The following is a 922746-nucleotide window of genomic DNA, read 5'->3' as shown; positions in this document are numbered from 1 at the left end:
ACCTGACTGCAACAGACGGTACGATGGTTGAATCACAGTGCCTACAGTATCGCCAAACTTATCAGAAAAACTACACCACTCTAAATGGTAATATACAAGGCTTTACTTACGAGCCAAACTACCGCTATGTCTTAGATGTACGCCAAGAAGCAGTCACTGCTGAAGGCTCTAATGTGGTCAAACCAGTTTGGATTCTAAACGAAGTCGTTTCAAAAACTGCTGAATAGTACAGCTTGAAAGTATACGCTTAATGAAAAGGCCGCTAATCTATTAGCGGCCTTTTTATTGATATGATATCTGCTGCGATGATGAGATAGCGTGGTTAAAGGTAAAATTTATCAGTTACATTAACATTGACTATAGTTAACACTAACACCGCGCGTTGCAGTAGGAATTCTATTATCAGCGTAGACAGCTAGGCCACCACGAGCGGTTTCTTTATATTTATCAGACATATCAGCACCTGTCTGCTTCATGGTTTCTATAGCCTTATCCAAAGAAACAAAGTGCTGGCCATTTCCTCTACAGGCCAGACGTGCTGCGTTGATAGCCTTGACCGCACCCATGGCGTTGCGCTCGATGCAAGGCACCTGCACTAGACCACCAATAGGGTCGCAGGTTAGACCTAAATTATGCTCAATACCGATTTCTGCCGCATTTAAACATTTAGCAGGTGTGCCATTCATGATTTCTGCTAATGCAGAACCTGCCATCGCACACGCCGATCCAACCTCGCCTTGGCAGCCGACTTCAGCACCAGAGATTGAGGCGTTTTGCTTTATTAGGCTACCGATAGCGGTGGCGTTCAATAAAAACTTGCGGACACCATCTTGGCTATAGTTAGGTAAAAAATCACGATAGTAGTGCAATACTGCAGGAATGATACCTGCTGCGCCATTGGTCGGTGCGGTCACGACTTTTCCGCCATTGGCGTTCTCTTCATTGACGGCGAGCGCGTATAAGTCTACCCAATCCATGGCGGCTAATTTATCAGTTTTGGTGATAGGTTGGTCTTTCTCTGCAGACAGTTGCATGTGCAAATCTTGTGCACGGCGTTTGACATCCAAGCCACCTGGCAAAATACCACCATTTTCACAGCCTTGCTTAACGCAATCTTGCATGACCTCCCAAATGCTATCTAGGTAGGCAAATACTTCTTCTTTGTCATGGAAGTGGCATTCATTGGCCAATACCAACTCGCTGATACTCAAGTCATACTGACGACATTGTTCTAGTAGTTCTGCTGCGTTATTAAAAGGATAAGGGACGCTATCGATCGTTGGGCTGGCATGATCTTCATCCGGATTGGTGGCATCCTCTTCATTGATGACAAAACCACCACCAATCGAATAGTAGGTCTGCTGATAACGAGTACCGTCAGTCGATATAGCACGAAGCGTCAATGCGTTAGGGTGATAGGGCAGGACAGTATCGTCGTACCAATAAATATCCTGCTCTGTATCAAATGCAATCGTGTGAATACCTGACACATCTAATGTTTTGCCAGAAAAAATAGGAGAAAGATAGCTGCTGGTCATACGTGTATCAATGGTGCTAGGTGTATGGCCAAGTAAGCCTAACAATATGGCAGTATCTGTTGCGTGCCCTTTTCCTGTCGCCGCCAAAGAGCCATAAAGCTCGATCTCAATCTTTGCGATAGCCGTCAGTTCCATTTGCTTGTTCAATGAGGCTAAAAATAAATTGGCTGCCACCATTGGTCCCACTGTATGTGAGCTCGAAGGACCAATGCCGATTTTAAATAGATCAAAAATACTAATCATAATGAGTTACCGAAAAATTCAAAAGCTTGAGCAATTGTGATGATTGCATTGAGCGCTTTTATTGAAAATATAATAGGCAGTCATCGCTCGCAGGCACCGTTAAAAGGTACTTGTGAGTGGCTGTCTATGGAAAGGGTGCTGTAAAAGAGTACAAGTGGTGACTGAATAATCACTTTTATTTATTTTGAAACTCCGCTATCATGCTCGGAGTCAACGACTATGTAACATCCTGTAAGTCAGTATCGCTATTAAGTATGCTAGCTTGTAGAAGACCAAAAGTATTTTTAATAGTACATATTACTCTCATACAACTAGCAAGGCTTGGCTATCATACCAAATAACACTTTTGGTTTGTCATATTACAACATAAATGAATGAATTGGGATGACATATTATAGGTAGAGGATTATAGCGTTTTTCTACCTATATGACCTGCTATCCATACAACCCTGTCTATCAGCCTCTCAATTCAGCTCAGTTTTTACTCTATCAGTTATTTTAGCCTATTACCTCAGCTCACATAGGACACGCGCGCATGCCATCTCAAAAAGACCCATCATCAGCTTCAGACAACAGCGCTCAAGATCAGTCAGCTCAAAACTCATTAGAGGCTGCAGGTATTGATTCAGCAGCCATCAGTTATCCGCACAATCCAGATTTTGAAAATGGTCGCTGGTTTCCGATATGGCGACCTTACAAAGGCGATTTGGATCGCGATCCAGTGGGTATCAATGATTATCTGCCACCATCAAAGAGTGTATTACTTGGTATACAACATACATTTGCCATGTTTGGTGCGACCGTCCTTGCGCCATTATTGATGGGATTTGACCCTAACTTAGCCATTTTGATGTCTGGTATCTGTACGGTGATGTTCTTTATGATCACTGGTGGGCGTATGCCAAGCTACTTGGGATCAAGCTTTGCTTTTATTGGTCCAGTGATTGCGGTGACTGCGTATGCAGGGGCAGGGTTCAATGCCAATTTGAATGTCGCGCTAGGCGGTATCATGGCCTGCGGTATCATTTATGCGTTGATTGGCCTGTTGGTGATGAAAACAGGCACTGGCTGGATTGAGCGCCTGATGCCGCCTATCGTCACCGGTGCCATTGTCATGATTATCGGTCTTAATTTGGCGCCAGTCACTATTCAGGGTGTATCTGCCAATCAGTTTGATGCTTGGATGGCCACGTTGACCGTACTACTCATCAGTGCAGTGGCTGTGTTTACCCGTGGCATGTTACGTCGTTTGCTGCTACTCGTGGGTTTGGTATTATCATACATTGCTTATTTTGTGATGACCAATATCCTAGGTTTTGGGACGGCGATCGATTTTAGCGCAGTTGCTGCGGCTTCATGGTTTGGCCTACCAAGCATTCATACCCCACGCTTTGAGATGAGCGCTATTATTCTCATTGCGCCTGTCGCCTTTATTTTGGTCGCTGAAAACTTAGGTCATTTTAAGGCAGTGGAAGGTATGACCAAGTCTCGCGTGACCCCTTATATGGGCCGAGCATTTTTTGCTGATGGCTTGGCAACGACTTTCTCAGCAGGATTTGGCGGTACAGGTGTGACTACTTATGCTGAAAACATCGGTGTTATGGCTGTCACCAAAGTATATAGCACAACGATATTTGTCGTCGCAGGTGTAGTCGCTATTATATTAGGGTTATCACCAAAATTTGGTGCCATTATCCAAACGATACCAGCGGCTTTATTGGGCGGCGCTTCTATCGTCGTTTTCGGTCTGATCACGATCGCTGGGATAAAAATTTGGATCGACAGTCACATCGATTTTAGTAAGAATAGTAATCTGATCATCGCGGCAGTAACTGTAATCATGGGTACAGGTAACTTTAGCTTGCACTTAGGTGGTTTTGATTTGGGTGGTATAGGTACCGCTACTTTAGCCGCTATTGTGTTGAATGCTTTGTTTAACCAAAGCTCTGACGTTAAATAAGTAATGCTGATCAGATTAAAGTTTGAGCCTATCGAATAAAAATAGTAAACGCATACCTTATCTAACAAAAAACGCCCATGCTATCTGTAGCATGGGCGCTTTTTGTTGAATGACGGTGTTGAGTAACCGTATCAATATTATTTAATTACTTATAGTCTCGCTTATAAAACCTTGAAAAAAATCGATAGCGGCGTAGGGCGCGTGGCTTTGGCTTTAGTGACCCTAAATAAATAGCAAACATGGTTAACAAGGCGCCGCCCCATTGTAAGCTGTTGATAGGTTTGTCCAGCCAGCTATAATCAATGACAAGTGCTGCAATAGGCTCAGTTAATAGTAACAAACCAGTCAGTGCCAGAGACAACTTGGGAATAGAGTAGGCAATCAGGCCCCATGCCAAACACTGCATCACTGTGCCGTAGATAAGCACCCAACCAATCTCCGACCATGTGTTGGGCAAGATATGACCTGTATCGAATATGAACATAGGCACAATCATCGCTAAGACGCCACCGATACTAATCAGCTGCATTAGCATAAATATCGGTGTCGGTTCAGTATCATGTGTCTTTCGAATAAAAGTCATCGACGCGGCTAGCATTGCTCCTGACACAATACCTGTGACAAACCCCCAAGTGGCCGCTGAATTGTGTGCAAATTCAGGGCTGCCTATCATTGCAACGCCCAGCATCGCTAAAAATAAACTGATGATCTGCACGATAGATTGGCGCTCATTGAAATATAAAAAACCAATGGCAGCTAAGAAGAAGATTTGTAAGCTATTGAGCAGGGTCGAAATACCAGGACCCACAGCATAAATGCTCTCGTGCCAAAGCGCCAAGTCTAATCCTAAGAATGCACCTGACAATAAACCATAAAAAATAGCACGTTTTGATTGTGGCATCTGTTGGCGCATCACTTTGGCTAAAATCGCAAAGACAATACCTGAAATGGCCAGTCGCCAAAATGACATCGCCCAGCCACCGATATCGACGTGAGCGACAATCAGACTGCCCAGCCCAAAGATAATGCAACCGATGACTAGGCCAATAGGGGCAGCGCGTGAAGAAGCAGTCGCCATAAAACGTCCTTATATTATTATTTTTATGGTACTAGACCAATGTGAGGGTTAGCCAAAGCCCTATTGTCGTGGTTTTAAGCAAAAAATGAAATGGTAAAACCAAAATTTATTCTGGTTATTAGATAGGTCGTTGCTATAGATAACCTATTAAACTACACAGTACGAAAAAGTCTCTCGGGCAGTAGAACCATCTTGTGACCTTACTCACACAATAATGCTTGCACAACAGCGCTTATATAATCGAGTCACATCCTTACAGGAATGACGTTGGCGCTGATATCACAATTTGTTAATCTAGTACTCATAAAATCATCAGTCATGATTCGCTATATCAAACAATCTATATTTTTTTCCTAGGTTTGCTTATGCTCCGACATTTTATGTCAAAAATACAACCAAATGTGACCTCTAGTTTGCCTCTAAAAGTATCGCAATTTAGCTTTGCGATAGGTATCGTCTCTAGTGTATTTTTTTTAATGCCTAGCGCCCAAGCGGCTGGTTGCAAGCTCCCCAAAAGCTACTATAAAAACGTCTCTTGTACGTCTACTAGCGGCTATTTTTTGGCAATAAAAGATTTTGGTGCGCCAGTTGCTCTGATTGACAGCAACGGTAAAAGGGTCGTTGAGTTATCACGCTATCAGAAAGTCGATGCCGACAAGATATCGGGCGGGTTACTACCTGTATTGCGCAACAGTCGAGTCGGTTATCTCAATATGCAGGGCCGCGAGGTCGTGCCTGCAATGTACGATATGCTCACAGGGAATCAAGGGTGGGCACGTCCAGTATCTGAAGGCCGTATCGTCGTAAAAAAAGATGGTAACTACGGTGTTATCAATACCTCCAACAGCACGGTTGTCTCGTTTTCAGCATCGATTGATGAGATCGATGATTATCGTAATGGGAGAGCGCGCGTCCGTAAAAACAGTGCGATAAGTTGGTTGGATAAAAATGGTAATGCGACGCGTGATCCAAATGCTCAGGATGATAGTCAGTCGGCTAAAAAATCCACAGCTTCTCCTAACAATATATCATCACAATCAAGACAACCTGCACCTACACGTTTTACGACGTTACAGTCACGTCAGCAAGATGGAAAATGGGGCTTTGTTGACGACAACGACGTTACGATGATTACCTATTCGTTCGATGAAGTTCGTCCATTCTCTGAAGAATTCGCGGGCGTTCGTATCGGAGAGGAGTGGGGCTTTGTCAATCTGGGCGGTGAGCTAGTGATTCCTTTTCGCTTCACTAATGATGGGGTATTGGCTGATGATAATTATAAGGGTCAACCCTCATTTGTATTTACAGGTGGTAAGGCATGGATCGGCAATTTAAAAAATGGCAATAAAATGTGTATCGATAAAGAAGGTACAGGTGTCAGCTGCGATTAGCGTTATATCTATAATTGGTATACAACGAAAAAGAGCGTAAATCCTATCCGTTATCGATAGGATTTGCACTCTTTTTTATGGCTAGTGTTACTATGAGATAATAGCTATTTTTCTAACAAATGATTGCTAATCAAATCGACCATATAAGGCTGATAATATTCTGGAATATCATGCGCCATACCTTCGATTAAATGAAACTTGGCATTAGGGATGGTTTTTGCCACCACTCGACCTTGTGACGCCGGTAGTAATCCGTCAGCACTACCATGTAATACAATCGTCGGTGCTTTGACTTGCTTACTAAAGCGACTGATAGAGCCTGATGCCAAGATGGCATTGAGCTGCTGCACCGTACCGAGTGGGTGAAAATTGCGTTGATAGCGAATTTTGGCAATTTCACGCACCATGCGCACATTGACGTGACCTGGTGTACCAACAGTTTTCATAAACCAGACACTATGGCGTACGATATCACGCTCAGAGTGGCTCTCTGGGCGATTGATGAGGGTGTATAGCTGCTTAGGTCTTGGCGGTTTTAAAAATGCTCGATTGGTCGTGGTAAACATAAGCGCCATACGCTGTACCAAGCTTGGATAACGTGCCGCCACAATTTGTGCAATCATCCCGCCCATAGAGGCACCAAGCAGATGCGTTTTGCCAAGCTTTAGCGCCTTGATCAAACGCGCGGTGTCTTCTGCCATGTCAGTCAAGTTATAAGCAACCTGAGTGCTTTTGTTCGATAGACCCGTTTGTAGACGTACCATCATTTTGAGCTGGCTGATACGAGGTAGGCCCTCGATCTGTACTTTAGAAGACAGGCCGATATCACGATTGTCAAAACGGATCACAAAAAAACCAGCATCAATAAAGCGCTTAATAAAATTGTCTGGCCAAAATATCATTTGCGAACCCAGTCCCATGATCATCAGTAGGGGTGGGTTGTTAGGGTTGCCACCCGCTTCGACACACAGCTCTATACCATCACCAATATCAATCATCGCTTGATGAAGGTGTTGGCTAAGATCGGAGTCGCGCCACTGATGATCCCCAAACCGTTGCCATTCAGGAGTAGGGTAAAAGTCTAGAGTGTTGTCTAAACTGGTATCTGACGTTTCCGGCAATTTGGCACTATTAATGTCATTTGATGTTGTCATGAAGTGTCCTAATTAGAGGGTCATCTACTACAGCTCAAGCATCTCAAAATCAAGCTTGCCGACACCGCACTCAGGGCAGGTCCAGTCATCAGGGATATCTTCCCATTTGGTACCAGGGGCAATACCTTCTTCAGGGCAACCAAGCGCTTCGTCATAGATCCAGCCGCAGACAATACATTCATAACGTTTCATAAATAGTCCTATCGATCATTACCAGTGTCACAGTGCGTCATAAACGCTTATATTTCGTATTACAGTCATTATATTAGACGGTAAAAGCGCACGTAGTTTAGCATATAACCGTTATTTTCATAGTTAAGTTTACACTTGTATATTGAGATGACTTATCTTTTATCAAGGTATGAGTTCGTACTATTTTGCTGCGACCAAATACAATATCGGTTGCCAATCTGCAATAAGAAAGTCAATTATGCTATAATAATCGCCGCTAAATTCACAGTGTTATCCATTATTTAGCACTGATACATTCGTATTTAACTATTATCTAAACCATATAAACACACACGCTAAGGGTTTTCATGAGTATTAACGCCGCCACATCTGCCACTACCGAAAATGAGACGACTACGATGCTCAATACTGACCATCCGTTTTGGCAGATTATTCGCACAGTACCAGACTTTCCAAAAGTCGGCATTGATTTTTATGATATTACCCCGTTACTACGCAGTCATATTGATGCTGTCATCGATGCGCTGCTTGCCGCATTGCCAGAGGGACTGATGGATGAGGTGGATTGCTTAGGGGCTGTTGAAGCACGTGGATTTGTATTTGCCAGTATGCTAGCAGGCCGTCTGGGCAAAGGCATGATCTTGCTCCGTAAGCCAGGTAAACTGCCACCACCTGTCGCTAATAAAGCATATGCGCTTGAGTATGGGAAAGACACGCTTGAGATGCAAAACAACTTGCCACCTGAACGCGTACTACTGGTCGATGATATCTTGGCGACTGGAGGCACATTGACGACCGCTTATGAGTTATGCCAGTCAGCCGATCATACTGTGGTCGGCGCATTAGTTTTATTAGATTTGGTTGAGCTACACGGCGAGTTCCCAGTACCTGTCTATACGGTACTAAAGGCGTAAGTCTGATTGTTCAAGAAAATTTATAGAGTATAAAAAAGCGCCCTGAAAATAATCAGGGCGCTTTTTTTGTGGTGAGTCTAATGATATTACGATTTGTTTTGCTCGTAGCTTTTACAGGCGTACTCGATCAGCGTGCGACCAACGGTCTTTGGTGTGGTGATCTTAAAGTCTTTGGTGGTCAGTATGGGCTTTTCTGATTGCCAAGACTTAATGACTTTATTATCAGCACTATAATCGACGTAAGCTCTTTTATAGTAACTGAAATCTTTACAAGAAATCAGTAGTTGCTGATCGCTATGATGGATGGGTTTTTCTTTCACTGTGCTCTTATCTTTTTGCGTAGGATAGGTTCTTAGCAAAGAGACAGTGATGTTTTCGACGTCTTTTTCGTCTATGATGTTGATGTCAGAGTGTTCGATAGAGTCTACATCTAAGCTAAACGTCGATCCAGAGTCGCTCTCGGTCACCTCTACCCAATTGACCGCATAGGCGCTGGTCATTAAAACACTGCCTGCCAATAACATTGATAGCCGTTTCATACTTAAGCCTTGCTTCTTGTTATCTGAAGTCGCTCATGATAGCCAACTTACTATGGGCAGGCAAATATCTTTTGTGCCAGACGAGTGCTTATTGTGCCTCGTTTATTGCCCGCGAATGGCCGCTAACGTCTTCGCAAGCTCATCACGTGCCCCAATAAAACCATCAATACCTTTTGGTAATAGGTCTTGTGTGACCTTGTCTTGCTGATAGGCCGCGCTAAACTCTTCATGCGTCAAGCTCACTTGGCTCATCGCTTGCATATCCATGGACATGCTCGGCGATAACTGACGAGGCACATCAATATCCATGGCTGCCAGCTCATCGATTAGGTTGGGCGCAATGGTTAACAAATCGCAACCTGCGAGTGCCAATATCTGCTCAGTCGAGCGGAAACTTGCCCCCATGACTTGCGTATGATAGCCATGCTGCTTGTAGTATTGGTAAATAAGTTTGACAGATTGTACGCCCATGTCTTCAGAAGCTGGCACGTTTTGACGGCTTTGCTGGCGTTTTTGCCAATCTAAAATACGCCCTACAAAAGGAGAGATGAGCGTCACGCCCGCATCTGCGCAGGCGATTGCTTGATGCTGACCAAATAATAGAGTCAAATTACAGTGAATGCCTTGGGTTTCAAGATAACGTGCCGCTTCAATTCCCTGCCAAGTTGCTGCCATTTTGATCAATACTCGCTCTGAGTCAATGCCAGCTTTTTGATAAGCGTCCATAAAAGCTAAGGCTTTGTCGATCGTCGCCCCAGTATCATAAGACAAACGCGCATCGACTTCGGTAGAAACGCGCCCTTCAATAAGTGCCAAAATATCACAACCAACTTGAATGGTTAGGGCATCAATCACCGTATCTACATCGCCATTATGGCGGCTCATTGTTTCTGATAGCATACCTTGGTTATCAGGATGAATGAGGGCTTTGGTGATAAGGCTTGGATTGGTGGTCGCATCGATGGGTTTTAGACGGGCAATAGCAGCAAGGTCGCCAGTATCAGCGACAATGGTCGTCATAGTACGTAATTGTTGTAATGCGCTCATCAGGTATCCTTTTTCTTATTAATGATGTGGTGCTCCTCTTATATATCGCAGGGTAGGGAGCTGAATGGAAACTGTAACACAGTTTTCTACGTGTGTTTGCTCATAGTTGTGCTATGCGCCACTGTCATATCACTTAACTGTGATAATATTAATAATAATTTGCTGGCTTATCACTATTTACGAATGGGCACTGACCTGAGTTTTTGCTATAGTAGAGCCGGTCATCCGCTGGTCTTGCTTACTTTGCGACCAATATAGCAGTAATACCAGAGAACGCCAATGACGCGCGATGTTTCTGATAGACTGTTTTTGGATGATGGTTAAAATAGTTTTGGTCATTGACCGCTATTTACCAATGACTTCATAATGACACTCTCAACCACTATCGGTATGTAGAGATAGTCGAAGCATTTAAAAAACACAGTAAAATTTAGCAGATATTCATATCTAAATATTAGTAATACCTAACAGTGATAAAATCTAAAAAGGATGGGCGGTAATGAGCGAGCAGTCACCAGAACAAACCATGGACAATCTAAATCAAACCGCCGCAGGCGCTAGCGACACCGCAACTGAAAAAGAGTTTTTAGACAATATTCGCCAAAACATTGATGCTGTCGACTGCGAAATCCAAACGCTCATCAATAACCGTGCCAAGCTGGCGCAACAAGTGGCAGCGGTAAAGAAAAACCACACTGCCGCTGACGACAATACCAACCCTATCTTTTATCGTCCTGAGCGTGAAGCACAGGTGTTAAAAGCGGTTATGGAGCGCAATACTGGTCCAATCGCTGACGAAAAGATGGCGCGTTTGTTCCGTGAGATTATGTCGGTATGCCTAGACTTAGAGGCGCCGCAGCGTATTGCTTTCTTAGGACCAGTTGGCACCTTTACCCATGCCGCTGCACTAAAGCATTTTGGCAAAGCTGCTGATACCGTACCAATGACGACCATTACCGATGTATTCCGTGAGGTTGAAGCAGGCACTGCGATGTATGGCGTTGTCCCTGTCGAAAACTCTTCAGAAGGGGTAGTCAATCATACCTTGGACGGATTCTTATCTTCTACGCTAAAAATTATTGGTGAAGTTGAACTACCTATTCATCAAAACTTCTTGGTCGCTGAGCATACTAAGCTTGATGGTTTGAGCCGTATTTATTCGCACCAGCAGTCATTGGCGCAGTGCCGTCATTGGCTAGATGTGAATTTTCCTAATGTGGAGCGCGTTGCGGTATCAAGTAATGGTGAAGCGGCGCGTCGCCTCAAAAACGAATGGCATTCAGCAGCAATCGCTGGTGACGTTGCGGTTGCAGAGTACGGCTTGCATAAGCTTTATTCAAACATTGAAGACAACCCAAGCAATACCACCCGTTTCCTTATCATCGGTCATGAGGCCATTGCGCCTTCTGGTCAAGACAAAACCTCCATCGTTGTCTCAGCCCATGACAGAGCTGGTGCATTGATCGAAATCTTGAAACCTTTGTCATATCATGGCGTATCGATGACCAGTATCGAGACACGTCCTGAGCGTCCTAATAAGTGGGCATATGTGTTCTTTATTGATATGAACGGTCATATCAATGATCCAAATGTCAGCGCCGCTATCAACGATATTCGCCCACTGGTAAAAGATCTGCGCATCTTAGGCTCGTATCCAAAAGCAGTATTGTAGAAATATATCGGCTCATCTATTCGTTTGTTTATCGATCGAGATTGACAACTAATAGATGGGCGATCGCATTTAGTGATAACACTTAAGGATAAATCATGCAGCCTGATCAATTGACAGCATCAAACCTATCGCCATTAGCGCCAGCTTACGACAGTATTCTGGCGTTGGCACCTTATCAGACAGGTAAGCCAATTGAAGAGCTGACGCGCGAATATGGTGTCTCAGATGTGGTGAAGCTGGCTAGCAATGAGAACCCGATGGGGTGCTCACCGCGAGTGACGCTAGCGGTCACTGAGCAGTTGGGTCAATTGTCACGTTATCCTGATGGCAATGGCTATTATCTGAAGCAAGCGTTGGCTGACTTTAATGACGTTAAAGTCGAGCAGATTACGCTTGGCAATGGCTCTGATGATTTGCTCGATATTTTGGCACGTAGTTTTGTGGGTGCTGATGATGCCATCGTCTATAGTCAGTATGCGTTTGTGGTCTACTCTATGCTGGCGAAGATGCAAGGCGCGATGGATGTTGAGGTGCCTGCCCACCGGTTTGGTCACGACCTAAAAGCCATGAGTCAAGCAGTCCAAGATAATCCCAATACCAAAATTGTCTTTATTGCCAATCCCAACAATCCAACTGGCACGCAGCTAGACCGCAAGGAGCTGCGTCAATTCGTTACGAGTGTGCCAAGTTCAGTCTTGGTCGTATTGGATGAGGCTTATATCGAGTATAGCCCTGAGAGTAATAACCGCGCATTATTAGATGAGTTTGATAATGTCATCATCGTGCGCACGTTTTCTAAAGCTTATGGGCTGGCAGGTTTACGTGTGGGCTATGCATTAAGCTCGGTGGCTGTCGCAGAGTTATTAAATCGTATTCGCCAGCCGTTTAATGTCAGCCGTGTAGGTCTAGCTGCTGCCGCTGCGGCACTTGCTGATCAAGATTTTATTGAAAAAACGCGCCAGATGAATGATGAGCAAATGCGTTGGTTAGAAAAGCAGTTTGATACATTGGGATTGGGGTTTGTGAAGTCGCATGCCAATTTCATTATGGTTGAGGTGCAGGTTGAGATGGAAGATATAACTGCGGCGTCAATCCATCAAGCACTCCTGGAGCAAGGCGTTATTGTTCGGCCGTTAGGCGCTTATGGGCTGCCAAACTGGTTGCGTATTACGGTGGGTGTGGCCGAGGACAATTTACGTTTGATTGATACTTTGCGTTCTATTCTGAGTGAAGACTAGGGCATGTCCCTAATTCAAACGTTTATCACTAAATGGGCTAAAAATGGCTAAATCTTTGACAAACGGTGTTAAATATCTGGTCAATATCTCGATATTGTCTGCACTATTTTCCTTGTTTGCCTGCGATTTATCTCATTTTTATCACCATTTTTAAAATAGGGACACGCCCTCAGCACATCCATCGATATGTTTTGATCAAAGGTATTATTTAGTAAAAAGTGATCTTAACTAGCCATTAAATTATATAACGCTGGGATTTACCGAAATGTATCCGAGCGCGTTCAACGAGAAAAGCCGTGAGTCGTCAGAAAAAAAACAATCTTCAGCCCTCTTTAAATATGCATCGACCTATATTCGAACAAGTTTGTGTGATTGGACTTGGGCTCATTGGTGCTAGCTTTGCGCAAGCCATTAAAGATAATGGCTTAAGTGAGCGACTGGTAGCAGTCGATAGGCATGCACCAAGTATCACAGAAGCCATCGAGCATGGTCTGCTTGATGCTGGTAGTGCAAACCTACAAGACGTCATAAGCGGTAGTGATTTAATCATCATTGCAGTGCCTGTACAGGCAGTACAAGCTGTCTTTATTGACATCAAAAATGCGATGGATAATGAACAGCTTGCCGCTGACTGTATCTTAACGGATGTCTGCAGTACCAAGGTCAATATCATTGACGCGGCCAAAGCGGTGTTTGGTTCGTTGCCAGTAGGGTTGGTGCCCGCGCATCCAATTGCTGGGGCTGAAAATTCAGGGTATCATGCCAGACGCGCCAATTTATTTGTCAATCATAGTGTCATTATCTGTGAGCTAGCTACCACAAGCAATGTCGCGATTACTAAGTTGCGATTATTATGGGAATCAGTGGGTGCAAATGTTATATCGATGGATGCAGGTCACCATGATCGTATATTAGCGCATACCAGCCATTTGCCGCATTTGCTTGCCTTCAATTTGGTTGAGCAATTAGCAAGCCATGATGATAATTTAGATATGTTTCGTTATGCCGCTGGTGGGTTCCGCGATTTTACGCGTATCGCCGCAAGCGACCCTAAAATGTGGCATGATATATTTTTTGCCAACCAAAGCGCCATTGTGAGCGCCCTTGATGAGTATGGTGTCTATCTGCAAACCATGCGCCAGCTCATCATTGATAAAGATTCAACCGCCCTGATGGGACTTTTGGGCCGCGCGCAAGCCGCACGGCGACATTTTGGCCATATGTTAGCCAGCACCCCTTATACGGATACTTCTGCCATGTCAGCTTCTTATAATATTACCCCTAGCAATACGGTCTCTGGCACCATTGCCATTCCTGGTGACAAATCTATCTCGCATCGCAGCATCATGCTTGGCAGTCTTGCCACAGGCGTAACCCACGTTACTGGATTTTTGGAAGGGGAAGATGCCCTTGCAACGTTGCAAGCATTTCGTGATATGGGTGTGACCATCGAAGGCCCTGATAATGGTAACTTGACCATTCATGGTGTCGGTATGAATGGTTTAAAACCTAGCAAAACGCCATTGTATATGGGGAATTCAGGTACGAGCATGCGCCTGCTATCTGGTATCTTGGCAGCGCAATCATTTGATAGCGTATTAACGGGTGATACCAGCCTAAACCAACGCCCGATGGAGCGTGTGGCTGCACCGCTACGCAGGATGGGTGCTGTCATCCAAAGCACGGGTCATAGTGGTACGGCACCGCTTAGCATTACGGGTCGCGATGCAGTTGGTAAGCCATTGCAAGGCACCGAATATGATATGCCAGTGGCGTCAGCACAGGTAAAGTCGTGCTTGCTGCTAGCAGGTCTATGGGCCGAGGGTACAACGACGGTCACTCAGCCTGAAATCAGCCGTGACCATACCGAGCGTATGCTATCAGCCTTTGGTTATCCGGTAACCGTAGAAGGCAATCGTATCAGTGTCACTGGTGGTGGCACACTAACAGGTGGCGATATTGCGGTTCCTGCTGATATCTCATCTGCGGCATTTTTTATGGTAGCAGCAGCTATTAGTCAAGACAGCAAACTGACCTTGACCCAAGTCGGTATCAACCCTACGCGTACTGGCGTTATTGATATTCTAAAATTAATGAATGCAGATATTAGCCTAAGCAATGAAACGCACGTTGGCGGCGAGCCAGTGGCTGATATTACGGTTCGCAGCTCAAACTTGGTCGGTATTGAGATACCGGAGCATCTCGTACCGCTAGCGATTGATGAGTTCCCTGTACTGTTTGTCGCGGCTAGCTGTGCCAAAGGGCGTACCGTCTTGACTGGTGCTAAAGAGTTACGCGTCAAAGAATCAGATCGTATAGCGGTGATGGCAGAGGGCTTACAGACGCTTGGCATCGATTGTACTGTCACTGATGATGGGCTGATTATTGAAGGCAAAGGCACCGCTACTGAGAACGGCGATATAAATAACAGCCAGCCTGTCTTTGGTGGTGGTCACATTGTCTCGCATCATGACCATCGTATTGCGATGAGTTTCTCTGTTGCGAGTCTGCGTGCTGCTGAGCAAATCACCATTGAGGGTACGGAGACGGTCAATACCAGCTTCCCAGGTTTTGCTGAGCTGGCTAACCAAATCGGTATGTCTATTCAAGTGGATACTGACGCTGAATAAATGAATGAGTGTGGATCAATACGCTCCTATGATCATGCGCTGTAAAGTATCCATAAAAAGTTCAATCTAATATTGTTAGCAATGTACTCATGTCACTATTGGCATGAGTACATTGCTTTTTATCTTATAATTTCACTGTAGTGACCCTGCGCTTTCACGATTCGATTGATAATAATAATCAGAATTAGGTGAGGGTGCGCTTTGCTCTAAAAAGTTGTCCTGTACTATGACTACCCAAAATGTCGTCAAAAAACCTGTTGCCCCGATTACCACAACCAGACGCGGCATTATCACTGCGCTTATTGCCTTTTTTATCTGGGGTGGTTTTCCTTTATACTTTAAGCAATTATCCAATTATGATGCGACCGAAATCATAGGACACCGTATTGTTTGGACGTTTTTTTGCCTACTCATTGTATTGGTAGCGACCAAGCGTTGGGGGTGGATAGAGACGCTCAAACAAAACCCAAGATGGATCGCGTTGTCGTTGGTATCTGGCTTGATTATCGCAACCAACTGGCTGACCTATGTATGGGCGGTCAATCACGATCGTATCCTTGAGGCCAGTTTGGGATACTTTATTGGGCCATTGGTGGGTGTTGGCCTATCGATGATTTTATTCAAAGAACGCCTGCGCACGCTACAATGGGTAGCCATTGGCTTTGCATTATTGTCTGTGGTCATTCAAGTGGTGATGCTTGGTAGTCTGCCGTGGATATCATTGATTTTGGCGTTCAGCTTTAGTACTTATGGCACCATTCAGCGGCAAACCCCATTGACTGCTGTCGATGCTATGTTTGTTGAAACGGCCATGCTAGTCCCTTTATGTATTTGGTGGTTTTGGCAGTCTGATGTGGTCAGCCATCAGCTAAGCTTTTGGTTCAGCGCAAACATTTGGTTATTGATGCTCGCAGGCCCGATTACTTTGATACCGCTATTATTATTTAATAAATCGACCAAGCTTGTGGCATATAGTATCTTAAGCTTTATGAATTATCTGACGCCGACCTTTATTTTCTTCTTAGCGGTATTTTATTACAATGAACCATTTGATCTACATCGTCTGGCAGTATTTGGTTTGATTTGGTTAGGGTTACTCTTATTTAGCATTGATCTGTGGCGACATCGTCCAAGTAAAGTGTTAAAGGCTGAGCGTCTCCGTGAAGAGGCTTTGTAATCGGTTAAGTAAAGAGCTAAAAATACGAACAAAAAATTAGCAAACAAGGATGGAAGCATGTTTCATACGCAGTCTGATGTTGTATTTATAAAAGGTCTAAAAGTTGAAGCGGTCATTGGTGTGTTTGATTGGGAGCGCGCCATTATTCAGCCGTTACTGATCGATATCGCGCTTGAGACGGATATTAGCCGTGCCGCTGTGTCAGATGATGTCAGCGATGCGCTGAGCTATAAAGAAGTCTGCGATGATGTGAGCGAGTGGTGCAAAGAAATTCAAGCAAAGCTGCTTGAGCATTTGGCCAGTCAGATCTCTGATAAGCTATTTGCAAAATATGACTGTCAAAAAATCACGTTGAGCATTGCCAAGCCGACTGCCATTGCCCAAGCAGATGCGGTAGGGGTACAAATAACACGCTATGCGCCAGCATCAACTAACGAGTCAGCTACTAAAGACGTTACCAAAGAAGTTAATGACAGCCAAGCTGATGATGTATAAAACGTCAATGAATTTGAATATGGCAACGCTAACACAATGCGCACCTGAAACTGTGCAAGCGCAGTCTGTGGCAGAAGTGGTGTTAGCGCTGGGTAGCAACTATCAAGCTGAGAGGTATCTACCGCTTGCTCGAGAGAGTTTGGCAGCGCTGGGTGAGATACGACTATCTACGGCTTTTCAAAACCCTGATTTTACCGCGACTACCCAATTACCAAAACCTGACTATACCAATCAATGTGTACATTTAGCACTGAGTACACCGATGAGTTTGCAGCAACTACAGCAAACCTTTAAAGCGCTTGAAGGTGATTGTAATAGACGTCGACAGACTGAGCCAAAGCAAGTGCGACGAGTGACGATGGATATTGATATTTTGATGGTCAAATTGGCTACTATAGAAAATAGCCTAAGCAAATATTCGACATTTAAATCAATATCTGATTGGATTGTAATGGCCGATCGTTATCCGTTTAAAGCGCATGAAGTTGTAGGGATTGAAGAGTTGACTGCATTTACTGATTAGTTGTTTGAATAGCGTTTTAAGAAAAAATTGATAATAAATAGACAGTTAGTGGGGTGACTTGTTTTAACTCACACTGATAACATCTGATATTTTTGCAGTAGATAAGACTAAGGGGTGTACAGTATATTGTACGTCCCTTAGTCTTATTTGTTTTACTGAAACTCTCGTATTCACTTCTGCTCGTTATCTGCTGCATCGATATCAGCACGACCAATCACATCTAAATCTTCTAGACAAAGCTTATCGTATTCTTTTTTACAAAAGTTAGGATCGATATCACACATTGCTGACTGCAACTGATCGAGACGATTCTCTGATTGTTGAATGTGTTCGAGCATTTTAGCAAACGCTTCTGCGACAGGGTCTTGTGAATAGGGATCGATACCATAAGCACGGAAGGTATTGGTGCGTTTTGCAGTAGAAGTGGTGTCAGCTGCTTGATCCTTGATGCTCTCGCCAGCTTGCGCGACTTTTTCTTGTTGCTTGGCATCTTGTACTTTTGTCGCGATGGGATTGCCTTTTTCATCGTGATGATCTGAGATCATACGAGCGGCACTACCGACCATCGTAGCGCCTGCTGGTACTGGTTTGACTACCACTGCATTCGAGCCAATTTTGGCGTTTTTGCCGACCGTAAATGGCCCTAAGACTTTTGCACCAGCACCTACGGTTACACCATCTTCTAGCGTTGGGTGGCGTTTGCCATTATTCCAAGATACACCGCCTAAAGTAACACCGTGATACAACGTCACGTCGTTGCCAATCTCAGCAGTCTCACCGATGACGACCCCAACACCATGATCGATAAAGAAACGTTTACCAATCTTGGCAGCAGGGTGAATCTCAATACCTGTAATAATACGCGAGCCATATGAGATGACGCGAGCCGCCAGTTTCTGTTCATGATTCCACAGACAGTGCGCACCGCGATGTAGAATGAGCGCATGGATACCTGGGTAGGTTAGGATGACTTCCAGACTATTGCGCGCTGCAGGATCGCGGTTAAATACCGCATCGATATCTTCTTTCAGATCTTTTTTGATGCTGACAAGCGATCTGAACAATTTGGATGGCAATGACATAAAGCGTCCTATCTATTCGTCGGTAAAGTAGCGTTGCTAAAGTAGCAATGTCTTTATTTTATGGTCATGATGGTTAAATAATAATGAGAGTATGTTGTTGCTCATTTTTCCTAAGTTATAACAGCTTTGTACCGCAAAATATAGTAAAAAGCTGTCAAATGAAGGCGAGCTGATAAACAATGACTTGTTTTAATCTTTGGATAATTTTGCAATCAAAGCGCTTAATAGCTGATACTCTTTTTGATCAAGCTGTATGCGTGATCCCAGTCTGGATAGGCGTGATGGCAATGACTTTAGATGTTCGCTATTTGCCAGACCACGCTGTACCATAAGATCAGTAGTACGCTGAGTAAGCTGTTGCAACTGCTGCTGATTGATAGCAGGCTCATCCCATTGTTGACGTAAATTCACATTAATTGTCGATTGGGAAGCGGTATTCTCGTCTAAACTGTCCGCTGTCTGAGTATGCGCTTGAGCATAAGCAAAAATAAAGCTGGCAATGACTTGCACTGCTGAGGCGACATTTAATACAGGGTAAGCAGGGTTGGCGTCAATTTGAATGTGATAATCAGCATAAGCCAACTCTTCATTGGTCAACCCACGATCTTCACGCCCAAATAAGATAGCGATATTTGGTTTGCTAGAAACAGCGTCTGATGAGGTGTTAACGTTATTATCATTTGCACTTAAAGCCGACTGTGTATCGATAAAGTCGAACATGATTTTGGCAGCCTGCGTGGGTGTCACAACAGGGCGCGGCATATGACGACTGCGACTGCTGGCTGCAAATACCAGCTGACAGTCGGCAATGGCAGACTCTAGAGTAGGTGCGATCACAGCAGATGACAGCAGCTCACTACCACCTGCCGCATGAGAGACACTGGTCTCATCAATTGGCAATTTGGGATCGACAACGGTCAAACGGGACAAGCCCATTGTATGCATGGCGCGTGCGGCTGAGCCGATATTGGCAGGCAAAGTCGTATTGACCATGATGACTTGTAAGCAGTCGAGGTAGTCATTCACTGTACAGGCTTGCTCAGTAGATGATGAAGAGTCGTTACTCATTATTGCCCCAATCTTTGATTGATTTCTTGTTCAGCACGTTGTAATGCGACAGCGATTTCTTCAATCAGATCAGCTTGTTCACTAATGTGGCGCTCACGGCAGCATTCTTGTAGCTGGCTGCTAAGACGAACCAGCTGAGTCGTACCCAAATTGGCACTTGCGCCTTTTAGGGCATGAGCGGTTTCAAAGCCATTGGCGTTATCATCTTCTTGCTGAGCGATTCGCAGTGCTGCAACGCGTTTTTGACTATCATTGAGGTACACTTGTATCAGCTCGACGAAGTCTTCTTCTAGCAAGTCACGCATGTCTTCGAACTGTTCGTGATTGATAATCTCTTCATCAGTCTGACCAGTCATATTATTATTCGTCATGTCAGTCATGGCTTTTATCCAATTGTTAAAAGTTAGAGCAGTTAGATTACTATAGTGGATTTTTGGTGGTATTGTACATTTTAGCTGTAATGAAAGTGTAAGTTATCTTCACTAACTAAAGTCTTCAGCTGTTGCAAGTTATCGTCGTTCGGGTAGACCCGCCAATGCTCTGACAGGCCCACATTTGCGATACCATAAACGTCATACACGCTCAAACCAAGTGGCAAGCAGTTATCATTGATAGAAGCATCCGTATCACTAAGCGCATTATTTGCATAGCTTTGGGGCATGCTATTTTGATTAAATGCGTCATGGTTCATATCGTTCTCTAGAGCCAATAAGTCATTGCCATTTTCATCATATAAACTGCCGCCCATGGCAGGGTCGTAAGTGTTACTACCATTATTGCTTTGCTCATCTTGCTCTTGATTATAAGTTAATCGCGGTTCAGGTATGATATCAGCCTGTGCGGATTTGAGTAGTGGTTGCAAGCGTGTGAGTAGGTCGATATCGTTACCATGGACTTTGATACTGATTTTTTTGAGCCAACGCAGGCGCGCATCGACCATGCTCATGGCACTATCAAGACGCGCAAACAAACGTCCATCACGCTCACGAATACTGCCTTTGATAATGACAACTTCATCGATTTTCAATTGCTCTTTGACACGGTTGAAACGCTCAGCATAGCAGCTGACTTCCAATCTCGATGTGCCATCATCTAAAGTAATCACATTACGATTGCCAAAGTTAGCGATATCTATAATGAGTCCTGCAAAATAGCAGCTACCGTTATAACCAGTATCTGCCAATTTGTTGAGACGAGCGCCTGAGGTGTAGCGCTTTAATTCATCTAAGTATTCATTAATTGGATGACCAGTTAAGTATAACCCCAAGGTGTTCTTTTCCGCTTTTAGGCGATGCTTGTCACCCCAGATCAACTCTGGCGTCATCACGAGTGGCGGTGCTGCAACAACACCGTCCATTTCGCCAAACAAATCCATCATGCCAAGCTCGTTGTTCTGCCGATCTTGCTCAGCCGCTTGGACGGCGCTTGGTAGTTGGCTCATCAGTGCACCGCGAATCTCGTAAGCTTCGTCTGCTGGTAAGTCGGGCCGTAGCGTCGCAGCAAAGTCATCAAAACACCCTGCGCTAACCAATGCTTCTAGTGTACGCTTATTGACTTTTTTGATGTCCACACGGCGGCAAAAGTCATATAAGTCTTTAAAAGGTCCATCCGTGCGGCGTGCATTAACGATGGACTCGACAGCTCCTTCACCGACACCTTTAATCGCCCCAAGACCGTAAATGATATTGGTCGGGGTATCGGCAACGAAATGCCATTCACTGCGATTGACTGATGGATTGACCACAGTCAAATCAAAGTTTTCACGGCAATCATTGATAAAGAACACCACATTGTCGGTGTTGTTCATATCAGATGTTAATACCGCTGCCATGAATTCAGCAGGGTAGTACTGCTTGAGATAAGCCGTCTGATAGGCAAGTACCCCATAAGCCGCAGAATGCGAGCGGTTAAAACCATAACCTGCAAACTTTTCCATTAGGTCAAACACGCCGCCTGATGTGACTTCGTCGATACCTTGTGAGGTTGCGCCAGTGACAAAGATATCGCGCTGTTTTGCCATCTCTTCAGGTTTTTTCTTACCCATGGCGCGGCGCAGCATATCAGCACCGCCCAAACTATAACCTGCCATGACCTGCGAGATCTGCATCACCTGTTCTTGATAGACGATGACGCCATTAGTGTTTTCTAAGATGGGCTCAAGATTGGGATGGTCATAAATGACCTCTTCACGACCGTGCTTACGGTCGATATACATCTCTACCATGCCGGCATCAAGCGGGCCGGGACGATAGAGCGCACACATGGCGATCACATCTTCGATATTGGTTGGCTGCAGTTTGGCCAAATACTTTTTCATGCCCATACTTTCTAGCTGAAAGACGGCGGTTGTTTTGGCATCTTGCAGCAATTTGTAGGCTTTAACATCATCGAGTGGTAAGTCTTCCAATACCAATGCGGGCACATTTTCTTTGGCACGGCGCAAATTGATATTCTCAACCGCTGCGTTGATAACGGTTAAGTTGCGTAGACCCAAAAAGTCAAACTTTACCAGACCGACAGCTTCTACATCGTCTTTATCAAACTGGCTGACACGGTGCCCATCGTCATCACAATAAATGGCACTAAAGTCCGTGATTTTATGCGGCGCAATCAGTACGCCACCGGCATGTTTACCGACGTTTCGGCAGACGCCTTCAAGCTTAATCGCCATCTCCCAGATTTCAATGGCATCTTCATAATCCATGTTATCAGGATTAGAGATCAAGTCTTTAAGCTGTGGCTCTTGCTCAAGCGCTTGGCTTAGGGTGATGCCAGGCGTTTTGGGAATGAGTTTAGATATTTTATTGGCCAAAAAGTATGATTTACTTTGGACGCGCGCCACATCGCGCACGACCGCTTTTGCGGCCATCGTACCAAAGGTAATAATCTGTGAAACCGCATCACGACCGTAGGTTTGCGCCACATAATCAATCACGCGATCGCGACCTTCGATGCAGAAGTCGATATCGAAATCGGGCATCGATACCCGCTCAGGGTTCAAGAAGCGCTCAAATAACAGATCGTAATGAATGGGGTCAAGGTCGGTAATATTGAGCGCGTAGGCGACCAGAGACCCTGCACCAGAACCACGTCCAGGGCCTACTGGCACGCCATTGGCTTTTGCCCAGCGGATAAAGTCCATGACGATGAGGAAGTAACCAGGGAAGCCCATGGATAAAATAATATCCAGCTCGTAGGCGAGGCGCTCGTCATATCTTTGACGGAAATCGCTCCAATTGTCCGTACGTGCTTCGACAGGAAAAAGCTTATCTAAGCGCTGCTCAAGACCGCGCTGTGACTCGGCCCGAAAAAACGATTCAATCGTCTCGCCTTCAGGGACAGGGAAGTCAGGCAGTACGTTAATACCCAGTGTCAAAGTGACATTACAGCGGGTTGCCAAGCGTAAGGTGTTGTCAACTACTTGCGGAATATCAGCAAACAGCTGCGCCATTTGATCTTGGGTTTTGAGATATTGCTCATCTGAGTAGGTCTGCGGACGGTTGGGGTCCGCTAAGACATAAGAGCCTGCAATACACACGCGAGCCTCATGCGCATCAAAATCCTCTTGCTCTAAGAAACGTACGTCATTATGCGCAATGATGGGGATGTTGTGTTTGGCACCTGAATGAATGGCTGCCCTAATAAAGGCATCTTCGCCTGAGCGGTTGGTACGCTTAATGGCAAAGTATAAACGATCATCAAATTGCGCTTGCCACTCGGTGAGCAGCTCATCAGCTTTTTCTGGCATCGAGCCAACCAATGCCTGACCCACGTCGGACTTTTCGGTCAGTAGTACAATGACGCCTGCCGCATGTTCTAGAATATGACTACGCTTGATAACAGGCGTACCATGATTGACAGGATCAGCGCGACCTTCGGTAAACCCAAGCGACACGATACGGGTAATGTTTTGATAGCCCTCATTATTCATTGCGAGTAGGGTAAGGCGTGTGTCTTCATTATCCATGATGACTTCGCTGCCGATAATGGGCTTGATACCCGCGCCTAGGCAAGCACGATAAAACTTCACTGTGGCATATAAATTGGATAAATCGGTCAAAGCCAGCGCACGCTGATTGTCAGCCGCCGCCGCTTTCACGAGCGGCTTGATGCGCACGATAGAATCGGTGATGGAATATTCGCTGTGGATACCAAGGTGTACAAATGCCATAGAAGACTCTTACTAGTACGATCAAAAGAAATAAGCTACTGATAAAATACATGATGATTATCAATCATTTGTAGTGTTATCGAGAGGTGGTTAAGACCTCGGAAGCCATGTTGATACGTTTTAAATGGGGTCGTTGATAATAGCATTATTTGCTACCAACAGCCACTAATTGCAAGGGTTTAATCTGAGTGAGATAAGTCATCATGCTAATTTAATTAGGTAAGAAATGATATAAAAAAAACCTCAACACGATAAGGCGTAGAGGGGTATATAATTGATAATTAAAGACAATTTGACTTAGTATCCAACCACCGCTGCGTCAACAATACGCGGATCAGAAGAGCCATAGACGCCGTTTGGTGTGAGCATAATCGACTGCGTGGAGCCCATGGCTGATTTTGGACTGACCGTATGCCCCATAGATTCTAATTTTTTAACGGTATCAATATTTAGTGCTTTTTCAACTCGAATCTCATCAGGTAGCCATTGGTCGTGAATACGCGGCGCGTGAGTTGCCTCAGCGATGTTCATATCATGGTCGATGACGTTAGAGATGATTTGGGTGACGGTCGTGATGATACGACTACCGCCTGGGCTACCAGTGACAATGTAAGGTTTGCTGTCTTTGAATACGAGCGTTGGACTCATCGAGGATAGCGGACGTTTATTGGCTTCAACAGCATTGGCATCACCACCAATTAATCCGTAACCATTTGGTACACCCGGCTTGGCAGAAAAATCATCCATTTCATTGTTTAACAAAATACCTGTGCCGTCAGCCACGAGACCAGTGCCATAAGAGAAGTTCAACGTATAGGTGTTGGCGATGGCATTGCCGTCTTTATCAACGATAGAGAAATGTGTCGTTTGATCGCTCTCATAAGGGAGCGGATTGTTTGCTTTGATGGTCGAGGCTGGAGTGGCTTTATTGGGATCAATCAAAGTGCGCAGTTTATCCGCATAGGCTTGTGACGTTAGGCCGCTAGCAGGGACATCAATAAAGTCAGAATCACCTAGGTACTCAGCACGATCTGCATAAGCCAGTTGCATCGCTTCTGCCATCAAATGAATGGTTTGTGCGCTATTTTGACCATAGTCCTTGAGGGGATAGCCTTCTAAGATATTTAATATTTCAATGATGTGAATACCGCCAGAGGAGGGCGGTGGCATAGAGACAATCTCATAACCACGGTAATCGCCTTTGACAGGCACGCGGGCGATGGCTTCGTAATCGGCTAAATCCTGCAAGCTCATGTTACCGCCTGCTTCGTTGACGGCTTTTACGATGTCACGCGCGGTTTCCCCTTTATAAAATCCATCTGCGCCTTGTGCCGCGATTCGCTTTAGCGAGCGGGCAAGTTCAGGCTGCTTTAACCGCTCACCCGGCTGATAAGCGCTGCCGTCTGCTTTAAAAAATACTTTTTTGGTGCTTGGCCATTTTTGCAAGCGATCACTCAAAGCAGTGAGCGATTCGGATAAGCCTGCGGTGACTTCTATGCCATCTTCTGCCAATGCGATTGCTGGTGCCATGACTTGCTCGCGGCTCATGGTGCCATGCTCTTCTAGTGCTTTTAGTAGCCCTGCTACTGTCCCCGGTACGCCAACGGCTAGGCCATGATAACGAGATAAGTCGCTGACAGCATTGCCCTCATCGTCGAGATACATATCACGAGAGGCGCTACTTGGTGCTTTTTCGCGATAATCGAGCGCGACGGTTTTGCCTTGCTTAGCGTCATAAATCATCATAAAACCGCCACCACCGATATTACCAGCACGCGGCAAGGTTACAGCAAGGGCAAAGCCAACCGCAACCCCAGCATCTACCGCATTACCACCGTCTTTTAAAATCTGCAAACCGATGTCGGAAGCAAGCGCTTCTTGGGTGGCGACCATGCCATTTTTTGCCCATACTGGATGATGAATTGCATCTTCAGAGTAGATAGCTTGGTCGCTATTCGCATTGTTTGATGTGGTTTTTAGAGTACTGGTTTTTGCCCGTGTGATGCGTTTGGTTTCAGATAGGACAGTTGGATTGTCCGTCATAATGGCTAGATTTAGCGCATTGGTATCAATCGATGTGTTATTGACCGTGGGGCTGTTGGCTGAAACGGTTGGCTCTAGCGCATGGGCTGAGACAGAGAGTAGTAGCGTACTACCGAATATGAGTATAGGTGAGCGCCGAGGTTTCGCAGAAAAATCAAGCATCAAAAAATCCTTTTTTATGAGTAACTGTCAATGTTAAAGCAAGCAAAATCATTTAAGCGCGTGATAAAGATTCCGCATAATTAATAGTACCAATAGATAATACTAATAGTTTGTTTGCCAAAAACACTAAGGTAGCACATTGCAAAATAAAAAAGCGATCTCTTAATACGGCTGTTATTAGCAAAGCCAGATTATTATTGCGCCTAATTATAGGTCGTTAAATTTAGATTTGATCCAGTCAATCTAATGAAGCGGCTTTAAAATCATTGATATACGCGAGATATTTGATTTATCCCAAACAAATGATTGCTTATATCTACTAATTTGTAACTTTTTGTGTTATAAGTAATTTCGTTTCATACGCTATCATTTCTACTATTTGTTTATACTCTGTGAGGTTTTTATGTCCCTGCCAAGCGCCGACCAATGTCAGACTCAAGATGGAGCGAAGCCTGTTGTCAGCCTGCCTACATCAAGAGACAATAAGCATAAGTGGCTATCATTAGCGAGCAGTGCCTTACTGCTCAGCGGCGTCAGTCTGACATTGGTAGGTTGCCAGTCTGCGCCGATGGCCAAAAAAGCAACGCCTGCATCAGGGGCATTGATTGATTTTAATACGGTAGATGCCACCCAGCGCGCGGCACAAAGCCAAGCATTTATCAAACGCATGCAGGCAGATGGTGGTCAGTATGCGCAGATTTTTGATCAAGATGGCCACCCTAGTGCAGAGCAGCAAGCCAAAAATCAGTTGCTCAAGGCTATCCGCCAGCATTTGGCAACGGAGCACTTAGCCGTTTCTAAAGCCAGTTATCATGTCAAACCCTACACAGACGCCAGCAGCATCGATACAGGCGCAAGTGGTCTACTGAGAACCGCTATCGAAACCTATCTGTATCAGCAATCGCAAATAGATGATGGCAGCGCTGACTATGACCTAGATGGCTATGATTTGGATAGTGATGAAGATGCTTCAGAATATGACCTTTCTGAAGAACAAAGAAGAGCGGTTGCGGAGATGGTGAAGCAGTCTTCTACAGAATTAATAGATAATATGGAAGCGGATGAAGATTTAGCGTTTGGCGAAGATGGATTTAATGGATACGGCTATGATAAGGATGGTTACCACCGTGATGATTATAATCATGATGATGACGACAACTATGATGATGAAGATAATGACTATGACAATAACTACAATAGTGACAATGAATCCGCCAATGACAGCCGGTTCTCTTTTCTCTCAAAGGTACAACCAAAGGAGTTATTAAGCAGCTACGAAGCCATGCAAGTTGCCAAAGCAGCAGGCGAGTACACCTCATCATTATCGGGTGATAATACTGGCATAATCGGCATGTTGCTTGGTGGTATACACAAAACCCCTGAACAGACAGAAGCGCTCAATGCTTATCAATATCAGTATCTGACCATCAACAGCGTCAGTCACTATCAGCCTACGCAAAAACAATTACAGAGCGTGTACAGCTACGACTATATCGCGCCAACCATACATGCATCGGTACAGATACCGCTGGGACTAGATTTTAAAAACAGCCGCTTGACCATTGATCCCTCTGCCTTTATGCCGCTAATGGCACTAGCAGATCCTGAAGACACGGCGCTACCAGATACAATGGCCACGCACACGGTAGACTTTGGTCTGCCTGAAAGTGTCACTTCACAAATATCATCAGCGGTTTTATACGATGCCTTCATGGCGGCGCTACAAGACAGTATCTCAGAGCTTGCGCCAGATTACTTTAGTAGCGTCACGATAGCCGACGATTCATTTGCCCAGCAAGTTGGCGCGGACAAAGCCATCAAGGTCTACTTTGGTAGTCAGCAAAGTGGCGAGATGGTGGGTAAAATGATCAAATATATGAGTCAATCACTCCAACGTCATGTCGATAGCAATCCTGATCAATACCCTGATGGCGCAGCACTCAAACTGGCTATTGATAAAATCCAGCAATATAACAAAGGCTATCAAAGTGCGGATGTCGGTGCATTATTGCAACTGGTAGAAGCGGTCAGCCCATTCTCCTTTCATTATACCAACTACTATTATCTTGATCGCTCAAATCAGCTACTTGCCAAGCAGCAGCGCGTGAACCTAGGCAGTGATTTACTCGGCTCAACGACCAGTGTGGTCAATCAAACTCGCTATGATGCTGCAAGTGTCCAGCAAAGCCGACTGACTCCGCTATTGCAACAGACTTTTGCATCGGATGCGCCGCCCGCTATCGATGGCAATGAGCGGATCATGCAGATGCGTCAGAAAAAAGCGCAGCTTGATGAGGCACGCTACGCCCGTTATGGCTATGAAGATACTAGCCGCACCGATACCGATGAATACAGCAGTGATGACTATGATAATGATAGCTACGATAATGAGGCATACGAAATGGATGACAGCACTGGCATGACTCCTTGAGTCAATAAGTATACCTGCCAAAAATCGCGCCAGTATCGAATAGACCATCACGTTTTTTAGGATAAATAATATGAAATTCAGCACGCAGTCGCCGTTCTCTGTCAAACCTCTAGCCATCAGCACCTGCCTACTCAGCACCTTACTATTGGTGGGCTGTCAGTCCATGCCGTTTGTTCAACCGTCTAGCCCAACTGCGCTTAGTACCGCGCAGACACCAGCTGCCGCCAAAACCATGATCATAAAAGCACAGCAACAGCAGCGCCGTCAGTCATTGGCTTATCACAGCAATATTGAAATCAACAACGATAAGAAATTCATGGGTATTAATACAGATAAGCTGATGGCAACAGGCGATGATGTGGACAGCTACTGTGAACACAAGCACGACCAAGATTATATTGCACTAACCACTGAGGCGGCGGCACAAGATAAAGACCTATCAGATGCCATTTATGATGAAAAGCGCAACGCTCTAAAGAATACGTATCTTGCCTGCACGAGTAACTATCGCGCTTGGCGTGAGAATCAAAACGACTATGCTGACGACTATTTAGAGCATTATTCAGAAGCGTATGATAACACCAGTAGCGACGAGAACACCGAAACAGCATCTGTTTCACCTTATTATGAAAAGCTATTTAGCGAGTATGACACTCAGCCAACCAAGCTATCGGTCAAAAAACAACAGCTGCTTGATGCCTATTTATTAAAGCCGCTGTCCATTGATGTACAAGGCGTATACCAGCCATTAGCAGGTAGATTCACTATGTTACCAAGCGCACAGTACAGCGCGCGCAATCATCACAGCAGTATTAGTCAGCCCATTTATGTGGATGCAAAATCAGGTAATATCTACTTGTGGGCGGACAATTTTGCCATGTTTAACGCCTCATATTTGGACGATAAATTGGGCACGACATGGAAAAGTAAATGGCTAAAGATTGCGATGAATGATGGTAGCTTACCCAAAGGGTTTGGTATGGCGCTGGTCAAAAGTCACTTTAAGGCCATGGATGACGTCTACGCGCAAGCAGACACGCGTCAGTTTGAGTTTGTCACCGCACAAAGTCTGAATAACATGTCACCCAAGCTGCCTGCGCACCAACTACAAGCAATGCAAAAAAGCAGCCAAATCATTCGCCGCCTGCAAGATGAGATCAGCTATGAGCAAGCGCAGCGCCAGTATTATAGTACGCTATACTCATTGATTGGTCAGCAGTACCCTGAGCTGATCAAAGAAGCAGACAACACCGTAGCGGATGATGATAAAAAAGTACTGACCAGCAAAGTTATCGTGCAGCAAGGTTTGGCGATGATGAAAAACATGTTTGAGGAGCCAGACGATACCGACGCTACAGATAGTAGCAATCAAGTAAAAGTATTTGTGCAGGATCTAAGCGGACTTGACAGTCAAGGAAAGCTGTTATGGCAGCATCAGCGCCTGCCGTTATCATCCATCGCTAGTAGCAAGCAAGCATCAACGGAACAAGTGGTGATTGATGTCTTGAACCAATATGCACCGATACGCGAGCAAGATAGTGTGTTTCCAAACCTACCAAGTAACATGCAGATACCGTCTGCCCAAAACAGTGTCGATCTCAAAGACTATAGCCAAGCGCTGACGGAATATTACCGCGACGGTCATGGCACAGCAGTGGGTAAAATGATATTTAACATGCTGCCAATGGCGAAAGCGCGTTTTGGGGCGACAGACTAACTGAAAGATAGCATCATTGAGTGTTAAGTAGGATACTGTCGTAAAAAAGCGCATCGTATAAACGGTGCGCTTTTTCTATGCAAGTCACTATTTTTTTATGCAAATCACTAAAATTTCATAAGTGGTTATGGGCACCAATCAGATGGCTAGTGACAGACGGTTAGTGACAGGCGGCTAATAACAAGTTACATACCTTGATGATGTGGTTTGCCATGGCCTTTACGATCTTTTGAGTGCTTACGACCTTTTTCTTGTCTTTCTGATTTGAGCTGTTCCATTTTTGCACGCTGCTCAGCAGTCAACACCTGAGAGATGGCATGCTGCGTTTGGACGCGCTCAATGAAGCGCTGTTTTGCTTTTGCCGCTTGCTGATCGGCCAAACGGTTTACCGCCGCGTTGTTCAACGTACTTGCATTGGTCAGTGCTTGTATTTGTTGTTCCATTTGTGCGCGTTCTGCTTGGTTTTTTGCACGGTCAGCAGTACGATCGCCATGTTTTTCTTGCATGATGGCTTTGATTTGCGCTTGCTGCGTCGCTGTTAGATCCAGTTTTGACATTGGGCCTCTCATGGCGCCGTCTTTATGGTTCTTTTGCATTTGATTCATTGGCGCGGTGTCAGAGGCTGCATTGACACTAGAACATGCTGTCACAGTAAATACGCTAGAAGCTGCTAATACTGAGCCCAATAATAATTTTTTCATGATGACATCCTTTAATTACAGTGAGTTTGGTTAAATAAATACTAAAGTCTTATCTTGCAAGCATCGCGTTTTAAGCGCTATTAATCGTTGTGATTAGTCGTCTTAAAAGTGCAGGTCTTGCGGTTGATAGAAGCTATCTTACGGCAGTTAAAGGTTACGAACATTTATGAAGTATTAAGAAAGGTAACGTTTATAGCGAATTGATACGCGCTTGCCTGATAATATGGGCAAGTAAACGAATGAAAGCCAATTAAAATCATGGAAAGGAGGTGAGTGTGCCAAATATATTGATAGGCGATGATGATGAAGAGTTGACTCAGTTACTACAAGAGTATTTGCACAACCATGGTATTCATTGCGACTGTGTCCATGATGGGGCGGCGGTTATACAACGATTAAAAGCGGTGGCGCATGATGATTCCGCTTATGATTTGCTCGTCCTCGACATCATGATGCCAAAAATAGATGGGCTAAGTGTGCTGCGGCAACTGCCAAATATCAGTGATATCCCCGTGATTATGCTGACGGCAAAGGGCGAGGAGATTGATCGTATTATTGGTTTGGAGCTGGGCGCTGACGATTATATCACCAAGCCCTGTAATCCCCGCGAGCTACTGGCACGTATCAATGCTGTGATTAAGCGTACCAACACGACTACGTCTGAGCATACGCCGCTACCAGAGAGTCGCTTGCATCTTGATCAAAACCAGCGTGTTTGTGAAATAGATGGTGTAGCGCTACAAGTGACGGGAACAGAGTTTGACTTACTCGTGGCGCTGCTCAAGCAAAAAGGGGAAGTGGTCAGCAAAGCATGGCTGTCAGAGAATGTCTTGCAGCGTGAGTTGCAGCCTTTTGATCGTAGCCTTGATGTGCATGTGTCTCGCCTGCGCAAAAAACTTCAGCCTTTCCATGACGAACCAATAAAAGCGGTACGTGGTAAAGGCTATCAACTGGTGCTCTAATGATAAAAACTTCCAGTAGTCCCGTCAAATCACCGAAATTCAAAGTGCGAATCACGCTGTTTTGGCGTTTATTCCTGAGTCTATTACTGACGATACTAATTACTTCGCTGTTATCCATTATGGTGGAGCGCTGGCTGGCTGAAAAAGAGCTAACGGCTCGTATGGACATACAAATTGAGAGTCTATTAATTCAGCGTCAAGAGATGGTCGATGCGCTGCGAGTGGGTGATTTGATAGCTGTCAGGCAGATGTATCGTCAAGATCGACGCCTCATGAGTCAAATCAGAGTCTACGATGAGCAAGGTGCTATTATATTTCCGCGTTATCGGGACAGAGACGAGCGCACGCAAGGACGTGGGCAGAGCGGCCAGCAGTCGATGGAACGAGCCATACAGCAACCACTGCCGCCACTACCCAGAGCTTACGATAATAAACCAAGCAATCTGAATGATGAGATGCCCATAAAACAACCTTCTGTTTTGCACGAAATCTTAAAACCAATAATGTCGAGCAGTGCTGCGATAGCGGATATTGATGCGCGTCCTGAACTGGCAGACATCTCGGTTGAACTGCCTGATGGACAATCAGTCATCATACAGTTGCGCCCGCATCTACGTTTTGCAGATGTGGTGGAGCTACAGCATGGTAATTTTCCCATACGTTTATTATTGATTATTGCCTTTAGTGTGTTGGTTTGTGTCTGGCTTAGCCGTACGCTGACTCAGCGTATTGGACGTGTGCAGAGTACTGTTCATCGTATGATTGATGGGGATTATCAAGCCAATCCAGCGCTATCAAAAATGGGTGATGATGAGCTGGGATTACTGGCTAAAGACGTGGCTCATTTGTCAACGAGACTGGCTGATAGTGAGCTGGCGCGTAAGCAGATGCTCAGTGATATCTCGCATGAGTTGCGCTCACCGCTCGCGCGTCTCGATGTTGCAACTGAGCTGACTCGTGATTTTGCACCCAATGCCCATCGTTATTTAGACCGTATTGACAAAGAGTCTGCGCGGATGAATGAGTTAATTGAGCAAATTATCCATATTCAATCCCTACAAATGCAGCAATATACGATTGATAATTTGGAGAGCGAAGCTGTCGATTTGTCTGAGATTATCAGTGACATCGGGCAGGATGTGTGTTTTGAGTTTCAGCACAAAGAGGTCAGATGGCAGTGGCAACCACCTGAATATTCATCATCAAACGCTTTAAAAAGCGCTTGGACAGTACAAGGTAATCAAGAGCAGTTGCACAGTGCACTTGAGAATGTCGTTCGCAACGCTTTTATGCATACGGCAGCGGGCTCAACAGTCATCGCTGAGATGAAAGCGGTGCAGATAGATAATAAAATGCCTGCGATTCAGATTACCATCACGGATGAGGGTGGCGGTGTCGCGGATGAAGATCTAGAACGTATTTTTCAACCATTTGTCCGTCTCGACACGGCTCGTCATCGTGATACGGGTGGTTATGGGTTGGGGCTGGCCATTGTTCATGCTGTAGTGATGGCGCATAAGGGATATATCAACGCCCATAATCGACGAGATGCTGTACTAGGATTGGTGGTGCAGATAGTATTACCGATTAAATAGTAAAATTTATCATGAAGAAAAGTTTAACGTATCGGTAGATACTTCTCATGGATTGATGTTCCATATTTTCTAAACACTAAGACAGCGATATTAAAAGAAACATCAAAAGAAATTATTAGAATATTGATCGTAAATCAATATGGAAATATTTATATTCATTTATTACCATAAATATATTTGTTTATATGAATATAATAGATGAACGGTATTAAATCCCAGATGAACGGCATTGTTACTCTCTATATATTCGGTAATACTAATATATAGAGAGAGTGATACAGAACTTACAAAACAAAACGTCTCATTTATCGAACATTAACACCAGTAACATTTAACAAGGTTTTATTATTATAGATTCATAACTCGTTTTATTTGGTCATATCGACTCTCTTGCAAGATGGATTTTATCTCTGATTTTTTAAATCTGACAAATCTGTAAGGGAGTACACATCATGAACCGCATCTATAAAGTCATCTGGAATGAAGCCTTAAATTGCTTTACCGCAGTCGGTGAATACGCAAAAGGGCGTGGCAAATCTTCCAAATCTAGTGTTAGCTCTAACGCTACTATCAATACCACATCCAATGCATCTGCTATCAAGACATTACGCTTAAGTGCCATGGCACTTGGGCTATTGGCTGCTGGCTTTGGTATGCAGGCAAATGCAACAGGTACAGAGAATCACCATGATGGTGACTATAGTCACAGCCATGGTAGTCATGGCGTCCATACCCACACCTCTGGTAACAATAGCCACAATAGTTCTGGTCAGGGTAACCCCAGTAGTTCAATCGTACTAAAATTTGAAGGGGATAATGCTGCGACCATTACACGTACTAATGGCGAGACACTTAATATCTTGGGCGGGGCAACTGGAACGCTAACGAATGGTAACATCGGTGTGTTTGGCATAGGCGATACTTTAACCGTCAAACTCGCTCAAAAACTCGATCTGGGTACTGATGGTAGCCTCAAAATGGGTGATACTTTGGTTGATAATTCAGGTATCAAGATCACGGCTAGCAGTGCAGCTAATAATGTTACGTTGAGCAATAGTGGCTTAAATAATGGCAATAACAAAATAATCAATGTAGCCAATGGCGCCGTAACAGCGGGGAGCAAAGATGCAGTTAACGGCTCGCAACTATATAGCTTAACCAATACAGTAGCAGCCAATAAAACCAAATATTATAGCGTCAACTCAACTGCTGTTGGCAATGCCAATAACGATGGTGCAACAGGCCCCAATGCTATGGCGATGGGTGGCAATGCTAGTGCTACTGGCGGGCAAGCCATTGCCATTGGTAGCGGTCAAAGTGGTCAGAACACCGTAGCTAGTGGACAGCAGTCTATTGCCATCGGTGCAAACGTCGTTTCAAAAGGGCATTCTTCTATTGCCATCGGTGGCGATGATCTAGATGATGCCTCCAAAGCGAACATCGATGGGACCTCAGCATCTGCTCTCAATGGTGGCGATGTCAATACTACTTTCTTTTCCTATACAGGTCGTGATCTGGTTGAAACGCCTCGTTATAGGATAAACACCGAGTCAGGTGGTGCCGCTTCCATAGCCATTGGGGCAAAAGCGCTATCTGAAGGCGCATTATCTACCGCAATTGGTGTGCAGTCCTCTTCATCTGGTGTTGCGTCTTCTGCCTTTGGTATTGGCGCTTCAGCAAGTGAAAAAGGATCAGTCGCACTTGGTGCAGGTTCAGTGGCTAATGTTGCAGGCGGTGTGGCGGGTTACGTCCCAACAGGCGTGAGTACAGCAGGTGCGATGGCAATCACAAACACTCAAAGTGGTGCAAATTCTGGTGCTGTATCAGTAGGAAGCAGTATTGAGGGCGGTACTCGTCAGATTGTCAATGTCGCTGCTGGTACAAATGACAGCGATGCAGTGAACGTATCTCAGCTAAAAGCGTTAGATACTGTCGTTGCTGGTATTGATTTCCCTATCCGCTCTAGCAATGCACAGCCATACACCACATCAGTAACAGGTGCTGACGCGCTTGCCGTTGGCTCTAATGCCAATGCAAACGGTAATAACTCAACCGTGGTTGGAGAAAACGCGTTTGGGAACTCAAACGCGACCGTCATTGGTGAAGGTGCACGATCTTCATATAATGGTTTTGCAGGTGGTCAAGATGCAAAAGCAGGTGTTAATTCAGTTGCGATAGGGCAACGAGCCACAAACGGAAGCAGCGCAAGTCGTGCGGTTGCTATCGGCTACGAAGCTAAAGCAACTGCCAATGACACCGTTGCACTTGGTCTTGATGCGCAAGCGCAGGCTGTAGGCGGCGTTGCACTCGGTAAAGGCTCTAGAGCAAATGCTCTAAATAGCGTGGCTTTAGGTCAAAACTCTGTTGGTGCGGTACAAAGCGGTGCCTCATTCTTAACCAACGTTGCTGCTGATGCCAATAATGGCACAGTCTCGGTAGGAGCTGTTGGAAGCGAACGTCGTATCGTCAATGTTGCAGGTGGCTCAGCAGATACTGATGCAGTAAACGTATCTCAGCTAAAAGTGGTCACAGAAACGGCTAATAGAGGCTGGGACATCAGTGCACAAGGCAACAGTGCTACTGCAAGTACAGTAAAACCTGGTGACTCAGTTGACTTCAATAGTAAAAACAGCAACATTGCTGTCTCCAAAACAGCAAACAGTAATGATGTCTCATTTGAACTCAACAACAACCTAGACCTAGGTAAGAGTGGTAGCGTGGAAATGGGCTCAAGTTCTCCTTTTGGACTGGGTAGCACAACAAAACTTGATCGCTCTGGTCTAACAACAGGTAACTCATACTTTAGTACGACTGTAGATGGCTTAGGTGTCAGAACAGGTAATGGGTTAATTAGCACAACTGTTAGCAGCGTGGGTGTAGCAGTCTCAAGCCCTCTCTCTACGACCCTTCTATCTAGTAATGGACTTAATATTATCGGCGGCCCAAGCGTGACCAAATCGGGTGGTATCAATGCTGGAAATAAAAAGGTTGTCAATGTTGATGATGGTGAGAATCCAAATGACGCTGTCAATGTTAGTCAGCTTAATAGCGCATCTGCTGCTGCCAGAACCAAAGTGGTCAAAGGCACCAATGTCGCCAGCGTGGACTTTTCAACTGACAGTATTACAGGGCAAGATGTGTATACCGTCAATGCTAATGGTTCTAAAACCTCAGCAGGTTCTACAGCTATAGACGTAAGTGCTACGACGGATGCCAGTAATTTGACTGATTACACAGTTGACTTAAGCCAAGGCACTAAAGACAGTCTAATAAAAGCAGATAATTCAGTGCAGTATGATAACTTAGCCAAAACTAGTGTGACACTAGGTAGTATAGGTTCAACTACCCCCGTTACACTGACTAACGTCGCTGCAGGCGAGATAAGCGAAGATAGCTCCGATGCAGTGAATGGAAGCCAGTTATTTGAGACCAATACTAAAGTCGATAAAGGTTTCGCTCTGAAAGCTGCTGATGGTAATACCGTACAAAAGTCATTGGGTCAAGCGGTAGAAGTCGTTGGCTCTAATGACAATATCGACACAAGAGTGAGAAATGGCAAAATCGAAGTCAAGCTTAATAACGATCTCGATCTAGGCAGTAATGGTAGCGTCAGCACAGGTAATATCTTTGGTGGTACTCAGGTTAGTCGCTTGGGCATGGTCACAGGTGGCCTAGCAATGGGTGGTGTGACAACCGTTAGTGGCATTGGTGTGACGGTAACGAGTACAAACCCATTATCTAATGCAACATTGACCAGTGATGGTCTAAGTATGATCAATGGTCCAAGTATTACTAAATCTAATGGTATTAATGCCGGTAATAGAAAAGTGGTGAACGTCGCAAATGGTGTCTCAGCTAAAGATGCCGTCAATGTCAGTCAGCTTAATAGCACATCTGCCGCTGCTAGAACAGAAGTTGCCGCAGGTACTAACGTGGCTGGTGTTGCGAAATCTACAGGTCAGAACGGTCAAGACGTCTACACCGTCAATGCAGATGGCGTCACAGCTTCAGCAGGCTCTTCCGCTGTCACAGTCACAGCTAGTGAAAAAGACGAGTTAACCAACATAACCGACTATGCCGTTGACTTAAGTGCCGACAGCAAAGCGAGTCTGGTAAAAGCTGACAGTGCTATGCAAAGTGTCATCACTCAAATAGACGGCAATGAGGTTAAAACACTGAACAAAGCGGACAACACAGCCAACTTCCTCACAGGAGACAACATCGTTCTTAGTGCTGAAGATGGTGGTATTAAAGTGGCGACAGCAGAGGATGTTATCTTCACTAGTGTTACCACAGGAGATACTTTGTTAAATACAGGTGGTGTCAGCTTCCTTGGCGGTAGCACGGTTAGACTCAGCAGTATGGGTCTTAATAACGGTGGCAATCGAATCACTGAGGTGGCTGATGGTAGTGAACTGGATGACGCCGTAAATGTCAGACAGCTAAATGGTGTGACAGAAACCGCTAACAAAGGCTGGGATATTAGTGCACAAGGTAACAGCACTACCGCAAGTAATGTAGGACCTGGTGAAGCCGTTGACTTCAATAGTAGAAATAGCAACATTAGGGTGTCTAAAACAGCAAACAGCAATGACGTCTCATTCGAGCTTAACAACAACCTAGATCTAGGCGATAACGGTAGCGTAGAAATGGGCTCAAGTTCTCCTTTTGGAATAGGTAGCACAACGACACTTGATCGTTCTGGTCTAACAACAGGTAACTCATACTTTAGTACGACTGTAGATGGCTTAGGTGTCAGAACAGGTAATGGGTTAATTAGCACAACTGTTAGCAGCGTGGGTGTAGCAGTCTCAAGCCCTCTCTCTACGACCCTTCTATCCGGTAATGGACTCAATATTATCGGCGGCCCAAGCGTGACCAAATCGGGTGGTATCAATGCCGGTAACAAAAAAGTTACTAACGTTGACGATGGCGTACAGGCTAAAGACGCCGTTAATGTTAGTCAGCTTAATAGTGCATCTGCCGCTGCCAAAACAGAAGTTGCCGCAGGTACTAACGTGGCTGGTGTTGTGAAATCTACAGGTCAGAACGGTCAAGACGTCTACACCGTCAATGCAGATGGCGTCACTGCTTCAGCAGGCTCTTCCGCCGTGACTATCACAGCGGGTGCCAAAGACGCGACCAACATAACTGACTATGCCGTTGACTTAAGTGCCGACAGCAAAGCCAGTCTAGTAAAAGCTGATAGCGCTATGCAGACGGTCATCACTAAAATTGATGGCGAAGACGTCAAGACATTGACCAAAGATAATAACACCGCTAACTTCCTCAGTGGTAAGAACATTGTTCTCAGCGATGAGAATGGTGATATTAAAGTAGCAACAGTAGAAGACGCGAGCTTTACTAGCGTCACTACAGGTAATACCTTGTTGAACACAGGTGGCGTCAGCTTCCTTGGCGGTAGCACGGTTAGACTGAGCAGTATGGGTCTTGATAATGGTAGTAATCAGATTACTAACGTTGCAAGCGGTGTGGGTAATGACTTCAATGCAGCGAATATAGGAGACGTGAATCGTGCATCTGCCGCTGCTAAAACAGAAGTTGCCGCAGGTACTAACGTGGCTGGTGTTGCGAAATCTACAGGTCAGAACGGTCAAGACGTCTACACCGTCAATGCAGATGGCGTCACAGCTTCAGCAGGCTCTTCCGCTGTCACAGTCACAGCTAGTGAAAAAGACGAGTTAACCAACATAACCGACTATGCCGTTGACTTAAGTGCCGACAGCAAAGCGAGTCTGGTAAAAGCTGACAGTGCTATGCAAAGTGTCATCACTCAAATAGACGGCAATGAGGTTAAAACACTGAACAAAGCGGACAACACAGCCAACTTCCTCACAGGAGACAACATCGTTCTTAGTGCTGAAGATGGTGGTATTAAAGTGGCGACAGCAGAGGATGTTATCTTCACTAGTGTTACCACAGGAGATACTTTGTTAAATACAGGTGGTGTCAGCTTCTTAGGGGGCAGCACCGTCAGACTCAGCAATACCGGTCTGGATAATGGGGGCAATCAGATCACTAACGTCGCAAGCGGTGTGGGTAATGACTTCAATGCAGCAAATATAGGAGATGTGAATCGTGCTTCTGCCGCTGCTAAAACAGAAGTTGCCGCAGGTACTAACGTGGCTGATGTTGTGAAGTCTACAGGTAGTAATGGTCAAGACGTCTACACTGTCAATGCAGATGGCGTTACTGCTTCAGCAGGCTCTTCCGCTGTCACAGTCACAGCTAGTGAAAAAGACGAGTTAACCAACATAACTGACTATGCCGTTGATTTAAGTGCCGACAGCAAAGCCAGCCTAGTAAAAGCTGATAGCGCTATGCAGACGGTCATCACTCAAATTGATGGTGAAGACGTCAAGACACTGACCAAAGATAACAACACCGCTAACTTCCTTAGTGGTAAGAACATTGTTCTCAGCGATGAGAATGGTGATATTAAAGTAGCGACAGTAGAAGACGCGAGCTTTACCAGCGTCACTACAGGTAATACTTTCTTAGATACAGCTGGTGTCAGCTTCCTTGGCGGTAGCACGGTTAGACTAAGCAGCATGGGTCTTGATAACGGCGATAACAGAATCACCAATGTAGATGATGGTGATGAAGATACAGATGCGGTCAATGTTAGACAATTGAATGCAACCAACAGTACAGTCGACTTGGGATTGGACTTTACGGGAGACGATACCGCAGTTGTCGTCAATCGTAAGTTAGGTCAAACCTTAACAATCCAAGGAGGCGCGACAGAGTTGACTGAGAATAACATCGGGGTGGTCGCTGATGAAGAAGGCAATCTAAACGTTAGATTGGCTGAAGATGTAATGCTTGGTAGAAATGGTAGCGTAAGAATGGAAAGCACGGTACTTAACAATGCAGGTGTCACCATCACTGATGGTCCTAATCAGACCATTACCTTAAGCAACGAAGGTCTTGATAATGGTAACAACAGAATTATCAAGGTTGGTGAAGGTATTGCGCCAACTGATGCTGTCAACTTTGCACAGCTCACAACGACCAATAACGAAATTGCCAAAGGTATCAAAATTGGTGATGGCAATAGCGACAACGACCAGCAGTTTGCGCTAGGCGATACGATCAATATTACTGGTGATAGTAATCTGACCACCACAGCTTCTGCGACGGGTGTCCAAGTTACGCTCAACAATCAGTTGGACTTGGGCGACGCTGGTCGTCTGCAAATAGGCAATAGCATCATGAACAGCACAGGTTTTACCTTTGTTGATAATGGCATGGGTAGAACCGTTAGACTAAGCAGCACTGGCCTTGACAACGGCGGCAACCCTATCCGCAACGTTGGTAGAGGCGAGCTAAATTCTGATGCCGTAAACGTCGGGCAACTAAGAGAAGTGACTACTGCCTTGGATCGAGGTTGGGATATTACTGCTCAAGGTGATGTTGCTACTCAGGTAAGACAAGGAGATGCAATCGATCTGAATAGCAGAGACGGTAATATCAAAGTATCTAGAACCTTAGTCAATAATGGGGCTGCTCTTGATGCTAATACAGGCCTAGCTGCTGTACCTGCTGCTGGCGCTAATGATATTAGCTTTGATCTAAATCCAGACATCAGCGTCGTTAGCGTCACAGCTGGCGATACGACTATCAATGATAATGGACTTACGATTGCAGGTGGTCCTAGTATCACAAAAAGTGGTATTGATGCCGCTGATAACAAGGTTACCAATGTCCAAAACGGCGAAGTGACTGCAGAAAGCCAAGATGCTATCAACGGTAGTCAGCTATATGCACAAGGCGCTGGTATCAGTAGCATCATCGGTGGCGACACGGTCTATAATCCTGACGATGGTACTTTTACCAACAGCAATATCGGCGGAACCGGTCAAAGTAATATCGATGGTGCGATTGCTTCTATTAGACAAGGTACGATAGAAATCAATGAAAACGTACAGGTCAATACAACCAATATCACCAATAACACAACTGATATTGCGGCCAACACCACAAATATTGCTACTAATGCTAGCAATATCATGACCAATACCACCAATATCACTACCAACACGACCAACATCAAGACCAATACGGATAGGCTCGATGCTGGACTAAACTTTGGTGCCGACAGTGGCGCTACCATCAACAAGCCAGTTGGAGATGAGAGTGTCCTAAGCTTCACAGGTGGTAATAACATCACCACCACCGCAGAGGGTAGTAGCATCAAGTTTGATTTGAATGGTAATATCAGCGTCGATAGTGTGACGGCTGGCAATACGGTTATCAATAGTAGTGGCATTACTATGCAAGATGGGCCAAGTATGACCGCTCAAGGTTTATATGCAGGCAATCAGCGCTTAACTGGTGTTGCCGATGGTATTGAGCCGAAAGATGCTGTCAACTACAGTCAGCTTAGTGCACTTGATAGTCGACTCAATAACAACATGAACGACCTTGGCTACAGAATCGATGAAGTAGAAGACGATGCCAATGCAGGTATTTCCGCTGCAATGGCAATGTCTGCACTACCTCAGGCCTTTATTTCAGGCAAGTCACTCATCGGCGGCGGTGTAAGTACATACAATGGAGAAAGTGCAGTAGCTATCGGTTTCTCAAAACTCTCTAACGACGGTCGCTGGGTTATCAAAGTAAACGGTACGGCAGATACTCAAGGCAACGTCGGTGGCGCGATTGGTGCAGGGTTCCATTTTGACTAAAAAAGCTACTCAACGGTAACTGTCAGTAAGATATAAAAAGCAAGGCATTAGATGTCTTGCTTTTTTATGGGTGAAGAGTAAATATTTAATGTAATAACGATATTAATCGTATAAATCTTGACTATCATATAATCATTTCTTTAATCAATTTGCCAGTTTTAAGAAGGTAAGCATATTAAAAATATAGAGAGTAAGGATTGTTAGATTATTCGTTTTTAATTATTCAAAAACTCATTAAAAAACCCATATACAGGTTTGTTTTTAATGAGTATTCTAATAAGTACTATGATACCCAATCCTTTTACTCGTCCTATTACAGCTTGGATCACCATTGTGGTTATTGTCCTGCATGGTGTCACTGTGTGGGCGATGATGTCCCTAGATAGCCCGCCGCCTATCGATACGAAAAATAGGCCAAAAGCCATTCAATTGGAATTGATAATGTTAGCTGAACCGGCTAAAAATTTACCTAACGCAGAATCCCAGAGCAAGCCTACATCACCTAAATCTTTACCTCCTAAAAAGTTACCAACTGAACCAATAGAAAAAGCTGAACCCGCCAAACCATTGCCAAAGGTAGAGGTTTCTACAGAATTAAAGACAGAGTCAATTGAGCCAATCACAACCAAAGTAGAAGAAAAAAAAGCGCCTACCGCAAAAAGCACGGAGCTGTCTAAAGAGAAATCTGACACAGAAATGCAGCCTACCAATCTGTCATCGGTACAAAAACTGACCATAACAGAATCCAGAAAAGTGGTGAGCACCTCTAATAAAACAAACAGTACAAAAGATAAAGAAGAGGATGATCTGTCTGACATGATACGTAGCGTGACAGAGCAGTTTAATCGCGATCAAGCTGCGCAAAAACGTTCAGCTGCCAAACAAGCCAATCAAAAGCGCGCCGAGCAAGAAAAATGGCAAGCTGATTATGAGGCATTCAGCCATATGCTAGTGATGGCTGCTGATCAAGCTGAAGAGCAAGAAAACAACCAAGATATGGTAGAAGATAAGGTTAAGGAAGACTCAGTCTTTGTTGCAGAGTATGGCAGCTGGAGTGACGGGAAAGAGCCTAGTACCAGTATTCCATCGCTGATATGGCGTAATATTGATCGTCAATTGGGCGATGTTTTTATCGTTATGCTGGAGCTGCACGTTGATACAGATGGTTATATCACTGAGGTGCAAGTGCTTGAGTCGTCAGGTAGTCCTGTTATTGACGCTGTTGCCACCACCCAAGTGAGAGCGGGGCAACTAAACCCTATATCAAACCACGATAAAGTAGTTGATGCCATTGTACCGATGTCACTGGTTTATGAAAGACCTTAATGCCAGCTGTTCATAAGATAACAAAAAAGCAAGACTCAATCTCTCGCAATAATTAACGCGCTATTAAATTTAAAAGGCGCGCTCAAAAAACCACCATAGCGCCACTAAAATACCAATCAAAGACCCTATATAAAATATGCCCCATTTATAAAATTGCGTGTGCCGCAGTAACAATGCTATGGGAAATACCACAGCGATAAATACCAGCTGCCCCAATTCGATACCAATATTGAAGCTCAGTAGTGCCAGTACACGTGCGCTTGTGGCGAGTGGCAAATCTACCAACACATTGGCAAAGCCAAAGCCATGAATGAGACCAAAAAAGAAAGCCAAATAGACAGCTCGTACTCGCAGCATCGGTACCAAATTATTGAGTGCAGCAAACGCAATAGACAATGCGATAACAGATTCAATAAAGCGGGCAGGGATACTGACGATCTGTAGCGCTGCTAAGCTCAATGTGATGGAATGCGCGAGTGTAAATGATGTCGCAATCCAAAACACTTCAAGTAGCGCCGCTTTTGGATTGGCAACGGCAACTAACTGCTTTTGCTTGCGAATGTATACCGCAGGAATGAGCAATACAAATAAAAACAGCAAGTGATCGAGGCCAATGAGCAGATGATGTATACCACTTTTGAGAAAGTTGGTAGCGATCGCGACCCAGCCAGTATCAGCCTGTGAACCTAAGGCATGTTGTCCAACTGTCAGCACTTGCAGGGCGGTATCAGAATCAGATTGTGTCAATATCAGCCGATGATTGGCATCGATACCTGCCAGTATTTGATAATCAAGGTTATCAATTGGCTGCTCGCAGCTTACATGAAAACGGGTATACACGTAGTTAAACCCACCACGGGTATTGATGGCTAAGGGGGCAAAATCTGCTATTTGACAGGCCTGTGATGCGTTTTCTAAGGTTATTTTAGAGTCAATAAGCTGCTCTATGAGCGGCGTTTGTGATTTGACCTCGGCCCAGCTGACTTGATTGTCTTTATTGGCATCGATGTCTATCAATAGCGCCAAGTCGCGTAGGGACAGCTCGTAGGTAGCATCGTACCCGTTATCGGTCGTACTCTTATCGCTGGGTGTAATGTTTAAATACGCTGTGCTTGACTCATGCGCTTGTACTAGGGTGCAAGTAAGCATGAGTAGCAATAAGGTCAAATAACGATAAGTATGGATCCAGATCAGTCTGCAAAGCGTGCTCATATAGTGTCATCCTTATGGGTAGCGCTTGCACCCAAATGCACGGTTGTACTTGTTGGAGCACGCTCTATAGCAGTATTTGTTGTCTGCAGGGTTGAGTCCTGCTGGCTGACAGATTCACAGTTTAAGCACTCACTTATTTTGCCCGCCCGTAGATCGCGCTCCAGCGCTGGATATTCAAATTGCGTGTCTGTGATAAATTGCTGTATCAGTTTGATGTCTTTTTGACTGCCAGCTTTTAATGCGGCGGTAGCATAAAGGACAATGTCGGCTGTTTCACGCTGTTGTTGCCAGTTTTTTTGAGCCAATAGCAGGGCTGAGTCCACTTGATTGGCAAGCAGAGCATAGGTTGCTTGTTCTCGCATATGGGCGTTTTCTTGACGTATTTGCCATACATCAATGCGCTCTTTCATCAGTGCTAAATTTTGCTTAGCTTTGGGGTCATTCAGCTTCATTTGCGCAGTAATGAGGCGCAATAGCAATGCATCTTTATCGGTATGCTCTTGTAGCAAGTCGCGAACTTGTGTGTACTCACCGATACTCAGTAGCCAATCGGCTCGAGCCATAAGTGCTGGTACGGTCTGATCATCTATGACGTCAAATACTTGCTTGGCGAGCGTGGCATCTTGACTACGCAATGCGGCATCTGCTTGAATCAGATAGATCCAGCGTGTTGTCGATGCGTCTAGACCAGGAGCGATAGCGGCCAGCCCACTAAGCGTTTGTTTTGCTGCATCAAGCCCACCTGTCATGCTTTGTATTTGAACTTCGCAGGCCAACTCATAAACGCGCAGGGCAGGGTCATCGAGTTTTTGGCAGTAGTTCATGGCTTCTGTAAATTGACCTTGGACGAGCAATAAAGAAGATAGTGTCAATAACGCATCTGGATGCGCAGCATCTTGACTCAAGATTTGCTTTAATAGTTCTTCTGCTTTGGCAAATTTGTGATCCGATTGAAATGCTCGCGCTTGTAGCATTAGGGTATCTATACTTTGATCTGTGGTCTGATCTAATTGTGCGCGTGCTTGTCCTAACGCTCGCGGATCACCTTGCAGATAGGCGCGTTCTAATAGCTCACTGGTTTGATCAAGGTTGTTTGACCCTGTATCCGATACAAAGTCAGCAGCGCTAAGGTAGCGCGGTGGCGGGGAGTTATCAGGTAGAGTCGCAAGAATTTGTTGATCGTCTGTGGGGATAAAAGGGGCCGCATGAATAAGCTGGCTACTGATGAGTAAAATAAAGAATAATTCGACAAGCGTTTTAATCCAATGCATAAACCGCACCTCAGATCAGTAGATAAAGAAACACCCAATCAGTGGACTGATCAGGTGCTGGAACTGTCTTATATTATAGTGAAGCGTTGGGGTCTTTTATTGCAACAGGCTCTGCCAAATTGGCTTCAGGAAGTATAATTCGATCAATATCCTGAGGCTCATCGGTATCTAAATTATTGCTGGCATCAATCACATCAGACGTTCTTTTGACAGCAAGTTCAGCTTTTGCTTGGTCTACTGCAACATCACTTTTACCTATATTTGACGAACTATCGTTATCATTGAAGCAACCAGAAAGTGCAGCTGATCCAGTGATCAATACGGCTAACATTATATAGCGCATAGTATTTCTCCTTGGTTGAGTTTCAGCTTATTGACTAGTAGCACCTGGATTAGGCGTTTTCAAATAAGGAAAGACCGAGTCAAATTCAGTAGCAGGTTTGAGCGTACCGTCAGTTAATAAAGCTTTACCAGCTTTAGCATCACCAGGGGCACATGGAATAACCTTAGCATCTAAACCAGAATGACAGAGCGCACCCATCGATACTCTCAATGCAATATCAGTGACGTCATCGCCAGGGCGTCGACCATTTGGAAATCCTGCGGTATCTGCACCAGCGTTCGGGCGACCGTCAGTTTGGATACCAGAGATAATACTGAGTAAGCCTAAATCATTTTGATCGTCAGCTGCCACAGCTGCAATATCAGTATTCAAGCGCAGCATATCGGCAGGTACTTGATTTGCATTGATAGGTTTGTTGACAGTAGGAACCCCTGTTAGAAATGCGGTTACTAAATCTTGACGTGGGAAGTTCGTTGGTGCAGGTGCGGTTGGGTACAATGTTTGGATCAATGCTGGAAGCGTTGGATAGAAAACATAATTTTTAAAGTTTGCCACATCATCTTTTGGCTCTGAAGCATTAAATTTATCTTTATCCTTGAGACCAATCACTACTTCGTTCACCAGTGGCATACCCAGTCTTGAAACCTGTGTCCATGCACCGCCTTTTTTGGCAGTGGTACTGATACCAGAAGCAGGCGAAGGGTTCACTAAGGTTGCCTGACGGACACTGGCCGTGGTCCAAGCACCAATCACAGGGTCGTTACCGGTGCTATTGACGAGGCAAGATTTTGGCACTTCCATCGCAATTGAAGTGACGTTTTTGTCCGCTAGTATGTTGGTTCCGCCAGTACGTGAACCCAATGGGTTTAGATTCACTAAGTCAAATACTCGGCCCAAATCAATAGCAAAACCTTCAGCACGTTGACCGACAAATACTCGACCTTTACCACAGCTACCTAGATTTAGAGGTTGAATAAAACTGCGCGCGTATGTAGGGTAGTCTATCTCTTTAAAAGACTTAGTACCGATATAGTCGAATGGCTTATTGAAGTTTCCTAAAGGAGTGCGCGCGCCGCTACGGCGATCGCCTTTGACCATCGTGACATTATAGCTTTCACTCGTTTGTACATTTGCGGCTTGTGAGGCATCGCCAGCGTTAGATAAAGGAATGGCGACCTTTGGCGTAGACGGATTGCCATCTGAGTCAATTTCGATACTGTTTAGGTTTTGAGTGAAATCAAACTGGAAGGTAATGTCTTCGACGGCATCACCGTTATTGTCAATATGAATCTCATAGAGTGCATCTGGATCTAGGGCGAAGTAGTTGGGCCCACCATAAGCATCTTGCAGCGGCAAATAGTTGGCAATAATCGTGACGTAATCTCCCCGATTAGCCTCATAGCTATTGAACATATAAAAGTCAGACGCATCGACTTTTGGGGTTTTGGTGATAGAAGGAGCTTCACGGTGACTTGAGGCAACGGCGCTTGCGCTTACGCACAGTGCCATTGCTGCTATTAGAGCCTTGGTAGCATGTTTCATACGGATCCTTGTAAAGAAACTTTGAGTGATAGGGCGGTTAAGAGTCGATCTCACTTGCAATTACCAGTTAACGAAATAATATCCTTATTAAGTCGTTTTTAAATATACACTCTTTTGCTGTATTGTGTCTATCAATTTATTGGTCTAAATATATTGATATTTATCAAGAATTTGGCGCATCAGGCTGCATCATAGGATCGGCATCTGCAAAGGCTTTTAGAGTGCGGCAATGCGTATCAATAGCGACGATATTAGGATAAGGAGTCAGGTCCACTTCGAAGCGCCGTGCAGAAGAAACCTGCGGAATCAAATAGCAGTCTGCAAAAGTGGGCCTGTCACCATAGCAGAACTGTCCACGGTTTTTATCTGCTGCCAATCGTGTCTCTAACGCTGCAAACCCTTCAGTAATCCAACGATTGCACCATGCAATGACTGCTTCTTTATCTACTGACAACTCATTACGTAAGTACTGTAAAATACGGCGGTTATTAATTGGATGGATATCGCAGCCAATCATCGCACTGAGCGCACGCACATGCATGCGACCAGCGGCATCTTTAGGCAGTAAAGCGTGCTCAGGGTAGGCCTCTTCTAACCACTCCAAGATAGCGGGACTTTGGTATAATAATAAATCGTCCGCTTGTAGGACCGGCACCAGTCCTTGCGGATTAATCGTTTTAAATGCATCCTCTAACTGCTCATCTTGTGCCAGATTGATCGCGATATCATCATAATCTAAGCCTTTTAAATTCAAGGCAATACGGGTACGGTAGGAAGTACCACTGCGAAAATAGCCGTAAAGTGTCATCATTATTTATGTCCTTATTGTGATAGGTTATTTGTATCAAGCTTATGTAAGATAAAGTAAGTATTATTGAGTCGTATCGCTATTAATTTGACCTGTATCTCACCACCAGCTCATTGAGCAATTTAGTATCAAGAAAAAATAATTAAGTACATTAGAGTCGAGCCCATCATGCCAGTAGATAAAATTTTTTTAGATAAATCCGTCACGAGTAAGAACCAGAGTGGCATCCAGTCACTTGAGATTGGATTGTCGATACTAGATGTGCTTATCGATCGCAATGAGCCTATGATGCTAAAGGATATCGCTGAAACCATGCAGATGCATCCAGCAAAATCTCATCGTTACTTGGTCAGCCTCATTCGCAAAAATTACGCTCGCAAGCTTGATGATGGTCGCTACGGGCTTGGCGATAGGATCAATGCGTTGGCAGCATTAGGACATACTGAGCTCAGTCAAAACAATCTCTTGGCGCGTCTCACGCAGGTGGCCAATGAAATCAAAGACACCTTAAATTGCGGTGTACAAATTGCTAAGTGGTTTAGCGAAGGGCCTATTATTATTCAGTCCGTTGAACCAGACAGTCCGATTAGCATTATTACTCGTATCGGTTCACGTATGCCTTTGACGACATCAGCCACGGGGCAATTATTTGCCAGCTATCAACCTGACGCGGTCATTCAGCCATTGGTCGTCGCTGAATGGCAGTCGAGTAATACCGCAGTAGATATGGCAGAGAAGTGGCAGAGTTTTGCTCAGCTGCAAGCCAAGATACGTACTCAAGGCTATGCGACAGTGACGGGCGATATGCTCATGGGTATTAATGCCATTACGATACCTGTGATATTGCCGCATCTTGCCAATAGTGCTGTCAATCTATCAACGAGCAGTGATAAAACTGCTAACGAGTTTCTTAGAGAGAATCTACCGCTAGAATATGCCATTACTATCATCGGAACCACAGAGCAACTGCCAATGAGCGAGCAACAGAACGTGGTTGAGCAAATACTAGCAATCGCACAGCGCTATCAAATAGCATAGCCACAATGTTAACTACAAGCTGATTGGCTATAGTAGAACCTTAATAAAATTAATACAGCATAGGAAACGCGCTCGATTAAACGCTACTTTTTTTGCTTGCTGTGACTGCGTCTCCAGAGGCTGCGAAAAATAGCGTTTAATCTTGCTATACCATTTTTGTAATGGTTTCACTATATCGCGTTATCGCGTCGAGAGATTTATTTACTCATGTTGTCTCATTCAGTCCATTCTCTAAACCACGCAGGCGCTACTTGCGGCTTTTGCTTTTTCGTATACATTATTAGCATCTAGACCAGTGGCATTGACTTCATCTAGATAGTGCTGCGAGCCTTCCGTCAATGGGCCCCTCCAGTCTGGGTCATTGAGTGGGTCAGGAATATCAATCATGATATCGCCTTTTTCTTTGGCGGCAGCCATGGCTTTGGCATTACTGATATCAAATACTTTGGAAACATTTGCTGCCATCTGCGCCCCTGAATTATCATCAATCACTTTTTTGAGGTCATCGGGCAACTTGTCATATTTGTTTTTGTTCATACTGATGACAAAGGTAGAGTTATAAAAAGGAATGTTGGTATGTGTATTGATGAGCTCATCAAGACGAAAGGCTTGAATAGGTTGCCAAGTAAAGCTAAGCCCATCAATAACACCGCGCTGAAGCGAGGTATAAGTATCACTGGCAGGCATGCCAACGGGTGCGGCACCAGTTGCCTCGATAATGTGGCTAGCAACGGCAGAAGGTTGGCGAATACGTAAGCCTTTCATATCGGCTGGCGTACGAATCGGTTTATCAACCGTATGAAGGGCGCCTTGGCCTGTTCCGATGAGCGCAAGTAAGTGAGTATCTTCGTACTCATTTTTGATGACACCCTCATCGTAGAGTTTATGAAGGATACAGCTTTGCTGCTGTGCGGTAGTGGTGATACCGGGTAGCTCTACAATCTGCGTCAAAGGAAACCGCCCTGCTGTATATCCTTGCGCTTGCATACCGATATCAACGATACCTTTTGCAGTCGCATCATAGGTGGCACCCGGCTTACTAAGAGTAGCAGAGGGGTAAATCTCAATCTTTAAACGACCGTTTGAGTCTTCTTCGATTTTCTTTGCCCATGGCTCTAATGCTTCGGTATTGATGTTGTCATTGGCCGTCATAAAGTGTGAAAATCTCAGAGTCGTCACGTCGCCTGTATTGACATCCGCGCTTGAGACTTGTTCATTTTGATCATTGTTAGAGCAGCCAGCCATCGCAACTGAGGCCGCGAAGAGTATGCCTAAAGGGAATTTTACTTTCATCATTGAGTCCTTTCATGATGGTTAAATATGGTTCGCAAGCTATGCCATCTCTTTATTATTTTGAACTGATCACTACTTATCTAATTTCAAAGTAATGATTAATAGATAATGTAAAAAAGGTAGCAAGTAGAAAGACGGCGTAATTATTCTCCGACAGGCGCAACGTCGCGTGCTTCAGCCAACTCATCACTATGCAAAAATTGCGTATGTGCTGGCGCGCGTTTGGTGCGCGACCACTCATCTAGCATGTCTTGCTTGATGGCGTCTGTAATCATCGAGACCTTATCTTCTGAGGTCGGATCGTCATAGGTCAACTCGAGACGATGCCCATTAGGATCGAAGAAATATATCGAGTGAAAGATACCGTGATTGGTCACGCCAATGACATCAATACCTGCGGCCTCAAGATGCTCTTTGGCAACCATTAGCTCATCACGATCTTTGACTTTTAGCGCCAAGTGTTGCACCCAGTTTGGGGTATTGGGGTCAAAGCCCATTTCAGGCTGGTTGGGCACTTCAAAAAATGCCAATACATTACCATTACCAGCGTCCAAAAAGACGTGCATATAAGGGTCAAAGGCTTTGGTTGAAGGTACGTGATCTTCTGCAAATGCCAAGATAAAATCCATATTAAGGTTTTTCTTGTACCACTCGACGGTTTCTTTGGCATCCTTGCAGCGGTAGGCCACATGATGAATTTTTTCAATTTGAAAGCTCATATCAAACTCCTTTTGATAAGGCGTAGCGTGAATGTAAGAGGAACGATGCCCGTACTAATAGACCAAATGTCATGATGGTTCTAACGGCTCAAATCTACTGTCACTACGCCTTTTTTCTATGCCATTATTATTCGTTAAAATCAAAGCTAAGTGCGGGCAGTACTTTGCCTCGTACTTCACCAAACCCAACACGCACGCCATCTTTTTCGCTATAGCCTTTCATAATGACGGTATCGCCATCTTCGATGAAGGTGCGCGACTCACCGCCCTCAAGTGTTACGGGTTTGGTAGCATTCCAAGCAATCTCTAGCATCGAGCCATAAGAGTCAGGCGTTGGCCCTGAGATTGTGCCCGAGCCCATCATGTCACCGACTTCTACTTTACAGCCAGTGATAGTGTGATGCGTCAACTGCTGTGCCATTGACCAGTACATGTACTTAAAATTGGTCTCGCAAATAACTGTCGCTGTTTCTGCATTTTCAGGCAGTAGCTCAACCGACAGATTGATGTCAAAGCTATTATCACTCGCTTTCTCGTTCAAATAAGCAAGCGGCTTGGGTTCTTGGGTTGGGCAAGCGGTGCTAAATGGCGCCAATGCATCCATAGTGACAATCCAAGGCGAAACTTGGGAGGCGAACGTCTTAGCATTGAACGGACCTAAAGGCACATATTCCCACTTTTGGATATCTCGAGCCGACCAGTCATTGAGCAGTACCATGCCGAAGATATGATCAGCCGCTGTATCTACGGCGATTGGTTGACCGATATGGTTGCCTTTGCCCACGACAAAAGCGGTCTCGAGCTCAAAATCCAAGCGCTTACAGGCAGAGAAAACAGGACGGTCATCAGGGTTGGGCTTTAGCTGACCTGAGGGGCGAACGACATCATTTCCACTGACGATGACGGTGCTGGCGCGTCCGTTATAGCCGACTGGCATTTCGGTCCAGTTAGGTAGTAGGGCGTTGTTTGGATCGCGGAACATGGTGCCGACGTTGGTCGCGTGTTCTTTCGATGAGTAAAAATCGGTAAAGCCCGGTACTTGTACGGGCAGGTGCATGGTGACGTCTGCTTGCTTGAATAGCGCCTTTTTTTGCAAGTCGGCATTTTTACGTAAGTCGCTTTTGTCACTAGACAGTAGCGTTTGAATGGTCGTACGCGCTTTTGTCCAATTGTCTCGACCAGAGTCAATAAAGGCATTTAGCGTCGACTGATCAAAATAAGGCCCGCCATTTAGACTCAATAATCCTTCTGATTCTAATACAGACAAGTCTAGTACCTGATCGCCAATGGCAACACCTGCACGGCGAGCGCTATCTTTAGTATCGCTAAAGATGCCATAAGGTAGATTGTGAATAGAAAAGTCAGAGTCAGCAGCTATATCTATAAAAGAGGTGAGGTTATTGTCAATCGTTGACATGATTTGCTCCTTGCTAAAAATATTATTTAATTACGTTATGGTTAATGACTTACGTATAATGTAATTTATTGATATGTTGATTGCAAGTTTTTTGTGCCATGTCTTTTGCTTACTGATTGATAAGACAAATCCTAAGCACAAAAAAAGGCCAAGCAATCGCTCAGCCTTTTTTCATTTCTTAGTCTGTACTTCTGATGAATTTAGTCTTTTAAAACGTCTGCCATCGCATTGGCGACATAGTCGATGTTACTGGTATTTAGGCCAGCTACACACATACGTGAGTTAGATACCATATAAATACCATACTCGCTTTGTAGGCGCTCGACCTGTTCAGGTGTCAATCCAGTAAAGCTAAACATACCGTTTTGACGGGTGATGTAGTCGAAGTTACGGTTAGGGATTTTTGCTTCTAGTACCGATTTTAGCTTTAGGCGCATGGCTTTGATACGGTCGCGCATGGCATAGACTTCACCAACCCACTGCTCATGTAGTGCTTCATCGTTCATGACGATATCAACCACATGACCACCATGTGATGGCGGGCTTGAGTAGATACGGCGTACCATCGCATTTAGCTGACCAAATACGCGTTCGGTTTCATCTACAGTGAGACAGACGACTGATAGACCGCCAACGCGCTCGCCATATAGCGATAGGTTTTTAGAGAACGAGTTGCTGACAAACAGTGGCAAGCCCATCTCAACGGCTTTTCGAATAGCGTAAGCATCGCTGTCCATGTCTTCGCCAAACCCTTGATAAGCGATATCCATGAATGGAATCAATTCACGTGCTTTGATGACGTTGAGTACCGTGTCCCATTGCGCTTGAGTCAAATCCAGCCCCGTTGGATTGTGGCAACAAGGATGTAGCAAGATGACATCGTTTTTGTTCAATGTCTCAAAAAACGCAATCATCTCATCAAATTTGATGCTGCTGTTGGCTTTGTCGTAGTACGGGTATTTACCGACTTCAACGTCAGAGCCTTCAAAGATAGCGATATGATTGCCCCATGTCGGGTCGCTCACATAGCACTTAGACTGCGGGAACCATTCATGGATAAACTCAGCGCCCACTTTTAGCGCGCCAGAACCACCGATAGTGGCGATGGTCGCGACCAAACCGTCTTGTAAGATTTGTGCGTCTTTACCGAACAGTAACTCCTGACAGCCTTTACGGTGTCCAGGCAAGCCTGCCATCGGTAGATAGGGACGCGGCGCGATAGGATCAGCGATACGCGCTTCGGCTGTTTTTACACAGTCGAGTACAGGCAGTACGCCGTTTTCATCATAATAAATACCAATGCCCAAGTTGACCTTGTTAGGATTGCTATCTGCTGAGTATTTTTCCATCAGACCCAAAATTGGATCGCCAGCGTAATAATCGATATGTTCAAACATGCCATTTCCTTATAAGAATATAAACCAAGCAGCCGAAAATCATAGAGCAAATTGACGATGAACTCAACATGAGAGTGGGTTATCTTGAGCAATTAATAAAATAAATCACCAAATATCTTGTCTCTTTATCTGGCAGATGAGTTTGTGGCGTGATGCATCACTTAATCGACAGTGTTTCAGGCTGATGTAAGTCGTGATAATGGGTGGCAAAGTATGTTTGCAAAAACTGCTTAAAGGCGATGGTCGCAGGAGACAGCGCCCGCGAAGCACGCTGATAGATAAAGAACTGGCGCATTTTTATAGGCTGCGTCAGTGGGCGCATTTGTAGGCCATTAGCGCTGACCCAATCGATGACCTCAGGCATATAGGGGAGGCATAAGGTAATGCCAAAGCCTTGGCGGGTCATCTCAAGCGCGGTGGACATAAAATTGACTTTGTAGCGCGCTTGCTGAATCTGAGCGGCGATAGAGTCATCCAGCTCGGCGGTTACTTGCTCAAGAAATGGACCTTGTAGGGTAATAAGCGGAATATCTAATAAATCCTGCCAAGTGATTTCGGTTTTTTGCGCCAGTGCATGGTTGTCTGGCATAACCACGCAAAATGGCAGCTTGTATAACAGATCGGCACCGATATCATCTTCAGTTTCTATAAAACCCAGCTCAGTCCCAACCCCCAAATCGACCTCAATATCTTGAACATGCTTGAGCAAATTCTCTGCTGAGCAATCCAATAGTGACACGCCGATATTTGGATATTCCTTGGCAAATTGCGCGATGACGGCAGGCAGGGAGGATGCTGCAAACTGCGATACCGCTAAGCGCACCTGACCTTGCGCCAAGCTAGTCAAGCTGCTCGCTTCGTTTTCGAACAGCTGCATCTCATTCAAAATACGCCGCGCTTGTGGCAGCAAATGCCGTCCCACTGCCGACAAAGACAACTGGCGGGTAGTACGGTCAAATAACACGATGCCGAGGCCAGTCTCTAGCTCTTTGATTAATCCGCTAACAGCAGATTGGGTCAGATACATCTGTTCGCTGGCACGGGTAAAACTGCCGTTGTCAGCGACTTTGATAAAGGCGGTCAATTGGCGAATGCTGATATTCATAAGTAAACCTGATAAATAAATCATAAAAAACAATTAGTCTTATAAATAAAGCTAATCTAATATAAATACAACGTCAACAATAAAGATTGATTACCAATCGTTTTATCGACTTTTTATCACCAATTGACATTAAGGATGATTGCAATGGCAGATTTATTTGATAACCCAATGGGACTAAACGGGTTTGATTTTGTCGAGTTCGCTTCCCCTCAGCCTGATGCGGTCGACGCATTATTCAAACAGCTGGGATTTGCACATATCGCCAATCACAGATCAAAAGACGTGGCGCTATATCGCCAAGGTGACATCAACTTGATCCTAAACCGCGAGCCAAAAAGCCAAGCCAGTTACTTCGTTGAAGAGCATGGCGCTGGTGCTTGCAGCATGGGATTTCGTGTAAAAGACGCCAAAAAAGCCTATGAGCGTGCTGTGGAGATGGGCGCGCAGCCCGTAGACGTGCCAACGGGCGTGATGGAGCTGAGACTGCCAGCGATCAAAGGTATCGGCGGCTCACTGATCTATTTAATTGACCGTTATAAAGACGGCGAATCTATCTACGATGTCGACTTTGAGTTCTTTGCAGATGTGGATAGAAACCCTGTCGGCTATGGCTTCAAAGTCATCGACCATCTAACACATAACGTCTATCGCGGACGCATGGCGTACTGGGCAAAATTCTATGAGCGCATCTTTAATTTCCGCGAGATTCGCTATTTTGATATCAAAGGCGAGTACACGGGGCTGACCAGTAAGGCCATGACAGCACCGGATGGCAAAATCCGTATTCCGCTCAACGAAGAAGCCAAGCAGGGCGGTGGACAGATCGAAGAGTACTTAATGCACTTCAACGGCGAAGGGATTCAGCATATTGCTTTGGCCAGTGATGACTTGTTTGCCAGTATCGATATGCTAAAAGCCGCTGGCATTCCACTTATGACTGCACCAAATGCAGCCTACTACGAGATGCTTAGCGAGCGCTTGCCAAACCATGGTGAAAACGTCGCTGACTTGCAAACGCGCGGTATCTTGCTAGACGGTACAACAGAGGGCGGCGCACCGCGTCTGCTACTACAGATTTTCTCTGAGACCATTTTAGGCAGCCCAGTATTTTTTGAATTTATCCAGCGTAAAGGGGATTATGCAGACGGTTTTGGTGAAGGTAATTTCAAAGCATTGTTTGAATCAATAGAGCGTGACCAAGTGCGTCGTGGCACGGTCGGACAGCAAGAGACCAATCAACCAGAAACAGAAACGCCGTAGATCACACTACATTTAGAAAAAATTTAAAAAACAAACGGACAAGGCAAAAGGAGTTTGGCTTGTCCTTAATAGATACACTTTAACAGGTACTTTTTAATAGATACGTTACTGACAAGTATAGATATAAAGGTAACGTACTCACTGCGATAAAAGGAACACAGGCATGGAACGCCTCTCACAGATAGATTCTCCTAATACAGCCATCGGTGCCAATAGTTCTGTGGCCAATCAGCAGGGCAACGATGCATCTACTCATCATAACGCGACCGATAAAAAGCAGCCCTATATCTCACATCAGCCTGATGCCAATGGTCATATTCATTATAGTGATGATGAAAATGCAATGTGGCAAGCGTTGCTTACGCGTCAAGCTGAGCAAACTCCCAATCGTGCTTGCTCCGCCTATCTAGAGGGTCTGACTAAGTTAAATCTACCGACGACATATATCCCACAGTTGCATGATATTGACGAGGTATTGCAAGCGACCACCGGTTGGCAAACCGCGGCGGTGCCTGCATTAATCAGCTTTGGTAAATTCTTCAAACTGCTCGCCAATAAATCCTTTCCTGTGGCGACGTTTATTCGCCGATTTGAGGACATGGACTATATCGAAGAGCCGGATATTTTTCATGAAATCGTTGGACACTGCCCGCTATTGACTCATCCAGCCTTTGCAGCTTTTAACGAGACGTATGGCAAGCTTGGTCTTAGTGCAACCAAAGAAGAAAGATGGTTTTTAGCACGGCTGTATTGGTTTACCATTGAGTTTGGCTTGGTCGGAAATCGCGTGGAAAACCGTAGAATTTATGGCGGTGGTATACTAAGCTCGCCTTCTGAAACCATCTATGCGCTTGATCGGACGCCGCAAGAGCTTTCAATCGCTCAAAATAAGCCGCAATATCAACATCAGTCTCAACCTGAACACCGAGCATTTGATTTGCTTGATGTACTGCGTACGCCTTATCGTATTGATCAAATACAGCCGATTTATTATGTGATTGACGAATTAGATACGCTATTTGATATCGTTGATAGCGACATCATGGGTACGGTCAAGCAGGCGATGTCACTTGGGTTATTTGAGCCGACCTATCCAGAAAAACCCGTTAAAACTTAAATGTAAACACGAATGTACGAGTATTAAAAAAACAGTTATTAAAAACAAACAACTTAAAAGGATTTTATTATGACAGCACTATCACAGAACAGTTGCGAAGCCTGCCGCATTGGCGCACCGAAAGTCGACGATACCGAAGCACGCGAGCTATTACCACAAATTCCTGATTGGTCATTGATTGAGGTAGATGGCGTCCAGCAATTGCAGCGTCAGTACAAATTTAAAAACTTCGTCGCAGCAATGGCATTTGCCAATCAACTGGCAGACATTGCTGAAGCAGAAGGGCATCATCCCGGTATATTGGTAGAGTGGGGCAAAGCGACGGTCACATGGTGGTCACACAGTATCAAAGGTCTGCATCGTAATGACTTCGTCATGGCGGCTAAAACCGATGAGTTACTTGATAAGTAACTCGTAACCCATTCGGTTATTCACTAGCAAACCAGTTCTCTAACGCTCCCAAATTCAAACCCAATCTAATGCCAGCCTGAGCTGGCATTTTAAGGATGTGTCATGCCACCAAAGCCGCTCACCCAGATCAGCGCCAAGCTCGCCTTTGTTATCTCAGCCATCGTCATTGCCATCATGGGCGTTACCATGATTGGCTTTGGCTGGGTACCGCACCTGTCTCTCATCTTGGCCATCTGTGTCCTACTCGCTATTGGTATGGTTAAAGGTCTCAGCTTTGATGACATGCAAGCACAAATGGCCTCAGGCGTCATGCGCGGTATCGGTGCCATCTATTTGTTCTTCTTTATTGGTCTCATGGTTGCGGCCCTCATGATGTCAGGGGCCATTCCTACTTTGATGTACTTTGGCTTTCAGCTTATCTCTCCTGAATATTATTATATCTCTGCCTTTATCCTCACCTCTATTATTGGTATCGCTTTAGGTAGTAGTTTGACGACGGCAGCAACACTTGGTGTGGCCTTTATTGGTATGAGTAATGCCTTTGATGCCAATGTCGCTATAGCAGCGGGTGCGGTGGTATCAGGTGCGTTCTTTGGTGATAAGATGTCGCCTTTGTCTGATACTTGTACGATTGCGTCCTCTGTGGTGGGTATCGATCTGTTTGAGCATATTCGTAATATGATGTATACGACAGTCCCTGCGTGGATACTCACGGTAATTCTGTTCTGGTTTTTCTCAGGGCAGACGACCAGTGCTGATCTGAGTCAAGTGACTGTCTTACAAGGTCAACTGATAGACAGTGGTCTGGTGCATGGGTATTCAGTATTACCCTTTGTGATATTGGTGGGGTTAGCCCTGTTTCGGGTCAATGCGATCTATACGATTATCTGTACCATTGCCGCAGCGCTGATCATTACTTATATCCATAGCTCACCCAGCTTTGGTCAATTAGGTGGTTATCTGTTTGCCGGTTATGCACCTGCTGAGTCATTAGAGCTGGGTGAGGTGGGCGGTATGCTATCGCGTGGCGGTGTGCAGAGTATGTTCTTTACTCAGGCGATTGTGATACTGGCATTGAGCTTAGGTGGTCTGTTAACGGCACTGGGTATTCTGCCAGCATTACTGTCTGGTATTAAAGACACGCTCACAACATCAGGACGGGCTATCTTTGCGGCCGCGATGTCGGCACTGAGCATTAATGTGCTGATCGGTGAGCAGTATTTGAGTATTTTATTATCCGGTACGGCGTTTCGGTCGACGTTTGAGCGTCTGCACTTACATCCGAAGAATTTGTCTCGAACGATTGAGGATGCAGGAACGGTGATCAATCCACTGGTGCCGTGGAGTGTGTGCGGGGTGTTTATCAGTCAGGCGTTAGGGGTGCCGGTATTAGAGTATTTGCCGTATGCGTTTTTCTGTTATTTGTCATTGCTATTAACACTGCTGTTTGGCTTTACTGGAGTGACGATTAGCCGAGTGGAAAAAGAAGGGAAAGTTGTCGAAGCACAATAAATGATGATGTATAAAAAAGGCGTAGTTCATATGAGCTACGCCTTTTTTTGACTGTAAAATCTGTATTTATTGATCTGCCGTTTGGGCGTCATCGCGCTTCACCACTTTATGCTGATCCTCTGTGCTATCGACTTTCCAATAACTAGACACATATAAATGCGTCTTTGGTACGTCGCGCTCCACTTTGAAGTATTGACGTAATACACGCATACTATGGAATTCGCAAGCCGCCCAAACCGCAGGCTGTCCCTCAAGCCAAGTCAGTGATTTAACGCAGTCAAGTAACGGGCTGCTGTCTGCATTTGGATGGTTGTTGACCACCCAGTGAATCTCAACGTTATCTGGTTTTTTGAGTGATTGCTGGTCTGCCTCAGTCGTCACTTCAAGTACGGCATAGCCGCGAGCATCGGTAGGCAATTGTGCCAGATTGACCGTGATCGCTGGTAGCGCTGTCATATCACCGACCAATAAAAACCAATCGGCGTCATTGTTGATGAGTTTTTTTGGCCCAGGTCCGCCAACTAATACTTGATCACCAACTTGAGCATTACGCGCCCACATCGATGCAGGGCCTTCAGCTTCATGTAATGCAAAATCAACATCTATCTCATCATCACGCTGAACGCTGACGGTATAGGTGCGGACCAATGGCCGAGCATCCTCACCTTGAGGAAACATCAGTTTGATATAAGCACTTTCTTGATCTACGGGAAAATCATTAAGTCCAGCCCCGCCAAGCGTGACGCGGCACATATTTGGGGTGAGGTATTTGCTACCGATAACATCGAGTAATCTAGGGGTAGGTTTTGCCATTTGCTATGTCCTTCTTTTGTAGCATGTAACGATAGTGCGCAAAGCATGGTTTATTGTCGTCTGATAGCTTATAAGGCTAGCATATTGCTTTGATGATCGACTATCTTAAAAATGTATAGGTAAAAATGGTTTTAGAAAGTGGATGATGTTATTAATAACCATCTTAAGTTTAAAAAATCAAGTTTAAAAACTGGCTTTTAGGCTGACCGACATTTGACGCTCAGGCCCCATCCAGCAGTTCTCGGTATCATAACAAGCACCAACATAGGTCTTATCAAACAGATTGTTGATACTCGCGCCGACAGCGAGCATGGGGTTGATCTGATAATTACCGCCAATATCGACCAACGTCACGCTTGGCAGCTCATCTGAGTTTTGCTTGTCGATCTGTATGCCGTCTTCGTAGCGAATGCCAGCATTGAGAGTGAGCTTGTCTGTCGCATAGTAGTCGGCCCATAGCGTGGCTTTGTGCTTGGCCGTTTGGGCAGGGGTGTTGCCGACCACATCAGGGTTGAACTCATCTTCGGTAATCTCAGCATCGGTGTAGCTGTAGCTTGCCGCGAGATCTACCCAGTCATTGAGCATGCGACTGCCTGATATCTCAACGCCTTTTGACTCAATCTCACCCGTTTGAACTTTCTGTCGATAGTCAGCGGGGTTGGTTACGATGACATTTTGCTGTCTGATATCAAACACTGCCAGCGTTCCTTTGGTCGCACGATCTGGAGATAGATATTTGACGCCAGCTTCGAGCTGATCAGCCGTTGTCGGTTCAAAGGGTTTATTGGTAATAAAGTTGCTACCAACAACGGGTTGGAATGACTCTGAATAGCTGAAAAATGGTGATAAGCCATTGTCAAAATCATAAATAGCAGCAAAACGGCCACTGGTCTCTGATGCATCATTACCAAACGTCTCATTATTATAAACGGCACCTTGAGAGGCGTCAGTTTGCTTAGTCGTACTCTCGAAGTTATCGTGACGCAGTCCGGCGACCACGGTCAAATCTTGCCACCTCATTTCGTCTTGCACATAGAATCCAAGCTGGCTTTGTTCGATATCTTGTGTCTGACGATAAGTATCCAGCGGTAGCGTAGCCGTATTTATCTGTGAGAAGTCTGGATTAGACAGGTCAAGATTTGGCGTACCATTTGCGCCCGCATCATAATAAACCGCATTGCTATCTGTCTCTTGATACTCAGCACCAAACAATAGATTATGTGAGGTGTTGGCAGTATCGAATGTATAGGCCAGTTGGTTGTCCGTGGTCCAGTTATTCATGTTCTCATCCGTGGTATAGGCCACGCGATTGAGAATCGTGTCACTACCTTCTACAAACCCTCTATTATACATATTGCGTTGCTGCGCTTCGGCATCGGTATAGCGCGTGATGTGTTTAAAGGTGAGGTTATCATTGATGTCCCAGTTGACGGTGACGCTTGGCATGAATACTTCTTTACTAAAGCGATTCCACTTGTCGCCTGCATAGGCATTACTACCCAATTTGCCATAGCTTGCCTTGTAGACGGTGCCGACAGCAGGTAATGGGGTAGAGGGCACCATCTCTGGATCGTCTTGATAAAACAGGTTAGCAAGTACAGACACATCATCAGTCGCCTGCCACTCAAGCGACGGGTTAATCAACAATCGCTCTTCTTCTGTGGTCTGCATCTGACCATCTTTTTGGCGTTTTAGCGCGACTAAGCGATAGTTCAAAGTGTCCGTAATAGGCCCCGTACTATCGACGGCCACTTCTTTTAGGTTTTGATTACCCAGTCGTAGCTGTACTTCATTTTCTTGCGTACCTTTAGGGGCTTTGGCGACTTGGTTGACCATACCGCCCGGTGAAGCATAGCCGTATAGCGAGGACGCTGGCCCTTTTACCACTTCGACCGCTTCAGTCGCATAGACATCGACTTGTGGCATCAAATTCCAAGCGCCATCGTAGGGCAGTCTGAGTCCATCATAAAAATTTGAGTAGGTTTTAAACCCGCGGATGTTGTACTCATCAAAGATAGAGACCGTGCCACGACTCTCAGTGCTCACGCCTGGCTCATAGCGTAGAGCAGCATTGACACTATCCGCTTGGCGTTTTTGTAAAAGGTCTTGATCAATTCTGGTATAACTCATTGGTGCATCATTGGGGTCTAAGGCAGTTTTGGTGCCCGTACTGCGATAGCCATCTGAATAAACGGTAATTGTATCCAAGGTAGCTGATGGCCCAGTAACCTCAGTAGTCTCATTGTTCTCAGCTTTATCATTGTTAAGCGCGCTTTCAGTGCTGGTATCAATGCTATGGTCGATATTGGCTTCAATGTTGTCTGCGCTGTTATTTTTGAGGCTATTCGATATATTTTCAGCATAAGCCGAGTGACTTAGACTCATTGCTAAGCCCAGTTGCACTGCTAGCGTTAAACGTTTTTGACGACCAAATCTAGACGTTGAGACAAAGCGCATCATATTTCCTCGTGAGTTGTTATTAGATGTCGAAAGCAAAAGAAAAAGAATAATAACATTAATGATAATAATTATCATTTAAATTTTACAAATAAAGCGCTTTTAGAGAGACTGCCGCTTAGCAAGAGCTATACTGAACGGCTGGAGGTAATAGATGTGTGGGGGAATTTATATTTATAAAAACAGTAGCTTAAGATTAATAATGCTATATCAAATGATAATTAGTGTCATGACCGATGGTGTTTAAATGACTTTTCTCGTATCATGCTCGCGTATATCTGAGCGTAAGTAAATAAGTGAGTAGTGTTAAGTACCGCTATTGATAGATCTATGTTGTCTATCGAGCCATCAGAGTTGCTAAAGGTCATATTTATGAACGAATCCATACGTCAATCTACCAACAACCAACGCTATTTTACGGTATGGCGTTGGCATTTTTATGCAGGAATGTTTGTCGCGCCTTTTTTAATCATTTTAGCGTGTACCGCCCTCGGTATGCTGTTCATGTCCAATACCGCAGGCCGTGATAATGACCGCTTAACTGTCGCTATGCCAGAATCGACGGTTCAGGCTCCTATTGCGACGCAAGCAAAAAACGCGCTAAGCACGCTACCTGACAGTACACTGATAAAATATATTGCACCGCGTGATACGGATACGGTTGCCTTATTTCAGATCAAATCAGTAGATCACGATAATATGGTGGCAGTGAACCCTTATACTGCCGACATTGTTGATAGTCGTCCTGTCAATAGCAATCTGTACTATACCTTTGACAATATTCATAGTGATTTGCTATTGGGTAAATTTGGTGATTATCTGTTAGAGACGGCTGCTTCATTAACCATTTTGCTGATATTGTCTGGCTGGTATCTATGGTGGCAAAAACGCAGATCAATCAAAGCCATGCTTATTCCTAATGACACTGCGCCTAATAAGAAAAAACGCTCATTTATCCGCACGATTCATGGATCACTCGGTAGCTGGATATCTGTGTTGCTGCTGTTTTTTTGTATATCAGGTATGGCGTGGGCAGGTGTATGGGGCGAGAGAGTCGTGCAAGCATGGAGTCAGTTTCCTGCAGGGAAATGGGGCGTGGCACCAGTGCCTGTCTCTATCGACCACAGTCAGCATCACGCTGGTATGGATATGGACAATGCCAATGCTGTGCCACACGTTCATGGGTCGACGCCCGCTGTCGTACCTACGCATGGCAGTGTCTTGAACTCGGGTACAGCCAAAGAGGTTCCTTGGGTGCTCGAGCTAACACCGATGCCCGTATCTGGCACGACCATGGGGAAGGATGGTATTGCGCCTAATATACCCATTATGATTGATACCGTAGATCGATTTGCTCGTGAAATTGGGTTTAACGGGCGTTATCAATTAAATCTGCCCCAAGGCAGTACTGGCGTCTGGACGATTAGCCAAGACTCCATGAGCTATGATATGAAGAGCCCAACGGCTGATCGCACGGTACATATCGACCGCTATTCGGGCAATATCTTGGCGGATATACGCTATGATGATTACAATGCTTTTGGTAAATTTATGGCGGCAGGTCTCGCGCTACACATGGGTACGCTCGGCTGGTGGAGCTTACTGGCCAATGTGCTGTTTTGTCTATCGGTGATTGCCATGTGTGTGAGTGGCTACGTCATGTGGTGGCAGCGTCGTCCGCGTCATGCCAGTGAGCATCGCGGGCTCAACCCGCCAGCACGTGGGCAGCGTTTTACCGTTTGGTGGCCGCTCGCCATTCCTTTACTGGTTGTGGCTATCATATTCCCAACCGCCATTATTGCGATTGTAATTATTGCGCTATTGGACTTTTTAGTGATTTCTCGCGTTGGGTTTTTGCAGAGATTATTGAAGTAAATAAATGGTGCAAAAAGTTATTATTATTCAAAAAAAGCGGGGCATCTTATTAAGAGATGCCCCGCTTTTATTATTGCCCGTTAGTGACTCTTTACTAAGCGAGCACTTACGCCAACATAGCAATGGCATCTTTACTGGCACGCTGTCGCTCTTCAGCGTTGAGCTCAATGAGGCGGCCTTGTTTCATGAGTAACAGTCGATCCGCATGTTCAAAGTAACCATCATCATGACTGATAATAAACAGCGTTTTGCCTAGAGCTTTTAGCTCAGGTATCAGGGTCTGATAAAAAACGCGGCGAAACGCAGGATCTTGGTCCGCGGCCCACTCGTCGAGTAGCAAGATGTCTTTTTGTTCAGCGACCGCGATAAGCATCGCCAAGCGTTTGCGTTGTCCTTGCGATAGCTTGTCGGTAGACAGCTGGTTGTCAGCCACACTTATTTTATCTTGCAAGTTCAATTTATGCAGCCACGCATTGACCAGCGCTTCGTCTGGTTGCTGTCCTTGTCTGCCAAGCAATTGCTTAAAAATATGCTGATCGCTAAAAATGGCAGAATACAGTTGTCTATAATCGGCATTATTCTGTGAATCAACAGGCTGTTTGTCGATGGTTACCGCACCTGTGGTAGGGGTGAAAATGCCTGTAATAATCTTGGCAAGTGTCGATTTGCCGCTACCATTTGCCCCGATCAGAAACACCACATCGCCTCGTTGTAGCGTTAGATTGACGTCTTTTAAGATATTACCAGAGTGATCGCTGTCTTTAGCTATTAATGTCTGAGCATCGATATCGCTGTTATTACTGACACTGCTATCACTGGCATTGTCACTGTCATTCGAAACGCTGTTATTCGAAGTATTGTAGCGATAGTTAACATCAGTTAGCGAGATGGTTTGCCAGTGTTTGCTGGTGTTGTCCGTTCTAAATAAAGCTTGGTACTCAGCCAATTCTAGCGATTGTATTTTGTCTAAGGCAACTTGGGCTGTTTGTAATGTTGGGTAAGCACCGACAGCATGGAGCAGCGGTGACTGCATAAATAGAATCGTTAAAGAAAAAGTGGTGGCGATGCCCATCGAGATGCCGAGATAATTCGACACGGCAAATATCACCCCAATCGCGGCGAACATCATAATATTAGACCAGTTCACGGCTGATAAATGATACGTGTCTGATTTGATGACGCGCTCTTTGTATGATTTTGCATGATCCAAAAAATCATGCGTGTATATCTGTTCGGCGCGGTGATGGTTTAACGCCAGCTCTTTGCGACCATCTATGATCGATTGATAGTCTTGATACAGTGCATCGTTGATGTCTCTGATAGCTCTTAGATGGTGATACACATGCTTGACCAAAATAGTACTGATCCAAATCGTCATCGCAATCCAAAACATGACAATCAGTAGTAATGGTAGCGACAGCCAGCCCAGATATAACCCCACACCAACAGACAAGATAACGCCTTGTACCAACTCCGGCATCCGCACAAAGGCGACGGTAATAGACTGAATATCTGAAGATAGACTGGCAAGTAACCGAGCACTACCCAAATGGTCTATTTGCGGGACGGTGGTATCGATGATTTGTTTGACCAGCTTGGTTCTGAGCTCATAGACAAACTTGTGCCCCAAACGGGTGAGTGCATATTGCGATACGAAGGTAGTCACCAGCAACAGCAGCACGAGCAGAGCAAACTGCCCTAAGCTCGACCACGATAAGGTATTGAACACAGGCTGACTGATAAAGGTTTGGTTGATATAGGCAATGATACCCACACTGACGGCAGCATTGACTAAGTTGAGTAAGATGACTTTTAGAAAGGGCAAGCGATACTGTGCCCAAATCATATGGTGTAGAGAAACGCTGGCACGAGAGGACATAGTGACTCAATAATAATATGGATGTTTGGTAGTATAAAAAGGAATAGGTATTCCTAAAGCGTGTTCCTAATTTCTAGTAGCAAGACGGATGCAGACAGACAAGATGAACTCAATGACTTTAAAAAGGTTAAACATAAGCGAGACAGTTGCATAAATATTTTAGCGCACGGTTAAATGCCTATTGTATTGATAATCATTTTCATTATCAATATTATTACGGGATTAATGCTAAATATATTTTCAGGTTAAAGTTTTAAGTGCGTTATTTATTTTGCCAAAAGCGGCCTTGCTTGCTCAATTTTTCCTTTTAAACGGCTCTTCAACTATCTACGAATACCGAGGTAGATGATTCACTATTTTAAAGCTCGATTTCTTGGTTTCCTAAGCTCCTCTTAAGGTTCGTTTGTTGTAATAGCAGTAGAGCAGACGATGTGATGCCGAGTCTACTAGCGGTATCTCGCCTAGATTCGATATTTAGCAATCATGTCGTCAAAAACAAACGAACCATTAAAGGAGTGACGGTCATGACCCAGAACAGCACAATCAATCCGATGCACGAGCCTGATATATCATTATCAAATACTCCTAAAACTCGACAAGTACGAGTTTGGGATATTTTAGTCAGAGTGACTCACTGGGCCGTCGCGGCTGGTATCACTGCCAACTTGCTGTTTACCGAAGAAGGCAGTGAGCTGCATCAATATGTTGGTTATACCGTGGTAGGGTTAGTGGTTATCCGTCTACTTTGGGGATTTGTGGGTACACGTTATGCACGTTTCAGTGACTTTTTCCCCACGCCGGCCCGTATTAAACATCACTTATCTGATTTAAGTATTCGCCGTACAGATGAGCAGCATTTGGGTCATAATCCACTGGCTGCCATTATGATGTTTGCGTTATGGGCCGTGATTATAGGATTGGGCATTAGTGGTTATCTGATGGAAGCCAAAATTTTTGGCAGTAAAGATATCCTTGAAGAAATCCATGGAATACTGGCCAATAGTTTATACTTGCTGGTGCCGTTGCATATTATCTCTGCAATTGCTATGAGCTATTGGGAACGGCAAAATCTGATCAAGTCGATGATAACGGGTAATAAAACGGTGACGACGCGTCGCCCACAATAAAAATAAGATAGTAGAATACATAAGGTAATAGGACAGTCATGGCACGCATACTATTAATAGAAGACGATAACAATATCGCTGAAGGCCTCGTTGTTGGCCTAAAAAGCCATGGCATGATGGTCGATTGGTTTAGTGATGCTAAGCAAGGTGAGATGGCACTGCAAGAGGATATGTTTGACGCAGTGCTCCTTGATCTGACCTTGCCAAGAGGGGATGGCATGACGGTGTTACAAAACTGGCGATACAAACAATTAGACACGCCTGTGCTGATCATTACCGCCCGTGATGCGATTGCCAACCGTGTGGCTGGACTCAATGCGGGCGCCGATGATTATCTGGTCAAGCCATTTGCACTAGACGAAGTGGTTGCCCGTCTGCAAGCATTGATACGGCGCAGTCAGGGACGTAGCCAGCCTGAGATTCGTTATGGCGACGTCGCTTATTGGCCGCACAATCACCAAGTTTCTTATCAAGGCCAAGTCGTTGAGCTCACCATCAAAGAAGTGGCCATACTTGAGCAAATGCTGACCCATCCCAAACAGATTCACAGCCGCGCAAGCTTAGAGGACAAGCTCTATGGCTGGCAACAGGATATTGAGAGTAATGCCATAGAAGTACATATCCATCATTTACGCAAAAAGTTGGGCAATGACTTTATTTTAACCAAACGCGGCATCGGCTACTATCTCAATCCAGCACATAACCGTTAATATGTTTATATTCACTTTGGCTTTCAATATACAAACCATATATGAGCAACCTATGAGCTTATGAAAAGTATCCAGCAGCGACTGTTCATCTCCTTACTCATTGGCCTACCTTTGCTATGGCTTGTCACGTCGAGCTTTATTGCTTGGCGGTTGTGGCACGAAATCAATGAGATGAATGACACACAAATCACGCAAGTGGTTCGTTACTTGATGGGCATCTCTGCTGATGACAGTGATCCAAAAGAGGTGGATTCAAAAGACGGGAGTCCAAAAACTGTAGATTCAGAGAATAGTGATCAAGAAGACGATGACGACAATCATCATAATCAGAAGAGCGAACATACTGCCAAAATATACAATTTAAAAAGCAAGGAGCTGTCAGGTGATCTTGGTGATGCGGAAGATGACTATATGGGCTTTGCGATTTGGGATAAAGAGGGGCGGCTATTAATGGCTGATGAAAACGGACAGTCGTTTTCTTTCCTGCCAGATCAGCGCGGTTTTGTAGAAGAGGACAATTCTGCCTATCAGCGTCTGAACCCCTTTAGCAAACGTTGGCGGTTATTTTATGCGCACGACGACTATCATAACGATAATATGCATGAAGGGCGTGTGATTGCCATTGGTCAAAATCTTGATTCTCGCCGAGAAATGATTGTTGAAGCGATGTCTGTACAAGTATTACCGATGGTCATTGGGCTATTCTCTTTAATGATCTTGACTATCGGATTGATACGCCATGGACTCAAACCATTGAGCCAGCTCAGTCGCGAGGTGGAACAGCGTAAGCCGCAAGACGAGAAGCCTATCACAGCAGATGTCCCCGAAGAGGTTCAGCCTTTGGTGACCGCTCTCAATGCATTGTTTGTCAAAGTGGCAGACACTCTAGCACGGGAGCAGCGCTTTACTGCGGATGCCTCGCATGAGCTGCGTAGTCCGCTGGCTGCGCTCAAACTACAAGCCGATCTTTTGCAGCAGCAGCTATTACAACTGTCTGATATAGACAACGACAGCCAATTGTTTTATCACACCCAAAAAATCAGCGATGGCATTGAGCGTGCGACCCATTTGGTCGATCAATTACTGGTACTTGCCAAAATAGAGCCGCAACAGCAGTTGCCTCCTGAGCAATTAGAACGTCCAGACTGGCTGGCACTGACGGATATGGTGCTCAGCGATGTCAACCGCTTAGCGCGTGAAAAGCACATTCAATTAAGACGCACCGTACAGTGCGATAATCCTGCCGATATTTTACCCATTCTTATAAATCCAGTGTTGTTTAAGCTATTAATCCGCAACCTATTAGACAATGCCATTCGCTACTGTCCAGAAGGCTGCCTGATCGAACTTCAGTTAGATACCGACAGTATCAAAGTGGTGGACAATGGCTTGGGCGCAGATCCAGAGCAGCTAGCGCGCCTGAGCGAACGCTTCTATCGTCCAGCCGGTCAAACCCAAATAGGTAGTGGGCTAGGACTGTCAATCGCCAATCGAATCGCTGATCTACACAACCTCACTTTATCATTTGCCAACCGCCCTCAACCAGAAACAGGCTTTGTGGTAACAGTTAAAAGTAAAAACGCACTCTCAAAACCGTTATAAAAAAATAAAACATACTGTCTTAAGCTTGATTTAATATTCATCGCGTATGCTCCTAGTATTCCCTAATAACGGTATACGGAGTACAACCTATGAGCCTACCTCTTTTAAGACCAGTATTATTAACTGTCGGTGCGACTTCCTTAATATTTTTCGGTGGTGTTATTGCCTTAGCCGTGCAGTCTCCCGAATCGGCTGTCACCTCATCATCACCTGATCTTATCACTCAAAATACGGACATCGCACCTAACGACTTATCCTCATCAGTGCAGCAATTACCTCTTGCTGCACTGACTCCTGCGCAAGCGACAGCACTAGCAAAACAAGACGCGCCCAATGCGATATTGCAAGCCAATCCAGAGCTGATCAACTATAACGGCACAGTCGCTTATGAAGTGCTATTAGATAATAGCGCCACTTATATTGATGCCAACTTAGGCACGGTTCTAAATCCGGTAGCGACCAATAACTATCGTGTGGAGACTGTCTATAAAGACTACGACGATGATGACCAAGATGAGCATCATGATGATAGGGACGAAGGTGAAAAAGCTGGCAAATACCGTGACGAGGATTACAAAAAGAATGGTCATCTAATCGCAACGAGCTACAAGCACCATGAAGAGGAAGGTGATTATGATGACTAAGACACAATCAACCACACAATCAACGCAAAAGAAACCTGCCAATAAGACGAGCAAAAAAGCAGATCCTTTTGCCTTTTTGAAAAGCAGTATTATGATTGCCTCGATTGCAGGCACGATGGGCGGATGGTTATTTTTGCTTAATGAAGAGACAGACAGTCCATCTGTGAGCACCACCACTTTAAATACGGCTGTTCCTGCGAATGATGAGTTGGCTGCTGCATCAATACCCATTGTTGACATCACCCAACTGAGGAAGGTCAATGAAGTTGCGCCTGTAGAGGCAATCACAGTCGTCGCCCGTACACGTTCTTCTCGATGATTAAGCAAGTCGATGAATAGAAATGAGTCGCAGTTGAGCTTAGACCCTATTGCAAAAAACGGAGTCTGCTGATGAGTCAGAATACGAAAAAATTGGCGACTCTAAAACTGACAGCAATGGGTTGCCACATTCAAATAACGTTAAACGTTGCTAAGTGGAGCACGCCGTACTCGCAAGCAGTAATAGACCGAAAAATTGAGTTGCTAACAATAGAGGCTCAGCAGCATTTAGCACGCTGGGAACATATATTTAGTCGTTTCGATGAGACCAGTGAGCTCATGAGACTCAACAATCATACCGACCAATGGAGAGAGGTCAGTGCAGAGTTATTTGAGGTTTTAGGTCGCGCCATATATTTTGTTGCAAAAACCCAAGGCTTAATAACACCCACCTTACTCAAACCGCTTTGGGCTGCTGGCTATAAACAGTCATTTGAAACCTTGCCAAAGATGGCTACTCCATCCGTACCTGTTATGACCTCAAGTGCCGCCGTAAATGCGACACATTTAAAAGATGCGCCCAGTGCTAATAATCCTAATCATCAAGTACATGATATTCAGCGTCGCCGATTGGCAGATGGTCAGCATCAGGTTTACCTGCCCGCTGGAATGGCACTTGATTTGAATGGTTATGTCAAAGGCTGGTGTGCCATGCAATTGGCCGAGTACATTAGTCGAAGTCATGACTGGCAATTGTCTTGTTTGGTAGATATGGGCGGTGATATAGCCATCGGTCTCCCAACAAACCAAGCTCTAGATAATGCAATAAACAAGTCCATTGTTTGGGGCGTGGCGATTGCTAAACCTTACGGTGCTGATTGCGAGCACATGCAAGATGACCAAGATGTCGCGATACTTAGTTTAAAATCTGGTGCTGTCGCCACTTCTGGGCAAGATTATCGGCGCTGGTGGCATGAAGGACGCTGGCAGCATCATTTAATTCACCCTCATTATTCTCGTCCAGTAATCAGTGATGTCCTGACGGCAACCGTCGTGGCTGCAAATACCGTAACAGCGGAGGTATATGCAAAATATTGCGTGCTGCTCGGCGTTACAGAAGCAATGGCATGGCTGAATAAGCATCACATTGCGGCGCTCTTAATTGATACGAGTAACCAAGTGTTATTGTCCACTGCTATCGAGCCAAACTTGATCAAGCCAAGCTTGGCTGTCATCTAACAACCCTCACTCGATAAGTTAGGTCCCAACATATTAAGCAAATGCATTCACAGGAGTATCGTCATGCAGACAGACAATCTTACTCACAGTCAGACTACTTCTAATACGCCGCTGATTGTTCAGATTATGTGGATTGGATTGAGTTTGATGATAGCCATCGGCGTCGGTAGCTATGCGCTATTGATGTGGGGAGAGACGGTGTCACAACTACTGACCGCCACAGATAAGCATTTTTGGTATTTATCACGGGCAGGTGGTGTGATTGCTTATGCTTTATTTTGGCTGGCAGTGGTTTTTGGTTTATTACTGAGTACACGCTTAGGAAAGCATGTTAATGCGGCTAGGGTATTTGCCTTGCATCAGTATCTAAGTCTGATTGCGGTAGGTTTTGCCGCCTTTCATGCTGGTATTTTATTGGCAGATAACTATCTAAATCTGCAAATATGGCAGATCTTAGCCCCTTTCGGTTTTCAGACTGATCGGGTGGGTGTGGCGTTGGGGCAGCTGGGGTTTTGGCTGTTATTTATCTGCGCATTCAGCTTTTATATTAAGCAATATATTGGTCAATCAGCATGGCGGTGGCTACATTTTTTGACCTTTATGGCTTATATGCTTATTAGTATCCATGTGTTTATGGTGGGGTCAGACAGTCGAGCGTTGCCGTTGCTATTATTTTATGCAGGTAGTCAGACATTGGTTTTTTTATTGATTAGCTATAGATTGGTGGTGTTAAGACAAGTTAAGTGACTATTTAACAAGTGACTATTTAACAAATGAGCATCTAAAAAATGACTGTTTCAGTAGCTATCAAAGCATATGTCATAGTGTCCATTCGAGTAACCATCCGAATGAATCAATATTGGGCGATATAACGTTAAGCGGTACAAACTGCGGTGACATTATCAGCTACACTAGGGCATACCCATTCGCGTCTCTACCTTTTGAGGATTTTATGCATCACTATTCTATTCATGACGAAGCACATTTGAGCAATCGCAATCATTGGCTAAGAGCTGCTGTACTGGGGGCGAACGATGGGTTGATTTCGACCGCCAGTCTATTGGTTGGGGTGGCCGCTGCCAGTACGAGCAGTCAGACATTGCTGCTGACAGGTATGGCGGCGTTGACCGCAGGTGCATTGTCAATGGCGGCTGGCGAGTATATCTCTGTCTCATCACAAGCGGATACCGAAAAGGCCGATCTCGATAAAGAGCGGCATGAGCTGACGCATAATGCTGAGCGCGAGCTGCTAGAGCTTACCAAAATTTATGAGGCACGAGGATTAGATCATGATTTGGCGCATCAGGTGGCCGTGAGTTTGACTGAGCACAATGCTTTGGAGGCGCATGCCCGTGACGAAATTGGCCTCACGGATCTTAGTGAAGCAAAACCCATTCACGCCTCAGTTGCCTCTGGGTTTTCGTTTGTGGCGGGTGCGATACTACCGATTATTGGGATATTGCTATTACCAGCAGCCACACTGGTCTGGTCGCTCGCGGCTTTGACAATAGTAGGCTTAATGCTACTTGGTATTGTCTCGGCTAGGCTGGGCGGTGCGCCTGTGATTCCTGCGACTACGAGAGTTGTGGTTTGGGGCGTGCTCGCTATGGCAGCAACCTCGTTGATTGGTCGCTTATTTGGCGTGGCAATTTAAAGGCAAACTCACTCCACAATTGCCTAACTGATCATCATGATTTTTTAGCATATTGTTTGATGGTGGGTAGGTCTTTAACGATGGCGTTGCCAACGATGTTGGGAAACAGTCGATTAAGCCATGCAAAAAAACGCTCGGGAAACCCTAAGTGCTGCTGCGCCTGAGTGGTTGATATAAAGTGAATCAGTGCCTTTGCGACCGTCTTAGGCGAGTCCATGTTTACCTTTAGTGCCTCATTCATGGCGACGACGGCATCGTTATTCATGGTGGTTTTGGTGGCTCTGGGCGCAAAATATCGAAACCTCACTGAGGTGTCGGCATACTCTCGGCCTAACGCTTCACTTGCGCCGCGTAAGGCAAACTTGCTCGCGCTATAAGCACTAAAACCTGGATAGCCAATACTGCCAAAGGTTGAGCCAATACTTATTATTTGGCTCGGGCTATGCTGCGCTATCAAGATAGGTAGCAGTCTTTTTATGAGCTGTAGTGGATACGCCACATTGACGAGCATCATCTGTTCGATCGCGTCATCATTTTGCTCTGTGAGCAGAGCAAAGTCATTGATACCAGCGTTGAGTATGACCGTATCAATGACGTTTCCATGACCTTGTGTCATTTCACCTAGTCCCTCTACCAGCAGCGATTGCGACGCCTGCGAGCTTAAATCACAAGTATGAGACAGAAGCGGGACATCAGGGTAGTCTTTGGTCAACTCACTCACCAAATGCGTCAAGGTCTGGTTGTTACGCCCGACCAAGATTACCGGTCGATTATTAGCACATAATTGCCGTGCGATCTCTTGTCCGATACCACCCGTGGCACCGATTAGCATGGTGTATTGCAGGGTAGACTGTGTTAGGTCTGATTGACCATTAGGTGGTGTCATGATATCGCATCCTTGTTGAACAGTTATTATTAAAGCATGGATTACTAAAGCACGAATTTAGTGATATACGCTGTTGCTAATCGTTTGAGTGATTCATGCCGTGTCTGATGCCAAGCCCCATCGCAATATACAGCTTGCGCTCTGCTAAAGGCACGTCAATCTGACGACGACCATGCATGATGCGTTTGTTGTCCAGTATCACCACATCGCCATTTTGCCACGCAATGTCTTGAGTGTATTTTTCACAAATCTGTGTCAGCTCATCTAAGAGCGCATCATCGACGGGTTGACCATTGGCTAGGGTGAACTCAGGTTTTTCATAGTTAAATGAAGGCCCAAGCAAGGTATTGGCAAAAGCAAGTTGACCGCTTAAGTTGTCCTCTCGAATTGCAGGTATCTGTAACACGTACCGAACGCCGCCGTCTGTCTGAGGTTCTACATGATGCGTTAATGTTTGGCTCGTCGTTGCCGTGATAAAGGTCTCTAAATCAGCCAAACTTATTTGATCGGCATCTGTTCTACCGGTCGCAGTCGCCACGTAATTTTGCCAAATGGCCTGAGGCAAATGGCGACTGATACGCATCGGCTGACTAAAAGTGGCCTTTAGCTCAGGTGATAGTGCTTGATACACCGCATGTCCATCACATATCGTTGTTTGTGAGCCTTTTTTGGCGCTCAATTCACTAAAAAAAGCAATGACATCAGGTGGCATCGGCGTATTGCCATTTTCGATATGTAGGCCAATCGCATGCGTGCCTGCATCCACTTTTTGCGCTTCAGAGGTGATGTTTTGGCGGGCAGGGTCGTAGGTTAGCGTTTGACAGAGCTGACTCATCAATTGGCTAAACGTCTCGACATCGTAGTGATAACCTCGAAGTAACGTCCAGCCATGGGTTTGCAAGTCCGCTAAAATATCAGCGGTCTTCGGCAATGAGACACTGGCAGACGATTGAGCGGTTAGCGCTTCAGGAGTATCAATGTCGATAACGTCACTTTTTATCAAGTCGCTTTCTATCAAATCATTTGTCATCAGAGTGGTTTGCATAATATGGTCCTATTGTTATATTGCTGGCGAAAGCGTCCGTTATAAGCCGAGTGCCGATTGATAAGCGGTAAAAATGTGCGCGCGTCGCAGCTTACCGTTATCGGTTAATAATTCATTGTCCGTACTAAAAGGCTGCTCGGCGAGATGCCACTGTTTGATACGCGCATAGTCAGGCAAGGTTTGGTTGACGACATCTATCGCCTGCTCAATTGCAGATTGTGGGTCATTGCTCGTTGCGGTCATGTTGGGGTTGGCGACTATCACCGCAGACAAATGCGGCTCACCATCTCCGAGTACCGCGACCTGATAAATAATGGGCTGCGTTGAGAGCTGCGCTTCTACCCATTCAGGTGAGATGTTGCGGCCAAAACTACTGATGAGTACGTTTTTGCGTCGACCCGTGATGTACAAATAGCCATCGTCATCTAAATGACCGATATCCCCTGTGGCAATGATGCCGTCGTCATCCTGATTATCGTCATGGTTTAGGTAGCCTTGCATCGCATTGCCTTTAACCATCACCTCGCCACTGTCTGCGATGCTGACCGATGCATGAGGCATCGGTTTGCCGACACTGCCTGTACGATTGGCTTTTGGCGTATTCAGGCTGACCACCGAGCCGCATTCAGACAAACCATAGCCTTCATAGACAGGCAAGCTTAGGGCACTGGCGTCCTTTAGTAATTGAGGCGAGACTTTGCCGCCACCGACTGCCATAAATTTTAACGACGGCACAGCAACATTGGTGCTGGATTTGGTTGCTCCATTGGCGGCCATGTGCTCGCAAATCGCTTTTAGCATTTGCGGTAATAAAATAACGCTGGCGATATGGTATGTTTGCACCGTTGTCATCAGGCGCTTGGCATCAAAAGCTTGATTGGATAACAAACCAAATTGATCAATGTGCCCCGTCACCAAGGTGCGCCCCATATATAGGCTCACGTAGACGCCTGCCACGTTTTCTAATAAAGTGGCAAAAGGCAACACGCTCAAATGACTAAAATTGCTTGTGGTATTGCTCACTTTTGGCGCGTGAGTAGCGTCATCTGTCAAGGTATCAGCGAGCGCACCCGATAACGACTCAACAATACGCATCAATGTCTCTTGACCCAAACACACGCCTTTTGGCATGCCCGTACTGCCTGAGGTGTAAGTCACTTTACAAAAATCACTGGCGGTAGAGGAGTTTTGAGCGGTGAGGGTATGGTCAGTGATGGTGCCAGCAAGTTGATAAAAAAGGCCTGTGATATGAGTCACTGGCTCAGATTTGATGGTTTTTGTCTCTGGTGTATCAGCAATTATCCAGTTATCCGTATCGTCTATGAGTGGCAGTTTTAAACCCGCGCCAACGTATACCATCTCTATCTGCGCATCTTGTAGTAAGTGCGCAATTTGCGCGGCACTAAAGAATAAGGGGATTGGCACAACGACCGCGCCGACGGTGCTCAATGCCAAATCGAGTAAGACCCAATCTATGTCATTATGCGCATATAAGGCGATACGCTTGCCTTGCCATTTTTCTAATTTTTCATGAAGCGATGACAACGTACGTTGCAATTGCTCATAGGTCAGACTGGTCGTGTTATGGTCAGTTATCGTTTGTATCGCCACCTGCTTGGGAGTTTGGCGGGCATGCTGACATATCGCGGTATAAATGGGTGTCATAGTATTCTCACTGTCTTTTGGTGGTGCAGTGTTATTGGTTGGCTAATGAATGAGTATTAAACAGCTATCTTATTTAGCGTCAAACGCGTGATAGGGTTTGTCTCTAACGTTTCGGTATAGCGATAATGCGTGGCGCATACCCGCTTAGCATCGGCCACATTGATGGCGACGACCAAGGGATTGTGCTGATAGTAATGGCCCCATGAAGATACTTGCTCAGGGTCTTCTAGCGCTTCTGCAGTGGCTTTCGCAATGACATGACTGCGAATGCCCATATGTGCCAATATATGCCTTACCGCATCGGTGCCAGTACACACAACCCAGTCTGCTTTGGTTTGGTATTCATGAGTCGTAGGATTTAGGGTAGGGGTGGATAAATAAAACACCAAAAATGCTATCATAAGCCGCGCACTACCAGCACACCCTGAAGCCAAATTGCCAATCTCAAAAATGCGCTGACGACTGACAGGTTCGCCTGCTACTCTGCTGATCTCATTTTGTATCGGAGTATTTAAATACTGCTCTAAAAATATCTTATCTTCACAAATAGGCTTTAGACCGATAGCAACGCTCGTGCCTTTAAACGCTGGCAAGGTATTATCATCAGTGGATAACCAATCGCCATAGGATGGCATATTGGAAAAACCTGAAAACAAAATGGGCATAAAGTAGCTCAATCGGGCGTGATGAATATACTCATATATGCGTTTGATAAATGCTTGGGCATCTTGATTTTGAGCATATGAAGTAGGCGATGTCGCTATTGGCGTTTGCGTACTGGCACGAATATAGAGGGATGAGGGTATTCCTTGCACTTCCAATATTGACATTGGCTTAACCGCTTCAATATAAAAGGTCGTATTTAGAACATTCTTTAAGATATGAGTGCTATCAATAGATAATGACATCAGCTGTCTCCAAATGGTTAAAGGCTCTTAGCGCGATTAACGTCATGGAAGCATCATAAAGGAGCAATCTTAACTGAACCTTAAGCTCAGCATTTATCACATCATATAAACCGACATCGCTAGAAAATAAGTATTAAGCGTAGCATTTAGCATTTAGCATTTAGCATTTAGCATTTAGCAATTACTAAAATCAGTAATCCTAACGCCAATCGCCTTGACTAAATTTGGAGATAATATGAGTTGGTGATTTGAGGGAGTGTAGACGTAGTAGTGCTTGAGACGAGAGATCGTTAGGAATTGCTTGATAAAAGGGTCTTATCTCAGGCCGATGCTTCGATAAGACCGCAAATGATTGGCATGGTAATTATATATAGAGCTATGCTAGAAAAAATGATCTAACATAGCGGCTTAAGTTTATTATCTTATGTCAAAATCAACTATTCTTGACTGGTTTGCCAAATTCTATGATCTCATCAGTATCACTAAGAGTAGGAGATTTTGCCTCTTGACGCTTATCCCACCACGCAAATACGTTTGCTAATATAGAACCAGAAACAGAGTGCCAAATACAAGCAACGGCAGCAGCGATAGCGGACTCTGCATTACCAGGGAAAAACTTTGTGCTTAAGCCCGTGGCTAACCCTGCATTTTGTACGCCAACCTCAATAGATATCGTACGTTTTTTGGGTTTGCTCATACCGAACAATGCCCCTGAGTAGTAACCCAATATGTAGCCGACGATATTGTGCACTGCAATCGCTAAAATAACGACTAGCCCTGACTGCAAGAACTGATCATCAAATACAGCGGCAACGCCACCGACGATAGCGGCAAAAGCTAATACAGCAACGCCTGGCATCACTGCACGCACATCATCAAACCACTGCTTGTTTTGAAATAGAATGTTTAATATAGAGCCGATAGCGACTGGCAATAACGTCACTAATAGCATAAATCGGAACATACCCCATCCATCCATCTCCACAGATTGACCAACCAAATAATTGAGCCAAAGAGGTGTCACTAAGGGGGCAACGATGGTTGATACTGTGGTCATACCTACTGAAAATGCCACATCACCTTTTGCAAGGTAGCTCATAATGTTTGAAGACACGCCACCGGGACACGTACCAACCAATACCAGACCTAGTGTCAAGCCTGGTGATAAATCAAATAGCCTAGCCACGCTAATCGCTAAAATGGGCATGATTGTATATTGGATAACAGAGCCAATAAAAATATCAAGCGGACGCTTGGCCAATATTTTATAGTCTTCTTTGCCTAGTGTCATACCCATTGCGAGCATAATGATACCCAGAACGATGATTTGAGTATCGCCTGTCACCCAAGAAAAAGTCGCAGGCTCTATAAATGTCACTGCGGCCGCTAAAATAATAACCAATGCCGTGAAACGACTTAACTGCTGGCTTATCATCCCTAAGAACTGCATGTTTCAACCCTTCTAATTATGGAAAATAGTTCAGTATAAATTTAAAATCACTGTGTTTCCAATAGGTATTAATGGTTTTTAGCCAACAATAAGTTGCTATTATAATAACTTTAGATGTATTTATATTTTTGAAGTTTTTTCTAGATGTTTATTCAATAGTTAAACGAGGTACTAGGTGCTACTAAATCCATCAACACGTTTCAGACACCTAGGTCTTGCGTTAGCGATATTTTATCTACTCTACAACTTGACGACTTTTTATAGTGTCTCCCTGTATAAACTTTATCCATCAAAAGTTCATAACCTAGCCACGCCGTTCGATAGCACCATTCCTTTTATTCCTGCTATGATTGTTCCTTACAGCTGGTCGTTGGTTTTATTTGTGGTGAGCTTTTTCTTAGTACGGACGTCTACGCAACTATCCTTATTAACCTATCGTCTAATTTTGGCGACTGTTTTTGCCTGTTTAATCTTCTATTTTTATCCCGCTCGGTTCTCATTTCATCGACTGATACCTGATGATTGGACACAATTCGGCTACCAGTTTTTGCAGTTGGTGGACAAGCCATTTAACCAGCTACCATCTTTGCATGTCAGTTATGCCATCTTGCTTGGCATATCTTTATGGGATGTTGCAGAGTCCAAAAAACGATGGGTTTCAATGCTTTATCGATTATTACTGGTGGGTATATGTACATTGATTGCTCTTTCAACGGTGTTGACGTATCAGCATCATTTGTTAGATATGTTCGGCGGGGTAGTGTTGGCAGTGTTGGTGCTCATACTTTCAAATCGAGTCCGTAGTGCACTGGTGATTAAACATCTGGCAATAGGTGGTATAGGGTTTTTATTGATAGCAATTGCAGGGTTTTACCTTGCTAATATGAGTATGATAGCGGCTGAAATGATAGAAACCTTCGCTATTATCATCGCTCTATACTGGCTGATTAGTTTTGCGATGTTAGCTTGTGCTTATCAGCAAACCAGACCAATGCAAGGTACACGCTGGTTTCAAAAGTCCAGTAGCGGACGACTTACCGTACATACTTGGATGAAGTTTGCTCCCATCATTATTATGTACAACGCTATGTCATTGTTGGGACAGTGGTATTTTGAAGTTTTTTCAAAAGGTCAAAAATATCCACTCACGTCATATGCTATGAGTGACAGTGTCGCCGTTGTGGCCTCACCTCGATTGACGCAGACAGGTATCAATACTTATTTAACAGATTGGTTGCGCTCGCCTGAAAATAATAAGCCTTCAGTTCGCTATCAAATTATCGTTGTTGATTTAGCTGCTGAAATATCTAGCCATGTTGATAAACTTGAAATGACCACTAAAGACACCGCGTCTGCGCCTGTTCATTACTTGTATTTGCCATTATTGGATTTGCAGCCATTAAACGACGTACTGCTCAAGGATTACATTGACTTATTTGAGCGAATTGACGCTTTGATACGATTAGCTGAGACACGGGCGTTTATCACCAATAATAAAGATAAAATAGAGGGTAGCCTTATCACGCTTATCAATTTCCATTGCGTCATGGGGTTGTCACGTAGCATCGGCGTGCAGGTTTTATATTTGCTATATTGTGGTACGCTAACCGTCTCTAACTATCAATCGTGGCTTGAGCAGCATTATCCGCACGCGCATCTCAAAGGCGCTTATCTGCCGCAGTCGTTGGTAGAAGCTATGGCCAATTATAAATCGATAGAGTATTCAAAAACTCCTTTATGAATATCGATACCAAGGAGTTTAAGCCCACTGGCTCTTGTTGACCTACTATTTAATTCCTATTCAATTGTGGAAAATAATTATGACTTCACCGTTTCATCGCTTGTACTCTTTTCGTCGCTGTCCCTATGCCATGCGCGCTCGTCTCGGCATCCTATTTGCTGAGCTGTCCGTGGAGCTGCGGGAGATTACGTTGAAGAATAAACCTGAGCAAATGCTAGCGATTAGTCCAAAAGGTACGGTACCAGTTTTGCAGTTGGCGGATGGGCCCGTCATTGAAGAAAGTGTTGAGATTATGATGTGGGCGCTTAAGCAAAACGATCCTCAAGGACTGCTAGATGAAAAAATTTTATCTGAGGCTAATGCACTGATAGCACAAAACGACAATGAATTTAAGCAGTGGTTAGATCGTTATAAATATGCCGATTGGCATCTAGAGATGACTCAGACCGAGTATCGACAGCGAGGCGAAGTGTTTTTGCAGATTTTGGAGGAATTACTATCTAAAAATACTTACCTGTTAGGCAATCGCGTGACCATCGCCGATATCGGTATCATACCTTTTGTTCGTCAGTTTGCGCATGTTGATCGTGAGGTTTTTTATAGTTTGCCTTATCCTAAATTGCAGCAGTGGCTACAAAAATGGCTTGACCATCCGTTATTTTTGCAAGTCATGACCAAGTTTCAACCGTGGCAAGAAGGGGATGAGGTGGTGATTTTTCCTTGTTAAAATTTGGTATTTACGGTTTTTTCTTTGATTGCATATATTCTAAAGCCTTGACCGCTACTAAAAAAGGTCCAAGAACCATCGTTTTTGGACCTTTTATATTGTCAGTATCGCTAGCTATTGATCAGCTGGGTTATGTTAACTGCTGCCGAGATTGATAGCGACTGTAGTAAAAAATCGCCAAACCTGGGATATACAGTAGGAGCGACAGCAGCAGGTTTTCTACCCCTGCAGCATAAATCAGCCACAGACCATAGACACTTGCGCCCAGACCGATGGCTTTGATGCTCCAGCGCTCTGACTGTGCAAATGATACCTTGACCAAATAAGCCCCAACCAAAAAGTAAGGAATCAAAATCATCGAGGTGGAGATGATGACTAGAGTGTTGTAGCCTTTACCGGTCAAAAAAATCATCAGTAAGCACAGCTGCACGGTCAAGCTGGTCAGCATGAGCGAAGCTGTTGGTGTGCCTTGGGCGTTTTGCTTGATAAAGATACGCGGAAACGCATTGTACTTCGCAGCGGTAAACGGCACTTCAGCAGAATAAAGAATCCAGCTCAGATAAGAGGCCAATACCGAAACGATAAGTCCAATACTAATGACCCATTTACCCACGTCGCCCGTCATTTGCGCCATGATACCTGCCATCGATGGGTTGCTGAGTGCCGCCACATCCACACGGCTCATGACCCCGAGAGAGAGCAGGGTAATGGCAACATACAACACCAGCGCACACAACACGCCGATATAAGTAGCGCGGCCAATATCAGCGCGCCTCTTCGCACGTTGCGATAAGACAATCGCGCCCTCGATACCCGTAAATACCCATAGGGTGATCAGCATTGTCCCTTTGACCTGCTCCATAAATGGCACGTCCAACGTCGTTCCCGCGCGGTCAGCGTTAAATGTCTGCATATCAAAGGCATAATAGGCAAACACAATAAAAGCAATGAGCGGTAGACTTTTTGCCAAGGTTGCCAGCAAGTTAATAAAGGCCGCTTGCTTAACGCCGCGCAGTACCAAATAATGCACCAGCCATAAAATGATAGATTCACCGACCAGCGCCCATAGCGTATTGCCTTCACCAAAAACAATACTGGTTGGTGTATCAATAAAGCTACCCAGCGCGGCAAACGCCACAACCAAGTAACCGACCACACCAATGGTCGCACACAGCCAGTAACCCCATGCCGAAAAGAAGCCTGCCAAATCGCCAAATCCTGTTTTGGCATAGGTATAAATACCACCATCCAGCTCAGGCTTTAGGCGTGATAAATGCAAAAAGCAGCCCGCGAGGAATAAAATACCCACGCCTGTGATGATCCATGCCGTAATGATGGCGTTCACGCCTGCCACTTCGGCCATGTTTTGCGGTAGGCTAAAAATACCTGCACCGACCATCGAGCTAAACACGATGGCAGTGAGCATGGTTAGCCCAATTTTTTGTCCATTTTGCATCGTGCGATCTCTATTTTGTCGAGGTACCTGTTGTCAAAGTATCTGTTGTCAAAGTACCTGTTGTCAAAGTATCTGTGAAATGCTGGCTCAATGCCTGAATATGCTCTGGGCCAATACCGCAGCAACCGCCGATCAGTGATGCGCCTTGGGTTTGCCATTTTTTTGCCCAGACCAGATAGGCAGGTGGCGTTAGGTCATCACGCACTTCATCGAGGCCATCGTTCGCTGTAGCGTCTTTTGGCTGTGGTGGAAAGGCGTTGGCATACGCGCCAAGTTTGATGTGCGTGGCATTCTTGTCTTGCAACACGCTTTGAGCTACATCAAGCGCTTGGTCGATCACTTCTGGCTGACAGCAGTTAAACAAGATTGCTTCTACATTGATATCTGCCATTTTGGTAACGGCTTCTTTTACCGTCTCGCCTGAACGTAAACGCGGCACATCGAGATGCTCGCTGTCCTCCAACGTGAACGAGACCCATAACGGTTTGTTGTCAGTATCGAGCGTGTTCAGTAACTCGCGAACAGCGACAGATTCAGCGATTAGGCTTTGGGTTTCTGCGAGCCAAAAGTCCACATATTCGCTCAAACCTTTGATAAGCGGCGTGGCGATATCTTCTACATGATCGGCGTCAAACAAGTCGGCACGGTATGAGCCAAATAGCGGCGGGATTGAACCTGCAATCTTAGTGTCGCGGCCTTCCATCTCGACTGCAGCGCGCGCCATCTTACCTGCTGAGGTAGCCAATGCTTGCGCTTGATTGGCAAAACGCTCTTCGCCAATATGAAAAGGCACGAGCGCATAACTGTTGGTGGTAATCACTGCTGCGCCGCTTTGGATAAAGGCACGGTGCACGTCACGGACGATCTCAGGCGCTTCGATCATTGCCAGCGCCGACCATTCAGGCTGACGAAATGGTGCGCCGCGTTTGGCCAGCTCTCGGCCCAAGCCGCCATCAATAATAGTGACTGAATGAGTTGCCATAATAAATCCCTCTTTATTGTAAATAGTAGAATTATTTAGAAGGGCGAAATACTAGGCGTAATAAGGAGCAGATGCAACCAAAAGTTTAGTAGTAATGTTAATTGATTACTTTTGGCATCTGATTCACCGATTTTGAGGATATTATGGTGAGATTATCCTTGTTAAGGTCTATACAAATTGTGAGTAAATACGAAGTGGCGATGACTTTTAGTTAGAGACAAAAAAGCAGATATCGTTGCCAGTATCTACAAGCAATTACCGTAAAATTTATGGCTATTGACAATCAATTGTTTACAAATGAGTTGTTTGATGGAATTATGAAGTGGCGTCATATATAGTATTTTAAGACGTTGTAGAAGACGAAAATGCGGTAAAGTAATGGGTGAGATATAAGAGGATTGATCAAAGGTTATTAGTTTTTATAGTGCCATGTTTGAAATACCAAGGACAAACCATCTTTATTACTTTTATTGATTGTTTTATCTAAAAACTTAACTGCTTCTCAACGAAGCGTTAAAACTTTAAGGAAGTATTGTGCAAGAAGCGCGTAAGTTAGCAGATTACATAACTAAGAGACCTAAGCCAAAAGGTATAGACGTTCTTTGCGGCCTGAAGCATTTCGCGATTATAACTTATGCCGTACCAGCGGATAGATTCAAAGGTCTATTTCCTGCTCGATTTAAACTAGATGTCGTAGAAATAGACGGCCAAGAGATGGGACTGATATCAGTCGTGCCTTTTATCGATGTCGACTTTACCTCAGCTGTTTTCCCTTTACCAAAATTTACGATGGGGCAGACGAACTACCGTATTTATATCATCGATACGAAAACTGGTGAGCGCTGTGTATGGTTTCTTGGTACAACGCTCGATTCATGGACGCTAGCAGTTCCTCGATACTTATGGAATTTGCCGTGGCACAGCGGAGAAGTAAACTTCGATTGTGTCCTAAACAAATCAACGGGGCTATATGAAAAGTACCACATGGAGACGTCATCCAGTTGGGCGAAAGCGTCTGTTGATATCGTGCAATCAGAATCCGACGAGATAGTATTTGATGGTTTTCCTGATGCTGAATCAGCATTGGTGTATCTGACGCATCCTCTTGCTGGGTTTTATTATCGAAGGGATAATAAAGTCGGTACCTATCGGGTCTGGCACAAGGAACTCAAAGTCAAGCCAGCAAAACTAAAATCAGCCAATTTCAAGCTTTTATCTGATCTAGGCATCGTTGAGCAAGCCGAGCAACATACGCCTTATAGCGTATTGGTAGAGCCAATAAATGAATTTACAATCTACTTACCGCCTACCATTGTAGAATAATAATCTAAAAAAAGATTCCTATAACTAACAAGCACAAAAAAAAGCAGACATCATCGATATCTGCTTTTCTATTATTGCAAAGCGGCTTTTAAATGACGCTGCAAACAACCATTAGACTTGAGGCTTAATTAAGTATTTTTCACCAGTCGCTTGTTTGCCATAAGCGGCAATAGATTTTAATTGTAGCGCTTCTTCTAGTGTCACTTCATGCGTGTAGCTGCTAGCAAAGGTGGTGGTGATCTCTGCTGCCACGCGCTTACGCATTGACTTGACCGTTTCGCTACCTAGTTTGCCAAGAGCATTGAATAATAAGAAACCATTTACGCCCCATGCAAAACCAAAGTTACGGTTCAAAGTGATTGGGCCACGGTCTAGCGCGCCATAAATATAAGCTTGCTTAAAGGTATTTGAGCCATAGACGCTGTATTCTTCGACATCATGAGTGATGGCCGCTTCCATACAGTTTAGAATATCGCTGGTGAGCTTACCGCCGCCAACAGGGTCAAATGAAATCGTTGCGCCCGTTTCGATGATCGCTGCGGTTAAGTCCTTAGTGAACGACTCGCTGCTTGAATTGACCACGTATTTTGCACCCATATCACGCAATAGCTTTTCTTGTTCTTCTTTACGCACGATATTGATCAGATCAATCCCATCCGCCATACAAATGCGGTTGAGCATTTGACCGAGGCTAGAGGCTGCTGCGGCATGGATAATAGCTTTGTGGCCTTCAGCACGCATGGTTTCGACCATGGCTAATGAGGTGAGTGGATTGACAAAAGACGAGGCGGCCTCGGTAGCAGTCGTGCCGTCCTGCATCTCTATGCAGCTTTTCACGTTCACGCAGTGATACTGACGATACGTACCGCCACCAATCACCGCCACCATTTTGCCCATGAGTGCTTGTGCGGCTTCTGACGAGCCTGCTGCGATGACCGTACCTGCGCCTTCATTACCGACAGGCGTGTCTTTATTCACCCGCGTTTTCAGTGCTGGCATGAACTTCGCAGGGACATCAGCGGTAATAACTGGGCTGTCATCGGTGCCTGACTGTACAGCGGTTGACATGTCAGCGGCGCTGAACATCACCCCAAAGTCAGACGGGTTTAATGGCATGGCTTCCATGCGTACGACAACTTCGTCAGCACCTGGCTGTGGCATCTCAATGTCTTTTAAAGATAAGGTTAGTTTGTTGTCATCACTGATGGTCGAAACCAGTTGTTTGTTTTTATTGCTCATAGGGTTTGCTCCTGCAAGTAGTTATATGAGTGGCATCACTCATGTTAGTGTATTGATGAGAGATTGTTTGTCGTTCAATTAAAAGAATAATTTTAATATTGGTAATTTTTATTACTCAGTTCTATTCAATGCGATGTAGCTTAAAAGGCTATTTAACCGTCAAGTGTTACTTAGCATTGGCAGCTTGTATCTGAGCTTGCACGTGCTGCATAAACTCAGGCATATTGGCGACGCGATCGGCCTCTATTTTTTGGGCAATGTCAGATTGACTCATGGTCTTGTTCCATTCTTTCATACCGGGTATCTCTGCTAGCACGTCCCAGTCAAGCTGGCTTGGCGCACAGGCTTTGACGACGACGTTGACATAATGAACATAGATATCCGCCATTGTGAACGTATCGCCAGCAATCCAAGGTGAAAACTGGCACAACCGATTTAACGCACCAATACCACGAGTGAGCACTTGACGCACTTCTTCTTTGACGGTATCGGGCGCCTGTGTACCTGAAAATACATAAGGAATCAGTCGGCGGCTTGGTAATTCAAGATACAGCTCTGCTATTTTCATGATTTGGCGCACGGCTGCACGTTCGCTGGCATCGGTAGGGTATAGCGGCGTATCAGGATAAGTCTCTTCGATAAAGTCGCAAATGACATTGGCTTCTGACAAATTAAAACCTTCAGCCGTTGTGATAGCGGGGACTTTGCCAACGGGGCTGACTTTTAGTAATTCGTCGCTACCAGCGAAGATTAAGTTTTCTTGGAAAGGTACTTCTTTATATAAGAGCGCATGTTTTACGATGTTGTAATAGTTGCTTGCGGCAAAACCGTGCAAAGTAATCATAAATTCGTCTTCCTTTATTGACGTAAAAGTTATTTTTGTTTGAGCTAATTAAGTTAAACACATTATTACTGGTTTTAATGTGGTTATATATAGGGTAAAACGTCAATCACTATTGCTTTTAAGACAATAATAAGACAAAAATGTTTTACTATTTATAAAAAGGTTTCGCTACTTATACTTAGATATTTATTCAATGGAGAAATTGGTTGGATCAACTACGGGCAATACGATATTTTAGTAAAGTTGTGGAGACAGGCAGCTTTACCAAAGCGGCAAAGGCGTTCGATGTACCGCCATCCTCGTTGTCGAGACGTGTGTCCGACTTGGAGAAGAGCTTAGGTGCGACACTATTACAGCGCTCAACCCGAATTGTCAAACTGACGGAAGTAGGGCGTGTTTACTACAACGATGTACAGCAGATATTGAATCAACTCGAGCAAAGCAAAGAAACGGTTCGAAGTTACCAAACAACGCCAATGGGGCGTCTGCGTATCAGCTCGATGGTGGGATTCGGTGAAAAGATATTGCTGCCGTTGTTAGAGGAGTTTAGCGCGTTATATCCTCAGATTGTATTAGATGTCAGTTTGAGTGACGAGCTATCTGCCCTTGGGCGTGATGATGTCGATATTGCGATTCGTGGTGGCTACGCACCAAACGAGCGGGTGCTGGCGATAAGGCTCATGGATAATGAATTTATTCCAGTTGCATCTCCTAGTTATTTGGAAAAGTATGGCGTACCTGAGCATGTCATGGAGTTAAAAGAGCATAGAGGCCTTTATTTTAAAGCGCCAGCAGGGCCAACGCCATGGTTATGTTATGTGGATGAGCAATGGCACGATGTCTCAGGGCCTGTGGTCGCGATGTCAAATAACGGCCCGTGGCTGGCACAAAAAGCCAGCAATGGCGAAGGTATCTTAATGTCCACGCGATGGGCGTTGGCGTCCTATCTTGAGTCGGGCGCGCTACAAGAGCTGACGTTTGAGCATGAGTTGGCCGTCACTCAGCATGCGGATATGGCGATTTATTTGCTGTATCAAAAACAGCGCTATTTGGTGCCCAAGGTAAAGGCGGCGGTGGATTTTTTGGTTGAAAAGATAAAAGAAAAGAAGTAAGTAAAATAGCCTAAGCAAAAATTTGTAATTAACTGATGCTAGCTAAATTTTCTAATTGTCTGATCCAAGATATTAGAAGAGCCTTTGTGTATTTACGTGCCTTTTGTTGGTAAAGTTAGCAGAGTTTAAAAGATAGGAATATTTAAGTTTATTAGTAACGTTCAAGTATCTGTTCCACTAGGGAACATGTTAGATACGCTGCGTACATTACAATCGGCTGATAGACTTGAAATTGAGCTGGGTAGTGAGCACATGGTAACACTTATGCTTGATAATGAGCGTGGTAGATTATCTAAAGGCTTACGACCAGTTTTACCATTCATCATTAATTGGTAGGCACCAAAATATAACCAGTGGTTGCTATGGGCTGCAATACGATTTGCGTTCTAAAGCCAAAGAACCAAGCGCTAAATGAATCAAAACGGAGTTGATATATGTTGGAAATTAGACCTATTTGTGAATGTTGTGATAAAGATTTAGTACCAGATTCTACCGAAGCAATGATTTGCACATACGAATGCACTTTTTGCGTCACATGTGTAAATGAAATATTAGAAAATGTATGCTCAAATTGTGGCGGTGGTTTTGTCCTTCGACCTATTCGACCTAAAATGGCTAGACGTGCAGGTTTAAGTATCAACCATCAGCCTCCTTCGATTGAAAGAGTACATACCAAACATAGTATCGAAGAACTTAAAGAGTTCTCAGAAAAAGTTAAATACACAAAACCTGAAGATCGATGATTAGTACATTCACATAACAAGCAATTTAACCGGAAATAAAGTAGTTGGCTCAGTTTTGCTTCGTTCAAAATGATAACACATGCCTTTTGCAGCTTAACCCGGCGTTATGTGCCTTTCAGTCAATTATAAGGTTAGTAACAAATGAAAAATGTTATTAGTGACGATAAAATTAGAGACTTCCGAGATTTAATAAATTCTAACTCAAACTTTGTATATCAAATCTATAAGAATAAAGGTGGTAAGAACCTCTTTAACCTAGTCTGTTCTTGTCTAGACTGGATTACAGTATCAGTTCGACATTTAGAAAATGCACCTGAGCTTGATAAAAATATAGATACAAAATCTATGCAGGTCTATTCTTTGATATCTTCGATTGACCTCATATCTGAATCAATCAAACAACTGCACAGAGTCTTTGTAAATGAAAATAATATACCATTTTTGGGTGAGAAAAAGTGTTTTAATGAGCGACTGTTTTCTAATGAAGATGATAACGAATATTTCAAAACCATAAGAGCTTGCTTTGGTGCTCATCCTGTAAATCTAAATCAATCAAAATCAAAGCGCTTTGCTAGTTGGCCTTTTGAGAGTCATATCAATAGCGGCGATTTATGTGTCCATTTATACAGTAGAGATATAAATGCAGAAGATCTATTGTTAAACGTGAATATAAATGAGTTATTAAAATTTCTCGTTATTCGATATGACTACTTAGATGTTATTTCAGACAGGATAGAAAGTTTATTCAGCAAATATCGGAAAGACCTTTCAGATCAAATGATTGAAACGAAATCTGATCCGCTTGAACAGCTCTATATTCTTAGAAATGAGTCTAAAAAACGCTTAGACAACGATTATTATAATCGTGAAATTGATGATCTAATTATGATTTTCGAAGCAGAAGTTACTGATCCTGAACTTGTGCAAATAGCTGATAATTACAAAGAGTCTCTCTTACCTCTGATTGAAGAAATTAAGAGTAATCTTCAAGTGATGAACATCGTTGATTTAGAAAATGACTCTATAGTTAGAGTTCGCTCAAAACTTGGCGGGCAGTTAAACTATGAGCTATCAAAGTTCTATAGTTGGGTGTACGGTGATAGAGACGACCCACTACTGAACTACTACTTTGAACGATTTAATGAAGTTACAAAAGGTAAGTTTAATTTCACTAGTTGTGATGAAATTAACCTGACGTTTCTTAAAGCAAAGTTGATGTTAGCCGAATAGAATACAAAATCAGGAAGGTTTATTCTTGTAACCACAAATCGATTAAATTCATGAGTGAATCCATTAACTCTTTAAACAACAGATTGACTTGTTTTCGTTCAATACTAGCACTGAGCTGATCGTCAACACTTGAACGACATGAATCTTTACTTCTCTTTTAATTTTACAAAAAATCATATTTGGAGTTTTAGCCACTTTTAAGCTGAAAAGTACTCATTAATGGCTCCATTTATAACAACAAGGCTCAATTAGTTTCAACCCATTGAGCCAGTATTACCTATACACTTACTCTATCGGAGACGGCTTGCCATGCGGGCTTGAGCGCAGATATTGTTTGGGTGCTTTGACGGTTGCGCCAAGCTCGGCCGCTGCATGCCATGGCCAGTGCGGATCATAGAGGATACCGCGTGCCAAGGCAACCACATCCGCTTGCTGCTCGGTAATGATGCTTTCTGCCTGCTCGGCTTCGGTGATTAAGCCCACGGCGATGACAGGTATATTGACTGCTTCTTTTATCGCGGTTGCAAAAGGCACTTGGAAGTTCGGCTCCACATGAATTTGCTGTTCTGGGCTCAGTCCTGCAGTGCTCACATGGATATAATCACAGCCTAAAGCTTCTAATGCTTTAGCCAGCTCAATCGTTTGCGCAAGATCCCAGCCGCCTTCAACCCAATCGGTTGCAGACACCCGCACGCCCACGGGCTTGTTACTTGAAAAATCAGCGCGCACCGCGGTAAATACATCAAGTAACAAGCGCATCCTGTTCTCAAGATTGCCGCCGTATTGATCATCACGTTGGTTAGAAAGTGGCGATAAAAACTGATGTAGTAGATAACCGTGCGCCCCATGAAGTTCAATTAAGTCAAGTCCCAGCGCATCTGCGCGTTTTGCCGCATGGACAAAATCGCTTATGAGCGCATCAATGTCATTTTGATCCATTGCCGTGGGGACAGTGGAATTGTCGTCATACGCGAGCGCCGATGGTGCCACCGTTTGCCAGCCATTAAGCTTGTCAGGAGCAATCGAACCGCCGCCATCCCATGGTTTTTCGGTGGACGCTTTACGTCCAGCATGGGCAAGTTGGACGCCTATCGGCATCGGGCTGTACTGCCTGATTGCCGTTAGCGTTTTATCCAGTGCCGCTTGCGTCCTGTCATCCCATAATCCTAAATCAGCATAGCTGATGCGTCCTTGCGGGTTGACTGCCGTCGCTTCCAAAATCAGCAGTCCTGCGCCACTCAAGCTCATCTGCCCGATATGAATCGTATGCCAATCGCTTGCCGCGCCGTCATTGGCAGAGTACTGGCACATGGGTGCGATGATGATACGGTTATCTAGGGTGAGTTGCCCAAGTTTTAAAGGCGAAAAAAGCTGGCTCATGGTAAATCCTTAAAAAACGTACCTAAAAGCACGTTACATAAAAAGGCAAGTAAAATGCAATGCAAAAGCGATATGAGTAACTTATATGGCTTATACGATTATCGCTTGAATAGTTGGTGGGGATGACTCGTTATTTTTATAGGGTACATTTAAGTGATGCTAGCTAATATATAAATTACTCTCAATCATGTTTTTCATATGTAGCAGGCGAGGGGCGATGTCTTCTTCTAGCTTGGTGCGACTCAAGATAAAGCTTGGCGCACCGCAATTAAACGTGAGCAGACCTTCCGTCGGGTGCATTAGCGCAATGGCAACAGCATTGACATCCTTTTGCCATTCACTGATAGAAAAACAATAGCCGTAATCTTCATAATCTTGAAAGGCTTTATCTAGCCCTCGTCTGATCTTTAGCCAATCATCTTTATACTTATTACGAATCGCATTGAGGATAAACTCTTGCTCAGCAGGCGGCATACTGGCGAGGCAAGCTCGTCCCATCGAGCTTAAATGAATAGGGAGGTATGAGCCGATATTGCGTTGCATGGTCGTGCTACCAGCGCCTTGAACGACATTGAGATAGACCATCATCAACCGATCGCGAGTCGCCATAGCCACCGCACTATTGGCATAATCTGCCAGCTCTTCCATATAAGGGGTCGCGAGGTTATTAATAGAGATGTTGGTCATCATCGTGTAGCCAAACCCAAGCACCCCTGTCGATAGCTGATACTTGCTGCTATTGGTAGACTGTTTTAGATAGCCTAATTTTACCAAGGTGTACGTTAGACGCGTGATGGTACCTTTAGGAATCCCTGTCAGCTGACTGAGGTCTTGATTGCCCAAATAAGGGCGCTGCGGGGTAAAACAGCGCAGCAGCTCAAGACCGCGGGCCAATGCAGTGACAAACTGTCTGTCGTTTTTGTCCCGCATCTCTGCAATGGGCTCTAAAAGCTCCATATGCAGCTCATGGTTAGCGTTGTCATTGGCAAGGGTGTCATTCGTCATAGGTGGTCTATTATCCCCAATTAAGTCCATGCAAGTATTATAAGAAGTGACTATTTAAAAAAAGTAACTACGTAGAGTTAGAAAAAATTAACTACTCAGAGCCTTATATGAGCCAATATCCACTTTCGATACTGCTCTTATCGTCATATGCTAATGATAGTTGATGCCTTTAATTATACTATATTAATGTATATTTACAGTCTCAGCATAGCACGATGCAGAGAGTTTGTTTCGCTATGCGGTATGAACGGTAGTGATAGTTGTCATAAGAGGCAGTATTATCCCTCTTGTGGATCATACTGCTTTTCTTTGATAAACAAAGTTGGGATCAGACCGCACAAGAAGTACGCGCCTGCCATCAGCAGCAGACCTGCACCGATAGAGTTATGCATCGCCATATAGCCGATAGCAACAGGGGCAATCACAGAGCCAAGTCGTCCGATATTAAAGGCACCGCCAATGGCCGTACCTCGGATAGCTGTCGGGAAGCTTTCGGTCAAATAGGTAGCGTTTATAGCATAAGGGATGCCATACAAGAAACCAAAGGTAATCATTAACCAGCCAATGTTTTCTGGAGTATGCATATAGACTAAGAAAGGGATGAATAGCGCGGTGCCCATGGTGCCAAAAGCAAAGACTATTTTTCGACCGATTTTATCCGCCATAAAACCTGCTATTACTTTAGCAAACATCATCGTTAGGTAAGTACCCGCCATATATAGCGCCATTTCTTTAAACTTGATACCCAGCTCAGTTTCTAGATAAGACGGCAGCCAGTTACTCACACCAAAATAACCAAACAGTAAAAGCCCTGAACTCATCGACCACAATATAAACATAATGCGATGTTTGGGGTTTTCAAATATGGCTTTGTAGGGGTTTTCCGCCTTTTGTAGTGTGCTTTTCTCGCCACTTAACTTGCGGGCACGAGCCTCTTTCCAAGATTGTGGTTCCGGTACTAGAAAATACATGGAGACTGAAAGGAGAATGGGTAAAAACGTTAAAAGGTATAGGGTACGCCAGCCATAGCTAGGAATAATCCATGCTGAAATACTTGTAATGACCAAAGATCCGAGCGTAAAACCAGTCATAAGCGCGGCAAGCACAGTGGTTCGATGCTTGGTCGGCACCATCTCTGACATGAGTGTATTGGTCGCAATATACAAACTACCCAGACCCAAGCAAGCAAAGGTTCGTAATGCTATAAACTGCTCATAGCTGTGCACCATGCCACTAAAGCCAGATAGGATTGAGAACATCCCAGTCGCCAGAACAATCACGCGTACTCGCCCAAAACGATCACAGGCCCAGCCGCCAAAAACTCCACCAATCGCCATGCCAAACAATGACCAACTACCCAGCGCGCCAGCTTGTACATTGGTTAATCCAAATTCTTGCTTGAGACTAGAGAGGGTAAAAGCAAGAATACCGATGTCAGCGCCATCACATAGCAATACCAAAAAACAAAAAACAAAGGCCAGTTTCCAAGGCTGCTTTTGGACAGCGCTTACATTTGGGTTGGACGTTATAGCGACACTTTTCACAATGTATATCCTTATCGTTGTGAGAATGAAAGACTAACTTGAGGCGTGGTGGTAGAGATAGAGGGAACGGCATCCGCATCCTAGCAAATACCGCCTTGTGTTTTGGTGGGTGAATCAGTTGCGTGATTACTCGCTGGCTTCTTTGATCATGTTACGAGCAATGATGACTTGCTGAATTTGGGTGGTACCTTCATACAGACGATAGAGACGCACATCACGGTAAAAACGCTCAATACCATAATCTGCGATATAACCTGCGCCACCATGGATTTGTACGGCTCTATCCGCCACGCGTCCACACATTTCGGTGGCAAACATTTTGGCGCATGAGGATTCGGTCACGACATCTTTGCCTTCATCACGCAGGCGCGCTGCATCTAGTACCATGGATTTGGCAGCATAAATCTCTGCTTTTGAGTCAGCGAGCATGCCTTGGATGAGCTGAAAACTAGCAATAGGTTGACCAAATTGTTTACGCTCGACCGCATAATGTAGCGCATCATCTAGCATACGAGTAGCCGCGCCAGTACTGGCTGCCGCAATGTGTAAACGCCCTTTATCTAAGACTTTCATCGCGGTTTTAAACCCAACACCCTCGACACCGCCAATGAGTGCATCAGCTGGCACGACACAGTTGTCAAAGATGACATCACAGGTATGCGCGCCTTTTTGACCCATTTTTTTATCAATCTTGCCCAAGGTAATACCCGGCGTGTCACTCTCCACAATGAATGCTGAAATACCGCCAGAGCGTTTGTTTTGCGGATCCGTGCGCGCCATGACAGTGAAGACGCCAGCTTGCGGCGCGTTGGTGATATAGCGTTTGGTGCCATTGATGATGTATGTATCACCATCCTTAATAGCTGTCGTTTTTAATGAGGCCGCATCTGAGCCTGACTCTGGCTCGGTCAAACAGAATGAACCAATGATCTCTCCACTGGCAAGGCGAGGCAGATACTTCTGCTTTTGCTCTTCTGTCCCATCAATCACAAGACCAGAGGAGCCAATACCATTATTTGTTCCTATTAATGAACGAAACGCGGGGGATGTGCGTCCCAGCTCAAATGCCAACGTCACTTCTTCTTCCATCGTGACACCCAGTCCGCCATACTCTTCAGGGATAGTTAGCCCAAACAGCCCAAGCTCGCGCATCTGCTCAATAATCTCTTCTGGCAGACGGTCGTTTTCTGCAACCCAATGCTCCATAGGAATCAGTTCGTCGTTAACAAAGTTGCGAATTGTTTGGGTGATGTGGTCGAGGGTCTCTTTATCTCTAATCATGTGAATCTTCCTTGTTTGATTAATGCCTGTTTGGTTGACGACTGATAGTCATAATGGCTTTTTGACGGTGCTAGTAATGCGGTATTTAGTAATTAAGTAATTTGGTGAGCTTGCTAAACAGCATAATCCATGGATTATTAAATTACAATAGTTTTGGTTTAAAAAACCGCATTGCGGTATTTTTATAATAATTATCTATTATCGCACACATATTATTTTTCGTTTCAGCAGGTTTTCACCCTTCACAAACCAAAATAAACAGTATATATTGATATTAAATACCGCATAGCGATATTTATTTTTCAAAATAATCGTTTTAATATGCGTTTTTACTTTATATCGGAATGATGTTTAAGGAGTGGATCATGGAAGAGCAAATCCTTATTTGTGAAAAACAAGGAGACGGCGTGAGTGTCATCACACTCAATCGTCCTAAAGTGCGCAATGCATTAAACGGTGAATTACGCCAACAAATGGCTGATCTGTTCATTCAATTAAATGAGGATCCACAAACCAAAGCGATCGTCCTGACGGGCGGTGACAAGGTGTTTGCTGCTGGTGCCGATATTAATGACTTCTTGACGATCAGTACGGCTGATATGTATCTGCGCCATAGCGAGCGCTATTGGGATGCCATCACTCATTTCAGCAAGCCCATTATTGCTGCCGTCAATGGCTATGCGCTTGGCGGTGGCTGTGAGCTGGCCATGCATGCTGACATCATCATCGCAGGCAAGTCTGCCAAATTTGGACAGCCCGAGATCAAAATAGGACTCATGCCCGGTGCTGGCGGGACGCAGCGTTTGTTTCGTGCCATTGGCAAACACAAGGCCATGAAGATGGTCCTAACAGGCGATATGATCAGCGCTGATGAAGCGGATACAATGGGGCTGGTCTCTGAAGTCGTCGACGATGAGTCCACCATCACTCGCGCCATTGATATCGCTGAGCAGCTGTCAAAGTATTCTCCTATTGCCTTAGCGCAAATCAAAGAAGTGGCGAATCTAGGTGTTGATATGTCCTTAGAGGGCGCGCTAGCACTGGAGCGTAAAGCCTTTCAAATTCTGTTCGATACCCACGACCAAAAAGAAGGTGCCAAAGCCTTTTTGGAAAAACGCCCAGCCGACTATAAAGGCTATTGAGGGGCAGACGCCGCTTATGTTTTTTGAGGTCCACGCCGACCAACTCCTATCATAAATTATGTAGAGAATCATTATGACCGTGAATACACTTGCCATTGTAGGCACTGGTATTATGGGTATGGGTATTGCCCAAATTGCTGCACAAGCTGATATCCAAGTCCTTTTATATGACGCCAAAGCAGGCGCAGCTGAGCAAGGGCGACACTCCTTGCAAGCCATGCTCGAAAAGCTCACTGCTAAAGGCAAATTCAGCGATGACGAGCTACAGTCGATGTTAAGCAACTTAACCGTCGTCCAAGAGTTAGGCCAGATTGCTACTGCTGAGATCGTGGTTGAAGCCATTATCGAAAACTTAGACATCAAAAAACAGCTTTTCGCCCAGTTAGAAAGTGTGGTCACCGCCGATACTATTTTGGCGACCAACACCTCCTCATTATCGGTCACGGCAATCGCTGCTGACTGTGACTATCCAGAGCGCGTGGCAGGGTTCCATTTCTTTAACCCAGTCCCCTTGATGAAAATCGTCGAGATTATTCCGGGCCTTTCTACTCAGCAATCAGTCGTTGACGCGCTCACTGATTTGGCCAAGCGGATGGGTCATCTGGGCGTGGTCGCAAAAGACACACCGGGTTTCATCGTCAATCATGGTGGCAGAGCCTATGGCACCGAAGCGTTAAAAATACTGGGCGAGGGCGTCGCAAGTTTTGAGCAAATCGACCGTATTTTGCGTGATAGCGCAGGCTTTCGCATGGGACCGTTTGAGCTGTTAGATCTGACGGGCATTGATGTGTCACACCCCGTAATGGAGTCAATTTACGACCAGTTTTATCATGAAGCGCGCTATCGCCCGCACCCATTAACCCGTCAAATGCTGGTAGGCAAAAAGCTCGGCCGTAAAGTTGGCAGCGGTTTTTATCAATACGAAAAAGGTCAGAAGGTTTCCGTAGATAGCGCTCAGAATCAAGCACCTAAGGCGGCGCTCGTCGCTGATGCCGTTATTACATCGGTTTGGATTGGCGCTGATTTGGCAGAAGATAAAACGCAGCTGACTGATTACTTAAATGCTCATGACGTTACTATCGATGACAACGACACACCACACCCTGACAGTTTGGTGCTGCTCGCCATCTATGGCGAGGATACGACCAATGCGGCGATTCGTTATCAGGTCGATCCCAAGCAAGCGGTTGCGATTGATATGCTTACCGAGCTTACAAAGCATCGTACGTTGATGCCAAGCATCGTCACGCAAGAACGATTCGTGGCGCAAGCCTATGCGTTGTTTAGTAGCAGCAAAGTTAATAAAGACTTAGATAGTACTCAGACAGATGCGCAAGAGGCGGTTAGTGCCACGCTGATTACCGAAAGTACAGGCTTTGTGGCGCAGCGTGTGATTGCCATGGTAATCAATCTTGGCTGTGACATCGCAATGCAAAAAATTGCCACGCCAGAGGATATCGATAATGCCGTCAAGCTTGGGCTGGGGTATCCATACGGTCCGATCTCTTGGGGCGATCATCTTGGTGCCTCGCGTGTGCTGCTCATTTTAGAGCGTATCTACGGACTAACAGGAGATCCACGCTATCGCCCAAGTCCTTGGTTACAGCGCCGCGCCAAACTGGATGTGTCATTGTTCACTCAGCAGGCCATTTATTAGTACAAACAACAAAATATCGTTATAAAACCATTTATTCAAAGTTAAAAAATACAACAAGGAAGCGTTATGTTAGATGCCTATATTTATGATGGATTAAGAAGCCCTTTTGGTCGCTATGTCGGTGCATTAGCAACGGTGCGTCCTGATGATCTGGTTGCCACCGTGATAAAAGCGTTGGTCGAAAAACATCAATTGCCGAGCGATGTGTTTGATGAAGTGCTGCTAGGCAGTGCCAACCAAGCGGGCGAGGACTCTCGTAACATCGCGCGTAACGCTGCTCTGTTGGCAGGGCTGGATGTCACCACGCCAGGTCAGACCGTCAATCGCCTATGTGCGTCAGGTCTGTCTACTGTGGTCGATGCTGCGCACAGTATCACGTGTCATGAAGGGGATATTATTTTGGCGGGTGGTGTGGAGTCGATGACGCGTGCGCCTTTTGTCTTTGCCAAGACAGAAAAGCCGTTTAGCCGTGACTTTAAAGTATTTGATACGACCATCGGTAGCCGTTTTCCTAACCCAAAGATTATTGAGCAGTTCGGTAGCGATACCATGCCGCAGACGGGTGACAATGTTGCTCATAAATATGGCATCACGCGCGAAGAAGCGGATAAGTTTGCCGCTGCATCGCAAGCCAAATACCAAGCTGCCAAACAAGCAGGATTTTTTGACGATGAGATAACGCCTATCACCGTCCCACAAGGTAAGAAGTTGCCCGCAAAAGTCGTTACCGATGATGAGCATCCTCGTGCCAGCTCCGATATTGCAGCGCTACAAAAGCTTAAACCCTTAAACCAAGATGGTGTGGTCACCGCAGGTAATGCCTCCGGTATCAATGATGGCGCAGCTGCGCTCATCATTGGCTCAAAGCAAGCGGAGGAAAAGCTCGGCTTTAAACCGATCGCCAAAATTTTGTCATCAGGTGCGATGGGTGTTGAACCCAATATTATGGGCGTGGGTCCTGTTGAAGCGATTAAGCTTGCGCTAAAACGTGCTGATTTGACCCTCGATGACATGTCTGTCATTGAGATTAATGAAGCATTTGCTTCTCAAGTGCTTGGCTGCCTTAAAGGGTTGGATATTGATTTTGATGATAAGCGTGTTAATCCCAATGGCGGAGCCATCGCTGTCGGCCATCCGCTTGGCGCATCAGGTGCAAGAATTGCCTTGAGTACCGCTCGAGAGCTACAGCGTACAGGCGGCAAATATGCCGTGGTCAGCTTGTGTATTGGTATTGGGCAAGGGCTTGCCATGGTGATAGAACGCGTCTAAGACTCAAAAGCACGCGCGCCACATTACTGATTATTAAGGACAGTTTATTATCAAGGATGACACTATGACAACCATACTCAATCAACATGACAACTACCATCAAGCCGAAGAAGCTTATGGGTTTCCGTTGATTATTAAGCAGCTACTTAACCGTGCCAAAATCGCTTCCACCAACCAAACCATTAGCTATGCGGACAAAGTGACTTATACCTATACTGAGTTTTTTAAGCGTATCAATCGTTTAGCCAATGTGCTAAAAAACATGGGATTGCAGGCAGGTGATGTGGTCGCGGTCATGGACTGGGACAGTCATCGTTACCTTGAGGCATACTTTGCCGTGCCAATGTCCGGCATGATTTTACAAACTGTCAATGTGCGCTTATCAGAAGACAAAGTGCTGTACACCGTCAATCATGCTGCACCCAAAGCACTGCTGTTAAATGCTGAATTTGCACCGATGATCAAAAACTACCGTGACGATGCGCCTTCTATTGAGTATGTGATGTGGGCTGATGATGCAGAAGATGACAAAGCAGGTGGTGAGACAGCAGAGTTGCCTGATTATGTCGATGGTGAGTACGAGGCGCTATTGGCAGCTGCTAGTGATGAGTTTGACTTCCCAGATTTTGATGAAAACACCATCGCGACCACATTTTATACCAGTGGTACCACAGGCGACCCAAAAGGGGTGTTCTTTACCCATCGACAGATTGTACTACAGACGATGGCAAGCACTTTGGCATCAGCGCTCAATGCCGAAGGTCAAGGCGCGCGCTATAACGATGTCTATATGCCAATGACTCCTTTGTTTCATGTACATGCGTGGTGCTGGCCGTATGGCGCCACCATGATAGGGCTAAACCAAGTGTATCCGGGGCGCTATCTGGCACCAAAACTGGTCGATTTGATCGAGCAGCATAAAGTCACGCTGTCACATGGTGTCCCCGCCATATTACAAATGCTCCTAAAAGAAATGGCAGAGCGCGGTCGTAAGTTTGAGAATCTCAAACTGCTGCTAGGGGGCTCAAAGCTAAACGAAGGCTTAGCCAAAGCCGCTATCGAGTGCGGTATCGAGTTTATGTCAGGGTTTGGGATGTCAGAGTCCTGTCCTGTGCTGTCTCGAGCGGTATTTGATGACAAAACCGAGTCGATGACCCTAGAGGACAATCTCAATTATCGCTGTCTGTCAGGTTCGCCCATCATGCTGGTATCGATGGAAATCTGGGATGAAAACGGACAACCTCAACCGATGGATGGCAAGTCGACGGGAGAGCTTGTGATACGAGCGCCGTGGCTGACCCAAAGCTATTTTAAAAAACCCGATGCAGGCAATGCGTTATGGAAAGGCGGCTGGATGCATACGCAAGACATCGCCTGCATGACCGCTGATGGTACGCTCAGCATTACCGATAGGCTAAAAGACGTTATCAAGTCAGGCGGTGAGTGGGTGTCCTCGCTTGAGGTCGAAACCATTCTATCCTTCCATCCGAGCGTAGCTGATATCGCGGTGATTGGTGTTCCAGATGAGCGCTGGGGTGAGCGTCCTCTCGCCTTAATTGTGCTAAAACCAGATTATGTCGATACAACATCGACAGATATTTTGGCACTGGGTCATCAAGCAGTTGAGAGAGGTCATTTGCCAAAATATGGCGTGCCAAGTGAAGTGAGGTTCTTATCAGAAATGCCAAAAACCAGCGTCGGTAAACTCGATAAAAAACGCATGCGCTCGATGTACTCAGAAAATTTAATCTAACCAAACAAACCTATCATCATCACGGTGACTTTGATAATAGAGAAAATTTGTATAAACCCTAGTGTCTGCATAAATGCTAGGGATGGGGGAGGTATGTGTGAATCACGAGCATCCTGAGTCAAACGCATCATCTGCATAACAAAACCTACATAACAAGAAGAGAAGAACTATGGAAGCGGTTCCTACATTCCCAGAAATACAAAAGATTGTCACAAGCGATGACAATCACCCATTGCATGGCTTTACGGTGATCTATCCTCAACAAGTGGAATGGGGCGATATGGATACCTTTGGTCATGTCAATAATGTGGTTTATTACGAATATTCTCAAAACGCTCGTATTTACTACAACAGGCGGCTTGGCTTATTTAACGAAAAAACGTTTTCGGTGATGGCCGCCTCGTCATGTCGATATCTCAAATCAGTTGCTTATCCTGACGAGTTATGGATTGGCGTCAAGGTCAAAAAAATCGGTAACTCAAGTCTGGTTCATGAATATACCTATTACAGTACAGCGCAGAAGACAGTCGTTGCGATCGGTGAGTCTGTATTGGTCTATCTCGATAAGTTGAGTGGACAAAAAAAACCGATCGATGAGTCGCAAAAAGAAGCGATTGCGGCATTAGAGAATATTAAACAAGAAGCATAGAACTCAATTTTGGGTGATTTTAGGTATTTGAAATAATGGCTAAATTCGACTTCTGGTTAAATAGAAACACCCCGTACATTTATCAATGTACGGGGTGTTTTATTAGGGCGTGTCCTCAATCTGAACGAAAGCCTCTAAATGGGCTAAAAATGGTTAAATCTTGCTAAACGGTGTCAAATAGCTGGTTAATATCTCAATATTATCTGCGCTATTTTCCTTGTTTAGCGACTATTTATCTCATTTTTATCACCATTTTCAAAATGAGGACACGCCCTAGATAGTCGTTACCATGTTTCTTTTCAGGCTATGTCTCTTTTGCTCGGGCAATGTCCAAAATTAACGCTTTTAATAGACTGATTGCCATTAAGATAATAATAAAGGAGAAGGGGATAGCGGCCACGATCATGGCTGAAGTAATAGCATTTAACCCGCCTGCCAATATCAATGCGCCAATCACCGCTGTCAGCGCAATGCTCCAAACGATGATATGTTTCGGACCATTCTCGATATGGACTTCACCCGCCGCATTCAAGGTATTGACGACCAGTAATGCAGAGTCAGCCGACGTCACCAAATAGGTGAGTAGAAGCACAACCACCATTGACGATAAAACACCTGCCATCGCTGGGTTTAGCATAAAGCCAATAATCTCAAACAGCTGTGCGGTCAATCCAGAATCAAATATCTGACCGTTTGCGATACCGCTTAATTCCAAATCAATACCAGTACCACCGATAAAGGAGAACCAAACAAACAACGTCAAACTTGGGGCAACAATCCCAATCAAGCCAAATTCACGAATGGTACGATTTTTGGAGATACGCGCCAAGAACAGTCCTACAAATGGCGCGAACGCAATCCACCACGCCCAATAAAAGATAGACCAGCTGGTTTGCCAAGCGCCCAATTCGGTATTAGGATCCCAAACCGTTACTGCCATTGCGGGCAGATGCACAATATAGCTAAAGATACCTTTACCCAGCATCTCTAACGCAAACATCGTTGCGCCAAAAATCAAGAAGAAGGCAAGCAGCAAAAAGGACAGCACCATATTAATGTTACTGAGCCATTTTACCCCGCGTCCTACCCCTGATAATGCTGAAACCATGGAAAGACACATGACCACAAACAATGACATCAATAGTGCGCCTGTCGTCGGTTCAGGATTGACCGCATCCGTGACTAGCCATGAAATACCCGTAATACTATACAATCCTGAGGCAAAAGAGCTAAGTCCAAGGCCAATAGTTTGCGCCACCCCAAAGATAGTCGCAATGACGGCAGCCACATCGATGATATTGCCAAGTGGCCCTTCTAAATACTTGCCAAATAAAGGTGTGAGCGCCGAGCGCATGGTGAGCGGCAAACCGCGAACGTAGGTAAAAAACGCCAAACAGATACCGACTAAGCAATACGTGGCCCACGCACTGATACCCCAGTGAAAAAAGGAATAACGAAACGCGGTGTCCAATGCTTCCTCACTCTTGGGTAGGACGAGACCATCAATGGGCGCCAATGCACTGGCAGTGACTTGGGTTTGGTAAAAGCTAAAGACATCAGTGCCCTCAGGTACGGTCATGCCATTACTACTTAGTGCCGATACGACCAGCTCTTTTGACATGATGATGTCAGGGTTGTTGGCGAGATGCCATAGCGGTTCAGCAGCGCTATAGGTTAAGACACCAATACCAATACCAGCACCAAAGATCATCGAAAACCATGAAAAATTGGAAAACTCAGGTTTGCCATTTGGGTCGGAGCCAAGTTTAATACGCCCAAATGACGGCCATAAAATAACCGTCAAACAGACTAAAATATAAAAGGCGATGGCATAAGTATAATAGCCATTAAGGTTGGTGTAAGACCAGTTCTTCATGGCATCTAGCATCGCGCCAGAACGCTCGATATCACTCAAAATCCAAATCACTACTAAGGTGACAAAGATTTTTGAGGTGACCGTAACAAAACGGTTAAACCCTTTATAAAAACCTTTGTCATGAGTTTTTATGTTGAGTTCCTTTAGGGGAGGACGGATAGCCATAGTTTTTTCCTTAAAACTGAATGTAGCTGACTACACTGATCGGTTATCTCATGATAAAAGGATTAGCCATCGGCTCCGCCGAGATATTAATCCATGTCGTTTTTGTGCGTGTATATTGCAGAACGGATTCGCTACCAGCCTCACGCCCGTATCCTGATTGGTTATAACCACCAAACGGCGCAGTCGGTGAAATCGCGCGGTATGTATTGATCCAGCAAACGCCTGACTTGATTTGCTTAGAGACGCGATGGGCGCGAGCCAAATTCTGTGTAAACACGCCTGAACCTAAGCCGTAAACACTATCGTTTGCCATCGCGATGGCTTCTTCTTCAGTATCAAACGCGACCAATGACATGACAGGACCAAACATCTCGATAGTTTGCGTTTCGATGTCGGTGTTCGGGCATTCCACGAGCGTTGGGCAAAAGTAATTGCCGTCAGCCAAGTCTGTATCTGTTGGCGCATGACCACCAAAGCGAATCGTCGCGCCTTGGGCGACAGATTTTTTAAGCGTGTCTTTGATGCGCTCAACCTGCGCTTTGGTACATAATGGTCCAATGTGCGTTTCAGGATTGAGTGGATTACCAATGACGATGCCTTTGGCTTTTTCTTCCACGCGTTTGATAATCTCAGGCAAGATAGAGCGCTGTACAAACCCGCGTGAGCCTGCGACGCAAGACTGACCAGACGCACCAAAATTACCAGCAATCAAACCATTCGCCGCACTTTCCAAATCTGAGTCTTCAAAGACGATAATCGGTGACTTTCCACCCAGCTCCAAGCTTGTCACTGCAAAACTATTGGCAGAGTTTCTGACCACGTGACGCGCCGCATCTGGTCCACCTGTAAAGGCGATTTTGTCCACGTCTGGATGGCTTGTCAGCGGAATGGCACAGTTTTCGGCATCACCCGTGATGACAGAGACGACACCTTTTGGAAAGCCTGCTTGTTCGATCAACTCAGCGAAGGCAAACATCGGACATGGGGCGACTTCAGACGCTTTTAAAATAATGGTGCAACCAGCCGCTAGCGCAGGGCCAAGTTTGGTAGCAGTCAAAAACATCTGCGCATTCCAAGGTACGACAGCGGCGACCACACCAATCGGTTCACGCGTGGTAAAGACGTGCATATCAGGCTTATCGATAGGTAGGGTGGCGCCTTCTAGTTTATCAGCAAGCCCCGCAAAGTAACGATAATAGTCGCTGACATAGCGCGTTTGTGCCACGGTTTCGTGCGCCAATTTACCACTGTCTGTCGTTTCGATCTTGCCGAGTTTTTCAGCATTTTGTTCGATCAAATCTGCTAGACGGTAGATCAGTTTGCCGCGCTGAGTGGCAGTCATTTTTGCCCACTCAGGACTATTGAGTGCCGCTTTGGCGCCATCGACCGCGCGTGCCACATCTTCAGGACTGGCACAGGCAAACGTCGCCCACGCCGCGCCCGTTGCAGGGTTATAGCTCTCTAGGGTTTGGTTATTACTGCCTTCGCACCACTCACCATTGATATAGAGCTTGTAATGAGGTTTGGACATTGTGGTTCTCCAAATTGCTTGTTGGGGTATCTGTTCGTCATTTATGAGCTAAGTCGCTGATAAATTGAGCCGCTTATAAGCTAAGTGCGTTTATGCAAATGCTGGCATGACCTCATCAATGAAGCGGCGTAATGAGTCGCGTTTTTGCTCAAAGCTCATGCTAGAGTCAATCCAAAAGGCAAACTCGTCATAACCCAAGTCTTCATAGACTTTGAGCTTTTCAATGACTTGATCTGGCGTACCAATGGGCATGTTCTCTAGCATTTTTTCAGGCGCATACATGTCGATGGCGGCCATTTCTTCTTCGCTCAATGGCTCAAGCAATCCTTGGCGAATGGGACGCTCGTTTTTGAACCAAGCACCAAAATAGCAGTAAAAACGGCTGATACATTTGGCCGCGCTTGTCACATCATCAGCATCACTGCCTACGTAAGCATGTTGCAACAGCATGATTTTTGGGTCTTTGCCTGCGCCGTGTTCAGCTTTGGCATTTTTAAAAGCCGTCATTAAGTTTTGAATCTCTGTCATGCCTTGCCAAAGCGGGGTGACTTGTACGTTGCAGCCATGCTCTACCGCAAAGTTGTGGCTATGCGGGTCACGTGCGGCAATCCACATCGGTACGCCACCTGCTTGTAGCGGTTTTGGCGCAGAGGTCGTCGAGGGGAATTGGGTAAATTTGCCATCGTGGGCGTAATCACCTTTCCACAGTTTCTGTACGGCAGGAACCAGCTCTCGCATTCGGCCACCCGCTTCCATGGCGTCCATACCTGGCATCAAACGCTCATACTCAAAGTTATAGGCACCGCGAGCAATACCCAGATCCAATCTGCCGCCTGTGATGATATCCGTCATGGCCGTTTCGCCCGCCAGTTTGATCGGATGCCAAAACGGTGCAATAACCGTACCTGTACCGAGACGGACGTTTTTGGTGTGATGGGATAGATCGATTAAGTTTAAGAATGGGTTGGGGGCGATGGTAAAATCCATACCATGGTGTTCGCCTGTCCAGATAGCGTGCATCCCGCCTTGATCAGCCATTTTTGCTAGCTTAATAAAATCATTATGGAGCTGTTCATAAGATTGTGATTCGTCGAGGCGTTCCATATGGAGGAATAATGAAAATTTCATGAGGCATATCCTTTGCTGTTTGCTTTAACTGACTTTTTTAAATATTGTGTTTGTTTAACGGTTGTTTAGATATAAAATTTAGTGAACGCGGCCCTTTTCTTCTTGGCCAACATAGACACCATATAGGCCATTTTTGCTTTCAGTTGCATAGCGAGTCATCATTGAATTCATGGCGGCAGTGGCAAAATCTTGTTCTGTAATATCATCAATTGAGATGTATTCACCAAGCTCTTTAGTCTCTGCTGAGTTGGAAATAGCACGGTAAAAGATATAGTTGATATTGGTTTTGGTGTTCTCATAGATGGAGAAGACCGCACCCAACTGAGCATCAACACCATTATCTGCCAAAAACTGCTGAATCGTGCTGACCGCATTTGTATTGTCATCGGTCGTTGTACTGGGTAGAGTTGCTTTGCCATCCTTTTGACTAATCAAGACTTTGCCATTGTGCTCGATAATCACGCCCACGCTGACATGCTTCTCTTGCGTGCTTATTTCTGCCGCTTCGCGCTCGAGCGCCAAGCTAAAGTAACCGCCAGATGCATACCCTAAGCCGTGACCTTCGCGGTTTGAGAAGCTCAACACTTCACCTACCAAAAGGTTGTGATCGCCCGCTTCAAGATTGCGGTCTGTCTTGCAAGAAAAATGTGTCAACGCACCATCGATGATAGGGTTGCCTTGGTCGTCTTTGTGCCATGATATTTGACTAAAACGATCGTCTTTAGAACCTGCAAAAATATTCGAGATGTTTTGCTGATCTTCGCTCAAGATATTGACAACAAAGCTATCGCAGTTGGCAAAGACCTCAAAGCTTGATAAGGATTTTGCTGGGCAAACCAGTAGCAATGGTGGATCAAGCGAGACGGACGTGAATGAGTTGGCGGTGAAGCCGACAGGTGTGCCGTCCTTACTCGTGGCTGTGATTACCGTCACCCCAGTCATATAACTGCCAAAGGCGTTGCGTAACATTTTAGGATCAAGTTGTTTCATAAATACCTCTTTTTCATAGTGGGCAATGGGGTGCGTTAAGCGTTAACGGTAGACTCTGAGTCACATTGGGCAAAAAATCTTGCCAAGGCCGCGTTGACGGCGCTCGCGTGTGTCATCTGAGTCATATGGCGAGCATCAGGAACGATAACGGCATTAGCATGGGGAACTAGATCAGCCATTGCTAATGACATTTTGGCGCTAGAGTTGACATCCAGCTCACCGGTCAAAAATAAGGCAGGCACGGTAATGGTTTTTAAGTCAGCAGCACTGATACCGCGTAGATGAGCAAACATCTGATAGGCACGCGCATAGCCTAAACGATTGCCCTCATCCAACCAGTTCTGACACAGCTCGGCCTCTGAGCGATATTTAGGATTGCCATCAAACCATCTGGCAATCGGTTGATCAGTCACATTTTGAGTGAGGTCATCGATCAGCGACGCGGCCCGCGCTTGGACATTTTGAGCCGCCTCATCTGGACGCTCGTAGATGGCATTCAATGCCGCGACACCGCATACGACTTTGGGTGACGATACGGCAGTTTGTAACGCCGTCATTGCCCCCAATGAATGACCAACGATGATCGCCGGCTTGCCCACGACATTGGTGATAAAGGTAGTGAGTACATCCGCAAAGTCTTGTAGCTTCAATATAGGGTTTGGTAATAAATCGCTGTCACCATGTCCTGGCATATCAATCGCATAACAGCGATAGCGCTCGCTAAATACAGACAGCTGCTGGTGCCAACTCTCTGCGCGTAAACCCACACCATGGATAAAAACGATAGGAGTGGCTTTTTCATCCACGCTATCACTGGCATCAGCATGATAGTGATAAGCGATTCCATCTGAGATTTTACGTGACCACTTCATGGCTGTCTGCTCCTTATACGGCTGCTGGATTGTCTAAATCGCGACCTAAATCTTTGAGGTCTTGATAACGATCACCAATGCGGTGATGCGGACGGCCACCTGTCGCACCGCCTAGGACGATGACCACTTCATCATCACGAGGCGCATCTGGAATAGCAAATTGAATGGTCAAATAATGTGAGCGGCGACCGACATCATCTTTGTCCATCAGCGGTACCATGATGGGGGAGTTTGCCGTGCCGCGCATGTTGGTGAATGATAAATAACTGCTCGCAGACAGGGCCTCACGGTAAAAATTGCCAAAACGCAGGGTATGAATCAGACCTGACGCATGCTCAATCTCGCCATCTAACCCAACGACAGCCGCCTTACCATAAGCCTGTATCTTGTCGGCACCCCCTGCCAAGGCGATAATCTTGTCAGTTAGTAACTTGCCCAGTACAGGGCCAAAGGCTTGGATTTCTGGCTTTAGGTCTTCGACATAGCGCCCCGCCCACGGATTGGTAATCACTGCCGCAACGGCAAACATACGCAAAGGCGTCTCAGCAGCTTTGAATCCTTCAATGAACGTTTCTTCTTCAAAAGTGACGATTTTTCTGATTTCTGGTTTTAGCATGATGGTATCCCTACGGTCATAAAAGATAATGAATAATTTGTTTTAACGTTGGTATACCATAATACGGTATTAAATTAATTACTAGCTTTTTTTGAAAAATAATATTATGGTATACCGTATTACGATATGAAAGCGTACTGATTTTTTGTCTGATAGCCGTTATACTCTGCATTTCCATCCAAAAGAGTAGAGGTCCTATGTTAGAGAAAGTAGAAAAACCAAAAACGCTAAAAGAAACCACGTTAGAGCAATTGCGGTTGGCTATTATGACGGGGCAGCTAGCGCCAGGACAGCGCTTGGTTGAGCGTACGATCTGCGAGCAATTAGGTGTCAGTCGGACGGTCGTGCGTGAATGCATTCGGCATTTAGAGAGCGAGCATTTGGTGACTTTTTCGGCAGGCGGCTCTTCGGTTGCGGTGCTAGAAAGTGATGAGATTCGCCAGATTTATCACTTGCGGGCGACGCTTGAGAGTGAGGCGGTTCGTCACTGCGCTGAGCAAGTGACTCCCGAGCTGGTAGAGACGCTACAGAGTCACTTGGTACATATTCGCGATAACTTGCATGCAGGCGATGTGGTCGAAGCACTGGCGCATTCTTATGCGTTTTACGAGCATCTATTTGTGACAGCGGGTATGACGGTTGCATGGGAGTTAACCGAGCGACTCAACGGACGTATTGGTCGTTTGCGATTCATGACCTTGTCTACCAAAGAGCGTGCCACCAAAGGCCCAAATAATCTACAAGAAGTGGTTGATAATATCGCGCAAGGTGATAGTAAGGCGGCAGTCAAAGCATGCCGTCAACACATTGATGAAGCCTGTCAGATGGGGCTACATCTTAATAAACAATAAATACCAAATATTAAATACTAAGGATTAGTCATGGACAAACAACGATTTGAATTGGGTCTGGCTCAGCGCAAAGCTGTCTTGGGCGCTGAGTATGTCGAAAAAAACCTACAGGCCGCCGATGAGTTTAATCAGCCGTTCCAAGAAGCCATGACGGAGTGGTGTTGGGGGTTTGGCTGGGGTGATGACGCCATCGATGTCAAAACCCGCTCACTCATGAATCTCACTATGATAGCGGCGCTCGGCAAAATGCATGAATGGGAGCTACATCTCAATGGTGCCATCACCAACGGCTGTACGGTTGAAGAGATCCGTGCAGCGATACATGCGATTGCTATCTATTGCGGTGTGCCACAAGGGGTTGAGTGCTTCCGTATAGCTCGCGGCGTATTGACCACACGCGGATTGTTATAATTCTAAAAACCAGTTGGAGCGAGAAATGCAATTAACAAATGATGCGCTGTTTAGACAGCAAGCCTTTATCAATGGCGTATGGTGTGATGCTGATAGCAAAGACACCCATGAGGTGTTCAATCCTGCCACAGGCGAGCTGATTGGGAACGTGCCAATGATGGGAGCTGCCGAGACGCGCCGTGCTATTGAAGCGGCAGATATCGCTCAATCAACGTGGTCGAAAAAAACGGGCAAAGAGCGCAGCCATATTCTACGCCGTTGGCACACGCTGATTGCTGAAAATAGGGAAGATTTGGCATTACTAATGACTCATGAGCAAGGTAAACCCATCGCGGAAGCCAGAGGCGAGATACAAAGTGGCTTGGATTATCTAGAATGGTTTGCTGAAGAGGCCAAACGCATCTACGGCGACTTCATTCCTGGGCATATGCCAGACAAGCGCTTGGTAGTCATTAAACAGCCTGTTGGCGTTACGGCTGCCATTACGCCATGGAACTTTCCGCATTCTATGATCAGTCGTAAGGCAGGACCTGCACTCGCAGCAGGCTGTCCGATGATTGTGAAGCCTGCCATGGAGACGCCTTATTCAGCACTAGCTATGGCGTATTTGGCGCAGCAAGCGGGTGTGCCTGATGGTATTTATAGTGTCATCACAGGCGATCCGATTGCGATCGGTGAAGAGATGACTACCAATGCTTTGGTCAAAAAAATCAGCTTTACAGGCTCGACGCGAGTGGGAAAAATCTTGATGAAGCAATGCGCGGATACCGTCAAAAAGATGTCGCTGGAGCTGGGTGGTAATGCTCCTTTTATCGTTTTTGACGATGCCGATATCGATGAAGCGGTCACAGGCGCCATGATGAGCAAGTATCGTAATAGTGGTCAAACGTGTGTGTGCGCCAATCGTCTGTTTGTACAAGCGGGTGTTTATGACGAATTCACCAAAAAATTGGCCGCCCAAGTACGTGCTATAAAAATTGGAAATGGTCTAGATAAAGGTATAACACAAGGGCCTTTGATCTCCAAAGCTGCGGCAGATAACGCAGAAGCATTAGTCGCTGATGCGACCAGTAAAGGGGCAACAGTATTATGTGGTGGTCAGAGAGTTGAGGCAGGTAACAACTTTTTTGAACCGACTATTTTGATCGACGTTGCCAGCGACATGCGCATCGCTGACGAAGAGATTTTTGGTCCTATCGCGCCTATTTTTAAGTTCGAGACCGATGAAGAAGGCATCGATCTCGCCAATCGTACCGAATATGGCTTGGCAGGTTATTTTTATAGCCGAGATATCGGGCGAGTATGGCGTATCGCTGAGGCTTTAGAGGTGGGCATGGTTGGTGTCAATACGGGTATGCTGACCACCGAGCTGGCACCATTTGGCGGTATCAAAGAGTCTGGCCTCGGGCGTGAAGGCTCAAAATATGGCATCGAAGAATATGTTGAGACCAAGTATATCTGTCTAGATATCAACTAGGCGATAATGAAAAAGCTACCTACTTAACTATAAGTGCTGTATCGGTTCATCCCAATAGGGCGGTGAACCATAATACCCTTCGATAAAATCAATAAAACACCTGATTTTGTGCGGCAACAGCTTTCTATGGGCATACACCGCATACAACCCCAACGTCTCGGGCTCATAATCAGGTAACACCATCATAAGCGCCCCTTTACTAAGCGCTTCACTCGCAATAAACGTGGGCTGCAATGCTATTCCAGCCCCAGCCACTGCAGCATTGACAAGCAAATCTCCGTTATTACTGGTCAGCTCCGAGCTAGGCTGATTGGTGGTATCTAGCCACTGATAAATATCTTCTTTGCCGTATTTTTCCATATAACTGTAATGCAAATAACGATGATTTTTTAGATCTTCAGGTGTGATAGGCACGCCATATTTTTTGAGATATTCGGGGGATGCGCACAATATAACGCGGACAGGCGCAACTTGCTTGGCAATCAGCGACGAGCTTTTGAGCTGACCGATGCGAAGCGCCACATCAAATCCTTCTTCAACGATATCTACTTTGCGATCGTTCAGCTGCAAATCGACATTGACCGAAGGATAACGTGTCTGAAAATCCGTGACCAATTTTGCCATATGTTTTAGCGCAAAGGACACAGGGGCACTTATTCTCAATGTGCCTTTTGGGTTCTGCTGAAACCCACCTAATTTGGACTCCATATCATCGATACTGAGCAACACTTGCTGTGCATGCTCGAAATAGTGAGTACCTGCTTCCGTTAGACTGACTTTACGAGTAGTGCGGTTCAGTAAGCGTATATCTAGTCGCTCCTCTAACTTTGACACATATTTGCTCACCAGTTGCGGCGACAGCTGCATGGCTGTTGCGGCATTACTAAAACTGCCCTCAGTCACTACCGATACAAATGCCCGCATCGCATCAATTCTATCCATTATTCAGGTTTTCCTTCCAGTGGTTATCCATATTCTTTCGTCAGTTATCTTACGCTGTTGCTTCACCGATAGTAAAGTTGTGCGTTCCATTGACCTTGGATAGCAGCGTTGATTTTTCATCTAAAATGTCTCTTATGAATCTAAATGATAATAATTTTCATTATTGTTTGTATTATTTTTATAATGTTGCTAAAGTGTGCATGCTTTATTACTAAGTAGCGAACTATATTTTACTATCGCTGCTTTTGAGATGTGATCTATATCAATACATTAGCCATTTGACTGCTATCAATGTAATTCAAGGCAGCTCGTCTTCGCTTGCTGACACGCGTAGTCAATGCGCTGTAACAGCCCTTTTTTGATAACGCTGACGATATTGATAAAAACAAGTACTTTCAGGATTGTGATTTATGCCGATACTATCAACACCTTCTAATGATAAAAATAATTTTCGTTCACAAAAGCTACCACGCTTAGCAACCAGTCAGGCTCTATTAAGCATCGCTATTGCCTCGATTCTTAGCACGACTGCTGTTGCCGCTGAAAATAACGTGATACAAGCTATCGATGAGCAAAGCCCTGATGAACAAAGCCTTGATGAGCAAGCAGCGCTACCCAGCACCACGCTAGATACCATTGTCGTACGCGCCGCTAGAGATGAGCTGGTACAAGCGCCGGGTCTATCAGTGATTGGTGAAGAGGCGATTGAGAAGGCTTCATTGTCTAATGATATCTCAGAGATCGTGCGCAAAATGCCCGGTGTGAACCTATCAGGGTCGTCCACTTCGGGTCAACGTGGCAATCAGCGTCAAATCGATCTGCGCGGTATGGGGCCAAACAATACGCTTATTCTGATCGATGGTCGCCCGGTGACTTCGCGTAACGCGGTGCGTCCGGGCCGTGGTAGCGAACAAGATACGCGCGGCGACTCACAATGGGTACCACCAAGCGCCATTGATCGCATCGAAGTGTTGCGTGGTCCAGCCGCCGCCCGTTATGGTTCGGGTAGCATGGGCGGGGTGGTCAATATCCTCACCAAATCGCCTGATAAAAAAGAGTTCTCTGTCACAGGACACTATGAGATGCCAGAGAGCGATCTTGAGGGTAAAAACTGGCGCACGAATATCAATATGGCAGGCCCATTGAGTGATAAGCTCTCCTTCCGTACCACGCTTGGTTATCACGAGAGCGAAGGGGACGATCCTTATATTAATGCCGACGATGCTCAGGTTGTTGATGGTCGCGGCGGTCCGTCCGCTTCGGTGGCAGCAGGGCGTGAAGGGGTGGAAAATATAGATGCTCGCCAGCTGTTTGAATACGCGATGGATGCGATGAATACCGTTGGATTTGAGGTGAATTACAGCAATCAAAGTAACCGCTGGGCGGGCGACTCACAGTTTCAGACCGTCAATGACGACTTGGTCAATGCGCTGGCAGGTCAGGAAACCAATAAAATGGAGCGTTATGGTGCGGCATTAACTCACCGCGGTGACTATGAGAATACCAGTAGCAATAGCTATCTAGAGTATACGCGTACGATTAATGAGCGTCTGAATGAAGGCAACGCTGGTCGTTATGAAGGTGAAATTTCGCAACCTGAAGGGGAGGCTGAGTATAATTGGACAAAAGCGACCTATGACACATTAAATGCAAAATCTGAATGGGACATCTACTTTGACCGTCATACCGTGACGGCAGGCGCTGAATTCCGCGGTGAGCAATTGGATAATCCGCTGGTGTCGACCTTGACGTTTGATGAGGGTTTTGATTTTGGTGAGACCGAAACCGATCCATCCAAGCGTGATGCAAAGACAGAGTCATATCTGGTTGGTGCGTATTTAGAAGACAATTATCAAATCACCCCTGACTGGTATATCACCCCTGGTTTGCGTTTTGATTATCATGATCAGGCAGGTAGTAATTGGTCACCCAGCCTCAATACCACTTGGAACTTTAGCCCAAACTGGTCGGTAAAAGCGGGTGCTAGTCGCGCGTTTAAAGCGCCGTCACTCTACCAGCTGGATCCGAACTATATCTATTACACACGCGGTAACGGTTGCCCAGCCAGCGTACCTACTGATCAACGAGGCTGCTACGTCTTGGGTAATTCTGATCTGGATCACGAGACCTCTTGGAACAAAGAGCTGACCTTTACCTATAAAGACGATACTGGTCTGAACGCTGGCTTGACTTACTATCGCAACGACTATGACAATCGCATCGGTGCTGGGGTAGAGCGTGTGGGTGTGGTCGGTGTCATCGCCGATGGTATCGCCGCCGATCGTTCAGTTTTTCAGTGGGAAAATCAAGGAGAGGCGATCATTGAAGGTCTGGAAGGGTTTGTCAAAGTACCAGTCACAGACACGGTCACTTGGTCGACCAACATGACGGGCAATATCCGCTCAGAGCGTAAAGACAACGGTGAGCCGTTATCCTTGATTCCAAAATATACCATGAACTCCAATGTCGATTGGGACATCACCCCGCGCTGGAATACAAACCTTGGGGTTAGCTACTACGGCCCCATCGAAGCCCCTGAAATATCTGTCACGACTGGCGACGCTCTAAGTACACCTAAGCTTGATCGTAAACCCTATGCGATCGCCAATGTGAGCACCCGTTATGATCTGACAGACGACATCACCATCGGCGCAGGAGTCAAAAACTTATTTGATAAGCAAATCAAACGTGAAGGGACGACGACCAATGCAGGCGCTCGTACGTACAATGAACCGGGTCGTTATTACCTTTTTGATATTAGTGTGAACTTTTAAACGTTAAAAATATCTTTTTACCCAAAGTATATTTTCTACTAAACAGACTCTCACTTATTAACATCAAAAAAGGTCTAAGCTCATTGCTTGGACCTTTTTTGATGATGCAGGGCGATTTTTGAAGTCTAAGTACATACAACGTTATCAAGACAATTGACTCTATAGCATTAAGTACCATGAATACTATTGTCAAAAAAATCATCTGTTTGACTGTCTTCTTGCCAATGGTACTCGATATCTTTAGCAAGCTGAAGGGCCATGGCTGACCCATGCTGGTCTGCGATAAACCCCAATGCCATGTCCATACCCGCACTAACGCCCGATGACGTGTAAAACTTACCGTCAATAACCCACCGTGCCTCTGGTATCCATTTAACCTGATCAGACTGCGAAATCACCCATGCCCATGCTCGCTTATTAGATGTGGCGCGCTTGCCATCTAACAGTCCAGCTTTTGCAAGTAAGGCACTGCCTGTACATACGCTTAGCACCCACTCAGTCTGCAATGACAGTTGTTGTAGTGTCGTCAAAAAGGCTGGCACGTGAACCAGCTGCCGTGTCCCTTGTCCACCGACGATTAATAGAATATCAGTATGCTATGGCAACTCATCGACTTTCACTGTATGTAAAGCCACACCGTGCTGATTGTTGATAATGCCACCTCTCAACGAGGCAAATTGAATACGATAAAGTGTTTTTAAGCGACCGAACATTTCTATAGGGCCGAACAAATCCAGCGTTTCATAGTCCTCAAATACCAAAGCGGTAATCGTTTTCATACGTATGACTATCTCCCAATATTGGTGGCTGACCATAATAGTAAAGGCTATCAACCATTTAACCAAGTTTAAAAATTAACCAAGTTTAAAAATGATAGTTTAAAGGTAATAGCTTTGCATAATAAACGATCAAGTTAGTACATATATTAATTCGCTTTGATAATTACATCCAAATACATGCCATTATTGAATGTTTGTCATCAGTAAGATCATGCCAAGTAATGCTAGTATCGACCCAATCACTCGGTTAATGACCACTTGCTTACGTAGCATCTTGGTACGCAGTGCTTGCTGCGAAAAGAGTAAAGCCACCACAGTAAACCAAATAAAATGCGCAGCGGACATAAATATCCCATACCCTATCAGTATGGTATTGGACGTCGTTGCGCTCACGATTTGTGTATAGGTACTGATTACAAACAACGTGGTTTTAGGATTTAGGGCATTGGTAAAAAAACCATTCCTAAATGCACGCCATAGACCAATTGAGGCCTTATTGGTTGTATCAACCACAGGACGCTGTAAAAAGGTTTTATATCCTATATATATTAGGTACAACGCGCCCACATACTTAATGATGACCAAAAAATTGGGTGCAAGATGCATGACTACTTTAACGCCAATCAAGGTATAGGCCACATGTATTAAGACGCCTAGAGCAATACCAATAGCAGTTAATACGCCAACAGAGCGGCCATACATATAGCTATTTTTGGTCACAATCGCAAAATCAGCACCTGGACTAATCACCGCAAGAATAGTAATTAGCATGACTGCATAAAATTCTGTCATAAGATTTGCCCTTCAACATGCCATACCTTAGTTGTACTATGACGTCCTTCAATCATTATCTTTTTCATTACAATATCTCATTGACTCCATGAATGTGGTTGTATCTTTTCACACTTCTGTATAGACTAAAATCGACTTATATTCACTATTACTTATGAGATTTTGGCATGATAGAAAAATTATCTCTAAACGCGCTTAAGTATTTTTACTACGTGGCAACCCATGGTAGTGTGACCGTAGCTGCCGAAAAACTGTTTGTAAGTCAAAGCGCAGTCAGTAAACAAATCAAAAACCTTGAGCACCATTTGGATATAGATCTGTTCGATAGGGTAAGCAAGTCCCTAGTGCTTACTACCAAAGGTGAGCTGCTTTTTTCCTGTTGCAAGCATGTGTTTATGCGCCTCGACGACTGTCTGATCGACTTAAAAAATGAGCCTCATCAAACAAAACGGCTGGTGTTGTCATGTGAGCCAACGCTTTCAATGAAATGGCTGATTCCGAGGCTGGTTGAGTTCAATCAGTTGGGGTATGGCTTTGATATTTTGCTAGTCACGGCAGGTGGTCATGTTGATTTTCAAGGTGAGTCTATTGATCTGGCTATTCGCAGAAATGATTTTGTATGGGATAGCCGCATTCATCATGAAAAAATCATTGATGAATACATAGTGGCTGTGCGCAATCCTAATATTGAAGACCAGAAAACGTTATTGTTATCAGCCTCACGGCCTCATTTGTGGCAGCAGCTCAATCAATCTCAGCGCTTACCAGAAGTATTTTTATCCTATGAGCATCTGGTATTAGAGCATTTTTATTTATGCCTCGAAGGGTGTTTGGCGGGGCTTGGTACAGCAGTGTTGTCTATATATATGATAGAAAAAGAGCTGGATCATCAGCTATTAACTTTGATGCATCCACCAGTTGCCGATAGCTCATCCTATCACTTGCTGTCGTATGAACCATTTCATGAAGATCCACGCAAGGTAATATTTAAGCAGTGGTTAAGTCAAAAAATGCTAGAGAGTAAGACGCGACTGCTATCTAATTTTGTTGATTGAATGCGACGTAACGTTATCAGTTCTACATTTGTATCAAAACGGATACAGCGCCAGTTTCTGTGTTGACGCTGCCCGCGGCGCTCACGTATATTTTAGATAGACTTACTTTAAAGTGCCCGCTGTAAAGTAGCGGTTTTAAAAAAGTCTATTTTAGTTATGCCACAATTCTATAAAAAATATAATATTCCAGCATAAAAAATGCTCTAGTAGCAAGCACTTCGCCCTAAAACAGGCATATAGAATAGATGCAGTGCTTATCAGCGCTAGGCTTCACCGCATATGATAAAAAAGGATTTTACACATGAGTACAACAGAATATACCGATATTACTGCCGCCGTCACCCGAGAAAAGGGCGCTGACTTTACCTTGGAGCAAGCCAAAATTCGCGCGCCCAAAGACGATGAAGTACTGGTAAAAATCGTCGCTACAGGCATGTGTCACACCGATATGATCGTGCGTGACCAAGATTACCCCGTGCCACTGCCACTGGTATTGGGTCATGAAGGCGCAGGCATCGTCGAAAAAGTCGGGCCACTGGTCAAAGACATTGCAGTGGGCGATCATGTGGTGCTGAGCTATGGCTATTGCTCACAATGCAGTTCGTGTCATTCAGGTCACGAGCCCTATTGTAAGGAGTTTTACCCGCGCAATTTTGGCGGCAGTGACATGGACGGCAATAATGCCATTCAAGACGCTGACGGCAATCCGCTCAACGACCATTTCTTTGCCCAGTCCTCATTCGCGACCTATGCGCTCAGCTTAGAGAGCAATACCATCAAGGTATCGAAAGACGCACCGATTGAATTACTTGGTCCGTTAGGTTGCGGCATTCAGACAGGAGCAGGCGCGGTCATCAATTCGCTAAAAGTGCGCCCAGGTACGAGCTTTGTGACTTTCGGTGCAGGCGCGGTAGGCTTGTCTGCGGTACTGGCCGCACAAGTAGCAGGCGCGACGACCATCATTGCGGTCGATGTGGTGCCCTCACGTCTTGAGCTTGCCAAGGAGCTTGGCGCGACCCACGTCATCAATAGTAAAGAAGAAGACGTCATCGAAAAAGTACGCGACATTACAGGTGGCGGCGCGCTATTTGCCTTAGAGTCAACGGGTATTCCAGCTGTCTTGCGTCAAGGTATCGACTCGCTAGGCACACTTGGCACCATTGGTGTCGTAGGCGCACCTGCGCTTGAGACCGATGCCAACTTCGATGTCAATGATTTGCTATTGGGTGGTAAATCTATCCAAGGTATCGTTGAGGGCGACGCGACTACCAAGATATTTATCCCGCAGCTGGTAGAGCTGTATTTACAAGGACGTTTTGCTTTTGATAAATTGGTCAAATACTATGACTTCAAAGATATTAATCAAGCCGCAAAAGACAGTGCCGAGGGTACTACCTTAAAGCCTATCATCCGTATTGCCGATAATGCTTAAAAGCTATTTGTCTATAAAAAATGGGCAAATATATTATCAGGTATGTTATTGATAGCTTGTATCGCAAATCTGTATAAAAACTTTCATTTCATTTTCTCTCAATATAAAAAGGTCTGAGCCATTCGCTCAGACCTTTTTTGTTTTATCGATCGCTCTTTTATGAATTCGTTATTTTTATTCTACAATTATTTTGCCCAAAAAAGCTCAAGTTTGGGTTTGATGATTAACGAAAGAATAATGGAAAAGAAAATACCAATCGGTAGGGCGGTCAATAAACTGGCAATCCACATAGAAAGAAAGTGATGCCAATCAGAGAAGTCACTGAGATTAATCGTGGTAACCATGGCCATGATTGACTCCATGATGACTGCTATGCACAGACCAAAAATGACATTCATCTGCACGGTGGAAATATCTGGCAATACCGCCCGTAATATTTTATTGATTAGCATGGCGATCACGCCACCGATAGGTGCAATGCAGATGACGCAAAGCGCAAAAGAGCTCAGCCAAGCCCGCAGAAAATTATACCCAAAACCAAGATTATTCCAAGTCATGACAAAGGTTAGTGTTCCACCGATAACCGCTACTATACTAAAAATGATCAATATTTTTTTGGAATTTTTGAGCATTTACTTATCCATATTAAATAATTTAAACGCAGTATAGCCATATATTTTTGCGAAAGGCAGTCTTGTTCTTTTGGTTTTTTTCTGTACAAAGCGATGAATTTACTCGATATTTTGATAAAAATTATGATGCGTAAGCAATGTATTTTTATAAGGGTAGTGCTGTTTTGAACTCATAAAATGACATAAGCATTAGTACTTAACCTTAGTAGAAAAAGGTTTACCTTTAATACCTTTCGTTATAACATAACGTTTTTTTTGAAATGTTATACTATAACGGAAGATATATGAAAAAAATTGGCTTGATTTCGGTATTGGTGGTGCTAGCAGGGCTGGCATGGTATGTCATTGCTGGTGCGCAAACAGCGGGCAATAACGCGACGAATACAGCGGCAAACGATGACAGTCAGCAGGAGCTAATCGTGGTGACGCCGTGGGAGCTGACCTCTATGGATCCCAGTAAGTCAGGGTTTATTTTTCAGCGTTTGCAGATTGCTGAAACGCTGGTCGATGCCAAACAAAATGCTGAGCTGCAACCTATGCTGGCACAAAGTTGGTCGGCCAATGACAAAGGGGATGTATGGACGTTTGTGTTGCGTGATGGCGTGAAATTCCATGACGGCTCGCCCTTGACAGCGGATGCTGTGGTAAAAAGCCTGCAGGTCGCGCTCAGCAAACCCACCGCTCTAGAGTCGGCTGCAATCTCAGACATCAAAGCCATTGATGACAAAACAGTTGAGATCAGCCTAGAGCGACCGCTGATGTCTTTTCCTGCTTATCTGGCGCATGCGACCAGTATCATTTTGGCCAGCTCATCGTTTGATGAGAATAATGAGGTTACTCAGCTTATCGGTACAGGGCCATACTATGTCACCAAATTTGAGCCACCACAAAAAATCGAGCAAAAAGCCTTTGCCGACTACTGGGGCGAAAAAGCCAAGATCCAAGACATTACTTACTTAGCCAATAGTCGCAGCGAAACGCGCACTTTGCTGGCACAGAGCAAACCCAATTACCTCGTATTTACCTTAGATTCAGCCAGTCTCACCCGCCTACAGCAGGACCCCAATCTACAAGTTCAGTCGAAGTCATTGGCGCGTACTATCGAATACAAAGTCAATGCGGATCATCCGCTATTCCGCGATGTACGCGTGCGCCAAGCACTCAGTGATGCCATCGACAGACAAGCCATTGCTCAATCTGTGATGCATGCTGATGATGCCGCCGCCGCGCAAATTTTGCCGCCGATTTTCAAAGACTGGCAAATCAACACCCCAAACCAGCAGCCTGACCCTAAGGCCATCAAGCAGCGCCTATTAGATGCAGGCTTTACTGAAGGTAGTGATGGCATGCTCCAAAAAGACGGCAAACCCTTCAAGTTTACTTTACGCACATTCTCAGACCGTCCTGAGCTGCCCATTATCGCCACCGCCTTGCAAGCGCAGTGGAAAAAACTCGGCGTCGACGTCGACGTGTCCGTGGGTAATTTCTCAGAAATTCCCTCAGGTCATCAAGATGGCACGCTTGAGATGGGACTCTATGCGCGTAACTACGGCATGACCCCTGATCCAATCGGCTCACTGGTCGAAGATTTTGACCCAAAAGGCAGCGATTGGGGCGTGATGAATTGGCGCAATGCGGCGCTTAATGATTTGTTATCAACGCTTGAAACGACCAAGGACAGTGATGCGGCGACCAAACAACGCGTCTCACAGATCATCTTTGATGAGCGTCCTGTTGTACCTGTGGTGTACTACCAACAAAATGCCGCTGCGCATAAGTCACTAAAAGGCTTAGAGATTGATGGTTTGGAGCGCAACTTTTATTTAAACAAGTTGTCTTGGTAAGTCGTCTTACCGTCATTTGCGCGATAACCCCAATGCGTTATAACCCTAAAAAATTGTAATGGATAACTATGCTTAAATATATTGCTCATCGGGTGCTGCAGCTGCTCTTGGTGGTCTGGTCGGTTGGTACGCTGACTTTTGTGTTGACCCGCAGCTTACCCGGTGATATGGCGTACCGTATTGCCGCCAGTCGCTACGGCTATGACCAAACGGACGCTGCCGCTGCGGCACTGGTGCGCTCAGAGCTTGGTTTGGATCAACCGTGGTGGCAAAGCTATTTTGATTGGTTGCTGGATTTGGTGCAGTTTAACCTTGGGCATTCTTTGGTTAGTGGCGAGTCAGTATGGGCGGAGATTGCGCATCAGTTTGGGCATACACTGTCCCTCGCGCTGGCGGCATTGGCGATATCGGTTTTTATTGGGCCACCGCTGGGTTTGCTGGCGGCGCAGCGCCCCAATGGGATGTTTGATCGCCTGACGTTGGTCACCAGTACGGTACTGCGCTCTGTGCCGATCTTTATCATTGGTATTGCGCTCATCACGCTACTTGCGGTGCAAATAAAATGGCTGCCTGCCGCTGGTTATGGCACGCCGCAGCATTATATTTTGCCAGCATTGACCTTGGCGATTGGGCTGTCTGCGGTGTCGATTCGCGTGAGTCGCCATGCGATGGTACAGGTACAAACGTCAGAATATTATGATTTTGCCAAGCTCAAAGGATTAAATAAATGGACGGCGTTTTGTCGGCATGGGCTGCGTAATGTGGCCATTCCGATTTTAGCCTATCACTCAGTCCAGCTGGTGTATCTGGTCGAGGGGGTGGTGATTGTCGAGAGTTTGTTTGCGTGGCCGGGCAGTGGTCACGCGTTGGTACACGCCATCGTCGCGCGTGATGTGCCGATGATACAAGGCACCGCGCTGATTATGGGCGGGATGTTTGTGGTGCTCAACATGGTGGTGGATTTGCTCAGTGGGTTGATTGATCCGCGCATTGATTTGGCACGTTGATCATGAGTGCCAAGCCATTATCACCACTGCGATATCACACATGCAGTGCGTACCAACGCAGCCCACATGAGGAATTTTGATTTTATGACTATTTATAGCGGGGCCAACGCCCTCCAACCGATACAAAAATTTGGCGGCCTGTTACTTATCTTGTTACTGGTATTTGCCTTTTTGCAGCCGCTGTACTATCCGGTAGATGCCAACGTGCAAGAGTTGGGCGATGCGCTACAGTCTGCCAGTGTCAGCCACTGGTTTGGTACTGATCACTTTGGGCGCGATATGCTGGCACGGGTCTCTTCAGCCATTCGGTTGTCGTTTTTATTGATTGTTTTATCAGTCGGCTTTGCGCTGTTTTTTGGACTACTGATGGGCGTGCTTAGCGGCTATTTTGGCGGCTGGGTGGACAAGGTTTGTACCTTTTTATGTGACATTATCATGGCGCTACCGGGGCTATTGTTCGTATTGCTGTTTGCAGCGATTGCACCGAACACCTTTTGGTCGCTGTATCTGGGTATCTCTTTGGTGCTGTGGGTGGAGTTTTTTCGCATGGTACGTGCCATGACTCAAACCATTGCCAGCAGCCGAGAGATTGAAGCGTCACGCTTGATGGGGATGGATTTTTTCTATTGCTTTAAACGACACTTTTTGCCCAAGATTTTACCCGTTGTCGCCACTCTAAGTGCTTTTGCAGCGGGTAACGCGGTACTTGCACTTGCCACGCTAGGCTTTATTAATGTTGGGTTGCGTCCACCGACCGCCGAGCTGGGCCTGATGATGACGGAGCTGTTTCCGTATTATTATCAAGCGCCGTTTATTTTTCTTCAGCCCATTATTGCCGTTTTTATTTTGGTACTAAGCCTACAATTACTCTCAGGAAAAATAAAATGACCGCTCTACAAACTGCACAGCAAACCGCAACAACGCCGCCCGACTCAAATCTAGCAACAAATAGACTGGTAACAACCGACGAATTGGCTGTTTTTACCAAGTCGGGGCTAAGCTTGGTCCAGCCGATTAGTGTCACCTTATATAAAGGTCAAAATTTGACCATTTTGGGCGAAACAGGATCGGGTAAAAGCCTGTTGGCACAAGCCATTATGGGCGCGCTGCCTGACGAGCTGGTCAGTCGCGGTGATATTTTGATCGAAAACCAAGCATTGAGCAAGCCGCAGCTGCGTGCCTACTGGGGACGCCGTATGGCGATGCTGCCGCAAGAGCCAAGCCGTTCGCTAAATCCTACGATGGATGTGCTCAGTCAAGTGTGGGAGAGCTTGTATTTTGTCGCCAAGCAAGACAGCAAGGTCAGTAAGCAATTGGCACAAGAGAAAATAGAGACACTAGGGCTAGGCAAATTTGCCAATTACTATCCGCACGAGCTGTCAGGTGGCATGGCGCAGCGCGCGTCTTTTGCGATTGCCACCTCGGGCGGCGCCTACATTGTCATCGCTGATGAGCCGACCAAAGGCCTAGATGAGATTAACAAACAAGCCGTGATTAATCTGCTAAGAAACGTCACCCGCGATGGCGGCACACTACTGACCATCACCCATGATATCGATGTGGCAAGGTCACTGAGCGTGGGTGTTGATGATCGCATCATGGTGATGAAAAAAGGCAAACTGCTTGAGCAAGGTCATGGCGAACAGGTACTCAATCAACCGACATCAGACTATGCCAAACAACTCATCGCTGCTGCCCCTGATAATTGGCCCGCAAAAAATAGCGCCGTCATCGCAGAACAGCCCTTATTGACCGTCAAAGACGTGAGCTTGGCGCGTGGTACACGGGTGTTGTTTGAGGGGTTGAGTTTTAACCTCAAGCGCGCTGAGGTGCTTGGCGTGATTGGTGGCAGCGGCATTGGCAAAAGCTCATTAGGAGACGCGCTCTGTGGCCTGTTAAAACCAGCTAGCGGTGCTATCACATGGCAGACCAAACCCAAGCGCCATCAAGTGCTCAAACTGTATCAAGATCCGCCTGCTGCTTTTGCATCACATGTACCACTGCAAACTTTGCTTAATGATGTCATCCGCAAGCATCGGTTAGATGCCAACCGTGTGCCTGAGTTATTAGAAAAGTTAAAGCTGGATAAACGGATTCTTGAACGTAACGCGCTCAATGTCTCGGGCGGGGAATTACAGCGGGTAGCTATTTTGCGCGCGCTACTTTTCAATCCTGTGTTGTTGTTCGCCGATGAAGTCACCTCTAGGCTCGATCCCATTACCCAAAAAGAAACGCTTGATTTACTGGTGGCGCAGTGCCAAGCGCAGCATTGCACGCTGGTGATGGTCAGTCACGATCATCACATCATGCGCCATTACTGTCATCAAGTGATTGATTTGGAGGATTTTGCCAAGTTGTAATGGCTGTTAAAAAATAAGCAACTGTTGATATTTTTTATAAAAGACGAGTTGGTTTCATTGTTTTAACGTCCGTTCCTAACGATATCAATAGGTTGGCTGGGCGTATGTAGTAGCGTTACTTTCGCTTAACAACTGCATACGTGGCCATCGTTGACAGCCCAACTTTAATCTGGGCATGATGATAGCGAGTAACTCTCATTGCAGCATATTAACCACGACTAGACTTATCAAAGGAGTATGATATGAAAGCGGCACGTTTTTATGACAAAGGTGATATCCGTATTGAAGACATCCCAGAGCCTACTGTTGAGGCGGGTACGGTCGGTATCGACGTGGCATGGTGCGGTATTTGCGGCACGGACTTGCATGAGTTTATGGAAGGGCCTATTTTTATCCCGCCATGTGGTCACCCGCATCCCATCTCAGGCGAGTCCGCACCCATTACCATGGGGCACGAGTTCTCGGGCGTGGTCTACGAAGTGGGGGAGGGTGTCGATGATATTGAGGTCGGGCAGCACGTAGTGGTTGAGCCGTATATCATCGCTGATGATGTCTCTACCGCGGAAGGGGAGAACTATCATTTATCAGAAAATATGAATTTTATCGGTCTGGGCGGACGTGGGGGCGGTTTGTCCGAAAAAATCGCGGTCAAGCGTCGCTGGGTACATCCCATCTCTAATGATATTCCACTAGACCAAGCAGCCCTCATTGAGCCTTTATCGGTGGGCTATCATGCCTTTGTACGCAGTGGTGCAAAAGAAGGGGATGTGGCATTGGTCGGCGGCGGCGGTCCCATTGGTCTATTGCTATCCTCAGTGCTCAAAGCCAAAGGCCTGACGGTTATCTTGACCGAGCTGAGTGCCAAGCGTAAAGAAAAAGCCGAAAACAGCGGCGTGGCTGACTATGTCTTGGATCCTACCGAAGTCGATTTAAAGGAAGAGGTGATGAAAATCACTGATGATCGCGGCGTAGACGTGGCGTTTGAGTGTACCAGTGTCAACGCGATGCTGGACTCATTGGTTGAGCTGACCAAACCTGCTGGCGTGGTGGTGATTGTCTCTATCTGGAGCCATCCTGCAGAAATTAGCGTCCACAGCGTGGTAATGAAAGAGTTGGATATTCGCGGCACCATTGGCTATGTCAACAACCATAAAGACACCATTAAGTTGGTCGAAGATGGTTTGGTCGATCTTGAGCCATTTATTACGCAGCGCATCAAATTAGATGATTTGATTTCAGAAGGGTTTGAAACGCTGATTCACAACAATGAATCTGCGGTAAAAATCATCGTGAATCCAAATTTATAAGGGATATGTTTGATTAAAATTGGCTTTGTAAAGTGATAGCCAATGATAAGAAAAAAGCGCCATCTTATTAGAATGGCGCTTTTTTATGGGTTTTTGACTGTATATACTGTGATGACAAAATCGAAATCGGCTCTACAATTTACCGTTCAGATATTGGATTTCACCATAGCCAAAACTCCAATCCACATCAGTATTGGTCATAAAAGAGATGAACAAGTCTTTTGGGTCGAGCGCGCAATGCGTCTGGAGCTTGTCTGCCATCAACTCACAAAATTTCTTTTTCATCACCGTTGCGCGCGGACTGGTAAATACTTGAATGACAATGGCGGCTTCTGTGCGCTCAAATCCCAAACCCGTATCGAGCAAAATCATACGTCCAGGCTTATGCTCGGTGACGATTTGATATCGGTCTCGCTCAGGCACTTCAAACGCGCTCACGACACAGTCTTGCACCGTATCCATTAATATTTTAAGCTCGTCGTCGCTGCGACCTTCAGTCACGTCTATTCGTACTAGTGGCATGTTTTTATCCTTATATAATTATAATTATGGCAAATCGTCATCGACGCCCAGTGCGCTCATGCGATGATAATAGTCGCAGCTATCATCATCGATAGCTGCTTTGGCTTCAGTGATATTCTCGTAATTATTTTTTGACATTCATTGCTGGACGGTCAATATTCAGCTTTTTATTAACTAAAAACGTCTGTCATTGAGAAGTATTTCTTGATGCGGTCATTGCTGCTGGCGATATCGAGAACTTTTTAGCGGCCACCACGCATAGCAGCGCCCCTAATGTGCTCATGACCATACCCAAATCAACCGTTTCATGTAGCAAAAAAGCCGCCAGTATCAATCCCAAAAACGGCTGCAACAGTTGCAACTGACCGACAGCCGCAATACCGCCCAATGCCAAACCGCGATACCAAAAGACAAAACCAATAAACATACTAAAAAACGACACATAAAGTAGGCCGAGCCAAGCGGTCGCGCTGGCACTCAGTACGTCTACAGGTGTGGTCAAATATGCGATAGGTAACATCATTGGTAAGGATATGACCAGCGCCCAGCTGATCACTTGCCATCCGCCAAGGGTTCGAGACAGCCGTGCGCCTTCGGCATAACCGACAGCGCAGGTGATGACCGCACCCAGCATCCACAGCGCCCCCAGTATTGACATTTCACCGCTATGAGCAGCCGCATAGCCTGCGATACACAGGCTACCAAGCAAGGCAAATAGCCAAAACAAAGCAGATGGGCGCTCACCACCGCGCAGCACTGCAAACATTGCAGTAAATAGCGGCAATACTCCCACAAACACAATGGCTTGTGCAGAGGTAATATACTGCAACGCTTGTGCGCTCAGTAGTGGAAAGCCAACCACCACGCCAAGTGCAACCACGATCAGTGCAGGCAGATTGTCTTTGGTGGGTCGCCGCTGTTTGCACAGCAGCAATATAGCGCCGCCAAGCAAGGCAGCAAGCGTGGCTCGTACAGCTGTCAAAAACACAGGGTCAAAACCCATGACGGCAAGTTTGGTCGCGGGTAGCGAACCTGCAAAAATCATCACACCCATAAGGCCGCTGATCCAGCCTTGTGTGGTCGTTGCCTGTGTTACTTGTGCTGTTTTTATCATTATCATTCTGCCTTGTCAGTGAGGTGTCAGCTACGCTTTGTGCCGCTTGGCTGTTAGACCATTACAACAAAAGCAGACGATGCCCACCACGTACAGTCCAGTACAATAAATCCGAACTGTTTGGTCACTTGTACTCATACAGTTTTAGATACTTTTGTCTGATAAGCGAACATATAGTTTGAATCAGCACCGTTTTGATGCGATGATTTGTGGGGATGCGTGCTACGATAATTGAGTAATACTCATAAATAGTATGGTCAATACGGTTAGAAAGAATAATAAGGATAAACCTCTAATGAGTCGTCAAATGACCCGCATTGAGATGGTCATGGCTGATGTCAAAGCCAAAATCGCCACAGTCACTTATGCTTCAGGTAGTCGCTTACCCTCCGTGCGCGCAGCGGCATCAAGCATGGGGTTTTCGCCGTCGACCATCGTGACCGCCTATGAGCGACTAGAAGCTGAGGGCGTGATTTATGCGCGTGCAGGGTCGGGGTTTTATGTTGCTGAGGTCTCAAAACCGCGCGCTTTAGCGGCTGTAGGACCGAACTTGGATCGCGAAGTCGATCCGCTGTGGGTCTCTCGCCAGTCACTTGAGACACCAAATGATGCCCTAAAACCAGGCTGCGGCTGGCTACCAGCAGATTGGCTTTATGAGGCGGGTATACGCCGAGGATTACGCCGTGTTGCTCGCGGTGATGTGGCGATGATCAGTGACTACGCCACGCCGCTTGGGTTGCCTGAGCTACGTCAGTTGTTGGTCCGGCGAATGGTAGGTTTGGGTATTGAAGCCAAACCTGCACAGGTGATGCTGACGGAGTCGGGTACACAGGCAATCGATTTGATTTGCCGTTTATTGCTGAGTGCAGGTGATACCGTCTTCGTTGACGATCCTTGTTATTTTAACTTTCATGCGCTGTTGCGCGCGCATCAGGTGACAGTAATCGGTGTGCCTTTTAATCAAGATGGCCCTGATACGGCTGCCTTTGAGCATCTACTACACATCCATCAGCCACGCCTATATATCACCAACGCTGCGATACACAATCCGACAGGTGCCACGCTGACACCTGCGAGCGCCTATCAGGTGCTGCAATTGGCGCAAGCGGCTGGCACATATATCATTGAAGATGATATTTTTGCAGACTTTGAAACCACGCCTGCGCCGAGATTGGCCGCGCTGGATGGTTTGTCGGCGGTGTTTTATATTGGTAGCTTTTCAAAAACGCTTTCAGCTTCATTGCGCTGCGGTTATATTGCCGCGCCTCCGGACTATACCGAGCCGTTACTGGATTTAAAAATCGCCACAGGCTTTGGTGGTGGTCAACTGGCGGCAGCGGTAATACTGTCTGCGCTGAGTGACAGCGGCTATCATAAGCACATGAATGCGCTATATCATCGTCTGGCGCTGATGCGAGCGCAAGTGATTCGGCGTTTGGCAGCCGTGGGTATTACGCCGTGGCTCGTGCCGCAAGCAGGGATGTTTCTTTGGTGCTGTCTGCCTGAGAGTCAAAGCGCCTCGGCACTGGCCAATCACTGTATGACACACGGTATTGTGCTTGCCCCTGGCAGTGTCTTTAGTCAAGCAGACGACGCTGATCGCTTTATGCGCTTTAATGTGGCACAGTCGACTGATCCGCGCATCTTTGAGGTATTGGGGCAAGCACTGTCTATGGAGCATTTTAGTAATGCTTAGCCAGCTTTTGCCAATCTCAGAGCCCGTTACTAAATGAATTTAGTAAAACTTACTACTCGAGAGTTATTATGTTCATCTGTTCCAAAATCTACATTATGAGGTAAGTTTGAAATTTAAAGAATTAATGAATCTGCGCGCTGATCAGGCAGGAAACATAGACATTGATGAGCTAATCCTAAGTTTGCCGAATACACCAATGGATGTTTTAGAGCAGTTTTATCGAGATCATGGACGTAATGATCAGTTTCAAGCACAATACGCTGAGTTAGATATTCACAACCTAAACTGGGAGCTTGTCGATCTCACGTTTGATGAAATGTCACTTGCTACAGTTTTTCCTAGTTTTCAAAAATGGGTACATGCCTGTTATAAGAAGTCTTGTAGAGTATCTATAGATTTAGAATGGAAGCTAATTGGGCATACAAAACAGACTGTAATGTATTGGGAAAATAATTACACATGGAAAAGGTCACCAATATTCCTTGAATTGAACTGTAAGTTACATTTAGTCGAAGGGCACTCAAGATTTGGTTGCTTGAAAGGACTTGTAAGTAATGGTTTAATTCCTAATTATAGAACTCATAAGATATGGTTAGCAAAGCACTTCTAGCATATTAAGAAAAGCCTGCTTTACTACTACCCAAGCAACGGAAACTGATAAATAGTAGCGTATACAAAGGTCGCAATCAGCACAGCGACGACACTGAACCACACCATATATCGCTGAGGCGCTGACCATACGATACGCCAATCGATTTTACCTCGGGCGGTCAGCCATTCCATCATACTAATGGCAATCGTCAGCCATAACGTCCCCACCAAAAACCCACCCATCACATCGCTCAGATAATGCTCATTGAGTACGATTCGGCTTAACCCTATGAACAGGCATAATAAAACCGCGAGCGATAATATCCGCACTTGTCGAATAAAGCTTTGGCTAAAACGAATCGCCATATAAGCAAGAAATCCATAGAGCGCAATACTAATAGTCGCATGACCGCTGGGAAAAGAGTACGTGTGTTCTATCAGCAAAATATCAATCGGTCGCGACCGCTGAAAAGCCATCTTGCTCAAAAATGTAAAAGCGGTACTACCGATGGTTGAGAGTAGCAGACCGACCAAAATATAAGGCTGGCGCACGACCGCGCAGAGGATTGCCGTCAGCAGAATGATCAAGCAAGTAATCGGTGTAGAGCCCAAACTGGTGATAAAAACAAAGGCAGGTACGATGCTCGAATCTTGTAACACGCTCATATGTTGCGACACAAACAGATCGGTGGTCACAATAGAGTCCGCGTTCACCACATCTTCGACCAAGCCTGCAAACAGCGCCAAAATATATATATTCAAAAGTGTCAAAATGGTGAGAATCAGACCAGAAAAATGACCACGAGCAAAGCGCTTGGTAATAAATCCAAACATTGCTGGGTATTTTTGCTGTAGACGTATCATTAGTGGTAGGCGTGCGATATGTTGGCGCAGCCAAAAATCGACACGAGAAATTAATCCCAATATCCGCTTACCATAGCGAATCATGAGGTGCTGTATCAGCCATAACAGCGCTATCGTCAAAATAAGCACCATGCCTAAGCTGATGAGCTGAGGGTGTTGTTCAATGAGCGCAATCATGGATAGCTTATTCCTTTATCGTGGCTGATATGGCACTAAATAATGCGCTTATCATCGTGTCTACTATGTCGGTTGGATGGGTGCAGTGATCGAGACTATAGATGACATGTTTGATAACGTCTAGTCTGAATAATCGGCTGATACTGTAGCAGACCACGCGCTCATTGCTGTCTGATTTTCTTTACGGTGTGTCGTTATTTGAGAGTTTTGCACCATTTATTACTGTTTTTGCGTAAGTACTAATAAGTACTAACGTAAATACTAAGAGGACATTGGCGCTAAAAACATAAAGTGTAAAAAACAAGGTGATAAATGACCATAAAAGCTGCTACCTTTAGTAGCCAACCTTTTCACAATTAAACAGACGGCATTAATAAATTACTTATGAACGCATTTACATCAACACTGACTGCTCAAAAACCATCTATGCAAAAACCGCTCCTTGGCCTAACGCTGAGCGTATTGCTATCGACAGTACTGATATCTGAACCAGCGCAAGCCGCCAGTGCTAATGATCGCTTAGCGCAAGAAGTGGATAAGCAAGCCAAACAGTTAATGAGCCAATACCAGATCCCCGGTATGGCATTTGGAATCATCATCGATGGTAAATCACATTTTTATAACTATGGCTTGTCTGACAAGCAGCGCAACCAGCCTGTATCAGAGCACACAATTTTTGAGCTGGGTTCTGTGAGCAAGACCTTTGCGGCCACTCTGGCCAGTTATTCAGAATTAAATGGTACCTTGTCACTTGATGATACCGCAGACAAGTACATTCCCTACCTAAAAAACAGTGCTATTGGTAATACAAAGCTCATCAGCTTGGGTACGTATAGCGCAGGCGGATTGCCATTACAGGTGCCTGAAAAAATTGAGAGTAATAAGGAGCTGCTACAATATTATAAATCTTGGCAACCTAAGTTTCCTATCGACTCAACCCGTCTGTATTCCAATGCCAGTATCGGACTGTTCGGCCATCTCTCTGCCCTGAGTATGAGTGATGACTATACTAAGCTCATAGAAAACACCGTGTTGCCATCGCTTAAGATGACCAATACCTTTGTCAATGTCCCTGCGGATAAAATGAAGGATTATGCCTTTGGTTATAACAAGGCAGGCGAGCCAATCAAGGTTAACCCCGGTATGCTAGATGCAGAAGCGTACGGCATCAAATCTACCAGTGCTGATATGACACGCTTCATGGCGGCGAATATGAGGCTGGTAACGGTAGATACTCAGATGCAGCAAGCACTTGAGAACAATAGAAAAGGCTATTATCAAACCAAATACTTTACGCAAGGGCTGGCTTGGGAGATGTATTCGTTACCGACGACGCTGCAGATGCTGTTAGATGGCAATTCAACAGAAACTATCTTGCAACCTCAACCCATAGCGCTAAATGAGCCACCAACGCCTGTGCTGAATGATGTGTGGGTCAATAAAACTGGGTCAACGAATGGCTTTGGGGCTTATGTTGCGTATGTACCTGCGAAAAAAACAGGCATTGTCATTTTGGCAAATAAGAACTATCCCAATACAGAGCGAGTCAAGGCAGCATATACGATATTAGACCGTGCGCTGAACGGTGAAGCGTTGAATGAGTGATTTATAGTCATCACATTAGGTAGCGTTATAGCAGACAAAGAACCCGATAAGGATGGATACTTATCGGGTTCTTTATGTTTAGGGCGTAATACTTAGTTCTAGGTTTAAAGTCCAGTTTTTAGGAGCAGCCTTCGACCAAATAAATCGCTTCTGGAATGCCGATATCAATACTTTCTACGTCACCTTGTAATACACGCTTATTTTCTACCGTCCATTCAGTCTCGCTAATGGTGTTATTACTGAGCTTTTGACCGCCTTTGATATGATATTCAACTTGAATGGGTAAGGTATCATTGGCGTTATTGAGCTTAATATTCTCCTTTTTTAAGAGTGCGCCCGCATCTGCGTCGCCAGTCACGATAAAGTTGACATTTGCAATTAGGTTATAAAAGTCACCATCCACCGCATATTTATCAACCTCGTAAGTAAGACTGTCATCATGCGCGCTCATCACCGCTGTTACCGCATCACCGACATGAACGCCCGTATAAAACGGCGTTTTTGGATCTCGAATCGTAATCAGTGCTACTTTGCCATCTATCACTTGGTACAGGACAGAAGCACGTTTGCCATAAGCTTGATCCATATAATACTGTTTTGGATCGCTTACATAGTAGCATTGCTCATTGTCACTCTCTTGTTTAGTCAGCCCTAAATCCGCCAAAAGCGTGGGGGTAACTACTTGCCCAAAGCCCAGTTTTTGATAGCCTGACGGACTCACCATTTGGTCATCAGGCGGGCTTGTATCGGCAGTGATAGACTCTTTGTCTATTGTGGTTTCATTATTATCAGCAGTAATAGGCGCGGATGTATCCGTCTGTGAGGCTGCTGTATTCTTATCCATTTGTGCTGTATTGTCATCAGTAGTTGAGGATTGTGAGTCACAGCTGGTGAGTAGTGATACGCCACCTATCAGACAGGCAGAAAACAATAGCGATTTCATTTTTGTAGATAACAAGGGCTTATGAGAGTCAAACATGGTCATGCTCCTAAAGGTCGCCGATATATATGAGATGGCTTTCATATAACGGCTCTCATATATCGCACGCTGTCATTATTAAGCGGTCACTAATATTGTAGTGGTTAACGCATGACTCAGCACGATATAAAGCGTGGTGTTTTTTGTAACAGTTTGAAGCCAGATCAATCACATCAATTTATATTTGTTAGGATGCTTTTATTAGACAATCGCTTACTATTTTTAGTATGACGCATAAAAAGGAACAACCATGCCAGACATAGGGAACTTGTCGCCAAAAGAAGTCAGGGCGCTGATCAGAAATAACAAAATAGACAAACCTACCTCTGGCATGTGCAAAGGTCACATACAAGCGAACTTGGTCATCGTGCCCAAAGATTTGGCCTATGACTTTTTGTTATTTGCACAGCGCAATCCCAAGCCTTGCCCTGTGTTAGACGTCACCGATATTGGCAGTGCTGAGCCAAAGCTGATGGCTAAAGGGGCTGATCTCAGAACTGATCTATCGAGGTATAGAATATACCAGCATGGTGAGCTGGTAGATGAAGTATCAGACTTAACAGACTATTGGCGCGACGATCTGGTGTGTTTCCTTTTAGGCTGTAGCTTCTCTTTTGAGACGGCTATGTTGAGTGCCTCCATCCCCATCAGACACATCGAAGACAATCACAATGTACCGATGTACATCACTAACATTGATACCGTCCCTGCTGGAAAACTTCACGGAAAAATGGTGGTCAGTATGAGACCAATACCTTATCCGTTAATCACTAAGGCAGTGCAAGCCACCTCACGTTTTCCGCAAGTACATGGCGCACCCATTCATATCGGTGATCCTAGCCTCATCGGTATCAAAGACATCAGTTCTCCAGACTTTGGCGAGCCGTCCACTATAAAAGCAGGCGAAGTGCCTGTATTTTGGGCGTGCGGTGTCACGCCGCAGAGCATCGCCATGACCAGTCGCCCTGAGCTGATGATTACTCATGCACCGGGATATATGTTTATTTGCGACCCCAGAGATGAAGAATTAGCAGTCTTATAAACCATTATATTTATTTTGATTTTACGCCAGTTGTTTCAAGCCAACTTTTTATAAAAACTAAAGGAATAGTGTCCAATATGAAGATCAATTTTGATGATTTAGAGAAGCTGATAAAAATCGCAGAAAACGCTGATATACAGTCGCTAGAGGTCACTGATGGTGACGCGCGCATCACGATTGTTTGTCAAGCTGGGCAGCAACACACAAGCCAGCCAACCATAAATACGTCCAATACAGACAAGACGGCGCTTACATCCAATGATGAGCGCCATCATGTCAATGAGGCACGCCAAGTAAGCAAGGCGAATGCAGAAAATCAGCCTGAAGCAGCCGATACCGCAAAAAATAGTGATATATCAGCGCCGATGTTAGGCACGTTTTATCGTCGTTCTGAGCCTGACGCTGATGAGTTTGTCAGCATAGGCGATCAGGTCGAAGTCGGGCAGACGCTTTGTATCATTGAAGCCATGAAAATGATGCATGAGGTCAAAGCGGAGACGTCATGCGTGATTAAAGACATTCTGATTGAGGAAGGGGATATCGTCGAATATGGTCAGGCTTTGTTCGTCACTGAACCTGTAAGCTAGCCTAGAAACTAACTAGCAGTGGTTTAATAAATATCTGATTTATCTTTTTTAGGAAAATATATGTTCTCCAAAATATTAATCGCCAATCGTGGCGAGATTGCATTACGTATCATTCGGGCTTGCAAACAGTTAGGTATTAGATCAGTCATCGTGTATTCAGAAGCAGATAAAGACTCACTGCCGATACGTTTGGCGGATGAAAAGATCTGTATTGGTCCTGCCAATGCCGCAAAAAGCTATCTAAACCAAAGAGCGATTGTCTCAGCGGCCAAAATGACACAGGCAGATGCCATTCACCCCGGTTATGGGTTTTTGTCAGAAAATGCAGACTTTGCAGCATTGGTGGAAGCATCAGGCATTCAGTTTATTGGCCCAACCGCTGACAACATACGCACCATGGGGGATAAGGTCGCGGCCAAAGTGCAAATGGTTGCGGCTGGCGTGCCTTGTGTGCCCGGCTCTGAGGGTGCGCTGCCAACAGACTCTGATGCGGTCATACAGATTGCCGCCGATGTTGGCTATCCAGTCATTATCAAAGCCGCAAGCGGTGGCGGTGGTCGCGGGATGCGTGTCGTTGAAAAAGAAGCCGATCTGTTATCCGCCATCTCCTTGACCCAGACCGAGGCCAAAGCCAACTTTGGCAGCGCTGTGGTCTATCTCGAAAAATACTTACAACATCCGCGCCATATCGAAATACAAGTGCTGTCTGATACGCATGGTCATGCCATCTATCTGGGCGAGCGTGACTGCTCGATGCAGCGCCGCCATCAAAAGGTCATTGAAGAAGCACCCGCACCTGGGATTACCGACGAGCAACGGCAACAGATAGGCGAGGCTTGTGCCACGGCTTGCCAGCAGATGGGTTATAGAGGGGCGGGGACGTTTGAGTTTTTGTACGAAAACGGCGAATTTTTCTTTATTGAGATGAATACGCGCGTGCAAGTGGAGCATACCATCACTGAGATGGTGACAGGCGTTGATATCGTCCGTGAGCAAATACGCATTGCTGCAGGGCTGCCGCTGGCGCATGAGCAAACAGATATCAGTATCAACGGTCACGCCTTTGAATGCCGCATCAATGCTGAAAACCCAAAGACCTTTTTACCTAACGCAGGCCACATCAACTATTGTCATCTGCCTGCAGGCTTTGGCGTCAGAGTGGACAGTCATATCGAGTCCAATTATACCGTGCCACCCACTTATGACAGCTTGATTGCCAAAATATGTGTACAGGATGAGTCGCGCGCGCAAGCAATCACCAAGATGCAAGGGGTATTATCGGAAGCGCAGATCACGGGTATTGATACCAATATTGATTTGCATCAGCGTCTGTTTGCCGATAAAGGGTTCTGTGACGGTCAAATGAGTATTCATTATTTAGAAAAATGGATCAAAGAAAATATATAAAACAGATATAAACGCCAAGTTATCAAGATAATAGCCAGAACACATAATAAAAACCATGGAGCGTACAAGGATGACCCTACAATGGCAAATCGGCAGTGAAACCAACCTTGTGTTGTTTTTCCCCAAACCAATCACGCTTGATAAGCAAAAAAAATGTTGGGCGTTGGCGGATATTATTGAAACCATGCCTGAGGTGTTAGAAGTCATTATCGGTATGAATACGCTTAGTGTGTTTAGTCACCCGCTAGCATGTGATGAGTTTAAAGCGCTACAAAACAAATTGACCGCTCTGCTTGAGGAGATGCCTGAGAAAACCATCGACGGTAAGCATGTCGAGATACCCGTACATTATGGCGGCAAATATGGCCCTGATTTAGCAGCGATGGCAGCGTCGCTTGAGATGTCTATTGATGCTGTAGTCGATCTGCACACCAGCGCTATTTACACCGTTTATTTTATTGGTTTTCAGCCTGGTTTTCCTTACCTTGGCGGCTTGTCTGAGTCGCTACATTTCCCAAGACATACTAACCCAAGGACGCACGTGCCTGCAGGATCAGTCGGTATTGGTGGCGAGCAAACAGGTATTTATCCTTTTGCCTCCCCAGGTGGCTGGCAATTATTAGGTCAGACAGACACTGCATTATTTGACTTGACCAAAGATTCGCCAACCTTACTCAGTGCTGGTGATACCTTGTGCTTTACCGCAATAGATATCTATGAATAACAAGACAAACCAGAAGATCAATCAATAGGCGGCATCAATGAAGATTTTAACAGCCACTGCTATGGCCAGTATTCAGGACCTAGGTCGTTTTGGTTATCGTAGTATGGGCGTGGGTAGAAGTGGCGCAATGGATCACTGGGCGCTGCAAGCAGGTAACGCTTTGCTAAAAAATGAGCGTGACGAGCCGGCAATTGAGCTGGCGATGGGTGAGTTGACCATACAGTTTGAAGCAGACGTCAGCTTTTGTCTCACAGGCGCGCTTTATGAGGCATATTTGGATAACAAGCGTATACCCAGTTATTGGCGCATCAATGCGAAAGCGGGGCAAATCCTCAAGCTACTACGTCCGATAGAGGGCATGTATGCGTATCTTTGCGTGCATGGTGGATTTGATATTGCGTCTATATTGCAATCGGGTAGTACCAATTTAAAAGCTGGTTTCGGCGGCTTTAACGGTAGGTACTTACAAGCGGATGACAGGTTAAAGGTAAAAGCACCGTCAAGTTTGTCCATCATCGGTGTGGCTCCTCTTGCACCAGCCAATACTATTCGTGTGATTAAAAGTAGCGAGTATGATTGCTTTACACCAGCTGCGCAGACGGCTTTTGTCTCCCAGCCATGGCAGCTACAGACCAGCAGTAACCGTATGGGTTATCGCTTGGCAGGTGAGTTATCCCTTGAGTTAACAGAGCCCAACGAGATGAGTTCGCACGGTGTCGATATGGGTATGATTCAAGTGCCGCCGCAAGGTCAGCCGATTGTACTGATGGCAGACGGGCAAACCACGGGTGGTTATCCTAAAATTGCTACCGTTATCGATGCAGATATCGGATTGATGGCACAAATAAGGTTTGGTAAAACCTGTCAATTTACCCTCGTAGATCGCAGGCAGGCGCACCGAGCGCGCCAAAACCGACAACATTATATCGATCAGATACAGGAGTATGGTTATGAACATTGATTTGAATGCAGACGTTGCCGAAGGCTGCGGGCAAGATGATAAGTTGCTAACTATCGTCAGCTCTGCCAATGTTTGCTGTGGTCTACATGCAGGCTCTTATGCGGAGATGATCGCGACCTTGCAATTGGCAAAACAAAATAATGTCAGAGTCGGGGCACACCCAGGACTTGATGATAGAGAAAACTTTGGTCGCACCAATCAGTCTTTGGGCGAAGAGAAATATCGGGCATTGATGGCCTATCAGCTTGGTGCAACCAAGGCGCTCTGTGATCTGGTCGGTGTGTCATTAGATTATGTCAAACCGCATGGTGCTTTATATAATCAAGCGGCTGTTGATGAGTCGCTCGCTGATATTTTGGTCAGTGAGATCAAGCGCTTTGATCCCAATTTAAAAGTCATGGGGCTGTCAGGCGGTCATCTGGTTGCTGCTGCCAAACGTCAGGGACTGGTGTCGATATCTGAGGTATTCGCGGACAGAAACTACGAAAAAGATGGCTCATTGGTCTCGCGTAGCAAAGACAATGCGCTGATCACCGATACCCAAGCGGCCATTGACCATGTGTTGCAGATGATTACCCAAGGGACGGTGACCAGTGTCTGCGGTGAGGTGGTGCCCGTTGAGGCAGAGAGTATCTGTCTGCATGGCGATGGCGCGCACGCCATTTTATTTGCTGAAGAGATCAAAGAACAATTAGAACGAAAGGGTATTACGATATCCGCATAATAATCATTTGACGGATAACTGTTTGAACGTTAATGACTCAAATTTGTTGTCTCGTTTCACACAAGGATGTTTATGAGTACCTTAAAAAAGCACAATACCGCCATTTTGGGCGCGGCCTTTTTGATGGCCACTTCAGCGGTTGGGCCGGGTTTTTTAACCCAAACCGCTACTTTTACCGAAAGTTTAATGGCAAGCTTTGGCTTTGTTATTTTAATATCAATCATTATGGATATCGGCGTCCAGCTTAATGTCTGGCGCGTGGTTGCCGTATCCAAAAAACGCGCGCAGGAAATCGCCAATTTGGTGTTTCCTGGGGTCGGTTATCTACTCGCCTTTTTGATCATTGCAGGTGGTCTTGCTTTTAATATTGGCAACATTGGCGGCGCAGGTCTCGGCATGCAGTCGATGTTTAATATCTCACCCATCACGGGCGCATTAATCAGTGGTGTGATAGCCGTCGCGATATTTTTGGGCCGAGAGACAGGGCCTTTAATGGATAAATTTGCTCAGCTCATGGGCTTTATCTTAATTGTCTTAATCATCTATGTGGTGTTCAAATCAGACCCACCTTTGGCAGAAGCGGCGACCAAAACCATCATGCCGGACAAAATAGATGCGGTAGCCATCGTGACCTTGGTCGGTGGTACGGTCGGCGGATATATCACTTTTTCTGGCGCACACCGCTTGCTAGAGGCTGGCGTGACAGGTGAGGAAAATCTAAGCTCAGTGACCAAAAGCTCAGTCACGGGCATTTTGGTCGCCTCAGTGATTCGGGTGTTTTTGTTCCTCGCCGTGTTGGGCGTGGTATCACAAGGCCTAACTTTAGATCCGTCAAACCCAGCGATGTCGCCTTTTGAGCATATCTTAGGTAATGTGGGTAAAGTGATCTTTGGTATTGTTATTTGGGCGGCATCTGTGACCTCGGTCATTGGCGCGGCTTACACCTCAGTGTCATTTATGACCAATTTCCATCCCTTTATCGAAACCTATAAGCGCTATTTTATTATCGGTTTTATCGTCATCTCAACGCTTGTTTTTGCCACCATTGGTAAGCCCGCTCAAGTGCTGGTACTGGTCGGTACATTGAATGGCTTGGTCTTGCCTATTGCGATGGTGATTATTCTGATTGCCGCTTATCGAAAAAACATCGTTGGAGATTATAAACATCCTGTCTGGATTGCGGCCTTTGGTTGGCTGATTGCCATTGCGATGAGTATCCTGAGTATCATGACGATTGCTAAATATCTTGGGCTAAGCTAAAAAATGGTTAATAGAGTATATAAGGGGAATATGATGGATATCGAACAAATCGAACGCGCGGTGCGGCTTATTGAGTGCAGTCAGCTGCATGAAGTGACGATCGTAGAGGGTGGTCAGTCAATCAAAGTGGTCAATGCTATTTATTCGCAGCGTCATCGTCCACCATTTGAAGCAGACAACGGTGAGAAACTCGCTAAAGATGATAGCAATGAGTCTGCGCAAGTGCGCGCCACGCATGTAGGTATCGTGCATCTAAGCGCTGACGCCGTGACTGATAACCTCGTGAAAAAAGGCGATCGTATTGAAAAAGGCCAAACCGTTTGCTTTATTGAAGAGCTGACGCGCCTGCTCCCTGTCGTGAGTGAGCATGACGGTATTGTTAGCGATATAGTGGTTGAGGATGGGATCGGTGTGGAATATGGCCAACCTATATTGGATGTAATAATACATTAATGAGTCATACTTAGATGGCATTTTGTCTGTGTCTTTTGCACACTGATTGAGTTTTATATCCAAACAATTAACAACAATACATTGATAATCATTCAATATAACTTGGCTTACTCTTCCGTAACGATGATAGTAAAGTATGTTTATATCAATATCTAAACACTTTATCTTACTACTACGTTATGGAGTACTCATCAATGCAATCCTCATTATTAAATAGAGTTTTAACATCGAAAGCTGGCGTTGCTGCCTTAATCCTTCGTGTGCCTGTGGGCCTGATTTTGATGGCACATGGTGCGCAGAAGCTATTCGGCTGGTTTGGTGGCAATGGGCTGGCAGGTACGGCTGGGTGGATGAGTAGTATGGGTATGGAACCTGGCTACCTGATGGCTATCTTAGCAGGCGGTGCTGAGTTCTTTGGTGGTCTTGCGCTAGTATTAGGATTGCTGACTCGACCTGCTGCATTGGTCGCCGCTTTTACGATGCTAGTCGCTATTTTCTCTGTCCATATCAGCAATGGCCTATTTGCTGCTGATGGTGGCTACGAATACGCATTGACCTTGATGGTGGCTTTGCTTGCTTTAGCGGTACAAGGTGGCGGGGCTATAAGCATGGATAAGGCGCTATCAGAAAAGCTAGGGCGTGTGTCATAGCTCCCTCTAATGGCTGTCAGTAACGCTAAAGAGGCGTCATCCTAATAACAGTAATGACTCACGTTGATAACGTCATATCAATTAATAACACCATTTCATAAAAGCGACGAGGAGAAAGTGATGAGCGTACACGTATCTAACGAGGCAGCAAGTCAGCCCGTACTTTTTATACCGCATGGCGGCGGACCTTGTTTTTTTATGGATTGGCAACCTGCAGATATGTGGGATGGGATGGCAGCGTTTTTAGCGAGCATTACCGCTCGATTGCCTGAGCGACCAAAGGCTATCTTGATCATTAGCGGCCATTGGCAGACGCCTGAGTTTGGTATTACTGCTGGCGCAAAACCTGATCTGATTTATGATTATTATGGGTTTCCTGAGCATACTTATGATTTGACTTATCCAGCATCAGGTGCGCCAGTATTGTCTGAACGAATCAGTAATCTGTTGACAGCAGCAGGCATCTCAAATGAACAAGATGCGGCGCGTGGATTTGATCACGGTGTCTTTATACCGTTAAAGGTAATGTTCCCTGAGGCAGATATTCCTGTAGTACAGATGTCACTACGTAATAATTTAGACCCAAAAGCGCATCTGGCAGCAGGTCAAGCCCTGCAATCATTACGTCAAGAAGGAGTACTAATTATCGGAAGCGGTATGAGCTTTCACAACATGCGTGGCTATGGTGATGCAAACTTCACCGCACCGTCAGAGCGCTTTGACGAATGGCTGACCAATACTGTCGAAGCGGATGCGGAGACGAGGTGGTCGGCGCTGGCTAACTGGTCAAAAGCGCCTTATGCAATGGTCTCACATCCATTAGGCGCAGAGGAGCATTTGCTACCGCTGATGGTGGCAGCAGGTGCAGCAGGCAATGATAAGGGGGATAAAATTTACTCTGAGCAAGTGCTAAAAACGCAGCTATCTGCTTTCCAGTTTGGATAAATATGAATGTGGCGCCGTGTGTTATTCTGAAAAAACCAGAGATCAATCTGGTACGCTAATGACTTGAAAAAGAGTATGTGATGACCAATAAAGTATAACGCTACCGTGTTAGATTAGAGCCTATCTAGAATAAAAATTTGTCACATTCCTTTGTATCCCGCACATAGCCGATGAGACCCAATCATAAAAAACCAATCAAGGAGCGATCATGCGTATCACTGCCAATTTCGATGCAGGTAATATTGACGTACTTAATATAGAAGATAAAAACAATATTCAACTGGCCATTCGTCCTGACGTTGGCGAAGAATTTTTCCAATGGTTCAACTTCCGTCTCTCCGGTGAGATTGGAGAAGAGTATGTTCTTAATATTATGAATGCAGGGGAGGCTTCCTATCTCGAAGGGTGGAAGGATTATCAAGCAGTCGCTTCCTACGATCGTCAGCATTGGTTCCGTCTACCGACCACTTATCAAGATGGCAAATTAACCATCGTGGCAGAGCTGGCGTGCGAGACCGTCCAAATTGCTTATTTTGCGCCTTATAGTTATGAGCGTCATCAGGATTTATTAGCCGCTGTACAGACACATTCGCTAGTGACGTTAGAGCATTTGGGTGACACGCTGGATAAGCGTGACCTTACTTTGGTCAAAATTGGTGATGGCGATACTAATAAACGCAACATCTGGATTACTGCGCGTCAGCATCCGGGTGAAACGATGGCGGAATGGCTGGTCGAAGGTTTGCTCTATAGCTTGTTAGATAACGATAATGCCAATAGTCGGTTGCTGTTAGACAAAGCCAACTTCTATATTGTGCCTAATATGAATCCTGATGGCAGTGTGCGCGGACATTTACGTACGAACGCCGCAGGTACGAACCTAAACCGTGAGTGGGCAAGTCCAAGCTTGGACAAAAGCCCTGAAGTGTTTTATGTGATTAAGAAGATGGAAGAGACGGGCGTTGATCTGTTTTATGATGTGCATGGCGATGAAGCATTGCCTTATGCGTTTCTTGCTGGCTCTCAAGGCACGCCGAGTTATAACGAGCGCCTTGCACATCTACGTGATCGGTTCTCAGATGTATTGAAATTAGCCAGTGCCGATTTTCAGACTGAGGTCGGCTATGAGATTGATGCGCCAGGTGAGGCGAACATGACACTCGCGACCCACTGGGTGGCTGAACGTTTTGATTGTCTTGCCAATACGTTAGAGATGCCATTTAAAGACAACGATAATCTACCTGATGAAGAAATGGGCTGGTCACCAGAGCGTTCTATTCAGTTAGGTGAAGCATCGCTTATCGCCATGCTAGCTGTCGTTGATGATTTACGTTAATTGACGCTAACTGAAGATTTAGATAGACAGTCGTTATTTAAACGCTAGTAAGTACTCACTTACTGGCGTTTTTTTGTTTGTTATACCTTTATATGTATAGGTTCCATGAAATAGACAGCTGCCGTTGGTTGTCTTTAGGATTCTCATCTAGTAAATGACCGTATTAAGCGCCCGCGACTTTTAAAATAATATTGAAACGTTATTAATAGTGGCTGTGTGAATCACAACACTTTGATAACAATGGATACCATGACGGCGGATAAAATGTAGCGTGTACCTAATAATATAACCATAAGTTAAATAATCAAATAATAAGGATGGTTGCAATCATGAGTAAAACTAAAACTATTTTGATCACGGGAAGCACGGATGGTATTGGCAAATTGGCTGCTTTAAAGTTAACAGAAGCGGGTCATCAAGTGTACCTGCATGGCCGCGATGCTGACAAACTTGCCAGTGTCATCGCTGAAGTAAAAGCCGTGGCAACAGGCGACGCGGTAGATCATATTGATGGGTTTGTGGCGGATTTCTCTGACTTAACAGATGTGCTGAAGATGGCGGCAGAAATCAATGACACACTGCCAAAGCTTGACGTCCTCATAAACAACGCAGGGATTTATACCACGGCATCAGCGATGACTAAAGATGGTTTGGATATACGCTTTGTGGTCAATTACTTAGCGCCTTATGAGCTGACTAATGCTTTATTACCTTTACTCAAGCAATCTAGTAAAGCGCGTATTGTGAATCTGAGCTCGGCTGCTCAAGCACCAATATCATATAAGGCATTTGTAGGACAAGAGCGTCTCGATGACAAAGCTGCCTATGCGCAAAGTAAGTTGGCACTCACGATGTGGAGTATGGATTTGGCAGATAGAGTCGCTAGCGATGGTATCAATGTGATCGCTGTCAACCCAGGATCACTGCTGAACACCAAGATGGTTGATGAAGCCTACGGTCATCACTGGTCATCAGCAGATAAAGGCGCAAATATCTTAACGGCATTGGCTGTCTCGGATGAGTTCGCGGACGACACGGGTAAATATTTTGACAACGATATCAAAGATGGCGCACATGGCGATGCTAGGGGCGAATTTGGTCAACCGCATGCCGATGCGTTAGACAAAGAAGCTATTGCAGAGCTGGCACGCCAAACACAGCAGGTCTTGCAGTCGTTGTATTAAAAGTATATGACCACCTTTTAAGCGCTATGTATTTCAGTACGGTTCGCGCGAGGACTCTACTTAATTGATTTATTATTAGGAATAAAAACAATGCAAAATCAGACAATAAAAGCCATTGGCTATCAAGACAATCTCGCCATTGATAACGAACAAGCACTACAGGACATTACCCTTGATAAGCCAACTGCGACAGGCCACGATATTTTGGTAGAGGTCAAAGCCATATCCGTAAATCCCGTAGATTATAAGATTCGTCAATCGCGTCCTGCACCAGAGGGTGAGTATGCAGTGATTGGCTGGGATGCGGCGGGCATCGTGACAGCGGTTGGCGAAGAAGTCAGCCTATTCTCAGTTGGGGATAAGGTCTATTACGCAGGGGATTTGACTCGTTCAGGTAGTAATGCTGAATATCAGCTGGTTGATGAGCGCATCGTTGGGCGTATGCCAGCATCGTTGTCTTTCGCTGAAGCGGCGGCACTGCCTCTCACTACGATTACGGCTTGGGAGATGTTGTTTGAGCGTTTGCAAGTGCCCGTTACTAATAATTCGACAGATAAAAATGGTAGTGATGAGCGTGATAATGACGTTTCAGTATTAGTCATTGGTGCGGCAGGCGGGGTTGGTTCTATCTTAACGCAGTTATTAAAAACACGGACCTCTGCCACAGTCATCGGTACGGCATCACGAGACGAGAGCGTACAGTGGTTAAAGGATTTAGGCGCAGATCATGTCATCAATCACCGCAACCCTTTATTTGATGAACTGCAAAAGACAGGCGTCACTGAAGTAGATTACGCCATCAGTCTCAATAACACCGATGAGCATTATGAAGAAATCATCAAATGCTTAAAGCCACAAGGTAAATTAGGGCTCATCGATGATCCTGAATCATTAGACGCCAAGCTTCTTAAAACTAAATGCCTAAGCCTACATTGGGAGTTTATGTTTACGCGCTCTATGTTCCATACGCCAGATATGATTGAACAGCATCGCTTATTGACGGACGTCGCCAACATGATTGATGCAGGCGAGATCAAAACCACCGTTGCCCATCATCTTGGCACTATCACAGCTGAGCATGTACGTCACGCGCATCAAATGCTAGAAAACCAGCAAGCACATGGCAAGATTGTATTAGAAGGTTGGCCTGCGTAAGATCAACATCTTTGGTGGGTTGAATGTTCAGCCCACCAATGTGAATTGCGATGATAAAGTCAATAAAAACTATCCGATAGAGTGCGTCACTTTATAGCTTTTCCAGCTCCATTTCTTGAGTCTGATTTTCTATTTGTTGGCGTGTTTCTGCATCATATCAACTACTGGTAAAAGCTTCTTATTTGTTAAACTATGTTCCTTGACACCTTCTAAAATAGTTTCGTAACCATTATAAAAAATGAACGCTTTCGCCTTTAATCAGCATCAGCTAAGGGTGCTAATATAAAGTTGAAAGTGACGGGCAAAGATGTCTGTGGTTATTGTCAAGGTGAAATTGCAGCAATGGCTAAGAAATCACAAATGGCATCTTTAACTATTTCTGGATATTCAGGCAGAGAAGGTACAGATACTAAACCAGTTATTGATTACTGGAAACTAGGTATGGAATCAATTCAAGAGGTCAAAAAATGATAGATATGAAATTCGAAGGATACTACATAGACAATGGTGTGAGCAAAAGCATTCGTATAGTTGATAAACCTAGTAAAGAGCATATTTTATCAAAGCTAAATGAATTAAATGCTAACTGCAGAGGCACTGTTATGATTGAAAATGTACTTGCTAAAGAAGATATTGAACCTTTAAAGTTAACTGTGTATATGGCGAATGGAAGATATCTTCTGATGCTGTTGGATTATGATGATGAAGGCTATTTAGATGTTAGAACAGCCTATAACCCTGATGCTTCAAGAGAGGATTGGGAGTATGTTAATGGAGAACTTCATAGCTCTACAACGGTTATCGGTGATTTAGAAGTAGTTAAGCAATGCTTTTTAGAATTTAATGCTACGGGCAATGTGTCTAAAAATATTTTGAGTTAAGTGAATATGGCAATGGCTATTTTTTATAAAAAACACGTCAGCCATCACTGCCATATCTTATCAAGTACAGCAAACCAATTTTTTGACGTGACTTTTTCAATAAGCGCATCAGAGAAGTGCCGCTGTTGCATCCGATCAATCAGCTTAGCGATTTGACTGATATCAGACAACTCATCAGGCAATAAGCACCCATCAAAATCAGAACCAAAGCCAACGTGATCTTCGCCCAGATGGTCTATCAGATAATCAAGATGATCGACAATCACATCAAGTGAGGTCTGCGTATCTCGCTGCCCATCCGCACGCAAAAAGGCCACATCGAAGTTCACTCCAACTAGACCACCATTTTGTTTAATGGCAGCCAGCTGGCGATCGGTTAGGTTTCTTGCTTGCGCACACAAAACGTGAGCGTTCGAGTGGGTTGCGACAATGGGCTGATCGATAATCTCTAACGTATCCCAAAACGCACGCTCATTCATGTGTGACACATCGATGAGCATGTGTTTATCACGACACGCCAAAATAAGGTCTTTGCCTTGAGTGGTGAGACCAGATCCTGTATCTGGAGAGTGCGGAAAGGACGCATTTAAGCCATCACCAAAGAGGCTTTTTCTGTTCCAAAGTGGGCCAATACTTCTAAGCCCCGCCTCATAAAACACATCCAGCAAGTCAGGCTCAATAGCCAAAAACTCAGCGCCTTCAAGATGCAGAACGATAGCCAGTTGCTGGTTCTGCTGACAGGCTTGAATTTGTGCCACAGACGTACAGATTTGAATCTGACCGTTTGATCGCGCCTGCAACTGCTGCGCAAGCGCTAATTGTGCACAGCAAATATCAACGATTTCTTGCGCAGTAAAATCTGAATGTGAAGGATTGGCTAATTTGTCAGGATGGTTGTTTTTCACATAAGCGTAGGGTGGTAAAAAAATAGAAAACAAGCCGCCCATCCAATTTGCTTGTTGACAGCGAGCTAGATCCAAATGCCCCGGTAGCGTGCCATAAATAAAATCATGCACAGGATCATCAGCCGAGCTTAGCCACAGGCGGGTTAGTAGATCATTATGACCATCAAAGATGATAGGCTGGTTATTCATCATTAATCCGTGACCGTACGCGTGGGAATCAGTTGCTCTTGACTCATACTTAATAGTTTAGAATTTTTAGGGTTCCTAAAGCGCAGCGCTTCAAACGGAGTTGGCGTCTCGCTATTGACACGTGCTTCCTCAATCAGATAATGATAGGGCGATTTGCCGCACACAGGATCGGCATTTTTGGCATCGCCTGTTAACATAAACGCTTGGCAACGACAGCCGCCATAATCGCGCTCTTTATCGGGGCAGCTTTGGCACATGTCAGGCATCCATTCATCACCGCGATATTGATTGAAGCTGTCTGAGTCATACCAGATGTCTTTTAATGGCGTCTGCCTGACATTGGGAAAGGACATGGGTAGCTGTCTGGCAGCATGACAAGGTAAGGCGGTGCCATCAGGTGCCACAGTCAAGAAAATCTTACCCCAGCCATCCATACAAGGTTTTGGCCGCTCTTCGTAGTAATCAGGCACCACAAAAATGAGTTTGCATTTGATACCACGTTCTTCGATTTTTTGGCGATATTCATTGGTAATGCGTTCGGCTCTAACCACTTGCGCTTTGGTCGGTAGTAAGCCTTCGATATTTTCAAATGCCCAACCATAAAACTGACAGATAGCTAATTCAACCGTATCGGCCTCTAACTCTAAGCAGAGATCAATAATCTGGTCGATCTGATCGATGTTTTGCCGATGAATCACAAAGTTAAGCACCATTGGATAGTCGTACTGCTTGACCAGGCGTGACATCTCATACTTTTGCTCAAAAGCATGTTTTGAACCTGCCAATGCATTGTTCACCGATGGATCACTGGCTTGGAAGCTGATCTGAATATGCTGTAGACCCGCTTCTTTTAGACTGGCAATGCGTGCTTCAGTCAGTCCCATGCCTGAGGTGATGAGGTTGGTATAAAAACCTTTCTGATGCGCATAGGCGACCATTTCTTCTAGGTCTTGACGCACCAGTGGCTCACCGCCAGAAAACCCCAGCTGTACCGCGCCCATTTGCCGCGCCTGATCAAACACATCAAACCACTCCGCTGTCGTCAGCTCTTCTTTATACTGAGCATAATCAATCGGGTTGGAGCAATATGGGCATTGTAAGGGGCAGCGATAGGTCAACTCAGCGAGTAACCATAGCGGCAGTCCGACGGGTGCAGTCATACTAAGTCAATCCAATGTTCGCGCTGGGCAACCAGCATATATTCAATGATGTCTTGCTCGATTTCAGGGACATCGCCAAACATCGCTTGCACTTTTTTAATAATATCAGCAACCGATGCGGTGCCATCGATATGTTGTCCAATAATACTGGCGCTATCGTTAAGGGTAATCATCCCTTCAGGGTAGAGTAAGACATAAGCGTCTTGCGCTGGCTCAAACTGGAAGCGATAGCCGTGACGCCATGTGGGAACCAGAGATTGATCCAGCTCAGGTAAACTAGCGGGTATACTCATTTGAACAATCCTTTATGCCAGACATTCTCAGTGGTGACGCTTTGATAAGGCGCTTGGTCATGCACATAGGCGAGGCTCAAGGCATCCAAAATCGTCCACAAAATATCGAGTTTAAATTGTAATATCTCAAGCATGCGTTCTTGCTCTTGAGCCGTCTTGAATGAGTCAAGGGTAATGGTCAGACCATGCTCAACATCGCGGCGCGCTTGACTGAGGCGCGAGCGAAAATAGGTATAGCCTTCTTCTTTGATCCAAGGATAGTGCTTGGGCCAAGACTCTAAGCGCGACTGGTGAATCTGCGGCGCAAACAGCTCGGTCAATGAGCTGCTCGCCGCCTCACGCCATGACGTACGGCGAGCAAAATTCACATAAGCATCAACAGCAAAACGCACACCCGGTAATACCAATTCTTCCGAAATCACCTGCTCACGCGTCAGACCAACTGCTTCCGCCAGACCAAGCCACGCTTCGCGCCCGCCGCCATCAGGATAAACGCCATCTTGATCAATCATGCGCTGGATCCACTCTTGACGCACGCGCTGATCGGGACAGTTTGCCATAATTGCCGCGTCTTTTAGTGGGATATTGATTTGATAATAAAATCGATTGGCGACCCACGCTTGGATTTGCTGCTGGGTCGCGCGCCCTTCGTGCATCATGATATGAAAAGGATGGTGGATGTGGTAATACTGACCTTTTGCCATAATCGCTTGTTCAAACGCTTCTGGGGTGAGTGCTGCGGTTTGTTCTTGCATTATTGTTACCTTGCGATTGCTGTCTTTATCTTACCGTTTGTCTTAAAGCTCTATCTGCATGCCATCAAAGGCCACTTCAACACCGTGCTGTTTTAATGTCGCCGCTTGTTCAGATTGCTCGTTTAATATCGGATTGGTATTGTTGATATGAATGAGCACCTTACGAGTATTATCGAGCTGATCTAGATAATGTAGCGAGCCATCGTCACCACTGATATGCAAATGCCCCATGTCTTGGCCCGTTTTCGTGCCAACGCCGCGTTCTTGCATCTCGTCGTCTGTCCATAGCGTGCCGTCAATCATCACACAATCAGACGCTTTCATGATTTGCATCACGTCATCATCAATTTTGCCCAAGCCTGGCGCATAGAACAGCTGCTTTTGTGTTTTTAAATCTTTCACAATCAGCGCAATATTGTCGCCATCATGAGGGTCGTTACGGTGCGGCGAATACGGCGGCGCTGAGCTTCTGATGACCAAAGGCGTTAGCTCTAAATTGCTGTAACCGTCAATTTGAAAGCGCTGTTTTGGATCGATTTGATTATATTGTAGGCCGCCGTTCCAATGCTTTAACATCGTAAACAGCGGAAAACCTGTGCTGAGGTCTTCATGCACCATATCTGTACACCAAACAGAGATAGGGCAGCCTTCACGTAAGGTCAATAGGCCTGTGGTATGATCAAGCTGACTGTCCATCAACACCACATCGGTGATGCCTGTGTCTCTTAGATGACGGGCTGGTTGAGCTGCTTTAAAGTCAAATAGCTGCTGGCGAATATCCGGTGAAGCGTTAAACAAAATCCAATCGGTGCCATTTTCTGATATGGCAATCGAAGACTGGGTACGGGTCTTTGCTTCAATGGTGCCTTGGCGTACGCCATGGCAGTTTTCGCAGTTACAGTTCCACTGCGGGAAACCGCCGCCCGCTGCTGAGCCTAAAACGTGAATATACATAGATCAATATTTCCAAATTGCTAAAAAAGTAAAAGCCCTAATCATCTAGGGCTTTTAATGTATTCAGGTCTATGAGTTTTTAGCGTGCTTCAAAATACATAGTGATTTCGAAACCGATACGGATGTCTTGAAAAGCTGGTTTAGTCCACTGCATGGGATTACTCCAAAAAGTTATTATAGGATCATCGTTGAGATGAATGAAAGTAATTATCAATGGTATTATAAGCCGACCCTGAATGTCAATTTGTTAGATGTTAACTTTCAAGCTCAACACGCCCTAATATTTAGACTAAAAGCGATAAGTCACTCTACCGACTACGTTTAAAGGCTCGCCATACGTTAATCCAAAGAAGTTTTCGCCAGCAAGATACTTTTGGTTGAATAAATTGTTGACGTTAAGCTGTGCTTCTAAGTTGTCATTGATGGCATATTTGGCCATGATACTTGCTAGTGTCACATTGTCTTGACCATATTTTTCAGATTGACCAGTCACAGGGTTGGTGACCACACCATAGTAGCCGTTTGACCAATCGATACCGCCACCAACTGTCAAATTAGGAACGATATCGTTCATATCATAGGTGGCAAACAAATTCAGCGTGGTGTCGGCGTAGCCTGTGTTAACGGGTTTACCATCTCGACCCTCAGCATTAAAATGCGTGTAGCCAATAGCGGCCTTTAGCTTGTCGCTAAGCTGACCGGTAACTTCGACTTCAACGCCTTGACTTACAGCATCTACACCAAAGTAGGCTCTCTCAAGACCGGCACCTGGTATTATTTGACCACTATCTTGAGCAAGATCATTTTGCTCGATTCTAAAAATGCTGACTTGACTTTGTAGTGCGCCATTATCTGACTCACTTTTTAGACCAATCTCGTAGTTTTTTCCTTCGACAGGATCGAGATAAGTACCATTGATATCGCGCTCTGACTGAGGTTTAAAAATAGTACTATAGCTGCTATAGATACTATGATTGTTATTAATATCATAAGTAATGCCCGCATAAGGCGCCCAAATATGCTCGGATTCAGTATTCATTTTAGTTCCATACTGAAAACCCGAGCGCTCATATTCAGACACACGCGATCCTAAAATCACTGACAAGGGATCCGTTAGCTTAAGCTGAGTGGCGGCAAAGATGGCTTTTTCCTTAGTCGTGACATCAGAGCTTTGGGTTTTGGCGCCCCATGCTGGCTCAGCATAGCTGCCATCCCAGTTATCGAAGTCAGATATTGGTAAAAGTCCATCAGGCGGCGCTGTATAGGTAAAGGTATCAAGATCGCTTTTATTGTAAGAGCCACCGACGATGACTTGATGCGTTCTGCCTAGTGCATCAAAATTACCCGTCAGCTCGGTTTTTACATTGATTTGCTTGCGTTCAGTATCGGCATGGAATGGATTTAAGTTATAAATCAGTCCAGCGTCAGGATCAAAGCTGCTGGCATACATGTAAAGGAGTTTTGGGCTGCTGTCGCTCTCGTTGTAACTGGCATTGGTGGTTAGGTTCCAGTCTTCATTAAAATCATGATCGATGTCAGCGAAGTAGTAAACATTGTCAGAGTCCCAGTTTGACCAGTCAGCACTACCGTTTTTACTGGTGTCCCACTCAGCTTTTGAGCCATCACTCAAATAACTTGGCAAACCGCCCCACATGGTCGATTTTGATTTATTGTGCTGACGGCTTGCGCCCACACTGACGGTGGTGGCGTCACTCACATCAGCATCCACTGTGGCATAGATTAGGTTTTGCCCCAGCTCTTGGCGATCGATAAAGGTGTCGCCATCTTGATAACTTGCCACGACTCGGCCACGTACCGCGCCATCTTTGGTCAATGACTGACTGCGATCGACGCTCACACCATAATTGCCATAACGATCAACGTTGGCAGAGAGTTCGGTGGCGGATACTGTGCTGTCGGCACGTTTGCGAATGAGATTGACGTTGGCAGAAGGGTCGCCTGAGCCACTCATCAAACCTGTCGCACCACGTACTATTTCAACATGATCAAACATAGCAGTATTGGCTGAATATTCACCCATCGCTGCTTGCTGAACAAAATCTGTATTCAAGCCATCAATCTGAAAACCAGTAATACCAAACCCTCTCGCTGAGAACCCACTGCGAGCGCCATCGATACTGCCTACCTGAATACCAGGTGCGCGTTTGAGCACCTCTGTTAGATTGGTTGAGTTTTGATCTTTGATTTGCTGATTGGTCACTACACTGGTGGCCTGCGGGGTTTCTTTTGCAGAGAGTGCCAGTCCAGTGGCGCTACTGGTGGTCGGAATAGTATAGCGGTCGGTATTTTCAGTAATCTGTGCGTCTATATCTGCCGTGACCACGATAGTCTCTAGCGTGGTACTGGGTTCGGCTTTTTTGTCAGCATCATTGATGGCGATACTATCACCAGTTGCGGATTGGTCGGTGGTTTCAGCATGAATGATAGATGAGCTGACTGCTAGTGAAGCAATGGCTGACAGATGCATTGTTTGTTTGATGAACCAACTCAAGGAGCTGGGTTTATGTCGCTTGGTGCCTTTTGTAATGATAAACATCAGATGGTATCTCGATAAAAGTATTAGGTTAATTGGCTTAACATTCTCTTGATGCAGCATTGAATGAATAATCAATATACGGTTTTGTCAGTGACAGACTGTTTGATAGGCTTAAAGTGTCACGATCAATTGCGTACATGATAATGATAATGAGAATTATTAGCAATACAATATAGAGATATTTTTGACACATTTGCCTACGTGTCTGATCGGTGAGCTTGAGTATTTGATAAAATTGCATGAATGAATAGGGCGCGAGCTGACCTATTCGATGAAAAAAGGAATGAGCATGCAACAATATCAACGCATAGTATGATAAAGCCATGATGAACCAATGCCTCATCAACACTCATAGAAGCGTGAATGACATTAAACAAGACACCTCTTTATAGAGTAGTATTATAAGTAGTGGTGTGAATCACGCTTTGATACGGCGCATCAGGTATAAGAAGTACGCACCACCAATAATAGCGGCAATGGTGCCAGCCGGTATCTCGTAAGGAAATATGATATAACGCCCAAGCCAATCCGCCAGCACCATTAATGCGGCACCTAAAATAGCCGCCAGTGGCAATTGGCGCTTGAGCTGAACCGCGCCGAGCGTCGAGGCAAGATGTGGAATCATTAAACCAATAAAACTAAGCGGACCGACTGCCAATGTTGATATGGTACTAAGCGCTGCCACTAAGATTAATATCAAGCTTTGAAACAGCCTTAAAGAGACACCAAGCTCACGCGCTATCCCGCTGCCTAAGCTCAGTATCTCTAGTGGTTTTATCAGCATAAAACTCAATAAAAAAAGCAACAGGGCGAATATCACAAGTAGCCATGCAGTCTCAGGGCTGGCCAGATAAGTGGAGCCCGATAACCAACTGAGAACTGCTTGCAAGCGCTGATCTCCAGATATTTTGACCAGACTTAACAAACCTCCCATCAAGGCGGCAATCGCCACGCCAACCAACAGCAAATAGGCAGGATTTATTCTACGAGCCAGCCATAATATCAAGATGAGCACAATCGCTGCGCCCAATAATCCTGACAGCACAATGCCTGCGTAGCCAAAACTGGGCAAGAACACAAAGGCCAATATCACGCCGATTGCAGAACCTGAGCTGATACCCAGTACCTCAGGACTGGCCATAGGGTTGCGCGTCAAGGTTTGCAGTAGCACGCCCGCAGTCGCTAGCATCACGCCAGTAGCAGCCGCGCTTAGGGTGCGAGGCAGTCTAAAATCAACAATCAAACTCCATACGGCATTCAATTGCCAGCCATTTGCTGTGGCAGTGAAAACAAGTATGCCGACAATTAGTAGGACTAAGGCGACACTCCAGAGAAGTAAATGCGGTTCGCGGCGTTCTGAAATAAGCGTTGGGCTAATCTCATTTTTATGCGGCTGGCTTTGGGTTACGATTAGCCATATGACCAATGGCGCGCCAAGTAAGGCAGTCATCGCATCAGCAGGAATGTTTAAGCTCAGGTAATGCTGTAGTACCGTGGTGACATTGCTGGTCACCCAGAGCAGAAGTGCCCCAAATCCATAGCCCAAGAGCAGACGGTAACCGATATGTCTGACAGAAAATACGTTGACGAGGGTAGCAGCACCCAGTCCGATAAAACCAATAGGTCCTACACGGCTTACGACAAGGGCCGTTAATATCGCCACCAATCCCACTACCAGTCCTCGAATAAGATTGATAGGTATGCCCAAACTTTTTGCCTGCCTATCGTCTAGGCTCATGATTTCTAGCGGTTTTAATAAGGGCATTAAACTGATAAAGGCGACCACACTGGCAATGGTTAATACAATAGACACTTGCCAATTGTTTTGCGTAAGGCTGCCAGCTGCCCATACCATGACATTTAAGGATTCTTCGGCATAATAAATCATCAATAAGGCGGCGATAGCACCCAATAAGATATTGGTGACCAATCCTCCTAACACCAGCACCAGAGGATTCATGCGACTTGGTGCGGCGAGGATGAATACAATTGCCATGCTGCTAATGGCCCCTATAAAGGCGACCCAAAAGCTACCTCCTAGATTGAAACTAGGGAAAAATAATGTCACAAGTAGCAGTGACATATTTGCGCCACTGCCCACCGCCAATGTTGTGTCTGACGCCAGCGTGTTTTTTACCAACTGTTGTAGCAAGACACTAACTAAGCCTAAAAGGCCACCTGCAGTTGATGCCACGATCATGGTCGGCACGATTTGCAGCTGGATACTCATATCCGAAAGCGACAAGTCAAATGACGGAGTGAACAGCTCTATGAATGGTAGATTCCATAACTGATGTATGACAGCGTAACTGCTGAATATTGCCATCACGATCAAAAAAGCAACCATTAAATAAAGACGGTTAATAGACAAAACATTGTTTTTCATCATAAGTCGGTATTGCCTACAAGCGTGGCATTCATTAATCGATCGGCCAAGACATTCATAGAAGCCACGCCACTATTGTTCCAAGTGGCCGGTAGTAGGGTTAGACAGCGACCTTTATCGGCAGATTTTGGATCATTGTCAAACGAGTATCCCAAGCGTTGCCATACCAAGCTGGATTCTAGCTCCAGCTTAAGTAGGTCGCCGATAGGCTCTATGATCACCAAGCAAGTATCATCATCGAGCTGTGCCAAATCCCCTAGCATAATGGGCGCAAAGCCCCATTGATTGCCATCTGCGAATGCCACCAGTTCTAACCCCATGGCGTTTAGTGCTGGCTGAAACAAGCTGTTGTATGAAAACATACGTAAATTATTGGTATCAGCAAATTGGACTACCGCCAGTTTTTTGATATGAGGGTAGCGCGTATGAAATGTATGACCTGCTTGTGTTATTTGACTTTTACTCTGGTCAAGATAGTGTTGTGCCGCTTGAGGCTGATGAATAGAGCGACCCAGTTCTAACGTGGGCTCTATAAAGTCTTCCCATTTGGCAACTCTATTTAGACTGCTCAGCTCAATAGAGTGAATGGGCAAGTCGCCATACATAGGACGCAAATGCTCATAAAACCCGGTGTCTATTACCACATCTAGATCGAGCTGAGAGAACATTTCGGGATTGGGCTGATAGCGAGTACCCACGTCGTATGTGGTAGCAGGGATAATAGGTTTGCCAACCCATTCTTTATAAAAAGGCTTATCACCTATTGCCACTGGCGGGTAGCCCATGGCAGTTAACGTTGCAGCGATGCCCCAATCTGGTGTCATTACCTTAGAAGGAGATTGTACCGATAGAGGCTGCGTTAAGGCGTTTTGTGTCTCTAGGGCAGGTGCGGACGAGGTGGCATCAGATGAATGACAACTACTTAACACTAAGCCTAAGCATGCTGTCCCAAACAGACGGATGGAGAGAGACATTGCTTTCATATAACGGCTACTTGTTGTCTAACATCAGAGTGAGTACGCAGCGTAGCGCTTACCCAAAATATGGAATGTAAAACCTGTTTTTGTATGGTGTTTGAGACATTGCCCCTATGACGAAGCAGACCTTGTGTCACGCCCAAATTGTTCATGTGCATCATACTGAGCCGTCTAAAGTAAATGAAGCATTCTAAATAAAAATCACTCAAAAATGCAAATGATTTTCATTTTTATTTGAAGAATTGGTATGAGTGGTACAGGTTATGGCAGCGATGGTGGCAGTGATAGTAGTGTGACTCGAGCAGGTATCACAGGTATTGCAGGTAATAAAGACATCACCACGGACAATCGCGCAGAGTATGCAGGCATTCTTGAAAACAGCTTTGATGCCAGTCAAGTGAATGAGGAGCTTGGTGCGCAGACGCAGATTACGCAGGAGTTTGGCAAGGAAGCGCCAAAGGCGGTGGCTGAGTTCTCAAAAAATCGTATGGATGCTATTAGAGCCAACCCCAATCTGAGTGCTGATGAGAAAATGGCAGCCATCAGTAAATGGGATGAAGGTGGTATTTATAGAGTCGCTGCTCACACGGCACTTGGTGCCTTGGGGACGGGTAGTGTTGAGGGCGCATTAACGACAGGTGGTGTGGCTGCTGCTGCGCCTACTATCAATAATCTTGAAGCTAAAATGAGAGATGCGCTCATTGCTCAAGGGATGGATGCGGATACTGCAAGTAATGCAACCAAAGGTATCACCAGTCTGGCATTGGCAGGAGCGGGAGTTGCTGCTGGACTGGATACAGCCAGTACTATTAATGGGGTCAATGTCGATGCGAATAATAGGCAGCTACATTGGAGTGAGATGCAGAAACTGAATGAATCAGCAAAAGATCTTGCTAGCAAATATGGAAGAGGTGTTGAATACTAGAAAAGTCTTCTTTATGCAGTTACCTATGCTGAACTTGATAAAAAAGGAAATGATAGATTAGCGACATTCAAAAAAGATTTTGCTAAACCAGCTTATAGTCAAAACGCTCAAGCATTTGAAAAAATTATTGAAAATGATATAGCAATAGCTCAAAAATCTTATAGCACCTTAAAAGCTAAATATGGCAATGTAGAGTTAGAGAAAGACCGAAATACCTCTGTAAGTCAAAATAAGCCGATTCATATGTTTGACGATAGTGGTTACTATAATGAAAATAGTATTTATGGCACTTATGGTGGTAGCTATCAAGGTAATAGAAACAACCAAAAAGACTTTAATAAAGTTGCCAAAAATATTAATAGTCAAATGTCAGACATATCGACTCGCGATGATAGAATAGAACCACTTTATCCAGAGCAGTATTATATTCCTTTGAGTGAGCTTAAAGCGATAAGAGCTGCTGGAATATCAGCTGCTAAGTTGGTAGCACAAAAGGAGGAAAGAGAGCAGCTTCTAAATAATTTAAGAAATATGAGTGTTGATAATAATTTAAAATATCACTTAGCTAATGCGGATGGGTTTACTCGAGCAAAAGGTATTAGTGGTGGTCATAATCGAGCCAATTTTGAAGCAGAATTAAAAAAGCATGGTGGAAGAGTTGTATCAGAGACTCCCACAGGTGTAAATGGTATTGTGACGGTTAAATATGAAATTCCAGGGTATGATAGAGCTGGCAATCGTGATGGATGGAAGAAGGTAAGCTCCCCTAAAACTGTTTATGATCCTGCTAAATTTTCAGACTCTGAAATACTAGATATGGGGCTAGAAGCAGCTACTAACGGTTATAGAGAGGCTATTACACTTAATAAAAGACAGTATGACGGTGTGGTTAATGGGGTGAGTTTTCAAATTTATATAAATCCAAAAACAGGAGTAATCAGTAATGTCCATCCACAATAGTAAGTTGCATTATTGTCCTAAAGAACCAGAAAATTATTATTATTTTTACAACTTGCAAGAAATTCATGAGAATAAGCCAAGTGGAGTTATAAAAGAATGCTTTAGCACTCTATATAAAAGTAGTGTTTTTTTAGAATCTATATATGATGTTTTAGTAAATTATGATAATGCAGGAGTGGAAGGTTGTTATTGGTATTATCCTGATCCAAACAGTCCTTATGTTGATGATGTATTTGAAGGGGTTTGCTTTGAGATAGGGTTTAATGATCCAGATATGAAGGTCTATGTATCCGAGGAAGTTAGTTTTGATTACGCAAAAAAAGCATGTCAGCGTTTCTTGGAAATTCATCCAGAACATAGTGAATTTTTAACAAATATAATCGAGAATTGGCAGCCTTTGAATTCTTAGCTATAACTTACTTAGACTAAAAACTACGATGCTTAGTATGTAATTTTGAGTTATTAATAGAAAATGAAGAATAGGTAGACTATATTGAGCTTTTAAATGGAATAATAGTATTTATTAATATGGATTTAGAGTGGTATTTATAACTGTTTGAAATAAGCTTGATTAGGTAAAAGCCATGATACTAAAAAGATCGTGGCTTTTTTTATATTTCTACATCAATAGCCAAATCAACGTTGGCGGCACCACCACTTTTGACATCGGTAATGATGTCAACATTAAAGGCGGCGTCATTAATACAGATCGTGCTCAAGGCACTATCGGTGGTGACGTCAACATAGAGTCACTACAAGACACGGCTACCTATGACAGTAAGCAAAAAAACATGGGCTTTAGTGCTGACCTTGATATGACCACAGGTGAAGGCTATAGCCTCTCTGTCAACGGTGGCAAAACCAACCTGAATGCAGACTATAAAGGGGTTGGTGAGCAGTCGGGACTCTTTACAGGTGATGGTGGTCTTGATCTTACCGCTAAGGGTAAAATCACACTCATAGGCGGAGCGATTACCACTACCGAAGCCGCTCGTGACGCAGGACGTAACAACTATGAAAGTCTTGGCGGTATAGAGACGCAAGACATTGAGAACACCACGATCTATGAGGGTGATGCGATCCAAGTGGGTGTCAGCATTGGTCAAACTAATAATAAACCGCAAGCCAGTATGAACGGCCTTGGCTATGGCAGCGATAGCGACAGTGATAGCAGTGTGACGCGTGCTGGTCCATTAACACCGATGGATAAGTTTTCTAGAAAATAAAAGGAACTTTTAATGAGTATTTCTTATAGTTACGTAGATATTGAAAATTTTAAAATGCTACATGTTGGAGAAGGTCGCGGTGCATGGCACCATTGGGGGTTAATGGATCATGAAGGTGTAACTATCAGACTGGATTATTTGGGCTATCCTGAAGAAAAGAGTTGTTATCTACCTTATTGTTTGTTGAAAAAGTTATATACCGCATTCGATAGCATGGGCACATATGTAGGTATATTATTTCCTGGAGAGCTTTACGAGATATTTGTAAGCCAACGATTTACTGAAGAGGAAAGTGAAAAAGCTTATGATGATAGAACAGGTTGCTTTTACTTGGATGTTTGTGAAGATGAAGAAGGTTATATACACTTAACTACTTTACTACCCGAGTTATTAGACATTAATGTTTTAGAGAAGATAGCAAAAGATCCTGCATTAGATATTGCGCTCTTTAATAAAGTTCATGATAGAGTAGTCTTAGACGGAACGGTCTGGAAATATAAGCATGCTAGATGGTCGCAAGAATGGATTGAATACTGTAATAAGTTGGTTGCAGAAAATACTGATTTGCAGCGTTTCGAACAAAAAGAGTTATAAGGTTTAGCTTGTATGAAGCCTATAATTCCAAGAAGAAGTAAAGTAAATTTAGTTAAAAGCTACGATTTTAAACGAATCGTAGCTTTTTTTATTTTTCAAACTAAAATACCACTACCTACGACAGCAAACAAAAGAACATGGGTTTTAATGCTGATATCGACATCGCAGGTGGTGGCGCAGGCTCTAGTCTTTCGGTTAATGGAGGCAAGACTGACTTAAGTGCGGATTATAAAGGGGTTGGTGAGCAGTCAGGCATCTTCACAGGCGATGGTGGTCTTGATCTTGCTGCTAAAGGAAAAACGACGCTGATAGGTGGTGCCATTACCACCACTGATGCGGCAGTAGCGGCTGGACGCAATAACTATACGAGTCTTGGCGGTATAGTCACCCAAGATATTGAGAACACCACGAGCTATGAGGGTGATGCGATCTCTGTAGGTTTAAGTGTGGGTAAAGATAAAAACCCTAGCATGAACGGCCTTGGCTATGGCAGTGATAGTGACAGTGATAGCAGTGTGACTCGTGCAGGTATCACAGGTATTGCAGGTAATAAAGACATCACCACGGACAACCGCGCAGAGTATGCAGGCATTCTTGAGAATAGCTTTGATGCTGGTCGAGTTAATAAAGAGCTTGGGGCGCAGACGCAGATTACGCAGGAGTTTGGCAAGGAAGCGCCGAAGGCGGTAGGAGACTTTGCGAGTAACCGTCAATTAGATCTTATCAATGAAGGTAAAGTAGATGAAGCCGATAAATGGGCAGAAGGTGGCACTTATCGCGTTGCCTTACATACGTTAGTTGGCGCTATTGCAACAGGTAGTGTAGAAGGTGCATTAGCCAGTGGAACCACGGCGGTTTCTGTTCCAGCAGTAGATAAGTATTTAGAGAAGCAAGGCGTTGATGAGACCACTCGTGATGCACTTTTATTAGGTTTATCAACAGCAGCTGGCGCACTAGTAGGTGGAGATACTGCGAGTACGGCTACGAGTTTTAGTCAGACGCAGAATAATTATCTTAATCATATTCAGCTGCAACAGTGGATTAATGACTTAAAAAAAGCGAAAGGAAATGGAAGGCGTATAGAAGAAATTAATAATTTTTATAAAAACTTAGATAAAAAGCAACAAACCGCATTTGCTAATGATTGTGAGACAAACTATAACTATCAAAAATGTGGAGAGCATGTAAAAAACTATTATGCTGGAAGCGGGCAGTATAAAGGCAATACACTTTTCGACCCCAAACTATATTCTCAGATAGAGAATCTAGGTGGACTCGGAAGAGGGAGTTTACGTACAGGGGTGACATTCAATAATGATCAGTTTTTAAGTCGATACTCAAGATGGGAAAGTGATGCCTCGTATAGACAAGATGGTATACTTGGACTCATAGCTCAAGGTGCAATAGGTGTAGGTGGTTCGCGTATTGTTAAAGGAGCTACTAGTAAAGCATCTAATAGCACTTCAAGTTCATCCATGTTAGGAGCAAATGGTACTCAAACTAGTAGTAAAACTGTTTGGAAAGAAAAAGGTTCAAAAGCAAGAATAGATGTGGAGAATCCAGCTCCTGGAGAGCGACCTGGTCAAGTACATTATCAAGATGCTAATAACGCTAAGTACTATTATAATCCAGCGGATGGAAAACTTTACACTGGTAAAATCTCTGATGGTCTAGTAGCACCAAAGTCTATACAAAAATTACTAAAAAATGATGATTTTAAAAATGGCATCAATAAAGGCTTAAAATACTTAGGAGAATAATCGTGATCTATGCTAACTCACTAATGTCAAGTTATCTAACATCTAACAAAGGTATAATATTGGAAAGCGATTTAGACAAAAGACTGGAAGATGTACTTAAGCAAGGTTTCTTAGCTGTTGACGATTGTATATTTTTAGCAGAAACCTTTCCTACTAACTATAATAAGGATTCACTTAATAAGAAAGAAATTGAGGAAGATTTTCTTGATTTTTCTGGCTTCGAGGCTTCAACTAATAAATTTCATATTGAAGATTTTACGGATAAAGATCCTTTCGTTCAATCAATAATATTTTTAAATAAATTTAAGAAAAAATGGTATGGTAATTTTCCTTTAGAAGGTCTTACTGTTTTAGTAAGTTTTCAAGATGATGATATTGGAAAGTTTTCGACATTCACATTTCATAAAAATAGAAAAAATGAGGTAGTCTATGATCCTAAAAGGATTGACCTAAATAGTGAGCCTATATATTTGGAGGTTATATCTTAATTATGCACAATATACTTAAGGCATCTGGTAACTAAAAAGATTGCTCTTATGTAAAATAGTAGTTTTTAAGGTGTGTGACTAAGCTAAAAGCTATGATACTTAATATATCGTAGCTTTTTTCATTTTTCAAAATACAACACCGCCACCTATGACAGCAAACAAAAGAACATGGGCTTTAGCGCTGATATTGCTATAAAAGGAGTCGGCTCTAGTCTTTCGGTCAATGGTGGCAAAACCAATCTTAACTCTGACTACAAAGCTGTTGGCGAGCAGTCAGGCATCTTCACAGGCGATTTGGCTCTGATCTGACCGCTGGCGGTAAAACCACGCTCATAGGTGGGGCAATTACCAAAACTGACTCTGCGTTACAAACAGGATTCAAGAACTATGTCAGCAAAGGCGGTATAGAAATGCAAGACATCGATACCAATATCAAATTATATAATCAAACTATCTACAAGAAGTTGAATGCTAGTGTTTAATGCATCATTGGCGAATTTCTTATTTCTTAAACTATGATTACAAATAGCTTCAGTTTGCGTAGAAAAGTCAGAGTAGTGCTGAGTGACTGCCCAAATATGGAAAATTAAATGGATCGCAGAAACTGACTTAATCTTATTATCTGCAATCCACCCGTCGATCACTGCTACCTTTTCTCGCACCAAATATCTTAAAGGCCCCTTCAGCACCCCCATTAAGTGAGGCGCTCCTTGCATAATCTCTAGTGCATATAGTCTCGACGCTGCAGGTGATTTCTTTGAAATCTTATATTTTTCTTCGATATAAGTTTTGAGCGCATTTCTTGGATCTTGGTTGACGTTAATATTGCTCAAAGGGGACAACCACTCACTCAGCACCGCTTCCAAAGCAGCAATATACAGAACCTCTTTACTGTCGAAGTAATAAAATATATTCGATTTAGAAATATCAGCCTCTTCCGCAATCCTCTCCATTCGTGCCCCATTTAGTCCTTCTTGTGAAAAGACGATCAATGCCGCATTGATGATATGTGCTTTTTTCTTTAGTACTTTCGAACTCGTTTCTGCCTCTTCTTTGAGCATGCTGTCTTTCACTGTCATGTCCTTCATTATAAAGTCGTGTAAACCTAATTTTAGATGATGGTTGATTCAATTTAAAAAATGGCCAAAGCAATCATTACAAGCGCCATTTATTGACCAATATCGCTCGCTCAGCAGCGATCAACACCTTATTAGTCTATGGATCACTAATCGCAGCGATAGCCCTCACCAACGTCCTTTTTGCTACTAATCTAACTCACCGTGTCCAGATTACCACCAAAATTCATTTTTCAAGTGTTTCTGCACTATTTTATAACAAACCGCACCGTTTTATAACAGTCCGCACTATTGTTATGCATTTTTTTAAACCATATGGTCTAAAAAAATTAGGGTAAAAATTATATAAGTTATTGATAAATATGAATAAAAAAATATGGCATGGGTTTTGCTTTGATAAAAAAGTAAAAGAATTTTCATTTCTTTTATAGCTTTCTTCTTCTCTTCTCAAAATCTATAGGTGACCTCATGGAAATAGGAATTTTTTGTCCGATTGGTAACAATGGTTGGTTAATCTCAAAAAACGCGCCTCAGTACAAACCGACATTTGAGCTCAACAAGCAAATTGTGCAACGTGCTGAGCATTACGGTTTTGATTTTGCGCTCTCAATGATCAAGCTGCGCGGTTTTGGCGGTGAGACTGAGTTTTGGGATTATAACCTTGAGAGCTTTACTTTGATGGCAGGACTCGCAGCAGTCACGTCCAAAATAAAAATCTATGCCACATCAGCAACGTTAGTGATGCCGCCCGCAATCGTAGCCAGAATGGCGTCGACGCTTGATAGTATCTCGAACGGACGCTTTGGATTGAATGTCGTGACTGGCTGGCAAGAAGCAGAGTACGGACAGATGGGCATGTGGCCAGGCGACGATTATTTTGGCAAGCGCTATGAGTATTTATCTGAATATGTACAAATCCTAAGGGATCTGTGGGCAACAGGCCAATCTGATTTGAAGGGTGAGTTCTTTCAGATGAATGATTGTCAGGTGAAGCCTATTCCAAAAGCGGATATGAAAATTATCTGTGCGGGTCAATCAGATACAGGTTTGGCGTTCTCTGCGAAATATGCTGATTACAACTTTGTCTTTGGTAAAGGTCTGAACACGCCAACTGCCTACGCTGGTATTAATGACCGCTTAAAAGTACATACAGATCAGACGGGCCGTAATGTTCCCACCTATGTGCTCTTTATGATCATCGCAGATGAGACCGATGAAAAAGCGCAAGCAAAATGGCAATCATACAATGATGGTGCGGATTTTGAAGCCATTGATTGGTTGCAGTCACAAGGTGGTAAGGACAAAACCTCAGGCAAAGATACCAATATTCGTCATATGGCCTCAAGCGTTTCGCCAGTGAATATCAATATGGGTACGCTGGTCGGCTCTTTTGAAAACGTCGCCAGCATGTTAGACGAAATCGCTGAAGTACAAGGTACGGATGGTGTCTTATTGACCTTTGATGATTTCGTGCAAGGTGTTGAGGATTTTGGTAGCAGAATTCAGCCTCTGATGAAGAGCCGCATCAATGTTGATACACCAGTGGCCAGCCAAGCTGTCAGCGAAGCCTAATAAAAGGAGCAGATATGAATTCGGTTAATACCATTTGTGCAGACTTTACCAAACAATCCTCTCCCGTTTTAGAGTCTTTGCCTGAACCTATCAAGTTAGATCCATCGCAAACCGCATTGATTGTCGTGGATATGCAAAACGCGTATGCCAGCCAAGGTGGTTATCTGGATTTGGCTGGGTTTGATGTGACGTCAACCAAACCCGTCATCGATAAAATCAAGCAAGCCGTGGATATTGCGCATCAATCTGGCATACAAGTCATCTATTTTAGAAATGGCTGGGATAACAAATATGTGGAGGCTGGTGGTAGCGGATCGCCCAATTATCACAAATCAAACGCCTTAAAAACCATGCGTAAAAACCCTAAACTTGAGGGGACTTTATTAGCAAAAGGGGGCTGGGATTATGAGTTGGTCGACGAGCTTAGCCCTGCGCCGCAAGACATCGTCATAGACAAACCTCGATATAGCGGCTTCGCGAATACCAATTTCGATAGCGTATTGCGGTCACGAGGCATACGCAATCTATTGTTCACAGGTATCGCGACCAACGTCTGTGTTGAATCGACGCTTCGAGATGGATTTTTCCTTGAGTATTTTGGGGTGTTATTAGATGACGCTTGTTATCAGGCAGGGCCAGTAGAGGCTCATGACGCCACCCTCTATAACGTAAAAACCTTTTTTGGTTGGGTGTCTAACGTTGCCAGCATGCAGCAGTGTTTTTCGAATAGCTAACGTTTTACTTAGCCAGTTTTTAGCAACCTAAACCACGATTTTCATACTTAATCTAACCGCAATAGGAATGTAGATATGTCTAAACAAGTGATCATACCTGAAGGTACAAGCAAACCGTTAGCTCCCTATGTCCCAGCGACTAAGGCCGATAATATCGTTTATGTCTCAGGCACTTTGCCCTTTGATGAAAATAATGATGTCGTACATGTGGGTGATGCCGCCGCGCAAACTCGCCATGTATTAACAACGATTCAAAACGTTATTCAAACCGCTGGCGGCGATATGGATGATGTGACGTTTAATTCAATCTTTGTAAAAGACTGGGCAGATTATGATGCGGTTAACCAAGTCTATGCAGAATTTTTTCCCAATGAAAAGCCAGCGAGATTTTGTATCCAATGTGGATTGGTAAAACCAGACGCCCTCGTCGAAATCGCGTCCATAGCGCACATTGGATAAAAACCTGCTTAAAAATAACTGCAGTTAGTGAATTTAAAGTTACCTGACATCGAACCCTCTAGCATTGCATTGGACTGTAGTAGGGCGCTTTAGTTGACTACACATGTGGCGGAATATTGTTTAAAAGGAAGTGACAGATGAATACAGTAATTAAAGAAAGCCAAGCAACGCAATCCTCATTAATGAAACATAAGTCTAAAGAATCATTCACCTCTACGGCAGGAAACTTAACCGACATGCAGCAGTCTTTTAGAGATGCGATGAGCAAGCTGGCGGCTGCCGTGAACATTATTACCACTGAGGGTCCGGCAGGGCGGGCAGGGTTTACCGCCTCAGCGGTGTGCAGTGTCACTGACGAACCGCCAACCCTATTAGTATGTTTAAACAGAAGCGCGTCTGTATACAAATTTTTTAAAGAAAATATGGTGCTATGTGTCAACACACTTGGTCTTGAGCATCAAGATTTAAGCGGTGTCTTCGGCGGCAAAAAGGCATTAGAAGAAAGATTTGAGCAAGGCAATTGGTCCACGTTGTCAACCGGATCGCCTGTATTAGAAGATGCCAGTATCTCTTTTGATTGCAAAATCAAGCTCATCAGCTCGGTAGGAACCCACGATATTCTTATTTGTGAAGTATTGGATATCAAACACAAGCCTGATTGTGAAAGTCTCATCTATTTCAATCGAGGCTACCATCAATTGAGTAAGTGCACGAATTAAGTGTACTAAGTGTCACCCCTCTACTTTTTAAGGATATTCAAAATGGATAAATGGTTTGTGAAATGGCGTCCCTACACTGGGAACCTAGAAAAGACACCGGTAGGTATCAATGAATACTTACCAATGGGTAAAAGCGTGGTGTTAGGCGCACAGCACTCATTCGCCATGTTCGGTGCGACAATCTTAGCCCCGTTATTGATGGGATTCGATCCTAGCTTAACAATGCTTATCACTGGTATAGGCACGATACTTTTCTTTCTTATCACGGGCGGTCACGTACCCAGTTATTTGGGTTCTAGCTTTGCATTTATCGGAGCGGTCGCAGCAGTGACAGGATATAGCGGCACGGGTATCAATCCAAATATTGGTATTGCACTTGGGGGCACACTGGTCTGCGGGGTCTTATATGCACTGATGGGTCTGCTGGTAATGAAAACAGGTGCAGGGTGGATTGAGAACCTGATGCCACCTGTGGTCACTGGGTCCATCGTCATGATTATTGGGTTGAACTTAGCGCCTGTCACCATACAAAGCGTTATCGGCAGTAGCTTTGACTCTTGGATGGCGTTGGTCACCGTGTTATGTATTTGTTCAGTCGCCGTATTTACTAAAGGTATGGTCAGACGCTTGTTATTGTTAATAGGTCTAGTCGCTGCATATTTTATTTATTTCCTATTAACCAATGTCTTAGGCATGGGTAAGCCTATTGATTTTAGTCCAATTGCGAATGCTGCTTGGTTTGGTATTCCAACCCTTTATTCTCCTGTCTTTGAGACCAGTGCCATATTAGTCATTGCACCTGTCTTTATCATCTTAATCGCTGAAAACCTTGGGCATTTCAAAGCAGTAGAAGCCATGACTGGCAAAAGTATCTCACCTTATATGGGTAGAGCATTCTTCGCTGACGGCCTTTGCACCACGCTTTCGGCTTCGGTAGGCGGCACTGGTATGACGACCTATGCAGAAAATATCGGCGTGATGGCAGCGACCAAAATTTACTCTACCGTCGTCTTTGTCATAGCAGGTGTTTTTGCAATCTTATTGGGTTTATCCCCTAAGTTTGGAACCTTAGTCAGTACCATTCCTGTGCCTATTTTGACCGGTGCTTCAATCGTTGTCTTTGGTTTAATCACGATTGCTGGTGCGCGCATTTGGATGAATGCAAAAATTGATTTTAGTAAGAATGGCAATATGTTGGTAGCCGCCGTTCCAGTCATCCTAGGTACTGGCAACTATTCACTAAACATTGCAGGTTTTGATTTGGGCGGCATCGGTACCGCTACTTTTTTAGCCATTCTTATGAACCTCGCTTTCAATTTTAAAAACAAACAAAAAGAGGTGAGCGTGACCACTGAGAGAGAAATCGCTACATCAGAGCCACTCTTAAAACTCAATCCATAAATTTAAAACCCTATTTGATCTTACCTTAAGGAATCGTGTCATGAATACAGAACCACGCAGCGTACAACAATTGATCAATGGCGAATTTACCGAATCAACGACCACGGAATGGATTGATATCACCAATCCAGCCACGCAAGAAGTTATCGCTAAGGTACCACAGTCAACACCTGAGGAAATTGATCAAGCCATCAAAACGGCATCTGAGGCCTTTCAGAGTTGGCGTGTCACACCCATCAGCAAACGAGCCCGCGTTTTCCTAAAGTATCAACAACTGATACGTGAGCATATGGATGAGCTGGCAGTGCTATTGACTGAAGAACAAGGTAAAACGCTGGCAGACGCTAGAGGTGATGTGTTTAGAGGTCTTGAGGTCGTAGAACACGCATCAGGTATCGGTAACTTGCAACAAGGGGGCTACATTGAAAACGTCGCTAGTAGTGTGGATATGTATACCGTGCAGCAGCCAATAGGTGTCTGTGCGGGTATTACTCCCTTTAACTTTCCTGCCATGATACCGCTATGGATGTTTCCAATGGCCATCGCTACAGGCAACACGTTTATCTTAAAACCCTCTGAACAAAACCCAATCGTTACCATGAGATTGGTCGAGTTGGCGCTTGAGGCGGGTATACCAAAAGGGGTATTGAATGTGGTTCATGGTGGTAAAGATACAGTGGATGCACTATGCGATCACCCTGACATAAAAGCGATATCTTTTGTAGGTTCAACCGCAGTGGGTAAGCATGTCTATGATCGAGCCAGTCAGGCTGGCAAACGTGTGCAATGTATGATGGGTGCAAAAAACCATGCCGTTATCATGCCTGACGCCAATAAAGAGCAAAGCTTAAATCAGTTAGCAGGCGCAGCATTTGGCGCAGCAGGGCAGCGATGCATGGCACTGTCTGTCGTCGTATTGGTTGGAGAGTCTAAACAGTGGGTTGATGAAATTGTAGAAAAATCAGCACAGCTAGTAGTGTCTGCTGGCAAGGATGACAAAGATTTAGGTCCGCTAATATCTAAGCAAGCCAAAGCCCGTGTCGAGCGCTTAATCCAAGCGGGAATTGATGAAGGGGCGCATCTAAGACTAGATGGCCGTGGTTGTCAGGTAGCAGGTTATGAAGATGGCAACTTTGTTGGCCCAACCATCTTGGACAATGTAACCACTGATATGAGCTGCTATACCGAAGAAATTTTTGGCCCTGTCCTATGCATTATGTATGCCGACACGCTTGAGGAAGCCATTAAGATTATCAATACCAATCCAAATGGTAATGGCACTGCAATTTTTACCCAGTCTGGCGCCCATGCACATAAGTTCCAACAAGATATCGATGTTGGACAAGTCGGTATTAATTTACCAATTCCAGTACCGCTACCGATGTTTTCGTTTACAGGGTCTAGAGCCAGTAAGCTCGGTGACTTAGGTCCTTACGGTAAGCAAGCGGTGCAGTTTTATACGCAGACCAAAACAGTGATATCACGCTGGTTTGATGAAGATGCTAGTGAAGGCGTAAATACCACAATCTCTATGAAGTAGGTATACGGCCGTATCAAACGTAGGACGTTATGTAGAGCGTGTGATTAATTGACAATAGGCTCTACATAACAACATACAAAAGCAAATATAAGTACAAATGGTGGATTTTATGAATATCAATACAATACCAGAAATCATTGAAGATATTAAAGCTGGCAAGATGGTCATAATCATGGATGATGAGGATCGGGAAAATGAAGGTGACCTGATTATGGCAGCCACTTTAGCCAAACCTGATGATATCAATTTTATGATTACACATGCCAAAGGTTTGGTTTGTTTGACCTTGACCTCCGAGCGTTGCAAAAAATTAAAACTACCCCTCATGTGCAAAGACAACCAAGCACCTTATAGTACGAATTTCACTGTTTCCATTGATGCAGCAAAAGGCGTAAGTACCGGAATATCAACGGCAGACAGAGCTCAGACCATCAGAACTGCCGTGTCCAAAGACGTTACCTTTGATGACGTCGTAACCCCAGGCCATATTTTCCCATTAATGGCTAAAGAGGGTGGTGTTCTAGAACGCGCTGGGCATACTGAGGCAGGTTGCGATTTAACAAGACTGGCTGGCTTAGAGCCTGCCGCGGTTATCGTAGAAATTATCAACCAAGATGGTGAAATGGCTCGTAGAGACGATCTGATGAAATTCGCCGATACTCACAATCTAAAGGTTGGCACCATAGACGCGTTAATTAAATATATTAAGTCTCAAGATACCGTTGAAAATAAAAGTGAAAGCAAAGTCGAAAATTTCGAGGAAACCGTAGCGTATGACTATGATGAAAGCGATGAGCGTATGGTTGAATTGATTTAGTTGATTGAACTCAACTTGATTTTATAAGTTATTAGATACTTTTACCGCAATTTGAATTTTACTAAAATTGGATGAAACCCTATGTTAGTTAAAAAATATCCTTGTAAGAACGACACGTCAGAAACGATCGTATTTAGTTCAGGTTTAGGCGGGCATGCTGATTTTTGGTTACCTCAAATTGAGTATTTTACCGAGCATTACAATGTGATTTGCTATGAACAAGAGGGCGTATCACCTGATAGTGACCTCTTACCCGATGACTATTCTATGCAAGATTTAGCAGAACAATTAATTGAAATTTTAAAACGAGAAGGACTATCTAATTGTCATTTCGTCGGTCACGCACTGGGCGGATTCATTGGTATGGAAGTCGCTTATAAAGCACCAGAACTGTTAGATAAACTGGTCATCTTAAATGGTTGGGAAAGCCTCGATCCTCACACGATTAAATGTTTTAGCATGCGAACCAGTTTGCTACAAGATACAGGTATAGAAGCATTTGTACGCGCCCAAGCGATATTTTTATACCCGCCTATATGGATATCAAACAACATAGAAGCACTCACGCAAAAAGAGGATAAAGCTATTGCTAATTTTGCTCCCGTTAAGAACGTCTTAACGAGATTAAAAGCCTTACAGTCTTACCAACCCCTGATGAATGCTAAGCATATCAAAAACGAAACTTTAGTTTTAAGCAATCTTGATGATGTTTTGGTGCCATGGCAACGCGGTCTGGCGCTAGCCGATAGTATGCAAAACGCCCAGTTTGAGTTAATGGTGACGGGTGGACATGCCAGTACAATCACAGAGACCTGCTCAACCAATAGCAAAATCCTTCAATTCTTATCCAAAATTTAATATCAATAAGGAAATGTTATGACTGACTCCCTATCGTTATCCTCAGAAGGTCTTGATCAGCTGTTTGGTAAGGCCAGATCCTTTAACGCTTGGCAAAAAAAAGACGTGCCAGATGTACTACTTGAAGAGATCTATCACTTGGTTAAAATGGCGCCTACTTCGGCTAACTGTTCACCGGCGCGGTTTGTATTTCTCAAATCTGATGACGCTAAAGCACGCTTAGAGCCAGCATTGTCATCAGGTAATATCGAAAAAACAATGACGGCACCTGTCACAGTGATTGTCGCTTATGATAATGAGTTTTATGATCAGCTTCCCAAATTATTCCCACATACGGATGCCAGATCGTGGTTTAACTCTAGTCCTGAACTGATAAAAGAAACGGCGTTTAGAAACAGTTCTATGCAAGCAGCCTATCTAATTTTGGTTTGTAGAGCCTTGGGTTTAGACACCGGCCCTATGTCTGGATTTAATAATGAATTAATAGATAAAACTTTTCTTAAAGACAGTAATTGTTCCTCAAACCTACTCATCAATATAGGTTATGGTCAAGAGGATCAGTTATACAGCCGTCTGCCAAGATTGGACTTTGATGAGGCTTGTCAGATCTTGTAAAAACAAGCGATTCATCCACTATGTCATCTTATTTTAGGAGTAATGGACTGAATTGAGGCTATGTGGAGGGGTTATGTTTTTGGCTCCTTCACTTAATAATTAAGGGAATCATGAAAGTTATCACTCTTATAAATACTATTATGGAAAATTCCTTTTTAATCCATCGATAATCCCCCCAAAACTAAGACTGTTGCATCTGATAAAAGTATGATTATCACCAAACAGTATCATTTTAAAGGTTCAATGAGCGGTAAGGGTAACCACTACGGGCATAGTCCTCCGTCTCGAACTTTGATAATTGTCTCCCAGACAGTTACTCTTCTTTGCTCATTTGATAACCCAAACATAGAAAGCTTCTGGCCTACATTAAAAAATGAGTTTATGTATCACCAAGACTATAAAACAAGGTCTATAGTGATTAACGATATCATTGGATATATCGAGCTTGATGATAATAAGGAGCGATCAGCAAAGGACTGCTCTGCAGCGCCGTAAGACAAGAGCTGTGCTCACAGTGAAACGAGCACTCAAAAGGGTTTAAGCTATAGATTGCCAAAAAAGATGTAATCTGACTTTTACCATTAGGTTGCTTAATTAAAATATTTATTCGCTTATTTGTATCAGTACCAGTAAAATGCGAGACTGTTTTCTACACGAGTTTATGAGTAACCAATGATACGTTTAACTGAAATTAAATTGCCATTAAATCATGCACCTGAAGAGCTAACGACTGCTATAACGACAAAACTTAAAATCTCTGCTGAGCAAATGGCATCATTTGTGATGTTTAAACGTGGTTATGATGCTCGTAATAAAAGAAATATCCAATTAATTTATACGCTAGACATCATACTGACCGATTCGGATTTAGCCAATGATTTACTGGTTCAATTTGAGTCAGACAACCATGTTAAACCAACACCAGATACCAGCTACAAATATGTAGGTAAAGCGCCAGAGGAATTAACTGAGCGCCCTGTGGTTATTGGTTTTGGACCTTGTGGTTTATTAGCAGGACTCACCCTTGCTCAAATGGGTTTTAAACCTATTATCATCGAACGTGGTAATGAAGTAAGACAACGCACCAAAGACACCTTTGGCTTTTGGCGTCAGCGTAAATTAAACACAGAATCAAACGTACAATTTGGTGAAGGCGGCGCGGGTACGTTCTCCGACGGTAAATTATATAGCCAAGTAAAAGATCCAAATCATTATGGCCGTAAAGTAATGACAGAATTTGTAAAAGCAGGCGCACCAGAGGAGATTTTGTTTGTTAGTAAACCGCACATAGGTACTTTTAAATTAGTCAGTATGGTAGAAAAAATGCGTGCCCAGATCATAAAGCTTGGCGGTGAAATCCGTTTTGCTACTCGCGTAGACGACTTGCATATAACTGACTCAAAAGTAACTGGCGTGACACTTAATAGTGGTGAAACCTTAAAAACCAACCATGTTGTTCTTGCTATTGGTCATAGCGCCCGAGACACTTTTGAAATGATCCATGATAAAGGCGTGTATGTTGAAGCAAAACCTTTCTCAATTGGCTTTAGGATTGAACACAAGCAGTCAACCATAGATAAAGCACGCTTTGGCGACAATGCTGGAAACGAAATACTTGGCGCTGCGGATTACAAATTGGTTCATCACTGCAAAAACGGTCGTTCTGTTTATAGCTTCTGCATGTGTCCAGGCGGAACCGTTGTTGCCGCCGCATCAGAAGAGGGCCGTGTAGTCACTAACGGCATGAGCCAATATTCAAGGAACGAGCGCAACGCCAACAGCGCTATTGTTGTAGGTATCGACCCAGAGCGAGATTACCCAAATCACCCTCTTGCTGGTATCGACTTACAAAGACAACTAGAGACTTTAGCGTTTGAATTAGGCGGCAAAGACTACAATGCACCAGCACAAACCATTGGCGATTTCTTAAAAGGTAAACCAAATTCAGAATTAGGCGATGTAAAACCCTCCTACACACCGGGCATTACCTTAACCGACTTAAGCAAAGCATTACCAGATTTTGCCGTGGATGCCATACGTGAAGCCATTCCAGCGTTTAATAAAAAAATCCAAGGATTTTCATCTGACGACGGTTTACTCACTGGCGTAGAAACCAGAACATCGTCACCGATAAGTATTAAACGCAATAAAGATTTTCAAAGCATTAATACCAAAGGCTTATTCCCTGCAGGCGAAGGCGCAGGCTATGCAGGCGGTATATTATCAGCAGGGATTGATGGTATTAAAGTGGCCGAAGCTGTAGCGAAATCGATGTTGAAGATAGATTAAGAGCGGCTTTAGGCAAACCCCAATATTAACCCTTTTACCCAGATGAAAATATGCGATCGAAAAAGCCTTTCAAGCTTTATACTTAATAGCTTGAAAGGCTTTTTTTGTATTTTGGAGATGGAGAATTATTCTCATGCTTTCAATAAGTTTGGACATCTTAAAAGCATAAGTTGATTGGGCTAATAAGCGATACCGGATATTTTGTGTTTTGACGATATGCTGCATGAAAATACATCGTAAGTTATGTAATGTTATGATGCGATAATAAATAAAAAAGCCCCATAACCAAAAGGTTGTGGGGCTTTAAAATAAGCTAAAAATACCATAATTGGTGCGCCCACCAAGACTCGAACTCGGATCGATCGCTTAGGAGGCAACTGCTCTATCCTGTTGAGCTATAGGCGCATTATGGAGTGACATTGTAGGAAAAAGCCGCCATAAAAGCAATCAACAAAAGACAAATAGGGATAATTTGTCATTTATCTCCATTGCTAAGAGCATCAGCGACATCTACTGGATTATCACCTGATGCTTTTTTTGCCCGTGATGTTGGTTGAAACAAGTCGTTCACGCTATTCTCATAACCATTAATATTATAATAATCGTATTTTTCTAAAATACCTTGGCCCGTACTAGAGAGTAAGAAATTGCGAAAACTAACGGCAACAGTACGGTCTGTCAAAACAACGCCTTCGAGCTCCTGCTTATCTTTCAAGGCATAATTAAAAGAGGTTAGTGTACGTGCCTCTTTATTATCGTTCTCGGTAGTTGCCTGCTCACTATCAGTATTTCCGCTATCGGTTTCATCCTCTGTAATAACTGTATTGGTGTTTTCCTTACTCTGGTTATCTTGGTGTTGAGACGCTGTCAGCTCTGCTTGTAACGGCGCGAGACGATCTGCCGATAGCCTATCATTTGCGATAATGACGTCTGTATTAAAAGCGGCGTCGCTGTCGTTGTTAGCAACGATATTATTGTTTGATAAGGTCAAAAGTGTGTTTGGCGGCACATAGTTTGCCAATACTTGAATATGAGGATAACGAGATTCAAAACTGACAATAATATCGTCCAACGGCACTTGCAGATTCTCTGCTGCACGGACATACAGGACACTATCAGGCACAGTTTTGGCAGTCTCATCGCCTTTAGCAGTTACAGACTCATTCTCACTTGCCATGATAGGTAGCGGATCTATATTTTTACGATTGTGGGTCCACAACCACGTAATCAGAGCGATAAAAATTGCTAGCAGCAATAAAATTAGCCCAGCCAGTAGCAGCTTGTAGTCTTTCATATATTACCGCTCTTTTATTAATGGATTCAGTTCAAAATTTACACAACACACTATAGGTGATATATGGCTTGAGTCAAAGATTTTGATCAAGTACTTCATTGGTTAGCTCTGTCAACATCTCTGCAAACACATCCGTATTCACAAAAGAAGGCGTAGACGCAGGGGTTTTATTCTCAGTACGGTTATTACTAAGCGAGGCAGGCTGGCTATCAATCGCCTTTGTATAAGCTGTTGCTTGATGTGCCGCCAATGGCGACTGACCGATCATAAGCTTGTCTTTTAGCCATTTAAACCCATGTGCCTCCCACCATGCTTCAAAACGAGATAAGGTGCTACCACGTACTGCAACAGGCAGATCTAATGTGCGTAGTTTCTGTGCCAACACAGGATCGCTAATGGCTTGGTGAATGCTGAGGTAAAGCGAACCACTGTCGTCAGTATAAGGACGTCTGTTTTGCCATGATCTATCATCGATTTTCATACGCGGTAATTGCCATAGCTCACCACGATAGTAAACAACGTATAAACGTTGTTTAGGATGAACAAAAATGGCATCAATGGGACGCAAAGGCATAATGTTAAATCATCTCGTGATAATGAGGGTTAGGTCTAAATAAGGTATAGAAAATAACTTAAAAGAGCGGCAATGTATATTTTATTATCATAACTATGAGCAGTGCTACAAAGCGACATTAGATGTCGCAAGATAGTATAATGCTGATATCTATACTGGTAAACATCGAACATCAGTGGCACACTGACAGAGCATATACGTGGCTTACAAAAGCGTATTGTACATCATATAATGCTAGCAGAAATGCATTATAGTGACGACTGCCAAAGATGTATTGATGAGTATCAATTCGGGCTTCATTGCTACTTTCTGTGGCACTTTTATTACAAGCGTAGTGATTGACAGGTTAGCTGTAACCAACAGTAGCCCTCAGCGCTTACGCTTATTCCAATCAGATTATTGTCTATGTTTACTATCATTCAGTCACATCGTACCGAAAATCTCGTTGACCAGCTACTGGTGCAATATCAATCAAAGAGCCAGAATATTTTTGAGCCTTTTATTGTTATTGTACCGTCAATGGTATTGGGCGATTGGTTGGATAAAACCATTGCTAGCCGTGCTGGCATCAGTACATTGGTACGTACCAAATTTTGGGGTCAGTATCAGTGGACACTCATGCAGGATGTGTTAACTCGCCATAATGCCTATTTATTAGAGGTTAATCCTGACGCAGCAACCTTAAACGTGCCCGAAGTTGCCGTGCTGTCGCCAACGGTGATGCAGTGGCGACTATTCGGATACCTAACTTACTATCAATCGTCGATTGTCAATGATGACACGCATCCTGTGCACCCGTTGTTAGCATCTTTGATTGACGAGCCACAAGAAGGGGTTAAGCAAGATAAAGCGCAACAAGATGCCCGCATTTGGCAGCTGGCAAGCGATTTGGCAAGGGTGTTTAACCGTTATTTGACTCACCGTGAGGATTGGCTAGCGCTATGGTCGGACAACAAGCTGCTTGATGTAGATAAGCTAATCGCAGATAAAGATGCGTTGTCCCTACGTTTTGACCAGTATGCACGCGGTACGCCTGAGTGGTTGGTAGCGCATTATGTAGAGCTAGAGATTGCACAGCGCTTTTTGTGGTCGCAATTATTTGCTGATGTACATCAGCACCGCGTGACAATTGAAAGTACCTTTTGGTCAGCGCTAGAAAATAATAAGGCAAATGAGCGAGCCAAGCTACCCACGGTGCTGCGTATTTTTACAATCCAGCAATTGCCACAGACTGAGCTCGACTTTTTGCAGCGCCTATCGAAATATATGAACATCACGTTACTACACTACAATCCTTCAAAACTGTTTTGGGCAGATATTGTCGATAAGGCGTGGTTACAGCGCCAGCAGATCATTAATCCTGAAAGCGTATTTTTGCGTGATTATGGGCACAGTTTGCTGTCGCGTTTAGGCAAACAGTCTCGTGATACTTTTGCTATGCTGGCCAATTTGTCAGGTAATGAGCAATACCAAGAGGCGCTGGTGGAGTGGCAGGATAACTTTAGTGATAGATTTGATGACGAAACTGGTAGCGTCATCGATGGCAGCACCGGTAATAGTGATGAGGATGCTAGTTTGCAAACAGCAGAAAACGGCCCAAGTTTATTGCGCCGTTTGCAAAACGATGTGTTGATGCTTGATGAGCAATCAACACAACAAGCGACAGCCGCGAAAGTCTCAGAGGCCGTCAGCAACCAAATAGCATTGGATTTTGAGCAAGAAACGTCATGGTATGACGATGAGGTGCTAGAGAATAAGCGCTTCGAAAAAGACCGTTTTTGGGCTATCTCTTCTCAAGATAATAGCCTAAGTATTCATTCTTGTCATAATTTACAGCGCCAGCTTGAAGTACTGCGCATTATGATTGGACGCTGGCTAAATGAACCCATCAAAGCTGGTGAGAAAAAACGCCATATATCCGATATTGTGGTATTGCTACCTGATGTTGAGCGTCATCATGCGCTAATTGGCTCTATTTTCGTCAATGGCAGGGGACAAGATGGTCTGACCTTGCCTGCTAAGGTGACAGGTGTTGTCGATGCTGATATTCGCCAGTTATGGGAAGCGATTATCGGGTTTTATAAGCTGCTTGGCAGTCATAGCGCCCGTTTTGAAGCGGCTGAGGTTTTAGACTGGTTAATGCTGCCGCCCTTATTTGAGAGTTTTGGGTTGACCCATGAGCAAATGAGCCGTGGTTGTGATTTGTTGGTGGAAGCTGGATTTATCCGCGGGTTTGATGAGCTGCATCTAAAGCAGACACTAGACGTCAATGACTATGACTATCGTTTTAGCTTTGCACAAGCATTAGACAGATTGACTTTAGGGTTAATCATGCCAGAGGCGAGTCTGAGCGATTGTCTGTATCCCTTAGCTCAGGAGGAATGGCCAAGTACGGCTGTGCCTGAGATGAGCATACCGCTCGCGCAAGTAAGTCTAAACGATGCCATGATTGTAGAAGCGCTTTGCCGTATCTATGCTGGTTTGGTGGCAAGGCGTGATGACCACACACAAAAAATGAAAGCGGAAGATTGGCTGGATCAGATTGAGAGCCAAGTGATTCATCGATACTTTGGCGATGTTGATCAAACGCGCACGATGCGCGCTATCTATAATGCCATGAATGGTTTTAAATCAAGCTTACGTGCCAATCGTCACTATAGACAATACTCCAGTGGTGATACTAATAGGGTAGAGGTGGAGCAAAAGCTGGCAGGCGTCGAGCAATTGCCGCTAAAGCTGAGCTTTATGCTAGACAGTATCGAAGCTGAGCTTGAAAGCCAGCAAGTCAGTGCGGAACCGACGGGCGTGATCACTTTTGGTCGGTTTGGTGCGCTACGGAACGTGCCATTTGAGTTGGTGGTCATGCTCAATATGGATCTCTCTGAGTTCCCAGGGCGCGACCGTGACAACCGGTATGATTTGATGAAAGCGACCAATTCACGGCGCGGTGATAGAGTCAGTGAGGATGATGATAACGGGGCATTTTTGGATGCATTATTATGTGCGCGTAGTGCGTGTTGGATATTCTACAATGGTCAAAACCTGACCGACACCCATGAACACCTACCAGCTAACCCAGTAAGTGAATTATTACAGTTCTTACAAGGTGAGGTGCAGTGGCAGGTCAACTCGCTTGATACTTTGCCTGAAAGTATTGATCCAACGACAGAGAGTCTTAAGCGTTATTTACCAAAGCTTATTAAGCAGTGGCTGGTCACTGAGCATCCAGCACTACCTTTTCACAAGAGCTTGTTTGAAGCAAATATTGAAGGGGCTTCTGAGCAAAAGACTAATATGTCCAATGTCAATGCTGATCGAAGCAATACGTCTGATGATGTTAGGGATAGTAACCCTGATACTACTGCAGCCGATGAGCTAGATAGATTGCTAAATAAAGCCATGCGCAAAACAAAACTGGCTCAGAAAAAACAATTCCCTCCGGCGCCGCTGTGGCAAGCTGTGTTTGAGACACTACAGAAAAGAAGCTCTAGCAGGCATCCACAACTGATTGGTTTGCCCACAAAAACACAGTACGAAGCCATTGCTCAAATGCTGGGTCATAGCTTAGGTAGATTGGGGAACATAGATCATCAAATCGTGTCTACATTAGCCAATATGCTAGGACTGGATACTTCTGCTGCTGCTAATGATGTCAGTGATATAAATCAAGCGATGCGTGACGCTGTATTCAACATTGGGGAGATAGATGTCGAAGGTATGCTGGTGTATCAAGTGCGCCATCCTGCTAAAGCGTTTTTACGGTCTCAAAAGGTGCATGTGGTACAAGGTGAGGAAGCGATGGCGCATCAAGAGCCATTATTTTTGGATCACCTGACAACTTATCAGATTAAAGATCATTTGATTAAAGGGCTGGCCGCCGATAAGCGTACTAACAATACGACTCAGCAAGATAGTTCAACGTTGATGTATCAAAAGATCATACCAGCAGGGGTAGCGCGCCAAACCACATTACCCAATCAACAACAACAATTACAGCAGCAGTGTCTAGAATTTGAAGAACAGTTGATCGCTAATGGTTTTGGTGAGCGCGCTGTACCTAATGCAGGTAGAACAGAGGGTATGGCAGATTTGCAGTTACTGACACCCACTGCAGAGCACCCCGTTCAGATAGAGCTGGCAGCTGTACTTAATCGTGTAAATAGCGACGCAAACAGTCAAATAGACACAGAGGCATGGCTTAAAATCCTGCCTACCTCTATTAAGATAAAAGGTTTAGTGCCGCTGTTAACGTCAAGGCTATCACCAATATCAGTATCATCAGATAACTATGATAAAAACGCTCATATTCAGGCAGGTATGACCTATGCCGAGCAATCACCCAAGCAGTGGTTAAATATACTGCCTAATTCTGCCAGTCCAAAACACCTCCTTAAGTTTTGGTTGTCGCATTTATACTGGCAAGTAGCCAGACGCACTACGGCTGAGCAAGTGGCAGCAAATGATGGCGTGAGTATTTGGCGCTTTAATAAATCCAGCTCAAAAGTAGATGCCTACAAAAATTTCATCGCATTTAAACTAAGCCCAATCGTCTATGAAGATGCAGTGATAGAACTGATAAAGTGGGCGATTTTTGGCAATCTATCGGGTCAAACACCCATCACATTACTGCCTGAGTATGCGCTCAATTATCTGGCTAAGTGCTTAAAATCGCAAGCAGATGATAATGAAAATAGCAATTATTGGCCAAAACGAGCAGACTTCTCAGACTGGCTAAGACCTAATTATAACTCAGACATGGTATATGATACTTGCTCGCAGCATGCTATTTGGCAATACGTATTGCGTGATCAAGATGCCTTTAGAGCCTTATCAGCGGCGTTGACCACCTTGGCGCAACCACTGTATGAGCCGATTTTTACGGCACTAAAAGGATTGGATAGCTAGTCCTTAATAACGCTTTTATCCTTTTGATCTAATAGATAATAATTAAAAGTATACGTCCATATGACAGATTTTACTGACACAGCCAATAATATTGAAATTTCTACACAACCAAATTTATTTGATGAGCACTCAGATGGTATAGCTAAGCCCAAGGCAAAGGAAGAAGTGCCGCCAGCGGTTGCTGTTGCTTTAACGGGTCGTCATCTTATCGAAGCCTCAGCGGGTACGGGCAAGACTTGGACGCTGACAGGCATTGTGCTGCGTCTCCTGATTGAAGCACGGCGTGCGCCAGAGCAAATCATTGCCACAACCTTTACTCGAGCCGCCGCCGCCGAAATGCGTCAGCGCCTCCACGACCGTCTGGTAGAGTTCTATCAGCTATTACAGTGGGTCAATAACCTGAGTGCAGATACCAATAATAAAAATAACTTATATCCCAACCTATTGCAGGTACTGCCTGACAGTGACGATAACAATAAGGATAAACTAGAAAGCAATGACTCAAGTATCGAACCAATTGCTCAGACAGACGTTGATGAGTTCAATCAAGATATTGAACATGATAAGCAGATGGCTAGGAAAAAGCGCGCACAGGTAAAAAAAGCGCGTGAAGATTGGTTGAAAGAGCAAGCCAAACATGCACGCTTAAACGCCATCATGGACGATCCCATTAACCTACATTTAGTCGGTTATCTATTAGATCATGTGTATAGCTATCCTATGGCGGAGGCGATCCGGCGTACCGCATTAGTATTAACCACGTTAGATAAACTGTTTGTCGGGACGCTCGATAGCTTGGCGCAAAAGTGGCTGAAAGAGTACAGTAGTGAAACCGGTCATCAGCAAGGCATGGCGATTATCGAAGACAGTAGTATCGAGCAGGTTACCGACAGTATTATTCATGATGAGCTGCGTCAGTTTCAAAGCCGTTTATATCACGAGCAGCCCAAACTGTATGCGCTTATGGATCAGCAAGGTAAGCTGACAGCAGTAGGTGATCATAAAAAATTCGTTTCTCGCTCGCTGAATTTTATTTCTGCGCCGATTGATGAGATAAAACTAGATCAAGGTTTTGATTTTGATGCGTATGAAAAGCTGATTCATGAGTTTGCCCAGTTAGATTTGGCAGATATTCAGCCCTATCTAAATCCTGATTACAGGAAATCTCAAGGATTTAATGGGCGTTCCAATCTATTTAAACAGTTCGATGCACTTGTTGATGTCCATCAAAAGATAGCGCAATATCAGCTAGCATTTAACAGCCATTTGAATGAGCGTGACAATAAGATTCTGACCGCTTTACAAGACGCCAGATATCCAAATGAAGATGGCAAAATTAAAAACTTCAATAAAGATAGAGAAAAAGAGCACCAGACCCTTTTTGAGTTAGAGACCATTAGTAAGTTAATGGCGCTCTTAGATATGATCGAAAGGTTAAATCAGCATATTTTATTGGTTCTAGCCAACCTTAATCGCCATATCGTGCTTGCCGTACGTAACAGACTGCCCATCATATTAGAGGAGCGAGGGGACACGACCTTTAGTCTGCAAATGGTGCGCTTAAACCAAGCACTAACGGGTCGGCAAGGAGATAAGCTGGCGCGTTATATTCGTCACCATTACCCAATTGCATTAATTGATGAGTCGCAAGATATTAATGGCGAGCAGGCCATTATGATTGAAAGCATCTATTTGCCAAAGAGTAAACGCAAACAGTCAGATAATGACAAGCAATCCACCACCAAAAAGTCCAACCATGAGTTTTTGCTACTGGTTGGTGACCCAAAGCAGGCGATCTATGGGTTTCGTGGTGGTGACGTGACCAACTATAATTATATGAAAGCACAGTTTGACAAAAGTACCATTTGGACGCTCAATACTAACCGGCGCTCCACCCTTAGCTTGATTAATGCACTCAACTGCTGGTTTGGTATACCTACAGCAACAACTGCTGAAAACAAGCTGGCGCAGCTGGGCAGTGGTATTTATTATCAGCACAGCAAAGCCGCAAAAGAGCAGAGTAAATTGTCTTGGTTCAAAGATTCAGGCGCAAAAGATAGTAGCTTGGTGACTGACGTTCTCTCTGCTCAGCCAGTGAGTGTATTGCACCTGCCTAATGGTAAAGAGGCAGAGCTTGATTATGATGAGTATGAAATCACCGCTCGTCACATTGCTATTTTGCTCAGTAGTGGTCAGACATTAAACGATCAGCCAATTCAGCCCAGTGATATTGGGGTGCTGGCACGTACCAAAAAAGATTTAAAGCAGGTTGAAGACGAGCTGGTCAAACTGGGCGTGCCAACCCTAACTACCAGCGATGTCAGCATCTTTGAAACGATCATGGCAGAAGATATCGCAGCGCTACTTAGTGCCATGCTATACCCGTATCGTCATGACATGATCAATCGGGTCTTAACCAGCCATCTATATGGACTGAGTATCAAAGATATTAAAGCCATGATGACGGATCATGAATCAGGTGTGGTTGATAGTGACGACAGACTTAATACTATCAATCCAAATAGTAGCGATGTTCAAAATATAGAACATAAAAAGAGCTATCAGGATTTTATTACTTATCTAAAGGAAGGCGCACAGCGCTGGCAGCATTTTGGTATCTTATCGGCGCTACATTACTTACTAGATAAAAGTCCCATACAGTCACAAGGTGTTTGGCAAGCACTAGCCGCTCATCCAGAAGGCGATCGATATATCATGGATTTGCGCCATGTGATGGACGTATTGGCACAGTATGGCCTAGGTATGGGTGAGCATGAGCTGTTAGCTTGGTTTAGACAGCACATAGAGGCTGCACCCAACAGCGATTGGGCTAAGCAGTATCCGCTACCCACAGAGTCTGGCGTGCAGCTTATGACTATTCATAAGTCAAAAGGACTTGAGTTTCCCATCGTCTATGTACTGGGTATGGGAGATGCTAGTAGGAAGTCAGGTAATAAAGAAGAGTATGGACTGTATCTATATAATGCTCAGCAAGCGCCTTCAGCGTTAGTGCAGCAATCAGCAGAGGGTCAGTCAATAGGTAATCAGCGCCGCTTCTCACCATTGCAGGGCTCTGCTACTGTAGAGGACTATTATACCGATATCGAAACGAAAGAAGGCTTTGATGAGCTGCGACGACTTGGTTATGTGGCATTTACGAGGGCTAGCGAGCAACTTTATGTGGTGTTGCGAGATCCTAGTAATAAGACAGCATTTGAGTTGAAGCCAGTATTTTATTGGTTTGACTCTCCAGACGCAAAATTTGAATTACCTGATAGGCTAAAAGGCACGATAGGAATGCTCAGAGGGCATAATATTAATGAGTTTTATAATAGTCATTATGCTAAAACAGTAACGTCGACAGATACCAAGCTTACCATCGAACCCACGACACAAGCGATTGAGTATGTTTCTTTTGCTGAGGTCATGAAAACGAACTATTTTTATGGTTGGGCTAAGACTAGCTTTACCGCTTTGGCCCGTCAGCTAGACGAATCAATGCAAGCAATGGTGGTTGTTGATGAGCGTATTGATGATGCGATAGACATTGATATGGCAGACGCTTCAATGTTGGTTGAGCCTTATCCTAATAGCAGCCTTGATAGTAATGCGTCTTTGGAAAAAATCGATGAGCTAAGTCTCAAGTCAGAAGAGGATATTCGCTTCACCTTTATCAAAGGTGCTAATGCAGGTACATTTTTGCATGAGATATTCGAAAAAATTGACTTCAAAAACAAATTACAGTGGTCTGGGGTGATCGATAGAGCGGTGAGTAGTTATCAGTTGCCGCTGGTGTATAGCAGTGCTGAACATCAAAGCCGTAGGTCACAGGGGAGGAGAGAAGGAGAGGATGACTCATTTCATCCTGACTCAATAGACACGACAAAGCATGAGGCATTGATTACTTGGGTTGAAGAAGTGCTGAGTACCCCGCTATTGGCCTCCAATCAACCCTTATGTGCTCTGGATGCAAATCAGCGATTTGCCGAATTAGAATTCAATATGGGTTTGTCAGAGCGCTTTAAAGCAGAAGATATCAGCAAGCTATTTCAACAGTATCTACCGGATGAGACAGACAAACATGTCAATCTTGTTCCGCAAAATAGAACGCACTTGTATCGTTATTTACGCGGTGAGATTGATTTAGTATATGAGCATGCTGGCAAGTACTATGTGGTCGATTATAAGAGCAATTTTTTAGGAAATAGCCTAGGCGATTACAATGAAAACACCCTTAAAAAAGCCATGTCCAAAGCAGGATATTGGCTACAGGCAGCAATTTACCAAGTAGCGTTGCATCGATTCCTTTCAATGAGAATTGCTGATTATGTAGGCAATGAAGCCAAATATTTAGGAGCGGTAGAGTATGTCTTTCTACGAGGGGTATATGACCCCAACGCTCAAGCAGCTGCTACCATATCACAAGAGGCTATTAAAACGAGCGAATCTCCACACAACGGCCGCTATGGACTCGTGACTTGGGATATTCCAATCGATTTTATCAAAGCTTTAGATGCGCTATTTGGTGTACCTGATTAGTAGATCATACCTAACGACTATCATTAACCAAAGATTCTAAAAAGATCAACCAGATCAAAATAGAGACAAATATATCATGAGCAATAATAATAAAAGCAGTGCAGCAATAGGCTTACAAGAAAGCTGGGCCAGTAATATCAGTGATTATATTTTGCTACGCCGCGCGCAAACGCGTATAGCGTACGACGCGACGGATGCAAAAGCGAATAATGAGAGCAAACAGGTAGATAAGACAGAGGACGGTTATTTATTTAACGCATTGTTCATGATGTTAGCGATGCATCTGGAAGAGGGGCATACCGTATTAACCATTGAGGCCTTTGAGAATGAAGACGTGTTGCAAGGTGAAATCAATAATGAGTCGGTTACACTATACACTTGGCAGAAACAGTTATTAGAGATGCTAGCAATGCCAATATTTGCGCTCATAGATACTAAATCGAATACTCAACCAGAAGATCAATCTACTGCCGAAACGTCGATATTTGTATTGCTAAGCACATTATTTGATAAGCGGGATCAGCTATGGGTGCAGTTGGCGCTGAGTAATCATGAAAAGGACATGCTGACTAAGCGTTTTGATACGATTGCTACGGTATTTCAGCTACTGAAAAATACCGATTTTACTTTTTTCATGAACCTAGTTGATAAGCATGATTTGTTTGCTGAGGTTAATGCTAACACCAATAGTAATAATGAAGAAAATAGCCTAAGCAATAATAATCAGCCTATCATTTACGGCATGACTAACAATCAAGATTCGACAAACTCCATTACTTTTTGGCTACATCGTGCATGGCAAGCCGAATTTAATTTAGCAAAAAATATCAACAATATCTTGGATCAAAAAGTAAGCCCTTTACCAATAGCAATACCTGAAAGTCTTCACGAAAATCAAATAAAAGCGATTAATGTCGCTAATAACAACGCGTTTAGTATCATTACCGGTGGCCCAGGAACAGGCAAAACATATACCGTTGCTCAGTTAGTTATTGCACTGCAACAAGCGACAGAGAGTAGAGGGGAGGATTCTGAAAATATTAGATTTAGTACGGATAGTTCGAGTCTAGCATTAGCAGCGCCAACTGGTAAGGCTGCACAGCGTATGCAAGAGTCTTTGCAAGCGGCTTTGGATATAGCGGGCATTGATTTGCAGCTGCAAGAAGCCAAAACTATTCACCGTTTGTTAGGTATTGGGCGGACGGGCAGACCTCGTTACAATGCCGATAATCCACTTGGCGAAGATATTATCATTGTTGATGAAGCATCAATGCTAGGGGTTGAGCTGGCTAATTACTTGGTGAGTGCAGTAAAACCAGGGGCAAGACTTATATTGTTAGGAGACGCTAATCAGTTGGCGGCAGTCGATGCAGGCGCAGTATTGGCAGATTTATGCCGTATACCATCTCTACAACTCATTCATGCGGAGCTGACTGAGAGCCGCCGATTTGGCGCGGACTCAGGTATTGGTAAGCTGGCTACTCAAATCAATAGAGCAGAGACAAACCCTCAAACTATTTGGCAATTATTAAGGCATGACGATGCCTTGAGTTTCCAATACGTTAATACGTTGCAAGTAGAGTCTGTACCAAGCAATCAGATAAAAAATAGCCTAAGCAATAAAAGAAATATCTCGAAAATCTCGAAAAATTATCAAACATATATAAGAAAGATTAAAAATTTACTAGAAAGTCCAATAGAAAAATCTATGCCAAAATCAATAAAAAGCACTATTGCATCATTAATGAGAACATTTAGTGAATTCAGAATATTAACTGCTGGCCATAATGGAGAGTGGGGCGATCATTACATTAATAATTATCTCACCCAATGGCATCTCACTGAACTAAAGCTTCCACTGGGTCAAAACACATGGTTCCACGGTCGCCCTATTATGATTTTGCAGAACAACTATGAATTAGGATTATTTAATGGTGATATTGGTTTTTGCTTACAGACATCAGATGACAGAAGTCGATTGGAAGTGTTTTTTGAAAATAAGACACAAGGAATTGTGGTCAATCTACTAAACGAGGAGGTAATCGCTACTGCGTACGCTATGACGATTCATAAATCGCAGGGGTCTGAATTTGATCATGTCGCTATTACGTTTGATGATAGTCATGCAAGGTTATTGAGCAAGGAGCTTATTTACACAGCGGTGACTCGCGCCAAAAAACAGGTAACGATATACAGTACAAAACACGCTTTTGAAAAGGCCGTTCAAACACCGACTGAAAGACATACCGGTCTGTCCCTACAGTTTGAGTACTTATGATTATCATTCTGAGCATAAAAAAAGCATCCAATTTGGATGCTTTTTTTGACCTTAAATACTGTTAGTCACTTAGAGGTAAGACTTAAACCTTATCTTCTTTAATAGCATAGATACCTGGCAGGTGACGCAAGTAACCATGGAAATCCATACCGCAGCCATAGACGTAACGATCTGCGACATTAATACCAACGAAATCAACATCAAAGTCGGCAACTTTGCGGTCATGCTGCTTGTTTAGCAGCACACAAGATTCGAGAGATAATGGTTTTTCTTTATTTAGTTCCTCGACAACAGCCTTTAGAGTGATGCCTTCATCAAAAATATCATCAATCAACAGTACGTGCTCGCCTTCGATACTCACATCAGGCTTGAATTTCCAATCAAGATCGTTAGTACCTTCATTGTCACGATAGCGTGTCGCATGGATATAATGCATGCGATGATAGAAGGTAAGATGCGTCAATAGTTGACCAGCTGGAATTAATCCACCGTTCATAACAACCATCACAATTGGGTTTAGACCAGCATAGTGTAAGTTGAGCTGAGCAGCCAAACGCTCATAAGCAGCCGCTACTTCTATACTGCTGATTAGGCACTCTGAGTTACGTAATGTTTTTTCGATTTCTTGATTGCTGATTTGGGTCATCGGGCGCACCTTTGGTGAAAAATGCCAAGTATTTTAACAAGTTTTGGTAAATTTTCCCAATGTTATATGACCATTTGGTCGAAATTTAGCAATTACTCTGGTTTTTCAATGATAAAGGGACGGTAATAATTCGCCAAACGATTGAGCGAGTCATTTGGTAGATCAGGGAGTAGTTTGTTAAGCGCCATATTCATCCCTTTATCAATTGCAGACTTGGCAACTGGCACTGATTTGCGTTTGATCATACCTAACTTTAACGTTTCAGCGTAGCGGCTGACAAAGTGGGTTAATGTCGCGTCGTTCATGGTTTCGAGCGCTGTTTTAAACTTGGCTCTATCTACATGCTCTGGTGTGATAGCAGCAAAGCCTTCGACGATAGTTCTAGCATCTGTTTCTGACAACTTAAAGCCAATACGTTTTACGCCTTCATTATCAATAAAAGTTGCCTGGTCTTTTAGAAAGTGAAAACTTGGAAGCACTTCTTCGTTACTTTCTTTACCAAGTAAGATATTAAGGAGGGTATCGGTTGAGCGTTCTATCATGGTGACTATTTTACGCATCGCGGCTTGGCGTTCAGGGTTGGGGATAATCTCTACCAAACCAACTAACAAATTGTCCGTTAGATCACGAGCTGTCTGATGAGTGAGCGCGTCGCGGTAAGGGTAATAATCTACTTGCTCATTTGAAGCAACGACTTGTTCGGCCTCGCTGATTAATACTTTTAATTTATCTGAAGGTACGAATCCAAAATAATGTGCCATTGTGCTTCCTTTATTTGTTGTTTTTCATGTCTTACTTGCGTTACATTTGTCGTGAAATCGGTTACCATTTAACCAGAATTTGAAACAAAGATTCACCACGCTATATGCTATTTAGTGACGCACCATCATTGTGTAATGCAAAAATTTGTTGGCTAATATTTATCACACATAATTTTTACAATTTATTCGGTGACAGGTCGGGTTATATGAATGACTCGCTGCACACTAATTTAGCATATTTTTTATATTTTGATTTAAAAAGCTTGAACTTATAAGACTACCTACTACTTGTCTAGGGAGAGATAAGATGAATAGTGCTATTGTACTGATATTCGGCGTTGCTGCTATGCTTTGTGGCTACGTGTTTTACTCAAAATTCATTGCTACCAAAATTTTAGCATTGGATAACAGTCGTCCCACGCCAGCGCATACGATGAAAGACGGGGTCGATTATGTTCCTACCAATAAATATGTACTATGGGGGCACCATTTTACCTCGGTGGCAGGCGCTGCACCGATTATTGGTCCCGCAATTGCGGTTATTTGGGGCTGGGTACCTGCCATCATTTGGGTGGTGCTCGGTACTATTTTTATGGCTGGTGTACATGATATGTCGGCCATTTGGGCAAGTATGCGCAATAGAGGTCAATCGATTGGCTCTATTGCGGGTACGGTCATGGGCACACGTGTCCGCAGTTTGATGATGGTTGTGATTTTCTTGTTACTATTGATGGTCAACGCGGTGTTTGGTGTTGCTATTGCTAATATGATGATCAAAACGCCATCCGCTGTATTGCCTGTTTGGGGCGCCTTGGTGGTTGCCTTTATCATCGGTCAGTGTATTTATCGCTACAAGATGAATTTGGTTTGGGTATCTATTCTCGGGGTAAGTGCTTTATATGGGCTGATCTATCTTGGCCCTATGTTCCCGATTGTGTTACCTGAGACCGTGATGGGCTTACCTGATAACGCTGTATGGATTCTTATTTTATTCGCCTATGCAGCGATTGCTTCGTTGTTGCCCGTATGGATGCTGCTTCAACCGCGCGATTATATTAATGGATTACAGTTATTTGTCGGTTTGATTTTATTGTACGCAGCTATCTTTATCGGCACGCCAAATATTGTCGCGCCAGCAATAAACACAGCACTGCCAGTTGGCACGCCATCATTGATGCCGCTGTTGTTTGTGACTATTGCTTGTGGGGCGATATCAGGATTCCACGGATTGGTCGCGACAGGGACGACGTCTAAGCAGATTGATAAAGAGGAAGATGCGCGTTTCGTTGGTTATTTTGGTGCGCTAGGCGAAGGTATGCTGGCACTCGGTGCAATTCTAGCGGCAACCGCAGGTTTTGCTACCCTTGGTGATTGGCAAGCGGTCTATCAAAAATTTGGCGACGGTTCTATCGGTGCTTTCATTGATGGTGGTGCGACCATATTAAATGCGGGTGTTGGCATCGACATGGTACTATCACAGACGATGCTTACGGTCATGGCCGCATTATTTGCAGGTACGACCATGGATACTGGTGTGCGCTTGCAACGCTATATTTTCCAAGAGTTCGGTGAGTTTTATAACCTACCAGTCCTCAATAAAAGCGTGGTCGCAACGTTACTTGCTGTTGGCAGCTGCTTGCTATTAGCATTCGGTGCCGGTGGCATTGATGGTGCTGGTGGTATGATTATCTGGCCGCTATTTGGTACGACTAACCAGTTAATGGCAGCGTTAACACTAATGATCGTAACGGTTATTTTGTTACGTAAAGGCAAACCAGTTTGGTACACTTTAGCACCATTGACATTCCTACTGGTCATGACCGTTTTCGCACTACTCATTCAGCTCAAAACTTTCTTCACTGATGGTAATTGGCTGCTTATCATTATGGATATCATTATCTTGATAGCAACCATCTTAGTAACGTTTGAGAGTCTGTCTGTATTACGCAAAGAATGGTCGATACACAAAGGCAAAAGCGGTGACGTTTAGACGCTAAACCATACTAAATATTTATCAATTCAAAAACGCTGGCAGCAATTGCTGGCGTTTTTTGTATCATATAGGCATGATAGATAAGAAAAACAGGAAAAGGGATGAGTAAATTATGGAGAATAATGGTACGTCAAACGAGCGAGAAGTAACCGAAAACGCCCAACCATGGTGGCAACGATTTGTGGCTGGATTAAATGAGTTTTATCATGCACCTTATCGTCAAACGATGGCACGTGCTGCCCGCGATGAAGAAGATTTTTTTATGCTGCTTATGTTTGCTGAGAGCTTAGGCATTGATAATCCTGCCAGCTTTTATACCTTAGAGTTGCAACCATTATTTTTAGAAAACTTTCACGAATGGCACACTCGCATGGGTATGGATAGATGCCCATTTGACCATGTTGGCTGCTGCTAATCGTTTGTTGATGATAGAAAAATAAGAATAATATAAGAAATGAGATAAAAATATGGCATTACACCCTCTACATACATTAGTAGAACAACTAAAAGCACAACCGATTATATTTATCGGCGGTAAGGGCGGTGTGGGAAAAACCACTACTGCCGCCGCACTTGCCAGTTATTACGCAAGCCAGCAGCAAAAGACGCTGATTGTCTCAACGGATCCAGCACATAGCTTGGGCGATGTACTAAATACACAGCTTAATAACGCAAAAACAGCAATATCACCTTATCTAGATGCTATTGAGTTAAATCCTGATGTGATCGTTGACGAGCATTTTGCTCAAGTTGAGCATACGATTAAATCCTATGCCAATCCAGATATGATGCCCAAAATTCGTGAGCACCTGCGACTCTCAAAATCAGCACCCGGCGCCCAAGAAGCGGCGATGCTCGAATCCATGTGTCAGCACTTGGTCGAAGCGGCAGATGCAGGCTATGAGCATATTATCTTTGACACGGCACCGACAGGGCATACGCTACGGTTGCTAGTACTACCAGAGATGATGGGCGCATGGACAGATGGATTACTTGCTCAGCAGCGACGGCAAGCCAAGCTACGCTCAGTAGCGACGCATTTGGACAGTCACAATCAAAAAAGCAGTCAAACGGATAGCGCTCAAAAGAACGATGTCGCCAATCCGTTTGCCGCAAAAAAGTCTGATCGCTGGGAGCAAGCAGTATCGGTGCTAGAAAAGCGTAAAGAGCTGTTTCGCCAAGCAGGACTACTGCTGCATGATCGTACACAAACGGCGATTGTATTGGTTATGACTGCCGATGTATTACCGTTAGCTGAGACTAAACGGGCTATCGACCAGCTAGAGGATAGCAAGCTCACGCCAGTAGCAATAGTCATCAATCAGTTGATAGCACCCACTCAGTCAGATGAGTTTTGGCGCCGCCGTGCTGAGCGCCAGTCGCAGTTGATGCAGGATATTGAAGAAAATTTTTCTAGATATCCGCTGTATCCGATTTATCTTCAACAGACAGATATACGCGGCATAGAGGCATTGAGTACATTGCTAGGCTAGATGTATAGTAAACAATAGGGCAGTAAATAATTAAGACTCACGCTTGTAGGACTGTAACTTGCCCGACAGCGACCATGCCATATCTGCACGCAGCAGCTGCGCCTGTTCAGACTTACCACTGCTGAGTGATGACCACTGCGGTTTGCCGCGAGCTTTTTTTAACTCGCTAGGGATCTTGTTCGCAGGCCATACGGTGATTGGATGGTTCTCTTCATCGGCATTGTTATTGCTATTATTGTAACTGTCGTCATTCAGTGGTGTATCAAGGCTATTTTTTTCGCCCTTATATAACAGCTGAGTGGCATCAGTAGCGGCATGGCCGCGATGACGTAGGGCAGTGAGTAAGTCGATCGCTCGGGTGGCAAGCAAGGTCAATGTCGCAGGATCGATATACAAGCGTTTTACCCCAGTAATCCTATCGGCAATACTACTGGTATTGGATAGTAATCCACCTGCGATACCGCCTATTGCCGCGCCCAAACCCAACGTCGTACCAAGTGCAGCCGCATCAATCCCCAATCCTAATAGCGCGCCCGCTGCTGCACCAGAAGTGGTACGGATACCGTAGCTCTTGAGCAATTCAGGATCAAATGGGTCTTGCTGATAGGCTTGTAGTTCAAGCGGTGTTGCCGCGACTGCGTTATCATAGAATTTATACAAATTAAGTAAATTGTGCTGCATCGCACGCTCACTTTGTCTAACCGCTTCTTGCATTTGTTCTAATACGGGCATCGGGTCGTCATCTTCATTAATCTCGCGTACAAAAGAAGCGACATTCAATAAAAAGTCAGCAATAATAATATTGGCCTCGTCATACAACTGCGCCCAATCTTCAGTCCGGCGCTGCATCAATTGCTCAAGCATCTCAGAATGGGTGAGCATGGTCGCTAGGTTTTGCCAGAGATGCATCTCATCTTCAAATTCAAAAGCAACGGAATCAAAGCGTGTGGAGATATGTAGGTTGCGTCTTGCCAGCATGGTTTGCCAATCATCAATATTGGCATTCAGACTATCGGTAAAGTTAAAGACAGGCATCACCGGAATGGCAGCCCATGATAAAATCGCTAGCTCATCTTTATACTTACCCAATACTGGCTCACGAGCATCTACCACATAGATGGCCATATCGCTTGCCAGAAGCTGACGAATCACTTTTGCTTCTTGGCTATAATCATAGCTGTCTAGAACACCGCTATCTGCACCTTGAGCAACATCTGCCGCCAAAAACTGCTGCAGGCGCTCAATACCATCACGGCGACTGGCGGTGTTGTCCTCCAACCAGTCCATGAGTCCTGATGCGTCCTCTAGGCCAGGTGTGTCGTATAATGCTACCAGCACCTCGCCAGTTTGACTGTCTGTCAGCCGTGCTTGCTCGACGTGACGTGTGGTCGCCGCTTCATTTTTGACCTCACCAAAATAGACATCACGCAATAACGTGCGCAGTATTGAGGTCTTACCAGTATTGGTGTGACCTACCACTGCCAATTTTAGCGCCTCACCACTGGCAATGGTTTTTTTTGTCACCTTTGTGGTTGCAGCTGACGGTACTGATTCAGTTGATATAGATTGATTATCATGAGTCACCTTTGACTGAGCGACATGTGATTGCGAGATATTGGCGTTATTATTTGAGTCACTAGGCAACGCCTTGTCTGCAAAAAGACCTGCAGGCTTTTGATGCTCATAATTTTCTTTTTTATTGTCATTATTCATAGTAGCGTCTTATTGTTATTGATGATCAAAGCACTGTAGCCATTTATTGTAAAACAAATCTGGTGGCATGTTGGTTATGGATGCGTAGTGTCCATATCGTAAACTGTATTTTATGTATTCATGATACGCTATGAGATTGCCGTAGGTGGGCGCAGCAGTACCTTAAGTTTTTTCTTAATACCCTTAGCACGAAAAAACCGTTGCCACATTCGGTAAAACACACCAAAGATCAGACCAATAATATTATCGTGACTGGTCTCACCAACGGCACCATATTTGACGGGGTTATTGACAGTATCTTCTTCTACGTAAGTGCCAAACCAGCGATCAAAAATAATAAGAACGCCACCATAATTTTGGTCAATATATTCGCCATTAGTACCATGATGGGCACGGTGGTTGGATGGGGTATCAAAGGTATACTCAACCCATTTTGGAAATTTTCCCACCGTCTCGGTATGAATAAAGAACTGGTAAATCAAATCTAACGCATAAAAGAAAAATACCCAGATAGGATGCACACCCAATATCATTAGCGGGACGAAAAATAACCACCAGCCTGTCACCGAGTACAGTAGGCTTTGACGCATCGCGGTGGATAGATTCATCTTATCATCTGAGTGGTGCACGACATGCGCTGACCAAAACCAATTCATGCGGTGTGACGCGCGATGGAACCAGTAATAGCTGAACTCAACGGCGACAAATATGGGTATGGCCGTCAGCCATGTCACCTCAATAGTGAATAGTCGGTATTGATATAGCCATAAGCAAATAGGCAGCACAATAAGTGCTTGAACAATCAATTCAAACCCGAGATAAGAGCCTCCCAAGCTAAAATTGGTCATCGCACGGCGCCAGCTAAAGCTTTCATTTTTCCCACGCTTAGACTGATAGAACCACTCTGCCAAAAATAATAAGAAAAATGGGCCACCAGCTAACGGCAACAGCCATTCTTGCCAGTGAGCAGGTAAGATACTTGCCAGCATTGGCTGCCATGACTCTGGTGCAGCGGTTAAGATACTTTGGTTTAGTGCCTCTTTGTAACCATCCAATAGATGACCATACTCACCTGATGTTAAGAGGGTATTGTCTGTTGACATATTTGGCTCCTAGCCACTATAAAACATCCTTGTTATCCAAGAGATAACTATTTTTCTATATTACTGGTTTATTTTGTTCCTTTTATAAAAATAATTATTGTTAAGTATCGCATTCAAAAACTTTAAGAATCGATATCAACCAAGCCAATTTTTCGCGCAGAGAGCGCTGTTTGCCACTGCTGATAGCGTACAGCTTGCTTGTCTACTGGTTCATCGTCAAGTGTCAAATCAGCATCACCAAGCAGTTGTACAATAAGTCCATCTTTTGCATGAGCGGCGATTTGATCAAGTTTTCGTAGCGTACCGCGGTCAGGCAGCGCTTTGCTATGGATACCTAATAGGACTTGTACAGGGTGCTCGTCTAGATAGTTTTTGAGCCGTGTCATGTCCTCACGGTCATCGATAATACCGAAATTCTCAATCTTACTTGATTCTGAAAAAACATGACGGTCATCATTCAACCCTGACTGCCACCATTTATCCTGATTTGAAGGATATTCAAGCAAGGCGACCAGTTTCTTGCCTGCACTCACCGCCGCTTTGGGCGCGACAGGTGCGGGCGCTTCCGTAAAGTCATCGGCATCAACCACATGGCGCTGCCAAAAATTTATTATCTTTTGGTAATACGGTTGCTTAATATCTAACCGCATCTTTTTGCGGCGGAACATCAAGGCACAAACTACCCACGCTATCGCACGCGGGACAATACCGTACATTAGCAAACTACCGACTAGCAATCCTGCCCACTGCCGCGCCACAGACAATGGCATGGCTTCTGTTACCAGCCTGCTTTGTGCAATCGCTGTGCTATCCGGCACATCAAAACCAACCATGCTTGGTAGCCAGCCGAGTGTTTGCGTTAAGCTCACAAGCGCTTGATCAGAGAGTAGGGTCGACTCCCAGCTAAAGCTATACTGACGTACGATCAATAAAAATATAATGGCAAGTAGCATACCGGTCAATGTCGCCAGCCACAACTGATGGCTAAACCGTCCCAGATACCAACGCATACCGCTATGCTGTAATTGGCGCTCATACAGATCGACCGCAGCCTTGGTCACATCATCTTTACCACGTATGAGATAGCTGGGACTGACAAAGCTGGCAAACCAACTGGGCGCTTGCTGGTCTCGATTTATGAGTGTCATCACGAGCCAGCCACCAAGCATAATAGTATGAAAACCAAGCAAGCAAACCAATACATAAAAGAAGTTCACCACATTAGACTGCAATAGCGTAAACAATCCCAAAAATCCCGAGATGCACCACACCACGCTCATAACGATCATGATGCCTTTTATGCGACCATCTATTTTGCCCAGTACCCGCGCAAGTGCACCATTGCTATCTATCCGTGATGCCCGTCGATGCAGCTTTTGGATAGGCGTGCCATCCTCACCTTGTAGTTTTTCCGTGATCAGTAACGGGTCAGTGGCAAAGACGTGCTGATCGGTCTCTAAGGCACGTACCAGCTCGGTCAGTTGGTCTTGGGGTGATAGCATAAGGCGCTGATATCCGTATAAGAACGTCAATATAAGTAATGGAAAGCAAAAAACGTGGGGTTAATCGCTAAAAATTATTGTAGCGTATATAGAATGAGAATAATGTCTATTATTTTTATCATAGCAAACGCTCGTAAAATCAGCCAAAATGAATAAAAAAACCAACACTTATAAAAAAAGGGAAGATGGCATATGAATAACGACATGAATAATAAAACCTATCTTATCATCGGCGGAACAGGCGGTATTGGTCAGGCTATGGTCAAGCAGCTGGTACAAGAGTCAGCTGCCGATCAAACTGACGGCGCATCTGCTAAAAGTCATAGCACACAAGTATTCGCCACTTATCATCGCAGTGAGCCGAACTTTGAAGCAGAAAACCTACACTGGTTGCCCATGAATATCAGTGATGAGGACAGCATCATAAAAGCGGCCGACAGCATCAAGCAGACAGTGGGTCATGTCGATTGGGTGATCAACTGCGTGGGATTACTACATACAGAGACTGCGCAGCCAGAAAAAGCGTTGCGGCAGATTGAAACGGCGTTTTTTTTACAGAACATGCAAATCAATGCACTAGCAAGCTTGCTCATAGCCAAGCATATCAAGCCGTTGCTAGCCAAAGCTAAACGCAGCGCTGAACACCCTGCGATTTTTGCGACCATATCAGCCCGCGTCGGTAGCATCACGGACAATCAACTCGGCGGTTGGTATAGTTATAGAATGAGCAAGGCGGCGCTCAATATGGGGATGAAAAACTTGAGTATCGAATGGGGCCGATCACTCAAAGACGTGTGCGTGGTCGTCATGCAACCGGGCACCGTGAATACTCAGCTGTCCGCGCCGTTTCAAGGCAATGTCGCTGAAGGACATCTTTTCTCGCCAGCGTATAGCGCCGAGTGTTTATTAGAAGTGCTATCAGGAATGGGGGCTGCCCAATCAGGCAGTTTTGTCGATTGGGCAGGAGAGTCGATACCGTGGTAATAAATATATCAACAGAATGAGACATTAGTCACTGAGTCGTTAGTAAGCCATAAATAAGTCCATAAACTCGTTCACTGGCGTTTGCTCCAATTTTTCTTGATCGTCACACAGCTCGATGATCTGCTGACAACGACTGTCGATAAAGCGGGTGGCCAGACTGGCGCGGAACTTTGCCTCAAGTATGGGAATGCCTTCGGCGCGGCGGCGTTTATGACCGATAGGATATTCAATGGCGACTTTTTCTGTGCTACTGCCATCTGTAAAGAATACCTGAATAGCATTGGCAATAGAGCGCTTACTGGGGTCATGGTAGTCTTTTGAATACTGCGCGTTTTCTTCTACTACCATTTTTTCGCGTAGCTCATCGATTGATAAATGCTCTTCGTGATAGTCATCTTCATAGTTCTCCGCCATCAGATCGCCTGTCAATAAGGGAACAGCCACCATATATTGTAAGCAGTGATCTCGATCGGCGGGATTGGCAAGCGCGCCTTCCTTTGAGATGATGCGAATCGCTGAATCATGGGTAGTTAGGACAATTTTTTCAATATCATCAATTCGACCTTTCACATGTGGGTGCAAAATAACCGCCGCTTCACAAGCAGTCTGCGCATGAAACTCAGCAGGAAAGCTTATTTTAAATAAGATATTTTCCATCACATAACTACCAAAATCTCGCTGGAATTTAAAGCGACGATCGTCTTCAGGCTTTGTGGCGAGATCTTTATTGGTATGGCTAAACAGCACATCATAGAATCCCCACTGCGGTGCAGTTAATGCGCCAGGGATACCCATTTCACCACGCGCGGTGATATCTACCAGACGTACCGCACGGCTGCTTGCATCACCTGCCGCCCACGATTTTCGGCTGCCCGCGTTGGGTGCGTGACGATAGGTGCGCAGTGCCTGACCATCAACGATGGCTTGTGAGATAGCTGCCATGATGCGCTCGCGTGGCAGCTGGTAGAGTTTGGCAACCACCGCAGTTGAGGCTAATTTGACCAAAAACACATGATCAAGACCCACACGGTTAAATGAGTTTTCAAGCGCCATCACACCTTGAATCTCATGAGCCATGATCATCGCCTCGAGCACGGCCTTCATGGTCAGAGGTGCTTGCCCTTGGCTGATATTTTTTTGACTGATATAGTCGGCGACCGCCAAGATGCCGCCCAAGTTATCAGACGGATGACCCCACTCAGCAGCGAGCCACGTATCATTATAGTCAAGCCAGCGCACCATACAGCCGATGTCAAAAGCGGCTTTGATGGGGTCTAGTCTATAGGATGTGCCAGGGACGCGAGCGCCATGCGGCGTTATTTGATCAGGGCAATCAGGCCCTAAGTGCTTGGTACACTCAGGGAAGCGCAATGCCAGTAGTCCGCAGCCGATGGTATCCATGAGACAGTGGCGCGCAGTATTCCATGCATCAGTGGGATTTGGTGACTCGTTATCTATGGAATAATTGAGCACATAATCGGCGATATTTTGAATTTCATCGTCATATTCTGGACGGATATTGCTCTCTACCGTTGCCTCATTCGTATTTGAATGAGCTGTATCTGAATTGGTATTTGACATGGTTGTTTCCTCTTCCTTGAGTGTGCTAACTTTTCGCTTTTTTGACCCATGCTCGCAGTCATCCTTTTAAAGCGGTTATCATTCAAAAGTAGCATACTCAATATGGAACAACCAGACTGAATTGTGTTAAGAAATAAAACTTTGTAGGCCATTTAAATCATCAAATACAACAGACCTAAAATGAACAGCGCTGCTATAATAAAAAGCAGGAAGCTTAAAACTTTGGTCGTGGTTGACGCAGTATCCACACTTTCTTTTCTTACTTTGTTTTTCTTAGCAACGTATAGCACCATCTTCACATGCTCGATATTGTCTTCAAGATAATGCTCACCTTCAGGTACAAAACCCAAAGACTCATAAAAACTAAGCAGGTAAGCCTGTGCCGAGATAATAATCGGACGCTTTTTACCGTATTTTTTGCGGCAATGAGCAATAGCCTGAGTCATTATTTGGCGTGCTAGGCCGTCACCTCTGTGCTCTGATAGTACAAGCACTCTACCGATGGCAGGCATGGCAGTGTGGTTGGTCTTGATCGTAGGGTCGGCGACCGACAGATTGGATTTTAGCTTATTGAATTCGGGCGGGACAATGCGGCAATAGCCCACTAACGCTGCGTTTTGATGAGCAATCAAGTGCAAGCAATCAAAATCGACCTCATCCATATCTTGATAGGCACAGTTTTGTTCGACGACGAACACTTGCGAGCGTGCTTTTAGAATATGGTAAAGGTCAACTGAGGTCAGCTCGTCAAAGGTTTTTAGAGAAAATTCACAATTCATAATGGTCTAGCTTCTGGCAATAGGCGGTAAAATAGGGGCATTATAACGATTTAGGCAGTCATTAACCATTCCTAACCGTTTAGCGTCTGGCTGATCTTGTCTAAGTTTAAGCTATCAGACATGGCGCTAAAGATCTCAAAGTATTTGCCGCGCTGGGCATAAAGCGCCTCGTGAGTACCTGTTTCAACCACTTCGCCATTTTCTATGACCACCAAATCATCGGCATCAATGATTTGAGCAATATTGTGCGAGACCATAATGACGGTACGGTCTTTTTTGATCAGATCGAGGCTTTTTTTCACCTGTTGACTGGCGATGGCATCGAGACTGGCGGTCGGCTCATCCAAAAACACAATCGGCGGGTCTTTTAAAAACATACGTGCCAGCGCGATACGCTGCTGCTGACCGCCCGACAAAGACTTTGCGGTGCTCTCGTAGCCGTCTGTCAAGGCGACAATTTGTTCATGTATCGAAGCTTTTTTTGCCGCTACAATGATGTCATCAATGCTAGCATTCATATCGCCATAGCGAATATTTTCACTGATCGTACCCGAAAAAATATGATTGCTTTGTAATACCAGACCAATGCGCTGACGCAACTCGTGAGTATCACAGTCAGCCAAATCGTGCCCATCTAGGCAGATCGTACCAGCGTCTGGCGCATAAAATTTGACCAATAGATTGATTATGGTGCTCTTGCCAGCGCCTGAAAGGCCAACCAACGCGGTGATACGGTTGGGCTTGATGGTAAAGCTGACGTCTTTGAGCGCTTGTGTGCCGTTCGGATAGGTAAAATCAACGTTTTTAAGCTCGATATGACCCTTTAGGTTGTCGCTACTGATACCAGCAATGTTTTCAACTTGTTTATCATCTTCTAAGATATCAAAAAACCCTTCGGCATAGGTCAATGCATTATTAATTTGGTCGTAGATGCGATGCAGCTGTCGGATAGGGGCGGCGACGTTTTGAAACAGCATGACATGAAACAAAATCATACCAATGGTCATCTCACCTTGTAGCACAAAATAAGCCGTGAGCAAGATGATAACCACGACGCCAATCTGCTCAATAAAAGTTTTGATGGCATCATAAACAAAGCCAATACTGCGAATACGCAGCTGATTATCGGTCATTTCCTTTTGAATGGTTAAATGCTTCTCAGCTTCGATAGATTCACGAACAAAGGATTTCACCACGCTGATCGAATTGATCAAAGAGATTACCAAACCGCTTTTGGCCTCGCGAAACCCGCGCATCTGCCGACGAAATCCTTGCAGTCGCTTTGCCTGTTTTTGGCTGATAAAAAAGTAAATGGGTATGATGACAAGACCAACCATGCCGACCCAAAAATTGGTCGAAAACATGATGATAAGCGCCACGATTGCATTGGCAAATAGCGGTAGCATATCGATAAAGAAGTTTTGCACGAGGCTAGTAAGACTGCTGACCCCATAATCAATACGAGTTTGCAATTTGCCGCTGTCATTTTCACTACTGGTATAAAATGCCATCCGATAAGTGAGAATACGCTCAATGATGCGCTGTGATAAATCTCGCGACAGATTGATGCGAATCTTTTCACCAAAGAAACGCTGACCAAAAGAGATAAATATCGACAGTATCTCTTTGGTCAATAACACCGCACTGATAATCATCAGCATACGTATGCCAGCTTCCCAAGGCTCGGCAAGCGTGGCAATCTCAGTTAAAGTATCGACCGTATAGCGCAGTACAAACGCATTGACCTGCGCGGTAAAGGAGCCTAGGGCAGTCAGCGCTAAGGTGGCAATGATCAATAGGCGGTAAGGCGCGGCAAATACCGCCAGTTTTTTGAGGATATCCCACAGTAGCGCCCGCCGTTCTTTCTTCTCGACTGGTGGTTTTTTGTCTAGTTGTACACGGCGGGGTTGGGGAGATGTTGGCATAACACTCTATCAAAAATTAAAATAAGCCATGACTGCGCTTAAAACGCATTCGCTGGCACAAAAACTTCACCGACCATGATACGCCTTGCTGAGCGACTCATCGACACTTTTTTGGCTTGCCAGCGTCCATCGACCTGTTCAGTCTTACCACCGACTAGTAATGTCCCTGAGGGATGACCAAAACGTACCTCATTAAGCTCGCCACCGCCAGCAGCCTCGTTAACAAGCGTACCTTGCGTGGTCGCGGCAGCAGCAATCGCGACCGCTGCCGTCCCCATCATGGCATGATGCAATTGCCCCATACTCATGGCACGTACGACTAGATCAATATCGCTTGCATTAACTGACTTACCACTCGACGCCGTATAACTTTTTGCTGCGCCAACCCAAGCGATTTTAGGAATGTGTTGGCTGGTTTGCGCCTCAGAGACATCTTTAAACACTCCCATCGCCACACCGCCTTTGGCACGGAGTTTTTCAAGGGTAGCAAGTAGATCGCTGTCGCTGTTGATGTCACCTTGTAGCTCAGTACCGGTAAATCCCAAGTCTTCAGCTTTCATAAAGATAGTTGGAATGCCCGCGCTAATAAAGGTCGCTTTGACGCTATTAGTATCAAGGCCACAACCCGTCACATCAAAATCATCGACCAAGTTGCCAGTCGGGAACATATCGCTTGTGGCGTCCACAGGATCGATAAATTCAATTTTAACTTCAGCCGCGGGGAAGGTGACACCGTCTAATTCGAAATCACCGGTTTCTTGAACCTGTACTTTATCATTTGCGTCTTTATAGACGGGCACATGAGCAATAATCGTCTTACCAATATTCTCTTGCCAAATGCGTACTTCACAAATGCCACTATCTTGATTGCCATCAATGCTATTAGCAATCTTGTCAGCACTGACCAGACCCATATTTATGGCACAAGCACCAACAGCCGCGGTTAAGTTGCCACAGTTACCTGCCCAATCAATCATAGGCTTGGCGATATTAACTTGTCCGAACAAGTAGTTTACATCATGGTCTGGTCTGTCAGAGGACGATAAAATTACTGTCTTTGAGGTACTAGAGCTGCCATTGCCAAGACCATCGATTTGCTTGCCGTAAGGATCTGGACTACCGATGACACGTAATAGCAAGTTATCACGTGACTCACCAGCGACTTGGCAACGCTCAGGTAAATCAGACAGTTTAAAGAACGTGCCTTTTGAGGTGCCGCCGCGCATATAGGTAGCGGGGACAGATAGTTGCGGGGCGAATGTATTTTTATTATTTGACACTTTAAAGTCCTTTTAAATATTTTGTGATGGAAATATTGATTTTAAATAAGGTCTTCGCTCATAAATCATGTTTGTTGAATGAAGATACGATTAACATAGGTTTACCCTCAATGAGCGGGCTAGTTTCTTGAACATTCAATTTTTCAACAGATTCTATAAAGTCTGTTGAAAAACTATTGCTATAAAGTGTTACAGACAAAATATCATACCAGTTTGCAGTTTCAGCATTTGAGTAGAATAAGGACTTGTTTTTCATATTAAGCCCTATGCTTTTCTGATTCATGGCATTATTGGTCTCCATAATATGGATATTTTGTCCTTTAATAGTTTCAAATAATTTCAACCATTCTTTGTCTAGCTCAGGGAATGTTGCTAATTTAGCCAGTTCGTTTAAAGCCAATACAGCATCTTTTTTTAAGCGGACAGTTTTTACGCTTTTACTCCAACCAGCAGAATTAAGGTATTCCAAAGTGCTTAAGTCAATGGTTTCAGGCATTGTTTGTATGATACGACAAGCATTAGCAAACTGCTGATAATAAAAGAGCCATTGGTAGGGGGAAGAAATATGGTCTAACGTTAAGAAACTGACACTATCGTACTTGAAAAGTTCAACTATTAAGCTCTGATATAAAAGGTCAGCAATCGTTTTTGACTCCCAATCACTGAAAGTAAGAAAATCACAATTGTTAGCAGCGATTCTTAAGATAAGCGATAAATTGTCTTCTGGAATATAGCAATACGACATAGTTAACAGCCTTTTTGTCAGGTGAGCTATAAAAAGATATAAACGTTGCATCAATAAACGCTTTTACTATCTAGCTATATTCGCCCCACCAGTAGAATTGACAGATACGATCTCAAGCCCCGTTAGTGTTTTTTTTATACTCAATATTTCATGGGTTTTGCTGCTGATTGAACCCAATGCGCCCATTCTGACATTACTGATTTCATCATAACTGGCGCGGGCGCTTTGCCAAGGGAAGCTTGTAGTCACTTCCATGTTTTCAAAATACCCTGAAGTACTGGCTTGCGTCACGACCAACGCGGCTTGGGATTGTTTCATATAGCCGCATAGCTCATCCTTACCGCCCTCGACTTCCCATGTACCTTGAGGCGTATTATGATTAATCATTACTGTCACATCACCACTATAATTGTCACAAGTGGCCACAGGATCGTTCATAGCAAGCGCATTATTATGCGCTAAGAATTGCTCGACATGATCTGATGACAGTAAATAATAGCTTTGACCCAAATATAATACGATCACTGCAATGAATAGTTTGAACCAGCCCATAAATTTCTCAACAAATAGTAATAATAAATAGAAGCGTTATTATGCATAAAATATTGATAAATGTTGAGTAAAGTATAAGGAGAAAAATGCGTTATCTATAAGGCTATTTGCTTGGTTAATAATGGTAGCGACAAGAGATGATCGTCAGATAGTTATCATCGACGGCATATACCAACCGATTGGCGTCATCGATGCGTCTTGACCAAAATCCAGATAGATTTTCTTTTAGGGGTTCAGGTTTGCCAATGCCTTCAAACGGATTACGCTTACATTCGGTGATGAGTTTGTTAATACGCTTGAGTGTTTTTTTGTCTTGCGTTTGCCAGTATAGATAGTCTTTCCACGCAGCATCTGTCCATGCTAGTTGCTCACTCATTATTAGACCCTTTGGATGGATTACAGTCTTTGAGTTCAGGCACTTTCAATATCGCCATCCGTATGCTCATTATTATCGCTGCTACTATTACCTTTATCACTATTTTCTACCGTATCAATTAGCTCACGCGTAACCGTCTTGCCAGCTTTATATTGGGCAATAGAGTCCGCTAAGTGCGCTGCATTGGCAGGAGATTTTAGCAGATAGACGGTTTCCATCAGGCTATTGTAGTAATCAAGCGACATCACAACGGCATCATCAGCGTCACGGCGAGTCACGATAGTGGCATTGGCATCATCGTTTACCGTGTCTAGGACAGATTTTAGGTGCTTTCTGGCTTCTGAAAAACTAACGACTCTCATGGCTTACTCCTTTCATGATATTCTGCATTACTTGTACAATATATAGTACATATTACGCCATTGGTTAAGTAAACTCAATATTTAGCTATTATCTAGTACTTAGGAGTAAGTCACAAAACTCAGTGTATAGAACGCAAAAGCAAATAAAAACCGATGTCATATAAGGTTATACAACATCGGCGACTTCTATACTTTGCTGTTTATCACGCTAAAACCTACAAGAGACTCTTAGACGATATCAAGCGTACCTTCGATAAACTCTTTAGCAAAGCGTTGTAGCATACCGCCAGCATTGTACATTTTGACTTCATCAGCTGTATCTAAGCGGCAGATAATAGGCGTCTCAGTGGTACTACCATCAGTACGATGAATCACTAGAGTCATCAACCCGCCAGCAGAGACTTCACCTGTGACATCAAAGGTTTCCGTGCCATCGATATTTAGCGTATGGCGAGTCGTGCCTTCCTCAAACTGTAAAGGCAGCGCTCCCATGCCCACTAAGTTTTGACGATGAATACGCTCAAAGTCCTCAGCGACGACTGCTTCTACGCCAGCGAGACGCACGCCTTTGGCAGCCCAGTCACGGCTTGAGCCTTGACCATAGCCATCACCTGCGATGATGATAAGCGGCTGCTCACGGTTCATATAGGTTTCAATCGCTTCCCACATGCGCATGACTTGACCTTCTGGCTCAACGCGCGCCAATGAGCCTTGGACAACTTCGCCATCTTCATCGCGTACCATTTCATTCAATAGTTTAGGGTTGGCAAAGGTGGCACGTTGCGCGGTTAAATGGTCGCCGCGATGGGTCGCGTATGAGTTATAGTCTTCGGCAGGCAAGCCCATAGTATCGAGATACTCGCCAGCTGCTGATGAGCCCAAAATAGCATTCGATGGTGACATATGGTCGGTTGTGATGTTATCACCAAGGACTGCAAGCGGACGTAGGCCTGTCAGTTTATTTTTCTTAGCCATTTTTCCTTCCCAGTACGGCGGACGGCGGATATACGTGGTCATTTCACGCCAGTCGTACAATGGGCTTAACGCTTTGCCCGTATCTTTTTTAGCTTCATCAAACATTGGGATATATACGGCATTGAATTGCTCAGGCTTCACGGCAGCAGCGACGATAGCATCTACTTCTTCATCATCAAACCAGATGTCTTTTAGATAGACGTCATTGCCGTCTTGGTCTTTACCCAATGAGTCTTTTTCGATATCAAAGCGAATGTTACCAGCAATGGCATACGCGATAACGAGTGGTGGCGATGCTAAAAATGCTTGCTTGGCATACGGATGGATACGACCGTCAAAATTACGGTTACCAGATAGTACTGCTGTGGTAAATAAATCATTGTCGATGATTTCTTTTTCGATATCAGGGTCAAGTGCACCACTCATACCGTTACACGTCGTACAAGCGAAGCCGACTACGTCAAAGCCAATTTCTTGCAATTCTGGCATCAGGCCTGCTTCTTCTAAGTACATCTTGACGGTTTTGGAGCCGGGTGCTAAGGATGACTTCACCCAAGGCTTACGTAATAAGCCTTTGGCATTCGCGTTACGAGCGACAAGGCCTGCGGCTACCATGTTGCGTGGGTTTGATGTATTGGTACAGCTGGTAATAGCAGCGATAATAACCGCGCCATCGGGCATCAGACCATCTTTTGGTTCAGGTAGCTTTTGATCAGGCGCGTGGGCGATGCCTTTGGCAACCAAATCATCGGTAGATACGCGGGCATGTGGGCGCGAAGGGCCTGCCATATTGCGACCGACTGCCGACAAATCAAACTCAAGAACGCGGGCGTATTCGGCTTTTTCCATGCCATCAGCCCATAGGCCCGTTTGTTTGGCATACTGCTCAACCAATTTAATCTGTTCCTCAGAACGCCCCGTCAGACGTAGATAATCAATAGTTTGCTCATCGATATAGAACATCGCGGCAGTAGCACCATATTCAGGCGTCATATTGGAGATAGAAGCACGGTCACCAACTGTAAGCTGGCGTGCACCGTCACCAAAGAATTCGATATAGGTAGAGACCACACCTGCGTCGCGTAAGAACTCAGTCATCGCCAGTACGAGATCCGTACCAGTGATGCCTTTTTGCAATTTGCCCGTCAATTTGACGCCCACATAATCAGGCAAGCGCATATATGATGGGTTACCCAGCATCACGCTTTCGGCTTCAAGCCCACCAACACCGATTGAGATCACACCTAGTGCATCGACCATCGGCGTGTGGCTATCTGTACCAACCAACGTGTCAGCAAACGCGACTTCCTCACCTGCTTTATTATGTACGACCTGTACGACAGGTGACATTTTCTCTAGGTTAATCTGATGCATGATGCCGTTACCTGGCGGTACGACATTGACATTATCAAAGGCATATTGGCACCAGTTGATAAAGTGAAAACGGTCATCGTTACGGCGCTCTTCAATCGCACGATTTTTTTCAAATGCGTCTTCTTCAAATCCTGCGTGCTCAACCGCCAATGAATGATCAACGATCAGCTGAGTTGGCACGATAGGATTTACCTTGGACGGATCACCGCCTTGCTCAGCGATAGCATCACGCAAGCCTGCCAAATCAACAAACGCGGTCTGACCCAAGATATCATGACAAACGACGCGGGCAGGGTACCAAGGAAAATCAAGGTCTTGCTTGCCTTCAATATGTTGCTTTAGCGCATTGGTTAACTCTTCTGGTGGGCAACGGCGTACGAGATTTTCGCACAATACTTTTGAGCAGAATGGTAGCTTGTCATAAGCACCCGCTTCAATACGCTCGACAGCTTCGCGGGTATCGAAGTAATAAAGGTCAGTATCGGGAAGTGGTTTTTTGAATTCATCGTTCATGGGTTGTACGAGGGCGTTGTCCATAAGTCACCTTTGGCGGTTGGCTGGTTGGAATACAAATGTTGTTATTAAAAATAAGATAGATATTCAGTTTATAGTTACTTGTTGAACCTTTTGTTCATTTCTAATAGATCATATCTGGCATCGTTAAATTTTTTTCTAAACCATTGATTAAATGCGATTAGCACTTCAAATTTATTATTAAAATCTAAAGCAATGAAAGTCAGATACTCATCTTCTGTTAATTGGCAGGCGGTGCGCTCTAGCGTATATATATAGTTTTCAAAGTCCTTATTACCAATAAAGCCAATGGCATAACCAATAACATTTTGCTCAAAAAAGCTCAAATCACTTGGAATGCCTAATATGCAAAAAAAATCGGGGATATAGTCTGTTTCATACCAAGCATCTAAGCTTTCATATATTTGCATTAATGGGTAAGGAGAGATTTCCGTAGCCTGCTTCCAAGTTAAATGTACAACACAGACTTGGTTTGAATGAGTAATCTTAAATAAACAGTCATCACTTGCGTGCCGTGCAATAATATCGACTTCAAGCCCATATAATGGATGATCTATATAAAGCTCTTTTTCAAGTTCGTCTGTGAAAGTTTTCCTAAAATCTGTACTTTCATTGGCACAAGATTCCCAAATATAAAAAAGTGGTTCATTTTTTAATGCCGATTTGATATCGAAAGTGCCGTTAAATATCATAGTATTTCAAATGTTTTAAAATTAATGGTAGAGTGCATCAAATCGTTACACTCTACATAGCTTCTATCTCAAAAAAATTAACGCGCACTCATATCTGGTACAGGGCGCAGCTCTTCACCCGTATATTCGGCACTTGGGCGAATGATACGGTTGTTGGCACGTTGCTCAAATACATGAGCGGCCCAGCCAGTTAAGCGTGAACAGACAAATATTGGCGTGAACAGTTTGGTTGGAATACCCATGAAGTGATAGGCCGACGCATGGAAAAAGTCAGCATTGGCAAACAGTTTTTTCTCACGCCACATCACATCTTCAACACGCACAGAAACAGGGTAGAGCACCTCGTCACCAACATCAGCGGCTAGTTTTTCAGACCATTGTTTGATGACAACGTTACGCGGGTCAGACTCACTATAGATGGCATGACCAAAGCCCATAATTTTGTCTTTACGTGCCAGCATTGCCATCATCTCTGTCTCGGCTTCGTCAGCTGAGTTAAAGCCCTCAATCATATCCATTGCCGCTTCATTTGCGCCGCCATGCAAATGTCCGCGTAATGAACCGATTGCACCAGTGATACAAGAATGGATGTCAGATAAAGTAGAAGCACACACACGCGCGGTAAAGGTCGAAGCGTTAAATTCATGCTCTGCGTACAAGATAAGCGACACGTTCATGACTTTTTCGTGTAGCTCGTTTGGCTTTTCGCCTTTAAGCAGATGCAAGAAATGGCCGCCAATCGTCGCGTCATCGGTTTCAGTCTCGATACGTACATTGTCATGGCTGAAGCGATACCAGTAGTTGATGATCGATGGGAAAGCTGCCAGCATACGATCGGTTTTATCGTTTTGCTCAGCGAAATCGGTTTCGGTCTCAAGGTTGCCCAGCATTGAACAACCAGTACGTAGCACATCCATTGGATGCGCGCTGGCAGGAATACGCTCAAGCACGTCTTTTAATGCTTGTGGTAGACCGCGCATGCTTTTGAGCTTGGCTTGATAAGCATCAAGCTCGCTTTGAGTGGGTAAGTTGCCATAAAGCAGTAAATACGCCACTTCTTCAAAAATACACTTATCTGCCAGCTCTGATACGTCATAGCCGCGATAGGTCAGACCAGAGCCCGATTTGCCAACGGTCGATAATGCCGTCTTACCAGCAACTTGTCCGCGAAGTCCTGCGCCTGAAAGTTCTTTCTGTGCTGCCATGTCTACATTCCTTTTGTGGGTAGCTTTTTATATTGTTAAGTGAAAATACTGCTTATTATGATTATTTATTGTCCGCAAACAGCTTATCTAATGTTTGCTCAAACTCGTGATAGTTTAAGAAATCATAAAGCTCCATGCGCGTCTGCATGGTATCGACGACTTTTTCTTGCGTACCGTCATCTAATAGATGCTGATAGACATTTAATGCTGCTTTATTCATTGCGCGGAAAGCGGATAGTGGATAGAGCACCATATCGACGCCCACACCATACAACTGGTCAGTGGTATACAGATCGGTCTGACCAAACTCGGTCATATTGGCGAGGACTGGAATGTCGAGTACATCGGTGAACTTACGATACATCTCGATATCGGTGAGCGCCTCTGCAAAGATCATGTCTGCACCAGCTTCTTGAAAAGCAACGGCACGTTCAACAGCAGCGTCTAAGCCTTCAACAGACAGCGCATCAGTACGAGCCATCACCACAAAATCAGGATCCGTTTTGGCATCCAATGCCGCTTTTAGACGATCGACCATCTCAGAGATACTAACGATTTCTTTATTTGGACGGTGACCACAGCGCTTTTGCGCGACTTGGTCTTCTATATGGACGGCTGCCACGCCTGCCTTTTCCATTTTTCTGATGGTTTGGGCAATATTAAACGCACCACCAAAGCCGGTATCGATATCAACCAATAATGGCGTATCGACGGCATCAGTGATACGGCGAGCATCTTCTAGCACATTATCAAGGCTGGTCATGCCAAGATCAGGCAAACCAAATGATGCATTTGCCACACCGCCACCAGAGAGATACAGCGCTTGATGGCCAACTTGGGTCGCCATCATCGCGGTATAGGCATTAATCGCGCCTGCAATTTGTAATGGCTGGTTATTATCATTTTTTTGTTTAAGCGCACTGCGAAAGCGTGCACCTGCTGAGAGTGAGGTCATGTGAGTATCCTTTCATGGGCTTGTATGGATAGAAAATAATCTTGTTGTTGTCACTGATTATACCCAATTATCCACGTCTGCAAAGTTTAGCTTATAGATTATTGTTTATTATTTTTAATAATTAATTGTAGTTAATTTAATATTATTCATAAAACAAATAGCATTATGTACTTTTCAATACCTCGCTATGATAAGTATTCATATTACCCAAATATTCAAATATTAAGATGTTTTATAATTTACATTTAGTTACAATTACAATAGGCATATTACTCTTTAAATTGCCCTTTTCCCACCAAAAAGCCCTAACAGCTAAGCTATTAGGGCTTTATTTATCATGAGCTTAAAAAAGACTAAGTTTAAGCAAATAAACCTGCCAAATTGGCTAAGAACAATAAGGCAAATCCTGCCAAGAATACCAAGCCTGCGATAGACAGAGCGTTCATACCGGCGGACAGTTTTTTATGTTTCTTAACCAATGAGTAGTTTAACCAACCAAAGATAGGCGCAGAGACAAACGCGGATATCATGGCAAACTTAAGCATCGCGCCCAATTGTCCTGTGAAGAACGTAATAATCACAAGCCCGCCACCGATAGCGTATGTCGTCCAAAAAGCGATTTGCTTTTTATTGATTTCGCTTTCGCCTTTAAGCAGACGCCAGCACTCAGCATTGGCACGGCCGTAGCCATCAGCACAGGTAATCGTGGTGCCAAACATACACATGAAGGCGACAAAAGCGACCAGCAATCGTGACCATTCACCGATGGTTGCTGTATACATATTGATTAGCTGGTTGATATAAGCACCGCCCACCAACTCAATCTCTTGTCCTGAACCATACTGGACAAACACACCAAGCGATAAGAAAAACAAGGCCAGAATCGCTGAAACGGCATAACCGACATTAAAGTCGAGCAAGCCTTGCTTGTGCGTGGTGTGATCAGCTTTGACTTTGGCAGAGGTCCACATAGAAGTAATTGCGGCAAACTCAAGCGGTGCTGGCATCCAGCCCATGAGTGCGACGATGAAACCCAGTGTCGCTAGGTTCCAAGGAGACACAGCAATAAAATCTGCTGCCATAACCGTGGGCTTGCCAGCGGCAATCACGACCGCAGCAACGGTGGCTGCCGTCAAGGCAATCATAATCCACTTAGTCACACCATCGAGCAACTTATAATGACCAGCTATCAAAAAGAACCAAGAGACGGCCACGATGATCATAGACAGCACCATCGTCGATAACTCAAGAGAGGCGGGTAGCATAAAGCCCAAAATCACCGCTGCAATCAGCGAGACCGCACCCGTACTGATGACCGCTGATAAGATAGAGAGGATAAAATATACCCAAAGATATACCTTTGAGCGTTTGGCATAGCCTGCAATCAAACTCTCACCTGTATCGTAAACGTAGTCGGTTGCAAAGCGAAAAAACGGATATTTAAAAACGTTGGCTAAAACAATCATAATCGCCAACTGCCAGCCATATATAGCACCAGCCTGCGTCGATGAAATCAGATGCGAGCCACCGATTGCAGCGGTCGCCATCAAAATACCTGGGCCAAAGATACGCCAACTAAAGCCTTCTTGCTGTTCAGTAACGATATCGTCAGTGGTACTTGTGTTGTTGAGTGGTTGTGTGGACATGAATACCTCGAAATGGTTAAAACGGCAAATCATCACTTACCTGTGTCAGTTTGCCAGTGATCATTAGACAACCGCTTTATACATGTTTATACATGCTTTTTTATAAAACGATTAATCTTGTATCGACTTTAGCACACCAATACGATTCAGGAGAATGATTATTCTAGTTATTATTACTATTTGTTTGTATTGCCATTATTTTTGGTTAGCATAATAATCTGATAATATCAAGTATTAGAGCAGATTATTTTTGGCGTTTCTTTATAACACAATATCCACGCAATAGCTGGTCATTTAAGGACGTTACACAAATTTTTGTCGCCGGTAGGTGATGCCTCGTTCTTCATAGACCTGATAGATAGCATTCAATAACTCAGAGATACTTGGATGCACAAAATCTTTGAGAGTATGCAAATAAATAGGAGAGGTGACGTTTTCGTGTACCAAACGCTGGTAGCTGATTTGTTCTGTACGTACCGTGGTTAAGCTGGCAGGTACAAGCGTGATACCTTCGCCCGCAGCGACTAAGCCTAGGGCTACTTGCAAGTCACTCACCGTGGTGGTCATAAAGGGTGAGATACCGTATTGTGCAAACAAATGTAGTAACGGCTCTGTAATCTGCTCACTGAGTGCAGATTTTTCATTAGTGACACGTCTGGTTTTTGTATTAGCTTCCTGCTTTTCGCTGACTGACTCTGATGTCGGCAGTGTGGTGGCAATCGGCAAATGCGTTTGATGGTACAAAATCAAGCGATTATTTGCCAAATCTATTAATCGCTGCTCTTTTACATGGGCGAGAGGATGCGACTTTGGCAAGGCCACCACGTAGCGCTCATGACGCAGTAATATTTGTTGAATCCAGGGATCTTGATGGGCAAAACGCCCAAAACCGATATCAATCTCACCAGATTTGAGTGCCTCCATTTGCTGATAAGAGCTGATATCTTTGAGGTTGACCTCTATATCAGGATTGGACTGCTTGAGCATGGCGATGATTTCAGGGAGTAGACCATATAATACTGACGGCACAAAGCCGATGTTTAGCGCACTACTTGGCGCTGATAAGCGCTGGGTCATACTCGTGACAGTATCAATTTCTGTCAGTATGGTGCTTATCTTATCGTAAAAAAATTCGCCCGCTTCAGTCAGATGTAATGGCCTGTGGTAACGATCGATAAGCACAACATCCATATCGGTCTCGAGCTGTTTCAGCAGGCGGCTCAAACTTGGCTGTGACAGTCCTGTCTTTTCTGCGGCTGCACTAAAGCTGCGTAAATTCGCGACAGCAATAAATGCATTGAGCTGTTTTAAATCCATGTTATTAAGCCTGTTATGGTATATGTTGTCTCTATACGAGCTACTTTTGATAAAAATTCATCGCATTATTTAAGATGAGTCTTACAATCGCATTATTTAAGATGAGTCTTACAAATGTTAGCGGCCTCAAATAAATTGTGCTTGAAGATAGGGGTGCGAGCAACTATATTGGGGACTAGCGATACTGTTACAGTTTAGCAATAAAAATCACAACTTCATTTTATCAGTCATTTACTGCCAGTAGCATAAACTGGCTTGGTGTTATTTTATGAACGACGAAAAAAAAGACATCGGTACTGATTTTGACGAAGAGTTGTCTCAACTCGTTCATAAAAAATCGCGTAAGCGTGCCAAAAATAATATTTACGAACGTTTTATCAGTCGAGTTCAAAGCGCTGAAAATGACACCCCAAATGATAATGATGATTCAACATCCTTAAAAACGGCAAGTAAATTACCTGCTTTTGAGCCTCTAAGCGTAGAAGAGCTGCAACTGTTCGAAGATGAGAACAACGATAAAGAGCCAAGATTAGAGTTAGCCGACATCGTCACAACAAACGCTACTTTTGACTTTTCAGGTCAAAATGCATCGACACAAAACAAGGTGTCAGATACGCGAATGGATAATTATGCTGGTGTCGATAATATTTTAGAAGACCAATACTTAGACAATGACTTAAATAGTGGCTTAGTTAATGAATTAAGTAAGAATAATGAGAAAAAACAGCCATCCTCTGTCGATCTCGATCAAGCGACGCCTTTATCTAGCAAAACGATTGATGACCCTTTAGACACTAAAACCATGCCATTGGAGCCAGATTATAGGGACGCTATAAAGCCACAAAAGAAAGTGGCAAGTAGTAAAAAGCCGCTCATTATTGGTATGATTTTTGGTTCACTACTCATTGCTATTGTCGTACTTACCCTTATTTTTACGGGATTTTTATCGACTTCTGTTTCTGACACTACTGTTAGCAATGATAGCGACTTAGACGGGACAGCGCCGGCGGCTACGACTAGCGCGCCAGTGGTCGGCGCCGAACCTGTAGTGAATAGTGATGACAATCCATTACCTAATGACGCCAATACGGTCGAGGAGCCGTTAGTGTCAGCACAACCGAGTAATTCAGATAATAGCGAACAAAACGTGCCCGCAGCTGAGCCTACAGAATCCACTCCAGAGAGTGAAGCTGCCATTACCTATGAGGACTTTAGGCAAGAGTCACAAACCACATTGTATCGCGAGACTAACGATTAATTTTTTTTACCAGCTCTTGCTCACAAAGATACTTGTTTTATAGATAAGCCCTGAATGGCTATTACCCCGTATTACGCAAACCCGCTGCCAATGCATTGATACTACGGATTAAAGGATCTTCTACGTTAAGCGCACCATGTTTAGCATTGTCCGCCGTATCTTCATTTTGTTGTCTAGCACGCTTCAACAGCTCAATTTGGATATAGTTAATGGGATCGAGGTAAGCGTCTCGCCACTGCAGAGATGCCGCAAGGTTTTGCTGGCTAGACAATAGAGCCTCTTGATCTAATAACGAGTTTAAGCCTGAGTAGGTTAGGGTATGTTCATCAATTACCGCTCCCATTATTTGCTCACGCAATGCAGCGTCTTCACATAACTGGCTATAGGCCTGTGCAATATTCATATTGGCTTTGGTAAATGCCATCTCAATATTACTGATAAATACGCTAAAAAATGGCCAGTGCGCATTCATCTCTTTCATCAAAATCTCGTTGTCTTTGACACTGTGCAATGCGCTACCAACGCCATACCAAGCAGGTAGGGTAAAGCGTGCTAACGACCAGCCAAATACCCAAGGAATCGCTCGCAAGGTGGTTTTACTTGGTAGACCTTTTTTGCGATGGGCAGGACGTGAGCCAATGTTCAGTAAAGAGATCTCTTGTACTGGTGTGACCTCGGAGTAGAATTTATAAAACCCTTCAGTATGATCGGTTAGCTCTCGATAGCGCTGCTCGCCAGCATCTGCTAAGCGTGCAAACAAGGCTTCATATTCTGGCAACTCAGTCGGTTGCACGACAAATCTTGTCGAGCAGGCTTTGAGTGTGCCTGTGATTGCCATAGTTAGCTCAAACACAGCAGTATCCGTATTTGCATACTTGGCATAGAGCACTTCGCCTTGCTCAGTGACTTTAATCTGACCATGTAGCGTGCCAGCAGGCTGTGCAGCAATGGCTTTGTGCGTTGATCCGCCACCACGGCTCACAGAACCGCCGCGACCATGGAATAAGCGTGTTTTTATACCGTATTGCTCAGCGATGTTATTAATGGTTTGCTGCGCGCTATAAAGCTGCCACGCAGAGGTGATAATACCGCCGTCTTTTGATGAGTCCGAATAACCTAGCATGATCTCTTGCGTATTATCTGTATTCTGTAGTAATCCGCGATACAATGGGTTGTCTAACACGGCAGGCAAGATTTTATCGATGTTTTTAAGATCTTCGATGGTCTCAAACAACGGCGCAACTGGCAAATCAGCAGACAACTGACCTTTGTCATCAACCCTGCATAAGCCTGCAAACCGCATGAGCAGCAACACTTCTAGTAGCTGGCTAGCATTATTGGTCATCGAGATAACATAACTGCCAAAAGTAGCTTGTCCCACCAGTTTGCGTAGAGTAGCGACCGAATTCATCAGCGCCAATTGCTCGCGTGTTTTGTCTGTCAGGTTATCAGTATAGACAAGCGGCGTACCGGGTTTTTCTAGCAAGCGTGTGAGCCACTCTTGACGTTCGGTTTCGCTTAGCGTTTGATAATCAGGCAGGTTGGAGGCACTGGCAAAAATATCTGCAATCACTTCGCCATGGTATGACGACTCTTGGCGGATATCGAGCGCTGCCAAATGAAAGCCGCAAGTTTTGACCAGACGGATCACATCTAGCAATAATCCATCTGCATGCGCCTTGTCGTGAGTAGTGACACTTTGGCGGATAATGCGCAGGTCTTCTAGCAACTCTTCTGGATTGGCATAGGCATCTTTTTCAGCCTCGATGTCAGTGCCTTTGCTTTGAATGCGGCGATTGGTAGCATTAACCTTGGTAAGCACTAAAGAAAGCAATCGACGATATGGCTCGTTGCCATAGTCATCGAGGTTATAGTCAAATACACGCTGATCGAGTTCATCATAGCTTTTGATTTTGGCATAGACGTCAGGTGAAACGGTGACAATAGTGTCACTATGAATCAGCTGGCGGCGCAGTTTTTTGAGTAGTACTTGATAGTGACGCAGTACAGTATCCGCATGCATCAATACAGCAAGCTCTGTGGTCTCAAACGTCACAAAAGGATTGCCATCTCTATCGCCGCCAATCCAAGAACCAAAGCTCATAAAGGCAGGCAGTGGATAGTCGGTGAGCTCTGGATAGATATCGACAATGGCTTTTTTGATATTGCGATATACTTTGGGAATGGCATTGAACAAACTGGCGTTAAAGTAATGCAGGCCGTTGTTAATCTCGTCATATACCAATGGCTTGCGCGTGCGCACTTCATCAGACGACCATAGTAGATCAATCGTTTGCGCGGTTTGCTCTTTGGCTTGCTCATAGGCAAAACTGTTTTCAGACACGTTGTTTAAAGCATCACTATGCGTGAACAGACTTTGTAAGATATTCATTGTTGTACGGCGACGCGCTTCGGTAGGATGCGCCGTAAATACAGGCGTAAATTTGAGCTGATCAATCAGCTCTTGCATTTGAGCGGGCTCGATATTGCGTTCACGACATTCAAACAATGTACGACGAAATGACCCTTCCCAGCTTTGCTCCGATTGCATACGCAGCTCATGACGTTGCTCACGCAAGTAGTTCTCTTCGCTTAAATTGGCTAGGAAAAAATAGATAGAAAAGCCGCGTATGACATCCTTTAAAGTTTGATTGTCTAACGAAGCAATAAAGTCGATGAGCTGCTGTTTGTGCGCCTCGTTTGGCTCACGGCGTTGTTGAATAAAGCCTTTACGCAGGGTCTCAATGGTCTCTATTGTCTGCTCACCAGATTGGCGAGAAATGGCATCGCCTAGTAATGAACCCAACAAGCTGGTGCGTTTACGTAGTACGTTATTATCTAAAGTCATCCTTAACCTTCTTATTAAATGAGTGAGTACAGTATTAACGAGTATAGTAAGTAGTAGGGATGTCTTAGACGTTGTGTCTCTACAGGTATCCCTACCGTTGTTTGCAATTTAACATAAATAAGGGAGGCCTGCTTGACGTTGATAACAACTTTTTATCCATTAACTTTTGCCGTATTATGATTAAAGCGATTATTTATGACCATGCTCCTGACTGTAATCGACCCAAAAATCTGCATTGTCCACGCCAGCTTTTTTAGGATCAAAGATAGGATTGACGCCTAATTTCATCTGCTCGTCGTAATCTTCGAGGACTTTAAAAGCCACTTTGCTCAAAAGCAGAATAGCAATGAAATTTAAGTAGCACATACTGCCAAACCCTATATCACCTAACGCCCACATCATACCGATTGACTGGACACTACCAGTGAAACAAACGATTAAAAATACCAGTTTGAGCACATGCTTGAGAATTGGATAGCGAAGCTTACTATCTAAATAGACCAACGTCGTTTCGGCAATATAGTAATAAGCAACCAAACAGGTGAAGGCGAATAAGAAAATAGCAACTGCCACAAAACCACTACCATACTGATTAAAGACCGTCGATACCGCTGCTTGGGTAAATGCAGTTCCCGCTTCCACGCCAGGCATGTTGCTAACCAATGTCACACCCTCAGGAGTAACCACGTTGTACATGCCAGTTGATAGGATCATTAGCGCTGTTGCAGTACAGACAAGAACCGTATCGATGTAGATAGAGAAGCTTTGCACTAAGCCTTGTTTAGCAGGATGTGATACTTCGGCTGCCGCTGAGCTAAAGGTCGCCTCGCCAGCACCCGCAACGTTTGAGAAAACCGCACGGCGTACGCCCCAAGAGATAGCGGTCCCAACCATACCACCAAACACTGCATCCATGCCAAAAGCGCTCTTAAAGATAAGTGCAAACATTGCAGGAATATTTTGCGCATTGAAAATCAATACAATTACCATCATGAGGATATAACCAATTGCCATGATAGGTACGACTTTTCCTGCGAAATTAGCAATACGCTTCACACCGCCAAATATAATGATACCTAAGAGTACGACTAGGATAATTCCTGTGACAACGGGCGGTATATTAAATGCGGTATTAAAAGAGTCCGCAATGGTATTGGCCTGAACGCCAGGCACTAACACGCCGTAAGATAGACAGGTCACGATAGCGACGATGACAGCAAAAGGTTTTAGCTTTAACCCTCTTTCTATATAGAAAGGAGAGCCGCCACGATATTGATCACCAACCTTATGTTTGTAGACCTGCGCTAAGGTAGACTCAATAAAAGCACTAGCACCGCCTAGCACGCCCATGACAATCATCCAAAACACCGCTCCAGGGCCGCCTGCAGCAATGGCAGTCGCTACCCCAGCGATATTACCCACACCAATGCGTCCTGATAGTGCCATACAAAAAGCTTGGAATGAGCTAATCCCTGCTGATGAGCTTTGTTTATCGAACAACAACCTGATCATTTCTTTGAAATAACGGATTTGTACAGCACGAGTCATAATCGTAAAATATATACCGACGCCTAATGCAAGATAGACTAGGGCGTCACTCCAAATATAGCCGACTATAGTATTGACGATATTTTCCATAACGTTACTTCCTTGTAATGTTTTTGGTTATGCTGACTTGAGCGTGGATAGCGGACAATGTCAGTTTTTAGTTCACTAACCAGATAGTTTTGGTTTGGGTATACTGAGACAACGCCTCTAAACCATTGTCGCGACCGCCGAAGCCAGATTGTTTATAACCACCAAAAGGTGTCGTAATATCGCCTTCAGAAAAGCCATTAATCGAGACGGTACCAGCTTTAATAGCAGATGCAACGCGGAATGCGCGATGGATGTTTTGTGTATAGAAGGAAGCGGCAAGCCCATAATTACTCTGATTGGCGAGCTGAATAGCTTCCTCTTCGGTTTCAAAACTTGTTACCGCTAAAAGAGGACCAAAAACCTCTTCTTTAAACAGCGTCATATCTGGGCTGACATTGTCAAAGACGGTCGGTTCGATATACCAACCACTACCAAGATCATCGTGAATGCGACCACCTGCGATCAGACTGGCCCCTTCTGCTTTGGCTGTATTGAGGTATGATACGACCTTTTGGAAATGTGCTTTTTCAATCATTGGGCCAATAGCGACCTCGGGATCGTAAGGATGACCAACCTTCCAAGATTTCAGACCTTCTTGTATCAGTGATAATACCGCCTCTTTTTGGCTAGAGTGCACAAGCAGACGTGAACCACAGCTACAGTTTTCACTCATATTCCAAAAAGCGGCAGATAAAATATGTTCGATGGTCTGTTCATTGACCACAGCATCTGCAAAGACAATCTGAGGACTCTTGCCGCCGCATTCTAAAACCACTTCTTTTAGATTGCTTCGTGCAGAGTACTGTAGAAATAGTCGACCAACCTCTGTTGATCCTGTAAAAGAAACCATGTCAACATCCATATGCTGACCGAGTGCTGCACCCACCTCTTCACCAAGCCCGCAGACCATCTGCAAAGCTGCTTTTGGTACGCCCGCCTCATACGCCAATTGTGTCAATCGATATGCTGAGAGTGAGGTCAGTTCAGCGGGTTTGACGACGACTGAGTTGCCAGTTATGAGGGCAGGCGCCACTTTCCATGCATACATCTGCGCAGGAAAATTCCATGGCAGTACTGCACCCACCACACCGATAGGCTCTTGCACGACCAAACCTAGTGAATCAGCTCCCGTCGGAGCAACTTTGCCAAAAACCTTATCGGCTGTTTCGGCGTACCATTCAAAGGTTTCGATAGTAGCGGGCAGGTCAGTATTAAGGCACTCTGTAATGGGTTTACCAGCATCGACACAATCTAATGCCGCCAGCTCATCGATATTGTCATGCATCAACTGACACCAGCGCTGCATGACAGATTTGCGCTCAGCAGGAGACATCCTTCGCCATTCACCATGTTCAAAAGCTTCTCGGGCAGCCATCACTGCCGTATTGACATCTTGCTGACTGCCGCTGACAATGTGACCTATGCAGGCATTATCAATGGGGCTATAGTTAGGTAGTGTCTCCTCTGATAGGGAGGCTTTGGCATCAATCAGATGGCCTGCCCAAAGCTTTTGGTTACTGGCGAGCTCAAAGACTTGTGCTGTGGTCATGCTCATTAGGTAGTCCTTTTTATATAGTGGTGAAAACGATAACGATGGCGCGATGTATTAAGACAGCATGGCTAAAAATGACTGAGTCTCTTCACTCGACATATCAGTCAACGGTAGACGCACCGACCCAACATTGATGTTGCCATTGACGCAGCCTGCTTTGGCTTTTTGGTTATAGTTCCCAGACTCCATAGAGTGGATGGCAGGATACATGGCTGTCATCAGCTCTTTAGCACGATTCCAATCGCCTTTTTGGGTGGCTTCAAACAGTGCCACTTGCTCGGCTGGAAATACGTTGGCTGCACCAGCGATCCAGCTCTTAGCACCCCAAAAGAAAAAATCTACGGGTTGGTCGTCACAACCACAAACCACTTCAAAGTCTTCAAAATTAGCCTGCAGCATACGTAATGCATGACTAAAATCGCCACTGCTCTCCTTGACGCCTACAATATTGGGATGCTTGGATAAATGTGCGACGGTTTCAAATTCAATGCTTACACCGACGCGTGCTGGAAAATTGTACATAACGATAGGTAGGTTAGTGGCATCAGCGACGGTTTCAAAGTGCGCAATAACACCTTCTTGGGCTGGTAGGCTATAAGGATTGGCAGATAGCATCAGGCCGTCATAACCCAATTTTTTGGCTTGATGGGCAAGCTCGATAGAATGATTGGTTGATAAACTGTTGATACCTGCAATCAGAGTGACTTTGCCTTTAGCAGCGTCAGCGATAGTGGTCAAAACCAGTTCGCGCTCTGCAGGCGAGAAAGTGTAATACTCACCCGTGGTACCACAAGCGACAATGCCAGTCACACCCTTTTCTACAAAGACATTTACAAGCTCGGTCAGTGTTTGGGTATCAACCTCGCCGTTGGCAGTAAAAGGAGTCACGATAGGGACTAAAACGCCATGAATGTTCATATGAATATCCTTATTTGAAATAAAAGCCGTTAGCAAACCGTTGGCTATTAGCGGCATGGTTGGTTCTATGAGTGTTCATAGAGGTGAGAGTTTTTTATCTAAAGCGATCCAATCGATAAGCAGTCGGGTCTACCGTGGGGTTATCGCCAAAATACAATGCGGTGATAACCTGTGCACTGATGACAGCTTGGGTCAATCCCAAATGCTGATGCCCAAAGTTTAAAAAAACAGATTTTTGTCTATCTATGACGGGTAATGAGTCTGCAGTAGAGGGTCTAAATCCCATCCACGGCATACCATCTTCACTATTTAGTGGGATTTTTAGCATGGCTTGTGCTTGTTTCAATAACATGTGGGCACGGTTCATATTGGCTGGTGCTTCAAGCCCTGCATACTCTACAGTGCCAGCCAGACGCAGTCCTTTTTCCATTGGTGTCATAATAAAGCGGCGATCCATACTGGAAACAGGGATGTTGAGACGCTGACTTTCGTTAGGGAGCATCAGGTGATAGCCTCGCTCGGTATCCATTGGTACTGAGATGCCTGTGAGCTGTTTGGCTAAAGCTTTAGAGTGCGCCCCTGCTGCGAGCATAACTTTGCTGGCATGAAGCTGCTTTTGTGTTGTCGTCAGACGAATACCATCAGTCGTTACTTCTGCACTCAGAACACGGCAATTTTCATAAATTTGACCACCAAGCGATCTAAAAATAGTGCTTAATTTATGGGTAATAGCTTCTATATTGGTGATATGGCCTGTCTCTGGAAAAAACAAAGCACCCAGTTGATTATCTTTTAATGTAGGCTCAAGATCTGTCAGTGCTGACTGTGAGAGTAGGCTGTTAGAGACACCTAAACTGTTTAAGCGTTGACTATGTTCAGTCAGAACTTTTAGACTGTTGGGTGTCTCTGCGGTTAGTACAGATCCTTGTATTTGTACCCAAGAACGTAACTGCCACTCTTTGGCAAAATCTTGCCAAGTTTGAAGGCTTTGTGCATTTAATGCCAAAAGCGCTTGATGACTGCGTGTAAAAGGTTCGATACGCATGTTAAGTAATAACTTGAATGCCCATGGTGCTAAGCGTGGAAGGTAGCGCCAATCTATCCGCAAAGGCCCATCAGGGTTGAGTAGCATGGCAGGAACATGTCGTAATATACTGGCATCAGCAATAGGGAAAACCTGTTCAGTGGCAATGTGACCTGCGTTACCATAAGTTGCACCGCGAGCGATTTTATCCGCCTCTAAAATCGCAACTTTTACCCCGCGAGACTGTAGAGTAACCGCAGCACATAGCCCGATAATGCCACCACCGATGATATGTATATCAAACACTTGTGTGTCCATGATAGTCTCGCTTTTCTGACATTACTGAGCAATGGTTGGTTACTTCCTAGAAGCTCTATAAACTGGTGTTTATAGAGAAATACCCCATTTGAACGGATCGCTATCTTGAACGATGAGAGAGGTCTCTGCACATACATAGGCGTACCCTCGGATCGTGGGTATAATAGTATTGATAGAATTATTATGAAGAGAGCTATGATTATTAAGTACATCAATAGGCTGATAGCTGGCACTAAAGATACTGCCAATGATGCTTTGCTGATACCAAGTCTCACCAGGTGCGAGTACATTGTCTGCGGCCAAGCAAGCCAATTTGGCACTGGTGCCAGTACCACAAGGAGAGCGATCATAGGCAGATCCAGGGCATAATACGAAGTTTTTGCTGTTAGTGCCGGCGAGATCGCTCTTGCCAAACAGTTCTATATGATCAATTTCGCCATTGTTAGCACCCGTGATTCCAGACTTATGAAGTGCTTCCTTAATCTGTATGCTAAATTGAGTAAGCGCCTTAACATTATTAGCTTCAATAGCTTGTTTATGATCGTTGACTAAGAAAAACCAATTACCGCCCCAAGCGATATCGCCATAGATAGGACCAATATCGGGTACTTGAACTTCTGCTTGTTTTTGGTAGCGATAAGAGGGGACATTCTGGACGCTACAACTACCATCATCATGCAAGGTTGCTTTAACTAGGCCTACGCTTGTTTCTAGATAGTGATCACCAGCGGTTATTTTTTGTTGATAAGCTAGAGATGCAATAACGCCGATAGTGCCATGGCCACACATACCTAAATAGCCATGATTATTAAAGAAGATCACGCCAGCCGTGGCACGAGGATCAGAAGGCGGGCACAAAAGCGCTCCGACAAGCACATCATTACCACGAGGTTCTAAAATAATGCTTCGACGCAAATGATCGAAATTCTTTTTGAAGTCTTGAAGTTTTTCTTGAATAGTTTGTCCAATAAGCTCAGGAAATCCTGCATACACCATACGAGTAGGTTCACCGCCAGTATGCGAATCAATAATCTTAAGAGTGAAAAGCGTATCAAACATGACTGCCTACCTGATTCATCCGTGAGTTAATATACTGTCAGCGTTATTCGTAAATGAACAAGGCGTAAATATAGAATGACGTTTTTCAGAAAAGCAGTCTTGATGTTTTTACATGAATAAATGCGCATTTCTGCACAGGTTATACAGACATATCGGAGTATAAAGGTGAGGTAGCTCCTAAAATCACCAACCACTCAATGCCAAATTTGAGATGCTATATGGAAATATCACCATGAGGCCGTTAGTATTAGATGCCCCAACAAGGCGACTAGCAAAGCACCTACAGACTTATCGACCCGCCACTTTTGATGAGTTTGCGGGGAATATATCCTTATTGATGCCTCTGTTTGATACGATGACGAATGTGGTGTTTTTTGTGAAAGACGATAAAGCCTGCTATCGACTCGTCAATAGAACGCTCATCAAACGCAGTGGGTTTAAGAATAAACAAGCACTAATAGGCCTGACACCCGAGCAAGTTTTTTTGAGTTCTCAAGGCAAGGATTATCTCAATCAGGATTTGAAAGTCTTAAAAGAGGGTAGAGATATCGTGGATAAGCTAGAGCTTCATAGCTATGCATCAGGCCAGCTAGGATGGTGTATCACGCAAAAAATCCCCGTCTATGATATAGAAAATTATATTGTAGCGATGGTAGGTATATCTGTAGATATTGATGAGGATAACGAGCGGATACTGCGTAAGCACGCTCGGCTGGCAAGCGTGGCTCAGTATGTACGAGATCATCTTGATCAAAAAATTCATATCGTCCAATTAGCCAAACTGGCAAATCTGAGTCAATCACAGCTAGAGCGTACGTTTAAAGCCGTACTAAATATGTCGCCTATTCAGTTTGTACAAAAAATGCGTCTAGAGCATGCCATTCGATTATTGGCCAATCATAAATTGACCGTGACTCAAATCTCTTTGAATTGTGGTTATGGAGACCATAGTGCTTTTAGTCGACAGTTTAAGCAATTTACTGGCATGTCCCCTGTGAGCTTTCGTAAAATACATTTTAAAGAATCATAAATAAGCGCAGCCAGATATGGTTTTTAACTCTAAAATAACTTTCTAACAACTCCGAAGCTTATCTATATAATCCGCCCAATCTTGCATCATTGTTATCCTAGTATCGATTTCATCGAGTCTGTTATAAGCCCCGCCATGTGTATCTTTGATCCTGTGACCTAGCTGTAACTCTGTGACGATGTCTGAGTAGCGTAACTCTGGCTGTTCCATGAGCAAGGTTTTGGCCGATGCACGAAAGCCATGCGCACATTGCACGTCTTTGTATCCAAGCCGGTGAAATACCTGTACCAGTGTGGCTTTGCTGATATAAGCATTGCTTGAACCACGCATTGAGGCAAAGACGTACTCTTTATGGCCTGTGATGGATTGAATATTTCGTAATCGCGCAATCACTTGCGTGGCTAATGGCACGACTAAGTGCGATACCATATCGTCGCGACCTTCGCCTTTCGTCGGGGAGAACGCCCATGTATTATTATCCCAGTCGATATCCTGCCAACGCATAGAGCGTAAATCAATGCTACGGACAAACACATAAGGCAGTAAATTCATGGCTTCTAATGTGAGATTGCTTGCCCCTTTAAAATTGGACATATCCTGTAAGAGCGTCGCAAACTGATCCGGCTTGGTAATGGCTGGCAAGTGGTTGCCTGAGCCAGCTGGTGCCAGCTCGCCACGGGTGTCAACCGCTACATTTTTATCGCATAATCCTCGTGCGACAGCGAATGAAAATACTTTTTCCGTATAAAGCCGAGTGCTGGCACCAACGAAAGTCGCTTGATTATCATTATTTTGGATTGCTTCACACACACTTAATATCATCTCACTGGTGATATCATTCATCCTTAAATCGCCAATGTCCTGGCACATGTATCCCAAGCACAAATCCCAAAATTTGAGTGTCGACTCACTAAACGCAGGCTTTTTCGATTTGCTTTGCTGACGACTGGATGTTTTGTGAGCTCGCCATGCTTGAGCAATGTCAGCGAATGTGGCGTTTTTTAGGTGAGCATACTTATTCACTTGCTCTTTTTGCTGTATGGCTTTAGGGTCAGAGCCGTTTGCGACCATGTTAAGTATGGTCTCTGCTTTGTACTTGACCTCATATAGACTGATGTCCTCAATCTTGCCCAGCATCATTCTAGGTCGCTTACCATCGATATGTGGATGAGAGTAGCGCAGGTAGTATTCTTTTTTACCGTTTGGATAGACACGTATACTTAGACCCGCGATACCTGAGACACTGACCGAGTAGTCCTTATCTCGACATTCAAGTTTGTTGATATCATTTATATTGTCGACAGCCATGTTCTTATCCGTAATGTTTATGAGGAAAATGCGTGATGGTTTATGCAAATTCGATAACTTATGAAAATACCCCTATATAAAGAGCTAAAGAGTATTTGGACACTGATGTGGACACCGATATTTATTCTATTAATATTACAGGCCTTTTATATAAAAGGATTCATATATTAATTATCCCCAAGGCTCACTTGGGGATAATTGTAGCATATTGGGGAAATAAGGAGTAAACCATGCGCTTATTGGGTTAAGTATCGTTTTTTGCTCATCATTTTGGCACATATTTAGAGAGTTTTATAAGCCTAATCGCTCATTTGGTAAGCGGTAGCGCGGATTTATTATAAAAACCATAGTCGCGTACGCGCACAGAATATAAAAACCAGGGTTATAGTACTGTTCTGTGCAAATTTGGAAGGTACTATTTTAAGGTCTAATATCAGTGCAGGCATGTAAAACGACTAAAAGCTAATTTACTAAGTATTCATAAAAACAAAACTCAGCAAGTCTATTGGCAAATTTAAAATAGGGCAGATAAATGATGCATAATAAGATAAACTGCCTCGCGAGCGCTGATGGATTTCAGTATCTTAAAATGAGTGAGCAGCTACCATTTGGCGACCAGATCAACTGTGAAAGAAAATTTATAAAAGACTATTGATATAAGGCACATCGTTATGGAACAAAGAAGCAACTCTATGGAAAAAAGCCAAGATGCTGTAGAGCACAGACCTGTCTTTATGCCTAGAGTCAACAGTGACAACCTAGTAAAAACAGACATGGTCAGATTTGAACGGCATGTGGGGTTTGCGACCAGACAAAAGAAAAAATCTATCAATGATATGCATCAAGTCATTCGCAAAAAGTATGGCTTTAACCATGTTTTGGAATTATCCAGTAAATCTGGCAATAAGCTGAGTTTTCCGCTGAGTCCGTTCAGCTTAAAGATCACTGATGAGCATGATGGCAATCAATACAGTGTCGAAAATGCTTTTCAATCCAGTATGGTTTTTGAAGATGGTGGCCCTTACATTGACTTACTGACAGCACCGCCAAGACAAGCCAGAAAGGACGAGCGATTAATGACCTCGGGTGAGCTCATCGGCTACAGTTATTTTGGTATGGAGTGGGGTACAGAACCGTTGACTGTGTTTTATGATTGGCTATATGTGAATGCCCTAAAGCAAAATCCTCAGCTACATGAGGAGGTGATTCAATATCAAGCCTTTACCGATATTACCTTTAATCCCAAAAAGTCTATTCATAGTGCAGCTTATGCACTGGCGTTATTTGTGGCGCTCAATAAACGTGAGATGCTTGATAATGTTGAAGATCCAATGACATTTTATGATTTATGTAGTGAGTTTAAAATCAGTAATACTGAGCATCTTTTGGAAGAAGGTTGGATTTGATAAATGAGTAACGATAAACATGAGAAACCATAGGCTATTGATCGTCTCTCTTATTTTATTTTTCTTCACGTCATATTACTTAATAGCCAGACTCATTGTCTCGACAATGAGTCTTTAACCATCGTTTAGCCATTTATCTAAGAGTAAACTATTAGACTCCGTACTTATGAGCAGGTTTTTTCCTTATCCCAAATTTCACGTTTGCTAATAATAACCCCGACAATATCAATATCATTGCCAGCATTTTCCACCACGTTACAACTTCGCCCGTAAGCACTACGGACGTTGTCATACCGAATACCGGCACTAATAGAGCAAATGGCATAACCTTGGAGGCAGTGTTTTGACTGAGTAGATGTGCCCAGAGTCCGAAGCCCACTAGGGTTGAGATATACACGATAAACCCAAGTGATAGCCAAGATTTGAGCGATGCATCCGTAAATGTCGCCAGCTGCCATGCATCAGTCTCAAACATAAGAGAAGATACAGTTAAGATCACGCAGGCAATGAGACCGCCCCATGCTACCAGTGCAAGAGCAGACAAAGCAGATGTCTTGTTTTTTCCAGTGATAGGTGCGATAGCCGCCACGTCTGTTTTTTGTTGTGCCGCTTTCAAGGTCGCTTGTGCTGAGGCTTGCTTGGATGCAATGTTACCAAAGCTCCAACCGACTGCGGCAATCAAGATGCAGACAAATCCAGCCACAGGCATATCTCCACCAAGGTTTAGCGCAATCACGCTAAGGCCTAATACTCCGACCAACATACCGATGATCTGCATGCGACTGACTGCTTCGCCCAAAATAAAGTACGCCAACAGTACAGTGATAAAAATCTGCATTTGCAGCAACAACGCCGTCAAACCCGGTGATGCACCTAGATGCATGGCCGTAAATACAAAGGCATATTGCAAGACAAAGGTACCGATAGCATAGATAAGTAAGGTACGGTTAAATGTAGGTGGCTTAAGAAACAAAACCAAGGGCACTGCGGTAAAGAAAAAGCGTAGGGCAGTGAGCATTAGTGGCGGGAAGCTCTCTAATCCCCATGCAATAAAGGTGAAATTCACACCCCAGATAAAGGTAACTAGTACAGCCAGTGCAGTGTATATAGGGGTCATGTAATTGGCCTAGGAAGTGATGACTAGTGATTATATTTTAAAAATATTTTAGTTCTTGTAAAAAAGAAGCATCGAAAAACTATTGCTTTTCGATGTCTATTTATCTAATTAATTTTCAATAATTAAAATAATAATTTTATGTTTAATAATTTCTAAATAATTTTGAATTTATATCAAAGTTACTTCTAGACACATCTCAATCAATTATTAATGATGATCGGATAGGAGATAACCCGTGGCTCAGGTGGTGGCGCACTTCGCACTACCTCAGTCACGGGCTTTTCTGTTGCTTTATCTTTTATCCAAAAGTCAACATAGCTGTCTTTACTAAACCATGCGGTACCAATATCAGTAGCGAAGTCTAACTGGTAGTTAGTGTTTGCTTTGGCATCAAACATAATCTTGGTCGGCAGCGTATAGTGTCCAGCCATACGGTAAGTGACTGTCAAGGTATGCTCACCCGTTGTAATCGGGTAGACATTATCCCAAGTGTTGCTGTAAGCCTCTTTTTTATCTTTAGGTACGCGCTTACCATCAATCTCCATGATATAAGCGATACGGTCGCCAACGAGCTTGGTATGTCGCGGCTCCATTTTACCCATAATCGTTGCGCTCTCCCCTGACACAGGTGGCTGATAGATCAGCTCGCTTGGTAACTCTTTGACATTTTTCATGCTCATACAAGCGGTCAACAGCGGTAACGCACACACCAATACAGTCCACTTCATCACTTATCCTCAGTAAAATTCGTTCAATTAATAGTCGTCTTTTATCATTTTTAAAAACATTCGTTGGTAAAAACTTGACGTTTATAGTTTACCTTTTTTGTCTTTCAATCAGTAATATTTTTATTAGAAACTATCGCAATAGTTAGCGCATAATGAGTTTTTTAAACTGCCTAAATTATTAGGTAAAAGTTAGAAATTAACTATCATGAGCATATGCAAGAGCAAGTAGTTGTTTTTGTTAGAATAGATGCAAATCAGGATGTCTGACATCTGGCATTAGACGCATATAAAAATGAATAATTGGGAAAATATTTGAGGTCGTAATTATAAACGTCTGTCTTTTAACTCAAACTGGACTTTTACCACCAATAGGTTGGATACTGTCTATCCTTACCTAGATTGTTGTAAACGAGCGCTAACATGATCAAAACGATAGCACCAAGCAAGGTAGGGGTGACTAAAAAATCCCACTTTACGGCGCCTAACATGACGATTAAAGGATTGGATCCAGCAGGTGGGTGCGGCATTCTACATATTAGCATCAGCGCAATGGCCGTGCCTACTGCCATTGCCATGCTCCACCAGTGAATACCGAATAACGTCATAAATACTAGTCCCGTAAAGGTGGCAATAAAATGTCCACCAATGACATTTCTTGGCTGCGCAAAGGGGCTGGCAGGATAGGCAAATATCAATAAACAGCTGGCACCAAATGAACCTAAAATCATGATGAGTTCTACCCCATTGCCTAATATAGCAAGGGTTGCAGTAGCAAGTGTGCCACCAAGCCACGCTATGGCAATCATGGACAACGGCAATCTTTTTGGACATTGACTGGTTTGACTCTTTAGCTTATACCAATTAAAAAATGAATGCATGCTGACCCCTATGATAAATAAACCGTTAGTAGTATTAGTAATGAGTGGCTATTGATATACTGATCAGTATATATCAACAAGTATACCGAACGGTATACTTAAGTGACAGCTTTTTTGAAAATAATAGAGGCAGGAGACAGAATCAATGGAGTTGCGAGCGCTTATTTTACAAAAGAGCTATGAGCTATTTTATAAGAATGGTTTTCACGAGAGCGGCGTAGAGCTGTTAGCCAAGCAGGCAGGAACGACCAAGCGCACGTTATATGCGCATTTTGGCAATAAAGAGGGTTTGATTGAGGCAGTACTCAACTATCGTCACCAGATGTTTATGGCACAATTAAGTAATTATCTCGACAGATTTGAGATCAAAGCAGCAGCAGATGTTGCAACATGCTATCTAGCTTTCTTAAAAGAATGGACATCATCAGAGGGTTTTTATGGGTGTATGTTTATTAACGCTTGCGCAGAGTATTCAGATGCTCGTTCTGCACCGCACCAAATCGCCAAGCAGCACAAAACTGAGGTTAGACGATGGTTATTTGAACAGTTTGAAGTGGTAGGGGCTAAACATGCTCAGCAGCAGTCTGATACTCTATTTGTATTTGGTGAAGGTGTTATCGTTACCGCGCAAACGGGTCAGAAGTCATTAAAGTTGAATAATGAGCTTTGTATGAGCTTAATGAAATAGCTCGTCATAGGCATTGACTATTAGTGGCGGTATCAAATCTCTTATGCTTTTTCCTATATTAATCACACTTCACCTTTTGCCATATACTCTTCAAAAGAGAGGCGAATATGCGCGCCGACACTACGAAATGGATCAGGCGGTATCCAGCTCGGCACTGAATGGTTAAGGATAAAATCCAGCTCTGGACTTTGTTTGCCGCAGATGTGCTCCGCCATATAATGACCTAAATAAGTGCCTTTTGCCACTCCAACACCATTCATGCCAGCAATGGCGTATACGTTAGGCTTATGCTCCGTAAAGACAGGTTGGTGATTTATCGTGACACAGATCATACCGCCCCATGTGTACTCAAATGGTACGTCTGGCAGTTGCGGAAAACGCGCTAAATAAGACTGACGATGCTTGGTTTTTACCTTGTCGAGTGATGCCCCAGTGCTAGATAGGGTAGGCTGATAATTTAAAGTATTGCGGATAAATATTCGTCGATCTGGTGTAAATCTCACCGTCGTGCCAGCTGGGTGCGCAGAAGTAAGTCCCCAAGGTGCTATATTTTCAGTAGCCTTGTCTTTAAAACACTGCATTTCATTATCATTCAGCGGGCGAGTCAAACTGGCATAGGTGAATATCGGCGTTATTTGATTGGAAGCCACACCAAATTTTTCTGTAAATGCATTTGTGGCTAAGACGATAGTGTCAGCACTGAGTCGCGCTTTTGGGGTTTGGATGACTTTATTGGCCAAGTTTATTTCTTGGACTGGCGTATTCTCGAACAAGGTCACATTAGCGGGTAGCGCACTGGCGACGGAGATTGCTAAGGCTGCTGGATTAACCAATATATTACCCGGTGTATAAACTGCGCGCTTGTAGTAATGCGTACCCAACTTCTTTGCTAGGGCATCACCATTTAGTATCTCGTACGGTTCTCCGATGGCTTCTAACGTCTTTACAAAGTCACTTAAACCAGAGAAGTGCTTTTCCTCATGAGCGGCCAAATACTTACCAGCCTGATGCCAACAAACATCTAATCCTTGCTGCTCCTGAATACGCTGTAGTCGCTGAATAGCAAAGGTATTCAAGTCGCGAGCCTTTGTGTTTGCCTGTGCGTCGGGCTCTGTAGGATCTAAGTTGTGAGGTATATCAATAATAAATCCTGCATTACGACCAGACGCTCCTTGACCAACTTCTAGCGCATCAACAAGGGCAATGCGCGCCTCTGGAAGGAGTTCAGCCAATCGGTCAGCGGTTGCGAGACCTGAGAATCCTGCACCAATGATAATGACGTCAAAGTACTCGTCTGTCTCAGCACGCTGCACGGGCATAGGGCGCGTAAAAGGTACAGACTCAAACCAACCAAGCTGACCATCTATGGCAGGTAGTCTTTTGATCTGTCGCATTGGATAACTCCGTGATATTAGGGTTTTTGTTATTTTTAGATAATATTAAGATAGGGCGATTTTCAATTCTCAATCATCGGTTTTTCATACTATGTCTTTCAATCATTAAACGCTTTTATAATGATGTTTGCACATTGTTCAGGCGCTTCCATTGGCAGCAGATGCCCATTGTCCGACAGTTCAATGATTCCTTTGCTAGGAACAAGATGCTGCCAAACTTTACGCACATCATCGCTGATAAACATAGAAGGTTTGCCAACGATAATAGTGTAAGGCAAACCAATAGTATTAAGGTCTTTTAAGGCGTCATTGACAAAAGGGGTATCGAAGTAGCTTGCCAATTCTTGCTCAGGCGCGAAAAGCAAACTATATTGCCCTTGCTTATTTTCGACAAGACTATTTTTTGCAAAGACATAAAGATTGTCATCATCAATACGCTTAAAAGCACGATGCGCCCGTAGATAGTCATAGTACGATTCAATGCTTTCCCACTGTGCTTGCTTGGTTTGTGTGCTTTTAAAAGGCTCTTGAGTTATCTTTAAATCGTCAGGTGCCGAGTTCATCATAAGCATCTGCGATTTGGTAAAAGTAACGGGCTCTATCAGATATAGTTTTGAAAATAGCTCTGGACGTTTTGCCGCGGCAATGGCGGTGGCAGTCGCGCCTTGAGAATGACCAATACCTACGACAGGCTTATCCTGTGTCCTCTCTAAAAAATCAATCAATATATCAGCATCTTGCTCGCGAGTCAGCTTTTTGACGGATGGTAGATCGTACCAATAGCCGCGCATGGCGAGACTGGTGATAGTAAATTGCTCACTGAGCTTGGTCAGTAGTGGTAGATAGACACCAGCTGTGAAACCATTGCCTCCGTAAAAATGTGCAGGCGACAGCTGTACGTTTTTATCACTACCAGCCAAAGGTGATAGATCATAATAGCGCGCTTTTTTGCCATCTAGAGTCATTGTATGTTCAAATGCTTGCATAGTATTGGCCTTATTGTTCGTTAATCATCAGAACCATGTTAAGTAAAAAGGTTGTCATTATTTTCACTACTGCATATCAAATATCAAGCAGGTGGTGGTGGCATGGGCGTATAGTTTGCCATCAGGCCCAACGATACGACCTTCAGCCGTTGCGGTTTGTCTCCCGACATGGATGATATTAGCCTCAGCACGTACTAGCGGAATGGCTTTGGTCAACGCTCGAATCATATTTACTTTAATCTCGAGCGTGGTATAGCCTTTGCCGGCGGGCAAGGTAGAATGAATAGCACAACCGACAGCAGAGTCAAGGATGGTACAAAACCAACCGCCATGTACGCTACCTAATGGATTGTAATGTTGCTGACTGGGTCGACCTTGAAAGATAGATTTACCGCCTTGTATGTGGATAGGAATAAAATCAAGCGTTTCTCCAATCGGTGGTGAGGGCAACTCTCCCGCAAACATGGCATCAAAAAATGATTGGCCACTCATGCTGGCCAGTTGAGCAGGCGAGGTTATCCCTATAGAGCCTAATGTAGCGCGTATACGCACATCATCAGCTTCCCAAGTAGCTAGCGTATTATTACTATCTGTTTTCGTAACATCCATTTTACAGTCCTTGTGTATGGGTTGTTTATACATTCTATTTGGTTGGCGCAACTTTTAGACGCCGCGCAGATTTCTTTGCAGAGGAGTAATATAAGATAATATGGTTACTACTAAAAAGATAGTTACTACTAAAAATAACTCTTAAGAATATAGTTACTATGTATATTTATTATCGTACTTTCATTATTTCTAATAGAATTGCTGGCAAGTAGCATAAAATTTGAGGCCATTTATGCCAATATATTCGCGTGAGAATGGCAGCTGGTGGTAAGTACGTATCGCTAAAAGAATTCTTTAATACAACAGAGCGTACGGGTGATTCAAAGGCGAGTTAAGCACGATTTTTTTGCCAAATAACACGAGCACAAGCAATGGCTTATGAAAAAGAGTTGATTGTGCAAAAGAAGGATTGAAAAATCATCAAGAAATGATAACGCTTAAAATCTATATAAAACGCTTATTTAAACTTTTTTTGGATGGCAAGTTTACCAATCTCAACGCCAGTCACTTTGTCAATGACGACAGGTTGGATTTCCTCACTTGTCTCAGAATCTACAAAAATAGCCCTTTTATCATAGTCTGAACAAGGACTGTGAGTAAGACCCCATTCCCTTAAGATGAATAGTATCGGTAGTATATCTTGACCTGCCTCCGTTAATAGATACTCTTCGCGCGGCGGCTGTGTCGAGTAGCGGTGTTTTGTCAATACACCTTCTTCGACTAGAGTGGTTAGACGTTTGGTCAACACCGACGGTGCAATACCCAGACTATTATGAAATTCATCAAATCGTGTCAGTCCCATATGAGCGTCGCGTAAGATCAGCAAGCACCAAGGATCGCCAAACACCGAAAGGTTGTGAGCGATAGGGCAAGCAATAAGGCTGGGGCGATCTAAAGACACTTTAGCCATAAATATCAACATTAGGTTATGATTTATAGATAATTATACCTTAAATGGTCATAACTTTAGAGACCGTCTTTCAGTCGAGAGTATCGTCGTTTTTTTGGTGAATCACCATTAAAAGACATCAAAATATTGTGCGAAACTGAACAGGGTTAGAAGGCGAAAATGTCTTCATAAATTATTTTTTTAGGAAAAGTTTTGGTGCTTTGCTACCCAAGTAAATACTATTTGAGCTTCAAAGCATCAATAACGGCTCGTAGCGCAGGTGACACATTGTGATGCGGATAATATAAATGAAAGCCGCTAAAGGTATGACTGAACTCTCTTAGTATATGAATAAGCTTGCCGTTTTTTAGCTCATCTTTAATCATATCGATGGGCACATAACCTATACCCAGTCCTCGTTTTGCGGCATCAATCACTGAGTAATCAGTCGAGAATATCCATTGTCCTTGCGTCTTTAATTTGTAAGGCTGCCCATCAATCATAAAGTCCCAGTGATACATACCGCCACCCATGAATCGATAGCCCAAGCAGTTGTGATCGTTCAACTCTATAGGTGTTTTGGGAAAGCCAAACTCAAGGAAATAATCTGGCGAACCGACCACAGCAATCTCCTCATCATAGTCGATACGTACCGATATCATACCTTCGGTGACCAAACTACCAAAGCGAACCCCTGCATCAAATTGTGTGCTGATAATATCTGACAAAGCAGTATCGCTGATCAACTCGAGTTCAATATCAGGATATAGCTTTTTGAATTTGGCCAGCTTTGGTAACAGCACTTTATCAATAGCATACTGACCAGCACTAATGCGTACCAACCCCGCAGGCGTTTCGCGCAAATGCTTGAGTCCATCTAACTTCTCATCTAATAAACTAAAACTCTGCTCAGCGGTCACAAACAATGCTTCGCCTGCATGTGTTAAAGACAAGCTACGTGTGGTTCTCGTGAATAACTGTAGACCTAAGCGCTGCTCTAATAACTTAATAGAGCGGCTCAGGGCGGATTGTGATATCCCAAGTTTGACCGCGGCTTTAGTAAAACTACTCTCTTGAGCAACCAATAAGAAAGCATGCAGCTCATTATAATTCTCTTGTTGTCGCATATTCAGAACCTGAGTGAATAAATAAAAGTTAAAAAATGGGTATTATCACTAGAATCGTAGAAGTATAAGATAATCTCATGACTTTAGAGAATATATTATAAACAATTTCGTCTTGTTTATAACACGGCTATTTCTACTCACACATTATGAATAATCATCAGATAAGTGATGATTTACTATCAAAAAGGACTACCAATGACCTTACCATCAATGATCAAAAAGCTTAGCCTGGGAATACTGCTCAGCTCAACCATCCTTGGAGCGAATCATATGGCACAAGCCGCCACATCTACCGTCCCACTCGTACAAAAATGGGATAAAACGTTTGCTAAAAGTGATAGCGTCACACATCAAAAAGTAACATTCAAAAACCGTTATGGCATCACGCTTGCTGCAGATCTTTATATACCAAAATCCTATAACGGCAAAAAGCTAGCAGCATTAGCTGTTGGCGGGCCTTTTGGCGCTGTGAAAGAACCATCATCAGGCTTATATGCGCAAAAGATGGCAGAACAGGGCTTTGTCGCTATAGCTTTTGATCCTTCTTATACGGGTGAAAGCAGCGGTACGCCTAGAAATGTCGCGTCCCCAGATATCAATACGGAAGACTTTAGTGCAGCGATAGATTACTTAGGGTTACGTCCTGAGGTCGATAGAAATCGTATTGGCGCTATTGGTATCTGTGGTTGGGGCGGCATGGGTTTGAATGCCGCTGCGATGGATACGCGAATCAAAGCGGTCGCCACGACCAGCATGTACGATATGAGTCGTGCGATGGGGCATGGGGTAGGTGACGGTGATGATCGCTATGATGCGGGCGATCGTCAAGCAGTATTGAAACATCTCAATCAACAACGCTGGATAGACGCAGAGAAAGGGCAGCCTGCGATGGCCAACCATGATCTCTATGTAGACGATAACGGCAAAGTGACCACGGCAGATCGTATTTTGCCCGAAACGTTAGATAGTAATCCAAACCCTGTGCAAAAAGAGTTTTTCGATTACTACCGCACAGATCGGGGTTTTCATAAAAATGCAGTGAACTCAAGCGGCGCATGGACGGCGACGACGCCTTTATCATTCATGAATATGCCACTGCTGAGCTATATTGACGAGATATCTCCGCGTCCTATCTTAATCATTGCTGGCGAGGATGCCCACTCACTTTATTTTAGTAAAGATGCTTATCAAAAAGCCAAACAACCAAAAGAACTGCTCATTTTACCAAATACGAACCATGTCGATTTATACGACCGCATGGATAAAATCCCTTTTGACAAATTGACAGACTTTTTTAATAAAAACTTGAAATAAAAAAACAGAGTAGTGAGTTATAAAAACAACCGGCTACGTGATGGCCGGTTTTTCGTTTAGTTTAAAACCCATTTTTTAATAGATTCTCAATACAATATCGAGAGTGTGTATGCTGAACACCAAAGAAAAAGAAAAAAATACAGAACGGCCCGCCTATTGGAGTGGAGTTTTTGCCATGACACTGTGCGTTTTTGCATTAATTGCCTCAGAGTTCATGCCTGTGAGTCTACTCACGCCGATTGCAGTAGATCTCAGCATCAGTGAAGGGATGGTAGGTCAAGGCATTGCTATTTCAGGTGCGTTTGCGGTTATCACAAGTTTGACGATCTCTCGTGTGGTAGGCAATATGAATCGTAAAACGCTATTGTTGCTTTTGACTGCCCTGATGGCGGTATCAGGCGTCATTGTGGCACTGGCGCAAAATTATACGATTTATATGATTGGAAGGGCACTGATTGGAGTAGTTATCGGTGGATTTTGGTCCATGTCAGCAGCAATGGCGATGCGCTTAGTGCCACCCTCAGATGTGCCGCGGGCCATGGCTATTTTTAACAGTGGCAATGCCTTGGCAATGGTCATTGCAGCACCTTTAGGAAGTTATCTTGGGTCAATCATTGGTTGGCGCGGTGCCTTTTTTTGTCTAGTTCCTGTGGCTCTATTGGCTCTTATTTGGCAGTGGATCAGTTTACCTATTATGCAAGTCACCACAGATAAAAATGACAAAACCCCTTCTATCTTAGGATTGCTGCGTAATCCTATCGTCATGATTGGTATGTTGGCCGTCAGTTTGTTTTTTATGGGACAGTTCTCACTTTTTACTTATGTAAGACCATTTTTAGAAACCATCACTCAAGTTAATATCTCTACTCTGTCGCTTATTTTGCTTGGCATTGGCGTGATGGGTTTTATTGGTACGTGTGTGATTACCATTTTCTTAGAGCGGCGTTTTTATACAACTTTGATTGTAATTCCTATTCTTATGGCAGCAATTGCAGCGATGTTGATATTTTTTGGTACATCGACCATGGTTGTTGCAGTGTTACTTGGTCTTTGGGGGTTTTTAGCAACAGCAGCCCCTGTTGGTTGGTGGAGCTGGCTTGCTCGCACATTGCCAGAACAGGCTGAAGTAGGAGGTGGCTTGATGGTCGCTGTGGTGCAACTGGCTATTGCATTAGGTTCGACAGTAGGTGGTATTTTGTTTGATCATAGCGGTTATCAGGTAACGTTTGTATTTAGTGCTGTTATCTTAGTGATTTCCGCGTTCTTAACATCGCGTTTGACCGCGCAGTAACTACTTTAGGGGAGTTTAACAGATGAATATGAGCAACCGCATGATCATTATGATGGCTGTTGGTATCTTGCCAGCATTGAGTGCTTGTGCTGACGATCAAAATGGCACATAAAACTCGTCCATTGTGCACGAAAGTTTGACGCAAAAAACAAGCTCTAATAATACAGAGCAACCGATATCAGAAAAGGAGCAGGTGAATATGTGGATGACAATTAATGGAAATCGTTTTGAAGTGTTGGCTGAAGACAACGCGACTGCGCATGCTTTTGCGGCACAATTACCCTTGACGTTAAATATGGAGGATTTGCACAGTAACGAGAAGCACGCTCAGCTACCAAATGCACTGCCAACGAATGCCAGTCGCGCAAATACAATTCATAATGGTGACATCATGTTGTATGGCTCATCAACGTTAGTAGTGTTTTATAAGAGTTTCTCTTCGTCCTATTCTTATACGCGTATTGGTAGATTGAGTCAGCCTGATAAGTTGGCTGGTATACTGGGACAAGGTAATGTGCAAATTAAATTTAGTCGTGATGAACGCTAATCAATGTCAGTGTCCTACAACAAAAATTTAAACGTCCACTAGGTTAGTGCTCCGTATCCCCATAAGAAACACATGATGGGTGATTGGTTTATTAGGCAGCGGTTATGGCTATTAAGAATGACACGTAGAACAAACCTACAGTCTGTGTCATGAAGTTATTACCACATAGACCTTATTTAACTTATGCGTACCTAAAGTTAGGTTCACGAGTTAAAAGAGGTAATTTCGTAGTAAAAACAATACCCTATAATGCAGAGAAAATTAAATGGTTCATGAACCTTAATGTGTAACATATTCTGAGTACAACAACCCTTATTTAAACTGTTGGGATTCTTAACTGAGACACCTATAAGCTTTAGCATTAAAAGTCAAGTCATCAAGTTACTACGACTGGACAAATCGTCACATTAGTGAGCAGTAGTTCCATCGCAATTAGGTTGAATTAATTATTAGAGTAGCTCATGATGAGACGAGTCAGTGCTATGGTGCATATTCATAATTAGTCCGATATTTTTACATATTAGAGATATTAACGATAGTCAACACCTTCGATATTCTGTAAATAGGGTCTGGACTAAAACTTTTTTACCTTACTATTCATAGGGACTTCATTCAGTTTTCTTGTATTCAAGCTATATTAAGCCAAATATATGACGAACTGAACCACTAATGAGAAGGTTTAGACTTTATACATGATTGATCGTAGGGCTCCTATACTTTCAAGTCTTAAATTCTACAATATGTAAAGCATCCATATACATTACATATTAAATCGAATGAGTCCGCCATCCTTACATGTTGCATATATTAATTTAAATAAATTCAAATACTTAGAGAGTAACCCGTAATTATTTTAGGGTTTTTAGTACAAGCTATTAGTTAGCTTTGTAATAAATATCACATAGTTCTATGATGCGTAGCGCAATAGATAAGCTAGTTCAGCAGTTTGTTATAAGTAGTTTCATTATATCAGTCTGTTTTAAGTGATCTGTTAATAGGTTTAAGGGCTGAAATAGATAGTTCCGCTAGGGTATACCTCAGCACAACCAACCAGGTGCTTTTACTGGTTCGGTTCCCTAGTGAGGACTTGAATCTTTGGTTGTGTGCTAATAATATCAACGGTTTTCCTACCTCAAATAGTCTCAGTGTGCTTCATGGTGTACTTACCATTCATACTCTACTTGTAACTGGTGCGCTATACAGACACTGAACTAGCAAATGTATAAGTATGGTTTAGTCATGAAATTTAATCATATTGGTATTCCAACGCAAGATAATTTTGAAGGTGAAATTGATTTGCCTCACCTAAAAATGACAGTTTCGGACCACGAAAATAATCCATATGGTATCCAATGGCAACGCTACTGGCAGGGAGCGCCTTATCCTGATGTGGTTAAAACCATACCCCACGTAGCGTTTGTAGTAGATGATCTAAATAAAGAGTTAGAGGGTAAAAAAGTGATCATTGAACCCAACTCACCAAGTGAGGGGCTAATAGTGGCTTTTATCGAAGTAAATGGCGCACCTATCGAACTTATGCAATATTTATGAGCTGATCCGAGTTTGTCAGAGTTAGGCTGGTTACTGAAGTGAAAGCATTAAAAAGGTGTTGATAGAATGAATAATTACTTTGAAAGTCCCTTTAAAGGCAAATCCCTTAAAGAGCAAGTCACTAACCCTAATATTATCGTGGGTAAGCACAGTTACTATTCAGGGTACTATCATGGACATAGTTTTGATGATTGCGCCCGATATTTATCACCAGATCGAACGGACGTAGATAAATTAATTATTGGGCGTTATTGCTCCATAGGTTCAGGTGCCGTGTTTATGATGGCAGGTAATCAGGGGCATCAAAATTCTTGGATAAGCTCTTTTCCGTTTTTTATCAAAGTGAGGATAAGTTTTTTGGAGCGAAGGATGGGTTTGAGCGTTCAGGAGATACTGTTATTGGAATGATGTTTGGATTGGTTCAGAGGCCATGATTATGAGTGGCGTTACTATTGGTGATGGCGCTGTTATTGCTAGTCGTGCTGTCGTTACTAAAGATGTCGAGCCGTATTCAATTGTAGGTTCAAACCCAGCTAAACATATCCGCTATCGTTTTACAGAGGTTGAAATAGCTCAATTGTTAGAAATGCAGTAGTGGCTATGGAGTACAGATCAATTAAAGTCAGCTATGAAACTATTATGTTCTTCACAAGTCAATGCTCTTTACGATTATTGGAAAAGCCTACCGAAAGATGACTATTTAAAATAGTTCACTGCGGTGATCATTTAAAAAGTATGCTCTATACTCTATGTCCTATTCTCGATTGAGTCTTTATGTCTAATAAACTATGTAATGAACCTATAATACAATACGATCTACAGAACCTACGTCCAATAGTAGCTACTATTGGAGTACTTTTTAAAGATGGAAAGGTGCTTTTAGTCCGCCGTGCTAACCCACCCGATGTAGGTCGATGGGGTTTTCCCGGTGGTAAAATTGAACGTGGGGAAACGGTTAAAGATGCGGCTATTCGTGAACTTTATGAAGAGACAAGCATTGTATCAAATGCCTTCAATACATTTAACGCTGTAGACGCGTTTGACTTTGATAGTAGTGGTAAGCTTCGTCACCATTTTGTTCTGGTAGCCGCACTTTGTATTTGGGTTTCTGGTGATCCTCTAGCAGGTGATGACGCCCTAGAAGCTAGATTTTTCGATATTGAAGATTTGATCAATACAGATTTAGCCCTTAGCTTAGATGTTAAAGAGATAGCATTACAAGCAGCTGAGTTACTCTAAAAAGTAAGAATGTTCGATATCCTATACCCAAAGCCAATAAATAATTATTCTACAATCACATTTTCAATCAGGGTCATCTCTTCGCCCACTTTAAACGTCAGGTCGTGAAAACTGGATCTGACATTTTTATTTTGGTCAGTCTCTGTTGGGTACTGACGTATGTTGATATTAACAGTATCTTGTCCATCATAGCTTATCGCAGTCAGAGTGCTGTACTTGCCTAGGAGCTGTTGATCGTATTGAGTAATATTATTGGTAATATAATCTAGCTCGAAAAATCCTAAATACAGTGAGTTGCTGGGTAGGTTTGGATTATCTAGAGTAGACAGTGTTTCATCTGACACAGCGTTACTATTGGTTAATGTATAAGGAACGATGAACTTAACAATATTTTGATTTTTTGAGCCATTTAATGCGGTGATATTTCTATAGTCCAGTGACACTGAATAATTTTTATTATCTGCTAATACACCTCTCACATACGGTTTGCTATCTTGGCTGTCATTGGCACTGACAAACTCAGTTAACGCCACTTGATTCTTGTGGTCAGGAAAAGTGATATAAAACTGTCTATCAGTTTCGATATTAAACAGTTTTTGCATGACTTTAGATTGCTCTTTCTTTAATGGATTCTCTAGTCTTGTGTTAGCATACTGGCAGCCACTTAGCGTGATTAATGTCACTAACGCGATGATTGAGCTAGATTTCAAAACATGCATGATATTTTCCTAGAATTTAGGGCTGGTGATTATGATTAATCTCTGACTCGAACTTGTAACTGACGCGGCTGATCCAAATCTCCTTGATACTCAAGACTGGTATTTTGGATTAAATAGTAGACTCGAGCGATGATGAAAGTGTCTGTAATAAGCTGCTCGCTTAACCCCAGAACACGGCCAACTAGTGCCATCATTAATACAAAATTTCCTTGACCTTGTTCTTGGCATTGCGTCAGTATTTGTTTATCAAAATAATCTTCACTAACAGATTTGACTTCGTTGCTCTCAAAAACTCGTAATAAGCTATCAGGTCGCTTCGAGGACTTAACGAGCGTTTGCCATAATTGTGCATATTGCACGCAATCTACGGGATTGATCTTTTTTTCTTGATTATGCAGGAAGTCTAACATTTCAAGAGAACAGGCACCCACTCCACGTAGCATATGAGTGGAGAGGTTATAGTCGTTAATACTGATATGGTAGAGTTTATGCTCATCAATTATATGGCAGCACAAAGAGAGTAACGACCGTTCAGGCGCATTATCTCCATGCCATATAACCACTTTGTGGTAAGGAGTAAAGTCAAAGTGACATAATTTACTGATGTCTTCAGTAATATCTACCAACCATTGATCTTCAACATTTACGTCAGCGAATTCTTCGAGATGCGCTATTTGTAGCATATCAAATAGATAGTTGGCTCGTTGGTTTAACAATTGATGATCATTGACTTTATTACCGTCATATAAAGGGCCAATGGCCAAATAGTCATCAAAGCACAATACTTGGTTTGTACCATCAAGCTTATTTTGTTCGAAATAATGTTTTAAAGTGCCAGAAGCTGATGCGCCGTTAGCAATATGAAGGGTAAGCATGACGTATGTCCTGTTTGCAAAAATAAGTGTCGAAAAGAAAAGCTTAATTTTTCATCGAGCACTGTTCTTAAGCTTCTTTATCTATGATTGCTTCGCTTATTCTTTATATATTGTTTGACTGAAATAATAATTAGAGCGATCAAAATTGGATAAATAATGAATATATCTACTCTTATTATCGCTCCAACTTGTGTTCTAGACCATATGCCTATATAAATTTCCCATATAATACAAAAGACTATGGCGATTATCGTTGCCATTTGCACTTTGGTAATTTTTTTCATAGGTCTTCTCTCTTATTTACTCTCAAGATATGTTGGAAGTGCAGAAATATGTGCAAATACTTTAGATTGCTCATCCCATCTCCAGTATTTTCGCGTTTCTTCAGTATCGCCTGTTGGGGTCGGAATTACCCATACTGACGTTAAAATATTGCTTTCCTGTTCAAATGTAACATATGTGCCATTACCACCCCATTCTTTATCTTCTGGTAAAGGGTAAACCGTTCCATTTCGGCTATCGACCATCGCACCACTGACACAGCCTGAACCACAGCCCCATGTTATTACTACGTAATGGTTTGCAAAATTTACTTCCTGTTTTGCATATTCCCCACTAATCACAGTTCTATAACGTTTTGCAATTGGATGACTGTCAAAATTTATATTCGATTTTTCGATAGCTATTGGTTTAGCTTTTACCAGCGCCGTCTCTTCAAATACAGTATTAATAGCTGTAGTTTGAACAAGGTCCATATTTGTACAGGCACTAGTTAATACAGTTAATGCTAAAATTAACTGTATTTTAAAGTTTTTATATAGCACTTGCTTTATCCTATTATCCAGTAAACTTTTAAGAGGTGCTTAAAACTCATTAACCGCGTCAACCACAAACTGACGAGAAGCTTCACCCTCGATCATACGATACTGGATTTGGCGTGTTTTACCTTGTGGATTGGCATTGCTATCGTTTTCTAAATAGAGTGGGTAACGTCTAACCAACACATTCTCAACTAGCAAAAATTCATCATGCCCCATATAACCTTGTTTGAGTGTATCAGTCAGCTCTGGATAAGAGACTTCACTCCATGACAGCCCTTTATTGCTCGAATAAGCAATCACGTCACCATATGAGCCACTACCCACACTTTGGGTGAATACTAGAATTTCAGGATATCCATCGCCATTCATATCACCCACATCAGCACTAACAACAGGATCGCTAATTGGTCGCTCAATAATGTCTTCGCCTATAGGCTGGATTTTTAAGACATAACCACCATTGCCGTCAGAGGTGCTGGTCACTTGAGTAGAAAAATCACCATAGTTGAGTGATGTAGCGTATTGCGACTTGTCCAATTGTTGAGTGTCCAGCGTATCGCTTAATTTTTGATATACGCCACCAAGCGTTGCACCGCCGCTACAATAAAAAGCTGTTTTTTGTAGATAGGCTTCTTCACCTTCAATGGATAAGCTATTGTCATTAAAGCGCAAATAAACGGGGTTATTATCTACCCAAAACTGATACCGTCCATCATGAGCTTTATGAAGTACGGTGTCTAATGTACAAGTAGGTTTCTTTTTGTCTATGCGAGAACGAATAGACACACTAATAGCATCTTGACCAGCATCACGTACGCTGATCGCAAACCAGTCATAACCCTCGTTACGCTTTGTATAGCCATCTGTGACGTAATCGCCCGTTATATTGTTAGTATACTTATCGGTTGAGGTTGTCGTCGGTAGGTCGTTTTGTAAAACCGTTGTTGTCTCAAGGCCCTGTGTATTAGTGTTCTGGCACGCAGTCAGACTTAATAACAGCACGCTTGGCAGTAACGTTTTTCTCATCATAATTTTTATTCCTTCAGAAGATCGTTATATGGGCCATTCATAATAAATTTATGACAGCCCACATCATTTAGCAATTTAAAAAACCATTATCCATTCTTGGCGTGGAATATTGGTTTGTACCCATTTCTCTCGATGGGGTCTAAGTCAGGGCACTAGGATAGAGGAGTTCAAAGCCTGTGACCGTGTGTATTCAGTAATTTTTTTACTTGTTTATGAAAATTTGACGCTTACGCATAAGCCGCGATTTATGCTTGGGAAAAGCAGTGCTTTTGCATATAAAGTGACAATAACGTTGCATTCTTTTTTGCTTTCCCGTTGCTAGAATAGAGTAGTACTAGATGCTTTCAAAACGATTCAAATTATCATTCGTAATACACCAGTTTTATCTTTACAATCTCACATCATTTACACTATCAGATAGATTTAAGGTGAGTATTCCATGCTTTTGAGTATAGTTTACATTATTGGTATTACAGCAGAGGCAATGACGGGGGCACTAAGCGCGGGACGACAAAATATGGATTGGTTTGGGGTTATGCTTATCGCGAGTGTAACAGCGATAGGCGGTGGTAGTGTCAGAGATATCCTACTTGGTAACTACCCCTTAACTTGGGTAGAACATCCTAAATATTTATTAATCGTTTGTGTGGCTGGTCTTATAACGACTTGGTTGGCTAAATGGGTTGTTAAATTTAATGGCGTTTTCATACGTTTGGATGCTTTAGGACTAGCGGCCTTTAGTATCATTGGTTGTCAAGTAGGGCTTAACATGGGACTCCATTACGGTGTTTGTATAGTTGCGGCCATTGCAACAGGTGTATTTGGTGGATTGCTGCGTGATTTAATATGTCGCCAAACCCCATTGGTTTTACATCATGAGTTATACGCTTCAGTTTCTTTAATCGTTGCGTGTTTATATTTAACACTTCAGAATTTTGCTGTTAGTAGTAATATCAGCGTCATTATTAGTTTAGTTGCTGGTTACTTAATCCGTATGGCAGCGGTTAGAGCAAAGTGGCGATTACCCGTATTCCATTTGTTGGAAACTTCTAAATAAAATAGTGAACCCACCGTCATAAGAATGTCTACGAGCGGGCTGGGTTATTTTAGAGAGTCGTTAAGGCTCTCTATTTTTTTACCATCATACTGACTTAACGCCACTAATATGACGATCTAGCTAAGTTTTAACATGTTCATAAGCCTCATTAGGGCTTAGTAAGTATGGTATGTATAGCCTATTAGATGCTCACAAGACCTCTGAGATCTATTTTATGATCTAGTACATTTATTCAAAAAAGTCCAAACGAATACTTTAAAAAATACTGGTTATTTTTGAGTAAATCCATTAACCTACTAAAGGTAACCTACCTTAAGTAGGTTGACTTAGTAACAGGTTTCTTTAGTGAAATAAGTTTTGGTATAAAAGGGTTCTTTTATGAGCATAAGTGACTATAGTAAATCCAAATTGTTATACGACCTAGTGGTCATTGGTGCAGGGGCTGGTGGCTTGAACGCAGCATTGACTGCTATGGAATATGGGAAAAAAGTGGCTTTAGTAGAGCGTAATCAGCCAGGAGGAGAGTGTACATGGTCTGGCTGCATTCCTAGTAAAGCGATGATACAAATGGCAAAAGAGATTAAAATCTCAAAAAAATATGGTTCTATAGAGATAAACTCTGCTGACGTTTTATCAAAAGTACGAGCATTAATTCAGAAGGCACATCAAGCAGAAGCTGTACCTGTTTTAGAAGCTGCTGGAATCGAATATTTCTACGGTGAAGCCGTATTTTTGGATAAAGATACTGTTCAAGTAGGTACAAATACTTTGCAAGCAGAGAATATAATGATTGCCACAGGCTCATCGCCTGTCGTTCCAGATATCTTTGGTATTAACACAGTTGATTATCTAACAAATGAAAATATTTTTCTTTTGACAAACCTGCCTAGTAGCATCATTGTGTTGGGCGCTGGGGCTATTGGTGTTGAGCTGTCACAAGCAATGCAAGCGCTGGGCGTAGAAGTTAAACTGGTAGAAATGGCTCCTCATATTCTTTATCGAGAAGAAGTAGAGCTTTCTAAGTTACTACAGGAAGTCTTAGAAAAAGATGGGGTAGATATTCTTCTAAATCAACGTGCTATTGCTGTCTCAGAGGATGCTACAGGTATTCAGCTAACACTTTCTTCGCCTGAGGGAGAAGCCATCGTTTGTGCGGAAAAAATCTTGTTTGCTTTAGGACGGCAACCTAATCTGACGACGCTAAATATAGCCGATATTGGCATTAAAGCTACCTCGCAAGGAATCACGGTGAATGACTACTGTCAAACCAACGTCTCTAATATTTATGCAACTGGAGATGTGGTAGGGCCTTACCTTTTTTCTCATATGGCTGGGTATCAAGCACGAAATGTAATCCATAATTTATATGGTGTAGGAGCACAGCCTATTGACTTATCAGGTGTCGCTTGGTGTACGTTCTCAGACCCCGAGTTTGCTCGTTGTGGCTTAACTGAAGTTGAAGCAAGCACGGAGCATAATGATATCAAGACTTTTACGTTTGACTATGAAGATTTAGATCGTGCCGTTGTGGATCAAAAAACAATAGGTAAAGCAAAAGTAATTTGTGACAACAAAGGATTAATACTAGGGGCTTCTATTTTAGGAGAACGGGCGTGTGAATTGTTGGGTGAGTTACAGCTATTAAAGCAGAATCAAATCCCCCTACAGAAACTGCAGGAGAGCATACATCCCTATCCGGGATACAGCGAGTTACTTTTTTATTTAAGCATGGATGCAAAAGCATGTTTCATCGCTTAAAGTGTTAATCAATACGTATGAATAAAAGAAGGAGAGAGAGGTGGGTAAGCGTATGACAAAAGAAGAACGTCGTATTCAGTTATTGGCCATGGCTGATCAAATTGTTCAGGAGTCAGGTACAGAGGCTTTAACATTAATTTCATTAGCTGATTACGCAGGAGTTAGCAAGCCCATCACATATGAACACTTCGGTTCAAGAGAAGCGTTACTTTCAGCCCTCTATCAAAGCTATGATCAACGTGTAATTGAAGCTATTGAGCAAGCGGTGGCTGAGCAACCGCTCTCTCTCGAAGCCACCGTCGATAGTGTTGTTAAGTCATATCTTGCTTGCGTAGTACATTGCGGATCTCAATACGAGGAAATTATTGCCGCTTTACAAGCTTACCCTGGTTACCGAAACCTCAAAGCTGATATTCGATACTACTTTTCTAAAGCCTATTGGCAGATTTTACAGCCTCATTTAACAGGGTCTTTCCAAGAAAACAAGGGGGTGTTATACGCTATCCACGGTACAATCGATGCTATTTCAGATGCAGTAATGATGGAGGGGTTAAGTTATGAAGCTGCTGAAAGCCTTTTACGAAAATTAATTCTTACTGTAGTTAGGTCGCTATAAAAAATTACAGTGAGTCTGGAGTAAAGTCTTCGGAGTACCTGTTGGTATACTTCCTAAAGTGTTAGAAACTTCTAAATAAAATATGACCCTACCGTTATAAGGATGTCTACGAGCGAGCTGTGTTATTTTAGAGAGTCGTTATTATCTGTGAACACCTCATTTTTAACACAGCTATTTGACGCAGTTATTTAATACAGTCTGGCTGCAATTTATCTCATTTTTATCGTCATGTTCAAAATGAGGACACGTCCGAATACTACTATACAGTAAGCGTAATTTTACCCACTGCTTTACCTGATTCAAGGTGGTCATGCGCGCGCGCTACCTCCCAAATAGAGTAGTTACTATCATCTATGATAGGCGTGATTTTGCCACTATCGACCAGCTCTGCAATCATTTTCAGGATACGACCGTGCGATTCATGGTTGACGCCATGAAATAATGGGATGAGCACTAAAACACCGTGAAAGGATAAGGCTTTGAGAGCAACTTGCAATGGATCAGCAATCGGTAAAATAGTGGCGACATGGCCATTGAATCTAACGGCTTGAAAAGATTTTTGTATATTATCACCAGCCACCGTATCGAAAACTTTGTCAAAACCCACGCCGTCAGTATACATCGCCACATAGTCATCAACCTCCGCTGTTGTATAATCCACTAGATGATCCGCGCCTAGCGTTTGTGCTAGTGCACGATTAGCAGGAGAGTAGGTAGCGGTGACTGTCGCGCCAAGTACTTTTGCTAGCTGAACGGCAAGATGACCAACACCCCCTGTTGCACCATGAATCAAGACATTATCGCCTTCTTTGACATTCATTTTTTGTACGAGTGCTTCATAAGAAGTGAGTGCGACCAACGGCAAGGCTGCAGCTTGCTTCATACTGAGTGTTTTAGGTTTTTTAGCCATTAAACGCACATCAACTAACATGAATTCAGCAAGTGCACCATCAATACCGTTGAGGCCACCAGCCATACCATAAACTTCGTCACCAACACTAAATTCAGTGACGTCGGCACCTATCTCGCTCACAATACCAGCTACATCACCGTGTAGTATCTCTGGCAAATTCTCCGACCAAGGCAGCTCGACTGAGCGCAGCATGGTATCAATAGGGTTCACACTAGTGGCTTTCACTTCCACAACCATATGACCTAGTGTTGCCGTTGGTTTTGGTTTTTCTTCCAATTGAAAAACTGCAGTTGTACCGATTTCTTTAATGATCATCGCTTTCATGTTATTACCCTTTACTGGTGTGAATGTCTTATTGTTTGTTTCAGGACAATAAGTTTAGACGTTGCTAATCCAGCAAACCATTACCCAGTAAACAAATTACTTTTGCTTTTTGAGCAAGCCATGGTTACAGTTAAATGGAATACCTATCAACTTAATAGAGGAGTGGCAATGAGCTCAATAAATCGACTGGCATACTTCAATAGTGTTGTCGAAACCGGTAGCATTTCAGAGGCCAGCCGCATCTTTGATGTACAGCCGTCTTCCATTTCACGGCAGTTAGCAGTGCTTGAAAAGGAGTTGGGCGTACGTCTGCTCAATAAAACGACCAGAAACACCAGTTTGACTGAAGCGGGGCACAAATATTACGAATACTCTCAGCGAATTGTGTCAGAGTTTGATAATGCCAAAAGAGCCGTTAATGACCTGCAAATAATGCCACAGGGTAAGCTGAAAATCAGCATGACAGTTGGTTTTGGTGAAAACATGGTATTACCGTTAATACCGAAATTTATGTCGTTATATCCAGATATTGATATAAAAATTGAGTTAACAGAACGGGTTGTGGATCTTATAGAAGAAAATATTGACGTGGCTATTCGAAGTGGACGCTTATCTGATTCGACCATGATTGCCAGACGCTTGGTATTTAATGATTTTCTACTATGTGCAAGCCCCCAATATTTAAAAAATAATGGCACGCCTCGTAGGATTGACGATCTAGCTGATCACCAATGTATCCGATATGGTTATAACGGTTGGAAAGAGTGGTTTTTGATAGCAGAAGATAGTAAAAAGTTGATGATTAATAGTCAGGTTTCAGTGAACTCAGTGAATGGTCAGAAGCAGCTGGTATTGAATCATACAGGTCTGACGCTAATACCACTGTGGGCTGTTAAAGATGAATTGGCGAAAGGGTCATTGGTTCAAGTCATGCCAGATCATATTTTTAGTCCCTATGAAGAACTTAGTGCTACTTACGCTATTTATTTAAAGCGAGATATGGTCTCACCAAAAACGCGCGTTTTTTTAGATTTTTTGGTAGAGCACATGATAGCGATTTGAGTTTGGGTCTACAGCTTGATCGCACAAATTTTTATAGTCAACGACTGCTAAATACATTTTAACGAATATTGATATTTTTAAAGACCGAGTATGAATAGTTTATGAAAAAATAGGAGCGCGCCCAATCTGCGTATTATTTCATATACGATATGTGCCTAGGCATTCATTAGTTGATAAACGTACTCATTGGTTAGGATATTTATATGAATACTAAGATGATGATAATCATTATTATCACTGCCATTCTTGCGTTCTGGCTAGGCATCAAAGCCCATGAATTCTATTACAATGATATTTGTTTAGATCTGGGCGGTGGTCAGAATCCAGGAAACCATCATATTTGCGTCATTCAGCAATAACTATACTGCAATAACTTTTGAATAAAGATAAATTATTATTGCTAATTCTCATCTAACGGAGCTTTTATGACATCTAAATTATTTATCAGTGGTTCAATTATGCTGACCCTCGCTGCACTGTCTGGACTGATGGAGAGCTTATTTTACGGTGACATTGGTGCTGATGGCGTGCTCCAAGAAAGCTTGTTTTTACCTTTGGCTTTGATTTTTTTAGCCTTAGCCATCATCCTTTATGGCTTATCATTAATCATGCAGGTAAAAACAAGAGTGACAGGTACTCACATGAGCTAAACACTTATTCCCCAACTACATTATCAACCAGCATCACCTCTTCGCTCACTGTAAACGTTAGATCATGAACACTAGATCTGACGTTTTTATTTTGGTCAGTCTTTGTTGGGTATACTCAATGAAATCAGACAAACAGCCTTACTGAACATTTTTCGATACAGTACAGTTATAAAGTTCAATGCTAGGTACATATAATCATTTAGGGCGAGTCGTCAATTAGCACATTAATGCATTTAGTGGCCTTAAAATGGCTAAATTTTGCTAAACATTTTCAGTAATCTTGTCTATCTACCATTTTTCTCATTTTAAGCCTCACAATCTAATTGATGACACGCCCTAGGTTTCACTTTTTTAATAATTGTACGGCCATTTTTATAAATGCCTGTGCTGCAGGAGAAGCTTGCCGGGTACTGTGCAGTGCTAAACCAATCGTTCGTTTGTATTGCGGCGCTACTTGCCGAACCACATAGCCATCAGTTGGCAAAGCTTGAGGGAGTGCTAATTCAGCAACAAGGGCAACACCTTCTCCTTTTGCAACCAAGGCAATTGTCGTCATCAATTGGGTCGTTCTGTAGCGAATATCGGGGATCAGATCCTCGGATGCAAATAGCTTGGAAATGAGTTGCGCTGAACCAGCTTCAGTCAGAATAAAAGGAACATGACATAAATCTTGAAGTACAATTTCATCTTTATTCGCCAATGAATGTGTTTTAGGAATAAGAGCAACCATTTGATCTTCAATCAATGCAAAGGTATCAAAATGCTCATCAGGAAGTACCACAAAGCCAACATCAACACGCCGCTCTTGTAACCACTGTACGACCTGCTGATCATTTCCTTCATCAATACGCACCTCAATATTGGGAAATTGCTTACGGTAACTCTCTAGAATCTCAGGAAGTAAGCGCAAAGAAGAAGTAGGGCCGAAAGAACCAATACGCAGGCTACCTAGTTGCAATCCCTTAATATCAGCAGCTTCTTGGCGTATGGTCTCAGCCAACCCCAGTATTTCTCGAGCGCGGGGTAGTAATCGAGTGCCAGCGACAGTCAGTTCAGCTTGTGACTTATTGCGCTCGATAAGGCTTACTCCTAAATCTTCTTCGAGTTTTTTCAGTGTGTGCGAAACAGCTGACTGACTAATACCTAACTGTTGGGCTGCCAAGGTAAATCCACACAGCTCTGCAACGACCACAAATATTTCAAGTTGGCTAAACGTCATGACCTTTTGCTCATTTTACTATGACTTAACATTAGTGAAATACTATAGCACATATCAGGTTAACTCTTATATTGAGCGACATCATGCAACCAACTACCAGTACCTCTAACGACTTAGCTTTACCCTCTATCTGGCCAATATATTTCAAACTTGTCCTAGTCGCCTTACTGTGGGGAGGGACTTTTATCGCAGGGCGTTTACTTGCCGAATCGCTTTCACCGTTAATGTCAGCGATAGGCCGTTTTGGTCTGGCGGTATTTATACTCATTTTACTCACTATAAAACTAGAAGGTAGGCTACCAACGCTATCGCTCAGACAGGTTGCGATCACCTTCGCTCTCGGTCTTACTGGGATATTTACCTACAATCTGTTCTTTTTTACTGCGCTCTCTGAAATGGCAGCCTCCCGAACGGCTCTATTTGTCGCGTTTAATCCTATCGCGACGGCGGTACTAGTTTCCCTCTTATACCGAGAAAAAATTTCATTGCAGATGTTGCTTGGGATAACTGTGGCGGTATTGGGCGCATTGACCGTGATCAGTAATGGTCATCTACTGACTGTGATCCAAGGCAGTGGTCAGGCTTTTGGCCATGGTGAATTTTCAATGCTCTGCGCGGTAATCAGTTGGGCCATCTATACCGTCGTGGGACGGAAAGCGCTGCTTGGTTTATCACCTTTAGTGTCAACGACTTATGCTGCTATCTGGGGATTGCTACTGCTGTTAATGATGTGGTTGTTCAGTCCAAACGTACAAGTGCTATCAGAGTTAAACTGGAAGGTTTGTGCAGCTATTGGCTATTTAGCGATATTTGGCACCGTTATTCCTTTTATTTGGTATTACCAAGGAATCAAAAAGATTGGCGCAGCGCAAACGTCCGTTTTTACTAACTTTGTTCCGTTATTTGGTGTGTTGCTCGGCGCTTTGCTACTCAATGAGCAGATATCCTCTGCGATGTTGCTTGGTGGAGCGCTGGTGATCACTGGAGTCATTCTGACAAATCGGCATTAATAAAAGTGAGCGGTGGTGAAGAAACCTTACAACTAAACTTGGTAAACTTGAGCATGTCATTAATTGGCGCATTAGTACATTTATTGGCCTTAAAATGGCTAAATCTTGCTAAACATCGTCAGTAATTTTGCCAATATGTTCATGTTAACAGCAATTTCTTCCTTGTTTATCTACAATTTTTCTCATTTCAAATCTTACAATCTAATTGATGATACGCCCTAGATCGCTTAAAAAAGTATTTAACTTTTGAAATGGACTTGCTAGATTAGGGTTTTTTAATAAAAATAGGAGTGTAAGCTATGTCGCATATAGAAATCAAACTAGCACGACCTCGAGTGGATGAAGTCTTTGCACGTTATAAGCATCTGATTGGTAAAGACTTCCCAGGCTATCGTAACTATGTTTATCGTACCATTACTTATGCCATGCATTTTTTGGACAATGAACCTGAGTATGAGGCCTTAATTGAAACCATATGTGCTTATTTTGCTTATCATGACATAGGACTATGGACAGATCATACACTGGCTTATTTGGAACCCTCTGAAGCAGTTGCACTTGCAGATAATGAAAAATATGACTGGGGATTTGATCCTCAACTACTTCGCAACGCAATTCACTGGCATCAAAAAATCACCCCTTATTCCGGTAAAAGTAAGGAAGTTATTGAAGCTTGTCAAAAAGCAGACTGGGTTGATATATCAAAAGACCATATTCGTAAGGGTATGAGTAAAGCTGTTATTAGAAAGGTCGAAGCAGCCTTTTCCAATTTGGGTTTCCAAAACACATTGCTACGATTAACTAAAGATTACGAAGGTTAAACACTTGTTGGTAATGTTAAGGTGACACGAGGTATTATGAAATGGTGATTAACTCAGTGTGTCATCTTTGAATAATTTCTTAAAATAAAGTAAGATAATCCCGGATTTTATGTGCTCGCCTAAAAAAACACTGCGACTATTTAGATCACTCGAACCACCTTTAGTTAATATTTATATTCGAATAGCTCAATTTGTGTACACCACGAAGTACACTGTCATTATTTTAATAGATTTATTTATTAGCGCATATAGCCTACAGCCTAGTGTTCAAGTCCTGACTAGGGAACCGAACCAGTAAAAGCACTTGATTGGTCCGCTATAGGTATAGAGTATCGAACATTCTTACTTTTTAGAGTAACTCAGCTGCTTGTAATGCTATCTCTTTAACATCTAAGCTAAGGGCTAAATCTGTATTGATCAAATCTTCAATATTGAAAAATCTAGCTTCTACGGCATCATCACCTGCTAGAGGATCACTAGAAACCCAAATACAAAGTACGGCTACAGCGTTAAATATCTTGAAAGCATTTGATACAATGCTTGTCTCTTCACAAAGTTCACGAACAGCAGCATCTTTAATAGCTTCCCCATGTTCAATTTTACCACCGGGAAAACCCCATCGACCTACATCGGGTGGGTTAGCACGGCGTACTAAAAGCACCTTTTGATCTTTAAAAAGCACTCCAATAGTAGCTACTATTGGACGTAATTTCTGTGGTTCGTATTGTATTATAGGTTCATTACATAGTTTATTAGACATAAAGACTCAATTGAGAATAGGACATAGAGGATAGCTGAATATTCAGGTCCTCACTAGGGAACCGCATCTTCAGAATGTGATGAATATCTTTGTTGACAATGGTTATCACTAACATTAATATTCAACCTCTTAAATAAACATACGTTCATTTATTAGGATTTTTGATGCGGAAATTTGTCCTAGATTACCCAAAGGGGAGTTACCGCAAGTTTTTTATTGTGGCTTTAATCCTAAGTTTTGGTTTTTTCATAAATTCTTCTATAAATAAAGACATACCAAGCATCTTAATATGGCTAGGAATATTTTTATCAGTATTGAAGCAAGTTGTCATACCTATAGATCTAGATCAAAAACTATCTTTATCGAAAAAAAGGTACTCTATAAGTGATGATGATTTCATAAGTCATTACAACAGTAGTTCTATTACTCATAATAACAACAAGGATAAAACTTGGCATAAATTAATAATACTGGGTGATGATATTTCGTCTCTTTTGCTTATTGCTGTCATAATCTATAGCATATTTGGTTAACTGAATTATATTAGTAAGCCATAACAAAACTGTTATAGATTACTAATATGATGAAAGGCTTACCACTTAAAACTGGGCGTTCTAAGTAGCGGACTCAAATCTGTTCAGCTTCTAACTTAGTTACTATACTTTCAAAAACTTCTTCAAAGTGCTGGCTATCAGTACATCTTTTAAACGCATTACCATTCCAAAATCCTAAATGAAATGTGATTGTAAGTCGCTTTTTATCCGCAGTTATCCTTTTTATTTCCGATAGGTTAACAATTTCATTGTCTACAACTATAAAACTTGGCATCTAAATCTCTTTCTGTGGTGTTTATCAATAATAGGTAGCTATAAATCTTACTTGCTCTATTTAGTTTCAGTATCAGAGTCGGGCAGGGATGTACGAATAATAAAGCGATAGATATCACAACATAGAGTCCAGAAAAACCAAAGCAATATAGCAGCACATGCACCCAAGCCGATAACAATAGTGCCTATTCTAATACTGCCATCCAGACCCCCATTCCAAATATGAGGTGCAATAGGTGGACCCATCGTTGCAACAAACGCCAAGAAGAACCCTAACATTACTATAAATCCTGTAATTGTAAGGCGTATCACTATTACTAATATATTATCAACCCATGTGTCATTCTTCTTATGCTCTAGAAACTTAAACATGACCATCCTTTTTTTGGCTACCTAACTCTCAATTGCTTTAAATCCCTTTACTAAATCAGCCATTAAATCCTTATCCGTCTGTCTGGTCAAAAAATCCAATAGATGGTCAGCGGTATATCCAGCATCATCCATTTTTAGCTTTTCGAATTCTTGCCATCTGATAGGCATTGATATACTCGCCGTTGCGATAAGCATAATCCACCATCTCACCTTCTATCACAAAGCCCAAGCTTTTCGGCCAGTCGCGTGCGCCATAGGGTCTTTGACGGCATAGGCAATTGCAAAGTATTAGCATATAAGGCCTCATCGGTATAAATGGCTTGCAATGCCTCTGCATCTTCTGGCTCAGCATGACGTATTCCGATTTTCATTATATTTATCCTTAAATACGAATCGTTATTTGATTTACATGTTGACTTTGGCAGCGACCTACCATTTTTTTAGCGCCACGAACTCACCCTTACCAATGGGAGCTAAGTAGGTGTGAAACTGTGAATTACCATTGAAATAATTAAAAACGTCTGTCATTTCCTCCTTATGAGAGACTGCATTATCAAATACAATGACGCCTTTTGTCCTAGTTAACCGTATTACATCCTCCAAGATATCTAAATACAATTTTCTATCCATATCAACAAAAACTAAGTCAAAGCTTTTACTCATTTCTGATAAGATCATGGGTGCGTCACCCTCAATAATCTTAATCCTATCCACTAAGCCTGTACTTAAAAAATTCTCCCTTGCAGCGCTAACCTTCTTAGAATCGTTTTCTATTGTGGTGATTTGAACGTCTTCGTCAGTACATAATGCTAACCAAGCAGCAGAATAACCATTTGAAGTACCTACCTCTAATATTCTTTCTGCTGATGTGATTTGAGCCAGCAGTCCTAAGAACTTACCTGTATCTGGCGTTATATTGAGGTACTTATCAATTTTATTGATAGATTTTGAGTCGTTAATCTGACCTTCCATATATAGTTCACTTAAAAAACTTTCAATATCTATGTCATTCATTTAAGTAAAACTCCTCACTTATTAAGTCAATTCAAAATCCGTTTTAGCCTCAATCTTACCCCAAGTCCTTTTACTAATTCTACTATTAAATCTTTATCTCCCTGTCTGGTCAAAAAGCCTAATAAACTATTAATTGTGACCCCTGCCGTCAAATCCGTACACCTAAAATTAGTAAACTAACGACTCGATGAGGAGTTTACCATGACTAAGAAAATCAGAACTTACAGCACAGAATTCAAAGTCGAAGCCGTCAAGAAGACAGCAGACAATAACGGCAATATTTCAGCGACTTCAAAGCAACTCGGCATCGCCATGCAAACGCTATCGAACTGGCATAACAAAGCCAACCAAGGCAAGCTTAAATTGGCTGAAAAGGAACGAGATATATTAAAAAATGCGACGGCGTACTTCGCCAATGAGGAACGTTAAGAAACAGTCTGGTAGACTATTTTAGTGACGCAAAACGTAGGGCTATACCCGCAGTGACAGCTCGTAAGGTACGCCTTTATACAAACTAATAGACAGGTCTTTAGTATCGTCTCTATGTGCCGTGTACTAAGTATTAAGCCGTCAAGCTACTACGACTGGATCAATCGTGATATCAGCGACCAACAGATACATCGTAACCATTGTGAGCTACTAGTTAAGCCGCTCACAGTGAAAGTAAAGAACGTTATTGTTATAAGCGTTTGCATGCAAATCTGACAGAGCAAGGTTTTGACATTAGCACATACATGGTTAGAAGTATCAAAGAAGAACACGGCAACAAATGCCGTCGCCACAAACGCTTTAAAGTCACTACGGACTCAAACCATTATAAAATGGTTTATCTAAACGTGTTGGATCAGCTGTTTGATGCTAAGCGTCCTGATGAGTCTTGGGTCAGTTACATCACCTATATCTGGACAGATGAGGGTTGTACTTGGCAGGCGTTAAAGACTTATATACTAAAGAGATGGTCGGCTATGCCATCAACAAACGTATGACCGCCGATCTAGTATGCAAAGCATTGAACATGGCCATCAAGAATAAACGTCCAAGCCAAGGGCTGATTGTACATTCAGATAGAGGCAGTCTGTACTGTAGCCATGCCTACCACAAGATTATCAAACAGCATCAGTTTACAGGCTCAATGAGTGGTAAGTGCAACTGCTTTGATAACGCTTCGATAGAAAGCTTCTGGTGCATTTTGAAGAATGAGCTGGTATATCACCAAGACTATAAAACAAGGTTTGTAGCGATCAGCGATATCATTGGCTATATTGAGCTGTACTACAACCAAACGAGGATTCAAAAGAGTTTAGGCTATAGATCGCCAAGACAGGTGTGGTTTAACTTTTACCGTCAAGCTGCGTAACTAAAATCTCCCAAGTTTAACTGTACGGATTTGACGGCAGGGGTCAGTAATCGAATACTTTATGAGAGTTACTACTGTTCTTCATGATATCTATTACATACTCTGTATTATCTGCAGAAATACCAACAATAGCTGACCACTACAGATTAACTATAAGATACTGAACCCTCAATATTGAAGTGAAATTTTACAATTAAGAAGTGTTAACTTTATTGTGGAAATACCTAATTTAGTCGATAATAGTCTATTAATGTAGTTATAACCAGATTTTTTGATTGTGCTTTATAAAAATTCTAATTTATTGATATCTTTTACAGGAAAAGCTAAATGTCCAACCTCAAATTGGCAACAGTAGGATTTGCCTCAATTATATTTATAAGTATAGGTTGCAGCAATGAAGAGTTCAATAGCGTTAATGAAGTGAAAGAAAACCCATCAGAAGCCATAACGAAGCAAACTCCAGAAGAGGTAGAAGTGCGTGGAACCTTTAAAAGAAGCTTTGAAATACATGAGCTAGATGCGAATGGGAAAGTTTACTATGTGTCAGATCCCAAACAGCTTTTGATGGAAGACTCAAATCAAATTGGTCAAGACGGTTATTACAAGTTGTTTGAAACTTGCGTGGTCGGAGTGATCGGCTCTGAAGGTGGTTACGGACCTACTGGTAAGTACGAAAATGAAATTACTGTTCGCGAAATTTGTGTATGAAGAGGGGAATAGTCTAAAAAACTCTGAAAGTTAATCAGCAGGTTATACGTTAGCAAGAAGCCATTATTTGCTAAATTGATGAGTTTCTATTTTAAGGAATATCAAAAATCTTAATCTATAAAATTATCTCAAACAAGCATCTGCGTATGGCACTGCTATTTTTGCTGATTCAGCAAATTATTGTGGCGTCATCGACATACTTTATTGCTCGCCTTTCACAAAGCTTAACCGAGGATAGTATCTCAATTTTGTATATGCTGTTATTTGCCGCCTCTTTAATAGCAGTTTACGTGCCTGCGTATTTTTGTGTTACCAATACAGAACGCGCTAAGTACGATGCTCATAAGCTTTACAATGATGATTTTCATGCTGTCTTTTTAGGTAAGACTTATTTGTTATCTAGCGACGAGTTACAGAGTACGGCAACGACAACGCTCGCTCAAGAAAGTAACTATACCCTTGAGACAGTTATTGATAGTATTTTTGATATTTCAGCGTTGGTACTCAATGTCTTATTTAACGTGTTGGTCATTGCTTGGTTTTTAGATGGCACATTACTGCTTGGTTATGCAGTAGGTATTATTTTCGCCTCCATGTTTGTGCATTTTAGACGACATGCTTTAAAAATGGCTGCCAAAACAGATCAGAAATCACGGCTGAATTTAACCGCTAAGCTTTTCGACAGTTGGGATAACGTCGTTATTTTCAATAAGCATAATTTCAAGATTTATAATAATATTGTTCAAAAAAGCTTTGCGACAGCTAAGAATAATAGCGTTAAATCTACATCGATTCAGCACATCAATTCAAGCTTAGGCATGATAATATTGATGCTGCCGGTCTTTGTGGTCACTGCTTTCATTTTTAATAAAAATTGGCATGATGCTACGACGATGGCGGTACTAATTGCCACGCTGCCAAGACAAATTCAGCTATTGCAAATGTGCTATGCCTTGATTGGCTACCATACCAGTATTGGCGTTATTAAAACGATGCTAGATGGCATTTTAGAGGTTTTACAACCTACCACTGTGGATTTAGATACCTACATTCAGGCAAACCAAATACGGGTGAAGCAAACAGGGGAAATTTTTGATTCAACACAACTACCCAAGCAAGGTAGAGTAACGTTGGTTGGTAATAATGGTGTTGGTAAATCTTGTATATTACTCAAGCTCAAAGACCACTACCAAGAACAGGCCTACTATTTACCTGCTAAGCATAATTTATATTTCAATTACAAAACTGACAAAGCCCATAGAGGTTCAACAGGACAACAACTCATCAAGCAAATTCAAGAAATTAGAGAGGACGACCAAAGTAGGATTGTCATGCTTGATGAGTGGGATGCCCATTTAGATAAAAAGAATACTCAAATTATAGATCAATATCTTGATGAGCTTGCCCAAACAAGACTTGTAGTGGATGTTAGACATTGATTTGAAAAGCGCTTAATCTAATATTATTGCTGATATCCAAACTCGTTTTTTATATGTTACTTACTGATTCGATCAAACGGGTGCGTCTCCCAAATAGGGAATTAGAATTTAGTTGTAGGCTGATAGTATGCTTTGAACACCAGACAAGTCACTATGCTCAATATTTTGCTAACAAACTTTTGTGGCAAGTTGATTACCAAGAGATGGGCAGTCATGACCAAGTGTTCTATAGACAAAGCACTACTGGACATTAATGATTTGATAGAGAAGGGGGTGCTGAAAAATTCTGAGGCTTCAGGGCGTAGCACGAGCTAGGAATTAGCTTTGTGATAAACAAAGATCGCATGGTTTGTATTTTACTGCAAAGCAGCGTAACTAAAATCTCCCAAATTTAAGTTTACAAAGTTGAAGGTAGGGGTCAGTTCGCTTTGGAAATACGTTCTTGTACTCTTTTTATATGATAAACAACGATATATATTTAATAAAAAATGATTTTTTATTAGTGCATCACTGGCGTTGCTTGCGTATTGAAAGCAAAAGCTTTATTACTAAAATTACCAATCATTACCGCCTCAATCACTGGTTTAACCGTATCATCTAAAGCTTCAACCTCAATGATAAAGTCTGCACCAGGACCCCCTTTATTTTCTTCTTTTTCAACGATATAGTTGAGGGTTGCCATAGGTGGCAGCTTAATTGAGTTCTCGATATATGACTTTATTAGCTCTCCGTTAGTACCGTAATAATCAATTTTATTGATATAAAGCGATTTGTTTAATGTGATGTTACGAATACTCAAAGTCGCTGATAGCAATACTTTTTGATTGTACCTATCAATATAAATGTCTGAATAAATGGGCACATAAAAGGTTTGTTTATAACTTAATTGACGGGGATCGACGGCTGAGGTTATTTCAAGCTCTTTCATAGGATCTTTATTATTTTCTGAAAATACTATATTGGGATCTTCTATTGATTTATCACAACCTGATAACAGCACCAATATAGCAATGGCTATGGCGGACATATTGAGCTTGTTCATGATGTTTCCCTCTTTTTTTGCATCTTACCATCGGCTTAATATTCTAGTTAGGAGACTAAATACATTCATGTATTGTCAGTCTTTAGGGATATGTAGCTTGTAGCCGACACCGATTTCGGTTAAGAAGAAATTTGGTCGAGAAGGATTATCTTCTAGTTTCTGGCGTAAATTTGACATAAATATGCGAACATAATGTTCTTGATGGTTATGACCTTTACCCCAAACTTCATTAAGCAGTTGTTTATGGGTCAGTACTTTTTCCGCATAACGGATCAGGACAGTCAGCAAGCGATACTCAATAGGTGTTAAATGGACGTCTTTACCATTTTTCTTGACTTGTCTCTGCGTCAGATCGATGCTGACATTGCCAAGCTCTATCTGACTAGGTGCTTCGTAGCCAACCTGCCAGCGGCGCATATGGGCATTAACACGCGCAACCAATTCGCCCATACTAAAAGGTTTCACTAAATAATCATCTGCACCTAAATTGAGCGCTTTTATTTTATCCTGCTCATCACTGCGAGCTGATAATACTAAAATAGGTAATGAAGACCATGTCCTAATATCTGCAATAACGTCACAGCCATCACCATCAGGTAAGCCAAGATCTAATATCAGTAAGTCAGGACGGCGCGTCGCAGCTTCTATTAAGCCTCTGTGCGAGCTATCCGCGGTAAAAATTTGATAGCCTTCTTGCTCCATCGCTGTTTTAATAAATCGTGCAATATGGGCTTCATCTTCGATGATTAGTATGGTCTTCATAAGTATGTTTTTCGCTATTAGTGTTGACCTTATGATATAGCACTTATCGTGCTAAGTTTGCTGAATCAATATTTGGGCTGCTTGCTATAAAGTCGTCACTCAATAAATCCTGTTCAGGTAAAGGTTGCCAAGGTAGCGTTATGATAAATTGTGCACCGTGAGGTTGTATATTGTTAGCGCTTAACGTGCCACCCAGATGCTCAACTAAATCTCTGCTCAAAGCTAAGCCTAAACCCAATCCCGTTGTGATACTTTCCGAATTCCCTCGAGTGAAGCGCTCAAATATTTGTGTCTCCATACCTTCAGGTAGACCTTCTCCTGTGTCTGTTACCGTTATCAGGTACTGCTTATTGTCATCAAGCATTGTTTTAATGCAAACACAGGCATCGTCTGGGGTATAATTGATGGCATTGGTGAGTAAGTTATTTAAAATGCGAGACAATATCAATTCGTCAGTATAAACAAAGTCAATATTATGAGGGATGTCTATTTCTATCTGGCGCTCTTTTAAATAGTGCTCAAGTTGACGTATATTACTGCCAACAATTTCCTCCAAGCTCACCCATTGCTTATTTAGTTTCATACCACCAGATTGTAGTGAAACGTAATCTAAAATATTAATGACCAAGCGCTGAATAACGTTTGCTTGCTGCTCGATATCAACTGCCAGTTGTTTTTGCTCACTTACCGTTAAACTCTGTATAGCAAGAGAAGACGCTAAACCAGATAATACAGTTATCGGCGTTCGGATATCATGAGACAGCGCTGATAATAGCGTTCCACGAAGCCTCTCTGACTCTACCTTTATAAGTGCGGTTTGAGCCACTTTTGCATAATATACCCTCTCCAAGGCTAGCGTTATTTGGGCAATAGCCACATCAAGCGTTCGTTGTTGTTCGGGTTGATTAAAACTCTCACTATCTGTCGGCATTAACGCTAGTACACCAAGCACTTTACTGGAAGTCGAAAGCGCTCGATAGTGCATCGTGTTAGCGTTGAGTGTATTTGTGCCTAATCCAGCGCTCTCATTGTGATCAAGCACCCACCGAGTCACTACCCAATTGAACTCTGCAGGTATGCTACTATCTGTCATAACAACGAGTTTATTGTCCGCATCTGGCATCACTATGATTGCAGTGCTAGCAATATGCTGTGTTAGCCATGCTGCAGCTTGGCTGATGATGTCATTGTTTTTACGAGCAGCACTTAGGCTTTGAGCAAGATAGCTCATGGATATTGCCTGCTGTTCACGTTTACGGGCAGCTTGTGCCTGAAATCGCAGGCCAACTGCTAGGTTGTTAATGATTAAAGAGACAACGAGCATAACGGCAAAGGTCACTAAATATTGGACATCACTGACATTAAATGACAGCTTAGGTTCAACAAAAAACAAATCAAAGCTCAGTACGCTCAAAAATGCAGCCAATATGCCGGGAGCGCGTCCAAAGCGTACCGAGATAAAGACAATTACTAATAAGTACAGCATGACCACGTTGGCTAAATCAAACCAGCGTGTCAGGGCAACTAGGGTAACAGTTACTAATCCGCATCCCAAAACTGCCATAAGATAGCCATTATGGTTATCTACCGATGATAATTCTGCCACGTTCCAAGACGGTAATTGACGCTCATTAATAGTTTTGCTTAACTGCTTAGTTTGATTAACCAATATCAAATCTAAATTAACGTCTTGCTGTGAGATGAGCTTGACCAGCGACTGACCCCAGTGATACGGTCTAGAGCGGTTAGCATGGTTTTGTCCAATAATAATACGGCCAATATTGAATTGATGGGCATAGCTGGTCAAACCCTCTGCCACGGTAATGGCACTAATCACTTCGGTTTTTGCACCCAAATCATCCGCTAAACGCAATGCCTCCAAAACTTTCTGCTTATTATTAACTGAACGATTTAAACCGCGTGGTGTATTGACATGTACCACATACCACTGTGAATGTAGACTACTGGCCAGCCTAGCAGCATGACGAATGAGGCGTTCGCTGTGCGCCCCCGTACTGATTCCTACCAATAGCTGATCTGCGGTATTCCAAATAGGTGAAATTCGAGCTTGGTTACGATAATCTTGCATATCTGCATCGACCAAGTCTGCGGTTCGGCGTAATGCCAGCTCTCGCAGCGCGATCAAATTACCTTTACGAAAGAAGTTATTAATAGCGTGTTTGGCTTGGCTTGGAATGTATACTTTACCTTCGTGAAGACGCGCCAATAATTCATCTGCCGGTAAATCAACCAATACCACTTCATTTGCCTGATCAAAAAACCAGTCGGGCAAGGTTTCTTGAACCACCACTCCGGTAATTTGATTGACAACATCATTTAAGCTTTCTAAATGCTGAACGTTTAGGGTCGTGTAAACACTGATACCTGCTTTTAGTAACTCTTCAACATCATGCCAACGTTTAGGATGGCGAGATCCTGGAATATTACTATGTGCCAGCTCATCAACCAGCAAAATATCTGGATGACTGGCGAGAGCGGCATCAATGTCAAACTCTTGTAGCATCTGTCCACGATATTCAATCTCGCGTAGCGGCAATACTGATAGCCCTTGTACTAGTGCTGCTGTCTCACTGCGACCATGTGTCTCTACAATACCAACCAATACATTACGTCCATGCGCTTTTGCTTGGTGTGCAGAGGTCAGCATGTCATACGTTTTACCAACCCCGGCCGACGCTCCAAAAAATATCTTTAATTTACCTCTATTGACCGTATACTCTTGCTGCTTGATTTGCTGCAATAACGCATCTGGGCTAGGGCGGTTAATATTCATTATGACCCTCGATAGCTCTTAAATAAAAGTAAATTAAAGTGGCGGCTTTTAGTTAATCCGGTAGTGTTGTTTAATACTGTCTTACTATTTAACTGGGAGAGTAGATATCTGGTCTAAAGCTAAGTTAACGGCCAGCACATTGACACGCGGCTCTCCAAAGATATTAAACTGCTTACTATCGGTATTATCGTCGATTGCTTTTTGTACTTGTTCAGCACTTATTCCGCGTATGTTTGCCACTCTATTTGCTTGCCACTGGGCAGCCGCAGGTGAGATATGTGGATCCAAGCCACTTCCCGACATGGTTACCAAATCAATCGGAATCGGCGCTTTATTCTGTGGATCAGCAGCCTTAAGCTTTTGCACTTGCGCCTCAACATTGCTGGTAAGTTCAGGATTTAAAGGTCCCAAATTACTACCTGAAGATTGGGTGGCATCATAACCGTCACCAGCAGCAGAAGGTCGTGTCCATATATATTGTGGTTGATCAAACTGTTGGCCGATAAGCGCAGAGCCAACTAATTGTCCCTCTTTTTCTATTAAGCTACCATTTGCCTGATTGGGCATAGTCACTTGCCCGACGCCCGTCATTAGTAATGGATAGCATAAACCTAAAATGATACCTAATAATATAAATAGCAATATAGCAGGTTTGAGCATTGGCATATGAGTAGCAGCGTCATCTAATGCGTTGCTGCTATCTGTTGCATCTTGCACTGATGGCTTAGTGTTGGTATCTGGGTGAGAATGAGTGTGCATAGTAATATTCCTTGTGAATGGTTAGACCAGGTGCAATACGTTAATGAGTATATCGATAAGTTTAATACCCACAAAGGGTAGCAGTAGTCCGCCCAATCCATATATCAAGAGGTTCCGGCGCAATAGGTTAATAGCAGAGTCTGGACGATACTTTACCCCTCGCAGCGCTAGTGGAATTAGAAATACAATGATTAAAGCATTAAAGATAACCGCTGATAAAATAGCACTCTTTGGGCTGCCCAAATGCATAATATTTAAAACGTTTAAGGCGGGATAAGTACCAGCAAAAGCTGCTGGAATAATCGCAAAGTATTTAGCGACGTCATTAGCCAAACTAAAAGTCGTCAGCGCCCCACGGGTCATCAGCATCTGCTTGCCGGTTTGCACCACTTCAATAAGCTTGGTCGGGTTTGAGTCCAAATCCACCATGTTTGCCGCTTCTTTGGCCGCTTGAGTCCCACTATTCATAGCAACGGCAACATCAGCCTGGGCAAGTGCTGGCGCGTCATTGGTACCATCACCAGTCATCGCCACCAGCTTACCTTGGCGCTGATAACTACGAATCAATTCAAGTTTTTGTTCTGGGGTAGCCTCCGCCATAAAGTCATCAACCCCAGCTTCAGCAGCGATAGCAGCAGCCGTTAAAGGGTTGTCACCAGTAATCATCACGGTAGTAATACCGATTTTTCGCAATTCAGCAAAGCGCTCTTTGATACCAGATTTGACCACGTCTTTGAGCTCGATAACGCCTAATATCTGCTGACCATCTGCAACTAATAATGGTGTACTACCACGGCGCGCCACTTCTTCTACTTGTTGCTCCAAATTACTCGGTAGCGCACCGCCTTGTTCTGTCACCCAATTTACAATGGCATCATAAGCGCCCTTACGGATGCGGCGTTGCTCAATATCGGTACCACTCATGCGAGTTTGTGCGGTAAATTCGATAGTTTTAAATGGCTTTGATTTCCAGACATTCTCATCGATATCAAAACGACTTTGGGCCAGTTTGACGATACTGCGACCTTCGGGCGTCTCATCGGTTAGCGAGCTAATCAATGCCACTTCAGCTAGCAAGTTCTCGTTAATACCGTTAGAAGGCAGAAATAAAGAAGCTTGACGGTTACCATAAGTAATAGTGCCGGTCTTATCGAGCAATAGTACATCGACGTCGCCAGCAGCTTCTACCGCACGTCCAGAGGTCGCAATGACATTGGCTTGCATCATACGGCTCATACCTGCTACGCCAATAGCCGATAATAAACCGCCAATCGTTGTTGGAATAAGGCAGACCAGTAATGCGACTAAAATAACAATAGAGATGGGTTCGCCTTGACCTGATGCGAGCACTGCAAACTGAGAGAATGGCAACAGGGTGACGCAAACCATTAGAAATATCAGGGTTAATGCAATAAGCAAAATAGTCAGGGCAATCTCATTGGGCGTTTTAGTACGTTTGGCACCTTCTACCAAGGCAATCATACGATCTAAAAATCCTTGCCCTGGCGCTTGGGTAATACGAATCACTAGCCAGTCAGACAAGACTTTAGTACCGCCAGTGACGGCATTAAAATCACCGCCACTTTCACGGATTACGGGAGCGGATTCACCGGTGATGGCTGATTCATCAACTGAGGCAAGACCTTCTATCACCTCACCATCCGCTGGAATAATTTCTCCCATTTGCACTAAGACAATATCATCTTGATTAAGTTCAGTCGCCTGCACCATAGTAGCAGCGGATAATCGGTCGCTACCAGCAAGCTTACGTGCTTGCACATCTTGACGTGCTTGCTTAAGACTCGATGCTTGCGCTTTACTGCGACCTTCTGCTAAGGCTTCAGCAAAGTTGGCAAACAATAAGGTAAACCATAGCCAAAATGTAATTAATAAGGTAAAGACCAGTCCCGTTTGACCTTGGATTAACATGTTAATGGCCAATATGGTCGTCAACCATGAGCCGATATAAACGACGAACATCACGGGATTACGCCACTGAACGCGAGGATCAAGCTTGAGTAACGCATCTTTTAGCGCCGGTTTAATCAACGCCGGATTTAGGAGGCCTTGGGAAGGTTTTTCGGGTAAATCAGAGTTATCAGGCTCTTGTTGAGGCGGCACATCTAAGGTTTTATTATTAGTATCTATTGAAACATTCATGGTCTTTATTCCTAACATAATCATAAAAAGGGGGCAATTCACCACTAACAAGGTAAGTGCCTATTTATCAAATCTATCAACTTTGCCAAATTTGCTAAAGTCTAGATAAATAGGCAGCGGCTAACCTTTCATCATCCATATATGCTCTACAATAGGTCCAAGCGCTAACGCAGGAATGAAAGTCAATGCGCCAATCATCAGCACGGTTCCGACTAATAGACCCACAAATAATGGCGTAGTCGTCGGTAAAGTACCGCTATTGACTTCAAGCCTTGGTTTTTTCGCCAACGATCCTGCCAAAGCCAATACTGGAATGATGACCCCAAAACGCCCAACCACCATCGCAAGCCCAAGCATAGTGTTATAAAAGACCGAATTGGCCCCCAATCCTGCAAAAGCAGAACCATTATTATTGGCAGCAGAGCTAAAGGCATACAGCACTTCACTAAAACCATGAGCGCCAGGATTAAAAATCCCTGCTTGACCGCTTGCAGTCATCACACTAATCGCCGTTCCCATTAGCACCATAGTGGGTGCTGCCAGTAATGCTAATACCACCATTTTTATCTCAAATGGTTCAATTTTTTTACCGAGATATTCTGGCGTCCGTCCAATCATGAGTCCTGATACGAATACCGCCAATATTGCAAATAGCAACATGCCATATAATCCTGCTCCAACACCGCCAAATACCACTTCACCTAACTGCATCTGTAACATCAAACCAAAGCCGCCCATCGGCGTAAATGAGTCATGCATTGCATTTACCGCACCACATGATGCCGCAGTAGTGATGGTGGCAAATAACGATGAAGCCACAATACCAAAGCGCACTTCTTTACCCTCCATATTGCCATTAACATCCGCGGCGGTTAGCCCTGACACTTGTGATGTTAACCAAGGATTACCAGCAAGCTCACTACTCACCGTTAATGAATACATACCAACGAACAATAGGGTCATGGCTGCTAATATCGCCACCCCTTGCTTCAGGTTGCCGCTCATCTTACCGAGACAAAAACACATTGAGGTAGGAATAAGAAAAATAGCGAGCATCTGAATTAAATTAGAAAAAGGCGTTGGATTTTCAAAGGGGTGGGCAGAGTTGGCATTAAAGAAACCACCACCGTTAGTACCCAACATTTTAATCGCTTCTTGTGACGCGACTGGCCCTAGCGCGATAGTTTGGATGTCACCTTGTAGCGTTTGCACGTCCATATAAATCGATAGGGTTTGTACGACGCCTTGGCTCATTAATAAAAGCGCGATAATGGTCGCAACTGGTAGTAGGATATAAATATTACAGCGCCATAAATCGATCCACGCATTACCAAGGTGAGCGCTTTTCTTAAATACCAAGCCACGCATTAAGGCAAAAGCGACGGCAATACCTGTTGCTGCTGACAAAAAGTTTTGTAGTGACATACCTAGCATTTGGGTGAGGTAGCTCATCGTGCTTTCGCCACCATAAGCTTGCCAGTTGGTATTAGTCATAAAACTGATGGCCGTATTCATGGCCAAGTCCCAAGTGACGCCGGTCATCGCTTGCGGATTGAGCGGTAGATTGCCTTGCACCAGTTGCAATATAAATAGCGCCAAAAAGCCAATGATGTTAAATAAGACAATAGCCAGTACATACTGTTTCCAGTTCATCCCCGACGCAACATTACCTTTGCTATCTCGTCCAAGCATACCGAGTGCAGTAAAACCGCGTGATTCAAGACGGGATATTGGTGCCTGCATACGCTGCAGGATATAACCGGATAAAAAATAGCCCAAAGTAAATAAAATGAGAAGATAAATAATCAACTGAGATAAAGCCTGGATGGTCATTAGAACGCCTCCGGTTTAATCAGTACGTATAGCAAATAGACAAATAAACCTAGGGCGATAAGCCCTGAAAATACTTCCATAGCACTCTCCTAACACCAAGATCAGTCAATTAATTGCCGCAAGATTACTAAGACCTTGCTGCTCATTGGATAATGTCATTAGTATGCTGAGAGAAGTATAAAAGTGTTATTAAGATAAATAGGCAGGATATAAAGAAAGTATAAAGATGAGAGTTAGCTAGTAGATAGGCAGATAATACTGCAGTTTACGCAGAGAGTGTTGGCGCAAAGCGAGGATAGCACCCGACGTTTTTATAGTATGTCAGCGCAGATTTTAAAGCAGCGCAATGACTATCAACTATGCTGAATAATTTACTCACAGAATTATATGACATGCTTACTGAGTAATGATAAAGAAACTGTAGAGATAAACTTGGTAAACTAGTGACTCAATGAGGAGTTTATCATGACTAAGAAAATCGGAATATAGTGCATCACTCAAAGCTGACTCTTGCTGTCAAATCCGTACAAACAAACTTGGGTTATTTTGATTAGGCGGCTTAACAATAATGCCTGTTGTTCCTATGAAGGTGGATTATGGTAAATGGAAATGAGGCGGTTTTAGCCAGCTGAATTAGTAACGAAAAAAGCCCCTCATTGAGTGGCTCTTCTAAGAAGATATTCTCGAATAGATAAATATATATATTTTATTCTTTAAGTTTCCTAGCTTTATATTTAGCGACCATGAGCTGTGCTAATAGTATACCCGTAAGCATTATTATGGCACCTATCACTTGAATTACAGATAAGTTCTCGCTTAAAAGTAAAGCTGCGAAAACAGTAGCAAAAATAACTTCTAAGGTCGCAATTTGACTTACAACTGCTGGCGCTAGGTACTGCTGCGCAGTTATGCCTGCTAGATAGGCAAAAACAGTAGATACTACAGACAGCCAGATTAGTAATACCCATAATGGTACATATAGGTTACCAATCATAGCAGCATCATGTACAACAGATCGCCAAGGAAAGCTGGTTATAGGACTCAAAATGTTGAGAGCAATGGAACCTATGGATGTACCTAAAGCTATTAGCACAAGAGGTTTATGAGTTTTTAGACCATGTTCCGATAATAAGAACCTTGCAGCTAAAGCAATTGCTGTGCCTAATCCTGCTACGACACCAATAACGTCTAAATGAAACCCAGACCAAGCTTCACCTACCATGAATAAGCCTATCAAAACAGACGCCACGCCTATCCATATAGCTGGTGGAAAAGATATGTTTCGAACAAATCTTATCCATAAAATGATTAGTACTGGAGCAAGGTATTCTAATAATAGGGCAATACCTACGGGTACTCTTGAAACTGCGACTGTATAAAGAAATTGGTTAATACAAAAGGCAAGTAGACCGAAGCTTATTAGCATAAGCCATTCTGAACGAGCTACTAGTAATTGTTTAGGGTATTTAAATAGGACTAGTAATAGTAATAATAATGCAGCTACTGTCATTCTAGCTTGCGTAATCTGTAATGCAGTCATATCAGCAGAAGCTAGGGCTTTCGTGACTGGAGCACCAATGCCAAAAAATAATGCTGAGCTTGCTGCTAGTAAGATACCAAAAATTGTAGGATTGATAACTTTCGGCGATGTAGATTTCTGTATATCAGGTGCTTTACTTTGCATATCTACGCTACGTCTTTTTAAAAGTTATTTATAAAAATAAGGGTGGCATCCTAGTGGAGACCTGAAATTTTGGTTGTAGGCTGATAGTATCAGCTGTCTCTCAGAATGTTGAGTCTCCGATAATTCCAAGGTGGTTCGATTAAAACTAATAACATTTATTCAGAGATAATAGACTGCCACCTAAATTTATCAATAGACATATTAATAGTCGTCCATTGCTTACCATCAACCATTATATGTTGATTTATCAGCGGGTTTTTGACAAAGCCAACTTGCTCATAGCATTTGATAGCCCCCACATTCCAATCATATACATTTAAATGTACGTATTCACACGCCATATCATTGAAAGCTTTGCTCAATAATAGCTGTATGATTTTTTTACCTAAACCTTTACCTCGCATATCAGGATGACCAATCAGCACTCTACATAGCTTAGAAGTCTTATTATCTTCACAGTAAATCTCTGCCATCCCTATAATTTGGGGGTTCAGTAATCCATTATCATGACTTTCTGTGAAAGTAACTTTAAATGAATACCTTCGGCTGTCGTTTAAATATTCTTTTATTTGCTCTTTATCAATAGGATGTTGAAAAATACCACCGCTAAATTGAATCAATTCATGTTCATTACTAATCCAACTATTTAAAAAATCATAGTCATCAGCTATAAATGGTTCTAAAGATATCATCACCAATCCTTATTTAAATTAACCGCTCATCATATTAGCAGAACGCTAAAGTAAGGGTATACAACTAATAGTTTATTAGGCTTTTTGACCAGACAGGGTGATAAAGATTTAATAGTAGAATTAGTGAAAGGGCTTGGGGTAAGATTGAGGCTAAAACGGATTCTGAAATTTTTTAATAATTGAGGAGTTTTACTTAAATGAATGACATAGATATTGAAATTTTTTTAAATGAACTATACATGAAAGGTCAGATTAACGATTTAAAATCTATCAATAAAATTGATAAGTACCTCAATATAACGCCAGATACAGGTAAGTTCTTAGGTTTTCTGGCTCAAATTACGTCAGCAGAAAGAATATTAGAAGTAGGTACTTCAAATGGTTATTCTGCTGCTTGGTTAGCATTATGCACTGATGAAGCCGTTCAGATCACCACAATAGAAAACGATCCTAAGAAGGTCAGCGCTGCAAGGGAGAATTTTTTAAGTACAGGTTTAGTGGATAGGATTAAGACTATTGAGGGTGACGCCCCCATGATCCTATCAGAAATGACTGAAAGCTTTGACTTGGTTTTTGTTGATATGGATCGAAAATTGTATTTAGATATCTTGGAGGATGTAATACGGTTAACTAGGACAAAAGGCATCATTGTATTTGATAATGCAGTCTCTCATAAGGAGGAAATGACAGGCGTTTTTAATTATTTCAATGGTAATTCACAGTTTCACACCTACTTAGCTCCCATTGGTAAGGGTGAGTTCGTGGCGCTAAAAAAATGGTAGGACGCTGCCAATTGGTCTAAATTAAAAGTTAAATATTTGAAAATGTTCGCGGCACTACTAAAGTCGACACGCTAATCACACAATGATTCATATTTAAGGATAAGTATAATGAAAATCGAAATCCGTCATGCTGAGCCAGAAGATGCAGAAGCGTTGCAAGCCATTCATACCGATGACGCCGTATATGCAAACACTTTGCAATTGCCTATGCCATCAAAGACCCTATGGCGAAAACGGCTGGCGGATATACCTGACAATATGCATATATTGGTGGCTGCGATTGGAAATGAAGTAGTGGGAGTTCTGGGGCTTGAAACCATGATATCAAAACGTCGACGTCATGTAGCAAGCTTTGGGGTCAGCGTAAAAGCCACATCACAAGGAAAGGGTGTGGGACGAGCGCTTATAACCGCAGCGCTAGATTTGGCCGATAATTGGCTGGATATAAGACGTATTGAGATTACTGCTTATACTGATAACACTGGAGCCATTGCCTTATATAAAAGTTTGGGTTTTCTGATAGAAGGTGAAATGGTGGATTATGCTTATCGTAATGGCGAGTATGTTAATGCTTATCAAATGGCAAGAGTTCGAAAAACTAAAAATGGATGATGCTGAGTATAACTATGGCGAACCAACCAAGAGCTTTTACTGGTTCGGTTCCCTAGTGAGGACTTGAACCTTCGGCTGCAAGCTATATATGCCAATAGGTTAAATTATTAAGATAATGACGGTGTACTTAGCATATATATTCTATCGTATTTGAATTGCTGGCTACCTACTGTTTTTACCCATTAAAAAGTTCATATGTTAATTCAATACCAAAAAAAATTTTGGTCTTGCGTCTGTCAATGCTTCTAAGAGGTACAAATCTTGAAAATTTCTTTCTCCCCATTCAACTAGTTGTAATTCCCCTGAAAGACTTTTAATGTAGGAGTTCACAAAAGAAGACAACATATATTGCGAAAAAATAGGATGTTTATCAGTAAAGTACTTCCATCCAATAATGTAAACTTCTTTCCATTTTAACCAGTTTTCAATCAGATAATCTGATACTACATCTGTAAGCGCATCTAGGCTTTTACCTGTAACTAGCTTAGGGCTGTAAGATCCGTACAATACCTTCCCTATTGTCAAAGTGAAATCTTCTTTACTCTTACAGCCCGTTAAGTCTATAACAACTATGCCAGGGTCATCCAATCTTTGCTGACCAAATTGAACCCAAGACTCGTTATCTCGAAAATAAATCATTTAATTCTCCCAAAAGCTTTACTGCCATTAATACTAGTTTAAAACTCAGCTGCTGGACTAAATACGCAAACCTTATCCAGATCAGTACATACAAAGGGTATGCTCTTTCGTTTTTCGGAATGACTGTCCTTTCTAAAATAAGCATAGTTTAAAATATCAATTAAATGCTAGAATGCCAACAAAAGCTTACTCTGGTAGTCGTATTTTAATGAATAACATTGCCCTATATATCCTTATAGCCTCTGCCACTATTGCTAGCCCAGGCCCCGGTGTCATTCTAAGTATTACAAACTCCCTCACGCATGGTCGAAAAAAGACCGCTTATGGCATCTTAGGTATCTCTCTAGGAATGCTAGGCGTGGCTATTGTCTCAGCTACTAGTATTGGACTAGTGATCGCAACATCAAAGAAAATGTTCTTGGCCATTCAATTGTTGGGCGCAATGTATATATTTTACTTGGGTTTTAAAATGGCCTTTGGAAAAAGAAAATTATTTGTCCTAGATTCTGGCAACACGTTAGATGTGAGTAGTACAAGTGCTGGTAGGTTATTCAAAGAAGGTTTGCTAACCTCTCTTTCTAACCCAAAACCTATCTTATTTTTTATGGCTGTATTTCCACAATTTATCGATACTGAGCAAACCTATCTTTCTCAATTTCTGATTTTAGCTTCAGCTTTTTGCCTGCTGGTCTTACTTATCCATTTTTGCTACGCAGAAGCATTTGCTTTAGCCAGTCGATATCTATGGAAAGCTCAAGACAACCTATACTTAATTACAAAAATCGGCGGCGTAACATTGATGTTCATTTCCGTTCTATTATTTGTAAGTGTGGTGTTCACTGTCTAGAAGATACTCTCTAGTAAATATGAAATGGTAATAATTGATATTTTCGAGACTGTTGCTAGCAAATATGAAAATAAAGCTGGGGAAAAACGCCAGACAATATATCGCTAGCTATGCCAGTTAGCCAAACTATTAATACCATTAGCCTACAAGAAAAATTTCAGCTCTTCACTAAGAGGCCACCCTTATTTTTATAAATAACTTTTTAAAAGACGTAGAGTAGATATGCAAAAAATAATAGAAACAGACCGCCTTTATTTAAGACAGTGGCAAAAAACTGACTTTAAACCATTTGCTGAAATGAATGCTAATAAAGAGGTCATGGAGTATTTTCCTAAGTTACTGTCAGTAAAAGAAAGTGATGCTATGGCTCTCAAGTGCCAAGCTCTTATAGAGGAAAAAGGTTGGGGGTTTTGGGCAGCGAGCTTAAAAGATAATGATATGTTTATTGGCTTTGTGGGCTTACACCAACCCCAATACGACTTCCCATTCAACCCTTGCGTTGAAATAGGTTGGAGATTACGTAAGAAGTTTTGGGGCTATGGCTATGCAACGGAAGCTGCAAATGCCGCCTTAAAGTTTGCCTTCGAAGAACTAAAGCTTAAGGAAGTAGTATCAATAACTTCTTGTACAAACAGACGTTCACAGCTAGTCATGGAACGTTTAGGCATGAGAGATACAGGAAAGAACTGGCTTCATCCCGCTATAGATTTTTCACATCCACTCGCCGAACATGTGTTATATAAAATAACTCAAAAAGACTGGATAGAAGACAGAAGATAATTAGTGTATGAAAAAACCTCATTCATTGATTCCCATAACAGGTCTTATGGCAAATAATTGTTGCGTGCTTAGATCATAAGACAAGCCACTAATACAAGTACTAGTTTGGATATACATACAGAAGTTCAACCACTAGGATGTATTAAAAGAACCTAACCACAACTAGGACAGTCAATACAAAAATTAGACTACTAACTCATAAAGCACGTAAAAAAAACTTCTTATTTTCCATGGCTGCATTCTCAAAACTCATCATAGGTTGATATTTTATACATAAATTATTTTTTAATGCAAAACAAAAATCCTCGAAATTTAATCAATAATTAAAATGTGATGTAAATTGACATTAACTACCTATAAGCAATTATATAAATATTAATTGCTTGAATATTGGTTTCAAACCCTCCTTAGGAAGCTGAACCACTGAGAGCATCTATTTACTTCACCATAGATATTCAAATACGCTCAGCTTCTAACTTAGTTACTATACTTTCAAAAACTTCTTCAAAGTGCTGGCTATCAGTACATCTTTTGAACGCATTACCATTCCAAAACCCTAAATGAAATGTGATTGTAAGTCGCTTTTTATCCGCAGTTATCTGTTTAACTTCCGATAGATTAACAATTCCATTATCTACAACTATAAAGGTTGGCATATCAATCTCTTCTTATGATTTTTATTAATAATAGGTAGCTATAAGCTTTACTTAATCTATTTAGTTTCAGTGCCAGAGCCAGAGCCAGGGTACTCTATCACTAAACCGTCCCAAGATAGTTTGAGACAGTATAGGAAAAGGTATGCTTAAAATAACAGATATTAGAGTGATTTTATCATTTTGATATCTGTTATTTTGGTGCCCTCGTATAGCTCTGCATGACATTGGCCATCAGACTCAAAACCAAATTTTTTATAGAAACTAATCGCAGATAGATTGGTTTGTAAAACCCATAAAGATAGACTAGAGCAGATATTACACTGAAAAGCATCAATTAAAGCTGCATTAATTAACTTAGTACCTATACCTAAATTCTGATATTGAGGTAAAAGATATAGAGTGGTTATTTCACACTCATGATCTTTCTTAAAGTAAGAAATAAACCCTACAGTGGTATTCTCAGTATCATATGCTACCCATGTGTTCACACCAGGGCTAGGTAATATTTTTCCCCACATCTCCATTTTTTGAGATAAGTTATTTTCTTTGTTTTTATACGTTTCGGGTAAAAGGTTCGAATACGTAGCACTCCAACTTTCAAAGTGTATATGGGTAATATCTGATGCATCATTCTGGTCTGCTTTCCGTATAAAAAACATGTGGCACTCCATAGTTAAATATTAGGGTAATACCACAGCGTAGCAAAATGCATCATCTGAGGTCTCTAAATAGTTTTGAGATTATCAAAGACTAAAGCTTATTCATCGAATCGGATACAGTTAGTTTCTGGCAAATCTATTTTGGTAGTGACTTTTTGCATATTAGGCCTCATGCTGAAGTAAGCTATCTTGTTAGGCCTCATGCTGAAGTAAGCTATCTTGACATAACCACCGTTATGGGAACAGCAAGCACTATCACTTTCTATCATCACTATAATCGACAAAATGATTATCTGATAACCTTACTCCTAAGAGTCAATTAAAATTTATTTAAAAAATCTAGTATAGTAAGGTTAAAATGCGGCATAAGTAAGATACAATTATTGTTTATTTTTCTTATGCTAGATAAAAATCATGTCATTTGCGAATCATCTAAAACCTGTTTTGATAACCAGTATCCAATTATGCAGCCTAGGTGGTCTTACTGGTCACGTCTATGCTCAAGCCGATCTAAATCAAATAGAGCAGCAGCAATACAATCAATATCAACAGCGACTTGAGAGTTTCGAAGATAAAACCTCCAAGCCTTTTGTGAATCTAAGTGAATCGACGCCAGATACTAGCTTGAAACAACCACCACTTGGTGAAAGCCCTTGCTTTAATATCTATCAGGTTAATCTACAATTGTCTGACGACCCTAGACTCAAAAGAGAATTCTCTACTATTTTAGGTCCTATAAAATATGAACAAGGATCCATACTAGGTCATTGTATTGGTCAGAAGGGCTTAAATTATGCGATGCGTAACGTACAAAATGAGCTAATCGAGCAAGGTTTTATCACCACTCAAGCGGCTATTGAGCCTCAAGACTTGACGAGTGGTGTGCTTAATATCACGATCATACCAGGGCGACTCCATAAGGTATGGCGATCTGAAGACGGTCACCCAAAAACGAATATTAGCAATGCGCTCACGCTTTCAGAAGGCGATCTCATCAATCTAAGAGATATTGAAACCAGCTTAGAGAACTTTCGATTGTCTCAATCGGCAATCACCAACATCGATATCATACCAAGTGTTAGTACGATTGATAATGAGCAATACGGTAGTAGTGATTTGGTCGTCGCGCAAAAACGCACCACGCCCATACAATGGCAACTTAGTATAGATGACTCAGGAAGCGTGGACACTGGAAAATACCAAGGCACAGTGACAACTAGCATCGATAACCCTTTGAGTGCCAATGATGCGTTAAGCCTGTCTTATACTCACTCTATTGATCCTTGGAACAATACAGACAAGCTTTCTAATAATAGTAGTTTGTATATCAATTATCGTTATCCTTACAAAAAATGGCAATTGCAATTGCTCTACAGTGATTATGACTTTAATCAAACTTTGGCTGGTCTAAATCAAGACATTATTTATAAGGGTAAATCTAATCAAAGCTCAGTTGAGCTACAAAGGCTGATCCATAGAGATCATTACTCTAAAACTAGTGCCAGCTTAGAGGGTTATCATAAAAACTCAAAAAATTACTTTGACGATCAAGAAATTGAAGTACAAAGACGTCGTACTTCTGGATGGAAAGCAGGTATTGATCACCAGCGCCAAACATCTTTAGGAGATATAACGGCAAGCTTGCAGTATCAAAAAGGTACGGGAGCGTTCTCAGCTATAAAAGCATCTGAGAGTTTTATCAGCGAGGCTGAATCTCAACCAAGCATCTGGAGTGCGCAGGTAAGCTTAAGACACCCATTCAACATAGATAAATCCTCCTACCAGTATGCGCTTCAATGGCGTGGACAATATAGTCCTCAATCATTAACGCCTCAAGATCGATTTATAGTTGGTGGACGATACACTACTAAGGGACTGAGCGATGAGCAAAGCTTGTCAGGCGAAAACGGTATGTTGCTACAGCAAGAAATGGCTCGGATCGTACCACTCACAGGACAAGTTACCTTGATGCCCTATATGACACTAGACCAAGGCTGGGTAGGTGGTGATAGTACCGAATACTTAGCAGGGAACTATCTTATGAGTACCAGTGTCGGGGCTCGTTTATATGCAAGTAATATAAGTATAGATGGCTTTATTGGTAAAGGTATTCAAGCACCTCGATCAATCGATAAAGACGCAACCGGCGGCTTTAGAGTGACGATATACAACTAGATTTTTGCTAGGCAATCCTTAGTAAGCTTTCTTTAAACTCTAATGTAAATAAAGAACTGGCTATCATAAGATAACCAGTTCTTTATTTTTGCCAACGGTACTTGTAGGATTGCTTAGTCATCAACCACTCTTTTTTGTTAAATGCACTAATTTGATTAATATCAATATTTTATAGCCAACCTACTTACTAAATCAGGATTTAGAAGACCTATTTTTTATTAAGAAAACCGCTTTTATTAGTTCTAGAAAATTTATAAAAATAACGCTAGTCTTTACAATAGTTTGTAGATACAATTGCTTACATTTTTTGACATTTATCAACTTTCAAGGATGATTCCTGAGATGAATAATCAATGCTATAGAGTAGTGTTTAACAAAGCCCGTGGCATGATGATGGTTGTTAGTGAAGTGACCAAGAGTCAAAATAAAAAAGCAGGTAATAGTAATGGCAAAAAATCTCCTGCCGCAAAGTCAGAGTCTCACTCGGGTATCAACGTCTCCTATCATCGTTTGGCCATGGCGATTCTATGCTGTCAAAGCATGGTCTATACGCAAGTACAAGCGGCAACCTCTGCCATACAAAATACGGCCAGTAGTGTTCCTGTCAACCAACGAGCAGCGCTTTTAAAAGCAGCCAATGGTACGCCTATTGTTAATATCCGCACGCCTAACAGCAACGGCTTATCTCATAATACCTATAACCAATTCGATATTGGCAGTAACGGTGCCATCCTGAACAACAGTATAGGTGGTGCTACCACTCAGTTAGCTGGAGCTATCGCAGGCAACCAGTATCTAGCGAAAAATGCTGCCAATACGATTCTGAACGAAGTCCGTAGCAATGCGCCAGCCAAGTTTCAAGGCAATCTTGAGATTGCTGGACAACGCGCAGACGTCATCATTGCAAGTCCTTCAGGACTACAAATACAAGGTGGCGGCTTTATCAATGCCAATCAAGCAACCTTAACAACTGGCACGCCTAAGATTGATAGTGCTGGCAATCTAACGGGGTTTGATGTCAAGCAAGGTCAAATCCAGTTTGATAATGCGGCAACAGGCAATGCACTGGGCGGTGATCTGTATGACGGTAAAAACAAAAACCAAGCCAATTATGTAGATGTCCTAGCAAGGGCAGTGACGATCAATGGTCAAATTCATGCCAATCAAGATGTCAATATCGTTAGTGGTAGTAATACTGTTGATTACGACACGGGCGAAGCGACCAAGATTACTGGGACAGGAACTGCACCGACATTAGCAGTCGATGTCAGCACGCTTGGTGGTATCTACGCAAATTCTATTAACCTTGTCGGTACGGAGGACGGCCTAGGCGTTAGAAACGCTGGTAATATACAAGCCAATCAGCAGATTGTACTCACCAGCTCGGGAAAAATAGAGAACACAGGTACAATAAAGACCACTAAAGCCCAAACCAGCTTATTGAGTATCAATGCCACAGGCAAGACAGGGAGTATTGAGCATAGCGGCACCATTGGTAGCTATGGCATGATCGATATGCAAGCCGATAAAGATATTACCCTTAATAAAGGCCTTATTAGAAAGAATAGTGCAGGAGCAGCTGTACAATTGATGCCAGATATCATAAATATCGATGCTGGGGGTAGTCTAAAAGTATCAAACATCTCAGATATTCGTAATAAAAATGTTGATGATCAAACTAATATCTATACGCATTCAACCCTAGATACGATAGTCGATAGCAAAAGCGCTATCGCATCAAACGGTGGGGTCTCTATTGATGCCGATCGTTATGTACGTCTTTTGGACACTAGTAGCACTAGTGTAGGCGTTGCCGCATTAAACATTAGCTCAAAAAGTGGTACTACGGTTGACAATGCGACGGTCGCTGGGAGCGGTGATGTCACTATTAATTCTCGTACCGCTGATACGACCGTTAGTAACAACAGTAAAGTAAGTGCTGTAAAAAACTTGACCATTAGTGCTAATCGTAATGCCACCGTTAGCTCAGGCACCACTATATCAAAAGCTGAGAATCTTATCTTACAAGCAGGTGGTAATGCTCTTATCGACAACAGCGGTAGCATTAACGTTACTAACGACGCTATTGTGCAAGCGGGAGAGCTGGCGTACCTAAAAGACAGTATTCAGCCTATCACAATCGGTAAGCAGCTGACGATTAAAGGCAAACAAGCGACCGTCTTAAATAGCACTGCCAATGCTAATGACGGTATCTATATCACAAGTCAAGGCAAAGCCACTACGATCACCAACAGCACTCTTAATAGCACTAAAGGCGCGGTATCGGCTATCGCCAATCAATCAGCCCTAAACGTCAATAAGCTAACCACTAATGCCAACAGCACTATCTTGGCAGCTGGTAATAACGTGGGTATTACAGCAAGTAACCTTAAAGCAGATAACATAGTTATCGAGTCAGGGGCGACTACCACAATCAATGATTTGACGACGGCTGCTAAAGAGATTGCACAGATAGGTGGCACTAGTATATCTTCAAAAGTAAATACTAGCGTTATTAATAGCACGCTAAATAGCACTGGTAATACCGTCATGCGCAGTGATAAAAGCCTGACGCTGACCAATAATGATATTCAGTCTCAAGGCATTGTACTAAAGACCAATACTGCTAGTACGCTAAAAAACACTGCTGGTATTAATAATACCTTTGGTGACGGTGACATCACGTTGATTAAGAACACACTATCTACTAACGGCACTAATGATAACAGTAACGGTATCATCGTTGATGCTGCCAATTATCTTACTGTCATAGACAGTCAAACTAAATCAACGGGCTCAACCAGTTTGAAGTCTGGCAATCTCATGCGGGTCAACAACAGTACCGTAGATGCTGATAAGCACCTAAACATTAATAGTGGCAATCAGCTTGTCTTTAACGGTGCTCGTACTGCAAATAGCAATACAGCTCTCACTCATACAGTGGGTAATACCACGCTAAAAGCAGGTCAAATAGTCTCTATTGACAGTAATGCTACTCAAAGCCATCAAAATACGAGTGTTTCAGGTGGGGCTGTCATAATAAATTCTGATGCTGATATTGCTTTTAATATTAATAGTAGATTGAATACTATTGGTAATGCAGAACTTGCTGCAAATACAGAAAAGTCCTTGGAGGGTAATTCAATGAATACTCTTAATGGAGACCTAACTGTTAGTAGTAAATCAAATCTAACCATCGATCCTAAGCTAGTAATTTTTAATACAACTGGAAATTTATCTCTGAACTCTAGTAATGGTAGACTTTGGCTAAAAGGACACCCAGAGCAAAACGGTAGCGTTTTCAATACAAATAGGGTTAATTTAACTACTGATGGTAACATTAATCTAACTGGCAAAGAGGTACTGATTGAAGGAAGTATAATACAACGCAAATATCCAGTTTATGATATGTTTGCAGGCATTCCAGAACTTATGGGCATCGCTAAACCAGTAGATTATACAAAAAAAGAAGGTAATATAAATATAACTTCTACTGATGGTAGTGTGGAGTTAAAAGCTTTTAAAAATGAAGTGGCGCCATATACTTCCAAGGTAGAATGTCCATTATTGTGTTCTGGACCTTATACATCTTGGTATAGGTATCACAGTATTCTTAATCAAATTAAGCAAGCTAATAGCGAAGTATTGAGGGTCAAGTCAGACAACAGCTTGACAGTGCAAAGTAAAAATATTCAACTTAGTAAATTACAGAATATATTGACTGATTTAAATAATATTTTAGAAACATCTAAAAAACCAAGTTCAGGCTATGAGCATGATACTGTATATATAGACGCTAATAATACCATTAATATTACTGCTAAAAACGGTGGCGTTTTGATGGAGGGTACTGATGTTATAAGTCGCAATGGTAATATAAGTATATTAGCAGAAGGCAACCTTGCTTCTACTACTATCGTAGGTACTGATCCAACTACTAATATTAGTAAAACTGAGATTAATAACGATAGTATCCGTATCACTGGACTGGCTAATATTTATCAACAAGGAAGTATAAGCAATGGCAATGTCACAGGGACCAACTATTCCTATCATCAGCTTATTAATCAACCTACCCTTGTTGCAAAAGGTGATATAAAAATATCGGCTCAAGGTAAGCTAGCTCAAGCTTCAGATACTTATAACAGTGCATTAAAGGCTTATACCACGAATAATGCCGTCATCTTAAACAGCGCTGATATAAAATCTACTAATGGTAATGTCCGTATTGATGCTGCACTTGGTGATGTCAATCTTGAGTCTGCTCAAGCCGCCTTTATGGATGGCTCACAAACCACTAGCACGTCACGGTCCTGGTATGGTAAGAAAAAAGTAAAGACCACGACTAAGACGTCTAATAACAGCAATGCAGTCACTACTGATATTCAAGCAAAAAACATCAGTTTAACTGCAGATGGTAATATTAATATCTATGGTTCAGAGTTGACAGCAGCATCTACTGGTAATATCAATCTATCAGCGGGTAAAGGGCTATATTTATACGCCATTGATGATGTTGATGAGAGTACGACTGATATTAAGAAAAAATCTAGCTTCTTAGGTGTCCGTTATAATAAAGACCATACCAATGATACTAGACAAGAGTTATCGCAATTGCCTACTACTTTGATAGGCGGCAAGGCTTACACTCAATCAGGTAGTAATACTTTATTGCAAGGTACAGTATTTGACACATTGAAGCCAGCTGACATTAAAGTTGGTGTTGGCAAGTATGCAGACGATGCCGCTAAAGTAATCTTAGCGCCTATTACCAATCAAATCACAACCACTCATACTCAAGAAAGAGAAAGTACGGTTTGGATGAAGACGGTAGACCAAGGCAGCGTAGTCACTACAGCCTCGTTACCTAAATTTAATCAAGTACCAACCATCACTTCACTAGGTGGTGTGACAGTAGCTGTGCCTGTTGATGTTACTGTTGACGCTAATAATAAAGCCAAGACAAATATACAAAAAAGCCAAGAAGACTTAGGGAGAATCGCGCTCAATCTATCTAAGCAACCGGGTTATGAGTATTTGGCAGCACTTGATAAAACTAATGACATCAACTGGGCACAAGTAGAACTGATTCAAAAGAATTGGAACTATACACAAGAAGGGTTGACGCCAGGAGCGGCGGCTTTGATCGCTATTGCAATCGCTGTCGCCGCAGGTCCAGCAGGTAGCAGTCTCAGTGCATCCATGATAGCTACTAATGCCGCTGGTATTGCGCTACAGACGCAAGCCGTTATTACACTCATTAATAACAAGGGTGATATTAGTAAAACGCTAAAAGATATGGCGAGTAGCGATACCATACGCAATATAGCAACCGCTGCATTGACGGCTGGATTGACGGCTAAGCTCAATTTACCGCAAATGGCTAGTAATGATTTTGCTAATAAGTTGGTAAATGGCGTTGCCGAAGGTGCGACTGGTGCATTTGTTAATGCTGCGGTCAACGGTGTGAGCTTGGAAGATGCTCTAAAGGATAGTTTGCGTAGCTCCTTAGTTGATGTTTTTTCGGTTGAAGTTTATAGTGAGTTTGTAAAAGATTTTGATTCCAACGACTTTGCCGACAATCTCGCACACAAACTAGTAGCAGCTGGTGTTGGATGTGTAACAGTAAGTGCTAAACAACAGGAATGTAATGCAGGTGCTATTGGTGCAGCAGTTGGAGAAATGCTTGGCGATTACCTGGTTGATGATTCAAGACTACTAACTGCTGATGAAGAGAGGAAAGTTCTAGATTATTCTAAGATGCTCGCAGGATCTTTAGCTTTATTAACTAATGTAGACGTAGATGTCGCAGCTAATAGTGCCAGAATAGCAGTTGAAAACAATGCCTTAAAAACACCTAAGAACAACTCTAAGTTTTTAAATGGTGCAGTTGTTTTGCTTGAGCAAGCGGCGGGTGGTTTAGTTGGTGCTGCTGTAAGTGTGGGTAAAATTGGTGAACCCTTTATACACCCACTTGATACTTACGCAGGTTTAAAGCAATTCGCTAGTCAAGATGACAAAATGCTCGCTGTTCAGTTAGCCATTGCTTATGACTTACAGACTAGAGCAGATAACTACAATATGCATGCGGCTAATAGTAATAACTATGGTATGGGCATGGAGTCCGCTATAAATACGCTGGACGCTGTATTTATAGGAACAAGTATAGTTAAAGCGCCTTCTGGACTATTGAGTATATTGCCAGCTTTAAAAACAGGAGCAAGAGTATCCTATAAAGGCGCGACGTACATTCTAAAAAATGGCAGTATTACAGCAGTTAAACCAATTGCGACAGCTCCAAAACCCTACAGTGTTATGAATTCGCAACGTGGGTCAATGGATCTTTCTGCTTTTGATTTAAAAGGAATTATGAAAGGAGTTGTAGTAGGTAAACCTCATCCTAGTACTGGCAATATAGTTCTTGCTTCTGTTTCTCGTGTAATAAGACCAGCAGATGATTTAGTGGCATCAACTAAACCTTCGACAAAGAACATAATATATAAAACCGACTATTATGAAGATCCAGGTCATCATAACCCAAAAGGAGGAGTTAATAAATATGACCAAAACAAAAGCGTATTACCTCCTAATCATATAGAGCTTTTCAAGACAAGTAGGCAGTATAAGGGAGTCCGATATGCCAAAGATGCTAACAATAATATACACCAGTTTCAGGATACTCCTGGCGATGGAACTGGCTATCATTGGGCTGGTTCTCAAGACGGAAAAACACTAAGTGGAAAAAAGGTTCCACTTGTAATACCTAGTGGAGTTAAATCAAATGATTTTTGGAAATAAAGAAGAGATTGCTTTCGATGTACATAAAAAAGAGGGAAACTTCATTATTATGAATATCATAGTAAATTCAGTAAATATTAGTTATCGAGATAACTCCTATTATATTCTACCCTTAATTAAAAATATAAAAAGAGAAATTGAATTTGTTAGTACTAATGAATTGTTTTTACATAAAGATATGACTGGTAAAAATCTAACAGAACTTCATAGCCTGTTTTATGATCATGAGACAAAGGTTTATGAGAATGACGTAGAAGAGTTAGATGTCCTTTTCTACGATTTATCAAATCAAAATGCACTCTTCTATGTGTATCAAGAAAAGGATGTTTTAGTATTCTTCGGAAAATTTATTGAGAATGAGGAAATTATAAGAGCTACAGTTAGTAAAAGTAGATTTTTGAGCACTTTGTCTAATTTATTAGATGCGATTGAGTCTATGTAATAAATATACTGCATCATATAATTTATTGAAAGCTCATAACATTAAATCGATAGATGACTTAAGTTTTTATGCTCAAAGGTCAAAACTTTTTAAAGAACTCTGGGTATATACTAGAGTTCTTTAAAATCAATTATTAATAATAATCGGATAGGAAATAACCCTCGGCTCAGGTGGTGGCGCAGTTTGCACTACCTCGGTCACGGGCTTTTCTGTTGCTTTATCTTTTATCCAAAAGTCAACATAGCTGTTTTTACTAAACCATGCAGTACCAATATCAGTAGCGAAATCTAACTGATAGTTAATGTTGGCTTTGGCATCAAACATAATCTTAGTCGGCTGCGTATAGTGCCCAGCCATACGGTAAGTGACTGTCAAGGTATGCTCACCCGTTGTAATCGGGTAGACATTATCCCAAGTGTCGCTGTAAGCCTCTTTTTTATCTTTAGGTACGCGCTTACCATCAATCTCCATTATATAAGCAATACGATCACCAACGAGCTTAGTATGTCGTGGCTCCATTTTACCCATGACAGTTGCGCTCGCACCTGATATAGGTGGCTGATAGAGCAGCTCGCTTGGTAATTCTTTTACATTTTTCATGCTCATACAAGCGGTCAATAACGGTAACGCACACACCAATACAATCCACTTCATCGGTTATTCTCTATAGAATTAGGTCAATTAATAGTATTTGCCTTTTAACATTGTCTAAAATACTGGTCAGTAAAAATGCAACATCTATAGTTTACCGATTTCTTCTTTAAACAGTAAATTTTTTATTATGAATTAGAGTAATAAATAGTGTGCGATGAGGTGTTGATTTTATATAATTACTATTATTAGTTAAATTTTAGAGTATGCCTATGGCTAACAGAAATCAGTGGCGGCCTTAATACTGATCGACTAGCCTTGATTGATCTATCAGAGGCCACTTCAGTAAATTTGTTTAACGGACAGGTAAGCGTAAAATCCAAAAATGTTCCAGTGCATATAAACTTTAAAAAACTATCAAGCCTGGTAACCAGTAGTTCATGTTTCGTTGAGCTTAGCATGACATCTACTTCGAAAAGTGTTAATGATCAGGACTTACTTTATCTGACTGATGACACGGTGGCTAAAGTCAACGTGGAGGGTAGCCATGAGATTGAGTCATTAATGAGTGAGAATGCAGTTTTAGTCCTAAGCGGTAACGTGGTGAGCGGTAGTGCGCAAATTGAGGATCAAAGCCGCTTAATAGCACTCGATTTTAAAACTGATAATTTTTTCACCTGTCATCAATTAGACGATGACTCACGGGTTTTTGCCAATAAAGTCGCCGATGAATGCTGTGATGAACATATCGGTTATCTCAGAAAACAGCACTGAAGGAATAACGATTATACCCGCCAGCATCAAAAAAACAGCCGCTTATAGCGGCTGTTTTTTATTTAGGGTATTACATACGACTAAACCGGACTAACAACGCTCCTAGAGCCGATTAACACGCTTATCTATTAGTTGTGGCTGGTACGTTGGGCTGTTCCAAAATTATTTTTGGTAATTGATAGCATCAGTTTAAATTTAAAGACTTCTAAATACTTTAATAAAATCTTTAGCTGTAACTATCCCCTAAACTAACACAGCTCAAACGTAGAATTTCTTATAAAATACCCATAAGGAGTTTTGATATGAGCAAACGAATGACTGAGATGCAAATCGTATCGATATTAAAAGAAGCAGAAGCTAGGATACCTGCTAAAGAGCTGTGCCGTAAATACGGTATTGCTAGTTCGACATTTTATAAATGGCGGTCGAAGTATGGAGGCATGGAAGCGTCTGACGTCAAACGCTTAAAAGAGCTTGAAAAAGAAAACCGTAGGCTTAAACAGATGTATGCAGATCTAAGCCTCAAAGCGCAGATGCAGGAAGAGATTATAAAAAAGCTATAGCGCCTGTACCCGAACGCAAAGTCTGGGCGTAAGAGTTACAGGCGCAGTATGATGTCAGTATTGCGGTGAGCTGTCAGGTAGTCTGTATGAGTCGAACCGCTTACCATTATAAGCCTAAACTATCTGATGATTTTGATGGTATTAGCTTGTTTTAAAGGTCATAAGCATTTTAACGTCATCACCATTGCCGAGCAGCAAGCACCAATATCTGCTAGAAATGGTTTAACTATTATTCCTGATTATAGCTTCGACAATCATCCTGATATTGACGTATTGGTTGTTCCGGGTGGTTATGGTGCCGAGAATATTGAGATAAATAATCCAGTGGTTATTGATTGGATCATCTCTCAAGCCAAGCTTACCGAGTTAACGCTTTCAGTATGTACCGGTGCATTGCTGTTAGCAAAAGCTGGATTACTGGCTGGCAAGTCTGCAACCACCCATTGGATGGATTTGGATAATTTAGCTACCTATCCTAATATCGAAGTAATCGCTAACACCCGCTTTGTCGATGCTAGCGATAAGACGACTAACCTTGTCACATCAGCAGGAATAAGTGCGGGTATTCATGCCAGTTTTTATTGTGTGAAGAAATTGGTAGATACGCAAACCATGCAAGTGACAGCACGACGGATGGAGTTTGATATTGACTAAGATACTAAACCTTCATTGAATCGCTAGTTTACCAAGCTTGCTTCTATAATTTTTTAAATCATAGCTAGAATGGGGATAAATCAGGCATTTCACAACTTAGCAAATAAGAGCTGATAAACCTTATTTAAATTTTTAACAGCTGACTGTGCACACCGCCAAGTCGTAATTAAATCTACCAATGCTTGTAACTCTTTATATTCCTCCTCTGTCCGTTCCGGATTCTTCTTAGTCCTGAGGTACTCTTTCCTATTCTTTTTTTCATCTATTGGTATAGATAATAGTTCTGATAAGCTAATGTCTAGCTCAGACAGTCTTCGGTAAAAGATATTATGCTCAATAGCCGCATTGGTATCATAAGATATTTTAAGTTCGTCTAAATGTGATAAAAGGTATTCAAATTTATCATCTATGTTTTCTGTAGATTTTATATTATTGAATATCACCTTAATAGAGTTAGGTAAAACTCCAAGTTTTAAGAGAGCTTTGATTGTATTTAAGCTATCTTCCAACTCCTTTGCACTTTCTACTACTGGCACTAAAAAGTAATTGAATACTTCATGAGAGTTACTACTGTGCTTCATGATATCTATTACATACTCTGTATTATCTGCAGCAATATCGACAATAGCTGACTCTATATCATTTAAGGCTTTCAAAGCTTCATCAAAATTTTCTCCAGATAATATAATTTCATCAGAATACGTTTTACTATACATACTCATATTATTTATCACATAATGACGCTGCAAATCCATATTCGGCCTAAGCATGTAGTTGCTAACGAGAGATTTACCAGTATTCCCTGAAGAGTTGATTACTACGATGCGATATCCAGCCTGTTTTGTCATACTTACATCTGCCGATTCATGTTTTTCAGAACTAATCATTACTTTTGTTTCCTTTTGAGGGTATATTGTTTATTCCATGATTGTGTTAATGCATACACTATCCCAAGATGTACTGATGTACTAATGCAATTTTTTTATACCTTATCATTTTTCACTAATTGCCAGTGGAAAAATCCATCAAGAGATTTAATGCTAGACATACAAGAGAGTAAAGGTGAAGGATATTATTACGGTTGAACAATTGAATTTTAATTTCATTGGTAAGATTTTTGGCAAAAAAGGAATACTTCTAACAGAGCTAGCCTTGTCTTTAGATACCAAGAAAGGATCAGCAGAACTTGCCTCATTCTCTCAAGTTAAAAGATTTGCTTATATTGAAAAGGGATTCTTTGGTGCAACCCTATTTATTCATAACGGTCAATCGTTCGAAGAGTATAAGTTTTTATCAAAGACGAACTCTATAGCATTTTTAGAGTCTATCAACAGGAAAATCGCTCACTCCCTACAGCCCTATATGAGTAGCTTAATTGAAGAGTTTAATATTCAGGTTTTGAGTAATTACCCTAGGGACTCGAAATTAGATCAAATTAAATTAGTCGCAAATGAGCTGGCTACATACTATGAAGATGACAACGTGCCATGGGATTACTTCAGTGACTCCAAACTATATAGCGAAGTTGGGAAAATATACAGTCTTTATCCTATCAAACAAGAAGCCTTAGGCGCATATCATGAAAAAATCAACCTGGCGCTAAGAAAGGATTTCTTTGATAACGTAGAATCAAATCCTTTAACTGATGAACAGAGACTTGGTGTGCTCCGTTCTAATGATAAAAACATGGTACTGGCTGCTGCTGGTACGGGTAAAACCTCTGTCATGGTCGCTAAGGCTCTCGATCTTGTCGATAGAGGGTTGGCATCACCTCAAGAGATTTTAGTTCTAGCCTACAACAAATCAGCCGCTGAAGAGCTAAAAAATAGGCTTGCTGATAAAGCTGAGAATTCAGGCATCGTACTAACAGAGACACCTCAGATCTCAACATTCCACGCTTTAGGTAGAAAGATCTTAGAGGAATCTAACATCTCAACTTATATGAGCGTCTTCACTGAAGACAGCTTAAAGCTAGGTGTGTGGGTAACAGAGTGGTTGATAGAATATTTAACACAAGATCCCAAAAGAATGGTCGATTTTATATCACTATTCCCAGAACCTGTGAATCCTTTCGACTTTAAGACTCAAGAAGAGTATGAGCGACATATCAGAGACAATGAGTTTAGAACTCTTCAAGGCGAGTTGGTCAAAGGGTATCAAGAACTTAGGATAGCTAATTGGCTAGCTATTCATAAGATCCCATACGAATACGAAGCTCGTTACATCAGTAAGCGAAGAATTGACATAGGATTCGACTACCAGCCTGACTTTCATATATCTGACTCTAATATTTACATCGAGCACTTTGGTATCGATAGACAGGGTAATACTCGCCCCGATATAGATAAGCGAGCATACAACGAATCTATTGATAGCAAACGTAAACTGCATAAAGAGCTTGAAACAGTTTTAGTGGAAACATTCCATTATGACTGGACCGAAGATGCACTCGAAGCTCGTCTTGAAGAACGACTGGCTACCGTGGGAGTTATTCCCGATAAAAATTCGGTTGAAGACGCTTCAAAAGAGTTACTCTCTAAGCTTAAGGAAGGTAATCAAATTGCCACTTGGAGCAAAATGCTTATCAAGGCCTTACAAGCCACTCGATTTGAGAGATTGGATGAAGACTCAATTCTAGATAGGCTAGAGAAAGCTAGTATCTCACAAGCAAAGAAGAAGACACGTATTCTAACTGACTTGCACAACGCGTATGTTGAAGAGCTTGCAGCTACTGATTCAATTGACTTTGACGATATGATTATCCGTGCAATTGCAGTCGTAGATAATGGTCAATATAAACCTCACTGGAAATATATTCTTGTTGACGAGTTTCAAGACATATCTGCCTCTCGGATGGAGTTTGTTAACAGCATTATCGAAAAAGGGCCTGACCCCTCATTAACGGTTGTCGGTGATGATTGGCAGTCTATCTATCGATTCTCAGGTGGTAAACTTGAGCTCACCACTAGATTCAATGATCTGGTTGGACCGCATACACTGACAAAGCTCCAGAAAACATTCCGCTATAATAATAGCATTGCTGATACTGCTGGAACGTTCATCATGGAGAATCCTGAACAGTATCAGAAACACATCAAAACACACGACGTGGTTGATGAATCACAAGTATATTTATTAGATGATAAGACTAATGAAGAGAATGGTGTCTATAGCAGAGTCGCTGAGGTTGTCAGCAAGATTAGAGCAAATGACCCCGAAGGCTCGATAGCAATTATTGCTAGATATAACTATCTATTAAAAGATTCACGTGATTTTCTAGGTAAAGAAAAGTCTAAAGGTATCTACTTTTGGAGCTTTCATAAATCTAAAGGACTTGAAGCTGACTACTGCATCTTGATTGGTTTTTTCCAAGGAAAAAGTGGCTTCCCTAATGGAAATCGTGAAGATGCTATACCTGAGGCACTACTCCCAACATTAGACTCATTCCCTCATTCTGAAGAGCGACGCTTGCTGTATGTCGGCATAACGCGTTGTAAAAAGAAATCATATATTATTGCGAGTCCAACAGCCCCATCAGAGTTTGTTCTTGAACTACTGGCCCCTAAATATGACATCAATATCTTCTCTAAATCCTTCCAAGAACGCCACAGAAAAATATTTAAATGTCCTAACTGCGTAAACGGCTACCTACGCTTAATCAAAGGGCCGTATGGCAGTTTCTATGGCTGTAGCTCTGGTAGAGGTTGTTCGGTAGGTAAGGCACGTGTCTGCACTAAGTGCGAGGCACCCTCTGTCGATAGAGAACATGATAGCTTATGCAACAATAAAGACTGTGGTAATTCAATGAAAATCTGTAATAAATGTGGGCGTCCTATGAAGATGCGAGAAAGCAAATTTGGTAAGTTCTGGGGTTGTAGCGGATATGGTATCCCAGATGATCAATGTAAGAATACAATAAAGATTCGCTAATCGATATCGACTAAAGCAAATCACACTGTTCTTAGAATGAGCTCTTAAACCAATTGAAAAAATGTAGACTAACTTGTTGTGGTTTAAGTCAGCGGCGACTTTAAAACGTTTATTATTAACGGAATATTTATTTAAAAGGATGTTAGTAAAGATGTATATATCTCAATTAAAAATAACTAACTATAGAAGCTTTAAAGACATAACAGTTGAGTTTAACGACGGTATTAACGCTATCATTGGTTCTAACAACTCTGGAAAGTCAAATCTTCTTAGAGCACTTTCTATAATCTTCGATAAAAAATCAACCAAAAAACTTGGAATTGATGATTTCTGTAAATTTATAGATGAACAATATCTAATAGATGTACCACCTAAAATTACTATTGAAGCAACTATAAAAAAAGGAGATGACGATACTGCTACAGAAGATGATATTTCAGTGTTAGCGAATTGGCTCACTATTCTTGATGATAACTACGAAGCAGTACTAACTTATGAATTTTTCTTACCTGAGAAGCATGAATATACGTATAAAACCTTTATTGAAGAAATAGTAAATCGAGGAGAGGATGAGGATCAAAATAATGAATATATAAGTAATAAAATCTGGAAGATGATACAGAAAAATTTCCTAAGGTTTTATAAACACAAGATTTGGGTCGGTGATGTAAAGAATCAATCTACACTTGATCCAGAAACGCTTGATAGATTTGACTATCAATTTCTTGATGCGATAAGAGATGTAGAGAGAGATATGTTGTCAGGCAAGAATTCCTTGCTTAAAGAAGTTATAGACTTCTTTATGGATTATGATATTAAGAGTGATAGTACGTTAGACAAAAAAGCACAAAATGTAGCTATAAACACTAGAAGAGACGACTTTGCGATAAAATCAAATGATTTATTGAATGATATCCATGCGCGTATCAAACATGGCAAAAAAGAAATATTATCATACGCAACACAGACAGGGGCTTCATTTAACAACGCACTACCTAACTTTGAAGGCGCTTTATCAGAGCTTGAGATATATAGCGTTCTACAACTTATTGTTGAGTATGAAACAGGTATAAAGATACCTGCTAGGAACAATGGGTTAGGATACAACAACTTAATCTATATGTCTCTTCTTCTTGCCAAGATGCAGGTGAACGCTAACGTCGAACATCTCGACAGCAATGCTAAAGTCTTCTCCATGCTCATTATAGAAGAGCCTGAATCACACTTACATCCATCAATGCAATTTAAACTTCTTAAGTTCTTAGAAAATAATCGTAAGGCTAAAAAAGTAAGACAAATATTTGTTACTACTCATTCTACGCATATAACCAGTGCAGTTACTTTAGATAATATAATTTGTCTATATGAGAAAAACGACGGCACAGATGTAGCGTACCCTGCTAAAACCTTTACAGATGAACATGGCAATGAAGTCATTAGTAGTAAGCAATATATTGAAAGATTTTTAGATGCAGTTAAGTCTGATATTTTATTCAGTGATAGAGTCTTATTTGTTGAAGGTATTGTTGAACAGCTTTTAATATCTATATTTTCTAGGTATTTAGATAAATCATTGGAAGACTACCACATTAGTATAGTAAATATTGGCGGAAGATATTTTAATCATTTTTTCTACCTTTTTAATGAAGCGAATGAATACGCAATACCAAAGAAAATCGTATGTTTAACCGATAAAGACCCCGTGAGAAGGGATAAGAATAAAGATCGAAATTTCAAAACTTGTTATCCCTACGAGTTCAATATAGATAATGAGACATATGATTATGATTCTAATAATGTTGCCCACGCGTCTAGTAATATATTAATATTTAAACAAGATGACATACATGGTAAAACCTTAGAATACGAATTAGCTTATCTTAATCCCTCATTAAAAACACTTATAACAGAAAGTACTAAAAACAAACCTGAACTAAATAAGCTTATGGATCTATACGACGACCAAGAATCTACAGTTCAACAGTTGATAGATGTGCTTCGTGGTAGTGTAGAAAACACTCGTATTGAGACAGGAATAAATAGTTGTAGTTTGACAGATGATGAGAAAAAGCGCTCTATTATAGCTACAAGGTATTTAAATTCAGTCAGTAAGGGAGAGAATGCATTAGAATTAGCAATCGCTTTGCAAAGTAATTTATTTAATAAGGGAAATGATCTCTATGTTGACGTCGTAATCCCACCTTATATACAGGAGGCTTTAGAAGTATTATGTCAATAACAACTATTGAATCAGATGAGCTTATTGATATTGACTCACCTTTTAGAGTTTCGGCAGGTCCTGGAGCAGGTAAAACCTATTGGCTAACTCAACATATCCATAATGTTGTTAGAACTTCAGACAAATTGTTTATAACGAAAAAGGTTTTATGCCTAACCTACACAAATAATGCCGTTAAAACGATTCGCTTAAGACTTGGTAACGCTAATTCAAGGGTAGAGGTTATGACAATACATAGCTTCTTTTACCATCATATTGTCAAACCATATATTTCAGTGATAGCAGAAGAGTTCAACTTGGATGTCACGAAGATAGATGGACATGATGACAAAATACTATCGAATTATACTTTTCTTAAAGAATTGTCAGAGAAGCCCAAAGTAAGTTACGTTTCTCTGGAAAATAAACCTAAAATGGTAGATGCGATTAAAAGGTGTTACTGGCACTTCGATTCAAATAATAATTTAGTTATTAAGCCAAGTCATCCTGTAAAAATAGGTAGGTATAACCTAAGCAATACAACTTATTCAGAATACAAAAAACTAGCTTGGGAAAAAGGAGTGTACCATCACGACGATATAATTTTTTTCGCCTATCAAATTATAAATCAAGCTCCGTTTATTATAAAAATTATATCCGAGAAGTTTCCGTATGTATTTATTGATGAGTTTCAGGATTCTACACCACTACAAATTCATATATTCAAGGATATAGCTGAATATTCAACAATAGGAGTGATTGGCGACCAAGCTCAATCGATTTATGGTTTTCAAGGTGCAAAACCTACAGATTTCCATGATCTAGTTATTGATAATATACAGAACTTCCAGATAACAAATAATCGTAGATGCTCTAATGAAATTGTTAGTTTTTTGAATTTTATCAGACATGATTTAATGCAAATTCCTATTAGAAATATCTCTGATTTAAAACCAATTATACTAGTCGGAGATATGGTAAACGCTTACAATTATGCTTACAGAATCAATAAGAATATAACGACTTTATCACGTAGTAATATCGTATTAAACTTAGCTAAAGCAGAGTTAGGCTTGGGCGGTTTTAATAAAAAATTACTGGAAAAATTAGTTGAAGAAGATTCGAATCAAGTACGTTCTAAACTGATATCCAGCTCTATTAAAAGTCTTTTTTTATTACAGAATGGCGACTTTAAAGAGGCTATAAAGGAGTTGCAGAGAAGTTATCCGAATAAGGACTTACAGACAAAGAAGCTGATTCTAAATTATCTGACTAAGCTTTCAGCTAACTTTGAGACCATTGAGAAACAGTCTTTATTAGAGTTTTCTATATTTATAGTTGGTTTGACAGGCTTATCGTTTCCTAAAGTTACGCGAGGGAGAATTAGAAGATTTTATGAAGAAAATGATTTTATTAGCCTTTATCTTTGTGTGAAAGCGGTAAATGAAGATAGTCGTCATTTAACTATTCATAAAGCGAAGGGAAATGAATTCGATAATGTATTACTTTTATTGTCAGATCCGAAACACTTAGCTTTTATAACCCATCCAGACCTTACTAAAGAAGAACAACGAATTAACTATGTAGCAGTAAGTAGAGCTAGGAATAAGTTATTCATTTCGGTACCTATATTAGAAGATTCGCTTAAACAACAGCTCCTTGGCACAGGCATACTCGAAGTAGTAGAGATATAGCGTTACTACTTTCTTTGAAGGTTTTAGTTTAAGATCTACTATTAGAGTATTTTCTGTAACGGATGTAGAGGTAAGGAAAAGAATAGAAGATTATTGTAGAGAACAAGAACCAATCATAGGTTATAACCACCGAGAAATAGTCCTTTAAGCTCCTCCTTTCCACGTTAGCAATGCATCCAAAAATTCTAGTGGCAGTATAGTAGCTAAGCAATAAGCCGCGCCTCCTTGATTAGCTACTATATTACTTCCTCAAATGATTCTTCAATATAAGTGACATCAAATAGCTCATGCAGCCTTTTTCTTAGAAGTTGTTTCCGACTTGCAAAGAAGCCTTCGAAGTCTTCTAGCTCTAATGACTGCTCATCTAATATATAATTTCGCTTTAGATAATAAGTTGCATTGTCAGCTTTACTATTAACCCACTTAGATAGGTTAGTAGCCTGTTTTACAGTATTTTCGCGACCTTCGAGTAACTGCAAGTTAGGTACCTGATCTCGCATATCCTGCCACTGTTTGATAGTTTCTCCGTCTATTCCAATTTCTTTCAATATAGATGGCTTAAATTTGCTGTGTGGATGCATATGATCTTGATGGAATGAGATCTGATCTAACTTTAAGTCTGGATAAAGCGTTGAAAGTAATAAGAAGCTAAATGCTCCTTTTTTGTACTCTAAGAAGTTTTCAATGTCCGTGGTATCAATTGTTAGCTTCTTCCCGCCCGACATTCTGGTATTTTTATATTCGGAAAAATCAAACTTAATGGCTTTTAGTATGTATGTATCACCACCATCAGACTTTGTTCTTAACCCATCTCGCAAACCACTTAGAGCGGTATCTGCCTGACCGCTATAAACCTGCTTCAAGAGACTGTGCACAATCAACTTTCTTAGTTCTTGTTTAGTCGTAGGGTCAACCTTTCCGCCTTTATATAAATAATAGGCCAATGGAGTTGCAGCATAGTTGGAGGATAATCGCTTCTTATTAAAGCCAAACTCTCTTAGCATTGCTGCCGCATCTATTAAGGCCTTGCGAATTTGGTTCCAATTATCTTTTATCTTATTGATGTTCGTAGAGTTAAAGGTCTGCACCTTAAAGTTCATTGGAGCATCTACAAGAAATAAGCATGTCCGCATCAAAAAATCGGTATTGAAATTAAAGAGACCATCTTCGCCATTCATATCAGATATAAGTTTCTCAATTTGGTCACGACCATCCTCCCAATGTGCTACTAAGGTAGAGAATAGAAGATCAGATTTTGATAGTATCGTCCCGCCGCTATTGACGCGTACAAAAATGTCTAAGATGTCATCTAAGTCTTTATTAATGATCTTGAAGTAACTCACTAACTGGTCATCGTTAAATTTATTGAGTAAACGATTAATTATCTTTTTTGCTTGTCTTCTATTCTCTATTAACAGCTCTGATCTACTAGGATCAGTCTCAATTAGCTTATCAACAATATTGTCAGAGTCAGCATCCGAATCTTCAAGCTCATTTAAGATATTTCTAACAAGATAAAAGTAACCGCTTTTGCTATTCTGAGCATCTTTTTCAGTTAAAAATTTAAACTCATAATCCTCATTCAATAAGTTGATATACATTTTACGTTCGGGATATGCGCTATTGTTCGTGCTCTTTGCATATTTCTTCTTAGTGCAATACACACCTTGCAGAGCAATATACATTGAACTAATACGCTGCTGTCCATCCAATACTCCACGAATCTCAAAAGGAAAGTCGTAGTTGACTAGCTGATTTTTAGAGTCACGCTCATGATAGTTCTTAAGAAATTCATAAAAAGTATATTCATTGGCCTTCTGAGCTGTCAACTCCCAGAATAAGAAAGTTCCAATCGGGTAGTCCTGCATAATAGAATTAAACAATTTGCATATTTTTTCCTCGCCCCAAACAAATTTTCTTTGGATTGCAGGCAGGTAATACTTATTAGAGTTGATGTCTATAATTAGTTGCCTAATAGATAAGCTCGAATATGCCATTATGAAAAATCCTTTAATATCATCTTGAATTGCTCTTTAGCTTCAAAGCTGGCTTGCCATTTTGGCATAATTTTTATGTCTGGAGATACAGACAATATTATCAGATTTTTACAAACCCTATGCCGTTTCCATAATTATGATAAAACTATTGTGTTTGAGTGTTTACAGGTAAGTAGTTGTAGTTTTTAACATGGAGCTAAGCTACATTGTATTGTCAATACATTTGCCGGTTAGCAATGCTTTGAGAGCTTGATAATATTCCAATTAGGTTACCTATCTTTTTTAGTCATCAAGATATGGGTTGATAACCTGGCTTTATATTAGAACTTTTAAGGATGAGCTTACCATAGTCAGTTGGCGCTAATATTTATACTTAATATCAGTGCAGGTAGCTGAAATTTAAGCTTTCGAACGATTAAATCCAAAAAAGCACTTATTAGACTTGATAATCCATACTAGACAGCGTGCTTATGCCTTATCAGAATACATTAGCTAGTTGATGAAAACTGCTATGCCAAGATATTCAATCTTTTTGAGCAATAAAGTTAATGCGATTGTCTGCTGGCAAGCAAGTTATCAAAGGCAGCTTCTAGTTTGTAGTAATCAACTTTGATTATTGATATTATCGGTATAACTATTTTTCTAATTAGGTATATCAACATTTATGCTAGCAAATACTCTTGATTGGAAAGATATAAAAAGCTATGAGCATTCACAAAATACAGCTTTTGAAGAAGTTGTTTGCCAATTAGCTTACAACGAGAACAAAGAAAATGGTCAATATATTAGAGTCAAAGCTCCCGACGGTGGCGTTGAATCTTATCTAACCTTAGACAATGGTAACGAAATTGGCTGGCAGGCTAAGTATTTCTTTGATATTCACGATAGTCAATTCAAGCAGATTAAGAAATCGTTTGAGACAGCTATCACAAAGCACCCAAAACTGGTGAAGTATTATGTTTGTTGTCCTCTTGATAGAGCAGACCCAAGAATAAAAGATAAAAAATACCTTCAGGACAGATGGAGTGACTTCGTAGAAGAGTGTAAAGCGCTTGCCTCAGGTAAAGGTATGACTGTTGAGGTCGAGTTTTGGGGTGCTTTTGAGCTTAATAATAAACTTCAAAAACCTGAAAATGCTGGTATGGTTCAATTCTGGTTTGGTGGAGATAATTTTTCTGAAACATGGTTTACCGAACAAGTTAATATGTCTATCAGAAATTTAGGACCAAGGTTCACGCCCAAACTCAACGTAGAAATAAATGAAATCAATCATTATTTTGATGCATTATTAAAGAATGAACAGGCAAGAACCTATATTTTTGAGAAACTTAACTCACTCTATAAGGTAGCTGAAAGCTTAAAACAATCATGCGATAAGCACGAACTAGCTATAGAAGATGATGTTAGTAAACTATTATGTTGCTTAGTAAATAGTTGGCAAAATATATCAAAGGAAGATGCCAACGTCATACTAATCGATAATACTAATTATATAGAATTTAAAGAAATAGTAAGGTTGTCTGGGAGTATTCTCGGAAAAATTAGTAAAAAAATCAGCAACATTGAAGATGAAAGAGCTAGACGAAATTTTCAAAATGACTTGTACGAACTTAGAAACGTTATCGATGATTTTGAAGTCGAGTCACAAGCATTTAATTTATTTAATAACCCCTGTCTAATCGTTTATGGCGACGCTGGTATTGGTAAGTCTCATCTATTAGGTGATTTTTCGAACAAGTTGATCAAAGACAAAAAGCCGAGTATTTTCGTGCTCGGTCAAACATTGACAGATACCACGAACCCTTGGACGCAAATCTTAAAAGATGAGCTAAGACTTGGTTGTAACGAGGATGTATTTTTAGGCGTTTTAAATACTATAGGCCATGCTCAACAAGAAAGAGTTCCTGTTGTTATTGATGCATTGAACGAAGGTAAAGGACGTTCATTTTGGAAAAATACCCTTGCAGGCTTTATTGAAAAGTTTAAAAAATATCCTTGGGTGGCATTGATACTATCAGTTCGAAGTGAATATAAAGAAGGGATTTTAAGTAACGTACAACAAGATATCGAGGATGGTATAGTCAGTGAAATTCATCATCTTGGGTTTCAGTCTAACGTTTTTGAAGCGGTTCGGTCATTCTTTGAGTATTATCAGTTAGCTTTGCCAAAAGAGCCGTTACTAACGCAAGAATTTGCAAATCCTTTGTTTCTTAAAATTTATTGTGAGTATAAAAAACACACGCAAACCGATGACTTCGCAATGGTATTAACAGAGGTTTTCGACAATTATTTCTCATCAATCAATGCCAAGATAGCTGATGAGTTTGGATATAGATCTGCTTTAAATTATGTGCAAAAAATACTAAATAAGTTAGCTGAAGAAATTTTCCGTAATAGCACTCAATCGTTAACTTATGAAGATGCAATGCAAGTTGTCGATGCTCATACTTATTCTTTAAATGCAGATGCATTTTTGCAAGCGTTGATTGACGAGAACCTACTGACTTCTTATCAAAATCAAAGAGACAATAGCGAAGTACTGTACTTTTCGTATGAGCGTTTTTATGACTATCAGACCGCTAAATTTATTTGTGATGATAATGCGACACTGAATGATCTAGAAACTTACTTAAGTTGTGATATATCAAGCATAACGTATAAAAGCCAATATCTATCACAAGGTACATTGAGCATCTTAACTGTGCTTATTCCTAGCAAATTTGAAGTTGAGCTGTTTGAGTTGTTAGACAAGGATAAAGTTCATCAAAACTATTCTTTTGGCTCTGCTTTCATTGACGGTTTGTACTGGCGCGACTGTAGTAATTTTGATTTGAGCAGCTGTAAAGATTATATAAATAAAAGTCTTTCGAGAACTAGAGGACTGTTTTCAAAATTTATAAACCTACAATACAAGGTGGCAGGTAAAGAAAGTCATCCATTAAATGCCAAAAAATTGCACGAGTGGCTCTCAAAGCATAATTTAGCTGATAGAGATTCAGTTTGGACAACTCACATAAGTAGTCATCATCTCGATGAAGAATCTGCTCTTTTTACATTAATTGATTGGGCAAAGAAACAAGGTTTCTCGGAAAACCTAACAGATAATAGCCGGTATCTAGTTGCTGTTGCTCTCAGTTGGATTCTTACCACTACAAATATCAAATTACGAGACAACGCCACAATAGCACTGACTCGCCTTTTACAAAACCACATTCATATTTCAGTTGAATTGTTATCAGCTTTTCACAAGGTAGATGACTCTTATGTATTTGAACGTATTTTAGCTTCAGTTTATGGCGCAATCTTATCGTCGCAGAACCATGACGCAATAGTTGAAATATCCAGCTTTATCCTTAGTAATATCTTCACTAAAGAAGAGGTTTATCCTAATGTTCTTGTGAGAGACTTTGCTCGAAACATTATTGAATATGCTAATAATCATAATTTGGTAAGCTTTAGCGAAAGTGAGCTGACATTAGCTAGACCACCATATAAAAGTGTGTTTCCTAAAACCTTTCCTAGTAATGAGGATATTGACAATAAGTACTCGAATGATTATGAAGATAAAGGTGTTCCTAAATATCGTTTTTCTCAAGATAAAATTATAGACTCAATGACGACAGAATACGGTAGAGGTACAGGTTGGTACGGTGATTTTGGCCGTTATACCTTTCAGTCAAGTTTAGATGATTGGGAAGACGTACAGATTGATAAGCTTAGTAATTATGCCATAGAAATAGTCTTTGATAAATTTGGCTATGATGCAGAAAAACACGGTGAATTTGATAACAATATCCCATATACAGGTCGTAGTGAAAATAGTGTAGAACGAATTGGTAAGAAATATCAGTGGATGGCAATGTATGAAGTAGTAGCTAGAGTAGCAGATAACTTTAAAATGGCAGACCAATCAACACGTTGGAAAGATGATAAGAAATACATATGGTACAACGGTTCTATAGAGCCTTCTTTTAGAGATATTGATCCTACGTTTATACCTCCTGATTCAACTAATATCCGTCTTATAACTTCTCCTAAGTACAATGGGTGGAGTGATGACTTCGAAGAATGGGTAATTTCGAAAGATAATTTAATTGATTCAAAAGAAGTAATTTTAAACGATTTCCAAAATGAAGAATGGTTGTCTTTACATAGACACATTGAATTTAAGCCTAATAAAAAGTTGGGTGATGGCAATTATTCTGGCTCATATCAAAGTATGTGGTATATGGTCAAAGCATACTTAGTAAAAAATGAAGATTTTAATTCAGTCGTATCAAAAATAAAGAATAAAAACTTTATGGGTCAATGGATGCCTGAGCCTATAAAAAGATATAACGACTTATTTAATTTAGAGTATTACTGGTCTCCTTTGCTCAAGGTCTATGAAAATGAATATTATGGCAACTATGAGTGGCAAGACATATATGAACGGCGTACTAATTCAGAAAGAAATAGCTTAGGTGAGGTTTATATTTGTTCAGAAAGTCATATTTCAGAAGGGGTAAAAAATCGTGATTTAGGCTATAACATCAGTGCACCTGCTAAGTTGCTATTTGAAACATTAGATTTAAAAAACGATAATTTTTCTGGTTCATGGGTTAATGAGCATGATGAATTAGTCATGTTCGACGCTTCTCTTTATGGTAATGAATCTAGTAACAACCTAATGGTAAAAAAGGACGCATTAGAAGAACTGCAAAATAGTACTGGATGTAAGGTGATTTGGACAATATTGTCTGAGAAGATTGCGATGTACGGAGGTACTGAATCAACTGAAAAAAGGTTGAATATCTCAGGTGTGTATTATCTGGCAGATGGTAATCTCGTTGGTGAAGACTTTTTCTTCATAAATTAATTTCCATAAGTACATATGCTATTAATTTCGAGAAATAGGGCTATTACTCCTCATTTCGCCCAACTACCCTTATAAAAGTATTTAAGGTGTTTTGCGCCGCGCAATTTTGTCTATAAATGAAAACCCTAACTTAGACTAAGCACCTTCACTTTCTGATATCTACATGCTGAGCAGATCTTTTTTACCCTTAGTCTTTACACATAGAGGAAGAATATGTGACTGACGATTTCTGCTTATCTTGATGAAATTTAACCGCAGTATAGTCCAGATAGACGATAGGGTAGATAGTAATCAAAAGCCGCTTAATATTCTCATGTTGTAGATACCTTTGATAGTATTGGGGATTTTAGTACTACTTTGATATTCTGCGTAAAATTAGGTACTATAATTACTAAGGCAGCTAATATGAGTTTAGTTCTTACTTACCGTATTCTTTATATCAGTTTGATTGGTTATTGAATTAAATGCAGTTATACGGAGTTCAGGAAATCCCTTAGTTTTAGATAATAATAGCATCAATTCAGATCTTTAAAACTTTTAATAAAATAAAGTTAAGCTAATCAACTATCGAGAGTTTATTAATTTTTTCATAGTTTGGAATCAAGTGTGGTGCAAGTAATATATCAACATCCACTTTACCCTTTAGTTTTACTTCTTGAATAATATTCATCAGCGTCTCAGTATTAGCATTCAATAAACACTCTAATTCTTGAACACGCTTTTCAAGTCTTTTATTTTTCTCTAATAGTGCTTTATTGCTTTTTCCAGTAATATAGATTTGCTTTTCTCTTTCAGTAAAACCGTTTGACTCAATTTGTTCAGTCATGTATTTGCTAATTAATTCTTTACGTGAGCTAAGAGTACTTACCTTACCCTTAATGTATCCATTATTTTTTAAACGATCATATAGGTTCTTGTGAGTTATCGGACTTATATCGTATCCTTCATCAAGCATTAGCTGCAATTCAGACTCAATAGCTTTATCTAATTCTTTACCTCTCAATATAGGCTTCTCAATACTCTCGTGAAACATTAGAGTTCCTCCTTATTCTTAGATTTATCATATTCAATCGTAAATAACTCACTAACCGTTTTTGGTAGTCTTTTAACACCTTTATCATCTTCATATATACTAACTTTAGTTAGCCCTTGCTGTCGTTCAATCATCCTATCTTCTATAATTTGTAAATTTTCTAATTGAGTCTTGGTCTTTTTCAATATCTCCTTAGAGTGCAAGTTACTACTGCTGTTACCAATAAATTCATACTGTTCCATCAAGCTCTTTTTAACTTCTATCAGATTGCTTAATTCACCCAAGCGTCCTGTAATAGTAAAATCGCTACATGGACTCCCTGTTTGGCATGCTAAACGCTTGGGGCACCCATTGGACCCTATATTGCGTGTACAAGAACCAAAGGGTAGAGGGTATAAATAAGCATGTCTCTTGATTAGTTCGTCAGCTAAAACTTCGCTATTAATAAGTTGATTCTGATAAGCTTGATCCAAACCTTCGATAAAGTCATTGAATAAAACATCAGATGATGAAGGTTTGAAAAATTCAGCTATTTCGTCTTTATTGTCAAAAGTATGTAAGTTACTTCTAATATTGTTTTCTAATGATTGATCGGGGGAGGTGTATAGACTTAGGTCTTCCAGCAGATTATCAATAGGAGTTTTTATATGGGGTTCTTGATTTATTAAAGCGTTATTTTCTGACGAAGAAACCGAATATACCTTACTCGCTGCTCTTTTAGAAGATAAATCAGCTTTGAAGCTTTTTTGTCTTAAGCTAAGGTGCTGATAGCTTTGATTTTGAACGGGGTTTGTACGACCCATGAGCATTGCTTGTAAATGTTCTGAAACTTCAGCAATTGCTAAGAAAGTGTTGATATTATGTCTAGGAATATGACTTGTAATTTGGGAATATTTATTGCTTTTGTCCTTTAAATTAAATTTCTCAAACACTGATATATTTCTTGTAGCGCCTAAAAAACCATTAACAAGTATATTAGTCAAGGGTATGACATTAGTCTTGTTATAAAAGTCTCTTTTTAAATTTGTTGATCTGTATTCGTGTATAAAAAGAAGCTCTTCAAAAGGAATGATTTCTTGTGTACCGCTATAGTTGAAAATATAATCTATAGGGTTAGGTTTATCATAGTTTGTTAGTGATTTTATAAAGTCATTAATAGTGTTTTTTGAATAAAATCTGAGAATGCTTTTACCGCTAGGTAGCTTTTTATCTGGAATTACACCAGCTGATTTGAAAGATGATAATGCCATGTCTCTTTTTCCTGCACGACCTAACTTACTTTCTTTCAAATGAAAAAGTATATTCATTAAATCATCAAGCTCAATTAAATCTGATTTAATATCATCAATGGCTTTGGGTAAAAAATCGATAAGATTTTTACTTCTCAAATACCTTAATGTATTCCTAGACTCCTCTGTCAGATCGATAGTACTTAGAACTAATCTTTCTATTAAAGCAGACGAAGATGGTTCAACCCAATGAATCTTCTCGCCAGCACCTTTAGCGCCATAGTAGCGAATACCAAGGGAATATTGTTCTATGCCATTATGCTTCACAGCACTCCGAGTTGAAGGATCAAGCAAAGGTTTCTTAACTAAACAATTCTTCTTCAGTAGAATTGCTTCAGTAGAGCGAAATCCAGTAATTATTAAAATAGTTAAAAAGTTTAATAATAGCTTCTCACCGTTTGTTTGACACAATCCTTTCAACGACGCGATATTAATAAAAGTTTGAATCGATATAAGTTTTTTTGTGTTAACTTCATCTTCATCTATGTCAAGTTTATCTATCAATTCTTTCGTCTTTCTTGCATTAGGTGTTCTATTTACCTTACTGAGATAGTTATAATCATTTTCAAATTCTAATTTATTACTCAGGTTCATATGCTTGTTAATTAGTTCTTGAAGTCTCACATATGTACCAGCAATATCAGGTAAATTTTGAGGGTTACTGTTTCTAACTTGGATTTTAAAAGCATCAACCAATGCTTCGGTACACATCCTTTGTGGTGAGTTACAGCTAGTTAAGGTAACTAAAGAATAATACCAACGTTTGAGAACTAATAGTTCAGCATGTAGTTTTTGTGGTGATGCTTTGGAATTAGATTTTCTATAGCTAAGTACTAATATTGATCTAAAGAAATCATAAAAATTTTCTGAGATATCAAACGCAGGTAAGCCTTTTAATCTTTTGCCTTCATTAAATACTAGGTTTACATCTTTACTTCTACAGTGCAACCAACCAGATCCTTTCTCTCCACCTTGCCAATACTCATCATTCCACGTCTGATTAAAGCCTGAACCTAAATGTTGTTCAAAATAGTCTTTCTGCTCATTTATAAAATCGACATAAGCTTGATTTGTCATAATACATCCTCTATTAGGTTGCATCGTACTATTACAGATTCAACTTCAAACTTTGTACTTTCGTGCACTAGTAGCAACGGGCTTCTCGAACATTGTGTAGAATCAGAGATAGTAATAATGTCATTAACTTCCGACTGTATACTATCTAATACTTCTGAGTGATCCTTATTTTTAAATGGGTGAAAATATAAGCATCCATAACAACTCCTAACTTGCTCAAATGGGCAGATATCATCATATGCACAACCACCTATTTCATGATGAAAATCTTTGTGAATGAATCCGCTAACTTTTTTCCCTATCCATTCAGATTTTTTAACAATAGTACTTGTCATAAACATAGCGATCATTTGTTTATATGCAGCATTCCCCCCTAATGCTTTAGCTCTAATAATCGCAGTTTCGGGCGATGAGTATATGTAATGCCTTGCAACGACAAGACTTGAGTGACCTAAAATGTAAGCGATTTCTTCAGCACTAGCTCCCGACATTGCCATGCTATGTCCAACATGGTGTCTAAATTGAGACATAGAGTATTTTATTTGAAGAATATCTCCACTCAAAACTTGAGTCCTATATCCAATGGGTGAAAAGTTGAAAAGTTGACTATTTATAGCTTTCGAGCATGTGAAAGCAGCTCTCTCTCCTAAATTAAACAACTTATCTTCAACTGATAATTCGAATCGATGAATGTAGGCCAGTATAATAAGGGCAGCCTCTTCTGGTAGCTTTATGGCTATTTTTTTGTGGGTAAAGCGCGCTTGTTTCGCATAAGGTACTAAAAGGCTGTATCGTGCTACACCTAGCGAATCTTCTGGTATATCTTCTTTTAGGTCTCCAGCTGAAAGTTTCGACATTTGAACAGGGCGCATACCAGTAGTGAAAGCTAACGCCAATATCGAGGCATCTTTTAGTTCTGAACTGCTTATCGAATCTTTTTCTGCCGATTTTAGTATATTGTTAAGCTTTATAAATCCCTTTTGTATTATATTGACAACTGGCAAGTCTATATCGTCCTCATACTCTTCATAATAAAGACTATTTCTTCTGGGGTTCGGCTTTTTTATTATTTCTAGATCATATTCATCGTTAAGTGAAAATCCTGGAAATTCTTCCAAAATAAGAATGGTTATTACGAATTTACTTGAAAAGTAAAGTGGGCCGTTATTAACCAAACCAACTAATATTTTTTTAGACTCCTTGAAATTAAGTGCTATTTTAGATATATGAAAATATTCAAAGAATATTTTTAGGTTTCTAAATCTATCTCCTAGGTGAGAAGGGGAGTTCTTATATATATACTTAATCAATAAGAACTTTATTATTTTTACATCTATATAGTTCATATTTTTAAATGAAATTCTTTCAGAATTCCCTGAGTATTTAAAATCCCAAACATCTTTTGAAGGATTTAAAAAATCATCATCAAATTTATCTGCACGTATAAATCTTACAATCCTAGGAAGTTTCATTTCATTAATAAAATGTAATTGCTTATTTGAAAATATTGATTGACCAGTTTTTATATCATGCTTATAGTTCATTTCAATAGATAGGTTCATACGACATTTCCATGATTTATAATTCTACTAATATTTATAGTGTTAGCGCGCGCTGATAAATATCTATCAGCATATCTACTTACCATTAAACTATTTGAACTCCAACCTCCAGCTTTTTTCAAACTTTCCACTGCTTGACTCATTGCAGCCTCCTGACTAGATAAATTATTCACAGCTGTAATGTACGCATATTTTAGGGTCAGCGTAGCCCAGGTATGACGACAGGTATGTGCACTCAGCTTGTCAATTGAATCAGTGTACTTAGAGTCATAATAATCTGGATACAATTTTTTAAATTGTTTATCTAATACATTGAACATCTTATTTATAGATGAATAGCTCAGGGGTGAGAACGGATATTGTGAAGATAAGAACAGTAAATCAGACTTTGCATTCTTGGATCTATAATTATTGACATAATAAGATATCAGTTTGTCATCATCCTGTGAAAGCTGAAGAGTCCTATTTGACTGCTCATTTTTAATATTAGGCTTGGGGGATCTATAATCTTTGGTATCTTGAGTATCACATATAACTAAGGACTTACTGCTTGAATTTACATTTGGTTTTATTGATTTTAAAGATAGTAGTAATAGTTCACTCGCTCTTAATCCATAATTTATAAGTAAACGAGCTATAAGAAAATTACGAAATTGAGTTGCGTTATCCTTAAAGACATTTTTAGGATTACTTCTAGTTGGAGTAGATGGTAGTATGATTTCATAAAAACTATCTTGCATATATTCAGTTAAACTTTTAAATTGGTTGGTGTTACTATTTCTAGAATTTATTTTATTATATTGTGCTGATTTATTGTTAAGGATTAATAGCGCCCTTTTAACCGAGTTGTGTTTTACAATATTATTATCGGCAACTTTCCATGAAAAGTTATCAATTAAAAATATTAAGTATTTTGTAGTGTCTTGTATTTTTTTCGATATTGTATTGTAGTTTATTTTTATATGATTTTTTACTCTTATTAGATTGTCATCATGTTTTCTACTATTTTCGAGGTATATAAAAAAACTATCAATTTCTTCAAAAAATATTTTAGCGTCATAATTGCTTTTATAGAAAGATAGACAAAAATTTTCATTAAATTTCTCCATCCAAAAGTCATACCAAAATTTTAATGAGTTTAAATTACTCTGTTGAGTTGAAAGGCTTTTAAGTCTCAATTTTGACATGGTATACAGGAGAGGATAGAGGCATGGAGATTGTGTTTCTTCATTAATTAAAACATATCTTCGATTGTCAGATGGATTCGATAGTTTTACTAGACGAACTAAAAACATGTAGGCATATCCTTATTCGATATCTATTTAAGATAGTTAGGTAAAGTTCTTATATGAATTGAGAACGTCTGGTACAATTCGCTAGACATCTTTTACTTTTAAACGTCGAAGGTTGTTATCGATAACTTTTGCAAGAATACTATTATGAAGTTATGATTAACTTGGAAAATTATTTAAAGCTTATAAGGTATAGTACACCCCTATAAGTTAATCGTATAGTTAACTATTGTAATTAGGAAATTAATCAATTGGATAACATATTTTTAGCTGAAGAACGTATCCGGCTCGGATTTAAAGCAAAAGAAGTTGCTGATTTTGCTGGGGTCGCGGTACCAACTCAATCTAATTACGAGAAAGGCAAGCGAAGTCCTGACACAAAATATTTGTATGAAATATCAAAATTAGGTTTTGATATTCATTATGTAGTTACAGGGGAACGTAGTGTTGACGGAATATCCAAAACCGATAGGTATTTACTGGATTTATTTAAAAGTACACCTAAAAGTATCCAAAGCTTCATAATTTCAGGTCTTCAAGTCCATGTAGATAAATCTTATCAGCAACAAACTATTAAAGAAGATAAAATAATTAATACGTTTGAAAAAATTGAAAATCATTCCGATCAAAAGCTAATTGAGAATGACTGAATTTATAGCTGAGTATAAATATATACCGATCCTAGTTTTGAGCTCAATGATTGCTCATTTGAAATGACCTCGGAGCTCATCTATATAATCTGCCCAATCTTGCATCATCTGTACCCTAGTGTCGATTTCATCAAGTCTGTTGTAAGCCCCGCCATGTGTGTCTTTTATCCTGTGACCTAGCTGTAACTCTGTGACGATGTCAGAATAGCGTAGCTCAGGCTGTTCCATAAGCAAGGTTTTAGCGGATGCTCGAAATCCATGCGCACACTGCACATCTTTGTATCCAAGCCGGTGGAATATCTGTACCAACGTCGCTTTACTGATATAAGCATTGCTTGAACCGCGCATCGACGCAAATACATATTCCTTATCCCCAGTAATTGACTGAATGTTTCGTAATCGAGAAATCACTTGCGTGGCCAAGGGAACAACTAAGTGCGAGACCATATCATCACGACTTTCGCCTTTAATAGGGGAGAATGACCACAAGTTATGGTCCCAATCTATATCATCCCAACGCATAGACCGTAAATCGATACTACGTACAAATACATACGGCAGTAGGTTCATAGCCTCTAGTGTAATCTTACTTGCGCCTTTAAAGTTGGACATATCTTTTAAAAGAGTTGCGAATTGCTCTGGTTTGGTTATGGCTGGTAAGTGATTACCTGAGCTAGCAGGTGCAAGCTCACCTCGGGTATCAATCGCCACATTTCTATCGCATAACCCTCGAGCAACAGCGAATGAAAATACTTTTTCAGTATATAAACGAGTGCTCGCACCAACGAAAGTCGCTTGATTATCATTATTCTGAATCGACTCACACACACTTAGTATCATCTCGCTGGTGATATCGTCCATTCTTAAATCACCAATTTCTTGGCACATATATCCTAGACATAAATCCCAGAACTTAAGGGTTGACTCACTGTATGACGGTTTTTTAGATTTACTTTGATTGCGACCTGCTGTTTTGTGTTCTCGCCATGCTTGAGCAATGTCATAAAATGGTGCGTTTTTTAGGTGAGTATATTTATTGGTTTGCTCTTTTTGCTGAATAGCTTTAGGGTCAGAGCCTTTTGCGACCATATCAAGAATGGTGTCTGCTTTATACTTAACCTCATGGAGACTGACATCCTCAATCTTACCCAACATCATCCTAGGACGTTTGCCCTCGATATGCGGATGGGAATAACGTAAGTAGTATTCCTTTTTGCCATTTGGATAAATACGAAGACTTAAGCCAGCCACACCTGAGACACTGACAAAATAATCTGTGTCTCGGCATTCGAGCTTATTTATATCGTTTGCAGTGTCGATAGCCATAATGTATATCCGTCATATGATAATTAAGGTTAATGATAGGTTTATGATTAATGACTTATAAAAAGTCTCTTCTGTAAAAAAATATAGAAGTATTGGACACTGTCATGGACACTGATATTCGCTAGTATTTTTAGTAAAACCTTATATAGTAATGGTTTTAACACTTAATTATCCCCAAGTGAAGGTTGGGGATAATTGTAGTATAGAGGAAATAGAGGGAGTAAGCCATGTGTTTATTGATATATATAGCGTTTGGGTTAATAGACCTAAAAGAGGCTAAAAGTAAAAACTCCGTTTGCTATGTTTGATAGAGTTCTTCGATTTATTTACACAAAAAAACATGCTCCTGTACTCGCACAGAATATAAAAATCAGGGTCATAGTACTGTTCTGTGCAAATTTGGAGATGGCAACTTAGTGCTTCAGATAAAAACATCTTGCGAGGAGTGATAGATATCAGAAGACACTAATGAATGCTTTATTGATTTGAAAGGCTCTGTGGGCGAATCAGGGAAGAAGATATTATGACTTGGTTAGTTATGACACTCCTAAGTATAAAATGTATAGAAACCAGACTCATAGTCAAACTAAATAAAACTATCAGTATTAGAGTCTACATGCGCTCTTAGCAGTGATATAGGATAAGAAGCATCAAATAGGGTTTTAGTATTTAATGTCAGCTGTCAATCTATGAGTAACAGTATCCTATATATAGACACGTGACAGTTGACTACATTCAATACGTTGCAAGAGCATTGGCACCAAAGATCCAGTTGATTAAGTTAATAACAACCGAATGATAGTAGATTTGGCTTTTAGGTGACGATTAAGAATGAGGGACTGGATAAAGTGCTGATTGGATATTCTGACAGATGTAGCCAGTATGATGGTGACACGTAGAACAAACTCATCAAATAGTTTAGCTTTGAAGCTTTGAAGCTTTGAAGCTTTGAAGCTTTGAAGCTTTGATGAGCTATAAAAGTAACTTATCCTACGATTTGAAAGAGGTTGTTAGCTATATTATGAAATGTACCAAGTTTGAGTACAAGTATACTAGATGTCAAAAGGATTCCACATATAGTTGATAAAACAGATTCAGTTAAGGTTTGCCATAGTGACGATTGCAATGATTACTTAGCCATGACATGTACATTATATTTGAACGGTTATTAACTAAACTGACTGTTATTTATGATATAGACATAATCCCATGAACTTATCATCGGGTACTGTCCGTTTAACATAATATACATTATGCGAAAACATACCAACGGTTTCAGCAGAAGAGTAAATATCAATCTGCGTCATATCATTTCTATATTTAACTGAGTATTTTTATTTTCAAAATAGCTTAGCGCTAACATTTTTAATATCAATTCAGTTTTCTACTAACGACAAGTTTCAAGCAAATGCTTACTCAAAGTTCCACCGTCTTCATTTAAGCTAACATCTGCGATTTGGCACTCTTCATCATTGCACGTCAAATCATAATAAATATTGCTGCCTTGCGCCAAGCTAACTTGAACCAATCCTTTATCAGTCATCGAAAACTTCTTGTCTTGCATATAATCAGGATCTTGAGAATTCCACAGCACATCATAATCAACGTTGCAGGACATTTGATTTTTATCAAAATAATCTTGTTCTAGCTGCATGGCTGCTAGCAAGTCAACATTGGCATATTGCTGTAGCACCACAGGATTACTCATACCTTGGTCATCGATATCTCGTTGGTACATTTTTGTGATGGTCGCTATCTTTATGTCAGCCACAGCAGCTTGTTTCTGAGATGCTTTTGTCACATTTGCTGTGGCAGTATCGACAGTTGTCAGTGCTATGGTTGATAGCAATATCAGTGATTTGTATGTTGGCATGTCGTTCTCTACGAGCTTTTATCTTATAAGTGTTACGGTCTATTACATCATAGCCATATAACGACTCTGCTGTATTATCGTATCATTCAGGTTCACTCATCAAAATTCCGATTACATAGCGCTTTTATGCTCTTTTTTATCTATTGTGATGACAAATTTTAGTGGCTTATCGTAACGTTTATTTTGCTAATAACTGTGGTAAGGATGCTTTTATGATAATACTACCTACCTTTTTTAAGGAAAAATCTGCAACATTGGCTTCTAGTGGCCTTTTATTGCTTACTTTGACCGCGACTGGTTGCCAGTCCGCTTCTGAGTCCAGTGAAGCCATTGTTTCTCAACCTACCAGCACCTCAGCAACGCCTATAAGTACTGATATCAGTCAACAAACCCTAAAACAGCAAGCGTTGCGTATACAGCGGGCGCTCGCCAATAAGGATTTTGCTAGAATTACTGATGATATTCATCCCACACGTGGCGTTCGTTTTTCGATGTATGCCTACGTACGCCCTGAGTCTGATAAAGTCTTTAATCGCGCGCAATATGCACAATATTTACAGCAGTCCAATATTCGCTTCACATGGGGCGAAAAAGATGGCACGGGTGATTTATTAATCACACCGCTGCCAACATACTTGGATACTTGGGTGGATGGCAAGAAATTCAATGATGTGAATATCAGCGTCAATAAAATTACCAATAATAGCAATTCAATCAATAATTTAAAAGACATATACCAAAACTCAGACGTTGTAGAGTTTTATTATAAAGGTACTGAAGAATACGCTGGTATGGACTGGCGTGTACTGCGATTGGTGTTTGATGAGTATAAGGGGAAGCGTTATCTCGTCGCTATCATTAACGATCAGTGGACGGTTTAAATAACAGCGTAAGCATCTGAGTGGTCAGATAAAGAGACAAAAAGGGCAATGCTTCGTGTATGAAGCACTGCCCTTTTTATTTCTTTGTTATATTATATTCAATTTTTAATATATAAATTTAAAATTATGCTTTTGCCTAAAGTGGACTTTGCTTAAAAAACTTGACCATAATATCGTAAATATCAGGATAAGCATCCACCAGCTTTTGCGGCGTTTCAAAAAACACTTCGCTGAGTACCGCAAAAAACTCGGCAGGATTGGTCGCACCATAACGATCTAAACCTGACTTACGGTGCGTTTGAAAATCTTCGAAATCTCGCGACATGATTTCAGTCCAACGTGCAGGGTCCATGTCAGGCTGCATCGGCGGAAAGCCATTAGCGCGGCCATTCATCATATCAAGCTTATGCACAAATTCATGAATGACAACATTGTGTCCATCACGCTCACCTGAGTGCTTAGCATCCTTCCAAGAAAGAACAACAGGGCCTCGCTGCCATGCTTCCCCACTACGGTGCTGACTGCCTTCGTGGACGATGCCGAACTCATCTACCGTTGTACTCTCACTTTTGTACGAACCTTGATAAATAATAATAGATGACCAGCCAGCATACCACTCAAGACTTAGGTTTAAGATAGGCAGACATGCTTGTAGCGCAATAGATTGTCTGACAGCGTCCGTAATCTCAAAACCTTGTGCGCCTACAATCGACTTGTCATCCAAAAACAAAGTCGCCAAATCAAACAATTGGCTTAGCTCGTCTTCATTCAACCTATCCAATATCACGATACGCTCAGCTGCTCTTGTCCAGTCTTCATGCGTGAACTCGCTGTTGTCCAATATACGCTTCTCACGCCAGTCTTTGATGATGTCAAACATACACTTTATCCCTATCATTCTTAGTATATAGGCCAGCCGTTATACGTATATTATAGCGATAACCAGTAGCACGCCATGATAATTACTATATTAAAATGTATAAAAAATGCCGCTCATAAATGAATTATTGAGCGGCGCAGACTGTCATCCATACATTATGTTTTAAAATTGATACTGTAAGCCTAACTGTACTGAGCTGTCTTTATCATCACGTGCAAAGGTGGTATCGCCATTCAGATACGCATAGACATTGTTATGAACCTTGTTGCTAACACTCAGCTCAAAACATCCATAGTCATCATCTTTGTTTGTTTGGGTGATACTAATGTCTCTTTTTTGCCCATCAGCGAAAGACGTTGTCGATAAACGATCCACTAAACCGTCTTCGATGACATGCACGTAAGCGAGTTTGCTTTGAAGCTTGGCGGGTGTACCCATTAAATCAAACCCATACTGCAGCTGGTAACCAAGCTCTGAGTCCCATGCCTCACTAGATGTGCTATCAACTTTAAGGGCTGTGCGAGAGTTGGCACTGCCACTCGTGTAGCCGTCTATGTCGGTATCACTGTAGTTCAAACCTAAAAAAGCGCCATGAGCGATGTTTTTCTTGATAAGAAAATTGTAGCCAAGCTCATTATAAGCATTAAACACATCGGCATCAGCATTACCGCGTTCGCTATTGTTAATAATGTTGATGCCATTATTACCATCTAGTCTAACGGTGCTATTAACATCTAAATCATGTTTAGATAAGCTTACAGAAGTCGTATTCCACCAAGCCGTGTCTTTACCGCCCAATAGCGAGTAAGCTTGAATGCCATAGCTGGTGTCTTTTTTGATACCGTTCTCTACAGTTTTATTGTTTTGATTGGTGGCTTTGAGACCTGCACCAACACGCCAGCTAGGTTGCACAACGTATTCACCATAGATACCAATATTGGCGCGAGTACCTTCTTGTACGTTATCAGAATCGTTATAGCTTTGAGAGCCGTCTACCCAGACCTGAGTACGCAAAGTATCATTGTTATCAACGGCAGGTAAAGCCAAAGCATTAGCACGCTCAAGAACCGCTGAGTGCGAGTCAGTAGCACTGCCCTTTAAAACTGCCCCCATTCTATTTTGAAGATTAAGCGCGCTTTTGTTTGCAGCAATGATATCAGCATTGGTTTGCTCAACGATCAATCTGCTAATGATACGCGAATAGTCACGCATTCTTTGTGCGATGCGCTCTTCACCAAATGCAGCCGTCAGCACTTCCTCATTATCTAATTCGGGATTATGCCACGTATAGCCACCTGGGATATTCGGATTTTCTGTTTGCGTATAACCATCATAATCAGGTCCAAGCGCCCAGTTGGTCGCCTCAAATCCTACGACGGGCATCACGTTGTCAAAAGACTCCTGATCGCTACAACAGCCAACGCCATAAGGCTCGTAGGGTTCTGTCGCGCCAGGTGCAATGATGGCTGGATTGACTTCGAGTGTGATACCTAGCTCTTTTGCAATACGCAGCGCGTTTTCACGTAATTCTACATTGGCAGCCACTTCATTGCCGTCATCGTCATAAGCATTTCGTCCTGCATTGGCATACATCTTATCGCCTGTAATCAAGCTATCTAAGTTGATCATACCCAGTGCTGCCGATTTTTCTGCGTCAGTGAGCTGATCAACAAACGCCTTTGAACCATTGAGACCGCCCTCCTCTGCGCCAAACGCCACAAACTGAATGTCATGTTCTGTGTCAATACCACTCAGATTTCTTGTCAACTCAGTCAAAACGCCAGAGCCAGAAGCATTATCGTCCAACGCCTCTAGATTTTCATAGTTTGGATAGGCGACGGCAGAATCATAATGTGCGCCGACAAATAGCGTTTTATTGGTATCAGCAATACCTTTTTGGGTCACGATAATGTTGTTACTCGTTAGTGTTTGACCTCTAAACAAACCGCGAGGTGCGACAAAATCAAAAGTCTGACGATCAACTTGACTATTACTGCCATCGATAGTCATACGTTGCTGCATATAATCAGCAGCCTCAATTTCTTTATCAGATCCTGTATAGCGACCAGCATAGTCGCGCGCCAGCGTTAACGCCGTTTCTTTACCATAATCACCGTATTGGGCTTCTGCAAATGTTTGTGAGCCTGTAAGTAGTGCCAGCGCAGCGACAACTGAAATCGTGAGCGGTGATAATCTATTATGCAAACTGTTTCTCCTTGGTTAAAGAAATGTAATCGACATTAAAAAATAACTCAATTAAATGTGGTTTACAAGAAAAAGAAACAACGCATTTTTTAAATCAAACCTCCATCGACAACATATTCATAATCAACTTGATCAAGGTCTCTTTTTGATTCGGGTCAGACTCAGCGACCAATAAGTAAAGCAGCAAGACCTGTGTTATTGATCACCCTGTCACCTTTATCATTAAGCAAGCGCCCGTTACGGTGTAAAAAATCTACAAACAAAAAGCCCCCACTGCGCTTATTACCATCAGTAAGTAGCTATTCTTCATCGCGCCACGCCCTCTTCTTGCAAATAGTCATGCAACCCTTCTGCAAACTGCCGATAACCTGCAGCATTGGCATGGATGCGATCGGACTTTAACGTGTCATCCGACAATACCGCAGACCAACCACCTGAATATAAAGGCACCTCTTTAGCATCAGCAATATCTTCGTATAATGGGTTATCACTCACCCGTCCAAACAAAGCACTGGCACTAAAGTATGGCTCAGCAATAAGGATCACATCGATATTTGCAGATTTCAAGGTATCGATAGTAGCAGTGATATTGGCACGTGTAGTCTCAGGTTGAACGCGTTGCAACACATCATTACCACCCACGCCAAGCAGTACCAAGTCGGGATTTTGAGCAGTGATATCATCGACACGAGCCAGCACATCGGCGGAGGTATCGCCATTGACACCTGCATTAATAACTGTCCAATGACTCAAATCGGCAAGTACCTCGGGATAGGCAGTCTCTGTACTAGCGCCATAGCCATAAGTCAGCGAGTCACCAAGTGCAATCACTGTGCTACCAGCTGGCAAGGCATCTTGCTGTGGCTCACTACCACAGCTGGTCATACTCAAAGTCGCTACCAACCCCATACTTGCCAGCACTAAAGACTTACCTCGTATCTTCATGTCCACTCTCTTCCTTTTTTCATACAAATTGAGTTAAATTTATCAGAATTAGGCTGATATTACTAAAAACCTATTACTTAACCCTTGTTGTATGTTACTCGGTAACCGTTGTATAGTTCATACAGGAGATAGACTACCTGTTGGGCGAAATACAAGTGATCCCTTGCTTAGCATAGAGGGTGTAGTCATCATAAAGTGTAACTTTACCAAGGATACGTGAGGTACTTATGAATAAAAAATCATCTCAATCCCAGAGTCAGGGTCAGAGCCAAAATCAACCTCAAGAAGAGCAGTCAATAGGTCAAATCAAAGACCAAAGTCAGAATAAAAATACAAATGAGGATACGGCTACCCCTGAAACCAGTGTAAAAGACAAGGACAACACTTCAGGGCAGTCGCAAAGCCAGTCGCAGAGTCAATTACAAAATAAGTCACAGGACACGCCCGCCAATCATTTAGCAGACAGTAACTCAACAGACACTTCCCCATCACGCGCACCAAGCTTTGATGAACTTCAAACAGGCAAAGGTCAGTATCGTCCCGTTGCAAAAGCCGTTGGTCATTGGCTTGATAACATCAACATGGATGCCCTCAATTATCTAAACGAACAAGCAGAAAACATCTTTTACCGCAAAGGGGTTACTTTTACGGTCTATAGCGATGCCAAAAACATCGAGCGTATGATTCCATTTGATATCATTCCACGCATTATTGCCGCGAGCGAATGGCAACAAATAGAAGCAGGCTGTAAACAGCGCATCACCGCTCTTAATGCTTTTTTGCATGATATCTATCATGATCAAGCCATTATGAAGGCTGATATTGTCCCTGCCAGCTATGTGTATGCCAGTGGTTGCTATGAGCCGTGGATGATGGGCATTGAGCTCGACAAACCAATATACTCTCACATTAGTGGTATCGATCTAATCCGTGATGAGTCTGGCAAGTTTTGTGTGTTAGAGGATAACTTGCGTACCCCGTCAGGCGTCTCATATATGCTTGAGAGCCGCAATATATCAGAAACGCTCTTAGCTGATATCTTTGCTGACACGCCTATTATGGGTATTAGTGATTATCCCAACCGTCTCAAAGCCTGTCTTGCCAGCTCAACATCCAAATATGATCCGCAAGTCGTCATTTTAACGCCAGGTCGCTTTAATAGTGCCTATTATGAGCATGCTTTCTTAGCCCATGAGATGAATGTACCACTCGTTCATGGTTATGACTTGGTCGTTGAGGACAGCAAAGTCTACATGCAAGGCATTCGCGGTAAAGTACAAGTCGATGTCATCTACCGCCGCATTGATGACCCTTATATCGATCCTTTAGCATTCCGCTCAGACTCTATATTGGGTGTGTCGGGGCTAATGAGTGCTTATCGCGCTGGCAACGTGGTGATTGTTAACGCACCAGGTACGGGCGTGGCCGATGATAAGAGTTTATATCCTTTTGTACCAGATATGATTAAGTTCTACTTAAATGAAGAGCCTATCCTACCTAATATCGAGACCTACCAGTGCCGTAAGCCTGACGATCTCAAATATGTGCTTGATAATCTGGACAAGCTGGTAGTAAAAGAAACGCAAGGCTCAGGCGGCTACGGGATGCTTATTGGTCCGACATCAACCAAAGAAGAAATCGAAGAATATCGCGTACGTCTGCTTGAAAATCCAGCCGGCTTTATTGCTCAGCCGACCATCTCACTATCTACTAACCCCACTGCCGTGAGCGATGGTATCGCACCGCGTCATATTGACTTGCGTCCCTTTATTCTCAGTCATGGTGATGGCACGGTAGATATCGTACCTGGTGGTCTGACACGAGTGGCCATGGTTGAAGGCTCGTTGGTCGTCAATTCATCGCAAGGCGGCGGTATCAAAGACACTTGGGTTATTGATGACAGTGATTTAGACAGCCAGCAAGCCGACAAGTGCTCGCCTTTATCATCAGTAGGTGTCAATTCTGCAGGCAATGCTTTAGGGCATGCGAACTACTATAATCGCGTCCAGCCCTTAGAAACCGGTTATGAGAGTTTAGATGATGCGCCCATGATACTGCTACTCTCTACCGCCAGTCACTTAATATGGCTAGGCCGATATAGTGAGCGCCTGTATTACTATGACGATGTCATGAAACAACTGATCAAAGGCGATCTTAAAAAATCACAGATCAAGCATCTAATCAGTCACTTAGGGTTTGCCGTTGATGGTGAAGCGTCGCTTACCACCATGAAAGCGCAAATGATGTCTGATTTGGAACAAAACATCATCCCCAATATCGTGCAATCGATTGAGGACAATGTCCAAGAGGCTAAAGGTGTCATTGGTAAAGATACCGCTGAGCTGTATAACTTGATCAAGCGTCTATCGAGTGCTGGCACGTATCGAGCGGCAACCTTGCAGCTACACGCGTGTAACGCTGCGATGAAACAAGAAAATCCGACAGTGACTTGTTTTTGGCAATTGGGGCGTCACTTTGAGCAGCTTGAGCGTGCCGTCTTGCTGGGAGAGGATTCAACAGAGGTCAGTTTTGAATTCAGGCACTGGATTAATGAGTTGCCGGAGAATACACGCTGGCGTGAGCTTATCCGCTTGACCAACCAGATGATCAGATCAAAGAAATTTAGTGATTTTGCGCTGATTAGCAAAGAGTTCAATCTCATATTGCGTCAAGGTGTATAGAAGGTGTCTAGCCAAAAATCAATAATAATGGCTCATGAGACATATGGAATAAACAGAAAAAGGAGAAGATATTATGAAACTTCAAATCAGTCACCAAACCAACTATTATTACGATGAGCTGGCGCAGCGCAGTGTACAGTACATACGCATGACCCCCATGCAAATGCCGCACCAAACCATTCATAAATGGGATGTCATGCTCCCTAAAGTGGCGACCAACCAAAAGGACGGCTTTGGTAATGCATGGCTCACGCTCAGTCGTAACGAAGCACATAACAACTTACAAATGCAGGCGTCGGGTGTCGTTGAGATCAATACCGAAACTGAACGTTTAGAGGATATGGATCATGTTCCTTACTTGCTATTTACCGTACAAACCCCGTTGACCAAATGCTCACAAGAGATGCGAGAATTTGCAGCACCATATCTAAAAACCCCTACTCATGACAGCTTAAAGGCAATGGCAAATGCCCTGATTATGAAAATGCCTTTTGTTAAAGACGTCACGCATGTGGGCACGACCGCTGCTGAGGCGTTTGCGGCAAGTGCCGGTGTGTGCCAAGACCATACGCATGTGTTTTTGAGTATCTTGCGCGATCAACAGATTCCAGCGCGTTATGTGTCCGGTTATCTGTATGACGATACCGAAAATCACATGGCCAGTCACGCATGGGCTGAGGTTTGGCTGGATGGTTACTGGTATACTTTTGATATCTCAAATCAGGCATTTACCCCAAACTCACATGTGTATGTGGCGATTGGGCGAGATTATCTAGATACCGCCCCTGTGCGCGGCGTACGCATGGGCGGCGGTTACGAAAATCTTTACAGTTTGGTATTAGTCAAAAAGCTATCATAGCATTTGCTATTTTCTATTATTTTTTTATCAAGGGTATCTTATGACCTATTGTGCTGCCATTCGTCTAAAAGACGGTATGGTTTTTGCCAGTGACACGCGCACCAATGCCGGTGTTGATCACATATCGACATTCAGAAAGTTGTATCAATATGGCATTGAAGGCGAGCGCTTTATGGTGCTGCAAACCGCTGGCAGCTTAGCGACATCGCAAGCGGTATTTAATAAACTGCAAAACGATATTGATCAGCGTCTTGAGAGCAACCTCAATACAGTGACGACATTATTTGATGCGGCGCAAATGGTCGGTGAATGTATGCGTGATATTATGAATCATGCAAAAGCAGTCGCTAATTCTAGTCGCGATGGTGCCTTTACTAGCTCGTTTATGCTTGGTGGTCAAATTAAAGGACATCCGCCTGAGTTATACCTGATTTATCCTGAAGGCAATTGCATCAAAGCCACAGAAGATACGCCCTTTTTTCAATTAGGTGAGAGCAAATACGGCAAACCTATTTTGGATCGTTCTGTCAGCTATAACACGGATGTAAGGCATGCGGCACGTGCGTTAATGCTGTCATTTGATTCGACGATTCACTCAAACCTATCGGTTGGTATGCCGATAGATTTTGTGCTTTATAACAATGATAGTTTAACGCTACCAAAGGGCCGCCGTATCGATGAGAGTGATGAATACTTTAATACCATTCGTCATCAATGGTCAGAAGCCTTACGTCGCACCTTGGTTGAATTGCCCACATGCCCTGATGGTTATTGGGAATAATTTCTTCTGACTATCACGCCCTAAAGCCTTATTTTTATACTGATAAAAATGGGGCCGTACGACTGTCTTTTGATCGAGCGACGTCTTCTGGTGTCCCTTGGGCGACAATTAATCCGCCCTCATCACCTGCCCCTGGGCCAATATCGATTACCCAGTCGCTATGGCTAGCCACTTGCATGTCATGCTCAACCATAATGACCGTGTTGCCCGCATCGACCAGACCATTTAATTGCGCCATCAGCATGGATACATCAGCAGGATGTAGACCTGTGGTTGGCTCATCTAAGATATAGAGTGTATCGCCTCGTTGCGGGCGTTGTAGTTCAGTGGCAAGCTTGATGCGCTGTGCTTCACCCCCTGACAGCTCAGTGGCGGGCTGCCCTAAACGTAAGTAGCCAAGACCCACTTGCAGCAATGCATCTAATGCGCGCAAAATAGGCGCTTCATCAATGAAAAACTCATGAGCCGCCTCAACCGTCAAGTTCAGCACCTCGGCGATGTTCTTGTCTCGATACGTGATGGCAAGCGTCTCCTCATCATAACGATCGCCATGACAGACCTGACAAGGTGCATAAACACTTGGTAAAAATAGCAGCTCTACACTGACAAAACCCAAACCTTCACAATTTGGACAGCGGCCTTTTTTGGTGTTAAATGAGAAACGCCCAGCGTCATAGCCATGTGCTTTTGCTTGCTTAGTTGCGGTAAACAGCTTACGCACGTCATCGAACAATCCTGTATAGGTTGCCAAATTGGAGCGCGGTGTCCGCCCAATCGCCTTTTGGTTGATATTAATAAGACGACGAACATGCTCCATGCCAGCGACAATTTCACCACCAGTGACTGTCTCAAGCTCTTGCTCTAGCAAATCCGCTTCACCTACGGGCGCTTCAGTAACCGTTTTTTGACCCAATGCTTCATTGATAAGCTCAACTAACGCTTGGCTGACGAGACTCGACTTACCTGAGCCTGAGACACCCGTGACACTGGTCATTACTCCAAGTGGAAACTCAACGTCTAAGCCTGTTATATTGTTACGCTCGATATTTGCAAGTTTGAGCCATGCTGTCGGTTGCCTCGTGTTAGATTTTGACTGAAGATTCGCCGTGTCGTTGGCAAAGAGATATTGACCCGTATGCGACTGCGCAACCTCACGTAGCCCTTCTACAGGCCCACTATAGACAATCTCACCGCCATGCGTGCCAGCCTTTGGCCCGACATCCACCACCCAATCAGCATGCCTAATCACGCTCACATCGTGCTCAACGACAAACACGGAGTTGCCAGACGCGATCAGCTCATCTAGCGCCCCAAGTAGCGCCTGCGTGTCAGCAGGATGCAAACCTGCTGATGGCTCATCAAGGACATAAACCACGCCAAACAGCTGTGAGCGAATTTGGGTCGCTAACCGCAATCGTTGCAGCTCACCAGGCGATAGCGTTGGTGTGGTACGCTCAAGCGATAAATAGCCCAGACCAAGCCTTGTTAGTGCCTCAATACGAGAGAGAATATCACTAGCAATGCGCTGGGCAACGATGGCTTTTTCGCGGTTTGGTGTGTCATCAGCCACTTTGGTGTGTGCCGTATTTTCAAGTTTGATGGCCATCTCCGTCAATGTGAGCTGTGATAGCTCACCGATATCGAGTCCTGCAAACTTAACTGATAGCGATTCTTTCTTTAGTTTTTTGCCATGACATTCTGGACACTCAGATATCTGCATGAACTGCGAAACGCGTTTTTTGGTGCGCGGGCTTTGGGTCGTTGCAAAAGAATGCAAAATAAAGTTTTTGGCACTGGTAAACGTACCCATATAATTTGGCTTTTCCCCTTTCTCAATCGCCTCGCGTGTCTGTTCTATATCGTATTCAGGATAAACAGGCACCGTTGGCGTCTCATCGGTAAACAAAATCCAGTCGCGGGTCTTCTTTGGCAGGGTGTGCCAAGGCTTATCGATATCATAGCCTAGTGTGGTCAATATACGGCTCAGGTTTTGACCTTGCCATGCCGGTGGCCATGCCGCAATCGCCCGCTCGCGAATGCTCTTGGTATTATCGGGTACCAGCAGCTCCTCGGTGACCTCAAACACACGACCGATACCTGAACACGTCGGACAAGCACCATCTGGCGTATTGGGAGAGAATGCATCGGCATACAGTATCTCTTGGCCGGCGGGATACTCTCCGGCTCGTGAGTACAGCATACGCAAGCCATTAGAAATAGTCGTCACACTACCCACAGACGAGCGCACTGACGGCGTACCTCGCTTTTGCTGTAGAGCAACTGCTGGCGGTAACCCTTCTATAGTATCGACATCGGGTTCATCAACCTGATCGATGAGTCTTCTTGCATAAGGCGATACTGAATCAAGATAGCGGCGCTGTGACTCGGCAAATAACGTACCGAATGCCAGTGATGATTTTCCTGAACCAGATATACCCGTAAACACTACCAGTGCATTACGCGGTAAATCCACATCGACATTCTTTAAATTATGAACACGTGCACCTCTGACCTGAATGTTTTCTTGGTTGGGGTTGTATAGAGCGTTCTTGACGATACTTGTATTATTTGCTGTTTCTTCTAATTTTTTTGGATTGGCCATAACGCTATTTTTCCTATTGAGTCGCTATTTATTGCTAACGTATTTATTATTATTCATCTGAGTAGCAGGAAGGTTAACACGTACTCATGCAGGGTTATGGCAAGGCTTACGTATCAATAGCATAGATAGACAAAACGACAACTTAAGTCATTAGGCACCCTATAATAAAAAAACCCGCAGTCATTGCGGGTTTTTTTAGGAAAAATACTATCAGAATATGGATAACCTAAATACTAACCCACTACCAAGCGCATCAATTGGGTACTGATATACCCGCCAAATGTCCCCACCGCATAGCCCATAATGCCCAAAAACACACCAACAGGCGCAAGCGACGGATGAAAAGCCGTCGCGACAATCGGTGCCGATGATGCGCCGCCTGTATTGGCATTCGAGCCAACCGCCAAAAAGAAAAACGGCGCACGGATAAGTCTGGCAACAGCAAAGATAATCACCACGTGTATACTCATCCATAAAAAGCCGATAAGCAATAGCCGCCACTGCGAGACAATACCCGCCAAATTAATCTGCATACCAATCGCGGCAATCAGCACGAAGATAAATACGGTACCCATTTTGGAAGCGCCAACATGGTCAAGGCGACGAATCTTAGTAAAAGAAAAAATGACGCCTATCAACGTAATAATGACTACCATCCAAAAGAATGAACTGGCAAAACTATATTGCACTGCCCATTTATATGGGGCAAAAAAGTCAGCAATTTGTCCACCAACAAAGTGCGCCACTCCGACCATGGCAAAGCACAAACCAAACATTACCATCAAATCATTGATGGTGGCTGGGCGGGCATGATCGCGCTCATAGCTCTCAACGGCTTTGATAACTTTATCAATGCTACTGGTATCCGCTCGCAAGAATCGATCGATCTTTGCGCTGTGTTTTGCCATTACTAATATTGCCAATAACCATAATGAGGCATTAGTGGCATCCACCAAGATCATCATGCCAAATAGATCATCACTGACCCCAAACAGCTCCTTCATTGCTGCTTGGTTCGCCGCGCCGCCGATCCAGCTGCCCGCTACAGCAGAAAATCCGCGCCACAGCGTATCGTCGACAAACATCTCAGGTGATACCCATTTGGCGATTCCTAAGCTAATAGGCCCACTGATAATGATAGCGATACTGGCAGCAAAGAACATCGCAATGACCTTCCAGCCCAAACCTAATATTTTGGGAACATCCATGGATAAGGTCATCAATAGCAAACTTGCTGGCAGCAAATACGTGGCGGTAAAACCATAAATCTGCGCGCCAACGCCGTCGGCGAACACCCCTAAGCTGTTTAGGGTGGCGGGTATAAAACAGCACAGTACAATGCCGGGTAATACCGCATAAAACCGTCGCCAAAACTTACCCGGTAAGCCTTGGGTATAAAAGACCAAGCCGATGATGGCCATGATAATGCCAAAGGCTAGTGGTAGGCTATCAATTGCTAAACTTGAAGTGCTAGGCATCAAAGTGCTCCGAGACAGATAACTGGCAAAAGTGAATCAGTATAGACAAGGCAAAAAAGTCGCGCAAGCAGGCATGGCGACGGCTCTCATGACCACAAAGTTTTTTATCAACAGATAAAACATAAAAAAAGCCAGATAACAAGTATCTGGCTTTTTGCTGCTATCTTTAGACGATTAATGAATTAGTAGCTTTAATCGTTCGTTATAGCGATATTATGAGTTTTTACCACGGTTGCCGCCGTTTGGACGACCTTGACCACGGCTGTCAGAACGACTTGCTGGACGACCTTGGCTGCCACTTGGACGACCGCGACCAGTTGCAGCGCGCTCACCACGTGGAACGCCATTGCTATCACCGCGGCTTGGACCACCAGTACGCTTGCCTTGATACGGCTTGCCACCTGAACGCTCATTTGGTTTGCCAGACGTGTCACGTGGCTTACCTTGATAACCGCTGTCGTTGCTTGCGCGTTGACCAGTTGGTGCGCTGTCGCTTGAACGCCCACGACCTTGACCACCACCGCTAGATTTACCAGCATAGCCACCGCTTGAACGCCCACGGCCTTGACCGCCGCCGTTAGAACGACCGCGACCACGGCCACGACCATTACCTTTGTTTTCGCTAGGTACGTACGTTTTCTTAGGTTCCATACCTTCGATAACGCATACTTCCATTTTGCGATCTAAATAGCGGTTGATAGCATTCAGTTGTGGACGATCATCCATGCTGCATAGACTGATAGCAACACCAGTACGACCAGCACGACCACAACGACCGATACGATGGACGTAATCTTCAGTCTGACGTGGCAAGTCATAGTTGATGACGTGCGAGATAGCTGGGATATCTAGACCACGAGCTGCAACATCAGTCGCTACTAGGATTTTTACTTTACCATTACGCAAGTCTTGAACAATACGGTTACGCTTGCTCTGTGGCAAGTCACCATGTAGGAAGCTTGCTTTGTGCCCCGCTTCTTGTAGCTGTTTAGCCAGTTTTTCAGTGCTACGTTTGGTAGCAGCAAAGATAATGATCTGTTCCATATCTTGCTGGCAAACGATTTTGTCAAGTAAACGGTTTTTATGATCAAAATCATCACAGTAGTACACTTTTTCTTCGATGTGTGCAGATTCTACTTTGATTGATACACGCTCAGGGTTCTTAGTGAAGCTGGCAGCAATTTTACCGACTGGGCCATCCCAAGTTGCTGAACACATGATCGTTTGACGATCGACTGGTGCTGCACGAAGGATATCACTGATATCATCAGCAAAACCCATATCTAGCATACGATCCGCTTCGTCAAGTACCAATACTTCTAGGTTTGATAGATCAACGCGACCTGCATTGATATGATCAAGTAGACGACCAGGCGTCGCAACGATTACTTGAACGCCTTTTTTCAAAGCAGTGATCTGACCGTTATATGGTGCGCCGCCAACTAGTGGGACACAAAATAGACCGCGCATGTCTTTAGAATACGTACGAACGCTGTCATGTACTTGCTGAGCAAGTTCACGCGTTGGTGTTAGGATAAGTGCTTTGGTTAGTTTGTCAAAGCTAGTGGCACGGCTCAAACGGTCAAGTACAGGGATAACGAAAGCCGCTGTTTTACCACTACCCGTTTGCGCTGACAATAAAAGGTCACGGCCGGCTAGAGCAAAAGGAATGGCTTGTTCTTGAATAGGGGTTGGATTGGTATAGCCACTGCGATCAAGTGCAGTAAGAATTGGTTTAGCAATGCCAAGATCAGTAAAGGTGACTTTGTTTTCTTCAGCAGCGTCAGTGGTAGCCGCTTGAGTATTGGTGTCAGTATTTGCAGTAGTGTCGTTGCTTTCGATGATGCCGTTTTCAGCAGCGATTGCAGATAAGATGTCAGTCATAGTAATCCTTGGTAAGTATAAGCTGCTGTAAATTCAGCAAACTTGATGCATACCACTGATAACCGTTCATCACGCTGCTTTTATTAAAGGTTACCGAGCAACACAAAAGTGTCGATAATCAGAAACCAAGCCAATAGAGCTTAGCGTCTTTATAATAAATGCGTTCGTGCTGTCTGACGTATTTTGGTGGTAGTGCCGAGTGTCTTATCCATGCTTGATATACGCATATTATCAATGCTTTGTCCAAAGCAGATAATCGCAAACAGCAACCAATCTAGACCCTATATAGGTCAGTAGATAAGATATGAGTCAAAAATAACTGATATGTTTAAGGCGTTATTTAAGTACACAAAATCATCGGCAACAATTACTTATGGTCATCCTAGACCCAAAATCGCAGGCGATGTTATCAATCTCATAATTCACGAAAGCCTAAGCTAACGTGGCGACGCAGTATAGCACAATAAAAAATTATGTGTAGCCATTTATTCAATTACTGAGTAAATAGACCGAATAAGTCCTCTATTGAGCATACTAAACGTCTCATTCAATAAAAAATCGGTGATTATTTGACTACTTTAACATCCGTGACATAAGTCGGCAGCTGCCATGCCCCGCCCGCTTCGATGAGACGGCATAGTCCAGTGGTGCTTTCATGGCTTTTCTCAAATGCGCGGCCTGTCCACACCCAATCGACTCTACTCATACAGTCGCCAATACCGCGGCCTTTTTGTACTGAGCTAAGCTTACCTTTGTCGTAATTGGTGGCGCTAGTTGTGACCAATGTCGGCTTGTAAGGCTTACTATCATTGATCACCCACGCGCCACTACCTGCATTGTAAGCAGCTGTCCAACAATCATGCTGTGCGAGCAGCTGTGAATCATTTAGGCGACTGACACGCCAAGGTGACTTGTCTGATAGATTTGGGCAGTCAGCATCGGCATCTTTCATCGTTCCTTTCATCAATGAAGCCAATTGAGAGGATCTCATGACAAACTTTTTATCGCTAGCAGCAGACTTGCCACTAGGCTCTACAAAACGTAATACTGGTACAGCTTTGGGTGGCAATACACTGCTGTTAGATTTTATGGCCTCATTGCTATTTATAAAGGCGCTTGGTGTGCCTACTCTTCCTTGGACATCATCAGCTTTTAGCATCACTGCACTAGCGCCTTTATCTGAAAGCTGCCAGCGTGAGTTGCGCAGTGCTAGCGTAATCTTGCTTGATCTTTGAAGCGCGCTTAGGAGTGCTGTAACCTGTGCTTGGGTTAGCTCAGCACTGCCTGCTGCTGCAGAATACGGCTTGGTTTCGCCATAATTTCGATCGTTAATAAATAGTGATATTCGGTGACGGTTACCCAATTGCATTAAGGCTTTAGAAGAGCTGTCTTTAGCGCCACCAAGCTTTACTTTACCATCCACAGCAGCATCTGCGCCTGCACGGCAAGTCAGTAAGATAGATACTGGAAACTCACTGTTATTGTCTGCTTGATATCCTGCTAGCCGACAAGTACGGGTATTATCACAGACCACCTGCCAATCTTGGCTAGTAAACTCAGTTTCGGTGTGCGCCATACTTGCTGTACTAAACAAAGCCATGCTAACTGCTGCAAGCATAGGTAAGCGCATTTTATTATTGTGTTTCATAATCCATTACTCATCAATCAAATAAGTATAAACACCTGTCTGTCACGGTGATAAGCGGTTATCTTAACGCACTAATGTTTCTATCTGTTGTACTAATGTACCATTATGTAAATACAAAAGGAAGTGATCATCGATTATATATTCATTATTTTAAATATAATAAAAATAGGCCGATAAGTGAGTAACTTACCGGCCTAACTGTAATAATTGAAAATAATTAAATGATATTCGCGCTAATAATCAATCGATTGGTTTTAGTTCTAGCTCTACAGCACGCTTGACGGCAGGTCTCTCAGCAATTTTTTTCGCCCAACGCTGTATGTGCTTATAGTCTTGTACTTGTAAAAACTCTGCCGCATCGTATAGCTTACCGAGTACCAACTGTCCATACCATGCCCAAATGATCATATCGGCAATATTATAATCACCCTCATCATTACCGCATAGGTACTCACTGTCTTTTAGATGGGTATCTAATACATCAAGCTGACGTTTAGTCTCCATCGTATAACGATTAATTGGATATTCTAATGGCTCTGGTGCATAGGCATAAAAATGTCCAAAGCCGCCACCTAAGAAAGGTGCACTACCCATTTGCCACATGATCCACGACAGACAATCCGCTCGCGCTTTTCCTGGCGACAAAGGTAGGAATTTGTCAAACTTTTCTGCCAGATACATCAAGATAGCGCCCGACTCAAAAAGAGCAATCGGCTCGCCAGCGGTATCAGCAGAATGATCGACCAACGCTGGAATTTTTGAGTTGGGGTTAATCGCTACAAATCCTGAGCCAAACTGTTCACCTTGCGAAATATCAATTTTATAAGCATCGTACTCAGCACCGCTAATACCAAGCTCTGCCAGCTCTTCTAATAAGATATTTACCTTGACGCCATTGGGTGTGTTTAGTGAGTATAGCTGTAGCGGAGCATCGCCTACTGGTAGCTCTTGATCATAACGAGCGCCAGAGGTTGGGCGGTTGATGCTTGCGAACTTACCGCCGTTATCTTTGTCTTGTGTCCAAACTTTAGGCGGTACATATTTATCGTTTTGTGTGTCACTGGTTAATGCATTACTCATAAAATATCCTTAGTTATTATTGCCATTATTTTTGGTTATATTAGCTTTTACTTATCTTAGTACTGTTTTTTTTGATAGCCATGCTAATCATTCTATTAATTACCATGCTATTTGTTAGCTAGGCTTTACTATAACGATAACCTCTGCTGATATTAAAGTCTTCTCTTGTAATCAATGTTACGATTTTGCTGTGATTAATGACATACCACTCAATGACCCAAGCCCGCCATAATGCTTCGTTACCTTGAGGCACTTTAATTACCCTCTAAGCTTTCTTATACTACTCAACTTATATCGCGCAATCTGTCCGTAAAGACGCGAACCTCTCGATTTTATAATAAGATATCCAATGGGATTGACATGCTGACGCTCACCCCAACGCAAAATAAATACCTACCCTATGTCCTAGCGGTAGCGTTATTTATGCAAATTTTAGATGCCACTATTTTGAACACCGCATTGCCACAAATGGCATTAGCGTTGGATGAATCACCGTTAAAAATGCAATGGGCCGTTATCAGCTATGCGCTCACCTTAGCCATTTTTATCCCAATTAGCGGGTTTTTGGCAGATAAGTATGGTACACGCCGTGTTTTCCTATCAGCCATTGTGATATTTTGCGTGGGCTCACTACTGTGCGCTATGGCCTCTACGTTAAATTTTTTGGTCATCTCACGAGTGATACAAGGCATTGGTGGTGCCATGATGACTCCGGTTGGACGCTTGATTTTGGTCAAGTCCTACCCACGTAATCAGTTGCTAACGGTGATGAATTTTGCAGTGATTCCTGCTTTGGTCGCGCCATTGGTTGGGCCTTTGCTTGGGGGTTATTTAGTGCAATATGCCAGCTGGCATTGGATATTTTTGATCAATATTCCGATGGGTGTGGTGGGTTTTTTGATTGGCAAAAAACTAATACCAGCACTATTTGGCGACAAACAGTCGCTAGACTGGCTGGGTTTTGGGCTGTTTGCATTGGGTGCGTGCGCGTTGACGTTAGCGGTTGAGATGGGTTCAAAAGTCGGTCACGGTTACAATGCGCTATTGCTAGCTGCCGCATCGATTGGTTTTTTACTGGCGTATGTATGGCATGCCAAACGCCATGTTGCGCCGCTCTTTTCTTTGACACTCTTTAATGTACCCACTTTTCGTATTGGTATTACTGGCAATCTATCCACTCGTATTGGCATCAGTGCCGTGCCTTTTTTATTACCATTACTATTACAAGTCGTGTTTGAATACACACCTTCGCAGGCAGGCTGGTTATTAGCACCCATTGCAGTTGGTGCACTTGGGATAAAACCCTTTGTCAGCAAAATTATCCAGCGTTACAGCTACCGCGTGGTATTGGTATACAATACCCTTATTTTAGGTTTACTGATTATTGTACTAGGACTGTTCTCAGATGCGGCGCAGTGGCCGTGGATGATCCCGGTGCTGATTGTGATTGGTGTTTGTAACTCAATCCAGTTCAGTGCCATGAATACCATCACTATCGGCGATCTACAAGGGGCACAGACCAGTAGTGGCAACAGCTTGATGGCCGTCAATCAGCAGATGGCAATCGGATTGGGTATTGCCTTTGGTGCCGCACTGCTTAACTTGTTACGTGAGCGGTTTCAAATTGATACCCTACTTGCTTTTCAGGTCACTTATTGGATATTGGGCGGCTTTACCATTCTCTCAGGATTGGGCTTTTTACGGTTAAAACCAGAAGATGGGCGTGGTTTGTATTAACTACCTCGGTAAATACTTAAAAGTTGATTGCCTCGTATAAGTCTTTAGTGGTTTCTAAATGTAAAAAAGCCAGCGTATGTTTTGGTTAAAAACCAATCACACGCTGGCAAGTTTGCTTCATTGCTAACTGAGACGAATGCTAATTGAGACTAATTGCTTATGGCGCGTCATCATCACTGATTTGTGATTGTATATAGCGTTCTACACCCATACTTTCAATCAAATCTTCTTGCGTCTCTAGCCAATCTTGATATTCTTCATTACCATCTTTTAGCGTAACTAGTAGGTGACGAGACACATAGTCAGACTTTGTCTCGCATAGGGTGATTGCATCCGTAATGATGCTGAATTTTTGTTTCTCTAAACGCAGGTTGCACTCAATTACTTCGGGCACATCTTCACCGACCAATACCTTACCCAATTCCTGTAAGTTAGGTAAACCACCTAACAGCAAGATACGCGCAATCAAATCATCTGACCATTTCATCTCAGCGATAGACTGCTTATAAAGTGAGTCGTTAAGCGCTTCTAAGCCCCAATGACGGGCAATACGTGCGTGCAAGAAATACTGGTTAATCGCAATTAATGATTGGCCAAGCACCTTGTTTAATGCACGGATGACCTCTTTATCCCCTTTCATGATCTCTCTCCCTTTCCTATTTATACTAAATGCTATATTTTTTTATTCGTATCTGTGATGATATCAAACAAGATTAGGAGTGACTTCAGCCATCTGGGTTTGTAGATAATTAGGCAGACCAATCATGTCAATTAAGCGTAACTGTTGTTCAAGCCAATGCGCATGGTCTTCTTCAGTATCTTTTAGCTGCTCAACGAGCATCTCACGTGTGACATAGTCGTGCTCTGCTTCACAAAGCGCAATGCCTTCTTTTAGATGTTTCTGTACTTTATATTCTAGATCAAGGTCAATTTGCAACATCTCAGGGACAGTGCTGCCGATATTGATCGTATCAACCGTCATTTTTGGCGTACCACTTAGCATCAAGATACGACGAATAATTGCTTGTGCGTGTAGTGTTTCGTCTTCCATTTCATGATGGATACGATCGTACAATTTGCCATAATGCCATTCAGCATACATCTCTGAATGGATAAAATACTGGTCACGTGCAGCCAGCTCGCCGCCTAACAAGAAATTCAAATAATCAATGACTTTTTGACTGCCTATCATAATATACACTCCTCTATTTATTTTTTACAGACCGTTATATATCCACATTTTTACATATAAAGACAGTGGAATCGGTAAACTGATCAGTAAAGGGTCAAATCAATAAAACGTCTTACAATCTTAGACAGATATAGTAGCATACAGTCGCCATGTGGCATGTAATGTTGTGAACTAAGAACAAGATGCTAATTGAGAATTGTAATTAGCTACAGTTGTCAGTCACGATACTTGACACAAATTGATAGCAGCGATGTTGGCGTATCAATGAGGTTATATGGACGCCTGCAACCTACTCCTTATGTATAATGAAAGAATAGATGCAAGATATTGAATATATTTGGTTAGATTAGAGACAAGATTGACTAAGCTGAAAGTAGTTATACTGCATACGCTAAGACATCGAGTGCTGCGTGATGCTCGTCTAAGTAATCATTGACCATAGGCTCACAGCATCCACAGCAAGTTGCAACGTCGAGAGTGTCTTTTAGACCATCAAGGGTATCTACACCAGAAGCAATGGCTGCTTTGATTTGCTTTTCTTTGACGTTATTACAGATACATACGTACATGGATTGGCTCCTCTGATTACCACTATTTGAGCGACTACTTGCTCAGCATCACGCTGATTACATGCAGTATAATAACGATAATTGTTATCATTTTCAATAACATTCGGAACATTTTTTGGTCATGATGGTACTGTTGTATTTCGCACCATTCATCTATGTAAGTGGATATAAGCGTCCATGTAACCGAATATTATAGAAGGTAGTAAATTAACGATGAACTGTAATTTTGCTTATTTTTTAATCGATTTTCTAGATAACTGCTGTTATATTGAACCCCTATAAACGAAGTCCATTGGAATTTTCCTATGTCTGATAATAATTTTACGATACGACCTATCGATTTGTTCAAAGTCTTATCTGATCCAACACGCCTAAAAATATTTCAAATTCTCTTTAAAAAAGAAGCACGCTGTGTGGGTGATTTGGTAGACATGCTTGATCAACCGCAACCAACGATATCGCGTCATTTGAACCATTTGAAAAAACTGGGTATCTTAAGCTGTGTACGTGACGGTACATGGATGTGGTACGAAGTCGCTGATGACTTACCAGAATGGTGTCAAGACATCTTGAATATCACTTATGATCAACTCTCTCCAAGCGATTCAGATAAAGATGAATCGAGACTTGCTTAAAGGTTATAAATAGACAAGTGTAGTTCATTGCACTCTGTACGATTCAACAAGCCAAAAAAAATCCTACTTAGGTAGGATTTTTTTTGGCTTATCGATCATGAATGACAATGAGTTAAAAGCTAAGCCGCTAAGCCAAATCCAAGAAGTCACTGATAAAGGCATTGGCTGGGCGATGTATCAGTTCCTCTGACGTTCCTACCTGCTCTACTCGACCTTGATTCATGACGACGATCTCGTCCGATACGGCGCGGGCTTCTTCTTGATCATGGGTCACCATGATGCTTGTGATACCAAGCTCGTGGTGGATGTTCTTTAACCAAGTGCGCAGCTCTTTACGTACCTTGGCATCTAACGCACCAAATGGCTCATCCAGCAGTAGCAGCTTTGGCTTGACCGCAAGTGCCCGTGCCAGTGCAATTCGCTGACGCTGACCACCTGATAGTTGGTGCGGATACGCATTAGCGACTTGTGGGAGCTGTACCAGATCTAGCAGCTCTGCCACGCGCTTATTGATATCTGCTTTGCTAGGACGCTCATTTTTTGGCAGCAACGTCAATCCAAAGGCAACATTATCCGCGATGTTCTTATGACGGAACAACGCATAATGCTGAAACATAAAGCCAATATGACGCTTCTGTACCGGCGTATTAGTGACATCCAGCTCATCAAACAGCACCTGTCCAGAGTCGGCATATTCCAGACCCGCTATGATACGTAGCAATGTGGTCTTACCACAACCTGATGGGCCTAGCAACGTCGTCAGCTTGCCAGTTGGCACAGTAATATTGATGTTGTCTAAAGCCGTAAAGTCACCAAATTTTTTATTAACGTTGCGAATCTCAATGCTCATAATGGTATCTCTTATAATATCTTTTGTCGTATTGAGACTGATGTCTTAACGACTGTGTCAATATGATTGAACAACCCTGAATACTTACCCAAACAACTTATAGCTTACTAGCACTCTCAGCCGTTGAGGTCGTTGCATTGGCACTCACTGGTAGCTCAGGAGCAGCCGCTAAACGTTCAGACTTAGCAAATTTGCGCTCTTGCATTTTGGTCATGACTTGCTGAATCAGTAGCGTCACTAGGGCAAGTGCGGCAAGTAAGCTCGATAAGGCAAATGCAGCGGTAAAGTTATAATCATTATAGGCAATCTCAACCAATAGCGGCATGGTATTGGTCTCGCCGCGAATGTGACCAGATACAACACTAACAGCGCCAAACTCGCCCATCGCACGTGCATTGGTCAAAATCAAACCATATAGCAGCGCCCATTTAATATTAGGTAATGTCACATGCCAAAAGGTTTGCCAACCAGTCGCACCCAAGGTCAATGCGGCCTGCTCTTCAGAGTCGCCTTGAGTTTGCATCAGTGGTATTAGCTCACGTGCCACAAACGGAAAGGTCACAAATAGCGTCGCCAAAATAATACCAGGCACTGCATAGATCACCTGAAAACCCATGCTCTCAAGCCAGCCGCCGATCGTAGAGTTCAGTCCGAATAACAGCACAAACATCAAACCGGCAACGACGGGCGAGACAGAAAATGGCAAATCAAGTAACGTCGTCACCAACTGCTTACCTTTGAACTGATAGCGTGTAACCAACCATGCAATCGCAATACCCATGACCATGTTGATCGGTAAAACAATCGCCGCTGTGATCAATGTAAGTTTGATCGCTTGTAAGGCCTCAGGGTCAACCAATGACGCAAGATATAACTGCCAGCCATTTTTGAAAGCCTCATAAAACACAGCCAATAATGGCACCACTAGCATTAATACCATAAACAGCACAGCGATAACAATAAAGGTGCGGCGTATCCATGGCGTGTCTTTGGTCGCAGCGTTGCTTTGGTAGTCGTAGCTATTAGATATTTGCATATTAGCGAGCTCCTACGCGGCGCGACAGTTTCCACTGCATGATATTGATGGTCAATAAAATCACAAACGATATAAGTAGCATAAACAGTGCAACCGCAGAAGCACCTTGAACATCGAACTGCTCAAGTTTACTGATAATGATGAGCGGCAAAATCTCAGATTGCATCGGAATATTACCCGCGATAAAAATAACGGAGCCATACTCGCCAGTAGCACGGGCAAACATCATCCCGGCACCCATGAGTAAGGCAGGCAGTAGCTCTGGCAAAATCACTTTGCGAAAGGTGGTTAAGCGATTAGCGCCCAATACGGCTGCGGCTTCTTCAAACTCAACTGATAGCTCTGCGAGTACAGGCTGTACTGCACGGACAATAAAGGGGAAGCTCACCACAACCAATGCCAGCCAAATACCTATCGGCGTAAAGGCGACCTGAATATCGAACTTGGCGAACCATTGACCAATCAAGCCATTAGGCGCGTACAGTGTTGCAAGCGAGATACCCGTCACTGCGGTTGGTAGTGCAAATGGCAAATCAACCAAGGCATTAATTAACGACTTACCCCAAAACTCATAACGCACTAGGACCCACGCGACAAGCGTACCGAATACCATATTGGTGAGCATCGCTAAAAACGACATCCATAAGCTGAGCTTAATTGCAGCAGTGACTTGCGGCTGGGTGATGGTTTCCCAAAAACCCGTCCAACCCATCTGAGTTGTGGTATAGGCCATCATGGCAAACGGTAGCACCACTAGTAATGACAAACTAAAGACAGTGATGCCCATGCTCAGACCAAACCCAGGTAGCACATTGCGCTGACGCAAGCGTGTCAACCACCCTTTTTTGTTGGTGGGTTTGCTGGCAGAAGAAGATGTTGCACTCATAGTGATGTCCTATTGCCTAACTGATGGTACTTAGCGAGGGTGCTCACCGTAAGACCATTATTATCACAACTATTATTAAAATTATTATTGGTCGGCTTACAATATAAAGGACATAGTGCGTACGACCATGTCCTTTATGGGGTGCTTCATGACTGACTGTACGATTAACTGCTTCGACCAGTTTCAGTGGTTAGCGCAGTAGCGGCTCTTATATACGTAGCAGGCGATTACTGCGGCGCATTAACAGCCAACTGATCAAACACACCGCCATCACTGAAGTAAGTGCTCATGATCTCATCCCATGTGCCAAAGGCATCGTTCGGGCGGAAAGTCTCAACAGGTGGTAATTTATCACCGTTTTTGTCAAGCACGCTTTTGACGCTAGGACGTAAGTATAAATCGGCCGCTAGTTGCTGAGCAGGCTCACTCCATAAATAATCAAGATACGCTTTGGCCGCGTCTGTGGTACCTTTTTTGTCTGTTACCGTCTTCACGACAGCCACAGGGCTTTCTGATTTAATTGAGTATTTTGGATACACGATGTCTACTTGACCCGCACCAAAGTCAGTCGCTGCAAGGTTGGCTTCATTCTCAAAAGTAACCAAGACATCACCGATACCGCGCTGTACGAAAGTCGTTGTCGCGGCACGTCCGCCGTTTTCATAAACCTTGACATTTTTTAGCATGTCTTTGACGTAGCCTTTGGCTTTTGTTTCATCTTGATTAAAAGCATGTAGACCATAACCATAAGCACCTAAGAATGCATAACGACCGTTACCCGTCACCTTTGGGTTGGCCATGACAATCTCAACACCGTCTTTGGTCAAATCTTCCCAGTCTTTGATATTTTTTGGATTGTCTTTACGTACCAAAAATACGATAGTACTGGTAAAAGGAACGGCATTATCAGGGAACTTGCTTTCCCAATCTGACTCAACCAAGCCTTTTTTCTCAAGTAGCTCGATATCAGAGCCTTGGTTCATAGTGGCAACATCGGCTTGTAGACCATTAGCCACAGACAGTGCCTGTTTGCTTGAGCCACCATGTGACTGCTTGATTAGAATCTTGCTGTCTGGATGCTCAGCTTTATAATGCTCAACAAACAAAGGGTTGTAGTCTTTATAAAAGTCACGTGCCACATCGTATGAGACATTGAGTAGCTCAATATTCTGCCCTTCTGTCGTCGCTGAACCGTCAGCTGCCGCCTCAGTAGTCTCACTGTTGCTACAGCCAGCTAGACCCAATGTCAAAGCAACGCCAGCAATACTCAAGGCACTAAGGGTTTTACTCTTTTGTTGATAACGAGCTACGTCTGTCATAAATACCTCAAAGATGTCTGTTATGTAATGCAAGTATGCTAACAGCGCCATCTTATTATGTTTAATGATGAATATGCGTATGTTATTGCCAAAAGGGAATAACAAGCAGGCAAAGCCAATCATATCAATAATTTATGAAAAAATTCTATACGCATAACCAACTGTTTTCTAATACTAGATACATCTTATCTATCTTGTCCGTGTTTCACTGATAACGGCCAAGACAGATCATTCTACAAGCCAAGAATTAACGACTACTTAGCACTTGCCAGCTGATCGAAACGGCCACCGTCTACAAAGAAAGTATCCATAATCTCTGCCCATGGGCCAAAGACGGCGACAGGCTCAAACGTTTCAATATCAGGCAAAGTATCTTTATGAGCGGCAAGTATTTGCTCATCACTCGGACGCATATACATTTTTGCCATCAGCTCTTGTGCAGGCTTGTCCCATAAGCCTTTTAGATAAGCATTTGCCGCTTCGGTCTTGCCCGCTTTATCAGTCACTGCCGTGACGACTGCTACTGGGTTGGCAATCTCAATCGAGTAACTTGGATAGACAATATCGACTTGACCTTTGGCAAATTGCTGAGCGGCCAAGTTTGCCTCATTTTCGGTAGTGATGAGTACATCGCCTAGGCCGCGCTGGGTAAAACTGGTCGTCGCAGCACGTGCGCCATTGTCATAAGTGACGACGTTTGCCAGCAGCTTTTTGATAAAGTCATTGGTTTGAACCGGGTTGTCACTGCGGTTTTCTTTAAATTGATGCAAGCCATAACCGTAAGCACCCAGAAAGGCATAACGCGCCGTACCACTGGTCTTGGGATTGGGGGTGACCACATCGATATCGTTACGGGCTAAATCTGACCAGTCTTGTATGTTTTTTGGATTGCCAGCGCGAACCAGTAGCACCATAGTGCTGGTGTACGGCACGGCACTATTGGGTAATGCTTGCTGCCAATCAGTAGCGACCAGACCTTTTTCAACCAGCAGGTTCATATCACTCTCTTGGTTAAAGGTCACCACATCTGCTTGTAGACCATTGGCAACAGATAATGCCTGCTTGCTTGAACCGCCATGTGATTGATTGATATTTACTTTGCTGTTTGGATGGGCTTTTCGATAGTCAGTGCTAAATAGCGCGTTATAGTCTTTATAAAAGTCACGAGACACATCATAGGAGACATTGAGTAGATTGACATCCTGCGTCCCACCATTAGCGTTGTTTGCTGCTTCGTTTTGCGCCCCTTCGGTTGGACTACAGCCTGTCATTATGATCGCTGCTGCGAGCATGCCGCTAGTGATAAGTGCCCGCGCTTTTATATGTTTATTATTGGTTGGCTGGATGCTAGCAATGCGGAATTTTTGGAATTTTTTTTGCATGATGCTCTCGATAAAGGTAGTAGAAGCGTGTTGTCAAAATTTTGACCATCATCAGAGGGCTTACAATCGTTTGAGCTTAGTTCTTTTGACTTTTACTCTGTTGATTTCGGTTTTCGGATGATGAAAGCTATGCTAGCAGCATAAATAGCAAACGCTTAGTGACGAATCAGCTTATCAAGTCCTGATGTTGGCATAAGCACTTAGCATGTGCTCTTACGAGATTATGAGGAACGAGAGGTAAATCATTGTAGGCAGGCTTATTAAATAGACTATAATTTAGCTAGGCTTTACCATCATTTTATATGGTATGGCCTAGCGCCAATGCTATATTCATTTTTCCGTCTTATTTGACCAAAGGCCTTTTTATGACTCTTTCGTCCCATCGCTTTCATTCTGTTGCAGCATTAACCTTGATGGCCACTACCCTAGCTGCCGTAACGGGTTGTCATAACGTGACGCCCACGGTGAAGAATTCTTCGCACAGTGCTATAGCAGTTCATCCAATTCCAGTGGATGTTATCAGTGATGTTATGAAAGACTATATTTCTGGTGATTATGCTTCTGCAGATTATGACAAACGCGCACAAAAATATGACTGGGTTGGCGTCATGGTGCGTGCAGAGAGTGACCAACAAATCGATATAAAAATTCGCTCACGCAGCGATATCAAAAAACAGACTTGTCAGTTTGATGGTAAGGCGACATTAATGGGGCAAGACGCGGCACACGGTACAATTTTTCAGGCACAGGCAAATGACAGCACCGTCTTTTTTCAATTTAAAGACAATATGCTGACGATTGATAGCCCAGATACGTATGCGCTGAATTATTTTTGCTCAGGCGGTGCCTCACTTGCGGGAGAATATCAAAAACTGACAGAAGATTTAGCGATTTGGTAGCTCACGCTAACTGAGGTGAGAGATGCTAAAAATGATAAAAACAAAAAGGTGCCAGACCATAAGTCCGACACCTTTTTTAGGTTTGATTTAGCACTGATTTTTTATGCTGGCACTTTTTTATGCTAGCACGTTGGGTTTATACCGCAGATGCGCCAGTGAGTTTGATCTCAGCACGTTCTTCACGAGCGATGCTACCGTAGTAGTTCCGTAGTATCTCAAGCACTTCTGGACGGCTAAAGTTCTCTGGTACTTCCATGTCTTCTGATAGCGCTTTACGTAGTTTGGTACCTGATACTTTAACGTGTTCAGAGGCGTCATGCGGGCAAGTCTTGTCAGACGCCATGGCGTTACAAGCATTACACCAGAAGGTCCAGCCAATTTTTAGCGGCTGGGTGATAAGATCGTCTTTGCCAACCTGTTCAAAAATGGTTTGGGCATCGAATGCGCCATAATAATCACCCACACCAGCATGATCACGACCAACGATCAGATGGCTACAGCCATAGTTTTGGCGGAATAACGCATGCAATAATGCTTCACGTGGACCTGCATAGCGCATATCTAATGGATAACCCGCTTGAATGACCGTGTCTTGTTTGAAGTAATTGTCAATCAAGGTTTTAATGGCTTCTTGACGTACTTCTGCTGGAATATCACCTGGTTTTAGTGCGCCGAGCAATGAATGAATCATAACGCCATCGCAGATCTCAATTGCGATTTTGGCCAGATATTCATGTGAGCGGTGCATCGGGTTACGCGTTTGGAAAGCCGCCACAGTCTTCCAATTTTTCTCTTCAAAGATTTGACGTGTTTGCGCGGGCGTTTTATAGATACCAGGATAACGCGTTGGGAACTCGCCCTCGCTCAGCACTTCTACACTACCCGCAATATTAACGTCATCTTGATCCAATACTTGCTGGACGCCTGGATGCTCTGGGTCTGTAGTGGTAAATACTTGCTGACACTCGTGTTCTTTGTCGATGGTATAGGTCTCTTCTACCGTCAAGATACCCATAACTTCGCCATCTTGTGCGACCAATGCTACTTTGTCGCCTTGACTCAAACTATCCGCCGTCGCTTTTGGTGCAGACAAGGTAATTGGAATGGGCCAAAACAAACCTTCGTTATCCCCACTTTGCAAGCGCATGTTATCAACCACACCTTGCCAGTTGGCTTTATTCATAAAACCATTCAATGGCGTAAAGCCGCCAATACCAAACATGATCAGGTCACCACGCTCGCGTGAGCTTAAGGTAATGGTTGGCAAGGTGCTGGCAAGCTCTAATGCTTGCTCGCGTGCTTCGCCTTCTAACAACAGTGGTTTAAGCTCGGCACTGCCATGTGGTGGAACCAGTTTTGATTGGGATTGAGTTTGGCTTGGGTTCTGAATTTGGGTCTGAGACATATCGTTATTAAAACCTCTTATTAGAAAGAATGGTCGAGAAAGATAATCAACAAAGTAAGCGGCTGATAAGCCAGCCACTAATAAATGATAATAAGAATAAAGCACGAACGATCAGGCATTAGATTTGATAAGCATAGGCTACCTAACTTTCGTTATGAAAATTTATGCTGTGTTTGGATATGGATATGTCTGAAAGGAATTTATGTTTATAGATAGAAGCTTATATGATGTGACCCTGAATTGTTTAAATTGCGATTTGTGGTAAAGTCTATCACCTACGAGCACAGATATTAGATTGCTTCCATCGCTGCTTTTAAGACTAAAAACAAAACTGAGATTACGTCATGTATCAATATAATTACGCTGACCAGACGTTAGTAGACGAACGAGTTGCCCAATTTCGCGACCAAACCGCACGATTTCTAGCGGGTGAGCTGCCAGAAGAGCAGTATTTGCCACTGCGATTGCAAAATGGCCTCTATATTCAGCGTTATGCGCCGATGCTCCGTATCGCCATTCCTTACGGACTACTTGCCAGCTATCAGCTGCGCAAATTGGCAGAGATTACCCGCAAGTATGATAAAGGTTATGGGCACATGACTACCCGTACCAATATTCAGCTGAACTGGCCAAAACTAGAAGAGGTGCCAGATATTTTGGCAGAATTGGCAACGGTACAGATGCATGCCATCCAAACCTCAGGCAACTGTATCCGTAATACCACAACGGACCCTTACGCTGGTATCCACAAGGAAGAAATCGCTGATCCACGTCCTTATTGCGAAATCATTCGTCAGTGGTCAACCTTTCACCCTGAGTTTGCTTTTTTACCGCGTAAATTTAAAATTGCAGTAATCGGCACCGAAGCGGATCGCGCTGCGACGCAAGTACATGATGTGGGTCTGCACGTCGTTACCAATGACTCAGGCGAGCTTGGCTTTGAAGTGATCGTTGGGGGTGGCTTAGGACGTACGCCTATTATCGGTAAAACGATTCGCAAATTCTTACCGCGTGAGCATTTACTCAGCTATCTCGATGCCATTTTGCGCGTTTATAACTTGCATGGTCGCCGTGATAACAAGTACAAAGCCCGTATCAAGATTTTGGTTGATAGCTTAGGCGGCAATCAGTTTGCCAAGTTGGTGGATGCTGAGTGGGAAGCACATACTAAAGATGGTCCACTTACCTTGACTGAAGACAATTTTGACACCGCTGCCAGTTACTTCAGTATGCCTGATTATCAGTCATTTGATGCGCTCGCAGTACAATCAGAGTTGCAAGCACAATTGGCAGACAATAAAGATTTCGCTGATTGGTATAAGCAAAACACCGTGCCACATAAAGTGGATGGCTACCATGCGGTCGTGATTTCTTTAAAAGCCGGACTGGTGGATGGTCGTTATGTGCCATCAGGTGACTTGAGTGATGCGCAAATGGATGCGCTTGCCGATTTGTCTGATCGTTATAGCTTTGGTGAGTTGCGCGGTACGTATCAGCAAAATCTAGTATTCGCTGATGTGCAAACCAATGAGCTTTATGAATTATGGCAGCAGCTGTCAGACCTGCATTTAGCACGCGCCAATATCAACACCTTAACCGACATGATTGTCTGCCCAGGTTGGGATTATTGCTCACTGGCCAATGCCACTACGCACAATATCGCTGAGCAAATCGAAAAGCAGTTTGATGATTTAGATTACTTGTATGATCTTGGTGATATTCGACTAAATATGTCAGGCTGTATGAACGCCTGCGCCCATCATCACACAGGTGATATCGGTATCTTGGGTGTGGACAAAAAAGGCGAGCATTGGTATCAGATTAGCCTTGGCGGTAACTCTAGTAATGACGCCAAATTGGGCAAAATCTTAGGCAAAGCGGTGCCAGCAGATGATGTGGCCAGCACCTTGCAAACCATTTTAGATGTTTATCTCGATATACGCGGCACTAACGAACAAGATGTTGAGGGTTTTGGTGACGTGATTGATCGCGTTGGTATCGCCCCCTTTAAGGAGAAGGTCTATGGCTAATCATCATGTGCTCGATAGCCATGGCACAGATATTAGTGGCGAAGATACTTGGCAAGCGCTAGCAACAGCGCAACTGCCTGATGGTATCGCGTTATCAAACCTGACCTTGCTTGAGCTGTTACACAAACAAGAAAAAGTCGATGTGCTTGTCCCATTAGCAGATTTATTAAATGCTGATGGCAAACTGGCAAATGGTTTGCTAGAACAAGTATTGGATATCCTCAAGCAGCACAGCAGCCGGTTGGGTGTGTGGATCACGTCTAACACCGATGCTGATAATCTGCCTGATGTAAAAGATTTTTTATTGACGCAAGACTTGATCGTCATTCATGTCCCAAGTTTTGTGGATGGTCGCGGTTTTAGTTTTGCACAGACCTTGCGTCAGCTTGGTTATGAAGGTGATATTCGCATGGCAGGCGCGTTTGGTCGTGACCAAATCGCTTATTTGCTGCGCGCTGGTGCTACTAGCTTTGTACTTAATGAGCATGATGTCAACTCTAATATCAGCCAAGCCTTCACTGCCCTAGCCAGCAGCTATGATGGTCGAGACGCTTCAGCATTACCGATGTTCTCAAAAAACTAATTTTATTGTTCACTATCAAATCGCTATTTTTATATTAACAATTATTAAGGAATGTATCATGAGCCAATTACACCCAAACCTAGATATCGACCAAGCAAACCAAGATTTGCAAGGTAAATCACCTGAGCAAATCGTTGAGTGGGCACTGACGCAAGCAAAAAACCCAATCATCACCACCAACTTCCGTCCTTATGAATCAGCGATCTTGCATTTGGTTGCCAAGCAGCGTCCTGACATCACTGTGTTGTGGGTAGACTCAGGTTACAACACCGATGCAACCTATCAGTTTGCTAACAAATTGATTCGTGATCTTGATCTAAACGTTGTGACTTATATCCCAAAACAAACGGCTGCACACCGTGATGCAACCATGAATGGTATCCCAGGTATCGATAACCCTCAGCATGACGAGTTCACTGAGCAAGTGAAACTTGAGCCATTCCGCCGTGCACTAGACGAGCTAAAGCCTGATGTATGGTTCAATGCCATTCGTAAAGATCAAACAGAATTCCGCCAAGGGCTTGATGTACTCAGTTTATCAAAAGACGGCGTATTAAAAGTAGCGCCATTGTTTGAAAAAACAGATGCGGATCTAGACGTGTACTTAGATGAGTACAACTTGCCAAATGAGCATGACTACTTTGATCCAACTAAGGTAGAAGAAAGCCGTGAGTGTGGTCTGCATACTCAGCTGTAATCTTAGTGTTTTCTGAATGAAAAAAGCCCTTTCTTTAATTTAAGAGAAGGCTTTTTTATGGTTGACGACCATGTTGGTAAATACTAAAGCTATTTGCGACCTAATACCCAACCGCCATCCATCAAAACGTTAGCGCCTTGCATATAATTAGAATCATCAGATGCCAAAAACACGGCAAGTGCAGCAATCTCTTCAGGCTTACCAGCACGCTCGGCAGGAATACGCGCTAGACGTTCATCGTCGATACCCTCAGTCATTGGTGTTTTTATAAAACCTGGCGACAATGTATTCACTTTGATGCCTTGACTGCCAAAATCAAAAGCCAGTTGTTTCGAGAATCCTAAGATAGCATGCTTGGAGGTTACATATGCTGAGCCGCCCGGTCCTGCCATTTGTGTCGCTTGCGAGCCGACATTAATAACAGTGCCGCCGCCTTGCTTGATAAAATGCGGAATCACCATTTTTGAAGCCAGATAAGGCGCTTTGACATTAATCGCCATCAATTTATCGTAAAAATCTTCTTCTAGCTCAATAGCATTGTCATAATCATCATGGATACCAGCACCATTGTACAAAATATCAATTTTATCGTAAGTCGTTAACGCGCTATCAACTACGGCTTGAATATCACTCTTTTGCGTTACATCAGCTTTTACAAAGATGGCGTCTTGATTGTTATCTCTAATATCTTTGACAATTCGATTGCCGTCTTCCTCATCGCGTCCTGTGACGACGACTTTAGCGCCTTCATTAGCAAATGCCTTAGCCGTCGCCTCGCCCAACCCTGAAGTGCCACCAAATATAATCGCCACTCTGTCTTATAATTTCATAGTATGCTTACTCTTTTTAAATATTGTGAATTATTGATATACGATTGATTATCCTAAGACATGCTAGCACAGCCTAATTTTGGGATATGTTAGCGTGTGTTAGAGAATTTATTGATTTGAGAAAGTCATTTCATCTATTCCTATTGGCAAGAAAAATATCAATTAATATTTCAAAAACGAATATGCTAATGCCAATTCATTAGGTGAGAGTGTGTCTGTGATACCTCATAATGGCGGCATTCCTTATATCTTTTCTACTTTTATAATAAATAACTCAATATATGGTGACGCTATGAACACCTTCCCGCTATTTTTTAAATTAGAAGGCCGTAAAGTGCTCATCGTGGGCGGCGGCGAAGTGGCACTGCGTAAAGCCGACTTGCTCAGCCGTGCTGGCGCGTGCATTACGATTCTTGCACCTGACATCAGCCATGAGATACAAGCCTTGCTCACGGATGATAAGCACGAATTTATCTACGAGAATTATAATAAGCGCTATATGTCAGGTGCACGCGTGATCATTGCCGCGACTGACGATGAAACGCTTAACCATGAGATTCACGCAGATGCGACTGAGCTAAATATCCCGGTCAATGTGGTCGATACGCCGCCACTGTGTGATTTTATCTTTCCAGCGATTATCGATCGTAACCCCATTGTCATCGGCATTTCATCAAATGGTAAAGCACCGGTGTTGGCACGGCTATTACGGGCACGCCTTGAAACCTTGATTCCGCAAGGCTACGGTAAATTGGCCAAGTTGGCAGGGGATTTTCGTACTGAGGTAAAAGCCAAAATACCAACGCTCACGGGACGGCGGCAGTTTTGGGAGCGTGCGTTTGAAGGTCAAGTCAGCCAGTTGATGTTTGCTGGTAATGAAACGGAAGCGGCTGCCCAGCTGCAAGCGGATTTGGATAATACTGCCGCTGCTATTCATGATAAAGCCCATCCTAATGCTGCGGGAAATACAACGCCTACGCTACCAGACGAGTCAGAAAAAAACTTACCTCCCGTTGGCGAAGTCTATATCGTTGGCGCAGGCCCTGGTGACCCAGAGCTTCTGACGTTCAAAGCGCTGCGTTTGATGCAGCAAGCAGATATTGTCTACTATGACGCCTTGGTATCGCCACAAGTGCTGGATCTTTGCCGCCGTGATGCGGACAAAGTTTTTGTCGGTAAAAAACGCAGTAACCATACGGTCGCGCAGCTTGGAATTAATGAGTTGTTGGTCAATAGCGCCAAAGAAGGTCGCCGTGTGGTTCGCTTAAAAGGTGGCGATCCCTTTATCTTTGGTCGCGGCGGTGAAGAGATCGAAAGCCTGCGCGCTCATGGCGTACCGTATCAGGTCGTACCGGGGATTACCGCGGCCAATGCCGCTGCGAGCTATGCTGGCATACCCTTAACTCACCGTGACCACTCGCAATCCGTGCGTTTTGTGACAGGATTCTTGAAAGCAGGCGCACCCAATAGCAACTTTAAAAACTTCTTGAATACCGATGAGACGGTGGTATTTTATATGGGTCTGCATTCGCTAGCGCGCTTGACTGAAGGCTTGGTTGACGCTGGTCGTAGCGCTGATACGCCAATTGCCATTGTCTCTAATGCCAGTATGCCCAATCAGCAAGTACTGACAGGTACGCTTGCAACGATTGTTGCCAAACAAGAGGACGCCGAGTTGCCGACGCCTGCCCTACTTATTATGGGAGATGTGGTCAGCCTGCATCATGATCTAGCTTGGTACAATTTACAGAATCAGCAGCACAGTCAAAACAGCGATGATATAGCTAAAAACTGGTTACGTGAAGGCTCGAGAGGTGAAACAGTAAAACAACCCATAGACCAGCAAGCGCACGCACTATCGATGATTGCAAATCTTGCAACGCAGAAAGAAGATGATCTAGAACAACTCATTATCGATTAATCCTCTGTGTTTTATTATTACCTGTAACGCAAAGCGACCCTGTCAATAATATATTGGCAGGGTTTTCTTTTGGCAACAGAGAAAGTTCCAACGATTCTTGCTAGAATGAGAGCTACCTAACCCCTGTTCTGACGTTTAATAATAAGCCAAACTATGCCCCTATCTATCGCTCCTAAATACACCTCTGTTAGACCTTTAAAAATATTGCACACGTCCGACTGGCACTTGGGGCGCAGGCTTTATGGTCGTCTGCGTTATGAAGAGTTCGAGGCATTTTTGTATTGGCTACAAGACACCATTAGCGCACAGCAAGTAGATATATTGATTGTTGCAGGTGACGTCTTCGATACCATGACGCCAAGCAATAAAGCCCAAGCGCTGTATTATGAGTTTTTGGGTAAGGTTTCACGTTCCTGCTGTCAGCATGTGGTCATTGTCGCAGGCAATCATGACTCACCAACATTTTTGGATGCGCCAAGCAATGTGCTCAAATTTCTGAACGTCCATGTGATTGGGACTGCTTGTGATGATTTAGAAGATGAAGTATTGGTCTTAGGTGATGATGATAACAATCCTCATTGCATCATCGCCGCTGTACCCTACCTGCGCGACCGTGATGTGCGTAGCAGTAGCGCTGGCGAGTCTGCGGATAGCAAAGACGCCAATGTTATCAAAGGTATTCGCGCCCACTATGATGAAGTAGCAAGCATTGCAAAAGGAGAGCAGGCAGAATTAATAAAAATTTATCAACGGCATATCCCTATCATTGCCACAGGTCATCTATTCGCAGCAAATGCCAAAACAACCGACGATGATGGCGTGCGCGATCTCTATGTTGGCTCACTTGGCAAAATCTCCGCTGATATGTTTGATGAGAGTTTTGACTATGTCGCTCTTGGGCATTTGCACGTACCACAGCGCGTTGGCGGTCGTGAGAGTATTCGCTACTCAGGCTCACCCATCGCGATGGGCTTTGGGGAGGCCAAACAGCAAAAACAAGTGCTACTTATACAATTTGGCAATTCTGAATCTTTTGATGATGATGGCTTAGGGCTAAACGTCATGCCTCAACTTGCCAGCACAGATGCTAACGTTAAAACTACCACGGTTGAAAGATCAGTAGAAAAAAATGCTAAGAAGATAGCGAGTCAAGCCACTGTCTATATGGATGACTTATTTGGATTTGACGCGCCAGCTGATAATCATGAGATAACAACAGCGGCTATTCAAGCGAACACTGACGATCAGAAACAGCACAAACCCAAGCCTAATGATTCCATTACTTCTAACGAAGTTTTGCATCATGATGACCACAATCAGATGCAAATAGTTTCCCTACCCATTCCAAAATTCCAACAGCTGGCGCAAATATCTGGTGACCTAACCTTGATTGAACAAACGATAAAATCACTCACACCAACTGAATCTGTTTGGTTAGAGATTGTTTATACAGGCGATAAGATTGTTAGTGATTTGCGTGAGCAAGTACAAGCGATGGTAGATGGGCTGACATGTGAGGTATTAAAGATTAAGAATACTCGCACTTATAATAAAGTGCTTAATCAACAGCAAACCTCGGAGAACTTGCAAGACTTAAATGAGATGGAAGTGTTTGAGCGCTGCTTGACGATAAATGATGTGGCTGAGTCACAAAAAAACTCATTGCGCGATGCCTATGGCCAGATACTTTATCACTTACATCATGAGGACAAACAGGCAGAATGATATAAGGGATAAATCATTATCACACTTCTATTTTCTATCTTTCTAAATTTCCGCAGTTGTTGCTATCACTAATAATAAGATATATCCATGCGCCTAATCGAACTCAGACTCAAAAACCTCAATTCTCTCAAAGGTGAATGGCATATTGATTTTGCTGACACCGCTTTTACCAATGAAGGTATCTTTGCGATCACAGGACAGACTGGCGCTGGCAAGACCACCATATTGGATGCCATATGTTTGGCATTGTATGGTGAAACACCGAGGATCAACAGTATCAGCAAAAGCAGCAATGAGGTAATGACGCGGCAAACAGCGGAATGCTTCGCTGAAGTTGTGATTGATTTGAATGGTGAGCAGTACTGCTGCCGTTGGGGACAGCGCCGCGCTTATAATAAGGCAGATGGCAATCTGCAAGACGCAACTCATGAGATCGCTAAAATAAACACTGATGATCCGTCAAAAGAAGATGAGCTGTTAGAAAGCACTCTAAAACATACCAAAAACAAAATTATTGAGCTGACTCGGATGGATTTTCAGCAGTTCACTCGCTCGATATTGCTTGCTCAGGGTAGCTTTTCAGCATTTCTAAAGGCAAAGGCTGATGAACGTGCTGATATTTTAGAGAAAATTACAGGCACTAATATTTACGCAACTATCTCCACACAGGTTCATGATAAGAAGCGCACTGAAGAAGAGATATTGAGTAAACTGCAATATGGCTTAGATGGCTTGGCACTTTTAGATACCGAAGAAGAAGGTCAGTTAAGAGCCGATTTGCAGTCATATCAAAAAACCCAGAGTACGCAGCAGCGAGAAATTCAAGATTTGGTCGAAAAGATAAAGTGGCTAGATAGCGTCACAGAAGCAAAAGAAAAGCTGAATGCTTATGAAAACGACTTGGTGCAGGCGCAGCAATCGCAGCAAGACTTTATCCCTAATACCAAGCGCTTAGCCGCTGCTAATAAGGCATTGGAGATTGATAGTCAGTTTGGTGAGTTATCATCTACCCGCAAGCATGTTGGCGAATTAAATCAAGAAAAAGCGCAGCTCGAGTATGACTTACCTAAGCAGCAAGCACTTACCCAAAGCGCTCGCACACAGCTAGAGAAGCAAATAACACAGCGCCAAGATGCAGAAAACGCAATGCAAATCGCACGACCGAAGATTCAGAAAGCACGTGATCTCGACAACGAGATTGCCCAGCAGCGTCGCGCTTTAAACGATACACGTGTCAGACATGACACACTTAAAGCAGATAACGAGCAACTGCTTGAAAATATTGCCGCGCAAAAAAGCATTGCCATAGAAAAAGAAAACCAAAGCGCACAATTGACCAACAAACTTGCCGGTACGGATAATTTAAGCCACTTAGACAGCGATATTGTCATCTTTGATAGAGAGTGCAGTCGCCTAAAAGATTTAATACAGCAAAATTCAGCGCGTTCCCAAGAAAGAAACCGCCAAGAGCGTGAGATACAAGAACAAAAAATGGCCTTGGAAACATGGCAGAAGCGACAAGAAGATCACAGCAAAAAAAACAAAACCATCCAAGACCATTTAGCTACCCTACAAGAAGAGCAAAGCGAGCTAGTTCAAGTACAATCAGTCACAAAGATGCGCGCGACGCAAACGCAGATAGACAGCACTAGCCAGCAGTTCGAGCAGCTGCGCTTTCATGACCAGCAGCGCCGTGACCTTAACGTACAAGTGACACAAATCATGAGTCACATCGAGCAGCTAGAGAGTGAAATCAGTGGCTATGAAGAGTTGATTACAACAAAAAAAGCAAACCTCAAAAACACGCAAGAAAAGCGCCAAGACAAATCGAATCAGCTACAACTACAACAAAAAGTCATGACGCTAGAGAACTATATTGCCGATTTACAAGACGGTAAACCTTGTCCTTTATGCGGTGCGCTTGAGCACCCCTACGCCCAAAATCACCCGCACCTTTTACCCGATGACGAAAACTTCCAATTAGCGCAGTATATTAGTGTTTTAGATGAACAAATTGCCGCGCTGAATAAAAGCATCACTGCCCAGCAGATTGAGCAGGCAAGTAAACGAAGTACGCTTGAGAATCAAAGCAATCAGCAAGCCGAACTTGCCACAAAAATACAGCAGCATGATACCGCCATAACAGAACTGCTGTATGTCATCAGACAGCAGATGAATGATGAAAACGTAGCTGACAGTACTATTGCCAACTTGATACAACCATTACTTGCGATGGGTAGTGATAACGACATCGCGCAAACACTTGCTGACAGTAAAGATAAGTTAAATCAGTATAAAAAAGAAATCGCAGATACTTTAGAACGCTACGAAAGCTACAGTGAAGACATAACGCGTATGCGTGAGACGCTAGAGACAGCATCAAAAGACCAGCAAGCGTTGGCAAACGATATCTCTGAGCAGAAAACACAGATTACTATCAGTGAAAACAACATAACAGGTATCGATAATAAAATCACAGAGAACTTTGCTGAACTACAAACGCTCATTACTGCCATTTTGCAGCGTATTGACCCTTATGCTGCCAGTAGCTATCCGACAAAGGCGCTGAGCACCTTGCAACGTGCGCCCGGAAACTTACAGTTGTTATCGGCTAGCATTAAACAACAAAAAATTCTGAGCAATGCAGATTATGATAGTTATCTTGAAGAACTACGTCAGCAGCGCCGCGCCCTCGTACAGCTAAAAGACGCTTTCGCTGAAGATAAGGACAAACAACAGGCAATACAGACCGACCTTGATCTTATAAAGGCATATATTGAGAATACAGAAACACAGCTCAAAAAAGATACTGATTCGCTTAACAGTCTAATACAAGTGAAGAATAAACAGACAGCCGCACTAACCCAGTTTCAAGACGAACGCGCAGAGGTTTTTGAGGCGGCCGACCTAGAAGCAGCTGAGCGTACGCTTAGAGACACGCTAGATCAAGCGCAAGAGGCGCACAGTGTTGCCCAACGACAGCTAGATAAAGAGACGTATAATTTGCAACAGCTCATGAATCAGCAAGAAAACTTAGCCAGTCGTATCGAAGCAGCTACGCAAACCTTAGAGATGCAACATACCGCATTTAATAACGCACTTGCCGCCTCCAGCTTTGATACGGAAGCAGAATTTTTGGCGGCTCGCTTGCCTATGGATGAGCGCAATACACTCAAGCAGCAGCAGGAACGTATTGATTATGCACTCAAGCAAGCGCAATCCTTATTGAAAGAAACCGAGAAAGCATTAGAAGATAAGCAAGCCAACCCGCTGACAACAGACGATAAAGAAACGCTTATCCAGCAGCAAGCGCAAGTCCAAGAGAGATTTAATAGCTGCATTGAATCTATTGGTGCAATCAGTCAGCGTCTAAAAGACAATGAAGATAAGAAAAGCACGCAACAGCTGCAAATTGATGCCATCGGTGCCCAAAAAGAGAAGTTACAAGTATGGCAACAGCTACATAAATTGATTGGCTCGTCTGATGGCAAAAAGTATCGTACCTTTGCTCAAGGCCTAACCTTTGATCTTATGGTCAATCACGCCAATACGCAGCTGCAAAAAATGAGTGATCGCTACCTGCTGGCTCGTGATGACAATAGCCCACTTGAGCTCAATGTCATTGACAATTATCAAGGCGGTGAGATTCGTAGTACCAAAAATCTCTCAGGCGGTGAAGGCTTTATTATCAGTCTTGCTTTGGCATTGGGACTATCACAAATGGCCAGCCAAAATATTCGCGTGGACTCGCTATTTTTGGATGAAGGCTTTGGCACATTGGATGAAGAGTCTTTAGATATTGCACTAGATACGTTGACCAATTTGCAGCAAGAAGGCAAATTAATCGGAGTGATATCCCATGTACAGGCGCTAAAAGATCGTATTTTGACCCAAATTAAGGTCGAAAAGCTCTCAGGCGGATTTAGCCGAATTAGTGGTCAAGGATGTCACAAAGTTGTCAGTGAAAAAGCCTCGTAATTTAAGCTAGTCAGTATGCTACTTTCTACTCTACTTTCGATTAAACGAATTTGCTTAGACAATAAAAACCACCGAACATTAAGAACGGTGGTTTTTTTGAACATACAGATAGTTATTTCTTACTGAGTAACTTATTATTTAGTGACTAAACCACTCAGCTCACTCATCAATACTGACAACGTTGAAAGACCAATTTGACCTTCTTCATCGTTGCTATGCAGCTCATCTAACTTATTCATCTCTGTCGTGACTGCTGCAAGCTGATCGACGTGTCTTGCTCTCCATTCACTAAATGCTTGCTTTGCATCTGGTTTAGACAATACCGCATCCATTAGTAGGCGCAAGCTGCGTGACAACTCGTTCACTAACGCATGGCGTGCACGGCGATCCCAGTAATCTTGCTGCGGTAAGTTGGCAATATTGTCCATCATCCAATCTAACTGCAACACTTGATAAGCTTCAAAGTACAGGGTTGCAATCTCATCAACAGGACGCTCATATTGCTCAGCCAGCAATGCAGCATCAAGCGCATCGACATGGTATGGTAGCATTGCAAATAAGGTAGCATCGTTGTCAGACAGATCTTTTTGCATCAAACGTTCGGTATCTTCTTGCAAATATTGAGCAAACTGCTGCTCAATAAAGCCACTTGGCTTAGTTAGTTTTTCAACACTTTCACTAAAGCGGCTAATCATATCAGCAACTTGCAAGTTTTGACCGAAGGCGTTGATGAACCAGACCACACCGCGCTCAAGCGCATCACGTAAACGTAGCTCAAGATTCAGCAGTAGTGTTGCTTCAACCTGATTATCTAGTGCTTCCAATGCTTGCCAAGCGCGAGATACGTTGAATACATCACGGCTAATCGCATAACCACGCACGATAGTCGCTAGTGATTGATCGGTTTCCTCAAAGAGACGGAATAGCGCTTCAATACCTAAGCGGTTGACCACACTGTTAGTCAAGTAAGTACTGATGATTTCACGATGCAAGCGGTGCTCAGTCATCTCATCAAAGAAGCGTGACGCAAGCTCATCTGGGAAGTATTTACGTAGCTCATTAATAAAGTACGGATCGTCTGGTAAATCAGATGATAACAGATTGTCATAGACCCACATTTTACCGTAAGCCAAGACGACTGCGAGCTCAGGGTTGGTCAGACCGGTATCTGCTTTTTGACGCTTTGTAATCTCTTCGTCTGATGGTAGATACTCAATCGCACGATCCAGACGCCCTTCACTCTCTAACATTTGGATGAAGCGCTGATGATCGCTTAGATTGGCTGCGGCGCGAATATGACTCAGCTCAATCGCTTGTGGTTGCAAGTAGTTCTGACGTAGTACCAATTCTGCTACGGTGTCAGTCATACTCTCAAGCAATTCATTACGTTGCTTCAGCGTCATGTCGCCTTGCTCGACCACTTTACCAAGTAAGATTTTGATATTGACTTCATGATCCGAGCAGTTTACACCGCCTGAGTTATCGATGGCATCTGTATATATGCGTCCGCCCGTTTGAGCGTACTCGATACGACCTTGCTGGGTTAGACCTAAGTTACCACCTTCACCAACGACGGCTGCACGTAGCTCATTACCATCGATACGTAGCGAATCATTTGCACGATCGCCAACATCGGCATGCGTCTCGTTCGCACTTTTGACATAAGTACCGATACCACCATTCCAGATGAGATCGACAGGTGCACGTAGCAATGCGCTAATCAAATCATTGGGCGCAAGGCTGTCTTCACTGATATCAAAGAGCGATTTCATCTCAGGACTGATAGCGATGGTTTTGTCTTGGCGTGAGAATATCCCACCACCTTGACTGATCAATGACGCTTCATAATCTGCCCATGACGAGCGTGGTAGCTCAAACAAGCGTGCGCGCTCAGCGTACGAGGCCGCCGTATCTGGATTAGGATCAATAAAGATATGCAGATGGTTAAAGGCAGCTACTAGCTTAGTATGCGTTGAGAGCAGCATACCGTTACCAAACACATCCCCACTCATGTCACCAATACCAACAACAGTGAAGTCGTCACGGTTTTGGATATCCATACCACGCATACGGAAGTGACGTTTGACCGACTCCCAGCCACCGCGTGCTGTGATACCCATTGCTTTATGGTCATACCCTACTGAGCCACCTGAAGCAAAGGCATCATCCAGCCAGAAGTTGTACTCTGCTGCTAGCGCGTTGGCTATGTCAGAGAAAGTCGCTGTACCTTTGTCCGCTGCGACAACCAAGTACGGGTCATCTTCATCATGGCGTACTGTATTGGCTGGCGGGACGATGTTACCATCGACAATGTTGTCTGTGACATCAAGCATACCGCGTAAGAACGTTTGATAGCAGGCAATGCCTTCTGCTTGGAACGCTTCACGACCATCAGCCATGCTTTTGGTTTTGACAATAAAGCCGCCTTTAGAGCCAACAGGAACGATTACTGCGTTTTTGACCATCTGTGCTTTGACAAGGCCAAGTACTTCGGTACGGAAATCTTCCATACGATCTGACCAGCGCAGACCACCACGGGCGACTTTACCACCACGTAAATGCACCGCTTCAACGCGCGGTGAATAGACAAATATCTCAAACATTGGCTTTGGTTTAGGCAAGTTTGGAATGTCTGCTGCCAAGAACTTAAACGACAAACGATCTTTGCGCTGACCATCGCTATCTACTTGATAGAAGTTAGTACGTACCATCGCATTGATCAAATCTAAGTACCAGCGCAAGATACGATCTTCGTCTAGGCTATCGACATCTGCTAACGCAGCAGTAATTTGCTCTTGAATTTTCGTTGTTTTTTCTTGGCGCGTTTCATCACTATATTCAGGGTTCATGCGCGCATCAAACAAGCTGCCCAATGCCACACTGATATCACTGTTTTTAACGACAGTTTGCTGAATATAAGCACTCGAGAATGGCGCACGAGCTTGTAGCATATAACGAGACAATGCACGTAATACGACGACATCGTAAGTGTCAAGCTTGGTCGTTAGTACCAATTCATTGAACGAATCGCTCTCAACACGGCCTGCCCAGATTTGCTTGAGGCTGTCTTCGAACTGGCCACGCACGACTTGCATATTGACCGTATCGACATGCTCTAGCGTCAACTCATACTCTTGCATCCAGATAGGCTGCTCTGGCAAATCAAACTCATAAGTTTGTGCTGAGATAACCGATACACCAAAGTTTTCAAGTATTGGTAGCACTTTTGATAGGATAACAGGCTGCTCGCGACCGTATAGCTTTAGGTGAAGTTGGTTACGTGCGTCGCCTGTCGACTGGTATAAATGCCAAAGCATTGGGTTTTCTGCAGTCAGTCCAGCCAGACGCTTCGTATCTTCTACTGCAGTACGAGCATCAAAACGCTCTTGATACGCAGCAGGAATATAGTCTAAAAAGCGACGGTTTAAGGCGTTGGCTTGTTGCTCACCCACATTATCAAGCAGCATTTTTTGATAATTGTCATCCCATGACTGCATAAGTGCTGACAATTTGGCTTCAAGTGTCGCGATATTAACATCATTCACCTGACCTGGCACTGTGCGCACATGGACATGAACGCGGGCGTGAGCAGATTCGTTGAATTCAGTGGTAAAACCTGAAGACATACCGTTGTAAGCATCTTTTAGAACGTTTTGTACTTTGATGCGTAGCTCAGTGTTGAACTTATCACGTGGAATATAAACTAAGCACGACACAAAACGTTGGTAATGGTCGATACGGCTAAATAAGCGTAAGCTCTTTTTGTCTTGTAATTGGCTAATACCTGAGACAATTGGGTACAGCTCTTCGACGCTGGCTTGGAACAGATCATCACGTGGTAAAGTATTAATCACATGCATCAATTTATGATGAGCATGACCATCACGTGGCAATTCTGCCATAGCCATAATCTTGTTGGCCTTTTCGCGTAGTAGCGGTATTTGCTGTACGGTAAGCTGATATGCTTGTGATGTCAGCAAGCCGATAAAGCGATACTCACCAATCAATTTACCATTATCATCGAACTTATGGATACCCAAAAAGTCCATATATACCGAGCGATGTATCGGAGACACACGGCTTGATTTAGACAGCATCAAAACGCGTGGCTCAGTCAATAATTGTTTTAGCCCTTTAGGCAGTTGATTGAAGCTTTCTGACAGCTTGTCTTCTTCTGAACCGCGCAATAGACCAAGACCGCTATTACCAATGGCAAATAAATCCAAATTAGTAGGTTCGGTGACTTCGATTTCGTGACCGCCTTCTAAGCGGTACTCGCGATAACCTAAGAAGATAAAGTGATCGTCTAATATCCAATCTAAAAATGCTTGGATTTCTTGTTGTGAGTAGAACACTTCTGGCAGTGGTTTGTTAGACAGCTCAGCCTTAATGTCATTTAACTGCGCACGCATTTGTTTCCAGTCACCAACGACGGTATCAAGCGTGTCAATTTTAGACATGAGCATTTGCTGCAATGCTTCCAAGTTTTCATTATCTTGATAAGCAATTTCACAATGAATCAACGACATATGAGAAGTGGCACTTTCATGTGCGCCTTCAACATAAGTAATCTGGCCATCTTCATCGCGTTTAACACTCACGATGATATTGTAAGTACGATGCACATCGATACCTTCAGCTTCAAGGCTCATCAAGATCGTATCGACTAAAAATGGTCTATCATATGCCACGATCTGAATGACCGTGTGTGAGCTATGAAAGTGCTGCTCTTCTGCTAAGGGATTCAATACTGCCAGTTGTGGTTTGCTGCAATCGTAGGCTTTGAGCAATGTAAAGTGATGTAGCGCCATGCCCGCCAAGTCAGCATTACTAATCGCCTCTGCAGTTTCTTGATGCAGCGGCTCATAGTAGCTATGGATAAAATGATCAAATAGCGATTTGTCTTTTTGTACATAACTGGTAGCAATATCGCTTATCTGGCTAATGCGCTCTTTTGCGATACTGAGGGAGTTTGGCATTGTCCTTCGTCCTTTTTATAGGTTTGGTTTATCTATTTATGTTTATCAATCTGTATTAATTACCGTCATTGCATATGGGGCTTATAACTTGTGATGCAATGGCAATATATCCAGTCACGCGACTTATTCTTTTATTATGACGTCTAAAGATTTTCTCCTTTTTTTACTCTTATTTTTATGAATATGTAGCCATCAGGATTTAATACCATCAATATAGTGAAGTTTAACGCACCTGCGGCGCGAGCTAAAGCGTACAACATCATTTCATGAATCAGCGACATGTCGATAACCTTTGCTAATGAGACAATGATGTTTAATGCCATAATATTCAAGATTAGGTGCTGGCAAGTGGATACTCATAGTAATTAATACTGTTTTTTTGTTAGAATATGCCGATATATCTACGAGCGTACGAATAGCTCATTATTAACTTTAATGCTAAGGGCAAGAGGTATGATGAATATTTTGGTGATTGGTTCAGGTGGTCGTGAACACGCGCTGGCATGGCAGTGTGCAAAAGACGACAATGTCAAAAATGTCTATATCGCTCCTGGTAATGCTGGCACGGCCCTTGAACCTAAATGCCAAAACGTTGTCTTAACGTCTACTGATGCCAGCGAGCACAGTGCTGTTATCGAATTTTGTCAAAGCAATGATATTGATATGGTCATCGTTGGGCCAGAAGCACCTTTAGTGACTGGTATCGTTGATGCGTGCCGTGATGCTGGTATCAAAGCATGGGGGCCAACTGCATACTGTGCTCAATTAGAAGGTTCGAAAACCTTTGCCAAAGAGTTCATGGAACAAAACAATATTCCAACGGCGGCTTATCAAGGATTTACAGACGCTGCTGCTGCCAAAGCTTATGTTGATGAGCAAGGCGCGCCTATTGTTATCAAAGCTGACGGGCTTGCTGCTGGCAAAGGTGTCATCGTTGCCGAGACTATCGAGCAAGCGCATGAAGCGATTGACGATATGCTAGCAGACAACAAATTCGGTGATGCTGGTAGTCGTGTGGTTATTGAGCAGTTCTTGCAAGGCGAAGAAGCCAGCTTCATTTGCATGATTGATGGTGACAATATCTTGCCAATGGCGACCAGCCAAGATCACAAACGTGCTTTTGAAGGGGATACGGGTCCCAACACTGGCGGCATGGGTGCTTATTCACCTGCGCCAGTCGTGACCAAAGACGTTCATGACAAAGTCATAGAGCAAGTCATTCAGCCAGTGGTTGATGCAATGAAAGAGGCAGGTCATCCTTATACTGGATTTTTATATGCTGGTCTTATGATTGATCAAGCAGGCGACCCTTATGTTATCGAATTCAACTGCCGCTTTGGTGATCCAGAGACGCAGCCTATCTTGATGCGCCTGCAGTCATCAATGGTAGACTTGGTCGCACAAGGATTAGCTGGTCAATTGCCTAGCGAAGCCAAATGGGACAACCGCCCTGCCCTAGGTATCGTAATCGCATCGAAAGGCTATCCTGAAACATCATCGAAAGGCGATGTGATTGCTGGCTTGCCAGAGCTGGACACTACGAACGATAATGCGGTGAAAGTATTTCATGCTGGTACGGCATTCTCGAATGACAATGAGAACGAAGTTGTGACTAACGGTGGTCGTGTATTGTGCGTGACTGCTTTAGCAAATAATATTTCTGAAGCTCAGCAAGCAGCACTAGCAGTTACTGCTGCGATTAGCTTTGATGGTGCGCAGTATCGTCGTGATATCGGACATCATGCCATTGCTCGTGAAAATGCTTAATGAATTAACGCTTGTCAGATAATGTGAATGTTTCACTCCATATGTCTGATTAAGCAAATACGACTGATACGCTATACATTATTTGACCTAGCATCATGTATGCTAGGTCTTATTTTTTGATATTCATTTTTAGGTCTATTTTTGATGAAATGCTCATAAAAAATGAGATGGCGGCTTAACGACAGACCAGACATGAGCACAATTCTCAACATTAAATCGGCAAAATATCACGCAATTATTTTGACTTACAAAGTAACTATCAACAGCCTGTGTGCGCTCATAAAACCCATGCACTTTATATGATACAATTTTATACCCGTGCATCACATCTCCCTTGTATTGTAGGTCTCGAACCCGCAAATCAATACCAACTGGATGAATGATTATATTTATGGCAAATGATACGTCTAAACCTTCTAACAATAAGCAATCAATCGATAGTTTAAAAACCTCAGGGTTTGATCGCCGCATGTCGATTGCTAAAACCTCCTTAAATATTGGTCGTCGTTGGGCGGGTAATAGTGTGTCTGGCATGTTTTTGAATAAAGAAGCACGGACGGCACGTAACCAAGCATTTATGGAAGCTCAAGCGAGTTATCTGGCATCAGAGCTTGGTAAATTGAAAGGTTCAGTTGTCAAAATTGGTCAAATGCTAGCCATCTATGGTGAACATATATTGCCACCAGAGATTACGCGTGCCTTGCAAACGCTCAATGATGATACGGCGACGTTGACTTGGCCGACAATTGAGCAAACATTGCGCCAGCTATTGGGTGAAAAACTGAATGAGCTTGATATTGACCCTGTCCCTATCGGAACGGCTTCTCTTGCCCAAGTCCATCGGGCGACAGTATTAGCAACTGGTGAACAAGTCGTATTGAAGATTCAGTATCCGGGGGTGGCCGATGCCATCAACTCTGATCTCGCCCTGTTTAAGCGACTACTAAAGGTAAGTAATATCGTTCCTCAAACGCGCGCGCTTGATGCTTGGTTTGAGGAAATACGTGACCTACTCCACCATGAAGTCGATTATGAAGCGGAAGCGGCAACAACAGAGCGTTTCTACGATCGTTTAAGTAATGATCCACGTTATATCGTGCCTAGAATTAACCGTAATTATTCAAAAAAACGTCTGCTATGTATGTCATATGAGCCAGGTATCACTGTCGTGTCTGAAGCACTACAGCTGTTGCCTCAGGAGCGCCGCAGTGCGATTGGTCAAGCTGCCATCGAAATTATGATGCAAGAGATTTTTGTCTGGGGTGAAATGCAGACAGACCCTAATTTTGGTAACTATTTAGTTCGAGTTAGTGAAAGCACAGACAATATTGATAAACTTGTTTTGCTAGATTTTGGTGCTATTCGCCAATTTGACAGTAATTTGCTTACAATTGCCCGTGGACTATTGAGGGCAGGATATCATCACAACCATCAGGCGATGACTCTAGCCATGACGGGTTATGATTTCTTCGATAGTATGAGTGATAGAGTACGCTCTGATATTGCCTCATTGTTCCTATTGGCTACCGAGCCATTCAGTAATCCTGAAAAAAACGATGACATCCCCACGGATTGTTTGGATGAGCAGAATCGCTATATTTGGGCCAATAGTAAACTGCATTCACGCTTATCTACTAAAGCTACTCGTGCGATGCAATCTTTTGAATTTAATCTTCCTCCAAAAGAGTTCATGTTTATTAGCCGCAAATTTATTGGCGCATATACCTTCTTGACAGTGCTTGATGCACATACTAACCCTAACACTTTGGTAAAACCTTATTTATAGTTTTCAATAGTGCGAATTTTTGGCCGTCCTTTAGTGACGGCTTTCTTTGACTCAGATTTTTTTACTTAGGCTATTTTATATTCAAACTTTATATTATGTTGTAACGATATACTTTTAGTTGCTTAGGCTATTTTTTCGTCTATTATTAAGCTTGCCAATTATCAAACCTTGTTTTATACCATGCCGGCTTACGGATGCTTAACTCCCAGCATACCTCTTGCCTCGCTAGATACTTCACTTCAAAATGCGTACGCTGGCTTTCGACAGGCACTCGGTAGCGAGTATTTGGCAGGCACCAGAGCTTAGCTGCTTGATGCTCTGCGTTATCCATATAGGATTCAATATTGGTAACCAGTATTATCTCTCCCCCTACTTGCAAGCGAGATAACAAAAACTCAAAAAAGGGCATATTTAGCCATTGCTGATTGGGATTATGCTGTTCAGGGTTGGGATAAAGAATAAATATTTTAGCCACACTATTGGGTTTTAGCGCATGCACAGTCCAAGCAATCGCATCTGCATGGATCGCATCTAGGTTCGGTAGGTCTTGTAGTGTAGCCAGCTTTGAGAAAGCATCAAACTTATTGCGTGTGCGCTCAATGGCGATCAAATGCTTATCAGGATTTTGCACGGCAAAGCTAAGTGCGTGCTTGCCCTTCCCTGCTCCAATCTCCAAGATTAATGGCTTTTCGTCTTTATTATCACTGATGATTTTTGGAATAATAAAGTCGCGCGGTGCGGAGAGTCTTTGTGGTTGAAAGGCACGCGCTTGCTGATGCGTGAACTCGATATTGTCTGTCATCTACTATCCTTAAAGCATTTGTCTTTTGTCATTATTCTGCCCCATGCTATTATATAGCCAATCTAATTGAATAGTAATATAACGATAACTAGTACTCCTCAATTCATCACAATTTATATGATAATAAATAACTATCGTGCGCAAATGATACTAATAACATCAAGGATACTCCCACCTCTATTATGACTGACTCTAATACCAACACTGCACCCAAAACCTACCCTTGCCCGCGTTGTGGCACTCAAACTGTTTGGCAAGACAACAAATATAAGCCGTTTTGTAGTAGTCGCTGTAAGCTGATCGACTTAGGTGCTTGGGCAAATGAAGACTACACGTTACCTGCAGAAACCACACCTTTCTCTGACGAGCTATAACCTACCCCTTTACTCAATTTATTATACCAAGGATGTTTTACATGTCTGCTACTTACCTAATGCCCACTTATAATCGTCAACCTATCAGCTTTACCCGCGGTGCAGGCAGTTGGCTCTATACAAAAGACGATACGCCATACTTAGATGCCTTAACTGGTATCGCGGTATGTGGACTAGGACATTGCCATCCACAAGTGACCGACGCTATTCAACAGCAAGCAGCGACCTTGGTTCATACCAGCAACCTGTTCGGTATTGACTGGCAAGAGCGTGCAGGAGAGATACTATGTACGGCAGCCCAGATGGATAGTGTGTTTTTTGCCAATAGTGGCGCTGAAGCAAATGAAGCCGCATTAAAACTTGCACGCCTGTATGCGTCGCAACAAGGCTTTGCACGCCCAAAAGTCATCGTGATGGAGCAGTCATTCCACGGCCGTACATTGCTATCACTATCGGCCACTGCTAACCCAAAAGCCCGAGAAGGGTTTTATACGCTAGATGACGATTTTATCCGTGTGCCATTTGGTGACATCGCAGCAGTAAAGCAAGCGGCGTTAGACCATGAGGACATTTGCGCCATTTTTGTAGAGCCGATCCAAGGTGAAGGTGGTCTCAACACTGCTGCCAATGGCTTTACTTATCTCGAAGAGCTACAAGCAGAGTGTGATGCTCATAACTGGCTGTTTATGCTTGATGAAGTACAGACAGGTAATGGTCGTACTGGTAAATATTTTGCTTATCAGCATAGCAATGCGCGCCCTGATGTATTGACGACCGCAAAAGGCTTAGGTAACGGTTTCCCAGTCGGTGCTTGTATGGTACGAGGCCGTGCTAATGGTTTGTTTGGTGCAGGGAGCCATGGCTCTACTTACGGTGGTACGCCATTAGCCAGTCGCGTGGTACATAGCGTGTACGATGTACTCGCAAATAGCGACATCATGGAGAATGCGGTGACTGAAGGATTATTTATCCGAGAAAGTCTCGTCAATGCACTAGGACAGTACGCTGTAAGTAGCCGCGGTGCTGGAATGATGATTGGTATTGCGCTACCTGAAGACATGGATTGTAGCCAATTGGTAGATCGTGCCCGTGATGAGCAAAAACTCATCATTAATGTGACAGGTGGCCATGTGGTACGTTTGCTACCGCCACTCAATATGAGCCGTGATGAAAGCACACAAGTCGCTGAACGCTTGATCAACTTATTAAAGCCAACATTCTAAAGCTTGCTTGAATATGTAGCATGTAACAAAAAAGCCTATGGATAACGATATCCATAGGCTTTTTACTAACCGATTATTGAAACAACTAACATTTAGTCTGAACAGTACTTAGTTTGCATGAAAATATTTCTTCAGTACTTCTAGGCAACGAGTGATTTTAGCTGGTTGTTGGTCGCGGTTTAAGGTAACGGCATATAGTACAAAGCTTGGCAATTGGTAACCAGTCAATACCTCTACCAACTCTCCACTCTCAAGCTCTTTTTTGATGTCCATTTCCATCATTCTAACCAGACCATGACCTTCTTTAGCTAAGGTTGTCGCCATAAAGACATTGTTGGTATAGATACGTGAGTTCATTTTTACACGCGTTTTTTTGTTGGTCTCTGTCTGAATCATATCAATCTGATTGGCATCTTTCATGATTTCAATACAGATTAATTGATGGTCAGCTAATTCTTTAGGCGTGTTCAGCTTAGGGTGTTGACGCAAGTACTGAGGTGAGGCAACAAGTAACTGGCGCACATCTGTGAGCGGATGGCTGCTTAGGCTTGCATCATTAATCGATGGACTCATGCGAATCGCGATATCGATACGCTCGTCAATCATATCGATATAATGATTGTCAGCGAGATAAGTAACACTCAGATCATCATGCGCAGCCATCCATGTAGAAAGCGCTGGCAATATATGATTTACGCCAAGCTCAGGCGTCGTCGACACTCGTAGACTACCTGCTAGCTCATCACGCAATTGATTAACTTTGATTCGGCCTTGCTCAGCCGCGCTGACTACATCTTTTGCAGACTCATAAAAGCTTTCACCAGCTTCTGTCAAGCTTAGCTTACGAGTTGAACGATGTAAGAGCACGACGCCAAGCTCATTCTCTAATGAACGAATTTGCTGACTGACTGCACTCGTTGTAATACCAAGCTCACGAGCTGAGCCACTAAAAGAACCATGTCCGACCACACTGGCGAACACAGCCATACCGCGTAAATTATCCAACATATTCTCACCTAAACTTCATTTCAGTTTTTAATATAACTTAACCCATTATAACGAATTTTAATTTATATTATCGTTACTTAATATTTTTCTCTTACTTGAGAAAGCCCATTTGACCCGCAATAAAAACAAAAATATCAAGGCGATAGTGTAATATCACCTTGATATTTTATATAAAACCACGTTTAAAACCTATCTATATTTTTAAGTAATTTTAACAACAGCTTTTTTTAAAAATTAATATAGTTGTACTTTACCCATTTTTCCTTCACCGCGTTCAGTCAAGTATTGCATTACTGGAGTGTGTAGCAATTTCGTCTCAGCAACTGTTTTTGCTTGCTCCAAACGTTTTTGTTGACGACGCTCTGGTGTTTTATCATCACTTTGCATAATACTGTTGTCAATTTTCAAATCAATTTCTGCATTCGTAAACTGCTGCTGCAGCTTAGCAGCTAACTGCTGAAAAGTGACTTGCAAATGCTTACTATCAACACTGGTCAAAAACGTGGCTTTGCCATTGCATTGACCTATCATAGTGCCTTGACGAGCAAGTGCCAGCTCGTCCTGTGCCAGTACGTTGTCTTCACGAGCAGTTTGTAACCAGTAATCCCATTTTTCTGAATTCCACTGACCCGTCAGCTCTTGAGGCGTACAGCGCAGTAAGGTGCGTGGGTCTTCATCAAATGGTGATATTGATTGAGAATCATTTGCACTAGGCTCAACAATTGGCTCAGGCTCAACAATTGGCTCAGGCTCAACAATTGGCTCAGGCTCAACAATTGGCTCAGGCTCAACAATTGGCTCAGGCTCAACAATTGGCTCAGGCTCAACAATTGGCTCAGGCTCAACAATTGGCTCAGGCTCAACAATTGGCTCAGGCTCAACAATTGGCTCAGGCTCAACAATTGGCTCAGGCTCAACAATTGGCTCAGGCTCAACAATTGGCTCAGGCTCAACAATTGGCTCAGGCTCAACAATTGGCTCAGGCTCAACAATTGGCTCAGGCTCAACAATTGGCTCAGGCTCAACAATTGGCTCAGGCTCAACAATTGGCTCAGGCTCAACAATTGGCTCAGGCTCAACAATTGGCTCAGGCTCAACAATTGGCTCAGGCTCAACAATTGGCTCAGGCTCAACAATTGGCTCAGGCTCAACAATTGGCTCAGGCTCAACAATTGGCTCAGGCTCAGCAATTGGCTCAGGCTCAGCAATTGGCTCAGGGCTAGTAGCTGAGTGTGCTACACTATCATTTTGTCTGATAGAGTCATCTATGCTGAAGCTGTCATCATAAATGGGGCTTTGTAATTTATCATGACTTTGCGCTTGATAGTCAATATCATAAGGCTGTAATGGCTCTGACGCTTCATGCGTAATAGCACTTGAAGGCGACATCGAAGTAGTCGGCTCTATAGTTTCCGCTTCTGTAGAAGGAATCTCACTATCATAAATGTTACTCAACACTTCATCGACTGGCAATGGGCGAAATGCCAGTAATCGCAAAATGCACATCTCAAGCGCTTGCATAGGCGTACTAGCAAGCTTGACACCCTCACGTGCCTGCACAACAATCTCATAGTACAGTTGCAGCACATCAGGACTGATATGCTGGGCAAGCGTATAAATATCTTTTGCCTGCGCCTCGTTTACATTAAGAGCAACCTCAGGCAACAGCTGGGTCAATGCCAATTGATGGAGTAGCTCAGCAAGTCCATCAAACATGCTCGTTGCATCAACCATTTGCGCACGCATTTGCTCAATATGAGCTGCGACGGCAGACTTGTCGTGATTATAAATATCTGTAATCAAACGTACTAAGTCAGCGGCGTCGATAAGACCAAGCATCGCATTGACGGTCGCATCATCAAGCGCACCTTGGCCAAAAGCAATGGCCTGATCTGTCAAGGATAACGCATCGCGCACAGAGCCTTTGGCTGCACTTGCCAGTTGCCAAATGGCAGGCTGAGTATACCCAACCTGTTCTTGGGTTAGAATATTTGCTAAATGCTCGCTAAGTAACGTTTGTGGTAGTGGACGCAGTACGAACTGCAAGCAGCGCGAAATAATTGTGATTGGTAGTTTTTGTGGATCAGTAGTCGCTAGCAAAAACTTTACATGCTCAGGCGGCTCTTCTAACGTTTTGAGAAGCGCATTAAAGCTGTGGGTCGACAGCATGTGTACTTCATCAATCAAATAAACTTTATAACGGCCTTGGCTTGGCGCATAAGGAACGTTGTCTAACAACTCGCGCGTGTCTTCAACCTTGGTACGAGAGGCGGCATCAATCTCGATAAGATCAATAAAACGCCCTTGATCAATCGCAACACAATTATCACAAACCCCGCACGGCGTGCTAGTAATACCCGTATCACAGTTCAAGCATTTAGATAAAATACGCGCAATCGTCGTTTTACCCACACCGCGGGTACCAGTAAACAGATACGCATGATGCAGACGGTTATAATCAATCGCATTAATCAGCGCTTGCGAGACATGTGTCTGCCCAATCAACTCGTGAAAGTTTTTGGGCCGGTATTTGCGAGCTAAAACTTGATATTGCTGCGACATAGCTATCCATTGTGCCAAGTGGTTAATATTCTTATTTTTAATACGGTTTTTCAGTATTTATTATAGCAAAAAGCCAGCGCATTCGTCTGGCTTCTTGCTGATTTGATTATGACTCAGCCGCACTTAATAAGCGACTTTGTTTAACGACTCATTAATCATTTTTGCGGCGCATGTGCGGGAATAAAATCACATCACGGATACTGGCTGAGTCAGTAAATAGCATCACTAGACGATCAATACCAATACCTTCGCCTGCTGTTGGCGGCAGCCCGTAAGACAATGCTTCGATATATTCTTCATCAAAGTGCATCGCTTCATCATCGCCTGCGTCTTTTTCAGCGACTTGACCACGGAAACGCTCCGCCTGATCCGCTGGATCGTTAAGCTCGCTAAAACCATTCGCCAACTCACGACCACCAATGAACAATTCAAAACGATCGGTGATCTCAGGGTTGTCATCACTACGGCGTGCAAGTGGTGATGTCTCAGCTGGATACTCAGTGATGAACGTTGGTTGGCGCAGTTGATGCTCAGCCGTTTCTTCAAAGATGATGGTTTTGAGCTTACCCACACCAAACACATCTTTCACTTGCTGCTTGAGCGTGTTAGCGACATAATCAGCCAAATACTCACGATCATCAATGCGGCTCATATCAAAGCCTTCAGCATATTGTGCAATCGCATCAGACATGGATAGACGAGCAAACGGTGCTTTTAGACTGATGGCTTCTTCTTGATAGGTAATCTCTGTCGTGCCCAATACATCGGTTGCCAGCTGGTTAAACATGCGCTCAGTCAAATCCATCAAATCATGATAATCAGCATAGGCTTGATAAAACTCAATCATGGTGAATTCAGGGTTGTGGCGGGTTGAGACACCTTCGTTACGGAAACTACGGTTAATCTCAAATACGCGCTCAAACCCACCAACGACCAAACGCTTCAAATAAAGCTCAGGCGCAATGCGTAGGTATAATGGCATGTCTAAAGCATTATGATGCGTCTCAAATGGACGTGCTACCGCGCCACCTGGAATCGGATGCATCATTGGCGTTTCAACTTCCATAAAACGCTCATTCAACATAAACTGACGAATGCCGCTGACGATCTGACTGCGAACCATAAAAGTATCACGAGTCGTCTCATTGGTCATCAAATCAAGGTGGCGATTGCGATAGCGCGCTTCTACATCTGCCAAACCATGGAATTTGTTTGGCATCGGACGTAGCGATTTAGTTAATAAGGTAATCTCTTCAATATGCACATATAAGTCGCCTTTGCCCGAGCGACCGATATAGCCTGATACCCCAACGATGTCACCCAAATCTAGGGATTTGATATTTGCACGCGTCTCGTCATCAAGTTCTTTACGCGCCACATATAACTGGATACGGCCCGTCATGTCTTGAATTACGATGAATGAGCCACGGTTGAGCATGACACGACCTGCCACATTTACCTGTGTTTTTTCACCATTCGCGGCTTTTTCTTCGATTTCTTGTTTTGACACACCATCAAAAGCCGTTTGCAAATCTTGCGCATAATCCGTACGTTTAAAGGTATTCGGATACGGCTGTTTGCCTGATGCGCTGATATCGTCTAGCTTGGCTTGCAGCTGTGCGATTAGCTCATTGGTATCTTGTACTGGAGTTTGGTCTTGATTTTGATTGTTGGCTTTTGACATAACACTCTCAAATGTTGATAAGTTAGTTTTTATATTTAAAAATTTATAAGATTAATCTACGCACAAAAATCCTTTAGCAACGCCGCCCTCAATAGTTTGACGGCAACCAAAAGGGTTATCATTGGCGGCACAAGTTCCTGTTACGTTTGCCGTGCCAGCTTCAATAGCAGTATCCGAATTGGTACATTTGCCTTGGCACTCAGAGCTGTCGCTACAAGATTTTCCTGCATCTGAAAACTGTTGTACACAGCGATAGGCTTGTAGTCGACCTTCTTTGGTGTACTCACCGCCTTTTGCAAGGCATTCTTTTGCCAGCATCTCTACGATTTTGGATGCAGAATTGGCATTATTTTGTTCTTCTGTCATTGCTGGTGTCTGACAGGCAGATATAAATAATAAGGAAAACAAACCCATAAAAAATAAAGCTAAGCGATTATTCATTATATTTCTCACCTGTAAGATATGGATTTACTGACCATTAAAAAGCAATTAGTCACCGCCGATGCTAGCCATCAAGTCAGCCTGATGCTCACGTAACAGTGCATCAAGAATCTCATCCAAGTCACCTTCCATAATGGAATCAAGCTTATATAGCGTTAAGTTGATACGGTGATCGGTCATACGGCCTTGTGGAAAATTGTAAGTACGGATACGCTCTGAGCGGTCACCACTACCGACCAAGTCACGGCGTATAGAGTCCGCTACATCGACCTGCGCTTGCACTTTGGCTTGCTGGATTTTAGAAACCAGCATTTTCATCGCATGTGCACGATTTTTGTGCTGACTACGCTCTTGCTGACACTCTACCACAGTACCCGTCGGAATATGCGTCAAACGTACGGCTGAGTCAGTGGTGTTAACGTGCTGACCACCCGCGCCGCTTGAGCGAAAAGTATCCATTTTAATATCGGCAGGATTGATATCAACGGTATCATCAATCTCAACTTCTGGCATGACTGCAACCGTACAAGCTGATGTGTGAACACGACCTTGGCTCTCGGTTTCAGGGACACGCTGTACACGGTGAGCGCCCGATTCAAACTTTAGACGTCCATATACACTATTACCCGATACGCGAGTGATGATTTCTTTATAACCGCCATGTTCCCCTTCATTTGCAGAGAGCACTTCTAGTGTCCAGCCTTGGCTCTGCGCGTATTTTTGATACATGCGGAACAAGTCACCAGAGAAAATCGCTGCTTCATCGCCGCCCGTCCCGGCACGAATCTCCAAGAATGCTGGCACCTTATCGTTAGGATCTTTTGGTAGCATCATGACATTAAGCGCTTCTTCCATCTCTACGATAGTATCACGCGCCGTCTCAATCTCGTCTTGCATCATCTCTTTCATGTCAGGATCTGTCGCATCAGCTAGCATCGCCTCAGCATCGGCCTGATCCGTTTCTGCGCCCAAATAGTTCTGCCATAAGGTCGTGATATCCATCAAGTCGCTGTGCTCGACAGACAATTCGCGAAATTTATTATTATCACTGATGACACTAGGATCTGATAACAAGGCGGTGACCTCTTCATAACGGTCTACCATCTGGTCTAAACGCAGGCGTAAGGATTCTTTCATAAAAGGACTTTTAATTGGATAAGAGGAATAAGCCCGTGATTATAGCAAATTTTTTGGGGTAAATTAAAACCTCTAAGCATTCTTCTCGATATTCGCAGTAATCTTGTTACTATACTCTCAAATATCTCTACTTATTCTTAGATAAAGATACTTGGTTCTGATATCAAGATTAGTAGACAAAAAAATAGCTAAGAAGACTCTTAGCTATTTTTATCTATAATATTTTTATCTATATAAAGGTGTCGTATTGAGACGTTAGACTTTACGAACCAATACTGAGCCAATAGAGTAACCAGCACCAAATGAGCAAATAACACCCAAATCACCTGATGCTAGCTCATCTTTATAGCGATGAAATACAATCATAGGGCTTGCTGAGCTGGTATTGGCAAATTCAGCAATGACGCTTGGGACAATCGCTTTATCTGCTTCTTTACCAATGACAGTGCGTAGAATCAAATCTAGCATATTGGCATTGGCTTGGTGTAGCCACATCATCTTAACATCAGAGGTCGGTATATCATTTTCTTGTAGGTGTTCAGTGATAACCTCAGACACCTTTGGACAAACTTCACGGAATACTTTGCGACCATTTTGCAAAAACAGTTTATCAGTGACCGGCGCTTTGATATCTGGATACATCTCCGTTTGCGCGGCTAGATACTCTGAGCGATCCATAAAGCCATATTCGTTTTTGATATTGGTCGAAAACTGGGTAAATAGCTTAGCGTTTAGAATCTCATAACCTTTTGGTGTGTCTAATTCTTCAACAATAGAAGCTGTCGCCACATCACCAAAAATAAAGTGGCTGTCACGGTTGCGCCAGTTTAGATGCGCTGAGGTGATCTCAACATTAACCACAGCGATACGCTTAGCCAGACCAGAAACGATAGAGCCATGCGCTTGCGATAAACCAAACGTTGCGGCACTACAAGCAACGTTCATATCGTAAGCGAAGCCGCCAACCATCCCAATCTCATTCTGAATTTCGATGGCAACCGCAGGATACGTACGCTGGAAGTTTGAGCAAGCAAGGATGATACCATCTAGATCGTTGGCTTCAAGTCCAGCATCAGCCAATGCGTCTTTTAACGCAGCTGCGCCCATTTCTGCCATCACAGACAGCTCTTCGCCTAAGTTACGATAGGCAATGACTGGTGCCATGATTTCAGGGTCTAAAATACCGTCTTTTTCCATCACATAACGTGATTTGATACCAGATACTTTTTCGATAAAAGCGGCCGAAGAAGGCTGAAGTGCTGTAACAGTCTCTGCTGCTATCTCATCAGCATGCTTTGCATTATAATTTTCAACATACTGGTTAAATGATTCTACTAACTCTTCGTTACTGATGCTGTAAGGTGGGATATACAGGCCTGTGCCCGTGATACAAGTCGTCATGATACGCTTCCTTGTCTACTACTGTGGTGCTTGGAATAAGCATAAAAGTGGAAAATAATAGCCATTCAGTTTCAGTGAATAACTGTAAACTTAAAATCAGTGCCTTTATTATGCCTGAATATTAATTTTTTTCTAATGCTTTGTTACAAATAATCTGTTTCTGGCGATAAATAAGCAAAGACTCACGTCATTCTTTGATAGCTACGTTATAATTAGCGCCATTTTGCTCTGTGTAACCAACCAATCGCATCGATACACGCTCATCTTTAGGAATACTAATGGCAGAACTTCTTAACTGGTTATTTGGTCAATATGCAGACTACTCCACGACATTTATCGTCCTAGAGTTGATTGCCGTGGTCTTTGGAGTGGCAAGTGTCTTGCTTGCCAGCAGAACCAACATCTTAGTCTTTCCAATTGGCTTAGTCAGTACAGCGATATTTGTGTATTTACTATGGAAGTGGCAGCTGTTTGGCGATATGTTAATCAATGCTTACTATACGGTGATGAGTTTATACGGTTGGATTAACTGGTCAAAAAACAAAAAGAATCAGCCTATAGAGACTCATGAGTCAAATAACGTCCGTATTGAGCACTTACATACAGGCGATATACCTATCTTGTCTGCTTTGGCAATAGCAACCATGTCTTTTGTGGCGCTGATATATTATTTCCGTCCAGTGATTAATAATGGCTTTAGTTTTGATGGTGCCGTTCTTGGTGTGCATCTATTCACTTGGGTGGACTATACCGATATGCTCACTACAGCTTTGTTTCTAATGGCAATGTGGCTTATGGCAAGGCGCAAAATTGAGCATTGGATACTATGGATCATTGCTGATGCGATATCGGTACCACTATACTTTTATAAAGGCTTTACTTTTACCGCGCTACAATATGTAGTCTTCACTCTCATCGCAATCTGGGCATACTATGAATGGCAACGACGCTACCGTACACAACCTCGAGCAGCATACGCCTGAATCTGTCATTACTGTCGCGGTTTTGGGCGCAGAAAGTACGGGGAAAACAACCCTATGCCGTGATTTGGCAGCGCATTTCGATAGTCTGTGGGTGTCAGAATATATGCGTACTTACTTGCAAGCGAAGTGGGATGAGGAGCAGCTGACTTGTACATGGGATGACCTGCTACCTATCGCACAAGGTCAGATAGCGTCAGAGAACAAACTGGCCAAACAAGTCACCCGAATGTCTAATAAAAACCGCTATTTGTTTTGTGATACCAGTCTGTTTGAGCTGATGGTCTACTCTCATTGGTATTACGGCGACTGCCCTGCCGCTCTTGAGCAAGCAGCATTGGCGCATCATTATGACTTGATACTATTAACTGAGGTTGATATACCATGGGTGGCTGATGACCTACGAGACAGTCCGCACCAACGTGATGAGATAAGCGCCTATTTTGCCAGTCAATTAAGCAAGCATCAAAAACCTTTTCAGCGCATTAGTGGCGATAGAAAAGAACGTGTCCAGCAAGTAGTAGCGCAGCTCGCTAATATGGACAACATATCGCCTGACTAGAGCTAAACTTATTAATATTTATATTTTTAAAACTTTTTTGTATTTGAAACTGAAGAGATACCCATGCTAAAGAAGTTTGAGCTTTACTTAGAAAAAACCATATTTAATAGCCGCTGGATACTGGCGCCTTTCTATCTTGGGTTAGTGTTAGGTATTATTTTATTATTTATTAAGTTTGTCCAAAAGCTGTGGTATATGTTTGCTGATATTCTCATAGCTTCTGAAGCCAGCGTGATCGTAGACATACTGGTATTGGTTGATATCTCGCTGGTTGCCAGCTTATTGCTCATCATTATATTCAGTGGTTACGAGATTTTTGTCTCAAAAATCGACACTGGCACTCATGATGATCGTCCCAGCTGGATGGGAAAAGTGGATTTCTCAGGCTTAAAATTAAAAGTCATCGGAGCGATCGTTGCTATCTCGGCGATTGATCTTCTGAAATCCTTTATGGATATATCTAGCGGAATGAGTGAGCTTGATGCTGACAAGCTCATGTGGAAAGTTGTTATTCACATGACCTTTGTATTGTCTGGCTTGTTATTCGCTATTATGGATAAAGTCGTTGGCGATACCAAAAAGCATTAATACTCAAAAAACATTGATTCAAAAACATTGATTCAAAAATCCTGATACCTACCCTTTCACACTCTTTTCATCGTTCCTGCACATTTTCTCGTTATACCCTCCCTATGATGTTCTTTAAAGCCACAGTCTGCTATCTCGGCAGCTGTGAATTAAAGACACGTAGGAGGCGACAACATGCAAAAAACATTATTGACTAAGTTAACCATCATTGTAGGGCTTTGTATTATTTTTTTGATCGGACTTAGTATGATTAGGGCGTGTTGAACATTCAAAGTTTCAACCAAAGATAGGCACAAGCGAGAGCCACCGTATTCTCATAACTTTGCTTGAGCTTATCAAATCTAGTTGCAACCGCCCGGTAGTTTTTCAACTTAGCAAAAGCATTTTCAACTAAGTGTCGAGCCTTGTACAAGTGCCAGTCCATATGGTTATTGGTGGACTTAGTATTCTGTTTTCGAGGAATATTATTGAAGCAACCCGCTTGTTCAATATGCGCTCGCAGCGGATCAGAATCATAGCCCTTATCGGCACATAGCCTGTCTGTACCACTTAAATTAATCTTATCAACTAAGTCTGGAGCCACCTTTACATCGTGAGTCGTACCATCTGATAAGATAAAAGTAATAGGGTTGCCGTGAGCATCAACCGCTAAATGAATCTTGGTGGCGCGTCCTGCCACACTTTTACTAATGGCTTGTTCCACCTCATTGCTACCATTGCTGTGCTGATGTGCTTTAATGTGTGTGCCATCGATAAACACCCATTCACAGTCTGAGTCTTTCATTAATAAAGCAAACAGCGCAATCAGTTTATTGCTACGAAACCAGCGCTGATAAGCCTTGTAGACGGTATTAGGCTTACCAAAGTAAGGTGGCAGATCACGCCAAGGACAGCCAACACGCATACGATATAATACGCCTTCGACTGTTTGTCTAAGATTCCCTTTGTCATAGATATTAAGTTCTAGTAATATAGGTCTTAGTCTTGTCCAGTGTTGATCTTTGAGCATTGTACGAGGCATAGCAAACGATGTCTTTTTTGTGTGAGAACTTAAAGACTAACCGTTTGCTATTTTTTTGCCATCGTTTTATTCCCAATGTTCAACACGCCCTAGTAATATCATCTATGAGAGGCAATACTACGCAAAATCAGTAATAAAAGAGATCACCCAGCAGCATGTCAATCCACAAGAAGTCATCACTCCATTTATCGCCGTTCCTACGACAGTCACCCCTGCCTGTCAGCCAGATGCATCAGATACACCAAATATAAAGAGCAAATGCGAGTCACCATACTCGAAAATTGAGACGGTATTTGCCACTCAGACGCAGGCTGCACAAAACCTAAAAGTAAGCACAGACACTTATAAGCGCGGTATCTATAGTGCTACTAGCTATGATGGTCAGTTGATATTCGATCAAAGTTATAAGTTTGTAAACACTTTAGAAAATATAGACAGTACCGTAACTGCAATGAGTAATGATGCAGATTCAATAATGACATCTCCTAATGCAGACAAAGCGCAACTAGCCAAAACCATCACCCACTTGAATCAGGCAAAACTGATCATTCCTGTGTCTGATTTACGCGGTGTCGCTACCCTGCCTGCCGTCACAATCAATCAAAAATCGATTGGAGCGAGCTATCCTCAGATACCAATGATAGAGAACTTGACCTATGTTGAAGTCGATATTCCTGAAGATGTATTGGCTCAATTAATAGATCCTACTAGCCAGCAGAATAAAGAGACCCTCGTTGCCAAAGGCGCAATGAATACAAATCCAGATAAATCAGAGGTAGATCGCCAACCATCTAACCCTAAAGACAATCAAGCGCTCAAGATTACGATCGATTTGCCTTTATCTGGTATTAGCAATTTGACTACGGTGCCTACTGGGCAGAACTTTACGCTGTCTATGCACAGTGATTGGCAAACACCAAACTTCATCGGTAAGGCGCTACCAAACACTAAGAATATTACCGATGAAGGGTTTGATGCCAGTTGGCAAAATCAGTATCTGACCGTCGCTAACAATCAATCTCTCTCCCAATGTATCAGCACGCCTAACCATCACTGCACCATTATCAGTGAACCCACGCTCAATCCCGATAGCCAGTCATATAACCCTGATTCGTTTGACTCATCAAGGGGACTGCCGGCAGACAGTGCGGCGGTAGCTGGTAGTAATCAAAGTGTTCCGCTAAACAGCTTTGGGGTTAGTTTTGCGAGTCCTAATGATGTTTACCTACAAACTGAACGAACCATGAAGTATGCCCTGCTGTTAATTTTGGTATCGTTTGGCACTTTCTTTTTATTTGAAGTGCTTAAATCCAGTCGCATTCACCCTATTCAGTATCTGCTCGTTGGCTGCGCATTATTTGTTTTTTATGTCCTATTACTACCACTTGCTGAGCAAATCGTCTTTTGGCAAGCATATACGGTAGCCGCTAGCGCGTGCGTAGGACTTATTGGTTGGTATAGCTACTATGTATTTGGCGGTTTGAAACGGGCTTTAATTTTTACCACAACACTCGCCGGGTTATATGCTGCGTTTTTTGGTATTTTAAGTACAGAAGATCTCAATCTATTACTAGGTGCGATATTCTGCTTTATGGTACTTGCCTGCGTCATGGTAATGACTCGCAAACTTGACTGGTACAAAGTTACATAAGTGATATAAGCCACGCGCTGTATGAAGAAAGCCACGTAAACTGATAATAGTTTGAAATAATGCTGCCTTAGCTTAGTTGATAAGGCAGCATTATCGTTATATTAGCCTAGTCGTTACGCTACTTGACTATCTGATTGTTTAACGCTTTAGCCCAATTATTGCAATTATCCTCACAGCGCGGGCAGCATTTATCAGCTTCTAATAACTGTTCGACATAACCACAATACATACAGGCGTAGTGAGCCCCTATCTCTACCTCCTCAACAGCTTGATACTGTTTAGGAAACAATGGCATGCCGTAAACTGTGTTTTCAGAGGAATGCAATAAAATACTAAAGTTGCCATCTGTCTCAAGTAAACCGATGCGCACTTGACCCAAATGCTCCACACCTTGCTGGCGCATTTCAGCAAAAAACTCATCGTGAGACATTTTGCCTTTTTTAATCTTATCCAACACCAGCATGCTATCTTCTACGATATAAAGTGACTTGCCTTCCAACAAGTCTTCAAAAGGCTGCCATTTCATCATAACCCACGTACAGATTCGATAAAGAACAATGACTGAACCCATGATCAGTACGGCTTGAATAATCGGCAAATCCTCAGTAAACATAGGATCACCCGCGATAGAGCCAAGTGATAGGATAATGGTCAGCTCAAAGATAGAAAGCTGACGAACGCCGCGCTTGCCAGTGAAGCGCAAGAACGTGATAATTAATACAAACATGACGGTGACACGTATTAAGATTTCAACGGCAAACAACCAAGTTGTGTCATGAATAAAAATACTTGCCCAATCCATATTCTCGTTTCCAATTTATTTATCTGATGTATTGTGTTTAATGAATGTTGTTCTAATAGTTCGTTTGATGCGAAGCACATCATCCCTATTTTCAGACCTTATCGTCAATACAACTATCGTTATTCTCATTTAAAACAGACTTTTTGCCACAAGTACGACAAAATATCCTGTCTTGTGAGACGGCGATTGTTTTCGCTAAAAATAAACCATCGTGACAGTAATACATACATACCCAAAACTAAAATCCTATGCCTGCTGATTTTATGCTCCCTTATTCATTGTAGGAATTATTTTTGAAAGCTACTGTTTATACTATTATTGCATTGATCGCATTTGCCGCAAATTCCCTGTTTTGCCGGATGGCGCTAGCAGAAGGTTATATAGATGCTTGGAGCTTTACGGTCATTCGTCTGCTCAGTGCGGCCGCCTGCTTAGTGATTATCATGACGATTCACGCCTACAGACTACAGCGTCAAGCACTCACCGCTGACAAGTCTTCTGTTGATGCTATCTTAAATGACAAAGGCAGTTGGATCAGTAGTGTCAGTTTGGTCATTTACGCATTATGTTTTTCGATTGCATATGTAGAGCTTGATACTGGCACGGGTGCTTTGATTTTGTTTTCGGCGGTTCAGCTCACGATGATTGGCTGGGGTATCTACAAAAAAGAACAGCTCAGCGCACTACAATGGTTGGCATTTATCGTCGCAGTAGCAGGATTCGTGTATTTGATGTTGCCATCAGCCGCCATTCCATCACCACTAGCCGCAGCATTGATGGCTATGAGCGGCGCGGCTTGGGGAGTATACAGCATACGCGGTACATCATGCATCTCACCGCTACGAGCGACAGGGTTTAACTTTGTGCGGAGTTTGGTGGCCGTTCCGATATTACTACTGGTGGGCCTAATGTATCTGGATGAAATAGGTTTAAAAAACATCAGTTTAGAAAGCATTACCAGCGAAGGGATATTGCTCGCCTGTGCGTCAGGAGCGATCGCCTCAGGGATGGGCTACAGTATCTGGTACACTGCAATGCCATTATTAAAGAACACGCAAGCGGCTATTGTTCAGCTGTGTGTGCCTGTGATTGCGGCTGTACTAGGCGTGATATTTTTATCTGAGCAACTAACGTTGCCATTTATTATTGCCAGTGCAGTCATTTTAGGCGCAGTCTTGGTGTTTACCTTAAATAAAAAAGTGCCAGCCTAGTACAGTGATTACTTATGATGACCTATCACGAGCTCGGCTAATGACAAAAGGTTAGCACTATTACTCTATTCTTCTAGGTAGCATAAAACCGCCCTGATTTATAAAAATCGGGGCGGTTTTGTGTAAGCTATCATATTGAGTTAATGATTCGCTTGCTACCAGTAAAAGCTAAAAGCCTTTAGATAACGGTCACTTCTAAGCGGGCATCTACATTGCCACGAGTGGCATTAGAATATGGGCACACCTGATGTGTGGCTTCGATCAACTGTTGTGCCTGCGCTTCGTCAATACCTGATACTTCGACATGCAACTCTATATCCAAGTTGTAGCTACCATCTGCTTTCATACCGATACCGACTTGCGCAGAAGTTTTTGAAGCGGTGACAGGCAGTTTCATTTGCTGTGCAACCATGCTCAAAGCGCTATCAAAACAAGCGGCATAACCCATAGCAAAAAGCTGCTCTGGATTCACACCTTCTTTATCTTGTTCTTGAAAAGACACCAAATCAAATCCTAATGAACCATCATCTAATCCAGTATGACCAGAACGTCCACCAGTGGCTGTCGCGCGAGTTTTATAAAATATTTTCATGATTTATAGTTCCTTACCTATATTATTAGAGGTTGTACTTACGCTGTTGCGATAAGACTATTATAGAATCGCTGGCAGTTATCCGTTAGAACAGACCTCTATAACTCTTGCCTAATCCTATAAATTTTTATACTATCAGTCAGTCTTATAAAACAAGCTGTCCTCATGAATCAAGAAACCATAGACCGACTTCTTAATATATTGCCTAGGAATCAAACCCTTGAATCTGATGTCGCAGGGCTATTTTTTTACTGTGCCGATAAACCAAGCAAAGCTGTTAGCTATATCCAAGAGCCAAGCATTTGTATTGTCTTGCAAGGTGAGCGTGAGATTTACTTAGGAGCGGACTGCCAAAGATTCAATAATAGCCACTTGATGTTTTGTCCTGTCAATATTCCGCTGAGCATGCATATAAAACATGCTTCAGTAGAGCGTCCTGTTATCGTCTTATCTATGAAATTAAATCTCGCCATGATTAGAGAGATATTGGCACAAATACCCTCTAAAACACCCATAGTAAATAGTCACTTAGGCATAAAATGGCCGTTAGATGACGCGATAATGGCGGCATTTGATCGATTGATACGCTTGCTTGATTATCCAAACGATATTGAATTTTTGGCGTCACTGATTCAACAAGAAATATATTATCGACTACTCTTAGCGGAGCAAGGTAACAAGCTTAGGCAGTTGGTCGTTGATGGTAGCCATACACACCGTATTGCCCAAGCCACTGACTGGATAAAGTCGCATTTAAATGAGCCTATTATGGTAGAGAGTCTAGCCAGTAGATGTGGTATGAGTGTCTCAGGGTTTCACCAGCACTTCAAAGAAATCACCCAGTTGAGTCCACTACAGTATCAAAAAAACTTAAGATTGATGAAAGCAAAACGATTGATTAGGATACACGGACAAGGAGCACAGATATCGCAAATAGCCATGCAAGTTGGCTATGAAAGCCCCAGTCAATTTAGCCGAGAGTACAAGCGGCTGTTTGGAGTCAGTCCAAGCAGTGAGCTAATGTGATAACTGTCTCATCATTGATATCTATAGCGGCAGGATTTTATTATCGTTGTGATGGTAACTCTGAGACTTATCGAGTTTGGCATAACAGACTCAATATCAGGCCTACCTCCCTTATCTTGGTCAACTTCAAGCGCTCATCAGCGTGAGGTATGTGACGCCTTTAGAGCAAAACCATCTCTACAGCGTACTCATAGAACGATTCAATGAATTGATCATTTATTTACCGCCACAAATTATAAATTGATTGCTATTTTCTAATGCTTTCTAGCGCTATCCTCTTGTAGCTACAAGAGCGCATCTGAGTATCGAAACATTCACTGATATAGTGGATTCAGTTTAAAAAAGATACAGGGCAACCGAGCGCAGATGTATATGTGATACTTCAAGTGAGGTTAACGCTGTCACTATTTTATAGAGGATTGAATATAAATAGATTTTAAGGCAAATATCTACTCAAAATATCTCTATACTTTCTTATTTTTTAGCTAAAAGAGATTTGTTACTCGAATAAAAACAGTTGACTCACCAATATATTCGTATTATAACATATAATATATATTTAAAATTTTGGATATATAACGTAGTGTTTTTTTACGTACGTTCATCGAAAAGCTTGGGGAGGAAATGACATGATTCGTTTAAGCTACACTCTCAAATGCTGGGCACTAGGTATCACTTTTTTCTCAGTGTTCTATTTTATGGTCGTCATGAGTGACCCAGGCTTTAGCAAATATATCTATATGCTGGCCCTAAGCACTCTACTCTTCCCCATTGCCAAGCGTGCAGTGGATGTGATGACAGATTTTTTTACCCCAGATCTCGAGCTATTTAATGGATTACTACCGTCAATTCTGATTAACGTGGTGATTTGGATACTCACACCATTTATCGTAGCACTGACAGTGATTGCTTTCATGCTTTATAGTATGGGCGTGCTCACAGAAAAGATGAGTCATTGAAACCTACTTAAATAAAAGGCCAGATCAGCAGTTGCTAATCTGGCCTTAACATTCAAAGAAACTTTTGGTTCTAGCCCACCTTGTCCCACATTTTACTAAGACGCTTGGGCGAAACTGCCACACGAGTTTTCATCGGCTGAGCAAATAGCTGGATACGATACTCCTCTACCATCCAGCGATATTCGCTAATGGCTTCTTTGTCCGCACGCCCTGCTAACCGTTCCATATGCAAGTCAAGCGCATAGACACCATCAAGGTCGGCATCCAAATTATGCTCAAGACGCTCAAGGCGAATCTCTAGTGCCTCAAGATAACGTGGATACTGCTGCCAATGGCTATAATCCATCCGATAGACAAAATCAGCCAAATACAAATCTTCTAATTGATCTTCGATATCATCGATAGATTCCCCAAATATTTCGCGGTCTAACATCAATAGACTCTGGCGAATACGCTGCCATCGCGTATAAACATTTTTCAGCGTTTTTATGACACTTTGACCGGTCAATAAGAAATTGCTCAACACAACTTCTAGCGTCTGCGCATATTCCTCAGGCGTAAACGGTAACTCCTCACTCAATCCAACTGCGATATCATCAGCACTCTCAGGCAGACTCTCGGTATGGCCAAATAACACATAATGCTCTTCAAGCGTAGCATCTAATGTGGCATCAATGACGATTGTTTTTAGCTTTTCCATATCACCAAGCGGTGCAAACGCCAGTTTGAATATTTTATCCACTTGACTAGTGAGCTGTTTTTTCTTCGCGCCAAGTTTACCTTTAATTAAGGTCAATACGCCAATACGATGCGCTTGTAGTGCTGCATTGACATCGGTGTACTGATGGATCGATACCGCTTCGCCTGCTTCATCGGCAACGAGCGCCGCAAACTGCTTCATGACCACGCCTGCGCTATGATGGTTTTTGCTAAAGGCAAAATGCTCAGGGAACTCAGTATGCGCGCCTTGTTGCTCATTCACCGCTTGACTGGTCTCGGAGGCATGACGAATCTGTAGCGTTTGCAGATCACGACCTTTTTCGATAATGCGGTTTTTGTCATCGACCACACAAATTTGTGGCTGCAAATAACGGTCAATCGTAGAAGGGCTAAAGCTCTCCGGCGTCACCGACATAATACCGCGGCGATTGAGCGCTTGGCACAGTTGTTTTAATAATCCCTGCCCACCTTGCTGCTGCAACTCATCAAACAAGCTATCTGCGGTATCAGGTATCGGGACGATCTGACGACGGATATCTTTTGGCAATGATTTGAGCAACTGTAGCACCAGCTCATAGCGCCAACCAGGCACACCCCATAGTAGCTCAATCGCGTCAAGCTGTGGTAATGCGACAAGCGGTACGCGTATGGTCACACCATCATCATCGCTTGCTGGATCAAAGACATAACGTAGCGGCAGTTTTAGATCACCCAGCTTCCATACTTCTGGGAAGTCGCCCGTCGTTGGTGCTTGGCTAGTGAGTACATCTTCATCGGTAAAAAACAGATACTTAGCATCGTTTTTTTCTACTTCTGCGCGCCAGTCTTCGAACGTTTTGCGGCTAGCGACGTGCTCAGGAATCTTTTTATCATAGAACTGATAGAGTGTTTCTTCATCAACCAATAAATCGCGGCGACGTAGCTTATCTTCGATGCGCTCAACATGAGCAACTTTGTCCATATTGTGCTGTAAAAATGGCGCATTGCGGCCGAAGTTGCCAGTCACCAGACCATCACGAATGAAAATCTCTCGTGACTCAGCCAAGTTTACTTGCTCATAATTGGTCAGCTGCTTGCTGATAATGATTAAGCCAAACAAGCTAATCTGCGCGTACGCTTTGACTCGCCCGGTTTTCTTGGACCAATGCGGTTCAAAGTAATGATATTTGAGCAAGTCGCCTGCAGCTGAAATAATCCACTCGGGTTCAATTTTGGCAACGGTACGCATAAAGACTTGCGAGGTTTCAACCATCTCAAACGCCATCACCCAAGGCGGGATTTGTTTGAACACTGTACTCGCTGGGAATATCTTAGCTTTTTGCTGACGCGCCGCCAAATACTCACCGCGACTTTCGGTTTTATGCGCAATAATAGACAGCAGACCCGTCAAGAGCGCTCTATGCAAATTGGCATATTTGACGGCTTTTAGTTCTTCATCTTCAATCGCGGTTGGGTCATTCTTAGCTACATTTTTATCAGACGCTTGTGAGTCATTGACGTCTGTTAATTTAAGCTCAGTCACCATTTGTACCAGTTGACGATGTGTCTGGTGCCATTCACGGACACGCGGGAAGCTCAGATAGTTCTTTTTCGCAAACTGCTTACGCTGATTACCAGACAGTTTATTGCCGTCTTCATCTTTTTCAAACAATGCTTTCCACAGACTTAAATAGAACAAAAAATCTGAATCATCTTGACGGAAGACTGCATGCTTTTGATCGGCTTGCGTGCGCTTGTTGGCAGGACGCTCACGTGGATCTTGTACCGCAAGCGCGGCCACGACAATCAGCATTTCACGAATACAATCAAAGTCAGAACCAGCCACCAGCATACGTGCCAGTCGTGGGTCGATTGGCATACGTGCCATTTTCTGACCAGTCGCTGTCAAGCGCAGGTGATCGAGCCCTTTTTGACGTTTTGGCTTATTGGTTTTGTCCTGAGCAGCGATGTCCTTTTTGGAAGTGATTGCCCCCAGCTCATCAAGCAATTTATGACCATCCGTAACCAATCGGCTATCAGGCGGCTCAATAAATTCAAAGTCATCGACACTGCCTAAACGCAGGTTTGCCATCTGTAATATCACAGATGCCAAGTTAGTACGCAGAATTTCAGGCTCAGTAAATTCAGGACGACCGTTAAAGTCCTCCTCAGAATATAGGCGAATACAGACACCCGGAGCGACACGGCCACAACGACCTTTACGCTGGTTGGCAGCCGCTTGCGAAATTGCTTCAATCGGTAGACGCTGCACACGTGAGCGATACGAATAACGCGAAATCCGCGCAAACCCCAAGTCAATCACATAGCGAATACCCGGTACAGTCAACGCAGTCTCAGCAACGTTGGTCGCGATGACAATACGTCGACCACGACCTGATGGCTGAAAGATACGCTGCTGCTCTTCATACGTCTGCCGTGCAAACAGTGGCAAAACTTCGGTATGACGTGGACCGTGCCTCTCAAGCACTTCTTGCATTTCACGAATTTCTGCTTCAGTCGCGGCAAATATCAAGATATCAGCCTGATCAGCATGGCCTTTATTTTGCGCGTCGCTAAAACACTCCTCGACAGCGGCAACGACAGCACGCGGTAGATTTTCTTCAAAATCGTCATAGCTATCATCTTCTGAGCTGTTTACTGGCTCATCCGTCAGCGGACGATAGCGGACTTCTACCGGAAAGCTACGACCTTCAACATTAAAGATTGGTGCAGGAACTTGTCGCTTTAATTTTGCATCGTAACGACTAAAGTACTCACTAAAGCGCTTGGTATCGAGGGTCGCTGAGGTAATAATGACCTTTAGATCAGGACGCTTGGGTAACATCTTTTTGAGATAACCCATGATGAAGTCGATGTTTAAACTACGCTCATGCGCCTCATCGATAATAATCGTATCGTACTTACTCAAAAAACGATCGTGACCCAGCTCAGCCAGTAAAATACCATCGGTCATTAGCTTAACGACAGATTGCGCTGAGCCTTGCTCATTAAAGCGAATCTTAAAACTGACCGTATTCCCTAATTGCTCACCCAATTCTTCGGCAATACGGTTTGCGACACTGCGAGCTGCCAGTCGTCTTGGCTGCGTGTGCCCTATCTGTCCAGTAATACCGCGTCCTGCCAGCATCGCGAGCTTAGGTAACTGCGTTGTCTTGCCAGAACCTGTCTCACCAGCCACGATAATCACTTGATTATCAATGATCGCTTGTACCAGATCTTCTGCGCGTTGGCTAACAGGCAAATCAAGATTCAACTTGGCAGGTAAGTCACTTGGGATACTATCAATACGTGCCTGCACTGCTTCCTGAGAGCGCGTTTTTATCTTGTCGTATTGGGCACGCTTCTTGGCAAGGACATCGTCGTGATTGTTTTTTTGCTCAGAATCATGATTGGATTTTTTATTTTTGGACACAGCAGCGCGCGCCAGCTCCCGTTCGAGACGGCTTAAATAATAGCTGTCCTTGGCAAGTACTGGTAAATCACTCAGTAATTCCGCTGGTTGCTTTGCACTGTTAGTTTCACCTACAGTAGATTTTTCTAGACTGGGATTCTCAAAATTATCAGACATATTTGCTTAGGCTATTTATTATGTATAAGTGGTTAGATTATGGAGGCAAATGCAGGGTGATTCAAGGTAGTTATGATGCTTAGTTGCAAAGCTGAAGTTTTTTCTACGGCAGTGAGGACGATAACGACTCTATCCAAAATGAAGACACACTTAGACCATGAATGTTAAATTTCACATCATTAAAGGCATAGAAATGGTCTAAATGAGAAAACTAATTACTAGCAGTATAAATAACCTGTTGGTTAGTCGCAGCCCCCATAAAAAAGGTATGCATTTTTTGCAGTGCCAGCCTAGGAAAAGGAAGATGTAGTGACAGTATTAATTTTTCAAACCCTAACATCTCATTAGCTAACTCTTTCGCTATGTCAGGTTGAATCTGCGGGTTTTCATAAATATTGTCAACTAACCACGTTAATTGTGGAAATTTTGCGTTATCATGAATTTGATAAAGGATGGGTAACATTTCATCAGATATCTGACAGCGCGCTTTGCGGATTAGACCACTTTTATAATACATATCTAGTGACATATTAGGATAATTTCCTTAAATTTTTAATACTCAGATAACCCACGTATTCTTTGTCCTCTTTGATATCGACACCGTCTGCATCAACGATAGGCTCAATCAACAGCTGAGCATTTGAGAGAAGATCATTCACGTCATAGATATCATCTATATCCACTTCACACTTATCATCAATATGTGAAGCGGCGTCGAACGGCGATGCGTCATCTTTGAAAGTGAACTGTTTATAAAACTCGCTTTGCTTTGCTTGCTTAATGGCTTGTGCCTGACTGGCGGCGACGATCAGAAGCTTATAGTGAAACTCTTCAAAACTGCCCTGCTGATAGCCACCTAAATTGATAAAAAACAACTTTAAGTCAGCATCTTTGCTTACCTGCTCACCTGATTCAACCAGTTTAATCGCATAGCCATCAACTTTAGTAATCGCTCGATACGAATCAATGTGCCATTTGTTTTTGACTTCTGGCCAATGCTGATTAATATCCTCTACCAGCTCGCTAACGTGATTGGCCACACCAAAAAAGATATCGTGCTGTTCAATCAGGCGACCTTTGGGACGAGCGCCAAGTTGAACCATATATAGAGTGAGCATATAACGCCGTCCTTATCAGTTTTTCATTGTAGCTAGTTTGAGCTGAGCATGATATCGATCCCGTCTTATTGCAAGACTCGTCCAGTATTCAGTGCAAATGCCCAATCTTTACGTCCATTTTTGAGTGCCAGTTCTGCTGCTGCTTTATGATTGTAAGCCACTTTAATATGCTCAGTTTGCCAGCGTTTACCTTGCGGTGTCTCTATAAAGGTTATCAGCGCGTAGCTGGCATGAGGCGAATACGTTTGCATCTTATGAATAATGGGCAAATCATCTTCGTAAGCTGGGTAACCCACACTGCCACTATTAATAACCATTTGCCCTGACGATAGTGTGACTGTACGCGCAATATGCGTATGTCCACAGATAATGACAGGGCTAGCGATACCATTTAATAATGACAAGATATTTGAGTCGCTACGTACTGTCGGTGCGCCTGTTGCAATATCCTCAAGCAAATATACCATGTCATCGGTTGGCGTCCCATGACAAAGATAAACATCCTCATTTAAATGACAATCAAACGGTAAAGCGCGCATCCATTCAATCGCGTCTTTAGGTAAATCTTTGACAATAAAATCCATTGTTGGATTATTAGCGATTTCTGCCATGGTTGATAAATGCAGCGCCTCATAAATCTGCCTATCTTGATTGCCCCGAATGGTAACAATATCATCTCGATGTGTCATTAATACTTCATAGGTCGCCCTCGGCGCTATCGGCCCATATAAAATATCACCCAAATTGACGATTTGGTCGACACCGCGCTTTTTGATATCGGTAAGCACAGCGTCAAGCGCGAAGACATTACTATGAATATCTGAAATAGCAGCGATTGTAATGAGAGTCTTACAGCTAGAGGGTATCATACGGTCTATTATCCCCATAAGTTATGATGTTATAAATTAATAGAGTATAAAAAATAAAAACCTGATGCCTCATTAATATTGGGGCATCAGGTTCTATTTATCATGGTAATGCTAATGGTTCGTTAGACTATAGTAGGAAGAAATACGCCCAACACCCAACGATAACAGTAGAGATGATATTGAGGATAACACCTGTACGCACCATCTCCGTTTGCTTGATCAAACCTGTACCAAACACAATAGCGTTTGGCGGTGTAGCAACGGGTAGCATGAAGGCACAAGACGCACCGATACCAATAATAAGTACCAAGACTTCGCTCGGTATACCCATATGCTCGGCAATTGCCACAAACACAGGTACTAAGAGCGCGGCTGATGCCGTGTTTGATGCAAACTCTGTCAAGAAAATAATAAAAGCTGAGATTGCAAGCATTACAACCAATAGTGGTGCAGTTTGTAAGCCATTAGCAACCGTCTCGCCCAGTACTAATGACGCACCTGATACTTTTAGAATATTTGATAGCGCAATACCGCCACCAAATAACATCAATACACCCCAATCCGTGTTGTCTGATACTTGTTTCCAAGACACCAGACCCAAACTCACGACCGCCACTGCTGCAAGCAATGCAACAACGGCATCGGTATCTTCAATACCAACTGCCGCACCAATTTGCTTAGACAATATCCAGCTGACTGCCGTTATAACAAAAACAGCAATTGTCAATACGCGCGGCTTAGTCCAAGGAATGTTCTCGTCCTGTTGCAAGGTCATCGTGCGGTTTAGGTTCGGCTTTAGATACAAATACATCGCACCCAACAGTACTGGTAATAGTATCAGCATCATTGGAATACCAAACTTCATCCAATCAACAAACGCGATATCCAATGCTTTTGCCGCAATCGCATTTGGTGGCGAGCCAACAATCGTACCCAAACCACCCAAACTTGCTGAATAAGCAATACCGAGCAGTACAAACACAAACGTACCGCGATCTTCTTTACTGTCCACTTGCGTCAAAATACCAAGTGCAAGCGGTAGCATCATTGCCGTTGTTGCTGTATTTGAAATCCACATGGACAAAAACGCAGTCACGCCAAAAATCAATAGTACAGCGGTACTTAGCTTACCACCTGATAACGATAGAATTTTTAGCGCAATCTTTCTATCAAGCTTCTGTACATGTAACGCGGCCGCTAAGGCAAAACCACCAAAGAAGAGATAAATAATGGGACTAGCAAAGCTTTGCAGACCTACTTCAGCATTAAAATCAGGAATGCCAATTAATGTTCCAACCACAACCACCAAGATCGCAGTGATAGTGACGTGTATTGCCTCGGTGAGCCATAGCACGCCGATAAAAAACAGCATTGCTAGCCCTTTATTGGCACTGACTTCAAATGGCAATACACTGTAAATAATAAAACTAATGATTGCCGCGATGGCGACCACGATCAATCCTTTTCCCGTTCCCTTTGGGAATGTATCCGTAAATAAATACTCGTTACCATCATCAGGAATATGGCTATCCAGCTTTTTCTCTGACATAAATTATCCTTATCGCATCCAGAGTGAGTATGAAGTCAAAATTATTGCGACACACACTTATTGTAAGACATCATGATATTCATATAGCGAACATTACGCGCGAAAATATCATATCAGAATAACTTATATATGAATATGGTTTGATTAATTTTTTTAAGGTATCTGCTTGATTTATTAACAATAATAAATTCCCAACTTTATTTTATAATTTAGAAGTGACTTTCTGCTTCTTATGAAGACTCCGCTTGGTAAATTACACAAAGCTTGCAAAAATTCATTAATTAGCGCTATACAAGTAAAAGCTGATACCACATAATCGTAAGGTTAGATAGATAATCATCAATAAAAACAAGAGGAATGATACTATGACAGATGCAAACAAAACCGATGCAACCACAAAAATGGCGCCAAAAGACATCAATCAAGATGGTCTGGCCAAAGAAGATCAACAGCGTACTGACGACTCAGCGCTAGATATGATGCAAGGTATGCATGAGCATGAAGATCATCAAGAAGAAGGCACAAAATAAAAGATGGCAGAACGGCAAATAAAGCCAGTTATCTAGCATTAACAGCAAAAACAAGAAGCGCTTGTCATGATGATGAGCGCTTCTTTAGTTTTGGTTCTCTTTGTTCTGGTAGGTGATTGGAGACATAGTTATATATAAATGCTGCTGTTAGAACGATTGCGATGGGTACAAACAACGCATCATAGCCAACTTTTGCAAACAAAAAAGCCCCTACTGTACTACCACCGCAAAAGCAATACCAAATAACGGCCTGAAAACCCAATGTCGGCTTACTAATGGAGCGACCCGCAAGCCAGTTACCGATTGCTGCACCCATATCGGATGTCAGTCCTGTCAGGTGAGTCGTGCGAATAACTGCTCCGCTATAAGTGGCTACCATCGCGTTTTGCAATCCGCAGGCCATCGCTGCTGCCAATTGTCCGAGATAATCATGCTGCTGATATAACCAATAGGCAGCTATTAGCAATGCTGCTTCAAAATATAGCGCACGCCCGTAACGACGGCCTAGTGTTAAGGATGTCTGCCCAATGACAAAACCGCTCAATATTGCCCCTGACAAAAAAGACAATAGTAGCGCACCGATATACAAAATACTGCGAGAATCTGAGTAAGCGATAGCTGCTGCAAATAAGCTAACATTGCCGGTGACATGCGAGACTGATAGATTGGCAAAGCCCATCAATGCGGTTGTGTTCACGCAGCCGGCGCTAAATGCCAATACCGCCCCACCCCACAATATCCACTTCGGTAACTTGGTTATCATATTCGTCACCTAAAGGCACATTGCCAAAAGACTCATAGTATAACGAGAAAAGGCAGCCAATTGGCTGCCTTTTCAATAGTTGAGTAAATCATTCATAATGACCATCAACGCAAAAGATACTTAGATGATTATTGCGCTGGCTCATCAAGCATCATCAACTGCTCACTGATAGCGACGGTATTAAAACCTGCATCAACAAACATGATCTCACCCGTGATACCAGATGCCCAAGGCGATAATAGGAATAGTGCTGCGTTGCCTACTTCCATCTGATTGACATTACGTTGTAGTGGCGCGATTTTTTCGCTGATATCGAGCATTTTACGGAATGATTTGATACCACTAGCCGCGAGCGTGCGAATTGGACCTGCTGAGATCGCATTGACACGGATTCCTTCGCCGCCCATAGAAGTCGCTAAGTAGCGTACGCTGGCTTCAAGACTGGCTTTTGCCATACCCATGACATTGTAGTTTGGCAATACTGAGATACTGCCTTCATAAGTCAATGTCAGCATAGAACCATGACGCATCGCCAGTAACTCACGAGCTGCTTTTGCCAATGCAACGAAGCTGTAGCTAGAGATATCATGCGCGATGTGGCTGCCTTCACGCGTGGTGGCGTTGACAAAGTCACCATCTAGCTGATCCATTGGCGCAAAACCAATGGCGTGAACCACACCATCAATACCATCACCCCAATGGGCAGTTACTTGCTCAAAACAAGCAGCAATAGACTCATCAGAGGCGACATCACATTCTAATACCAAATCCGCTTCGAACTGTTCGGCAGCCATGTCCACACGCTTTTTGATTTTATCGTTTGGATAAGTCAGGATCAGTGAGGCGCCTTCACGGTGTAGCGCTTCTGCGATAGCCCAAGCGATAGAGAGTTTACTTGCGATGCCAGTTACGACAAATCGTTGTCCTTGCAGTAGCATAAGATTTCCTTTTGAATCAATCGAGATGATTTAGAATATAGGTTTATTTAGAGTAATTAGAAAGTGACGCGTCATGAAATGATGCAAATCAAAAGATGACTTATTATACACGAATTAATTTAAGTAAACAGTCGTAAACTGTACTTGGTTACTACACTTGCTACTATCATTAGTATCGCAATAATACTAATGAAATGTCATCATTGTCACCGTTCTAATTGTATCTCTAACAGTCCTATAATGACTAAACTCTGAACTACTCACCACAGCAGTATGAAGTTCAGCAGATTTCGAGTATAATCACAGCCCTTCCCAGCTTGCACAATTTTATAAGAATCCTGACATGATAGGATTCAACGTTAAGCTACACCCACATTTTGGATGGCTGCCAAACTTATGAGTAACACCCCAATAATAACCCCAGATTATAAAGAAAGTACCGAATCCTATCGCCAACTGATTGGTTCGACTGGCGAAGACTTAGATCGTCCTGGTTTATTAGACACGCCTGTACGTGCGGCAAAGGCTTTTGCTCACCTGACCAAAGGCTATCATCAAAGCATTGAAGAGGTGGTCAATGATGCTGTCTTTCCATCAGCCAATCGTGAGCTAGTACTGGTGCAAAACATTGAGTTTTATTCACTGTGCGAGCATCATATGCTACCGTTCCATGGTGTCGCTCATATTGGCTATCTGCCTGATGGCCAAGTACTGGGGCTGTCAAAGTTTGCCCGCATTGTCGATATGTTTGCCCGTCGTCTGCAAATACAAGAAAACCTGAGTGAACAGATCGCCCAAACTATCATGGATGTTACCGGCTGTCGCGGCGTAGCGGTAGTCATGGATGCCTCACACATGTGTATGATGATGCGCGGTGTCAGCAAACAGCATTCAACCACGCGTAGTACCGCCATGCTTGGTGAGTATCAGCATAATAATCAAGCTCGTAACGAGTTTTTGGGTGCCGTCCCTAAACGTCAACCAGCATTTTAAATGCGGGTCAAACGCTTTGAAGTAATTACTAAAAAAAGGACGCCGATGCGTCCTTTTTTTTGGTTTAACTATACGAAGTAAGATTTCAAGTTTAAACACATCAAGTCTAGCTCACTGGTTTGACCTCATCGATCCATTGACCATAACCAGCGGCTTCCATCTGTGCAAGTGGAATAAAGCGCAGCGCTGCTGAGTTCATACAGTAACGCTTACCGGTCGGTGCTGGACCATCATCAAACACGTGGCCCACGTGTGAGTCCGCGTAGCGACTACGGATTTCGGTACGCGTCCCAAAGATACCGCGATCTGCTTTTTCTACCACCATATTCGTGTTCAATGGACGAGTGAAGCTCGGCCAACCCGTGCCAGACTTATATTTATCACGAGAAGAAAATAGTGGCTCACCAGATACCAAATCTACATACAATCCAGGCGCTTTATTATCCCAATACTCGTTATTAAAGGCGCGCTCGGTACCGTCCTTTTGAGTGACTTTGTACTGAATATCAGTAAGCGATTTTTTTAGCTCATCCTGCGACGGTTTGACAAAGGTATCTGGATTGAACCCTGTACTTGCTTTATTGTTTGGCGTTTGACTGGCTGTAACTGGCTGTGCACTATCTACAGTCGGCTTGAACTGACTAAAATCAAGCTCATAGTCTTTGCCATATACACTTTCTATAAACTGATAGCGTCCTGAATTGAACGTATAAGCCTTATAGCGTATCGGATTCTTCTTATAATAATCCTGATGATACTCTTCGGCAGGATAGAACTTGCCAGCAGGTACAATCTCAATTACGACTGGTTTGTCATATACGCCAGAGTCTTGCAATGCCTGTTTAGCAGATTCTGCTATTTGCTTTTCTTGCGCATTGTTATAAAAAATCGCTGGACGATACTGTGTGCCACGATCAACATATTGCCCTTGATCGTCAGTGGGGTCAGCGATTCTCCATAATGCTTGTACGATACCATTATAAGTGATTTTCGTAGGATCGTAATACACTTGCGCCGCTTCCGTATGACCCGTACCACCTGCCGACACTTCTTTGTAGGTTGGGTTTTCGGTATTGCCACCCGTATAACCAGACACCACCTCTACGACGCCTGGGATTTTCTCGTAACCTGCTTCGACACACCAAAAACACCCGCCAGCCACTGTAGCAACTGCCAGTCCTGGAGTTGTCGGTGCATAAGGGTTAGCAGCATCTGCATTTTTTACAGTAGTGCTATTTTCGGTAGACGCGCAGCCTGCATACAAAGCGCTACTCGCTACGATAACCAATCCCATAACTTTAGACGATAATATGCGATTCATAAAAATCTCCCAAACGTAATATCATTTAATCATCGTAACGCTTATGTATCACTAAAACATTCCTGTATTGTTATATATTTACAATTTATTAAGTTATTTTTTATTAATTAAGTCGTAGCACAAGGTAAATTAAACGATCATTTGATTATGACATAGGCTTTAGCATAGTTAATATATAGAGATAAATTATTTTATTTCAAGGTCTTAGCTTATTTTAAACGCGTTAAAAAAGCCTATCCTCAAAAGAGTCATAGGCTTTTTTTGTCTATCATAAGTCTGTCAGCACAAGCAAAAATTTATGATGCTTTCTGAGTGTCTTTATCAGCACTCTCATCACTTACTTGCTTAATTTTTGTTAAGATTTCCTTAATTTCAGCTGCTGAGAGGTAAGTTGGTACAGCATAAGTATCGCTGACTTCTTTTGCTGCTGCTTTTGCAATATCGTCAAAGTCACTGGTCTGCATACCGCTAACAGTCGGATCAATATTTAAATTTGTAATAAGCGCTCTGACTTGCTCAATGAGATGATTTGCTATTTCTTTATCACCATGACCAGCTTGGCCTTCTGCTACCATACCTGTTCTTTTTGCCAGTGCGGCCAGTCTCTGCTTGCTTGCTTTACGATTAACATCAAGCACATAAGGCAACACGATGGCATTAGCACGACCATGAGGAATACTATAATAAGCCCCTAATTGATGCGCAATAGCATGCACATAACCCAGACCTGCTTTGTTAAAGGCAATACCACCATAATGAGCGGCAATTCCCATCTCTTCTCTTGCTTTTAGATTGCCACCGTCTTTATAAACTAGCGGCAGGTAATGCATAACCGATTTGACGGCAGAGGCCGCATAGTAATCCGTCTCCACGCTGGCATTGGCACTCATCCATGCTTCTAACGCATGAGTCAACACATCAATACCCGTATCAGCGGTGATGTGCGCTGGCATACCTTTCATGATAACGGGATCAATCGCTGCGGCGAGCGGCACCATTCTTGGATCAATAGACAATGCTTTTTGGTGTGTTTTATCATCGGATATCACTGCACCAAGGGTTGCCTCTGAGCCAGTACCCGCTGTTGTAGGCACGCAATATAATGGCGCCGACGGCTTTCTTGCTTTAAGGATACCGATCAGTTGCTGAGGCTTGCATTTATTGCCTTGAGACATGGCGATCATTTTGGCAGCATCGATCACTGAGCCGCCGCCGATGGCGATAATAGAGTCGCAATTTGCTGCTATAGATTGGCGAAGTCCTTCTTCGACTACGTTAAAAGTAGGATCTGGTGTAATCCCATCATAGACATGATAGCTGATGTTTTTTGCATCTAGATAATCAGTGACTTTTGCAGGGATACCGAGTTTGTTTAGTACCGCATCAGTGACGATAAAGACATTGGTATTGCCTTCGTTGATGAGCATGTCGCATAGCTCATCACAGGCAGTCTCACCGACAAACAACATCGGTCTTCTGATAGATATCACGTAAGAGACTGCTTTGAGTACTTTAGCGCGTGTCTTAGCCACTGCCAAATAACCAGCATGCTGCAAGCTGTTGTTCTTTACTAATTTAGTAATACTGTTTTGTTTTTTCATGGGTACAAAAATCCTTTTCAATGATGATTTTAACCGCGATAACAATAATTCTAGCTAGTTGATAGAGGCTAATGAACGTTTGCCAATAGCAGAGTAGATAAGTATATGTACAGTAAGGATGTTTGAATAAAGCAAACCACTGTCTAGCATGATTGTACCACTGCCTTTTTTGGTATGTCGCTATTATTGTGTACTGCTCGCCTTTAATAACTGCTTGGCATACGGATGCTGTGGCTGGCTAAAGACATCTTCTGTGAGCCCAGACTCCACGCAAGCCCCTTGTTTTAGTACCATAATATGCTGACATAGTGCGCGTACTACTTTGAGATCATGACTGATAAAGACATAACTTATTTGCAGTCTTTGTTGAATTTCACGTAATAAACTCACCACCGTCACCTGCGTGGTGCTATCGAGCGCAGAGGTAGGCTCATCCAATATGAGTAAGCTCGGCTTCATAATGAGTGCGCGTGCCAGTGCCACGCGTTGACGTTGACCGCCGGACAGCTCATGCGGATAACGCTGCGCGAATGCTAAAGGCAAATGGACGGTAGCCAAACTCTCCATCACCGCCTGCTGACGCGCGTCTTTATCCACGCCTTGTACCAACAGTCCTTCTTCCACGATTTGCATGACTGTCATACGAGGGTTAATACTGGCAAATGGATCTTGAAATACCATTTGGATCTGCGAGCGAAAGTTACGTAGCGCTTTTTTGGATAATGCCGAGATGTCTTGCCCGTTGACCACTATCTGTCCACTCACAAGTGCTTGATTGCTTAGCAATTGACTAAGTGCCAATGCAATGGTAGTTTTTCCAGAGCCAGACTCACCGACGATACCCAGTGCCTGACCTTTTTGCAAGGTCATATCGACATCTTTGACCGCATCGAACCAGCGCTTGGTGCCCCCAAATAGGCTTTTTTCAATTGGGAATTGTACTTTAAGATTACTCACTTCTAGTACGCTTGACTGCTTATCTACGTTATTGTCTGCTATAACTAACGCTTGGCCAAAGTCTTGCTTGATAAGGGTACGCGTATAGTCGGCTTTAGGCTGATCAAATACCGTAGACGTTTGACCCTGCTCAATCGTCCGGCCTTGGCGCATCACGATGACCTCATCACTATAACGCCTGACCAGATTGAGATCGTGGCTGATTAATATCATTGCCATATTATGCTGGTGTTTGAGTTCATTCAGTAGCGCTAAAATCTCATGCTGTAGTGTCACATCAAGCGCAGTCGTCGGTTCATCAGCGATCAAGATATCAGGCTGCTGAGCCAATGCCATCGCGATCATTACTCGCTGACGCTGACCACCTGATAACTCATGTGGATAGCGACTCAACTTGTCAGCAGGATCGGTGATATTGACATCATTTAGCAAGGCAATGCTGGTGTCTCGCCATTGCTTTTTGGGTACGCCGCTTAAACGCAATGATTCAGCAATTTGTTTAGCGACCGTATGTAGCGGATTCAGCGCTGTCATCGGCTCTTGAAACACCATACCAATACGCTGCCCACGAATAGCACATAATGCGGCATTACGCGATTTGTCATTCGCTATCGGTAGTTGAGACATGCTTGCTGTGCTTGCCAGCTGAACCTCACCCCTAATCGTCAAACTCTCTGGTAGCAGACCTAGTAACGCAAGACTGGCAATCGATTTCCCAGATCCTGATTCACCAACGATAGCCAGAGTTTGCCCTTGTCTTAACTCATAAGACAGCGCATCGACCAGCTGGATACCTGTAGCAGTTGTGATACTTAGGCTATCTACTGTCAGCATGAGCTTGTTTTGCGCGCGATTAAGACTTTCATTTGGCGCGTTGTATTGCTCGGTAGCCATAATATTTTCGGTCATATCAAGAGCGCCTCGGATCAAACGCATCACGCAGTGCTTCGCCAACGAAGATGAGCAATGACAAAATAAAGGTCAAACTAAAAAATCCTGACAAGGCGAGCCAAGGGGCATCAAGGTTGTTTTTCCCTTGTACCATCAGCTCCCCTAAAGATGGTGAGCCAGGCGGCAACCCATAACCCAAAAAGTCCAGCGCGGTCAACGCAATGATATTGGCCGTTAATATAAAAGGGAGCTGAGATAAACTTGAGGCTAACGCATTGGGTAAAATATGTCTGAGCATAATCTGGCTGTCCGAAACACCGAGATTACGCGCGGCCCGCACATAGTCAAAATTACGGGCACGTAAGAACTCTGCTCTTACCAAACCGACCAGACCCATCCAGCCGAATAACAGCATCATGGCAAACAGCATAGTAATACTGGGACTAAACAGACTGACCAAAATAATAATCATAAATAGCTGAGGCATACCGCCCCATACTTCCATAAAGCGCTGCCCTGCCAGATCTACCCAGCCGCCATAATAACCTTGTATTGCACCGACAATAATACCGATGAGAGCACCAGCGAGCGTCAGTGCCAGACCAAACAACAATGAGACGCGCATACCATAAAGTATCCTTGCGAGCACATCACGACCCATATCATCAGTACCGAGCCAGTTCTGAGCGTTTGGAGCCGCTGGATAAGGCAGACCAAGCTCGACGTTTGGTGTCTGATCAGCAAACGGAATAGGCGGCATCACATAATAGCCTTGCTCATCAATCAGCGCCTGCACAACAGGGTCTTTATAATTGGCTTCGGTCTCGAACACCCCGCCAAATGTTGTTTCAGGATATGCTGTTAACACCGGAAAGTAATAGTCGCCTTGATATTGCACTAATAAGGGTTTGTCGTTGGCAATGACATTGGCCGCCATGCAGATGACGAATATCACCGCGAAAACAAACAGCGATATCACCCCAAGGCGGTTTTGGCGAAAGCGATTGAGGCGCGCCTGCCAAATAGGGTTTAAGCGTGGCTTTTTTTGTGCTGGTACCATTGATGCCGTTGAAGACGGTGAATGCTCTGACATTAGCGCCCCTCAAAATCGATGCGGGGGTCAATCAAGTGATAGCTTAAATCACTGATCAACTGTAATAGCAGTCCCACTAAGGTGAAGATAAATAGCGTGCCAAATATCACAGGATAGTCACGCTGCTGAATGGCCTCAAAACCTAACAAACCCAAACCATCTAATTTAAAGATGATCTCAATCAAAAAGTTACCGGCAAAGAAGATACCAACGATTGCAGCTGGGATGCCAGCGATAATAATCAGCATAGCGTTACGAAACACATGCCCATATAGCACCTGACGCTCACCCAATCCTTTGGCACGCGCGGTCAATACATACTGCTTACCCAGCTCCTCTAAAAAGCTAAATTTAGTCAAATACGTGAGGCCTGCAAAGCCCCCTACGGTACTCGCCAGCAGCGGTAACGCCAAATGCCAAAAATAATCTTTTACTTTGCCAAGTGCGCTGAGCTGATCAAAGTTCTCGGACGTTAATCCCTGTAGCGGAAAAATATTCCAGTAACTACCGCCTGCAAAAAACACCAGTAAAATCACCGCAAAGACAAACACAGGTATGGCATGTCCGATAGCCAGCAGCATGGCAGTGGCTTTATCAATGCCTGAGCCATGATGCATCGCTTTATACACGCCCATTGGAATGGCAATCATATAAATAAGCAGCGTACTCCAGAGTCCAAGCGAGATCGAGACTGGCAGCTTTTCTATAATGAGATCCGTCACCGACTGCCCTTTAAAAAACGACTCACCAAAATCGAGCTGAGCGTAGTTTTTTAGCATGAGCCAAAATCGCTCGGGCGCAGATTTATCAAAACCATATTGTGCTTTGATCGCAGCAACCATCTCGTCAGAGAGGCCGCGCGTACCTTCATATACGCTGTCACTGCTGCCTGCGCTACCCGCGCCAATATTAGCACCAAGCGCGCTGTCTTTTGCTCCCTGCTCGATCAGCGCCAACTGCTGCTCAACAGGTCCACCAGGCGCAGCTTGCACGATCACAAAGTTGGCAAGCAATATCAAAAATAGTGTCGGCAATATCAGTAGTAGTCTTTTTACGATATAACGACCCATAGTGGCGACTTCCTAAATAAAGAGAGATGGCGTTGACGACAGCAGCAATTCTTTGATATTCATGATAGGCATGAAAGCAATGTTTGCCTTAACTCATGTTAAAAGTTATTTTTAAGCTCACGTAACGCTGCAAATACTGCCAAAGAGCTATCATCCTCGAGAGCTACTTTCGATTTGACCCCAGCAATCACGCTTGGTTTTTGTGTGCGCAAAAACACATTGATAGCGCGCTCATGCTTTAAAGTGACGGGCAATGTTGGCATACCTTGTGCCGTTTTTGCTTCCGCTTGTGCCAGTGCTTGCTTCATGGCTTCATTGTCAGGTTCAATAGACAACCCAAACCGTAGATTGCTCGCTGTATATTCGTGCGCAGGATATAGCAGTGTCTCCTCAGGCAATTCATTTAGACGCTTAAAACTATCATGCAATTGCTCAATCGTACCCGTAAAGACACGTCCACAGCCAGCACTAAACAACGTATCACCACAGAAACAATGCTTTTGACCTTCAATATCTAAGATATACGCCATATGGCTGGCGGTATGTCCTGAGACATCCCAAACTTGTGCTGAGCAGCCCCATGCACTGACTGTGCTGCCATCCTTGATGGTTTGATCTTCATCAACCCCATGCTCACTATGCGCCACCAGATGGGTCATGGGATACGACTCTTGTAGCCCTGCAACGCCGCCAATATGATCATGATGATGATGCGTGGTCCAAATCGAGGTAAGCTCTAGCTCGTGCTTGTCTAGATAATCAATAACTGGCTCGGCTTGACCTGGATCAATGACAATGGCCTGCTTATTATTCTCATTAATCAACGTCCAGATATAATTATCATTAAATGCTTTGATCGGGTGAATACGAATACTCATGGCAAATCCTTACTAGTAGTTATTTTTTTGGCTCATTATTTTAGAATTATTTGGTATCGCTTTTATGTGGCTCTTGTCTAAAAACGACCGTTTATGTGTTTAGCAGTGCTTCCTTATCGATTTACTGAGACAGCCTACTCACTGCTTCAAATACTTATTAACGCGCTGTTCTGCCTCTTTATCCACCCACCAATAGTCGATACCAACGGCATTGGTTGGGAGTTTTTCTGTATGGCGATATTGATCCCAGTAAGCGACATTGGTGCCAGATTTGCCATATAGTGGGACGACATAATGACCGGCGCGCAGCAACCGATCAAGCACCTGCGTATAGAGCACAATCTCATCGCGACTTGAGGCGTTGCTAATCGCAGCAACGACCTCATCGATAGCAGCATTTTTGATACCGGCGCTATTATGATTGCCTGGCTCATCAGCCGCGGCGCTACCCCAGTATGCTGATTGCTCGGCACCAGGCGATAGGCTTTGGGCAAATACATCTACCACCATATCATAATCAAAACTGCGCATACGCTCATAATATTGGGGTCCGTCCACTTGGCGCAAGGTTGCCTCAAATCCTAAGCGTTTTAAATTACGAATATAAGGCAAAAGCACACGGCCCATGGTCTCGCCTGTCATCAAAATCTCAATTTGGGCGGGCTGACCATTCGGCTGATATAGCTTCATATCATCATAATAAAACCCAGCATCTAACAATAATTGCCGCGCTTTTAGTAAGCCTTGTCGATTAAAGCCATTGCCATCACTGGTGGGTAGCTGCCATTCTGCTAAGACGGCTTTACGCTGGATCGGTTCAAGCTCAGACAATAAAGGCGTTAATACCTGCATCTCTTCAATAGACGGTGTACCAGTTGCCGCAAGCTCTGAGCCATGAAAGAAGCTCTGCAAACGTTCATACTGTCCATGAAATAATGTCTTATTCATCCATTCAAAATCATAAGCGGCCGTCAGTGCTTGACGCACCCGTATGTCTTGAAAAATTGGACGGCGCAAATTCATCACCAACGCCTGCATCGGCACTGGGTTTTGACTGGTTATGGTCTCTTTTTTGATAAGACCTGCTTTCACTGCGGGGAAATTATAACCACTTACCCAATTCGATGCTTTGTTTTCGGGGCGAAAACGGTATTGACCAGATTTAAATCCTTCAAAGGCAATCTCATCGCTCTGATAATAAACGAACTTAATCATGTCAAAATTGTAGCGACCACGATTGACCATCAAATCACGACCCCAGTAATTGGGATCACGTATGTAACTCACCGAACGGCCAGCATCGACGCGTCCCAACTTATAGGGCCCACTACCCATCAAGGGTGTCAGACTGATCTTTTCAAAATCTGCATCGATTGAGGATTTTGCGAAAACAGGAAACTGACCAACCGTCAGTAGGATTTCTTTGTTTTCAGCAGAGGCAAAGACAAATTTAACTTGCTGATCGTCAATGATTTGAATGTCCTTGATATCACCCAAATAGCTGCGAATATACATGGGGCCTTTGTTTAATATTGCATCAAAAGTCGCTTTGACATCCTGACTGGTCACAGGCGTCCCATCCCAAAAACGGGCGGCAGGGTTGATGTGATAGACAATCCAGCTCGTATCGTCTGGATCATAGGTTACCTTGCTTGCCAGCTGTGGATACATGGTAAACGCTTCATTTAATGAGCCTGTCATCAAAGTATCATACAGATAATCCGTACCAATCATCGCCACACCCGTCGTCATCCATTTATTAGCACTGTTGAACGTACCGCGGGTATCTAGCGACAGCGTACCACCTGACGGCGCTTTTGGATTGGCATAGGGCATATAAGGTGCATTAATATAATCAGTCGGACTATTGTGCCCAAGCGCTGTCGTTGTGATAGGTACCGCAATACTGCTCGGTATCCAGCTGACGGTGATGGCTAGCAAAACAGCTTTTAGCAGGGCATTTTTTCTTATCATAACGTTATAACAAACCTCTATGCTAACCAATGCGAGTATCAAAAATTAAGCGCTGACGGCAAAATAGCGATATAGCAAAATTTTATCATAACAAACTTAGGTTTTTTAACCTAATGGTTTGCCATGTTACGCGGCATCAGTGCGACATCCATCAGTGCGACATCCATCAGTGCGACATCCATCAGTACGACATCCATCAGTACGACATCATAGATATTATATATAATGGCGGCAGATATTGAGTTCTTTCTACTAAAACTGCGCATCGATAAATATACTCATAAAAAAAGACGCAACTTGTAAAAGCGGCGTCTTTTATTTTAAAGGCTATTATGACTTATGCATGCTTTTTTTCGAATGCAATCATAAAATCAACCAATTGCTGTACCCACTTAAGTGGCACGGCGTTATAAATACTGGCTCGCATACCGCCTACGTCACGATGGCCTTTTAGATTAAGTAGGCCAGCTTTTTCTGACTCTTCTAAGAATACTTTATCAAGGCTGCTGTCTGCTAAAGTAAACGGCACGTTCATGATAGAGCGATATTGAGGATCGACTGGGTTGTTATAAAAACTGCTCTCATCGATTGTTTTGTAGAGCAGATCTGCTTTTTGCTGGTTGATTTTGCCGATAGCAGCCACACCGCCCTGCTCTTCCAACCAATCAAACACCAGTCCTGCTAAGTACCAAGAGTACGTCGCTGGCGTGTTAGACATAGATTCTTTATCTGCTTGGTGCTCATAGTTCAGTAGCATAGGGCACCATTCACTTGCCTGCCCCAATAGATCATCACGAATGATAACGATGACCAAACCTGCAGGACCGATGTTTTTCTGTGCGCCCGCGTAGATCATACCAAATTTAGATACATCTATCGGCTGTGACAAGATAGAAGATGACATATCAGCGATGATTGGCGCATCTACTTGTGGTGGCTCGAATATCTGTAGACCATGGATAGTCTCATTGGCACAGTAGTGAAAATAAGCGGCATCGTCACTCACATTCCAATCACTTTGGGCGGGTACAGTTGTAAAGTTGTCCTCTTTACCAGTCGCGACCAAGTTAATCTTACCCAGACCAAGTGCTTCGTAGCGCTGAGCTTCTTTAATCGCCTTACCTGACCATGCACCCGTCGTCAAATAATCGCCGCGTCCACCATTTAGCAGGTTCAATGGAATGGCAGAAAACTGCAAGCTAGCGCCGCCTTGTAAAAATAGCACTTTATAATTATCTGGTATCTCCATGAGCGTGCGTAGCTTAGCTTCTGCTTTGTCAGTGATTGCCATGTATTCTTCACTACGGTGACTGACTTCCATGACCGATAGGCCGCGACCTTGCCAGTCGAGCAATTCGCTCTGAGCACGCTCCAATACAGATGTTGGCATCGTGGCAGGGCCAGCACAGAAGTTTGGCAGACGATGCGGGGTACTATTATTAGCAGTGGGTGTAGACGTTTGGGTTGTAGACATAATCACAGTCCTAGGTATGATGAAATAAAGAAGCGACCTTTATTTCAGTTTGTTGATAAAAAAATTTATATCGATATCAGTTTTGATATGACTCAATGAGATATACGCTCCCACAGCTGACGTTTAGCATCACTATCTGCAATCATGTCATCTAATGTAGGCACAGTCATAAGGTTGGGGTGCTGAAGACCTTCAGGCAGTACTGTTAAGGCAGCAACTTTTATCTCTTCGCGCAGGCCAATTCTAAAGACATATCCAGCAAGACTGGCATTGGCAAGCTCTACTGTGTCCATACCGGCGCAAATCGGGAATGAGGTCGTCTCATGAGTCATTGAGAGTGCTTGAGTGATATTATTCCATAGCTTTTGGCTATCACTATTAAGTGCTTGAATATCAACCAATATCACCCAGTCGCCATAGCGTCCACCTTGTAAGCTAAATGGTGCTACCTTTTTCAAGCTGTCGTCATTTACACTATCACTATTATGATTGCTTTGAGACAATTGATGTGACGCAGTAGGCGCAGCTGTTGACTGCACTGCTTCATCTATAAAAAATGCGGCGGTTTGGTTTGATTCGATATCTGGACTATTGTGAAGACGAGTTACATTTGAAGTAGCAGATGTCTCATTGCTCACACTATCAAAACTATAGGTGACTAGGCTTTGCTCGGTGGCTGCTTGTTCATCAATACCTAGACCATGAGCATCGTTATTCACATTATGATGGTCACTGCTATAAGAGTCATTTATATCATAACCACTGGTCGGCTGAACGACTGTCTCTATGGTTTCAGCGATGACTCCAGCGCTCGCGGGTTTATTATTCGCGAATTCAGTATCAATAGAGTCAATATTTGAGTGCTCAACCGAATCTATCATGATATCCGTTATATTTACGGTATTTGACTCAGGCCGCACCCATTGATTGATACCCATCATCGCTAGGATTTGGCGTTGCTGCACACGGCGCTGCAATACACTTAGCGGGTCTTGGATATCACTCATACGACTCTACTATCCTAATTATGTTGTCTCTATTGCTTTTTAGATGGTTTTGGCGATGCTTATCAAAAAAGCTGCCGAACGCCTAGCCAGCGCTCTGACATTGCGAGCAGGCAATCATATTCATCTTGGCTGATTATCGTATCGTGTAACATCACGGTATGCAATGTACTTAGCCATTGTCGATACTCATGATGAGCAGGTCGGACCGTGCTATCGTCATTATAATCTATTTGACTACCATCCTGTTGTCTCTCTGGATAATTACTATTACCCAAAGTATTTATAGGGCGCTTGATAGAATAATTAGTAGACGTAGGAACCGCAGCAATAATCGCTAATAATTGAATACTATTTAAGTGTTGTGCCGTTAATAACAACCATTGCAAGTCGACATCGCTCACTGTCGTCAAATCAATATCAACCAAACGCGCATGACGTCTTAAATCTACAATGTAATGCGCCACACTCTCATCACCTTCACTCAATAATGAGCGCTCATACATTGAGACCATCTGACCTTTAGCGTCTTTTGACAGGCGATAAGCCAGTAAAACCACCATCGACATCTGAGCATCGCTCAGTGCTTCAAATACTTGCCCTGAAGGATCTAGCTGTACCCTTACGTCTTCCATACCAGTTTTGAGTGTCTGTGATGATAGAGTTTGCGTATCCGTATCGTGTAAAACCTCAGACAATATCGGTAGTAACTGCTGTAATTGTAATGCCTGCCATAGTGACAGTATGGGTGATTTTTTCCTCTCTACAGCTAATGAATGATTGAATAAATTCGCTGCCGAGTGAGCGCGATCACTTGATATTTTTTGATCTGCAGAATCACAAGTTAAGCTTTTAGTTAAGTCAGATGTCAGCTGTTGGTTAAATAACTCAACCATACCTTGTTGGTAACGCAACAACATCGTACGGCATTTTGCTTGTTTTTTATAGTACTGATCGCTTTCGTAACTGTGTTTGCTGTCACTTCGAAGCTTTAATTTTTTGATATGTATTTCAGATAAGTCATGACGACGTAACTGGGCTAATGCAAATACAATCAAAGCACTGTCCAAACGTCTGTCCAAATTGGCCACTATGGTCAGTAGCTTAGCATCTATCCTATGCGGTAATACTTGCTTATGACTAGTAGTGTCACTTTCAATAGAAAAGCCCTCACCCCAAATACCATTCAAACTATAAGTGGCAGTCGTTAATAATGGTTGATGCTGATGACAAAGCATGACCACTTCTATGAGCGCTTGCGCACCAAGTGGATGATAAATATGATCGAGTAGATATTGCGGTAGTGACACCTTTTGAATATCGCTCACTTCAATCAGTGTATCTTCTGGCAGGTCAGCGTCAGGTTTGGCCTGCCAAGGCTTCAGCAAATTGTCGGTATCTATAGGTGCCATTTCTACCTGCAAGCGACCATCGATAATTGTATCTACCTCTTTAGTGAACTCAAGACCTTTATCTGTCTGACTTTCACTGTTACTTGCAGCCTTATCAATAGTAGCATTCTGCTTATGGTTTTCTTCTGCATTAATATTGAATAATGATTGAGGCGGTAATTGAAACTTTTTTTGTGAATTTTTGCTTAGGCTATTTTCTGTAATATCTTCCCAGTTTCCTGAGCGACGCTGCCGATATATTTCTTTTATTTTTTGCTGATTGATCCGCTTCTCTTTAGCGACTTGTACGGCAAACTTACGATAAGCATCAGAATTAATGGCACTCATACGCTCTATCAAGCTTGGATGAGTGGCAAACCAAGACACATCACCCAAGTCCGCGCCACTACTGGCAAAGAAAAAATGACTGAGCCCATTGATATCAGCAACACTCGATAATCGTGAGCCAAGTGAATCTTGGTGAATGGCTTTTAAGGTTTCTATGATCGCAGGCGAGCGCGTTAACTGCACGCTGGTTGCATCAGCAAGTAACTCACGCTCACGATTAAAACTGTGCTTAATCAACTGAGCACTTGCCATACTCGAGAAACTTAGACCATGGAGCAGTAATGTCCAGACACTACGGGGGGCTTGACGATCAATCGCAGGTCTACTTTGCACCCACCGAGACTCACGTTTGACTGATACCTGCTGATGCTGTGATTGTGCCTGCCAGTACGCTACCCACTCACTATGCGTGGTAAAACGGGTGGTCTGCGCCTCTATACTGCGTGCACGACTGTCAACTTGTCTCTGTGAAAAAGGAATATCGGTGGCAACTGTATTATCAAGATAGCGGCTATTAGGAATTGAATCGCTCCAATCATATAATATCTGTAAACCAGCTAATACCACCATCAGCTGTAGATTGAACGTGGCATCACCATGCAATATATGACCATACTCATGACCAATGAGCCCATATAGCGCCTCATCAGACAACTTATCTAACGCGCCTTGGGTGATGACAAGTACCATATCTTGGCTATGACGACCCGCAACGAAGCCATTAATACCTTGCTCATTAGGCAATATGTATAAAATCGGTGTACTCAAACCTGCCGCAATCGCTAACTGATGGGCAATTTCATAATAACGACGATAGACGGGTGGAAAATCGCGCTCATCGCGTACGGCTATATGACGTGAGCTATAATGAACCTTCTCTTTGGTTTGATGTTGATGCGCCACCCCATGACTGTGCTCCCATGGTGCCTGACTGTTATCAATAAACAGTCTGACCGCCCCTACTCGCTGAGCAATAGCGCGACCACCCGCTCTCAAGCGCCGATATTCTAAAAAACTCCCACCAACGAAACTGCCTAATATAAAGAGAATGACTAGTATCAATACCCAATGATATATACCACCCGTGAATATCGTTAACAGCAGTCCCATGATAGCCAGTGCCACCGCCACATGGGCAAGCACAATCAGAAAAAACAGTCCATAGAGCAATAGACTGCGCCGTGTACGTATCCGCTGTTCACCAAAAAAATCCATCAACTGGGCTGCCTAATATTGGCCAAATTTATCTAAATCCTAGCCCAGATTAACATTCGGTGCTTTAGCAATGGCATCTCTGTCTGCGAATACCAAGGGACTAAGCGGACGAAAGCCAAAAGTCGTACTGACAAGATTGTTAGGAAACACTTCACGATCATTGTTGTAGAACATCACGCTATCATTATAATGCTGACGGGCAAAACCAATGCGGTTTTCTGTGTTGGTCAGCTCATCCATCAACTCTTTGAGCATACTATCGGCTTTGAGCTCAGGATAGGCTTCTACCACTGCCGAAAACTGACTCAACGCTTTGGACAACATGCCTTCTGCTTTGGCAAATAGTGCCATGTGCTCTTGTGAGTCTGGCTGATGCTTATGTGAGTCTTGTAGGTTTTGAGCATGATTGCGTGCGCTAATAACTCGTGTCAGTGTCTCTTCCTCATGAGTTAGATAACGCTTGGCTGTTTCGACTAGATTTGGAATCAAATCATGGCGACGTTTGAGTTGCACATCTATCTGCGCAAAGCCGTTCTTTGCTTGGTTACGTGCACGCACCAATTTATTAAATATGGACACCCCAAATACAACGATTAGTACCATAAATACAATGAACAACCAAACAAACATCTTCATAACCAAACCTCAAAGTTTCCAGAATGTTAATAAACGTTAATACATTGTATTTTAACTCATATTAATCAATGAAGCTTTTAATTTAAATGAGAAATCGAATGAAATTTTAGACAAAAAAAAGCCCTTTACAATGAAGGGCTTAATACAGAATAACAATATATTGGGTACTTTATTAGAATATCTATCAAATTTTAGGCAAAAAAAAGCGACTCCATCAGCACATCCTCGGCACACATCAAATCTATTACCGTTGCTACCTTCCGGTCCTGGCGGGATTCATAGAACAATGTTGCGAGGCTACCAATGGAGCCACCGGATGAGATTATACAAGGATTTTTTAATTTTACAACCCCTATCTCAAAACTGTTTGTTTTAATCTAAAAATAACCCAGTAACCTAGCTCACAAAATTCTCACAGCAACTTATACAGATTTTGCTATTTTAGTGAATGAAGTTGCACACATGTCCGCATTTAGAAAATGAGACGCACAGCTTCCCATATGAAAATGGATTTTAAAAACATTCATATGAAGACTATTAAAACTAATTTAGGAGATAATAATGAAAAATGCTCTACTGAATAAAGCGGCACTCGCCTCTGGTACGGTTTGTTTAATGACTGCAATGATGGGCAGCGCCCACGCAGAGCCAACAGGTTACGACCAACTGACGTTTCAGACCGAAATAAAAGAAGAAATCCAAAACGACGAAGTACGTGCCAGCTTATACAAAAAAGCACAAGCAACTGACGCTAAAACATTAGCGACAATGCTCAACACGTCAATCAATAATGCCATGAAAATTGCTAAGCGTTACCCAAGCGTGACTGTGAGCACTGGGCAGCAGCGTACCTATCCACGCTATGACAAAAACGATAAAATCATTGGTTGGACAGGTCAAGCAAACATAGACTTGAAAAGTACAGACTTTGCAGCAACCAGTCAGCTGATTGCGGATCTACAAGAAACCTTGGTCATGGACAATCTTAACTTTGGCGTCTCAGATACCAAAAAAGATGCTTTAGAGCAAAAACTGATGACCGAAGCATCTCGCGCTTTTCAGCAGCAAGCGAAGAGCCTGACTCGTGCTTGGGATGCACGCGGCTATCGCGTCGTGAATGTTAATTTGAATACCGGTAGCAACTATCCACGTCCAATGTATAGCGCTATGAGCATGAAATCAGGAATGGCAGACGAGTCAGTACCAAGCCAAAGCTTTGAGTCTGGTAACAGCACTATCTCAGTCACTGCCAATGGTACAATCGAGTTGACCAAATAAATAGTAATAAGCGCATATAACGTTAGACAGAACCAATAAATAATAAAAAGGGCAGACGCGATAATCACGTCTGCCCTCATTATTTATATATTACTAATGACTTTTTTACTGAGATACAGCGTCATTACCACGCATTTTTAACAAGACCTTTTGGTGCCATGGTAAGCGCTCATAAGCCAAAAGCTGCTCAGCAAGTTTCTTCTTATTCTGTAAAATTAGGGTGTTTTGAATGACATGTACCGTACGATTGACTTGCTGTCCTGTTTGTCCTGATACCTTCTTAACTACAGCGCGGATGCTATGCGGGCCTGGCTGCAAATCGACTGTCGCGACAGAAGCACTTAATCCTTGGGCGATTTCTTTATCATCCAAATAGATACTCACTTGATCGCCATTCTGTAGCGCAGGCTTTACATCAAGCGCGATGACGATACTTTGTGCAGGACGCTGATAGGCACGCTCAGTACTCGGCTCAATCATACTCAACTGATAGTTGATATTCACCGCAGGTTTGGTGGTAGCGGCAGCTGGAAGATCAGTATTGCCTCTGACCTCATTTGTCATGCCTTTTGGGGCGCTACTTTCGCCGGTATTGACGCTAGTCTGGCTGACTTGTTTTCCTGCCTGATCCTCATAAGACTGTGGACGATCGGTAAAAGTCACTTGACCTGTCTGCTCATCAATCACTTTATAAATGGGTGCTGCGTTGCTGAGAGGCGCACAAAGGCTAGCCATGATAGCCAATGCTCCTAACTGTATATTGCCTCGTAACAAATTCCGCTTTGATAACAAACTCATAGTCAGTCAACCTAATTAGTATTTACTATTAATATACTTTTATAAAAACTATTATGCGATACTTTTGGTGCAAAATCAGTAGGATTTGTTATGAAATCAATGATATTTAAAAAAATATCATCCATTTATACCACTATCTTTTTGAACAGGTACAAAAAAACCAGCCAAGATTCACTTGACTGGTTCTTTTTTATTCAATTAATCGACTAACTCATTATTAGCAGCTGTAGTACATATCGAACTCGACAGGGTGTACAGTCACGTTTAGACGTTGTACTTCATCTTCTTTAAGTGCAATGAATGCTTCTAGCATGTCTTTGGTGAACACATCACCTTTCAATAAGAACTCGTGGTCATCACGCAGCGCCTGTAGTGCGACGTCTAGACTCTCTGCAACCGTTGGGATTTGCGCTTCTTCTTCTGGTGGCAAGTCATACAAGTTTTTGTCAGCTGCTTCGCCTGGATGCATTTTGTTCTGGATACCGTCAAGGCCTGCCATTAATAGCGCAGCAAATGCCAAGTATGGGTTCGCTGTTGGATCAGGGAAGCGTGCTTCAATACGTACGGCTTTCGGGCTGCTTACATGTGGCACACGAATAGATGCTGAGCGGTTAGACGCTGAATACGCAAGCTTAATAGGTGCTTCATAATGCGGTACTAGACGCTTGTAGCTGTTCGTTGATGGGTTGGTAATCGCGTTCAATGCACGAGCATGCTTGATGATACCACCAATAAAGTACAATGCGGTCTCAGACAAACCAGCATACTCATCACCAGAGAACGTGTTGACGCCATCTTTTGAGATTGACATATGCACGTGCATACCTGAACCATTGTCACCAACGATTGGCTTAGGCATAAAGGTCGCTGTTTTACCAAACTGGTGCGCCACGTTATGAACAACGTATTTCAGTTGCTGAACTTCATCTGCTTTACGTACCATTGTGTTGAATGCTACACCGATTTCAGACTGGCAAGACGCCACTTCGTGGTGATGAACTTCAACGCGGCCTTCGCCAACGATTTCTTCGATACGTTCACACATGACAGCACGCATATCGTGTGAGCTGTCGATTGGTGGTACTGGGAAGTAGCCGCCTTTGACGCGTGGACGATGCGCCATGTTGCCCCACTCATAAGTCTCGTTAGTTGACCATGCTGCTTCTTCAGCAGTGATCTTATGACTGACGCCAGACATATCAACTGACCATTTTACATCGTCAAATACAAAGAATTCAGGCTCAGGGCCGAAGTAAGCAGTATCACCAATACCAGTTGACTTTAAATACTCTTCAGCGCGACGTGCGATAGAGCGTGGATCGCGATCATAGCCTTGTAGCGTTGATGGCTCGATAATATCGCAAGTCACGACGACAGTAACCGCATCAAAGAACGGATCAACGAACGCTGTTTCTGGGTCAGGACGCAAGATCATATCAGACGCTTCGATACCCTTCCAACCAGCGATAGATGAGCCATCAAACATTTTGCCATCTTCCATGACATCTTCATCGACAGTAGATGCTGGGAAGCTGATGTGCTGCTCTTTACCGCGCGTATCAGTGAAGCGAAAGTCAACCCATTTAGCATTAGAGGATTGAATAAGATCTAATAATTTGTTCGACATACATAATCTCCGTTGTGTTGGTCACGTTATTGCAATTTAAAATTATTGGTGCCATTTCTTGTGCAAGAATTCCAGATGTCCTTCCAATACCAAACAGCGCATTCGATATTATGCTTATTATCAGCACTATTTGTCGTATTAGTCAAGACACTCATCTAAGACGCTTTCTTAATTAGACCAATAGTCATCTCAATGGTCTACAAACATCCTAAGTCAATTCTCATATCATTCTAGCAATATATAACTTGTCATGCTGAACTCTTCTGGCACTTATGAATAATTATTTTTAGACCTGTTTTTATGGTCATCAATAATCATACCAGCATCAATGCAAAGGTTATGCCAATATCTCAAAACAATTACCAACCACGTTACTTAAAACAACATATTTCCAATAATTACAGCGCCTTATACCAAATTATTTTTATACAAAAATGTATTTTTGCTAATAACCTTTATGTTAAGAGATTATCCGATGCACTAATCATAATATTTTTGCACTATATTGGTGCTAAAATAATCTTATAATTATTAGACTGCTCTCTTACGGTGCAATAATAAAATATCGATTTGCTGATTTGGCTCTGATAGTGAAATCATTATGATGAGAGAAAAATATTTTTATGTAGTGCTTATTTAGCTAGCCTATGCTCTGCATTTGATAGAGAACAAAATAGTGGTAAGATAACCGCGCGCCATAACGCCCTCTGTCGTAGTCATAGCTGCTTTTGTTTGGTAACCAAAGCCCTGAACAACGGTAGGCATATATCCCCTATTACAAATAGAATAAAACTGATAAGTTGAAACCTTCATGATTTTGATGATCGATAATTACGACAGCTTTACGTACAATATCGTACAGTATTTCGGTGAATTGCAGCAGGACATCACTGTTTGGCGTAATGATCAAGTCACTATCGAGCAGATTCGAACGTTAGCACCGGAGGTGATTGTTATTGGCCCAGGTCCATGCGACCCTGATCGTGCGGGTGTTTCGCTCGAAGTTATCGAGACATTGAAAGGTATTATTCCAATACTTGGTATTTGTTTGGGTCATCAAGCGATTGGGCAGGCGTTTGGTGGACAAGTCGTCAAAGCAGGTGAAGTTATGCACGGACGATTATCAGCCGTCTATCATAATGACCAAGGCGTATTTGCCGGATTACCAAACCCATCGCAAGTCACACGCTATCATTCACTTGTCATCGATAAGCGTACCCTGCCAGATTGCCTTGAGCTGACCGCATGGACGCAGAATGTTGATGGTAGTATCGAAGAGATCATGGGTATACGCCACAAGACACTTGCCATAGAGGGCGTCCAGTTTCATCCTGAGTCCATTTTGAGCGAAGCAGGTTATCAATTACTTAATAACTTTTTACACACTTATGGCTTGGCAAAACTGGCATCAGATGCGCTACCACAGGTAGGCTAGTTTTGGCTTAAGAGCCTGCTTTCATGACTCTATCTCAAATCATAGACAGATTTACATAAAAAACAGATTCACACAAAAAATAATCATAAGCGAGATCATCATGAGTACGACAAAAATAGAAGAAGATCACACGCCAGAGGGTATTGCAAAACTGTCTGACGCTCAAATACACCAATTATTGACGACAGCTTTGAGTAGAATCTTTCAGCACATCGATTTGACCTTTGACGAGATGTATCAAGTGATGCTGATCATCATGCAAGGCAGATGTAGCGACGCGATGATGGGCGCTATCTTGACAGGTCTACGTATGAAAGGTGAATCGATCGATGAGATCACCGCATCAGCCAGTGCGATGCGTGCGCTAGCTGCCAATATTGAGCCAAAAAACTGTGACTATTTGGTCGACATCGTTGGTACTGGCGGTGATGGTGCCAATTTATTTAACGTATCGACTGCATCGGCATTCGTTGTCGCGGCGGCTGGCGCACAAGTTGCCAAACATGGTAATCGCGGTGTCTCAACCAGATCTGGTAGCTCAGATTTGCTTGAGCAAGCAGGCATCAGTCTTGCGCTGACTCCAGAACAAGCAAAAGATTGTATCGAGAACGAAGGGGTTGGGTTTTTGTTTGCGCCCAACCATCACAGTGCCATGCGTTATGCCAATCCTGTACGCCGTGAGCTAAAAGCGCGTACCATCTTTAATATTTTAGGCCCACTAACCAACCCTGCTGGTACGCCCAATTTAGTTATTGGTGTCTTTACCGCACAGCTCTGTGAGCCAATTGCCAAAGTCATGAAAAACCTAGGCGCACGGCATGTCATGGTCGTGGGCGCAAAAGATGGGCTGGATGAAATCAGTCTAGCAACCTCGACCACAGTTGCTGAACTAAAAGATGGTGAAATATCCGTTTATGAGATAATGCCAGAAGATGCAGGTATCGAATCGCAAACCCTGATTGGTCTAGATGTCGACTCTCCAGAGCAAAGCCTTGCACTGATCCGCGCTGCTCTATCTGGTGATGATACCCATGACCGTGCTGTACTTAAAGCCCGCGACATGATTGCTTTGAACGCAGGTGCGGCAATATACACCGCCGGACTTGCCAGCAACTATCCTAATGGCGTTAGCCGAGCTCAAAAAATTATCCAAAATGGTGATGCTTTACTCAAGCTTGAGTCTTTGGCCAAATACACGCAGCAGCTAGTGACTGAGGGTTGATTTATACGCACCAATACAGTGCAAAACTATATATCACTGCCTATTTACCTTTAACAATATTCGGATAACAGCATGACCACAACTCATTCAGACATACCTTCGGTACTACAGCGCATTGTCGCAACCAAAGTAGAAGAAGTAAAAGCAGCTCGCGCGGCGCTATCTCTTGAAGACTTAAAAGCGCAAGTCGCAGCTGATAACAAACCGCGCCGAGGTTTTGCTGACGCATTACAGGCTGCTAGCACTGAAAACAATGGTGTTGGCATCATTGCTGAAATCAAAAAAGCCTCGCCATCTAAAGGCGTTATTAATCACGATTTTACCCCTGCTCTATTTGCTCAGCAGTACGAGCAAGCGGGCGCAAGCTGTCTATCAGTACTGACTGATCGCGATTATTTTCAGGGCGATGATACCTATCTTATTCAAGCGGCAAATGTCTCAAGCTTACCGATACTTCGCAAAGATTTTATGATTGATGTCTATCAAATATATCAATCTTACTTAATGGGTGCTGACTGTATCTTACTCATTATGGCCTGCTTAGATGACACGCAAGTAAAAGAGTTGCATGCGCTAAGTATTGAGCTTGGCATGGATGTGTTGATAGAAGTGCATACACAGTCTGAGCTTGAGCGGGCGCTACAGCTACCACGCTCAGCGCACAATATTTACGGTATTAATAATCGTGATTTAAACACGTTTGACGTTGACCTACAAACCACACTCGATTTAAAAAATATCTTAATCGAAGCACTCTCTACTGATGCTGATAATGCCGATCAAAAGCCATTGATCGTGACCGAGAGCGGCATTCATAGCAGTGGTGATATTCGTCTTATGCTAAGTCATGATATTCAGCACTTTTTAATCGGTGAGCAATTTATGAAAACCGATCATCCGGGACAAGCGTTACAATCCTTACTTGCGGGCGTCGCAGTAGACGAGTAAAGTAACTCAATAATTCAAGCTTCAATAGAATCAGATAGCTTGAATAAAATATTTACCCTATAAATGACTCAACCTTTCATTCATCAATCAACGATACGTTAACTTTTATGTCAAACTCTCTGTTTTCAAAAGAAATGCAAGACCAGCTCAAAGAATTAAAAGGCCAATTAAGTAAAGGCCGTGATACTAATTCACCTGAAGGTGAAAACCAAAAGCCCACTGAGCCAGTGTCATTACTGACTCAAAAACAAGTGAAAAAGACCGTCAAGCAGCTAGACAGTGAACATGTTGACGATGATAAAGTGCTGTTCATGCAAGCTATGCATGGTGTCAGTCAGCTAGAAGACAAAAACGTACGCTCACCTACTAGCACGGCAAGAGCAGGTAAACCTGATGCAGCAACCCTATCAAAACGTGCGGCCGCTCAAGGTAGTGAAGCCAGCGATTTAGGCGCAGGCTTGTCAGATATGCAAGCCCTACTAAACCCTGTCGCGGCTGAAGCCTATTTGTCATATAAGCAGCCTACACTGCAAAATAAAATCTTTGACCAGCTTAAAAAAGGTAAGTTGCGTTGGTACGATGCGGTAGATATCCATGGCTGCACGATAGAAGAAGCACGTGACGCCATGACGCAACTGCTAAGCCAAGCGAAGCAAAAAAATGAAACCATGGTAAAAATCGTCCATGGTAAAGGTAGCGAAGCGATTCTAAAAACCTGTATCAATGGCTGGTTACGCCAATTGCCAGAAGTATTGGCGTTTTGCTCTGCGCCGCCAAAGGATGGTGGCAATGGTGCGGTATTGGTACTGCTTAAAAAACCGAAAGCAGATGGCGAATAGAAGTCATCGTTGATGACAACTCTATTAAATAAAAAAAGGACTGCTTATTTGCAGTCCTTTTTTTATCTATAACTCGTATATCAATCTTTAACGATTTTCCCTTTAATATGTGCCTCCTACCCTTTACTATTGGATTCATTCGAGCACTGTTTAATTAGTCAAGCGAAGTCCTTATGAGTATCAAAACCATTGAAAATAAACAAGCACTACAGGAAAACATCACCGCATTAGTTGCTATCGAACCGAAATTTGCTGCTATCTACGAGCAGGTTGGTCTACCTGATCTTAGGCACAATGCAGGTGGGTTTGAGCAATTAATGAGAGCGATGGTTGGTCAGCAGCTGTCTGTCGCCGCTGCGGCAAGTATCTGGAAGCGGTTGGTTGATGCAGCGTTGACAACGCCGCATAAAATCGATGAAGCAACTGACGAGGCCTTAAAAGCTCATGGATTGTCTAAGCAAAAAACTCGCTATATCCGCTCTTTAGTCAATCATGATATAGATTTTATGGCTTTAGAAAATATGCCTGATGAAGAAGTGATACAGACACTTACCGCTGTTACGGGCATCGGCCGCTGGACCGCTGAGATGTACTTGCTCTTTTCTTTAAAACGCGCAGACGTGCTTGCTGTCGATGACTTAGCCATTAAGGTTGCGGCGATGGAGTTGCTAGGCTTAGCAGAGCGCCCAACGCCCAAGCAGCTCAAAAACCTCACTCAGCACTGGTCACCGTATCGCAGCGCTGCCAGCTTACTGCTTTGGTCATACTACGGCTTATTACGCAATAAAACCGCAGTACCTTTATAGCTGACCGTGCAGCATAATTGTCTGTATGGAAAAAACACTTCTAAGGCTGATTCCATATAGACAAGCTAAATTTATTTTTGGTATGCTTAAATTTGCTTTTTCTTAGCATACGACTTTTGTGTTTGAGCGCTTTTAGCGCACCCTTTCTACTGACAGTTGCCATAGATGACTTTTGGTTATTTGCCATATCATCTTTAGCATTGTCGGTGTCTTTGTTGATATTCACACCGTCAGAATTATTATCATCGTCTTCTAAACTGACATTTGTTTCATTGCTATTCGTATCGCTATGGTCTTCTGAGGCATCATCCTCTGTTTCAGTAGTATTGTTTTCCATATGATGTTCAAGCTCAGCTTGATTGACGATCAGCTGCTGGGTTGGCAATGCATGTTCGACATCATATTTTGCGACTTGGTTTAATACATCAACGAATACCACGTTTTGCTTATCATAAAACTCCATCACATCATTGGCATTGATATATGCCTGTAGCTGAATGACATAGCAGTCTTGGCGTAGCTCTAAAATATTAACTTGATTCCATTCTTGGTTGGTCAAGTAATGCTCATTTAAAAACTCATCTAAGTCTTTGACCATCTTGAAGACCACATCGATATCCGCAGTGCGCTTCAGATATAACTGATGAAAGAAGCGGAACATATCACGCGAGGTAAAGTTTTCAATTTGCATCGAGGAAAAATCACCGTTTGGCACCGTGACAACAGTCCGTGTCAATGTGCGCACACGTGATGAGCGAATACCGATGTCAATAACAGTGCCTTCATAAGTGCCAAATTTGCAATAATCACCGATACGTACTGGTGAATCCGCGACGACTACGACACTACCAACAAGGTTTTCAATGGTTTTTTGCGCACCTAGTGCCAATGCCAAACCACCCACACCCAGTGCGGCAATACCTGTGGTTAAGTCAAAACCCAAATTACCAAAAATGACAATGACCGCAAATATTAAGAGTAGCGCTTTAACGACTTTTCGCATCAGTCCCAAGATTGAGACACGCTCAGTATAGTTTTTCTTATAGCTTAGATTAACCGCTCGAGTAAATATCGCATCAATAACTCGTAATAGCAGCCAAGTTAGCGCGAGCCAAGAAGCAATATCAGTAAAGCGATTGACTGGTTCGCGCAGCGTGACGGACACGCCTGCATAGACCATCACTTCAGATAAGATCAGCGCCATAATGACCACAGAAAGCGGCAGTATCACTTTGTCAGGTAATGGCAAAGGCACGCCGCGCACACGAGGATAAACAATTCTCAATAGATGATATAACAGCCATACTGCGATATAAGTGAGGACAAAGCTACTCACAATCATGGATAGCGCAGCGACCAAATCAGCCAGCTGATAACCAAAGAGCTTTTTGCCATCTAATGAATCCACCGTATAGCGCGATACCAAGGTAGGCTCTGAGTTTTCTATCACTTCCGGTATAGAACTCAGCGTCTCACTTGAGAACTGCCAATACTGCTCGTTCTCTTTAGAGACCACTCTTTCTAGTAACAACGACACACTTTTTTCACCGATGTTAATCACACCGACATTTTCTTGACTTGGTGGTAATTGATCGGTGAGATTGCCCTCAGGGGTATTACTGATTTGCAAATCAGGCTGAAATCGCCCACCCGCATCGAGCGCTTGTTTAAACTGACGTACGACAGTCGTTGGGTTATCGGACTTGGATAAATTGAGATAGTTACTTGCCAGCAAGTAGTCGTTTTCGCCCAGCGCACTGATAAAACCCTGTACGGTATGACGCGGCGTATCTCGCCCAAATGAATCAGGTAAAGGTGTAGCTACTGTCTCCTCACTACTATCACCGCCAACGCCAAGCGCACCAGCATCAACAGCAAAAGCGGTTTTTGGCAACACAATACTTAACATCATCGCCAGCAAAAGCATTACGACCGCAAGTGGTATCTTAAGAGTAGAGTTCGATGAAGGGAACGCGGTACTGGGAGTCAGATTATGCTGAGTAGACAAAACAAACCTCTTAACTTTATGAGTGGCACAATGAAGAACACATAATATCCGCACTATGATAACAATTATTTATAACAGCAGTGCTTTTGATTATAGGTTTTTGTCGTTAACTGTGTGAGTCAGCTATTTTTATCGCTCTGTGCAATCTCTTCCGTGTACTGAAAATGATAGGCATTAATAAAAAAGTAGCTCTCTAATGAATAATTAGCATCTCATCATGAATTATATTCATCCTACCGTGAAGAAACATTAGGTTAAAGTGGTTTATAAAGGCGGAACTTTTGTAGATAATGAGCGCAGTTTTGCTTATATACTGTTTTTTGTAATTTTTGACACCTTTTACGTTTTAATAGTTATTTCTTATGTCTGCATTTTTTAATTTGATTACTTTGGAATCGATCATGTCTTTATCACGTTCACCTTCACGTACTTATCTTCGCCTAAGTATCTTAAGCGCACTTGGTTTATTTGCAGTCAACACAGCAATGGCGGCGACCCTTGAGGCAACCAATACTAACGATAGCGAGATGCCACAAGTTGAGCTTGACAAAATTGTCGTGACAGCGACTCGTACGCCTACCAAAACCAGTAACGTGATTGCACAAACTCGCGTCATTGATAGCGGAGAGCTGCAACGTTATCAAGGTCAAAGTGCCCTCGAAGTACTTAAGCATCAACCTGGAATAAGCTATTACACAAATGGTGGTCCTGGTACTACTTCAAACTTTTATATGCGCGGATATAATAACAAACAAATATTGGTACTCATTGATGGAGTCCGTTACAGCTCCCTGAGTACAGGTGGTGCAACTCTTAGCTTGTTACCTGCTGATCAAATTGATCGTATAGAAATTCTATACGGCGCATCTGGATCAAGCATCTATGGCGCTGATGCTATGGGCGGCGTGATTCAAGTATTTACGAAAGGCACGAACGTTGACAGAACCAATTTTTCAGTGACGGTTGGTGCAGGGTCACATGACGAATATTTGTATGGTGCCAGTGCACAATTTGCAAACCAAACAGGTACAACCTTAAGCTTATCAGCGAGTCATAACGAAACGGACGGCTATAATGCGACACTACCACGTAACCTGCCTGCTCAAACAGATGACGATGGATTTAAAAGCGATAATTACAGCATATCATTTAACCAAAAAATTAATGATAATTTGAAGTTAGGAGTCAATGGTATTTATTCAAAATCAACTACTGATATTGACGCTTATGATGATTACAATACTAGCGCCCCTGCTCTAAAACATGCTTTCTCCGATCAAAATAATGGTGCTGCTAGTGCCTATCTCGAACACACTAACGACAATAGCAATACTAAATTAACTTACGGTTATAGCATTGATGAATCAATAACCTATGAGACTGATTCAAAAAATGGCAGCAAATACGATACTAATCAGCAACAGATAAACTTAGTAAGAGCTCAAGACCTACCGATTGGTAAAGCCATTATAGGAGCTGAATACTTAAATCAAGAGCTAGAATCAAATGTATATACTACCAACGACCGTAAAATTAAAAGCGGATTTTTAGGTTATTTAGTATCACATAATAATATCGATGCTCAAGCAAATGTACGATACGATGATTACTCGGACTTTGACAGCAAAACTACTTACAACTTAGGTGCAGCCTACCACCTTAACCCAGAATTTCGTGTAGGTGCTAACTACGCTAAAGGATATCGAGCGCCTACTTTTAATGACTTATATGGTCCAGCCAGCTGGGGTAGTAATCCAAACTTAAAGCCAGAGACTAGTGATAACTATGAGGCTTTTATCGAGTATATTAACCAAACTCAATCTACTCGTCTTACTGGATATAACAACAAGGTTGAAGAACTGATTGCTAGCGATGGTATCAATACTGTTGAATACCCTTACGGCAAAAACATCAATGTTGATAAAGCAAAAATTAAGGGCGTTACCCTAACCTCTGACTGGAACATGGATAACTATCTCTTTGGTTTAAGCTATGACTATCAAAAAGCAACGGATAATAGTGATTACACTGGTAAAGTCGATTACTTTGGCAATCCTATTAACTACAATGGTAATTATCTTTCTATTCGTCCCGAACATAAAGGTCTAGTATATTTGGGCTATCGCTTACCAAGCGTAGATATCCGTGCTGAGTATCAATACGTAGGCGATTATTATAGTGGTGGCGCCAATACAGATTCCCAATTGGTTGATTCTTACGGCTTATTGAATATTAGTGGCAACTATAAACTGACTGACAACCTATCTATGACGGCACGTTTAAACAATATTACCAATAAGAAATATGTGACTTTACCTGGCTATAACACCGATGGCACCAACTTCTTCACATCCCTGACCTATAACTGGTACTAAGTGTCTCTTAGCACTATTCAGACTCTCTGAGCTCAAAATAAAAAAGGTCATCCATCGATGGCCTTTTTTATGTCTATATCTTTCCGTCCAACACCTTATGAACCTAAGCCGTCAGCTATTTATGTTATCCAACAGGTGACAATTCATGACTCATCTATTACAATAACGACCTCCGAGAGGTGTTGCGCCATAAGTATCAATAGTTGTGTTCATATTCAAAGATCCACTATTCAGCCCTTATGTTAGGCTCGGTAACTGTTAATAATTATTTCACTGATTATTGACAGCGCAAATAACGGCACCTGCGTTTTTATTCTTTTTATCATACCTTAACCACTGATAGGAGCATATTATGGACGCAGTGTCTAACACCCCATCTGCCCATACGATCAACCCCTCTTTCACTGACTATAAAGTCGCCGACATCAGTCTTGCTGACTACGGTCGCCGTGAAATCACGCTTGCTGAAGCCGAAATGCCTGCCCTAATGGGTTTGCGTAGCCGCTACGAAGCCGATCAACCGCTTAAAGGCGCGAAAATCGCTGGCTGCATTCATATGACCATTCAGACTGCGGTTCTTATCGAGACGCTTGTCGCGCTAGGTGCTGAAGTACGTTGGACTTCATGTAATATTTTCTCAACTCAAGACCATGCTGCTGCTGCTATTGCTGCTGCTGGCATCTCTGTTTATGCTTGGAAAGGCGAAACGGAAGAAGAGTACGAGTGGTGCTTACGTCAACAAATCCACGTTGGTGGCGAAGCATCAGGTCAGCTTTGGGATGCTAACTTAATCTTAGATGACGGCGGTGATTTGACTGCTTTGATTCATAATGATTATGCAGAAATGCTTGATAGCATCCATGGTATCTCAGAAGAGACCACCACTGGTGTGCATCGTTTGGTTGAGATGTTGAATAAAGGCACGCTAAAAGTACCAGCCATCAACGTCAACGATGCAGTGACCAAATCGAAAAACGACAACAAATACGGTTGCCGTCATAGCTTAAATGACGCTATCAAACGTGCTACCGACATGTTCCTTGCTGGTCGTCGTGCCTTAGTTATCGGTTACGGTGATGTAGGTAAAGGCTCCACGCAAAGCCTACGGCAAGAAGGTATGATCGTACGTGTTTCAGAAGTTGACCCTATCTGTGCCATGCAGGCATGTATGGACGGTTTTGAAGTCTTATCACCATACATCGACGGTGACAACACTGGCGGCGCAGACAGCATCAATAAACGCTTACTTGAAGACACTGACATGATTGTCACCACGACTGGTAACTATCACGTTTGTGACCGTCATATGCTAGCAGCCCTTAAGCCTGGTGCAGTCGTTTGTAACATCGGTCACTTTGATACAGAAATCGACACACAGTTTATGCGTGATAACTGGCGCTGGGTTGAGATCAAGCCACAAGTTCATCAAATTTTCCGCTCAGATGATGAAAACGATTATTTGATTTTACTTGCTGAAGGTCGTCTAGTAAACCTAGGTAATGCTACTGGTCACCCATCACGCGTCATGGACGGCTCATTTGCCAACCAAGTACTGGCACAGATGTATCTGTTCGAAGAAAAATTCGCTGATCTACCGACTGACGAGCGCTTTGATAACTTGTACGTAAAAGTATTGCCTAAGAAGTTGGACGAAGAAGTGGCCGCTGCGATGGTTGCAGGCTTCAACGGTACACTAACCAAGCTGACTGAAAAGCAAGCTGAATATTTGGGTGTGCCTGTCGAAGGTCCATTCAAACCTGACGCTTATAAATACTAAAAGGAGCCTGACTGTGAGTAAGCCCGCTTTCTCCTTTGAGTTCTTTCCTGCAAAAACCGAGCAAGGTCACGAAAAGCTTCTCAGTACTTATGATGAGCTAAATAAGTTGTCACCGGCGTATTTTTCGGTGACCTACGGTGCGGGTGGCTCAACTCGTAGCCGTACCTTAGACATCGTGCAAGCACTAAGCGCGCGCGGTGAGACTGAAATTGCACCGCATATGTCTTGTATCGGTGATGACAAGGCTGAAATCGCTGAGTTGCTTGAGTTTTATAAGAGCTTAGGCATCAGACGTCTTGTCGCATTGCGTGGCGACTTACCGTCAGGTCAGGTTGGCATGGGTGAGCTGCCATTTGCGGTAGATTTGGTCAAGTTCATTCGTGAGCACTCAGGCGATCACTTCCATATCGAAGTGGCGGCCTACCCTGAGATGCATCCACAAGCGCGTAGCTTTGAGTTTGATGTCGACAACTTGGTGAATAAGTACCGCGCTGGTGCCAATGCATCGATTACGCAGTTTTTCTATAATGCAGACAGTTATCTGTATTTGCGTGACACGTTAGAAAAACGCGGTATCGATACTATTGCCCAGCCATTGGTAGCTGGCATCATGCCGATCACTAACTCTAGTAACCTGATACGCTTTGCTGACAGCTGTGGCGCTGATATTCCACGTTATGTACGTAAGCGACTAGCCGACTTTGGCGATGACAGCAAATCTATTCGTGAGTTTGGGTTTGATGTGGTTTATCGCTTATGTGAGCGCTTGATTAGCGAGGGTGTGCCAGCCATGCATTTTTATAGCATGAACAAAGTCGAGCCAAACAGACGCTTGGTTGAAGCACTGAGCTTAACCGCCTAGTTATTGATATTTAAGTACAAATCTAATTGATTGATTTTCAACTGGCGCTCTTAGGAGTGCCAGTTTTTTATTGGAAAAATTTTGGGCTATTACCTTTTATATTTTATAAGATACATTTCATCTTAATTACTTTTTTATTTTTGCTTCACTGTGCGATAGTATTATCTATAGATAAAGTGACTCCGCTGAACAATAATTATCATAAAAGCCATGCCTTTAGATAGCTCAAGTGATATTCTATGGACCCGATAATAAACGCTCCCAATCAAATAATAGGAATAAGACCACGTGCGACGTTTTTTTTATGCCATTAATAACGACAATTCTGATGCTATGCCTTTACCTAAGCTGGGTGATCTACCTCTAGGGAGCGACGTTGAGTTGCCAGACAGCATCGTCCATCATTGGTGCCGAGTGCTGCGTGCCAATATCGGCGATCAAGGTATCTTGTTCGATGGACTTGGTGGTGAGTATCAAGTAGCGCTGCAAACGATCAGTAAGAAAAAAGCCACCGCTACCTTACTCACTCATCTAAACGATGATCGCACGGCGCCTGTTATTAGCAAAATTGGCTTAGTAATGAGTCGCGGCGAGCGTATGGATTACGCGATTCAAAAAGCAACAGAGCTTGGTGTAACTGCCATACAGTTACTCAGCAGTCATCATGGTGAGGTCAATCTAAAACCTGCCCAAGTTGACAAAAAACTGGCTCACTGGCAACAAGTCGCTATCGCCGCCTGTGAGCAATGCGGTCTCAATCGTCCTCCTTTGATCCTTGCCCCACTATCTATCAATGAATGGCTAAACCATTCTGATTCTTTGAATACAGCAACGATGGTCAGTCCTATCGTCTCCACACTCAGTCAAGACACTTATTATAAGGTGCTACAAAAAACCGCGGATCTACGTATGCAGATGAGTGTGCCTGCAGCAGGACAACCTGCTAAACCCGAGAAACTGGCCTCGGTTCTCAAGCAAGACTCTCCTTATATTGAACTATTGATTGGTCCTGAAGGTGGTCTCAGTGACGATGAATGTCAAAAAGCAGAATCTGTAGGTTTTATGCCTTGGCAAATTGGCAGTAGGGTATTACGTACAGAGACAGCACCGGTGGTTGCATTGACTACTTTACTCGCTTTGTATGGTTAAAATTAGTATTAGTAATGAGATTTACTATCATTTATAGACATTTTAAAATAGAACTTTTGTTTTATATTGTGTAGAATCAAAAGTGATCTTAGTTCTAATTTAGTAAATTGAATCACAGTACTTATTTTTTATAAGCCTTTATTTTTTGTGAGACATTATTATGAGCAACTTTGACCCCATTCCAATATCGATTAAACAGCAACTCATGGCCCAACTGTGTGAGCAGATCGAAGATGCTGTTTTTGTATTAGATAGCAATTTACGCTATCTATCTGTCAATGCCAGTTATGAGCTTATGATTGGCTATAAAGAGTCATTTTTGGTCGGTCGTCCACTCGGTATTTACGCGGCTGAATTTTTGTCAGAAGAAGAGCAGCTTATCTTAAAGGCCATTAAGAAAAACTTGATCGAGCATGGTTTTTACGAATTTGATATTTCAATGGTCAATCGCTATGGAGAGACTATCGATTGCCATATGACTTATCGTAAGATTTGTGTCGAGCAAGCTGTTTATCATGTTGGCATGGTACGTGACATGTCGTCGGTTGTTAAAGATCAAAAGCAGGTCGCACATTTACTCAACTACGATCAGCTCACTGGATTGCCTAATCGCAAAGTATTTTTAAGTCAGGCCAGTGATATTTTATTAGATACCTATCAAGAAGTTGTCCTTGTACGTTTAAATATTGACCGCTATCGTAATCTTGCAAGCTTGTTGGGTTCTGATGGCGTTAACTCATTGATACAGAGCTTTGTAGAGCGAGTCAAAACCCTCGAGCTAGAAAATTTACGCTGCTTTTCTCACTTTGGTGGTGATGATTTTGCATTACTGTTTGAATGCAAAGATGGCAATATGGTGCGTCATCAGCTAGATACGCTCATGCAAATGTGCGAGATACCCTTCACTATGAATGAGAACGCGGCAACGGATGCTCATATCTATTGCCATGTCTCTGTTGGCGTCAGTTACTTTCCTAAAAACGATGCTCAGGTAACAGGCTTACTGACCAAAGCAGAAAAATCCTTACAGTATGTCAAAAAACACGGCGGCGATGATATCCGTTGGTATGACAAAACGATTGAGGAAGCCACTTCAGGTAGCCTACAGTTAGAAGCTGATCTTCGAGCAGCGTCGGCTGAAGGACAGTTCATACCGTATTATCAACCAAAATTCTTATTAGATACTGGAATAATTACGGGATTTGAAGCGCTAGTTCGCTGGCAACATCCTACTCGCGGTCTACTAAAACCAAAACATTTTATCGATGCTATTTTGACCCATAAGCTCTCGTTTGAGCTGTTTTCACAGATGGCTAACAAGATTGCTAACCAGTTATCTGAATGGCGACAGCAAGGTTTTTGTCAGCACATCTGTATCAATGCTGATGCTGCTGAATTTAGTCATCCTGAATTTTTTGATATGGTGAGCGGCCTATTGGTACAGCACAAGATTGCAGCGTGTCAGTTGCATATCGAAGTGACCGAATCCTCTTTGATTCAGCGCCATGATGATGTCAGAAAACAACTCAACGCCCTCAAAGAATTGGGTGTCTGTCTTGCCTTAGATGATTTTGGTACGGGCTATGCATCCTTGAGTTACCTGCAAGAATACCCCTTTGATTTTATTAAAATTGATAAGAGCTTTATCTCAAAAATTGATACCGACCGTACTCAGCATGCCATTGTAAAAGCCATTCTAGACTTGGCAGATGCTCTAGACATGCATGTAGTGGCAGAAGGTATAGAAACTGAACAGCAGCGCGATGTGTTACTGGCCATGGGTTGCAAAAATGGACAAGGCTATTGGTTTGGCAAACCTGTGCCCGCTGATGTTGCCACTGAAATGCTGGTCAAACAGTATACTGTCCAATCATAGATGTCTTGATATTTGCCCTTCCATCATGGCTGGGCTTGACACACTCATGCATTGGGTGGCTATCAAATACTAACGTTTGCTAAATATCACAAGACCGCTTGTTGGTGCATTTGCTCTAAAAGCGGTTTTTCTTTGTTTGGTCGATATTGCCTTTTATTTTATATCCAATAATTTGAGGGATAGATTCTGCCTTGTATCGCTAGCTTTTTCATAGAGTTATTAACGATGCAAACTGCGCCTAACGTCGATTGTATAACCGATGCAAGATAGGTTCATGACTTATCAGTGCTGTCACCAAACTTGTATAATCGCCTATGAAAGCCTATCTTTTATAGTGAATTTGTTAGAGCTTATGACTTCTCGAGCTGACTCTAGCAATCACCATTATTTTCAATGCTATTTTGTATAATCGATGACTTTGTTAATTTTCGTTATTACCTATTTTTATTCATATAGGTTCACCAGATTGACGTGAGCAAAATTTGGGCACTATAGTGCAACCCTATGCTCGCTATTGATTATCATCAACTATATTCTAAAAAGGACAGGATACCATGCAATATAAAGCCCCTATTCGTGATATGAAATTTGTCATGCATGAGCTTCTAGACAGTACCACTCATTATCAAAATATTGGTGATTATGCTCATATTGAAGCAGACATTGTAGATAGCTATCTAGAAACAGCCGCAAGCTTTGCAGAAAATGAGCTATCGCCATTGAATCAAAGTGGTGACGCTGAAGGCTGTCATTTCGAAAATGGCGTAGTGACCACACCTAAGGGCTTCAAAGAAGCTTATAAGCAGTATTGTGAGCTTGGCTTTACTTCATTAACAGCGGAAGAAGAGTTTGGTGGGCAAAATATGCCTATGTCGTTGAACTCAGCAATTTCCGAGTTTATGGGTACGGCTAACTGGTCATTTGGCATGTATCCTGGTCTGTCTGAAGGCTGTATGGCGACGCTGGAGCACCACGGTACTGCTGAGCAAAAGCAAAAATATTTGCCAAAGTTAATCTCTGGTGAATGGACTGGCGTTATGTGTTTGACTGAGCCTCAATGTGGCTCGGACTTAAACCAAGTACGTACGAAAGCGGAACCTAATGATGATGGTACCTACAACATCAAAGGTAGCAAGATTTGGATCTCAGCTGGTGAGCACGACATGTCTGAGAACATTATTCATATCGTTCTAGCTCGTCTGCCAAATGCGCCAGAAGGCACTAAAGGCTTGTCTTTATTTGTGGTCTCAAAATTCCACGTTAATGATGATGAAAGCTTAGGTGAGCGTAACGCGGTATCTTGTGGTTCTATTGAGCACAAAATGGGTATTAAAGCATCTGCTACTTGTGTGATGAACTATGACGGCGCGACGGGTTACTTGATTGGTGAAGAAAACCGTGGCTTGAATGCGATGTTTACTTTCATGAATGTGGCGCGTATTGGTACTGCGATTCAAGGCGTTACCGCGGCTCAGTTTGCTTTCCAAGGCGGCCTTGCCTTTGCAAATGATCGTTTGGCATTCCGCTCTTTAGACGGCGCTAAAGCCCCTGAAAAACCAGCAGATCCTATTATTGTTCACCCTGCGGTCCGTGATATGTTATTGACCATGAAAGCATTTGCTGAAGGTGGACGCGCGCTGATTGGTTATATGTCTCAATTTGCTGATATTGTCGCCAAAGGTGATGGCGAAGCGCAAGAATACGCCAATCAGATGCTGTCTTTCTTAACGCCAATTGGTAAAGCATTCTTAACTGAAACAGGTCTAGAAGCAGCGGGTCATGGCGTTCAGGTCATGGGTGGTAGCGGTTTCTGTACAGAATATGGTTTAGAGCAAAACGTACGTGATACGACGATTTCTTGTATTTATGAAGGTACGACTCAAATCCAGTCACTCGATTTGATTGGTCGTAAAGTCTTGGCTTCAAAAGGCAAACTACTTGCGAACTTCACTACAGTTATTACAGATTTTTGTCAGACCAACAAAGACAATGCAGAAATGACTCAGTTTATCGAACCGCTTATGCAGCACGTTAAGCAATGGGGTGAGCTGACGAAAGAAATCGGTGAGCAAGCGGCTCAGGATCCACAAGCAGTAGGCGGCGCGGCGGTTGATTACATGTATTTCAGTGGCTATGTGACCTTGGCTTATTTATGGGCACGTATGGCATTGGTTTCTCAAACAGCTATTGCAGACGGTAGCGGTGAAAAAGCATTCTATGATGCCAAGGTAAAAACTGCTCAATTCTACTTTGCTAAGTTGTTACCACGTACGACTACCTATGCACAGCGCATCAACACAGGTGTTGAGCCATACATGACGATGGATGTTGATCAGTTTGCTTTTTAATTAAACCTTAGACATCTCTTCATATTGTATTTTTATCGGCAACATACTTCGGTGTGTTGCCGATTTGCTTTATGGGTTTATTTATAACCATGTTGGTTATATCCATTTATATATTAGTATCTCTTTATAGATAGCTACAAGTTTTTAAATCCCTTTAATCACTGCAATAGCAGCTGCTAACTTTTGGTGCACGCACAATTCACGAAGAAATACACCCGCGCACAAGCTTATTTGTTAAACTTTGAATATGAATCGCTAAGGTTACATCAAGAGAACAGTTGATAATCTTAACAACTCCAATTTTATCTATTTAAACCAAAGGAATGTTTATGGCTGTTTATAACGCCCCTCTTAATGACATGCGTTTTATGTTAAATGATGTATTTAAAGCGCCACAATTTTGGCAAAATAACGAAAACTTAGCTCATGTCGACATGGAAACGGTTGATATGATTTTGGAAGAAATGGCAAAACTTTCAAAAAACATCTTACTACCTATTAACCGCAGCGGCGACGAAGAAGGCGCAACCTTTCAGGGTGACGGTGTTGTCACCACACCAACAGGTTTTAAAGACGCGTACAAACAGTATGCTGAATCAGGCTGGGTTGGCTTAAGCGGTAACGCTGAATACGGCGGTCAAGGCTTCCCAAAAATGGTTACCATGCTCACCGAAGAGATGGTTTTTACGGCCAACCAATCGTTTGCCCTATACCCTAACCTAACCGTCGGTGCGACGCTATGTTTGAATGCCGCTGCCTCTGAAGAACAAAAGCAAACTTATTTAGAAAAAATGTACAGCGGTGAATGGTCTGGCACCATGTGCTTGACAGAGCCACATGCGGGTACCGACTTAGGTATCATCAAAACCAAAGCCGTGCCCAACGATGATGGCAGCTATGATATCTCTGGTACCAAAATCTTTATCACTGGCGGTGAGCACGATCTCACAGACAATATTATTCATTTAGTATTGGCAAAAACACCCAATGCCCCAGAAGGCTCAAAAGGCATCTCACTGTTTGTTGTACCAAAATTCTTGGTCAATGCGGATGGTAGCTTGGGCGAGCGCAATACATTAGCCGTTGGCTCTATCGAGCACAAAATGGGTATCAAAGCGTCTGCTACTTGTGTCATGAACTTTGACAATGCCAAAGGTTGGATGGTTGGCGAAGAAAACACCGGCCTATCATCAATGTTCATCATGATGAACTATGAGCGTGTCACCATGGGCTTACAAGGCCTTGGTGGTTCTGAGCTTGCTTATCAGAACGCGGCTCTATACGCCAACGACCGTGGTCAAGGCCGCAGCGATACGCAATTGCAAAGTCCAGAAAAACCTGCGGATGCCATCATCCACCATGCAGATGTCCGTCGCATGCTATTGAACGCCAAAGCCAATACCGAAGCCTCACGTTGCTTTGCAATGTATGTCGCCAAAAATTTGGACGAAGAAAAATTTAGTACCGATCCTGAATCAGCAAAAGCCGCCGCTGCTCGTGTTGCCCTACTGACGCCAGTGGCTAAAGCATTCTTGACTGACAAAGCGCTAGAAGCGACTGTTGATTGCCAGCAAGTCTTCGGTGGTCATGGCTATATCCGCGAATGGGGTATGGAGCAAATCGTTCGTGATACACGTATTGCTCAGATTTATGAAGGTACCAACGGTATTCAGGCACTTGATCTATTAGGCCGTAAAGTGGCAAAAAATAACGGCAAATATGTCACACATTTCTTGGGTGAGATTCGTGATTTCGTCAATAACATGCAAGCGGATCATGGTATCAAACAAGCCACTTTAGATGCGGCGGATACGATTGAAGAGCTCACCACAACGGTGCTGAACAATATTGGCGAACGCAAGAACGAAGTGAATGGCTGTGCAGTTGATTATATGCATGCCTTTGGCTACCTCGCCTATTCCTACATGTTTGCGTTGATGGTAGAAGCAGCCAACGGTAAAGAAGGCGATTTTTATACCAATAAAGCCAAGCTTGCAGATTACTTCGTTGGCCGTATCTTGCCACGTATCGATGCTCATGCACAGATGGTCAAAGCTGGTAGTGACCCGATGATGAACTTTGATCTTGACTATTTTGATGTGCCTGCTAGCTAAATGCTCATTGTAATAATCTTATAAAATGTTAATAAAAAGGACAGTCTGGTTGCTGTCCTTTTTTTTGTCAAAATAACTGCTAACAAAATAATTCACTATCCATGCGTGGTTACGATTAAAATGATGCAAGACAAAGTGTCGCTCAAATGAAATGATAAATTTACCAAGTTTTTAAAAAATCATTACGACTTACTATGCAATGCACAGTAGCAAATAATAAAAACGATTGAAACAACCACAATAAAGGGTGCGACGTGTCAGAATTAAAACGCATTTTACAACAAATTACAGCCCTAAGTGATGTGCCCGATCCGGCGATGCTCAAACGCTTGATCGATGAGTTACGCGTCAGTGACAAGGAACCCGCTTTAGCTAACGAAAACATCCAATCCCTTATTGATATCCTGCATCAACACCCAGAATACGGCGATGGGCTCTCTAGCTTCGTCCTAAAATTAATTATCCAATATCGTCAAATCGCGCTATATACCGATACAGGTATTATGTCGGATCAAGGATTCTTTAATAGCTTAAGACGATTGGTCGGGCATCGGTTTTTGCCGATACTCCCTCAAGATGACTCAGTGGTTGAGCTGGTTGGTTACTTGTTTGATAAGCGCACTGATGAGCGCTGGCTTGCCAATATTGAGACAAAAAAATGGGACGAACTCGTGCAGCTTCTAAGGGTGGAAGAAAAACACCTAGACTTGGTTGCCACGGCAAAAAACAGCATCTTGAACGCGATTATTATTTTATCTTATCGCATCAGCGGTCTTGGCTTGCATCCTGATTTGATGGACGCTTATCCGCAGATGCTCAACTACTCTGCTTCTTTTGTTGCTCAAAACCAAGAAGCGGTGCTCTTTGTCAATCAATACAGACAAGCGCATGAGCTTGATACCTTAACCGACATTACCCCTGAACAAGCCGTTGATCCCGCACCATTGCTGGTCATGATTGAGCAGTGTGAAGATATCGTTGCTACTATCCGCAAACGTATCTACAAAACAGGTATTTCTATTCGCTTGACCAATATGATGCTGCGCTTAGATCAGAGTTTACAGCGAGTGCGTATCTTGACAGAGCTGGTCACAGATGACCATCAAAAAAGAGATCGCGCCGTCATTGAGCTGATACAAACACTGATTACGACTGCCAATCGTCGCTATAGTATTGGCCACCTGATTGATAACAACACAAAATTGTTGTCACGTAAAGTCACTGAAAACGCCAGTCGCGTGGGTGAGCACTATATCAGCACCGATAAGTCTGGCTATCAAAAAATGCTCAAAAAAGCCTCCATTGGCGGTTTTGTCATTGCCTTTATGGCCACCATAAAAATACTGGCGTACCAATTGGCGCTCGCACCGATGGGGCGTGCATTTATCAACAGTATGATTTATGGCTTGGGCTTTGTGTTCATCCATGTTATTCGCGGAACGGTCGCTACCAAGCAGCCAGCGATGACCGCTGCTGCTATTGCTTCTACTATATCTGAAGGCTCTGGCAAGAAGTCTCATCAGTTAAACAAGCTATCAGAGTTAGTCGTCGATATTTTACGTACTCAGTTTATCGCTATCATGGGTAATGTTATGTTAGCGATACCCGTTGCACTCATCATCTCTTTTGCTTGGTTACAGTACACAGGCGCACCGATGATTGGTACAGAAAAAGCAGGTCATCTACTCCATGATTTGGATCCGTTTCACTCATTAGCGCTCCCTCATGCTGCTATCGCTGGCGTGTATTTGTTCTTAGCGGGTTTGATCGCGGGTTATTATGACAATTTAGCGGTCTATAACAAAGTAGGTGCGCGTATTCAACGCCATAAACTACTACAATATATACTGCCTGCATCATGGCTTAAGCGTTTAGGCGGCTTCATAGAAGCGAACTTGGGCGCTATCATGGGTAACTTTTTATTCGGGGTTTTCTTAGGTAGTACAGCAACCATCGGCTACATATTCGGCTTACCAATTGATATTCGCCACATTGCTTTTGCTTCAGCGAACTTGGCACACGGTTTGTTCAATATATCTGCTGATGACATTAGCTGGAGCCTCATTGTGATTTCTATATTGGGTGTGGCACTTATTGGTATGGTCAACTTGATAGTCAGTTTTTCGCTGGCGTTATTTGTTGCTTTACGTTCAAAAGAAGTGCGTTTCTTTGAATGGAGTCGTCTCACAAAGCTAGTGTTTGGACACATCATTAGCCACCCTTCTGACTTTTTCTGGCCACGCGACAAGCCAATGAAATATGCACGCATCGATAGTCAAGGTCATATGATATTTGATGACACTTCAGCACAAAAAAATGGAAAAGCCATACCAAGCAATTATGTGGTACGCCGATTGTCTGATGTCAGAATATTACCCGAGTCTAAGCAAGCAGTAGCGCAAAACGCGGAAGCGAGTACAGACATATACTATGACAGTCAACCACAGGGCGATCACACCCAACCTCACAACTCGCCTAAGAAGGTTGTCAATCTTGATGATGGTCTTGCAGATGAAGAACTAAATAGCACGCCTTATACCGACGATATCCAATATGACAAAGTCACCAAGACGCTCAATACCATCGATAATGATGATACTGTTGGTCACGAGTCAGATCATACGGATGCTGATGACAAGGCCACTGGCGATGCCAAAACACCTTTGCCAAAACCTAAAAAACCGCCAAAGCTGCCTGATTAAAAGGCTCGCTTGGGCGGCTTTACGCTTGGTGAATTATTGAGATTAAAATTATTTGGCATCAGACCTGAAGCACTCACACGACTTAGCTAAAGCTTTTACATCTTAATCTTGAAAATATGGACGTAGAAGCAAAACTCTCGCACAGCTCAACAAACTTAGGATTCAAAAATCATCTAAAATAATGAGGAGCGGGCTCAATAAGATATTAAGATATTGGGATAGACCACTAAACGAGGACAAGAATGAATATAGCCAGTCATAGCAAACTGGAAGAATCTATGAAGGATGTTGCATCAACCTCCCTTGTAAGACTCATCTATGTTAGTAGAGTTAATACCACCGATAGATCTGTATTTGAGCATATCCAAAGACACTCGCATGTCTACAATAAAAATAATAAAATTGCAGGTTTTCTATGCAATGATGAAAAAAGCTTCCTTCAATGCTTAGAAGGCGCAAAAGATGTTGTATTTTCTCTTATGCAAAGAATATTTAAAGATAGGAACCATAAAAAAGTAGATGTCGTTGCTGTTGAGCAGGTCAGTCAGTGCCGCTTTGAAGATTGGCGTATGCACAGTCTTAACTTAAGCGCCAGTAACTGGCATAGATTGTCTGATCATGCTCAGTTAGGAGAGATCTCACCATTCAAACCAGAACACTGGCCATACTGGTTTGTTGAATACTTTATCGAGTGCGTGAGAAAGTTCGACTACTCTAACATCAGTCATGACACAAACTACATCACCTTTGATGACTTAGGTTACTCTGAACTTGAAGAAAAGTTAACTCAAGATAATATCTTATTATTTATATTTCTTGGGCTACTGGTCGCGTCAACCGCAGCTGTCCTATTATTCAGGTACGACGTTATTCCTTAATGACTCAGTTAGATGACTTATTAATCATTTGAGCATAACTCAATTTTAATCATTTGAGCATATCTCAGTAGAACCATCAAAACAGGGCTGTTAATTGATCAATAGCCTACTTAAAACAGACTGCATTTTTAGAACCGCTTAAAACACACCACTTATCCAGCCTGTTGTATTAAGCTATTTACAGCCCTCGTTACGAGCTTCAGCACCCTGCGCCTGAAGTAAAAACCTGTCCATCACCCAGTCTATAGGCCAGTAAGTAATTACCCCACACGCAGCCACCATCAAGCGCGCGTGCATGTGGCAAATCAATCTCACCTTTTAATGCCGCCCAATGACCAAACAGTATCTTGCGCGTGCGCGGTACTTGCCACTCAAACCATGGTAAAAAATCGGTTGGCATAGGCTCATCTAGCCCTGCTGTAAAGTCAAACTCAAGCAAGCCATCCTGTTTACACAGTCGCATACGAGTAAAGTAATTGGCAATCGCTCGCATCTTAGTAAAGCCTTCAATACCTGCGTGCCATTTATCGGCTTTTTTGCTATAGAGATTTGGCAGTAATGCATCAAGCTGCTCTAAGCTACCTTGCAGCTGTGATTCTAGCTCTTTGGCATATGCTGCTGCTGCCTCAATACTCCAATGTGGTGGAATCCCTGCATGTACCAGCACCGTATGCTCATCTGGATACGCCAATATCGGCTGGTGACGCAACCACTCCAACAACTCATCACAGTCATCCGCTGTAAAAATTGGCGCTGTTTTGTCTTTGCTTTTGAGTTTTGCAGCCCCGCGCCAGACCGCAATTAAGTTAATGTCATGATTTCCTAATACCGTTGCTGCAGCACCCTGCTCACACAATGCTTTGACATCGCGCAAGGTATTTAATGAATCCTCACCACGCGCTACCAAATCACCAGCAAACCATAACTTGTCTTGATTAGGATCAAAATCCAATGTCTCTAGTAACTGTAGATAAGCCGCGTGGCAACCTTGTAGGTCACCAATGACATACTGATGGCGAAAACTCATAATACCTCTATGATTTTTATATAATAATTAGTAATTATTTAAATTAAACGTCTATATGACGAGCCTGATTACTCAGATTGACAAAATCTGTAACGCTTAAGGTTTCGGGACGTGCCTGCGGATCAATACTACAAGCGACGAAATCATCCTCACTCAGCGTCGGCAGCAAGGTTGATTTTTTGAAGATAGCGCGTAGCGTCTTGCGACGATGGTTAAAAGTCTCACGTACAACAATCGCAAAATACTCTTCATCCTCTGCTACTATCGGTTTGTCAATATGCGGTGTCAGTCGAAAAACAGCACTGGTGACTTTTGGCGGAGGATTAAAAGCCCCGCGAGGCACAGTCAGCAAATAATCTGTATCACAGTAATACTGCATAATGACAGACAGACGACCATAAGTTTTGCTACCAACATCAGCCGTGATACGCTCAACCACTTCTTTTTGTAGCATAAAGTGCATGTCTTGGATCACATCCGCATAGCTAAGCAGATGAAATAATATAGGCGTTGAAATATTATATGGTAAGTTACCCACCACGCGCAGTTTACCGCGCGCTTCGCTATATAGATCACGATAGTCAACATGCATGGCGTTGTCTTTGATAATCTCAAAGTTTGGATGGCTATTGGCACCAATGCGAATACGTAAGCTATCAGCCAAATCGCGATCCAGCTCTATGACTGTCATCGCATCCACTTCTGCTAATAGCGGCTCGGTCAATGCGCCCATACCAGGCCCAATCTCAATCAAATTGTCATCGCGCTCTAGACGAATACTTTCAACGATTTCGCGAATAACGCTGGTATCATGCAAGAAGTTTTGACCAAAGCGCTTACGCGGCTGGTGCTTGGCAGTACGTAAACTATTAGAAATGGTTTGGGCATCAAATGAAGTTTTGGACATAAAAGAGTCTTAATGTATAAAAGATAAATGGGCGATGATAATGTAATAGTAGCAATGTTTCAGCTTTATAATGGTAAATTATACCACAGCTCATAATTGGGCTGTGTTTTTGAACAATTATTATCGACAGACGAGCCATGCTTTTGGGTAACCGACCCGGTGGCTTTTTACCTCTGAATCCATTGAATATAAACGCTGCTATGACAACAATGGCAGCGTTAAATCAAGCCAAGCAGACAGAAACAAACTCAAAGATGTGAGTCATCATAATGGTTTTAGCGTAAAGCTAAATCCATTATGAATTGATTTTGAGCGTTTCTCAGATCCGATAAAGCCCGACTGCATAATGTAAATGATTATGTCTCACCTTTTGAGTTTGAAAAGCGGTATTATGATAATTTAATCCTGTCAGGCATTGTTACCTGACTCCAGTAAACCAGTCTCTGATATAGTCGAAGCGGTTCAGCCCCGCGCGATCGTCAGCCCACCAGACCCATGCCCTTAGGGAGCTCAAATATGATCCTGAAACTTAACGTCACCCTCCATTATCGACTCTCAGAGCCGATGGATCTTTTGCTTCAGATCGAAGCCGCCGATCTTGCGGATCAGCGGGTGCGATCGACCGAGATTTGGACATCAGACGTTGCGCATTTTTCACGGGTCGCCGCTGATGATGGCATAGGAGAACGGATTTGGATTCACGCCGAAGGGGATTTTAGCTGCACTTACCTCGCAGAAATCGCCGTTGACCGTCCTGCCTTGGACATATCGACATTGTCCCAAACGCCCCTGCATCTTTTGCCCGGAGAGACAATCAGGCATTTGATGCCGTCTCATTATTGCCCGTCAGACCAGTTTCAAGCCTTCGTGGAAGCCGAGTTTGGTGATCTCGCTGGCGGCGCACGGATTGCTGCGATGCGCGATTGGATCGAGTCGGCGTTTAGCTATGTGCCCGGATCAAGCCACGCCCAAACCACCGCGCTCGATAGTTTTGTTCAACGTCAGGGCGTATGCCGCGACTTCGCGCATGTTCTCGTGACACTAGCGCGCGCGTCGTCGATACCAGCTAGGTTCGCTAGTGTTTATGCGCCCGATGTGACGCCACAAGACTTTCATGCCGTGGCCGAGGTCTATCTCGGAGGGAGCTGGCACCTCATTGATCCGACTGGCATGGCAGGTGCAGACACGATGGCTCGCATTGGTGTTGGGTCCGATGCATCCAGCGTCGCGTTCTTAACCTCGTTTGGATCCATGGAATTGGTCAATCAATCGGTATCCGTGACTAGACAAGCTTAGTGTCCTAATCCTAGGATTGCGTGCCTGTGTTTAAGACAATGACCGCCGCCATAATATAAAGGAGGTGGCAGCGGTCTTTCTCAATTGGTTTCGCTCTCTTTACTCTTTAGATCAATGTCTGCGTCCAACGGATCAAGGACACGGTAGGAAAGCGTCTCAGGCTGCTACCTTTTTAGAATTGATCCCTATTCAGTATCTAAACCCATTTTCAAAGTGATATATTCATTCAATAAGTGATCAGTATATGTTCGGTGCGCTATACAGGCATCGAACTGCTAGTTCTAGATATGAACTTAGTGACTAAAAAATTGAAAGCATAGCTCAATTCAACAGATGGGTAGAATTTTAAATTATGATTAGAGCATTGAGTAAGAATGATATTGACTTCATATACATATATAGTGTTTATGAAGGTAAAAACTATAGTGAGAATAAAGTTGAAACTTATTATTTAGCAAGCTGTAGTACTTACCAAGGCTTAATAGTATATAGGGAAAATGAGGTCTATAACATAGAGGTGTTAGAAGACAGTTACTTAGACTTAACAACGGGTGATTTATCAGTAGGTCTGAATGATAGCATGCATCCTATACTCTACGACTTTCTAAAAAATGATTGGGAAACTTATGAAGGTATCGTTGAAGGACAGCTTGAACCTTGGCTTGAATTTCAAAAAAAATTGGGTCATAGACCCTGATTAAGTTAGTTTGCAATAAATAAGGCTAAATACTATATTTTTTAAATATAAATTAGCACGTAGGTTAGGCTGAGCTTTCGATACTCAAAAATCAAATGGATCCAACTAAGAAGATACGATGCTCAATCTATCGTAGCTTTTTTTATTTATCATGGGCAATAATGGCAATATCAAAATGTAATAATCAAATTACTTAGTAAAATTGATAAGAAGTTTTAATTAGGATATACCCCCAAGGTAACCAGCTATTTCACCCTTCAAGCCTATCAACAGACAACTATCATGAAACCACTTACATTACGTTTAATTCTTCATAAATAGGTATTACTCACACTAAAATAATCAAGTACGACGTGAACAATACCTATACGGCGATGAATCATAACAGAGGTATATCAGCTAGTAAGCGACTTATCTGCCATCTCATTAGCCATATTTAGTGCTTGATATAGACTGGTCGCACTTGCACCGCCGCGCCCTGCCAAATCAAGCGCCGTACCATGATCGACAGAGGTGCGAATATAAGGCAAACCCAATGTTAGATTGACCGTATCGCCAAAACCGTGTGATTTTAATACTGGCAATCCTTGGTCATGATACATGGCAATGACCGCATCACAGTTTGCTAAATGTCTGGTGGTAAATAAAGTATCCGCGGGCATCGCCTCTGAAATATTGACACCTGCATCGATGAATTCTCGTAAGACTGGGTTGATGATTTCAATCTCCTCCATACCCAAATGCCCGCCCTCGCCTGCATGTGGATTGAGACCGCACACCAAGATACGAGGCTGCGCGAGACCGAATTTTTCTCTCATATCATCGATGACGATTCGTATCGTTTGACGCACATTATCCGCAGTGATGGCAGCAGGTATGTCTTTTAGTGCCAGATGCGTAGTGACTAGCGCCACTTTCATCGCTTGATTGGCAAGCATCATAACCACTTTGTCACAGCCACTTTGCTGCATAAAAAACTCAGTATGACCACTAAACATAGTGCCATCTAATAGCTTAATATCTGCATCTATGAGCGCTGATTTTTGTAGGGGGCCTGTGACGATAGCAGCGACTGTTCCGTTTACTGCTAGCTGATGTGCAATGTCTAACTGCGTAGCCACCATTGCTGAGTTGGCAATATTAATTTGCCCACCAGTAACTGGTGCTGCACAAGGAACGTCAAGCAGTATAAAAGCACTATGAGTATCTATATCCTGCTGTGATATTTGTTTGAGCACATCCATATCAACATCATTCGCATAGTTATCAATAGTTTGCCAAACAGGCCTGCTCTCAAGCACGCCAGCGGCGACCAACTCATTTGCCCGCACTTGCATCGCCTTTGCGTCAGCGGTCACCCAAATAGGACGATCAAAATCTTGCAGCTTGCCCTCTGCTGCCAAACTCAGTACGACGTCCATGCCAATACCCGCAGGCTCACCTGTCGTGATTAATAATGGTCGTTTTTGTTCTGTCATAACAATAGCCTTATCTTATCTAAATTTTTGATTTTATTATATTTATCGTCAATATTTTCAGTTTTTACGTTTAGACACTGGATGCGATCTCTTATTTTATGCATAACAACCACGGTAGATTTAGTTGCTTACCCAGCCTAAAAAATCACATTATGTGTTAAACTTTCGCTTCTGATTGTAGCATTTGCAGGCAAATCTAAAACCACGTTTTGGTACATCTATCGTAGAGGTGTGCCATGTCTGTTTTGCACTATCACCGACACTTTTCTTATACCCATTTTGACTCATTAGGTACTCATGGCAGAAAACGATAAAACCGACGACTTACTGAATCAGACACCGCCGCACAATATCGATATTGAAAAGGCATTGCTCGCGTCTTTGATGAGTATTGAAGAGGCGTACGACAAGATTGCCGATATTGTCACCAAAGATGACTTTTATGCGGGGCGACATCAATATATTTTTGATGCCGTTGCCCATCTGGCAGCCGTTAATGAGCCTTATGATACCGTCATGGTACACGACTGGTTAGAGGCGCAAAAGCTGCTCAAAGGCGCAGGTGGTGACAGCTACTTAGCCGATATCTTGAGTCAAAGTCCGGCAACCTTGTTTAACCTGACCGCTTATGCTCAGCGTGTGCGTGAGCTATCGACTCTGCGTCAACTGATTACCACGGGTAATGACATGCTGACACTGGCCTATAATCCAAAGGATCAAAGCGTCAGTGATATCTTGGACAATGTCGAAGGCAAGATATTTAGTATCAATGAGCAGCATAATAAGCGCGCTGAACAGCGTGGCCCTGTTGGCATTACTTCTGTCCTTACCAATGTTATCGATAAGATTCAAGAGTTAAAGTCCAACCCTGACGGTATGATTGGTTTGCAGACGCCATTTGTCGAGCTGAATAATAAAACGCAAGGTCTACAAGCGGGTGATCTGATTATTGTCGCTGCGCGTCCTTCTATGGGTAAAACCACTTTTGCGATGAACTTAGCAGAAGGGATTTTGTTCAATGAAGATTTGCCCGTTGTGGTGTTTTCGATGGAGATGCCTGCGGAATCTATTGTCATGCGTTTACTGTCATCATGGGGTGCAATTAACCAGACACACTTGCGCTCTGGGCAAATGAACGAAGATGAATGGGCAAAAATGATGAATGCCATTCAACATTTGCAATCAAAGCATTTATATATCGATGACAGTACTGCCCTACCGCCATCTGAGATGCGCTCTCGCTGTCGCCGTATCGCCAAAAACCATGATGGGCGCTTGGGTGCTATCGTGGTCGATTATCTTCAGTTGATGAAAGTGCCAAGTCTAGATGGTAACCGTGTTGGCGAGATTTCTGAGATTTCTCGCAGTCTAAAGGCGCTCGCACGTGAGCTTGAATGTCCAGTGATTGCCTTATCTCAGCTTAACCGTAGTCTAGAAAACCGTCCAAACAAACGTCCGATTATGTCGGATCTACGTGAATCTGGTGCGATTGAGCAGGATGCCGATTTGATTATGTTCATCTATCGTGATGAGGTTTATAATGAAAACTCAGACCACAAAGGCGTGGCGGAAATTATCATTGGTAAACAACGTAACGGTCCTATTGGCACCGTCCGTTTGGGTTTTGAAGGCCAATTTACCCGCTTTATCAATCTAACGCCAGAATACTATCAGGGCGTCAGTTTTGAGAATGACGAATAACCAGCCTTATTAAATGTAAGTCTCGTAAAGACTTCTCGTAAAAACTAAGGTCTAATCGCACACAAACGGACAAATAGTTTTTGATGTTTTTTTTAATACAATAGCCAGTGCTGCATCCGCCTAATTGATGCCGTACTGGCTTTATCACTTCATAACTCTACTCATATAGAAGGCGATTATGCGCACTATTACCATAAAACCAAAAGCCCTTACCCATAATCTTAATCAAGTGAAACAACGAGCACCGCGGTCTAAAGTGTTGGCTATGGTCAAATCCAATGCTTACGGACATGGCGTGGCGGCGGTCTTGCCAGCCCTGCAGCAAGCAGATGGTATTGGGGTCGCAACGTTGACTGAAGCGCTAGAAGCCAGACAGTTAGGTTGGGAGAAAACCATCGGTCTAGTAGAAGGGGCGTTTAGCGCTGATGAGTGGCAGCAAGCCATTGATCATGAGATTAGTTGCGTGATTCACCACGGACCACAGTTGGAATGGGCACTACAAAATGTCCCGCCAGCTAGTAATGCAACTAATGTGGTTTGGCTCAAATACAATACAGGCATGAACCGTTTGGGTTTCAATGCTGAGGGTGTGCTGTCAGCAGCAAAGCGTCTACATGAAGCAGGTTATCAGCTGATATTAGCCACACATTTTGCCAATGCTGATGATCATGATCATCCACTAAATGCAATGCAAATTGAGCGTTTCTCAAGCGTACTAGCGACTTTGAAAGATACGATTAGCCCAGATATCCTAGGCTCACTATGCAACTCTGCTGGTGTCGTCAACTTTCCAGAGTACCATTATGATTGGGTACGTCCAGGCATTATCTTATATGGTAGCTCGCCTGTCGTCGATAAAAGCGCACAAGAATTAGACTTGCAGCCCGCGATGGAGTTTAGTGCTCAAATTATGGCATTACAAACGGTCAATGCCAATGATTCGATCGGCTATGGTAGCCGCTGGCGTGCCAAGCAAGATACCAGAACAGCATTGGTCAGCGTTGGGTATGGAGACGGCTATCCGCGTGTAATAAGTGACGACGCTTATGTCACCGTCATCGATGCTAACGACAATCATAGCTATCGTTGTCCTGTGATTGGGCGTGTGGCAATGGATATGATTGTCATTGATGTCAGCAAAACGCCTGAAAGTCTTGCTATAGATAGCAAAGTCATGCTTTGGGGCGATGCGCCGCGCGTCGATGAAGTTGCAGGTCATGCTGGAACGATTAGCTATGAGCTGTTATGTCGCCTCAGCATACGTCCAAACCGTACACAGGGATAGTCATTAGCATACGAGTATTGTGGCTTGCTAATGCGACTTTGGTCTATTTAGCAAGCCATTAAATCTCGATAAAATTGAACGTTTACATTGAAAGTAAATACGCTATACTAAAAGTTTGTTGTCAACCCAGTATACGCACTGACGCGATACTATTGAACACTGATGACGTTTCACTGACTGCGATCGACTGCTAGGATTACTATGAGTTTGCGCCATTTTTTAACCTTATCTGATTTAACCAAACAAGAACTAGAAAACTTAATCAAACGCGCAAGCGAATTGCGTAAGATGCAACACGCAGGCGAGATATACCAGCCTTTTGTTGGTCGAACGCTTGGTATGATATTTGAAAAATCTTCAACGCGTACCCGTATCTCATTTGAGACAGGCATGGGTCAATTTGGTGGTAATGCCATATTCTTATCACCTAACGATACGCAGCTAGGTCGCGGCGAGCCATTAGAAGACTCAGCACGCGTGATTTCTAGCATGGTAGATATCATCATGATTCGTACCTTTGGGCACGAAAAAGTTGAAACCTTTGCTGAATATTCAAGCGTACCTATTATCAATGCGTTGACTGATGATTATCATCCCTGCCAATTGCTTGCTGATATGCAAACTTATTATGAGCATCGCGGTAGTATCGAAAATAAGATCGTCACATGGGTCGGTGATGGCAACAACATGTGCTCGTCATTTATGCAAGCTGCCAATCAGTTTGGTTTTGAATTACGCGTGGCAGCACCTTATGGGTTCGAGCCTGATCCAAAACTTATGGAACGCTTTTCACATTGCGTGAGTTTGGTAGAAAACGTACAAGACGCGGCCAAAGACTCTAACTTGATTGTCACCGATGTATGGGCCAGTATGGGTCAAGAGTCAGAGCAAAATACGCGCGCACGTCGTTTTGCCCCTTATCAAGTGACGCCGTCTCTATTAGACAAAGCCGACCCTGAAGTGGTGTTTATGCACTGCTTGCCAGCACACCGTGGCGAGGAAATCTCTCATGATATGCTGAACGATCCACGCTCTGTGGTATGGGACGAAGCTGAAAACCGTCTACATGCGCAAAAAGCATTGATGGAGTTTTTACTCAAAGACAAAATCAAGTTATCTTAATCACTTACATACCCTCATAGCTAAGCAAAGTAAGTTACTTGTAAAGCAAGACACAAAAAAGGCAGACTATATATTAGTCTGCCTTTTTTATTATTCAACTTTTAGCAAGCGTATGGATATAAATTAACGCGTGAGCGTCGTTACGCCATTTGCACCTGCTTTTAATAGCACATCCGCTTGGTTCGCCGCAAAGATACCATTACATACCACACCCACGATATTATTTAGCTCTTTTTCGAGCGCAATCGGATTACTCACATCCAAGTCATAAGTATCTAGAATGACATTACCATAATCAGTGACAAAGTCTTCACGATATACGGGTTCACCGCCCAATTTGGCCAATTGGCGAGCCACATAAGAGCGCGCTTGTGGCAGTACTTCAATTGGCACTGGAAACGCGCGACCTAATATCTCAACGCTTTTACTCTCATCGACCATGCAAACGAACTTGTTAGACGCTGCTGCGACAATCTTTTCGCGAGTCAATGCACCGCCGCCGCCTTTGATAAGTTGCAAGTGCTCATTGACTTCATCAGCACCATCGATATAAACATCTAACGTACCAGCAAAGTTCAAATCAACTATTTCGATACCAAGCGCGCGAAGTTTGTCTTCAGTCACTTGTGAGCTGGCAACCGCGCCAGCAAGCTTCAATTGCGGCAACAACTCAATCAAACAGTTGACCGTACTACCTGTCCCTACCCCAAGTATCATATCGTCTTCAATATAATTTAAGGCGGCGCGGGCGGCGGCTTGCTTTTGTGCTTGCTGATCACTCATCATAAATCCTTGGAAAATAAACGTATGGTCTTAAAAAAAGTAAAAGGCTAAAAGAGATAAAATGCGCGGCTATTATAACTGATGATATTCATGGATGTTAGCGCAATCATGACCTTAATTTGCTTGTCGTATGATACGTCTCTAGTACTGGTCTGTTATCGATCTTCGCCACACATCTTCAATTCATTCACATTCGAGCATGAAATCCCAAGAAAACTGCAATTGAGTCTTGCAAGATACTCAAAATCAGCATAGGCTAATCTATTTCGTTTTTTATATTCATTCTGTTTAGGGATTACTATGCTGTCACACTGGGTACGAGCCATATTACAAGCCACCGTCTATGACGTTGCTATTCAAACACCACTTGAAACGGCGCCCAAGCTGACCCAACGTTTTGCCAATGACATTCGATTCAAGCGTGAAGACTTACAACCGGTCAAATCCTTTAAATTGCGCGGTGCCTATAATCGCATCAGTCAATTGAGCGATGAGCAAAAAGCGCGCGGTGTCATTTGTGCTTCAGCGGGCAACCACGCACAAGGTGTCGCTTACTCTGCACGTAAACTATCGCTAAACAATATCATCGTCATGCCAACCACTACCCCTGATATCAAAGTAGATGCCGTCAGAGCACTCGGTGGTAATGTCGATCTGCATGGTGACAGCTTTGACCAAGCAAACCGCTATGCGATTGATCGGGCTGAACGCGAAGGACTCACCTTTATACCGCCTTATGATGATGAACTGGTCATTGCAGGACAAGGTACGATCGGTCTTGAGCTGACTCAGCAGTGGCGCAACATGGATTACGTCTTTGTCGCCGTTGGTGGTGGCGGTCTGATATCAGGCGTTGCCGCATTTTTGGGAGAAGTTGCGCCGCACGTCAAAGTCATCGCGGTAGAAGCGGAACAATCAGCCTGCTTAAAAGCCGCACTTGAAACGGGCGAACGTGTCAAACTTGAGCAAGTGGGATTGTTTGTCGATGGCGTAGCAGTCGCTCAAATTGGTGAATTGCCTTTTGACGTTGTGCGTACGCAAAAAAGCGATAACTCCGGCCCTATCGTCGAGCCTGAAGTGATCACTTGTACCAATGATGAGGTTTGCGCCGCTGTCAAAGATGTTTTTGAAGAAAACCGCAGCATCGTTGAACCTGCTGGCGCATTGTCAGTGGCTGGCATGAAAAAATATATCGAAGCGAACAATATTCAAGGTAAAAACTGCGTCGGTATCATTTGCGGTGCCAACATGAATTTTGACCGCCTACGCTATATCGCTGAGCGTACTGAAATTGGTGAGAAAAAAGAGGCCATCTTTGGGGTCACTATCCCTGAACAAACAGGTGCTTTCTTGAATTTCTGTCGCAGCCTACACGGCCGTAATATCACTGAGTTTAACTACCGTGCTGACAGCAAAAAATCGCCAGATTCTATGGAGCCTGCCTCAATCTTTGTCGGTATTGCGTTAAAAGAAGGTGAAAAAGAGCGTCAAACCATCAGCAGCCAACTGGCAGACGATGGCTATACCGCTCACGATCTGACCGATGATGATATCGCCAAGTCGCATATCCGTCATTTGATTGGTGGTCACGCCAAGGTCGAAAACGAGCAGTTACTACAAGTGATATTCCCGGAGCGTCCGGGCGCCCTACTGACTTTCTTAGAAAAATTGGGCGATGACTTTAATATCACTTTATTCCATTACCGTAACCATGGTGCCGCTGAAGGTCGCGTATTGGTTGGTCTGCAAGCCTCTGAAGGTAACTCTCGTCAGCTACAAGACGCGCTTCTAGATATCGGTTACGACTGTACGACGGTCAATGACAATATTGGCTATCAGTTGTTTTTAAGATAGTAAAAATAGCTATAAAAATTCAAATCCAATGGCGGTTTTTAAGTCGATTAAAAACTGCCATTTTCATATTAATAATAATTATGAGCTGGCAGGTATCGCACAGTGATAAACAAAGCATTAGTGATATTGACATGTCTGCTTTTCGTGCTTATAGGTTATAGAGTCCTTCAACCTAAAAACATGGTACATCAACCTGCAGCCAATACAGCGGCAGATACCGTAACCCAACCTACTCTTACTTCTAATGACGTTGATAATATTGATGACATACCGCCAACATACGTTGACTTGGGGCCTATCTCAACATCAGAGTCAACTGTAACTCCAGTTTTATCTACACAATCAGCAACATCAAAATTTTCATGTGACGGCAGAACACATTGCTCACAAATGACATCCTGTGCGGAGGCAACTTACTTCACAAACTACTGTCCTAATACCAAAATGGATGGTAACCACGACGGTATACCTTGTGAACAACAATTGTGCAACTGACCCACAATCACAAAAATCCATTTGCAAATAGTAAAGTTGCCCTAATATTATTTATATAAAACCATGATTTAATATAAAAACGAATGCAAAAGGATGCTTATGAGTAAAAATACAAATAATAACCCTCAAAGTCTGGCCAAAATTCGTCTTGATAAATGGTTGTGGGCAGCCAGGTTCTACCGCACACGTACGCTTGCCAAGCAAGCAATTGAAAGCGGGCGTGTCCATTATGCTGGTAGCCGCGTCAAGACCAGTAAAGAAATCTCAGTCGGCGACGAGCTAACCATACGTCAAGGCTCAGCGACCGCCATGACCGAAAAGACTGTCGTTGTTGAGGCGCTATCTGCACAGAGGGGCAATGCGACCGCCGCTGAGGTATTATATTCAGAGACCAAAGAGAGCGAGACGCGGCGTGCTTATTATGCCGAACAGCGCAAACTTGCCAACCTTGCACGCCCTGATAACAAGCCGAATAAAAAAGAGCGCCGGGACTTACAGCGCTTCAAAAGCAATCAAGATTGATATAGCATTACCCTCGCATCACCCAGTTATATATAGCATTGTCATAAATCCAGTATTAAGTGACGCTATTGTCCAGTCTCTGTCCTTGCCATTCAAGCGATTAAGCGTTACGCTAGTCGTTGGTTCAATCGATTGCATGCTAATAAAAGCCGCACTAATAATGCTGGTCTCTTATAGCATGTTTTTTTTGTTATAGAAGGTCATATTATGCTGATGAAAGCCTGTACTCCCTCGTCTGTATTATTGGTTTGTTTAGGAAATATCTGCCGTTCACCAACTGCTGAGGAAGTTTTTCGTCAGCAAGCGGCGATTGCTGGACTCTCAATAAAGATAGACTCAGCAGGTACCAGTGACTCACATGTCGGCGACAAACCTGACCCACGCTCGCAGCGCCATGCCAAATCACATGGCTACAAAATTAATAAATTAGTCGCACGCCAAGTAACGACTAATGACTTTCGCGATTTTGATTTAATCTTGGCCATGGATTCACAGAATTTAGCCGACCTGCAAGCTATTAAAGACAGTATTACAGATACAGAAGATGACCTGGCAACGCTGGCCCTATTTAGTGAAGAAGACCCTACCTATGGCGGTAACGATGTACCGGATCCTTATAAAGGTGATAGCGATGATTTTGAAGAGGTGATCGAGCGCATCGAATCAAGTGCACAAGCTTGGATCGAAAGCTGGAAAGCTTGCTAGCCATAAATTCTATATTTCTGCTACTCTTGCATCCGGTATCCTCTATAATATAGTTAATCCTCTATAAAAGAGCTGCAGCGTTAACCGCGCTTGAAGTATCACAGTTACATCTGCCCTCAGTTGCCTTGTATCTCTTTTACATTGAATCAACTATAGCTACCTTATTATTTATTATCCTTTTGCCCCATAGGCTATGTTATGACCCAAGCTGCACGCCTTGATCTCGACGCTCAGACCCTGACTATAAATGATTCATCAGCGACTCTGTTGGTCAGTAACTCAGTCGATTTGTCACATAGCAATACGATGGCACTGGCCTGTGTCGCTGATTCTGTAGTGACGTTGACTAATGAGGCTCAGCTTGATGACTTTATGGCAACCTATGCAGAGGACGTAGAGCATCAGCTGTCATTATTTGTCTTATCTGGCGGTAGCAATGTTTTATTGCCAGCAGCGTTAAATGCGGTGGTATTGCAACCCCAAATGCGCGGTATTCACCTGACTGCTCAAACTGATGACTATGTCGATATCGAAGTAATGGCGGGCGAAAACTGGCATGATCTAGTCGTACATACAGTCAATCAAGGCTGGTATGGGTTAGAAAATCTTGCGCTCATACCTGGCCTAACTGGTGCAGCGCCAGTACAAAATATTGGTGCTTATGGTGTGCAGTTAGAGGACTGCTTACAATATGTACGCGCTTATCATTTACCGACACAAACTTGGCATCATTTATCAGCGGCCGACTGCCAATTTGGCTATCGTGACAGTATCTTTAAACGCACGCCAAACACATGGCTTATTAGTCGCGTCGGTTTCAGATTGCATACTGATCCTACCAATATTCTAGCCAACTATGGTGATGTACAGACTGTGGCGCAGCGCTATGCTGAGCAACAAGGGCGCGAGCAAGCGACGCCTCATGACGTTATGCAAGCTATTATAGATATTAGACAACAAAAGCTGCCAGACCCAAAACAGCTACCTAACTGTGGCAGTTTTTTTCAAAACTCTATTATCGCTCAGGAGCAGTTTACGGCGCTACAAGCAATCTATCCAGCTATCGTTGGTTATCCGATGCCTGACGCGATGGTAAAAGTTGCCGCAGGTTGGCTCATTGAGCAAGCAGGATTAAAAGGGAGCGGCATCGCACCCATCGTAACTCACAAACATCAGGCGCTGGTACTGACCAATCATACTCCTTATCAAGCAACTCAAGAAGATGTGGCAACAGCACAGTGCTATATCGCTAACATCGTCTATGAGAAATTTACAATTCAGCTATCACGTGAGCCAGTTTGGGTGAATGCTGATGGCTCAATTGGATATGCTGAGCATGTGGTCTAAACAATCATGGTCTAAACGCTTATGGCGAAACTATTTGCGTTCAGCCGAACGAATGGTGAAGCTATTTCGTATCATCAATATTACCTTTATATTAGGCTCGACGTCTGTTATTTTAGTCCTAATCAGTTTGTTCACACCGCTATTTTCACAAGCCGTTGTCTATATATTTGCGCTTCTTCCTTTACCAAAAATGCCTTCTGCTGCTATGAGCTCTCCGCCGACTGCTTACGTGGTATTAGGCGGTGGTCTAACTAATGATAATAACAATCAAATCATTCTCAATCGCTATAGCCTGAATCGTGCGCGCACTGCTGCAGGCGCCTATCACGATCTTCCTTTGCCTATTGTACTAAGTGGCGCTGAAGCCCCTTGGCTCGGTCAGTGGCTCATTGAGCATGGTATCGATGGGCTGATAAGCGAAAATGCCAGTATGAATACATGTGAAAACGCCCGTTTTACAGCCAAGCGTATTCCGCTCCATCACGTTTACCTTATTACTGATAGCTATCATATGGCACGTGCGCGTAGACAGTTTGCTTTGAATGGTATTAACAGCACACCGCTTAGCGCACCATTGCCAGTTAGACGCGACTGGATGAAACCTGCGCAAAACCTAAGTCATTCACGGCGAGCTGTTTATGAAATCGCCGCCTATCTACGGGATGTGATACGTCCGCAAATGAATTGTCGTCACGCCGATGATGTGACTTCACAGCAGCTCCTAACACCGCGAGGCAGTGCCAAAAAAGCATCTGATGAATAGGTTTTTATACTAAACGCGCAGCTAATGTCGTCATATAATGCTACGCCTCATTCTAATTGCTACAGATCATCCACTGCATTTGCGATGGGTGTATAATAATAAAAGACACTGCTATTGAAGAGAGTTACCATGCTCAGTATATTTTTATTAATCCCATTAAGTCTCATGCTATTTGTGGTTGCCATCTGGGCAGTGCGTTATGCGGTAAAATCAAACCAGTTCGAAGATTTGGACAATGCATCACAGCGTATCATATTGGATGATCGTCAAGAGCGCAGGCAAACCATGCAAGCTCATGAGCGCGCGGTGCAGTCTCGGCATTCTGCAAATACCGAGCCGTCAGATGACAATGTTGATAAAGATGCGCTCGTTCGTACTGATTTAGAGAAAAACCCAAAAATCTAACCTTTATCCTCTTCTCTGCTCATCGTGTAATGATGAGCTTTCGTTAGATAATAATCGTGTCTATAGATACGGCCTTTATGACTTTTAGGAGATGCATCCATGACCATGGCTTTACTTGTTGCGGCATTACTGATGGGGTTTTTTGGCTCGCCGCATTGTTTGGGTATGTGTGGCGGTCTTGTGACGGCATTTGGTCTGTCTATGAAAGATGTCAGCCCTACTAAACGCCGCGCGCTGGTGGCCACCTATCATCTTGGCCGTCTAACCAGTTATGCATTATTGGGTTTGGTCGCAGGACTTATTGGTGTCACGGTACTGGCGCCATTGATGCAGGGCAACAGCATGCCGCGCATCTTGTTAGGACTGGTACTAGTATTTGTCGGTGTAACTATGCTTGGCGCGCCGTTTTTGACCAAGCTTGAGCGTTTTGGCATGCGCTTTTGGCAATACCTTAGCCCGCTGCGTCAAAAGGTATTTCCGCTCAATACTTTTCCGCGCGCACTAACAGCAGGTTTGCTTTGGGGCTTTTTGCCTTGCGGTTTGGTATACGGCGCTCTACTGATTGCTGTCGTCGCTCACAACCCATTAAGCGGTGCCGCATTGATGTTTGTGTTCGGCTTGGGAACCATACCGATGCTAGTTGCAACGCACGAGACAGTTGGCTGGTTACGTGACAAGATTGGTCGTTTTCGCTTAAGGCAGTTAAATGGTGCGGTGATGGTACTCTCAGGTTTGGCAGTTGCTGTCGTTCCTATGGTCATGGCAAATATGCATGGCGGGCATGGTGGTGGACACGCACAGATGGATCATAGTAGCCACTCTGCTATGATGTCTGAGACAGATGCTCATGACATGGATCAGATGAATCACGATATGACGCCAGCTATGGATCATGATATGCAAGACATGGATAACCATATGGATCATAGCATGCACGATATGGGCGATGACGCCACCTCCATGCATCATGCTCAATAATTTCTAACACATACTGCGAGTACTGCGTAGACTTTACCAAGCATACAAAAAACCCTTAATATCAAAAATGATATTAAGGGTTTTATTGGTTAAATGATATCCATTTATAGCAATTATTCCTGCCACTGCTCAAGCGTAAACTTGGTTTCTAAATGCTTCTCTAATGCTGGTATATTAAATGCGTCATCTTCACTGACAAAGCTAATGCTAATGCCTGTTTGCCCAGCGCGGCCCGTACGACCAATACGATGAACATAATCATCTGGTTGATCCGGCAAGGTATAGTTGACAACATGACTGATATCATCGACATGGATACCGCGCCCTGCAACATCTGTCGCGACCAAAATAGACGCGTGACCATCCTTAAATCGCTGTAAGTATTTCTCACGTTTTTGCTGAATCACATCACCTGAGAGCATCACAATCTTATGCGCTTGACGCAGTTTATGATAGAGACGCTTGACTTGATCTTTGCGATTGGCGAATACAATGACCTTTTCAACAGCCTCATCACTAATAATACGCTGCAGGGCTTCGAGTTTTTGATCTTCTGTCAGTAAGTAAAAGTGCTGATCAACCAATTCGCTGGTTTTGTGTTCTGGCTCGATTTCCACAAACTGCGGCTCATGCAACCAGCGATACGCCAAATTCATCACATCTTGGTTAAAAGTAGCAGAAAACAGTAAGCTTTGACGGTCTGTATTGGCGGGCATACGACCTACTAAGCGCTTGATATCAGGAATAAAACCCATGTCCAGCATACGGTCTGCTTCATCCAATACCAACACCTCTACTCGATCTAAATACACCATACCTTTATTGGCAAGATCAATCAGACGACCAGGCGTCGCCACCAAAATATCAACGTATTGGCGCTCAAGCTCATGCTGCTGGGTTTCGTAATTGGTACCACCCATAATACACACACTATGTAGCGACGTATATTTGGTCAATGCAATGCAGTCGTCAAATATCTGCTGAGCGAGCTCACGCGTTGGTGCCATAATGACTGCACGTGGCTCACCGAGATAGCACTCTTCATCATGAGCAAAAGGACGCTTGAGTAACGCCTCCATAATAGTCAGCAAAAACGTTGCTGTCTTACCGGTTCCCGTTTGTGCCTGTCCGATGGCATCTTGATTTGCTAATGTATGCGGTAGTATTTTTGCCTGAATAGGCGTTAATTCAGTGAAACCCAAATCACTCACGGCGCGTAATGTTGCGACTGAAAGTGGCAAATCAGTAAACGTTGTAAAATTACTCAAAAAAATATCCTTTTAAATTAGTTGCTTGTATTTTATCAATCACAAATCAGCTCACAATAAAGCTTTATACTGACATAAGCGTGACCAATAGCAGTCGCAACATGATATCTATAGATGGCCGCTAGACATACGGGTACAAAAAAAGCCAAGCCCAATACCTGACCTACCAAATATGCTGCTGTTAACTCAACATGGGTAAGACAATACGGGCTTGACTCAGTAGTATATCAGTAGTTCGTACAGACATTATAACTAAACCGCTTTAATGTCTGGATAGATTACCCTTCTATCTTTCTGACTTCTTCAGCTTGTAGACCTTTCTCACCTTCTACTACACTGAACTCAACTTTTTCGCCATCTTTCAAAGAACGATAGCCATCACCCTGAATCGCGCGGAAATGGACAAAAATATCTTCTCCGCTGTCACGTTGAATGAAACCAAAGCCTTTTGAGTCATTAAACCACTTAACGATACCTTGCTCACGAGCTGACATAATATTACTTCCTAAAAAAGTTCGCTTAGCCCCAAATTCCTTTGCAACATTGCATATAAACGGGATCTAAGATGATGAAATCAAAAACTTAAAAGTACCAATCTAGCCACAGTCATCTTTAAAACACTTATATAAAAGAAAGCCAATTTTGCAAACTATCTTTCATATCAATGACAGTAACAAACTTGCAATATTTATTGCATAAAAAATATCATAGCACGGGTTTTTAGCAACATAAAGACTTTTAACACGCTTTTTAATGCATGGGTGAGTTTTTCCTGTAATTTTTTTATAACCTAGCCTACAAGCTGCTATTATAAAGCGATACGCTGGATTAGCTTATGCAACCTATTTGTCATGCACACCTTATTCATTATAATAAATCATCCACATATTTAAATAGCAACAGAGATTACTATGACGTCCTCTTCTCCATCTACAGCAGCAAAAAATCCTGCTGACCAACACATCGATCAGACACTCAATCACAAACTGCTATTGGTAAATGGCGTCAACCTGAACTTATTGGGTAAGCGTGAGCCTGAAATTTATGGCCATATGACGCTGGTAGATATCGAAAAACGCTTGATCGAGCGAGCCGCTCAGCACGGCATTGAATTAATTTGTATACAGTCAAATCATGAAGGCGATCTAGTCGATAAGATCCAACATTATGGCTTATTAGCAGACAAATCTGCCCAAGCTGATGCTATTATTATCAATCCTGCTGCATTTACCCACACATCAGTTGCACTACGTGATGCCCTATTGGCCACACAAAAACCCTTTATAGAAGTACATTTATCCAATGTTCATGCGCGTGAGCCTTTCAGGCATCATTCCTATTTGAGCGATGTCGCAGTCGGTGTGATCTGTGGTTTGGGTCATATGGGTTATGAGATGGCATTAGATTACTGGCTAAGCAATATTTATGCAGTCAATACAAGTACTTAAGGTGTTGTTTGATTTTATAGATTACTAGCTTTATTAATAAAGTAAAACTTCTTATTTTTCACACATTTTGTTTTTCACACATTAGTCAAACAGTAATTGTCTGATGAAAATAATAGAATTATGGCTGAGCAAACAATCCACTATATGGTGATATGAATGGCAAAAACGTCCGGAAAGCGCTTTATGAAACTCGCTGGCATGACAGCAAGTATTGCCGGCAAAGCAGCTAAGAACTCATTTAAGCATCTCTCGAGTGACGAAGAGAAACGTCTGCAGGCTCGCTCCGACTTGATGCAAGACGTGGGTATCCAGATTGCCGAGACATTGGGTGAGATGAAAGGTGCGGTGATGAAGGTAGGACAGATTGCCTCACAATACAAAGACGTTTTTCCACCTGAAGTTGCCACTGCTTTAGAAAAACTCCAAAAAGATGCCCCGCCGATGCCTTATGCGCAAATACGTGCACAAGTTGAGCGTGAGCTAAAAGCACCTATAGCAGAGTTGTTCAGTGAGTTTGAAGAAATGCCGTTTGCTGCCGCATCTATCGGACAAGTGCACAAAGCTACTTTATTGTCTGGACAAAAAGTCGTGGTCAAAGTCCAGTACCCTGATGTGGATGAAAACTGTGATAGTGATCTCAAGCAAGTCCGCATGGCACTAAAGATTGCAGGCGTGCTCAATATGAGTAAGCAGTTGCAAGAGCAACTCTTTAACGAGATTCGCCAGAGCTTACATGATGAGCTGGACTATACCAAAGAAGCTTATAACTTACGTGTATTTGGCGCTTTTCATGCAGATGATGAAGGACTTATCATTCCTAAAGTCATCAGCAGCCATTCTTCCAGACGGATTCTAACCTTAACCGAAGAGATGGGAGAGACATTGACCGTCGCTGCGACATGGGACAATGACATCAAGCAAAAAATAGCAGAGCGCCTGTTTCATTTTACCGCAGGACAGCTATTTGGCTTGTACCGTATGCACTGTGACCCACATCCAGGCAACTTTGCTTTTCGTCATGACGGCAGCGTCGTGGCTTATGATTTTGGTGGTATCCGTAGTTACAGTGATAGCGAAGTTCAATTGTTCCGTCGTTTCGCAAAACACGCTATCAAAGGCGATGTGACCGCACTTGAGCAAGACCTTGTCGCCTTAGACATTCGCCGTGACGATGATAAAAACATCCCTGGCGAGTTTTATGAAAAATGGCTGTCGATTGGTCTAAAACCTTTATCTATCAGCCCGTATCAAGAAGGTGCATTTGATTTTGGCAGCAGTCAGATACATCATGATGCCATTGCGCAAATGCGTACCTCATTGAAATACTTTGGTCAGTTTCAGCCCTCTGCCACAACAATGATGCTAGATCGCACTATATCAGGACAGTACTGGAACTTGGTAAATCTAGGCGTCGAGACTGACCTCTCACCGCTGGTTGATGAGTACATTGAGGTATAGATAAGAGATCAATCAGTAGTGATATAAAATCTATCACTACCTATCATTAAATATGGAGCGCGTGCCCGCAGCGATCGCAAAAGTCTGCACCCACTGCATGACCGAATTTACCACAGTTTGGACAAGTGACAGGATTGAGCTGCGGGCGCATATTACGAGCCAGCTCAGAGGTAAAAATACCGGTCGGTACGGCAATAATCGAATAACCTGTGATCATAACCATGGTTGCAATCGCTTGGCCCAACGGTGTCTTGGGCGACATATCACCATAGCCAACCGTTGTCATCGTGACAACCGCCCAATAGATAGACAATGGAATACTAGTAAACCCGTTTTCAGGCCCCTCTACTACGTAAATAATTGAACCAAAGATGGTTACCAATAGCACAAGGGACAAGAAAAATACCGTGATTTTCTGCTGACTGGTTTTGAGTGCAGAAGCCAAAAAACCTGCCTGTTGCATATAGGCTTTGAGTTTTAGGACACGGAATACACGTAAGATACGCAGTACTCGTATGACTAGTAGATACTGCACCCCTACAAACAGTAAACTCAGATAGCTTGGCAAAACAGACAGCAAATCCACTATCCCAAAGAAGCTAAACGCATAGCGCAAACGATTGGGTGCTGAAAACAACCTTAGCGCATACTCAATGGTGAACAGAATAGTAAAAAACCACTCTGCATAAAAGAACAACGTGCCATATTGCAAGCGCATGTACAACACACTATCAAGCATGACGACAGCAACACTGGCCAAAATCGCAATCAATAATACAATATCAAAGAGCTTACCCAAACGGGTATCTGTACCTTCGATAATGATATGCGTGCGGTTACGCAAGTGTGTTAGGGCTTCAGCGGTTGGTTGCTTCATAGAATCAGTAACTTTATAAAATCAATGGCTTGATAGCATTCCATGACTTAAAATGTGATGGATAAGGGCAAGTTGGTCAAAATAGTTAAAACTGGTTTATAATATTGCTCACTTATCACAGTGAATACAATCTATAATTTGCCACAGTGTAGCAAAAAAGCACTCTCAACAACATACAAATCGTTAACGTGCAAGTAGCGCTATTACCTTATATAGACAAAGTAATGATAGTATAAAACAAGGTGATCAGACATCGAAGGCTGTGACTCATCGCCTTTTTGCACATAAAAAATAATACGTAAACCTTAAGGATGTTATATGGCAGGCCATTCAAAATGGGCAAATATTAAACACCGTAAAGCCCGTCAGGATGCAGTAAAAGGTAAAATATTTACCAAAATTATCCGTGAAATCGTCTCAGCTGCCAAACAAGGCGACCCCGATCCTGACAAAAACCCGCGCTTACGTGCTGTTATTGAAAAAGCGCTCTCGGTCAATATGACCCGCGATACGATCAACCGTGCTGTCGACCGTGGTACAGGCGGCGGTGATAATGAAAACATGGAAGAAGTCAGTTACGAAGGCTACGGTGTTGGCGGTGTAGCGGTACTGGTCGAAACCATGACTGATAACCTCAATCGTACTGTCAGTGAAGTCCGTCACGCCTTTACCAAATGCGATGGCAACCTTGGTACATCAGGCTCGGTGGCGTATCTGTTTACTAAACGCGGCGAAATCACCTTTAATGATGTGAGCTTAGAAGATGAAGTCATGCTAGCTGCACTAGATGCGGGCGCCGTTGATATCGAAAACGATGGTGAAAGCTTACTTGTCATTACTGAGTGGGAAACTTTCGGTCAAGTTCAAGACGCGCTTAACGCTGCTGGTCTTGTCTCTGACAATGCTGAAGTCACCATGTCACCATCTACCACGGCTGAAATCGACAATGTGGAAGATGCTGAAAAGATCCTAAAGATGATCGATATGTTAGAAGATGCGGATGATGTGCAAGAAGTTTATACTAACGTTAACTTCTCTGCTGACGTCATGGCACAGCTTGAGGGATAGCTAAGACAGTTTCAGAGGTGCTTGGTAGTACTGAACTTTAGTATTATAAAACCAGATGGTGTCATACTGTCTGGTTTTTTTTGTTATCACAGCACTCTCTTATAACGGTTGTTTTTCTCATAGACGAGGCATATAATCACACAAAAATAGTAATAGTTATCATTTGCAAAGATGCAAATAACTAAGGACTTCTATATGAGTGTGACGCTTTCACCTTCTTATTCTACCACTACTGACGCTCCTACTTTGACAGACACAAACCCATCGCCTGTATGTTCATTATTAGAGCTAAACAAACGCCAGCCTGCCATTATTGACGAGATTGTTGCCAATCATCGCTTCGGTGAAATCGATGGTGCCATCAGCCAACGGCTCAAAGATTTAGGATTTTTACCTGATACCTTGGTTTATATTGTTGCCAAAGGTCTGTTTGGTAAGCCGCCTTATGCCGTACAGTTGAGTACGGGCGCTCAGTTTAGCTTACGTGCTGACGAGCTGATGAAAATCAAATGCCGCGCCATCACATCAGCGTAAAAACCCATGATCAATCTGCACAGATAACCCAGTCATCCTCTGCTTTATCCAAACAGCTTCCTCATATACATTCCTCCAGAAGCGATGCATAAGCTTATGTCCTCTTCAGTATCTATCTCAGTACCAATTCAACAAATAAAAGCCAGCACTGCACCTATCACATTAGCTTTGGTAGGCGCACCCAACTGCGGCAAAACGGCCACCTTCAACGTGCTGACAGGCTCCAAAGCCAAAGTAGCCAACTATTCTGGCGTTACCGTTGATAAGCGCAGTGCTACTCTGCTTGGTCACAGCAATGTCAATATTTTGGACCTGCCCGGCACTTATAGCTTAAAAACAGCCAGCCTAGATGAAGAAGTCACTCGTAAAGTGCTCTTCGGTCAAATGCCTGGCGAATCTGTCCCTGATGGGATTATTTTTGTGGCGGACGCCACCAACTTACGTATGTCGCTACGGATGCTACTTGAGCTCAAAAGCTTGGGCTTACCGATCATTGTCGCACTCAATCTGAGTGATGTGGCACATAGCCGTGGTCTGGTCGTAGATGAAGCGATATTATCTGATGAGCTTGGCGTACCTTTTGTCAAGACCGTTGCAATTAAACGCAAAGGTTGCGAGCCGTTAATGAGATTAGCTGGTGAGCTGATCGAGTATATCTCTGGCAGCGACAAGCCTATTCATTTCTTTGATGGTGATAGCGACACGCACACCATGTATCAACAGGCTGATGATATTCTGAGCCGAGCCGTGACAAGTGCACAACGTTTACCAAAATGGCATGAACGGTTGGACCAGTTGACCTTGCATCCCGTCATAGGGGTGGTTATTTTGCTGATGATTCTATTTGTCATTTTTCAGGCTGTCTATGCATGGGCTGCACCGCTGATGGATAGTATCGAATGGTTGGTTGGTAGTGTGGGCACACTGCTGATGCAATGGCTACCAGATGGTATCTTACAGAGTCTTATCGTCGATGGCATTGTGGCTGGTGTGGGTAGCGTCGTGGTGTTCGTACCTCAAATCACATTGCTATTTTTATTCTTATTGATACTAGAAGACTCAGGATATTTACCGCGTGCCGCGTTTTTGTTAGATAATTTATTATCCAAAGTAGGCCTATCTGGACGCTCATTTATTCCATTGTTATCCGGTTTCGCTTGCGCTGTACCCGCTGTCATGTCTACTCGTACGATACCGAGCCATAAAGAACGTTTGATGGCCATTGCGGTATTGCCCATGTTGACTTGTTCGGCGCGTCTACCGATTTATGCCCTCATCATTGCAGCGGTGATACCCAGCCAAACAGTGCTTGGCATATTCAATTTGCAAGGCATTACTTTATTTATACTATATGTTGCGGGCACATTATCAGCAGCGCTAGTTTCATGGTTATTCAAACGCTTTCATAGTGCAAAATCAGAATCGTCTGCTTTTCCTTTATTAATGGAACTACCAACCTATCGCATGCCCAATGTGAAGCATATCGCTGGTGAGCTTTGGGACAAAGTGAGTGCATTTTTAAGAAAAGCCGGTACAGTGATTTTCACGCTCTCTGTGGTGTTATGGGTGTTAGTCACTTTTCCATCTGCACCTGCAAATGCCGTTGGTCCTGCTATTGATTATAGCTTTGCTGGTATGCTTGGACATTTGATCGAGCCTATTTTTGCACCCATTGGCTTTACGTGGCAGATGTGTATTTCTTTAATCCCAGGACTGGCCGCGCGCGAGGTCGTGGTGGCAGCGTTGGGTACGGTATATGCAGTAGGCGGCGTGGGTGATGAGGCCATCAATCAAACGCTTATTCCTATCATTCATGCTCAATGGGGTCTGGCCACTGCCTTTGCCTTTTTGGCTTTTTACGTATACGCCCCAATGTGTTTGGCAACCCTCGCGGTTATTCGCCGTGAAACTAAGTCATTGAAGCAGACTTTAGCCATTACTGGCTATCTGTTTGTGCTGGCTTATACGATGGCTTGGATAGTCTACCGCATCACGGGACAAATTTTTGGATTTTAAGGAGCTGATATGAATACATGGTTAGAATACTTGATTGTCTTTATCATCGTTGCCATCTCTGTCTATTATGTATGGACAAAGATTATTTTTAAGAAATCTCAAGGCTGCTCTGGCTGTAATAAATGCGCCAAATAGCCAGAGCACTACATAAAGGAAGCACTACATAGAAAAAAGCACCAAACCCGATTACAGGCTTGGTGCTTTTCTCTATATTTAAGAACTTAATGGATACAGCGCTATATTCGCTACTACGATCTACATTTAACCCCTTCAAGCGCCAGCAGATACTTCTTTTTGTCTAGCCCGCCCGTATAGCCGCCAAGCTTACCGTCGCTCGCAATCACTCGGTGGCAAGGCACGATGATACTAAAAGGGTTTTTGCCATTAGCCTGTGCAACCGCGCGGAACCCCTTTGGGCTATTAACACGCTGCGCGAGGGTGGCATAGCTGATGGTTTCGCCATAGCCAATCTCTTGCAGTGCCCGCCATACGCTTTGTTGAAACTCAGTACCCATAGAAAAATCTAAGGGTAAATCCAATGTCTTACGTTTACCAGCAGCGTAATCTTTGAGTTGGAAAATCGTTTCTATCAATAAAGCTTGAGTAGGCTCTTTCATGCTTAGGCTATTACTGTCTATAAAGGTAAAGTCTTCATCTGTCAGGCCATAATATTTTTTTAGCTTGGGAACAGATTTTGAGCTATGCCACGTATTACCGGGCAGCAGCCAGTTGGCTTCAACGAGCATAGGCCGACTATGCTTGCTAACATGCGCATTAGCACGGGCAATCAGCGTTAATTGATGTGACCCAAAAGCTGCCGTGGTAACTATCATAGCGTCTACTTCCATATTATCTTAAAAATGATTTATCAAATCAAAATATCTATCCAATTTTACTCTTTGTCATCTGTCTCAAACAAAGCGGCGACAAACTGCTTCGGACTAAAGGCACGCAAGTCATCAATCGACTCACCCACACCAATATAGCGAATAGGCACATCTGTCGTTTCGGCAATGTTAAACACCACGCCACCCTTAGCAGTACCGTCTAGCTTAGTAATAGTGATACCTGTCAATGGTACAATCTTGTTAAATAGCTCAACTTGGTTAATGGCATTTTGACCCGTACCAGCATCCAGCACGATCATGCCTTCATGCGGAGCGCTTGGATCGGCTTTACGCATCACGCGTACGACTTTTTCTAGCTCTGCCATCAAATGTGTCTTGTTTTGCAGACGGCCAGCAGTATCGGCGATGAGTACGTCGATGTTTTTTGCTTTGGCGGATTGCATCGCATCAAAAATCACCGAAGCACTATCAGAGCCATGACCTTGTGCCACCACTGGGATATGATTACGCTCGCCCCAAATCTGTAGCTGCTCGGTGGCAGCCGCGCGAAAAGTATCACCTGCTGCGAGCATGACTGATTTACCTTCGCCTTGTAAGCGCTTAGCAAGCTTACCGATGGTTGTGGTTTTGCCCACACCATTGACGCCCACAACTAAGATAACAAATGGTTTTTTGCTGGTATCAATCACCAGCGGCTCAACTTTTGGCGTTAAGATATCAACCAGCTCACTTTGCAAGGCTTTATATAATGAGTGTGCATAAATCAAGTCACCACGGGCAGTCTGCTCAGTGAGACTCTTGATAATACGGTTGGTCGCGTTGACACCGATATCAGCTACCAATAGTTGATCTTCGACCTCTTCTAACAGCTCGTCATCGATCTCTTTACCACCGATAAGAATGCTGACCATCCCTTCGGCCAAGTTTTTACGTGATTTACTCAGCCCCGTCTTCATGCGGTTAAACCAGTTGCCTTTTTTCTTATTTTCTTGTGACTCTTCAGCAGTTTCTTGCGGCGTAGTCGTTTGTACATTACTGCTAGCAACTGGACTCACGCTTGGTGTATCACCCAATTGCTCTTGTAGTGGCATGGCAGGAATGGTTGTCGCAGTATTAGGTTTGCTCGTAGTGCCTGTCTCTTTAGCGCTTGAAAAGCTCTCAGAGGTACCTTTAGGGACGTTATGCTCTTCTGTCATAACAATTGGTGTGGCCAAAGCAATATTTTCTGCTGCCTGATTGTTTGAGACGTCTCTATTTGCCGTATTATCCTTTTGTGGCGCAGCGCTCTCTGTTTCATCAATAATGGGTACAGATTGCGCCGGCAAACTGGGTAAGGTAATATCATCGTCATCTAAGTCATCAAGACCATCATCAAGGTTGATGATCACACGGTTGCTATTGTTTGGGTTATTCATAAGTTTGCCCTAAAAGTTATTGCTATTAATTATTTGTTTATTGTAAATGGATTTTTAGATTGTCATAAGCTTGCCAGCGACATGACCATGGATTTTAGCCTATTTTAGCATAATTCAAGTCGCGCTCAGCCCTTACCATAGCAGACTGTCATCAAAAATTATCTGTCTAAAAAATAACATAATGATTTGAGAAAGTTTTGCTTAAGGTTTGGACACAAAATTCTGACTTGTTCCTTGTCAGACTTCGCCTACTCTACCAAGACTCATTCAAAAATCCTTATTAGGAAACGCTCATGTCATCACTCTCTAAACACTATAAAAGCATTGCCAATATCAGTGTGGCGATTTTGCTAACGACAACTGTATTATCTGTGGCAGGTTGCAATACCACGCAAGAGTTCAGACCGACCGCTAGTGTCATGGTTGGCGCACAGACATCACTGTGATGCAGTGTAGTGCTATGATTACGTCCATCACTTCAGTCATTATTTTATATAAGTAGACCATACCATGCCATTGTCTTTACCACTACCTACCACGCCATTACGCATTGCATGTGCTTTAGCGATGGCGACATCACTTGCTGCTTGCCAAACCAGTACGATGACCTCGAATTCTGTAGCGACCTCTACAAGCTCAATTGCTACAAAAGACTTGTCTCACAGTACTGTAGATAAAAATACAACGAGTAAAGAATCGCCATCCTCTGCATTGACAATGGACATGTCGGGTCGGCATGAATATCAATTAGAAAATGGCCTAAAAGTGGTCATAAAAGAAGATCACCGTGCACCCGTCGCCATGACCCAGATTTGGTATCGGGTGGGCTCGGCAGATGAACCGCTGGATAAAGGCGGTATCTCTCACTTACTTGAGCATATGATGTTTAAAGGTACTGCTGATGTTTCGAGTGATGACTATGAGCGGTTGATTGCCAAGTTTGGCGGGGTTAACAATGCCTTTACCAGCTATGACTATACGGGCTACTACGAGCTATTTCCTGCCAATCGTATGCCATTGGCATTAGAGCTTGAAGCAGATCGAATGAAAAACCTCACCTTCAATGACAAAGAGTTTGCCAAAGAGCATCAAGTGGTCATGGAAGAGCGACGTCAGCGTACTGATGACAATCCCCTTGCCAAAGCTTACGAATCCTTTCGTTTGCTAGCATTGCCTGACAGTCCAAAGGGCGAATCTGTCATTGGGCCCATGAGTGAGCTAGAATCCATCAAGCTCTCGGATCTAAAAGACTGGTACAAGACATGGTATGCACCCAACAATGCTACTTTGGTCATCGTCGGCGACGTGCAACCACAAGAAGTACTCACTCAAGTCAAACGCTATTTCGGTAAGCTCGCGCCAAGCAACGTACCCAAACGTAACGCTGTCACTCAAAAAGGCTTTCGTGGTTATCAAAAAGTAGACTCTGAGCAAGCGGTGCAAGTGCCCGTTCTACTAATGGGTTACAACGTACCTAGCCTAGCAACAGCAGGCGCAGACAATGAAAAACAGGCTTATGCACTGTCGCTTGCTCAAGACGTACTCGATGGTGGTCTATCTGCACGCTTGGAGAGTCGATTGATACGTGAGCAAGGTCTACTGACCACGGTTGGTACTTCTTACGATTTGTTAGATCGCGGCGATGGGCTATTTATGATTCAAGCGACACCACGTGAAGGTGTCAGTTTAGAACAAGCGCAACAAGCCATAATATCAGAGATAGAAAAACTCAAAACAGACCCGATTGCAGCCGATGAAATCAGTCGCGCCAAGACCAATGCCGTCACTGGCCTAGTGTATGCACAAGACAGCATGGAAGGACAAGCACGTATGATCGGCTCATTACAGTCTATCGGGCTAGATGACAGATTACTTGCTAAGTTACCAACCAAACTAGATGGTATCAGTGTCTCTGACATTCAGGCTGCCAGTAAGAAGTATTTGGTTAAGGACAACTTGACGGTGATGCATATCGTGCCACCAAAAGAGAACACTACCAAAGCACAATAAATGCTGCCTGTTATCAAAACGTCTCATAAAAGCGACGATACAACCGTATTCTTAATAAGAAGAACATCATGATTCAGAATAAATACGACTCTCAAGCAAGTTACAAATCTTTGAGTACTGCTTTGCCTTCTACATCATCTAGTCTCTCATTAAAAAAGCTATCATGCCTTAGTACCAGCGTAGTTTTTGCGTTGAGTATATTGGCTAATACTGCTCAGGCAGACACTACAAGCGCTGAAGATTACCGAGCCCCTGCTGCTGTTGATGCAAGTGCGCCCATTGCTGCCTTATCTAAACTTACCAGTATTGATGATGCCAAATCTTTAAAAGTCACGGTGCCAACGATTCAAGAGTTTAAGACCAAAGCTGGCGTCCCTGTCATGTTCGTTCAGACCACAGCCTTACCGATCGTCGATGTGGATTTACGTTTTAACGCTGGTAGTGCCCGTGATGGCAGCATCAGTAAAGACGGTTTTGGCATCGCCAACATGACCGCAACGATGCTTGAGCAAGGCTCCAAAAGCTTAGATGAAGATGCGTTCACGCGTGCTGTTGAAACGCTAGGCATCAATCTGGGTAGTAGTGCCTATAAGGATATGTTCATTGTTTCGCTACGCAGCTTATCAGACGATAAACACCTTCTGCCAGCTGTTGATTTGATGACGCAAATGGTGAGTGAGCCTACGTTTAATGACGAGGTATTGGCACGGAATAAGTCACGATTACTCGTTGGCTTACAGCAGCAAAAACAAGACCCTGGCAGTCTTGCCAGCATTGCCTTTGATAAGGCTCTATATGGCAGTCATCCTTACGCTCATCCCTCAGTCGGTACGCTAGAGAGCGTGCCCACTATCCAGAAGCAACAGCTGATAGACTTTAAAAATCGGTATTTAGTGGCGGCAAATGCCTCTATCGCCATGACAGGCAATCTGACCTTGGTACAAGCGAAAAAACTGGCTGAAGATATCACGACTAAACTGCCTGCCGGTCAAGCGGCGGCTGAGTTACCTGAGCCTAAACCTCTCACTAAAGCGCAGCATATTCATATTCCCTTCCCAAGTACCCAAACCACCGTACTGATGGGACAATTAGGCAGTAAACGTGCAACCAATCCAACAGCCCAGCAGCAGCAAACCAATTTTGCAGTTGGTAACGAGGTAATGGCAGGTGGTGACTTTAATGCCCGTTTGATGACTGAGATTAGACAAAATCTGGGGTACACCTACGGTATTTCAGGATCAATGAATCCGATGCTAGCACGCGGGCCTTATCAGATTGGTTTTTCAACGCGCAATGACAAAGCACGTGCGGCAATCGATGCAAGCTTAGAGGTTATCGATGACACGTTAGAAAAAGGAGTCACTCAGGATGAGATACGCCTGACCAAAGACAATCTCAAAAATAGCTTTCCGATGGGTTTTGCGAGTAACGCAGGGATCAATGGGTTGTTAGGAATGATGAATTTCTATCAATTGCCAAACACTTACTTGGCCGATTATGTCAACCGTATTGATCAAGTCACGCTGTCAGGGGTCAATAAAACGCTGCGCGACACCTTAACTCCTGATGACTTTTTAATCGTGACAGTTGGGCAAGACGATCCTTGGAAGGGAACCGAAGCGACGACAAAAACGACCAAATAACTAAGGGAAAATAAGCTAGGTTAAATTCACTCAATTAGATAATGAATAGCGTGAGTGATGAGCAGTTCAGTACGCCCGACTCATCACTCATGTGCTTATTATCTTGTGAGTGACTTGTGATATCAAAAAAGACTACGAATACTCTTTATCAGAGTGATCAGAAATGGTCATTACGATGTCGTAATTGAGGTTTTGAGGCTTATAGGTGGCACCATTATAGCTCAGTCGAATGATATGCTTGTCGTAAGACATCACCTCGTAACCACCATTAGCAAAGTTATGTAGCGCGGGAACTATAAGTAATGCTTCGATTTGGCGATTGTTGGTGGCGACTGAAATATGCTGACCCTCTCGAGGATATAGGAAATAGTCACAATAATCGTTTACCATCACTTCTGCAACGCGCTCAATGACCTGACTACCCTGCTCTTCTTCTATCAATTTTGGGCATACATCAGCGCGCTCTGAGGCCAAACGAGCATAGGAGTTTCTAATACCGTCTTCAATGTTTTCAGAATTTTTTGCGATGCTATCACGTGTTAGCGCAGCTTTATCTGTCACCAGCGAGCTGTTTTCAGAATAGGGTTCTGGACTGCAGGCACTCACCAATAATATGGAAAATGATGCCGTAGCTATTAACGTAGTGTAAATATATTTTGAGCGAAAAAAACGTTGTTTCCTTTCATTCGATTTACTGCATCTTGCGACTGCTGAATGCTGCTTTGTCATAAATCCCGCTTATAATAACCGTGATCTTCTTCCTTGAAGAGCGATAAGGATATAAAGATAATTAATAAACATGCCACTATTAGAGCACGAAATTCTAATTCCAAACAATTTTTTGGTGAACTTGCGCGTCTAGCCAGCTCACCCTACTAATCATTTAGCTTTAAAATTTATAAGCGATATTATACTGTTTCTAGTTTTTTTATTATCACTAATTTGAAGGCTTGTCACTAATTTAAAGGTATGCTTACTTATGACGCGTTAACCCTTAGCTATCTAATAGCGACAAGAAGAGCTACTACTGGCATGGTTGAAACCCCATTTACGATAACCATCGGTATCGAGATGAATTGCACCCGTGGCGTATAAACCCAAGCCAAAGTTGTAAGACTGTCCTTGATATTGCCAAAACTGGCACAGGCCATCCTGCATCGTACTGAGCCGCCATAGGTTGTCTTCGTACTCTGGCACCCAAATATCCATGGCACTTGCATTCATATGCTTGCTACTGCCAGCACCGCCAGCACAGTCGTTGAGCCCAGGGCTACGGTATACCGAGCGTATCTCGGTGCTCAAAGGTAAAACTCCTTGGTTTTTTAGTTCGCTATAGAGACGTAGGGTCGGTACAATATTGGCCCATAGCTCTTGCGGTGGCAGCTGATAAGGCTCATAACCGCATTTATCCCAGCTGCGCGCGGTGGTAAGTAGCTGAGACAATGGTGGTACATTTTGTGCACCCACACGCGCGCTCAAGTAGCGCTGATATTCGGCTACTTGCCTAGCACGGTAACTATTGCTGTTGAGCCATGCATTAAAGTCCATGCTGGTAAGATCATTATTAGCACTATTATAGGTATTATTCGCTGTGCTGTAGCTGTTATTACGGTAAGTTGTATTATAAGTCGGTCTTCGTTGATTCACATTGACACGTTTGTTTTCCTCGATGGACAGACTGGCATCAATTTCAAAATCACGCTGCTTTTGTGCTATCAAGCTTTGCATACTATCGCCATTTGATGTATTTGCGCCACTTAACATAGTGACACCAGGGCGCTGATTAGAGATATTGTTAGAAGGCGATATGTAAGCATTGCTAGTGTCGCCACTGCCTTGACGCACTTCGATACGGCGTTCACTATTATCACTGATGATGGCGGCATGAACACTGGCGGCATGAACACTGATGCTACTCATACAAACAACCAGTGCAAGAATAGGCTTCTGGATTTGTCCATAGTTATGGTTTTTTGATTTTATCATTGCAGGAATCTACCGCTAAAAACGTTTTATCGATACTATCAAATTTTCAGCAGGCAGGCTAAACTATCGCCTCTAATCTGAGGCAGGATATTCGTAATTAACACTTATCCTTATCACTTTTATAATTCAGTGACTTTATTGCCTAGATGTTAAATATCTGCTTGTTTTTTTGTCCGTGAGCTTCTATTAAAATAGAGACCGTCAAACATTCATTACATATTTTATATTAGACAGCTCAGATAACCTCTCCCTTTTACTCCAACTGCTAGCCAAACTTTGCCTATGTCTTCTAACCCGCAATACCGTTTTTCACGTCAGAGCCATCACTTAGGCCAAAGTCATGCACCGACGATCTGGCAACGTATTCACATCGATCCATGGTTGACCTTGCTTTTGTTAACGGTTTGCTGCATTGGCCTGACGATTTTATATAGTGCTGCCAGTCAAGACGTTGGCATGGTCATACGTCAGATGGTGAGTTATGGTGTGGCATTCACCGTGATGTTTGCGATGGCACAAATACCGCCAAGCCTTTACCGTACCTTTACGCCTATATTTTATGTGTTAGGGCTTATATTGTTGGTATTGGTTGATATCATCGGTGAAGTGCGTATGGGTGCTCAGCGTTGGATCAACTTGCCTGGGTTTGGTAGTGTGCAGCCGTCTGAATTTATGAAGCTTGGTATGCCGATGATGTGTGCTTGGTTTTTGTCCAAGCGTGATCTTCCGCCATCACCCTCCAGTATTGCCATTACTTTGGCATTGATTATCGTACCCGTGTTATTGATTGCAAAAGAGCCTGATCTTGGCACTTCGCTTTTAGTCGCTGCTAGTGGCATTTTTGTGCTGTTCTTAGCTGGATTGTCTTGGCGCTTGATTTCTGCCGCTGTGATTTTAGCAATACCTTTCATTGCGTTTGCTTGGAACTTTTTGTTGCATGATTATCAGCGTACGCGCGTCCTAACCCTACTTAATCCTGAAGCCGATGTACAAGGTGCTGGGTGGAATATTATCCAATCAAAGACCGCTATTGGTTCAGGTGGTCTCACTGGCAAAGGGTATTTAGAAGGCACACAGTCGCATCTGCATTTTTTACCAGAAGGTCATACTGACTTTATTATTGCAGCTTTCTCTGAAGAATTTGGTTTACTAGGCGTCATGCTACTGATGTTTATTTACTTTTGCCTTTTGTCGCGTGCCCTATATATCGCTTTCACCCATCCTGACGTTTATAGCAGACTGCTTGCGGGCGCTATTGCCATGTCTTTCTTCGTTTATATATTCGTCAATGTCGGTATGGTTGGCGGTATTTTACCTGTTGTTGGCGTACCCCTACCTTTCATCAGCTATGGTGGTACCGCTATCGTGACTTTGATGGCAGGTTTTGGCTTATTGATGTCAATTCACACTCACAAGTCTGGTTAAAAACACTTAAAATCAATACCTTATGTATAAAATATTAGTAAATTATCATTGAAATATGACAAACACACATCATTTATATCACTCAAAAACGCTGAGCATAAAATAAAGCACTCTCGCATGACTAATGACAACAAAGTTTAGATTAAATCAAAGTATCAGCGATTTTTCTACTATTAATATTTTGTTACTTTTAATAGATACTACATAATCTCCAGTCATGATCAGCCTATCGAAAGGCTGTCATAAGACATAAATCATTGTTATTTAATTACTTGTATCATACTGTCATTAATAGTGATTTTTTTAACAAAAATGAATTGTAAATCAGGGCTGAAATATTTTATTCCTTGTTTTTTACAAAAAATTGCGTTAACCTCGTTTTACTGTACTTTGATACATAACCCGTACATAGCCACTAACAAACTTTGCATTTAATTATACTTTGGTTGTAGATTGGTCGTATAGTTAGCATCTTGTAGATTTCAGACTTTCAAATACACTACTTAGTTAACGGTTTAATAACAAAGCATCACGCAAAAACGTTTAAACCCTTCATTACTTTAGCAATATCAGAAAGTTTGTATATCGGAAGTTTTATAGATACGACATATAGTGACATTGATACTTACTCTCTAAGTTAAATATAAGTACTCAATGAATATCGCTGACTATCATTTAAGCATGTCCTAAGTAACTACGGTCATTACTACCGCTACTTATGATCATAAAATGAAAAATTACCATATATTGAAACCTATAAGAGTCTCGACTTAAATATTAATCGCTATAAAAACAATAGATTAATATGAAGATTCTAGAGTTTGATTCACTGTTAGGTTGGTCTAACGCTGTCATACTCAATCTAAAAAATTTAGAGTTAGGTTTTAGTGTATAAGTTATAGAGGTATTTATGAATAAGCGTTTATCTGGTTTACTTACTATGTCGGCAGTTTTATTCGCTGGCTCTGCAGTTGCTACAAACGTAAATGCTGTAGAAGCAAAAACCTCCCTTGCAATGATTTCGCAAGATAACGCCTCCCATATCGATCGTGTACTTGGTGAGCTTAGCCGTCAGCATGATGGTGCATCAAGTTTGGTCAAATCAGCACGTCAGCCCACTTCATTAGCACTTAGTAGTTCACTATTAGCGAGTGATACTACTCAAGTCACCAATGATGAAGATGTACTAGAGCGCCTAACTGCAGTAGCCTCCAATTCTGTCAGTAAATTTAAGCAAACTGGTCTTGCCTCTTGGTACGGTCGTAAGTTTCATGGTCGTAAAACAGCCAGTGGTGAAACCTTTGATATGAATGGTTTGACTGCGGCGCATCGCTCACTACCATTAAACTGCTATGTAAAAGTCACCAATAAAACCAACGGCAAAAGCGTCGTGGTAAAAGTTAACGATCGTGGCCCATTCCATGGCAACCGTGTTATGGACTTATCTTATGGCGCTGCTAAACGTTTAGGTATCACGAACAAAGGTGTTGGTAACGTTTCTATTGAGCGTGTTTCAGGGCCTTAATTTTAGATAATCCATATAAAGTAAATACTAAAAGCGCCTAACTTATCATGAGTTAGGCGCTTTTTTGATAACATCCTTTATATTTCCCCGAGACTACCTATAGCTCAAACGCACTTTCGATAGCATCGTCGAGACGTTCAACAGCAATCACATTGATTCCTTTAAATTGAGGCGCATCTTTAGCAGGTGCATTGGCCTTTGGAATAATCGCGTGTTTGAACCCATGCTTCATCGCTTCTTTTAAACGCTCCTGACCGTTGGGTACTGGACGGATTTCACCAGATAAACCGACCTCACCAAACACTGCTAATGACGATGGTAATGGTTTCTCTTTGATACTCGAGGCGCATGCCAACAACACTGCCAAATCAGACCCTGTCTCTATGACTTTGACGCCACCAACAACGTTGACATAGACGTCTTGTCCACTGGTATGAATGCCACCATGACGGTGCATCACTGCTAGTAGCATAGACAAACGCTGGAAATCCAAACCCAATGCCATGCGTCTGGGCTGTCCTTGGGAATCATCCACCAACGCTTGCACCTCAACCAGTAACGGCCTAGTCCCTTCACGGCTAACCATAACGACAGATCCAGCAACGGGCTTATCATAACGGCTCAAAAATATCGCTGATGGATTGGCAACTTCTTTGAGTCCCATGTCAGTCATGCCAAAAATACCCAGCTCATTAACCGCGCCAAAACGGTTTTTGACCGCACGAATCATCCGAAAACGTGAGTCAGACTGACCTTCAAAATACAATACCGTATCGACCATATGCTCAAGTACACGTGGGCCTGCTAAAGTACCTTCTTTAGTCACATGGCCCACTAAAAATAGCGCTGTGCCTGTTTGCTTCGCATAGCGCGTTAAAATCGCGGCAGACTCCCTGATTTGACTGACGCCGCCTGGTGCAGAATTGATGGCGTCAGTATAAATAGTCTGGATAGAGTCAATAATAGCAATGGCTGGCTGCTCTTGGGTCAAGGCCGCACAAATGGTTTCTACATTGGTTTCCGCCAGTACGCGAAGTCTATCAGCAGGTAAATCTAAGCGTTTGGCACGCATAGCTACTTGTGCAAGTGACTCTTCGCCAGTCACATAAAGCGCGCTACCTGCCAAAGAATCGGCACGTGCCATATTGGTCGCAGTCTGTAACAATATGGTTGACTTACCAATACCAGGGTCACCACCGATTAGTACGACAGAACCAGCTACCAATCCACCACCCAGCACACGATCAAACTCACTAATGCCTGTTGGCAAGCGTGTGTCTAACGTTACACTGACTGCGTTAAGTGGCATAACTGCGCTGTGAGTGCCGGAGTAGTTACCAGCTGGTGCAGCAGCACTACGAGAAGTGGATCGGCTGGCATTAGGCTTGGCGGTATTTTTATTGTGATGCGGCATACTGACATTTGGCGCTTCTACCAAGCTATTCCATTCGCCACAATCTGTACACTGCCCTGCCCATTTGCCAAAATGCGCACCGCAATGCTGACAGACATAACTGCTTTTATTTTTTGCCATAAATGATGAGCCTTATTCAGATGATTAGTCGAGAATAATGAATAGAATATCGTACGCTCTTTGATGAGTGCTAATGTAAGAGCATTTGTCGTGATCAGCCAGTTGTGAGTATCGAAAGCTGTATTTAATAGAAGGGAGAACGCTAAGCGTAGGTTATTCTAAATATAATGAGGATGTTGACTGCTGGCTTTATAAGTTAGTCGCAATGCTAAAACCAGCAGTTCGTGTAGATAAAAATATGAGTAAAAAATGATTTAGCGCGGCGGGCTATACTTGAAAGTCTTTACCTAAGTAAACAGATTTCACCAGATCATTTTCTAAGACTTCAGATGAAGTACCTTCAGCAATGATAGCCCCTTCTGAAACGATATAAGCCTTTTCACAGATGGCTAACGTATCACGAACATTGTGATCAGTGATCAAGACACCAATACCACGATTTTTCAGTGTCAAAATAACATCCTTGATATCACCAACAGAAATGGGATCTACACCGGCAAATGGTTCATCCAATAAGATAAATTTAGGATCCGCTGCTAGCGCACGAGCAATTTCACAGCGACGACGCTCGCCGCCTGACACACTCATTCCCAGTGAGGTACGTACATGTTCTAAATGGAATTCGCCAATCAGCTTTTCAAGCTCTTGCTGCTGCTCAGCTTTACTTAATTCTGTACGAGTCTGCAAAATGGCTAATATATTGTCTTCGATAGATAATTTACGGAAAATCGACGCTTCTTGCGGCAAATAACCAATACCAGCACGAGCACGCTCATGCATAGCGTATTTAGACAGATCCATTTTTCCTAGAGTGACACGGCCCTTATCCATATTGACCAGTCCCACCACCATGTAAAAACTGGTCGTTTTACCAGCACCATTCGGGCCTAGCAGTCCAACAACTTGGCCTTGCTCAACAGAAAACGAGACATCTTTGACTACCCAGCGCTTACCGTAACGTTTACCCAAGTTTTGCATAGTCAAGCGAGCGACAGGCGCCGTATTGCTACTTGATACTGAAGAATCTATATTTTTATTGTCACTCATAGCTTACTCTTGCTTTCACGATATTCGTATACTACCAAAAACCTATTTATACTTTGGTTGGCCAAATTAGCGTACGCCACTTTGGTTGGTATTATTGTTTGGTGGAAATACCAACTCTACTCGCTGATTACCACCAGCGGTCGCTTCTACATCACCTGCTTTTAGACTATAACGAATAACATTACCAGCAAAACTTGCCCCATTCTGAACCAGCTTGGCATTTCCTGTTAAGGTGATAATGCCAGATACCGCGTTATAATCAATCTTATTTGCTTGACCTTTGGCTAAGCCTTTTTCTTGCGTCACAACCTGCTGCATAGTAGCTGGACGACCCGTCGCCACCGCTGAATTAATGCTGCGCTGCTGCGAGAGATTGACTGTGATATTGTCCGCAGTCATTTTAAAAGTGCCTTGAGTAATAATGACATTACCTGAGTAACTAGTAACGCCAGTACGCTCACTATAAGTGGCCTTATCCGCTAGTAGCTTGATTTGCTGATTGGCATCTGATGGCAGTGCATGGCTATACAATGGTAGGGCTAACAACATAAACGTTGGAACAACACGTAGCTTATGTAAGCAGATTGATGCGCATAAAGTAGGCAAAAATTTAGATTTCATATAATAACTCGTTTCATAATGGGTGATAGGATTTGCAAACTTCATGCTAGCTGCTGTTTTAATGTAGTAGAAAGCGCTAGTTTAAAATAATGCTTTGTCTTGACGATCAGCGGGAGTAAAAGCGACAGCAACTTGCCCAAACTCATATTCACCCGTTTCCAGATTGGCGGTCATGCTGGATGCTTCAAAACGATTCATCCCTTGTTCAATTTTGACAGGCTCATTGCTATACACTTGACCGGACTTTGTATTGCCTTTTAGGGTACTACCAGTCACTTTTATTGGCTCAATATCAGACGCCTCTTTCTTACCTTCGCTAACCAGTGTAAAGCCACCTGATAAGCTTAACTCTCCTGTTTGCTGACTGATGGCTGCACTACCCGCTTGAATACGGTAGCGCTGCTCTGTTGACGGCTCCCAATTCATCGTGATGCCTGACATTTCATCCTGATTGGTTTCAGGATTATGCGTCAAAGACTCAGCAGTAAGTTCATACTCAGTTTCACCTTGCTCATTTGTCTGAACTGCTTTGATATCAGTAGCTTCATAATCGACATCTGTCGTCTCGATATTGACTGGTGGCGACACATCCCCTTGCTGCTGGAAAAACCAGCCCGCAATGCCGGCAATAATTAACGCTAATATAATGAGAACACGTGTATTCACGACAGTTCATCCTGAGCTTGAGTTTCATCAAGCGTATAATGTGCGATAAAGTCTTGATAATGTCCATGACCCTTTAAAATCAGATCACATACCTCACGTACTGCGCCGGTGCCACCTGCTCGAGTGGTGACCATATCACTGCGTTTTATGACTTCCGCGTGTGCATTTGGTACTGTTGCTGCAAACCCTACCGTTTGCATCGCTTTAATATCTGGCAAGTCATCACCCATATAAGCGCAGTCGGCAGCAGTAATATTGAGCGCAGGATCGAGAGACGACAATAACTCTTTTAGTGCAATGAGCTTATCATCCCGTCCTTGTACCACGTGATTGACACCCATTTCTGTTGCACGTTTATCAACCATAGCACTGCTACGCCCAGTAATAATAGCAGTTAAAATACCATAACGCGCTAGAGACTTAACGCCCACGCCATCCTGTACTGAGAACGCTTTGGTTTCGATACCATTAGCGTCATAGATAATTTGACCATTAGATAAAATCCCATCGACATCCATGACCAATAGCTTTACTTGTCCGGCTTTTTTTATTAAATCTTGCATTATTTGTCTCTTTTTGACGAATATTTTTCTAACTATTTTATATGAAAAACCAATCGTTCTATCAACTATCGATAAATTACTTTACACCAGCTTGTAATAAATCATGAACAGTAATGACTGCTTCCAAACGATCTTCATCATCAATAATTAGCAACTGACTGATACCATTCTCATTCATGACACTCAAGGCATCCGATGCGCGCATTGTTTTATTGATATGGCGTGGGTTACTGACCATTACCTCATTCATCGGCGTTTGTAGATCGATACCTTTTTCAAGACCGCGGCGTAAGTCACCATCTGTGAATACGCCAACGACTTTATCATTATCGTCAGTCACCACGGTCATCCCTAAGCGTCCAGCAGACATCGTAAATAGTGCTTGCTGTAGCGGTGCTTGTTGGTGAATCAAGGGTAAGTCTTCTGACTTGGTATGCATTAAATCTTCGACGCGCGTCAATAGTTGACGACCTAATGCGCCCGCTGGATGCGATAATGCAAAGTCCTCAGAAGTGAAGTTACGTGCATGTACCAAGGCGACCGCTAGAGCATCCCCTAACGCTAAGGTAGCCGTTGTACTCGATGTAGGGGCAAGATTGAGCGGACAAGCCTCTTGTGAATGGCCAAGAGTCAAAACAATATCAGCCGCGCGTGGCAGCATACCGCGTTTATCACGGCTGATGCTGATTAGAGGAATGTTCAAGTGTTTGACCACTGGCAGTAGCATCTTAATCTCATCTGATTCACCAGAGTTCGAGATAGCAAGCAGTACATCACCTTTGACAAGCATGCCCAAATCGCCATGACCTGCCTCACCAGGATGCATAAAAAAAGCAGGCGTACCCGTCGAGGCAAAAGTCGCTGCTATTTTACGTCCAATCAATCCTGATTTACCCATGCCCGTTACTACCACTCGACCCTGACAAGCCAAAACAACGTCACATGCTTGTGCAAACCTATCATCTATCTGCTCTGTCAACAATGCTAATGCAGATATCTCAGTATTAATCGCGTCAATAGCTGTTGTGATAAACTGCTCATGGGTCAAATCAATTTTAGTATCGCTCATGAATCTGCTCTATTTTTATAATGAATCAACCTAGTATTTTACTATACTCTGTTTCATATTAATAATGGCCTACCATTTATATAATGGAGGCAGCAACTATTTTTTACAGTAACTATCTGCTTATTTATATAAAAAAAACCCACTATAGAAGCAGGTCTTGATCGTATAAATCATGTCTCTTAATGTATATTTGGATAATATACTCAATGCGTGCAGCTAATTAACTATTGGTATCATTCGATCCGTTGTCCGGCTTTTCTTCAAAGCCTGTACTTTCTGTCGGTGCATCAAAGCCACGATCCTGTCCAAAGCCGCCGCGCTCAAAACCGCGTTCCTGACCTTGTCCAAAACTACCACGCTCAAAGCCACGTTCTTGACCTTGGCTAAACCCACCGCGATTAAACCCACTACGACTAGAGGCAAAACCACGCTCTTCAAAACCGCCCGCAGCAGGATTGCTGCCACGCTCAAAGCCACCACCTTGATAGCCAGTTTGCGCTGAGCCTTGAGGTTGAGCGCCAGTACCTGTGGTGGTTGTACTACTACGCGGGTTACGAGCTGGTACTACGGTTGAGATGGCATGTTTATACACCATTTGACTAACTGTATTTTTGAGGAGTACAACATATTGATCGAACGATTCAATTTGACCTTGCAACTTAATACCGTTAACCAAGAAAATAGAAACAGGAATGCGATCTTTGCGCAGCGAATTCAAGAATGGATCTTGTAAAGTTTGTCCTTTTGACATGAAATCTCTCCTAAATATTATATAGTTATGTTTTGAGTGCCAATTATTCTAAGTGTCAATTTAATTATAATGGCTAAAAGGTAGATACAATAATATGTTTTCTTTATAAAACGTATCTAAATAAATATTCATTGTTCTTAAGTTATTCCACTTTATCGTGAATACGTTATTATTGTAAACAATTAAGTAACTACTTGTTTCATTAATTATTTTTATCTACAAATGTCAACCAATGCTTATTAACGAAGCAGTTATAGCTGTTTCATACTGCATTTTCAGAGAATTTAAATTATAACAGCTATCTATGCTAATTTTTGAAACTAATTGTGATTATGCTTTCATCTCTGAATAGAGCTTTCTACGAAAATAATCCACATTGAGTTTGATTCTTATAAAGTGAAAAGCAAGAAACATCTTTTTAATACAGATAATTTCTTGCCTGTTCCATTGTCGCAAATGTTTTTAGCACTATGGTGTTACTAGTAGCAGTACTATCAGATCCCATTGCCAATGCTGAAGAAGCATTAGGGAGCTGCATTACTTTTCGCAACCATGTGTACTGACGCTTTGCCAGCTGCCTTGTAGCATATAATGCCTTATTTTGCATTTCCTGACAAGCAAGTGCCTCGGTCTCAGGGTTTAGCAGGATTGACTGATCAGTTGCTTGAACATCATTATTTTGTGTTTCATTTTCTCCAGTGAGACTGTCAGGTACCGCAAAAGCTTCATAAAATTGGGTTTTATCCAAATGCGGCTTATCAAATATTTCGTGGTCAATATGGACCAGATACTCTAGTACTTGACGGTAGCCCACACAGCGCATTGAAGGCATGTTAGGCGTTAGTGGATACTTTTCAAGTAAGCTGATGACCTCTTCTACTAGTCCTTCATTCCACATAATATCTAGACGCTGCTCAATACGCTGGTGCAACCATGGACGATCAGGCAATACCGACAGTGCGTGCCACTGCTGCTCTGGATTATGTGCTAACGCTTGTTTTGGCTGACGTTGCCACTCACTTATCGGCTTATTTGTCTGCAAATAGACTTCAATCGCGCGAGTGATACGCTGAGTATCGGTGGCATTCAAACGCTGATGGCTGGCTGGGTCAATGCTGCCAAGATAATGGTACAGCGCCTCGATACCTTCTTCTTGGCGCCATTGTTCTACGCGCGCACGTACGCTGTCATCGCTATCAGGCACTGGAGACAGGCCATCAAGTAGCGCCATGTAGTACATCATAGTACCGCCTACTAACAGCGGTATCTTTTTGCGCTCATGACACTCATCAATAAGACGTGCTACATCATTGACAAATTCAGCAACGCTATAGCTTTGCGTAGGATCAATAATATCAACCAGATGATGCGGATAACGCGTTAACTCATCTGCTGTTGGTTTTGCGGTACCAATATTCATATCGCGATATATCAGTGCTGAATCCACAGAAATTAGCTCAAAACGGCCTGTATCGTATAGCTCATATGCCAATGCTGTTTTTCCACTAGCAGTTGGCGCCATTAGACACACGACACTATTATCCGACAGATTTTTAGATACGCTATCAGACGAATGTTGCATAGAATTGCCTTTCTTAATATGTAATTGGCTAAAATAGTAGTCAGCTTGATATTTATTCGGATGTAGAAGATAACATTAGTGTGACTAAACGATGACTGTCTAAGATTTTGATGGCATTTCTTGTCAGTATATCAGCGAGATCTGCGACAAAGACCATCGAGTCCTGCGCCGACATTTGTGAATCGACCCGAATAAGCTGATGATTGATCTCCATAGCACTGTTTGGCATTTTATCTTTTTCAAATACCTTATTGCTAAATATAGATGACTCAAACAATCGACTTACCTTTGACTGCCAGTCTTTAGTACTTATTAATAGACATTGCCCTTGATGATAAAATAAGAGCCAAGGTAGGTTTTTATCAGCTGCGGTTGAGTCGATACCAATAGCCTCTGCATCATCAATAATATCCAAGCAGATTGGTAAAGATGCAGTTGTAGGCGCATCGGATGAACGATACGAAGTATTGCGACTTTGCTGTAACGGCTCATCGACATAAGATGGTGCTGATTCTTGAGCTGGCGACTTATTTGAAAATGATTTGCTTGAGGCAGATTGATATGACTGCCTAGGTGCTTGTACTTGTCTGCTCTGTCTTGTGTGATCTTTGGGCAGATCATTGGATACATGCGTGTCAGAGAAATTATCCACAGTATCTACAGAGGCATGTTTTTTTGAAACTTCTGAATTATCAGGGTTAGCAGTCTTTGGCGTAGCATTAACCGTTTTTAGCTGTGAGCGAATCGCATGGCTTAAGTGAGCCATGATGTTGTTTAGCGGACTGATTTTGATACGCTGCTTTGATGGATGTACATTGACATTCAACCATTGGGTTGGCAAGTCAAAATAAAGCGCATACCCCATACTTGCTAGCTGAGCACTCTGAGCCAGTTGACGTATCTGATTGCTAATCAATGCTTCTTTTACCAGCCTGCCATTCACATAAATTAGCTTTGGCAATGCTATCTGCTCATCAGTCATCGGCCATAACCAGCCACTGATTGCTGCCTGATTAACCGTGCTATCGCCGTACTCTACAGACGACTGCACAAGACTCGATAGATCTATCGATATTGCTAGCGCATTGTCCGTTAATGGCATACCAGTCGCTTGTTCTAGACGCGGCAACGGTAGACGGTTAGCATTGTTAACGTTTGTAGCATTTGCAGACAATGATAACCGCTTTTTATTGTCATGAAAAAGTGTCAGTGCAACATCGGCTCGAGCCAGTGCGACTTCACGGACGATGGTCTCGATGTGGCCAAATTCAGTGGCAATAGATTTTAAATTACCGCGACGTGCGGGCACATTAAAATATAAGTCTTTGACTATGATTGTTGTGCCACGATTATGAACGACTGGTGTGAGCTTCGGTGTATCATCTAGTACTCCAGCGACCTGCAGTTGACGGCCAATACCACTATCATCATGACTGCTGGTTAAGCTCAAACGAGACACAGCAGCCATCGCCGCTAACGCTTCACCACGAAAACCCAACGTTGTAATACCATGCAAGTTAGCAACATCGGCGACTTTGCTAGTCGCATGACGAGTAATCGCCATCACCATATCATCAGGATGAATACCCACACCGTTATCCACCACTTCAATCATGCCCATACCACCTTGAGTAATACGTATCTCAATATTGGTGGCACCTGCATCAATGGCATTTTCAAGCAGCTCTTTGACGACCGCTGCTGGACGTGTCACGACCTCGCCTGCTGCTAGTTGATTAATAAGCAGCGGCGATAGTTTTTTAATACGGGTGTTGGGGTGATTATCTGGCATTGATAGATGTCATATTTTAAAAGAATGGCAAGTGGTATGATCTAGACGTTAAGTTTTGATAAATCCAGACCTTGCGCTTGGCCTGCTTTTGATACTCTTAATTGCACTTGGCGTACTTCATTACCTTTATCATCGCTTTCAACTTGTATCATATCGATAAACAAAGTTGGCATCGGTAGATAACCATCAGCACGGCTTGCCCATTCAATAATGACTATTGCTTCAGGCTCATCTAAATACTCATCAAAGCCAATAAAAGACAGTTCTTCTGGATCTTGCAGACGATATAAATCTGCATGATAAACAGGCTTAATCGTGCCATTGCTTTGTTCAATGCTATAAGGCTCAACCAAGGTATACGTTGGGCTTTTCACCGCACCAGTATGACCGAGAGCATGCAACCAGTAACGCGTTAAAGTGGTCTTGCCAGCGCCCAAATCCCCTGCTAACCACACACTGCCCGTCAGCGGCAATGTCGCTAATTGCTCAGCCAGTGACTGAGTGTCTTGCTCAGAGTTCAGTATCAAAGTTTGCACAATGTCACTATTTTCTATTGATTGATCGTTGTGCATTAGTCTGAACCTACCTGTACTTGCCCTGTCTGAACCTGCATAGTCACCGTTGGGTTGGTGAAGCTTTCACCTCGAATCAGCTTGGCGTATAGCTCAGAGTCCGTCCATTCAGCACGAACTTGTTCACTGAATTCAAAGTCCTCTAAAACCAGCTTACCCATCTGCTCATTTGCCACATCATCGGCGAAACACTGCGCGTAACCCGTCGCGGTTTCATGAGCAATCACTGAATAAACACTGACATCTGCTTCGCCGTTTTGCATTTGCGTTTGACGCAGTATTTCTTGCGCCCAAAAGAATATCACTCGTGAAAACTGCTCTGCTGATGGAGATACTGGTAGGCTAATCCAACGTGCGCTAAATTTTTTACACGCCGCGACATATTCAGGATCGTCTTTGTTCCAGAAACAAATGGCATGATCAAAACTGTCGATAATGTCTTTGATAGAAGATTTTAGCAGCCCAAAATCATAAACCATTTGCCCATGGTCTAAACGGGTGGCTTCTAAAATCAGCTCAATCTGATAGCTGTGACCATGAATGGAGTGCTTGCAGCGCTCAGAGCTACAGTTGCGAACGATATGAGCGTTTTCAAATTTGAATAGTTTACGTATACGCATAATAAGGTGACCAAAACAGTGAGCACGATGGTGCTAAATGTTAATAAATAAGAGTTTGCCGCATTGATTCATCGGTTTATGGCTCATTATAGCAAATCGTCATGTATCCGTAAGTAAGCACTTATGAATACAATGATTTATTGAACGAATTGATTGGTAGCCTAGGGTTAACCATATCGAAATCAACTGTCATTTCGCGCAAAAACTACTTAGCAAAAAGAATAAAGGAGTTGCATTATCATCGTAACGTAGGCGAATTGTGCGAGTGCTATCTATTACTAATGCTTACGCCTATACTCGATTTAGTAAGCGACTATGTTAGTCGTCACCATACTTACCTTAAGTCAGCTCAATTAGCTTAGCAGGTTGTATGCGTTATCTACAAAGGAGTTACCATGAGTAAAGGTCAAGACAGTAAAAAGAATGTCAAAAAGAAGCCGCTTTTGACAGCAAAAGAAAAGAAAGCGGCGAAACAAGCCAAGAAAGACGACAATGGTAGTATTTTAGGTAAACATTAATATTTCTCGTATCAATATGCCAATCTGACCTAGTGGTTTGATTGGCATTTTTTTAGTTGGCCACTCGTTTTTCGTTAGGCACTGCGCGGCGCAAACATAATAATCGCCATTCCTAATAGTGCAACTACTGAGCCCACTATGTCCCACATGGTTGGTCGTATCCCATTGACCGTCCATAACCATAAAATCGCCATACAGATATAAACGCCACCATACGCCGCATAAACCCTACCCGCTGCGGTCGGATGTAATGACAGCAGCCAGACAAACGCAACCAAACTCAGAGCACCAGGTATCAGCAGCCAGATTGACTTGCCTTCTCGCAGCCACAGATAAGGCAAATAACACCCTGCAATCTCAGCCAATGCAGTAAGCGCAAAAAGCCCAACGGTCTTTAATTCTGTCAAATCCATCTACTCCTCGACCGTGATAAATCCAGTCAGATATGGTACAGCATTGCCAGAAATAAGCACTCTATCGCCTGCCACGGTACAGTCAAGCACACCGCCGCGACTGGATGCTTGATAAGCGACTAATTCATTTTTAGCTAAACGCTTGGCCCATAAAGGTGCAAGTCCAGTATGGACCGAACCTGTTACTGGATCTTCCCCGCCACCATTATTTAACCAAAAATAGCGTGATATAAAATCATACTTATAATAAGTATCTGACTCAGCCTGACAAGTCACCACCACATTTAATGGTAATAGCTCTTTTAATTTCTCATTATCAAGACTAATATTCAATACATCAGACTCAGAGTCATAAACGACAAAATAGGCTTTTTCATTGCGGTACACTTCAACAGGTACAATGGAAAGCCCTGCTAATAAACTGTCAGGAATTTCATCAACTTTCTCAGGCATTCTATTGGGAAAATCCATTTGCATTTTGCCAGAATTCGTTTTTACGACTGTCAAAATACCAACCACTTTGGCCGAAAATTTGATGGATGCTAGCATAGGGTTTTTCTTGAATAAAACAAAAGCTGATGCCAATGTACCATGCCCGCAAAAGGCAATCTCAGTGAAAGGTGTAAACCAGCGAATATGATAGACACCTTTATCATCAGCAACGATAAAAGTGGTCTCAGACAAGTTATTTTCAGACGCAATAGACTGCATCAAAATATCGTCTAACCATGTATCTGTCACAATAACCGCAGCGGAATTGCCTTTAAACAAGGTATCAGTGAAGGCGTCTATAATATTTATTTCTAGTTGCATGGGATGCTCTCGTTTTTTTAATTTTTAAAGATTAATCTTGGTCATCATTATCTTCGGAGAAATCAAAATAAGAGATAGTTGACCAAAACTTAATACTTAGATCAATGGGCAATAGTTTCGGTGATGTTGTACTGTAGCTAACTAGTCTTGGCAACGACCTAATATACCTAGCTCGCTAATTATCTCAGAAACTCTCGCTATAGTTGGGACAACATGATTATTTTAGCATTTTGACAATATTGGAATAGTATGACAGATAAAACCCCAGTAACATCTATCATAGCAAACGACCCTCCTAGATAACTGTCTACCGAGGCCCTACAGATACTACTACATATAGGAAATCAGCCTCATGATGCGCATTGGATTGTTTTTATTGACCAACTTAGCCGTGATCGTGGTCTTTAGCATTGTGTTTGGGATACTATCCAGATTTTTTGGGATTGGCGGTGTATACACGGCAGGTGGGCTAAATTATATCAGTCTTGCAATTATGTGCGGTATCTACGGCATGGTCGGCTCAATGATTTCGCTATTTCTGTCAAAATGGATGGCCAAAAAATCCACAGGTACAGTGGTGATAGAATCCGCACGTAACCCAACTGAGCAATGGCTGGTCGATACCGTAGCCAAACAAGCGCAAGCGGTAAACATCGGCATGCCTGAAGTTGGTATTTTTAATAATTCGCAGCCAAACGCGTTTGCAACTGGCTGGAATAAAAATAAAGCGCTGGTGGCGGTTTCATCTGGTCTACTACAGAATATGAATCAAGACGAAGTCGAAGCGGTATTGGCGCATGAGATTGGTCATGTGGCTAACGGTGATATGGTAACCCTCGCTCTTATTCAAGGCGTGGTCAATGCGTTTGTGATGTTCTTTGCACGTATTGTCGGTAGTTTCGTTGACCGTACTGTGTTCAAAAACACCAGTGACCGCCCAGGTATCGGTTACTTTATTACCAGTATTGTAATGGATATCTTACTTGGGTTTTTGGCATCTGCCATCGTGATGTGGTTCTCACGCTTACGTGAATTCCGTGCGGATCAAATGGGCGCAAAACTTGCCAGCCGCGAAAAAATGATCAGTGCGCTTGATGCGTTGCGTCCTTCTGCACAGCGACCAGATCAAATGCCTGAGAGTATGAAAGCGTTTGCGATCTCATCAGGACAAACGCAAGGCTTTAGTATTGCGAATCTATTCCGCTCACACCCAACATTGGATGATCGTATTGCGGCGTTGAGAGAATATAATCCTAGTCAAGACTAACTTGGGTTACTGTTTTATGATGTACTCTGGGCGCAATTTTTAGAATGACTGGTTGTCTATAAGTTGCGTCATATTATGGGCAACAGGAATCATAATACTTCTGTAAGAAGTTCTCCAGTCTTTGAATCTCTTGTGATTTTCAACTTAGATGGATAATCATTGCCAACTAAATTAAGTATATGTACAAGCATCTCTACTGTTATAAAAAATATTTTTTTATTTTTATCTCGATCAGAGGTAAAGTAACAAAAGGAAAGCCCTACACCATCCTCTATCACCACTTCAAATATATAGCTATGCACAAACTGGTTACACAAAAATCTGAGATTTTTTGTTTCAACCCTTATATCATCTAAGTCGTATAGTTCATTCATCTTGTGACTGTTAAGCATAGTCACGTTTCTCAAATTAGGACTCCAATTAAGATTTATTTTCAGTTCTCTAGTAGAATCACTTATTTTGGGAGTATCCATCAACTTTCTAATAGAATAAAAACTAATGAAAATATCTTTTTCAATTTCAACTAGATCTTTTGGTTTTATATCTTTTAATTTGGAATATCTTTCTAAATTATTTGCACAGTCTAGAAGGGATTCCTTCCAGTAGTAAGATTCTAAGATCAACTTATATACCTCCTAATTGAGTGAATAAGTATATTTAATATAACCAATGCAAGGTGCGATAAAGTAGCTATCAGTATAAATTGATACGCGCGCTATCAGAAGTGTAAGTTAAGTTTTACTCAGATATACTCTAACCACAGTAAACAGTAGCAAGAACTTAATAATCCCGCTAGCTCTCATTACTCATAAACCCAGACATAAAAAAGCCTATCTATGAAAGACAGGCTTTTCTAAATCAAACTCGCTAATTAAATATCAAATTCTAGCGCTCTATCACCTTCGCTATCTTTGATACGCGTTGGCAGACCAATCTTGTTCAGTAGATTGATAAATGGCTTTGCATCTAGCTCTTCGACATTGACCATCTTGCCTGCATCCCATTCGCCAGTCGCGACTAATATCGCAGCAGCAACAGGTGGCACGCCTGCGGTATACGAGATACCTTGGCTACCCACTTCATTGTAAGCATCTTTATGATCTGAAACGTTATAGATAAACACTTCTGTCTCAACGCCATTGATTTTGCCTTTGACTTTATCACCGATACAGGTCTTGCCTGTATATTCTGGCGCAAGCGAGCTTGGATCTGGTAGTACCGCCTTAACAACTTTCAACGGTACTACTTCTTGACCTTCAGCAGTCATCACTGGCTGCTCAGACAACAATCCTAAGCTCTGTAGGATAGTGAAGACATTGATGTAGTGCTCACCAAAGCCCATCCAAAAGCGAATGTTTGGTACATCTAGGTTGGCTGACAGTGAATGCACTTCGTCATGACCGCTCAGATAGCTATTCTGCAAACCCACAACTGGCAAGTCATCCGTGCGTTTGACTTCAAACATTTTGTTAGACTGCCATTTGCTGTCTTGCCAAGAGTAAACCGTACCAGTAAATTCACGGAAGTTGATCTCTGGGTCAAAGTTGGTCGCAAAGTATTTGCCATGGCTGCCCGCATTAATATCAATAATGTCAATATCAGTCACAGATCCTGCATCCATCATGTCATAACCAAGACGCGCGTAGGCGTTGACCATACCGGGATCAAAACCTGCACCTAGAATAGCTGTGACATTATTGTCTGCACAGCGCTCTTTACGTTGCCACTCGTAGTTGTTGTACCAAGGCGGCGTCTCACAAATCTTGCGTGGATCTTCGTGAATAGCCGTATCTATATATGCCGTGCCTGTTTCAATACAAGCTTCTAGTACGGTCATATTGATAAATGCCGAGCCAACATTGATGAGTATCTGTATTTTTGTGTCTTGTATCAGCTGCACGAGTGCTTGGCTGTCCATCGCATCGACCTGATGCGTATGCAAGACTGCAGCTTGTTTGAAGCTGTCTTTTTCTTTTACGCTCTGCGCGATAACATCGCATTTATCTTTGGTACGTGAGGCGATATGGATCTCGCCGAGCACATCGTTATGCATCGCACATTTATGCGCGACCACTTGAGCGACACCGCCTGCTCCGATGATGAGTACGTCTTTTTTGTTAGATTTGGCTTGTTGGTTTGTGTTCAATGAACAATCCTCCTTTGTGTCCCTGTCGATACCGTTGATCGCGGCTATGCAAAACAGAAACGAGTGAATGATATGCGTGAATTAAAAAGGAAGACCGAGGAAAACCCACGCACCCGTCGGGCAGATACCACTCTAGTATTTGCCCGACGCGATTATAACAATTTTTATTCCGTTATCGGTAAAAAATATGTATAAAAAGTAGAGATATTAAAATGTCTACTAATACAGATTAAACCTTTGTTTTTTAAACATTAAAATACAAAAACCCGACAATAGCATAGTCTTAAAAACTAAGGCTACCAAGGCTTAAGATAGGCTGGCTTTATATTCCTCATAGTCAAACTCACGCTGGATATCGATACGACCGTCCAAACGACGAATCACAATCGCAGGCATATTGACCCCATTGAACCAGTTTTTCTTGACCATCGTATAACCTGCGGCATTACCAAACGCAATCTTATCGCCTATCTGCAAATTATTCGGTAATGCATACTCACCAAAGATATCCCCTGCTAAGCAAGAACGACCATAGATAATGGTATGGTCTGCTGACTCTACAGTATCTTTAGACGGCGTAGCTTCTGCTGGATTACCAGTAGGTGCGATATCAACAGCGGTATTATTGATCGCAGCGATAGGCGCTGACTCACGGTAAATCAGCAGATCAAGCATGTGTGCTTCGATAGACGCATCGACGACGGCGAGATTTTTTTGATTGTGCATGGTGTCTAACACCGTCGTCACCAACGTGCCTGCGCCATGGATACTCGCTTCACCCGGCTCAAGATAGACCTGCACGCCATACGTCTCGCTAAATGTTTTCAAACGTGCAGCCAGTTTCTCTAGTGGATAATCAGGCGCGATAAAATGGATACCACCACCTAAGCTAACCCACTCAAGCTGCGCTAAGATATCACCAAATCTTGCTTCGATATCCGCCAAGCTTTCACTAAAAGCCTCAAAACTGTCATTCTCGCAGTTGTTATGAATCATCACCCCAGTAATATCGCTAAGTACCGCTGCGATTTTATCTTTATCGTGCTCACCCAAACGGCTAAACGGACGTGCAGGATCAGCAATCAAAAATGATGAGTTGCTTGTTTTTGGATTTAGTCGTAGACCTACTGGAACACCTTGCGCTGCCGCTTGATCTTTAAAAGCAGTTAGCTGCGAGATTGAGTTAAATATAATTTTATCAGCATAACTCAGTACTTCAGCAATTTCGTCTGCACTATAGGCGACGCTATAAGCATGCGTTTCTTTTTTATCTTGGCTATTAGCATCCGCGTTATTACCAAAGGTTTCATAGCCCAATCTGACTTCATTAAGTGAAGACGAAGTCGTACCATGTAGGTACGGCTGCATCACATCAAATACGCCCCATGTGGCAAAGCATTTTAGTGCCAATAATGCTTTTGCACCAGACAGCTCACATAGCCTTGCAATGATTTTCATATTGGCAACGATGGCTGCTTCATCAAGCACGTAGTAAGGCGTTGGTGGCAACGATACGTTGATAGAATTTTCTAGATTTTTTGCATTCATAATAGGTTACCTAATAGACACTCTGCTGTTGGTATCCTGACAGACAGATATAAATATTTGCGCTATAGTAGACTAAATCCATCATAATTAGAATATCTTATGGCACTCTCAACTGATTATTCCACCTCTGCCAGTCGATCCCATGCCTCTCAACTCGATCCAAAAAGTATAGATTTGACCTATCTCGATCCGGATGCGCGCGCAGTATTGGATTTTTGGTTTGATAAAGATAATGAAGCGTGTTGGTTTGAACAAAACGATCGTTTTGATAAGCAGATAAAGGATAATTTTGGTGATATTTGGCAGGCAGCAAAGCAAGGTGAATGCGTTAAATGGCGCCTTGCAGAATCTTCTTTAGATGGCAATAGTTCAATAACAGCACTAGCAGGACGACTGGCAGAAATCATTGTCTTAGATCAGTTTTCACGCAACCTATGTCGCGAACAAGCCTGTGCTTTTGCCCAAGACGGCATGGCATTAGTCTTAGCACAAGAAGCCATTCAGCAGCCATATTTTGATACCTTACCGATGCAATGGCGTCGATTTATGATCATACCGTTTATGCACTCTGAGTCAGCGCTGATTCACGACCGTTATCTACCATTATTTAAGCAATTAGACGATGCAACCACGCTAGATTTTGAATATCGTCATAAAGAGATTATTGATCAGTTTGGTCGCTACCCGCATCGTAATGAGGTACTAAACCGCGACTCGACCGAAGATGAAAAGAACTTTTTAACACAGCCTAATTCATCGTTTTAAAATGGATTTTATCCAGTCTTCTTACTTTGTCATATTCTTATAGCTTCTTTATATAAAACAAAGGCTGAACCAGTTATTTGGTTCAGCCTTTTGCTTGTACGATTGATTAAACGGCTTAACTAATAATTTACCTTACCCGTCGTAAAAGTGAATGACTTACTTTCTAAGCTTATATCATCAACCAAAATATCAAAACTTACTTGATACTTTGTATTGCCATAAAGGCCACATTGCTGGCTTTGGTCTGCACTACGTTTAACTTCGCAGCTCTTGAGTGCATCAGTCAACGGTAATATAAATGCTTCATTCGCTGGTAATGCGTAGTTAGTGTTCATATACGGATCATTATCAAAGTCGATCAGTTGAATCGGTACATTAGTATTTCGCTGAGTATCTCGGAACTTAATGTTGCTTACTTTGATCTTGCCCGCTGATGGCATACTCACATAAACAGGCTGTCCGATAGGATCGGTACGCAAGTCGCGACCCGTCCCTCTAACAGGGTTTGGCGACTCATTATACAGAGCAGTTACTGTACCAGTCACACCTTGACAGGGATAGGTAAAAACACCTGACACGGTTTTATCTCTGGTCGCTCTAGTCGCTGAGGCATGGCTAACCAATACATAACCTTGATTAAGAGCTGGATTTTTGGCATCAGGTTTATAGGTGACCATTCCTGTGCCTATCAAACTCGAAGGCGGTAACATCAAAGAGCGCAAATGATAGGGAGCTGCCAGCAATGATTTTGCCATTGCGGTTGCCACCACATCTGTTTTCAGAAAGCTTCCTGCTGAACTGTAATAGACAGATTGAGCAATATTTTCCGTCGCGCCATATTGTGCGTTGCTGTATTTTGCGTTTAATAAGCGATCTGAGAAATCCAAGCCACCAAAAAATGGGTTGTTGCTACCTGTCACACTGGCAATATCGCTGATTTTATTTTCAACATGCGCATTAAAACTGGTCGGCGAGCTATTAGCAAATACGTATTTGATATAGTTTGCGTGCTTAATAGCAATATCATCAAGCGCCATATCAACAGATAAACCACCTAAGCCACAACTGGTTCTTGCAAGACTGAATTGATTATTAGCACTTAAGGCTGCTTGCGGATTATTCTCAGTTGGCGCGTTGCTTTCATTAATAGGATTACTATCGTTTGGCTCACTACCCTGCTCATCAGGCGTCGCTGTTACTGGTGCTGAAGTCATTGGCTCTGATACGAGCTCTTCTTGTGTTTCGCTCTGTGGATTATTGGATGTAGAACCATTATCAGAGTCGCCACCGCCACCACCGCAGGCCGTTAAAAATACCGCTAAGAAAAGCACTACAGCAAGGTTCTTTTGAGGGGTATGAGCCATCATTTTTTATCCTATAAAATAGTAATATATATAATTCATAGTGAGAATAAAACTCAAAATGAAAGCTTAGTCATTGATTTAACAGTATTTTATACTAAGAGTAACATATTGTATTACATTTTATAAACTTTCGCTCGCTATTTTTCTGGAAATTTACCCATCTGTTAACACAGGTAGATAGCTTCTTTCTGCTAATACATTGAATTTTTATCATTAGACGAGATACTGCCATTTAAGATTAGCTCTCTAATGCCTTTCTCACTGGTGCAAAGCTGCGCCTATGCGCTGATAAGACACCATGTCTTCCAATGGCTTCCATATGTGCGCGAGTTGGATAGCCTTTATGTTTGGCAATACCGTATTCTGGATGCTGCATATCAAGGGCATACATGCTCTCATCACGGCTCACTTTTGCCAATATACTAGCCGCTGCGATACTAGTATGACGTGCATCACCCTTCACCCATGCTTGACAGTCAATGTCCGATGGTAAGATACCCATCGCTTCAATCTTAGCCGTATTCAGCTCAGGACAGCGATTACCATCAAACAACGCCTCTACCTGTAATTTATCAAGTGATGTGCCAAGACTTTTAGTTTTAGAGAGATGTCTAAAAACTGCTTCTAGCAAAGCTTCGGTGCATAACCGCATACCGAGCATGGTTGCCTGCAAAATATTGACTTGGTCGATAACAGCTGCTGGTATATCAGCGATGATATAACTGACTGCATGCTGCTTTACCAATGGATAAAGAAGATCGCGCTTTTTTTCACTCAGTTTTTTGGAGTCTGTCAGTATCGATAATGGCGTGTCTTTGAGTGGTTGTTCTTCAATCAATCCTGACCAAGTCGCAGGTAATATCGCGGCGGCTACATTGACACTACCTAGTAACGGTCCACGCCCCGCTTCATCAACGCCTATTTTTAATATTGACTGTTCTAAGCGTTGCGCTTCATCGCGCTCATATTGAGCAAACAGCTTGGAGGTATTCAACTGTCCATATAAGCGTATAGGCGCCGCCAATTGGATATACTGCCCTTTGACATCAATATGATTAATACTGACGTCAATTATCTGGGCTAGGTTTTCTGTGCTAGGTTGAATTTGCATAATATTAGAAAGTCTTTCTAGATTAGGTAAGATTGGAGGCTTTACTATCGCTCATAAAATATTGCTCAATCACGCTATTTGCTGGCTCATGATTACTTTGCTGCTGCAACGTGTGTTTTGTCTCCAACAGATCTTTTAATTGCTCAGCATAAGCACGTGGCTGTAGTAAACGCATCACTGTACGGCAAATATTATCCCCGCTTGCCTGCTCTTGAATAAGCTCAGGCACAATCGGCGCATTAGCCAAAATGTTAGGCAGTGCCACATAAGGCACTTTTACCAGACGTTTGGCAATCTGATAAGTGATCTGATTCAATTGATAAACCACCACCATCGGACGCTCAAGCAGCATCGCCTCCAATGTTGCTGTCCCAGAGGCTAGCATCACGATATCTGACGCTGCCATCGCATGCTGACTAAACTCTGGCTGAGTATCATCGTAGACGACGACGATAGCTGCCCGCAATTGCTCTGAACATTGGTCAATGACTTCTTGCACAATATATTGGTGATTTTGATCAACCGTTGGAATGATAAAACACAGCTTTGGGTCTAATAATATGAGCTTTTGAATGCCGTCGAGCATCAATGGCAAGATAGCGGTAATCTCGCCACGCCGAGAGCCTGGCATCACACAGATAAGCTGGCTGACATCATCAAACCGTTCAATAAAAAACTGCTGCAGACCATCATTGTGCCAGACCAGCTCGCTACGGCGCTGATTGATTGGCGTGTCTATCAATGCTTGATCAATGGTTCGTAGCAACGGATGCCCCACACAGATCGCCGGATGATTATGACGCTCATAAACCGGTAGCTCAAATGGGAATAGGCACAATACTAAATCAGTTGCCGCTTTGATATTATGGATACGCGACTCACGCCATGCCCAAATAGAAGGACTGACATATTGCACACAGAACACGCCTTGTGGCTTGAGTTTCTTAGCGACTCGTAGGTTAAAATCAGGTGCATCGATACCGATAAACCAATCGATATTGGCCCTCTTAAACGCACTCAATAGCTCGCGGCGTGCTTTGAGCAAATCTGGTAGCTGCGCCATGACTTCGACTAGTCCCATCACTGCCAAACGCTCTAATGGAAAAATACTTTGCAATCCTTGCGCTTGCATCTTAGTGCCGCCCACGCCTACCCAGATGATGTCATCACGCAGATTATTCATCTGTTGCATAAAATCTGCGCCTAAACTATCACCTGACACTTCACCCGCGACAATGGCTATCACTAGCGGCGTGGCAGTCGCTTTAGGTTTATTAAAATCCGTCTCTGTTTGGCTGATGGAATCAGTATTTAGATGAGACGTAGCAGAATCTGTCATGACAAGCTCTCAATATTAAAGATATACAAATAAAATAAATCGTTGTTGTAAAATATAACACAGTCAGTCAATGATAGAGATTGATGACATACACATTTTATCTGTGCCTATTTTTTGGCGTTCATGTGTTAGTGTGCAATCATTTTAGTGTGATCATAAAATCATCGCGGTCGCTATCATACGTGACGATGATACAAATAGCTAAATTCACGCATAAAATCTAAGCGTTGAGCACCCAGTATTCAATACATCCTTATTAATAGACAGAAAAACGAAATACCAAACGTGCATTTGCGAATTCAAATATAACCTTAATCATGTGTAAGTATAACTAAGTTTTAGTTTCCTCATTCCAGTTATCAGTCAATTAACTACCGGACTACCCTTGTCAACCAACACTTTTGTCCGCATAATGAATATTCCTATAAATCAGCTAGACGATATATAACCATGACAACATCAGTTACCCATAATGCAGACATTGACGACGTGAATATTGAAAAATTTATTCCTTTGATTACTCCCGCTGAGCTAAAAACTGAGCTACCTCTATCAGACGACGCATACAAAACCGTACTAAACGGTCGAAACACTATCCAAAACATCTTGGATGGTAAAGACAAGCGTCTGTTTGTGGTCATCGGACCCTGCTCTATCCACGATATTAAAGCGGCCCATGAGTATGCCGATCGCTTGGCCGTATTGGCAAAAGAGATCGAAGACAGCGTATTTGTCGTCATGCGTGTTTATTTTGAAAAACCTCGTACCACGGTCGGTTGGAAGGGTATGATTAATGATCCTGACATGAATGACAGCTTTGATATCGAAAAGGGCTTGCGTACTGCTCGCAAGTTATTGCTTGATTTGAATGAAAAAGGCTTGCCTTGTGCAACCGAAGCCCTTGATCCGAATACACCACAGTACATGCAGGATTTGATCAGCTGGTCAGCGATTGGCGCACGTACTACCGAGAGCCAAACACACCGTGAAATGAGTTCAGGCTTATCTTGCCCAGTGGGCTTCAAAAACGGTACTGACGGCGGTATGACCGTTGCTGTCAATGCGATGCAAGCCGTTAAAGAAGGTCATAGTTTCCTAGGTCTATCCTCAGATGGCAAGGTCTCGATCATCAAATCGAAAGGCAATCCTTACGCACACGTGGTACTCCGCGGTGGTAATGGCAAACCTAATTATGATGAAACGGCAGTTGCTCAAGTTGAGAACGAGCTGGCAAAAGGCAAAACCAATGGCAAAATCATGATCGACTCAAGCCATGCCAACTCAGGTAAAGATCCTTACTTACAGCCGATGGTCATCCAAAACGTCGCTGAGCAAATTCAAAATGGTAATAAGTCAATCATCGGCATGATGATTGAGAGTCACCTAAAGGGCGGCAATCAAAAACTAACCGCTGATTTAAGTCAGCTTGAGTACGGTAAATCTATCACTGATGGCTGTCTAGACTGGGACAGCACTGTCACCGCATTGCGCGGCTTACGTGATATGGTAAAAGATGTGCTACCAAACCGCTAATAGCCATTAACGATAGTATATCTTCAAGCAAAAACTAAAAAGCCCTTTTCGTACTGATACGAAAGGGGCTTTTTATTGGGATCATTTTAAGAGAAACACTTTCTTGAACAGCTTAATTCTTAATGACAATTAATGCTATACGCTCAATTAAATAAAGCCAACTCTAATTTGAGGTTGGCTTTATTTTAAAGTTAATACTACAGCTAAAGTTATTTCCTAGCTATTATCAATCAGCTATTTGCAGCACCTAATACACTCTCTAAGCTTTCAAGCACATGCTTGGATGCAACGTTCTTGCGCAAGTCTGTCAGCTGCTCATGCGCCATTTGACGACGTGGTTCAGCCAACGTATTCCATCGGGCCAGTACTTGCAGTAATCGCGACGCTAATACAGGGTTGGCATCATCTAGCTTTTTGATGACGTCTGTATACATCTTCAGACCCTCTGCTGTCCATAGTACCGTTGGTTGCGAGCTAAAGGCACTGATAACTGAACGGACACGATTAGGGGTATTCCAATCAAAATCGGTATGCGCAATTAAAGACTTGATAACATCAGGTGTCACATCATCAGCGGCGGCTTGCACACTGAACCACAAATCAATCACCAGATCGTTTGCTTGGAAACGCTCGTAGAAGTCCGATAAGTACTTATCTGCATCTACTAACTGATGATTGACCATCGCCTTCAACGCACCAAAACGCTCTGTCATACAGCTAGCATTATCATATTGCTGTTGTGCCCAGTCGGCTGCGCCTTCAATGTTAGCAGTCAGTGCCATATCAAGCACCACATTACGCAGCGCACGAATGCCTCGAGCTTCAGCACTGTCTTCATAAGACTGCATTGACAGATCATTGTATAACGTAGCCCACTGATCTTTTAATCTATCTACTACTTGCTGATATAGCCCATCGCGCTGCTCTTTCACTAGTACCGGATCGTAGTCTTGAGGAATGGCAGAAGCAAGCTCTTGCGCTGAAGGAATATCAAGCAATCGTGCAGCCAGCATTGCATCATCAGCTGCTAAAACGGGCAACGTCTGTGTCAAGGCTTCTAAATATACATCAGGACTGCTCTTCGCGCCTTGGCTTTGTAGTAAAATACGGTTTACCAGCATTTGGGTGACTTGCCAGCGGTTAAACCCATTGGTTTCATGCTTGAGCAAAAATGCTAAGTCTACATCTTGGTAGTCATAGTTGAGCTGTACTGGCGCACTAAAATCACGCAACAAAGAAACCACTGGCTCACTTTCGATATTTTCAAACACAAACGTTTGCGTCGCCTCGTCAAGCAGTAACATACGCTCAGCGACGATAGCGCCTGAGTCTTTATCAAACAATGCCGTTGCTACAGGTATCGGCAACGGTTTTGGTGCATCAAAACCTTTCACATGACGTGTTTGCTGATTCAAAGTAATCGTTAGTGTCTGCGCCGCACTATCATAAGTTTGAGAGCCTGATACAACTGGCGTACCTGGCTGACGATACCAGTCGATAAAGTTCTCGATTTTGTCATCAGTGATACTGAGTGCTGATAAAAAGTCTTCAACCGTTACCGCTTGTCCATCATAACGACGGAAATACTCGTCTGTTCCTTTGCGGAAATTATCCGGCCCTAACGTGTTGGCAATCATACGTACAATTTCAGCGCCTTTCTCATAGACAGTCGTCGTATAAAAGTTATTAATCTCAACGAAGCTCTCGGGGCGTACTGGATGTGCTAATGGGCCTGCATCCTCTGCAAACTGATGCGCGCGTAGTGTCGCTACGTCATCGATACGCTGTACCGCACTTGATTGCTGATCTGCTGAAAACGACTGGTCACGGTAAACCGTAAAACCTTCTTTCAAACACAGCTGAAACCAGTCACGGCACGTGATACGGTTACCCGTCCAGTTATGGAAATATTCGTGAGCAATGATGGCTTTTACACTAAAACTGCGCGCATCAGTAGTGGTCTCAGGGCTAGACAACACACAAGCGGTGTTAAAGATATTAAGACCTTTATTCTCCATTGCGCCCATATTGAACTGACTGACTGCCACAATCATATAGCGATCTAAATCATAGGCTCGGCCGTAATTGACCTCATCCCACTTCATGGCGTCTTTTAAGGCTTGCATACCAACATCACATTTATCGATATCAGCAGATTTTGCGTAAACCTCAAGTAATACTTCTCGACCTTCGCTGGTCGTATAAGAGTCTGTCAACACATCCAAATCAGCAATAACACAAGCAAATAAATAGCTTGGCTTGTTGGTTGGATCCTGCCAGATTGCATAATGACGCTCTGGCGCATCAGCGACCTCACCTGCTTCAACCAAATTACCGTTGGCCAATAGTGTCGGATAGCGCTTATCGGCTTCCAGTCGAGTGGTAAATATCGCGAGTACATCAGGGCGGTCAGGATAAAAAGTAATCTTGCGGAAGCCTTCTGGTTCGCACTGAGTCACAAACATCGTGTCGTCACCACTACCTGCCATATATAGACCTTCAAGCGCAGTGTTGGTCTGCGGGCAAATACGTACCTGAATATCTAAGGTAACCTCATCAGGTGCTTCATAAATCGTTAGCTTGCCATCTTCTTGCTCATAGTGCTCAGTTTTTAACGCTTTATCATTCATGATAATAGACAGCAGCTCTAACGATTCGCCAAATAAGACAATATCCCCTGCGGTTTGGCGTACCATCTCAAGCGTACTATTTACCTGAGCATAATCTTCAAACAGTTTAATATCCAAATGGACCGTTTCAACATCAAAACTTGGCTTCTGATAGTCTTTTAGATTAATTTTACTTGGTGCATGTGGTGGTACATCTGGCATTTCAGGGTTGATGATCTGAGCATCAGTTTCAGCAGTAGACATGTGATTTCCTATTATTATTGATGATATGTTATGAGTGTTATTGTTTTGCTACTCGCATTATAGCTTTCGTCTTTATAGCAACGTTTATGGCGCTCAAAGTCACAATGAAAGTTACAACGAGCGCATGTTATATATGGTTTCCTGCTTATAGGTAGATTGACCTAAATCCTTATATTTCAAGTACGCGCATCGAGATAACTGAGTTTGTCCTTTATATACATTTCCTCGTATACATTCATGTGTGTTAACAGGCATCCATATAAATGATTAAATCAACAATTGGCTCACGTTATCAATTGGATAATGCCGATGAAAATGATTTAATAGGCACATTAATAACTCACCTTTCATAAACGGCTTATTATATGACAACACATACTGACAAATACTCAAAGATTACATTACCTTTATTGATAGAGTATGTTGATGCTCTCATGCCATCACTTGATAAACAAGCACAAACGATGGCTGGACAGACTGATGATACTATTGAGCTGTTATGGGTAGCACACGACAAAACAGAACTATCAACTCTGCAAACACAGCTAAAGAAAAATACAAATATTAAAGATACGAATGTTAAAGATGATAATAACGTATCAGCTCAAGCATGGCACGTCTCTACTTTACCAGAGCTTGCTAAACAGCATGTGCTTGAACGATACGAACTTGCTTGCTTTTGGCTACCCATCCTCTCACAAGAGCTGTTACATCAATACATCCCTACCCTCATGCGTTATCGTGATCTCTATGCAGCACACTTGCTGGTTGCGCTTGATAGTTCAATAAATTTAAAACCTTACGGATTTACACCATTTGATATCTTAAGTGAGCCATCTTTAGATATTAGTGATATTGAATCCATAACGTCGTCCACTGTATCAGCGACGCTTTGGCAGTTCAATTTATATGATTATAAACAGCTACCGAATTGGCTCAATGCTGACTACTGGGCCAATCCTGAAAACTGGGGCAAACACCGCTGGTGATACGTTACATATCTATCTATCGTTATTTACAGTAAAAATACTTACATAAATTAACAGTTAGTATATGATGGATAAAGATTGCCTGAGTTTTATCGTAAGCAGTTTAAAAAATAAATTTAATTAAAATTTTAGGAGCTCGTCATGTCAATCAGTTTTTCTAAGATCGCTGTTTTAGCTGTACTATCAAGCGCCGTTGCAATCACTACAGGTTGTGCGACTAAACGTGCTACCTCAGAAGTTGTGGTCGCGCCGCTAGGTATTCCAGGTGGTCAAGTTGGCTATAATGGTGCCGTCATTGTTGATAACTCAGCCGCTGTCATTACTGGTGCTGATAGCTTGCAAGCTGTGGTCTATTTTGCTTTCGATAGCAGCGAAATCACTGCGCAAGCGGCGAGCGTCCTTGACCAACACGTGAGCCTATTAAACTCAAACCCAGCAGCTGGTGTGGTTATCGCAGGTCATACTGATGAGCGCGGTAGCCGTGAATACAATATGGCACTCGGTGAGCGCCGTGCCCAAGCAGCACGCAACTATCTTGCTGCTCAAGGTGTCGCTGCCAACAATATCCGTGTCATTAGCTATGGTGAAGAACGCCCTGCAGCGGCTGGCAATACCGAAGATGCTTATGCACAAAACCGCCGTGCTGAGCTGTCTTACTAAGAGTCATTAAAAAATCATTTGCTTTAAAAAAGCCCAGTAATGTTATATTGCTGGGCTTTTTACATTCTATTGGGCTAAGTAAGATATAAATATCTAAGACACCTATGTAAACTATCTATTTTTAATTGAGTTGTATTTCTAGAAACTTTACATTTTTAATTGAAACCTTTGATGATCGCTTATTATGATGCCAGTCCTACATCTTACCAATGTCCAACTTACTCAGCTCAATCATGAAACATGGTGCGTGACTGCTCAAGTAAGTGATTTATCCAGTCCTGTAAGAATTAGCAACTTGTGGAACGACTCATACTGGTTATCAGTATGTCCATCATCACATATAGTCTTTACTGAGCTTCGTCATGTCAAATGGCATTATCATGCAGTACAAAAACCAATATCAAAACGTATTATTGCTCATAGGCAACGTCAACAGCAGCGCCAAGGTGTGAGACAGTTACTACAAGCGATACTTAACAAGCTAGAAATCAACGATACCCTAGATGAGTCGAGCTTTCCCTATCGTCTTCGCCAAAGCAAGTATTACGTCTGTTTTAGCCATACAGCCGCTCATAACAAAGATGAATTCAATAAAAAATCTAATCAAAATATCGGTCCTATTTCATACAGCAAAATAGCAGCGGTCATCAGTCATCGTCGCCCTGCTGGCATCGACATCGAGCACAATGATGTCGCTTGGCATATCGTCAAGCGTTTTTACTCAGATAATGAAATTACTATCTTACAGACATTACCAAAAAATCAGCGTGATTATATTGCAAAGTTACTGTGGCAAATCAAAGAAAGCTTTATCAAGATTCATCAGTATACTTTGGCACAAGGTTTAGGTGTAGATTACTCTGATATCATCCCTGCCTTGACTGAGGATATAAATAAAGACTTCGTTACTATCAGTCATATTGATAGTCAATCCAATCACCAAATTGCCGTATTGCAAGTAGATCAAACAGTCGTCGTTTTTTGATCATACTTAGCAATGCTCTCGCAGTGATTATCTCCGCTTTCTTCTAGATATAAAAAAAACGACCCTAAAAAGGGCCGTTTTTTTTGTTCTCTTCTGATGACAGTATTTACACTGTGATCAGATTAGAAACGGTAAGTTGCACCAAGTTTAACGATTGGCATCCACTCAAGATAGTTCTCGTCTTCTAATTCTTTCTTGATTTGATCTTCAGCAAGTGCACCGTTAGCACCGTTAGCATTAACAGTTGCTGTTGTCTTACCAAGATACGCAGCACCTAGCTCGCCAAATACACCGAAGTTGTTAGTGATGTTAGGGCGGAAACCAACAGTTAAGTAAGGAGCTAGCTTGTTACGATGCTCAAGATCAGCTTGCACGCCACCAACTTCTGTAATATCGCCACGCGCTACATCAACTTGACCAGCATCGGGTGTACCTACGAAGTAACGAGCGCCGTCAACTGGGTAGTAGCCATTATCGCCTGCATCTTTAGCATTAGCAGTAGCTGTGATTTCGTTATCAGGAACGATGATACCAGCACCCATAGTGAACCAGTTAGCCATAGGACGTAACTGCACGCCTAGATATGGGTTGCTAAAGTCAGTGTCAATATCATAGTTTACGTCGTTTGCATCAAAATCACCGCCGAAAAGCTCAGCAGCATCGCCACCCGCCCAACCAGCTTGTAGTTCAGTTTTGTCGTTCACACTAAAGCCAAGACTAGCACCATAGCCCAAAGTACCGGCTTCAGCACTAACAGAAGCTGGGTGAGTTAATGTGTTAAAGATAGTTTTGGTCGTACCAACAACAGCGCCAGTAGTATTGCGTACAATACCAGCATCAGAGTTATATGCGTAAGAAGGTTGTGCTGCTTGATATGCAACTGGCTCAGCTTCGTATACTACCGCATCATTGTCGTCAACAACGATAACTGGATCAGCTGCTAATGCAGCAGTTGATGCTAGAACAGCAGCAGATATAGCTGTAAGTTTAATAAGTTTCATAATTATTCTCCTAAAGTGTGAAATAACTCGCCCGTAAAAAATGATAATTTTGCTCTTTTTTAAACCACCATTTTGTTGAAGAGATTAAAACAATTTTGACTCAAAAAGTCACCCCCAAGGATGCGCTTTTTATTTGCCGTTATGTAAAGATTGCATAGTTACTGTAATAATTGCTACACCAACCTGCAAAACTTTGAATTCCTGTTACACAACTCTCTCAAAGCAATTAATCAGTGTAGACATGAATATTGATTCGCTTAATGTTCATGTGAGGTTATTACAAAATGTTTCATCATAATGTCTGAGTAAGCGGTTCAACTCAACACCAGTTATATAGCTTATTACTACAGAATGTTGCAATGTGTGAGTTGAGGTATCTACTGTTGCGCTTAGAAAAAATTGTAAATATGGAAGCTAACAGTACAAATGTTCTTATATAGTGTCACTAAGCCTTGTCTCAGCTTGATATTGTGCTAAATTAGAGATAGAGATAGATCTACTGTGGGAATGCAGATTTATTACTATTTGTCTTCGTTATGAAAACGTTATAGTCTCGTCAGCCTCACCCCTTTTACTACTACTGAGCCTTTTATATGCCTAAAGTATCCTCGATTACCCGTGTGTTAGAGATCATAGAAGCCGTGTCATATGCTTCTAAACCTCTCTCTCCACTTGAGCTATCGCAAGAGTTGGATATTCCTAAACCGACCATACACCGTTTGATTCAGAATTTGGTTGACGATGGTTTTTTGACCGTTGATATTGGTGGTGGTATTGTTCCTGGTAAACGGGTACGCAATCTGAGCGTTGAGCTTTGGCAGCAGCGCTTATTCTTTAATGAGCGCCAGATGATTTTGCAAAAACTGGTTGATGAGCTCAAAGAAACTTGCGGTATCGGCGTTCCTTATCATATGAACATGATTTATACCAACCGCGCACAAACGACCTTGCCATTACAGATATACCTCCCTGTAGGAGCGAAGTCGCCCATGTGGTGTACGGCAACTGGTAAGTTGTATTTGAGCCAATTGTCTACCACCAGTCGCAATAAAATACTGCAAGGTCTACCATTAGATAAATTTACCAAAAACACCATCACTGATATTGACGCCTTGAATGCCGAGCTCGATCGTATCGCTGCCACTGGCATTGGTATTGATAACGAGGAGTTTATCTCTGAGATGGTGGCGGTGGCCGTGCCTATATTAGATAAGAAGTCGCGCTATCTGGCCTCATTGTACCTGCATGCACCGACGATACGCGTATCGCTCGACGAGTTACTGACTCATGTGCCTCGACTACAGCAAGCAGCGCAAGATATCCAAGCTCTCGTGTATGACTTACAAAGCTAATAGAGTCATTACTCATTCATCACTATGATCAAATAAAAAAAGGTTCAAGCTATAAAAATAGCATGAACCTTTTTTCATCTAACAAGCTCTCTCTAATCAGTCCTCACTATCCATGATAGTAAGAGTGATTGAGTATATGAGTCGTTATTTCTAAGATAATTCTAAAACAATACCGAGGCATCATGATGGCCCATAATACTAGAGAAGTCTTTATCACCGTTTTCAAGCGCATGCGTGGCATATAACTCTGTTGCCTTGGCACCCATTGGCGTGTCTACATGAGTATCTTGAGCCGTTTGCATGGCAAGATTGAGATCTTTTTGCATCAGCTTACTCATAAAACCACCTTGGTAGCCATTGCTAGATGGGACGTTTTCCATGACTTGCGGATAAGGGTTATAGACCTCTAACGTCCAGTTACGGCCTGAGCTTTGTAGCATAATATCTGATAACACTTTGGGATCTAGACCGTTCTTAACTCCTAAATTAATCGCCTCTGCCGTTCCCGCCATGAGGATACCTAACAGCATGTTGTTACAAATTTTCGCAACTTGTCCTGCACCATGCGCGCCTGCATGAAAAATATTTTTTCCCATTACAGCGAGTATCGGCTCAGCTTTGGCAAAAGCGTCGTCATCACCACCAACAATAAAGGTCAAGCTACCAGCAATCGCCCCACCTGTCCCGCCAGAGACTGGTGCATCTAAAAAATCGATACCAAGCTGGCTTGCAGCGTCTGCCACTGTCCTAGCATCAGCAGCCGCTATCGTACTACTGTCAATAACAAGCGTGCCTTTGGGTAATTCTGCCAGAAGACCATTAGCGCCGCTATCGCCCAGATATACAGACTGCACATGCTGACCTGCCGGCAACATGCTAATGACAACTTGAGCATTGCTTGCCGCATCTTTAGGACTCTGTGCCGCGCGAGCACCTGCTTTTTCTAAGCGCTGTGTTGCTGCATCAGACAGATCGAAGACAGAAAGTGTATACCCTGCCTTTAATAAGTTTTCTGCCATAGGCGCACCCATATTACCAAGCCCAATAAAGGCAATATCTAGTTTAGAGTTATTATTATCCGTCGTACCTGTATCTTTTGTACCCATCTCATCACTCCTTGATGATTTATGATGTAGCCATTGCTACACACCATTTGATAATATTTGTTAGTGATATATTTACGTCATGTTTTATGATGCTTTTTTAAAAGTATTAAAAAACGTTATCTGTCTTACTTTTTGAGTTGTCTGTAAATAATTAGCGCACATACTGACTGCCCAAAGCTTCCTCACCCAACCAACCTTCTAGAGGGTGCTCGCCTTTTGTATAAGGATTGGCAAAGTGCTTATCGATATACGCTTGGCCTTCTACGCTCAAACAGTCTGCTAATGAGCGCGACCACTGCGGATCTTTATCCTTATCAATCAGTAATGCACGCACGCCTTCTTTGAAATCAGGATTGGCTGCACAATGTACCGCCACGTTGGTTTCTAAATAAAGTACTTGTTCGATCGATAAATCAGCGACTTTTTGATACAGCGCGTAGGTTAACGCTGCCGTTACTGGGCAACCATGACGATAGGTTGCGACTGCTCGCTGCGTCCAACTGTCTTCTGCAAAGTCTTTATTTAACTGTACTAGCGCTTCATCACTTTGCAGCAGCGCATCGATATCTGCCAAACCGCCACTGTTCATCAATTTTTGGATAGGCTGCCAGTAGGTCGCGAGCTTGCTATCAGGCAACTCGGCTACTGGCAGCTCAGCAAGTGCGCGACTGACAATACTATGCGCACTATTATGATGGAACTTGTTTGAACTACTGGCACTATCTAGCGTTTGCCAGTCGCTCTGCTTAAGACTTTGTATGACAGCATCATAATCATGACTTGCAACAGCATACTCTGCTAGGTTGGCCAACAGCGCGTCATTGCCATTACACATTGCTCCAGTCAAGCCTAAGAACAAACCTGTTTTGGCGGGCATTCGCTGCAAAAACCAACTGCCTGAGGCATCGGGAAATAATCCAATAGTAATCTCAGGCATAGCAAAACGCGTGCGCTCAGTGACGACACGATGACTGCATCCTGCCATCAGTCCCATACCGCCGCCCATGATGATACCGTCACCCCAAAGTATTAGTGGCTTTGGATAAAAGTGCATTTGACGATAAAGACGATATTCGTGACTGAAAAACTCAGTAGCATAAGGGTTTGGCATTGGTGCACTGGTAGACATACTGTCATATAGTTTACGAATATCACCGCCCGCACAAAAGGCCTTATCGCCTGCACCTTTTAACACAATCGCCACTACTTGATCATCCGCTTGCCATTGCTCTAACTGCGCTGCTAGCAGTTGGCACATATCAACACTGAGCGCATTAAGCGATTTTGGTGTATTGAGTGTCATTACCCCAATTAGGTGCCCACAATCTGTCGGTTCAGTATTGAACAATACAGACGCTTCTTGTGCTGTATTATTGGCTGATGTTTGCGCGTTAGTGCTGTTGGTATCGTTAGTCGATGTCGTAGCTGCTGTCATAAAAGTGACCTACAAAATTAAATAATAAAAATGGCTCAAGCGTTTTGACCGCTGATTATTTGTTTTGCCAACTGGGTTGACGCTTTTCTAAAAAGGCTTGTACACCTTCGCGCTGATCCATTGTGTCAAATAGCTTGACGAAAGCTTCACGCTCATGGATAAGATTTTGTGCAGGCGGTGTGTCTCTAGCCGCCTGAATAAGTGCTTTGGAATAACTGACGGCGACGGGTGATTGCTTTGCTACTTTCTTTGCCAAATCTTGAGCGGCTTGCAACCCCTCGCCTTTTGCAGTGACCTCTTCAACTAGGCCAATACGTAATGCAGTCTCTGCATCAACGCGTTCACCGCACAGTATCATACGCTTTGCCCACCCTTCTCCAACGAGCCAAGGTAGGTTTTGTGTGCCGCCCGCACAAGGCAATAGCCCCACACCCGTCTCTGGTAGTGCCATTTGTGCATGTGCTTCTGCAATACGAATGTCACATGCGAGCGCACACTCAAGTCCACCGCCCATCGCATAGCCGTTAATGACGGCGATACTGACACCGCGATAGGCAGACAGGGCTTCGAACGCTTCGCCAAATGCAATCGCCATGCTTATCGCACGACCTTTATCACCGTCTGAAAAATTATTGAGATCTGCACCAGCTGAGAAGAATTTTTCGCCATCTCCATGCACAATTAATGCGTAGACATCGTCATTGGCATTGAGATCTGTGATGAGTTGTTTGAGCGCATGCAGACTGTCCATCGTCCACGTATGTGCCGGTGGGTTATTCAACGTCAATGTTGCGGTATGACCATCAATAGATAGCTGTAGATTGGTATAATCTGTCATAAAACATCCTTGTTTTAGTAAAGCGAGATAAATTAGCGAAGTTGGCTTAGCCCTTCATCCTGTAAAACTTGACGCGAAATAATCACTCGCATGATCTCATTGGTGCCTTCTAGGATTTGATGGACACGCAAATCGCGTACGTGGCGCTCAAGTGGATATTCGTTTAAATAACCATAGCCGCCGTGTAACTGTAGGGCTTCATTAGCAACATCAAAACAAAGATCGGTGGAGAGGCGCTTTGCCATTGCGCAGTAGGTAGACGCTTGCCCATCGTTGTTATCGACTTTGTCAGCCGCAAGATAAAGCATTTGCCGTGCGGCGATGGTCTGAGTCAACATATCAGCAAGTTTAAACTGTACTGATTGTAAGCTAGCAATTGGATTGCCAAACTGACTACGCTCTTGCACATAACTGGTTGCGGTTTCTAATGCAGATTGTGCCGTTCCTACCGCGCAAATACCGATATTAATACGACCACCATCGAGTCCTTTCATCGCGATACGAAAACCTTGACCTTCCTCACCTATCAGGTTTTCTGTTGGGACTTTTACATCTTTAAAGCTAATCGTCCGTGTCGGCTGTGCTTTCCAGCCCATTTTGTGCTCGTTTTTGCCATATTCGATACCAGCACTGTCGGCGTTAACCACAAATGCTGATACACCTTTTGGCCCAGCACCACCAGTACGTGCCATTACCACCAATACATCGGTTGAACCTGCGCCAGAGATAAAGGTTTTTTCGCCGTTTAGTACGTAATGCTCGCCTTGTTTATCCGCCTTAGTACGGAGCGAGGCTGCATCAGATCCTGCATTTGGCTCTGTTAGGCAGTAACTACCAAGCCACTCACCGCTGACCATATTGGGCAAATATTTTTTGCATAAGGGTTCGCTACCATATTCGCCGATCATCCATGCAGCCATATTATGGATGCTCATATAAGCCGCCACGGATGTATCACCCCATGCCAGCTCTTCGAATACCATTGCTGAGTCGAGCCTTGGCAGGCCCAAGCCATCATATTCTGGATTGGTGTATAGCCCCAAAAAGCCAAGCTCACCAGATTTTTTGATGATGTCCACTGGGAAATGCGAGGTGCGATCCCATTCAGCAGCGTTCGGCTTGAGCTCTTTTTGCGCAAACTGACGGGCCGTTTGACGAAAGGCAACTTGGTCATCGGTCAATGAAAAATCCATAGGGTCATCCTTGTTCTCATAGATCAAATAGAGGGCTTAAATCTCAGAGAGGCTTCAATAAAGACTCTAATAAAAGTGTTGGTCAGAGATTTTATAAGCCATTAGTGCCACATAATAGCGGCATAACGATAATAAAATTGCGTTCAATAGTACCGCAAGTCGTATTAACGTTATACCGAAAATATAGTAATCCGACGATTAAATCGAAATTGTCGTATTAACACCGCGGCTCGCTTCATCATCGAACCAACGTGCCGTCACTGTCTTCGTCTGAGTATAGAACTGTACGGCTTGCTTGCCATAAGGACCTAGGTCGCCAAGCTTACTGGCACGTGAACCTGAGAATGAGAACATTGGAAGTGGCACAGGAATCGGTAAGTTAATACCAATTTGACCGACTTGGATGTCTTGTTGGAATTTGTGGGCTGCCGCTCCTGACTGGGTAAATATCGCGGTACCATTGCCATGTGGATTGGCATTAAGCAGTGCAATCGCTTCATCTAAGCTATCAGCGCGCATAATGCACAGTACAGGACCGAATATTTCTTCTTTATAAATTTGCATATCGCTTGTGACATTATCAAAGATAGTTGGGCCAACAAAGTTACCTTTTTCAAACCCTTCAACAGTAATTCCGCGACCGTCAAGTAGTAAACTTGCGCCCTCTTCTACCCCAGTTCCAATCAAATGCTCGACACGGGCTTTTGCAGCAGGAGAAATCAGTGGTCCCAAATCTTTATCATTTTTACCTGCTGAGACAACCAAGCTTTCTGCTTTGGCTTTAATCTCGTCAATCCATTCACCAGCTGCGCCCACTAGCACGACTACTGATAATGCCATACAGCGTTGACCAGCTGCACCAAATGCCGCGCCCGCTAGCTGATTGAGCGTCTGCTCTTTATTGGCATCAGGCAAGATAACACCGTGGTTTTTTGCACCCATCATACATTGGGCACGCTTACCTGACTGGCTGGCACGCTCATAAACATGTTTACCAACGTTGGTAGAACCCACAAAAGAAACCGCTTTGATATCTGGATGGACACAGATAGCATCGACGGTTGCTTTGCCACCATGCACTACGTTCAGCACGCCTTCTGGTACGCCCGCTTCAATCGCTAGCTCAACTAAGCGCATAGTCACCATCGGATCTTGTTCAGACGGTTTTAGGATGAATGTATTACCCGTAGCAATCGCCATTGGGAACATCCATAGCGGAATCATCGCAGGGAAGTTAAATGGCGTAATACCAGCACAAACACCGAGTGGTTGCCAAATGCTATATGTATCAACGCCTGATGCGACGTTTTCTACAAAGTCGCCGATTTGTAAATTGGCGATACCTGCTGCATGTTCTACCACTTCTAAACCACGGAAAACATCACCGCGCGCATCTGCAATGGTTTTACCTTGCTCTGCAGTCAAGATTTCTGCCAACTCATCCATATGCTCGCGAATAAGAGATTGATACTTTAAAAAGATACGAGCACGCGTGGTGATTGGCGTTTTGCGCCATGTTTCAAACGCTGTCTGTGCGGCTGTAACCGCTTGGTTAATCTCGTCATTGGTGGTTTGCGGGACTTTTGCGATGACTTCTTGGGTCGCTGGATCGGTGATATCAATCCATTCATCGGTGTTTGATTGTACGAACTGACCATTGATGAGCTGCTGAACGTGGTGCATAAGATATCCTTATCTTTTTTGCGAGACTACCCTGTGACGGCATCTGAGTATTCATTAAGAGTTAAGAGCTATAATATAAATAGTTATTTGTAAAATATTTATAGAAAACTGAATTTTAAAATGATTTATTTTGTATCGTTATTGACTATAACAATAAATCAATTTTACGGTCAAGCGCTTTATCGAAATTTTCACTAAGTTTGTTTTGTTAAAGGGTCTTACCCAAATAACAGAAACAAAAAAGCCCATGATTGCTCATGAGCTTTAAAAAATTAGCCTAGTTTTTAGGCGCTACCAACATAGTTGCTATCCTATACCAACTAATAGTCCTTCATCGATTGCTTAATCGCATCAATAGCGGCTGGATTATCAAGCGTCGACATGTCGCCTGTAGGCCTATCCTCCGCTAACGCCCGAATAGATCGGCGTAGGATTTTACCAGAACGCGTCTTTGGCAACGCTTGCGGGAAATAAATGGCCGCTGGCCTTGCAATACCGCCTAAGGATTTGACCACAGCACCTATCACTTGCTGCTCAATGCGGAAGCGGTTTTCGGTGGTTTCGACTTGCGATTGATCTTTTAGGACGCAGAACGCAATCGGTAGCTCGCCTTTTAGCTCATCTTGGATGCCTACCACAGCGCATTCTGCCATCTCTGGATGGGTACTGATTGCTTCTTCAATCTCTTGCGTGCCTATTCGATGGCCTGCGACGTTTATCACGTCATCGGTACGCCCCAAGATGTAAAAGTAGCCATCTTCATCTGTCACTGCATAGTCTGAGGTAGAATATTGCTGGCCATCAAAGAGACCAAAGTAACTGCTGACAAAGCGCTCATCGTTGCGCCATACCGTGGTAAGGCAGCCAGGTGGCAGCGGCGCTTTAATCGCAAGCAGTCCTTTTTCACCCGCGCTGCAAGGTTCACCTGTTTCCTCATTGAGGACCTGTGCCTCATAGCCATACATAGGATAACCGGGCGAGCCCTGCTTGTGCGGTTTATGATTGAATTTTGGCGTATGACTTAAGATCGGCCAACCAGACTCTGTCTGCCAATAGTGATCTAGAATCGGCACGCCTAAATGCTGAGATAACCAATTAGCCGTTGACTCATCAAGCGGCTCGCCTGCCAAAAAGAACGACTTGACACTAGACACATCATAGCGCGTCATCCAGCTCTCATCTTGCTTTTTGAGCATACGTACGCCTGTAGGCGCCGTGAACAGGATATTAACTTTGTTGGCTTCAACAATACGCCACCAGATACCTGGATTTGGTAGATGTGGTAAGCCTTCATACATGACACTGGTCATACCCGCTAGCAGTGGCGCATAAATCGTATACGAATGTCCGACTGCCCAGCCAATATCTGATATCGCCCAAAATGTTTCGCCTGCCCTGCCGTCGTAGACATAATCCATCGATGTCGTCAGCGCGACGGCATGACCACCAGTATCACGTTGCACGCCTTTCGGTGTGCCAGTCGTACCAGAAGTATAAAGCAGGTAGGACGGAGTATTGGATTCAAGCCAGACGGGCTCCACGATTGCATGGGCCTCGCAGCTGTGGCGGCGTTCAGTGGCATAGTCCACATCAACATTTCTCGGCTCAAACGGTAAAATACCGCGATTGACGACTAATACATGCTCGGGCTTAGTTGTTGCTTGCTCAACACCTTGGTTGACAAGGTTTTTATAATTAATAACCTTACCATCACGCAGACCTGCATCCACTGTAATGACCATTTTTGCCTCAGCATCATCCATACGTATCGCCAAGTTATGCGCGGCAAATCCGCCAAATACGACTGAATGTATAGCACCAATACGAGCACAAGCCAGCATGGCATATGCTGCTTCTAGAATCATTGGCATATAGATAATGACACGGTCGCCTTTGCCAATACCATGACGCTGTAGCACGTCTGCGAAGTAATTAACTTCTTTGTATAAGTCATTATAAGTCAGGCGGCGCTTGGCATAATCTGTATAAAACTCAACGTTATTGCCCAGATCTTTAAACGAATCAACGACCGCTGGAAAAGTTTCTATTAACTCTTGATTGATCTCTGATGACACCCACACAAAGGCATCTTGCTCTGCACGGTCTGCTAGATGACGATCGACACAGTTATAGCAAAGGTTGGTTTCACCGCCAACAAACCATTTCGCAAAAGGCAGATTGCTGTCATCGAGAATTTGCTCAGGCTCTTTATGCCAGTAGATACGCTTTGCTTGCTCAGCCCAAAAATTCTCTCGATCCATAATGGAATCGTGATAGATATCCGCGAACGTGGGCATGTCTGCTGCTTGAGTAGAGGCTGGGTGTTGGGCGTGGTCGCTCATAATAGCTGTCCTTAGCATAAACGAGAAATGGAATAATATTATTTTATAATCGGCGCATTGGTAAGTTGTTATCGCACTTGCATCGCTTAATCTGATCTTTGTACGCGATTGGCTTTATCAACGCTACACTGTTTTGAGTGTGGTAGACAATGTCCTGATAAATACTGGTCATCCTTGCCAGAATTAAAAAACCGATACGTTATGTATCGGTTTAAAATGTAGCAGAGCCCATCACAAAGGTCAACTATTAAGCGTGCAACACACATTACATTTTGATGAGCACAAGCGTTTCGACATTCAATCGATAGATAATATTATACTTGAGTTTGATTGGCATACATCTCACGCATGACTTTTTTGTCATGCTTGCCAACAGAAGTTTTTGGCAGTTCATCAACAAATTTAAATTGACTTGGCACACCATATTTAGGAATGATACCGCGCTCTACCGCTTTTTCTGCAATGGCTTTGATATCGTCAGCACTGGTTTCTTGAGCATTTGGTTTTAGTACCACCAGAGCCAACGGACGCTCGCCCCATTGCTTATCCCGAACGCCAATTACTGAGACATCCGCTACGGATGGATGCAATGATAAAATGGTCTCAATCTCTAGTGATGAGATCCACTCACCACCTGATTTGATCACATCTTTTAGGCGATCCGTGATTTTAATATAACCATCAGGGCGTATGTAAGCGATGTCTTGAGTGTGCATATAGCCATTTTCCCACAGCTCTTTACCAGCGTCATCATTTTTGAGATAGCTTTGGGTCAACCAAGGTGCCCGTAGCACCAGCTCACCCGTATTTTCTTGACCCTTACCGACTGGTTTGTTGCCCTCCCCCCATACTTGCGCATCGACCATAAGCACCGGCTTACCTGTCATACAGCGACGGGCAATGTCTTCATCCTCAGTCATTTCAGGCTCATTGAGACTAAATTCAGTCAGGCTGATAAGCGGTGCCGTTTCTGACATACCGTAGCCAGTATAAACTTCGATACCTTGGGCCATTGCTGTTTTTGCTAGCCCTTCGGTCAGTCTTGAACCACCAATGATCATTTTTAGTCCATTAAAACTGGCATCGCGATCTTGTGCTTCTTTGAGTACCATTTGCAAAATCGTTGGCACACAATGTGTGATACTCACCTTTTCATTGATAATCAAATCCAGCAAGCTATCAGGTGCATAACGTCCCGGATAGACTTGCTTTAGCCCCACCATCGTCGCCGTAAATGGGAAGCCCCATGCATGTACGTGGAACATCGGCGTCATTGGCATATAGACATCACCGTAGCTAACACCTTGCTTGTTCGGCAACATACCCAATGTTGCGGCTTCTGCCAGACTGTGCAGTACCAACTGACGGTGACTAAAGAAGACGCCTTTTGGATCCCCTGTCGTACCTGAGGTGTAAAAGGTTGTCGCGATGGTATTTTCATCAAAGTCTGGGAAATCAAAATGGCTATCAGCAGCTTCTAGCAATGCTTCGTATTCGCCTGTCACGCGGCTTTGATTACTGCCAAAAACCCCTTCAGCCGTTACACCATTGTCGTCCAGCCAAATGATGTGCTCAATACTAGAGTTTTCAAACTGATAATCTTTGACCAATGGCGCAAACTCAGAGTTGAGCATCAGCACTTTAGGCTTGGCATGGTTGATGGTATAGAGGACTTTTTCTGGTGATAAACGAATATTGACGGTTTGTAGAACGTACTCTGACATCGGTACCGCAAAATAAGACTCAAGATAGCGATTGCTGTCCCAGTCCATAACGGCAACGATGTCGCCTGCATCAAGATTCAAGTCTGCGAGTACGTTAGCCAAGCGATTGATACGCTCAAACAAGTCCTTATAAGAGAGTCGCTTTTTGTCCGCATAGACAATCTCTTGGTCTTGTGACACTGTTTTTGCACGGTTTAAGAGCTGCTTGACCAGTAGTGGATAATCATAGGCAGAGGGAGCACCATGGTACATATTTGACATAGACCTAACTTCCTTGTTTGTCGCGCTTATAAGTTATAGATAGTAATAAATAAGTAGCAATAAGACATACTAATACAGAATGAACCGCTATAACCACACTATTTTTATAATGTAGAGTCATTCTGATTACTGTTAATAGCATCCTGCTAAATACCAATCGGTTTTGGCGCAGTAAACGCAACAAGCTTCACTGACCGCAATAAGATTAAAGACCTCTTTGATAGTAAGAAAAAAGCAGTACCATGTAAAGCAGCCTTACATTACGTATCATAAGACGAGTAACCAAACATAGATAATACCTGATATACCGTTAAGTGGCGCGCCTTGTCGTTTTAATCATCCCAAAACTGGCTATCAAGAGTGCCAATACCTGCACAAACAATAATAACCATACGGTAAGAGACCACTGCCCTCGCGCATAAGCTATACCACCCAGCCACGCTCCAAGCGTACCGCCTGTGTAATAGCCCATGTAATATAAGCCTGATGCCAATGATCGACCTTTTTTGACATTAACAGCAATATAGCTGATGGTCGCTGACTGCGTAATAAACACACCAGATGACATAACAGCAAGTCCTATGATTACCCCCCATAGTGGGGTCACCAAGGTCAACAGAACTCCAATCATGGAGATAATGATGGCTACCCGAACCGTACGTGCTGAGCCAAACCGGCGCAGTAAGGTCGTCGATAGTGGCGTAATAATCACACCAAGCAAATACACGGCAAAAATATTGGCGAGCGCACCTGTACCAAGCTCATAAGGCTTATCCGCCAAATGTAAATTGATAAAAGTGAAGCAGCCTACAAGGGAGAACAGCACACAAGCGCCAAGCAAGCAAGCGGTCACCACATAACGATTGGTGACATGCTCACCCAGCGTCTGTATCGCTGAGCGAAAATTGGGATTGGCCTCAAAGTGACGAGAGGATGGTAGCATCTTGCCAACCCATATCGCCCCCAGTAGCGTCATCGCCGTCATCACATAATAGCCATCACGCCAGCCAATCAGCTCATGCAAATGCCCCATCAAAAATCGGCCTAAAAAGCCGCCAAGCACACATCCTGACACATAAAAGGACATCAGCTCAGTCATTGCCCGGCCCTCAAACTCCTCACCGATATAAGCAATCGTCACCACCGTAATACCGGGTACAGACAGTCCTTGCATAAAACGCCAAATACCGACCCATTCAATGCTAGAGCTTTGGGCAACCAGCGCTGTTGGTATGGCCAAAAATAACAAAGCACCGACGATAAAGGATTTGCGCCCGACTGCATCTGAGAGCATGCCCAAGAACGGTGACATAATGGCAATGGCCAATACAGTGGCGCCAACGATCATACCCGCTTGCACTTCCGTCGCAGAAAAGTCCACCATCATGACTGGTAGCACGGCTTGAATAGAGTACACCTGTAAAAAAGCAAACATACCGATCAGGCCAATCGTGAGCTTCAATATCCACGACGTAGAGTGACTGGATGAGACTGCTATCTTTGGTGCTAAATTTTGATTTTTATCTGTAGAATTATTCACAAGGGAGCTGACTATATTGATTACGCTATGACAAGGAGGCGTCATTGGCTTGGGTGATAGAGGAATATAACGCAAATTTATAAAGGAAGAGCATGGTCATAAATGATAAAGACTTATCATAGTGATAAGAAATCATGTTAGCACACCAACCGATATACTCAGGTTTAAATGTGTTATTGGCGCTTGATTAGCCTCTCCATTTAAAATAAAAAAATCGGGTCTATACCCTCAATGATGACATTTACCTAACAACTCTTTTTTATTTTTACACATCTACATTGCTTATATCTTTTCTATTACAGACTTTAGGTGCTCAAAAATCAATAATCATAGGGTGCTACCTATCAATAAGTAAAATAATTGAACAACTAAACCATTAAGGAGTCAGGTCAATGAATGATGAGATTTACGATTTAGGTGCAGGATTTTGGAGTATTCGAGGGTCATTTATAAAAAACGGCATTATAGATATCGGCGTCCAATGTGCGCTTATAAAGCTATCATCAGGCCGATTTATTTTTTTAGACAGCTATACTTTAAAAGACGAGGTTCGTCAGCAAGTGATGGCATTGACCAATAATGGCCAAGATGTCGAAGCCGTCTTAAATGTTCATCCATTTCATACGATACATTGTGCGCAAATGGCCAAAGACTTTCCGCAAGCCACATTTTACGGTAGTAGTCGACACCCAAAACAAGTACCAGAAGTAGACTGGGCAGAGGATTTGGTCGAAAGTGACGCGGTCACTGAGCGTTATCCTGAGCTGCAGTTCTCCCTACCTCAGGGCATCTACTACATCGCTCCCGATGAATCTGTCCATGCAAGCTCACTATTGGTCTATCATCTTGCTAGTCAAAGCATATATGTCGATGATACGTTTGAGATACCACCTTCTAAGTTATTTGATGCGGTACAGCCCAACCTAGGCTTACATCCAACTACTAAAAAAGCCCTCAAAGATGAGACAGACGCTGGCAAGCACTATTGTGATTGGGCGGTAGCGCTCGCGCACGAATGGCGTAATGTCCGTCATTTTTGCGGCGCACATTCAGGATTAGTGGTGTTTGAAGAAGGTCAGTTTGAAGCGGCGCTCTTATCTACCATTGATAATGCTCGTGGCGAGCTTGAGACAAAATAACGACTCTAAGAAAAACATAAAAATTGCGACAAGAAAAATAATCACTTATTGATTCAATATATTACATAAGGAAAACGATAAATGTCAGATGAAATTCATGATTTAGGGGCAGGATTTTGGAACATACGCGGGTCATTCCGTATCGGCGGTGTAATAAACATTGGTACCCAGTGCTCGCTGGTCAAGCTATCCTCAGGACGCTTTATATTTTTGGACAGCTACGCCTTAACAGGTGACGTTCGAGACGAGGTAATGGCGCTCACCAATAATGGTAAAGATGTCGAAGCGGTTCTCAATGTTCATCCATTTCATACTGTACACTGTGACCAGATGGCAAAAGACTTTCCACAAGCCACATTTTATGGCAGTAAACGTCATCCAAAGAAAATACCAGAAGTCAATTGGGCAGATGATTTGGTAGAAAGTGACGCGGTGGCTGAACGCTATCCTGAGCTCAAGTTTTCAATGTCAGAAGGTATCCATTATATCGCACCCAATGAGATGATTCATGCAGGCTCCCTATTGGCCTATCACCCTGCCAGCCAAAGCTTACACGTTGATGATACGTTTATGAGTCCACCAATGAAGTTACTAGAGGCGGTCTTACCTGAGCTGATATTGCATCCTACCACCAAAAAAGCGCTCAAAAATGAGCCAAATGCAGGCGCACAATATTGCGACTGGGCGACCAACCTAGCACATGAGTGGCGCGACGTTCGCAATTTTTGCGCAGCACACTCTTATCTTGTGAGATTTAAAGATGGCGAGTTTGAAACAGCATTAGTTAAAGCTATTGAGAAAGCCCGTCCTAAGCTAGAAAAAGCGTAGTTTTTACATTAATAGATATACTTTACCAATACAAAAGGGTCGCCATATTAGCGACCTTTTTCATTGAGTAATGTTGAATCTACCTGATTGCATTACTTGTCATTGCATAGCAGCCACTATCAGAGACACAACCACTATCGCCGTCACATAGGTTCTTACTTTGAAATAATCTGGCGTGATAATGCGCGCGCGATTGAGCCCATAATCAATCATCCACATGCTAGCAAAGCCAATGACCAGTAACCAAATAAAACCGACCACTGGCAACATCAAAAACCCGAGCCACAGAACAATGGCAATCACATTACTGACTAAAGGCAATCGGATGGCCCATTTATCGTCATCCGCCAAGCTTAAATGATTACCCCACTGCGATCCGGCCATAAACGACGCAATTACCAGACCATAAGCGCTTAATACATCAGCCGTTGCGCCCAATATAGGTATGTCACTAATGCCTATAACCAGCAAGAGCGCACAAGCGACAAACGGAATAGCACCTGCAAAGGTCAAATACGGACTGGGTTTTTCATGATATGAATCTACCTCGTGTTTAGTCTATCGATCTTTCTAGGATATATGAATGAGACATCTTACTCTAACTCACCTTGCCACTGACGGATAAACTCACCGTTTGGATCGTATTGCTGGGTTTGTTTATCAAGATTGAACTGCCGACACCCTCTTGGATCCGCCCCCACGCCTGCTAGATATTGCCAATTCCCCCAGTTACTGGCGACGTCATAATCGATAAGATGCTGCTCAAAGTAAGCCGCACCATAACGCCAATCAAGACCTAACTCATGGATAAAGCAGCTTGCCACTAGCTGTCGTCCACGGTTTGACATATATCCTGTTGCCTTCAGTTGATGCATACAGGCGTTGACGATAGGGTACGCCGTTTTTCCACTTTTCCATTTCTCCAAACGCCTTTGATCAAGTTGGGTTGATGGCGTGTGCTCACCAATACCTTTGAACCAAAACAACTTCTGCTGATGGGTGACAGCGTACCAATAAAAATACTCGCGCCAAAGTAACTCGAACCATATCCAATAAGTTGAGTTATTGGCGATGACATCACGCTCATAACGGCGCAGTCTATTCAATACGGTGTTGACAGACAACGAGCCGTTCGCTAGCCAAGCGGAGAACTTTGTAGAATGTGTCCACTCATCAAGCGCGTTTCGTGTGGTTTTATAAGTGCTCGGCGCATCAGAATCAAAATACTCATCTAAATGCTTCAGCCCGTTTGTCTCACCACCTTTGAAATTAGAGGATTGCTGCGTTTGCTCATCAAGCGACTGCTTTTGAAAATCCTGTGCTTTCAAAAAGTAATCATTTCTATTCAACATACCCTCTGGCATTGGCGAGAGTTTTTTTGGCGTTGAACACGTGGCGATGTCTTGTTCTGCATGCAATAAATCATAATCTGCTTCAATTTTTTTGCGAAATTGCGTAAAGCTTTTAGGCAGATCATTTAGCGGTAACTCATCAAACAAAGTAGCCGTTGTCTCGATATGCCAACATATCTGTGGATGTTTATTCTGCAGTAGCGCATAGACTTGGTTTTGATAATAATCTTCCGTTTTACTAACACAGATATCTGTAACCTGCTGCGCCTCAATAAGCTCATTTAACTGAGCAAAGGTATCTGACACTGCGGGCGTTTGTTGCAAATATAGCAATCTATTACCAAGCTGCTCCAGTGATGCATTTAGGTCAATCAAGCTCTCTTGCAAAAACTGCTGGCGGACGATACCTATAGTGTCATAATGATAAGCAGGGTGACTATTTTTATCACTCAACCCATCCGCCAATGATGATCCATAAATAAGCAGGAGTCGTCCATTACCGCTTAGCTCAGCGGCTTTTGACAATGTAGCATTATCCGCTACTCGCAAGTCATTGTGAAATAGTACCAATGTGACATTATTATTCTCTGAGTTGTTCTCTGAATTATTTGCTGATTCATTTAACATACCCTATCCTTCTGGCCATTTAGCGCTTATTTATTTTTAATCTTTACATTCAAAATATCATATACGATGTAAAACACACTTAGCATTCAACCATGAGGCGAGCCTAGTACTTGTAAGGTGATGCGCTCAGCCCCAAAAACCACTTATAACCATTGACTCTCATAAGCTCGACTGCTTAAATGGCTTACCTCTAGGAGAATACCATGACTCAAAATAATACTACGACTGAAGAAAATAAATCAGACGAGAAACGTAAACTTATCAATCGTTTTTTGATGAGATTGACGAAAGAGCAGCCACAAATGTATTACGCCACGACCTCTGAGATATCTCGGAGCATCCATACCATGATAAAAGAGCATACCAATCGCTTGTCGGTAGAAGAGCAAGCGCTGGTTAGGCGTATGACTATCGAAGAGATTGAAGGGTTATTGGGCTTCCATGCTAGATAGATGACTAGCTTACAAGCCAATTGTCCTCTAAGTAGGTTCCAGCACACCATCGAACATCACAAAAAAAGACCGCTATCGAAGCGGTCTTTTTTTATTGTTTATCGTAGTGCAATGCGATTAGAACGGATACTGACGTGGCTCGTTTTGCATTGAGATCCAATGCGTTCTGGTAAACTCTTCTAGTACCCACTCACCGTTGAAGCGACCGATACCTGAGTTTTTCTCACCACCGAACGGCGTATTACTTTCGTCGTTCACTGAGATGTCATTGATATGGGTCATACCTGCTCTGATACCGCGAGCGAAACGTAGACCTTTTTGCATATCAGCAGTGAATACGGCGCTAGATAGACCATACATAGAGTCATTGGCTATCGATAATGCATCGTCTTCGTCTTTAGCACGAATGATACCAACCAATGGTCCAAACACTTCATTACATGATAGATCCATCTCGCGAGTGACTTCGGTAAAGATGTGTGGCGGTACGACTTGGCCTTTGATCTCGCCGCTGAGTATCATTTTTGCGCCTTCTTCCTGCGCTTTGGCGATTTTTTCTTTAAGCGATTTGACTTGTTTTTCATTGATGATAGGGCCAACAGCCGTATCTTGCTTATTAGGATCACCGACATTCAATGTTTTGACGTGCGCTAAGAAACGCTCTACAAAGTCATCATATATCTCATCTTCTACAATGACTCTGTTAATCGCGATACAGATTTGGCCTTGATGCAAAAACTTGCCAAAAGCAGCCGCTTTTACTGCTTGCTCGATATCAGCATCTTTTAGTACAACAAATGGACTATTACCACCCAGCTCAAGCGCCACTTGCTTGATATACTCACCACCATTTGCCAACTCACCAATATGTTTGCCCACTGAGGTTGAGCCTGTGAATGATACTAAGCTTGGCGCTTTATGTTCAACGATGGCATCGCCTATCTCACTACCTGAACCGACCACGACATTTAGCAAACCTTTTGGCAGACCTGCTTCTTCAAATACTTTTGCAAGTAATAGACCGCCTGTCACTGGCGTATCGCTCGCAGGCTTGAGCACGACGGCATTACCAAGGGCTAAGGCTGGCGCAATAGAACGCTGGGTTAAATGTAGCGGAAAGTTCCATGGGCTAATGACTGCTACCACCCCGATTGGCTCGCGATAAATGAAGTTTTCTTTGCCAGGAGTGTTTGATGGGCGAATTTCACCGTGTACGCGGTTAGGAAAAGACGCCGCTTCAAGCGTGATGGCACGTGCTGAACTGAATTCGACCATAGCCTTGATGCGCGTGCTGCCTGATTCTTTAATCAGCCAATCGACGATTTCGTCTTGGCGCTGATCTAAAATACTGACAACCTTATACATAATAGCTGCACGCTCAGCTGGGGTCGTTTTCGCCCATTCGGCTTGAGCTTGGCTAGCAGCGTCGTATGCTTCATTTAGTTGATCTTTAGTCGCTTGCTGAATCTCTCCAAGCATATCGCCATTGTAGGGATTAGTGTTGGTATTAATGCTATCATCTTTACCTTTTTGCCATTCACCGCCGATGAATTGCAAATGAAAATCGCTATAGGCGTTACTGTTATTATCGTTGGTTGACATAATTATCCTCATGTTTACTTTGTTATATAAAAATTTATTTTCAGTACTTTGAATAAAATAGTTGAAGCTGTCTTATAGGTAGGACGTTCATAATCACGGTTAAATCATAAATTGAAATGAAAAATTTATAGTAACTGATAAGAACAAAACCTACCTTGATAGACGACTGGTCTAATGCTACCATAGCTATTAATAAAACAAGACTATTTTTTCAGCCAATATTGTTGATAAAACGTAACACATATAAATATATATCATTAGAATATGCCATCAACATGACGCTCAAATGAAACCTGACAACCCTATTACTATGAATATCAAGGGAGAGAATTCTATTTATGTCTAATATCACAGACACTAGCACCACACCCGATACTAAAGCTCATTTACTTGCCACTGGTTACCAATTAATAGCCAAAAGAGGCTTTACCGCTGTCGGCCTCAAACAAATCTTAGACACAGCTGGCGTACCTAAAGGCTCTTTTTATCATTACTTTGCCTCAAAAGAAGCCTTTGGTGAGGCCATTATCAATCATTACTTCAGCTTATATAAAGCTCGTCTTAATATCATCGATGCACAAAATGTGAGCGCACAGCAAAAGCTATATGATTATTTTCAAAACTGGTACGACACCCAGCAGAACGGCTGTGATCATGAGAAATGCTTGGTAGTCAAACTAAGCGCAGAAGTGGCTGATATGTCAGAAACCATGCGTAAAGCACTTGATGCTGGTTATCAACAAACGACCATGTGGCTTGCCGAGCAGATCAAGGCAGGATGGACAGATGGGTCTGTACCTCGCCACGATAATATCTCCGCTGAGAGTATGGCCAAACGTTGGTATTTCGCGTGGCTTGGTGCCAGCCTAATGGCTAAGATCAGTCAAACAAATACGCCCCTAGCAGAAATTTGGCAAATGACCACAACTCAGATGGGACGTTGATAATAAACAGTAACGTTTTCGACATTGCGGCCCCCTAAATTGGGGGCTTATGTTTGCGCCCACACACCATATCGTTATTTAAAACCAAATGCTTGATAAAAACGTTGTATGAGAGTTTTGTAATCATTTATAAACAACCACTAGACGACTGGTCTAATTGGTGTACAATGCGCATCAAGCTTTAGAGCAAATGCAAAATAAGCATTGCTTACTATTCTTTGTTTAACGTCAACATATTTGACGGAACCATTTTTATCAACATTAGGAATTTTATGAATAACTTTCAATACTACAATCCAGTCCGCATCGTTTTTGGTGAAGGTCAAATCGAACAATTATCAGACCTAGTCCCTACTGATGCCCGCGTTCTTATTACTTACGGTGGTGGTTCAGCACAGCGTACTGGTACTTTAGACGAAGTAAAAACTGCATTAGCGGCAAGCGGTAACCGTACTGTATTTGAATTTGGTGGTATCGAAGCCAATCCAGAATTCACCACACTATTAAAAGCAGCCGACATGGTGAATGAGCACAATATCGATTTCTTATTAGCAGTTGGCGGTGGCTCAGTGATTGATGGCAGTAAATTTGTGGCACTCGTATCTTCATTAACTGAAAAAGATGGTACTGTCTCGCGTGATCAAGCTTGGGACGCGCTAACGGGTTATTGCAAGAACATCGATTCTGCTATTGACCTAGGTGCGGTATTGACCATCCCAGCAACGGGTTCTGAGATGAACTCAGGCGGCGTGATTAACTATAGCGAACGTCAAGCAAAACTACCGTTTGGTAACCCACTGGCCTTCCCTAAATTCTCAATCCTAGATCCTGTAAAAACCCTTACACTGCCTGAACGTCAGGTTATGAATGGTGTTGCTGATGCATTCGTCCATGTGATGGAACAGTATTTGACTTATCCAGTCAATGCTAAAGTCCAAGATGCCTTTGCTGAAAGCCTGCTCAAAATCCTTATTGATGAAGGTCTAGTCGTTAAGCAAGATCCAGACAACCTAGAAACACGTAAGAACATTATGTGGACAGCGACCATGGCATTGAACGGTCTGATCGGTACTGGTGTGCCACAAGACTGGACAACTCACATGGTTGGTCATGAGCTTACGTCACTACACGCTATCGATCATGCACGTACATTAACCATCGTGTTGCCATCAGTCATGCGTGAGCTAAAAGAAAGCAAAAAAGAAAAACTGCTTCAGTATGCACGTAACGTATGGAACATCACTGATACTGACCAAGACGACGATGCAATCATCGAAACTGCTATTGTCTATACTGAAAACTTCTTCCGCGAGCTTGGCTTGCCAGTGAGCCTAGAAGACGTCGATTTGACTGAATCAGCGATTGATCCAATCATCAAGCAGCTTGATGCACATAACATGGTCAAACTTGGTGAGCACGGCAAAAACGACTTAGACGTTTCACGTCGTATCTTACAGCGTGCTGTGACTAGCAAAGCGTCTTAATAAGCGATATAGCAAGAACTGTCAGAAGAATTATAAGAAAAACCGCGACAGTAACAATAACTACATATCGTTATGCTATTTATAGTAGCTATTCAGTTCAATGCTGAGTAGCTACTACATCTAATACCTCTATACTAATACTTCTATAATAATGACAATGAATAAATATAAAGGAGTCCTACCATGAGCTTCGATAAAGAGCAGAATCAACAAACCAACCGTCAAATCAAACTTGCCAGCCGCCCGAACGGCGAACCAACCGCTGACAACTTTGACATGACAACCAGCGACATCCCAACGCCAAACGATAACGAGATGTTACTACGCACGGTATATCTATCACTAGATCCATATATGCGTGGACGTATGAGCGATGCGAAAAGCTACGCTGACCCATTAGCAGTCGGTGACGTCATCATGGGCGGCACAGTCGCTCAAGTCGTCGAGTCTAATATTGATAAATTTGCTGTCGGTGATTTGGTGGTATCAAATTCCGGCTGGCAGGACTATAGCGTCAGCGATGGCGAAGGTGTCCTGAAACTTGATAAAAACATGGCAAACCCTTCTTATGGTTTGGGCGTATTAGGTATGCCTGGCTTCACCGGTTACATGGGTCTGACCGATATCGGTAAACCACAAAAAGGCGAGACTTTAGTTGTCGCTGCAGCTACTGGACCTGTCGGCGCTACGGTCGGTCAAGTGGGTAATCAATATGGTCTGCGCACCGTTGGTGTAGCAGGCGGTAAAGAGAAATGCGACTTTGCAGTCAATGAGCTTGGCTTTGATGTCTGTATCGACCACAGAGCCGATGACTTTGCTGAGCAATTAAAAGCAGCGTGCCCAGATGGTATTGATATCTATTACGAAAACGTCGGTGGTCATGTGTTTGATGCGGTCATGCCTTTACTGAATGCTCATGCTCGCATTCCTGTCTGCGGCCTTGTTGCCCAGTACAATGCAACCGAACTGCCTGAAGGTAAAGATCGTTTGAGCGTATTGACCGGACTTATCTTAAGCCGCCGCCTCACCATCAAAGGCTTCATTATCTTTGAAGAGTATGGCGACCACTTCCCAGAGTTCTTAGAAACCATGAGCAAATGGGTAGAATCGGGCGACGTCAAAACTAAAGAACACATCGCTGATGGTCTAGACAATGCACCAAAAGCCTTTGTCGGTATGCTAAATGGTGATAACTTTGGTAAGACAGTGGTTAAAGTCTCTGACGTTCAATGATTGATGTTAGGTAAGTCTTGTTAAGTAGCTCTTGTTAAATAACAAGCGATAGGTAGCGATTTTTGTTAATAACCACTTAACAACACAACTTGCTAAGATCACTACTGAAAGTTACGTTTGAAGCAGGAATAATATTAGCGGTCACCACTTATACTGATAACGTTTTGGTCATCTGGCTCGCCATTTGAATGAATCTTCTATCAATGAAAATGTGGATGTTAATAATTTGCTTTACTCACATATAAACAATAAATAAGGATAATTATGAATATTTTAATGGTACTAACCTCACACGACCGCCTAGGCGATACTGGTAAAAAAACTGGCTTTTGGCTAGAAGAATTTGCAGCCCCTTACTATGCGTTTCTCGATGCGGGTGCTAATGTCACTTTAGCGTCTCCTGCTGGCGGTCAACCACCACTAGACCCTAGTAGCGATACCGAAGACACGCAAACCAAAGATACCAAGCGTTTTAAAGACGACAAAGATGCGCAAGAGCACTTGGCTAATACCAAAAAACTTGCTGACATGAAAGTAGAAGATTTTGATTCGGTCTTTTATCCAGGTGGTCACGGTCCATTGTGGGACTTGGCAGTAGATAAGAACTCTATCGAATTGATTGAGAATTTCGTCAAGCAAGACAAGCCTGTTGCTTTTGTTTGTCATGCACCTGCCGCGCTTAAAAACGTCAAAGTTGATGGCGAGTACTTAGTAAAAGGTAAAACCGTTACTGGCTTCACTAATTCAGAAGAAGAAGCTGCTGGCTTAACAGACGTGGTGCCTTTCTTAGTAGAAGATGTCTTGAAAGCCAATGGCGGTAACTATGAAAAAGCCGCTGATTGGGAAGAGTTTGTGGTTGAAGATGGTTTATTGATCACAGGTCAAAACCCAGCGTCATCAGAAGAAGCTGCTAAGCGTTTGATTAGCAAGCTCAAAGGTTAATATCATGATTCGCTTACATCATCTTAATCAATCACGTTCGTTGCGTACGCTTTGGCTCTTAGAAGAGCTAGGCGTACCTTATGAAGTGGTCAGTCATCAGCGTGATGCCAAGACTCATTTGGCACCAGACTCACTGAAGGCAGTTCATCCGCTCGGTAAGTCTCCGGTTATCGAGATGGATGGACAGATTTACGCTGAGTCCGGTGCGATTACAGAATTATTGATCGAACGATTTGCGCCAGAGCGTCTGCGCCCTGCTACAGATAGCTCGGACTATGGATATTATCTGCAGTGGATTGACTTTGCAGAAAGCTCACTGATGTTGCCATTAATGCTTGAGCTATTTACCAAAAAAGCAGGCATTGATGACAATGAGTTTTTGAATGGCTATATCGATACAGAAAAAACCAGATTGTTTGAATATCTGGATAAATCGGTTGAAGGTAAGTCGTTCATTGTGGGTGATAAGCTAAGTGGTGCTGACTTTATGTTGTCATTTGACTTGATCATTCTCGCTAAGCGTCAAAAACTCGACGCTTATCCGCATATCAGGCAGTATGCTGAAGCGCTTGCCAGTCTCGATAGCTATCAGCGCGCTATGCAGCTAGAGGCTAAGTACGATCAATCCGTTTAGCATTGCATTATAACTGACAGACCCATTTTCTGATACACACAAACAGCTCTGTATAGAGCTGTTTTTTATGCGTGCTTTATTTTATGCCTGCATGAATAACCATTGCATTATAATCATCAATGTTACATAAGAAAATTAAGCTATAGAGCAACCAAACAAATTGCTGAGCACCATCCGTGAATTACGTGTCGATGACAAAAGCACGATAAAAGTTGTGATAAAATCCTTTCTGAATTTTTTGGGTTATCTTTCAGATACCATCAGTGAGTTGACTGGCTTTTCACGCTATACATACCAACTGCACTGACCTGACTCCCCGTCTGGCATCTGTCTTATGTCACTCTATTTCCTTATACAGATTGTGGTACGCCCATGAGTAACGAATACCAGTTTAAGCCCCACGAACAGCCAATAATGGTGGGCTCTCCAGCCAATCCTGACCATCCTGCACGCCGTAAAGTATTTTATTTGCTTATTGGGATTTTTGTGGGTCTCACAGCCAGCTTCCAAAATGGTCTACTTGTCGCCAACCTGACGCAAATTCAGGGTCAGCTGGGCTTAACGCCCGCTGAAGGTGGTTGGATATCGGTCAGTTATAATATGACCAATGCCTGTATCACCGTTCTGCTATACAAAATTCGTCAGCAATTTGGTATGTCGCTTTTTAGTAAAATCACCCTGTCATTTTTGTTAGCCGCCACAAGCCTACAGTGGCTGATCAGTAGTCACTTGTTAGACACACCTAATATTAGCATTGAGCCCTACTATTTAGAGATTGTCGCTAGGGGACTTAGTGGTATGGTGGCAAGTGGTATGACCGTATTGGGCTTATTTTATTGTTTGCAAGGTATGCCCACCGTCAAACGTACTAGTGGCCTAATATTGGGTTTTGGTCTGGTACAGTTTGGTATTCCATTATCACGTGTCATCTCACCCTACCTCGCCATCGACGGTCAGCTTGAAAACTTATTTTTATTTCAATTTGGTCTGGCGCTGATTTGTTTTGGGCTGATCAATATATTAGAGCTACCACCAGGGAATACAGAAAAAGTATTTGAAAAATTGGATTTTGTAAGCTTTGGTTTTTTTGCTAGTGGCCTGGCTGCATTGGCTGTCGTTTTGGTACAAGGTCGAATTTTATGGTGGACGACACCTTGGCTCGTCTATCCACTGATGATTGCTATCGTCGGGATCAGCATCGCGTTATGGATTGAGACGCATCGCAAAAATCCGATGCTACAAGTGCGCTGGATGCGTAGCCGCAATATTATTGCCTTTATGGTGACGGGCGCTGTCATGCGGATTTTGTTATCTGAGCAAAACGTCGGCGCGGCAGGATTGCTCGCCAACCTTGGCTACGGTAACGATCAGCTGGTTACTTTTTATGCTGTCATTATATCCGCCAGTGCACTGGCTTTGATTATTAGTATTTTTAGTACCAACGCGATGGATCTGCGCCGACCAGTTATTTTTGCAGTGGCATTGATTGCCTTAGGGTCTTGGATGGATGTTGGTGTGTCTATTAATTCAGCACCCTATATGTTTTATCTCAGCCAGTTTTTGATTGCCTTTGCCGCGGTGTATTTCATGGGGCCTTTGGTTTTTGAAGGGTTTTTGCGGGCTATTGGCAGTGGTCCTGCGTATATTATTAGTTTTTCAGTGATTTTTGGCATCTCCCAAACGGTTGGCGGACTGGCAGGTGCGGCCGCCATTCAGGCATTTACGACCATTCGTACACAAATGCATTATGCAGATATGGTCAGCTCATTGAATTTGGGCGATCCTGCATTTAGCGCTCAGGTGGCAGGCACTCGTAATATGCTGTCGAATCAGACCACTGACGCGGCTCAAGCAAATATCGGTGCAGTTAGCCAAGTACTGCAAGGCATTCAGCGCCAAGCAACGGTCGCAGCGTACAGCGACCTGTTTTTTCTGATGGCTTGTCTTGCTACTGCCGTTACGATTATTTTGCTGCTCAATTATCTTTACAACCGTTACCACAAGCGCAATCCACTGGCCAAAGAGCTTGCCGTCATTGCAAAGATGCGCGAAACAAAATAATTCAACTTATTATCTTACTGATTCTTTATCATATTCATTTACAGTCAGACCAATCAGATATTTGCTTATTAACATTTTAGGAGCACGTCATGAGCCAAGAAAAACCAAATGAGATTAACCAAACCCCTCAGACGTCAACTGATGCTCCAGCAACAGACACACGTACAGAGTCTGCTACGGCTCCAGCAGAGACTGCTGCAAGCGCTACGCAAAAGAAAGCTGATACATCCGAGATAAAAGCAGCTGCTGATACGCCTGATAGCATGCGTGAGGATAACTCCGTAGAGAGCTCTATAGAAAGTCAAGCCGATGATAATGAAATGCCTATGCCGCCAAAAGAGCCTATCTCAAATACGGCTGGCTGGTCTCCCAAGAAAAAATCCTACCTGAATTTAGGATTATTGATTGTGCTGATTGTCATTGGTGTGGCCTTGATTTTATACGCTTGGAAGCTGCCACCATTTACGCCTACGGTGCAACAAACCAATAACGCCTTTGTCAAAGGTCAAACCACTATTATTAGTCCGCAAGTTTCCGGCTATGTCACCGAAGTAGCGGTGCAGGATTTTGCTGATGTCAAAGCGGGCGATTTACTGATAAAAATAGATGATCGAACCTTTCAGCAGCAACTTGAACAAGCAGAAGCCAATACTGAAGTGGCGGTCACCAGTCGCTCTACCAATGCTCAAGACACGCAATCTAGTCAGGCACAAATAGAAGCACGCAAAGCAGACTTATATAGTGCCAAAATCAATGTCGAGAGCGCTCGTGAAGACGTCAATCGCTATCAAGGCTTAGATGCTATCGGTGCAGTATCAAAAGCAGAAGTGGCTCATATCAAGGCGCAACTTGCTCAAGCACAGGCAAGCGTGCAACAGGCTGAAGCCAATTTACAAGCCGCTCAACAAAACCGCGCCAAAACCAGTGGCACCCAACCCTCACTAGATGCAAATATCAAAAGTGCTGAGGCAGGTGTGAAGCAAGCACAAATTAATCTCGATAATACGATCATCACAGCACCTGAGTCCGGTCAGCTGAGCCAAGTCAGTGTCAAAGAAGGCCAGTACGTTAGCGCGGGCACCCAGCTCATGTATATCGTACCAAAAGGTATCTGGATTATCGCAAACTTTAAAGAAACCCAAATAGCCAGTATGGCAATCGGCGAACCAGCTACTATTCATGTGGACGCGCTTGGCGGTGCCAAATTTACGGGTCATGTGAGCAACATCTCACCAGCCACTGGCAGTGAGTTTAGTGCAGGTGCCGCCAATCCTGCGACAGGTAACTATATAAAAATTGCTCAGCGCATACCTGTACGTATCGACTTAGATCAAAATCAACCTGAGCTTGCACGCTTGCGTCCTGGTATGTCCGTCTCTGTGGATGTCGATACCAATGCTAAATAAAGCAAATAACTGATATAAAAAAGCCACTCTACATACCCTTATTTGAGCACGTAGAGTGGCTTTTTTATATTTTCCAATACTATGGATTTCAAAATCAGCCAAACACTATGGTAGTAAACGCTTGGTCGTCCAGCTTTCAGCGCTTTGGCTATCATCATTATCTTGCGTATATACGATGCGGTCATGCATACGGTTGGCGCGACCTTGCCAGAACTCGATTTTTTCAACCGTAATCTCATACCCACCCCAAAACGCTGGTGTTGGTACGCTAGTACTATCTGGATACTCTGACTGTAGTTGCTCGAACGTTTGCTCCATCACCTCACGATTGGCGACTTCGCCACTTTGCGGTTGACTGACCCAAGCACCTATTTGGCTATCGTGTGGACGTTTTTGGAAATAGGCAGCAGATTTATCAGCATCAATTTTAGCAATACGACCGCTGATACGAACTTGGCGCTCAAGCTCATGCCAAAAAAACAGCGCTTCAGCATTGGGGTTTTCTACAACATCCTGTCCTTTCGCGCTGTCATAATTGGTATAAAAAACGATACCTGTATCCGTAATTTCACGTAGTAACACAATACGGACGCTAGGTTTGTTGTCTGCACCGCAGGTTGCCAAACTCATAGCATAAGGTTCTTGCGCTTTTTGCGCTATCGCCTCATCCATCCAAGCCTTAAAAAGGTCAAATGGTGACGCTGGTATTAACTGTTGATCAAGCTCGCCTTTTTCATATGAAAGGCGTTGGTCGGTAAAGTCCATGCTCATGGTCATTCCTTATTATAAAATTATGACATTTCAACATTGTTATCTTGAGTGTTAAGTCTTTAATACTATTAGCTCAATACCGACTTGATAAGATCGGCCAAATCATTTGCCATCACATCACACTCTATTTCATCATCAGACTCAACCATGACTCGAATCATAGGCTCTGTACCTGATTGGCGAATAAGAAGACGACCACGACCTTCTAAAGTCGTCTGTGCTTTGTCAAAAGCGGCGACCAGTTCTTCATGCTTGTATGGGTCTTGCATCTGAGACAAGCGTACATTGACCAGCTTCTGTGGTAGTACGTCAAACCCTTCGACCAGCTCACTCAGTGCACGTCCTTGCGCTTGCATCACAGCCAATACTTGCAACCCTGCTATAATCGCATCGCCTGTACGGCTTTTGTCTAGACACAGAATATGCCCAGACGGCTCGCCGCCTAGTATCCAGCCATTGGCTTCCAAATCTTGCATGACATAGCGGTCGCCTACTTTTGCACGAGTAAAATCAATGTCAGCCGCCTTTAGTGCCAACTCTAATCCCATATTACTCATGAGCGTACCAACGACGCCTTTCGCTTTAGTGAGTCCTTGGGTCGCAAGCACATATAAGATACCGTCACCATCAACCAGCTTACCTGTCTCATCAACCATTACAATACGATCGCCATCACCGTCTAGTGCGATACCAACATCTGCTTCATGCTCAAGCACCGCTTTTTGCAGACCTTCAGGATGGGTAGAGCCACACTCAGCATTGATATTGATGCCGTCTGGAGTGTTATTGATAGCGATAACATTAGCACCAAGCTCACGCATGACTCTAGGTGCTACGCTATAGCCTGCACCATTGGCACAATCAACCACGACGGTCAGATGGCTTAGATCATACTGATATGGGAAACTGCCTTTACAAAATTCAATGTATCGACCTTTTGCATCGTCAATCCGGCGGTTTTTGCCTAGGTTTGCAGGGTCAAGGATGGGCATCGTGGCATTGTTGCTATTAGCATCACTCATGATTGCCGTTAATCTGTCATTGATGGCTATCTGCATCTCATCACTGATTTTTTTGCCACTACCTGAAAAGAACTTGATGCCGTTATCATAATAAGGATTATGTGACGCTGAGATAACCACGCCAGCATCTGCATTAAAACTACGAGTCAAATGTGCAATCGCTGGCGTTGGTAATGGACCAAGCATATAAACATCGACGCCAGCCGCGTTAAAACCTGCTTGCAGAGCACCTTCAATGACATAACCTGAGAGACGCGTATCTTTGCCGATGACCACACTTGGTTTGCGCGTAGAATTTTCATTGGCTTCTATGAGCACCTGTCCAGTCACATAACCCAGTTTTAAAATAAAGTCAGGGGTAATAGGCAATTCACCAAATTTTCCACGGATACCATCAGTGCCAAAGTAACTCATTATGTATATTCCTCAGTTCTAAAAATAAAAGGCCAAGCGTATACGCAGGCAATACTGCTATTGTAATAATATGCTTTTATATTCTACAAAAAAAACAGCCAACAATAACAGAGCATTGTTGGCTGTTTGTATCTTAACGTCACTACAGCTCTGCAACTGAGCCAGTTCTCAAACAATGCAGGGCTGTAAAATACCGATTAGTTTACACGGTAATTCGGCGCTTCTTTCGTGATCTGTACATCATGAACATGCGACTCTTTCATGCCTGCTGATGTGACTTTGATAAACTGTGGGTTGGTGCGCATATCTTCGATAGTCGCAGAGCCTGTATAGCCCATTGATGAACGTAAGCCACCAACCAATTGGTTAACGATACCAGCGACAGGTCCCTTATAAGGAACGCGGCCTTCAATACCTTCTGGTACGAGCTTCTCTACGCCATCTTTGGCATCTTGGAAATAACGGTCTGATGAGCCGTTTGATCCAGACATCGCACCCAGACTACCCATACCGCGGTAAGCTTTGTAATAACGACCTTGGAACAGCTCAACTTCACCTGGTGCCTCTTCCGTACCAGCCATTAGTGAGCCTACCATGATGCACGATGCACCTGCCGCAATCGCTTTTGCCATATCACCTGAGTAGCGGATACCGCCGTCAGCGATTAATGGGATACTGTCTTTCAAGGCACTAGCAACATTATCAATAGCTGATATTTGTGGTACACCGATACCGGCAATGATACGTGTGGTACAGATAGATCCAGGGCCGATACCAACTTTTACCGCATCAGCGCCAGCATCACGTAGTGCAAGTGCCGCTTCGCCTGTTGCGATGTTGCCACCGATAACTTGAACATGCGGATAGTTTTTCTTGATCCAAGAGACTTTATCAATCACGCCTTTTGAGTGACCATGCGCCGTATCCACTACGATCACATCGACATCAGCAGCGATTAATGCTTCGACGCGTGCTTGTGTGTCTGCACCTGTACCAACCGCTGCACCGACACGCAGACGACCTTTCTCGTCTTTACACGCATTTGGGTTGTTTTCGGCTTTGGCAAAGTCATTGACCGTAATTAAGCCGCGTAAGCGGAAGTTGTCGTCGATAACGATGACTTTTTCGATGCGATGCTCATGTAGCAATCTTTTGATATTCTCGTTACTCTCACCTTCATGCACGGTGACCAACTGCTCTTTTGGTGTCATGATCTGACTAACTGGCAATGACAAGTTGGTCTCAAAACGCCAATCTCTGTGAGTAACGATACCTACTACGTTATCTGTACCCTTTTCGACCACAGGTACGCCTGAGATATTATTGTCTTGCGTCAAGCGCAGCAATTCACCAATCGTCATCTCTGGGTGTACCGTGATTGGGTCAACAACCGTACCCGCTTCAAATTTTTTGACGCGGCGTACTTGTGTTGCTTGCTTTTCGATATCCATACTCTTGTGCAAGATACCCATGCCGCCAAGCTGTGCCATGGTAATGGCCATCTCAGACTCAGTTACTGTATCCATAGCCGCAGAGATCAGCGGAAGGTTTAGCGTGATGTTTTTGGTCAAACGGGTAGACAGATCGGCAGTTTTTGGCAGAACTTCAGAATAGGCTGGCAATAATAAAACGTCATCAAAGGTTAAGGCTTCATCGACAATTCGCAACATACAGACCCCTAGTGGTGGTTATTTTGATGGGTAGGAGCTCAGAGTTAGGCATATCAATCATTGCAACTGCATACACAGTGCTGACTCATGGCTAACCACTCAGTTATCCTATAAAAATAACGCCACATTATAACAAATAAGCGCCTCTCTGACATACTATATTTGTCAGATTATTTTACACAAATACATCTTTGTCGATGACAATCATGCACTATATGTTTAATGACGCTTTTTTATAGCGAATAGCTCTCTGAGCGTTAAGGATTTTCTGTTAGCGTAAAACGCTCTGTCGGTAAGTACTTATTTTGCTGCTGATGCAAGTAGCCAAGCATCTGCTCACGCACTTCGCAAGCAAGCGTCCATGCCTCTATGGGACCTACTGCTGAAACAGCACCGCGCAGTTGAATGGTATTTTCTGTCACTTCAACGACAAATATTTCGGGCTCAGTTTCATTGTCCCAAAGCTCATTATCTTTAGTCACTGATATAAATTGCTGGCGAATGGCCTCTATATCTGCACCATAATCAATATATAAAAACACAGGACAGGTCTGATGCACTTCGGTATGAGACCAGTTCTCTACCCTCTCAGTGATCAACTGGCGCATCGGCACGATTAATCGACGCTCATCCCATGTTTTGAGTACGGCATAAGTGTAACGCAAGTCTTCCACAGTACTGAAATTGCCATCCATTATCACGCTATCGCCAATCCGTACAGGCTGCGTCACTGCCACCTGCACGCCAGCGATGATATTACCCAATATGGGCTGAGCGGCGATACCAATGACCACGCCAGCAATACCAGCTGAAGTCAGTAAGGTTTTGCCAAGACCTTCCATATTGGCAAACTCACTCAGTCCTATCCAGATACTACCCAATATCATGACAAAAATGAAAACGCGACGGAATATCGACACATAAGTGCGACGACGGCGCACTTTATCAAAATGCTCCTCTCCTAGGTTTTCAATCTGCATATCTTGGTAACGATTGGCAAAGAAATTGATAGCACGAATGCCTAGCCACATCGCACTGAATACCAACCCCGTCCAAATCAGCGGACGGGTTGATGAAGCCACTGCATCTAGATAAGGAAAACCGCCAGAGACTAAGGTAAAAACGAGCGAAAAACTGATAGTAAAAGTCAAAGGCACGGTTAGCTTATTGGCCAAATCTGCCACACCATTGGCACTGCCAGCAGAGATGTTGTATTTTTCATTATCAACATAGCGGCTGATGAGTTTTTCCGTGCTTTTACTTAATATCCAACCTACGCCCATGGTAAATAAGAAAAACAGGATGAGCGCTGAAAACTCCCATAAGGCAATACCAAAAAACTGAAATTTTAACCAAGTAGGTAGATAACGCTCAAACTCTGATGGATGATATTGTTTATAAAGATTTTCAATATTACCTACTGTCTGCGCAGAGAACATCCAAACTGGCGCCTGATCACCTACCCTTACCCGCTCCAAGTAAACAGGAACACGGCGTTCTCGGTACTCGATATAACCCAGCTGGATAGAGCGTCTAGGGATACCCATAACACTACTATCGTTACCCAGTGGTGGCTCGATCAGACCATCAGGACGATCGGGCATATCATCAAATACGTATAGCTCTTTTTCGGATAGTAAAAAATCAAGCTGCTTGGTCAAATCAAGCGAACGGGTACGCTGGTTTTGCTCATCAATCAGATTCATATTGAGTGCATAAGCGGCCAAATCATACTGCTGTTTCATCACCGCAGATTGAAAAAACTCCAAAGTCGCAAGCGGCGTTGCCAAATTTGGTGGCTCAGCTAATGGTGGTAACCCGACATTGAGCTTATTGAGTAAGTAGTAATTCTCGCTATACTCCCCTGTCAATCCCACATCACCTTGCAACGTCCCTGCTTGCTGTACCGCGCTACGCTCAGTGGGATCAAATATCTCTTCAGTAATACCAGAGACGCTAATATTTTCGTCTTTGATTGTATTTATTTGTTGGACAGCGTACTCAGCCAAATTGTCAGGTTTGCTAGCGACTTGTGAGCGGCCTTCCTCATTTGAGACTTGCTCATTTGCCGCACTGGCGGGTACATAAATAGCGCTGATGGCTATAATAAGAAACCCTAAAACCACCTGCAGTGCATTGTAGCGGATACTATTACGCTCTACATCGCGGCGGTGACCACCGTCAATATCCATTGCTATGCCACGATCATCAGCATTACTATTTTTAAGAGTATTCATATTTTCAAAGCCACTGGTCTACAAAAGGAACGGATATAAAAGGAATGGATATACAAAGTGCATTCGGTATGCTTTAACCTAATGCACTCTGCAAAAAAAAGCCAGCGTGAGCTGACTTAATTTATTAGCATGCGTATGTAATCTGATGCACAGCGTCTGTATATCTATGCACGGCGCCATGTGGTGCCTGCACGGCTATCTTCAAGCTCAATACCAGCTTCTTTTAGCTGTTCGCGTATTTCATCAGCACGCGCAAAGTTTTTGTTGGTTTTGGCATCTGCACGCTCGACGATTAACCCGTCAATAGCCACATCAGTCAAACCATCTTCTGCTTTATCACCAATCGCCGCTTGCAAAAACTGCTGCACAGGTTGTTGTAAGATATTCAATACCTGCGCCAATGCTTTTAGTTGCTGCGCCAACTGCCACGCTGTATCGACTTCTTCCGCCTTGATAGCTTTGTTGATGTCGCGTGCCAGACCAAATAAGACGCTAATTGCCGTTGAGCTATTAAAGTCATCATTCATGGCTTTGATGAAATCTTGTCCAGCAGCCGTACCATAAGCTTCGGTGGTCAAGTCTTCATCGATTACGATTGTTTGCCCTTTTCGCTGTTCAGCCAATTTTAATGCATTATATAGTCTGCTTAGGCTATTATGAGCTTCGTCTAATGCGCTGTCTGAGAAATTTACTTGGCTACGATAATGGCTGGACAATAAGAAAAAACGCACCGTTTCGGGCATATATTTTGCTATCACATCACGTATGGTTGAAAAGTTAGCCAATGACTTGGACATTTTTTCGCCATCAACATTGATAAACCCAACGTGCATCCAGTTACGCGCGTACTCACAACCCGTCGCCGCCTCAGACTGGGCAATTTCATTCTCATGATGCGGGAACTGTAAGTCGTGACCGCCGCCATGAATATCAAAGGTATTGCCCAAGCACTTAGTCGACATGGCTGAGCATTCAATATGCCAACCCGGACGCCCCTGCCCCCAAGGTGACGCCCACTGCGGCTCATCCGGTTTCGCTGCTTTCCAGAGCACGAAGTCAAACGGACTGCGCTTATCATTTTCGACATCGACACGTGAGCCTGCCTGCATCTCATCAAGATTGCGCTTCGATAATTTGCCATAATCCGCAAAACTATCGACAGCATAGTAGACATCGCCATTGTCGCCTGCATATGCATAGTCACCTGTGACCAGCGTCTCAATCATGGTTTGCATATCATCGATATGATCAGTCGCGCGCGGCTCCGCATCAGGTGCCAAGCAGCCAAGCGCTGCAAAATCCTCATGCATCGCTGTAATAAAGCGCTGGGTCAACGCCCCAATCTCTTCGCCATTTTCAGCGGCGCGCGCAATAATCTTGTCATCGATATCAGTGATATTGCGCACGTAATTGACGTCATAACCTAATTGGGTGAGCCAACGTACCACCATATCAAACCCAATCATCATTCGAGCGTGCCCGATATGACAATAATCATAGACGGTCATACCACACACATACATACCCACTTTCCCTGCTTTGAGCGGTTCAAACGGACGCTTGCCGCCAGTCAGTGAGTCATAAATAGCAAGTTGAGACATCGCATCTGCAAGTGGTGTGGTCATAATAAAAGAGCCTTTTAGCATAAATAAAATAAATAGATTGAAAATATCAGCCGCAGCAAATGAGCAAGCCGTACCGATGATATGATTATAATTTTAACGTAACCCATTATCTTAGCGAAAACAGGCGTAAAATACTACAATGAGCAAGCAACTACCACCATTCAATCATAAAAACCGTTAAGGATATAAAGATGGGCAATCGATTAAGCAAAATATATACGCGTACTGGAGATGATGGCAGCACGGGTATGGCTGATGGCAGCCGACTCAGTAAAGCTGACAATCTGTTCGGTGTCATGGGTGATATCGACGAGCTCAACTCACACATTGGACTGGTGCGTGCTCAACTACAAAGAAACAAAGGCCAATCGATTAGCAAGGATTTTTCTCAAGCCTTAGTTATTATTCAGCATCTATTGTTCAATATCGGCGGTGAGCTTGCCATGCCAGAATATGAGGGCGTCAATGCCACTCATATCGAGTGGCTAGAGCAACAAATCGATATGATGAATACCTCGCTGCCGCCATTAAAAGACTTTATTTTACCCACAGGTTCTGTACTGGTGAGCCAGTTGCATGTAGCACGTAGTGTGTGTCGCCGAGCTGAGCGCCAAGCTGTGTTATTGCAGGAGCAGCGCCCAGCAGCCATACGCCGCACTGCCATTAGCTTTATCAATCGTTTATCTGATTGGTTGTTTGTCGCCGCGCGCTTTTGTACGGATCCCGAACAAGTCTCTGAAGTATTGTGGGATAGTCAAGTCTTGCAAAACTTCGCTGACAATCGCTAGTGAATCAAACCTAATATTGCTAGCATTCTCTGAACTAGGTTGATTTTTCGCTGATAAAAAACCCCGCAGCACTCATGTTACGGGGTTTTTGTTACCTAGCAGTATCTATCAACTACCAGTTGCTAACTACTCATAAAATTGCAAATTAATAAGTAGCACTATCATCTTCAATGATGACCATATCGATGGTTTCATCTTTCGGCACTGCTTTTGGCGTCGCTGGCGTTACTGGTTTTTTGGTCTCAGTAGTTGCCGCTGCTTGATTGTTTTCTGTCGAGCTGTTTTGGTTGCTGGTCGGTTTATTGATGGTTGGCGGCGTCGCAGGTTCAGTAGGACGAATTGGCTCAACTGGCGTGATGGTTCTAGGCTGCTGACGAGCAGGTGCTGCTTGAGTATTATTGTTACTGCTTTGGGCTGCTGCACGGCGCTCAGCACGCTCCTCATCCATCGCAGATTTCAACACAGAGCCTGCCATCACATCTGAAACCACAGTAATCAATGCTGGCTGTCCAGCAATACGCGTGCGCACTTGTCCGCCTTGAGTACCGACAACATAAGCAAAGGCATCATCAACGAGCATGTTGTTATTGATACGGATATTGTCTTGCGCCAAACGAGATTGCAGGCTTGGCTGATTGTTAGCCGCTTGCACTTGACTGGCTTGATACAAATCTTCACTTGGCAGTGTCATGCTGACACTTGCTTGGCACGTTGTCATACCATTGTCATTGGCTTTTTGTAGTATGGCAGCGTTTTGTACATCGATAACCACGCCATTGATTTTTTCAGTGACAACGCCGCTTTCTAGGCTAATCTCGGCATCATTTGCATAATTAGCAGCCAACGCTTGTGCTTGTTGGTTGAGCGTATTTTTTAAAGCAGATTTGAGACGGTCTTGTACCATCGGGTCATCACAATTGATCGCAGGAGCGACGGTACTTTCGGTCGCTACTGGCTCTTGTTCCGTCATCTCTGCCGTATCAGCAGCATCTTCTTTCTCTGAGCGATCACAGCCTGCAAGCGCCAAACTACATACTATTCCGATTCCAGCCACTTTATGCCACTTGCTCAAACTTATATTTGCTACGCTCATATTTACTTTACTCCCAATTTACTGGTTCTTACCGCCACTGATGGACAGTATTTAACACTCAAACTGCATTGCAGACTTATAAAACAACTGTGTTGTTAACGGTCTGCGATAGATTTGAAAACCACATCATTATACGGTGTTTGGTTGAAATGGTCATTAGTGTAGCCCATGGATATACAAATAGCGCCCCTCATTATGGGTAAAACCTGCGTTTGGTTGCAAAAACATAACAAATACTAGAGAAATATCAGACACAAAATCCATTGGTTTACGCCACAAATTCTATTAGACGTTGATGTCATGACGATATATGATGAGTCGTAAAATCAGTCAGTAGTCATGTGATATGGTAAATTTTAAAAACACGCGTTTATTAGGTCATCGTGGCGCTCGTGGAGAGAGTTTAGAGAATACCTTTTCAGGCTTTAAGTATTCTCAAAATCTGACTTCACAAGGCTTGGCAGGGGTTGAATTTGATATTCAACTGAATGCGGATGGTCACTTGATTGTGTTCCATGACGATGATTTGGAGCGTATGTGCGGTCAACAGTCGCGAGTTGATCAGCTCGGGCTCACAGAGATTCAGTGCCGCTTACAATTCGGGCAGCCAATCATGACTTTAGCCAATATAGCACCTGCACTGAGCGGATTTAAGGTGATTGAGCTTGAGATTAAAACTCACAATAGAACCAATTATGCAGTGTTGGTTAATGCACTGGCGCAAGAGCTTATCGATACACCGCTTGCCAGCTTACCAGTGGTGCTGACCAGCTTTGATGTGGAGCTGCATAATCGGTTGCAACGCCACAAACTATTATCTCGCATACCACGAGGATTATTGATTCGCACGCCAGCTGCCTTGGCAGGAGCGACAAACACCGCTTTACAGCTTGGTTGTGTTCAGTTAGGTATTCATTATCCGCTTTTGACCCAAGCCGTTATCAAACATAGTCACCGTTATGGATTGCCTGTGAGCGCTTGGACGGTCAATGATATCCATACGATTGAACAGCTTATAAGCTGGAATACCGATGTGATTATTACTGACTTTCCATGTCATTTATTATTACCTTGAGCCGTCTATCCATATTTTTCCACTTTTGAATAAATCTCTTTTTTCACCCTCACAGTCCCTACATATCTATAGCGTTACTTACACTTTCTCTTAATGCCTGATAAGTCACCGGCATTTTTGACTCATACAGTCTATAATTCATACAAGTTATTGTTATTTAGCAATATTTTTATAGTGTATAAGTGTTCACTTTATACGTTTTTTCAGGTACTATGGGGACTTAAATTAATACCGTTAGGGATATTATATGATTGCAAAAAAAGCACTTGGCTTACCGCTTAAAGGCTTACGTTTCGCTATCAAATCTGGCGATACGTTTGTAAAGAACGCCAGCACTCAAGTCACGCGTTTCAAGACTCGTTTTGATGAAAAGAAAGCGCAAATGGCTCTTGACGAGCAGCCTACCGCAAAACGCAACTACGCTAACGCTTCTGAGCAAACTGATGTTCTGACAAAAGAGCAAAGCATTGATATGCGCGAGTTTGAATTTACAAAAGCGCCGATCAACTGGATTCCAGCGACTATTTTGGTAGCGACGCCAATCGCTGCTGCTATCATTACACCATGGTACTTATTTACTCATGAAGTGAGCGCACCTGTTTGGGGCGTATTTGGTGCCTTCATGGTATGGACAGGTATGAGCATCACAGCGGGTTACCATCGTCTATTGGCGCACCGTGCTTATAAAGCGCACCCAGTCGTTAAAAACTTTTTATTGCTTGGTTCTACCCTAGCGGTACAGGGCTCTGCGTTTGACTGGGTCTCTGGTCACCGTGTCCATCATCGTCATGTCGATGATCGTTTAGAAGATCCGTATTCAGCAAAACGCGGGTTCTGGTTCAGTCATATCGGCTGGATGCTGCGTAATTATCCTAGTGGCAAGTTCGACTACAAAAACATTCCGGACTTGACCAAAGACAGAGTACTACAGATACAACATAAGTATTATGGTCTGTGGGTCGTTGCTATGAACGTCGGTATGGTTGCCGCTATTGGCTGGTTGCTTGGTGATGTCTGGGGTACCTTGGTCATCGCAGGGTTACTGCGCTTAGTACTGACGCATCACTTTACGTTCTTTATCAACTCTTTATGCCATATGCTTGGTAATCGTCCTTATACCGATACCAATACTGCACGTGATAACTTCTTCTTAGCTATCTTTACGTGGGGTGAGGGTTATCACAACTACCATCACTTCTTCCAATACGACTATCGTAATGGCGTAAAATGGTGGCAGTATGATCCAACCAAATGGTTGATCGCTGGTTTGTCAAAGATTGGCTTAGCTTCTGATCTACGTACTGTAGATGATACGACGATCAAACATGCTGAAGTTCAAATGCAGTTCAAAACAGCACAGCAGCAAATTGATACGGCTACAAACAGTGGCATTGATCTTCCTCACGCGATGAAGAGCTTCCAAGATCGTATTAAATTTGAATATGATGCCTTTACACAGACTGTTGCAGAGTGGCAGGCGCTAAAAGCAAAAACAATTGAACTCAAAAAGACAGAATTCGCTGATCGCTTGCATGAAGCTGATGATAAGTTGAAGCATGATTATGCCAAGATTGAGCAAAAAATTCTTGAGCATAACAATAACTTGAAAAATGCTTTCCGTTCTATTGGTGTCAGCCAAAAAGCCGCTTAAATAGCATAATCAGCTACTATAATCGTAACGTTTCTCCTTCCCCCTATCCGTCCTAGATAGGGGGATTTTTTTGTTTATAATGTATAATTTATAGTTTATGTCACTACCTCTACTTTTAATAATCTTATCATCGTAGTAAATAGTGAAATATATAGGCTCAATCGTTGCGATCTCCAACCTAGAGATAATAATCAACTAGTCCACCAAATTCAGCTCACCTAAAGTAGCTCGTTTTATTTTTTGGCTAGATATTACAAGAGATGGACAGAGTGCAACGATGCCATATGAGTGCTATGTTATAGTGACATTCTCACTTTTATATTTTAATGGAAACGGCCTGTATGCGTTATCAAAATACTTATGTCAATCTCGACACGCGTCTTTATCATGAGCAGCCGCCCACGCCACTGGACACTCCCCGTGTTGGACACTTCAATACCCAAGTCGCACAGCAGTTAGGTTGGGTAGACAATGAAGACCTAATGACCAATTGGGTTGAGATATTGGGTGGCCAATATGTGCCAGCTGACTTTAGACCATTGGCAATGGCGTATGCAGGTCATCAGTTTGGACAATGGGCTGGACAATTGGGTGACGGACGCGGTTTGCTGATGGCGCAAGTGCTTGATAGCAATGGACAACCACAAGACTTGCACCTCAAAGGGGCTGGCCTGACGCCTTACTCACGCATGGGTGACGGACGTGCGGTCTTACGTAGTACGATTCGAGAGTACTTATGCGGTCACGCATTGACGCAGCTTAGTATCTCCTCTTCTAATGCCTTGGGTTTTGTTGTCTCTGATACGAGAGTGCGCCGTGAGCGTATCGAAGCGGGCGCCGCATTGATGCGTGTCGCTGATAGCCATATTCGCCTTGGTCATGTCGAATGGATTGCCAGCTTTGCACCTGACTTACTCGGTGAGTTTACCGACTATATGATTGATACTTATTATCCAGAGTGCCGTGATAGCGATGCACCTATAGCAGCGTTTTTGACCGCAGTCGTTGAGCGCACTGCTCGCATGATTGCTGACTGGCAACTGATTGGCTTTGCACATGGTGTGATGAACACGGACAACTTATCTATTACAGGTAGCACTTTGGATTTCGGGCCGTTTGGCTTTATGGAGCGCTTCAATCCTGCATGGATTAACAATCACTCTGACCACACTGGTCGCTACGCTTACCAAAACCAGCCCGCTATCGGTCATTGGAATCTGAACGTTTGGCTACCGCATTTTATGCGCCTGCAAGGTATCAACCGTGAGACGCTCTCTGAGTGCTTGGCACCTTACGAAGCGACCTTTATGCAGCATTATCAGCAAGGGCTATGCCGCAAGCTTGGACTACCACACCAAAGCGACAGCTTGAGCTTGGCTTTTGAATGGTTAACGCTGTTAGAAGACAACTTGCTCGATTATACCAATAGTTTCCGCGCGCTCCTCGGTTTGGTCGCGCCGAACGATCATCCTTATGAGCAAAAATTACTGACTACCATGATTACTGAATTAAGCAGTGATGCGCAGCAAATGTGGCAAGATTGGTCTATACGTTATCTGGCACAGGTTGAGCAATCATCAACTGTGCAAGCAATCAACGATATGCAGACCAATAACCCTGTGTACGTTTTGCGTAATAGTATGGCGCAGCGTGCCATTACTGCCGCAGAGCAAGGTCAGTTTGAAGAAGTCGATCGTGTCTATCGCCTGCTAGCTAATCCTTATCACGTCCAAGATATCGCGACTGATCTCGATACGAGTACACCGGCGCCGAACGTACCGCAAATGCCTATTAGCTGCTCATCTTAATATGGATGTATACTGTAATATTTTGAAATATTGTTAAATTAAGGTTGATATTTGTCTGTGTTTTTTGGCATTATCAACCAGATAAATAACGAATATCATTTTATTATATTATTCGCACGCTTCTATACGGTCGACTAGGCAGCGAATTGCCAATAATGGTAGAATGACTATTTTTGCTAGATTGCTTTTTTGACCTGATTTTTGATCAACGACCGCGATTCTGATGGTCGTTAGTCATTTAACGTTCAAAGCCCTTTGCTGATGATTATAATCATTCAATTATTTCTGAGGGTTAGACGTTTTTTATCACCATTTAATTTATTCCAATTTATTCCAACCATGGCAATTATTATGAATGACGATACCACTTCGAATACGGATAACCTCAGTACAGAAAAAGAGCAGTTTGAACAAGCTGCCTTACATTACCATGAGTTTCCACGCCCAGGTAAAATCTCAGTAACTCCAACTAAGCAGCTGGCTAACCAACGCGATCTAGCACTCGCCTACTCTCCAGGTGTGGCTGTACCGTGTCTTGAGATCCAAAAAGATCCAAAGCTCGCTTCTAAATATACGGCACGTAACAACTTAGTTGGTGTCATCACTAACGGTACTGCCGTACTAGGTCTGGGCAATATCGGTCCATTGGCATCAAAACCAGTGATGGAAGGTAAAGGCGTTCTATTCAAAAAGTTCGCAGGTATCGACGTTTTTGATATTGAAATTGACCAAAATGATCCAGATAAGTTCATCGAAGCTGTTGCTTCTCTTGAGCCTACCTTTGGTGGTATCAACTTAGAAGATATCAAAGCACCAGAATGTTTCAAAATTGAGCGCGTATTACGTGAGCGTATGAACATTCCTGTGTTCCATGATGATCAACATGGCACCTCAATCATTGTTGCCGCAGCGATGCTTAATGCGCTATTGATCACTGGCAAAAAAATCGAAGAAATTAAAGTTGTCTGTTCAGGTGCAGGTGCAGCCGCCATCTCTTGTCTAGACATCATTTGCGCGCTTGGTGTTAATAAAAACAACATTATTGTTTCAGATTCACGTGGCATTATCAGCACTAGTCGTGAAAACCTTGATGAAACCAAACAACGTTATGCTCGTGAGACAACCGCTACCTCTATCGAAGAAGTCATGGACGATGTTGATATGTTCCTAGGCCTATCAATGCCCGGTACACTATCAGAAGATATGGTTCGCCGTATGGCAAAAGACCCTATCGTCTTTGCACTTGCCAACCCAACACCTGAAATCATGCCAGAATTGGCACATGCGGTACGTCCAGACGTCATCATGGCAACCGGTCGCTCAGATTATCCAAACCAAGTAAACAACGCGCTATGCTTCCCGTACATCTTCCGCGGCGCATTGGATGTTGGTGCGACAACCGTCAACGAAGAGATGAAAGTCGCTTGCGTAAAAGCAATCGCTGCAATGGCACACGTCGAAGCTACGCCAACTACCAGTGCTAGAAACATCGAAAAGATGCAAAGTTTTGGTCGTGATTACCTGATTCCTGGCCCTCTAGAGCCAAATCTAATCATCGAGATCGCGTCTGCTGTTGCTAAAGCAGCGATGGATTCAGGCGTTGCCACACTACCGATCGATGACATGCAAGCCTACCGTCAGCGTCTGTCTGAGTTTGTTTATAACTCAGCGTTTGTGATGAAGCCAATATTTGCTCGTGCCAAAGCCGAACCGAAACGTATCGTTTACTGTGAAGGTGAAGACAATAATATCTTGCTCGCTGTGCAAGTTGTCGTTGATGAGAAGCTAGCGCAACCTATCCTGGTTGGTCGCCCTTCAGTTATCGAAGCCAATATCCAAAAGCTAGGCCTACGTCTAAAAGCTGGCGAGAATATTACCATCGTCAACGTTGATGACGATCCTCGCTACAAAGACTACTGGCAGGGTTATTACGAGAAAAACAAACGTCGCGGTGTTAGTATTGAGCTTGCTCGTCGTGATGTTCGTCGCAAAACCACTTTAATTGGTTCTTTACTGGTCGACAACGGTGATGCTGATGGTATGGTTTGTGGTACGTTTAGTGACTATCAGATGCACCTAAAATATGTTGAAAACGTCATTGGCAAAAAAGAAGGCGTCGATGATTTTTATGCGATGAATGCTGTACTGATGCAAGATCGTAATATCTTTATCGCTGATACTTATGTGCATGAAGATCCAACCGCTGAACAGTTGGCAGAAATGACTGTTTTGGCTGCCGATCAAATACGCCGTTTCGGTATCACGCCACGCGTTGCGTTGGTCTCTCATTCTAACTTTGGTGCTTCAAATCGTGCCAGCGCTGTCAAAATGCGTAAGGTTCATGAACTGCTTACCAATATGAATGTGGACTTTGAGTTTGAAGGCGAAATGCAAGGGGATGCAGCACTCAATGAACATATCCGCCTAAATGATATGCCATCAAGCCCATTGAAAGGTGCCGCAAACTTGCTAATCTTGCCAACCCTTGATGCATCAAACATTGCCTTCAACCTACTTAAGACAGCGACTGGTAGCGCTTCTATTGGGCCTATCTTATTAGGTACTAATAAGCCCGTACATATCTTGACGCCGTCAGCGACCGCACGTGGTATTGTCAATATGACTGCGCTTACGGTCACGGAAGCTCAAGACCTAGAAAACGAGAAGTAATTACACGTCATACGCTGTATGAATATGTGGTTCAAAAGGGCTCTGTCATCCATTGACAGAGCCCTTCTGCTATACTAAAACCAGTCAATGTAACTTATAAAGCATTGGCTGTTTTTTTTGATGAATAAAAATTGAGCTGGGGACGTATAGCTCAACAAAAAGAGGCTACTATGCAAATTTACCTTGTGGGCGGCGCTGTCCGTGATCGACTACTAAAACGACCCATTAAAGATAAAGACTTCGTTGTGGTTGGTGCCACCGTCGCAGAGATGCTTGATGCCGGGTTTCAGCAGGTAGGTGCCGACTTTCCTGTGTTTTTGCATCCCGCCACTCACGAAGAATACGCCCTTGCACGTACAGAGCGTAAGCAAGGCTCAGGGTATAAAGGCTTTAGCGTACATGCCAGCCCTGATGTGAGCTTGAAGGACGATTTACAACGTCGTGATTTGACTATCAATGCGATGGCTATCGAAGTCACTAGTCTCGCTGATGACACCCCCATCAGTGATGAAGTCATTGACTATTATGGTGGGTTACAAGATTTAGAGAACAAAACGCTACGTCATGTATCTGACGCTTTTAGCGAGGACCCTTTACGGGTGCTGAGGACAGCTCGATTTTATGGGCGTTATTATGATTTGGGCTTTACCATTGCGGAAGACACCTTGACCCTAATGCGTCAACTGGTCAACTCAGGAGAGCTTGCTCATTTGAGTGCGGAACGTATCTGGCAAGAATCAAGCCGTGCAACGATGCAGCTATCACCGCAAGTATACTGGCAGCAATTGTTTGAGATTGGTGCGCTCACAGAGTATTTTGACCCATTGCATGATGCTTGGGAGGACACTCATATACGAGAGACGGTTCAGACAGCATTATATTTTGCAGGCCAAATGCGCCTAAACTTGTCACAGCGTTGGGCACTGTTAATGGTCAGCCTGACCCCGTCACTATTTAATAATGAACATACGCATGACCAATCAAAAGCGCTAAGAGATATCAATGATATCGGTAATAAAGCTAAAGTCCCCAAAGCGCATACGCAGTTCGCTACCCTATTCGCTCAGCAAGCCGAAACTCTGAGCATGATAAACAGTCTGAGCGCTGCCAAAAAGATTGACCTTATACAAGCTTGTAGTGCTCATAAAGAGCCAGATAAGCTGTCACAGCTCCTTGTATGCAATCACGTCTTACAGCTGGCAACACAGCACCGTCAGATGATGCTGGCACTGAATAGCTTTCACGCTGTCGGCATGACTGACATTGCGCCAGACCTTAAAGGCCCCGCTATTGGTGCAGCCTTACGCCAAAGCAGGATTGATCACTTACAAGCGCATGACGCCTATTGAACAGCATTTTAAAAAGCATTGTCACTATGAACCAAGAACCTAACACTCTGCCATCAAAGAATACTGACACCCAACCTCCGGTGATGCTGGTAACCGGTAGCGCTAAGCGCATCGGTGCGGCCATTATCAGAGCAGCACACAGTCAAGGCTACCGCGTCATTATTCACTGTCATCGTAGCGAAAAAGAAGCTAATAGCTTAGCTGACCAACTTAATAAAAGCCGTGCTAACAGCGCAGTGGTTATTGTTGCTGATTTGGCAGTAGTCAATCATGGTGCAGCGTTAGAGGATTTTGTTAAAAATATCATAGAAGCGTTTGGGCAGCTAGATGTACTGGTACATAATGCGTCACGGTTCTACCCAAGCCCGCTTGGTAACATTGATTATACCCAGTGGGATGAATTACTTCTGACCAATGCCAAGGCACCTTTATTATTGAGTCAAGCGCTAGTGCCCTATCTGAAACATCAGCAAGGTTGTATTATCAGCTTATTGGACATACATGCGCAGGATAGACCGTTCAGTAATTATACGGTCTATAACATGGCAAAGGCTGCGCATCGAATGATGGTTCAGTCGCTAGCGTTAGAGCTGGCACCAGACATACGCGTCAATGGTGTCGCTCCTGGCGTCAACGTCTTACCCGACCCCAATGGCGACCAAGCCATGGATGAAGTACAACAAACCAATATTATCGATTCAATCCCCATGCAAAGAATCGGCAAACCTGAGGAGATTGCTCATAGTGTACTGTACTTGGTACAAGCAAGTTATGTCACAGGCGAGATTATCACAGTGGATGGTGGCCGTAGTTTGACCCTAGCTGGCGGTAGCGTTTGATCACCATCAAAACTGATAAAAAATTTATTGATTACTTGTTATCTTTTACTTGAAAAATTCAAAAAATCAGGTATCATTGTGCGTCTAACGTTAGGGCCCATAGCTCAGTTGGTTAGAGCAGAGGACTCATAATCCTTTGGTCGTAGGTTCAAGTCCTACTGGGCCCACCATATATAAGCTATACCATTAAAGACTTTCAAGCGATTGAAGGTCTTTTTTATTGTCTGGTTTTTTCTGACAGCACGAAAAAAGTAATCAGATAGTAATCGTTATTAGTATATTTATACTACCCTCATAAATAAGTGAGCCAAATTTTAGGCAAATAAAAAAATCCGACCACGTAAGTGACCGGATTTTTTCATATTTAGTGGAGATAGCAAGAGTGCACACAGAATCATAAACCAATGATTTAAAAGGCTTTTATATTATTAATCAATATCTTTGTGCTTATGGTGTGTTAGAAGCGATCATAAATCGCATTCTACATGCAAAAAAAGCCGCTAATCATTAGCGGCTTTTTTTCATAAATTATTTGTGCTTACATCTTATGTTGTTAATTTCTAGTTGTTAATCACTAATTAATGTAGAGTATCGGAATGGTGCTTTTTTGATGGATTTAAAAATAAGGACTTTAACAATGACCAGTGATAATGATGTGAAAATTGAATCAAACGCACTTAAAATTTTACAAAGAATAATTGATAAAAATGAAGACAGAAATTTAGATCGCCTTGCAAGTATAATTGAAAGAGATTTGAAAGAAAATGAAGATGGCATAAAAACAGAAGATAGAAATTTATTGCGACTCTTGTCAAACTCTGCCTCTATGAGTTTGACTCCTGAAAGTAATAACGAACCATTCAAAGCATCGATAATATGGCAAGACGGTAAACGCTCAGCTTTACCATCTGACTTCTCTCCAGATGACCTCAATATACTGTCAGATATAGTTAATAATATCAATTATCTCCCTCTCAAAGCGAGAGTGTTTGACTTGCTTTGGGTTTCAGGACAGTCGAATAAGTATACTCATGCGAGAAATGCTGTAAATTGTTATGTAGGTGAAGATATTGGTTGCAAGAAGCTATCAGAAATCGGAATAAAAGAGCTTGAACGCGCCTATCGTCTTTCCAAACAGATCAATTATAAAGAGAAATTGATAGTAATTGAGCAATATCTATACAACGCCCTTTATTCTGAACCTGACACTATTATTTATTCGATAGCTGATCTCACTGAAAGAACTGAGTCATTAAGAGATAAGGTCTCAGATATTGCTTTAAGACTAGAAGAGTTAGGTTTTAAATTTAAAGAATCTCAAAAATTCAATAACGCCATTCGTCATTTTGAGTTAAGTGCTAAATATCATGAAAGAGATAGTAGTCAAGAGAAGCGCATATTTACCTTAGTACAAGTGGCTGAATGTTACGCTAAAGATGCTGATATACACTTTAACTCAGGCCAAGGGCGAAAATTAATGTCGTCAAGCCTTTTTGAAAGTGCTATTAGAGCATATAGACAGGTACCAAATAAGTTTCGAGAAAGATATTCAGTTGATGACGAAATATCTAGAATTCGACATAAGCTTAGAGATTCAAGAATAAATATTGTTAATAGAATGATGACCTTTAGTCTTCCTTTTGAAAACCCAGAAAGTTTTATAAATGAGGCTAGAAATTTTGTAGCTAATAGCGAAACTGAATATGAAGCTTTTTGTCGTTTGTCTAATATATGTAAGACTCCAGATTATGAGGCTTTAAAAGAAAATGAAATCGAAAAAATGCGTAAGTATTTTTTCAGCTCCTTTGCTGAAGTAAGTCAATATTCAAGTAACGGAAGAATGATTGCTAAAATACCTGCGACTGGTTCTAATGATTCTAAAAATAATATTACTCTTGACGAAAAAATGATTAGTTTTTTTGGTATCTATATATTGGGAAATGTGAAGCTATCAATCATTCCAGCTCTCAGGCAGATTTTGAGTGAACATACTATAAGCAAGAGCTCTATTTTCAGTATATGCAACCTAAGTCCCGTAGTTCCAAAATCTAATATTGATTTGATCTCACACGCAATTTGGTTGGGTTTTGAACTTGATTTTTCCACCGCTATTCATTTAGTTGCACCTCAAATGGAACTGATTGTTCGAAACCAATTACAAAGTAACGGAGTACACACTGCTCAGCTACATGAAGATGGAATTGAGCACGAAAAAGGTTTAAGTGCTCTTTTAGATATGAAGGAATGTAATGAAATTCTTGGCAAAGATAATGTTTTTGAATTAAAGGCTGTATTCGCAAGCTCAAGTGGTCCAAATTTAAGAAACGAAGTTGCACATGGTCTTATAACTGATGATTCAGCGCAATATGTTGCGCCTGTTTATGCCTGGTGGATGCTTTTTAGAATGGTGATGCACTCTATAACAATACCTGCACAGAATCTTGATTCTGAGTAGCGTGATAGTTTTTCTAATACCTAATATTCAACAGATTAGGAGAGACAGGCCATCTTTCTTGTCTCTCCTTTATCTTAATAACACCCAAACTGACTACAGGTTTTACTATAATAATTGCCTTGTGAGTCAGTACCCGAATAAGTCCTACCCATTGAGCCATTATCCTGAATGGTCTGTCTCCATGTACTACCGTCTGAGCTTGTCCCATTCTGATAAGTGATATTTCCATACGTTGATGAATTTTGGCTCCATGTACTGCCAGTACGAGGATTATTGCCAGTCATGTAAGTTGAACTGCCAAACTTGTTTACCTGATAGTTATTCCCAGACTGAGGATCATTGCAACTATATAGATTACTTGATCCGAAGCACCCAGCATTGGCACCCGTCATAAACAAACCACTTAATAATAAAATCGATAGCTTACCCATGCTTATCTCCCTAATTAATTTCCTTAATTGAATATAACCAAACTAATGCTGATTAGCAATCAATTTGCTATAAGTAGCGCAAGCATTTTTCCAGTGTCGCACAAAAATCCTCGTAGCCATTAAAACCACCGTTAACGGTATTGCGAATGATGCGAGCGCCATAGTTCATTTTATAGTTATTTGTTTCAACACCTTTTGATGTAAGTGTATTTAAAGTATAACCGTCAGAATAGACATTAATCTTTTCAGCCTTTTCATTACAGCCGTTCAACTGCCAAAAAGCCATAGCAGCACGTACCGAATTATCTAGTTCTTCAATTAATTTAGGATTATCACCAAACTTAATACCTGTCATGTTTTGAAGTATGAAATAGTTATCTCTAAACGTATTCATGATCAGGCCGCCACCGCGATAATCCCATCCATCATTCGTGTTTGGTCTATTACCATATCGACCACCGTATAAGAAATTGGCTGTAGCTATCTGTCCTTTTGAAAGTAGCGCCTGAGCTTTGGCGACTGTCGGTACGCGAGACTTAAATACTGCAACAAGGCGGCTTGCTGAATAAGCAAAGCTCTCTCGCTTAGCGTTAAAACCTTGCGACTCAACAATACATGTAGCAATGAAGGCACACATTTGTTTGTGGGTAATAATATCGTACTGTGGCGCGTACTTCAGAATGATCTCGATGGCAGCAGGATTAATACCAGAGTAAACTTTTTTAAGATTACCTAACGTTAGATTGTAGTCTCTACCAACCGTTGATTTTGGTGACTTTACTGTCACACCTAGTCGTTTAATAAGGGTTTCACGGAATAAAATATCCTCTATTGCTTTGTTAGTAATATCTACTTGCAATTGAGTAAGCTTGTGTGGTGCTATGTGCTCGCGCAACTTGGAAAAAATATCAGCGTCGGTAATAAATGAACTACTCATCACAATTCCTTATTTTAGGTATAAAAAATGCCCCAAAATTGGGGCGTTTATTTGCCAAACACAGCAGCAAATGCCTGTTTGACTTCTTTTATGATGTCCGACAGCTTTTTGTTTGTAAACGTCAGCTCAATGCTGCGATAGAGCAAGCCAAGCGCAAGCAGACCAAAAATTGAAGACAATAAAAAAACAATGCCGACCGCTGCCATTGGAATATGCTGCAAGTCATAATAAAAAATAAATGACTCGCCGATTGCCAAGCCGATAGCTATAGAGACTGACATTTTTATAATAATACCCCAGCCGATTTTCAAGCTACCGTCTGGCTTGATATCGCCGCTAAATATTAGTGATACGACAGCGCCGATTGTTGCAAACAGTATTTTTGGCATATACATCAGCATCTTAGCTAGTAAAGCCTCTCCATTAATCATATAATTTCCTCAAATTTTTGATATAAAAAAACCACTCGAGTGAGTGGCTGTTAGTAACCTGCGTTTGCTTTACTTTATTGTCCCGCTATTGCCTTACTCTCTTGCAATGCTTTCACCAGTGACATAAGCAAACCCTCCTGATCTGCGGGCATCTCTGTTGAGACTTCCTTACCATTGAATGCAAGATCGAGTTTAATGGTCTTAATAGGACCATTATTGACTGGAGGGTTGTAGTTTTGCTGCTTGCTAAGATTGGCCACAGCATCAAGCGCCGATTGTGGTAGCTGCGCTTGTGGCACATAACCGCCCGCGTTCCTTAATGCTTCAGCAGCCCGCTGTGCTACAAGATTTTGATTCTTTATGTCTTGAGTGTTCGCATTATTAGTCTGCATTTGCTCAAGCTCAAATTGCCGATACTTGTAACTTAATTCAGCCACTCTTTTTTCATGTGCTTGCTGATCTGCGGCGCTTTGATAATTACTACTGGACTGGCTATTAGTGCTTAAATTACGCTCCCTGTTACGCTCAAGCTTAGTCTGGTAATCCTCACTCCTTTTGGCATCAATCCTGGCTTTCTCCGCCAATTCAGATAAATAAACCGATGGGCTTTTATACTTAGCCAGATCACTAGCTGTCAGCATCTGCCCTTCTTGGAATCCGTTTACCTTGTTCCAGTTTACACCGCCAGAGGAGTTACCAGCACTTGCAAAGAGTTTGCGAGTTTCTTCCATTGCTTGTTCAGCTGATAAACCTGCTGATTTTAAGAAGCCTTCGATTGATGTACGGTTCTGTAGATTGCCACCAATAGCCGGCGCTTCCTCTTTGCCGTAAATCCGCAAGTTTTGCATAGTAGTGCGTTCGTCTGCTACCGCCTGAGCTTCTTTGACCGCTTTAATCTTGGCTTGCAATTTATCATAAGCGGATGACGCATCATTAGCAGCGCGTACCATGCTATTTCCTGCACTGCCTGCGCTGCTAGATATACCATCATAAGCTGTACGGATGTTGTTGACTGAGCGAGTGACATTATCGTTTGCTGCTTTGGCCTGCCCCATCTTTTCAAATGTGACGCGGCCTGTTTCATCAACTGCGACTGTTAACCCTCGCTGCGCAGCCTCTGCTCTTAACTGAGCAGTAACCACATCGCCATTAGCTGCTACTGCTGCCTTGGCGTACTTCTTAAACCCGTCTGCAAGCTGACCTGCCGTGGCTTCACCGTCTTTGACGATAATGCCGTAAGCCTGCGTGTATGACTCTGCCTGTTTCGCTGCCTCCGCGCGCGTCGTAAGACCTAAGACCTTGTACGCCTCGTTGACGGAGTTGACCCCATCCGTCAGTGCGTCAAGTCGCTCATTAGCTAGATCAAGACCTGCTGCCAGATCCTCACCTGTGAGCTGTCCTTGTTTACCTAAATCCTCCCACATCAAGATAATATCTTGCAGCTCAGTAGTGTTTTTGGCCTTGTTGGTCATGTCATTCAAGGCGGCAAACAGTACCTCACCTGTTTGATAACCTGCATCAGTCAGGACATCGAAAATATCTGATAGCTCTAGCACCGATGCTTTTGCATCTGCATAACCTTGCGTAATGCCAACACTTAGCGAGTCAGCAAGCTCACGATAGGTTTTATCTAAAGCTTTTGCTGCACCCTGCGCTGATGCTGATGCTGCTTGCTCATCAGTCATTTTTTCGACAATAGCCTTACCTGTCTCACCAATGGCAACTGTCAGATTGCGTTCTGCTGCCTCTGCTTGTAGCGCTCCCAATGCTGACTCACCGTAAGCCGCTATCTGAGCATTAGCCATTTTGGTAAAAGCACCCTCTACAGCGTCGGCTGACGCCGTACCACTTGCTGCCATTGTGTCATAAGCGTTTGTTGCCGCCTTAGCTGCAGCACCCATTCTGTCTTGAGCTGTCATGGCTGCATCATCAAGCGCTGCTTTAGCGGATGACGTGAAGTCTAATATTGCTTGGTCTGCTTTAGCATAGGAGCTTGTTGCTGCCTCATCCAAACGATCAGCAAAATCCTTTAAAGATTGAGCTGCTTCGCCAAATGTAAGCATTGATAACCCGCGAGCTAGTACAGCCACAAAATTTGCAGCCACACCAGAAACAACATTTAGTGCAATACCAATAGTTTCAAATCCATCATTGATAGCGCCAAGTATAATGCTTACACCCTGCATAGCCCTTGTTATAAGACCTACCTTTTCTTCTGCTGTTTCCGAGCTGTTAGTAATAGCCTCAATCCAATCGTTAATCTGATTGTATGTATCGACAATCGTTTTCCATAACGTGCCAACTGTGGTTATCAACTGATTGAATATTTGATTAACAGCCGCAACTGTTGACGGGTCCATATTGCTTAGACTATCACTGACTGAATTGACGGCATTAGCTAGTAACGAGGATTGATTTACCGACTTATCCATCTCACCGACAAACTCAAAAAGTTGGTTTTTAGCTACCTGCAGAGCATTGCCAACCGTATTGGGTAGTGAACCAAACTCGCTCGCAATCGCCTCTCCTTGCGACTGCACTGCATTAATGACGACCTCTGATGTTAGTTTGCCATCTTGTGCCAATGCTCTTAATTCACCACGAGTCACACCTAAACCGTCAGCCATAGCCTGAGCTAAACGCGGCGCCTGCTCCATGATGCTGTTGAATTCTTCGCCGCGTACGACGCCTGACTGCAAGCCTTGAATCAACTGAGTGATTGCAGCGTCAGCGCTAGCAGCACTACCACCAGATAACTGAATAGCCTCGTTAATGGTGCGAGTGATTTCTAAAACTTGCGATTGCGCTAATCCTAACTCTTCACCAGCCTGTGAGATTCGAGCAAATAATTCACCCGTGCTTTCAATATTACTAAATGTCTCATTAGCAATCTGTTTAACGCCTTCAAAGCCTGTGACAAACGCAGCGCCTTCGCCAGTGGCTAACTTCACCCGAGCCTCTAGCGTTTTAAATGCGTCCGACACTTCGATGATTTCAGCAATGCCAATACCAAGACCAGCAGCTGCCAACATACCTTGCAAACTACCCATAGCATTACGAACACCATTGATGCCGCCAGTGAACCGCTGTGAGCCTTGATTAACTCTATCTTGAGTGTCATCAAGACCGTTAAGCTCATTCTCAAGCCGTCTAATCTGCTCCTCGGCTGCGCGCGTCGCTCGCTCGATTTCAGCAGCAGGGCGACCGCTGTTATTCTGAAAATCTACTAATGCTCGACTGATACTATCAATCTCACCGCGTATAGTCTCAGGCACTCGGATGTTAGCCATACGATAGAGAGCATTACGTGCACTGTCAGCGGTCGTGCTAGCTCTATTCATTGCGCCTGACAGCTCATTTGCAAGACTGACACTGGCACTGCGAGCGCTGTTCAGCTCTTGCTCCAAACGATCAACCTCTTGTGTCGCTCGTAATATATCTTCAGGACTTGCGTTAGTCTGGCTTAATCTTACCGCCTCTTGTCTTGCCACATCTAACTGACGGCCTAGACGTGTGACTTGTAAAGCAGACGCCTCCATTGCTGCTGCGACCTGCTCACCTGACAAGTTGGCGCCTGCACCCATCTGTCTGAGTTGGTCGGCTGTGGTGCGTATCTCAGCAGTTAATCTGTCAGCGCTGATATTATTAAGACCTGCGAGCATCGTTGATGCGCGCTCAGTATCAGTACTCATTTGATTGACATTGCGCTGCACCGATTGAGCGTATTGCGTAAACTTATCACGCGCTTGATTGATGCCGTTATTAAACTGCTCATTGAGCACACGCAACTGCACGTTAAAATCTAAATCACCTGCCATATGGCGCACCTCAAATTTTGGACATAAAAAAAGCCCACCGACTAGGTGAGCTTGTTAATTTATTCGTTGTTTATTTAAAGGCGCTTGCCCTATCAGGGTTTGGTAGTTTACTAGCTTTAATATATCGCTCGTTAATATGGTAGCGATTTAAACTATCGCAATCGATAAAAACAACTGGCGTTTTACCTGGCTTGCTTTTGTTTTCTGACAGTCCAGCATAGATTATCGATTCGTTTGGCGCTTTTCTACCAACCAAATGCACCGCCTTGTCCAGTAATTGGTTGATACGCTCAAAACCATCATCGCCCCAAACTTCATGAGCTGTTGGCCACTGTTCTAATGTCATATAATTTATATCAGGCGTTTTCGCTTCTATCATAACTTCCATAATCTATCCTTTTCGATTAGCATGTTAGCCTGTGCACTTCTTAATAATCTCAAAATACTTAGCGTGCGCCTCGTACTTTTCAATCATATCTTTTGTGATATCAGCTTTTGCATTGCTCATGAATTTAATATAACCCAGTATTTCTGCGTCCATGCCTACTAGCATGTTAGCCTGAGCTCTAGTTAGACAAGGCGTCACTGTCAGACTTTCAGCTTCACGTCTTATCGACTGCAAGTCTTTGACAGCAGAAGATAATGCAATTCTAGCAGTGCTACCAGCGACAACACTAGCGTCACCCCATCGGCGCATTATTTCATCAAGCTTTGCTCTATCTTCTTTTTCCAGATCAATACTTGTGTATTGAGTATCTGGTCGAAGCTCCGCTTCTTTGTCAGCTATTATTTTTTGCGCCTTCTCTGGCATTGCTTCTAGCTCGATGCGACTTTGTTCTGCCTTTGCTTGATTCGCCTTATTAATTTCCGCTTGAGCAACGCTAGCACGCATAGCCTCGGTTTCAGCTTGGCGTGCTGCTATGCTGTCTCTAGATTGGGCGCTGCTGTAGTAATTGAATCCAACGATGGCCAGTAAAGCTATAGCTGCAATAATGAGTATTTTTTTAATGTCCATCAATGGGTGTCCGATATAAGTTAGTTAATAACTAAATCTAACCGATTGTTTACTTTTGAGCAATATTAGCTTTTCATAAACTCTTTCCAGCCTTTCGCATCTGCTTGCGATACTCGCATAGCGATAGCCATATCTTTGATGCTTTGCTGCTTATCTTTAGCTAACGCCTTAGATAATTCCCACCATTCGCCAAACGCCATATCTAAGACATCGTGCTCTCTGAGTCCGATTTTGTAGAATGGTAGTAAGCTGTCGAACCAAGTAACGCTAACTGTGCCCCCAGACTTTTTAGGGGCATGAAAATCTGACGCATAAAAAAATCGCCACTATGGGCGACGACCTCCTGCATCACTTGCAGCATTTCTAGTGGCTCAAGCTCTCGATAAAAGGTAGGCGTTTGGTCTGTTAGTACCGATGCTAATATGACTGTCTCATCTGTATAGCTGCCAATGAGCGCTAATAGTTCGCTCTCAGGCAGTCCCTTATTAGCTTTTACAATACGCTCAAACTCAGCCACAAATGGTGTAAAGGCCCGTGTCACTTCGTTTAGGTTTTTAACTTTGACGCGCTTGATCGTAATATCAGTATCAGCAACGCGGATCACTTTATCTGTTTTGTCTGTCATACTTCAATCTCCACGAATGGCAGGTCAGGCGCATCGCTGACTATCTGACCATCACGTATGAATACCTTTGATTGCAGCTCGTAAGCTGCACTTGATTGTACGATGGCATTACCGCCACCTTGCATGGTGACGGTATAGTTTGAGCCTTGACGATCAATGACGGTCGCTAATTGCTTAGCGCCTTGCTCAGTGACGCCTTTGAACAACTGCCATAAATTACCGCTAGCCATTAGACGGACTCCTTATCAAAATGACGTTCAAAATCTGCGACCTGCTCAACCTCAAGTGCTCGGTTGTTATTAAGCCTACCGGTAATATTTGTGCCCCTAACCATACCTACCCACGACTCACCATCATTGACACTAACAAGTGTTGATGGCAGTAAAACACCAAAATCGCTATGCAGTGGCATAGATATACCGATGTTACCGATATCGCCAGTATCACTAAGTATGGCCTTACCGCGGCTAATAGCGGCGGCTTGGTCCGTCATCAAATCACTTGTGACCATAGGCGGCTGATAACCGCCGCTAGTGCCAGTACGCTTGACCAATGCACCAATGCCGCCCTCATTCTCACCGTAGAGCGTGACGCCGTTGTACGCAGGTTTATTGACACGCCCACGGCTACGACTTGTGATAAGTGACATTGGCAAGGTTAGCAATGGTGTTTGATCGCTCCATTCCCATGATGGGATAGGATAATTGGCCAGTACATGGATAATATCCTCGCTCATGTGAGCATTGATAAAGCCACCTGCTGCCTCTGCTATCCACTGCAAGCTATTAATAGGCGTTTTGTTTGAGTAGCTGTAGGTGTTGGCTGGTACATTCCAACCGTTGACCCCTGCGAGCTGCCAATCCAATGTAAAGCCACTAGGTACGCCAAAGCGGTTTAATTCGTCCTCGGCTATTTGTCTTGCGCTCATAGCCGTGTCGTACTTAAAGCCACGTTGATTAGAGTACGGACTCGCTAAAAGCATAGCGCGTGACTTACCTTTGATCGTCAATGAGCTTTCGCCAAATGACGCGCTATCGTCACAACCATCCAAGATAAACCGCCATAGATTGCCGTTACAGACGAAATCTACGCCTATCTGCGGCTCTCGTGCCGTATCGACTTTTGATAGCTCAGACAGCGGTACGGTCGCACTAAATGACCATGTATAGCTGTTACTATCAATACCCACGTTAAAGCCTAGCAGTTTAATCTCACGCCCATCGTCGGTGCGATTTAATGACACACTATTTGTCACAAATATGACTCCTTTGCCGTATGCGCTATCCTCATCACCCCTCACTATCAGGCTGACAAGGCTTGTAATATCAAAACCATCTGCGTTATCGAGCGTTATTGCGCTGCGCTGACCAATATGCTTGGGCTGACACATTACAACGTCTAGCGGTGTCGTGGGTACTGACAACTGCTCTTTAAGTATCACCGTGCGCCATAAGGCAGGTGGCACATAACCAACCACGTTATACGGCAGCCGTGCAAAATCGATTAGATTGCGATATTGATAACCGACTAATTTACTAAGCTCAAAACCTTGGCCACGGATAATCGCATCAAGATAGCTGTACTCGCCTTGCAGCTTGCGCTCCGTTTGGCGCGCAAGCATAGCCTCAAAGCTGTACCAATTGCTATGGCTTACTTTTTTAGCTGTCTCGTTTTTGAGCTGTGATTTAGTATCGACAAACTTTTGCGACTCGTAGAGCTGCTTACTGTCTGTACCGACTAACTTTGATTGCTCAGTTAAAAGCTGCTCGCTAGTCGTCAGCTTGACGTTAGCTTCAAACTCGGCCTGATTACTCACGCTTAGCGACTGCGCTGTCTCTCGATTACTCTCAAGCGAATGCGTAGATAATGCGCTGTCCTCAATACTGCCTGATTTATCAATGCCTTGTATTTTTGAGTATTGCAAGTCGCTAGACACGTCATGCACTGCACCTCTAAACACATTGGAGTCGTAATAGCCCTCAATCTCTGAGCTGATAGTTATATCAGCATAGGCATCAATACTAACGCCTACAACAAACTCGGTGACATCGAGCGACAGCTCAGGCGTTACAGTGACCGTACTATCTATAGTTAAATAGCGTAGCTCGGGTATATCTGCGCCCAGCTCTATATCGCCACTAACAGCTACTATGCCGTCACTCATAGCGATAGCGACATCTTTTTCGCTGTCACTTTGAGGTCGGCATAACACCACGTTTCTAGGCGGTACGCCTAAAGCGTAAGGTCTGAGCGTGATAATGGTTGTTAGCGGCGGCGGAAAGTAGGCCGAACTAACATCTACGCCTAAACTCAGCTCACTTGTTACCGACACCGTGCTATCTATCGTAACAGCGCTTGCATCAGGCGTTGTGATTGCTAACGATACCTCGCCGTCCACACTGACGCTACTATCTATGATTACTAGTGGCGGTATGCACAGCGTAACATCGCGCACAGGCGCATCGCCGCTATGTGCTTGTAGTACAACGTCGAGTGTCAAGTCTGGCGGCGTGTAATTCATCGACCTATCTCGTCTAGTATGATTGCTACATCAGGTATAATGTCGTTAGGGTTGCCGTTGTCAGTATCATAAGCAATGCCGCTTAAGACGCCACCTGTCTCCAAATGCTTGTATGCGACTTGCAAGCGCTTCGGCTCGCCTGACTCGGGGCCGGTACTGGTCATACCTATCACATCCATGCGCGCCATAGATGCATCGGTTTTTGCATAGAGATTATTCACAGCCCTCACCATAAACCCGCCATCATGCTCGATTGGCGCTAAGTTTTTAACATTTTCCTTGTATGTTTCGTCATAGAGCGCGGGGTTTGATATAGCTTTGACGACCTTGAGTGGCGCAAATTTGCCACGATATATACTCAGATACACAACCAATGGGCCTGAGTATGACGTGCTGACTTCAATTGTCTTACCTGCGTCATCTGCTTTTGCGGTGCGATAGTAGATTGTGGATGACTGTATGTAGCTGCCTCTATCGCCGCGAGAGCTTGGGCCTTCAGACCATACGCCGTTATTATTATCAGACACAGTGATATCACCACGACGCATAATACCCAGTACAAGCATGTCGCCCTCTTGTACTGTGCTTGGTATCACTGTAGTCATTGGCGCAGACCCACTACCCCTATCCATTGAGTTGACGGCATCAATAAAATCAACAAACGGCTCGTAAATGACAACAGGCTCAATATAAGGCCCGTGCGTTATTGGCTCACAGCCGTTCGCAACATACGTTATGCCGATATTTAAATCAGCATAGTAATCATATTTCCAGTTACCCATCTCGTCGGGCTGCACTTGCGCTATACACTCACCTGTCGGCCAGTTGAATATAGACACATAATCAATAGCGCCGCCATCGTATTTCTTAGCCTTGCCACGCAACCAAGTCATATCAAATCCTCACTTTTAGCGACAAGATGCCCACATAGCCGCCTTGATAGATTTTATCTTTATTCAATGCGATTTCTGCTGCTGTATAGTCCGCCACAAGCGCACCAGTCGCATCAAGCAGTTTTGCTGATGTCGGTACGCCTGACGCCACAGCGATAGCCTCTGGCGGTGTCTTAAACGTCAAGACACCCGCTGTTATATCAAGCTCAATGGGGTTTGTTAATGTCAGCTCTACCGCTAGTGTTGTATCAACATAGATGGACAGCGTAGAGTTAGACCCAGAGTTCAAAATATCTGCCAAGCCTTGCAGCATGGCGTTTTTAGCCATATTACTTAATTGCATTACTCACCCCTGTCTCTGTCAATGTTTGCATGATAGCCAATAGTAAAATCGTAATTGTCTTTACTACTGCCCTGATGCTGCTGGATAGCGTTGCCGATCCACACTGGGTATTTAGCAGCCAGCGTGTTAAACCGCACCACGTTGTTAGACGACCAACCGCCACCCCATGCCTCAGCAGGTATTGTAAAATACGGGTAGCCAGTCATCGGATTGACTGGCGCTGTCACACTGGACGTTGTGCCTGTGCCAATTTCGCCGATAGTCTCACCTATGATTTTAAAATTAGCATAAGGTGGTGATGAGCTAGTATTTACATTAGTGATTACTAGCGCCCATCGCTCCTCAATCGCATCACGATTGGTCACAACAATTGGATTATTAGCGACTTGCAGCTGTGACGTAGCTTTATCACCAATCAGACTGTCGCTAAATATGCCATTACCCCATGACTTTTGACTAAACACATTATAAGCATGCGCTTGCATATCGCCTGCGAGTAGCATCGAACTAAACACGGCTGCTGTACTGTAGTCGTGGGTAATGACCGTCGATAGCGTCACACGTCCAGATATATCAGTCTCAATGACCAATGCGATGTCCATAATGCGATATTTAGCAGTGAGTGGCGCTGTATAGAACGACATATCAAACATATCGTTGAGCTGCAAAGTACCTGCATCTAAATCAACATCAAGATAATTGCTATCAACTTTTAAGCCGTTAGCATCGACAACTGATACATCGGATAATCGCTCAAAACCTAAATCAAACGTATCATTAGGCGCATTGGTTGGTAGCTGCATCGTTTTAAGCTCGGTGATAGCGATACTGTCACCTTTGCGTACAAATGGCACACGACCATCTGTAGGCAGGCGCACCGGATCAAGTCCGATCAGCTCTTTATCAAGCGGTAAGTAGCTATAGGCAATCGCGTTATATCGAATTGAGTCAGGCTTAACGTAAACAGGTCTATTGATGTAATTCGTACCACCAACATCATAGATATTATTTGCATCATACCAAGGCTCATTAACCACACTAGGGTTTGCTGTCACGCCTAATCGCTCGTAAAAGTACAAGGCGACCACACCCGCTTTAAAATCGACCGTACCGTGTGCAAAGTTGTGACCTGTGATATTGCCTTGCTCATCAGTTGATAGCGATATTGCTGTGCCATCGGCAAGCTCTGCGCTGATTTGCAATGATGCTTCTTTAAGTGGTGCGACTGGCGTTCTAAAAATCAAATTAGCAAGCGGTACTGGGTCATTTTCACGTAACATTGACTTAAGATTAACCAAGTTCGCAACGTCTGCTTGCCACGTTGTTAAGGTTACAAATCCAGCGCTGTAATCAATTGCGCCTACCACTGTCTCACCATTCTTAATCTTAGTGTCTTTGTCAGATAAAGATATGCCAAGCACATCAATAAATAGTGAACCATTGGCGACTGGTGCTGCCGTATCTTGTGGCAAAGGAATATTTAAAGTAGTTGCTAAGCTGCTAGCTGTCGCCGCCTCAGTTGATGCTGACTTCAAACCTTCCGCACTAACAAACACTCTGTCTATTTGCATTGGCACCGTTTTAAGTGTTGCCTTAAAAACTGGTGAAATGCCTGGGCGTGTCAGCACATCAACACCACTTTGCTTACGAGTGATTTTTACCTTTAAGCTAAGAGTGCCAGAGGTCTTATTAACCGCACTACTTAACAACTCAGCAGACCATGCTCGCAGCTCTTCAGTTGCCCCAGTGATTGGCTGCCATGTAGTAATCACTTCAGGAGAAACAATACCTTGGCCATTACTACTACCGCTAATCACTACGCCATCAGCGTTGCTTAAATATACTGGTCGCAACACATCTTTGACTGTTAGCTTTGTGCCGTTAGCATCAATACCCAACACAACTTTCACATCGTAGTTATTGTTAAAGCCCATAGTTAGACTGATACTTGCATCGGTTATTGATGATGCAAAATCAACCGATGTCTCAAACTCTCCGTTAGTTGAATTGGTCACAGGAGAGCTTTGAACTTTAACTGTATTAGCTGGCAATATACGCTGATAAGACAGATTGAAAGCTGTATTCTTAGTTACTGTCGCATTAGGTGAGATATTCAACTTTCCATCAATAAAAGTTCCTGTTGCATCACCTGTGACAATGCCATTACTAACTGTCGCTGTCTTACCTGTAGCCCAAGTTACAGTGATAGGCCCACTAACTTTATCTGCTACGCTAATAACGTGATAGGCAGCAGGTAACGCCTGATTGCCATACTTGACTGTATCTAGATCAACACCAAACGAGTAGATGATATAACTTGCCGCATCAGGAATAGCGGCAGTCGTAAGCAATACTGTCTTGCCTTGTACCGTGCCACGACCATTGCCATCATCATCAACTAAGTTTCCGCGACCATCATCATGTAGTAGATAATTGTTTCCTTGCACCGTATAACTGACTTTTAAGCTATTAGGTAATGGCTCGGCACCAAGCTCACGGATAAAGTTATATCCAGCATTGTCGCCCACAATTTGATAGTCGGTTTGAGCCACGCGGGTAAATTCTGACGCTGGCTTATAGCTACCCGTCACAGTCGTTTGACCAATGTTGATTAAGTTATACCAAGTTATTTGACCTATGCCGTACTGAATAGAGGCGTAACCGATGTTCTGACTATTTACCAGCTCACCATCACGGTCTGTTAGTGTTTGACCACCTACTACTAAGCTCAAAGTACCGACAGCAATACCTGACGGCAGATTAAACGCTGTGTTGGTTGTGACATTGACCGATTGACTGATATTTATAACGCCATCACCACGCGCTTGAGTGGCAATTTGATTTGCCGGATCGCGCTGTGGTATAGGCGTCTCAACCTCAGTGCTTGGCACGACTTGGGTAAAGATAGAGTTAATTTTTACCTGCCGCGATTGCATAGCCACTACTGGCTCAGCCAATCGACTTGCACTGTAATACTTAGCAGCATCAGCAATACGAGCCTCGCGCAAGATAGCGCGTCTAGTCGTGGATGCGTTTTGGTAAAACTCTTGTACTGTTAAACCATTAAATGATTTATTCAACGTATCGCCAAACTCAATCGTTGCGACTGTACGTGTGACCGTCTCACTTGCCGACTTTTGAAAGCGACGTTCTACCGTGTCAACTTTGAGTGGTCTAAGATACTGATAAAACTCGTCTGATTGACCTTCGTTTTGTACCAGCACAAGCGGCTGACCGACTGCCGGCACCGGGTCTTTTACATCTAGTGAGATTTGTATAACGCGCTGCCCTGCAAGCTGTGTCTCAAGCAGATGCCCCGCCCATTTGGTGCCAAAAGCAAGATATGACTCAATCTTGTTTTGAGCATCTGAGCGTCTATCTGCAAACGATGATGCTTTGAATGCAAACACGCTGATATTTTCATTATCAGGAAGCTCAGTAAATAGCAAACGTGGCGCTTGTAATAGCTCAGCAGTAGGCGTTGTGACTGCCAGTGACAGTTTACGCAGACGCACACGACCCAATAAGCGGTCAATATCTGACACATCAGGGAATAAGTTATTAGATACGCCATCAATGACAGCGACACCAGTAGGCAATCCACCGCCATCATCGGTGTCAGCCATAATCTCAGACTTTAAAATCTCTAAATCGTTTTGAGTAATCGCCATTGTTGTCATCCGTCAAATTTTAGGCATTAAAAAAGCCCTAAATAAAGGGCTGAATAAAGTCTTAATCTTATGTGTTTGGTATCTCTAAAAACCTAAGCGTTACGTTGTAATAGTCGTTCAGCTCTGGACTTGTTGTGTTCTTTACTGGCTTGGCTTCAATCGCCTCACCTGTCGTATCAAACATTACCTTCACGCGCTTTACGGCCCCATCTGCTAGATAATCCAGCCAAAACATAGCGCCGAGCTTATCACGCTCAGTTTTGAGTGCATTAACCGTTTCTCTAGTCAGTACGCCATGACTATCAGGTGCTTGCATCGTGTACGGTCTGCCGGCTTTACGCTCTGATTGCTCGACTATCATTGTGCCATCTAGCGCGTACTTGGTACTTGATACCACAGATGACCAGTCGTGCTCACCTTCTGGGTAAAGACTATCAGACAAGACAATGACCGCGCCTGTGACTGTATTTGTAAGCTTGGTTTGTGCATTAGTACGCATAATGAGTCCTTTTTATTTGAGTAAGCCATCGACACGCAATGACTTAATCAAACAAAAACAGGTCCATGCGATTTCACATAGACCTATATAGTTACAGCTTAACGATTTCATACATGGCTTCTTCAGCTTCGGCATACATCAAGTCAGCTTCAAGTTCCATTTCGCTAAAATCATCGCCGATTAAATCGTAAGCATCTGCTGGTGACAGCTTGGCGCGGTATGCGGTCACAACTTGCTTATCTTTTTGACCAACTTTGTTTAGACCATTGACGCGAATACGGTAATAATCAACATCATCTGTCATTGGCTTCATGACCGTGGCGGTGCCGTAGCTGTACGCAACTTTGATCGGTGATGTAATGGTCTGTACGTGCGTCATTTCAATAGTGCCGTACTTTTCATCAATCGTGTAGTCAATGCCTTCAACTAGGGCCAATGGTGTTGCATCCGTGCTATCGGTGATGACAACATCGCTGACGTTCTTGTGTTTTAAAAAGATAATATCGCCAATAGCATCGACTTCGTGCTCTTCTGCTGTAACTGCTCCCGTGGTGACTTCCGTGACCTTGGCTTGTAATGCTGCCTGCATAGCCTCAATGCGGCGTTCACTAAGCGTCAGACTAAAAGTAGCGGACTTGTCACCTTCTGACTTGTCCCAAGTTTGGTTTTTACCTGAATGATACTCTTTTAGTTCGCTCTCATTTTCAACTGAGTGGTTAAAGGCTGCCGCCGATGCTACGCCAACCCAAAAGGGCTTGCCTTCTACGCCATTTTTAACAGCGGTAAAATACACCTTACCGTTACCGATAAATGCGTGTGATTGTTGTTTCTCTGCCATGATTATTGTCCTCTAAGGCTGAAATTTGGTTTGAAATGTCAGTGGATAAAGTGCAAACGTGCTGAAATAGTCTGGTCTGCCTGATGTGTTTGTACGTTGTAATGGGTCGTGGTACTCGTCAACCTCAAAACCTTGAACGTGATTGATGACCTTGCTGATAAGCTCGCCTGATTCGCGCATCAGCTCAACTGTGGTGTTTTGTGCTGCCTGATTACTTACAGCGACTACCACTGTCCACTGCTGGTTGTCACGGCTATCAATGTGACCATTTACATCAGATGGATTGTTTGCTGTGTTTATGACATAGAGCGCAGGTGTGATTTGCTTATTAATCTTGCTGATATCTGCAACCGTACCAATGTGCTTAACACCCCACTCGTCAGCTTTCGCCTCTAAGTGCTCGATTAGGCCAAGACCTACTGCAAAATAATTACTCATAAGTCTACGTCCATAATTCGATTAATAATGTTAAGCACTGATGCCCGGTCGTTCTCGTTCATGCCAAGATACGGTCTAGCAGGTATATCACCCCACAAGTGAGGAAATAACGCCTTTTTACCGCCGTAGTGCATCATGCGTGCATACACTACGTTCGTGCCCCATTTAACGCCATCAGGTAGTGCAACATAGGTCAGTGACGCCATAAGCCGACCAGTATCACGCAAGGTTTGTCCGCGTTCTATGATTGCACGTTGAGAAGGTATCCACGGTTGACGCTGTAAATCGTGCTGATTGTAAAAACGTTCCTCAGTCTGATGTACCATTTCAGCGCCAGCCAAGCGGCTAAACTTCTGCATTTTTTTATTATCAAAATACAGATCGCCTAGCCGTCTGATAATCTCATCACCACCTGATAGCTCCGCATCAAACATACTCACCTCACTTAATGCTAGGCATCTTGGCAAACACGTCATCACCAAAGATTTGACCAGGATAACTACTGCCAATTGGCACGGCAGGCTTAACGTAAGTCTTTTGCTGCTCCTCAGTTGTCAACGGCTCAGCAAAAGTGACGTTGGCTTTACCTGCGCTAACGTCCTTTAGCCAAGCAATCTCTTCTTTGTAGCGGTCTTCCGGCTCACCTGTTGCATCGTTCATATACAACAAGTAGCGTGCGATATTGCAGCACACAAGATTCAAATTATCGGTTTTAGCTAAAGGTGTTTGATAGCGGATGGACAAATAACTGTCCATCTTGCCGCTTGCACTGGTTAGAGCTTTAGTGGTCGCAATCGACGGATCTATATGCATCGACTCAAGCTCACTAATAGCTAACTCGGTAAAGTGAGCCACCATGTCGTCACGAGTCGCGTACATAGTTAGTCCTTCGGAAATAGGGCGATTAGTGTTTTTTTGTCATCAGATGCGTTGTACTCAATACCTTCTTCGTCAAGCAAGGCTTTTAGTTCTTTATTGGTGAGTGTATCGAGCTCGACCACTTCACCACCATTATCTTCGTCAGTGTTGTCATCTTCGCCCGCGTCAGATTCAGCAATAGCGCCTTTGCTTAGCAAAAACTTAGCTCGATCAGCAGTTAAGCCAGTGACCGTCTTACCATCTTTGACAGCAGCTTTTAGCTCGTCATCAGTGATCGTTGGGATTTTGTCGCCAGTAACGTATTGTCCAATAGCTTGTTTTGCAATGTAAAATTTAGACATGATTTGCTCCATGTGGGCCGCTGATAGGCGACCCATTTAATTATTTAAACAAAGGGGTTTGGTTAAAGAGTGATAAAGCCGGTACCGCCACATGCACCGTTTTTATTGATGGTAACTGGCAATGGGCTTGAGTCAGCAATAAATTCATCAATTGGTGGATTATCGCTATAGACGTGATATGGCATTAATTCCATTGCTAACTTAGCAGGATTTTTGCGATGCTTAATCATGCAATAGTAAAGCGGATTATTTAGCTCAGAGATCAACCAAAAGCCGTCTTCGGGCACCATAAGCTCGCTTGTACCATCTTCTTTTTCAAACTCAACGTCATACGTCCAGAAGTTGATGCCATCTACCGTACCGCGTAATTTCGCCTCAGTCTCTCCACCAAACCCACCATCAAATACACGGGTTACATTGGTATCTTTTGACGCCGTGAATTTTTCATTAAACTCTTTATCATCTGTCATCGCATCGAAAACACGGCTAGACATCTGAGCATCAACTGGGCGACGTTTGCCATGCTTAACCAGGTTCTTAACAATCTTGCGAATGTCTCGATATGGCGTAGCGCCTTCTTGGTCCCATGGAATTAGTGGCGAGAAATTAAGGTCAACGTGACGACCAAAATCGACAGTCACACCAGCATTATCATCGCCCTCGACAATAACCTTGCCGTACAGAAGTGCATCACGACACATCATGATAATACGTGCGGTTAATGACTGACGAATTAACCAGTAAGCATTGGCAGCAGCCATGTCCCACTCATCTTGCATGGTAGGAGGAACCCCAATACCCTTGGTAGCTACAACTTTCATTGCCTGCAATAGTTTTTGCAACTTAGCATCAATTTTACTTAACGGCTCAACCACTACAGATGGCTTGAAGTAAGGCGCTGGAATGTGGCGGATGTTTAGTTCAACTTTGTCTTTAATCACGCGACCTTGCGCTGTCGGCAGTACAGCAGGAGCAAGAGGAATATAGGTTTTGATATCACCTACGGGCACCTTATCTTCGTTGTTTAGATAAATAGGATTACCAAAATAACGGTCACGAAAAAAAGTATCGACCGGCTTGCTTAAATCATAAACCGCGCCAAGTTCTTCAAAAGATGCTGTTTCAATTTCAGCGCCTTCAATATTAAAAGTAGCCATAAATATTTATCCTTATTTAACGACGCTAAGCGTGATTTTAGTTGAGCGATTAGCGTAAGCACGCGCCGCCAATTTTTGAGGTGCAGTAAGCGCAACGCCATTCAGCTTGACTTCTGCAACATCAAACTTACCCGTAACATATACAGGCATTTCAACACCTGCAGCTATCTTTGCAGTTGCCTGCTCAGCAGTGACGTCAGCAAGGCAGATCACATGCCAATCAGCTTGTGCGCCTGACTCGGTATTACTGTGAGTCGCTACGTTGGTGCCAGCAGCAATCACCAGTAGGTCACCGCGTTTGTATGCTGTAGCAGCGGTAGGTACGACGCTATCGGTGATAGGTGCGACATCAACAGCTAACGGCTGCTCAGTTGTATAGTTGAAATCAACCATTATTTAGCTCCTTGTGCTTTTGCAGCATTAACAGCTGCCATGATTGCGCTTTCGCCACCTTCGCGGCCATTTGTTGCTTGAGCTTTATCCAAACCATCTGGCAGCTCAGGCGCTTTTGCTTCAATAGGTTTAGCCATAAACTCAGCTACAGCAAACTGCGCTTCATCCATTGCTTTGAATGCGTCGGTCTGCTCGTCGGTAAACGTGCGACCAGTATCAGCAGCCAGTTTGTCGATAGCAGCTTGGCGCGTTGATGCTTGCGATTCTGCTAACTTATTTTGTGCGGCAAGTGCAGCGGCTTTAGCATCTACTGCTTCTTGCTTAGCTTGAGCTTCGGATTTCTCCAGCTCTGCGATTTTGGCTTGCGCCTTCTCTAACTCGTTCAAGTCGTACTCCTCGGGGTTATTGTTGCTCTGTGTGGCTTGGCTTGATGTTGATACGCTATCCGCTATCTCATCAATCAGACCTAATTCTTTTGCGCGTGTCGCATCGAAACATCGACCTTCAAGTGATGCAATCGTGTCAGCATTCAGACCGCGATAGCTGGCAACGTGCTCAAAAAACTCTTGAGCATTAGCATCTACACCAGACTGTATTTCTGCCAACTGCTCGTCGGTCAATGGCTCATCATCACCAAACACAGCCTTCCACTTGCCGCTACGGATATTGGTCACCGTGATACCTATTTGCTTTAGGCGGCTTACTTGCTCAGTGTGCTTGACTATCGTGCCGATGCTACCTATACCTGCAAACTGTGCCGCTACAATACGGTCAGTCATTACAGCTATGCGATAGGCTGCTGAATAAGCATTGCCGCTAACAAACGTTTGAATAGGCTTTGTACTGTCAGCTATCGCTTCATCAACTAGGTGCTGGCCTTTGACGTATCCACCTACGCTGTCAATGTCTAAAATAATGCTTGTCACTGTGTAGTCGTCATTGGCTTGCTGAATATAATTCGCTAAGTTTGCATAGCCTGTTACACCCCATGAGCGATAATCACTTGAGGTTTCAGGTACTAGCAGGCCGCGTATATCAATAGTCGCTACGCCATTCTCAACCGTGTAAGCTGCCTCACCACCATCATCGCTATGACGTGATAGCGCTTTGAAGTCGATAGATGCGAGCTCACCGTTTAGATCGTGGCAAGCCATAAGCGCATGACTGTTGATGTCGCGCTTAATCTTTGCTTGTAAGTTCATATTTCACCCATTAAAAAACCGCCTCAATGGGCGGTTTTTATTTCTGTTAGATGTGCTTTCTAAAATTATATATCTAGATTATCGCGTCTAGCTTTAATGAGGTTTTGTGTAGGTAGCAGTTCACCTAGAAGCTTGTAAACTGTGATTACGTCATCTACAAAGATTATCTTCACATCATCATAAGCCTGAATTTCAACTACATAATCTGACTCAAATGTTAGATGAATTTCTTTTGAGTTTGCATTACCAGTAAATTTATTAATAGCAATAGAGTAGTCCTGATCATGATGCTCAGACGAGTCATCAATTACGAAAGAATCTTGTAATGTAGAATAACCAATTGAATCAGCAAGGCTCTCATATTTTTCAATATCGTAATAAGCTTCAATAGACTTCTCTAAATCTTTCCCAATCTTAATAAAACCATCTCTAATCGTATAACGGTACATAGTTCACCTGAATAATTTAAATTTAAGTTTTATTATAACTTAAACTTGAGGTTGCTAACGTTTCACTTAGGAGTGCTCTACGCATTCTCTTCCTCAATCAACTCTTTAGCCTCATCAATCATCAAAGCAAGCTCTGGCACCGGTTGCGCTAACATCACTGTGATAGCTGCCTCAATGCGCTGTCTTGCTGCCAGTATCGCATCTGACTGCTTGTAGTACGTGATAGCGAGTTCAGCTATCTTGTCGTTGACCAGCTTGTTCATGTTGCCCGTGTACTGTGCAGGTGTGCCACCAATCCAACCTTTATCGTTTGGTACGTTTGGTAAGTTGTCGTCGGTCGTTATACCTTTGGCCTGTGCTTGCGACTCGGTAAGTGATCGGCAAACGCACCGGCAGCGATACCCTGAAGGAGCATAGTGTTGTTGCCAGAACGGATCATCGATATGTCTAACCACACCATCTAGAACCTTATGAGCTGGACGCTGTCTAATATCATTAATGCCGTCACGCATCAAATACGGGCGTTCATCTTTGTTCTGCTGTTGTTGATACCATCGACCACGGCCGTAGGCGCCTTGGATGTTGGTTCTAAAGATATTGTCTAACCGGTGCCTTGGCAGGTTAATATCAATATCACCGTCTTTCACAGCCTTTTGAAAGTCTGCAAACGTGCCGCCACTATCGAGTTGGTCGTTAACCAAGCCCATCACATGCTTAATCTGCTCAGTCTGCCCTAACCCTGCAATAGACACCGCTTGCTGACGCTGGATAGGTGTCATCACGTTGTAGTAGTTATCGGGCAAAACCACGTTACAATTAAGCGCGTAAGCAATGGCTTCGATAAACTTTACGTCGAATGCTGCTGTTGTCGTTGCCATTGGTTTCTCACTTTATTTTGGACAATAAAAAAGCTCATCCATTAGAATGAGCTTTAAAGTTTTCATTTTAATTACAGTACTGGATTCTTCTACTAGTATTAAATTTACTGTATATATAAGTATCTATCATAACCGCTCTTATGGAGGCAAAAGTGGTACCCTAGTGAGGACCTGAATATTTGGCTATAGACCACTTGTATCAAGAGTTTGAATCATTGTGATAACTGTAGTGTACTTGTTGGGCGATGCAAGGTTACTTGAGTAATATGGAATCTAGACCAGAATAGTTACTCTATTAAGTTATAATTATAAACGCTAACCTCTTCGATGATAGACTCAGGATCTTCTTCAACTTCTAAACCACCAGCTACAAAGTATATTCCTTCAATAAACTTTCCTTCGTTATCAGCAAGATAATGTATATCTTCAGCATCGTCCAGAACTAAGGCATGATCTATATCTCCAATATGGCTACCAATTTTAATGTTACCTTCAAAAATATCGCCTTTATAACCAGCGCCAGCGCTAATATCGCATAGAGTTCCTTTTTCAGTAAAGCCTAACTCTAGTTTAGGTTCTGAAAAATATATTATATACCCGTTATTATTTGGTATCTCAAAAAGTAAGACGCCTGTATTGTCTAAGGCTAAATCAACCGTCCACTCCTCAATATTTCCATCAACTGTCTTATCGATAAAATGCAAAAAGCTTTGCAATTTTTCACCTAGTGTGAACCCTGCTAATGATTTACCAACCTCTGCTTTAGCATGTATATCCAAATGAGCCATTTATTTAATTAACCTTATATTGACTAATACGCTTTGCAAGCCTGAAAATAGTATGAAATCGTGATCGATGCGCTATACAGGCATCGAACTATCGGTTGTGTGCCTATTTTTTCTATACTTGCTGACTGGCAATGCTAATAATCTACAACACAGTTAACAACATTCGGTAGTCGTTATTAGGTCAAATATTGTGATTGCTTTTAAAATAAATACTCTAATATAAAGGAATTACGAAAATTACTGTTGAATATGCCAAACAGGAATACAAAGGTTGAGAATAACCACATAATTGAAAAGTAGAGTTTGTTTTGGTCTGGAGTCCAACCCCAAGAGCCAAGTCTCTCTGCCATACTAGAATTAGAGAATATAAGCCACCTAAAGAACAAACAAATAATAATATAAAGTGCAATCCATATAAGCATTTTACCTACCTAATTTTTGTGTGAACTTTAAATTACAGATGTAACCATTGCCACGTAATGCTATTGGTTTTTAATGTGTGCTCGCTCGAAGCTATGATTTTTCAAAAAAGGTTTGCCATAAACTCCCTTACAACTGTGGGACGTATTATTAATTTTAGTAGGGTTTGAAGATATTATCTTATTATTTTCTGCAAACGTATTGGCGAACACTTTTATAGCGTCATGAACTTCTTTATTACAGCTTCCATCATTAGTAATATATGTAATATTGTTGGATTTAGGCATTTTGTAAGCTACATAAAAATAACCCTGTGGATCTATGACAATCGCTGACGCTGAATTTAAGTTATCCCTTCTAGCTTCATAGAATTTTGAACCGTTTTTAAGCGTGTAAGGTGCGCTAAAGTCCTCTAAATTAGAGTAGAAGTTATTATAATCATTACGTTCTAATTGTATCTGAAGTTGCGATTGTAAGGCTCCATCTAAAACCGTATTACGTGCTGAGGCAATAGTATCCGTTGCATTGGCGGAAATCATGGTCAAGCCCATTGTAGATAATAACAAAATGAGATAAATGATATTTTTCATCTTAGACCTCAATATTTTTTATCGATAATAGTTGGTACTATATATCTGAATCAGTTAGCTTTCAATCTATACCCTAATGAAACCAGTCATTTCACCCTTTAAGCTTATTAACAGACCATTCGAAACAGACTGATATAATGGAACCATTTAAAAAACTATAACACTCGTAGGAGCCTCTTTGGTGCAAAACAGTGAACCACAAACCTCTATATCGAGCCTAGACTTTAATAATCTACGCAAACTCATGGATGCTTTAATCAGCTTGAAAAAGATTAATGATCTAGATTCTCTTGATGCAGATTACAGCTTTGAATGGCAAGAAGATGCCAACGAGATGATTGATGGCATCAATAAGTATGTAGAGCAAACTTTAGCTAGTTTAGGGACACAGAACTATCAAGATGCTCACTGTAGCCTGACTTCTTTAAGAATACGCTTACAGGAGTTAAACGGTACTGTTAACGGAATAACCAACGATACTATTTTATTAAATAGTGATGATAAAGATTTCACATGGCCATTACTGACTGAAGACTGCCGTCTGCTTGAGTGAGGGTGTTAGACATCACTCAATATCCATAGAACTATACCTCACTCGATTCGTCAGCAAAACCATGTACATCAGCGACCGCCAATGCAGTATTAACCAACTGTGCAAACTCACTCTCAGCCAATCCCTCACCGCATAGGTTAAATAGCGACTCACGTAAGCTGTCAGCGTCAGTTGCATTACTTATAGCCGATAGTACTGCCTTAGCATCAAATGGCTGTACGCTTAATTCAAGCGCATCATCTGCGACTTGCTCAAGCTCTTGCTGTTCATCAGTAAACTCATTGTCACCGTCAGTGGCTTTAAATGGCAGCCATGTTTTGCTAGCCATTGACGTATAGCGATTAGCTTGTGCTGACGTTGGTAATTTAACAGCGCCTTGACCATCACCATAATCCATGTGAGAGATATGCTGCTCGTTATAGCCGTGCTCATCAACAAAATAAGACTTGGTAAAACGAACGCCCATCTCATGCGCTTTTTTGTCTGCGTCTAGCTGCTCATGATCTACAAACTTTTTGGCTACCCATTTAAACTCAGGCGCTTCAAATCCATTAGCAGTACAGATAACATCAATGAATCGTTGAACGGCTTTAAGCGCATGCTTACGGTCGCTGCTAAAGATAATTTCTTGCTGCTCTTGGTGCACGACACCTTGACCGTAAGTACCGCCTTTATCCGTACCACTGGTAAGCGTCTGACCTAGCAAGTAAGTCGTAATACTCTGCTTAACCACTGAATCATAGCTAACAAACGCTTCGCCATTACCGCCACCTGTTACCGCTGTCACATCCTCATCAGTGTTAATAGTCACAACGCCTGAGTTATGCGCTGCCAGTATTGCATCTGCAAATTTCTGCGCATCTTCTTCACTGGTTGCATCAGTCTTACCAATAAGCAAGGGTGACCCGAAACGCTCTAAGAACTTAGACCAAAAGCGCCAGCCGTTGGTCTTGAAATAGTGCAGCCAGTACACGCGACTTAATAATGATTTGCCTTTAGGGTTTAGATAGGTTGGCTTATGCTGCTGGTATAGATAGCGATAGTAAAAATCAGCTTGATCACTAATCATGACCGGCTCACTACCATCGTTCGGAAACCATTGCAACGCACCGCCAGATAACGGCTCAAACCACTGGATAGGTTTTGACATCATCGAGGTGACCGCATTACGCCCATTACTATCTTTGCCCCAGAGCATTTCAATCACATCATAGCCATACCACTTGCTAAGAGATGATCCTTGTAATATCGTTCCAAGGTGTAGATCCAGTTGTTCATAGATAAAATCAGCAACACTGCCCTCGCTTGGCGTAATAGTATAAGTAGCATTGCTTAATTCTTCCTCGCGTCTATCAATCGCTTGGTCAATGTCTGGGTCAGTAAGCAATGTCTTTAACGCGTGACGACTGATACCAGCTTTTTTGAGTATTTCATCAGTATCAGTACGAATCAGGTAGCGGTAAAAAGTCTTGCCTCGTAGGTCAGTTGCTTGCTCTTGGCTTAGCGCCTTACCTGCTGTGACACGGTAACGCGGCTTTTCAGTTATATCATTCATCTATACGTCCGTTTGCCAGCAGTGGCTCTGTGTCGTTTGGTATTAGCACCCCGCTTCATAGTGCGCTCATGTGCATATCTTAGTGAGTCAATCAAATGGTTATGCTTATCAATAATTTCAGGCAATATCTCACCGCTTAGTCGGTCCGTCTTGTAGCTGTACAATCTGAACTCTTTGGCGGTTGCCGTACACCTTGGGTGAATGACGATTTGCTTGTAACCTTTTAGATGAGCAATACCATCCTCAACGCTACCCTTACCTTTAACGCATGCCTTAATTTTTGGTATGCCGTTACGCTTCAGGTAGCTGATTGATTCAGGCCTAGCGTTATCAGCTATCACCTCGTAGTTTTCGATGCCTGGTATATTGTCTTTCAAATAGTCTGGCGTGTCGTCAATCTCAAGACCAACTTTGCATGCCTCATATTCGATATAAAGAATGCCGTCATTTTCCCATGAGTTTGTCGCGCCCGTTGGATCGGCAGAAAAACCAAAGTCCAAGCCGTTGTATGGCCCATTCCATGTTGGATGTCTCGAAAATTCTTTGACGACAAACTTACCGTTAAATATCTGAGCGTCTGATGCTTCGTGGTAAGCACCTTCCCAAATCCAGCAGTAGGTTGCATCATCAAGGTTTTCTTGATCATTAAGTCGCTCTTGCTCGAGTACATCTGGAAAGAATGGATTGTCGCTATAATTCAACTCAACGATAAATTCGTTGTCCTTCTTCCTAAAGCGTTTATCGGTAGCGCTACCCTCGTTCTCAGGGTTCCATGTTATCCAAACTTCTGAATCATCTTCACGTACTGTTGGTAGTAGTTTGCGCCATGCAGCTTCACTGACGTTCTCAGCCTCATCGACCCAAGCGAGTAGTATGCGCGACTTACCTTTGATGCTGTCCAAGTTATGACGTAGACCAGTAAAGGCATAAGCAACACGCCTATTCTTAGTGCGAACGTATTTCTCGCCAATCTCATAGTAATCATTAAGCCAATCAACTGAGCGTATCGCCTGTTTAATCTCTTCAAGCGATGACTCTTCAAGTGAGTTCATATACTCACGGCCGCATAGGATTATGCCGCTAGCGCCTGCTTCGGCTAGTCGATAACCCTCTACGGCTGTCATCAATGCGAATGTACGTGTCTTGGCACTACCACGGCCACCATAAGCGCCTTTGTAGCGAGACTTAGACTCAAAGACCGGTATAAGTTTTGGCGGTATGGTTATGTCAGCATAGACTTCATCATTTAATTGCTCGCCCATTCTCATCCACCTTTGGAGCCACTAAGCGAATGACTGTTGGCTTAGTTGACATTGATCCATCACTCGATGTGTTATCAACTTTCTGTTTATTGGTGTAGACCTCGCCCACGTCTTTAGCTGCTTGCTCGAGTAAGCTTGCCGCCAATGGCCTATTCTTTGACTTCTCTGCATCACGAGCCATACGGTCAAGCATATTTAATCGATAAGCTTTGTTAGCGATAGGTATCGCCTGAATATCGTTATTAAAGTCATCACGGAATTTCTTGAATAGGTCCTTCCATTTTTGGGACAAATTAACTGCAGCTGCTTTACTCGGATCGTAGTTTGATACCTGCTGTCTTGTAACTTTCAGCCCGTCAAATTCTTGATTGACAGCTTCCACTACTTCGGATGGGGTCATATAGGTAGCAAGCCCTTGTACAATAAAGGCCTTAACCTTATTGTTAAGGGTCGCCATAAATGCTCTCTTGTATCGCTAAGTAAAGGTAATTAGTATTTTATTTGCGGCTCACAATCTTGCAGTTTAGCCATTCGTCTTACCGCTTCATCACCGCCATATCGTCTGACGACTCCGAAAAACTCCTCAACGTCATGAGCTATCAATTCGAGCTGTGGTCTACCGTCTGCTTTGAATGACGGATCACCAAACATATCTGGTTTATGCCTCATGTGATAAATCTCATGCTCAACCAGTGCGGCAAACTCAGCGTCTGTACAATCACGGCAATAATTGGCATCAAGAGTTACCAGGTATTCAGGCACATCACCTAGCGTGTCTTCAAACCACATTTCCTGACGTGTCTTTTTCCAACCACCAGCCATCATCATTACTTTCTCGCACTGGCCTAATACTTGCTTACCAGCTTTGATGTATTCGCTTTGGGCCCACATAAACGCTATTTCGGTTACTGAGTATTCCATCAAATGTCTGTGGTCTTCGTTAAACCATTCATGATCAGGATTAAGTATGGTTGCGTGCAGCCACTCATGTATCTCTGGTGCAGCCATTAGTGGGCGTAGATCGGTATTAGGTGGCATTGGTCTTTTCAACATGCTCACCTCCAATCAGCGTGCATAAAAAAAGCTCACCGAAGTGAGCCAAGCGTTGTCATCAACTATCATCCTCATCACATGCAAATAAGATGGTGATTGGTAACTCATCGTATGTCGCAGTCGTCATCTGCTCTTGGGTATCTCTATGGCATGTGCTACCAGTGGCTAAATCTAGTAGGTAGTACGTGAGTGCTTGAATTTAGGCGCATGTCAAAACCTGTGCTTCACTACATGTAAACCTCTGCAATTGGCGACAGTGTGTCTCACTGCCAGTCTTAATTAAAAAATGCCTCGTCCAATCAAGGGAGGCAAAAGGGTTAATAAAATATGATGGGCAATAAAAAACCCACCAAGTGGTAGGTTTTTTATTATGGAATTTTTAGATTTAATTAATTTTTATTTCCTCTACAGCGAAATAATCTTGACTATCATCTGTGTTCATAAATTCAGCAATAAGCCCGTCATATCCTATGAATTTAGCATAAATAGCCCCACGACCTTTAATAGCTGGGACAACCCAATATATTTGGTCTTTTACTAACCTAAGATCATCATTCTCAATGTCTGGCATAATAATTTTTGCATTTTGTCTTTTCTTCCAATCTGCACGATTAGTAGGATTGCTATAAAATATCTCTAAACGTTTTGTTTTTGCTGAATGCCACTCTATAGCTTTTTTCATGGAATTTTCATTTATAGCCGCAGCAGAAGAAAAATGACCTGCTGATATATTCCCTTGAAATTCTGCTAAAGCAAACTGCAAAGCTGTTTTTTCTAATTCCTCAAACGTTACGTCATTACTCATTGCATCACACTCCATGTTGAAAAATTGTTTATTAAGCTAACTTATGTTGAGGTTAGGAGTAGCATTTCAAGAGGCTAAACGGAAAATATAGTTTAAATATTGGACTTATTGCATAATTTAATCTTATCTACAAAACCTTGGGCGCCTTCCACGCCTCTATTGGCTCTGTCTCGTAGAAACTGTAACCAATAAGCTTTGGCGCACGACTCGGTTACCTCATGATAGTAATCATAAGCCTGTTGGTTGGTTAAATCGCACATAGTTAGCATCCCTGCTAAATTTTGGACATGAAAAAACCCAATATGGAAAATCACATATTGGGCAAATTGTAGACGTAAAAAAAGCCCAACTCTTGGTAGGCTTTCACATTGTTTTTTAATTTTTCAAACTAATAAATATATGGCTAGAAAGTAAATTTACGATCTATACCAGCAAAAAGAGTTTGGGCATCTTCTTCAGGAATCTCGCTAATTGCTAAGATATCGATCGTCCTTGGAGTGGGCCGAAGTGAATTTCTAACATTATATCTGATCTTTCTCATATCGGGTAATGTCGTATTTTCTGGTATGACATAATGATAGTTTTTTATATGATTCTCGCCATTAAGGGGAATCATAACACTCAGCAAAAAGTGACGCTCTTTTGAATCTGACATATAAACTCCATAGTTAAATGCATTCAATATATTGATGGAGGCTATACAACATTTGTCAATGTTTCAGGTACAAAAAAGGCGCTTAAGATTAACTAAGCGCCTGAATCAGATTGGCATCACTTACAATTGCCAGTGTGAGAAATATAGCATCAACTGTCGGCAAGGGTCAAGTATTAAAACTATCTTGGAAATATTGGCAGTGTTTGGTTACTAGAAATCATCTAAGGGAAAGTCTATATCAACTATTTTCCAGCTTAATCCATCACGATGTAGCATAACCTTTATAGTTTTATCAACTTCCGGTTTGCCAAGGTTAACATGGAAGTCGCTGAAGGAATCGTAACCAGTTTCATATACTAAATCGTCAGATTCGTTTGATTCTTCTTGTGTAGTAGCTTCTGTAGAATTCTGATCCTTTTTCTCTGCCATTAGAGCTGCTATTCCTTCTGGCGTAATGAGACCATCAACTAGCGGATCTATCATTGCTGTAGCAAACATTGAGCCTAGCGCTTCAAAACCATTGTTATTATCTTCAAGGACCATCTCTTTAGCAATCTTGGCTTTGAACTGTTCTTTAACTCCTTGCTTTACACTTGGGAAATCAACGTAACTAGAAAGCTTTTCGGCATCTTGTTCTTGAACTGCGTTTTTTATACCATTTAATGCTAAATAAGGTGATGCATATAGATAGCCAGCTATCAGGACCAGTAAACTAGCAATTAAAATAGGTACTTTTTTCACAGACAATTCCTTAACATAAAAAAACATTACTTTAACATAGTTATAGTCAACTATAGTCATGTTTTTATTATTCCATGGTCATTAATCATTTAACTCATATCTATAGTTAGCCACATCTTGATTAATAAAGCTCATTAGGTAGTCAATATCATGCAGCATTCTCTCTTGATACTTGGACCATATCTGACTGTACGAGCTCGCTGACATATCGATACCGCTAAAGAGTAAACGGCCCTCAACTGAATACAGTGGCCACAAGTTATATAACTCAAAATGCAGTGTCATGCGTGCCATCTTATACGCCAGCTCATTAAGCGTGTATTTAGACTTGGGTGCGCCTCTGTCGTCCTCTAAGCAGTATTTAATCATGTTAGCTGCTAAATGATTAACCACGTCATCAAACGACTCTGACCAGTCATACAGCTCATTGTCACCCCATACTAAGAGAGAAGCTAATGCCTTGCCTGTTTTGCTCTTGATCAACCCAATAGCCGCGGCTTTGTCTTCCCAATTAACCTCAGGAGGCAAACCGCCTTGGCCAATATCAAACTTAACCGTCTTGGCACCCATGCCCTGCTTTAACCAATCACCATCCTGCAACTCTAATCGCGGGCTTGTGGCAAATCGTTGACTCAGTATTTTATCCATTTATTCTCAACCTCAATTTATCAGTAATCATGTGAATTGACATCATTGTCAGCGGTTTGCTAATCACGGCTGCACCTATACTTTTCTATACGTTAGAAATCCCGAATATCCCAACCACCGCCATTCCTTTTGGTCTGCTTCATGATTGCAATGAACTTGAAAGGAAACTTATCAGCAGCGACTTTGATTTTCACAAGTGCATCATCAGTCCACTGGCCTTTCACTTCATGTATCTCCAATTGACCATCTGAGCGCATCACTAAGAAATCAGGTTTGTAGAATGTGTTATCTGCTAGCCGTAGGTTGATACCGTCAAAAGAGTAATAAGAGATCTCACCTGCTCGCCGCTGCATCTCCAAATGATGGGCATAGGCTTTCTCAGTGTTGTTCATCTTCCCTGTTTTCATGCGACCTAGTGCTTGTATGTTTTTGTTCATCACTCACCATCCTTTAAACTAATATCACCATATTCATGATCAATTGCTTGGCCTTGTTCGTCCCACTGGGCATAGTCGTCATGGAACGGATCCCCAGCAACCACTCTTAATTTCCCCGTCCATCCCTGATAAACACCTGTTTTTGGTCGATAGGCTTTTTGCAGATAGATGACCTTGGTGTCCTTTGTGGTTTTCATAACCCTTTCACTCGTCTATGACAGTCCAGCCTGACTCATCACCAAGAAATGCCTTGTAGTCAGCCTCGCTCATCTCGTAGAAATTCAGCACCTCAATCCTGTCTGCAATGCCCCACGCTTTTTTGGCTGTGTCCATAACTTCATCTAGTGCTGGCATGTCGGGCTGCTCGAATAAAAATGTTTCATTAATGAATCTAGGCCATACATGCTCAGGTGCACTTGAGCGCGGCATATCTAGCTTGATAAAAGCGACAAAATAGCGGTCTGGGTGAGCTGTTTTATATTCAGCATCGGCTATCTCTTTTTCCATCTTCTGTCTGTCTAGCCACTGCTCAAATTTCCAAGCGCCACGCATACCTATATCGCTCATAGCGTTCTCACTCGACTGGTCAGCATACGATAGCTGGGCCATACGCAAGCAACCTCCACCATGTTCTGTTTCAAACGGTCTGCTGCCCTATCACCCATGTGCTTATAGAACTCTTCTGAGGTCATGTTTGTGGTGATAATTGTTGGCAAGCATAATTGATAGCGTCTATCGATGATTGCTGATAATCGCTCACGATCTTTGTTGGCAGCTTTATCACTGAATCCAGTATCAGCTTCGCCCACTTCATCAATGATGAGAACAGTAGAACGGCTCAGACGCTCAAGATAAGCCACATCAGTGTCACCACTAGCTTTATCCCAAGTGGCTTTTATCTCCTGCTGTAGCTGTCCTGAGCGTTTAAATGCGACGGTCATTTGTGCGTAGTAACGCTGACGTACAATCTCATTAGCAATCAAACAAGCAAGCTTGGTTTTGCCTGTACCTGTATTACCTGTAAGCAAAATATTAGCGTGGCCTTTGCTGTAGTTTGCTGCATACTCTTTGGCGAAACTCACGATATTGGCTATACGCGTACGCGTTTGATCATTGCCCATCATTGCCCAATTGCTAAAATCAGCGTTGATATGCTCACTTGGGATATCAAGACTGGCGAGTAAATCAGTTTTAAGATTTTGTAACTTACTTTGATAAGCATCACGCTCCCAAACACACTTTTGGCACTGGACATTACCAGCGTTGGCAACAGCTTCTGTGACCCACCATTTTTGCTTACCGTGTACTGGGCACGCAGTCTCAACCGATACGGTGTTGAAGGTTGGTAGACGGCTCATGATGTTATCTAGTGCGTTATGACGACCAGCTGTATGTGCTTCATCGAGTAATTCAGGCCTAGGGTTTCTGAGTGACGCATTTTCGTATGCTGTATTCATGATTATTTACCCGTAGTAGTGATTGTTATTGTTGTTAACAGAGACACTGCTATCCGCTTCGCCTGACATCCAACGTTGCTTCTCTTCGTCTGTCATCTGCGTAGGTACATCCCATTTCGCGTTGACTGCAAGAGGATCAGGTGTGGTACGTATTTTGTTAGCTGGTGATTGGCTGGCTTGTTGTATGCGCGTTTTTGGCTGATATACATCTGTCCAACCTTCAACGATTGATTTGTTCATTGACTGATGAATATCCAAACCAGCGTTGTGCCATTCGGTCAGTTTGTCGACTAGAAGTTTGCAAGCGTATTCAGTTGCAGGTTTTTTCTTGTTATTACGCATTTCGTTGTATGCAATCCAAACTTCCTTCTGGATAAAGTCAGGGATTGGATATTCGTTAGCTGTGAAGGTAGGTTTTTTCTTCGTAGCAGGTTTGGTTTTTGCTTGAGGTTTTTTCTTCGTGTCACTATCAGATTTTGTTGACTGAGAAACAGAAAGCTTTTTTTGCGCCTTTATCTTTTTAGTGTAGAAGTCTAGTGTAAAAGGTATAGTGTGTAGGTCAATTTGACCGGACTTGCTGGACAAAATGACCGGACTTGCAGACAAATTGACCGCATAAGAGGACAAAATGACCGGACTTGAATTTGTTAAGTCAGGACTATTTGACCGGACTTTGACGGTTTTCTTGCTTCCTAAATTGGCAACTAACGCAGTTATCTTTTCTAAATTTATTGAATATTCATACATGCGATTAAAACTAGGAATGGTGTTTATCACCCCTAATTCCTCCAATTTTTCAACTGCGCGCTGTATGGTTTTTTCACTTAACCCGGTACCGTATCTTTCGTCATTTTTGAATTGAGAATAAGACAGAGTGTCTTTACCTTTCTGCCAACCACCAGTCTTTGCCCAAATAAATTGAAGGCAAGCGTAAGCGCTAGCATTCTTCAATACTTGTTGCATCTGTAAGATTGGAGTGGGCACTCTCAGGTAGTCGCTCATTAAAATCTCTTGCATGTCTGTATCTAACATAGTTATACTCCAGTCTCTAACTATTCATACTTTAGTGGTTAGTAGGTAAACCCTGATCAGTTGCACCTGATTAGGGTTTTTTATTGCCTTGATTATTTTGCAAGTGCGGATTGTCCTTGGCATGCTTACGCTTGACGTGGTTCCTGAGCGACTGCAGCGAGGACATCGCTTTCTGTATTTTCGGCATTAGACTCTCAAGCTCATTGCAGCTTATGCGTCCATCCTCCAATGCTTTATGCATTTCTGTCATGACATCGCCTTGGCATGCAGATGCTGACAATGCCGTCATGATCAACTCATCTTTGGTCGCTTCCCCATTCACTTCACAGTAAACCCCACCTAATCGGCTGGCCATCGCTTGGATGATTGAATGATCACCAGTGAATTCCATGATCGTCAACGCCTCATCTAGTCTCAGATGATGAGTATCGCAATTAGGATTAACCTTGCTGTTCAGTACATTGCTAGACATACCCATTCGTGCGGCGATTGCTGTTGATCCGCCATGCTGAGTGTTGTGCACTGTCTTGTGTGCTGCATCTATTACGTCCATCGTGTTGTACCTGTCTATAAAAACGTTTTGTTAAGCCCTATATTTTTGTATCTTTTGATATAGGGTTAGGCTGGTTCTGGTTCGATCTGCTGTTGTCTCTGAATAATTTCTTCGATTTGATACTTACGCAGTTCAGGAATCTTTTCATCGTTCCATTGGGAAACAGCAGAATGTTTAATGCCAAGCATACGAGCAAGTTCATTGACAGAGCCGTCAGCAACTTTGAGCGCGTCCTCTTTAGTCATAATAGTTACCTCGGTTGTTAATAAAGTAAGTTAAGTTACCTATTAAAGCACAGAAAACTTACCTTATCAAGTGGTAAGATAACTTACCTATAAGAAAGGAAAAAATATGGATACTTTAGGTCAGCGAATATTAAAACTGAGAAAAGAAAAAAAACTTGCACGTGATGCACTTGGTACAAAAATAGGTGTCTCAAAGACATCAATAAAGAATTGGGAGGATGATGAAAACCCACCAAAACTTGAGCATCTTCAAGCAATGGCCAACTACTTTGGTTGCAGTGTTGAGTATCTAACTCATGGCACAGGCAATGGTGATAACTTCAAAAAGATCCAAGAAAAACCAATTAGGCGTGCGCCAGTATTGAACTTTGTCCAAGCAGGGTCTTTTTGCGAATATCATGACGATGCAATATCAGACGAATCTGAGCCAGTTATAGGTAGCGCTGGCGTCAACGTGTATTGGATAAGACTGGAAGGCAATAGCATGGAGCCTGATTTTGAATCTGGGGAGCTAGTGCTGATTGATCCAGACATTCAGCCAAACCCTGCTGACTATGTTATTGCTTTACGTAAAGGTGAGAAGGCCGTAACTTTTAAAAAATGGCGTCCTCGTGGTTTTGACGAAGCTACTGGTGAGGAATATTCTCAACTAATCCCTTCGAATCCAGACTTTCCTATTATTGATAGTCGCTTTACTCCTTTTTCAATTTGTGGCGTAGCAGTGCAGCGGAATCAGGTATTGAGAAAATAATGAAGCCATTTGAATATTATTGGATATGCCACTTTATTAAATACGCTACAATAGTCGACACACTGCCATTAGGTTGGTGCGTGTATCGTGAAGCAATAGACTTTGAATAACACAGGGATGTGATTATGAAAAGAAAGCTAATATTGATCTTTATTTCATTATTACCAATATTGGCTTGTAGTCATGACTCTAATAGTGAGCCTAAATACGGTGAGACGGCCTTACCTAGTAACTGCCGCTCATACATTCAAGTTAGCGTAGACGCGTGGCGTGCTGGCGAATATGATGCAGAGGAAACCATGAATGCAATAGAAAGAAACTGTGGAATATATGGCAGTTTGTGGGATGAATGACAACGCTTATATCTCAGTAAATCTAGCAAGCGATTAATACTTGAATAATTCACAGAAAAGGACTTCACTCATGAAAAGATTGATACTAGCCGCGGCACTATCTGTGTTCGCTTTGTCGTCCAATGCTGGCGTTACTACGATAGACAATCCATTTCAAAGCAATACGGTTTTGAAGGAATCTGTCGAAGTGGATCACCCTCTATTCGCTAAGGGTGATGGTGGTGCACAATGCAAAGGCCTACCTAGCACCTGCGGCCAAATGGCTAATTGTGAGCAAGCTAAGCAGGCATTGAAGTGTGGTAACAAACGACTAGATAGAGACAAAGACGGAGTTCCATGCGAGTCAATATGTCCAGGTGGTTAATCAGTATAGCTGCATTATCGTTATTTGCATGCTCTCCTTCTCAAGATGATAGCTACGCTCGTCAATTTGTTTCTGGTAGTGTTACGATGCATGAAGCTTTCTGGCCCGTTGATCATGATACGCCCTACCCATTCACTACAGATGGTGAGATATCATGTGTCTATTATCCAGAGTTTGGCATTGAAGTGTATTTTCAACCTTTCGGCTATATCGAAGACTCTTCTATTGGTACGCCGCTTAATAAGGCGGCTGCAGAGTCTCTGAAGAAAGACCGTCTGACCCCAAACGTGCCTTACAGTATTAAGAAGGGTGCTGATTTGAGTGAGGCTATAGAGGTTGGTTTGAAGGCGTGTAATGAAGTATATGGATAGGTTTACATATCCGCCTAATAATAAGTGATTATGGGAATTAAACGTATGAGTAATTTAAGGGTTATAATATGGCAACTGTAGATTTTTACAAGATTTATATACCAAAGGAGAAAGAAGCTCAGCTTCCTAGTAGCTTCGTTTCTATAGAGCAATGCTTTAAGCAGTTGATTGCAAATACAAAAACTTTTATAGATGATTATGAACGAGATTTTTATAACTTCAAGGCTTTAAAAAATAATCATATTGGTGGTATTTTTCGAAAAGTTCGTACAGGAGAACCTATCACTGTAGGAAAAACTGGAACCAAAGGAAGAGATATTAAACTAAATGCTGATGAAGGAAAGTTTGAAACTAATCATTTAGTTTATTTTGCTGATAAGGATATTATTGCTTATATTCGAAACCAACATGGCAATCATTATAAACGTCTCGAAAAGTGCTTGCGCGATGCATTTGGGTCACCTGTATGCCTTACTCAGATATTGTCAAAAGGGTCTATTGATAGTATATTAGAATATCGTAGCGTCGTTAAAATTGACGTTGCATTTCCAGTAAAATCTACCGTGATAAACAGTCATAATAGTAATGACTGGGGCGCCGCTACTCTTGATAGTCTATTAGGGTCTGGAGCAGACACTATTTCATTTCAAGCTAATATCAACCTTAATAAAAAGCAACATGGCACTATTAAGAACGCTAAATCAGTCTTAAAAAATGCTCTTTCTAGTGGCGCAGTAAAGGCTAAGATTTTAGTTGAGGATTTAGATGGAGAGCGCGAACCTATCGATCTAATAGCAGATAAAATTAAGTACCAAGATGACGGGTACAATTACGCAAAAGAAAATCTACCTGATAAGGATGTTTACGACTTCCTTGTTAAAGCGTATTTAGGTAAATTAGATGAAATCAATGAAGTTTTTTAGACATTTCATAATACTCATAATCATTGCCTTGGTTATTTCATGTTTATACTTTTATTTCCTAGATCCCCTTTTAAACATACCAACTACACTTATTATAGATATATCTAAAGTTCTTGCTTCACTATATGCTACGCTGCTTGGCTTCCTTTTCACTATGTTAGCTATTATAGCTTCTGTAATAAACAGCACTTTTATGAAAGCCTTAATTGAGACCGGTCATTATGACAACTTGATTAACAGTAGTATCATATTAGCTACTCTCTACTTTGTAGCTATTATTTGTTTAATGGCTGCTTTATTTGACTCTTCATTTCAAATTTATATATTTGTATATGTTCTATCTATATCTACACTTATTGTGTTTTCTTCTATTCGAACTGCTTTTAAATTTTTTCAAGTACTAAAGTATTTAGGAAGGTAGTGAACAAGGCATTACAACTAGAAACCATTCAATAGCCCACCCCACGGTGGGTTTTTTCTTATCTATCACCTGTAGCTCTTATCACTCCAGTACACATTAGTCTTTATAAGAGAAACTTTTCTATATAAAATTCCGAATAAGGAAATATGTAGGTAGTAGCTCATATATTGAGAATAATTATTACTTTACTATAACGAATCCACACCTTCTTTCATTAAACCACTAAAAAACAAACCCTTAAGTTCTATCAATACAAAAAAACCAGTAAAGTCTATTGCTATAGGAAACTTTTTTAGCTATTATTCCGAATAACGAAACTTTACTGGAATTTTTCTTATGGTAGATTTAGAGCATGTTAAAGAACAACTTTTGAAAGCAATTCACCATGAAATTCCTATAGAGATAATATTGGATTATCATGACACCTTATATGCAAAGCTTGATGCAGTAAGTCGCTATGTACTCCAAGAGCTGTCTCACCCTAACATTAAAGGACCTGCAACAGGTCAAAATGAACACTTTGCTATCCAACAAGCTACTTGCGATGTATTCGACAATACTACTATCAAATATAACTTGGTAGAAACTGAAGCTAAAGGTGCATTTTTTCCACTAATTGAGTTGGAAGGAATAGCACTACTACCAAAACGTTCAGTGACTCGTCAAGAGTGGAGGAAAGCAAAATATATGAGGGACCTTGCTAAACAGAATCAAAACGAAAACTTGCATTTCAAGCAAGACGATCTGTTTACACCTAATACTACAATGACTACGGATAATTATAGTAATTATATAACAAGTAAAATCCTAGTTATTGTAGACATCTGTTTTCTAGATACGCTCTATATAAAGTTCATTGTTCCTAGCAGCGACTTAAAAGATATTCACTTAACTGTATCTCTAGAAGATGTCATAAGTGATATTGAAACAGTATCTGATACTAAAGATACTGAACCTAATCCAACATCAAAACTGAAAAAATCACTACTTGAGCTCGACAAGATAGTTAAGAATGCGTAATGCAGTAAGTAGTAAAACGGGGGTAATCATGATGCAGCAATTTAATCCAAATCGCTTAATTGAGGCAAGAAAAGCAAGAGGTTTGACTCAGGAGGGATTAGGTGAAATGATTGAAAAATCTAAAAGTACTATATGTAAATGGGAGATTGGAAGTAGCCATCCTGATGCAGAAACAATTATCAAACTATCGGAAGTACTAAGTTTACCAGTAAAGTGGTTTGCACTAAAAACTCTACAAACTGAAGATAAAGTATACCAATTTCGCTCTAATGCAACTGCCACTAAAACTTTGAGAGCAGTTGTAGAATCTCGGCTTAATTGGCTTAAAGAAATAAGTTTTTCACTTGAAGAGTGGGTCGATTATCCAGAAGTTAATCTTATTCCATCCCCTACCAGATCCCAAGCATTGAATCTGACTGATGACGATATCGAACAGTACGCAAACAAGTTACGCCTATTATGGAAGCTCGGAGATAGGCCCATTAAAAACTTAATTGCAACTATCGAGTCTAACGGTATTATTGTTGCCAAAGAACACATTGGTCATCAAGGTATGGATGGTGTTTCAACATGGATTGATCGTCCATTCATTTGGGTAGCAGAAGATAAAAGTAATTTTTTTAGAGGTCGATTTGATATTGCACATGAATTAGGCCATATTGTATTGCATAAAAACCTTAATAAAGACGACTGCCTAAAAACTACTAATCGTTATAAAGAGGTTGAGAGACAAGCGCACTTGTTTGCTACACATTTCCTAGCTCCGAGGCGAGCTTTATCCTTATCGTTTAGGAGCATAACATTAGATAACTTGTTACTTGAGAAAAAACGTTGGGGTATGTCAGTTGCAGCGTTGATTATGCAATATCATAATTTAGGTATAGTTTCAGATGACTATAAAGTAAGATTATTTAAGAATTACAGCTATCGTAAGTGGAGAAAGAGTGAGCCTTTTGATGACACAACACCAGCAGAATATCCGAAATTAATGAGGAACACTATAGAGTTACTTCTTAATGAAGGAGGCTTTGATAAAGCAGATCTGATTGAAAGGACTTTTTACAGTGATATTGAATTGGAGAAACTCTGTGCTTTACCAAAAGGATTCTTTAGTAATGAGAAAATTATCAACAAACCACGTTTACGTATATTATAAATAAGACTGACCACGATACTATTAACCGCCTTAATGGCAGTTTTTTATTGCCTATTCACTATGAAACCCACTGATATAGTGGGTTTTTTATTGCATATTAGCTTATCAAGCCCTAGCTAGTACACACCTTCTTAGACTGGCTAATCTTGCCATTCTTACAGACAAACTTACCATCTTTGCAATGCGACACACCGCCCATGCTTTTTGAGCAAGGGTAGTTCTGAGCATTCGCCTGTACTACTGGCGCCATCATTAACATAGATACGAAAAACGCTGATAATAGCTTCATAGCAATAGCCTTAATAGGTAGATAACGTGAGCTTAGAATGTATCACCGCCCTATTCTATTAGCAATAATTATCTTACTTATGTTTATTTCTTAAATTATCATAGCCTCTCGTGTCAATGCAGCTATCTTAATTGGTACTGCGTATTTCCAAGGCATGCCACCTTCACAATAGAATTGCCCATCTTTAAAAGCTACAATGCGAGACGTGAAGTCATTACCGACTTGATCTTCCATAGCATTTTCATCGCTCTCATCACTCACAGCACACCATATTTCTTTATGGCCATTTCTGAGCATTGCACGAGCTAAATCACTACCTACTATTAACGTATCCATATCTCTAACTCCTAATCACTGACAATGTTCGTTAAGCCAAACAAATGCGATTATAGAAGCAATTAATTGACCGCCCCTGAAACTTTAGAAGTTTCAATCTGGCAATCAAGATAATGCAATATATGTGCCTAAATTTTATATGAATATTGTTATTTATAGACCTACGTCTTCCTGAGTGAGCTCACACTTTTTAATTGGTACAGCATGACGCCATGAATTACCTTGCCTACAGACAAAACCATCATCAAAAGACACAATAGGCACTAACAGCTCGTAATAGCCACTCTCAACTGTTTCCATAGCATGCTTATCACTAATATTACTGACAGCACACCATACCATTCTATCGCCACGCTCCAACATAGCCTGAGTTAAATCGCTACCTTTTAGTTCAATAATCATTGCTAAGCCTTATGGTTTATTAAATCGAATCGACACTTTATAGATAAATTCATTTTTTGTAATATAAGTTTTTAAACTTGGAAGTTTTAGATAGAGGCATTGAGGCTATGGCCGCTATCAAGCAGTTTTTTGTGCTTACATAAGTAAGAAAACTTACTTTCTTTCTTGACATAAAAAGTAAGTTAAGTTACCTTATGTGCATGGCAACGAAGAAAACTAGCCTAGATTATCTGGCAACACCAAATTTTAGGCAATAAAAAGCCCCTTCTCGACTCGACATCAAAAGGGGCTTTACTCAACAAGGAGTGAAAGGATTATGGCACAACATCTCGCACTACTCAACCAAATAAAGTCAGGCGGTGCACATATCGCTGCAGGACTGGCAGCAGGTATGTCGCTTGTAGTAGTCGGCAACATCACTGGCTGCAACAGCTACCTGCTCAGCCAAGCCGACCAAGACATAGCGACATCAACGCTTGAGCCGCGCATGAGTTCAATCGATAGCCCTGAGCTAATAGAGTTCAGAAAGCAGAACGCTTACGCCAATCAAAAACTCGCTGAAATGCGCTTATACGCTGCTGGAGGCAACCAATGAACTTACATATCAAACTAAACCTGAACTCAGTGCGTAAATTTCCTGATGGTACGTTTGGCGCTCAGGTGATCACATCAGATGCAGATGACAACCAAGCATTCTATGCATGCAAAGTTAAGCGCATTGCTCCATATGAGGTAGAGCTTGATCGCAGCAATGTTCATGAGTTCATCGCTGGCCGCTGGCAGACTGCTACCGTTAATGATGCATTGGCCAAAAAGCTGACAGGTTCAATGCGTAGCTTTGTATCGTCATATGCTCACCTATTTACCAAAGACGTCTCTGAAGGCAGAGACGGTAAACAGTTCGCAATGTGGACTGATGCAGTTGTCGCTATCGCTCATAGCTGTGGCAAACACAAATTGAAAGTAGACGACAAAATCTTTGAATCCAAAGATGCTATCTCTCTTTTGGGTAACGGTCAGAGTGTCGTTGAATATCGCCTAATCGGAGACCCACTACGTATCCTGAGTCTTAATTTAGCTGACGAACCATACATAGCCAAGCGTCTACAAAAACAGTTTGATGTTGCTAAGAAAAAATACATGGCTGGTAGAAACAGCAGACCAATTGGCGGTATGTCCTGGGCAGCAAATCAAAATGATCGTAAAGCGTTCGGTAAGTCTCGTTACAACCACCGCGAACTGGGGAGGAGCCGAGCATGAATACTCTCAGACACAGAACAGCGATGGCGATACTCGCAAGGCTTGGCACTCAGTCACTTGTACCAATCAGGGCAAGCGATCTTCAAACCAAGCCAGTACCAACTTACAACCATGGCCAAAAACCTATCATATTTTTTGATCCTACTGATGCAGAGCTTGATGCAGTTTACAGTGGCAAGCTCTCAGGTAGCGGCAAGTTAGGAGGTATCAAGTAATGTCACTTACTATTATTAAATCAACTGATCCGCTGACCATAAACAATATCATCATGCTCATTTATGGTGATCCTGGTATATGGAAAACATCGTTAGCATTCACGGCAAAACGCCCTATTCTCTTTGACTTTGACAAAGGTGGTCATAGAGCACCTAATCGCAAAGACTTAGTGCCTGTCAATGAGTGGTATGAGGTTGCCAACTTATCGCCGCATGATCTAAAGGATTACGACACTATTATTATTGATACTGCTGGTCGCGCTTTAGATGTAATAACTGATAGCTTAAAGAATGATAAAAACAATACAAGAAGAGACGGACAGTTATCGCAACAAGGCTACGGTAAGTTAGGCGGTATTTTCACAGATTGGCTCAAAACACTGCGTTGTATGGGTAAAGATATCGTACTACTCGCCCATACAGCTGAGGATAAGGACGGTGATGATATCATCAAGCGCCCTGATATGGTTGGCGGTAGTAAACGAGAGGCTTATAAAATCGCGGATATGATGGCCTACATGACCAAGGAACATAGTCGAGGCGGTACTGTTCGAGTGCTCAACTTTGTTTCTCAGCCCTCATTTTTGGCTAAGGACAGCGGTGGTATGGGCAACATCATAGTTGCACCAGTAATAGATAATCCAAACCAATTGGGTAATATCATTCAAGCAACAAAGGACCATATTAATGGCTTTTCCGAGGCTCAGACTAAAGCCTACCAAGACCTTGATAGTTTGCGCACCAGTCTCATGAATGCCGAAAACGCAGATAGTTTTAATAAGCTCATTGCCACTCTGGATAAAAACCACATGCTTTATAAGCAGATGCGCCAAGATATATGGAATGCTGCAAAGCCAATAGCATCGGTTGAGTTCGATGAAGCGAATAAGTGTTTTGTTGATATTAACAATTTTGAGCCAGCAGATGATCAGGCTAACAAATCTGAGGTGACAGTATGACAACACATACAGAAGAAGAAATGGAAGCTCTAGCCGCTGAGCTGCTAGAAGTTGATTTAGAATTGCCGATCGTGTGTCCTACGTGCGGCGCTGAGATGGAGAATAAACATGGCCACAATTGAAACTGACATCGATGTCGAAGCGCTCAAAAAGTCTGGTAAACGTGGTCGTGAGCTCGTTACCTTTGCTTTTAAAGAGTTAAATTACGATGGCGAAAAGCTTTTACATACCGCCATCTACGCAGGTGCACCGCATGTGAATCATATCTATGCCGCTAGTATGCTTGGTTATAGCGCAGCCACATTGCGTAACTGGTCCAGTCAAAGTAATGGGCCTATACAACCAAAGCGTATCAATGGCACACCTTACTGGCGTATGCGTGACATACGAAACTTGTTAGACCTTTAATCATAAAGATGGTCGGTATTTATACCGGCCTCTTTTAGTATGAATTGCTCAATCCTCCCATGCCACATCCTCAACAAATCAATCGGCCGGTCAACGTAGTGCTTCTCATCAATTGCGCTAGGACGATGGCCCATAACCTGATTCACAATCCCCCGCGGTACATCTACCCACTCAGATAATGTTCTGAATGATTTACGCATGGCTTTTGGCGGCAGGCTTGGTAACCCACTCTCTACAAGCAACGTCCGGTATTTCTTAGTGATATCGATATACCCTTCCTGCTTTACCTTACTCCCAAAAACAAATTCATTCACACGCGGCAAACTCTGTATTGTTTGCTTGGTAAAAGGCGTCAGTGGTATTACGCGCTCCCACTGGTCAACCTTATCGACAATCTTAATCGTATTCCACTCAAAATCTATATCAGTCCATTTGAGCTGCAGCATTTCGCCCGGGCGAGATCCGTTCATCAACATGCAGATTAAAGCGGCCCGCTGTACCTCATCAATTTGGTCGACTACGCCAAACCAAGTTTCTAACTGCTGCTTTTGTAATGCGCCTTTATGAGCACGCACACTTTGCACAGACTTATTAACCTTGCGGCTGTTGTATGTTTTGTTAGGTATTAGCCCTGCATACTTGTCTGTATCCTCTGCCCAATTCGCACAAGCTTTGAACATACGAAAGTTTTTGGCCATTGTAGTAGCGCGTGTCTCATTCTCTTTACGAATCCAAGACTCTACAAAATCAGGCGTGAGCTCAGCAAGTGACACTTCCCATATATTACCAATTGGCTGAGGCATATAAGGCTTGTTTGTCAAATAAGGACGCGCCGCTTGATAATGATCATTAAGATAAGTCTTTGACCATTCAGATTTATGAGTGTTGATATAGTGCGTGAACAGTTCACCGAAGGTCAGCTGCTTGCGTACTTGCTCCCGCGCAAAGGCTTTATTTTTTGCTAGGTTGTCAGCTTTGGTGCGACTTGGATCAATGCCGGATGCTAACTGCTTACTAACCTCAGATGCTGCGTCGATAGCATCTTGCAAACTCATGATAGGAAATTTACCCAAAGTGATACGCTTAGGTGTGCCGGTACCGCCAACCCTACCCTGATAGATAAATGCTTTACTACCACCAGGTGAAATGCGTAAGCCCAGACCTGTAAACCTCACATCCCAGACGAAGTATTGTTTGTCCTGCGGATCTAACTTTTCAATTTTTGCAGTGGTTAGTTTGGCTTCCATGTGATTACTAATCTATTTTGTAAAAAGTAATCATATAGTAATCACATATGAAGTAAATTGCCATAAACTGAGTGATACTTTTTTGCAGTCAATCAACCTAAGTACCTGATATTACTTACATAACTTGATTGTAAAGTTAACTGCGGTAAACTGAGTGATACGTTTATACGTGGACTCATAATCCTTTGGTCGTAGGTTCAAGTCCTACTGGGCCCACCATATATCAAATCAGGCTTGTTCGCAGCGATGCGGCAAGCCTTTTTTTATGGGATTTTGCGTAATTTCCGAATACCTTGGTATATGGCGAACTATATAGAATATTGGTATATTTGTTGGTATAGATTATACCAACACGGAGATATACCAACATGCCATTAACTCATACGATTATCAACAAACTAACCCCAAGCGAAAAATGCACCCCTAGCCGCCCTGACAAGCATAGCGATGGCGATGGCCTTCAACTGTGGGTAAGACATACGGGAAACAAAGTCTGGGTCAGTGCTTACCGCTGGCAAGGTAAACAGCAATCACTCACTTTGGGCAAGTATCCACTAATCACATTACAACAAGCACGCCAGCGTAACCTAGAAATAAAACAGTTAATTAGTGAAGGTATCAACCCGAAGGATAAGAAAAAAGAAAAAATCGCAGAGCAAGACGGTTCGAGGCTTTTTGATACTATTGCACAAGCTTGGTATGCGGATCGCAAGACCTTTTTAGCCTCAAGTACGTTTAGTCGTAACTATTCAGCCTATATGCGTGACGTTAAACCGATTATTGGTCATAAACTAATTGATGATATTACCCCACCTGATATTTTGAAGATTGGTAAGAATGTCGAGGCTCGTGGCGCTAATGAAATGGCGCGACGTATAATGGCAGAGGTTGGACAGATATTTAAACATGCTATTCGCATAGGTATAGCAACGTCAAATCCTGCGGCAGATTTATCAGCGGCAATCAAACCGCATAAGACTAAAAATCACAGCCGTATTACGTCAAAAGAGTTACCAAAACTTTTACAAGATATCAATGACTACACTGGCCATATCCCAGTCAAACTAGGTCTATGGTTCTTATGCTATACCTTTGTACGAACTAATGAGCTTAGATTTATGGAATGGTCAGAAATCGACTGGAAGGATAAAATTTGGCGTATACCTGCAGACAAAATGAAGATGGATAGACCTCACATAGTACCTCTTGCACCACAGGTCATAGATATATTACAGCAAATTAAAGAGCTGAATTTTTCAGAGCAGTATGTATTCTACAACCCTTCAACTCGCAAACCTTACAGCCAAAATGCTTTTATTAACGCTTTATATCAAATGGGCTATAAATATAAAATGACGGGACATGGATTCCGAGGACTGGCGAGCACTACACTTCATGAACAAGGCTATATGCACGAAGCTATTGAATTACAGCTAGCTCATGAACAAGAAAACAAAATTAGTAAGGCTTACAACGGTGCTCAGCATTTAGATTATCGTCGAGATATGATGAATGATTGGGCAGACTACTTGAGTAACTTTTAGGAAAAGAGGAACAATAATGTCCGATCATTCAAAAGATTTTTATACTCTCGATGAAGTTAAAAGTAAATTAGCTGAAACGAAAGACCCTAAGTTTAGTAGTGACCAGACAATAAAAAAGCTTATTGATACTCATATACTGACACCCTATGTTCATTATAACGGTTTTGTTAATCCTGTTAAATCCATCTATGCTGAGAACCGTGAAGATGCTATAAAACAGTTATCAGCTACTATAAATGAAGATATTAGTGATTTGGAGTTAAAGGAACTTTTAGCTCCACAAAAATACGATAGTTCATTAGACATAGACACATTGATATATCAGACCAAAAAGCTACTTGCTACTTTTATGGATAAGTATGATGCGAGTAAAAGTAATGTTGCCTACTATAGTGAAGGTATATTTCGTATCTCTCCTAATAACGTAATACTTAGTCATTTAGGCTTAAAAGTTATTATTGATGATTTTAAACCTATATCTCAGCATGTGAAGTTCATTTCTAATAGTCCTTTTGATTATACTAGTTGTGATTACACAGGCATATTACTAGACCATAAAAATAAATATCAATCACAGGATCTACCACCCACATTGAAAGAGGCTGAGGTTTTAGGCTGGGTATTACATATGCCTGATAGTGAATATCATGAAATGTTAAAACTTGAAAAATTTTGCAGATTGAAATTTTCAAGCCAAGATTTAAATCATCTTCTTCATAGAATTGAAAATATTAATTTAGCTCCTAAATTATCTAAAGACTTGAATGAGGCTAATAGACTTATAAGTCAACAAAATAAAGAAATAAAAAGACTTAAAAAGCAAGTCGAAATTTCTAATAAGCCTAGTGAAAGTACGAAAGACGTAAAAGATAGCGTATACCGTATGGTCTGTATTTTAAAGGATATTGTTTTGAAACTAGACAAAGATGAAAACAAACAAACTTTTAACTTCAAAAATCAAACTGGTCTGGTTGATTATATTGATAACAAAGAAATACCAAAGTTGAGTAGAAGTAATATTGAAAAAATTTTAAGCCAAGCCAATAAAGCACTTTTCGATTGAGGCTCAGAGTGTTGCAACTTGCGATTTGCAAGTCGCAAGTTGCGATGACATCATTCTATACTCTATCTATCATTCTATCCATACCGTGACATCCCGTCACGGCTCACATGGAGATATAGGATGAGTAATCAGAACCCGAATTATTCAGATAAAATTTCTAAAAACCCTCTTTTTTTACCACCTCAAGGTATGTCGCGAGCCCACGATATCCTGCCCCTCTTGCCATTCGGCCGCACTACTCTACATGAATGGAGTCGTGATGGCAGATTTCCTGCTAGTGTGAGGTTATCACCAACCATGGTGGCATGGAAAAACTCTGAAGTTTTAGAATGGCTAGAAAGTCATGGTAATCCTGTTCATAACGTACAGGAGAGTGGCTATGAATAAAACAAAAAATAGAAACGCTCATGTTGGTAGCATGAGCGTTGCCGACCACAATAAATTCACATGCGACTGTCAATTCAATAGTGATCAAGCCAATGATAGCACGAAACTAGAAAGCTTAAGCGATCATAAACTAACGAAAAATGAGCAATGGCCTGATCCTGAAAATTTAGCTAACGACTCTAGCACCCCCACGCCCTATCCTATCAATGCATTCAAAGGCTTATTAAGAAGAGTCATTGAAGCCGTGGCGTATTACGCACAAGTACCACTTGCAATGGCTGGTCAATGCGTCTTAGGTGCACTGGCACACATGGGGCAGCGTTTTATTGATGCACCAATGGGGCATAGTCATATGCCAGCCAGCCTGATATTAATAACTGAAGGCGAAAGCGGTAGCGGTAAAACGCAGGCTATGGGTTTAACTCACTTCAAAATAGACGAGCATGAGCGCGGGCAATATGAACAATATCTAACTAAATTAGATACATGGGAGGCAGACAAAGCAGGCTTAAAGGGTGCTGAGTTAAAAGAGTATCTAAACGACACGCCAAAGCCCACCAACTCCAAGACTGTTTTTGATGATGCAACGATTGAACCTATCTTAGATAAATTTGTCGATGGTGAGATCAGTAACGCATCATGGGCAACCGATGAGGGGACGCAGTTTTTTAACGGTCATACCATGAAAGGCGATACCGCAGGCAGCGCATTAGGCGCAATCACAAAGCTACATAGCAGTGGCAGAGCATCGCGCCAACGCTCGCAAAAGTCCGCCCACGCCACACCGCGCACAGATGCTTATCACGTTCGCATGACACTATTGCTTCAAGGTCAGCGCGTGGTATTAGAGCCAGCATTGACCGACCCACTGATGAACGGGCAAGGTTTTTTAGCGCGGGCGCTTATTGCATGTCCTGATGATCTGCGCGGGCAGCGTGTTTGGAATGATCCACAGCGCCGTAGTGATAACCCTTATGACAATCCCGTCTTAATAGAATACTGGCAACGCTGTCACAGCTTACTTGATACCCTACCCGCCAATGAGCCAACAGACACACAAGGGCAGCCACAGCGCGTTAAGATGAGCTGGCAGGACGTACAGACCGAACAAGTATTTTATGAGCACGCACAGATGATTGAGAACAGACAGGCATGCGGTGGTGACTTACAGTACCTTAAAGCCTACGCCTCACGCATGGCCGAAAATGCAAGCCGCATAGCATCATTGATCGCATTTTTTGAGGGGTGCGATACGATCACCACTGATAACATAAAACGCGCCTTTATGTTGGTTGAATATTCTACAAGCGAGCGCTTGCGCTACCTTGATGCCACGCCTACAGGTGAGCAGAACGACAGTGAGAAGTTAAGTAATTGGCTAGTGGATAAAGCGCGTGATAGAAATTCGCATAAGCTCAATAGAACTTATATCGCTAACAATGCGCCTAACCCCATGCGTAAGAACACTAAGTTATTACAGATTGAGTTAGACAAACTAGAGTCTGCTAAACATATCAGGCAAGATATGGAGGGACGAAGCAAAGTGATATTTATTAATCCAAAGTTATACGATTAATATTAATACTTAAGAAATCTTGCTTAAACTGCTTAAATAGCCCTTAGCCCATACAGCTAGGGGCTTTGTGTTAGGACTACCCAATCTTAAGCTTGCTTAAATTGCTTAAACTCAGCCTAAAACAAGCCAATTTAAGACCAGATTAAGCAGTTTAAGCAACGTTAAGCAAACGCCTACCTTAAGCTAAGCCCTTGCCTATCATATGTTATAGCCAGTTTAAGCAGTTTAAGCAGCTTTTCTTAGGTATAAAACTAAATGGGCAGGCATGACCATCTGCTTTTTTGTGCCAGATGCTTATATACCCATAAAAAGCGCCGTCAGCACAATCGTAACTTGTTATCTATTATCCGAAAGTTTACAATTAATTATTAGCTTTCTAATAATCTAACTTTATGATTGAGATTAACCAAACTGAAGCATTTAGGCGCTGGCTGCATAAGCTCAAAGACCCATTAGGCAAAGTTGGCATCTTGACACGTATCAAACGAGCGCAAGGCGGCAATTTTGGTGACCATAAGCCCCTAGCTAATACAGGTGGTATCTATGAGATGCGAATATTCAAGGGCAACGGTTACCGCGTGTATTATGCCCAAGAGGGCGATACGGTTTACTTGTTACTGTTAGGAGGCAGCAAAGACAGCCAGCAAAGCGATATTGCTAAGGCTTGCACCCTATGGCAACAAGTACAGAACGACACAAAGGAGTACCCTCATGACCGATAGTAAAATCAGCCGCTTTGATGTGGCGGAGTACCTAACCGATGAAACGCTTATCAATGCTTACCTAAATGAAGCACTGAGCGATGGTGCGCCTAGTGACTTTATTGAAGCGCTCAACGATGTGGCACGCGCAAAGGGTATGAATGAGCTGGCACAAAGGACAGGCATAAGACGCGAGAGTCTTTACAAGACCTTGCAGTCCGAAAAGCCGCGCTTTGACACCATGCTAAAGATTATTGATGGTATGGGGCTACAAGTGACCTTGACTCCGAAAAGCCCGGCCTAATTCATATATATAGCTTAATATTTATCAGCTCACATACATAAAAGCATACCTTTTTTTCCTGAGATAAAACAGGTTTTTATTGATTGTTGTTAACGTTAGCCAATACATACAATAAGCAACCCAAATACTTCAAAACCCCTGACGAGCTATAATACTCATCTGTTATAGCCAAATTATTATCAGACCGTTTGCGTTTTTTCTGTACTACCCTAACCTCGTAACCATGGAAATTTTCACGAGCACCAATACGTATTAAACTATCGAGCCCTAGTTCTTTTTTTACATTGCGTACTGCCTGCTCACTATACGCCCTAATCTGCCAATGACTGGCATCAATAAGCTGACAACCTACTGCCATAAATTGCTGTAGCAACTTAAGCTGGCTTTCTTTAACACCAAAATGGATTGATGAAATATTTAAATTTTTCTTATTTGAAAATATATTCATAAATGATTCCAGTCTATCAGAGTCATCAATAGACATTTGATACGCACGATCAAGCGCAGTCACTAAAACTTTTTGGTTCTTATGTCCGGTAGGCGCACCTAAAATCAGTCTATCATCGGTAAATAGCTGGCAAGCATTATCGTAAATTTGTCTAGCATTACTGATAGCAATACCATGCCGAAGTGCGACCTCTGCCAACTGCCCTACTCGTTTATCAACATTTACTGTCTGTAGTTCCTCTAATAGCGCAATTACATCGTATATTTTTGGATGAATAAATATAGACTGTCGCACTTCTTCTGGTTTTGACTGTAGGGCTTGCTGGCAAGCTTCATTGTTCAGTGTATCATTATCAATAAATAGTGGTCTTTTACCAGCAACCTTATTGATCAAATAACCACGCATCTTATCAAGACGAACCTGTTTAGTGCTTGCATCATACGCCATGCCATCTTGTTTATTTATCGTTTGATAACCAATACCTGTCAGCATCTCAAATACAGTTATAGGCATACTAATTTTAGCTTGACTCATCTGCCAACCTGCCAGCAAATGCGCGGTATGAATGTAGTGCTCAAACGTAGTATCTGGCGTTAGATGCCCAGCAAAGCTAGCCAGCCCAAACCACATCCCTTTTTCTTTATTATTAGCAAGCACGGCGCTAACGATAGCGTCACTATGCTCTTTATCATAGTCTGTCATCACCTGAGCCAGTGGCGAGCCGCTCAACACCAATGTCAGCTGACTAAGTGCCGTATGCCGTAAGCTGTGAAAGGTAGAGTCATGGGTAAGCAGTAGTCTATCCCATATTATTTTCATCATATTACTAAAAAATACAGACGGCAGTGGCTGGTCACCCGAGCCTTGTGAGAGTAAATAACGCCGCTTTAACCTTTTTTGTTGATAATAGAATGCGGTGAACAGCTTTAATTCATCATCCTTGAAAAGACTATCTATCGGTATAACCCTTTTGGCACTACTGCTTTTAAGCCTACGATAACGGTTGGGTCTGAGGATAACTTTAGGGTACTCAATGACATAGCCATTGATACTGCTTATATCTGTAATATCATCAACTTTAATACCAACAATCTCATTAATACGCATGCCAGTGCGATAAGCGAATGCCAAAACAATTAGGCATAACTGCTGTTGCTCAACCTCTAACTTCGATGATTGTATGTATCTTTTCATTGCGCGATATACATGTGGTGACACCATTTCGGCTTTAACCACTTGCCGGTTATTGCCCCATGGAAAATACACATAAGGTGCATCGAAACGCGCCCGCTGATAATCATGAAATGCTCGCAGACGACCATAAGTGAATTTTTGGTTATCCTTTAAATGATCTAGCGTAGAAGTATTTCGCTCTGCTTTCTGTTCAACAGAATCGACTAATGTGTTGGCTTCATCTTCTGTATCATCAGTACTCCGGTTAAATTCAGATGATTTATTTAAGATTGAATTTTTCCGACCATCTTTAACCTTACTTTGAATAATTTGCTCATAGATATCCTCAAAGTCATCGCCTTCCCACTGATCAATATCTTCATCCATCGTCAGCATCAGCCAATCGCGACCAATGCAGCCCAAATATTTACTGACCGTATTGAGCCGAATACTATGATCACCCACCAATGACAATGCCCAGCCAAGCAAACGTCGTGCGTTAGGCTGACTAGCATCTACCTTTAATGTTGTGAGAGTAGAAATAGCAGCACTTCTGGTGAGTTTGAGCGCATCTTGCACTTCTTTAATTAAGTTTTTGCTAAAGCTAGGATAGTTGATGGTATTACTCTGATTAGGTGTCTTATCTGATACTTTATAGCTGACATCAAACAACTCAGACCACGTAAGCGGCTCAGAATTTTGATTGATGGGCTCTCGGTTATAATGAATGAGATTATCAGTCGGCAGTCCTGTGGTTTTAATATCACCTTGCTTCACCACGGCAAGCGCGCCATCTATCTGCCGCCAGTGATAGTTGGCATGCTTAATAAGCATGGAGTGCTGCGGACGCTCAATATCTTTATTGGTGAGTTTAAGTCTTTTTGAGATATCATTAATTATGGTATTAAATGGCTCTATTTTTGTTTTACTCAAGTCCTTATCTTTTATGGCGTATAAAAAGCACAGGGTCATATCATCAGGTACGTAGTCGATAAAGCGCTGTAAGTCGTCACTACCATCCAATGCGCAGCCATAGTTGTCATCAGGCACGCTAAGTGGTATTACAGCTACCTGTTCTGCGCGGTTCTCATCAGTCGCTGGCAGACGAATCTGATAAATAAGCCGCTCACCAAACAACCAAACGTAAAGCGCTCTTAACTCCTCAATATCATTGATACCACCATACATAATACTGCAATAAATCAGTCCCTCAACTAAATCGTTCACTGAGAACCGTCGTTTACGTTGCCAGATATCTATCATCATAGCTCTGCTATCTGCTACAGCGCGTCCATTGACAAACCAGTCATAGTTAGTAGTCAGGCGCTCACGAGTTGCCAGTATTGGCACCACAGGCTCATTGAGGTATAGCTGATGGGCTTTATTATAATCACGAATAAATTCTAAAAACCCGCGCCGCGCTAATTGAAAGTTTTGGGCAGTATCAAACTTATTTTCTAATAGCTCATTAATCGCCTCATAATGATGCTGTAGCTCACAAGGCGTCTGCATGGGATTTTGATTAACATAGCCCGCAATCAGAGCTTTAGCTGCGTGTTTGACACTTTTTTTAGTATCATCTCTGTTGAGCTGCCGTAATTTGTGCGCAGTGACATTATCCATATAAGCGAACCTCAATTTGTTTTAAGTGAAGCTCGTCGGCGATTGCATCTAGGTGCGGGCTGAGCTGGTGCAATTGATTAATAGAGCCTGATGACATCGGATGCATGAATTCTTGATCCGGATGCTCATGACCGTAAAGCGCACAAATCAGGTAATCTGGCACGCATTCTGTCAGCATAGACCTCAGTTGATGGCGCAGCCAATTATCCTGATGGCTAAAAAAGTCTTGCAACTGGTAGCGAACGCGGCTTGGCGAGATACCGATAAAGCCTTTTGGATTTTTTTGGTAAATTTGAATAAGCGGTTGCTCTGATTGCAAAATAGCATCGATGGGATAAGGCGTTTTGGGGCAGATAGGGTTATAAATAGCAGCAAATTGCTTGATATAATCAATGTAGTTTTGTATAGCAGCGGCTAAAAACTGACTTAACGGAATGAGCCTGCCGTCAGACTGACCGTGACGCTCTTCTTTATCAGATACCCATAGTAGACGACGTTTAAAATCAAGCTGATTGAGTAATCCTGGCGCATGTTTAACCGGACGAATACCGGTTTGAATCATAATAGTGTGCCACAGCCAAACGCTATAGCTATTAAACTGCGCAATATAGCGCTCGATACTATGATTGAGCCGTTCATTATAGCTCTCAGCGCTCATAGCCAACTGTTCAAAGAACTGCTGGCACGTAGAGGTTTCAAGCACCATATCGCTGCCAACATGGCTTTTATGACCATTCATGGACACGCTGCACTCATCTATCAATGACGCCTTTTTCTCGTCATCACAGTATGCGCTTAGCAGTGCTACTCCTTTTATATAGGTTTGCTCTAGATCAGCAGTTTTGATGCTGGTGTAATACAGCGGCGAGCTGTGCCTTACATCAACACCTGTGAGGATGTCAGCATGTAGCGGTTTACTAAGGCCATTTTTAACCACTACAAACAATCCAGACTCGATATATTGAGCACTCAAAGCTGCTAGGTTGAGCTGATTCTTAACCTCGTTGATAGCTAGTTTGACGTCATCAAGTGAAACAGCGACTTTGTCCTCTAACATGATCTGTAGCGCTTCAGGTAGTGCTCGCTTGAATACGCTACCATAGCTTTGCCTGTGAGCAAGCAAATGGCTTCTGGTATTGGTGGTCACATCAATCGTGATAGCAATACTACTGACTTTACGGGTACGGTCATAAACAAAATACTGACGCTGACTGCGACCGCGCTGCCAATCATCAATTATATTGTCAATACTAAGACCGCTTAACAGTGACAGTAGTAAGACGGCATAACCCGTTCTACTTTCCATTTGTGCACTCATAAAGCGTTGCCATAGCGTCGAAAATAGCATCTGGTAGCCAGTGATACTCAATTGGCGATGGCTGGTTGGGAAGTTAAACTGATTGCGGCTGGCATGTTGATAACTACTTTTAAGCTTCCATTGCTGCAGCTCAGAGGATTTAGCAATTTGTTTGATGGGCTTAAAGTCATTGTCTAGCAATGGTACTTCATCGTCATCGGCAATATTTTCAGCAGTTGCCACGTTAGTTGACTTGCGTGATTGTTTCGTACTAAACAATTTTTTCTGTAATGGTTCGCCATCAATGAGCGTTGTTGTATTGATTACTTTTTGGGACTGTTTCGATTTTCTATAACTCTTATCATAGGTTTTACCGATAAAAGCTTTATTATTGATGACTACCTCATAAGCCAACCTGATTTGACCAACTTTACTGGCAAGATACTGATTAGCAGCTTTACCCGTTGCCTCTTCTTGTTTGACGCTTGCCTCATATTTTCTGATAGAAGATAAGCATGAGGATAGGCCATCGCACTGATCATGAATACCAATTAGCTGGTTAAGGATATTTCGCTGTGGATCAGCAGGTCTTAGAGCCATACGAATACGTACACCGAGCTTATCTATTTTGGCAAAGTGCTTATTACGACGGGCTGCGATCATAAATATCACTTTTAAATAGCCGCTCATAAACCGCCAAGCATCACTACCGCTATCAACCGCACCATACGCTTGATAAAATATAAGCAGCATATATGTAACCGCCCACTCTCCCGTTCTACCTTGCCCGATAATCTGCTGGATCACTTCAGTACAATCGATGCCCCTAAAACTAGCATTAGCACGTGGCGCCGAACACAGTAGATCAATCTCAGCGTCTGGCACCAGACCGATAATATCAATAACCAATGCTTGCATTTGCACATAATGTGGCGAGCCTATAGGAATGAGCTTATTCAATACTCGTTTATCAGTCACATCATCGAACAGTTTAGTATCAGCCATGTCTACCATTCATCCAGTTCATGTTCTTAGGTAGACCTAATAAAGTCTCATCACATGCTACCTTACACTGCTGATATTCATAGCTACTTTGACTGATACCTGCAAAATGACAGTAATTGCTGACGGTTAATCGGTGCACGCCCATCAGCTCACAAATAAGCTGCTTTGGCGCATTTTGATATATGGCTTGAAATAAGGCTGGATGATTCACGCAAGCAAACCTTGATAGATTGAGAACCTCGCACCACGCCAGCCGCTTGATATCATGACGACTTTCAGGCGCAATCAGACAGGGTTGCCGGCGGCTATTTTCGAACCTCATTACCTCATCGATTCGTGCAAAGTTATTAAAAAACTGATAACTGTCTTTATCAAGCATACATAACCGCAATGCTGGTCGGTAATAATCATCTAAGCCTGCCAGCTGTGGGCGGCGCAACGGTAGTCGATACTGTTGCCAAATCATAAAAGCAGTGCTGGCATCAGGATGAACGGTTAGATTTTTTGAGTTCAGTACTAACAGCTTTTGAGTCGAGCGAAGAGTCTTATTTTTCACGATAAACTGCTCTATAAATCATTATTTAATTAATAGTACGTTATAACATAACATTATACAAGTGGATGATTTAATTATATTTATTAAAAAATATATTGGCTGTAAATGAGTGCAAAGTCATTAAAAAAAGCTCTCAAAAATAACAGCGATGCCATTACTTCGTGAGAGCTATGATTGTTTTTTATCAGGTAATAATATCGTTATTTTTAGAGTTTAGAATGAATGTATAGATTCAACTACATTATTTATAAAACCTAATTTTTACTGTCTTCATCAGGTATGTATTTTAATATCTCGCATGGTGTCACCTCTAGTACTTCACACAATTTGCTTAGTGTATCGAACTCTATACGAGTCGTCTCATCGTTATAAATTCTATGAAGTGTTGATTTACTAATGTCTGTCATCCTTACTAGATCGGCAACCCGTAGTCGTCTTTCTGCTAGAAGCACAGGGAGATTACAAGAAATCACAATAAAATCCTTATTGGTAAGTAAAAAATACTTGCCAGTGACTACTTTTCTGCTAGAATAATACTCGTTGGCAATAACTAAGTTTCCGTCAAAAACTATTTTATGCTGACTAACGCTTTATTATGTCATACACCTATCTTGCTGCTCAATAGCTGGCTAATTATGATAGGTGTGACTGTTTCAATAGATATCATTACTATAAAAAGGGAATGCTAATCGTAGGTATCAGGTCATTAAAAAGGAGCACGTTGTGGGCATCAGCATTGAATGGAGCATGACACAAAACGCCTGGGACAAACGGGTCTGTGAAGACTATTGGGCCTATAACCATAAAATGAGTTATGTTGATTATGTCCATCTGCTTTGTCAAAAATATAGCATTAGTGCGCATGTATTATTTGAAACCGTAAGCCAATGCTACGCTTGCTTAGATGATGTGTGCTGTGAATATTGTGGAAGCGCCTGTCCTATTGAAGTACCTGCCGATATTGCTTACATGCGAGCAAAAGAGAGTTGGTTTTGCGCAGTGTGTGAGCATGCTATGTGGCGCGGGGATTCTGTTAGCAAATATAACTAGCTTCAATTGATAGTAGCAGCCAAAGCCATACGTTTACTACGTGTGGCTTTGTTTTTCTTCAGCATAAATTCCATTCAAACGAAAAAATTTAGGCTCATCAGTACTATTTGAACTATAGTATATAAAGGTATCGTCACCAGACAACAACTCTTCAACAGCTTCTGTTACATAAGCCATGGATTCCAGTGGTAAACTTTGCGGACTCTGCATGCCAACAAATATTCCTTTAGTATCATGAGCTTTTGCAAGTAGATCAATTAGCTTGTGTGTGGCTATCTTTATCATATCGAATTCATGCTCGCCTGTAGAGCTCGCTTGAACAAACTGGAATGAACTGCCAACCTCAAACAAGTTTATAACATCTATCACATCTATACCGATAATAGTACTTGCGGACCTTACATCTAGCAGTTCAACAACATCATTTACTTCATTAGGCTGGCATCTAATAATGCCTTCTACAATATCTAAGCGTTCATACTCATTGTTATCTGTCTGTAAGCCTACTAAAATATCAGCCTCTGCCTTCTCTTTTAGCTCTAGTAGTGCCTGCTCATTCCAACCGTCACTGATGATAAAACAGGCAATAACAGCTGATTGAAAACCTTCTGTGTCTGATGGGTATAAGGCTGCACAGGGTACACTTTTTAGTTTAGCTTCATTAAAATGATATTTCATAGTTATACTCGTTTATAATTCATGGTGCTAATGTAGTTAGAAAGCTCTAGAATAAAGTTAGAACGAAAGGCTGTTAGATTTTTAATAATATTCATAAAGCGCTATACCACTTTTTAAACGCTCTAAAATTACTGCTTTTAACTCGTTAGGCTCAATCACCACTGCCAATTGCGACATGCTCACTAACCAATCTTGCAAGCGCTGCGTATTAGTAACCGTTGCGCGCACTTCATTCCAGGTGTCATCGATAACCGTAATCGTTTGAGTAGATGATAACGGCCGCTCATATAAATGCTGGCAGGCATATTTTTGCACCTTTAGAACCAGTTCGATTTTTAAACCATTATTCAATTCCAACTTTCCTAGCTTACGTAGATTCTCAAGAGTAAAAGCATTGCGCTCTACCCAGTCCGGTACCAACTGCTCTGTTACTTCAGCTGCTTCAATACGATTAACTGCGAAATTACGATGTGCCTTCAACAGGACATTATCATCAATATGATCACTCGTTGGATTGAAGCCTGTGAGATAGACCATATTGTCGATAAAGACTAAACCTTTGGGGTAAGTTATCCTAACGTTTGAATGTTCATCCCATTTTTTTCTATAAATGATGTGTAGTTGCTTATTCTCTAACAACGCTTGATGGATGCTAGCCAGCACCCCACTATCAAGCTTTGGTGCTTGTACGATACTCGGCAGGGTAATGAGATGATCTTGCCACTGCCCTAGCCTGCTTTGATTGAAGCTGGTCTTATCTTGACGATCTAACTGGGCAAGCTTTTCACTAATACTTTGCTTAAAAGAGGCCGGCAGATAATTTGCAGTATAGTTGGCCAGCATCTGCCAAAAAAATACCGTTTGCTCATTAATGACATCGATACTAAAGTTTGGCTCAATATAAAACCGTGCCGTTTGCCCGCTGATATTCTGACCCCACACTGGCTCTCTGACCAAGGCCTGACTATAAAAAATATCGTTAAATATTCGATTGAGACTACTCAGATCGTTTTCTAAGTTTTTACGCTCATTTGCGTAGCGGTCAGGACGATCACCATAGATACTCATTAGCTCTGTGAGTGATATTGCTTTGTCTTTACTACGTGGCAAGCGCTGATAAAGCGCAAACAGACGGGCGGATTTGTTATAGCTCGCGATTGAGTGTGTAGGCATGTTGGCTGCTCTATAGGCTATCGAATCTATCAAACTGTCATTTTAAAAGTGAACTATCGTAAAAAATTTAATCAAACCGTACCACAATCGCAGTACCATTGTCATAAGCATTGCCATCTGAGTCATACACTTGATGCCAAAGCATCTGTAGCCAACCCTGCAAATCTGTTTGGCTCTTAATAAGAGCCCATTCACTACTGGGTACTAAATCATGAATACCGTCAGTACAAACAACAAGACTATCACCTGCTTGCACTGTGATTGTCTGTTTTGTACTATTAGGTGGCTCGTTGCTTGGGTCATCGCTATTCACTGCCAATGCAAAGCACTCAGTGATACTATATAAGCTGCCTGCCATACCTGTGCGGTTATACTCATCAAAACTTGCTTGACGATCTTCATCGTGCGCCTTCTCATCTACCAGCTCATTTAATAAGTTATGGTCACGAGTTAAGCACTGCCATCCTTTTGTGTTTTTTCTTAGCAAGTACACACGGCTGTCACCGACATGAGTGATGTCTATATTGATTGATTTATCATCGTTTAGTGTGCCGATGATCATCGCGAGGGTTGCTGCAGCGCCATAGCGTTTTTTTGTGTGCTTGGTTTGGCTCAGTTGCGTATAGATACGATCTGAGGTCATGTTTTGGATGTTTACTTGTTCGTCATTCCATAGCGATCTAATTGCTTTAACAACTGCCTTTGAGCAGTGCTGTGACTGGTTAGAGCTGGCAACGCCGTCTGATACCGCAAGACAAAATGGCGCTTGCACTGATGTTACAGGCATTATTCCTAAATTCTCTTGATACCAGTGATCTAAGAAGAAAAATGCGTCTTGTTGGATGTTATTGCTAGCATTACCTTGAAAGGTAATGGCGCAGGCGTGAGCTATTGTTTCAACAAGAGGTTCATCCTCATCACTTAAAATAGCTGTCATATTCATTCGCTCATTAATTATTATCGTTAAGACAAGTATAGTAGATTACCTACCAATTTACTTTCTAGGTCATGCGATATTTTGAATTGATAGTAATCACGAGTGACTAAAATCTTCTAAAGGTTCACCAATCCAAGCTCAAAGAGGTAAGCGATATTGCTGACAACTCATAAAGGTGATGTTTAATTCTCTCTTACTCATCAGGTGACGATCTTATTCTTTTTTAGGGTATCGGATTATCAGTATTTATAGGATAGAGTGATATGTACCTAGCACGATTTGGTACAAAAAACCTGCTTGGGCTTAACAGTAAATGCTCAGTGGGGTTTTGTCAGTTTTACAAAATTCTTAGGTGGCCTGAATGATATCGGGGTTTGTCTTCAATAAAGTAGTTAATTACATACCTAGCAATCTAAGTGATTAGCAGTATAATATCAGCCACCAAAAAACTTCTAAATTCAATAAAAAGAGCTCATTATGGCACTTAAAAAGACCGAGATATATGCAACCCTTTGGGCAAGCTGTGATGAGCTGCGCGGCGGTATGGATGCCAGCCAATACAAAGACTATGTATTGACCATGCTATTTATGAAGTACGTATCGGACAAGTTTAAAGGCGACCCTTACGGGGATATTTTCGTCCCTGAAGGCGGTAGCTTTGACGATATGGTAATGCTCAAAGGCGATAAAGAGATCGGTGAAAAAGTTGATAAAATCATCGGTAAGCTTGCAGAAGCCAATGGGCTAAAAGGCGTCATCGATGTCGCTGACTTCAATGATGAAGAAAAGCTAGGTAAAGGTAGAGAGCACGTTGATCGCTTATCTAAGCTTATTGGTATATTCGAGGGTTTAGACTTATCAGGCAACCGGGCTGATGGTGATGATCTGCTTGGCGACGCTTATGAATATCTGATGCGCCACTTTGCAACGGAGTCAGGTAAGTCCAAAGGACAGTTCTACACTCCATCTGAGGTGTCACGTATCCTATCTCAAATCATTGGTATTAATGAAGATACACCGCAGGATGCCACTGTTTATGACCCAGCTTGCGGCTCAGGCTCGCTGCTACTCAAAGCCAGTGATGAAGCGCCGCGTGGTCTGACTATCTTTGGTCAAGAGATGGACTCTGCCACAACCGCACTTGCAAAGATGAATATGATCTTGCATGGCGCAGTAGGCGCTGATATTTATAAAGGCAATACCCTCGCCTCGCCGCAATTTGTAGCAGGCAATCAGCTGAAAACCTTTGACTTTGCCGTAGCCAACCCACCCTTTAGTAATAAAAACTGGACCAGTGGTCTAAATGCAGCAGCGGATGAGTTCGACCGTTTTACGTGGGGCATTCCCCCTGAAAAAAACGGCGATTATGCTTTTTTACTACACATCGTTAAGAGCTTAAAAAGCACAGGCATCGGTGCAGTCATCTTACCGCATGGTGTGCTATTCCGAGGCAATGCCGAAGCGCATATTCGCACAAATCTTATCAAACAAGGCTACATCAAGGGCATCATCGGCCTCCCAGCTAACTTATTCTATGGTACAGGTATTCCTGCTTGTATTATCGTTATCGATAAGATGACGGCAGCTGAGCGAGCCACAGGCGCATCTGGGCTACTTATGATAGATGCCAGTCGCGGGTTTATGAAAGATGGCAATAAAAATCGTTTACGCAGTCAAGACATTCACAAAGTCGTTGACGTCTTCAATCATCAAACCGAACTAGCTGGATATAGCCGCATGGTCGGGATGGATGAGATTATCGATAATGACTACAACTTAAATATTCCACGCTATATCGATGCAAGCGTTGATGAAGACCAGCATGACCTTGGCGCTCACTTGCAAGGCGGTATTCCGATTAGCGATATCGATACCTTAGAGCCGTATTGGCAAGTATTTCCAAGCCTGCGAAAGGCGCTATTTGCAGACTTGCGAGAGGGCTATCGTCAGTGCCTCATACCCGCTAATGAAGTCAAAGCCACCGTCCTGGCTCATCCTGAGTTTATCCAGTTTGCCAGCCAAAGCCTGACGCCATTTAGTGATTGGTGGACAGCGTCTAGCCTTACAGATATCGCGCAAGGTGATAAACCCAAGGCCATCATTCAGCGTATCAGTGAAGACTTGCTTCAGCGTTATGCCGATACTGCCCTACTCGATAAATATGACATCTATCAGATTTTGATGGATTATTGGGCAGAGACGATGCAGGACGATGTGTATGCCCTCTCACAAGAAGGCTGGCAAGTGGGTAAGCAGTTGCGTCAGCTTATCGCTGCTAAGGGCGAAAAGCTTAAAGAAACTCCTGATCTGGTTATCAATAAGAATAAGTACAAAGCCGAGCTTATCGCGCCTGCGCTTATCATTAACCGATACTATAGCGATGAGCAAGCGCATATAGACACCCTACAAGCCAAACTCGATACCGTAAGTACGACTTTGACTGAGTTCATTGAGGAGCATAGTGATGAAGAAGGCGTACTCAATAATATAAGCACTAAAAAAGAGGCAAATGAGGCATTAAAAGACTTTTATGTTATGGCTTATAGAGTATTTGCTCCTGATCAATATAAAGATTATGTAAGACTGAATAAAGAGATTGAGACCGCGCAGAGTGAGCTATTGATATTGGCTCAGAATCATGTGATTGATAAAGCCAATAATTATAGTGGGAAGATTGCCCTTAAAAACTTAAAAGCTTATCTAAACACTGACGCCTCAGCAGAAGAGATAAATACCATCAATAGCTATCTCAACAAAGACAAACTGATAAAAGCCGAGCTAAAAAAGGTAAAGGATTTTGAAAAACAAGCCGTCACTGTAATTGATAAAAAAATGCAAGAGGACGATATATCTGACTTTACTGATATTCAAAATATTCAGCAGTTTTTACAACTAACTGATGCGGAAACGGCTGCCAAAAAAGTGCTAAAAGAAGCGCAAGAGGCCCTAGACTTGGCGGTATTTAAAAAGTATCCAACGCTGAGTGATGAGGATATAAAGACCTTACTGGTCACGGATAAATGGCAAGCGACATTGCAATCACGTATTGAGGCGGAGATTGAGCGTATCACCGCCCAGCTTGCTGATCGGGTGACGCAGTTAGAAGCGCGTTATGCTGAGCCATTGCCTAGTCTGCTGGATGAGGTGGATAGACTGAGCCAAAAAGTCACCGCGCACCTGCAAGCGATGGGAGTGGCGTCATGAGTGAGGTAAAAATACCCGAGGGTTACAAACAGACTGAGGTTGGGGTTATTCCAGAGGATTGGGGTTTTGATAAAACTCAGAATCTTTTAAAGATTACAACTGGAAATAAAAATACTCAAGACAAAATTGCCACTGGTAGATATCCTTTTTTTGTTCGTTCACAAACTATAGAACAAATTAATTCATTTTCATTTGATGGTGAAGGTGTATTGACTGCTGGTGATGGGGTTGGTACTGGAAAAATTTATCATTATGTAAATGGAAAATTTGATTTTCATCAAAGAGTTTATTTGATGCATAGCTTTGACAATAGAATAGATGGCTACTATTTTTATCTCTATTTTAGCAATAATTTTTACGACAGAATTATGTCTATGACGGCAAAGTCCTCTGTAGACTCTGTGCGACGTATAATGATTGCAGATATGAATGTAGTGTTACCTCCAAAACAAGAACAAACCGCCATCGCCACTGCCCTATCTGATATCGATGATTTAATCGGGTCACTAGAAAAGCTGATTGTGAAAAAAGAAGCGATCAAAACCGCCACCATGCAGCAGCTACTCACGGGCAAAACTCGCCTGCCTGAGTTTGCTACTCGTGAAGATGGTAGTAAAAAAGGGTTTAAACAGACAGATTTAGGTGAGATTCCAAAGGATTGGGAAGTTGGCACACTGTCTGAACTAAGCTCTTATATAAATGACGGTACACACTATACTCCATCGTATGTTCAAAATGGAGTGCCATTCTATAGTGTTGAAAATGTTACGGCCAACGACTTTGTCAATGTTAAACATATCTCTTTTGAAGAACACAATCGCCTGATAAAGCGTTGTAAACCTGAAAGAGGTGACATATTAATGACTCGTATTGGTTCAATAGGAAAGACTAGAATTATTGACTGGGATGTTAATGCAAGTATTTACGTTAGTCTTGCATTAATAAAACCTAGCGATACTATCAAATCACAATATATGTACGAGTTTTCAAAATCTAATTTATTTCGAAAAGAAGTTGAGAAAAGAGCATTAGTTAATGCTACACCTCAAAAAATAAATATGGCTGAAATAGGACAAGTTCAGATATGCTATCCACAAAGTAAGAAAGAACAAACCGCCATCGCCACTATCCTCTCCGATATGGATGCCGAGATTCAAGCATTGCAGCAGCGCTTAGAGAAAACCCGCGACATCAAGCAAGGCATGATGCAGCAGCTGTTGACTGGCAAAGTGCGTTTGGTAAGTTCTGACAGTCCTAGCACTCACCCATCAGCCGACAACGGTGACTGCTTAGCATGAATACATCAGTGACCTTACAGCATGAGACTATCGTTTCGGTATCAGATTTGCTCAATGAAAGCCGGCTGACCATCCCTGAGTATCAGCGCCCTTATAAATGGACGCAGCGTAATATCGCAAGCCTATTCAACGACATCAAAACCCAAAGCGACAAGCCCGCCTACCGTCTTGGTACTATCGTACTGCATAAGTCTAAAGACAATGCAGGTAACGATGTGCTCAATATCGTTGATGGTCAACAGCGCACCCTAACGCTGATACTCACCGTTATGGCGATTATCAAGAAGTATATTAACTCGCCCAAAGATAAATCAGATGTGAGTAAAATACTAGGTGAGCTAGTACACAGCGTGCCAGCGCTGGCACAAAAGCAAGCGTTCGCAAGCGACATCTCTATCTATAATCTGCATACAAATTTCCAAGAAATTCAGCGTATTGTAAATCGCGGTGAGCTCAGCGTTCATCATATCGATTTTTTGATGCATAAATGCGAAGTTGTCATTTTTATCTTAGAAGATGAATCAGAAGCGTTTCAGTTTTTTGACTCGCAGAACTCGCGCGGTAAAGCGCTATATCCGCATGACTTACTCAAGGCGTTTCATTTGCGTGAGTTTAGCGCCTATGATGAACGCCTTAATCCCAATATCAAAGCGCAAACTGTCGCCCACTGGGAGAGCTTAGCAGATAGTGATTTGCACAGACTATTCGGTCAGCACTTATTCAGGATCAAGCGCTGGATCGATCACAAGCCCGCCCGCAGCTTTAGCAGTCGTCATGTCGATATTTTTAAAGGGGTGTCTTTACACAAGCAAAATTTGCCGCACTATGCCAAATCCATGCTCGTACTTCATCATTTTATAGATGATTATAATGGCAATATGCACCGTCATATTGATGCCCAAGCGATGAGCTATCCCTTTCAGCTAGACCAACAGCTCATTAACGGGCGACGGTTTTTTGAGATGATTGAGCACTACGATACGCTTATCACACACAAGAGAACGATTGATGCAGATCGCACTTCAGATAATAAAAATGACTTGCTGCTTACCACTATCGCTGAGCAGCACTTAGATGAACGTGCTTCTAAGATTATACATTTACTAACGACTTATAATGGAAGAGAGCGACAAGGTGATAAATACGCACGCAATCTATTTGATAACGCGCTGATTTACTATATCGATAAGTTCGGTATGCAAGATTTATCACAGGTTATCGAAACTGTGTTTATTTGGGCTTATAAAATACGTCTAGAGCGTTATGCGGTAAAGCTTGCAACCATGGATAATCGTGCGGTCAATGGTATGTTATTTAAACGCATCAAAGAAGCCACTCTACCAAAACAGGTATGGCTAGCTGGTGTCAGTCCATTAAAAGCAAGTGATATACAGGCATCTAATAAAACACCAGACAACGCCATATACAAAATGTTTAATGACCTCAACTATTTGGCTGATAAATAGAGAAAATACAATAATGACAAATTATCATTTGAGTACAAATAAAGATGTGATATCGCTCACGCCAAAACAAATGCTAGACGGCACAGCGCATTACCTTATTCCTATGTATCAGCGTAATTTTGCTTGGGGCAATGACGAGATTGAACAACTCATCACTGATATTATTGACGCTCAGATTAACTCAAGGACCTTAGACGGTCATAAGAACTATTACCTAGGTACTTTGGTTGTCTTTAAAAGACCAGAGCCATCGTCTAAACATAAAGTGTTTGAAGTTATTGATGGTCAACAGCGCTTTACCACTTTAAGCCTATTGATCATATATCTAAAAAATTACTTTGCAAGTAACGATAACGACTATGACATGTCTTGGTATGAAGCACAGAATATCGAATTCGAAAGCCGCCCAAAATCTACTCAAACTTTAAATTTACTATTAAACGATAACTTAGAGAACTATCAGCACTTTGATCAAGACGGGCTTAACCCTGCTATTATCAATGGCTATAAGTCTATTGAAAAGGTAATGAAAGACAAATTTGATAGTGCTAACCCCAGTGAAAACCAGCACCATAAGATCAGTATTCAAGACTTCTGTCACTATCTATTTACATATGTGCAAATCTCTCGTGTACCTGTACCTGACGAGACAGACTTAAACCATTACTTTGAAGTCATGAATAACCGAGGTGAGCAGTTAGAGAAGCATGAGATTATCAAAGCACGATTATTATCAGTAGTTGAAAAGGCAGATTCGAGCGAAATAGACGTTGCTGACAAACAACCCCTTAAGGCATTAATTCATGATGTTTGGGAAGCTTGCGCCAATATGAATAAGTACGTGCAATATGGCTTTAGCACTACCTTACGTACTGAATTATTTTCAAATAATTTGTCCGTGCTAAAGCCTAAAGACTTTAATGCGCTACTTGATATCTATAAAAATTATGATGAACAAAATAACACTCAAGCCTCTAAGTCACAGCCGCCCTCTTTATACGACATTCTAGCCGACGGCTTTACCAGTCCACCAAACCCCAATGATACTGCTGACAAAGGTGATGATGACGGTATTAGCGAAACCTACTATAGCTTAGTTAACTTCTCAAGTTTTTTGCTACATACGTTAAGAATCATGATTAACATACAGTCATCAAATCAAAAAGACATCGCCCTTGATGACAAACAGCTGCTGACTCAGTTTGAAACCTATATATTAGCGCCTTCTGTTTCAAAAATGAGCCAAAACGTAGTAACTGAAGATAAGATAACACCTTTATCTCAAGTCAAGACCTTTATATATGCCTTGCTTAAAAGTAAGTTTATCTTTGATCACTTCATAATCAAACGCAATATGCAGGACAACAAAGGGCAATGGACACTTAATAAACTAACCAAAGGTGAAGACAAAAAAAATAGCTATTATAAAAACAGCTTTGAAAATGACAACAATGATTTAGTGATGCTACAAAGCGCCTTTCACGTTTCAACCCCTACCACAAACTATAAGCACTGGCTCAATGCGGTTTTATATTATGCTTATCAGCATTATCAATATAATGACATCGGACTTGATAGCACAGCTTATCTGAGTCATATAGAGGCAATAGCCCGCGCCTTTATGCTGAGGCGTTATTTAACAGATGAGCCTGACGACTATCATCACATTATTTATCAAACCCCAGACTTTAATCAAATCTCGTTCACAAATACTGACGCTAGTCTCACACCCAATCATTTACGTACACAAATTAAGCAGTACCTTAGATATAACAATATTCGCAATATTTTTGTGTTTAACTATCTAGACTATCTGCTTTGGAAAGATGAGGAACGTCCTGAATTTACCTTTACTGCTCGAAGCTCAATTGAACACTTTTATCCCCAAAACAAGCGAGATGATAAGCTTTTTATAAATGATAAAAATGTAGAGGATACGCTGCTTCATTCTTTTGGCAATTTATGTTTGATTAGCCATAGTCTTAACTCTCGGGTTAGTAATGACATGCCTGATGTGAAGGTAAAATACTTTCTTGAAAGCAAACAAATTGATAGCCTGAAACTATCTAGAATGATTAAGTGTATTAGTGGTCAAGAAGCCACGTGGGATAAAACAATGATCGCGCAGCATGAAGAACAAATGCTAGAAATCATGATGAAAGGTCTTAACCTAATGTCAGAGGGCGCTTAAAAATGAGTAACGTCAACGATATTGAAAGAATATCCCAAAACCGTGTTGTACAATTTTTTCAAGACGAGCTTGGCTATCGCTATTTGGGCAACTGGCACACACGGGCCGATAATAAAAATATTGAACGCGATATACTAGCGCAATGGCTAAAGTCTCGTAATGTCAGTGCGCCACTGATAGCGCGCGCGATTAGCACCTTAGAAAAAGCTGCCGCCCTAGGTAGTGGCATCAAGCTTTATGATGCCAATAAAGAGGTCTATCGACTACTACGGTACGGGATAAAAGAAAAAGAAGGCTCAGGCGAACATACCCAAACGGTTTGGTTGATTGACTGGGACAACTTTGCGGCAAATGACTTTGCTATTGCTGAAGAAGTATCGATCAAAGGCGAACATAAAAAGCGCCCTGACGTGGTGTTATACGTCAATGGTATCGCCCTTGGTGTCTTAGAACTAAAGCGCTCTACCATCTCAGTCTCTGAAGGCATACGGCAGAACTTAGACAATCAAAGCAAGGATTTTATCCGTAACTTTTTTACCACCATCCAGCTAGTCATGGCCGGTAACGACAGTCAAGGATTGCGTTATGGGACTATAGAGACCCCAGAGCGCTACTATCTGGAATGGAAAGAAGCAAGCCCTCAGCATACCAGTACGACGCAGCAGGCAAGTCAACAAGCTTATGCTGAGCCATTAGACCGTCACCTCTATCAGTTATGTAATAAAAAGCGCTTACTCGATGTTATTCATAACTTCATCGTTTATGACATGGGTGTCAAAAAAACCTGCCGGCACAATCAGTTCTTTGGTGTGCAAGCCGCCAAAGACTACCTAGCAAAACGTAAAAACGGCATTATCTGGCACACCCAAGGCTCAGGTAAAAGTCTCACTATGGTATGGCTGGCTAAGTGGATACGTGAGAATATTAAAAATAGCCGCGTACTTGTCATTACGGACCGCAAAGAGCTAGACGAGCAGATTGAAGGTGTGTTTTCAGGTATTGATGAAAATATATATCGTACCAAGAATGGCGCGGATCTAATCCGTCAGCTTAATCATCCTAACCCAGCACTACTATGCTCATTAGTACATAAATTTGGTCGTCATACTAATGACAATAAGGATGAAGATAGCGTAGCGGATACTGACGAATTCATAGAGGATCTAAAAAGTAGTCTGTCTTCAAACTTTAGCGCTAAAGGGGATATTTACGTCTTTGTTGATGAATGCCATCGCACGCAATCGGGTAAGCTGCATAGTGCGATGACTGCCCTGCTTCCTCATGCGACGTTTATTGGCTTTACAGGAACGCCACTGCTCAAAAAAGATCAGAAAAAGTCTATCGAGGTCTTCGGTCCCTATATTCATACTTATAAATTCGATGAAGCAGTCGCTGATGGCGTCGTGCTTGATCTGCGTTATGAAGCACGCGATATCGATCAACAGCTACTATCACCAGATAAAATTGATAAATGGTTTGATGCCAAAACTCGCGGCTTATCCAATGTTGCTAAGACTCAGCTAAAACAAAAATGGGGCACGATGCAGCGCGTGTTATCGAGTCACTCTCGCCTAGAGCAAATCAAGAACGATATCTTATATGATATGGAGACGCGCCCGCGACTGGCTGATGGTCGAGGTAATGCCATGCTCGTATGTGGCAGTATCTATCAAGCCTGCAAAGTCTATGAAATGTTTAGCCATACGCACTTAAAAGATAAAATTGCTATCATCACCAGCTATCAGCCGACTGCCGATAGCATTAAGGGTGAAGAGTCTGGCGAAGGTACGACTGAAAAGCTATTTAAGTATGCCACCTATCGTAAGATGATTGCCGAATATTACGATATCGATGAACAAGAGGCTGGTTTGAGGGTTGAAGACTTTGAAAAAGAGGTCAAAAAACGCTTCATTGACGAGCCGGGGCAGATGCGCTTACTGATTGTAGTAGATAAGCTACTGACGGGATTTGATGCGCCTTCAGCAACCTATCTATATATTGATAAAAAAATGGCCGATCATAACTTATTTCAGGCTATTTGCCGAGTGAACCGCCTAGATGGTGAAGACAAAGAATATGGTTATATCATCGACTATCAGGATCTGTTTCAGTCTTTAGATAAAGCCATATCAAGCTATACACAAGGCGCATTCTCTGATTATGACAGCAAAGATATTGAAGGCTTATTAAAAAACCGCCTTGATTCTGCTAAGCAGGACTTAGATAATGCGCTAGAGATGGTTCGAGGATTGTGCGAACCCGTTAGATACCCTAAGAACACTCAAGACTACTATGCATATTTTTGCACCACAAATGACGCCCCCATTGATGAAAAACTAGAAAAAGAACAGCTACGGGTCACTTTATATAAAAGTGTCGCTAAGCTACTGCGAGCTTATGCAAATATTGCTAATGAGATGGTAGAGTGTGGCTACAGTCCAGAGCAGATCGATCGTATTCAAACCGACGTGAAGCACTTTGAAAGCGTGCGTGAGAGCATCAAGATGATGAGCGCTGACATGCTCGATATGAAACTCTACGAGCCAGCCATGCGTCATTTATTGGATAGTTATATCCGTGCTGAACCTAGTGATACGGTCATGGACTTTGAAGAGCTTGGCTTAATTGAGCTGATTGTAGACAAAGGGACTGATGAGCTGATTAAGGCTTTACCTGATGATATCGCTAATGACGAAGGAAACGTGGCTGAAACCATCGAAAATAACGTGCGCAAAACTATTGTAGATGAAAACCCCGTTAACCCTAAGTACTATGAGCACATGTCAGTCTTACTTAACGAGCTTGTCACCTTGCGTCGCCAAAAGGCCGTAGACTACAAAGAGTACTTACACAAAATACGCGAGCTATCTGCCAAAGTGTTAAGACCCAATAGTGCAAATAACCATTATCCAGACTCTATCAATACCAATGCTAAACGCGCATTGTACGACAACTTAGACCAAAATGAAGAACTGGCCGATAAGCTTGACGCGGCTGTCAGACTTAATAAGCAAGCTGACTGGCAAGGCCATCTATTAAAAGAGCGCAAAGTTGCAAATATCGTCAGAGAAACATTGTCTTTGTATGAATTGGACAGCAGTACTGAAGAGGTCATGAGCCTAGTCAAAGCGCAACCGGAATATAAATAATGCAACTAATGATCGGATCACTAGACATTCAATTGCAGCGCAAAACCATTAAGCATTTGCATATCAGTGTGATGCCGCCTAATGGTGAGATTAGAGTGGCTGCCCCTGAAGCAATGACCGAAACTGCAATTCGAATGGCAGTGATTCACCGCATACCATGGATACGCAAGCAGCAGGCAAGCTTTATTAAGCAAGCGCGTCAATCCACTCGAGAAATGATCAATGGCGAGACACATTATTTATGGGGCAGACGCTATCGGCTTGAAGTGCTTGAGTTAGATACCGCTCAAAACTTTGTACCTAACGTCAAGCTAAAAGGTGGCAAACTCATTTTATCCGTGCATACTAAAACGTCGACTACTGATAGATTAAAGCTGCTCAATGAGTACTATCGTACTCGACTAAAAGCACGTATTCCTACTTTGGTTACGCAGTGGTCTAAGCAGCTCAACGTCAACGTCACAAGCTGGCAAGTTCAAAAAATGAAGACTAAATGGGGTAGCTGTAATATAGAGGAAGGTCGTATCCTACTTAACTTAGAGTTGGCAAAAAAGCCCATACCCTGCTTAGAATATATTATCGTTCATGAGCTACTACATTTCAAAGAGCGCCAACATAACGATAGATTCAAGGCTCTGCTAGATACTCAAATGCCTGACTGGCGATCAAGACGTGACCTACTCAATCGCATGCCTTTGGGTCAAGAAAACTGGAAGCAGCGAGAATAGCTTATTTAAATCTACTTTGAGTACTACATTTTATTCAGACAGAATGCTGTGTAATGCTAATTTCGGCTTGATTCATACTTATAATATGAGAGTTACTAGGTGCTAGTACCTCTCATATTGCGGGTATATGAAAGTCATTTATAAACCTGCTACTGTGAACCAAAACATGAAATAGCTGTGCTTATAGACGCTTTAAGCTAGTGCTCATAGTACGTGTATGGTAAAGCACTAAAAAAATACTTGTCAGGTGGCTTTGTGAAACTCGGGGTTTTGAGCCAAGACCGATTGCAGCAGCAAACGCATCCGCAGCAAGTGCTAACGCCAATAATAATATTTCTAACATGAAAAAATAGCTTCCTTTGAGATGTTTTTTATAGTGGCATGATAAACTCAAACGCTGCATTATAAATGACTAAAGGGGTAAGTTTTTTGTCTGAATTAAAAACAGCTGGGCTTTTTGCCATTACTGCACTAGCAGAGATTGTAGGTTGCTATTTGCCATACTTATGGCTAAGAGAGGGTAAGTCAATATGGCTTCTTGTCCCCAGTGCGCTTAGTTTGGTTGCTTTTGTATGGTTACTGACTTTACATCCAACCGCTGTTGGCAGAGTTTATGCCGCTTATGGTGGTGTGTATGTAACGATGGCAATTCTATGGTTATGGGCTGTTGATGGTATTCGACCAACGACATGGGACATATTAGGTACGTTAGTAGCACTTCTAGGCATGCCTATTATTATGTTTGCACCGCGCAACACATAGGTTGTAACTCTGGGGAGGCAACTATTTTTGTTCCTTAATCAATTAATAGACTATTCAAAACAAACCACTGTACTAGAACCATCTATATTAGACTGCCAAGATCATCACATCTACCAAGGCTAGTTATGATCATATAAATACTCGACGCAGAAACTATAGGATTTGATGAACCATACATAACTGAGAATGCCTACTCCATTATTGACATACAAATACGCTTACTGATAATTAAGAGTTAGTAGCAGCCCTACTTATTTCACTTTATCAGTATTATGATTTAATAAGCTAGTTAGAGTTAGATTTTGCGACAATTGGATTTTGCTCATAATATGATATGAATGACCCAATAATCACTAGTAGTATGATTGTTTATCCCAACCATATACCGTATCTACAGAACGTAAATACTCTTTTACCTTCGGAGAAAGTCTATCGAGAGGATTACCAGTAAGATTTATACATCTCAAATTATTCAGCTGTGTAAAATTATCTGGTAGGTTTCTAAGATTACAATAAACAAGCTCAAGCTTAGCGAGATTATTAAGCTCACCAATACTATTAGGCAGCTTGCCCAATTTACAATAACTGATGAAAAACTCAGTCAGGCTCTTAAGTTGCCCTATGTTTTCAGGCAGCTCTTTAAGACTACAATGGTTAATATAAAGCTTCTCTAGATTAGCAAGTTGACCTACGCTATCAGGTAGCTTATCAAACTTACCATGACTAATAAAAAGCTCAGTTAAGCTCGTAAGCTGCCCTATGCTATCAGGTAGGACTTCAAGCTTAGAGTGATTAAAATTGAGCTTAGTTAAGTTAACGAGCTGTCCGATGCTATCAGGCAATACTTTAAGTTTACAGTTGATAATATTAAGCTCAGCAAGGTTAATGAGGTGTCCAAAGCTATCGGGTAGCTCCGTTAGTTCAAGGTGAAGCAGGTCAAGGTGAGTTAAGCTCAAAAGCTGGCCTATGCTATCAGGTAGCTCTTCAAGCTCACAATGAGTAATAAAAAGCTCTGTAAGACTGCTCAGTTGTCCAACGCTGGCGGGCAACTCTTTAATACGACAACGATTAATATAAAGCTTGTTGAGGTTGGTAAGCTGTCCAATACTACTAGGTAGGTCTTTGAGATCACAGTTAATAAGATCAAGCTCATTTAAATTTTTGAGTTGCCCTATGCTGTCAGGCAAGTGCTTGAGCGGGCAATAACTAATAAAAAGCTTAGCGAGGTTAATAAGCTGCCCTATGCTGTCAGGCAGTTCTTCAATCTCACAGTGAACTATATCAAGTACCGTAAGCTTAGTAAGCTGTCCAATGCTGTCAGGTAAACATTGAATCTGACAGCGACCAATGAACATCTTAGTAAGGTTATGAAGTTGTCCAATACTATCAGGTAGCGCTTCGAGTTCACTTTGATCAATAAAGAGTTCAGTAAGATAACTCAGTTGCCCGATGCTCTCAGGTAATGCGACAAGTTTAGAGTGACTAATAGACAGTTTGGTTAGATTAGTGAGCTTACCGATATTGGGCAGTAAATGACTTGAATATATGCCACTGATAGTTATATCTACTAGATTTGTAAGGTTGGTAAGCTCATCGGGTAGATAGGCTATTCTATAGACGTCTTTTGAGTGTTGCTCATCATGTTCAGGCTCTAAGATCTCTAGCTTTTTTAGGGCTAGCAATGATTCTTTATCACGAGGGATTTCGGACTCTTTAAGCTCAAACTCATCTGCCCACGCCCATATTTTCTCGATCCAGTTGTCATCAGAATCTAACGTTTTATTAGCAATAGCAGACTGATGAATGTCTTGGTGATCCTTATTGTTTGGAGTCATAGCTTTATTCCTTCTAACGATTTGAACTATTTTTTCTGTGTCAGAATAATATCGGTGTCCTGACGTGAGTTATGGATCTCAGCGCGACCTATAGTTGAGAGAGCTTGTAGCTAACTTGAGAGGGGTTTTTTACCACTCATGACCTGAAGAATAAAGCTTCCAGAGGCTGTGATCAGTAGGAAACCGTGAAAGGCTTCCATCGCGGCCATAAATCGTAGATGTCCAGTAGGCATGAGATCGCCTCGCCCAAGCGTTGTGAAGTTAACTAGCGAGAAGTAAAAGTAGTCCATAAAATTAAGGGAGCTACTATCGCTAGATGAGGACGATACGAGGTTACCGATTTCAAAGCCGTAAACAGCAATCCAAAAGCCAGCAGCGTAAAGCAAGGCCTCGAACGTGTGAGCAATTACAATTGAGCCGACTGCGACTCCAAGGCAATGTCCTATATGGCGAGACGGCGTCACAAACTGTGACGAGAGTTTTAATGCGCCGTAATGTATTGCTGTGCAGACAGCGATCAGAATTGCTGCCATTATAATTGCCAGAATCACTTTTTATCCTTTTTGAGGAAGGAACGACATTAAAGGAAGATTACCCTATTTATTTTAACTAATCCTGTATAATTTTTTCACTATAGCTAACGACTACGCATAAGCACTAGAGTCTATTCAGATAGGTCATTACGCAGTCATTTGAATCAGTCAGCATATGTAGTAACAATCCTAGACCAATTATTCTATAGGGCTTTGGTAGAAATAGCATAGCCGCATAAACTGCCATTGCATAGTAAGTATGTAATGGATGAAAATTAATACTACAGCGATCAGGTAAGAAAACAGGTGTTGCTAGCAAGTGATCTAAATCTACCAGCATGGTTGCTAAAAGAATCAAATATACTCGTTTGTAATCATCACGAAAAAAAGTATAGGCAATAATCAACGGCATGCCAAAATGCAGGAAGTAGTGGATAACGGTTTGGATCATCATCTTTCCAATTCAGCATGATGTTTTATTGATAAGTTGGTATGCAGAATAATTAAACTAGTAAACGTTACTTAAGAAGCCAAAGCTACATGTTCATGCTATGTTCAGACTTGAAAAACAGGCGCAAAGCCACCCCCTGGTGTGCGAAAGTTAGTCGCTTGGCCTTGATAGATACGCCCAGCAGTTAGTAGCAGCTGTCCTGCATAGGTATAAAGACGTATATCTACCTTTCTAGTCGTCACCACATCATCAATCTTTATTGATCGCTCTGTAGCAGGGATAAAGGTCTGCGCAATATAGCTTTCATCTAAAATAGTCTCGAATACGCGGCGGGTAATCTTGCTGCCACGGTAAACGCCCTTACTACCATAACCAGCTACTGGCTTAAAAAACAATTGTCTCCGAGTACGCCATAATTCTGCTGCATCCTCTTTTGTAACCATTCTGGTAGTTGGTACTGACTTTTTTAGATATTCTGCATCATCATCACCTAGTCCCCACGACTGCAAAGTTTGCGTATCGGATAGTAAAGTCAGGTTGCGCTTATTAGCGAATATAGCATGGGCATGCGGATTGGGGGTTACTACTACCGCACCCTCTAAATAGGCACTTTTAAGCACGGCGTGGTTGGGGTTTTCAAAGGCGAAATCGACTAACCGATTATAGATCATATCAATGGGCTTGCTATGAGCTGTCAGTACACCATCAGCATAGTTAAGCTCAGACGGATCGAGTATAACGGTATCAATGCCTTTAGCTTGAAGTAGTTGGCAGGCCAGCTGAAACTCCAAATACATGAACTGGCTTTTGGGCTCATTATCCACAATAGCAATGCGATTGGGCATGCTAGTTGCCGATTGTCGCTGCCATTCTTGTATGAACATATTAGCGACCGCTTCTTCAAACCCATCAAGCATTTTAGTAGTAGCAACACTTTGCTCTGAGGGGCGACAGCAGTGTTTTTGTGCGCGGGCAAGTGCTACGTTTAAAAATGCGCCTCCAGCATTGGTATTGATCTCAATAAGCTTGGGGTCATCGCTCCCTAAGTGAAAGTCATAACCCATAAAGGCCCCTATTGGCCCCGGATCGAAAGCCGCGATATTGGGTGCCCACGACAGTACTTGCTGTTGATATGACGGTAGTCTAGCAGTCGACTCAATAGCTGCGATGATTCGCACCATTGCTTCTATCTCTGTCTTAGGGACAAACACCGGTGTCGCTGAAAACAGCTTATTAAGCTCATTGGCTCCTAGTGGATTATCTCTTGTGTTTACTAATTGATCTTGCAGGCTGTTATTAAGCGCTTTACGATCTAAAGTACGGCAATAGCACTCTTGATTAAGCTGATTTGCCAGATTATCATTCGTTTTGTTTTTATTATTAATTAGGAATTCCATTTAAATCTCATTACTAAGTTGAATGTACTGATAGGGTTTAGGGGACAGCCAAAATAAAAAAAGTGTCTTAAATGTTTAAGATAAGGTTATTTTTATAGTTACTTTACGAAATAGTCATTTTGCAAGATACTTAATTTGCAATATATCTAGTTTATAAATTAGCTACTTTGCAAGGTTATACGGTTTTACGCTCTTCTTTAATGAGTACTTTCGCTAAAAACAAACCTAACTCGAACAGTAGCCACATTGGAATCGCGAGCAATAGCATTGACACCCCATCGGGCGGTGTGACTACCGCTGACACAGCAAAACAACCGACGATGATATATCGGCGCTTACTCTCTAGACTCTGAGTGGATATGATACCGACCATTATCAATAATAAAGTAACCACTGGAATCTCAAAAGTGAGTCCAAATACCATAAATAACTTTAGCGCAAAGCTTAAATAACTGTCGATATCGGTCATAGGTATAACGTTTTGCGGAGCGAATAAAATAAAGAACTTCAATACGCCTTTGAGTACCACAAAGTAGGCAAAAGCGACACCAGAATAAAATAGGAATATCGAAGATATCAGCACTGGAATAGTGATTTTTTTCTCTTTTTTATATAATCCAGGCGCTATAAATGACCAAATTTGATACAGAATATACGGCATCACTACAAAGGCAGCAACGAAAATCGTCAAGCGAATAGGTGCCATAAAGTTCGAGGTAATATCAGTAGCAATCATAGTCGAATTCGCAGGCAGCTGCGCAACCAGAGGGTCTGATAAAAGATTGTAGAGCTCACGCGAAAACCCTACCAATGCTAAGAAGACGATCAAAACGGCTACGCATATTTTGATGAGATGCTTGCGTAATTCAATCAAATGCTCAGTAATAGGCATGTCGCTAAGCGCATTCAGCACATTATCAGTCTCAACATTATGGGTAGCATCTGACGCCTTAGCATCTGTATTTGCTAACTTTCTTTGGCGACTTTTTTGGCGCTTAAATAAGCTCATTTATCCCCCTTCTCTATAGCTGAAGAAGAGGAAGTATCTGGCTGATGATTTTGCTGCTGAGGAGTGTTTGACTGATGTGAAGCGTCTAGGCTTTGGTTCTGTGACTGCTCAAACTTTTGCATACTGCCACGCATTTCTGCTAATTCGCGCTTCATATCCGACTCGGTCTGACGGATTTTCGCAAGTTCATTTTGCATTTGTTGACGTGTTTCAGCTAGATCAAGCTCAGCTTCTATTTCAGATTGTAGAGTGGATACTGTACGGCGCAGTTTGGCATACCATTGCCCAGCGGTACGTGCGGCTTGCGGCAGTTTTTCTGGGCCCAATACGATTAAAGCAATGACGCCAAACAAGAGTAATTCGGAAAACCCAATATCAAACATAACAGTCACATATATTAATAGACTACTTAGTGCCGCTATTTATAAGCGGCGCGCTTCATACTTTAGGCTGGTCATCAGTGGAAATAGGGCTGATTTCCATATCATCAGCCTGATTACCTACACGCGTATTTAAATCATTACTTGCAGCTGGCGTACGATTTTCATGGCTAAGCACATGATTTTTGCGAGCATTCTCGGGTTCTTCATCTTTGACCGCTTCTTTAAAACCCTTCACCGCACCGCCTAAATCTTTACCTGCATTTTTAAGCTTGGCAGTACCAAATACGACCACCACTACGACCAATAAAATCAGCCAATGTGTAATAGAAAAGCTGCCCATAACGGTATCCTTATATTTTGTGATCTTGTTTAGTTTAGACCAGTATGTGTCAGTGTGCTTTAGAACACTTTTTACCGTACCAGAATTATAGTTTCAAACGGCGCAATCGCAGCGCGTTAGCAATCACCGAGAATGACGACAAGCTCATCGCTGCCGCTGCTATCATCGGACTGAGCAGAAGCCCAAATATGGGATAGAGCACACCTGCGGCAATAGGAACACCAAGTGCATTGTAGATAAAGGCAAAAAACAGATTCTGTCTGATATTGCGCATGGTGGCGTGGCTAAGCTTATAAGCTTTGGCAATGCCCATTAAATCACCTTTTAGCAGGGTAATGCCCGCACTCTCCATCGCCACATCGGTACCGGTTCCCATAGCGATACCAACATTAGCTTGCGCTAGCGCTGGTGCGTCGTTGATACCATCACCCGCCATAGCGACCAATTTACCGCTGTCTTGCATTTCTTTGACGATACGGTTTTTATCCTCTGGTGAGACATCCGCATGAACTTCATCAATACCTAGTTTATTGGCGACTGCCTGCGCGGTTTTTTCGTTGTCACCGGTTAGCATCACAACTTTTAAACCTGCGTCATGAAGCAGTGAAATAGCCTCTTTAGTGCTTGGTTTAATAGGGTCAGCAACTGAAATAATACCAGCAGCTTTACCGTCTATAGCCACAAACATTGCCGTTTCACCGTCTTTTCTACGGACATCAGCTTTAGTGGACAGCTCATTATCAAAACTATTTAGGCTTTCCATAAGCTTAGAGTTACCAATAGCGACTTTCTTACCATCGACCACGGCTTGTACGCCTTCGCCAGTAGTCGAATTAAAGTCAGTAGCTTTAGGAATAATGAGTGATCTTTCTTGAGCTGCTCTAACGATAGCTTCTGCTAAAGGATGCTCGCTAGCGCTTTCTACTGAGGCTACTAATGCGAGGAACTCGTCTTCATCTTGACCTACCTGCGCATCAATTGCGGTAAGCTCGGGCTTACCAGCGGTCAGTGTTCCGGTCTTGTCGACGACAATGGTATCGACTTTTTCCATACTCTCTAACGCTTCAGCATTTTTGATGAGGACGCCGTTTTGCGCGCCTTTGCCGGTACCAACCATAATGGACATCGGCGTCGCTAGACCAAGGGCACAAGGACAAGCAATAATCAGTACCGCAATCGCGTTAACCAAAGCATAGGCCATAGCGGGCTCAGGGCCGAATATCGCCCAGACAATAAAGGTTATGATAGAGGTGACAATAACAATAGGTACGAACCAACCCGCCACTTGATCTACCAAGCGCTGGATAGGCGCGCGGCTACGCTGGGCTTCAGCAACCATTTGTACAATTTTAGATAATACTGAATCTGCTCCAACATTGACCGCTTCGACTAATAGCGTTCCGGTGCCATTTACCGTACCACCAGTCACTGTATCTCCTGCTACTTTTGATACAGGGATTGGCTCACCCGTCACCATTGATTCATCAACACTACTATTACCATCGATCACTGTACCATCTACGGGTAGTTTCTCACCTGGTTTAACCCGTAGCTTATCGCCAGTGACGACCTCATCAAGCGAGACTTCGACTTCTTCACCGTTTTCATCGACACGTCTTGCGGTTGGTGGTGCGAGCTCAAGCAAAGCTCTAATCGCACCTGAAGTTTGACTTCTAGCTTTGAGCTCTAATACTTGACCCAGTAGCACCAAGGTTACAATGACAGCTGCTGCTTCATAGTAGACTCCGACTTGACCAGAGGCATCTCTGAAACTGTCTGGGAAAATATCGGGAAAAAAGGTCGCGACAATACTAAAAATATAAGCAGCGCCTACGCCTATCGCAATCAAAGTAAACATATTTAGATTGCGGCTTTTTATAGACTGCCAGCCACGAACGAAAAACGGGGCGGCGCCCCAAAGCACTACAGGGGTCGCGAGCACTAACTCAGCCCATTGTAAAACCTGTGAAGGTATACCATACTGACTAAAGTCAACTCCAAACATACCGCTCATCACATATATTAATAGCGGTACAGTCAACACGGTACATATCCAAAAACGACGAGTCATGTCGTCAAGCTCTGAGGTGTCCTCTTCACCGATAGTAAGCGTTTCGGGCTCAAGCGCCATACCACATATCGGACAACCGCTATTTCTAACGTCTCTCACTTCAGGATGCATAGGACAGGTATATACCGTGCCATCGTAATCAGCAGGTACTTTATCGTATTTACCGCCTTTAACAGATTTTACTCCGCTACTATCAGTATCCTTTCCATGACAGCTAGCGTGACTATCATCTTTAGCAACTTCGTCTTCAGGTTTAAGAAACATGCCACATATTGGGCAGTCACTTTTTTCAACATCTCTTACTTCTGGATGCATAGGACAAATATAGACCGTACCGCTATAATTTTCCGGTATCTTGTCGTACTTATCGTCTTCGACAGACTTTAACTCAGTACTATTATTAGCATCCGCTCCATGACAATGCGCATGACTATCTTCATGGTTGTTGGATTCAGCAACCTCGTCTTCAGGTTTAAGAAACATGCCGCATATCGGACAATCGCTCTTTTCAGTATCTCTAACCTCAGGATGCATCGGGCAGATATAAACCGTACCACTATAATTTTCTGGTACTTTATCGTACTGACCACCTTTGATAGATTTTTCATCGGCAATATGTTTCATAAAACCACTCCTTGAAGACAATAAATATTGATAATAAGTACAACTCTTAAAGCACTATCATCAATCCTCGATTGCTATTCATCTAATCATTAATCTAAAAACCTCTAAAAAATAATTTCTATACTTTTCAATTGGAATTTAGTTTTTATCACGCAAATACTTGAGCAGTGCCATGATTGTTAGTACTAGTACTGCGAAAAATAGTAGGGTGAATAACAAACAGATAAGCATCATAACCCAGCCCATGCCATACATCATTGAGCCGTTCATCATGCCATGCATTGACCCATTCATTATGATTTCTCCTCAGTCTAAACTGTGATCACTCCAACTCTTCAATTAATTTTTACTCGAACCGAAGAGGTTTACTGACTGTTAATATATCAATATCTTTAGCGCACTTTGGCGAACCAACGGTATAATGGCACGAATAAGATTGCGAAATACCAACCGTAAAGATACGATTCGACAAACCCAATTAGAAAACCTGTCCACGTCAACCACTCAAAGCCAGGTAGCAGAGGCGCCCAAGCTTCATGCATACTTATCTGTTCGGGTGCAAGTAAGCCAAAGCCTATGCATAACAGGTAACTAATGAGTAGAAACAACGATACACTGTTGCCAACAGGGGCAATCCTTAAAGTACTTGTTGTTAAGTTTGATTTGACCATCTTAGTAATCCTCACTATTGTATGATGTGGTTCAAGCTCAAGATAACCAATCGTATCTAACCATGCTAACTCTAAGGATTTGTATGAATTAAAGCTTTATCCTGTATTGATATTACTTTTTAACTCGTGCGGCGGCGGCAAGTTGACGCCATTGACCCCATTGAGGAATAAACATTGGCACTTGCTGTTTGTAAGCAAGGTAGTCTTTACCAAACTCTTCAAACATATGCCGTTCCTCACGTCGAGCTAACCATGTGTATACAAGCACAATCACTGGAAACAGACCGATTGAAAACAGAGTTGGCCAATGCACCACACCCTCACCGAACAGTGCAATAAACAACCCGGTGTACTGAGGATGACGTACGTAGGCATAGAGTCCATCAGTTACTAAACGATTTTCCCCTCGTGCTTTGTGGACTTGGCGCCAACCTTGAGCAAAAAGACCGACTCCTAAAAATGCAATAGCATAGCCGAGTAGCATTGAGATCATCATGCCTGTCTCACCTAAACCAACAAGGGTCGACCATAAGCTAGCGCTGACATATTGGCTGTCCAAACCAAAAAACCGTACTAATAAATATATAGTGAGCGGAAAGCCATACATTTCTGCGTAAAGTGCAATAATGAAAGCCTGAACTACACCAGCACCCGCCCATTCACGCCAGTTCTTTGGTGCGAAATAACGGTAAAAGAACCAAGAAATCAGAACAATAACAATTAGTGCGAGACCCCAAGTTCCAGCGTGATTAAATGACTCATTCATAGCTTACTTTCCCTGTTGTCTTTATGAATATCGTATTGCATGAAATCAATTCTTGAAGATAGTAAGCAGACGCTTAAATCTATGCAATTTTTAACCAAACAATTTTCTGTAAACTCTTTGATGTTACTGTCAATGATGGTCTGCAAGCGTATCTTTTTCGATAGCTTTTTTCCTCGCTGAAGATTTCAGGTAAACCTGCTCAGCCACAGCAATCACTACAATAGTGACGACTGCTACGCCAAGTACGAATGGATCTGAGTTTAGTTTAATCCAGACAAAACCGCCGAGAACCAACAGGTCAAGAAGTATGGCCACTATAGGCACCCACATCACCGCCTTTATATCCTGACGAAGGTATCGCAAAACACCCCAATGAATGGCGATATCCATAATTAGATAGAAAACAATGCCAAGCGCTGCAATTCGTGATAAGTCAAATAACGTCGTAAAAGCTAAACCCAACACCACAGTATAGACCAACGTATGTTTTTGAACGCTTCCCGGCATTCCCAAATGACGATGAGGCACCAGCTTCATCTCAGTCAACATAGCAAGCATACGAGAGACTGCGAAGATGCTAGCAAGGAGGCCGCCAGCGGTAGCTACCATTGCGATTGCAACTGTGAACCATAGACCATAGTCGCCAAGTGCTGGGCGTGCGGCGGCAGCCAAGGAGTAATCTTTAGTTTCGATGATTTCGGCAAGAGATAGATTACTAGACACCGCTAAACCGACTAGAGTGTAAATAACTACGCATATTGCGATTGATATTACAATGGCACGGCCGACGTTGCGATGAGGATTTTTTACTTCCGAGCCACTGTTGGTAATCGTGGTAAAGCCTTTAAATGCCAGTATGCCTAGCGCCGTTGCGCCAAGAAAGTCACCAACAGTATTAGTGTCACCTAATGTAGAAGAATCAACTGCAAAGCTATCAGCTAGCCAGATACCAACCAACCCGAATATAAGAATACCGACAATTTTTATAATACCGATAACCGATGCAACCCCCTGAATCCAACGATTACCAAGTAAATTGATAAAGAACGCAGCAAGAATAAGCGCGGCGCCAAGGATGGATACCATGCGACCGCTGTCATCGCCACCGAATAACTGCATAGTGTATGACCCGAACGTCCGGGCCAAAAAGCTCTGCGCTATAACCATGGAGAAATACATCAGCAGGGCATTAAATCCAGTCGGTAAACGATCTCCGTATGCCTGATGCAGGTACATTGCAACACCGCCAGCCGACGGGTAAGCGTTAGAGATTTTGATATAAGAATAGGCACTAAAAGAAACAACGATTGCGGCGGCTAGAAAAGCAAGTGGGAAAAGCGAACCCGTCATCTGAGCCATCTGACCGGTCAGAGCGAAAATACCAGCACCGATCATGACACCGGTACCTAGCATAACTGTTCCTGATAATGTCAAACTATCCTTCTGATAGCGAGTCGCTCTATCTTGCTTCATACTTATTCGACCTTAATCTATTTCTTCGTAGAACTTCAGTTTTACAGGTTATTTTTGAAGTAAGGAGTAGGTATAGTTAGAATTAAAAGACGCGATATAGTAAATAGTTTTTAAAGAAGAGCTTACTTATTGGTATCATAATATATTATTCCAACTCATCAATAAGTGCTTGCATCTCACCGATTTCACGTCTTTGGGCTTCGATAATTTCATCAGCCAATTGACGTACACGTGGATCTTCGATATCAGCACGCGAACTGGTCAAAATAGCAATCGAGTGATGCGGTATCATCGCCTGCATCCAATCCACTTGATCGACCGTTTGTTGTGATCTAACGCCCCATAAACCAAAGGCAAATAGCACGACACTAACCCCATAAACCATTAGATTGACCTTAGTCTTTTTATACATATTGGTCATAAAGGCGAGCATGATAATAGCCATCATAGCGCCCATATATAACGCCATATAAGCTCTGGTTTCGCTAAAATAAACGTGATCCCATTGATAAGTATTAAAATACATCATGATAAACATCACCACTGTGGATGTTAAAATCATTAGGGTAAATTTCACATATGGATTCATCTGATTTTTGTTGTTATTCATATTATCCCCCTATAAAAATATGTTATTAATTCCTTTATCAACTCACAATGTACAATCTTAGAACCAAAACATCACACCAGCAGTCAGACTATTAGAATCAACGTCTTCGTCCTCTTGACGACGTAAGTCTCGCGCATCACCCAAGGCGCTCTCGTAGCTGAAACCAACATAAGGCGCGAGCTGACGACTGAATGTCTCATAAGCCAGCCTAACTTCAGCTTCAAACTCATTAAATCCTTTAGTAATACCGTTATCGGTATCATCTTTGCTAAATGCCGTCAGCTCCAGCTCTGGTCTGACCACCCAACGCTGATCTAAGCGCCACTCGTACGCTGCCCCAAGATCAAGCTGGACTTGACCATCAGTATATAGATAAGCTCTTGCGTCAGTCTCAACGAAGTACGGCGCCGTACCAGCAATGCCTGCCATGATTGCGGACTTATCGTTTTCAGTATTATAAGCAATACCCGCTTCTCCATTCCAGAAGATACCGAGCGGCTTCCAATAAGCGAGTGAGCTTAGACTATCGATCTCTTTATCATCGTTAGTTTGAGCACTACCTTCACTGCGTAGAGTGACACGATTACTATCAGTACCGTACCAGCCTTCAGCTTCAAAATCGATTTGGTCATTCTCAAACTGATAGCCCAAAGTTTCTACTGACACACCCCATAACGGTAAGCTACCCATCATTACCGGTTTACCATACTGTCCATAGTCAACACCATTTGAGTAGTCGGGACTACGAGCATTAGGAGGTGGTTCGCCGCCTTGCATTCCAGACATATCCATATTCATACTGCTATGATCCATACCTGACATGTCCATACTACTGTGATCCATACCTGACATGTCCATGCCACTATGATCCATACTCGACATATCCATATCTGACATATCCATGCCACTGTGATCCATGTTCGACATGTCCATATTCGACATATCCATGTTGCCGTGATCCATATTCGACATCTCAGCAGCGTTTGCTACAGGTGACAGTAATAACAGCAAAGATGATATGCCAATAAACGGTAGACCTACTTTATACATTTTCATAATAAGGCTCATATTTAAAGGGTTAAATGACGGCAACTTCTCGAAACATGCCCGCTTCCATGTGATACAGCAGATGGCAATGCCAAGCCCAGCGCCCCGCCTCACCTGTGACATCGAAACTAATCTTTTGCGCTGGCTGCACCATTATCGTATGCTTACGTACTTGAAACTCACCTGAAGGCATCCGCAGATCGCTCCACATACCATGCAAATGCATGGGATGATTCATCATGGTGTCATTGACTAAGGTAATACGTACGCGCTCACCCGGCTTAATATTGACCGGTGCGGCATCTTTGAACATAACCCCGTCTAGAGCCCAAATATAGCGCTCCATGTTTCCCGTCAGATGTATTTCAATCTCTCTGGTGGGTTTGCGCTGCTCTGCCATTATCTCATCGCCGACAGAGCGCAACTGACTATAATTCAAAACCTTTCTATCAATGTTACGTAGATTAATACCAGGGTCATCAAGGTTCATACGCGGACTGTCCACACGCATATCGGACTTAAAGTCATATTCTGTTTTGGCATGTTTAGCGTTATAGCCATTCGATCCCATGGCGCCCATCATGTCGGCCATCGTCAGCCATTCGACTTTGTCCATAGCAGGTATCGCAGGACGAGCACCTTTTTTGGTAGCAAGCGTTGTCGCAACATAGCCTGTCCGATCTATGTTTTGAGCAAATATGGTATGCGCGTCTTTAGTGGGCGTCACGATGACATCATAAGTCTCGGCCACCCCAATACGGAAATCATCGATATCGACGGGACTGACATCAATCCCATCCGTCGCGACGACTTTCATTTTTAGGCCGGGGATGCGTACATCAAATATCGTCTGCGCTGAACCATTAATAAAACGTAGTTTGACAGGCTGTCCAGCCTTGACAAGTTGCGTCCAGTTAGCCGCTGTGGTTTTACCATTCATCAGATAGGTAAAGGTTTTTTCACCAGACAGATCAGTAAAGTCTGTCGGCATCATGCGCATCTGATTCCACATTTTGCGCTTATCAAAAGCAGCTTTTAGATCTGTTGCGGCAATATCGGACAGTAGCTTTTTAAAATCTGGTAAATGATAATTATCAAAGTCTGCACGCTGCTTAAGCAGTTTTAGCAGATTATGCGGATCGCGATGCGTCCAATCACTAAGCAGGATAACGTGATCTTCCTCGATAGGGTAGCGTTCGCGCCCTTTAGGTTCAATCACAATAGCCCCCCGCATACCGGTCTGCTCTTGGAAGCCAGTATGCGAGTGATACCAATAAGTGCCTGACTGTGTCAGTTTAAATTTGTACGTGAAGGTGCTACCCGCAGGAATACCATCAAAGCTGATACCCGGTACGCCATCCATCTCAAACGGCACTAAGAGGCCATGCCAGTGAATAGAGGTCGACTCATTCAGCTGATTATGGACTCGAATGGTGACCGTATCGCCTTCTTGCATCTTAAGCGTTGGTGCAGGCAGTGAGTCATTTATCAGCGTTGCCATGCTTGACTTGCCGTTGACCGTTATCATCTTCTCACTGACATAAAGATCAAATTCATTACCCGTTAGTATAGGTACAATGTGATCGGCTCTATCACTATTGACTACAACATTTTGGCTTTTAGTTAAAGCACTATTAGCCATCGTCGGTAGTGTGGATAGCATCGACGCGCCGAGCAAGGTGGATGACCCTGTCAAAAAACGCCTGCGGTTAAATCTGTTTTTATTCATAATATTGACCTAAGTTAATCCATGAAATGAGAGTTGAACTTATATATCTGATAACTTATTAATAGAACTACATCTGCTGCGCTGGCGACTCAATAGCCGCATACACTTGAGTGCTGCCATCCTTGTTCAATTGCATGACTTTATAGGGCATAAATTTATCTTGATATTCCATGCCCGGACTACCAACTGGCATACTCGGTACCGCAAGACCGATGGAATCAGTTGGCGGATTCGCTAGAAACTGTGCCATGTATTTGGCAGGAACGTGACCTTCAAAAACATAACCATTAGTAGTGACGGTGGTATGACAAGAGCGCATTTGCTGCGGGACACCGTAACGCTCTTTAAATAAAGATAAATCTGTAACGTCTTGCGCAGTTGCGCTTAGACCATGACCTTCGGCATAGCCTACCCATTCTTTGCAGCAGCCACAATTAGCATCTTTGTAAACTGTAGCCGAGACGTTTTGTAGAATTGTCGACCCAGTACCTGAATTAGCACTGACAGACATCATTTGCGGTTGTGGTTGCTCTATTTGAGCACTTTTGGTGGCAAACGCTGGCTCAGTTTGAGTAGAATTTGAAACACTAGTATCGGGCTGACTACAAGCCATTACTGTTGACGTTGCTACTAGTAAAAGAGCAGAAGCTGATACCTTTTTATGTCCATTGCCCATTATATTTATATAGCGTCTCATAACTTACTCCTAAGCGTCTGCTTATCTGTTGAACCTTCTAAAGATTTATACCCTATAACTAAGTGTAGTATAGGCAAAGTTTAAATCCCAAAAGGCAGCACTATTTAGCACTGCGCTTTTATAAAGGAATATGGAAGAATTAATGCTGCATTCCAGCTCCACCTTCTGACATATCCATCATGTCATCATCCAGTCTAGTGGTTAGCATGGTATACTGATTCTCATTTAACTCAGGTAGTGATCTAATAAAAGCGACCATTGCCCACATTCTATCGTCGTCATGAGAAGCACCCCATGCTGGCATGCCTGATGCCATAATACCGTGCTTAATCGCCCAAAAACTTTGCTGAGCTCCTGCATCCGTTTTATAACGATCAACTACTTGCGCATTAGTGAAATTAGGTGGCTTAGGGTATAGGCTCTCACTAAAATCAGTGCTCTCTACCCCAGGAGACAAATGGCAGCCTGCGCACATATCTTTGTAATCGGCACCGCCTGAGCTAATCATCTCTACTTTTTCTAAATCTGGAACAATAATGTCCTTGCTAGCGTAGGCTATTGAACGGGTGCGAGCCGTCTCCAAGAAATTATAAACCAATGGACTATGTCCTTGATCAGCGCCAATATTAATGACACCACTCATAACCACAGTAAAGACACCAACAATAGCGACCACGACAGTGAAAAGTACTCCTAGTAAAAACTTCATGGGTTTATCCTAAAATCTATTTTCTTTAATACCCTACTCTTAGCGTCTACAAATATTTCCTACAAACCCTTATTACTGATTGATGAAACTATCTAGCAGTAATAAAGGATTTATAAAATCAATGTTTAAGAGTCACTTTTATCTGTTACGCAGTGCTTTTGATACATTTGTTTCATTTTACCCATGTTAGCCATCATTGATTTCATAGCGGGATCGTTCATATCCATTTTGCTATGATCCATTTTTTGCATCATTTGCATATGCTTTTCCATTTTTTCACAGTTCATCTGATCTTTTTCAGCGTGCATTTTAGGATCATGTGCTAGAGCTGAGGTTGAAACGACTAGAGCGACGGCAGTGGCTACGATTGCTTTAGGTAAAGACTTTGATTTAAAGAGTGACATGGTTAATCCTTAATTGATTTAGTTGAGGGTACATAAAGCTTTAGGATATTAATTCAGTCTAAAGCATAACTTATTGATTCTGACAGAGAGATGACAGCAAGATGACAATATTGTCATCTTGCTACTTTTATATTTTAATGCTGCACGTATTCATTTAGTATGGCATCAGCATTTCTATCACGATCGCTACCATATTTTTTTATGAAATACTTTTCAGACTGCAGATGTTGATCTTGATGCTGAACTTGGCAAGCGACTCGTGCATCAACATAGCTTTTCATTTGAGCATCAGACATCTGCGCGTTATTGTGATCTAGATTTCTGGCAAACGTAGTTAAGTTATCGCAATTATCGATAATTGAAGTGCTTAGATTGGTAGTATGCGCATTAGCTGCTGATATACCGATAAGCATCGAAGCGGATAGCAGCACCACTTTTTTGAATGAACGATAGCTTTTCATATAACATCCTTAATAAATTATTAAATATTGAAACTAATTACCTGTAGTAATAATTCATAGTAGCTACTCGTATCAAGAATGAGCCGCTATGTACTATAGGTATAGATTAACAAACGAAGACTGACCATTTGATGACGAGCGCATGACATCTTTGTCAGATACCAGTCCGTTTTGTCATTTATATTGATTTGGGTATTATAAAATCATAATTATATTGAAGGATTACTATGAAAGTACTACTAGTAGAAGATGAATTAAAACTCGGCGAATATGTAAAAAAAGGCTTAAGTGAAGCAGGCTTCATTGTTGATCATCAGCTGACAGGTTTAGATGGCTACCATGCTATGATGACTGAAGAGTTTAGCGTGATACTCATGGATGTTATGCTGCCTGATGTTAGCGGTTTTGAGCTAGTACGTAATTACCGAGCGGCTGGCAAGCATACGCCAGTGTTATTTCTAACCGCAAAAGATGATTTAGATGACAAAATCAAGGGGATTGAGATTGGCGGTGATGATTATCTGACCAAACCTTTTGCCTTTGCAGAGTTAATAGTCAGGATAAAAAGCTTATTACGACGCGCCAATCAAGCCGACTATAAAAGTACGCTCATGCAAATAGCGGATCTCAAAATGGACATTGCCAAGCGCACTGTACATAGAGGAGACACGCCCATTAAACTAACCGCAAAAGAGTTCTCCCTATTACAGTTTCTATTAGAGCGCCGCGGTGAAGTATTACCACGCTCAATCATTGCTTCACAAGTATGGGATATGAACTTTGATAACGATACTAATGTGATTGATGTGGCAATAAGACGTCTGCGTATAAAAATAGACGATGAGTTTGATACCAAGCTAATTCATACTGTGCGTGGCATGGGCTACCGATTAGATGCTGTCGACGTTTCAGCTAGTAATAAAGCTGCCAGCGAAACGGAAGATAGCCAATATGATAAATAGATTGGACAATCGACGCTTACCCTTACTATGGCGAACTGTGTTTTTATTGACGATATTTGTCGTTTTATCGCAGTTGATAATCTATATCTGGGTACAGCACTCTGTTAAAGGCCATTTTGAGCAAATGGATGCTGAAATCATTACCCACGCAGCCTTTAATCTACGTAAGCGCGTAACAGAGGCGGATAACCAAATAGCCTCTCAGACACTACCTAAGCCTCAAAGTCCATCAAACACTCAACAACCGTTAAGCTCGAAAGCTTCTTCAAATCTACTTCCTACAATAGCCACAGAAAATGATGATCACCTGCATTCATCAGCGCTAGATTACGATCTAAAAACTATCATTGCTGATAAAGAGGGGCGATTGCTATCTAGTACTCCCAAAAACTTTGCTAATGAATTAAGTGCCGACTTTAACCTATTATCATTACAGCAAAATCATGATGACAGACAGTTTGTAATAAATATTAAAGACAGACGTTATCGAGCTATGGTTATTGGAGACGATGACATGCTTGCCCTTATCGCCTTACCCATTGACGTGCATCATCAGTATTTATTACAGTTTAACCGTCAAATTAGTCTGATCCTATTTGCCATCACACTACTGTTGGTTTCAATAGCAGCCTTAAGCGTGTATTGGGGTTTTGCCCCTTTATCCACTATCGTGCAAAGGATGAAAGGTATTCATCCTGAAAGATTGAGCGAAAGAGTAATAGTTAGTGATATGCCATTAGAGCTAAGACCTTTAGCAGAATCCTATAACTCGATGATGGCTAAGCTTGAAAGCAATTTTGAGTCGTTGTCGCGATTTTCAGACAATATCGCGCATGAGCTACGCACGCCAATAGCGACGCTGATTACGCAAACGCAAGTCATGTTAAATAAGCCTAGAGAGGAAGAGGAATATGTCGAACAATTACATCAGCAACATGACACCTTAGAGCAATTATCGGCGATGATTAACAACATGCTACTGCTAGCAAAAACCCAAAAAGGACTGAGTGATTCGCAAGTGACTACTGTAGATACTGAGGTCCTAATCAATAAGCTGTTAGATTACTTTGAAATGATTGCCGAGGATCGTAAAATAACTTTTGTAAAATTAGGAGATTTTAAGGCAGTATTAGGCGATGAAGGTTTATTGCAAAGGCTATTTGCTAATCTGCTATCAAACGCGATCTACTACGCCGCTAGTAATAGTGTCGTCACAATATCAGCCACTGTCAACACTCCAAATACTTCCGTTAATAATTATAAGATGCTTGAAAACGATCAAAGTAACACTCAAACCGCGAAGCAATCTTGGCTAGAGATAACTTTTACTAACCTTCTAGAAAAACCTCTAAACCAAAGCGAAGCAGATCGATTGTTTGAGCGCTTTTATCGTCATGATAAAACTAGCCAGCACCATTCAGGATCAGGTTTGGGTTTATCTATCGTTCAGGCTATTGCTAATGCTCATAAAGGGACGGTCAATATCACTATCAAAGATGAGTATTGTTTTGAAGTTACTGTAGGATTATTGATTGCTAAGTAGCATACACCTCAATATCCTAGTGTTCAAAATATTAATAATATGTAGACCTACTATAGGTCTATTTTATTTTGATAAGTCGAAAAGGCTCTGAATGCTATTATTCATATAGTGTATAAGGCTAGATTATGAAGTCTAGTTTTCTTAGGTGATGTTGTTGATATGGGGGTTTGATAAAGGCGTACTTTACTAACTGCCACTTCGGGCATAGCCCTACGCCTTGCGTCACTAAAACAGTCTCCCAGACTGTTTCTTAACGTTCCTCATTCGCGAAGTACGCCGTCGCATTTTTTAGTATTTCACGCTCCTCTTCAGCCACTTTGAGCTGACGCTTGAGCTGCTTTATTTCTTGAAGAGCACTCATAAGGTCAGGATCATATTGCTCTGTGCCGACAAGCTTGCCTTGATTGGATTTGTTATTCCAGTTTGAGAGCGTTTGCATGGCAATACCAAGCTGCTTTGCAGTCGCTGAAATATTGCCATTATTATCTGCTATTTTCTTGACAGCTTCGGCTTTAAATTCGTCACTATAAGTTCTGATTTTCTTGGTCATGGTAAACTCCTGTTATTGTGCTTAGTTTACCAAGTTTAGCTCTACGTTTTATTCAGCATAGCTCAGGCAGCTTAATTCCATTTATAAGGTGTCTTAGGTTTGGGAGGGTTACCCATATTTATTTAATGTGTAAATATTAGCTAAATATTTACAAATAACTTCCCAGTCATAATAACTGTTTACTCTTAACTCATTAATATACATTTATTCATCCAGACAAAAGACTTCTTTTTTAGATTATATCAACTAATGATATTATTCATAGTAAACACTAAGCAGCTCAAACCTGATAAATGTAAATTAGCAGCCTAATATAACAAAAGATAACAATATTTTTTATGAATAATATATCTTCAGGATCAGCTATCTAACTCATAAGATTGTTGGTATAAATGTTGGTATAATAAAATTAATATTTATAAATATCTTTTAATATCAAAAACTTAATCAATAAGCATGGTTGATACTGGGCCCACCATATTCAAACCCTTACAAGTATTGGCTTGTAAGGGTTTTTTATTGTCTAACGGTTTTAGTTCACCAGTATAGTGGCAATGAATATATAGCAGTGGGCACTATGCGGGCACTTCTAATTTTCCTGTATTTCTGCGAGCATAAGCCTCATCTGCTTGCTCAAATAAAAAAGCCCAACACTACCTCTATCGCAGTGTTGGGCTTTTTTTATCTCTTTTTTATATTAAAAAGAAGTACGGCGATAGTGACGGTATTCAGGTAACCAAAAGTTTGCCTCTATTCGGCGTTGTAAGTTTTCCGCGGTATCAGGTAGTGCCAGCTTATCTTCAACCGCTTGCACTGCTACGGCATAGGCTATTTTTTCACTAATCTCTCTGATCACTTTGATTGGCGGTAGTATAGCACCCGGTGCTTTTTGGTACTCCATAGAGATATCTGCAAGGGCTTGGCTTGCCGCCATTAGCATATTATCACTAATACTTGTCGCCTGAGCCGCCAAAACGCCAAGGCCAATACCTGGGAATATATAGCTGTTATTACACTGAGACACTTCAAAAGTCTGGCCATTAAAGGTCGTAGGAGGAAAAGGACTACCTGTTGCAATGATGGCTTTGCCACGACTCCAGTTCATCACTTCTTGCGGGGTTGCCTCCACACGAGATGTTGGGTTTGACAACGGTAATACAATTGGATGTTCCGTATTGGCGCATAACGCTTCGATGACTTCTTGGGTAAACAGACCTTTTTGGCCACTGACACCAAACAATACGGTGATTTCTGCTTGTTTAACCACTTGCGCTAAGCCCAGTTTGTTACTTTTATCCCAGTGTGCGATAGCAGATTCTTTTTGTACCAATGGTACTTGGAACTTTTGCAGCTCTGTCATGTTATCAGTCAATAGGCCATAACGATCAACCATAAATACTTGGCTACGTGCTTGCGCTTCAGTTAACCCTTCACGCTGCATTTGGCGAACAATATGTTCGGCGATACCACAACCTGCCGAACCTGCTCCTAAAAATGCGATTTTTTGCTCGCTCAGTTTTTGACCTTTATTCAAGCATGCAGCAATCAAAGTACCGACCGATACCGCAGCCGTCCCTTGGATATCATCATTGAAACAGCATAACTGGTCACGATATTTATTCAATAATGGGGTGGCATTTTCCTGTGCAAAATCTTCAAACTGTAATAACGCTTCTGGCCAACGGCGCTTAACGGCTTGAATGAATAAATCCACAAATTCATTATACTCATCGCCAGAAATACGTGGGTTTCTCCAGCCCATATACATAGGATCGTCAAGGAGCTGTTGATTATTGGTGCCAACATCTAACAAGATTGGTAAGCAATACGCTGGGCTAATACCACCGCACGCCGTGTATAAAGACAACTTACCGATTGGAATACCCATACCGCCAATACCTTGGTCGCCTAGTCCCAATATACGTTCGCCGTCAGTGACAACGATCACTTTGACGTTTTGTTTGGTGGCATTTTGCAATATATCATCGATTTGATGACGCTCAGCATATGAGACAAATAACCCCCGTTTACGGCGATAGATTTGCGAGAATTTTTCACACGCTTGACCAACGGTTGGGGTATAAATGAGCGGCATGATTTCTTCAATGTGCTGCTCAACCAAATGATAAAACAAGGTTTCATTAGTGTCTTGGATATTACGCAAATAGATATGCTTGTCCATATCACTCGTGAATGAGCGCAGCTGATGATAAGCACGCAATGACTGCTCTTCAATCGTCTCAATATTATGCGGTAGCAGCCCAGTTAAATTAAAGCTATTGCGCTCTTCTGCTGAGAAGGCACTTCCTTTATTGAGTAAAGGGGTCTCTAAAAGAGCGGGGCCAGCAACGGGAATATATAAGGGACGCTTATTTGACATGATAGAATCTTCTTCTTAAGGGCATATGAATGAAAACTGTACTAGTGCTGCATTATACATAGCATCGGCTGATATTTAACAATATGTAACAAAATCATTTTAAATATGTATGGTTTTAGAGATGTTCATCATTATGTATCTCATCCTGATTTGTATCCAATCGCTGACAATATATAATTATTTTGATAAACAATTGCCCAATCGATATAGCGGATATATACTCTTATAAAAGTATATATTTGTAAGGGAGGCTAAATTGTTTATTAATCATAAAAGATGTCCGAAATGTGATACTAGCCTAAAACGTTCCGATTGGAACTGTAGTCATTGTGGCAACCAAAATTTGACGAATTGGATGCTCACTTTGCCTATGTGGGGCATTGGCATTTTTATCTTTATAATGGTTATCCTATTGATGATTAGCAATTTTTGTAGTGCTGAGATGTTCCGGTCATTTAGCAAGAGTTACGGTGTTATGTGCTGATTATAGACATAAAAAAGCCCATCTATTGATATAGATGGGCTTTTATTTATCAAGTAGCTAATACCTATCGAGTGACTAAAGATGACTAAATAAAATCCATGCACCGATGGCAATTAGCATCACACCACCAAATATTTCAGCTCTGTGACCGATTATGGAGCCCAATGCCTTTCCTAACATCACCCCTAGCGTGACCATTATCGTAGTCGCTAGACCAATCAGACCTGCCGCCAGTAAAATATTGACCTTTACAAATGCTAGGCTCACACCAACAGCCATGGCATCAATGCTGGTACCAAATGCAGTCAAAGCAAGTTTGAAAAAAGAATGTTTCGACGGCGCTCCTGCCGTTTCATCACTTGGCTTCAATCCCTCATATAGCATATGCAGACCGAGCGCAAAAAGTATGACAAACGCGACCCAATGATCCCATGCCTCAATAAAAGACGCATCTATAAAGGTTGTAGCAGAATGACCAATTAACCAACCAATAATAGGCGTGATCGCTTCAATGGTGCCAAAAATAACGCCCATTCTCAAAGCTTCGGTAAAACGAGGGTTTTTAAGAATTGCTCCTTTACTGATTGCCACAGAAAAGGCATCCGTAGACATAGAAAAAGCAAGTAATAGAAGTGCGATAGGATTCATGTGATTTTCTCTGGTCGAGTGTAGAGTCCACGACATAGCCACACCCCCGACCTGCAGTGTAGATATATCGATGGTCTCGCCAACCGAGAGGTGTTCGTACCATGGCATGTGGCCAAGTATGTTGATACGAACGCTTTCGCAGTACGAAAGCAGGCTACTCCCCAAAGAACGCTTAGATTATCATTGATACGCTATAAGTCAATCATAAAATACTAAACCCTTCATACCAGATTTTTATAGTATGAAGGGTTTTTGATACTTTTATTTTTTACATACTGTTAGTTTTAGTAGTCGATAGTGTAGCTCAACCCATAAGTCGTGCCCGAAGCAGGCAGGCGGTTCAAATCGCCAAATGTGGTCTGATGATAAACCGTTTGATAGTCTTTGTTGAGCAAGTTATAAACCCCATAATCTACTCGACCAACTGGCATTTTTACCTGTCCCAAGACATCAAGTGTCATGTAACCTGTAACAGGTAAGGCGCTAGAGTCAGGGTCTTTTTTCTGGTCTTTAAAAGCTCTGTCATTACCGCCTATTGCCAGTGCTTGCAAGCGTATATTGCTGCCTTCATCGAATTGGTATTGCGCAAATGCGGTGCCTTTTAACGGTGTCAGACGTACGGCATCCAGCTCTAGCCAATCGCCATCCTTATCGTACTGACCGCGGGTATAGGCAACACTGCCGCCTACTTGCCATTTGTCGCTGATATCATGGCTAAGCGACCCCTCTACCCCGTAGACGCGCTCATCGGTATCAATGACTTCTACAGTATAATCATCAGTAAAGCGCACGACTTTATCTGATTCATTATAAAAACCGCTCAAGCGTGCTGCTGTATCGCCATGCTTGCCTTGCCAGCCAAACTCGTAGTTATTGATGGTAATGGGCTGTACATTGTCGGAATTAACCACAAACCCTGCGCGCACATCGCGCAGCGCACGCTGGATATCTGCGGTGGTAAACCCTTGTGAAAAGTTAGCAAATATTTGATCATTTGGGGTTAATTGATAGCTAGTACCGAGATTAAACAAGGTTTTGTCGTGATCTGTGCTACCTTTTTCTACGTCGCCTGCTTGATAGTCAATACCATAAGCGGCGCTTGTCCCACTGATAGCAGAACTATTGAAATACTCTTCAAGCAGCTGCTCATAGATGGGCGTAAAAGCATCGGTTTCTGCTTTGAGCTTTTGGTAGCGAACGCCTGCACTGGTATGCCATTTATCAGTGATGTCGACATCGGCATTGACAAAAGCGCCCCATTTATCGATAGTCGTATCTGGCCCACCATTATAAGTTAGACCATTGGGCTGGGCGCTTAGACCATTACTTGCCATAAACTCATTTAAGTTTTGCCCATAGTAAGTTTGCTCGCTGTTTTCACGCTCAAAGTCAGCGCCGTAGCTAAAAAGCGTTTTTTTGCCTGCGATTTCACTATCGGTCTGCATAGCAGCACGCAAACCTAAGACCTCGATATCAGCCTCTGATTGAGTGACAAAAGTTGCCGCGCCCAATAGCTTGCCTAATGTGTCTTTATCAGTGAGACCGTTTGCTCGCCATACCTCAGATGCTTGGGTGTCCGCAGTTTTTCCAGAGGGGTAAAAACGACCTTTCTCGTCTCGGTAGTAGCCTGTAATACTCAGATTTGAGCCTGCAATATCATCGTTGTTGTAGTTTAAGTTGACGGAGGTTTTGGTCGTCAGTGGCTCGTTTTTTATGTTGGCACCATCGATCGCTTTTAAAGATGGTTTTGCGCCAAACAATACTGCCAAACCATCACCATAATCTGGACCATAGTCGGTATCTTGCTCATCATTATAATAAGTAACGGCAAGATCAATACTTTGACTGTCCGTTAACGCCATACCCAAGCTACCATTCACACTCAAGGACTTGGTATCTTGTTGATCTGTTTGGTTGACATCAGGACTGATGCGATCGCCATGACTATCGAACTTTCCGCCTTTGGTATCGTAATCAACATCTAGACGGCCATACACTTGCTCGCCACCATAGCCTATTGTCTGACCCACATGATAACCAAATGACTCTGAGTCAAAACCACGGCTGCTACTGACACCGACTCTAGTTTGTCTGATAGGGCCATAGCCAACTAGTGACTTGGTGACGAGGTTAATCAATCCGCCCGCCGCGCCAGCACCGTAGATACTGGTGGCACCTGAGAGCACCTCTACTCGCTCAAGCTGTGCAGGATCAATGCTGTTGAGCTCGCGTGAGAGACTACGCGAACTGCTTAAGGGAACACCGTTCAGCAAAAACTGCACAGGGCGACCATGCATAGTGGTTCCATAGTTACTGGTTGAGCCACTACTGGCACCTAGACTCGGAATCAGCTGTGCCAAGATATCACCAGTGGTACGGTCACCCGTTGCCTGCATCTGAATCTCATTTTCAGTAATTACTTGAGTGACTGCGGGCATCTCACTAATTTTTTGTGCCAGCGCTGTCCCTGTTCTAGCATTGGCAGCGACTTTGATGGTATCCAAGGTCACACTAGGCACTTCCTTAGATGATGAGCTTGATGCTATTTCTGCGGTAGTTTGTATGTCTAATACGACATTCGCTGTATTGGTACTGGTTTGCGCATGTAACTGCTGGTTGATACAAAGGGTAAGAAGAGATAGAACAACGTGATGGTGGCTTTTCATAATTACTTCACTTAGGTTATTTCACTTAGTTGGATAGGTGGACAGTCGTTATATTTAGCAAATAATACTGTATGTACTAACTTTGTGAAAGACATCATAAATGATAATGATTATTATTTCTATAAAATAATCTATTATGTTTTTGTGGCAACTGGTAAGCGTTGCCATCACTTTCCTATTACGAATCGGTTCTAGCCTTTTGTCGTAGTTGGCACCTTGCGAATAAGCCATAAGAAATAGCCGCCACCGATGATGGCGGCAACCGTACCAGCAGGCAGCTCATAAGGGAAAATAACATAACGTCCGATCCAATCCGCTATCACCATGACGCCCGCCCCTAACAATGCCGCTAATGGTAACTGCCGCTCAAGCTTTACCGCCCCAAGTGACGTCGCCAAATGCGGCACCATCAAACCAATAAAGCTCAATGGTCCGACAGCTAGGGTACTGGCTGTACTCAGTGCTGCTACTAATACTAATAGTGAAAAAGTGACTGGTGTGATTGCCACACCCAAATTACGCGCGACCCCTGTGCCCAATCCAAGGACGCGCAATGGCTTGATAATCAGTAAGCTAAGTACCAATAAAATAAGCGCAATGCCAATGAGATACCAGACCGTATTGGGCTGGGCGCTATAGGTCGTACCTGATAACCAGCTGAGCATCGCTTCCAGACGCGGGTCACCTGATAGCTTGACCATGTGCATGACTCCATCCATCATGGCGGCAATACCAATACCGACCAACAATAGATAGCCTGAGCTGACTCTACGTGCTAGCCAAATGACCAACAGCAATACCGCCATCGCACCTGACAGTCCTGAAACTAGTAACGTACCTGCGCCAGCCGACAGCCCCAAACTTGGCAATAATAAAAACCCTAAAATAACCCCAAGCGCCGCGCCTGAGCTCACACCCAAGACCTCGGGACTGGCCATAGGGTTGCGAGTTAGGGTTTGTAGCAGCACCCCTGCAACAGCCAACATCAAGCCCGTTGCCGCCGCACTCAAGCTACGAGGCAGACGATATTGCTGTGTCAGCGCCCAATCCGTACTAAATCCCCAACCATTAATATCCTGTACAAAAAAGCATGCCAACATTATTGTGATGATAACTCCAACGCTCCATCGCCAAAACACAACGGTCTTGTTTTGACCGCTCATCATAGGGGTGACGGTTTCTATGTGCTCACGACGCTGGCGCAAAATCAGCCAAATAATCAGTGGCGCTCCGAGGATACCCGTCATGGCGCCAGCGGGGATTTGCATACCTAGTATCGGCTCAAGCAATAAGGCAACATTACTGGTTAATAACAACAGTAGAGCACCCAGCCCAAACGCCGCTACCAAACGTTTACCAATGGATGAGATACCCATCGCATTGACCAAGCTTGCTGCGCCAAGGCCAATAAAACCAATCAAGCCAACCTCGCTAATGACCAATGCCGTCACCATCGCCACGATGAGCACCACCAGCGCGCGAATACCATTGATCGGTACGCCAAGACGCCTTGCTTGCGAGTCATCTAAACTCATCAGCGTCAGTGGCTTTAATAAAGGTAAGCACGCTATCGTCATTAAGATAGCCGTTACTACTAGTATTTGACTGGTGTCCCAGCTACTTTGAGCTAAGAACCCAGCCGCCCATGACAGTATGCCATTACTGCGCTCAGCGAAAAATAGCACCAATACGTTGGCGACCGCTGCTAGCAAAATATTCACAACCAAACCGGCTAATATCAAAATCAGCGAGTTAAATCGGCTAGGTGCAGATAAGGCAAACACCAAACCCATACTTATAATGGCACCGACAAAGGCCACATAAATGCCACCATAAATGGCCAAACTGGGTAGAAATAACGTCACAATCAGCATGGCCAATTGTGCGCCTACCCCTACCCCCAACGTAGTATCTGATGCCAATGGGTTTTTGACCAGCTGCTGTAGCAAAATACTGACCACGCCCAACAACCCGCCTGCTAATAATGCCACTACACTGGTCGCAACCAAATGCAGCTGCGTCGCCATACTAACAATGTCCAGTTGCAAGCTTGGTAAAAATAGCTCACTGATCGGACGCGTCCATTCTTGATCTAATAGTGTCCAACCACTCCATACTGATAAAACCATTAGCCCTATGAAAGTAATCCACAATCGCCAAGATGTACTAATCAATGAAGAAATATCAGGTCTGCTCGGTGGGGGCTTAGACGATGAAGTAATTGCTGAATAGGAGCGTGAAACTGAGGTCATAGCATTAGTACTATTATTGGTATTAGTAGAGTTAGTATTAGTCGTCGAAGTATCAGTATGGATAGTCATAATGTGGCACCGCCTTTCAACGAAACCGTCGATAGATTATTTGCCAAACTGACTAGTGACGACATACCGCCATAAATCCATACTGGCGGTAATTGGGCCATACAGCGATTATTCCCATAACCTAGACGCTGCCATACTAAACTGTCCTCAATCTCAGCTTTAGTGATTGGGCTCATTGGATCTATGATAAGTAAGCAGGTCTCATCATCTAACTGCGCCAAATCTTTCATGCGTATTGGAAAAAACCCCCATGCATTCCCCTTACCTAAGACCATAAGCTCTTTATCCATCTGATCTAATGCCACTTTGAATAGACTGTTATCGACATACATACGCATGTTATTGGTATCAATAAACTGTACGACAGCGAATTTTTTGACTTTTGGATAGCGCTTTTGGAGATGCTGACTGGCAAGCTGTATCTCTTTTTGACTTTGCACAATGTAGTCTTCTGCCAGTTTTGGGTTTTCAATAAGCGCACCAAGCGCTCGTGTCGGTTCGGTATAGTCAGCCCATGTTGCTATCTCCCCTTTTGCTGCAAACATCACTGACTCGGCAGGCACATCACCGTATAGGCTGCGGGCATGCTCATAAAAATAGTTATCTATGACCATATCAACAGGGAGCTGGGCGACTAACTCGGCATTAGGCTGATAACGAATACCAATGTCTGTGGTCGACGCCGGGAGATTAGGGCGACCCACCCACCGATCCCATACTCTGATATCACCAGTCGCAATCGGCGCATGTCCCATCGCAGTCAGCGTCGCGGCATTGCCCCAATCAGGGGAGACGATATTGATACTGTCACTATTAATACGGTCGCTATTAATAATGACAGTATGGCTGTTTTCTGTTGCAGCGATATTGTCAGGAGGTGATTCATCAAAGTGAGTAATATCTTTGTCGGATGCCGAGTGACTACAAGCGGACAATGTCAACGAGGTGAGCATGGCAAAAGCTAAGAGAGTGAGCCATTTAGATACGACGACTGGCGACGCAAGTACTGATGTGGCTACCGAGTGCCTTGGCGATTGATATTGATAAAAAACAGAAAACACAACAGGAAACATAGGGGCATATCTTTTTAGGCGAGTATGGGTGAAAAAGAAGCGATCTGATGTCAAGCAACTGCAACGGGCTGCCCTGTTATAGGATGATTAAGCAGTTGCATATCAACGTTAAAAATATCGCGTAATACCTCAGATTGCATCGTGCTTTTGATATTGCCATTGTGACAAACTCGGCCGTTTTTTAGCGCGATGATACGATCCGCATACTGCGCGGCCAGATTAATATCATGAATAATAATCACCACACTCAACCCCTGCTCATCTACCAAACGACGGATAAGCTGAATGACTTCAATCTGATAATGCATATCCAGCGCAGCGAGCGGCTCATCAAGCAATAGATACTTGGTGTCTTGCGCCAAGCACATCGCAAGCCAAGCACGGGCACGCTCACCGCCTGATAGTGTGGCCGTGATACGATCAGCAAACGCTTCTGTTTGGGTCACCTTTAGCGCTTGCTCAACTTTATCTCTATCTACTTGGGTTGGCTTTTGTAGCCACTTTTGATGCGGATAGCGTCCGAGCATCACAAGCTCACGAACAGTAAACCCAGCAGCGTTCGGCAGTTGCTGCGGTAGATAGGCCATTTGACGCGCCAGCTCTTTACTACCGTAATCACTGATGCGAGTATCATCCAAGGTAATACTCCCGCCACTACTCTCCATCTCGCCTGCCAATGCTTTGATCAGGGTCGACTTGCCTGAACCATTATGTCCAACCAGCGCCACCAACTGCTTGGTATCAATCTCGCAGCTCACGTTATCTAATAAAGTATTCCCTTGACGACTGATGGTCAGTTGGTTTGTACGTAGCATATAGGCACTCATTATTGATAGAAAATTGGAAAAGTAAGGCTCGATGACAGTTATTTTTTTGCAGCATTTTTGTCTCGAAACACTTTATTGAAGCGCTGTTTTAAAGCATGGACTTAAAAACAAAACGGTAATGAGAGATGATTTTACTCGTAAACGATAATAAAAACAATTATCATTAACTAATCGAAGTTTGTATTTATTAATTTACCTCTGCTTATGAGTATCAATATGGCTAATATTCTCCTATCCTCTGAACGTAATCGTTATGGTCAAGACAGACCGCATTCTCCCTTGAATGCCCCTGAACTAAAAGACATCATCAGTCATATCAATGAAGAACATATAGATGAGCTACTAGGATTTTTAATCGCATTTACCCCTATATCCACTGCTGAATTGGATAATATAGAGGTACAATTGACGACGGTTTACGCTGAAGGGATGGAGTTACAAGTACAGCCAAAAAATGTAGAGTCTCAATCTGTTAATGCTCAAAACCACACTGACCATAGCCAGTCTTTTTTTATTGCCTTTCCCGCAGCCATTACCCATCCTGATGAGCTGCAAGTTCAATATATTGCGCTCAAACAAAGGGCAGATAAAAAGCTGGGTAAAAAAACCATCAAATTAATCAAACAAACCTTTACGGTGGAAAACCGCTATAAAGTCAGCGAAAACATGCTCCGTCTTGAACTAAGCATGCCCGAGTTAAGTAATAATGACCCATTAAACAAACAGCCCTCCTCAGTACCAATCAATGACGCAGGCTATGCTTACTTGTTTGATTTGGCGGACAATAGCGCCGCTAATAATAGCGCAACCACTGATATAGAGGACAACGCACGCTCTGCACGCGCTCATCGTTATTACACCTTAAGAAAAGCATGGCAAACGCCTACTGGCATACAAGCGTGGGTCGATGTGTTTCTTCATGGAGATACACTGGGCGGCAGTTGGGCTCAGTCACTACAAGTAGGTGAAACCATAGTCACCAAAAGAGAATTCCCTGAAAAAGTGGATCATTTGCGTGATGGTCAAGCGTTACTGATCGCTGATGAAACGTCTATGCCGACTGTCGCGAGATTGCTCGAGCTTTGGGAAAATCCGACACCGCCGTTAGTTGTTTGTGTCACACACAACGCGGCGGACCAACGTTATTTTGATAACGTAAAAATGCGTAGTGATATTGATCGCAGCATTGATAATAGTATTGACAGCAATAATGAGCGCACTATCAAAAACACCGTTAAGGACAACTTCACCGTACTTCCCATCGTCATCGATCAACAATGCTCAGGACAGCATTTAGCGTCCCTAATCGATAGTACGGTAGGTAATTATTTAACGGATCAGCCCTTAAAAATTGATAAGGTCTGGGGTGCGTTAGAGGCAAGCACTGTCAAGGCACTGCGTCCCATGCTCAGAGAGCGACTTGATCTTAGCCGTGCAGAGGTGGTGATAAAGGTATATTGGCGTCAGGATTAAACCCATAAAATATGGCTTGTTGACCGTAACCATCGAGCTGAAGATGACAGTTTTTCAGTATTCTCATGCACAGCATTCAACACTGGACTGTTCATGACTAAGGTTTGTAGTAGCAAAGCGTTGTACGCTATAGTCGTTATTTAGGACTTTATTAAAGCAAATCTCAACATTCCTCAACACTGTGCAAGAGTGCACGGTTATTTATTCAACTCAAGGACGATATATGAAAACCCTTAGAACACCTGATGACTGTTTTGTTGACCTGCCCGATTATGACTTTGCCCCAAACTATCTGATGGTCGATGACACCGAGGGCGGTGAGCTGCGTGTACATTATCTCGATGAAGGCCCAAAAGATGCTGACCCCATATTACTGCTACACGGCGAGCCTTCTTGGAGTTATCTCTATCGCAAAATGATTCCGATACTGACGGCTGCAGGACACCGTGTCATTGCGCCAGACCTCATCGGTTTTGGCAAATCAGATAAGCCAGCAGCGCGTAATGACTACACTTATCAGCGTCATGTTGACTGGATGCAATCGGTACTTGACCAGTTAGACTTGAATAATATCACGTTGTTCTGTCAGGATTGGGGTGGTCTGATCGGTCTGCGCTTAGTGGCAGAAAACCCAGATAAGTTTGCTCGGGTAGCCGCTGGTAATACGATGCTCCCGACTGGGGATCAAGATCCTGGCGCAGGGTTTCGCAAATGGCAGCAGTTCTCGCAAGAAACCCCGCAGTTCAATGTAGGCGCGACGATCAAAAGTGGTACCACAACGACGCTATCGCAAGCGGTGATGGCTGCATACGATGCACCCTTCCCTGATGAATCATATAAAGAAGGCGCTAGGCAGTTTCCTCTCCTTGTACCCACCACACCAGATGATCCTGCGTCAGAAAAAAATCGTGCCGCTTGGGGAGTACTGAGCAAATGGACAAAACCTTTTATCACACTGTTTAGTGACTCTGACCCAGTGACAGGTGGCGGCGACCGTATTCTGCAAAAACTCATCCCCGGCACCAATGGTCAGCAGCATGCGACTATTATCAACGGTGGACATTTTCTTCAAGAAGATCAAGGCGAAAAGCTGGCTGAGCTACTACTCAAATTCATTCTTGATAATCCTAGTGACTCTAAAGACTCGCCGTAAAGGGTATATATAAAATAGCTCATAAAAAAACACCCTGACTGTTTAAGTAGACAGTCAGGGTGTTTTTGCTAAAAAGTATCAGTCTTTATACGATATTTTTAAAAATATCATCGATGTACTTTTCTACCGCAGCCTCATCACTGGTAATCTGAGCATATGTCCTGAGACCTATGATCTGAATTTGAAGATAGCGTGCCAATTCAGTCGGGTTTTTCTCTGCGCTGATTTCACCATGATCAATAGCTTGTGCGAATAGCGTAGCGAATGAGGCTTCTATCCCTTCCAAAATCTCTGTGGCATGTGCCAACAGCGCTGGACTATCATTCTGAGTCAGCTCAGCGATCGTTTTTACAATCATGCACATACCGCTTGGTGCCGTCGCTTTATTACATACGATGACGGTATGGATAAAATGTTTTAATCCAGCAAGCACGGTGTCTTGTTGCTCGATACAGTCAGCCAAACGCTTGGCACCATCTGCCGCATAACGGTTTAAGGATTCTATAAAGAGCTTGTCTTTACTGCCAAAAGCCGCATAAATACTACCAGGATGCATATTGATGACGTCTTGCAGATTGCGCATCGAGGTTGCGTGATAGCCTTTTTCCCAATAGAGATTTTTTGCTTTTTCGATCACATCCTCGCGATTGAACTTTATTGGAGCACTCATAATTTTTACCTTAATAGCTTTGCCTCAAAATATATCTTAAGGCAAAGTTTATAGAATCAACCTTAGTTGCTGTTTTTAATCACTTTTTTATTATAAAGCTTATTAAGTCTTTTTGCTGTGATTAACTGTTTTTATCGAAATTCTGTGGGTAAAGCGCGCGTGCAGCAACCTCATCAAACTCAGTTTTAAAGTCGATGTTTTTAGGAATTTCACGCGCTTTTTGCACAGCAGGACGGGCATCAATAGTGGCAAACCAACGCTTTAGGTTAGGATAATTATCTAAACCTGCGTCGCCCAGTACCACCGTTGCCTTGTCTATCCAGCCCCACGCGGAGATGTCAGCGATTGAATACTCATCTCCAACCAGATACTCACGGCCTTCCAAATGGGTATCGAGCACTTCGTAATGACGCTCAGCTTCACGAAGATAGCGGTTCATCGCATACGGGATTTTTTCTGGCGCCTTGTGCCTAAAATGCACAGACTGACCAGAATAAGGGCCCAAACCAGTTGCTAAAAACATCAACCATGAGAGCATTTCACTACGGTCTTCTGACTGTCCTGCCAACAATCCTGTTTTTTCAGACAAGTACATCAAGATAGCGGTAGAGTCGAACACACGTTTGCCATCATCTTCAAGAGCAGGCGTTTTGCCATTGGGGTTGATAGCGCGGTACTCAGGCGTATGCTGTTCCCCTTTTAGGGTATCGACAGCAACGAGCTCATAGGGCAAACCAGTTTCTTCAAGAAACAGTGCCACTTTCATTGGGTTTGGCGTTTGGTGAAAATAAAACTTAAGCATAATCTTATCCTGTTACAACATGGTAGATGATCTGAAAATCTGATGACTATAAAAGGTATGAGAGATAACAAAAAATAGTCCCCGTGATCTGAAACGTTTTCTTATTGTCTAACAAATACTATAACTATAAATGAACGGTCGTTCAAGTAATAATATATCTAATACTGCATATTGATATGGTGGATTGCATACCCATACAGGCTACTCTATCCATCCTACTAACTAACGATAATAAGGGATTAAACATGTCTACATTAACGATTATTGCCAATATCACTGCCAAAGATGACAGCATTGCCCTAGTCAAGGCTGAACTCGAAAAACTCATACCACCTACGCGTGATGAAGAAGGTTGTCTTGGATATAATCTGTTCCAAGATAACGAAAACCCTGCTCACTTCATGTTTCATGAAAGCTGGGCCACGCGCGAGCTGTGGCAAATACATATGGAAAACCAACATCTAAAAGAATTTTCAGCCGCAACAGAAGGCGCTATTGAATCTTTCATACTGAATGAGATGACAGAGATTGGTTAATCTTTATAATCACTCAATGAGAATTAGAATTAGACCATAGGAATATTCATATAAAAAAGAGCGCTACTGTGCTCTTTTTTTTGGTAAGTGATTCTTGGTTGGTAAGATCGCATCGTGATCGTTTAACTTGCTTCATTAGCTTGACGACATTCGTTACTACGTCTGCCTTTACAAAGCACCACTTTCTCAGACCACTGATATTATTACTATAAATCCCACATAATAGAAAAATATAACTTCGCCGTTACAATTTAGTTGAACGATTACTCAAATATTTATTGAGCGACTGTTCAATATCATTTATAGTGGTTCTATTGACTCGGCTACAAAGCAATATTTCTGATTTTGAGTGAGCACTCAATTTAATCGTTAAATGTAAATCAGCAAATAAGCTTAACCAGCATAAAAATCTCAAACACACCAAATCTCAAATATACAATTAGGAATAATATTATGACGGATTTTACGCTTCACGATAAACAAAGCGCCCCACAAGAAAGCCAAGCCTTGCTTGATGCCTCTATCAATGCTTTTGGTATGGTGCCTAACCTACATGCTGTCATGGCTGAAGCGCCAGGTCTGCTAGAAGGTTATCAACGTCTGCATGAGTTGTTCCTGAAAAGTAGTTTCGATGATGAAGAGACCACTGTCGTATGGCAAACCATCAACGTCGAACATGCCTGCCATTACTGTGTCCCTGCGCATACGGGTATTGCTAAGAGCATGAAAGTAGATGACGCCATCACTGATGCACTACGTGATGAAACGCCGTTACCAACCGCCCGCCTAGAAGCCTTACGTGACTTTACGCTTTCTGTCGTACGTAATCGTGGTAACGTTGATGATAGCGCGGTTCAAGCATTTTTGGACGCAGGCTATACCAAACGCCAAATTCTAGAAGTCATTCTTGGTGCGGCTCAAAAAGTCATGAGCAACTACACCAACCACTTGGCGAATACCCCAGTCGACAAACCTTTCCAGAAATTTGAATGGCATAAAGCTGACTAATACGTTTTTCGGCTAACGCTGATACCGTCCATTTGATGTTTTCATACTGTTGTTCGAAACATCGTCGGGCAGCAGTTTTTCATTTTAATTTATCGCTAATGAGAGATCCTATGGAACAGGCAAAAAAACCCTTACAGATAGATATCGTGTCCGACGTTGTATGCCCTTGGTGCGCTATCGGCTATGCACAATTGGCTGAAGCACTAAAACAAACCAACACGCCGCATGAGATTCACTGGCATCCGTTTGAGCTAAATCCTAACACGCCAGCTGAAGGACGCAACTATCGTGAGCATATTATGGAGAAGTATGGTACGACTGCCGAGGACGTTAAAGAGAACCGAGCTAGAATGACAGCGGCAGGTGCAGAAGCTGGTTTTAATTTTCGATTTACCGATGAGTTTCGTACTTATAATACGTTTAATGCACATCAGTTGCTGCATTGGGCTGATCAGCAAGGACGTATGCACGACCTAAAACAAGCATTGTTTGTCGCGCACTTCATTGATAATCGCAATGTAGCTGACAGCGCTGTGCTTGCAGACATAGCTGCCGATATTGGACTCGATCGTACTGAGGCGCTCGCAGTCATCGAAGACCAACGCTTTGCCGATGTGATACGTGAGTCCGTACAGCATTCAAAACAGCAAGGTATTCAAAGCGTGCCATCAGTCATCTTTAACGGTCGCCATTTAGTGAGCGGCGCACAAGGCGTAGAAAACTATAAAAATATTATCGAGCAATTGACTGAGATGTCAGAATAAAAACCATAAACCTGATCTGATTTATCGATCGCACCCTACTGAGCACAGTCTACAAAAAGGTATCATCATTATGTCAAACTCTAATCATTACGAGCCACCTAGCGTCTGGACATGGGATGCAGAAAGCGGCGGTAAGTGGGCAAGCGTCAATCGCCCTATCGCTGGCCCAACGCATGAAGCAGCTCTACCTCGCGGCAAACATCCGTTGCAAATCTACTCAATGGGTACCCCTAACGGTCAAAAAGTCACTATTATGGTCGAAGAGTTATTGGCGTTGGGTGTAACAGAAGCTGAGTACGACGCGCATCTTATTGAGATTGGTGAAGGCGGACAGTTCTCATCAGGTTTTGTTGAGCTAAATCCAAACTCGAAAATTCCTGTACTTTTGGATACAGAGACTGGTAGTCGTGTGTTTGAAAGTGGCGCTATTTTATTTTATCTGGCCGAAAAATTCGGAAAACTGCTCCCCAAAGATGCCGCAGCACGCACTGAAGTGATGAACTGGCTCTTCTGGCTGCAAGGTTCTGCCCCTTACTTAGGTGGCGGCTTTGGACATTTTTACTCTTATGCACCAGAGAGGTTTGAGTATCCTATCAACAGATTCACAATGGAAGTGAAGCGTCAGTTAGATGTACTGGATCGAGAGCTGGCAGAACATCGCTATTTGGGCGGCGATGAGTATACGATTGCCGATATCGCCACGTGGCCTTGGTACGGCAATTTGATACTTGGTGAGGCTTATGATGCAGGAGAATTCCTACAGGTTGAAAGCTATAAAAATGTACGCCGCTGGGCAAAAGAGATTTTAGATCGTCTTGCTGTACAACGTGGGCGTAAGGTAAACCGCACTTGGGGCGAACCTTCTGAACAATTACACGAACGTCATGATGCGTCAGATTTTGAGCTAAAAACTCAAGATAAACTAAATGCTCAGACCACTGAAGAATCAAACAAATAGACGCTTTGCCTATTACTTACTCGCTTACTTAAACAGTTTTATTGGACAATGTTCAGGGTAATATTAACTTTTCCCATTGCTACTTTGGAGCACTGTAAACACCCCATACTTTTACAATTAAGACTGCTAAAGTAAGATTGTTCAATAAATGCTCATCATAAAATACTATTAAAAAGGATAACAACTATGTCAAATAATTATGCTCAAAAAATCAAAGCTGGTGCTACTTTTCCTGAAATGGAAGTACAGGTACTAGGTGGCGAAATGACAGAACTTGGCAAGCCTGAGAACGGTCATGACTGGAAGCTGGTGGTTGTCTATCGCGGCAAGCACTGCCCAATCTGCACAAAATATCTAAATACGTTAGAGACTGTGAAAAAGTCTTTTTATGACAATGGTATCGATGTCATTGCCGTGTCTGGCGACAGTAAAGAGCAGCTAGAAAATCATTTAGAAGAATTAGATATCAGCTTCCCTATTGCTTATGGTCTGACTATCGAGCAGATGAATACGCTAGGGCTTTATATCTCTGATCCACGTTCAGCGAAAGAAACGGATCATCCATTTGCAGAGCCTGCTGTATTTGTCATAAACGGTGAAGGCAAGATACAAATCGTTGATCTCTCAAATGCACCATTCTCTAGACCAGATCTTGAAGCATTGGCAGATGGCTTGGTGTTCGTTAGAAAACCAGAGAATAACTATCCGATTCGCGGCATGCATGGCTAAATAGCCCTACTTTTTATGGGCGATAGTTTTGGAAAAAGCGTATCAAGGTCATGCTTTGGTACGCTTTTTTATGGCAAAAATAATGCGTTTCATTAAAGTGGCTGTTTATTATTTGTTGTTAACACTCGTACACTGAGATTGATTTCTGCTAAAATCACACAGTAATATTATCAATACCTCATCACTGGTATGAGAAAAAGGACTTACTATGCGATTGAAATCAATCGTTCAAAAACTACATGAACGCGCCCCAAAACTGGGCAAAGCCGCATCACTTACCACAGCAACTGGCGTGATTACCTTTAATAGTATTTTGGCAGGACCTCCTGTATGGATAATGGGCGCCGCCAAAGCCATCACTGGCGCTGCTATCGCTGACAAAGCCGTTATCGATGTCACCAACTATTGGATCAATAGTAATAATGCCGTCATCGATAATGTCCTGCCGCGTAAAGATTGGCGTATCAGCTTGCCTGATGATGTACACACAGATGGTCAATACCTGCTGATGAGCAACCACCAATCGTGGGTCGATACCAGCATCATGCAATATATCAGCGAAAAACGCTTGCCATTGACGCGCTTTTTTACAAAGTTTGAGCTTATCTATATTCCGGTGATTGGGCAGGCTTTTTACTTTCTTGATTTCCCCATGATGCGCCGACATTCTAAAGAAGCCATTGCCAAAAATCCTGCTTTAAAGGGCAAAGATATCGAAGAGGCGAAACGAGCCTGTGCGCTACTCAAAGATAAGCCTTTCACTTTGCTAAATTATTTGGAAGGAACGCGCTTTACTCCTAGCAAACGTGACAAGCAAAACTCACCATATAAGCACTTACTTAAGCCCCGTGCTGGCGGATTATCACTTGCTTTGAGTGCCTTAGGCCCAGAGATCGACGGTATCTTGGACATGACGATTGTCTACCCTGATGGTATACCCACTTATAGTGACCTGTGGAAAGGCAACATCAAACGTCTAGGCGTCGATGTGCGTCATATCGAGATACCTGAAGGCTTATTTACTGCAATTAAAAATGGCGGTTATGAAACAGATGAAGCGATAAAAGCGCAGATGTTTGACTGGGTGGAGCAAGTATGGCACAAAAAAGATCAGCTCATCACAGACATGCTGGCTGAATTTGAGACCAAAGACTCCTAGTATAAAAGTGCTCGGTTCAAAACACTCAGTCCAGAAGCTTTCAATTGATTTTCCATATCAATAATCCTTATTATTTGATAACCTCGAGGTGTTCAGCACGTACCAATATGAGAAAGGTAAAACCATCTAATGATGAAATTTCGTGAAAAATGGTTTTGGGCGTTATGCCTTGCAATACTGGTACATGCTGGGGTTTTCTTTATTTTGTATTTCAATGCAAAATTCTCTGACACGCCAGAAATGGCTGACAATAGCACCAATACAGAGCTGCCAGCCACTGTCAGTACGATAACCTCACCGCCTAATGATAAGGTCTATACCACTACTGTCACAAGCACTCAAACGCTGGATAATAGGCATGATAGTGTAGCTAATGCCGATAGTATCGATAGCGTCAATACTGCTAGTACCTCTGATACTACTGGAAAAAATAAGACAGTAAATACAACCACCAATAATGATACGCCAATCGTCAGCTTAGAAAACACCAAAAAAGCAGCCTCGCAAACCTCTAACGCTATCGATGGCAATACCGAAAAAACAATACCCACCTCCAAAGCCACCACAGCACAAATCAGAAATTACTCACAAGAAAACAAGCCTCCAAGGCTTCAAACAGACGATTCTTCTCAACCAATTATCACGAGTGCTGATACTAATCTAGAGAACCTCAAAAACAATGCAGGTCTCCTAGAGATGGACGTGCCTACACAAAAAAGCACGGTCACAGTAGATAAAGATTACCTCTCGGCAAAATCTGAAGTAGAGGAAATCAACGACCAACTAAGCGCTGCTATTAACGAAGTTAAAAAACGTAATCAACAGAAAATTGATGACCAGCATCGGCCGAGAAATGAGGCAAACACCGAAGGTAATCGAAACCTTCCTGAAAACTCTAACTAAGATTAAAAGGTTTATGAGAAATAGCACAATAAAGCCAAATACCTTTATACATAAAAACCCCAGCAATTAACTGAGGTTTTTCAATCTCTTCAATAAATAGCCAATATTAAACTGTTAGCGCTCACCCAGACCTTCTGATAAGGTTTTGGTAATTGGCTTGGTGAGATAAGATAATACGGTGCGCTCCATCGCTTTGATATCGACAGAGGCTGTCATACCGGGCTTAATGACAATCTCATCACCGCGGCCTGCGAACTCAGCCCCATTTATCACAATCAATACGCGATAGTAAGGTTCTTCTCCTTTGGGCGTTTGCTCCATGAGCGTATCAGGACTGATATAGCTAACCGTACCATTCATGGCCCCAAAGATAGAGTAGTCATAGGCATCGAGTTTGACCGTTGCCTGCTGACCTTCTTTCACATAGGCAATATCAGCAGGACTGACCTTGGCATCGACAACCAAATCGCTACTGGTCGGTAGAATCTGCATAATCACCTCGCCCGGCTTAACCACACCGCCAATGGTCGTTACATTGATATTTTTGATCTTACCTTCTGTCGGTGCCATCAGACGCTTCTCCTCTAACACCTGAGCCCGATCTCGTAACTGCTCAAGCTCTGTATCCAGCTCTTCTTGAGCCTTGGTCATCTCGGCCTGTGCTTCTTCAAAGTACTTGTTACGCTTATTGTTGATTTGCGCTTCAATATCAGCGACCTGCCGACTCAGCTTGATGACATCGGCCTGACTGACATCGCCATATTCGAGTAATGGCTCGTTCATGCTAAGCTCTTGGCGCGCTAGTACCAGCATTTTTTCGAGAGAAGAGACATCTTCATTAATGGCCTGACGCCGACGGTTATAGAGCGCTCTTTGGTTCTGTACGTACTCAGGATAACTTTGTACGTCTTTAGGGAACACCAGTGGTGTTTCAAAAATTTCGGCATTTAACCTTGCCAATTTGGCCTTTAATGCCGCTGTTTTAGAGGCAGAATTATCCACCGCTGCTTTAGCACGCTCTTCTTCTAATACCACAAGCAGCTGACCTGCTTTGACCTCTTCACCCTCGACAACCGCTAGATCTGTCAACACACCGCCTTCTGATGCTTGAATCTCCTGCGTCCGCGCGCTTGCAATCACTGTTGCGGTAGCACGAGTAACCTGATCTATCTTGGCAAACGACGCCCAAACGATCAAAATGATAATACCAATCAAAGCGACCCAAATACTCAATCTGGCTTGACCAACTCTGGGTTTGGTGGGTGTGTATTTATACGATGACATATCTACTCCCCGTGATCGGTTATTGAGAATTTGGTGCTGCTAGGCTGTACGCTATTGTTCGTCGCCTCAAGCCCTTTTACTTTTGGGTCAGTCAATTGCTGCCTAGCTACTGGCTGCTTAGCTGCAGTAGGATTTGGTTTCACTTTAGCTGCTGGGCGACTGGTTTGATGCGCTGTTTTATTACTTTGTTGTGCAGTGACTTTTTGTTTTCCTTGCTCGTTTTTTTTCAGCTCATCGAGTACGGCCTGTTTTGGTCCATCTATAATAATGCGCTGGTTGTCCATGATAATGATGCGCTCAGCCAAGTCGAGCAATGCGGTCTTATGGGTAGACACAATAAATGTCTGTCCCTGAGTCAGCTCCTGCCGCAAAACCTGCAAGCAGCGCTGTTCTTGCCGATTGTCCATAGATGCTGTCGGCTCATCTAGCAAGAACACATCAGGCTTGGTCAATAACAAGCGAGTAAATGCTACCAATTGCTTTTGCCCACCTGACAGTCCTTTACCACCTTCACTAATCGGCAAATCAAGTCCGCTAGAATGGCTCGATACTAAGTTGATGAGTCCGGTTCTATGTAGCGTGTCTTGTAGGACATCATCATTGGGCGCTGCCATACCAATCAAGAGGTTCTCACGCAGAGTCCCTTGAAACAATCGATGGTCTTGCTGCAAGTAACCCAGACGCTCACTGAGTGTCTCACGGCTGACTTGATGTATATCAAGACCATCTAACAACACTCGGCCTTTAGTCGGTGCATACAATCCTGCCAGCACCTTTAATAGTGTCGATTTTCCTGAGCCAATAGGTCCAAGTATCGCTATGCGTTCGCCCGGTTTTATCGATAGCTGTGGAATGTTGATGGCGGGTCGGTCATTGTCTTTATAGTTAAATACCAGACCGTCACACTGATAGCCACCTTTAATATGTGTGGGTGACAACGGATAGGCCACGCCTTGGTTGTCTTGCTCTAGTGCAAACAGACTCTCAATGTTTAATTTGGCGGCTTTAGCATGAGCGTATTGCACCAGTAGATTTGGTATCGCCATAACAGGCGCCAACACTCTACCACCAAGTATCGAGCAGGCAATCAGTCCGCCCATTGTCATGTCACCTTGCATGACGACGAACGACCCGACTATCACGATACCAACGTAGCTTACTTGCTGTAGCATCTGCGTAAAATACGTTAAGTTATCATTGGCATGCTTCATATCCAAATCGTTTTTGATAGTCACATCCATCACATCAAGCCAACGCGAGAGAAACTTCCAACTACCCGCCCCCGCCTTTATAGTCTCAACACCTTCTACCGCCTCGACTAACAGACCTGTTTTATAATAAGAAGCCGTCGCGCCTTCTGCGGCAATGGCATCAATGCGTTTGCGCGCAATTAGTCCCATCGTAATCGCAATCACCGCTGCAACCACTGGTACGGCAGCCACTAAAGGTGAGCCAATAAAAGCCACCAAGGTAATAAAAATAATGGTCATCGGCAAGTCGACCAAGCCAAAAAGCGTACTGGCGGTAAAAAAGCTGCGCACTTGCTCGTAGCCACGTAATTGTGCTGCCATGGAGCCAACGGACCCCGGCATTTGGTCGATACGTACTTTGAGTAAACGCTGGAACACTTCTCGAGACAGATATTGATCGAGACCGACCACCACTTTATCCATAATTTTTGAACGCGAAAATTTCATAAACGCTTCAAACAAAATGACCAAAAGCACACCGCTTGCCAAAATGATAAGCGTGTACTCACTACGTGTCGGTATCACCCGATCATAGACCTGCATAGAAAACAAGGAGACTGCCAACGCCAGCATATTAATCAAAAAAGTGGCGATGACAGCTTCAACGAGAATGCCTTTATAATTGCCCAAATCAGATTTTAGCAAGTCAGAAAATGAGGCTTTGCGCTGCTGAATATGATCTTCTTTTAGGCGAATACGCAACACCAACGACAGCTCATCGGCGCGCACATGTACTTGCTGGTTTGACTGTCTAAAGTTCCAGATTTTTTGCGGGGTTTGACTGTCGATGACGCCCCAGCCTAACGCTGACTGATACGCCAGCAAGGGCAAAAAAGCCGCATCGGGCTGCTCTAATATCTCGGGTGTGTCATTAATGCCAATACCTTGTAACACAGCGATGACACCGCCTAACTCATGAATGCTTTGACCTTGTCTATCCGATAGCTCACTATGACGCTCAACGATATCATGGAGTCTTATATTATCTACTGGATAGCCCTGTTGCCCGAGCAAGTGCTTGATCGCATCGGTCAGCGTTTCAGTCAGATCAACCTGTTCAGACAGTGGTAATTCATTGCTGTGATCAACAGATTCAGACGTTGTCTTCTGCAAATGTGCACTCATATCACTCGCTTATTTCATTTTTTAGACAGTTGCTATATTCAAGATAGTCTAGAAAAATACTAAAGTCATTATTTTCGAGAAATGGCTATCTACGCTTTTCTATGACTTACCTATTTAGTTATTTACCATACTTTCTTGTTCAATTATCGGCGTAATACTGTAGTCCTCATTCAACATGAGATAGTGACCATTATCCAAATCTCGCTCGGCAGTCGCTGGTAGCCTAATCTCGATATACTGCTCTTCTGCTATATTGTCTCCGTAGCCAAACTCGTGACTCATGTTGCTGCTACCTTCTTGCTTATTGAGCCACTGTTTGACCGAATTTGTGGGACTAAATAAAGTGACTGGCTGACGATTGTGAGAGAACTGCTGCCACTGCATGATGCCAAAATCTACTTGCAGTCGATAAAATGCGCCCAGCATTTCTGCCCGAGTTTGTACCAACTGCACTTGATAATCATTATGCTCACGAACGGCATTGAGTACTTCTAACCATGACTTTCGCCCAGCAATAAACTGCCGACGATACGAGCTGACCACCAGCTGTGCACCAGCGACGGCAGCGACCAATGACGTCTCTCTATCTTTTGCACTGACAAACTGCTGGTACTGTACTTGAATGTTCTCTATCACATTACGGCGTGCTGCTTCTTGATTCTGTATCAGGCTGTTGACCTGCGCTTGTGAGGCGCGTGCTAGCGCAAAATTGGAAAATCCAGCACCGGGTGCATAACTCAAACCTAATGAAAACTTACCATCGTTTTCGTTATTTTCATGATAGTAAGCATGTTCGTACTGAGCATAAACGGTGGGATATTGAGCAGCTTTTTGTGATTCGACACCTTGCTTGGCAGATTCAATCTGGAAATGCTCTTTTACAACGGTAGGGTTATAAAAACCTGCTCGATCAAACGCCATTTTTTCAAAGTCAACAGATTGCTGCTTGGCTTGATTTACCAGTACCTTGATGTTCGGTACGCTCATAGCACTCATCTGAGACAACGGCTGACCGATGATTTGCTCAAGCCGAGCGGCGGCAATACGTTGCTGCTCAGCGGCAGCTTGATAAGCTGTCTGCTCCTGCAAGATACGATTGGTCACAAGATCAAGCTCAATCCTAGCCGACACCCCTTGACCGACGCGACGCTGCATCATGGCTTCAAAATCACCCAGTTCTTTTAGATTATCGACATGGACAGCTTGTTTTGCGACAGCTTGAATGTAGCTCTGCCAAGCATCAATGGTCGTTTTGGCGACTAGATTTTGTTGCTCGTAGATATATTCCACGGCGGCTTTATCATCAAATATGGCTTGATTGACATCTGCCGTGAGCTTGCCGCCCGTCCATAGAGGCTGGCGGAGGGTCACTTGTGAGACAAAATCATTGTCTCTATCAAAACCTGAGCTGACACTTGGCGTTGGCAACAGATTCAATTTGGCTGCGCTGATACCTTCTGTGGTTGCTTGTTGACTCGCGCGTGCCGACCCTACCAAAGGATGCGTCTGAATCGCTTGCGCAACCAGATTATTGATTTGCAAATCTTCTACCGCTGCTTTGGCAGGTATGGTAAAAAACAAGCACGCTGCCAAAAAAGCAGTCTTCTGACGCGATGTCAGATTATTAAATAGAGATTTTCGGTAACTCGTATTTTTCATATTCAGTTTCAGTGGTCAGCATTATGAACATCTTTTTGATGCGCTGTTTAGTGTCTATTTATTAAACCTTACTAAAACTTATGTGATAAGACAATCAGATAATAACTAAAATGATATTTATTTATTCCTTATAGAGAATTAGAATCAATCAGCGTTTTTAAGTCTATATTTTAAATACTGCTTTTTAGGATAAATGCGTGATAGCAGTATTTTTTCACTATATTCAAAATTAGTGATATAAAAAATCGCTGAGAATTTATTTTTCAAAAAATCAATAATTGTAATAGTGAAGTTAAAGTAATCAATAGTGAAATCTTCAGCATTAATCATAATTATTTAATAGCTTTGGCGCTTTTATTGATAAGCTTTGGATAATCTGCGCTTTTCAAAAAACGCTGATACGCGATTAATCCTGATAGATAGTGCTCCACGTCATCAATACGCACTCTAAATGAATGATGACGGATGAAAAACCCATGCAAGATGGTCTGCGGAGACTTATAGAACATAGCCATTTCTGGAAAGAAAAAACCGTTCATGAGGTGATTGGCACGCGCATGTAACGCTTGATAAAAGCTTTGAACATCAAAGTCTGCTAGCACATCGTGAAATTCTGGATAATCATCTAGCTTTAGTAGCATTTTGTGAAATGCCATGGATAGCTCAAGTAAGGTTGGAAAAGTAGTGATGCGATTTTTGATAAAGTCGACATACCCTGCCATATTATCGACCGCGAAACGAAAGTACTTTTTTTCAGGATTATAAATAATCAACTCGTTTGAACAGTAAGACAGCCAATGGTCATGGGCTTGGTGATGCTTGGCTGCTATAAAATAATCAAAGGCGCGCGTGACACAGTCAAGCCAACGCTCATCTTTGGTTAATCCGTACAAGCGCATCAGCGCAAATGCGGCCTCTCCATCATAATAAATAATGCGGTGTTTCGCTTTTAGCGTTAGATCTTTACTGTGCAATACGTGTACAAAGCTGCCGTCATCTTGTTGCATCGCGACGGTACCTACTGCTAACTTAGTGGCCAATGTACGGTAGTCTTCTGCAAACGGCATATCATTAAAGACCTGCAAGTACTTGACGATTGCTAATATCGCCACAGCATTTGCACCCAGTTTGATCTCTCCGCCTGTATCTACCACATAAGCTTTATCATCATATATTTGAATAAGCTCATTAATCAGATAGTTCATGGCTTTGTCAATATTAGTGTGCATTTCAGACAACGTCAGCTTAGCTGGCATCGCTGAAGCTTGACTTGATTTCGTGCTGTAGTCGTCATCAAAATCACTACCAAAGCAACGGCAAGCCTCATAACCCTCTATCAACGCATAAGTACTACTGGCATGGCGTAGACTATTGTAAGTCTGTATCGTACGATCAAAGCAAGGGAAATACCCATATACATACCGGCCTGAGTGCGTTATTTGTCTAGCAAGATACTGCGTAGACATCTCAATGATAGGCTGAGTATTTTCTGCCGATAGTGGCAACAGCTTACGATGACCTTTGCAACGCGGCTGAGTCTCAAGATTATGAAATGCTCCTGTCTTTCTATCTATGAATACACCTGCTGTATTAAAGCTGACGATGGGCAAATCATCGCTAAAATCTGGCATTTGACTACTGCCATGACGTGCTCTAACGTAAGTTGTCAGATTGTGGATATTGACACCAGCATGGGCGACGCTATTGCCTAAATACAGACATGCATTAGCATTTAACTCCATCTCAGTAAGCAGCAACCACGGCTCACGTACTCCTTCAAACGCAATTCCTGAGCGATAGTAATTGCGTTTAAAACTTTTTAAATATTGCTCAAAGCGTGACCAAGTCGTAAGTGCTGCCTGATTGATCCACTCAAGTCTAAGCCAAGCGATAGGCGTTTCAAACTTAGATGATAAATTAGTAATTTTTGCAATAATGATAGGGAGTATTTTTTTAAAATCAGCAAAATCATTAATACGACTTGCTTCATTTATATTCACTAAACCATCTATAAAGAATGTCACCGTTTTGGCTCTTGTGTAGCCATCGGATACGGATAACACAAAAGTATTAGGTAGAGTATCAAAAACAACATCTACCCCACTCTTGTTATTTATTTGATTAATATGTGTTTTTGACCAGTTATCATAAATCCTTGAGATATTTTCTTTCAAATAATTCACTAAGATAGTCGAATCTATATATTCATCCATGTTTTATTATCCTTTGTATTCTTGTACTTTATAATATTTTCAACTTAAAAAACAAGACAACTATATAAATCCTCTTTCCCTAAATACTATTAACTATATCTCAAAACAGCTAAATAAATAGCATAAAAAACGCCTCCATTTCGGAAGCGTTTTCAATATTAAAATACGATTGACGGATGTCAGATGATATTGACGATATCAGTATCGATATAAATCTGTGTAGAGGTATCAACACCTGATTGCCACACATCATATATCTCACCTTCTGAGACAGTCTGTCCAACACTTGACCAACTATCCCCTTCTAGATCAACTGTGTCATCACTATCGCCTCTGACATAAATAGTGGAATTAATGTCTTTAGCTGCTACATTCAACGTATTAGCACCAATACCGCTAATATCAATGATGTCGGGCTGCATCATATCAGATAGGCTAATCACTTGATCTGAGCCCTCAAAGCTAAGAATTTCGAAACCTTCGCTTGAGGTGGTTAATGATGTATCAGGAAGTTCGATAGCATCATCAATGCCAAGTGTGAAGGTGTCATCTAGTATCACGCTACGTGCAGCAAACGCCCCACTATCTGTATTGTAATCAAGGGTAATATCTAGATTTGCGGTAGAGATTTCGCCATTTGGTGCGGTGATTGTATAAGTGAAGCTATCAACATCACCAAACGTGCCCGTGAAATCAGTATTGGCTACGTAGGTATAGCTACCATCTTGGTTAATGGTAAGTACGCCATAGTCTCCAGTGATCTGTGTTCCTGTGTTTACTGCAATGCCGTCAACTACTGACACGATCGTTCCGGCTGTAATAACGTCTGCACCATCGTCACCTATGTCGGTAATGACATTTCCACCTGCCGAAGCATTAACGGTAGCAGGTGGGGTGTAATTGGTAATGACGTCTGATTTTGTTTCAAGTCTAAGACCATTCAATAACGAAACATCTAGAAGTCCGCCATCATTACCGAGCGTTACATAGTACGTTCCGCCACCTTCAAACTCCGGTAATACAAGGTCAGTAGCATTCCACGAGGGTAGCACTACCCCTAGAATACCTGGCTGGTAAACCAACCAATCCTCTACTGTCTGGACTAACGTAGCAGAACCGTCTCCATTATCTTTATATACCACAAGATCAAAATCACGATCTCCAGCAACGCTTATATTTGCGACAGCACTTCCGCGACCATCAACCGTTACCTGCCGAGTTGTATTTTCAGCGACATTGAAAGAAAGGGCATTACTACCACTCAGCACGCCCACCTCTACGGTATCTGCAAGCAAACCAAGATTAAGTAGTCCTCCTACCGTAGTACTCTTTAAAGCGACATTAGTAGTCGATATCTGGAAACCTATATCCAGTGCAACGTCATTGTCAAACGCAACTGGCATAGTCGTGTCAACAGTGATAGTAGCTGTCGCAGCGATGATGCTTACATTGCCTGCAGGGTCTGTTGCAGTAGCGCTCAATTGCTCAGCGCCTTCTCCCATTGCCCTCACTTCTGCTTCATCAACATTGACACTCCACTCACCAGCCGCATCAACAATCGCCGTACCGAGAATGTTATTCGAGCCATCAGTCAAGGTAATCGTATCACCTGAAACACCCGTGCCTGTGACCGCAAAACTTGCCGCAGCTTCGGTACCATTAACGATATTATCGCCAGCAATAGGCACATCGATCGTTGGGGTATCTGGCGGCGTCGTATCAACGACTGCATCGAGATTGATTACCAACTCTGCTGTATCACTGACATCCCCATCAGATACTGTATAGGTAAATGTATCTGTCTGACCTGATGATGCAAAATCGCCGTTCGCCGTGTAGGTATAACCACCATTTTCATCAATAACTAACACACCATACTGACCCTGTATCGTGAATGTCGTTACATTACCAACTGTCACAGAAGTAGGCTCGGATCCAGTATTATTACTATCAATATCAATCAGTACGCCGCCAAGCACGTCATCCTCGCCTGGTTCACCTACTACCAATGGATCAGGATTGATGACATTTCCTTCAATGACAGTGTCATCTGCATAGTCAAACTCAGTCACTGTCGCAGTAATATCCGTCGTCTGGAATAAGGTCAAAGGGTTGCTCAGTAGTGCTTCGGCCAAGGCATTAAGCACAGGATCAATTGCCCCGCCGAGTAACGTATTTAGTACTGCACTTTCTTGCAGCAGACCAACCAACTCACCAGCACCAATATATGTGGTCAAATCTAAAGTAGTTTCGAGAATATCTCTAACTAGCGTTCCTACACCTAAACTCAAATCTAAGCCTAAGTCTAAGCCCACCCCCAAACCTAAGCCTAAATCTGAGCCTAATCCAAGAGTTTCATTAAGTGCAGCTTCAACAGAATCCAGTACGACATCTTGATTGTCAGGGCCAAGTACAACCCCAGCATCACCTAACTCTGCCAAAGTAAGATCGTTGGCCAAATCACCTAAAGCGCCACGACTATTACGTACCACAATTGTATAGTCATCTGGCTCTAGACCAGAGAACGTCGCAGTCAACGTATCATTACCTGTTAACCCTAGTAACTCGATACCAATCACATCGCCTACCAGTGGGTCGTCATCTGTCGTACCAACATAAACTAGGTCGCCATTGCTATTATAAATTTCTATATTGATCGCATCGGCTACGGTCACTAGCGCCGTCTGACTGACTTCGATACTGACCGTCCCGCTTGCGCCTGCATTCACGGTAAAGCCAAGACTACTCTCTGCACCATCAGTGCCTTCTCCAACACCAAGTATGTCTAAATCAGAACCACTGACTGGACCGTAATAGGTGACCTGTAATGCTCCAAGATCTAAATCTTCTAGATCATCGCGAGCGATGAAATCTGCGTTTAAATCAAAATCGACAGCCACACTTGGCGCACTGACATTACCAGCAGCATCCGCCACCGTCGCCACTACGCTATAAGCGCCATTGATACTGATGCCGCCTGCACCATTTGGAATGGTGATATCTGCTGTACCATTGCCACCGTTGACATCAAGATCATTTGCTGTCACTACATAGTCAACGGTAATGGCTGTGCCAATCTCTGGCGTTATGGTGAGCGTGACAATATCGCCTACCAAAGTACCTGTTGGTAACGTTACCTGAGTTTGGATACCATCTGCAAACTCAGTCGCATTTACGCCACCAGCAGCTTCAGGAATGATAACGACTGGTAGCGGTTGAGCTGCGCCATCTTCTCCTCCGGGTGCAGTGGTATCTACTATGATGGTTTCGACAGGCGCATTACCACTGACGCTGTTAGCACCGTCTCTGATGTTGTAGGTCAGGTCATGCTCCCCATCTGCAAGTGGCTGGGAGGGCGTCAAGGTTACACTACCATCGCCATTTTGCACAGAAGTTGACGCTACTACCTCGCCATCGACGACCAGTTGCGGTGTGCCATTAGCCACTTGATCAGTAGGTACGATGACACTTGGGGTATTGTCATTAGTAATACCAAAATCTGCAATGATTTCTGGAGGATCTAGCAGATCGCCACTGCCATCATTAGCCACGTTGTCAGTGATGACCGGCGCATTTAAAGGCGCAGTACTATCAACACTAATATCTGCAATGACAGTACCACTTTCATTACCCGCTTTATCTCTGATACTGGCCGTTACTCTATCGCCAGGATCAACATCTAGCGAGTAACCGGTAAATAGTATTTTTCGAGTTATTAAGATTTCTTGATCATTAACAATTAAGGTATCGCCAAGTTGAGCATCATTGGGCACTTCAACCAAGACAGTAATGGTACCATCTGCATTCAAATCCTCTTCACTGTACGTACCGTTAAGCCCATTCGGTGGCGGGGCAGTAATGGTAGGATTAGTAGGTGCAATAGTGTCGCCTAAGCCAATAACTACCTGCGGTTCAGAAGTATTATCTGCAGCATCTGTAGCAGTAACATCTATTTGCTGACCTTCATCCAGTGCAGGTTCGATTGTCACTGAGAAATTACCTAATGCATCTGCCAAGGTGACAAAATCAGCCCTTCCGTCTCCATTGATATCAACACCAACGATAGCCCCTGCTTCGGTTGTCCCTGTAATCGTAGTACTATCCGGTTCACCGTTACCATCCTCGTCTGGGCCATTATCAATAGTATCGACCGTTAGAATGGGAGCCTCTGTATCACCAACTCTCGCAAAGTCTTTACCAGTCCCTGATTGAGTACCATCTTGGTATGTGATTGTGGCTCTAACAAACAATGTCTGACCTTGTGCTGGAATATCTACAGAAGTAATAAAGCCATTATCAATCATGTCTTGAGTAATAACAGTATCAATGCCATTGACGGTCAGAATATCATCTACTTGAGCGTCATCTGTCAGCGCTATAGCAACTGCTATATTGCCTGTCTCAAGCAAATCAGAACCAGTAATAAGAGCATCATCTCCTTCTAATATATTAACAAAAGGAACATTGTCACCGTCAATACCGTCCTGACCATCGACCCCATCTGCACCATCAGCACCATCTTGACCGTCGGCACCATCCTGACCTCTTAGGTATTCGATAAAGTCATCGACAGTGGCATCTGCAGGCAATTCACCTACTGCAATCAACAGCTCAAGAGCGGATTGACCATCTGCACCGTCCTGACCGTCGACACCATCTGCGCCATTGATGCCATCATCACCTCTTAGGTATTCGATAAAGGCATCAACAGTAGCATTTGCTGGTAATTCGCCCACTGCAATCAGCAGCTCAAGAGCAGATCGACCATCTGCACCATCCTGACCGTCGACACCATCTGCGCCATCGATGCCGTCCTGACCTCTTAGGTATTCGATAAAGTCATCGACAGTGGCATCTGCGGGCAATTCACCTACTGCAATCAATAGCTCAAGGGCGGATCGGCCATCTGCACCGTCCTGACCGTCGACCCCATCTGCGCCATCAACGCCGTCTTGGCCGTCAATACCATCCTCACCTCTTAAAAAGGTAATCAGATCAGCAACGGTGGCATTTTCTGGTAATGCACCGACTTCAATCAATAGCTCAAGGGCGGATCGGCCATCTGCACCGTCCTGACCGTCGGCACCATCTGCGCCATCTGCGCCATCTGCGCCATCCTGACCTCTTAGGTATTCGATAAAGTCATCGACAGTGGCATCTGCAGGCAATTCACCCACTGCAATCAGCAGCTCAAGAGCAGATCGACCATCTGCACCATCCTGACCGTCGACACCATCTGCGCCATCGATGCCGTCCTGACCTCTTAGGTATTCGATAAAGTCATCGACAGTGGCATCTGCGGGCAATTCACCTACTGCAATCAATAGCTCAAGGGCGGATCGGCCATCTGCACCGTCCTGACCGTCGACCCCATCTGCGCCATCAACGCCGTCTTGGCCGTCAATACCATCCTCACCTCTTAAAAAGGTAATCAGATCAGCAACGGTGGCATTTTCTGGTAATGCACCGACTTCAATCAATAGCTCAAGGGCGGATCGGCCATCTGCACCGTCCTGACCGTCGGCACCATCTGCGCCATCGATGCCGTCCTGACCTCTTAGGTATTCGATAAAGTCATCGACAGTGGCATCTGCGGGCAATTCACCTACTGCAATCAATAGCTCAAGGGCGGATCGGCCATCTGCACCGTCCTGACCGTCGACCCCATCTGCACCATCAGCACCATCTTGACCGTCGGCACCATCCTGACCTCTTAGGTATTCGATAAAGTCATCGACAGTGGCATCTGCAGGCAATTCACCTACTGCAATCAACAGCTCAAGAGCGGATTGACCATCTGCACCGTCCTGACCGTCGACACCATCTGCGCCATTGATGCCATCATCACCTCTTAGGTATTCGATAAAGGCATCAACAGTAGCATTTGCTGGTAATTCGCCCACTGCAATCAGCAGCTCAAGAGCAGATCGACCATCTGCACCATCCTGACCGTCGACACCATCTGCGCCATCGATGCCGTCCTGACCTCTTAGGTATTCGATAAAGTCATCGACAGTGGCATCTGCGGGCAATTCACCTACTGCAATCAATAGCTCAAGGGCGGATCGGCCATCTGCACCGTCCTGACCGTCGACCCCATCTGCGCCATCAACGCCGTCTTGGCCGTCAATACCATCCTCACCTCTTAAAAAGGTAATCAGATCAGCAACGGTGGCATTTTCTGGTAATGCACCGACTTCAATCAATAGCTCAAGGGCGGATCGGCCATCTGCACCGTCCTGACCGTCGGCACCATCTGCGCCATCTGCGCCATCTGCGCCATCCTGACCTCTTAGGTATTCGATAAAGTCATCGACAGTGGCATCTGCAGGCAATTCACCCACTGCAATCAGCAGCTCAAGAGCAGATCGACCATCTGCACCATCCTGACCGTCGACACCATCTGCGCCATCGATGCCGTCCTGACCTCTTAGGTATTCGATAAAGTCATCGACAGTGGCATCTGCGGGCAATTCACCTACTGCAATCAATAGCTCAAGGGCGGATCGGCCATCTGCACCGTCCTGACCGTCGACCCCATCTGCGCCATCAACGCCGTCTTGGCCGTCAATACCATCCTCACCTCTTAAAAAGGTAATCAGATCAGCAACGGTGGCATTTTCTGGTAATGCACCGACTTCAATCAATAGCTCAAGGGCGGATCGGCCATCTGCACCGTCCTGACCGTCGGCACCATCTGCGCCATCGATGCCGTCCTGACCTCTTAGGTATTCGATAAAGTCATCGACAGTGGCATCTGCGGGCAATTCACCTACTGCAATCAATAGCTCAAGGGCGGATCGGCCATCTGCACCGTCCTGACCGTCGACCCCATCTGCGCCATCAACGCCGTCTTGGCCGTCAATACCATCCTCACCTCTTAAAAAGGTAATCAGATCAGCAACGGTGGCATTTTCTGGTAATGCACCGACTTCAATCAATAGCTCAAGGGCGGATCGGCCATCTGCACCGTCCTGACCGTCGGCACCATCTGCGCCATCTGCGCCATCCTGACCTCTTAGGTATTCGATAAAGTCATCGACAGTGGCATCTGCAGGCAATTCACCCACTGCAATCAGCAGCTCAAGAGCAGATCGACCATCTGCACCATCCTGACCGTCGACACCATCTGCGCCATCGATGCCGTCCTGACCTCTTAGGTATTCGATAAAGTCATCGACAGTGGCATCTGCGGGCAATTCACCTACTTCAATCAGCAGCTCAAGAGCAGATCGACCATCTGCACCGTCCTGACCGTCGGCACCATCTGCGCCATCGATGCCGTCCTGACCTCTTAGGTATTCGATAAAGTCATCAACAGTAGCATCTGCAGGCAATTCGCCCACTGCAATTAACAGCTCAAGAGCAGATTGACCATCTGCACCGTCCTGACCGTCGACACCATCTGCGCCATTGATGCCATCCTCACCTCTTAGATATTCGATAAATTGAGCAACTGTTGCGCCTGCTGGTAAGGCACCGACTTCAATCAACAGCTCAAGAGCGGATCGGCCATCTGCACCGTCTTGACCATCGACCCCATCGATGCCATCAACGCCGTCCTGACCGTCAATACCATCATCGCCTCTTAGGTATTCGATAAAGTCATCGACAGTGGCATCTGCGGGCAATTCACCTACTGCAATCAATAGCTCAAGAGCGGATCGACCATCTGCACCATCGACACCATCGACACCATCGACACCATCGACACCATCGACACCATCAACGCCGTCTTGGCCGTCTTGGCCGTCGGCACCATCATCACCTCTTAAAAAGGTAATCAGATCAGCAACGGTGGCATTTGCTGGTAATGCACCGACTTCAATCAATAGCTCAAGAGCAGATCGACCATCTGCACCATCCTGACCGTCGGCACCATCTGCGCCATCGATGCCGTCCTGACCTCTTAGGTATTCGATAAAGTCATCAACAGTAGCATCTGCAGGTAATTCGCCCACTGCAATTAACAGCTCAAGAGCGGATCGGCCATCTGCACCGTCCTGACCATCGACACCATCGACACCATCGACACCATCGACACCATCGACACCATCGACACCATCGACACCATCGACACCATCGACACCATCGACACCATCGACACCATCGACACCATCGACACCATCGACACCATCAACGCCATCGATGCCGTCTTGGCCATCAATACCATCCTCACCTCTTAGATATTCGATAAATTGAGCAACTGTTGCGCCTGCTGGTAAGGCACCGACTTCAATCAACAGCTCAAGAGCAGATCGACCATCTGCACCATCCTGACCATCAACGCCATCAGCACCTCTTAGGTATTCAATAAAATCATCAACAGTGGCATCTGCAGGTAATTCACCCACTGCAATCAACAGCTCAAGGGCAGATCGACCATCTGCACCGTCCTGACCATCGACACCATCAGCACCATCCTCACCTCTTAGGTATTCGATAAAGTCATCGACAGTGGCATCTGCAGGTAATTCGCCAACTGCAATCAACAGCTCAAGGGCAGATCGACCATCTGCACCGTCCTGACCATCGACACCATCAGCACCATCCTCACCTCTTAGGTATTCGATAAAGTCATCGACAGTGGCATCCGCAGGTAATTCACCAACTTCAATCAATAGCTCAAGAGCAGATCGACCATCTGCGCCGTCTTGACCATCGACCCCATCGATGCCATCAACGCCGTCTTGACCATCTGCACCATCCTCACCTCTTAGGTACTCAATAAAATCAGCAACTGTTGCGCCTGCTGGTAATACGCCTGCTTCAATCAACAGCTCAAGAGCGGATTTTCCATCAATCCCGTCTTTGCCGTCAGCATCGGCATCGGCATCGGCATCGGCATCGGCATCGGCATCGGCATCGGCATCAGCATCAGCATCAGCATCGGCGTCAGCATCGGCGTCAGCATCAGCATCGGCGTCAGCATCGGCGTCAGCATCAGCATCAGCATCAGCATCGGCGTCAGCATCAGCATCAGCATCAGCATCAGCATCAGCATCAGCATCAGCATCAGCATCAGCATCAGCATCAGCATCAGCATCGGCGTCAGCATCGGCGTCAGCATCGGCGTCAGCATCGGCGTCAGCATCGGCGTCAGCATCGGCGTCAGCATCGGCGTCAGCATCAGCATCGGCGTCAGCATCGGCGTCAGCATCAGCATCGGCGTCAGCATCAGCATCGGCGTCACTATCATCACCACTACTAGAGAAAGCCGCTGCCGCAATTCCTGCTCCTGCAAGACCAACTAACCATGGCAACGCACCAAGGCCTTCAGCGCCTGTCGCCCCTAGCCACCAAGGAGTTGCATATCCGTCTCCACCCAATGATTGGCCTTGCACCTCGCCTACTTGTAATTCAGTCACATAATCTGTCACATCACCTGTATCGGGAAGGTAATAGTAATAACTGCCATCTTCAGCGACACCAACAAGTGCACCATCGATATCATCGTAAAACCCTTCAATGATAAGGTCAGCGTTTTCACTATTATTCTCAAATGAAACATGAAGGTCTTTATCTATGCGTTTGGTAACAATGTTTTTTGGTGCACGTCCAGACGCTGTATCAAGAAGCTCGTAATTCGTTTTATCAGTAGCTCGTATCACTGTCGGAATATTGTTCTGCGTAACCACAGTATGTTCAGCAACTGTTCCGACCTGATTATTGGCTTTAACGGTTATAGTTTTCATAACATCATCCTTGATTAATGAATTCTAAAATAATTTTCAAACTAGAATTATGAGTGAATTTGTTTGTATCCTTGATTTCTGTTAGTAGTGTCTGAGTTGTTTCTTACATGTATCTCTATATCCCGAAGATGTCTTCAACGATATTTTTATGAAATTGGAGAAAAATTTAGTTTGTAATTTTTGGCTGTTCGGCGATATGTTTGTTTTTGCAAAACAATAGCCATATGACAGAGGGGACGGACGATGTAATGAGTCAGATAACTTGAAGACAATTTCTTATCAGCTATCGCTTGCTGAACAGCAAGAAGCTTTACTAGAACTAGATGTAGGTAGGATTGCAGCTTTGTTTTTATCTGAGGGATATGCGGGTAATTTTTGACGTAGAAAGCAGTATTACCAATCACTTTTCTGACGACTAATTTTGTTAGGGTATAAGTATTATAGATAGACAATATTCGATCAGCCATTATATTCCGGCTACCTACTAAAATGGCCATCCTAGCCGATAATAGTGCAGTCATGCTGATCATAATAATCGACCTCCAATCGATAGAAATCTAACTCACTAAAATTCTTTTACCAACCTATATTCCTAATTATTTCTTATAAAAATATAGATTGGTAAAAAATTTTATCTTTTTACAATTAACTATTTTCTATGTATTTTATATTCTAATAATAGTATGCTGATTTTATAGGTCAACATTAATACATTTATCAATTTGTAAAAAATGTTCCTTTATGTAAAACATATATATGTATTTACAATAAAATCTCATCATCCTTAAGCCAAAATGTAGATAAAATCATTGTGTATATCAGGATAAATCGATATAAAAATGACTAGGTATAACTATAATTAATTGTAATTATTACAAATATAGTCAATTCAGCTTATCTCTGCTCATGATTATATAATTCTAATCATTTCAGCATTCAGCACAGGTCTTGATAAATAAAAAACTATAAAAACACCTATGCAATCACTACCTCTCTTCATGGTTAACGTCTGAAACATTAATAGATTAAGAGCAATTAAAAATCATTGAAACTCAAATGCCGCCTCAATTTATATTAGATCATTAATTATCTGATACAAACCATCAATTAAAAATTTTATTTTGCATTATTAAGATCTACGAGATGCACTAATATCGTAGATCTATAGTGAAATCTATTTTTTCTCTTAAAAATATCGTTTTTATATACATTTCATATCATTTTATTAGACCAACATAATTAGACTAAAACTGTAAATGCTCGCCAACATTCATCCGCTTCACATTCTTAGACACTTTATAAATCGGTAACAATTTTAATTTTTAACCAAATTTTGTCTGACAGGATCTATATTGTCGCTACTACCAATTTAATGTAGTGACAAGCGTTCAGGTACACGTCCTCAGCACTACTTGGTAGTATGAGGTGCTGGATGAATGAGACACTTATATGAGCTGCAGGAAAACCTATCTGATTTCAGATATTTTCGCTCAGTAGTTATTGGCTATGTTGGAATGAAATGGAAGAAGATATGGCTCACAGAAAGGCTGTCTATGAGCTGTTGAAGGGAGGTTTCAAATCTCACGTAAGAAAGAGTCTATCGATGTAAAACTGTCAATATTTAAAGTATCTATAGCTGATTCAGATTAAAAGAGAGACAAGGCAACCGAGCGCAGATGTATATGTGATAATTCAAGTGAGGTTAACGCTGTCACTCTTTTATAGAGGATTGACTATGTTCAAGATACTGCCTACAGCGCATCTAACACATCAAGTATGAAAGATTGATGTGTCAGATATTACGTTTATGGGTCACTCAGACAGTTGATACAGCACTTTCCACAAGTTTTACTTAAGCTTCATTTATTTCTAAACCAATTATCTGGCTTAGATGCCCTGTTTTCAGATATATCGTCGCGCCATCTCGTCCTGCTGTGATTTGCGCGTACCCACCTGCAGGCAGACGCAACCATCCCCAACGCTGATAGACTCGGTTATCATCTACCAGCTCGCCTGCAATGACTAATAGCTCTGCGCCATTAGGAATTGGCTCATTGAATAGCAACTCGCCTGCCTCTATACGTTGCAAGCTCACCTGCTCGACACCATCTGAGAACAAAGGACAGACGTCACGGTCACCTTGTCGCTGCCAATTGGCACCATCGTGAGTATCGATAGCTACATGATGCGCTTCATCAGGTGACATCTGCCACAGCTTGACAAAAATCACCGCACCATCGTCACTATATGGCTTATGACCGGATGCTGGTGGATTGCGCAAGTACCAGCCTGCTGGATAATGGGTATCGTCTGCAGAAAAAGTCCCTGACAATACTAGAATCTCTTCACCGCCAGGATGCAGATGGTGCGGAAAATAAGAGTTCGGTGCGTAACGGACAAGACTGGTCGCACGCGCCTTCTCCTCTCCTATGCGGTCAAGCATCACTCGCTCCACCCCATTCTGTGGTGATTTGACCCACCCGTGGTCTTCAGTTGCTAGCGAGGCACGACGTGAAAAATCTGCATTGATACGCATAAGGGGTTCCAAGGATAGAATGAGTGGCGTCAGCGCGTGAGCCGTTATGAGATATAGATTGGTTATCTAAAATATCGATAACCAATCATGATGGCGAATATTGAACTATTGAAAATTGAACCATTAAAATTGGTGTGTTGTTCGCTAACGTGGCGAAAAACACACGACCTTAATTTAGTGTCACTTTATCGAAAAACAAGCGATCAAGGAAAAATTATTAATACATCCATTAGCGTACTAGAATCACGGGAGACAATGTGCTCGCGATGATCTCTGTCGTTGTACTACCAAGGAACAACTGCTGCCATTTAGAGTGTCCATAAGCACCGACCACCATTATGTCAATATCGTTGTCGACTTGAAACGTTAACAGTCCATCAACGGCATCAGAGGCAGATAAATGATGCGCCTCGACGGCGAAGCCTGTATCTTCTAATTTAGCAGCGGCGGCACTCATGCTTTGCTTGGCAGCATCATTGTGATTACCGACCATCACGATATGACCTTTCAAACCTTTTAACAAAGGGCTTTTTGACACCATCCACGCCGCTTTTATAGACGTCTTACTACCATCAAAAGCAATCATATATGAGCTAGGCTCTTCAAAAGTCTCTGAGCAAATCAGTATAGGGATATCCGATGCGCGAGCTACCGTCTCGATTTGGCTGCCGATATTGATGCGGCTATTTTTGTGGTCTTCGCCGCGGCGGCCCATGACGATCGCGCGATTTTCTTCTTTGAAATGCTCGATGCTAGGAAGCAGTTTGCCATGACGTTGATAAATGCGCACATTGACATCCGCAAAGCTGCCTTGGATATGGCTTTTTGCATCTTGTACTAAGGCGTTGCTATAGCTATTAACTACCTTTGCCCTTTGCTCATCTAGCTGGGACAACTCTTCTAACAAAAACTGGCGGCTGTTTATCCCTATCGCTCCTGACAGATCACGTCTGACTGAAGCGGGGACGTCGCTGACATGCAGCAACCCAACAGGCAAGTTCAGTTTGCTGGCATACCATGCGGCATAGTCACAAACCGATTCAGTCACTGCTGAGCCGTCAATACAGGCTAGAATGTGCTGTGATGTTGTCATAATCTGTCCTTAGATGTGTTATTTAATCCCATACAGCTTGTTATATATGACCAAGCTATGCCCATTATTTGAGAGATGTTTCTAAAAACCGCTCCCTTAATTTGATGATACCCAATTTGGTCGGCTTCATCCAGCGATGTACACGCTTTTGTAAAATCACAAACGTACTAGCACTATCATTTTATATAGCTTACAAGAGTATTATTTTAAAACCCCGATGAACTCTGGTCGTTGTCTAACCACAAGCGTTAGTAAAGTTTGCTACAATACCTCTTTTAGTATTTATGATTCAGTATTTAAGACTTACGTATCGTTATTTAGGTGATTGAATTATGGCAAAGAACGCCCTACAGGCTCAACTATTAAAGGCTGGATTGGTCGATAGTAAAAAAGCCAAAAAAATCAGCAAGCAAACGCAGCATGCCAAGCGTATTGGCGACTCAGAGAGTTTGGAGACCAAAAAAGCGTTGGCAGAAGCTCAAGCGCAAAAGCTTGAGAAAGACCAAAAGCTCAATCAGCAAAAACAGCAAGCTTTAGAAGAAAAGGCGCTGAAGGCTAACATCATTCAAATGATTAAGCAGCATCAGATAGCCGATACGGATGGTGAAGTCAGCTATCAATTCGTCGATGCGTCCAAAGTGAAAAAAATATCCATCACGCAAAAGCTATACGATCAAATCGTAGCAGGTCATGTCGTAATTGCACGCTTAGAGGATAGCTACGCGTTACTGCCGCGCCCACTCGCAGATCGTATCGATACAAAAATGGAAGGGTTCATGGTGGTATCCAACGATACCGCTGAAGACACGCCAGAAGATGATCCTTACGCCGCTTATGTGATTCCAGACGATTTGATGTGGTAATCACTCGTCTGACTACTCAGACAAGCATTCAGTCAAAACCCCTTCATAGAGCAACCATTCTATGAGGGGGTTTTGCTATCTGCGGTTTAATAGACAATTTATTATGAAAACTATCAGGCAGTTAATGACAGAAAATGTTTAAGCGTGGTGCCTCTCATTCTACTTTATCAGATTGTCTACTTTATCGAATGGATAGAGCTTTTAATTGAACAGTCACTCAACATTCAGTACAATATAATCCTACTCAATGAAATAAATGACCGTTAGACTCAATATAATATTTATGATCACGCAAGACCTCGTGCTTCAACCCTATCGCCACAATCTTGAAGCTCCCCTCCGCTCTCTGACTTAGCCGGAAAAATCATGATTAAAAGAATATCCTTAATACTATTAATATTGATCCTAGCGGCAAGTTTTTTTTATTTTGATCTCAATCAACTATTGACGCTTGAGGGACTAAAAGGGTCGATGGCGCAGTTTGATGCGTATAAAGCCCAGTCGCCATTATTGGTTATTGGTGGGTTTTTCTTACTCTATGTGGTCGTCACCGCCCTCTCCTTACCTGGCGCAACTATTTTGACGCTGGCAGCAGGAGCACTGTTCGGTTTAGTTCAGGGCTTACTCATTGCTTCGTTTGCTTCCAGTATCGGCGCAACGCTTGCTTTTTTAACGTCACGTTACCTGCTGCGCGACACCATCAAGCAGCGCTTCCCTGAGCGGCTAGAAGCGATCGATAAAGGGGTTAAAAAAGAAGGCGCTTTTTACTTATTTACCCTGCGACTGGTACCGATATTCCCCTTCTTCTTAATTAATCTATTGATGGGCGTTACTGCCATCAAGTCGTGGACTTACTACTGGGTCAGCCAAGTCGGCATGCTCGCTGGTACGTTTGTCTTCGTCAATGCAGGGACCCAATTGGCACAGGTTGAGAGTCTATCAGGGATTTTATCGTTCGACTTGATTGTCTCGTTTGCGTTATTGGGCTTGTTCCCCTTAATCGCAAAATCGCTACTCAATGCGTTTAAAAAGCGCCGCGTCTATAAAAACTATAATAAGCCAAAAAAATTCGACCGCAATATGATCGTCATCGGCGCAGGTGCTGGCGGCCTTGTCACCAGTTACATCGCAGCGACTGTCAGAGCAAAAGTCACGCTCATCGAAGCAGGTGAGATGGGCGGTGACTGCTTGAACTATGGCTGTGTCCCAAGCAAAGCCATTATTAAAAGCGCAAAAGTCGCAGAGCAGATGCGTGATGGTGAGAAGTATGGTCTTGAGAATACCACGCCGCATTTTTCATTCAAAAAAGTCATGGCGCGCGTGCACGATGTCATCGCGGAGATTGCACCGCACGATAGCGTCGAGCGCTACACTGATCTGGGCGTTGAAGTCCTAAAAGGGTATGCCAAACTGATCGATCCATGGACGGTGGAGGTCACCCTCAATGAGGGTGGCACTCAGACGCTCACGGCACGCACTATTGTGCTTGCCACTGGTGCACGCCCCTTTGTCCCACCGCTACCAGGTATTGAGGAGACAGGGTATGTCACCAGCGATACCTTGTGGGAGAAATTTGCAACACTTGATGAGACGCCCAAAAAGCTCGTTGTGCTAGGCGGTGGCCCTATTGGCTCTGAGCTGGCGCAAGCGTTTGCGCGTTTAGGCTCAGATGTCACGCAAATCGAACGCAGCGCACGTCTTATGAAAAAAGAAGATAAGGAAGTCTCTGAATTTGCCCAAAAAGCACTAGAAGCCAGCGGCGTCAAGGTTGTAACATCACACCAAGCGGTTCGCTGTGAGATTCGTGATGGCAAAAAGTACATTATAATTCAGCAGTTGGGTGATGAGGATCAAAGCGGTCAGCAAAAAGACCAGCAACCAGAGATGGCGCTTGAGTACGATGAGCTACTGTGTGCAGTCGGTCGTAGCGCCCGTCTTGAAGGTTATGGACTAGAAGCACTCGGTATCGAGACAGATCGCACGGTGGTCACCAATGAATATCTAGAAACGCTGTATCCCAATATTTATGCAGCAGGCGATATCGTTGGGCCTTATCAGTTCACACATGTCGCCTCACATCAAGGCTGGTATGCTGCGGTCAATGGCTTGTTTGGTCACTTTAAGAAGTTCAAAGTCGATTACCGAGTGATTCCGTGGACGACTTTTGTTGATCCAGAAGTCGCTCGCGTGGGTCTAAACGAGCAAGAGGCAATCGACAAAGGGATTGATTTTGAAGTGACGCGCTATGACTTTAAAGAGCTAGATCGTGCGATTACTGATAGCGCCGCCAAGGGCTTTATCAAAGTCATCACCCCTAAAGGCAAAGATAAAATCCTAGGGGTGACGATAGTAGCTGAGCATGCTGGCGATTTGATGAGCGAGTTTGTACTGGCGATGAAACATGGCTTGGGGCTCAATAAAATCCTAGGGACGATTCATACCTACCCAACATGGGCGGAGGGCAACAAATACGTTGCTGGCGAATGGAAACGCAACCATGCCCCTGAAACCGTATTGAGCTGGTTAGAGAAATATCACACATGGCGTCGTGGTTAGCGGGCTGTTTGGCCCTTGAATGACCTAATTGACAAAACAAGCCTGAAACAATCTGGTTGAGCTGATAACTTTTTACTAGCTTAACTAAAATATATTAGTACAACGGACGCTTGAATGTTTGCATTTAGCCGCAGCATTTTGTGCTACTTGCCAGTATCTTTGCGACTGCTTGCGCGATTACAATCTTTACCCGCATCCATGGCGGCTACCACACCCTCAAGCAGTTGGAGGCTTCACAGCGATAGAGAGGTATAATCACCTGCTAAGCCTTTAACGAATGATCGAGGCGCAGTGCTTCTATAGAGGATGCCATATCTTCAGCAAGGTCATGTACTGTCGAGCTCTCGACATCACGCTGTGCGAAGGCGCGCAGCCCCATGACCTCCGCCTGTAGTCGTCGTCCTAGCCTCACTGCATCAAGCTGACTGTCTATCTCACTTATTTGTTGAGATTTTTTGAAGCACTCTATAAATCGCGTCTCCATCCCGACCAGTAGCATCTCAACTTTATCTAGTGCCGCCTGCTCACGAGCCCCCAGCTCTAATAAGCTTTTGACCAGCATACAAGCGCGGCTCGGCAATGCTTTATCACGAATACCGCCCAGCTGTCTGATATAAGCGGCCAAACCCGATAAGGGCGACTGATGATGGCTCAATACACGCTCAAGCTCAGTCAGTCCTAGGCGGGCGTAGTATTCTAGCGCCTCTTGAAACAGGCCATCTTTACTACCAAAAGCGGCATAAATGCTCCCTGGACGCATATCGAGCGCTTGCTCGATGTCTTTTAACGAGGTGGCATGAAAGCCCTTTTGCCAAAAAAGCTGTAAAGCTCGCTCCAAAGCATCTTGACGATTATAGAGTGCGCTGCGTGACATACTATGCCCCATGTAAAAAGCCGTGACCTCATATAAAAATGAGCACGGCGATAAAATTTGAATGATTGCTCAATTTTATCCTTAATAGGCGTTTCAGTAAAGTGAATACAGGAAAATAGACTGGGTCATAAAATGGAGAACGATCATAACGCTAGCTATCAATAACGATATTAACAGCTAGGTACAAGGTTCTAAAACAGCTGATAAAACTGCAAGCATTTAATCAGCCAGCAACACATGCTTACTCTTTTGATAAGCGGATAAACCATCGCCGCCCAGCTCGCGTCCGATCCCACTTTGCTTAAATCCGCCCCAGCCCGCTTCCGGTAACACGATTTGTTGCTCGTTAATCCAAAGGTGACCTGCTTGAATTTGCAGTGCCATCTCAAGCGCTGCTGTTTCATCAGCGCTCACAATGGTTGCTGCTAAGGCAAACTTGCTGTCGTTAGCTAAGCGAATGGCCTCTGCATTCTCGGTAAAAGTTGTACTAGCCAATACAGGGCCAAACACTTCTTCTGTCCATAACTGGCTGGTCGTTGGCACGTCTGTATAAATAGTTGGCGATATAAAGTAACCTGCACTATCCACGATCTTGCCACCCGTTAAGCATTTGAGCTGTTCGGTAGTGGCGATATCAAAGTATTTTTTGACTTGGTTTAGTTGTTGCTTGCTCACCATTGGTCCCATTTGCGTAGCGGTTGCAAAACCATCACCAATTTTTAGACTCTCCGTTTTTGCTTTTAACGTCTCAAATAGCGGCTCAACAATACTTTGATGGACGATCAGCCGTGAGGTAGCCGAGCATATTTGACCAGCATTGGTAAATATACCACCAATGATCAAGTCACAAGCATGGTCGATATCGGCATCTGCGCATACCACAATAGCTGACTTTCCGCCCAGCTCTAGGCTGATGTCTTTGACACCCTTAGCCGCTTGACTCATGACCTTTTCGCCGACCACATTACTGCCGGTAAAAGAGACTTTATCAATTAGCGGATGACTGGTCATGGCTGCACCCACTTCGGCAGCGCCTGGTAAGATATTCACCACGCCTTTTGGCAACTCTATCTTAGATAAGATATTACCGAGCATCAGATCTGGTAACAGAGTCACCTCAGATGGCTTTAGTAATACCGTACAGCCCGCCGCTAGCGCAGGTGCTAGCTTCCAAGCAGTCGTCACCATGGGGAAATTCCAAGGCGTAATCAACGCACAAATACCCACAGGCGCATATGTCTTTAGCAAGCGTATGCCTGACTCAAGCGTGGACACCTCAGACCATGTGTCTTGATCGCTTATCAAATTAGCATAGTAGCGATAGCAAGCGATAGCGTCTCCCACGTCTATTTTTGCTTCCTCAATTGGCTTGCCGTTATTTAACACAGACAGCCCAACCAACTTATCGAATTGCTGCTCCATAGACGCTGCAATCGCGTTCAGATAACGGGCGCGCTCGCTAACATCAGTCTGCGACCAGCTGCTATAAGCCTCAGAGGCAGCTCTGACCGCCATGTCTACATGAGCACTGGTACACAAGCGCGTCGTTGCGATTATCTCTCCTGAATTGGGGTCATATAGGGCATGGTTATTTGTGTTGTCAAAGCTTGCATTATCAGAGTCAGTCGCAGGCGCTTCAATCTCAATCCAGTCGCCATTGATATAAGCGGCATTTAACACGACTTCACTTTGAGCCGTTTGCGTTGCGCCTTCTCTGGTTAAGCTTGTAGCGTTCATCAATTCCACCATGGTTAATTACCTTATATTTTTGGATAAAATTTTATTTATTTGCATAGCACGCGCAACGTAATTGATGAAATAATCGGTTTATCCGACGACAGAAAAACCAATTATTTTTTTACGTTATATGCTTTATTGATATTGAATCTGCGACTAATAAAGCAGATGCGCGACTGAGGTAATCACCACCAAACTGATAAGCGTACGAAGGATAAAAATCCCAAATAGCTCTAATATATTGAGTCTGATGTTTGATTTCAAAATCAGCGCACCAACTTCAGACATATAGATAATCTGCGTAATTGAGGCAGCACCTACGATGAAGCGTGTCATTTCACTCTCAATGCTTTTACCGACCAGCGCTGGCAAGTACATATCTGCAAAGCCCATGATCATGGCAGGTGCCGCCTTTGCCGCCTCTGGAATCTGTAACCATTCAAGCAATGGCACAAGTGGTGTCGCAAGCCAATTAAAGACAGGCGTATACTCTGCTAAGCCCAAGCCAATCGTACCGATGGCAAAGACAACTGGAATCAGTCCAAAGTAAATATCAAACAAATTGCCCACGCTGCGTTTGAACACATAACCCAAGCTTGGCATAGAGTGTGCGCGAGTGACGGCACGATTGACCGCCCATTGGTAAGTGGTATATCCAGCAGGAATGCCTTCGTCTAGCATACTTTTGCCAGAGTGGTAGGTATCAGGCTTCATTGACAGTGGCGGTATACGCGGCATGATGATCGCAGCGATAAACCCAGTCAGCGCGATGGTCAGATAAAAATAGACAAAGTTATTGTCCACACCAATGGTTTTGGCAACCACATAGGTAAAGGCAATGGAAGTCACTGAAAAGGTGGTGGCAATGATGGCTGCTTCACGCTGACTATAGAAACTCTTATCATACTGCTGCATGGTGACCAGCAAGCCGATAGACGCGGCCCCAAACCAAGAAGACATCGCATCAACGGCAGAACGACCTGGCAGTTTGAACAGTTTGACAAATATCTTACTGGCCAACGTGCCCAAGAACTCCATGAGGCCAAAGTCGGTCAAAAACGGTAGCGATAAAATGGCGAAGAAAAACAACGGAATCAGAATGGGGATCAAATCTTCAAAAATGACGCCGCCTGTATTGCGATTAATAATAAACTCAGGACCGACTTGCAGATAAATCATCCAAACAAACACCATACCTAACAAACGCGTGGTGAGCCAAAACCAATCAACATCAAAGAGGTTCTTTATCAACGAGTCTTCATGCAGATTGGGTTTTAATACCTTTACTGCCAGTGCCCCAAGACAAGAAATGGTCACGATCGCCATGGTGATATAGACCACAAATCCGCCCAATGCAGCTTGTAATGTATCGGTCAACACGCCCAATAAAATCGTGACCTTCCCATCCCACTGAAACGGTATGATAAATAGCGCAATACCCAATGCTGAAAATAGCAGAAACTTCCACATTGACGCCCGCCACTGCTCTGCCTGCGGTGTGTTTGGATCGACATTGTTTCCTAAAATCGGTTGCTGCGATTTATCAATAGCCTTTGTCATTTACCTTCTCCTTAATGGGTGGTGATCGCCAGTTTTTCCATTTTTCTATCTGACTAATAGCAAGGTTTGCTCTAATAGACGTATTTCCCTGAGCGACCCGCGTTCATAGTCCTTTAAGCATTTTTTATAAGTACCGTTAACTAAAATAGGTAACCGTCTCACCCATCTCTTTGAGAAACTCATCTGCTTCATCAATCTCATAAATGATCGGTTGCTTGCCTGTCGTATCTGTTTTTAGCGCCTCTAGTAATTGCTGCTTGTTTGTAATTCTACGGTAGCCTGCGCCAAACCCTGCAGCCAATGGTTCAAAGTTTAGCGTTTTAATATTGACACCGATCAGTGGCAAACCGCCCTCTTCCATATAACGGCGAATCTCACCATAACCTTGGTTATTCCATAGCAGTACAATCAATGGCAGCTCAAGCTCTGCTGCACAGATAAGTTCTGCAATGGTAAATTGAATACCACCATCACCGATTAAGCTAACGACAGGTAGGTTCGAGCCAATCATGGCACCAATAGCAGCGGGTAAGCCATAGCCTAGCGTGCCAAAGCCTGTTGAGGAGTTAAACCATTTACGTGTCGCAAGCGCCTCAAAGCCAAGATTGCCGCTATAGACAGGTTGCGTTGAGTCGCCCACAAAAATCACACCTTCCACTTCATCTCGAATCAGTTTTAACAAGGCATTTTGACCGGCAAAGTCTGGTGTTATATCTTTTATAAGCGCTTGTTTTGCCTCGTTCACTCGTGACAATGCCTGATGATCAAATGCCTGCCCGTTTAATACCTGACTTTCTAAACGCCTGCATAGACTACTGATAGCCATCTGTGCATCGGACAATACCGCGATATCTGCTCTAAACGGACGCTGCAATTGCTCGGCATCGCAGTCGATACGCACCAGTGTGCCATTAATTTTGAACCCACCATTAAAGAACACGTCGTAATCGGTCTCGCCAAGCTCTGTACCAATGGCAAGTATCCAATCCGCCTCTGTAATCACTGCGCGGCCTGCGTCTAATGACTGATTGCTACCCAAACTTAACGGATGAGCAGGTGGCAATAGCCCTTTGGCATTGATGGTCAAAAACGTAGGCGCGTCTATCAACTCTGCCAGTCTTTGCGCATCGTGATCGACATCGACACAGCCACCCCCGTAAAGCAGCACTGGGTTTTTTGCGGTTTTTAATGACTCGATAATCAGATCCAATTGTGCTGGATTTGGTAGTGGTCTTGTCACTTGTGGTTGGGTAAAGCTATTGTTATCAGCTTGGCTATTAGCCATATCTTTTAAGCTGGACGGCTTGGCAACATGGCTGGCATCAGCGGTGATGACATCAATAGGTAGCTGAATATGAACTGGCCCTGGACGTGCGCCATTAAATAAGGCAAAAGCTTCTGCGATAACTTTGGGTAATGACTCAGGCTGCCAGATGGTTTTGCTTGTGAGCGCCACCTTACTAACCATGCCTTGCTGATCGTGCAGCTCATGCAAATGACCCTCCCTGCTCCCCGTGTCTTTAATTTTATTGACGCTAGAGATTACTAACATCGGTATCGAGTCAGCCAATGCCTGCGCCATCGCCGTCATGATGTTGGTCATGCCAGGACCTGTGATGATGAAGCACACACCGATTTTGCCAGAGGCACGGTAATAGCCATCAGCCATGAATCCAGCTCCCTGCTCGTGACGCGGTGTTATGTGGCAAATCTTAGTATTAGGTAGACCGCGATATAGCTCTACGGTATGTACCCCCGGTATGCCAAAAACCGTCTCTACTCCATAGTATTCTAGCCACTGGACGAGCAACTCACCGCAGGTCAGAGACTGGGTATCAAATGATGAAAAAGATGTTTGGGTAAATTGGGTCATGGGGCAATCATCCTAAAAATTTTAATAAGTGTTGGGTTAGATGTTTTATTTGAAATAGCTTTTTATTTAGCGTCGTTATTTTTTTAGTAGCTATTTACTTTGAATAGCAATTTGCTTTAGATTCTAGCTAAATGCAATAAATCACAAATCATGATGGCGTAACCAGTCATCAATCATCACATGTAAACGCTCGCCTGAAAAACTAGGGAAATGACCGCCATGGACGACACGTACAGGCAACGCATTGAGACGGCGCATACTTTTGGCATAGTCAGTCATGTCGCTATGCCACGTATCTTCGATCAATGGACCGTCGTAGATGAGATCGCCAGAAATGAGCGTTTCGCTCGCCGCCTCCCACAAGGCGATACCACCTGGTGAGTGACCGGGTGTGTGAATCACTTCAAATTGACGATTACCCAAGTCAATCATGTCACCATCTTCTAATGGCATAATTTTGGCGGGTGCAATGATTTTATAGCCGCAATGGGCATAAGGCTCAGGCGGTAGCGCGTCAAACATCTCGTCATTGACAAACATATCTGCCAACGTACGAGCATTGTCTGGTTCAGCGAGAATATGGGCTTCAGCAGAATGGACGTGACAGCAGTCGAACTCGCTCGCAGCGCCAATGTGATCAAAATGGGTATGACTGGCAACGCCAACAATATCGCGATCCGTGAGTAGAGCAACGTGACGACGCAGCGGTACTGCCCCTAATCCGAAATCTACTAACAAGTCACGCTGGCTGCCACGCACGTGCCACAGATTGCAGCGAAAAAACGGCTTGATCCACGGCTCATCGATGAGCGTGATACCATCGCTATGCGCGGTAGTGCGATACCAGTTCTCTGGATTGATACGCGCTAGTGATTGTTCACTCATAAGTTAGCTCCATTAGAAACTTGTAAATCTTTGAGATAATCTTGGTGCGTACGGCTCTCATCAATACGGGCAAGATCGATATCAACGATCATCGTGCCAGCCGCTAAGCCAAGTCTGCCAAGCACCTCACCATCGGGACCAGCGACGATGCTATTGCCACAGTACTGAAGATTATCTTCCTCACCCGAGCGATTGATACAAGCGACAAAGCATTGATTGTCCATGGCGCGAGCGCGTATTTGGAGCACTTGACGCTCTGAATTTGGCAGCATGTTTGCTGTCGGTGATAAAATGATTTGTGCCCCTGCTTGCGCCAGCTCCCTTGCCACTTCTGGAAACTCATTGTCATAACAAATCATCAAACCCAGCTTGCCGAATCGCGTATCGACCACGCAGGACTTTTTGCCTGCTGTAAAAAACTGATGTTCGCGATCCCACAGGTAGCGTTTGTCATAAGTCGCAAGATGCTTGCCGTTATCATCTATAAGAATGGCAACATTACTCAACTCACCATTGGGTCGGCGCTCAGCGAGACCGAATAACACATGTAAATTGTACTGACTAGCAAGTCTCGCCACCTCAGTGACGATGGGGCCGTCGATCGCTTCCGCTAAACCATCAAGACGTTCAAAGATGTTGTAGCCTGTGAAAGCCAACTCCGGCAGTGCGAGCAGATCTACTTTTGCCTCCACGGCTAGGCGGCAAAGCGACTCTAATGCCTTTAGATTGGCGACTGGTTCAGCCCATAAAGGATTAGTTTGGGCGATCATCAGTTTCATACCGATGGCTCCTCTTGAGCTGGAGTGACAGCATCACTCGGGCGAGTAAACACAGTCGCGCCTAACCAGTAGAGACCGCCTGTGATGATAAAGACAGGTAATGATGCACCAAATGACGGCGGAGCGATCAATGTCCAGTAAGCTGCTAGAGCCGCGCCAATCACGTAAGCTACAATCGCAATCTTTGCTGTAGGACGTCCCAATTGATGTGTCGCATCAAGCAGTTTTGCGGTATAGCCTTCTTTACTAACAAGGTAATAATCAACAATCATGACTGAGAATGCAGGGATAAATAGCGCGCCTACGATCAGCAGGAAATTTTGGAATTGATCTAAAATACCTGGAATGAGCGCACCGAAAATGGTGACCAAACCAATGATTAAGGCAGGCTTCCAAAAGCTCATATTGGGTTTGATGTTCATACAAGATAGCGTTGCGCTATAGACTGCCATGACATTGGTGGTCATGACCGAGAAGAAAATAACCAGTGCAGCTGGCAAACCAAAACCGAAGTCAGCAAGCAGACGCGTCGGATCATAAGTCTGCTCCATGCCATACATGATAGAGAGACCTGAGATGGTCGCACCCAACCCCATGGCAACGATGGCTGCCACAATGTAGCCAAAATACGTACCCCATATGGCAACTTTTGGCGATTTGCAATTGCGATTGTAATCAGCAGCCGAAGACATCCACGAAAAGGCAGTAGCAATGACGATATCAAAGGCGATACCTAAAGTAATACCATTACGCGACTCAACCGGCATCTCAAACAATCTTGAGACATCATAATGTTGATTTAGCTGATAGAGGACTATAACGGTAAGTGCAGCCATGGCTAATGCGGCCCAACGTTCGACAAGCTCAATACCGAGGTGACCACGTAGCACGATAAGCACTACCACTGTCTCGCATAAAATAACAAACAGCGGCAGATTGCTATAACCCGTGGTAGCTTCGATTGCGTAATCAAGACTCATGCCAGCCAGCAGCGCCTGAATACAACTCCATGCAATCAGTACACCCATATTCACTAACGAGATGAGCTGACTACCAAATGGGCCATAAGCACGGCGCGTCAACGCCATCGAAGGCAGTCCGGTACGCTGCCCCATTAGACCAACCAATAGCAGCGGTATTGCTCCGATTAATGAGCCAATAAGCACGGTGGTGATAGCCGTAGTAAACCGTAAATCAGGTACGAGTAACATGCCCGTTAAAATAGTCGTCACCACGATATTGGCACCGAACCATAGCGCAAATGTACCAATCGAACCTAGACTATGCCCAACCTCATTTGGAGAGAGCGTGTCTTGACCAAAAAATGAAGAGGATTTACTCATTGGGGTCTTCCTTAACCGAATTATATTCATACCAGCAACTCAAGACACTGGTCACCATCTCATTAGGCTACTATCCACTCATATACCGCATTGGGATAACTGCCCTATGTGCCAACTCTAGCCAATAAGCGGCTGTGATTAGTAAACCGCTTTGACCTTATCGTCATAGCGTACGCCCGGTAGGATACATAGCATCTCAAACAATAAGTTCGCAGCCAGTACAGAGGTGTTGCCAAATGGATCATATGGTGGTGATACTTCGACCAAGTCACCACCGACCACATCAAGACCGCGCATACCACGAATGATTTCGATACCTTGAGTCGAGGTCAAACCACCGATCTCAGCAGTACCCGTGCCAGGCGCAAATGCAGGGTCAATCCCATCGATATCGAAACTTAGATAAACAGGGCCATCGCCTAGCTTTTCGCGTACTTCTGCCATGAGTGGCGTCAGCGACTTATACCAGCACTCTTCTGCCGGTACCACGCGAAACCCTTGCTGGGTTGACCAGTCAAACTCTTCGGCGCTATAGCCTGTGCCACGCAGACCAATCTGTACCACGCGATTACCATCGATGAGGTTTTCTTCGACAGCGCGGCGGAACGGTGTGCCATGAGCGATTTTTTCGCCAAACATATCATCGTTGATATCAGCGTGAGCATCGATATGCACCATACCGACAGGGCCATGTTTTTTGGCAAGTGCCCGTAGAATAGGCAGTGCGATGGTATGATCGCCGCCCAGTGTGAGCGGAATTGCGCCATGTTTGACGATTTTATCGGTATAGAATTTTTCGATGATATCGACGCTTTTTAGCAGGTTAAACGTATTGATAGGCACATCGCCAATATCAGCCACTTGCAGTGACTCAAATGGCGCGGCACGCGTGGCCACGTTGTAAGGACGAATCATTCTTGACTCATCACGAATCTGTCTAGGCCCCAATCTGGCGCCACTACGGTTTGATGCGCCAATATCTAAAGGCACACCAACAAATGCCACATCTAACCCTTCGGCATCAGCCTGAGTCGGCAAGCGCATCATAGAAGCGAAACCGCCAAATCTTGGCATATCATTGCCACTTAATGGTTGATTGAATGTCATCAGTTACTTCCCTATTTTATTTGATTTATATACACAATTTGCTACATACAATTGACAATACATAAATATAAGGGAAGGAACCATGGTAAAATTTAGAAGTAAACTTCTGTTTTTTCGTAGTAAACTGGTTTTATCAGTTATTACCAGAAGTTTAAGAAAAATACTACTATTCGATAAAGTAGGTTTAATGGATAAAGTAATTTGTTGCGATGGTACGTTAATGCGAAAGTAAGGAGTCGGGTGTGATATTAGATGAGCTGATAAAAATAGACATCAAAACGCTACGTAGCTTTATGGCTATCGTGGAGTGTCAAGGCGTGACTGCTGCTCAGTCACGTTTGAATGTCACGACCTCGGTGATTAGTGGACATTTGACTCACCTAGAGGATCGCTTGGGCATGACACTCTGCCATCGCGGTCGAGCAGGATTTAAGCTGACAGAGGATGGCGCGGCTGTCTATGAGGCATGTCTGGGCTTTACCGAATCGGTCGCAAGCTTTCAGCATCAGCTGCACTATATTAAGCAATTAGACTCGGTTCATGGTGGACACATTAGGCTTTGCTTGATTGATCAGATGCCCAAGTTTTTTTATGATGCGCTTAGACAACGTCTCGCTAGCAGCTACCGAGAAAACCCACTGATACACTTTTCTATCGATGTGCAAAGCCCTGAGAGCATGCTAGAAAAGCTCTTAAGTAACGAGAGTGACATTGGTGTGGGTTATTTTGGTAGTTTTCCGCCGTTACTCACTTTTAAGCCAGCATTTGTCGAAAAACAAGTGGTCTGCTGCGGACGTGAGCATAAGCTATTTTATAACTCAGAAGGATTGACTTTTGAGGATTTAGAGCAGAATTATCCGTGGATAAAAAGGGGTTATGTGGTCGAGCATCATATCAATCATATCCGACCAAAAACCCTAAGCGCCACCACATATCACATGGAGGCAACCGCGCAGCTTATCCTTGCAGGCCACCATGTAGGGTACTTACCGCGTGATTTGGCGAGACGTTATGAAGGCATGGGACTGATGAAAATACTCTTGCCCAATGAAGCAAGCTACGACGTCGAGCACCACTGGGCATATCGGGAAAATCAGCACAAACAAGCCGCTGACTTTTTAAATAAGATGATGAACTTGCTATAAAAAGAATACGAATATCACTGCACTACTACAGACGGTTGTTGATGCTTGAGACCAATACTTCTAAGCTTACCTTTTTCGCCTACTTCCTTGATGACCAGTGACCACTCATCGTTCACCACAACCGTATCGCCTGAAACGGGTGCGGTACCTAAATGTGATGTCACATACTCAGCAACCGTCTGCTCCCACATGTTTTTTGTGTGAGCTTCGTCTGTCGTCTTCAGGGTTTTTACTAACGTTTCGGATGCCATGACTTCCGTAAAAAATGGCAAATCGCCGAGTTTGACACTGGGTGATAGCAACCAATCACCATAAAAGTCATCGATAGCCTTACGATCTAACGTTGTGTCATTAAAAATCTTGGCAATTTTACTGGCGTGATTACCTCGCATGGCGTACCAGACGCTATCACCAAATTTTATTTTCGTATTTTCATCAACGACGACGATTTGTTGCCCCCGCACCAGCGCAAATATACTAATCTCGTCAGGACTGATACCTTTAGAGATACCCATAGGATGACGGCCAATAGCAAATGCACCTGATTGCGCCTCAAACTCGTACAAGGTAATACTCGCCTTATCCGATACCCAAACCTCATGTTCTTCTTTGGGATCTTTATTGGTTGGAATACGCACCTTAAATAAATTCGCCATGGTAGGAATGGTCGTGCCTTGCAGTATCAGCGATAAGACCACAACCCCAAACGCAATATCAAACAGCATAAAGGCGTTATCAATTCCTGCCATCACGGGTAAAATGGCAAGGGTGATAGGAACTGCACCGCGCAATCCAACCCAAGAGATAAATCCAATCTCTCGGTCTTTAAATTTAAAGGGTTTGACACTGGTATAGACCGCGATAGGACGGGCAACAAAGATCATGAAGACCGCTATCGCCACCGAATAATACCAGACATTGAGAACGTTTGATGGCGTGACCAGTAGCCCCAACACCACAAACAATATCGCTTGCGATAGCCAAGCGAAGCTGTCCATCACGCGCATGACATGCTCGGTTGAGCGTACTTTATGATTACCTATTAGCACCCCTGTCAGATACACCGCCAAAAACCCACTACCGCCAACCAAGTTGGTTGCGGCAAAAACAGCCAAGCCTGCCGACAGTATCAAAATGGCATACATGCCCTCTGCCAGATGTATCTTAGGCAATAGCCGAGATAACAAATAACCAAAGAGTAAGCCCATCCCTAATCCAAAGCTGAGCTGTTGGAACAGTAATACCAAAAAGCCAAATGCTGTCTGACCAGCAGGGTCGACGTTTAGTGCAATCAGACCTGTTACTAATAAAATAGCCAAGGGATCGTTGGCACCAGATTCTAACTCAAGCGTGGCTTGGACGCGGTCGTTGAGCTTGACCCCGCCATTACGCAATAGAGAAAATACGGCGGCCGCATCGGTTGAGCCAACAATCGCAGCCATCAACAGGCCAAAACGCCAGTCGACATCGAGCAACCAAGTAACGAATACCCCGAGCACCAAAACCGTGACCAGTACGCCCCAAGTAGCCAAGGTAATCGCAGGTTTTAGACCGACCCGAAACGACTTAAAAGACGTGCGTAAACCACCATCTAATAGGATACAAGCCAGCGCTGCTTGACCCACAAAATTGGCCAGCCCATATTGAGAAAATTCAATACCCAAGATGCCCTGCTCGCCTGCCAACATACCGACGATCAAAAACAGCAATAGCAAAGGCACACCCAAACGCGCTGATAATGTACTCGCCATGATACTGGCGAAAATGAGTACTGCCCCTACGAGGTATAGGATATTCAAGGTATCCATTTTTTAAAGCCCTATTTTTATAGTTATTGCATCAATATTGAATGAAGCATAATAGTACTTGATTGCGAAAATATTTCCGTTATCTCACTGTTATTAGATATCACGCCAGAGAGTTTCTCATCAGCAACGATTGTCAGAGCTATTAATAAAAGCAATTTACACTGATTCTATATCGGTATTAAGAGTAACACCTGCGACTAAATTTATAGACAAAATTTCGAGAAAAGTTATCAAATGTACCAGTGAGTATCTGTGAACTTATGACCTTTATTTAGCCATTTTTTATCCTAACTTTTGACAGTATTTAGGCTTGAATGTATTGCCATGTCAGTACCAAAATGGCGGCGGCTACTGTCCAAGCGACAACGCCTAACAACAGTGCCTCATATAAGCTCATATAACTGATGCTAAAAAACACCACCAAGGTATAAATCAAATGCGGTATAACACCCAGCATGCTAAATATCAGGGCAACCCTTAAATCAGTAGGACTGCGCTCAGTACCAACAATGAAGTGACTGATGAGCGTAAACGTAGGGAAAAGAGGTGCAAGCGCCGCCAGATAAAAAAATCGCGTTTGTGCAAATAATTGAATCGCTAATACCATCAAAGCGCCAATAAGCATTTTTAGCCAGATCATGATGGTTCACTCTCCTATTGAGTATGACGGGCTGAACATAGCCCAATCAGCCATCATACTAGAGTCTACAAATTGACATAAGAGGCATCGCTGATTAATTGACCCGTGTGATAAAAAAACGCAAAAAAACCCATTTAGCTACGTTGCTAAATGGGGCTGTTACTTTTATTATGTAAGCTTTTGCGAGTTACTTAATCCTTCTTTGGTTTTAGGGCTGCGCTAATATCTGCTAGCAATGGCGGGATATCATGCTTGTCTGCGATGACTTCGATCATTACTAGCTTATCAGTAGTCGCGGCAGCTTTGTTTAAAGCCGCTTTTAGCTCACCTGCTGTCTCTGCTTTGAGTAGTAAGCTATTCGCTTCGGTTGCGCCAAACGCTTTTGGCATGATCTGCCAATCGCATTTTGGGATATCGTTGTAGTATTGGTTTTCGCCATGAATCGCACGCTCCACTGTATAGCCGTCGTTATTGATTAGTACGATGACTGGATTGATACGCTCTTGAATCATGACCGCCAGCTCTTGGATAGTGAGCAGTGCTGAACCATCACCAATCAATAAAACACTGCGCTTATCTGGCGATGCAACTGCTGCACCTAAGCTAGCTGGTAATGTATAGCCGATTGATCCCCACATTGGCTGCCCATATGACGTCACCCCTTCTGGCAGACGCACATCACTGATGCCAAAGTATGCTGTTCCTTGCTCAGAGAACACTAGGTTATTACGATCTAAGCAATCAGCAATGATATGCCATAGGTCATCTTGGCGAATCGCCTCATCATCCTTGCCCTTCTGCTCATGTGGTTTGACTGGCTCACAGAAAGGTTTTGGTACGATGTTGATGCCAGAGGTCATGACTTCGTGCAGGGCTTGTAACGCATCTTGCAAGGCAAGCGGCGCAAAGTTCTTCCCACTGATAGAAGCACGCTCATAATGCAAGTCTACTACTATACTCTCGTCAATATCTTGGCTAAATCCTGCGGTAGTGGTGTCCGTATATTGCACCCCTACTTTGATCAGACATTCGCAGTTTTCTACTGCATCTTTGACAATAGGGCGCGAGGCAACGCCTGCATAAGTCCCGGCCCAGCGATCGCTGTTTTCATCAAGCAGTGTCTTGCCCCACGATAGCGTGGTATAAGGAATGTCTGTATCAGCAATCAGTGCTTTGAGCTGTGACTGCAACCCCAAACGATGCACCATCAAATCTGCCATCAGCGTCGTTGTCTTGTTTGGCAAGAACTCGGTGAGCGCTTGCTTGAAATCTGCTAGTGCCGCTTGACTGGTGATATCCTCTTGGCTATCAATCAGCTTGGTCGTTGGTGGATAAATAGGCTGACGCGCGACGTCTGGTGATAGCAATAGGTAACCTGGGCGATGCTTTTTGAGAATTAAACGAATGACTCTATCAATTTCTGAGGCAGCATTTTCAGGAGTAAGCTGCGCACGGGCTACCGTCACAGGCTCAACCATCTTAATAAAATGATTAAATACGCCATCGCCAAGCGAATGATGAATACGGCGTTTTGAATCTTGCAAAGCTGTGCTTGGTGCACCTACGATATGCAATACAGGTGCGTACTCGGCAAAAGAACCTGCTGTCGCATTAATAGCTGACAGCTCCCCTACGCCAAAGGTAGTCACCATAGCGGCAAACCCACGCTCGCGTGCATAGCCGTCGGCCGCATAGCCTGCATTTAGCTCATTGGTGTTACCCACCCAGCGCAGCTTATCAGAGGCGAGGACATTGTCCAAAAAAGTTAAGTTAAAATCGCCCGGTACGCCGAATATCTCAGAGGCACCCGCTTCTGCGACACGATCAAACAAATAATCAGCGATGGTATACTGTTGACTCATTTTTTATCCCTATAACTTATCTTTGTAAGTGTTGATAATTGTGAATGTGATTAAATCATAATGTGCATCCCAGCTTATTTATGTATGCAAAGCTTTTGGAATACATATTATAATGAACCGTTATAACATACATTTGTAGATAGAAGACATGCCTATTTTAATAACTTTAACTTTTTTCGTCATAGGTGTTGACACATAAAAAAAACTGCGTATAATACGCCTTCATCAACTGACGATAGTTAATTGATAATTAGCGGGAATAGCTCAGTGGTAGAGCATAACCTTGCCAAGGTTGGGGTCGAGAGTTCGAATCTCTTTTCCCGCTCCAAATACTTAAAAAGCCTCACTTAACAGTGAGGCTTTTTTTTGTCTAATTTTTAAGGCCTTTAGAAGATATTTCGAAATATCTTTTTGAATATAGTTAAGTCTAACTACTCAATTAAAAAGCTCATTTCCGGTGCGGTGCCCATTTGGTGCCCAAACCGTGCCCTGCCCTAAAACTGCGTATGCGTATCTGACCACAACCTAGCTATTTTTAGAGCAGATAGAAATGAAGCGTGGTTTAATATTATGATTAAAAGGTTTTAAATTAGCGAACCTCTACTATAATAAGTTTACTGGTTAGTATTAATTAAGTTTTAGATGGCTCAATGACAATTAGGAAGAATATTATGGCAAAATTAGAATCAAACATCGAATTAGAAGCGGCGGCATTTCGTCGCTTACTGGCTCATTTAGACGAGCGTAAAGATGTACAGAATATTGAGCTGATGAACCTTGCTGACTTTTGTCGTAACTGTTTGTCTAAATGGTACAAAGCTGCTGGTGAAGAACGTGGTATTGAAATCGACTACGAGGATGCTCGCGAGCTTGTTTATGGTATGCCTTATGCTGAGTGGAAAGAAAAGTATCAGCAAAAAGCCACACCAGAGCAGTTAGCACGTTTTAACGAAATTGAAGCTGCCAAGAACAAAACGGATTAAGACTAACTAATAGTGGCTCAAATAAAAGAGCCACTATTATATAATTATATTGAAGAAGACAGTATTGCCGCTAGATTAGTGGCTTTCTATAGATTTGAGTATACTACTAAATCCTATGGTTCCTTGTTTCTGCATTTGACGATCAAATAGGCGACCAATTAATGGCAATGGTACAATCAATCGACCCTCCGATATCCAAGTCACGTGTGTGGTGCCATCGCCCAAGTCTTTTAAATCAATGACACCTTTATCATGTCGCATTTTGACAGGTTTAGCTTTTTCGATTTGGTATTGCATATGAGTAGGACGCTCAAACGCTGTAATCCGCTCCCAAAACTTAACAGGTCCCGCTTGAATGCTACGTAAAGCGCCAACACCATTGCGCTCCTCATTACCTTCAGCGACTAACTTAGCAACTCCCACCGCTTTAAATGAGCCATAACTGGCATGGTCGCTCAGTGCTTCAAATACCTCATCAATCGGTTTTTTGACAATGCGTTCTACTTTTATTTTGAACATAATATGATCTCGTTAGGATTAAAGTTATTTCGCTTAGTGCCATTTTAGAAATAAATAAAGCCGTCACACTTTGAAAACTTATGATCGTGAAGAAGCTCGTCCTTTTGAAAGACGCTTACCATTAATACTATTCAACATCATCCAATAGCTTATTCAGCTCGTCCACCATTGGATCGTCTATGATGCTGCCTTCCACATAACTTACGATCTCATCTACAGTCGTTAGATCCATGGCCGCAATGCCCAAGCTGGCTAGCTGCTCATTGATTGAGTCCAAGCTATCATTATCTTTGGAGTCGTCTAACAACTCTTCTTCAAACCTGCCTCTGACAAACCAATACATTTTTTCTAGCACGGTTTCTTTTTTGGTCAAAGTAGAATAGCCATCGCCATAAATGAACAGATTAAAATGATACGGTATTTCTACATCATTGATGAAAAAAGTACGCTGACACTCTAGTGTATAGGCCTGAATCTCTCCGCCTTCAGTGCTGTCGTCACTTTGAGTATCTTCATCATACTCAATCGCCTCCTCTACCAATCCGCCTAGCAACTGATAGCCGCCCACTTTGATTTTGTGATTATAAATGATAGCAGAGTCTGCAATTGCATCAAAAATAACGGCACTGATATCTAAAGTATGATTATCAATATCATAAAATGCTTTTAGGGCAGGCAAAAACCCTGTCAGCTCCTCTTCAGGTACTTGAATGAGAAACTGCTGCTCATATATTTTAATCATATCTTCAGGCGCATAGGTATTAGCAGTGTCGTTCTCGTTTCTGCCAGTAGGCTGCAAAGGTAAAAAATTATACGGGTTATGTTTGGTCATTCAAAACGGCCTTTTTGCTTGAGTTAAATTTGTGAAATGTCTGTGTGGCTCAATCTTTAAGAGCCTTTATACATGATACTTTTTTCAATAACACGGCACTTTAGATTCTATGCACATATTGTCTCTTATTCAGGCAATTTTAGATAGACAGATATACAAGTTCAATCACTCTAGTTTAAACAAGCAGTCTAAATAACACAGACTAAAAAGGTATCTCCATACCAGTGACTAGCTAATTTGCTGCCATCCTGAGGTTGCCTGATGTTCATCTTGATGCGCAAACAAAGGGTGAGCCTTGGCTTCCTGTAAATTCAGCACAGGGGTCACACAGACATCGGTTGCCGCAAATACGCCTTGCCAATGCTCAAGCGTTTGACTGGCGAATTTTTCCGCCATTGTTTTAGTCGCTGTTTGACTCTCAGGCCTATTGGGCATGATGCCAAGCTGCCAATGTACGTCTTTAAGCGCTGGCAACTCCAATACCTCACATAGACCTTGCCAAAATTTCAACTCTAACGAACCAACCGCCATATGGCGCTGGTCAGCGGTTTGGTACAGTCGATAACATGGCAATGCACCGCCTAAAAAATCATGCTGCGGCAGTAGAGTGTCGTTTAAGCCATTTCCTGAAAGGCTATTAATCAGTTTGCCTGTGACCTTTGGCATAATCATATGATTATACAAACTGTGCGTCATGCTAATAGCAATGTGTCGCCCCTTGCCCGTATGCTGGGCGGCAAATACAGCAGCAAACAATGCTATCACTGCTGTGTCACTGCCACCTGCCAAATCCGCAAACTGGATATTGGGCATGGCCTGCTCACCCTGAGCTGTTTTTAACTGATCAAGTACACCGCTCATGGCCATGAAATTGATATCATGACCAGCCTTATCAGACCAATTATGATTTATTTGAGAGCTATTTTTTGACTCAGCACTTTCTAAGTAGACACCTTCTTTTGCGTAATTGTCTGCTACGCCATAACCAGTAATAGATACCATTACTAGCTTTGGGTTGATGGCATGCAGGGTCTTAGCACCTAGTCCCATTTCTGCCAAGACACCTGGGCGAAAGCTATCTAGCATCACATCGGCTTCTTTAAGATGTGCTTTTATAACTTCAATTGCTTTGGGATCATGAAAGTCATGCTTTTCGGTCGTTTTACCGTGGTTTAAAGCTGCGAATAGCTCACCAAATACCCGAGCAGGATCGCCTTGTTTGGGCTCGATTTTAAGGACGTCCGCACCCAAATCTGCAAGCAAACGCGTAGCAAAAGGCCCAGGTAGATTACGAGTCAAATCGATCACTCGTAATCCTTGTAGACAGTCAGCAATTTGATCATGATTTGATACATGCGCATCAGTCATCAGAGAACGCCTCGCCTTTGGCTGCCATGTCTAGCAATATCTGAGCAGGCTCAAACCGTTCGCCGTATGTTGCCGCAAGCTCGCGACTACGTTTGATGAATTCATTGACGCCCATCGCATTGATAAACTGTAGCGTACCGCCATGCTGAGGTGCGAACCCCCAACCAAAGATAGAACCTATATTGGTATCGGCAACTGAGCGTACGACATTCTCCTCATAGCACTTAGCAGATTCATTGGCTTGAATAAACATTAGCCGATCCATCAAATCTTGCTGCGACGGTTGTTCTGATTTTGGCGGATATAATTTTATCAACTCAGGCCATAGATGCTTATCACCCTCTGTTGGATAGTCATAGAAGCCTTTGCCATTTTTCTTGCCTTCGCGCCCATGGTCATTGACCAGCGTCTTTAGTATCTCGTAAGAAGGGCGCACAGCAACGGACTTGCCTTCGGCTGCCATATCTACCTGCTGTTGCTCGCTGACATGCAACGCCAAGCTTAACGACACTTCATCTTGTAATGCTAGCGGCGGCATCGGCATACCTGTTTTTAGTCCGGCAACTTCGATGCTACGCGGATGGACACCTTCGCCCAGCATCGCGATACCCTCTGATACATAGGTGCCAAATACTCTGGAAGTATAAAAACCATGACTGTCATTGACGACGATAGGCGTTTTGCCTATTTGCATAACATAGTCGAAAGCTTTGGCCAATGTTGCATCGTCGGTTTGCTCGCCCATGATAATCTCAACGAGCGGCATTTTATCTACTGGCGAGAAAAAATGCAGACCGATAAACTGGTTTGGTCGCGTACTGGCTTTTGCCAGTCCAGTAATCGGTAGCGTTGAGGTATTGGACGCATAGACGGCCGTACTTGAAATCACTACTTCACTCTGCTTGGTACATTTGGCTTTGATTTCTCGGTTTTCAAATACTGCTTCGATGATGAGATCACAATCAGCCAAATCATCATAAGAAACAGTTGGTGTAATACGTGTTAAGAGGGCTTGTTTTTTCTCTTCGGTAGCATGCTTTCGGCTGATGGCTTTATCCAAAATATTGGTAGAGTACGCTTTGCCTTTTTCAGCATTGGTAATCTCTGTGTCTAACAGCACGACCTCTATACCTGCTTTGGCAGTGACATAAGCAATACCTGCGCCCATCATGCCAGCGCCCAAAATACCGACTTTTTTGGTTTGGGTCTGCTCAAATCCTTGAGGGCGAGACTGACCTTTCTTGATGCTGTTCAGCTGCGTCCATAAGGTGTTAATCATATTCTTTGATTCATTGGACAGTACGCAAGCGGCAAAATAACGCGACTCGATCTCAAGCCCCGTATCGATGTCTACTAGGCACCCTTCAAACACACAAGACATGATATGAGCAATCGCTGGATAGTTGCCATGTGACTTTTGATTAGCCATGGCTGGGGCGATAGAGAATATAGGAACTACTTTTGGATGCTTACTATCGCCGCCAGGGATTTTAAAGCCTTTCTTATCCCATGGCTGCTGCACGCTTGGATTATTTTGAATCCAGTCTTTTGCTTGCTTCAGCATATCCGCTTGAGCAGTGGCCGTTGCATCAATAAGTCCAATGTCTTTTGCAACTGCTGCGCGAAGCTCCTTGCCTTGCGTCATCAGCTCCAACGCCACCTGAATGCCGACCAATCGCGGTAAGCGCTGAGTACCGCCGCCACCAGGTAACAAGCCTAATTTTACCTCAGGCAAACCAAGCTTGGTCTTAGGCGTGTCAATGGCAATACGATAATGACATGCTAGCGCCAGCTCTAAACCACCACCCAGTGCGGTTCCTGTCATAGCAACAACCACAGGTTTACCTGAGGTCTCAAGTTTACGCAAACTACCTTTTAATTTTTCAGTCAATGTAAATGCTTGCTCGGCTGTCTTTATCTGGTTCAATTGATCGATATCTGCGCCAACCACAAAGGATTCTTTGGCCGATGTGAGAATCAAGCCTGTGGCTGCGTCATCATTGATGAAACTATTGACTATCGTGGCGAACGACTCCGTAAAGCCATCACCAATGACATTCATTTTGCGTTTGCTTTGGTCAATCGTGACAGTGACGATACCATCGTCATCACGCTGAGCAGAGAAATTTTCTAGTGCGTTAATTGCTGTTACGCTATCTGCTGTCTGGTTATTTATCATCATTTTTATCCCTTAAATGATTCTTTATATATTGCGTTTTAGTCTAATTGGTTTTCAGTCTATTTTAGATAAAAGTTAAACACGCTCGATAATCGTCGCAATGCCCATACCACCGCCCACACATAGCGTGACCATCGCGGTCTGTAGATCGCGTCGTTCTAGCTCATCAAGGACGGTCGTCATGAGCATCGCGCCAGTTGCGCCAAGCGGATGACCCATAGCGATTGCGCCACCGTTGACATTGACGATATCAAGCGAGATGCCAAAATCATCAGCGGTATTCATCGGCACAGCAGCGAAGGCCTCGTTGATTTCCCAAAGATCTATATCAGAGGCTTGCATGCCTGCTTTATCGAGGGCTTTTTGGCAAGCTGGTGTCGGGCCTGTCAGCATGATGGCTGGCTCTGAGCCAATGACTGAGGCCATTGTGATTTTGGCGCGTGGTTTTAGCCCTGCTTTTTGCCCAGCCGCCGCGCTACCAACCAAACAAATTGCCGCACCATCAACGATGCCTGAAGAGTTACCCGCATGATGCACGTGATTGACGCTTTCGATCGTGGTATATCGGTCTAATATCACACTATCAAAGCCCATTTTTCCCGGCATAATAAAAGACGGTTTAAGACCCGCTAAGGTTTCGACATTGGTATTAGGACGGATGGTTTCATCCTTATCTAACAGCATCATGCCATTGATATCGGTGACAGGGACGACAGACTTGTCGTAACGGCCCTTCTCCCAAGCCTGTGCAGCGCGGCGATGAGACTCGGTGGCAAAGGCATCAACATCACTACGACTAAAGCCTTTGAGCGTTGCGATGGTATCCGCACCCACGCCTTGCGGTACGAAATGCGTCGCTTCATTGACGCGCGGATCCATATACCAAGCACCACCATCAGAGCCCATCGGCACACGGCTCATAGACTCCACACCGCCTGCCACTACCATGTCTTCCATACCTGACATGACTTTGGCCGCTGCTAGGTTGATAGACTCCAAACCAGAGGCACAAAAACGAGACAAGGTAAGACCTGCCACACTTTGCGCCCAACCAGCATCAATCACAGCGATACGCGCAATATCAGAGCCTTGCTCACCGACTGGCGTCACGCAACCAAGCACCACATCGTCAACCAAACTGGTATCTAAGTTGTGGCGCTGCTCCATCTCTGTTAATAAGGTACGCGTTAGCCAAATCGGTGATGCCTGATACAACGAACCGTCCTTTTTTCCTTTGCCACGTGGCGTGCGGATAGCATCATAAATATATGCAGTCTCAGTCATAAAAAATCCTTTTTTTATTTTTTAAATAAACAATAAGTATCGTAGTCTTATAATATAAGCGTCTACATAAAGCGTGAAGCCAGCTCTTTCATAATCTCATTGGTGCCGCCATAGATTTTTTGTACGCGCGCATCGGCATATAGACGGGCGATAGGATACTCGGTCATATAGCCATAGCCACCAAACAGTTGCACGCATTCATCGATGACTTCGCACTGTTTTTCGGTGACCCAGTATTTGATCAATGAGGCATGCGGTACAGACAGTTTGCCATCTAGCATCGCATCGACTGCCGCATCACACATGGTGCTGGCAGCAAGATAATCGGCATAGCATTCTGCCATCTTAAAGCGGGTATTTTGAAATTTCCAAATAGGTTTGCCAAAGGCTTCACGGCCTTTTACGTAGTCTAGCGTTAGATTGATAGCAAGCTTCATTGAGCCAACCCCTGATAGCGCAATGATTAAGCGCTCACGCGGCAACTCCTGCATCATTTGGATAAAGCCCATACCTTCTATCGTACCCAATAGATTTTTTTGCGGCACACGTACATTGCTAAAGAACAACTCTGAGGTATCCTGAGAGGTCAGACCAATCTTATCTAGGTTACGTCCACGCTCAAACCCTTCTACTTTGTCCGTTTCTACGATGATAAGTGAGACGCCTTGCGCGCCTTGTTCACGGTCTGTTTTGCATGCTAATAAAATCAGATTGGCGTGCTGACCATTGGTGATAAAAGTCTTAGAGCCATTGATAATATAATTATCACCATCTTTTACTGCATAGGTTTTGATGTTCTGCAGGTCAGATCCAGTACCAGGCTCGGTCATGGCGATAGCGCCGATATATTCACCCGTTGCCATTTTTGGTAGCCACGCTTGTTTTTGTTCTTCAGTACCGTGGGCTAAAATATAAGGCGCGACAATACCTGAATGCACCATACCGCCAAATCCTGACTGATTGGCCTCAGTCTGTGCGTAGATAAGCGCGGCTTCATGACCAAAATCGCCACCGCCGCCGCCATACTCGCTTGGTATCGCCGCACACAGAAACCCCATCTCGCCTGCTTCTTCCCAAGCATCGCGATCGATCATGCCATTTTTGCGCCACTGCTCATCTTTGTGATCCCAAGATTGAAACATTTTCAAGGCGCTGTCGTGCACCATCTGATGCTCTTCGGTCATCCAGTTTGGGGTGAATTTTTCGATACTCATGATGTCTATCCTTGACAAGGTGGAGTGAATAACAACTATATAGTCAAGCCTATATAAATCCGCTACATCGTCATCCTCGCTAAGCATACTAATGTATAACTTGCACTCGGTTTCCTTGTATCGAAATTATATTGAATTGACTATAGCTAAGTCGTTTTAAAAATTCTACGGTAATTTATATTACCGTTATAAATATGCGATAAATTCTTTGTATTTATTAATATATGAGTCTTATACTAGGCTACGAAAAACCACTTCGCAATCCATTAAATAAAAATGGTAATTCAAATTACTCATTAATTTAATAATGAGAACTAGTCAGCAATTTATTCAATTGGTAAGACTTATCAAATAGCCAATACTTTAAAAAGCGATAAATATGAAAACCTTTAATCAGTCAGATAGCCTCACGCAAACTCGATCTTTAGCGCCCCTATCCGATATGCGGCCCGCAACTTTGGATAAAATTGAACAGGCCGTTCGTAAAGTCTTTGCAGGACTTGATGCGAATGAGGTGACGATGGCGCAGATTGCAAAATCTGCAAATGTCTCATTGCAAACGCTTTACAAGTATTTTGGAGATAAGCAAACGCTGTTTTATACCATTATGGATATCGTGCTCGGCAGATTAGCCGCTCGAATTATGGATCATTTACAGGGTATTGATAGCGTCCAAGATCGTCTGCGAAAGACGTTGTGGGTCTGCTTTGATTTTGTAGACTCGCACCCAGATGCGGTGATGGTGCTGTCTTCGGTCTCGGCCTCGCGTATACGTAATATCGCAATCTATGAAAACAAAGAGTTAATTGGCGCATTTTTAGCGGTATTAGAAGATGGGCAAAATCGCGGTGTGCTCAATGATACTGTTCCACTGCACATACTCTTCGATGTGTTTATGGGGTTTATCAGTCGGCTTGGATTGATGCATACCATTCGCCAAACAGAAACACCGATAAATGCAGAGTTTGATGCACTATTCACCATTTTGTGGCGTGCTATCTCTAAACCTGATGCTTAGTATGATACTTATATGACGACTCTTGTGCCTCAGCACTTAGCACTTAGCACACGAACAATAATCACAAAAACCAAAAAGCCCCACGATAGAGTGAGGCTTTTTTATGTCTTTTAAAACTATCTGTCTTTTAAAATTAATATGATTATTCAGTCAATATAACTAATCAGTTAAGCTACTCGTATATTCACAGTATTTTAGATGCTGCTAGATTTTGGCAATTCGTACTCTATATGGTCGACCCTATGATTGGCTTTTTCGATAGTCAGCTGATAGCTATTGATAACCCCATCATATGGCAAATGGCTCTCATACTGCTGATAGTGCTCGCAGATACACTCTTCAATCGCTGAATTACGTGCAGCGTCATCTAATTTGGCAAAACCGCTAGGCAGATGTACTTGCGCAAAACGTGAAGCCGCGCCACGAGACATCCAATTATCAGCACTGGTAAATGTAAAGTCTACTTCCGCTCTTAAGCTATATCTGGGTAACGTATTAGAATAATTTGCCAAGTCATATTTAATCTGCACAATATCTTCTGCGAATGGCTGATACGGTATCTCAAGCACGGCAAATAGTTTTACCAAAAACTCATCAGCGGTAAAGTATTTGTCCATATAGCTGCTATCAAGTCCAAGATACCTATGCGACAGTACATGGCGCAGGCGATCACAGGCAGGAATGGTATGCTTGATAGGATAACCCATGGCTCTGACAATATCTTGCGAACGTAGCTCAAGTGTGGCTATCTGATTGATTGCATATTGTGCTAAGAGATGGCGTGGGTGATAACGACGGGTATATTGAGATTGGTTGGCAATGTGGCTCATGATATTGAACACCTTAGACTCCTATAACTCCGACGAAAAAGGTTGATATACGCCCAAATAGGCAAAAAATCAGGCACAAATGAGGTTGTCGGAGTACAGGCTCATGCGCTTTACCAAGGTTATTTTATATCGTGCTGGAAGTTGCAAGGTTTGTCATGCTGCCATGAGACGGTCGTCACGGACGGCAATAACAAAACTGTTAAACCCACGATAGTTCGTTCAATGATGATAGCACAACAGACAGCAGAAAATAAATACCGATATGTTTACTTATTTTTCAACAGTAAACGATTAGGTTTTTAAATTAAAAGCACCTCATATTGAAGGTTAATTTTCTTTATTTATCCCGTATTTTTCATTGCATCTCTTTTTCTAAGCCTCTCATGTTGAGCTTTGGGTTAACAATCCTTATCAAAAAACATCTTTTACAATCGACTTCGGCTTGCTATCTTGCTTCGCGACGCTTGTATTCCAAGAATACCTGCCCCACTTCGACTTATCACCCGCCATATTAGCACCTGCTTTGTATTGGATTTTATGACACATAACATTGAGACGAGCGCAAACGCTCGCCGAACTCAGTATTTTCAAGTATTTTTGATGGGCGTTAGTGCCTTTATTATGAACACCACAGAATTTGTCCCTGTGGCACTGCTCAGCGACATCGCCCAAGATTTCTCTATCACGACGGCAGAGACAGGCTGGATGTTGACGCTTTATGCTTGGATTGTCGCCGCCATGTCATTACCACTGATGCTATTGACCAGTCGATTTGAGCGCAAACGGTTGTTATTAGGGCTGTTTGCCGTCTTTATCGCCAGTCATATACTATCTGTATTTGCATGGAGTTTTGACGTACTGCTCATTAGCCGAGTTGGGATTGCGCTGTCGCATGCGATATTTTGGTCCATCACAGCAGCAATCGCCATACGTGTGGCACCCGAAGGCAAGAAAGCCATGGCGCTGAGTGTGCTCGCGACTGGGACGTCGCTTGCGATGGTATTAGGTGTGCCATTAGGACGGTTGGTTGGTCAGTGGTTTGGTTGGCGCGCGACATTTGGCGGCATTGGTATCATTGCACTGGTGGTATTCATACTCCAAGCAAGACTGTTGCCCACGCTACCCAGCATGTTTGAGGGATCTTTTAGAAAGATTCCAGAACTCCTCAAAAACCCCTTACTGGTTTGTCTATATTTGCTTATCTTGCTCGTCTTTACCGCACACTATACGGCGTACTCTTATATAGAACCCTTTATGCGTCAGGTCGGCAACATCAGCGAAAACGCGGCTACTTTTGTGCTACTACTGTTTGGGGCGGCAGGCATTGTGGGCAGTGTGATATTCAGTCGTTGGGGTGATAGATATAACACCCAATTGATGCTGATATCTACGATATTAATACTCGTCTCTATGCTGACATTGCTGTTTGTCGTGACGTCTGTATGGGCGCTTAGTGTTAGTGCACTGCTTTGGGGCGCGGCACTCATGCTGCTGATTATCTCGATGCAGGCAAAAGTCATCATGGTCGATGTCAATGCACAAGATATGCTGATGTCGATGTTCTCAGGTATTATCAATTTAGGTATTGGTACAGGTGCGCTATTTGGTGGCTATGCAGTGACGCATATCTCGATATCAAGCGTGGGTTATGTCGGCGCGGCTATTGCGAGTATCGCTCTGCTCCTAATGTTATTTATGATAAAACGCTTCCCTGAGTTGAGTCGGCGACTTGGCTAAGTGTAATCTATCTATTGATACCGATGCTTTGTGAATGATTAAAAGTAGTGATGTATGTAATAAAATGGTTAGGTAATAGTACAGCCTTGCAAGGCTTGCTAGATTTCTTTTAAGGATACAAAAGTTGTAAAAATAAGACAATATTCTTTTGATGTTGTAATCAAAATGATTGCTAGCCTTCTAAAAAATAGTTACACTCGATTGACAATCTATTACATTAATGACAAGGAAGTCGCTATGCCTCGTAATACCGCTCGCTCCATAGTTGGTCATACTAATCTCAAAACTTTCACTAAAAGCATGCTTGCCATCAGCCTATCTGTAGCTGGTATTTCTCACGCAAATGCTTATGACAGTGTCACCTTTTTTGGCGACAGTTTAACGGATGGCGGATATTTTAGCCCCCTCACTCAAGGTGCGTTTGGGCTTGAAGAGTCAGGTCAATTTACTACTAACCCTGATAATACATGGGCAACATCATTTGCTGAACAACTAGGTACTACTGCTGTCGCCAATACTTATGATGGTAGTCAGACGGGTAATAATTATGCAATTGGTGGTGCAAGAGCAGGCGTAGATGTCACTGCTTTTGGTATTCCAGTGGCTTCTGCCAATAGCCAAGTTAATAATTATATTGATAATAATCAAGTAGATCCTAATGGACTTTATGTCGTGTGGGCAGGTGCAAATGACTTGCTTGCGGCGGCTGAAAATCCTGCTAATGCCCAAGCTACGATACTTGGCGCAGTAGCGAGCCAGGCCGAAACAATTAATACATTGAAAGAAAACGGCGCAAACTACATTTTAGTACCTAATATTCCTGATATCGGTCTAACCCCTAGAGCTATTGATCAAGGGCCTGTAGCACAAGCGCAAAGTACTGGCGCTACTAGTCTATATAATCAATTTATGCTTAGTGCTGCAGCAAATACTGGGGCAAATATCATACCGCTAGATATGTTTAGCTTAACACAAGAAATCATTGCGTCTCCTGCTCAGTATGGTTTCACTAATGTCACCGATGAAGCTTGTGGTGACAACAATAGCTCTCTAACTTGTGGACGCAACACTCTTGTAGAAACAGATGCCAACGAAAACTACTTTTTCGCTGATAGCATTCATCCAACAGGTGCTACCCACCAACTGATCGCCGACTATGCAAATGCTGTTGTCACTGCCCCCAGCCTAATCGGTGTACTACCTCATATTGCAACAACAACCGGACTTGCAACCAATGAGCGCTTACAGTCACACGTCAACCAAATCCAAAGCAGTGAGCAAAAACCTGCTCGTACACTATGGGCTGTTGGTGAAGTCGCCAATCAAAATATTGCAGGGTTTGATGGTGATAATAATACCCAAGTATTACTTGGTGTAGATTTTGCTCATCCTAATTCAGCCAATGCAGTGACAGGCTTATACGGTAACATCACCCAAAAAGACTTTGAAAACTCAGATGTCGGCACAGGTTTAAGTGATATTGATCTGGGAGAAGTTGGTTTTGGTGTCTATCATAGCAACAAGTTTGGTGGTTTACAGATAAATGGTGCTGCAGGATTTGGCAACATGGATGTCGATGTCACACGTGCTGTCACACTTGGTAGCAACCAACAACAGTTCAAGTCAAATGCTGATGGTAAACGTTATTATGCCAATCTGCAGGCAGGCTACCCATTGCAGGTAAGTAATATTGCCGTCACACCTTATATCGGTGCAACGGCGAGCCGCGTAAAAATTGACGGCCTCAAAGAAAAAGAGATGTCTGGCGTTGCCATGCAGTTCGATGAGCAGAAGTACTCTACGACATACGGCAAGATTGGTCTCAAAGCCAATCATACCTTGATGGAGAACCTCAACTTATTTGGTGATATTCATTATCAAAAGCAGCTGAGTGACAATCGTGAAGCGGTAACAGCAAGCTTGAATACGCTATCTAACATTAGTTTTGAGACACCTATGATCGAAACTGATGATGATAACGTTGCCATGACACTTGGAGTGTCTAGAAGCTTTGGTCTATTGAACGCTAATGCTGGTGTCACACATTCACAAGGTGATGACGACGACTCAACCAGCCTATTTATTGGACTTAATGGCGCATTCTAAATAATTATTTAATCTAGCATGATGGTATAGGTGGTAATTTCTCGCCTATACCACTATAAATTCAAAAACCGCCATAACCTACGATGGCTTTTGCTCTATAGCTGTTCTGTCGCAAAACCTCTCAATGACAAAAGCTAGTATCACAAACTCTCTAAAAATCCACTTTACCGCGTAAGGCTTTGGTCTTACCGCGCTGAGTTTTTTGATCTACCCGTTTGCGTTTGGCATTCCGACTTGGTTTGGTGGGCCGTCTGGTTTTGTTGACATGAGTGGCTTTTATAATAAAGCTTTGTAGCCTTTCAAACGCATCTATTTTATTGCGCTCTTGCGTACGAAACTGCTGTGCTTTAATAATGAGCACGCCTTCTTTGGTGATACGGCTGTCTTTACTGTCTAGCAAACGCTGTTTGTACTCATCGCTCAAACTTGAGGTGTGAATATTAAAGCGTAGATGGATGGCAGAGGACACTTTATTGACATTCTGTCCGCCTGCGCCTTGCGCACGCATGGCACTAATCTCTACCTCATTATCATCGAGGCTAATACGGTTATTGATAAAAATCATAATGTGCTTTTATATACGAGTAGCTATGGCTCATGATAAAGCATTATAGATTTGTCTGCTACTTTGTTAATAACCGCTACCTGTCCAATAGTTGACGACTGCGCGTAATCACTGGCGCATCGACCATCTCGCCATCTATTTCAAATACTGCCTGCCCGCTTCGCTCATACGCTTCTATCACCCGCGTTGCAAACGCAAGCTCACGGTCTGTTGGCTTCAAGGCTTGATGAACGATCTCTACTTGCTTGGGATGAATGCATAACATCCCAGCAATACCCATCTGTGACCACAAATTTACTCGATTACTTAACCCTACTCCATCTTTGAAATCAGGATAAATGGTATCGATTGGCGGCGATAACTGGTGTACTTTTGAGGTCAAGATTAGCTGATAGCGAATCTGATTGGCAACTATTTCCGCTGATGGCGTTCCTACTTGTACTTGCAGATCATTACATAGATCCAAAAATCCATAGCTAAACGCGACCAAGCCTACTGCTTTTGCCATGCTATCGATTTGGTGCAATCCAATAGCACTCTCTATCAAAGCGATTACAGGTAGACCTGTCAGCTGGTGTATGCTATCGATATCTTCGGAGCGCTCAGCCTTAGCCAATAACACGCCCGCCAAGTTAGGCATTCTCTGACAGAGTACGATGTCTTTGAAAAACTCCTCACTACTAGCTTTATTGATGCGTAACCAAATGGGCTCATAAGTTTGTTTTTCATTCTGATCATCATAGTAGTTTTTTAACGCGTCTCGAGCCTCCGCTTTGTCTTGTTTGGCAACGGCATCTTCCAAATCTACGATGACGGCATCTGCACCACTGGCAAAGGCTTTTTCTATCCTATCGACTCTAGTTGCAGGTACAAACAGCCATGTCTTATTGTGCGAAATGGCATTAATTTTATTAGTGGTCAATGACTCCATGATTCACTCCTTTTAATTATTTGGACTTATTATGCCACGGTGCCGCCTATTTTTGCTTCGCACTAGTAGCCCATTTAATGGCAAAGTACTCAGAATAGCTATGCGATTTATTAAGAATAAAGTCAAAAAAACCGCACGAAACGTAATCTCATGCGGTTTTGATAGTCACTTTTATTTTTCGAATCATTTTCTATAGATTGTTTTTTAGCTTGCTGATTAAGCCAACATGCCACCATCTACAACGATAGTCGCGCCTGTGGTATAGCTTGATGCATCCGACACGAGATACAGCACCGTACCAGCCATTTCATCAGGCTCCGCCACGCGCCCTAACGGAATTGAGTGTAGCGCCATTTTCAAGACTTTATCATTGGTCGTTAGCGCCGAGGCAAACTTGGTATCTGTTAAGCCCGGCAATAGCGCGTTGACACGGATATTCAGTGGCCCACATTCTTTAGCAAAGGCTTTGGTCATACTAATGACCGCCGCTTTGGTAATTGAGTAAATACCTTGCTTGTCACCTGCTACTAATCCATTGACCGACGCAGTATTTAAGATAACACCGCCGCCTTGTTCTTTCATCATTTTGCCAGCGGCTGTTGACATAAAGAAGTAACCACGAATGTTTACTTCAACAGTCTTATCAAAGGCGGCTAAGTCTGTATCTAAAATATGACCGTAATACGGATTGGCTGCTGCATTATTGACCAAGATATCAATTTGACCAAACTCACTTTTAATGTGTTCAAAAACCGCGTCAATTTGCTCCATGTCTCCCACATGACAAGCAAAGGCGCTGGCTTTATGACCGTCCGCTTTGATGCTATCTGCTACTGCTTGGCAAGCATCGATTTTGCGGCTAGAGACAATCACATGCGCCCCTCTTGAGGCCAGCAAACGGGCAATAGACTCACCAATACCGCGACTGGCACCTGTCACTAGGGCAATTTTACCGGTTAAATCAAATAAATCCTTCATCGTTATTCCTTATATTTTTAAACACTATATACGTAAGCTTACAAGTCAGTATTAGGCCAACATACCACCATCCAAAGTAAAGGCATGACCATTCATAAAGCTGCTCTCATCACTAGCTAGCCATGCAATCGCGGCAGAAACTTCATCCACTTCTCCCAAACGGCGCAGTGGACTGGCTTTAACGGTTGCTTGCTGTGCGCGTTCATTCATCATTGCCATCGTATTGCGTACCATTGGCGTATCAATAAAGCTTGGGCATACCGCGTTGAAACGAATATTAGCGCGCGCATATTCATGGGCCGCAGATTTGGTCAGCCCCATCACCCCATGTTTGGCGGCACTGTAAGCTGATAACATTGGCGCGGAACGCAGGCCTGCGATAGACGCAACGTTAATCACATGACCACCGCCATTCGGTATCATACAATTGACAGCAGCACGCATACAGTGCCAGACCCCTTTTAGGTTCACAGCGATATTACGGTCAAAGTCATCATCACTTAGCTCATGCATAGGCGAAGGTTTATGGTCGATACCTGCGTTGTTTACCACAACATCTAAGCCACCAAGCGTTTCTACTGCAAAATCAAACAATGCACGTACCTCATCACCGCTGGTCACATCTACCTTTCTAAAAGTGATGCTATTGCCAGCATCTTGACCTCGTTTGGCAACCGCTTCGCCCATTTCTTCGGCCATATCACCAATGACGACTTTTGCACCTCGACTGGCCAATAGCAGTGCGCTTGCGGCACCAATACCTGATGCCCCGCCAGTGATCAAAATACGCTTACCCGTTACATCTGATGCAATTCCGTTTGTATTCAGTGTCATGATTTATCCCTCTACCTTAAGTACTAGTTTGCCGAAGTTTTCACCGTTAAAGAGCATCATAAGCGTGTCAGGGAACGTCTCGATACCCTCAACGATATGATCTTTTACTTTGATATCACCTGACTGGATCCAGCCAGCAATCTCTTTCATCGCGATTGGATATTCTTTGATATTATCGAACACCACAATGCCTTCCATACGAGCCCGATTGACCAATAGCGATAAATAGTTCGATGGGCCTTTGACGGCTTCCGTGTTGTTGTATTGACTGATCGCACCGCAGATGACGATACGCGCATGTAGGTTTATTTGAGTAAGTACGTCATTTAAAATGTCACCGCCAACATTATCAAAATAGACATCAACGCCATTTGGACAAGTTTGCTTCAGGGCTTTTTTGACGTTTTCGTTTTTATAATCGATTGTTGCATCAAACCCAAGCTCATCGACTAAGAATTTGCATTTCTCACTACCGCCTGCGATACCAACGACGTGGCAGCCTTTGATTTTGGCAATTTGACCGACCAAGCTACCAACGGCACCCGCAGCGCCTGATACCACGACGGTCTCGCCTGCTTTTGGTTGACCTGTTTTTAACAGACCAAAATACCCTGTCATGCCCGGCATTCCTAAGACGCCTAAATAATAAGGTAGCGGTGCAAGATTTGGATCAACTTTATGCAATCCTGTGCCATCACTGACCGCATATGACTGCACGCCATCGTGACCTGCAACATAATCCCCAACGGCGAATTTCTCATGCTTACTTTCAATCACTTCGCCAACCGTACCGGCGCGCATGACGTCACCAATTTGTACTGGTGCGATATAAGACTTGGCATCGTTTAGCCAGCCGCGCATCGCAGGATCGATAGAGATATAATCAATTCTAATCAGTAATTGACCATCGGTAATAGTCGGTATTTCTGTCTCAGTATAATTCCAAGTTTCAGCACTTGGTTCGCCCACTGGTCTTGCTTTTAGTCGCCACTGTTTATTTATCGTTGTCATTACTCTTTCCTTAGAGTCGTCCTTAAAACCAGTCCGCTTGCATATCAGTGCAAACAGAATTGGTGTTGTTTAAAATGGCTATATCACGATCGATTAATGGTAGCTCCCAATCGATGAAGTATTTCGCCGCTTGTATCTTGCCTTTATAAAAGTTTTGTTGCTCAATATCTTGCGTCATGCTTAATAGCTGCTCAGCTTTACTGGCTTGGCGAATCCAAATCCAGCTAAGCACAATTGAGGCAAAAATATTCATTAGCGCTTGGGCATTACCAGTAAGGGTGATAGCCTCTTCTGTCTGCAACACTTTGCCTAGATGCACCAGTACTTCATGCAGCTGGCCCATATAAGGTGTTAACTTTCCTGCCAGCGCTGCAGTCTCAGGCGTAGTGATATTTTCTAAATCTTGTATGATTTCACGTTTTAGAATCTGAATGCCAAGCCCGCCTTTTTGCCACAACTTACGAAATGACAAATCCAATGCCTGTACACCGTTAGTCCCTTCGTGAATAGGATTGAGACGATTGTCACGCCAAAACTGCTCGGCATGATATTCACGCGTATAACCAGCGCCGCCCAATACTTGAATACCTAAATCATTGGCTTTTGGCCCATATTCAGATGGCCATGCTTTTAGTACGGGCGTGAGCAGATCTAACAATTCGGTTAGCTCATTCTTTAGGGTGTCGTCTTCGCAAGTATTGATACGGTCAATTAGGTTTGAGCCGTATAAGCACAATGAGATACCACCTTCAGAATAGGCTTTTTGTGCCAACAGCATACGTTTTACATCACCATGCTGGATAATAGCAGTAGCATCGTCTTCAGGTTTGTTGTTCGGTGCGATGCGCCCCTGCGTTCTGTCTTTGGCATAATCGAGCGAATACTGATAACCGCGATAACCAATCATCGCCGCACCAAATCCAACTGCAATACGCGCTTCGTTCATCATTTTGAACATATAACGCAGACCAAAATGCTCATCACCGATTAGATAACCGTGGCACTCACCTTCATCACCGAAGCTCAATGCCGTCGAGGTCGCTCCTCTATAACCAAGTTTGTGAATCAGACCTGTCAGATGCACGTCATTGCGCTCGCCTACAGACATATCATCGTTCAAGCGGTACTTAGGTACGGCAAATAAAGAGATGCCTTTTACCCCACTAGGACCACCGGGAATTTTGGCCAATACCAAATGCACGATATTGTCAGACAGTTCATGATCCCCTGCTGAGATATAAATCTTGCTGCCTTTGACACGATAGGAGCCATCGTCTTGTTTGACCGCGGTGGTTTTGATATCGGCAAGTGACGAGCCCGCGTGCGGCTCTGTCAGCGCCATGGTTCCAGTGAACTCGCCTGTCAGCATGCGCGGCATAAACGCCGCTTTGATATCCTCGCTGGCAAAATGAGAAATAACATTGATGGCTGCGGTAGTCAAAAATGGATAGGCCGTCGTTGATGGGTTCGCAGCCATAAAGTAGCCTGCCACGGCTGTCATCACCGTTTCAGGTAGCTGCATGCCGCCGTCTTCAAAACTGTAACGACCTGCAATAAAGCCCGACTCGCGAAATGCATCAAAAGCGACTTTGACATCGCTTATCATGCTGACTTTTTTACCATCGAACTGCGGTTCGTTCTTATCTGCCAGATGATTGTGCGGCAAAAATAAATCCGTCGCGATCTTATTTGCCGTATCTAATACCGCATCAAAGGTCTCACGGCTATGCTCTGAAAATTTCGAGTGCTCGGTGAGGGTTTCTGTTCCTAATACATCGTACAGCTGGAACGGTAACTCAAAGTCGTTGATAAGGGTATCTGCTGCCATAGTCGTCTCTTTTAGTAAAGTTCAAATATCGTCAATCATGAAAATCCGTTTATCTTACTGCCATCTGTAATGGCGTTATCTCTTCTATTTACTGCATCATTGAGAAGGCAAAACAAAGGTCATAAATGCTTATCAATTGATATTAAGCTAATTTAGCGCTTTGCCGTATTGTCATTTATGACATAATCATGGTCAAATGAGACAAAATTTTAAGAAAAATTCATTAAAAACACCCTACTTTTGATAAGCACACCTAAAGACACGAGAGACTTATGCCTTATTTCAAACCGTTTAAAGTGATCATTCTTGGCTTCGATGGTGTACTTGGAAGCGTGCTCGCTGGCGCCTTAGATCTGTTTTCATTTACAGGGGTCAGCTGGCAGCGATTTTTAGATGAGGACGTAGAGCCACGATTTAAGGTGCAGATCGCAAGCCTTGGCGGCGGCGCTATCAGATGTAGCAATCGCTTAATGGTTCATGCCCATTGCGATATCCAAGATGTCACGGAGTGCGACTTGTTACTGGTACCCACTATTGGCGATTCTATTGATAAGGTATTGAAGCAAAACAGTGAGCTGCTCCCGCATTTAAAACGACTGGCGAATACCAACGCGGATATTGCGAGCAACTGTAGCGGGGCTTTTTTCTTGGCGGAGGCAGGGTTGTTAGATCATAAAGTCGCCACGACTCATTGGGGCTATGCCAATAAGTTTAAGGCAGACTTTCCACTGGTGGACTTACAAGAGAACCAGTTTGTTACTCATTCAAGTAATGAGTCTGGCAATATTTTTTGTGCGGCAGGCGGCAGTGCTTTTTATGACTTAGGACTGTTATTAATAGAGCGCTACTGCGGGCGAGAAATCTCTACACAGGTGGCAAAAACCCAGATTATTGATAGCAAACGAGGCAATCAGAATAGCTATACCAACGTGACTTTACACAAGCCACATTCCGATCAGTTGGTCGAACAAGTCCAAGAATTTATCGAACAAAACTTTCAGCAGCCAATACAAGTCAGTAGTTTGGCTGCCATGGTAAATATCACCCCACGTACCTTGAATAGACGCTTTCAAGCTAGCGTGGCGATGCGACCCGTTGAGTACATTCAAGCGGTTAGAATTGAGCAAGCAAAACGCCTCTTGGAATCGGGCGATGTGACGATAAAGTCGCTGGCGGATCAAGTGGGTTATGAAGATATCTCATCATTCACCCGCTTGTTCAAACGTGCGACAGAATTAACGCCCAAAGAGTATCAAGATAAATTTTCGCGATTGGCGATTTAAGATTGGTCATGTCTAATGTTTATAGATACTTAGCGTTTAAACCGTCTGCCATAACCCTTCTACGTGGATAGCATCTGCCTTGATAGTTGGATAATCAGTGAATGCTAACTGATAGCCACCCACTGTGTTAGGAGTCAGCTGACAAGTCGCACCAAGCGGGAAACTATGTTTTTTGCCAATATGACCGAAACGCATACCACTATAAATGGGCAGTCCTGTCAATTTGTGCAACTGACGAACCACAGTAGCAACATCATAACGCTTATCGTAGCTGTCCTCGCCCGAACCAGACAATGCGCCAAATACAATCGCTTGCTGACCCTTAAACATGCCCGCTAAGTACAAGTCATATAACATGCGCTCAATGCGATAAGCCTGCTCGCCCACGTCTTCTAAGAACACAATACCGCCCTTAATGCGCGGCAAATACTCACTGCCAGCCAGCGCTGAGACCACACTCAAGTTACCACCCCAAATCGTACCGGTGAGCACTTTAGGCTCGCCCGCTGTGAGTATGGTAGGCAATTGCTGACTGGTTAAAGACGCATCTTGTATGGTGATCGTGAGGTTAGGATTGGTTAGTGCTTGGGCAAACTGCCGACAGCTGATTTGATCAGGTGCTGTTTTGCCAAACTCGCTATATAGCATCGGTGCCGCAAGTGAGCTCATACTGCCTTTTGCTAGTAGCGCACACTGAATAGCAGTCACATCACTGAACCCTGCGAGTATCGTACCGCGCTCTTTCATAATACGCCCAAACGTCATCCAATCAATCATCGGCAGTATTCGCATTGCACCATAACCACCGCGCACACCCAGCAACAGTTTTGGCGCTGCTATCGCTCCGGTCGCAAGGTTTTGAAAATCACTGGCACGCTGCGAGTCCGTACCCGCAAAGCGCAAATACTGACGATTGGTAATATCAGGATTACTTATTTTAAATCCCGCACAAGCCATACGATCTAATGCCAACTGATTGCGCTCATCACTACCGCCCACATTGGAGCTGGCAAAAAGTCGGGTTTCAATCGTAGGCGTGGTGCAGTTTGTGATTAAGGACGTTTGTGCTGAGCGCTCATCCAACAACGCAGGCAGATCGTCTTTGGTCAGCTGCGAGCTATTATTAGACTCAATGGGACTAGCAGCCAACACGTGAGAAATACTTTGAGTCGCCAATGCCGCAGCACCTGCGCCAACCCCTATTCGGCGCAAAAACTGTCGACGATTTAAGCCAACATTAAGCTCATTATCTAGGTTTGACTGTAGGTTTTTATTTTTTATTGACTGCTGGATAGACGGTGTTTTTGAACCCATACGTTGTTACTACCTATATATTTTTGTTTTTATGGTTTATGCATTGTCATCTTTTTGCAGCAGCGCACATCACAAACGACACTGTCATACTCAAGCATTGTAACGCATCTTGCCAATAGTCAAGTTACCCAAGCCTTTACCTATATTTACTTTTTCGCTACCGAGATACACAACATGGGGCGAATATGTTTGTTACTGTAGATACAAATTCATCGCAAATAAACAAAGGCAACAATTATGTTTACTAAGAAAAATGATAAAGAAAAAACACTTGTTTCTAATTTGAAATACTTGATTGGAAAAGAAGACAAACTTAAAGAAAAGTTAGAGGACAATAGCTACCTTGAACCTTTTAGCGATGACTTGATGCTATTTATGAGTCTAATCAAGGACTACTATAAAGGTGACTATCGTAAAATTCCTTTTAGAACCATCTCAGCTGGCGTAGTTGGGGCAATCTATACGCTAAACCCTATTGACCTTATTCCAGACTCTATTCCGTTTATCGGCTATATCGATGACGCGCTTGTACTCAAATTTTGTTTGAAACAAGCCCAAAAGGATTTGCAAAAATATAAAGTATGGAAACAAGAGCAAGCGGATGCCAAAAGTAAGTCAGTAGAAGAAAAAGACACTGACAACATCAGTGACGATAAGACCAGCACTGATGAAGAAGATGATAATGAAACCAGTACTGATCTCAAAAAGGCTTCGTAACTAGTTATATCTTAACTACTAATTATGTCTTAACTGCTAACTCTTTAACAGCTCAAGAATTGCAGTTTAAACAAAGCCACAGCCATTCACACTGGTTGTGGCTTTTTGTTGCTTTAATTAATCTGATGCTGAACGGTTAAACCTTCAAACATCAGATTTTAATTCGGCACATCATAGCTTGCTTTTTCTGGATTGAGCCCGAACGAATACACAAAGGTTGCTACGAGGCTGTTGACAATAATAAATGGTAAATCGATCGCAGCATGACCAAGCGCATAGCGACCAATCAACCATGAAACAATCAGCATAACGATAAAAAACCCACCCAAGTACGCCAAAATAGCAGGATGCTTGAGATTATAAGGCTGGTCAGTCTTGGGCTGTTTTTCTAATACATACGTTCTTATCGCCCAACCCGCGGCATAAGAAAACCCACCTAACACGACATAACTAAAAAAATTCATATAGCTTTACTCTACTGACTTAACGGCTGGTAGCAAGACCGTTTTGGACAAATACGATTGATCATCAATGATATCTAATTGCTCTCATTCACATTATCGATAATGATGTTGGCGTGTGGATTGGCCAATATATCGGTATTGACGTCGTCACACTCTACTCGATAAATGGTGTTAGCACCTCGGTAGATATAAGACAGATACTCACTGTCTAATAGTGGGTCAATATTGGCATAGGCAGGCTTGACATGCGCTAGCACGAGTACTCGATCAGGACGTCCAATGACCGCATCAACATTATCCGGATCAATAGAGAAAAACTGCGGTATGTCACTATTTTTAATCACTTCTAACGCTTCAGGCTCATCCCAGACACGCTTAGCACTTGCAGGCTCTTTCATCTGCATCACCCAAGCGCCTTCTTGTTGGCTAACCTTTATTTGCGCAGGCTCATCTTGACTCACCGTATAACAACCGGCAAAGACAGATAAATCTGCTGCAACTTCAGTATCTGCTTGAGTGCTGCTGTTATCACTACAGCCACTCAAAAGAAGCGCTGTGCTGGCCGTAGCACTGAGCATCAGATACGTCAGTCTCTTATAAAAAACATCTGAGCATAAAGACATAATAAAGCTATCCTGCGGTCATGTATGGGAGACTTGCATTGAGCGCGTTATCATAAAAAAACTATCAAATAGCTATCTACAAATGTTTTCTGTAGATACTATTGTGACAAATGTGACAAAGACAGCGCGCTGGTATTGGCTTCTTTAAAAGCATTTTCGTGAAAAAATAGACGTTTTTTAGCGAACCAAGCTATTTTAACAGAAAACAATCAGGTTACTATTGTGTTATGCATTACCATCGCTGGTTTTGCGATTTTGTGCGTCACGACCACCCATATTTACGATAGATTTGTTATACTCACAGCGGCACTAGCATCGTTCAATTAGCATGAGTGCGATGCTCTAATACTACTTTTATGCTTACTATTTATTAGGTTTATACATTTCTATGTCAGACAACCGTAACGCCATGCCACACTCTCATACAAGCGACGCAACTGAGCCGTTAGCCGCCAAGAAAAACACAACGGTAGCGTATACTGACGGTGCCTGCAAAGGCAATCCCGGCGCTGGCGGTTGGGGCGCTCACCTTATATTTAGCGATGGTAGCACGCAGGATTTATATGGCGGTGATACGGCAACCACCAATAATCGCATGGAACTCATGGGTGCGATACAGGCCCTAACACATAGCTCACATGAGCAAAAACTTGAGATTTGGACAGACTCCAGCTACGTCCAAAAAGGCATCACCGAATGGATTGAAGGCTGGAAGAAAAAAGGCTGGAAAACAGCCAGTAAAAAGCCGGTCGCCAATCAAGACCTTTGGCAACAATTGGATATGCTATGTCAACAGCGTGATGTTGATTGGCATTGGGTTAAGGGTCACGCTGGACATGCCGGTAATGAAAAAGCAGATGAACTGGCAAACTTAGGGGTTACGTCAAACAGTGGTCACTCCTCTATGATAAAAGACCCTATAACACAAAAACCTGTGATAAAAGAATCAGACGCACCTAAAAAAAAAGACCGCATAGCGACTGATAAAAAACCTGTCACCAATGATGATTGGCTAAAGTTCGACCCATTGGGTCTAGATATGGTAGATGACGAGTTTGATGAGGATGTGTCAGAAGATGAGTTACTAATCAATGACAGTCACCATAGCCATGAAAAACGTATGATGAATGATGATGTCATGGTAGAGACTGCCCACTATCAAGACAACGCACCCAACACGATGAGTAACAAAGCCATGCCAGAAGCCCAAACACCCATGAATGATACCGACATGACTAGTGATATGTCACCTATAGATAATGATGCACCCAAGTTCGATGGGGATACTAGCCGTGCCAATCCTCATTTCAAACCGCTATTGCCAAAACCGATACATCGTCATGAAGCAAATCGTCAGCTCATCATGGATACAGAGACCACAGGACTTGACGCACTAAAGGGCGACCGTGTCATCGAGGTCGGTATTGTTGAGATGGTTGGGCGTAAATTTACTGGTGAAAAACTACACGTTTATATCAATCCGCAGCGCGGCATGGATGATGAAGTCATTCGCATTCATGGTATCTCTGAGGCATTTTTGGCCGACAAGCCTACTTTTGATCAAGTTGCTCAGTCATTATACGACTTTATGGATGGTGCTGAGATTATCGCTCACAACGCTACCTTTGATATGAACTTCTTAAACATGGAGTTTGCTAAGGTTGGTCTAAATGACTTTGCTGAGCGCGTACAAGTGACTGATTCACTGGTCATGGCAAAGCAGCAGTACCCCGGACAAAAGAACACATTGGATGCCCTCGTACGTCGTTTGGACGTTGGTAAACAAGACCGTACCTTTCACGGGGCTTTACTTGACTCAGAGATTTTAGCCGAAGTTTATTTGGCGATGACTGGTGGACAAGTGACGCTCGCCATTGAAGAGGACACGCAATCAGATGGTGGGCAGACTGCCCATGCCAGCTTTGCCAATTTGGCCAATTTATTGCTAGCGTCGACGTCAGATGAGACTACCAATCAAAGCTGGTACGGCTCTCTTGCAGAGGACTACCCTGAGCTAAAAGCCAATATGTAGCTGTTATATCAAGCCTGTATTACACTGACATTTGTACAATATAATCTTGATTATTGTCATATAAAGCGTTAAAACATCACTAACACCAATTTTTTAATATCCTACTTACACCATTGCTATTCTCATCAGTACATTATGGAAAAATACTTATGGACCAGTCTGCGCAAATGAAGTTAACCGCCCCAACGCTTAGTGTTACTGATTTTAACCTACCATCACTTCATTTATTACATGATGAGGTTATCGCAACGCTTAAAGATACTGAGATTCATCTGAGCGAGTTCAATGATGATAGTAGCCAAGCGCCTTTGTTGGCAGATTCTATTGACGTACTAAAGCAGCTGTCTTGTATTTTTAAACTGATTTCTCTTGTCGGTGCGGAAGTGTTAAACAATGCAATCGTCGATGGTTTGCAGCGCCTTTATGATAGTGGCGATAATGATGATACCGCGCTGATCATGGATTTATCAGAAGCCATCATGACTCTAGATCGCTATGTCGAGTTTGTCTTATTGACTGAGTCGGTAGAGCCTACTTTGTTATTGCCAGTGGTTAACAAGCTCAATGCTCATGTGCAAAAAGCACCCATAACCGTAGAGTCTTTTTCTGCTTTTGGCAGCAGTAGCGTCATCATTGCCAACCCTGAAAAAAACTTCGAACCCCTAAGCACACTTAACCTAGACACAGAGCTGCTAACTTACGCTTACCGTAGTGGTCTGGGTGTTGTCCTACTCAATCAAGACGGCAACATCAACTCAAACGATCAGCAAAAACTCGATGCCATGAGTGCTGCCTGTGCGTTGATCGCAGCAAATACCAACAGTCTGTTTTGGCAGGCAGCGACTACTGCCGTGACCAATATCGCAGCGGTCTTGCCATTGAACTTGAGCCAAAAACACACGCTGATTTACTTAGAACAGCAATTTCAAAGCTACTTACCAGTGATGGACACACGTTTTGCAGACTTGGTCAATTTTGCCTGTCAGCGTGATACGGTTGAGGCGCAGCAGCTTCGTGAGCAGTATGCAAGCAACCATCTAGAAGGTGCTCAGCTCGAGGAGATGAAGCGTTTCTTGTTTGGTCCCAATCGCGCGCTGACCGATACGCTGAACGACATCATTCAATCTCAAATTAATACCATCAAAGAAAATGTGGATAGCTACGCCCGCGGCGACTCCATCAACCCTGTTGATATGCAAACTGCCCAGATCGTTGAAGAGTTGACTGAACTGAGCTCAGCCTTACGCTTGCTAGGACTGTCCAATGCAGCTGATAGTCTTAGCACAGCAGCAAGTGCGGTCAACCGTTGGCAGGCACCTTCGCCAGATGATTTTGATCACTTGCTACTGGCATTGATGCATGCAGAGAACGCTACGATTGCCATGGCGGAAATGCATACTCCTGGGGCGATTTATTTACCATTGAATAACCAACATATCTCATTGCATCAGCTCAATACGGCAAACGATACCTTAATACAAGAAAGCCGTACCGCCATTGCCAGTGCCGAACAAGCCATCAGTGACTATTTGGCAGAGCCTGAGCGTGACATGCTTAATATCCAAAATATACCGGGAATGATGCGCCAAGTAGCAGGTGCATTGCGCTTTTTACAGTTACCAACACCCGCCAGCATGCTTGGTCAATTAGCCATTTATATCGAAAAACGCATAGAGAGTGGACGACGTATTGAAGACGATACACTGGCTTATATTGCTGATGTTATTATGGCAGTCGATCATCATCTGGATGGTTTTGAGAACAATCGCCCTGTCAGCAAACAAGCACTTGACGTTGGCCAGCAAAGCTTGAGTCACCTACTTGCGGCTTAGTACTGCTTGCACAGGTTTTATCGTCGCCATTTTGTCATTTTGCGGCGATGAAATTTAATCGGAATACTTCACGTTAAATAAGTCTGTATCTAAATCGATACGGACTTGCTTCGAACTGTTTGGAATCTTTTATGGCCCATGCTTTTATATTGAGTGATGACACCGTTTTATGCCGTCAAATGCCAGATGGTTGGTGGCCATTACAAATCCAACTACCACAGAGTAGTACTGAATCAGACGAGCAAGCGTATCGGCTCGGTCGCGTGACATTACATGAGAGTCTATCGCCAAATCATTGGCAATCTGGTGATAATAATATTAGCCTTTCAGCTGATTTGATCAGTCATAACACTGACCAAACTTTCACTGCGCCGTCCACCACTGCTATGACTTATGATTATGCAGTCGCTCATGACGTGACGCTGCCTATCATCGCCGAAAGCAGTACTGATACGTTTGTCCCTTATCGACAGCTGATGCTCCACCTGCCTGTCGCCCTATCAGATCAGATTAGCCAAGCGATACAGTTACTAAGGTGGCAGGCAGATACGCAGTTTTGTAGTCGCTGTGCCAGTCCTACCGTACATGCTGACCAAGGCGAGCGCGCCATGGTTTGTCCAGTATGCCAGCTGCGCCAGTATCCTCGCGTGCAGCCGTGCGTGATTACAGCGATTACTCGCCCAAACCCAGTGTCAGGTGAGATGCAAATCTTACTCGCGCACCACCATCGACATGGACAGCAAAAACTGCCGCCCATGTATGGTTTGATTGCAGGGTTTGTTGAGGTCGGTGAAAGCCTAGAGCATGCAGTGGTACGTGAAGTGGCAGAAGAGGTCAATATCAGCGTGGCAGATATTCGCTATGTGAGCAGTCAGCCTTGGCCATTTCCTTCCAATTTGATGCTTGGGTTCCGTGCCTCTTATGCCAGTGGCGATATTATTATTCAAGAAGACGAGCTGGCGCATGCTGATTTTTTTGATCTCTCAAATCTGCCCAAGATTCCGCCAAAGGGCAGTATTGCTCGAGAATTGATCGATCAGATTGCTAAAGAGCAAGGCATTTTATTATGAAATTAAATGACACTGACACTGGCAGCTCATTTTAGCAGCTAATGTCAGTACCTACTGCGTCTCACTTAGATATTATGGACGGTCAGACGCTGATGTTGCCATTTGACGAGTCTGGGTATCAATAGCCCTGCAATCACAATCGCCATGCCTAATAATTGTAAAGCAGTCACTTGCTGACCGTAAGCAAAGGCAGTGAGCGCAGCAAACACGGGCACAAAATTAAAGAATAATGATGCATTGGCAGCGCCCAACTGCTTAACGCCTGATATCCATAGTAGATAGCCGCCAACTGTGCCGAAAACGCCAATAAATATCAGGTCACCAAAGACACTGCGACTGATGGCTAGGCTTTCTTGCAGTGGATGTACCTCTGCACTAAATAACACCATGAGCGAGATCACCCCAAGACCGGACAGCATACCGACCAAGGTATAAGGAATCATCGGCATCCAACGGCTGATTCCTTGGGTCAGATAGGTATAGAGACTCCAGCACAGCATACCTAAAAAGATCATTTGATCGCCGTGGTTAAATTCAAACCCTAGCAGTTTAGCAAATGCGCCATCGGTCAGTACCAGCAGTACGCCAGAGAGACAAACCACCAAACTAAACAGCGCGCCTTTGGTAGGAAACTGTCGCTGCGCCACAGAGCCGATCAGAGAAGTCACCAATGGGCTGAGCGCCATAATCAACGCACCATTGTTAGCATTGGTCTGTTCAAGCCCAGTAAACAAGCCTAAGTTCAAGCCGCCAACACCAATGATGGATACACCAATCGCCCACGCCCATTGTTTGGGTGTAAGACTAGGGATTGGCATGTGCTTATATTTTGTATAAAGATACAAACACACTGAGGCGATGCTAAAACGCCACATGACTAAGGTTAAAGCGTTAACTTCACTCAAGGCATGCTTGCCAACAGGAAAGGATGCGCCCCAGAGAAACGTACACAGTAATAAATATAGGACGGCGGTGGTGTTCGCTGAACGGCTCATATTACATCCAAAAAACTTGCGAAAAGATAACCACCAGTGTATATATTTTAAATACGGTATAAACAAGCAATAACGAGAGCATAGATTCCGAATATGAAATTTAACTACTCCCTCGATGACATGCGCAGTTTTTGCGCGGTTGTCCGCTACGGCAGCTTTCGCCAAGCCTCTATAATGCTTGACATGCCCCTATCGACATTGAGTCGCCGCGTTGCCAAACTAGAAGCAGATCTGGCACTTAGGTTGCTCAACCGAGATGCGCATCGTGTACAATTGACCCATGCAGGGCAACAATATTATAAGAGCAGCGCCCATCTGTTTGATGAGTTAGAAAACGTCGCGTTTTGCTTACTACAAGATAAAAATGAGGCCAAAGGCACAATCAGAATCAGCGCCCCTGTCAATTTTGGCAGTGATATTTTAGCGCCTCATTTCAATGCTTTTTTAAAACAATATCCGGATATCCATTTAGATTTGCGCTTATCAAATCAGACCATTGATATTGACGCGCAAGCTATTGATATTGCTTTTCGTATTGGTGAACACAGTGCCGATCATTGGATTGGGCGTCAACTGACCAATATTCGCTTTATAATTTGTGCAGCCAGCGATATCGATGTCTCTGGTATCCAAGCGCCCAATGAGTTGGTAGGCTACCCTACGGTATTGTGCACCCCTATGTCTACTTGGCATCTACAGCATCGTACAACGGGCGAGGTACAAACGCATCAGCCAACAAACAATATACGTCTAAAGGTTGATAATATTAGTTTACTAACGGGGGCTATTGCGGATGGTATCGGTCTAGGTTTCATCCCCGATTATGATGCACAGCCTTTGATTACATCAGGCGGTTTGCAACAAGTATTGCCTGATTGGAATAATCAACCTAGAGGCTGCCAGATGCTCTATCGCGACCGTGATAACATGCCGCATCGCATGCATCTATTGATTGATTTTATCCTCAAGCGTTTTGGCAAGTAGACGTAAGTAGACATTCCGCAAACGCTCACCATTTTAAGAATAAGTACATCACGATATCATTGCTCTTATACTTATACTTATACTTATACTTTAACGTTTCGACTAGGTTTTTGACCCTGATGTTTTACAGCTTTAAATGTGTTAATCTTCGCAGCGCAACAGCGATCAACACGGCTGGGTCATTGACTATTTGACATAGAACGTCAGTATAAAGACCCATAATTTGCCTATAGAATATGCAATGAATAGTCACTTACCTAGCTAGCCACTGACAGACATAAGTGACAATCGCTAATGATGACCGATACTAAGGCCAGTAATACCATGTCCCAGACCGACACCTATCCTCAAAGTACTGAACAGACACGCTTGGCAGACTTACCGATCTTGTTTAAGTCGCTGCACATTGACACTCTGCCAAATGATGTACAAGAAAAAATTGCACGCGTTGATGCTTGTCTGCCGCAAACGCAATGCGGACTTTGTGAGCATCCAGATGGTTGCTTGCCATATGCAGCTGCTATCGTATTAGAGGGTGAGCCATACAATAAATGTGTACCTGGCGGTCAACCCGTGACTGATGCGATTGCTCAGACAATTGGGGTAGATACTCATCTGACAGCCGCGCCATCACAATGGCCGATAGACATGACATCAGGACGTCCAACAGAGGTTCGTGCTGTGATTCGTGAAGACGACTGTATCGGCTGCACTAAGTGCATTCCAGCTTGTCCAGTGGATGCTATCGTCGGTACTGGCAAACACATGCACACGATTTTTACCGATTTATGCACAGGCTGTGAGCTATGTATCGCACCCTGCCCTGTTGATTGTATCGACTTGGTCGTCGTTGAGCGCGAGCTTTCTCCCCTTGAGAGAGTAGCTGAACAAGAAGATTTAAGACAACGCTACCACACGCATCTCAAACGCGTGACAGAACAACTGGCTGATACCAGCAATAGCAAACCTGTGGTCAGCATGGTAGAGGCCAAGCTCAACAATGCAGCGAACCAATCTTTAAATATCAGCGAAGCACAAGCAAAGAATACCATTGCAGCGGCTAAGCTACGTACCAAAATCAAAAAACTCGAAAAGCAGCTCAGCGTGCGCGCCAATGATAAAAAACAAATAGAGCTTGAAGGCTTGCAAGCAGAGCTCGAATCATTACAAGTAACGCTTTGATTACGTGATTGATACTTTAATAACTCATATAAATGCCATCGCTAGCATATAATTTTGCAACACCACTCACTAAAATAATAGTTAAAACACCATGAGTAAAACGGTCAAACATAAAACAGCCGATACACCGCCCTCTAGAAGAATGCCCAATCGCGATGTACGTCCATTTTTTGAAAAGTTGGCAGCGACGATTGACGAGCCAGTCACAGAATTAAACTACAAAAGTAATTTTGAACTACTTATCGCGGTTATCTTATCTGCACAAGCGACTGATGTGAGCGTCAATATTGCCACCCAGCAGTTGTACCCCGTGGCGAACACACCTGAATCGATACTGGCACTAGGCGAAGAAGGTCTAAAGACATATATCAAAAATATTGGCTTATATAATGCTAAAGCGAAAAATGTCATTAAAACTTGCCGCGATCTGATTGAAAAGTTTGATAGTACCGTCCCTGACAACCGCAAAGATCTAGAATCATTGGCTGGTGTGGGTCGTAAAACTGCCAACGTGGTGTTGAATACTGCCTTTGGTCAGCCAACCATGGCCGTTGACACGCATATCTTCCGCGTGGGCAATCGTACTGGACTCGCCACTGGTAAAAACGTACTTATCGTCGAAAACAAACTGGTCGAGCGTATCCCAGATGATTTTATCGTTGATGCGCATCATTATCTTATTTTGCATGGGCGTTATACCTGCCAAGCGCGTACGCCACAATGCGGCGCTTGCCCCGTTTATGAAGAATGTATGTTTAAAGATAAAGCGGCATTTTTAGAACTATAACGTAGTGACAATCCTGTCTCAAAGACAAGCTTATGTAGCCATGAACTGGCAAGTACCTACGTTTTACGACAGTGAATCACTTGTTGAGCATTTCTTATAGTATAGCAAGTGCTGCTCACTAGAGTTTTATAACGTTTCAGGGTAGAATAACCCTATTTTGCGTTAAGAGATTTTGGCAATTACCCCGCTTCTGATAAGGCAATCTGCACACTGACAGTAGACTATTGGAGCGAACATTGACCTAACTCTCTACTATAAGAGCCATAAAAGCTTATTATCATTGCTCCATATATTAATTGGTTGCATATATGAATTGGTTGAATGATAGTAGGCCTAGATTTTAACCAAATTGATGACAAAAACTTTGTTCAACACCGATTTTTAGCATTGAGAAACACCGATTATCTGCCGCGTAAATGCGTGGTCAACATTAATTAGAGCAGCACCCAGAGTGTTGCTTTTCCTACCTTTATTGATTCAATTAAGCGATCCCATTATGCGTGAATACAACTTATTTACCTCCGAATCTGTGAGCGAAGGCCATCCTGATAAAATGGCTGACCAAATATCAGACGCCATCCTTGATGCTATCTTACGTGAAGACTTACACGCACGTGTGGCTTGCGAAACCTTGGTAAAAACAGGCGCGGTGATACTTGCCGGTGAAATTACCACAACCGCCAATATCGATTTAGAGCGTCTGGTGCGTGACACGGTCAACGGCATTGGTTATCACCATTCAGACCTAGGTTTTGATGGTGAGACCTGTGCGGTTATCAATATGCTGGGTAAGCAGTCTCCTGAAATCGCGCAAGGTGTCGATCGTAGCGACCCTGAAGAGCAAGGTGCAGGCGATCAAGGTTTAATGTTTGGTTACGCCAGCAATGAAACTGATGTATTGATGCCAGCCCCTATTGAATATGCCCACCGTTTGATGGAGCGTCAATCTGAGCTGCGCCGTGCAGGCGAGCTACCTTGGCTCCGTCCCGATGCCAAAGCGCAGGTAACCTTAAAATATGATGGCAACCGTCCTGTCGCTATCGATGCTGTTGTATTATCCACACAGCATGATCCAAGTATTGCGCAGTCTGATCTGCAAGAAGCAGTAATGGAGTCTATCATCAAGCAAGTACTCCCATCTGACCTATTACATGCGGGTACACGCTACCATATTAATCCAACAGGTAAGTTCGTCATTGGCGGTCCAGTTGGTGATGCAGGTTTGACGGGTCGTAAAATCATCGTTGATACTTACGGTGGCATGGCGCGTCATGGTGGCGGCGCTTTCAGTGGTAAAGATCCTTCAAAAGTAGATCGCAGTGCTGCTTATGCCGTACGTTATGTGGCCAAAAACATCGTTGCAGCAGGCCTTGCCGATCGCTGTGAAGTACAAGTGAGCTACGCAATTGGGGTTGCTGAGCCAACTTCTATCTCGGTCAACACCTTTGGTACGAGCAAAATCAGTAACGATGAGATCATTCGCCTGATTCGTACTCACTTTGACCTACGTCCTTATGGCATCACTCGTATGTTGAACCTGTTACAACCAATGTATCAGCAGACGGCTACCTTTGGACATTTTGGTCGTCAAGGCTCAGAAACTGCCTTTACTTGGGAAAAAACAGACAAAGCTGATATTTTAAAAGCAGACGCTGGTTTATAAGAGTCATTACGTTGAATCATTTACAAACCGTCTTTATACACTAAAATTATCGATACTTATTATTAGGAGCAGCTTATGTCTCAAGACAGCAACACTCAAGACAGCAACACTCAAAACAGCAACACTCAAGACAACAATGTGGATGCAAGCATTGAAATCACCCCTGAAATGCAGGCGTTTTATCAACGTGCTGATGCCATCATCGGTGTCGCCAATAGTCAGCTAGGCCCTGATGCCCATTCAGGACAGGTAGGTGCTTCTTTGTTGTATGCTGCCGCACGCTATAGCGCTTCCGTTGCCTCGATTGGATTTGTGAAAGGCGATGATTTTGCCAAAGAAAAAGACGATATCGTCGAGTTCTATGTCAAACAGTATCGCCAGATGTTAAGCGACAACTTGACAGATTATGCACAGAACTTTGATAAATACGTGCAGCTAAACCAAGACGACAAACCAGCTGAATAAGCCAATCTCGCCCGTTTAGATGCTCTTTTATTAAGAGAGTAGCAAATAAAGTACATAAAAAACCCAAGCTAAATTAAGCTTGGGTTTTTTGTGCAAAGTGATTGAGTAGACAGCTATCGATTAGATATTATAATGTCTTAAGCGCTTTATTGATCTCACAATAATACTCACGAGCGATAGCAGGACGCTATCGAACGCCATTAATAAGGAAATGTAATCATGCAAAACAGCTTATCCAAACGACTCTCGGTACTGAAACCATCATCATTTATATTATCTTTAGCAATAGCATTGACAGCTTGTAGCTCTACACTTAATACAACTATGCCGACTACTGTGCCTACTCAATCAAGCACGAATAATAATAGCCAAATGCTAGAGAACACGCTAACCCAATGTCCAACCTCTCACTCTGAGAGCACCATGTGTACCATGCAATATGACCCTGTCTGTGTGAAAACGAAAGTTGGCTCAGTGATAAGTTACCGTACTGCTGGTAATGCTTGCTCAGCTTGTAATATTCCTGAAGCCATTAGTTATACAAAAGGTGAATGCAGTTAATTCATAGAACTGTTTCATTCCAAAAAAGATATTTGAGTAGCCATAAAAAAGCCCCAATTTAAAAATAAATTGGGGCTTTTATTAACGATTAGAACAACGGTTAAAATAACGATTTTACTGCTTAGTCACCCTTAACAATCTTGGGTGGGCCTTTGAGTAAATGCTCATCAACAAACTCATCTGCAGAATTATGATCTGCCGACTCATCTGTGATAAAGCTTTGCTGCGCTCGATATAGAATCAAACGGTCACGGCTAAGTCCTCGCAACAACGCATACATTATGACAAAAATTACTAAAGCGAATGGCAATCCTGCTACGATGGCAGCTGCCTGCAAAGCAGACAATCCACCAGCCGCTAACAATATAGCAGCGATAATGCCTTCTGTGGTTGCCCAAAACAAACGCTGAATCTTTGGTGGATTGGTATCGCCACCAGCGGTCAGCATGTCAATCACAAAACTGGCCGAATCTGATGAAGTCACAAACCAAAGCATAATCATGACAACAATCATTAATGTAATCGGTTTGGCTAGTGGGTAGTACTCAACCAGCTTAAAGATTGCGCTACCGGTATCTGCTTGTACTGCTTCAACCAATCCTGGGCTAATACCTGTCACAGCAGAGGCCAGCTCCATGTGAATAGCCACGCCGCCAAAAGTTGTGAACCAGAAAAACAAAATAAGCATAGGGATTAATAGCACCCCAAATGTAAACTCACGGATGGTACGACCACGAGAGATACGGGCAATAAAGATACCAACGAATGGTGCCCAGCTCACCCACCATGCCCAATAAAATATCGTCCAAGCACTTTGCCAATCTGTTCCACTATAAGACTCGCCCCACGTACCCAAAGGTACGATCACGGTCAGATAGTTACCGATATTTTCGATAAAGCTATCAAAGATAAAGAGCGTCGGCCCTAAAGCCACCATGAATACCAATAAAACGATTGTAAAACCGATATTGATATCACTAAGGCGCTTAATACCTTTATCCAAACCCATCATAACGGAAGCGGCTGCAAGCGCTGTGATGAAAGCTATCAAACCGAACTGTACAGTGAGACTATTCGGCGTACCAAATAATTTCTCAAGTCCCGCATTGATCTGCATCACTCCAAGCCCGAGTGATGTGACCACACCAAACATCGTACCGAACACGGCCAAGATATCGACCGTATGCCCCCAGCGACCATAGATTCTTTTGCCGAGTAAAGGATACAAGGTTGAGCGAATCGATAAAGGCAAACCGCGGCGAAAATGGAAATATGCTAACGACAGTGCCACAATCGTATAAATGCCCCAAGCGTGTAGACCCCAATGCATAAATGAGATATTCATCGCTTGCTTTGCGGCTTCAACCGTTTCGGCCTCGCCCATTGGTGGTGCCATAAAGTGATACAACGGCTCCGCTGTACCCCAATAAACGAGACCAATACCAATACCCGCAGAGAACAACATACCAATCCAAGAAAACAGATTGTACTGCGGTCGCTCCGTTTGGTTGCCTAAACGAATATCACCATAGCGACTCATTCCTAAGTAAATGCAAAGCCCGAGCGCTGTATTCACTAAGATAATAAATAACCATCCGAACTTATCGGTAATGAAATTCTGTAAGAAACTAAAAACTGCCCCTGCTGTTTCGGTGAAAAGCGCACCGAAAATAATAAATCCAACGATCAACAGTGACGATGTAATAAACACGGGTTTACTCACCCGTGGAAAAGGTCCTAATCTACCTACTTTTACTTCTTCCATGTGCAAGTCTCAAAATTTAAGGAATATTACCTTAACAAAATAGGCTTTAACTATCAATCAATTACAAAATAAAACTTGATAAAACCTTTAAATTATTCTAATAAGATTGATAGTTTTTTTAAAATGTCTACATAAATACAGATCTAAAAGCAGCTTTGCTATGATATTACTTAGGCAACAATCTGAGTAATCGTCCACCATCACCATCTTCCAATGCCCACACTTGCCCATCAACTGCCAATACACTACGGACACGCTCACCTATGTCATAGCGATAGCGTTCAGTAGCACCATTATCTTCATCGACACTTACGACAATAAGCGCTTTTGAAGATAAACCACTGATTAAAAAATCACCTTGTAATGCTGGAAAATCATTGTGGCTACCAGCCATATATAGACTCAGTGAAGATGGGGAGATAACAGGTGTCCATGTGATTTTAGGCATTTCAAACTCAGGACGAGTGTCGTGATCTGGGATTGGTGTGCCTGAATAATTACGACCATTTGATACAATCGGCCAGCCATAGTTTTTGCCTTTTTCAATCAGATTAAATTCATCACCACCCTTTGGTCCCATCTCATTCGCCCAAAGCCTGCCGCTTTCATCAAATCTTATGCCGAGCACATTGCGATTGCCCATTGTCCAAAACTGAGAGGCAATGTCATTACTATCATTGACAAATGGATTGTCCTTTGGCACCGAGCCGTCAGCATACAACCTAATAATCTTACCTAGATTCATGCTCATATCTTGTGCGGGCTCTTTTTTCTGGCGTTCTCCTGAGCTGATATATAGATACTGTCCATCAGGTGAAAACAATAAGCGATGGCTGTAGTGACCTTGCCCCGTGACTTTTGGAGATTGCTCCCAAATTGGCGTGATGGCCTGTAGTGTGGGCGTATTTGTGCCTAATCCTGCAAGCGTCGCTTTGATTACTTTTGCCCCAAACTTATTACTATCACCTCCTTTTCCTGCTTCTACATAGCTGATATATACAGCCTTCGAAGTCGCAAAATCTGGCGCTAATATAATATCTCCCAAACCACCTTGACCACCGTAGGCCACTTTAGGGATGCCTGCGACTTGTGTTTTGCTACCCGTCGCCGTATCTACAATGAACAGCTCCCCTGTTTTTTGTGTCACCAGCAGTTTGGGCGCTTTGCCATCTGTATTGGGTAGTGCTGTCATGGCCCAAGGCTCATCAAAAGTTGCGACCGCTTTGGTTGTGAACTCAGGCTTGTCTGCGCTAACTTGAGCATCACTTGTCTGCACATCTGCTTTAGAGGTTTGGCTCTCTTTCTGTTCTGGCACGTTGTTACTGGTATTGACGGTTGCAGGATTGGAGCAAGCTGATGTGCTAAACAATAAAGCCGCAATGAGTAACGGCGAGGTTAAGGGCAGACTTACACGTTCAATAGGGGCTGTCATTGTTTTGTCCTTTCTATCCGATTGGCATTTATTTTATTGGTCATCCATTTATTTATAGCATAGTCTTGATATTTAAGAGATATTTAAATGGTAAAAAAACAGTAACGTAAAATACCACCGTAAACGAAAAGCCCCTTACCTACGATTGTAGATAAGGGGTTTGTTTTAAACATACAGTTAGGTCATAAAAACGTCAAAGCCAATGGGATTAGCTCATTCTAAGCTTATCAAAAGTCAGCTTATCGTCTGCACCAACATCGACTTTGATGATATCACCTGCCACAAAATCGCCCGCTAATAATTTCAATGACAATGGGTTTTCGATCTCTTGCTGAATGGCACGTTTGAGTGGACGCGCACCATAAACAGGATCGTAACCGACGGCAACCAATTTATTCATCGCATCGGCTGATAGCTCAATATCCATCTCACGCTCTTGGATACGCTGACGTAAGCGATTTAATTGAATATCGGCAATACCTGCCATTTGCGACATACCAAGCGGATGGAAGACCACAATTTCATCAATACGGTTGACGAACTCTGGACGGAAATGCTGCCCAACCGAATCCATTACTTCCGCTTTAATATCCTCATAGCTCTCGCCAACCATCTCTTGAATCTTGTGCGAACCCAAGTTACTGGTCATGATAATGACGGTATTTTTGAAATCTACCACTCGACCTTGCGAGTCGGTTAAGCGACCATCATCCAATACTTGCAGCAAGATGTTGAACACATCAGGGTGCGCTTTTTCTACTTCATCGAACAATATGACACTATATGGCTTACGGCGTACCGCCTCAGTTAGCGTGCCACCTTCTTCATAACCGACATAACCTGGAGGCGCACCAACTAAGCGGCTAACGCTGTGTTTTTCCATATATTCACTCATGTCGATACGTACGATTGCGTCTTCAGAGTCAAACAAGAAGTTTGCTAGTGACTTGGTCAGCTCAGTTTTACCAACACCCGTAGGTCCTAAGAATAAGAACGAACCTGAAGGACGATTGGGATCAGATAAGCCTGCACGGCTACGACGTACCGCATTGGCCACCGATTCGACCGCTTCGTTTTGACCGATGACACGTTCATGGAGCTTTTCTTCCATTGCGATCATCTTGTCACGCTCGCCTTGCATCATTTTACTGACTGGAATACCAGTCGCGGCTGCCACCACTTCTGCAATTTCATTGTCGGTGACTTTATTACGTAGCAATTTGACACCGCTGCCTTCACCTGTCTGCTCTTTTTGCTCAGCCAAATCAGACTCATGAATACGTCGTTCTAACTGCGGAATGGTTTCGTATTGCAGCTTACTCATGGTCTCATAATCGCCTTCGCGGCTGGCTTTGTCATACGCAATACGGGCCTTATCCAGCTCGTCTTTTAACTGTTGACTGCCTTTAACTAGTGCCTTCTCTGCCTGCCACACTTCATTAAGATCGGCGTATTCTTTTTCTAGCTCTTCTATTTGAGCATCAAGTACTTTACGCTCAGCTTGTGCGCCAGCATCTTCTTCGTTTTTGAGCACCTCACGCTGCATTTTTAGCTGAATGAGGCGGCTATCCAGCTTACCCAATGATTCAGGCTTGCTATCCATCTCCATCCGTAGACGACTGGCCGCTTCATCAATCAGATCAATCGCTTTATCTGGTAGCTTACGGTCAGTGATATAGCGATGACTCATGCGCGCAGCAGCAATGATTGCGCTATCTTGAATATCGACGCCATGGTGCAGCTCGTAACGCTCTTTTAAACCCCGTAATATCGCAATGGTATCTTCGACCGTTGGCTCATCGACCAGTACTTTTTGGAAGCGACGCTCAAGCGCGGCATCTTTTTCGATATACTTGCGATACTCATCCAATGTCGTGGCTCCAACACAATGCAGCTCACCGCGTGCCAGTGCAGGTTTTAGCATATTACCTGCGTCCATCGCGCCTTCTGATTTGCCCGCACCGACCATCGTATGCAGCTCATCGATAAATAAGATGACATTACCTTCTTGCTTCGCCAAATCGCTCAATACGCTTTTGAGGCGCTCTTCAAACTCCCCGCGAAATTTTGCGCCCGCAATCAGCGCGCCTAAGTCTAATGACAACACCTCTTTGCGGCGCAGACCTTCAGGTACGTCACCATTGATGATTTTTTGTGCCAAGCCTTCGACGATAGCGGTTTTACCAACGCCCGGCTCACCAATGAGTACAGGGTTATTTTTCGTACGGCGTGACAGTACCTGAATGGTACGGCGGATCTCTTCGTCACGGCCAATGACTGGATCTAGCTTGCCTAGCTCTGCTTGTTCAGTCAGATTGATCGTGTACTTGTTGAGCGCATCACGCTGATCTTCTGCGTTTTGGTTATTGACCGTATCATCACCGCGCAATTGCTCAATCACCGCTTTTAGTTTACTTGCCGTCACGCCTGCACTTTCAAATATCTTTTTGGTTTCGCCCTGCTCAGCGAGTGCCAACATCACCCATTCCGTCGCGATAAAATCATCGCCTTCTTTTTGCGCCTGACGATCTGCCAAATTCAAGATTTTGACCGAGTTTGGGTTTAGATTGACATCACCTGTCGGCTCCGAAATAGTGGCTTGGTTATCTAGTGCTTTGGCAACGCCATTTTTTAGCGCTGGAATAGAAGCGCCTGCTTGTTGGCAGATAGATAAATTAGACTCATCTTGTAGCAATACCGCAAGCAAATGCACAGGATCAATGCCTGTATGATCACGACCTAACGCTAGGCTCTGAGCTTCTTGAATGGCGGATTGCAGTTTTTGCGTAAACTTCTCAAATCTCATGTTTATATCCTTTTATAATTAGTATTTTCAGTGAGCTTTCTAGGGACTCTATTAGTCTAGTGCCCACTGTTATCTGTCACTTATATAAGGTATATATACACCTATTTCAAGACGATTACCAAATAAAACCTTACTTAAGGCAATGATATTTATTATTAATAATATTTAAACGGGTTATTAATACCAGTTAAATGAAGTTAGGAGATAGGAAACGTCATCTTATTGATGTAGATTAAAGAGAAATCTCCGTTGAATACGGTAATAAGCAATGCACTTATTGAGCATAAACCCAATCATAATCCGACTATTCTACTCCACGATTTCGATAGGAGTACCAAGTATCACCGCTGCCATAATTTCATCCATATCATCATTGGTAACCGCGATACAACCATCGGTCCAATCGCGTCGTTGATTCAACCAGCCCAAATCTCCAAAGCCATTCATTTGCCCATGAATCATGATATCGCCACCCGGATTGACCCCTAATGAATTCGCTCGTGCCTTGTCTTCATTATTGGGATAGCTAATATGGATAGAACGATGCGCAATAGAGTTCTCGTTTTTATAATCTAAGGTATAAATTCCAACGGGCGTACGCTGATCGCCTTCTTGTTGCTTATGACCTGTTGGACTACCCCCTAGCGCAATACGATACGACCTAATGATTTTACCATCGCTCATCAATTTTAAGATACGATCTGATTTGTCGACGAAGACTCGATCAATGACTGCCGACGCAGGAATGGAGTTTTTGGATTTTGAAGAGTTCTTGGCATAAGCAATAGCACTGGTGCTTACAATAGCAGCAAGGCTAATGCCTATAAGTAACCAATACATGCGCTGCTTATCAGATGGGTGAAATTTATTATAAGAAAATGGCATAGGCTTTGATCCTCACAATTAATTTTTTGTCATTAATCATATGTATCAAAGTACTATGCCAGATTCTGTAGATAAATTTTGTGCAGAAATAATGAATCAATCGCTGTGCTGTTACACCATGCGAATCGCACCATCTAAGCGAATCACCTCGCCATTTAGATAAGCATTGTCAATGATATGAGTCACCAGTTTGGCAAACTCATTGGGAGCACCCAAACGTTTAGGATATGGCACACCTGCCTCTAGCTGCTCTCGTGCTTTCTCAGGAATACTCTCCATCATCGGCGTAGCAAAAACCCCTGGTGCGATAGTCATAACGCGAATGCCATGACGTGCCAGCTCGCGAGCAAGCGGTAAGGTTAGGCCAACCACGCCTGCCTTGGACGATGAATAGCTGGCTTGACCTACTTGACCATCAAAGGCGGCGATGGAGGCTGTATTAATAATAATACCTTGATCTACATTCTTTTCTACATGCTCGCCTGCACTGCCATCATTCGCTATGCGTTTGGCGATGTTAGCCGCGACCAAACGGGCAACGTTAAATGAACCGACCAGATTGACATTGACCCCACGGCTAAATGCCTCAAGATCTGCCGGATTGTTATCACGATCCAGCAGCTTTTGTACCACTACGATACCAGCACAGTTGATTGAACCTTGTAAGCCGCCGAAAGCTGACTCTGCCATCTCAACGGCTGCTTGCACTTCATCGCCGTTAGTGATATCACAGCGCACAAAACGTGCGCTATCACCTAGCTCAGCAACCAGTGCTTGCCCTGCTGCTTCATTCAAATCAGCGATGACGACGTTGCCGCCTTGGCCGACAATCGCCCGAACCACTGACTCGCCCAAACCTGATGCACCGCCTGTGACCAAAAAACTATTCTGTTTAACTTGCATGATTATTCCTTTAAATCTTCACTTTTTATTAGATATTTTTCTATGAACTATATGTATAAATGTTCTATTAGATAGTTACGCGGCAGATAGACTACGTAGCAAAAAGCGTTGAATCTTGCCACTTGGCGTTTTGGGTAATTCGGTCACAAATTCTACTTCACGTGGATAGGCATGAGTTGATAGACGTTTGCGTACCAGCTCTTGGATTTCTTTGGCAATCTTATCGCTACCTTTGATGCCCTCTTTTAACACCACATAAGATTTGATAGTGTGACCACGCACTTCGTCTGGCACACCTACTGCTGCAGATTCTGCCACTGCGTCATGCTCTAAGACGGTGTTTTCGACATCAGTAGGCCCTACGCGGTAACCTGCAGTAATAATGATGTCATCATCACGGCCTGAGAACCAGTAACTGCCGTCACTATGACGCTCGACCACATCACCTGTCAGATAGTAATCATCTACAAAGGCTTGTTTTTCGTTCCAGCTATAGCCACGGAAATAAAACGCAGGTGACTGACTAACGACAACTGCTAGCTGACCCTGTTCACCATCTGGTAGTACATTCATATCATCATCTAGTACCACTAGCGTATGACCTGGTAGCGCCATTCCCATCGAGCCAACTGGTGATTCATGTGCCAGCGCATGATGAGCACAGCAAGTCATACCGGTTTCTGTTTGACCGTACTGATCTTTTACCTGACAGCCCAGATAGGTCTCGACCCAGTTAACGACTTCGGTATTCAATGTCTCCCCTGCTGAGTTGGCACAGCGTAGAGCGAGTTTGGCATTAGTATCAAGGTCATCGTCATTGCCGTCTTTATGGTCAAACACGCCGCTGGATTTCATCATACGAAATGCCGTCGGTGAAGAGGCCAAATTGGTAATCTGGTGGCGCACCATAAAGTCACGCGTATTGGTTGCATCAAAGCCTGCTTCATTAAAATAAGTCGTGATACCTAATAGCAGTGGCCCTGTGATAGCATAATATAAGCCATATGCCCAGCCGGGATCGGCCATGTTCCAATATTGATCGTCTGCGCGCAGATCAATGGCATAACGCATATAGAGATAAAACGCAGGTAAGGCTGATAATGGCACACTCACGCCTTTTGACTTACCGACTGTACCTGAGGTAAACATTTGCAAGAATGGCGCGTCCGTATCGAGCGTAACGGGTTCCATCGTTTGCGACTGTGCTACCATGGACTGGCTATAATGATCGTCACCCCACGTCTGAGCGTCCTCAGTACTGCCGACCAATACCATTTTGGTTTGTGCGGCCAAGTCATCAAACTTGTTGCGGTTCTCTACATTGGTAAAGACTACTTTGGTATCGGCTTTATCCATGCGATACTTGATTGAGTCATAGCCAAACGCGGTAAATAGCGGCTGATATACCGCGCCGATGCGCCATGTCGCCAATACAACGGTCAGTAGCTCAGGCGTACGCGGTAGCATCGTCGCTACCTTGTCGCCCGCTTTTACGCCATACGACTGTAGTAGGTTAGCAATTTGCGCGCTTGCTTTATTGAGCTCACCAAAGCTCATGCGCGTGACATTGCCTGTCGTATCTTCGTGTACCAGTGCGGCATTATCCGCGCGGCCATCACGTACATGACGACCACAGCAAGCCATATAAGCATTTAGTCGATCGTCGACATGCTCGTCAAAAATTTCTGACAGCAATGTATCCATATCAAAATTATTATAATAATCGGTATAGTTTTTTGGTGTCGCTGAAGCATCTGTGTGACTGATGGTAGGAGTTTGAGAGGCGGTGTTCATAAGCTAATCCTTTAGCAATAGCAGATAAAATGATATTCATGGTTGTAAAACGGTCACATCCTATAGACCGTTTAGTATCTTCGTATTTAACATGCTCTATTAGTAACGCATTTTTATACTTATTTCAATACATAACGTATCATTTTTATTTTATATGAATAAGCATGACCTATAACTATTTATCATCAAATAGCCAATATTAAACTTAAAAAACTTGTAGGATCATATATTTAAGTTATTTCGAAGTACTTTCTTAAGCGACAATATCTAACGATCAGCACTTAGAAAACCTAGTAAGGCTTTCTCTTCACAGCTTTGGTATTTTTTCGTACGACCGCGGCGTGCTTGTTTATAGTCATCATAAAATTGCCCTGCCAAAAAACGCTCAATAATGATGGGGTGAATATACGATGCGCGGCATACGGTTGGCGTATTGCCCAGCTCTGCCGCCACGCTTTTTACCATATCGGTGACCAGCTGCTGACGCTCAGCGCTTTCTGGTGCGCTGGCAAGTATGCTAGCGCCTGCCGTCGTTTGCAGCTCATCATATAGATAACTTGCCGCGAGCACGCTTGCCATCCATGTACGAAAATCTTTAGCACTATATAATTTGCTTTCGCAGTCCATCCCGCACGTATGCTTACGCAAATACTCATTAATATCGCTGCTATCGACGACTTGTTTATGCCCATCGTCATCTAAGTATTTGAATATTTGATAGCCCGGCAGCTCAGAACATGCCTGCACGATGTCAATCAAACGCTCATCTTGTAGCTCGATATGATGCTCTTTGGCGCTTTTTCCGACAAAATCAAAGGCCAATCCATTGTCGGTCTCACTCACATGCTTGCTACGCAATGTGCTGAGGCCATAGCTTTTGTTTTGCTTGGCATAGCGGCTGTTACCGATACGAATCAACGTGGTTTCAAGCAACTTTACAACGGCAGCGAGTACATTGGTGCGTGACAATGATTCTGCTTCCAAATCTGTCTCGACCTGCGCGCGTAAATTGGGCAGCGTTTCTGCAAATCCTATCATCGCATCAAACTTGGCTTGGTCACGGATGTTATTCCACGAGGGATGATACAAGTACTGCTTACGAGATTTTTCGTCGCGTCCTGTCGATTGCAGATGGCCTTGTTCGTCTTGGCATATCCACACCTCCGACCACATAGGCGGTATCACCAATGCATCAAAACGCTGACGCAATGCTTTGTCTTTGACTGTCTTGCCCGTTGCATCGCGATAGGTAAAGCCGCGGCCCCAACGTCTACGCTCATAACCTGGTTCGTCGTCACTCACATAACGCAGATTGGCACGGCGTGCGAGACGCTCATAATCATGGCGTACATCCTGCGTTGTCGACTGCTCGTTTGTTTTGCCCATAAAAACACTCATCTAATCATTTTATGGTTTTAGCATAATCAACTGCGCTTATTTTTGCTGTTTGTTTGCCACGGACAAAGTGTAATCCTGTGTAAAATAAAGCAGTGATAAAAATAGCGACACGGGTTCTAAATGCTGCATTTTTGAGGCATAATTCAGCATTACTCACGACTTAAGTTTATAAAAAATGAACCATTCACCTGTGAAAATAAAGCCATTCGCTCTCGCTGATCACGATCTTTGGGCGCACTTATGGCAAAACTATCTGACATTTTATGAGACCAATTTGCTATCAAGCACGACGGAGACGACATGGCGCAACTTGTTAAATGAAAGCGTTCCCATCTATGGATTTGGGGCGTGGAGAGAGGGTATTTTGGTAGGCATTACCCATGTGGTACTGCATCCCAACACATGGAATACTAACGAGTGTTGTTACTTAGAAGATTTATATGTCGCGGATAATGTCCGTGGTCAAGGCGTAGGACGTGCATTGATTGAACATGTATACTCCTTTGCTAAGGATAAGGACTGCAACCGTGTCTACTGGACGACACAAGAAAGCAACACCGCCGCGCGTAAACTCTATAATGCCATTGCCACTCAGACAGACATGGTGCAGTACCGTAAGGACTTATGAAGGGTAAGCTCGAGAATGAAATGCCCACAAAAAAAGCCAAGCATCAAATGCTTGGCTTTTTTTTTATACTACTTCAATTTAAAAGTAACTATTTACCGTACAGGCATAAATAAGCCGTTTCGACATCAACTTTTACTTGGAACTTTTTGTTAGCTTCAACGGTAAATTGCTCGCCAGCATTAAACGTTTGCCACTCATCACTCTCTGGTAGCTTAACCGTCAATGCACCGCTCACCACACTCATGGTCTCAAACTCACTGGTGCCAAATTCATACTCACCGCTTTCCATAACACCGACAGTGGCAGGCTTGGTCGCCGTTTGAAAAGCAATGGATGTCACTTTGTCGTCAAAATAATTATTTACGCTTGGCATAATCTTCCTTAATTACATGTTAGTTGGTATTTGAATTCTATTTTATAGACCTGCTTTTAGACTGGCTTCAATGAACTGATCGAGATCACCATCTATTACAGCGCCAGTGTTAAAGGTTTCAACACCCGTACGCAGATCCTTAATACGAGAATCATCAAGCACGTACGAGCGAATCTGGCTGCCCCAACCGACATCAGACTTATTGTCTTCAACCGCTTGTTGTTTTTCCATACGTTTTTGCATCTCAAGCTCATAGAGCTTAGCACGTAGCATCTTCATCGCCGTCGCTTTGTTGCCGTGCTGACTACGCTCATTCTGACAAGTCACTACTACGCCTGATGGCTCATGGGTAATACGTACCGCAGAATCAGTCGTGTTGACGTGCTGACCACCCGCCCCAGATGAGCGATAGGTATCGATACGCAAGTCAGCAGGGTTGATGTCAATCTCAACATTATCATCAATCTCAGGCGAGACAAACACCGCCGCAAACGAGGTATGACGACCATTGTTACTATCAAATGGTGATTTACGTACCAAACGGTGAACGCCAATCTCGGTACGCAACCAACCAAACGCGTAGTCGCCTTTAATCTCAATCGTGGCCGACTTGATACCCGCGACGCTGCCAGCAGACACTTCAATCACGTCTACCTTAAAACCGTGTGCTTCCGCCCAGCGTGTATACATACGCAGTAGCATCTCCGCCCAGTCTTGTGCTTCGGTGCCGCCACTGCCTGACTGGATATCTAAATAGCAGTTGTTTGTGTCCATCTCGCCGCTAAACATTCGGCGGAACTCTAAATCGGCTACGCGCTGCTCAGCGCTATCTAGCTCGCTCTGCACATCAGCAAGCAACGACTCATCCTCTGCTTCTACTGCTAGCTCTAGCATGGCGGACGCATCTTCTAGCGTAGTCTCAAGAGAGACCACGACATCTATGACACCATCAAGGTGGCTTTTTTCTTTATTAATCTTGGTGGCGCGCTCTGGATCGTTCCACAGCTCTGGATTTTCTAGCTCTAGATTGACTTCCTCTAAGCGTTCTTGCTTACCATCGAAGTCAAAGATACCTCCGCAAATCCTGCCCGCGTTCGGATAAATCCTTAATTTGTTCTTGATACGGATTGATTTCCATAAGTGTTCCTGTTTTTCTAATAAAAATAAATAACGAATGTGGCGCTATTTTAAATGAGATTAAGCATAAATGGTTGTCTAATTATTCTTGTTCCTACTATTACTAGATTAAATAATCTAGATTGACCAATCCTCTACTGCCCAGCGATGCGCCAAGGCATGAGCATGTAGCGCCTCATCAGGTGACACACAGATCGCCACATCCGCCCGTTCTAGCAATGGGATGTCGTTTTTGGAGTCTGAATAGGCATAGGTTTTTTCAAAGGTGATACCAGCGGCTTGCTGCTTATCGAGCCACTTATCTAAATGATAGATCTTGCCCGCTTGAAAGTTCGGTTTATCAGTTAGCTTACCTGTATAGCGATTATCTTTGATCTCAAGCGGCGTGGCCAATACATTGGCTGACTCAACGCCAAAACGCTTGGCAATGGCGGACACCACAAAGTCATTGGTTGCAGAAATAATCACCACGTCGTGACCTTGCTCAATATGCTGGCACAACGCTTCCATCGCTTTTGGGCGAATATGTGGCTCGATTTCGCTTTTGATGTAATCTTCTCTTAGCTCATCAAGTCTATCAAGCGGCAGACTGCTTAAGAACTGCGCGACGAATTCATTGTACTCTGTCGCATCTAGCGTCCCTTCGATATAGTCATTGTAAAATTTCTGGTTGGCCGTACGGTACTGCGCCTCATCGACAAGGTCATGCTTGACGATATACTCGCCCCAAAGATAATCGCTATCGACATCCAGTAAGGTATGATCTAAATCAAATAATGCCAGTTGTTTTTGTTGTGTTTGTACTTGATTTGTCTGCATGGTGAGACCTTATCGTTGGTTGCGAAAAAATATGAAGTATTTAATAAAAAGGTACAAAAGGTGGAAGACAAGTCTATCTAACCTTAATCAGGCATTGCTACTTCTGTTAAACCAATTTTGAATTTTTGGCAACGCTCAGCATAATGCAGCGCTGACATTTTTAGCATCGCAGCTTGCTCATCGGTTAGCGTCTTAACGACTTTTGCAGGTGCGCCCATCACTAGCGAGTTATCAGGAATAACCTGACCTTCAGTAATTAAGGCTTTTGCCCCTATCAAGCAGTTTTTACCAATCTTGACGTTGTTGAGTACCACAGCGCCAATGCCAATCAAGCTATTGTCACCGACCTCGCAACCATGTAGCATCGCCAGATGACCGATAGTCACATAATTACCGATAGTCACTTTGATGCCTGCATCAGTGTGAATCACGCTGTTTTCTTGTACATTACTATAATCACCGATATGGATACGATCGTTGTCACCGCGTATCACTGCACCGAACCAAATATTGGCTTGGTGACCTAAATATACATCGCCCATCACTTGCGCTGAGTCAGCAACCCAACCGTTGAACGGTACGGCAAACTCAGGGGTTTTGTCTAAATATTGATAAATCATAACGACTCCTTGTCATCTTCATTATTGTTATAACAAACGATCATAAAAATTGGGTCTAGCGCTGCGCTGTCCATTGTGACAAAGCCAACTGCGAAAATCTAGCGCTATTAATGGCTGATGAATATCAGGATAATCAAAACCATCATATTCTTGCTTAGGCTATTTTTTAACAGATTGCAGCTTTTTATAAAGGATCAGCTATTACCTATATAATGACTATTAATCCAATAAATCGGCTAGCCATAACTCACTATTTTGTATATAATACGCAAAATCTGTGCCTAAGCGAGCGGACATGATGCAAGTTACCTATTCACTATCTAGTGGGTTTTGTAGTTTTCATCAATAATGTCTTCTCGCTTTTTTGTGGAAAATTTTTGTGTATCGTCCTTTTATTACTTCTATATGACAACAGTCAAATGCCGTAAATAAAAGGATACGGAGCAATTTTAGTCTAACAAAACATGATGGCACTCACCAATAATAGCGGAGGCAATCCTTGAATTCATCGGTAGAAACACAAGCAATTTTGGCACTAGCAGACGGTACAATTTTTCGCGGTGTCAGTATCGGCAGCCTAGGTCATCGTGTTGGTGAAGTGGTATTTAATACCGCCATGACAGGGTATCAAGAAATTCTAACCGATCCAAGTTATGCGCGACAGCTGGTCACCCTAACTTATCCGCATATCGGTAATACAGGCACCAATGCCGAGGATACCGAGTCTGGTAACGGTCACAAAGTATGGGCAGACGGTCTGATCATCCGTGACGCCACTATGGCAACCTCTAACTTTCGTAACTCTGAATCACTAAGCGACTACCTACAGCGTAATAATACCGTCGCTATCGCTGAAATTGACACGCGTCAATTGACACGCCTATTACGTGATAAAGGCGCACAAAACGGCTGTATCATGACCGCATCAGATGGCGAGACGATCAGCGTTGAAGATGAGCAAAAAGCGATTGAGCTGGCACAAGGGTTTGCAGGTCTAAAAGGCATGGACTTGGCAAAAGAATGCTGCACGACAGAGAGTTTTGAGTGGACAGCGGGCACATGGGATTTATCAGACACCCTACTCAACCGTGACGTGGCGGGTAGCCATGATAGCGGTACTGGCGGCTTCTTTAAGCAACTCGGCACTCATATCGATGCCAAATTCAATGTCGTCGCTTATGACTTCGGTAGCAAAACCAATATCCTACGCATGCTCGTTGACCGCGGCTGTCACGTGACCGTCGTCCCAGCACAAACGCCTATCGCAGACGTGCTAGCAATGAACCCAGATGGCATCTTCTTATCAAATGGCCCTGGCGATCCAGCAGCCTGTGACTACGCGATCGATAGCGTGCGTCATATTATTGAAGAAACAGACGTACCAACCTTTGGTATTTGCCTCGGTCATCAGCTAATCGGTCTTGCTAGCGGTGCCAATACGATCAAAATGAAAACGGGCCACCATGGTGCCAACCATCCGGTGCAAGATCTAGCGACTGGCACAGTGATGATCACCAGTCAAAACCATGGCTTTGCCGTTGATGAAGACACCTTGCCAGAAAACGTTAAGTCAACGCACCGTTCATTGTTCGATGGCACCAACCAAGGTATCGAGCTAACCAATAAGCCTGTCTTTAGCTTTCAAGGTCACCCAGAAGCCAGCCCTGGCCCACATGACTGCGCGCCATTGTTTGATAAGTTTGCTGAGATGATGGAAGCGGCTAAAACTGCTCAAGCTTAACGGTTCATTATAACTTGATAATAAGTCAATGCTTGAATCGCTAAAGGCGGTTTGAGCAGTACTGCAACAAAGCATTGTAAGTATAAAACGCCATAAGCGTTATTAAAAATAAAGATTACTTAAAATATCATCAAACGAAGGTAGCTCTAACTATGCCAAAACGTACCGACATAAAAAGCATTCTTATCATTGGCGCAGGCCCCATCGTTATCGGCCAAGCGTGTGAGTTTGACTACTCAGGCGCACAGGCGTGTAAAGCACTAAAAGAAGAAGGCTACCGTGTCATCTTGGTCAACTCAAACCCTGCGACCATCATGACCGATCCTGTCATGGCAGATGCCACCTATATCGAGCCGATCACGTGGCAGACGGTTGAGCAAATCATTGCCAAAGAGCGTCCTGATGCGATCTTGCCAACCATGGGCGGACAGACCGCCCTAAACTGCGCGCTAGACCTAGATAAGCATGGCGTACTGACTAAGTATGACTGCGAGCTGATTGGCGCGACCAAAGACTCGATCGAGATGGCAGAAGATCGCGACTTATTTGACAAAGCGATGAAACGTATCGGTCTTGAGTGCCCGCGCGCTGAAACGGCTGAAACCATGGAAGAAGCTTTTGCTACTCAAGAAAAAATGGGCTATCCGTGTATCATTCGTCCGTCATTCACCATGGGCGGCTCGGGTGGCGGTATCGCGTATAACCGCGATGAGTTTATCGAGATTTGTGAGCGCGGTTTTGATCTGTCACCAAACCATCAGCTACTCATCGATGAGTCACTCATCGGTTGGAAAGAGTACGAGATGGAAGTGGTTCGTGACAAAAATGACAACTGCATCATCATCTGTGCCATCGAAAACTTTGACCCAATGGGCGTGCATACAGGCGACTCAATCACCGTAGCCCCTGCGCAGACGCTGACCGATAAAGAATACCAAATCATGCGTAACGCATCACTCGCGGTACTGCGTGAGATCGGTGTAGAAACGGGTGGCTCAAACGTCCAGTTCGGTATCAACCCTGATACGGGCCGCATGGTCGTCATCGAAATGAACCCACGCGTATCACGCTCGTCTGCCCTAGCGTCAAAAGCGACTGGCTTCCCGATTGCCAAAATCGCGGCAAAACTGGCGATTGGTTACACACTAGATGAATTGCAAAATGACATCACGGGTGGCAAAACCCCAGCGAGCTTTGAGCCTGCCCTTGATTATGTCGTGACTAAGATACCTCGTTTTAACTTTGAAAAATTCCCACAAGCGGACAACATCCTATCGACTCAGATGAAATCGGTCGGCGAAGTGATGGCGATTGGTCGTAACTTCCAAGAGTCGATGCAAAAAGCATTACGCGGTATGGAAACAGGCGCGGACGGTTTTGATGAGCAAGTTGATTTATCAAAAGTCAGTGCTGAGAAGGCTCGTAGCGAGATTATCAATCGCCTAACGATTCCAACCCCTGATCGCATCTACTATATCGCTGATGCCTTCCGCGTTGGTATGAGCGTCGATGAGGTGTTCAACTTCACCAAGATTGACCCATGGTTCTTGGTGCAGATCGAAGACATCGTTAAAACTGAAGCGACAGTGAAATCACTAGGCTTTGGTGGATTAAACGAGAAAAATCTACGCAGCTTCAAACGTAAAGGTTTGTCAGATTTGCGTTTGGCTAAACTACTTGGTATCTCACAAAAGCAACTACGCAAAAAACGTTGGGACCTAGGCGTCTATCCCGTGTATAAGCGTGTCGATACCTGTGCTGCAGAGTTTGCGACCAGCACCGCTTATATGTACTCAACCTACGATAGCGAATGTGAAGCCAACCCAACTGACAAGAAAAAAATCATGGTTATCGGTGGCGGCCCTAACCGTATCGGTCAAGGCATTGAGTTTGATTACTGCTGTGTACATGCTGCGCTTGCCATGCGTGAAGACGGCTATGAAACAATCATGGTCAACTGTAACCCAGAAACCGTTTCAACCGATTATGACACCTCTGACCGTCTATACTTTGAGCCAATCACATTAGAAGACGTGCTAGAAATCGTACGTATCGAAAACCCAGACGGTGTGATTGTACAGTTTGGTGGTCAAACGCCATTGAAACTGGCCCGCGCTCTAGAGTCAGCAGGCGTAAAAATCATCGGTACTAGCCCAGATGCGATCGACCGCGCTGAAGACCGTGAACGCTTCCAGCACATGATTCAACAGCTAAACCTAGTACAGCCGTCGAACGCATTAGCCACCAGCTTGGAAGATGGCTTGGTTAAAGCAAAAGACGTGGGCTATCCACTGGTTGTACGTCCATCATACGTCCTTGGTGGGCGCGCGATGGAAATCGTCTACAACGAAGACGAGCTCAGACATTACCTACGTACCGCAGTTCAGGCTTCAAACGAAGCACCTGTCCTACTCGATCGCTTCTTAGATGATGCCATCGAAGTTGATGTTGACTGTGTATGTGACGGTACTGATGTCGTCATTGGCGGTATCATGCAGCATATCGAACAGGCTGGCGTCCACTCAGGTGACTCAGCATGTTCATTGCCACCATACTCACTGTCTAAAGAGTTATGTGATGTGATGCGCGCGCAAACGGTTGCCATGGCAAAAGAGCTTGGTGTTGTCGGTCTGATGAACGTTCAGTTTGCTGTCAAAGGCGAAACCGTATATATCCTAGAAGTGAACCCACGTGCTGCCCGTACCGTACCGTTTGTCTCTAAGTGTATCGGTACCTCATTAGCGCAGGTTGCGGCTCGTTGTATGGCTGGCACTTCGCTTAAAGACCAAGGTTTCACGACTGAAATTGTTCCAGCATTTTATGCCGTCAAAGAAGCAGTGTTCCCATTTGCTAAATTCCCAGGTGTTGACCCAATCTTGAGTCCTGAGATGAAATCAACGGGTGAAGTCATGGGTGTGGGTAAAACCTTTGGCGAAGCATTCTACAAAGCCATCATCGGTAGTAACGAGCGTCTGCCAGGCTTGCCTACTGAAGGCGAGACTAAGACTGTCTTTATCTCAGTTCGTGACAGTGACAAAGCGCAAATCGCTCCGATCGCCCGTCAACTGGTAGACTTTGGCTTCAAAATCGTCTCAACGACTGGCACGAAAAAGGTGCTGAGCGACGCTGGTATCGAATGTCAGCAAATCAACAAAGTCACTGAAGGTCGTCCGCATATCGTCGATGCCTTGAAAAACGGCAAAATCGACCTTATCATCAATACGACTGAAGGCAAGCAGGCACAAGAGGATTCGTTCTCTATCCGCCGTAGTGCGCTACAAGGCAAAGTGTTCTATGTCACCACGTTAGGCGCGGCAGATGCTGTCTGTAAATCTTATGCCATTGACTTACCGTTTGATGTCTATAAGTTACAAGATTTGCATGAGCAAGCAAAGTCTATTGACGCGGCTAAATAATTTCAGTAGATTAAGCATAACTGTTAGGCTTGCTTAAAAACTCATTCAAGCATGGCTGGTTGTTTTCTTTATAATCAACCAGCAACCTTTGATGAGTGACACCTTTATCGTGATAGACCTAAAAAGCATAGTGGCTAAATTGCGACTATGCTTTTTATTACGTAAGCTTAAGTACGCCTATTCTTGAATTGAGGTGAGACACACTCATAAATGACAGCCGACTTATTTATTACGGCGTCTTAATTATCACTCTTTTTATATTTTATACCCATTGCAACAACACTGACACCATCTCACTATGAGGTGGTGTGGTGTTATTGGTTTAAGGAAAAAACATGCAACGTTACCCAATGACTCCGCAAGGACACGCGGCTTTAGAAGCCGAATTAAAACAGCTAAAAAGTGTCGATCGTCCACGCATCACCGCATCAATTGCTGAAGCACGCGAACACGGCGATTTGAAAGAAAACGCTGAATACCACGCTGCCCGCGAGCAACAAGGGTTTTGTGAAGCACGTATCCGTGATATCGAAGCCAAACTTGGCGGCGCACAAGTCATCGATCCTTCAACATTGCCAAAAGAAGGTCGTATCGTGTTTGGCGTCAGCGTCATAATCGAAAACATGGACACTGAAGAAGAAAAACAGTACAAAATCGTCGGCGATGATGAGGCTGATTTCAAGGCTGGCAAAATCTCAGTTAACTCACCGATCGCTCGTGGCCTCATCGGTAAGTTTGAAGGCGATGAAGTACGTATCGAAACGCCAAAGGGCGTGGTGGAATACGAAGTGATGAAAGTTATCTACGACTAATAAGACTCACTATTTCTGATCATCCGTAGGCGTGATGCTTTCAATGCTGGATGAAAGGCTCTTTGAATAATAGCTCTTTAAATACTAGTTCTCTTAAATAGTAAACATGTTTGACAGTGACAGATACGGCTGGCTACTCGCCACCCAATAACATGAATATAAGCAACATTACGTATTGATAGCATTTGTACCGTTTCGGTTACACAATGCAGCTTTTATACATGATTTATTTTGGCGCATAATTATTTTAGTTTTTAGTGCATCGTAATTTTTATATTAGGTGATATTAGCCCGTAATATCGATATAAATTTATCCTGAAGCACTTTTACTCAAAATAATGATGGTCTGATTATAGACACCGGCTATCGTCAGTACTAACACCCTCGTTATTTGGCATACTTTTTGGTGTCATTTAGCGGGGGTTTTGCTTGTTTAGACGTTAATTATTGCTGTTTTACTTATCGCTGCTTTTTTTATTGATACTGTTAAGGAGTCTATTATGACCATGAAATCTTATGCACCATCAGCACTAACCACCACGGTATCTGCAATATTCGCAGGTATGGTGCTTGCATTCTCAGCCCATGCCGCTCCTGAGATCGCGATCAGCTCATCTACTGGTGGTAGCACGACGGTAGTTGAACAATATTCTAATGGCCAAACAGCCACTATTACTGCGACACCAAACGGTATTACGATGCAAGATGGCATGCCTTATGCCGTGACACAAGTGACGACTGTGCCGCGCTATGTCGTTCGTCAGTCTCCTGTGGTTCAAGGAAGCACAACCGTCACTAGCGTACCGGTCACCAATCGAATGACCAATAGCGTCACCAAGGTAGACGTCGTCACGGCGCCAGTCAGCACCGTGACACAAGTCCTGCCTGTTGCCACTGCTACTCAGTTGCCTGTCATGAATGCGCCAGCGACAACCGTCATCACTAACCAGCCTGTCACCAATCAAATCACGACGACCACGTTAGATACCTTGCAATTGACCCCGACTTTTAGCACACCGGGTGTCGTCAATGCAAACACCAAGGTCATGAAAATCATGAAAAATGGCGCTGGACGTGAAGTTGCGGTGCCTGCCAATCATATCGCCCCTGGTGATGTCATTGAATATCACACCACATACACCAACACCACGGCACAGCCAGTTAATGACATCAACGCTATGGTTTCATTACCAAGCGGCGTGCAGCTAGTATCGTTAAATAGCCCACTACCAACGTTTGCCACCACTGGCGGCGACACTTATCAAACCATTCAACAAGTTGGCAATACCGTTGTTGTGCAAGAAAACTACTCTGGCCTGAAATGGAACTTAGCAAATCTTAATGCCAATGGTAATCAAACCGTTGTGATAAGAGCTAGAGTGCAGTAAATAACTCACTAATGACAGCGAACGTGTCTTTAACAGTATTACTTTGCAAAAGGTCTTGAATACTCAGGGCCTTTTTTAATGCGTGTCATATCGAGTAGTATTTATGCTCGTTCACAACCTCTTGACACATACGACACTATTTGTCGTGTTATTTTTTAAATTTTCTTATAAATACAATGGCTTAATACATATTTTGGTAAAATAGTTACTCATCAATTAATTGGTAATAACCGACTTATGGCAAACATCAATTATGAAAGATTACAGGGCAAGCTCAATATTTTGGCCGACGCTGCCAAATATGATGTCTCCTGCTCATCTTCCGCTGGTACGCGTAAGAACCAAGGCGGCGGTCTAGGCGATGCCTCAAAAAGCGGTATCTGTCACAGCTATACCGAAGATGGTCGCTGCGTCAGTCTGCTAAAAATTCTTTTGACCAATCATTGCATCTATGATTGTGCGTATTGCACTTCACGTAAAAGCAACGACACGCCGCGCGCTGCTTTTAGTGTCGAAGAAGTGGTCGATTTGACCATGCAATTCTACCGCCGTAACTATATTGAGGGGCTGTTTCTCAGCTCTGGTATCTTCAAAAGTGGCGACTATACGATGGAGCGACTGGTCGAAGTTGCCAAAATCCTGCGTACTCGCGAGCGCTTTAATGGGTATATTCATCTAAAGACCATCCCCGGTGCGTCAAAGGAACTATTGCTCGAAGCAGGACTCTACGCCGATCGCTTGAGTGTGAATATTGAAATCCCAACCAAATCAGGACTGGCTTTACTTGCACCAGAAAAATCACACGAGCAATTAAAAGCGCCGATGGAGACGGTAAAAGAAGAAATTATCACCATCCGTGAGAGTCGCAAAACTCATAAAAAAGCGCCTAAATTTACGCCCGCCGGTCAGACCAGCCAAATGATCGTTGGTGCAAGTAACGAGACTGACTTGCAGGTGATTCAGCTATCGAGTCACTTTTATAAAACCTATGATCTCAAGCGTGTCTATTACTCAGGTTATGTACCGATGCTCTCTGACAATCGCTTGCCCGCGATTGGTACCCCTGTGCCGATGGTACGTGAGAACCGTCTGTATCAAGCAGATTGGTTAATGCGTTTTTATGGGTTTGGTGCGCATGAGATTGTGGAGCCAGAGTCGCCATTTTTGGACTTAGACTGTGACCCGAAACTGGCATGGGCAATACGCCATCGTGAACATTTCCCTGTCAATATTCAGACAGCGACTTATGAGATGATCGTGCGTATCCCTGGTATCGGTACCAAGACTGCCAAAAAAATCGTCAAAGCACGCAAATTTAACCAGTTGACGCTCTATCATCTAAAAAAGATGGGAGCCGCGGTCAACCGTGCCAAGTATTTTATCGCAACCACCGGCAAAAACGAGCATCTTGCCCATTTGACACGCGATAACTTCCGTCAGTACGTACTGGCGCAAACGCAGACCAAGTTTAAAGATCAACGTAGCGGACAGCTGGCGTTGTTTTAAATTTGGCATTGTTTTAAATATAAATCAATAAAATAAAAAGGTAGCGCTACTGGTGATATTTTTTGCAGCCTCTGTCACGCGATGCGAACAGCACGCAAGAAAAATATCCACCAGTAGCATTTGACAATACTTACATAGATTTTATGACGAGCCAAAATACATTTCACATCGTTTCAGGATAAACCATGTCAGCACTTGTGCAAAACGACGCTTACGCTATCGGTCAGTTAACGCCCAGCATTGTGCTGTATGAGCCAAGCTTTGAAGGCTGGCTCAGCGCGGTGTTTTATGTTTATGCCAATCGATTGCAAGAAGACGACTCACTCAAGCTAACGGCTCAAGACTGTTATGTACCTTCCTTAATTGCGCAAGCGACTAGCGTCGCAACGGATGCAGATAACGCAGAGCGCGTATTGGTTAAGCTGAATAGCTTGCTTGGTCGCTCAGGTATGCGCAATATCTTGTGGGGGTTCTTATCAGAAAAGGACGACATCGGCACAACCTTGTTCCGCGTGGTCAAATATGCCATCGACTACCCTCGCCGAAATATCATGCAGGATTTGGGTAATTTGGACGTGCTTGAGCTGGTGCAAACGGTCAAATCTGTTGGCCGTGAAAAACATCGCATGGAGGCATTTGTACGCTTTGAGCACACCACTGATGATATTTATTTTGCGCGGGTTGAGCCTGATTTTAACGTATTGCCACTGATTGGAGAGCATTTTCGCCAACGTTATCAAGACCAACACTGGGCGATCTACGATCTGACGCGTGGTTATGGCATTTATTATGATAAAAGTAATAGCACGCCTACTCGTCCTGCACCCCTGCAAACCATTACCGATCTCAATGATGCCGTCTTACGCAACCCTGCCAGTATCCACAGTCCCGATGAGCAGCGCTATCAAAAGTTTTGGCAGGGTTACTTTACCAACGTCAATATCAAAGAGCGTAAAAACCCCAAACTGCATAGACAGTATCTACCACAGCGCTACTGGAAATACTTAAGCGAAAAACAAGTACTGCCCAACGCTGAGCATCTACAAAAACGTCGTTAGCAATTTTTAGCCAAGACAGTCATGCTCATGTCTGCTGGAAAACCAAATATCTGACGCTATCTTTTTATCTTGATGGTTGAGTTTTAAGCGCTTTTAACTGACAATAGCAGCTTGATATTACTAACCGGTGACCCACGCTATTATGAAAGTTATGCGCTTACTATCGTCTTTGAAGCATGATGAATCCGAGCGCGGTATTTTTCATCTTGGGCGCGCACTGGTCAAAAACGAGCATACCTCCATTATTGTCGCTAGTGCCAGTGAAAATAATGACTTGGTCAGACGCCTCAAGCGTGACGGCAACATATATCATCAGCTATACATGAACAAAAAATCGTGGCTAGCACTACTGCAAGTCTCAGCACTGCGGCATTTGATTGAGAAGTATGAGCCTGATGTCATTCATGTACACTCGCGCACGCCTGCATGGATATTGCATTTAGCACTGCGCCGTGCGCGCGTCAAACGTTTCCCAAAGCTGGTCTCAACCATGTATGGGTTTTATCCCATCAATAAATACTCGCAAGCATTGCTCAATGTCGATACGATTATCACTGTATCTGATAGCGTCACCCAGTACCTCAAAAAAGGGTTACGCCGTGAAGAAGTCGATCCGAAAGTCATCACACGTATCTACCGCGGCATCGATACTCGGCGCTATCCTTATCGGCACAATCCTTCGGTCTATTGGTTGCGTCATACCTTTGCGGAATATCCTGAGCTGGAGCACAAGAAGTGGCTCGTATTTCCAACCGTCATTGGTAATGAGTATGGTCAAGAGTGGCTGATTGATATCTTAGGCAATCTACAAGAGCAATTTCCCAATATTCATGTCATCATTATGGACGATGATTATAAAGATGGTGATGTCGCTCATGAAGACTTTCGTCAACGTACCAACAGTTTGGGGTTGGCTGAGCGCATTACTTATGTGGGTAGCAAACGCAATGACATGCGTGAATGGCTCTCAGCAGCCAATATCGTTATGGCACTTGCCAATGAGCCAGAATCAATCGGTATTAATGCCCTGCAAGCGATTCATTTGGGCACCCCTGTCATTGGCTGGGATCAGGCAGCTTTTAGCGAAATCCTACAACCACTCTATCCGCAAGGACTGGTCAAAAAGCACAATGCCAACTCGTTGTGTAAAGCAGTGCGCAATCAATTAGAAAGCGTGACGCGACCTGAGATGACCAACAAATTCACCATGCGTGAGATGATCGAAAAGACCCTCGCGGTATACCAAGGATTGTACGATACTGCGCTGGCAGAAGAACAGGCTGAGGCCGATGCGCTCGCCGTACGAAGAATCAAAAGAAGTCTCAAAAAAACCTCTAAACCTGCCTTTGGTGCGGCGGTCAAACATGTTGAACCCATCCCCAAGCGCCCAAAAGTCAAATTGATAAAAGAAAAAGCAAACAAAGCGGAATCGCCAGAAATAGAAGATGAAGCAAAAATAGAAGAAACAACAAAAGCAGATATCAAATCAGAAGTATCTGACGCTGATCAAAAGTCATAAGCTGACTGCCTACCTCTATCTGTGCAGACGCCAATCTCGGTTATGATGAGATGTATTAAGCAAAAAAATGCCACTTCCAACAATGGAAGTGGCATTATCAAGCTGTATTTAGACTAAAGATCTAAGCGCGAGCCTAATAAGTCATTGGTGTATGTGCACTGACAATGCGAGACACACCATCCGTAGGATTAATAAAAGTATGCGGTTGATTGGTATCAATCACATAGCTATCCCCTTCATTTAACAAATACGTGGTCTCATTGATACGGATGATAATTTTGCCTTCGATGACCGTACCAATCTCCTCACCTTCATGAGCAATTCTTTCTTCTGTTGAGCTGTTTGGCTGATACGTTTCGATCAAAAATCCTAAGTTTCTGGTCGCGCTACAGTTATAGACTTGTTTTAACGATACTCTGCTACTGGGCTCACTAAGCTCTAGCAAATCCTTTGGCGTTACAATCACTCTCGCCTTTGGCTCCTTCCACTCATCGCTAAAAAACGTGGTCAAATCAGAACCTAACACTGCCAAAATCGCCTTCAAGGTATTTACGGCGGGACTCACCTTATTACGCTCAATAGAGCTAATAGAAGTGTTTGTCAGTCCTGATAATTTCGCCAATTTACGCTGCGAGTAACCTTTTGCAAGGCGCAGCTGATTGATTTTTTTACCGATGTCTTCTTCTATCGATTCATCAGTGTCGCTAGACGTGTCTGTTTCAGAATCTGTCAACTCATCTTCGTCATCACTACTGATGTCATCATCTTCCTCGATATCAATATCTTTGTCACTGGCAACATCAGCGTCGATGCTGTTGCCAATCTCGTTATCGACACTTTTATCTATATCAGTGTTAGCGCTGTCGATATCTACCGGATCTTTAGTGGTGCTACTCGATTTGGGGTGTGCTGGCATAGTGAATGAATTCCATGAATAGAAATTTGGACAAGTTATCTTGTGCATAATTTAACTCAGGATGCCATTGTACACCAATCATAAAGGGATGTTGTAACAAGCTAATGGCTTCTACCAAGCCATCAGGGGCTAGGGCTTCGACAAATAAACGTTCACCTACTTTATTGATGGCTTGCTTATGTAAGGAGTTGACGTGCCATTTTTCACCGAACGCCGCAAGTCTGCCATCAGGCTGGATAATGACATCATGTACGGGCTGATATTGCACCTCAAGTGGTTGCGTGCTGTCCTCTAAGTGCGGCTCATAAAACCCTTCTACCTCGCGCCAATCAGGATGCAGCGTCCCTTCAAAGTAAACATTCATCTCTTGCAGACCTCGGCAAACGGCCAGCAGCGGCGTACCCGTTCTGTCTGCATAAGCCAGTAATTTAAAGCTTAACTCATCACGGCCCAAATCTTGTTTTGCTTCGATGTGCGTTGCGCCATAACGTGCTGGTGCCACATTGCTGTAGCTGCCTGTTAATAAAATACCATCTGCGATAGCTAGCAGTGCATCGAAATTTTCGTCATCAGCGGCTGTACTTGGTAGCAATATAGGATTACCGCCATAAAAATTAACCGCATCGATATACTTTTGATATACCGCTTGAGAGGGCTGACCATCGACCATCTTATAACAAGCAACAATCGCGATGATAGGTCTAGAATTTTTCATGTCGTTTTCCCTATTGATAACAATGAAGCCTAGCAGGCAATATTGTTTGATTCCTTGTTTAGCTAAAATTTACCATAGCATTCGATTGAATGTAAACTATAAACTTCAATATTATTAATATTTTTATATAAATTGGCCTTATTTGTATAAATTAGAGAAAAATGGGTGATTTAACGATAATTTTAAATAAAAATTGACAACTATAGTTTTCATACCTATATTAGATTGATAAGTACCTCTTAATGAATATAAACAGTGAATAATCACTTTCTTATAAATTACTGTTTTATCAAACATTTATCGCCATTTTCATCACAAATTCATACGTACTTAGGTGCAATAACTGTCATAACCACAATCCCAATAGCTCTAAAATTCATAGGAAGAATAGATATGATGACAACCAATGGAATGGTCGAATCTGCAAATAACACAGAATATGTCTATGTTGCAGCAGGTGATATTAATGGCTTACTTCGTGGTAAGCGCATCCCCTTCGATCAAATGGAAAAAGCAGAAAAAGGCGCGATACGACTACCGATGTCAATTTTAGGGGTCGATATCTGGGGTGCGGATGTTATTGAATCTTCTCAGTGTAATGGCGATATCGATGCGATTGCCAAACCGACTGGCCGCGCCGCTTATCCCCTTCTCAATACCAGTGCGCCGTCATCGTTACTGCCCGTTTGGCTCTATACCGAAGACGATGAGCCTTACTACGGCGATGCTCGTCATGTGTTAGATTACATCAGCAAAAAATTCCAAGCGCTTGGTCTGACTCCTGTAATGGCAACAGAGCTAGAGTTTTATTTGGTTGACTATACCGAAGGGGAAACGCCAAGACCGCCTATCCGCCCTAAAAGCGGACTGAGACTGAATAAAACCTCAATTTTGAGCATCAATGATTTATTGCAGTTCGATGAGTTTTTAGATGAGGTCTATGCGCAGTGCGAAAAGCTCGATATTCCTGTTGATGCGGCGTTGGCTGAAAACGGCTGCGGTCAGTTTGAGATTAATTTATTACACGTCAATGATCCGCTCAAAGCGGCGGACGATGCTATTTTGTTCAAGCAGGTCGTCAAAGCAGTAGCTGCTCGCCGTAAGCTCACCGCCACTTTTATGGCAAAACCTTTTGGTCTGCAATCTGGCAACGGTTTTCATGTGCATTGCAGCTTGTTAGATAAAGACGGCAATAATGTCTTTGACAACGGGACAGATGAGGGTTCAGAGATTTTGCGCCATGCGGTTGCGGGTCTATTAAAAACCATGTCGGACTGTACATTATTGTTTGCACCGCACGTTAACTCTTATCGTCGCTTTACGCCCGGTACACTGGCACCGAACAACGTGTCATGGGGTTATGAGAATCGCACAGCAGCCGTACGTATCCCTGGTGGCGATACCAAAGCACGTCGAATCGAGCACCGTGTCTCTGGCGCTGATGCCAACCCTTACTTGGTTTGTAGTGCCGTGTTAGCAGGCATGCTATATGGCATCGAAAACAAGTTGGAGGCACCAGAACCCGTCAATAGTATTACTTATAACGAAGCGGAACTGAAGACCTTGCCGTTAGATTGGCTTTCGGCCATTCGTAAATTTGAAAGCAGCGATATCATCGATTCGCTATTCCCAAGCGAGATGATTGAGCTGTTGATTGCCGTCAAAAAGCAAGAGGCCAAACGCTTTGCCCAGCAAGTCACCAACCTTGAATACCTTACCTATTTACAGGATGTGTAATATGTCTAACAACACGCGAAATATCCCGCACTATTCAGACAAAGGTCAATATCCTGACAGCTATTACGCTGCCAGTCGTAACCCTAAGCCTGATAGACCGACGCTAGAAAATGACATCCAAGTAGAAATCTGTGTGGTCGGTGGCGGCTTTAGCGGCCTATCCACTGCCCTGCATCTGATTGAAACCGATCACGAAGTCGTTGTGCTTGAAGGCGCACAGATTGGTTGGGGCGCATCAGGTCGTAATGGCGGGCAGATCGTCAACGGTCTAAACGCCAGCCTGCAAAAAATCAAAAAGTCTTATGGTCAACAAAGCGCAGACTTCGTCGGTCAACTGGTGACTCGCGGCGGCAAAATCATTCGCCGTTTTGTCAACGACTACGATATCAATTGTGATCTCAAAGAAAAAAATATCTTTGCCGCATTAAACAACGGACAGTTAAAAGATTTACAAGAAACCCATGCACTATGGGAAAGCCACGGTATGCATGATAGAGAGATGCTAGACAAGCAAGGCATGCAAGAACATATCAAATCAGATGCTTATGTGGGCGGGGTCATTGACCATTCAGGTGGTCATATGCACCCACTAAATCTTGCACTAGGTGAAGCGGTGGCTATCGAACAAGGTGGCGGCACAATTTATGAAAACACCTTGGTGGTAGATATTGAGTATGCCGATGATTCTATCAAAGTCATCACTGAGTTTGGCTCTGTCACTTGTAAACAAGCGATTCTGTGCGGTAACGCTTATCTTAATAAAGTGATTCCTAAGTTGACTGACCGTGTCATGCCCGTATCGACACAAATCATCGCAACCGAGCCGTTAGGTGATTTAGCCGATCAGCTGCTACCCACCGATGTCTGTGTCGAAGATGTACGCTATATTCTTGATTACTACCGCCTGTCGGCAGACAAACGCATGTTGTTCGGTGGCGGCACAGTATATGGCGGACAAGACCCCGCTGATATCACCGCCAAAATCAGACCCAACATGAACAAGATCTTTCCAGAGCTGCGTGATGTCAAAATTGACTACGCATGGAGCGGTAATTTTGCTTTGTCATTCTCTCGCGTCCCGCAAATGGGTAAGCTACACGATCGGGTATTTTTCGCCCATGGTTATAGTGGTCATGGCGTGACAGGCTCGCATCTGTTCGGACAAATCCTAGCCGATGCTATTAATGGTAAAACCAAAGAATTTGATACTTTTGCCCAAATTCCATGGATTCCGTTCCCGGGTGGTCGAGCACTGCGCGTGCCCTATTCAGTGATGGGCTCATGGTGGTATGCACTAAAAGATACGACTGGCCTATAAACCCACTAACACTGAGCCTTAAATACTGAGCACTGAACAAATACAACGCTCTTAATGACTGTTATTAGATCGACCTGTCATAGCAATGGAGTGCTGTGACAGGGTTAGATAGAAAGCCAATTCGCTACTTTCTACCTGACATCAATCACAACGTAGAATTTGTCCTAAAAATAGAGTTTTACAGGGAGCGTAAGTATGAACATGAAACTCAATGATGCTGTCGAGGGGCAGTATCACAATAAGCGAGTATTTCTCACCGTGTTAGGCGCACTCGCTATCTATTTAGCGTTTGCGTGGCTATCAACGACTCGTGGCCCAGACGAATCGTGGGGTGCCCTATCCTTATTGCCGACGTTATTGGTGCTCGTCACCGCCATTATCTCTAGGCGACCGTTCGAATCTATGATGGCAGGCTGTGTCGCGGGCCTTGTGATGCTCAACCCCTTTGATCTGGTCTCCCCTTTTGCAGACAATATGTCAATGGTATTGGGCAATGAGACCATTATTTGGATTGTGCTCGTCTGTGGTCTGATGGGTGGACTCATTCAATTGCTTGAAATTAGTGGCTGCCTAGATGGTTTTAGCGAATGGCTACAAAAAATTATTAAATCGCGCCGACAGTCATTGCTTGCAACGTTTGCGTTGGGTATCGTGGTCTTTATTGATGATTATCTAAACTGCCTTGCTGTCTCCACTTCTGTCAAAAAACTTACTGATGTGTATGGCGTCTCTCGCGAAAAACTCGCCTATATCGTTGACTCCACCGCCGCACCGATGTGTGTAATCGTGCCTATCTCTACATGGGCGGTGTATTTTGCAGGTCTGTTAGAAGAAAACGGTGTGGCCGCAGATGGTGCTGGTCTTGGCCTTTATATCAGCGCCATTCCTTATATGGCGTATGCATGGTTCGCTCTCCTAATCGTATTTTTGGTCGCGTACGGCATATTAGGCGATTGGGGACCGATGAAAAAAGCTGAGAAACGTGCCAAATCAGGCCACCCTGTCCCTGAAGCCTTCATCGAAGAGCAGCTGGTCTCAAACGTGCAAGCCAAACGCAAATTATCGTTCAAAGCCAATATCGCAAACTTTGCCTTCCCAATGATTTTGCTTATTGTCTCAACCATTTACTTCGAAGTCGATCTGTTGCGCGGTGCGTTGCTCACCTGTTTTGTCACCGTCATTATCTATTGGATGCAAGGTATTTTGAGCTTTGAGACGCAAGTAGAGTCTATCTTTAAAGGCTTCAAAGTCATGCTTTATCCACTCTCAACGGTTATTGGCGGATTTTTCTTAAAAGCCATCAATGATGATCTTGGCATGACCACCTATGTGATCGAAGCCATCACCCCTTATATGACGATTATTATTTTCCCTGCGGTTATCTTTGCAGTCATGGCGTTCTTAACCTTCGCCACATCATCAAGTTGGGGGCTGTATGTGTTGGCAATGCCGATTGTCTTCCCGATATCGCTTGCTCTTGGTGTGAGTACGCCGCTTATGATTGGTGCGTTGTTGTCCGCGTCCTCGTTTGGTAGTCATGCCTGCTTCTTTAGTGACTCATCATTACTTGCCGCGCAAGGTGCTGGCTGCTCACCCATGCAGCATGCCTTTACCCAGTTCCCCTATGCCATGCTAGGAGCCGGTTTATCTGTCGCAGCTTTCTTAGGATTGGGTTACATGATGGCGTAAGCCAAACCCAATGTTAGCGTTGTCACTATGGTTTAACCAACAGTCTCTAATGGTTGGTTAAACCATAAAACCTATTATCTTTATAACCTATTTACTGTCTATTATTAAAAGGATTTAGATCATGCGAAACGTTACCGTTGCCACCACACAAATGGCCTGTGGTTGGGATATCCAACAAAACATCGCCACTGCCACTGATTTGGTCACCAAAGCCGCCAAAGCAGGTGCCAATATTATCTTACTGCAAGAGTTGTTTGAGACGCCGTACTTCTGCCAAGTTCATGAATTTGATTATTTTAAGCTGGCAACGACCGTTGCTGATAATGCCGCTATCAATCATTTCAAACAGTTGGCCAAGGAGCTAGAAGTGGTATTACCGATCAGCTTTTATGAAAAGTCAGGCAATACCTTTTTTAATAGCGTGACCGTGATTGACGCCGATGGCGAAATACTCGGCACCTATCGCAAGAGTCATATACCAGATGGCATTCCTTATGCCGAAAAATTCTACTTTACCCCTGGTGATACAGGCTTTAAAGTTTGGGACACCAAATACGCCAAAATTGGGGTCGGTATTTGCTGGGATCAGTGGTTCCCAGAATGCGCCCGTAGCATGGCATTGATGGGCGCAGAGCTGTTATTTTATCCGACTGCGATTGGTGATGAGCCAACCCTCGGTATCAATTCAAAAGGTCATTGGCAGCGCTGTATGCAAGGTCATGCCGCCGCCAACCTGATGCCCGTTATCGCATCCAACCGTATCGGCACGGAGACTATTAGCCAAAATGGTAATGACAGTACCATGCAGTTCTATGGTGGCTCATTTATCACTGATGGTCGCGGCGAGATCATACAAGAAGCATCATCGGAGACCAGCGAAGTCATCAGTACGACCTTTGATTTAGACAAGCTTGCTATCGAGCGTCGCCAATGGGGCGTGTTCCGTGACCGCCGTCCATCTATGTATGGCACGCTGCTGACTCATGGCTAACTGGCTCTATTTTTAATCAATCCTCACTACTTTTATCATCGCTTGAATGCGATAAGGTGATTTTATGTCCAGATTACTGACCGATACGACACCAGAGCAAGACGGCTTTTACATGCCAGCAGAGTTTGAGCCGATAGAAAAAGTATGGATGGTATGGCCATACCGAGCGGATAATTGGCGACAACAAGCCGCGCCTGCAAAAAAAGCTTACAGCGATGTTGCATTGGCGATCAGTAAATTTTGTAGCGTAGGTGTGCTGGTCAATCCAGATGACTATGAGCAATGCCGCGATAGCTTGCCTGCCGATATCGATGTCATCTCCCTGCCAAGCAATGATGCGTGGGCGCGAGATACCGTTCCGACGTTTTTGGTCAATGATGACGGTGAGCTACGCGCTTGTGATTGGACATTCAATGCATGGGGCGGCGACTATGATGGCCTCTACTCGCCTTGGGACGATGACGATAAACTCGCAGAACGACTGTGTGAGCAGCTAGATATTAACCGCTATCGCACAGATAGCTTTGTGATGGAAGGCGGCGCGTTTCATGTCGATGGTGAAGGCACGGTGCTGACCACCCGTATGTGTTTGCTCAGTCCTGGACGCAATCCACACCTGACTGAAGCACAAATCAAAGACAAACTAAAAGCCTATCTCAATGTACAAAAAGTGCTGTGGATCGATGATGGTATCGATCCTGATGAGACCACCGGTCATGTCGATGATATTGCCTGCTTTGCCCGTCCTGGTGAGGTGGTGTGTTTATATACCGATGATCCTACTCATCCGTTTTATGACGCCACACAAAAAGCCTATGAGCAGCTCTCAAATATGACCGATGCAAAAGGCAGACGCTTAAAAGTTCATAAGCTTTGTTGTACCCAGCAATCATTGGTCTTGCCTGATGACTACGATATTGTCCAATCTGACGATGCCAAGCCGCGTTTGAGTGGTGATGTTTGTATCGCCTCCTATGCCAATTTTTTGATTTGTAATGAGGCGATCATCGTACCGCAATATGATGATATCAATGATGCCCTCGCTATCGAGCAGCTAAAACAAGTCTTTCCTCAGCATCAAGTAATCGGCGTACGCACCCGCGAGATTGTCTATGGCGGCGGCAATATCCACTGTATCACTCAGCAACAACCTGTGACCAAAGCGTCACTCTAAAGTACGCCGCTTGGTATAGGATGAACCATAATAAAGCATACTTAGCAGTAAGCAAAAGTATACCCATAAGAAGACAAATATAAATGGATATCAAATCCAATAACACATCAAAAACAAGGACAGCGCTATGAGCGATTATCAAATCAATAACCCAGCCACTGGTGAACTAGAAGCAACCTACCCGACCGCTACTGATCAAGATATCCAGCAAGTCATCGAGCAAGCAGACAGTGCTTATCAAGACTGGCGTCACGTTTCACTAAGCGAGCGCGGGGCGTTTTTGCACAAAATTGCTGATATCTATCTTGAACGTCAAGAAGAGCTGGCTCGTATCGTGGCGAGTGAGATGGGTAAGCCTGTTGCACAAGCAAAAGGGGAAATCGGTCTGGTCGCTGAGATCTATCGATACTACGCAGACACTGCCGAGCAGCTACTTGCGCCTAATAAGATTGATGTCAGCAAAGGCTCAGCATCGGTAGAGAAGCTCCCCGTTGGTGTCCTACTGGGTATCATGCCGTGGAACTATCCACATTATCAAGTGGCACGTTTTGTTGCACCAAACTTTATGGCAGGCAACACCATTATCTTAAAGCACGCGCCTCAGTGCCCTAAGACTGCCGAAGTGATCGCTGATATGTTCAAAGAGGTCGGCGTCCCTGATGGCGTTTACAACAATATTTTTGCCACCAATGATCAAGCAGCCACTATCATCCATGACAAGCGCGTACATGGCATCTCACTCACTGGCTCTGAGCGTGCTGGACAAGCCGTCGCCAAAGAAGCAGGCGGCGCCCTCAAAAAAGTCGTGCTAGAGCTGGGCGGCTCCGATGCCTTTATTGTTGCGGGTGATGCCGACATCAAACAAGCGATAAAAGGCGCGATTTCTGGTCGTTTTGGTAATGCCGGTCAAGCCTGTAACGCGGCCAAACGCCTAATCGTTCTTGAGTCTGTCTATGACAAGTTCGTTGAGGGCTTTACTGATGCTGTACGTGATATGACATTGGCCGATCCTCTTGATGCAAAAACCTTTATCGGTCCGATGTCTTCAAAGGCTGCCGCAGTCAATCTGCAAGCGCAATTAGATAGTGCCGTTGAAGCAGGCGCGACGGTCCTAGTAGAAGGCGGACTGGTCAAAGATAAGCCTGGTGCATGGTTTAAACCTGCGGTACTAACAGACGTCACTGAATCAATGGATGTCTACCGTGAAGAGCTGTTTGGCCCTGTCGCCGTTGTATACAAGGCTCGTGATGTCGATCATGCTATCAAGATCGCCAATGATGTGCCTTTCGGTCTTGGTGCTTCTATCCAAACGCAAGATGCTGCCCTAGCTGCTGACATTGCTGACAAATTGGAAGTGGGTATGGTCACGATCAACGCACCTTCTGGTACGGAAGCAAACACACCGTTTGGCGGCGTTAAACGCTCAGGATTTGGTCGTGAGCTTGGTACACTGGGTATCACTGAATTCTTAAACTATAAGCTTATCCGTGATAAGTCTTAAAGTATAAGCACTTGATTGTATGCACTAAAAAAGCCTAACGTTTGACGTTAGGCTTTTTCGTAAAATTTACTTATGGTATCGGTCAGCAACGATACTTTAATCAATCACTTGATACCTAAATCTGCTGATAAAAGTACTAAAGTAAGGCTGCCCAAGCAACCGCCGGAAATGATAGATATGTTGTAGATGACTATTGGTTCAGAAAAATTACTGGTTCAGGAAGCTTGCAGAATAACCTTACTCCATGAAATTAGAACAAATGACCAATCCATTTATTGATAACCATATAATAAATAGTGCTCCATATCTTCATCTGAATCTCAAACGCACACTTAAGTTTTAAAGACTTCTTAAAAAATCTAGCACTGGCGTTTTAATAAAGCGAAAAAAGCATCATTTACTAGATGGTCTTCTGCATTAAAGCGAACATATATCCCTTCGCTATCTTTCGTTGCATACCAATGCTCGTCATTCGCACCAACATTTATTTGGAAAAATTTATCGCTTATGATACTACCTACAGTATAAACCGAGCCTTCTACAAAAAAATCATTGCCACAGGTGCATTTTAGTTTATCTCCACTTTTGATCATATCCTTATCGTCCACGAAATTATAAAAGTAAACAACAGTACGTAATTTTACTTTTTAATTTACAAATGTCAATAAGTGAATATAATACTTACTCACTAATTACAAAAAAACACATGACTTAATATTCCATCAAAAGAATATAGGAGTACTAGATATCTTTTAAGCGTTCAAAAACAAGCTTTTTATAAAATCTAACCATTCATCGTTCAATGACAGTAAAAATAGATACAGCTCCATTTAAAATCTCAAATGCTCCTATATGGGAGAACTAGATTGCTATTACCACTTTAAATAAAGAATCAGCATGTCACTTCAAGCTCTATTCTGACGTTCCAAACGTATCGACTCATTTTCAAGCAGCATAAAAACCATAAAAAAAGCCTAACGTTTGACGTTAGGCTTTTTAAGGTAGTTGACTGACTAAAATGAGACTATTATTTGTATGGATTTTCTTTTAACCATTGTTGATTAACAATTTTGAGCTCGTGTAGCTCATGATCCATAATCTCTTTACTCTTACCAGGGTTTTTCATTGACGCATAGCCATACATTGCACCGCCAAGAACCGTCCAACCAAGGAATATCCACCACTCGATAGGAACTAGGGCTGATGGCATACCCGGTAGGTACAGCGCCAACATACCAAGACTCAAGATAATAGTGATGATACCAACCAATTTACCTGCTGGTACTCTAAATGGACGTACCATATCAGGCTCACGGTAGCGTAGCACTAAGAATGACAATGCAACACAAGTATAAGCGATAACAATACCAAAGCCGCCCGCATCAACAATCCACACAAGCATTTTGCGACCAAATAATGGCGCTAGTGTGGCAAGGCCACCGATCAGCAAGATCGCATTGACTGGGGTGTTGTACTTAGGATGTAGTTTGCACAAAAACTGTGGCAACATGTGCGTTTTACCCATGGCGTACAATAAGCGACTGCCACCGATAAGAAACGCGTTCCAGCTTGATAAAATCCCCAATACACCGCCAATAACAAGCAACGTACCAGCCCATTTACCATTCCAAGCATTGGTCATCGCATCAGCTGTCGCCAATGTTGAGTCTTGTGCTTGTAATAATGGTAATGTTTTACCCACACTCCAAGCGACAGCCACATACCAAAGTACAGCGATAATGATAGAGACAATCAAAAATTTGCCGATATTTGGACGAGTAAGATTGATTTCTTCTGCTGCTTGTGGAATCACATCGAAGCCCACGAACAAAAACGGTACCATCACCATCACCGTCATGATGCCGCCCATACCACCGATAAAGTTTGGTGCTTGTACTGAGTTGGAGGTTTCAGGATTGAATAACAACGCCCCAACGAACAGTAAGATACCAACGCAGAAAATACCGACAACTGCCAACTTTTGGAACCACGCACTGACTTCCATACCGCGTATATTGAGCCATGTGACAATGATTGAGCCGAGCATACCGACCGCTACCCACGTAGCATAAACATCCCAACCAGCGATGTTCCAAAGATAACCTTGGCTGTAATTGGGAATAACGTATTCAACAACGGTTGGTAATGCCACCGCCTCAAAAGCGACGACGGAAAAATAACCAAATAAAATACTCCATGAGCAAATAAAGGATATATTTACCCCCAATGCACGGTGTGTATACGTGTGCTCACCTCCTGTGATAGGCATGGATGCCGCCAATTCAGCATACGTCACACCAATCAAAACCACCACAAGACCGCCAATTAAGAATGCACTGATTGCGCCCCAGATGCCCGCCGAGATAATCCAGCCACCCGCCAGCACGACCCAGCCCCAACCAACCATCGCACCGAATGCCAGCGCAATGATATCGAACACACCTAACGTTTTCTTTAATTCAGACATAACCTACTCCTTGTCTGTGTGTCATCCGTGTGAACCTTTTATGGTTACACTATTTCTGTTTAATGAGATATCACTCATCATATTTACTATATATCGTTTCCGCCAAAGAAAGCCGATTGCTCGTTGTTTGATATTCACATAGCAAAAACGGCGCCTTGACTTGCAAGGCGCCGTTTAAAATCACACTCCATGTGAGTGTCATAAGGGCAACCTTGCCGTTATCTTAACTATAACTTTTCAATCAAAATCAATGTTTGATTAAAAGCGATCCATCGCTAAAGTAAATGACACTCGATAACTATTAAGCCGCTAGGATACCTTTGATGATATCAAGACCTTCTTGTAGCACGTCGTCTTCGACCGTCAATGGCACCATCACACGAATGGCATTGCCATACATGCCACAAGACGCTAGTAGCAAGCCTTGCTCAAATGCTTTTGCTTTTAGATTGGCTGCTGCTGCCGCATCAGGTTTGCCTTCGCTATCGATTAGCTCAAACGCTAGCATAGCGCCTTTATGACGGATATGACCGATGCTGCTTAGATTTAAGCCTTTTAGGAATGAAGCAATGGTATCGCCAATCTCAATACTACGCTCCAGTAAGTTTTCTTCTTCGATCACTTCCATCACAGCAAGCGCAGCCACACAAGCCAGTGGGTTACCAGAGTAAGTTCCGCCTAAGCCGCCTACTTGCGGCGCATCCATGATATCAGCACGGCCGATGACCGCAGAGATAGGATAACCACCCGCCAAACTCTTCGCGGCAGTCATCAAATCAGGCTCAACGCCTAGCTGTTCAGTGGCGAACAACGTACCTGTACGAGCAAAACCACACTGTACTTCATCAAAAATAAGTACGATGCCATGCTCGTCACAGATCTCGCGCAAGGCTTTTGCAAATGATGGCGTTACCTGATGGAAACCACCCTCGCCTTGGACTGGCTCAACAATCATCGCTGCTACTTCGCTAGGATCGATATCTGCTTGGAAGATCATATCAAGGCTATGTAGCGCTTGCGCTTCTGTCACGTTCAACTCTTCTGCAGGGAACAATGCATGGAAAACAGGTCCTGGCATAGGGCCGAAGTTCTTTTTGTATGGCAGTACTTTACCTGTCAGGCTCATACACATCATGGTACGACCATGCCAGCCACCAACAAAAGAGATCACACCTGGACGACGGGTTTTGGCACGCGCAATCTTGATGCAGTTTTCGACCGCTTCTGCGCCAGTGGTCAAAAAGAACGCCTTGGTATCGCCGCTGATTGGGGCTTTTTCACACAGCTTTTCTGCCAAATCCACGTAGCACTCATAGTTGATCATTTGCGCCGCAGTGTGCGTAAATTTATCGAGCTGCTCATGCACACGCTGAGTGATTTTTGGATGGCTGTGACCGGTGTTCAATACTGAGATACCACCGACAAAGTCGATATAACGCTTGCCTTCAATGTCCCAGATTTCTGAGTTCTTTGCTTTTTCTGCAAAGATAGGAAAGGCAACCCCAAGTCCTGTTGGTAAAACAGCTTTGCGGCGCTCAAGTAATGATTGATTGGTAGTCATGGGAATGTCCTTTTCTGTGTTCGTAACATAAATGCCATCTAATGATTGGCGGTTCATTTGAGACTTAGTAATATCAAACGGTGCTTGTCTGAGATAAAACACCGTTCGATATCTGAAATGTTTTGTTAAATGTTCTATTTAGTACTGGCCGAGTTATTTATTAGCTGATGTCAGAGCACCAGTATTTGGTCGTAATATAGTCTTCGATACCATATTTTGAGCCTTCGCGGCCAAAGCCAGACTGCTTCACACCGCCAAATGGGGCAACTTCTGTAGAGATGAGGCCTGTATTGTGACCAATGATGCCGTACTCCAGCCCTTCGGTGACGCGCCATGAGCGCGCATAGTCGCCGCTATAGAAGTAAGCAGCCAAACCATAGATGGTATCGTTGGCAGCACGAATCACTTCTGCTTCGTCTTTGAAGGTAAAGATGGTCGCAATTGGTCCAAAGATCTCTTCAGAGGCGATGTCCATGTCACTGCTGATATCAGTGATAACGGTTGGGTTATACGTCAGCTCTGAGGCATCATTGACACTACCGCCCGTGACCAGTTTGGCACCCTTATCTAAGGCGTCTTTTAGCAGCGCTTGAACTTTATCTAATGCTTTTTTGTTGATCAGCGGGCCAATATCTACGCCCTCTTCCAAGCCATTACCGACTTTTAGCTCAGCCACTTTTTTGACAAAGACGTCTAAGAACTCATCTTTGATGCTGTCTTGCACGTATACGCGGTTGGCGCACACACAGGTCTGACCCGCATTACGGTATTTAGAGGCGATAAGGCCTGCAGCAGCTTTCTCTAAATCTGCATCATCAAAGACGATAAATGGCGCGTTGCCACCAAGCTCTAATGATAGTTTCTTAATAGTCGGCGCGCATTGTGCCATTAGCGTACGACCGACTTCGGTAGAGCCCGTGAACGACAGCTTATGAATACGTGCATCACCCGTTAGGATTTCACCAATAGTTGATGATTTACCCGTTACAATCTGGAGCACACCTGCAGGAATACCTGCTTGCTCTGCTAAGGCACCCAGTGCCAATGCTGAAAATGGTGTTTCGGTGGCTGGTTTGACGATAATCGTACAACCTGCTGCCATCGCTGGTGCGACTTTGCGCGTGATCATCGCGGCTGGGAAATTCCAAGGGGTAATAGCGGCACAAACACCGACTGGCTGCTTGAGCACGACGTGACGTAATTGCGTACTGTTAGCAGGAATAACGTCACCGTAAACGCGCTTGCCTTCTTCGGCGAACCAGCGAATAAAGCTATTGGCATATCCGATTTCACCGCGTGACTCAGTAAGAGGCTTACCTTGTTCAGCGGTCATGATAATGGCAAGATCTTCTTTATTGGCATCAATGAGATCTGCCCATTTTTGTAACAACTCGGCACGCTCTTTGGCGGTTTTTGCCGCCCAATCAACTTGAGCCTCATGAGCGTAGGCAACGGCTTCATTGACATCACCGGTCGTAAGGCTAGGCACGGTACCTATAAGCTCATCGTTGAATGGATTATTGACTTCAAGTACTGCATCGTCACTAGCAACGTGCCAGCCGTCTTTGACGAAGCAAGATTGTTTGAGTAGATCTGGATTTGATAACTGTAGCGTATTTGACATGTTGACGCTCCTTGTCATATAGAGGTATGTGTATGAGAATGGATATAGCCGTAGCCATTAAATAATTATTGATAATTGTTTTTTTGTTCAATATACTGAACACGTATTCTATATACGAGACATCATTATAAGAACGATATGTCGCGATTTGCAACCTTTAATCTCATTATTTTGATAATTTTCTTGTACTCCTTTATTTTATTTCACTTTTATAGGTTACTTATGAGCTCGACTGCCGTACCTGCCCTAGACAAAACCTTTCAGATTTTGGACTTGATTACCGATAGCGCCCAGCCGCTAACAGCCGCTTATATTGCCAAAGAACTTGGGCTTCCGCGCAGTTCTACGCACAATATCTTGCAGAGTCTATTGTCCAAGCACGTCATTTATAAAGATCCTGAGAGCCGCTTTTATTTGGGCTCATATCTAATGTATTGGGCGGGTAAGTATGAGCAGCAGCAAGGCGTGGTACGGTTATTTAAAGATTTGATTGCTCAGTATCCAGTATTACTTCAACATACCGTGACGTTGTCAAAACTGGATTTGGGAGAAGTGGTGTTTTTGGCGTGTCATGAGTCGCCTGCCCCGCTTGGTTTTACCTTTCGGGCAGGCGTGCGCGTGCCTGCGGTATTTTCGGCGACAGGCAAAGCCATGCTCTCAACCTTGTCTATGGACAGCATAAAATCATTGTATAAAGAGCAGTTTCCAACGCCCATGACGCCGCGTGGTGTTAAGAATTTTACGGATTTGGCGGTTGAGTTGGCAGTGACGCAAGACAGTCGAATATCTCTCGATGATGGGCAATTGCGTGATGGGATGTATTGCTTGGGTACGTATATTCGTAATGCGTCTGGCACGGCGGTTGCGGGCATGGCAGTGAGTTTTTTGCAAGGAGAGTATGAGTCTAAACGGGCTGAGGTTAGTGCGGTATTAATTGAGTTGGCCGAACAGATTGAGCGGCATTTAGGCTTTATAGCTGAATCATAATTGATTGCTTATGTGACGTAGTTGCAGGATTCATTGAGATTATATCCTGCAACCGATTTTCTTTAATTTTGCTTCTCTTTAACGACAAAGCGGCTAAGATTACAGTTAAGATTTTAGCTGCTTTGATGGTTTCTATCATCCTAATTACTACTGCTATCAGCTGCTATAAGTCCTGATAAGAATGCTTGTAGATTGTCATTAAGCTTTGGCAAGTAATACCCCCCTTCGACTAAGACGATCAACGGCTTGTTTAAAACAATCATCTTTTGCGCTAAGACCTCAAAGCCCTTTGTACTGACCGCACACCTCGCTTCTGGATCATTCTCATAAACATCGAAACCCAAGACATGAACGATAACGTCTGGGTCAAATAGCATCATCGCTTCAATAGATTTATCCACATATTCAAAAAAACTATCTTCGTCAGTGCCATGCGGCATCGGGAAATTGATATTGTAACCTTCGCCTGCGCCTACTCCTTTTTCAAACTCATGACCTGTGACCGCTGGATAAAAGTTGATTGGACTGGCATGTACTGAAGTATAGAGCACATCACTGCGATCATAAAATATCTCTTGGATACCCTGACCGTGATGCATATCGGTATCTATGATGGCGATTTTTTTATACTTTTGGCGTAAATGTTTAGCGATGATGGCGGCGTTATTAAGATAGCAAAATCCACCTGCTGCACTCTTACGCGCATGGTGACCCGGCGGACGCGAAAAGCAAAGCTGTATCTTATTTTTAGCACACTCAGTATCCGATGCATTATTGTCTAATAAAGCTTCGGCCGCATTGAGGGCGGTCTGCGCCGACCAATAAATCGATGTCCAAGAATGCTCACTGATAGGGGCACTATCATCTGCCTGATATTTCGCGGCTTTTGCCATGATGCCAATGCCCGGATTGTCATACGGTACAAAAATTCCAGTCTGCACCTGCGCACCCAAGTCTTCCTCAACTGCCATCCATTCATCATAACCGTGTTTGAGAAACTCCACATAACCAAAATCGTGAACGGCCAATATGGGCGCAATGCCGATATCGGTGGCAGTGGTCACTTCTAAACCCAATGCTGCTGGTGCTTTCAATAATTCCACCATACGTTCTGGTATCTCGAGCGGCTCATGCATCTTGCCATAAGAAAAATAGGGTAACGGTCTATGCAGACTTAGGTTTTCATGGCTGTATATTTTCATGCTCAACATTCCTTGTTTGATATTATTGTTTTAGATTAGTTTTTTGATTCTTGGTTAAAATATTTTTTTATAACTTATATTGCGCGTACTTGACCCTGTAAATATTCTTTTGCAAACAATGAACTAAACAATGCCATCGGCTTTGAGCTTAGCGATCATCTCGCTGTCATACCCTAAATCAGCAAGCGTACTATCGGTATGCTCGCTCAACTTCGGTGGCGGTGTGCGATAGCTGACAGGTGATGCCGATAGTTTGATGGGATTGCCAAGCGCGCGGACAGGGCTGCCTTGTGCCGCGAAATTGACGATCATTTCACGGGCTTGTGCTTGCGGCATGGCCAAGGCTTCAGCCACGTTATGAATCGCACCGCAAGGTACGCCCACTTGATCCAAAGCTGCAAGCCAGTAAGCCCGAGGCTGTTTGGCAAATTGCTTAGTTAGCTCACCGCACAGTAGATCCCGATTAGCAACGCGATTAGGGTTGGTCGCAAAACGCTCATCAGTATGCCAATCCACTGCGAGCACCTCGCACAGTTTGGCAAACTGATGGTCATTACCGCAGGCCAAAATAAAGTGCGCCTCCCCTTGGGCCGCAAACACTTGGTAAGGCACGATGTTAGGATGGTGATTGCCCAGTCTTGGTGGAATCTTGTCTGAAGCTAGATGATTCATACCGACATTGGCCAGCATAGACAGCGCACTGTCGAGCAACGCGACATCCACGTGTTGACCAACGCCAGTATGTTGACGCGCTAATAGCGCCGCTTGGATACCAATCGTCAGTTGTAACCCCGCAAATAAATCAACCACTGCGACGCCAACTTTGTGCGGTTCGCCATCACTTGGCCCTGTGATACTCATCAGCCCTGACAAACCTTGAATAATATAATCATAACCGGGACGCTTGGCATCAGGACCTGTCTGACCAAACCCTGTCAATGACGCATAAATTAAGCGCGGATTGTCTTGTTTTAGGCTGTCGTAATCTAAACCGTATTTTTTGAGACCACCGACTTTGAAGTTCTCTACCAAAATATCGCTGTCAGCAATAAGCTGCTTAATAATCGTCTGACCTGCTGGCGTAGTGATGTCTACCGTGAGCGATTTTTTATTGCGATTGATGGTTGCATAATAAGCGGAGGTGTCATCGCTGAATGTTGGCGGTGCCCAGTGGCGCGTTTCATCACCGATATGTGGACGCTCAACTTTAATGACTTCTGCGCCCAGATCAGCGAGCACTTGCGTACAAGAGGGACCTGCCAACACTCTTGATAAATCGAGCACCTTGATACCCTGCAATGCACCCTCTGGCATACTATCCATATCCGTCATATCTGTCATGAGATTCCCTTACTCTTTGGCGTATTCTTCGATTTTCTGATTAGAAAATTGCTATTCATCATTTAGTTTTTTGCGTTATTTAATGACACACTGATAAATAAATGGTGAATAACAACTAAAAAAACGTACGCCACTGTCGATACTCTTTTTGATAAAAAGCCAAGCAGCAACGTACGTCATAAAATACAGTTGTACCAAAAACTGTTTAAAAGAACGCTTGAATACCCGTCTGTGCACGGCCTAAGATCAGCGCGTGAATATCATGCGTACCCTCGTAAGTATTGACCGCCTCAAGGTTAAGCACATGACGGATGATGTGGAACTCATCAGAGATGCCATTACCACCATGCATATCGCGGGCGATACGAGCGATATCAAGCGCTTTACCGCAGTTATTACGCTTGATGAGCGAAATCATCTCTGGTGCAGCGTTGTCTTCATCCATCAAACGACCCACACGTAGCGCAGCTTGTAACCCTAAGGTGATTTCTGTCTGCATATTGGCAAGCTTTAACTGCACCAACTGCGTTGCGGCTAGTGGACGACCAAATTGCTTACGATCTAGCGTGTATTGACGCGCCGCTTTCCAGCAGAACTCTGCTGCGCCCATACTGCCCCATGCAATACCATAACGCGCTTTATTCAAGCAGCCAAATGGCCCTTTTAGACCACGAATATCGGGGAAAGCATTGGCTTCAGGAACGAATACTTTGTCCATGACGATCTCACCGGTGACCGAAGCACGTAGTGAGAACTTACCTTCAATCTTCGGTGCAGATAGCCCTTTCATGCCTTTTTCTAATACAAAACCACGAATATCACCCGCATCATCTTTTGCCCAGACCACAAACACATCCGCGATAGGACTGTTGGTGATCCACATTTTATTACCCGTCAGCTCGTAACCACCATCGATGGCGCGCGCACGCGTTGACATTGAGGCAGGATCAGAACCCGAATCTGGCTCAGTCAGACCAAAGCAGCCGACGTATTCACCTGTAGCAAGCTTTGGCAGATACTTTTCTCTTTGCTCTTCTGTGCCATACGCCCAGATCGGATGCATCACTAGGCTTGACTGCACGCTCATCGCTGAACGGTAGCCCGAATCAACCGCTTCCACTTCCTTGGCAATCAGACCATAGGCAACGCTAGACAGACCAGCACAGCCATAACCTTCAATCGTGACGCCAAGCAGACCCATTTCACCCATTTGGCGCATGATATTACGATCAAAATGCTCATTACGGTTGGCCTGAACGATACCGGGCATCAATTCCTTTTGAAAAAACTGACGGGCACTGTCTGTGACCATGCGCTCTTCTTCTGTGAGCTGGTCGCGTAGTAAGAAAGGATCTTCCCAATCAAAGCGTGGGCTGGTAGATGTTGCCATGTGGATCTCCTTGATATCAGTCATCCTGACTGATGAGTAGTGAGGAATAAATCATTTGGTTTAACAAGTCGTTGACTTTATTATTCCGCTGTGCGAAACTTAGTTTCATAATATAAAACTATTTAAGCAAACTTTCGCCGCCCTGTAAACCTTTATTGAAAAATAGGCATCAAAAGAGATAATCATTAAGGGAAATGGAAATAAAATGACAACATCTACATCGACAGCTACCTCACTACTCGAACGAATGGATCATCTGATTGGTCAAAGCAAGGAAGAGAACGACCGACAGTTTGTGACGGCATTAGGTCGTGGATTGGTCATACTGGCTGCCTTTGAACATCATGAGCGCCTTACCCATCAGCAGTTGTGTCAGATGACCAAACTGCCAAAAGCGACCCTTACTCGCCTGATTCATACCTTGACCACGCTTGGTTTTTTACGTGTCACTGAGCACGGACAGTATCAATTGGGCAGTAGTGCGGTACGTTTAAGCGCGACCGCATGGAGTCGTCACGATATGGTCGCAGCAGCTGAACCATTATTACGTCAGTTCGCTAGCGAAAATGAGGTATCGGTAAATCTAGCGACCGAAGTTGAAGGAGAGATGCGCTATCATGCTTGCTGTCGTAGTCCTGCACGCCTATCGGTCAACTTGCAAGTTGGCTCAGCGGTGCCGGTCGCACGTACTGCTATTGGACGGGCTTTTTATGCAGTAAGCTCGCAAGCGAGACAGGCAATGATTATTAGCAATTTGAAAGAGAATTTGTCTACTGAAGAATTTAACCATGCACAAACTGCCCTAGCCAGCGCGGCAGAGCATTATGAAAGATACGGCTATACCGTCTCTGATGGGGAGTTCTCTACTGACATACTGGCAGTCGCGGTTGGTGTATATGATGTCGCCACTGGACAATACGCGTATTCGCTGAATGCCAGTGTACCAAGTGCCAACTGGGAAGCGGATGAGTATGCGGCAATGATAGTGCCCAAGTTGCAGGCGTTGGCGGAGCGGATTGGGAGTGGGGTTTAGCGGTAGCTGTATGGAAGGATGCTTGTTTGCTACTTCTATAAAAATGCGGACATTGCCTTTTTTTATTTCGTGTTTTTATTATCGTACTCTCTTGAAACATTGAGACGTAAACCACCACTGGGCAATTCGTAGTGATTTACATACTATGAGATAAAATCTGGTTTAGGAACGTTAGGCATATTTTCATAACACTTAAGAAGCGTCTGTTCTGGCGTTAAATTTTTATCGTTATGCCAATATACTATTTTTAACCACATAGCCGCTGTAGCGTACTGACCATAGCCTAACCATGGGTGATCTTCCAAATTAGTCACCAACAACTTCATCCCTAACTCAGTCATAGTTACATCGTCATGAACTGGGTTTAGCTTGTTTTGACAAACTAAATAACCATAATCTCTAGGAGTTATCACTTTTGTTTTTAGCGAAATCTTTTTCTGTCCGTGATACTTTTCAAATTCATCAATTCCAGCTTGATAACTTTCTGCTTGGATACATAAGGCTAAATAGTCATCTAAAGCATCAGTTCTAAACTTTCTTTTTTCATACCAATCTCCAGAGACATAGTTGTCAGCGAAAATAACTCTGGCATGTTGCCAATCCACTTGGCTATCTACTCCTGTATAGAGCCATTTTGCTAGGGCAAGATGTTTATATAAGTTATATTTATGGAAAAACTCATCGTCTCCATAACTATTTCTAAGTCTTTCATCTGAATCAATAGCTATTTGCATCCATTCAATGCGACTAGGTAGGATAACCTCAGTTTCTGATTTTAAGCCAACTATCCAATCACCAATAAGCATGTTAATACCACTCAAAGCAACATTGCCCATCGGTCTTGTCGAATTATATTCCGTATTGATTAAGAAATCGATCATTGCAGTTTCTCTGCGTCTTACTGGATTGAACAACATAGTAACGGCTCCTTTTTATTTAATAACACTGTTTTTACCTGCACCTGCGATAAACCTCTAAAAATTACTCCTTATCTTACTCATTAATAATGAAGTCAAAATTCCTCTATCCTAACCCATCAAACCTCAGCCCAAACTTTAGCAGATACTTACGCAGTCGGTCGCTGTCGTTATTGCTTTTTAGCTGGTTTCTGGAGTTGGCATACAGATAGCGCCCTGCCGCCGCTTGGCTGCTGTGCTGATAGCAGACCTCAATCACATACGCCAGCTGCACCGCGTCAAAGGGATCGAGCGCGTCTTTGTCGTCGCTTGATAGATGACGGCTCAGCACCGTGTCCGCGTGCGCTTGCTGCTCAGTTAGGCTGGGCGCATACGCCTTGTCCGCTTGATGCTGGGCGCTATTGGGCAATGCCCACAGGTGCTTAAGGCGGGTGATTTCTGCCTTAACATCGGGCATACGAATTACTTTGCCCTCGCACAATGTCGTTAAGCGCGTCATGCTGGCGCTTAAATCACGAAAGTTGCCCTGCCATGTCGCCGCATGACTCATGGCAAAGGCTTCAAAATACGCCCGCGCCGCTGGCTCAAAACGGTACTGGTACTGCTGCTCACTGCCCAGACGCGCCAGCTCATAATCAATATTGGCAGGCAAGTCCTCGATACGGTCTTTTAACGACGGTAAAAAAAACGTCCACGTGTTCAGCCGCGCAAACAAGTCGGCACGAAACTCCCCATCCGCGACCGCTTGGCGTAAGTCCTTATTCGTCCCCGCCATCAGCTGAAATGACACATCCATCGGCGTATCGCTACCGAGCGGATAAAAGCGCTGCGCCTCAAGCGCGGTCAAGAGCATCGCTTGTTCATCTAGCCCCAACTCACCGATTTCATCCAAAAACAGCAAGCCACCGTCCGCCGATTTGAGCAAACCTTCACGGCTCGATGCCGCGCCCGTAAACGCGCCTTTGACATGACCGAACAGCACGCTCATTGCCGTATCACCGCGCAAGGTGGCGCAGTTGACCTCGACGAACGCGCCGAGTGCCTGTTTATTTTTGGCTTTGTTTTTCTTGAGCGCATAGATTTGCGTTGCCAGTTGCGACTTGCCCGCCCCTGTCGCGCCCATCAATAAAATCGGCGCGTTGGAGCGCGTGGCGACTTTTTCAATATCAGCTATCAGCTGTTGATATGCGGCGTTTTGGGTGATGAGATTGGCTTGTAGCGTTTGCCAATGCTGGGCTTTTTCTGCCTCAAAACGCGCGCGCAAACTGTCATAGCGCGACACGTCCAAGTCAATGATTTGGTAGCGCCCTTGTGGGTCGTATTGGTCGGGCTTGGGACAAGGTGAGGTCTGAATCAAATCGGCAGGCAAAAACCCCGCCTCGACCAGCAAAAACCAGCAAATCTGCGCCACATGCGTGCCTGTGGTCAGATGCAGCAGATAGTCGGTGTCCTCACGAAAGGCAAAGCCTGTGACAAAGTCATACAGCTCGGCATAGACATCGGCAAAGTCCCACGGACTCGCAAGTGACACGCGATGCCCGATGATTTTGGTGCCGGCGCTGACCTGCGCCATATCCTCACAGATGAGCTGAAACAAACGCTTATCGCGCTTGCTATAGAGGATATGTAGCTCATCGACCAACAAGTCATCTTGCAAGCCTAGACTGACCGTCGGCCGCCAGCGTTGCCAACGCTTGTCATTAAAGCCATTGTCTAACGTGGTGCCCAGAAAGCCGATAACGGCGGTTTTATTGTTTTTACTCATGATGATACGCTTGGCTTATTGGTTGTTATTTTACTTTTTAATTGTCCACGACTTGGTGCTATCAATAGACAACGGCTCGTCCACCATAATCTGCTGCGCAAGGTAGCGATTGAGCGGATACAACACGCTAAAATGGTCGTGCCGCGCGATAAACGCACAGTGCAGCATGGGGTTTTTATTCTTATCACACATCGGCTTTAGGTCATAATAGTTACCGCTACGCTTGCCCTCAATAATCCACGTAGGCATACGAATATCGTTAATCCAATTGGCAGGCGTGCGCAACTCTATTTCTCGCTGCTCATCGCCAGTAAAGGTAGCCTCTTGCAAAAACATCGTCTCTTGAGTAGCGCCAAAACTGATGACTGCTTTGAATAGCTCAGGATGCGAGCTGCTCGCCACCTCACTGACCAGTAGCGCCAGCGTACCGCCTGTACTGTGCCCGCCCAGATAAATACGACTACTATCGACATACTGCAGCGTCGCCAAATATTCTGCTGCTGCAATGACATCATCGACTTCGCCATAGTTCACTTCGATATTGCCTGCATTGTCATTGCCGCCGCGCAAGGTGGGAAACATCATTATCACGCCCGCATCACGGTATGGGCTGGCAGTTTGGTCGTTTTGCCTTGAGCCCTTGCGCCAAAAGTCTGCCAATGTGTTTGACTCACCGCCCGTTATCCAGACGATGGCGGGATGCTTTTTTTGATCTTGGGGATCAGGCGTGACAAATGCCGCAAGTGACATTCCATCGCTGTCATAGCGCACCGTGTTAAACAGCTTTGTTGGCGGCGTCGGCAATGGCATCTGTAGCATTGGCTCGATAGTGACGCTCGTTTCATAATGGCTGCGCAGTGATGCCAGCGTTGGCGCGGCTGCCGCACTGATAGTAACGCTTACCCCCATCAGCATCAGCGCACCAACCGATAACGCACGCGGCCACATTGTTCCTTTCCCTTGCATACCCATTCGCTGCATAGCTTTATCCTTTTAAAAAATGATTTACCAACCACCAATACAACCCGCTGATTGTAGCAGAATTATCCATAAACCAAACAAATGATAGTCATAAAATTTATAATAATAACTATATTTATAGAATATTTTATCGTTTATTTTTCTTGTTTAAATGACTAATTTTTTTAAAAACTAAATTTTCAAATATATTTTTATATTAATATCAATAACTTATATATTTATATTAACTTTCTAAACAAACTTGGCACACCCTTCGCATTATATAAAGTACAGACAAAATATGTTTATAAGAAACTAAGGAGCAGATAATGCAACCCATGACACACAACATTATTCAAGATGGCGGAACCCCAATCAGACTGTGGACCAAAGGCGTGCCCGTCGATCCAAAAGCGCACGACCAACTGATCAAAGCCTCAAAAATGCCGTTTATTTATAAGTGGCTCGCGGTGATGCCTGATGTCCATGTCGGTATTGGCGCGACCATCGGTACCGTGCTGCCGACCAAAGAAGCGATTATCCCTGCGGCAGTCGGTGTCGATATCGGCTGCGGGATGATGGCGGTACAAACCACGCTGACCGCAGATGATTTGCCAGACAACCTGCACGGTCTGCGTACCGAGCTGGAAAAAGCCATTCCGCATGGGCGCAGCAAAACACGTGGTCGCGGCTCGCGTCGTGATGTGGGCGCATGGGCGAACCCTGATGACAGCGTGATGAATGGTTGGGGTACGCTGGTCGATGATTTTAACTACATCACCCAAAAGCACCCCAAACTAAAAAACACCAACAATCTAAAGCATTTGGGGACGCTGGGTACAGGCAATCACTTTGTCGAGGTGTGCCTTGATGAGACCAATCAAGTGTGGATCATGCTGCATTCTGGCTCGCGCGGCGTCGGCAATGCCATCGGGCGCTACTTTATCGAGCTGGCGCGCGAGGACATGCGCAAATGGTTTATTAACCTGCCTGATAAGGATTTGGCGTACTTCGCCGAGGGCACAGAGCACTTTGAAGATTATTGGTTTGCGGTCGGCTGGGCGCAGCGCTTTGCCTTTAAAAACCGCGAAATCATGATGGAAAAAGCCATCAAGGCGCTACGCACCATCGTGCCAAAACCGTTTGATGCAGCAGTGAAAGCGGTCAACTGCCACCACAACTATGTGGCCAAAGAAGAGCACTACGGCGAAGATATCTTTGTCACACGTAAAGGTGCGGTGCGCGCGCGCGTTGGCGAATACGGCATCATTCCAGGGTCGATGGGCGCAAAATCCTTTATCGTAAAAGGTAAAGGCAATGAAGAATCCTTTTGCTCTTGCTCGCATGGCGCAGGCCGCGTGATGTCACGCACCGAGGCAAAAAAGGTCTTTACTATCGATGACCAAATTGCCCAGACCGAAGGCGTAGAATGCCGAAAAGACGCGGACGTGATTGATGAAATCCCAGCGGCGTATAAGAACATTGAAGACGTGATGAGCGCCCAAAGCGACTTGGTGGAAGTGGTACATACTTTGCGGCAGGTGGTTTGTGTTAAGGGGTAAATTTTTAAAAGGAGATTATTATGAAACAAACTATTGATCTATATGATTTGATCCACCAAATTCATGTTGAAAAAAGAGAGATGGTTTGGCATGCGCATCCTTTCAATACAGGAGAAGAGTCCACGATAGAAGGTTATTATAGAAGCCTCTGTGAAGAGATAAAAAGTCATACTCAAACTCTATTTCAACTAGAAGTAGATCATTATGGCTCAGGCTATTCCTCTTATTGTGATGCATGGTTTTATCAACAGACTTCTGACTTTGCTAGTGATCCTCTCAAAAGTCTTGAGAACTATGAAGGTCTTGTCGTTCTCTTCCATCGAATGCTGCCTTACTATGTATTCATGCAAGGTTCAAAATCATGGCCTATTCATGACTCTTCAATGTGTTCTCATTATCTACCAAGCCGTAAAATGCTAGATAACTTGACCAATAACGCGGTGAAGAATCTTGCTCAGAAAGTAGAAAAATTTTTAACTCATAGAGGCTTAATTCGTTTGAATACACTTGCACTGACTACACCATTGGAGATAGCTGAAAGAATACCTTCAATACTAATCGATAATTATATTTCTTATTATGATGGACTTTTTTATTGGGAAGATTAAAAGGTTGGTAATAAGTGCCTCATTTAATTATTTTGAAATCAGCTTTTAAAATTGGAAGCAAACACTATGAAACATGCACAAAAAAAAGAGGTCATCCGAAAGCTCAAAGCAAAGAAAGTCGAATTTGAGCATGGATTATCTGATCAAGAGATTCAAGAAATTGAGCTAAAATTTGATATACAATTTCCACCTGATTTGCGAGATTTTTTACAGACAGAACTTCCTATCTCAGACAACTTTGTGAACTGGCGTCTTGGTTTAAACTCCAAAGATGAGGAAATCTATATTAGACAAAGAATTGATTGGCCATTTAGTGGCATAGTGTTTGATATAGAGCATAATGTATTCTGGATGGAAGAATGGGGTGAGAAGTCTAACGATCTTAATAAAAATATTATGATCGCCGAAATTTATTATGAGACTTATCCTAAATTAATACCAATTTACTCGCACCGATACATTCCTAGTGAACCGCATAAAACTGGTAATCCTGTCTTTTCTATTTATCAGACAGATATCATTTACTATGGATACGATTTAGCACACTACTTTGCTCATGAATTTCGTTTTGAATTGTCAGATAAGTTTCCAATAATCGATGCACCAAATCATATTGATTTTTGGGGCGATATTGAATCCTAATTATAATAAGAGAGAACAAAATGAAACTCGCAGAAGCCCTACTCATCCGTAGCGATATGCAAAAAAAATTGGCGCAAATAAAAGGACGCATTCGCAATAATGTCAAAGTCCAAGACGGCGATAAACCAAGCGAAGACCCCAATCAGCTATTGATGGATGCTAGCCAAATCATTACCGAATTGAGTGTGTTGATTGAGCGCATTCACCGCACTAATGCCGTCGCTCAGACCAATGAGGGTCAATCGATGCTGACGTTATTAATCGAACGTGATACGTTAGAGATGCGACATAAGCTGTTGATGGAGGCGATTGAAGCCACCGACACTGAGGTTGATCGTTATAGTCCTCGCGAGATTAAGTGGCACGTCATGGTTTCAGTCGCAGGCTTACAAAAACAAGCCGATGATATTGCCATGAAACTGCGCAAGATTAATCTTGTCATTCAAGCCAACAACTGGCAAATTGACCTTGTTGAATAACAATGTCGCGCACTAAATGTTAGACCAATAATACCAAATTCTCTGCGGACTTAGCATAAGTCAGCAGACTCCCCTTTTGGAACCGATTGGGCGAGTGTCAGACCCCGCGATCCACAGCAGGGGGTTGAAAACATACTGTAGTGGCTGCTACGCGTTGCGGGCAAACGCGTTTTTCACAACTTATGCCCCGTACTCGTCACTAGGCACAATGCACCATTTAGACCTTACTACCAGACACTGACAGTCGGTTTCAATCTTATTTTAAATGCGACCCGAAAAGTATTGGGAAGCATTTTATTACGTCCATTAAAAACATCACCAATCAATAGTCATACAAATCATAAAGACATTTATCATGCCAGCATCAACACATAAAACCCTAAAAATCGACGGCAGCACAGGCGAAGGCGGCGGACAAATTATCCGTACCGCGCTGTCGTTATCGATGCTTACAGGCACACCGATTGAGATCACCAATATTCGTGCTGGACGCGCCAAGCCCGGATTGATGCGCCAGCATTTGATGTGCGTGCAAGCGTCACAACAAATATCAAATGCGGTGGTCACAGGCGCGCATTTGGGTAGTATGGTCTTTACTTTTACGCCAAGTACTGTACAAGCGGGTGACTATACCTTTGATATCGGTTCAGCGGGTAGCACCAGCCTTGTACTACAAACGCTGCTACCTGCGCTACTCTTTGCCAATACTGACGCAAACCAAAAATCAACCATTACCATTACAGGCGGTACGCACAATCCCTTAGCACCGACTACCGACTTTTTGCAGCATGCCTTTGTGCCGCTACTTGCCAAGCTTGGTATGCAAGTCGATATTGAGTGCTTGCAAGCGGGCTTTGCCCCTATTGGTGGCGGCGTGATTAAAACAACTATTGCGCCATTTATGCGCCGTGCCAGTGCCCCACGATTAGACCTCACGGAACGCGGTAAGCTTAATCGCATAGAGCTGGTCGCAAGCGTGCTCAATCTAGAATATGATATTTGCAAACGTGAGCTTGCCAGCGCCAAAGCCGCGTTGATTGAGGCCGGTATTGATGAGGCGCTTACTACAACACGCGGCAATAAATTATGCGGCATTGGTGAAGGCAATACGTGCTATGCCATCATCACCCACCAACTGGGCGATCAAAATGAGGCTAAGACGACTGCTAAGACAAGCACCAACACAAACACTCACCAAGAAGTCTTTAGCCTGCTTGGAGAAAAGCGCAGCTCGGCGGAAAATATCGGCAAGCGCTTGGCGGGACACATCAGGCGCTATCTGTATGACACGGATGCGCTGCTTGATGAATATTTAACTGATCAGCTGCTATTACCGTTAGCCTTATCAGGCGGTGGTACATTTAGCGCGCGGGTTATTAGCGAGCATAGCAAAACCCAAGCGTGGCTCATTGAGCAGTTTTTACCCGTTGCAATCACGTTTGATGCTATAGAGGATAAGCAAATATTGGTCAAAATTACCTGCTAAAATTTGCCAGCATTAGTATACTGTTACCCAATGATACCGACGTGGCGATAGCATCGGTGTATGATATACGCGACAAATTTGAGCGTCTTATCTATATTTACAGTGACTGTTGAGCCTCGTTATGCCTGAATCTCGTACCAATCTACACCCTGAACCCAAAACTAGCTCGCCGTATTTTGTCGGGTTGCTACTGCGCTATAGCACGCTGGGTGCAGCCATTTGTCTATTATTAGCAGGATTGCTGCTGATGCACGGTTGGCTAATTGTGATTGGAGGTTTTGGCGTAGGCCTCGGTATTTATGATCTGATTCAGTCCAAGCATTCAGTGCTAAAAAACTATCCGATAGCAGGACATATACGCTACGTACTAGAGGATTTTCGTCCTGAGATTCGTCAGTACTTGCTTGAGGATGACAAAGAGCAAGTGCCGTTTTCACGCCAGCAGCGCGCGCTAGTGTATCAACGGGCAAAGAACGTCAGCGATACCAATGCATTTGGTACGCTAGATAATCTCTATACTCATGGTAAAGAATGGTTTTTGCAATCCGCCATTAGCCAGCCGTTAGAAAACAAAGACTTTCGTATCACTGTTGGCGGCGAGCGTTGCCAGCAGCCACATGACATGTCGGTATTCAACATCTCGGCGATGAGTTTTGGCAGTCTATCAGCAAACGCCATTATGGCGCTCAATCAAGGTGCCAAAATTGGCGGCTTTACCCATGATACTGGTGAAGGCGCGATCAGCCCTTATCATCGCAAGTTTGGTGGCGATTTGATTTGGGAGTTAGGTACAGGGTATTTTGGTTGTCGTGATGCCGAAGGCAATTTTGACCCACAGTCTTTTGCCGAAAAAGCCGTCGATCCACAAGTCAAAATGATTGAAATCAAACTGTCGCAAGGTGCCAAACCGGGTAAAGGTGGCGTGTTACCATCGAGCAAAATCACTCAAGAGATTGCCGATACTCGCCAAGTGCCGACGGGTCAAGACTGTATTTCGCCCGCCTCGCATACCGCGTTTAGTACACCGCGTGAGCTTGTAGAATTTTGGCAGCAGCTACGTGAATTATCTGGCGGCAAGCCTGTTGGCTTTAAGCTATGCGTGGGTCAGCCTTGGCAATTTATGGCGATTGTCAAAGCCATGATAGAGACGGATAACTATCCTGATTTTATTGTTATTGATGGTGCCGAAGGCGGTACAGGTGCGGCGCCTGTTGAGTTTATGGACAATGTCGGCATGCCGATGGTCGAAGGGTTTTTGCTTGTTCATAACACTTTGGTCGGTGCAGGCATTCGTGACAAGATCAGACTTGGCGTCAGTGGCAAGATTGTCTCAGGGTTTGATATCGCACGTATGATTGCGCTAGGTGCCGATTGGTGTAACTCGGCACGCGGCTTTATGTTTGCGGTTGGCTGTATTCAGTCGCGCTCTTGTCATACTAATACTTGCCCGACAGGCGTGGCTACCCAAGACCCTTACCGTCAAAAGGCCCTCGATGTGCCTAGCAAAGCAGAGCGCGTAGCAAGCTTCCATAAAAACACACTCAAATCATTGGCCAGCATCGTCGGCGCGGTGGGTTTACAGCATCCGAGTCAGCTGCAACCTTATCATATCGCCCGCCGTCTAGATGACGGGCAGATTAAGCTGCTATCTAAGTTTTTTTACTTTACGGATAAGGGCGCATTACTTGATAATAGCGCACGTGCGGATATTTTCAATCAAATGTGGGTGATGGCCAATCCTGATAGTTTCTTAGCCAATAATGATGCGCTCATTGCTTATAATAAAGACTCCCGTGATAGAGGCAAAGAAACCAGCGCACCCACTGGACACCGCTCTATGTATGATACTGACCACTCGATCACAACCGATGGTGGACAACTCATCGGCAATGTGAATAATACCTTCCGTGACTATCCGCCTAGTAGCGACTAAAAGGTAGTACGCAAAAATTATTCATTAAACACAAACCACAAATACCCCTATGTTAAAAGACGTGTGATTGATGCCAACCTCCATTTTGACCTTATCGTTATCATTGATAGTGCTTGCGCTAAGCCTTAGCGCTTGCCAGCAGACAGACACAGATACTGTCAATAGCGACACAGACAATTGGTCATGCCAGACAAAAGACTCGCCATTTACATATAGCGTTTGCCGTGTGGATGCAAGTGAATTAACAAACGATCGTTATTCACTCCAGCTGTTTTGGCAAGCCTCTAATGACCGACCACTACTGACCTTTGATACGTTGCTATCTACTTTACCAAAGACTGAAACTTTAAATTTTGCCATGAATGCAGGAATGTACAACGAAAACTATGCACCGATTGGCTATACCGTCATCAAAGGCAAAGAAGTCAAATCGCTCAATCTAAAAGAAGGTGGTGGCAATTTTCATTTATTACCCAATGGCGTTATGTGGTGGGACAAAGCTGGTCACGTGCAAATCACCGAAAGTCATGCCTTAGATGAGCAGATAACTACTGGCAACGCAAAGCCTTGGTATGCGACGCAATCTGGTCCTATGCTGGTCATCAATGACGAGATACATCCGCAGTTCAATCCTGATAGCACTTCCATCAAACTGCGTAACGGTGCAGGTATTTGCCGAGATGGCAACATACAATTCGTCAATACAGATGAGCCTGTGACGTTTTATCAGTTTGCTACTCTATTCAAAGACGAACTAGGTTGTTCAAATGCACTGTTTTTGGATGGCGGCATTGCCTCAGCACTGTATGCACCTACTATCGATAAACAAGACAAAAAAGAGATGGGCGTTATGATTGGACTGGTTGAAAATAAAAACTAGTATCCCTCTTTACCATAGCATTTGTCACCAATATGCCTCCTCAAAATTGGCACTACTTAACATAAAAAAGCACTTAAAACGCTAATATCGTCTTAAGTGCTTTTTTCATATTACTCGTTAAAAGGTAGACTAATATTATCGCGCCATGTACTGGGTCATCTCCTCAACACCGTGTAGCGTCATCGGATACATCTTATTTTCGAATAGCTTTTTGATCTCAACGATGGTTTGCGTGTATTGCCAATAGCTTGGTGTTTCAGGATTGAGCCACGCCACTTTGTCAAAATGTTCCAGTACACGCTTTAGCCATACAATACCGGCTTCATTGTTCATATACTCGACGCTACCGCCCACGGTCATCAGCTCATACGGGGACATCGATGCGTCACCGACGAAGATGACACGATACTCGCGACCATATTTATTGAGCAGCTCAAACGTTGGCATCGGTGCGCTATGTCGACGATTATTATCCTTCCACACATAGTCATACAAGCAGTTATGAAAATAGAAAAACTCTAATGTTTTAAACTCGTTCTTTGCCGCAGAGAACAGTTTCTCAAGTGCTTCGACATGGATATCCATACTACCGCCCACATCAAATAGCATCAATACCTTGACTCGGTTGCGGCGTTCAGCTTGCATATGTATATCAAGCACACCCTTTTTGGCGGTGCGTTTAATCGTTTCATGAATATCAAGCTCATCCGCGCTGCCTGTGCGCGCAAACTGACGTAGATTGCGTAGTGCCATTTGGATTTGGCGTGTACCCAGTTGATTATCATCATCAAGATTACGATATTTACGCTGTTCCCAGACTTTTGCTGCGCTACGTTTACGCGATTCACCGCCGACGCGTACTCCTTCTGGATGGTCGCCATAAGCACCAAATGGCGAGGTGCCGCCCGTCCCTACCCATTTACTACCACCTTGGTGACGCTCTTTTTGCTCTTTTAACCGCTCCTCTAACGCTTTCATCAGCTCCTCAAGTGAGCCGTATTTTTTTAGCAGACGTCTTTGCTCTTCGGTTAAATTCTTTGGGTCGAGCTTTAGATCGAGCCATTCTTTAGGCACATCCGTTAGCTTAGCCAACAACGCATCCATATCAAGGCTATCAACCCCTTCAAAATAATCTGCCATTGCCCGATCGAATTTGTCAAAATGGCGCTCATCTTTAACCATGCACAGCCGAATCAGCCGATACATATCCTCACGGCTCGCAAAAGTCGCCAGTGCTGGATCTTCAGGATACGGCTGCATCATCAAACCCTTGTCTAACGCAGCATTAAGATCGAGTAGCTCACGCGTACTGACTGGCACGCCGTAAGTCCGCAAGGTATAGAATAATTTTATGAACATAAGAGACGCACCACTGATTGACGTAAAACGGAAAAAGCACTGAACACCTAGATACGCTTAACGACGCATCATGTTGGCAAAACGCTGCAATAAATTCACATCCGCTTCGTTTTTCAGCAATGCACCATATAATGGTGGGATAGATTTTTCACCGCGTAAGTTTTCTTCTAGCTCATCCTGCGCCATGTCATCAGCGAGCAATAACGTCAACCAATCGACCAGCTCAGACGTGGATGGTGGCTTTTTGAGGCCTTGAATGTTGCGCAGTTTGTAAAAAACATCCAACGCGTCGTTGACCAGTTTTTCTTGAATATCGGGGAAATGCACCTCTATGATTTGGCGCATGATTTGCTCTTCTGGAAAGTCGATGTAATGAAAGAAGCAACGACGCAAAAACGCATCTGGCAGCTCTTTTTCATTGTTTGAAGTAATAATAACCACTGGACGCTGCGCCGCTGTTATAGTCTCGCCCGTCTCATAAACATAAAAAGACATCTTATCAAGCTCATGTAGCAAGTCATTTGGGAACTCGATATCGGCTTTATCAATCTCATCAATCAGTAGTACGCTGCGCTCAGTGCTAGTGAAGGCATCCCACAGCTTGCCTGGTTTGATGTAGTTACCAATCTCATAAACCTTGTCATCACCCAACTGCGAGTCACGCAGGCGCGATACCGCATCATACTCATATAGCCCCTGTTCGGCTTTAGTCGTCGACTTGATGTGCCACGTAATCAGTGGCATCCCTAGACTCTCAGCAACTTCTTCTGCAAGCAATGTCTTACCCGTACCAGGTTCACCCTTGATAAGAAGCGGCTTTTGTAATGTCATGGCCGCATTCACTGCCAGTTGTAAGTCGTCTGTTGCGATATAATTTTGGGTGCCGGTAAAGGTTTGCTTGCTCATAATCAGGTCTCGTTTGTTGTTACAGATAAATTGTTATGAATAAATAGGACTAAAAGTTTGATAATGAATAAAAGATAAATTAGATTAGCACAGCCTGACGTATTGCCAAAATACTCATGCGTTCGCCTTTATGAACCATGGTTATATACCTCTAACTACTCATATGACTGGTAAACACTCTGACATAAAAAAAGACACGCACTGGTGTCTTTTCATTCAGGTATGCAGTCATTTTTTAAGACAATAACTTTATATTAATGCTTAGTCTACTTTCATCATTTATCGGACATATCGCTATTAGCTTTCTTATTTAATGTACTGTCTTTTTCTAGATTTACGTTAGTATCGGACTGTTCGGTGACAGTAGCACCTTCTGCCAAATAACTGCCGGTCGTCAGTTGCATCGTCGCCTGCGTATCCTCTGCCGTACGACTTCGGGCTTTATCCAAGCTCGACGCAAATGCGCCGCGTATCAGCTGCCACATAAAACCGATAAACAAACCGATGACCAGTACCACCAATATTGGCAACATATTGGCAATCGCGCCTGCGAAGTCTTTCATCATAATAGCGTAGACGACGCTGATACTGGCTGGTGCAATTTCACTAGAATCACCAAGCGCTGTGCCTGGCGCCAATAACACTGCAAACAGTATCATCCAACTCATACCACCTAATGGTTTGGGCAATATGCGAGCGACTAGCAACCATAACACCAACACCAAAATGGAACCGCCAAGATAAGCGTACATTGGCAAATCGGCGGGCGGTACGTTTTTTACCATTTGACCCCACCAAATGGCAATCTCACCGAGAATGTCACTGATAGATTCTAATGGTAAGCTATGTAAGATGTTTTTTAACCAGTCCATGCGTGTTTCATTACCTGCGTTTGTCACCGGTGACACGTTGTGTGTCTAACAGTGTATGGTGCGTTCTGTCGTACCAAAATAAAATCAAATACATAATCGATGCACACATCATGTGCGTTTCTATCTGTATTTTTTTATGTAGATGTCATGGGATGTCAGTTTATCACGACTTTCTACCCAAATGCATGTGCCCAAATGTGTCATGATTGTTTTATCCATAGCATTGTAGAGACAATTCTCTCAATCACCTTGCCACAACCGTCTTGCCAATACGCATACCCATCGTCAATGTTATCTAGTCGTAAAATGTATCTAGTCGTAGATATTGTCTTGCGCTTCACGAGCGCGCAGCTCTGCTTGGCGGCGCATGACATCTTGTGGTGGCATCTGCACAAAATAGCCTTGGGACTCTAGCTTTGCCAGTACTTCTTCTTTATCAACACGCGCCAGAGTGGGCGTCGTCGCCAAATCAAGATGCATGACAAACTTGCTACGACCTAAACCTGCACGGAAATCCTTTGGCAGTACGCCAAGCCAATCTTTGATCTCATCGGTATCATCAGGATAATCGGGACGCGCAATATACACATACATGTCATCGTGCTTGGGAAATTTATAGATATCGCAATGCATAAAAACCACCTATCAGTAACTATGGGCGTAGGTTAGCATATTTCAGGCAAATACCAGTAGTCGCTTTGCGTTTTGCTATCGTAATTTTTGCTGTTCTATGCTGTTTTGAGCAGTCTAAAAACTGCTGGGAGACATGAAAAATCTCTTCTTACTACTCGCCTCTCTTGAATAAACTATCGTAGTAAAACATCATTTTTGCCAAATTTATTTACTTTAATAGCGTTGATGACTTGTAAAAGCGCTTTGAACCTTTCATAATAAAAGCGTTTTTCAGGAGAGAGTCTGTCGGCACAGATTTTGTATCAAACCGCATTGGTGATACAAACTGCCATATGACCACCGAAGGCGCATCCACCCTGCCAATCGCTCAGGTAAAAGGACTGAAAAACGTATGTCATTATTGTTTACGTTGATGCCATCAATTATGCATCGCGAACAAACATAAGGCATAACAAATCTGGAGAGTGGTAAGAACGGACGACGTCTTACCCACCGAAGGGGAGAAAATACGCTACCATCAACCGCAGTTTTTAAATAACTGCCCAAAAATGATGGTTCGTGTTGAAAATCTCAGGTCACAGGACAGATAGGGCTTTAGCTTAAACCGACGTTCAGCGTCTGTTTGGCCTATGTCTTTATCTTTGATTTCTGTGTCACCCTTTGATGTAATATTTGCACTTCGCAATATTGCTTCTCGCTACTTTTACGTTGCACATCACTCCTTACTCTGCCGAGTACGACTGATGTACACATAAGGATTTGTTATGACTGATACCCATTCTCAAGATTCTAGCAGCAACCAAGCCCCAAAGCGCACCCCTTTTTACCAGTCTCATATTGATAGTGAGGGCAAACTGGTCGATTTTTCGGGTTGGGAATTGCCAATTCATTACGGTTCACAAATCGAAGAGCACGAAGCAGTACGTACAGATGCAGGTATGTTTGATGTCTCACATATGGTTGTCACAGATATCAAAGGCGCAGATACCAAAGCATGGCTACAAAGACTGCTCGCAAACGATGTCAACAAACTCACTACCGCTGGTAAAGCGCTGTACTCTGGCATGCTCAATGAGCAAGGCGGCGTCATTGATGATTTGATCGTCTACCTCATGAATGCAGAGGAGACTGAGTACCGTATCGTCTCTAACGCGGCCACTCGTGACAAGGATTTGGCACAATTTAATAAAGTCGCCGAAGGTTTCAATATTGAGATTACCGAGCGACCTGAGCTTGCTATGCTCGCCGTTCAAGGTCCAAATGCTATTGCAAAGCTGGCTCAAGCCAAACCAAACTGGGCAGATACCTTAGCAAGGCTAAAACCTTTCGTTGGTGCTGACTTGACCGATATCGAAGGAACCGATTGGTTTGTGGCTCGTACTGGCTATACTGGTGAAGATGGCGTCGAAGTCATTATGCATGCCGATGATGCTTCTGCTTTCTTTGAGCAGCTAAAAGCAAATGGCATCAAACCTGCTGGTCTTGGCGCACGTGATACCTTGCGTATGGAAGCAGGCATGAACCTCTATGGCCATGACATGGACGAGACCATCAGCCCTTACGAGTGCAACATGGGCTGGACGCTTGCACTAAAAGACGACCGTGCCTTTGTCGGCCGTGAAGCCTTAGTCAGCAAACGTAAGCAGTCAAAAGAAGACAACACTGCTATGAAGCAAGTGGGTCTACTATTGACCACGCGTGGCGTATTGCGTGAAGGCATGACGGTGACTATCAATCAAGGCACTGACAATGAGCAAACTGGCATTATCACCAGCGGTACATTCTCCCCTAGCCTAAAAAACTCCATCGCGATTGCTCGCGTGCCTGCCAGCTTATCAGAAGATGATAACGTACAGGTCGATTTACGCGGCAAAGGTAAGTTCGTTGATGTACGCGTATTGAAGCTGCCTTTTGTCCGTAATGGCAAGCAGCAGTTTGACTCTTAGGTCTTATAAATCTTATTATTAGAGCGCGTTGTCGTTTTAGACATAATTATAAAAACGACGACGCGCCCAGCCTCCATTATTTTTGTTAATTAACCTCTATCACTTAGGAGAGAGACCATGAGCAACATCCCAGCAGAGCTAAAATATATTGCGAGTCACGAGTGGCTACGCTTAGAAGACGACGGTACGATCACTGTTGGTATCACTGACCATGCTCAAGATCTATTGGGTGATGTGGTGTTCGTTGAACTACCAGATGTAGGCGATATCATCGCTGTTGATGACGAAGTTTCAGTCGTTGAATCAGTAAAAGCCGCTTCTGACGTTTATGCCCCTATTTCAGGTGAAGTTATCGCTATCAATGAAGCACTAGAAGATGATCCTGAAATCATCAACTCTGACCCATATGGCGAAGGTTGGTTCTTCAGAATGAAGCCTGACAACATCGCTGACTACGAAGCACTAATGACTGCTGACGAGTACGAAAGCGACTTATAAGCTAAGCATACTCTCGCAAGACATTAGCACTTGCAAGACTTTAGCTTATACAAAGCACTAGCCCCGACTAAACGTCATAGATACTGGCAACAGCTGGTATCTATACTCTCTATTTAAACGATTTGAAAACTTTTCTCATTAAAAGTATTGGCTCATTAACCATGCTTGTTATTTGAAAGTAGCTTTATATGTAGATCTCCAACAATCATTATCGTCCGATGTTATTGCTACCAAGCGTTATCTCATTGACTCGTATTGATCACCTATTCGAATCCCAATGAATACGTGCTATCAATAACGACTCAAACTGATAACCCAATTCTCAGCATGGATCCTAATATGAATGCCAACACCGATAATAAAGACCCCATTGCCACACCAAACCATACGCCGCAGCTACAAGCATTTCGCGATATCGTAGAATCACGCCGTTCCGTGCGCCGTTTTACTGACACACCTATCCCTGACGATGTATTGGCAGACTGTCTGCGTTTGGCCATGCTAGCGCCAAACTCTAGTAACCTACAGCCGTGGGAATTTTATGTTATCGACGATGCTGACAATCGCAAACGTGCCGTCAAAAACTGCATGAATCAAAACGCAGCAAAAACATCAGCTCGTCTGATTGCCATCGTTGCTCGTACGGACATTTGGCACGATCACGCTCAGCAAGTATTGCGCGAATACCCTGATCAGCCAGTGCCAAAGAAAGTGAAAGACTACTACAACAAAGTCGTCACGATGGACTTCTTGCGCGGCCCAGCCAACGTGGTTTCGGCTGCAAAATGGGGCGCAACGCAAGTGGCCAGACGCGTAAAAGGCCCAATTAAATCGCCTTACTATACGTTTGAAGATACCAAAAACTGGGCAACCAATAACACTGCACTTGCCGCCGAAAACCTCATGCTAGCATTACGTGCTCATGGGTTTGATAGCTGTCCTATGGGCGGCTTTGATGAGCCTGCCATGAAAGCGTTGCTCAATCTTAGCGACGACCATCATATCGTTATGATGCTTGGCGCAGGCGAGCGCGCTGACAATGGCGTTTACAACACCCAGTTCCGCTTTGATCAAAAACAGTTTGTGCATTACGTATAACGTACCGCTCACATTATTCCCTTAATTGCTATTTTGTTTATTACTCCCTTAACCAAGGATTGTCATGACTATCTCTCAAAACCCATCGTTTGATACCTTTCAAGGATTGTTCAACGAAGCTGAATTTGTCTATCGCCACTTAGGTTCGAACGAAACCAAGCAAGCTGACCTACTCAGCGCTGTTGGTTATAAAGATATGCAAAGCTTTATCAATGACACTGTGCCTGAGCCAGTACGTCTGCACAAAGAGCTGGATTTGCCAGTGGCGATGAGTGAGCATGCGGCACTTGCCAAACTACGCACGATGGCAGATGACATCACTGTTAACAAAAGCTATATCGGTCAAGGCTACTCTCCGGTTCGTATGCCTGCCGTCATTCAGCGCAACGTCCTTGAAAATCCAGGCTGGTATACCGCTTATACGCCTTACCAAGCAGAAATCGCTCAAGGTCGTCTAGAAGCATTGCTGAACTTCCAACAAGTATGTATTGATCTAACAGGTCTTGAGCTGGCTGGTGCGTCATTGCTTGATGAAGCAACAGCAGCTGCAGAAGCGATGGCGATGTCAAAGCGTGTGAGCAAAAGTAAATCAATCCAGTATTTCGTCGATGAGCGTGTCTATCCACAAACGCTAGATGTCATCAATACTCGCGCCAAATACTTTGGTTGGGAAGTCGTCGTTGGTGATTTTGAAACGGCTAAATCTGGCGACTACTTCGGTGCTCTATTCCAGTATGTCGGTGCTGAAGGTGACGTTAAAGACTTAACAGACGTCATCAGTGCAGTAAAAGAAAACAAAACCTATGTCAGCGTCGTCAGTGACATCATGAGCTTGGTGTTATTAAAATCACCAGCTGATATGGGTGCCGACGTAGCGCTAGGTAGTACTCAGCGTTTTGGTATTCCAATGGGCTTTGGTGGTCCACATGCCGCTTATTTTGCGTTCTCTGATAAAGCCAAGCGTTCAGCGCCTGGTCGTATCATTGGCGTATCAAAAGACGCACAAGGCAATACAGCTCTGCGTATGGCTCTACAAACGCGTGAGCAGCATATCCGCCGCGAAAAAGCCAACTCAAACATCTGTACCTCGCAAGTATTGCTCGCCAATCTCGCTGGTATGTACGCGGTATATCATGGTCCAGGCGGTGTAAAACGCATCGCGACTCGTATTCATGCGTTTGCGACTGCGTTTGCTGATGCCATCACAGCAGCGAATGACAACAGCTTGAGCGTGGTACATGATCAATTCTTCGATACAGTCGTGGTTGATTGTGGTTCAGAAAAACTGGCTACGCAAATCTTTAAAAATGCAGACAACGTCGGCTACAACTTATGGCGTCTAAGCGACACCAAATTGAGCGTTGCCTTTAGTGAAACCAGCGATCAGCAAGACTTCAACACGTTGACTCAGTTGTTCGTCAACAAGTCACACGATCTACCTGAAACCGCTCGCGTCTCACTTGACAGCGCACACCTACGTACGGATGACATCTTGACTCATCCAGTATTCAACTCGCATCATACCGAGCATGAAATGCTACGCTACCTAAAGTCGCTTGAAGACAAAGATCTAGCGATGAACCGTAGCATGATTTCACTGGGTAGCTGTACCATGAAGCTTAACGCCACCAGTGAAATGCTACCAATTACTTGGCCTGAGTTTGCCAACGTGCATCCTTTTGCACCACGTGACCAAGTCACTGGCTATATTGCGATGATTGATAGCTTGCAAGATCAATTAAAAGCCATCACTGGTTTTGATGATGTCTCTATGCAGCCAAACTCTGGCGCCTCTGGTGAGTATGCTGGTCTGCTCGCGATTCGCCGTTATCATGAGTCATTGGGCGAGACCAATCGTGATGTGTGCTTGATTCCTCAGTCAGCGCACGGTACCAACCCTGCTACCGCCATGATGATGGGTATGAAAGTCGTCGTGGTCAAAACTGATGAAAACGGCAACGTTGATATCGATGATTTAACCGCCAAGTGTGAAGAGCATAGCGAGCGTTTGGGCGCTTTAATGATCACGTACCCATCGACTCATGGCGTGTTTGAAGAAGGCATCCGTCATATCTGTGATTTGACCCATAAGCATGGTGGTCAGGTCTATATGGACGGCGCCAATATGAATGCTCAGGTAGGCATGATGCAGCCTGCAGACGTTGGGGCTGATGTACTTCATATGAACTTGCACAAAACCTTCTGTATCCCGCATGGCGGTGGCGGTCCAGGTATGGGCCCTATCGGTATGAAGGCGCATTTGGCACCCTTCATGGCCAACCATACGCTAAGCCCTGTGCATAATGCACAAAAAGACTGCTCAGCGGTATCGGCTGCGCCTTATGGTTCAGCAAGCATCTTGCCAATCTCATGGATGTACATTGCTATGATGGGCCGTGATGGTCTACTAAAAGCGACCGAGCTTGCCTTGCTAAACGCCAACTACGTAGCAGCTGAGCTAAAAGGTCACTACCCTGTCCTATATGCAGGCAAAAACGGCCGCGTGGCTCACGAATGTATCATCGATATTCGTCCGTTAAAAGAAGAGACTGGCATCACTGAAAGCGATATCGCTAAGCGCTTGATGGACTATGGTTTCCACTCACCAACGATGAGCTTCCCAGTTGCAGGCACGCTGATGATTGAGCCCACAGAGTCTGAGTCAAAAGAAGAGTTAGATCGCTTTATCAGTGCGCTGAAATCTATCAAAGCTGAAGCGATGAAAGCCAAAGCGGGTGAAGACAACTGGACGCTAGAAGACAATCCATTGGTCAATGCACCTCATACGGCTGCTATGATTACTGGTGAAGAATGGACGCATCCATACAGCCGTGAGACTGCTGCGTTCCCACTGCCTTACATCCGTGCAAACAAGTTCTGGCCAAGTGTCGCGCGCGTCGATGATGCTTATGGTGACAAGAACCTTATGTGCTCATGTCCAAGTATCGAAAACTATATGTAATTATCACTTTCGATAACTGCTCGTTTATTTTATAAAAAACCGCCAAATCAGTCGCTGATTTGGCGGTTTTGTTTTATACGTGCATTGTTAAATTTTTACACTATTAATGAGACTTAACCGCCCAACCAACCTTTATTCAAACCACAGTCTATCCAGTTGAGCTTTATATTTTCACCTGTCAGGATTCCTTTAGGATAAGTAAATGCTCCGCCACCAAGATAAAGCTCATCGCCAATCTTATAAGGCTTTCCTTCAAATAGTAGTACTTCCCCAGCAGCATCCCACGAAAAAGACGTATCCGCTAATACTAGCAGAAGACTATTATCTTTTGTCGGCACCTCGTCACTATCCCTAGTCAAAGCAAGGCAGTTATTAAATTTTGTCAAATACCCAGCTGTCATCGCTACAAATCGACCATCAGTTTTATCTGGAGACCAAGTCGCAATTTGCAGAGGTGTCCTAGCTGGCATAAGTTCGCTTGCTACTATCATTTCTGGCGTATCTACTTGAACAATTGGTGGTCTATCTACTCTATTTGTAGCACAACCTGACAGCGAAAAAATAGCTGACATTGAAATTAAAAAACTCAGATAATTTGACAACCCTTACCCCTAAAGCGCTAATATAAGATGTCTGTCTATCCGCTCGTTTTGATAAACAAGCGTCGATAAAAAACCTTATAATGTTACTCATTTGGATATTATTATGCAACAAAAAGACATGGAACAAAAAGCGCCTAAACGAAAAAACCTTGTGATTTTGATACATGGCTTGCATCAAACGACTTGGATGATGCGTCCATTAGCGAAGCGTCTACAAGCGCAAGGCTTTGCCACCCATCAATACAGCTATCGCAGCATGCGCGACAGTATCAAAACCAACAGCCAGCGACTACATGAGTGGCTGAGCGCCAACCATAACCCCGATCAGCCAATAGATTTGGTCGGTCATAGCTTGGGTGGATTGATTATTCGTGATTTTTTGGCCAATTATCCCAAATGGCAAATTGGGCGCTGCGTTACGCTGGGTACGCCGCATGTGGGGAGTGTTTGCGCCGATTATGTGTGGCGCCTGAGTCCTTTGATTGTAGGACGTTCTTATATCGATGCCCTCGATGGTACAGCAACGTCCTGTCCTGAACATATCCATCTAGGCGTGATTGCAGGCGATAAACCGCGCGGCTTGGGACAACCTTTTTTGCAATATCATAATCGCAAACTGAATAAAGAAGGCGAATCAGCAGTGGCAGAAAACTGTGCTCATGATGGCACTGTCTACGTCAGCGAAACACGACTAGAATGCGCCAACGACCATATCGTCCTTCCCGTTACCCATACAGGCATGCTGGTCAATAAAGAAGTGGCTCGGCAAGTGATTTACTTTTTAGAAAACGGTGAGTTTGAACACTAGGGCATATTTTTTAATACGTAAAATACCCTAGATGACAGCGAATAATTGAATAGATATGACTGAGCAAAAGTATAAGCAAGATTGTCAAAACGGCCATTTATCGATAGAGAAAAAATTGATACTGCCGTTGATTGATTTAAAAAAATTGGTTTAAAAAACAAGCAATGTGAAATTAGGCATCAATTTTTTGAGTTGGCTGTACCTTCTATCTAATACCCATCCCTTGCTGCAATTCAGTTTTATGCTTGCTGATCACTGGAATCAACGTCTGGACGACCCAGTCATTGCGCCAGCCTTTTAACCCTTGCGGTAATTCGCTGAGATCTTTATCAAGAGCAATGACTTCATATAGCTGTCCTAGCCATTTTTTGCGCATTAAAACGCTGCTAGGCACGCCAATAGCCTTAGCGTGATCATCAATCGATTGCTGCACTGCTTTTGACAAGATTTTGTTTTTTGAGCGATATGGCGGCACTAGACAAGCTGGATGCTCAGCAGGTGATAGGCTTTTGGCTTCTCTTATTATCTTAAGCAGCTCTTCACCGTATAAGCGCAGCATGCTACGGTGCATCGTCGTTTTGTGCGAAAGCTCACGCATGCTGTTTGGTTTTTCAGTGACGATCTCGCGTACCGCTTGCTTTTTGATAATAAACGTACGCGGCTGGTTGGTCGCACGTGCCAGCTCTTCTCGCCACGTCGCAATCCCTTTGAGTATCGCCATTTGCTGCGAGTTATAACGATAATCAGCCATTGTCAGATACATCGCTTCATCTTCAACGTGCTGCAAGTCATACAAATCACTGGCATAGAGCTGACAGTCAGCCCAGACATAATCATATAACCCTTGCACCTTAAGCGCATGCTCGATACTAAGATACAGCGCTGGCAAATAACGCACATCATCGATGGCATACTGCTCCTGCTCATCTGTCAATGGGCGCTGTAGCCAATCAGACTGACTGTGCTCTTTATCGATATGCATATCTAGCTGATCTGCCAATGCCTGCTGATAGCCCATTTGTAATTGACCGGTTAAATAAGACAACGCAATTTGCGTATCAAAGATATTGGTCAATGGCGGACAACCAGATAGCAGATAAAAAATGCCTAAATCTTCGCCGCAAGCATGCCAGATGGCCACATCGACTTTGCGTAGTGCGTCCCACAGCTCAGATAATTGCAACTCAGGCGCATCTAGTAAATATACGTGATTACCCGTATTTAACTGTACGAGTGCCAGACGGGGATAATAGGTGTCGCGCTTGATAAACTCAGTATCCAGTGCGACGCGGCCACAAGTTGCCAAGGCATTGATAACCTCAGCCAATTGGTGCTGCTCACGCACCCAAGTAACATCGACGGCATCAGCGATATCCAGCAGTGCATCGATATCAATTGCATCAACATCCAGTGCATCGTCATTTGATTCCGAAGGTGTAGCCACTGATGTCATCTCAGTATCAGCTGCTTTTTGTGATGAGTTATCAGTAATCTCGGAAGGATTTGATTTGACTGAAGCGTTTAAAACGTTGTTGGACACGGGCAGATACCTGCATAAATAGGAGAAAATAAAACGCGATACTGCGTCTTAATAAAATTAGAAAAGAGAACAATAATAAAGCAATTATAACAATTTCATAGAATGAAAGGGGCAAGACTTTGATGCAAGCAAAACCTTATAAAAAAGAGCGGTTTTGCATGGCTTGACCCAGCGTCATACTATCTAGATACTCAAGCTCGCCGCCCATCGGTACCCCTTGTGCCAAACGTGTAACTTTATTGACATGACGACTGACCGCCTCGCTAATAAAATGTGCGGTGGTCTGACCCTCAACCGTCGTACCTGTCGCCAGTATAATCTCTTCAACAGGCTCTTGTTTGACCCGCCATACCAGCTGATCAATATTTAAGTCATCTGCACTGATCCCATCAATCGGAGATAAATGTCCACCAAGCACAAAATAGCGACCACGATACCCTGCCGTTTGCTCGATAGCCATCACATCTGCCGCTGTCTCGACCACACACAGCAACCCATCATCACGCCTAGGGTCTTGGCATAGTGGACACACCGCTTCATCACTAAAGCTATGACAGCGCTGACATTCAACGATATCGCGCATCGCTTCATCTAGTGCTTGGGCGAGTGCCATGCCCTGCGGACGTTTTTTACTAAGCAAATGTAGCGCCATTCGTTGGGCACTTTTTTGACCCACGCCTGGCAATATACGCAGCTGTTTGACCAGCTGATCAAATTTGGCTGTAAGCAAAGTAGCTTCCTTTAGTTGACTGAATTTAACTTAATTTAAAAAACCGTAGCTATAAAAATGGGGTCGTATCGTGTCGATAACAACCCCATTTTTGTGTTCAGTCTAAAGTATTTAATGCTTAGAACATGCCTTGCATGCCTGGTGGCAGACCCATGCCTGAGGTCGCGCCAGCCATGGTTTCTTCGTATAGCTCATCCGCTTGACGCACCGCATCATTGATAGCGGCAGCGATAAGATCTTCGATCATATCTGGCTCATCTTCTAGCAGACTTGGATCGATGGTCAAACGCTTGACCACATGGCGACCAGTCATGGTGACTTTAACCAGACCACTGCCCGCTTCTGCTTGCACTTCTTTGTTCGCAAGCTCTTTCTTGGCGTTTTCAACGTTTGCTTCTACTTTCTTTTGCATCGTTTGTGCTTGTTGCATCAATGCTTGAATGTTCATAGCTGCCTCTTTGTCTTATAATAATAAATGGGATAATTTAAAGTTTAAAATAAAATACTGACGGCATTATACCGCTATCTTTACAAACTGTCTAAACCACGCGCCAAATCTTTAATAATATCTTCGACATCTTCCAAACCGACTGATAGACGAATCAGACCATCTTTAACGCCAGCTTCGGCACGAGCCTCAGGGGTGAGACGGAAATGTGTGGTCGTCGCAGGATGAGTAATCGTGGTTTTAGCATCGCCCAAATTATTGGTGATAGAGACCATTTGAGTCGAGTCAATCACATGCCAAGCCGCTTCTTTCGTATTACGGCTATCAGATGCCTTGACTTCAAAGCCCATGATAGCACCGTAACCGTCTTTCATATGATGCTGACGTGTGGCCAGATCGTGTGCAGGATGGTCACTTAGGCCGGAGAAATGTACGGTACTGACGTTAGGGTGATTGACCAAAAATTCTGCGACTTGATTGGCGTTGTTACAATGCGCTTGCATTCGGAGTTTCAGCGTTTCAAGCCCTTTAGTAAACACCCATGCATTAAACGGGCTCATGCTGATACCGCCTGAGCGCACTACTGTAAACGCTTCTTGCATTAGCTTGTCACTACCAACCAACGCCCCGCCAAGTACACGACCCTGACCATCCAAATATTTGGTGGCAGAATGAATCACCACGTCGGCACCCAAATCAAGAGGACGCTGCAATGCTGGCGTGGCAAAACAGTTATCGACGACCAGTAATATGTCATTAGCTTTGCACAGCTCGCTCAAATAACCGATATCGCAAATCTGCGCCAATGGATTACTTGGGCTTTCGCAATAGATCACTTTGGTGTTTGGTTGAACGGCATTAGCCCATGCCTCATTGTCAAAGCAATCAACATAGCTGACTTCAACGCCAAACTTGGCCATATAGTTGTTAAACAGACCGATAGACGAGCCGAACAGTTGATTGGCAGCGAGCAGATGGTCGCCTGCTTTTAGGTATGCCAAGCACATGGTCAAAATCGCACCCATGCCTGATGCAGTTGCAACCGCACGCTCGCCATTTTCTAGCGCGGCGAGACGACGCTCAAAAGTACGGACGCTTGGGTTGGTATGACGAGAGTAAACGTTTCCTGTCTTTGTACCGTCAAAATGAGCAGCGGCATCAGCGGCTGACTGATAAACATAAGAGCTGGTGGTAAAGATCGGCTCTGAATGCTCGCCCTCGTCGGTACGATGTTGACCTGCCCGCACAGCAATCGTCTGCATACCGTAACCTAGTCCTAAATCTAAGGCATCGTTACGCCAGTTTGGATCTAACCCATCGTTTGAGTTTTTTTGGTTCAAATTATTCTCATCTTTCGTTTGCGACTGACTCATAAACGTTCCGTTGCTTTGTTTTGGTTGGTATAAAAGGACTGCTTATTTTTTTGATTATCAAGCAAATTCATCAGCGTTATCATAACATGCCGACTTATTCCACACATCTGCTTTCAGATAACATCTAATTATTAGTTTTGCCTATTAAAATAACTGGATGTTCAATATGACAGCCATTATGCAGATTTAACCGACAATGAATCACGATAAAATCAATCGTCAAACCTAACAAAAATAACGTATTTATAATAGGCAGATATGCTAACAGCTGCTAAGCTTAGCGACGATTTGAATTTTGGCGTTAGTGATATTTTTATAGACCGTCCAATCAATGCTATCATCCTTAAAAATAAATGAACAATTTCAGCAAATTACTTATCCATGCATTTTATTTATCAGTATATTTAGGCTCATTAAGGTAAATTCGTTATGTCGATGTTCAGTATAGAACCAAGCAGCTTATCGTTGAGTCTGACACTTGGGCTGACTTTAGGCCTGAGCGCTTGCCAAAGCCTACCCAAACAGCCGCATCTACCTGAGAGCCAAGCGCTATCAGCGCGAGTCAATGCTCTATACCAACAAGAAGACAGCCCAAAGATTGAGCAAAATACAGCGACTACAACCAACAATACTGATCTAGTGGCCGCTGTTAGTGCGCAAAATGAAATTCACCCTGATTTGTCAGGCTATCATCCGATCGTCACTGGGGCAAATGCGTTTGCCGCCCGTAGTATCTTAACGGGTATGGCCACGCGCAATATCGATGCGCAGTATTATATTTGGCACAATGATCAGGCTGGTCAACTGCTATTAAAAGACTTGTGGGAAGCCGCTGAGCGCGGTGTGATCGTGCGTTTGTTGTTGGATGATTTTAATAACAGTGCAAAGTTTGATCAGCATTTGCTACGTTTTGCGAGCCACCCTAATATCGCGGTGCGTATCATCAATCCGTTGATGCATCGTAAGTTTTCAACATTGAACTACGTCACTGGTTTACCGCGTATCAATCGCCGTATGCACAATAAAAGCATGACGTTTGATAAACAGATTACCATTATCGGTGGACGTAATATCGGTAATGAGTACCTGAGTAACGATCAAAGCAGCCAGTTTGCGGATTTGGATGTTTTACTGATTGGTAAAGTCGTCGCAGACATTGATAATAGCTTTGCCAGTTATTGGTCATCGCCGCTGTCGTTTGACATCGAAACTTTAGCCAAATTTGACGATGATGTCACGCCTGATTTCTTAAAGGCCTTGGACAAGCTGGGTATAGATGAAGAAAATAACGAAGGCAGTAGCTTGACGGTCTATAAAGCTGCCATCAAAGACTCGACGATAGACACTGATCTGATCAACAAGCGTGTGCCGTTTCGTTGGACAGATATGCAGTTTTTGAGTGACGATGTTGGTAAGCTGTCCAAAAGCGTCTCATCTGAGACCAACTTGGTGCATCAACTGCGTACGTTACTCGGTAGCCCAACCAAAAAACTGACCATCATCTCGTCTTATTTTGTCCCGACCAAAGATGGGGTTGATACCTTGGTGAAGCTAGCCGAATCTGGCGTTGACATCAAAATATTGACCAACTCATTTGATGCGACTGACGTGACCGCTGTTCATTCTGGTTATAGTCAATGGCGCCCTAGCCTGCTTCGTTCAGGCGTCAAAATATATGAGCTAAAATCAACGGCAGCTGAAGAAAAACGTGACAATAAACTCTGGCGAGCGCGTAGTCAGTCATCAACGAGCTTACATGCAAAAACGTTTGCGGTAGACGATTATCAAGTGTTTATCGGCTCCTACAACGTTGACCCTCGCTCTGCCAATATCAATACTGAAATGGGTGTCATCATCAATGATGATGAGTTGGCAAGACAGCTGCACGGGGCGCTGAGTGATGATTTGTTAAACCAAGCCTATGAAGTTAAGCTGCTAGACAACGGTAGCTTGGAGTGGCATACCATGGAAGATGGTAAAGAAGTTGTTTATGACTCAGAGCCACGCGTTGACATGAGTGACCATGTTTGGCTGACCATCATGTCATGGTTACCCATTGACTGGCTGCTATAACATGTGAAATGTCCTACACATCAACGCTTAAACATTCAGGATAAAAAGTCTAATTTCTGTTAGATCAACGTCCTGTCATCGAAGTCTTTCGTATAAATCTCTAAGTTTATTTTTTCGGCAAATCATTATCTCTATGCATTGATTTGCCGGTTTTTATTGTGCACGGTTATCTAAACGATGATCGTCTTAATGACCACTTTACTCCGTGGATGCGTGATCTATTATGCCGACTCGTTCTAAATATGCCTTGATGTCTGCTAAAGACAAAAACGTCGTAATGTTTATCAGCTTTATCAGCGCTGTAATCTTTTTTGATTTTTTGATTTATTTGTACATTGCAGACATTGTCTCAGCTGCCATTTTCCCCGCTAATAGTGACCCTACGGTTGCTAAGCTGCAAGGAATGGGGTTGTTTGTTATCGGTTATTTAGCACGGCCAATCGGAGGCATTCTCTTTGGGCGTTATGGCGATATAAAAGGTCGAAAACCCGTCCTACTGATTGCGATAGTTGTCACTGCACTCAGTCTGCTGGCAATGGCATTCTTGCCCACTTATGCACAGTGGGGCGCGCTTGCTCCTGCTTTGTTTATTCTCTTAAGAATAATACAGGGTATGGCGTACGGCCTCTATGTTCCTTTATCTTGGGTATTTGTGGCAGAGCATGTTCCTCGTCAGTATCTGTCAGTAGCCTGTAGCTATGTGACTGCCAGCTTTTTAGTAGGTGTGCTGTTTTCTAACGCGTTTTTTATGTGGCTTTCTAGCATTATGACGACGGATCAATTGACCGACTACGGCTGGCGTTTGCCATTTCTGGTTGCTGCTGTATTGAGCTTTTTGCCGTTATTAGTGTGGCGACTCGTTGGAGAAACCCCCTTTTTTCTGGCATTGGACAAGCCCAAAATTGGTACTGACGTACGCAAACCGCTCACTATACTATTCAAACACTGCAAGCACTCCATATTTGTCGGTATGGTACTGACATTAATCATCTCTAGTATCACCTCCGTTATTATTCTGATGTTGCCTGATTTAATAGCAATAAACTTTGCTTTAGATACTGACTTGTTTAATTTTTCTCATAGTCTGGGCATCATCTTTATGATTTTTGGTTGTATATTCTATGGCCTTATTTCTAATCATGACAATTTTGGCAAAATTCTAGTGACTGGTTCTATTTTACTTATCGCTCAAATGCTGGCTTTCTTTTACCATTTGCAAGCAGGTGGCGACTATATTTTAATCATGTATGCGATTTTGGGCTTCTGTGCAGGCATTGTCGGTATGGTACCTGGCATTCTCATCGAGTTGTTTCCGACCAACGTCCGTCTCACAGGCGTTGCTTTTTGCAATAATGTCACGCAGGTTATTACTGGTGTGTTGATACCTTTTGGACTTGGTTATGCGACGACACTCATCAGTTTCTCGCCAGCGTTATACATTGCATTTATTGGCTTTATCGGTATCATTATGGGGCTATACTTTTACAATCTGCCTGAAATCAAAAAAATTGATCATGTGATCTTGTAATCAACTGATCAATATCTACATAGAGATTAACAATTAAGGTGCAATGGGTCGTCTCGTCCATTGCACCTTATCCATTTATTTCAGACACAAATATTAAGGCTTAACAATCATGGTTGATATGACCAACAAACGCCTCTCAGTTGCGCCAATGATCGATTGGACAACGACAGATTACCGTTACTTTGCGCGACTATTTAACCCGCACACGTACCTGTATACCGAAATGATTAGCACCGGTGCATTGATACACGGTAACCGCGCACGGCACCTACGCTTTGACACACTCGAGCATCCACTGGTGTTGCAGCTTGGCGGGGCAGATATCAGTGAGATGACACAATGCGCCGAATTTGCTCAGCAATACGGCTATGATGAAGTCAATATCAATGTTGGTTGTCCTTCTGATCGCGTACAACACAACAAGATAGGTGCCTGTCTAATGGCAGAGCCTCAGACTGTTGCTGACTTGGTCAAGCACATGCAAGCTGCAGTCGATATCCCCGTAACGGTCAAACACCGTATCGGTATCGATGACTTTGACAGTTACGAGTTTATGGTAGATTTTGTACAGACAGTCGCAGCGGCTGGCTGTACGCGTTTCATCGTTCATGCACGTACCGCGTGGCTACAAGGGCTGAGTCCCAAGCAAAACCGCGAGATACCACCGCTACGCTACGAGGATGTCTATCGTCTCAAACAAGATTTTCCTGAACTCGATATCGAGATCAATGGTGGTATCGATACCATTGAAGACATCAAAATGCACCTGCAACATATCGATGGCGTGATGATTGGTCGGGCGTTTTATCAGAACCCGTATCTATTAGCAGAAGCCAATAGCTTATGGAACGAGGCAGCACCCGACGCGATACCTAAGCGCTCAGAGATTTTAGAGCAGCTCTACCCTTATCTACAAGAACAAATCGCAAAAGGTGAAGCACTACCCACGATGACACGGCATTATCTAGGATTGTTTCAAGGGTTGATGGGTGCACGCAAATGGCGGCAAGCACTAAGTGGCAAACCTCAGCTAACGCTCGATGACATTAAACGAGCAGCCGATGAAGTGTTATCGTTAAATCCTGACGCATAGCTAAATGTTGGTATAACTGGCTTGATAGAATTCACATGCTAGCTATTGTCGTGGTTAGCATTTTATCTACGCCGCTTGCGCAAGATACTGCCACATCGCTACGCCATTATTAACAATATGCAGTACGATTGGCAGTAATAGCGACCTTGACTTGATACGTGCATAACAAAATATTAATGCCAAAACGACAATGGTACTGATTTCATAAATGCCATACTGTACATGGATAATGGCGAATATCAAACTGGTCACGATACTCGCAACTATTGCACCGCGGTGCGCTGGATACAACGGCTCCTTGAACTGCTCTGCAATAGCTGACCATAATATGCCACGAAAGACCACTTCTTCGTAAATGGGTGCAACCACGACCATTGCAAAGACCAGCAGCCACACTGAACTAACAGATTGGTACAACGGATCTACAAATACCAGCGGCGTCATATCCAGCATATAGGTCAGCGCCTGACTGACTATCATAAATATCAACAGCAATCCTAGCATGCCCATACCCACCGAAAATGAAAACGGCTTTAATGCTAGATACTGCCGCCATTCACCGCCTCTTATACGAATAATGAGAATACTGGTTGTCATCAGCAGCACGCAGCCTATGAGTATTGATAAGCTCACGACTGTTCCATCGTTACTGCCAAAAAAGAAAATATCCCCCATCGAGGCATTTTTAGTCGCAGGTAATACCAGCTTGCCAGCGATATAGACGCCTACCAACTGACTGATAAAAAACGCAATCACCATCCCTACCGTCAGCATAAATGTACCAACGCGTGAAAATAACGGCGGACGCTCAAGCGATGTTGTGATATCCGGTGAAGCTGTCACGTTTTTTGGCATATATATGTCACTTAAAAAATACGCTGTCAGCTTGTATTAGACACAAGCTTGCATAACGATACGTTGCTTTTATTTTGATAGTTGCTGCTTAATCAGTTCGAGTACCTGCTGCGCTACAGACTCTGGGTGCTCAAGTGGGAACATATGGCCACCCTCATGAGTCTCATAAGGAATACCCAAGCGCGACTTTATCTGTTGGGGAAACCGACGTTTTAAAAAGATACTATCTTGACCGATAATCAAGGTAACAGGCACTTTAGGGCCGCGATTCGGTGCCAACCAATACCAAGAAGGGTTGGTACGGAACACTTCTACTTCATTAGCTTTAGGAATAGCTAATGTGACCTTACCATCCGCGCGCTCATGCAAGCCATGATCGATATATCCTTGGAAGCTGCGCTCATCAAAGTTTTTAAAAAACCCTTTATGCCGCATTTTTTCATACGCGTCTGCTCGACTCTCCCACACATCACGGCGATGCTTAGAGATACCCGCTGGCGACAATTTATCCATCAAGCGTTTACTCGTAAGAGGTAATTTATCTACTGTCTTTGCCAAATGCCATAACAAGCTAACTTTGCCATAAATCCAAGGCGGATCCATAAGCACTGCTTGAGAAAACAGCTTGGGCTCACGGTACGCTGCTTGCAAGGTACACATGGCGCCAAGTGAGTGACCCACGCCCACCACCTGAGTGACGCCGTGCTTTTCGCAGGCAGTTTTTACGCTATCGATCACCTGCTGTGTCAGACTGCGCCAATGATTATCTACTGGATAATCAGGCGTGTCACCCAACATGGTAATATATTCAATCGTAAAAAATGCTGATAATCCTGCAAAAAATGGCTCATAGACAGCACTTGGCATCCCATTGGCATGGGCAAAATGTAGTACAGGCTTTTTTGTTATCTTGGAGACAGGTAGCGCAGCAAAGGTCTGCAAATTGATTTCATCACTCATAACAGGCTCTCGTGGGATGGTTTATATATTATTTTTAATAATGCAACTGTATTTCATATTAAGATAATTTTTAGCACTATATACAATTAAGGCTGAACATAATTATATGCTCAGCCTCAACAATCATACACAGTATATCTAAAACATTAAACGCTTAACGCATTTTTGCATTACCTTCTTCTTGGGGCAAAAACCCATCAAGACTCATGCTAGAACCGATGCCTGCGCCCAGTTGTACCGCAAAACGATCCATAAACATTTGGAACGGATCGGTTGGGCTATAGCTGATGATAGTATCAAGATCTAATTGTTTACTGAGGCTTGTGATACTGCCTGTTTTGTCTGCCAGACCTAACTCGATAGATTGCTCACCGGTCCAAAACAGTCCTGAAAACAGTTTGTTTTGCTCAGGGTTTTTCAGGCGATCACCGCGGCCTTCTTTGACGGCATTGATGAAATGCTTGTGCGTATTGGCAAGCACACCTTCAACATGTTTTTCTTCATAGTCAGTCAATGGACGCGACAAGCTCAAGATGTCTTTATACTCACCCGCTGTGATAGTACGATCTTCTACGCCGACTTTGTCCATTAGACCTTTGACATTGTAGCTTGGCATAATGACACCGATAGAACCAACCAAGCTCGATGGATTGACATAGATCTCATCTGCTGCAGAGGCGATATAATAAGCACCTGAAGCACCAATATCACCGATAACGGCATAAAGCTTTTTATCTGGATATTCTTTACGCAGATCCATCATGGTCTGCCAAATTTCATCAGACTGTACTGGTGAGCCACCAGGTGAGTTAATGTCTAACGCCACCGCTTTAGAGTTACTGTTGGCAAAAGCGTCTCTCAATGCCTCATTGACATCGTAAGCGTTGGCCACGTCATCATTACTGATCACACCTTGGAGCTCAACCACTGCCAAATGCGGCGAGCTAGTGTCAACGGCATCCATACCTGTTGGCGAACCACTACATCCGCGGCCTATGGTCAAAAATATCAATAAGATATAACCAAAGGTCAACAGTTTAAAGAAAATACTCCAGCGACGAGCACGGCGCTGCTCAACCACACTAGCTAATAAGGTGTTTTCCAGTACTTTCCACTCTTGTCCGCTCGGCGCGTTTGGTTGCTGCATGGGCGTTGGCTGATTTGCCGAATTATCAGGACGTTTGTTTGGGTCTGGTGGCCAGTTGGGCATATAACTTCCTAAGTCAGAAACAATCTAAAACAATAAAAAGATGATATTGGTAGATACGGCTAAAGATAAATATCTCCTCGCCATGTCAATCATCGGTATTAATAGGCTGCTAAGTATGGTGGTATTTCGATAATGGTTCAATAGTATAACTGTGAAATATCACCATATTGTAACACTGAGAATATAAGCGATATTTTTAAGGGCTCATCGCTTCTGCGTCAACACCGTTGTCGATTATATCCAGCGATAAAGACGCTTCTAAAGGTTTGTCATCGTAGGTGATAATATCATTGATGCTTTGACGACTTATGACGTCAGTCGTCAGCTGTGATGCACTATGACCCAGCCATGTGATATTTTTAAACCTCATGCTGTCGTTATTCGAATCAGCTGAACATAATAATGACCACATCTGCCAAACGCGTGGATGGGTGTCGGTGTCCAAAACAAGCCGTGATTGAGATGAGTTTTTGTGAGCCGTATCTAACTGGTTATCTGCTATTTTCGTTTGAGAGTTTACAGGTAATGACTTTAGCGGATCGACTGCGTTGTATCTTAGAACTTGTATAGGTATGCTGCTATCAATCGCAATTGTACAGTCCCACACGCTGGTATCACCTATCTCACTCCAGCCTGTCATTGCTTGGATGGATAAATCACCACTAGCTACCTGCCATGTTTTGCCTTGCTCGCAACCTTGGGCACTGATATTCGTCTTACCTTTAGACTGAGATGCTATTTTAGATGCTTGCTGAAATGCAGACCAACGCTCAGAGCGCCCAGCTTGCCAATATTGGCTGACAGGCAGCTGCTGATTTAACTGCGCAACTGCCAGCGGTAATAATTCAGAATTTTTGGCACTAACGGCCATACTTTGCTCACTAACATTCAATGTGTCAGTCAGTACGGTGCTACTGCTCTGCACTATGATGCCTTCTAGCTTATCGACTGACAAACTACCCAGTTGCTGCTCTAAAGACGCAGATAGCCTATCCGCTGTAAGACTACTTGGCACGGTCCGTGTTACGGTTGGTCTATGATCAGCTAAAAACAGCCAGCTGGTACTGTCTTTCGCAAGTGAGGATCCATCCTTACTGTTACTAACGCTTTGATCATTTAAAGGGAATTGTAGCAAGGCTGCACTGATATATGGATCACCCGTTGGCAAAATATATAACGTCGACATTGTTATGATTGACTGCTGATTGGCATACACCGTCATCATTAACAGCGTCAGAGGAGGCATTGCCAACCAGCGACTAAGCAGCCCTCTTGGCAAAAGCCAAGGTATTATACTTAACAACACCATGAGCAATATCGCCATATTCACTGGTGTATAAAGCCATGCGTCTGTTAATGCTGGTAATGATGTCAGCCAACCAATCAACTCATGTAGATTGCCGACGATGGCACTGACTAAGGACCAAATGCTGTCGGCTATCGTGGGTGATAATAAGTAAAAAAGCCCTGCTAACAGATTGAGCGGTACAATCACCCACCCAAACAGCCCAATGGCAAATAAATTGACAATAAGTCCCCATAGCGACGCCTTACCGAATAAGAGCAGTGTGATAGGCAATAAAGTCAAAAATAGCCAGAATTGTAGCTTGAATATACGCCGAGCAATGTCGAATAATACATGACTTATATAAGCACGCCCATTATTATCATCATTGTATGGTAGCGGCGCAGCGGCTGTATTGCGCTGATATGATGTGTCTTCGTACTTGAGTAGTAGTGCTACTGCGATGAAAGATAGCCAATACCCTGCCTGCCACAACACATACGGATCTTGCCATGCCATCAAGACCGCTAATGCTAACAACACACGCATGGTACTGATAGGTAGCAATGTCAATCTCACCAAGCCGATAGCCAGTAGCATCCAAGCCGTACGTGCTGCGGGCACATCAAAACCTGTAAATAGCGCATAGATAAAAGCAGCACCAATCATGACCCACCAGCGCACTTGCCAGCGTGGCATATAACGATAAACTACCGGGCACAATCGATTGAATAGCAACACAACGGCGCCGCCCAATACAATGGCTAAAAACAGTACGTGTGTCCCTGATATTGCAAGCAAATGCGAGATACCCGCCAGTTGATACAAATCCTTGGTATCGCGATCAATCAAGCTACGGTCACCTGTGAGCAAACTCAATGTGACAGCTCTGGCCTGCTGCTCAGCCGTGGTCTGTGCTGACCAATCTGTATAAAAATGATCCCTTAATTGCCAACGTCCTGTATCAATACGAGTACGGAATCGCTTGAAGTAAGAGTTAGACGTCGATGCCTGTTGTAAAGCTTCATCGTTACTGCTCTTGTTGATAGTCAACGGACTAACCGCCAGTATATTTGCCACACCATCAATATGTCGACCTCGCAACCAACGATAACTATCAAAACCAGACGGGTTGCTTATTGCTTGCTTGGAGGTAGACAATGGTGCCAGTGCCAAGCTCATAAATAGCTCATCACCTGGTTGCAAATCATTTAAATTTGAGAACGAGCCATCATTTGATGTGTTTTTTGGATAGGCATTGAGCAATACTCGGTATTCGATATGATTATTGAGGTTTTTTTCAAAATTGTCACCATATCTTTTACTTAGGCTATTATTTTTTCCTTCCGAATAATTACTTGTACTATTTGCCAAATCTTGAGGAGTCAACTCAGAAACTAATGGCATTAACTGTGTGACCACTGCTACTTGTCGATAGCCGCTATTTGTACTGGCATCATATACGCTGTCACTTATCCCTTCGATACGAACGAGCGCTTGTACACGTATAGAGTCAGTGATTTTGGTCGTTTCGGCTTGCTGATGTGCAACTAGCGCTTGTAGCGCGCTACCCACGACCAACGCAATGGCTAATAGGCCAAATAAGAAGTATCTGCTAAAAAGTGACAACTTAGCATCATTAGGTGAGCTGACAGAGCGCGTTTTATTGGTACTTTGAGTATTTACTGAAGGGGTGTTAAGTTGCGTAGCATTAAGCAGAATAATAGCAAATACGACAAGCAACCAAAGCAAACCGGAAGCGCTGACCATATCCAATAAAGGCATGTCGATCGGCATCGCCACATTATCTGCAACTGCCAAAACGCCCATCATAGCAATAATTACTAGGCTACCAACTAACCAATACACCAGCACTCCTTGCTTGATGAGCAAAATATTATAATGCAGCTAACGCCAGTTATTGATGATAATAAAGCGCCAGAGCAGGCATTTTTATCGACATTTTAGAAGCGACTGAAGCATCATATCTGTGAGGCAATAGCATTTATATTTATATTACCCTATACTGATGAGGCATATTAAAATGATGGCTTTCTACCATCACCACTCTATGTATTCTCATCGGTATTTTTTTATCCATAATATTACTTTATACCAGCCCATCAATACAATTGAGCGGACTGTCGTTAACGATTAAAGGCGATACTGTGCCCCACAAACGTCTAAAAGACCTGCTTCCTACACCGGAAAAAATCCTAGAAAGTCGCACCCTAAAACTGTTCGCCCCGCATTTGGCAGATCCTCGGTTATGGCACTTCAACCGCCATAGCTTAAATAAAGCGGTCTATATTGGCGTGCTTAGCGCATTTTTTCCACTGCCAGGACAGATGTTGCTGGCTTTGATTGGCTCGCTTATTTTTCGAGCCAATGTACCTATGGCTCTCGGTCTGACGTGGATTACCAATCCAGTCACCAGCTTGCCTATCTTTTATGCTGGGTATTATATCGGTGCAAAAATCATTGATGCACCAGTGATCAGTTTGCGCTTTATCGGCAGAATGATTGCTGATTTTAGCTTATGGGCATTATCAGATGGCGCCAACCCTTTTATTACTTATAAGGGTACTGTATCGCTGGCAGCATTTTGTATAGGGCTAACGATTTTAGCGGTTATAACCAGTATCGTTTGTGGACTTGCCTTTAAAGCGATTTGGCGTTACAAGACGGTCGTGAGTTGGCAAAAACGTCAGCAAAAACCTGATGATAAATCGCCTAAATATTAATACCGTTTAACATCATTAAACGGTATTAATATTAAACAGTATCAACGTCAGCGTCTTAAGCAATAGCTATTACTCTTCTTTGGTTCTTTCTATGGCGTCTATAAGCTTGTCTGTAAAATCTTTATCCATAGAGACGATTTCAATAACCTCGTCGTTTTTACAGAGCGTATAACGCTTACCTGTCGCGCTGTCTTGAACCTTTAAATCATAGTCAACCCCAGCCAAAGTAATGGCGTCAAACACGGGTGTGATGAGATCCTTTTGTTCTTGTCTATCGAGCGTTTCAAACAAGGTTGGATCGATATAGGGCTTTAACGGCTCATCACCTTCTTCAGCACTGCCAAAAGCGGCGATTGGATTGTCATCTGCATTCATTGTACGGAGTCCTATAAAATAGAGATAGCAGCTAATTAATCAAGCTTTTATATCTTTTGCTATGAAATATTTACTTGATAATACAACAATATATTTCGTCAGAACAACCCTTATAAGTGCCAATTCATGACACCTATATTCATCTGAAAATCTCAACACATATAGACGTTAATACTGTTCCCAATGACCATTACGTAGCAACAACTGACGATCAGCAAGAGCCGCTAAGTTGCGATCATGTGTCACCATCAAAAGTGCTGTCTGCATGGTGCTTTGTAGCTCTGACAGCAATCCAAAAACACTTTGCGCATTATCATAATCCAAGTTACCAGTCGGCTCATCCGCCAAAATAAGCGAAGGCTTAGTAACTAGCGCACGTGCAATCGCCACACGCTGACGTTCACCGCCTGATAGCTCACCTGGTCTATGCATCAACCGATGATCCAGACCGACGTTTTCGAGAATCTCAATCGCTTGCTTGCGTGCGTCAGTCGTTGATACTTCTGGACGCATCAATAAAGGCATCGCAACGTTTTCAACTGCGGTAAACTCTGCTAGCAAATGGTGAAACTGATAAATAAAACCCAAATGCTTATTGCGCATCGCGCCGCGTTCGGTCTCATTCATGCTATTTAATAACTGACCATGCAACCAGACTTCACCACTCGTGGGCGTGTCTAGACCACCAAGCAAATGTAGCAAGGTACTTTTTCCTGAACCACTGGTCCCGACAATAGCAATGCGCTCACCAGCATGAACCGTCAGATCGAGGCCCGTCAATACTTGCGTACTAACGGCTCCCTCATCATATATTTTATTGATATTGGTCGCCTTTAAAATGGCAGACATAGCGCTTCCTTTATTTTATTTATGTCGATATTTATGCGATTGAATTACTCATAACGTAGCGTCTGAGCAGGCTGAATCTTAGCCGCTCGGCGTGCTGGATAGATCGTTGCCAAAAAGCTCAATATAAATGAGGCACCTGTAATAAGTACCACGTCGAGCAAACGCAGCTCTGACGGCAAATAATTCACAAAATAAGCATCAAACAGATTCAAATTAAAGACTTGATTAATAAAGCCTAAAATATCACTGACGGTCAGAGCAAATATCACGCCCAGTATCGTACCAGCAACAGTACCGATGACACCGATGACCACGCCTTGCACCATAAAGACTTGGGTAATCAAACGAGGAGACGCACCAAAGGTTTTAAGAATGGCAATATCTGCTTTTTTGTCAGTGACGAGCATCACGAGACTTGAGACAATATTGAAAGCGGCAACTAAGATGATCAAAAACAATAGCAAACCAACCATGGCTTTTTCCATCTGAATCGCACCAAACAGATTGCCGTGCGTCTGCGTCCAATCATTAGGATATAATTGTTCAGGTGCGATGGCTGCCGCTTTTTGTGATGCGATCGGCGCAGTAAAGATATCATTGAGCTTCATACGCACGCCTTGCGCCCCTTCTGGCAGACGCAGCAGTTTTGCTGCATCACCCATCGGGATGAACGCCATCAGACTGTCTACCTCTGGGCTGATGGTAAAAATACCTGTCAAAGTAAAGCGCTTAAATCGTGGTATCACACCAGCTGGCGATGGCGATGCTTCTGGTAGCACTAGCGTCACTTTGTCCCCTATCTGCAAGCCCAGAGACTGAACCATCTCCTCACCCAATACAATGCTAAAGTCACCACTTTGCAAGGTATCAATACTGCCTTCGACCATATGATCATTAATGATAGAGACGTTTTTTTCGTATTCAGGCTCAACGCCAGTCACCATAATCCCTGCGACCTGACCGTTTGATGTCAGCATCCCTTGCAATTGAATAAAGGGTGCGACAGCTGATACTTCTGGATCTTCTTTAATCTTATCAGCCAGCTGCTCCCAATCACCAATAATCTCCGTTGAGACCACGGTGGCTTGCGGCACCATGCCCAAAATACGGGTTTTTAATTCTCGATCAAAACCATTCATGACCGATAGCACCGTAATCAATACGGCAACCCCAAGCGTCAGACCAATCATTGAAATAAGGGATATAAAGGAGATAAAGCCATTACTGCGCTCTGCTCGGGTGTATCGTAAGCCGATAAATAACGCTAAAGGACGAAACATATTCAAACTCTTTATCTTATCTACGTGCGACTTTATATAGGCTACAAAACGAGCAGTGGCAAATGCATCATAAACTGACATTTGCCATACTCACATATAAATCGAACACAAAAACAGGGTTTCAGACGAGCCAAGGACAGCCGTCAAAAGGGAGCTAGTTTGACACAATTTAGCCAATATGTGCCAGTCATTAGCCGATACTGAGAGTATTTTTTACCAAAAAACTGGGTTTTGTTATTATTTTTTATAGAGGCCTTGCTATTAGATGTGTCAATACCTATATATTATATGCTAAAGACAATTGTCATTAACCCTTATTGTGGTTTGTTCACTCTTTGCTGGCAATGTCGCTGACATCATAAACCAGTTATTTGAAATACTGAATGGTAGGTAAGTAACCGTCGTACCACAGTATTAAATACAAACCCCACGCTGACTTAATTTTGAGTATTTTCATGACCATAAATTATCAATATAAAAACATTCAAACTCCTACCAAGATTACACTGACCGACGAGCAGTCTGCAGGTCATGGCGATCATTGGCGTATTTTGACCGATGATATGAGCAATGATGTGCCAGAGTGGCTACAAAAAATGATCGAAGTGGCGGCAATGCCTAAAGGCCTGAACAACAACGTCAGTGCAAAGGACAGCTGTTTGTTGTTATCAGAAGACAAGCCATGCCATATCAATCAAGTACTCGCGATGAAAGACGGTAAGCCTGAGCGATTCATCAACGCTTATCCTTGTGTTGATAGTCCTTATGGGCTTGACTGTAAAATCGAGCGCGTCATCGCCAATGACAACTCACATGATGCAGTGCTACGCTTGCGTACCGCTGATGGCAGCATTATTTATGCTTTTGATCAGCTCTATACGACCAATCGTCATTTGTATCAGCGCGATACGTCTTATTTCGTTAACTTTAGCGCATGGGCGCACGAGATCAAGCTCAGTGAGCAAAACGAAGTCATCATGGTAGAAGACCAAGAGTCTATCCGCTATCACCGTGCGTTTAACGATATCGTCGCGGCTAATGACGGAAAAATTCCAGACGATCTGCAAGAGCAAATCAGTGAATGGAAGCCTGAAACCAAAGAACAAATGGCGCCGGTCGAAATTAACTTAGGTCACATGTGTGCTTATTTATTTGGGGATACTTTGGGGCAAGAGGATGAGGCTTGGTGTCAAGGTCAAGTGCTTGGCAAACAAGAAACGGTATTTAACGGTAAATCTGTCATTTTGTTTGATGTAGTGACATTGCGTGAGCAGGACGCAGATCCCTTTGTCGTACGTATTGGTGCGCTTAATACGCCAGAGACCGCCAGCATTAAAGTGCATGACTATGTGCAAGCCAATGTCTGGTTGCAGGCAGCGATATACAAAGAAAATCAGACAAGTGCAGCACAGCAGTCAAAAGCCAGCTAGTTATTGAATATAACAGCCTATTGTATTACGTGTTGTGCTTAGTTTTTTACACAATAAAAAGCCCCTAATATGAATTAGGGGCTTTTTTACAACTTACTATTGCTTATATTCTACAAACCTTCGATAAAAACGATTAAGCCATAGTCGTCATTGATTTGATACGCTTATACAACTCTTTTTGCTCAGCGCTTGGACGAGCAGTCTGTACTGCCATCAATTGCGACATATCGCCTTCAACGCGAATTTTACCGCTCATGAAAGCACCCATAATTTGGTTGGTGTCAAAATCAGTGATGATAGACTGTAGAATGCTACGATCTAATAATAAAGTCGTCGTGCCATTACTATTTAGACCACGATGTAATAAACCATCGGCAAAGTTGGCTTCGATGTCTTTCTCAGTATCAGATACTTTTAGGTTAACAATCATGTTAGCAAGCGCTGGTGGTAGGTTTAACTCACCTGCTTCACTACCCATCTTCTCCACTTGCTCAAACCATTCATCTGTCAAAAAAACTGCCATATTATTATCCTTAATGGGTGTTTTGTTGGGTTAACGCTACTATTCGACGCATTAACCTGACTAGCAAATTATTAAAATGCTTGTTATTAATAGACCACAAATATGCGGCTATTAAATATGTTCAGGCTCATTATAAGGGGCGACTTGATAAGAAGTAAAACCTATTTGTGCCGCTAGTGATGCAATTGTTACAAAATTCCTTTCGAAGCTCACGCTTGTATTTAGCAACGTTTGTCTTAGTTTGATGCAAACACGCATCTAGAATAGTGACAAAATTGTGTATAAAATAGGTAATTAGCGCAATAATAATAAGTTGCTCGCTAACATTTATACCAAAGAGTTTGTATTTTGCCGCATAGTTCTGATGATATTTAATTAGGATTGCGTTACAATACCCTTAAACAGAGTCGGGAGTTTTAACCAAACATTACATAAACATGTTTTTTGTCAGCCGCCGCTAGCATACATCTATGGTCAGTGCGTTTTTATAGCCCTATAGATATGGGTATCTATCTTCATTAGTACAGATTTTTTCGTAATAATTAAGATACATATTTAGCCTCATAAGATGTTTGATGTTCAAAAACGGCGCGTCTTTTTATTTATCTTGATGATCTATTAACAATCCTACTATCGATTGGCTGTAAGCAAGGTGCACGAAGCGCCTCATTTTATCCATCAGTATCAACTGATATAAAGTCAAAGCCTAAATTGATAGTTAATAAGATTATGGTGATAAAAGGGTCAAAAAACAGTATGTACCGTAGCTATTGTAGGTTTATAAGTTTTTATAATACCTGTAGTGCGGACTGTTGGTTAATTCTGTTGATAATTCGGGCTGTAAAGGAATCATCCAATGAGTTTACAAAACACAGCAGTCGCCCCAGTTGACCGTGAGTACGAAATTACTATCGTAAGATTTTTTACGATCATGGCTGTCGTTTGGGGCATCGTCGGCATGAGTCTTGGTGTGTTCATTGCTTCACAGTTAGCATGGCCAGCACTCAACTTTGACATTCCATGGCTGACCTTTAGTCATTTAAGACCACTGCATACCAATGCGGTGATTTTTGCGTTCGGTGGTTGTGCCTTGTTCGCAACGTCTTATTATATCGTTCAGCGTACCTGCAAGACGCGCCTATTTGCGCCATATTTGGCTTGGTTCACCTTTTGGGGTTGGCAGGCAGTGATTGTTTCTGCTGTTATTACTCTTCCCCTAGGTTTGACGTCAAGTAAAGAATACGCTGAGCTTGAGTGGCCTATCGATATCTTAATTGCTTTGGTATGGATCTCTTATGCCATTGTATTTTTTGGTACACTCATCAAACGCAAAACCTCACATATCTATGTGGCTAACTGGTTCTTTGCCGCCTTCATTATTACGATTGCACTACTACACATCGTAAACAGCATGGCTATCCCTGTTAGTGCGTTCAAATCTTACTCGCTATTTGGCGGTGCAACTGATGCGATGGTGCAGTGGTGGTACGGGCATAACGCGGTAGGTTTTTACTTAACGGCAGCTTTTCTTGGAATGATGTATTACTTCGTTCCGGTACAGATTGGTCGTCCTATCTATTCTTATCGTTTGTCTATCGTTCACTTTTGGGCATTGATTGCTTCATATATGTGGGCTGGTGGTCACCATTTGCATTATTCAGCGCTTCCAGATTGGACGCAGTCATTAGCAATGGTATTCTCCATCATTCTATTTGCACCATCTTGGGGTGGTATGATTAACGGTGTACTCACGCTATCAGGTAGTTGGGATAAACTGCGTACCGATCCGATCATTCGCTTTATGATCGTGGCATTGTCGTTCTACGCGATGTCAACGTTCGAAGGCCCAATGATGTCGATTAAAACAGTGAATGCGCTATCGCATAACACGGATTGGACAATTGGTCATGTACACTCAGGTGCACTTGGCTGGGTTGGTATGATTACGATTGGTTCGCTATATGTGCTGTTACCACGTGTTTATAACAAACCAAAGATGTACTCTATCAGCTTAATCACCACGCATTTTTGGCTTGCGACTGCAGGGACGATTTTCTATATCGTGTCTATGTGGATCTCAGGTATTGGCCAAGGCATGATGTGGCTTGCTACTAACCCAGACGGTACTTTGGTATATAGCTTCGTTGATACTGTTGAATTCTCGCATTTCCCATATATCGGTCGTGCGTTTGGTGGCTTCTTATATGTATCGGGTATGTTTGTTATGGCTTATAACTGCTATAAAACACTCAAGATGCCAGAAGGTAAGCCTGTAGATGTCGCTGATCCAACGGATCATGAACCTAGTGTCGAAAAACCTTCGACAGCTAACGTATAAGGAGCGATCATGGCTGGTACACCGCATGAAATTATTGAAAAAAATACAGGCTTGTTAGTCATTGGTATCGTTATTGCCATTAGTTTTGCAACGCTAGTTGAAATCGTGCCTTTGATTTATAACAACGATAGTCCTGAAGAAGGCGGTTTGAACAAACCCCTTCCCGCTATGGAGCCTTGGACTGCGCTTGAGTTTGAAGGTCGTGATATTTATATCCGTGAAGGATGTCACGTTTGTCATACACAAATGGTTCGCCCACTACGTGCAGAAGTTGAACGTTATGGACCATACTCACGTGCCGCTGAATCGACGTGGGATCACCCATTCTTATGGGGATCGAAACGTACTGGACCAGATTTAGCACGTGTTGGTGGCCGTTATTCTGAAGATTGGCAAAAGCAGCATCTAATCAACCCACGTTCGCTAGTGCCTGAGTCAGTTATGCCTGGCTTCCCTTGGTTGGCCGAGAACGAAGTCGATGGTGAGAACATTCAAGCTAAAATGCGTCTATTCCGTGATCGCTTCGGTGTGCCTTATACTGAAGAAGATATCGAAGGTGCTCCAGATGCTGTACTTGGTGCCACTGAGCTTGATGCTCTGGTTGCCTATTTACAGCAGTTAGGTACCGCAATGGAAGGACAGCGCTAATGGGTATTGGTGAATTACAAACAATTGCGACCGTTTCTGCCTTTATTGCCTTTGTAGGCGTTGCATGGTGGGCGTATTCGCCAAAAAACAAAAAACGCTTCGAAGAAGATGCACAACTTGCGCTTGATGACGAGGATATTAGATCTCTGTCTGAAGAGCAGCGCAATAAGGATAAACGATGACATTTTTTTGGAGTTCTTGGATTACGCTAATCAGTTTTGGTTGTTGGGCGTTCATTCTTGGCGTTCTGCTGTTTGTATTAAAATACAAGCCAGAGGTTGAAGAAGACGGTACCACTGGTCATGAATACGATGGCATCCGAGAATACGACAAACCACTCCCTAAATGGTGGTTGGTGATATTTTTTGGCTCAATCGTCTGGGGTGTGGTTTACTGGGTATTTTTCCCAGCGATGCTTCCGGGAAAGTGGAACGGTCTTGCAACCGTAAAAGTCGATGGTGAAGATGTGCCATGGACCTCTAAGAACGAATTGTTCAGTGAGCTTGAAAGCAATAACAAAGTATTTACAGATAACTTTGAAAAAAGTATCTTGGTCAAAGCGAATGCAGCGGGCGCGACCTCGACACTTGGTACGCTAAACGAATTACAAGCAACCATGCGTCGTAGTGAAAACCCACCAGCAGATTTGCAGACTCAAATCGACGAAAAAGTTGCAGAGCTTGCCCCTTACGTCGAAAAACTGTCTGAAAATCCAAATGCTTTGAAAGTTGGTAGCCGTTTGTTCTTACAGAACTGTGCGGTATGTCATGGCTCTAACGCTAAAGGTGCGACAGGCTACCCTAACCTAACTGATAATGATTGGTTGTATGGTGGCGAAGCCAGTAATATCTTGACTACCTTGCACAACGGTCGTGTTGGCGGTATGCCAGCATGGCGTGATCAGATCGGTGAAGATGGCGTACGTGCAGCATCAGAATACGTGCTGTCACTATCTAGCGATCATGGCAGCAAGAGCAATGGTAAGCTTGACCAGACGTTGGTTAACCAAGGTGAGGCTATCTTCAAGCAGCAATGCGTGTTGTGTCATGGACCAGATGCTAAAGGTATGATTTCAGCGGGTGCACCAAACTTGACTGATAATATCTGGTTGTATGGTGGTGAGCGTGAAACTGTACGTAACACGCTACGTTATGGCCGTGCAGGCGTAATGCCTCAGTGGGAAACGAAGCTAGGTAATGAGCGTATTATGCTGCTTGCTGCTTATATCTACTCACTGTCAGATAAGACTGGCAAATCGCCTGAAGTAGCAATGGCTGCTACAGCTAATCAGCCTGCTGCGACTGAAGAAGCAACTGCTAACTAAGACGCTGTTACTGTATTTTATATGGACGAAATTTAATAAAGGGAGAACTGTCATTGCAGTTCTCCCTTTTTAATATGTTTTTACAGATTCATACTCAACGACTGCTATCAAAAGCGCATATAAGCGCTAGAAATCATTGAGACATATCGATTGCTTTTCATGATTATTACCCCATTATTAGTAGGGAGAATGTTAGAATAGCTATTTCCAAAATAGCTGACGAGTCACGACGTTATAACGTCCTAGCTCGATCTAATAAGCTACTTACAATCGATTATTTAGTAGGTGGATTAGAGTTTTCTTTGTTCAATTCTCTATCCACTATTTACTGACATTGATAACATCGTACACTCATATACCTCAACACGAGAGGTGTTTGTTCATCATGCCAGCAGACTGATTCTTTTTTTAAAGAGGCACGTTTATGTCAGCACAACAACAATCTAATAAAATCCCTGTACAGCAGGTCGATCTTGATGCGACCAAGCAACGCGTACATCCAAGGTTTGTCACGGGTTTTTATCAAAATATTCGTGTTATCACGATGTATGCCCTTTTGGCTGCTTTTTTAATTTTGCCATGGCTGCGCTATAATGATAGACAAGCAATATGGTTTGATGTGCCTTCACAGCATTACTATATTTTTGGCATGACTTTTTTAACCCAAGATTTTTATTTTATTGCAGCATTTGCCATTATTGCAGCGTTTACCTTATTTATGGTAACCGTGTATGCTGGTCGTGTTTGGTGCGGGTATGCCTGCCCACAGACGATTTGGACACATTTATACCAATATGTTGAAAAATGGGTCATCGGTGATCGCAATAAGCGTATGAAGTTTGATAAATCGCCGATGAGTGCGAGTAAAGTTTTCAAACGTACGGTCGTCTATGCGATTTGGTTTTTGCTTTCTGTGGTTACAGCGGCGACTTTTGTCAGCTACGTGGCAGGTACGGACTCGCTATATCATAGCTGGCAGACAGTGGGACTTATTCCTATCCCTGATTGGCCAACATGGGTATGGGTATCGATGTTTATCTTTACTTTTGCCACCTATGCCAATGCAGGTTACATGCGCGAGCAAATGTGTGTACAGATTTGTCCTTATGGCCGTTTTCAAAGTGTGATGTTTGATAAAGACACGCTGATCGTATCGTACGACTATGAGCGTGGTGAGCCGCGCGGTGCCCGAAAAAAAGGCACACATCCTGAAGAGCTGGGTGACTGTATTGAATGTACGATGTGCGTGCAGGTCTGCCCTACTGGTATCGATATTCGTGATGGCTTGCAAGTCGGCTGTATTCAGTGTGCGGCCTGTATTGATGCCTGCAATGAGATCATGGACAAAGTCGGCTATCAGCGTGGTCTGATTCGTTATACAACCGAACGTCAGCTGGTCGAAAAAGAACCAAGCCGTGTGCTGCGTCCGCGACTATTTGCTTATTTGGCTTTGTTAGCTGTGCTATGTGGCGGGGTTATCTATGCGTTGACAGACCGCGTACCGCTAGAGATTGATATACGTCGTGATCGTAACCAGTTATCATCTATCAATACCCAAGGCATGATTGAGAACAGCTATATCGTCAAGCTGACCAACAAAACCCAAGAGCCCCACAATTATAAAATAACGCTCGCACCGCAAGAGGGTTTGAGTTTAGAGCTGCGCTTCAACGATGTACCCTTAGAAGCAGGCGAAAGCTTCGATATGCCTGTCAGTATTTATGGTGATCCTGATGTGATTGAATTCGGTCAAACGCCAGTGACGTTAAATGTGACCAGTGAAGACGGTAAGTACAAAGTCAGTAAGCAAAACGTCTTTACGACTCAAGGTCAGTAGTTCATCACTGAACTGATTATTTAGTTTCCTTTATGTCATTCGGTAGCCAGCGACTTTGAGAGTCAAAGGCTATCGGGTGAATGATTTATGATTAAACTGGCAGCACTTAGCCGTCAAATTGTCCGTTGATACCATTTGTCGATATCTGATAAGCAGATCTTTGATAAATAAGTATCTGATGAATAGGTATTTTATGTCTAATCCAGCACCGAATTTTAAACATCAAGATACTCAGCCATGGTACAAGAATTACATGGTTATGATCTTTGTGATTGGCATGCCAGCTGCGGTCGTGATCGCTTGTATCTGGTTTGTCTACTACTCTTACCAAATCCGCGACAGCGTGGTACGTGACGACTGGTATATGGATGGCAAGACGCTCTATCACGACGTATCACGTGACAAGCTTGCTTATGATTTGGACTTGCATGGCAAAATGCAATTTTCGGATAATGGCGATGTTGTATTTTACCTCAATTATCCTGAGCAAAGTGTGCAGTCAGGCAAGCTATTGAACGGCCAGCCACTTACTTATCCTGATACGCTTGATCTTTCAATCTCGCATGCAACCGACATCAAAAAAGACCGTGACGTCGTACTAAAGCATGTTGAGGGCAATAAATACAGCGCCCAAGTGGATCTTGATTCGGTAAAAGCCAAATATTACCTGCAAGTGAATAACGACGGTAAAGACGATTGGCGTATGCAAGATGTTGCCAAGCTTCCGCGCTCAGAGGTTAGCTTTAAACCTTTACCTGTCTTTGATAAAAGTTAATATTATTAAGCTATACCCTGATATCTACATTCAAAAAAACCAGCCTCTTCTTTATGAATGGCTGGTTTTTTATGGGTTACTCGATCAGTATTCGCTTATGAGACGCTAAATAACTGGGTTAATTGTTGGGATTTTCTGTGGTGTAGTTCTACTTGTTACAGCATTGCCTGATTCTGTTGCATACGGCTTATCGCTAGCAAACTTAGGATTGAACGTTTGCGTCTTTGGTGATACCGGCAAACCAATCTCAGCCAGACTGTCGGTTTGCCCTGATTGAATGTTATCCCCTTCAAATAAACGCTCGTCGTTATCACGATCAAGACTGAGTGTCTCAAAATCAAACAACTCACGATCTGCTAACTGTGATGGCGCTACGTTTTGCATTGCCTTAAAGATAGACGCCAAACGCTGCGGATGAGCGTCATCCCATTCGCGTAGCATGTCATTGATAATGGCACGCTGTAGATTGGTCTGACTGCCACATAAGTTGCAAGGAATGATTGGGAATTCCTTTAATTTGGCGTACTCAATAATGTCTTTTTCTTCGACATACGCCAATGGACGGATCAGCAGGTTTTGCTTGTCATCACTTAAAAGTTTAGGCGGCATTGATTTGAGTGCGCCGCCATGAAATAAATTCAAGAAGAAAGTCGCCAGCATGTCATCGCGATGATGACCCAAGGCGATTTTGGTCGCACCAATCTGCTTAGCAAAACCATATAATGAGCCGCGGCGCAGACGTGAGCACGCTGAGCAATAGGTCTTGCCTTCTGGTACCACACTTTTGACAATACTATATGTGTCTTTTTCCAAGATATAATGGGCAATACCTTGCTCATTAAGATAAGCAGGCAAAATATCTTCAGGGTAACCGGGCTGCTTTTGATCAAGATTGACCGCGACGATATCGAAATGAATGGGAGCAATACGTTTTAGTAGGAGCAAAATATCCAGCAAGGTATAGCTGTCTTTACCGCCCGAGACACAGACCATCACCACATCGCCGTCTTCGATCATATTAAAATCACGAATGGCCCAAGAGACTTGGCGACGAAGCTTTTTTTGTAGCTTACGAAAAGCCGCAGATTCAGTAGGTGACTGTGAGTCAGTAGATTGTTCAGCAACGATATCCTCATTGCTGCCCTCTTCAGCATCGGCCTCTAAAACATAACGATTAAAGTCTGCTTCATTAGATATATTGTCAGAGTGAGAAGGGAGGTTTGGCGTAAATAAGGTTGCTGCGGTCATAAGTTACTCAATATCTTTATAAGGATGATTTTACTATAAAGCGATTTGCGATAAAGCACGATCAATGAGGTAGGGTTATCGATGCTTTAAAAGCGGCAATTATAACAAATATTGCTAACAGATTGAAAAGATGACAGTAATACGCACTTTATTTTTATTGCAATGCTACTTAGTATGGCTTTGTCACTTTAGTGACGCGCGATTGGTCGCTTCGTGGTTCTGTAATAGCCGTATTTTTGCTAAAATAGCCGTTTTCGTAAACCAATAATAGATACCACTATGACTAACGTTACTTTGCAGAATAACTCGGCCAACCAAGCGTCCGATACTGAATTAGATACTCTCAATAAAAATCAAAACGCCGTTGTACTTTTATCAGGTGGCCTCGATTCGGTGACGTGTTTGTATTGGGCAAAAGCGCGCTATGCCTCTGTGACAGCGGTTAGCTTCAACTATGGTCAGCGTCACAATAGTGAGCTTGTCGCAGCAAAGACTATCGCTGAGACAGCAGGCGTCAATCATAGAATCATTGATATTGATATCGCTCAGCTTGGTGGCTCTTCATTGACAGACCACAGTATGATTGTACCAGACGGCGATTCGGACAAATTCCCTAGCAAGAAGCGGGATGAGATCGATAACGATGCCATTCCAAATACTTATGTGCCTGCGCGCAATACGATATTTTTGTCTTATGCACTAGCCGTTGCAGAAGTGGCCGATGCCAACCACATCGTCATTGGGGTCAGCTCAGTTGACTACTCTGGCTATCCTGATTGCCGTCCAGAATACATAGCAGCATTTGAGCACATGGCCAACCTTGCCACAAAAGCGGGCGTTACCGGCCACCGCCTATCAATCCAAACGCCATTGCAACAGCTGTCTAAAGCACAGACTATTGAGCTTGGCCTATCATTAGGCGTGGACTATGGACAGACGATTTCTTGTTATCGTGCCGATGCAAACGGTCTCGCTTGCGGTGTTTGTGATAGCTGTGCATTACGTCGTCAGGGCTTTGCTCAAGCTGGCGTCACTGACCCTACTCATTACCAAGCTGGATAGAAATACTAACTTTTTGTCAAACAGCGGCATCAATCAACATTAGCGAAACATTCGCTTGCATTAACACAGCACGTCGACATTGTATTTTAATCAATATACTTGCTATGGTATGGACAATTATCTCTGCCACCAGATATATTTTTCATTAGATATCAATAATCGCAACAGTCACCTGTATATTAATGAATTGGCTGTGCATTGGTTACAAGATCTACAAAATTGATACTACCTGTAAGAGGAAATTTATGAAGTTATTGCCATTATTACCCCTAGCCTTAGCGGCCGTATTTGCAATGCCACAAGCGAATGCTACTGATATTAAGCAAAGTAATATCAACTCATGTGTCAATGGCGCAGTCAAATATAAAGTTGCTGACAAGGGCGACGCTACCAAATTATGTAATTGTACCATCGGTGTCCGTAGCAATATGACGATTGGTCAAATGTGGGAAATCGAAAGCTACGCAAAAGACAAAAAAGACCCTTCAAGCTTGCCATACGTCAAGACCATGCAAAAAGACTTGCAGCAGTGCACAGTCGGTTTAGACTTGAAGCAGCCGCAAAAACCTGCTTAATTACTATTCGTGTGATATACAAAAGACTGGCCATTGCCAGTCTTTTTTGTTGCCAATGAATGAGCAAAGTGTAAAACTGATTATTTATTGCTACCAATCTGCCTATAATAAGAAGACGATAAATAGAACCCTATCTACACCATCAAAAAACCAATATACATAACCAAAATTAATAAGGATTTTACAATGGCAAAGCCAACAACAGAAACCATTAGCCTACCCGACTTTCCAGTGACCATTGTACGCAAACTTGCCGGAAATTTTATCCATGATGAAATCAGTCTCAAAGAGATGGTTGCCAATACCGATAAAGGTCTTATTCTCTATTTTTATCCCAAAGACAACACACCAGGCTGCACCACGCAAGCGACAGAGTTCACGGCGCATATCCACGACTTTGACGATTTAGGATATGATATCGTTGGCGTCTCTCGTGATAGCGTTGAATCCCACGAAAAATTCATCGATAAATATGACTTGCAGATTCCACTTGTGAGTGATGCCGACGAAAAGCTATGCCAGTATTTTGAAGTCATTAAAGAGAAAAACATGTACGGCAACATTACTTTGGGGCTAGTACGCTCGGCATTTGTGTTTGATAAAGAGGGCGAGCTGACTCACGCACAGCGTAACCTACGTGCCAAAGATTACACCAGTCGCTTGCTAACCATATTGGCACCATAATCTACACAATAGACTAGGTTAGATTGCTCACCATAAAAATGCTAAAAGAGCGCATACACAAGTCTGAGCTGATAACTGGAAATATCACTATCACCCTTCCTTACTAGAGAATAATATGAATAAACAGTCTGGTACTACTGCTGATAATACACCGCATGAAGTCACACGCAAAGTATCTGTTGCCATTATTGGCGCAGGTACTGCAGGTCAGAATGCCTTTCGCCAAGCAAGTAAAATCAAAGACGATGTCGTCATTATCAACGAAGGGTTTTGGACAACAACCTGTATCGCTGTCGGCTGTATGCCTAGCAAACTACTGATTGCAGCGGCAGATCGTGCACATGATGCCAATCATTCGGCTGAGTTTGGTATTCATGCAACTGCGCAAATAGATGGCAAACAGGTGATGCAGCGTGTACGTGATGAGCGCAGTCATTTTTCTAGCTATATCAAAAAACAAGTAGATAGCTGGCCCGATCACAAAAAAATCGATGGGCGTGCTCATATTAACGAGGAGGGGTTAATCGAAGTCAATGATGAGCGCATTGCGGCGGAACAAATTATTGTAGCGACAGGTAGCTCACCGTCTATACCGGATGGTTGGGCGGATAAACTTGGTGACACAATGCTCACCTCTGATAGTGTGTTTGAGCTTACAGATTTACCCAACTCTATGGCAGTGGTAGGTGCAGGCGCCATTGGTCTAGAGCTTGCCCAAGCATTTACGCGTTTGGGCGTAGAGGTGACTCTATTTAACCGAGTCAAACGAGTGGCTGGCCTAAAAGATGATGACATCAACGACAAAGCAATCGACTGCTTAAGTAATGAGCTGACCATGCATTTGGGCAGTAAAATCACTGATGTCGGCATAAAGGCTGATGCAGGTAGCGATAGTGCATTTATTGAATACGAAGATAGTGCTGGTGCATCGCAGCAGTGGCAAGGTGAGTGTGTGTTAGTCGCTACTGGCCGCCGCAACAATATCAAACAGCTTGGCATCGAAAATCTAGGCGTTGAACTCGATGACAAAAACCGTCCGAAAAACTTAAGTAAAAAGACGGGCCAGATTGGTGATTCAGATATTTATATCGTTGGTGATGCCAATGCTCACATTCCTCTACTGCACGTAGCGAGTGATGAGGGCTATAGTGCTGGTAACATGGTCTGTGAAAATACAGAAGATGCCTATATCCGTCCTCCAGCTACTCCTTTTTCTATCGTATTTTGCTCGCCGCAAATCGTTAATGTCGGTATGTCTCTACCCGAGATCCAAGAAGACCCTGAGTTAGAGTTTGTGATTGGTAGCGTAAGTTTTGATAACCAAGGGCGTAGCCGTGTGATGGGCGTGAATTGTGGTCTGCTACATATCTATGGCTGCAAAAAAACCGACCGAATATTAGGCGCGAGCATGGTGGGCCCTGATGCTGAATACATCGGTCATATATTGGCCACAGCGATTACCAATGACTTGAGTATTAAAGACATGCTCGATACGCCTTTTTATCACCCTACGATATTAGAAGGACTGCGTACGGCATTACGTGATGTGCAAGACAAAATGGAAATACCCTATCAATCTCAGGACGCTCAGGAAGACAATTTTTAATTTACAGTTAAGCCTTGCTCTAAAAAATAGAGTTAGGCTTAGTCATCACTCATGCTATATTTGATTGACTAGATAACTTGAGGTGACGTGTGACCAGACACCTCATTTATCAAACCTTGTATAAACACACCCTGCATGGACGAAAAAATGCCAATCGCTAGTGTTACCGACTTTTTTAAAGAAATCATTCGTGACCTGCATACTAGCCTCTACCTTGCGCTTGGCGGATCTATAGACGAAGAGTCGCTCAATTGGTCTTCTCAAGCAGTAGAGCTTGCCAGTACTGGCATAAAGATCCTAATACTGCTTGCGGTGTTGGGATTTTTTTATTGGTTGGCCAATTATATTCTCAAGCAAAGCAGAGCCAAAATTCGTTTAAATGATCGCCGCACCAAGATTGCCCGCTCAACGCTACGTTACGTTTGGATTGTCGCCAGTCTGATAGCGATCATGAGTCAGATAAATTTTGAACCAGAAACCATCAAGGCGACAGCGAAAGCAAGTACGTGGGCTGGTATCTACTACGTACTATGGGCGTCGTCTGGTCAGATTATTCATAAAGTCCTACAGCATTATGGACTCAACGCCTCGATAGAGCAGCTACTCAAAAATATCTTGTCGGTGCTCCTATTGGTACTTGGGCTTGCCAGCGTGATGGCACAATTTGGTTTTGATATCGTATCGTTAGTTGCAGGTTTGGGTATTGTCGGCTTAGCTGTCGGTTTCGCTGCTCAATCGACGCTTGCCAACTTTATCGCCGGTATCACCATTTTGCTGGAGCAGTCCTTTCAAGTTGGGGACTGGATTCATATCAACGATAATGAGGGGCGCGTGGTGCTTATTGCTTTACGCACTACCCATATCCTAACTCGAGACAATATTACTGTTATTATTCCAAACTCTAATGTCGCCTCCTCAGAAGTGATTAACTTAACCTCCAAAAACTTTATACGTTTTGATATTCGTGTCCGTATTGCCTTTGAAGATGATATCGAAACGGCGCGCAAAGAGATTTTGCAAGTACTCAGCAATACCGATGCAGTACTCAATCGTCCTGAGACTTCAGCGACCGTCGCCGAAATTGGGGAGTATGGCGTATTTTTTATCGTGCGTTTTTGGGTCAAGCCAGCAGCCGTGGCACGTATACCCAAAATCAAAGAAGTGCTACAAGAAGAGATAAAAATTGCCTTTGATGCGGCCAATATCTCGACGCCCTATCCACATATGCGCCTGCTTATGCCAAAAGACGTCGACTACCCTATCGCTACTAAACCTTTTGCAACCACCACTCAAGTTGTATCAGGAAAGGCATCATTGGCAAAGGGTGAGTAGCTGACTTATTTTCATGTATTTCGCTATCGCACCTCAAACTTGTCGCACCTATTGCACCTTAAACATTGCCACTTTGAACCATCCTATCGTGAATTATGGTAAAATTACTGGTTAAAACATTTATTTTATTATTTGCCTCTTTTGTCAATTTAGCCCACAGGTACCCGTATGACCGAACAAACCGCAGCTGCACCCTCTTCTACATTGTCGCTTGATCTTATCATTACTTGTGCCGATGGGCTTGAGGCACCGCTGCAGACTGAGCTGACAAGTTTCGGTATTGATAGCGAAATCAAAAGTACTGGTCGTCTTGCCGTTACGGGTGATTTACGCGATTTGTATATCATCTGCCTTTGGTCACGTGTGGCTTCGCGGGTATTGATGCTTATCAAACGCAAAAACATCAATGCAGAATACGATGTTGCAGAGCAGCTATATGGTTTGGCAAAATCCGTCAATTGGACTGAGCAGTTTAATTTGGAGCAAACTTTTGCTATTCGTCTATCTGTTGATAAACGCGTTGCCGTCAGTCAGCAGTTTGCCATGCTACGTGTCAAAGACGCCATTGCGGATACATTCAACGAAGTGTACGACAGCCGTCCGAATGTCGATAGCAAAAACCCAGATTTTTCTATCTTTGCGACCGTCAATGACAAACAAGCCGAGTTGTATTTAGATTTATCAGGGACCAGTTTGCATCGCCGTGGTTATCGCGTGGCTATGACGGAAGCCCCATTAAAAGAAAACTTGGCAGCTGCCCTACTCTATAGCGCTGGTTGGCACAAGAAAAACGACGCAGGCGATGCGCCTTACTATAATGCGTTAATAGACCCAATGTGTGGCTCTGGTACCTTCCTTATCGAAGCGCTACTCATGCACTGTGATTATGCCGTAGGTATTGATAAAGCTGCCAATCAATTTGGCTTCTATGAGTGGCAGCATCATGACGAGACGCTATGGCAGGAGATGATTGAGGATGCACAGACACGTTTTCGCGAAGCATTAGAGATTGCCAATGAGCAACCAGATACGCTGCCGCTGATGTTGGGTTTTGATGCTGATAATGGCGCGATCATCGCAACAGAAAAAAACCTCATCGCGGCAGGACTTCAAGATTTACTCCCGCTACTCGACATCGAACAGCGTGCGCTTGATCAACTTGGTAGCGCCCTAAAACCGCTCGTGGATGATGGTCGATTGAGTAATCCTTTAATCATTACCAACCCGCCTTATGGTGAGCGTTTGGGTGATGAAGAAATGATTAAGCCACTGTATCAAGCCATTGGCCTGATTGTACAAGACAGCTTTGCTGGCAGCGGTATCGATCCAATGCTTGGCATATTAGCTGCTCGTGTCGAGCAAGTAGATATCCTACCGATTAAAGAACCAAAAACGTTACGCTGTCATAATGGCGCGATCACTGTGTACTTCCGCTACGGAACCCTTATCGCTGGGCAGACAGGCAATCTTGTCAGCCGTTTTGAAAAGCGTGAGATCGAAGTAGAAGACGGACAGGACTTTATTAATCGTCTACAAAAAAACCTGACCAAGCTTAAGAAACTGGCGAAAAAAGACAATGTCAGCAACATTCGCGTCTACGATGCGGACTTGCCTGACTTCAAAGTTGCTATCGATTTATACGGCGATTATGCCCATGTGCAAGAGTATGCACCGCCTAAGACCATTCCACCTGAAACGGCTAAAAAACGCTTTAATCTAGCACTGATGGGTATCCGTGAAGTGTTTGATATTAATCGTGAGCAAATCTTTATCAAAACACGTGCCCGTCAGTCTGGTAACGATCAGTACAGCAAACAGAACACCACAGAAAAACGCGGCAAGTTTCATGTTGCCCGCGAAGATGGTGCTTATTTCTATGTCAACTTTACCGACTATCTAGATACGGGGCTGTTCATCGATCACCGTAATATGCGTGCTCGTATTAAAGACAACAGTCGCGGCAAATCTGTACTAAACCTGTTTGCTTATACTTGTACCGCCAGTGTGCATGCAGCGCTTGCTGGTGCCAAAAAAGTCACGAGCGTTGACTTGTCACAGAACTATTTAGATTGGGGCAAACAGAACTTTGTGCTCAATGGTCTAGACGTCAGCCGCAATAAATATCAATTCGTTGCCGCCGATATTTTTGAGTGGATTAAAGACAACACCGAACAGTTCGACATTATCTTTATTGATCCACCGACGTTCTCAAACTCGAAGAAGTTCCAAGGCACCTTTGATGTGCAGCGTGACCATGCAGCTCTGATCAATCGGGCCATGAACCGCTTAACGTCTGATGGCGTTTTGTATTTTTCTAATAACTTCACGCGCTTTGAGCTAGATGAGCAGTTAGTGGAGCGCTACGATATCGTTAATATCACGCAAAAGACGATTGGTTTTGATTTCAATATCAAAAAGCCCATTCATCAAAGCTTTGAGATTCGCCATCGCTAAAGTTTATAAGCTAGTATTTATAAATAGAGTAATTCATCGCGGCAGCATAACTACCTGAAACTTAGGTTTTTTGCCCAATGTATATGAAATATAACCATGACCCAATCGGCTTTGATTGGGTCATTTTTTGTTGTTATGATAGAGCATTACTAGGCGATGGATTTGCGCAGTTATAGCGTAAGCATCGCCTTTTATGTCATTAAGTCTCTAACGTCTAATAACAAGGATAACACCATGGCTCTATCACTTAACAAAGGCGGTAACTTATCGCTAACGAAAACTGATCCAAATTTGACCAAGCTACTAATCGGTCTAGGCTGGGATGAGCGCGCCACCTCTGGTGCTGAGTTCGATCTTGATGCCAGTGTATTTTTGCTAAATGGTGCAGGTAAAGTGCGCGGCGACCATGACTTTATTTTTTATAATCAGCTGAAGTCTGATAATGGCGCGGTCGAGCACACGGGTGACAACCGTACTGGCGAAGGCGATGGTGATGATGAAGTTATCAAAGTAAACTTAACCCAAGTACCTGCTGACGTTGATAAGGTAGTTGTGACGGTGACTATCCATGACGCTGCTACTCGCAACCAAAACTTCGGTCAGGTAGCCAATGCCTTTATCCGCGTTGTTAATGAAGAGACCGGCACTGAAGTGGTACGTTTTGATCTAGCAGAAGATTACTCTGTTGAGACCGCCATGGTATTCGGTGAAGTATATCGTCACAATGGCGAATGGAAATTCCGCGCGGTAGGTCAAGGTTATTCAGGTGGCTTACAGGCGATGTGCCATCAGTACGGCGTTGATATCTAAAGCCTTATTTTTATTGGCATTTGGGCTATCAGCCATTCCGATTAGCACGTCCAAAATATCAAGCGACCATCGTTGCAAATAGTCACAATTTTTAATGCCCCAATGACTAGTAATGCTTTACGTTTCGTTTAAAATTATGCATAAAAAGTGGTTAGCAATAGCCACTTTTTTGCGGCTTGTGTCTATACTAGACCAGCTTTACGCAACCAGACAGGATGTGTCATGAGACATTTTTATTTAGACATTATCTTCACAATCATTGCCTTAGCAATAGCGGCATGGTGGGGATATTCACATGGCGGTATGGGTGGAATGATAACCACGCTATCGATTACCGCTATTTTGGCCGTCATGGAGATTTCGTTATCTTTTGACAACGCGGTGGTCAACGCTTCAGTCCTTAAGGGCTGGGACGAATTTTGGAAAAAGATATTTTTAACCGTGGGTATTTTAATCGCGGTATTCGGTATGCGCTTGGTCTTCCCTATTGTCATCGTTGCGGTTACCGCTGACCTCGGTATGATGCAAGTGATCGATTTGGCATTGAACAATCCTCAAGAATACTCAGCCAGATTGATGGCGCACCATGCTGAAATTTCAGCATTTGGTGGTATTTTCTTACTATTGGTTTTCTTGAACTTTATTTTTGATGACAAAGATGTTCATTGGTTTGAATGGCTTGAGAGCCGTTTGGTCAAGCTAGGCAAAGTCGATGCGATGAGCGTCTTTGTTGCTCTTATCGTCTTAATGATTGCCGTATCATGGGCCAGTGCAGAGCAGTCAAGTGCTGTGCTCATTGCTGGCGTTTGGGGCATTCTAGTATACCTTGGTGTACAGGTCGTATCTGGTATGCTGGAAGGTGATCTCGAAGAAGACTTAGAGAACGAAGGAAGTGGCGCCGCCGCGACTAGCGCTATCATGAAAGGCGGTATCATCGGTTTCTTATACTTAGAAGTCCTCGATGCTTCATTTAGTTTCGATGGTGTGATTGGCGCATTTGCCATTACCAATGATGTCATCGTTATCATGCTTGGTCTTGCCATTGGTGCAATGTTCGTACGTTCGATGACTATCTTCTTGGTAGACAAAGGCACGCTTGATGAGTTTATTTATCTTGAGCATGGCGCACATTATGCCATCGGTGCCTTGGCCATCATTATGCTGTTGTCTGTGAAGTTCCATGTACCAGAAATCATTACTGGTCTTATCGGTATTGCCTTTATTGGTTTTGCATTATGGGCATCGCTGAAACATCGTAAAGCGGAAGCAGCAAGGCTTAATTAGCACCTGTTGTCCGCATGATGCTGTATAGCTTTGAGCAGGTCGTATCATCAGATATGGCCTGCTTTTTTGCGTTATAATGGCAGGCATTAGTCACACGGCGAATCCTTACCTATCGTCAAAATAGGTGCGTATTTTGCCTTACATACAATTTTTTCATCACTACCATGCGTTATTCGGTTAGAATCCTCGTCCTTTAATCACTCACCAAAAATGAGACCCTTCAACCACTATGCAACAGATTCTTGATGATATTGCCGCACAGATGGCACTTGAAACCGATCGTGGAAAAGTAGCGGACTATATCCCGCAACTGGCCCATATAGATCCAAACCAGTTTGGTATTGCAGTCGCGACACCTGACGGAAAGATGTATACAGCAGGCAATGCGAGCACTCTGTTTTCGATCCAAAGTATTTCTAAGATATTTACTCTAACCATTGCACTTGGCAAATTGGGCGATGGGCTTTGGACACACGTTGGTCGTGAACCATCAGGTGATCCTTTCAACTCAATCGTCATGCTAGAACATGAAACTGGTCGACCGCGCAATCCATTCATCAATGCTGGTGCCATTGCGGTGGTGGATGCGATCATGATGGGTCACGAACCTAGAGAAATATTGGCTGAGATTCTACAGTTTGTGCATTTTATTACGGACGATGAGTCCATCCGTTTTGACCACAAAGTGGCAGCGTCTGAGATGGAGCACAAAGACCGCAACGCCTCGCTTGCGCACTTTATGAAATCCTTTGGTCGTCTCAAGCACGATGTGGATAAGGTATTGGGTACTTACTTTCATCAATGCTCGATTGAGATGAATTGCCAGCAATTAGCCAGCGCCGGTCTGTACTTGGTCTCTAACGGGGTTGATAAGCACTCAGGGGTACGTGTAATCAACGAGCACCGAGCAAGAAGGATTAACTCACTAATGATGATGTGCGGTCATTACGATGGGTCTGGTGAGTTTGCCTATCGCGTCGGTTTGCCTGGTAAAAGTGGGGTTGGTGGCGGTATTTTGACTATAGCCCCTGGCAAAGGCTCTATCGCTGTCTGGTCGCCAGGGCTTGATCATATCGGAAACTCCAAGCTTGGGTTAAAAGCATTAGAGCTGTTTGTACAAGAAACGGGCTGGTCGGTTTTTGCCGAATAAAAGCTTTATCTAAATACTTTTATCGATGGATTATTCAGCACAATATTACGTTTAAATTTTATTGAGTTGTCAAGCTTACAACGGGTCGTACCAACATATCTGGTACGACCCGCTTTTTTTGGTGATGCCTTTGCAACCTAAGGTATGTTTCTCTTCATTCTATGGCCTAATCTAAAGGAAACAGCCATAGAATAATTTACCTTTGCATAACAATACCTTAACCACTATTGCTAAGATGATTAAAAAGTATCAAAAATGCAGGGTTATTATGTCGCTTAGTAAGCATATAGTAAGCGCACAAAATACGCCTTGCTTAGTGAGCAAACGCTTAGTATAGTAAAACGTAATGATATGCAGGACGTGGTGTACAGGTAGGTTCTTTACCAGTTGTCCTTTCATATCAGTCACTGCACAACTTTTAGTTTATTTTTTAAACCCAATCCACTTAATTATTAATCCAAAGGATATTTGTATGGCTATTAGCTTAACAAAAGGCGGCAACGTAAACTTATCAAAAGAAGCACCAGGTTTAACCAACATCACAGTTGGTCTAGGCTGGGATCCACGCGCAACTGACGGTCAAGAGTTTGACTTAGATGCTATTGGCTTCTTAATCAACGAAGCAGGCAAAGTCCGTAACGACCAAGATTTTATCTTTTTTAACAACCTAAAGTCAGACAATGGCGCCGTTGAGCACACTGGTGACAACCGTACTGGCGAAGGCGATGGCGATGACGAAAAAATCAAAATCAATCTTGCGAGCATCCCAGCTGACGTGAGCAAAGTTGCCATTTGTGCGATTATCTATGAAGGCCAAGCACGTAACCAAAACTTCGGTCAAGTTGGCGATGCTTATATCCGTGTTGTAAACGATAATGGCGCAGCTGAAATTGCCCGTTACGACCTATCAGAAGATGGCAGCACTGAAACGGCTATGATCTTTGGTGAGCTATATCGTCACAACGGCGACTGGAAATTCCGTGCCGTCGGTCAAGGTTTCAGCGGTGGTCTTGGACCATTAGCAGCGTCTTACGGCGTAAACGTATAACGCTAAATTGACGTAAATATCTAACGAGCCAAGCGTTGCCATCAGTTTCTGATAGCAGCGCCCATAAGCCATCAAGTGTGCCCTTTTAATGCATTTGATGGCTTTAAATTTAATAGGCTCATCAATATAAAAATGCTAACACATATAGGTCTATACCCGCACATTAAGAGCACCTATCAAAGATATTAGAATAAGGATTTGCACCCCATGGCCGCAACATTCAGTTTAATCGGTACTATTGAGCCTTTTTTGCATTGTAATCTCAAAAAAGGTGATTCAATTTATTGTGAAGCCAATGCAATGGTGATGATGGAGTCTAACCTTGAGCTAAAAGGTAAGCTACAAGGTGGACTGATGCAATCGCTTATGCGCCGTTTTGCCAATGATGAATCGTTGTTTCAACAGCAAATTGAAGCGGTCAATGGTGAAGGTGACTGCTTGCTTGCCCCCACACTAGATGGGGACATGCAAATCATTGAGGTGGGGTCACAGCAATATACCTTGAGTGATGGTGCTTTTGTCGCGGCGCAAACTGGCGTTGATATCAGAGCCAATATTCAGCGCAATTTAGGCGGTGCGGTATTCGGTGATACTGGTGGCTTTATGGTCATGCAGACTCAAGGAAAAGGTCAGGTTGTGGTATCTGGTTTTGGCTCATTGTTTGAGATTGAGGTCACACCAGACAAAGATGTCATCATTGATAACGGTCATGTGGTTTGCTGGGATTCGAACCTCGATTATAAACTGTCCGTCTCGACCAGTAAGAAAAAAGGCATCATGAGCAATATTATCAACTCCGTCACTAGTGGCGAAGGTATGGTTTTGAACTTCTCGGGCAGTGGCAAAGTCATTATTTGCTCACGCAATCGTGACAGCTATCAAGGTTGGCTGCAAAGTGTCTTAGGAACGAGCTCAGGTGGACGCGGCGGCAACGGTGGTTTTTTAGATAATATCTTATAGCGTCTTTTAGAACTATGTTTAAGCAGTTTTACTCACAATTACTATAAGGATACTCACATGGCAGTTAGTCTACAAAAAGGGCAGAAAATCTCCCTAAGCAAAGAAGCAGGTGGCGAGCTGACTCAAGTTAAATTGGGTCTAGGCTGGGATGTTGCTCAAGGACCACAAGACAAAAAAGGTGGCTTTTTAGGTAAATTATTCGGCGGCGGTAGCGGCGGCGATTCTATTGATTTGGATGCTTCGTGCATCATGTTTGACGCAAACAAACAAGCGGTCGATGCTATTTGGTTCAGTCAGCTTAAATCAAAAGATGGCAGTATCGTGCATACGGGCGACAACCGTACTGGCGACGGCGATGGCGATGATGAAGTCATCAACGTTGATCTCTCAAAAGTCCCTGCCAATGTGACTTCGCTAGTATTTACGGTCAATAGCTTTACGGGTCAGACATTTGAGACGGTCGAAAACGCGTTTTGCCGTATCGTTAATGCCAATAACAACAGTGAAGTAGCTCGCTACAACTTATCGGCACAAGGTGGACACACTGCTATGGTGATGGCAAAAGTCTATCGTCATAACAACGAATGGAAAATGCACGCTATTGGCGAGACTGCGTCTGGTCGCACCTTCCATGACTTAATGCCTGCAATTACGCCGCATGCTTAATCGAGTTGAGCCTTTAACTGGAGTATTAATAACTTAGTTAGTTAATAATCTAGTTAAATAGTTTATTTCAAAAAAGAGCGGCCCATCTATTGATAGATGGGCCGCTCTTTTATGTTTATCATTTATATAATAAAAATATTATTTACGTCCACGCTTCCAGCTAAAGCCCCAGTTAAAGGCTTTGTCCATCTCTTGATGCCCTTTAAAATACTGATTAATACGTTCAACATTGATACTGCCTTGCTGATTGACAAGGCGCGCAATCGCACACATCGGCAAGTTACCCGCCCCTTCTGTTAGGCGAGTCTCAATCGGTGACTGATCGGGTACATGAATAGTCACGACACCATCGGTTTTTTCCCAGTTTGGCGCGCCTTCATAAATAAAGGCAAAGATAAATACTTCTTCAATCTGTGACCACTGCTGACCGTTGATATCGAGCCATTCACCGCCACTTACCTGCCCCGTTCTATCATCCGCTCGCAAGCACACATACGGCGCTGATTGCAGACTACCAAAACGGTCACCCAATGCTTGAATGAGGGTTTTTTCGCCATTTTTCAGATGAATCATCGCGCCAACATCCAGATCAATACCGCTTGATTGATGCTGCTTAAACAGATCGCCTAATAGGCCTTTCTTGGGTGCTGACTTATTACTCTCTGGACGTTGGTTCCAATCTAGGTTTACTGAGATTTTACCAAAGTCGTCACGTTTTTTCAGATTGATGCTCGATTGGTTCTTGGTTAAGGTGATTTTACTAAGATTAATCGAAGGAGTAGCAGGAATCGGTGGCGGGGTGCTCGCTTGAGAGGCGCTGCCTGCTTTTTGCGTATTGATGGGTCGCTGCGTATTAATAGGCTGAGCCTGATTCTGCGACGCGTTCTGGTTTTGAGCTGGCGCTTCATCTGCGATTTCAACTCCGAAATGTTCAGATAACGGTTTTAAACCTCCCTCAAATCCTTGAGCGATAAAACGAAACTTCCAGCTGCCCTGCCGACGATAGCACTCCGCCAAGATAATGGCTTTTTCGTTACGTCCAGTACTGCTCAGCTGACAAGTCATCAGTATTTGACTGCCTTGTAGTACTTGAATATCGACATCACCAACTTGTGCCAGCGTCTGCGCGCTAGAGAATGCCAAGGCAATTTTTTCAATACTCGCAGGCTGCGCAGATAAGTTTATATCAAAAAATCCGTCGCTGTCGTGACCACGAAAACTAACATTGCCGTCATCGCTACGTTTCTGACCATAAAATATCATGTCGCCATCGCCGCGTACTTTGCCATCAGTCGTCAGACGATAAGCGGCGCAATCAATGGCGTTTTGGCTTAAGATGCGAACACTAATATTATCTGTTGGTAATGGCGCATTGGCACCTGCGATCAGTTGTTGAGGTTGATTCATCATACGTCCTTTAGATTCTTTATTATGTTGTCGTCGTTGTCATTAGCATGCTCACTATCGTCATATAGTAGCATGAATATTATGAACATTTTAAACCGAGCAATCGCGCTACTAGCTACAAAATCACTCTTACAAATCCTTTTGCCTATTTCATCAGGGGCATTTATAACCTGTGCCATTTGTATATAATATATGCTGCTGAATGATCAAATTTTGACTATACAGCCGCCAGTTTTCAATAACTGTATCCACTCATCCAACTCCATACATATGATAATAACGCTGAGAGAATTATGACTAACCTTGCTAACGATAGCGTCCACTCCACATCAATAGCTGCTTGGTTAGCTGAAGGTCAATCCAGCCAGCGCGATATGTTAGAGAGCTTACAGAACTTAAAAAGCAAATCTAGCGCCCCTTTTAATATTATTGCCTCACACCGTCATAACCGACCTGAGATTTTTGAATTTGCTGATAGGGTCTATCGCGAACCATATCCGGCAAAAGCAGCCATAGTTGATGAGATAGAAGATAATATAGAAGAAATGACTGAGTCAGCGACGCCTCGCTGGCAATTCGTCTTGGAACACGCCAAAGAGAACAACGTTAAAGTCTTATTGACGGGCCGCAATGGGATCGATTATGAAGCGCATCGTGAGGCGTTTGATGCCGCTGGTATTCGTTTGCTTACAGGGGCAACCAGCGTAGCCGCACTAGAGTCGATCGAAGATAAATTTTCCTTTATGCAACAGTGTCACCAGCACAATATTCCTGTCGCTGATGCTTGGCGCTTTGATAATGTGACAGAGCTGGAAGCATTACTTGCCGAACATGGTCATCAGCCCCTATGTGTCAAACCAGTTGTTGGTATTTTTGCACAAGGGTTTTGGCGATTGGACTTAGGCAAAGAACCTGATGAGCACTACGATAGCTTTGAGCACTTGTACTTTACCGAAGAGAAAAAAATCAATACCGCGCAATTTATCAATGCCTATACCAACAGTCTGATGGTGCGTGAGAGACCTATTCCTATGCTGCTTATGCCGTATCTATCAGGGCAGGAATACTCTATCGATGTGGTCTGCGAATACGGTGAAGTATTGGCTGCTGTCACTCGTTATAAAACCGGCAAAATCCAGCATATCGGCTATGAGCAATCCGTTATGGATGTCGTTATTCCATTGATTAGAGCCTTTGGCTGTGACGGCATCGTCAGTGTGCAAACCAAAGCTGATGATGACGGTCAGCACCGTGTGCTTGAGATCAATAGCCGTCCGTCTGGTGGTATTGGTTACACGACGCATAGCGGTGTGGATTTGACGCAAGTCGGATTTGGCTATTGGCTTGGCTTGACCGATAAGCCAACACTGGCTGATATCACGCAACAAATAACACCCTGTCAAGTACGCTCCATTATGGTCAGCGTAAAAATTGAAGATACTGCTGAATAAGTAAAAATAAGCAGGCAACGTAAAGAACGACTGACGACCGAGTATATATCCAATAAGAGGTAGACGATGATAGCACAGACCACACTCGTGTTAGGCGCCAATGCTGTTATCGCAGACGTGCGCTGCTCGGTCGCATTTTCTAGCGCTTCTCGGCTTAATTTTGGACAGCAGCTTGGACTATTATGGTTGCCGTTAGATGCCAATCGTCAGGCAGCTTGTAGCCCTGCTTATTTACATGAGCCCAAAGACTGGGCAACGATAGATGATGCCAATAACCCAAGCAAATGGCAGCTTGATCTACCCAAATTGTTTGAGCAACAAGGTGTGCATTTTTTACAGCTGATTGCTTATGCTTACGATGAGTCTAGCCTGAACTTGCCTGCGGTTGAGCTAAGCAATGTTTGCTTAACACTGAATGATGGTGCACTTCGCTATGACTTTACAGCGCGCGAACGCCACGTCAAAGCTGCGATTATATTAGAGATATATCAGCGTAATGGACAGTTCAAATGTCGCGCGCTTGGTGAAGCCTCTACCCAAGGTTTGACGAGTCTTGAACAGCGAGTACAAGTCAGTCTTGATGTTCGTCCACCCAACACACATGCACGTATCCAAGCAGCACAGCAACAGCAAGCCTACCCTCACAATGAAATGCGTCCGCCTCGTCAAGTGCAGGCAGGTGAAACATGGACAGGGACGGCGTTTGCCATTGATCCACACCACTTGCTCACCTGCTATCATGTGATTGAGTCGGCTCAAATGATTGGCATACGTCAGCAAGGTCAGCCTGATCGCGAGGCACAAGTCGTGCTCAGTGATATCGGTAGCGACTCCGCTATTATCAGAGTCAGCGACCCACTGCCCAGCCATATCCCATTGGCACAGCAATGCAGTGATATATTGGGTGAGACCATTACCACGCTGGGATTTCCGCTATCGGGGCTTAGCAGTCAACTGCAAGTCACACAAGGTTGTATCTCAGGGCTAACGGGCTTAAACGATGATATCCGTTATCTTCAGTTTACCGCGCCCATTCAGCCTGGCTCTAGTGGTAGTCCTTTACTACTACCAACTGGCGAGGTTGTTGGTATGGTGACCGCAAGTCTCGTTCATGAACACGCACAAAACATGAACTATGCGGTGAAATTTCAGTTATTATCTGCTCTTATTGCGAGCGCTGGCATCAGTTTGGAGAGTAAGGCTGATTCATCAAGCGCCATGCCGTTGACTACACCGCAACTCAGCAAGCAAAGTCGCAGTGCATTATGGCTGGTTGGCTGTCAGGGTTAAAAAATCTATACCTATATAAAATGAAAAGCGCAAAGGAATATGAATGTTAAATAAGCAACACAGCACGAGCATCACCCTACCTCGCGGCACCCTTGATCTGACCTATCAAACCAACTCAATGGCTAACAAAAATAACTTGGGACAAAACGACAGTTACCAACTAGAAGACCTGCTTGGTTTTGCTCAGCGTATTAACCCAAAACGGGCGTTTTTGTTTGTCTCAAAAGTATTGGGGCGTCATATTCCCGTAGCACCCAGCACCATGCGAAATGCCTTTACTGACTTGGCCGATTTAGTTCCTAGCGACTTGCCTGAGCCCATTCTTGTCATTGGTATGGCAGAGACCGCGGTCGGTCTATCAGCAGGCGTGCATCAAGCGCTACAAACACGCTATCCGCAAGCGTTGCTACTGAACTCTACTCGTCATGCTCAGCATGATGATGGTGCTGATTCGTTATTAACGACTTTTTGTGAAGATCACAGTCATGCCAGCCAGCATTTGATTTATCAAAGCACAGACATTGCCACACAAGCACAGCTGCTCGCTAGCAAAACGCTGATTATGGTCGATGATGAAGCATCAACCGGCAATACTTGTGTCAATGTCGTCACTGCCTTACGTGATGCAGGGCTCACTCAGCTAGAGCAAGTACATCTAACGACTCTGGTTGATTGGTCATTGGATCAAGAAAACACGAGCCAGCAGACAGATGGCGCGCAGCCCGCCCGTATGGCAGATCGCTTGACTGGTATTGAATTTCACCGTCATCATCTATTGTCAGGCGCTTGGCAGTGGACAGATGCGCCCAACCCAGAACCTATCACTATGCCATCGGTTGATACCACTGCTGCTGGTAGTCAAGCGCTTGGGTTTACCGGCAACTGGGGACGTTTTCCTACGTTAAATAGCACAGATGGGTTTAATAATTACCTATCAAACTTTCAGGCTGCATTTGCAGGCTTCTATAATCAAGACAGCTTTGATATCACTCAATTACCTAAAAAAATCTTGATATTAGGCAGTAATGAGTTTGTTTGGTTGCCATTTTTATTGGCGGAATGGCTTGAGACAACGTCTCAAAACCTCAAAGCTGACACGGACGCTATGGTTAAATTTAGTGCATTAACTCGCTCACCGATTGCGCTTGGCGGGGCCATCACTACCATGCTGAGCTTTCATGATAATTACGGGCTGGGCATGACCAATTTTGCTTATAATGTCGATCAGACTGAGTGGGACTTGATTGTATTGTGTGTGGAGACATCAGCTAATAGTGTGGATGCGATGTGGCGAGGTTTGAATAATGTGTTGGTGGTAAGTCCGACAATTTAAACTATTCTTTAACTTTCATACTTACTGTTTATGGACGACGTCATGACTATCCCATTTTTCAAGCCCAGCTCCGATATTATCAAACCATATGCCTTAATGGATTTGGACGATACACTTTTTCAAACTCAGCGCAAAATCGATGCTTGGCAAGTCCCGACTGCAGAGCCAGAACACTTGGTTTGTGCGACAGTCAACAAGCAAAACGAGCCACTAAGTTTCATGAGTCAGCGCCAAGCAACCTTCTTTAATTGGCTACTCAATAGCACTGAATTAATCGTAGTAACGGCACGTGACCGTAGTGAAATTAAGCGTGTAAAGCTGCCTTTTGACAGTTGGCAAGTATTGACCCATGGTGCGATTATTTTGACAGCTGATGGGCAGCTACTAAGCGCGTGGCAGCAACATATGTATAGCAAGCTTGCACCGTTGCAAGATAAGTTAAACCAACTAAGCGAGCTGTTTGCTAGTCATAGCAAAAGTGAGCAGAGTCATTTGGTATTTACGCCGCATGTCGATAGCTTTGACAATGGGTCTGTAAATGAAGAATTAACGATTTATCTAGCGATCAAACACGCGCAAAAAGACCATCAAGCGTTAATAGATTTGGCTAAAAAACTGCCCACGTTAATACGCGATTTTGAGCAAGATTTTTATGTGCATGTGAATGCCAATAATCTAGCGATATTGCCCCATACGGTTCACAAGCGTCATGCGGTACAGTTTTTATTGGAGAATCATTTAGATCATCAGCGTCCTAGTTTTGGTTTTGGTGATAGCTTGGCAGATTTGCCTTTTCTGCAACTGCTTGACTGGTACGGTATGCCAAACCGCGGCCAGATGCATGAGCAATATCAGTCTTAGCCATCTGTCTAATTTTTCGGGGTAAATCATCAGTCTAAACTATCCGTTTAAACCTTCAGCCTAGAAAAACAGTCCAGAAAATCAGCCCAAAAACAGAGACATAACCTCATTATCACAACGAGTGCCATTATTCATACTATGACTTTACCTAACATACAGACCAATAGAGCCAATCTAATCAATTACGGCTCAGGTAGCTACCTTGCCAGCGATGTGACGGTTCTACTCAATATCGTCGATAAAGACGCTGTTGCCGATGTGCCCGTCAGTCAAAAAGAGGCACTTATCCAAAGTGGGCAACGTCACTACTCTGATATGTTGACCTTGGAGCAAGCGCCTACCGCGATGCATGAGCAGCTATACCGTCAAGCGCTAGCGCAAGGTGGTGAGAGAGCCGCAACTGATATCGCACGCTTAGCGCATACCCTACATGATGTCTTTCAGCATGATGTCAGTGATGAGCATCCGCTAGTCTTGGTCAGCTTGGTACGGGCAGGTCTGCCGATTGGCGTACTATTGCAGCGCGCATTGTCTGACACAGATAGCAGTTATCACTTACCAAGTAAGCATTATGGTATCAGTATCATTCGTGATCGCGGGCTTGATCCTGTGGCGCTGCAAATGCTACTGGAGGCTTACCCAAACAGTCCGATTGTATTTGTCGATGGCTGGACAGGTAAAGGCGCGATTTATGAGGAGCTGGCTCGTAGCTTAGAGACATTTAGCGATCCCACTCACGCCAACTTTGCCAATATTTTTCATCAAGGCGCGAATGTCATTCCGCTACTGACCCTTGCTGATCCGGCAGGTGTTGCTTGGCTCGCGGCTAGTGAGGAAGATTGGTTAATTCCATCGGGTTTATTAAATAGTACCGTATCGGGGCTGATTTCGCGCAGCTTATACACCGAGCCTCAATCAGGGCTACACCGCAGTGTTTTTTATGAGAATTTAATAGAGGTAGACCATAGCGTGGCATTTATCGATCATGTTGATGCAGCCAGACGCTCATTGACCATTCTGCCAGAGCGTTTGCCAACCTATCAGCAGCCGCGCTACCAGACGGCAGCATTGATAGATACGCTCGCAGTAGACTATGACATTACCAATCGCAACCGTATCAAGCCAACTATCGCCGAGGCGACGCGCGCTATATTGCGCCGTGATCCCGAGCGTATATTGCTCGCGACCGCGGCGCATCCCGATACCGTACTATTGCGTCATTTATGTGAGCAACGAGGCATCACTATTGATGTATTAGGTGATAAAATACTGCCTTATCAAGCCATCACCCTTATCAAGCAACGAGCCAAAGACAGTTAATACTTTTGGCATAAGCACCACTAGCGCGATTGAACGCTTGTCCTTTACACTCTATTTATGATGCCCACTATGTCAGATACCAAACACAATGAGTCAGAGCTTTACCACGATACCCAGTCCTATGCGCATCTGATCACTGAGCGTCATGCGATGGTTAGACCGCACACGCACCACCCATATCAGCTGGGTGCTAGCCTATATATGCCTGCCACTCGCCAAGATATCTGGCAAGTGATTAAGCGTGACAAGCTACCAACGATCAATAGTATTATTATTTGTTTAGAAGATGCAGTCAGTCATGAGGATGTGGAGTTGGCACTTGAGCGCTTGCGCACGCTGCTGGGTACATGGGCTGAGCACGTCAATAGCATCAACGACCCATCCCGAGCCGCTGCTATTCACGCACAGCATCCAACGCGTCCATTGGTTTTTATACGTCCGCGCAGTCCCATGATGTTGCAGCAATTGGCTGACTATGCTCATATCGATCTTATTGATGGCTTTGTCATGCCAAAGGTCGATATGTATAGCTTATCTAATTGGCGCATGGCTTGTCAGAATCTCAGTGTTGACCATCTGCTCATGCCGACACTTGAAACGGCAGCCTTATTCAATCCGCATCATAACCAAGAGCTGGCCGTTGCTTTTAAAGAAGCCTTTAGTCAGCCAGTATTTGCGCTACGTATTGGTGGTAATGACTTATTTGCTGCGCTGCGCCTGCGTCGTCCAAAGAATAGCATTGTCTATGATACGCCTATCGGCACCCTTGCCTATCAAATGCTTGGCTGCTTTGTACCGCATGGTTTTTATCTAACAGCGCCAGTATTTGAGTACTTGGACCAGCCAACTCTCTTTATGCAGGAGCTAAACCGCGATGTCAGTTTGGGACTGGTAGGCAAAACCGTCATTCACCCAAGCCAAATTGCACTCGTGCAGCAAGCCTATTGTGTGCCGTTAAGCAAATTGGATGAAGCGCAAGCAATTCTGCACTCTGAGGCCAAGGCTGTGTTTAAGTACAACAACACCATGCTAGAACCTGCAACCCATCGTGCATGGGCAACCGAAATCGTCAATCGTGCAGAAGCATTTGGCACTATCGATGATGGTCACAGCCAATACAGCTCACGAATGTAATCGTTAACTATATGATATCTCTTAGTACGATGCAAAAAGCCGCTACCTTTCATTGATAGCGGCTTTTTTTGTACATCTTTATAGACTACTGCTTAAACAACCTGACAATACAAAACCTTTCATTAACCGCTAAACATTACACGCAGTTTTCCAAAAACTGACTGAGCACTCGGTTCACTTGATCAGGCTCTTCCACTGTCGACGTATGGCCAGCGCCTTTAATAATAGCAAGCTTCGACCCAGCAATAGCAAAATGCATACGCTCAGACTTTGCGTAAGGCGTTGCCGCATCCTCATCACCCACGACGATAAGTGTCGGTGTCGTGATATTACCCAATTGCTCATAAGTGCCAGTGCGATCGATGACACCCATTGTTGCCTTAACGACACCGTCCTTGCGATTGCTTTGTAGCATCGTCAGCCACTGTTTGCGATCAGATTTGCGCATCTTGTCGGTCAAAAAAGTACTGCCAAACATAATGGGCATGACTTTATTACTCACGCGCTTCATACCAAGCCAGCGAATGGCTTTGACTAACTTACGATACTGCGGGACGTTTTTTGGATCTTCAGGATCAGCCGATGTCTCTAAAAGTGTTAACGATAACAGCAATTCAGGTCGCTTAAGCGCAATACGTTGTGCGATAAAACCGCCCATAGATAATCCAACGAAATGACATTTATCAATACCCAGTGCGTCAAGTAACCCTAGCGTATCTTCGGTTAACGTCTCCATATCATAGCCAGATTTGGTAATCTGTGACTGACCTTGTCCACGAAAATCAAACGCAATGCAGCGATAATCCGTTTGAAAATACTCCACTTGCTTGTCATACATCTGCGAGCTCCACAGCAAGCCATGGGCAAATACGATAACGGGTTTTTGCGTGTCATTTGGCGCGCTGTCTTCATAATAGATATCGACATCGTTGACTTTTATCGTTGGCATAATCACTTCCTTGTTTGGTGAAAACTTTGATTAATCATTTAAGCGGCGCATGACCTAACGCGCTACCTGCATAGTAGCATAATCTATTAATAAGTCAGGAAGTCACCTTTTTATGAACCATGCGTCTTATCTATATCTTATTCATACACTCTTTTTGTTCATACAGACATGACAGTTTATACGAGTAACTCAAAGAGCTAACCGCCATGTAGATGTGTCTTAAGCGCCCACAAAACCCGCTTTTATAATACGCGCAAGCTGCTATAGTAATCAGCATTGCGTTATTTATTACCACCACTTTGTACCACTAACTCTTATACAGATACTCAAAATCGCCACTTAAAACAGTCATTGAAAATAAGGAAATCTCAGATGTCACAGTCTATCGTTGATTATCAAGTGAACAATCACATTGCCACCATTACGTTTAACGATCCAAAAAGCCTAAATGCGTTTGGCACACCATTAAAAAATAACGTGTTAATAGCACTAGATAAAGCAGCAGTTGATGATCAAGTACGAGTCATTATCTTGCAAGGCACTGGTGGTAATTTTTCAAGTGGCGGCGATATCAAAGAGATGCTATCTGAAGGACTGGACAAAGACGTTATCTCAACCAAGTTGAGAGGTATGGTAGAAGGTGCAGGCGAAGTCAGCTTAAAGCTACGTAATGTCCATAAACCAATCATTGCCAAATTAGAAGGTGCCGTAGCAGGCGCTGGCATGAACTTAGCACTTACCTGTGATTTTCGTATCGCAGCAGACAATGCAAAGTTTGTCCAAGCCTTTGTTAATATCGGTTTAGTGCCAGATGCAGGCGGTATTTATTTATTGAATCAATTGGTTGGTACAGCAAAAGCCACTGAGCTTGTGATGCTGGGTGATAAGCTAAAGGCAGAAGATATGGCACGCTTAAATCTGGTAAACAACGTGGTGAGTGCTGACGAGCTAGATGCCACCGTACAAGCATTGGCGCTACGCTTGAGCCAACTGCCAGGTAAGGCCTTAGCCGCTATGAAAGAAAGCTTTAATGTACATGCTTTTGCTGGGTTAAGCGATGCGCTAGATATGGAAGTGGAACAACAGACCGTAATGGCAAAAACTGATGATTTTATCGAAGGTGTTAGCGCTTTTATAGAAAAGCGTAAACCGGTTTATCAAGGTAAATAATTGAGTAGTAGTCTGGTTGATTTGACGGCTAAATTTATTCCTAACCAGATAATTTGCGATTTATAGTATCAAAAAAAGGGCTGCCAATGAGGTAGCCCTTTTTTCGTTTATGTCTGCGGTTAAGAAGCAGACGCTGACTTATAGTGATACGGTAAGGTAAATATCTTGTCAAAGATAAAGGTAAATACGAAATTATAAATCAAGAAAAATACCAGTAAGGCGGCTTCCATCATAAACGCTTGGAGCAAGCCAACGTGATACCAAATCATATATAACGGTAAGCAGATCAAAACCAAACCAACTTCAAATATCAAGGCATGAACACTACGAATAAGCAGCGTACGCTCTGCTATTTGCCTGCGCTCCTCCCACGTCTCAAAAGCGGTGTTGTATACAAAGTTCCAAATGATGGCAGCCAGCGATACCATCATCGCGACAGGCAACGATTCTGACGCATCGCTGTTACTGAGCTTCATTAATACAAAGGTAGAAGAGATAATTGCGACAATCTCGAACACAATCACGTAGACAATACGACGTTTGAGAGGTGATAACGTAATCAACCAAGACTCCAAAGCACCTGTACTTAAACAGCAAAGTGCATATCAAAGTATCGGTCCGTCCCGAGATAGAGAATAGAGGTGAAATGCAGAGCCACGGTTTCCGCCTGCATTTATATTATACATAAGATAGCGTACAAAATCAGCCAGTACATTTATACAGACGTAAACAGATTTATCAAAAACCCGACCTTATCCTAGGCCAGACTATTTTGCTGGTGAGCCCCATTGATTGGTTTCAGGCTCAGTATCACTAGCGCAAAATACAAGAAATACAATGCCACCTATCAGTGGTATCAACGATATTAAAAACCACCATCCTGAACGACCCGTATCATGTAATCTGCGGATGCTGACAGCAAGGCTAGGCAAAAATAGTCCAAGTGCTACAACTATATAGAAAAGCCCCGTTTCTGCACTAAAAATTATGGCATCCATTATCATTGCAAGAAATGTCAAACCCACTTGTACCAGCGCAAAGTACCAAAACTCTTTACGGCGAGCACGACCAGAGAAATTAACATAATTTCTCATGCACTTTTTGAACCAGTCAATGACTCCATAGTTTTCTTCAGCATTGTGATTGCCTGTAGTCATATTTTTTGGTAATGGTGGCGGGGTCGTTTTATTCAGCATATTTTATGTTCCATAAATGCTATCGCTAACAATATCTAGACGTAGCAGTTGCCAGTGAAATTTCTCTATTAATAAAATTGATTATAACACTCAATAAAAGTTTGCAAATACTTATTCATATTTTTATTTCATAACAAAAAACCCCGCATCATCACGATACGGGGTTTTGTTTATTTAAAAACGTTTAACTTAAGCGTCAACCAAGACTAGCTTAACTGAGCAACGTTGATCTTGTCTGCTTCTTCCGTATAGTCTTCCATACGGTCGAAGTTCATGTATTGATAGACTTCATCACCCATGCTGTTTAGCATGCCAGCGTACTGCTGATATTCATCGTTAGTCGGCAATTTACCAAGTACCGCTGCGACTGCTGCAAGCTCTGCAGACGCTAGGTATACGTTAGCGCCCTGACCTAGACGGTTCGGGAAGTTACGAGTTGAGGTCGATACCGCAGTAGATTTCGGTGCGATACGTGCTTGGTTACCCATACATAGTGAACAACCTGGCATTTCAGTACGAGCGCCGGCTTGAGCGTAGATGTTGTAGTAACCTTCTTCCATCAACTGGCGTGCATCCATCTTGGTCGGTGGTGCAATCCATAGACGAGTCTTGAGGCTACCTGCTGGTACGTCTTGTAGCAATTTACCAGCGGCGCGGAAGTGACCAATGTTGGTCATACATGAACCAATGAATACTTCATCAATGGTATCACCGGCCACGTCTGCCAAAGTCTTGGCATCATCTGGATCGTTCGGGCAGCAAAGGATAGGCTCTTTGATGTCTGACATATCGATAGTGATGTCGATAGCATATTCAGCATCATCATCAGCACGCATGAGGCTTGGGTTAGCCAACCACTCTTGCATTTGCTCAACACGGCGGCTGATCGTACGTGCATCGCCATAGCCTTCTGAAATCATCCACTTAAGCAGCGTGATGTTTGAGTTTAGGTACTCAGTCACTGATGCTTCAGATAAAGTGATGGTACAGCCAGCCGCACTACGCTCAGCTGAAGCATCAGACAATTCAAACGCCTGCTCAGCGGTCAAATCTTCTAGACCTTCGATCTCAAGAATACGGCCGTTGAATTCGTTGATTTTACCTTTCTTATCAACGGTCAAGTAACCTTCTTTGATCGCTTGATAAGGAATCGCATGTACTAGGTCACGTAGGGTGATACCAGGCTGACGCTCACCAACAAAACGAACACGGACAGATTCAGGCATATCCAGTGGCATCACACCAGTTGCCGCTGCGAATGCAACTAGACCAGAACCTGCTGGGAAAGAGATACCCATTGGGAAACGAGTATGCGAGTCACCACCAGTACCAACGGTATCTGGAAGTAGCATACGGTTCAACCATGAGTGAATGATACCATCACCTGGACGTAAGCTTACGCCGCCACGGTTCATGATAAAGTCAGGTAGTGTGTGCTGAGTCTCAACGTCAACTGGCTTTGGATAAGCCGCCGTATGACAGAATGATTGCATAACGAGATCCGCTTGGAAACCCAAACATGCCAAATCTTTTAGCTCATCACGTGTCATTGGGCCAGTCGTATCCTGAGAGCCGACCGTAGTCATTTTAGGCTCACAGTACATACCTGGACGTACGCCTTCTAGGCCACATGCTTTACCAACCATTTTCTGCGCTAGCGTAAAGCCTTTACCCGTATCGGCTGGCTCTTCTGGCTTAGCAAATACGTCTGAATGACCAAGACCCATATATTCACGAGCACGGTTAGTCAAACCACGACCAACGATCAATGGGATACGGCCACCAGCACGTACTTCATCAAGCAATGTTGGCGAGTTTAATGCAAACGTTGATAGCACTTCGTCAGAGTCATGCTTAGTGATTTTGCCGTCATGTGGGTAGATATCAAATACATCACCCATATTTAGGTTATCAACCGCTACTTTCTCGATCGGCAATGCGCCAGAATCTTCCATCGTGTTGAAGAAAATCGGAGCGATGTTGTTACCTAGTACTAGACCGCCACCACGTTTGTTTGGCACGTTAGGAATGTCTTCACCCATGAGCCACAATACTGAGTTGGTGGCAGACTTACGGCTAGAACCAGTACCAACCACATCACCAACATAAGCTAGCGGATGGCCTTTTTCTTTTAATTCTTCGATTTGCTTCATTGGACCAACAACGCCCTCTTCGTCAGCATTGATGCCGTCGCGAGAGTTTTTGTGCATGGCTAATGAATGCAATGGGATATCAGGACGGCTCCATGCGTCTTGCGCAGGTGACAAGTCATCCGTATTGGTCTCGCCAGTGACTTTAAACGTCGTGTAAGTGGTTTTCTTTGGTACTTCAGGGCGGTTCAAGAACCATTCTGCGTCAGCCCAAGATTGAACGACTTCTTTAGCAATAGTGTTGCCTGCTTCAGCTTTTTCAGTGACGTCATTGAATGCATCAAATACTAGCAAAGTTTTCTTTAATGCTTCAGCAGCGTCTTGTGCGACTTCGCTGTCATCTAGTGCCGCAACCAATGGCTGAACGTTGTAACCACCTTGCATCGTACCTAAAATTTGAACCGCTTTTTGCTTGCTGATCAATGGTGATGATGTCTCACCTTTCAAGATCGCTGCCAAAAATGCTGCTTTCACGTAGGCTGCTTGGTCAACACCAGCAGGGATACGGTTTTCTAGCAAGTTCATCAAAAATGCATCTTCGCCTGCTGGCGGGTTCTTTAGTAATTCAACCAACTCTGCTACTTGTTTTTCGTTCAATGGTAGCGGAACCGTTCCTAGCTCAGCACGTTCTTCGACATGTTTACGATAAGCTTCTAACACAATAGTCGTCCTCGTCAGTTGGGGTTTAGCACATTACGTGGGTAGTCAGCATGACCGCCTGCGTCTATATACTATAGGGAATAATTATCCGTGCAATCATAGCTTAAAACGCTCTAAATGTTAATGGCTCAGCCCTGAAAAGGCTCATAGTAAGGCCATATCCAACATTTATTATAAAAATAGTCCCATCAATAATATGATTGCACACCTTATAATCACTCGTATTTACGTACTTGTACTGATCGATAAAAACTTGCTTTATGAAGCGATAGACACCATATGACTGTTATACGCTTTTATCAGACATTTTTATAAGACATCAAAGGACGAGCTGATATGGATAGCAACACCAACTATGATAATGGCCTCAAGGTACGCACAGAAGTGATGGGTGAAGCGCATGTCAAACGCTCACTTGATGCTGCTACTGGTTTTACTCAGCCATTACAAGACTGGATCATTGAACACGCTTGGGGCAGCACATGGCAAGATGATTCGGTACTGCCGCGCAAATATCGCTCATTGATTACCATTGCCTTTTTGATTGCCCAAAAAAGCCCAAACGAGTTAAAAGGACATATCCGCGGTGCCATCAATAATGGCGCTAGTGTCGCTGAGATTCGCGAAGTGCTGATGCATAGCTTGCCATACTGCGGTGCGCCTGCCACGCAAGAAGCGTTTCGTGCAGCCATAGATACCCTAAATGAGATGGAAATCGATATAGATATTTAAAACTATGGTCACTAGATTAATCATAGTAATCTTAATGATATTGTACAAAAACTGCCTAATAAATTTCTGCTATAATATCACCACTCATAAAACATTCTGATCATTCCATAAACCCTTATACTATAAAGGGTTAAGAGATAATTCTATTATGACAACTGCCGTACAAACCCATGTACCTGCTGCTAAGGTCAAACCAAAAAAAGCCATTCAAGGCGAAAAACTACGTGGCTATGACAAAGTTGCCCGTATCCCAATTAAAGTAATCCCGACCGTTGAGGCCAAGAAAAAGCCTGACTGGATTCGGGTAAAAATGTCATCGCCTGCTGAAGTGGCGCGTATCAAAGCGACTTTGCGTGAGCAGAAACTTTATACCGTCTGTGAAGAAGCGGCCTGCCCTAACTTGCCACAGTGCTTCGCTGATGGGACGGCCACCTTTATGATTATGGGTGATATCTGTACTCGCCGCTGCCCGTTCTGTGATGTTGGTCATGGTCGCCCTAATGAGCTAGATAAGGATGAGCCACGTCATACCGCTGAGACGATTCAAGGTCTGCAGCTCAAATATGCGGTAATCACGTCTGTCGATCGCGATGATCTTAAAGATGGCGGAGCTGGACATTTTGTAGAAGTGCTTAATGAGTCAAGAGCGCTTAGCCCAAACTGCTTAATTGAAATCCTTGTGCCAGATTTCCGTGGCCGTATGGATATTGCGTTGGATTTATTGACAGAGACCGCGCCAGATGTGTTTAACCACAATATCGAAACGGTGCCACGTCTATACAAAGCCTTTCGTCCAGGTTCTGACTATCAGCATTCGCTCGACTTGCTCAAGCTCTATAAAGAGCGTCGTCCTGATATCGCGACCAAATGCGGCTTTATGGTTGGACTTGGTGAGACAGAAGAAGAGATCTATGCGCTACTCGATGATCTAAAAGCGCATGATGTGGATATGATCACGATTGGTCAGTACCTGCAGCCTAGTAAAAACCATGCCCCTGTTGATCGTTATGTCCATCCAGATGAGTTCCAGCGCTATATGGACTACGGCAAAAAGATCGGCTTCTTTAGCATTTGGGCAGGCCCAATGGTACGCTCAAGCTACTTTGCCGATCGTCAGTACTATGGCGAAGACTGCCCAGCACCTATCCGTAGCAAAAAAGCATTGGAAGCTGAAGGCAAACTTGGCTGCTAATTACTGATTTGATTATTGTTAAACCGATATCAGAGCGGTAAAAATAGTAGCTAAAAATATAAAAGGGTGAATAACATATTTTGTTATTCACCCTTTTTTCGGTTCAAAAATCTACTAATATCAGCGACTAGACACTCACCGTTGGTGTCGGTGCTTTACTTGTTTTCATATTCCATGCAGCAATACCAAGGACAATCACACCACCTGCGATACCAGTTGTAATTTCAGGATAAATGAGTAACAACGCACCAATAGCTAAAATAACACGCGTCACCGTATTCATATCGCCTTTGAAGTACCCTTCAAGTGCTGAGCTTAATGCAATCACACCTGTCACCGAGGTCACAACGACTGTGATAATGTCCAAAATAGGCGGTAGCGGGAAGTCTTTCGCCGTAACTGCCAGACCTGTCGGATCTATCATGAGCATCGTTGGATTATAGATAAACATAAACGGTACGATGAATCCGGCAAGTGCCAGTTTAAGCGACAAGAACCCTGTTTTCATCGGATCGCCACCGGATATACCAGCACCAGCAAAAGCTGCCAGACACACAGGCGGGGTAATATTGGCAAAGATACCAAAGTAGAATACAAACATATGCGCTGACAAGATTGGAATATCAAACCCTGCCAATGCCGGGGCTGCCATGGTCGCCGTGATGATATAGGCAGGAATAGATGGTAGGCCCATGCCCAATACCATTGACGCTAACATCGTCAAAATAAGCGTAAAGAACAATGACCCTGCGCCTAGCGTGACGATAGAAGATGTCATTACTGTACCAAAGCTGGTCAGACTGACCACGCCAATGATAATACCAACGACCGCACAAGCCGCCATAACCGCGAGCGACTGGCGCGCACCGTCTTCTAATGCACCCAAAATATCAGAGAAGCTCATGCGCGTTTCAGCGCGTAGCATACTGATCACCACGGTAAAACCAATCGTATAAGCAGCGGCATATCCCACAGGGACGTTTCTAATTAATAAGAAAATCAAAAAGACAATCGGTAATAGCATGTGACCGCGAGCTTTTAATACTTCTTTTACCGCGGGCAAACTCTCTTTAGCGATACCTTTTAGGTCACGACGTCCAGCGCGGAAATGCACCTGCGCAATGACGCCTAAATAGTACAATATCGCAGGCAACAAAGCGGCAAGCGCAATCGTACTATACGGCAGACCGGTGGTTTCCGCCATAATAAAGGCACTGGCACCCATAATCGGAGGCAAAATCTGTCCGCCAACCGAGGCACTCGCCTCAACCGCGCCCGCGAAGTCTTTGTGATAACCGACTTTTTTCATCAATGGAATGGTAAAGGCACCAGTACTGACAACGTTTGATAATGCAGAGCCATTGATACTACCCATAAAGCCACTAGAGATAACCGCGACTTTTGCGGGTCCGCCTTTTTTGTGACCGGCGATGGCTAATGCCAAATCATTGAACAGCTGTCCCATTCCAGAACGTGCTAAGAATGCACCAAAGAGAATGAACAAAAAGATAAAGGTCACTGACGCGCCAATCGCAACAGAATAAAGACCTTCGGTTTTTAGAAATAATTGACCAAAAATATCGCCCATGTCATAAGGGCGAGTCAGCAATCTATCAGGCATAAAGTCCATGTGACTGACAAACGGATACGCCAAAAATATCCCTGCTAATATCGGCAAAATCCAACCGGTGATACGGCGACTGCCTTCTAGCACACAGACCACTGTAATTAGTGAAAATATCACGTCAAGCGGATTGGCCATGCCACCACGCGAGGTCACAATATCCTGATACTCGTAGATCAGGTAGCTCATACCGGACAAAGACAACAAAAACCAAATCCAGTCATACCATGCGATTCGACTACGACTGCTTTTTTTACTGGCAGGAAAGATCAAGAAAATTAAGGCAAAACCAACACCGACATGTACAGAGCGCTGTAGCAATGCTGGCATCGGGTTAAAGGTAATATAAAGGTGAAAAAGTGAATAGAGTATACAAATACCAGCAATGAAATACTTTACTGGTCCTTGCGTGATATGACGTGTGATTGACTCTCGGTCATATTTTTCCAATACCGCTTTGTTGACAGCATCAGCATCTTTATCAACATCTGGTGTGGTATTCACGCTACTGTGATCCGTCACTTGGGAGTTCATGACACAAGTCCTTTTTAAATCTATCAATTAAACCATACGTCTTAGGCATGATCACCACTTCAGAATAATCTGGCACCCACTGATGAATCAAAAAACGATGACCAGCGTAATCGATTTCACCTTTGGTCAGTCTAGAGACTACCCAATTGAGACTAGGCAGCTTTTCATTGATTTGATAACCCAGATAGCCAGGTTTTTGTATGGGTGCAAGGGGTTCGGTCGAAGGCGTACCAGCACCAAATGCTTCAAAATATGTGGTGGTGAGGAGTAGCATAGCGTCTTCTGTACTGTTTTTTTCTATGCGTTGGTATTGCTCTTCCCACCACTGCTTTTCTACAGAATGTATCCAGCGCAGCTGAAAGTCAGGGTCAGTGAAATAACACACTTTGTCGTCACTACCCTCTATCGCAACGCGAACTTCGACCACAGACTGACGCGCTACACCTATCCATAGGGTCAAAAAAACCAGCGCCGCAATACATGCTGCGCCAGTCGATAACCATAATGCCTTATTTGGCTGCTTGTTCGTCATAGTACTTTTTAGCGCCAGGATGAATTGGAGCGACCATACCTTCACTAGCCGTCTCTAGACTGATATCGTTGGCTGCTTGGTGTGCTGTTTTTAGACCGTCCAGATTATCAAATAACGCCTTAGTCAATTTATAGCCATCAGATTCAGACAGATCAGAGCTCACCAATAGCGCATTCATGATTGCGGCAGTTGGAATCGCAGCGTCATTGCCATACGTGCCAGCAGGAATTTCAAAGGTTTTGAAGTAAGGCTTGGTCGCAATGATTTCTTTTAGCTTATCTTGATCGATAGTAACCAACTGCAAATCTAGACCTTGCTCTAGCTCCATAAGCGATGAGTTTGGTAGACCACTACTAAAGAATGCGGCTTCAATCTTACCTGCTTTCATACCATCAGCTGCTTCAGCAAAGCCCAAGTAATCAACAGTGATATCATCATAGGTGATACCGAAGCCTTCTAGGAGCGTTCGAGCATTGACTTCCGTACCAGAACCTTGATCGCCAACTGCAATACGCTTGCCTCGTAAATCCTCAATATTTTTGATGCCAGAGTCTTTTGTCGTCACGATTTGCACCACGTTCGGGTACAAGACCGCAATCTGCTGAATATTGGTAATGGGCTTGTCAAAATTGTTTTTGCCTTCAACCGCGTCCGTGACCACATCACTGAGCGCCAATACCATATCGACTTTGCCTTGCGTCAGTAGATTGACGTTTTCGACTGATGCACCCGTAGTTTGTGTCTTTGAGTTGACCCCAAAGTTTTTTACATAGACTTCGGACAATGCAGTGCCGATGATGTTATAAGGGCCAGACGCACCGCCTGTGGCAATGGTTAGGAACTTAGTATCGAGCGTATCGGTAGCCGCATCAGCTGACGTACTATCCGCAGCAGCCGTCTCATTGCCTTCTGAGCTTGGCGATGAGCAGGCGGTTAAGCCTAGCATGGCGCTTAATATCGCTGAAAAAAGTAAGGGAGATTTTAGAGAAGTGAGCATTGAATTCATCCTTGAAATAATCGATTTAATACAATAAACGGCATTAATATATAGGTATTAATCCGTTACACTTGAGTAATGATATAGCAATTTTTGTTATAAATAAACAAAAGACTGTTTTCTCTTTTGCTTTCAATGCCTTATATTTCAGGCTTTTTGAGAAAATATTTTCATTATGTATAATAGCTGAAACTTATAATGTTCCGCTATGTGAAACATAGTTTCACCTTTATTTAATCAAATTTCGATGCTGTTGTAAACCTTTATCACGGTTTATGTGCATGTATTGCGCTGTATATTTTGATTTGTTTTTATTACCACTCTGATTCTGCTATATTTTAACTGGATATTTATTCATTGGCTTTGTCTAGAGCACGTTTTACGTAAGCCGACAAATGCCTCATTATATGAACCGAAACCATTATTTTTTATGACTCAACTTGGATAATTTTTATGACAATATCTACAACAGAAGCGCTGGAATCATTGTCTGCTGACATTGCCATCATTGGTGGTAGTGGCTTGTATCAGATCCAAGCACTGACTAATAAGCGCAGCGTGACGATACAGACCCCTTATGGCAGTCCATCCGATGACATTGTTTTGGGTGAATTAGAAGGAGTAACGGTTGCTTTTCTGACGCGGCATGGTCAAGGTCATAAACTGACCCCATCTGAAGTACCCTATCGCGCCAATATATATGCGCTAAAAACATTAGGCGTACGTTACATCGTCTCAGTATCGGCGGTCGGGTCGTTGCAAGCACACCTTGAGCCGCTAGATATGGTCGTGCCAGATCAAATGATCGATATGACCAAATATCGTGAAAGTACGTTTTTTGGTGAGGGCGCAGTCGCTCATGTATCAATGGCAGACCCACTCTGTCCTGCCCTATCAGATATCCTAACGCGTGCCTATAATAAGGCAGATTTAGCTGAGGGCAGCTGTCACAAAAAGGCGACCTATGTCTGTATCGAAGGGCCGCAGTTCTCAACCCGTGCAGAGTCGGAGTGGTATCGTCAAATGCAAGCGGATATCATCGGCATGACCAACATGCCAGAAGCCAAATTGGCACGTGAAGCCAGCATGGCTTATGCGACATTGGCCTTGGTGACAGATTTTGATTGCTGGCACCCGACCGAAGAAGCCGTCAGTGCCGACTATGCGATAAAAAATCTGATGAAAAATGCTGAAAACGCTCAACAGGTGATTCAAGAGGCCGTTGCTTTGATTGCCGCTGAATCACCCGAATCCATCGCCCATAATGCTCTCGCACAGGCCTTGGTCACGCCTATAGACATGATGGACGAACATACCAAAATCAGACTGGCTGCATTGTTATACTAAATATTTAAACATATCTGAATAAGCGCTTATTTGAGACAAAGCCAACAACCCCAATCCTACGCACATGCAAAAAGGCCATTAATATACTTAATGGCCTTTTTATGATTCTAATCAGTCTGTTTGGGATAAAAGCTAACCAGATGCCTTTACTCTTAACAGCACCACTCTTAACAGCAACCGCCCGCACCAGATAATGACGTCATCGTCTGATCAAATGGCATCAGTTCACCGCACCCTGCAAAGATACCATAGTGACGACTGTCATCACCGATAAATTCAAAATGCGGCGCAAAGCGAGATTCTTGTAGCATCCGAAAAGTATTGCCGCACACAGGAAATACTCGACCTGCCTCAATCGCATGATGCTTGTCTAGATCAAACCGATGCGGGGATTGCTCGATAGACCCTTTGTATATCACCGCTTGTCCATGATCTTCACAGGCATCTTCTAGCGTGGCAATTTTGAATAAGCGATAGGTGGCCGAAAAAAACTGTATATCACCAATTTTGGCAGCCAATACAGGATCTGTAATCTCAAGCAGACGATCTTCGACCAGACGTGGGTCTAAAAACCCTGCGTCTCTTGATAAACGGATAAAGTCTTTCCAATACAACGCGCCACTCAAGCACTCTCCATACAATACAGGATCATCGATCAAGTGTTGCGGGATACGGCGATCGGCATAAACATCAGAAAAATAAAATTCGCCGCCAGGCTTGAGTAGTCTCTGCACGCTCGCCATCACGGCGGCTTTATCTGGTGATAAATTGATAACACAGTTTGAGACGATAATATCGAAGCTACCATCAGCAAGGTCTAGCTCATCTAGCTTTTCGATATAACCATGCAAAAACGTCACATTGTCATAGCCAAACTTCTCAACATGATAAGCTTGGTGTTCCTTTGCAACGGCTAGTTGCTCATCTGTCATATCCACACCAACCACATGACCGCTCTCACCTACCAATTGCGCGAGTGCATAAACGTCTCGGCCTGAGCCACTGCCCAAGTCTAGAATTCGGCAGCCTTCAAGTAATGCAGGACACACCAGTCCGCAGCCATAATAGCGGCTCAATACCTCATCATGAATATTTGCCAATAACGGCTTGAGCCACTCAGGCATATTGCTAATATCACAACACGCTGAGGTTTTTAGGTCATCGGTTCCTTGTAACTCTTTGCCATAGTAATTTTGCACAACGTCATGCATAACAATGTCCTTATTAATAGTAAAATCCAATTACAAGTTAAGTAGATAACTATAGAAAATCATGTTTAATTTTTAGATTTTGTTGAGCATATTGCGCCAATCTGATGGTAAATGCTTTAAATCTTCAGGCTCATCAATGTCATGCAGCGCTGGCAATAACGCTAGTGTCCAACCTAACGCCGCGATACGCTGCTTAGTGACTTTAGCGACGCTAGACGTACTCCAGCTGATATTTGAAAAAAGGCTTTCATCGACTTGGTTGAATCCGAGCAACACATAGCCTCCGTCGGTTGCAGGAATCATCACCGCGTTATCTTCATCTAGCTGCTGTACGGCGGTCTGTATACGCTCTGCCGTGAGGCTAGGACAATCCGTCCCTATTAAGACAACTTTTTGATATTTTTCCAATGCGTTCTGACTGGCTATCAACATGCGCCTACCCAAATCACCCTCTGCCTGAGCAGACCATTGCAGTGACTCCGGTAAATCAAGCGCTTGCCAGCAGGGATCAGTTGGCGCTGGACTCACGCATAGCTCAATGGCAAAGTCGCTCGCCACAGCTTGCTCGACACTATGTAATAATAACTGCCTTGCCATAAGCGCAGCACCATCCACACCCAATGCAGGCTGCAAACGAGTCTTTGCCTTATCACGTGCTGGATATTTGGCAAATAAAATGACGCAGGTAGGTTGCTCTTTTATCTGTGAGTTGACATCTATGGTAGTGGTTCGGTCGCTGGTCGCATGCATCAATACGAAGCCCTTTTTGTTATTGTTATTAGTCCAATATGGCTGGATCATTCCTACTTATAATAACGCTGTTTTAATCTCTCAGGCGATATGCCGCGCCAGTAATCAAAGCGCAAATGCCACATCAAAAAAATCGTGCGAAAATGACCGTGTTGCTGCCAACGCCGTGCGGACGTCGTCACTGTGCTTTTTAAACAAGCGGGCCTGCTAATAGAATTTAAGCGCTTACACAACTCGACATCTTCCATCAATGGCTGATCAGGATAACCACCGAGTCGTTCAAATAAAGATTTTTCAATAAAAATAGCCTGGTCGCCCGTTGCAATACTGACCAAACGTGAGCGCTTATTAATCATCATACCAACGACTTTTAATAACGGATGAGCACTGTCCAAGCGTACATCAAAACGCCCCCAGTCATGGCCAGTCGTTGCTCGCCGTACCTCATTTATTGCGTCAGTCGGCAACCGAGTATCAGCATGTAAAAATAGCAATATATCCCCAGTTGCCCGTTTAGCACCAGCATTCATCTGCCGAGCGCGTCCAGCAGTGGACTCGATCACATGCCAGTCAATCGACGACTGCCTCGTCTTTGACGAATCTTTTAGCAAATCATAAGCGGCAGTCATCGAGCCATCCGTTGACCCACCATCGACCACTATCACTTGCTGCGGCGCTGGGCTGAGCATATGAATATGAGCAATAAGGTGTGGCAGATTATCCACTTCATTTAACAATGGAATAATGATAGAGATGTTCAAGGTACGTCTCGTTTTAATAAGAATAAACTCGCGAGCATTGACTTATTTTTTGTTCAAATTCCAATTGTAGTCAGTGTAGCTGATTTTTATTTTGCCTTGGTTTAGATCTGCTGTCTGCGCTTTACTCATTCCTAGTGACGAGCTATAACGACCCAAAAACCCTTCTAAATCTTTTGTACCACGCCAATTGCTCTCAAAATCTGACTTATACCATTTAAAAATCGGCGACACCCTTAGTGTATTGCCCTTAAGATTGTTGCGACTACTGTCTGCCAAAAACTTAGCAGTTGCCTGCTCTAATTGACCATCCAAATCTTTGCCAGTAAAGGCGTCATCTTGCAGTGCAGGACAACCAATACTCGCGCAATTAACAGCGAAGTGAATACGCGGATCATTGTAGCGTTTGGAACCACGAATGAGGTTGTGCTCGATATCGTCAAGCGAGCGCGTTTTACCCAATAGCGGAATAAACTCTTGCTTCCACGGCGACCCAAATAGCCCACCGATGTCTTTGATAGACTTAATGTTAGGATATTTTGTCAATACCAAATCGACTGTACCAGCATTGTATACGTTGATTAAAAACGCCAACTGCTCATTTTTATTCCAACGATTAAACTCTGCTTGAGAGACCTTGCTGGTTGACTCAAGATAGCTTGCCAGCTTGCTCTTATCCGCTTGCATGCCCGTATAATTCACCACGGAAGCCTTACCGCCATTGGTCATGGTCACATGCTTATTTAATAAACTGTCCCAGCTTTGATGATTAAAGTCAGCATACGCGGCTACGCTCGACGAGAGGATCGCGATAGCAATCACTGGTTGCACGACCAAGGTCTTTGTTGAAACATTTAATCTTGACATGAGATTCACTCCACTTGAATTGGTGATGTTTGTCTGTCGCAGTGTCCAGCTCGATAGCCTAACAACTATTTATTATCAACGACTCTTAATGGTAAATATGGGCGTCTAAACAGTCGTGTCTGCTATCGTCTGCTCTACGGTCTCTTCTTCTAACGCACCGCCGCAGCTGCTGCCCTGTCCTGCCGTACAGCCATAGCAGTGGTCCGCAATAGCAATGGCATCACCAGAGGGATTTTGGGTAAGCAGATCGCTGAGATGACGCCGCGATTTATTGGGTACAGGCATCTCTAATTGCTGATTAAAGTCACAGTCGAACAATTCGCCCAGCCAGTTAACACTGATTGTCGAGCGGCACATCACTTCACTCAAGTTATCCGCCACGTAGTTTTCTTTGAGTAAATCCATGTACGGGTGAAATTCATTTTTGGCCAATAGTACCGCGCCAAAACGCTGAATCGGCATATTGGTGAGGGCAAACAAATGGTTGAACTCGATATTAAAGTGTTCTTTTAGCTCCCGCTTATAGTCCGCTTCAAGCTGCTGCTGATTGGGCGGTAAGCTCGCGCCTTGCGGATTGTAGACCAAGTTTAAGGTCAAACCTGAATCAGCGCTGCCGTAGCCTAACTGGTTGAGTTTTTGCAGTCCTAATATACTATCGTCAAATGCCCCTTTGCCGCGCTGCTTATCCACGTTTTCTAAGGAGTAACATGGCAAGGATGCCACCACTTCGACTTGGTTATCTGCTAAAAACTGCGCCATATCCTCATAGCCATTTTCCATAAGAATAGTCAGGTTACAGCGGTCTATCACTTTGACACCCAGCGCACGCGCCGCTGTGACCAAATACTTAAAATCCTCGTGCATCTCAGGGGCACCGCCCGTCAAATCGAGCGTATCGATATTTTGCGCTTGCAATACTTCGGGAATCAGCTCAACCAACTCACGTGACATCATCTCTGTGCGATAAGGACTGGCCGCCACATGGCAATGGACGCAAGACATATTGCATAAGTAGCCCATGTTGACTTGCAGTATCGTTAGTTCTCGGCGTTTGATCGCCGGAAAGTCGGTATGCTCAAGTAATTCGATAGTCGATTTCATAATCGTATAGACCCCGTTAATGACATAACTCAAAAAAGATATATCTACATATAAGTAATTGCTTTTATTTGCTATTTTACAAAAATTATAACTTATTTATTGACCTGTCATTTTACATTTTGTTTAATCAATCATACCTGATTGTGAATCACCGATAACATCGGTTTTGTAAAATCAGTATTGTTATTTATGCCAACCAGTGCTGCTCTATTTAGCCTTCACAAAGCGCTGATCGATATACCGTTTTAGATACCAAAGCCCGCGGCCTTGCAGACTAATCGCTCCCCAACTGGCAATGGCGTACTTGTCCCCGCAAGACAATAAATATAGCGTTCGTGTCTTGGGTTGATAGTCTTGCATAGGTTCGTCTTTGAGATAGGCCAATAGATTGTCTGCCTCTATCGCGCCGCCATGTACCGCATGAACGCCTGAATGCGCCACGTCTTTGTCCACTCGCGTGGCTACGTCACCAACGGCAAATACATTAGGGTGAGAGACACTCTGCTGCATGGCATTAACGGCGATGAAACCATTATCTACCGTCTGTAAATCAGTGGCAGCGGTCCATGCTGATCCTACCACTCCCGTCGCAGCAATCACAGCATTCATGGTCAGCGTGTCATGTGCGGTCAATAAATGACCATCATGATAACCAGTCGCTCGCTCATGGACTATCTTAATATCATGGCGATGCAGCTGCCTAATAACGCGTTGATGAAAACGCGGATTAAATCCTGGCAACAGATGCTCACCGCACACCAGTATCACTTGATGGTTACGATTGATATGCTGTAGTGCCACTTGAGCCGCCATGACCAATTCGGTCGCGGCAGCCCCAGCGCCAACGATGACCAATTGGTATTGACTGGCTTGCCGAGCCTCAGCCAAAATCTGCTGCCAATGCGTGATAAACTCTGACAAGGGACGAACAGCGATTACGTCTGTACTAGCGTGAGCATCCGTCTTAGCATAGCTGTCTCGTGTATCTAACCAACGCATATCTGTATCTGCACCAGTATTCAATGACAACACATCATAATCAAGTGGCAATCGCTCATCGCCCGTTGTCGCGACCATATTGGATGCCGCATCGACCTGCACGATCGACTGCTGAATGAAGCGCACACCCGCTCGCCTACAAAGCGATGCTATATCGATACTGATATCGTCAAGCGAGTAATGTCCTGCCATCCAACCAGGTAGCATTCCTGAATATATAGTCTGCGGATGCTCGCTAATTAGAGCGATGTCTAGAGCCGTTCCCTTAAAATCCGTACTCTCTAGCTGCCCAGCAACAAGCCGACGTAACAGTCCAATATGAGCATGACCTGCTCCTGCTAATAGTAGTTTTTTTGGCGACAGCGGTTTCATAGGCATCCTAATCAAAGTGATAGATAGATGTTTGACGAGCGAGTTGTAATGCCTTTCATATAAGTAGCATAAAAAATGGCCTACAAATAAGATATGTCTGATAGACGACCCTGATGATTGGGTGGATGGTATAAGTGGCTTAAATAATATTGACCACACTCATTTTTGTCATTAAATGCTGCTACCAAGTATAGATTTCATTACCCTGTCACGTAACACAAAAAAATAAGGTAAAATGGTCGACCAATCAGCGCCTAGTAAAATAAAATCATAACGACGCCACCTAACTGATCGGTATTTTTGAAATAACGATCCATAAAAAATATAGACCATTAAAACCTGTCAAGGAAGCTTATATGAGTAACACTCTCGATACCAGTAATGATAACATTCTCTCCTCCGACAACACTCACTACTTGCACCATGACTTTTTTGAGCCAAGTGACAAAAATGTTGTCATCAGTGCGACGCTATTGATTGTGCATGGGATGGCAGAGCACAGTGGTCGCTATGCAGATTTTGCACAGTTCTTGGCAGACAATGGCATCGCTGTGGCAACCTATGATCATCTTGGTCATGGACAGACCATCAAAAACGAAACGGATTTGGGATTTTTTGGTGAAGAGCATCCAGTACAGTCGCTGCTAAAAGATGTGATTGTTATGGCAGATAGCCTAAAAGCACGTCACCCTGATGTACCGCATTTTGTGATGGGCCACTCCATGGGCTCGTTTATCGTGCGTAATGTACTCAAGCATCATGCGCATAATTTCACTGGAGCGATATTGATGGGTTCAGCAGACGTCAATCCATTGACCAAAGTTTTGCTGCCTATCAATAAAATATTGGCAAAAGTGGCACCTAGACAGCCGAACTCAGTACTTGCCAATACCATGAACAAAGTATTGAACAGTCAACTAAAAGATCGCACTGCATCATCGAAGTTTGCTTGGTTGAGTGAAAATACTGCAAATATTGAAGCCTATGAAGCTGATCCAAAGACTGGTTTTGACTTTACCAACAATGGCTTTATGACATTATTTACTTTGATGGATACCGGACTAAATAAAGGCTGGGCCACCACCATTGCCAAAAACTTCCCAATGCTGTTTATCAGTGGTGAAGACGATCCTATTGGTAATATGGGACGCGGTATTCGCCGCGTGGTCAAACGCCTACATAAACAAAAATTTAGCCACGTTGATATTCAGCTGTATCCCAATATGCGCCATGAAGTATTGCACGAAACAGATCATCAAACGGTTTATCAAGATATTTTGGCGTGGATAAAAAACACTGCACCAGACGCTTAAAGCACGATAAACAATTCATCTTGAGCAGTCTTTTGAGCGCTTTTTCTCGAGCACTGCCATAATGAAATACTGAACTTGTTTGCTAAAAGTGGTCAAATTAGCGACAATATGGCAAGCAAGTTTTTTGACCCAGTTATCTTGTACAACCGTCTATATTTTACAAGTATTGTATTTTAAGCGGGTCTACCCAAGTTATGTCACTATAAATACGAGTCACCCCTCCCTTTCATTCATTTTAGGAACCTTTATGTCATTACAACAAACCATCGAACAAGCTTTTGAAAACCGCAATGAATACAGCCCAAGCAACATGCCACAAGACGTGCGTGACGCGATTGAGCAAGTACTTGAGCAGCTAGATAACGGCAGCCTACGCGTTGCTGAAAAGAAGGATGACGAATGGGTCGTCAATCAGTGGGCCAAAAAGGCAGTACTACTATCGTTCCGTTTGAACGACAACTACGTTCAAGCAGCGGGCGAGCATGTGCAGTTCTATGACAAAGTGCCTACGAAATTTGCCAACTGGACCGAAGCACAGTTCAAAGAAGCAGGCGTCCGTGTGGTACCGCCAGCCGTTGCTCGTAAAGGTTCATACATCGCAGCAGGTGCCGTATTGATGCCATCGTATGTCAACATCGGCGCATATGTCGATCAAGGCGCGATGGTTGATACGTGGGCCACCGTTGGATCATGTGCGCAAATCGGTAAAAACGTGCATCTATCAGGCGGCGTTGGTATTGGCGGCGTATTAGAGCCATTACAAGCCAACCCAACCATCATCGAAGACAACTGCTTTATCGGTGCGCGCTCTGAGATCGTTGAAGGCGTGATCGTCGAAGAAGGCGCTGTTATCTCTATGGGCGTCTATATTGGTCAATCTACACGCATCTATGACCGTGAGACTGGCGAGATTCATCGCGGCCGTGTACCAGCCGGCTCTGTTGTCGTACCAGGCAGCTTGCCATCAGAAGACGGCACTCACAGCTTGTACGCTGCCATCATTGTGAAAAAGGTAGACGCGCAAACCCGTGCTAAAACATCAGTAAATGAGCTATTACGTTTAGCCTAGTATTTTTAATATTTATAGCCTCGTACCCGAACGGTACGGATGGCGATAAACTATCTTTACTAAAGACGCTGAAGAAAACTTCAGCGTCTTTTTTGCACCTTAATGCAGAGCGTTGCGTTATAATCCGTTTTTTGGTTTTGTTTTATCCAAACATAAAACGACAAATACCACAACCTGCCTTCTTCTTTATTACGATTGATAACCGCTTCATCGCCTTATCAACCTTTAACTGTATTTGACATATTATGAGTGAATCACTATTGCGCACCGCCGCTATCCCCGTCACCGACCCTGAAGCAGGGTTACGTTTGACTGAGATTTTTTATTCCCTACAGGGTGAAGCACTGACGTCTGGCTTGCCGACGATATTTGTACGTCTAACCGGCTGTCCGCTGCGCTGCGTCTACTGTGATACCGAATATGCCTTTACGGGCGGCGAGCGTCAGTCATTAGAAACCATCATAGATATTATCAAAGGCTATCCATGCAAGCGTATCTGCTTAACTGGCGGTGAGCCATTAGCACAGCCAAACGCGATTGAGTTAATGAAACGCTTGCTCAGCGATGACTATGAGATATCCCTTGAGACCGCAGGCGCGCTCACGGTAGCAAATGTACCACCAGCCGTCAGTAAAGTGATGGATCTCAAAACACCAAGCTCAGGCGAAGTGGACAAAAACTTATGGTCAAATCTCGATCATCTCACCGAGCACGATCAGATCAAGTTTGTCATCATGAACCGTAAGGACTATGACTGGGCAAAAGAAAAGTTAGTCGAGCATAAATTAAATGAATTGGTCGGTACGGTTTGGTTTTCTCCGATGTTTAACGTGGCAGATGATATTGATGAAGCGCTTAGCCCTGAAGTGCCTGTATTGGCAAGAGAGCTTGCTGAATGGATGCTGGCAGATGCCTTGCCCGTTCGCTTTCAATTGCAGCTGCATAAAATCATTTGGGCAGATGCCAAAGGCAAATAAAAAGATAAACCATACGCTAATCTCTGACAGATCACACTCTAATCACTGATAGAGCATCCATTTAGAACAATAAATACAAATCTATATACAAGCACACATTTTCAAGGAGGAAACATGATTCGGCTGATCTTACTGGGGCTACTATCAGGTGCGTTTTTTAGCTCAACCTTTGTATTAAATGAGCTGATGAGCGCTGCTGGTGGGCATTGGTTTTGGTCAGCAAGCCTGCGCTATGTCTTTATGCTACTGCTATTGACAGCGATGATTGGTGTTCAGCATGGCGTGGGACGGATTGGTGAGCTATGGGCGATTTTTCGCCAACATATAGGGTTCTGGTGCATTACTGGTAGTATTGGCTTCGGCGTGTTTTATACTGGCATCTGTTACGCAGGTGATCACGCCAGTGGTTGGGTCGTAGCAGCGACCTTTATGTTTACCGTCGTGACCAGTTTGCTTGTCTTACTGGCATTTGGGCAACGCTTTGATAAAAAATTCATTTTTTATGCCCTGATTGTCTTTATAGGCGTCGTACTGGTCAACGTCAGTGAAGGTTTGCACGCGCCTAGTGATACCAATGCCATACCGCTGACGCAAATGCTACTGTATGGCGCACTGCCAGCACTGATCGCTGCGTTTAGCTACCCTATTGGCAATCAGTTGGTTTGGCAGGCCTCTTACAATGCGAAACAGCACAAAGCCAGGCACCAAGATAGGCATCAAGATAGTGAGCACCACTCGCAACCGATGCGTGCAGAAACAGCGCTATTGGCCAGTGCCCACGATGCTGCTGATACGCATATCACTGACCGTGATGCTGCGAATAGCTCCACGCTGCAAACCTTGATCGGACGTATTCCCGTTATCGAGACGGATCTGCTACAAAACGCTTTTAACAAAGTGTGGTTGATGACCGTAGGGAGTTTGCCATTTTGGCTCGTTTTAGGCATCATAGTGCGCCCTGAGTTACCGGGTAGCGCGCAGGTGTTTAACACGCTACTGGTCGCCTTGTTATCAGGGGTGGCCGCGACCAGTCTGTTTTTATATGCGCGTGAGCAAGCGGTGACCTCAAGTGATGTCGCTGGCGTTGACTCGACCCAAGCCAGTGAAATCATTTTTGCCTTGATTGGTGGTATGATCCTGCTGGGAAATCCACTACCGTCAGCTTTAGGTCTGGTTGGTATTGTACTGATTATCATCGGCTTGATATTGTTTGCAAAAGACGGCTAAATGACGCTCTAACGATGGGCTGATTTTGTTTGGCTCATCTACAAAACACCCATTTAAAACGAGAATACCCATCATTTTTTATGATCAAGAATTGGCAATATAACCATGGTTAATGATTTAATTTTTCCTGATATTCTATTATATTTATTGGACATGGTGGGTATCATCGCTTGCGCAATTGCAGGGACGTTGCTCGCTCAGCATAAAGGCTTTGATATTGCTGGCTGCATCTTGGTTTCAATGGTCAATGCCATCGGCGGCGGTACGCTACGTGACATGGCACTAGATCGTCATCCACTGTTTTGGATGACGGATCTCAACTATGTGATCGTCATTACCGTGACATCCCTTATCTTACAAATATTCTTTCATCTATATCACAAGATTGATAATGCGCTTAAGCTGTTTGATGCCATTGGTCTCGCGGCATTTAGCGTGATTGGCTTTAAGGTCGCATTGACCCAAGGCATGTCACCTCTTGTTGCTATTATGATGGGCGTCTGGACAGCCATTATTGGTGGGATGCTACGTGATATTATCTGTAATGAGATACCGCTAGTATTACAGCGTGAGATTTATATTACGGCTAGTATCGCAGGATCTGTGACGTATTTATGCCTACAGTACGTCGGTGTCAGCGCTGGCATCAATGAGTTTATTATGCTGTTTGTGATCTTTGCGGTACGCATGCTGGCGCTTAGATTCGACTGGCATCTACCCTCTATTCGTCTGGTTACTTAATCAGCTACTTGGTAGATTGATTGCTCTAGACATGACAACTAATAATTAAAAATAGTGAGAATGGCTTATGTTGGCTATCGCGTTGGATCCTGCAGCTCTAATCACTACTTTTGATCCACGCTCTTTGATCTATTTTTTTGATATGATTGGGATTATCGCCTGTAGCGTTTCAGGGACGATACTGGCGAAGCATAAGAACTTTGATGTCTTTGGTTGCCTACTAGTCTCTATCGTCACAGCTATCGGCGGCGGCACCGTACGCGATGTGATTTTGGATCGTCATCCGCTGTTTTGGATGGTAGATATGAGCTATCTGACGCTCATTACGATCTCTTCACTAGCCATGCAGATATTTTTTCATCCGAACTCAAGACGAGTCGATAAGTTCCTAAAACTGTCTGATACCATCGGTCTATCCGCCTTTACGCTCATAGGTATCAAGGTCGCTGATAGCATGGGTACCAATGTACCAGTAGCACTGTTGTTGGGCGTGATCACCATCATCGTTGGTGGCATCATTCGCGATATGATTTGTAATGAGATTCCACTGGTATTGCAGCAAGAGATTTATATCACTGCGGCGCTAACTGGGGGTATTCTATATTTTGCTCTAAAAAACTTAGGCGTTGCCGATTGGGTTGCTGATGTCTCTGCGATGAGTACGATTTTTACCTTGCGTATGCTGGCTATTCGTTATGATTGGCAGTTCCCCACTCTTGAGTGGAAGTACTGAGCCTAAATCAAAAGGCTACTGGCAATAAATGGTATAAGTGCGATCCAATCTGACCGCACTTAATAGTCTAGCCTTAACCCTGCTCTACCACAGCCAAGTCTTTTACCATCAGCTGTAGGCTTTGTTTGCCATTCCATTCATTGATATCTAGCTGAAACAATAAATGCACTTTTTTGGCACGATAATCCCAAGCATCATTGTCAAAGTTAAAGCAGATTGCCTCAATCGGATATTGAACGTCTGGATAACGCAGCGATAGTTTGAGGTGCTTGTCTTTTAATATCTTAAAACTCAATACCTCAAACACACCGTCAAATATCGGCGGTGCGAATCCATGACCCCAAATGCTAGCATCTGCTAAATGTTCAGCGAACCACAAGCTAAAATCTCCCGCTTGCAGAGGTCCATCAGTGAATTTCTGCTCTGCAAATACGTCATCATCCGTTTGTGCCATAACTTCATTAAACGCCGTGACAAATGCCTCAAAATTACGACGCTTTAGGGTCAGACCTGCTGCCATCGCATGACCACCAAAATGACTGATTAAATCAGGCTGACGCTCGGCGACTTGCTCAATCGCATCACGAATATGCACGCCAGCGATCGACCGTGCTGATCCCTTAATCGCATCGTCTTCACCAGTCTGCTCCGTATCTGCCGGCGCAAAGACAATGCTAGGTAGGTAATGACTTTCTTTTAAACGTCCAGCGACAATACCAATCACGCCTTGATGCCAATCATCCTGATACAGAACGATGCTACGAGTGTCTGTATGGCTTGTTTTATGGGTAGTGGCGAATTGAGTATTAACTTCCTGAGTGAGGTCATCGCCACTGTCACTTGTACTTTCATCGATCTCAATATCAGTTTCAGTAGCCAATGTCTGTACGATACTATCTGCCTGCGCACGCATCTCGCCTTCTACATGACGGCGTGTACGGTTTAGTTGCTCAAGCTCTTGCGCCAAACGCTGGGCGGTGCTCCAATCTTCAGTCAATAGGCACTCAATCCCGATACGCATATTATCCATACGTCCAGCCGCATTGATACGTGGCCCTAAGACAAAGCCAAAATCTTGCGCGTGTAATTGCTTGGGATCACGGCCTGCTTGTTCAAGTAACGCCAAAATACCCATACAACAGCGACCTTGACGAATAGCAGATAGCCCGTGATGTACTAAGATACGATTGTTTTTATCGAGTACGCCGACATCTGCGATCGTGCCAAGCGCTACCAAATCTAAATACTGACTAACCTGTACCGTAGACTTGCCAGCGTCGCGGCGCAGCTTTGCCAATCGTCCGAGCACATAAAACGCGACCCCGACCCCGACCAGAGATTTACTGGTGAAAGTGCAAGCAAGCTGATTGGGATTTACGACGGCTTCAGCGGGTGGTGTCTCTTTGGTCGTAAGATGATGGTCTGTGATAATTACCGTAATACCATCCGCTTGGGCGCGCGCCACACCTTCATGACTGGAGATACCGTTATCAACCGTCACGATCATGTCTGGCTGAAAGGTTGCGATGCCCAATTCGACAATCTCTGGCGTTAGCCCGTAACCATATTTAAAACGATCGGGTACCAAAAAATCGACGACCGCCCCCATCTTTGTGAGTGCGCGCATCATCAGCGCGGTACTGGTTGCGCCATCACAGTCAAAGTCACCAACGATCAGGATACGCTGACCGTCATCGATAGCGATATCCAATAGACGCACAGCTTCAGTGATACCGTGCAGCATGTCAGCAGGCAACAGGCCAGACAAACCAGTCTCCAGCTCATCAGGCGCAGTGATACCTCGACCCGCATATAAGCGAGCGAGCGTCAATGATTGGGCGGCCAGTGGTTGCAACGCGGCGGGCAGCTCGTCAATGCGAGTGCTGGTATTACGGGGGGTTAAATTTAGCATGAGCGTATTTTACTGCCTTTAAGGCGGGGTCACAACGACAATTTATAGCGTCTCTGTACACTAGCTAATATTGCATTTATTTACCAAAGATGTTGGTTTAAATGGTAATTTGGAAAAAGGATTTATTCAGTGAATACGTATCGCATATGGCTCTTTATTTACAAAAAGGATGCATAGTGACCGTACTTTTCTGCATTTTGCTACAAAGCAATGATTGTATGGCGCCTATAAATCCATAGAATAGTAAACAACTGAGAGACTTGCTAATTATTGAATTTTACATCATTAATATTTTAATTATTTATAAGGATACTTTATGAAAACCACACCAGCTGCTGAAAAACTACCAAATACGATTGATCCTAGCTTAGATCTTGATCAAGTCAAAAAAGAATGCCTCGGCATGGTAAAAAAACGCGCCAGAGTATCTGCTGGTGTTGCCATCGTTCCTGTACCGTTCTTTGATGTGGCGGTTGATGCTGGTATGCTGACGCAATTGATTCCTGAGATTAGCGAACGTTTTGGTTTGATCGAAGACCGTCAATCAGCCATTAACCTAGAATCACGCGAAGTGCATTGGAGCGCTGTCAAAGACCGTACCGTCGATTTTGCAGGGCTGATGGCGACACGTGGTATCGTTAAGAAAACCATTCAAGGCTTTGGTGGTCGTATCGCGGCAAAACAAGTCACCAAATTTATCCCATTAGGCGGTCAATTGGTTGCAGCAACGATGGGTTATACGATTTTTAAGAAAATCGCCACTGATCATATCAACGAGTGCTACAAGCTAGCAAAAGATATTCAGCAAAAAGAACATGGCAAAAATGTCTAATAAAAATTAGGCAACGCCATATATATAGAGCCAGCTATGAGATTTTTTAGCTGGCTTTTTTGTGAGTGACAGCATTGCAGACTGCCTCAAGCGATTGGTTAATGATGCCATTACTATGTTTTACTGATAATATACAACTTTAAAGACTATCAAATACCTTAAAGGATTCATTTATGAAAAAACTTTTGGCTTCGACAGTTATGCTGGCTACTGTCGCCCTAGCAGGCTGCACCACGACAGGTGCTACAAATAACGGCACAGGCACAGCAATCGGTACCGCGAATGAGATTGGCATGAATGTCTTTAGAGCTGCGATCGACAACCAATGCCGTAGCCAAATTGAGAAACAAACCGCTTGGCGTGTTGCAAGCGTCGCTATGACAGAAGCGCAGCAAGAGTCTGTCAAAAGTAACGTTTGTGGTTGCGTGAGTGAGCAGGCACCGCAGCAAGTGACCATCGTTGAATTGGGCAATGCTGCTATCGACTCACAGTATCGCACTCAACTGGTCACTAGAGTTGTCGCAAAATCTCTACAAAGCTGCTATGCCAGTTTTGTCAAATAAGCCGTAACCTATATAACGATGTGCATCACCCTATCGTTGCACGTCAAAGCAAGTTAATAAAAAAGGTGCGTTGTTTATAACGCACCTTTTTAAACATACTTTCAGTTTAGTTAAGCTCAGCAGCCTAGAACTTATTGGAGTCCGATGGGTTCTGTGATAAAGCGGCAGCAAAAGGCAGTAACTGGCCACGGCGGAAGTACTTAGAAGAGCCGTCGATTATTTTATCCACTTCCTTAACCAAATCACTGATAACGTCATCATAGATACCGTGGTATAGCTCTTTTTCGAATGCAGTAAACGGATGCTTACGCGATGCTGAACCGACCTCAGTCACGCCCTCTTTACTATAAAAAATATCTACGCGGCCATCACTATTCAATACACAGTTCAGTTGACCACCTTCGAGCTCCATCTCTACGCGCTCAGGCATAAAAATATAATCATCCACGTTGATGAGCTTTTTTTCTACTTCTCTTTTAAAAAACGATTTGATATCAAACATAAGTACATCCCTAACTTTATAATTATCAGATACGTGAGCATGCCTAACTTTATAGTTGTTGCACAGCATTTATATAGATGCTTAGTGGGTCATGCTTTACACCGTTATCTTATAAGATAGAGAGCGATTTTTTAAGGTGCGATATGTAAAACTGCGTTTGATGTTGGTAAGAAGGCAAGTTAGCTTTATCTTCAATATAGAGGTAACAAAGAAGAAAGCGACCAATGGGCAACGTTACTTTCTATTATCGTGACACTATTCTAGCTATCTTAATGGTTGAAAATATGTTGAACCAAAAACCACTATCGTACTGGATTTTTCCCAAAATCGTCATAAAAATAACCACTAGAAGACGCATACTCTGTAAGATTTCCCTGGGTATCCATATGAAAAATTTCTCGATTCAAACTAACTTTAGCTTTTCCATTTTTGAAAGTACCGATAGAGTCATAAATTGTGGGCACTATCAAACTTCCCTCACGATCGATGACTCCCCATTTACCGTTAATCTGGACTGATGCAAAACCTTCTCTAAAAAATTCAGTTTTATCAAATTGAGGTGGAACAATAATCTGCTCATCAATATCTATAAAGCCCCATTTATCACCTATCATTACTTCTACTAATCCTTCACTAAAATTACCTATATCCTTATATTTGAAATCAATAACTACTTTACCTTTTTTATCAATAAAGCCATATAGACTACCTTTTTGAACACGCAACAATCCATTAGTGTATAGAGTTGCGTTATCGTAAATAAGCGGTACTACTTCTTTGCCTTTAATGTCTAAGACACCATATTTTTTATCTTTTTCTACAACAACCAAATCCTCTGAAAAACTATGAATATAATCATACTTTAGTGGAATTATGGTTTTGCCGTCACTATTTATAAAGCCATGTTGATTATTTTTAACAGCATGATAAAGACCTGATTCATTATCTAAATATAGAGACTCATAGTCTATTGGCACAACTATATTGCCTTGTTTATCTATTAGTCCCGATCTCAAAACTCTTTTTGAATCTTCTATCGTTACAATACTTACAGTTGCAACGCCTTGGTTGAAAAATCCTGTTTCATCATAGATGAAAGGAATAATGATATTGTTTTCTTTGTTGATAAATCCTCTTTTCATATTCAAACTGGCTGAAGATAAACCCTCATTAAAATAACTTAAATTATCATACTCAATAGGTATGATAATTTTTCCTTTCTCATTGTCAACAATTCCTTGTTGTCGTTTACCATTGATGGTTTTGCCAACCTTTGATAAGCCATCTTTGCTGCAAGCCACAAAAGAATACCCACCCTCGTAAACCAACTTGTCATTTAATATTTCGTCACATGACCAAGAACTTGCTGATGAAAAAGTCAGTAAGAAGGCTATTACACTTGTACTATATTTGAGTTTCATAATAAGTATTCACTATATAAAATCTGGTTTAGCATATAAATTTTCTTGTAAAAAACGAGAGATCCATCAGCCAACCTCTCCTACTCTCAGATAACTACGCTCAAACTCTACATCCTTTTTAAATCAAATGCGCTTTAAGCTCCAACACTTTATCACGCGTTTTTGCTGCTTCCTCAAACTTCAAATCACGCGACATTTGCTGCATTTGTTTCTCAAGGCGTTTAATTTCTTTGGCAAGCAAATCAGGACTACGCAAGATATTGATATCCACATCAGGCAAATTGCTCTTGATTGGAATCACTTGATTGTCATTGGCATCGTGGTCATCACCTGTATCAATTTTATCGGTGATACTACGGCGTGCGCCTTTTGGCGTGATGTTATGCTCAAGGTTAAAGGCGATTTGCTTATCACGGCGTCGATCTGTCTCGTCTATCGCCTTTTGCATACTTGGTGTAATACGATCAGCATAGAGAATGGCTTTACCGTTCAAGTGACGTGCTGCACGACCAATGGTCTGAATAAGTGAACGCTCAGAACGCAAGAAGCCTTCTTTATCAGCGTCAAATATCGCCACCAATGAGACCTCAGGCATATCCAAACCTTCACGCAGCAGGTTGATACCGACTAGCACATCATGTACACCAGTACGTAGCTCATGAATGATTTCCATGCGTTCTACCGTGTCGATATCTGAATGCAGATAGGCAACCTTGACGCCATATTCTTTTAAATAGCTGGTCAAATCTTCTGACATACGCTTTGTCAATGTGGTAATCAATACACGCTCGTCTTTTTCACGGCGTTTGGTGATCTCAGACAGCACATCATCGACTTGGGTCAAGACCGGACGAATCTCGATCTCAGGATCAATCAGCCCTGTAGGACGTACGACCTGCTCTACCACCTGCTCACTGTGTTCAAGCTCATACAAGGCTGGCGTAGCACTGACGTAAATGGTCTTGGGCTTGATGCGCTCCCATTCTTCAAACTTCATCGGACGGTTGTTCATCGCACTTGGCAGACGAAAACCATAGTTGACCAAGTTTTCTTTACGCGATCTATCACCTTTATACATTGCACCAATCTGAGAGACGGTCACATGCGACTCATCAAGAAACAGTAGCGCGTCTTCTGGAATATAATCAAACAAGGTTGGCGGTGCCTCGCCTGACGGACGACCAGAGAGATGCTGCGAATAGTTTTCGATACCATTACAGTAGCCGAGCTGCTGAATCATCTCAAGATCATACTGGGTACGTTCTTTGAGACGCTGTGCTTCAATCAGCTTATTGTTTTCACGGAAATACTCCAAACGCGGCTCCAGCTCCTCGCGAATGGTATGACTGGCTGCTTCTAACTTATTGCGCGGGGTCACATAATGCGATTTTGGATAAATGGTAATACGTGGCACGCTGCGTACAGTTTTGCCCGTCAATGGATCAAACCAAGTGATTTTCTCCACTTCATTGTCAAACAAATGCACGCGTACCGCCAACTGCTCAGACTCAGCAGGATAGATGTCTAACAGCTCACCACGCAAACGATAGGTACCACGGCCAAAATCTAACTCATTACGAGTATATTGCATCTCGACCAAACGCTTAATAGTTGCCGTACGATCTATTTGATCGCCAACGACGACGTGTAGCAGCATTTTTAGATAGCTTTCAGGATCACCCAGACCATAAATACACGATACCGATGCGACGATAATGGCATCACGACGCTCTAATAAAGCACGCGTGGCGGACAGACGCATCTGATCAATATGATCATTGATGGCGCTGTCTTTTTCAATAAAGGTATCGCTGGCAGCGACATACGCTTCTGGCTGATAGTAGTCATAATAGCTAACAAAGTATTCAACCGCATTGTTCGGGAAAAACGACTTAAACTCACCATATAGCTGAGCAGCAAGCGTCTTGTTGTGTGCCATGATGATAGTTGGGCGCTGACATTCAGAGATAACCTTGGCCATCGTATAGGTCTTACCAGAGCCAGTCACACCTAGCAATAGCTGTTCATCCATACCAGAATCAATACCTTTGACCAGCTTTTCGATGGCTTGTGGCTGATCGCCTGCTGGCTCAAAATCTGTGACCATCTCAAAGGCACGGCTCGAGATTTGCGTCCCCGATGCATTAACACCACTGATTTCAGCTTCGCCTTGGAGCTGAGTGGCCAATTGGTTTAACTGACGCGATGAGCGCGGTTCAGGCATTCTCATAATGATTTTCTTCTTATTAAAGTTTATAACAATATGGGGTCTGAGCAGCGGTTTTTAAAGGCTTTTTAACGGATAGTGACGAGTCTTATCTCATACATATTGCCATATCGCGCTGCGCAAAATATAAGTCTGTAAAGATACTATTTATTGATAAATAAACCTGCTGTTGTTATAAAAAACGCACACAGACTTTGATAAATTTACAAAGATTTTCACGGTTAACAAACCCGTTACACGACCACCTAACAAAGCCTAACACTCAGGGGTTCCAACATCGATTTAAGCTGCTATTATCGATCATGAATTAACAAGCAGGTGACCTTCTGCCGATTGATAGAGATATTTTTTATATCGTTTTTTTTGGACTGATTGTCATCAAGTAAGAGTAAAAGACTAATAACAATACATTGAACTTTTCATTCAATATAATAATTTTAAATAAATAACGGAGTAAAATATGAGAGAACGTTACGCAAGTGGAATTTCAGACGATACCGCAAAAAAAATGATTGATTTGCTAAATGCTAACCTAGCAAACGTAATCGATCTAACCTTAGACGGTAAACAGTGCCATTGGAACCTACAGGGTACTGGTTTTATCGGTGTACACCAGTTATTAGACGAAACGTCAGATCGTATCCTTGAAGTATCAGATACTATCGCTGAGCGTATTGTGATTTTGGGTGGTCAACCAAACGGCTTAGCAAGTCGTGTGGTGAAAGAGTCTATTCTAGATGATTACCCAACTGACATTACTGAGGTAGATCAACATGTACGCGAGCTAACTAGCCGCTACAAAAAAGTAGCAGAGGCATTAAGAGAAGCTATTGCTACTGCTGGCGACGCTGGTGATGAAGATACCGCTGACCTATTCACTGAAGCTAGCCGTATCATCGATAAGGATGCTTGGTTCATCGGTGCGAACGCGCCAAAGAAATAAGTTCATAATCATTTGACCAACTTTGGCTCAGATGACTTAGAAACAAGAAAAAAGGTCGCTCTATTGAGTGACCTTTTTTTGTCTACATACTATTCAAATGAGTTTTTGAACAAATGAACGCTTATATTATTCTTCAAGCTTAAGTGCTTTTATTTCTGCTGCCATCTTCGGCACAATATCTTTTACTCTATCTACGGTAGATTTCATAACGATAGGCATCACTTCTGCCATATAGTCGTTCATCATAGCAGGCTGTTTATCGATAATACTTTGACCTGTTCTGCTACTATAGAACGCTATCTGCGCATCCACTTCTTCTTGACTAAAGTGTTGTTTAGCCGCCGCCATATATATACTCATAACCTGGCGATTCATACTTTGCATATCACTATCACTTGCCAGCTCTTTACTATATCTACTGACAATTTCATCAAAACGGCGCCGCTTTTCTTCGCTTATATCGTCATCAGGTAACGATGCTAACATGGACTGCTCAATTTGCTTGGCAACTGCACCACTATTAGAGATATCATCCGCCCTTTCTACAACTTTCGTCACTTTTGCTAATCGCAGCAAGGACGCATCGGTTGGCACTGCTGCTTGTGCTGACAAAGTAGGAACAAGCATTAACCCAATAGCACTAACGCTCAACGAGATAGAAAATACAGTATTTTTCAGTATGGCTTTCATGTCATTATCACTTTATCATAATAGATTAAATTTTTAGTGAGTTGTCCGATAAGACCAAAACGTCTGCATTTGGCACCGATAATGTCAAGATAGCTTCCTGAAAAACAGCATTATCACGGAACAGATTTTCAATCTCTTCAAACTTTTGAGCGATATGCTCTTCTTTCTGATTGCCTGCGATATCTACAGCGGCGACCATAAAGATCTTCTTAGGACCAACCCACTCTAAATGCAGATAAGACACACTATCGATATCTGGATGATTTAGCAGTTCGCTCAAAACGTATTCGTGCATACGGTCAGTGACTCTATACCCCACCAAAAAATCACGGTTACGGCTAATCAAAAATATCGCGACCACACCCAGTAGTAAGCCTACAATGATAGAACCAAGCGCATCCCAGTAAGCCTCTCCAGTATAGGCATGCATGCCCATAGCGGCGGCGGCAACCACCAAGCCAATAACGGCAGCTAAATCCTCAAAGAATACACCGCGCAAGGTAGGATTAGAGGTATCTACCACATATCCAAGTGCACTAATATCGAGTGCCTCACCATGCTTTTTACTTTGTCTGTATGCTTGAATCAATGAAAATCCTTCAAGTACAAACGCTACTGCTAAAACGATAAAAGCAATTGTATAGTTGGTCTCAGATTCAGTAGCATTCCACTCTTTGATCCCTGTATAGATAGAGACAATCGAGCCTGCCGTAAATACACCAAAAGCAGCAATCATTGACCAGACATAGGATTCTTTGCCATAGCCTAATGGATGGCTCTTATCAGCAGGTTTGACAGATTTTTTTTCTGCGACAATCAGTAACGTACCATTGCCCGCATCTGCCCATGAGTGAGCTGCTTCAGCAATCATAGAGGCAGAGCCTGTCATAAAGGCGGCCACTGTTTTTGCAATGGCGATAATGAGATTGGCACCAACGGCAATCAACACTGTAATGAGCGAGCCTGAATGCTCATCGTTGGTTTCAGGACTTTGGTTGAGGGTATGCTTTAATTCAGGATCATTGAGGGCTGTCAAATTGCCAGCTCCGCGCGCACGATGACTCGGCACCTTAGAAAGAGCTGACGAATGATGTTGGGGATTACCAACGGATGGCTTTAGACTCATACTAAACTCACTGGAATAACATGTTGATAGTGAATATATTCACCATAGACGAATGGCTTGAAATACCCATCAGCTTAAAGTAAGCGCTTTACAATATCAGTGTCTTTTTAGTGAGTCATTGTATAAGGTGCTGGTTATTAACCAGCTAAAAGTTGATAATTAAAATTGCTAGCTTATTTAGCATTATCTTCAGCTTCATCAAACTTGCTATTCATGGTTTCAAGGTCACAACTGGGACGATGTGAGCTATCCATTCGCAGTTTTTTTCGCTCTTTTGCAGCATCGGCACGGCACTGCTGTAGATTATTTTTTATATCAAGTGGCGGCGCAGCGGTTGGTTTGCCATTATCGTCGATAGCGACCATCGTAAAGTAACAGCTATTGGTGTGGCGGACTTTTCGAGCACGTACATCTTCTGCTTCGACGCGAATACCTATCTCCATAGACGTGGTGCCGACATAGTTGACACTAGCCGCAAAGGTAACCAGCTCACCCACATATATTGGCTCACGGAACATGACCTGATCCACCGATAATGTCACTACATAGTTACCACTATAGCGACTGGCACAGGCGTAAGCGACCTGGTCGAGCATCTTGAGCAAATCGCCACCATGTACGTTACCAATGAAGTTTGCCATATCAGGCGTCATCAGAATCGACATGTACAGCTCATGGTTTAATGGGGCTTTTTTGGCAGTCGAGCTGGTATTGTATTGCGGCATAACGTTCCTTAAATGGTTTGACACTTATTTGTTGTGCCTACCATTTATACAGTAGGACACCAAATAGCGCAAACAGCCCTGTGTCTCTAATCGGTCTAGGTTATGTAAATCAGAGCTATATAGGGCCAGCTTTTATGAATAAGGGCGATCTTTGATTAGCTCAACCAATGAAAACGATAAGCAAGCCAAGCGACAATCGCACTGACTGAACCCGTTAAAACACCGCCCCATACAAAGTCAACGAGTGCTGTATCTAGCGTAAAGCCCTTGTATAGTGCCAAGTTAGTAAAGTCATATGTACCGTAAGCCATCAGGCCAATCAGACCACCAAGTAAGAAAATATGACCAACTGATGCACCTGCTTTGATTTGTGGATATAGAATCAATATGCAGAGTGCCAAGACATAAAACATATAAAAGATACCAGCGGCCATCATATTTGGCTCATCCGCCAATAGATGACCAATACGCGACTCATAAAAAGCCCCTTTCATGGTCGTCAGCCAAACAGCGTCCACGCCCAAAAAGATGACCACAGCGGCGAGATAAATAAAAACATAACCCATGATAATACCCCTTATAAAATGAATAAAAACGGATAAAACTTATAATGTCAGTCGTGGCTGAATAAAATCTAAAAATGCTAAAATACGCGATGATACGGCACTGTTTTTGTAGTATACCGCCTGTATGGCTTCGCGATTGTTTGGTCTGACTATCGCTTCAGGCAACACCTCAACCAATCGTCCAGATTTCAAATCTTCACCAATCATAAAATGTGACAGTAAAGCGATACCTTGATGATTTAAACACAGCTGACGCAAGGTCTCGCCGCTACTGCCAGTCATATGAAAATTAAGTTTCACTGGTGTTTTTAGTGGCCAGCTATTTAGTTTTGATGCATCGTTAAAGCCAATTAATTTATGAGTGCTTAAATCATCAATATGAGCTACTTCATTATGCTGATATAAATATTCAGGACTGACTACTAGCCGCAGCTTACTTTTACCTAATAGACGCGCATGCAGGTTTGAGTCTTTTAAATCGCCAATTCTGATAGCCAGATCCGTCTTGTGCTCAAGCAAGTCGATGATGTTGTCATGCGAGGTCAAATCAAGCGTGATATGCGGATACTGCTGCACAAACTCACCAACCAAAGGCGTCAGCTGATGCAATACAAACGGACTCGCAGCGTCAATTCGTAGATGCCCACTCGGCGCTTGTTTTAACAGCTTAAGCGCTTCTTCACCCGTATATAACGTATTTAAACCCTCACGCGCATATCTAATAAAGACATGCCCTTCCTCCGTCAGCTCCAAGCGCCGTGTCGTTCTATTAAGCAGCGTGCATTGCAGCGTATTTTCGAGTCTGGACACCGCACGAGATACTTTAGCGACTTGCTGATTCAGCACGTTGGCAGCGCCAGTAAAACTGCCCGTATCCACTACCGTCAAAAATATCTCTATATCTTCTGTTTTAGCATGTCCCATCATCATGATTACCTTTACAAAATTGACAAAGGTATTTTGTCATTTGTGCTGTTTTTTGCAAACTACAAATCGGTCAAACTACGCGCATCATTTAATTATTAGGATGTCGTTATGCCACTCGCTTTATGGGCGCTTACTCTAAGCGCATTTGCAATTGGGACAACCGAATTTGTCATCGTTGGATTGGTACCAACTATTGCCACCGATTTGGGCGTGAGCTTGCCTTCAGCAGGTTTGCTCGTCAGCCTATATGCCGTTGGTGTCGCTATCGGTGCCCCTATCCTTACTGCACTCACTGGTCGCTGGAATCGCAAAATAGTACTGGTGAGCCTAATGGGTCTGTTTGTCATCGGCAACTTGCTGGCTTGGCAGGCACCCAGTTATGAAACCTTAATACTTGCCCGTATCTTGACCGGTCTGGCGCATGGCGTATTTTTCTCTATTGGTTCCATGATTGCTACCAGCCTTGTCAGTAAAGAAAAAGAAGCCAGTGCAATTGCCATTATGTTTACCGGACTCACTGTAGCGCTCGTCACTGGTGTACCCCTTGGTACATGGATTGGACAGCATTTCGGTTGGCGTGCCACGTTTTTGGTCGTCTCAGTACTGGGTTTAATCGCTTTAATCGGTAGCGCAATATTAGTACCAAAAAACCTTAAGAAATCTATCCCTGCAACGTTCAAAGAGCAATTACAAGTCATTGTAAAACCACAGTTACTGCTGGTTTATTTAATGACTATACTTGGCTATGGTGGTACATTTACGGCATTTACTTATCTAGCCCCTATCTTAGAGCAGCAAACCAAATTTGCGCCATCAGCCATTGGTCTTATCATGCTCGTATATGGTGTATCCGTTGCGATCGGTAATATCTGGGGCGGCAAACTTGCAGATAAACGCGGCCCTATTAGTGCGCTTAGCATTATATTTAGCGCCTTAAGCATTATTCTTTTATTATTCACCTTTACCATGCAATCCAAAATTGCTGCTGTACTCACTATTTTGGTATGGGGTGCTTTTGCCTTTGGTAATGTACCAGGCCTACAAATCTACGTGGTCAAACAAGCTGAAAAATATACGCCAAACGCTGTCGATGTCGCTTCTGGATTGAACATTGCTGCATTTAATATCGGTATTGCACTGGGTTCAATCATTGGTGGTAGCGTGGTCGAAAACATGTCACTGCAAGACACAGCTTGGATCGGTGCTGTTATCTCTTTAATGGCATTAGCGGTTACACGCTATTCAGGCCTGCGCGATAAGCGCACCCTGCAAACATCATAGAACTTTTAAATATACAAACTTTCAATGTACAACCTCTCAATATATGGGTCTCAAACTGTTTGTGCGGTATGAGACCATATAAGTGTTATGAAGAAACCCTATCTGTATCACCTAGCTTATACCGACGCTGTGCCTGCCATATCTGCATCATGAAAGGCCGTCTCATCATTCGAAACCGTTTCGTTCTTCAAGACCGCACTTGGCAAATCGGAAAAATGCAGCGTGTCGATATTGTTAGGCTTCACCGCAGTGACTTGGACCACACCGATGGTACGCTCCAAGAATCCCCCTTCGCAGTAACAGAAATAAAACTCCCAGAGGCGGATAAAGGCATCGTCATAGCCAAGCGCTTGAATCTCTGCACGCTGTGCCATAAATGCAGCACGCCAATCGCGCAGCGTATACGCATAATCAAAGCCATAATCATGTAATTGCTTTACGACCATGTCAGTCTGCTCAGTAAACTGTGTCGTCAGCTCTTGGTTTGAGAGCAGACAACCACCTGGGAATATATGCGTTTGGATAAAATCGACTGAATCGATATAGTCTTGGTAATTCTGATCGTTAAAAGTGATGGCCTGCAATACCATAAGACCTGTCGGCTTGAGCAAGCTATTGCACTTGGCAAAGAACGTCGGTAAGTACTCATGGCCCACCGCTTCAATCATCTCAATACTGACTAGCTTGTCATATTGACCTGTCAACTCGCGGTAATCTTGCTTGAGCAATGTGATTCTGTCAGATAGACCTGCCGCTTCGACTCTTCGTTGCGCCTCGTCATATTGCGCATCAGATATCGTCGTGGTGGTCACATGGCAACCGTAGTGAGTGGCTGCATAAATCGCAAAACCACCCCAGCCTGTACCAATCTCAATAACATTATCATCAGCACTCAGTTGTAATCGCTGACATATGAGCGATAGCTTGTGCTGCTGAGCATCGCTGAGCGTCACATCAGGCGTCGAGTATACTGCTGACGAGTACATCATCGTATCGTCCAAGAATCGCTGATACATATCATTGCCCAAATCATAATGCGCTAGGATGTTAGATTTAGAGCCAGATTTGTCATTACCACGCAGCTGATGCTTTGCTTTCTCAAATGCTTTACTAACGCCCGCAAAACGGTTTTCTAATTTATTGAGCACTTCCAAGTTACGCGCCGCCAAGCGAATCAGGCCTGTCAAATCATCCGTCTCCCATTCGCCATCGATATAACTGTCTGCTAAAGCGATAGAGCCACCCAATAGCAGTTGACGATAGACAGCATTATCATGAATACGCAGTGTGATATGCAGAGGGTGACGACCAACCGCCGAACTACTTACCACGCTAGGGGCGACAATACCAAAGCTAGTTGTCTTAGGTTCTTGTTTACCAAATGTCTCAATCAAAGTAAGACTGCCAAACTGGATATGCTGCAGTGCACGAAATATAAGCTTTCTAGCTAAATGATTCACGCCGTCACTCACTGGTTGTAGTACGGCACTTTCGTTAACCACTTTACTCATGCGAGCGGTTAATTTCTCTAATTTTGTCACTGGTGCTCGGTCGGTCGGTCGTACTGACATCGTATGGTTGTCCTTGTTTAGGTTCTTTTATTTTGAAATTGACTATATAAAATGTGTTGCTGGTTTTTGCATTTCTAGATTATCAATCGTTTAAAGCTTCACTTTTTAAAGAGGCAGATGTTTTCTGATTGCTGTCGGCTAGCTTTTCATCATAATTGATATAAGGCACCTTTTTGATCGCATAGAGTTTAAAGGCTTGCCCATAAATACGCGCTAACGATGTCATGTTCATCAGTGGGTTTTTTCGCAAGCTATTGCGAACGGTGGTTTCTGTCAGCGGCACCCCTGATATCTTTATACCCGTTTTTAGGACGTCACCACGCTCATCACTGATATTGATAGCGATACGAACTTGCAAGCCTGTATTTGATTGCTTATCTGCCGTATCTTGTTGTGTACGTTTTACCGTCACCTGCCAGCGGTATAGCTGGTCGATAGGATTAAAAGGTGACACATGAAAGTCTTTATCATGACAGAACTCAGTGTCCTCTCCCTCTAGCAAAAACCCATAGTAATGACGCTTATCCCATGGTGTATTGGATACTTCAGCCAATAAGTGGGTCGGTGTCTGCTGCTCATCAAACCCCAAATAAAAATTGACTGGGCTAAAATACATACCCACATTACGGCAGACGAGTAACCCCACCATGTCGCCTTCAGGCGCACTACCTGCATGTTTAACAAATGCTTGGCTCAAACGCTGCTTCAATGCTTGATTAGACCGCAAATTGCTATCAATATCTTGATTGTCACTTATGTTCTCATTGTCATTTAGGCTTTTATTGCTGCTTAGGCTATTGAAACCCTCTAAATAATCATTAGGGCAAAATTGTTGTAGCGCCTTTGTCTTGGCTGAAAATAAAGGCAACTCTTTTGCCAATAACTTCTTTGGTAATATCTTACTCAGGTGTGAGTCCCCTAAAACCTTATGTTCACCAAAAGCTGCCGTGTCTATTTCTGGAAGATCTTGTCCTGCGGCCAACGCACTGATATTGATACCCCAGTAACGATACGGATAGACAAATTTATTCACACTAGGTAGCAACCGACTATGCCATGTCGTGCCCTCAAGCAATTGATGCGGTAAAGCAGTATTATCACAATCTAACTCATGACGTGACATATCATTAGTAGGTTTGGTAGACACGGTCATAGACACTCTCTTCGGTAACGGCACATGATGATAGAACAATTTGTAATATTGCTCACAAGGCTATTTGGCTTTACGGCGACCAAATAAACCACGTTTTTTATTTTGGGCACTATCATCAGTCGCACTCTGTAAACGCTCAGCATACTCAACCAGTTCCTGATTAGTAGTCGCAGTGATAGTTTGACGCTTATCAAGTTTGCGTGCATTTGTGTCAGCCTTTATCGGCAAGTCTTTATAACGAAACGGCGTATGTGCACTATCCGCATTGGGCAAATGCGCTGGATCAACCTCATCTTTTATATCGATATCATGGCCGAGCGCCTGACACACACGTAGACCGCTGCGTACGCCATCTTCATGAAAGCCATTAAACCAATATGCTCCGCAAAAATGCGTGTGCAACCCAGCGCCAGAGATGCTTGACCATTTGGTTTGCGCCTCGATCATTTTTAGATCGAATACTGGATGACTATAATCAATGCTTTTGACGATTTGCTTATCATCTATCTCATGGTTAAGCGTAACCAAATAATTATGCTTCTTGGTCAGACGCTGCAAGATATTCATATGATACGTTAGCACTGGTTTTTCAGGTGCTTGTGTATTTACGCCAGCTTGATTCTTGTCTGGCACATTGTCTGAAGTTTTTTCATCGATAAGGTAATTCCAGCTTGCCCATGCCAGTGGTTTCTTAGGTAAGACGCTCGTGTCGGTGTGCAATACTGCCGTGTTTTTGGTAAAGCGGAAATGGCTCAGCACCTCAGACTCATCGGTACTGGCATCTTTTAGAATCTTCAGTGCGGTGTCTGCATGGCAGGCAAAAATCACCTCATCAAATACAAGGCTTTCGCTGCTGTTAGCATCACCTTTGCTCTGTACCGTCAAAATCACTTGCTCACCATCACGCGTCACAGACTGTACTGGACTGTTAACTCGCACTTTACCGCCCGCTTTGATAAAGCGTGGAATCAACTTATTAACGTATTGTTTTGAGCCACCTTTGATCGTAAACCATTGCGGACGATTGACCACATCGAGTAAGCCATGATTGTCAAAGAATTGCGCAAAAAACACCAATGGGAAATCTTGTACTTCATCCAGACTGGTTGACCAAATGGCTGAGACCATTGGCAGTAGATAGTTGTTAGTAAATAGCTGACCATAGTTTTTTTGTGCTAGATAACCACCGAGTGTCTGCTCAGTAAGTCCGCTAATGTCTTGCCCCGCAGCACGTGCACTATCATAATCTTGACGTAGTTGCTTGATGTGCTTATTAAACTGCAAGACATCTTTGATAAATTGCCAGAACTTCGGATTGAGTACGTTTTTGCGCTGCGATAATAAGGTATTTAGGGTATGACCATTGTATTCAAAACGACGTGCCATATTTTTGACAGAAAAGCTCATATCCGTTGCCTGAAATGGCACTTGCAAATCATAGAGCAAACGGAAAAAATTGGGATAAGTACGCTCATTAAAAACAATAAAACCGGTGTCTATGGCGCTACTCTCTACGTTACTACTCTTTGCTTTTTTACCATCCTGTAGCGCCACATCAATAGTATTTACATGCCCGCCGATATAATCATTGGCCTCAAATACTGTCACCTCATGTTGCGCGCCTAAGTAATGCGCACAGGTCAGTCCTGACACACCCGAACCAATAATGGCGATACGTTTTTGCGCTGCCTGATGGTCAGCATTTTTGGCATGATTGCTCTTATCAGTATTTTGATTGTCAGTTTTTTGGTTATTTGCACGCTTGAAACGAATAAACGGCATAAAAGCATTCCCTTCTATATTTTTGCTGTTTTCATAGTGGATAATAGGTTTATTGATAATGATAAATTACTTTTTATTGAGCTTTTCACTGACTTGCTGCCAGACTAAGTCAGGTAGTGTGCCTAATGCTTTCAGAGGCATCGTTAGTTTTTTGGGGAACTCAATAACCTCATGACCGCTTTCTATACCATCACGGATGGCTTGACTGGCCTGCTTTGGCGTCTGGATAAATGGCATAGGGAAATCATTCTGTTTGGTCATAGGCGTTTCAACAAAACCCGGTACGACGAGGCTCACCGACACATCGTGTGGTGCGAGGCTAATCTGTAGAGTTTTCATCAGATAATGGATAGCAGCTTTTGAGCTACCATAAGCTTCAGCACGGGCAAACGGCACATAAGCAGACGCTGAACCGATACCGACTAGGCGACCTTTAGACGCAATGAGCTTTGGCAATACGCCCTCTATCGCATGAGACAACGTGCCCATATTGACTGACATCACTTTCATAAATACTTCACTATCAAAGTTTGGCATATCTAAATACTCACACATGCCAGCACCGCAAATCGCCAAATCAACGTTTTCGACCTTTTCAAAAGCTTCAATAACTTTATCCCGATCCATGAGATCCAAATCAATCGTTTCTGCGCCGAGCGACTTGAGCTCAGCCAGCGCGTCATCATCACGGCCGACAGCATAAACCGTGTGACCCTCTAGCAGATAATCCTTGGCCAATTGATTGCCAATACCAGAGGTCGCACCAGTAATGAGAATATGTCGTTTTTTAGTAGCGTCTGTCATCGTGAATATCCTTTTAAATGTTCTTATAAGATGAAAAGCGTAACGCTCAACAAAGAGTTGAATAGCTCTGTCTTTAAATTTGGATGGCAAGCTTTTGGCTGAGCGTATTTGTGCTCTGTTATATTGCTTGTTTTTATTAACCTATACGCCATCTTATTTAACAAACCTAAATAATTATAGTGGTCGGCTATAGGTTTATTGTTGTGACTTCGCAATTGCCACAACAAAAGCATCTTATCTTTACTGTGGTTTTCATATTTCTACAGTGAGTCATGCTGCAAGACAGTCCGCAATGTTTTGTTATCGGGGTAATAAGACAGCGCTATATCAGCATGCTACAATATTAAAATAGCCGCGCAGACATGGATGAGCGTCTCATTTATGATCGAATTGTGGCTATCTTCACGATAAGATGAGGCGATTATCTAAACTGCCCGATATCTTGTCCTGATAGTGATAAAAGCGTTATATAATTAATATCGATTTTTACCAATCCCACTCCCATATAAAAAAGGATCTCTCATGAGCGAGTTGCAACTGTCTGACCGCGTCAATAGCATCAAACCCTCTCCTACGCTAGCGATTACCAATAAAGCAAAAGAACTAAAAGCAGCTGGCAAAGATATTATCGGTTTGGGCGCAGGCGAACCTGATTTTGATACCCCTGACCACATCAAAAAAGCTGCAATCGATGCCATTAATGACGGCTTCACCAAATACACTGCTGTTGATGGTACCCCAGAACTCAAAAAAGCCATCATAGAGAAATTCAAACGTGACAATGACATCAGCTACGAGCCAAACGAAATCCTAGTGTCGGTCGGTGGTAAGCAATCATTCTTTAACCTTGCCCAAGCATTTATCAACCCTGGCGACGAAGTCATCATCCCAGCACCATACTGGGTCAGCTATCCTGACATGGTTATCATCGCAGAAGGCGTACCAGTCATCGTAAAATGCCCAGCTGAGCAAGACTTCAAAATCACCGCTGAGCAGCTAGAAGACGCCATCACTGAAAAAACCAAAATGTTGGTATTGAACAGCCCGTCTAACCCGACTGGTATGATTTATACGCTGGACGAGCTAAAAGCCATCGCTGAAGTATTGAAAAAGCATCCACACGTTTATGTGGCATCAGACGACATGTACGAGCACATCCGCTGGACGGGTGATAAGTTCTACAATATTCTAAATGCAGCGCCTGAGTTAAAAGACCGTGCCATTATCCTAAACGGTGTGTCTAAAGCCTATGCGATGACAGGCTGGCGTATTGGCTACGCTGGTGGCCCTGCCAAACTCATCGGCGCGATGAAAAAAGTACAGTCACAATCCACTTCGTGCCCAACATCCATCAGTCAAGTGGCTGCAGAAGCAGCAATCAGTGGCGATCAAAGCGTACTGGAGCCAATGGTAGCGGCGTTCGAGAAGCGTTGCGACTTAGTTGTTGACGGTCTAAACGCCATCAAAGGTATCACTTGCTTGCGCCCTGACGGTGCGTTCTACGTGTATCCGAATATCGTGCCACTCATTAAAGCCGCTGGCCTATCATCATGTACTGAGTTTTCAGCATGGTTGTTAGAAAAAGTTGGTGTCGCGGTCGTACCTGGTGATGCTTTCGGTCTTGGTGGCTATATGCGTATCTCTTACGCGACTGATGAAGCCACATTGAAAGATGCCTTGTCACGTATCGAAAAAGCTGTTGCTGACTTGGACGTTGCCGAATAAGTCACAAAGCATCACTAGCCTTACAAGTGCTTTAATAAAAAAGACGCCGCGTAGTTTTTATGTGGCGTCTTTTTTATGCCTATTCTCGCTATTTATCCGTAAAAGCCCTCTCTCTCATCATTAAAGTGATATTTTTTACGAATTATGAAAAAAAACGCTTGACGTATTTTTTATCTTTGCTAGAATACGCCCCACTTAGCAAGAACTCGTTAGAGACTTCTAAGGCTCGTTGTAAGCGATCAGTTACTTACAGCTTATTCTCCAATAGCTCAGTTGGTAGAGCAACGGACTGTTAATCCGTGTGTCCCTGGTTCGAGCCCAGGTTGGAGAGCCACATTTTAGTAGTAAAAGTTTTGAGTCACTATAGATTCAATTATGGCATTTGCCAAAACCCTCATCAGTTTGATGGGGGTTTTTTTATGGCTTAGATTTGAAGGCAATTCTACACTTACTCTAATTCTTTGATAAGCGCCTGCATTTCTTTTATCTCGCGTTTTTGGGCTTCAATAATATCGTCGGCAAATTATAGCTGCTGAGCCATAGAGTCAACCTCCACATATACTTGGTTTGTCCCGTCTTTGTTTATTTGCATAATTTGATACGGCATGAACTGGTCTTGATACTCCATGCCTGGACTACCAACTGGCATGCCCGGTACAGCGAGGCCAATGGCTTGCTCTGGTGGATTCTGCAAAAACTCTGCCACATACTTAGCAGGGACATGGCCTTCAAACACGTAGCCATCGGTCGTGACTGCCGTGTGGCAAGAGCGTAGCTCATCAGGCACACTATGACGGTCTTTAATTAATGACAAATCAGCTGGGTGCTGTTCTGTCGCGATTAGGCCATGTGTCTGTGCATGACCTATCCATTCTTTGCAGCAGCCACAATTGGCATCTTTATAGACGGTTGCAGATACATTTTTCAAAATACCAGTCTGGCTCGCTTGCGTCTGGGCTGTCGATTCTGACACCGCTTCAACGTTTGCATCTTTAGCGTTGGTATTGACACTTAAGTCATCAGTATTATCAGACTGTGCGCATGCTGACATTAGAAGCGCAGTAACCAATACGGCTGTCCTTTGTGTTGGCATGAGTAAATGATTACGAGGTCTACAGGTAGGTTTTACAGTTAGCATTGTCATTTTATGGCCTCATTTTTGGTAAAACACTGATCGCATTTAGACCTTATCATGTCAGAATAAAGCTGAACATCAATACTATTATCAAATTACCGTCCTAGTAAGGAAAGCTTGCTAATGCTTTGATTAGCTTGGCAGCATAGGCAGCCAAACAACCAAGGCCAAAAGCGTCACTAATAGCACAGGAGGCGTAATTAGTAAGCCTATTTTTATATATTGTCCCCAACTGATTTTGTAGTCTTTTTCTGCCAACACATGCAACCACAATAAAGTCGCAAGACTGCCAATCGGTGTAAACTTCGGGCCCAAATCATTACCAATCACATTGGCATAAATCATCAGCTCTCGCGTCGCGGCAGGCACTTGTGCCTGATCAATCGCGAGCGCACCGACCAAAGTCGCTGGCATATTATTCATAATAGACGCGACAATGGCAGATAAAAACCCAGTCCCTATTGTGGCGATGACTGTGCCCTGTCCTCCTAACCAGTTGAGAACTTGTGCGCTATAGGCGGTAAGACCTGCGTTGCCCAAACCATATACCACCAAATACATACCAATCGAAAACAGGACGATTTGCCAAGGGGCCTTACGTACGACCTCACTGACAGATATCACCGCACCGCGTCCACCTTGCCATAGCCGACCAGCGAGAGCCATTAGCAACAGTGCGATAGCGCCAGTGACAAGTGAAATAGGTAACCCTAGCGGCTCCGTCGCAAAATAAGCAACCAGTAGCAAGCCCAATAATGGAAAAGCGGCGCGAAAGACTAAGGGATCGGTAATAGCAGACTCTGGGGCACTTAGATTATCGACTGTATAGTGCTTGGGAATATGACGGGCATAGACCATCCACAACACCAGTAGCGTCGCCAATACAGACACGATATTCACAGGCACCATAACCGCCGCATAACGACCAAAACCAATATCAAAATAATTGGCACTGACGATATTGACTAAATTTGAAGTGACCAAGGGCAGACTTGCTGTATCAGCGATAAAACCCGTCGCGATGATAAAAGCTAAAGCGGATGGTGGTGCAAAATTGAGGCGCAGCAAGATCGCAATCACAATCGGCGTCAGTAATAGCGCCGCCCCATCATTGGCAAAAAAGGCAGAAATAAACGCACCCAATATAACAATCATCGGAAACAGCAGTCGCCCTTGCCCACTACCAAGGCGTGCCACATGCAGCGCTGCCCAACCAAAAAACCCTGCTCTATCTAAGATAAGCGAGATAATAATAAGCGCCACAAAAGTAAAGGTCGCATCCCAGACAATATCCCAAACGATACCCACATCTGATAGCTGCACCACACCAAGCACCAAAGCGACCAATGCACCGCCCATCGCACTCCAACCAATACCCAATCCTTTAGGTTGCCATATGACCAGCACCAAAGTGACAACAAAAATAGCGAACGCAAGCATGGCACAGCCTTACTGATATAATAATGTTAGTGTGATTGTATTAACGTGATCGTATTGGGGTGACAGTCTTAGCGTATCCGTATCAAAGCGACTTTTGGTTGACGCGGTTGGATAGTTCTTCAGCGCTCTCGACGCGTTCTGAATAGCGATCGGTAAGATACGCTGAGCGCCCGCGGGTGAGCCAAGTAAACTTCACCAGCTCCTCGCAGACATCGACAAGGCGCAAATATAACGGCGACATATCCATGCGATTGTCGTCATTGAACTCCAAAAAAGCTTTGGGGATAGAGGACTGATTGGGGATAGTAATCATCCGCATCCAACGTCCAAGAATACGCATTTGATTGACCGTATTAAAGCTCTGACTACCGCCACTGACTTGCATCAGTGCTAAGGTTTTACCCTGTGTCGGACGCACGCCTCCTAAAGACAGCGGAATCCAATCGATTTGCGCTTTCATAATACTGGTGATACTGCCATGACGCTCTGGACTCACCCAAAGCATCCCTTCTGACCACTGTGCCAACTGTCGTAGCTCTTGCACTTTGGGATGGTCTGAGTCTACATCGTCAGGCAGTGGCAAGCCTGAGGGATCAAACATCCGTACCTCACAACCATACCAGCGTAACAATCGGCTCGATTCTTCCGCGGCCAATCTAGAGAATGAGCGCGCGCGGACAGAGCCGTATAACACCAATATTTTAGGCGCATGACGTGGGTCATTTGGGGCAATCAATGACTCAATATCGATGGGTTGAATATTGTCGACATCGATATTGGGTAAATCGTCAAAGCTAGAATTTTCTGAAGCAGTAGATTCAATTATTGATGCTGGTTCGGCCTTAGTGTTTGCCATGATAAATGACCTCTCCATCTTCTTTTGTGAAGCTACTGACTGGACTTGCTAGCAGCTCAAACACTCGCTCTGAAGGGCGACATAAAGCCGCGCCTTTATCAGTCACCACGATCGGACGATTGATCAAAATAGGATGTGCAATCATCGCATCAATAATGTGATCATCAGAGAGCTCAGGGTTGTCTAGACCAAGCTCATCATTAATCGCCTCTTTACTTCTTAGCAACTCTCTTGGAGAGATTTGCATTTGGGCTAACAATTCAACTAAGCGCGCTCGCGTTGGTGGGGTTTTCAGATACTCCACCACTTCAGGCACCTCCCCTGAGGCTTTCATAATGGCAAGGGTGTTACGAGAGGTTCCGCAATTAGGGTTATGAAAAATTAAAGGTTTCATCGTGATCTTACCTATTTTATAAGTATGTTTATTGAATCAATCATTGATTAAGGATTATCTTGCTCAGCAGACTCATCCACCCTGCATCCGCTTAAACTATCGATGAGTGAGGCACACAATTCTGGATGGCCTGCACAACAGTCTTGTAGTAAAAACTGAATGACGCTATCCATATGTGAGAGCGATGCCCGATAGATAATTTGCCGACTCTGTCGCTGTGAGACCACCCACCCTGCTCGTGCCAGCACCGCTAGATGCGCCGACATGGTATTGTGCGGCACAGAGAGCTGACGGGCTATTTCACCCGCAGGGAGTCCTTCAGGCTCGCGGCTGACCAGCAACCTAAAAGCCTTTAGACGAGTGTCTTGAGAAAGTGCTGCAAAGCTTGCAGTAGCAGTAGTTATTTCCATATGTCCAATAATATAGACATATTAAAATAATTCAATGGTTTTTGGATGAAATTGTGCTCTTTGGAGAGTACCAGGAATCACTCACCATAGTTCAATAAACCAAACTACTGGATATCTAACAATGATGGTTATTGACCTTGGAAGTGATGCTAAATGAATTGGTTCTATTTATAGCCATAGTGATTGCCTATAACAAGCATTGTACTAACTACCGCTATAACCTATCGCTGACTTGATCGTTTGTATACCCTACCGACATGAATTAAGCTGACCAGCTTGATCAGTGGCTTTATAAGCAGCTGCGCACTACCAAGGATAAATAGCCAAGTACCGTCCGTTGTCAGTGATTCTTTTAAAAAGAAAAAGCTACCGATCAGAAACCAAATAGCGATAAGTAAGTCATTTACCGCGCCCAAGGCAGCATAGCGCCGCTGTATCACAATATGATCTTGTCCAATATCAACATCTAATTTTTTACTGTCATTCAAAACTTATTCCTTACTTACCTATGTATATTGAGCCATTAGATATATCAGTCAGCCAGCACTACTGTCAACAATGGGCGGTGTAAGGCGTACGAAAATAAAGAGATTTATGCCTGCTATGACTTATTCATCCAATAATTTTAAAGCAAATTTTTACTTATATTTCATATCACTGAAAATAGTGGCAAAAAGGATTTTCGATTGATGATCGTGCTATCGTGGCGAGCTCATCTACAATATACTAAAATATAATGACATTGAGCAAAAACTACAGACACAAAAAAACCCCAAACAATCTAATGTTTGAGGCGAAACTTGCTTAAACTTAACAGTTTAAATTCGTTTTAAATATGGCGCAGCGGACGGGACTCGAACCCGCGACCCCCGGCGTGACAGGCCGGTATTCTAACCAACTGAACTACCGCTGCTTAGGTCTCTTAGCTTGTTTAGCCACTTGCTAAGAAGTGGTGGGTGATGACGGATTCGAACCGCCGACATTCTGCGTGTAAGGCAGACGCTCTACCAACTGAGCTAATCACCCTTCGAACAATTGCGATGCAATTTA

764 protein-coding genes, 6 tRNA genes, 1 other RNA gene, 11 pseudogenes and 3 riboswitches (1 of these 785 cut by a window edge) are annotated in these 922746 nt (G+C 43.4%); of the genes and pseudogenes, 355 read left to right on the top strand and 427 right to left on the bottom strand.

The window, feature by feature from the left end; all coding sequences use genetic code 11:
• Window positions 1–227 carry the 3' portion of a DUF4377 domain-containing protein gene (locus tag ACTXGK_RS23790; RefSeq protein WP_394210923.1) on the top strand. It extends 172 nt beyond the left edge of the window, so only the last 227 of its 399 coding nucleotides appear in the window; the start codon falls outside the window, past its left edge; its stop codon occupies window positions 225–227.
• A gap of 120 nt (window positions 228–347) precedes the next feature.
• Here ACTXGK_RS23790 and ACTXGK_RS23785 read toward each other — a convergent pair whose 3' ends face one another.
• Window positions 348–1781, bottom strand: coding sequence for an L-serine ammonia-lyase (locus tag ACTXGK_RS23785; protein ID WP_443515389.1), 1434 nt, complete (start codon window positions 1779–1781; stop codon window positions 348–350).
• Between the two features lie 535 nt (window positions 1782–2316).
• On the opposite strand from ACTXGK_RS23785, the gene ACTXGK_RS23780 reads away from it, so the two are divergent.
• A complete protein-coding gene (locus ACTXGK_RS23780) occupies window positions 2317–3741 on the top strand; it encodes a solute carrier family 23 protein (protein ID WP_443515391.1) in 1425 nt (474 codons plus the stop codon).
• Window positions 3742–3886: 145 nt separating this feature from the next.
• On the opposite strand, the gene ACTXGK_RS23775 is transcribed toward ACTXGK_RS23780, so the two are convergent.
• Window positions 3887–4819, bottom strand: coding sequence for a DMT family transporter (locus tag ACTXGK_RS23775; RefSeq protein ID WP_394210920.1), 933 nt, complete (start codon window positions 4817–4819; stop codon window positions 3887–3889).
• Between the two features lie 380 nt (window positions 4820–5199).
• Between ACTXGK_RS23775 and ACTXGK_RS23770 the strand changes: the two genes are divergently transcribed.
• Window positions 5200–6210: a WG repeat-containing protein gene (locus ACTXGK_RS23770; protein WP_443515393.1), complete on the top strand. Its 1011-nt coding sequence runs from the start codon at window positions 5200–5202 to the stop codon at window positions 6208–6210.
• Window positions 6211–6314: 104 nt separating this feature from the next.
• Here the strand turns inward: ACTXGK_RS23770 and ACTXGK_RS23765 are convergent, their stop codons facing one another.
• Together ACTXGK_RS23765 and ACTXGK_RS23760 are read right to left on the bottom strand one after the other, a co-directional pair.
• The gene (locus ACTXGK_RS23765) at window positions 6315–7364 is read right to left on the bottom strand and encodes an alpha/beta fold hydrolase (protein ID WP_443515395.1); all 1050 of its coding nucleotides are present in this window, start codon (window positions 7362–7364) and stop codon (window positions 6315–6317) included.
• Window positions 7365–7391: 27 nt separating this feature from the next.
• Window positions 7392–7556 (bottom strand): rubredoxin, encoded by a 165-nt coding sequence (locus ACTXGK_RS23760; protein WP_057759803.1) that lies wholly within the window; start codon window positions 7554–7556, stop codon window positions 7392–7394.
• Between the two features lie 347 nt (window positions 7557–7903).
• On the opposite strand from ACTXGK_RS23760, the gene ACTXGK_RS23755 reads away from it, so the two are divergent.
• Window positions 7904–8470, top strand: a complete 567-nt coding sequence (locus tag ACTXGK_RS23755; protein ID WP_371531413.1) for an adenine phosphoribosyltransferase — start codon at window positions 7904–7906, stop codon at window positions 8468–8470.
• An 86-nt stretch (window positions 8471–8556) separates the two neighbouring features.
• On the opposite strand, the gene ACTXGK_RS23750 is transcribed toward ACTXGK_RS23755, so the two are convergent.
• Together ACTXGK_RS23750 and ACTXGK_RS23745 are read right to left on the bottom strand one after the other, a co-directional pair.
• Window positions 8557–9009 carry a surface-adhesin E family protein gene (locus tag ACTXGK_RS23750; RefSeq protein WP_427643408.1) on the bottom strand — a complete coding sequence of 151 codons (453 nt, stop codon included), beginning with the start codon at window positions 9007–9009 and terminating at the stop codon, window positions 8557–8559.
• Window positions 9010–9111: 102 nt separating this feature from the next.
• The gene (locus tag ACTXGK_RS23745; protein ID WP_443515397.1) at window positions 9112–10056 is read right to left on the bottom strand and encodes a transaldolase; all 945 of its coding nucleotides are present in this window, start codon (window positions 10054–10056) and stop codon (window positions 9112–9114) included.
• 499 nt (window positions 10057–10555) lie between these two features.
• Here ACTXGK_RS23745 and pheA point away from each other — a divergent pair, with 499 nt between their 5' ends.
• From pheA to ACTXGK_RS23715, 6 genes are all read left to right on the top strand, one after another.
• Window positions 10556–11728, top strand: a complete 1173-nt coding sequence (gene pheA / locus ACTXGK_RS23740) for a prephenate dehydratase (RefSeq protein ID WP_058024282.1) — start codon at window positions 10556–10558, stop codon at window positions 11726–11728.
• 95 nt (window positions 11729–11823) lie between these two features.
• On the top strand, window positions 11824–12966 hold the full coding sequence (gene hisC, locus ACTXGK_RS23735; RefSeq protein WP_443515399.1) for a histidinol-phosphate transaminase: 1143 nt from the start codon (window positions 11824–11826) through the stop codon (window positions 12964–12966).
• A 338-nt stretch (window positions 12967–13304) separates the two neighbouring features.
• Window positions 13305–15596 carry a bifunctional prephenate dehydrogenase/3-phosphoshikimate 1-carboxyvinyltransferase gene (locus ACTXGK_RS23730; RefSeq protein WP_443515455.1) on the top strand — a complete coding sequence of 764 codons (2292 nt, stop codon included), beginning with the start codon at window positions 13305–13307 and terminating at the stop codon, window positions 15594–15596.
• A 226-nt stretch (window positions 15597–15822) separates the two neighbouring features.
• The gene (gene rarD / locus ACTXGK_RS23725) at window positions 15823–16773 is read left to right on the top strand and encodes an EamA family transporter RarD (RefSeq protein ID WP_443515401.1); all 951 of its coding nucleotides are present in this window, start codon (window positions 15823–15825) and stop codon (window positions 16771–16773) included.
• A 57-nt stretch (window positions 16774–16830) separates the two neighbouring features.
• Window positions 16831–17268 (top strand): dihydroneopterin aldolase, encoded by a 438-nt coding sequence (gene folB, locus ACTXGK_RS23720; RefSeq protein WP_443515403.1) that lies wholly within the window; start codon window positions 16831–16833, stop codon window positions 17266–17268.
• Window positions 17269–17287: 19 nt separating this feature from the next.
• A complete protein-coding gene (locus ACTXGK_RS23715; RefSeq protein ID WP_443515404.1) occupies window positions 17288–17791 on the top strand; it encodes a 2-amino-4-hydroxy-6-hydroxymethyldihydropteridine diphosphokinase in 504 nt (167 codons plus the stop codon).
• 170 nt (window positions 17792–17961) lie between these two features.
• On the opposite strand, the gene cysE is transcribed toward ACTXGK_RS23715, so the two are convergent.
• From cysE to ggt, 5 genes are all read right to left on the bottom strand, one after another.
• Window positions 17962–18873, bottom strand: a complete 912-nt coding sequence (gene cysE, locus ACTXGK_RS23710; protein WP_443515406.1) for a serine O-acetyltransferase — start codon at window positions 18871–18873, stop codon at window positions 17962–17964.
• Between the two features lie 189 nt (window positions 18874–19062).
• A complete protein-coding gene (locus ACTXGK_RS23705; protein ID WP_443515408.1) occupies window positions 19063–19941 on the bottom strand; it encodes an RNA methyltransferase in 879 nt (292 codons plus the stop codon).
• Window positions 19941–20321 (bottom strand): Hpt domain-containing protein, encoded by a 381-nt coding sequence (locus ACTXGK_RS23700; RefSeq protein ID WP_443515410.1) that lies wholly within the window; start codon window positions 20319–20321, stop codon window positions 19941–19943. Before ACTXGK_RS23700 ends, ACTXGK_RS23705 begins: the two co-directional genes overlap by 1 nt.
• A 71-nt stretch (window positions 20322–20392) precedes the next feature.
• Entirely contained in the window at window positions 20393–24112 is a 3720-nt protein-coding gene (gene dnaE / locus ACTXGK_RS23695) for a DNA polymerase III subunit alpha (protein WP_443515412.1), read from the bottom strand.
• A 297-nt stretch (window positions 24113–24409) separates the two neighbouring features.
• Window positions 24410–26317, bottom strand: a complete 1908-nt coding sequence (gene ggt, locus ACTXGK_RS23690; RefSeq protein WP_443515414.1) for a gamma-glutamyltransferase — start codon at window positions 26315–26317, stop codon at window positions 24410–24412.
• Window positions 26318–26720: 403 nt separating this feature from the next.
• Here ggt and ACTXGK_RS23685 point away from each other — a divergent pair, with 403 nt between their 5' ends.
• Together ACTXGK_RS23685 and ACTXGK_RS23680 are read left to right on the top strand one after the other, a co-directional pair.
• Window positions 26721–28748 (top strand): hypothetical protein, encoded by a 2028-nt coding sequence (locus ACTXGK_RS23685; protein ID WP_443515416.1) that lies wholly within the window; start codon window positions 26721–26723, stop codon window positions 28746–28748.
• 70 nt (window positions 28749–28818) lie between these two features.
• The gene (locus tag ACTXGK_RS23680; RefSeq protein ID WP_443515418.1) at window positions 28819–30465 is read left to right on the top strand and encodes a hypothetical protein; all 1647 of its coding nucleotides are present in this window, start codon (window positions 28819–28821) and stop codon (window positions 30463–30465) included.
• A 185-nt stretch (window positions 30466–30650) separates the two neighbouring features.
• Here the strand turns inward: ACTXGK_RS23680 and ACTXGK_RS23675 are convergent, their stop codons facing one another.
• Window positions 30651–31166, bottom strand: coding sequence for a Spy/CpxP family protein refolding chaperone (locus ACTXGK_RS23675; protein ID WP_371531426.1), 516 nt, complete (start codon window positions 31164–31166; stop codon window positions 30651–30653).
• 275 nt (window positions 31167–31441) lie between these two features.
• Between ACTXGK_RS23675 and ACTXGK_RS23670 the strand changes: the two genes are divergently transcribed.
• The 4 genes from ACTXGK_RS23670 to ACTXGK_RS23655 all read left to right on the top strand — a co-directional run bounded on the left by ACTXGK_RS23670 (window position 31442) and on the right by ACTXGK_RS23655 (window position 43760).
• The gene (locus ACTXGK_RS23670) at window positions 31442–32128 is read left to right on the top strand and encodes a response regulator transcription factor (protein ID WP_201603076.1); all 687 of its coding nucleotides are present in this window, start codon (window positions 31442–31444) and stop codon (window positions 32126–32128) included.
• Window positions 32128–33723, top strand: coding sequence for a sensor histidine kinase (locus ACTXGK_RS23665; RefSeq protein WP_443515421.1), 1596 nt, complete (start codon window positions 32128–32130; stop codon window positions 33721–33723). Before ACTXGK_RS23670 ends, ACTXGK_RS23665 begins: the two co-directional genes overlap by 1 nt.
• A 452-nt stretch (window positions 33724–34175) precedes the next feature.
• Window positions 34176–42434 carry an ESPR-type extended signal peptide-containing protein gene (locus ACTXGK_RS23660; RefSeq protein ID WP_522910028.1) on the top strand — a complete coding sequence of 2753 codons (8259 nt, stop codon included), beginning with the start codon at window positions 34176–34178 and terminating at the stop codon, window positions 42432–42434.
• A gap of 264 nt (window positions 42435–42698) precedes the next feature.
• A complete protein-coding gene (locus ACTXGK_RS23655; protein WP_443516044.1) occupies window positions 42699–43760 on the top strand; it encodes an energy transducer TonB family protein in 1062 nt (353 codons plus the stop codon).
• A gap of 69 nt (window positions 43761–43829) precedes the next feature.
• Here the strand turns inward: ACTXGK_RS23655 and ACTXGK_RS23650 are convergent, their stop codons facing one another.
• The 5 genes from ACTXGK_RS23650 to maiA all read right to left on the bottom strand — a co-directional run bounded on the left by ACTXGK_RS23650 (window position 43830) and on the right by maiA (window position 48936).
• On the bottom strand, window positions 43830–44972 hold the full coding sequence (locus tag ACTXGK_RS23650) for a HupE/UreJ family protein (protein WP_443516045.1): 1143 nt from the start codon (window positions 44970–44972) through the stop codon (window positions 43830–43832).
• The gene (locus ACTXGK_RS23645; protein WP_443516047.1) at window positions 44969–46243 is read right to left on the bottom strand and encodes a tetratricopeptide repeat protein; all 1275 of its coding nucleotides are present in this window, start codon (window positions 46241–46243) and stop codon (window positions 44969–44971) included. Before ACTXGK_RS23645 ends, ACTXGK_RS23650 begins: the two co-directional genes overlap by 4 nt.
• A gap of 73 nt (window positions 46244–46316) precedes the next feature.
• On the bottom strand, window positions 46317–46586 hold the full coding sequence (locus ACTXGK_RS23640; protein ID WP_394210877.1) for a hypothetical protein: 270 nt from the start codon (window positions 46584–46586) through the stop codon (window positions 46317–46319).
• 27 nt (window positions 46587–46613) lie between these two features.
• Window positions 46614–48128: a DUF4331 domain-containing protein gene (locus tag ACTXGK_RS23635; RefSeq protein ID WP_443516049.1), complete on the bottom strand. Its 1515-nt coding sequence runs from the start codon at window positions 48126–48128 to the stop codon at window positions 46614–46616.
• A 163-nt stretch (window positions 48129–48291) separates the two neighbouring features.
• Window positions 48292–48936 (bottom strand): maleylacetoacetate isomerase, encoded by a 645-nt coding sequence (gene maiA, locus ACTXGK_RS23630; RefSeq protein WP_443516424.1) that lies wholly within the window; start codon window positions 48934–48936, stop codon window positions 48292–48294.
• A gap of 168 nt (window positions 48937–49104) precedes the next feature.
• Here maiA and ACTXGK_RS23625 point away from each other — a divergent pair, with 168 nt between their 5' ends.
• Window positions 49105–49974 (top strand): IclR family transcriptional regulator, encoded by an 870-nt coding sequence (locus tag ACTXGK_RS23625; RefSeq protein WP_443516051.1) that lies wholly within the window; start codon window positions 49105–49107, stop codon window positions 49972–49974.
• Window positions 49975–50205: 231 nt separating this feature from the next.
• Here the strand turns inward: ACTXGK_RS23625 and dctP are convergent, their stop codons facing one another.
• The 5 genes from dctP to ACTXGK_RS23600 all read right to left on the bottom strand — a co-directional run bounded on the left by dctP (window position 50206) and on the right by ACTXGK_RS23600 (window position 55905).
• Window positions 50206–51267, bottom strand: coding sequence for a TRAP transporter substrate-binding protein DctP (gene dctP / locus ACTXGK_RS23620; RefSeq protein ID WP_443516426.1), 1062 nt, complete (start codon window positions 51265–51267; stop codon window positions 50206–50208).
• Window positions 51268–51410: 143 nt separating this feature from the next.
• Window positions 51411–51986, bottom strand: a complete 576-nt coding sequence (locus tag ACTXGK_RS23615; protein WP_201602438.1) for a VOC family protein — start codon at window positions 51984–51986, stop codon at window positions 51411–51413.
• Between the two features lie 127 nt (window positions 51987–52113).
• The gene (gene fahA / locus ACTXGK_RS23610; protein WP_443516052.1) at window positions 52114–53403 is read right to left on the bottom strand and encodes a fumarylacetoacetase; all 1290 of its coding nucleotides are present in this window, start codon (window positions 53401–53403) and stop codon (window positions 52114–52116) included.
• Window positions 53404–53603: 200 nt separating this feature from the next.
• On the bottom strand, window positions 53604–54800 hold the full coding sequence (locus tag ACTXGK_RS23605; protein ID WP_443516054.1) for an amino acid aminotransferase: 1197 nt from the start codon (window positions 54798–54800) through the stop codon (window positions 53604–53606).
• A gap of 157 nt (window positions 54801–54957) precedes the next feature.
• The gene (locus ACTXGK_RS23600; protein WP_443516056.1) at window positions 54958–55905 is read right to left on the bottom strand and encodes a LysR family transcriptional regulator; all 948 of its coding nucleotides are present in this window, start codon (window positions 55903–55905) and stop codon (window positions 54958–54960) included.
• Between the two features lie 144 nt (window positions 55906–56049).
• Here ACTXGK_RS23600 and hppD point away from each other — a divergent pair, with 144 nt between their 5' ends.
• From hppD to ACTXGK_RS23580, 4 genes are all read left to right on the top strand, one after another.
• The gene (gene hppD / locus ACTXGK_RS23595) at window positions 56050–57165 is read left to right on the top strand and encodes a 4-hydroxyphenylpyruvate dioxygenase (protein ID WP_443516058.1); all 1116 of its coding nucleotides are present in this window, start codon (window positions 56050–56052) and stop codon (window positions 57163–57165) included.
• 163 nt (window positions 57166–57328) lie between these two features.
• Entirely contained in the window at window positions 57329–58282 is a 954-nt protein-coding gene (gene phhA / locus ACTXGK_RS23590; protein ID WP_443516059.1) for a phenylalanine 4-monooxygenase, read from the top strand.
• 69 nt (window positions 58283–58351) lie between these two features.
• The gene (locus ACTXGK_RS23585; protein WP_443516061.1) at window positions 58352–58693 is read left to right on the top strand and encodes a 4a-hydroxytetrahydrobiopterin dehydratase; all 342 of its coding nucleotides are present in this window, start codon (window positions 58352–58354) and stop codon (window positions 58691–58693) included.
• Window positions 58694–58795: 102 nt separating this feature from the next.
• A complete protein-coding gene (locus ACTXGK_RS23580) occupies window positions 58796–60205 on the top strand; it encodes a Na+/H+ antiporter NhaC family protein (protein ID WP_443516063.1) in 1410 nt (469 codons plus the stop codon).
• A 66-nt stretch (window positions 60206–60271) separates the two neighbouring features.
• Here the strand turns inward: ACTXGK_RS23580 and ACTXGK_RS23575 are convergent, their stop codons facing one another.
• The gene (locus ACTXGK_RS23575) at window positions 60272–61018 is read right to left on the bottom strand and encodes a siderophore-interacting protein (protein ID WP_443516064.1); all 747 of its coding nucleotides are present in this window, start codon (window positions 61016–61018) and stop codon (window positions 60272–60274) included.
• Window positions 61019–61201: 183 nt separating this feature from the next.
• Window positions 61202–63478: a TonB-dependent siderophore receptor gene (locus ACTXGK_RS23570; protein ID WP_443516066.1), complete on the bottom strand. Its 2277-nt coding sequence runs from the start codon at window positions 63476–63478 to the stop codon at window positions 61202–61204.
• Window positions 63479–63847: 369 nt separating this feature from the next.
• On the opposite strand from ACTXGK_RS23570, the gene ACTXGK_RS23565 reads away from it, so the two are divergent.
• On the top strand, window positions 63848–65350 hold the full coding sequence (locus ACTXGK_RS23565) for a PepSY-associated TM helix domain-containing protein (protein ID WP_443516068.1): 1503 nt from the start codon (window positions 63848–63850) through the stop codon (window positions 65348–65350).
• 106 nt (window positions 65351–65456) lie between these two features.
• Here ACTXGK_RS23565 and ACTXGK_RS23560 read toward each other — a convergent pair whose 3' ends face one another.
• Window positions 65457–67229, bottom strand: coding sequence for a cyclic peptide export ABC transporter (locus tag ACTXGK_RS23560; protein WP_443516070.1), 1773 nt, complete (start codon window positions 67227–67229; stop codon window positions 65457–65459).
• 524 nt (window positions 67230–67753) lie between these two features.
• On the opposite strand from ACTXGK_RS23560, the gene ACTXGK_RS23555 reads away from it, so the two are divergent.
• The 8 genes from ACTXGK_RS23555 to ACTXGK_RS23520 all read left to right on the top strand — a co-directional run bounded on the left by ACTXGK_RS23555 (window position 67754) and on the right by ACTXGK_RS23520 (window position 74463).
• Complete coding sequence (locus tag ACTXGK_RS23555) at window positions 67754–68356, top strand: cytochrome b/b6 domain-containing protein (protein ID WP_443516072.1); 603 nt, start codon at window positions 67754–67756, stop codon at window positions 68354–68356.
• A gap of 38 nt (window positions 68357–68394) precedes the next feature.
• Window positions 68395–69066, top strand: coding sequence for a response regulator (locus tag ACTXGK_RS23550; RefSeq protein WP_443516074.1), 672 nt, complete (start codon window positions 68395–68397; stop codon window positions 69064–69066).
• Window positions 69067–69126: 60 nt separating this feature from the next.
• The gene (locus ACTXGK_RS23545; protein ID WP_443516076.1) at window positions 69127–70668 is read left to right on the top strand and encodes an ATP-binding protein; all 1542 of its coding nucleotides are present in this window, start codon (window positions 69127–69129) and stop codon (window positions 70666–70668) included.
• Between the two features lie 89 nt (window positions 70669–70757).
• Window positions 70758–71312: a PepSY domain-containing protein gene (locus tag ACTXGK_RS23540; RefSeq protein WP_443516078.1), complete on the top strand. Its 555-nt coding sequence runs from the start codon at window positions 70758–70760 to the stop codon at window positions 71310–71312.
• On the top strand, window positions 71302–71631 hold the full coding sequence (locus ACTXGK_RS23535; RefSeq protein ID WP_443516080.1) for a hypothetical protein: 330 nt from the start codon (window positions 71302–71304) through the stop codon (window positions 71629–71631). The genes ACTXGK_RS23540 and ACTXGK_RS23535 overlap by 11 nt, the downstream gene beginning before the upstream one ends.
• Window positions 71632–71702: 71 nt before the next feature.
• The gene (locus ACTXGK_RS23530) at window positions 71703–72809 is read left to right on the top strand and encodes an FAD:protein FMN transferase (RefSeq protein ID WP_443516081.1); all 1107 of its coding nucleotides are present in this window, start codon (window positions 71703–71705) and stop codon (window positions 72807–72809) included.
• Window positions 72810–72872: 63 nt separating this feature from the next.
• Complete coding sequence (locus tag ACTXGK_RS23525; RefSeq protein WP_443516082.1) at window positions 72873–73556, top strand: ferric reductase-like transmembrane domain-containing protein; 684 nt, start codon at window positions 72873–72875, stop codon at window positions 73554–73556.
• Window positions 73557–73761: 205 nt separating this feature from the next.
• Entirely contained in the window at window positions 73762–74463 is a 702-nt protein-coding gene (locus ACTXGK_RS23520; protein WP_443516083.1) for a VIT1/CCC1 transporter family protein, read from the top strand.
• Window positions 74464–74497: 34 nt separating this feature from the next.
• Here the strand turns inward: ACTXGK_RS23520 and ACTXGK_RS23515 are convergent, their stop codons facing one another.
• The 5 genes from ACTXGK_RS23515 to ACTXGK_RS23495 all read right to left on the bottom strand — a co-directional run bounded on the left by ACTXGK_RS23515 (window position 74498) and on the right by ACTXGK_RS23495 (window position 80417).
• Entirely contained in the window at window positions 74498–75349 is an 852-nt protein-coding gene (locus ACTXGK_RS23515; protein ID WP_443516085.1) for an SDR family oxidoreductase, read from the bottom strand.
• A gap of 76 nt (window positions 75350–75425) precedes the next feature.
• Window positions 75426–76394 carry a TauD/TfdA family dioxygenase gene (locus ACTXGK_RS23510; RefSeq protein WP_443516087.1) on the bottom strand — a complete coding sequence of 323 codons (969 nt, stop codon included), beginning with the start codon at window positions 76392–76394 and terminating at the stop codon, window positions 75426–75428.
• A 39-nt stretch (window positions 76395–76433) separates the two neighbouring features.
• The gene (locus tag ACTXGK_RS23505) at window positions 76434–78059 is read right to left on the bottom strand and encodes an AMP-binding protein (protein WP_443516089.1); all 1626 of its coding nucleotides are present in this window, start codon (window positions 78057–78059) and stop codon (window positions 76434–76436) included.
• A 56-nt stretch (window positions 78060–78115) separates the two neighbouring features.
• The gene (locus tag ACTXGK_RS23500; RefSeq protein ID WP_443516091.1) at window positions 78116–78967 is read right to left on the bottom strand and encodes a thermostable hemolysin; all 852 of its coding nucleotides are present in this window, start codon (window positions 78965–78967) and stop codon (window positions 78116–78118) included.
• 433 nt (window positions 78968–79400) lie between these two features.
• Window positions 79401–80417, bottom strand: a complete 1017-nt coding sequence (locus tag ACTXGK_RS23495) for a bile acid:sodium symporter family protein (protein ID WP_443516093.1) — start codon at window positions 80415–80417, stop codon at window positions 79401–79403.
• 175 nt (window positions 80418–80592) lie between these two features.
• Between ACTXGK_RS23495 and ACTXGK_RS23490 the strand changes: the two genes are divergently transcribed.
• Entirely contained in the window at window positions 80593–82158 is a 1566-nt protein-coding gene (locus ACTXGK_RS23490) for a phosphatase PAP2 family protein (RefSeq protein ID WP_443516095.1), read from the top strand.
• A 79-nt stretch (window positions 82159–82237) separates the two neighbouring features.
• On the top strand, window positions 82238–82885 hold the full coding sequence (locus tag ACTXGK_RS23485) for a glutathione S-transferase (RefSeq protein ID WP_443516096.1): 648 nt from the start codon (window positions 82238–82240) through the stop codon (window positions 82883–82885).
• A 130-nt stretch (window positions 82886–83015) separates the two neighbouring features.
• On the opposite strand, the gene ACTXGK_RS23480 is transcribed toward ACTXGK_RS23485, so the two are convergent.
• Together ACTXGK_RS23480 and ACTXGK_RS23475 are read right to left on the bottom strand one after the other, a co-directional pair.
• Window positions 83016–84341, bottom strand: a complete 1326-nt coding sequence (locus ACTXGK_RS23480; RefSeq protein ID WP_443516098.1) for a basic amino acid/polyamine antiporter — start codon at window positions 84339–84341, stop codon at window positions 83016–83018.
• Between the two features lie 10 nt (window positions 84342–84351).
• Entirely contained in the window at window positions 84352–85323 is a 972-nt protein-coding gene (locus ACTXGK_RS23475) for a homocysteine S-methyltransferase family protein (RefSeq protein ID WP_443516100.1), read from the bottom strand.
• A 534-nt stretch (window positions 85324–85857) separates the two neighbouring features.
• On the opposite strand from ACTXGK_RS23475, the gene ACTXGK_RS23470 reads away from it, so the two are divergent.
• A complete protein-coding gene (locus ACTXGK_RS23470) occupies window positions 85858–86646 on the top strand; it encodes a DUF2071 domain-containing protein (RefSeq protein ID WP_443516101.1) in 789 nt (262 codons plus the stop codon).
• A 111-nt stretch (window positions 86647–86757) separates the two neighbouring features.
• Here ACTXGK_RS23470 and ACTXGK_RS23465 read toward each other — a convergent pair whose 3' ends face one another.
• Complete coding sequence (locus ACTXGK_RS23465; RefSeq protein WP_443516103.1) at window positions 86758–87885, bottom strand: zinc-binding dehydrogenase; 1128 nt, start codon at window positions 87883–87885, stop codon at window positions 86758–86760.
• 166 nt (window positions 87886–88051) lie between these two features.
• Window positions 88052–88729, bottom strand: coding sequence for a glutathione S-transferase family protein (locus ACTXGK_RS23460; protein WP_443516104.1), 678 nt, complete (start codon window positions 88727–88729; stop codon window positions 88052–88054).
• A gap of 206 nt (window positions 88730–88935) precedes the next feature.
• Between ACTXGK_RS23460 and ACTXGK_RS23455 the strand changes: the two genes are divergently transcribed.
• From ACTXGK_RS23455 to ACTXGK_RS23445, 3 genes are all read left to right on the top strand, one after another.
• Window positions 88936–89841 (top strand): LysR family transcriptional regulator, encoded by a 906-nt coding sequence (locus ACTXGK_RS23455; RefSeq protein ID WP_443516105.1) that lies wholly within the window; start codon window positions 88936–88938, stop codon window positions 89839–89841.
• A 434-nt stretch (window positions 89842–90275) separates the two neighbouring features.
• A complete protein-coding gene (locus tag ACTXGK_RS23450) occupies window positions 90276–90584 on the top strand; it encodes a DUF1272 domain-containing protein (protein WP_443516107.1) in 309 nt (102 codons plus the stop codon).
• Between the two features lie 141 nt (window positions 90585–90725).
• The gene (locus ACTXGK_RS23445) at window positions 90726–91814 is read left to right on the top strand and encodes a hypothetical protein (RefSeq protein WP_443516109.1); all 1089 of its coding nucleotides are present in this window, start codon (window positions 90726–90728) and stop codon (window positions 91812–91814) included.
• Window positions 91815–92099: 285 nt separating this feature from the next.
• Here ACTXGK_RS23445 and ACTXGK_RS23440 read toward each other — a convergent pair whose 3' ends face one another.
• The 4 genes from ACTXGK_RS23440 to ACTXGK_RS23425 form a co-directional block, all read right to left on the bottom strand.
• Entirely contained in the window at window positions 92100–93194 is a 1095-nt protein-coding gene (locus ACTXGK_RS23440; protein ID WP_443516110.1) for an NADH:flavin oxidoreductase/NADH oxidase, read from the bottom strand.
• Between the two features lie 159 nt (window positions 93195–93353).
• Window positions 93354–94199, bottom strand: a complete 846-nt coding sequence (locus tag ACTXGK_RS23435) for an IclR family transcriptional regulator (protein ID WP_443516112.1) — start codon at window positions 94197–94199, stop codon at window positions 93354–93356.
• Between the two features lie 278 nt (window positions 94200–94477).
• Window positions 94478–95743 carry an MFS transporter gene (locus tag ACTXGK_RS23430; RefSeq protein ID WP_443516114.1) on the bottom strand — a complete coding sequence of 422 codons (1266 nt, stop codon included), beginning with the start codon at window positions 95741–95743 and terminating at the stop codon, window positions 94478–94480.
• Window positions 95744–95869: 126 nt separating this feature from the next.
• Window positions 95870–97024, bottom strand: a complete 1155-nt coding sequence (locus ACTXGK_RS23425) for an acyl-CoA dehydrogenase family protein (RefSeq protein ID WP_443516116.1) — start codon at window positions 97022–97024, stop codon at window positions 95870–95872.
• Window positions 97025–97389: 365 nt separating this feature from the next.
• On the opposite strand from ACTXGK_RS23425, the gene ACTXGK_RS23420 reads away from it, so the two are divergent.
• From ACTXGK_RS23420 to ACTXGK_RS23400, 5 genes are all read left to right on the top strand, one after another.
• On the top strand, window positions 97390–98166 hold the full coding sequence (locus ACTXGK_RS23420; RefSeq protein WP_443516118.1) for an enoyl-CoA hydratase: 777 nt from the start codon (window positions 97390–97392) through the stop codon (window positions 98164–98166).
• A 73-nt stretch (window positions 98167–98239) separates the two neighbouring features.
• Window positions 98240–99823 carry a 3-hydroxyacyl-CoA dehydrogenase gene (locus ACTXGK_RS23415; RefSeq protein ID WP_443516119.1) on the top strand — a complete coding sequence of 528 codons (1584 nt, stop codon included), beginning with the start codon at window positions 98240–98242 and terminating at the stop codon, window positions 99821–99823.
• A 66-nt stretch (window positions 99824–99889) separates the two neighbouring features.
• Window positions 99890–101092, top strand: coding sequence for a 3-oxoadipyl-CoA thiolase (locus ACTXGK_RS23410; protein ID WP_443516121.1), 1203 nt, complete (start codon window positions 99890–99892; stop codon window positions 101090–101092).
• Between the two features lie 64 nt (window positions 101093–101156).
• On the top strand, window positions 101157–102845 hold the full coding sequence (locus tag ACTXGK_RS23405; RefSeq protein ID WP_443516122.1) for a fatty acid--CoA ligase: 1689 nt from the start codon (window positions 101157–101159) through the stop codon (window positions 102843–102845).
• A gap of 169 nt (window positions 102846–103014) precedes the next feature.
• A complete protein-coding gene (locus tag ACTXGK_RS23400; protein ID WP_443516123.1) occupies window positions 103015–103494 on the top strand; it encodes an acyl-CoA thioesterase in 480 nt (159 codons plus the stop codon).
• A gap of 304 nt (window positions 103495–103798) precedes the next feature.
• Here ACTXGK_RS23400 and ACTXGK_RS23395 read toward each other — a convergent pair whose 3' ends face one another.
• The 6 genes from ACTXGK_RS23395 to ACTXGK_RS23370 form a co-directional block, all read right to left on the bottom strand.
• Complete coding sequence (locus tag ACTXGK_RS23395) at window positions 103799–105535, bottom strand: BCCT family transporter (RefSeq protein ID WP_443516125.1); 1737 nt, start codon at window positions 105533–105535, stop codon at window positions 103799–103801.
• A gap of 43 nt (window positions 105536–105578) precedes the next feature.
• Complete coding sequence (locus tag ACTXGK_RS23390; RefSeq protein ID WP_443516126.1) at window positions 105579–107066, bottom strand: aldehyde dehydrogenase; 1488 nt, start codon at window positions 107064–107066, stop codon at window positions 105579–105581.
• A gap of 90 nt (window positions 107067–107156) precedes the next feature.
• Entirely contained in the window at window positions 107157–108194 is a 1038-nt protein-coding gene (locus tag ACTXGK_RS23385; RefSeq protein ID WP_443516128.1) for an LLM class flavin-dependent oxidoreductase, read from the bottom strand.
• A gap of 78 nt (window positions 108195–108272) precedes the next feature.
• The gene (locus tag ACTXGK_RS23380) at window positions 108273–109184 is read right to left on the bottom strand and encodes a flavin reductase family protein (protein WP_443516130.1); all 912 of its coding nucleotides are present in this window, start codon (window positions 109182–109184) and stop codon (window positions 108273–108275) included.
• A 35-nt stretch (window positions 109185–109219) separates the two neighbouring features.
• The gene (locus ACTXGK_RS23375; protein ID WP_443516132.1) at window positions 109220–110056 is read right to left on the bottom strand and encodes an alpha/beta fold hydrolase; all 837 of its coding nucleotides are present in this window, start codon (window positions 110054–110056) and stop codon (window positions 109220–109222) included.
• Between the two features lie 13 nt (window positions 110057–110069).
• Window positions 110070–110672, bottom strand: a complete 603-nt coding sequence (locus tag ACTXGK_RS23370) for an amino acid synthesis family protein (RefSeq protein WP_443516134.1) — start codon at window positions 110670–110672, stop codon at window positions 110070–110072.
• Between the two features lie 197 nt (window positions 110673–110869).
• Here ACTXGK_RS23370 and ACTXGK_RS23365 point away from each other — a divergent pair, with 197 nt between their 5' ends.
• Genes ACTXGK_RS23365 through ACTXGK_RS23355 form a run of 3 tightly spaced genes read left to right on the top strand, consistent with a single transcriptional unit; the run spans window position 110870 to window position 113411 of the window.
• Entirely contained in the window at window positions 110870–111523 is a 654-nt protein-coding gene (locus ACTXGK_RS23365) for a GntR family transcriptional regulator (protein WP_443516136.1), read from the top strand.
• Window positions 111524–111553: 30 nt separating this feature from the next.
• Complete coding sequence (locus ACTXGK_RS23360; RefSeq protein WP_443516138.1) at window positions 111554–111934, top strand: carboxymuconolactone decarboxylase family protein; 381 nt, start codon at window positions 111554–111556, stop codon at window positions 111932–111934.
• A gap of 25 nt (window positions 111935–111959) precedes the next feature.
• The gene (locus tag ACTXGK_RS23355; RefSeq protein WP_443516140.1) at window positions 111960–113411 is read left to right on the top strand and encodes an NAD-dependent succinate-semialdehyde dehydrogenase; all 1452 of its coding nucleotides are present in this window, start codon (window positions 111960–111962) and stop codon (window positions 113409–113411) included.
• A 27-nt stretch (window positions 113412–113438) separates the two neighbouring features.
• Here the strand turns inward: ACTXGK_RS23355 and ACTXGK_RS23350 are convergent, their stop codons facing one another.
• Window positions 113439–114353, bottom strand: coding sequence for a LysR family transcriptional regulator (locus tag ACTXGK_RS23350; protein WP_443516142.1), 915 nt, complete (start codon window positions 114351–114353; stop codon window positions 113439–113441).
• 410 nt (window positions 114354–114763) lie between these two features.
• Between ACTXGK_RS23350 and ACTXGK_RS23345 the strand changes: the two genes are divergently transcribed.
• On the top strand, window positions 114764–117127 hold the full coding sequence (locus tag ACTXGK_RS23345) for a FepA family TonB-dependent siderophore receptor (protein WP_443516144.1): 2364 nt from the start codon (window positions 114764–114766) through the stop codon (window positions 117125–117127).
• A 167-nt stretch (window positions 117128–117294) separates the two neighbouring features.
• Here the strand turns inward: ACTXGK_RS23345 and ACTXGK_RS23340 are convergent, their stop codons facing one another.
• The 3 genes from ACTXGK_RS23340 to ACTXGK_RS23330 form a co-directional block, all read right to left on the bottom strand.
• Entirely contained in the window at window positions 117295–117714 is a 420-nt protein-coding gene (locus tag ACTXGK_RS23340) for a DJ-1/PfpI family protein (protein ID WP_443516428.1), read from the bottom strand.
• Between the two features lie 9 nt (window positions 117715–117723).
• Window positions 117724–117906, bottom strand: a complete 183-nt coding sequence (locus ACTXGK_RS23335; RefSeq protein WP_443516146.1) for a type 1 glutamine amidotransferase family protein — start codon at window positions 117904–117906, stop codon at window positions 117724–117726.
• 183 nt (window positions 117907–118089) lie between these two features.
• Complete coding sequence (locus tag ACTXGK_RS23330) at window positions 118090–118698, bottom strand: LysE family translocator (protein ID WP_443516148.1); 609 nt, start codon at window positions 118696–118698, stop codon at window positions 118090–118092.
• Window positions 118699–118865: 167 nt separating this feature from the next.
• Between ACTXGK_RS23330 and ACTXGK_RS23325 the strand changes: the two genes are divergently transcribed.
• Window positions 118866–119753, top strand: a complete 888-nt coding sequence (locus ACTXGK_RS23325) for a LysR family transcriptional regulator (RefSeq protein ID WP_443516150.1) — start codon at window positions 118866–118868, stop codon at window positions 119751–119753.
• A 301-nt stretch (window positions 119754–120054) separates the two neighbouring features.
• Window positions 120055–121185 carry an NAD(P)-dependent alcohol dehydrogenase gene (locus tag ACTXGK_RS23320; protein ID WP_443516151.1) on the top strand — a complete coding sequence of 377 codons (1131 nt, stop codon included), beginning with the start codon at window positions 120055–120057 and terminating at the stop codon, window positions 121183–121185.
• A gap of 185 nt (window positions 121186–121370) precedes the next feature.
• On the opposite strand, the gene ACTXGK_RS23315 is transcribed toward ACTXGK_RS23320, so the two are convergent.
• Complete coding sequence (locus tag ACTXGK_RS23315) at window positions 121371–121817, bottom strand: DUF2798 domain-containing protein (protein WP_443516152.1); 447 nt, start codon at window positions 121815–121817, stop codon at window positions 121371–121373.
• Window positions 121818–122101: 284 nt separating this feature from the next.
• Here ACTXGK_RS23315 and ACTXGK_RS23310 point away from each other — a divergent pair, with 284 nt between their 5' ends.
• The 5 genes from ACTXGK_RS23310 (at window position 122102) to ACTXGK_RS23290 (ending at window position 128335) form a co-directional block, all read left to right on the top strand.
• Window positions 122102–123661 (top strand): ABC transporter substrate-binding protein, encoded by a 1560-nt coding sequence (locus ACTXGK_RS23310; RefSeq protein ID WP_443516153.1) that lies wholly within the window; start codon window positions 122102–122104, stop codon window positions 123659–123661.
• A gap of 68 nt (window positions 123662–123729) precedes the next feature.
• Window positions 123730–124668, top strand: coding sequence for an ABC transporter permease (locus ACTXGK_RS23305; protein ID WP_443516155.1), 939 nt, complete (start codon window positions 123730–123732; stop codon window positions 124666–124668).
• 84 nt (window positions 124669–124752) lie between these two features.
• A complete protein-coding gene (locus tag ACTXGK_RS23300; protein WP_443516157.1) occupies window positions 124753–125556 on the top strand; it encodes an ABC transporter permease in 804 nt (267 codons plus the stop codon).
• Window positions 125553–127028: an ABC transporter ATP-binding protein gene (locus ACTXGK_RS23295; RefSeq protein ID WP_443516159.1), complete on the top strand. Its 1476-nt coding sequence runs from the start codon at window positions 125553–125555 to the stop codon at window positions 127026–127028. Before ACTXGK_RS23300 ends, ACTXGK_RS23295 begins: the two co-directional genes overlap by 4 nt.
• A 242-nt stretch (window positions 127029–127270) precedes the next feature.
• Entirely contained in the window at window positions 127271–128335 is a 1065-nt protein-coding gene (locus ACTXGK_RS23290) for a 2,3-butanediol dehydrogenase (RefSeq protein ID WP_443516161.1), read from the top strand.
• Between the two features lie 132 nt (window positions 128336–128467).
• Here ACTXGK_RS23290 and ACTXGK_RS23285 read toward each other — a convergent pair whose 3' ends face one another.
• Together ACTXGK_RS23285 and ACTXGK_RS23280 are read right to left on the bottom strand one after the other, a co-directional pair.
• The gene (locus ACTXGK_RS23285) at window positions 128468–128857 is read right to left on the bottom strand and encodes a tautomerase family protein (RefSeq protein ID WP_193013502.1); all 390 of its coding nucleotides are present in this window, start codon (window positions 128855–128857) and stop codon (window positions 128468–128470) included.
• Between the two features lie 187 nt (window positions 128858–129044).
• Window positions 129045–129971 (bottom strand): DMT family transporter, encoded by a 927-nt coding sequence (locus ACTXGK_RS23280; RefSeq protein WP_443516163.1) that lies wholly within the window; start codon window positions 129969–129971, stop codon window positions 129045–129047.
• A 295-nt stretch (window positions 129972–130266) separates the two neighbouring features.
• Here ACTXGK_RS23280 and ACTXGK_RS23275 point away from each other — a divergent pair, with 295 nt between their 5' ends.
• Both ACTXGK_RS23275 and ACTXGK_RS23270 read left to right on the top strand, forming a co-directional pair.
• Entirely contained in the window at window positions 130267–131667 is a 1401-nt protein-coding gene (locus ACTXGK_RS23275; protein WP_443516165.1) for an aminotransferase-like domain-containing protein, read from the top strand.
• Between the two features lie 106 nt (window positions 131668–131773).
• On the top strand, window positions 131774–132277 hold the full coding sequence (locus tag ACTXGK_RS23270) for a hypothetical protein (RefSeq protein ID WP_443516167.1): 504 nt from the start codon (window positions 131774–131776) through the stop codon (window positions 132275–132277).
• A 26-nt stretch (window positions 132278–132303) separates the two neighbouring features.
• On the opposite strand, the gene ACTXGK_RS23265 is transcribed toward ACTXGK_RS23270, so the two are convergent.
• Window positions 132304–133299 carry a phosphatase PAP2 family protein gene (locus ACTXGK_RS23265; protein WP_443516169.1) on the bottom strand — a complete coding sequence of 332 codons (996 nt, stop codon included), beginning with the start codon at window positions 133297–133299 and terminating at the stop codon, window positions 132304–132306.
• A gap of 384 nt (window positions 133300–133683) precedes the next feature.
• Here ACTXGK_RS23265 and ampC point away from each other — a divergent pair, with 384 nt between their 5' ends.
• A complete protein-coding gene (ampC, locus tag ACTXGK_RS23260; protein WP_443516171.1) occupies window positions 133684–134904 on the top strand; it encodes a class C beta-lactamase in 1221 nt (406 codons plus the stop codon).
• 118 nt (window positions 134905–135022) lie between these two features.
• Here the strand turns inward: ampC and ACTXGK_RS23255 are convergent, their stop codons facing one another.
• Complete coding sequence (locus tag ACTXGK_RS23255; RefSeq protein ID WP_443516173.1) at window positions 135023–135883, bottom strand: hypothetical protein; 861 nt, start codon at window positions 135881–135883, stop codon at window positions 135023–135025.
• Between the two features lie 250 nt (window positions 135884–136133).
• Here ACTXGK_RS23255 and ACTXGK_RS23250 point away from each other — a divergent pair, with 250 nt between their 5' ends.
• From ACTXGK_RS23250 to ACTXGK_RS23180, 15 genes and pseudogenes are all read left to right on the top strand, one after another.
• Entirely contained in the window at window positions 136134–136925 is a 792-nt protein-coding gene (locus ACTXGK_RS23250; protein WP_443516175.1) for a putative hydro-lyase, read from the top strand.
• Window positions 136926–137002: 77 nt separating this feature from the next.
• Window positions 137003–137512, top strand: a complete 510-nt coding sequence (gene accB, locus ACTXGK_RS23245; protein WP_443516177.1) for an acetyl-CoA carboxylase biotin carboxyl carrier protein — start codon at window positions 137003–137005, stop codon at window positions 137510–137512.
• A gap of 60 nt (window positions 137513–137572) precedes the next feature.
• Window positions 137573–138919: an acetyl-CoA carboxylase biotin carboxylase subunit gene (gene accC / locus ACTXGK_RS23240; protein ID WP_443516179.1), complete on the top strand. Its 1347-nt coding sequence runs from the start codon at window positions 137573–137575 to the stop codon at window positions 138917–138919.
• 70 nt (window positions 138920–138989) lie between these two features.
• On the top strand, window positions 138990–139643 hold the full coding sequence (pxpB, locus tag ACTXGK_RS23235) for a 5-oxoprolinase subunit PxpB (RefSeq protein ID WP_443516181.1): 654 nt from the start codon (window positions 138990–138992) through the stop codon (window positions 139641–139643).
• Between the two features lie 37 nt (window positions 139644–139680).
• Complete coding sequence (locus ACTXGK_RS23230; RefSeq protein ID WP_443516183.1) at window positions 139681–140604, top strand: 5-oxoprolinase subunit C family protein; 924 nt, start codon at window positions 139681–139683, stop codon at window positions 140602–140604.
• A complete protein-coding gene (gene pxpA, locus ACTXGK_RS23225) occupies window positions 140594–141328 on the top strand; it encodes a 5-oxoprolinase subunit PxpA (protein WP_443516185.1) in 735 nt (244 codons plus the stop codon). The genes ACTXGK_RS23230 and pxpA overlap by 11 nt, the downstream gene beginning before the upstream one ends.
• A 72-nt stretch (window positions 141329–141400) precedes the next feature.
• Window positions 141401–142588, top strand: a complete 1188-nt coding sequence (locus ACTXGK_RS23220; protein ID WP_443516186.1) for an NRAMP family divalent metal transporter — start codon at window positions 141401–141403, stop codon at window positions 142586–142588.
• Between the two features lie 30 nt (window positions 142589–142618).
• The gene (locus ACTXGK_RS23215) at window positions 142619–143041 is read left to right on the top strand and encodes an acetyl-CoA carboxylase biotin carboxyl carrier protein (RefSeq protein ID WP_443516188.1); all 423 of its coding nucleotides are present in this window, start codon (window positions 142619–142621) and stop codon (window positions 143039–143041) included.
• A gap of 194 nt (window positions 143042–143235) precedes the next feature.
• Window positions 143236–143691 carry a DoxX family protein gene (locus ACTXGK_RS23210; protein ID WP_443516190.1) on the top strand — a complete coding sequence of 152 codons (456 nt, stop codon included), beginning with the start codon at window positions 143236–143238 and terminating at the stop codon, window positions 143689–143691.
• A 120-nt stretch (window positions 143692–143811) separates the two neighbouring features.
• Window positions 143812–144636 (top strand): DODA-type extradiol aromatic ring-opening family dioxygenase, encoded by an 825-nt coding sequence (locus ACTXGK_RS23205; protein ID WP_443516192.1) that lies wholly within the window; start codon window positions 143812–143814, stop codon window positions 144634–144636.
• A 208-nt stretch (window positions 144637–144844) separates the two neighbouring features.
• A complete protein-coding gene (locus ACTXGK_RS23200) occupies window positions 144845–145972 on the top strand; it encodes a M14 family metallopeptidase (RefSeq protein WP_443516194.1) in 1128 nt (375 codons plus the stop codon).
• A 329-nt stretch (window positions 145973–146301) separates the two neighbouring features.
• Entirely contained in the window at window positions 146302–147156 is an 855-nt protein-coding gene (locus ACTXGK_RS23195) for an SDR family NAD(P)-dependent oxidoreductase (RefSeq protein WP_443516196.1), read from the top strand.
• Window positions 147157–147261: 105 nt separating this feature from the next.
• Window positions 147262–148311 carry a zinc-binding alcohol dehydrogenase family protein gene (locus ACTXGK_RS23190; RefSeq protein WP_443516430.1) on the top strand — a complete coding sequence of 350 codons (1050 nt, stop codon included), beginning with the start codon at window positions 147262–147264 and terminating at the stop codon, window positions 148309–148311.
• A gap of 276 nt (window positions 148312–148587) precedes the next feature.
• Window positions 148588–148782 (top strand): annotated as a pseudogene (locus ACTXGK_RS23185) (cytidine deaminase-like fold-containing protein); the annotation flags it as partial.
• Window positions 148783–148787: 5 nt separating this feature from the next.
• Complete coding sequence (locus tag ACTXGK_RS23180; RefSeq protein ID WP_443516198.1) at window positions 148788–149192, top strand: DUF6911 family protein; 405 nt, start codon at window positions 148788–148790, stop codon at window positions 149190–149192.
• Between the two features lie 44 nt (window positions 149193–149236).
• Here the strand turns inward: ACTXGK_RS23180 and ACTXGK_RS23175 are convergent, their stop codons facing one another.
• From ACTXGK_RS23175 to ACTXGK_RS23135, 9 genes are all read right to left on the bottom strand, one after another.
• Window positions 149237–150286 carry a dipeptidase gene (locus ACTXGK_RS23175; RefSeq protein ID WP_443516199.1) on the bottom strand — a complete coding sequence of 350 codons (1050 nt, stop codon included), beginning with the start codon at window positions 150284–150286 and terminating at the stop codon, window positions 149237–149239.
• 2 nt (window positions 150287–150288) lie between these two features.
• Window positions 150289–151446: a pyrroloquinoline quinone biosynthesis protein PqqE gene (gene pqqE / locus ACTXGK_RS23170; RefSeq protein WP_443516201.1), complete on the bottom strand. Its 1158-nt coding sequence runs from the start codon at window positions 151444–151446 to the stop codon at window positions 150289–150291.
• Window positions 151443–151739, bottom strand: coding sequence for a pyrroloquinoline quinone biosynthesis peptide chaperone PqqD (pqqD, locus tag ACTXGK_RS23165; RefSeq protein WP_443516203.1), 297 nt, complete (start codon window positions 151737–151739; stop codon window positions 151443–151445). The genes pqqE and pqqD overlap by 4 nt, the downstream gene beginning before the upstream one ends.
• On the bottom strand, window positions 151736–152494 hold the full coding sequence (gene pqqC, locus ACTXGK_RS23160) for a pyrroloquinoline-quinone synthase PqqC (protein ID WP_443516205.1): 759 nt from the start codon (window positions 152492–152494) through the stop codon (window positions 151736–151738). The genes pqqD and pqqC overlap by 4 nt, the downstream gene beginning before the upstream one ends.
• Window positions 152495–152536: 42 nt before the next feature.
• Window positions 152537–153448, bottom strand: a complete 912-nt coding sequence (gene pqqB, locus ACTXGK_RS23155) for a pyrroloquinoline quinone biosynthesis protein PqqB (RefSeq protein WP_443516206.1) — start codon at window positions 153446–153448, stop codon at window positions 152537–152539.
• A 79-nt stretch (window positions 153449–153527) separates the two neighbouring features.
• Window positions 153528–153602 (bottom strand): pyrroloquinoline quinone precursor peptide PqqA, encoded by a 75-nt coding sequence (gene pqqA, locus ACTXGK_RS23150; RefSeq protein WP_075107140.1) that lies wholly within the window; start codon window positions 153600–153602, stop codon window positions 153528–153530.
• Window positions 153603–153737: 135 nt separating this feature from the next.
• Complete coding sequence (locus ACTXGK_RS23145; RefSeq protein WP_443516208.1) at window positions 153738–156005, bottom strand: TonB-dependent siderophore receptor; 2268 nt, start codon at window positions 156003–156005, stop codon at window positions 153738–153740.
• A gap of 418 nt (window positions 156006–156423) precedes the next feature.
• Window positions 156424–158394, bottom strand: coding sequence for a Fe(3+)-hydroxamate ABC transporter permease FhuB (gene fhuB, locus ACTXGK_RS23140; protein WP_443516210.1), 1971 nt, complete (start codon window positions 158392–158394; stop codon window positions 156424–156426).
• Window positions 158391–159374, bottom strand: coding sequence for an ABC transporter substrate-binding protein (locus ACTXGK_RS23135; RefSeq protein WP_443516212.1), 984 nt, complete (start codon window positions 159372–159374; stop codon window positions 158391–158393). Before ACTXGK_RS23135 ends, fhuB (ACTXGK_RS23140) begins: the two co-directional genes overlap by 4 nt.
• 241 nt (window positions 159375–159615) lie before the next feature.
• Between ACTXGK_RS23135 and ACTXGK_RS23130 the strand changes: the two genes are divergently transcribed.
• The 8 genes from ACTXGK_RS23130 (at window position 159616) to ACTXGK_RS23095 (ending at window position 165630) form a co-directional block, all read left to right on the top strand.
• Complete coding sequence (locus ACTXGK_RS23130) at window positions 159616–160293, top strand: hypothetical protein (protein WP_443516214.1); 678 nt, start codon at window positions 159616–159618, stop codon at window positions 160291–160293.
• A 243-nt stretch (window positions 160294–160536) separates the two neighbouring features.
• Complete coding sequence (locus tag ACTXGK_RS23125; RefSeq protein WP_443516216.1) at window positions 160537–161253, top strand: CdiA family toxin C-terminal domain-containing protein; 717 nt, start codon at window positions 160537–160539, stop codon at window positions 161251–161253.
• A complete protein-coding gene (gene cdiI, locus ACTXGK_RS23120; RefSeq protein WP_443516217.1) occupies window positions 161237–161662 on the top strand; it encodes a ribonuclease toxin immunity protein CdiI in 426 nt (141 codons plus the stop codon). The genes ACTXGK_RS23125 and cdiI overlap by 17 nt, the downstream gene beginning before the upstream one ends.
• Window positions 161663–161837: 175 nt before the next feature.
• Window positions 161838–162479: a hemagglutinin repeat-containing protein gene (locus ACTXGK_RS23115; protein ID WP_443516219.1), complete on the top strand. Its 642-nt coding sequence runs from the start codon at window positions 161838–161840 to the stop codon at window positions 162477–162479.
• Window positions 162480–162491: 12 nt separating this feature from the next.
• Window positions 162492–163073 carry a hypothetical protein gene (locus ACTXGK_RS23110; protein ID WP_443516220.1) on the top strand — a complete coding sequence of 194 codons (582 nt, stop codon included), beginning with the start codon at window positions 162492–162494 and terminating at the stop codon, window positions 163071–163073.
• A 137-nt stretch (window positions 163074–163210) separates the two neighbouring features.
• Window positions 163211–164833, top strand: a complete 1623-nt coding sequence (locus tag ACTXGK_RS23105) for a hypothetical protein (RefSeq protein WP_443516222.1) — start codon at window positions 163211–163213, stop codon at window positions 164831–164833.
• A 2-nt stretch (window positions 164834–164835) separates the two neighbouring features.
• Window positions 164836–165321, top strand: coding sequence for a PM0498 family protein (locus tag ACTXGK_RS23100; protein ID WP_443516224.1), 486 nt, complete (start codon window positions 164836–164838; stop codon window positions 165319–165321).
• A gap of 168 nt (window positions 165322–165489) precedes the next feature.
• Window positions 165490–165630, top strand: a complete 141-nt coding sequence (locus ACTXGK_RS23095; protein ID WP_443516226.1) for a hypothetical protein — start codon at window positions 165490–165492, stop codon at window positions 165628–165630.
• A 128-nt stretch (window positions 165631–165758) separates the two neighbouring features.
• Here the strand turns inward: ACTXGK_RS23095 and ACTXGK_RS23090 are convergent, their stop codons facing one another.
• A complete protein-coding gene (locus tag ACTXGK_RS23090; protein WP_443516228.1) occupies window positions 165759–166394 on the bottom strand; it encodes a TetR family transcriptional regulator C-terminal domain-containing protein in 636 nt (211 codons plus the stop codon).
• Window positions 166395–166865: 471 nt separating this feature from the next.
• Between ACTXGK_RS23090 and rutA the strand changes: the two genes are divergently transcribed.
• The 11 genes and pseudogenes from rutA to ACTXGK_RS23035 all read left to right on the top strand — a co-directional run bounded on the left by rutA (window position 166866) and on the right by ACTXGK_RS23035 (window position 177401).
• Window positions 166866–167969, top strand: a complete 1104-nt coding sequence (gene rutA / locus ACTXGK_RS23085; protein ID WP_443516230.1) for a pyrimidine utilization protein A — start codon at window positions 166866–166868, stop codon at window positions 167967–167969.
• 14 nt (window positions 167970–167983) lie between these two features.
• Window positions 167984–168703: a pyrimidine utilization protein B gene (rutB, locus tag ACTXGK_RS23080; protein ID WP_443516232.1), complete on the top strand. Its 720-nt coding sequence runs from the start codon at window positions 167984–167986 to the stop codon at window positions 168701–168703.
• A 75-nt stretch (window positions 168704–168778) separates the two neighbouring features.
• Window positions 168779–169162, top strand: a complete 384-nt coding sequence (gene rutC, locus ACTXGK_RS23075) for a pyrimidine utilization protein C (protein ID WP_057761062.1) — start codon at window positions 168779–168781, stop codon at window positions 169160–169162.
• Window positions 169163–169299: 137 nt separating this feature from the next.
• Complete coding sequence (gene rutF, locus ACTXGK_RS23070; RefSeq protein WP_443516234.1) at window positions 169300–169881, top strand: NADH-dependent FMN reductase RutF; 582 nt, start codon at window positions 169300–169302, stop codon at window positions 169879–169881.
• A 42-nt stretch (window positions 169882–169923) separates the two neighbouring features.
• Window positions 169924–171282 (top strand): solute carrier family 23 protein, encoded by a 1359-nt coding sequence (locus ACTXGK_RS23065; protein ID WP_443516235.1) that lies wholly within the window; start codon window positions 169924–169926, stop codon window positions 171280–171282.
• A gap of 40 nt (window positions 171283–171322) precedes the next feature.
• Window positions 171323–172822, top strand: coding sequence for a CoA-acylating methylmalonate-semialdehyde dehydrogenase (locus ACTXGK_RS23060; RefSeq protein ID WP_443516237.1), 1500 nt, complete (start codon window positions 171323–171325; stop codon window positions 172820–172822).
• Window positions 172823–172931: 109 nt separating this feature from the next.
• Window positions 172932–173573: pseudogene (gene ribB / locus ACTXGK_RS23055) on the top strand (3,4-dihydroxy-2-butanone-4-phosphate synthase); the annotation flags it as partial.
• 147 nt (window positions 173574–173720) lie between these two features.
• Window positions 173721–174497, top strand: coding sequence for a pyrimidine utilization protein D (gene rutD / locus ACTXGK_RS23050; protein WP_443516238.1), 777 nt, complete (start codon window positions 173721–173723; stop codon window positions 174495–174497).
• Between the two features lie 18 nt (window positions 174498–174515).
• Window positions 174516–175112, top strand: a complete 597-nt coding sequence (locus ACTXGK_RS23045) for a malonic semialdehyde reductase (protein WP_443516240.1) — start codon at window positions 174516–174518, stop codon at window positions 175110–175112.
• Between the two features lie 213 nt (window positions 175113–175325).
• Window positions 175326–175607 (top strand): annotated as a pseudogene (locus ACTXGK_RS23040) (hypothetical protein); the annotation flags it as partial.
• 177 nt (window positions 175608–175784) lie between these two features.
• Window positions 175785–177401, top strand: a complete 1617-nt coding sequence (locus tag ACTXGK_RS23035; protein WP_443516242.1) for an NAD(P)/FAD-dependent oxidoreductase — start codon at window positions 175785–175787, stop codon at window positions 177399–177401.
• A 329-nt stretch (window positions 177402–177730) separates the two neighbouring features.
• On the opposite strand, the gene ACTXGK_RS23030 is transcribed toward ACTXGK_RS23035, so the two are convergent.
• From ACTXGK_RS23030 to ACTXGK_RS23020, 3 genes are all read right to left on the bottom strand, one after another.
• A tRNA-Arg gene (locus ACTXGK_RS23030) sits at window positions 177731–177806 on the bottom strand.
• Between the two features lie 70 nt (window positions 177807–177876).
• On the bottom strand, window positions 177877–178695 hold the full coding sequence (locus tag ACTXGK_RS23025; RefSeq protein ID WP_443516244.1) for a hypothetical protein: 819 nt from the start codon (window positions 178693–178695) through the stop codon (window positions 177877–177879).
• 73 nt (window positions 178696–178768) lie between these two features.
• Window positions 178769–179269, bottom strand: a complete 501-nt coding sequence (locus tag ACTXGK_RS23020; protein ID WP_443516246.1) for a hypothetical protein — start codon at window positions 179267–179269, stop codon at window positions 178769–178771.
• Between the two features lie 405 nt (window positions 179270–179674).
• Here ACTXGK_RS23020 and ACTXGK_RS23015 point away from each other — a divergent pair, with 405 nt between their 5' ends.
• The 3 genes from ACTXGK_RS23015 to recD all read left to right on the top strand — a co-directional run bounded on the left by ACTXGK_RS23015 (window position 179675) and on the right by recD (window position 190991).
• The gene (locus tag ACTXGK_RS23015) at window positions 179675–184174 is read left to right on the top strand and encodes an exodeoxyribonuclease V subunit gamma (protein WP_443516248.1); all 4500 of its coding nucleotides are present in this window, start codon (window positions 179675–179677) and stop codon (window positions 184172–184174) included.
• Window positions 184175–184234: 60 nt separating this feature from the next.
• Window positions 184235–188713, top strand: a complete 4479-nt coding sequence (locus ACTXGK_RS23010; protein WP_443516249.1) for a UvrD-helicase domain-containing protein — start codon at window positions 184235–184237, stop codon at window positions 188711–188713.
• A gap of 73 nt (window positions 188714–188786) precedes the next feature.
• Window positions 188787–190991 carry an exodeoxyribonuclease V subunit alpha gene (gene recD, locus ACTXGK_RS23005; protein ID WP_443516432.1) on the top strand — a complete coding sequence of 735 codons (2205 nt, stop codon included), beginning with the start codon at window positions 188787–188789 and terminating at the stop codon, window positions 190989–190991.
• An 82-nt stretch (window positions 190992–191073) separates the two neighbouring features.
• Here recD and ACTXGK_RS23000 read toward each other — a convergent pair whose 3' ends face one another.
• A complete protein-coding gene (locus tag ACTXGK_RS23000) occupies window positions 191074–191637 on the bottom strand; it encodes a hypoxanthine-guanine phosphoribosyltransferase (protein ID WP_290176904.1) in 564 nt (187 codons plus the stop codon).
• Between the two features lie 92 nt (window positions 191638–191729).
• Complete coding sequence (locus ACTXGK_RS22995) at window positions 191730–192398, bottom strand: hypothetical protein (RefSeq protein ID WP_371532171.1); 669 nt, start codon at window positions 192396–192398, stop codon at window positions 191730–191732.
• A gap of 307 nt (window positions 192399–192705) precedes the next feature.
• On the opposite strand from ACTXGK_RS22995, the gene ACTXGK_RS22990 reads away from it, so the two are divergent.
• The 3 genes from ACTXGK_RS22990 to ACTXGK_RS22980 all read left to right on the top strand — a co-directional run bounded on the left by ACTXGK_RS22990 (window position 192706) and on the right by ACTXGK_RS22980 (window position 195884).
• Window positions 192706–194388, top strand: coding sequence for a carbon starvation CstA family protein (locus ACTXGK_RS22990; RefSeq protein ID WP_443516251.1), 1683 nt, complete (start codon window positions 192706–192708; stop codon window positions 194386–194388).
• Between the two features lie 115 nt (window positions 194389–194503).
• Window positions 194504–194806, top strand: coding sequence for a cory-CC-star protein (locus ACTXGK_RS22985; RefSeq protein WP_443516253.1), 303 nt, complete (start codon window positions 194504–194506; stop codon window positions 194804–194806).
• A gap of 52 nt (window positions 194807–194858) precedes the next feature.
• Entirely contained in the window at window positions 194859–195884 is a 1026-nt protein-coding gene (locus ACTXGK_RS22980; protein ID WP_443516254.1) for an ArsA family ATPase, read from the top strand.
• 30 nt (window positions 195885–195914) lie between these two features.
• On the opposite strand, the gene ACTXGK_RS22975 is transcribed toward ACTXGK_RS22980, so the two are convergent.
• From ACTXGK_RS22975 to ACTXGK_RS22965, 3 genes are all read right to left on the bottom strand, one after another.
• The gene (locus ACTXGK_RS22975; protein ID WP_443516256.1) at window positions 195915–197597 is read right to left on the bottom strand and encodes a GTPase/DUF3482 domain-containing protein; all 1683 of its coding nucleotides are present in this window, start codon (window positions 197595–197597) and stop codon (window positions 195915–195917) included.
• 128 nt (window positions 197598–197725) lie between these two features.
• Window positions 197726–198700 (bottom strand): sterol desaturase family protein, encoded by a 975-nt coding sequence (locus ACTXGK_RS22970; protein ID WP_443516258.1) that lies wholly within the window; start codon window positions 198698–198700, stop codon window positions 197726–197728.
• A 122-nt stretch (window positions 198701–198822) separates the two neighbouring features.
• Window positions 198823–200202 (bottom strand): DUF2868 domain-containing protein, encoded by a 1380-nt coding sequence (locus ACTXGK_RS22965; protein ID WP_443516260.1) that lies wholly within the window; start codon window positions 200200–200202, stop codon window positions 198823–198825.
• 192 nt (window positions 200203–200394) lie between these two features.
• On the opposite strand from ACTXGK_RS22965, the gene ACTXGK_RS22960 reads away from it, so the two are divergent.
• Entirely contained in the window at window positions 200395–201186 is a 792-nt protein-coding gene (locus tag ACTXGK_RS22960; protein WP_443516261.1) for an SDR family oxidoreductase, read from the top strand.
• 39 nt (window positions 201187–201225) lie between these two features.
• On the opposite strand, the gene ACTXGK_RS22955 is transcribed toward ACTXGK_RS22960, so the two are convergent.
• The 14 genes and pseudogenes from ACTXGK_RS22955 to ACTXGK_RS22890 form a co-directional block, all read right to left on the bottom strand.
• Window positions 201226–202767: a bifunctional 2-methylcitrate dehydratase/aconitate hydratase gene (locus ACTXGK_RS22955; protein WP_443516263.1), complete on the bottom strand. Its 1542-nt coding sequence runs from the start codon at window positions 202765–202767 to the stop codon at window positions 201226–201228.
• A 152-nt stretch (window positions 202768–202919) separates the two neighbouring features.
• Entirely contained in the window at window positions 202920–203546 is a 627-nt protein-coding gene (locus ACTXGK_RS22950) for a GNAT family N-acetyltransferase (RefSeq protein ID WP_443516265.1), read from the bottom strand.
• Between the two features lie 71 nt (window positions 203547–203617).
• Window positions 203618–205471, bottom strand: coding sequence for an ABC transporter ATP-binding protein (locus ACTXGK_RS22945; RefSeq protein ID WP_443516267.1), 1854 nt, complete (start codon window positions 205469–205471; stop codon window positions 203618–203620).
• 38 nt (window positions 205472–205509) lie between these two features.
• Entirely contained in the window at window positions 205510–206751 is a 1242-nt protein-coding gene (gene prpF / locus ACTXGK_RS22940; RefSeq protein WP_443516269.1) for a 2-methylaconitate cis-trans isomerase PrpF, read from the bottom strand.
• A gap of 58 nt (window positions 206752–206809) precedes the next feature.
• Window positions 206810–207547 (bottom strand): hypothetical protein, encoded by a 738-nt coding sequence (locus tag ACTXGK_RS22935; RefSeq protein ID WP_439265529.1) that lies wholly within the window; start codon window positions 207545–207547, stop codon window positions 206810–206812.
• 15 nt (window positions 207548–207562) lie between these two features.
• Window positions 207563–208048 (bottom strand): hypothetical protein, encoded by a 486-nt coding sequence (locus ACTXGK_RS22930; RefSeq protein WP_443516271.1) that lies wholly within the window; start codon window positions 208046–208048, stop codon window positions 207563–207565.
• A gap of 115 nt (window positions 208049–208163) precedes the next feature.
• Window positions 208164–208424, bottom strand: coding sequence for a Txe/YoeB family addiction module toxin (locus tag ACTXGK_RS22925; protein ID WP_037025847.1), 261 nt, complete (start codon window positions 208422–208424; stop codon window positions 208164–208166).
• A gap of 101 nt (window positions 208425–208525) precedes the next feature.
• Window positions 208526–208786, bottom strand: a pseudogene (locus tag ACTXGK_RS22920) (type II toxin-antitoxin system Phd/YefM family antitoxin); the annotation flags it as partial.
• Between the two features lie 228 nt (window positions 208787–209014).
• Window positions 209015–211672: a Fe/S-dependent 2-methylisocitrate dehydratase AcnD gene (gene acnD / locus ACTXGK_RS22915; protein WP_443516273.1), complete on the bottom strand. Its 2658-nt coding sequence runs from the start codon at window positions 211670–211672 to the stop codon at window positions 209015–209017.
• A gap of 74 nt (window positions 211673–211746) precedes the next feature.
• A complete protein-coding gene (locus ACTXGK_RS22910) occupies window positions 211747–212361 on the bottom strand; it encodes a hypothetical protein (RefSeq protein WP_443516275.1) in 615 nt (204 codons plus the stop codon).
• 77 nt (window positions 212362–212438) lie between these two features.
• Window positions 212439–213566: a bifunctional 2-methylcitrate synthase/citrate synthase gene (gene prpC / locus ACTXGK_RS22905; RefSeq protein WP_443516277.1), complete on the bottom strand. Its 1128-nt coding sequence runs from the start codon at window positions 213564–213566 to the stop codon at window positions 212439–212441.
• Window positions 213567–213627: 61 nt separating this feature from the next.
• Window positions 213628–214521 carry a methylisocitrate lyase gene (gene prpB, locus ACTXGK_RS22900; protein ID WP_201599353.1) on the bottom strand — a complete coding sequence of 298 codons (894 nt, stop codon included), beginning with the start codon at window positions 214519–214521 and terminating at the stop codon, window positions 213628–213630.
• Window positions 214522–214880: 359 nt separating this feature from the next.
• The gene (locus ACTXGK_RS22895; protein WP_443516278.1) at window positions 214881–216167 is read right to left on the bottom strand and encodes an NRAMP family divalent metal transporter; all 1287 of its coding nucleotides are present in this window, start codon (window positions 216165–216167) and stop codon (window positions 214881–214883) included.
• A gap of 303 nt (window positions 216168–216470) precedes the next feature.
• Window positions 216471–217484: a LysR family transcriptional regulator gene (locus ACTXGK_RS22890; RefSeq protein ID WP_443516280.1), complete on the bottom strand. Its 1014-nt coding sequence runs from the start codon at window positions 217482–217484 to the stop codon at window positions 216471–216473.
• A gap of 268 nt (window positions 217485–217752) precedes the next feature.
• Between ACTXGK_RS22890 and ACTXGK_RS22885 the strand changes: the two genes are divergently transcribed.
• Window positions 217753–218742 (top strand): hypothetical protein, encoded by a 990-nt coding sequence (locus tag ACTXGK_RS22885; RefSeq protein ID WP_443516282.1) that lies wholly within the window; start codon window positions 217753–217755, stop codon window positions 218740–218742.
• Window positions 218743–218803: 61 nt separating this feature from the next.
• On the opposite strand, the gene ppc is transcribed toward ACTXGK_RS22885, so the two are convergent.
• The 6 genes from ppc to ACTXGK_RS22855 form a co-directional block, all read right to left on the bottom strand.
• Window positions 218804–221590, bottom strand: a complete 2787-nt coding sequence (ppc, locus tag ACTXGK_RS22880; protein WP_443516284.1) for a phosphoenolpyruvate carboxylase — start codon at window positions 221588–221590, stop codon at window positions 218804–218806.
• A gap of 189 nt (window positions 221591–221779) precedes the next feature.
• Window positions 221780–223228, bottom strand: coding sequence for an alanine/glycine:cation symporter family protein (locus tag ACTXGK_RS22875; protein WP_443516286.1), 1449 nt, complete (start codon window positions 223226–223228; stop codon window positions 221780–221782).
• A 67-nt stretch (window positions 223229–223295) separates the two neighbouring features.
• Window positions 223296–224783: an aldehyde dehydrogenase gene (locus ACTXGK_RS22870; RefSeq protein WP_443516288.1), complete on the bottom strand. Its 1488-nt coding sequence runs from the start codon at window positions 224781–224783 to the stop codon at window positions 223296–223298.
• 51 nt (window positions 224784–224834) lie between these two features.
• A complete protein-coding gene (gene dapA / locus ACTXGK_RS22865) occupies window positions 224835–225698 on the bottom strand; it encodes a 4-hydroxy-tetrahydrodipicolinate synthase (RefSeq protein WP_443516290.1) in 864 nt (287 codons plus the stop codon).
• Between the two features lie 94 nt (window positions 225699–225792).
• Window positions 225793–227040: an NAD(P)/FAD-dependent oxidoreductase gene (locus ACTXGK_RS22860; RefSeq protein ID WP_443516292.1), complete on the bottom strand. Its 1248-nt coding sequence runs from the start codon at window positions 227038–227040 to the stop codon at window positions 225793–225795.
• Window positions 227041–227109: 69 nt separating this feature from the next.
• The gene (locus tag ACTXGK_RS22855; protein WP_443516294.1) at window positions 227110–228099 is read right to left on the bottom strand and encodes a proline racemase family protein; all 990 of its coding nucleotides are present in this window, start codon (window positions 228097–228099) and stop codon (window positions 227110–227112) included.
• Window positions 228100–228331: 232 nt separating this feature from the next.
• Here ACTXGK_RS22855 and ACTXGK_RS22850 point away from each other — a divergent pair, with 232 nt between their 5' ends.
• Window positions 228332–229129 carry a helix-turn-helix domain-containing protein gene (locus tag ACTXGK_RS22850; RefSeq protein WP_238038300.1) on the top strand — a complete coding sequence of 266 codons (798 nt, stop codon included), beginning with the start codon at window positions 228332–228334 and terminating at the stop codon, window positions 229127–229129.
• 42 nt (window positions 229130–229171) lie between these two features.
• On the opposite strand, the gene ACTXGK_RS22845 is transcribed toward ACTXGK_RS22850, so the two are convergent.
• Window positions 229172–230437, bottom strand: coding sequence for a tyrosine-type recombinase/integrase (locus ACTXGK_RS22845; protein ID WP_443516296.1), 1266 nt, complete (start codon window positions 230435–230437; stop codon window positions 229172–229174).
• Between the two features lie 692 nt (window positions 230438–231129).
• Between ACTXGK_RS22845 and ACTXGK_RS22840 the strand changes: the two genes are divergently transcribed.
• On the top strand, window positions 231130–231843 hold the full coding sequence (locus tag ACTXGK_RS22840) for a DarT1-associated NADAR antitoxin family protein (protein ID WP_443516434.1): 714 nt from the start codon (window positions 231130–231132) through the stop codon (window positions 231841–231843).
• Window positions 231844–231994: 151 nt separating this feature from the next.
• Here ACTXGK_RS22840 and ACTXGK_RS22835 read toward each other — a convergent pair whose 3' ends face one another.
• From ACTXGK_RS22835 to ACTXGK_RS22825, 3 genes are all read right to left on the bottom strand, one after another.
• Window positions 231995–232960, bottom strand: coding sequence for an EamA family transporter (locus ACTXGK_RS22835; RefSeq protein WP_443516298.1), 966 nt, complete (start codon window positions 232958–232960; stop codon window positions 231995–231997).
• 200 nt (window positions 232961–233160) lie between these two features.
• Complete coding sequence (locus tag ACTXGK_RS22830) at window positions 233161–233688, bottom strand: hypothetical protein (RefSeq protein WP_443516300.1); 528 nt, start codon at window positions 233686–233688, stop codon at window positions 233161–233163.
• Between the two features lie 359 nt (window positions 233689–234047).
• On the bottom strand, window positions 234048–234566 hold the full coding sequence (locus ACTXGK_RS22825) for an HPP family protein (RefSeq protein ID WP_443516301.1): 519 nt from the start codon (window positions 234564–234566) through the stop codon (window positions 234048–234050).
• Window positions 234567–234711: 145 nt separating this feature from the next.
• Here ACTXGK_RS22825 and ACTXGK_RS22820 point away from each other — a divergent pair, with 145 nt between their 5' ends.
• Entirely contained in the window at window positions 234712–235254 is a 543-nt protein-coding gene (locus ACTXGK_RS22820; RefSeq protein ID WP_443516303.1) for a TetR/AcrR family transcriptional regulator, read from the top strand.
• Window positions 235255–235316: 62 nt separating this feature from the next.
• Here the strand turns inward: ACTXGK_RS22820 and ACTXGK_RS22815 are convergent, their stop codons facing one another.
• The 5 genes from ACTXGK_RS22815 to ACTXGK_RS22795 form a co-directional block, all read right to left on the bottom strand.
• Window positions 235317–236648: an NAD(P)/FAD-dependent oxidoreductase gene (locus ACTXGK_RS22815; protein ID WP_443516304.1), complete on the bottom strand. Its 1332-nt coding sequence runs from the start codon at window positions 236646–236648 to the stop codon at window positions 235317–235319.
• Between the two features lie 98 nt (window positions 236649–236746).
• On the bottom strand, window positions 236747–237634 hold the full coding sequence (locus ACTXGK_RS22810) for an alpha/beta fold hydrolase (protein WP_443516306.1): 888 nt from the start codon (window positions 237632–237634) through the stop codon (window positions 236747–236749).
• A 66-nt stretch (window positions 237635–237700) separates the two neighbouring features.
• Window positions 237701–238243 carry a PaaI family thioesterase gene (locus ACTXGK_RS22805; RefSeq protein ID WP_443516308.1) on the bottom strand — a complete coding sequence of 181 codons (543 nt, stop codon included), beginning with the start codon at window positions 238241–238243 and terminating at the stop codon, window positions 237701–237703.
• Between the two features lie 457 nt (window positions 238244–238700).
• Window positions 238701–239153, bottom strand: coding sequence for a winged helix-turn-helix transcriptional regulator (locus ACTXGK_RS22800; RefSeq protein WP_443516310.1), 453 nt, complete (start codon window positions 239151–239153; stop codon window positions 238701–238703).
• A 218-nt stretch (window positions 239154–239371) separates the two neighbouring features.
• The gene (locus ACTXGK_RS22795; RefSeq protein ID WP_443516312.1) at window positions 239372–240259 is read right to left on the bottom strand and encodes a LysR family transcriptional regulator; all 888 of its coding nucleotides are present in this window, start codon (window positions 240257–240259) and stop codon (window positions 239372–239374) included.
• Window positions 240260–240529: 270 nt separating this feature from the next.
• Between ACTXGK_RS22795 and ACTXGK_RS22790 the strand changes: the two genes are divergently transcribed.
• The 6 genes and pseudogenes from ACTXGK_RS22790 (at window position 240530) to ACTXGK_RS22765 (ending at window position 246201) form a co-directional block, all read left to right on the top strand.
• Window positions 240530–241573 (top strand): alpha/beta hydrolase, encoded by a 1044-nt coding sequence (locus ACTXGK_RS22790; RefSeq protein WP_443516314.1) that lies wholly within the window; start codon window positions 240530–240532, stop codon window positions 241571–241573.
• 109 nt (window positions 241574–241682) lie between these two features.
• A complete protein-coding gene (locus ACTXGK_RS22785) occupies window positions 241683–242864 on the top strand; it encodes an MFS transporter (RefSeq protein WP_443516316.1) in 1182 nt (393 codons plus the stop codon).
• Window positions 242865–243063: 199 nt separating this feature from the next.
• Window positions 243064–243411, top strand: coding sequence for a cyclophilin-like fold protein (locus ACTXGK_RS22780; RefSeq protein ID WP_443516318.1), 348 nt, complete (start codon window positions 243064–243066; stop codon window positions 243409–243411).
• A gap of 1239 nt (window positions 243412–244650) precedes the next feature.
• Window positions 244651–244962 carry a VOC family protein gene (locus tag ACTXGK_RS22775; RefSeq protein WP_207969731.1) on the top strand — a complete coding sequence of 104 codons (312 nt, stop codon included), beginning with the start codon at window positions 244651–244653 and terminating at the stop codon, window positions 244960–244962.
• Window positions 244963–245028: 66 nt separating this feature from the next.
• Window positions 245029–245671, top strand: a pseudogene (catB, locus tag ACTXGK_RS22770) (type B chloramphenicol O-acetyltransferase).
• Window positions 245672–245736: 65 nt separating this feature from the next.
• Window positions 245737–246201 (top strand): NUDIX hydrolase, encoded by a 465-nt coding sequence (locus ACTXGK_RS22765; protein WP_207969730.1) that lies wholly within the window; start codon window positions 245737–245739, stop codon window positions 246199–246201.
• A 44-nt stretch (window positions 246202–246245) separates the two neighbouring features.
• Here ACTXGK_RS22765 and ACTXGK_RS22760 read toward each other — a convergent pair whose 3' ends face one another.
• The 4 genes from ACTXGK_RS22760 to ACTXGK_RS22745 all read right to left on the bottom strand — a co-directional run bounded on the left by ACTXGK_RS22760 (window position 246246) and on the right by ACTXGK_RS22745 (window position 249645).
• Window positions 246246–246920, bottom strand: coding sequence for a hypothetical protein (locus tag ACTXGK_RS22760; RefSeq protein WP_443516321.1), 675 nt, complete (start codon window positions 246918–246920; stop codon window positions 246246–246248).
• A 35-nt stretch (window positions 246921–246955) separates the two neighbouring features.
• On the bottom strand, window positions 246956–247795 hold the full coding sequence (locus ACTXGK_RS22755; RefSeq protein ID WP_443516322.1) for a DUF3658 domain-containing protein: 840 nt from the start codon (window positions 247793–247795) through the stop codon (window positions 246956–246958).
• Between the two features lie 296 nt (window positions 247796–248091).
• Window positions 248092–248619 carry a hypothetical protein gene (locus ACTXGK_RS22750; RefSeq protein ID WP_443516323.1) on the bottom strand — a complete coding sequence of 176 codons (528 nt, stop codon included), beginning with the start codon at window positions 248617–248619 and terminating at the stop codon, window positions 248092–248094.
• Between the two features lie 39 nt (window positions 248620–248658).
• A complete protein-coding gene (locus tag ACTXGK_RS22745; protein ID WP_443516325.1) occupies window positions 248659–249645 on the bottom strand; it encodes a hypothetical protein in 987 nt (328 codons plus the stop codon).
• Between the two features lie 439 nt (window positions 249646–250084).
• On the opposite strand from ACTXGK_RS22745, the gene ACTXGK_RS22740 reads away from it, so the two are divergent.
• The 3 genes from ACTXGK_RS22740 to ACTXGK_RS22730 all read left to right on the top strand — a co-directional run bounded on the left by ACTXGK_RS22740 (window position 250085) and on the right by ACTXGK_RS22730 (window position 253076).
• The gene (locus ACTXGK_RS22740; protein ID WP_443516327.1) at window positions 250085–250702 is read left to right on the top strand and encodes a trimeric intracellular cation channel family protein; all 618 of its coding nucleotides are present in this window, start codon (window positions 250085–250087) and stop codon (window positions 250700–250702) included.
• A gap of 378 nt (window positions 250703–251080) precedes the next feature.
• Window positions 251081–252460 (top strand): dihydrolipoyl dehydrogenase family protein, encoded by a 1380-nt coding sequence (locus ACTXGK_RS22735; RefSeq protein WP_207969577.1) that lies wholly within the window; start codon window positions 251081–251083, stop codon window positions 252458–252460.
• 52 nt (window positions 252461–252512) lie between these two features.
• Window positions 252513–253076 carry a TetR/AcrR family transcriptional regulator gene (locus ACTXGK_RS22730; RefSeq protein ID WP_207969576.1) on the top strand — a complete coding sequence of 188 codons (564 nt, stop codon included), beginning with the start codon at window positions 252513–252515 and terminating at the stop codon, window positions 253074–253076.
• Window positions 253077–253335: 259 nt separating this feature from the next.
• On the opposite strand, the gene ACTXGK_RS22725 is transcribed toward ACTXGK_RS22730, so the two are convergent.
• Window positions 253336–254313 (bottom strand): zinc-dependent alcohol dehydrogenase family protein, encoded by a 978-nt coding sequence (locus tag ACTXGK_RS22725; protein WP_443516329.1) that lies wholly within the window; start codon window positions 254311–254313, stop codon window positions 253336–253338.
• A gap of 120 nt (window positions 254314–254433) precedes the next feature.
• Here ACTXGK_RS22725 and ACTXGK_RS22720 point away from each other — a divergent pair, with 120 nt between their 5' ends.
• The 3 genes from ACTXGK_RS22720 to ACTXGK_RS22710 all read left to right on the top strand — a co-directional run bounded on the left by ACTXGK_RS22720 (window position 254434) and on the right by ACTXGK_RS22710 (window position 256025).
• Window positions 254434–255375, top strand: a complete 942-nt coding sequence (locus ACTXGK_RS22720) for a LysR family transcriptional regulator (protein WP_443516330.1) — start codon at window positions 254434–254436, stop codon at window positions 255373–255375.
• Window positions 255376–255578: 203 nt separating this feature from the next.
• Window positions 255579–255734, top strand: a complete 156-nt coding sequence (locus ACTXGK_RS22715) for a hypothetical protein (RefSeq protein ID WP_087945604.1) — start codon at window positions 255579–255581, stop codon at window positions 255732–255734.
• 66 nt (window positions 255735–255800) lie between these two features.
• Window positions 255801–256025, top strand: a complete 225-nt coding sequence (locus tag ACTXGK_RS22710; RefSeq protein ID WP_201546016.1) for a hypothetical protein — start codon at window positions 255801–255803, stop codon at window positions 256023–256025.
• Window positions 256026–256368: 343 nt separating this feature from the next.
• On the opposite strand, the gene ACTXGK_RS22705 is transcribed toward ACTXGK_RS22710, so the two are convergent.
• A complete protein-coding gene (locus ACTXGK_RS22705) occupies window positions 256369–257244 on the bottom strand; it encodes a LysR family transcriptional regulator (protein WP_207969572.1) in 876 nt (291 codons plus the stop codon).
• Window positions 257245–257327: 83 nt separating this feature from the next.
• Here ACTXGK_RS22705 and ACTXGK_RS22700 point away from each other — a divergent pair, with 83 nt between their 5' ends.
• Together ACTXGK_RS22700 and ACTXGK_RS22695 are read left to right on the top strand one after the other, a co-directional pair.
• Window positions 257328–258254, top strand: a complete 927-nt coding sequence (locus ACTXGK_RS22700) for a DMT family transporter (RefSeq protein WP_443516332.1) — start codon at window positions 257328–257330, stop codon at window positions 258252–258254.
• Window positions 258255–258553: 299 nt separating this feature from the next.
• Window positions 258554–259075, top strand: a complete 522-nt coding sequence (locus tag ACTXGK_RS22695) for a hypothetical protein (RefSeq protein ID WP_443516334.1) — start codon at window positions 258554–258556, stop codon at window positions 259073–259075.
• 349 nt (window positions 259076–259424) lie between these two features.
• Here ACTXGK_RS22695 and ACTXGK_RS22690 read toward each other — a convergent pair whose 3' ends face one another.
• The 6 genes from ACTXGK_RS22690 to ACTXGK_RS22665 form a co-directional block, all read right to left on the bottom strand.
• Window positions 259425–259835: an NUDIX hydrolase gene (locus tag ACTXGK_RS22690; protein WP_443516336.1), complete on the bottom strand. Its 411-nt coding sequence runs from the start codon at window positions 259833–259835 to the stop codon at window positions 259425–259427.
• Between the two features lie 627 nt (window positions 259836–260462).
• Entirely contained in the window at window positions 260463–260663 is a 201-nt protein-coding gene (locus ACTXGK_RS22685) for a hypothetical protein (RefSeq protein ID WP_288997846.1), read from the bottom strand.
• 56 nt (window positions 260664–260719) lie between these two features.
• The gene (locus ACTXGK_RS22680) at window positions 260720–261034 is read right to left on the bottom strand and encodes a hypothetical protein (protein WP_372810901.1); all 315 of its coding nucleotides are present in this window, start codon (window positions 261032–261034) and stop codon (window positions 260720–260722) included.
• Window positions 261035–261055: 21 nt separating this feature from the next.
• Window positions 261056–261229, bottom strand: a complete 174-nt coding sequence (locus ACTXGK_RS22675) for a hypothetical protein (RefSeq protein WP_296206997.1) — start codon at window positions 261227–261229, stop codon at window positions 261056–261058.
• Window positions 261230–261240: 11 nt separating this feature from the next.
• Window positions 261241–261405 (bottom strand): GNAT family protein, encoded by a 165-nt coding sequence (locus ACTXGK_RS22670; protein ID WP_296206998.1) that lies wholly within the window; start codon window positions 261403–261405, stop codon window positions 261241–261243.
• Between the two features lie 58 nt (window positions 261406–261463).
• Entirely contained in the window at window positions 261464–262048 is a 585-nt protein-coding gene (locus ACTXGK_RS22665; RefSeq protein WP_443516339.1) for an O-methyltransferase, read from the bottom strand.
• Between the two features lie 201 nt (window positions 262049–262249).
• Between ACTXGK_RS22665 and ACTXGK_RS22660 the strand changes: the two are divergent.
• The 3 genes and pseudogenes from ACTXGK_RS22660 (at window position 262250) to ACTXGK_RS22650 (ending at window position 265552) form a co-directional block, all read left to right on the top strand.
• Window positions 262250–263405 (top strand): annotated as a pseudogene (locus tag ACTXGK_RS22660) (IS3 family transposase).
• Window positions 263406–263732: 327 nt separating this feature from the next.
• The gene (locus tag ACTXGK_RS22655; RefSeq protein ID WP_296207000.1) at window positions 263733–264113 is read left to right on the top strand and encodes a hypothetical protein; all 381 of its coding nucleotides are present in this window, start codon (window positions 263733–263735) and stop codon (window positions 264111–264113) included.
• Window positions 264114–264259: 146 nt separating this feature from the next.
• Window positions 264260–265552, top strand: coding sequence for an ATP-binding protein (locus ACTXGK_RS22650; protein WP_443516341.1), 1293 nt, complete (start codon window positions 264260–264262; stop codon window positions 265550–265552).
• Window positions 265553–266051: 499 nt separating this feature from the next.
• On the opposite strand, the gene ACTXGK_RS22645 is transcribed toward ACTXGK_RS22650, so the two are convergent.
• The 9 genes from ACTXGK_RS22645 to ACTXGK_RS22605 all read right to left on the bottom strand — a co-directional run bounded on the left by ACTXGK_RS22645 (window position 266052) and on the right by ACTXGK_RS22605 (window position 277278).
• Entirely contained in the window at window positions 266052–266594 is a 543-nt protein-coding gene (locus ACTXGK_RS22645; protein WP_296207002.1) for a DUF3124 domain-containing protein, read from the bottom strand.
• Between the two features lie 75 nt (window positions 266595–266669).
• Window positions 266670–267356, bottom strand: a complete 687-nt coding sequence (locus ACTXGK_RS22640; RefSeq protein WP_055125057.1) for a response regulator — start codon at window positions 267354–267356, stop codon at window positions 266670–266672.
• A gap of 43 nt (window positions 267357–267399) precedes the next feature.
• Window positions 267400–270150 (bottom strand): DUF4118 domain-containing protein, encoded by a 2751-nt coding sequence (locus tag ACTXGK_RS22635; RefSeq protein ID WP_296207004.1) that lies wholly within the window; start codon window positions 270148–270150, stop codon window positions 267400–267402.
• An 84-nt stretch (window positions 270151–270234) separates the two neighbouring features.
• Window positions 270235–270909, bottom strand: coding sequence for a potassium-transporting ATPase subunit KdpC (gene kdpC / locus ACTXGK_RS22630; protein ID WP_372810911.1), 675 nt, complete (start codon window positions 270907–270909; stop codon window positions 270235–270237).
• A gap of 21 nt (window positions 270910–270930) precedes the next feature.
• A complete protein-coding gene (gene kdpB / locus ACTXGK_RS22625; RefSeq protein WP_296207008.1) occupies window positions 270931–273069 on the bottom strand; it encodes a potassium-transporting ATPase subunit KdpB in 2139 nt (712 codons plus the stop codon).
• 120 nt (window positions 273070–273189) lie between these two features.
• Window positions 273190–274902, bottom strand: coding sequence for a potassium-transporting ATPase subunit KdpA (kdpA, locus tag ACTXGK_RS22620; protein WP_443516344.1), 1713 nt, complete (start codon window positions 274900–274902; stop codon window positions 273190–273192).
• Window positions 274902–274982, bottom strand: coding sequence for a K(+)-transporting ATPase subunit F (gene kdpF, locus ACTXGK_RS22615; RefSeq protein ID WP_084674193.1), 81 nt, complete (start codon window positions 274980–274982; stop codon window positions 274902–274904). Before kdpF ends, kdpA begins: the two co-directional genes overlap by 1 nt.
• A 626-nt stretch (window positions 274983–275608) precedes the next feature.
• Window positions 275609–276586, bottom strand: coding sequence for an EamA family transporter (locus ACTXGK_RS22610; protein ID WP_443516346.1), 978 nt, complete (start codon window positions 276584–276586; stop codon window positions 275609–275611).
• 155 nt (window positions 276587–276741) lie between these two features.
• Window positions 276742–277278 (bottom strand): GNAT family N-acetyltransferase, encoded by a 537-nt coding sequence (locus ACTXGK_RS22605; protein ID WP_443516348.1) that lies wholly within the window; start codon window positions 277276–277278, stop codon window positions 276742–276744.
• 197 nt (window positions 277279–277475) lie between these two features.
• Between ACTXGK_RS22605 and ACTXGK_RS22600 the strand changes: the two genes are divergently transcribed.
• The gene (locus ACTXGK_RS22600; protein ID WP_443516349.1) at window positions 277476–278060 is read left to right on the top strand and encodes an O-methyltransferase; all 585 of its coding nucleotides are present in this window, start codon (window positions 277476–277478) and stop codon (window positions 278058–278060) included.
• A gap of 108 nt (window positions 278061–278168) precedes the next feature.
• A complete protein-coding gene (locus ACTXGK_RS22595) occupies window positions 278169–278672 on the top strand; it encodes a GNAT family N-acetyltransferase (RefSeq protein WP_443516350.1) in 504 nt (167 codons plus the stop codon).
• A gap of 198 nt (window positions 278673–278870) precedes the next feature.
• Here the strand turns inward: ACTXGK_RS22595 and ACTXGK_RS22590 are convergent, their stop codons facing one another.
• A complete protein-coding gene (locus tag ACTXGK_RS22590) occupies window positions 278871–279311 on the bottom strand; it encodes a barstar family protein (RefSeq protein WP_296207019.1) in 441 nt (146 codons plus the stop codon).
• Between the two features lie 172 nt (window positions 279312–279483).
• On the opposite strand from ACTXGK_RS22590, the gene ACTXGK_RS22585 reads away from it, so the two are divergent.
• Complete coding sequence (locus ACTXGK_RS22585; protein ID WP_443516352.1) at window positions 279484–280158, top strand: LysE family translocator; 675 nt, start codon at window positions 279484–279486, stop codon at window positions 280156–280158.
• A 222-nt stretch (window positions 280159–280380) separates the two neighbouring features.
• Complete coding sequence (locus ACTXGK_RS22580; RefSeq protein WP_296207022.1) at window positions 280381–280938, top strand: GNAT family N-acetyltransferase; 558 nt, start codon at window positions 280381–280383, stop codon at window positions 280936–280938.
• Between the two features lie 455 nt (window positions 280939–281393).
• On the opposite strand, the gene ACTXGK_RS22575 is transcribed toward ACTXGK_RS22580, so the two are convergent.
• Both ACTXGK_RS22575 and ACTXGK_RS22570 read right to left on the bottom strand, forming a co-directional pair.
• Window positions 281394–281594, bottom strand: a complete 201-nt coding sequence (locus ACTXGK_RS22575; protein WP_288995745.1) for a hypothetical protein — start codon at window positions 281592–281594, stop codon at window positions 281394–281396.
• A 161-nt stretch (window positions 281595–281755) separates the two neighbouring features.
• Window positions 281756–282253, bottom strand: a complete 498-nt coding sequence (locus ACTXGK_RS22570; RefSeq protein WP_443516355.1) for a GNAT family N-acetyltransferase — start codon at window positions 282251–282253, stop codon at window positions 281756–281758.
• Window positions 282254–282667: 414 nt separating this feature from the next.
• On the opposite strand from ACTXGK_RS22570, the gene ACTXGK_RS22565 reads away from it, so the two are divergent.
• The 3 genes from ACTXGK_RS22565 (at window position 282668) to ACTXGK_RS22555 (ending at window position 291668) form a co-directional block, all read left to right on the top strand.
• Window positions 282668–284428 (top strand): ShlB/FhaC/HecB family hemolysin secretion/activation protein, encoded by a 1761-nt coding sequence (locus tag ACTXGK_RS22565; protein ID WP_443516356.1) that lies wholly within the window; start codon window positions 282668–282670, stop codon window positions 284426–284428.
• A gap of 342 nt (window positions 284429–284770) precedes the next feature.
• Entirely contained in the window at window positions 284771–291226 is a 6456-nt protein-coding gene (locus ACTXGK_RS22560; RefSeq protein WP_443516358.1) for a two-partner secretion domain-containing protein, read from the top strand.
• On the top strand, window positions 291210–291668 hold the full coding sequence (locus ACTXGK_RS22555) for a hypothetical protein (RefSeq protein ID WP_372811661.1): 459 nt from the start codon (window positions 291210–291212) through the stop codon (window positions 291666–291668). Before ACTXGK_RS22560 ends, ACTXGK_RS22555 begins: the two co-directional genes overlap by 17 nt.
• 126 nt (window positions 291669–291794) lie before the next feature.
• Here ACTXGK_RS22555 and ACTXGK_RS22550 read toward each other — a convergent pair whose 3' ends face one another.
• The gene (locus ACTXGK_RS22550; RefSeq protein WP_296207032.1) at window positions 291795–292322 is read right to left on the bottom strand and encodes a hypothetical protein; all 528 of its coding nucleotides are present in this window, start codon (window positions 292320–292322) and stop codon (window positions 291795–291797) included.
• A gap of 396 nt (window positions 292323–292718) precedes the next feature.
• On the opposite strand from ACTXGK_RS22550, the gene ACTXGK_RS22545 reads away from it, so the two are divergent.
• The 3 genes and pseudogenes from ACTXGK_RS22545 (at window position 292719) to ACTXGK_RS22535 (ending at window position 294250) form a co-directional block, all read left to right on the top strand.
• Window positions 292719–293033 (top strand): hypothetical protein, encoded by a 315-nt coding sequence (locus tag ACTXGK_RS22545; protein WP_296207033.1) that lies wholly within the window; start codon window positions 292719–292721, stop codon window positions 293031–293033.
• A gap of 302 nt (window positions 293034–293335) precedes the next feature.
• Window positions 293336–293590 (top strand): annotated as a pseudogene (locus tag ACTXGK_RS22540) (transposase); the annotation flags it as partial.
• A gap of 141 nt (window positions 293591–293731) precedes the next feature.
• Complete coding sequence (locus ACTXGK_RS22535) at window positions 293732–294250, top strand: DJ-1/PfpI family protein (protein WP_443516359.1); 519 nt, start codon at window positions 293732–293734, stop codon at window positions 294248–294250.
• Window positions 294251–294339: 89 nt separating this feature from the next.
• On the opposite strand, the gene ACTXGK_RS22530 is transcribed toward ACTXGK_RS22535, so the two are convergent.
• Entirely contained in the window at window positions 294340–295137 is a 798-nt protein-coding gene (locus ACTXGK_RS22530; protein WP_443516361.1) for a hypothetical protein, read from the bottom strand.
• Between the two features lie 175 nt (window positions 295138–295312).
• Here ACTXGK_RS22530 and ACTXGK_RS22525 point away from each other — a divergent pair, with 175 nt between their 5' ends.
• The 3 genes from ACTXGK_RS22525 to ACTXGK_RS22515 all read left to right on the top strand — a co-directional run bounded on the left by ACTXGK_RS22525 (window position 295313) and on the right by ACTXGK_RS22515 (window position 302092).
• Window positions 295313–298180 carry a UvrD-helicase domain-containing protein gene (locus tag ACTXGK_RS22525; protein WP_296207037.1) on the top strand — a complete coding sequence of 956 codons (2868 nt, stop codon included), beginning with the start codon at window positions 295313–295315 and terminating at the stop codon, window positions 298178–298180.
• A gap of 151 nt (window positions 298181–298331) precedes the next feature.
• On the top strand, window positions 298332–300419 hold the full coding sequence (locus tag ACTXGK_RS22520; RefSeq protein ID WP_443516363.1) for an ATP-dependent nuclease: 2088 nt from the start codon (window positions 298332–298334) through the stop codon (window positions 300417–300419).
• Window positions 300410–302092 (top strand): UvrD-helicase domain-containing protein, encoded by a 1683-nt coding sequence (locus tag ACTXGK_RS22515; RefSeq protein ID WP_296207040.1) that lies wholly within the window; start codon window positions 300410–300412, stop codon window positions 302090–302092. Before ACTXGK_RS22520 ends, ACTXGK_RS22515 begins: the two co-directional genes overlap by 10 nt.
• 236 nt (window positions 302093–302328) lie before the next feature.
• Here the strand turns inward: ACTXGK_RS22515 and ACTXGK_RS22510 are convergent, their stop codons facing one another.
• Window positions 302329–304089, bottom strand: a complete 1761-nt coding sequence (locus ACTXGK_RS22510) for a DUF262 domain-containing protein (RefSeq protein WP_443516365.1) — start codon at window positions 304087–304089, stop codon at window positions 302329–302331.
• Window positions 304090–304753: 664 nt separating this feature from the next.
• Between ACTXGK_RS22510 and ACTXGK_RS22505 the strand changes: the two genes are divergently transcribed.
• On the top strand, window positions 304754–308947 hold the full coding sequence (locus ACTXGK_RS22505) for an NACHT domain-containing protein (RefSeq protein WP_443516367.1): 4194 nt from the start codon (window positions 304754–304756) through the stop codon (window positions 308945–308947).
• Between the two features lie 556 nt (window positions 308948–309503).
• Here ACTXGK_RS22505 and ACTXGK_RS22500 read toward each other — a convergent pair.
• Genes ACTXGK_RS22500 through ACTXGK_RS22485 form a run of 4 tightly spaced genes read right to left on the bottom strand, consistent with a single transcriptional unit; the run spans window position 309504 to window position 315203 of the window.
• Complete coding sequence (locus ACTXGK_RS22500; RefSeq protein WP_414706863.1) at window positions 309504–309980, bottom strand: hypothetical protein; 477 nt, start codon at window positions 309978–309980, stop codon at window positions 309504–309506.
• Entirely contained in the window at window positions 309980–312346 is a 2367-nt protein-coding gene (locus ACTXGK_RS22495) for a hypothetical protein (protein WP_296207044.1), read from the bottom strand. Before ACTXGK_RS22495 ends, ACTXGK_RS22500 begins: the two co-directional genes overlap by 1 nt.
• A complete protein-coding gene (locus ACTXGK_RS22490; RefSeq protein ID WP_296207045.1) occupies window positions 312343–313908 on the bottom strand; it encodes a site-specific integrase in 1566 nt (521 codons plus the stop codon). Before ACTXGK_RS22490 ends, ACTXGK_RS22495 begins: the two co-directional genes overlap by 4 nt.
• Window positions 313905–315203, bottom strand: a complete 1299-nt coding sequence (locus ACTXGK_RS22485) for a tyrosine-type recombinase/integrase (RefSeq protein WP_296207047.1) — start codon at window positions 315201–315203, stop codon at window positions 313905–313907. The genes ACTXGK_RS22490 and ACTXGK_RS22485 overlap by 4 nt, the downstream gene beginning before the upstream one ends.
• Before the next feature lie 248 nt (window positions 315204–315451).
• On the opposite strand from ACTXGK_RS22485, the gene ACTXGK_RS22480 reads away from it, so the two are divergent.
• Complete coding sequence (locus ACTXGK_RS22480; RefSeq protein ID WP_288995779.1) at window positions 315452–315850, top strand: helix-turn-helix domain-containing protein; 399 nt, start codon at window positions 315452–315454, stop codon at window positions 315848–315850.
• Window positions 315851–315904: 54 nt separating this feature from the next.
• Here the strand turns inward: ACTXGK_RS22480 and ACTXGK_RS22475 are convergent, their stop codons facing one another.
• Together ACTXGK_RS22475 and ACTXGK_RS22470 are read right to left on the bottom strand one after the other, a co-directional pair.
• A complete protein-coding gene (locus ACTXGK_RS22475) occupies window positions 315905–317176 on the bottom strand; it encodes a tyrosine-type recombinase/integrase (RefSeq protein WP_443516370.1) in 1272 nt (423 codons plus the stop codon).
• Between the two features lie 1387 nt (window positions 317177–318563).
• Window positions 318564–319049 (bottom strand): hypothetical protein, encoded by a 486-nt coding sequence (locus tag ACTXGK_RS22470; RefSeq protein ID WP_443516372.1) that lies wholly within the window; start codon window positions 319047–319049, stop codon window positions 318564–318566.
• A 212-nt stretch (window positions 319050–319261) separates the two neighbouring features.
• Between ACTXGK_RS22470 and ACTXGK_RS22465 the strand changes: the two genes are divergently transcribed.
• The gene (locus tag ACTXGK_RS22465) at window positions 319262–319930 is read left to right on the top strand and encodes a hypothetical protein (protein WP_443516374.1); all 669 of its coding nucleotides are present in this window, start codon (window positions 319262–319264) and stop codon (window positions 319928–319930) included.
• 136 nt (window positions 319931–320066) lie between these two features.
• Here the strand turns inward: ACTXGK_RS22465 and ACTXGK_RS22460 are convergent, their stop codons facing one another.
• From ACTXGK_RS22460 to ACTXGK_RS22450, 3 genes are all read right to left on the bottom strand, one after another.
• Window positions 320067–320810 (bottom strand): M90 family metallopeptidase, encoded by a 744-nt coding sequence (locus ACTXGK_RS22460; protein WP_443516375.1) that lies wholly within the window; start codon window positions 320808–320810, stop codon window positions 320067–320069.
• 162 nt (window positions 320811–320972) lie between these two features.
• Window positions 320973–323015 (bottom strand): autotransporter domain-containing protein, encoded by a 2043-nt coding sequence (locus ACTXGK_RS22455; protein WP_443516377.1) that lies wholly within the window; start codon window positions 323013–323015, stop codon window positions 320973–320975.
• A 306-nt stretch (window positions 323016–323321) separates the two neighbouring features.
• Window positions 323322–323960, bottom strand: a complete 639-nt coding sequence (locus ACTXGK_RS22450) for a GDSL-type esterase/lipase family protein (RefSeq protein WP_443516378.1) — start codon at window positions 323958–323960, stop codon at window positions 323322–323324.
• Window positions 323961–324187: 227 nt separating this feature from the next.
• Here ACTXGK_RS22450 and ACTXGK_RS22445 point away from each other — a divergent pair, with 227 nt between their 5' ends.
• The 3 genes from ACTXGK_RS22445 (at window position 324188) to ACTXGK_RS22435 (ending at window position 328281) form a co-directional block, all read left to right on the top strand.
• On the top strand, window positions 324188–326641 hold the full coding sequence (locus ACTXGK_RS22445) for a circularly permuted type 2 ATP-grasp protein (protein ID WP_443516379.1): 2454 nt from the start codon (window positions 324188–324190) through the stop codon (window positions 326639–326641).
• A gap of 73 nt (window positions 326642–326714) precedes the next feature.
• The gene (locus tag ACTXGK_RS22440; RefSeq protein ID WP_201601098.1) at window positions 326715–327500 is read left to right on the top strand and encodes a transglutaminase family protein; all 786 of its coding nucleotides are present in this window, start codon (window positions 326715–326717) and stop codon (window positions 327498–327500) included.
• 40 nt (window positions 327501–327540) lie between these two features.
• Window positions 327541–328281 (top strand): proteasome-type protease, encoded by a 741-nt coding sequence (locus ACTXGK_RS22435; protein WP_443516381.1) that lies wholly within the window; start codon window positions 327541–327543, stop codon window positions 328279–328281.
• A gap of 34 nt (window positions 328282–328315) precedes the next feature.
• Here ACTXGK_RS22435 and uvrA read toward each other — a convergent pair whose 3' ends face one another.
• The 5 genes from uvrA to yghU (ACTXGK_RS22410) form a co-directional block, all read right to left on the bottom strand.
• A complete protein-coding gene (uvrA, locus tag ACTXGK_RS22430; protein ID WP_443516382.1) occupies window positions 328316–330883 on the bottom strand; it encodes an excinuclease ABC subunit UvrA in 2568 nt (855 codons plus the stop codon).
• A gap of 233 nt (window positions 330884–331116) precedes the next feature.
• Window positions 331117–332361, bottom strand: a complete 1245-nt coding sequence (locus tag ACTXGK_RS22425) for a DUF819 family protein (protein WP_443516384.1) — start codon at window positions 332359–332361, stop codon at window positions 331117–331119.
• Window positions 332362–332574: 213 nt separating this feature from the next.
• Complete coding sequence (gene csdA, locus ACTXGK_RS22420; protein ID WP_443516385.1) at window positions 332575–334245, bottom strand: DEAD/DEAH box helicase CsdA; 1671 nt, start codon at window positions 334243–334245, stop codon at window positions 332575–332577.
• Window positions 334246–334810: 565 nt separating this feature from the next.
• The gene (locus ACTXGK_RS22415) at window positions 334811–335893 is read right to left on the bottom strand and encodes a DUF1176 domain-containing protein (RefSeq protein WP_443516386.1); all 1083 of its coding nucleotides are present in this window, start codon (window positions 335891–335893) and stop codon (window positions 334811–334813) included.
• Between the two features lie 240 nt (window positions 335894–336133).
• A complete protein-coding gene (gene yghU / locus ACTXGK_RS22410) occupies window positions 336134–336973 on the bottom strand; it encodes a glutathione-dependent disulfide-bond oxidoreductase (protein WP_443516388.1) in 840 nt (279 codons plus the stop codon).
• Between the two features lie 360 nt (window positions 336974–337333).
• Between yghU (ACTXGK_RS22410) and ACTXGK_RS22405 the strand changes: the two genes are divergently transcribed.
• Window positions 337334–338710, top strand: a complete 1377-nt coding sequence (locus tag ACTXGK_RS22405) for a DHA2 family efflux MFS transporter permease subunit (protein ID WP_443516389.1) — start codon at window positions 337334–337336, stop codon at window positions 338708–338710.
• Window positions 338711–338867: 157 nt separating this feature from the next.
• Here ACTXGK_RS22405 and bfr (ACTXGK_RS22400) read toward each other — a convergent pair whose 3' ends face one another.
• The 3 genes from bfr (ACTXGK_RS22400) to ACTXGK_RS22390 all read right to left on the bottom strand — a co-directional run bounded on the left by bfr (ACTXGK_RS22400) (window position 338868) and on the right by ACTXGK_RS22390 (window position 340471).
• Complete coding sequence (gene bfr, locus ACTXGK_RS22400) at window positions 338868–339350, bottom strand: bacterioferritin (RefSeq protein ID WP_443516391.1); 483 nt, start codon at window positions 339348–339350, stop codon at window positions 338868–338870.
• Window positions 339351–339413: 63 nt separating this feature from the next.
• Window positions 339414–339902 carry a bacterioferritin gene (bfr, locus tag ACTXGK_RS22395; RefSeq protein ID WP_075107601.1) on the bottom strand — a complete coding sequence of 163 codons (489 nt, stop codon included), beginning with the start codon at window positions 339900–339902 and terminating at the stop codon, window positions 339414–339416.
• A gap of 377 nt (window positions 339903–340279) precedes the next feature.
• Complete coding sequence (locus ACTXGK_RS22390; RefSeq protein ID WP_075107600.1) at window positions 340280–340471, bottom strand: (2Fe-2S)-binding protein; 192 nt, start codon at window positions 340469–340471, stop codon at window positions 340280–340282.
• A 305-nt stretch (window positions 340472–340776) separates the two neighbouring features.
• Here ACTXGK_RS22390 and ACTXGK_RS22385 point away from each other — a divergent pair, with 305 nt between their 5' ends.
• Complete coding sequence (locus ACTXGK_RS22385) at window positions 340777–341106, top strand: ArsR/SmtB family transcription factor (RefSeq protein ID WP_075107599.1); 330 nt, start codon at window positions 340777–340779, stop codon at window positions 341104–341106.
• Between the two features lie 130 nt (window positions 341107–341236).
• Here ACTXGK_RS22385 and ACTXGK_RS22380 read toward each other — a convergent pair.
• From ACTXGK_RS22380 to ACTXGK_RS22360, 5 genes and pseudogenes are all read right to left on the bottom strand, one after another.
• Window positions 341237–341956 (bottom strand): annotated as a pseudogene (locus ACTXGK_RS22380) (sulfate/molybdate ABC transporter ATP-binding protein); the annotation flags it as partial.
• Between the two features lie 97 nt (window positions 341957–342053).
• The gene (cysW, locus tag ACTXGK_RS22375; RefSeq protein WP_238038280.1) at window positions 342054–342992 is read right to left on the bottom strand and encodes a sulfate ABC transporter permease subunit CysW; all 939 of its coding nucleotides are present in this window, start codon (window positions 342990–342992) and stop codon (window positions 342054–342056) included.
• Between the two features lies 1 nt (window position 342993).
• Complete coding sequence (gene cysT, locus ACTXGK_RS22370) at window positions 342994–343878, bottom strand: sulfate ABC transporter permease subunit CysT (RefSeq protein ID WP_071001578.1); 885 nt, start codon at window positions 343876–343878, stop codon at window positions 342994–342996.
• Window positions 343879–344105: 227 nt separating this feature from the next.
• The gene (locus ACTXGK_RS22365; RefSeq protein WP_443516393.1) at window positions 344106–345197 is read right to left on the bottom strand and encodes a sulfate ABC transporter substrate-binding protein; all 1092 of its coding nucleotides are present in this window, start codon (window positions 345195–345197) and stop codon (window positions 344106–344108) included.
• A 254-nt stretch (window positions 345198–345451) separates the two neighbouring features.
• Entirely contained in the window at window positions 345452–346579 is a 1128-nt protein-coding gene (locus ACTXGK_RS22360; RefSeq protein ID WP_443516395.1) for a sulfate ABC transporter substrate-binding protein, read from the bottom strand.
• 365 nt (window positions 346580–346944) lie between these two features.
• Here ACTXGK_RS22360 and ACTXGK_RS22355 point away from each other — a divergent pair, with 365 nt between their 5' ends.
• Window positions 346945–347478: a hypothetical protein gene (locus ACTXGK_RS22355; protein WP_443516397.1), complete on the top strand. Its 534-nt coding sequence runs from the start codon at window positions 346945–346947 to the stop codon at window positions 347476–347478.
• 136 nt (window positions 347479–347614) lie between these two features.
• On the opposite strand, the gene sat is transcribed toward ACTXGK_RS22355, so the two are convergent.
• Window positions 347615–348883: a sulfate adenylyltransferase gene (sat, locus tag ACTXGK_RS22350; RefSeq protein WP_443516398.1), complete on the bottom strand. Its 1269-nt coding sequence runs from the start codon at window positions 348881–348883 to the stop codon at window positions 347615–347617.
• A 344-nt stretch (window positions 348884–349227) separates the two neighbouring features.
• Between sat and ACTXGK_RS22345 the strand changes: the two genes are divergently transcribed.
• Genes ACTXGK_RS22345 through ACTXGK_RS22335 form a run of 3 tightly spaced genes read left to right on the top strand, consistent with a single transcriptional unit; the run spans window position 349228 to window position 352193 of the window.
• Window positions 349228–350913 carry a nitrite/sulfite reductase gene (locus ACTXGK_RS22345; protein ID WP_443516400.1) on the top strand — a complete coding sequence of 562 codons (1686 nt, stop codon included), beginning with the start codon at window positions 349228–349230 and terminating at the stop codon, window positions 350911–350913.
• Complete coding sequence (locus ACTXGK_RS22340; RefSeq protein WP_443516402.1) at window positions 350906–351496, top strand: DUF934 domain-containing protein; 591 nt, start codon at window positions 350906–350908, stop codon at window positions 351494–351496. Before ACTXGK_RS22345 ends, ACTXGK_RS22340 begins: the two co-directional genes overlap by 8 nt.
• A gap of 58 nt (window positions 351497–351554) precedes the next feature.
• Window positions 351555–352193, top strand: a complete 639-nt coding sequence (locus ACTXGK_RS22335; RefSeq protein WP_443516404.1) for a phosphoadenosine phosphosulfate reductase domain-containing protein — start codon at window positions 351555–351557, stop codon at window positions 352191–352193.
• A gap of 89 nt (window positions 352194–352282) precedes the next feature.
• Here the strand turns inward: ACTXGK_RS22335 and ACTXGK_RS22330 are convergent, their stop codons facing one another.
• The gene (locus ACTXGK_RS22330) at window positions 352283–353005 is read right to left on the bottom strand and encodes an SDR family NAD(P)-dependent oxidoreductase (RefSeq protein ID WP_443516406.1); all 723 of its coding nucleotides are present in this window, start codon (window positions 353003–353005) and stop codon (window positions 352283–352285) included.
• Window positions 353006–353315: 310 nt separating this feature from the next.
• On the opposite strand from ACTXGK_RS22330, the gene cysG reads away from it, so the two are divergent.
• The 3 genes from cysG to ACTXGK_RS22315 all read left to right on the top strand — a co-directional run bounded on the left by cysG (window position 353316) and on the right by ACTXGK_RS22315 (window position 360647).
• Window positions 353316–354944 carry a siroheme synthase CysG gene (cysG, locus tag ACTXGK_RS22325; RefSeq protein ID WP_443516408.1) on the top strand — a complete coding sequence of 543 codons (1629 nt, stop codon included), beginning with the start codon at window positions 353316–353318 and terminating at the stop codon, window positions 354942–354944.
• A gap of 153 nt (window positions 354945–355097) precedes the next feature.
• Window positions 355098–356669 (top strand): exonuclease SbcCD subunit D C-terminal domain-containing protein, encoded by a 1572-nt coding sequence (locus ACTXGK_RS22320; protein ID WP_443516410.1) that lies wholly within the window; start codon window positions 355098–355100, stop codon window positions 356667–356669.
• A gap of 87 nt (window positions 356670–356756) precedes the next feature.
• Window positions 356757–360647, top strand: coding sequence for an AAA family ATPase (locus tag ACTXGK_RS22315; protein WP_443516412.1), 3891 nt, complete (start codon window positions 356757–356759; stop codon window positions 360645–360647).
• A 134-nt stretch (window positions 360648–360781) separates the two neighbouring features.
• Here the strand turns inward: ACTXGK_RS22315 and ACTXGK_RS22310 are convergent, their stop codons facing one another.
• Window positions 360782–365626, bottom strand: coding sequence for an NAD-glutamate dehydrogenase (locus ACTXGK_RS22310; RefSeq protein WP_443516414.1), 4845 nt, complete (start codon window positions 365624–365626; stop codon window positions 360782–360784).
• A gap of 143 nt (window positions 365627–365769) precedes the next feature.
• Entirely contained in the window at window positions 365770–365949 is a 180-nt protein-coding gene (locus tag ACTXGK_RS22305) for a hypothetical protein (protein ID WP_201601035.1), read from the bottom strand.
• Between the two features lie 133 nt (window positions 365950–366082).
• On the opposite strand from ACTXGK_RS22305, the gene purD reads away from it, so the two are divergent.
• Both purD and ACTXGK_RS22295 read left to right on the top strand, forming a co-directional pair.
• Window positions 366083–367393 carry a phosphoribosylamine--glycine ligase gene (purD, locus tag ACTXGK_RS22300; RefSeq protein ID WP_443516437.1) on the top strand — a complete coding sequence of 437 codons (1311 nt, stop codon included), beginning with the start codon at window positions 366083–366085 and terminating at the stop codon, window positions 367391–367393.
• A 391-nt stretch (window positions 367394–367784) separates the two neighbouring features.
• Window positions 367785–369179 carry an ABC1 kinase family protein gene (locus ACTXGK_RS22295; RefSeq protein WP_443516416.1) on the top strand — a complete coding sequence of 465 codons (1395 nt, stop codon included), beginning with the start codon at window positions 367785–367787 and terminating at the stop codon, window positions 369177–369179.
• 145 nt (window positions 369180–369324) lie between these two features.
• On the opposite strand, the gene ACTXGK_RS22290 is transcribed toward ACTXGK_RS22295, so the two are convergent.
• Window positions 369325–369981 (bottom strand): class I SAM-dependent methyltransferase, encoded by a 657-nt coding sequence (locus ACTXGK_RS22290; protein WP_443516418.1) that lies wholly within the window; start codon window positions 369979–369981, stop codon window positions 369325–369327.
• A 182-nt stretch (window positions 369982–370163) separates the two neighbouring features.
• Here ACTXGK_RS22290 and ACTXGK_RS22285 point away from each other — a divergent pair, with 182 nt between their 5' ends.
• The gene (locus tag ACTXGK_RS22285; RefSeq protein ID WP_443516420.1) at window positions 370164–370355 is read left to right on the top strand and encodes a DNA gyrase inhibitor YacG; all 192 of its coding nucleotides are present in this window, start codon (window positions 370164–370166) and stop codon (window positions 370353–370355) included.
• Window positions 370356–370396: 41 nt separating this feature from the next.
• Window positions 370397–371578: an aspartate aminotransferase family protein gene (locus ACTXGK_RS22280; protein ID WP_443516422.1), complete on the top strand. Its 1182-nt coding sequence runs from the start codon at window positions 370397–370399 to the stop codon at window positions 371576–371578.
• Between the two features lie 108 nt (window positions 371579–371686).
• Here the strand turns inward: ACTXGK_RS22280 and ACTXGK_RS22275 are convergent, their stop codons facing one another.
• The 6 genes from ACTXGK_RS22275 to ACTXGK_RS22250 form a co-directional block, all read right to left on the bottom strand.
• Window positions 371687–372586 carry a LysR family transcriptional regulator gene (locus ACTXGK_RS22275; RefSeq protein ID WP_238038263.1) on the bottom strand — a complete coding sequence of 300 codons (900 nt, stop codon included), beginning with the start codon at window positions 372584–372586 and terminating at the stop codon, window positions 371687–371689.
• Window positions 372587–372820: 234 nt separating this feature from the next.
• Window positions 372821–375148, bottom strand: coding sequence for a DNA polymerase III subunit gamma/tau (gene dnaX / locus ACTXGK_RS22270; protein ID WP_522909973.1), 2328 nt, complete (start codon window positions 375146–375148; stop codon window positions 372821–372823).
• A gap of 151 nt (window positions 375149–375299) precedes the next feature.
• The gene (lysS, locus tag ACTXGK_RS22265; RefSeq protein ID WP_443517726.1) at window positions 375300–376832 is read right to left on the bottom strand and encodes a lysine--tRNA ligase; all 1533 of its coding nucleotides are present in this window, start codon (window positions 376830–376832) and stop codon (window positions 375300–375302) included.
• A 51-nt stretch (window positions 376833–376883) separates the two neighbouring features.
• A complete protein-coding gene (locus ACTXGK_RS22260) occupies window positions 376884–377273 on the bottom strand; it encodes a hypothetical protein (protein WP_443517727.1) in 390 nt (129 codons plus the stop codon).
• Between the two features lie 48 nt (window positions 377274–377321).
• Window positions 377322–378410: a peptide chain release factor 1 gene (gene prfA / locus ACTXGK_RS22255; protein WP_201603140.1), complete on the bottom strand. Its 1089-nt coding sequence runs from the start codon at window positions 378408–378410 to the stop codon at window positions 377322–377324.
• A 255-nt stretch (window positions 378411–378665) separates the two neighbouring features.
• Window positions 378666–379811, bottom strand: coding sequence for a beta-ketoacyl-ACP synthase III (locus ACTXGK_RS22250; RefSeq protein ID WP_238038258.1), 1146 nt, complete (start codon window positions 379809–379811; stop codon window positions 378666–378668).
• 278 nt (window positions 379812–380089) lie between these two features.
• Here ACTXGK_RS22250 and pnuC point away from each other — a divergent pair, with 278 nt between their 5' ends.
• The 3 genes from pnuC (at window position 380090) to ACTXGK_RS22235 (ending at window position 381941) form a co-directional block, all read left to right on the top strand.
• On the top strand, window positions 380090–380794 hold the full coding sequence (gene pnuC / locus ACTXGK_RS22245; RefSeq protein ID WP_443517728.1) for a nicotinamide riboside transporter PnuC: 705 nt from the start codon (window positions 380090–380092) through the stop codon (window positions 380792–380794).
• A complete protein-coding gene (locus ACTXGK_RS22240; protein WP_443517729.1) occupies window positions 380745–381353 on the top strand; it encodes an ATP/GTP-binding protein in 609 nt (202 codons plus the stop codon). The genes pnuC and ACTXGK_RS22240 overlap by 50 nt, the downstream gene beginning before the upstream one ends.
• A 63-nt stretch (window positions 381354–381416) precedes the next feature.
• Window positions 381417–381941 carry a TIGR00645 family protein gene (locus ACTXGK_RS22235; RefSeq protein ID WP_371532099.1) on the top strand — a complete coding sequence of 175 codons (525 nt, stop codon included), beginning with the start codon at window positions 381417–381419 and terminating at the stop codon, window positions 381939–381941.
• A gap of 268 nt (window positions 381942–382209) precedes the next feature.
• Here ACTXGK_RS22235 and ACTXGK_RS22230 read toward each other — a convergent pair whose 3' ends face one another.
• Window positions 382210–382962, bottom strand: a complete 753-nt coding sequence (locus tag ACTXGK_RS22230) for an IS5 family transposase (RefSeq protein ID WP_443517754.1) — start codon at window positions 382960–382962, stop codon at window positions 382210–382212.
• Window positions 382963–383017: 55 nt separating this feature from the next.
• On the opposite strand from ACTXGK_RS22230, the gene creD reads away from it, so the two are divergent.
• Entirely contained in the window at window positions 383018–384613 is a 1596-nt protein-coding gene (gene creD, locus ACTXGK_RS22225) for a cell envelope integrity protein CreD (protein WP_443516849.1), read from the top strand.
• A 118-nt stretch (window positions 384614–384731) separates the two neighbouring features.
• Here creD and ACTXGK_RS22220 read toward each other — a convergent pair whose 3' ends face one another.
• Window positions 384732–385415, bottom strand: coding sequence for a DUF421 domain-containing protein (locus ACTXGK_RS22220; protein WP_443516851.1), 684 nt, complete (start codon window positions 385413–385415; stop codon window positions 384732–384734).
• Window positions 385416–385708: 293 nt separating this feature from the next.
• Between ACTXGK_RS22220 and ACTXGK_RS22215 the strand changes: the two genes are divergently transcribed.
• On the top strand, window positions 385709–386626 hold the full coding sequence (locus tag ACTXGK_RS22215; RefSeq protein WP_443516852.1) for a DMT family transporter: 918 nt from the start codon (window positions 385709–385711) through the stop codon (window positions 386624–386626).
• Window positions 386627–386804: 178 nt separating this feature from the next.
• Here the strand turns inward: ACTXGK_RS22215 and ACTXGK_RS22210 are convergent, their stop codons facing one another.
• Window positions 386805–387218 carry an organic hydroperoxide resistance protein gene (locus tag ACTXGK_RS22210; protein WP_058024690.1) on the bottom strand — a complete coding sequence of 138 codons (414 nt, stop codon included), beginning with the start codon at window positions 387216–387218 and terminating at the stop codon, window positions 386805–386807.
• A 165-nt stretch (window positions 387219–387383) separates the two neighbouring features.
• On the opposite strand from ACTXGK_RS22210, the gene ACTXGK_RS22205 reads away from it, so the two are divergent.
• Window positions 387384–388244, top strand: coding sequence for an AraC family transcriptional regulator (locus ACTXGK_RS22205; RefSeq protein ID WP_443516855.1), 861 nt, complete (start codon window positions 387384–387386; stop codon window positions 388242–388244).
• Window positions 388245–388873: 629 nt separating this feature from the next.
• Window positions 388874–389203 carry a hypothetical protein gene (locus tag ACTXGK_RS22200; protein ID WP_201598780.1) on the top strand — a complete coding sequence of 110 codons (330 nt, stop codon included), beginning with the start codon at window positions 388874–388876 and terminating at the stop codon, window positions 389201–389203.
• A gap of 70 nt (window positions 389204–389273) precedes the next feature.
• Here the strand turns inward: ACTXGK_RS22200 and hrpA are convergent, their stop codons facing one another.
• From hrpA to ACTXGK_RS22175, 5 genes are all read right to left on the bottom strand, one after another.
• Window positions 389274–393491 carry an ATP-dependent RNA helicase HrpA gene (hrpA, locus tag ACTXGK_RS22195; RefSeq protein WP_443516857.1) on the bottom strand — a complete coding sequence of 1406 codons (4218 nt, stop codon included), beginning with the start codon at window positions 393489–393491 and terminating at the stop codon, window positions 389274–389276.
• Window positions 393492–393702: 211 nt separating this feature from the next.
• The gene (locus ACTXGK_RS22190; protein WP_443516859.1) at window positions 393703–394020 is read right to left on the bottom strand and encodes a hypothetical protein; all 318 of its coding nucleotides are present in this window, start codon (window positions 394018–394020) and stop codon (window positions 393703–393705) included.
• A 1-nt stretch (window position 394021) separates the two neighbouring features.
• Window positions 394022–394609 (bottom strand): DUF1543 domain-containing protein, encoded by a 588-nt coding sequence (locus tag ACTXGK_RS22185; RefSeq protein ID WP_443516861.1) that lies wholly within the window; start codon window positions 394607–394609, stop codon window positions 394022–394024.
• 65 nt (window positions 394610–394674) lie between these two features.
• Window positions 394675–395478, bottom strand: coding sequence for a metallophosphoesterase family protein (locus ACTXGK_RS22180; RefSeq protein WP_443516862.1), 804 nt, complete (start codon window positions 395476–395478; stop codon window positions 394675–394677).
• 127 nt (window positions 395479–395605) lie between these two features.
• Window positions 395606–397027: an SLC13 family permease gene (locus ACTXGK_RS22175; protein ID WP_443516864.1), complete on the bottom strand. Its 1422-nt coding sequence runs from the start codon at window positions 397025–397027 to the stop codon at window positions 395606–395608.
• Window positions 397028–397392: 365 nt separating this feature from the next.
• On the opposite strand from ACTXGK_RS22175, the gene ACTXGK_RS22170 reads away from it, so the two are divergent.
• Window positions 397393–397557, top strand: a complete 165-nt coding sequence (locus tag ACTXGK_RS22170; RefSeq protein ID WP_201598769.1) for a hypothetical protein — start codon at window positions 397393–397395, stop codon at window positions 397555–397557.
• Between the two features lie 64 nt (window positions 397558–397621).
• Here ACTXGK_RS22170 and ACTXGK_RS22165 read toward each other — a convergent pair whose 3' ends face one another.
• Both ACTXGK_RS22165 and ACTXGK_RS22160 read right to left on the bottom strand, forming a co-directional pair.
• Complete coding sequence (locus ACTXGK_RS22165) at window positions 397622–398320, bottom strand: YoaK family protein (protein ID WP_443516865.1); 699 nt, start codon at window positions 398318–398320, stop codon at window positions 397622–397624.
• Window positions 398321–398448: 128 nt separating this feature from the next.
• The gene (locus ACTXGK_RS22160) at window positions 398449–399258 is read right to left on the bottom strand and encodes an enoyl-ACP reductase FabI (protein WP_165596971.1); all 810 of its coding nucleotides are present in this window, start codon (window positions 399256–399258) and stop codon (window positions 398449–398451) included.
• 396 nt (window positions 399259–399654) lie between these two features.
• Here ACTXGK_RS22160 and folE point away from each other — a divergent pair, with 396 nt between their 5' ends.
• Complete coding sequence (gene folE / locus ACTXGK_RS22155) at window positions 399655–400251, top strand: GTP cyclohydrolase I FolE (protein ID WP_238038243.1); 597 nt, start codon at window positions 399655–399657, stop codon at window positions 400249–400251.
• 106 nt (window positions 400252–400357) lie between these two features.
• On the opposite strand, the gene msrB is transcribed toward folE, so the two are convergent.
• The 13 genes from msrB to ffs form a co-directional block, all read right to left on the bottom strand.
• A complete protein-coding gene (gene msrB, locus ACTXGK_RS22150) occupies window positions 400358–401572 on the bottom strand; it encodes a peptide-methionine (R)-S-oxide reductase MsrB (protein WP_443516867.1) in 1215 nt (404 codons plus the stop codon).
• A gap of 296 nt (window positions 401573–401868) precedes the next feature.
• Window positions 401869–403173 (bottom strand): iron-containing alcohol dehydrogenase, encoded by a 1305-nt coding sequence (locus ACTXGK_RS22145; RefSeq protein WP_443516868.1) that lies wholly within the window; start codon window positions 403171–403173, stop codon window positions 401869–401871.
• Window positions 403174–403356: 183 nt separating this feature from the next.
• The gene (locus tag ACTXGK_RS22140) at window positions 403357–405024 is read right to left on the bottom strand and encodes an ABC transporter ATP-binding protein (RefSeq protein WP_443517224.1); all 1668 of its coding nucleotides are present in this window, start codon (window positions 405022–405024) and stop codon (window positions 403357–403359) included.
• A 16-nt stretch (window positions 405025–405040) separates the two neighbouring features.
• Entirely contained in the window at window positions 405041–406081 is a 1041-nt protein-coding gene (locus ACTXGK_RS22135; protein ID WP_443517226.1) for an ABC transporter permease, read from the bottom strand.
• Window positions 406082–406113: 32 nt separating this feature from the next.
• The gene (gene yejB / locus ACTXGK_RS22130) at window positions 406114–407184 is read right to left on the bottom strand and encodes a microcin C ABC transporter permease YejB (protein WP_443516869.1); all 1071 of its coding nucleotides are present in this window, start codon (window positions 407182–407184) and stop codon (window positions 406114–406116) included.
• Between the two features lie 98 nt (window positions 407185–407282).
• Entirely contained in the window at window positions 407283–408062 is a 780-nt protein-coding gene (gloB, locus tag ACTXGK_RS22125; RefSeq protein WP_443516871.1) for a hydroxyacylglutathione hydrolase, read from the bottom strand.
• Between the two features lie 138 nt (window positions 408063–408200).
• Window positions 408201–410033, bottom strand: coding sequence for an extracellular solute-binding protein (locus tag ACTXGK_RS22120; protein WP_443517228.1), 1833 nt, complete (start codon window positions 410031–410033; stop codon window positions 408201–408203).
• Window positions 410034–410146: 113 nt separating this feature from the next.
• Window positions 410147–410302 (bottom strand): hypothetical protein, encoded by a 156-nt coding sequence (locus ACTXGK_RS22115; RefSeq protein WP_443516873.1) that lies wholly within the window; start codon window positions 410300–410302, stop codon window positions 410147–410149.
• Window positions 410303–410373: 71 nt separating this feature from the next.
• Complete coding sequence (gene serC / locus ACTXGK_RS22110; RefSeq protein WP_443516875.1) at window positions 410374–411510, bottom strand: 3-phosphoserine/phosphohydroxythreonine transaminase; 1137 nt, start codon at window positions 411508–411510, stop codon at window positions 410374–410376.
• Between the two features lie 92 nt (window positions 411511–411602).
• The gene (locus ACTXGK_RS22105; RefSeq protein WP_443516877.1) at window positions 411603–412517 is read right to left on the bottom strand and encodes a DNA polymerase III subunit psi; all 915 of its coding nucleotides are present in this window, start codon (window positions 412515–412517) and stop codon (window positions 411603–411605) included.
• 62 nt (window positions 412518–412579) lie between these two features.
• Window positions 412580–415468, bottom strand: a complete 2889-nt coding sequence (locus ACTXGK_RS22100) for a M48 family metalloprotease (RefSeq protein ID WP_443516878.1) — start codon at window positions 415466–415468, stop codon at window positions 412580–412582.
• Window positions 415469–415507: 39 nt separating this feature from the next.
• Window positions 415508–416104, bottom strand: a complete 597-nt coding sequence (locus ACTXGK_RS22095; RefSeq protein WP_443516880.1) for a LemA family protein — start codon at window positions 416102–416104, stop codon at window positions 415508–415510.
• Window positions 416105–416313: 209 nt separating this feature from the next.
• An RNA gene (gene ffs, locus ACTXGK_RS22090) (signal recognition particle sRNA small type) lies at window positions 416314–416410 on the bottom strand.
• A gap of 255 nt (window positions 416411–416665) precedes the next feature.
• Between ffs and ACTXGK_RS22085 the strand changes: the two genes are divergently transcribed.
• Window positions 416666–417382 (top strand): SIMPL domain-containing protein, encoded by a 717-nt coding sequence (locus ACTXGK_RS22085; protein WP_201598746.1) that lies wholly within the window; start codon window positions 416666–416668, stop codon window positions 417380–417382.
• 105 nt (window positions 417383–417487) lie between these two features.
• On the opposite strand, the gene ACTXGK_RS22080 is transcribed toward ACTXGK_RS22085, so the two are convergent.
• Window positions 417488–418180 (bottom strand): DUF4124 domain-containing protein, encoded by a 693-nt coding sequence (locus ACTXGK_RS22080; protein WP_443516882.1) that lies wholly within the window; start codon window positions 418178–418180, stop codon window positions 417488–417490.
• A 217-nt stretch (window positions 418181–418397) separates the two neighbouring features.
• Entirely contained in the window at window positions 418398–419807 is a 1410-nt protein-coding gene (gene glnA, locus ACTXGK_RS22075; RefSeq protein WP_201598736.1) for a type I glutamate--ammonia ligase, read from the bottom strand.
• A gap of 811 nt (window positions 419808–420618) precedes the next feature.
• On the opposite strand from glnA, the gene ACTXGK_RS22070 reads away from it, so the two are divergent.
• The 5 genes from ACTXGK_RS22070 (at window position 420619) to ACTXGK_RS22050 (ending at window position 425057) form a co-directional block, all read left to right on the top strand.
• Window positions 420619–421242: an anthranilate synthase component II gene (locus ACTXGK_RS22070; RefSeq protein WP_443516884.1), complete on the top strand. Its 624-nt coding sequence runs from the start codon at window positions 420619–420621 to the stop codon at window positions 421240–421242.
• 100 nt (window positions 421243–421342) lie between these two features.
• A complete protein-coding gene (gene trpD / locus ACTXGK_RS22065) occupies window positions 421343–422464 on the top strand; it encodes an anthranilate phosphoribosyltransferase (RefSeq protein WP_443516886.1) in 1122 nt (373 codons plus the stop codon).
• A 72-nt stretch (window positions 422465–422536) separates the two neighbouring features.
• A complete protein-coding gene (trpC, locus tag ACTXGK_RS22060; protein WP_443516888.1) occupies window positions 422537–423412 on the top strand; it encodes an indole-3-glycerol phosphate synthase TrpC in 876 nt (291 codons plus the stop codon).
• A gap of 107 nt (window positions 423413–423519) precedes the next feature.
• Window positions 423520–424251 carry a Smr/MutS family protein gene (locus tag ACTXGK_RS22055; protein WP_201598726.1) on the top strand — a complete coding sequence of 244 codons (732 nt, stop codon included), beginning with the start codon at window positions 423520–423522 and terminating at the stop codon, window positions 424249–424251.
• 173 nt (window positions 424252–424424) lie between these two features.
• The gene (locus ACTXGK_RS22050; RefSeq protein ID WP_443516890.1) at window positions 424425–425057 is read left to right on the top strand and encodes a DNA-3-methyladenine glycosylase family protein; all 633 of its coding nucleotides are present in this window, start codon (window positions 424425–424427) and stop codon (window positions 425055–425057) included.
• Window positions 425058–425097: 40 nt separating this feature from the next.
• On the opposite strand, the gene ACTXGK_RS22045 is transcribed toward ACTXGK_RS22050, so the two are convergent.
• Window positions 425098–426984 (bottom strand): mechanosensitive ion channel family protein, encoded by a 1887-nt coding sequence (locus ACTXGK_RS22045; protein WP_443517230.1) that lies wholly within the window; start codon window positions 426982–426984, stop codon window positions 425098–425100.
• A 482-nt stretch (window positions 426985–427466) separates the two neighbouring features.
• On the opposite strand from ACTXGK_RS22045, the gene ACTXGK_RS22040 reads away from it, so the two are divergent.
• The 9 genes from ACTXGK_RS22040 to ACTXGK_RS22000 all read left to right on the top strand — a co-directional run bounded on the left by ACTXGK_RS22040 (window position 427467) and on the right by ACTXGK_RS22000 (window position 443146).
• The gene (locus ACTXGK_RS22040; protein WP_443516892.1) at window positions 427467–429440 is read left to right on the top strand and encodes a TonB-dependent receptor plug domain-containing protein; all 1974 of its coding nucleotides are present in this window, start codon (window positions 427467–427469) and stop codon (window positions 429438–429440) included.
• 352 nt (window positions 429441–429792) lie between these two features.
• On the top strand, window positions 429793–431217 hold the full coding sequence (gene ahcY, locus ACTXGK_RS22035) for an adenosylhomocysteinase (RefSeq protein ID WP_443516894.1): 1425 nt from the start codon (window positions 429793–429795) through the stop codon (window positions 431215–431217).
• Window positions 431218–431230: 13 nt separating this feature from the next.
• Entirely contained in the window at window positions 431231–432079 is an 849-nt protein-coding gene (gene metF, locus ACTXGK_RS22030; RefSeq protein WP_443516896.1) for a methylenetetrahydrofolate reductase [NAD(P)H], read from the top strand.
• Window positions 432080–432367: 288 nt separating this feature from the next.
• Complete coding sequence (locus ACTXGK_RS22025) at window positions 432368–433228, top strand: 16S rRNA (uracil(1498)-N(3))-methyltransferase (RefSeq protein ID WP_443516898.1); 861 nt, start codon at window positions 432368–432370, stop codon at window positions 433226–433228.
• A gap of 160 nt (window positions 433229–433388) precedes the next feature.
• Entirely contained in the window at window positions 433389–435104 is a 1716-nt protein-coding gene (locus ACTXGK_RS22020; protein ID WP_443516899.1) for a sensor domain-containing protein, read from the top strand.
• Between the two features lie 554 nt (window positions 435105–435658).
• Window positions 435659–437452: an acyl-CoA dehydrogenase C-terminal domain-containing protein gene (locus ACTXGK_RS22015; RefSeq protein ID WP_443516901.1), complete on the top strand. Its 1794-nt coding sequence runs from the start codon at window positions 435659–435661 to the stop codon at window positions 437450–437452.
• Window positions 437453–437781: 329 nt separating this feature from the next.
• Window positions 437782–439566, top strand: coding sequence for an acyl-CoA dehydrogenase C-terminal domain-containing protein (locus ACTXGK_RS22010; protein WP_443516903.1), 1785 nt, complete (start codon window positions 437782–437784; stop codon window positions 439564–439566).
• Window positions 439567–439820: 254 nt separating this feature from the next.
• Complete coding sequence (locus tag ACTXGK_RS22005) at window positions 439821–442268, top strand: site-specific recombinase (protein WP_443516905.1); 2448 nt, start codon at window positions 439821–439823, stop codon at window positions 442266–442268.
• Between the two features lie 242 nt (window positions 442269–442510).
• Window positions 442511–443146: a BLUF domain-containing protein gene (locus tag ACTXGK_RS22000; RefSeq protein ID WP_371532062.1), complete on the top strand. Its 636-nt coding sequence runs from the start codon at window positions 442511–442513 to the stop codon at window positions 443144–443146.
• Window positions 443147–443345: 199 nt separating this feature from the next.
• Here ACTXGK_RS22000 and ACTXGK_RS21995 read toward each other — a convergent pair whose 3' ends face one another.
• Both ACTXGK_RS21995 and rsmA read right to left on the bottom strand, forming a co-directional pair.
• Window positions 443346–444173 carry a symmetrical bis(5'-nucleosyl)-tetraphosphatase gene (locus ACTXGK_RS21995; RefSeq protein WP_443516907.1) on the bottom strand — a complete coding sequence of 276 codons (828 nt, stop codon included), beginning with the start codon at window positions 444171–444173 and terminating at the stop codon, window positions 443346–443348.
• A 43-nt stretch (window positions 444174–444216) separates the two neighbouring features.
• Window positions 444217–445080 carry a 16S rRNA (adenine(1518)-N(6)/adenine(1519)-N(6))-dimethyltransferase RsmA gene (gene rsmA / locus ACTXGK_RS21990; RefSeq protein ID WP_443516908.1) on the bottom strand — a complete coding sequence of 288 codons (864 nt, stop codon included), beginning with the start codon at window positions 445078–445080 and terminating at the stop codon, window positions 444217–444219.
• Between the two features lie 516 nt (window positions 445081–445596).
• On the opposite strand from rsmA, the gene ACTXGK_RS21985 reads away from it, so the two are divergent.
• Both ACTXGK_RS21985 and ACTXGK_RS21980 read left to right on the top strand, forming a co-directional pair.
• Complete coding sequence (locus ACTXGK_RS21985) at window positions 445597–446376, top strand: transglutaminase-like domain-containing protein (RefSeq protein ID WP_201598705.1); 780 nt, start codon at window positions 445597–445599, stop codon at window positions 446374–446376.
• Between the two features lie 364 nt (window positions 446377–446740).
• A complete protein-coding gene (locus ACTXGK_RS21980; RefSeq protein ID WP_522909961.1) occupies window positions 446741–447073 on the top strand; it encodes a hypothetical protein in 333 nt (110 codons plus the stop codon).
• Window positions 447074–447468: 395 nt separating this feature from the next.
• Here ACTXGK_RS21980 and pdxA read toward each other — a convergent pair whose 3' ends face one another.
• The gene (pdxA, locus tag ACTXGK_RS21975) at window positions 447469–448551 is read right to left on the bottom strand and encodes a 4-hydroxythreonine-4-phosphate dehydrogenase PdxA (protein ID WP_443516913.1); all 1083 of its coding nucleotides are present in this window, start codon (window positions 448549–448551) and stop codon (window positions 447469–447471) included.
• Between the two features lie 297 nt (window positions 448552–448848).
• On the opposite strand from pdxA, the gene dnaB reads away from it, so the two are divergent.
• The 3 genes from dnaB (at window position 448849) to argF (ending at window position 452659) form a co-directional block, all read left to right on the top strand.
• Entirely contained in the window at window positions 448849–450252 is a 1404-nt protein-coding gene (dnaB, locus tag ACTXGK_RS21970) for a replicative DNA helicase (RefSeq protein ID WP_371532056.1), read from the top strand.
• 178 nt (window positions 450253–450430) lie between these two features.
• Window positions 450431–451537: an alanine racemase gene (gene alr, locus ACTXGK_RS21965; RefSeq protein WP_443516915.1), complete on the top strand. Its 1107-nt coding sequence runs from the start codon at window positions 450431–450433 to the stop codon at window positions 451535–451537.
• Window positions 451538–451738: 201 nt separating this feature from the next.
• Window positions 451739–452659 (top strand): ornithine carbamoyltransferase, encoded by a 921-nt coding sequence (argF, locus tag ACTXGK_RS21960; protein ID WP_165597694.1) that lies wholly within the window; start codon window positions 451739–451741, stop codon window positions 452657–452659.
• 123 nt (window positions 452660–452782) lie between these two features.
• Here the strand turns inward: argF and rpiA are convergent, their stop codons facing one another.
• The gene (gene rpiA, locus ACTXGK_RS21955) at window positions 452783–453442 is read right to left on the bottom strand and encodes a ribose-5-phosphate isomerase RpiA (RefSeq protein WP_443516917.1); all 660 of its coding nucleotides are present in this window, start codon (window positions 453440–453442) and stop codon (window positions 452783–452785) included.
• A gap of 300 nt (window positions 453443–453742) precedes the next feature.
• Here rpiA and ilvA point away from each other — a divergent pair, with 300 nt between their 5' ends.
• The 8 genes and pseudogenes from ilvA (at window position 453743) to ACTXGK_RS21915 (ending at window position 460511) form a co-directional block, all read left to right on the top strand.
• The gene (ilvA, locus tag ACTXGK_RS21950) at window positions 453743–455296 is read left to right on the top strand and encodes a threonine ammonia-lyase, biosynthetic (RefSeq protein ID WP_443516918.1); all 1554 of its coding nucleotides are present in this window, start codon (window positions 453743–453745) and stop codon (window positions 455294–455296) included.
• A gap of 357 nt (window positions 455297–455653) precedes the next feature.
• Window positions 455654–455791: pseudogene (locus ACTXGK_RS21945) on the top strand (excalibur calcium-binding domain-containing protein); the annotation flags it as partial.
• Window positions 455792–455890: 99 nt separating this feature from the next.
• A complete protein-coding gene (gene hslR / locus ACTXGK_RS21940) occupies window positions 455891–456313 on the top strand; it encodes an Hsp15 family ribosome-associated heat shock protein (RefSeq protein WP_443516919.1) in 423 nt (140 codons plus the stop codon).
• A 207-nt stretch (window positions 456314–456520) separates the two neighbouring features.
• Complete coding sequence (locus ACTXGK_RS21935; protein WP_443516921.1) at window positions 456521–457018, top strand: low molecular weight protein-tyrosine-phosphatase; 498 nt, start codon at window positions 456521–456523, stop codon at window positions 457016–457018.
• A gap of 306 nt (window positions 457019–457324) precedes the next feature.
• Entirely contained in the window at window positions 457325–458365 is a 1041-nt protein-coding gene (gene murB / locus ACTXGK_RS21930; protein ID WP_443517232.1) for a UDP-N-acetylmuramate dehydrogenase, read from the top strand.
• A complete protein-coding gene (locus ACTXGK_RS21925) occupies window positions 458355–459128 on the top strand; it encodes a YdcF family protein (RefSeq protein ID WP_443517234.1) in 774 nt (257 codons plus the stop codon). The genes murB and ACTXGK_RS21925 overlap by 11 nt, the downstream gene beginning before the upstream one ends.
• Before the next feature lie 129 nt (window positions 459129–459257).
• Entirely contained in the window at window positions 459258–459533 is a 276-nt protein-coding gene (ccoS, locus tag ACTXGK_RS21920; protein ID WP_443516923.1) for a cbb3-type cytochrome oxidase assembly protein CcoS, read from the top strand.
• A gap of 99 nt (window positions 459534–459632) precedes the next feature.
• Entirely contained in the window at window positions 459633–460511 is an 879-nt protein-coding gene (locus tag ACTXGK_RS21915) for a sulfite exporter TauE/SafE family protein (protein ID WP_371532630.1), read from the top strand.
• A 113-nt stretch (window positions 460512–460624) separates the two neighbouring features.
• Here the strand turns inward: ACTXGK_RS21915 and ACTXGK_RS21910 are convergent, their stop codons facing one another.
• Both ACTXGK_RS21910 and ACTXGK_RS21905 read right to left on the bottom strand, forming a co-directional pair.
• A complete protein-coding gene (locus ACTXGK_RS21910; RefSeq protein WP_443516925.1) occupies window positions 460625–461779 on the bottom strand; it encodes a DEAD/DEAH box helicase in 1155 nt (384 codons plus the stop codon).
• Between the two features lie 278 nt (window positions 461780–462057).
• Entirely contained in the window at window positions 462058–462273 is a 216-nt protein-coding gene (locus ACTXGK_RS21905) for a cold-shock protein (RefSeq protein WP_443516927.1), read from the bottom strand.
• A gap of 417 nt (window positions 462274–462690) precedes the next feature.
• On the opposite strand from ACTXGK_RS21905, the gene aroQ reads away from it, so the two are divergent.
• Together aroQ and ACTXGK_RS21895 are read left to right on the top strand one after the other, a co-directional pair.
• Window positions 462691–463227: a type II 3-dehydroquinate dehydratase gene (gene aroQ / locus ACTXGK_RS21900; RefSeq protein ID WP_443516928.1), complete on the top strand. Its 537-nt coding sequence runs from the start codon at window positions 462691–462693 to the stop codon at window positions 463225–463227.
• Between the two features lie 156 nt (window positions 463228–463383).
• Window positions 463384–464685 carry an ABC1 kinase family protein gene (locus ACTXGK_RS21895; RefSeq protein ID WP_443516930.1) on the top strand — a complete coding sequence of 434 codons (1302 nt, stop codon included), beginning with the start codon at window positions 463384–463386 and terminating at the stop codon, window positions 464683–464685.
• A gap of 46 nt (window positions 464686–464731) precedes the next feature.
• Here ACTXGK_RS21895 and ACTXGK_RS21890 read toward each other — a convergent pair whose 3' ends face one another.
• A complete protein-coding gene (locus ACTXGK_RS21890) occupies window positions 464732–465562 on the bottom strand; it encodes an ion transporter (RefSeq protein ID WP_075107416.1) in 831 nt (276 codons plus the stop codon).
• A 318-nt stretch (window positions 465563–465880) separates the two neighbouring features.
• Here ACTXGK_RS21890 and ACTXGK_RS21885 point away from each other — a divergent pair, with 318 nt between their 5' ends.
• From ACTXGK_RS21885 to ACTXGK_RS21870, 4 genes are all read left to right on the top strand, one after another.
• The gene (locus tag ACTXGK_RS21885; protein ID WP_201598675.1) at window positions 465881–466630 is read left to right on the top strand and encodes a YebC/PmpR family DNA-binding transcriptional regulator; all 750 of its coding nucleotides are present in this window, start codon (window positions 465881–465883) and stop codon (window positions 466628–466630) included.
• A gap of 195 nt (window positions 466631–466825) precedes the next feature.
• The gene (locus ACTXGK_RS21880; RefSeq protein ID WP_443516932.1) at window positions 466826–467164 is read left to right on the top strand and encodes a FeoA family protein; all 339 of its coding nucleotides are present in this window, start codon (window positions 466826–466828) and stop codon (window positions 467162–467164) included.
• A gap of 96 nt (window positions 467165–467260) precedes the next feature.
• On the top strand, window positions 467261–469180 hold the full coding sequence (gene feoB / locus ACTXGK_RS21875; RefSeq protein ID WP_443516934.1) for a ferrous iron transport protein B: 1920 nt from the start codon (window positions 467261–467263) through the stop codon (window positions 469178–469180).
• Between the two features lie 9 nt (window positions 469181–469189).
• On the top strand, window positions 469190–469315 hold the full coding sequence (locus ACTXGK_RS21870; protein ID WP_201598671.1) for a FeoB-associated Cys-rich membrane protein: 126 nt from the start codon (window positions 469190–469192) through the stop codon (window positions 469313–469315).
• Window positions 469316–469428: 113 nt separating this feature from the next.
• On the opposite strand, the gene ACTXGK_RS21865 is transcribed toward ACTXGK_RS21870, so the two are convergent.
• Window positions 469429–470013 (bottom strand): methylated-DNA--[protein]-cysteine S-methyltransferase, encoded by a 585-nt coding sequence (locus ACTXGK_RS21865; protein ID WP_443516936.1) that lies wholly within the window; start codon window positions 470011–470013, stop codon window positions 469429–469431.
• Window positions 470014–470072: 59 nt separating this feature from the next.
• Complete coding sequence (gene ftsY / locus ACTXGK_RS21860) at window positions 470073–471443, bottom strand: signal recognition particle-docking protein FtsY (RefSeq protein WP_443516938.1); 1371 nt, start codon at window positions 471441–471443, stop codon at window positions 470073–470075.
• Window positions 471444–471736: 293 nt separating this feature from the next.
• Here ftsY and ACTXGK_RS21855 point away from each other — a divergent pair, with 293 nt between their 5' ends.
• The 3 genes from ACTXGK_RS21855 (at window position 471737) to ACTXGK_RS21845 (ending at window position 475096) form a co-directional block, all read left to right on the top strand.
• A complete protein-coding gene (locus tag ACTXGK_RS21855; protein ID WP_201598668.1) occupies window positions 471737–471889 on the top strand; it encodes a hypothetical protein in 153 nt (50 codons plus the stop codon).
• Between the two features lie 64 nt (window positions 471890–471953).
• Window positions 471954–473453, top strand: a complete 1500-nt coding sequence (locus ACTXGK_RS21850) for a M16 family metallopeptidase (RefSeq protein ID WP_443516940.1) — start codon at window positions 471954–471956, stop codon at window positions 473451–473453.
• Window positions 473454–473521: 68 nt separating this feature from the next.
• Window positions 473522–475096, top strand: a complete 1575-nt coding sequence (locus ACTXGK_RS21845; RefSeq protein ID WP_443516942.1) for a M16 family metallopeptidase — start codon at window positions 473522–473524, stop codon at window positions 475094–475096.
• 132 nt (window positions 475097–475228) lie between these two features.
• On the opposite strand, the gene ACTXGK_RS21840 is transcribed toward ACTXGK_RS21845, so the two are convergent.
• Together ACTXGK_RS21840 and ACTXGK_RS21835 are read right to left on the bottom strand one after the other, a co-directional pair.
• Entirely contained in the window at window positions 475229–475657 is a 429-nt protein-coding gene (locus ACTXGK_RS21840) for a hypothetical protein (protein WP_443516944.1), read from the bottom strand.
• 441 nt (window positions 475658–476098) lie between these two features.
• Window positions 476099–477016, bottom strand: a complete 918-nt coding sequence (locus ACTXGK_RS21835; RefSeq protein ID WP_443516945.1) for a D-Ala-D-Ala carboxypeptidase family metallohydrolase — start codon at window positions 477014–477016, stop codon at window positions 476099–476101.
• A gap of 348 nt (window positions 477017–477364) precedes the next feature.
• On the opposite strand from ACTXGK_RS21835, the gene rodA reads away from it, so the two are divergent.
• Window positions 477365–478507, top strand: a complete 1143-nt coding sequence (gene rodA / locus ACTXGK_RS21830; RefSeq protein WP_443516946.1) for a rod shape-determining protein RodA — start codon at window positions 477365–477367, stop codon at window positions 478505–478507.
• A gap of 910 nt (window positions 478508–479417) precedes the next feature.
• Complete coding sequence (locus ACTXGK_RS21825) at window positions 479418–480032, top strand: septal ring lytic transglycosylase RlpA family protein (protein ID WP_058024065.1); 615 nt, start codon at window positions 479418–479420, stop codon at window positions 480030–480032.
• Between the two features lie 97 nt (window positions 480033–480129).
• Here ACTXGK_RS21825 and radA read toward each other — a convergent pair whose 3' ends face one another.
• The 11 genes from radA to ACTXGK_RS21770 all read right to left on the bottom strand — a co-directional run bounded on the left by radA (window position 480130) and on the right by ACTXGK_RS21770 (window position 490849).
• Complete coding sequence (radA, locus tag ACTXGK_RS21820) at window positions 480130–481566, bottom strand: DNA repair protein RadA (RefSeq protein ID WP_443516948.1); 1437 nt, start codon at window positions 481564–481566, stop codon at window positions 480130–480132.
• Between the two features lie 267 nt (window positions 481567–481833).
• Complete coding sequence (gene lptB / locus ACTXGK_RS21815) at window positions 481834–482544, bottom strand: LPS export ABC transporter ATP-binding protein (protein WP_371532639.1); 711 nt, start codon at window positions 482542–482544, stop codon at window positions 481834–481836.
• A 135-nt stretch (window positions 482545–482679) separates the two neighbouring features.
• Window positions 482680–483162, bottom strand: a complete 483-nt coding sequence (gene lptA / locus ACTXGK_RS21810) for a lipopolysaccharide transport periplasmic protein LptA (protein ID WP_227511569.1) — start codon at window positions 483160–483162, stop codon at window positions 482680–482682.
• A 153-nt stretch (window positions 483163–483315) separates the two neighbouring features.
• Window positions 483316–483900 carry an LPS export ABC transporter periplasmic protein LptC gene (gene lptC, locus ACTXGK_RS21805; RefSeq protein WP_443516952.1) on the bottom strand — a complete coding sequence of 195 codons (585 nt, stop codon included), beginning with the start codon at window positions 483898–483900 and terminating at the stop codon, window positions 483316–483318.
• Window positions 483897–484463 carry a KdsC family phosphatase gene (locus ACTXGK_RS21800; RefSeq protein WP_058024070.1) on the bottom strand — a complete coding sequence of 189 codons (567 nt, stop codon included), beginning with the start codon at window positions 484461–484463 and terminating at the stop codon, window positions 483897–483899. Before ACTXGK_RS21800 ends, lptC begins: the two co-directional genes overlap by 4 nt.
• Before the next feature lie 76 nt (window positions 484464–484539).
• A complete protein-coding gene (locus tag ACTXGK_RS21795) occupies window positions 484540–485532 on the bottom strand; it encodes a KpsF/GutQ family sugar-phosphate isomerase (protein WP_443516955.1) in 993 nt (330 codons plus the stop codon).
• Window positions 485533–485752: 220 nt separating this feature from the next.
• Entirely contained in the window at window positions 485753–486283 is a 531-nt protein-coding gene (gene hfq, locus ACTXGK_RS21790) for an RNA chaperone Hfq (protein ID WP_443516957.1), read from the bottom strand.
• A gap of 418 nt (window positions 486284–486701) precedes the next feature.
• Entirely contained in the window at window positions 486702–487865 is a 1164-nt protein-coding gene (gene miaA, locus ACTXGK_RS21785) for a tRNA (adenosine(37)-N6)-dimethylallyltransferase MiaA (protein WP_443516959.1), read from the bottom strand.
• 52 nt (window positions 487866–487917) lie between these two features.
• Window positions 487918–489657 carry a DNA mismatch repair endonuclease MutL gene (mutL, locus tag ACTXGK_RS21780; protein WP_443516961.1) on the bottom strand — a complete coding sequence of 580 codons (1740 nt, stop codon included), beginning with the start codon at window positions 489655–489657 and terminating at the stop codon, window positions 487918–487920.
• 41 nt (window positions 489658–489698) lie between these two features.
• Entirely contained in the window at window positions 489699–490229 is a 531-nt protein-coding gene (tsaE, locus tag ACTXGK_RS21775) for a tRNA (adenosine(37)-N6)-threonylcarbamoyltransferase complex ATPase subunit type 1 TsaE (RefSeq protein ID WP_443516963.1), read from the bottom strand.
• Entirely contained in the window at window positions 490229–490849 is a 621-nt protein-coding gene (locus ACTXGK_RS21770; RefSeq protein WP_443516965.1) for a 6-pyruvoyl trahydropterin synthase family protein, read from the bottom strand. The genes tsaE and ACTXGK_RS21770 overlap by 1 nt, the downstream gene beginning before the upstream one ends.
• A 395-nt stretch (window positions 490850–491244) precedes the next feature.
• On the opposite strand from ACTXGK_RS21770, the gene ACTXGK_RS21765 reads away from it, so the two are divergent.
• A complete protein-coding gene (locus tag ACTXGK_RS21765; protein ID WP_021815223.1) occupies window positions 491245–491367 on the top strand; it encodes a hypothetical protein in 123 nt (40 codons plus the stop codon).
• A gap of 74 nt (window positions 491368–491441) precedes the next feature.
• Here ACTXGK_RS21765 and ACTXGK_RS21760 read toward each other — a convergent pair whose 3' ends face one another.
• A complete protein-coding gene (locus ACTXGK_RS21760) occupies window positions 491442–491774 on the bottom strand; it encodes a YnfA family protein (protein WP_394213756.1) in 333 nt (110 codons plus the stop codon).
• 6 nt (window positions 491775–491780) lie between these two features.
• Entirely contained in the window at window positions 491781–492593 is an 813-nt protein-coding gene (locus ACTXGK_RS21755; protein WP_443516967.1) for a PhzF family protein, read from the bottom strand.
• A gap of 352 nt (window positions 492594–492945) precedes the next feature.
• Here ACTXGK_RS21755 and htpX point away from each other — a divergent pair, with 352 nt between their 5' ends.
• On the top strand, window positions 492946–493860 hold the full coding sequence (htpX, locus tag ACTXGK_RS21750; protein WP_443516968.1) for a protease HtpX: 915 nt from the start codon (window positions 492946–492948) through the stop codon (window positions 493858–493860).
• Between the two features lie 89 nt (window positions 493861–493949).
• Here the strand turns inward: htpX and ACTXGK_RS21745 are convergent, their stop codons facing one another.
• From ACTXGK_RS21745 to ACTXGK_RS21735, 3 genes are all read right to left on the bottom strand, one after another.
• Window positions 493950–494483 carry a hypothetical protein gene (locus ACTXGK_RS21745; protein WP_443516969.1) on the bottom strand — a complete coding sequence of 178 codons (534 nt, stop codon included), beginning with the start codon at window positions 494481–494483 and terminating at the stop codon, window positions 493950–493952.
• Between the two features lie 248 nt (window positions 494484–494731).
• A complete protein-coding gene (locus tag ACTXGK_RS21740; RefSeq protein ID WP_443516970.1) occupies window positions 494732–496006 on the bottom strand; it encodes a saccharopine dehydrogenase family protein in 1275 nt (424 codons plus the stop codon).
• 306 nt (window positions 496007–496312) lie between these two features.
• Window positions 496313–497554 carry a carboxynorspermidine decarboxylase gene (locus ACTXGK_RS21735; protein WP_443516971.1) on the bottom strand — a complete coding sequence of 414 codons (1242 nt, stop codon included), beginning with the start codon at window positions 497552–497554 and terminating at the stop codon, window positions 496313–496315.
• Between the two features lie 99 nt (window positions 497555–497653).
• Between ACTXGK_RS21735 and ACTXGK_RS21730 the strand changes: the two genes are divergently transcribed.
• Window positions 497654–498319 (top strand): DUF924 family protein, encoded by a 666-nt coding sequence (locus ACTXGK_RS21730; RefSeq protein ID WP_443516972.1) that lies wholly within the window; start codon window positions 497654–497656, stop codon window positions 498317–498319.
• 119 nt (window positions 498320–498438) lie between these two features.
• On the opposite strand, the gene ACTXGK_RS21725 is transcribed toward ACTXGK_RS21730, so the two are convergent.
• The 3 genes from ACTXGK_RS21725 to lpxB form a co-directional block, all read right to left on the bottom strand.
• Window positions 498439–499686: a CAP domain-containing protein gene (locus ACTXGK_RS21725; protein ID WP_443516974.1), complete on the bottom strand. Its 1248-nt coding sequence runs from the start codon at window positions 499684–499686 to the stop codon at window positions 498439–498441.
• A gap of 235 nt (window positions 499687–499921) precedes the next feature.
• Entirely contained in the window at window positions 499922–500794 is an 873-nt protein-coding gene (gene rnhB, locus ACTXGK_RS21720) for a ribonuclease HII (RefSeq protein WP_443516975.1), read from the bottom strand.
• A gap of 22 nt (window positions 500795–500816) precedes the next feature.
• Complete coding sequence (lpxB, locus tag ACTXGK_RS21715) at window positions 500817–502133, bottom strand: lipid-A-disaccharide synthase (protein ID WP_443516977.1); 1317 nt, start codon at window positions 502131–502133, stop codon at window positions 500817–500819.
• 450 nt (window positions 502134–502583) lie between these two features.
• Between lpxB and ACTXGK_RS21710 the strand changes: the two genes are divergently transcribed.
• Window positions 502584–503666, top strand: coding sequence for a 3-deoxy-7-phosphoheptulonate synthase (locus tag ACTXGK_RS21710; protein ID WP_238039058.1), 1083 nt, complete (start codon window positions 502584–502586; stop codon window positions 503664–503666).
• Between the two features lie 230 nt (window positions 503667–503896).
• Here the strand turns inward: ACTXGK_RS21710 and pepN are convergent, their stop codons facing one another.
• Window positions 503897–506539: an aminopeptidase N gene (pepN, locus tag ACTXGK_RS21705; protein WP_522909952.1), complete on the bottom strand. Its 2643-nt coding sequence runs from the start codon at window positions 506537–506539 to the stop codon at window positions 503897–503899.
• Between the two features lie 365 nt (window positions 506540–506904).
• Between pepN and ACTXGK_RS21700 the strand changes: the two genes are divergently transcribed.
• The 3 genes from ACTXGK_RS21700 (at window position 506905) to ACTXGK_RS21690 (ending at window position 509173) form a co-directional block, all read left to right on the top strand.
• Entirely contained in the window at window positions 506905–507528 is a 624-nt protein-coding gene (locus ACTXGK_RS21700) for a DUF6231 family protein (RefSeq protein ID WP_443516979.1), read from the top strand.
• 141 nt (window positions 507529–507669) lie between these two features.
• A complete protein-coding gene (gene pal / locus ACTXGK_RS21695; protein WP_443516981.1) occupies window positions 507670–508188 on the top strand; it encodes a peptidoglycan-associated lipoprotein Pal in 519 nt (172 codons plus the stop codon).
• A gap of 184 nt (window positions 508189–508372) precedes the next feature.
• On the top strand, window positions 508373–509173 hold the full coding sequence (locus ACTXGK_RS21690) for a 4'-phosphopantetheinyl transferase superfamily protein (protein WP_443516983.1): 801 nt from the start codon (window positions 508373–508375) through the stop codon (window positions 509171–509173).
• A 122-nt stretch (window positions 509174–509295) separates the two neighbouring features.
• Here the strand turns inward: ACTXGK_RS21690 and ACTXGK_RS21685 are convergent, their stop codons facing one another.
• The gene (locus ACTXGK_RS21685; RefSeq protein ID WP_443516985.1) at window positions 509296–510174 is read right to left on the bottom strand and encodes a hypothetical protein; all 879 of its coding nucleotides are present in this window, start codon (window positions 510172–510174) and stop codon (window positions 509296–509298) included.
• A gap of 593 nt (window positions 510175–510767) precedes the next feature.
• On the opposite strand from ACTXGK_RS21685, the gene ACTXGK_RS21680 reads away from it, so the two are divergent.
• Window positions 510768–511526 (top strand): IclR family transcriptional regulator, encoded by a 759-nt coding sequence (locus ACTXGK_RS21680; protein ID WP_443516986.1) that lies wholly within the window; start codon window positions 510768–510770, stop codon window positions 511524–511526.
• A 161-nt stretch (window positions 511527–511687) separates the two neighbouring features.
• Here ACTXGK_RS21680 and mmsB read toward each other — a convergent pair whose 3' ends face one another.
• From mmsB to ACTXGK_RS21640, 8 genes are all read right to left on the bottom strand, one after another.
• Window positions 511688–512632, bottom strand: a complete 945-nt coding sequence (gene mmsB, locus ACTXGK_RS21675; RefSeq protein ID WP_443516988.1) for a 3-hydroxyisobutyrate dehydrogenase — start codon at window positions 512630–512632, stop codon at window positions 511688–511690.
• Window positions 512633–512783: 151 nt separating this feature from the next.
• Window positions 512784–514067: an enoyl-CoA hydratase/isomerase family protein gene (locus ACTXGK_RS21670; RefSeq protein ID WP_443516990.1), complete on the bottom strand. Its 1284-nt coding sequence runs from the start codon at window positions 514065–514067 to the stop codon at window positions 512784–512786.
• Between the two features lie 55 nt (window positions 514068–514122).
• Entirely contained in the window at window positions 514123–514905 is a 783-nt protein-coding gene (locus ACTXGK_RS21665) for an enoyl-CoA hydratase (protein WP_443516992.1), read from the bottom strand.
• A gap of 32 nt (window positions 514906–514937) precedes the next feature.
• The gene (locus ACTXGK_RS21660) at window positions 514938–516098 is read right to left on the bottom strand and encodes an acyl-CoA dehydrogenase family protein (protein WP_443516994.1); all 1161 of its coding nucleotides are present in this window, start codon (window positions 516096–516098) and stop codon (window positions 514938–514940) included.
• 198 nt (window positions 516099–516296) lie between these two features.
• Window positions 516297–517781 carry a CoA-acylating methylmalonate-semialdehyde dehydrogenase gene (locus ACTXGK_RS21655; protein WP_443516996.1) on the bottom strand — a complete coding sequence of 495 codons (1485 nt, stop codon included), beginning with the start codon at window positions 517779–517781 and terminating at the stop codon, window positions 516297–516299.
• Window positions 517782–518101: 320 nt separating this feature from the next.
• Window positions 518102–520123 carry a propionate--CoA ligase gene (locus ACTXGK_RS21650; protein WP_443516998.1) on the bottom strand — a complete coding sequence of 674 codons (2022 nt, stop codon included), beginning with the start codon at window positions 520121–520123 and terminating at the stop codon, window positions 518102–518104.
• Between the two features lie 314 nt (window positions 520124–520437).
• Window positions 520438–522108 (bottom strand): fatty acid--CoA ligase, encoded by a 1671-nt coding sequence (locus ACTXGK_RS21645; protein ID WP_443517000.1) that lies wholly within the window; start codon window positions 522106–522108, stop codon window positions 520438–520440.
• A gap of 310 nt (window positions 522109–522418) precedes the next feature.
• Window positions 522419–523648: an MFS transporter gene (locus ACTXGK_RS21640; protein ID WP_443517002.1), complete on the bottom strand. Its 1230-nt coding sequence runs from the start codon at window positions 523646–523648 to the stop codon at window positions 522419–522421.
• 392 nt (window positions 523649–524040) lie between these two features.
• On the opposite strand from ACTXGK_RS21640, the gene ACTXGK_RS21635 reads away from it, so the two are divergent.
• The gene (locus ACTXGK_RS21635) at window positions 524041–524787 is read left to right on the top strand and encodes a hypothetical protein (RefSeq protein WP_443517003.1); all 747 of its coding nucleotides are present in this window, start codon (window positions 524041–524043) and stop codon (window positions 524785–524787) included.
• Window positions 524788–524868: 81 nt separating this feature from the next.
• On the top strand, window positions 524869–525615 hold the full coding sequence (locus ACTXGK_RS21630; RefSeq protein WP_443517005.1) for a hypothetical protein: 747 nt from the start codon (window positions 524869–524871) through the stop codon (window positions 525613–525615).
• 99 nt (window positions 525616–525714) lie between these two features.
• On the opposite strand, the pseudogene ACTXGK_RS21625 reads toward ACTXGK_RS21630, so the two are convergent.
• Together ACTXGK_RS21625 and ACTXGK_RS21620 are read right to left on the bottom strand one after the other, a co-directional pair.
• Window positions 525715–526131: pseudogene (locus tag ACTXGK_RS21625) on the bottom strand (DUF3429 family protein); the annotation flags it as partial.
• Window positions 526132–526208: 77 nt separating this feature from the next.
• Window positions 526209–527594 (bottom strand): DASH family cryptochrome, encoded by a 1386-nt coding sequence (locus ACTXGK_RS21620; protein WP_443517007.1) that lies wholly within the window; start codon window positions 527592–527594, stop codon window positions 526209–526211.
• 203 nt (window positions 527595–527797) lie between these two features.
• Here ACTXGK_RS21620 and ACTXGK_RS21615 point away from each other — a divergent pair, with 203 nt between their 5' ends.
• Window positions 527798–528046 (top strand): hypothetical protein, encoded by a 249-nt coding sequence (locus ACTXGK_RS21615; RefSeq protein ID WP_010201084.1) that lies wholly within the window; start codon window positions 527798–527800, stop codon window positions 528044–528046.
• Window positions 528047–528163: 117 nt separating this feature from the next.
• On the opposite strand, the gene ACTXGK_RS21610 is transcribed toward ACTXGK_RS21615, so the two are convergent.
• The gene (locus tag ACTXGK_RS21610) at window positions 528164–529648 is read right to left on the bottom strand and encodes an aldehyde dehydrogenase family protein (protein ID WP_443517009.1); all 1485 of its coding nucleotides are present in this window, start codon (window positions 529646–529648) and stop codon (window positions 528164–528166) included.
• Window positions 529649–529986: 338 nt separating this feature from the next.
• On the opposite strand from ACTXGK_RS21610, the gene ACTXGK_RS21605 reads away from it, so the two are divergent.
• From ACTXGK_RS21605 to ACTXGK_RS21575, 7 genes are all read left to right on the top strand, one after another.
• On the top strand, window positions 529987–530592 hold the full coding sequence (locus ACTXGK_RS21605) for a TetR/AcrR family transcriptional regulator (RefSeq protein WP_443517010.1): 606 nt from the start codon (window positions 529987–529989) through the stop codon (window positions 530590–530592).
• Between the two features lie 272 nt (window positions 530593–530864).
• Window positions 530865–532076, top strand: coding sequence for an iron-containing alcohol dehydrogenase (locus ACTXGK_RS21600; RefSeq protein WP_443517012.1), 1212 nt, complete (start codon window positions 530865–530867; stop codon window positions 532074–532076).
• Window positions 532077–532259: 183 nt separating this feature from the next.
• On the top strand, window positions 532260–533309 hold the full coding sequence (curA, locus tag ACTXGK_RS21595) for an NADPH-dependent curcumin/dihydrocurcumin reductase (RefSeq protein WP_443517014.1): 1050 nt from the start codon (window positions 532260–532262) through the stop codon (window positions 533307–533309).
• A gap of 264 nt (window positions 533310–533573) precedes the next feature.
• A complete protein-coding gene (locus tag ACTXGK_RS21590; RefSeq protein ID WP_238038966.1) occupies window positions 533574–534251 on the top strand; it encodes a type 1 glutamine amidotransferase domain-containing protein in 678 nt (225 codons plus the stop codon).
• 4 nt (window positions 534252–534255) lie between these two features.
• The gene (locus ACTXGK_RS21585) at window positions 534256–534885 is read left to right on the top strand and encodes a glutathione S-transferase family protein (RefSeq protein WP_443517015.1); all 630 of its coding nucleotides are present in this window, start codon (window positions 534256–534258) and stop codon (window positions 534883–534885) included.
• Window positions 534886–535257: 372 nt separating this feature from the next.
• Window positions 535258–536946, top strand: a complete 1689-nt coding sequence (locus ACTXGK_RS21580; RefSeq protein WP_443517017.1) for an efflux MFS transporter permease — start codon at window positions 535258–535260, stop codon at window positions 536944–536946.
• An 89-nt stretch (window positions 536947–537035) separates the two neighbouring features.
• Window positions 537036–538352 (top strand): HlyD family secretion protein, encoded by a 1317-nt coding sequence (locus ACTXGK_RS21575; RefSeq protein WP_443517019.1) that lies wholly within the window; start codon window positions 537036–537038, stop codon window positions 538350–538352.
• A gap of 105 nt (window positions 538353–538457) precedes the next feature.
• Here the strand turns inward: ACTXGK_RS21575 and pdxH are convergent, their stop codons facing one another.
• The 5 genes from pdxH to cysS all read right to left on the bottom strand — a co-directional run bounded on the left by pdxH (window position 538458) and on the right by cysS (window position 546091).
• The gene (gene pdxH / locus ACTXGK_RS21570; RefSeq protein ID WP_443517238.1) at window positions 538458–539117 is read right to left on the bottom strand and encodes a pyridoxamine 5'-phosphate oxidase; all 660 of its coding nucleotides are present in this window, start codon (window positions 539115–539117) and stop codon (window positions 538458–538460) included.
• Window positions 539118–539191: 74 nt separating this feature from the next.
• The gene (glmM, locus tag ACTXGK_RS21565; RefSeq protein WP_443517021.1) at window positions 539192–540559 is read right to left on the bottom strand and encodes a phosphoglucosamine mutase; all 1368 of its coding nucleotides are present in this window, start codon (window positions 540557–540559) and stop codon (window positions 539192–539194) included.
• 197 nt (window positions 540560–540756) lie between these two features.
• Window positions 540757–542229 carry an IMP dehydrogenase gene (gene guaB / locus ACTXGK_RS21560; protein ID WP_058024512.1) on the bottom strand — a complete coding sequence of 491 codons (1473 nt, stop codon included), beginning with the start codon at window positions 542227–542229 and terminating at the stop codon, window positions 540757–540759.
• Between the two features lie 257 nt (window positions 542230–542486).
• Window positions 542487–544466, bottom strand: a complete 1980-nt coding sequence (locus ACTXGK_RS21555; RefSeq protein WP_443517023.1) for a mechanosensitive ion channel family protein — start codon at window positions 544464–544466, stop codon at window positions 542487–542489.
• A 164-nt stretch (window positions 544467–544630) separates the two neighbouring features.
• Entirely contained in the window at window positions 544631–546091 is a 1461-nt protein-coding gene (cysS, locus tag ACTXGK_RS21550) for a cysteine--tRNA ligase (protein WP_443517025.1), read from the bottom strand.
• A 191-nt stretch (window positions 546092–546282) separates the two neighbouring features.
• Here cysS and ACTXGK_RS21545 point away from each other — a divergent pair, with 191 nt between their 5' ends.
• The gene (locus ACTXGK_RS21545) at window positions 546283–546879 is read left to right on the top strand and encodes a cob(I)yrinic acid a,c-diamide adenosyltransferase (protein ID WP_075106051.1); all 597 of its coding nucleotides are present in this window, start codon (window positions 546283–546285) and stop codon (window positions 546877–546879) included.
• A 145-nt stretch (window positions 546880–547024) separates the two neighbouring features.
• Here ACTXGK_RS21545 and ACTXGK_RS21540 read toward each other — a convergent pair whose 3' ends face one another.
• Window positions 547025–547972 carry a hypothetical protein gene (locus tag ACTXGK_RS21540; RefSeq protein ID WP_443517027.1) on the bottom strand — a complete coding sequence of 316 codons (948 nt, stop codon included), beginning with the start codon at window positions 547970–547972 and terminating at the stop codon, window positions 547025–547027.
• A 346-nt stretch (window positions 547973–548318) separates the two neighbouring features.
• Between ACTXGK_RS21540 and ACTXGK_RS21535 the strand changes: the two genes are divergently transcribed.
• The 8 genes from ACTXGK_RS21535 (at window position 548319) to ACTXGK_RS21500 (ending at window position 559819) form a co-directional block, all read left to right on the top strand.
• Window positions 548319–549047 carry a glycerophosphodiester phosphodiesterase gene (locus ACTXGK_RS21535; RefSeq protein WP_443517029.1) on the top strand — a complete coding sequence of 243 codons (729 nt, stop codon included), beginning with the start codon at window positions 548319–548321 and terminating at the stop codon, window positions 549045–549047.
• Window positions 549048–549519: 472 nt separating this feature from the next.
• Window positions 549520–550698, top strand: a complete 1179-nt coding sequence (locus tag ACTXGK_RS21530; protein ID WP_201598791.1) for an acyl-CoA desaturase — start codon at window positions 549520–549522, stop codon at window positions 550696–550698.
• A 341-nt stretch (window positions 550699–551039) separates the two neighbouring features.
• Window positions 551040–552506, top strand: coding sequence for a protein adenylyltransferase SelO (locus ACTXGK_RS21525; protein WP_443517031.1), 1467 nt, complete (start codon window positions 551040–551042; stop codon window positions 552504–552506).
• A gap of 351 nt (window positions 552507–552857) precedes the next feature.
• Entirely contained in the window at window positions 552858–555176 is a 2319-nt protein-coding gene (locus ACTXGK_RS21520; RefSeq protein ID WP_443517033.1) for an NADP-dependent malic enzyme, read from the top strand.
• A 170-nt stretch (window positions 555177–555346) separates the two neighbouring features.
• A complete protein-coding gene (locus ACTXGK_RS21515) occupies window positions 555347–556525 on the top strand; it encodes a tRNA nucleotidyltransferase/poly(A) polymerase-related protein (RefSeq protein ID WP_443517034.1) in 1179 nt (392 codons plus the stop codon).
• A 26-nt stretch (window positions 556526–556551) separates the two neighbouring features.
• Window positions 556552–557364, top strand: a complete 813-nt coding sequence (locus ACTXGK_RS21510; protein ID WP_443517036.1) for a pteridine reductase — start codon at window positions 556552–556554, stop codon at window positions 557362–557364.
• A gap of 93 nt (window positions 557365–557457) precedes the next feature.
• A tRNA-Ile gene (locus tag ACTXGK_RS21505) sits at window positions 557458–557534 on the top strand.
• Window positions 557535–558001: 467 nt separating this feature from the next.
• On the top strand, window positions 558002–559819 hold the full coding sequence (locus ACTXGK_RS21500) for a DUF7380 domain-containing protein (protein WP_443517038.1): 1818 nt from the start codon (window positions 558002–558004) through the stop codon (window positions 559817–559819).
• A gap of 74 nt (window positions 559820–559893) precedes the next feature.
• Here the strand turns inward: ACTXGK_RS21500 and ACTXGK_RS21495 are convergent, their stop codons facing one another.
• The 26 genes from ACTXGK_RS21495 to ACTXGK_RS21370 form a co-directional block, all read right to left on the bottom strand.
• On the bottom strand, window positions 559894–560250 hold the full coding sequence (locus ACTXGK_RS21495; RefSeq protein WP_443517040.1) for a hypothetical protein: 357 nt from the start codon (window positions 560248–560250) through the stop codon (window positions 559894–559896).
• A gap of 67 nt (window positions 560251–560317) precedes the next feature.
• Window positions 560318–561187, bottom strand: a complete 870-nt coding sequence (locus ACTXGK_RS21490; RefSeq protein ID WP_443517042.1) for a glycoside hydrolase family 19 protein — start codon at window positions 561185–561187, stop codon at window positions 560318–560320.
• Between the two features lie 47 nt (window positions 561188–561234).
• On the bottom strand, window positions 561235–561618 hold the full coding sequence (locus tag ACTXGK_RS21485; protein ID WP_443517043.1) for a hypothetical protein: 384 nt from the start codon (window positions 561616–561618) through the stop codon (window positions 561235–561237).
• A 74-nt stretch (window positions 561619–561692) separates the two neighbouring features.
• Window positions 561693–565436, bottom strand: a complete 3744-nt coding sequence (locus ACTXGK_RS21480) for a tape measure protein (RefSeq protein ID WP_443517045.1) — start codon at window positions 565434–565436, stop codon at window positions 561693–561695.
• 70 nt (window positions 565437–565506) lie between these two features.
• Window positions 565507–565824, bottom strand: coding sequence for a hypothetical protein (locus ACTXGK_RS21475; RefSeq protein ID WP_443517047.1), 318 nt, complete (start codon window positions 565822–565824; stop codon window positions 565507–565509).
• Between the two features lie 24 nt (window positions 565825–565848).
• Complete coding sequence (locus tag ACTXGK_RS21470; RefSeq protein WP_443517049.1) at window positions 565849–566451, bottom strand: hypothetical protein; 603 nt, start codon at window positions 566449–566451, stop codon at window positions 565849–565851.
• A 65-nt stretch (window positions 566452–566516) separates the two neighbouring features.
• Window positions 566517–566651: a hypothetical protein gene (locus ACTXGK_RS21465; protein WP_265089082.1), complete on the bottom strand. Its 135-nt coding sequence runs from the start codon at window positions 566649–566651 to the stop codon at window positions 566517–566519.
• A gap of 2 nt (window positions 566652–566653) precedes the next feature.
• Window positions 566654–567076, bottom strand: a complete 423-nt coding sequence (locus ACTXGK_RS21460) for a DUF6631 family protein (RefSeq protein WP_443517051.1) — start codon at window positions 567074–567076, stop codon at window positions 566654–566656.
• Window positions 567073–567306, bottom strand: a complete 234-nt coding sequence (locus ACTXGK_RS21455) for a hypothetical protein (protein WP_443517053.1) — start codon at window positions 567304–567306, stop codon at window positions 567073–567075. Before ACTXGK_RS21455 ends, ACTXGK_RS21460 begins: the two co-directional genes overlap by 4 nt.
• Complete coding sequence (locus ACTXGK_RS21450) at window positions 567306–569597, bottom strand: hypothetical protein (protein ID WP_443517054.1); 2292 nt, start codon at window positions 569595–569597, stop codon at window positions 567306–567308. The genes ACTXGK_RS21455 and ACTXGK_RS21450 overlap by 1 nt, the downstream gene beginning before the upstream one ends.
• The gene (locus tag ACTXGK_RS21445; RefSeq protein WP_443517056.1) at window positions 569594–570490 is read right to left on the bottom strand and encodes a hypothetical protein; all 897 of its coding nucleotides are present in this window, start codon (window positions 570488–570490) and stop codon (window positions 569594–569596) included. The genes ACTXGK_RS21450 and ACTXGK_RS21445 overlap by 4 nt, the downstream gene beginning before the upstream one ends.
• A 1-nt stretch (window position 570491) precedes the next feature.
• Window positions 570492–570833, bottom strand: coding sequence for a hypothetical protein (locus ACTXGK_RS21440; RefSeq protein WP_443517058.1), 342 nt, complete (start codon window positions 570831–570833; stop codon window positions 570492–570494).
• Window positions 570833–574504 carry a hypothetical protein gene (locus ACTXGK_RS21435; protein WP_443517059.1) on the bottom strand — a complete coding sequence of 1224 codons (3672 nt, stop codon included), beginning with the start codon at window positions 574502–574504 and terminating at the stop codon, window positions 570833–570835. Before ACTXGK_RS21435 ends, ACTXGK_RS21440 begins: the two co-directional genes overlap by 1 nt.
• 67 nt (window positions 574505–574571) lie before the next feature.
• The gene (locus ACTXGK_RS21430; RefSeq protein WP_443517061.1) at window positions 574572–575003 is read right to left on the bottom strand and encodes a hypothetical protein; all 432 of its coding nucleotides are present in this window, start codon (window positions 575001–575003) and stop codon (window positions 574572–574574) included.
• A gap of 91 nt (window positions 575004–575094) precedes the next feature.
• Complete coding sequence (locus ACTXGK_RS21425; protein ID WP_443517063.1) at window positions 575095–575841, bottom strand: phage tail tube protein; 747 nt, start codon at window positions 575839–575841, stop codon at window positions 575095–575097.
• A 12-nt stretch (window positions 575842–575853) separates the two neighbouring features.
• Entirely contained in the window at window positions 575854–576279 is a 426-nt protein-coding gene (locus ACTXGK_RS21420; protein WP_443517064.1) for a phage tail terminator protein, read from the bottom strand.
• Window positions 576276–576713 carry a phage virion morphogenesis protein gene (locus ACTXGK_RS21415; RefSeq protein WP_443517066.1) on the bottom strand — a complete coding sequence of 146 codons (438 nt, stop codon included), beginning with the start codon at window positions 576711–576713 and terminating at the stop codon, window positions 576276–576278. Before ACTXGK_RS21415 ends, ACTXGK_RS21420 begins: the two co-directional genes overlap by 4 nt.
• Before the next feature lie 7 nt (window positions 576714–576720).
• Window positions 576721–577158: a phage protein Gp36 family protein gene (locus tag ACTXGK_RS21410; RefSeq protein ID WP_443517068.1), complete on the bottom strand. Its 438-nt coding sequence runs from the start codon at window positions 577156–577158 to the stop codon at window positions 576721–576723.
• Window positions 577159–577160: 2 nt separating this feature from the next.
• Window positions 577161–577499: a hypothetical protein gene (locus tag ACTXGK_RS21405; protein WP_443517069.1), complete on the bottom strand. Its 339-nt coding sequence runs from the start codon at window positions 577497–577499 to the stop codon at window positions 577161–577163.
• A gap of 62 nt (window positions 577500–577561) precedes the next feature.
• Window positions 577562–578656, bottom strand: a complete 1095-nt coding sequence (locus ACTXGK_RS21400; protein WP_443517071.1) for a major capsid protein — start codon at window positions 578654–578656, stop codon at window positions 577562–577564.
• A 12-nt stretch (window positions 578657–578668) separates the two neighbouring features.
• The gene (locus ACTXGK_RS21395) at window positions 578669–579049 is read right to left on the bottom strand and encodes a hypothetical protein (RefSeq protein WP_443517073.1); all 381 of its coding nucleotides are present in this window, start codon (window positions 579047–579049) and stop codon (window positions 578669–578671) included.
• A complete protein-coding gene (locus ACTXGK_RS21390; RefSeq protein ID WP_443517075.1) occupies window positions 579049–580251 on the bottom strand; it encodes a S49 family peptidase in 1203 nt (400 codons plus the stop codon). The genes ACTXGK_RS21395 and ACTXGK_RS21390 overlap by 1 nt, the downstream gene beginning before the upstream one ends.
• 65 nt (window positions 580252–580316) lie before the next feature.
• Window positions 580317–580700, bottom strand: coding sequence for a DUF1947 domain-containing protein (locus tag ACTXGK_RS21385; RefSeq protein WP_443517077.1), 384 nt, complete (start codon window positions 580698–580700; stop codon window positions 580317–580319).
• 77 nt (window positions 580701–580777) lie between these two features.
• Window positions 580778–581578 (bottom strand): phage head morphogenesis protein, encoded by an 801-nt coding sequence (locus ACTXGK_RS21380; protein ID WP_443517079.1) that lies wholly within the window; start codon window positions 581576–581578, stop codon window positions 580778–580780.
• 287 nt (window positions 581579–581865) lie between these two features.
• Window positions 581866–582366 carry a hypothetical protein gene (locus tag ACTXGK_RS21375; protein WP_443517081.1) on the bottom strand — a complete coding sequence of 167 codons (501 nt, stop codon included), beginning with the start codon at window positions 582364–582366 and terminating at the stop codon, window positions 581866–581868.
• A 482-nt stretch (window positions 582367–582848) separates the two neighbouring features.
• Complete coding sequence (locus tag ACTXGK_RS21370; protein ID WP_443517082.1) at window positions 582849–583376, bottom strand: hypothetical protein; 528 nt, start codon at window positions 583374–583376, stop codon at window positions 582849–582851.
• A 181-nt stretch (window positions 583377–583557) separates the two neighbouring features.
• Here ACTXGK_RS21370 and ACTXGK_RS21365 point away from each other — a divergent pair, with 181 nt between their 5' ends.
• Complete coding sequence (locus ACTXGK_RS21365) at window positions 583558–583929, top strand: hypothetical protein (RefSeq protein WP_443517084.1); 372 nt, start codon at window positions 583558–583560, stop codon at window positions 583927–583929.
• Window positions 583930–583960: 31 nt separating this feature from the next.
• Here ACTXGK_RS21365 and ACTXGK_RS21360 read toward each other — a convergent pair whose 3' ends face one another.
• From ACTXGK_RS21360 to ACTXGK_RS21290, 15 genes are all read right to left on the bottom strand, one after another.
• Window positions 583961–585484 carry a phage portal protein family protein gene (locus ACTXGK_RS21360; RefSeq protein WP_443517085.1) on the bottom strand — a complete coding sequence of 508 codons (1524 nt, stop codon included), beginning with the start codon at window positions 585482–585484 and terminating at the stop codon, window positions 583961–583963.
• Window positions 585481–586746 carry a PBSX family phage terminase large subunit gene (locus ACTXGK_RS21355; RefSeq protein WP_443517087.1) on the bottom strand — a complete coding sequence of 422 codons (1266 nt, stop codon included), beginning with the start codon at window positions 586744–586746 and terminating at the stop codon, window positions 585481–585483. The genes ACTXGK_RS21360 and ACTXGK_RS21355 overlap by 4 nt, the downstream gene beginning before the upstream one ends.
• Window positions 586727–587203, bottom strand: a complete 477-nt coding sequence (locus ACTXGK_RS21350; protein ID WP_443517089.1) for a DUF2280 domain-containing protein — start codon at window positions 587201–587203, stop codon at window positions 586727–586729. The genes ACTXGK_RS21355 and ACTXGK_RS21350 overlap by 20 nt, the downstream gene beginning before the upstream one ends.
• 32 nt (window positions 587204–587235) lie before the next feature.
• Window positions 587236–587799 (bottom strand): putative metallopeptidase, encoded by a 564-nt coding sequence (locus tag ACTXGK_RS21345; protein ID WP_443517090.1) that lies wholly within the window; start codon window positions 587797–587799, stop codon window positions 587236–587238.
• A 385-nt stretch (window positions 587800–588184) separates the two neighbouring features.
• Complete coding sequence (locus ACTXGK_RS21340) at window positions 588185–588604, bottom strand: hypothetical protein (protein WP_443517092.1); 420 nt, start codon at window positions 588602–588604, stop codon at window positions 588185–588187.
• A gap of 403 nt (window positions 588605–589007) precedes the next feature.
• Window positions 589008–589259, bottom strand: coding sequence for a hypothetical protein (locus ACTXGK_RS21335; protein ID WP_443517094.1), 252 nt, complete (start codon window positions 589257–589259; stop codon window positions 589008–589010).
• A 210-nt stretch (window positions 589260–589469) separates the two neighbouring features.
• Window positions 589470–590060 carry a DUF2939 domain-containing protein gene (locus ACTXGK_RS21330; RefSeq protein ID WP_443517096.1) on the bottom strand — a complete coding sequence of 197 codons (591 nt, stop codon included), beginning with the start codon at window positions 590058–590060 and terminating at the stop codon, window positions 589470–589472.
• A 21-nt stretch (window positions 590061–590081) separates the two neighbouring features.
• Window positions 590082–590648, bottom strand: a complete 567-nt coding sequence (locus tag ACTXGK_RS21325) for a hypothetical protein (protein ID WP_443517098.1) — start codon at window positions 590646–590648, stop codon at window positions 590082–590084.
• A gap of 92 nt (window positions 590649–590740) precedes the next feature.
• Window positions 590741–591085, bottom strand: coding sequence for a DUF1064 domain-containing protein (locus ACTXGK_RS21320; RefSeq protein ID WP_443517100.1), 345 nt, complete (start codon window positions 591083–591085; stop codon window positions 590741–590743).
• Window positions 591085–591282: a hypothetical protein gene (locus ACTXGK_RS21315; RefSeq protein ID WP_443517102.1), complete on the bottom strand. Its 198-nt coding sequence runs from the start codon at window positions 591280–591282 to the stop codon at window positions 591085–591087. The genes ACTXGK_RS21320 and ACTXGK_RS21315 overlap by 1 nt, the downstream gene beginning before the upstream one ends.
• A gap of 7 nt (window positions 591283–591289) precedes the next feature.
• Complete coding sequence (locus tag ACTXGK_RS21310; protein WP_443517104.1) at window positions 591290–591652, bottom strand: hypothetical protein; 363 nt, start codon at window positions 591650–591652, stop codon at window positions 591290–591292.
• The gene (locus ACTXGK_RS21305) at window positions 591649–592542 is read right to left on the bottom strand and encodes an ATP-binding protein (protein ID WP_443517106.1); all 894 of its coding nucleotides are present in this window, start codon (window positions 592540–592542) and stop codon (window positions 591649–591651) included. Before ACTXGK_RS21305 ends, ACTXGK_RS21310 begins: the two co-directional genes overlap by 4 nt.
• Before the next feature lie 6 nt (window positions 592543–592548).
• Window positions 592549–593574: a phage replication initiator YdaU family protein gene (locus tag ACTXGK_RS21300; protein ID WP_443517108.1), complete on the bottom strand. Its 1026-nt coding sequence runs from the start codon at window positions 593572–593574 to the stop codon at window positions 592549–592551.
• Window positions 593575–593644: 70 nt separating this feature from the next.
• A complete protein-coding gene (locus ACTXGK_RS21295; protein WP_443517109.1) occupies window positions 593645–594127 on the bottom strand; it encodes a phage regulatory CII family protein in 483 nt (160 codons plus the stop codon).
• 65 nt (window positions 594128–594192) lie between these two features.
• Window positions 594193–594372 carry a Cro/CI family transcriptional regulator gene (locus ACTXGK_RS21290; RefSeq protein ID WP_443517111.1) on the bottom strand — a complete coding sequence of 60 codons (180 nt, stop codon included), beginning with the start codon at window positions 594370–594372 and terminating at the stop codon, window positions 594193–594195.
• Between the two features lie 106 nt (window positions 594373–594478).
• Between ACTXGK_RS21290 and ACTXGK_RS21285 the strand changes: the two genes are divergently transcribed.
• The 7 genes from ACTXGK_RS21285 (at window position 594479) to ACTXGK_RS21255 (ending at window position 599731) form a co-directional block, all read left to right on the top strand.
• The gene (locus tag ACTXGK_RS21285) at window positions 594479–595123 is read left to right on the top strand and encodes a LexA family protein (RefSeq protein WP_443517112.1); all 645 of its coding nucleotides are present in this window, start codon (window positions 594479–594481) and stop codon (window positions 595121–595123) included.
• A 125-nt stretch (window positions 595124–595248) separates the two neighbouring features.
• Complete coding sequence (locus tag ACTXGK_RS21280; RefSeq protein WP_443517113.1) at window positions 595249–595476, top strand: kynureninase; 228 nt, start codon at window positions 595249–595251, stop codon at window positions 595474–595476.
• Window positions 595477–595546: 70 nt separating this feature from the next.
• Window positions 595547–595840, top strand: a complete 294-nt coding sequence (locus ACTXGK_RS21275; RefSeq protein WP_443517115.1) for an excalibur calcium-binding domain-containing protein — start codon at window positions 595547–595549, stop codon at window positions 595838–595840.
• Window positions 595825–596211, top strand: a complete 387-nt coding sequence (locus ACTXGK_RS21270) for a hypothetical protein (RefSeq protein ID WP_443517117.1) — start codon at window positions 595825–595827, stop codon at window positions 596209–596211. The genes ACTXGK_RS21275 and ACTXGK_RS21270 overlap by 16 nt, the downstream gene beginning before the upstream one ends.
• Window positions 596212–596279: 68 nt before the next feature.
• Entirely contained in the window at window positions 596280–597134 is an 855-nt protein-coding gene (locus tag ACTXGK_RS21265) for a hypothetical protein (RefSeq protein WP_443517118.1), read from the top strand.
• A 757-nt stretch (window positions 597135–597891) separates the two neighbouring features.
• Entirely contained in the window at window positions 597892–598575 is a 684-nt protein-coding gene (locus ACTXGK_RS21260; protein ID WP_443517120.1) for a hypothetical protein, read from the top strand.
• Window positions 598576–598603: 28 nt separating this feature from the next.
• A complete protein-coding gene (locus ACTXGK_RS21255) occupies window positions 598604–599731 on the top strand; it encodes a helix-turn-helix domain-containing protein (RefSeq protein ID WP_443517121.1) in 1128 nt (375 codons plus the stop codon).
• A 112-nt stretch (window positions 599732–599843) separates the two neighbouring features.
• Here ACTXGK_RS21255 and ACTXGK_RS21250 read toward each other — a convergent pair whose 3' ends face one another.
• The 3 genes from ACTXGK_RS21250 to ACTXGK_RS21240 all read right to left on the bottom strand — a co-directional run bounded on the left by ACTXGK_RS21250 (window position 599844) and on the right by ACTXGK_RS21240 (window position 600758).
• Window positions 599844–600020, bottom strand: a complete 177-nt coding sequence (locus ACTXGK_RS21250) for a YdcA family protein (RefSeq protein WP_443517123.1) — start codon at window positions 600018–600020, stop codon at window positions 599844–599846.
• Between the two features lie 90 nt (window positions 600021–600110).
• Window positions 600111–600356: a hypothetical protein gene (locus tag ACTXGK_RS21245; protein WP_443517124.1), complete on the bottom strand. Its 246-nt coding sequence runs from the start codon at window positions 600354–600356 to the stop codon at window positions 600111–600113.
• A 153-nt stretch (window positions 600357–600509) separates the two neighbouring features.
• The gene (locus ACTXGK_RS21240) at window positions 600510–600758 is read right to left on the bottom strand and encodes a hypothetical protein (protein WP_443517126.1); all 249 of its coding nucleotides are present in this window, start codon (window positions 600756–600758) and stop codon (window positions 600510–600512) included.
• Window positions 600759–601074: 316 nt separating this feature from the next.
• On the opposite strand from ACTXGK_RS21240, the gene ACTXGK_RS21235 reads away from it, so the two are divergent.
• The 6 genes from ACTXGK_RS21235 to ACTXGK_RS21210 are packed head-to-tail and all read left to right on the top strand — an operon-like array spanning window position 601075 to window position 603600.
• Window positions 601075–601353: a hypothetical protein gene (locus ACTXGK_RS21235; protein WP_443517128.1), complete on the top strand. Its 279-nt coding sequence runs from the start codon at window positions 601075–601077 to the stop codon at window positions 601351–601353.
• Window positions 601350–602018: a hypothetical protein gene (locus ACTXGK_RS21230; RefSeq protein ID WP_443517130.1), complete on the top strand. Its 669-nt coding sequence runs from the start codon at window positions 601350–601352 to the stop codon at window positions 602016–602018. Before ACTXGK_RS21235 ends, ACTXGK_RS21230 begins: the two co-directional genes overlap by 4 nt.
• Window positions 602015–602233 (top strand): hypothetical protein, encoded by a 219-nt coding sequence (locus tag ACTXGK_RS21225; protein WP_443517132.1) that lies wholly within the window; start codon window positions 602015–602017, stop codon window positions 602231–602233. The genes ACTXGK_RS21230 and ACTXGK_RS21225 overlap by 4 nt, the downstream gene beginning before the upstream one ends.
• Complete coding sequence (locus ACTXGK_RS21220) at window positions 602233–603192, top strand: ATP-binding protein (RefSeq protein ID WP_443517134.1); 960 nt, start codon at window positions 602233–602235, stop codon at window positions 603190–603192. The genes ACTXGK_RS21225 and ACTXGK_RS21220 overlap by 1 nt, the downstream gene beginning before the upstream one ends.
• Window positions 603189–603314 carry a hypothetical protein gene (locus tag ACTXGK_RS21215; protein WP_443517136.1) on the top strand — a complete coding sequence of 42 codons (126 nt, stop codon included), beginning with the start codon at window positions 603189–603191 and terminating at the stop codon, window positions 603312–603314. The genes ACTXGK_RS21220 and ACTXGK_RS21215 overlap by 4 nt, the downstream gene beginning before the upstream one ends.
• Complete coding sequence (locus ACTXGK_RS21210) at window positions 603301–603600, top strand: hypothetical protein (protein WP_058023895.1); 300 nt, start codon at window positions 603301–603303, stop codon at window positions 603598–603600. Before ACTXGK_RS21215 ends, ACTXGK_RS21210 begins: the two co-directional genes overlap by 14 nt.
• Here ACTXGK_RS21210 and ACTXGK_RS21205 read toward each other — a convergent pair.
• Window positions 603597–604847 carry a tyrosine-type recombinase/integrase gene (locus tag ACTXGK_RS21205; protein ID WP_443517138.1) on the bottom strand — a complete coding sequence of 417 codons (1251 nt, stop codon included), beginning with the start codon at window positions 604845–604847 and terminating at the stop codon, window positions 603597–603599. The genes ACTXGK_RS21210 and ACTXGK_RS21205 overlap by 4 nt on opposite strands.
• 368 nt (window positions 604848–605215) lie before the next feature.
• On the opposite strand from ACTXGK_RS21205, the gene ACTXGK_RS21200 reads away from it, so the two are divergent.
• The 6 genes from ACTXGK_RS21200 to ACTXGK_RS21175 all read left to right on the top strand — a co-directional run bounded on the left by ACTXGK_RS21200 (window position 605216) and on the right by ACTXGK_RS21175 (window position 610422).
• Window positions 605216–606391 (top strand): tyrosine-type recombinase/integrase, encoded by a 1176-nt coding sequence (locus ACTXGK_RS21200; RefSeq protein WP_443517140.1) that lies wholly within the window; start codon window positions 605216–605218, stop codon window positions 606389–606391.
• A 16-nt stretch (window positions 606392–606407) separates the two neighbouring features.
• A complete protein-coding gene (locus tag ACTXGK_RS21195) occupies window positions 606408–607454 on the top strand; it encodes a hypothetical protein (RefSeq protein WP_443517142.1) in 1047 nt (348 codons plus the stop codon).
• 120 nt (window positions 607455–607574) lie between these two features.
• Window positions 607575–607841 (top strand): helix-turn-helix transcriptional regulator, encoded by a 267-nt coding sequence (locus ACTXGK_RS21190; protein ID WP_238038950.1) that lies wholly within the window; start codon window positions 607575–607577, stop codon window positions 607839–607841.
• A complete protein-coding gene (locus ACTXGK_RS21185; RefSeq protein WP_443517144.1) occupies window positions 607834–609417 on the top strand; it encodes a DUF3987 domain-containing protein in 1584 nt (527 codons plus the stop codon). Before ACTXGK_RS21190 ends, ACTXGK_RS21185 begins: the two co-directional genes overlap by 8 nt.
• A gap of 392 nt (window positions 609418–609809) precedes the next feature.
• Window positions 609810–610139 carry a type II toxin-antitoxin system RelE/ParE family toxin gene (locus ACTXGK_RS21180; RefSeq protein WP_238038948.1) on the top strand — a complete coding sequence of 110 codons (330 nt, stop codon included), beginning with the start codon at window positions 609810–609812 and terminating at the stop codon, window positions 610137–610139.
• Window positions 610129–610422 carry an addiction module antidote protein gene (locus ACTXGK_RS21175; protein WP_238038947.1) on the top strand — a complete coding sequence of 98 codons (294 nt, stop codon included), beginning with the start codon at window positions 610129–610131 and terminating at the stop codon, window positions 610420–610422. The genes ACTXGK_RS21180 and ACTXGK_RS21175 overlap by 11 nt, the downstream gene beginning before the upstream one ends.
• Before the next feature lie 76 nt (window positions 610423–610498).
• On the opposite strand, the gene ACTXGK_RS21170 is transcribed toward ACTXGK_RS21175, so the two are convergent.
• From ACTXGK_RS21170 to ACTXGK_RS21155, 4 genes are all read right to left on the bottom strand, one after another.
• Window positions 610499–613666: a tyrosine-type recombinase/integrase gene (locus tag ACTXGK_RS21170; protein WP_443517145.1), complete on the bottom strand. Its 3168-nt coding sequence runs from the start codon at window positions 613664–613666 to the stop codon at window positions 610499–610501.
• A complete protein-coding gene (locus tag ACTXGK_RS21165; protein ID WP_443517147.1) occupies window positions 613659–615968 on the bottom strand; it encodes a hypothetical protein in 2310 nt (769 codons plus the stop codon). Before ACTXGK_RS21165 ends, ACTXGK_RS21170 begins: the two co-directional genes overlap by 8 nt.
• Window positions 615961–616524: a hypothetical protein gene (locus ACTXGK_RS21160; RefSeq protein ID WP_443517149.1), complete on the bottom strand. Its 564-nt coding sequence runs from the start codon at window positions 616522–616524 to the stop codon at window positions 615961–615963. Before ACTXGK_RS21160 ends, ACTXGK_RS21165 begins: the two co-directional genes overlap by 8 nt.
• 254 nt (window positions 616525–616778) lie before the next feature.
• The gene (locus tag ACTXGK_RS21155; protein WP_313781172.1) at window positions 616779–616976 is read right to left on the bottom strand and encodes a helix-turn-helix domain-containing protein; all 198 of its coding nucleotides are present in this window, start codon (window positions 616974–616976) and stop codon (window positions 616779–616781) included.
• A gap of 271 nt (window positions 616977–617247) precedes the next feature.
• Here ACTXGK_RS21155 and ACTXGK_RS21150 point away from each other — a divergent pair, with 271 nt between their 5' ends.
• On the top strand, window positions 617248–617574 hold the full coding sequence (locus ACTXGK_RS21150) for a hypothetical protein (protein ID WP_443517151.1): 327 nt from the start codon (window positions 617248–617250) through the stop codon (window positions 617572–617574).
• A gap of 36 nt (window positions 617575–617610) precedes the next feature.
• Here ACTXGK_RS21150 and ACTXGK_RS21145 read toward each other — a convergent pair whose 3' ends face one another.
• The 3 genes from ACTXGK_RS21145 to ACTXGK_RS21135 form a co-directional block, all read right to left on the bottom strand.
• Entirely contained in the window at window positions 617611–618252 is a 642-nt protein-coding gene (locus ACTXGK_RS21145; RefSeq protein ID WP_339605609.1) for a hypothetical protein, read from the bottom strand.
• Window positions 618253–618333: 81 nt separating this feature from the next.
• Window positions 618334–619425: a helix-turn-helix transcriptional regulator gene (locus ACTXGK_RS21140; RefSeq protein WP_443517152.1), complete on the bottom strand. Its 1092-nt coding sequence runs from the start codon at window positions 619423–619425 to the stop codon at window positions 618334–618336.
• Between the two features lie 67 nt (window positions 619426–619492).
• On the bottom strand, window positions 619493–620362 hold the full coding sequence (locus ACTXGK_RS21135; protein WP_443517153.1) for a PP2C family protein-serine/threonine phosphatase: 870 nt from the start codon (window positions 620360–620362) through the stop codon (window positions 619493–619495).
• A 477-nt stretch (window positions 620363–620839) separates the two neighbouring features.
• Here ACTXGK_RS21135 and ACTXGK_RS21130 point away from each other — a divergent pair, with 477 nt between their 5' ends.
• From ACTXGK_RS21130 to ACTXGK_RS21100, 7 genes are all read left to right on the top strand, one after another.
• Window positions 620840–623566, top strand: a complete 2727-nt coding sequence (locus tag ACTXGK_RS21130) for a type I restriction-modification system subunit M (RefSeq protein WP_443517155.1) — start codon at window positions 620840–620842, stop codon at window positions 623564–623566.
• Window positions 623563–624864: a restriction endonuclease subunit S gene (locus tag ACTXGK_RS21125; protein ID WP_443517157.1), complete on the top strand. Its 1302-nt coding sequence runs from the start codon at window positions 623563–623565 to the stop codon at window positions 624862–624864. Before ACTXGK_RS21130 ends, ACTXGK_RS21125 begins: the two co-directional genes overlap by 4 nt.
• Window positions 624861–626330 (top strand): DUF262 domain-containing protein, encoded by a 1470-nt coding sequence (locus ACTXGK_RS21120; RefSeq protein ID WP_443517158.1) that lies wholly within the window; start codon window positions 624861–624863, stop codon window positions 626328–626330. Before ACTXGK_RS21125 ends, ACTXGK_RS21120 begins: the two co-directional genes overlap by 4 nt.
• Before the next feature lie 28 nt (window positions 626331–626358).
• A complete protein-coding gene (locus ACTXGK_RS21115) occupies window positions 626359–628521 on the top strand; it encodes a DUF262 domain-containing protein (protein WP_443517160.1) in 2163 nt (720 codons plus the stop codon).
• Window positions 628522–628523: 2 nt separating this feature from the next.
• A complete protein-coding gene (locus tag ACTXGK_RS21110) occupies window positions 628524–631670 on the top strand; it encodes a type I restriction endonuclease subunit R (RefSeq protein ID WP_286708076.1) in 3147 nt (1048 codons plus the stop codon).
• Window positions 631670–632398, top strand: coding sequence for a M48 family metallopeptidase (locus ACTXGK_RS21105; protein WP_199508195.1), 729 nt, complete (start codon window positions 631670–631672; stop codon window positions 632396–632398). Before ACTXGK_RS21110 ends, ACTXGK_RS21105 begins: the two co-directional genes overlap by 1 nt.
• A 429-nt stretch (window positions 632399–632827) precedes the next feature.
• Window positions 632828–633160, top strand: a complete 333-nt coding sequence (locus ACTXGK_RS21100) for a YnfA family protein (RefSeq protein ID WP_443517163.1) — start codon at window positions 632828–632830, stop codon at window positions 633158–633160.
• A 353-nt stretch (window positions 633161–633513) separates the two neighbouring features.
• On the opposite strand, the gene ACTXGK_RS21095 is transcribed toward ACTXGK_RS21100, so the two are convergent.
• The 19 genes from ACTXGK_RS21095 to ACTXGK_RS21005 form a co-directional block, all read right to left on the bottom strand.
• Complete coding sequence (locus tag ACTXGK_RS21095) at window positions 633514–634995, bottom strand: leucine-rich repeat domain-containing protein (RefSeq protein WP_443517164.1); 1482 nt, start codon at window positions 634993–634995, stop codon at window positions 633514–633516.
• Window positions 634996–635105: 110 nt separating this feature from the next.
• Window positions 635106–635528 carry an ion channel gene (locus tag ACTXGK_RS21090; protein ID WP_443517240.1) on the bottom strand — a complete coding sequence of 141 codons (423 nt, stop codon included), beginning with the start codon at window positions 635526–635528 and terminating at the stop codon, window positions 635106–635108.
• A 124-nt stretch (window positions 635529–635652) separates the two neighbouring features.
• Window positions 635653–635979: a DUF6122 family protein gene (locus ACTXGK_RS21085; protein WP_025645701.1), complete on the bottom strand. Its 327-nt coding sequence runs from the start codon at window positions 635977–635979 to the stop codon at window positions 635653–635655.
• A gap of 104 nt (window positions 635980–636083) precedes the next feature.
• The gene (locus tag ACTXGK_RS21080; RefSeq protein ID WP_443517166.1) at window positions 636084–637376 is read right to left on the bottom strand and encodes an ATP-grasp domain-containing protein; all 1293 of its coding nucleotides are present in this window, start codon (window positions 637374–637376) and stop codon (window positions 636084–636086) included.
• 175 nt (window positions 637377–637551) lie between these two features.
• Entirely contained in the window at window positions 637552–638385 is an 834-nt protein-coding gene (gene tatC / locus ACTXGK_RS21075) for a twin-arginine translocase subunit TatC (protein ID WP_198336786.1), read from the bottom strand.
• Window positions 638382–638768 (bottom strand): Sec-independent protein translocase protein TatB, encoded by a 387-nt coding sequence (tatB, locus tag ACTXGK_RS21070; RefSeq protein WP_443517167.1) that lies wholly within the window; start codon window positions 638766–638768, stop codon window positions 638382–638384. The genes tatC and tatB overlap by 4 nt, the downstream gene beginning before the upstream one ends.
• Window positions 638769–638823: 55 nt before the next feature.
• Window positions 638824–639108 (bottom strand): Sec-independent protein translocase subunit TatA, encoded by a 285-nt coding sequence (tatA, locus tag ACTXGK_RS21065; RefSeq protein ID WP_443517169.1) that lies wholly within the window; start codon window positions 639106–639108, stop codon window positions 638824–638826.
• Between the two features lie 85 nt (window positions 639109–639193).
• Window positions 639194–641803, bottom strand: coding sequence for a copper-transporting P-type ATPase (locus tag ACTXGK_RS21060; RefSeq protein WP_443517171.1), 2610 nt, complete (start codon window positions 641801–641803; stop codon window positions 639194–639196).
• A 138-nt stretch (window positions 641804–641941) separates the two neighbouring features.
• Window positions 641942–642097 carry a hypothetical protein gene (locus tag ACTXGK_RS21055; protein ID WP_156770962.1) on the bottom strand — a complete coding sequence of 52 codons (156 nt, stop codon included), beginning with the start codon at window positions 642095–642097 and terminating at the stop codon, window positions 641942–641944.
• 98 nt (window positions 642098–642195) lie between these two features.
• Entirely contained in the window at window positions 642196–642474 is a 279-nt protein-coding gene (locus ACTXGK_RS21050) for a DUF5676 family membrane protein (RefSeq protein WP_102093205.1), read from the bottom strand.
• 112 nt (window positions 642475–642586) lie between these two features.
• Complete coding sequence (locus tag ACTXGK_RS21045) at window positions 642587–643240, bottom strand: methyltransferase family protein (protein WP_068037334.1); 654 nt, start codon at window positions 643238–643240, stop codon at window positions 642587–642589.
• Between the two features lie 129 nt (window positions 643241–643369).
• Window positions 643370–644713: an APC family permease gene (locus ACTXGK_RS21040; protein ID WP_265089590.1), complete on the bottom strand. Its 1344-nt coding sequence runs from the start codon at window positions 644711–644713 to the stop codon at window positions 643370–643372.
• 145 nt (window positions 644714–644858) lie between these two features.
• Window positions 644859–645323, bottom strand: coding sequence for a DUF305 domain-containing protein (locus ACTXGK_RS21035; protein ID WP_443517174.1), 465 nt, complete (start codon window positions 645321–645323; stop codon window positions 644859–644861).
• 57 nt (window positions 645324–645380) lie between these two features.
• Window positions 645381–646379: a copper resistance protein B gene (locus tag ACTXGK_RS21030; protein WP_443517175.1), complete on the bottom strand. Its 999-nt coding sequence runs from the start codon at window positions 646377–646379 to the stop codon at window positions 645381–645383.
• A gap of 22 nt (window positions 646380–646401) precedes the next feature.
• Window positions 646402–648099 carry a copper resistance system multicopper oxidase gene (locus ACTXGK_RS21025; protein ID WP_443517177.1) on the bottom strand — a complete coding sequence of 566 codons (1698 nt, stop codon included), beginning with the start codon at window positions 648097–648099 and terminating at the stop codon, window positions 646402–646404.
• Window positions 648100–648166: 67 nt separating this feature from the next.
• The gene (locus ACTXGK_RS21020; protein WP_071001781.1) at window positions 648167–648796 is read right to left on the bottom strand and encodes a DUF411 domain-containing protein; all 630 of its coding nucleotides are present in this window, start codon (window positions 648794–648796) and stop codon (window positions 648167–648169) included.
• A gap of 139 nt (window positions 648797–648935) precedes the next feature.
• Window positions 648936–649505 (bottom strand): c-type cytochrome, encoded by a 570-nt coding sequence (locus ACTXGK_RS21015; RefSeq protein WP_199508202.1) that lies wholly within the window; start codon window positions 649503–649505, stop codon window positions 648936–648938.
• A 125-nt stretch (window positions 649506–649630) separates the two neighbouring features.
• Window positions 649631–649909: a hypothetical protein gene (locus ACTXGK_RS21010; RefSeq protein ID WP_193006275.1), complete on the bottom strand. Its 279-nt coding sequence runs from the start codon at window positions 649907–649909 to the stop codon at window positions 649631–649633.
• A gap of 134 nt (window positions 649910–650043) precedes the next feature.
• On the bottom strand, window positions 650044–650370 hold the full coding sequence (locus tag ACTXGK_RS21005) for a hypothetical protein (protein ID WP_093068413.1): 327 nt from the start codon (window positions 650368–650370) through the stop codon (window positions 650044–650046).
• 227 nt (window positions 650371–650597) lie between these two features.
• On the opposite strand from ACTXGK_RS21005, the gene ACTXGK_RS21000 reads away from it, so the two are divergent.
• Together ACTXGK_RS21000 and ACTXGK_RS20995 are read left to right on the top strand one after the other, a co-directional pair.
• Complete coding sequence (locus tag ACTXGK_RS21000) at window positions 650598–651332, top strand: heavy metal response regulator transcription factor (protein WP_025645672.1); 735 nt, start codon at window positions 650598–650600, stop codon at window positions 651330–651332.
• Window positions 651322–652875, top strand: a complete 1554-nt coding sequence (locus ACTXGK_RS20995) for an ATP-binding protein (protein ID WP_443517181.1) — start codon at window positions 651322–651324, stop codon at window positions 652873–652875. Before ACTXGK_RS21000 ends, ACTXGK_RS20995 begins: the two co-directional genes overlap by 11 nt.
• A gap of 286 nt (window positions 652876–653161) precedes the next feature.
• On the opposite strand, the pseudogene ACTXGK_RS20990 reads toward ACTXGK_RS20995, so the two are convergent.
• From ACTXGK_RS20990 to ACTXGK_RS20960, 7 genes and pseudogenes are all read right to left on the bottom strand, one after another.
• Window positions 653162–653425: pseudogene (locus ACTXGK_RS20990) on the bottom strand (transposase); the annotation flags it as partial.
• A gap of 697 nt (window positions 653426–654122) precedes the next feature.
• On the bottom strand, window positions 654123–655805 hold the full coding sequence (locus tag ACTXGK_RS20985; RefSeq protein WP_443517183.1) for an NAD-dependent malic enzyme: 1683 nt from the start codon (window positions 655803–655805) through the stop codon (window positions 654123–654125).
• Between the two features lie 559 nt (window positions 655806–656364).
• Window positions 656365–656937, bottom strand: coding sequence for a manganese efflux pump MntP (locus ACTXGK_RS20980; protein WP_443517185.1), 573 nt, complete (start codon window positions 656935–656937; stop codon window positions 656365–656367).
• Window positions 656938–656944: 7 nt separating this feature from the next.
• Window positions 656945–657112, bottom strand: a riboswitch (yybP-ykoY riboswitch).
• Window positions 657113–657221: 109 nt separating this feature from the next.
• On the bottom strand, window positions 657222–659603 hold the full coding sequence (locus tag ACTXGK_RS20975; RefSeq protein WP_443517187.1) for a TonB-dependent receptor: 2382 nt from the start codon (window positions 659601–659603) through the stop codon (window positions 657222–657224).
• 191 nt (window positions 659604–659794) lie between these two features.
• Window positions 659795–661924, bottom strand: a complete 2130-nt coding sequence (gene fhuB, locus ACTXGK_RS20970; RefSeq protein ID WP_443517189.1) for a Fe(3+)-hydroxamate ABC transporter permease FhuB — start codon at window positions 661922–661924, stop codon at window positions 659795–659797.
• A complete protein-coding gene (locus ACTXGK_RS20965; protein WP_443517191.1) occupies window positions 661921–662997 on the bottom strand; it encodes an ABC transporter substrate-binding protein in 1077 nt (358 codons plus the stop codon). Before ACTXGK_RS20965 ends, fhuB (ACTXGK_RS20970) begins: the two co-directional genes overlap by 4 nt.
• 50 nt (window positions 662998–663047) lie before the next feature.
• A complete protein-coding gene (locus ACTXGK_RS20960) occupies window positions 663048–663812 on the bottom strand; it encodes an ABC transporter ATP-binding protein (protein WP_443517193.1) in 765 nt (254 codons plus the stop codon).
• Window positions 663813–664040: 228 nt separating this feature from the next.
• On the opposite strand from ACTXGK_RS20960, the gene ACTXGK_RS20955 reads away from it, so the two are divergent.
• Complete coding sequence (locus ACTXGK_RS20955; RefSeq protein WP_443517195.1) at window positions 664041–665297, top strand: SIP domain-containing protein; 1257 nt, start codon at window positions 664041–664043, stop codon at window positions 665295–665297.
• Window positions 665298–665520: 223 nt separating this feature from the next.
• Complete coding sequence (locus tag ACTXGK_RS20950) at window positions 665521–666450, top strand: haloalkane dehalogenase (RefSeq protein ID WP_443517197.1); 930 nt, start codon at window positions 665521–665523, stop codon at window positions 666448–666450.
• An 85-nt stretch (window positions 666451–666535) separates the two neighbouring features.
• On the opposite strand, the gene ACTXGK_RS20945 is transcribed toward ACTXGK_RS20950, so the two are convergent.
• Both ACTXGK_RS20945 and ACTXGK_RS20940 read right to left on the bottom strand, forming a co-directional pair.
• Window positions 666536–667120 carry a TetR/AcrR family transcriptional regulator gene (locus tag ACTXGK_RS20945; RefSeq protein ID WP_443517199.1) on the bottom strand — a complete coding sequence of 195 codons (585 nt, stop codon included), beginning with the start codon at window positions 667118–667120 and terminating at the stop codon, window positions 666536–666538.
• A gap of 121 nt (window positions 667121–667241) precedes the next feature.
• Window positions 667242–667922: a glutathione S-transferase family protein gene (locus tag ACTXGK_RS20940; RefSeq protein WP_443517201.1), complete on the bottom strand. Its 681-nt coding sequence runs from the start codon at window positions 667920–667922 to the stop codon at window positions 667242–667244.
• Between the two features lie 245 nt (window positions 667923–668167).
• Between ACTXGK_RS20940 and ACTXGK_RS20935 the strand changes: the two genes are divergently transcribed.
• From ACTXGK_RS20935 to ACTXGK_RS20905, 7 genes are all read left to right on the top strand, one after another.
• Window positions 668168–668458: a putative quinol monooxygenase gene (locus tag ACTXGK_RS20935; protein ID WP_443517203.1), complete on the top strand. Its 291-nt coding sequence runs from the start codon at window positions 668168–668170 to the stop codon at window positions 668456–668458.
• Between the two features lie 453 nt (window positions 668459–668911).
• Entirely contained in the window at window positions 668912–669466 is a 555-nt protein-coding gene (locus ACTXGK_RS20930; protein WP_443517205.1) for a carboxymuconolactone decarboxylase family protein, read from the top strand.
• 110 nt (window positions 669467–669576) lie between these two features.
• Window positions 669577–670230 carry a DsbA family oxidoreductase gene (locus tag ACTXGK_RS20925; RefSeq protein WP_443517207.1) on the top strand — a complete coding sequence of 218 codons (654 nt, stop codon included), beginning with the start codon at window positions 669577–669579 and terminating at the stop codon, window positions 670228–670230.
• A 70-nt stretch (window positions 670231–670300) separates the two neighbouring features.
• Window positions 670301–671188: a glutathione-dependent disulfide-bond oxidoreductase gene (gene yghU, locus ACTXGK_RS20920; protein WP_443517208.1), complete on the top strand. Its 888-nt coding sequence runs from the start codon at window positions 670301–670303 to the stop codon at window positions 671186–671188.
• Window positions 671189–671374: 186 nt separating this feature from the next.
• Window positions 671375–671917, top strand: a complete 543-nt coding sequence (locus ACTXGK_RS20915; RefSeq protein WP_443517210.1) for a peroxiredoxin-like family protein — start codon at window positions 671375–671377, stop codon at window positions 671915–671917.
• A gap of 208 nt (window positions 671918–672125) precedes the next feature.
• Complete coding sequence (gene yihG / locus ACTXGK_RS20910; RefSeq protein ID WP_443517212.1) at window positions 672126–673076, top strand: 1-acylglycerol-3-phosphate O-acyltransferase, YihG family; 951 nt, start codon at window positions 672126–672128, stop codon at window positions 673074–673076.
• A gap of 129 nt (window positions 673077–673205) precedes the next feature.
• Window positions 673206–673979 (top strand): hypothetical protein, encoded by a 774-nt coding sequence (locus ACTXGK_RS20905; RefSeq protein ID WP_443517213.1) that lies wholly within the window; start codon window positions 673206–673208, stop codon window positions 673977–673979.
• 114 nt (window positions 673980–674093) lie between these two features.
• On the opposite strand, the gene ACTXGK_RS20900 is transcribed toward ACTXGK_RS20905, so the two are convergent.
• The 8 genes from ACTXGK_RS20900 to ACTXGK_RS20865 all read right to left on the bottom strand — a co-directional run bounded on the left by ACTXGK_RS20900 (window position 674094) and on the right by ACTXGK_RS20865 (window position 694834).
• Window positions 674094–675263 carry a beta-barrel domain-containing protein gene (locus ACTXGK_RS20900; RefSeq protein ID WP_443517215.1) on the bottom strand — a complete coding sequence of 390 codons (1170 nt, stop codon included), beginning with the start codon at window positions 675261–675263 and terminating at the stop codon, window positions 674094–674096.
• Between the two features lie 2 nt (window positions 675264–675265).
• Window positions 675266–677638, bottom strand: a complete 2373-nt coding sequence (locus ACTXGK_RS20895; RefSeq protein ID WP_443517217.1) for a type I secretion system permease/ATPase — start codon at window positions 677636–677638, stop codon at window positions 675266–675268.
• A gap of 114 nt (window positions 677639–677752) precedes the next feature.
• Complete coding sequence (locus tag ACTXGK_RS20890) at window positions 677753–679297, bottom strand: TolC family protein (RefSeq protein WP_443517219.1); 1545 nt, start codon at window positions 679295–679297, stop codon at window positions 677753–677755.
• A 332-nt stretch (window positions 679298–679629) separates the two neighbouring features.
• Window positions 679630–681510, bottom strand: a complete 1881-nt coding sequence (locus ACTXGK_RS20885; RefSeq protein ID WP_443517221.1) for a hypothetical protein — start codon at window positions 681508–681510, stop codon at window positions 679630–679632.
• Between the two features lie 179 nt (window positions 681511–681689).
• Window positions 681690–691205 carry an Ig-like domain-containing protein gene (locus ACTXGK_RS20880; protein ID WP_522909925.1) on the bottom strand — a complete coding sequence of 3172 codons (9516 nt, stop codon included), beginning with the start codon at window positions 691203–691205 and terminating at the stop codon, window positions 681690–681692.
• 146 nt (window positions 691206–691351) lie between these two features.
• Window positions 691352–691726 carry a hypothetical protein gene (locus tag ACTXGK_RS20875; RefSeq protein ID WP_443516839.1) on the bottom strand — a complete coding sequence of 125 codons (375 nt, stop codon included), beginning with the start codon at window positions 691724–691726 and terminating at the stop codon, window positions 691352–691354.
• Between the two features lie 1331 nt (window positions 691727–693057).
• Window positions 693058–693741 (bottom strand): cupin domain-containing protein, encoded by a 684-nt coding sequence (locus ACTXGK_RS20870; RefSeq protein WP_443516837.1) that lies wholly within the window; start codon window positions 693739–693741, stop codon window positions 693058–693060.
• Window positions 693742–693970: 229 nt separating this feature from the next.
• Window positions 693971–694834: a universal stress protein gene (locus ACTXGK_RS20865; protein ID WP_443516835.1), complete on the bottom strand. Its 864-nt coding sequence runs from the start codon at window positions 694832–694834 to the stop codon at window positions 693971–693973.
• Window positions 694835–695166: 332 nt separating this feature from the next.
• Between ACTXGK_RS20865 and ACTXGK_RS20860 the strand changes: the two genes are divergently transcribed.
• Window positions 695167–695697, top strand: a complete 531-nt coding sequence (locus tag ACTXGK_RS20860; RefSeq protein WP_443516833.1) for a DUF2058 domain-containing protein — start codon at window positions 695167–695169, stop codon at window positions 695695–695697.
• Window positions 695698–696063: 366 nt separating this feature from the next.
• The gene (locus ACTXGK_RS20855; RefSeq protein ID WP_443516831.1) at window positions 696064–698253 is read left to right on the top strand and encodes a dihydrolipoyl dehydrogenase family protein; all 2190 of its coding nucleotides are present in this window, start codon (window positions 696064–696066) and stop codon (window positions 698251–698253) included.
• A 262-nt stretch (window positions 698254–698515) separates the two neighbouring features.
• On the opposite strand, the gene ACTXGK_RS20850 is transcribed toward ACTXGK_RS20855, so the two are convergent.
• The 8 genes from ACTXGK_RS20850 to speB form a co-directional block, all read right to left on the bottom strand.
• Window positions 698516–699127, bottom strand: a complete 612-nt coding sequence (locus ACTXGK_RS20850) for a TetR/AcrR family transcriptional regulator (protein ID WP_443516829.1) — start codon at window positions 699125–699127, stop codon at window positions 698516–698518.
• Window positions 699128–699346: 219 nt separating this feature from the next.
• Window positions 699347–700864, bottom strand: coding sequence for an aldehyde dehydrogenase family protein (locus tag ACTXGK_RS20845; RefSeq protein WP_443516828.1), 1518 nt, complete (start codon window positions 700862–700864; stop codon window positions 699347–699349).
• A 156-nt stretch (window positions 700865–701020) separates the two neighbouring features.
• Complete coding sequence (locus ACTXGK_RS20840) at window positions 701021–702424, bottom strand: YjiH family protein (protein WP_443516826.1); 1404 nt, start codon at window positions 702422–702424, stop codon at window positions 701021–701023.
• A gap of 136 nt (window positions 702425–702560) precedes the next feature.
• The gene (locus ACTXGK_RS20835; RefSeq protein WP_443516825.1) at window positions 702561–704297 is read right to left on the bottom strand and encodes a 5-guanidino-2-oxopentanoate decarboxylase; all 1737 of its coding nucleotides are present in this window, start codon (window positions 704295–704297) and stop codon (window positions 702561–702563) included.
• Window positions 704298–704438: 141 nt separating this feature from the next.
• A complete protein-coding gene (locus tag ACTXGK_RS20830) occupies window positions 704439–705182 on the bottom strand; it encodes an MBL fold metallo-hydrolase (protein ID WP_443516823.1) in 744 nt (247 codons plus the stop codon).
• Complete coding sequence (locus ACTXGK_RS20825; RefSeq protein ID WP_443516821.1) at window positions 705179–705961, bottom strand: carbon-nitrogen hydrolase family protein; 783 nt, start codon at window positions 705959–705961, stop codon at window positions 705179–705181. Before ACTXGK_RS20825 ends, ACTXGK_RS20830 begins: the two co-directional genes overlap by 4 nt.
• Complete coding sequence (locus ACTXGK_RS20820; RefSeq protein ID WP_443516819.1) at window positions 705958–707304, bottom strand: purine-cytosine permease family protein; 1347 nt, start codon at window positions 707302–707304, stop codon at window positions 705958–705960. Before ACTXGK_RS20820 ends, ACTXGK_RS20825 begins: the two co-directional genes overlap by 4 nt.
• A 138-nt stretch (window positions 707305–707442) precedes the next feature.
• The gene (gene speB / locus ACTXGK_RS20815; protein WP_101205270.1) at window positions 707443–708411 is read right to left on the bottom strand and encodes an agmatinase; all 969 of its coding nucleotides are present in this window, start codon (window positions 708409–708411) and stop codon (window positions 707443–707445) included.
• A gap of 242 nt (window positions 708412–708653) precedes the next feature.
• Here speB and ACTXGK_RS20810 point away from each other — a divergent pair, with 242 nt between their 5' ends.
• A complete protein-coding gene (locus ACTXGK_RS20810; RefSeq protein WP_227675835.1) occupies window positions 708654–709556 on the top strand; it encodes a LysR family transcriptional regulator in 903 nt (300 codons plus the stop codon).
• A 14-nt stretch (window positions 709557–709570) separates the two neighbouring features.
• On the opposite strand, the gene ACTXGK_RS20805 is transcribed toward ACTXGK_RS20810, so the two are convergent.
• The 3 genes from ACTXGK_RS20805 to ACTXGK_RS20795 all read right to left on the bottom strand — a co-directional run bounded on the left by ACTXGK_RS20805 (window position 709571) and on the right by ACTXGK_RS20795 (window position 713866).
• Complete coding sequence (locus tag ACTXGK_RS20805; RefSeq protein WP_443516817.1) at window positions 709571–711364, bottom strand: potassium/proton antiporter; 1794 nt, start codon at window positions 711362–711364, stop codon at window positions 709571–709573.
• Window positions 711365–711668: 304 nt separating this feature from the next.
• Window positions 711669–712004: a GlpM family protein gene (locus ACTXGK_RS20800; RefSeq protein ID WP_443516815.1), complete on the bottom strand. Its 336-nt coding sequence runs from the start codon at window positions 712002–712004 to the stop codon at window positions 711669–711671.
• Between the two features lie 191 nt (window positions 712005–712195).
• Window positions 712196–713866 (bottom strand): alpha-keto acid decarboxylase family protein, encoded by a 1671-nt coding sequence (locus tag ACTXGK_RS20795; RefSeq protein WP_443516813.1) that lies wholly within the window; start codon window positions 713864–713866, stop codon window positions 712196–712198.
• A gap of 253 nt (window positions 713867–714119) precedes the next feature.
• Here ACTXGK_RS20795 and ACTXGK_RS20790 point away from each other — a divergent pair.
• Both ACTXGK_RS20790 and ACTXGK_RS20785 read left to right on the top strand, forming a co-directional pair.
• Window positions 714120–714194 (top strand) — tRNA-Gly (locus ACTXGK_RS20790).
• 343 nt (window positions 714195–714537) lie between these two features.
• Window positions 714538–714849, top strand: coding sequence for a DUF1244 domain-containing protein (locus tag ACTXGK_RS20785; RefSeq protein WP_201602008.1), 312 nt, complete (start codon window positions 714538–714540; stop codon window positions 714847–714849).
• 75 nt (window positions 714850–714924) lie between these two features.
• Here the strand turns inward: ACTXGK_RS20785 and ACTXGK_RS20780 are convergent, their stop codons facing one another.
• From ACTXGK_RS20780 to ACTXGK_RS20755, 6 genes are all read right to left on the bottom strand, one after another.
• Window positions 714925–715368, bottom strand: coding sequence for an SRPBCC family protein (locus tag ACTXGK_RS20780; RefSeq protein ID WP_443516811.1), 444 nt, complete (start codon window positions 715366–715368; stop codon window positions 714925–714927).
• A 127-nt stretch (window positions 715369–715495) separates the two neighbouring features.
• Window positions 715496–716200 (bottom strand): hypothetical protein, encoded by a 705-nt coding sequence (locus ACTXGK_RS20775; RefSeq protein ID WP_443516809.1) that lies wholly within the window; start codon window positions 716198–716200, stop codon window positions 715496–715498.
• A gap of 228 nt (window positions 716201–716428) precedes the next feature.
• Window positions 716429–717568 (bottom strand): CaiB/BaiF CoA transferase family protein, encoded by a 1140-nt coding sequence (locus ACTXGK_RS20770; RefSeq protein ID WP_443516807.1) that lies wholly within the window; start codon window positions 717566–717568, stop codon window positions 716429–716431.
• Entirely contained in the window at window positions 717561–719750 is a 2190-nt protein-coding gene (locus tag ACTXGK_RS20765; RefSeq protein ID WP_443516805.1) for a 3-hydroxyacyl-CoA dehydrogenase NAD-binding domain-containing protein, read from the bottom strand. The genes ACTXGK_RS20770 and ACTXGK_RS20765 overlap by 8 nt, the downstream gene beginning before the upstream one ends.
• A 72-nt stretch (window positions 719751–719822) precedes the next feature.
• Complete coding sequence (locus ACTXGK_RS20760) at window positions 719823–721031, bottom strand: acetyl-CoA C-acetyltransferase (protein ID WP_443516803.1); 1209 nt, start codon at window positions 721029–721031, stop codon at window positions 719823–719825.
• A gap of 62 nt (window positions 721032–721093) precedes the next feature.
• Window positions 721094–722245 carry an acyl-CoA dehydrogenase family protein gene (locus ACTXGK_RS20755; RefSeq protein ID WP_443516801.1) on the bottom strand — a complete coding sequence of 384 codons (1152 nt, stop codon included), beginning with the start codon at window positions 722243–722245 and terminating at the stop codon, window positions 721094–721096.
• 379 nt (window positions 722246–722624) lie between these two features.
• Between ACTXGK_RS20755 and ACTXGK_RS20750 the strand changes: the two genes are divergently transcribed.
• Window positions 722625–723263, top strand: coding sequence for a TetR/AcrR family transcriptional regulator (locus ACTXGK_RS20750; protein ID WP_443516799.1), 639 nt, complete (start codon window positions 722625–722627; stop codon window positions 723261–723263).
• 194 nt (window positions 723264–723457) lie between these two features.
• On the opposite strand, the gene ACTXGK_RS20745 is transcribed toward ACTXGK_RS20750, so the two are convergent.
• Window positions 723458–724093 carry a hypothetical protein gene (locus ACTXGK_RS20745; RefSeq protein ID WP_443516798.1) on the bottom strand — a complete coding sequence of 212 codons (636 nt, stop codon included), beginning with the start codon at window positions 724091–724093 and terminating at the stop codon, window positions 723458–723460.
• 537 nt (window positions 724094–724630) lie between these two features.
• Between ACTXGK_RS20745 and ACTXGK_RS20740 the strand changes: the two genes are divergently transcribed.
• Together ACTXGK_RS20740 and ACTXGK_RS20735 are read left to right on the top strand one after the other, a co-directional pair.
• Window positions 724631–725830 (top strand): sugar transporter, encoded by a 1200-nt coding sequence (locus ACTXGK_RS20740; protein ID WP_443516796.1) that lies wholly within the window; start codon window positions 724631–724633, stop codon window positions 725828–725830.
• 237 nt (window positions 725831–726067) lie between these two features.
• A complete protein-coding gene (locus ACTXGK_RS20735) occupies window positions 726068–727936 on the top strand; it encodes an autotransporter domain-containing protein (RefSeq protein WP_443516794.1) in 1869 nt (622 codons plus the stop codon).
• A 151-nt stretch (window positions 727937–728087) separates the two neighbouring features.
• On the opposite strand, the gene arfB is transcribed toward ACTXGK_RS20735, so the two are convergent.
• From arfB to ACTXGK_RS20705, 6 genes are all read right to left on the bottom strand, one after another.
• On the bottom strand, window positions 728088–728501 hold the full coding sequence (gene arfB, locus ACTXGK_RS20730; protein WP_443516792.1) for an alternative ribosome rescue aminoacyl-tRNA hydrolase ArfB: 414 nt from the start codon (window positions 728499–728501) through the stop codon (window positions 728088–728090).
• A gap of 76 nt (window positions 728502–728577) precedes the next feature.
• Window positions 728578–729432: an HpcH/HpaI aldolase/citrate lyase family protein gene (locus ACTXGK_RS20725; protein ID WP_443516791.1), complete on the bottom strand. Its 855-nt coding sequence runs from the start codon at window positions 729430–729432 to the stop codon at window positions 728578–728580.
• 216 nt (window positions 729433–729648) lie between these two features.
• Complete coding sequence (locus ACTXGK_RS20720) at window positions 729649–730410, bottom strand: SDR family oxidoreductase (RefSeq protein WP_286708012.1); 762 nt, start codon at window positions 730408–730410, stop codon at window positions 729649–729651.
• A gap of 51 nt (window positions 730411–730461) precedes the next feature.
• A complete protein-coding gene (locus tag ACTXGK_RS20715) occupies window positions 730462–731244 on the bottom strand; it encodes an SDR family NAD(P)-dependent oxidoreductase (protein WP_443516789.1) in 783 nt (260 codons plus the stop codon).
• 3 nt (window positions 731245–731247) lie between these two features.
• On the bottom strand, window positions 731248–732255 hold the full coding sequence (locus tag ACTXGK_RS20710; protein WP_443516787.1) for an NADP-dependent oxidoreductase: 1008 nt from the start codon (window positions 732253–732255) through the stop codon (window positions 731248–731250).
• 22 nt (window positions 732256–732277) lie between these two features.
• Entirely contained in the window at window positions 732278–734083 is a 1806-nt protein-coding gene (locus ACTXGK_RS20705; protein WP_443516785.1) for an acyl-CoA dehydrogenase family protein, read from the bottom strand.
• Window positions 734084–734355: 272 nt separating this feature from the next.
• Here ACTXGK_RS20705 and ACTXGK_RS20700 point away from each other — a divergent pair, with 272 nt between their 5' ends.
• Complete coding sequence (locus tag ACTXGK_RS20700) at window positions 734356–735366, top strand: GlxA family transcriptional regulator (protein ID WP_443516783.1); 1011 nt, start codon at window positions 734356–734358, stop codon at window positions 735364–735366.
• A gap of 36 nt (window positions 735367–735402) precedes the next feature.
• Here the strand turns inward: ACTXGK_RS20700 and ACTXGK_RS20695 are convergent, their stop codons facing one another.
• Window positions 735403–736680, bottom strand: coding sequence for an LD-carboxypeptidase (locus ACTXGK_RS20695; RefSeq protein WP_443516781.1), 1278 nt, complete (start codon window positions 736678–736680; stop codon window positions 735403–735405).
• 237 nt (window positions 736681–736917) lie between these two features.
• Between ACTXGK_RS20695 and ACTXGK_RS20690 the strand changes: the two genes are divergently transcribed.
• Window positions 736918–737397 (top strand): YkvA family protein, encoded by a 480-nt coding sequence (locus tag ACTXGK_RS20690; protein ID WP_443516779.1) that lies wholly within the window; start codon window positions 736918–736920, stop codon window positions 737395–737397.
• A gap of 158 nt (window positions 737398–737555) precedes the next feature.
• On the opposite strand, the gene ACTXGK_RS20685 is transcribed toward ACTXGK_RS20690, so the two are convergent.
• Both ACTXGK_RS20685 and ACTXGK_RS20680 read right to left on the bottom strand, forming a co-directional pair.
• Complete coding sequence (locus ACTXGK_RS20685) at window positions 737556–737861, bottom strand: hypothetical protein (RefSeq protein WP_394210640.1); 306 nt, start codon at window positions 737859–737861, stop codon at window positions 737556–737558.
• Window positions 737862–737935: 74 nt separating this feature from the next.
• Window positions 737936–738484, bottom strand: coding sequence for a hypothetical protein (locus tag ACTXGK_RS20680; protein ID WP_443516777.1), 549 nt, complete (start codon window positions 738482–738484; stop codon window positions 737936–737938).
• A 388-nt stretch (window positions 738485–738872) separates the two neighbouring features.
• Between ACTXGK_RS20680 and dnaQ the strand changes: the two genes are divergently transcribed.
• The 3 genes from dnaQ to nudC all read left to right on the top strand — a co-directional run bounded on the left by dnaQ (window position 738873) and on the right by nudC (window position 743418).
• On the top strand, window positions 738873–740516 hold the full coding sequence (dnaQ, locus tag ACTXGK_RS20675; RefSeq protein ID WP_443516775.1) for a DNA polymerase III subunit epsilon: 1644 nt from the start codon (window positions 738873–738875) through the stop codon (window positions 740514–740516).
• A gap of 149 nt (window positions 740517–740665) precedes the next feature.
• Window positions 740666–742348: a hypothetical protein gene (locus ACTXGK_RS20670; RefSeq protein ID WP_443516773.1), complete on the top strand. Its 1683-nt coding sequence runs from the start codon at window positions 740666–740668 to the stop codon at window positions 742346–742348.
• Between the two features lie 131 nt (window positions 742349–742479).
• The gene (gene nudC, locus ACTXGK_RS20665) at window positions 742480–743418 is read left to right on the top strand and encodes an NAD(+) diphosphatase (RefSeq protein WP_443516772.1); all 939 of its coding nucleotides are present in this window, start codon (window positions 742480–742482) and stop codon (window positions 743416–743418) included.
• A gap of 65 nt (window positions 743419–743483) precedes the next feature.
• Here nudC and ACTXGK_RS20660 read toward each other — a convergent pair whose 3' ends face one another.
• The gene (locus ACTXGK_RS20660) at window positions 743484–744413 is read right to left on the bottom strand and encodes a DMT family transporter (protein ID WP_443516770.1); all 930 of its coding nucleotides are present in this window, start codon (window positions 744411–744413) and stop codon (window positions 743484–743486) included.
• A 93-nt stretch (window positions 744414–744506) separates the two neighbouring features.
• Between ACTXGK_RS20660 and ACTXGK_RS20655 the strand changes: the two genes are divergently transcribed.
• From ACTXGK_RS20655 to ACTXGK_RS20630, 6 genes are all read left to right on the top strand, one after another.
• Window positions 744507–745397, top strand: coding sequence for a LysR family transcriptional regulator (locus tag ACTXGK_RS20655; protein ID WP_443516768.1), 891 nt, complete (start codon window positions 744507–744509; stop codon window positions 745395–745397).
• A gap of 324 nt (window positions 745398–745721) precedes the next feature.
• Window positions 745722–746579, top strand: coding sequence for an RnfABCDGE type electron transport complex subunit B (locus ACTXGK_RS20650; RefSeq protein WP_443516766.1), 858 nt, complete (start codon window positions 745722–745724; stop codon window positions 746577–746579).
• A 142-nt stretch (window positions 746580–746721) separates the two neighbouring features.
• Entirely contained in the window at window positions 746722–747366 is a 645-nt protein-coding gene (gene nth, locus ACTXGK_RS20645) for an endonuclease III (RefSeq protein WP_522910234.1), read from the top strand.
• 496 nt (window positions 747367–747862) lie between these two features.
• On the top strand, window positions 747863–749029 hold the full coding sequence (metK, locus tag ACTXGK_RS20640) for a methionine adenosyltransferase (protein ID WP_443516763.1): 1167 nt from the start codon (window positions 747863–747865) through the stop codon (window positions 749027–749029).
• Window positions 749030–749197: 168 nt separating this feature from the next.
• Window positions 749198–749494 carry a DUF3144 domain-containing protein gene (locus ACTXGK_RS20635; protein WP_443516846.1) on the top strand — a complete coding sequence of 99 codons (297 nt, stop codon included), beginning with the start codon at window positions 749198–749200 and terminating at the stop codon, window positions 749492–749494.
• 219 nt (window positions 749495–749713) lie between these two features.
• On the top strand, window positions 749714–750055 hold the full coding sequence (locus ACTXGK_RS20630) for a hypothetical protein (RefSeq protein ID WP_443516761.1): 342 nt from the start codon (window positions 749714–749716) through the stop codon (window positions 750053–750055).
• A 121-nt stretch (window positions 750056–750176) separates the two neighbouring features.
• Here ACTXGK_RS20630 and ACTXGK_RS20625 read toward each other — a convergent pair whose 3' ends face one another.
• The 7 genes from ACTXGK_RS20625 to ACTXGK_RS20595 all read right to left on the bottom strand — a co-directional run bounded on the left by ACTXGK_RS20625 (window position 750177) and on the right by ACTXGK_RS20595 (window position 761026).
• A complete protein-coding gene (locus tag ACTXGK_RS20625) occupies window positions 750177–751820 on the bottom strand; it encodes a BCCT family transporter (protein WP_443516759.1) in 1644 nt (547 codons plus the stop codon).
• A gap of 166 nt (window positions 751821–751986) precedes the next feature.
• Window positions 751987–753252, bottom strand: coding sequence for a PQQ-dependent sugar dehydrogenase (locus ACTXGK_RS20620; RefSeq protein WP_443516757.1), 1266 nt, complete (start codon window positions 753250–753252; stop codon window positions 751987–751989).
• A gap of 208 nt (window positions 753253–753460) precedes the next feature.
• Window positions 753461–756058: an ATP-dependent chaperone ClpB gene (gene clpB, locus ACTXGK_RS20615; RefSeq protein WP_443516755.1), complete on the bottom strand. Its 2598-nt coding sequence runs from the start codon at window positions 756056–756058 to the stop codon at window positions 753461–753463.
• Between the two features lie 309 nt (window positions 756059–756367).
• Window positions 756368–756943, bottom strand: a complete 576-nt coding sequence (locus ACTXGK_RS20610; protein ID WP_443516753.1) for a L,D-transpeptidase family protein — start codon at window positions 756941–756943, stop codon at window positions 756368–756370.
• 111 nt (window positions 756944–757054) lie between these two features.
• A complete protein-coding gene (locus ACTXGK_RS20605; RefSeq protein ID WP_443516751.1) occupies window positions 757055–757846 on the bottom strand; it encodes an SDR family NAD(P)-dependent oxidoreductase in 792 nt (263 codons plus the stop codon).
• A 75-nt stretch (window positions 757847–757921) separates the two neighbouring features.
• Window positions 757922–759640: an AMP-binding protein gene (locus tag ACTXGK_RS20600; RefSeq protein ID WP_443516749.1), complete on the bottom strand. Its 1719-nt coding sequence runs from the start codon at window positions 759638–759640 to the stop codon at window positions 757922–757924.
• Between the two features lie 267 nt (window positions 759641–759907).
• Window positions 759908–761026, bottom strand: a complete 1119-nt coding sequence (locus tag ACTXGK_RS20595; RefSeq protein ID WP_443516747.1) for a DNA topoisomerase IB — start codon at window positions 761024–761026, stop codon at window positions 759908–759910.
• A 187-nt stretch (window positions 761027–761213) separates the two neighbouring features.
• On the opposite strand from ACTXGK_RS20595, the gene ACTXGK_RS20590 reads away from it, so the two are divergent.
• Complete coding sequence (locus tag ACTXGK_RS20590; RefSeq protein ID WP_443516745.1) at window positions 761214–761666, top strand: GNAT family N-acetyltransferase; 453 nt, start codon at window positions 761214–761216, stop codon at window positions 761664–761666.
• Between the two features lie 88 nt (window positions 761667–761754).
• On the opposite strand, the gene ppnP is transcribed toward ACTXGK_RS20590, so the two are convergent.
• The 4 genes from ppnP to ACTXGK_RS20570 form a co-directional block, all read right to left on the bottom strand.
• On the bottom strand, window positions 761755–762039 hold the full coding sequence (gene ppnP, locus ACTXGK_RS20585) for a pyrimidine/purine nucleoside phosphorylase (protein WP_394210665.1): 285 nt from the start codon (window positions 762037–762039) through the stop codon (window positions 761755–761757).
• Window positions 762040–762081: 42 nt separating this feature from the next.
• Window positions 762082–763177 (bottom strand): peptide chain release factor 2 gene (gene prfB / locus ACTXGK_RS20580; protein ID WP_443516744.1). Its coding sequence is split into 2 segments (ribosomal slippage): window positions 762082–763104 and window positions 763106–763177, totalling 1095 coding nucleotides; the frame shifts between segments, so codons are not numbered across the junction.
• A gap of 116 nt (window positions 763178–763293) precedes the next feature.
• Window positions 763294–763995 (bottom strand): HAD family hydrolase, encoded by a 702-nt coding sequence (locus ACTXGK_RS20575; protein WP_443516742.1) that lies wholly within the window; start codon window positions 763993–763995, stop codon window positions 763294–763296.
• 83 nt (window positions 763996–764078) lie between these two features.
• On the bottom strand, window positions 764079–764615 hold the full coding sequence (locus ACTXGK_RS20570) for a gamma carbonic anhydrase family protein (protein ID WP_443516740.1): 537 nt from the start codon (window positions 764613–764615) through the stop codon (window positions 764079–764081).
• Between the two features lie 499 nt (window positions 764616–765114).
• Between ACTXGK_RS20570 and carA the strand changes: the two genes are divergently transcribed.
• From carA to ACTXGK_RS20535, 7 genes are all read left to right on the top strand, one after another.
• Entirely contained in the window at window positions 765115–766356 is a 1242-nt protein-coding gene (carA, locus tag ACTXGK_RS20565; protein ID WP_443516738.1) for a glutamine-hydrolyzing carbamoyl-phosphate synthase small subunit, read from the top strand.
• A 152-nt stretch (window positions 766357–766508) separates the two neighbouring features.
• Window positions 766509–769772 (top strand): carbamoyl-phosphate synthase large subunit, encoded by a 3264-nt coding sequence (carB, locus tag ACTXGK_RS20560; protein ID WP_443516736.1) that lies wholly within the window; start codon window positions 766509–766511, stop codon window positions 769770–769772.
• Between the two features lie 335 nt (window positions 769773–770107).
• Window positions 770108–770584 carry a transcription elongation factor GreA gene (gene greA / locus ACTXGK_RS20555; protein WP_201601811.1) on the top strand — a complete coding sequence of 159 codons (477 nt, stop codon included), beginning with the start codon at window positions 770108–770110 and terminating at the stop codon, window positions 770582–770584.
• 500 nt (window positions 770585–771084) lie between these two features.
• Window positions 771085–771972: a hypothetical protein gene (locus ACTXGK_RS20550; protein ID WP_443516734.1), complete on the top strand. Its 888-nt coding sequence runs from the start codon at window positions 771085–771087 to the stop codon at window positions 771970–771972.
• A gap of 237 nt (window positions 771973–772209) precedes the next feature.
• The gene (locus ACTXGK_RS20545; RefSeq protein ID WP_371532498.1) at window positions 772210–773478 is read left to right on the top strand and encodes a putative DNA modification/repair radical SAM protein; all 1269 of its coding nucleotides are present in this window, start codon (window positions 772210–772212) and stop codon (window positions 773476–773478) included.
• A gap of 185 nt (window positions 773479–773663) precedes the next feature.
• Window positions 773664–774536 carry a TIGR03915 family putative DNA repair protein gene (locus ACTXGK_RS20540; RefSeq protein WP_443516731.1) on the top strand — a complete coding sequence of 291 codons (873 nt, stop codon included), beginning with the start codon at window positions 773664–773666 and terminating at the stop codon, window positions 774534–774536.
• A gap of 142 nt (window positions 774537–774678) precedes the next feature.
• Window positions 774679–776055, top strand: a complete 1377-nt coding sequence (locus ACTXGK_RS20535; RefSeq protein ID WP_443516729.1) for a glycosyltransferase — start codon at window positions 774679–774681, stop codon at window positions 776053–776055.
• Window positions 776056–776188: 133 nt separating this feature from the next.
• Here the strand turns inward: ACTXGK_RS20535 and relB are convergent, their stop codons facing one another.
• Both relB and ACTXGK_RS20525 read right to left on the bottom strand, forming a co-directional pair.
• Window positions 776189–776971, bottom strand: a complete 783-nt coding sequence (gene relB / locus ACTXGK_RS20530) for a type II toxin-antitoxin system RelB family anti-toxin (RefSeq protein ID WP_443516728.1) — start codon at window positions 776969–776971, stop codon at window positions 776189–776191.
• Window positions 776946–777686: a gamma-glutamyl-gamma-aminobutyrate hydrolase family protein gene (locus ACTXGK_RS20525; protein WP_443516726.1), complete on the bottom strand. Its 741-nt coding sequence runs from the start codon at window positions 777684–777686 to the stop codon at window positions 776946–776948. The genes relB and ACTXGK_RS20525 overlap by 26 nt, the downstream gene beginning before the upstream one ends.
• Before the next feature lie 393 nt (window positions 777687–778079).
• Here ACTXGK_RS20525 and ACTXGK_RS20520 point away from each other — a divergent pair, with 393 nt between their 5' ends.
• The 6 genes from ACTXGK_RS20520 to ACTXGK_RS20495 all read left to right on the top strand — a co-directional run bounded on the left by ACTXGK_RS20520 (window position 778080) and on the right by ACTXGK_RS20495 (window position 786096).
• Window positions 778080–779423 (top strand): glutamine synthetase family protein, encoded by a 1344-nt coding sequence (locus tag ACTXGK_RS20520; protein WP_443516724.1) that lies wholly within the window; start codon window positions 778080–778082, stop codon window positions 779421–779423.
• A gap of 1 nt (window position 779424) precedes the next feature.
• Window positions 779425–780741: an NAD(P)/FAD-dependent oxidoreductase gene (locus ACTXGK_RS20515; protein WP_443516723.1), complete on the top strand. Its 1317-nt coding sequence runs from the start codon at window positions 779425–779427 to the stop codon at window positions 780739–780741.
• A 195-nt stretch (window positions 780742–780936) separates the two neighbouring features.
• Entirely contained in the window at window positions 780937–782430 is a 1494-nt protein-coding gene (locus ACTXGK_RS20510; protein ID WP_201601826.1) for a Na+/H+ antiporter NhaC family protein, read from the top strand.
• Between the two features lie 121 nt (window positions 782431–782551).
• A complete protein-coding gene (aguB, locus tag ACTXGK_RS20505) occupies window positions 782552–783421 on the top strand; it encodes an N-carbamoylputrescine amidase (protein WP_443516720.1) in 870 nt (289 codons plus the stop codon).
• A 64-nt stretch (window positions 783422–783485) separates the two neighbouring features.
• Complete coding sequence (aguA, locus tag ACTXGK_RS20500) at window positions 783486–784595, top strand: agmatine deiminase (RefSeq protein ID WP_443516719.1); 1110 nt, start codon at window positions 783486–783488, stop codon at window positions 784593–784595.
• A gap of 127 nt (window positions 784596–784722) precedes the next feature.
• A complete protein-coding gene (locus tag ACTXGK_RS20495; RefSeq protein ID WP_443516717.1) occupies window positions 784723–786096 on the top strand; it encodes an NAD-dependent succinate-semialdehyde dehydrogenase in 1374 nt (457 codons plus the stop codon).
• Window positions 786097–786455: 359 nt separating this feature from the next.
• On the opposite strand, the gene ACTXGK_RS20490 is transcribed toward ACTXGK_RS20495, so the two are convergent.
• From ACTXGK_RS20490 to ACTXGK_RS20475, 4 genes are all read right to left on the bottom strand, one after another.
• Window positions 786456–786689: a hypothetical protein gene (locus ACTXGK_RS20490; RefSeq protein WP_238037064.1), complete on the bottom strand. Its 234-nt coding sequence runs from the start codon at window positions 786687–786689 to the stop codon at window positions 786456–786458.
• Window positions 786690–787123: 434 nt separating this feature from the next.
• Window positions 787124–788563, bottom strand: coding sequence for an APC family permease (locus tag ACTXGK_RS20485; RefSeq protein ID WP_443516716.1), 1440 nt, complete (start codon window positions 788561–788563; stop codon window positions 787124–787126).
• 301 nt (window positions 788564–788864) lie between these two features.
• The gene (gabT, locus tag ACTXGK_RS20480) at window positions 788865–790124 is read right to left on the bottom strand and encodes a 4-aminobutyrate--2-oxoglutarate transaminase (RefSeq protein WP_443516714.1); all 1260 of its coding nucleotides are present in this window, start codon (window positions 790122–790124) and stop codon (window positions 788865–788867) included.
• A gap of 160 nt (window positions 790125–790284) precedes the next feature.
• The gene (locus tag ACTXGK_RS20475) at window positions 790285–791748 is read right to left on the bottom strand and encodes an NAD-dependent succinate-semialdehyde dehydrogenase (RefSeq protein ID WP_443516712.1); all 1464 of its coding nucleotides are present in this window, start codon (window positions 791746–791748) and stop codon (window positions 790285–790287) included.
• Between the two features lie 222 nt (window positions 791749–791970).
• Between ACTXGK_RS20475 and ACTXGK_RS20470 the strand changes: the two genes are divergently transcribed.
• Complete coding sequence (locus tag ACTXGK_RS20470) at window positions 791971–792735, top strand: IclR family transcriptional regulator (protein ID WP_443516710.1); 765 nt, start codon at window positions 791971–791973, stop codon at window positions 792733–792735.
• A gap of 140 nt (window positions 792736–792875) precedes the next feature.
• On the opposite strand, the gene ACTXGK_RS20465 is transcribed toward ACTXGK_RS20470, so the two are convergent.
• The 3 genes from ACTXGK_RS20465 to ACTXGK_RS20455 form a co-directional block, all read right to left on the bottom strand.
• On the bottom strand, window positions 792876–793937 hold the full coding sequence (locus ACTXGK_RS20465) for a histone deacetylase family protein (RefSeq protein WP_443516708.1): 1062 nt from the start codon (window positions 793935–793937) through the stop codon (window positions 792876–792878).
• A gap of 123 nt (window positions 793938–794060) precedes the next feature.
• On the bottom strand, window positions 794061–795269 hold the full coding sequence (locus ACTXGK_RS20460; RefSeq protein WP_443516844.1) for a CaiB/BaiF CoA transferase family protein: 1209 nt from the start codon (window positions 795267–795269) through the stop codon (window positions 794061–794063).
• A 214-nt stretch (window positions 795270–795483) separates the two neighbouring features.
• Window positions 795484–796668: an acyl-CoA dehydrogenase gene (locus ACTXGK_RS20455; protein WP_443516706.1), complete on the bottom strand. Its 1185-nt coding sequence runs from the start codon at window positions 796666–796668 to the stop codon at window positions 795484–795486.
• Between the two features lie 205 nt (window positions 796669–796873).
• Here ACTXGK_RS20455 and ACTXGK_RS20450 point away from each other — a divergent pair, with 205 nt between their 5' ends.
• Window positions 796874–797701: an IclR family transcriptional regulator gene (locus ACTXGK_RS20450; protein ID WP_443516704.1), complete on the top strand. Its 828-nt coding sequence runs from the start codon at window positions 796874–796876 to the stop codon at window positions 797699–797701.
• A gap of 143 nt (window positions 797702–797844) precedes the next feature.
• Here the strand turns inward: ACTXGK_RS20450 and ACTXGK_RS20445 are convergent, their stop codons facing one another.
• From ACTXGK_RS20445 to ACTXGK_RS20435, 3 genes are all read right to left on the bottom strand, one after another.
• Complete coding sequence (locus ACTXGK_RS20445) at window positions 797845–798618, bottom strand: hypothetical protein (protein WP_443516702.1); 774 nt, start codon at window positions 798616–798618, stop codon at window positions 797845–797847.
• A 106-nt stretch (window positions 798619–798724) separates the two neighbouring features.
• On the bottom strand, window positions 798725–800383 hold the full coding sequence (gene rtcR / locus ACTXGK_RS20440) for an RNA repair transcriptional activator RtcR (RefSeq protein WP_443516700.1): 1659 nt from the start codon (window positions 800381–800383) through the stop codon (window positions 798725–798727).
• Window positions 800384–800413: 30 nt separating this feature from the next.
• Entirely contained in the window at window positions 800414–801364 is a 951-nt protein-coding gene (locus ACTXGK_RS20435) for an alpha/beta hydrolase family protein (protein ID WP_443516699.1), read from the bottom strand.
• Window positions 801365–801672: 308 nt separating this feature from the next.
• On the opposite strand from ACTXGK_RS20435, the gene ACTXGK_RS20430 reads away from it, so the two are divergent.
• From ACTXGK_RS20430 to ACTXGK_RS20400, 7 genes are all read left to right on the top strand, one after another.
• On the top strand, window positions 801673–802905 hold the full coding sequence (locus tag ACTXGK_RS20430; RefSeq protein WP_443516697.1) for an RtcB family protein: 1233 nt from the start codon (window positions 801673–801675) through the stop codon (window positions 802903–802905).
• 20 nt (window positions 802906–802925) lie between these two features.
• Entirely contained in the window at window positions 802926–803513 is a 588-nt protein-coding gene (locus ACTXGK_RS20425) for a hypothetical protein (RefSeq protein WP_443516695.1), read from the top strand.
• 66 nt (window positions 803514–803579) lie between these two features.
• Entirely contained in the window at window positions 803580–804155 is a 576-nt protein-coding gene (locus tag ACTXGK_RS20420; RefSeq protein WP_443516693.1) for an SMI1/KNR4 family protein, read from the top strand.
• Between the two features lie 20 nt (window positions 804156–804175).
• Window positions 804176–804634 (top strand): DIP1984 family protein, encoded by a 459-nt coding sequence (locus ACTXGK_RS20415; RefSeq protein ID WP_443516692.1) that lies wholly within the window; start codon window positions 804176–804178, stop codon window positions 804632–804634.
• 355 nt (window positions 804635–804989) lie between these two features.
• The gene (gene rtcA, locus ACTXGK_RS20410; RefSeq protein WP_443516690.1) at window positions 804990–806120 is read left to right on the top strand and encodes an RNA 3'-terminal phosphate cyclase; all 1131 of its coding nucleotides are present in this window, start codon (window positions 804990–804992) and stop codon (window positions 806118–806120) included.
• 121 nt (window positions 806121–806241) lie between these two features.
• Complete coding sequence (locus tag ACTXGK_RS20405; RefSeq protein WP_443516689.1) at window positions 806242–808053, top strand: FMN-binding glutamate synthase family protein; 1812 nt, start codon at window positions 806242–806244, stop codon at window positions 808051–808053.
• 70 nt (window positions 808054–808123) lie between these two features.
• On the top strand, window positions 808124–808933 hold the full coding sequence (locus tag ACTXGK_RS20400) for a phosphodiester glycosidase family protein (protein WP_443516687.1): 810 nt from the start codon (window positions 808124–808126) through the stop codon (window positions 808931–808933).
• Window positions 808934–809068: 135 nt separating this feature from the next.
• On the opposite strand, the gene ACTXGK_RS20395 is transcribed toward ACTXGK_RS20400, so the two are convergent.
• The 4 genes from ACTXGK_RS20395 to ACTXGK_RS20380 all read right to left on the bottom strand — a co-directional run bounded on the left by ACTXGK_RS20395 (window position 809069) and on the right by ACTXGK_RS20380 (window position 812703).
• Window positions 809069–810292: a vWA domain-containing protein gene (locus ACTXGK_RS20395; RefSeq protein WP_443516685.1), complete on the bottom strand. Its 1224-nt coding sequence runs from the start codon at window positions 810290–810292 to the stop codon at window positions 809069–809071.
• A 57-nt stretch (window positions 810293–810349) separates the two neighbouring features.
• Window positions 810350–811198, bottom strand: a complete 849-nt coding sequence (locus tag ACTXGK_RS20390; protein WP_443516683.1) for an AAA family ATPase — start codon at window positions 811196–811198, stop codon at window positions 810350–810352.
• Between the two features lie 275 nt (window positions 811199–811473).
• The gene (locus ACTXGK_RS20385) at window positions 811474–812070 is read right to left on the bottom strand and encodes a hypothetical protein (RefSeq protein WP_443516682.1); all 597 of its coding nucleotides are present in this window, start codon (window positions 812068–812070) and stop codon (window positions 811474–811476) included.
• Between the two features lie 312 nt (window positions 812071–812382).
• Complete coding sequence (locus tag ACTXGK_RS20380; protein ID WP_201598249.1) at window positions 812383–812703, bottom strand: YcgL domain-containing protein; 321 nt, start codon at window positions 812701–812703, stop codon at window positions 812383–812385.
• Between the two features lie 261 nt (window positions 812704–812964).
• Window positions 812965–813096: riboswitch (glycine riboswitch) on the top strand.
• Window positions 813097–813150: 54 nt separating this feature from the next.
• Window positions 813151–813299: riboswitch (glycine riboswitch) on the top strand.
• Window positions 813300–813467: 168 nt separating this feature from the next.
• Here ACTXGK_RS20380 and gcvT point away from each other — a divergent pair.
• From gcvT to gcvP, 4 genes are all read left to right on the top strand, one after another.
• Window positions 813468–814649 (top strand): glycine cleavage system aminomethyltransferase GcvT, encoded by a 1182-nt coding sequence (gene gcvT, locus ACTXGK_RS20375; protein WP_443516680.1) that lies wholly within the window; start codon window positions 813468–813470, stop codon window positions 814647–814649.
• Window positions 814650–814766: 117 nt separating this feature from the next.
• Window positions 814767–815147 carry a glycine cleavage system protein GcvH gene (gene gcvH / locus ACTXGK_RS20370; RefSeq protein WP_201598259.1) on the top strand — a complete coding sequence of 127 codons (381 nt, stop codon included), beginning with the start codon at window positions 814767–814769 and terminating at the stop codon, window positions 815145–815147.
• Between the two features lie 339 nt (window positions 815148–815486).
• Window positions 815487–816245, top strand: coding sequence for a nitroreductase family protein (locus ACTXGK_RS20365; protein ID WP_443516679.1), 759 nt, complete (start codon window positions 815487–815489; stop codon window positions 816243–816245).
• Between the two features lie 64 nt (window positions 816246–816309).
• Window positions 816310–819207 (top strand): aminomethyl-transferring glycine dehydrogenase, encoded by a 2898-nt coding sequence (gcvP, locus tag ACTXGK_RS20360; protein ID WP_443516678.1) that lies wholly within the window; start codon window positions 816310–816312, stop codon window positions 819205–819207.
• 113 nt (window positions 819208–819320) lie between these two features.
• On the opposite strand, the gene ACTXGK_RS20355 is transcribed toward gcvP, so the two are convergent.
• Entirely contained in the window at window positions 819321–819809 is a 489-nt protein-coding gene (locus ACTXGK_RS20355) for a hypothetical protein (RefSeq protein WP_443516676.1), read from the bottom strand.
• 103 nt (window positions 819810–819912) lie between these two features.
• Between ACTXGK_RS20355 and ACTXGK_RS20350 the strand changes: the two genes are divergently transcribed.
• Window positions 819913–820617 (top strand): lipase family alpha/beta hydrolase, encoded by a 705-nt coding sequence (locus tag ACTXGK_RS20350; RefSeq protein ID WP_443516674.1) that lies wholly within the window; start codon window positions 819913–819915, stop codon window positions 820615–820617.
• Window positions 820618–820822: 205 nt separating this feature from the next.
• Here the strand turns inward: ACTXGK_RS20350 and ACTXGK_RS20345 are convergent, their stop codons facing one another.
• The 4 genes from ACTXGK_RS20345 to ACTXGK_RS20330 form a co-directional block, all read right to left on the bottom strand.
• Complete coding sequence (locus ACTXGK_RS20345) at window positions 820823–822157, bottom strand: ribonuclease D (protein ID WP_443516672.1); 1335 nt, start codon at window positions 822155–822157, stop codon at window positions 820823–820825.
• A gap of 136 nt (window positions 822158–822293) precedes the next feature.
• The gene (gene recR / locus ACTXGK_RS20340; RefSeq protein WP_186474225.1) at window positions 822294–822887 is read right to left on the bottom strand and encodes a recombination mediator RecR; all 594 of its coding nucleotides are present in this window, start codon (window positions 822885–822887) and stop codon (window positions 822294–822296) included.
• Window positions 822888–823005: 118 nt separating this feature from the next.
• Window positions 823006–823335, bottom strand: a complete 330-nt coding sequence (locus ACTXGK_RS20335) for a YbaB/EbfC family nucleoid-associated protein (RefSeq protein ID WP_025651278.1) — start codon at window positions 823333–823335, stop codon at window positions 823006–823008.
• Window positions 823336–823415: 80 nt separating this feature from the next.
• The gene (locus ACTXGK_RS20330) at window positions 823416–824708 is read right to left on the bottom strand and encodes an O-succinylhomoserine sulfhydrylase (RefSeq protein WP_443516670.1); all 1293 of its coding nucleotides are present in this window, start codon (window positions 824706–824708) and stop codon (window positions 823416–823418) included.
• A 429-nt stretch (window positions 824709–825137) separates the two neighbouring features.
• Here ACTXGK_RS20330 and ACTXGK_RS20325 point away from each other — a divergent pair, with 429 nt between their 5' ends.
• The 3 genes from ACTXGK_RS20325 (at window position 825138) to dusA (ending at window position 829402) form a co-directional block, all read left to right on the top strand.
• Window positions 825138–826781 carry a phospholipase D family protein gene (locus ACTXGK_RS20325; protein WP_371532462.1) on the top strand — a complete coding sequence of 548 codons (1644 nt, stop codon included), beginning with the start codon at window positions 825138–825140 and terminating at the stop codon, window positions 826779–826781.
• Window positions 826782–827004: 223 nt separating this feature from the next.
• The gene (locus ACTXGK_RS20320) at window positions 827005–828309 is read left to right on the top strand and encodes an MFS transporter (protein ID WP_443516668.1); all 1305 of its coding nucleotides are present in this window, start codon (window positions 827005–827007) and stop codon (window positions 828307–828309) included.
• A gap of 109 nt (window positions 828310–828418) precedes the next feature.
• On the top strand, window positions 828419–829402 hold the full coding sequence (gene dusA, locus ACTXGK_RS20315; protein ID WP_443516666.1) for a tRNA dihydrouridine(20/20a) synthase DusA: 984 nt from the start codon (window positions 828419–828421) through the stop codon (window positions 829400–829402).
• A gap of 66 nt (window positions 829403–829468) precedes the next feature.
• Here the strand turns inward: dusA and ACTXGK_RS20310 are convergent, their stop codons facing one another.
• The 4 genes from ACTXGK_RS20310 to ACTXGK_RS20295 form a co-directional block, all read right to left on the bottom strand.
• Window positions 829469–830257 carry a CPBP family intramembrane glutamic endopeptidase gene (locus tag ACTXGK_RS20310; protein ID WP_443516664.1) on the bottom strand — a complete coding sequence of 263 codons (789 nt, stop codon included), beginning with the start codon at window positions 830255–830257 and terminating at the stop codon, window positions 829469–829471.
• A 69-nt stretch (window positions 830258–830326) separates the two neighbouring features.
• Window positions 830327–831217, bottom strand: a complete 891-nt coding sequence (locus ACTXGK_RS20305; RefSeq protein ID WP_443516662.1) for an alpha/beta fold hydrolase — start codon at window positions 831215–831217, stop codon at window positions 830327–830329.
• Between the two features lie 154 nt (window positions 831218–831371).
• Window positions 831372–832427, bottom strand: a complete 1056-nt coding sequence (sppA, locus tag ACTXGK_RS20300; protein WP_058024772.1) for a signal peptide peptidase SppA — start codon at window positions 832425–832427, stop codon at window positions 831372–831374.
• Between the two features lie 196 nt (window positions 832428–832623).
• On the bottom strand, window positions 832624–835581 hold the full coding sequence (locus ACTXGK_RS20295; protein ID WP_443516660.1) for a ComEC/Rec2 family competence protein: 2958 nt from the start codon (window positions 835579–835581) through the stop codon (window positions 832624–832626).
• 299 nt (window positions 835582–835880) lie between these two features.
• On the opposite strand from ACTXGK_RS20295, the gene ACTXGK_RS20290 reads away from it, so the two are divergent.
• Window positions 835881–836456, top strand: a complete 576-nt coding sequence (locus ACTXGK_RS20290) for a DUF2062 domain-containing protein (protein WP_227675659.1) — start codon at window positions 835881–835883, stop codon at window positions 836454–836456.
• A gap of 69 nt (window positions 836457–836525) precedes the next feature.
• Here the strand turns inward: ACTXGK_RS20290 and ACTXGK_RS20285 are convergent, their stop codons facing one another.
• The 3 genes from ACTXGK_RS20285 to ACTXGK_RS20275 form a co-directional block, all read right to left on the bottom strand.
• On the bottom strand, window positions 836526–836831 hold the full coding sequence (locus tag ACTXGK_RS20285) for a hypothetical protein (RefSeq protein ID WP_443516658.1): 306 nt from the start codon (window positions 836829–836831) through the stop codon (window positions 836526–836528).
• 168 nt (window positions 836832–836999) lie between these two features.
• Window positions 837000–837680, bottom strand: a complete 681-nt coding sequence (lolD, locus tag ACTXGK_RS20280) for a lipoprotein-releasing ABC transporter ATP-binding protein LolD (RefSeq protein WP_058024770.1) — start codon at window positions 837678–837680, stop codon at window positions 837000–837002.
• A gap of 44 nt (window positions 837681–837724) precedes the next feature.
• Window positions 837725–838960 carry a lipoprotein-releasing ABC transporter permease subunit gene (locus ACTXGK_RS20275; protein ID WP_201598301.1) on the bottom strand — a complete coding sequence of 412 codons (1236 nt, stop codon included), beginning with the start codon at window positions 838958–838960 and terminating at the stop codon, window positions 837725–837727.
• A 455-nt stretch (window positions 838961–839415) separates the two neighbouring features.
• On the opposite strand from ACTXGK_RS20275, the gene ACTXGK_RS20270 reads away from it, so the two are divergent.
• Window positions 839416–840390: a hypothetical protein gene (locus ACTXGK_RS20270; protein WP_443516655.1), complete on the top strand. Its 975-nt coding sequence runs from the start codon at window positions 839416–839418 to the stop codon at window positions 840388–840390.
• 133 nt (window positions 840391–840523) lie between these two features.
• Here the strand turns inward: ACTXGK_RS20270 and ACTXGK_RS20265 are convergent, their stop codons facing one another.
• The gene (locus tag ACTXGK_RS20265; protein ID WP_238036986.1) at window positions 840524–840913 is read right to left on the bottom strand and encodes an SCP-2 sterol transfer family protein; all 390 of its coding nucleotides are present in this window, start codon (window positions 840911–840913) and stop codon (window positions 840524–840526) included.
• Window positions 840914–841769: 856 nt separating this feature from the next.
• Here ACTXGK_RS20265 and ccoN point away from each other — a divergent pair.
• From ccoN to ACTXGK_RS20235, 6 genes are all read left to right on the top strand, one after another.
• On the top strand, window positions 841770–843251 hold the full coding sequence (ccoN, locus tag ACTXGK_RS20260; protein ID WP_443516654.1) for a cytochrome-c oxidase, cbb3-type subunit I: 1482 nt from the start codon (window positions 841770–841772) through the stop codon (window positions 843249–843251).
• Window positions 843252–843260: 9 nt separating this feature from the next.
• Entirely contained in the window at window positions 843261–843899 is a 639-nt protein-coding gene (ccoO, locus tag ACTXGK_RS20255; protein WP_071001898.1) for a cytochrome-c oxidase, cbb3-type subunit II, read from the top strand.
• Entirely contained in the window at window positions 843899–844081 is a 183-nt protein-coding gene (locus ACTXGK_RS20250; RefSeq protein ID WP_201598314.1) for a cbb3-type cytochrome oxidase subunit 3, read from the top strand. The genes ccoO and ACTXGK_RS20250 overlap by 1 nt, the downstream gene beginning before the upstream one ends.
• Window positions 844078–845223 carry a cytochrome-c oxidase, cbb3-type subunit III gene (ccoP, locus tag ACTXGK_RS20245; protein WP_443516651.1) on the top strand — a complete coding sequence of 382 codons (1146 nt, stop codon included), beginning with the start codon at window positions 844078–844080 and terminating at the stop codon, window positions 845221–845223. Before ACTXGK_RS20250 ends, ccoP begins: the two co-directional genes overlap by 4 nt.
• 424 nt (window positions 845224–845647) lie before the next feature.
• A complete protein-coding gene (gene ccoG / locus ACTXGK_RS20240; protein WP_443516650.1) occupies window positions 845648–847060 on the top strand; it encodes a cytochrome c oxidase accessory protein CcoG in 1413 nt (470 codons plus the stop codon).
• Between the two features lie 193 nt (window positions 847061–847253).
• On the top strand, window positions 847254–847835 hold the full coding sequence (locus ACTXGK_RS20235) for a FixH family protein (protein ID WP_443516648.1): 582 nt from the start codon (window positions 847254–847256) through the stop codon (window positions 847833–847835).
• Window positions 847836–847940: 105 nt separating this feature from the next.
• Here ACTXGK_RS20235 and ttcA read toward each other — a convergent pair whose 3' ends face one another.
• Entirely contained in the window at window positions 847941–849083 is a 1143-nt protein-coding gene (gene ttcA, locus ACTXGK_RS20230; RefSeq protein WP_443516647.1) for a tRNA 2-thiocytidine(32) synthetase TtcA, read from the bottom strand.
• 279 nt (window positions 849084–849362) lie between these two features.
• Between ttcA and queC the strand changes: the two genes are divergently transcribed.
• From queC to ACTXGK_RS20170, 12 genes are all read left to right on the top strand, one after another.
• Window positions 849363–850145 carry a 7-cyano-7-deazaguanine synthase QueC gene (gene queC, locus ACTXGK_RS20225; protein WP_443516646.1) on the top strand — a complete coding sequence of 261 codons (783 nt, stop codon included), beginning with the start codon at window positions 849363–849365 and terminating at the stop codon, window positions 850143–850145.
• 245 nt (window positions 850146–850390) lie between these two features.
• The gene (locus tag ACTXGK_RS20220; protein WP_201598334.1) at window positions 850391–850720 is read left to right on the top strand and encodes a hypothetical protein; all 330 of its coding nucleotides are present in this window, start codon (window positions 850391–850393) and stop codon (window positions 850718–850720) included.
• Between the two features lie 186 nt (window positions 850721–850906).
• A complete protein-coding gene (locus tag ACTXGK_RS20215; protein WP_443516643.1) occupies window positions 850907–851404 on the top strand; it encodes a peroxiredoxin in 498 nt (165 codons plus the stop codon).
• 115 nt (window positions 851405–851519) lie between these two features.
• Window positions 851520–853010: a dihydrolipoyl dehydrogenase gene (locus tag ACTXGK_RS20210; protein ID WP_443516641.1), complete on the top strand. Its 1491-nt coding sequence runs from the start codon at window positions 851520–851522 to the stop codon at window positions 853008–853010.
• A gap of 147 nt (window positions 853011–853157) precedes the next feature.
• Window positions 853158–854342 carry a mechanosensitive ion channel family protein gene (locus ACTXGK_RS20205; RefSeq protein WP_371532446.1) on the top strand — a complete coding sequence of 395 codons (1185 nt, stop codon included), beginning with the start codon at window positions 853158–853160 and terminating at the stop codon, window positions 854340–854342.
• A 168-nt stretch (window positions 854343–854510) separates the two neighbouring features.
• Complete coding sequence (rlmKL, locus tag ACTXGK_RS20200) at window positions 854511–856796, top strand: bifunctional 23S rRNA (guanine(2069)-N(7))-methyltransferase RlmK/23S rRNA (guanine(2445)-N(2))-methyltransferase RlmL (protein WP_443516639.1); 2286 nt, start codon at window positions 854511–854513, stop codon at window positions 856794–856796.
• A gap of 234 nt (window positions 856797–857030) precedes the next feature.
• Window positions 857031–857606 carry a TerD family protein gene (locus ACTXGK_RS20195; RefSeq protein WP_058024753.1) on the top strand — a complete coding sequence of 192 codons (576 nt, stop codon included), beginning with the start codon at window positions 857031–857033 and terminating at the stop codon, window positions 857604–857606.
• A gap of 222 nt (window positions 857607–857828) precedes the next feature.
• A complete protein-coding gene (locus ACTXGK_RS20190; protein WP_201598354.1) occupies window positions 857829–858890 on the top strand; it encodes a DUF475 domain-containing protein in 1062 nt (353 codons plus the stop codon).
• Between the two features lie 229 nt (window positions 858891–859119).
• Complete coding sequence (locus tag ACTXGK_RS20185; RefSeq protein ID WP_238036965.1) at window positions 859120–860040, top strand: glutaminase; 921 nt, start codon at window positions 859120–859122, stop codon at window positions 860038–860040.
• A 472-nt stretch (window positions 860041–860512) separates the two neighbouring features.
• Entirely contained in the window at window positions 860513–861088 is a 576-nt protein-coding gene (locus ACTXGK_RS20180) for a TerD family protein (RefSeq protein WP_101206441.1), read from the top strand.
• 207 nt (window positions 861089–861295) lie between these two features.
• On the top strand, window positions 861296–862048 hold the full coding sequence (locus ACTXGK_RS20175) for a TIGR00266 family protein (protein ID WP_058024750.1): 753 nt from the start codon (window positions 861296–861298) through the stop codon (window positions 862046–862048).
• Window positions 862049–862105: 57 nt separating this feature from the next.
• Window positions 862106–862714 (top strand): TerD family protein, encoded by a 609-nt coding sequence (locus tag ACTXGK_RS20170; RefSeq protein WP_371532441.1) that lies wholly within the window; start codon window positions 862106–862108, stop codon window positions 862712–862714.
• Between the two features lie 138 nt (window positions 862715–862852).
• Here the strand turns inward: ACTXGK_RS20170 and ACTXGK_RS20165 are convergent, their stop codons facing one another.
• On the bottom strand, window positions 862853–864121 hold the full coding sequence (locus ACTXGK_RS20165; protein WP_443516843.1) for a TerD family protein: 1269 nt from the start codon (window positions 864119–864121) through the stop codon (window positions 862853–862855).
• A gap of 293 nt (window positions 864122–864414) precedes the next feature.
• Here ACTXGK_RS20165 and ACTXGK_RS20160 point away from each other — a divergent pair, with 293 nt between their 5' ends.
• The 6 genes from ACTXGK_RS20160 to ACTXGK_RS20135 all read left to right on the top strand — a co-directional run bounded on the left by ACTXGK_RS20160 (window position 864415) and on the right by ACTXGK_RS20135 (window position 871510).
• Entirely contained in the window at window positions 864415–865572 is a 1158-nt protein-coding gene (locus ACTXGK_RS20160; protein ID WP_443516635.1) for an ATP-grasp domain-containing protein, read from the top strand.
• A gap of 66 nt (window positions 865573–865638) precedes the next feature.
• Window positions 865639–866862, top strand: a complete 1224-nt coding sequence (locus tag ACTXGK_RS20155; protein WP_443516634.1) for a S1 family peptidase — start codon at window positions 865639–865641, stop codon at window positions 866860–866862.
• 43 nt (window positions 866863–866905) lie between these two features.
• Window positions 866906–868195 (top strand): phosphoribosyltransferase domain-containing protein, encoded by a 1290-nt coding sequence (locus tag ACTXGK_RS20150; protein WP_443516632.1) that lies wholly within the window; start codon window positions 866906–866908, stop codon window positions 868193–868195.
• Window positions 868196–868237: 42 nt separating this feature from the next.
• On the top strand, window positions 868238–869056 hold the full coding sequence (locus ACTXGK_RS20145; protein ID WP_443516630.1) for an HAD hydrolase family protein: 819 nt from the start codon (window positions 868238–868240) through the stop codon (window positions 869054–869056).
• A gap of 138 nt (window positions 869057–869194) precedes the next feature.
• Window positions 869195–870376, top strand: coding sequence for a cysteine protease StiP domain-containing protein (locus ACTXGK_RS20140; RefSeq protein WP_443516629.1), 1182 nt, complete (start codon window positions 869195–869197; stop codon window positions 870374–870376).
• Window positions 870377–870445: 69 nt separating this feature from the next.
• Window positions 870446–871510: an HpcH/HpaI aldolase/citrate lyase family protein gene (locus ACTXGK_RS20135; RefSeq protein WP_443516627.1), complete on the top strand. Its 1065-nt coding sequence runs from the start codon at window positions 870446–870448 to the stop codon at window positions 871508–871510.
• 136 nt (window positions 871511–871646) lie between these two features.
• Here the strand turns inward: ACTXGK_RS20135 and ACTXGK_RS20130 are convergent, their stop codons facing one another.
• Entirely contained in the window at window positions 871647–872459 is an 813-nt protein-coding gene (locus ACTXGK_RS20130) for an alpha/beta fold hydrolase (RefSeq protein ID WP_443516625.1), read from the bottom strand.
• 372 nt (window positions 872460–872831) lie between these two features.
• Between ACTXGK_RS20130 and ACTXGK_RS20125 the strand changes: the two genes are divergently transcribed.
• Complete coding sequence (locus ACTXGK_RS20125) at window positions 872832–873629, top strand: enoyl-CoA hydratase/isomerase family protein (RefSeq protein ID WP_443516623.1); 798 nt, start codon at window positions 872832–872834, stop codon at window positions 873627–873629.
• Between the two features lie 119 nt (window positions 873630–873748).
• Here ACTXGK_RS20125 and ACTXGK_RS20120 read toward each other — a convergent pair whose 3' ends face one another.
• The 3 genes from ACTXGK_RS20120 to acnB all read right to left on the bottom strand — a co-directional run bounded on the left by ACTXGK_RS20120 (window position 873749) and on the right by acnB (window position 877635).
• Entirely contained in the window at window positions 873749–874192 is a 444-nt protein-coding gene (locus ACTXGK_RS20120) for a PACE efflux transporter (RefSeq protein ID WP_443516622.1), read from the bottom strand.
• Window positions 874193–874396: 204 nt separating this feature from the next.
• Window positions 874397–874825 carry a DUF805 domain-containing protein gene (locus ACTXGK_RS20115; protein WP_443516620.1) on the bottom strand — a complete coding sequence of 143 codons (429 nt, stop codon included), beginning with the start codon at window positions 874823–874825 and terminating at the stop codon, window positions 874397–874399.
• Window positions 874826–875031: 206 nt separating this feature from the next.
• Entirely contained in the window at window positions 875032–877635 is a 2604-nt protein-coding gene (gene acnB / locus ACTXGK_RS20110; RefSeq protein WP_443516618.1) for a bifunctional aconitate hydratase 2/2-methylisocitrate dehydratase, read from the bottom strand.
• 336 nt (window positions 877636–877971) lie between these two features.
• On the opposite strand from acnB, the gene ACTXGK_RS20105 reads away from it, so the two are divergent.
• The gene (locus ACTXGK_RS20105) at window positions 877972–878367 is read left to right on the top strand and encodes a carboxymuconolactone decarboxylase family protein (protein ID WP_201598380.1); all 396 of its coding nucleotides are present in this window, start codon (window positions 877972–877974) and stop codon (window positions 878365–878367) included.
• A gap of 148 nt (window positions 878368–878515) precedes the next feature.
• Window positions 878516–879559: a lipoyl synthase gene (lipA, locus tag ACTXGK_RS20100; protein ID WP_201598381.1), complete on the top strand. Its 1044-nt coding sequence runs from the start codon at window positions 878516–878518 to the stop codon at window positions 879557–879559.
• A 127-nt stretch (window positions 879560–879686) separates the two neighbouring features.
• On the opposite strand, the gene ACTXGK_RS20095 is transcribed toward lipA, so the two are convergent.
• From ACTXGK_RS20095 to ACTXGK_RS20085, 3 genes are read right to left on the bottom strand one after another with little or no spacing between them, the layout of a single operon-like run.
• Window positions 879687–881717, bottom strand: a complete 2031-nt coding sequence (locus ACTXGK_RS20095) for a TRAP transporter permease (RefSeq protein WP_443516616.1) — start codon at window positions 881715–881717, stop codon at window positions 879687–879689.
• Entirely contained in the window at window positions 881689–882249 is a 561-nt protein-coding gene (locus tag ACTXGK_RS20090; protein ID WP_443516614.1) for a DUF1850 domain-containing protein, read from the bottom strand. The genes ACTXGK_RS20095 and ACTXGK_RS20090 overlap by 29 nt, the downstream gene beginning before the upstream one ends.
• Window positions 882227–883246, bottom strand: coding sequence for a TAXI family TRAP transporter solute-binding subunit (locus ACTXGK_RS20085; RefSeq protein WP_075106641.1), 1020 nt, complete (start codon window positions 883244–883246; stop codon window positions 882227–882229). The genes ACTXGK_RS20090 and ACTXGK_RS20085 overlap by 23 nt, the downstream gene beginning before the upstream one ends.
• A 453-nt stretch (window positions 883247–883699) precedes the next feature.
• Here ACTXGK_RS20085 and mtnP point away from each other — a divergent pair, with 453 nt between their 5' ends.
• On the top strand, window positions 883700–884593 hold the full coding sequence (gene mtnP, locus ACTXGK_RS20080) for an S-methyl-5'-thioadenosine phosphorylase (RefSeq protein ID WP_443516612.1): 894 nt from the start codon (window positions 883700–883702) through the stop codon (window positions 884591–884593).
• Between the two features lie 167 nt (window positions 884594–884760).
• Here mtnP and ACTXGK_RS20075 read toward each other — a convergent pair whose 3' ends face one another.
• From ACTXGK_RS20075 to ACTXGK_RS20050, 6 genes are all read right to left on the bottom strand, one after another.
• Window positions 884761–885804: a methyltransferase domain-containing protein gene (locus ACTXGK_RS20075; RefSeq protein ID WP_443516610.1), complete on the bottom strand. Its 1044-nt coding sequence runs from the start codon at window positions 885802–885804 to the stop codon at window positions 884761–884763.
• Between the two features lie 72 nt (window positions 885805–885876).
• Window positions 885877–886554 carry a TIGR04282 family arsenosugar biosynthesis glycosyltransferase gene (locus ACTXGK_RS20070; protein ID WP_443516608.1) on the bottom strand — a complete coding sequence of 226 codons (678 nt, stop codon included), beginning with the start codon at window positions 886552–886554 and terminating at the stop codon, window positions 885877–885879.
• 53 nt (window positions 886555–886607) lie between these two features.
• Window positions 886608–887315: a TIGR04283 family arsenosugar biosynthesis glycosyltransferase gene (locus ACTXGK_RS20065; protein ID WP_443516606.1), complete on the bottom strand. Its 708-nt coding sequence runs from the start codon at window positions 887313–887315 to the stop codon at window positions 886608–886610.
• Window positions 887316–887357: 42 nt separating this feature from the next.
• Complete coding sequence (locus ACTXGK_RS20060) at window positions 887358–888179, bottom strand: DUF547 domain-containing protein (protein WP_443516605.1); 822 nt, start codon at window positions 888177–888179, stop codon at window positions 887358–887360.
• Window positions 888180–888284: 105 nt separating this feature from the next.
• On the bottom strand, window positions 888285–889280 hold the full coding sequence (arsS, locus tag ACTXGK_RS20055; protein WP_443516603.1) for an arsenosugar biosynthesis radical SAM (seleno)protein ArsS: 996 nt from the start codon (window positions 889278–889280) through the stop codon (window positions 888285–888287).
• A gap of 207 nt (window positions 889281–889487) precedes the next feature.
• Window positions 889488–890651 (bottom strand): FAD-dependent oxidoreductase, encoded by a 1164-nt coding sequence (locus ACTXGK_RS20050; protein ID WP_443516601.1) that lies wholly within the window; start codon window positions 890649–890651, stop codon window positions 889488–889490.
• A 356-nt stretch (window positions 890652–891007) separates the two neighbouring features.
• Between ACTXGK_RS20050 and ACTXGK_RS20045 the strand changes: the two genes are divergently transcribed.
• The 6 genes from ACTXGK_RS20045 to ACTXGK_RS20020 all read left to right on the top strand — a co-directional run bounded on the left by ACTXGK_RS20045 (window position 891008) and on the right by ACTXGK_RS20020 (window position 896711).
• The gene (locus ACTXGK_RS20045; RefSeq protein ID WP_443516599.1) at window positions 891008–891964 is read left to right on the top strand and encodes an alpha/beta fold hydrolase; all 957 of its coding nucleotides are present in this window, start codon (window positions 891008–891010) and stop codon (window positions 891962–891964) included.
• Between the two features lie 247 nt (window positions 891965–892211).
• Window positions 892212–893033, top strand: coding sequence for a 2,3,4,5-tetrahydropyridine-2,6-dicarboxylate N-succinyltransferase (gene dapD, locus ACTXGK_RS20040; RefSeq protein ID WP_443516597.1), 822 nt, complete (start codon window positions 892212–892214; stop codon window positions 893031–893033).
• A 245-nt stretch (window positions 893034–893278) separates the two neighbouring features.
• On the top strand, window positions 893279–894010 hold the full coding sequence (gene queE, locus ACTXGK_RS20035) for a 7-carboxy-7-deazaguanine synthase QueE (RefSeq protein ID WP_443516595.1): 732 nt from the start codon (window positions 893279–893281) through the stop codon (window positions 894008–894010).
• A 114-nt stretch (window positions 894011–894124) separates the two neighbouring features.
• Window positions 894125–895237, top strand: coding sequence for a multidrug resistance efflux transporter family protein (locus tag ACTXGK_RS20030; RefSeq protein WP_443516593.1), 1113 nt, complete (start codon window positions 894125–894127; stop codon window positions 895235–895237).
• A gap of 105 nt (window positions 895238–895342) precedes the next feature.
• Window positions 895343–895978: a trimeric intracellular cation channel family protein gene (locus ACTXGK_RS20025; protein ID WP_443516591.1), complete on the top strand. Its 636-nt coding sequence runs from the start codon at window positions 895343–895345 to the stop codon at window positions 895976–895978.
• A 67-nt stretch (window positions 895979–896045) separates the two neighbouring features.
• Window positions 896046–896711 carry a trimeric intracellular cation channel family protein gene (locus ACTXGK_RS20020; RefSeq protein ID WP_394212234.1) on the top strand — a complete coding sequence of 222 codons (666 nt, stop codon included), beginning with the start codon at window positions 896046–896048 and terminating at the stop codon, window positions 896709–896711.
• Window positions 896712–896784: 73 nt separating this feature from the next.
• On the opposite strand, the gene recJ is transcribed toward ACTXGK_RS20020, so the two are convergent.
• Complete coding sequence (gene recJ, locus ACTXGK_RS20015) at window positions 896785–898623, bottom strand: single-stranded-DNA-specific exonuclease RecJ (protein ID WP_443516589.1); 1839 nt, start codon at window positions 898621–898623, stop codon at window positions 896785–896787.
• Window positions 898624–898939: 316 nt separating this feature from the next.
• Here recJ and ACTXGK_RS20010 point away from each other — a divergent pair, with 316 nt between their 5' ends.
• On the top strand, window positions 898940–899455 hold the full coding sequence (locus ACTXGK_RS20010; protein ID WP_238036887.1) for a hypothetical protein: 516 nt from the start codon (window positions 898940–898942) through the stop codon (window positions 899453–899455).
• Window positions 899456–899628: 173 nt separating this feature from the next.
• Window positions 899629–900018: a hypothetical protein gene (locus ACTXGK_RS20005; RefSeq protein WP_443516587.1), complete on the top strand. Its 390-nt coding sequence runs from the start codon at window positions 899629–899631 to the stop codon at window positions 900016–900018.
• Between the two features lie 124 nt (window positions 900019–900142).
• On the opposite strand, the gene ACTXGK_RS20000 is transcribed toward ACTXGK_RS20005, so the two are convergent.
• The 3 genes from ACTXGK_RS20000 to uvrB all read right to left on the bottom strand — a co-directional run bounded on the left by ACTXGK_RS20000 (window position 900143) and on the right by uvrB (window position 904171).
• Complete coding sequence (locus ACTXGK_RS20000; protein WP_443516585.1) at window positions 900143–900520, bottom strand: hypothetical protein; 378 nt, start codon at window positions 900518–900520, stop codon at window positions 900143–900145.
• A gap of 302 nt (window positions 900521–900822) precedes the next feature.
• A complete protein-coding gene (locus ACTXGK_RS19995) occupies window positions 900823–901941 on the bottom strand; it encodes a WG repeat-containing protein (RefSeq protein ID WP_443516583.1) in 1119 nt (372 codons plus the stop codon).
• A 118-nt stretch (window positions 901942–902059) separates the two neighbouring features.
• Window positions 902060–904171 (bottom strand): excinuclease ABC subunit UvrB, encoded by a 2112-nt coding sequence (gene uvrB, locus ACTXGK_RS19990; RefSeq protein WP_443516582.1) that lies wholly within the window; start codon window positions 904169–904171, stop codon window positions 902060–902062.
• A 457-nt stretch (window positions 904172–904628) separates the two neighbouring features.
• Between uvrB and dps the strand changes: the two genes are divergently transcribed.
• Window positions 904629–905111, top strand: coding sequence for a DNA starvation/stationary phase protection protein Dps (gene dps, locus ACTXGK_RS19985; protein ID WP_201598413.1), 483 nt, complete (start codon window positions 904629–904631; stop codon window positions 905109–905111).
• A 126-nt stretch (window positions 905112–905237) separates the two neighbouring features.
• Here the strand turns inward: dps and ACTXGK_RS19980 are convergent, their stop codons facing one another.
• From ACTXGK_RS19980 to ACTXGK_RS19960, 5 genes are all read right to left on the bottom strand, one after another.
• A complete protein-coding gene (locus ACTXGK_RS19980; RefSeq protein ID WP_443516580.1) occupies window positions 905238–905801 on the bottom strand; it encodes a DUF2059 domain-containing protein in 564 nt (187 codons plus the stop codon).
• Between the two features lie 25 nt (window positions 905802–905826).
• Window positions 905827–906927 (bottom strand): cation diffusion facilitator family transporter, encoded by a 1101-nt coding sequence (locus ACTXGK_RS19975; RefSeq protein ID WP_443516578.1) that lies wholly within the window; start codon window positions 906925–906927, stop codon window positions 905827–905829.
• Window positions 906928–907100: 173 nt separating this feature from the next.
• Window positions 907101–907652: an acyl-CoA thioesterase gene (locus ACTXGK_RS19970; protein WP_443516576.1), complete on the bottom strand. Its 552-nt coding sequence runs from the start codon at window positions 907650–907652 to the stop codon at window positions 907101–907103.
• 155 nt (window positions 907653–907807) lie between these two features.
• Window positions 907808–908218: a DUF2177 family protein gene (locus tag ACTXGK_RS19965; RefSeq protein ID WP_371532407.1), complete on the bottom strand. Its 411-nt coding sequence runs from the start codon at window positions 908216–908218 to the stop codon at window positions 907808–907810.
• A 39-nt stretch (window positions 908219–908257) separates the two neighbouring features.
• Window positions 908258–909148 (bottom strand): LysR family transcriptional regulator, encoded by an 891-nt coding sequence (locus tag ACTXGK_RS19960; RefSeq protein WP_443516574.1) that lies wholly within the window; start codon window positions 909146–909148, stop codon window positions 908258–908260.
• 105 nt (window positions 909149–909253) lie between these two features.
• Between ACTXGK_RS19960 and ACTXGK_RS19955 the strand changes: the two genes are divergently transcribed.
• Window positions 909254–910426, top strand: a complete 1173-nt coding sequence (locus ACTXGK_RS19955; protein WP_443516572.1) for an MFS transporter — start codon at window positions 909254–909256, stop codon at window positions 910424–910426.
• Between the two features lie 116 nt (window positions 910427–910542).
• Here the strand turns inward: ACTXGK_RS19955 and ACTXGK_RS19950 are convergent, their stop codons facing one another.
• The 4 genes from ACTXGK_RS19950 to ACTXGK_RS19935 all read right to left on the bottom strand — a co-directional run bounded on the left by ACTXGK_RS19950 (window position 910543) and on the right by ACTXGK_RS19935 (window position 915736).
• Window positions 910543–911997, bottom strand: coding sequence for a class I SAM-dependent methyltransferase (locus ACTXGK_RS19950; RefSeq protein ID WP_443516570.1), 1455 nt, complete (start codon window positions 911995–911997; stop codon window positions 910543–910545).
• Window positions 911998–912079: 82 nt separating this feature from the next.
• A complete protein-coding gene (locus tag ACTXGK_RS19945; protein ID WP_443516568.1) occupies window positions 912080–913150 on the bottom strand; it encodes a DUF1365 domain-containing protein in 1071 nt (356 codons plus the stop codon).
• Between the two features lie 60 nt (window positions 913151–913210).
• Complete coding sequence (locus tag ACTXGK_RS19940) at window positions 913211–914932, bottom strand: NAD(P)/FAD-dependent oxidoreductase (RefSeq protein WP_443516567.1); 1722 nt, start codon at window positions 914930–914932, stop codon at window positions 913211–913213.
• A gap of 66 nt (window positions 914933–914998) precedes the next feature.
• Window positions 914999–915736 (bottom strand): SDR family NAD(P)-dependent oxidoreductase, encoded by a 738-nt coding sequence (locus ACTXGK_RS19935; protein ID WP_443516565.1) that lies wholly within the window; start codon window positions 915734–915736, stop codon window positions 914999–915001.
• Between the two features lie 522 nt (window positions 915737–916258).
• Between ACTXGK_RS19935 and ACTXGK_RS19930 the strand changes: the two genes are divergently transcribed.
• Window positions 916259–917461 carry a pyridoxal phosphate-dependent aminotransferase gene (locus ACTXGK_RS19930; protein ID WP_238036859.1) on the top strand — a complete coding sequence of 401 codons (1203 nt, stop codon included), beginning with the start codon at window positions 916259–916261 and terminating at the stop codon, window positions 917459–917461.
• 258 nt (window positions 917462–917719) lie between these two features.
• Window positions 917720–917795 (top strand) — tRNA-Asn (locus ACTXGK_RS19925).
• Between the two features lie 189 nt (window positions 917796–917984).
• Here the strand turns inward: ACTXGK_RS19925 and ACTXGK_RS19920 are convergent.
• The 8 genes from ACTXGK_RS19920 to ACTXGK_RS19885 form a co-directional block, all read right to left on the bottom strand.
• Window positions 917985–918554: a DUF411 domain-containing protein gene (locus ACTXGK_RS19920; protein WP_443516563.1), complete on the bottom strand. Its 570-nt coding sequence runs from the start codon at window positions 918552–918554 to the stop codon at window positions 917985–917987.
• A gap of 174 nt (window positions 918555–918728) precedes the next feature.
• Entirely contained in the window at window positions 918729–920036 is a 1308-nt protein-coding gene (gene arsB / locus ACTXGK_RS19915) for an arsenic transporter (RefSeq protein ID WP_443516561.1), read from the bottom strand.
• An 82-nt stretch (window positions 920037–920118) separates the two neighbouring features.
• Window positions 920119–920892 carry an arsenical resistance protein ArsH gene (gene arsH / locus ACTXGK_RS19910; RefSeq protein WP_443516559.1) on the bottom strand — a complete coding sequence of 258 codons (774 nt, stop codon included), beginning with the start codon at window positions 920890–920892 and terminating at the stop codon, window positions 920119–920121.
• Window positions 920879–921286: an arsenate reductase (glutaredoxin) gene (gene arsC, locus ACTXGK_RS19905; RefSeq protein ID WP_443516557.1), complete on the bottom strand. Its 408-nt coding sequence runs from the start codon at window positions 921284–921286 to the stop codon at window positions 920879–920881. Before arsC ends, arsH begins: the two co-directional genes overlap by 14 nt.
• A 47-nt stretch (window positions 921287–921333) precedes the next feature.
• Window positions 921334–921696, bottom strand: coding sequence for an ArsR/SmtB family transcription factor (locus ACTXGK_RS19900; RefSeq protein WP_443516555.1), 363 nt, complete (start codon window positions 921694–921696; stop codon window positions 921334–921336).
• A gap of 221 nt (window positions 921697–921917) precedes the next feature.
• Window positions 921918–922184: a YrhK family protein gene (locus ACTXGK_RS19895; RefSeq protein WP_443516554.1), complete on the bottom strand. Its 267-nt coding sequence runs from the start codon at window positions 922182–922184 to the stop codon at window positions 921918–921920.
• Between the two features lie 348 nt (window positions 922185–922532).
• Window positions 922533–922609, bottom strand: a tRNA-Asp gene (locus tag ACTXGK_RS19890).
• A gap of 37 nt (window positions 922610–922646) precedes the next feature.
• Window positions 922647–922722: transfer RNA gene (locus ACTXGK_RS19885), tRNA-Val, on the bottom strand.
• Window positions 922723–922746 lie beyond the last annotated feature (24 nt).

This window comes from Psychrobacter sp. T6-5, assembly GCF_052258485.2.
Lineage (GTDB): Bacteria > Pseudomonadota > Gammaproteobacteria > Pseudomonadales > Moraxellaceae > Psychrobacter.
This window is presented reverse-complemented; position numbering and strand designations above follow the sequence as displayed.

Excerpts from the sequence above, each read along its gene's own strand:
- ACTXGK_RS23355 (WP_443516140.1), top strand. The coding sequence starts at position 111,960 with ATGCAATTAACAAATGATGCGCTGTTTAGACAGCAAGCCTTTATCAAT.
- ACTXGK_RS20320 (WP_443516668.1), top strand. The coding sequence starts at position 827,005 with ATGCCGACTCGTTCTAAATATGCCTTGATGTCTGCTAAAGACAAAAAC.
- ACTXGK_RS21985 (WP_201598705.1), top strand. The coding sequence starts at position 445,597 with ATGATCCTGAAACTTAACGTCACCCTCCATTATCGACTCTCAGAGCCG.
- ahcY (WP_443516894.1), top strand. The coding sequence starts at position 429,793 with ATGGACGCAGTGTCTAACACCCCATCTGCCCATACGATCAACCCCTCT.
- ACTXGK_RS21735 (WP_443516971.1), bottom strand. The coding sequence starts at position 497,554 with ATGAATGCAAAAAATCTAGAAAATTCTATCAACGTATCGTTGCCACCA.
- ACTXGK_RS22235 (WP_371532099.1), top strand. The coding sequence starts at position 381,417 with ATGCTAAAGAAGTTTGAGCTTTACTTAGAAAAAACCATATTTAATAGC.
- ACTXGK_RS20525 (WP_443516726.1), bottom strand. The coding sequence starts at position 777,686 with ATGAAAAATTCTAGACCTATCATCGCGATTGTTGCTTGTTATAAGATG.
- ACTXGK_RS22990 (WP_443516251.1), top strand. The coding sequence starts at position 192,706 with ATGAATAGTGCTATTGTACTGATATTCGGCGTTGCTGCTATGCTTTGT.
- ACTXGK_RS21035 (WP_443517174.1), bottom strand. The coding sequence starts at position 645,323 with ATGAATAACAACAAAAATCAGATGAATCCATATGTGAAATTTACCCTA.
- dnaE (WP_443515412.1), bottom strand. The coding sequence starts at position 24,112 with ATGGCATTTGTACACCTTGGTATCCACAGCGAATATTCCATCACCGAT.
- ACTXGK_RS22050 (WP_443516890.1), top strand. The coding sequence starts at position 424,425 with ATGAGTATCAAAACCATTGAAAATAAACAAGCACTACAGGAAAACATC.
- ACTXGK_RS22340 (WP_443516402.1), top strand. The coding sequence starts at position 350,906 with ATGGCTAATCATCATGTGCTCGATAGCCATGGCACAGATATTAGTGGC.
- ACTXGK_RS23330 (WP_443516148.1), bottom strand. The coding sequence starts at position 118,698 with ATGACAGAATTTTATGCAGTCATGCTAATTACTATTCTTGCGGTGATT.
- ACTXGK_RS23205 (WP_443516192.1), top strand. The coding sequence starts at position 143,812 with ATGAGCGTACACGTATCTAACGAGGCAGCAAGTCAGCCCGTACTTTTT.
- ACTXGK_RS20285 (WP_443516658.1), bottom strand. The coding sequence starts at position 836,831 with ATGAATGCAGATGACAATCCAATCGCCGCTTTTGGCAGTGCTGAAGAA.
- ACTXGK_RS21925 (WP_443517234.1), top strand. The coding sequence starts at position 458,355 with ATGTGGTCTAAACAATCATGGTCTAAACGCTTATGGCGAAACTATTTG.
- ACTXGK_RS20265 (WP_238036986.1), bottom strand. The coding sequence starts at position 840,913 with ATGGCAGTTTTTTTGACAGATGAATGGTTTGAGCAAGTGGAGAAGATG.
- ACTXGK_RS20365 (WP_443516679.1), top strand. The coding sequence starts at position 815,487 with ATGAATGCCAACACCGATAATAAAGACCCCATTGCCACACCAAACCAT.
- cdiI (WP_443516217.1), top strand. The coding sequence starts at position 161,237 with ATGTCCATCCACAATAGTAAGTTGCATTATTGTCCTAAAGAACCAGAA.
- ACTXGK_RS23440 (WP_443516110.1), bottom strand. The coding sequence starts at position 93,194 with ATGAGCCAGCTTTTTTCGCCTTTAAAACTTGGGCAACTCACCCTAGAT.
- ACTXGK_RS21110 (WP_286708076.1), top strand. The coding sequence starts at position 628,524 with ATGAGTAACGTCAACGATATTGAAAGAATATCCCAAAACCGTGTTGTA.
- rlmKL (WP_443516639.1), top strand. The coding sequence starts at position 854,511 with ATGACCGAACAAACCGCAGCTGCACCCTCTTCTACATTGTCGCTTGAT.
- hrpA (WP_443516857.1), bottom strand. The coding sequence starts at position 393,491 with ATGTCTGATAATTTTGAGAATCCCAGTCTAGAAAAATCTACTGTAGGT.
- ACTXGK_RS21450 (WP_443517054.1), bottom strand. The coding sequence starts at position 569,597 with ATGAATTACACGCCGCCAGACTTGACACTCGACGTTGTACTACAAGCA.
- uvrA (WP_443516382.1), bottom strand. The coding sequence starts at position 330,883 with ATGGCCAATCCAAAAAAATTAGAAGAAACAGCAAATAATACAAGTATC.
- ccoN (WP_443516654.1), top strand. The coding sequence starts at position 841,770 with ATGAGTTTACAAAACACAGCAGTCGCCCCAGTTGACCGTGAGTACGAA.
- lolD (WP_058024770.1), bottom strand. The coding sequence starts at position 837,680 with ATGTCTGCCATTTTAAAGGCGACCAATATCAATAAAATATATGATGAG.
- ACTXGK_RS23130 (WP_443516214.1), top strand. The coding sequence starts at position 159,616 with ATGAGTGGTACAGGTTATGGCAGCGATGGTGGCAGTGATAGTAGTGTG.
- ACTXGK_RS21005 (WP_093068413.1), bottom strand. The coding sequence starts at position 650,370 with ATGAAAAGCTATCGTTCATTCAAAAAAGTGGTGCTGCTATCCGCTTCG.
- ACTXGK_RS22355 (WP_443516397.1), top strand. The coding sequence starts at position 346,945 with ATGACTCTTTCGTCCCATCGCTTTCATTCTGTTGCAGCATTAACCTTG.
- recJ (WP_443516589.1), bottom strand. The coding sequence starts at position 898,623 with ATGCTAAATTTAACCCCCCGTAATACCAGCACTCGCATTGACGAGCTG.
- ACTXGK_RS21905 (WP_443516927.1), bottom strand. The coding sequence starts at position 462,273 with ATGTCAGCTCGTGAGCAAGGTATCGTTAAGTGGTTTAATGACTCAAAA.
- ACTXGK_RS21105 (WP_199508195.1), top strand. The coding sequence starts at position 631,670 with ATGCAACTAATGATCGGATCACTAGACATTCAATTGCAGCGCAAAACC.
- ACTXGK_RS22950 (WP_443516265.1), bottom strand. The coding sequence starts at position 203,546 with ATGAATTGTGAATTTTCTCTAAAAACCTTTGACGAGCTGACCTCAGTT.
- ACTXGK_RS21350 (WP_443517089.1), bottom strand. The coding sequence starts at position 587,203 with ATGGCGACCCTTAACAATAAGGTTAAGGCCTTTATTGTACAAGGGCTT.
- ACTXGK_RS23450 (WP_443516107.1), top strand. The coding sequence starts at position 90,276 with ATGTTGGAAATTAGACCTATTTGTGAATGTTGTGATAAAGATTTAGTA.
- ACTXGK_RS23560 (WP_443516070.1), bottom strand. The coding sequence starts at position 67,229 with ATGTCCTCTCGTGCCAGCGTTTCTCTACACCATATGATTTGGGCACAG.
- ACTXGK_RS21825 (WP_058024065.1), top strand. The coding sequence starts at position 479,418 with ATGAATAAGCGTTTATCTGGTTTACTTACTATGTCGGCAGTTTTATTC.
- ACTXGK_RS21510 (WP_443517036.1), top strand. The coding sequence starts at position 556,552 with ATGAACCAAGAACCTAACACTCTGCCATCAAAGAATACTGACACCCAA.
- ACTXGK_RS20205 (WP_371532446.1), top strand. The coding sequence starts at position 853,158 with ATGCCAATCGCTAGTGTTACCGACTTTTTTAAAGAAATCATTCGTGAC.
- ACTXGK_RS21355 (WP_443517087.1), bottom strand. The coding sequence starts at position 586,746 with ATGGGCGAGCAATTAAATGATGAAGTCTATGCTGACATAACCATACCG.
- ACTXGK_RS20190 (WP_201598354.1), top strand. The coding sequence starts at position 857,829 with ATGAGACATTTTTATTTAGACATTATCTTCACAATCATTGCCTTAGCA.
- ACTXGK_RS21650 (WP_443516998.1), bottom strand. The coding sequence starts at position 520,123 with ATGAGCGACCACGCCCAACACCCAGCCTCTACTCAAGCAGCAGACATG.
- rutD (WP_443516238.1), top strand. The coding sequence starts at position 173,721 with ATGTTAGTTAAAAAATATCCTTGTAAGAACGACACGTCAGAAACGATC.
- ACTXGK_RS22570 (WP_443516355.1), bottom strand. The coding sequence starts at position 282,253 with ATGTTTTTTATACGGAAAGCAGACCAGAATGATGCATCAGATATTACC.
- ACTXGK_RS20155 (WP_443516634.1), top strand. The coding sequence starts at position 865,639 with ATGATAGCACAGACCACACTCGTGTTAGGCGCCAATGCTGTTATCGCA.
- ACTXGK_RS21145 (WP_339605609.1), bottom strand. The coding sequence starts at position 618,252 with ATGAAATATCATTTTAATGAAGCTAAACTAAAAAGTGTACCCTGTGCA.
- ACTXGK_RS23415 (WP_443516119.1), top strand. The coding sequence starts at position 98,240 with ATGACCGTGAATACACTTGCCATTGTAGGCACTGGTATTATGGGTATG.
- ACTXGK_RS20890 (WP_443517219.1), bottom strand. The coding sequence starts at position 679,297 with ATGAAAAATACGAGTTACCGAAAATCTCTATTTAATAATCTGACATCG.
- ACTXGK_RS22975 (WP_443516256.1), bottom strand. The coding sequence starts at position 197,597 with ATGAATAATGACAATAAAAAAGAAAATTATGAGCATCAAAAGCCTGCA.
- hppD (WP_443516058.1), top strand. The coding sequence starts at position 56,050 with ATGGCAGATTTATTTGATAACCCAATGGGACTAAACGGGTTTGATTTT.
- ACTXGK_RS21425 (WP_443517063.1), bottom strand. The coding sequence starts at position 575,841 with ATGGCAGAGAAACAACAATCACACGCATTTATCGGTAACGGTAAGGTG.
- ACTXGK_RS21890 (WP_075107416.1), bottom strand. The coding sequence starts at position 465,562 with ATGAAGCAACCAACCGCTGAAGCCCTAACACACTTGCGTAACCGCACG.
- ACTXGK_RS21360 (WP_443517085.1), bottom strand. The coding sequence starts at position 585,484 with ATGAATGATATAACTGAAAAGCCGCGTTACCGTGTCACAGCAGGTAAG.
- ACTXGK_RS21370 (WP_443517082.1), bottom strand. The coding sequence starts at position 583,376 with ATGAAAAATATCATTTATCTCATTTTGTTATTATCTACAATGGGCTTG.
- lysS (WP_443517726.1), bottom strand. The coding sequence starts at position 376,832 with ATGTCAAAAGCCAACAATCAAAATCAAGACCAAACTCCAGTACAAGAT.
- pqqC (WP_443516205.1), bottom strand. The coding sequence starts at position 152,494 with ATGCAAGAACAAACCGCAGCACTCACCCCAGAAGCGTTTGAACAAGCG.
- ACTXGK_RS21290 (WP_443517111.1), bottom strand. The coding sequence starts at position 594,372 with ATGACTAAAGAGGACGCGCTCAAAGTTGCTGACGGCTCTGTCAATGAA.
- ACTXGK_RS21095 (WP_443517164.1), bottom strand. The coding sequence starts at position 634,995 with ATGACTCCAAACAATAAGGATCACCAAGACATTCATCAGTCTGCTATT.
- ACTXGK_RS22365 (WP_443516393.1), bottom strand. The coding sequence starts at position 345,197 with ATGACAGACGTAGCTCGTTATCAACAAAAGAGTAAAACCCTTAGTGCC.
- cysS (WP_443517025.1), bottom strand. The coding sequence starts at position 546,091 with ATGACCACACCACTTGCAGATGCGATGTCTCAACTTGCTATTTATGAC.
- ACTXGK_RS22470 (WP_443516372.1), bottom strand. The coding sequence starts at position 319,049 with ATGCCAACATACAAATCACTGATATTGCTATCAACCATAGCACTGACA.
- ACTXGK_RS22840 (WP_443516434.1), top strand. The coding sequence starts at position 231,130 with ATGGAAAAAAGCCAAGATGCTGTAGAGCACAGACCTGTCTTTATGCCT.
- ACTXGK_RS22015 (WP_443516901.1), top strand. The coding sequence starts at position 435,659 with ATGCAATATAAAGCCCCTATTCGTGATATGAAATTTGTCATGCATGAG.
- ACTXGK_RS20835 (WP_443516825.1), bottom strand. The coding sequence starts at position 704,297 with ATGACCCAATTTACCCAAACATCTTTTTCATCATTTGATACCCAGTCT.
- maiA (WP_443516424.1), bottom strand. The coding sequence starts at position 48,936 with ATGACACTTTACGGCTATTTTCGCAGTGGTACTTCCTACCGTACCCGT.
- arsH (WP_443516559.1), bottom strand. The coding sequence starts at position 920,892 with ATGGCAAACACTAAGGCCGAACCAGCATCAATAATTGAATCTACTGCT.
- ACTXGK_RS21205 (WP_443517138.1), bottom strand. The coding sequence starts at position 604,847 with ATGGAAGCCAAACTAACCACTGCAAAAATTGAAAAGTTAGATCCGCAG.
- ACTXGK_RS22680 (WP_372810901.1), bottom strand. The coding sequence starts at position 261,034 with ATGTTTAAGTTTCTAGAGCATAAGAAGAATGACACATGGGTTGATAAT.
- ggt (WP_443515414.1), bottom strand. The coding sequence starts at position 26,317 with ATGCTTGATTTTTCTGCGAAACCTCGGCGCTCACCTATACTCATATTC.
- ACTXGK_RS22640 (WP_055125057.1), bottom strand. The coding sequence starts at position 267,356 with ATGAAGACCATACTAATCATCGAAGATGAAGCCCATATTGCACGATTT.
- ACTXGK_RS21885 (WP_201598675.1), top strand. The coding sequence starts at position 465,881 with ATGGCAGGCCATTCAAAATGGGCAAATATTAAACACCGTAAAGCCCGT.
- cysT (WP_071001578.1), bottom strand. The coding sequence starts at position 343,878 with ATGAGTGCAACATCTTCTTCTGCCAGCAAACCCACCAACAAAAAAGGG.
- ACTXGK_RS20900 (WP_443517215.1), bottom strand. The coding sequence starts at position 675,263 with ATGTCATCGTATAAATACACACCCACCAAACCCAGAGTTGGTCAAGCC.
- ACTXGK_RS22740 (WP_443516327.1), top strand. The coding sequence starts at position 250,085 with ATGCTTTTGAGTATAGTTTACATTATTGGTATTACAGCAGAGGCAATG.
- ACTXGK_RS21500 (WP_443517038.1), top strand. The coding sequence starts at position 558,002 with ATGACCAGTGATAATGATGTGAAAATTGAATCAAACGCACTTAAAATT.
- ACTXGK_RS21455 (WP_443517053.1), bottom strand. The coding sequence starts at position 567,306 with ATGGCTAGCGGTAATTTATGGCAGTTGTTCAAAGGCGTCACTGAGCAA.
- ACTXGK_RS21335 (WP_443517094.1), bottom strand. The coding sequence starts at position 589,259 with ATGTCAGATTCAAAAGAGCGTCACTTTTTGCTGAGTGTTATGATTCCC.
- ACTXGK_RS22710 (WP_201546016.1), top strand. The coding sequence starts at position 255,801 with ATGACATCTAAATTATTTATCAGTGGTTCAATTATGCTGACCCTCGCT.
- mtnP (WP_443516612.1), top strand. The coding sequence starts at position 883,700 with ATGACAATATCTACAACAGAAGCGCTGGAATCATTGTCTGCTGACATT.
- ACTXGK_RS21590 (WP_238038966.1), top strand. The coding sequence starts at position 533,574 with ATGAATATTTTAATGGTACTAACCTCACACGACCGCCTAGGCGATACT.
- ACTXGK_RS19945 (WP_443516568.1), bottom strand. The coding sequence starts at position 913,150 with ATGACCGTGTCTACCAAACCTACTAATGATATGTCACGTCATGAGTTA.
- ACTXGK_RS22695 (WP_443516334.1), top strand. The coding sequence starts at position 258,554 with ATGTCGCATATAGAAATCAAACTAGCACGACCTCGAGTGGATGAAGTC.
- trpD (WP_443516886.1), top strand. The coding sequence starts at position 421,343 with ATGAGTACGACAAAAATAGAAGAAGATCACACGCCAGAGGGTATTGCA.
- ACTXGK_RS21895 (WP_443516930.1), top strand. The coding sequence starts at position 463,384 with ATGGCAAAAACGTCCGGAAAGCGCTTTATGAAACTCGCTGGCATGACA.
- ACTXGK_RS23660 (WP_522910028.1), top strand. The coding sequence starts at position 34,176 with ATGAACCGCATCTATAAAGTCATCTGGAATGAAGCCTTAAATTGCTTT.
- ACTXGK_RS23575 (WP_443516064.1), bottom strand. The coding sequence starts at position 61,018 with ATGGCAAAACCTACCCCTAGATTACTCGATGTTATCGGTAGCAAATAC.
- ACTXGK_RS22805 (WP_443516308.1), bottom strand. The coding sequence starts at position 238,243 with ATGGATGTTACGAAAACAGATAGTAATAATACGCTAGCTACTTGGGAA.
- ACTXGK_RS22870 (WP_443516288.1), bottom strand. The coding sequence starts at position 224,783 with ATGAGCATGACCACAGCACAAGTCTTTGAGCTCGCCAGTAACCAAAAG.
- ACTXGK_RS23515 (WP_443516085.1), bottom strand. The coding sequence starts at position 75,349 with ATGACACCACCTAATGGTCAATCAGACCTAACACAGTCTACCCTGCAA.
- guaB (WP_058024512.1), bottom strand. The coding sequence starts at position 542,229 with ATGTTGCGAATTGTCGATGAAGCCTTAACCTTTGATGACGTTTTATTA.
- ACTXGK_RS23345 (WP_443516144.1), top strand. The coding sequence starts at position 114,764 with ATGCCGATACTATCAACACCTTCTAATGATAAAAATAATTTTCGTTCA.
- sppA (WP_058024772.1), bottom strand. The coding sequence starts at position 832,427 with ATGCCCAACTGGCCACCAGACCCAAACAAACGTCCTGATAATTCGGCA.
- pxpB (WP_443516181.1), top strand. The coding sequence starts at position 138,990 with ATGACCCTACAATGGCAAATCGGCAGTGAAACCAACCTTGTGTTGTTT.
- ACTXGK_RS19950 (WP_443516570.1), bottom strand. The coding sequence starts at position 911,997 with ATGTCAGTACGACCGACCGACCGAGCACCAGTGACAAAATTAGAGAAA.
- ACTXGK_RS20760 (WP_443516803.1), bottom strand. The coding sequence starts at position 721,031 with ATGACTGAGACTGCATATATTTATGATGCTATCCGCACGCCACGTGGC.
- ACTXGK_RS21435 (WP_443517059.1), bottom strand. The coding sequence starts at position 574,504 with ATGGCGATTACTCAAAACGATTTAGAGATTTTAAAGTCTGAGATTATG.
- ACTXGK_RS22825 (WP_443516301.1), bottom strand. The coding sequence starts at position 234,566 with ATGCATTCATTTTTTAATTGGTATAAGCTAAAGAGTCAAACCAGTCAA.
- ACTXGK_RS20430 (WP_443516697.1), top strand. The coding sequence starts at position 801,673 with ATGCAACCCATGACACACAACATTATTCAAGATGGCGGAACCCCAATC.
- ACTXGK_RS23045 (WP_443516240.1), top strand. The coding sequence starts at position 174,516 with ATGACTGACTCCCTATCGTTATCCTCAGAAGGTCTTGATCAGCTGTTT.
- ACTXGK_RS21135 (WP_443517153.1), bottom strand. The coding sequence starts at position 620,362 with ATGACAGCTATTTTAAGTGATGAGGATGAACCTCTTGTTGAAACAATA.
- dapA (WP_443516290.1), bottom strand. The coding sequence starts at position 225,698 with ATGAACATTCATGGCGTTTTAGTCCCTATCGTGACTCCTTTTACTGCC.
- ACTXGK_RS22575 (WP_288995745.1), bottom strand. The coding sequence starts at position 281,594 with ATGCCAACCTTTATAGTTGTAGATAATGGAATTGTTAATCTATCGGAA.
- ACTXGK_RS21530 (WP_201598791.1), top strand. The coding sequence starts at position 549,520 with ATGCGCGAGTTTGAATTTACAAAAGCGCCGATCAACTGGATTCCAGCG.
- ACTXGK_RS22240 (WP_443517729.1), top strand. The coding sequence starts at position 380,745 with ATGAATGGCAACGACGCTACCGTACACAACCTCGAGCAGCATACGCCT.
- ACTXGK_RS21120 (WP_443517158.1), top strand. The coding sequence starts at position 624,861 with ATGAATACATCAGTGACCTTACAGCATGAGACTATCGTTTCGGTATCA.
- ACTXGK_RS21375 (WP_443517081.1), bottom strand. The coding sequence starts at position 582,366 with ATGGCTCATTTGGATATACATGCTAAAGCAGAGGTTGGTAAATCATTA.
- ACTXGK_RS20710 (WP_443516787.1), bottom strand. The coding sequence starts at position 732,255 with ATGACAACGATAAATAAACAGTGGCGACTAAAAGCAAGACCAGTGGGC.
- ACTXGK_RS20715 (WP_443516789.1), bottom strand. The coding sequence starts at position 731,244 with ATGACACTGAATACAAACGGAATTGCATCAGATGTAACGGGTAAGCGT.
- gabT (WP_443516714.1), bottom strand. The coding sequence starts at position 790,124 with ATGACTACCAATCAATCATTACTTGAGCGCCGCAAAGCTGTTTTACCA.
- ACTXGK_RS22755 (WP_443516322.1), bottom strand. The coding sequence starts at position 247,795 with ATGCTTACCCTTCATATTGCTAACGGCGCATCAGCTTCTGGCACTTTA.
- ACTXGK_RS23625 (WP_443516051.1), top strand. The coding sequence starts at position 49,105 with ATGCCAGTAGATAAAATTTTTTTAGATAAATCCGTCACGAGTAAGAAC.
- ACTXGK_RS22875 (WP_443516286.1), bottom strand. The coding sequence starts at position 223,228 with ATGGAAAATATCGTCAATACTATAGTCGGCTATATTTGGAGTGACGCC.
- dctP (WP_443516426.1), bottom strand. The coding sequence starts at position 51,267 with ATGAAAGTAAAATTCCCTTTAGGCATACTCTTCGCGGCCTCAGTTGCG.
- ACTXGK_RS23325 (WP_443516150.1), top strand. The coding sequence starts at position 118,866 with ATGATAGAAAAATTATCTCTAAACGCGCTTAAGTATTTTTACTACGTG.
- ACTXGK_RS21180 (WP_238038948.1), top strand. The coding sequence starts at position 609,810 with ATGATTGAGATTAACCAAACTGAAGCATTTAGGCGCTGGCTGCATAAG.
- ACTXGK_RS20930 (WP_443517205.1), top strand. The coding sequence starts at position 668,912 with ATGACGGATTTTACGCTTCACGATAAACAAAGCGCCCCACAAGAAAGC.
- ACTXGK_RS21165 (WP_443517147.1), bottom strand. The coding sequence starts at position 615,968 with ATGGCTGATACTAAACTGTTCGATGATGTGACTGATAAACGAGTATTG.
- ACTXGK_RS21670 (WP_443516990.1), bottom strand. The coding sequence starts at position 514,067 with ATGACAGCAGCTACGACATCGACTAACGATACCAACAGCACTAACGCG.
- ACTXGK_RS20690 (WP_443516779.1), top strand. The coding sequence starts at position 736,918 with ATGTTTACTAAGAAAAATGATAAAGAAAAAACACTTGTTTCTAATTTG.
- ACTXGK_RS20305 (WP_443516662.1), bottom strand. The coding sequence starts at position 831,217 with ATGAGTGATGAAATCAATTTGCAGACCTTTGCTGCGCTACCTGTCTCC.
- ACTXGK_RS20840 (WP_443516826.1), bottom strand. The coding sequence starts at position 702,424 with ATGACAAAGGCTATTGATAAATCGCAGCAACCGATTTTAGGAAACAAT.
- ACTXGK_RS22390 (WP_075107600.1), bottom strand. The coding sequence starts at position 340,471 with ATGTACGTATGTATCTGTAATAACGTCAAAGAAAAGCAAATCAAAGCA.
- ACTXGK_RS21410 (WP_443517068.1), bottom strand. The coding sequence starts at position 577,158 with ATGTACGCGACTCGTGACGACATGGTGGCTCACTTTACCGAGTTAGCT.
- ACTXGK_RS23525 (WP_443516082.1), top strand. The coding sequence starts at position 72,873 with ATGCAGACAGACAATCTTACTCACAGTCAGACTACTTCTAATACGCCG.
- prpC (WP_443516277.1), bottom strand. The coding sequence starts at position 213,566 with ATGGCAGCACAGAAAGAACTTTCAGGCGCAGGACTTCGCGGACAAGTT.
- ACTXGK_RS22810 (WP_443516306.1), bottom strand. The coding sequence starts at position 237,634 with ATGCAAGCATTTGAACATACAATGACTCTAGATGGCAAAAAAGCGCGC.
- ACTXGK_RS21250 (WP_443517123.1), bottom strand. The coding sequence starts at position 600,020 with ATGAAGCTATTATCAGCGTTTTTCGTATCTATGTTAATGATGGCGCCA.
- ACTXGK_RS23705 (WP_443515408.1), bottom strand. The coding sequence starts at position 19,941 with ATGAGTAACGACTCTTCATCATCTACTGAGCAAGCCTGTACAGTGAAT.
- ACTXGK_RS22085 (WP_201598746.1), top strand. The coding sequence starts at position 416,666 with ATGAAAAATGCTCTACTGAATAAAGCGGCACTCGCCTCTGGTACGGTT.
- ACTXGK_RS21385 (WP_443517077.1), bottom strand. The coding sequence starts at position 580,700 with ATGTACCGTTATACGATTAGAGATGGTTTTATTAAGATTGGGAAAGAT.
- ACTXGK_RS21850 (WP_443516940.1), top strand. The coding sequence starts at position 471,954 with ATGCCATTGTCTTTACCACTACCTACCACGCCATTACGCATTGCATGT.
- ACTXGK_RS22745 (WP_443516325.1), bottom strand. The coding sequence starts at position 249,645 with ATGATGAGAAAAACGTTACTGCCAAGCGTGCTGTTATTAAGTCTGACT.
- ACTXGK_RS22020 (WP_443516899.1), top strand. The coding sequence starts at position 433,389 with ATGAGCAACTTTGACCCCATTCCAATATCGATTAAACAGCAACTCATG.
- ACTXGK_RS20050 (WP_443516601.1), bottom strand. The coding sequence starts at position 890,651 with ATGAAACCGCTGTCGCCAAAAAAACTACTATTAGCAGGAGCAGGTCAT.
- ACTXGK_RS22460 (WP_443516375.1), bottom strand. The coding sequence starts at position 320,810 with ATGTTTGACATCATCAAAGACTGGCGTGAGAAGCGTATATTGGACAAC.
- ACTXGK_RS22830 (WP_443516300.1), bottom strand. The coding sequence starts at position 233,688 with ATGAAGTGGACTGTATTGGTGTGTGCGTTACCGCTGTTGACCGCTTGT.
- ACTXGK_RS22835 (WP_443516298.1), bottom strand. The coding sequence starts at position 232,960 with ATGACCCCTATATACACTGCACTGGCTGTACTAGTTACCTTTATCTGG.
- ACTXGK_RS20495 (WP_443516717.1), top strand. The coding sequence starts at position 784,723 with ATGAGCGATTATCAAATCAATAACCCAGCCACTGGTGAACTAGAAGCA.
- ACTXGK_RS20680 (WP_443516777.1), bottom strand. The coding sequence starts at position 738,484 with ATGTCTTTATGCTCAGATGTTTTTTATAAGAGACTGACGTATCTGATG.
- ACTXGK_RS21475 (WP_443517047.1), bottom strand. The coding sequence starts at position 565,824 with ATGGAAGTTATGATAGAAGCGAAAACGCCTGATATAAATTATATGACA.
- ACTXGK_RS21580 (WP_443517017.1), top strand. The coding sequence starts at position 535,258 with ATGAGTAACGAATACCAGTTTAAGCCCCACGAACAGCCAATAATGGTG.
- queE (WP_443516595.1), top strand. The coding sequence starts at position 893,279 with ATGAGTGAATCACTATTGCGCACCGCCGCTATCCCCGTCACCGACCCT.
- ACTXGK_RS23400 (WP_443516123.1), top strand. The coding sequence starts at position 103,015 with ATGGAAGCGGTTCCTACATTCCCAGAAATACAAAAGATTGTCACAAGC.
- ACTXGK_RS19960 (WP_443516574.1), bottom strand. The coding sequence starts at position 909,148 with ATGATGATGGGACATGCTAAAACAGAAGATATAGAGATATTTTTGACG.
- ACTXGK_RS21330 (WP_443517096.1), bottom strand. The coding sequence starts at position 590,060 with ATGACTATAGTTGACTATAACTATGTTAAAGTAATGTTTTTTTATGTT.
- rtcA (WP_443516690.1), top strand. The coding sequence starts at position 804,990 with ATGCCAGCATCAACACATAAAACCCTAAAAATCGACGGCAGCACAGGC.
- ACTXGK_RS21325 (WP_443517098.1), bottom strand. The coding sequence starts at position 590,648 with ATGGATAAAATACTGAGTCAACGATTTGCCACAAGCCCGCGATTAGAG.
- ACTXGK_RS22230 (WP_443517754.1), bottom strand. The coding sequence starts at position 382,962 with ATGCCTCGTACAATGCTCAAAGATCAACACTGGACAAGACTAAGACCT.
- ACTXGK_RS20780 (WP_443516811.1), bottom strand. The coding sequence starts at position 715,368 with ATGTTCAAAATAAAAGTAGAACGCATTGTCAAAAAACCGATTGATGAG.
- ppnP (WP_394210665.1), bottom strand. The coding sequence starts at position 762,039 with ATGCCAAGCGTAAATAATTATTTTGACGACAAAGTGACATCCATTGCT.
- prfA (WP_201603140.1), bottom strand. The coding sequence starts at position 378,410 with ATGAAAGAATCCTTACGCCTGCGTTTAGACCAGATGGTAGACCGTTAT.
- ACTXGK_RS20085 (WP_075106641.1), bottom strand. The coding sequence starts at position 883,246 with ATGCTCACTTCTCTAAAATCTCCCTTACTTTTTTCAGCGATATTAAGC.
- ACTXGK_RS23605 (WP_443516054.1), bottom strand. The coding sequence starts at position 54,800 with ATGTTTGAACATATCGATTATTACGCTGGCGATCCAATTTTGGGTCTG.
- cysG (WP_443516408.1), top strand. The coding sequence starts at position 353,316 with ATGAACACCTTCCCGCTATTTTTTAAATTAGAAGGCCGTAAAGTGCTC.
- ACTXGK_RS20605 (WP_443516751.1), bottom strand. The coding sequence starts at position 757,846 with ATGCAAGTTAAACAGAATAGTTTTTTGGTCACAGGCGGTGCATCAGGT.
- ACTXGK_RS19995 (WP_443516583.1), bottom strand. The coding sequence starts at position 901,941 with ATGAAACTCAAATATAGTACAAGTGTAATAGCCTTCTTACTGACTTTT.
- pdxH (WP_443517238.1), bottom strand. The coding sequence starts at position 539,117 with ATGGACTTTACCGACCAACGCCTTTCATATGAAAAAGGCGAGCTTGAT.
- metK (WP_443516763.1), top strand. The coding sequence starts at position 747,863 with ATGCGTGAATACAACTTATTTACCTCCGAATCTGTGAGCGAAGGCCAT.
- ACTXGK_RS22445 (WP_443516379.1), top strand. The coding sequence starts at position 324,188 with ATGAATAAAAAATCATCTCAATCCCAGAGTCAGGGTCAGAGCCAAAAT.
- ACTXGK_RS20865 (WP_443516835.1), bottom strand. The coding sequence starts at position 694,834 with ATGACAACATCACAGCACATTCTAGCCTGTATTGACGGCTCAGCAGTG.
- ACTXGK_RS20150 (WP_443516632.1), top strand. The coding sequence starts at position 866,906 with ATGTTAAATAAGCAACACAGCACGAGCATCACCCTACCTCGCGGCACC.
- ACTXGK_RS20030 (WP_443516593.1), top strand. The coding sequence starts at position 894,125 with ATGATTCGGCTGATCTTACTGGGGCTACTATCAGGTGCGTTTTTTAGC.
- ACTXGK_RS20220 (WP_201598334.1), top strand. The coding sequence starts at position 850,391 with ATGAAGTTATTGCCATTATTACCCCTAGCCTTAGCGGCCGTATTTGCA.
- ACTXGK_RS22515 (WP_296207040.1), top strand. The coding sequence starts at position 300,410 with ATGTCAATAACAACTATTGAATCAGATGAGCTTATTGATATTGACTCA.
- ACTXGK_RS20540 (WP_443516731.1), top strand. The coding sequence starts at position 773,664 with ATGTCAGCACTTGTGCAAAACGACGCTTACGCTATCGGTCAGTTAACG.
- ACTXGK_RS20455 (WP_443516706.1), bottom strand. The coding sequence starts at position 796,668 with ATGGCAACATCTACCAGCCCACGCTTTGATTGGGAAGATCCTTTCTTA.
- purD (WP_443516437.1), top strand. The coding sequence starts at position 366,083 with ATGAATATTTTGGTGATTGGTTCAGGTGGTCGTGAACACGCGCTGGCA.
- ACTXGK_RS20445 (WP_443516702.1), bottom strand. The coding sequence starts at position 798,618 with ATGTTGTTCAATCCAGTAAGACGCAGAGAAACTGCAATGATCGATTTC.
- cysE (WP_443515406.1), bottom strand. The coding sequence starts at position 18,873 with ATGTCATTGCCATCCAAATTGTTCAGATCGCTTGTCAGCATCAAAAAA.
- ACTXGK_RS20845 (WP_443516828.1), bottom strand. The coding sequence starts at position 700,864 with ATGAACGCTACAAGCTTAACCAGAGAAGGCGCAACGCAAACGGCTCAA.
- ACTXGK_RS23385 (WP_443516128.1), bottom strand. The coding sequence starts at position 108,194 with ATGAAATTTTCATTATTCCTCCATATGGAACGCCTCGACGAATCACAA.
- ACTXGK_RS22685 (WP_288997846.1), bottom strand. The coding sequence starts at position 260,663 with ATGCCAAGTTTTATAGTTGTAGACAATGAAATTGTTAACCTATCGGAA.
- ACTXGK_RS23095 (WP_443516226.1), top strand. The coding sequence starts at position 165,490 with ATGGGCTTTAGCGCTGATATTGCTATAAAAGGAGTCGGCTCTAGTCTT.
- ACTXGK_RS23435 (WP_443516112.1), bottom strand. The coding sequence starts at position 94,199 with ATGACGAATGACACCCTTGCCAATGACAACGCTAACCATGAGCTGCAT.
- ftsY (WP_443516938.1), bottom strand. The coding sequence starts at position 471,443 with ATGAATAACCCAAACAATAGCAACCGTGTGATCATCAACCTTGATGAT.
- ACTXGK_RS22565 (WP_443516356.1), top strand. The coding sequence starts at position 282,668 with ATGTCATTTGCGAATCATCTAAAACCTGTTTTGATAACCAGTATCCAA.
- rsmA (WP_443516908.1), bottom strand. The coding sequence starts at position 445,080 with ATGTCCAAAACTTCATTTGATGCCCAAACCATTTCTAATAGTTTACGT.
- ACTXGK_RS20005 (WP_443516587.1), top strand. The coding sequence starts at position 899,629 with ATGAAAAAACTTTTGGCTTCGACAGTTATGCTGGCTACTGTCGCCCTA.
- murB (WP_443517232.1), top strand. The coding sequence starts at position 457,325 with ATGGCACTGGCCTGTGTCGCTGATTCTGTAGTGACGTTGACTAATGAG.
- ACTXGK_RS22260 (WP_443517727.1), bottom strand. The coding sequence starts at position 377,273 with ATGAATAATCGCTTAGCTTTATTTTTTATGGGTTTGTTTTCCTTATTA.
- ACTXGK_RS22055 (WP_201598726.1), top strand. The coding sequence starts at position 423,520 with ATGTCAAACTCTCTGTTTTCAAAAGAAATGCAAGACCAGCTCAAAGAA.
- ACTXGK_RS22980 (WP_443516254.1), top strand. The coding sequence starts at position 194,859 with ATGGCATTACACCCTCTACATACATTAGTAGAACAACTAAAAGCACAA.
- ACTXGK_RS21755 (WP_443516967.1), bottom strand. The coding sequence starts at position 492,593 with ATGCAACTAGAAATAAATATTATAGACGCCTTCACTGATACCTTGTTT.
- ACTXGK_RS20620 (WP_443516757.1), bottom strand. The coding sequence starts at position 753,252 with ATGACAGCCCCTATTGAACGTGTAAGTCTGCCCTTAACCTCGCCGTTA.
- ACTXGK_RS20870 (WP_443516837.1), bottom strand. The coding sequence starts at position 693,741 with ATGCGTATCAATGCAGATTTTTCACGTCGTGCCTCGCTAGCAACTGAA.
- accB (WP_443516177.1), top strand. The coding sequence starts at position 137,003 with ATGAAGATCAATTTTGATGATTTAGAGAAGCTGATAAAAATCGCAGAA.
- ACTXGK_RS21440 (WP_443517058.1), bottom strand. The coding sequence starts at position 570,833 with ATGCAATTAAGTAATATGGCTAAAAACGCCATGCTGCAAGGCTTGGCA.
- ACTXGK_RS23650 (WP_443516045.1), bottom strand. The coding sequence starts at position 44,972 with ATGAGCACGCTTTGCAGACTGATCTGGATCCATACTTATCGTTATTTG.
- ACTXGK_RS20960 (WP_443517193.1), bottom strand. The coding sequence starts at position 663,812 with ATGCTACGTACAAACCAACTGACCATCAGTCGTCAAGGGAATACTTTA.
- ACTXGK_RS20465 (WP_443516708.1), bottom strand. The coding sequence starts at position 793,937 with ATGAAAATATACAGCCATGAAAACCTAAGTCTGCATAGACCGTTACCC.
- ACTXGK_RS20850 (WP_443516829.1), bottom strand. The coding sequence starts at position 699,127 with ATGTCACGCAGCGCACTCTATAATCGTCAAGATGCTTTGGAGCGAGCT.
- dapD (WP_443516597.1), top strand. The coding sequence starts at position 892,212 with ATGTCATTACAACAAACCATCGAACAAGCTTTTGAAAACCGCAATGAA.
- ACTXGK_RS21415 (WP_443517066.1), bottom strand. The coding sequence starts at position 576,713 with ATGTTTGATGCGGAGCTATCAGGTGGTGATGAGATTATCAGACGGCTA.
- ACTXGK_RS21655 (WP_443516996.1), bottom strand. The coding sequence starts at position 517,781 with ATGCACCACGTTCAGCAGCTCATCAATGGTCAGTTCGTACAATCAAAC.
- dnaX (WP_522909973.1), bottom strand. The coding sequence starts at position 375,148 with ATGTCGCAGCAATATCAAGTTTTAGCTCGCAAATACCGGCCCAAAAAC.
- dps (WP_201598413.1), top strand. The coding sequence starts at position 904,629 with ATGAGAGAACGTTACGCAAGTGGAATTTCAGACGATACCGCAAAAAAA.
- ACTXGK_RS20825 (WP_443516821.1), bottom strand. The coding sequence starts at position 705,961 with ATGAAACTGATGATCGCCCAAACTAATCCTTTATGGGCTGAACCAGTC.
- rarD (WP_443515401.1), top strand. The coding sequence starts at position 15,823 with ATGACTACCCAAAATGTCGTCAAAAAACCTGTTGCCCCGATTACCACA.
- ccoP (WP_443516651.1), top strand. The coding sequence starts at position 844,078 with ATGACATTTTTTTGGAGTTCTTGGATTACGCTAATCAGTTTTGGTTGT.
- ACTXGK_RS22545 (WP_296207033.1), top strand. The coding sequence starts at position 292,719 with ATGACATCTACTTCGAAAAGTGTTAATGATCAGGACTTACTTTATCTG.
- ACTXGK_RS20985 (WP_443517183.1), bottom strand. The coding sequence starts at position 655,805 with ATGTCAAATAAGCGTCCCTTATATATTCCCGTTGCTGGCCCCGCTCTT.
- ACTXGK_RS20130 (WP_443516625.1), bottom strand. The coding sequence starts at position 872,459 with ATGCCAACGATAAAAGTCAACGATGTCGATATCTATTATGAAGACAGC.
- ACTXGK_RS20470 (WP_443516710.1), top strand. The coding sequence starts at position 791,971 with ATGAGCTCGACTGCCGTACCTGCCCTAGACAAAACCTTTCAGATTTTG.
- ACTXGK_RS21195 (WP_443517142.1), top strand. The coding sequence starts at position 606,408 with ATGTCCGATCATTCAAAAGATTTTTATACTCTCGATGAAGTTAAAAGT.
- ACTXGK_RS20145 (WP_443516630.1), top strand. The coding sequence starts at position 868,238 with ATGACTATCCCATTTTTCAAGCCCAGCTCCGATATTATCAAACCATAT.
- pqqE (WP_443516201.1), bottom strand. The coding sequence starts at position 151,446 with ATGACTGCACCCGTCGGACTGCCGCTATGGTTACTCGCTGAGTTGACC.
- ACTXGK_RS23700 (WP_443515410.1), bottom strand. The coding sequence starts at position 20,321 with ATGACTGACATGACGAATAATAATATGACTGGTCAGACTGATGAAGAG.
- ACTXGK_RS23230 (WP_443516183.1), top strand. The coding sequence starts at position 139,681 with ATGAAGATTTTAACAGCCACTGCTATGGCCAGTATTCAGGACCTAGGT.
- ACTXGK_RS21015 (WP_199508202.1), bottom strand. The coding sequence starts at position 649,505 with ATGAAGTTTTTACTAGGAGTACTTTTCACTGTCGTGGTCGCTATTGTT.
- ACTXGK_RS20485 (WP_443516716.1), bottom strand. The coding sequence starts at position 788,563 with ATGTCTGAATTAAAGAAAACGTTAGGTGTGTTCGATATCATTGCGCTG.
- ACTXGK_RS20995 (WP_443517181.1), top strand. The coding sequence starts at position 651,322 with ATGATAAATAGATTGGACAATCGACGCTTACCCTTACTATGGCGAACT.
- ACTXGK_RS21630 (WP_443517005.1), top strand. The coding sequence starts at position 524,869 with ATGTCAGATGAAATTCATGATTTAGGGGCAGGATTTTGGAACATACGC.
- ACTXGK_RS20660 (WP_443516770.1), bottom strand. The coding sequence starts at position 744,413 with ATGAGCCGTTCAGCGAACACCACCGCCGTCCTATATTTATTACTGTGT.
- ACTXGK_RS23280 (WP_443516163.1), bottom strand. The coding sequence starts at position 129,971 with ATGATAAAAACAGCACAAGTAACACAGGCAACGACCACACAAGGCTGG.
- ACTXGK_RS23145 (WP_443516208.1), bottom strand. The coding sequence starts at position 156,005 with ATGTTTATCATTACAAAAGGCACCAAGCGACATAAACCCAGCTCCTTG.
- feoB (WP_443516934.1), top strand. The coding sequence starts at position 467,261 with ATGTCCTCTTCAGTATCTATCTCAGTACCAATTCAACAAATAAAAGCC.
- ACTXGK_RS22550 (WP_296207032.1), bottom strand. The coding sequence starts at position 292,322 with ATGAAGTGGATTGTATTGGTGTGTGCGTTACCGTTATTGACCGCTTGT.
- ACTXGK_RS20075 (WP_443516610.1), bottom strand. The coding sequence starts at position 885,804 with ATGCATGACGTTGTGCAAAATTACTATGGCAAAGAGTTACAAGGAACC.
- ACTXGK_RS21125 (WP_443517157.1), top strand. The coding sequence starts at position 623,563 with ATGAGTGAGGTAAAAATACCCGAGGGTTACAAACAGACTGAGGTTGGG.
- curA (WP_443517014.1), top strand. The coding sequence starts at position 532,260 with ATGAGCTTCGATAAAGAGCAGAATCAACAAACCAACCGTCAAATCAAA.
- ACTXGK_RS21800 (WP_058024070.1), bottom strand. The coding sequence starts at position 484,463 with ATGCAAGATTTAATAAAAAAAGCCGGACAAGTAAAGCTATTGGTCATG.
- pqqB (WP_443516206.1), bottom strand. The coding sequence starts at position 153,448 with ATGTATATTCACGTTTTAGGCTCAGCAGCGGGCGGCGGTTTCCCGCAG.
- ACTXGK_RS21295 (WP_443517109.1), bottom strand. The coding sequence starts at position 594,127 with ATGGACGTAATAGATGCAGCACACAAGACAGTGCACAACACTCAGCAT.
- ACTXGK_RS23125 (WP_443516216.1), top strand. The coding sequence starts at position 160,537 with ATGTTTGACGATAGTGGTTACTATAATGAAAATAGTATTTATGGCACT.
- ACTXGK_RS20535 (WP_443516729.1), top strand. The coding sequence starts at position 774,679 with ATGAAAGTTATGCGCTTACTATCGTCTTTGAAGCATGATGAATCCGAG.
- ACTXGK_RS22720 (WP_443516330.1), top strand. The coding sequence starts at position 254,434 with ATGGTTACAGTTAAATGGAATACCTATCAACTTAATAGAGGAGTGGCA.
- ACTXGK_RS22475 (WP_443516370.1), bottom strand. The coding sequence starts at position 317,176 with ATGGCTATCGACACTGCAAACGATATAAATAAGCTCGAATGCCGAGAC.
- ACTXGK_RS22705 (WP_207969572.1), bottom strand. The coding sequence starts at position 257,244 with ATGACGTTTAGCCAACTTGAAATATTTGTGGTCGTTGCAGAGCTGTGT.
- ACTXGK_RS23530 (WP_443516081.1), top strand. The coding sequence starts at position 71,703 with ATGAGTCAGAATACGAAAAAATTGGCGACTCTAAAACTGACAGCAATG.
- lptB (WP_371532639.1), bottom strand. The coding sequence starts at position 482,544 with ATGCAAAACTTGGGTAAACGTTACGGTAAGCGCTGGGTAGTCAAAGAT.
- ACTXGK_RS22730 (WP_207969576.1), top strand. The coding sequence starts at position 252,513 with ATGACAAAAGAAGAACGTCGTATTCAGTTATTGGCCATGGCTGATCAA.
- ACTXGK_RS23760 (WP_057759803.1), bottom strand. The coding sequence starts at position 7,556 with ATGAAACGTTATGAATGTATTGTCTGCGGCTGGATCTATGACGAAGCG.
- ACTXGK_RS20875 (WP_443516839.1), bottom strand. The coding sequence starts at position 691,726 with ATGACTGCACTATTATCGGCTAGGATGGCCATTTTAGTAGGTAGCCGG.
- ACTXGK_RS21610 (WP_443517009.1), bottom strand. The coding sequence starts at position 529,648 with ATGTCAACCAACGATAATAACAGTAACGCCTATAGCGATTTTCATTTG.
- ACTXGK_RS21310 (WP_443517104.1), bottom strand. The coding sequence starts at position 591,652 with ATGAGCGATATAGGTATGCGTGGCGCTTGGAAATTTGAGCAGTGGCTA.
- ACTXGK_RS22135 (WP_443517226.1), bottom strand. The coding sequence starts at position 406,081 with ATGGTACCAGCACAAAAAAAGCCACGCTTAAACCCTATTTGGCAGGCG.
- fhuB (WP_443516210.1), bottom strand. The coding sequence starts at position 158,394 with ATGATGAAAAACAATGTTTTGTCTATTAACCGTCTTTATTTAATGGTT.
- ACTXGK_RS21470 (WP_443517049.1), bottom strand. The coding sequence starts at position 566,451 with ATGGACATTAAAAAAATACTCATTATTGCAGCTATAGCTTTACTGGCC.
- ACTXGK_RS23360 (WP_443516138.1), top strand. The coding sequence starts at position 111,554 with ATGGACAAACAACGATTTGAATTGGGTCTGGCTCAGCGCAAAGCTGTC.
- ACTXGK_RS23015 (WP_443516248.1), top strand. The coding sequence starts at position 179,675 with ATGTTTACTATCATTCAGTCACATCGTACCGAAAATCTCGTTGACCAG.
- ACTXGK_RS23405 (WP_443516122.1), top strand. The coding sequence starts at position 101,157 with ATGACAACCATACTCAATCAACATGACAACTACCATCAAGCCGAAGAA.
- ACTXGK_RS23585 (WP_443516061.1), top strand. The coding sequence starts at position 58,352 with ATGACAGCACTATCACAGAACAGTTGCGAAGCCTGCCGCATTGGCGCA.
- ACTXGK_RS21915 (WP_371532630.1), top strand. The coding sequence starts at position 459,633 with ATGACCATGGCTTTACTTGTTGCGGCATTACTGATGGGGTTTTTTGGC.
- htpX (WP_443516968.1), top strand. The coding sequence starts at position 492,946 with ATGATGCGCATTGGATTGTTTTTATTGACCAACTTAGCCGTGATCGTG.
- ACTXGK_RS23065 (WP_443516235.1), top strand. The coding sequence starts at position 169,924 with ATGGATAAATGGTTTGTGAAATGGCGTCCCTACACTGGGAACCTAGAA.
- ACTXGK_RS21795 (WP_443516955.1), bottom strand. The coding sequence starts at position 485,532 with ATGAGCGATACTAAAATTGATTTGACCCATGAGCAGTTTATCACAACA.
- ACTXGK_RS23370 (WP_443516134.1), bottom strand. The coding sequence starts at position 110,672 with ATGCTAAAACCAGAAATCAGAAAAATCGTCACTTTTGAAGAAGAAACG.
- ACTXGK_RS22385 (WP_075107599.1), top strand. The coding sequence starts at position 340,777 with ATGTCTGATAATAATTTTACGATACGACCTATCGATTTGTTCAAAGTC.
- ACTXGK_RS22200 (WP_201598780.1), top strand. The coding sequence starts at position 388,874 with ATGATTCGTTTAAGCTACACTCTCAAATGCTGGGCACTAGGTATCACT.
- kdpF (WP_084674193.1), bottom strand. The coding sequence starts at position 274,982 with ATGGAAGTATTTTCAGGGCTTATCGCCCTAGGTTTATTTGTCTATTTG.
- ACTXGK_RS21710 (WP_238039058.1), top strand. The coding sequence starts at position 502,584 with ATGACAACATCAGTTACCCATAATGCAGACATTGACGACGTGAATATT.
- ACTXGK_RS23275 (WP_443516165.1), top strand. The coding sequence starts at position 130,267 with ATGAGTCGTCAAATGACCCGCATTGAGATGGTCATGGCTGATGTCAAA.
- ACTXGK_RS20090 (WP_443516614.1), bottom strand. The coding sequence starts at position 882,249 with ATGACGAACAAGCAGCCAAATAAGGCATTATGGTTATCGACTGGCGCA.
- ACTXGK_RS21260 (WP_443517120.1), top strand. The coding sequence starts at position 597,892 with ATGGTAGATTTAGAGCATGTTAAAGAACAACTTTTGAAAGCAATTCAC.
- ACTXGK_RS20450 (WP_443516704.1), top strand. The coding sequence starts at position 796,874 with ATGACAACATCTACATCGACAGCTACCTCACTACTCGAACGAATGGAT.
- ACTXGK_RS20935 (WP_443517203.1), top strand. The coding sequence starts at position 668,168 with ATGTCTACATTAACGATTATTGCCAATATCACTGCCAAAGATGACAGC.
- ACTXGK_RS23545 (WP_443516076.1), top strand. The coding sequence starts at position 69,127 with ATGAAAAGTATCCAGCAGCGACTGTTCATCTCCTTACTCATTGGCCTA.
- ACTXGK_RS20655 (WP_443516768.1), top strand. The coding sequence starts at position 744,507 with ATGAAATTTAACTACTCCCTCGATGACATGCGCAGTTTTTGCGCGGTT.
- ACTXGK_RS20460 (WP_443516844.1), bottom strand. The coding sequence starts at position 795,269 with ATGACGGATATGGATAGTATGCCAGAGGGTGCATTGCAGGGTATCAAG.
- ACTXGK_RS20905 (WP_443517213.1), top strand. The coding sequence starts at position 673,206 with ATGATGAAATTTCGTGAAAAATGGTTTTGGGCGTTATGCCTTGCAATA.
- ACTXGK_RS20975 (WP_443517187.1), bottom strand. The coding sequence starts at position 659,603 with ATGAAAAGCCACCATCACGTTGTTCTATCTCTTCTTACCCTTTGTATC.
- ACTXGK_RS20520 (WP_443516724.1), top strand. The coding sequence starts at position 778,080 with ATGATGACAACCAATGGAATGGTCGAATCTGCAAATAACACAGAATAT.
- ACTXGK_RS22140 (WP_443517224.1), bottom strand. The coding sequence starts at position 405,024 with ATGGCTACCGAGCAATACAACGCGCCAAATGAAAGTCTTAATCGCGCG.
- ACTXGK_RS23425 (WP_443516116.1), bottom strand. The coding sequence starts at position 97,024 with ATGATTAGAGATAAAGAGACCCTCGACCACATCACCCAAACAATTCGC.
- ccoS (WP_443516923.1), top strand. The coding sequence starts at position 459,258 with ATGCTCAGTATATTTTTATTAATCCCATTAAGTCTCATGCTATTTGTG.
- ACTXGK_RS21855 (WP_201598668.1), top strand. The coding sequence starts at position 471,737 with ATGTCATCACTCTCTAAACACTATAAAAGCATTGCCAATATCAGTGTG.
- ACTXGK_RS21235 (WP_443517128.1), top strand. The coding sequence starts at position 601,075 with ATGGCACAACATCTCGCACTACTCAACCAAATAAAGTCAGGCGGTGCA.
- ACTXGK_RS22295 (WP_443516416.1), top strand. The coding sequence starts at position 367,785 with ATGGCAAATGATACGTCTAAACCTTCTAACAATAAGCAATCAATCGAT.
- ACTXGK_RS21515 (WP_443517034.1), top strand. The coding sequence starts at position 555,347 with ATGCAAATTTACCTTGTGGGCGGCGCTGTCCGTGATCGACTACTAAAA.
- ACTXGK_RS22955 (WP_443516263.1), bottom strand. The coding sequence starts at position 202,767 with ATGTCAAATACCAATTCAGATACAGCTCATTCAAATACGAATGAGGCA.
- ACTXGK_RS20575 (WP_443516742.1), bottom strand. The coding sequence starts at position 763,995 with ATGCAGACAAATCAAGTACAAACACAACAAAAACAACTGGCATTATTT.
- ACTXGK_RS23110 (WP_443516220.1), top strand. The coding sequence starts at position 162,492 with ATGAGTATTTCTTATAGTTACGTAGATATTGAAAATTTTAAAATGCTA.
- ACTXGK_RS22635 (WP_296207004.1), bottom strand. The coding sequence starts at position 270,150 with ATGAATATTAACCGCCCTAGCCCAGATGCGTTATTGCAGCAAATCAAG.
- ACTXGK_RS22415 (WP_443516386.1), bottom strand. The coding sequence starts at position 335,893 with ATGAAACACAATAATAAAATGCGCTTACCTATGCTTGCAGCAGTTAGC.
- ACTXGK_RS21995 (WP_443516907.1), bottom strand. The coding sequence starts at position 444,173 with ATGAGTTTTCGCCATCAGTATGTCATTGGTGACCTACAAGGTTGCCAC.
- ACTXGK_RS23755 (WP_371531413.1), top strand. The coding sequence starts at position 7,904 with ATGAGTATTAACGCCGCCACATCTGCCACTACCGAAAATGAGACGACT.
- ACTXGK_RS21845 (WP_443516942.1), top strand. The coding sequence starts at position 473,522 with ATGATTCAGAATAAATACGACTCTCAAGCAAGTTACAAATCTTTGAGT.
- bfr (WP_075107601.1), bottom strand. The coding sequence starts at position 339,902 with ATGATAGGCAGTCAAAAAGTCATTGATTATTTGAATTTCTTGTTAGGC.
- ACTXGK_RS20025 (WP_443516591.1), top strand. The coding sequence starts at position 895,343 with ATGGTTAATGATTTAATTTTTCCTGATATTCTATTATATTTATTGGAC.
- ACTXGK_RS22290 (WP_443516418.1), bottom strand. The coding sequence starts at position 369,981 with ATGACAGACAATATCGAGTTCACGCATCAGCAAGCGCGTGCCTTTCAA.
- ACTXGK_RS21585 (WP_443517015.1), top strand. The coding sequence starts at position 534,256 with ATGATTCGCTTACATCATCTTAATCAATCACGTTCGTTGCGTACGCTT.
- ACTXGK_RS23220 (WP_443516186.1), top strand. The coding sequence starts at position 141,401 with ATGAGTACCTTAAAAAAGCACAATACCGCCATTTTGGGCGCGGCCTTT.
- ACTXGK_RS21535 (WP_443517029.1), top strand. The coding sequence starts at position 548,319 with ATGGTAAATTTTAAAAACACGCGTTTATTAGGTCATCGTGGCGCTCGT.
- ACTXGK_RS22765 (WP_207969730.1), top strand. The coding sequence starts at position 245,737 with ATGTCTAATAAACTATGTAATGAACCTATAATACAATACGATCTACAG.
- ACTXGK_RS20395 (WP_443516685.1), bottom strand. The coding sequence starts at position 810,292 with ATGTTCATAAAATTATTCTATACCTTGCGGACTTACGGCGTGCCAGTC.
- ACTXGK_RS22585 (WP_443516352.1), top strand. The coding sequence starts at position 279,484 with ATGCCAACAAAAGCTTACTCTGGTAGTCGTATTTTAATGAATAACATT.
- ACTXGK_RS20885 (WP_443517221.1), bottom strand. The coding sequence starts at position 681,510 with ATGGATGAATATATAGATTCGACTATCTTAGTGAATTATTTGAAAGAA.
- ACTXGK_RS23290 (WP_443516161.1), top strand. The coding sequence starts at position 127,271 with ATGAAAGCGGCACGTTTTTATGACAAAGGTGATATCCGTATTGAAGAC.
- ACTXGK_RS21420 (WP_443517064.1), bottom strand. The coding sequence starts at position 576,279 with ATGAGTAATTATTTTGCAGTAGGTCTTGGCCTAATCGAGCACTTAGAG.
- ACTXGK_RS21020 (WP_071001781.1), bottom strand. The coding sequence starts at position 648,796 with ATGAGACGCTATATAAATATAATGGGCAATGGACATAAAAAGGTATCA.
- ACTXGK_RS22310 (WP_443516414.1), bottom strand. The coding sequence starts at position 365,626 with ATGCCAAACTCCCTCAGTATCGCAAAAGAGCGCATTAGCCAGATAAGC.
- ACTXGK_RS23550 (WP_443516074.1), top strand. The coding sequence starts at position 68,395 with ATGGCACGCATACTATTAATAGAAGACGATAACAATATCGCTGAAGGC.
- ACTXGK_RS22780 (WP_443516318.1), top strand. The coding sequence starts at position 243,064 with ATGTGGATGACAATTAATGGAAATCGTTTTGAAGTGTTGGCTGAAGAC.
- ACTXGK_RS21060 (WP_443517171.1), bottom strand. The coding sequence starts at position 641,803 with ATGAAACATATTGCCGATGAAAAATCTATCAAAGGTGGTCAGTACGAT.
- ACTXGK_RS23535 (WP_443516080.1), top strand. The coding sequence starts at position 71,302 with ATGATGACTAAGACACAATCAACCACACAATCAACGCAAAAGAAACCT.
- ACTXGK_RS21620 (WP_443517007.1), bottom strand. The coding sequence starts at position 527,594 with ATGTTAAATGAATCAGCAAATAATTCAGAGAACAACTCAGAGAATAAT.
- ACTXGK_RS22735 (WP_207969577.1), top strand. The coding sequence starts at position 251,081 with ATGAGCATAAGTGACTATAGTAAATCCAAATTGTTATACGACCTAGTG.
- ACTXGK_RS23510 (WP_443516087.1), bottom strand. The coding sequence starts at position 76,394 with ATGCAAACCACTCTGATGACAAATGATTTGATAGAAAGCGACTTGATA.
- pqqD (WP_443516203.1), bottom strand. The coding sequence starts at position 151,739 with ATGAGTATACCCGCTAGTTTACCTGAGCTGGATCAATCTCTGGTTCCC.
- nudC (WP_443516772.1), top strand. The coding sequence starts at position 742,480 with ATGGCCCATGCTTTTATATTGAGTGATGACACCGTTTTATGCCGTCAA.
- ACTXGK_RS22785 (WP_443516316.1), top strand. The coding sequence starts at position 241,683 with ATGCTGAACACCAAAGAAAAAGAAAAAAATACAGAACGGCCCGCCTAT.
- ACTXGK_RS22315 (WP_443516412.1), top strand. The coding sequence starts at position 356,757 with ATGCGCCTAATCGAACTCAGACTCAAAAACCTCAATTCTCTCAAAGGT.
- pepN (WP_522909952.1), bottom strand. The coding sequence starts at position 506,539 with ATGTCTACTGCTGAAACTGATGCTCAGATCATCAACCCTGAAATGCCA.
- fhuB (WP_443517189.1), bottom strand. The coding sequence starts at position 661,924 with ATGACTATCCATACTGATACTTCGACGACTAATACTAACTCTACTAAT.
- ACTXGK_RS23445 (WP_443516109.1), top strand. The coding sequence starts at position 90,726 with ATGAAAAATGTTATTAGTGACGATAAAATTAGAGACTTCCGAGATTTA.
- ACTXGK_RS20125 (WP_443516623.1), top strand. The coding sequence starts at position 872,832 with ATGTCACAGTCTATCGTTGATTATCAAGTGAACAATCACATTGCCACC.
- ACTXGK_RS23465 (WP_443516103.1), bottom strand. The coding sequence starts at position 87,885 with ATGAGCAATAAAAACAAACAACTGGTTTCGACCATCAGTGATGACAAC.
- ACTXGK_RS21255 (WP_443517121.1), top strand. The coding sequence starts at position 598,604 with ATGATGCAGCAATTTAATCCAAATCGCTTAATTGAGGCAAGAAAAGCA.
- ACTXGK_RS21485 (WP_443517043.1), bottom strand. The coding sequence starts at position 561,618 with ATGATTAATGGAGAGGCTTTACTAGCTAAGATGCTGATGTATATGCCA.
- ACTXGK_RS21880 (WP_443516932.1), top strand. The coding sequence starts at position 466,826 with ATGAGTGTGACGCTTTCACCTTCTTATTCTACCACTACTGACGCTCCT.
- ACTXGK_RS23635 (WP_443516049.1), bottom strand. The coding sequence starts at position 48,128 with ATGAAACATGCTACCAAGGCTCTAATAGCAGCAATGGCACTGTGCGTA.
- ACTXGK_RS22205 (WP_443516855.1), top strand. The coding sequence starts at position 387,384 with ATGAATCAAGAAACCATAGACCGACTTCTTAATATATTGCCTAGGAAT.
- rtcR (WP_443516700.1), bottom strand. The coding sequence starts at position 800,383 with ATGAGTAAAAACAATAAAACCGCCGTTATCGGCTTTCTGGGCACCACG.
- ACTXGK_RS23540 (WP_443516078.1), top strand. The coding sequence starts at position 70,758 with ATGAGCCTACCTCTTTTAAGACCAGTATTATTAACTGTCGGTGCGACT.
- ACTXGK_RS22895 (WP_443516278.1), bottom strand. The coding sequence starts at position 216,167 with ATGTCCACACAACCACTCAACAACACAAGTACCACTGACGATATCGTT.
- ACTXGK_RS20735 (WP_443516794.1), top strand. The coding sequence starts at position 726,068 with ATGCCTCGTAATACCGCTCGCTCCATAGTTGGTCATACTAATCTCAAA.
- ACTXGK_RS20830 (WP_443516823.1), bottom strand. The coding sequence starts at position 705,182 with ATGAGTGAACAATCACTAGCGCGTATCAATCCAGAGAACTGGTATCGC.
- ACTXGK_RS20765 (WP_443516805.1), bottom strand. The coding sequence starts at position 719,750 with ATGATGATAAATAACCAGACAGCAGATAGCGTAACAGCAATTAACGCA.
- ACTXGK_RS23505 (WP_443516089.1), bottom strand. The coding sequence starts at position 78,059 with ATGACACCCATTTATACCGCGATATGTCAGCATGCCCGCCAAACTCCC.
- ACTXGK_RS20725 (WP_443516791.1), bottom strand. The coding sequence starts at position 729,432 with ATGGAGTCATTGACCACTAATAAAATTAATGCCATTTCGCACAATAAG.
- ACTXGK_RS22715 (WP_087945604.1), top strand. The coding sequence starts at position 255,579 with ATGAATACTAAGATGATGATAATCATTATTATCACTGCCATTCTTGCG.
- ACTXGK_RS22600 (WP_443516349.1), top strand. The coding sequence starts at position 277,476 with ATGAATGACATAGATATTGAAATTTTTTTAAATGAACTATACATGAAA.
- ACTXGK_RS22095 (WP_443516880.1), bottom strand. The coding sequence starts at position 416,104 with ATGAAGATGTTTGTTTGGTTGTTCATTGTATTTATGGTACTAATCGTT.
- ACTXGK_RS22320 (WP_443516410.1), top strand. The coding sequence starts at position 355,098 with ATGCCCCTATCTATCGCTCCTAAATACACCTCTGTTAGACCTTTAAAA.
- ACTXGK_RS22595 (WP_443516350.1), top strand. The coding sequence starts at position 278,169 with ATGAAAATCGAAATCCGTCATGCTGAGCCAGAAGATGCAGAAGCGTTG.
- ACTXGK_RS23480 (WP_443516098.1), bottom strand. The coding sequence starts at position 84,341 with ATGCAAAATGGACAAAAAATTGGGCTAACCATGCTCACTGCCATCGTG.
- ACTXGK_RS20940 (WP_443517201.1), bottom strand. The coding sequence starts at position 667,922 with ATGCTTAAGTTTTATTTTCACCAAACGCCAAACCCAATGAAAGTGGCA.
- ACTXGK_RS21605 (WP_443517010.1), top strand. The coding sequence starts at position 529,987 with ATGTCTAATATCACAGACACTAGCACCACACCCGATACTAAAGCTCAT.
- relB (WP_443516728.1), bottom strand. The coding sequence starts at position 776,971 with ATGCCAGCACACCCCAAATCGAGTAGCACCACTAAAGATCCGGTAGAT.
- ACTXGK_RS20670 (WP_443516773.1), top strand. The coding sequence starts at position 740,666 with ATGGACCAGTCTGCGCAAATGAAGTTAACCGCCCCAACGCTTAGTGTT.
- ACTXGK_RS20420 (WP_443516693.1), top strand. The coding sequence starts at position 803,580 with ATGAAACATGCACAAAAAAAAGAGGTCATCCGAAAGCTCAAAGCAAAG.
- ACTXGK_RS20490 (WP_238037064.1), bottom strand. The coding sequence starts at position 786,689 with ATGATCAAAAGTGGAGATAAACTAAAATGCACCTGTGGCAATGATTTT.
- ACTXGK_RS19970 (WP_443516576.1), bottom strand. The coding sequence starts at position 907,652 with ATGCCGCAATACAATACCAGCTCGACTGCCAAAAAAGCCCCATTAAAC.
- ACTXGK_RS20515 (WP_443516723.1), top strand. The coding sequence starts at position 779,425 with ATGTCTAACAACACGCGAAATATCCCGCACTATTCAGACAAAGGTCAA.
- ACTXGK_RS21700 (WP_443516979.1), top strand. The coding sequence starts at position 506,905 with ATGACAACACATACTGACAAATACTCAAAGATTACATTACCTTTATTG.
- ACTXGK_RS21600 (WP_443517012.1), top strand. The coding sequence starts at position 530,865 with ATGAATAACTTTCAATACTACAATCCAGTCCGCATCGTTTTTGGTGAA.
- ACTXGK_RS22010 (WP_443516903.1), top strand. The coding sequence starts at position 437,782 with ATGGCTGTTTATAACGCCCCTCTTAATGACATGCGTTTTATGTTAAAT.
- ACTXGK_RS22305 (WP_201601035.1), bottom strand. The coding sequence starts at position 365,949 with ATGGCATTAAACATCATTGTCTCATTAGCAAAGGTTATCGACATGTCG.
- ACTXGK_RS22960 (WP_443516261.1), top strand. The coding sequence starts at position 200,395 with ATGAATAACGACATGAATAATAAAACCTATCTTATCATCGGCGGAACA.
- dnaQ (WP_443516775.1), top strand. The coding sequence starts at position 738,873 with ATGTCAGACAACCGTAACGCCATGCCACACTCTCATACAAGCGACGCA.
- ACTXGK_RS22335 (WP_443516404.1), top strand. The coding sequence starts at position 351,555 with ATGAGCCAATTACACCCAAACCTAGATATCGACCAAGCAAACCAAGAT.
- rutB (WP_443516232.1), top strand. The coding sequence starts at position 167,984 with ATGAATTCGGTTAATACCATTTGTGCAGACTTTACCAAACAATCCTCT.
- ACTXGK_RS21225 (WP_443517132.1), top strand. The coding sequence starts at position 602,015 with ATGAATACTCTCAGACACAGAACAGCGATGGCGATACTCGCAAGGCTT.
- ACTXGK_RS22650 (WP_443516341.1), top strand. The coding sequence starts at position 264,260 with ATGGCACTGCTATTTTTGCTGATTCAGCAAATTATTGTGGCGTCATCG.
- pnuC (WP_443517728.1), top strand. The coding sequence starts at position 380,090 with ATGGCAGAACTTCTTAACTGGTTATTTGGTCAATATGCAGACTACTCC.
- ACTXGK_RS21210 (WP_058023895.1), top strand. The coding sequence starts at position 603,301 with ATGGCCACAATTGAAACTGACATCGATGTCGAAGCGCTCAAAAAGTCT.
- ACTXGK_RS22985 (WP_443516253.1), top strand. The coding sequence starts at position 194,504 with ATGGAGAATAATGGTACGTCAAACGAGCGAGAAGTAACCGAAAACGCC.
- ACTXGK_RS20545 (WP_371532498.1), top strand. The coding sequence starts at position 772,210 with ATGGCAAACATCAATTATGAAAGATTACAGGGCAAGCTCAATATTTTG.
- ACTXGK_RS23395 (WP_443516125.1), bottom strand. The coding sequence starts at position 105,535 with ATGGCTATCCGTCCTCCCCTAAAGGAACTCAACATAAAAACTCATGAC.
- ACTXGK_RS22860 (WP_443516292.1), bottom strand. The coding sequence starts at position 227,040 with ATGGACACACAAGTGTTTGATATACATATCATCGGTGGTGGCATTATC.
- ACTXGK_RS20600 (WP_443516749.1), bottom strand. The coding sequence starts at position 759,640 with ATGAACACCGCCTCTCAAACTCCTACCATCAGTCACACAGATGCTTCA.
- gcvT (WP_443516680.1), top strand. The coding sequence starts at position 813,468 with ATGACTGATACCCATTCTCAAGATTCTAGCAGCAACCAAGCCCCAAAG.
- ACTXGK_RS20275 (WP_201598301.1), bottom strand. The coding sequence starts at position 838,960 with ATGTTTCGTCCTTTAGCGTTATTTATCGGCTTACGATACACCCGAGCA.
- ACTXGK_RS23365 (WP_443516136.1), top strand. The coding sequence starts at position 110,870 with ATGTTAGAGAAAGTAGAAAAACCAAAAACGCTAAAAGAAACCACGTTA.
- ACTXGK_RS23715 (WP_443515404.1), top strand. The coding sequence starts at position 17,288 with ATGGCAACGCTAACACAATGCGCACCTGAAACTGTGCAAGCGCAGTCT.
- ACTXGK_RS23135 (WP_443516212.1), bottom strand. The coding sequence starts at position 159,374 with ATGAAAGCAATGTCTCTCTCCATCCGTCTGTTTGGGACAGCATGCTTA.
- ACTXGK_RS23025 (WP_443516244.1), bottom strand. The coding sequence starts at position 178,695 with ATGAAAGACTACAAGCTGCTACTGGCTGGGCTAATTTTATTGCTGCTA.
- pal (WP_443516981.1), top strand. The coding sequence starts at position 507,670 with ATGTCAATCAGTTTTTCTAAGATCGCTGTTTTAGCTGTACTATCAAGC.
- ACTXGK_RS23315 (WP_443516152.1), bottom strand. The coding sequence starts at position 121,817 with ATGCTCAAAAATTCCAAAAAAATATTGATCATTTTTAGTATAGTAGCG.
- ACTXGK_RS21680 (WP_443516986.1), top strand. The coding sequence starts at position 510,768 with ATGCCTAAAGTATCCTCGATTACCCGTGTGTTAGAGATCATAGAAGCC.
- ACTXGK_RS21055 (WP_156770962.1), bottom strand. The coding sequence starts at position 642,097 with ATGAATGGGTCAATGCATGGCATGATGAACGGCTCAATGATGTATGGC.
- ACTXGK_RS19930 (WP_238036859.1), top strand. The coding sequence starts at position 916,259 with ATGAGCGAGTTGCAACTGTCTGACCGCGTCAATAGCATCAAACCCTCT.
- ACTXGK_RS23765 (WP_443515395.1), bottom strand. The coding sequence starts at position 7,364 with ATGACAACATCAAATGACATTAATAGTGCCAAATTGCCGGAAACGTCA.
- ACTXGK_RS22520 (WP_443516363.1), top strand. The coding sequence starts at position 298,332 with ATGTATATATCTCAATTAAAAATAACTAACTATAGAAGCTTTAAAGAC.
- alr (WP_443516915.1), top strand. The coding sequence starts at position 450,431 with ATGCGCACTATTACCATAAAACCAAAAGCCCTTACCCATAATCTTAAT.
- ACTXGK_RS22645 (WP_296207002.1), bottom strand. The coding sequence starts at position 266,594 with ATGAACAAGCTCAATATGTCCGCCATAGCCATTGCTATATTGGTGCTG.
- ACTXGK_RS21540 (WP_443517027.1), bottom strand. The coding sequence starts at position 547,972 with ATGAGCGTAGCAAATATAAGTTTGAGCAAGTGGCATAAAGTGGCTGGA.
- ACTXGK_RS21045 (WP_068037334.1), bottom strand. The coding sequence starts at position 643,240 with ATGAATGAGTCATTTAATCACGCTGGAACTTGGGGTCTCGCACTAATT.
- ACTXGK_RS22775 (WP_207969731.1), top strand. The coding sequence starts at position 244,651 with ATGAAATTTAATCATATTGGTATTCCAACGCAAGATAATTTTGAAGGT.
- ACTXGK_RS20820 (WP_443516819.1), bottom strand. The coding sequence starts at position 707,304 with ATGAGTAAATCCTCTTCATTTTTTGGTCAAGACACGCTCTCTCCAAAT.
- ACTXGK_RS22610 (WP_443516346.1), bottom strand. The coding sequence starts at position 276,586 with ATGCAAAGTAAAGCACCTGATATACAGAAATCTACATCGCCGAAAGTT.
- trpC (WP_443516888.1), top strand. The coding sequence starts at position 422,537 with ATGACCACAACTCATTCAGACATACCTTCGGTACTACAGCGCATTGTC.
- glnA (WP_201598736.1), bottom strand. The coding sequence starts at position 419,807 with ATGTCGAACAAATTATTAGATCTTATTCAATCCTCTAATGCTAAATGG.
- pheA (WP_058024282.1), top strand. The coding sequence starts at position 10,556 with ATGAGCGAGCAGTCACCAGAACAAACCATGGACAATCTAAATCAAACC.
- ACTXGK_RS19965 (WP_371532407.1), bottom strand. The coding sequence starts at position 908,218 with ATGGGTTATGTTTTTATTTATCTCGCCGCTGTGGTCATCTTTTTGGGC.
- ppc (WP_443516284.1), bottom strand. The coding sequence starts at position 221,590 with ATGACTTTAGATAATAACGTACTACGTAAACGCACCAGCTTGTTGGGT.
- ACTXGK_RS22360 (WP_443516395.1), bottom strand. The coding sequence starts at position 346,579 with ATGCAAAAAAAATTCCAAAAATTCCGCATTGCTAGCATCCAGCCAACC.
- ACTXGK_RS20180 (WP_101206441.1), top strand. The coding sequence starts at position 860,513 with ATGGCTATTAGCTTAACAAAAGGCGGCAACGTAAACTTATCAAAAGAA.
- ACTXGK_RS23730 (WP_443515455.1), top strand. The coding sequence starts at position 13,305 with ATGCATCGACCTATATTCGAACAAGTTTGTGTGATTGGACTTGGGCTC.
- ACTXGK_RS22160 (WP_165596971.1), bottom strand. The coding sequence starts at position 399,258 with ATGCTACTGCAAGGACAACGATTTGTCGTAACTGGCATCGCAAGTAAA.
- ACTXGK_RS20000 (WP_443516585.1), bottom strand. The coding sequence starts at position 900,520 with ATGTTTGATATCAAATCGTTTTTTAAAAGAGAAGTAGAAAAAAAGCTC.
- ACTXGK_RS22425 (WP_443516384.1), bottom strand. The coding sequence starts at position 332,361 with ATGCCTAGCACTTCAAGTTTAGCAATTGATAGCCTACCACTAGCCTTT.
- ACTXGK_RS23410 (WP_443516121.1), top strand. The coding sequence starts at position 99,890 with ATGTTAGATGCCTATATTTATGATGGATTAAGAAGCCCTTTTGGTCGC.
- ACTXGK_RS20070 (WP_443516608.1), bottom strand. The coding sequence starts at position 886,554 with ATGCATGCGACCAGCGACCGAACCACTACCATAGATGTCAACTCACAG.
- rutF (WP_443516234.1), top strand. The coding sequence starts at position 169,300 with ATGAATACAGTAATTAAAGAAAGCCAAGCAACGCAATCCTCATTAATG.
- ACTXGK_RS20235 (WP_443516648.1), top strand. The coding sequence starts at position 847,254 with ATGTCTAATCCAGCACCGAATTTTAAACATCAAGATACTCAGCCATGG.
- ACTXGK_RS20335 (WP_025651278.1), bottom strand. The coding sequence starts at position 823,335 with ATGAACATTCAAGCATTGATGCAACAAGCACAAACGATGCAAAAGAAA.
- ACTXGK_RS20945 (WP_443517199.1), bottom strand. The coding sequence starts at position 667,120 with ATGAGTGCTCCAATAAAGTTCAATCGCGAGGATGTGATCGAAAAAGCA.
- ACTXGK_RS20175 (WP_058024750.1), top strand. The coding sequence starts at position 861,296 with ATGGCCGCAACATTCAGTTTAATCGGTACTATTGAGCCTTTTTTGCAT.
- lptA (WP_227511569.1), bottom strand. The coding sequence starts at position 483,162 with ATGTTGTTAGCCCTACCATTGTATAGCCATGCACTGCCATCAGATGCC.
- ACTXGK_RS20705 (WP_443516785.1), bottom strand. The coding sequence starts at position 734,083 with ATGGCAGCAGATACCCTTATCAACGACTTTGAGTTACCGTTCCAGCTG.
- ACTXGK_RS20165 (WP_443516843.1), bottom strand. The coding sequence starts at position 864,121 with ATGAATCAACCTCAACAACTGATCGCAGGTGCCAATGCGCCATTACCA.
- tatC (WP_198336786.1), bottom strand. The coding sequence starts at position 638,385 with ATGAGCTTATTTAAGCGCCAAAAAAGTCGCCAAAGAAAGTTAGCAAAT.
- lpxB (WP_443516977.1), bottom strand. The coding sequence starts at position 502,133 with ATGACAGATTCTGCTACGTCTCATCTAAATACTGATTCCATCAGCCAA.
- ACTXGK_RS22500 (WP_414706863.1), bottom strand. The coding sequence starts at position 309,980 with ATGTTTCACGAGAGTATTGAGAAGCCTATATTGAGAGGTAAAGAATTA.
- ACTXGK_RS22820 (WP_443516303.1), top strand. The coding sequence starts at position 234,712 with ATGGAGTTGCGAGCGCTTATTTTACAAAAGAGCTATGAGCTATTTTAT.
- serC (WP_443516875.1), bottom strand. The coding sequence starts at position 411,510 with ATGTCTACAACCCAAACGTCTACACCCACTGCTAATAATAGTACCCCG.
- ACTXGK_RS22995 (WP_371532171.1), bottom strand. The coding sequence starts at position 192,398 with ATGGCACATTATTTTGGATTCGTACCTTCAGATAAATTAAAAGTATTA.
- ACTXGK_RS23775 (WP_394210920.1), bottom strand. The coding sequence starts at position 4,819 with ATGGCGACTGCTTCTTCACGCGCTGCCCCTATTGGCCTAGTCATCGGT.
- ACTXGK_RS22465 (WP_443516374.1), top strand. The coding sequence starts at position 319,262 with ATGATAATACTACCTACCTTTTTTAAGGAAAAATCTGCAACATTGGCT.
- ACTXGK_RS20805 (WP_443516817.1), bottom strand. The coding sequence starts at position 711,364 with ATGGATACCTTGAATATCCTATACCTCGTAGGGGCAGTACTCATTTTC.
- pxpA (WP_443516185.1), top strand. The coding sequence starts at position 140,594 with ATGAACATTGATTTGAATGCAGACGTTGCCGAAGGCTGCGGGCAAGAT.
- rnhB (WP_443516975.1), bottom strand. The coding sequence starts at position 500,794 with ATGCAAATTCAACCTAGCACAGAAAACCTAGCCCAGATAATTGACGTC.
- ACTXGK_RS21080 (WP_443517166.1), bottom strand. The coding sequence starts at position 637,376 with ATGGAATTCCTAATTAATAATAAAAACAAAACGAATGATAATCTGGCA.
- fahA (WP_443516052.1), bottom strand. The coding sequence starts at position 53,403 with ATGTCAACGATTGACAATAACCTCACCTCTTTTATAGATATAGCTGCT.
- ACTXGK_RS23010 (WP_443516249.1), top strand. The coding sequence starts at position 184,235 with ATGACAGATTTTACTGACACAGCCAATAATATTGAAATTTCTACACAA.
- ACTXGK_RS23305 (WP_443516155.1), top strand. The coding sequence starts at position 123,730 with ATGCTTAAATATATTGCTCATCGGGTGCTGCAGCTGCTCTTGGTGGTC.
- ACTXGK_RS20390 (WP_443516683.1), bottom strand. The coding sequence starts at position 811,198 with ATGAGCAAGCAAACCTTTACCGGCACCCAAAATTATATCGCAACAGAC.
- ACTXGK_RS23520 (WP_443516083.1), top strand. The coding sequence starts at position 73,762 with ATGCATCACTATTCTATTCATGACGAAGCACATTTGAGCAATCGCAAT.
- ACTXGK_RS22280 (WP_443516422.1), top strand. The coding sequence starts at position 370,397 with ATGTCTGCTACTTACCTAATGCCCACTTATAATCGTCAACCTATCAGC.
- rutC (WP_057761062.1), top strand. The coding sequence starts at position 168,779 with ATGTCTAAACAAGTGATCATACCTGAAGGTACAAGCAAACCGTTAGCT.
- ACTXGK_RS23000 (WP_290176904.1), bottom strand. The coding sequence starts at position 191,637 with ATGACCCAAATCAGCAATCAAGAAATCGAAAAAACATTACGTAACTCA.
- ACTXGK_RS20750 (WP_443516799.1), top strand. The coding sequence starts at position 722,625 with ATGAAAACCTTTAATCAGTCAGATAGCCTCACGCAAACTCGATCTTTA.
- nth (WP_522910234.1), top strand. The coding sequence starts at position 746,722 with ATGCCCAATCGCGATGTACGTCCATTTTTTGAAAAGTTGGCAGCGACG.
- ACTXGK_RS20950 (WP_443517197.1), top strand. The coding sequence starts at position 665,521 with ATGAAAACCCTTAGAACACCTGATGACTGTTTTGTTGACCTGCCCGAT.
- ACTXGK_RS22175 (WP_443516864.1), bottom strand. The coding sequence starts at position 397,027 with ATGTCAGAGAAAAAGCTGGATAGCCATATTCCTGATGATGGTAACGAG.
- arsC (WP_443516557.1), bottom strand. The coding sequence starts at position 921,286 with ATGAAACCTTTAATTTTTCATAACCCTAATTGCGGAACCTCTCGTAAC.
- ACTXGK_RS20160 (WP_443516635.1), top strand. The coding sequence starts at position 864,415 with ATGACTAACCTTGCTAACGATAGCGTCCACTCCACATCAATAGCTGCT.
- ACTXGK_RS20915 (WP_443517210.1), top strand. The coding sequence starts at position 671,375 with ATGTCAAATAATTATGCTCAAAAAATCAAAGCTGGTGCTACTTTTCCT.
- ACTXGK_RS21040 (WP_265089590.1), bottom strand. The coding sequence starts at position 644,713 with ATGAAGCAAGATAGAGCGACTCGCTATCAGAAGGATAGTTTGACATTA.
- kdpC (WP_372810911.1), bottom strand. The coding sequence starts at position 270,909 with ATGCACACTCATTCTCACCCAGATACCAACACTAAGCCATCAGTGCAA.
- ACTXGK_RS23680 (WP_443515418.1), top strand. The coding sequence starts at position 28,819 with ATGAAATTCAGCACGCAGTCGCCGTTCTCTGTCAAACCTCTAGCCATC.
- ACTXGK_RS23570 (WP_443516066.1), bottom strand. The coding sequence starts at position 63,478 with ATGATGCGCTTTGTCTCAACGTCTAGATTTGGTCGTCAAAAACGTTTA.
- ACTXGK_RS23200 (WP_443516194.1), top strand. The coding sequence starts at position 144,845 with ATGCGTATCACTGCCAATTTCGATGCAGGTAATATTGACGTACTTAAT.
- ACTXGK_RS22450 (WP_443516378.1), bottom strand. The coding sequence starts at position 323,960 with ATGAAGATACGAGGTAAGTCTTTAGTGCTGGCAAGTATGGGGTTGGTA.
- ACTXGK_RS21215 (WP_443517136.1), top strand. The coding sequence starts at position 603,189 with ATGACAACACATACAGAAGAAGAAATGGAAGCTCTAGCCGCTGAGCTG.
- ACTXGK_RS23655 (WP_443516044.1), top strand. The coding sequence starts at position 42,699 with ATGAGTATTCTAATAAGTACTATGATACCCAATCCTTTTACTCGTCCT.
- ACTXGK_RS22490 (WP_296207045.1), bottom strand. The coding sequence starts at position 313,908 with ATGAACCTATCTATTGAAATGAACTATAAGCATGATATAAAAACTGGT.
- ACTXGK_RS21380 (WP_443517079.1), bottom strand. The coding sequence starts at position 581,578 with ATGGCAACGACAACAGCAGCATTCGACGTAAAGTTTATCGAAGCCATT.
- ACTXGK_RS22285 (WP_443516420.1), top strand. The coding sequence starts at position 370,164 with ATGACTGACTCTAATACCAACACTGCACCCAAAACCTACCCTTGCCCG.
- ACTXGK_RS20955 (WP_443517195.1), top strand. The coding sequence starts at position 664,041 with ATGGCTAATATTCTCCTATCCTCTGAACGTAATCGTTATGGTCAAGAC.
- ACTXGK_RS20745 (WP_443516798.1), bottom strand. The coding sequence starts at position 724,093 with ATGAGCCACATTGCCAACCAATCTCAATATACCCGTCGTTATCACCCA.
- speB (WP_101205270.1), bottom strand. The coding sequence starts at position 708,411 with ATGACATTCAATCAACCATTAAGTGGCAATGATATGCCAAGATTTGGC.
- ACTXGK_RS19955 (WP_443516572.1), top strand. The coding sequence starts at position 909,254 with ATGCCACTCGCTTTATGGGCGCTTACTCTAAGCGCATTTGCAATTGGG.
- ACTXGK_RS20350 (WP_443516674.1), top strand. The coding sequence starts at position 819,913 with ATGCAACAAAAAGACATGGAACAAAAAGCGCCTAAACGAAAAAACCTT.
- kdpB (WP_296207008.1), bottom strand. The coding sequence starts at position 273,069 with ATGAATGTTTCAATAGATACTAATAATAAAACCTTAGATGTGCCGCCT.
- ACTXGK_RS23460 (WP_443516104.1), bottom strand. The coding sequence starts at position 88,729 with ATGATTACTTTGCACGGTTTTGCCGCAAGCAACTATTACAACATCGTA.
- ACTXGK_RS20435 (WP_443516699.1), bottom strand. The coding sequence starts at position 801,364 with ATGCAGCGAATGGGTATGCAAGGGAAAGGAACAATGTGGCCGCGTGCG.
- hisC (WP_443515399.1), top strand. The coding sequence starts at position 11,824 with ATGCAGCCTGATCAATTGACAGCATCAAACCTATCGCCATTAGCGCCA.
- accC (WP_443516179.1), top strand. The coding sequence starts at position 137,573 with ATGTTCTCCAAAATATTAATCGCCAATCGTGGCGAGATTGCATTACGT.
- ACTXGK_RS23495 (WP_443516093.1), bottom strand. The coding sequence starts at position 80,417 with ATGCAGTTCTTAGGGATGATAAGCCAGCAGTTAAGTCGTTTCACGGCA.
- aguA (WP_443516719.1), top strand. The coding sequence starts at position 783,486 with ATGTCCAGATTACTGACCGATACGACACCAGAGCAAGACGGCTTTTAC.
- ACTXGK_RS19900 (WP_443516555.1), bottom strand. The coding sequence starts at position 921,696 with ATGGAAATAACTACTGCTACTGCAAGCTTTGCAGCACTTTCTCAAGAC.
- ACTXGK_RS20625 (WP_443516759.1), bottom strand. The coding sequence starts at position 751,820 with ATGGAAGAAGTAAAAGTAGGTAGATTAGGACCTTTTCCACGGGTGAGT.
- ACTXGK_RS23420 (WP_443516118.1), top strand. The coding sequence starts at position 97,390 with ATGGAAGAGCAAATCCTTATTTGTGAAAAACAAGGAGACGGCGTGAGT.
- ACTXGK_RS20755 (WP_443516801.1), bottom strand. The coding sequence starts at position 722,245 with ATGAGTATCGAAAAATTCACCCCAAACTGGATGACCGAAGAGCATCAG.
- ACTXGK_RS20570 (WP_443516740.1), bottom strand. The coding sequence starts at position 764,615 with ATGATTTATCAATATTTAGACAAAACCCCTGAGTTTGCCGTACCGTTC.
- ACTXGK_RS23105 (WP_443516222.1), top strand. The coding sequence starts at position 163,211 with ATGGGTTTTAATGCTGATATCGACATCGCAGGTGGTGGCGCAGGCTCT.
- ACTXGK_RS20415 (WP_443516692.1), top strand. The coding sequence starts at position 804,176 with ATGAAACTCGCAGAAGCCCTACTCATCCGTAGCGATATGCAAAAAAAA.
- ACTXGK_RS22100 (WP_443516878.1), bottom strand. The coding sequence starts at position 415,468 with ATGGATTTTTTTGGTGAACAGCGGATACGTACACGGCGCAGTCTATTG.
- ACTXGK_RS21665 (WP_443516992.1), bottom strand. The coding sequence starts at position 514,905 with ATGACAGATTATACCAATCTACAGCTATCTATTGATGGTCATACCGCA.
- ACTXGK_RS20400 (WP_443516687.1), top strand. The coding sequence starts at position 808,124 with ATGCCAACCTCCATTTTGACCTTATCGTTATCATTGATAGTGCTTGCG.
- ACTXGK_RS21185 (WP_443517144.1), top strand. The coding sequence starts at position 607,834 with ATGAATAAAACAAAAAATAGAAACGCTCATGTTGGTAGCATGAGCGTT.
- tatA (WP_443517169.1), bottom strand. The coding sequence starts at position 639,108 with ATGGGCAGCTTTTCTATTACACATTGGCTGATTTTATTGGTCGTAGTG.
- ACTXGK_RS21545 (WP_075106051.1), top strand. The coding sequence starts at position 546,283 with ATGGGCAATCGATTAAGCAAAATATATACGCGTACTGGAGATGATGGC.
- ACTXGK_RS22925 (WP_037025847.1), bottom strand. The coding sequence starts at position 208,424 with ATGAGTGAGCAACTAGCATGGACAGATGCTGCGTGGAAAGACTATCTA.
- ACTXGK_RS21010 (WP_193006275.1), bottom strand. The coding sequence starts at position 649,909 with ATGTCACTCTTTAAATCAAAGTCTTTACCTAAAGCAATCGTAGCCACT.
- pdxA (WP_443516913.1), bottom strand. The coding sequence starts at position 448,551 with ATGACAGAACAAAAACGACCATTATTAATCACGACAGGTGAGCCTGCG.
- ACTXGK_RS23195 (WP_443516196.1), top strand. The coding sequence starts at position 146,302 with ATGAGTAAAACTAAAACTATTTTGATCACGGGAAGCACGGATGGTATT.
- ACTXGK_RS23750 (WP_427643408.1), bottom strand. The coding sequence starts at position 9,009 with ATGAAACGGCTATCAATGTTATTGGCAGGCAGTGTTTTAATGACCAGC.
- rpiA (WP_443516917.1), bottom strand. The coding sequence starts at position 453,442 with ATGAGTGATCAGCAAGCACAAAAGCAAGCCGCCGCCCGCGCCGCCTTA.
- ACTXGK_RS23640 (WP_394210877.1), bottom strand. The coding sequence starts at position 46,586 with ATGCGCTATATAATGTTAGCCGTATTGATCACTGGATCAGCTGCACTT.
- ACTXGK_RS21400 (WP_443517071.1), bottom strand. The coding sequence starts at position 578,656 with ATGGCTACTTTTAATATTGAAGGCGCTGAAATTGAAACAGCATCTTTT.
- ACTXGK_RS20720 (WP_286708012.1), bottom strand. The coding sequence starts at position 730,410 with ATGAAGGATTTATTTGATTTAACCGGTAAAATTGCCCTAGTGACAGGT.
- ACTXGK_RS20860 (WP_443516833.1), top strand. The coding sequence starts at position 695,167 with ATGGCAAAGAACGCCCTACAGGCTCAACTATTAAAGGCTGGATTGGTC.
- ACTXGK_RS22405 (WP_443516389.1), top strand. The coding sequence starts at position 337,334 with ATGCTGACGCTCACCCCAACGCAAAATAAATACCTACCCTATGTCCTA.
- ACTXGK_RS22535 (WP_443516359.1), top strand. The coding sequence starts at position 293,732 with ATGGTATTAGCTTGTTTTAAAGGTCATAAGCATTTTAACGTCATCACC.
- ACTXGK_RS21405 (WP_443517069.1), bottom strand. The coding sequence starts at position 577,499 with ATGTCTAAATTTTACATTGCAAAACAAGCTATTGGACAATACGTTACT.
- ACTXGK_RS22930 (WP_443516271.1), bottom strand. The coding sequence starts at position 208,048 with ATGGGCTGGTTCAAACTATTCATTGCAGTGATCGTATTATATTTGGGT.
- ACTXGK_RS21690 (WP_443516983.1), top strand. The coding sequence starts at position 508,373 with ATGATGCCAGTCCTACATCTTACCAATGTCCAACTTACTCAGCTCAAT.
- ACTXGK_RS20510 (WP_201601826.1), top strand. The coding sequence starts at position 780,937 with ATGAACATGAAACTCAATGATGCTGTCGAGGGGCAGTATCACAATAAG.
- ACTXGK_RS21240 (WP_443517126.1), bottom strand. The coding sequence starts at position 600,758 with ATGATTATTGAACTAAAAGGTAGCGATTTAACTCAGGCTATGTTGGAG.
- ACTXGK_RS20770 (WP_443516807.1), bottom strand. The coding sequence starts at position 717,568 with ATGACTGATGCGCATGTATCAAATCATGATCAAATTGCTGACTGTCTA.
- sat (WP_443516398.1), bottom strand. The coding sequence starts at position 348,883 with ATGTCTCAGACCCAAATTCAGAACCCAAGCCAAACTCAATCCCAATCA.
- ACTXGK_RS23255 (WP_443516173.1), bottom strand. The coding sequence starts at position 135,883 with ATGTTTGACTCTCATAAGCCCTTGTTATCTACAAAAATGAAATCGCTA.
- ACTXGK_RS20795 (WP_443516813.1), bottom strand. The coding sequence starts at position 713,866 with ATGAGTCAACAGTATACCATCGCTGATTATTTGTTTGATCGTGTCGCA.
- ACTXGK_RS23250 (WP_443516175.1), top strand. The coding sequence starts at position 136,134 with ATGCCAGACATAGGGAACTTGTCGCCAAAAGAAGTCAGGGCGCTGATC.
- ACTXGK_RS21645 (WP_443517000.1), bottom strand. The coding sequence starts at position 522,108 with ATGTCAAATATGTACCATGGTGCTCCCTCTGCCTATGATTATCCACTA.
- ACTXGK_RS23215 (WP_443516188.1), top strand. The coding sequence starts at position 142,619 with ATGATGGATATCGAACAAATCGAACGCGCGGTGCGGCTTATTGAGTGC.
- yihG (WP_443517212.1), top strand. The coding sequence starts at position 672,126 with ATGCGATTGAAATCAATCGTTCAAAAACTACATGAACGCGCCCCAAAA.
- ACTXGK_RS23020 (WP_443516246.1), bottom strand. The coding sequence starts at position 179,269 with ATGCCTTTGCGTCCCATTGATGCCATTTTTGTTCATCCTAAACAACGT.
- ACTXGK_RS21000 (WP_025645672.1), top strand. The coding sequence starts at position 650,598 with ATGAAAGTACTACTAGTAGAAGATGAATTAAAACTCGGCGAATATGTA.
- ACTXGK_RS21320 (WP_443517100.1), bottom strand. The coding sequence starts at position 591,085 with ATGAACAAAAACATACAAGCACTAGGTCGCATGAAAACAGGGAAGATG.
- ACTXGK_RS21300 (WP_443517108.1), bottom strand. The coding sequence starts at position 593,574 with ATGTTAGATACAGACATGCAAGAGATTTTAATGAGCGACTACCTGAGA.
- ACTXGK_RS21175 (WP_238038947.1), top strand. The coding sequence starts at position 610,129 with ATGACCGATAGTAAAATCAGCCGCTTTGATGTGGCGGAGTACCTAACC.
- ACTXGK_RS23485 (WP_443516096.1), top strand. The coding sequence starts at position 82,238 with ATGACTTCACCGTTTCATCGCTTGTACTCTTTTCGTCGCTGTCCCTAT.
- ACTXGK_RS21245 (WP_443517124.1), bottom strand. The coding sequence starts at position 600,356 with ATGGATACGTTAATAGTAGGTAGTGATTTAGCTCGTGCAATGCTCAGA.
- rutA (WP_443516230.1), top strand. The coding sequence starts at position 166,866 with ATGGAAATAGGAATTTTTTGTCCGATTGGTAACAATGGTTGGTTAATC.
- ACTXGK_RS22530 (WP_443516361.1), bottom strand. The coding sequence starts at position 295,137 with ATGATTAGTTCTGAAAAACATGAATCGGCAGATGTAAGTATGACAAAA.
- ACTXGK_RS22345 (WP_443516400.1), top strand. The coding sequence starts at position 349,228 with ATGTATCAATATAATTACGCTGACCAGACGTTAGTAGACGAACGAGTT.
- ACTXGK_RS22145 (WP_443516868.1), bottom strand. The coding sequence starts at position 403,173 with ATGAAAAAACAAAACAGTATTACTAAATTAGTAAAGAACAACAGCTTG.
- ACTXGK_RS21770 (WP_443516965.1), bottom strand. The coding sequence starts at position 490,849 with ATGCGTATACGTAAACTATTCAAATTTGAAAACGCTCATATCGTTCGC.
- ACTXGK_RS20045 (WP_443516599.1), top strand. The coding sequence starts at position 891,008 with ATGAGTAACACTCTCGATACCAGTAATGATAACATTCTCTCCTCCGAC.
- yejB (WP_443516869.1), bottom strand. The coding sequence starts at position 407,184 with ATGGGTCGTTATATCGTAAAAAGACTACTACTGATATTGCCGACACTA.
- hslR (WP_443516919.1), top strand. The coding sequence starts at position 455,891 with ATGAGTAAAAATACAAATAATAACCCTCAAAGTCTGGCCAAAATTCGT.
- ACTXGK_RS21305 (WP_443517106.1), bottom strand. The coding sequence starts at position 592,542 with ATGAATACAGCATACGAAAATGCGTCACTCAGAAACCCTAGGCCTGAA.
- ACTXGK_RS21270 (WP_443517117.1), top strand. The coding sequence starts at position 595,825 with ATGTCCAGGTGGTTAATCAGTATAGCTGCATTATCGTTATTTGCATGC.
- ACTXGK_RS22040 (WP_443516892.1), top strand. The coding sequence starts at position 427,467 with ATGTCTTTATCACGTTCACCTTCACGTACTTATCTTCGCCTAAGTATC.
- yghU (WP_443516388.1), bottom strand. The coding sequence starts at position 336,973 with ATGAGTAATGCATTAACCAGTGACACACAAAACGATAAATATGTACCG.
- ACTXGK_RS20550 (WP_443516734.1), top strand. The coding sequence starts at position 771,085 with ATGACCATGAAATCTTATGCACCATCAGCACTAACCACCACGGTATCT.
- ACTXGK_RS21725 (WP_443516974.1), bottom strand. The coding sequence starts at position 499,686 with ATGATGGCTCATACCCCTCAAAAGAACCTTGCTGTAGTGCTTTTCTTA.
- ACTXGK_RS21200 (WP_443517140.1), top strand. The coding sequence starts at position 605,216 with ATGCCATTAACTCATACGATTATCAACAAACTAACCCCAAGCGAAAAA.
- ACTXGK_RS20135 (WP_443516627.1), top strand. The coding sequence starts at position 870,446 with ATGTCAGATACCAAACACAATGAGTCAGAGCTTTACCACGATACCCAG.
- ACTXGK_RS22655 (WP_296207000.1), top strand. The coding sequence starts at position 263,733 with ATGTCCAACCTCAAATTGGCAACAGTAGGATTTGCCTCAATTATATTT.
- ACTXGK_RS22495 (WP_296207044.1), bottom strand. The coding sequence starts at position 312,346 with ATGACAAATCAAGCTTATGTCGATTTTATAAATGAGCAGAAAGACTAT.
- csdA (WP_443516385.1), bottom strand. The coding sequence starts at position 334,245 with ATGACTGACATCTTATCTGCAATCGCTGCTGAAAACGGCATCATCGAA.
- lipA (WP_201598381.1), top strand. The coding sequence starts at position 878,516 with ATGACAACTGCCGTACAAACCCATGTACCTGCTGCTAAGGTCAAACCA.
- ACTXGK_RS22725 (WP_443516329.1), bottom strand. The coding sequence starts at position 254,313 with ATGAAAGCGATGATCATTAAAGAAATCGGTACAACTGCAGTTTTTCAA.
- ACTXGK_RS21685 (WP_443516985.1), bottom strand. The coding sequence starts at position 510,174 with ATGAAACTTATTAAACTTACAGCTATATCTGCTGCTGTTCTAGCATCA.
- ACTXGK_RS20425 (WP_443516695.1), top strand. The coding sequence starts at position 802,926 with ATGAAACAAACTATTGATCTATATGATTTGATCCACCAAATTCATGTT.
- ACTXGK_RS20610 (WP_443516753.1), bottom strand. The coding sequence starts at position 756,943 with ATGCCATTTTCTTATAATAAATTTCACCCATCTGATAAGCAGCGCATG.
- ACTXGK_RS22165 (WP_443516865.1), bottom strand. The coding sequence starts at position 398,320 with ATGATAACCAAGTTACCGAAGTGGATATTGTGGGGTGGGGCGGTATTG.
- ACTXGK_RS22505 (WP_443516367.1), top strand. The coding sequence starts at position 304,754 with ATGCTAGCAAATACTCTTGATTGGAAAGATATAAAAAGCTATGAGCAT.
- ACTXGK_RS23675 (WP_371531426.1), bottom strand. The coding sequence starts at position 31,166 with ATGAAAAAATTATTATTGGGCTCAGTATTAGCAGCTTCTAGCGTATTT.
- ACTXGK_RS23300 (WP_443516157.1), top strand. The coding sequence starts at position 124,753 with ATGACTATTTATAGCGGGGCCAACGCCCTCCAACCGATACAAAAATTT.
- ACTXGK_RS23580 (WP_443516063.1), top strand. The coding sequence starts at position 58,796 with ATGCCACCAAAGCCGCTCACCCAGATCAGCGCCAAGCTCGCCTTTGTT.
- queC (WP_443516646.1), top strand. The coding sequence starts at position 849,363 with ATGACTAACGTTACTTTGCAGAATAACTCGGCCAACCAAGCGTCCGAT.
- ACTXGK_RS22105 (WP_443516877.1), bottom strand. The coding sequence starts at position 412,517 with ATGAGTGATATCCAAGACCCGCTAAGTGTATTGCAGCGCCGTGTGCAG.
- cysW (WP_238038280.1), bottom strand. The coding sequence starts at position 342,992 with ATGCAAATATCTAATAGCTACGACTACCAAAGCAACGCTGCGACCAAA.
- ACTXGK_RS20250 (WP_201598314.1), top strand. The coding sequence starts at position 843,899 with ATGGGTATTGGTGAATTACAAACAATTGCGACCGTTTCTGCCTTTATT.
- phhA (WP_443516059.1), top strand. The coding sequence starts at position 57,329 with ATGGAACGCCTCTCACAGATAGATTCTCCTAATACAGCCATCGGTGCC.
- ACTXGK_RS22510 (WP_443516365.1), bottom strand. The coding sequence starts at position 304,089 with ATGGCATATTCGAGCTTATCTATTAGGCAACTAATTATAGACATCAAC.
- ACTXGK_RS23115 (WP_443516219.1), top strand. The coding sequence starts at position 161,838 with ATGATACTAAAAAGATCGTGGCTTTTTTTATATTTCTACATCAATAGC.
- ACTXGK_RS20855 (WP_443516831.1), top strand. The coding sequence starts at position 696,064 with ATGATTAAAAGAATATCCTTAATACTATTAATATTGATCCTAGCGGCA.
- ACTXGK_RS21935 (WP_443516921.1), top strand. The coding sequence starts at position 456,521 with ATGCTGATGAAAGCCTGTACTCCCTCGTCTGTATTATTGGTTTGTTTA.
- ACTXGK_RS22210 (WP_058024690.1), bottom strand. The coding sequence starts at position 387,218 with ATGAAAATATTTTATAAAACTCGCGCGACAGCCACTGGTGGACGTTCT.
- ACTXGK_RS19935 (WP_443516565.1), bottom strand. The coding sequence starts at position 915,736 with ATGACAGACGCTACTAAAAAACGACATATTCTCATTACTGGTGCGACC.
- ACTXGK_RS23475 (WP_443516100.1), bottom strand. The coding sequence starts at position 85,323 with ATGGCAACTCATTCAGTCACTATTATTGATGGCGGCTTGGGCCGAGAG.
- msrB (WP_443516867.1), bottom strand. The coding sequence starts at position 401,572 with ATGAATCGCATATTATCGTCTAAAGTTATGGGATTGGTTATCGTAGCG.
- ACTXGK_RS23175 (WP_443516199.1), bottom strand. The coding sequence starts at position 150,286 with ATGAATAACCAGCCTATCATCTTTGATGGTCATAATGATCTACTAACC.
- ACTXGK_RS22910 (WP_443516275.1), bottom strand. The coding sequence starts at position 212,361 with ATGATATTTAACGGCACTTTCGATATCAAATCGGCATTAAAAAATGAA.
- ACTXGK_RS22435 (WP_443516381.1), top strand. The coding sequence starts at position 327,541 with ATGACCTATTGTGCTGCCATTCGTCTAAAAGACGGTATGGTTTTTGCC.
- ACTXGK_RS22185 (WP_443516861.1), bottom strand. The coding sequence starts at position 394,609 with ATGCTCACTCTATATATGGTTCAACTTGGCGCTCGTCCCAAAGGTCGC.
- ACTXGK_RS20185 (WP_238036965.1), top strand. The coding sequence starts at position 859,120 with ATGCAACAGATTCTTGATGATATTGCCGCACAGATGGCACTTGAAACC.
- ACTXGK_RS20590 (WP_443516745.1), top strand. The coding sequence starts at position 761,214 with ATGAACCATTCACCTGTGAAAATAAAGCCATTCGCTCTCGCTGATCAC.
- ACTXGK_RS21315 (WP_443517102.1), bottom strand. The coding sequence starts at position 591,282 with ATGAAAACCACAAAGGACACCAAGGTCATCTATCTGCAAAAAGCCTAT.
- ACTXGK_RS20060 (WP_443516605.1), bottom strand. The coding sequence starts at position 888,179 with ATGTCAAGATTAAATGTTTCAACAAAGACCTTGGTCGTGCAACCAGTG.
- ACTXGK_RS21275 (WP_443517115.1), top strand. The coding sequence starts at position 595,547 with ATGAAAAGATTGATACTAGCCGCGGCACTATCTGTGTTCGCTTTGTCG.
- ACTXGK_RS23600 (WP_443516056.1), bottom strand. The coding sequence starts at position 55,905 with ATGAATATCAGCATTCGCCAATTGACCGCCTTTATCAAAGTCGCTGAC.
- ACTXGK_RS23210 (WP_443516190.1), top strand. The coding sequence starts at position 143,236 with ATGCAATCCTCATTATTAAATAGAGTTTTAACATCGAAAGCTGGCGTT.
- ACTXGK_RS21030 (WP_443517175.1), bottom strand. The coding sequence starts at position 646,379 with ATGAAAATGTATAAAGTAGGTCTACCGTTTATTGGCATATCATCTTTG.
- ACTXGK_RS22440 (WP_201601098.1), top strand. The coding sequence starts at position 326,715 with ATGAAACTTCAAATCAGTCACCAAACCAACTATTATTACGATGAGCTG.
- ACTXGK_RS23565 (WP_443516068.1), top strand. The coding sequence starts at position 63,848 with ATGAACGAATCCATACGTCAATCTACCAACAACCAACGCTATTTTACG.
- dnaB (WP_371532056.1), top strand. The coding sequence starts at position 448,849 with ATGGCAGAAAACGATAAAACCGACGACTTACTGAATCAGACACCGCCG.
- aroQ (WP_443516928.1), top strand. The coding sequence starts at position 462,691 with ATGACGTCCTCTTCTCCATCTACAGCAGCAAAAAATCCTGCTGACCAA.
- ACTXGK_RS21870 (WP_201598671.1), top strand. The coding sequence starts at position 469,190 with ATGAATACATGGTTAGAATACTTGATTGTCTTTATCATCGTTGCCATC.
- hfq (WP_443516957.1), bottom strand. The coding sequence starts at position 486,283 with ATGTCAAAAGGACAAACTTTACAAGATCCATTCTTGAATTCGCTGCGC.
- yghU (WP_443517208.1), top strand. The coding sequence starts at position 670,301 with ATGTCAAACTCTAATCATTACGAGCCACCTAGCGTCTGGACATGGGAT.
- ACTXGK_RS22815 (WP_443516304.1), bottom strand. The coding sequence starts at position 236,648 with ATGCGACAGATCAAAAGACTACCTGCCATAGATGGTCAGCTTGGTTGG.
- ACTXGK_RS22850 (WP_238038300.1), top strand. The coding sequence starts at position 228,332 with ATGAGGCCGTTAGTATTAGATGCCCCAACAAGGCGACTAGCAAAGCAC.
- ACTXGK_RS23665 (WP_443515421.1), top strand. The coding sequence starts at position 32,128 with ATGATAAAAACTTCCAGTAGTCCCGTCAAATCACCGAAATTCAAAGTG.
- ACTXGK_RS21230 (WP_443517130.1), top strand. The coding sequence starts at position 601,350 with ATGAACTTACATATCAAACTAAACCTGAACTCAGTGCGTAAATTTCCT.
- ACTXGK_RS21085 (WP_025645701.1), bottom strand. The coding sequence starts at position 635,979 with ATGATCCAAACCGTTATCCACTACTTCCTGCATTTTGGCATGCCGTTG.
- prpB (WP_201599353.1), bottom strand. The coding sequence starts at position 214,521 with ATGACCTCACTCTCAGCAGGTGCACGCTTTCGCAGTGCGCTTAAACAA.
- ACTXGK_RS23350 (WP_443516142.1), bottom strand. The coding sequence starts at position 114,353 with ATGGATAGAATTGATGCGATGCGGGCATTTGTATCGGTAGTGACTGAG.
- gloB (WP_443516871.1), bottom strand. The coding sequence starts at position 408,062 with ATGAGTATTCGTATTCACCCGATCAAAGCATTTAATGATAATTATATC.
- ACTXGK_RS21460 (WP_443517051.1), bottom strand. The coding sequence starts at position 567,076 with ATGACAGACAAAACAGATAAAGTGATCCGCGTTGCTGATACTGATATT.
- ACTXGK_RS23310 (WP_443516153.1), top strand. The coding sequence starts at position 122,102 with ATGAAAAAAATTGGCTTGATTTCGGTATTGGTGGTGCTAGCAGGGCTG.
- ACTXGK_RS22000 (WP_371532062.1), top strand. The coding sequence starts at position 442,511 with ATGAATATAGCCAGTCATAGCAAACTGGAAGAATCTATGAAGGATGTT.
- ACTXGK_RS22590 (WP_296207019.1), bottom strand. The coding sequence starts at position 279,311 with ATGATTTATTTTCGAGATAACGAGTCTTGGGTTCAATTTGGTCAGCAA.
- ACTXGK_RS22560 (WP_443516358.1), top strand. The coding sequence starts at position 284,771 with ATGAATAATCAATGCTATAGAGTAGTGTTTAACAAAGCCCGTGGCATG.
- ACTXGK_RS22890 (WP_443516280.1), bottom strand. The coding sequence starts at position 217,484 with ATGGATTTAAAACAGCTCAATGCATTTATTGCTGTCGCGAATTTACGC.
- ACTXGK_RS21130 (WP_443517155.1), top strand. The coding sequence starts at position 620,840 with ATGGCACTTAAAAAGACCGAGATATATGCAACCCTTTGGGCAAGCTGT.
- ACTXGK_RS20895 (WP_443517217.1), bottom strand. The coding sequence starts at position 677,638 with ATGAGTGCACATTTGCAGAAGACAACGTCTGAATCTGTTGATCACAGC.
- ACTXGK_RS22250 (WP_238038258.1), bottom strand. The coding sequence starts at position 379,811 with ATGACGACTTGTATCACGGGCACAGGCCTGTATATCCCACCTTACAGC.
- ACTXGK_RS20210 (WP_443516641.1), top strand. The coding sequence starts at position 851,520 with ATGAATAAACAGTCTGGTACTACTGCTGATAATACACCGCATGAAGTC.
- ACTXGK_RS21090 (WP_443517240.1), bottom strand. The coding sequence starts at position 635,528 with ATGGCAGCAATTCTGATCGCTGTCTGCACAGCAATACATTACGGCGCA.
- ACTXGK_RS22665 (WP_443516339.1), bottom strand. The coding sequence starts at position 262,048 with ATGAATGACATAGATATTGAAAGTTTTTTAAGTGAACTATATATGGAA.
- ACTXGK_RS23380 (WP_443516130.1), bottom strand. The coding sequence starts at position 109,184 with ATGAAACAACTTGATCCTAAAATGTTACGCAACGCCTTTGGCAGTTAT.
- ACTXGK_RS22275 (WP_238038263.1), bottom strand. The coding sequence starts at position 372,586 with ATGTTGGATAATTTACGCGGTATGGCTGTGTTCGCCAGTGTGGTCGGA.
- ACTXGK_RS20800 (WP_443516815.1), bottom strand. The coding sequence starts at position 712,004 with ATGATCTGGCTAAAAATGCTTATTGGCGCTTTGATGGTATTAGCGATT.
- ACTXGK_RS22115 (WP_443516873.1), bottom strand. The coding sequence starts at position 410,302 with ATGCGCAGTTTTAGTAGAAAGAACTCAATATCTGCCGCCATTATATAT.
- tatB (WP_443517167.1), bottom strand. The coding sequence starts at position 638,768 with ATGTTTGATATTGGGTTTTCCGAATTACTCTTGTTTGGCGTCATTGCT.
- ACTXGK_RS22690 (WP_443516336.1), bottom strand. The coding sequence starts at position 259,835 with ATGTCTAATAAACTATGTAATGAACCTATAATACAATACGAACCACAG.
- ACTXGK_RS21140 (WP_443517152.1), bottom strand. The coding sequence starts at position 619,425 with ATGCCTACACACTCAATCGCGAGCTATAACAAATCCGCCCGTCTGTTT.
- ACTXGK_RS21345 (WP_443517090.1), bottom strand. The coding sequence starts at position 587,799 with ATGTTGAAAAGACCAATGCCACCTAATACCGATCTACGCCCACTAATG.
- ACTXGK_RS21765 (WP_021815223.1), top strand. The coding sequence starts at position 491,245 with ATGAGTAAAGGTCAAGACAGTAAAAAGAATGTCAAAAAGAAGCCGCTT.
- ccoG (WP_443516650.1), top strand. The coding sequence starts at position 845,648 with ATGTCAGCACAACAACAATCTAATAAAATCCCTGTACAGCAGGTCGAT.
- mmsB (WP_443516988.1), bottom strand. The coding sequence starts at position 512,632 with ATGGGTACAAAAGATACAGGTACGACGGATAATAATAACTCTAAACTA.
- ACTXGK_RS22080 (WP_443516882.1), bottom strand. The coding sequence starts at position 418,180 with ATGAGTTTGTTATCAAAGCGGAATTTGTTACGAGGCAATATACAGTTA.
- ACTXGK_RS23745 (WP_443515397.1), bottom strand. The coding sequence starts at position 10,056 with ATGAGCGCATTACAACAATTACGTACTATGACGACCATTGTCGCTGAT.
- ccoO (WP_071001898.1), top strand. The coding sequence starts at position 843,261 with ATGGCTGGTACACCGCATGAAATTATTGAAAAAAATACAGGCTTGTTA.
- ACTXGK_RS23375 (WP_443516132.1), bottom strand. The coding sequence starts at position 110,056 with ATGAAGTGGTCACGTAAAATCTCAGATGGAATCGCTTATCACTATCAT.
- ACTXGK_RS20115 (WP_443516620.1), bottom strand. The coding sequence starts at position 874,825 with ATGCTGAATAAAACGACCCCGCCACCATTACCAAAAAATATGACTACA.
- ACTXGK_RS22555 (WP_372811661.1), top strand. The coding sequence starts at position 291,210 with ATGATTTTTGGAAATAAAGAAGAGATTGCTTTCGATGTACATAAAAAA.
- ilvA (WP_443516918.1), top strand. The coding sequence starts at position 453,743 with ATGCTGTCACACTGGGTACGAGCCATATTACAAGCCACCGTCTATGAC.
- ACTXGK_RS22845 (WP_443516296.1), bottom strand. The coding sequence starts at position 230,437 with ATGGCTGTCGACAATATAAATGATATCAACAAACTTGAATGTCGAGAT.
- ACTXGK_RS23335 (WP_443516146.1), bottom strand. The coding sequence starts at position 117,906 with ATGAAAACGATTACCGCTTTGGTATTTGAGGACTATGAAACGCTGGAT.
- tsaE (WP_443516963.1), bottom strand. The coding sequence starts at position 490,229 with ATGCACAACGATCAATCAATAGAAAATAGTGACATTGTGCAAACTTTG.
- ACTXGK_RS22760 (WP_443516321.1), bottom strand. The coding sequence starts at position 246,920 with ATGCATGTTTTGAAATCTAGCTCAATCATCGCGTTAGTGACATTAATC.
- ACTXGK_RS19940 (WP_443516567.1), bottom strand. The coding sequence starts at position 914,932 with ATGCCGTTTATTCGTTTCAAGCGTGCAAATAACCAAAAAACTGACAAT.
- ACTXGK_RS20595 (WP_443516747.1), bottom strand. The coding sequence starts at position 761,026 with ATGGGCAAAACAAACGAGCAGTCGACAACGCAGGATGTACGCCATGAT.
- ACTXGK_RS23645 (WP_443516047.1), bottom strand. The coding sequence starts at position 46,243 with ATGCATTGGATTAAAACGCTTGTCGAATTATTCTTTATTTTACTCATC.
- ACTXGK_RS21555 (WP_443517023.1), bottom strand. The coding sequence starts at position 544,466 with ATGAATACTCTTAAAAATAGTAATGCTGATGATCGTGGCATAGCAATG.
- ACTXGK_RS20700 (WP_443516783.1), top strand. The coding sequence starts at position 734,356 with ATGCCTTATTTCAAACCGTTTAAAGTGATCATTCTTGGCTTCGATGGT.
- ACTXGK_RS22790 (WP_443516314.1), top strand. The coding sequence starts at position 240,530 with ATGGCACAAGCCGCCACATCTACCGTCCCACTCGTACAAAAATGGGAT.
- ACTXGK_RS20880 (WP_522909925.1), bottom strand. The coding sequence starts at position 691,205 with ATGAAAACTATAACCGTTAAAGCCAATAATCAGGTCGGAACAGTTGCT.
- carB (WP_443516736.1), top strand. The coding sequence starts at position 766,509 with ATGCCAAAACGTACCGACATAAAAAGCATTCTTATCATTGGCGCAGGC.
- ACTXGK_RS21190 (WP_238038950.1), top strand. The coding sequence starts at position 607,575 with ATGAGTAATCAGAACCCGAATTATTCAGATAAAATTTCTAAAAACCCT.
- ACTXGK_RS20635 (WP_443516846.1), top strand. The coding sequence starts at position 749,198 with ATGCAGGCGTTTTATCAACGTGCTGATGCCATCATCGGTGTCGCCAAT.
- ACTXGK_RS23390 (WP_443516126.1), bottom strand. The coding sequence starts at position 107,066 with ATGTCCAAACCTCATTACAAGCTCTATATCAATGGTGAGTGGTGCGAA.
- ACTXGK_RS20380 (WP_201598249.1), bottom strand. The coding sequence starts at position 812,703 with ATGCATTGCGATATCTATAAATTTCCCAAGCACGATGACATGTATGTG.
- ACTXGK_RS21285 (WP_443517112.1), top strand. The coding sequence starts at position 594,479 with ATGGATACTTTAGGTCAGCGAATATTAAAACTGAGAAAAGAAAAAAAA.
- ACTXGK_RS20105 (WP_201598380.1), top strand. The coding sequence starts at position 877,972 with ATGGATAGCAACACCAACTATGATAATGGCCTCAAGGTACGCACAGAA.
- ACTXGK_RS21495 (WP_443517040.1), bottom strand. The coding sequence starts at position 560,250 with ATGGGTAAGCTATCGATTTTATTATTAAGTGGTTTGTTTATGACGGGT.
- mutL (WP_443516961.1), bottom strand. The coding sequence starts at position 489,657 with ATGCCAGATAATCACCCCAACACCCGTATTAAAAAACTATCGCCGCTG.
- ACTXGK_RS23320 (WP_443516151.1), top strand. The coding sequence starts at position 120,055 with ATGAGTACAACAGAATATACCGATATTACTGCCGCCGTCACCCGAGAA.
- ACTXGK_RS21265 (WP_443517118.1), top strand. The coding sequence starts at position 596,280 with ATGGCAACTGTAGATTTTTACAAGATTTATATACCAAAGGAGAAAGAA.
- ACTXGK_RS23295 (WP_443516159.1), top strand. The coding sequence starts at position 125,553 with ATGACCGCTCTACAAACTGCACAGCAAACCGCAACAACGCCGCCCGAC.
- ACTXGK_RS20140 (WP_443516629.1), top strand. The coding sequence starts at position 869,195 with ATGACTTTACCTAACATACAGACCAATAGAGCCAATCTAATCAATTAC.
- ACTXGK_RS21520 (WP_443517033.1), top strand. The coding sequence starts at position 552,858 with ATGAATGACGATACCACTTCGAATACGGATAACCTCAGTACAGAAAAA.
- ACTXGK_RS23060 (WP_443516237.1), top strand. The coding sequence starts at position 171,323 with ATGAATACAGAACCACGCAGCGTACAACAATTGATCAATGGCGAATTT.
- ACTXGK_RS20965 (WP_443517191.1), bottom strand. The coding sequence starts at position 662,997 with ATGTTTCCTGTTGTGTTTTCTGTTTTTTATCAATATCAATCGCCAAGG.
- ACTXGK_RS21615 (WP_010201084.1), top strand. The coding sequence starts at position 527,798 with ATGACTCAAAATAATACTACGACTGAAGAAAATAAATCAGACGAGAAA.
- ACTXGK_RS22970 (WP_443516258.1), bottom strand. The coding sequence starts at position 198,700 with ATGTCAACAGACAATACCCTCTTAACATCAGGTGAGTATGGTCATCTA.
- ACTXGK_RS20325 (WP_371532462.1), top strand. The coding sequence starts at position 825,138 with ATGTCGATGTTCAGTATAGAACCAAGCAGCTTATCGTTGAGTCTGACA.
- ACTXGK_RS20020 (WP_394212234.1), top strand. The coding sequence starts at position 896,046 with ATGTTGGCTATCGCGTTGGATCCTGCAGCTCTAATCACTACTTTTGAT.
- ACTXGK_RS23770 (WP_443515393.1), top strand. The coding sequence starts at position 5,200 with ATGTCAAAAATACAACCAAATGTGACCTCTAGTTTGCCTCTAAAAGTA.
- ACTXGK_RS21480 (WP_443517045.1), bottom strand. The coding sequence starts at position 565,436 with ATGGCAGGTGATTTAGATTTTAACGTGCAGTTGCGTGTGCTCAATGAG.
- acnD (WP_443516273.1), bottom strand. The coding sequence starts at position 211,672 with ATGGACAACGCCCTCGTACAACCCATGAACGATGAATTCAAAAAACCA.
- ACTXGK_RS22795 (WP_443516312.1), bottom strand. The coding sequence starts at position 240,259 with ATGCGACAACAAGAGAATTATAATGAGCTGCATGCTTTCTTATTGGTT.
- ACTXGK_RS21050 (WP_102093205.1), bottom strand. The coding sequence starts at position 642,474 with ATGGTCAAATCAAACTTAACAACAAGTACTTTAAGGATTGCCCCTGTT.
- bfr (WP_443516391.1), bottom strand. The coding sequence starts at position 339,350 with ATGAAAGGGGATAAAGAGGTCATCCGTGCATTAAACAAGGTGCTTGGC.
- ACTXGK_RS19980 (WP_443516580.1), bottom strand. The coding sequence starts at position 905,801 with ATGAAAGCCATACTGAAAAATACTGTATTTTCTATCTCGTTGAGCGTT.
- ACTXGK_RS20775 (WP_443516809.1), bottom strand. The coding sequence starts at position 716,200 with ATGACCAAACATAACCCGTATAATTTTTTACCTTTGCAGCCTACTGGC.
- ACTXGK_RS20330 (WP_443516670.1), bottom strand. The coding sequence starts at position 824,708 with ATGAGTCAGTCGCAAACGAAAGATGAGAATAATTTGAACCAAAAAAAC.
- ACTXGK_RS22485 (WP_296207047.1), bottom strand. The coding sequence starts at position 315,203 with ATGTTTTTAGTTCGTCTAGTAAAACTATCGAATCCATCTGACAATCGA.
- radA (WP_443516948.1), bottom strand. The coding sequence starts at position 481,566 with ATGGCAAAAAATAAAAGCAGTTATGTCTGTCAGCATTGCGGTGCGCAT.
- ACTXGK_RS20405 (WP_443516689.1), top strand. The coding sequence starts at position 806,242 with ATGCCTGAATCTCGTACCAATCTACACCCTGAACCCAAAACTAGCTCG.
- ACTXGK_RS19975 (WP_443516578.1), bottom strand. The coding sequence starts at position 906,927 with ATGAGTCTAAAGCCATCCGTTGGTAATCCCCAACATCATTCGTCAGCT.
- ACTXGK_RS21575 (WP_443517019.1), top strand. The coding sequence starts at position 537,036 with ATGAGCCAAGAAAAACCAAATGAGATTAACCAAACCCCTCAGACGTCA.
- ACTXGK_RS21280 (WP_443517113.1), top strand. The coding sequence starts at position 595,249 with ATGAAAAGAAAGCTAATATTGATCTTTATTTCATTATTACCAATATTG.
- folE (WP_238038243.1), top strand. The coding sequence starts at position 399,655 with ATGAGTAACACCCCAATAATAACCCCAGATTATAAAGAAAGTACCGAA.
- gcvH (WP_201598259.1), top strand. The coding sequence starts at position 814,767 with ATGAGCAACATCCCAGCAGAGCTAAAATATATTGCGAGTCACGAGTGG.
- ACTXGK_RS23785 (WP_443515389.1), bottom strand. The coding sequence starts at position 1,781 with ATGATTAGTATTTTTGATCTATTTAAAATCGGCATTGGTCCTTCGAGC.
- gcvP (WP_443516678.1), top strand. The coding sequence starts at position 816,310 with ATGACTATCTCTCAAAACCCATCGTTTGATACCTTTCAAGGATTGTTC.
- ACTXGK_RS22945 (WP_443516267.1), bottom strand. The coding sequence starts at position 205,471 with ATGCCAACATCTCCCCAACCCCGCCGTGTACAACTAGACAAAAAACCA.
- arfB (WP_443516792.1), bottom strand. The coding sequence starts at position 728,501 with ATGATTTTTATCAATAACCGTATTAGCCTCGATGATAATGAGGTAGAG.
- ACTXGK_RS22070 (WP_443516884.1), top strand. The coding sequence starts at position 420,619 with ATGATTTTGATGATCGATAATTACGACAGCTTTACGTACAATATCGTA.
- ttcA (WP_443516647.1), bottom strand. The coding sequence starts at position 849,083 with ATGACCGCAGCAACCTTATTTACGCCAAACCTCCCTTCTCACTCTGAC.
- ACTXGK_RS22800 (WP_443516310.1), bottom strand. The coding sequence starts at position 239,153 with ATGGCTAAAGTGTCTTTAGATCGCCCCAGCCTTATTGCTTGCCCTATC.
- rodA (WP_443516946.1), top strand. The coding sequence starts at position 477,365 with ATGTCTTCTAACCCGCAATACCGTTTTTCACGTCAGAGCCATCACTTA.
- ACTXGK_RS21395 (WP_443517073.1), bottom strand. The coding sequence starts at position 579,049 with ATGGTTGATTTCAACTATACAACTGAGCAGCCGTTAGCTGTTGATGTC.
- ACTXGK_RS22170 (WP_201598769.1), top strand. The coding sequence starts at position 397,393 with ATGACAGATGCAAACAAAACCGATGCAACCACAAAAATGGCGCCAAAA.
- ACTXGK_RS22580 (WP_296207022.1), top strand. The coding sequence starts at position 280,381 with ATGCAAAAAATAATAGAAACAGACCGCCTTTATTTAAGACAGTGGCAA.
- ACTXGK_RS20475 (WP_443516712.1), bottom strand. The coding sequence starts at position 791,748 with ATGTCAAATACGCTACAGTTATCAAATCCAGATCTACTCAAACAATCT.
- ACTXGK_RS20385 (WP_443516682.1), bottom strand. The coding sequence starts at position 812,070 with ATGGACTGGTTAAAAAACATCTTACATAGCTTACCATTAGAATCTATC.
- greA (WP_201601811.1), top strand. The coding sequence starts at position 770,108 with ATGCAACGTTACCCAATGACTCCGCAAGGACACGCGGCTTTAGAAGCC.
- ACTXGK_RS22855 (WP_443516294.1), bottom strand. The coding sequence starts at position 228,099 with ATGTTTGATACGCTTTTCACTCTTAAGATTATTGATTCGCATACTGGC.
- ACTXGK_RS23035 (WP_443516242.1), top strand. The coding sequence starts at position 175,785 with ATGATACGTTTAACTGAAATTAAATTGCCATTAAATCATGCACCTGAA.
- ACTXGK_RS21490 (WP_443517042.1), bottom strand. The coding sequence starts at position 561,187 with ATGAGTAGTTCATTTATTACCGACGCTGATATTTTTTCCAAGTTGCGC.
- dusA (WP_443516666.1), top strand. The coding sequence starts at position 828,419 with ATGGTTGATATGACCAACAAACGCCTCTCAGTTGCGCCAATGATCGAT.
- ACTXGK_RS21340 (WP_443517092.1), bottom strand. The coding sequence starts at position 588,604 with ATGAGTAATGACGTAACGTTTGAGGAATTAGAAAAAACAGCTTTGCAG.
- ACTXGK_RS20095 (WP_443516616.1), bottom strand. The coding sequence starts at position 881,717 with ATGAACTCCCAAGTGACGGATCACAGTAGCGTGAATACCACACCAGAT.
- ACTXGK_RS23265 (WP_443516169.1), bottom strand. The coding sequence starts at position 133,299 with ATGATTGCGCTCATTGAACAACACCCTCAGCTCATCAGCTTAGGCATG.
- ACTXGK_RS21445 (WP_443517056.1), bottom strand. The coding sequence starts at position 570,490 with ATGACTTGGTTGCGTGGCAAGGCTAAGAAATACGATGGCGGCGCTATT.
- arsB (WP_443516561.1), bottom strand. The coding sequence starts at position 920,036 with ATGCTTGCGTTCGCTATTTTTGTTGTCACTTTGGTGCTGGTCATATGG.
- ACTXGK_RS20010 (WP_238036887.1), top strand. The coding sequence starts at position 898,940 with ATGAAAACCACACCAGCTGCTGAAAAACTACCAAATACGATTGATCCT.
- miaA (WP_443516959.1), bottom strand. The coding sequence starts at position 487,865 with ATGCAACATTCGTCTGATAGCGTATCTAAAAATCTGTCGGATAATAGT.
- glmM (WP_443517021.1), bottom strand. The coding sequence starts at position 540,559 with ATGAGTTACTTTGGCACTGATGGTATCCGTGGAAAATTTGGTGAATTG.
- ACTXGK_RS23285 (WP_193013502.1), bottom strand. The coding sequence starts at position 128,857 with ATGCCACTAGTACGAATAGACGTGACTGAAGGTCGCAGCGACGACGAG.
- clpB (WP_443516755.1), bottom strand. The coding sequence starts at position 756,058 with ATGAGATTTGAGAAGTTTACGCAAAAACTGCAATCCGCCATTCAAGAA.
- ACTXGK_RS22885 (WP_443516282.1), top strand. The coding sequence starts at position 217,753 with ATGAACGACGAAAAAAAAGACATCGGTACTGATTTTGACGAAGAGTTG.
- ACTXGK_RS23500 (WP_443516091.1), bottom strand. The coding sequence starts at position 78,967 with ATGTCATTATCTATTGATAGCACTCATATCTTAAAGAATGTTCTAAAT.
- ACTXGK_RS21865 (WP_443516936.1), bottom strand. The coding sequence starts at position 470,013 with ATGATAGTTACCACGGCAGCTTTTGGGTCACATCAATTAACGCTGATT.
- arsS (WP_443516603.1), bottom strand. The coding sequence starts at position 889,280 with ATGAAATCGACTATCGAATTACTTGAGCATACCGACTTTCCGGCGATC.
- ACTXGK_RS21730 (WP_443516972.1), top strand. The coding sequence starts at position 497,654 with ATGGCACTCTCAACTGATTATTCCACCTCTGCCAGTCGATCCCATGCC.
- ACTXGK_RS20685 (WP_394210640.1), bottom strand. The coding sequence starts at position 737,861 with ATGAATTTTTTTAGTTATGTCGTGTTAGGTGGGTTTTCTTATGCCGCG.
- ACTXGK_RS21835 (WP_443516945.1), bottom strand. The coding sequence starts at position 477,016 with ATGAGTAGCATCAGTGTTCATGCCGCCAGTGTTCATGCCGCCATCATC.
- uvrB (WP_443516582.1), bottom strand. The coding sequence starts at position 904,171 with ATGAGAATGCCTGAACCGCGCTCATCGCGTCAGTTAAACCAATTGGCC.
- ACTXGK_RS23615 (WP_201602438.1), bottom strand. The coding sequence starts at position 51,986 with ATGAGCTTTCAAATTGAAAAAATTCATCATGTGGCCTACCGCTGCAAG.
- ACTXGK_RS22190 (WP_443516859.1), bottom strand. The coding sequence starts at position 394,020 with ATGTCACTAGATATGTATTATAAAAGTGGTCTAATCCGCAAAGCGCGC.
- ACTXGK_RS20650 (WP_443516766.1), top strand. The coding sequence starts at position 745,722 with ATGTCCCAGACCGACACCTATCCTCAAAGTACTGAACAGACACGCTTG.
- ACTXGK_RS21525 (WP_443517031.1), top strand. The coding sequence starts at position 551,040 with ATGCGTTATCAAAATACTTATGTCAATCTCGACACGCGTCTTTATCAT.
- ACTXGK_RS23555 (WP_443516072.1), top strand. The coding sequence starts at position 67,754 with ATGACCCAGAACAGCACAATCAATCCGATGCACGAGCCTGATATATCA.
- ACTXGK_RS21635 (WP_443517003.1), top strand. The coding sequence starts at position 524,041 with ATGAATGATGAGATTTACGATTTAGGTGCAGGATTTTGGAGTATTCGA.
- ACTXGK_RS22935 (WP_439265529.1), bottom strand. The coding sequence starts at position 207,547 with ATGCAACGTTTATATCTTTTTATAGCTCACCTGACAAAAAGGCTGTTA.
- ACTXGK_RS20310 (WP_443516664.1), bottom strand. The coding sequence starts at position 830,257 with ATGCCAAAAAACGTGACAGCTTCACCGGATATCACAACATCGCTTGAG.
- ACTXGK_RS21465 (WP_265089082.1), bottom strand. The coding sequence starts at position 566,651 with ATGGCGTTTGGCGAATGGTGGGAATTATCTAAGGCGTTAGCTAAAGAT.
- ACTXGK_RS21430 (WP_443517061.1), bottom strand. The coding sequence starts at position 575,003 with ATGCGTACTAATGCACAAACCAAGCTTACAAATACAGTCACAGGCGCG.
- kdpA (WP_443516344.1), bottom strand. The coding sequence starts at position 274,902 with ATGACCATCCAGGCTTTATCTCAGTTGATTATTTATCTTCTCATTTTA.
- ACTXGK_RS20925 (WP_443517207.1), top strand. The coding sequence starts at position 669,577 with ATGGAACAGGCAAAAAAACCCTTACAGATAGATATCGTGTCCGACGTT.
- ACTXGK_RS22675 (WP_296206997.1), bottom strand. The coding sequence starts at position 261,229 with ATGCTTATCGCAACGGCGAGTATATCAATGCCTATCAGATGGCAAGAA.
- ACTXGK_RS22965 (WP_443516260.1), bottom strand. The coding sequence starts at position 200,202 with ATGCTATCACCCCAAGACCAACTGACCGAGCTGGTACGTGCCTTAGAG.
- ACTXGK_RS21170 (WP_443517145.1), bottom strand. The coding sequence starts at position 613,666 with ATGGATAATGTCACTGCGCACAAATTACGGCAGCTCAACAGAGATGAT.
- ACTXGK_RS22670 (WP_296206998.1), bottom strand. The coding sequence starts at position 261,405 with ATGAAAATCGGAATACGTCATGCTGAGCCAGAAGATGCAGAGGCATTG.
- ACTXGK_RS20170 (WP_371532441.1), top strand. The coding sequence starts at position 862,106 with ATGGCAGTTAGTCTACAAAAAGGGCAGAAAATCTCCCTAAGCAAAGAA.
- ACTXGK_RS22700 (WP_443516332.1), top strand. The coding sequence starts at position 257,328 with ATGCAACCAACTACCAGTACCTCTAACGACTTAGCTTTACCCTCTATC.
- ACTXGK_RS22180 (WP_443516862.1), bottom strand. The coding sequence starts at position 395,478 with ATGATACCCTCTAGCTGTAAGACTCTCATTACAATCGCTGCTATTTCA.
- ACTXGK_RS22605 (WP_443516348.1), bottom strand. The coding sequence starts at position 277,278 with ATGATATCTTTAGAACCATTTATAGCTGATGACTATGATTTTTTAAAT.
- ampC (WP_443516171.1), top strand. The coding sequence starts at position 133,684 with ATGAACGCATTTACATCAACACTGACTGCTCAAAAACCATCTATGCAA.
- aguB (WP_443516720.1), top strand. The coding sequence starts at position 782,552 with ATGCGAAACGTTACCGTTGCCACCACACAAATGGCCTGTGGTTGGGAT.
- ACTXGK_RS20195 (WP_058024753.1), top strand. The coding sequence starts at position 857,031 with ATGGCTCTATCACTTAACAAAGGCGGTAACTTATCGCTAACGAAAACT.
- ACTXGK_RS21025 (WP_443517177.1), bottom strand. The coding sequence starts at position 648,099 with ATGAATAAAAACAGATTTAACCGCAGGCGTTTTTTGACAGGGTCATCC.
- ACTXGK_RS20695 (WP_443516781.1), bottom strand. The coding sequence starts at position 736,680 with ATGGGTTCAAAAACACCGTCTATCCAGCAGTCAATAAAAAATAAAAAC.
- folB (WP_443515403.1), top strand. The coding sequence starts at position 16,831 with ATGTTTCATACGCAGTCTGATGTTGTATTTATAAAAGGTCTAAAAGTT.
- ACTXGK_RS22220 (WP_443516851.1), bottom strand. The coding sequence starts at position 385,415 with ATGGATTGGGCAAGTATTTTTATTCATGACACAACTTGGTTGTTTGCC.
- ACTXGK_RS20740 (WP_443516796.1), top strand. The coding sequence starts at position 724,631 with ATGACACATAACATTGAGACGAGCGCAAACGCTCGCCGAACTCAGTAT.
- ACTXGK_RS21390 (WP_443517075.1), bottom strand. The coding sequence starts at position 580,251 with ATGAACTTACAAGCAAAGATTAAGCGCGACATCAACAGTCATGCGCTT.
- ACTXGK_RS22045 (WP_443517230.1), bottom strand. The coding sequence starts at position 426,984 with ATGCTTTTGCTGGCGATGATGTTAAGTATTGTGTTGCCAAAAACCGCT.
- ACTXGK_RS20215 (WP_443516643.1), top strand. The coding sequence starts at position 850,907 with ATGGCAAAGCCAACAACAGAAACCATTAGCCTACCCGACTTTCCAGTG.
- ACTXGK_RS21660 (WP_443516994.1), bottom strand. The coding sequence starts at position 516,098 with ATGGATTTTTCATTGACCGATGACCAAGTTGCCTTTCGTCAAACGGCC.
- ACTXGK_RS20270 (WP_443516655.1), top strand. The coding sequence starts at position 839,416 with ATGACCATAAATTATCAATATAAAAACATTCAAACTCCTACCAAGATT.
- ACTXGK_RS20980 (WP_443517185.1), bottom strand. The coding sequence starts at position 656,937 with ATGAATCCTATCGCACTTCTATTACTTGCTTTTTCTATGTCTACGGAT.
- ACTXGK_RS20785 (WP_201602008.1), top strand. The coding sequence starts at position 714,538 with ATGGCAAAATTAGAATCAAACATCGAATTAGAAGCGGCGGCATTTCGT.
- argF (WP_165597694.1), top strand. The coding sequence starts at position 451,739 with ATGAGTTTGCGCCATTTTTTAACCTTATCTGATTTAACCAAACAAGAA.
- ACTXGK_RS20630 (WP_443516761.1), top strand. The coding sequence starts at position 749,714 with ATGCAAAACAGCTTATCCAAACGACTCTCGGTACTGAAACCATCATCA.
- ACTXGK_RS21220 (WP_443517134.1), top strand. The coding sequence starts at position 602,233 with ATGTCACTTACTATTATTAAATCAACTGATCCGCTGACCATAAACAAT.
- ACTXGK_RS23780 (WP_443515391.1), top strand. The coding sequence starts at position 2,317 with ATGCCATCTCAAAAAGACCCATCATCAGCTTCAGACAACAGCGCTCAA.
- ACTXGK_RS23685 (WP_443515416.1), top strand. The coding sequence starts at position 26,721 with ATGTCCCTGCCAAGCGCCGACCAATGTCAGACTCAAGATGGAGCGAAG.
- ACTXGK_RS23180 (WP_443516198.1), top strand. The coding sequence starts at position 148,788 with ATGAAATTCGAAGGATACTACATAGACAATGGTGTGAGCAAAAGCATT.
- ACTXGK_RS19920 (WP_443516563.1), bottom strand. The coding sequence starts at position 918,554 with ATGCCAACACAAAGGACAGCCGTATTGGTTACTGCGCTTCTAATGTCA.